The organism is Halomonas sp. hl-4 (genome assembly GCF_900215475.1).
Taxonomy (GTDB): domain Bacteria; phylum Pseudomonadota; class Gammaproteobacteria; order Pseudomonadales; family Halomonadaceae; genus Vreelandella.
The window spans coordinates 1544200-2466945 of record NZ_LT907845.1; the positions used below are offsets into that span (position 1 = coordinate 1544200).

Annotated in this window: 812 protein-coding genes, 13 tRNA genes, 6 rRNA genes, 1 other RNA gene, 13 pseudogenes and 1 riboswitch; of the genes and pseudogenes, 370 read left to right on the forward strand and 475 right to left on the reverse strand. The window is 56.0% G+C overall.

Annotation, left to right across the window (positions count from 1 at the left end; all coding sequences use genetic code 11):
* Window positions 1-179: 179 nt before the first annotated feature.
* Window positions 180-773, reverse strand: a pseudogene (locus CPH17_RS07450) (NAD(P)H-dependent oxidoreductase); the annotation flags it as partial.
* A gap of 70 nt (window positions 774-843) precedes the next feature.
* Between CPH17_RS07450 and CPH17_RS20370 the strand changes: the two are divergent.
* Window positions 844-963 (forward strand): annotated as a pseudogene (locus CPH17_RS20370) (helix-turn-helix domain-containing protein); the annotation flags it as partial.
* 44 nt (window positions 964-1007) lie between these two features.
* On the opposite strand, the gene CPH17_RS07460 reads toward CPH17_RS20370, so the two are convergent.
* Window positions 1008-1493: a MarR family winged helix-turn-helix transcriptional regulator gene (locus CPH17_RS07460; RefSeq protein WP_074397163.1), complete on the reverse strand. Its 486-nt coding sequence runs from the start codon at window positions 1491-1493 to the stop codon at window positions 1008-1010.
* A gap of 98 nt (window positions 1494-1591) precedes the next feature.
* Between CPH17_RS07460 and CPH17_RS07465 the strand changes: the two genes are divergently transcribed.
* A complete protein-coding gene (locus CPH17_RS07465) occupies window positions 1592-2545 on the forward strand; it encodes a DMT family transporter (protein WP_074397164.1) in 954 nt (317 codons plus the stop codon).
* An 88-nt stretch (window positions 2546-2633) separates the two neighbouring features.
* Here the strand turns inward: CPH17_RS07465 and CPH17_RS07470 are convergent, their stop codons facing one another.
* Window positions 2634-3080 carry a GNAT family N-acetyltransferase gene (locus tag CPH17_RS07470; protein WP_074397165.1) on the reverse strand — a complete coding sequence of 149 codons (447 nt, stop codon included), beginning with the start codon at window positions 3078-3080 and terminating at the stop codon, window positions 2634-2636.
* 22 nt (window positions 3081-3102) lie between these two features.
* Window positions 3103-3609: a DUF523 domain-containing protein gene (locus tag CPH17_RS07475; protein WP_074397166.1), complete on the reverse strand. Its 507-nt coding sequence runs from the start codon at window positions 3607-3609 to the stop codon at window positions 3103-3105.
* A 114-nt stretch (window positions 3610-3723) separates the two neighbouring features.
* Here CPH17_RS07475 and CPH17_RS07480 point away from each other — a divergent pair.
* Both CPH17_RS07480 and CPH17_RS07485 read left to right on the forward strand, forming a co-directional pair.
* Window positions 3724-4608 (forward strand): annotated as a pseudogene (locus CPH17_RS07480) (IS30 family transposase); the annotation flags it as partial.
* A gap of 102 nt (window positions 4609-4710) precedes the next feature.
* On the forward strand, window positions 4711-5703 hold the full coding sequence (locus CPH17_RS07485) for an IS30 family transposase (RefSeq protein ID WP_074394883.1): 993 nt from the start codon (window positions 4711-4713) through the stop codon (window positions 5701-5703).
* Between the two features lie 123 nt (window positions 5704-5826).
* Here CPH17_RS07485 and CPH17_RS19910 read toward each other — a convergent pair whose 3' ends face one another.
* From CPH17_RS19910 to CPH17_RS07520, 8 genes are all read right to left on the reverse strand, one after another.
* Window positions 5827-5988, reverse strand: coding sequence for a hypothetical protein (locus CPH17_RS19910; protein ID WP_156524120.1), 162 nt, complete (start codon window positions 5986-5988; stop codon window positions 5827-5829).
* A gap of 55 nt (window positions 5989-6043) precedes the next feature.
* Entirely contained in the window at window positions 6044-6337 is a 294-nt protein-coding gene (locus tag CPH17_RS07490) for a type II toxin-antitoxin system RelE/ParE family toxin (protein WP_074397167.1), read from the reverse strand.
* Window positions 6330-6584 (reverse strand): type II toxin-antitoxin system ParD family antitoxin, encoded by a 255-nt coding sequence (locus CPH17_RS07495; RefSeq protein WP_074397168.1) that lies wholly within the window; start codon window positions 6582-6584, stop codon window positions 6330-6332. Before CPH17_RS07495 ends, CPH17_RS07490 begins: the two co-directional genes overlap by 8 nt.
* A 121-nt stretch (window positions 6585-6705) precedes the next feature.
* Window positions 6706-8073, reverse strand: a complete 1368-nt coding sequence (astB, locus tag CPH17_RS07500; protein ID WP_074397169.1) for an N-succinylarginine dihydrolase — start codon at window positions 8071-8073, stop codon at window positions 6706-6708.
* Window positions 8070-9542: a succinylglutamate-semialdehyde dehydrogenase gene (gene astD / locus CPH17_RS07505; protein WP_096298888.1), complete on the reverse strand. Its 1473-nt coding sequence runs from the start codon at window positions 9540-9542 to the stop codon at window positions 8070-8072. Before astD ends, astB begins: the two co-directional genes overlap by 4 nt.
* A gap of 37 nt (window positions 9543-9579) precedes the next feature.
* Complete coding sequence (gene astA, locus CPH17_RS07510; RefSeq protein ID WP_096298890.1) at window positions 9580-10611, reverse strand: arginine N-succinyltransferase; 1032 nt, start codon at window positions 10609-10611, stop codon at window positions 9580-9582.
* Entirely contained in the window at window positions 10611-11675 is a 1065-nt protein-coding gene (locus CPH17_RS07515; RefSeq protein ID WP_096298892.1) for an arginine N-succinyltransferase, read from the reverse strand. The genes astA and CPH17_RS07515 overlap by 1 nt, the downstream gene beginning before the upstream one ends.
* A gap of 38 nt (window positions 11676-11713) precedes the next feature.
* Window positions 11714-12928 (reverse strand): aspartate aminotransferase family protein, encoded by a 1215-nt coding sequence (locus tag CPH17_RS07520; protein ID WP_096298894.1) that lies wholly within the window; start codon window positions 12926-12928, stop codon window positions 11714-11716.
* 244 nt (window positions 12929-13172) lie between these two features.
* Here CPH17_RS07520 and CPH17_RS07525 point away from each other — a divergent pair, with 244 nt between their 5' ends.
* From CPH17_RS07525 to CPH17_RS07535, 3 genes are all read left to right on the forward strand, one after another.
* A complete protein-coding gene (locus CPH17_RS07525; protein ID WP_096298897.1) occupies window positions 13173-14300 on the forward strand; it encodes a C45 family autoproteolytic acyltransferase/hydolase in 1128 nt (375 codons plus the stop codon).
* Window positions 14297-14617: an antibiotic biosynthesis monooxygenase family protein gene (locus CPH17_RS07530; protein ID WP_096298899.1), complete on the forward strand. Its 321-nt coding sequence runs from the start codon at window positions 14297-14299 to the stop codon at window positions 14615-14617. Before CPH17_RS07525 ends, CPH17_RS07530 begins: the two co-directional genes overlap by 4 nt.
* A 160-nt stretch (window positions 14618-14777) precedes the next feature.
* Window positions 14778-15572: an SDR family NAD(P)-dependent oxidoreductase gene (locus CPH17_RS07535; protein WP_074397176.1), complete on the forward strand. Its 795-nt coding sequence runs from the start codon at window positions 14778-14780 to the stop codon at window positions 15570-15572.
* Between the two features lie 8 nt (window positions 15573-15580).
* Here CPH17_RS07535 and CPH17_RS07540 read toward each other — a convergent pair whose 3' ends face one another.
* Window positions 15581-16558 carry a GlxA family transcriptional regulator gene (locus CPH17_RS07540; RefSeq protein WP_231896454.1) on the reverse strand — a complete coding sequence of 326 codons (978 nt, stop codon included), beginning with the start codon at window positions 16556-16558 and terminating at the stop codon, window positions 15581-15583.
* A gap of 161 nt (window positions 16559-16719) precedes the next feature.
* Entirely contained in the window at window positions 16720-17925 is a 1206-nt protein-coding gene (gene fabV, locus CPH17_RS07545; protein WP_074397177.1) for an enoyl-ACP reductase FabV, read from the reverse strand.
* A 154-nt stretch (window positions 17926-18079) separates the two neighbouring features.
* Here fabV and CPH17_RS07550 point away from each other — a divergent pair, with 154 nt between their 5' ends.
* Complete coding sequence (locus CPH17_RS07550; RefSeq protein WP_027338073.1) at window positions 18080-18463, forward strand: DUF7079 family protein; 384 nt, start codon at window positions 18080-18082, stop codon at window positions 18461-18463.
* Here the strand turns inward: CPH17_RS07550 and CPH17_RS07555 are convergent.
* Together CPH17_RS07555 and CPH17_RS07560 are read right to left on the reverse strand one after the other, a co-directional pair.
* On the reverse strand, window positions 18460-18945 hold the full coding sequence (locus CPH17_RS07555; RefSeq protein ID WP_074397179.1) for a glutathione peroxidase: 486 nt from the start codon (window positions 18943-18945) through the stop codon (window positions 18460-18462). The two genes, CPH17_RS07550 and CPH17_RS07555, sit on opposite strands and share 4 nt — an antisense overlap.
* Before the next feature lie 95 nt (window positions 18946-19040).
* Window positions 19041-19658, reverse strand: coding sequence for a LysE family translocator (locus CPH17_RS07560; RefSeq protein WP_074397180.1), 618 nt, complete (start codon window positions 19656-19658; stop codon window positions 19041-19043).
* Window positions 19659-19853: 195 nt separating this feature from the next.
* On the opposite strand from CPH17_RS07560, the gene CPH17_RS07565 reads away from it, so the two are divergent.
* The gene (locus tag CPH17_RS07565; protein ID WP_074397181.1) at window positions 19854-20585 is read left to right on the forward strand and encodes a YebC/PmpR family DNA-binding transcriptional regulator; all 732 of its coding nucleotides are present in this window, start codon (window positions 19854-19856) and stop codon (window positions 20583-20585) included.
* 95 nt (window positions 20586-20680) lie between these two features.
* On the opposite strand, the gene CPH17_RS07570 is transcribed toward CPH17_RS07565, so the two are convergent.
* Genes CPH17_RS07570 through CPH17_RS07580 form a run of 3 tightly spaced genes read right to left on the reverse strand, consistent with a single transcriptional unit; the run spans window position 20681 to window position 24646 of the window.
* Window positions 20681-21688, reverse strand: a complete 1008-nt coding sequence (locus tag CPH17_RS07570; RefSeq protein ID WP_074397182.1) for a zinc-dependent alcohol dehydrogenase family protein — start codon at window positions 21686-21688, stop codon at window positions 20681-20683.
* A 31-nt stretch (window positions 21689-21719) separates the two neighbouring features.
* Window positions 21720-23609, reverse strand: coding sequence for an ABC transporter ATP-binding protein (locus CPH17_RS07575; RefSeq protein WP_096298901.1), 1890 nt, complete (start codon window positions 23607-23609; stop codon window positions 21720-21722).
* Between the two features lie 14 nt (window positions 23610-23623).
* Window positions 23624-24646: an AbrB family transcriptional regulator gene (locus tag CPH17_RS07580; protein ID WP_441316762.1), complete on the reverse strand. Its 1023-nt coding sequence runs from the start codon at window positions 24644-24646 to the stop codon at window positions 23624-23626.
* Between the two features lie 275 nt (window positions 24647-24921).
* Window positions 24922-25090, forward strand: a riboswitch (FMN riboswitch).
* 97 nt (window positions 25091-25187) lie between these two features.
* Here CPH17_RS07580 and CPH17_RS07585 point away from each other — a divergent pair.
* Window positions 25188-25664 (forward strand): 6,7-dimethyl-8-ribityllumazine synthase, encoded by a 477-nt coding sequence (locus tag CPH17_RS07585; RefSeq protein ID WP_074397185.1) that lies wholly within the window; start codon window positions 25188-25190, stop codon window positions 25662-25664.
* Between the two features lie 61 nt (window positions 25665-25725).
* Here the strand turns inward: CPH17_RS07585 and CPH17_RS07590 are convergent, their stop codons facing one another.
* The 9 genes from CPH17_RS07590 to CPH17_RS07630 all read right to left on the reverse strand — a co-directional run bounded on the left by CPH17_RS07590 (window position 25726) and on the right by CPH17_RS07630 (window position 36024).
* Window positions 25726-26640: a ribokinase gene (locus CPH17_RS07590; protein WP_074397186.1), complete on the reverse strand. Its 915-nt coding sequence runs from the start codon at window positions 26638-26640 to the stop codon at window positions 25726-25728.
* A 63-nt stretch (window positions 26641-26703) separates the two neighbouring features.
* Window positions 26704-27660 (reverse strand): D-ribose ABC transporter substrate-binding protein, encoded by a 957-nt coding sequence (locus CPH17_RS07595; protein WP_096298905.1) that lies wholly within the window; start codon window positions 27658-27660, stop codon window positions 26704-26706.
* A gap of 78 nt (window positions 27661-27738) precedes the next feature.
* On the reverse strand, window positions 27739-28818 hold the full coding sequence (locus CPH17_RS07600) for an ABC transporter permease (protein WP_096298907.1): 1080 nt from the start codon (window positions 28816-28818) through the stop codon (window positions 27739-27741).
* Between the two features lie 23 nt (window positions 28819-28841).
* Complete coding sequence (locus CPH17_RS07605; protein ID WP_074397189.1) at window positions 28842-30392, reverse strand: sugar ABC transporter ATP-binding protein; 1551 nt, start codon at window positions 30390-30392, stop codon at window positions 28842-28844.
* 9 nt (window positions 30393-30401) lie between these two features.
* Complete coding sequence (locus CPH17_RS07610; protein ID WP_231896456.1) at window positions 30402-31046, reverse strand: DUF2291 family protein; 645 nt, start codon at window positions 31044-31046, stop codon at window positions 30402-30404.
* 47 nt (window positions 31047-31093) lie between these two features.
* Complete coding sequence (locus CPH17_RS07615) at window positions 31094-32200, reverse strand: MDR/zinc-dependent alcohol dehydrogenase-like family protein (RefSeq protein WP_096298909.1); 1107 nt, start codon at window positions 32198-32200, stop codon at window positions 31094-31096.
* A 439-nt stretch (window positions 32201-32639) separates the two neighbouring features.
* The gene (locus tag CPH17_RS07620) at window positions 32640-33623 is read right to left on the reverse strand and encodes a sugar-binding transcriptional regulator (RefSeq protein WP_231898097.1); all 984 of its coding nucleotides are present in this window, start codon (window positions 33621-33623) and stop codon (window positions 32640-32642) included.
* Window positions 33624-33718: 95 nt separating this feature from the next.
* Complete coding sequence (locus CPH17_RS07625) at window positions 33719-35449, reverse strand: dihydroxyacetone kinase family protein (protein ID WP_096298914.1); 1731 nt, start codon at window positions 35447-35449, stop codon at window positions 33719-33721.
* Window positions 35450-35553: 104 nt separating this feature from the next.
* Window positions 35554-36024: an RpiB/LacA/LacB family sugar-phosphate isomerase gene (locus tag CPH17_RS07630; RefSeq protein WP_074397193.1), complete on the reverse strand. Its 471-nt coding sequence runs from the start codon at window positions 36022-36024 to the stop codon at window positions 35554-35556.
* Between the two features lie 354 nt (window positions 36025-36378).
* Between CPH17_RS07630 and tal the strand changes: the two genes are divergently transcribed.
* Both tal and tkt (CPH17_RS07640) read left to right on the forward strand, forming a co-directional pair.
* Window positions 36379-37326 (forward strand): transaldolase, encoded by a 948-nt coding sequence (tal, locus tag CPH17_RS07635; RefSeq protein ID WP_096298916.1) that lies wholly within the window; start codon window positions 36379-36381, stop codon window positions 37324-37326.
* Window positions 37327-37417: 91 nt separating this feature from the next.
* Complete coding sequence (gene tkt / locus CPH17_RS07640) at window positions 37418-39409, forward strand: transketolase (RefSeq protein ID WP_096298918.1); 1992 nt, start codon at window positions 37418-37420, stop codon at window positions 39407-39409.
* 76 nt (window positions 39410-39485) lie between these two features.
* On the opposite strand, the gene CPH17_RS07645 is transcribed toward tkt (CPH17_RS07640), so the two are convergent.
* From CPH17_RS07645 to ybaK, 3 genes are all read right to left on the reverse strand, one after another.
* Entirely contained in the window at window positions 39486-40364 is an 879-nt protein-coding gene (locus CPH17_RS07645) for a PA4780 family RIO1-like protein kinase (RefSeq protein ID WP_074397196.1), read from the reverse strand.
* A 33-nt stretch (window positions 40365-40397) separates the two neighbouring features.
* Window positions 40398-41795: an ATP-dependent RNA helicase DbpA gene (dbpA, locus tag CPH17_RS07650; RefSeq protein WP_096298920.1), complete on the reverse strand. Its 1398-nt coding sequence runs from the start codon at window positions 41793-41795 to the stop codon at window positions 40398-40400.
* Window positions 41796-41888: 93 nt separating this feature from the next.
* Window positions 41889-42356, reverse strand: coding sequence for a Cys-tRNA(Pro) deacylase (ybaK, locus tag CPH17_RS07655; protein ID WP_096298922.1), 468 nt, complete (start codon window positions 42354-42356; stop codon window positions 41889-41891).
* A 102-nt stretch (window positions 42357-42458) separates the two neighbouring features.
* On the opposite strand from ybaK, the gene CPH17_RS07660 reads away from it, so the two are divergent.
* Both CPH17_RS07660 and CPH17_RS07665 read left to right on the forward strand, forming a co-directional pair.
* On the forward strand, window positions 42459-42644 hold the full coding sequence (locus CPH17_RS07660) for a DUF3008 family protein (protein ID WP_096298925.1): 186 nt from the start codon (window positions 42459-42461) through the stop codon (window positions 42642-42644).
* A gap of 301 nt (window positions 42645-42945) precedes the next feature.
* Window positions 42946-44355 carry a PhoH family protein gene (locus CPH17_RS07665; protein ID WP_096298927.1) on the forward strand — a complete coding sequence of 470 codons (1410 nt, stop codon included), beginning with the start codon at window positions 42946-42948 and terminating at the stop codon, window positions 44353-44355.
* Between the two features lie 47 nt (window positions 44356-44402).
* On the opposite strand, the gene CPH17_RS07670 is transcribed toward CPH17_RS07665, so the two are convergent.
* From CPH17_RS07670 to CPH17_RS07710, 9 genes are all read right to left on the reverse strand, one after another.
* A complete protein-coding gene (locus tag CPH17_RS07670) occupies window positions 44403-45407 on the reverse strand; it encodes a YihY/virulence factor BrkB family protein (RefSeq protein WP_074397201.1) in 1005 nt (334 codons plus the stop codon).
* Between the two features lie 21 nt (window positions 45408-45428).
* Window positions 45429-47201, reverse strand: a complete 1773-nt coding sequence (locus CPH17_RS07675) for a complex I subunit 5 family protein (protein WP_074397202.1) — start codon at window positions 47199-47201, stop codon at window positions 45429-45431.
* Entirely contained in the window at window positions 47198-48703 is a 1506-nt protein-coding gene (locus tag CPH17_RS07680; RefSeq protein ID WP_074397203.1) for a complex I subunit 5 family protein, read from the reverse strand. Before CPH17_RS07680 ends, CPH17_RS07675 begins: the two co-directional genes overlap by 4 nt.
* Window positions 48700-50190 carry a complex I subunit 5 family protein gene (locus CPH17_RS07685; RefSeq protein ID WP_074397204.1) on the reverse strand — a complete coding sequence of 497 codons (1491 nt, stop codon included), beginning with the start codon at window positions 50188-50190 and terminating at the stop codon, window positions 48700-48702. The genes CPH17_RS07680 and CPH17_RS07685 overlap by 4 nt, the downstream gene beginning before the upstream one ends.
* On the reverse strand, window positions 50187-50867 hold the full coding sequence (locus CPH17_RS07690; protein WP_074397205.1) for a hydrogenase subunit MbhD domain-containing protein: 681 nt from the start codon (window positions 50865-50867) through the stop codon (window positions 50187-50189). The genes CPH17_RS07685 and CPH17_RS07690 overlap by 4 nt, the downstream gene beginning before the upstream one ends.
* A 79-nt stretch (window positions 50868-50946) precedes the next feature.
* Window positions 50947-51612: an alpha/beta hydrolase gene (locus CPH17_RS07695; protein WP_074397206.1), complete on the reverse strand. Its 666-nt coding sequence runs from the start codon at window positions 51610-51612 to the stop codon at window positions 50947-50949.
* A 159-nt stretch (window positions 51613-51771) separates the two neighbouring features.
* Window positions 51772-51975: a cold-shock protein gene (locus CPH17_RS07700; protein WP_009101184.1), complete on the reverse strand. Its 204-nt coding sequence runs from the start codon at window positions 51973-51975 to the stop codon at window positions 51772-51774.
* A 191-nt stretch (window positions 51976-52166) separates the two neighbouring features.
* Window positions 52167-53828, reverse strand: a complete 1662-nt coding sequence (locus tag CPH17_RS07705; protein ID WP_074397207.1) for a GMC family oxidoreductase — start codon at window positions 53826-53828, stop codon at window positions 52167-52169.
* Between the two features lie 26 nt (window positions 53829-53854).
* Entirely contained in the window at window positions 53855-55375 is a 1521-nt protein-coding gene (locus CPH17_RS07710) for a CoA-acylating methylmalonate-semialdehyde dehydrogenase (protein ID WP_074397208.1), read from the reverse strand.
* A gap of 138 nt (window positions 55376-55513) precedes the next feature.
* Here CPH17_RS07710 and CPH17_RS07715 point away from each other — a divergent pair, with 138 nt between their 5' ends.
* From CPH17_RS07715 to CPH17_RS07725, 3 genes are all read left to right on the forward strand, one after another.
* Entirely contained in the window at window positions 55514-56416 is a 903-nt protein-coding gene (locus CPH17_RS07715) for a LysR family transcriptional regulator (protein WP_074397209.1), read from the forward strand.
* A gap of 103 nt (window positions 56417-56519) precedes the next feature.
* The gene (gene msrA / locus CPH17_RS07720; RefSeq protein ID WP_074397210.1) at window positions 56520-57146 is read left to right on the forward strand and encodes a peptide-methionine (S)-S-oxide reductase MsrA; all 627 of its coding nucleotides are present in this window, start codon (window positions 56520-56522) and stop codon (window positions 57144-57146) included.
* A 185-nt stretch (window positions 57147-57331) separates the two neighbouring features.
* A complete protein-coding gene (locus CPH17_RS07725) occupies window positions 57332-58714 on the forward strand; it encodes an NAD-dependent succinate-semialdehyde dehydrogenase (RefSeq protein ID WP_074397211.1) in 1383 nt (460 codons plus the stop codon).
* A gap of 87 nt (window positions 58715-58801) precedes the next feature.
* Here CPH17_RS07725 and CPH17_RS07730 read toward each other — a convergent pair whose 3' ends face one another.
* The 6 genes from CPH17_RS07730 to CPH17_RS07755 form a co-directional block, all read right to left on the reverse strand.
* Window positions 58802-59281, reverse strand: coding sequence for a phosphatidylglycerophosphatase A family protein (locus CPH17_RS07730; RefSeq protein WP_074397212.1), 480 nt, complete (start codon window positions 59279-59281; stop codon window positions 58802-58804).
* Window positions 59281-60003: a tellurite resistance TerB family protein gene (locus tag CPH17_RS07735; RefSeq protein ID WP_074397213.1), complete on the reverse strand. Its 723-nt coding sequence runs from the start codon at window positions 60001-60003 to the stop codon at window positions 59281-59283. Before CPH17_RS07735 ends, CPH17_RS07730 begins: the two co-directional genes overlap by 1 nt.
* A 65-nt stretch (window positions 60004-60068) precedes the next feature.
* Window positions 60069-62669 carry an AAA family ATPase gene (locus CPH17_RS07740; protein ID WP_074397214.1) on the reverse strand — a complete coding sequence of 867 codons (2601 nt, stop codon included), beginning with the start codon at window positions 62667-62669 and terminating at the stop codon, window positions 60069-60071.
* Window positions 62666-63814, reverse strand: a complete 1149-nt coding sequence (locus CPH17_RS07745) for an exonuclease SbcCD subunit D (protein ID WP_074397215.1) — start codon at window positions 63812-63814, stop codon at window positions 62666-62668. The genes CPH17_RS07740 and CPH17_RS07745 overlap by 4 nt, the downstream gene beginning before the upstream one ends.
* A 62-nt stretch (window positions 63815-63876) precedes the next feature.
* The gene (gene nadE, locus CPH17_RS20435; protein WP_082934262.1) at window positions 63877-65199 is read right to left on the reverse strand and encodes an ammonia-dependent NAD(+) synthetase; all 1323 of its coding nucleotides are present in this window, start codon (window positions 65197-65199) and stop codon (window positions 63877-63879) included.
* Between the two features lie 185 nt (window positions 65200-65384).
* Window positions 65385-67013, reverse strand: a complete 1629-nt coding sequence (locus CPH17_RS07755) for an SLC13 family permease (RefSeq protein ID WP_074398540.1) — start codon at window positions 67011-67013, stop codon at window positions 65385-65387.
* Between the two features lie 243 nt (window positions 67014-67256).
* Here CPH17_RS07755 and CPH17_RS07760 point away from each other — a divergent pair, with 243 nt between their 5' ends.
* Together CPH17_RS07760 and CPH17_RS07765 are read left to right on the forward strand one after the other, a co-directional pair.
* Window positions 67257-67892 (forward strand): CDP-alcohol phosphatidyltransferase family protein, encoded by a 636-nt coding sequence (locus CPH17_RS07760; RefSeq protein WP_074397216.1) that lies wholly within the window; start codon window positions 67257-67259, stop codon window positions 67890-67892.
* A gap of 114 nt (window positions 67893-68006) precedes the next feature.
* Window positions 68007-76598, forward strand: a complete 8592-nt coding sequence (locus CPH17_RS07765; RefSeq protein WP_074397217.1) for a GH36-type glycosyl hydrolase domain-containing protein — start codon at window positions 68007-68009, stop codon at window positions 76596-76598.
* Window positions 76599-76696: 98 nt separating this feature from the next.
* Here the strand turns inward: CPH17_RS07765 and CPH17_RS07770 are convergent, their stop codons facing one another.
* Entirely contained in the window at window positions 76697-78001 is a 1305-nt protein-coding gene (locus CPH17_RS07770) for an MFS transporter (protein WP_074397218.1), read from the reverse strand.
* A gap of 624 nt (window positions 78002-78625) precedes the next feature.
* Here CPH17_RS07770 and CPH17_RS07775 point away from each other — a divergent pair.
* The 4 genes from CPH17_RS07775 (at window position 78626) to CPH17_RS07790 (ending at window position 80633) form a co-directional block, all read left to right on the forward strand.
* Window positions 78626-78919, forward strand: coding sequence for a hypothetical protein (locus CPH17_RS07775; RefSeq protein WP_074397219.1), 294 nt, complete (start codon window positions 78626-78628; stop codon window positions 78917-78919).
* 132 nt (window positions 78920-79051) lie between these two features.
* Window positions 79052-79582, forward strand: coding sequence for a helix-turn-helix domain-containing protein (locus CPH17_RS07780; protein WP_074397220.1), 531 nt, complete (start codon window positions 79052-79054; stop codon window positions 79580-79582).
* A complete protein-coding gene (locus CPH17_RS07785; RefSeq protein ID WP_074397221.1) occupies window positions 79579-80298 on the forward strand; it encodes an AzlC family ABC transporter permease in 720 nt (239 codons plus the stop codon). Before CPH17_RS07780 ends, CPH17_RS07785 begins: the two co-directional genes overlap by 4 nt.
* Window positions 80295-80633, forward strand: a complete 339-nt coding sequence (locus CPH17_RS07790; protein ID WP_074397222.1) for an AzlD domain-containing protein — start codon at window positions 80295-80297, stop codon at window positions 80631-80633. Before CPH17_RS07785 ends, CPH17_RS07790 begins: the two co-directional genes overlap by 4 nt.
* Window positions 80634-80707: 74 nt before the next feature.
* Here the strand turns inward: CPH17_RS07790 and CPH17_RS07795 are convergent, their stop codons facing one another.
* Window positions 80708-81460, reverse strand: a complete 753-nt coding sequence (locus CPH17_RS07795; protein WP_074397223.1) for a helix-turn-helix domain-containing protein — start codon at window positions 81458-81460, stop codon at window positions 80708-80710.
* A gap of 159 nt (window positions 81461-81619) precedes the next feature.
* On the opposite strand from CPH17_RS07795, the gene CPH17_RS07800 reads away from it, so the two are divergent.
* On the forward strand, window positions 81620-85084 hold the full coding sequence (locus CPH17_RS07800) for an acyl-[ACP]--phospholipid O-acyltransferase (protein ID WP_074397224.1): 3465 nt from the start codon (window positions 81620-81622) through the stop codon (window positions 85082-85084).
* 112 nt (window positions 85085-85196) lie between these two features.
* On the opposite strand, the gene CPH17_RS07805 is transcribed toward CPH17_RS07800, so the two are convergent.
* From CPH17_RS07805 to CPH17_RS07820, 4 genes are all read right to left on the reverse strand, one after another.
* Window positions 85197-85940 carry an RES family NAD+ phosphorylase gene (locus tag CPH17_RS07805; protein ID WP_197668851.1) on the reverse strand — a complete coding sequence of 248 codons (744 nt, stop codon included), beginning with the start codon at window positions 85938-85940 and terminating at the stop codon, window positions 85197-85199.
* 2 nt (window positions 85941-85942) lie between these two features.
* On the reverse strand, window positions 85943-86314 hold the full coding sequence (locus CPH17_RS07810; RefSeq protein ID WP_074397226.1) for an antitoxin Xre-like helix-turn-helix domain-containing protein: 372 nt from the start codon (window positions 86312-86314) through the stop codon (window positions 85943-85945).
* A 555-nt stretch (window positions 86315-86869) separates the two neighbouring features.
* The gene (locus tag CPH17_RS07815; protein WP_074397227.1) at window positions 86870-87058 is read right to left on the reverse strand and encodes a hypothetical protein; all 189 of its coding nucleotides are present in this window, start codon (window positions 87056-87058) and stop codon (window positions 86870-86872) included.
* 964 nt (window positions 87059-88022) lie between these two features.
* Window positions 88023-88778, reverse strand: coding sequence for an alpha/beta hydrolase family protein (locus CPH17_RS07820; RefSeq protein WP_074397228.1), 756 nt, complete (start codon window positions 88776-88778; stop codon window positions 88023-88025).
* Window positions 88779-88962: 184 nt separating this feature from the next.
* Here CPH17_RS07820 and CPH17_RS07825 point away from each other — a divergent pair, with 184 nt between their 5' ends.
* On the forward strand, window positions 88963-89748 hold the full coding sequence (locus tag CPH17_RS07825) for a glutamate racemase (RefSeq protein WP_074397229.1): 786 nt from the start codon (window positions 88963-88965) through the stop codon (window positions 89746-89748).
* A 26-nt stretch (window positions 89749-89774) separates the two neighbouring features.
* Here CPH17_RS07825 and CPH17_RS07830 read toward each other — a convergent pair whose 3' ends face one another.
* The 4 genes from CPH17_RS07830 to CPH17_RS07845 form a co-directional block, all read right to left on the reverse strand.
* Window positions 89775-91505 (reverse strand): mechanosensitive ion channel family protein, encoded by a 1731-nt coding sequence (locus CPH17_RS07830; RefSeq protein WP_096298929.1) that lies wholly within the window; start codon window positions 91503-91505, stop codon window positions 89775-89777.
* Between the two features lie 212 nt (window positions 91506-91717).
* The gene (locus CPH17_RS07835; protein WP_074397231.1) at window positions 91718-92239 is read right to left on the reverse strand and encodes a GDYXXLXY domain-containing protein; all 522 of its coding nucleotides are present in this window, start codon (window positions 92237-92239) and stop codon (window positions 91718-91720) included.
* Window positions 92229-93299 carry a DUF4401 domain-containing protein gene (locus tag CPH17_RS07840; protein ID WP_074397232.1) on the reverse strand — a complete coding sequence of 357 codons (1071 nt, stop codon included), beginning with the start codon at window positions 93297-93299 and terminating at the stop codon, window positions 92229-92231. The genes CPH17_RS07835 and CPH17_RS07840 overlap by 11 nt, the downstream gene beginning before the upstream one ends.
* Entirely contained in the window at window positions 93299-94276 is a 978-nt protein-coding gene (locus CPH17_RS07845; protein ID WP_074397233.1) for a DUF2157 domain-containing protein, read from the reverse strand. The genes CPH17_RS07840 and CPH17_RS07845 overlap by 1 nt, the downstream gene beginning before the upstream one ends.
* Window positions 94277-94532: 256 nt before the next feature.
* On the opposite strand from CPH17_RS07845, the gene msrP reads away from it, so the two are divergent.
* From msrP to CPH17_RS07865, 5 genes and pseudogenes are all read left to right on the forward strand, one after another.
* Entirely contained in the window at window positions 94533-95552 is a 1020-nt protein-coding gene (gene msrP / locus CPH17_RS07850) for a protein-methionine-sulfoxide reductase catalytic subunit MsrP (RefSeq protein WP_074397234.1), read from the forward strand.
* Window positions 95552-96169, forward strand: a complete 618-nt coding sequence (gene msrQ / locus CPH17_RS07855) for a protein-methionine-sulfoxide reductase heme-binding subunit MsrQ (RefSeq protein ID WP_074397235.1) — start codon at window positions 95552-95554, stop codon at window positions 96167-96169. Before msrP ends, msrQ begins: the two co-directional genes overlap by 1 nt.
* 230 nt (window positions 96170-96399) lie before the next feature.
* Window positions 96400-96822 (forward strand): annotated as a pseudogene (locus CPH17_RS20375) (LysR substrate-binding domain-containing protein).
* Window positions 96780-96971, forward strand: a complete 192-nt coding sequence (locus CPH17_RS20380; RefSeq protein ID WP_269457735.1) for a LysR substrate-binding domain-containing protein — start codon at window positions 96780-96782, stop codon at window positions 96969-96971. Before CPH17_RS20375 ends, CPH17_RS20380 begins: the two are co-directional and overlap by 43 nt.
* A gap of 200 nt (window positions 96972-97171) precedes the next feature.
* Window positions 97172-97483 (forward strand): LysE family transporter, encoded by a 312-nt coding sequence (locus tag CPH17_RS07865; RefSeq protein WP_157742950.1) that lies wholly within the window; start codon window positions 97172-97174, stop codon window positions 97481-97483.
* A gap of 11 nt (window positions 97484-97494) precedes the next feature.
* On the opposite strand, the gene CPH17_RS07870 is transcribed toward CPH17_RS07865, so the two are convergent.
* Entirely contained in the window at window positions 97495-98511 is a 1017-nt protein-coding gene (locus CPH17_RS07870) for an IS30 family transposase (protein ID WP_027336024.1), read from the reverse strand.
* Here CPH17_RS07870 and CPH17_RS07875 point away from each other — a divergent pair.
* A complete protein-coding gene (locus CPH17_RS07875; RefSeq protein ID WP_096298933.1) occupies window positions 98510-98830 on the forward strand; it encodes a hypothetical protein in 321 nt (106 codons plus the stop codon). The two genes, CPH17_RS07870 and CPH17_RS07875, sit on opposite strands and share 2 nt — an antisense overlap.
* Here CPH17_RS07875 and CPH17_RS07880 read toward each other — a convergent pair.
* Both CPH17_RS07880 and CPH17_RS07885 read right to left on the reverse strand, forming a co-directional pair.
* A complete protein-coding gene (locus tag CPH17_RS07880; protein WP_074397237.1) occupies window positions 98825-99292 on the reverse strand; it encodes an Lrp/AsnC family transcriptional regulator in 468 nt (155 codons plus the stop codon). The genes CPH17_RS07875 and CPH17_RS07880 overlap by 6 nt on opposite strands.
* Before the next feature lie 32 nt (window positions 99293-99324).
* Window positions 99325-100164 carry a helix-turn-helix transcriptional regulator gene (locus CPH17_RS07885; RefSeq protein WP_074397238.1) on the reverse strand — a complete coding sequence of 280 codons (840 nt, stop codon included), beginning with the start codon at window positions 100162-100164 and terminating at the stop codon, window positions 99325-99327.
* Between the two features lie 145 nt (window positions 100165-100309).
* Between CPH17_RS07885 and CPH17_RS07890 the strand changes: the two genes are divergently transcribed.
* Window positions 100310-101473 (forward strand): MFS transporter, encoded by a 1164-nt coding sequence (locus CPH17_RS07890; RefSeq protein WP_074397239.1) that lies wholly within the window; start codon window positions 100310-100312, stop codon window positions 101471-101473.
* Window positions 101474-101630: 157 nt separating this feature from the next.
* Here the strand turns inward: CPH17_RS07890 and CPH17_RS07895 are convergent, their stop codons facing one another.
* The gene (locus tag CPH17_RS07895) at window positions 101631-102563 is read right to left on the reverse strand and encodes a LysR family transcriptional regulator (protein ID WP_074397240.1); all 933 of its coding nucleotides are present in this window, start codon (window positions 102561-102563) and stop codon (window positions 101631-101633) included.
* 140 nt (window positions 102564-102703) lie between these two features.
* On the opposite strand from CPH17_RS07895, the gene CPH17_RS07900 reads away from it, so the two are divergent.
* Complete coding sequence (locus CPH17_RS07900; protein WP_074397241.1) at window positions 102704-103096, forward strand: RidA family protein; 393 nt, start codon at window positions 102704-102706, stop codon at window positions 103094-103096.
* A gap of 14 nt (window positions 103097-103110) precedes the next feature.
* On the opposite strand, the gene CPH17_RS07905 is transcribed toward CPH17_RS07900, so the two are convergent.
* On the reverse strand, window positions 103111-104043 hold the full coding sequence (locus CPH17_RS07905) for an AraC family transcriptional regulator (RefSeq protein ID WP_074397242.1): 933 nt from the start codon (window positions 104041-104043) through the stop codon (window positions 103111-103113).
* A 205-nt stretch (window positions 104044-104248) separates the two neighbouring features.
* Here CPH17_RS07905 and CPH17_RS07910 point away from each other — a divergent pair, with 205 nt between their 5' ends.
* Window positions 104249-104992 carry an SDR family oxidoreductase gene (locus tag CPH17_RS07910; RefSeq protein ID WP_074397243.1) on the forward strand — a complete coding sequence of 248 codons (744 nt, stop codon included), beginning with the start codon at window positions 104249-104251 and terminating at the stop codon, window positions 104990-104992.
* 38 nt (window positions 104993-105030) lie between these two features.
* Here CPH17_RS07910 and CPH17_RS07915 read toward each other — a convergent pair whose 3' ends face one another.
* Window positions 105031-106029, reverse strand: coding sequence for an MBL fold metallo-hydrolase (locus CPH17_RS07915; protein WP_172898692.1), 999 nt, complete (start codon window positions 106027-106029; stop codon window positions 105031-105033).
* Between the two features lie 107 nt (window positions 106030-106136).
* Between CPH17_RS07915 and CPH17_RS07920 the strand changes: the two genes are divergently transcribed.
* Window positions 106137-107099: a LysR family transcriptional regulator gene (locus CPH17_RS07920; protein ID WP_074397244.1), complete on the forward strand. Its 963-nt coding sequence runs from the start codon at window positions 106137-106139 to the stop codon at window positions 107097-107099.
* Here CPH17_RS07920 and CPH17_RS07925 read toward each other — a convergent pair.
* From CPH17_RS07925 to CPH17_RS07935, 3 genes are read right to left on the reverse strand one after another with little or no spacing between them, the layout of a single operon-like run.
* Window positions 107096-107653, reverse strand: a complete 558-nt coding sequence (locus tag CPH17_RS07925; RefSeq protein WP_074397245.1) for a sugar O-acetyltransferase — start codon at window positions 107651-107653, stop codon at window positions 107096-107098. The genes CPH17_RS07920 and CPH17_RS07925 overlap by 4 nt on opposite strands.
* Before the next feature lie 28 nt (window positions 107654-107681).
* Complete coding sequence (locus CPH17_RS07930; RefSeq protein WP_096298935.1) at window positions 107682-110744, reverse strand: efflux RND transporter permease subunit; 3063 nt, start codon at window positions 110742-110744, stop codon at window positions 107682-107684.
* Window positions 110741-111898: an efflux RND transporter periplasmic adaptor subunit gene (locus tag CPH17_RS07935; RefSeq protein ID WP_231896459.1), complete on the reverse strand. Its 1158-nt coding sequence runs from the start codon at window positions 111896-111898 to the stop codon at window positions 110741-110743. The genes CPH17_RS07930 and CPH17_RS07935 overlap by 4 nt, the downstream gene beginning before the upstream one ends.
* Before the next feature lie 211 nt (window positions 111899-112109).
* On the opposite strand from CPH17_RS07935, the gene CPH17_RS07940 reads away from it, so the two are divergent.
* From CPH17_RS07940 to CPH17_RS07955, 4 genes are read left to right on the forward strand one after another with little or no spacing between them, the layout of a single operon-like run.
* Window positions 112110-112925, forward strand: a complete 816-nt coding sequence (locus CPH17_RS07940) for a MipA/OmpV family protein (RefSeq protein WP_074397248.1) — start codon at window positions 112110-112112, stop codon at window positions 112923-112925.
* Window positions 112925-113611, forward strand: coding sequence for a response regulator transcription factor (locus CPH17_RS07945; protein WP_074397249.1), 687 nt, complete (start codon window positions 112925-112927; stop codon window positions 113609-113611). Before CPH17_RS07940 ends, CPH17_RS07945 begins: the two co-directional genes overlap by 1 nt.
* Window positions 113580-114983 carry an ATP-binding protein gene (locus CPH17_RS07950; RefSeq protein WP_074397250.1) on the forward strand — a complete coding sequence of 468 codons (1404 nt, stop codon included), beginning with the start codon at window positions 113580-113582 and terminating at the stop codon, window positions 114981-114983. Before CPH17_RS07945 ends, CPH17_RS07950 begins: the two co-directional genes overlap by 32 nt.
* Before the next feature lie 42 nt (window positions 114984-115025).
* Window positions 115026-115451 carry a Rid family hydrolase gene (locus CPH17_RS07955; protein ID WP_074397251.1) on the forward strand — a complete coding sequence of 142 codons (426 nt, stop codon included), beginning with the start codon at window positions 115026-115028 and terminating at the stop codon, window positions 115449-115451.
* Window positions 115452-115486: 35 nt separating this feature from the next.
* Here the strand turns inward: CPH17_RS07955 and CPH17_RS07960 are convergent, their stop codons facing one another.
* The gene (locus CPH17_RS07960) at window positions 115487-116380 is read right to left on the reverse strand and encodes a LysR family transcriptional regulator (RefSeq protein WP_074397252.1); all 894 of its coding nucleotides are present in this window, start codon (window positions 116378-116380) and stop codon (window positions 115487-115489) included.
* A 110-nt stretch (window positions 116381-116490) separates the two neighbouring features.
* Between CPH17_RS07960 and CPH17_RS07965 the strand changes: the two genes are divergently transcribed.
* The 4 genes from CPH17_RS07965 to CPH17_RS07980 all read left to right on the forward strand — a co-directional run bounded on the left by CPH17_RS07965 (window position 116491) and on the right by CPH17_RS07980 (window position 119711).
* On the forward strand, window positions 116491-117324 hold the full coding sequence (locus CPH17_RS07965; RefSeq protein WP_074397253.1) for an SDR family oxidoreductase: 834 nt from the start codon (window positions 116491-116493) through the stop codon (window positions 117322-117324).
* A gap of 83 nt (window positions 117325-117407) precedes the next feature.
* Window positions 117408-117935: a TetR/AcrR family transcriptional regulator gene (locus tag CPH17_RS07970; protein ID WP_074397254.1), complete on the forward strand. Its 528-nt coding sequence runs from the start codon at window positions 117408-117410 to the stop codon at window positions 117933-117935.
* Window positions 117932-119068, forward strand: coding sequence for an MFS transporter (locus CPH17_RS07975; RefSeq protein WP_074397255.1), 1137 nt, complete (start codon window positions 117932-117934; stop codon window positions 119066-119068). The genes CPH17_RS07970 and CPH17_RS07975 overlap by 4 nt, the downstream gene beginning before the upstream one ends.
* 109 nt (window positions 119069-119177) lie before the next feature.
* Complete coding sequence (locus CPH17_RS07980; protein ID WP_074397256.1) at window positions 119178-119711, forward strand: hypothetical protein; 534 nt, start codon at window positions 119178-119180, stop codon at window positions 119709-119711.
* Window positions 119712-119858: 147 nt separating this feature from the next.
* Here CPH17_RS07980 and CPH17_RS07985 read toward each other — a convergent pair whose 3' ends face one another.
* Entirely contained in the window at window positions 119859-121997 is a 2139-nt protein-coding gene (locus CPH17_RS07985) for a TonB-dependent siderophore receptor (RefSeq protein ID WP_096298937.1), read from the reverse strand.
* A 213-nt stretch (window positions 121998-122210) separates the two neighbouring features.
* Here CPH17_RS07985 and CPH17_RS07990 point away from each other — a divergent pair, with 213 nt between their 5' ends.
* Together CPH17_RS07990 and CPH17_RS07995 are read left to right on the forward strand one after the other, a co-directional pair.
* Window positions 122211-122720: a cupin domain-containing protein gene (locus CPH17_RS07990; protein ID WP_096298939.1), complete on the forward strand. Its 510-nt coding sequence runs from the start codon at window positions 122211-122213 to the stop codon at window positions 122718-122720.
* A gap of 76 nt (window positions 122721-122796) precedes the next feature.
* Window positions 122797-123093, forward strand: coding sequence for a DUF1330 domain-containing protein (locus CPH17_RS07995; protein ID WP_096298941.1), 297 nt, complete (start codon window positions 122797-122799; stop codon window positions 123091-123093).
* A 210-nt stretch (window positions 123094-123303) separates the two neighbouring features.
* Here CPH17_RS07995 and CPH17_RS20235 read toward each other — a convergent pair whose 3' ends face one another.
* The 6 genes and pseudogenes from CPH17_RS20235 to CPH17_RS08025 all read right to left on the reverse strand — a co-directional run bounded on the left by CPH17_RS20235 (window position 123304) and on the right by CPH17_RS08025 (window position 131111).
* Window positions 123304-123555: a hypothetical protein gene (locus tag CPH17_RS20235; RefSeq protein WP_231898098.1), complete on the reverse strand. Its 252-nt coding sequence runs from the start codon at window positions 123553-123555 to the stop codon at window positions 123304-123306.
* A pseudogene (locus CPH17_RS08005) lies at window positions 123539-123796 on the reverse strand (transposase); the annotation flags it as partial. The pseudogene CPH17_RS08005 and the gene CPH17_RS20235, both read right to left, overlap by 17 nt.
* Window positions 123796-125310 (reverse strand): MFS transporter, encoded by a 1515-nt coding sequence (locus CPH17_RS08010; RefSeq protein WP_096298943.1) that lies wholly within the window; start codon window positions 125308-125310, stop codon window positions 123796-123798. The gene CPH17_RS08010 and the pseudogene CPH17_RS08005, both read right to left, overlap by 1 nt.
* A 34-nt stretch (window positions 125311-125344) precedes the next feature.
* A complete protein-coding gene (locus CPH17_RS08015; protein WP_074397261.1) occupies window positions 125345-126781 on the reverse strand; it encodes an efflux transporter outer membrane subunit in 1437 nt (478 codons plus the stop codon).
* A 4-nt stretch (window positions 126782-126785) separates the two neighbouring features.
* Window positions 126786-129932, reverse strand: a complete 3147-nt coding sequence (locus CPH17_RS08020) for a multidrug efflux RND transporter permease subunit (RefSeq protein WP_096298945.1) — start codon at window positions 129930-129932, stop codon at window positions 126786-126788.
* 18 nt (window positions 129933-129950) lie between these two features.
* The gene (locus CPH17_RS08025) at window positions 129951-131111 is read right to left on the reverse strand and encodes an efflux RND transporter periplasmic adaptor subunit (protein WP_096298947.1); all 1161 of its coding nucleotides are present in this window, start codon (window positions 131109-131111) and stop codon (window positions 129951-129953) included.
* Window positions 131112-131251: 140 nt separating this feature from the next.
* Here CPH17_RS08025 and CPH17_RS08030 point away from each other — a divergent pair, with 140 nt between their 5' ends.
* Both CPH17_RS08030 and CPH17_RS08035 read left to right on the forward strand, forming a co-directional pair.
* The gene (locus CPH17_RS08030) at window positions 131252-131986 is read left to right on the forward strand and encodes a response regulator (protein ID WP_096298949.1); all 735 of its coding nucleotides are present in this window, start codon (window positions 131252-131254) and stop codon (window positions 131984-131986) included.
* On the forward strand, window positions 131983-133062 hold the full coding sequence (locus tag CPH17_RS08035; RefSeq protein WP_096298951.1) for an ATP-binding protein: 1080 nt from the start codon (window positions 131983-131985) through the stop codon (window positions 133060-133062). Before CPH17_RS08030 ends, CPH17_RS08035 begins: the two co-directional genes overlap by 4 nt.
* A 285-nt stretch (window positions 133063-133347) precedes the next feature.
* Here the strand turns inward: CPH17_RS08035 and CPH17_RS08045 are convergent, their stop codons facing one another.
* Window positions 133348-134271 (reverse strand): bifunctional helix-turn-helix transcriptional regulator/GNAT family N-acetyltransferase, encoded by a 924-nt coding sequence (locus CPH17_RS08045; RefSeq protein ID WP_172898693.1) that lies wholly within the window; start codon window positions 134269-134271, stop codon window positions 133348-133350.
* 160 nt (window positions 134272-134431) lie between these two features.
* Window positions 134432-135241, reverse strand: a complete 810-nt coding sequence (locus CPH17_RS08050; protein ID WP_096298955.1) for a sulfite exporter TauE/SafE family protein — start codon at window positions 135239-135241, stop codon at window positions 134432-134434.
* A 106-nt stretch (window positions 135242-135347) separates the two neighbouring features.
* Here CPH17_RS08050 and CPH17_RS08055 point away from each other — a divergent pair, with 106 nt between their 5' ends.
* The 5 genes from CPH17_RS08055 (at window position 135348) to CPH17_RS08075 (ending at window position 138702) form a co-directional block, all read left to right on the forward strand.
* The gene (locus CPH17_RS08055; RefSeq protein ID WP_096300919.1) at window positions 135348-136130 is read left to right on the forward strand and encodes an AraC family transcriptional regulator; all 783 of its coding nucleotides are present in this window, start codon (window positions 135348-135350) and stop codon (window positions 136128-136130) included.
* 202 nt (window positions 136131-136332) lie between these two features.
* Window positions 136333-136665: a helix-turn-helix transcriptional regulator gene (locus CPH17_RS08060; RefSeq protein ID WP_096298957.1), complete on the forward strand. Its 333-nt coding sequence runs from the start codon at window positions 136333-136335 to the stop codon at window positions 136663-136665.
* Window positions 136652-137971: a type II toxin-antitoxin system HipA family toxin gene (locus CPH17_RS08065; protein ID WP_231898099.1), complete on the forward strand. Its 1320-nt coding sequence runs from the start codon at window positions 136652-136654 to the stop codon at window positions 137969-137971. Before CPH17_RS08060 ends, CPH17_RS08065 begins: the two co-directional genes overlap by 14 nt.
* 183 nt (window positions 137972-138154) lie before the next feature.
* Window positions 138155-138403 (forward strand): type II toxin-antitoxin system ParD family antitoxin, encoded by a 249-nt coding sequence (locus CPH17_RS08070; protein WP_096298961.1) that lies wholly within the window; start codon window positions 138155-138157, stop codon window positions 138401-138403.
* Complete coding sequence (locus tag CPH17_RS08075; protein WP_096298962.1) at window positions 138403-138702, forward strand: type II toxin-antitoxin system RelE/ParE family toxin; 300 nt, start codon at window positions 138403-138405, stop codon at window positions 138700-138702. Before CPH17_RS08070 ends, CPH17_RS08075 begins: the two co-directional genes overlap by 1 nt.
* 170 nt (window positions 138703-138872) lie before the next feature.
* Here the strand turns inward: CPH17_RS08075 and CPH17_RS08080 are convergent, their stop codons facing one another.
* A complete protein-coding gene (locus tag CPH17_RS08080; RefSeq protein WP_096298963.1) occupies window positions 138873-139781 on the reverse strand; it encodes a LysR substrate-binding domain-containing protein in 909 nt (302 codons plus the stop codon).
* A gap of 93 nt (window positions 139782-139874) precedes the next feature.
* Here CPH17_RS08080 and CPH17_RS08085 point away from each other — a divergent pair, with 93 nt between their 5' ends.
* The gene (locus tag CPH17_RS08085; protein WP_074397272.1) at window positions 139875-140795 is read left to right on the forward strand and encodes a DMT family transporter; all 921 of its coding nucleotides are present in this window, start codon (window positions 139875-139877) and stop codon (window positions 140793-140795) included.
* 174 nt (window positions 140796-140969) lie between these two features.
* Here CPH17_RS08085 and CPH17_RS19920 read toward each other — a convergent pair whose 3' ends face one another.
* Window positions 140970-141122, reverse strand: coding sequence for a hypothetical protein (locus CPH17_RS19920; protein WP_231898100.1), 153 nt, complete (start codon window positions 141120-141122; stop codon window positions 140970-140972).
* Window positions 141123-141181: 59 nt separating this feature from the next.
* Window positions 141182-141943, reverse strand: a complete 762-nt coding sequence (locus CPH17_RS08090) for a type IV toxin-antitoxin system AbiEi family antitoxin (RefSeq protein ID WP_231898101.1) — start codon at window positions 141941-141943, stop codon at window positions 141182-141184.
* A 377-nt stretch (window positions 141944-142320) separates the two neighbouring features.
* On the opposite strand from CPH17_RS08090, the gene CPH17_RS20500 reads away from it, so the two are divergent.
* Both CPH17_RS20500 and CPH17_RS20245 read left to right on the forward strand, forming a co-directional pair.
* The gene (locus CPH17_RS20500) at window positions 142321-142512 is read left to right on the forward strand and encodes a GFA family protein (RefSeq protein ID WP_441316763.1); all 192 of its coding nucleotides are present in this window, start codon (window positions 142321-142323) and stop codon (window positions 142510-142512) included.
* Window positions 142513-142613: 101 nt separating this feature from the next.
* A complete protein-coding gene (locus CPH17_RS20245; RefSeq protein ID WP_231896462.1) occupies window positions 142614-142769 on the forward strand; it encodes a hypothetical protein in 156 nt (51 codons plus the stop codon).
* 31 nt (window positions 142770-142800) lie between these two features.
* Here the strand turns inward: CPH17_RS20245 and CPH17_RS08105 are convergent, their stop codons facing one another.
* The 7 genes from CPH17_RS08105 to CPH17_RS08130 form a co-directional block, all read right to left on the reverse strand.
* A complete protein-coding gene (locus tag CPH17_RS08105; RefSeq protein ID WP_096298965.1) occupies window positions 142801-144030 on the reverse strand; it encodes an SGNH/GDSL hydrolase family protein in 1230 nt (409 codons plus the stop codon).
* 31 nt (window positions 144031-144061) lie between these two features.
* Complete coding sequence (locus tag CPH17_RS08110; protein WP_074397275.1) at window positions 144062-144631, reverse strand: TetR/AcrR family transcriptional regulator; 570 nt, start codon at window positions 144629-144631, stop codon at window positions 144062-144064.
* A 417-nt stretch (window positions 144632-145048) separates the two neighbouring features.
* Window positions 145049-145363 (reverse strand): type IV toxin-antitoxin system AbiEi family antitoxin domain-containing protein, encoded by a 315-nt coding sequence (locus CPH17_RS20120; protein ID WP_197668816.1) that lies wholly within the window; start codon window positions 145361-145363, stop codon window positions 145049-145051.
* On the reverse strand, window positions 145347-145547 hold the full coding sequence (locus CPH17_RS20505) for an AbiEi antitoxin N-terminal domain-containing protein (RefSeq protein WP_197668817.1): 201 nt from the start codon (window positions 145545-145547) through the stop codon (window positions 145347-145349). The genes CPH17_RS20120 and CPH17_RS20505 overlap by 17 nt, the downstream gene beginning before the upstream one ends.
* Window positions 145548-145896: 349 nt before the next feature.
* The gene (locus CPH17_RS08120; RefSeq protein WP_096298966.1) at window positions 145897-146907 is read right to left on the reverse strand and encodes a hypothetical protein; all 1011 of its coding nucleotides are present in this window, start codon (window positions 146905-146907) and stop codon (window positions 145897-145899) included.
* Window positions 146908-147166: 259 nt separating this feature from the next.
* A complete protein-coding gene (locus CPH17_RS08125; RefSeq protein WP_082934266.1) occupies window positions 147167-147412 on the reverse strand; it encodes a nucleotidyl transferase AbiEii/AbiGii toxin family protein in 246 nt (81 codons plus the stop codon).
* 78 nt (window positions 147413-147490) lie between these two features.
* Window positions 147491-148423 (reverse strand): LysR family transcriptional regulator, encoded by a 933-nt coding sequence (locus CPH17_RS08130; protein WP_231898102.1) that lies wholly within the window; start codon window positions 148421-148423, stop codon window positions 147491-147493.
* A gap of 99 nt (window positions 148424-148522) precedes the next feature.
* On the opposite strand from CPH17_RS08130, the gene CPH17_RS08135 reads away from it, so the two are divergent.
* Together CPH17_RS08135 and rarD are read left to right on the forward strand one after the other, a co-directional pair.
* Window positions 148523-149362, forward strand: a complete 840-nt coding sequence (locus CPH17_RS08135; protein WP_096298968.1) for a DMT family transporter — start codon at window positions 148523-148525, stop codon at window positions 149360-149362.
* Window positions 149363-149685: 323 nt separating this feature from the next.
* Window positions 149686-150600 (forward strand): EamA family transporter RarD, encoded by a 915-nt coding sequence (rarD, locus tag CPH17_RS08140; RefSeq protein WP_096298970.1) that lies wholly within the window; start codon window positions 149686-149688, stop codon window positions 150598-150600.
* Between the two features lie 277 nt (window positions 150601-150877).
* On the opposite strand, the gene CPH17_RS08145 is transcribed toward rarD, so the two are convergent.
* Window positions 150878-151339: an Lrp/AsnC family transcriptional regulator gene (locus tag CPH17_RS08145; RefSeq protein WP_096298972.1), complete on the reverse strand. Its 462-nt coding sequence runs from the start codon at window positions 151337-151339 to the stop codon at window positions 150878-150880.
* Between the two features lie 281 nt (window positions 151340-151620).
* Between CPH17_RS08145 and CPH17_RS08150 the strand changes: the two genes are divergently transcribed.
* The 5 genes and pseudogenes from CPH17_RS08150 (at window position 151621) to cml (ending at window position 156743) form a co-directional block, all read left to right on the forward strand.
* The gene (locus CPH17_RS08150) at window positions 151621-152607 is read left to right on the forward strand and encodes a pyridoxal-phosphate dependent enzyme (RefSeq protein ID WP_157742951.1); all 987 of its coding nucleotides are present in this window, start codon (window positions 151621-151623) and stop codon (window positions 152605-152607) included.
* A gap of 3 nt (window positions 152608-152610) precedes the next feature.
* Window positions 152611-153609, forward strand: coding sequence for a 2,3-diaminopropionate biosynthesis protein SbnB (gene sbnB / locus CPH17_RS08155; protein ID WP_096298984.1), 999 nt, complete (start codon window positions 152611-152613; stop codon window positions 153607-153609).
* A gap of 240 nt (window positions 153610-153849) precedes the next feature.
* Complete coding sequence (locus CPH17_RS08160; RefSeq protein ID WP_096298985.1) at window positions 153850-154308, forward strand: ParB N-terminal domain-containing protein; 459 nt, start codon at window positions 153850-153852, stop codon at window positions 154306-154308.
* Window positions 154309-154600: 292 nt separating this feature from the next.
* Entirely contained in the window at window positions 154601-155221 is a 621-nt protein-coding gene (locus tag CPH17_RS08165; RefSeq protein WP_231898103.1) for an EamA family transporter, read from the forward strand.
* Window positions 155222-155563: 342 nt separating this feature from the next.
* Window positions 155564-156743, forward strand: a pseudogene (gene cml, locus CPH17_RS08170) (CmlA/FloR family chloramphenicol efflux MFS transporter).
* A gap of 48 nt (window positions 156744-156791) precedes the next feature.
* Here the strand turns inward: cml and CPH17_RS08175 are convergent.
* Window positions 156792-157235 carry a Fic family protein gene (locus CPH17_RS08175; RefSeq protein ID WP_231898104.1) on the reverse strand — a complete coding sequence of 148 codons (444 nt, stop codon included), beginning with the start codon at window positions 157233-157235 and terminating at the stop codon, window positions 156792-156794.
* 392 nt (window positions 157236-157627) lie between these two features.
* Between CPH17_RS08175 and CPH17_RS20510 the strand changes: the two genes are divergently transcribed.
* From CPH17_RS20510 to CPH17_RS08195, 3 genes are all read left to right on the forward strand, one after another.
* Window positions 157628-157780 (forward strand): integrase core domain-containing protein, encoded by a 153-nt coding sequence (locus CPH17_RS20510; protein ID WP_096298989.1) that lies wholly within the window; start codon window positions 157628-157630, stop codon window positions 157778-157780.
* Between the two features lie 86 nt (window positions 157781-157866).
* On the forward strand, window positions 157867-159699 hold the full coding sequence (locus tag CPH17_RS08190) for an AAA family ATPase (RefSeq protein ID WP_157742952.1): 1833 nt from the start codon (window positions 157867-157869) through the stop codon (window positions 159697-159699).
* Entirely contained in the window at window positions 159692-160810 is a 1119-nt protein-coding gene (locus CPH17_RS08195; RefSeq protein WP_096298993.1) for a hypothetical protein, read from the forward strand. The genes CPH17_RS08190 and CPH17_RS08195 overlap by 8 nt, the downstream gene beginning before the upstream one ends.
* 205 nt (window positions 160811-161015) lie before the next feature.
* Here CPH17_RS08195 and CPH17_RS19925 read toward each other — a convergent pair whose 3' ends face one another.
* From CPH17_RS19925 to guaB, 5 genes are all read right to left on the reverse strand, one after another.
* Complete coding sequence (locus CPH17_RS19925; RefSeq protein ID WP_157742953.1) at window positions 161016-161555, reverse strand: hypothetical protein; 540 nt, start codon at window positions 161553-161555, stop codon at window positions 161016-161018.
* Window positions 161548-161715 (reverse strand): hypothetical protein, encoded by a 168-nt coding sequence (locus CPH17_RS19930; protein WP_157742954.1) that lies wholly within the window; start codon window positions 161713-161715, stop codon window positions 161548-161550. Before CPH17_RS19930 ends, CPH17_RS19925 begins: the two co-directional genes overlap by 8 nt.
* A gap of 57 nt (window positions 161716-161772) precedes the next feature.
* Complete coding sequence (locus CPH17_RS08205) at window positions 161773-162789, reverse strand: IS30 family transposase (RefSeq protein WP_027336024.1); 1017 nt, start codon at window positions 162787-162789, stop codon at window positions 161773-161775.
* A 434-nt stretch (window positions 162790-163223) separates the two neighbouring features.
* Window positions 163224-164801, reverse strand: a complete 1578-nt coding sequence (gene guaA, locus CPH17_RS08210; RefSeq protein ID WP_096298997.1) for a glutamine-hydrolyzing GMP synthase — start codon at window positions 164799-164801, stop codon at window positions 163224-163226.
* 92 nt (window positions 164802-164893) lie between these two features.
* Window positions 164894-166363, reverse strand: a complete 1470-nt coding sequence (gene guaB / locus CPH17_RS08215) for an IMP dehydrogenase (protein WP_074397285.1) — start codon at window positions 166361-166363, stop codon at window positions 164894-164896.
* 173 nt (window positions 166364-166536) lie between these two features.
* On the opposite strand from guaB, the gene CPH17_RS08220 reads away from it, so the two are divergent.
* Window positions 166537-167127, forward strand: coding sequence for a DsbA family oxidoreductase (locus CPH17_RS08220; protein ID WP_096300920.1), 591 nt, complete (start codon window positions 166537-166539; stop codon window positions 167125-167127).
* 4 nt (window positions 167128-167131) lie between these two features.
* Window positions 167132-168475: an exodeoxyribonuclease VII large subunit gene (gene xseA / locus CPH17_RS08225; protein WP_096298998.1), complete on the forward strand. Its 1344-nt coding sequence runs from the start codon at window positions 167132-167134 to the stop codon at window positions 168473-168475.
* Window positions 168476-168510: 35 nt separating this feature from the next.
* Here xseA and CPH17_RS20035 read toward each other — a convergent pair whose 3' ends face one another.
* Window positions 168511-168654 (reverse strand): hypothetical protein, encoded by a 144-nt coding sequence (locus tag CPH17_RS20035; protein ID WP_172822107.1) that lies wholly within the window; start codon window positions 168652-168654, stop codon window positions 168511-168513.
* A 388-nt stretch (window positions 168655-169042) separates the two neighbouring features.
* Here CPH17_RS20035 and CPH17_RS08230 point away from each other — a divergent pair, with 388 nt between their 5' ends.
* Window positions 169043-169897 (forward strand): SDR family oxidoreductase, encoded by an 855-nt coding sequence (locus tag CPH17_RS08230; protein ID WP_096298999.1) that lies wholly within the window; start codon window positions 169043-169045, stop codon window positions 169895-169897.
* Here CPH17_RS08230 and argA read toward each other — a convergent pair.
* The 3 genes from argA to CPH17_RS08245 form a co-directional block, all read right to left on the reverse strand.
* Complete coding sequence (gene argA / locus CPH17_RS08235) at window positions 169894-171210, reverse strand: amino-acid N-acetyltransferase (protein WP_096300921.1); 1317 nt, start codon at window positions 171208-171210, stop codon at window positions 169894-169896. The genes CPH17_RS08230 and argA overlap by 4 nt on opposite strands.
* Window positions 171211-171341: 131 nt before the next feature.
* Window positions 171342-172610: an inorganic phosphate transporter gene (locus CPH17_RS08240; protein WP_074397288.1), complete on the reverse strand. Its 1269-nt coding sequence runs from the start codon at window positions 172608-172610 to the stop codon at window positions 171342-171344.
* 46 nt (window positions 172611-172656) lie between these two features.
* The gene (locus CPH17_RS08245) at window positions 172657-173337 is read right to left on the reverse strand and encodes a TIGR00153 family protein (RefSeq protein WP_074397289.1); all 681 of its coding nucleotides are present in this window, start codon (window positions 173335-173337) and stop codon (window positions 172657-172659) included.
* Between the two features lie 136 nt (window positions 173338-173473).
* Here CPH17_RS08245 and CPH17_RS08250 point away from each other — a divergent pair, with 136 nt between their 5' ends.
* Window positions 173474-174361, forward strand: a complete 888-nt coding sequence (locus CPH17_RS08250; RefSeq protein ID WP_096299001.1) for a CYTH domain-containing protein — start codon at window positions 173474-173476, stop codon at window positions 174359-174361.
* Window positions 174362-174397: 36 nt separating this feature from the next.
* Window positions 174398-175315 carry an ion transporter gene (locus tag CPH17_RS08255; protein WP_096299002.1) on the forward strand — a complete coding sequence of 306 codons (918 nt, stop codon included), beginning with the start codon at window positions 174398-174400 and terminating at the stop codon, window positions 175313-175315.
* Between the two features lie 54 nt (window positions 175316-175369).
* Here CPH17_RS08255 and CPH17_RS08260 read toward each other — a convergent pair whose 3' ends face one another.
* The 3 genes from CPH17_RS08260 to CPH17_RS08270 form a co-directional block, all read right to left on the reverse strand.
* The gene (locus CPH17_RS08260; protein ID WP_096299003.1) at window positions 175370-176146 is read right to left on the reverse strand and encodes a 5'-nucleotidase, lipoprotein e(P4) family; all 777 of its coding nucleotides are present in this window, start codon (window positions 176144-176146) and stop codon (window positions 175370-175372) included.
* A gap of 285 nt (window positions 176147-176431) precedes the next feature.
* Window positions 176432-177055 carry an L-threonylcarbamoyladenylate synthase gene (locus tag CPH17_RS08265; RefSeq protein WP_096299004.1) on the reverse strand — a complete coding sequence of 208 codons (624 nt, stop codon included), beginning with the start codon at window positions 177053-177055 and terminating at the stop codon, window positions 176432-176434.
* A 46-nt stretch (window positions 177056-177101) separates the two neighbouring features.
* On the reverse strand, window positions 177102-178022 hold the full coding sequence (locus tag CPH17_RS08270; protein ID WP_441316764.1) for a PHP domain-containing protein: 921 nt from the start codon (window positions 178020-178022) through the stop codon (window positions 177102-177104).
* 132 nt (window positions 178023-178154) lie between these two features.
* On the opposite strand from CPH17_RS08270, the gene CPH17_RS08275 reads away from it, so the two are divergent.
* Both CPH17_RS08275 and mnmC read left to right on the forward strand, forming a co-directional pair.
* The gene (locus CPH17_RS08275) at window positions 178155-178454 is read left to right on the forward strand and encodes a YciI family protein (RefSeq protein WP_074397294.1); all 300 of its coding nucleotides are present in this window, start codon (window positions 178155-178157) and stop codon (window positions 178452-178454) included.
* 157 nt (window positions 178455-178611) lie between these two features.
* A complete protein-coding gene (mnmC, locus tag CPH17_RS08280; RefSeq protein ID WP_096299006.1) occupies window positions 178612-180618 on the forward strand; it encodes a bifunctional tRNA (5-methylaminomethyl-2-thiouridine)(34)-methyltransferase MnmD/FAD-dependent 5-carboxymethylaminomethyl-2-thiouridine(34) oxidoreductase MnmC in 2007 nt (668 codons plus the stop codon).
* Here mnmC and CPH17_RS08285 read toward each other — a convergent pair.
* From CPH17_RS08285 to ccmA, 13 genes are all read right to left on the reverse strand, one after another.
* On the reverse strand, window positions 180615-180890 hold the full coding sequence (locus CPH17_RS08285) for a YheU family protein (RefSeq protein WP_074397296.1): 276 nt from the start codon (window positions 180888-180890) through the stop codon (window positions 180615-180617). The genes mnmC and CPH17_RS08285 overlap by 4 nt on opposite strands.
* Window positions 180887-182923 carry an NAD-dependent DNA ligase LigA gene (ligA, locus tag CPH17_RS08290; protein ID WP_096299007.1) on the reverse strand — a complete coding sequence of 679 codons (2037 nt, stop codon included), beginning with the start codon at window positions 182921-182923 and terminating at the stop codon, window positions 180887-180889. Before ligA ends, CPH17_RS08285 begins: the two co-directional genes overlap by 4 nt.
* A 112-nt stretch (window positions 182924-183035) precedes the next feature.
* Window positions 183036-184655 (reverse strand): cell division protein ZipA C-terminal FtsZ-binding domain-containing protein, encoded by a 1620-nt coding sequence (locus tag CPH17_RS08295; protein WP_096299008.1) that lies wholly within the window; start codon window positions 184653-184655, stop codon window positions 183036-183038.
* Between the two features lie 471 nt (window positions 184656-185126).
* Window positions 185127-188618, reverse strand: a complete 3492-nt coding sequence (smc, locus tag CPH17_RS08300) for a chromosome segregation protein SMC (protein ID WP_096299009.1) — start codon at window positions 188616-188618, stop codon at window positions 185127-185129.
* Between the two features lie 18 nt (window positions 188619-188636).
* Window positions 188637-189881, reverse strand: coding sequence for a c-type cytochrome biogenesis protein CcmI (ccmI, locus tag CPH17_RS08305; protein WP_096299010.1), 1245 nt, complete (start codon window positions 189879-189881; stop codon window positions 188637-188639).
* Window positions 189878-190348: a cytochrome c-type biogenesis protein gene (locus tag CPH17_RS08310; RefSeq protein WP_074397301.1), complete on the reverse strand. Its 471-nt coding sequence runs from the start codon at window positions 190346-190348 to the stop codon at window positions 189878-189880. The genes ccmI and CPH17_RS08310 overlap by 4 nt, the downstream gene beginning before the upstream one ends.
* Window positions 190339-190866: a DsbE family thiol:disulfide interchange protein gene (locus CPH17_RS08315; protein WP_096299011.1), complete on the reverse strand. Its 528-nt coding sequence runs from the start codon at window positions 190864-190866 to the stop codon at window positions 190339-190341. The genes CPH17_RS08310 and CPH17_RS08315 overlap by 10 nt, the downstream gene beginning before the upstream one ends.
* On the reverse strand, window positions 190863-192845 hold the full coding sequence (locus CPH17_RS08320; RefSeq protein ID WP_096299013.1) for a heme lyase CcmF/NrfE family subunit: 1983 nt from the start codon (window positions 192843-192845) through the stop codon (window positions 190863-190865). Before CPH17_RS08320 ends, CPH17_RS08315 begins: the two co-directional genes overlap by 4 nt.
* Window positions 192846-192894: 49 nt before the next feature.
* Entirely contained in the window at window positions 192895-193383 is a 489-nt protein-coding gene (gene ccmE, locus CPH17_RS08325) for a cytochrome c maturation protein CcmE (RefSeq protein ID WP_096299014.1), read from the reverse strand.
* Window positions 193367-193579 (reverse strand): heme exporter protein CcmD, encoded by a 213-nt coding sequence (gene ccmD / locus CPH17_RS08330; RefSeq protein ID WP_074397305.1) that lies wholly within the window; start codon window positions 193577-193579, stop codon window positions 193367-193369. The genes ccmE and ccmD overlap by 17 nt, the downstream gene beginning before the upstream one ends.
* Entirely contained in the window at window positions 193579-194319 is a 741-nt protein-coding gene (locus tag CPH17_RS08335) for a heme ABC transporter permease (protein ID WP_096299015.1), read from the reverse strand. Before CPH17_RS08335 ends, ccmD begins: the two co-directional genes overlap by 1 nt.
* Before the next feature lie 13 nt (window positions 194320-194332).
* The gene (gene ccmB / locus CPH17_RS08340; protein WP_074398545.1) at window positions 194333-195031 is read right to left on the reverse strand and encodes a heme exporter protein CcmB; all 699 of its coding nucleotides are present in this window, start codon (window positions 195029-195031) and stop codon (window positions 194333-194335) included.
* A 47-nt stretch (window positions 195032-195078) separates the two neighbouring features.
* On the reverse strand, window positions 195079-195699 hold the full coding sequence (gene ccmA / locus CPH17_RS08345; RefSeq protein ID WP_074397307.1) for a cytochrome c biogenesis heme-transporting ATPase CcmA: 621 nt from the start codon (window positions 195697-195699) through the stop codon (window positions 195079-195081).
* Window positions 195700-195945: 246 nt separating this feature from the next.
* Here ccmA and CPH17_RS08350 point away from each other — a divergent pair, with 246 nt between their 5' ends.
* Both CPH17_RS08350 and CPH17_RS08355 read left to right on the forward strand, forming a co-directional pair.
* Window positions 195946-196320: a LexA family protein gene (locus CPH17_RS08350; RefSeq protein WP_074397308.1), complete on the forward strand. Its 375-nt coding sequence runs from the start codon at window positions 195946-195948 to the stop codon at window positions 196318-196320.
* Between the two features lie 14 nt (window positions 196321-196334).
* Window positions 196335-196958 (forward strand): IMPACT family protein, encoded by a 624-nt coding sequence (locus tag CPH17_RS08355; RefSeq protein WP_074397309.1) that lies wholly within the window; start codon window positions 196335-196337, stop codon window positions 196956-196958.
* 88 nt (window positions 196959-197046) lie between these two features.
* Here CPH17_RS08355 and CPH17_RS08360 read toward each other — a convergent pair whose 3' ends face one another.
* The 3 genes from CPH17_RS08360 to CPH17_RS08370 all read right to left on the reverse strand — a co-directional run bounded on the left by CPH17_RS08360 (window position 197047) and on the right by CPH17_RS08370 (window position 200540).
* Window positions 197047-198369, reverse strand: a complete 1323-nt coding sequence (locus CPH17_RS08360) for a sodium ion-translocating decarboxylase subunit beta (RefSeq protein WP_096299016.1) — start codon at window positions 198367-198369, stop codon at window positions 197047-197049.
* 10 nt (window positions 198370-198379) lie between these two features.
* On the reverse strand, window positions 198380-200191 hold the full coding sequence (oadA, locus tag CPH17_RS08365) for a sodium-extruding oxaloacetate decarboxylase subunit alpha (protein ID WP_096299017.1): 1812 nt from the start codon (window positions 200189-200191) through the stop codon (window positions 198380-198382).
* A gap of 91 nt (window positions 200192-200282) precedes the next feature.
* Complete coding sequence (locus tag CPH17_RS08370) at window positions 200283-200540, reverse strand: OadG family protein (protein ID WP_096299018.1); 258 nt, start codon at window positions 200538-200540, stop codon at window positions 200283-200285.
* A 172-nt stretch (window positions 200541-200712) separates the two neighbouring features.
* Here CPH17_RS08370 and CPH17_RS08375 point away from each other — a divergent pair, with 172 nt between their 5' ends.
* A complete protein-coding gene (locus CPH17_RS08375) occupies window positions 200713-201663 on the forward strand; it encodes a tRNA dihydrouridine synthase (RefSeq protein ID WP_096300923.1) in 951 nt (316 codons plus the stop codon).
* 118 nt (window positions 201664-201781) lie between these two features.
* Here CPH17_RS08375 and CPH17_RS08380 read toward each other — a convergent pair.
* The 9 genes from CPH17_RS08380 to CPH17_RS08420 form a co-directional block, all read right to left on the reverse strand.
* Window positions 201782-201858, reverse strand: a tRNA-Arg gene (locus CPH17_RS08380).
* A 58-nt stretch (window positions 201859-201916) separates the two neighbouring features.
* Window positions 201917-201993, reverse strand: a tRNA-Arg gene (locus CPH17_RS08385).
* 17 nt (window positions 201994-202010) lie between these two features.
* A tRNA-Ser gene (locus CPH17_RS08390) sits at window positions 202011-202103 on the reverse strand.
* A 121-nt stretch (window positions 202104-202224) separates the two neighbouring features.
* Window positions 202225-202413, reverse strand: coding sequence for a carbon storage regulator CsrA (gene csrA, locus CPH17_RS08395; protein ID WP_066321318.1), 189 nt, complete (start codon window positions 202411-202413; stop codon window positions 202225-202227).
* Window positions 202414-202606: 193 nt separating this feature from the next.
* A complete protein-coding gene (locus tag CPH17_RS08400) occupies window positions 202607-203857 on the reverse strand; it encodes an aspartate kinase (RefSeq protein ID WP_074397313.1) in 1251 nt (416 codons plus the stop codon).
* Window positions 203858-203952: 95 nt separating this feature from the next.
* Window positions 203953-206562, reverse strand: a complete 2610-nt coding sequence (gene alaS / locus CPH17_RS08405; protein ID WP_074397314.1) for an alanine--tRNA ligase — start codon at window positions 206560-206562, stop codon at window positions 203953-203955.
* Window positions 206563-206719: 157 nt separating this feature from the next.
* Window positions 206720-207181 carry a regulatory protein RecX gene (locus CPH17_RS08410; protein ID WP_074397315.1) on the reverse strand — a complete coding sequence of 154 codons (462 nt, stop codon included), beginning with the start codon at window positions 207179-207181 and terminating at the stop codon, window positions 206720-206722.
* 15 nt (window positions 207182-207196) lie between these two features.
* Entirely contained in the window at window positions 207197-208264 is a 1068-nt protein-coding gene (gene recA, locus CPH17_RS08415; protein ID WP_074397316.1) for a recombinase RecA, read from the reverse strand.
* Window positions 208265-208354: 90 nt separating this feature from the next.
* Window positions 208355-208888 (reverse strand): CinA family protein, encoded by a 534-nt coding sequence (locus tag CPH17_RS08420; protein ID WP_074397317.1) that lies wholly within the window; start codon window positions 208886-208888, stop codon window positions 208355-208357.
* Window positions 208889-208995: 107 nt separating this feature from the next.
* Here CPH17_RS08420 and mutS point away from each other — a divergent pair, with 107 nt between their 5' ends.
* Both mutS and fdxA read left to right on the forward strand, forming a co-directional pair.
* Window positions 208996-211566, forward strand: coding sequence for a DNA mismatch repair protein MutS (gene mutS, locus CPH17_RS08425; protein ID WP_074397318.1), 2571 nt, complete (start codon window positions 208996-208998; stop codon window positions 211564-211566).
* A 160-nt stretch (window positions 211567-211726) separates the two neighbouring features.
* A complete protein-coding gene (fdxA, locus tag CPH17_RS08430) occupies window positions 211727-212050 on the forward strand; it encodes a ferredoxin FdxA (RefSeq protein ID WP_074397319.1) in 324 nt (107 codons plus the stop codon).
* A gap of 471 nt (window positions 212051-212521) precedes the next feature.
* Here fdxA and eno read toward each other — a convergent pair whose 3' ends face one another.
* The 12 genes from eno to pilM all read right to left on the reverse strand — a co-directional run bounded on the left by eno (window position 212522) and on the right by pilM (window position 229564).
* Window positions 212522-213811 (reverse strand): phosphopyruvate hydratase, encoded by a 1290-nt coding sequence (gene eno, locus CPH17_RS08435; protein WP_074397320.1) that lies wholly within the window; start codon window positions 213809-213811, stop codon window positions 212522-212524.
* Window positions 213812-213870: 59 nt separating this feature from the next.
* Window positions 213871-214734 carry a 3-deoxy-8-phosphooctulonate synthase gene (kdsA, locus tag CPH17_RS08440; RefSeq protein ID WP_074397321.1) on the reverse strand — a complete coding sequence of 288 codons (864 nt, stop codon included), beginning with the start codon at window positions 214732-214734 and terminating at the stop codon, window positions 213871-213873.
* Window positions 214735-214746: 12 nt separating this feature from the next.
* Window positions 214747-216402 (reverse strand): CTP synthase, encoded by a 1656-nt coding sequence (locus CPH17_RS08445; protein ID WP_074397322.1) that lies wholly within the window; start codon window positions 216400-216402, stop codon window positions 214747-214749.
* Between the two features lie 263 nt (window positions 216403-216665).
* Window positions 216666-218084 carry an FAD-dependent oxidoreductase gene (locus CPH17_RS08450; protein WP_074397323.1) on the reverse strand — a complete coding sequence of 473 codons (1419 nt, stop codon included), beginning with the start codon at window positions 218082-218084 and terminating at the stop codon, window positions 216666-216668.
* Window positions 218085-218120: 36 nt separating this feature from the next.
* Window positions 218121-222563, reverse strand: coding sequence for a glutamate synthase large subunit (gene gltB, locus CPH17_RS08455; protein WP_096299019.1), 4443 nt, complete (start codon window positions 222561-222563; stop codon window positions 218121-218123).
* A gap of 450 nt (window positions 222564-223013) precedes the next feature.
* A complete protein-coding gene (gene aroB / locus CPH17_RS08460; protein ID WP_096299020.1) occupies window positions 223014-224120 on the reverse strand; it encodes a 3-dehydroquinate synthase in 1107 nt (368 codons plus the stop codon).
* On the reverse strand, window positions 224117-224680 hold the full coding sequence (gene aroK, locus CPH17_RS08465; RefSeq protein WP_074397326.1) for a shikimate kinase AroK: 564 nt from the start codon (window positions 224678-224680) through the stop codon (window positions 224117-224119). The genes aroB and aroK overlap by 4 nt, the downstream gene beginning before the upstream one ends.
* Complete coding sequence (pilQ, locus tag CPH17_RS08470) at window positions 224680-226719, reverse strand: type IV pilus secretin family protein (RefSeq protein WP_074397327.1); 2040 nt, start codon at window positions 226717-226719, stop codon at window positions 224680-224682. Before pilQ ends, aroK begins: the two co-directional genes overlap by 1 nt.
* A gap of 52 nt (window positions 226720-226771) precedes the next feature.
* The gene (locus CPH17_RS08475; protein WP_074397328.1) at window positions 226772-227314 is read right to left on the reverse strand and encodes a pilus assembly protein PilP; all 543 of its coding nucleotides are present in this window, start codon (window positions 227312-227314) and stop codon (window positions 226772-226774) included.
* Entirely contained in the window at window positions 227311-227937 is a 627-nt protein-coding gene (locus CPH17_RS08480; protein ID WP_074397329.1) for a type 4a pilus biogenesis protein PilO, read from the reverse strand. Before CPH17_RS08480 ends, CPH17_RS08475 begins: the two co-directional genes overlap by 4 nt.
* Window positions 227937-228506, reverse strand: a complete 570-nt coding sequence (locus CPH17_RS08485) for a PilN domain-containing protein (RefSeq protein ID WP_074397330.1) — start codon at window positions 228504-228506, stop codon at window positions 227937-227939. Before CPH17_RS08485 ends, CPH17_RS08480 begins: the two co-directional genes overlap by 1 nt.
* Window positions 228503-229564 (reverse strand): type IV pilus assembly protein PilM, encoded by a 1062-nt coding sequence (pilM, locus tag CPH17_RS08490; protein WP_074397331.1) that lies wholly within the window; start codon window positions 229562-229564, stop codon window positions 228503-228505. The genes CPH17_RS08485 and pilM overlap by 4 nt, the downstream gene beginning before the upstream one ends.
* A 193-nt stretch (window positions 229565-229757) precedes the next feature.
* On the opposite strand from pilM, the gene CPH17_RS08495 reads away from it, so the two are divergent.
* Window positions 229758-232289 (forward strand): penicillin-binding protein 1A, encoded by a 2532-nt coding sequence (locus CPH17_RS08495; RefSeq protein WP_074397332.1) that lies wholly within the window; start codon window positions 229758-229760, stop codon window positions 232287-232289.
* 69 nt (window positions 232290-232358) lie between these two features.
* Here CPH17_RS08495 and CPH17_RS08500 read toward each other — a convergent pair whose 3' ends face one another.
* Genes CPH17_RS08500 through CPH17_RS08510 form a run of 3 tightly spaced genes read right to left on the reverse strand, consistent with a single transcriptional unit; the run spans window position 232359 to window position 235929 of the window.
* The gene (locus CPH17_RS08500) at window positions 232359-234365 is read right to left on the reverse strand and encodes a TRAP transporter permease (protein ID WP_074397333.1); all 2007 of its coding nucleotides are present in this window, start codon (window positions 234363-234365) and stop codon (window positions 232359-232361) included.
* 26 nt (window positions 234366-234391) lie between these two features.
* Window positions 234392-234949: a DUF1850 domain-containing protein gene (locus tag CPH17_RS08505; RefSeq protein WP_082934268.1), complete on the reverse strand. Its 558-nt coding sequence runs from the start codon at window positions 234947-234949 to the stop codon at window positions 234392-234394.
* 20 nt (window positions 234950-234969) lie between these two features.
* Complete coding sequence (locus tag CPH17_RS08510) at window positions 234970-235929, reverse strand: TAXI family TRAP transporter solute-binding subunit (protein WP_074397334.1); 960 nt, start codon at window positions 235927-235929, stop codon at window positions 234970-234972.
* Between the two features lie 287 nt (window positions 235930-236216).
* Between CPH17_RS08510 and CPH17_RS08515 the strand changes: the two genes are divergently transcribed.
* Window positions 236217-236963 carry a sulfite exporter TauE/SafE family protein gene (locus CPH17_RS08515; RefSeq protein ID WP_074397335.1) on the forward strand — a complete coding sequence of 249 codons (747 nt, stop codon included), beginning with the start codon at window positions 236217-236219 and terminating at the stop codon, window positions 236961-236963.
* Window positions 236964-236978: 15 nt separating this feature from the next.
* Here CPH17_RS08515 and lhgO read toward each other — a convergent pair whose 3' ends face one another.
* A complete protein-coding gene (gene lhgO, locus CPH17_RS08520) occupies window positions 236979-238175 on the reverse strand; it encodes an L-2-hydroxyglutarate oxidase (protein WP_074397336.1) in 1197 nt (398 codons plus the stop codon).
* Window positions 238176-238275: 100 nt separating this feature from the next.
* Here lhgO and csiR point away from each other — a divergent pair, with 100 nt between their 5' ends.
* The 6 genes from csiR to gabT all read left to right on the forward strand — a co-directional run bounded on the left by csiR (window position 238276) and on the right by gabT (window position 244801).
* Complete coding sequence (gene csiR, locus CPH17_RS08525; protein ID WP_074397337.1) at window positions 238276-238965, forward strand: DNA-binding transcriptional regulator CsiR; 690 nt, start codon at window positions 238276-238278, stop codon at window positions 238963-238965.
* Between the two features lie 132 nt (window positions 238966-239097).
* Window positions 239098-240276 carry an acyl-CoA dehydrogenase gene (locus tag CPH17_RS08530; RefSeq protein WP_074397338.1) on the forward strand — a complete coding sequence of 393 codons (1179 nt, stop codon included), beginning with the start codon at window positions 239098-239100 and terminating at the stop codon, window positions 240274-240276.
* 19 nt (window positions 240277-240295) lie between these two features.
* Window positions 240296-241510: a CaiB/BaiF CoA transferase family protein gene (locus CPH17_RS08535; protein WP_096299025.1), complete on the forward strand. Its 1215-nt coding sequence runs from the start codon at window positions 240296-240298 to the stop codon at window positions 241508-241510.
* A gap of 219 nt (window positions 241511-241729) precedes the next feature.
* On the forward strand, window positions 241730-242542 hold the full coding sequence (locus CPH17_RS08540; protein WP_096299041.1) for an EAL domain-containing protein: 813 nt from the start codon (window positions 241730-241732) through the stop codon (window positions 242540-242542).
* Window positions 242535-243470 (forward strand): GGDEF domain-containing protein, encoded by a 936-nt coding sequence (locus CPH17_RS08545; RefSeq protein ID WP_096299043.1) that lies wholly within the window; start codon window positions 242535-242537, stop codon window positions 243468-243470. Before CPH17_RS08540 ends, CPH17_RS08545 begins: the two co-directional genes overlap by 8 nt.
* Window positions 243471-243526: 56 nt before the next feature.
* On the forward strand, window positions 243527-244801 hold the full coding sequence (gene gabT / locus CPH17_RS08550; RefSeq protein WP_096299045.1) for a 4-aminobutyrate--2-oxoglutarate transaminase: 1275 nt from the start codon (window positions 243527-243529) through the stop codon (window positions 244799-244801).
* 60 nt (window positions 244802-244861) lie between these two features.
* Here the strand turns inward: gabT and CPH17_RS08555 are convergent, their stop codons facing one another.
* The 5 genes from CPH17_RS08555 to CPH17_RS08575 form a co-directional block, all read right to left on the reverse strand.
* Window positions 244862-245110 carry a YkoF family thiamine/hydroxymethylpyrimidine-binding protein gene (locus CPH17_RS08555; RefSeq protein WP_096299047.1) on the reverse strand — a complete coding sequence of 83 codons (249 nt, stop codon included), beginning with the start codon at window positions 245108-245110 and terminating at the stop codon, window positions 244862-244864.
* A 9-nt stretch (window positions 245111-245119) separates the two neighbouring features.
* Complete coding sequence (locus CPH17_RS08560) at window positions 245120-245947, reverse strand: alpha/beta fold hydrolase (protein ID WP_096299049.1); 828 nt, start codon at window positions 245945-245947, stop codon at window positions 245120-245122.
* Window positions 245948-246059: 112 nt separating this feature from the next.
* Complete coding sequence (gene dinB / locus CPH17_RS08565) at window positions 246060-247106, reverse strand: DNA polymerase IV (protein WP_096299051.1); 1047 nt, start codon at window positions 247104-247106, stop codon at window positions 246060-246062.
* A 44-nt stretch (window positions 247107-247150) separates the two neighbouring features.
* Window positions 247151-248614 carry a protein adenylyltransferase SelO gene (locus tag CPH17_RS08570; protein ID WP_096299053.1) on the reverse strand — a complete coding sequence of 488 codons (1464 nt, stop codon included), beginning with the start codon at window positions 248612-248614 and terminating at the stop codon, window positions 247151-247153.
* A 186-nt stretch (window positions 248615-248800) separates the two neighbouring features.
* Entirely contained in the window at window positions 248801-249658 is an 858-nt protein-coding gene (locus tag CPH17_RS08575) for an NAD-dependent protein deacetylase (RefSeq protein ID WP_074397347.1), read from the reverse strand.
* A 120-nt stretch (window positions 249659-249778) separates the two neighbouring features.
* On the opposite strand from CPH17_RS08575, the gene CPH17_RS08580 reads away from it, so the two are divergent.
* Window positions 249779-250951 (forward strand): UbiH/UbiF/VisC/COQ6 family ubiquinone biosynthesis hydroxylase, encoded by a 1173-nt coding sequence (locus CPH17_RS08580; RefSeq protein ID WP_074398548.1) that lies wholly within the window; start codon window positions 249779-249781, stop codon window positions 250949-250951.
* Between the two features lie 109 nt (window positions 250952-251060).
* Here the strand turns inward: CPH17_RS08580 and CPH17_RS08585 are convergent, their stop codons facing one another.
* Entirely contained in the window at window positions 251061-251966 is a 906-nt protein-coding gene (locus CPH17_RS08585; protein ID WP_074397348.1) for an alpha/beta fold hydrolase, read from the reverse strand.
* Window positions 251967-252058: 92 nt separating this feature from the next.
* Between CPH17_RS08585 and CPH17_RS08590 the strand changes: the two genes are divergently transcribed.
* Complete coding sequence (locus CPH17_RS08590; RefSeq protein ID WP_074397349.1) at window positions 252059-252631, forward strand: CGNR zinc finger domain-containing protein; 573 nt, start codon at window positions 252059-252061, stop codon at window positions 252629-252631.
* A gap of 36 nt (window positions 252632-252667) precedes the next feature.
* The gene (locus CPH17_RS08595) at window positions 252668-253090 is read left to right on the forward strand and encodes a hypothetical protein (RefSeq protein WP_074397350.1); all 423 of its coding nucleotides are present in this window, start codon (window positions 252668-252670) and stop codon (window positions 253088-253090) included.
* 464 nt (window positions 253091-253554) lie between these two features.
* On the opposite strand, the gene CPH17_RS08600 is transcribed toward CPH17_RS08595, so the two are convergent.
* The gene (locus CPH17_RS08600) at window positions 253555-254511 is read right to left on the reverse strand and encodes a ribonuclease Z (protein ID WP_096299055.1); all 957 of its coding nucleotides are present in this window, start codon (window positions 254509-254511) and stop codon (window positions 253555-253557) included.
* A gap of 233 nt (window positions 254512-254744) precedes the next feature.
* Here CPH17_RS08600 and CPH17_RS08605 point away from each other — a divergent pair, with 233 nt between their 5' ends.
* Window positions 254745-254990: a type II toxin-antitoxin system CcdA family antitoxin gene (locus CPH17_RS08605; protein ID WP_096299057.1), complete on the forward strand. Its 246-nt coding sequence runs from the start codon at window positions 254745-254747 to the stop codon at window positions 254988-254990.
* Entirely contained in the window at window positions 254990-255307 is a 318-nt protein-coding gene (locus tag CPH17_RS08610) for a CcdB family protein (protein ID WP_096299059.1), read from the forward strand. The genes CPH17_RS08605 and CPH17_RS08610 overlap by 1 nt, the downstream gene beginning before the upstream one ends.
* A gap of 68 nt (window positions 255308-255375) precedes the next feature.
* On the opposite strand, the gene CPH17_RS08615 is transcribed toward CPH17_RS08610, so the two are convergent.
* Window positions 255376-255996 (reverse strand): LysE family translocator, encoded by a 621-nt coding sequence (locus CPH17_RS08615; RefSeq protein WP_074397358.1) that lies wholly within the window; start codon window positions 255994-255996, stop codon window positions 255376-255378.
* 133 nt (window positions 255997-256129) lie between these two features.
* Window positions 256130-256507 (reverse strand): hypothetical protein, encoded by a 378-nt coding sequence (locus CPH17_RS08620; protein WP_096299061.1) that lies wholly within the window; start codon window positions 256505-256507, stop codon window positions 256130-256132.
* A gap of 165 nt (window positions 256508-256672) precedes the next feature.
* Here CPH17_RS08620 and CPH17_RS08625 point away from each other — a divergent pair, with 165 nt between their 5' ends.
* Both CPH17_RS08625 and CPH17_RS08630 read left to right on the forward strand, forming a co-directional pair.
* The gene (locus CPH17_RS08625; RefSeq protein ID WP_096299064.1) at window positions 256673-256984 is read left to right on the forward strand and encodes a BrnT family toxin; all 312 of its coding nucleotides are present in this window, start codon (window positions 256673-256675) and stop codon (window positions 256982-256984) included.
* Entirely contained in the window at window positions 256959-257231 is a 273-nt protein-coding gene (locus CPH17_RS08630; RefSeq protein WP_096299066.1) for a BrnA antitoxin family protein, read from the forward strand. The genes CPH17_RS08625 and CPH17_RS08630 overlap by 26 nt, the downstream gene beginning before the upstream one ends.
* A gap of 82 nt (window positions 257232-257313) precedes the next feature.
* Here CPH17_RS08630 and CPH17_RS08635 read toward each other — a convergent pair whose 3' ends face one another.
* The 9 genes from CPH17_RS08635 to CPH17_RS08680 form a co-directional block, all read right to left on the reverse strand.
* Window positions 257314-257595 (reverse strand): type II toxin-antitoxin system RelE/ParE family toxin, encoded by a 282-nt coding sequence (locus CPH17_RS08635; protein ID WP_096299068.1) that lies wholly within the window; start codon window positions 257593-257595, stop codon window positions 257314-257316.
* On the reverse strand, window positions 257592-257864 hold the full coding sequence (locus tag CPH17_RS08640) for a CopG family ribbon-helix-helix protein (protein WP_096299070.1): 273 nt from the start codon (window positions 257862-257864) through the stop codon (window positions 257592-257594). The genes CPH17_RS08635 and CPH17_RS08640 overlap by 4 nt, the downstream gene beginning before the upstream one ends.
* A 158-nt stretch (window positions 257865-258022) precedes the next feature.
* Window positions 258023-258814, reverse strand: a complete 792-nt coding sequence (locus CPH17_RS08645; RefSeq protein WP_096299072.1) for a hypothetical protein — start codon at window positions 258812-258814, stop codon at window positions 258023-258025.
* A gap of 580 nt (window positions 258815-259394) precedes the next feature.
* Window positions 259395-260276: a DUF7281 domain-containing protein gene (locus CPH17_RS08655; RefSeq protein ID WP_096299076.1), complete on the reverse strand. Its 882-nt coding sequence runs from the start codon at window positions 260274-260276 to the stop codon at window positions 259395-259397.
* Window positions 260277-260278: 2 nt separating this feature from the next.
* On the reverse strand, window positions 260279-261523 hold the full coding sequence (locus tag CPH17_RS08660) for a hypothetical protein (RefSeq protein ID WP_096299078.1): 1245 nt from the start codon (window positions 261521-261523) through the stop codon (window positions 260279-260281).
* Window positions 261520-262161: a condensin complex protein MksE gene (locus CPH17_RS08665; RefSeq protein ID WP_231896467.1), complete on the reverse strand. Its 642-nt coding sequence runs from the start codon at window positions 262159-262161 to the stop codon at window positions 261520-261522. The genes CPH17_RS08660 and CPH17_RS08665 overlap by 4 nt, the downstream gene beginning before the upstream one ends.
* Window positions 262158-265841: an ATP-binding protein gene (locus CPH17_RS08670; protein ID WP_096299080.1), complete on the reverse strand. Its 3684-nt coding sequence runs from the start codon at window positions 265839-265841 to the stop codon at window positions 262158-262160. The genes CPH17_RS08665 and CPH17_RS08670 overlap by 4 nt, the downstream gene beginning before the upstream one ends.
* 70 nt (window positions 265842-265911) lie before the next feature.
* Entirely contained in the window at window positions 265912-266934 is a 1023-nt protein-coding gene (locus tag CPH17_RS08675) for a histone deacetylase family protein (RefSeq protein ID WP_096299082.1), read from the reverse strand.
* A complete protein-coding gene (locus CPH17_RS08680; RefSeq protein WP_096299084.1) occupies window positions 266931-267620 on the reverse strand; it encodes a GntR family transcriptional regulator in 690 nt (229 codons plus the stop codon). The genes CPH17_RS08675 and CPH17_RS08680 overlap by 4 nt, the downstream gene beginning before the upstream one ends.
* Before the next feature lie 213 nt (window positions 267621-267833).
* On the opposite strand from CPH17_RS08680, the gene CPH17_RS08685 reads away from it, so the two are divergent.
* The 6 genes from CPH17_RS08685 (at window position 267834) to CPH17_RS08710 (ending at window position 275499) form a co-directional block, all read left to right on the forward strand.
* Window positions 267834-269390 (forward strand): ABC transporter substrate-binding protein, encoded by a 1557-nt coding sequence (locus tag CPH17_RS08685; RefSeq protein WP_096299086.1) that lies wholly within the window; start codon window positions 267834-267836, stop codon window positions 269388-269390.
* Window positions 269391-269454: 64 nt separating this feature from the next.
* Window positions 269455-270435, forward strand: coding sequence for an ABC transporter permease (locus CPH17_RS08690; RefSeq protein WP_096299088.1), 981 nt, complete (start codon window positions 269455-269457; stop codon window positions 270433-270435).
* On the forward strand, window positions 270432-271265 hold the full coding sequence (locus CPH17_RS08695) for an ABC transporter permease (protein ID WP_096299090.1): 834 nt from the start codon (window positions 270432-270434) through the stop codon (window positions 271263-271265). Before CPH17_RS08690 ends, CPH17_RS08695 begins: the two co-directional genes overlap by 4 nt.
* 10 nt (window positions 271266-271275) lie before the next feature.
* Window positions 271276-272934 carry an ABC transporter ATP-binding protein gene (locus CPH17_RS08700; RefSeq protein ID WP_096299092.1) on the forward strand — a complete coding sequence of 553 codons (1659 nt, stop codon included), beginning with the start codon at window positions 271276-271278 and terminating at the stop codon, window positions 272932-272934.
* Window positions 272935-272982: 48 nt separating this feature from the next.
* Window positions 272983-274365 carry an FAD-binding oxidoreductase gene (locus CPH17_RS08705; protein ID WP_096299094.1) on the forward strand — a complete coding sequence of 461 codons (1383 nt, stop codon included), beginning with the start codon at window positions 272983-272985 and terminating at the stop codon, window positions 274363-274365.
* Between the two features lie 24 nt (window positions 274366-274389).
* The gene (locus tag CPH17_RS08710) at window positions 274390-275499 is read left to right on the forward strand and encodes a pyridoxal phosphate-dependent aminotransferase (protein ID WP_096299097.1); all 1110 of its coding nucleotides are present in this window, start codon (window positions 274390-274392) and stop codon (window positions 275497-275499) included.
* A 155-nt stretch (window positions 275500-275654) separates the two neighbouring features.
* On the opposite strand, the gene CPH17_RS08715 is transcribed toward CPH17_RS08710, so the two are convergent.
* The 4 genes from CPH17_RS08715 to CPH17_RS08730 all read right to left on the reverse strand — a co-directional run bounded on the left by CPH17_RS08715 (window position 275655) and on the right by CPH17_RS08730 (window position 278997).
* Entirely contained in the window at window positions 275655-276608 is a 954-nt protein-coding gene (locus CPH17_RS08715; protein ID WP_096299099.1) for a branched-chain amino acid transaminase, read from the reverse strand.
* Entirely contained in the window at window positions 276605-277723 is a 1119-nt protein-coding gene (locus CPH17_RS08720; RefSeq protein ID WP_096299101.1) for a class II histone deacetylase, read from the reverse strand. Before CPH17_RS08720 ends, CPH17_RS08715 begins: the two co-directional genes overlap by 4 nt.
* On the reverse strand, window positions 277720-278655 hold the full coding sequence (locus CPH17_RS08725) for an ornithine cyclodeaminase family protein (protein ID WP_096299104.1): 936 nt from the start codon (window positions 278653-278655) through the stop codon (window positions 277720-277722). The genes CPH17_RS08720 and CPH17_RS08725 overlap by 4 nt, the downstream gene beginning before the upstream one ends.
* Window positions 278656-278910: 255 nt before the next feature.
* A tRNA-Leu gene (locus CPH17_RS08730) sits at window positions 278911-278997 on the reverse strand.
* 113 nt (window positions 278998-279110) lie between these two features.
* Between CPH17_RS08730 and queA the strand changes: the two genes are divergently transcribed.
* The 5 genes from queA (at window position 279111) to secF (ending at window position 284660) form a co-directional block, all read left to right on the forward strand.
* The gene (gene queA, locus CPH17_RS08735; protein ID WP_096299106.1) at window positions 279111-280142 is read left to right on the forward strand and encodes a tRNA preQ1(34) S-adenosylmethionine ribosyltransferase-isomerase QueA; all 1032 of its coding nucleotides are present in this window, start codon (window positions 279111-279113) and stop codon (window positions 280140-280142) included.
* Between the two features lie 58 nt (window positions 280143-280200).
* Window positions 280201-281319, forward strand: coding sequence for a tRNA guanosine(34) transglycosylase Tgt (tgt, locus tag CPH17_RS08740; protein WP_096300924.1), 1119 nt, complete (start codon window positions 280201-280203; stop codon window positions 281317-281319).
* 69 nt (window positions 281320-281388) lie between these two features.
* Window positions 281389-281715, forward strand: a complete 327-nt coding sequence (gene yajC / locus CPH17_RS08745) for a preprotein translocase subunit YajC (RefSeq protein WP_074397381.1) — start codon at window positions 281389-281391, stop codon at window positions 281713-281715.
* Between the two features lie 133 nt (window positions 281716-281848).
* Window positions 281849-283699 (forward strand): protein translocase subunit SecD, encoded by a 1851-nt coding sequence (secD, locus tag CPH17_RS08750; protein ID WP_096300925.1) that lies wholly within the window; start codon window positions 281849-281851, stop codon window positions 283697-283699.
* 34 nt (window positions 283700-283733) lie between these two features.
* Complete coding sequence (gene secF / locus CPH17_RS08755; protein ID WP_096299108.1) at window positions 283734-284660, forward strand: protein translocase subunit SecF; 927 nt, start codon at window positions 283734-283736, stop codon at window positions 284658-284660.
* Window positions 284661-284738: 78 nt separating this feature from the next.
* On the opposite strand, the gene CPH17_RS08760 is transcribed toward secF, so the two are convergent.
* Window positions 284739-285533 carry an inositol monophosphatase family protein gene (locus tag CPH17_RS08760; RefSeq protein WP_096299110.1) on the reverse strand — a complete coding sequence of 265 codons (795 nt, stop codon included), beginning with the start codon at window positions 285531-285533 and terminating at the stop codon, window positions 284739-284741.
* Between the two features lie 142 nt (window positions 285534-285675).
* On the opposite strand from CPH17_RS08760, the gene trmJ reads away from it, so the two are divergent.
* The 14 genes from trmJ to der all read left to right on the forward strand — a co-directional run bounded on the left by trmJ (window position 285676) and on the right by der (window position 299122).
* Window positions 285676-286443, forward strand: coding sequence for a tRNA (cytosine(32)/uridine(32)-2'-O)-methyltransferase TrmJ (gene trmJ / locus CPH17_RS08765; RefSeq protein WP_096299112.1), 768 nt, complete (start codon window positions 285676-285678; stop codon window positions 286441-286443).
* A gap of 122 nt (window positions 286444-286565) precedes the next feature.
* Window positions 286566-287426 carry a serine O-acetyltransferase gene (gene cysE / locus CPH17_RS08770; RefSeq protein WP_074397385.1) on the forward strand — a complete coding sequence of 287 codons (861 nt, stop codon included), beginning with the start codon at window positions 286566-286568 and terminating at the stop codon, window positions 287424-287426.
* A 76-nt stretch (window positions 287427-287502) separates the two neighbouring features.
* The gene (iscR, locus tag CPH17_RS08775; RefSeq protein ID WP_074397386.1) at window positions 287503-287970 is read left to right on the forward strand and encodes a Fe-S cluster assembly transcriptional regulator IscR; all 468 of its coding nucleotides are present in this window, start codon (window positions 287503-287505) and stop codon (window positions 287968-287970) included.
* A 38-nt stretch (window positions 287971-288008) separates the two neighbouring features.
* On the forward strand, window positions 288009-289166 hold the full coding sequence (locus CPH17_RS08780; RefSeq protein WP_096299114.1) for an IscS subfamily cysteine desulfurase: 1158 nt from the start codon (window positions 288009-288011) through the stop codon (window positions 289164-289166).
* Window positions 289167-289205: 39 nt separating this feature from the next.
* The gene (locus tag CPH17_RS08785; protein ID WP_074397388.1) at window positions 289206-289532 is read left to right on the forward strand and encodes a HesB/IscA family protein; all 327 of its coding nucleotides are present in this window, start codon (window positions 289206-289208) and stop codon (window positions 289530-289532) included.
* A gap of 157 nt (window positions 289533-289689) precedes the next feature.
* Window positions 289690-290115 (forward strand): nucleoside-diphosphate kinase, encoded by a 426-nt coding sequence (ndk, locus tag CPH17_RS08790; RefSeq protein ID WP_096299117.1) that lies wholly within the window; start codon window positions 289690-289692, stop codon window positions 290113-290115.
* A gap of 96 nt (window positions 290116-290211) precedes the next feature.
* Window positions 290212-291390 carry a 23S rRNA (adenine(2503)-C(2))-methyltransferase RlmN gene (gene rlmN, locus CPH17_RS08795; protein WP_074397390.1) on the forward strand — a complete coding sequence of 393 codons (1179 nt, stop codon included), beginning with the start codon at window positions 290212-290214 and terminating at the stop codon, window positions 291388-291390.
* Window positions 291391-291486: 96 nt separating this feature from the next.
* On the forward strand, window positions 291487-292224 hold the full coding sequence (gene pilW / locus CPH17_RS08800; protein WP_074397391.1) for a type IV pilus biogenesis/stability protein PilW: 738 nt from the start codon (window positions 291487-291489) through the stop codon (window positions 292222-292224).
* A gap of 47 nt (window positions 292225-292271) precedes the next feature.
* Window positions 292272-293351 (forward strand): RodZ domain-containing protein, encoded by a 1080-nt coding sequence (locus CPH17_RS08805; protein WP_096299119.1) that lies wholly within the window; start codon window positions 292272-292274, stop codon window positions 293349-293351.
* Window positions 293352-293359: 8 nt separating this feature from the next.
* The gene (gene ispG, locus CPH17_RS08810; protein ID WP_096299121.1) at window positions 293360-294475 is read left to right on the forward strand and encodes a flavodoxin-dependent (E)-4-hydroxy-3-methylbut-2-enyl-diphosphate synthase; all 1116 of its coding nucleotides are present in this window, start codon (window positions 293360-293362) and stop codon (window positions 294473-294475) included.
* 35 nt (window positions 294476-294510) lie between these two features.
* A complete protein-coding gene (gene hisS / locus CPH17_RS08815) occupies window positions 294511-295806 on the forward strand; it encodes a histidine--tRNA ligase (protein ID WP_096299123.1) in 1296 nt (431 codons plus the stop codon).
* An 81-nt stretch (window positions 295807-295887) separates the two neighbouring features.
* Entirely contained in the window at window positions 295888-296544 is a 657-nt protein-coding gene (locus CPH17_RS08820; protein ID WP_096299125.1) for a YfgM family protein, read from the forward strand.
* Entirely contained in the window at window positions 296541-297722 is a 1182-nt protein-coding gene (gene bamB / locus CPH17_RS08825; protein ID WP_096299127.1) for an outer membrane protein assembly factor BamB, read from the forward strand. Before CPH17_RS08820 ends, bamB begins: the two co-directional genes overlap by 4 nt.
* The gene (gene der, locus CPH17_RS08830; protein ID WP_074397396.1) at window positions 297719-299122 is read left to right on the forward strand and encodes a ribosome biogenesis GTPase Der; all 1404 of its coding nucleotides are present in this window, start codon (window positions 297719-297721) and stop codon (window positions 299120-299122) included. Before bamB ends, der begins: the two co-directional genes overlap by 4 nt.
* Here der and CPH17_RS20250 read toward each other — a convergent pair.
* Window positions 299119-299235, reverse strand: a pseudogene (locus tag CPH17_RS20250) (AAA family ATPase); the annotation flags it as partial. The gene der and the pseudogene CPH17_RS20250 sit on opposite strands and share 4 nt — an antisense overlap.
* 166 nt (window positions 299236-299401) lie before the next feature.
* Between CPH17_RS20250 and CPH17_RS08840 the strand changes: the two are divergent.
* Window positions 299402-300205 carry a M48 family metallopeptidase gene (locus CPH17_RS08840; RefSeq protein WP_074397397.1) on the forward strand — a complete coding sequence of 268 codons (804 nt, stop codon included), beginning with the start codon at window positions 299402-299404 and terminating at the stop codon, window positions 300203-300205.
* Window positions 300206-300315: 110 nt separating this feature from the next.
* On the opposite strand, the gene aroE is transcribed toward CPH17_RS08840, so the two are convergent.
* From aroE to CPH17_RS08865, 5 genes are read right to left on the reverse strand one after another with little or no spacing between them, the layout of a single operon-like run.
* A complete protein-coding gene (gene aroE / locus CPH17_RS08845; protein ID WP_074397398.1) occupies window positions 300316-301137 on the reverse strand; it encodes a shikimate dehydrogenase in 822 nt (273 codons plus the stop codon).
* A complete protein-coding gene (gene hemF / locus CPH17_RS08850; RefSeq protein WP_096299130.1) occupies window positions 301130-302074 on the reverse strand; it encodes an oxygen-dependent coproporphyrinogen oxidase in 945 nt (314 codons plus the stop codon). Before hemF ends, aroE begins: the two co-directional genes overlap by 8 nt.
* A gap of 19 nt (window positions 302075-302093) precedes the next feature.
* Window positions 302094-302651: an L-threonylcarbamoyladenylate synthase gene (locus CPH17_RS08855; protein ID WP_096299132.1), complete on the reverse strand. Its 558-nt coding sequence runs from the start codon at window positions 302649-302651 to the stop codon at window positions 302094-302096.
* A gap of 39 nt (window positions 302652-302690) precedes the next feature.
* Complete coding sequence (gene dprA, locus CPH17_RS08860; protein WP_096299135.1) at window positions 302691-303800, reverse strand: DNA-processing protein DprA; 1110 nt, start codon at window positions 303798-303800, stop codon at window positions 302691-302693.
* Window positions 303801-303838: 38 nt separating this feature from the next.
* Window positions 303839-304891, reverse strand: coding sequence for a LysM peptidoglycan-binding domain-containing protein (locus CPH17_RS08865; protein WP_096299137.1), 1053 nt, complete (start codon window positions 304889-304891; stop codon window positions 303839-303841).
* Window positions 304892-305136: 245 nt separating this feature from the next.
* Here CPH17_RS08865 and def point away from each other — a divergent pair, with 245 nt between their 5' ends.
* From def to CPH17_RS08900, 7 genes are all read left to right on the forward strand, one after another.
* The gene (def, locus tag CPH17_RS08870; protein ID WP_074398554.1) at window positions 305137-305649 is read left to right on the forward strand and encodes a peptide deformylase; all 513 of its coding nucleotides are present in this window, start codon (window positions 305137-305139) and stop codon (window positions 305647-305649) included.
* 61 nt (window positions 305650-305710) lie between these two features.
* On the forward strand, window positions 305711-306694 hold the full coding sequence (fmt, locus tag CPH17_RS08875; RefSeq protein ID WP_096299139.1) for a methionyl-tRNA formyltransferase: 984 nt from the start codon (window positions 305711-305713) through the stop codon (window positions 306692-306694).
* Complete coding sequence (gene rsmB / locus CPH17_RS08880; RefSeq protein ID WP_096299141.1) at window positions 306691-308025, forward strand: 16S rRNA (cytosine(967)-C(5))-methyltransferase RsmB; 1335 nt, start codon at window positions 306691-306693, stop codon at window positions 308023-308025. The genes fmt and rsmB overlap by 4 nt, the downstream gene beginning before the upstream one ends.
* Before the next feature lie 35 nt (window positions 308026-308060).
* On the forward strand, window positions 308061-308267 hold the full coding sequence (locus CPH17_RS08885; protein WP_074397405.1) for a dodecin: 207 nt from the start codon (window positions 308061-308063) through the stop codon (window positions 308265-308267).
* A gap of 125 nt (window positions 308268-308392) precedes the next feature.
* On the forward strand, window positions 308393-309766 hold the full coding sequence (gene trkA / locus CPH17_RS08890) for a Trk system potassium transporter TrkA (protein WP_074397406.1): 1374 nt from the start codon (window positions 308393-308395) through the stop codon (window positions 309764-309766).
* A 49-nt stretch (window positions 309767-309815) separates the two neighbouring features.
* Window positions 309816-311264, forward strand: a complete 1449-nt coding sequence (locus tag CPH17_RS08895; RefSeq protein WP_074397407.1) for a TrkH family potassium uptake protein — start codon at window positions 309816-309818, stop codon at window positions 311262-311264.
* A gap of 44 nt (window positions 311265-311308) precedes the next feature.
* Entirely contained in the window at window positions 311309-312559 is a 1251-nt protein-coding gene (locus CPH17_RS08900; protein ID WP_096299143.1) for a TraB/GumN family protein, read from the forward strand.
* Between the two features lie 14 nt (window positions 312560-312573).
* On the opposite strand, the gene CPH17_RS08905 is transcribed toward CPH17_RS08900, so the two are convergent.
* Window positions 312574-313359 (reverse strand): tRNA-uridine aminocarboxypropyltransferase, encoded by a 786-nt coding sequence (locus CPH17_RS08905; protein WP_096299145.1) that lies wholly within the window; start codon window positions 313357-313359, stop codon window positions 312574-312576.
* Between the two features lie 159 nt (window positions 313360-313518).
* On the opposite strand from CPH17_RS08905, the gene bioB reads away from it, so the two are divergent.
* Genes bioB through bioA form a run of 6 tightly spaced genes read left to right on the forward strand, consistent with a single transcriptional unit; the run spans window position 313519 to window position 319248 of the window.
* On the forward strand, window positions 313519-314601 hold the full coding sequence (gene bioB, locus CPH17_RS08910) for a biotin synthase BioB (protein ID WP_096299147.1): 1083 nt from the start codon (window positions 313519-313521) through the stop codon (window positions 314599-314601).
* Window positions 314594-315760 carry an 8-amino-7-oxononanoate synthase gene (bioF, locus tag CPH17_RS08915; protein ID WP_096299149.1) on the forward strand — a complete coding sequence of 389 codons (1167 nt, stop codon included), beginning with the start codon at window positions 314594-314596 and terminating at the stop codon, window positions 315758-315760. Before bioB ends, bioF begins: the two co-directional genes overlap by 8 nt.
* Complete coding sequence (locus tag CPH17_RS08920; protein ID WP_096299151.1) at window positions 315733-316464, forward strand: alpha/beta fold hydrolase; 732 nt, start codon at window positions 315733-315735, stop codon at window positions 316462-316464. The genes bioF and CPH17_RS08920 overlap by 28 nt, the downstream gene beginning before the upstream one ends.
* Window positions 316461-317264, forward strand: coding sequence for a malonyl-ACP O-methyltransferase BioC (bioC, locus tag CPH17_RS08925; protein WP_096299153.1), 804 nt, complete (start codon window positions 316461-316463; stop codon window positions 317262-317264). Before CPH17_RS08920 ends, bioC begins: the two co-directional genes overlap by 4 nt.
* Window positions 317261-317968, forward strand: coding sequence for a dethiobiotin synthase (gene bioD / locus CPH17_RS08930; RefSeq protein ID WP_096299156.1), 708 nt, complete (start codon window positions 317261-317263; stop codon window positions 317966-317968). The genes bioC and bioD overlap by 4 nt, the downstream gene beginning before the upstream one ends.
* The gene (gene bioA / locus CPH17_RS08935) at window positions 317965-319248 is read left to right on the forward strand and encodes an adenosylmethionine--8-amino-7-oxononanoate transaminase (protein WP_096299158.1); all 1284 of its coding nucleotides are present in this window, start codon (window positions 317965-317967) and stop codon (window positions 319246-319248) included. Before bioD ends, bioA begins: the two co-directional genes overlap by 4 nt.
* Here bioA and CPH17_RS08940 read toward each other — a convergent pair.
* From CPH17_RS08940 to CPH17_RS08965, 6 genes are all read right to left on the reverse strand, one after another.
* Window positions 319234-319947, reverse strand: a complete 714-nt coding sequence (locus CPH17_RS08940) for an SIR2 family NAD-dependent protein deacylase (protein WP_096299160.1) — start codon at window positions 319945-319947, stop codon at window positions 319234-319236. The two genes, bioA and CPH17_RS08940, sit on opposite strands and share 15 nt — an antisense overlap.
* A 32-nt stretch (window positions 319948-319979) precedes the next feature.
* Window positions 319980-321731 carry a bifunctional isocitrate dehydrogenase kinase/phosphatase gene (gene aceK / locus CPH17_RS08945; protein WP_096299162.1) on the reverse strand — a complete coding sequence of 584 codons (1752 nt, stop codon included), beginning with the start codon at window positions 321729-321731 and terminating at the stop codon, window positions 319980-319982.
* Between the two features lie 82 nt (window positions 321732-321813).
* Complete coding sequence (locus CPH17_RS08950; RefSeq protein WP_096300926.1) at window positions 321814-322308, reverse strand: CIA30 family protein; 495 nt, start codon at window positions 322306-322308, stop codon at window positions 321814-321816.
* A 90-nt stretch (window positions 322309-322398) separates the two neighbouring features.
* Window positions 322399-323835, reverse strand: a complete 1437-nt coding sequence (gene eat, locus CPH17_RS08955) for an ethanolamine permease (protein ID WP_096299164.1) — start codon at window positions 323833-323835, stop codon at window positions 322399-322401.
* 132 nt (window positions 323836-323967) lie between these two features.
* Window positions 323968-324810: an ethanolamine ammonia-lyase subunit EutC gene (gene eutC / locus CPH17_RS08960; RefSeq protein WP_096299166.1), complete on the reverse strand. Its 843-nt coding sequence runs from the start codon at window positions 324808-324810 to the stop codon at window positions 323968-323970.
* Entirely contained in the window at window positions 324800-326215 is a 1416-nt protein-coding gene (locus tag CPH17_RS08965; RefSeq protein ID WP_096299168.1) for an ethanolamine ammonia-lyase subunit EutB, read from the reverse strand. The genes eutC and CPH17_RS08965 overlap by 11 nt, the downstream gene beginning before the upstream one ends.
* Window positions 326216-326418: 203 nt before the next feature.
* Here CPH17_RS08965 and CPH17_RS08970 point away from each other — a divergent pair, with 203 nt between their 5' ends.
* Window positions 326419-327360, forward strand: a complete 942-nt coding sequence (locus CPH17_RS08970) for a helix-turn-helix domain-containing protein (protein WP_074397423.1) — start codon at window positions 326419-326421, stop codon at window positions 327358-327360.
* Here the strand turns inward: CPH17_RS08970 and CPH17_RS08975 are convergent.
* The gene (locus tag CPH17_RS08975) at window positions 327347-330160 is read right to left on the reverse strand and encodes a bifunctional diguanylate cyclase/phosphodiesterase (RefSeq protein WP_231898105.1); all 2814 of its coding nucleotides are present in this window, start codon (window positions 330158-330160) and stop codon (window positions 327347-327349) included. The genes CPH17_RS08970 and CPH17_RS08975 overlap by 14 nt on opposite strands.
* Window positions 330161-330684: 524 nt before the next feature.
* Between CPH17_RS08975 and CPH17_RS08980 the strand changes: the two genes are divergently transcribed.
* The 5 genes from CPH17_RS08980 (at window position 330685) to zigA (ending at window position 334939) form a co-directional block, all read left to right on the forward strand.
* The gene (locus CPH17_RS08980; RefSeq protein ID WP_074397424.1) at window positions 330685-331038 is read left to right on the forward strand and encodes a helix-turn-helix domain-containing protein; all 354 of its coding nucleotides are present in this window, start codon (window positions 330685-330687) and stop codon (window positions 331036-331038) included.
* Between the two features lie 185 nt (window positions 331039-331223).
* The gene (locus tag CPH17_RS08985; protein WP_096299170.1) at window positions 331224-331844 is read left to right on the forward strand and encodes a class I SAM-dependent methyltransferase; all 621 of its coding nucleotides are present in this window, start codon (window positions 331224-331226) and stop codon (window positions 331842-331844) included.
* 98 nt (window positions 331845-331942) lie between these two features.
* Complete coding sequence (locus CPH17_RS08990; protein WP_096299172.1) at window positions 331943-333319, forward strand: PepSY-associated TM helix domain-containing protein; 1377 nt, start codon at window positions 331943-331945, stop codon at window positions 333317-333319.
* Window positions 333320-333334: 15 nt separating this feature from the next.
* Window positions 333335-333610: a TIGR03643 family protein gene (locus CPH17_RS08995; protein ID WP_074397427.1), complete on the forward strand. Its 276-nt coding sequence runs from the start codon at window positions 333335-333337 to the stop codon at window positions 333608-333610.
* A gap of 102 nt (window positions 333611-333712) precedes the next feature.
* On the forward strand, window positions 333713-334939 hold the full coding sequence (gene zigA, locus CPH17_RS09000) for a zinc metallochaperone GTPase ZigA (RefSeq protein ID WP_096299174.1): 1227 nt from the start codon (window positions 333713-333715) through the stop codon (window positions 334937-334939).
* Window positions 334940-334946: 7 nt separating this feature from the next.
* On the opposite strand, the gene CPH17_RS09005 is transcribed toward zigA, so the two are convergent.
* A complete protein-coding gene (locus CPH17_RS09005) occupies window positions 334947-336956 on the reverse strand; it encodes a RecQ family ATP-dependent DNA helicase (protein ID WP_096299176.1) in 2010 nt (669 codons plus the stop codon).
* 172 nt (window positions 336957-337128) lie between these two features.
* On the opposite strand from CPH17_RS09005, the gene CPH17_RS09010 reads away from it, so the two are divergent.
* From CPH17_RS09010 to CPH17_RS09025, 4 genes are all read left to right on the forward strand, one after another.
* Window positions 337129-337764, forward strand: a complete 636-nt coding sequence (locus CPH17_RS09010) for a cyclic nucleotide-binding domain-containing protein (RefSeq protein ID WP_074397429.1) — start codon at window positions 337129-337131, stop codon at window positions 337762-337764.
* Window positions 337765-337878: 114 nt separating this feature from the next.
* The gene (locus CPH17_RS09015; RefSeq protein ID WP_074397430.1) at window positions 337879-338637 is read left to right on the forward strand and encodes a 3',5'-cyclic-nucleotide phosphodiesterase; all 759 of its coding nucleotides are present in this window, start codon (window positions 337879-337881) and stop codon (window positions 338635-338637) included.
* A 108-nt stretch (window positions 338638-338745) separates the two neighbouring features.
* Window positions 338746-340170, forward strand: a complete 1425-nt coding sequence (locus CPH17_RS09020; protein ID WP_096299178.1) for a hypothetical protein — start codon at window positions 338746-338748, stop codon at window positions 340168-340170.
* A gap of 9 nt (window positions 340171-340179) precedes the next feature.
* Window positions 340180-341877, forward strand: coding sequence for a FecR family protein (locus CPH17_RS09025; RefSeq protein ID WP_096299180.1), 1698 nt, complete (start codon window positions 340180-340182; stop codon window positions 341875-341877).
* A gap of 29 nt (window positions 341878-341906) precedes the next feature.
* Here the strand turns inward: CPH17_RS09025 and CPH17_RS09030 are convergent, their stop codons facing one another.
* Window positions 341907-344102: a CHASE2 domain-containing protein gene (locus tag CPH17_RS09030; protein WP_096299182.1), complete on the reverse strand. Its 2196-nt coding sequence runs from the start codon at window positions 344100-344102 to the stop codon at window positions 341907-341909.
* A gap of 219 nt (window positions 344103-344321) precedes the next feature.
* On the opposite strand from CPH17_RS09030, the gene CPH17_RS09035 reads away from it, so the two are divergent.
* The 3 genes from CPH17_RS09035 (at window position 344322) to CPH17_RS09045 (ending at window position 347264) form a co-directional block, all read left to right on the forward strand.
* Window positions 344322-345290 (forward strand): helix-turn-helix transcriptional regulator, encoded by a 969-nt coding sequence (locus CPH17_RS09035; RefSeq protein ID WP_096299185.1) that lies wholly within the window; start codon window positions 344322-344324, stop codon window positions 345288-345290.
* A 268-nt stretch (window positions 345291-345558) separates the two neighbouring features.
* A complete protein-coding gene (locus CPH17_RS09040) occupies window positions 345559-346344 on the forward strand; it encodes a hypothetical protein (RefSeq protein WP_157742956.1) in 786 nt (261 codons plus the stop codon).
* Window positions 346341-347264 carry a LysR family transcriptional regulator gene (locus CPH17_RS09045; RefSeq protein WP_074397436.1) on the forward strand — a complete coding sequence of 308 codons (924 nt, stop codon included), beginning with the start codon at window positions 346341-346343 and terminating at the stop codon, window positions 347262-347264. Before CPH17_RS09040 ends, CPH17_RS09045 begins: the two co-directional genes overlap by 4 nt.
* A 1-nt stretch (window position 347265) precedes the next feature.
* Here the strand turns inward: CPH17_RS09045 and CPH17_RS09050 are convergent, their stop codons facing one another.
* Together CPH17_RS09050 and CPH17_RS09055 are read right to left on the reverse strand one after the other, a co-directional pair.
* Complete coding sequence (locus CPH17_RS09050) at window positions 347266-348156, reverse strand: hypothetical protein (RefSeq protein WP_096299189.1); 891 nt, start codon at window positions 348154-348156, stop codon at window positions 347266-347268.
* Complete coding sequence (locus CPH17_RS09055; RefSeq protein ID WP_096299191.1) at window positions 348149-349294, reverse strand: phosphorylase family protein; 1146 nt, start codon at window positions 349292-349294, stop codon at window positions 348149-348151. Before CPH17_RS09055 ends, CPH17_RS09050 begins: the two co-directional genes overlap by 8 nt.
* Before the next feature lie 293 nt (window positions 349295-349587).
* Here CPH17_RS09055 and CPH17_RS09060 point away from each other — a divergent pair, with 293 nt between their 5' ends.
* The 5 genes from CPH17_RS09060 (at window position 349588) to CPH17_RS09080 (ending at window position 363694) form a co-directional block, all read left to right on the forward strand.
* Window positions 349588-350847: a hypothetical protein gene (locus CPH17_RS09060; protein ID WP_096299193.1), complete on the forward strand. Its 1260-nt coding sequence runs from the start codon at window positions 349588-349590 to the stop codon at window positions 350845-350847.
* A gap of 9 nt (window positions 350848-350856) precedes the next feature.
* On the forward strand, window positions 350857-351231 hold the full coding sequence (locus tag CPH17_RS09065; RefSeq protein ID WP_074397440.1) for a hypothetical protein: 375 nt from the start codon (window positions 350857-350859) through the stop codon (window positions 351229-351231).
* 189 nt (window positions 351232-351420) lie between these two features.
* Window positions 351421-356775 (forward strand): MBG domain-containing protein, encoded by a 5355-nt coding sequence (locus CPH17_RS09070; RefSeq protein ID WP_096299195.1) that lies wholly within the window; start codon window positions 351421-351423, stop codon window positions 356773-356775.
* A 116-nt stretch (window positions 356776-356891) separates the two neighbouring features.
* Window positions 356892-362069, forward strand: coding sequence for a two-partner secretion domain-containing protein (locus CPH17_RS09075; RefSeq protein WP_096299197.1), 5178 nt, complete (start codon window positions 356892-356894; stop codon window positions 362067-362069).
* Entirely contained in the window at window positions 362069-363694 is a 1626-nt protein-coding gene (locus tag CPH17_RS09080) for a ShlB/FhaC/HecB family hemolysin secretion/activation protein (protein ID WP_096299199.1), read from the forward strand. The genes CPH17_RS09075 and CPH17_RS09080 overlap by 1 nt, the downstream gene beginning before the upstream one ends.
* Before the next feature lie 87 nt (window positions 363695-363781).
* On the opposite strand, the gene CPH17_RS09085 is transcribed toward CPH17_RS09080, so the two are convergent.
* From CPH17_RS09085 to CPH17_RS09100, 4 genes are all read right to left on the reverse strand, one after another.
* Window positions 363782-364690 (reverse strand): MBL fold metallo-hydrolase, encoded by a 909-nt coding sequence (locus CPH17_RS09085; protein WP_096299201.1) that lies wholly within the window; start codon window positions 364688-364690, stop codon window positions 363782-363784.
* Window positions 364691-364769: 79 nt separating this feature from the next.
* Complete coding sequence (locus CPH17_RS09090) at window positions 364770-364988, reverse strand: DUF1653 domain-containing protein (RefSeq protein WP_096299203.1); 219 nt, start codon at window positions 364986-364988, stop codon at window positions 364770-364772.
* Window positions 364985-365800 carry a tRNA cyclic N6-threonylcarbamoyladenosine(37) synthase TcdA gene (tcdA, locus tag CPH17_RS09095; protein WP_096299205.1) on the reverse strand — a complete coding sequence of 272 codons (816 nt, stop codon included), beginning with the start codon at window positions 365798-365800 and terminating at the stop codon, window positions 364985-364987. Before tcdA ends, CPH17_RS09090 begins: the two co-directional genes overlap by 4 nt.
* Window positions 365801-365814: 14 nt before the next feature.
* Window positions 365815-366585 (reverse strand): pseudouridine synthase, encoded by a 771-nt coding sequence (locus tag CPH17_RS09100; protein WP_096299207.1) that lies wholly within the window; start codon window positions 366583-366585, stop codon window positions 365815-365817.
* A gap of 244 nt (window positions 366586-366829) precedes the next feature.
* On the opposite strand from CPH17_RS09100, the gene sodC reads away from it, so the two are divergent.
* Entirely contained in the window at window positions 366830-367390 is a 561-nt protein-coding gene (sodC, locus tag CPH17_RS09105) for a superoxide dismutase family protein (protein WP_096299209.1), read from the forward strand.
* Window positions 367391-367457: 67 nt separating this feature from the next.
* Here sodC and bfr read toward each other — a convergent pair whose 3' ends face one another.
* From bfr to lptF, 5 genes are all read right to left on the reverse strand, one after another.
* Window positions 367458-367940 (reverse strand): bacterioferritin, encoded by a 483-nt coding sequence (gene bfr, locus CPH17_RS09110; RefSeq protein ID WP_074397448.1) that lies wholly within the window; start codon window positions 367938-367940, stop codon window positions 367458-367460.
* Window positions 367941-368122: 182 nt separating this feature from the next.
* On the reverse strand, window positions 368123-368329 hold the full coding sequence (locus CPH17_RS09115) for a (2Fe-2S)-binding protein (RefSeq protein ID WP_074397449.1): 207 nt from the start codon (window positions 368327-368329) through the stop codon (window positions 368123-368125).
* A gap of 159 nt (window positions 368330-368488) precedes the next feature.
* Entirely contained in the window at window positions 368489-368962 is a 474-nt protein-coding gene (locus CPH17_RS09120) for an RDD family protein (RefSeq protein ID WP_096299211.1), read from the reverse strand.
* A 21-nt stretch (window positions 368963-368983) separates the two neighbouring features.
* Complete coding sequence (lptG, locus tag CPH17_RS09125; protein ID WP_096299213.1) at window positions 368984-370063, reverse strand: LPS export ABC transporter permease LptG; 1080 nt, start codon at window positions 370061-370063, stop codon at window positions 368984-368986.
* Window positions 370063-371142 (reverse strand): LPS export ABC transporter permease LptF, encoded by a 1080-nt coding sequence (gene lptF, locus CPH17_RS09130; RefSeq protein ID WP_074397452.1) that lies wholly within the window; start codon window positions 371140-371142, stop codon window positions 370063-370065. The genes lptG and lptF overlap by 1 nt, the downstream gene beginning before the upstream one ends.
* A 105-nt stretch (window positions 371143-371247) precedes the next feature.
* Here lptF and CPH17_RS09135 point away from each other — a divergent pair, with 105 nt between their 5' ends.
* From CPH17_RS09135 to CPH17_RS09145, 3 genes are all read left to right on the forward strand, one after another.
* Window positions 371248-372768, forward strand: coding sequence for a leucyl aminopeptidase (locus CPH17_RS09135; RefSeq protein ID WP_074397453.1), 1521 nt, complete (start codon window positions 371248-371250; stop codon window positions 372766-372768).
* Between the two features lie 147 nt (window positions 372769-372915).
* A complete protein-coding gene (locus CPH17_RS09140; protein ID WP_096299215.1) occupies window positions 372916-374028 on the forward strand; it encodes a branched-chain amino acid aminotransferase in 1113 nt (370 codons plus the stop codon).
* Window positions 374029-374101: 73 nt separating this feature from the next.
* Window positions 374102-374533 carry a DNA polymerase III subunit chi gene (locus tag CPH17_RS09145; RefSeq protein ID WP_096299217.1) on the forward strand — a complete coding sequence of 144 codons (432 nt, stop codon included), beginning with the start codon at window positions 374102-374104 and terminating at the stop codon, window positions 374531-374533.
* A 113-nt stretch (window positions 374534-374646) separates the two neighbouring features.
* Here the strand turns inward: CPH17_RS09145 and CPH17_RS09150 are convergent, their stop codons facing one another.
* Window positions 374647-375174, reverse strand: coding sequence for a Spy/CpxP family protein refolding chaperone (locus CPH17_RS09150; protein ID WP_096299219.1), 528 nt, complete (start codon window positions 375172-375174; stop codon window positions 374647-374649).
* Window positions 375175-375515: 341 nt separating this feature from the next.
* Between CPH17_RS09150 and CPH17_RS09155 the strand changes: the two genes are divergently transcribed.
* From CPH17_RS09155 to CPH17_RS09205, 11 genes are all read left to right on the forward strand, one after another.
* A complete protein-coding gene (locus CPH17_RS09155; protein WP_096299221.1) occupies window positions 375516-376691 on the forward strand; it encodes an MFS transporter in 1176 nt (391 codons plus the stop codon).
* A 98-nt stretch (window positions 376692-376789) separates the two neighbouring features.
* Entirely contained in the window at window positions 376790-379651 is a 2862-nt protein-coding gene (locus CPH17_RS09160) for a valine--tRNA ligase (protein WP_096299223.1), read from the forward strand.
* Window positions 379652-379851: 200 nt separating this feature from the next.
* On the forward strand, window positions 379852-380928 hold the full coding sequence (locus tag CPH17_RS09165; protein ID WP_096299225.1) for a TauD/TfdA dioxygenase family protein: 1077 nt from the start codon (window positions 379852-379854) through the stop codon (window positions 380926-380928).
* Window positions 380929-381054: 126 nt separating this feature from the next.
* A complete protein-coding gene (locus tag CPH17_RS09170; protein ID WP_096299227.1) occupies window positions 381055-382089 on the forward strand; it encodes an aminoglycoside phosphotransferase family protein in 1035 nt (344 codons plus the stop codon).
* A 55-nt stretch (window positions 382090-382144) separates the two neighbouring features.
* Window positions 382145-383359, forward strand: a complete 1215-nt coding sequence (locus tag CPH17_RS09175; RefSeq protein ID WP_096299229.1) for an ABC transporter substrate-binding protein — start codon at window positions 382145-382147, stop codon at window positions 383357-383359.
* Window positions 383360-385048, forward strand: coding sequence for an ABC transporter permease (locus CPH17_RS09180; RefSeq protein WP_096299231.1), 1689 nt, complete (start codon window positions 383360-383362; stop codon window positions 385046-385048).
* Window positions 385049-385051: 3 nt separating this feature from the next.
* The gene (locus tag CPH17_RS09185; protein WP_096299233.1) at window positions 385052-385696 is read left to right on the forward strand and encodes an ATP-binding cassette domain-containing protein; all 645 of its coding nucleotides are present in this window, start codon (window positions 385052-385054) and stop codon (window positions 385694-385696) included.
* Window positions 385683-386399: a TIGR04283 family arsenosugar biosynthesis glycosyltransferase gene (locus CPH17_RS09190; protein ID WP_231898106.1), complete on the forward strand. Its 717-nt coding sequence runs from the start codon at window positions 385683-385685 to the stop codon at window positions 386397-386399. The genes CPH17_RS09185 and CPH17_RS09190 overlap by 14 nt, the downstream gene beginning before the upstream one ends.
* Window positions 386389-387003 carry a TIGR04282 family arsenosugar biosynthesis glycosyltransferase gene (locus CPH17_RS09195; protein WP_096299235.1) on the forward strand — a complete coding sequence of 205 codons (615 nt, stop codon included), beginning with the start codon at window positions 386389-386391 and terminating at the stop codon, window positions 387001-387003. The genes CPH17_RS09190 and CPH17_RS09195 overlap by 11 nt, the downstream gene beginning before the upstream one ends.
* A 61-nt stretch (window positions 387004-387064) precedes the next feature.
* Entirely contained in the window at window positions 387065-389209 is a 2145-nt protein-coding gene (locus tag CPH17_RS09200; protein ID WP_096300929.1) for an FAD-dependent oxidoreductase, read from the forward strand.
* Window positions 389206-390339: an FAD-dependent oxidoreductase gene (locus tag CPH17_RS09205; protein ID WP_096299237.1), complete on the forward strand. Its 1134-nt coding sequence runs from the start codon at window positions 389206-389208 to the stop codon at window positions 390337-390339. Before CPH17_RS09200 ends, CPH17_RS09205 begins: the two co-directional genes overlap by 4 nt.
* A 7-nt stretch (window positions 390340-390346) precedes the next feature.
* On the opposite strand, the gene CPH17_RS09210 is transcribed toward CPH17_RS09205, so the two are convergent.
* Both CPH17_RS09210 and CPH17_RS09215 read right to left on the reverse strand, forming a co-directional pair.
* A complete protein-coding gene (locus CPH17_RS09210; RefSeq protein ID WP_096299239.1) occupies window positions 390347-390811 on the reverse strand; it encodes an META domain-containing protein in 465 nt (154 codons plus the stop codon).
* A 24-nt stretch (window positions 390812-390835) separates the two neighbouring features.
* Complete coding sequence (locus CPH17_RS09215; protein ID WP_096299241.1) at window positions 390836-391276, reverse strand: VOC family protein; 441 nt, start codon at window positions 391274-391276, stop codon at window positions 390836-390838.
* Window positions 391277-391511: 235 nt separating this feature from the next.
* Between CPH17_RS09215 and CPH17_RS09220 the strand changes: the two genes are divergently transcribed.
* Window positions 391512-392600 carry a metal-dependent hydrolase gene (locus CPH17_RS09220; RefSeq protein WP_096299243.1) on the forward strand — a complete coding sequence of 363 codons (1089 nt, stop codon included), beginning with the start codon at window positions 391512-391514 and terminating at the stop codon, window positions 392598-392600.
* On the opposite strand, the gene CPH17_RS09225 is transcribed toward CPH17_RS09220, so the two are convergent.
* The 8 genes from CPH17_RS09225 to rho all read right to left on the reverse strand — a co-directional run bounded on the left by CPH17_RS09225 (window position 392597) and on the right by rho (window position 399143).
* On the reverse strand, window positions 392597-393331 hold the full coding sequence (locus CPH17_RS09225) for an MliC family protein (RefSeq protein ID WP_096299245.1): 735 nt from the start codon (window positions 393329-393331) through the stop codon (window positions 392597-392599). The two genes, CPH17_RS09220 and CPH17_RS09225, sit on opposite strands and share 4 nt — an antisense overlap.
* 33 nt (window positions 393332-393364) lie before the next feature.
* Window positions 393365-393865, reverse strand: a complete 501-nt coding sequence (locus tag CPH17_RS09230; protein ID WP_096299247.1) for a DUF3087 family protein — start codon at window positions 393863-393865, stop codon at window positions 393365-393367.
* A gap of 83 nt (window positions 393866-393948) precedes the next feature.
* Complete coding sequence (locus tag CPH17_RS09235) at window positions 393949-395010, reverse strand: 3-deoxy-7-phosphoheptulonate synthase (RefSeq protein ID WP_096299249.1); 1062 nt, start codon at window positions 395008-395010, stop codon at window positions 393949-393951.
* A gap of 4 nt (window positions 395011-395014) precedes the next feature.
* The gene (locus CPH17_RS20040; RefSeq protein WP_172898695.1) at window positions 395015-395176 is read right to left on the reverse strand and encodes a hypothetical protein; all 162 of its coding nucleotides are present in this window, start codon (window positions 395174-395176) and stop codon (window positions 395015-395017) included.
* A 132-nt stretch (window positions 395177-395308) separates the two neighbouring features.
* Window positions 395309-395434: a hypothetical protein gene (locus CPH17_RS20385; protein ID WP_269457732.1), complete on the reverse strand. Its 126-nt coding sequence runs from the start codon at window positions 395432-395434 to the stop codon at window positions 395309-395311.
* A 117-nt stretch (window positions 395435-395551) separates the two neighbouring features.
* The gene (locus tag CPH17_RS09240) at window positions 395552-396298 is read right to left on the reverse strand and encodes an NAD(P)H-flavin reductase (RefSeq protein WP_096299251.1); all 747 of its coding nucleotides are present in this window, start codon (window positions 396296-396298) and stop codon (window positions 395552-395554) included.
* Between the two features lie 33 nt (window positions 396299-396331).
* Window positions 396332-397834: a 4-hydroxy-3-polyprenylbenzoate decarboxylase gene (gene ubiD / locus CPH17_RS09245; protein ID WP_096299253.1), complete on the reverse strand. Its 1503-nt coding sequence runs from the start codon at window positions 397832-397834 to the stop codon at window positions 396332-396334.
* Between the two features lie 49 nt (window positions 397835-397883).
* On the reverse strand, window positions 397884-399143 hold the full coding sequence (rho, locus tag CPH17_RS09250) for a transcription termination factor Rho (RefSeq protein WP_074397470.1): 1260 nt from the start codon (window positions 399141-399143) through the stop codon (window positions 397884-397886).
* Window positions 399144-399623: 480 nt separating this feature from the next.
* Here rho and ppx point away from each other — a divergent pair, with 480 nt between their 5' ends.
* Window positions 399624-401180 carry an exopolyphosphatase gene (gene ppx / locus CPH17_RS09255; RefSeq protein ID WP_096299255.1) on the forward strand — a complete coding sequence of 519 codons (1557 nt, stop codon included), beginning with the start codon at window positions 399624-399626 and terminating at the stop codon, window positions 401178-401180.
* Here ppx and tilS read toward each other — a convergent pair.
* The 18 genes from tilS to rpsB all read right to left on the reverse strand — a co-directional run bounded on the left by tilS (window position 401167) and on the right by rpsB (window position 421832).
* Window positions 401167-402435 (reverse strand): tRNA lysidine(34) synthetase TilS, encoded by a 1269-nt coding sequence (tilS, locus tag CPH17_RS09260; protein ID WP_096299257.1) that lies wholly within the window; start codon window positions 402433-402435, stop codon window positions 401167-401169. The genes ppx and tilS overlap by 14 nt on opposite strands.
* A complete protein-coding gene (gene accA, locus CPH17_RS09265) occupies window positions 402416-403372 on the reverse strand; it encodes an acetyl-CoA carboxylase carboxyl transferase subunit alpha (protein WP_096299259.1) in 957 nt (318 codons plus the stop codon). The genes tilS and accA overlap by 20 nt, the downstream gene beginning before the upstream one ends.
* A 100-nt stretch (window positions 403373-403472) precedes the next feature.
* A complete protein-coding gene (dnaE, locus tag CPH17_RS09270; protein ID WP_074397474.1) occupies window positions 403473-406976 on the reverse strand; it encodes a DNA polymerase III subunit alpha in 3504 nt (1167 codons plus the stop codon).
* A 36-nt stretch (window positions 406977-407012) separates the two neighbouring features.
* On the reverse strand, window positions 407013-407630 hold the full coding sequence (gene rnhB / locus CPH17_RS09275) for a ribonuclease HII (RefSeq protein ID WP_074397475.1): 618 nt from the start codon (window positions 407628-407630) through the stop codon (window positions 407013-407015).
* Window positions 407620-408804 carry a lipid-A-disaccharide synthase gene (lpxB, locus tag CPH17_RS09280; RefSeq protein ID WP_074397476.1) on the reverse strand — a complete coding sequence of 395 codons (1185 nt, stop codon included), beginning with the start codon at window positions 408802-408804 and terminating at the stop codon, window positions 407620-407622. Before lpxB ends, rnhB begins: the two co-directional genes overlap by 11 nt.
* Window positions 408805-408819: 15 nt before the next feature.
* Complete coding sequence (gene lpxA / locus CPH17_RS09285; protein ID WP_074397477.1) at window positions 408820-409587, reverse strand: acyl-ACP--UDP-N-acetylglucosamine O-acyltransferase; 768 nt, start codon at window positions 409585-409587, stop codon at window positions 408820-408822.
* Entirely contained in the window at window positions 409584-410027 is a 444-nt protein-coding gene (fabZ, locus tag CPH17_RS09290) for a 3-hydroxyacyl-ACP dehydratase FabZ (protein ID WP_074397478.1), read from the reverse strand. Before fabZ ends, lpxA begins: the two co-directional genes overlap by 4 nt.
* 130 nt (window positions 410028-410157) lie before the next feature.
* Complete coding sequence (gene lpxD / locus CPH17_RS09295; RefSeq protein WP_074397479.1) at window positions 410158-411198, reverse strand: UDP-3-O-(3-hydroxymyristoyl)glucosamine N-acyltransferase; 1041 nt, start codon at window positions 411196-411198, stop codon at window positions 410158-410160.
* A gap of 54 nt (window positions 411199-411252) precedes the next feature.
* Window positions 411253-411759, reverse strand: a complete 507-nt coding sequence (locus CPH17_RS09300; RefSeq protein WP_074397480.1) for an OmpH family outer membrane protein — start codon at window positions 411757-411759, stop codon at window positions 411253-411255.
* A gap of 56 nt (window positions 411760-411815) precedes the next feature.
* Window positions 411816-414158 carry an outer membrane protein assembly factor BamA gene (bamA, locus tag CPH17_RS09305; RefSeq protein ID WP_441316765.1) on the reverse strand — a complete coding sequence of 781 codons (2343 nt, stop codon included), beginning with the start codon at window positions 414156-414158 and terminating at the stop codon, window positions 411816-411818.
* 100 nt (window positions 414159-414258) lie between these two features.
* Window positions 414259-415617: a sigma E protease regulator RseP gene (gene rseP, locus CPH17_RS09310; RefSeq protein WP_074397481.1), complete on the reverse strand. Its 1359-nt coding sequence runs from the start codon at window positions 415615-415617 to the stop codon at window positions 414259-414261.
* A gap of 37 nt (window positions 415618-415654) precedes the next feature.
* Window positions 415655-416851, reverse strand: coding sequence for a 1-deoxy-D-xylulose-5-phosphate reductoisomerase (gene ispC / locus CPH17_RS09315; RefSeq protein WP_096299261.1), 1197 nt, complete (start codon window positions 416849-416851; stop codon window positions 415655-415657).
* Entirely contained in the window at window positions 416848-417654 is an 807-nt protein-coding gene (locus CPH17_RS09320; RefSeq protein ID WP_096299263.1) for a phosphatidate cytidylyltransferase, read from the reverse strand. Before CPH17_RS09320 ends, ispC begins: the two co-directional genes overlap by 4 nt.
* On the reverse strand, window positions 417647-418438 hold the full coding sequence (gene uppS / locus CPH17_RS09325; protein WP_074397484.1) for a polyprenyl diphosphate synthase: 792 nt from the start codon (window positions 418436-418438) through the stop codon (window positions 417647-417649). The genes CPH17_RS09320 and uppS overlap by 8 nt, the downstream gene beginning before the upstream one ends.
* 89 nt (window positions 418439-418527) lie before the next feature.
* The gene (frr, locus tag CPH17_RS09330) at window positions 418528-419085 is read right to left on the reverse strand and encodes a ribosome recycling factor (protein WP_074397485.1); all 558 of its coding nucleotides are present in this window, start codon (window positions 419083-419085) and stop codon (window positions 418528-418530) included.
* 4 nt (window positions 419086-419089) lie between these two features.
* Window positions 419090-419866 carry a UMP kinase gene (gene pyrH, locus CPH17_RS09335; protein WP_074397486.1) on the reverse strand — a complete coding sequence of 259 codons (777 nt, stop codon included), beginning with the start codon at window positions 419864-419866 and terminating at the stop codon, window positions 419090-419092.
* Window positions 419867-419989: 123 nt separating this feature from the next.
* Complete coding sequence (tsf, locus tag CPH17_RS09340; protein WP_074397487.1) at window positions 419990-420859, reverse strand: translation elongation factor Ts; 870 nt, start codon at window positions 420857-420859, stop codon at window positions 419990-419992.
* A 217-nt stretch (window positions 420860-421076) separates the two neighbouring features.
* Window positions 421077-421832 carry a 30S ribosomal protein S2 gene (rpsB, locus tag CPH17_RS09345; protein ID WP_074397488.1) on the reverse strand — a complete coding sequence of 252 codons (756 nt, stop codon included), beginning with the start codon at window positions 421830-421832 and terminating at the stop codon, window positions 421077-421079.
* Window positions 421833-421886: 54 nt separating this feature from the next.
* Between rpsB and CPH17_RS19940 the strand changes: the two genes are divergently transcribed.
* From CPH17_RS19940 to CPH17_RS09380, 8 genes are all read left to right on the forward strand, one after another.
* On the forward strand, window positions 421887-422024 hold the full coding sequence (locus CPH17_RS19940; RefSeq protein ID WP_156524128.1) for a hypothetical protein: 138 nt from the start codon (window positions 421887-421889) through the stop codon (window positions 422022-422024).
* A gap of 160 nt (window positions 422025-422184) precedes the next feature.
* Entirely contained in the window at window positions 422185-422976 is a 792-nt protein-coding gene (gene map / locus CPH17_RS09350) for a type I methionyl aminopeptidase (RefSeq protein WP_096299265.1), read from the forward strand.
* A complete protein-coding gene (locus CPH17_RS09355; protein ID WP_096299267.1) occupies window positions 422976-425651 on the forward strand; it encodes a [protein-PII] uridylyltransferase in 2676 nt (891 codons plus the stop codon). The genes map and CPH17_RS09355 overlap by 1 nt, the downstream gene beginning before the upstream one ends.
* An 85-nt stretch (window positions 425652-425736) precedes the next feature.
* Entirely contained in the window at window positions 425737-426933 is a 1197-nt protein-coding gene (gene dapC, locus CPH17_RS09360; RefSeq protein ID WP_096299269.1) for a succinyldiaminopimelate transaminase, read from the forward strand.
* A gap of 43 nt (window positions 426934-426976) precedes the next feature.
* Window positions 426977-427315: a Spx/MgsR family RNA polymerase-binding regulatory protein gene (locus CPH17_RS09365; protein ID WP_027337792.1), complete on the forward strand. Its 339-nt coding sequence runs from the start codon at window positions 426977-426979 to the stop codon at window positions 427313-427315.
* Window positions 427316-427345: 30 nt separating this feature from the next.
* Window positions 427346-428371 (forward strand): 2,3,4,5-tetrahydropyridine-2,6-dicarboxylate N-succinyltransferase, encoded by a 1026-nt coding sequence (gene dapD, locus CPH17_RS09370; protein WP_096299271.1) that lies wholly within the window; start codon window positions 427346-427348, stop codon window positions 428369-428371.
* Window positions 428358-429530, forward strand: coding sequence for a succinyl-diaminopimelate desuccinylase (dapE, locus tag CPH17_RS09375; RefSeq protein ID WP_096299274.1), 1173 nt, complete (start codon window positions 428358-428360; stop codon window positions 429528-429530). Before dapD ends, dapE begins: the two co-directional genes overlap by 14 nt.
* On the forward strand, window positions 429527-429916 hold the full coding sequence (locus CPH17_RS09380) for a hypothetical protein (RefSeq protein WP_096299276.1): 390 nt from the start codon (window positions 429527-429529) through the stop codon (window positions 429914-429916). The genes dapE and CPH17_RS09380 overlap by 4 nt, the downstream gene beginning before the upstream one ends.
* Before the next feature lie 72 nt (window positions 429917-429988).
* Here CPH17_RS09380 and CPH17_RS20390 read toward each other — a convergent pair whose 3' ends face one another.
* A complete protein-coding gene (locus CPH17_RS20390; protein WP_027337788.1) occupies window positions 429989-430525 on the reverse strand; it encodes a cold-shock protein in 537 nt (178 codons plus the stop codon).
* A gap of 111 nt (window positions 430526-430636) precedes the next feature.
* Here CPH17_RS20390 and CPH17_RS09390 point away from each other — a divergent pair, with 111 nt between their 5' ends.
* Window positions 430637-430885, forward strand: a complete 249-nt coding sequence (locus tag CPH17_RS09390) for a SlyX family protein (protein WP_096299278.1) — start codon at window positions 430637-430639, stop codon at window positions 430883-430885.
* 25 nt (window positions 430886-430910) lie between these two features.
* On the opposite strand, the gene ald is transcribed toward CPH17_RS09390, so the two are convergent.
* The 7 genes from ald to radC form a co-directional block, all read right to left on the reverse strand.
* Window positions 430911-432029, reverse strand: a complete 1119-nt coding sequence (gene ald / locus CPH17_RS09395) for an alanine dehydrogenase (protein WP_096299280.1) — start codon at window positions 432027-432029, stop codon at window positions 430911-430913.
* 166 nt (window positions 432030-432195) lie between these two features.
* Complete coding sequence (locus tag CPH17_RS09400; protein ID WP_074397499.1) at window positions 432196-432630, reverse strand: acyl-CoA thioesterase; 435 nt, start codon at window positions 432628-432630, stop codon at window positions 432196-432198.
* A 36-nt stretch (window positions 432631-432666) separates the two neighbouring features.
* Window positions 432667-433857, reverse strand: a complete 1191-nt coding sequence (locus tag CPH17_RS09405) for a class I SAM-dependent rRNA methyltransferase (protein WP_096299282.1) — start codon at window positions 433855-433857, stop codon at window positions 432667-432669.
* 67 nt (window positions 433858-433924) lie between these two features.
* Window positions 433925-434752, reverse strand: coding sequence for a bifunctional DNA-formamidopyrimidine glycosylase/DNA-(apurinic or apyrimidinic site) lyase (mutM, locus tag CPH17_RS09410; protein ID WP_096299284.1), 828 nt, complete (start codon window positions 434750-434752; stop codon window positions 433925-433927).
* A 152-nt stretch (window positions 434753-434904) separates the two neighbouring features.
* Window positions 434905-435060 (reverse strand): 50S ribosomal protein L33, encoded by a 156-nt coding sequence (gene rpmG, locus CPH17_RS09415; RefSeq protein WP_027337782.1) that lies wholly within the window; start codon window positions 435058-435060, stop codon window positions 434905-434907.
* A 37-nt stretch (window positions 435061-435097) separates the two neighbouring features.
* Window positions 435098-435334, reverse strand: coding sequence for a 50S ribosomal protein L28 (rpmB, locus tag CPH17_RS09420; protein ID WP_027337781.1), 237 nt, complete (start codon window positions 435332-435334; stop codon window positions 435098-435100).
* Between the two features lie 252 nt (window positions 435335-435586).
* A complete protein-coding gene (gene radC / locus CPH17_RS09425; RefSeq protein ID WP_074397502.1) occupies window positions 435587-436261 on the reverse strand; it encodes a RadC family protein in 675 nt (224 codons plus the stop codon).
* Between the two features lie 116 nt (window positions 436262-436377).
* Between radC and coaBC the strand changes: the two genes are divergently transcribed.
* The 5 genes from coaBC to slmA all read left to right on the forward strand — a co-directional run bounded on the left by coaBC (window position 436378) and on the right by slmA (window position 441169).
* On the forward strand, window positions 436378-437649 hold the full coding sequence (gene coaBC, locus CPH17_RS09430; RefSeq protein ID WP_096299286.1) for a bifunctional phosphopantothenoylcysteine decarboxylase/phosphopantothenate--cysteine ligase CoaBC: 1272 nt from the start codon (window positions 436378-436380) through the stop codon (window positions 437647-437649).
* Window positions 437646-438104, forward strand: coding sequence for a dUTP diphosphatase (gene dut / locus CPH17_RS09435; protein ID WP_074397504.1), 459 nt, complete (start codon window positions 437646-437648; stop codon window positions 438102-438104). Before coaBC ends, dut begins: the two co-directional genes overlap by 4 nt.
* Before the next feature lie 32 nt (window positions 438105-438136).
* Complete coding sequence (locus CPH17_RS09440; RefSeq protein ID WP_096299288.1) at window positions 438137-439525, forward strand: phosphomannomutase/phosphoglucomutase; 1389 nt, start codon at window positions 438137-438139, stop codon at window positions 439523-439525.
* Between the two features lie 115 nt (window positions 439526-439640).
* Window positions 439641-440540 (forward strand): acetylglutamate kinase, encoded by a 900-nt coding sequence (gene argB, locus CPH17_RS09445; protein ID WP_074397506.1) that lies wholly within the window; start codon window positions 439641-439643, stop codon window positions 440538-440540.
* A gap of 20 nt (window positions 440541-440560) precedes the next feature.
* Window positions 440561-441169 carry a nucleoid occlusion factor SlmA gene (slmA, locus tag CPH17_RS09450; protein WP_074397507.1) on the forward strand — a complete coding sequence of 203 codons (609 nt, stop codon included), beginning with the start codon at window positions 440561-440563 and terminating at the stop codon, window positions 441167-441169.
* A gap of 94 nt (window positions 441170-441263) precedes the next feature.
* On the opposite strand, the gene rpoH is transcribed toward slmA, so the two are convergent.
* From rpoH to ftsY, 4 genes are all read right to left on the reverse strand, one after another.
* Window positions 441264-442130 carry an RNA polymerase sigma factor RpoH gene (rpoH, locus tag CPH17_RS09455; RefSeq protein WP_074397508.1) on the reverse strand — a complete coding sequence of 289 codons (867 nt, stop codon included), beginning with the start codon at window positions 442128-442130 and terminating at the stop codon, window positions 441264-441266.
* Window positions 442131-442235: 105 nt separating this feature from the next.
* Window positions 442236-443273, reverse strand: coding sequence for a permease-like cell division protein FtsX (gene ftsX / locus CPH17_RS09460; RefSeq protein ID WP_074397509.1), 1038 nt, complete (start codon window positions 443271-443273; stop codon window positions 442236-442238).
* A complete protein-coding gene (gene ftsE / locus CPH17_RS09465; RefSeq protein ID WP_074397510.1) occupies window positions 443270-443938 on the reverse strand; it encodes a cell division ATP-binding protein FtsE in 669 nt (222 codons plus the stop codon). The genes ftsX and ftsE overlap by 4 nt, the downstream gene beginning before the upstream one ends.
* A complete protein-coding gene (gene ftsY / locus CPH17_RS09470) occupies window positions 443935-445197 on the reverse strand; it encodes a signal recognition particle-docking protein FtsY (RefSeq protein WP_096299290.1) in 1263 nt (420 codons plus the stop codon). Before ftsY ends, ftsE begins: the two co-directional genes overlap by 4 nt.
* 91 nt (window positions 445198-445288) lie before the next feature.
* Between ftsY and rsmD the strand changes: the two genes are divergently transcribed.
* On the forward strand, window positions 445289-445897 hold the full coding sequence (rsmD, locus tag CPH17_RS09475) for a 16S rRNA (guanine(966)-N(2))-methyltransferase RsmD (protein WP_096299292.1): 609 nt from the start codon (window positions 445289-445291) through the stop codon (window positions 445895-445897).
* A 103-nt stretch (window positions 445898-446000) separates the two neighbouring features.
* Window positions 446001-446183: a cell division protein ZapB gene (gene zapB / locus CPH17_RS09480; RefSeq protein ID WP_096299294.1), complete on the forward strand. Its 183-nt coding sequence runs from the start codon at window positions 446001-446003 to the stop codon at window positions 446181-446183.
* Here zapB and CPH17_RS09485 read toward each other — a convergent pair.
* From CPH17_RS09485 to prfB, 7 genes are all read right to left on the reverse strand, one after another.
* Complete coding sequence (locus CPH17_RS09485) at window positions 446180-446626, reverse strand: GNAT family N-acetyltransferase (protein WP_331712953.1); 447 nt, start codon at window positions 446624-446626, stop codon at window positions 446180-446182. The genes zapB and CPH17_RS09485 overlap by 4 nt on opposite strands.
* Window positions 446613-447461, reverse strand: a complete 849-nt coding sequence (locus CPH17_RS09490) for a hypothetical protein (protein ID WP_096299296.1) — start codon at window positions 447459-447461, stop codon at window positions 446613-446615. The genes CPH17_RS09485 and CPH17_RS09490 overlap by 14 nt, the downstream gene beginning before the upstream one ends.
* Window positions 447458-447766 carry a BolA family protein gene (locus CPH17_RS09495; RefSeq protein ID WP_074397515.1) on the reverse strand — a complete coding sequence of 103 codons (309 nt, stop codon included), beginning with the start codon at window positions 447764-447766 and terminating at the stop codon, window positions 447458-447460. The genes CPH17_RS09490 and CPH17_RS09495 overlap by 4 nt, the downstream gene beginning before the upstream one ends.
* A gap of 41 nt (window positions 447767-447807) precedes the next feature.
* Window positions 447808-449211 (reverse strand): MFS transporter, encoded by a 1404-nt coding sequence (locus CPH17_RS09500; RefSeq protein WP_096299298.1) that lies wholly within the window; start codon window positions 449209-449211, stop codon window positions 447808-447810.
* Between the two features lie 87 nt (window positions 449212-449298).
* Window positions 449299-449685 (reverse strand): hypothetical protein, encoded by a 387-nt coding sequence (locus CPH17_RS09505; protein ID WP_074397517.1) that lies wholly within the window; start codon window positions 449683-449685, stop codon window positions 449299-449301.
* A 62-nt stretch (window positions 449686-449747) separates the two neighbouring features.
* A complete protein-coding gene (gene lysS, locus CPH17_RS09510; RefSeq protein ID WP_074397518.1) occupies window positions 449748-451259 on the reverse strand; it encodes a lysine--tRNA ligase in 1512 nt (503 codons plus the stop codon).
* Between the two features lie 34 nt (window positions 451260-451293).
* Window positions 451294-452392, reverse strand: a protein-coding gene (gene prfB, locus CPH17_RS09515) for a peptide chain release factor 2 (protein ID WP_156524129.1) whose coding sequence is annotated in 2 segments (ribosomal slippage) — window positions 451294-452316 and window positions 452318-452392 — 1098 coding nt in all. Because the reading frame shifts where the segments join, the coding sequence is not laid out codon by codon here.
* Between the two features lie 221 nt (window positions 452393-452613).
* Here prfB and CPH17_RS09520 point away from each other — a divergent pair.
* The 4 genes from CPH17_RS09520 (at window position 452614) to CPH17_RS09535 (ending at window position 457702) form a co-directional block, all read left to right on the forward strand.
* A complete protein-coding gene (locus CPH17_RS09520) occupies window positions 452614-454188 on the forward strand; it encodes a peptide ABC transporter substrate-binding protein (protein ID WP_096299300.1) in 1575 nt (524 codons plus the stop codon).
* Window positions 454189-454268: 80 nt separating this feature from the next.
* Window positions 454269-455198, forward strand: a complete 930-nt coding sequence (gene oppB / locus CPH17_RS09525; RefSeq protein ID WP_074397521.1) for an oligopeptide ABC transporter permease OppB — start codon at window positions 454269-454271, stop codon at window positions 455196-455198.
* Window positions 455191-456069 (forward strand): ABC transporter permease subunit, encoded by an 879-nt coding sequence (locus CPH17_RS09530; protein WP_096299302.1) that lies wholly within the window; start codon window positions 455191-455193, stop codon window positions 456067-456069. The genes oppB and CPH17_RS09530 overlap by 8 nt, the downstream gene beginning before the upstream one ends.
* A gap of 19 nt (window positions 456070-456088) precedes the next feature.
* Complete coding sequence (locus CPH17_RS09535; protein ID WP_074397523.1) at window positions 456089-457702, forward strand: ABC transporter ATP-binding protein; 1614 nt, start codon at window positions 456089-456091, stop codon at window positions 457700-457702.
* An 80-nt stretch (window positions 457703-457782) separates the two neighbouring features.
* Here CPH17_RS09535 and CPH17_RS09540 read toward each other — a convergent pair whose 3' ends face one another.
* Window positions 457783-459135: an OmpP1/FadL family transporter gene (locus tag CPH17_RS09540; RefSeq protein WP_074397524.1), complete on the reverse strand. Its 1353-nt coding sequence runs from the start codon at window positions 459133-459135 to the stop codon at window positions 457783-457785.
* 266 nt (window positions 459136-459401) lie between these two features.
* On the opposite strand from CPH17_RS09540, the gene CPH17_RS09545 reads away from it, so the two are divergent.
* On the forward strand, window positions 459402-459821 hold the full coding sequence (locus CPH17_RS09545; RefSeq protein WP_074397525.1) for a MerR family transcriptional regulator: 420 nt from the start codon (window positions 459402-459404) through the stop codon (window positions 459819-459821).
* Window positions 459818-462346 (forward strand): heavy metal translocating P-type ATPase, encoded by a 2529-nt coding sequence (locus tag CPH17_RS09550; protein ID WP_074397526.1) that lies wholly within the window; start codon window positions 459818-459820, stop codon window positions 462344-462346. Before CPH17_RS09545 ends, CPH17_RS09550 begins: the two co-directional genes overlap by 4 nt.
* A gap of 75 nt (window positions 462347-462421) precedes the next feature.
* Here the strand turns inward: CPH17_RS09550 and CPH17_RS09555 are convergent, their stop codons facing one another.
* The 11 genes from CPH17_RS09555 to ffh all read right to left on the reverse strand — a co-directional run bounded on the left by CPH17_RS09555 (window position 462422) and on the right by ffh (window position 473298).
* Window positions 462422-463039 (reverse strand): YitT family protein, encoded by a 618-nt coding sequence (locus CPH17_RS09555; RefSeq protein WP_074397527.1) that lies wholly within the window; start codon window positions 463037-463039, stop codon window positions 462422-462424.
* 44 nt (window positions 463040-463083) lie between these two features.
* Window positions 463084-464862 (reverse strand): single-stranded-DNA-specific exonuclease RecJ, encoded by a 1779-nt coding sequence (locus CPH17_RS09560; RefSeq protein ID WP_096300933.1) that lies wholly within the window; start codon window positions 464860-464862, stop codon window positions 463084-463086.
* Window positions 464863-464912: 50 nt separating this feature from the next.
* Window positions 464913-466301 carry a threonine synthase gene (gene thrC, locus CPH17_RS09565; RefSeq protein ID WP_096299304.1) on the reverse strand — a complete coding sequence of 463 codons (1389 nt, stop codon included), beginning with the start codon at window positions 466299-466301 and terminating at the stop codon, window positions 464913-464915.
* Between the two features lie 8 nt (window positions 466302-466309).
* Window positions 466310-467626, reverse strand: a complete 1317-nt coding sequence (locus CPH17_RS09570; protein ID WP_074397529.1) for a homoserine dehydrogenase — start codon at window positions 467624-467626, stop codon at window positions 466310-466312.
* 70 nt (window positions 467627-467696) lie between these two features.
* Window positions 467697-468470 (reverse strand): DsbC family protein, encoded by a 774-nt coding sequence (locus tag CPH17_RS09575; RefSeq protein ID WP_096299307.1) that lies wholly within the window; start codon window positions 468468-468470, stop codon window positions 467697-467699.
* Between the two features lie 4 nt (window positions 468471-468474).
* Window positions 468475-469356 (reverse strand): site-specific tyrosine recombinase XerD, encoded by an 882-nt coding sequence (gene xerD, locus CPH17_RS09580; protein ID WP_074397530.1) that lies wholly within the window; start codon window positions 469354-469356, stop codon window positions 468475-468477.
* A gap of 111 nt (window positions 469357-469467) precedes the next feature.
* On the reverse strand, window positions 469468-469824 hold the full coding sequence (gene rplS, locus CPH17_RS09585) for a 50S ribosomal protein L19 (RefSeq protein WP_074397531.1): 357 nt from the start codon (window positions 469822-469824) through the stop codon (window positions 469468-469470).
* A 173-nt stretch (window positions 469825-469997) separates the two neighbouring features.
* The gene (gene trmD, locus CPH17_RS09590; RefSeq protein ID WP_074398564.1) at window positions 469998-470765 is read right to left on the reverse strand and encodes a tRNA (guanosine(37)-N1)-methyltransferase TrmD; all 768 of its coding nucleotides are present in this window, start codon (window positions 470763-470765) and stop codon (window positions 469998-470000) included.
* Window positions 470766-470812: 47 nt separating this feature from the next.
* Entirely contained in the window at window positions 470813-471358 is a 546-nt protein-coding gene (gene rimM / locus CPH17_RS09595; RefSeq protein ID WP_074397532.1) for a ribosome maturation factor RimM, read from the reverse strand.
* A 45-nt stretch (window positions 471359-471403) separates the two neighbouring features.
* A complete protein-coding gene (rpsP, locus tag CPH17_RS09600; RefSeq protein WP_007111767.1) occupies window positions 471404-471652 on the reverse strand; it encodes a 30S ribosomal protein S16 in 249 nt (82 codons plus the stop codon).
* A gap of 224 nt (window positions 471653-471876) precedes the next feature.
* A complete protein-coding gene (gene ffh, locus CPH17_RS09605) occupies window positions 471877-473298 on the reverse strand; it encodes a signal recognition particle protein (RefSeq protein ID WP_074397533.1) in 1422 nt (473 codons plus the stop codon).
* A 202-nt stretch (window positions 473299-473500) separates the two neighbouring features.
* Between ffh and CPH17_RS09610 the strand changes: the two genes are divergently transcribed.
* Together CPH17_RS09610 and CPH17_RS09615 are read left to right on the forward strand one after the other, a co-directional pair.
* Window positions 473501-474298: a cytochrome C assembly family protein gene (locus CPH17_RS09610; RefSeq protein ID WP_027337750.1), complete on the forward strand. Its 798-nt coding sequence runs from the start codon at window positions 473501-473503 to the stop codon at window positions 474296-474298.
* Window positions 474299-474379: 81 nt separating this feature from the next.
* The gene (locus CPH17_RS09615; RefSeq protein ID WP_074397534.1) at window positions 474380-475657 is read left to right on the forward strand and encodes an HlyC/CorC family transporter; all 1278 of its coding nucleotides are present in this window, start codon (window positions 474380-474382) and stop codon (window positions 475655-475657) included.
* Here CPH17_RS09615 and CPH17_RS09620 read toward each other — a convergent pair.
* Both CPH17_RS09620 and CPH17_RS09625 read right to left on the reverse strand, forming a co-directional pair.
* Window positions 475654-476313, reverse strand: coding sequence for a 1-acyl-sn-glycerol-3-phosphate acyltransferase (locus CPH17_RS09620; protein WP_074397535.1), 660 nt, complete (start codon window positions 476311-476313; stop codon window positions 475654-475656). The genes CPH17_RS09615 and CPH17_RS09620 overlap by 4 nt on opposite strands.
* Window positions 476313-476927, reverse strand: coding sequence for a TetR/AcrR family transcriptional regulator (locus tag CPH17_RS09625; RefSeq protein WP_074397536.1), 615 nt, complete (start codon window positions 476925-476927; stop codon window positions 476313-476315). The genes CPH17_RS09620 and CPH17_RS09625 overlap by 1 nt, the downstream gene beginning before the upstream one ends.
* 178 nt (window positions 476928-477105) lie before the next feature.
* Between CPH17_RS09625 and CPH17_RS09630 the strand changes: the two genes are divergently transcribed.
* Both CPH17_RS09630 and CPH17_RS09635 read left to right on the forward strand, forming a co-directional pair.
* Window positions 477106-477783, forward strand: coding sequence for an SOS response-associated peptidase (locus CPH17_RS09630; RefSeq protein WP_074397537.1), 678 nt, complete (start codon window positions 477106-477108; stop codon window positions 477781-477783).
* Between the two features lie 86 nt (window positions 477784-477869).
* Window positions 477870-480656 (forward strand): insulinase family protein, encoded by a 2787-nt coding sequence (locus CPH17_RS09635; RefSeq protein WP_231896564.1) that lies wholly within the window; start codon window positions 477870-477872, stop codon window positions 480654-480656.
* Window positions 480657-480679: 23 nt separating this feature from the next.
* On the opposite strand, the gene sbcB is transcribed toward CPH17_RS09635, so the two are convergent.
* The 4 genes from sbcB to minC all read right to left on the reverse strand — a co-directional run bounded on the left by sbcB (window position 480680) and on the right by minC (window position 484216).
* Window positions 480680-482173 carry an exodeoxyribonuclease I gene (gene sbcB / locus CPH17_RS09640; protein WP_074397538.1) on the reverse strand — a complete coding sequence of 498 codons (1494 nt, stop codon included), beginning with the start codon at window positions 482171-482173 and terminating at the stop codon, window positions 480680-480682.
* A 68-nt stretch (window positions 482174-482241) separates the two neighbouring features.
* Window positions 482242-482493, reverse strand: a complete 252-nt coding sequence (gene minE / locus CPH17_RS09645; protein WP_027337743.1) for a cell division topological specificity factor MinE — start codon at window positions 482491-482493, stop codon at window positions 482242-482244.
* The gene (gene minD, locus CPH17_RS09650; protein WP_074397539.1) at window positions 482490-483308 is read right to left on the reverse strand and encodes a septum site-determining protein MinD; all 819 of its coding nucleotides are present in this window, start codon (window positions 483306-483308) and stop codon (window positions 482490-482492) included. Before minD ends, minE begins: the two co-directional genes overlap by 4 nt.
* A 134-nt stretch (window positions 483309-483442) precedes the next feature.
* Window positions 483443-484216, reverse strand: coding sequence for a septum site-determining protein MinC (gene minC, locus CPH17_RS09655; protein WP_074397540.1), 774 nt, complete (start codon window positions 484214-484216; stop codon window positions 483443-483445).
* Between the two features lie 189 nt (window positions 484217-484405).
* Here minC and CPH17_RS09660 point away from each other — a divergent pair, with 189 nt between their 5' ends.
* A complete protein-coding gene (locus tag CPH17_RS09660; RefSeq protein ID WP_074397541.1) occupies window positions 484406-487210 on the forward strand; it encodes a DUF349 domain-containing protein in 2805 nt (934 codons plus the stop codon).
* 65 nt (window positions 487211-487275) lie between these two features.
* On the opposite strand, the gene phbB is transcribed toward CPH17_RS09660, so the two are convergent.
* The gene (phbB, locus tag CPH17_RS09665; RefSeq protein WP_074397542.1) at window positions 487276-488022 is read right to left on the reverse strand and encodes an acetoacetyl-CoA reductase; all 747 of its coding nucleotides are present in this window, start codon (window positions 488020-488022) and stop codon (window positions 487276-487278) included.
* Window positions 488023-488295: 273 nt separating this feature from the next.
* Here phbB and CPH17_RS09670 point away from each other — a divergent pair.
* Window positions 488296-488372 (forward strand) — tRNA-Met (locus CPH17_RS09670).
* Window positions 488373-488545: 173 nt separating this feature from the next.
* On the opposite strand, the gene CPH17_RS20515 is transcribed toward CPH17_RS09670, so the two are convergent.
* The 3 genes from CPH17_RS20515 to CPH17_RS09685 form a co-directional block, all read right to left on the reverse strand.
* Window positions 488546-488629, reverse strand: coding sequence for a helix-turn-helix domain-containing protein (locus CPH17_RS20515; protein WP_441316771.1), 84 nt, complete (start codon window positions 488627-488629; stop codon window positions 488546-488548).
* 182 nt (window positions 488630-488811) lie between these two features.
* The gene (locus CPH17_RS09680) at window positions 488812-489273 is read right to left on the reverse strand and encodes a GNAT family N-acetyltransferase (RefSeq protein WP_074397543.1); all 462 of its coding nucleotides are present in this window, start codon (window positions 489271-489273) and stop codon (window positions 488812-488814) included.
* A gap of 493 nt (window positions 489274-489766) precedes the next feature.
* Window positions 489767-490699, reverse strand: coding sequence for a LysR family transcriptional regulator (locus CPH17_RS09685; RefSeq protein WP_074397544.1), 933 nt, complete (start codon window positions 490697-490699; stop codon window positions 489767-489769).
* Window positions 490700-490864: 165 nt separating this feature from the next.
* Here CPH17_RS09685 and CPH17_RS09690 point away from each other — a divergent pair, with 165 nt between their 5' ends.
* From CPH17_RS09690 to CPH17_RS09725, 7 genes are all read left to right on the forward strand, one after another.
* A complete protein-coding gene (locus CPH17_RS09690; protein ID WP_074397545.1) occupies window positions 490865-492223 on the forward strand; it encodes an aminotransferase family protein in 1359 nt (452 codons plus the stop codon).
* A gap of 5 nt (window positions 492224-492228) precedes the next feature.
* A complete protein-coding gene (locus CPH17_RS09695; RefSeq protein ID WP_074397546.1) occupies window positions 492229-492930 on the forward strand; it encodes a CoA transferase subunit A in 702 nt (233 codons plus the stop codon).
* Window positions 492920-493573, forward strand: a complete 654-nt coding sequence (locus CPH17_RS09700; RefSeq protein ID WP_074397547.1) for a 3-oxoacid CoA-transferase subunit B — start codon at window positions 492920-492922, stop codon at window positions 493571-493573. Before CPH17_RS09695 ends, CPH17_RS09700 begins: the two co-directional genes overlap by 11 nt.
* On the forward strand, window positions 493573-494856 hold the full coding sequence (locus tag CPH17_RS09705) for an ArgE/DapE family deacylase (RefSeq protein ID WP_074397548.1): 1284 nt from the start codon (window positions 493573-493575) through the stop codon (window positions 494854-494856). The genes CPH17_RS09700 and CPH17_RS09705 overlap by 1 nt, the downstream gene beginning before the upstream one ends.
* Complete coding sequence (locus tag CPH17_RS09710) at window positions 494853-496043, forward strand: acetyl-CoA C-acyltransferase (RefSeq protein ID WP_074397549.1); 1191 nt, start codon at window positions 494853-494855, stop codon at window positions 496041-496043. Before CPH17_RS09705 ends, CPH17_RS09710 begins: the two co-directional genes overlap by 4 nt.
* A 98-nt stretch (window positions 496044-496141) precedes the next feature.
* Window positions 496142-497566, forward strand: a complete 1425-nt coding sequence (gene nhaC / locus CPH17_RS09715; RefSeq protein WP_074397550.1) for a Na+/H+ antiporter NhaC — start codon at window positions 496142-496144, stop codon at window positions 497564-497566.
* A 414-nt stretch (window positions 497567-497980) separates the two neighbouring features.
* A complete protein-coding gene (locus tag CPH17_RS09725; protein WP_074397552.1) occupies window positions 497981-498724 on the forward strand; it encodes a ZIP family metal transporter in 744 nt (247 codons plus the stop codon).
* A 46-nt stretch (window positions 498725-498770) separates the two neighbouring features.
* Here the strand turns inward: CPH17_RS09725 and CPH17_RS09730 are convergent, their stop codons facing one another.
* The 4 genes from CPH17_RS09730 to CPH17_RS09745 all read right to left on the reverse strand — a co-directional run bounded on the left by CPH17_RS09730 (window position 498771) and on the right by CPH17_RS09745 (window position 501297).
* Window positions 498771-499787, reverse strand: a complete 1017-nt coding sequence (locus CPH17_RS09730) for an IS30 family transposase (RefSeq protein ID WP_027336024.1) — start codon at window positions 499785-499787, stop codon at window positions 498771-498773.
* 158 nt (window positions 499788-499945) lie between these two features.
* Window positions 499946-500134, reverse strand: a complete 189-nt coding sequence (locus tag CPH17_RS09735) for a YgaP family membrane protein (protein WP_074397553.1) — start codon at window positions 500132-500134, stop codon at window positions 499946-499948.
* Window positions 500135-500163: 29 nt separating this feature from the next.
* On the reverse strand, window positions 500164-500637 hold the full coding sequence (locus CPH17_RS09740; RefSeq protein ID WP_231896469.1) for a hypothetical protein: 474 nt from the start codon (window positions 500635-500637) through the stop codon (window positions 500164-500166).
* Window positions 500638-500706: 69 nt separating this feature from the next.
* Window positions 500707-501297, reverse strand: a complete 591-nt coding sequence (locus CPH17_RS09745) for a rhodanese-like domain-containing protein (RefSeq protein ID WP_074397554.1) — start codon at window positions 501295-501297, stop codon at window positions 500707-500709.
* A 402-nt stretch (window positions 501298-501699) separates the two neighbouring features.
* Between CPH17_RS09745 and CPH17_RS09750 the strand changes: the two genes are divergently transcribed.
* The 3 genes from CPH17_RS09750 (at window position 501700) to CPH17_RS09760 (ending at window position 503600) form a co-directional block, all read left to right on the forward strand.
* A complete protein-coding gene (locus tag CPH17_RS09750; RefSeq protein ID WP_074397555.1) occupies window positions 501700-502248 on the forward strand; it encodes an RNA polymerase sigma factor in 549 nt (182 codons plus the stop codon).
* 87 nt (window positions 502249-502335) lie between these two features.
* Window positions 502336-503349: a permease gene (locus CPH17_RS09755; RefSeq protein ID WP_074397556.1), complete on the forward strand. Its 1014-nt coding sequence runs from the start codon at window positions 502336-502338 to the stop codon at window positions 503347-503349.
* Between the two features lie 14 nt (window positions 503350-503363).
* Window positions 503364-503600 carry a thioredoxin family protein gene (locus CPH17_RS09760; RefSeq protein ID WP_027337095.1) on the forward strand — a complete coding sequence of 79 codons (237 nt, stop codon included), beginning with the start codon at window positions 503364-503366 and terminating at the stop codon, window positions 503598-503600.
* Window positions 503601-503875: 275 nt separating this feature from the next.
* Here CPH17_RS09760 and hemG read toward each other — a convergent pair whose 3' ends face one another.
* From hemG to CPH17_RS09795, 7 genes are all read right to left on the reverse strand, one after another.
* Window positions 503876-505315, reverse strand: coding sequence for a protoporphyrinogen oxidase (gene hemG, locus CPH17_RS09765; protein ID WP_096299311.1), 1440 nt, complete (start codon window positions 505313-505315; stop codon window positions 503876-503878).
* Window positions 505316-505356: 41 nt separating this feature from the next.
* The gene (locus CPH17_RS09770) at window positions 505357-506319 is read right to left on the reverse strand and encodes an SLAC1 anion channel family protein (protein WP_074397558.1); all 963 of its coding nucleotides are present in this window, start codon (window positions 506317-506319) and stop codon (window positions 505357-505359) included.
* 150 nt (window positions 506320-506469) lie between these two features.
* Window positions 506470-507936, reverse strand: a complete 1467-nt coding sequence (locus tag CPH17_RS09775; RefSeq protein ID WP_074397559.1) for a dihydrolipoyl dehydrogenase — start codon at window positions 507934-507936, stop codon at window positions 506470-506472.
* Window positions 507937-507947: 11 nt separating this feature from the next.
* Window positions 507948-509693, reverse strand: coding sequence for a SulP family inorganic anion transporter (locus CPH17_RS09780; protein WP_074397560.1), 1746 nt, complete (start codon window positions 509691-509693; stop codon window positions 507948-507950).
* A gap of 53 nt (window positions 509694-509746) precedes the next feature.
* Entirely contained in the window at window positions 509747-510175 is a 429-nt protein-coding gene (locus CPH17_RS09785) for a TIGR01244 family sulfur transferase (protein ID WP_027337100.1), read from the reverse strand.
* Window positions 510176-510202: 27 nt separating this feature from the next.
* Window positions 510203-511111: an MBL fold metallo-hydrolase gene (locus tag CPH17_RS09790; protein ID WP_074397561.1), complete on the reverse strand. Its 909-nt coding sequence runs from the start codon at window positions 511109-511111 to the stop codon at window positions 510203-510205.
* A 50-nt stretch (window positions 511112-511161) separates the two neighbouring features.
* Window positions 511162-511809, reverse strand: a complete 648-nt coding sequence (locus CPH17_RS09795) for a peroxiredoxin (protein ID WP_096299313.1) — start codon at window positions 511807-511809, stop codon at window positions 511162-511164.
* Between the two features lie 582 nt (window positions 511810-512391).
* On the opposite strand from CPH17_RS09795, the gene CPH17_RS09800 reads away from it, so the two are divergent.
* The 3 genes and pseudogenes from CPH17_RS09800 to CPH17_RS20260 form a co-directional block, all read left to right on the forward strand.
* The gene (locus tag CPH17_RS09800; protein ID WP_074397562.1) at window positions 512392-513774 is read left to right on the forward strand and encodes an NAD(P)/FAD-dependent oxidoreductase; all 1383 of its coding nucleotides are present in this window, start codon (window positions 512392-512394) and stop codon (window positions 513772-513774) included.
* 13 nt (window positions 513775-513787) lie between these two features.
* Window positions 513788-514129 carry a DUF5368 family protein gene (locus tag CPH17_RS09805; RefSeq protein WP_074397563.1) on the forward strand — a complete coding sequence of 114 codons (342 nt, stop codon included), beginning with the start codon at window positions 513788-513790 and terminating at the stop codon, window positions 514127-514129.
* A 553-nt stretch (window positions 514130-514682) separates the two neighbouring features.
* Window positions 514683-515721: pseudogene (locus CPH17_RS20260) on the forward strand (transposase); the annotation flags it as partial.
* A gap of 7 nt (window positions 515722-515728) precedes the next feature.
* On the opposite strand, the gene trxC reads toward CPH17_RS20260, so the two are convergent.
* The 3 genes from trxC to CPH17_RS09830 form a co-directional block, all read right to left on the reverse strand.
* The gene (gene trxC, locus CPH17_RS09820) at window positions 515729-516163 is read right to left on the reverse strand and encodes a thioredoxin TrxC (RefSeq protein WP_074397565.1); all 435 of its coding nucleotides are present in this window, start codon (window positions 516161-516163) and stop codon (window positions 515729-515731) included.
* A gap of 258 nt (window positions 516164-516421) precedes the next feature.
* On the reverse strand, window positions 516422-517072 hold the full coding sequence (locus CPH17_RS09825) for a BON domain-containing protein (RefSeq protein ID WP_082934279.1): 651 nt from the start codon (window positions 517070-517072) through the stop codon (window positions 516422-516424).
* A gap of 117 nt (window positions 517073-517189) precedes the next feature.
* Complete coding sequence (locus tag CPH17_RS09830; protein WP_074397566.1) at window positions 517190-517693, reverse strand: Hsp20/alpha crystallin family protein; 504 nt, start codon at window positions 517691-517693, stop codon at window positions 517190-517192.
* 368 nt (window positions 517694-518061) lie between these two features.
* On the opposite strand from CPH17_RS09830, the gene CPH17_RS09835 reads away from it, so the two are divergent.
* A complete protein-coding gene (locus CPH17_RS09835; protein ID WP_074397567.1) occupies window positions 518062-519789 on the forward strand; it encodes a PHA/PHB synthase family protein in 1728 nt (575 codons plus the stop codon).
* 351 nt (window positions 519790-520140) lie between these two features.
* Window positions 520141-520833: a helix-turn-helix domain-containing protein gene (locus tag CPH17_RS09840; RefSeq protein ID WP_074397568.1), complete on the forward strand. Its 693-nt coding sequence runs from the start codon at window positions 520141-520143 to the stop codon at window positions 520831-520833.
* A 69-nt stretch (window positions 520834-520902) separates the two neighbouring features.
* Here the strand turns inward: CPH17_RS09840 and CPH17_RS09845 are convergent, their stop codons facing one another.
* The 3 genes from CPH17_RS09845 to CPH17_RS09855 all read right to left on the reverse strand — a co-directional run bounded on the left by CPH17_RS09845 (window position 520903) and on the right by CPH17_RS09855 (window position 527058).
* Window positions 520903-521448, reverse strand: coding sequence for a DUF2238 domain-containing protein (locus CPH17_RS09845; RefSeq protein WP_231896470.1), 546 nt, complete (start codon window positions 521446-521448; stop codon window positions 520903-520905).
* 155 nt (window positions 521449-521603) lie between these two features.
* Complete coding sequence (locus tag CPH17_RS09850; RefSeq protein WP_074397569.1) at window positions 521604-524345, reverse strand: HAD-IC family P-type ATPase; 2742 nt, start codon at window positions 524343-524345, stop codon at window positions 521604-521606.
* A gap of 46 nt (window positions 524346-524391) precedes the next feature.
* A complete protein-coding gene (locus tag CPH17_RS09855; protein ID WP_074397570.1) occupies window positions 524392-527058 on the reverse strand; it encodes a bifunctional acetate--CoA ligase family protein/GNAT family N-acetyltransferase in 2667 nt (888 codons plus the stop codon).
* A 256-nt stretch (window positions 527059-527314) separates the two neighbouring features.
* Here CPH17_RS09855 and CPH17_RS09860 point away from each other — a divergent pair, with 256 nt between their 5' ends.
* From CPH17_RS09860 to CPH17_RS09870, 3 genes are read left to right on the forward strand one after another with little or no spacing between them, the layout of a single operon-like run.
* Window positions 527315-527677 (forward strand): hypothetical protein, encoded by a 363-nt coding sequence (locus CPH17_RS09860; RefSeq protein ID WP_074397571.1) that lies wholly within the window; start codon window positions 527315-527317, stop codon window positions 527675-527677.
* A 48-nt stretch (window positions 527678-527725) separates the two neighbouring features.
* Window positions 527726-528175 (forward strand): hypothetical protein, encoded by a 450-nt coding sequence (locus CPH17_RS09865; RefSeq protein WP_074397572.1) that lies wholly within the window; start codon window positions 527726-527728, stop codon window positions 528173-528175.
* A gap of 49 nt (window positions 528176-528224) precedes the next feature.
* Entirely contained in the window at window positions 528225-528554 is a 330-nt protein-coding gene (locus CPH17_RS09870) for a TraR/DksA family transcriptional regulator (RefSeq protein ID WP_231896471.1), read from the forward strand.
* Between the two features lie 12 nt (window positions 528555-528566).
* On the opposite strand, the gene CPH17_RS09875 is transcribed toward CPH17_RS09870, so the two are convergent.
* The 11 genes from CPH17_RS09875 to CPH17_RS09925 all read right to left on the reverse strand — a co-directional run bounded on the left by CPH17_RS09875 (window position 528567) and on the right by CPH17_RS09925 (window position 541678).
* Window positions 528567-529580: a GGDEF domain-containing protein gene (locus CPH17_RS09875; RefSeq protein WP_082934280.1), complete on the reverse strand. Its 1014-nt coding sequence runs from the start codon at window positions 529578-529580 to the stop codon at window positions 528567-528569.
* Between the two features lie 52 nt (window positions 529581-529632).
* A complete protein-coding gene (locus CPH17_RS09880) occupies window positions 529633-530136 on the reverse strand; it encodes a hypothetical protein (RefSeq protein ID WP_096299315.1) in 504 nt (167 codons plus the stop codon).
* 235 nt (window positions 530137-530371) lie between these two features.
* On the reverse strand, window positions 530372-530677 hold the full coding sequence (locus tag CPH17_RS09885) for a chaperone modulator CbpM (protein ID WP_096299331.1): 306 nt from the start codon (window positions 530675-530677) through the stop codon (window positions 530372-530374).
* A gap of 3 nt (window positions 530678-530680) precedes the next feature.
* Window positions 530681-531622: a DnaJ C-terminal domain-containing protein gene (locus CPH17_RS09890; RefSeq protein WP_096299333.1), complete on the reverse strand. Its 942-nt coding sequence runs from the start codon at window positions 531620-531622 to the stop codon at window positions 530681-530683.
* 285 nt (window positions 531623-531907) lie between these two features.
* Window positions 531908-532597, reverse strand: a complete 690-nt coding sequence (locus tag CPH17_RS09895; RefSeq protein ID WP_096299335.1) for a VIT1/CCC1 transporter family protein — start codon at window positions 532595-532597, stop codon at window positions 531908-531910.
* Window positions 532598-532747: 150 nt separating this feature from the next.
* A complete protein-coding gene (locus CPH17_RS09900) occupies window positions 532748-534037 on the reverse strand; it encodes a molybdopterin molybdotransferase MoeA (RefSeq protein WP_231896472.1) in 1290 nt (429 codons plus the stop codon).
* 9 nt (window positions 534038-534046) lie between these two features.
* Window positions 534047-534859 (reverse strand): peptidylprolyl isomerase, encoded by an 813-nt coding sequence (locus CPH17_RS09905; protein WP_074397578.1) that lies wholly within the window; start codon window positions 534857-534859, stop codon window positions 534047-534049.
* A gap of 12 nt (window positions 534860-534871) precedes the next feature.
* A complete protein-coding gene (gene narI / locus CPH17_RS09910) occupies window positions 534872-535555 on the reverse strand; it encodes a respiratory nitrate reductase subunit gamma (RefSeq protein ID WP_074397579.1) in 684 nt (227 codons plus the stop codon).
* Between the two features lie 12 nt (window positions 535556-535567).
* Window positions 535568-536356 (reverse strand): nitrate reductase molybdenum cofactor assembly chaperone, encoded by a 789-nt coding sequence (gene narJ, locus CPH17_RS09915; RefSeq protein WP_074397580.1) that lies wholly within the window; start codon window positions 536354-536356, stop codon window positions 535568-535570.
* The gene (narH, locus tag CPH17_RS09920) at window positions 536349-537911 is read right to left on the reverse strand and encodes a nitrate reductase subunit beta (RefSeq protein WP_074397581.1); all 1563 of its coding nucleotides are present in this window, start codon (window positions 537909-537911) and stop codon (window positions 536349-536351) included. Before narH ends, narJ begins: the two co-directional genes overlap by 8 nt.
* The gene (locus CPH17_RS09925; RefSeq protein ID WP_096299337.1) at window positions 537908-541678 is read right to left on the reverse strand and encodes a nitrate reductase subunit alpha; all 3771 of its coding nucleotides are present in this window, start codon (window positions 541676-541678) and stop codon (window positions 537908-537910) included. The genes narH and CPH17_RS09925 overlap by 4 nt, the downstream gene beginning before the upstream one ends.
* A 282-nt stretch (window positions 541679-541960) precedes the next feature.
* Between CPH17_RS09925 and CPH17_RS09930 the strand changes: the two genes are divergently transcribed.
* Together CPH17_RS09930 and CPH17_RS09935 are read left to right on the forward strand one after the other, a co-directional pair.
* Complete coding sequence (locus CPH17_RS09930; protein WP_096299339.1) at window positions 541961-543166, forward strand: NnrS family protein; 1206 nt, start codon at window positions 541961-541963, stop codon at window positions 543164-543166.
* Window positions 543167-543208: 42 nt separating this feature from the next.
* On the forward strand, window positions 543209-543586 hold the full coding sequence (locus tag CPH17_RS09935; RefSeq protein WP_074398570.1) for a SirB2 family protein: 378 nt from the start codon (window positions 543209-543211) through the stop codon (window positions 543584-543586).
* A 34-nt stretch (window positions 543587-543620) separates the two neighbouring features.
* On the opposite strand, the gene CPH17_RS09940 is transcribed toward CPH17_RS09935, so the two are convergent.
* Window positions 543621-544049 carry a DUF488 domain-containing protein gene (locus CPH17_RS09940; protein ID WP_074397584.1) on the reverse strand — a complete coding sequence of 143 codons (429 nt, stop codon included), beginning with the start codon at window positions 544047-544049 and terminating at the stop codon, window positions 543621-543623.
* Between the two features lie 70 nt (window positions 544050-544119).
* The gene (locus CPH17_RS09945) at window positions 544120-544536 is read right to left on the reverse strand and encodes a MarR family transcriptional regulator (protein ID WP_096299341.1); all 417 of its coding nucleotides are present in this window, start codon (window positions 544534-544536) and stop codon (window positions 544120-544122) included.
* 132 nt (window positions 544537-544668) lie between these two features.
* Here CPH17_RS09945 and CPH17_RS09950 point away from each other — a divergent pair, with 132 nt between their 5' ends.
* From CPH17_RS09950 to CPH17_RS09995, 10 genes are all read left to right on the forward strand, one after another.
* Window positions 544669-545235: a YIP1 family protein gene (locus CPH17_RS09950; protein ID WP_074397586.1), complete on the forward strand. Its 567-nt coding sequence runs from the start codon at window positions 544669-544671 to the stop codon at window positions 545233-545235.
* A gap of 125 nt (window positions 545236-545360) precedes the next feature.
* A complete protein-coding gene (locus CPH17_RS09955) occupies window positions 545361-547211 on the forward strand; it encodes a histidine kinase (protein ID WP_074397587.1) in 1851 nt (616 codons plus the stop codon).
* Between the two features lie 2 nt (window positions 547212-547213).
* Window positions 547214-547879, forward strand: a complete 666-nt coding sequence (narL, locus tag CPH17_RS09960) for a two-component system response regulator NarL (protein ID WP_074397588.1) — start codon at window positions 547214-547216, stop codon at window positions 547877-547879.
* Window positions 547880-548115: 236 nt separating this feature from the next.
* A complete protein-coding gene (locus CPH17_RS09965; protein ID WP_074397589.1) occupies window positions 548116-549711 on the forward strand; it encodes an antiporter in 1596 nt (531 codons plus the stop codon).
* Window positions 549712-549798: 87 nt separating this feature from the next.
* Window positions 549799-551055, forward strand: a complete 1257-nt coding sequence (locus CPH17_RS09970; RefSeq protein WP_074397590.1) for an MFS transporter — start codon at window positions 549799-549801, stop codon at window positions 551053-551055.
* Between the two features lie 348 nt (window positions 551056-551403).
* Window positions 551404-552069 (forward strand): ABC transporter permease, encoded by a 666-nt coding sequence (locus tag CPH17_RS09975; RefSeq protein WP_074397591.1) that lies wholly within the window; start codon window positions 551404-551406, stop codon window positions 552067-552069.
* A gap of 42 nt (window positions 552070-552111) precedes the next feature.
* A complete protein-coding gene (locus CPH17_RS09980; protein ID WP_027337737.1) occupies window positions 552112-553272 on the forward strand; it encodes an ABC transporter ATP-binding protein in 1161 nt (386 codons plus the stop codon).
* Between the two features lie 2 nt (window positions 553273-553274).
* Window positions 553275-554006, forward strand: coding sequence for an ABC transporter permease (locus CPH17_RS09985; protein WP_035574355.1), 732 nt, complete (start codon window positions 553275-553277; stop codon window positions 554004-554006).
* A 46-nt stretch (window positions 554007-554052) separates the two neighbouring features.
* Window positions 554053-554934 (forward strand): glycine betaine ABC transporter substrate-binding protein, encoded by an 882-nt coding sequence (locus CPH17_RS09990; RefSeq protein ID WP_074397592.1) that lies wholly within the window; start codon window positions 554053-554055, stop codon window positions 554932-554934.
* Between the two features lie 99 nt (window positions 554935-555033).
* Window positions 555034-555876: a nitrilase-related carbon-nitrogen hydrolase gene (locus CPH17_RS09995; protein ID WP_096300935.1), complete on the forward strand. Its 843-nt coding sequence runs from the start codon at window positions 555034-555036 to the stop codon at window positions 555874-555876.
* 22 nt (window positions 555877-555898) lie between these two features.
* On the opposite strand, the gene CPH17_RS10000 is transcribed toward CPH17_RS09995, so the two are convergent.
* Both CPH17_RS10000 and CPH17_RS10005 read right to left on the reverse strand, forming a co-directional pair.
* A complete protein-coding gene (locus tag CPH17_RS10000; protein ID WP_027337733.1) occupies window positions 555899-557176 on the reverse strand; it encodes a M24 family metallopeptidase in 1278 nt (425 codons plus the stop codon).
* Window positions 557177-557224: 48 nt separating this feature from the next.
* The gene (locus CPH17_RS10005; protein ID WP_074397593.1) at window positions 557225-558106 is read right to left on the reverse strand and encodes a HalD/BesD family halogenase; all 882 of its coding nucleotides are present in this window, start codon (window positions 558104-558106) and stop codon (window positions 557225-557227) included.
* A gap of 109 nt (window positions 558107-558215) precedes the next feature.
* On the opposite strand from CPH17_RS10005, the gene CPH17_RS10010 reads away from it, so the two are divergent.
* Complete coding sequence (locus CPH17_RS10010) at window positions 558216-559097, forward strand: LysR family transcriptional regulator (RefSeq protein ID WP_074397594.1); 882 nt, start codon at window positions 558216-558218, stop codon at window positions 559095-559097.
* 179 nt (window positions 559098-559276) lie between these two features.
* Here the strand turns inward: CPH17_RS10010 and CPH17_RS10015 are convergent, their stop codons facing one another.
* From CPH17_RS10015 to tssB, 23 genes are all read right to left on the reverse strand, one after another.
* Entirely contained in the window at window positions 559277-559900 is a 624-nt protein-coding gene (locus tag CPH17_RS10015; protein ID WP_096299343.1) for a hypothetical protein, read from the reverse strand.
* A gap of 60 nt (window positions 559901-559960) precedes the next feature.
* A complete protein-coding gene (locus CPH17_RS10020) occupies window positions 559961-560410 on the reverse strand; it encodes a hypothetical protein (RefSeq protein ID WP_074397596.1) in 450 nt (149 codons plus the stop codon).
* A 26-nt stretch (window positions 560411-560436) separates the two neighbouring features.
* Window positions 560437-560595: a hypothetical protein gene (locus CPH17_RS19950; protein WP_197703523.1), complete on the reverse strand. Its 159-nt coding sequence runs from the start codon at window positions 560593-560595 to the stop codon at window positions 560437-560439.
* Window positions 560596-560985: 390 nt separating this feature from the next.
* Window positions 560986-561714 carry a hypothetical protein gene (locus CPH17_RS10025; protein WP_096299345.1) on the reverse strand — a complete coding sequence of 243 codons (729 nt, stop codon included), beginning with the start codon at window positions 561712-561714 and terminating at the stop codon, window positions 560986-560988.
* 10 nt (window positions 561715-561724) lie between these two features.
* Window positions 561725-565102 (reverse strand): T6SS effector BTH_I2691 family protein, encoded by a 3378-nt coding sequence (locus tag CPH17_RS10030; protein WP_096299347.1) that lies wholly within the window; start codon window positions 565100-565102, stop codon window positions 561725-561727.
* Window positions 565095-566048: a DUF4123 domain-containing protein gene (locus CPH17_RS10035; protein WP_096299349.1), complete on the reverse strand. Its 954-nt coding sequence runs from the start codon at window positions 566046-566048 to the stop codon at window positions 565095-565097. Before CPH17_RS10035 ends, CPH17_RS10030 begins: the two co-directional genes overlap by 8 nt.
* Window positions 566049-568100 (reverse strand): type VI secretion system Vgr family protein, encoded by a 2052-nt coding sequence (locus CPH17_RS10040; RefSeq protein ID WP_096299351.1) that lies wholly within the window; start codon window positions 568098-568100, stop codon window positions 566049-566051. It abuts the gene before it with no gap.
* Window position 568101: 1 nt separating this feature from the next.
* Entirely contained in the window at window positions 568102-568389 is a 288-nt protein-coding gene (locus CPH17_RS10045; RefSeq protein WP_074397601.1) for a type VI secretion system PAAR protein, read from the reverse strand.
* Window positions 568390-568447: 58 nt separating this feature from the next.
* Entirely contained in the window at window positions 568448-569035 is a 588-nt protein-coding gene (locus CPH17_RS10050; RefSeq protein WP_096299353.1) for a GNAT family N-acetyltransferase, read from the reverse strand.
* Window positions 569019-572669 carry a type VI secretion system membrane subunit TssM gene (gene tssM / locus CPH17_RS10055; protein ID WP_096299356.1) on the reverse strand — a complete coding sequence of 1217 codons (3651 nt, stop codon included), beginning with the start codon at window positions 572667-572669 and terminating at the stop codon, window positions 569019-569021. Before tssM ends, CPH17_RS10050 begins: the two co-directional genes overlap by 17 nt.
* A gap of 37 nt (window positions 572670-572706) precedes the next feature.
* A complete protein-coding gene (gene tssA / locus CPH17_RS10060) occupies window positions 572707-574164 on the reverse strand; it encodes a type VI secretion system protein TssA (protein WP_096299358.1) in 1458 nt (485 codons plus the stop codon).
* Between the two features lie 11 nt (window positions 574165-574175).
* Window positions 574176-574829, reverse strand: coding sequence for a type VI secretion system-associated protein VasI (vasI, locus tag CPH17_RS10065; RefSeq protein ID WP_096299360.1), 654 nt, complete (start codon window positions 574827-574829; stop codon window positions 574176-574178).
* A complete protein-coding gene (locus CPH17_RS10070; RefSeq protein WP_096299362.1) occupies window positions 574826-576421 on the reverse strand; it encodes a sigma-54 interaction domain-containing protein in 1596 nt (531 codons plus the stop codon). Before CPH17_RS10070 ends, vasI begins: the two co-directional genes overlap by 4 nt.
* Window positions 576422-576425: 4 nt before the next feature.
* Window positions 576426-579041: a type VI secretion system ATPase TssH gene (tssH, locus tag CPH17_RS10075; protein WP_096299364.1), complete on the reverse strand. Its 2616-nt coding sequence runs from the start codon at window positions 579039-579041 to the stop codon at window positions 576426-576428.
* 8 nt (window positions 579042-579049) lie between these two features.
* On the reverse strand, window positions 579050-579892 hold the full coding sequence (gene icmH / locus CPH17_RS10080; RefSeq protein WP_096299366.1) for a type IVB secretion system protein IcmH/DotU: 843 nt from the start codon (window positions 579890-579892) through the stop codon (window positions 579050-579052).
* A 3-nt stretch (window positions 579893-579895) separates the two neighbouring features.
* Window positions 579896-581230, reverse strand: a complete 1335-nt coding sequence (tssK, locus tag CPH17_RS10085; protein WP_096299368.1) for a type VI secretion system baseplate subunit TssK — start codon at window positions 581228-581230, stop codon at window positions 579896-579898.
* Window positions 581230-581769: a type VI secretion system lipoprotein TssJ gene (gene tssJ, locus CPH17_RS10090; protein WP_096299370.1), complete on the reverse strand. Its 540-nt coding sequence runs from the start codon at window positions 581767-581769 to the stop codon at window positions 581230-581232. The genes tssK and tssJ overlap by 1 nt, the downstream gene beginning before the upstream one ends.
* Complete coding sequence (tagH, locus tag CPH17_RS10095) at window positions 581766-583142, reverse strand: type VI secretion system-associated FHA domain protein TagH (RefSeq protein WP_096299373.1); 1377 nt, start codon at window positions 583140-583142, stop codon at window positions 581766-581768. Before tagH ends, tssJ begins: the two co-directional genes overlap by 4 nt.
* 3 nt (window positions 583143-583145) lie before the next feature.
* Window positions 583146-584168, reverse strand: coding sequence for a type VI secretion system baseplate subunit TssG (tssG, locus tag CPH17_RS10100; RefSeq protein WP_074397609.1), 1023 nt, complete (start codon window positions 584166-584168; stop codon window positions 583146-583148).
* Window positions 584132-585895, reverse strand: a complete 1764-nt coding sequence (gene tssF, locus CPH17_RS10105; protein ID WP_074397610.1) for a type VI secretion system baseplate subunit TssF — start codon at window positions 585893-585895, stop codon at window positions 584132-584134. The genes tssG and tssF overlap by 37 nt, the downstream gene beginning before the upstream one ends.
* 17 nt (window positions 585896-585912) lie before the next feature.
* The gene (tssE, locus tag CPH17_RS10110) at window positions 585913-586344 is read right to left on the reverse strand and encodes a type VI secretion system baseplate subunit TssE (RefSeq protein WP_074397611.1); all 432 of its coding nucleotides are present in this window, start codon (window positions 586342-586344) and stop codon (window positions 585913-585915) included.
* 16 nt (window positions 586345-586360) lie between these two features.
* Window positions 586361-587842, reverse strand: a complete 1482-nt coding sequence (gene tssC / locus CPH17_RS10115; protein ID WP_096299375.1) for a type VI secretion system contractile sheath large subunit — start codon at window positions 587840-587842, stop codon at window positions 586361-586363.
* A 60-nt stretch (window positions 587843-587902) separates the two neighbouring features.
* On the reverse strand, window positions 587903-588409 hold the full coding sequence (gene tssB, locus CPH17_RS10120; RefSeq protein WP_074397613.1) for a type VI secretion system contractile sheath small subunit: 507 nt from the start codon (window positions 588407-588409) through the stop codon (window positions 587903-587905).
* Between the two features lie 539 nt (window positions 588410-588948).
* Here tssB and CPH17_RS10125 point away from each other — a divergent pair.
* Window positions 588949-589467, forward strand: coding sequence for an Hcp family type VI secretion system effector (locus CPH17_RS10125; RefSeq protein ID WP_074397614.1), 519 nt, complete (start codon window positions 588949-588951; stop codon window positions 589465-589467).
* 44 nt (window positions 589468-589511) lie between these two features.
* Here CPH17_RS10125 and polA read toward each other — a convergent pair whose 3' ends face one another.
* A complete protein-coding gene (gene polA, locus CPH17_RS10130) occupies window positions 589512-592277 on the reverse strand; it encodes a DNA polymerase I (protein ID WP_096299377.1) in 2766 nt (921 codons plus the stop codon).
* A gap of 174 nt (window positions 592278-592451) precedes the next feature.
* Here polA and CPH17_RS10135 point away from each other — a divergent pair, with 174 nt between their 5' ends.
* The gene (locus CPH17_RS10135) at window positions 592452-593411 is read left to right on the forward strand and encodes a homoserine kinase (protein WP_096299379.1); all 960 of its coding nucleotides are present in this window, start codon (window positions 592452-592454) and stop codon (window positions 593409-593411) included.
* A complete protein-coding gene (gene speA, locus CPH17_RS10140; protein WP_074397617.1) occupies window positions 593408-595327 on the forward strand; it encodes a biosynthetic arginine decarboxylase in 1920 nt (639 codons plus the stop codon). The genes CPH17_RS10135 and speA overlap by 4 nt, the downstream gene beginning before the upstream one ends.
* Before the next feature lie 107 nt (window positions 595328-595434).
* Here speA and CPH17_RS10145 read toward each other — a convergent pair whose 3' ends face one another.
* The 4 genes from CPH17_RS10145 to CPH17_RS10160 all read right to left on the reverse strand — a co-directional run bounded on the left by CPH17_RS10145 (window position 595435) and on the right by CPH17_RS10160 (window position 600214).
* Window positions 595435-596100 (reverse strand): fumarylacetoacetate hydrolase family protein, encoded by a 666-nt coding sequence (locus tag CPH17_RS10145; RefSeq protein ID WP_096299381.1) that lies wholly within the window; start codon window positions 596098-596100, stop codon window positions 595435-595437.
* 93 nt (window positions 596101-596193) lie between these two features.
* Entirely contained in the window at window positions 596194-597177 is a 984-nt protein-coding gene (gene thpD, locus CPH17_RS10150; RefSeq protein WP_096299383.1) for an ectoine hydroxylase, read from the reverse strand.
* 503 nt (window positions 597178-597680) lie between these two features.
* Window positions 597681-598367 (reverse strand): GntR family transcriptional regulator, encoded by a 687-nt coding sequence (locus CPH17_RS10155; RefSeq protein ID WP_074397620.1) that lies wholly within the window; start codon window positions 598365-598367, stop codon window positions 597681-597683.
* 59 nt (window positions 598368-598426) lie between these two features.
* Window positions 598427-600214, reverse strand: a complete 1788-nt coding sequence (locus CPH17_RS10160) for an IlvD/Edd family dehydratase (protein WP_082934284.1) — start codon at window positions 600212-600214, stop codon at window positions 598427-598429.
* A gap of 207 nt (window positions 600215-600421) precedes the next feature.
* On the opposite strand from CPH17_RS10160, the gene CPH17_RS10165 reads away from it, so the two are divergent.
* From CPH17_RS10165 to CPH17_RS10195, 7 genes are all read left to right on the forward strand, one after another.
* Entirely contained in the window at window positions 600422-601393 is a 972-nt protein-coding gene (locus tag CPH17_RS10165; protein WP_074397621.1) for a Bug family tripartite tricarboxylate transporter substrate binding protein, read from the forward strand.
* A gap of 47 nt (window positions 601394-601440) precedes the next feature.
* Window positions 601441-601941: a tripartite tricarboxylate transporter TctB family protein gene (locus CPH17_RS10170; protein WP_074397622.1), complete on the forward strand. Its 501-nt coding sequence runs from the start codon at window positions 601441-601443 to the stop codon at window positions 601939-601941.
* A gap of 92 nt (window positions 601942-602033) precedes the next feature.
* On the forward strand, window positions 602034-603539 hold the full coding sequence (locus CPH17_RS10175) for a tripartite tricarboxylate transporter permease (protein ID WP_074397623.1): 1506 nt from the start codon (window positions 602034-602036) through the stop codon (window positions 603537-603539).
* A gap of 25 nt (window positions 603540-603564) precedes the next feature.
* Window positions 603565-604686 carry a mandelate racemase/muconate lactonizing enzyme family protein gene (locus CPH17_RS10180; RefSeq protein ID WP_074397624.1) on the forward strand — a complete coding sequence of 374 codons (1122 nt, stop codon included), beginning with the start codon at window positions 603565-603567 and terminating at the stop codon, window positions 604684-604686.
* Window positions 604687-604710: 24 nt separating this feature from the next.
* Window positions 604711-605640, forward strand: a complete 930-nt coding sequence (locus tag CPH17_RS10185) for a dihydrodipicolinate synthase family protein (protein WP_074397625.1) — start codon at window positions 604711-604713, stop codon at window positions 605638-605640.
* Window positions 605633-606646, forward strand: a complete 1014-nt coding sequence (locus tag CPH17_RS10190) for a 2-hydroxyacid dehydrogenase (RefSeq protein ID WP_074397626.1) — start codon at window positions 605633-605635, stop codon at window positions 606644-606646. Before CPH17_RS10185 ends, CPH17_RS10190 begins: the two co-directional genes overlap by 8 nt.
* Complete coding sequence (locus CPH17_RS10195; protein WP_231896473.1) at window positions 606646-607803, forward strand: alpha-hydroxy acid oxidase; 1158 nt, start codon at window positions 606646-606648, stop codon at window positions 607801-607803. Before CPH17_RS10190 ends, CPH17_RS10195 begins: the two co-directional genes overlap by 1 nt.
* A 132-nt stretch (window positions 607804-607935) precedes the next feature.
* On the opposite strand, the gene CPH17_RS10200 is transcribed toward CPH17_RS10195, so the two are convergent.
* The 7 genes from CPH17_RS10200 to CPH17_RS10230 form a co-directional block, all read right to left on the reverse strand.
* A tRNA-Thr gene (locus tag CPH17_RS10200) sits at window positions 607936-608011 on the reverse strand.
* Between the two features lie 18 nt (window positions 608012-608029).
* Window positions 608030-608104: transfer RNA gene (locus CPH17_RS10205), tRNA-Gln, on the reverse strand.
* 6 nt (window positions 608105-608110) lie between these two features.
* Window positions 608111-608186: transfer RNA gene (locus CPH17_RS10210), tRNA-Phe, on the reverse strand.
* 78 nt (window positions 608187-608264) lie between these two features.
* The gene (locus CPH17_RS10215; protein ID WP_074397628.1) at window positions 608265-608543 is read right to left on the reverse strand and encodes an oxidative damage protection protein; all 279 of its coding nucleotides are present in this window, start codon (window positions 608541-608543) and stop codon (window positions 608265-608267) included.
* 35 nt (window positions 608544-608578) lie between these two features.
* Window positions 608579-609673: an A/G-specific adenine glycosylase gene (gene mutY / locus CPH17_RS10220; RefSeq protein WP_096299386.1), complete on the reverse strand. Its 1095-nt coding sequence runs from the start codon at window positions 609671-609673 to the stop codon at window positions 608579-608581.
* Window positions 609674-609750: 77 nt separating this feature from the next.
* A complete protein-coding gene (locus CPH17_RS10225; protein ID WP_096299388.1) occupies window positions 609751-612087 on the reverse strand; it encodes an AsmA family protein in 2337 nt (778 codons plus the stop codon).
* Window positions 612087-612566, reverse strand: a complete 480-nt coding sequence (locus tag CPH17_RS10230) for a GNAT family N-acetyltransferase (protein WP_074397631.1) — start codon at window positions 612564-612566, stop codon at window positions 612087-612089. Before CPH17_RS10230 ends, CPH17_RS10225 begins: the two co-directional genes overlap by 1 nt.
* Before the next feature lie 204 nt (window positions 612567-612770).
* Here CPH17_RS10230 and hisB point away from each other — a divergent pair, with 204 nt between their 5' ends.
* From hisB to hisF, 4 genes are all read left to right on the forward strand, one after another.
* Entirely contained in the window at window positions 612771-613364 is a 594-nt protein-coding gene (gene hisB / locus CPH17_RS10235) for an imidazoleglycerol-phosphate dehydratase HisB (protein ID WP_074397632.1), read from the forward strand.
* A 65-nt stretch (window positions 613365-613429) separates the two neighbouring features.
* Window positions 613430-614071, forward strand: a complete 642-nt coding sequence (gene hisH, locus CPH17_RS10240) for an imidazole glycerol phosphate synthase subunit HisH (protein ID WP_074397633.1) — start codon at window positions 613430-613432, stop codon at window positions 614069-614071.
* Between the two features lie 11 nt (window positions 614072-614082).
* Window positions 614083-614829 carry a 1-(5-phosphoribosyl)-5-[(5-phosphoribosylamino)methylideneamino]imidazole-4-carboxamide isomerase gene (hisA, locus tag CPH17_RS10245; protein WP_074397634.1) on the forward strand — a complete coding sequence of 249 codons (747 nt, stop codon included), beginning with the start codon at window positions 614083-614085 and terminating at the stop codon, window positions 614827-614829.
* Window positions 614826-615599: an imidazole glycerol phosphate synthase subunit HisF gene (gene hisF / locus CPH17_RS10250; RefSeq protein ID WP_074397635.1), complete on the forward strand. Its 774-nt coding sequence runs from the start codon at window positions 614826-614828 to the stop codon at window positions 615597-615599. The genes hisA and hisF overlap by 4 nt, the downstream gene beginning before the upstream one ends.
* A 38-nt stretch (window positions 615600-615637) precedes the next feature.
* Here hisF and CPH17_RS10255 read toward each other — a convergent pair whose 3' ends face one another.
* A complete protein-coding gene (locus CPH17_RS10255) occupies window positions 615638-616237 on the reverse strand; it encodes a YjaG family protein (RefSeq protein ID WP_074397636.1) in 600 nt (199 codons plus the stop codon).
* Between the two features lie 119 nt (window positions 616238-616356).
* On the opposite strand from CPH17_RS10255, the gene CPH17_RS10260 reads away from it, so the two are divergent.
* Window positions 616357-617043: a type 1 glutamine amidotransferase gene (locus tag CPH17_RS10260; RefSeq protein WP_074397637.1), complete on the forward strand. Its 687-nt coding sequence runs from the start codon at window positions 616357-616359 to the stop codon at window positions 617041-617043.
* Window position 617044: 1 nt separating this feature from the next.
* Here the strand turns inward: CPH17_RS10260 and mnmH are convergent, their stop codons facing one another.
* The 4 genes from mnmH to CPH17_RS10280 form a co-directional block, all read right to left on the reverse strand.
* Complete coding sequence (gene mnmH, locus CPH17_RS10265; RefSeq protein WP_074397638.1) at window positions 617045-618151, reverse strand: tRNA 2-selenouridine(34) synthase MnmH; 1107 nt, start codon at window positions 618149-618151, stop codon at window positions 617045-617047.
* Window positions 618148-619185, reverse strand: a complete 1038-nt coding sequence (gene selD, locus CPH17_RS10270; protein ID WP_074397639.1) for a selenide, water dikinase SelD — start codon at window positions 619183-619185, stop codon at window positions 618148-618150. The genes mnmH and selD overlap by 4 nt, the downstream gene beginning before the upstream one ends.
* Before the next feature lie 54 nt (window positions 619186-619239).
* Window positions 619240-620613, reverse strand: a complete 1374-nt coding sequence (radA, locus tag CPH17_RS10275) for a DNA repair protein RadA (protein ID WP_074397640.1) — start codon at window positions 620611-620613, stop codon at window positions 619240-619242.
* 77 nt (window positions 620614-620690) lie between these two features.
* Window positions 620691-621137 (reverse strand): copper resistance protein NlpE N-terminal domain-containing protein, encoded by a 447-nt coding sequence (locus tag CPH17_RS10280; RefSeq protein ID WP_074397641.1) that lies wholly within the window; start codon window positions 621135-621137, stop codon window positions 620691-620693.
* 161 nt (window positions 621138-621298) lie between these two features.
* Between CPH17_RS10280 and hisC the strand changes: the two genes are divergently transcribed.
* Window positions 621299-622360: a histidinol-phosphate transaminase gene (gene hisC / locus CPH17_RS10285; RefSeq protein ID WP_074397642.1), complete on the forward strand. Its 1062-nt coding sequence runs from the start codon at window positions 621299-621301 to the stop codon at window positions 622358-622360.
* A 225-nt stretch (window positions 622361-622585) separates the two neighbouring features.
* Here hisC and rrf (CPH17_RS10290) read toward each other — a convergent pair.
* From rrf (CPH17_RS10290) to lldD, 4 genes are all read right to left on the reverse strand, one after another.
* Window positions 622586-622701: ribosomal RNA gene (gene rrf, locus CPH17_RS10290) — 5S ribosomal RNA — on the reverse strand.
* A 150-nt stretch (window positions 622702-622851) separates the two neighbouring features.
* Window positions 622852-625838: ribosomal RNA gene (locus CPH17_RS10295) — 23S ribosomal RNA — on the reverse strand.
* 297 nt (window positions 625839-626135) lie between these two features.
* Window positions 626136-627668 (reverse strand): 16S ribosomal RNA (locus CPH17_RS10300).
* The 16S, 23S and 5S rRNA genes sit together here, the layout of an rRNA operon.
* Before the next feature lie 501 nt (window positions 627669-628169).
* A complete protein-coding gene (gene lldD, locus CPH17_RS10305) occupies window positions 628170-629324 on the reverse strand; it encodes an FMN-dependent L-lactate dehydrogenase LldD (protein ID WP_074397643.1) in 1155 nt (384 codons plus the stop codon).
* A gap of 270 nt (window positions 629325-629594) precedes the next feature.
* Here lldD and CPH17_RS10310 point away from each other — a divergent pair, with 270 nt between their 5' ends.
* The 3 genes from CPH17_RS10310 to CPH17_RS10320 are packed head-to-tail and all read left to right on the forward strand — an operon-like array spanning window position 629595 to window position 633632.
* Window positions 629595-630368: a GntR family transcriptional regulator gene (locus CPH17_RS10310; RefSeq protein ID WP_074397644.1), complete on the forward strand. Its 774-nt coding sequence runs from the start codon at window positions 629595-629597 to the stop codon at window positions 630366-630368.
* Window positions 630365-632257: a sensor histidine kinase gene (locus CPH17_RS10315; RefSeq protein ID WP_074397645.1), complete on the forward strand. Its 1893-nt coding sequence runs from the start codon at window positions 630365-630367 to the stop codon at window positions 632255-632257. Before CPH17_RS10310 ends, CPH17_RS10315 begins: the two co-directional genes overlap by 4 nt.
* Window positions 632250-633632 (forward strand): sigma-54-dependent transcriptional regulator, encoded by a 1383-nt coding sequence (locus CPH17_RS10320; RefSeq protein ID WP_074397646.1) that lies wholly within the window; start codon window positions 632250-632252, stop codon window positions 633630-633632. The genes CPH17_RS10315 and CPH17_RS10320 overlap by 8 nt, the downstream gene beginning before the upstream one ends.
* Here the strand turns inward: CPH17_RS10320 and CPH17_RS10325 are convergent.
* The 3 genes from CPH17_RS10325 to CPH17_RS10335 all read right to left on the reverse strand — a co-directional run bounded on the left by CPH17_RS10325 (window position 633608) and on the right by CPH17_RS10335 (window position 636295).
* Window positions 633608-634279 carry a metal-dependent hydrolase gene (locus tag CPH17_RS10325; RefSeq protein WP_074397647.1) on the reverse strand — a complete coding sequence of 224 codons (672 nt, stop codon included), beginning with the start codon at window positions 634277-634279 and terminating at the stop codon, window positions 633608-633610. The genes CPH17_RS10320 and CPH17_RS10325 overlap by 25 nt on opposite strands.
* Window positions 634280-634367: 88 nt before the next feature.
* Entirely contained in the window at window positions 634368-634916 is a 549-nt protein-coding gene (locus CPH17_RS10330) for a gamma carbonic anhydrase family protein (protein WP_074397648.1), read from the reverse strand.
* Window positions 634917-634954: 38 nt separating this feature from the next.
* Window positions 634955-636295 carry a sodium-dependent transporter gene (locus CPH17_RS10335; protein WP_074397649.1) on the reverse strand — a complete coding sequence of 447 codons (1341 nt, stop codon included), beginning with the start codon at window positions 636293-636295 and terminating at the stop codon, window positions 634955-634957.
* Window positions 636296-636457: 162 nt separating this feature from the next.
* On the opposite strand from CPH17_RS10335, the gene prlC reads away from it, so the two are divergent.
* The 4 genes from prlC (at window position 636458) to CPH17_RS10355 (ending at window position 642370) form a co-directional block, all read left to right on the forward strand.
* Window positions 636458-638506, forward strand: a complete 2049-nt coding sequence (gene prlC, locus CPH17_RS10340; protein WP_074397650.1) for an oligopeptidase A — start codon at window positions 636458-636460, stop codon at window positions 638504-638506.
* Window positions 638507-638563: 57 nt separating this feature from the next.
* Window positions 638564-638821, forward strand: a complete 258-nt coding sequence (locus tag CPH17_RS10345) for a YheV family putative zinc ribbon protein (RefSeq protein ID WP_074397651.1) — start codon at window positions 638564-638566, stop codon at window positions 638819-638821.
* 275 nt (window positions 638822-639096) lie between these two features.
* Complete coding sequence (locus CPH17_RS10350; protein ID WP_074397652.1) at window positions 639097-640077, forward strand: TAXI family TRAP transporter solute-binding subunit; 981 nt, start codon at window positions 639097-639099, stop codon at window positions 640075-640077.
* Window positions 640078-640168: 91 nt separating this feature from the next.
* On the forward strand, window positions 640169-642370 hold the full coding sequence (locus CPH17_RS10355; protein ID WP_074397653.1) for a TRAP transporter permease: 2202 nt from the start codon (window positions 640169-640171) through the stop codon (window positions 642368-642370).
* Between the two features lie 92 nt (window positions 642371-642462).
* On the opposite strand, the gene metF is transcribed toward CPH17_RS10355, so the two are convergent.
* Window positions 642463-643305 carry a methylenetetrahydrofolate reductase [NAD(P)H] gene (metF, locus tag CPH17_RS10360; RefSeq protein WP_074397654.1) on the reverse strand — a complete coding sequence of 281 codons (843 nt, stop codon included), beginning with the start codon at window positions 643303-643305 and terminating at the stop codon, window positions 642463-642465.
* 142 nt (window positions 643306-643447) lie between these two features.
* On the opposite strand from metF, the gene CPH17_RS10365 reads away from it, so the two are divergent.
* On the forward strand, window positions 643448-644383 hold the full coding sequence (locus tag CPH17_RS10365) for an AEC family transporter (RefSeq protein ID WP_074397655.1): 936 nt from the start codon (window positions 643448-643450) through the stop codon (window positions 644381-644383).
* On the opposite strand, the gene ligB is transcribed toward CPH17_RS10365, so the two are convergent.
* Window positions 644380-646053: an NAD-dependent DNA ligase LigB gene (gene ligB / locus CPH17_RS10370; RefSeq protein WP_074397656.1), complete on the reverse strand. Its 1674-nt coding sequence runs from the start codon at window positions 646051-646053 to the stop codon at window positions 644380-644382. The genes CPH17_RS10365 and ligB overlap by 4 nt on opposite strands.
* A gap of 115 nt (window positions 646054-646168) precedes the next feature.
* Complete coding sequence (gene metK, locus CPH17_RS10375; protein WP_074397657.1) at window positions 646169-647389, reverse strand: methionine adenosyltransferase; 1221 nt, start codon at window positions 647387-647389, stop codon at window positions 646169-646171.
* A gap of 229 nt (window positions 647390-647618) precedes the next feature.
* On the opposite strand from metK, the gene tkt (CPH17_RS10380) reads away from it, so the two are divergent.
* The 6 genes from tkt (CPH17_RS10380) to fba all read left to right on the forward strand — a co-directional run bounded on the left by tkt (CPH17_RS10380) (window position 647619) and on the right by fba (window position 654197).
* On the forward strand, window positions 647619-649610 hold the full coding sequence (gene tkt / locus CPH17_RS10380; RefSeq protein ID WP_074397658.1) for a transketolase: 1992 nt from the start codon (window positions 647619-647621) through the stop codon (window positions 649608-649610).
* A 27-nt stretch (window positions 649611-649637) separates the two neighbouring features.
* Entirely contained in the window at window positions 649638-649988 is a 351-nt protein-coding gene (locus CPH17_RS10385) for a CidA/LrgA family protein (RefSeq protein ID WP_074397659.1), read from the forward strand.
* Entirely contained in the window at window positions 649978-650697 is a 720-nt protein-coding gene (locus tag CPH17_RS10390; protein WP_074397660.1) for an LrgB family protein, read from the forward strand. The genes CPH17_RS10385 and CPH17_RS10390 overlap by 11 nt, the downstream gene beginning before the upstream one ends.
* An 89-nt stretch (window positions 650698-650786) precedes the next feature.
* A complete protein-coding gene (locus tag CPH17_RS10395; protein WP_074397661.1) occupies window positions 650787-651827 on the forward strand; it encodes a type I glyceraldehyde-3-phosphate dehydrogenase in 1041 nt (346 codons plus the stop codon).
* 56 nt (window positions 651828-651883) lie between these two features.
* Window positions 651884-653053: a phosphoglycerate kinase gene (locus CPH17_RS10400; RefSeq protein WP_074397662.1), complete on the forward strand. Its 1170-nt coding sequence runs from the start codon at window positions 651884-651886 to the stop codon at window positions 653051-653053.
* 79 nt (window positions 653054-653132) lie between these two features.
* The gene (fba, locus tag CPH17_RS10405) at window positions 653133-654197 is read left to right on the forward strand and encodes a class II fructose-bisphosphate aldolase (protein ID WP_074397663.1); all 1065 of its coding nucleotides are present in this window, start codon (window positions 653133-653135) and stop codon (window positions 654195-654197) included.
* Between the two features lie 72 nt (window positions 654198-654269).
* Here fba and CPH17_RS10410 read toward each other — a convergent pair whose 3' ends face one another.
* On the reverse strand, window positions 654270-654587 hold the full coding sequence (locus tag CPH17_RS10410) for a hypothetical protein (RefSeq protein WP_074397664.1): 318 nt from the start codon (window positions 654585-654587) through the stop codon (window positions 654270-654272).
* A gap of 258 nt (window positions 654588-654845) precedes the next feature.
* On the opposite strand from CPH17_RS10410, the gene CPH17_RS10415 reads away from it, so the two are divergent.
* Genes CPH17_RS10415 through CPH17_RS10425 form a run of 3 tightly spaced genes read left to right on the forward strand, consistent with a single transcriptional unit; the run spans window position 654846 to window position 656885 of the window.
* Window positions 654846-655544 (forward strand): HAD-IA family hydrolase, encoded by a 699-nt coding sequence (locus CPH17_RS10415; protein WP_074397665.1) that lies wholly within the window; start codon window positions 654846-654848, stop codon window positions 655542-655544.
* A gap of 4 nt (window positions 655545-655548) precedes the next feature.
* Window positions 655549-655923 (forward strand): translation initiation factor Sui1, encoded by a 375-nt coding sequence (locus CPH17_RS10420; protein WP_074397666.1) that lies wholly within the window; start codon window positions 655549-655551, stop codon window positions 655921-655923.
* A gap of 53 nt (window positions 655924-655976) precedes the next feature.
* Window positions 655977-656885 (forward strand): nuclease-related domain-containing protein, encoded by a 909-nt coding sequence (locus CPH17_RS10425; RefSeq protein ID WP_074397667.1) that lies wholly within the window; start codon window positions 655977-655979, stop codon window positions 656883-656885.
* Between the two features lie 6 nt (window positions 656886-656891).
* Here CPH17_RS10425 and CPH17_RS10430 read toward each other — a convergent pair whose 3' ends face one another.
* The 7 genes from CPH17_RS10430 to tyrS all read right to left on the reverse strand — a co-directional run bounded on the left by CPH17_RS10430 (window position 656892) and on the right by tyrS (window position 665435).
* The gene (locus tag CPH17_RS10430) at window positions 656892-658223 is read right to left on the reverse strand and encodes a deoxyguanosinetriphosphate triphosphohydrolase (protein WP_074397668.1); all 1332 of its coding nucleotides are present in this window, start codon (window positions 658221-658223) and stop codon (window positions 656892-656894) included.
* A gap of 136 nt (window positions 658224-658359) precedes the next feature.
* A 5S ribosomal RNA gene (rrf, locus tag CPH17_RS10435) occupies window positions 658360-658475 on the reverse strand.
* A 136-nt stretch (window positions 658476-658611) separates the two neighbouring features.
* Window positions 658612-661603: ribosomal RNA gene (locus tag CPH17_RS10440) — 23S ribosomal RNA — on the reverse strand.
* Between the two features lie 270 nt (window positions 661604-661873).
* Window positions 661874-661949 (reverse strand) — tRNA-Ala (locus CPH17_RS10450).
* A gap of 105 nt (window positions 661950-662054) precedes the next feature.
* Window positions 662055-662131: transfer RNA gene (locus tag CPH17_RS10455), tRNA-Ile, on the reverse strand.
* A gap of 117 nt (window positions 662132-662248) precedes the next feature.
* Window positions 662249-663781, reverse strand: a 16S ribosomal RNA gene (locus CPH17_RS10460).
* Between the two features lie 454 nt (window positions 663782-664235).
* Window positions 664236-665435 (reverse strand): tyrosine--tRNA ligase, encoded by a 1200-nt coding sequence (gene tyrS, locus CPH17_RS10465; RefSeq protein ID WP_074397669.1) that lies wholly within the window; start codon window positions 665433-665435, stop codon window positions 664236-664238.
* Window positions 665436-665549: 114 nt separating this feature from the next.
* Here tyrS and CPH17_RS10470 point away from each other — a divergent pair, with 114 nt between their 5' ends.
* The gene (locus CPH17_RS10470; RefSeq protein WP_074397670.1) at window positions 665550-666692 is read left to right on the forward strand and encodes an anhydro-N-acetylmuramic acid kinase; all 1143 of its coding nucleotides are present in this window, start codon (window positions 665550-665552) and stop codon (window positions 666690-666692) included.
* Between the two features lie 24 nt (window positions 666693-666716).
* Here CPH17_RS10470 and CPH17_RS10475 read toward each other — a convergent pair whose 3' ends face one another.
* Window positions 666717-667760 carry a type IV pilus twitching motility protein PilT gene (locus tag CPH17_RS10475; protein ID WP_074397671.1) on the reverse strand — a complete coding sequence of 348 codons (1044 nt, stop codon included), beginning with the start codon at window positions 667758-667760 and terminating at the stop codon, window positions 666717-666719.
* 33 nt (window positions 667761-667793) lie between these two features.
* Here CPH17_RS10475 and CPH17_RS10480 point away from each other — a divergent pair, with 33 nt between their 5' ends.
* The 5 genes from CPH17_RS10480 to metW all read left to right on the forward strand — a co-directional run bounded on the left by CPH17_RS10480 (window position 667794) and on the right by metW (window position 671894).
* Complete coding sequence (locus tag CPH17_RS10480) at window positions 667794-668498, forward strand: YggS family pyridoxal phosphate-dependent enzyme (protein WP_074397672.1); 705 nt, start codon at window positions 667794-667796, stop codon at window positions 668496-668498.
* 89 nt (window positions 668499-668587) lie between these two features.
* A complete protein-coding gene (proC, locus tag CPH17_RS10485; RefSeq protein WP_096299390.1) occupies window positions 668588-669412 on the forward strand; it encodes a pyrroline-5-carboxylate reductase in 825 nt (274 codons plus the stop codon).
* A 29-nt stretch (window positions 669413-669441) separates the two neighbouring features.
* Complete coding sequence (locus CPH17_RS10490; protein ID WP_096299392.1) at window positions 669442-670035, forward strand: YggT family protein; 594 nt, start codon at window positions 669442-669444, stop codon at window positions 670033-670035.
* A gap of 69 nt (window positions 670036-670104) precedes the next feature.
* Window positions 670105-671301, forward strand: coding sequence for a homoserine O-succinyltransferase MetX (gene metX / locus CPH17_RS10495; RefSeq protein WP_096299394.1), 1197 nt, complete (start codon window positions 670105-670107; stop codon window positions 671299-671301).
* Window positions 671301-671894, forward strand: a complete 594-nt coding sequence (metW, locus tag CPH17_RS10500; protein ID WP_074398575.1) for a methionine biosynthesis protein MetW — start codon at window positions 671301-671303, stop codon at window positions 671892-671894. The genes metX and metW overlap by 1 nt, the downstream gene beginning before the upstream one ends.
* Here the strand turns inward: metW and sfsA are convergent.
* Both sfsA and CPH17_RS10510 read right to left on the reverse strand, forming a co-directional pair.
* Window positions 671841-672620, reverse strand: coding sequence for a DNA/RNA nuclease SfsA (gene sfsA / locus CPH17_RS10505; RefSeq protein WP_096299396.1), 780 nt, complete (start codon window positions 672618-672620; stop codon window positions 671841-671843). The genes metW and sfsA overlap by 54 nt on opposite strands.
* A complete protein-coding gene (locus CPH17_RS10510) occupies window positions 672617-673777 on the reverse strand; it encodes an aminotransferase class I/II-fold pyridoxal phosphate-dependent enzyme (protein ID WP_096299398.1) in 1161 nt (386 codons plus the stop codon). Before CPH17_RS10510 ends, sfsA begins: the two co-directional genes overlap by 4 nt.
* 186 nt (window positions 673778-673963) lie before the next feature.
* On the opposite strand from CPH17_RS10510, the gene dksA reads away from it, so the two are divergent.
* The 11 genes from dksA to CPH17_RS10560 all read left to right on the forward strand — a co-directional run bounded on the left by dksA (window position 673964) and on the right by CPH17_RS10560 (window position 686210).
* Window positions 673964-674401: an RNA polymerase-binding protein DksA gene (gene dksA, locus CPH17_RS10515; RefSeq protein WP_074397678.1), complete on the forward strand. Its 438-nt coding sequence runs from the start codon at window positions 673964-673966 to the stop codon at window positions 674399-674401.
* Between the two features lie 78 nt (window positions 674402-674479).
* Window positions 674480-675379: a tRNA glutamyl-Q(34) synthetase GluQRS gene (gene gluQRS / locus CPH17_RS10520; RefSeq protein ID WP_096299400.1), complete on the forward strand. Its 900-nt coding sequence runs from the start codon at window positions 674480-674482 to the stop codon at window positions 675377-675379.
* 1 nt (window position 675380) lies between these two features.
* A complete protein-coding gene (locus CPH17_RS20045; RefSeq protein WP_027337667.1) occupies window positions 675381-675557 on the forward strand; it encodes a hypothetical protein in 177 nt (58 codons plus the stop codon).
* Window positions 675547-678480, forward strand: coding sequence for an ATP-binding protein (locus CPH17_RS10525; RefSeq protein WP_096299402.1), 2934 nt, complete (start codon window positions 675547-675549; stop codon window positions 678478-678480). Before CPH17_RS20045 ends, CPH17_RS10525 begins: the two co-directional genes overlap by 11 nt.
* On the forward strand, window positions 678473-679861 hold the full coding sequence (locus tag CPH17_RS10530) for a sigma-54-dependent transcriptional regulator (protein ID WP_074397681.1): 1389 nt from the start codon (window positions 678473-678475) through the stop codon (window positions 679859-679861). The genes CPH17_RS10525 and CPH17_RS10530 overlap by 8 nt, the downstream gene beginning before the upstream one ends.
* Window positions 679862-680694: 833 nt before the next feature.
* Window positions 680695-682080 carry a polynucleotide adenylyltransferase PcnB gene (gene pcnB, locus CPH17_RS10535; protein WP_074397682.1) on the forward strand — a complete coding sequence of 462 codons (1386 nt, stop codon included), beginning with the start codon at window positions 680695-680697 and terminating at the stop codon, window positions 682078-682080.
* A gap of 8 nt (window positions 682081-682088) precedes the next feature.
* Window positions 682089-682595 carry a 2-amino-4-hydroxy-6-hydroxymethyldihydropteridine diphosphokinase gene (gene folK / locus CPH17_RS10540; protein ID WP_074397683.1) on the forward strand — a complete coding sequence of 169 codons (507 nt, stop codon included), beginning with the start codon at window positions 682089-682091 and terminating at the stop codon, window positions 682593-682595.
* 133 nt (window positions 682596-682728) lie between these two features.
* Window positions 682729-683520, forward strand: a complete 792-nt coding sequence (panB, locus tag CPH17_RS10545) for a 3-methyl-2-oxobutanoate hydroxymethyltransferase (RefSeq protein WP_096299403.1) — start codon at window positions 682729-682731, stop codon at window positions 683518-683520.
* 55 nt (window positions 683521-683575) lie between these two features.
* Complete coding sequence (panC, locus tag CPH17_RS10550; protein WP_096300936.1) at window positions 683576-684442, forward strand: pantoate--beta-alanine ligase; 867 nt, start codon at window positions 683576-683578, stop codon at window positions 684440-684442.
* A 27-nt stretch (window positions 684443-684469) separates the two neighbouring features.
* Window positions 684470-684850, forward strand: a complete 381-nt coding sequence (gene panD, locus CPH17_RS10555; RefSeq protein WP_096299405.1) for an aspartate 1-decarboxylase — start codon at window positions 684470-684472, stop codon at window positions 684848-684850.
* Window positions 684851-685031: 181 nt separating this feature from the next.
* A complete protein-coding gene (locus CPH17_RS10560) occupies window positions 685032-686210 on the forward strand; it encodes an acetyl-CoA C-acetyltransferase (protein ID WP_096299407.1) in 1179 nt (392 codons plus the stop codon).
* A gap of 73 nt (window positions 686211-686283) precedes the next feature.
* Here CPH17_RS10560 and CPH17_RS10565 read toward each other — a convergent pair whose 3' ends face one another.
* The 16 genes from CPH17_RS10565 to rlmE all read right to left on the reverse strand — a co-directional run bounded on the left by CPH17_RS10565 (window position 686284) and on the right by rlmE (window position 703236).
* Window positions 686284-687453: an MFS transporter gene (locus CPH17_RS10565; RefSeq protein WP_096299409.1), complete on the reverse strand. Its 1170-nt coding sequence runs from the start codon at window positions 687451-687453 to the stop codon at window positions 686284-686286.
* Between the two features lie 79 nt (window positions 687454-687532).
* The gene (gene pnp / locus CPH17_RS10570; protein ID WP_096299411.1) at window positions 687533-689701 is read right to left on the reverse strand and encodes a polyribonucleotide nucleotidyltransferase; all 2169 of its coding nucleotides are present in this window, start codon (window positions 689699-689701) and stop codon (window positions 687533-687535) included.
* Window positions 689702-689841: 140 nt separating this feature from the next.
* Complete coding sequence (rpsO, locus tag CPH17_RS10575; protein WP_074397689.1) at window positions 689842-690111, reverse strand: 30S ribosomal protein S15; 270 nt, start codon at window positions 690109-690111, stop codon at window positions 689842-689844.
* Window positions 690112-690233: 122 nt separating this feature from the next.
* Window positions 690234-691157 (reverse strand): tRNA pseudouridine(55) synthase TruB, encoded by a 924-nt coding sequence (gene truB, locus CPH17_RS10580; protein ID WP_096299413.1) that lies wholly within the window; start codon window positions 691155-691157, stop codon window positions 690234-690236.
* Entirely contained in the window at window positions 691157-691570 is a 414-nt protein-coding gene (rbfA, locus tag CPH17_RS10585) for a 30S ribosome-binding factor RbfA (protein ID WP_096299415.1), read from the reverse strand. Before rbfA ends, truB begins: the two co-directional genes overlap by 1 nt.
* A gap of 17 nt (window positions 691571-691587) precedes the next feature.
* Window positions 691588-694143, reverse strand: a complete 2556-nt coding sequence (infB, locus tag CPH17_RS10590) for a translation initiation factor IF-2 (protein WP_074397692.1) — start codon at window positions 694141-694143, stop codon at window positions 691588-691590.
* A gap of 27 nt (window positions 694144-694170) precedes the next feature.
* On the reverse strand, window positions 694171-695685 hold the full coding sequence (gene nusA / locus CPH17_RS10595; RefSeq protein WP_074397693.1) for a transcription termination factor NusA: 1515 nt from the start codon (window positions 695683-695685) through the stop codon (window positions 694171-694173).
* A 72-nt stretch (window positions 695686-695757) separates the two neighbouring features.
* Window positions 695758-696219 carry a ribosome maturation factor RimP gene (gene rimP / locus CPH17_RS10600; protein ID WP_074397694.1) on the reverse strand — a complete coding sequence of 154 codons (462 nt, stop codon included), beginning with the start codon at window positions 696217-696219 and terminating at the stop codon, window positions 695758-695760.
* A gap of 282 nt (window positions 696220-696501) precedes the next feature.
* Window positions 696502-696578, reverse strand: a tRNA-Met gene (locus CPH17_RS10605).
* A gap of 121 nt (window positions 696579-696699) precedes the next feature.
* Window positions 696700-696786: transfer RNA gene (locus tag CPH17_RS10610), tRNA-Leu, on the reverse strand.
* Window positions 696787-696820: 34 nt separating this feature from the next.
* A complete protein-coding gene (gene secG / locus CPH17_RS10615; RefSeq protein ID WP_074397695.1) occupies window positions 696821-697180 on the reverse strand; it encodes a preprotein translocase subunit SecG in 360 nt (119 codons plus the stop codon).
* A 4-nt stretch (window positions 697181-697184) separates the two neighbouring features.
* Window positions 697185-697934, reverse strand: a complete 750-nt coding sequence (gene tpiA, locus CPH17_RS10620; RefSeq protein ID WP_074397696.1) for a triose-phosphate isomerase — start codon at window positions 697932-697934, stop codon at window positions 697185-697187.
* Between the two features lie 80 nt (window positions 697935-698014).
* Complete coding sequence (gene glmM / locus CPH17_RS10625) at window positions 698015-699364, reverse strand: phosphoglucosamine mutase (RefSeq protein ID WP_074397697.1); 1350 nt, start codon at window positions 699362-699364, stop codon at window positions 698015-698017.
* Window positions 699361-700278, reverse strand: a complete 918-nt coding sequence (folP, locus tag CPH17_RS10630) for a dihydropteroate synthase (protein ID WP_074397698.1) — start codon at window positions 700276-700278, stop codon at window positions 699361-699363. The genes glmM and folP overlap by 4 nt, the downstream gene beginning before the upstream one ends.
* A 104-nt stretch (window positions 700279-700382) precedes the next feature.
* Entirely contained in the window at window positions 700383-702383 is a 2001-nt protein-coding gene (gene ftsH, locus CPH17_RS10635; protein ID WP_074397699.1) for an ATP-dependent zinc metalloprotease FtsH, read from the reverse strand.
* A 205-nt stretch (window positions 702384-702588) separates the two neighbouring features.
* Entirely contained in the window at window positions 702589-703236 is a 648-nt protein-coding gene (gene rlmE, locus CPH17_RS10640; protein WP_096299417.1) for a 23S rRNA (uridine(2552)-2'-O)-methyltransferase RlmE, read from the reverse strand.
* Window positions 703237-703350: 114 nt separating this feature from the next.
* Here rlmE and yhbY point away from each other — a divergent pair, with 114 nt between their 5' ends.
* Window positions 703351-703677: a ribosome assembly RNA-binding protein YhbY gene (gene yhbY, locus CPH17_RS10645; protein WP_074397701.1), complete on the forward strand. Its 327-nt coding sequence runs from the start codon at window positions 703351-703353 to the stop codon at window positions 703675-703677.
* A 108-nt stretch (window positions 703678-703785) separates the two neighbouring features.
* Here the strand turns inward: yhbY and greA are convergent, their stop codons facing one another.
* The 5 genes from greA to CPH17_RS10670 form a co-directional block, all read right to left on the reverse strand.
* Window positions 703786-704262 (reverse strand): transcription elongation factor GreA, encoded by a 477-nt coding sequence (greA, locus tag CPH17_RS10650; protein WP_074397702.1) that lies wholly within the window; start codon window positions 704260-704262, stop codon window positions 703786-703788.
* Complete coding sequence (gene carB, locus CPH17_RS10655) at window positions 704259-707489, reverse strand: carbamoyl-phosphate synthase large subunit (protein WP_096299419.1); 3231 nt, start codon at window positions 707487-707489, stop codon at window positions 704259-704261. Before carB ends, greA begins: the two co-directional genes overlap by 4 nt.
* Before the next feature lie 60 nt (window positions 707490-707549).
* Entirely contained in the window at window positions 707550-708695 is a 1146-nt protein-coding gene (gene carA, locus CPH17_RS10660; RefSeq protein ID WP_172898715.1) for a glutamine-hydrolyzing carbamoyl-phosphate synthase small subunit, read from the reverse strand.
* A gap of 373 nt (window positions 708696-709068) precedes the next feature.
* The gene (gene dapB / locus CPH17_RS10665; protein ID WP_096299423.1) at window positions 709069-709875 is read right to left on the reverse strand and encodes a 4-hydroxy-tetrahydrodipicolinate reductase; all 807 of its coding nucleotides are present in this window, start codon (window positions 709873-709875) and stop codon (window positions 709069-709071) included.
* Between the two features lie 99 nt (window positions 709876-709974).
* Window positions 709975-710256: a DUF2218 domain-containing protein gene (locus CPH17_RS10670; RefSeq protein ID WP_074397706.1), complete on the reverse strand. Its 282-nt coding sequence runs from the start codon at window positions 710254-710256 to the stop codon at window positions 709975-709977.
* 288 nt (window positions 710257-710544) lie between these two features.
* Here CPH17_RS10670 and CPH17_RS10675 point away from each other — a divergent pair, with 288 nt between their 5' ends.
* From CPH17_RS10675 to CPH17_RS10685, 3 genes are read left to right on the forward strand one after another with little or no spacing between them, the layout of a single operon-like run.
* Window positions 710545-711672: an ABC transporter substrate-binding protein gene (locus CPH17_RS10675; protein ID WP_096299425.1), complete on the forward strand. Its 1128-nt coding sequence runs from the start codon at window positions 710545-710547 to the stop codon at window positions 711670-711672.
* A complete protein-coding gene (locus CPH17_RS10680) occupies window positions 711662-712732 on the forward strand; it encodes a FecCD family ABC transporter permease (RefSeq protein WP_074397708.1) in 1071 nt (356 codons plus the stop codon). Before CPH17_RS10675 ends, CPH17_RS10680 begins: the two co-directional genes overlap by 11 nt.
* Window positions 712726-713475 (forward strand): ABC transporter ATP-binding protein, encoded by a 750-nt coding sequence (locus CPH17_RS10685; RefSeq protein WP_074397709.1) that lies wholly within the window; start codon window positions 712726-712728, stop codon window positions 713473-713475. The genes CPH17_RS10680 and CPH17_RS10685 overlap by 7 nt, the downstream gene beginning before the upstream one ends.
* Here CPH17_RS10685 and CPH17_RS10690 read toward each other — a convergent pair.
* From CPH17_RS10690 to grpE, 4 genes are all read right to left on the reverse strand, one after another.
* Window positions 713453-714352 (reverse strand): DMT family transporter, encoded by a 900-nt coding sequence (locus CPH17_RS10690; RefSeq protein WP_096299427.1) that lies wholly within the window; start codon window positions 714350-714352, stop codon window positions 713453-713455. The two genes, CPH17_RS10685 and CPH17_RS10690, sit on opposite strands and share 23 nt — an antisense overlap.
* Before the next feature lie 89 nt (window positions 714353-714441).
* On the reverse strand, window positions 714442-715593 hold the full coding sequence (gene dnaJ / locus CPH17_RS10695) for a molecular chaperone DnaJ (RefSeq protein WP_074397711.1): 1152 nt from the start codon (window positions 715591-715593) through the stop codon (window positions 714442-714444).
* Between the two features lie 125 nt (window positions 715594-715718).
* Window positions 715719-717653, reverse strand: a complete 1935-nt coding sequence (gene dnaK, locus CPH17_RS10700; protein WP_096299429.1) for a molecular chaperone DnaK — start codon at window positions 717651-717653, stop codon at window positions 715719-715721.
* Window positions 717654-717773: 120 nt separating this feature from the next.
* Complete coding sequence (gene grpE, locus CPH17_RS10705; protein WP_074397713.1) at window positions 717774-718412, reverse strand: nucleotide exchange factor GrpE; 639 nt, start codon at window positions 718410-718412, stop codon at window positions 717774-717776.
* 195 nt (window positions 718413-718607) lie between these two features.
* Between grpE and recN the strand changes: the two genes are divergently transcribed.
* Window positions 718608-720281: a DNA repair protein RecN gene (recN, locus tag CPH17_RS10710; RefSeq protein WP_096299431.1), complete on the forward strand. Its 1674-nt coding sequence runs from the start codon at window positions 718608-718610 to the stop codon at window positions 720279-720281.
* A 124-nt stretch (window positions 720282-720405) separates the two neighbouring features.
* Here the strand turns inward: recN and fur are convergent, their stop codons facing one another.
* Window positions 720406-720858 carry a ferric iron uptake transcriptional regulator gene (fur, locus tag CPH17_RS10715; RefSeq protein ID WP_066316169.1) on the reverse strand — a complete coding sequence of 151 codons (453 nt, stop codon included), beginning with the start codon at window positions 720856-720858 and terminating at the stop codon, window positions 720406-720408.
* Window positions 720859-720930: 72 nt separating this feature from the next.
* On the opposite strand from fur, the gene CPH17_RS10720 reads away from it, so the two are divergent.
* Entirely contained in the window at window positions 720931-721383 is a 453-nt protein-coding gene (locus tag CPH17_RS10720) for an outer membrane protein assembly factor BamE (RefSeq protein ID WP_096299433.1), read from the forward strand.
* On the opposite strand, the gene CPH17_RS10725 is transcribed toward CPH17_RS10720, so the two are convergent.
* Window positions 721380-721697: an RnfH family protein gene (locus CPH17_RS10725; RefSeq protein WP_074397716.1), complete on the reverse strand. Its 318-nt coding sequence runs from the start codon at window positions 721695-721697 to the stop codon at window positions 721380-721382. The genes CPH17_RS10720 and CPH17_RS10725 overlap by 4 nt on opposite strands.
* On the reverse strand, window positions 721687-722121 hold the full coding sequence (locus CPH17_RS10730; protein WP_074397717.1) for a type II toxin-antitoxin system RatA family toxin: 435 nt from the start codon (window positions 722119-722121) through the stop codon (window positions 721687-721689). The genes CPH17_RS10725 and CPH17_RS10730 overlap by 11 nt, the downstream gene beginning before the upstream one ends.
* 125 nt (window positions 722122-722246) lie before the next feature.
* Here CPH17_RS10730 and smpB point away from each other — a divergent pair, with 125 nt between their 5' ends.
* The 4 genes and pseudogenes from smpB to CPH17_RS10755 all read left to right on the forward strand — a co-directional run bounded on the left by smpB (window position 722247) and on the right by CPH17_RS10755 (window position 725660).
* Complete coding sequence (gene smpB / locus CPH17_RS10735; protein WP_074397718.1) at window positions 722247-722738, forward strand: SsrA-binding protein SmpB; 492 nt, start codon at window positions 722247-722249, stop codon at window positions 722736-722738.
* A gap of 44 nt (window positions 722739-722782) precedes the next feature.
* Window positions 722783-723162, forward strand: a transfer-messenger RNA (tmRNA) gene (ssrA, locus tag CPH17_RS10740).
* Between the two features lie 353 nt (window positions 723163-723515).
* Window positions 723516-723689: a helix-turn-helix transcriptional regulator gene (locus tag CPH17_RS10745; protein WP_096299435.1), complete on the forward strand. Its 174-nt coding sequence runs from the start codon at window positions 723516-723518 to the stop codon at window positions 723687-723689.
* A 540-nt stretch (window positions 723690-724229) separates the two neighbouring features.
* Window positions 724230-725660 (forward strand): annotated as a pseudogene (locus tag CPH17_RS10755) (IS1182 family transposase).
* A gap of 249 nt (window positions 725661-725909) precedes the next feature.
* Here the strand turns inward: CPH17_RS10755 and CPH17_RS10760 are convergent.
* Window positions 725910-726233: a CPBP family glutamic-type intramembrane protease gene (locus tag CPH17_RS10760; protein WP_096299439.1), complete on the reverse strand. Its 324-nt coding sequence runs from the start codon at window positions 726231-726233 to the stop codon at window positions 725910-725912.
* 139 nt (window positions 726234-726372) lie between these two features.
* Here CPH17_RS10760 and CPH17_RS10765 point away from each other — a divergent pair, with 139 nt between their 5' ends.
* Genes CPH17_RS10765 through CPH17_RS10785 form a run of 5 tightly spaced genes read left to right on the forward strand, consistent with a single transcriptional unit; the run spans window position 726373 to window position 731730 of the window.
* Window positions 726373-727020: a peroxiredoxin gene (locus tag CPH17_RS10765; RefSeq protein ID WP_096299442.1), complete on the forward strand. Its 648-nt coding sequence runs from the start codon at window positions 726373-726375 to the stop codon at window positions 727018-727020.
* Between the two features lie 50 nt (window positions 727021-727070).
* Entirely contained in the window at window positions 727071-727979 is a 909-nt protein-coding gene (locus tag CPH17_RS10770) for an MBL fold metallo-hydrolase (protein WP_096299444.1), read from the forward strand.
* A 45-nt stretch (window positions 727980-728024) separates the two neighbouring features.
* Window positions 728025-728453: a TIGR01244 family sulfur transferase gene (locus CPH17_RS10775; protein ID WP_096299446.1), complete on the forward strand. Its 429-nt coding sequence runs from the start codon at window positions 728025-728027 to the stop codon at window positions 728451-728453.
* A 53-nt stretch (window positions 728454-728506) separates the two neighbouring features.
* Window positions 728507-730288 carry a SulP family inorganic anion transporter gene (locus CPH17_RS10780; protein ID WP_096299448.1) on the forward strand — a complete coding sequence of 594 codons (1782 nt, stop codon included), beginning with the start codon at window positions 728507-728509 and terminating at the stop codon, window positions 730286-730288.
* Window positions 730264-731730 (forward strand): dihydrolipoyl dehydrogenase, encoded by a 1467-nt coding sequence (locus CPH17_RS10785; RefSeq protein ID WP_096299450.1) that lies wholly within the window; start codon window positions 730264-730266, stop codon window positions 731728-731730. Before CPH17_RS10780 ends, CPH17_RS10785 begins: the two co-directional genes overlap by 25 nt.
* Window positions 731731-731826: 96 nt before the next feature.
* Here the strand turns inward: CPH17_RS10785 and CPH17_RS10790 are convergent, their stop codons facing one another.
* Window positions 731827-732438, reverse strand: a complete 612-nt coding sequence (locus CPH17_RS10790) for a LysE family translocator (RefSeq protein WP_096299452.1) — start codon at window positions 732436-732438, stop codon at window positions 731827-731829.
* Between the two features lie 142 nt (window positions 732439-732580).
* Between CPH17_RS10790 and CPH17_RS10795 the strand changes: the two genes are divergently transcribed.
* The 7 genes from CPH17_RS10795 to CPH17_RS10825 all read left to right on the forward strand — a co-directional run bounded on the left by CPH17_RS10795 (window position 732581) and on the right by CPH17_RS10825 (window position 740229).
* Entirely contained in the window at window positions 732581-733066 is a 486-nt protein-coding gene (locus CPH17_RS10795; protein WP_035558070.1) for an Lrp/AsnC family transcriptional regulator, read from the forward strand.
* 423 nt (window positions 733067-733489) lie between these two features.
* Window positions 733490-734080 (forward strand): rhodanese-like domain-containing protein, encoded by a 591-nt coding sequence (locus tag CPH17_RS10800; RefSeq protein ID WP_096299454.1) that lies wholly within the window; start codon window positions 733490-733492, stop codon window positions 734078-734080.
* 154 nt (window positions 734081-734234) lie between these two features.
* A complete protein-coding gene (locus CPH17_RS10805) occupies window positions 734235-734642 on the forward strand; it encodes a hypothetical protein (RefSeq protein ID WP_096300938.1) in 408 nt (135 codons plus the stop codon).
* A gap of 29 nt (window positions 734643-734671) precedes the next feature.
* A complete protein-coding gene (locus CPH17_RS10810) occupies window positions 734672-734860 on the forward strand; it encodes a YgaP family membrane protein (RefSeq protein ID WP_096299456.1) in 189 nt (62 codons plus the stop codon).
* Window positions 734861-735151: 291 nt separating this feature from the next.
* Entirely contained in the window at window positions 735152-735928 is a 777-nt protein-coding gene (dsrO, locus tag CPH17_RS10815) for a sulfate reduction electron transfer complex DsrMKJOP subunit DsrO (protein ID WP_096299458.1), read from the forward strand.
* Window positions 735912-737141, forward strand: coding sequence for an NrfD/PsrC family molybdoenzyme membrane anchor subunit (nrfD, locus tag CPH17_RS10820; RefSeq protein ID WP_096299460.1), 1230 nt, complete (start codon window positions 735912-735914; stop codon window positions 737139-737141). Before dsrO ends, nrfD begins: the two co-directional genes overlap by 17 nt.
* Window positions 737134-740229, forward strand: coding sequence for a molybdopterin dinucleotide binding domain-containing protein (locus tag CPH17_RS10825; RefSeq protein WP_096299462.1), 3096 nt, complete (start codon window positions 737134-737136; stop codon window positions 740227-740229). The genes nrfD and CPH17_RS10825 overlap by 8 nt, the downstream gene beginning before the upstream one ends.
* A 276-nt stretch (window positions 740230-740505) precedes the next feature.
* On the opposite strand, the gene CPH17_RS10835 is transcribed toward CPH17_RS10825, so the two are convergent.
* The 5 genes and pseudogenes from CPH17_RS10835 to CPH17_RS20265 form a co-directional block, all read right to left on the reverse strand.
* A complete protein-coding gene (locus tag CPH17_RS10835) occupies window positions 740506-742347 on the reverse strand; it encodes a sensor domain-containing diguanylate cyclase (protein ID WP_096300939.1) in 1842 nt (613 codons plus the stop codon).
* Between the two features lie 634 nt (window positions 742348-742981).
* Window positions 742982-743239: pseudogene (locus CPH17_RS10840) on the reverse strand (transposase); the annotation flags it as partial.
* Window positions 743240-743750: 511 nt separating this feature from the next.
* Window positions 743751-744212, reverse strand: coding sequence for a hypothetical protein (locus CPH17_RS10845; RefSeq protein WP_096299464.1), 462 nt, complete (start codon window positions 744210-744212; stop codon window positions 743751-743753).
* Between the two features lie 479 nt (window positions 744213-744691).
* On the reverse strand, window positions 744692-745039 hold the full coding sequence (locus CPH17_RS19955) for an IclR family transcriptional regulator C-terminal domain-containing protein (RefSeq protein WP_231898023.1): 348 nt from the start codon (window positions 745037-745039) through the stop codon (window positions 744692-744694).
* Window positions 745008-745396, reverse strand: a pseudogene (locus CPH17_RS20265) (transposase); the annotation flags it as partial. The gene CPH17_RS19955 and the pseudogene CPH17_RS20265, both read right to left, overlap by 32 nt.
* Before the next feature lie 229 nt (window positions 745397-745625).
* Here CPH17_RS20265 and hsdR point away from each other — a divergent pair.
* The 4 genes from hsdR to CPH17_RS10870 all read left to right on the forward strand — a co-directional run bounded on the left by hsdR (window position 745626) and on the right by CPH17_RS10870 (window position 755372).
* Window positions 745626-748070: an EcoAI/FtnUII family type I restriction enzme subunit R gene (gene hsdR, locus CPH17_RS10855; protein ID WP_096299466.1), complete on the forward strand. Its 2445-nt coding sequence runs from the start codon at window positions 745626-745628 to the stop codon at window positions 748068-748070.
* A gap of 87 nt (window positions 748071-748157) precedes the next feature.
* Window positions 748158-749639, forward strand: a complete 1482-nt coding sequence (locus CPH17_RS10860) for a type I restriction-modification system subunit M (protein WP_096299468.1) — start codon at window positions 748158-748160, stop codon at window positions 749637-749639.
* On the forward strand, window positions 749636-751408 hold the full coding sequence (locus CPH17_RS10865) for a restriction endonuclease subunit S (RefSeq protein ID WP_096299470.1): 1773 nt from the start codon (window positions 749636-749638) through the stop codon (window positions 751406-751408). The genes CPH17_RS10860 and CPH17_RS10865 overlap by 4 nt, the downstream gene beginning before the upstream one ends.
* Window positions 751395-755372 carry an RNA-directed DNA polymerase gene (locus CPH17_RS10870; RefSeq protein ID WP_096299472.1) on the forward strand — a complete coding sequence of 1326 codons (3978 nt, stop codon included), beginning with the start codon at window positions 751395-751397 and terminating at the stop codon, window positions 755370-755372. The genes CPH17_RS10865 and CPH17_RS10870 overlap by 14 nt, the downstream gene beginning before the upstream one ends.
* 779 nt (window positions 755373-756151) lie before the next feature.
* Here the strand turns inward: CPH17_RS10870 and tnpC are convergent.
* Genes tnpC through CPH17_RS10885 form a run of 3 tightly spaced genes read right to left on the reverse strand, consistent with a single transcriptional unit; the run spans window position 756152 to window position 758359 of the window.
* A complete protein-coding gene (gene tnpC, locus CPH17_RS10875; RefSeq protein WP_074394777.1) occupies window positions 756152-757750 on the reverse strand; it encodes an IS66 family transposase in 1599 nt (532 codons plus the stop codon).
* 43 nt (window positions 757751-757793) lie between these two features.
* Complete coding sequence (tnpB, locus tag CPH17_RS10880) at window positions 757794-758150, reverse strand: IS66 family insertion sequence element accessory protein TnpB (protein ID WP_074394776.1); 357 nt, start codon at window positions 758148-758150, stop codon at window positions 757794-757796.
* Window positions 758147-758359, reverse strand: a complete 213-nt coding sequence (locus CPH17_RS10885) for a hypothetical protein (RefSeq protein WP_074394775.1) — start codon at window positions 758357-758359, stop codon at window positions 758147-758149. Before CPH17_RS10885 ends, tnpB begins: the two co-directional genes overlap by 4 nt.
* A 102-nt stretch (window positions 758360-758461) precedes the next feature.
* Here CPH17_RS10885 and CPH17_RS10890 point away from each other — a divergent pair, with 102 nt between their 5' ends.
* The 5 genes from CPH17_RS10890 (at window position 758462) to CPH17_RS10910 (ending at window position 761653) form a co-directional block, all read left to right on the forward strand.
* Window positions 758462-758932, forward strand: a complete 471-nt coding sequence (locus tag CPH17_RS10890; RefSeq protein ID WP_096299474.1) for an SRPBCC family protein — start codon at window positions 758462-758464, stop codon at window positions 758930-758932.
* Window positions 758933-759073: 141 nt separating this feature from the next.
* Complete coding sequence (locus CPH17_RS10895; RefSeq protein ID WP_096299476.1) at window positions 759074-759340, forward strand: hypothetical protein; 267 nt, start codon at window positions 759074-759076, stop codon at window positions 759338-759340.
* 116 nt (window positions 759341-759456) lie between these two features.
* Complete coding sequence (locus tag CPH17_RS10900) at window positions 759457-759918, forward strand: GFA family protein (RefSeq protein ID WP_441316772.1); 462 nt, start codon at window positions 759457-759459, stop codon at window positions 759916-759918.
* 84 nt (window positions 759919-760002) lie between these two features.
* Window positions 760003-760995, forward strand: coding sequence for an IS30 family transposase (locus CPH17_RS10905; RefSeq protein WP_074394883.1), 993 nt, complete (start codon window positions 760003-760005; stop codon window positions 760993-760995).
* A gap of 118 nt (window positions 760996-761113) precedes the next feature.
* Window positions 761114-761653 carry a hypothetical protein gene (locus tag CPH17_RS10910; RefSeq protein ID WP_096299480.1) on the forward strand — a complete coding sequence of 180 codons (540 nt, stop codon included), beginning with the start codon at window positions 761114-761116 and terminating at the stop codon, window positions 761651-761653.
* Between the two features lie 120 nt (window positions 761654-761773).
* Here CPH17_RS10910 and CPH17_RS10915 read toward each other — a convergent pair.
* A tRNA-Arg gene (locus CPH17_RS10915) sits at window positions 761774-761850 on the reverse strand.
* Between the two features lie 142 nt (window positions 761851-761992).
* Between CPH17_RS10915 and CPH17_RS10920 the strand changes: the two genes are divergently transcribed.
* Genes CPH17_RS10920 through CPH17_RS10930 form a run of 3 tightly spaced genes read left to right on the forward strand, consistent with a single transcriptional unit; the run spans window position 761993 to window position 764766 of the window.
* Entirely contained in the window at window positions 761993-762985 is a 993-nt protein-coding gene (locus CPH17_RS10920; protein ID WP_074394874.1) for a TRAP transporter substrate-binding protein, read from the forward strand.
* Window positions 762986-763510 carry a TRAP transporter small permease gene (locus tag CPH17_RS10925; RefSeq protein WP_074394873.1) on the forward strand — a complete coding sequence of 175 codons (525 nt, stop codon included), beginning with the start codon at window positions 762986-762988 and terminating at the stop codon, window positions 763508-763510.
* Entirely contained in the window at window positions 763507-764766 is a 1260-nt protein-coding gene (locus CPH17_RS10930) for a TRAP transporter large permease (protein WP_074394872.1), read from the forward strand. The genes CPH17_RS10925 and CPH17_RS10930 overlap by 4 nt, the downstream gene beginning before the upstream one ends.
* Window positions 764767-764788: 22 nt before the next feature.
* Here CPH17_RS10930 and CPH17_RS10935 read toward each other — a convergent pair whose 3' ends face one another.
* The 19 genes from CPH17_RS10935 to CPH17_RS11025 all read right to left on the reverse strand — a co-directional run bounded on the left by CPH17_RS10935 (window position 764789) and on the right by CPH17_RS11025 (window position 785312).
* A complete protein-coding gene (locus tag CPH17_RS10935) occupies window positions 764789-765742 on the reverse strand; it encodes a D-2-hydroxyacid dehydrogenase family protein (protein WP_074394871.1) in 954 nt (317 codons plus the stop codon).
* A gap of 89 nt (window positions 765743-765831) precedes the next feature.
* Window positions 765832-767589 carry a methyl-accepting chemotaxis protein gene (locus tag CPH17_RS10940; RefSeq protein WP_074394870.1) on the reverse strand — a complete coding sequence of 586 codons (1758 nt, stop codon included), beginning with the start codon at window positions 767587-767589 and terminating at the stop codon, window positions 765832-765834.
* A 298-nt stretch (window positions 767590-767887) separates the two neighbouring features.
* Complete coding sequence (ureG, locus tag CPH17_RS10945) at window positions 767888-768517, reverse strand: urease accessory protein UreG (RefSeq protein WP_027337126.1); 630 nt, start codon at window positions 768515-768517, stop codon at window positions 767888-767890.
* A gap of 150 nt (window positions 768518-768667) precedes the next feature.
* Window positions 768668-769393: an urease accessory protein UreF gene (locus tag CPH17_RS10950; protein WP_441316773.1), complete on the reverse strand. Its 726-nt coding sequence runs from the start codon at window positions 769391-769393 to the stop codon at window positions 768668-768670.
* On the reverse strand, window positions 769371-769955 hold the full coding sequence (locus CPH17_RS10955; RefSeq protein ID WP_096299484.1) for an urease accessory protein UreE: 585 nt from the start codon (window positions 769953-769955) through the stop codon (window positions 769371-769373). The genes CPH17_RS10950 and CPH17_RS10955 overlap by 23 nt, the downstream gene beginning before the upstream one ends.
* Window positions 769956-770110: 155 nt before the next feature.
* On the reverse strand, window positions 770111-771826 hold the full coding sequence (gene ureC / locus CPH17_RS10960; protein ID WP_096299486.1) for an urease subunit alpha: 1716 nt from the start codon (window positions 771824-771826) through the stop codon (window positions 770111-770113).
* The gene (locus tag CPH17_RS10965; protein ID WP_096299488.1) at window positions 771823-772143 is read right to left on the reverse strand and encodes an urease subunit beta; all 321 of its coding nucleotides are present in this window, start codon (window positions 772141-772143) and stop codon (window positions 771823-771825) included. The genes ureC and CPH17_RS10965 overlap by 4 nt, the downstream gene beginning before the upstream one ends.
* 9 nt (window positions 772144-772152) lie before the next feature.
* Window positions 772153-772455: an urease subunit gamma gene (ureA, locus tag CPH17_RS10970; RefSeq protein WP_066320888.1), complete on the reverse strand. Its 303-nt coding sequence runs from the start codon at window positions 772453-772455 to the stop codon at window positions 772153-772155.
* Between the two features lie 37 nt (window positions 772456-772492).
* Complete coding sequence (locus CPH17_RS10975) at window positions 772493-773395, reverse strand: urease accessory protein UreD (protein ID WP_074394865.1); 903 nt, start codon at window positions 773393-773395, stop codon at window positions 772493-772495.
* Window positions 773392-774102 (reverse strand): urea ABC transporter ATP-binding subunit UrtE, encoded by a 711-nt coding sequence (urtE, locus tag CPH17_RS10980; RefSeq protein WP_074394864.1) that lies wholly within the window; start codon window positions 774100-774102, stop codon window positions 773392-773394. The genes CPH17_RS10975 and urtE overlap by 4 nt, the downstream gene beginning before the upstream one ends.
* Window positions 774102-774938: an urea ABC transporter ATP-binding protein UrtD gene (gene urtD, locus CPH17_RS10985; protein WP_074394863.1), complete on the reverse strand. Its 837-nt coding sequence runs from the start codon at window positions 774936-774938 to the stop codon at window positions 774102-774104. The genes urtE and urtD overlap by 1 nt, the downstream gene beginning before the upstream one ends.
* Window positions 774935-776068, reverse strand: a complete 1134-nt coding sequence (urtC, locus tag CPH17_RS10990) for an urea ABC transporter permease subunit UrtC (RefSeq protein ID WP_074394862.1) — start codon at window positions 776066-776068, stop codon at window positions 774935-774937. Before urtC ends, urtD begins: the two co-directional genes overlap by 4 nt.
* Window positions 776069-776074: 6 nt before the next feature.
* On the reverse strand, window positions 776075-777664 hold the full coding sequence (gene urtB / locus CPH17_RS10995) for an urea ABC transporter permease subunit UrtB (RefSeq protein WP_074394861.1): 1590 nt from the start codon (window positions 777662-777664) through the stop codon (window positions 776075-776077).
* A 155-nt stretch (window positions 777665-777819) separates the two neighbouring features.
* Window positions 777820-779175 carry an urea ABC transporter substrate-binding protein gene (gene urtA, locus CPH17_RS11000; protein WP_096299491.1) on the reverse strand — a complete coding sequence of 452 codons (1356 nt, stop codon included), beginning with the start codon at window positions 779173-779175 and terminating at the stop codon, window positions 777820-777822.
* A gap of 365 nt (window positions 779176-779540) precedes the next feature.
* Window positions 779541-781037 carry a tripartite tricarboxylate transporter permease gene (locus CPH17_RS11005; RefSeq protein WP_074394859.1) on the reverse strand — a complete coding sequence of 499 codons (1497 nt, stop codon included), beginning with the start codon at window positions 781035-781037 and terminating at the stop codon, window positions 779541-779543.
* Window positions 781038-781086: 49 nt separating this feature from the next.
* Window positions 781087-781569, reverse strand: coding sequence for a tripartite tricarboxylate transporter TctB family protein (locus tag CPH17_RS11010; protein WP_074394858.1), 483 nt, complete (start codon window positions 781567-781569; stop codon window positions 781087-781089).
* Between the two features lie 96 nt (window positions 781570-781665).
* Window positions 781666-782664, reverse strand: a complete 999-nt coding sequence (locus CPH17_RS11015) for a Bug family tripartite tricarboxylate transporter substrate binding protein (protein WP_074394857.1) — start codon at window positions 782662-782664, stop codon at window positions 781666-781668.
* 158 nt (window positions 782665-782822) lie between these two features.
* On the reverse strand, window positions 782823-783554 hold the full coding sequence (locus CPH17_RS11020) for a response regulator (protein ID WP_074394856.1): 732 nt from the start codon (window positions 783552-783554) through the stop codon (window positions 782823-782825).
* 63 nt (window positions 783555-783617) lie between these two features.
* The gene (locus CPH17_RS11025; RefSeq protein ID WP_074394855.1) at window positions 783618-785312 is read right to left on the reverse strand and encodes an ATP-binding protein; all 1695 of its coding nucleotides are present in this window, start codon (window positions 785310-785312) and stop codon (window positions 783618-783620) included.
* A 147-nt stretch (window positions 785313-785459) separates the two neighbouring features.
* Here CPH17_RS11025 and CPH17_RS11030 point away from each other — a divergent pair, with 147 nt between their 5' ends.
* Window positions 785460-786212, forward strand: coding sequence for a DUF481 domain-containing protein (locus CPH17_RS11030; protein ID WP_074394854.1), 753 nt, complete (start codon window positions 785460-785462; stop codon window positions 786210-786212).
* Between the two features lie 245 nt (window positions 786213-786457).
* Window positions 786458-788017 (forward strand): BCCT family transporter, encoded by a 1560-nt coding sequence (locus tag CPH17_RS11035; RefSeq protein WP_074394853.1) that lies wholly within the window; start codon window positions 786458-786460, stop codon window positions 788015-788017.
* Between the two features lie 41 nt (window positions 788018-788058).
* Here the strand turns inward: CPH17_RS11035 and gcvA are convergent, their stop codons facing one another.
* A complete protein-coding gene (gcvA, locus tag CPH17_RS11040; RefSeq protein WP_074394852.1) occupies window positions 788059-788943 on the reverse strand; it encodes a transcriptional regulator GcvA in 885 nt (294 codons plus the stop codon).
* Between the two features lie 123 nt (window positions 788944-789066).
* Between gcvA and amaB the strand changes: the two genes are divergently transcribed.
* The 3 genes from amaB to amaA all read left to right on the forward strand — a co-directional run bounded on the left by amaB (window position 789067) and on the right by amaA (window position 793435).
* On the forward strand, window positions 789067-790560 hold the full coding sequence (amaB, locus tag CPH17_RS11045) for an L-piperidine-6-carboxylate dehydrogenase (RefSeq protein ID WP_074394851.1): 1494 nt from the start codon (window positions 789067-789069) through the stop codon (window positions 790558-790560).
* A 70-nt stretch (window positions 790561-790630) separates the two neighbouring features.
* Window positions 790631-792088, forward strand: coding sequence for a Na+/H+ antiporter NhaC (gene nhaC, locus CPH17_RS11050; protein ID WP_231898025.1), 1458 nt, complete (start codon window positions 790631-790633; stop codon window positions 792086-792088).
* Window positions 792089-792142: 54 nt separating this feature from the next.
* Window positions 792143-793435, forward strand: a complete 1293-nt coding sequence (gene amaA, locus CPH17_RS11055; RefSeq protein ID WP_074394849.1) for an L-pipecolate oxidase — start codon at window positions 792143-792145, stop codon at window positions 793433-793435.
* 146 nt (window positions 793436-793581) lie between these two features.
* Here the strand turns inward: amaA and hglS are convergent, their stop codons facing one another.
* From hglS to folK (CPH17_RS11080), 5 genes are all read right to left on the reverse strand, one after another.
* Window positions 793582-794955, reverse strand: a complete 1374-nt coding sequence (hglS, locus tag CPH17_RS11060) for a 2-oxoadipate dioxygenase/decarboxylase HglS (protein ID WP_074394848.1) — start codon at window positions 794953-794955, stop codon at window positions 793582-793584.
* A gap of 1 nt (window position 794956) precedes the next feature.
* Window positions 794957-798076, reverse strand: a complete 3120-nt coding sequence (gene ydiJ, locus CPH17_RS11065; protein ID WP_096299493.1) for a D-2-hydroxyglutarate dehydrogenase YdiJ — start codon at window positions 798074-798076, stop codon at window positions 794957-794959.
* Window positions 798073-799326: a 2-aminoadipate transaminase gene (locus CPH17_RS11070; protein WP_074394846.1), complete on the reverse strand. Its 1254-nt coding sequence runs from the start codon at window positions 799324-799326 to the stop codon at window positions 798073-798075. Before CPH17_RS11070 ends, ydiJ begins: the two co-directional genes overlap by 4 nt.
* A gap of 207 nt (window positions 799327-799533) precedes the next feature.
* On the reverse strand, window positions 799534-800355 hold the full coding sequence (locus tag CPH17_RS11075) for a flagellin N-terminal helical domain-containing protein (RefSeq protein WP_074394845.1): 822 nt from the start codon (window positions 800353-800355) through the stop codon (window positions 799534-799536).
* Between the two features lie 84 nt (window positions 800356-800439).
* A complete protein-coding gene (gene folK / locus CPH17_RS11080; RefSeq protein ID WP_074394844.1) occupies window positions 800440-800877 on the reverse strand; it encodes a 2-amino-4-hydroxy-6-hydroxymethyldihydropteridine diphosphokinase in 438 nt (145 codons plus the stop codon).
* Window positions 800878-801025: 148 nt separating this feature from the next.
* Here folK (CPH17_RS11080) and CPH17_RS11085 point away from each other — a divergent pair, with 148 nt between their 5' ends.
* Entirely contained in the window at window positions 801026-801772 is a 747-nt protein-coding gene (locus CPH17_RS11085; RefSeq protein WP_096299495.1) for an SDR family oxidoreductase, read from the forward strand.
* Between the two features lie 69 nt (window positions 801773-801841).
* Here the strand turns inward: CPH17_RS11085 and ybiO are convergent, their stop codons facing one another.
* The 4 genes from ybiO to trhO form a co-directional block, all read right to left on the reverse strand.
* Entirely contained in the window at window positions 801842-804229 is a 2388-nt protein-coding gene (ybiO, locus tag CPH17_RS11090; protein WP_096299498.1) for a mechanosensitive channel protein, read from the reverse strand.
* Window positions 804230-804464: 235 nt separating this feature from the next.
* Complete coding sequence (locus CPH17_RS11095; protein ID WP_074394841.1) at window positions 804465-804893, reverse strand: YqaA family protein; 429 nt, start codon at window positions 804891-804893, stop codon at window positions 804465-804467.
* Window positions 804893-805717, reverse strand: coding sequence for an IclR family transcriptional regulator domain-containing protein (locus CPH17_RS11100; RefSeq protein ID WP_074394840.1), 825 nt, complete (start codon window positions 805715-805717; stop codon window positions 804893-804895). Before CPH17_RS11100 ends, CPH17_RS11095 begins: the two co-directional genes overlap by 1 nt.
* 134 nt (window positions 805718-805851) lie before the next feature.
* On the reverse strand, window positions 805852-806805 hold the full coding sequence (trhO, locus tag CPH17_RS11105) for an oxygen-dependent tRNA uridine(34) hydroxylase TrhO (RefSeq protein ID WP_074394839.1): 954 nt from the start codon (window positions 806803-806805) through the stop codon (window positions 805852-805854).
* Between the two features lie 211 nt (window positions 806806-807016).
* Between trhO and CPH17_RS11110 the strand changes: the two genes are divergently transcribed.
* From CPH17_RS11110 to CPH17_RS20270, 3 genes and pseudogenes are all read left to right on the forward strand, one after another.
* The gene (locus CPH17_RS11110) at window positions 807017-807706 is read left to right on the forward strand and encodes a pirin family protein (protein WP_074394838.1); all 690 of its coding nucleotides are present in this window, start codon (window positions 807017-807019) and stop codon (window positions 807704-807706) included.
* Between the two features lie 214 nt (window positions 807707-807920).
* Window positions 807921-809898 (forward strand): annotated as a pseudogene (locus CPH17_RS11115) (type VI secretion system Vgr family protein); the annotation flags it as partial.
* Window positions 809899-810012: 114 nt separating this feature from the next.
* The gene (locus tag CPH17_RS20270) at window positions 810013-813597 is read left to right on the forward strand and encodes an RHS repeat-associated core domain-containing protein (protein ID WP_231896570.1); all 3585 of its coding nucleotides are present in this window, start codon (window positions 810013-810015) and stop codon (window positions 813595-813597) included.
* A gap of 289 nt (window positions 813598-813886) precedes the next feature.
* Here the strand turns inward: CPH17_RS20270 and CPH17_RS11145 are convergent, their stop codons facing one another.
* Complete coding sequence (locus tag CPH17_RS11145) at window positions 813887-814879, reverse strand: IS30 family transposase (RefSeq protein ID WP_074394883.1); 993 nt, start codon at window positions 814877-814879, stop codon at window positions 813887-813889.
* A 212-nt stretch (window positions 814880-815091) separates the two neighbouring features.
* On the opposite strand from CPH17_RS11145, the gene CPH17_RS11150 reads away from it, so the two are divergent.
* The 9 genes and pseudogenes from CPH17_RS11150 (at window position 815092) to CPH17_RS11190 (ending at window position 825431) form a co-directional block, all read left to right on the forward strand.
* Window positions 815092-816723 (forward strand): RHS repeat-associated core domain-containing protein, encoded by a 1632-nt coding sequence (locus CPH17_RS11150; RefSeq protein WP_074394836.1) that lies wholly within the window; start codon window positions 815092-815094, stop codon window positions 816721-816723.
* Window positions 816720-816974 (forward strand): hypothetical protein, encoded by a 255-nt coding sequence (locus CPH17_RS11155; RefSeq protein ID WP_096299502.1) that lies wholly within the window; start codon window positions 816720-816722, stop codon window positions 816972-816974. Before CPH17_RS11150 ends, CPH17_RS11155 begins: the two co-directional genes overlap by 4 nt.
* Window positions 816975-817010: 36 nt before the next feature.
* Window positions 817011-818024: pseudogene (locus CPH17_RS11160) on the forward strand (type VI secretion system Vgr family protein); the annotation flags it as partial.
* A gap of 216 nt (window positions 818025-818240) precedes the next feature.
* A complete protein-coding gene (locus CPH17_RS11165) occupies window positions 818241-819170 on the forward strand; it encodes a hypothetical protein (protein WP_096299504.1) in 930 nt (309 codons plus the stop codon).
* Between the two features lie 13 nt (window positions 819171-819183).
* Entirely contained in the window at window positions 819184-820398 is a 1215-nt protein-coding gene (locus tag CPH17_RS11170) for a WD40/YVTN/BNR-like repeat-containing protein (RefSeq protein ID WP_096299506.1), read from the forward strand.
* A gap of 33 nt (window positions 820399-820431) precedes the next feature.
* Window positions 820432-821757 (forward strand): RHS repeat-associated core domain-containing protein, encoded by a 1326-nt coding sequence (locus CPH17_RS11175; protein ID WP_096299508.1) that lies wholly within the window; start codon window positions 820432-820434, stop codon window positions 821755-821757.
* 499 nt (window positions 821758-822256) lie between these two features.
* Window positions 822257-822967 (forward strand): hypothetical protein, encoded by a 711-nt coding sequence (locus CPH17_RS20520; protein WP_074394832.1) that lies wholly within the window; start codon window positions 822257-822259, stop codon window positions 822965-822967.
* Window positions 822968-823100: 133 nt separating this feature from the next.
* Window positions 823101-824231 carry a WD40/YVTN/BNR-like repeat-containing protein gene (locus CPH17_RS11185; RefSeq protein ID WP_074394831.1) on the forward strand — a complete coding sequence of 377 codons (1131 nt, stop codon included), beginning with the start codon at window positions 823101-823103 and terminating at the stop codon, window positions 824229-824231.
* A gap of 159 nt (window positions 824232-824390) precedes the next feature.
* Entirely contained in the window at window positions 824391-825431 is a 1041-nt protein-coding gene (locus CPH17_RS11190; RefSeq protein ID WP_156524083.1) for a WD40/YVTN/BNR-like repeat-containing protein, read from the forward strand.
* Window positions 825432-825554: 123 nt separating this feature from the next.
* On the opposite strand, the gene serA is transcribed toward CPH17_RS11190, so the two are convergent.
* Complete coding sequence (serA, locus tag CPH17_RS11195; RefSeq protein ID WP_074398366.1) at window positions 825555-826799, reverse strand: phosphoglycerate dehydrogenase; 1245 nt, start codon at window positions 826797-826799, stop codon at window positions 825555-825557.
* 278 nt (window positions 826800-827077) lie between these two features.
* Here serA and CPH17_RS11200 point away from each other — a divergent pair, with 278 nt between their 5' ends.
* The 6 genes from CPH17_RS11200 (at window position 827078) to CPH17_RS11225 (ending at window position 832183) form a co-directional block, all read left to right on the forward strand.
* Complete coding sequence (locus CPH17_RS11200; RefSeq protein WP_074394829.1) at window positions 827078-827365, forward strand: exodeoxyribonuclease VII small subunit; 288 nt, start codon at window positions 827078-827080, stop codon at window positions 827363-827365.
* Window positions 827359-828252: a (2E,6E)-farnesyl diphosphate synthase gene (gene ispA / locus CPH17_RS11205; protein ID WP_096299510.1), complete on the forward strand. Its 894-nt coding sequence runs from the start codon at window positions 827359-827361 to the stop codon at window positions 828250-828252. The genes CPH17_RS11200 and ispA overlap by 7 nt, the downstream gene beginning before the upstream one ends.
* 17 nt (window positions 828253-828269) lie before the next feature.
* Window positions 828270-830207, forward strand: coding sequence for a 1-deoxy-D-xylulose-5-phosphate synthase (gene dxs / locus CPH17_RS11210; protein WP_074394827.1), 1938 nt, complete (start codon window positions 828270-828272; stop codon window positions 830205-830207).
* Window positions 830208-830237: 30 nt separating this feature from the next.
* A complete protein-coding gene (gene djlA, locus CPH17_RS11215) occupies window positions 830238-830996 on the forward strand; it encodes a co-chaperone DjlA (RefSeq protein ID WP_096299512.1) in 759 nt (252 codons plus the stop codon).
* A 69-nt stretch (window positions 830997-831065) separates the two neighbouring features.
* A complete protein-coding gene (locus CPH17_RS11220; protein ID WP_074394825.1) occupies window positions 831066-831689 on the forward strand; it encodes a glutathione S-transferase family protein in 624 nt (207 codons plus the stop codon).
* Window positions 831689-832183 (forward strand): metallophosphoesterase family protein, encoded by a 495-nt coding sequence (locus tag CPH17_RS11225; RefSeq protein WP_231896490.1) that lies wholly within the window; start codon window positions 831689-831691, stop codon window positions 832181-832183. The genes CPH17_RS11220 and CPH17_RS11225 overlap by 1 nt, the downstream gene beginning before the upstream one ends.
* Window positions 832184-832233: 50 nt before the next feature.
* On the opposite strand, the gene trhA is transcribed toward CPH17_RS11225, so the two are convergent.
* Window positions 832234-832920, reverse strand: coding sequence for a PAQR family membrane homeostasis protein TrhA (gene trhA, locus CPH17_RS11230; protein ID WP_231896489.1), 687 nt, complete (start codon window positions 832918-832920; stop codon window positions 832234-832236).
* 46 nt (window positions 832921-832966) lie between these two features.
* The gene (gene ribA, locus CPH17_RS11235; protein ID WP_074394824.1) at window positions 832967-833602 is read right to left on the reverse strand and encodes a GTP cyclohydrolase II; all 636 of its coding nucleotides are present in this window, start codon (window positions 833600-833602) and stop codon (window positions 832967-832969) included.
* Between the two features lie 227 nt (window positions 833603-833829).
* On the opposite strand from ribA, the gene hemE reads away from it, so the two are divergent.
* From hemE to CPH17_RS11270, 7 genes are all read left to right on the forward strand, one after another.
* Window positions 833830-834945: a uroporphyrinogen decarboxylase gene (gene hemE, locus CPH17_RS11240; protein ID WP_096299514.1), complete on the forward strand. Its 1116-nt coding sequence runs from the start codon at window positions 833830-833832 to the stop codon at window positions 834943-834945.
* Complete coding sequence (gene speE, locus CPH17_RS11245) at window positions 834942-835808, forward strand: polyamine aminopropyltransferase (RefSeq protein WP_096299516.1); 867 nt, start codon at window positions 834942-834944, stop codon at window positions 835806-835808. Before hemE ends, speE begins: the two co-directional genes overlap by 4 nt.
* Window positions 835809-836033: 225 nt before the next feature.
* Entirely contained in the window at window positions 836034-837059 is a 1026-nt protein-coding gene (locus CPH17_RS11250) for an amino acid ABC transporter substrate-binding protein (protein ID WP_096299518.1), read from the forward strand.
* A gap of 90 nt (window positions 837060-837149) precedes the next feature.
* Window positions 837150-838340, forward strand: a complete 1191-nt coding sequence (locus CPH17_RS11255) for an amino acid ABC transporter permease (RefSeq protein WP_074394820.1) — start codon at window positions 837150-837152, stop codon at window positions 838338-838340.
* A 15-nt stretch (window positions 838341-838355) separates the two neighbouring features.
* Complete coding sequence (locus tag CPH17_RS11260) at window positions 838356-839456, forward strand: amino acid ABC transporter permease (protein WP_096299520.1); 1101 nt, start codon at window positions 838356-838358, stop codon at window positions 839454-839456.
* A 54-nt stretch (window positions 839457-839510) separates the two neighbouring features.
* A complete protein-coding gene (locus CPH17_RS11265; protein ID WP_269449422.1) occupies window positions 839511-840272 on the forward strand; it encodes an amino acid ABC transporter ATP-binding protein in 762 nt (253 codons plus the stop codon).
* Between the two features lie 124 nt (window positions 840273-840396).
* The gene (locus tag CPH17_RS11270; RefSeq protein ID WP_096299522.1) at window positions 840397-840792 is read left to right on the forward strand and encodes a RidA family protein; all 396 of its coding nucleotides are present in this window, start codon (window positions 840397-840399) and stop codon (window positions 840790-840792) included.
* Here CPH17_RS11270 and CPH17_RS11275 read toward each other — a convergent pair.
* Window positions 840789-841382, reverse strand: coding sequence for a histidine phosphatase family protein (locus CPH17_RS11275; protein WP_231898026.1), 594 nt, complete (start codon window positions 841380-841382; stop codon window positions 840789-840791). The two genes, CPH17_RS11270 and CPH17_RS11275, sit on opposite strands and share 4 nt — an antisense overlap.
* 136 nt (window positions 841383-841518) lie before the next feature.
* Between CPH17_RS11275 and CPH17_RS11280 the strand changes: the two genes are divergently transcribed.
* The 3 genes from CPH17_RS11280 to CPH17_RS11290 all read left to right on the forward strand — a co-directional run bounded on the left by CPH17_RS11280 (window position 841519) and on the right by CPH17_RS11290 (window position 846067).
* Window positions 841519-841950 (forward strand): host attachment protein, encoded by a 432-nt coding sequence (locus CPH17_RS11280; protein ID WP_096299524.1) that lies wholly within the window; start codon window positions 841519-841521, stop codon window positions 841948-841950.
* A gap of 122 nt (window positions 841951-842072) precedes the next feature.
* Window positions 842073-843929 (forward strand): methyl-accepting chemotaxis protein, encoded by a 1857-nt coding sequence (locus CPH17_RS11285; RefSeq protein WP_096299526.1) that lies wholly within the window; start codon window positions 842073-842075, stop codon window positions 843927-843929.
* Window positions 843930-843964: 35 nt separating this feature from the next.
* Complete coding sequence (locus CPH17_RS11290; RefSeq protein WP_096299528.1) at window positions 843965-846067, forward strand: methyl-accepting chemotaxis protein; 2103 nt, start codon at window positions 843965-843967, stop codon at window positions 846065-846067.
* Here CPH17_RS11290 and CPH17_RS11295 read toward each other — a convergent pair.
* Window positions 846064-846990 (reverse strand): LysR family transcriptional regulator, encoded by a 927-nt coding sequence (locus CPH17_RS11295; protein WP_027337177.1) that lies wholly within the window; start codon window positions 846988-846990, stop codon window positions 846064-846066. The two genes, CPH17_RS11290 and CPH17_RS11295, sit on opposite strands and share 4 nt — an antisense overlap.
* A 161-nt stretch (window positions 846991-847151) precedes the next feature.
* Between CPH17_RS11295 and CPH17_RS11300 the strand changes: the two genes are divergently transcribed.
* A complete protein-coding gene (locus tag CPH17_RS11300) occupies window positions 847152-847928 on the forward strand; it encodes a ferredoxin--NADP reductase (protein WP_074394813.1) in 777 nt (258 codons plus the stop codon).
* Window positions 847929-848024: 96 nt separating this feature from the next.
* Here the strand turns inward: CPH17_RS11300 and glnK are convergent, their stop codons facing one another.
* The 3 genes from glnK to CPH17_RS11315 form a co-directional block, all read right to left on the reverse strand.
* Window positions 848025-848363: a P-II family nitrogen regulator gene (gene glnK / locus CPH17_RS11305; RefSeq protein WP_066320813.1), complete on the reverse strand. Its 339-nt coding sequence runs from the start codon at window positions 848361-848363 to the stop codon at window positions 848025-848027.
* A gap of 196 nt (window positions 848364-848559) precedes the next feature.
* Entirely contained in the window at window positions 848560-849807 is a 1248-nt protein-coding gene (locus CPH17_RS11310) for an ammonium transporter (protein ID WP_096299530.1), read from the reverse strand.
* Window positions 849808-849852: 45 nt separating this feature from the next.
* The gene (locus tag CPH17_RS11315) at window positions 849853-850191 is read right to left on the reverse strand and encodes a P-II family nitrogen regulator (protein ID WP_096299532.1); all 339 of its coding nucleotides are present in this window, start codon (window positions 850189-850191) and stop codon (window positions 849853-849855) included.
* A 336-nt stretch (window positions 850192-850527) separates the two neighbouring features.
* On the opposite strand from CPH17_RS11315, the gene CPH17_RS11320 reads away from it, so the two are divergent.
* From CPH17_RS11320 to CPH17_RS11340, 5 genes are all read left to right on the forward strand, one after another.
* The gene (locus CPH17_RS11320) at window positions 850528-850893 is read left to right on the forward strand and encodes an accessory factor UbiK family protein (RefSeq protein WP_096299534.1); all 366 of its coding nucleotides are present in this window, start codon (window positions 850528-850530) and stop codon (window positions 850891-850893) included.
* 153 nt (window positions 850894-851046) lie between these two features.
* Entirely contained in the window at window positions 851047-852021 is a 975-nt protein-coding gene (locus tag CPH17_RS11325; protein ID WP_096299536.1) for a helix-turn-helix transcriptional regulator, read from the forward strand.
* Between the two features lie 98 nt (window positions 852022-852119).
* On the forward strand, window positions 852120-854231 hold the full coding sequence (locus CPH17_RS11330) for a TonB-dependent siderophore receptor (RefSeq protein ID WP_096299538.1): 2112 nt from the start codon (window positions 852120-852122) through the stop codon (window positions 854229-854231).
* Window positions 854232-854355: 124 nt separating this feature from the next.
* On the forward strand, window positions 854356-855240 hold the full coding sequence (locus CPH17_RS11335) for an ABC transporter substrate-binding protein (RefSeq protein WP_096299540.1): 885 nt from the start codon (window positions 854356-854358) through the stop codon (window positions 855238-855240).
* 99 nt (window positions 855241-855339) lie between these two features.
* Complete coding sequence (locus CPH17_RS11340) at window positions 855340-856848, forward strand: YifB family Mg chelatase-like AAA ATPase (RefSeq protein WP_096299542.1); 1509 nt, start codon at window positions 855340-855342, stop codon at window positions 856846-856848.
* On the opposite strand, the gene CPH17_RS11345 is transcribed toward CPH17_RS11340, so the two are convergent.
* The gene (locus tag CPH17_RS11345) at window positions 856845-857426 is read right to left on the reverse strand and encodes an NADPH-dependent FMN reductase (RefSeq protein ID WP_096299544.1); all 582 of its coding nucleotides are present in this window, start codon (window positions 857424-857426) and stop codon (window positions 856845-856847) included. The genes CPH17_RS11340 and CPH17_RS11345 overlap by 4 nt on opposite strands.
* Before the next feature lie 125 nt (window positions 857427-857551).
* Entirely contained in the window at window positions 857552-858562 is a 1011-nt protein-coding gene (locus CPH17_RS11350; RefSeq protein WP_096299546.1) for an alpha/beta hydrolase, read from the reverse strand.
* A gap of 243 nt (window positions 858563-858805) precedes the next feature.
* Here CPH17_RS11350 and CPH17_RS11355 point away from each other — a divergent pair, with 243 nt between their 5' ends.
* Window positions 858806-860980, forward strand: coding sequence for a malate synthase G (locus CPH17_RS11355; RefSeq protein WP_096299549.1), 2175 nt, complete (start codon window positions 858806-858808; stop codon window positions 860978-860980).
* A 66-nt stretch (window positions 860981-861046) separates the two neighbouring features.
* Window positions 861047-861463: a PaaI family thioesterase gene (locus CPH17_RS11360; protein ID WP_096299551.1), complete on the forward strand. Its 417-nt coding sequence runs from the start codon at window positions 861047-861049 to the stop codon at window positions 861461-861463.
* 6 nt (window positions 861464-861469) lie between these two features.
* Here CPH17_RS11360 and CPH17_RS11365 read toward each other — a convergent pair whose 3' ends face one another.
* Window positions 861470-861916, reverse strand: coding sequence for a DUF411 domain-containing protein (locus CPH17_RS11365; RefSeq protein ID WP_096299553.1), 447 nt, complete (start codon window positions 861914-861916; stop codon window positions 861470-861472).
* Between the two features lie 28 nt (window positions 861917-861944).
* Complete coding sequence (locus CPH17_RS20395; RefSeq protein WP_269457702.1) at window positions 861945-862079, reverse strand: hypothetical protein; 135 nt, start codon at window positions 862077-862079, stop codon at window positions 861945-861947.
* Window positions 862080-862283: 204 nt separating this feature from the next.
* Here CPH17_RS20395 and CPH17_RS11370 point away from each other — a divergent pair, with 204 nt between their 5' ends.
* The 6 genes from CPH17_RS11370 (at window position 862284) to CPH17_RS11395 (ending at window position 870156) form a co-directional block, all read left to right on the forward strand.
* Entirely contained in the window at window positions 862284-862775 is a 492-nt protein-coding gene (locus tag CPH17_RS11370) for a cupredoxin domain-containing protein (protein WP_027337191.1), read from the forward strand.
* A 9-nt stretch (window positions 862776-862784) separates the two neighbouring features.
* Window positions 862785-863450, forward strand: coding sequence for a response regulator transcription factor (locus tag CPH17_RS11375; RefSeq protein WP_096299555.1), 666 nt, complete (start codon window positions 862785-862787; stop codon window positions 863448-863450).
* Window positions 863437-864771: an ATP-binding protein gene (locus CPH17_RS11380; protein WP_096299557.1), complete on the forward strand. Its 1335-nt coding sequence runs from the start codon at window positions 863437-863439 to the stop codon at window positions 864769-864771. The genes CPH17_RS11375 and CPH17_RS11380 overlap by 14 nt, the downstream gene beginning before the upstream one ends.
* A gap of 68 nt (window positions 864772-864839) precedes the next feature.
* Window positions 864840-866687, forward strand: coding sequence for a copper resistance system multicopper oxidase (locus CPH17_RS11385; protein ID WP_096299559.1), 1848 nt, complete (start codon window positions 864840-864842; stop codon window positions 866685-866687).
* A 9-nt stretch (window positions 866688-866696) separates the two neighbouring features.
* Window positions 866697-867464, forward strand: a complete 768-nt coding sequence (locus tag CPH17_RS11390; protein WP_096299561.1) for a copper resistance protein B — start codon at window positions 866697-866699, stop codon at window positions 867462-867464.
* A 202-nt stretch (window positions 867465-867666) separates the two neighbouring features.
* Entirely contained in the window at window positions 867667-870156 is a 2490-nt protein-coding gene (locus CPH17_RS11395) for an EAL domain-containing protein (RefSeq protein WP_096299563.1), read from the forward strand.
* Between the two features lie 50 nt (window positions 870157-870206).
* On the opposite strand, the gene CPH17_RS11400 is transcribed toward CPH17_RS11395, so the two are convergent.
* The 3 genes from CPH17_RS11400 to CPH17_RS11410 are packed head-to-tail and all read right to left on the reverse strand — an operon-like array spanning window position 870207 to window position 872074.
* Entirely contained in the window at window positions 870207-870965 is a 759-nt protein-coding gene (locus CPH17_RS11400) for a hypothetical protein (protein ID WP_096299566.1), read from the reverse strand.
* Window positions 870966-870981: 16 nt separating this feature from the next.
* A complete protein-coding gene (locus tag CPH17_RS11405; RefSeq protein WP_096300942.1) occupies window positions 870982-871716 on the reverse strand; it encodes a HupE/UreJ family protein in 735 nt (244 codons plus the stop codon).
* 52 nt (window positions 871717-871768) lie between these two features.
* Window positions 871769-872074 (reverse strand): hypothetical protein, encoded by a 306-nt coding sequence (locus CPH17_RS11410; RefSeq protein WP_096299568.1) that lies wholly within the window; start codon window positions 872072-872074, stop codon window positions 871769-871771.
* A 213-nt stretch (window positions 872075-872287) separates the two neighbouring features.
* Here CPH17_RS11410 and CPH17_RS11415 point away from each other — a divergent pair, with 213 nt between their 5' ends.
* The 3 genes from CPH17_RS11415 to CPH17_RS11425 all read left to right on the forward strand — a co-directional run bounded on the left by CPH17_RS11415 (window position 872288) and on the right by CPH17_RS11425 (window position 874395).
* The gene (locus CPH17_RS11415; RefSeq protein WP_096299570.1) at window positions 872288-872563 is read left to right on the forward strand and encodes a metal-sensing transcriptional repressor; all 276 of its coding nucleotides are present in this window, start codon (window positions 872288-872290) and stop codon (window positions 872561-872563) included.
* A gap of 92 nt (window positions 872564-872655) precedes the next feature.
* Entirely contained in the window at window positions 872656-873570 is a 915-nt protein-coding gene (gene dmeF, locus CPH17_RS11420) for a CDF family Co(II)/Ni(II) efflux transporter DmeF (RefSeq protein WP_096299572.1), read from the forward strand.
* Window positions 873571-873639: 69 nt separating this feature from the next.
* On the forward strand, window positions 873640-874395 hold the full coding sequence (locus tag CPH17_RS11425; RefSeq protein ID WP_096299574.1) for a glutaredoxin family protein: 756 nt from the start codon (window positions 873640-873642) through the stop codon (window positions 874393-874395).
* A 185-nt stretch (window positions 874396-874580) separates the two neighbouring features.
* Here the strand turns inward: CPH17_RS11425 and rnk are convergent, their stop codons facing one another.
* Window positions 874581-874994: a nucleoside diphosphate kinase regulator gene (rnk, locus tag CPH17_RS11430; RefSeq protein WP_096299576.1), complete on the reverse strand. Its 414-nt coding sequence runs from the start codon at window positions 874992-874994 to the stop codon at window positions 874581-874583.
* Window positions 874995-875158: 164 nt separating this feature from the next.
* Window positions 875159-876511: an NADP-specific glutamate dehydrogenase gene (gene gdhA, locus CPH17_RS11435; RefSeq protein ID WP_096299578.1), complete on the reverse strand. Its 1353-nt coding sequence runs from the start codon at window positions 876509-876511 to the stop codon at window positions 875159-875161.
* Window positions 876512-876954: 443 nt separating this feature from the next.
* Between gdhA and CPH17_RS11440 the strand changes: the two genes are divergently transcribed.
* From CPH17_RS11440 to CPH17_RS11450, 3 genes are all read left to right on the forward strand, one after another.
* A complete protein-coding gene (locus tag CPH17_RS11440; RefSeq protein WP_096299581.1) occupies window positions 876955-877200 on the forward strand; it encodes a hypothetical protein in 246 nt (81 codons plus the stop codon).
* 89 nt (window positions 877201-877289) lie between these two features.
* On the forward strand, window positions 877290-878282 hold the full coding sequence (locus tag CPH17_RS11445) for an IS30 family transposase (RefSeq protein ID WP_074394883.1): 993 nt from the start codon (window positions 877290-877292) through the stop codon (window positions 878280-878282).
* 43 nt (window positions 878283-878325) lie between these two features.
* The gene (locus CPH17_RS11450) at window positions 878326-879792 is read left to right on the forward strand and encodes a PilZ domain-containing protein (RefSeq protein ID WP_231898027.1); all 1467 of its coding nucleotides are present in this window, start codon (window positions 878326-878328) and stop codon (window positions 879790-879792) included.
* On the opposite strand, the gene CPH17_RS11455 is transcribed toward CPH17_RS11450, so the two are convergent.
* The gene (locus tag CPH17_RS11455) at window positions 879789-880181 is read right to left on the reverse strand and encodes a DUF423 domain-containing protein (RefSeq protein ID WP_074394792.1); all 393 of its coding nucleotides are present in this window, start codon (window positions 880179-880181) and stop codon (window positions 879789-879791) included. The two genes, CPH17_RS11450 and CPH17_RS11455, sit on opposite strands and share 4 nt — an antisense overlap.
* Before the next feature lie 140 nt (window positions 880182-880321).
* On the opposite strand from CPH17_RS11455, the gene thiS reads away from it, so the two are divergent.
* The 3 genes from thiS to trmB are packed head-to-tail and all read left to right on the forward strand — an operon-like array spanning window position 880322 to window position 882109.
* On the forward strand, window positions 880322-880543 hold the full coding sequence (gene thiS, locus CPH17_RS11460; protein ID WP_074398359.1) for a sulfur carrier protein ThiS: 222 nt from the start codon (window positions 880322-880324) through the stop codon (window positions 880541-880543).
* Between the two features lie 10 nt (window positions 880544-880553).
* The gene (locus CPH17_RS11465) at window positions 880554-881348 is read left to right on the forward strand and encodes a thiazole synthase (protein WP_074394791.1); all 795 of its coding nucleotides are present in this window, start codon (window positions 880554-880556) and stop codon (window positions 881346-881348) included.
* A 17-nt stretch (window positions 881349-881365) separates the two neighbouring features.
* Entirely contained in the window at window positions 881366-882109 is a 744-nt protein-coding gene (gene trmB, locus CPH17_RS11470) for a tRNA (guanosine(46)-N7)-methyltransferase TrmB (RefSeq protein WP_074394790.1), read from the forward strand.
* A gap of 6 nt (window positions 882110-882115) precedes the next feature.
* On the opposite strand, the gene CPH17_RS11475 is transcribed toward trmB, so the two are convergent.
* Both CPH17_RS11475 and CPH17_RS11480 read right to left on the reverse strand, forming a co-directional pair.
* Window positions 882116-882718 carry a glutathione S-transferase family protein gene (locus CPH17_RS11475; RefSeq protein WP_074394789.1) on the reverse strand — a complete coding sequence of 201 codons (603 nt, stop codon included), beginning with the start codon at window positions 882716-882718 and terminating at the stop codon, window positions 882116-882118.
* Between the two features lie 122 nt (window positions 882719-882840).
* On the reverse strand, window positions 882841-883935 hold the full coding sequence (locus CPH17_RS11480; protein WP_096299585.1) for an alpha-hydroxy acid oxidase: 1095 nt from the start codon (window positions 883933-883935) through the stop codon (window positions 882841-882843).
* A 95-nt stretch (window positions 883936-884030) separates the two neighbouring features.
* On the opposite strand from CPH17_RS11480, the gene CPH17_RS11485 reads away from it, so the two are divergent.
* Window positions 884031-885023, forward strand: a complete 993-nt coding sequence (locus CPH17_RS11485) for an IS30 family transposase (RefSeq protein ID WP_074394883.1) — start codon at window positions 884031-884033, stop codon at window positions 885021-885023.
* A gap of 250 nt (window positions 885024-885273) precedes the next feature.
* Window positions 885274-886158: a LysR substrate-binding domain-containing protein gene (locus CPH17_RS11490; RefSeq protein ID WP_096299587.1), complete on the forward strand. Its 885-nt coding sequence runs from the start codon at window positions 885274-885276 to the stop codon at window positions 886156-886158.
* Between the two features lie 147 nt (window positions 886159-886305).
* On the opposite strand, the gene CPH17_RS11495 is transcribed toward CPH17_RS11490, so the two are convergent.
* From CPH17_RS11495 to CPH17_RS11585, 19 genes are all read right to left on the reverse strand, one after another.
* Window positions 886306-887880 (reverse strand): aldehyde dehydrogenase (NADP(+)), encoded by a 1575-nt coding sequence (locus CPH17_RS11495; RefSeq protein WP_096299589.1) that lies wholly within the window; start codon window positions 887878-887880, stop codon window positions 886306-886308.
* Window positions 887880-888629: a FadR/GntR family transcriptional regulator gene (locus tag CPH17_RS11500; RefSeq protein WP_096299591.1), complete on the reverse strand. Its 750-nt coding sequence runs from the start codon at window positions 888627-888629 to the stop codon at window positions 887880-887882. The genes CPH17_RS11495 and CPH17_RS11500 overlap by 1 nt, the downstream gene beginning before the upstream one ends.
* 124 nt (window positions 888630-888753) lie before the next feature.
* Window positions 888754-889041, reverse strand: a complete 288-nt coding sequence (locus tag CPH17_RS11505; RefSeq protein ID WP_096299593.1) for a hypothetical protein — start codon at window positions 889039-889041, stop codon at window positions 888754-888756.
* Window positions 889042-889071: 30 nt separating this feature from the next.
* Window positions 889072-889869 (reverse strand): NAD-dependent epimerase/dehydratase family protein, encoded by a 798-nt coding sequence (locus CPH17_RS11510; RefSeq protein WP_096299595.1) that lies wholly within the window; start codon window positions 889867-889869, stop codon window positions 889072-889074.
* A 54-nt stretch (window positions 889870-889923) separates the two neighbouring features.
* Entirely contained in the window at window positions 889924-890787 is an 864-nt protein-coding gene (locus CPH17_RS11515) for an amidohydrolase family protein (RefSeq protein ID WP_096299597.1), read from the reverse strand.
* A gap of 1 nt (window position 890788) precedes the next feature.
* Window positions 890789-891925 (reverse strand): mandelate racemase/muconate lactonizing enzyme family protein, encoded by a 1137-nt coding sequence (locus tag CPH17_RS11520; protein ID WP_096299599.1) that lies wholly within the window; start codon window positions 891923-891925, stop codon window positions 890789-890791.
* 40 nt (window positions 891926-891965) lie between these two features.
* A complete protein-coding gene (locus CPH17_RS11525; RefSeq protein WP_074394781.1) occupies window positions 891966-893246 on the reverse strand; it encodes a TRAP transporter large permease in 1281 nt (426 codons plus the stop codon).
* A 9-nt stretch (window positions 893247-893255) separates the two neighbouring features.
* Window positions 893256-893783 carry a TRAP transporter small permease gene (locus CPH17_RS11530; RefSeq protein WP_096299601.1) on the reverse strand — a complete coding sequence of 176 codons (528 nt, stop codon included), beginning with the start codon at window positions 893781-893783 and terminating at the stop codon, window positions 893256-893258.
* A gap of 50 nt (window positions 893784-893833) precedes the next feature.
* Window positions 893834-894826: a TRAP transporter substrate-binding protein gene (locus tag CPH17_RS11535; RefSeq protein ID WP_096299603.1), complete on the reverse strand. Its 993-nt coding sequence runs from the start codon at window positions 894824-894826 to the stop codon at window positions 893834-893836.
* 34 nt (window positions 894827-894860) lie between these two features.
* Window positions 894861-895778, reverse strand: coding sequence for a 5-dehydro-4-deoxyglucarate dehydratase (kdgD, locus tag CPH17_RS11540; protein WP_096299605.1), 918 nt, complete (start codon window positions 895776-895778; stop codon window positions 894861-894863).
* Between the two features lie 277 nt (window positions 895779-896055).
* On the reverse strand, window positions 896056-897399 hold the full coding sequence (locus CPH17_RS11545; RefSeq protein WP_172898696.1) for an enolase C-terminal domain-like protein: 1344 nt from the start codon (window positions 897397-897399) through the stop codon (window positions 896056-896058).
* Between the two features lie 124 nt (window positions 897400-897523).
* The gene (locus tag CPH17_RS11550; RefSeq protein WP_096299607.1) at window positions 897524-898849 is read right to left on the reverse strand and encodes an enolase C-terminal domain-like protein; all 1326 of its coding nucleotides are present in this window, start codon (window positions 898847-898849) and stop codon (window positions 897524-897526) included.
* Between the two features lie 52 nt (window positions 898850-898901).
* Window positions 898902-900467, reverse strand: a complete 1566-nt coding sequence (gene garD / locus CPH17_RS11555; protein WP_096299610.1) for a galactarate dehydratase — start codon at window positions 900465-900467, stop codon at window positions 898902-898904.
* A gap of 24 nt (window positions 900468-900491) precedes the next feature.
* Window positions 900492-902000, reverse strand: a complete 1509-nt coding sequence (locus tag CPH17_RS11560) for a tripartite tricarboxylate transporter permease (protein ID WP_074394771.1) — start codon at window positions 901998-902000, stop codon at window positions 900492-900494.
* A gap of 16 nt (window positions 902001-902016) precedes the next feature.
* Window positions 902017-902460, reverse strand: a complete 444-nt coding sequence (locus CPH17_RS11565) for a tripartite tricarboxylate transporter TctB family protein (protein WP_074394770.1) — start codon at window positions 902458-902460, stop codon at window positions 902017-902019.
* 108 nt (window positions 902461-902568) lie between these two features.
* A complete protein-coding gene (locus tag CPH17_RS11570; protein WP_096299612.1) occupies window positions 902569-903618 on the reverse strand; it encodes an ABC transporter substrate-binding protein in 1050 nt (349 codons plus the stop codon).
* A 59-nt stretch (window positions 903619-903677) separates the two neighbouring features.
* Window positions 903678-904589, reverse strand: coding sequence for a 5-dehydro-4-deoxyglucarate dehydratase (kdgD, locus tag CPH17_RS11575; RefSeq protein WP_096299614.1), 912 nt, complete (start codon window positions 904587-904589; stop codon window positions 903678-903680).
* Window positions 904590-905124: 535 nt separating this feature from the next.
* Complete coding sequence (thpD, locus tag CPH17_RS11580; RefSeq protein WP_074394767.1) at window positions 905125-906036, reverse strand: ectoine hydroxylase; 912 nt, start codon at window positions 906034-906036, stop codon at window positions 905125-905127.
* Window positions 906037-906420: 384 nt separating this feature from the next.
* A complete protein-coding gene (locus tag CPH17_RS11585) occupies window positions 906421-907338 on the reverse strand; it encodes an AEC family transporter (protein WP_074394766.1) in 918 nt (305 codons plus the stop codon).
* 116 nt (window positions 907339-907454) lie between these two features.
* Here CPH17_RS11585 and CPH17_RS11590 point away from each other — a divergent pair, with 116 nt between their 5' ends.
* On the forward strand, window positions 907455-908045 hold the full coding sequence (locus CPH17_RS11590; RefSeq protein WP_074394765.1) for an SCO family protein: 591 nt from the start codon (window positions 907455-907457) through the stop codon (window positions 908043-908045).
* Here CPH17_RS11590 and CPH17_RS11595 read toward each other — a convergent pair.
* The 7 genes from CPH17_RS11595 to CPH17_RS11625 all read right to left on the reverse strand — a co-directional run bounded on the left by CPH17_RS11595 (window position 908042) and on the right by CPH17_RS11625 (window position 914294).
* On the reverse strand, window positions 908042-909025 hold the full coding sequence (locus tag CPH17_RS11595) for an alpha/beta fold hydrolase (protein WP_231896485.1): 984 nt from the start codon (window positions 909023-909025) through the stop codon (window positions 908042-908044). The genes CPH17_RS11590 and CPH17_RS11595 overlap by 4 nt on opposite strands.
* A 72-nt stretch (window positions 909026-909097) precedes the next feature.
* On the reverse strand, window positions 909098-909778 hold the full coding sequence (locus tag CPH17_RS11600; RefSeq protein ID WP_074394763.1) for an FKBP-type peptidyl-prolyl cis-trans isomerase: 681 nt from the start codon (window positions 909776-909778) through the stop codon (window positions 909098-909100).
* A gap of 126 nt (window positions 909779-909904) precedes the next feature.
* Window positions 909905-910348, reverse strand: coding sequence for a universal stress protein (locus CPH17_RS11605; protein WP_074394762.1), 444 nt, complete (start codon window positions 910346-910348; stop codon window positions 909905-909907).
* Window positions 910349-910369: 21 nt separating this feature from the next.
* A complete protein-coding gene (locus CPH17_RS11610; protein ID WP_074394761.1) occupies window positions 910370-911653 on the reverse strand; it encodes a TRAP transporter large permease in 1284 nt (427 codons plus the stop codon).
* A 27-nt stretch (window positions 911654-911680) separates the two neighbouring features.
* The gene (locus CPH17_RS11615) at window positions 911681-912259 is read right to left on the reverse strand and encodes a TRAP transporter small permease (RefSeq protein ID WP_074394760.1); all 579 of its coding nucleotides are present in this window, start codon (window positions 912257-912259) and stop codon (window positions 911681-911683) included.
* A 253-nt stretch (window positions 912260-912512) separates the two neighbouring features.
* Window positions 912513-913535: a TRAP transporter substrate-binding protein gene (locus CPH17_RS11620; RefSeq protein WP_074394759.1), complete on the reverse strand. Its 1023-nt coding sequence runs from the start codon at window positions 913533-913535 to the stop codon at window positions 912513-912515.
* 171 nt (window positions 913536-913706) lie between these two features.
* Window positions 913707-914294 carry a TIGR02444 family protein gene (locus tag CPH17_RS11625; RefSeq protein ID WP_074394758.1) on the reverse strand — a complete coding sequence of 196 codons (588 nt, stop codon included), beginning with the start codon at window positions 914292-914294 and terminating at the stop codon, window positions 913707-913709.
* 29 nt (window positions 914295-914323) lie between these two features.
* On the opposite strand from CPH17_RS11625, the gene CPH17_RS11630 reads away from it, so the two are divergent.
* Window positions 914324-916282, forward strand: a complete 1959-nt coding sequence (locus tag CPH17_RS11630) for an ABC-F family ATP-binding cassette domain-containing protein (RefSeq protein ID WP_074394757.1) — start codon at window positions 914324-914326, stop codon at window positions 916280-916282.
* On the opposite strand, the gene dtd is transcribed toward CPH17_RS11630, so the two are convergent.
* From dtd to CPH17_RS11665, 7 genes are all read right to left on the reverse strand, one after another.
* Complete coding sequence (gene dtd, locus CPH17_RS11635; RefSeq protein WP_074398357.1) at window positions 916279-916716, reverse strand: D-aminoacyl-tRNA deacylase; 438 nt, start codon at window positions 916714-916716, stop codon at window positions 916279-916281. The two genes, CPH17_RS11630 and dtd, sit on opposite strands and share 4 nt — an antisense overlap.
* 51 nt (window positions 916717-916767) lie before the next feature.
* On the reverse strand, window positions 916768-917337 hold the full coding sequence (locus tag CPH17_RS11640; RefSeq protein WP_096299617.1) for a chalcone isomerase family protein: 570 nt from the start codon (window positions 917335-917337) through the stop codon (window positions 916768-916770).
* A 154-nt stretch (window positions 917338-917491) separates the two neighbouring features.
* Window positions 917492-918334, reverse strand: a complete 843-nt coding sequence (locus CPH17_RS11645; protein WP_074394755.1) for a universal stress protein — start codon at window positions 918332-918334, stop codon at window positions 917492-917494.
* A gap of 133 nt (window positions 918335-918467) precedes the next feature.
* Complete coding sequence (gene thiD / locus CPH17_RS11650) at window positions 918468-919298, reverse strand: bifunctional hydroxymethylpyrimidine kinase/phosphomethylpyrimidine kinase (RefSeq protein ID WP_074394754.1); 831 nt, start codon at window positions 919296-919298, stop codon at window positions 918468-918470.
* A 121-nt stretch (window positions 919299-919419) separates the two neighbouring features.
* Window positions 919420-920532 carry a TRAP transporter substrate-binding protein gene (locus CPH17_RS11655; RefSeq protein WP_074394753.1) on the reverse strand — a complete coding sequence of 371 codons (1113 nt, stop codon included), beginning with the start codon at window positions 920530-920532 and terminating at the stop codon, window positions 919420-919422.
* A gap of 177 nt (window positions 920533-920709) precedes the next feature.
* Window positions 920710-922116, reverse strand: coding sequence for a TRAP transporter large permease (locus CPH17_RS11660; RefSeq protein ID WP_074394752.1), 1407 nt, complete (start codon window positions 922114-922116; stop codon window positions 920710-920712).
* Entirely contained in the window at window positions 922116-922676 is a 561-nt protein-coding gene (locus CPH17_RS11665; RefSeq protein WP_074394751.1) for a TRAP transporter small permease subunit, read from the reverse strand. The genes CPH17_RS11660 and CPH17_RS11665 overlap by 1 nt, the downstream gene beginning before the upstream one ends.
* Between the last annotated feature and the right edge of the window lie 70 nt (window positions 922677-922746).

A 922746-nucleotide genomic window follows, 5' to 3' on the forward strand; every position in this document is an offset into this window, starting at 1 on the left:
TGGCTTAGCACGCCTTCGCTGTCCCAGTCATTCCACCCCGCAAAGGGGATCGGATACTCGGCATCCAAGCCCACCAAGCGAGACACCCAGGCCTCTTTGCATGCTTCCAGATGCCCAATCATCGCAGCCTCATCTTGATAGCGAATGCCGCCGCCCTGAATGCCGTAGCTTACCTGAGGCGCCAGCACGTTAAAGCCAACGTAGTACAATGATGCGTGCATGGGCCATAGCCAGTGCACCATATTGCCAGCGCGGCCAAAGGGCTGAAAGGTCGTCTCCGGTGACCCAGTGGTTACCGACAATATGGCGCGCTTGCCGCGATAATAACCTTGATCGTAACGCATCCGACTTGTGTAGCGCCCGCCATACACCAATACCCGATCAAACCACCCCTTCAAAATAGCGGGCTGGGCGTGCCACCATAAAGGAAACTGAAAGATCACCAAGTCAGCCCACTCCAGCCGCGCCAACTCCTGCTGAACATCCTGCGGTAATGCGCTTTGCTGGTAGTGAGCACGCTGTTCATTAAGGGGGTAAAAGTAGTCCGCATCAACGGCTCTATGCGGATAAAGCTCGGCGCGCTCCACCGGATCAAACTGCTCAACATAGAGATCATCCACCTCGACTTTATGGCCCCCGTCCTCTAACTGTTTTACCGCCACATCCACCAAGCCGCCATTAAACGACTTGCGTTCAGGATGAGCCAAAACGATCAATATATTCATACTGCGCCTCCCCTGTTGATTGGTTCGACGACAGACTAACCTGTTCATTTACGCACAAACATTGGCAATCTATGAAAGCCATGCTTGCATATATGAACAGTAGATAAGATGGGATGATATACAAATTGTGCTAGCGATTGCCGAGGTGGGTTTGCTATTCAGCGCCACCAGAGCGCTGCATATCAGCCATGCGACTGTCTTTAGATGTTTAAACGAGATGGAGCGATGGCTGGGGGTGACGCTTTTAAATAGTGGCTGGCTTGCCAGCTACGTCGCACCTCACTACTGCTCCAGGCCCGCCAGGAACTGCCTAAGCAAATCATCAAGTTGCTCCCGCTGCTCTTTACTCAGACCACTTACCAACTGCGTCTGGGTTTTCACGTGGGCAGCCACGGCTTCCTCGATTAACGCGAATCCACGTTGGGAAAGAGAAATCAGAAAACCACGCCCATCATCGGGATTTTTGACCCGTTCAATCAACCCCGCCTTTTCTAGTTGATTGATACGGTGAGTCATAGTGCCCGAGGTCACCATGGTGGATGCCATCAAGTTACCCGGCGATAGCGCATAGGGTTCTCCCTCTCTACGCAGGGTGGCCAGAACGTCAAAGCTGCTGTCCGTGAGGCCGTATTCCGCCCAGGTCTTCTCCATTGAGCGCATTAAGGTGTGGTTCAGCCGTTTGACCCGCCCGATGGTGCCCATCGGCGCAACGTCAAGGTCGGGCCTCTCCTGCTGCCACTGTTTGAGAATATTGGCTACATGATCCATAGCACTATTTTGCGCCTAATTAGTTTGACGTCAAGATTAATCGCGCATATCTTGATGTCAAGATACCTTCAGAAACGGTACGAATGAGAACTTCGCCAATGACGTTATCAAGCACTGCCCGCACAACGTACTCACGCAAAAGAGCCTGGCTTGCCCCACTGGTGTACCTACTAGCCGGTGGCGCCTTGCTGGGTCTATCGACTAATTTGGCGAAACTTGCCGGTGATATTCAGCTATCAGCGCTCGCTTTTCTGTTCTGGTCGATTTCAGGGGCGGCGCTTATTTTGTTGGCTATCTCGGCCTTGCGCCACAATCTACCGCCAGTTAACGGTCGCACCATTGAGTATTACGCTGTTTCCGGGCTGCTTGGCGTCGCGGGTGCCAACCTACTGTTTTTCTCAGCCGTTCCCCATGTGGGAGCTGGGTTCGTTGCATTAATCATTACCCTGCCACCGCTCCTCACCTACGTTGGCGCACTAGCGTTAAAAATGGAGCGGTTTCAGGTATTGCGTGCAACGGGGGTAATATCAGCCCTGGCAGGAGCTGTCACCCTAGCCTTCCATAAGCTTTCCGCGCCGGATGCCAATTATCTCTGGATTTTCCTTGCCTTAATCGGCCCCGTTCTGCTGGCCATCGGTAATCTTTACAGAACCTTGCGCTGGCCAGAAGGCGTCTCCAGCGATGCGCTGGCGCCAGGCATGCTCATCGCCGCTGCCGTTATTCTACTCAGCGTGGGCTTCCTGCCGGGCTTCTCTTTGAGCGTTCCGGCAGACCACTACCTGCCGTTCTTGTTGATTGGCCTTCAAGCGGTGGTCTTCGCTGGCCAGTTTTTACTGCTCTTCCTGCTACAGAAAAGCGGCGGCCCGGTGTTTCTCAGCCTACTGGGTTCCGTCGGCGCAGTGGTAGGCGTTCCTGTCGCCATACTGTTGCAAGGAGAAGCCGCTCCCGAGGGCTTACTACTTGGCACCCTGTTAATTGGTGCCGGTATTACCCTGCTCAATATTGGCAAAGCCAAACCGTTTTCCAGGAAACCAATCAAAGCGATGGAGTAAAGCCCGTGGCATTTAACGCAACTAGCCGAGTTAGCAAAAGCAGTATTGGCCTACTAATGGGCTAGCGTAAAGGAGCTCTATAGCAGCATTAATCGGTGTCATTTTTATCACTAAAAATGCGCCGCTCCATATAGTGAGTTCCGCCTTCGGTTTTACGAACGCGAAAACCCATACGCTCATATAGCGCTGTTGCAGGGTTGATACAAAACACACGTAGCCGAAGCAAGTGAATGCCGGCATGCTGGGCGATTTCCTCTGCGTAGCGGATTGCCGCTGTACCTAAGCCATGCCGCTGCCACTTATGATCAATTTGTAGCTCACGAATATAGCAGGCATTTTCATCGTGGTTGATGCATAGCAGCCCCACTCGTGACGCGTTTATGACCAACTCGTAGCTGTCTAACTCACCCCACTGTTTATCAAACAAAGCTGTATCCCAGCGCATATCCAGTTGCTTGTAGTAGGCTGACATATTTTGAATAATGATATTTTCCGCGAACGCCTTGTCGTTAGTGGGCCGAATGATAGGCGTCATATTTCGATTCCTAGTGCCGCTTTCACGAGCCTGTAGCAAGAAGTACGTTGTTGGCTCGGGCTATTTCATACTGATTAAATACTTGCACACCATGTTCGCGGAGCAGTGCGGCTGTCACTCCCATACCGGGTACTTTTTCACCAGAGAAACTGCCGTCATAAATAGTGGAGCTTCCACATGAAGGACTGAACTCAGCAAGCACTGCGATATTGATATCAAATTTATGACACAGATCCAAAGCGATAGAGGCACCCGCTAAAAAATCATTGGTTACCTTGGCCCCGCCTTTTTCGATAACATCGACCTCTCCATTTAATACGCTCTCACCGCTGCCATTGAAAATCTCTGCGGGTAGTCTGGGAATGCTCATCCCTGCCTCAACTTCAGGGCAGACAGAAACAATTCGACCTTCCGAACGCCACCGCTCAACGATCTGATCGACCACAGTAAGGGCGCCACCATCATAGCGAACCTTTTTACCCAAGAGGCAGGCGCTGATTAATACTTTTCTCAAATCACCAATATCCAAACGGTGGTAAAACCTGAATTCATAGAATAACTGCAGCACTTTGGATCATACGGTAGAGGCAGGAGGGCCAGCAGCGGTACCCTCTCCGCCTTACCGACCAAAGTGAAGCAGAGTATGGGATACCGACAACTGACCCAGGCACAACGATATCAAATTTTTGCCCACAGGGATGTAGGGGTGAGCCAACGTCAGATTGCTCAACAGCTTGGCATTCACAGCAGTACCGTGAGCCGTGAGCTGAGACGTAATTCAGGTGCCAAGGGATATGAACCCGCAAAAGCGCAGCGTTACAGCGATCAGAGACGCCGCTCTGCTTGGAAGTGGACAAAGCGACTCCCTAGCCTGATCAATGCCGTAGCTGACAGGCTTAGGGAAGAATGGAGTCCAGAGCAGATTAGCGGTTTTATGGCGCCGTTGACGGGTATAGGGGTGAGTCATCAATGGGTCTATTCGTTGATCTGGGACGATAAGGCCAAGGGTGGCGATTTGTGGCGACACCTCCGCCAGCCCAAGCGTCGCAGTAAACATCGTGCCAATGCCAAAAGCGCAGGACTAGGCAAGATTCCTAAGCGTGTGGGGATAGAGCATCGGCCGCCTGCTATCGAAAGACGCCTCACCATCGGTCACTGGGAAGGCGACACGGTGCTTTATGGGCACAAGCAAGCGGGGATAGTGACGTTGGTAGAGCGACGAAGTGGCTACTTGTTGGCGGCACGTCTTCCAAAGGTAACGGCAGAACTAACGCAGAAAGCCATGGTTCGGTTACTTAAGCCTCGTCGGGGCGCGGTGAAGACGATCACGCTAGACAATGGCTCGGAGTTTGCAGACCACGAGACGGTCGCAAAAGCGGTTAGCGCCTCCGTGTATTTCTGTGATCCTTACTGCTCAGGCCAACGTGGGACAAACGAGAACACCAACGGCCTGATCAGGCAGTATTTTCCGAAAGGTACAGACTTCCGGAAGGTGACTAATGTAGAGCTGCGACGCGTTGTTCACAAGCCTGAATTCATAGAATAACTGCAGCACTTTGGATCATACGGTAGAGGCAGGAGGGCCAGCAGCGGTACCCTCTCCGCCTTACCGACCAAAGTGAAGCAGAGTATGGGATACCGACAACTGACCCAGGCACAACGATATCAAATTTTTGCCCACAGGGATGTAGGGGTGAGCCAACGTCAGATTGCTCAACAGCTTGGCATTCACAGCAGTACCGTGAGCCGTGAGCTGAGACGTAATTCAGGTGCCAAGGGATATGAACCCGCAAAAGCGCAGCGTTACAGCGATCAGAGACGCCGCTCTGCTTGGAAGTGGACAAAGCGACTCCCTAGCCTGATCAATGCCGTAGCTGACAGGCTTAGGGAAGAATGGAGTCCAGAGCAGATTAGCGGTTTTATGGCGCCGTTGACGGGTATAGGGGTGAGTCATCAATGGGTCTATTCGTTGATCTGGGACGATAAGGCCAAGGGTGGCGATTTGTGGCGACACCTCCGCCAGCCCAAGCGTCGCAGTAAACATCGTGCCAATGCCAAAAGCGCAGGACTAGGCAAGATTCCTAAGCGTGTGGGGATAGAGCATCGGCCGCCTGCTATCGAAAGACGCCTCACCATCGGTCACTGGGAAGGCGACACGGTGCTTTATGGGCACAAGCAAGCGGGGATAGTGACGTTGGTAGAGCGACGAAGTGGCTACTTGTTGGCGGCACGTCTTCCAAAGGTAACGGCAGAACTAACGCAGAAAGCCATGGTTCGGTTACTTAAGCCTCGTCGGGGCGCGGTGAAGACGATCACGCTAGACAATGGCTCGGAGTTTGCAGACCACGAGACGGTCGCAAAAGCGGTTAGCGCCTCCGTGTATTTCTGTGATCCTTACTGCTCAGGCCAACGTGGGACAAACGAGAACACCAACGGCCTGATCAGGCAGTATTTTCCGAAAGGTACAGACTTCCGGAAGGTGACTAATGTAGAGCTGCGACGCGTTGTTCACAAGCTGAACGATAGACCCAGAAAGCGGCTGGGATACCGAACCCCAGCCCAGGTGTTCTTAGGAGAATATTCAGGAGCGCTAGAAACCGCGGGTGCTGCACTTATTAGTTGAATTCAGGAAACCAAGACTTAGACTTCAACTGAAACGATCTGGGTAGGAGAGATCGTCTTGTCAGCCATTTAACTTTAGCGGCTTTCGGAAATACACTCAATTAAACCCCACTTAGCACTACAGCTAATCTTTATTTACCGCAATAATTTGGCTTGCAACGTCAGCATGCATCGGTGCGGGCTCACAGCCGATACGCTGGATGTACTTTGCAAAGGCCAACTGCGCGCAGGACTGAATATCTGTCAAATCGGTTGCGAGTGCTGGGTGGATATCGACTGAAGCCATACTTAAAAGACCCGATGACAATTAATGGTGATGGCGGAATTAAAGCGTCTCACCGTCATAGTTCAAAGATATGTTTCAGCGGCTCCATCTGCTGATGGAGTATCCTAATAATGAAAATATCTTGCTCGCGTTGCCGGTAAAAAATGACATGTCGTTGGTGATCATGGCGGCGTATCCCATCGGCGATTTCTGGGCACTCATAACCCATTAGCGGAGAACCAGACAGAAGACGAAAGGCGCTCTCAAGGTTATCAGTGTAAGCATCGGCTTGAAGTGCGCCGAAGTTAAGCAAGGTATATTCGTAGATGGAGGCAAAATCTTCTGCCGCAAGGTTGGACAGCTTATACATCGTGTTTCTGTTTTATCTGGGCGGCTATATCGTGCAAAGACAAATCGCTCTCCCCGCTCCGTTCACCGGCTTCAACAGCACTTCTCAACGCGGCCGTTTGGTTTTCCTGGCGTTCAAGCAGCCTCAAGGCTGAACGCACGACTTCACTGGTTGAACCGTAACGACCAGACGCAATCAATTTCCCAACAAAGTCGTCTAGTGGTGCACCGATAGTAACGCTCGTTGTTCTGGATGATGATCTGGGCATGATCTGAACCTTGTGTTAATAGTTAACACAAAGCATAGCATCCTTGGTTACTCCTGCAAGGGGCCACGACCTGGATACGGCAAGCCTACGGCTTCTCATTATAACCAACTTGAGGGAGCCCCTACCCCAACTGAAACGGATAAACAGACCCGATCTTTAACAGCTGGGTGAGTTCATCCAGTGCTGTCAGCGACTCTTCTGCGAGCTGTGGATCTTTGAGGTCGTCCACAGCAAGGCGGTCACGATAGTGGCGCTCCACCCATGCGGTCAGCTCATCATAAAGCGCATCGGTGAGCAGCACACGGCCGGTTAGCGCTGCTCGCTCTGTCTCGGAAAGAACCACGCGCAGTCGCAGGCAGGCGGGGCCGCCGCCGTTGCGCATGCTCTGCTTGACGTCCTTGACGATCACCTCACTGATCGGATTATTACCCGCCAGCAGCGAATCCTGGATGGTGCGCCATACCGCTTCACGCTCCTGGCATTCGCCGGGCACCACCAGGGTCATGGTGCCATCCGGGTTGGAGAGCAGCTGCGAGTTGAACAGATACGACGCCACGGCGTCTTCCATGCTGACTGCCTCAACCGGCACCCGCACGGGAATCAACGGTGTGGCCATTTTGGCGCGTAGCTCGTCCAGGGTGCGTTCTTCGTCCAGGAAGGCCATTTCGTGGTAAAGCAGCACGGGGCCGTTGCCCACGGCGATGACGTCGTTGTGGAAAACGCCAGCGTCGATGGCATCCGGATGCTGCTGGGCAAACACCGTTTGCGCCTCCGTCAGCCCATGCTGGCGCGCGACCGCCTGGCTGGCTTCCAGGGTCTGGCGGGCGGGATAGCGCTTGGGTTCGCGCTCGCCGCTACGCACGTCGCCGAACGCCTGGCGGCCATACACGAACAGATGGACGCCGGGTTCGCCGTGCTCGCCGCATAGGCGGGTATGGTTGGCCGCGCCTTCGTCAGCAAAGGCGGGAGTGGCGGGCAGTACCGGGTGGTGCGCGAAGTGCTTTTCGTCGCAGAAAATCGCCTGGAGCACGCGGCCGGTGGTTTGCGGTTCTAAATAGCGGTGAAAGCTGGACTGAAGATTGGCTGGCGTAAAATGCACCCGGCCGTCCGTCGCGTCCAGGCTGGGCGTCATCGTACCCGCGTTAGCCGTCCACATGCTGGACGCCGAGCAGACCGCGCGCAGCAGTTGCGGCGCCTCTTTGGCAGCACGGGCCAGCACCTCACGGTTGCTGCCGCTAAAGCCCAGATCACGTAGCGCGCCAATGTCCGGCCGCTGCTGGGGAGGCAGTACGCCCTGGGCGTAGCCTGCGTCCATCAGCGACTTCATTTTTAAAAGCCCCTGAAGCGCGCCTTCCTTGGGATTGGACACCAGGCCGCCGTGGCTCATCGAGGCCACGTTACCCACGGCCAGGCCCGAATAGTTATGGGTCGGGCCGACCAGACCGTCGAAATTGACTTCCTGGACGTTGCGGATGGCCGCCGTGTTCATAGGTTGACCCCCGGTGGCAGAGTGTCGGGCATTTCCAGGCTATCGGCTTCCACGGAGGCCACCGGGTAGGCGCAGTAATCCGCTGCGTAGTAAGCGCTGGGGCGATGGTTGCCACTCTCGCCCACGCCGCCGAAGGGCGCATCGCCGGAAGCGCCGGTGGTCTGGCGGTTCCAGTTGACGATCCCGGCGCGAATGCGCAGCAGGAAGTCGTCCCAATCGGCCTGCTCGCCACCTATCAGCCCGGCAGAAAGCCCGTAACGGGTGTCGTTGGCAAGCCGTAGCGCTTCGTCCCAATCGCCGTAGCGGTGGATCTTGAGCAGCGGGCCAAAGTGCTCTTCGTCGGGCACGTCCAGTCCCGTCACGTCGATCAGCGCGGGGCTCAGCAGGCTGGTATTGTCTTGCAGGCGCCGCATGCGATTGATCACCGTGCCACCCATGGTTTCCAACGCCTCCTGTGCCTTGAGCAGCACATCCGCCGCCGCCACGCTGACCAGCCCACCATAGAAAGGCGCGGGCGCTTCCTCGAACTGACCGGCCACGTGCAGCTTGGCAATGGCCTCGGACAGCGCGTCGATCAAACGATCACCGACCTCACCCTGGGGCACCATCAAACGCCGCGCGCAGGTGCAGCGCTGGCCGCCGGAGAGAAAGGCCGACTGCAGAATGGCCAACACCGCGGCGCGCTCGTCGTCGACATCTTTGACCACCAACGGGTTGTTGCCGCCCAGCTCCAGCGCCAGAATTTTATCCAGCTGCCCGGCAAACTGCTGGTGGAGCATGCCACCCACCTTGGCGCTGCCGGTAAACAGCAGACCATCAATAGCCGGATTACCCGCCAGCGCCTGACCTACCGCGACGCCGCCCTGGACCAAGTTAATCACCCCAGCAGGCAGCCCGGCTTCCAGCCAGCACTGCAGGGTTAGATCGGCGGTCAGCGGCGTCTGGTCGCTGGGTTTGAAGACCACGGTATTACCCGCCAGCAGTGCCGGCACCATGTGGCCGTTGGGCAGGTGACCGGGGAAGTTGTAGGGGCCAAACACCGCCATCACGCCGTGGGGACGGTGACGCAGCACGGCCTTTGCACTGCCTGCCTCTTTTTCGCGCTCGCCGGTGCGCTCGTGATAGGCCTTTAAGGAAAGTGCCACTTTACCGATCATCGCCCCCGCTTCGGTGCGTGCTTCCCAAAGCGGCTTGCCGGTCTCGGAGGCAATCGCCACGGCCAGATCGTCGCGGCGGGCGGTCAGCACCTCGACAAAACGCTCGACCAGCGCCTGGCGTTCGGCAAACGGCGTGCGCGCCCAGCCGGGGAAGGCGCCGCGGGCCGCGTTGACCGCGGCGGCGACCTGCTCCCTCGAGGCCTCGGCGCCCTGCCATAGCAGCGACGCGGAAACCGGGTCGTGCTTGGTCAGCGTATCGGCTTCGCCCGCTACCCAGGCGCCGTTGATCAGTTGCTGCTGTTGGGCGTGCATGGTTGTCTCCTGGACAATTACCGAACAAATGCGGTGCTTAGGTTTCCAGCAAGCGGATCTGGTCACCGGTGGTGACCCCGAGGCGTTTGGCTTCCTGCTGGCTAAGCACAATGGTGTTGTCGTGGGTGGGCGAGCGGCCTATCCAGCTGGCCGTAAAGCTGAGCATGTCGGAGGTCGCGGCCAGCCAGCGGCTGACGCTCTCTTCAGCGGCGTTATCGGCCACTTCCACCTGGCAGAGCCGGGAATTACGAATCGCGCGAACGTCGTCGATGTAGGCTTCCACCGTCGGGCCACCGTCGAAGATATCGATGTAGCCTTCCCAGCGCAGCCCTTCCTTCTTGAGCATTTCCAGCGCCGGGCGGGTATGCCGATGCACCTGGCCAATGCAGGCCCGCGCCTCTTCCGACATGAAGGTGGTATAGATCGGGAATTTGGGCATCAGCTCGCCGATAAAACTCTTTTGCCCCAGGCCGGTCAGGCGGTCGGCTTCATTGAAATCCATGGGGAAAAAGTGCTTGCCCAGGCTTTCCCAGAAGGGGCTGGTATTGTGCTCGTCGAATACGCCGCGCATTTCCGCCAGCACCTTGTCGGGGAAGCGGTCACGGAACTGGGCGATGAACAGCCAGCGCGCCTTGGAGAGCAGCGCACCGTTGCGCAAATGCTTGTTGGCTTCGCCGCGGTACTCCGGGCGCAGAAACAGCGAGCACACTTCGGCATCGCCGGTATGGTCGGAACTCAAGAACAACGTATCGATGGTGCGATGCAGGTCCAGTTGAACCGACGAGTGTGCCAGGGTGCCCAGTCGATAGTTGTAAAACGGTACTTCGCGACCGACCTGGCCTTCAATGGCGCAGCAGCCGGCGAGCTCGCCGCTGTCTTCGTCTTCGAGCACGAAGAAGTAAAGCCGGTCGTCGACCGGGGTACGCTCTTCAAAGGCGCGGGCAGCGGCTTCAATCTTGCCGGCCAGGAACTCACGGTTATCCGGCAGCGAGGTAAACCCCACCCCGGCCTGCTGCGCAAGCGCCTGAAGCCCATCCAAATCATCCCGGGCAATGGGTCGAATGCGCATTACATTTCTCCTTCATCGAGGGCGTCCACCGCGCTCGGCAGGGTTAACGGCGCGGCGAGTACCGCACGGCCCTCTTCAACACCCAGGCGCTCGGCATGCTCGGGCGAGAGCATCAGTTGACCGGTGGGCGACAGCGCATAGCGCGCCACGATGCAGCGAAAGCCGCCCAGCTTCTGGTTGGCGATCATCGCCGGCTCCGCATCGGGCAAGGCGTGCTCGGGGCGAAGTCGCACCGGGTGCCAGGCGGCGCGACGAAACGTTTCCAGCCGCTCGCGTTCGGTTTTGACAATCGGCCCGGCATCGAAAATATCCACGTGGCGGGAGCGCACAAAGCCCTCCGCCAACATTTCTTCCAAAGCCTCTTCATGGGCGGGGTGCTCACGGCCGATCGCCGCCCGCGCTTGGGGCGTTAACAGCGGTAAATAGAGAGGAAACTGGGGCATGACTTCGGCGATAAAGCTTTTCGAGCGCACCCCGGCAATATGATTCATCTCCTGAAAACTGCGCGCAAAAAAGTGTCGGCCGACGCTCTCCCAAAACGGCGATTCAGTGCGCGTATCCAGGTAGCCGGGAAACGCCACCGCCAGGATGCGCGAAAAGCGTTCGGGGTACTGGGCAATAAACATCAGTCGTGCTCGGCGCAGCAGGCTTTCCGCGCTGGTGCCCCGATAGCGGGGATTGAGCGAAAAGGCACATAGCAGCGTGGCATCCGAGACTTCGTGGGAAAGTGCCAGGGTTTGCACTTCCCGACGCACGTTGAGCTGCTGCGACGCATGGATCAGCGTTTCCTGTCGGTAGGTGTAATACGCCTCGTTAGCGCCCGCCTGGGCGCGAATGGTCGCTGTGCCCAGCACTTCATCACGGGTATCGTCCGCCAGCACAAACGTATAGTGCTCGTTGCCGGGGAACTCCACCTCGTCGTTGAAGGCGGCTTCGGAGCGCGCGATACGCTCCTCGAGCCGCTCGCGGTTGGCGGGCAGGTTGGTGAGCCTGGGTACCGCGTGCTCGGCCAGCTGCTCCAGTGCGGGCAGGTCCGCCATTTTCACCGGTCGAATTACCAGCATCCTCAACGCCCCCTGTGGTGTGGCTGCGTACGGCTCGCTCATTCGGTCGCAACCAACCGTTCGATGGCACGCTCCAGACGGGCCATGCCTTCCACAATATCCGCTTCGGGAATCACCAGCGACGGCGCCATGCGCAGCACGTTGGGTCCGGCAATCAGCGCCATCAAGCCTTCCTCGATCGCCAGCGGCAGAATGTCCTTGGCGCGGCCCTCGAAGGCATCCGACATCTGCGCCCCCATCAGCAGGCCCATACCGCGAATCTCTTTAAATACGCCGTGCTTGCGATTGATGGTTTCAAGGTGCTCGCGAAACAGGTCATGACGCTTTTTGACACCTTCAAGCACCTCGGGGGTATCGATAAACTCGACCGCCGCCAGGGCAACAGCAGATGCCAGCGCGTTGCCGCCGTAGGTGGAGCCGTGGGTACCGATGACCAATGATTTTGCAACCGCATCGGTCGCCAGCATCGCCCCCACCGGGAAACCACCGCCCAGGGACTTGGCGCTGGTGAGAATATCCGGGGTAATACCGTAATTCATGTAGGCGTAGAGCTCACCGCTGCGGCCCACGCCGGTTTGAACTTCGTCAAAAATCAAAAGCGCCTGGTGCTCGTCGCACAGGTCGCGTAACCCCTGAAGGAAGGCTTGGGTGCCGGACACGATGCCGCCCTCGCCCTGCATGGGCTCGACCATGATCGCGCAGGTGTCGTCGCCGACCAGCTTGCGCACGCTTTCCAGATCGTTGTAGGTGGCGTGCAGAATGCCGCCGGGCACCGGGCCAAAGCCCTGGGAGTACTTGGGCTGGCCGCCCACGCTCACGGTAAAGAAGGTACGCCCGTGAAAGGACTGATAGAACGAGATGATCTTGTCCTTGTGCTCGCCGTGGTTGTCCACCGCCCAGCGGCGCGCCAGCTTCAGCGCGGCTTCGTTGGCTTCACCGCCGGAGGAGCATAAAAACACCTTGTCGGCGAAGGTGCGCTCGACCAGCGCTTTGGCAAGCTTAAGCGCTGGTTCGTTGGTAAACACATTGGAGAGATGCCACAGCTTTTCGCCCTGGGTCCTGAGGGCGTTGACCAACACCGGGTGGCAATGGCCCAGGGAATTGACCGCGATGCCCCCGGCGAAATCGATATATTCACGCCCCTCCTGGTCCCACAAGCGGCTGCCTTCACCACGCACCGGAATGACCTGCTGCGGCGAGTAGTTTGGCGCCATGTAGTGATCGAAATCCTGACGGCTTGGGGTGTGGCTCATGGGACGCTACCTCCAGTGGAGTAAGGGAATGAAAACAGTATAAGGGGCCGAATAGGGTAACTGCTTTCAGCAATGGGACGGCAAATTATGAAAAGCAGCATTTAACTGGCGCCCTCCTTTTTTGTAACACTCTATTATCCATCCTTGCTCACCTCACGGCATCAGTGACCCTGCATACCCAAGCCCCCCTGCACTTCAACGCTGTTCGCGCTAGGCTTGAGTAAATCCCCGAGGAGCACGCCGCATGCTCAACGTAACCCACCTGCGTGGTAGCCGCCATGCCATTGGCGTGGCCCATGGCCAGTGTCACGCCGCACAGATTCAGCGCAGCATTGAGGTCTATGACCGGCTGTTTCAAGACTTTGTAGGCCTCGACTGGGCTGCAGCCCGGCAAGAGGCACGCCGCTTTATACCGGCTATCGAACGCGGCTTTCCGGCGATCCTGGATGAGCTTGAGGGCATTGCCGAGGGCGCCGATCTGCAGCGCGACGACATCCTCACCCTTAACTGTCGCAGCGAGATCTCACTAACCCAAGCCAGCGGCGGCTGTTCCGCTTTCTCGCTCTACCAGCAGGGTCGCCAGTGGCTGGCCCAGAACTGGGACTGGCGTCTCGACCAGCTCGACAACGTGGTGGTACTGCACATAGAGGGCGACGACGCCCCGCCGCTGGTCAGCGTCGGCGAGGCCGGGATGCTGGCCAAGATCGGCCTCAACGCCCACGGCCTCGGCGTGTGTCTCAACGCCATCCGCTCGCAGACCTGCGGCGACGGTTTGCCGATCCACGTCGCCCTGCGCAAACTTCTCGAGAGCGACGGTTTCACCAGCGCCCAGCGCATCGTCGCGGAAGACCGCGTCGCTTCACCGGCGCACTTTCTGGTCGCGAGCGCCGCAGGCCAGGCCGCCGGCTTCGAGGTCCAGCCCGGGCCGCCGGGGGTACTCGAGGCCCGCGACGGGCGGGTGACCCATACCAACCACCTCTACGCCGCGGCCGCCACCGCCTGTGTCGCCGATTTCCCCAAGCCCGACTCCCATGTGCGCCTGCGCCGCCTCGATGAGCTGCTCGACCCACCGCCCAAGGCCAGCGTCAACGCGCTGTTCGACGTACTGAGCGACCACCACAATGCGCCCATGTCGATCTGCAAACACACCGACATCGACCTGCCCGAGGCCGAGCGCATGGAGACCTTGTTCTCGGTGGTGATGGCCCTCGACGAGCGCACCCTTCACCTGCGCCACGGCTACCCCTGCAAGACCCGGCAGACGCTGAGCATCGCGCTCGAAGAAAAGAGGCCGCCGGATCAGGACGGTGGGCGGGATACACTGGCCCAGGATCGAAAGCTTCAGCAGCAGCAACAGGGAGAAGCGCCATGAAATATATCTTCGAAGTGCATATCCGCGACGGCTACCGCGCCGAGGACTACGCTGACGCCTGGGTCCGCGCCAGCCAACTCATCCAGCAGGCACCAGGGGCACGCGGCACCGAACTGCATCGTAAGATCGGCGACCCCAACACCCTGATCGCCATCGCCCATTGGGACAGCAAGGCCAGCCGCGACGCCATGGAAGCCCAGCCCAACCCGAAGATCAAGGAGATCATCCGTCGTGCGGCCCCCTGCTGCGAGATCCGCCTGATCGGCGAATTCGAGGAGCCGGAGTGGGCGGTGATGCCGCCAAATGCCGAGTCATAACCGAGCGTGGGGCTAGCGATCACATTTAGCATGAATGAGCCTGGCACATTGAAGAACGCTGCCCTTGAAGAGCGCCGTAAGAGCCCCATATTCCTTAGCAAGCTATAAAGTTATTCGTTGTGTAGTGAGGTACTGATACTCAGGACGAGAGGAGCACTCCATGCAGATTGATCTCAACGGCAAGCACGCGATTATCACCGGTTCGACAGCAGGTATCGGCTTTGCGATTGCCCAGGGCCTGGCCAATGCAGGTGCCGAGGTGGTTATCACCGGGCGCACCCAGGCGCGAATTGACGAGGCCATCGCGGCCATCAAGAAAGACGTTCCCAACGCCAAAGCGACGGGCGTGGCCGCCGACTTGGGCACCGCCGAGGGCTGCCAGACGCTGATCGATCAGCAGCCGGAGACCGACATCCTGATCAATAACGTGGGCATCTTTGGTCCGCAGGACTTTTTTGAGGTCGACGACGCTACCTGGCAGCAGTTTTTCGACGTTAACATCATGAGCGCCGTGCGCCTGTCGCGCCACTACGCCCAGGGTATGCGCGACCGGGACTGGGGGCGCATCCAGTTCCTGTCCAGCGAATCAGGCATCAACATTCCCAGCGAAATGGTCCACTACGGCATGACCAAATCGGCGCTGCTGTCGGTCTCGCGGGGCCTTGCGAAAGTATTGAGCGGCACCCAGGTGACCGTCAACGCCATTTTACCGGGGCCGACCCGCTCCGAGGGCGTGCTCAACATGATCCAGGAAATGGCCGAAAAAGAAGGCGTTTCGCAAGAGGACGTGGAAGCACGCTTCGTGCAGGAGAACCGCCCCTCGTCGATCATTCAGCGCCTGGCAACCCCCGAGGAAGTGGCTAGCATGAGCGTCTACGCGGCCTCGCCCCAGGCCAGCGCCACCACCGGCGCCGCCCTGCGCGTGGAAGGCGGGATCGTGGATACGCTTACCTGAATGAACCCTTAACCCAGGCGTTCTTCCCTCGGCGTCATGCCGAAATGGTGACGGTAGGCGGTTGAAAAGTGCGCCCCCGAGGAAAACCCGGTGGCAAACGCAATATCGCCTACCGCCCGGTCGCTTTCCCGCAGCTGTTTGCGGGCTTCCTGCAAGCGCAGATCCAAGTAATAGCGACTGGGCACCGCCTGCAGGTACTTCTTAAATAGCCGCTCTAACTGACGCCGGGAAATCCCCAAGTGCTCGGCCAGCTCCAAGGTTGAGAGCGGCTCCTCGATATTGGCTTCCATCAGCGTAACGGCATCCACCAAGCTCTGCGGAGCGTGGCCCAAACGGCTGCGCAAGGGTACGTGCTGGCGTTCATCGGCCATGCGAATACGGTCACATAAAAACTGCTCCGACACCTGCTCGGCCAAACGTGCGCCGTGATGCTGGCTGATCAACGTCAGCATCATGTCCATCGCCGCCGTACCGCCCGCGCAGGTGAGCCTATCGCGGTCGATCTCAAATAGCTGCTGGGAAAGCGTCACCTGGGGATATGCCTGGGCAAAGGCGTCAAACCGCTGCCACGGCAGTGTGGCACGATAGCCCTCTAACAGTCCGCAACGCGCCAGCACTTCGGTGCCGCCCGCCAGCCCGCCCAGCATCACACCACGCCCCATATGTCCCCGTAGCCACTCATTCAGCTTGGCGGGCAGCGCGTAGGGCAACGGCGTAGGCGCGCAGATCAGTAGCCAGTCGAGAGGGCCAAGTGGCGAGTCCAGGGCATGCTCAGCCAGCAATGATAGCTGCGCGCCGCTGCGCACCGGCTCGCTATCCATGCTTAGCGTGACGGTATGGTAAAGCATCTGCCCACTGAGCTGATTAGCCATTTGCAAGGGTTCCAGCGCGCTGGCATGGGCCAGCAGCGAAAACCCGGGCAGCAGCACAAACGCTACCCGCCGTCGCGAGGCAGCATTCGGAGAGATATCTGCGTTATGCTGCATGGTAAACCGCCGTGACGAAAACAAACCGCCATCTTAACCAATTGCTTGGGTAAAGGCAGCGACGGCGTCGCGAGGAAAAAAATACCCCGTGCAAATGCAAAAACGCCGGGCCATAGGCCCGACGAATGACGCAATGAATGCGTGGCGGCAAGGCCATGCGCTTATAGGTTGACCACATCAAACTCGACCAGCGTGTCGACGTCAGCATCGTAATCGACATCGTCACGCTCAAAGCCAAACAGCTTCAGAAACTCGTGCTTGTAGCCAGCGTAGTCGGTGATCTCGAACAGGTTGTCGGTGGTGACTTCCGGCCACAGGTCCTGGCAGGCTTTCTGGATATCGTCGCGCAGCTCCCAGTCATCCAGGCGCAAGCGGCCCACTTCATCGGTGGCCATTTCGCCGCCTTGAGGCGCGTAGAGGCGCTCGCCAAACAAGCGATTGAGCTGATCAATGGTACCTTCGTGAACGCCTTGCTCTTTCATGATGCGATAGACCATGGCGATGTATAGCGGCATCACCGGGATCGCCGCGCTGGCTTGGGTCACCACTGACTTGAGTACCGCCACGTTGGCGCCGCCCCCCGTCTCTTTCAGCTTGGCATCGATAGCCGCCGCTGCGCGGTCTAAATCTTCCTTGGCTTTACCCAGCGCGCCGTGCCAATAAATCGGCCAGGTGATCTCGGTGCCGATATAGCTAAACGCCACGCTGCGCGCGCCCTTCGCCAGCACGCCAGCCTGGTCGAGCGCATCCATCCAAAGTTCCCAGTCTTCGCCGCCCATCACAGTGATGGTGTCGTCGATCTCTTGCTGGGTGGCAGGCTCTACCTCGGCTTCGATAATGGCGTCTTTGTTGGTGTCGATCGCCGTGGCGCGGTAGGTTTCACCAATCGGCTTCAAACTAGAGCGCTTGAGCTCGCCACTATCCGGCAACTTACGCACCGGTGAGGCTAGCGAATACACCACCAGGTCGACTTCGCCCATGTCCTGCTTGATCAGTTCGATGGCTTTTTGACGCGCTTCGTGGGAGAAGGCGTCGCCGTTGATCGACTTGCTGTAAAGGCCTTCCTGCTTGGCGAACTTATCGAACGCCGCACTGTTGTACCAGCCTGCGGTACCGGGTTTGCTCTCGGTGGCAGGTTTTTCAAAGAACACGCCCAGGGTATCGGCACCGTAGCCAAACGCCGCGGTGATCCGCGCCGCCAGGCCGTACCCGCTGGAAGCCCCGATCACCAGCACCTTTTTGGGCCCGGCGCTTTTGTCCAGATTGCGGGCGCGAGTGGCCTCGATCTGCTCGCGAACGTTCTGCTCGCAGCCAACCGGGTGGGTGGTCGTGCAAATAAAGCCGCGTACTTTGGGTTTGATAATCACAGTGAACCTCTTCTTCGAAAAAACGTATTCGGTGTCGCACCGTCTTGGAGTGACGCCATTCTAGCGGGCTCAGGCGGCGCTGTCCGCTATTGAGCTTATTGACCTTTCACGTCAGGATATCGTTTCACCTACGACCGCCCACGAGGCTTTGTAAATGAACGCACAGCAGCTAGTCGATGAACGCGGTGATTTATGGTTGGCACTGGCCCCGTTGTGGCTGGACCGCGAACCCAGCGAGCGCGATTATGCCCAGATGGTGGAGGTGGTGGAGCGGTATCAGATGTCGTTTCACGAGCTGGAGTGGATGTTTCGCTTAGAAATGGCACCGGTGATGGCCCGATACCAACTGTCTATTGCCAGTGAATGGCGGCAGTTCAATGACCGTAAACTGATGCAACAACTGGTCAGCCATAACCTGCGTTTAAAGGGTTGGCGGCGTAAAAGCTGGGCGCTGTTTTCGGGTATGACCACGATGATGGTGCGCCACCGCTGGAATGAGTTAATGAGCCGGGTGATGATCGCCCGCAGCGAGGCCTAAGCCTCATCCAAGGCGCGCTCCAACTGAAGTCGCAGTGGACGGCCTTTATCACGGGGACCAAAGCGGGCAACCACCTTGCCATCTCGCCCAATTAAAAACTTAGTAAAATTCCATTTGATCATTTGCGTACCCAATACACCGGGCGCCTCACGTTTGAGAAGCACAAACAACGGATGCGCCTGACTACCGTTAACGCGCACTTTTTCCATTAATGGAAACGTCACGCCATAGTTCTGTTCACCAAACCTACAAAAGGCCTCGGCGCTTTCCGGCGACTGCTTGCCAAACTGATCACAAGGAAATCCCAGCACGGTGAAGCCACGGTCGCGATAGCGTTGGTAGAGCATTTCCAGCTCTTTAAGCTGCGGGGTAAAACCGCAGCGGCTGGCGACATTCACCACCAATAAGACCTGACCCTGCAATGCGCGCAGATTGAACGGCTGCCCCAAGTGGGTATAACAATCCTGATCGTAAAGTGTCATCTGTCGCCTTCCCCCCCCTGGAACGCCTCACCTAACCGCCTACCATGCCATGTCTGCGCCCCATGCACCAGTTCGCCGGGCCAGGCATGAGCCGTCTAGCCCAGTGGGCCCGCCACGACGCGCAGCGCCAGTGCCAACAGCAAGACGCCGGTAATCCGGTTGATCCAGTGGGCGCGCTGCTGAAGCCAGGGCAACACCCGCGAATGGGACAGCGCAACGGCCACCAGCACGTACCATCCGCCGTCGATGACCATCGCCGTCACCACGATCAATACTTTGCCGAGCAGGCTCATGTCAGGCGTCACAAACTGGCTCAGCAGGGCAATGAAGAAAATGATCAGCTTGGGATTGCCAAGCGCCACCAGCAAGCCTTCTTTGGCAGCGCGAGCGTTGGAAGTGACCGCCCCCTGTTGCTGCATGGCCCCCGCGCCACCCGCGCGCAACGCCTGGATACCCAACCACGCCAGGTAGGCGGCCCCCGCCCAGGTAATCAGTTGAAAGAGCGCAGGCGACTTGGCGATCAAGGCGCCCAAGCCCAACACGGTGAGCAGCGCATAGGCCCCCACCCCGCCGGCATGACATAGCGCGGCCGTCATGCCGACCAGCCTGCCGCCGCCCAGCGTATGGCGCAGCACCAGTGCCAGACTCGGCCCCGGCGACATGGCACCCATGGCGCATACCGCCGCCAACGATAGCCAAAGTGAGAATGGCATGTGGTTCTCCTTGCTCGCTTATTATTCCTTTTACCACCGACAGAGGGTGACGCGCACAGTGTACCTCACGTCCAGCGAGGCGACCCCTGCGCGTGCGCAAATAACGCTGTTAGCATGATACGCTGTTGGGTAAACTTTGGCCTTTTGATAATGCCTCTGACCTGCAGAGGTGATTACTGATTACAGGACGTCAACATGGGTAGGGCTTTTCAGAACCGTAAAGAATCCATGGCCAAAACGGCCGATGCGAAGACAAAAGTCTACAGCAAGTATGGTCGCGAGATTTATGTTTGCGCCAAAGCGGGAGGCACTGATCCCAATGCCAACCTGGCGCTGCGGGGCTTGATGGAGCGCGCCAAGAAAGACCAAGTGCCGTCTCACGTGATTGATAAGGCATTGGACAAGGCCAGCGGCGCCGGCGGCGAGGATTTCTCACCCGCACGCTACGAAGGCTTTGGCCCCGGTAACGCCATGGTGATTGTCGAATGCTTGACCGACAATCCCAACCGCACCTTTGGGGATGTGCGCGGTTGTTTCACTAAAACCAAAAGCAAAATCGGCACCCCTGGCAGCGTCAGCCACATGTTTGACCACTGCGCGATTTTCGCGTTTGCCGGTAGCGACGAAGAAGCCGTGCTGGAAGCGCTGATGGAGGCGGATGTCGACGTCACCGACATCGAACTGGAAGACGGCCGCATCACCGTGTTTGCGCCGCATACCGACTACGCCAAGGCCAAGCAGGCGCTGCTTGACACCTTCGGCGAGGTAGACTTCGAAGTCGATGAAATTCAGTTTCTACCGCAAACCACCACGCCGGTAGAGGGCGACGATGTCGCCATGTTTGAAAAATTATTGAACACGCTTAACGATCTGGACGACGTACAAAACGTCTACCACAGCGCTGAGTTGCCCTCAGACAGCGAGTAAATGGCCAACACACCAACGCCGCCCGTTAGGCGGCGTTGGTGGGCCCCGTCACCATCACATGGAAGCAAAGTCATGACGGCAACCTATTCACTCGGCTAGAACGTCAGACAAATTTTCCCAAAGTGCTTACCGGCCTCTTGGTGACGAAACGCATCGGCAATGTCGGTCAGCGCGAATTCGCGGTCGATGATTGGCCGCATACCATTGGCTTCGATAGCGCGGATCATTTCAATCTGGTCGCGGCGGCTGCCGACAATCAAGCCTTTGAGGGTGGCCTGCTTAGCCATCAGCTTGGCAGTGGGGATTTCACCTTCGCGTCCAGTTAGCACACCAATCAGCGCAATATGCCCACCGATCTTAACCGCATCAATTGACTGCGGCAGCGTACCGGGGCCACCGACTTCTACCACGTGATCAACGCCTTCGCCCTCGGTCAATGCCTTGACGGCTTTGCCCCACTCGGGCGTTTCTTGGTAGTTGATGGTGTGTTCCGCCCCCAACTCACGCAGGCGAGCCAGCTTTTCGTTGGAAGACGAGGTGGCAATCACCCGCGCGCCCATCATCTTGGCAAACTGCAGCGCAAAAATTGATACACCGCCGGTGCCCAGCACCAGCACCGTATCGCCAGCCTTCAGGCCTCCGTCAACGACCAGCGCGCGCCAGGCGGTGAGACCGGCGGTGGTCAAAGTGGCGGATTCGGCGTGGCTGTACTCAGCCGGCTGATAGGTGAACGACGTGGCAGGCGCGATAACCTGCTCGCGTGCATAGCCATCGATGCCATCGCCGGGGGTGGTACGGAAATCGCCAACCCGTGCCGGGCCTTCAACCCAGCCTGGAAAGAAGGTCGAGACCACCGGGTCGCCCACGGAGAACTCGCTTACGCCTTCACCCACGGCGTCGACGACCCCGGCGCCATCCGACATGGGGATGCGGCCATCGTCGGTGGGTATCATTCCTGCCACCACAGCGTAGTCGTGAAAATTCAGCGAGCTGGCGTGCAAGCGCACACGAATTTCGCCTTTCCCCGGCTCGCCAGGTGCGGCCTGATCTACCACCGTCAGGTGGTCGAGACCGCCTGGTGCTTTCAGTTGAATCGCTTGCATGAAAACCTCTTTGGACAGAATGGTCGGTACATTAATCGTTGGGGCGACCGGCGCCCACATCAAGGCCGATAAAGCCACCCGACTGACGACGCCAAAGACGTGCGTAGATACCTTCCTGTGCCAATAGCTCGGTGTGTGTACCGCTCTCAACAATCTGCCCTTCATCCACCACGATCAGCCGGTCGAGCATGGCAATGGTCGACAGCCGGTGAGCAATGGCAATGACGGTTTTGCCCTCCATTAGCGTATCGAGTTGCTCCTGGATCGCGGCTTCCACCTCGGAATCCAGCGCCGAGGTGGCTTCATCCAGCACCAGAATCGGTGCGTTTTTGAGCAACACGCGAGCAATGGCGATGCGCTGACGCTGACCGCCGGACAGTTTAACGCCCCGCTCACCGACGTGAGCATCCAGGCCTCGCCGCCCTTTGGGATCGACTAAATCATTAATGAAGGTATCGGCGTGGGCGCGGCATACCGCTTCCCAGACATCATCATCGTTGGCATGAGGGCTGCCGTAGCGGATGTTATCGCGCAGCGAGCGGTGGAGTAACGAGGTATCCTGAGTCACCATGCCAATCTGGTGGCGCAGCGAGGTTTGAGTGACCTCGGCAATGTTCTGACCGTCGATGAGAATGCGCCCACCCTGGATGTCGTAAAAGCGCAACAGCAGATTCGCCAGGGTCGATTTGCCCGCCCCGGAGCGGCCGATCAGGCCGATCTTCTCGCCCGGCGCAATATTTAAACTTAAGCCGTTGAACACGGTTTTATTTTCGCCCCTGGCTTGTTCATAGCCAAAGCGCAACGCTTCAAAGGCAATCCCCCCGTGGGGGACACGTAATGCTTTCGCGTTGGGCGCATCGCGTACTGCCGGCTCCCGGGCGATGGTGTTCATGCCATCCTGAACCGTGCCGATGTTTTCGAATAGCCCGGCGACTTCCCATAAAATCCAGTCGGACATAAAGCGAATACGCATCACCAGCGCAATGGCAATGGCAAGCACGCCCAACGAAATGGCATCCACGTACCAGGCGCTAATCGCCATGCCTGCCGTGCCGACCAGCAGCGCGGTGTTGAGCAACGTCAGGCACACGCTCATGATAGTCACCAACCGCATTTGGCGATGCACGGTGCCCATAAAACCTTCCATGGCATCGCGGGCATAGCCCTGCTCACGCTGGGTATCGGCAAACAGTTTGATGGTTTGGATATTGCTGTAGCTGTCCACCACGCGGCCGGTCATCTGGGCGCGGGCATCCGCCTGGGCCATCGACACATCGCGCAGGCGCGGCACAAAAAACCGCATGATCGCCAAATAGCCAGCAAGCCAAAGGCCCAGCGGCAGTAGCAACCAGGGGTCGGCGCGCCCCAACAAAATCGCCGCACCGGTGAAATACACCACTGCGTAGACCAGCAGGTCCATCACCTTGGTGACGGTTTCGCGAATCGCAAGCGCCGTCTGCATGACTTTCTGCGACACCCGCCCGGCAAACTCGTCCTGATAAAATGCCAGGCTTTGGCTTAGCATGTGCCGATGCGATAGCCAGCGGCCGATCATCGGGTAGTTGCCGAAGATGCTTTGGTGGGTCACCAGCGACTGCAGCAGCACCAAAAGAGGCAGGCCTACCAGCACCAAAATGCCGACCCCGGAAAGCCAAAGACCATTGTCCGACCAGAAATTCTCCCGCTCCACGTTGCCTAGCCAGTCGACCAGCTCGCCCATATAGCTAAAAAAAACGACCTCAGCCGCGGAGACCAAGGCGGTGAACAGCGACATCAGCAGCAACAGCGGCCAAACGGGACGCGAAAAGTGCCAGATAAACGCCGCAAGCCCCCTGGGTGGCGTAGCCACCTCGCCTTCAGGGTAAGGGTTAACGCGTGTTTCAAAGTAACGAAATAGCGGCGTGAGCATACGCAAAAGCATGGAGAGTCCTTACGTTACTTGTCGTTTGATGACAGAGAGGAAGGCTGGCGGCGAAGCAGCCAGCGGGCCCAAAAAGGGGCAACGATCATCAGCGTCACCATGCGCAATAAATGATGGAAGGCAACAAAAACGGGATCGATATCAAGCGCCACAGCCAAAATTGCCATCTCACCAATTCCGCCAGGCGCCAGCGCCAGCAGCGCCACGTCGCGCCCGACACCTAGCAATTGGTGAATCATTTCGGCAAACAGTGCCAGTACTACAAGCGCCAGCAATGTGGCTACGCCGGACTGCCATAAATAGCGCCCCAACAGCCGCCGCGTCATACCTTTAAAGCGTGAGCCTATTGCGCTGCCCAGCACCCATAGCATCAGGTTCATACCCCAATCGGGTAGCGTGAGGCTCGCTATATCAAAACCCGATAACAGCGCCGCCGCTATCAGAGGGGCCAGTAAGGCCGCGCTAGGCAGGCGCAGCCAACGCCCTAGCGGCAACAGCAGCGGAATGGTTAGCAGCATCCAGCCGTGCGCCAGGGTTGCGTGCTCAGAGGTCGCCGCCCCAGCATCGCCCTCAAAGGCCCAAAACAGCGGCGGCAAGAAAAGGATCACCAGGATAATACGCAGCGACTGGGCCACTGCGATCCGTTGGGCGTCACCGCCGCACTTGTCCCCCAGCATAATCATCGCAGTCATGGCACCAGGCGAAGCGCCAAACCAGGCGCTGACCGGATCGAAGCCACAACGCCGATACCAGGCAGCAGCTACCGCTGTCGAGGCGGCCACCCCTATCAGCAACAGACCCGCGGATAGTGGCCAGTCCAACACACGTTGAGCGAGCTGTGGCGTCACCTGACTGCCCAGCACCAACCCCATTACCGCTAAAAACACGTTGCGCAGCGGCTCAGGCACGGCAACGTCAACTCCCCGGGAAGAAGCCAGCAGATTGGCAATCATGGGGCCCAGCATCCAGGCAAGCGGTAAGCCGCTTAGCTCAAACAAGGCGCCACCCACCGCGCCAATGGCAAGTGACTTGGCCAACGCTTTTTGATTCCCTGGATGTAACCTGATGCCCGCCACCTTGACTCCCTACTCATCGTCCCTGATTGCCACCAACTCAATCATTAACCTGCTAAGCGTAGGCTAGCTTACCACTGATAGCGCCGGTTTGGGGCGTGAAGACAACCTAACCATTTCGTCGTTAATTCCTATTAAAGCGCCAATATGTTGGTCAGAGGTCGTAAACCAAATTATTTCACGGCGGTATCTGCATCTTCTGGACAGCAAGCGTATAATGTTTGGCCGCCATAAGTGGCGAACTTTCTCAGGGCGGGGTGAAAGTCCCCACCGGTGGTAATGCCGCGCCAATAACATGCGGACAAGCCCACGAGCGCTCAACCGTCAGGTGTTATCTGTCGCTTGAGGTCAGCAGATTCGGTGAGATTCCGGAGCCGACGGTGATAGTCCGGATAAAAGAGAAGGTTTCCTAGTGATATGACCCGTAGCGTTCTAACGCATTCGGGTGCTGTGCTATTGGATACCTCATGCCCTGGTTCTGGTAAACAATCCCTATAGGATGACCATGAATCAGACCCAACACTCCTCATCAGTGCGCGTTGCCTTTATCGAAGCATCTTGGCATCACGATATTGTCACCCAAGCCAGAGAGGCATTCATTGCTCAACTTGCCAGCGAGCATGGTTTTTCTGCCGATCAAGTAGAGATATTCCAAGTTGCAGGAGCTTACGAAATCCCGCTTCAGGCGAAACTACTCGCCAAGACTGGCCGTTACAGCGCCATTGTGGGGGCAGGCTTTGTCATTGATGGCGGTATCTATCGGCATGAATTCGTTGCTCAAGCGGTCATTGAAGGCATGATGCAAGCGCAACTGGAAACCGAAATACCCATTCTTTCGGTTGTGCTGACGCCTCATCATTTTCATGAACACAGCACGCACCATGCTTTTTTCCATGACCATTTCCGCGCCAAAGGCAAGGAAGCTGCGGAAGCTTTAGTGGTGACCCTGCACAATCATCGCAAAATTCGTGAGCTAAGTTAGCCACGAAATAAGATGCCGAGCGGTCTCATGGCCGCTCACTTTTAAAAAGTAACGATAAAATTCACTCAAATTGCTCCAACGCCGCTTGTAATATCAACCTGTCGACCTCTTCCGCCATCGGAATGCTACTGGCAGCACCGCACTTTTGAACCGCCAGGGCAGCCGCCGCCGTTGCCCTTTGCAAGCACTGTGAGGGGTTCATGCCAGCTTGCCTGGCGGCAAGAAAGTAACCCACAAAGGTATCGCCTGCGGCCGTTGTATCTATCGCCTTTACCTTTAACGCCGCTTGATAAAGCGTCTCATCGTTGCGCTGATACCAAGCCCCTTCACTACCCAGGGTAAGAACCACTTCGGTATCGCCAAGCATTTCTTTACAACGTCTTAGCAAATCGGAAGCACACGACCCTAACGGCATTTCCAATAAGGTGGCGGCCTCTGTACGGTTAAAGAAAAGCAACTCACATTGGTCCAGAGGCAACAACGATACCCCCGACGTCATTGGCGCAGGGTTAAATATCACTTTGCAACCATGGCTCACTGCTAATGGAATAAGCTGATCAAGCCCATTACACTCGTTCTGGATAAGTATTATGTCGCCAGGCGTGGTTTGCGCAACAAGCACCTTCATGCGCTCTTGCGTAAAACCATGATTAGCACCTGAAAATAGCAGAATAGCGTTTTCACCACGTTCATCAATTTGAATAATCGCATGCCCACTCGGCTCAGCGGCCAATTCGATATCCTGCACACCAACACCCGCAGACTCCAACTCAGGTACCACCCAGGCGTCTACTGATGAAACGCGCCCCCAGTGACTTACCGCTCCCTTGGCGCGCGCTATCGCCAATGATTGATTGACTCCCTTGCCACCCAAACCAACACTGTATTCATTGCTTTCCAACGTTTCACCAGGACGAACGAAATAGGCGACACGATAGGCATGATCGATATTTATGGAACCAAAATTAAAAATCATTGGCACTTTCCCAATCAAAAAGTCAGCCAGCACCAGGGCTGACTGACTCAATAAACGGCGTACTTACTCTTCTAGAACAAAGGGCGAAGTGTAGTCATCGACATTGTCCGCGGTAATAAGAATGCAGTCATAAAGTTTCTTCTCACTATCGAGCCCCGTTTCCCCTGTATTAATATATTGGTCTGCAATATCAACAGCATCTTCGGCAAAAATGGCCACCGGCTGCAATACGGTATAGGCCACCTCACCCGAGCGAACAGCATCTACAGCATCGGGAGAACCATCAAACCCACCCACAATCACGTCATCCAACATATCTTCCTGCTTAAGTGCCGAAATGGCACCTAATGCCATTTCATCATTACCACTGATCACACCGTTGATATCGGAATTATCACGCAGCATGCTTTGCATTTTATTTCGGCCCTCTGTGCGGTCCCAGTTGGCTACGTCAGAGGCTTCACGCCGTATATCCGGATACTGGCTAAGCACGGTTTCATAACCGTTGGAGCGCGTCGCGGCATTATTATCGGAAGGCGGGCCTTGAAGTTCGATATAGCGCCCTTCACCACCTAACTGCTCTGCCCATTCCTGAGCGCCAAGTGCCGCCCCCTGGGCGTTGTTTGAGACAAGCTGTGCTTTAGCCAATCCTTTTTCATTTATTTCTGAATTAATAATAAATACTGGAATATCAGCTTCGACTGCTTTCTGAACAGCACCAACAGAGCCATCCGCATTTGCTGGGTCCAAAATTATGGCTTTCGCATTATTCGTAATAGCAGTATCAATTTGGTTACTCTCGGTATTTGTATCGCCCACATGCGAACTCAAACTGACCGAGTACCCAAGCTCTTCTGCCGTACTTTCCGCTATACCCCCTTCAGTTTTCCAATATGGGTTTGACATATCATTGACTATGATTGATATCAATCCTTTATCTTCAGCAGACAAAGAGCCACTAAAGACAAGAGAAAGCCCGGAGAGAGCTAAAAACGCGATTTTTTTTCGATTTAACTGCATGTGAAACACCTCTTAGTTATGCTTGTTTTCTTTTAAGAACCGCGCCCACTGAGGGCACATCTCTACACAAATATACTGTCAAACAGCATTTGCGTTAGAAATACCTTTATTACTGTCAGTCGCTTTTCCATCCTGTTTTGAAACTCTTTTTTTCTTATTTTTGTATTGAACGTTATTGAGCATTACCGCCAGAACAATAACGCTGCCGGTGAAGACCATCTGCCAATAAGCTGATACCCCAATAATCACCAGCCCATCCGAAAGAAAGCCAATCACAAATGCACCCAATAAGGTATTACGTATAGACCCACGCCCACCCATCAAGGAGGCTCCACCAATCACAACTGCAGCAATTGCAGTCAGTTCGTATGTCGTCCCTGCAGTGGGGCCGGCTGAGGTTAGTTGTGACGCCAACACCACTCCAGCCAAGGCAGCGCATATTCCGGAAATAATATATACCGATAGCTTAACCCGATTGACAGGCACACCCGACAACTCTGCGGCACGCGCATTACCACCTGTTGAATAGATCCAGCGCCCATAGGGCGTTCGGCTGAGTACTATGATACAAACGAGCGCCACCACAAAAAGGATGATGACGCCCACAGGGATACCCATAAGCTTATTAAAGCCTAGCCACTCAAACCCGGTATTACCTAGCTCGGGCTCTCCATCAAGGTCATTAAATGTTAAACCATCGGTAAGTAATAAAGCAGCGCCCCGTGCCACATAAAGCATTCCTAAAGTGGCGACAAAAGCAGGGACTTTAAAATAAGCGACCAAGACGCCATTAATAGCACCTACAAAGGCTCCCAAGAGACAAGTAAGCACTACCACCACCCATACTGAGGGGAAGACAGCTAAATTCAAAAACTCAATCTCAACGCCCTCAAGCAACATTCCTGCAAACACGCCGCAAAATGCCATCGTTGAACCTACTGATAAGTCTATCCCTCCAGTAAGAATTACGAACAGCATACCAATGCCTAATAATCCGAAAACAGCGACATGCGAGGACATTGTTAAAAAATTGCCTACGGTAAAATAATTTGCAGACAACATAGAGAATACTGCAATTATGACTAATAGGGCTAAAAACGCTCTGCCTTCTAACAACAGATTAGCAACATCAATGCCCTTATTATTATGATTAGACATATAAATCACCTGTATTAATTAAATTAAGCAGCTACTGATTCACCAGAAGCAGCCATGATTTCGTCTTTGGTAACACCAGGGCCAAATTCAGCCGATACTCGCCCTTTTCGCATCACCAACACCCTATGAGGAATACTCAAACATTCACTCACTTCAGATGTCGAAAAAATAACGGCCAAACCTTGGCGGGCACCTTCACTTAGCAATTTGAAAACTTCTGCTTTGGCTCCCACATCAATACCACGGCTTGGCTCATCCAGTATAAAAACGTCCGGGTTGGTCGCTAGCATTTTACCAATAACGACTTTCTGCTGATTACCGCCCGATAATGAGCCGATATCCGCCTCTCCACCGTCTGTTTTGATATGCACTTTATCGATAGCGGAGGCAATCATTCCTTTCTCTAAACCGGAGGAAGTTATCCCTTTGCGGGTGAATGTATTGATGCTCGCTAGCGATAAATTTCGTCCTACTGACAATGTGGGCACCAACCCATCTCGCTGGCGGTCTTCGGGTACCAGTACTAGCCCTCTCTGGATTCGCTGCGCAATAGTGAAGTGCGATACATCCTTTGACTGAAGCAGGATCTCTCCCCCAGCCTGACGCACCCGCCCGGCGACACACTCCAATAGCTCCGTTCTTCCAGCGCCCATCAGTCCATAAATGCAGACGATCTCACCGGCACGCACATCAAGTGAAAAGTCGTCAACGACATAGCGACCCGCGACGTTGTCGTCACTCACGTAAAGATGTTGAATAGATAGCGCTATATCACCCTGCTCATACCCCATTGGCGGTGAGCCAAGGTCGAAGCTATCCCCCACCATATGCCTTACGATCCACTGAAGATCGACGTCCCTGCGTGGGGCATAAGCGGTCATGGCTCCATCGCGCAGCACCACGGCGTGATCCGTGATCTGAAGTGCTTCTTCCAAATGGTGAGAAATATAAACAATCGAGACCCCTCTGCTCTTGAGATCCCTGACCACCTTGAATAGCGTCTCGACTTCTGAGGCGCTCAATGCCGATGTCGGCTCGTCCATAATCAGAATACGAGAGTTTTTGGATAGCGCTCTGGCGATTTCAACGATTTGCTGTTGACCCACTCGGAGATCTTCGACGGGCGTCAGCGGGTTGATCGGTTCGCCCAACTCTTCCATCAACCGTTCAGTCTGACGCGCCTCCTCGTTATAGTCGACGCTACCTTTTCCGTTAGTAAGTTCACGCCCCATGAAAATGTTGTCGCGCACATTCAGGTTGGGTGCCAGGCTCAACTCCTGATGAATGATAGTAATACCCAGCGCTTCCGCATCTGACGGTGAGGAAAAGCGTACGCTTTCGCCTTCCAAAATAATCTCGCCTGCGGTCTGAGGAATGACGCCAGACAAAATTTTCATCAGCGTGGATTTTCCCGCCCCATTTTCACCAAAGAGTGTCGTCACTTGTCCTCGATGTATATCGAAGTTGACTTCTTTGAGGGCTTGTACGGCACCGAAACGTTTTTCGATATTGCGTGCTGAAAGAATCACTTCAAGTGAAATCGTCTCCACGCTCGGTCGTTGGTCATTGTGCATCGCCATTCCTCATTCGCTGATCGCTATACTCACGGGAGTAATTAGCCAGTTTTCAGGATTGATCATGTTAAAGGAGCCAACTACTTCCAACGTCTTGCCTGTTAAATCCTGACCATCAATCTCCGAAAGTACTTGACGCTTCATTTCTTTATTTAATGCGGCGCCTGCATCTTGATATTCAATTTGATTGGTGAAATCACTAAATTCAATTTCGCCGGTTGTATCCCGGAGTGTCGTGCCGTTAACCGCCGAACCTGCCTGGAATCGCACAACCACATCATCAGGCATATCAGCAATATCCACGGTGTAGATGCCCGATGCTTCTTCTACGACCTCTCCTGTAAATTTGACTGGTATAATATGACCGACGCCAGAAGAAACACCATATTTCTCACCTGCCTCACTTGCACTTTGAAGGGCGTCGGGAGCCAGTGTTGATGCATCGACGGCGTTAGTCTCGACATATTCTTTAATACCTGGAAAGTTATCTTTCGCAAATTGCTCTGGCGAAAAACCTATTTCACTCTCGAGTTCATCCAGGCTCAGCACCTTGGTGTCAAATGCCATTAATAAAACAAGTGCGATGGCAAAAGCAGCCGGCACGAAGACTCTTATACGTTTATTACTGGGCACCGAATTTAATGTCATCGACATAAACACTCCGGTTATCATTGTATTTATAAATAAATAGCTTTCTTCGCCTACTGATCGCCAGGTATAAGCACAACCTTTAACGCGTCAGGGTCATTGCGCATTAGATCCAGCCCTTGATGAAATTTATCCAATGGAAGCTTATGCGTAACAACGTGGTCCGTTGGAAAATCACCATTACCAATACCTTCGATCACAAGCGGATAGCAATAAGGGCCTAGATGCGCACCCAATATATCCAGCTCCTTGCGATCACTGATAATGCTCCAATCAACCGTCACAGGTTCTTTGAATACGCTGAACTCGACAAAACGGCCAAGTTTACGAATCATATAAAGACCTTGCTCTACCGACTGAACAGCGCCAGTGGCCTCAATATAGATATCGCAGCCATAGCCCTCCGTAATACTTTTCACGTAGTCAACAACATCAACTTCAGCAGGATTCAGAACGATATCAGCACCAAACTCTTTAGCAAGTTCCAACCGCTTATTGTTGAGGTCCAGGACCACTAATTTGGAAGGCCCGGACTTCTTGATTGCACCGATCATTCCTAACCCAAGAGTTCCTGCACCGGATAGCACAACGACATCGCCAAGTTCCACCTGCGCACGCTTAACGGCATGTAGTGAACAAGCATAGGGCTCAACAAGCACCGCTTTTTCCATCGGAATTTCATCAGGCAGCTTGTGGTTTATAGCCTCTTTGGGAAAGACCATATATTCAGCCATGCCTCCATTCACATTGTGCTGGAAGCCATATACATCGTGTTTCTCACACATCCAGTACTGACCACGATTGCAAAATCGGCATTCCCAGCAAGGCACAATCTGCTCAGAAATGACACGATCACCAATTTCAATACCTTTTACACCCTCTCCCAGCGCCATCACATGACCTATAAATTCATGCCCGGGAATCATTGGCGCCTTGATATACGCAGGCTGGGTCTCATCTCCCCAAAAGCTAGGCGCACCCTCGTATGCCTTTAAATCACCTGCACAGATGCCACATGCTTCGACCTTAATCAGCACTTCACCCTTTTCAGCCTTGGGCACAGCCACCTCTTCAAGGCGATAATCACCAGGAGCGTAGGCTACGACGGCTTGCATGGTCATGGGTAATTCGGTGTGATTGTTGTTATCGGCGTTACGCATTGCTCACTCCTAATGTCTCTCGTGTTGTCTTCCTATCCACGCTCGCGTTACAAAAGATCTCATAGTGTACATATGAATTAAGTACTTTCAGGATAGCTTAGTCAATCCACAATGTAAGCTTTCATTCTTATACTTTAGACTAAAAAAATAAGTGCATGATTTTTATTTAAAAAAACTTACAATGGAAAAACCTCTCATTTTTTCAGGGGAAATAAAGATAAAATAAAATATTTTATCTGGTCACGTGACGATCAAATGTTCATTCGCTGGCAGCAACGATAAGTTGCCCACACAATAAACTTGGCATGCCAAAGAATGGGCATGCCTGAGGAAATGATGGGTGAATCAGAGGAGTGAAAGCTGTGCTCGAGTGGCCTAGTAAGCGCTCAGCGCTTGGGATCAAATTAAGGGCACCAAATATCAAATCATGAGCACAACATCACGCTCGCGCCTCTCCACCCTGTGTGGCCTCATCGAGACGCAGGATGGTGTGCGCATTGGTCACGCTCGTCGCCAATGTATCGATAACCCCCGTACGAAGCGCGCCCAATATACCGACAGCTTTAGTGTTCTCACTGGCGATAGCGATAACATCAGGAATACGCGTGAGATCCTGAATATTGAGCCCCACCACGCGCCCCTGCATCTGCGTAGCCGAGGGCTGCCCATGAATATCGATAAAGTCATAGCCCATCATGTCGCCCACTGTTCCAGAGAGCCGTGCTTCAGCAATCTCCTGTGCTGAAAACCACCCCATACGCACCATATTGCTATCTTCACTGACGTCGCCGACACCAATCAATGCAGTATCCGCGCGGCGGGCACGGTCTAACGTCTGCCTGACGGTGGAGTTTTCATACAGTGCGTCCCTTACCTCTCCGTTCTGCACCAGCGCAGGGGCATAGAGGGTCTCACTATCACCACCAAATCGACTCGCCAAGCGCCGACAAATATGATCGGGGTTCATATGCTCCCCCGCACGTAGCGACCCCCCAATCGCGCATACAAAAGAAACCTTCAATGACTCTGCCTGAAAAACGTTATCCGCCACAGCGGCAACATTGCGCCCCATGCCAACGGCGACGATCTGGCCGTCCGTCAAACTGCGCGAAAGATGGTCAGCTACCAGACTCGCGACTCCCGAGCGCTGTATATCAGGGTCAGAATTATCCAGAGCAATCAGCGCTCGTTTCAGGCCAAAGCGTCGTTTTAGCTCCTGCTCAATCTCGACACTAACAGCGGGATGTAGGCGCACCCGAACATCCACAATTCCTTCTGCCTGCGCTCGCTTGAGCAGTCGCCCTACTCGGACACGCGAATGGCCAAGCCGGTTAGCAATCGCTTCTTGCGTCTCCCCCTGCACATAGTAGAGAGTTGAAATCTCTGTCATTAAGTCAATATCTGCAGCGTCTTGACCATTCATCCTCAGCATCCAGGCGTTGTTGAAGAGCATCTAGGAAGGCTCAAAAACGAGACTCTAAAAACCCAAGATTGGGTCTCGCATGTGCGCGTATAATGTCAGCTTGTTTCACACTTTTTCAACACGGGGATCAAAGCCTGAATAATCAGCGCGAGCGAAACGGAGCCTGCATCAGGTGTGCCTAGACTTTTTTCAGCCAATGGGCGCGCACGCCCCACCCTCGGGAGCAGCTTTGCCGTCGCTTCAGCCGCCTCGTTGGCTGCTTGTGCCGCGGCCTCCCAGCAATCCCCCACACCCTTACCCTTCTCAACTTCCCTGGATAAAGCATCGGCAACAGGGACCAGCACATCGACTAACGTTTTGTCACCCAGCTCAGCTTTGCCGAATGCCATTACCTGCTGACGCGCAGCCACCACGCCAGCAGCAATACGCTGACTTGAAAGTGGCCTCTCATTGCCAAGCGACTCACCAATCGCTTTTAAGATAACCCGCCAGATAGCACCGGAGGTGCCACCCGCTTTGTCCGACCACCGCTGACCAGCCCACTGCAGCACCGTCTCAGCACCCGCGCCTCCATCAAGCGCTTGGTTAGCAGCCTCAAGCGCAGCCCTGCTGCCGCGCTGCATGCCAATACCATGATCACCATCACCCGCGACAGCATCAATTTGGCCCAACAAATCGCAATTTTCATCGACCGTCTTGTAAAGCATGGCTAGCGCTTCGACGACGCCCTGCGCTAATTTTCGCGATGCATTGCTTGCTTCAGGAATCTCATCTTGAACAACCACCTCTACCTCAGCCGGATCCAGCGCTTGCGCAGGCTCAATGCTGCCTTTTCGATAGCCTGCCGCATCCGCAGCAGCGGTCCATAGAGGTTCCATGTCGTTATCAAGCCAGAACAGCGTCAGCGACACCCCGGCCATATCAAGGCTTGTTACCAGCTCCCCAACATCGGGCTCCACAATGGTTACTCCAGCCCTCTGCAACAACTCATCAACCTTGCGGTAAATAACGAACAACTCTTCATACTTAACGGTACCCAAGCCATTGAGAATCGGTGCCACCCGAGCCCCTTTGATAGCAATACCCTCAGGAACTTCTGCCAGCAACCGGGTGACGAGCACCTCTGCCAACCCGTCTGCCGTAGGTATATCAGTCTCACTAATCCCAGGCTCCCCATGAATTCCCAGCCCGATAGCCATCCTGCCTTCGGGCACATGAAAGAGCGAATCGGCTGCCCCTGGTAACGTGCATCCCTCAAACGCCACCCCAAAAGAGCGCGTGCAGCGGTTTGCTTCCTTTGCTACTTGAACCACGTCTCCCAGTGATAAGCCATTTTCTGCGGCAGCGGCAGCGGCCTTGAAAACTGTTAGATCGCCGGCGATGCCACGGCGCTTATCAAATTCCTCTAATGGCGCACTGGCAACATCATCGGTGACTAATACAATTTCACAGGGAATGCCTTCAGCGATTAGCCGCTCACGCGCCTCACCAAAATGCAGCACATCACCCGCATAATTACCAAAGGAAAGCAGCACCCCGGCGCCGTTATTGGCCGCCTTCGCCACGGAATAAACCTGCTGGGATGAAGGCGAGCAAAACAGGTTGCCCATGACGGCTCCATGGGCCAAGCCTTGCCCAACCAATCCCGCAAACGTTGGGTAATGGCCACTCCCTCCGCCAATTACAACCGCAACCGTACCTGGCTTGCTGCGTGTGCTGCGTATTACGCCGCCCGGCACGGCCATCAGCTTATCGCGATTAGCAGCTACCAATCCTAAACGGGCCTCTTCAGGAAAATTACTCGGGTCATTAAATAGGCGTGTCATTGTTATATCCTCCAAAGCGAGGACAAACTGCGTTATCACAGCTTGCATTGTTATTAATGTGTGGTTATTGATCAGCGTCGACGAATACCAGCGACTGATGCTTACTAAGTATTCTGTCGAGACTCATACTCTGCAATCCTTGCTATTTTCAGCTCGGAGGGCCCACCAGAAAAAGCACTGCCTAGAAAGGTTGATACAATTGACTTAGCCAATTCTGGCCCGACCACCCTGGCCCCTAGCGTGACAATCTGCGCGTTATTACTAGTGCGCGCCTTTGCTGCTGAGTAAGTATCGTGCGCCTGCGCGGCCCGTATACCAGGTACTTTATTGGCGGAGATGGCCACTCCTATACCCGTCCCACACACCAATACCGCACGATCAAAATGCCCATCCTTAATGGCCGTAGCAACCTCAAAGGCAACATCGGGATACAGCACTGGCTCGGCATTAAAAGTGCCAAAATCTTCGACCTCATAGCCTAGCTCACGGATATAGCTAATGAGAATCTCTTTCAGGTCGTAAGCGGCCTCATCACCGCCAATCGCGACTTTGAGAGAAGGCGTCGCACTAGGCATTTATGATCTCCCTTTCCAGATAATAGATACACGAGCGACTCATACGATGAATATCAAGGCACAGCTACAAGTCGCCTGCTGACGACATTCAATTTATCACCAATCGTTCATTTGTAAATGATACGCTCATAAGATCACTCCACCACTTTTTATTTAAAGGCAGGCAAATAAAACAAAAAAAGACGTAAATAGCTAAATTTTAATGGAAAAATATCCGAAAACTTTAATAAACAAACAACTCTATACTTTTGTAGCATGCCGTAAAATCTCAAAAACCACCCACATGATTTGACCATATTGCCTAAAATAGGCAATCATTTGATCACTTAACGTTCATTTTATAGGAGGCAGGCAATGTCGCTTCTGGATGGATTACGCGAACACTCACTGGTGGTGGCCGACACGGGCGACTTGGATGCCATAAAGCGCTATCAACCACAGGACGCTACCACTAACCCCTCTTTGATTCTCAAGGCCTTCGAACTACCTCGTTACCAAGAGATGATCGATAGAGTGCTTGCTGAATCAAGTCGTGATGAGAGCGACCCGAGCCGGATAGTTGACCAACTTTCGGTTGCTATCGGCGGGCAAATTTCCAACGTGATCCCTGGACGAATATCAACAGAAGTGTCCGCACACCTCTCTTTTGACACCCAAGCCAGTATCCACAAGGCCTACGAGTTGATTGAGCGCTACGAAAAACTGGGGATTAACCGCAACCGTGTGTTGATCAAACTCGCGTCTACCTGGGAGGGGATCCGTGCGGCTGAGCAACTAGAGCGCGAGGGGATCAACTGCAACTTGACGCTCTTGTTCAGCGATGCTCAGGCGCAGGCCTGCTTTGATGTAGGGGTGTATCTGATCTCGCCCTTCGTTGGCCGCGTTAGCGATTGGTACCAAAAGACAACAGGTAAGCAATTCACACCAGAAGAAGACCCTGGCGTGCTATTTGTAAAGGGCATCTGCGAGAGGGCTGCCGCGGGTAGTTACGACACAGTCGTTATGGGGGCAAGTTTTCGTACCACCGATCAGGTCTTGGCGTTGGCGGGCTGCCATCGCCTGACCATCTCTCCCGCACTGCTAGAGCAGCTTGATAGCATGGAGGGAGAGGCGGCCTCCAAAATCCAACAGACATCCGTCACCCATGAACCATCCACACCGCTATCAGAAGCTGGTTTTCGTTGGCAGCACAACCAAGATGCCATGGCCAACGAGATGTTGGCTGACGGGATCCGACGCTTCGCCAGCGACCAACAAACATTAGAGTCGCTTATCACGCAACGCCTGGCTGCTCGCGCCTAACGACACGCCACTCAATATAACAACCAACAACCAACAACCAACAACCAACAACCAACAACCAACAACCAACAACAACCAAGGTATCACTGATATGAATAGCCGTTTTGAGCTGGCCAATGCCATTCGCGCCCTTTCCATGGATGCTGTTCAGAAGGCCAAATCAGGCCATCCTGGCGCCCCCATGGGGATGGCGGATATTGCCGAGGTGCTATGGAATGATCACCTCAAGCACAACCCCGACGACCCTAAATGGGCCGATCGCGATCGGTTCGTGCTGTCGAATGGGCACGGGTCCATGCTGCTCTACTCGCTGCTGCACCTGACCGGCTACGAACTCAGCCTGGAACAGCTGCAAAATTTTCGCCAGTTGCACTCGCCCACCGCTGGCCACCCAGAATATGGCTATGCGCCGGGTATTGAAACCACCACGGGTCCGCTGGGCCAGGGGTTCGCTAACGCCGTGGGGTTCGCGATCGCTGAGAGAACCTTGGCGGCCCAGTTTAACCGTCCCGGTCATACCATCGTGGATCACCATACGTGGTGTTTCCTGGGGGATGGCTGTTTGATGGAGGGCATCTCCCACGAAGCGGCGTCACTCGCGGGCACCCAACAGCTGGGCAAGTTGATCGCGCTGTACGATGACAACGGCATCTCTATCGATGGCGAAGTGGAAGGCTGGTTTACTGACGACACCGCCAAGCGCTTCGAAGCTTACGGCTGGCATGTAGTGCCTAAGGTTGATGGCCATAACCCCGAAGAGATTCAGGCCGCCATTGAACTGGCCAAGAGCCACGCTGATAAGCCCAGTTTACTTATCTGTAAGACCGTGATTGGGTTTGGCGCACCCAACAAGCAAGGCAAAGAGGAAGCGCACGGGGCGCCGCTGGGTGATGACGAAGTGGCCGCCGCACGTAAGCAGCTTGACTGGCCCCACGCGCCGTTCCACGTACCTGAACCGATTTATTCTGCCTGGGACGCCCGCAAGGCCGGCAATGCCCGCCAGCAGGAATGGGAAGCCCGCTTTGCCCGCTATGCTGACGCCTTCCCCGCCGAGGCACGCGAATTCACTCGCCGCATGAAGGCGCAGTTACCTGCCGAACTACCCACCGAAGCCTTAATTGAACAGGCCCAAGAGAAAGGCGATAGCATTGCGTCGCGCAAGGCCTCGTTTGAAGTGCTGAACGTGATTGGTCCGCAAATGCCTGAACTGTTGGGCGGTAGTGCCGACCTGGCCCCGTCGAACCTGACGTTCTGGAAAGGCGCCAAAGCCATTACGCCCGAAGACGCCGATGGCAACTACCTGCACTACGGCGTACGCGAGTTTGGCATGGGGGCGATCATGAACGGCATCGGCCTGCACGGTGGGTTTGTGCCTTACGGGGCCACCTTCCTGATTTTCATGGAGTACATGCGTAATGCTGTACGCATGGCATCGCTGATGGGGCAGCAGGCGATTTACGTCTTCACCCATGATTCCATTGGCCTTGGTGAGGATGGCCCGACTCACCAACCGATCGAGCAACTCACCAGCCTGCGCACCACGCCTAATCTGAATACATGGCGGCCCTGCGATGCCGTGGAAACGGCCGCCTCCTGGGATGCCGCGATTAAACGTCATTCCGGCCCCACGGCGCTGGTACTTTCGCGCCAGACGCTGCCGCACCAGCCGCGTACCAAAACGCAGTTGGCGGCGATTCAGTGCGGCGGCTACGTACTCAAGGATAGTGAGGCAACGCCCGAGCTGATCCTGATTGCCACTGGCTCAGAAGTTTCGCTGGCGATGGACGCCGCAGCCGAGCTCGAACAGCAAGGTAAAGCCGTCCGCGTGGTCTCTATGCCATCGGCCTACCGCTTTAACGGGCAAGATGCGGCGTATCGTGAAAGCGTGTTGCCAAGCACTGTCACCAAGCGTATCGCCATTGAAGCAGGCCATGCCGACTACTGGTACAAATACGTGGGGCTTGAGGGCCGCGTGATCGGCATGACGACGTTTGGCGAGTCAGCCCCGGCGGGCGACCTGTTCAAGCATTTTGGGTTTACCGTCGAGAATGTCGTCAAACAGGCTAATGAGCTACTCGGATAAGCCTTAAAAAAAGCATTACAACAGCTCAACCTGGCTCCTTGCGTTGCTATAAAACAAAAGGAGCCTATTGACTGGGTCAGTAAGGCTGAGGAATTTCTCCATCATCGTCGTCGTCATCGCGCATGCGCGCCTGGCGCTCGGCCTCTTCCTCTTTAGCGTCGTCGATCACTTCCATGAGTTCATCGACGTCGGCAATGTGGGTATCAAAGTCGAAGTGGCCGGTCAGTTGGCTGTCAGGGTGTAGTTCGCCGGATTCGTACAGCGCCCACATTTCCTTGCCGTACTGGGTGTCGAGAAGCGCTGGCGCGTACTTACCAAAATAGTCGCGCATGTTATCGACATCGCGGTAAAGCATTGCCGCGGCGCTGTTGTTGCCGGCAGCGTCAACGGCCTGGGGTAAATCGATAATCACCGGGCCGGAGGCATCAACCAGCACGTTAAATTCCGACAAGTCACCGTGAATCAAACCCGCGCACAGCATACGTACCACGTCTTGGATGACTTTCGCGTAGTAGGCTTCAGCCTGTTCCGGCGTCAAGGTGACTTCGTCCAAGCGCGGGGCTACGTTTCCATCGGCGTCGGTGATCATTTCCATCAGCAGTACGCCATCGACAAAGCCGTGAGGCTCGGGTACCCGCACCCCTGCTGAGGCCAGCCGGTAGAGCGCATCGACTTCCGCATTTAGCCACGCCTGCTCCTGCTCTTTTTGACCATAGCGGGTCTTCTTGGCCATTGCTCTGGCGCGGCGAGTATTACGCTCTTTACGCCCTTCCTGGTATTGCACCGCTTGTTTAAAGCTGCGCTGCTTGGCTTCTTTAAAGACTTTGGCGCAGCGTTCTTCATCACCGCAGCGCACCACGTAGACCTGGGCTTCCTTACCGCTCATCAATTGCATTAGCACTTCGTCGATCATGCCATCATCGACCAAGGGCTGTAATCGTTTAGGGATTTTCATGGGTCGCTGCGTTGGCTCCTTTTTAATTCACGCTTAATAGCGAATGCGACGAACGCGAAAGGCTCGCCCTTTTAATTTATCACGCTCGAGCTTTGCCTGTGCGTGCTGAACCCTATCGCTCGCCACCGCCACGTAGGCGCTACGGGCAAGCACTTTTATCTTGCCCACCTGATCGCCGCGCAAGCCACCTTCGCTGGTCAGTGCGCCCAGAATATCGCCCGGCCGTAACTTGTCTTTCTTGCCACCTGCCAGCTGCAGGGTGGCCATGGGCGGCTCAAACGGTGTGGTATTGGATGCCTTGGGCAGTGGCTCAGTGGCCAGCGATGCCCCCAACACGTCGGCTAAACGTTCCAGGCGATAGGCTTCCTGGGGCGTCACCAGGGTGCAGGCAATGCCGCTCGCCCCGGCTCGCCCGGTGCGGCCAACACGGTGAACGTGAACATCCAGCTCACGGGCAATTTGGTAGTTGAAGACGGCATCCAACTGGGCAATATCCAGCCCCCGGGCCGCTACGTCAGTGGCCACTAAAATAGACGCGCTTTGGTTGGCAAACAGCACCAGAATGCGGTCGCGGTCTTTCTGCTCTAAACCACCGTGGAGCGCCACGGCGCTAAAGCCGGCGTCGACCAGTTGGTCCGCTACCGCCTGGGTTTCCCGCTTGGTATTGCAAAACACCACGCTGGTGGTTGGCCGGTTTACTAACAGCAACTGTTGAAGTGCGGCAAAACGGGCGGCTTCGTTGGCAACCATATAAAAATGCTGGTCGATGGTGGTGGCATCGTGGGTTTCGGCCACTTTGACCGTCACCGGGTCGTGCATCACACCGCGCGTCATCGCCGCCAGGCCGCCCGACGCTTGTTCATCGGGGAAGGTCGCGCTAAACAGCAGCGTTTGGCGGTCGGCCGGGGTGTCGGCAATAATGGCGTCAATGGTGTCCTGAAAGCCCATATCCAGCATACGGTCGGCTTCATCCAGCACCAGGGTAGCCAGAGAGCCCAGCGTCAGCGAGCCTTTGCGCAGATGCTCTTCAATGCGTCCCGGCGTGCCCACGACAAGATGCGCGCCGTGATCCAATGATGAAAGCTGTGGCCCCAGCGGTGCGCCACCGCATAACGTGAGGATTTTTACGTTTGGCATTCCCCGGGCCAGGCGGCGTAACTCCTCAGCCACTTGGTCGGCCAACTCCCGCGTGGGGCACAGCACCAGCCCCTGAACCGCATAGGCGTCAACGCGCAATCCGGCCAGCAACGCCAGACCAAAGGCGGCTGTTTTACCCGAGCCGGTTTTGGCTTGGGCCATCACATCACGGCCTGACAACATGGGTGGGAGGCTTTGCGCCTGAACCGGCGTCATGTGGTGATAACCAAGGGAGTCGAGATTACTGGCAAGTGCGCTCGGCAACGCCAGTGAAGCAAAAGAAGTGTCTGACACAGAAAATTCCTGAAGGGGCGAAAATACTCAGCTAAGCATGAGCGGCCTTAATAACTCGCACCATACCAGAAAGCACCCCATCACGCGCTGTTGTCAAACCGCAATAGGTGCTAGTTGCGCCTGGCTAAGTGACAGCAGATCTTGGGGCGATAGTTCAATTTCAAGACCTCGCCGACCTGCGCTGACATACAGCGTAGCAAAGCCTTCGGCAGAGGCATCCAGAAAAGTGGCTAAACGTTTTTTTTGGCCCAGCGGGCTGACACCGCCCAGTACATATCCCGTGGCACGCTCCACCTCGTCAGGATTAGCCATGGCAGCTTTTTTAGCCCCCGCCGCCTTGGCGATCTGTTTTAAGTTTAGCTGCCCTGTGACCGGCACAATGCCTACCGCCAGTTGCTTGCCATCTAACGTCACAACTAGGGTTTTAAATACTTGCTCGGCGGCAACACCCAGCTTTTCAGCCGCTTCCAGACCGTAGGACTCGGCCGATGCATCGTGTTGATATTCGTGGACCTGAAACCCAATGCCTGCATGTTTTGCACTATTAATCGCTGGTGTCATGGAGCAGTCTCTGGATAAAGCCGATCGAGTGGAAAGCCATTGGCTGGCTGCTAAGCTTAATAGCGCGATAGACCAAAGGAAGTCAACCGACAGGAGTCATATATGCCAGCCAAGTCAAAAGCACAGCAAAAAGCCGCCGGTGCCGCACTCTCCGCCAAACGCGGTGAAACCAAGCCCAGCGAACTCGTCGGCGCCTCCAAGGAAATGTACGACTCCATGGACGAGGATGAGCTGGAGGAAATGGCCGGCACAAAGCGTAAGGGCAAGCCGCAGAAGAAAGACAGTTAATCACTTTCATGAAACAACAACGCCAGCATATCGAAGCTGGCGCTGTTGGATATTGCCTAGCGAGCGGCTACCGTTGGCAAGGCACTACCTTACACAGGGTATCGTTTGGCCATCAAAGGTACTCGCGCAGCGTTGAAATAGATTTAGTGGAAAAAATCGCCAATGCCTTCCACGCTATTAAAAAGCGCTAAATAAGGAGGTACCAGAACACGCCATCTTAACGACACAGGCAAGTGTCATTAGGACGTAAGACGCACCTGCCAGTGTCGATGTTGCCGTCAACCACGGAGTGAATGCCACGATGGTACGACTCGATAAGAAAGCAACTAGGCTTTACGTGCTGGACACCAATGTCCTGATTCATGACCCCGCCGCGCTCTACCACTTTGACGAGCACGATGTCGTTATCCCCATGACCGTGTTAGAGGAGCTAGACAAGCACAAAAACGGTATTCGCGAAATTGCCCGCACGGCCCGCCAGATCAGCCGTACACTCTCGGATTTAACCAGCCAGGTAACGTTCGACGAAATTCAGCAAGGCATCCCGATCCCGCGCATTACCGGCGAATCCGGCCGCCTACACTTTCTTTGCTATAACGACCTTCAGTCCTTTAGCTCTCTGGAAGACAGCCCTGACAACCGCATTCTGGCGGAAACCTGCCGACTTCGCGACGAGCGTCCCGATGCGTCGGTCATTCTGATTACCAAAGATATCAACCTGCGCGTAAAGGCGGCGGCGCTAAAGGTTCCCGTCGAGGATTACCTGAATGACCGGGCGTTTGACGATAGCGACGCCATGATTGAAGGCGCCCAAGTCTACACCTCAGCAGGCCAACACGGCGCTTCGCTTTGGGAAGCACTGAATGTGGACGTGACCGTCGAGCGAATCGACCATCACACTTTTTATCAACTAAGTGGCGACATGCCACGCCACTGGCATGTGGGCATGCTGGTATCGGATAGCGAAAACGGCGCCGAGTTTGAGGCCATTATCCGCGAACTTTCGCCGTCATCGGCACGCCTGCAGCTGCTGACTAACTATCGCCACCATGCGGGTGTCTGGGGGGTCCATGCCCACGACAGCCGGCAAAACTTCACCCTTAACCTACTGATGGATCCAGAGATAGACCTTGTCACCATCGCGGGTAACGCCGGAACCGGTAAAACCTTTATGACGCTGGCTGCTGCATTTCAGCAAACCCTCGACCAAAAGCAGTTCGAGCGCATTGTGTTCACCCGCGCGCCTATTCCCATGGGCGAAGATATCGGCTTTCTACCCGGCACCGAGGAGGAAAAAATGTCGCCGTGGATGGGCGCTTTCCACGACAACATGGATAACCTGTTGCGCAATGACGAAGGCGAGTCCACCTGGGATAACGGTGCCACGCGCCAGTTGATTGGGTCACGAGTGCAGATCCGCGCGCCGAGCTTTATGCGCGGCCGCACCCTCAATGATACCTTCCTGATCATCGACGAGGCGCAAAACTTCACCCCCAAACAGCTAAAATCTCTGGTCACGCGGGCCGGGCGCAATACCAAAATCGTCTGCCTGGGTAACGTCGGGCAGATCGACACCCCTTACCTGACCGCTAATACCTGCGGCATGGCCGCCGTGGTGGAGCGGTTCCGCGACTGGCCACATGCTGGGCATATCACGCTGAAAAGCGTCGAGCGTTCGCGTCTGGCATTGGCCGCCGAAGAGCTTCTTTAACCCCCTCACTTCCAGCCTGCCTCCCGCCCAACGGCGGGGGCAGCCCTTTAGTCACGGCGAGGCTCGTCTGACGGGGGCAAGGTATCATCCTGCTCGTGCCAGGGATGCTGACGGCCCAGGGTGTCGGCGGCATAGGCTTCGCGCTGACCCAACGGGCGGTCCTCTCCCACCGTAGTGTCTTGGCGCGTCTGTCGCTCCAGTTCGCAGTTAATCTCTGCGCCCAGCAACACCACAAACGCCGACAGCAAAAACCAAAACATTAACACCACCACGGCGCCTAAGGAGCCGTACAGCTCGCTAAAGTTGGAAAAATAGCGTACGTATAGTGATAACCCACCCGAGCCCAGTAACCAAAAAAGCGTGGCTACCATCGTACCGACGCTTAGCCACTCCCATTTGGCCGAGCGCCGATAGGGAGCAAAGCGGTAAAGCAGCGCTATCACAGCACTCATCATCACCAACAGCGCAGGCCAGCGCATAAAATCGATCACCCGATCAAAGGGCGAAACGACAGCCAATGCATCCACCAGCATCGGCACTAGTGCAATAAACCCCAGGCTTAGCAGGGTCATGATGATCAGGCCAAGGGTCATCGTCGTGACGAGCACGGCTAACTGCCAAACGTTGCGCCGCTCACGCTCGCCGTAAACCACGTTGAGCCCCACAATCAGGCCACTGACGCCTTTGGAGGCAATAAACATGGCCACTAGCAAACCCACTAAGGCGCCGATTTCATTGCTGGAATCAACGCTATCCACCACGTCCTGAGCCTGCTCGTCGATGAGCTTGGCGGCTTCAGGTGGCATCAATCGGATAAGGCTATAGAGCTGCTGACTGGCTTCGTAGGGATCAAAAAATAGTCCCCAAATGGAGATCACCGCCGCAATGGTAGGAAACAACGCCAGCAAGGCATAGAAGGCAACACCTGCCGCCAATAACATAATACGGTCACGGCGGGCCGACCGCACAACGCGCCAGACAATATCGTGCCATCCCGTTTTGGGGATTTCATGGGGGAGCTCGGCTTGGCGGCCACGTGTGAGTTTACTCATCGTACTGTCCTTGCAGTCGTATCATCGAGCGCCCTCCCACATTAGTAACGCCGCAAGTAATACGGCAAGCACCATCATCAAACCACTGGCATGGTGACGCATCCAATGCTCCGCGCCCGACAGGCGCGTCAGATGATCCATGAAAGCACTCTCGGTTCTTTGCGAAGCTACCACGCTCGACGCCTTCAACTCGCCACACCAGCGGCTAAAGCGGCGTATGGGTAACAACGCCTTGCCGATGACACCGGCGTATAGCCACCACAGGTCACCCGCGGGCGGTACTTTACTTTTACGCTGTCGCAACAATATCCACCCAATGGCTGTTAACGCAACGCCCACGGGTAGCGGCCACATAATACCCAGCCACTTTTTAATGGGCGGGATGCCAACGCTATCAGCAGGAAGCGGCAGCCACAGGGGCGTGGTTAATGCGAACGCGATACCCAATAACCAAGCCCCCCACTGCCAGCGATTGCTTCCCCCTGACTCACGCTGCTGCCACTGTCGCCAAAGTGCAACGCTGACCAGCGCGGCAGTCCCAACGGCAGCCCAGCCGAGAAGCTTGATCAGCGTTCCATGATGCATCTCGTCAAGCGGGCTTTTGACTCCCCACTTGCTTATCAGCCCCGCCGCGATGGCACCTGTAAGTGATACCCCTGGCAGTGCCAGCAGCATCCAAACGAGCGGCAGCGGCCAACGTGGCAGATGTTCACTAATACTAGTGCCCATAAACAACGTGCCTTTGGCAAGCGCATGGTGGGCGGCAAACAGCACCACCCCTGGCCACAACAGTGACCAAACGTCCGGGGCAGCCAACCCCATGGCCACCAGCGCCGTTAGCATGCCCATTTGACTGATGCTGGAATAGGCCAATACCGCTTTGGGGTGGCGCTGGAATACGCCGTAGAGCGCTGCTAAATAGGCGGCTGCAAGTCCTGCGGCCAACATTATATGTCCAAATTGGGTGAGAGCTGCTGGCATCTGTTGGTCGCCTAATGGCAGTACACTTATCCACCCAAGCAAGCCCGCTTTTATCATTGCGCCGCTCAGTACTGCGCTTGCAGGGGCAGGGGCCACCGGATGCGCTAGCGGCAACCACACATGCAGGCCAATAACGCCCGCCTTTACGCCAAACCCCAGCCATAGCACCGCAGCCATCCAGGCGCCCTGTTCAGCCGCCAAAATCCCATCGCGCACGCCTTGCAGAGTGAGCGTTTCCGCTTCGCCCGCGGCCCATAGAAAACCGCCTATCACCAGCCCTTCCCCGATGATCGCTAAAATGAGGTACACCCGGGCCCCCAGACGAGCCTGCTCGGTGCCGCTGTGCACCACTAAGGCGTAAGCAGCAAATGTCATCAGCGCAAAGCCTAGATAAAAACTGGCGATATCCTGTGCCACGATCAGAATCACATTGCCGAGTAGGGTCAACGGCCACAGCAGCGATAAACGTACCAACCGGTAGCGAGCAGATTGATCACCGCTTTGAGCGCGCGCCTGCTCAGCGGCGAAATACCCTCTGGCATGCACGGCTGCCAAACTCCATAGCAGGGCAGTGAAGGCCAGCCACGGACGGGTAAGTGAGTTCAACTCCCATTGTCCCCCCAACATCCAGACATCAACACTCCATTGGGCCTCTCCAGCGAAGGCTAACAACACCGCTGGCCAGGCAGCGCTCAGCCACAGCAGCGGAAAGTAGCGCCGTGTCACAGCGGGTGTCCGGTAAACCTGCCAAACCACCGCCCCAGCCACACCCAGCGGCCAGAGCATGGTCAGCGCCAACAGCAGCGTCATCATGGCAGATACTCCCCGTTGGCGACGCGGGTCGCCCAGTCCAACGGGCTAAACGGCATGCCTGCCAACAACCCTGCCCCCAGGCTCGCCAGGGCGGTAAACACCATGGGCCAAAGCAGCCATGCATTGGTTTCAAAACGCCCTAAGTGCTGCTCATCCGGCCAGTGACCTTTGCCATGCGCCGGGCCTAAACGGAACCAAAGGCGGTGCAAAATCGGCAAAAAATACATCGCGTTGAGCGTACTGCTCGCTACCAGAACGGCGACCACCCAGTACATTTCAGCCTGGATGGCGCCGACCCCGAGATACCACTTGGTAATAAACCCCGCCACCGGTGGCAACCCGATCATGCCCAGCGCCCCAACGGTAAACGCAAGACTGGTGAGCGGCATGCGCCGCCCTGCCCCGTCCAAGTCGTCAATGCGATGGATGCCCAGTTCTTCGGCATAATTACCCGCGCAAAAGAACAGCGTCACTTTCATTAAGCCTTGGTGCAGTAAATGCGCCAACGCGCCAATCGTGCCAAAGGGGCCTAATAAACCCGCACCTAGAATCACGTAAGAGACTTGGCTGATCGTGGAAAAGGCTAGCCGCGGTTTCAACTCGTCCTGAGCAAGCGCTCTTAGCGAGCCATAAATAATCGTAATCGACGCGGCGATCACCAGGGCCGTGTTGACGCCTAGCTCAATACTGAGCTCAATGCCGAAAAGGTCGTAAATCACTCGCAATATGCCGAAAGCACCTGCTTTTACGACCGCCACCGCATGCAGCAGCGCGCTGACCGGCGCGGGGGCAACCATCGCTCTTGGCAACCAGCTGTGGAGGGGCACCATTGCGGCTTTCACCGCAAGCCCTCCCACCAGCAGGGCATAAATCAAGATGAGCAGGCCCCGGTGATCGGTCAGGTAATCGCCCAGGCCCTCCTCCGACGAGAAGGATTGTTCACCGGTAAGGGTATACAGCAGAACAGTGCCCAACAGCAGCACGGCGCCAGCGCTTAGCGTATAGCGTAAATAAACACGCCCCGCATTCAGAGCTTGCTCGGTTCCCCGATGCACCACCAGCGGGTAGGTGGAGAGCGTCAGCATTTCGTAGAAAACTAGAAAGGTAAACAGGTTGTCCGCTAGGGCGATGCCTGTCGTACTCGCCACACACAGGCTGAAAAAGCCGAAAAAACGCTTCCGGTTGGCCGAACCTTCTAGATAACCTATCGCGTAAATGGTGGTGCAAAGCCAGAGCAGCGACGACAGCCCGGCAAACATCACCCCGAGCGCATCCGCACGCAGCACGAAATCAATATTGCCGACGACTTGAAAGCTAAAGCTATCTTCGTATCCCGTCGCCACGCGCCCGACCATCAGGCTCACCAAAATAAGTTTCGTGACCGCCGCCGCTAAATTAATCGTCGTACGCAGTCGCCGCGCCTCTTCTGGCAGCGCAAAAATCGTAGCCGTTACCAGTAGCGAGGTGGCCAAAGCAGTGACCGGTAGCCATACCGCATTCATACGCCACCCCCATGCAACAGCGTTAAGGGGAAGTGCGCCAGTAAACCAAGCGCAAACGCAGTGAAAGCAAGCGTCAGCGCGATAAGATCCATCCCCGGTGCCAGTGGCTGGTAACGGTGGCGCGGTGCCGTTTCATCAAACGAGTAGCGAAACATGCGAAACACATAGGCCGCGGTCAGTAGCGAGCCGGTTAACAACGCGCCAATCGCCCACCACTGCTGGGTCCTGACCATCGCCTCAAGCAACAGCCACTTGGCGGTGAAGCCTGAGCTTGGCGGCAGCCCCATCAACGTCACGGCAGCAATACCAAACACTAACAGAGAAAGCGGCAACCGACGGCTGGTACCCGCCAAGCCTTTAAGCGTGCTCTCCCCCGTAGCCAGCATCAGGTTACCAGCGGCCATAAACATCGCTGCTTTGGCAAAGGCGTGGCCCATTAGCTGCAACCAAAAGCCCTCCCAGGCTAACGCGCGGGGTAATGGTGCGATGTCCGGCCCCAACAGCAATGGGAAAATCACCATCAGGTACCCCAACTGTGCCACGGTTGAGGACGCCACTAGGGTTTTCAACGAATCAGTGCGCCACGCCAGTACGCCTCCCCAGACAATCGCCAGCATGCCCAGCCACGCGATGACATGCGGGGCAAAGAACGTGTCTGGCAGCAGAATGCTCCACAGCTGGAGTAGAATAAACAGCGAGGCCTTGATCACCAGAGCGGCGTGCAGAGCGCTTACCGGTGTCCAAGCAGTGCTGTGCACTGGAGAGAGCCACCCATGAAGCGGGAACAGGGCGGCTTTCAAGGCTAAGCCTGCCCCCATCAGCGCGGCGGCGATCCATGCCACGGGTCCTGGCTCGATTACTTCTGCCAGCCCCTGAAGATCCAACCGCTCCCACTCCCCCAACACCAACGCCACACCCAGTAGATAAGCAAGCGACCCCACCAGCGCCAGTAGCAAGTAGCGCATGCCTGCAAGTAGCGCCGCCGCCTTTCCCGACAGCATCAGCATGCCTACTGCGGCCAACCCCATTACCTCCAACGCCACGTAGAGCGTCAGCAAGTCGGTGGCCAGCCAGATCAATGTGAGCGCGCTTAAGAGCACCCCCATCAATGGCCATAGCCAGCGCGACAGCGGCTCAGGATCGCCTAGTCGTAGCATCCCAGGGGTGTAGAGTGCCGCAGCACAACCAATCCACTGGGTAGTTAATAGCAACAAAACGCTGAGTCCGCTCAAGCGCAGTGAAAGGCTGATACCAGCCAATTCCCACTGCCATCGCAGCACCCCCGACTGCTCAAAAGCGAATAATAGCCCCAGCCCCGACGCCAAAACGGACAGACAAGCCAGTGCGACAGGCCATGCCCGTTTAGGCGGCAATAGCGCTGCCATCAACCCCAGCAGCAACGGAGAAGCAAGCGCTACGCCCAACGCCCAGTGGGTGGCAACCAGTGGCGCAAAGGTGCTTTCCAGCAGGCCAAAACGCCACATCATGTTGCCCTCTCCTTGGAATCGCCGTCGCCTCCCAAGCTATCGGCGCCCTGCAAATGCATCAGTTGTCGAATGAGTAGTGCCCCCAGCATCGAGCCCAGCCAAGCGACACATAGCCCCACGCCAATCAATACCTGGGCAGCCGCCGAGGTGCCCGCGAGACCGGCCAACAGTATAAATACCCCCGAGCCGAGGATATTAAACGCCAATAAGCGCCGCACCAGATGGCGATGTAGCGCAAATGCGCTTAACGCGCCGGCGGCCATCATAACCCCGGCCAGCAACAGTGGCTGCTCGGCAGGGGAATACGCCATATCGGGGATCACATAGCGAATCGCGCCACCGACCATCACCAACCAGCCAAGCGCTAATAACGCCCGCGCTATGGTCCGCGGCCAGGCGTCGCTGAAGGTATCGTATTTAAGCGGGGAAGAAGCACCACGAGCCACTCTGCCAAGCGCATAAAAAAAGCACAGCCCCGTCAGCAAGGCGCCCAACAACAGCTCAGCCACAGCCAACCAGGGGGCACCCAGGCGCCACCATGAAAGCGTCATCGCCAGCGCAAAACCCACAAAGCAGCAGCAGGCACGTACAAGGTGGCGATCATATAAGCAAGCCAGCGCAGCGACGGTTAAGCAGAGCGCCAGTACGCCATCAAGGGGATCAAAGGAAGTTATCATTCGTTTTCGCTACATCCTTGCATCGGGCACGAATAGACACTCACTGTGCATCCCTTTTGAGCCGTTGTCGACGCAGCATTTAGCTAAGCCGTTGGGTAAGCCACTTACTGATATCGCTTACCTGCTGCGGGCAAAGCGAGTGAGCCATGGGATACTGACGGTAATTCACCGCATAGCCCATCCCGGTCAAGCGCTCAGCTCCACTTTTTCCCAAGCTCTCCGGCACGATGGGGTCAAAGCTGCCGTGCTGGACCTCAATGGGAATTTGCCGGTTAGCCTCTGCCAGAGCAATGCTGTCGGCGGTCGCAAAATAACTCGACATGGCCAGCAGCCCACCGAGCGGCTGCGGGAAGGAAAGCGCTGCGTGATAGGCCACTGCTCCACCCTGGGAAAAACCTGCCACGATAATACGCTGGCTATCGATACCCTGGTCAATTTGCTCCTGGATGAGCGCTTGAATACGTTTAGCGGCTACTTTCAATTGTACTTCATCGACCCGACGACCCAGGTCCATCGCCAAAATATCGTACCACGCGGGCATCACCATACCGCCGTTAATGGTCACCGCAAGTCGGGGCGCGTGGGGCATAATAAAGCGCACCTTGGCGCTGGCGGGCAAGCCCAGCGCAGGGACCAGTGGTTCAAAATCGTGGCCGTCTGCACCTAGGCCATGCAGTATGAATACACACGCATCGGCGGGCTTGCCGCTCTTCGGCTCGATGATAAGTTCGCCAGGCGCTGTCATGGTCATTCATTCCTTGCTTTAAAAACGCCACCCTAGCGCAAAGCAACGCTCGGGGCGAGTAATGTGGCTGGTTTTCATACACATACAAAAAACCCCGCACATGGCGGGGTTTTGTGCGCGCTAACATTAATCGTTAGCGGCAAACATCAATATTCTAACTTATAGAACTTTGATGTTAGAAGCCTGAAGGCCTTTTTTACCCTGAGTGACGTCGAAGGAAACCTTCTGGCCGTCTTGCAGAGTTTTAAAACCGTCAGCCTGAATTTCGGAGAAGTGAGCGAACAGATCGTCGCCGTTGTCGTCCGGAGAAATAAAGCCGAAGCCTTTAGTGTCGTTAAACCACTTAACGGTACCAGTTGCCATGATCGAAATCCTCGATTAAGCGTATTTAGAGCCGGGTAATACCCGAGTTGCAGTGGGTAGAACAAGAAACTTTCACCAGACTCAACGCTTGCGGCGCTTCGATACTGCTGACAACGTTCGACTTGCTAACCTACTGCCGAGAAGGATGCGCCTTGTTTCAGCGCACGTCAACACTATCGCGTAAAAAAATGTCAGTACGATGACCGTTCCGATAATATCCAATCCGCCGCTTTTTCGGCGATCATCAGCGTGGGTGAATTGGTGTTACCGCTAGTGATTGTCGGCATCACGCTAGCATCCGCGACGCGCAACCCACTGATACCGCGTACGCGCAATTGGCTATCGACGACGGCCATGGAGTCGTCTTCCCGGCCCATCCGCGCGGTGCCGACAGGATGAAAAATCGTCGTGCCAATATCCCCCGCCAGGCGTGCCAGTTCGTCATCGCTCTGATACTCAAGGCCGGGCTTCACCTCCTCAGGTTGATACTTGGCAAACGCCGGCTGCTCGGCGATTTTACGCGTCACCCGCAATGAATCGGCGGCCACCTTGCGATCCTCCGGCGTGCTCAAATAGTTAGGTGATATTGCCGGCGCCTGGCGCGGGTCGCGGCTTTTCAAGCGCACTGTGCCTCGGCTTGTCGGGTTTAAATTACACACGCTCGCGGTGATCGCCGGGTACGGGTGGAGCGGTTGGCCAAAGGCTTCCAAACTTAATGGCTGAACGTGATACTCAATATTGGGGTGGCTATAGTCATCCGAACTGCGCGTAAAGGCACCCAACTGCGAGGGTGCCATACTCATCGGCCCGGTGCGTTTAGTGAGATATTCCCAGCCGATGCCCGCCTTGCCCCACAGCGTACTGGCCATGGCGTTAAGGGTTTTGGCCTTCGACACTCGGTACACCGAGCGAATTTGCAGATGATCCTGTAGATTTTCGCCGACGCCCGGAAGATCGTGAACCACCTTGATATCATGCTCGCGCAGCAGGTCAGCGGGCCCCACCCCCGACAGCTGCAGCAGATGTGGCGAGCCAATCGCCCCAGCGCACAGCACGACTTCCCGGCTGGCGTTAACCTGAACGGTTTTTGCGTCACGTACCACCTCTATCCCGCTACACTGCGTTGCCCCTTCATTATGCTCAAAGCACAGTCGGTTCACCTGGGTAGAGTGCCAAAGCGTCAAATTACCCCGCTTGAGCGCGGGGCGTAAAAACGCTTTAGCCGTGTTCCATCTCCAGCCCGCGCGCTGATTGACCTCGAAATACGCCACCCCCTCATTGGACCCGCGGTTAAAATCATCGGTGCGCGGGACACCCGCCTCAACCGCCGCCTCGGCAAAATCGTCCAACACCTGCCACTTGAGACGCTGTTTTTCGACCCGCCATTCGCCACCGTGGCCGTGAAAATCACGATGCGTCGCGTCGCCATCGCCGCCGTCGTCCAGCCGGTAATGGTCTTCATGCTTGATAAAATCGGGCAGGCAGTTCTCCCAGCGCCAAGCGTCATCGCCGGTCACCTCGGCCCAGTGATCGTAATCTCGTGCCTGACCACGCATGTAAATCATGCCGTTGATACTCGAACAGCCACCCAGCGTTTTGCCACGTGGATAAATCAGCGAGCGGCCGTTGAGCCCCTTATCCGGTTCGGTGCGGAACATCCAATCGGTGCGTGGATTATTAATGCAGTACAGATAGCCCACCGGAATATGAATCCAGTGATAGTTATCGCGCCCGCCCGCCTCGATCAGCAATACCCGATGGTTCGGGTTGGCGCTCAAGCGGTTGGCCAGCAGGCACCCGGCGGTGCCTGCGCCGACCACGATGTAGTCAAACTGATGAGAGATATCGGACATGGGCTGACTCCCGGCGCAAGAGCGCTTTACTTAGCCGTGGGCATGACAAAGTCCGCCCCGCCATCGATCGAGTCGGACCAGCGCTGCATGATCGACTTCTGCTTGGTGTAGAAACGCACGCCTTCTTCACCATAGGCATGGGTATCGCCAAACAGCGAGCGCTTCCAGCCGCCGAAGCCGTGCCACGCCATGGGCACCGGGATGGGCACATTGATGCCGACCATGCCCACCTGAATGCGGCGGCCAAATTCACGTGCCACGCTGCCGCTTTCGGTAAAGCAGCTGACGCCGTTGCCGAATTCATGATCGTTGATCAGTTGAATCGCCGTGGCGGCATCGGGCACCCGTACGCAGACCAGTACCGGGCCGAAAATCTCTTCTTTATAGATGGTCATGTCAGGGGTGACGTGATCGAACAGCGTGCCGCCCATCCAGAAGCCATCAGCGCAGCCATCGCCGGTCTGGCCTGCGTCAAACTCGCGCCCGTCGACCAGCAGCTCGGCGCCTTCCGCTACGCCCTTGTCGATGTAGCCGGTAATCCGCTGGTGCGCTTCGCGGGTCACGATCGGGCCCATCTCGGCGTCCAGCTGCATGCCATTTTTCACTTTGAGCGCTTGGGCACGCTCCTTGAGAGCGGGGACGACCTTGTCGGCGACGTCACCGACCAGTACCGCCACACTGATCGCCATGCAGCGCTCCCCTGCCGAGCCGTACGCCGCGCCGATCAGCGCGTCCACGGCTTTATCCAGGTGCGCGTCGGGCATCACCACCATGTGGTTTTTCGCCCCGCCGAGCGCCTGGACGCGCTTGCCGTGGCGGGCACCACGCTCGTAAATCAGGTTGGCGATGGGCGTGGAGCCGACAAACGACAGGGCCTTGACGTCAGGGTGATCCAGCAGAAACTCGACCGCGTCCTTACCGCCCTGCACCACGTTGAACACGCCGTCGGGCAAGCCGGCCTGCTTGAGCAGATCGGCGATCAGCAGCGAGGCGCTGGGGTCCAGCGGGCTGGGCTTGAGGATAAAGGTATTCCCTGTGGCGATGGCGACCGGGAACATCCACATAGGCACCATGACCGGGAAGTTGAACGGCGTGATGCCCGCCACCACGCCCAGCGGCTGGCGCACCGTCCAGTTATCGATCCCGGTGCTGACCTGCTCGGTGTAATCGCCTTTCATCAGCTGCGGAATACCGCAGGCAAACTCGACGATATCGATGCCGCGGGCGACTTCCCCCTGGGCATCGGTAAATACCTTGCCGTGCTCTTTGGTAATCGCCTCGGCGAGGGCGTCCTTATTGGCATTCAGCAGTTCAAGGAACTTGAACATCACCCGTGCCCGGCGAATCGGCGGCGTGTCGGCCCAGGCAGGAAAAGCGGCCTGGGCAGCGGCCACGGCCGAATTGACCTCGCGCTCGCCGGCAAGCGACACGTGCCCGGTCACCCGCCCCGTGGCCGGGTTAAAAACGTCCTGGGCAGCCCCGGTACCTTCGCTTGGCTGGCCGTTGATGAAGTGGTGGATGGCGGTCGTCGTTGTCGCGGTGGTCATGGAAGCAACCTTTATAAGTATCATGAGGGTCTAACGAGGGATACGACCACATTACGCGGCTTTGCGGGACAATCAATTGAGTAATTTTTAACCACGATATAAGCTCAGCTAATAACAACACGCTCTGAGAAGACGCTTATGCAGGAATACGCCTCGTTACGCGCCTTTGTGGCCGTTGCCCGAACCGGCAGCGTGTCACGCGCCGCCGAACAACTGCACCTGACCCAGCCCGCGGTTAGCCTAAAGTTGAAGCAGCTTCAGGCCAGCTTGGGGCTGACGCTGTTCAGCCGACGCCCTCAGGGCCTTAGCCTGACCGCCGACGGCCTTGCCCTCTTGCCCGCTGCCGAAAAGGCCCTGGCCAGCGCAAGCGCCTTTGAGCAAACTGCCAGCGCGCTACACAGCACACTGCGCGGCAAACTAACCATCGGCACCATTGTCGACCCTGAGTTTATTCGGCTGGGGGCGTTTCTGAGCCGCCTGATGTTGCGCGCTCCGCAGTTGGAAACCGAACTGCACCACGGCATGAGCGGCCGGGTGCTCGCGCGCATCGAGCAGGGCGAGTTGGACGTTGGCTTTTATCTCGCCCCGCCCGGGGAAGGCACGGGCCATCCGGCGCTTGCCTGGCGTGAGCTGACCCAGTTTGATTATCACGTGATTGCCCCCGCCGGCTGGGAGGCACGGCTGGCAGATACCCGTTGGGCGTCACTGGCACGCCTGCCGTGGATTGTTACCCCGCCCGACTCGGCCCACCACCGGCTGCTGCAACACCGTTTGGCCGACTGCGGCGTCACCCCAAATCGCGTCGCCCAGGTCGACCAGGAAGCCTGCATGCTCGACCTGGTTCGTGCGGGCGTTGGGCTGAGCCTGGCCCGCGACGCCCTGGCCATGGCCGAACGCCAGGAAAGCGGCCTGGCCGTGGCGGACCAGGTTCGCCTACCCTGCGCTTTGGGCCTGATTTGGCGACACGACCGTGCCGCTGAACCACCGATTGCCGCTGCGTTAAAAACCCTGGATGACGTCTGGCCACCACGCCATAGCTAAGATTTAATCACTGGAAACCACGGCTGTAAGGAAAGTAACCCCAAAGCAACTTAACGACTAGAGTTTCATTAGCTGCTTACTTAGCTTCCTTGGAGTCTGTCTCATGTTGCAATGCTTACCTCTACGCCCGTTAACCCTATGTGTCGTGACGGCCACTATGGGCATCACCAGCACTTCGCTGCAGGCCGAGACGCCCGCTGAAGCGGTCTTTGCCGGCGGCTGCTTCTGGTGCATGGAGCCACCCTACGACCGCCAGCCCGGCGTAACAGCAACCATTTCCGGCTATACCGGTGGCGAGCTGGAAGACCCTACTTACGACGACGTCAGCAGCGGCGATACCGACCATATTGAAGTGGTCAAGGTAGAATACGACGCCGACCAGATCAGCTACGAACAACTACTCGAGATTTACTGGCGTAATATCGACCCGTTCGCGGTCGGTCGCCAGTTCTGCGACGAGGGCGACCAATACCGCGCTGCGATTTTTTATCAGAATGACGAACAGCGCGAGCTGGCTGAAGCCTCCAAAGCCGAGATGGAGGAGCGCTTCGATCAAGAGATAACCACCGAGATACTGCCCGCTGACACCTTTTGGGAAGCCGAGGAATACCATCAGAATTACTACCAGAAAAACCCCGTGCGCTATAAGTTCTATCGTTTCAGTTGCGGACGCGACGACCGCCTGGAAGCGGTATGGGGTGACGAGGCAGGTGGGCCGACTTTTGACTAGTCACAGCACGCCTCAGCCATAGCGAGCGCCTATTAGGCAGCATCGATAATTTTCTACTACAGTGACTGGGCAGCATCAGTAGACCAGTCGTCTAAAATGGCACAACGTTAGGATGCGTTGAACTTTAGTCTATTGATTTAAATAGCATTAATTTAAAAAGCGTTGATCTAAAGATAGGAGATCTTATGAGCAACAGCATCACCACCGTTAACCCTACCACCGGCGAAACGCTACAAACCTACACGCTGATGGATGCCAGCCAAGCGAAGCAGGTGGTTGAGGCAAGTCACCAAGCCTTTCTCGACTGGCGGCTCAAGCCACTTGAGCACCGCGCTAAAATGGTGAAAGCCATCGGTGAGGCGCTTAAAGCGCACAAAGACGAGCTGGCCGATTTGATGGTCAAAGAAATGGGCAAGCTACCCGAACAGGCGCACGAGGAGGTGGACCTATGCGTTGGTATCTGCGATTACACCGCAGAGCGCGGCCCCGAGGTACTCGCCGATGAAACGCGCAACCCCAGCAACGGTGAACGCGGTATTGTGACCTATTCGCCAATGGGGGTTATCTACGGCATTCAGCCCTGGAACTTCCCCGCCTATCAAGTAGTGCGCTATTCAATTGCCAATATTATGGCGGGCAACGCCGTGCTGCTAAAGCACGCTGAATGTGTCACCGGCAGCGGCCTGCTGCTGGAGAAAATCTACCGCGAGGCGGGCCTGCCGGAAAACGTCTTCCGCACCCTGGTGATTTCCCACGACGTATCCGATGAGGTGATTGCTCACCCAGCCGTGCGCGGCGTGACGCTCACCGGCAGTGACGGCGCCGGGCGTAAAGTCGCTGGCAAAGCGGCCGAACACCTGAAGAAAACGGTGCTCGAACTAGGCTCTAACGACGCCTATCTGGTATTGGACGATGCCGACCTCGACGTGGCCGTCGAGACATGTGTGCAGGGGCGCGTCTACAACGGCGGGCAAACCTGCGTGGCGGCAAAGCGCTTCGTCGTCACTGAAAAAAACTATGCGGCGTTCAAAGAACGCTATGTCGAGCGCATGAAGGCCCTCAAAGCAGGCGACCCGACCCAAGAAGGCAGCGACCTTGGCCCGATGGCACGCGTTGACCTGCGTGACGACCTTCACGAGCAAGTCGAAGAGAGCGTACGTAAAGGGGCCAAAATCCTCTGCGGTGGCGAAAAACCATCGGGCAAGGGCGCGTTCTATCCGGTCACCGTGCTGGATAACGTCACCCCCGGCCAGCCCGCCTACGACGACGAATTATTCGGCCCAGTGGCCGCATTGATTCGCGCCAAGGACGATGACGACGCCATGCGCATCGCCAACGACAGTCGTTACGGCCTGGGTGGCGGCATTATCTCCAAGGACGTGAAGCGCGCCACAGAGCTTGCCAGCAAGTACTTTGATACCGGCATGGTGTTTATCAACGGCTTTGGCGTTGCCACGCCGGAAATGCCCTTTGGCGGCGTCAAGGATTCCGGCTATGGGCGCGAACACGGCGGCTTCGGTATGCGTGAATTCGTCAACGCCAAATCGGTGGTTGTCGTACAAGAGTAAAGTGCGTCAAGCGGTAAACGACGTTGTAACCACAAGCGCCGCAGGCTCAACACCTGCGGCGCTTTTTGCTGTTGCCATAACGCCTATTCAGCGATTACGCGGCTGATAGCGACGCCAAATAAATAAGCCAAAAGCGACCACAACCCAAGTAACGCCCGCAGCCAGTACGTCATCCAAGACGACTCCCAAGCCGCCATCCACCAACTCGGCCAAGTGAATCGGCGGTGGCTTAAGGCTATCGAAGAACCGATAAACGGCAAATGCTAACGCCATCACCAGCGGCTGGCGAGCCGCATGGAGGCCCAGTACGGCTAACGGAAACGCCGCATACTCGTCCGCCACGATGCTGCCGTGGTCGGTGTCGATAAAATGCAGCGACGCCAAATCACAAACCGGCACCGCCAGTACCAATAGCGCGAAGATAAACGCGGCCTGCTGACCTACCGGCCGCCCTAACAGCCACCAGGCCAAAGGAATGCCCAGCAACGAACCAAAGGTGCCTGGGGCTACCGGTAACTGCCCCAGCCCCAGCCCGGTAGCAACCCATAAATTAAGCGTATCGAGCATTAACCCGCCTGCTGCGCTTGGTGTTCAAGCTCGCGAGCCATGTCCGGCGATAACGCCAGGGCGTTTGCCAACTGGTCGAGCCAGGCACGCTCCATGGGGTTTTGCTCATCGGTGACGGCGACGCTGATTAAATACATTTCCCTTGCCGCTTGAGGCGAGTCTGCTTCACGGGCCAGGGCTTTAGCGTCTAACGGCGCTTTTAGCTGTTGCTCAATCCAGTTATGCATTTCCTGATCAGCACCAAGCGCGTCGATCTGGTCGGTGATCAACGCCTGCTCCTGCTCGTCGATATGCCCATCGGCACGAGCGGCCATGATCATCGCCTGCAATAATTCCAGGCTACGCCGCTCCTGGTACTCGCCATTGAGCACCTCAACACGCTCGCCTTCGGCGCTGGTTTGCTCGCTTGACGAATTTTTATTCGCCTGAGCGTTTTGCCAGGCTTTCCACGCTAATACCCCCACCCCGGCAATCGCGCCGTACTTAAGCGCGCTACCCCCAAGCTTTCGGCCGCGCTTGGAGCCCACCAGCATGCCCATGGCGCCGCCGCCCAGCAGGCTTTTCAAATCCACACCGCCAGAGCCACCGCTTCTGGCGTTTTGGCTACCGCCGCCGAACTGCTTGGAAAGACCATCGAGCATGCCTTTCACATCGACACCGCTGCCTTTTTGACTTCCACCTGCCTGTTGCATGAGCTGCTGCAGAATCTTGCTTGCGTTCATAGGTATGCTCCTAGGGGTATCAACGTGTGAACAACAGCTATTAAAGAGGCTATTCCAGCATTGCGCTAGACCCCGCCTTGAAGGGCGACGGTACTTCCATGACGGCTCGCGCGCACATCCACACGGACCGGCATTTGCTCTTTCAGTTCGCTAACGTGGGAAATAATCCCAATCATGCGCCCGCCCATTTGCAGCTCGCTGAGCATGGTAATCGCTTGGTCCAATGCATCCTGATCGAGACTGCCAAACCCCTCGTCGATAAATAACGTATCCAACTGAATACCGCCAGCATAAGCCTGCACCACGTCGGAAAGCCCCAACGCTAGTGCGAGCGCCGCCATAAAGGATTCACCGCCCGATAAAGTGGCCACTGACCGGTTCTTGCCGGTGTAGGTATCGGCCACATCCAGTTCCAGCCCCGAGGCGCGATTGCCTTTGGAGGGATCCTCCCGGCGGACCAACTGATAGCGCCCTCGGCTCATGCGTACCAGACGTTCGGAGGCTTGAATCAAGACATCGTCCAGCAGCACGCCGAGCACGAACCGCTGCAGACTAATGCGCTGCCCGGTACGCCCGTTGGCCACCTCACTTAACGTTCCCCATATACGATACTGCGCCTCAAGCGATGCTTGGGCGGCGTGGGCAGCATCAAGTTTTTCACGCGTGGCATTAAGCTGCGCCACCCGGGCGGCCAGCTGCTGATAGGCCTGCTCGCGGGCTTGCTCCTGGGCCTTTGCCTCGGCGACTTGCTCGGCCAGGCCGAGCAGGTCCGGCGGCGTTTGTCCCTCAAGGTGAGCTTGAACCGCCTCCAACTGACCTTCCAGCTTAGCCAGTTCACGTTGAAAATGGGTCACCGCGTTGCTCAACCGCTGGAAATCGGCCTCGCTCAGCCGTGCCCTATTAAACGCCTCCTCATCGTCAAAGACGCTATCGGCCAGGGCGCGCTGCCAGGCCTTCAGTGCCTCGTCCAGAGCGCTATCGGCGCTGGCCTGACGCTTGCGAACATCGTTCAGCGTTGTTTCGGCGCGGGCCAGCGCCGTCTGTGCATGCTGGGCGCGTTCCTGGGCGGTTTGCCAGGCGGTTTCGGCGGCCTGAATATCGGCGTTGAGTTGAATCTGGTCGGCTTTCAGTGCCTCAAGGGAGGCATGCTCGCCCAGCTCGCCACGCAGCCGCTGACAATGCGCCGTCTTGTCGGCGAGTTGCTGGCTAAGCTGGGCGTGGTGCTGCTCGGCTGTCACTATGCCCTGGCGGGCCTTATCCAATGCAGCACGGGCCTGTTTAACCTCGGCCTGGGTGACGGGCGCTTGCTCGACCACGGCAGGGGCCGGGTGGTCACGGCTGCCGCATACCGGGCAAGGCACCTGGGCTTCCAAGCGCTGGGCGAGCAAAGCCGCCTGGCCTTGGTGCCAACGCCTCTCCTGTTCGGTGGCATGCTGTTCTGCCACCTCGACGCTTGGCCGCTGTCGATTGATCTCGGCGGCGGCTCCCTCGACCTGCTCGGCAAGCCGCTCGCGCTGAGTTTCAAGCGCGGCCAGCTCTTGGCACTTCTCAACCGCGTGATTCAGCCGGAACGCCCGCTCGCGCCATGTTGGCAGTTGCTCAAATTGCGGTTTGGCGTTCTCCAGAGCCCGCTGGGCGTCGGCCTGTGCGGCTTGCTGCTGGACCATGGCGGCCTCAGCCTGGGCGAGCTCTTCCCGGGTAGCGCGGTCCGTTTGCTGGGCCGTTTGCAAGCGATGGTAGTCTGTTGCCAACGCCTGAGTTTTTCCGTGGGCGGCCAGGCGGGCCTGGGCGTCTTCGATGTCGTCCTGCTGGCTTAAAAGCGCCTTCTTGGCCGAGCTGAGCGCTGCCTGCTGTTCGAACCGCGCCTGCAACTCCTTACCCTTGCGCTCAGCGTGTTCAGCGGCCTCCCGGCGCGCTTTGGCGTCAGCGTAGTCGCGCTGGGCAGCAGCGCTTTGTGGCTCAAGGGCGCTGCGTTCTTCGTCCAACGCGGCTTCATTTTCCACCTCGCTGGCCTGCAAAATACCCTGCACCCGTTGGCGATGGTTATTAACGTCGCGCTCGATCTGATTGGCCTGGGTGCGCAGGCGCTCTTCAATGCGCTGGAATATCTGTGTCTGAAATAGCTGGGAAAAAATCACTTCGCGGTCTTTCGACCCGGCCAGCAGCAGCTCGCGGAACTTGCCCTGGGGCAACACCATTACCTGACGAAACTGGTTGGCGTCGAGGCCTATCAGGCCCTGAATCTGGGTGTTGGCATCGTTGACGCTTTTGGCCACCAGGCACTCGCCTTGCTCGCCGTCGGCGGTCAGCCGCCATAGCTGGGCTTCGGCGTTTTGCGCGGTGGTGCCTTCACCGCGTGCCTTGGGGCGCTCCTGCTGAGGCACACGGCGTACCCGGAAGGCCTCATCGCGCAGGCGAAAATCCAGCGTTACCTCGGTGAGCAACGCTGCCGCTGCCTGGTCGCAGCGCATTTGGCTTGCCTCGCGCTCAGCGCCGGTCGTCTGGCCATAAAGGGCAAAGCACAGCGCATCTAAAATCGAGCTTTTACCTGCGCCGGTGGGGCCGTTAATCAAGAACAGCGGGCTTTGCCCCAGCGCCGCGAAGTCGACGGTTTCGCGCCCGGCAAAGGGGCCAAAGGCCTGCATGGTTAAGCATAGCGGCGTCATTCTTGAGCCTCCTGGTCGCGGCTTAGCTCGCCAATCAGTTGGCTTATTGCCTCGGCTTGCTCGTCGGTCATGGGCTCGCCACTGGTCTGGGTAAAAAAGTCGCTGAACATATCCAGTGCGCTGAACTGCAGCCGCTCGCGATCCAACTGTTGGCGGCCACGCGCTTCCAGCATGCCGGGTTTCTCCAGGTGCAGCACATTGGGATAGACCTCGCGCAGCTTGCCCATGGGGTCGAGGATGGCATGCCGGTCGGTCAAGCGCACCAGCAGGTAGTCGTCTGCGTTAGGATCGCTAACACCGTCGGCGATCAACGATTCAAGCTCTCCTTCCAGAATGCGCACGTCCAGGCGCGGCTCAAGTGGGCGGTGCTCGATATGCCGCACGCCCTTCTCGTCAATATCCACCAGGGTAATGCCTTTGCGCTGGCTGGCTTCGGAAAAGCTGTACTTGAGTAACGAGCCGCTATAGCGAATATGCTCGCCGCCGCGATACTGCGGCCCGTGCAAATGCCCTAATGCCACGTAGTCGAAGTCCTGCATCGGCTCCCAGGCCACACTCTCGGCACCTCCCAGCGTCAGCGGCCGCTCGGAGTCCGAAGCGCTGCCGCCATCCACAAAGCAGTGGCTCATCAGCACCGTGGGGCGGGCTGGGTGGCGCTGAGCGTTGATTCGTTCGACCAGGTAGCGATGGGCGCTATCGAAGTCGCGCACATCCGCTGCCAATTGGCTGCGTACATACTCGGGGTCAGCATAGGGAATACCGAAAACGTCTATGTCGATGCCTTTGGCGGACAGCGTTACCGGCCGGTCACAATTGGCTAAATCCGACAGAATATGCAGCCCGGCCTGGCGCAAGTGGCGCGCACCAAAACCCAGCCGTTGGGCGCTGTCGTGGTTACCGGAAATCATCACTACCGGCAGGTTGCGCACGCTACACAGCTCTGTCAGCACCTCGTCCAGCAGTGCCACCGCCGAGGCAGGCGGCACCGAACGGTCGTAGATATCTCCGGCAATCAGTACCGCATCGACGGCCTCGCGGTCGACAATGTCGATCAGCTGATTGAGTACGTGACGCTGGTCATCCAGCAACGACAGATTGTGGAACAGTCGCCCCAGGTGCCAATCGGCGGTATGTAGTAGTCGCATGACAGACTCGACAGCAATATAGGTGGCTGCATCATATCAACCTGACACGGCGACGCTAGCAACTAGGGAGTGATCGGTAGCTGACGTTTGTGTTCAGTGCGCTGGAACGTCTTAATGATAGTGGAGCTGGCCGCGTCGCTAACGTGCTCACCCACCAAAAAGGCATCAATCTCGGCATAGCTGACACCCAGCGCTTGTTCATCGGCCAACTGTGGCTTAAGGGACTCCAGATCGGCGGTGGGTTGCTTTTCGACCAGTTCAGCAGGTGCGCCGAGTTCCACACCCAACTCGCGCACCTGCCCCTTGGTCAACCCGGTAAGCGGTGCAACGTCACAGGCGCCGTCGCCAAATTTAGTAAAAAAGCCCATCAACGCCTCGGCGGTCTGATCAGTCCCCACCACTAGGCCACCCCGTGCGCCAGCGGCGGCATATTGGGCTACCATGCGCTGGCGTGCCTTGATGTTTCCCAACACGAAATCACGTTGATGCTGATCCTCAAACGCCAGCCCACCTTCTTCCAGTGATGCCAGCATGGCGTCGCTGGCAGGCTTAACATTCACGGTGAGTACGCTGTCGGGTTGGATGAACTCAATCGCCTTCTGCGCGTCGTCTTCATCGTGCTGGATAGCGTAAGGCAAGCGCATGGCATAAAAGTGTGCATTAACCCCTTGCGAGCGCGCTTTTTCAACCGCTAGCTGCGCCAAGCGCCCGGCCACGGTGGAATCCACGCCTCCGCTAATGCCCAATACCAATGCGTGCTGGCCAGTGTCGATCATCTGGCGACACAAAAAGTCCACGCGCCGGGTACTTTCCTCGCGTGGATCGATGGTTGGCGTGACGTGCAGCACCGTCTGAATATGCACCTGAGTTGCCCGTTGGTTGGCCGGATTGGCTTCGCCTTTCACAACTTGGCCATGAAGCTCAGGGATACGTTCTAACGCGTAAAACGCAGCGGCAAGGCGAACATCATTGCGATCACCGCTAAAGCGCCGTGTTTCGGTAAACAGGTACTGCTGTTGTTCGCGGCGAAACGCCCAGGCAAAGCATACGGTGCCTGCCGGAATTCCCTCGTGGGACTCTGGCCCAGCGATGCCCGTATTGGCAACGGCTACATCGGCATCGTTATTATTCAACGCCCCCAGCGCCATTTCAGACGACGTTTGCTCACTGGTTAAGCCATGCGCTTCTATGGTCTCGGCACGCACTGCCAAATAGCGTTGTTTGGCCTCGGGAGAATAAACTGCCAGCCCACAGTCAATTGACTGGCCGCTGCCGGGCACACGGGCCAGCTCTGACACAATAAGCCCCGCTGTACACGATTCGGCTGTCGCCATTTTCAGGTTATGGGATTGCAAGTACTGACTTATCTCTTCCACACGTTCCATTGCTTATCTCCTGCGCGCCAAGCGCGTGATTCGATATTCTTCCCTGTCCCTGCACTATAGATAACTTCGCTTATTTGTCGAAAAACGCCACGCAAAATGGGACGGCTGCGACCACCTAAACCGACGATAAAAAAAGCCTCCATCAATGGATGGAGGCTTGGAAGGTTCAACAATCATTAACTCAGTTAATCACGAAACGCCTCCGGGTAGCTGGTCAGGTCGACGTCCCACAGCATAGGCAGCAGGAAGTAGACCGCGGCGACGATCAATATCAGCGCCAGGATATTCAGCCAGAAGCCGTTACGTACCATCTCGATGATCTTGATTTTGCCCGTGGCGAAGATAATCGCATTAGGTGGTGTACCCACCGGCAGCATAAAGGCGCAGTTGGCTGCCATGGCCGCAGGCACCATTAACACAAAGGGATGCACGTTTAGCGCCAGCGCCAGCGACGCCAGTACCGGAAGAATCATCGTTGCGGTGGCGGTGTTCGAGGTGATCTCGGTCAAGAACAGCACCATGGCACTGGCGAGTAAAATCACCAGCAGGAAGTTAACGCCTTCCAGCACGCTCATTTGCTCGCCGATCCATTCAGCCAGACCCGAGGAGCTAAAGCCCGCGGCAATCGCCAAGCCCCCGCCGAACAGCAGCAGGATTCCCCACGGCACATCCTTGGCCACTTCCCAGTCCAGCAGGCAGCCACCCTTATTTTTGGAGGGAATCAAAAACAGTAAAATCGCCGCCACCATTGCCACCATGGTGTCGTCAATGCCGGGGATGGTCAGCAGTTGCCCTTCCCACAAAAACGAGCGCGAAATCCACATAAAAGCAGCGAATAAAAACACCCACAACACTGCTTTTTCTTCAAAGCTGGTGGCCCCCAGGGCCTGCTTTTCTTTCTGGATAACTTCTTTACCACCGGGCAGATCGCCAAGCTTGACCGGATAAATAATCCTGGTCAGCAGTAGCCATGCAGCAAACAGCAGAATCACCACCACGGGAAAGGCAAAAAATAGCCACTCGGCGAAAGAAATTTGCACATCAAACAGCTCCGAGACGGTCGCCGCGAGAATGATGTTGGGCGGCGTGCCGATCAGCGTGCCCAAGCCGCCGATGGTACCGCCGTAGCCGATACCGAAAATCAGCGCCTTGCTGAACTTATCGATATCATCGCTGTGGTCGCCTTCCGTTTTGCTTAGCTCCTGGGTCACTTGATACACAATCGCCGTGCCTATCGGCAGCATCATCATCACCGAGGCAGTGTTGGATACCCACATCGACAAGAACCCGGTGGCCGCCATAAAGCCCAACACAATGCGATTAATACTGGTGCCCAGCACGCCAATAATCGCTAGTGCAATACGCTTGTGCAGCCCCCATTTCTCCATCGCCAGGGCGATCATAAAGCCGCCCAGGAACAAGAATATGATCGGGTTGCCGTAGGCCGCCGTGACCTTACTGCCCTCCAGCGCACCGGTAATCGGTAGTAACACGATAGGCAACAGCGAGGTCACCGGAATCGGAATGGCTTCGGTAATCCACCAAACCGCCACCCATAGCGTCGTGGCCAGCACCATGCGGCCTTCAAAACTGAGGTCGGCGGGATGGAAAAACAACAACACAAAAGCAAACAGCAGCGGCCCTAGCAGCAAGCCAACTTTCTGAGGCTTTTTATACGCAGGTGGACGCGGCTGATGGCCCGAGCCATTGTTTGAGGACGCGCCAGCGCCTGACCCACCCGAGGTGGGCAGCGCGCACATCAAGAGTGTTTTTGCCTGTTGGTGGGAGACCCAAAGCTGGTCCCACACCGTCATCATTCCATTGCTTTGCATACGACAACTTCGCTCACGGAGTAGAATGTAAGGTGTTAAAGAATGCACACACTAACCATGGAATAATGGTCAATCTAGACACGCACATTCTTGGGCCCCGTTTTCCACTGACCTACGCCTTTAGTCCAGTAATTTATGGAAATTAATACTAAAGTATAAATACTTGAGTCCAGTAATTTAAGCGGGTCACCAGCATGAACTCCACTTAACAAATAGGAATGGCGAATGCTTGACCGTTGGACCATGCCGCTAACCCATCGCCCGCTTGAGCAGCTTGCTCAGCAATTGAAAGGCCGCCTAACACCGGACCAGATTACCTTCGGCGCTTTCTTAATGGGTATCACTGCCCTGCCATTGCTGGCATGGGAGCATTACAGCCTTGCCTTAGTAGCCGTGCTGTTGAACCGCTTAGGGGATGGCCTGGATGGTGCGCTGGCCCGGGTAAATGGCCAAACGAGCGAAGCGGGCGGCTTTTTAGATATAGGACTGGATTTTGTGTTTTACGCAGCGGTCGTCCTAGGCTTTGCACTAGCCAACCCAATGGATAATGCCCTCGCCGCCGCTTTGCTGCTGTTTGCCTTTATCGGCACGGGTACGTCGTTTTTAGCCTTTGCGATCGCCGCCAAGCAGCAGGGTGTCGAGCGGCCTGATTTCCCGCAAAAGGCCTTCTACTACTTGGAAGGCCTAACCGAAGGAACCGAAACCGTCCTGGCACTGGTGATGTTTTGTCTATTCCCAGACCACTTCCCAATCCTGGCCACGGTATTTGCCATTGCCTGTCTTATTACCACGGCAACACGGCTATGGGGAGGCTACTGGACACTGCGCAAGCGTTCTGCCAACGAATATAGCGCAAGATAAAACGCGCCTAATGTGCGCTAACGAACCGACGTAAATACCCGGTGCGACCATTGTCTAAGTAAGGACATCATCGTTTTGTGGCCGGAAGCGCCCATTCTCACCGGGAAGGAATCTGTGAACCCATTTTTCCGTTTTGTGCGTCCGCACCATGCGTTTGCAGCGCCGTGGGATTCGACGCTGCCCGTCAGAGAAGAATTGTTCAGCGCAGAGCGGCTTGAACAGCACGCCGGTAGCCTGGCGCATGCCCAGGAAGTGGCGGCAAGGCCTCCTAAGGTCGTATCGTTAACGCGGCGGCTTAACGATAACGCTACCACCCTTCTGAGAGTTTACCGCGCCAGTGCCACCGCGTTGGCGGAAGGCCGCGACATTGTGCCTGCCGCTGCTTGGTTGCTCGACAATTACCACCTGATTGAAGCCCAAATCCGTGAGATTCGTAGCGACCTTCCACCCGGTTATTACCGTCAGCTACCCAAGTTAGCCAATGGGCCTTTTGCCGGCTACCCAAGGGTTTTCGGCATTGCGTGGGCGTTTGTAGCGCATACCGATAGTCATATCGATCTGGACACTCTGCAGTCTTTTTTGGTCGCTTATCAGCGCGTCCAGCCGCTGACCATTGGCGAGTTATGGGCCGTTGCTATCTCGCTACGTATTGTTTTGATCGAAAACCTGCGACGGCTTGCCGACCAAATGATCAGCGAACAAACGGCAAGGGACGAAGCTGATGATTTGGCAACGAAATGGCTAAAGCCCACCAATCAGCAAACACCCCTAGAGCAGCGCACCATTCGCATAGAGACCAGTACCTTCAATTTTCACACAGGGCCGCTGGCGGAACCCTTCACTGCCCAGCTCGCCAAACGACTACGTGGTTTAGACCCCCGCAGTAGCCCACTGGTGGGCTGGCTCGATGAGCAGCTCAGTCAACGGGGCGAAACCATTGACGAGATGGTTCAGCACGCTCAGCAGCGCCAAGGCGCCGCCAATGTGACTGTTCGCAACATCATCACCAGTATGCGGTTTGTCTCCAGCATCGACTGGGCCGTGCTGTTTGAAAGCGTCAGCTTGGTGGACAAGCAACTGCGCCAGCAAAGCAATTTTGATCAGTTGGATTTCCCCACGCGCAATCAGTATCGCAGTGCCGTAGAGCTGCTATCCCGCGGCTCGCGCCACACCGAGCTTGAGGTAGTCGAAGCGGCGCTCTCCCTATCTCGCCAGGCAGTGGCAACCACCGGCGACCCTATCGAAGCGGGCCGTATGGGTGATCCTGGCTATTTTCTGATTGGCTCAGGTCGCATAACGCTTGAACACAAGCTGGCGTTTAAAGCGTCTTCTCGTCAGTGGCTGCGACGGACACTTATTCATCATGGCATCCGCAGCTATATCATGCTGATGACCGTAGTGACGCTGAGTTTGATGACCCTGGCTGGTGGTCTATTACTCGCGTTGCCAGTTGCGATAGGCGACGTACCGTTACCCTGGCTATTGCTATTGGGCGTGGTTGGCTTTCTGCCCATTATTGAGGTGGCAACACAGATCGTAAATCGCCTGATTATTCGCTGCATCGACGCCCAGCCGCTGCCTAGCCTCGACCTTTCCAAGGGGGTTCCGCTTCACCTGCGTACGCTGATTGCGGTGCCCACGCTGCTAACCAGCGAAGATGACCTGCGCGAACAGGTTGAGCGTCTTGAAGTGCATCATTTATCGAGCGGCGATGGGGCGCTCGCCTATGCGCTGATCCTGGACGGCGTTGATGCCCCCCAAGCAGATTTACCCGGCGATGCAGCGCTCTTGTCCGCCGCTCATCTGTGGGTCGATCAGTTAAATGAGCGTTACTGTTTGGATTCAAACGCGCCCAGTAGCGATAAGCGCTTCTTTTTACTACACAGGCGACGGGTCTTTAACCGCAGCGAAAATACCTGGATGGGATGGGAGCGTAAACGCGGTAAGTTACACGAGCTTAACCGATTGCTACGCGGTGCTCGGGATACGACATTTATTAATCCGCCAAGCATGCCCAATGATGTGCGCTATGTGATTACCTTAGACGCCGACACACGGTTGCCAAGAGGCTCGGCAAGCCGCTTGATCGGCAAGATGGCACACCCATTAAACCAACCACGCCTTGATCAACAGCAACGCCGGGTGGTGGAGGGCTATGCTATTTTGCAACCTCGCGTCACGCCGTCGTTACCCACCGGGAATGAAGGCTCCATCTATCAGCGACTATTCTCGGCGCCAGGCGGCATCGACCCGTACGCGGCTGCTATTTCTGATCTCTATCAGGATTTGGTGGGAGAAGGTTCGTACGCCGGTAAAGGTATTTATGCGGTTGATGCCTTTGAAACCTCGCTGGCTGGCCGTGTGCCCGACAACAGTCTGCTTAGCCACGATTTGTATGAAGGTGTTTTTGCCCGCGCGGGGCTCGCTTCAGATATCGAAGTGATCGAAGACTTTCCTGCACGCTATGACGTGGCGGCTAAGCGTCAGCACCGCTGGACCCGCGGCGACTGGCAACTGCTCCCCTGGCTGGTCGCCCCGGCGCTGCCGCTCACCGGGCGCATGAAAATGCTGGGTAATCTACGCCGTTCGGTGTTAGCACCGTTAGTACTGGCAAGCCTTGCGGTGAGCTGGCAGTTGCCCCTTAGCATGGCAATTACCAGCACGCTGCTATTACTGGCTGTGCTGGGTGCGCCGGTGCTCGTCTCGTTAGCCGCCTCGTTTGTGCCCTTCCGGGCGCGGGCAAAGCTACGCCACCACTACCATCTCTGGTTTGACGAACTAAAGCTGGGTAGCGTGCAAATGCTACTGCAGGTGATCTTTTTGCCCGACCAGGCATGGCGCATGCTGGATGCCATCGCCCGTACCTTAGTGCGCGTGTTGGTCACTCATCGTCACCTGCTTGAGTGGACCTCCGCGGCCCAATCGATGAAAAGCCCACCGCTAACGGTGTGGGGCTTCTATCAGCGCATGGCTCCCGGCACCGCCTTGGGGCTCGCGGTTGCGGTCAGTGCAATGTGGACGGCCAGTCACGCTTGGCCAATCGTGTTGCCCATGGCACTGGTCTGGTTGGCTGCGCCGGCAGTGGCCTCATGGTTAAGCAGCAGCAAAAGCGCGGTTATCCAACCAACACTCTCGGCAGACGAAACGTTGGCGCTGCGCCTGATTGCACGGCGAACCTGGCGCTATTTTGAAACCTTTGTGACCACCGCGGATAACCAGCTACCGCCGGATAACTTTCAAGAAGATCCCCAACCCGCACTGGCACAGCGCACCTCGCCTACCAACATGGGGCTGTATCTACTCGCCACCCTTGCCGCCCGTGATTTTGGCTGGCTAGGCACCCAGCAGGCTCTGGAACGCCTGGAGAGAACGCTTGAGGTAATGCTAGGACTACCGCGCTATCGGGGCCACTTCTATAACTGGTACGCCACCCACGATCTGCACCCGCTGGCCCCTCGCTATGTTTCAACCGTCGATAGCGGCAACCTTGCGGGCCACCTTATCGCTATCGCCAATGCCTGTGAGACCTGGCAAGCCGAAAACTATGTTTCAGATCCGCGCATGGGTATTAGTGACACGCTGAACCTTGCTCGTCAGGCACTCAGTAACGCCTCAAAACTGCCGAAAACAGTCGCAGCTCAGCTGAACGAGCAGTTTGCCGCCATGGACACTCAGTTGAAAGGCGAGGCGATGTCATCGGCGTGCCTGGCGAATCTAGCGGCGTTGACCGATAACGCTTTACATCTGGCGCGCACTGCCCACGACGAACACGCCGACCCGCACAATGAAGATATGCTGTTTTGGGTGTCATCACTGCACGCGTCTGTCGCTCAGCACCGCCATGACCGGGATACCTACCTGGAAGCAGGAGCGCTCAACTTGCGCTTACAACAGCTTGCGGACACCGCGAGACGTTTGGCATTGGGCATGAACTTTGCTTTTCTACTTAACAGCGAACGTCAATTGCTGTCGATTGGCTACTCGCTGGACGACAATTGTCTGGATACCAGTTGCTACGATTTACTGGCCTCCGAGGCACGGCTTGCCAGTCTGTTTGCGATTGCCAAAGGCGATATTCCCACCCGCCATTGGTTTAGGCTAGGCCGTGCGGCAACACCAATCACCTTTGGCTCAGCCCTGATTTCCTGGTCGGGTTCGATGTTTGAGTATCTGATGCCATCCCTAGTGATGCGCGCTCCGGGCGGTAGCCTGCTTGAACAAACCAATCGACTGGTAGTGAAACGCCAAGAAAGTTACGCCGCCCAACTCGCCGTGCCCTGGGGTATTTCTGAATCCGCCTACAACGCCCGTGACCTGGAATTCACCTACCAATACTCTAATTTTGGCGTGCCTGGTTTAGGGCTCAAACGCGGGCTGTCTGCCGATCTGGTCATCGCCCCCTACGCCACCGGCCTAGCCGCCATGGTTGATCCCAACGGTGCCTGTCGAAATTTCAGCCGTCTGAACGAGATGGGTGCGCTAGGTCGTTATGGCTTCTATGAAGCGCTCGACTTCACCCGTTCGCGGCTGCCCGCTGGAGAAGAGGCGGTGATTGTGCGCAGTTTTATGGCCCACCACCAGGGCATGACCATCGTGGCTATCGCCAACACCCTGCACCATGGCCAGATGCGCGCGCGCTTTCACCGTGAACCAATGATTCAAGCCTGCGAACTGCTTCTGCAAGAGCGAGTTCCCAAGGATGTTGCGATCCTCCACCCCCGCGCTGAAGAGGTTAAATCAAACGCCAGCCAGAGTATTAATGAGGCACAAACCATCCGCCGCGTTTCCACACAGGCCAGCGGCCCACCCGTTACCCATTTACTCTCTAACGGTTGCTACTCGGTGATGCTAACGGCCACGGGTGGCGGCTATAGTCGATGGCGCAACATTGCGATTAGCCGCTGGCAACCGGATGCCACCCGCGATCATTTGGGCAGTTTTATTTTCCTGCGCGACGCCGCACATCCCGGTGTTTGGACCGCGACGGGACAAGCGGCCAGGCGCGCCAGCGGAGCTAACGATGACCATCATCATGCGATATTTGCCGAGGATTACGCTCGCTACACGCATCGCCACGACGATATCACTAGCCATATGGACGTGCTGGTTTCCGGCGAGGACGATAGTGAGGTTCGCCACCTGTCGCTGACGAACAGCGGCCGACATGCCCGCAATATCGATATCACTTCCTACTCGGAATTAGTCTTGACCACCCCGGATGCCGACAACGCGCACCCCGCCTTTGCCAAAATGTTTGTGGTAACCGAGTACCTGGAAGCGTTTAACGCGCTGATTGCCACTAGGCGACGGCGCTCGCCTGACGAAGAACAAGTCTGGGCCGCCCACTTTGCCGTGGTGGAAGGCGACACCGTGGGCGAGCTTGAGTTCGAGACCGACCGCGCCAGGTTTTTGGGCCGAGGGCGAAGTCAACTGCATGCCCTAGCGCTGGCAGAGGGCCAGCACTTATCGAGCACAGTGGGTAGCGTACTGGATCCTGTTTTTGCGCTGCGCTACTGCCTGCGCGTGTCTCCCGGCAAAACCGCCCATATCGCTTACTGGACCGTGGTTGCCGACTCACGGCAGACGCTGATGGATCTGATCGACAAACACCATGACCGGAGCGCTTTTGAACGGGCCAAAACGCTTGCCTGGACCCAGGCACAGGTACAGCTTCGCCATTTAGGCATTCAGCCTGAAGAAGCCGCCGATTTTCAGCGCTTGGCCGCCCCGGTTTTGTATCCTGACCCTCGCTTTAGAGCGCCTGCCGATGCAATTGAGCGCGGAGCCGGGCCGCAGTCACAGCTCTGGCAACACGGAATTTCCGGCGACCTACCGATTATTTTGATGCGCATCGATAGCATCGACGACATTGCCCAGATACATCAATTGCTTCGCGCCCATGAATACTGGGGCATGAAGCGACTAGGCGTCGATGTGGTGATTATCAATGAGCGGGCTTCCTCCTATGTTCAAGATCTGCAGCAAGCTATTGAAACCGCCGTACTCAGCGGCCAAACCCACCCTCGATTTAGAAAGGATCACGTCCAGGGTTCAGTGATTGCGCTGCGTGCCGACCTGATGAGTCTAGAAGCACGCATGCAGCTACAGTCGATTGCCCGGGTAGCATTAATGGCCCACCGCGGCAGCATAGCGAATCAGCTAGCCATGACGCTGCCCGCCAACTCTCCCCCATCAACGCCGCCGATATTCGCCAAACGCGTGCTTCCCAAGCCCATACCCGCAAGGGCTAACGCGATAGCGCCTGATACACTCCCAACGCTTGAGTTTTTTAATGGACTAGGCGGCTTTGCACTCAGCGGCCGCGAGTATGTCACGCTACTGGAGGCGGGAAGTTCAACCCCCGCCCCCTGGATTAACGTGATCGCCAATACAGGTTTCGGGTTTCAGGTATCAGCGGAGGGCGCAGGCTATGTATGGGCGGATAACAGTCGCGAGAATCAGCTCACGCCATGGTCGAACGATCCAGTGGCAGACCCCAGCGGCGATGTTATTTATGTGCGCGATGAAGAATCACTGGCCCTTTACACGGCGACCGCCCGACCCATTCGTGATCAAGGCCGCTACCTGGCCCGCCATGGCTTCGGCTATAGCCAGTTTGAGCACCATACCGACGGCATCACGTTGGAACTGCTGCATTTTGTGCCATTAGAAGCGCCACTTAGAATTTCCCGACTACGGCTCAGCAATCATTCAGGACGGCTACGCAAGCTATCTGTTACCGCCTACGCTGAATGGGTATTAGGCACTTCCCGCAGTATCTCGGCGCCTTATCTTATCTCGCACCCAGACACCGATAGCGGCGCTCTGCTGGTAGAGAATCCCTGGAATATTGCCTTCCCAGGCCGAGTCGCGTTTCTTGATATAGGCGACGCACCCGACTCATGGACAACTGACCGTTGCGAATTCATAGGCCACGGCGGCAGTTTGTCCTCCCCTGCGGCGCTGCGCAGTCATGCCCCGCTTTCCGGCACCCACGGGGCGGGGCTGGATCCTTGTGCCGCACTCAGCCGCGGCGTGTCGTTAGCGGTGGGCGAAAGCGTTGATATCGTGGTATTGATGGGCCAAGGAAGCTCAACCGCCGAGGTGCAAGCGCTAATCGCCCACTATCGTCAGATAGATATTGACGCCGAGCTCGCCAATATCAATGCACACTGGCAAACCCAGCTTAACGCGATTCAAGTAAACACGCCGGATCGTGCCATGGATATCATGCTTAACGGATGGCTGCTTTATCAAACCATTGCCTGCCGGATCACCGCACGCTCTGGGTTCTATCAAGCAAGCGGTGCGTATGGTTTCCGAGACCAGTTGCAAGACGGTATGGCGTTATCGTTTACCCGCCCCGAGACGACCCGCGAGCATTTACTGCGTGCTGCCTCGCGCCAGTTTGTCCAGGGCGACGTTCAGCACTGGTGGCTGCCCCACTCCGGCCAGGGGGTGCGTACGCGTATTTCCGATGACCGCGTATGGCTGGCTTATGCCTGCGCTCAATACATCGCGACGTCCCATGACACTGCCGTACTGGATGAGCCGGTGAGCTTTCTAGAGGGTGCCGAACTAGCGGCCGGTGAGCACGATAGCTTTTACCAACCGATGATGGCTGAAGAAACCGCCTCACTTTATGAGCACTGCGCCCGCGGCTTGGATCAGAGCTTAGAACTTACCGGCGAGCATGGCTTGCCGCTGATCGGTGGCGGCGACTGGAACGATGGCATGAACCGCGTAGGCGAAGCAGGCAAAGGCGAAAGCGTCTGGTTAGGCTGGCTGCTAGTGCATACCCTTGAGCGGTTTTTGCCGTTTGCCGAACAGCGCGAACAGCATGAGCCCTCAGCGAGCCAGGACACTTCACGCGCTGAGCGTTGGCGTGCCCACGCCATTGCGTTACGCCTGGCGCTGGAAAGCAATGCCTGGGACGGCCAGTGGTATCGCCGGGCAACCTACGATGACGGCAGCTGGCTAGGTAGCAAAGACAGCGACGCCTGCCAGATTGATTCAATCGCCCAGACCTGGGCGGTACTCTCGGGCGCGGCAGAGCCTCACCGAGCAGCACTGGCCATGCGTTCGCTTGAGCGCGAGTTGATTCGCTATGACCAGCAACTCGCGTTACTGTTTTGGCCGCCCTTCGATCAACCCCGGCGCGATCCTGGATATATTGGTGGTTACCCACCCGGCATGCGCGAAAACGGAGGGCAATATAGTCACGCCTCTATGTGGGCGATTCTCGCCTTTGCCAAGCTAGGCGAAGGCGACAAAGCGCACGCGCTCTTTTCGCTGCTCAACCCCATTAACCATGCCCGCACCGCAGAAGAGGCTGTCCGCTATCACGTGGAACCTTATGTGGTGGCCGCGGACGTCTACTCAGTGGCACCCCACGCAGGGCGAGGTGGCTGGACATGGTACACGGGCTCTGCGGGCTGGATGTACCGCGCGGGCATTGAAGGCATATTGGGGATCCGCCGGGAAGGCGCCTGGCTGGTAATTGATCCCTGCCTCCCCAATGACTGGCCAGGCGTTAGCGCGACGCTCACTATCGCCGCCACCCACTACGCGGTGAAGCTCATCATGACCGATGACGCCTTCAGTGCAAGATTGGATGGCCGCCCAATGACGGACCAAAAAAGCAAAGTACGCATTCCTCTGGATGGCAACCACCACCAGCTTGAAATGTTTATTCAGCGACGTTAGGGAGGCCAAGCACTACTTATTCTTATCACGATCAAACCGTGTCATACCTGTTGCCCCTTCCCGCTTTTGCTGGCGGGGGCCTGACGGTTATTCCAATATCATGCGTTTGCCGAACTCAACGCTTTCTTTAGCCGCTCGCGTTCATTCTCTTCGTAGAAACTCGGGTCATCAAATAAATCTGGCTGCGTATCATCAAAGATCATTTCCAACGCCCCTGCACCACTTTGTACCATCGGCTCAAAGTGAGCGGTATGGGTAATCAGGGCTGTGACATGGCGACGACGGTAGATGGCGTACGCACCCAGCAGGGCAAACACACAGGCAATATAGATAGGCAGACCGTGACCGCCCACTGCCGTCATCAATGACCCTGCGGCAATCGGTGCCACCGCGCAGCCTGCGCCATGCATCACCAGCATGTCCGCCGAGCCGGAGACAATTTCATCCGGGTGCAACTGGTCGATAAGCTGGGCAACTGCCAGCGGGTAGAGCGAAAACGCCAAACCACCCCAGATAAAATACAGCCCCACGAGCACGTTATGGCTAGGCGCAAACGGCATGGCGGCGGCGATGAGCGCCGCCAGGAGCACCACCCAAGTCATTACTCTGGGGCGGTCATGTTTGTCAGAAAAGCGGCCGATGGGAATTTGTAACAGCGCGCCACCTACAATCGCCATGCTCATCACCAGCCCCACGCCGCCAATATCAAACCCCAGTTGCGTCACGTACACCGGCGTCATCGACCAAAACGCCCCCATCGCCAGGCCCGATAAAGCGGCGCAGGCTACCGCGAGCGGTGCAAAGCCAAGCAACGTACGGAGGCTACTTTTGGGGCGCTCAGGAATTGTCGGCTGAACACGGCGGGTCAGAGTGATAGGTAGCAGTGCCCAACTAATCAGAATGGCAATCACCACAAACAGTAAAAAGCCTTGTGGGGAGGAGAGCCTTAGCAGCTGCTGGGCAATCGCCAGGGCGCCCAGGTTGACGACCATATACACGGCAAAAATGCGTCCTCGCTCGTGGCTTGCCGCCTGGCTATTCAGCCAACTTTCAATCACGGTAATTAAGGTAATAAACGAAAGGCCGTATGCCACCCGCAACGGTAGCCATACCCATGGGTTGATAAACACCAGGTGCAGCAACGCCACCGAGGCACAAATGGAAGCACAAAAGCCAAAGGTACGGATATGCCCCATCCGCCGAATTAAGCGCCCGCTCACCCAGGTGCCGCAGATAAAGCCGACAAAATAGCCGGACATGATCATCCCCAGCACCGCGCTGGAGAAACCTTCCCCCGTGCCACGTAGGGTTAACAGCGTATTCAACAAGCCATTGCCCAGCAGCAACAGCGCCACGCTCCATAAAATCGACTTAACGGGCTTGAGCATTGCCAATGAATGCATGGCGCTTCCTCTTAGCAAATGACCAATTACCTAAAGTAAATGCATAAAAGGTGCCATCGCGCTAAGCGTAAGCAGGGTGCAAGGTGGTCATAGCCATGCGTAAACGTAACTCACAGGCACAAAAAACCCCCTCTCGGGGGCCTTGATGCATCTCGCCAACTTCCTGTCATTTCTATCCGTCCTGGATACCGCTCCATGGTGAAGTGCTATGTGACGTCCTGTCGTTCGACATCCTGTCTCACTGGCTTATCCATAAGCCTGCCTTCCTGGCGAGTTCGACTTTCCCTGTCATGCACAATGTAAAGGCTAGATGCTAAACCCCCATCATGCAAACATTTGCACAAATTTATTTCCCTTGACGCTAGCCATAGACGATAACGTTGCCTCCTATATGCCATGAAGTCCATGCTATATTTAACTAAATGTTATATAAGCATTTATCATTAATTATCAGTCGTTTTACTATGCGTTAACAATAGTTCAAAAAGACTTCATGTTTGCATATCCCAGGTTATAGCATCAGAAGGGTCGCTATATTAGGATTTATCGCGTACAACATAGGTACAATATTAAAGCATCGGCATGGCCTGATGTTAATTACCCGCATTCACAAGGAGATGTGCTATGCAACGCGAACAGCGTATTGAGATTTCTCAAGCTGGGCTTCAACTCGCCATTCAAGAAATCAAGGACGACTTGTATGACACCCCGGCCTGTGACTATACCGTGGCCAAACTGCTTAGCCATTGTGGCCGCTTTGAAGATGCCGAACACGTAATCGACACGATGCTGCTGCGTTGGGGTTCCTCCCCGGATGTGGTTGCGCTCGTTGAACAAGGTTACGCCGACATCGACGCCTTGAGCGTACCAGCCTCGATCTCTCCTCAGACGCCTGCCACCAGCGCTGCACTTGCCTAGCGCAGCAACCGCTCGATAACGACAGCGTCATGGCCGGGGTAAAGTGAGTCGCAAGGTGTTTGACAGCCGCCTGTTCTTTATATAGAACGTTCTATATAAAGAACATCTTGTAAGCCAGCAGGCGGCGCTACCATGGACTCACTTTCACTCAGCACCCTTGGCCTTCACATACAAGCACTTCGCCTTGAGCGTGGCTGGTCACTCTCACAGCTAGCCAACGCCGCAGGCATCGCCAAGTCCAACCTATCGCGTCTTGAACAGGGCAACGGCAACCCCACACTGGACACCATCTGGCGGCTAGCCGTGCAGCTTAACGTTCCTTTTGGCACCCTCGTCTCCCCTCTCAGCGTGCCGTTAGACGAAGACGGCGTCCAGGTGCGCTTGATTGATCAAGGAATAGACACCCCCCAGGTCGACGCCTATTGGATGCGTTGCGCACCTCATACGCTTCGCTACGCCGAAGCTCACACGCCAGGCTCGTGTGAATCGCTCACTTTGGTGAGCGGTTGGCTGGAAGCAGGCCCAATAGGCAATACGCAAATCCTAACCGCGGGTGAGTCTATTACTTTCGCGGCCGACCAACCCCATCTTTACCGTACCCAAGATGCCCCCGCGACACTGCTGCTAACCGTGGTTTATTCCGCTGTAGGAGCCACACCATGACTCACTCTGCGACCCACCGTACGCGCGCATGGCTTACCGGTGTGCGCGAAGCCATCCCACTGCTGGGTGGCTATATTCCGGTTTCACTCTCGTTTGGCGTGGTCGCCACGCAAGCAGGTTTTAGCATGTGGGAAGCCGCCGCCATCTCGATGCTAATCTACGCCGGTGCGTCGCAGTTTCTATTTGTTGGAATGGTGGCAGCGGGGTCCCCGCTATGGCTGGTGGTGGCGATGACGCTGCTGATTAACGTGCGCCATGTCGTATACGGCCCCAACTTGGCTGCATTGTTGCCGCCCAGTCGTCACTGGCCCTGGCTAATGCACGGCCTGACCGACCAAGTGTTTGCCCTGGCGCTTACACGGCTACCCCAGTTGCCTGCAGTTGAACGGTTTGGCTGGTTTGTAGGCGCATCGTTGTTGGCCTGGGGCGTATGGATAGTGGGCACGATGGTAGGCGCCACGGCAGGCGAAACCTTAACCGCCCGCTGGCCGCTGCTGGGTGAAGTAATGCCCTTCGCGCTGCCTGCGCTATTTTTAACGATGGTCGCCCCGCGCTTTACCGATAAGCGCTGGGCATTGGCGCTGGGCTGTACGATTGTAGCTGCCCTGTTATTTACGCTGTATGGGTGGAGCAATGTAGCGATTCCATTGGCTGCCGCCTGCGGCGCTATCTGTTTTTATATGGTGAAGTTCCAAGCAAGGAGACGTCGCCCATGAACAGCGCATTATGGTTAGCCGTGGTGGCGTGTGCCCTGGGTACTCTGTTGATGCGCGTGGTGCCGTTCTTGTGGATGCAGCGCCGGCTAAACAGTAAAACCGGCCTCAACAATATGCCCCAGTGGCTGGGCATTCTCGGCCCACTGATGATCGCGGCGGTACTCGGCGTTTCGATTATGCCGGTTAATCCAAGTGCTATTGCATGGTTTGCAACCGCCATTGGGCTATCCGTCACGCTGTTGGTATGGTGGCGGCTACGCTCGCTAGGCTGGCCGGTAGCCGCTGGGGTCGCGGTCTATGGCAGCGTACAGATAGCGGCGGCCATGGCGGGATAAAGCCAAGCCGCCGCTTGGTGAAGCTACTATGTTTTTTACTCGGAAAGCATCGCTAAACGCAAATTAGCTCTTGCCTACCTGGTTTGCAGTGGATCCTCCCGTTTGTAATCCTGAAACAGACCGTACTGCCATTGCCGTACCGCCAGCACCGAGGTGGTGCCAAACCGCTGGTGAATAGGCAGCCCGCTCTCTCGCTCGCATAGCGCATGAAACTCTTTCGCTAGGCGCTGCATGATCTGCTGCCATTCTGCATTACCCGCAGGGGATAAAAGACCGTTAAGCACAATGAGCTTTTCACTGTCATTATCAAAACGGGAGCGGAAAAACTCATTGGCGATATGCTGCTGAAAGAAACGTTGGATAGGGCCGTCCGCTCGCCAGCGGAAATTGGCGGCTACCCGACGTCGGATCCGGTTACCTGGAAGCAGCTCAATGAGCTTGAGTCGCTCAAGCTTGAGTAACTGCCGCGTACACTCTGCTTCAGTTAACAGGTACTGATGATAAATTTCATCGAAGCTGTAGCCATTAATAACGCAGACAGCTACCAGAAACAGCTCACGATCCTCGACGATAGTTTGTTCCTGAGCCTGGGTCAGCTCCTGCAAACGCTGCTCATCAGCCTGCATGGTCTGCACCAGCTCGGCGAAGTCGATATTAAGCTGGTCGCAGATACACTCCAGTCGCGATAGCGTAAAGTGCTTTTCAGCGAACAGGCGTTTCACCGAGGCCTCGCTCAGCGCCAACCACTGAGCGACATCGGCATAGGTTTTACCCTGGGCGCGAAGCTGACGCTTTAGTGTCTCAATCAGCGAATCGGCTTGGGACATAGAAATCTCTTAAACGGTATGAAAAGGCGCTACGCACAAAAGTAGCAGATAATGATACCAACAAGCTCCCATAACACAACTTCGCGCAAATGAGTTGCAGCCAGCAAGCCTTTTATAGAAAGTGCGCCTACTTACAGGGATTTATAAGGCTACACAACCATGCAACGACTGCTACACATAAAGGGCGCTTTGCCCTACCTGATCGCCATCTTTCTCAATGCGTTTGTGGATCTAGGCCACAAAATCGTGATTCAGAACACGATCTTCAAAAGTTACGATGGCGAAACACAGGTAGTACTCACCGCCCTGGTCAACGGGCTTATTCTGCTGCCGTTTATCTTGCTGTTTAGCCCCGCGGGCCATGTGGCGGATAGCTATCCTAAAGTGCGCGTGCTGCGCCTCTCTGCATGGGTCGCCATGGCAGTCTCATTGGGCATTACCGCCGCCTATTATCAGGGCTGGTTCTGGCTGGCGTTTGCCATGACCCTGATGCTGGCCATTCAATCGGCCTTCTACTCGCCGGCCAAATACGGCTTGGTCAAAGGGCTGTTCGGCAAGCCGCGCTTGGCGGAGGCCAACGGGCTGATTCAGGCCGTGACCATTGGCGCCATACTAGCGGGTACGGTGGCGTTTACCGCGCTGTTTGAAACCTGGACGACCCCCGCCGAACAAACGCCAACGCAACTGCTTCGCCAAGTTGCCCCGCTAGGCTGGCTACTGGTACTCAATAGCGCCCTCCAGGTGGTGTCGCTCTACCGCCTGCCTGTGGATACCACCACTCGGCCAGAGTCACCGCTGACCTGGCAGCGCTACATTAAGGGCCACGCCCTAAAAGACAATCTACGCATCGTCGCGCGCCAGCCTGTCCTTAGGCTGTCGATTATCGGCCTGGCCACGTTTTGGTCGGTAGGCCAAGTATTGCTGGCCGCCTTTCCGGCGTATGCCAAAGCGGCGCTAAGCATCGATAACACCCTGGTACTTCAGGGCATTCTCGCCGCCAGCGGTATCGGCATTGCGCTGGGCTCCATGTTGGCAAGCAAGCTCTCACACAACCGTATCGAAACCGGTTTAATCCCCGTAGGGGCTGTTGGAGTGGCTGTTGGTTTATGGTGCCTGCCGCTGTTAACCACTCCAGGGAGCCAAGCGCTTAACTTTATATTTATCGGCATGATGGGCGGGCTATTTATTGTGCCGCTTAACGCACTGATCCAGTTTCACGCCGCCGACAACGAGCTAGGCACCGTACTGGCCGCCAATAACTGGATTCAGAACATTGCCATGCTGGGCTTTTTACTGCTCACAGTGTTGTTCGCCCTGGCCGGAGTGGATAGTCATTATCTGTTATTGCTGATTGCGACCGTGGCGATGGTAGGCGGTGGATACACCATCGTTAAACTGCCCCAGAGTCTGGTGCGCTTTCTGCTGAGTTTTTTGCTGACCCGCCGCTATCGCGTGGCTGTACAAGGCCTTGAGAACCTGCCTTCCCAGGGCGGCGTTCTGTTATTGGGCAACCACATCAGTTGGGTGGATTGGGCCATGGTCCAGATCGCGAGCCCTCGCCCGGTGCGCTTTGTAATGCTGAAAACCGTTTACCAACGTTGGTACTTACGCTGGTTCTTCAAGGCCCTGGGATGTATCCCCATTGAGCGCGGCAAAGGTGCCGAACAGGCACTGGCCGATGTCGCCGAACAGCTCAACGACGGTGAAGTGGTGTGCCTGTTTCCCGAAGGGGCAATTAGCCGCACCGGCCAACTGGGGGAATTCCGCCGCGGCTACGAGCGCGCCTGTGAAAGGGCGAATCCAGACGTCAAAATTGTGCCTTTCTATCTGCGCGGCCTGTGGGGCAGCCAGTTCTCCCGCTCGTCCAGCAAGTTAAAGGAGCTGCGCAACGCGCCTCTGCACCGCTCGGTGGTAGTCGCCTTTGGCAAACCGCTTCCCAAGGATACGCCCGCCGATGTGCTAAAACGGCGCATCTTTGAGCAGGCGACCCGCTCCTGGCAGCAGGCCATGGGGGAGCTTTCCAGCCTACCCAACGCCTGGATTCAAAGCGTTAAACGCCGCCCAAGCGAGCTTGCCCTGGCCGACACGCTGGGCCGCCCACTCAACGCAAGTCAAGCGCTTACCGCCAGCCTGCTGATGGCAAAACGGATTCGCAAACTCAACCCAGGACAGAACGTTGGCCTGCTGCTGCCCACCAGCAGTGCCGGGGTCATTGCCAATATGGCCACGCTGCTGGCCGGTAAAACACTGGTGAACCTGAATTATACCGCCGACCAAGGAGCACTTTCCTCGGCCCTTGCCCAGGCGGAGATCACCACCGTGTTCACCTCACAGCGCTTTGTGAAGAAGCTTGAGCAGCGCGGGCTCAACGTTAGCCAATTGCTTAGCGAGCAGCAGGTGGTCCTTTTAGAAGACCTGCAAACCTCGATTGGCCGTGCCGAGCGTTTGAGCACCTGGCTTGCGGTGAGAATACTGCCGACTTGGCTACTACAGCGCTGCTTCTGCCACGGCCACGATGCCGATGCCACCGCCGCTATCCTGTTCTCCAGCGGCAGTGAAGGCGAACCCAAGGGCGTGATGCTCAGCCACCGCAACCTGATGGCCAATATCAAACAGACCTCGGATGTGCTCAACACCCAGAGCAACGATGTGGTAATGGGCTCACTGCCGCTGTTCCATGCCTTTGGCCTCACAGTGACCCAGTTGCTACCACTGATTGAAGGGCTGCCGCTGGTATGCCACCCCGACCCCACCGATGCTCCTGGCATTGCGGGCGCGATTGCCAAGCACAAAGCCACGATTATGTTCGGCACCTCCAGCTTTTTAAGGTTGTTTGTACGCAGCACAAAGGTGCATCCGCTGATGCTGGAGAGCTTGAGGATCGTGGTCGCCGGGGCAGAGAAGCTCGACGAAAATGTACGAAACGACTTTGCGCTGAAATTCCACAAGCCTATTTACGAAGGCTACGGCGCCACTGAAATCGCCCCCGTTGCGTCAGTGAATCTTCCCGATGCCATGGGCATTCACTACCAGCAGGTTCAGCGGGGAAGTAAAGCTGGCACCGTCGGTATGCCGCTGCCTGGCACCAGCTTCAAAATCGTCGACCCAGACAGCTTCGAGGAGCTACCTACCGGCGAGGCCGGCATGATATTGATCAGCGGCCCGCAGATCATGCAGGGCTACCTCCATGACGCCCAACGTACCGCTCAAGCACTAAGGGAGCTTGATGGCCAATACTGGTACGTAACCGGCGATAAAGGCTTTATCGATGAAGACGGCTTCCTGACTCTGATAGACCGCTATGCCCGCTTCGCCAAGATTGGCGGTGAAATGATCAGCCTCAGCGCCGTTGAAGCGGCGGTTAAAGCGGCTCTGGAGGAGCCAGACAACGCGCTAATGGCGGTGAATATTCCCGATAACCGCAAAGGCGAGCGCATTGCGCTGCTATCAGAAACCGCGTTAGACGCCAACACCGTTAAGGCCGCCATGCTCGCCAACGGCACACCCGCCATGATGATCCCCAGCCGCTGGTTGACGGTGGAAACCATTCCCCACCTTGGCTCTGGAAAAGCGGATTTTGCCGGGGCGAAACGTTTGGCTCAAGCGCAGTTAGGAAAAACGTAAAACTGCAGAAATGCGACAGCTTTAGTCAGCCAGTCCCTCATGGCTGCCAAGAGAGTCTTTCTGGATGGGTTTTGCGACGACCCCGATATTTAATGGCATTATGAGTTGCTCGTTACGCAGGAAAGGGCAACACACCGTTATGCAGAAACTCATCCAGGTTGTAAGTCGTCACTCCTGGTGCATTTTTGGGCTTGAATGACACTTGATGAGCACTTGTGACGCAAAGCCATGGGCGCATATCGGTTGGCTCGTGCTGAGAGAGCGCTTCAGGCGTGAACAAACCCACGCAAGACCCGCCCTGAATATCTCTAGCGGAGGTGTACTCAAATGCTTCCACCTCCGAACCGCGCATTGCACTACCCAACTGCTGACATGAGGCGTAATTCACCGGATGCCTCAACACATCGAGGTACTCTACAAAGGGGCCTGTGTTTAACTTCACTCCCCGGTTAGCGGCATAGTCCGCCGAAAAAAGCGTGTGCTCTGAGCGAAGCGATTCAGTTACAGGCTCCCCATCCATGGAGTACCAGAAAACCAGTCGGTAGTAGGCAGATTCAGCAAGGGTGGTGGCGATACGTTTACCGCCATAGAAAATGCTTGGCTCAAACACTCGGCCAAAACGTGACCCCCATTTGAGAGGCGGATACCGAAAAGGTGTTTTTAGCAGATAGTGCAGGTCTTGCTCCTGCTCGGGGTAAGGCGGTTTAGCGCCTTCAAGCAGGGCTTCAAGTACCTCTTGCTCTTCTAACGTGTCGACATATCTGAGCGTGGCGACCTGCTCCTGACTTTCTACCAGCCGGTACAGCGTGCCCGAGATGGGTTCGATGTTTCGCGTGCCGCCGCAGGCCTCCCACACACTCACACCTTACCCCGCATGCCATCCACGAATCTCAGCACCGCAAACAATCCCTCCAGACGCGTTACCTGTTCAGCCGGTATCCCACCCGTGACGCGGTTGGGCGTGCGCATGAAATGCTGGATCCAGACCTGATCGCCGCCAGTAAGCGTGAACAACGCCCGGGCGAGCCGAATGAGCAGCAAGGCTAACTCGCCCTGTTTAGAGTTCGGGTCAAGGGTGAGGCTTTTCTTGAGTTGCGTAATGGTCGTGCGGTGTACGCCCAACACTGCGGCCAGATCAGACTGCGACAAACCCAGCTGTTCGGCAGCGCGCAAGACCGCTTTTGCTAATACCCCTTCAGGGGTCGGCGATGGTTGAGCAAGGGCTGGCATGACACACCTCAGCAAGATGGATTTTCATCAATCATAGCAAAAAAGTTGCTTATCAACATTCCAGGCATCGCTGCTCTTTTCATTCAGGCGACAGGCCCAAGGATTTCATTCGATGACACAGGAGGTTCTCGGATTAGCTTAAACGTCCACAGAAATATGAAATGGTTCTTCGTCACTTCATGTGAATTTGGCCTGATTGAACAGGCTACCAATCAGGTAAATCATGGCGATGAAGTTGGCCTCGTTCCGGTAGCCACGTGCCTGTGACCGAGCCGCCTGAAACAGGCCGTTCATCCCTTCCAGTCCTGGTTCGTCAGTCCCGAGTGCAGCGTCTGACTACCGCGTCGGCGTGTAGCTCAAGCATCGCTAGGGCCTTGCCCATCGGCTTCAGTAGTGGCTTTTCAGAAACCGCCGCCTGCATGACCTTGAGGTAATTCGTGATGCGTCATCAAGACGCTCAGGGTATCGAGGCTTTCTGGATCTAGCGTAGCTTCTGCTTGATCACCTACGCATAAGCGTCACGAAAAGACACCTATGTAACCACCCTATTAATTATCATTTACCAAACCTACTCTTTAAAAGTTTTTCTATAAAACCAATACCTTCATAAACCACCAACAAAGCAAAAAATTTAACAAGAACAGAAGAAAAACCAACCTCTTCACCATCAGAATAGTCAAAAATGCTTATTAGTAATGTAATCACAACTGACGTTTTTATGCCTTGCTTACTGACTTTTAACATGCATCCCCCATGACATAGAATCACCCCAACCATAAACATAGAAAGAGTCTCTTACACTTTAATTAACCCTCTTTCAAAGAAGGCAAACAACTCGAATAATTTAATATTCACCACCCAAACACCGCGTGATTAAAAAATCACCGACTAAAAAAATAGAAGCGAATAACAAAGACCCCACAAACCGATAACTGAATCCAGCCAGCCCAAGAGAGCAATTGTCAAAAACGTATAGCAGAATCGAAATAAAACAAAACCTTATAGAGAACAAAAGCATAAAAAACCGACCTATAAAATTCTTCAGATCAAAAGCAGACACATTCGACTTTCTTAAATCACCCATACATTTATATACTTATCTTCCACACCCTTACATGTTAGCAATGCACCGCCAATTCTAGCTGGATAACTTTGCGAATATACCACAACCACAGTTTCGCCAATTATTACTGAGGCTTAACATCTCCAAGAATTTCATAACTGAAGCGCAAAGCTAGCATAAAAGCCACACATCGCATATTTAGTAACTAAAGCGATGGCCAAAATCTAGCATGCATAGACATAGTAGATATGTAAGAAATTTCTGAGAATATCACACGATTTATCTTACAACTTTAGTATAACAGCGAACCCAGCAATCAAGTGCAATACCTATGCATGAGAACCATACATCTAGGATTCCACGCGTATGTCTCAGACGAAGATTGAGACCGACAAGTCTGACTCATCGAAGTCATAAAGCTCGTGCTCGCCTTGGTATTTGCGCTGCAGAAACGCCTTGAAGAGCCATTGAATGTTGCAGGAATCCGAACGCCACGACTTAAGTGAGAGCCAAACGCGCTTGAGTCTATAGTTTTTTCCCACGCCCGCTGTCCGGTCTAGGGCGCGATACAGTTAGCGGCGACTGTCACAGGGTAAGCCGCTTAGATGGCGAGATAGTTTTTACCTAAAAAGATGAAATGAGGGGCTAAAGGTGCTTTTCAAAAAATTCCACCAGCAACTGGTAGTGGGCGTTCTGCCCCGAGCTGCTAGGCATATGATCCTCACCTTCATAATAGTGCACATCAGGGTTACGACCATGCTTGCGCAACCTTTCTTCAAGACGCTTGGTCATGTTGACCGACCACATTCGATCTTTGGTGCCATGAGAAAGCAATAGCGGGCCAGGATAGCGTTCGATTTCGATAGGTGTGGTCGGCAGTAAACCTTCGTAGCTATCGCGCCACGTCCAAGCACGCTTACTGACATCCCAGGCTTGCCAGCCAGGATCACCCACATCGCGAAAGCCACGTGCATCAAAGGCACCGCAAACAACATCGGGTGGGCTATGGGCGGCGATCGCGTCAGGCATGCCTTCCAGCTTGTCTTTAGCCATGAGAGAGGCGAGTAATAACGCATGTTCGGCGCCACGTGAAATACCATAAAGCCCTACTAACTCATCAACGACCTGAAATTCTCGTAGGGCTTTAAACGCCTCCACGCTGCGATCCAGCGGGTAATCAACAATATGCCCCGCATTCCAGGCATTACCGCCGCTTGAGTAGCCATAGGGAAAGGCCAAGAAACCATGGGCGGCGAGTAGCATTGCATCCCGGTGGCTCCACCCTGCCCATGCGCCTTCAGAACCATGCAGCAACATGACAGCTGGAAAAGGGCCCTCGCCTGGAGGGCCATAAGTAACGCCCCAACCGGGAAGAACGCGCTGCATGATATTTAATGGCATTTAGACAACCACTCCTTCGCCATAAGTTTCTCCACCTTCCCCATGTTATTCATTCTTTTTGGATTCATACGGTGCCATGCATCAGCGTTGTATAAAGTTTAACTGGCTTAACAGTTGAAAATATTGCTTCCATAGCATGGAAATCTTATTAATAATTAGACATTACTGAAACCAAGGATATACTATGCATCAGCCGATTGCTGTTTTCGACGCTGGCATTGGTAGCTATGCCATTGTGGCCGAGATACACAAGCGTCTTCCTAAACAGGATATTGTGTATTTCGCTGACCGGGCGAGCTTTCCTTATGGCAGCAAAGGGCAAGAAGAGCTACTCGCTGTCATGCAACGCACGCTGCGCTTTCTCGAAGGCTACGCCCCCTCGGCCATCGTCATCGCCTCGAACGCACCTTCTATCATGGTGCTGGATGACATTCGCCAGAACACCTTGGTGCCATTGTCCGGCGTCTACCCGCCCATCGAAGAAGCACTCGCCATGTCAGCGAGCGGCAAGATTGGCATCATGGGGGTGCATTCACTCATCGAAAGCTCGCCGCTGAAGCAGTTCATCGCTCGCTATGCACCCAACCCGGATAATGTCAGCCTGATCAATGCTTCTTCCATAGTGGAACTTGTCGAGAATGGCGCCTTTCTATTCGACCCGAACGCCACGCAGAAAGCGGTCACGGCTTTTAGCGATGACGTCTTCCAGCAGCATCCTGATATCGACACGCTGACACTTTCGAGCACGCATTTACCATGGCTGCGTCCCTTCTTCGAAACAGCACGACCCGGTTGCCGCTTCCTCGACCCCGCTGAATCGATTGTCACGGGGCTAGGCGAAGGAACACCGGGTACAGGTCAGATCCAAGGGCTGGTAACAGAAAGTGAGACCTATAATATTGAGACATTCCGACGTATGTTGCAGCAGTTCGGCGTGGACATCCCGTTAGAGATAGCCTCAGTGCCATAAGGCGCCTAGTGCTGCGTAGCAGCATTCTATTCCGACGGCTCCCCCTCAGCGTTATCCGCACCCTCCGAGCGCTGGCTCTGCCTTTTGCCGCGGGCGACATCCTGATGGCTGATAACCATTACCTCTCGTGGCCACCACTCTGGATGCTGGTCACGGATAAACGCCATAAGCTTTTCTCTTACGTTCATTTCCGCTGTCCACCCAGCCATAGGATCAGAGGTCATTAAATAGCAGGTCACGATTTGCGCCGTTGCCGTTTGCGCCGTCACATAACAAAGCAGTTTATGGTGCTCAATAACGTTGTCTTCCTGTTTGGCAAACTCCAAAAACTTGTCTCTTAGTAACCCAACATCGGCGCTCAGGTGCAGCGTCAGCTCCAAGTACCGATACATCTTGATGCTCTTGACCGAAAGATTCTGGAAAGGCTTAGACGTAAAGTAGGTAACGGGCACGATCAAACGCCGCTCGTCCCAGGTTCTCAAACGGATATAGGTATAAAAGATGCCTTCTACGTAACACCACTGATTTTCAAAAATGACCAAATCGCCAATACGGATGGGCTTGGCAAACGACAACTGAAAGGAAGACAGGATGTTGCCCAACACCGCCTGGCCAGCGACACCTACCAGTACCGCCAACACGCTGGCCGAGGCTAGGATGGATAAGCCCAGGGTTTCGAAAAGTTGGACCTGCCCCAGGATGTAAACCGACACACCGGTAACCGCCACCAGGATAATGATGCGGCGCAGTGCATAGAGCGAGGTCAGCAGCTTACGCTCGTCCTTGGGCTTGGTGTCGTCGATTTCACCCACCAGCCTACGCGTCATACGCAGCATCAGGGTATCCACGAAGCGAAGCGCTATGGTGCCAGCCCCCCAGGCGAGAATACCGATAAGCAGAACACGGAAAGTCGTCGTCGCGACCGCCGAAAACGACACTACATAATTCAGCACCATTTGGGTAAACAGCGACATCACGATCAACGCCGCTGGCATGCCGATCTGCCCAGCAAAAAGACGAAAGGCACCGGTGGGCAGCCATTTCGACATCAAATCAAACAAGCGGTGGACCCCCCAACCCACCAAGCCAACGAACAGCAAAAAGATAGGAATGGCGACCCACTCCCAAATCCTCAACATGCCAAACGACGACTGAAGGCGTTCTGGAATATATTGCTCCAGCATCGAGGGCCCGTATTGTTCATACAGCGTTGGAATATACGACACGCTAATGGGCATGATCAGCCACACGGGGTCGTCGTCACCCACGCGGTAGCGGCCCAGACGAATATCATAGGTTTCGCCCCTGACCTGAAGCGATGCCAGCTCTATATTACGGCGTGTTTCGCCGACGCGGGGGTTTTGCCCGGACGGGTCTTCAATCACGGCGTCTTCCCGCCCCGACAGATTATCGACGCTGATACGCTCGCCCCGCTGGATAATTTCCGCCAGTTGCCGAGCCAGATCGTGGCCCTTCTCGCGCTGCTCATCGTCGCTAAATTCCGACAAGTTGAGCATGTGCGCAGCCTTCTCGTATTCCTCCTTTTCGGTGAGGTCGAGAAAGCTTCTAACCGACTCCCTAGGGGTGACCCGGTTGGCATCTTCAGGTGCCTCGCCAAGGCCGGTATTAATCGAATCAACGGTGAACCATCGGCTATCCTCGCTCTCTCCACCTTGAGTTTGCGCCGCGCACAGGCTGGAAAATGTTAGCGCCACTACCAACATTAGCCACGCGGGCCACGAGTTATTTGCTTTCATACACGCCTTATTGGTTGAGCCAGGACAAAGTATCTACCACCAACTGCCAGTCATCAAAGACAGGCTTTCCATGTCGGTGGTGGAACAAAGTACAGCCTACCTTGCTTTATGAAGCAAGCCGTTGTGTACCGGCATCTCAAAACTGCCACATCCTTCGCCCCCACCTGGCCTGGCCGTTCTCATGCGCGGTTTCGCCTGAGGCGGCAAGCCTGCTAGGGGGTGAGGTCCTCGAGACCTTCATCGTGCAGAGACACTAGCAAGGGTTCGCCTTGCTGGTTAACCCGGAATCGACCGAAACGGGCAGGCTCGTAGCGTTCGTCGTGGCCTTCCTGGAAAAAGAACGCATTGGTAGCAAAGCGTACTTGGCCATTGCGTAAGCGGTAGTGCAGCCGCCGTTCGTCGTCACTCAGTGAGGTATCATCATCCAGGCGCTGAAAGTGGCCAATACGCCGCTTATCCAGGCGCACAATGACGTGACCATCCCTTGCCTCTGGGGTGTTCCCTTTATGGCGCCGATTAAGCGCGCGCTGAATATCGTTACTCAGTGCAAAGTTTAGCGCCATATAGTCGCCCTGCATCAGCGAGCGCGGGTCCACCGGGGCTAGCGCCAGATAAACAACTTCGCCTTCAGCCAGGTGACGCTCCTTCTGCCAGATCGCCCCGTTCACCACCGCCAAAATCAGCAGCGTGGCCGCCACAATGGCAACGCGGCTCCACTTTGCGCTACGCATCATGGTCAACGCTCCCGTTGCCTGATTTATCAATCGGTGAACTCAGCCATTGGCGCAACGCCCACCGCAGCCCCAGTAACAGCACCCCGACCACCAGCAGCGTTAGCGCCTTAATCAGCAGCGTGGCATCAAGCCAGTAATAATAACTGCCGATACCCAGCAGTAGCGACAGCACACCAAGCCCAACCAGCACACGGTGGCCAATGGCAAAGCCCAATAGCACCACCACAACGCCCTGGCCCACACTCGGCACATGGTAGGACACGATGAGCAACGCGCCCGCGCCAGCATAGGCCGCCCAGCGCGCCCTGAATGACAAAGATTGAAACCGCGTACGGAAAAGTAACAGCAGCGCCAGCGCGACCAGTGCAGCATTTAGCCAGGGCATCAGCCACACCAGGGCGCTCACCGGGTTGTCATCAACAAACGATAACGCTTGACCGCTATGGGCGAAGCCCTGATTGACCAGGAGGCTCAGCAACAGGCCATACCCCCACGCCTGCACGTGTTTAATACGCGTTGGCCAACGGAATTCATTGACCCAAAGTACGGTCAGTGCCAGCAACACCACACCGCTGGCCACCGATGCCATGCCGATTGATTCCAACGCCATATACAGCGCCACGCCGGCGGTAAAGGCAGAAAAGCTACGATGCACCTGACTCGGCATCACCAACGCCAGCAAGCACTGCAGGCCAACGAGCGCGTACCACACGTAAGCACTCTCTAGCCAAACGTCGACCAATGCCCAGGCCACCAACAGCTGTCCTGCAAGACTGATGGCCAGCGCCAAGTGTTCGGCAACATCGCTGCGGCTCACGCGGAATAGCGCAAAAGCGCCTGCCAACATAATGAACCCTAAACTCAACGACCCAAGCGCACTTTCCATTACAGATACCGCGCCAATGGCGAGAAAGCCGAGCAAGAACAACGCCGCCAGCCAGCCAGAAAACGCCTGCAGCGCTCGTACAAACCAGGGCGTTTCCGGTGTTAGGTGTGGACGCTCGTTGACCTCAATACCTGCTTGATACAACCGGGCGCTTAAAGAAGATGTCTTACGCATCACTGGAGTTCCTCCGCATGTAGCCGTTTCAACCACACCACAGCCCCAGCGCCCATCGCGAATACCACGAGGGCGAGCATCAGCATACTGCCCGCCTGCCACTCGCCTTGCCATATTAAGAACCTGGCCAGCAGTAGCGTCACGACACTAATGACCGACACGCAGCCCACTGCCACCACCAACAAATCAGGCCGCCAGCAACGATAAACGCCATATAGCGCAGCCAACCACAGCGGGTACGCTACAAGGGCTGGTGCCAAATACGTCATGGCATCGACGATCCAGATCATTATTAACAGCGTGATCGGCAAACCGCTCCCCAACGCCAAGATGCGAAGCGGCCAACGGTTGGAACACCAACCCCAGCGCTTTATTCCCCACTCCCACACGGCAAGAGCGGTGGTATTGAGCGCAAAGAGCCACCAGAAAACGGCATCGCTACTGATAAACCACACATCCAACACACCGCCCCAGGTACGAAAATAAAGCCACACCGCCAGATTAAGTAGCCCCAGCCATAGTATCCAAAGCAGAGCAAAACGAAGGATAAGCACCCAGGGCAATATCAAAACGGCCCAGATAAAAAACAACTGCCAAGGGTCGGCGCCGGTTTGATACACCTGGCCGAACAGCGCCAACAGCACCCCCACCAGCAACGACGCAGCCGTCAACGCAGCACGCGCCACCCACCGGCTGGCTTTGCCCCATACGGCAATCGCCACCGCCAGTGCTAGTGCCCCCTGCACCAACCCAAAGCGCGGCCAGCGGCCCATATCGGCCCAGTTGTACGCCACGAAAAACAGCACCGCGAAGGCAAGCACCAAGCTGCCTAGCCATAGCAAAAGCCGATCCACAAACACGCCCCATGCACGGGGCGAAGGGTGCAGCCCGGCAACCTTCACGGCACGCGCCATCTGCGCAGGCGGTATTGCGCCTTGGTCAATTAACGACACCAGTTCGCGGCGTTTTGAAGCCATGGTTTTCCTTATAAACAGGCCAGAGCAATAAGGCCTTGAAGACTGTCTACAGCAGGATGAGTAAACCAGCCACCTAGATATATTCGCTCGACTAGAAAAAAGGTCATTCGTGACTTGTTTTTAAAGACATAGCATACAAGTTGTGTAGAACCTTTTATTCCTTCCGACGTCGGACTCATATGTCTTAAAAATGATGTAGATGTTATAGCGACTCCACCCTACGCTGTCGACGGCTTAACCCCATAGGAGCCAACAAATGCTGATAAAGATTGCCAAACCAAGTGATTTGCACGAATCCGACGTCACCCCGGAATCTATCTACCTCTCCCGGCGGCGTTTTATGGGCGGCATGGCAGGCATTGGGGCAGGGCTTGCACTTTCCGGCCATACTCAGGCAGCCGCAGACGACTATTCGGACGTCCCCGAAGGCGACGCGCCCGATTGGCTGAAAGATAAAATCAGCGACGCCAAGTGGGACGCCATTACTCCAAGCGACCCCGAGCAGGACAAGATCGCCCCCTTCGATGACGCTAGTGGCTATAACAACTTTTACGAATTCGGTACCGACAAAGGCGACCCCGCCCGCCATGCAGGCAGTCTGGAAACCCAGCCCTGGAGCGTGGTGGTCGACGGTGAGGTAAACAACGGCGGGCGTTTTGCACTTGAAGACCTGGTCAAACCCGCTCAATTTGAAGAACGCATTTACCGGCTGCGCTGCGTCGAGGCGTGGTCGATGGTGATTCCCTGGCTGGGCATTCCACTGGCCGAGATCATCAAGCGCGCCGACCCGACAAGCAAAGCCAAGTACGTACGCTTTGAAACCTTAAGAGACCCGGATCAGATGCGCGGTCAGCGCTCGTCGTTCTCCGTCATCGACTGGCCTTACGTGGAAGGTCTGCGCCTGGATGAAGCCATGCACCCGCTGACTATCATGGCCATGGGCATGTACGGCCGCGAATTGCCCAATCAGAACGGCGCGCCCCTGCGGCTGGTAGTGCCCTGGAAATACGGCTTCAAAAGCATCAAGTCGATTGTGCGCATCTCGCTGGTCGAAGAGCAGCCGGTCAACTCCTGGCAGGAAATCGCCTCCGACGAATACGGCTTTTTTGCCAACGTGAACCCGGAGGTGGACCATCCCCGCTGGAGCCAGGCGACCGAGCGCCGCCTGCCTAATACCCTGTTCAATTCCAATACCATCGATACCCGCATGTTCAACGGCTACGAGGATGAAGTCGCCGAGCTATATGCAGGAATGGATCTAAGGAAGCACTACTGATGGCGACACAGCACAAATGGCTCGCTTGGCGCGTGGCGGTCTTTCTGGCGGCGCTTTCGCCGCTGGTCTTCTGGGGCTGGCAGGTGGCCAACAACGCCGCTGGCCCAGAACCAGGGCGCTATCTATTGCTAAACATTGGTATTGGCGGGCTGTGGATGCTGCTGCTCACCCTCAGCCTGACGCCGTTGACCAAGCTCACCCGCTGGAAAGGCTTCGCGCTGATCCGGCGCCAGTTGGGTCTCTGGACGCTCGCCTACGCCACCCTGCACCTGCTCAGCTACGCGCTGTTTATCCTGGGGCTTAACTGGGCACTGCTGGGCAGCGAAATCGTCAAACGGCCCTACATTATCGTCGGCATGATTGCGCTGATCGGCCTGGCCGTACTGGGCGCGACGTCCAACAAGTGGTCTATGCGCCGCTTGGGCAAGCGCTGGAAATCGCTACACAAATTTTCCTACGTCATCTTGGGGTTGGTGCTACTGCACTTCTTCTGGGTCGTACGTGCCGATATGAGCGAATGGGCTATGTATGCGGTTATTGGGGCGCTCCTCATGGCTACCCGTCTTCCACCCGTCTCGCGCACGTTGCCTAAACTGCGTTATCGATTAAGTCGTTAAATAAAGTAAAACGGTGTGCGCCAGGCAGTTCGGTACTGATATCGACTAGCACGGTTGCTGAGTTCCTTTACTTATAGGCAGCAGTCTCTCGGTTTACTTTATCATCGACGCCATGATCCTTCCTGCAGATCGCGGAAGTCGAGGCGGCCGAAGCGCTGACGGACCAGGCCAGGGCTACGCCACGGGGTCGCCTAAGAATCAATGCGCCCGTCACCTTTGGCAGTCAAAGCCTGGTTCCACTGGTTATCCGCTACCTTCGTCAGTACCCCGAGGTGGAGGTCGACCTCACCTTGTCAGATCGCTTGGTCGATCCTATCGAGGAGGGTTAGGAAGCCGTCATTCGCCTCGGGCCAATCAGCGAAAGTACGACACTGGTGGCACGCCCACTTGCCCCCTATCGGCTTATCGCCTGTGCCTCGCCAGCCTATTTAGCTGAGCATGGTGAGCCTGAGACACCAGCGGATCTGCTGGCGCATGAGTGCCTGGGCTTTGCCTATTGGTTCGGCACTTTGGGCAGAACGTGGCGCTTCAGTCGCGACAGCTGCCTATATGACGCCCCCGTGCGCGGGGGCTGCAAATCAACGACTGGAAAGGGCTGCTTCGCGCAGCACTGGAGAGGTTCGGCATTACATTGGGCTATGAAGCCGCACTGACTGAGGCGTTATCCGCCGGGCGGCTGGTGCGCATCTTGCCAGAATTTGAGGGGCCTTCGAGACCCATGCACCTACTCTACGCCGCTGATCAACGCATGACGCCGAAGCTACGTCATTTCATAGACGATATTGTGGCCACGTTTGCTTAAATAAAAATAAATATGCCGTAAAAAATTAAAAAAACCAATCAACTACGACCAAAAAATTAAAAACAGCATGGAGAAAAAGCAACCAAAAAAACAAAATATAAAAAACCAAAACAGAGAAGACAAACATGCATTATCTAACACAAAGCATAGCCATTGGGTTTATGATAGCAGCACCTGTTGGTCCAATAGGATTACTCTGCATGCAGAGAACGTTAGCAGACGGCTGGAAACTTGGGTTTATAACAGGGCTAGGCGCGGCTTCAGCCGACTTGCTATATGGCATCCTGGGTGCTCTCGGTTTTGCCGCCATCATTTCGCTTTTATCAACATCGCTACTATGGTTATCTATTGCGGGTGGGGTAATACTGATTTATCTGGGAGTTTCTGCAGCCAAAAATAAAACAAATCATTCTGCAAAAAATAAAAATCCGCATTCACCATTAAAAGCCTACTTAACTACATTTTTTCTTACATTATCGAACCCAATGACAATCGGCGGATGCAGGCTCTGAGTGCAACACCGTCAATGTGTCGATGACGGAACCTCATGGTACTTCGCCAGCTCCTCGCTCATCACCTCAATAGGGCACTTGAAGTCGAAGCGCTTTCGCGGGCGCATGTTCAGCTCAAGCGCGATCTCATCCAGTTCTTGCTGGCTATAGATCGATAGATCCGTTCCCTTGGGCAAGTACTGTCGTATGAGCCCATTGATATTTTCGTTGGCGCCCCTCTGCCATGGGCTGTGTGGGTCACAGAAGTAGATAGCGACACCAGTATTCTGGGTGACCTTGGCGTGCTGCGTCATCTCACGTCCTTGGTCATACGTCATGCTCTTCCGTGCGGCCAACGGCATGCGATTCAGCGCTGCGCTGAAGCCTTCTACAGCAGAGGTAGCAGTCGCATCGTTCATCTTCGCTAGGATCAGGTAACCGCTTTTGAGTTCGACAAGGGTGCCGACAGCCGATGCATTGTTCTTGCCCTTGATCAGGTCGCCTTCCCAGTGGCCAGGAAATTCACGTTTTTCCACCTCTGGAGGGCGGAGATGGATGCTGACCATGTCCGGGATCTGGTTGCGCCGGTCGACCTGGCCACGGCGCGGCTTACGGGTTGGCTTGCCTTGCCGCAAACAATGGATCAGCTCCTTTCTCAGTTCACCGACGGGCAACGCGTAGATGGCACTGTAGATCGTTTCTCGGCAGACGTAGGCGTCTCGAAGGTCAGGGATATTCATATGCTTGAGCTTGCCGCTGATCTGTTCGGGAGACAAGCGCCGACGCAGCATGTGCTGAATCAGGGCGAACCGAGGGCTGCCAGGAAGCAGTTTGCGCCTTGGTCGACAACCGTCTCGACGGTGATCACGGCATTGTTGCGCATGTGGCGCACGATAGCTGCCATCGGACGATCTATTGCGCCGTATTTCTCGGCTAATCGTTGCCGGGGAGCGCTCGAGCAGGGCCGCTACCTTCCTGATGCTCAAGCCTTGCGCGAAGCTGACATGGATCGTGGCACGTTCTTCAGTGCAGAGTTCAGAATATGACATGGATACAACACCCTACCGGTTTGGTCAGGTGTTGCACTCAGAATTTGCGGCCAAGATCTTTGCATTTATTGCCATATTTTCAGCTATTGTCCCAAATGGCAACAGCCCCACAGACATTGGACTAGTGAAGTTGAGTATCATTTGCTTAGGGGTTTTTCTTGGCTCAATGGCTTGGTGGGTCTTTTTGACTTCTGCTGTGTATTTCTTGGCAGCCAAAATAAATGAGTCTAAAATCAAAACTGTTAGTTGCCTGGCAGGCGTCTCAATAGCATTATTTGGCTGCCATACAGTTGTCACTACTATTATAAAAGTGCTATGAAGGATGCCTATTACTCAAAAACCTATTCAACACATCATGACGGCTATCCATTGAAATAGGCTCCGAGAGAACAATCCTTGTTTTAGTTTCACCAAAAGTATTTACCTTTGCAACAAACTCTTCGACATCCCGATTAGTGGGAACATATATTCGAATCAAATAGGAGTCTTCGCCGGTTACATGCAGACATTCCGCTACTTCGGGCAGAGAATCGAGCTTGGCTAGAAGTTTCTCTTTTTGTGGTTTAAACGCCGTAATACCAATTACAGCGGAGACAGCCAGCCCAATTTTTTCCAGATCCACTACCGCTGTGTAACCTTTTATAACGCCACTTTCCTCCAACTTTCTCATTCGCTCTGTCACCGCCGGTATTGAAAGGCCTACTTGCTGGGACAGCTTTGTAACTGAGATACGGCCATCCTGGCGCAATGCACGAATAATTTTCAGATTCATTCTATCCATTCAAACCTCTCAAAAAAATTTAACTTAAAGAATTAACCCACCACCCACTCATTAAAAGCATTCTTCTCGGTGTCGCTCCCCTGATGGGCATAATAAACCAACCGTAGGTGACGCTCCTCATCAACGGTGAGCGTGGTGTGTTCAAACGCGATAGCGCCAATCCCATCCAGATTAAGATGGCGCACGCCCTGGCAAGGGGCGTTGACCTCCTGATTTTTCCACCATGCCTTAAACTCGGGCGCCACTTTGGTTAACTCTTCAACCAACCCATCGATAGAGGGATCTTCGGTCGCGCGGGCAAAGTCGCGTCGGAAGCTGGATAGCATTTGGCAAACCTGCTCCTCCCAGGGTGATAACCGCTGGCGCATGGCAGGATCGGTAAATAACAACCAGAGCATATTGCGGCGCTCGGGTGCATGGGCAGAGAAGTTGAACAGCTTATCGGCCGCAGCGTTCCAGGCCAGCACATCCCAGCGTAAATTAAGGATATAGGCAGGCCGTGTGGGCAGGTCGTCCATCAAGGTTTGCACCAGCGACGGCACGCTGCACCAGGTTTTGCCTAGCTCAGAGGGTAGCCGCTGATGGGCAAGTAAGAACAGATGGCGGCGCTCGGCCGCATCCAGCTTGAGCACTTTGGATAAGTTATCCAGAAACGTCGCCGATACGCTAATATCGCGGCCCTGCTCCAACCAGGTATACCAAGTCAGCCCCACGCCCGCTAAAGCGGCGACCTCTTCGCGTCTTAATCCTGGCGTTCGCCTTCGACGGCCACGTGGCAGCCCCATCTCTTCCGGGGCAATTTTCTCGCGATGCTTGCGTAGAAACGCAGCCAAGTCTTCCCGCGTTCGAGTTAGCGTCCGGGCAGCAGTCATTTTATTACCTTTAATCACTTATCACTTTTAGTAATAGCATAAACAGTTAAATTGTACCCCTTTAAAAGCCCCTCCAGAATAGCCTCTCGCTGGCAGAACTACCGGCGATTTAAATCCTTTCTAATGCTTATTTCTGGAGCACGTAATGGCTGATCAGTCTCGTTTATCGGTTTATTTAATCGCCCTGGGGGCATTTGCACTGGGGATGGCTTCTTATGTCACTGCGGGGCTTATTCCTCTTATTGGCGATGCTTTTAGTGTCACGGCTGCTACGGCGGCTCAATTAGTCACGGCATTCACCTTAGCCTATGGCTTAGGCTCGCCCGTCGTCGTAGCACTACTGCCCGGCCAGCATCAACGCTTGGGCTTACTAGTGGCGTTGGCCGTTTTTATTGTGGCCAATATCGCTAGCGCACTGGCCACTAGCTTTATCGCCCTCGCTATATGGCGAGCGGTCGCAGGCGTGGGCGCTGGGGTTTATCTTGCCATGGGCATTGCCGCCGCAGCCGCCATCACGCCAGAGGCCCAGCGCGGTAAAGCGATTGCGATCATCATGGGCGGCATGGCGAGCGGCACGGTACTGGGGGTGCCTATCAGCCTGTTGCTGGCAGAGCGTTTAGGCTGGGCGTCAGCCATGTGGCTTATCGCAGGTCTTGGCTGCATCGCCTACGCCGGACTTCACACCAAACTGCCTGCACTGCCAGCCACACCGGTGCTTTCACTTGTTCGCAAACTGGCTATTTTGAAAAACCCTCATGCCATGGCCATTCTGACAGTTTCCTTATTGGCGGCCATTGCCAGCCTGGGCATGTACACCTTTATCGCCCCCTTTATGGCGGGCAGCGAGTCAGGCGCTGTTCAGTCGATTACCGGTTATTTATGGGTATGGGGGATTGGTGGCGTGCTGGGTAGCTTTTTGGTTGGCCCATTGGTCGACAAATTTATCGGGCCCGTTATTACCTTGGCGATTATGCTGCTGCTTTCTATAGCCCTCATCTCGCTGCCCTTTGCTGTGTCGATTCATCCACTGCTAACGTTACTGCCGATTGCGCTTTGGGGCGCCGTGGGCTGGGCGCTGCAAGTGCCACAAAACAACGAGCTCGTTCGTACGAGACAAGCCCATGGCGACGGCAACTTGGCGGTCGCGCTCAATGAATCGGCGCTCTATTTAGGTAGTGCGCTAGGTGCGGGGGGCGGAGGGATTATGCTTGCTCTCCAACTGCCCGTTTCGGCATTAGCGGTGGTTGCCGGAGCTATCGCCACTGTAGGTGCGGCAGTTCAGCTCATCATCATGCGCACTATGCACTAATCCCGTTCGCACAGGCCAAGGGGCTCTCTTCAAGGGATCGTCTTTACGCCATTAAGATCAATGAAGACCACTCCCGGCGAGCTTGAAACCAAGCATACGTAATCAAGCGACTTCACTGCGGCAACATATCAACCGCTGCCCCTGGAAGACGTAAATTTCAGCGTTTATAGCCAATCCGATCATCGACAGGCATATTCTGAGCCATCAACTCGACGACCCAGTCAATGAACACACGCAGCTTGGCGCTGACGTGGCGATTGGGTGGAAAAGCGACGTACATCGGCATGGGTTCCAACTGCCAATCATCAAATAGTCGTACCAGCTCGCCGCTGGCTACGTGCTCCCTGGCCATGTAATCCGGCAGCCAAATGACGCCGAGCCCCGTCAGGGCCGCTGCAAGCCCCGCATTCCCGTCATCGACCGAGATCATACTGCGCCCCTGCACGGTGACACGCTCTTCGTTGCGGTGCAGGGCGTAAGGAAAGGCCAAGCCCGCGCGCGCCCATCTGAAACCGACAATGGCGTGCGGTGGGAGTGACAGCGCCTGCGGATGCGAAGGAACGCCGGCCTTTTCCAGATAGCTGGGCGCGGCGAAAACCCCAAGCGTCAGATCGCCCACGCGACGCGCCACCAAGGATAAATCGGTAAGCTCTCCACCGCGGATCACACAGTCCACGCCTTCATTGATGAGATCCACCCTGCGATCACTCACGCCCAAGTCGAGTTGAATATCGGGATACTGAGCGTGGAACGCGGGCAGGGCCGGAATCAGGATCATGCGTGCAAACGGGCTGGGGACGTCCACCCGGAGCCGCCCGCGGGGCAATATTGAGGCGTTGGACAGGCTGGTTTCGGCATCATCCATATCGGCCAGAAGCTTGATGACGCGCTCGTAGTAGGCCGCACCGTCCGCCGTGACGTTCACCTTGCGCGTGGTGCGGTTGAGCAGTTTGACACGTAGCCGGGCCTCTAGCTGTTGCACGAGTTGCGTCACGCTTGTCTTGCTCATGTGAAGTGTTTCGGCGGCCTTGGTAAAGCTGCCCGTCTCCACGACCCGGGCAAAGGCCTGCATTGCGTTAAAACGATCCATGGTTGCGCCAAACACCTCGTGATTGTTTGCAAACTACAAACAATGTTGAACAGAATCCGCCGTTTATCCACCACCAATGCAGGCTTACAGTGAATCCATCGTAAACAAAGGTCGGCTTCGACCTACTGATGGAGATTCATATGGCTAAGCGTGACGTCGTTTTCCCCTCGGGCCGCCAGGCGCTCTATGACCAGAACACCTATTCCGCTGCCATCCGCTCGGGTGACTTTTTGTTTGTGTCGGGCCAGGTCGGCAGCCGTGAGGACGGCTCACCCGAGCCGGACTTCGCCGCTCAAGTGCAGCTTGCCTTCGACAATCTAGAGCGTGTCCTGGCAGCAGCGGGGGCAAGCTTCGATGATATCGTCGATGTGACGAGTTTTCATACCGACCCGGAAGCCCAATTCCCTATCTGGCTGGAAGCCAAGGCGCGCGCGTTTCCAGAAAAACCCTACCCGAACTGGACAGCGGTCGGCGTTACCTGGCTGGCGGGGTTTGACTTTGAAATCAAGGTGATCGCTAAACTTCCCAAGTAATCACGCCACACCTCTCAAGCGCCAATACGTTGCGACGTTGCGGCGCTTCTGTTGGCAACCTTGACAGTTTTCTGCAAGCGCAGCGCGTCGCGTTTCGGCGGCGCCTTGAAAAGGCGACCGTATTCGCGGGTGAACTGGGAGACGCTCTCGTACCCCACCTCGAAGGCAGCATTGCTTGCGGTAACCCCTTCATCCAGCATTAGTCGGCGCGCTTCGATCAAACGCAGCCGCTGCTGGTATTGGCCCGGTGTTAGGGACGTCATGTACTTGAAGTGCTTATGAAACGAGCTAAGGCTCATGCCTGCTTCTGCGGCCAACTTCTCCACCGGCACGCGTGACGTGTAGTTAGCCCTGAGCATCTCGATAGCAGCCGCAAGGCGGCTTGCGTAGCTATCCGGATCAGCGATCTCGCGCAAGGCAGTGCCATGAGGTCCCGAGAGCAGCCAATAATGCAGCTCCTGCATGATACCGGGGCGTAGAAGCGGTTCGGACTCGGGACGATCCAGCAGTTTCATTAGCCGCGATGCGCAGTCAATCACCTCGGCGTCGGTGTCTACGGCGAACAGCGTCTGCATTTTCGATGCGCGCTGGGCGGGGGCACTGCCCATGTGCGCGGTAAGCTCGCGCAAGATTCGTCTATCCAGGTCAATCGCAACGGCCAGATAGGGCTCACTCTGGCTGGCTTGGACAATCCGCCCGACGACCGGCATATCCGCGCTCACAATCGCCGACTCCCCTCCAGCGACCACGCGGGTCTGGTGCCCGACCGTCATCCGCTTTGCCCCCTGTAACACCAGGCAAACCATCGGCTTGTAGACCGATTGCAAATCACCGGCGGGGGTTTCGACGCACATCATGCTAAGCCCCGGCACTGGGGATAACACCAAGCCATCGTGAGTGGCGTGGTGCTTGGCATAGGTTTGAACCGCCTGTTTGAGTGAGTTCATAGGCATTCCTCAAGCATCTCATCTCAACGTTAGCATGGCTGAGAGAGGGTTTCTCGACGCCTGCAGGATCAGGCAAGTTTTGCGCAAGGCTTGGCAAGACCCGCCCTCACCGGATAGTTAACACTAGGATGACTCAGCCATGGTCGCAGACGCCTCAATGGCACTGAGTCCTACCGAATTATTCCGTTAGATGGAGGGTTTAAAAGTGAACACATCAGGCAATACCATGCTCATCACCGGCGGTGGTTCCGGCATTGGTCGTGAACTTGCACAACGCTTCAACGCACTGGGTAACACGGTGATCGTCGCAGGCCGGCACATGGAAACGCTGGAGGAAACCATTGCCAGTAAGCAAAATATGCACGCGATGGTCGTCGATGTCGAGGACCCAAAAGCCATTACTGCCTTTGCCGAGCGCGTCGTCGCCGAACACCCCGACCTCAACGTGCTGATCAACAACGCAGGCATCATGCGCCGCGAGGACTTGACCAGCACCCGTGACCTAGCTGATGCCGAACAAACAGTCGTCACCAATCTGCTCGGCCCGATCCGGCTGACCAACGCCCTGACCAACCACCTGGTCAATCAACCAGACGCCGCCATCGTGAACGTTTCGTCTGGCTTGGCGTTTGTGCCGTTAAGCGGCACGCCTACCTACAACGCCACCAAGGCAGCCATTCACTCCTATACGATTTCGCTCCGCCAGCAGCTCAAGGGCAAGGTCGAGCTTATCGAACTGGCGCCTCCCGCGGTGCAGACGGAGCTGACACCTGGCCAGTCGACTCGCGAAGGTTATATGCCGCTCAACGACTATATCGACGAGGTCATGACGTTGTTCCAAGAAAAGCCCACGCCCAAGGAAATTCTGGTGGAAAACGTCAACTTCCTTCGCTGGGCGGAGCGTGACGGCCACTTTGATGAAGCGGTCGAGATGCTCAGCAAGATGTGAACGGCACGGCTTCATACCGACTGACGGGCTCCGCCGGATCAAAACTGCCAATTGGCTGGAACCCAGGCATAGCCGGTGTCGGTCTTGAGCATTCGGCCAAGCCCCGGGAAGGGAAAGTGGAAGCCGAGTACGGGTAGCCGGTCTGCCGCGGCCATATCGAAGATCCGGCGGCGGGAGGCCAACGCCTCTTCCTTGTCACGGTCCGGCCCGGGCACCCATGAGTGATCAATATTGACGATGGGATGATAGGCCAGGTCGGCGGTCAGCAATAGCTGATCATTTCCAGAGTGGACAAGGAAGTTCGCCATGCCGGGGGTGTGGCCCAATGCCGGAAGCGTGGTCAAGCCGGGAACGATTTCTGTGCCGGCTTCGTACAATTCGATATCGTTAGCGACCGGCTCAAGGCTCTGGCGGATCGCGGCGGCGAAATTGCGACGAAAATCCTCGGGTACCGGCATGTAGGAAAGGTCTGGATCGTTAGCGATGAAAAAGTCCCAATCGGCACGAGGCGCAAACACGGTTGCCCGCGGAAATGCCTTGCCCCCATCGGCCGTTCGCAGGTTGCCGACATGATCCGGGTGCGTGTGCGAGATAACCACAGTGTCGATATCCTCGGGCCGTAAACCAATAGCGGCCAGATTATCGAAAATGCGCCCGCCCAGCGGCCCCATGGTCTGCCCGGCGCCGGCTTCGAGAAGAATTCGCCGGCCATTCGTTTCAATAAGAAGTGTGTTGAGATACAGCGTCATGTGGTCGGTCGGCAGGAAGGCTTGCCTCAGCACCTCCTCCAGTTCTGCCTCAGGCGCATCGCTGGCGTAAACCTGCGGTGGGCCGCCTATCAGCCCGTCGCTCAACACCGTGGCAGAGATGTCGCCAACGCGAAAACGATAATAGCCGACATTGCCATCCGCATTGATACTCTGGGCCGTGGAAGCCGACTGTGCAAAGGCGATGCTGACGGTCGGCAAGATCATGCCCGCCGTTACCGACGCCGCTGTCAATATCACCTGCCGACGATTCACTGTGATTCCGCTCATGTTGTTCACCCCGTTCGAGTCTCTGGTTGCAGGAGTCGTACTTGGTTTCAGCGCCATGCAAGACCAGGGATAGCTAAAACCGAGTCCTTGCGACGCGCTTTTAAAGGATGACCCAGAACGGGCTTGCAGATAAGCTAACCAAAACGGATCAGCTTATTAAGCAGGGCTTTGCAATGCGCCAACTACGCCTTGATAGCTTAGAGATATTTGAAGATGTGGTGCGCTGCGGTGGCTTTAGAGCCGCCGCACTTGGCAGGGGTGTGTCATCGTCCGCTATTAGCCAGTCGATCAGCGCACTTGAGGAAGCGCTGAACATCCGGCTTTTAAACCGAACGACACGCAGCGTCGCGCCCACTGAAGCAGGCGAGCAGCTGCTTGAAAGGCTCAGGCCCGCTCTTCACGATATCAGGACAGCGATCGACGACCTCAATCAACTGCGAGAACGCCCATCTGGCAGCGTGCGGATCAATGCCCCAGGGCCGGCGGCCGACCACGTGCTGTGCCCGCTGGCCTTTGAATTCATGAAAATGTATCCCGATATCAACGTTGAGATCGTAAGCGACGCGGCGATCGTCGATATTGTGGAACAGGGCTTCGATGCGGGTGTTCGCTTTGGTAAGCAGCTCGCTCAGGACATGATCGCCCTGCCCTTGGGCCCCTCCTTGCGCTATGCGATCGTGGCTTCGCCCGATTATCTTCGCGAGCATGGCCGCCCCGACGCACCGCGCGATCTCTTGCAGCATGACTGTATTCGCCGCCGTTTCCCAGGCGGCACCATGGTGACGTGGACCTTCGAGAAGGACGGTGACGAAGTCGAGATCACGCCGCAAGGCCGGTTGACGCTGAGTTCAGCACACCAAGAACGCCAGGCAGCGATGGCGGGCTCGGGCATCGCGCATCTGTTTGAGGATTATGTCCGCGCCGATCTCGAACAGGGCAACGTGATTGAATTGCTCAGTGACTGGAAGAAGACGCTGCCGAGTTGGTATCTGTATTATCCGAACAGGCGGCATACCAGCGCGGCCATGCGGGCCTTTCTCGACTATATCCGCCATAACCGCGGCCCTTAAACGTCGATCGTTTTAATAACCTTGGCGGGATTACCGCCTACTACAACATTATCAGGCACATCCTTAATAACGACGGCCCCCGACGCTATAACCACGTTATTGCCTACGCTAACGCCTGGGTTAATGATGGCACCGCCGCCAATCCAGACGTTATTTCCAAACCTAATCGGCTTTGCGTACTCTTTACCCGTATTACGCTCATGCGGATCAAGGGGATGGGTGGCCGTATAAATCTGCACATTGGGCCCCAGCATACAGTTATCGCCAAAGCGGATTTCACAAACATCCAGCAGCGTGCAGTCGAAGTTGGCAAAGAAGTTTTCACCGACATGAATATTATATCCATAGTCCAGGCGAATATTTGGCTCTACATAAAGACACTTCCCCGTAGAACCAAATAAATCTTTTAACGCTTTCAAGCGCTGAGCGTCGGTTTCCAGCACTTGATTGTATTGCCTCACTTTGCGTCTTGTTTCTTCATGCTCTTTTCGCAATACCGGATCAGCAGGATTGTAGAGCTCTCCTGCCAGCATCTTGTCTTTTTCTGATCGCATTAGTTGCCTTCCTTGACAGAACCCCAGGTTATTCAAGCCCAGCCGTTTTTGTCTCGCTCCGGTTCGGCGTCAAGCGTCGCAGCCCGCTCACAATATCATCGACGCTACTGTAGACAACCGGAATCACCAGCAGGCTTAAAAGCGTCGAGGTGATCAACCCGCCAATGACCACAAAGGCCATGGGGGCCCGGAAGCTGGGATCGCCCGCCCACCCCAAGGCGATCGGCATCATGCCCGCCCCCATGGCGATCGTCGTCATCACGATGGGCCGGACACGCTTCTTGCAGGCATCAAGAGTAGCGTCCAAGCGTTCTAACCCATGCGCCCGACGGGCGATGATGATGTAGTCCACCAGCAGGATCGAGTTCTTGGTGGCAATCCCCATCAGCATAATCAATCCGATCATGGCAGGCAGCGACACGGGCGTCTGCGTGAGGAACAACGCCAGGAAAGCCCCGGGGATGGAGAGTACCAGTGCCACCAGAATGGTGATCGGCTGCATGAAATCCTTGAGCAGCAGCACCAGCACCATATAGATACACAACACGCCGGTCAGCATGGCAATCCCGAAGCTTGAGGCAAGCTCCTCCATTTCCTCTGCATCGCCTTCTGCTGCCTGAAACACGCCGCGCGGCAACTGACGTAAACTGGGCAGTGCCTGCACGGCCTGTTCGATTTCTCCCAAAGGCTGCCCTTGCAGGCTTACCTCGAAATTGACGTTGCGCAGACGATTATGCCGGGTGATTTCCGAAGGGCCACTGCTCCACTCAAAAGAGGCCACGCTCTCGAGTGGCACCATCCCATTAGCACCCGGGACAGGCAGTCGTTTAAGGGTCGCCATATCCTCCCGAGCCGCATCCGCCAGTCGGATCATCACTGGCACTTGGCGTGAGCTTAGGTTCAGCTTAGGCAGATCCTCGTCGTCATCTCCCACGGTCGCGATGCGCAGCGTATCGGCAATAGCTTGTGCAGAGACCCCAAGGTCGGCGGCGCGAGCAAAATCAGGGCGTACAATAAGTTCAGGCCTAACAAGGCTGGCCGTCGAACTCACCGCGCCGATGCCGGGAATGGAACGCATCTCCCGCTCGACTTGGCGGGCATGCTGTTCAAGTACCCGGCTATCCTCACCGGCGAGGACTAACTCATAGCCATCCCCCTCGTCGCCTACGCGAGTTCGCACGCCGGGAAGCGTGGCGAGTGCAGCGCGCAACTGCTGCTCTATGTCTTGCTGCGTAACGCCCGAGCGGGTTGCGCGATCCGCCAAACCAACGGTCAGCTCAACCGAGGTCACACCGCTGTCACTGCTGCCGGAGTCCTCACCGACGGCCGCGAAGACGCTGACGACATGGCGTTGCGTCACCAGTCGTGAGCGTGCCTGCTCGGCAAGCGCCTCCGCTTCAGACAAGGTACTGCCGGGCGGCAAGGTGAGCGTTGCCTGCGTTTGGGAATTATCATCCGGGGGTATGAAGGTACCCGGCAGGGTCGAGGCCAGCCAGATACCTCCTGCAAAGCAGGCCGTCGCCGCGATAATCGTTGTCTTACGGTGGTGCAGGCACCCGTTAGCAACAATCAAGTAGTAGCTAATCCACGCTGGATCGCGCGGGGGATGCTGGGGTTTACGTAGAAGATACGCAGCCAGCATGGGCGTCAGCAGGCGCGCCACCAACAGCGAAAACAGCACCGCTACCGAGGCCGTCCAACCGAACTGAACGAAGAATTTCCCGACGGTGCCGCTCATGAAGGCCGTGGGCAGAAAAACGGCAATCAACGTGAAGGTCGTGGCAACCACGGCCAAGCCGATTTCTGCCGCCGCATCCATGGCGGCCCGGCGCGGGGGCTTGCCCATTAGCAGATGCCGCTCGATATTCTCAATCTCGACGATGGCATCGTCCACCAGCACCCCGATCACCAGCGAGAGCGCCAGCAACGTCACCACATTGAGTGAGAAGCCCATCAGTTGCATGAAAGCGAAGGTGGGGATGATCGACAGCGGAAGCGTAACCGCCGCAATCAGTGTGGCACGCCAATTGCGCAGGAAGCAGAACACCACCACCACCGCCAGCGCCATGCCCTCGAATAACATCTGCATGGAGCCCTGGTAGTTCTCCACCACCTCCCCAACGAAATTGAAGGCTTCTTCGATCTCTATATGGGGATATTGCGCCTGCAATTCCGCGAGCGCAGACTGCACGCCCTCGGCCACATCCACCTCGCCGTATCCCTCGGCACGGGTCATCTCGAAGCCGACCACGGGCGCCCCATCCATCAATGCAATCGAACGCCGCTCGGCCACGGTATCGGTAACCGTCGCCACTTCATCAAGTCGAATGCGCCGACCGTCACTGAGCGCCAGCTCCATCGTCGCAAGCTCGGCGGCGGATTCAGCATTGGCGATGATGCGCACGGCCTGTTCGGCGCCGCCGACATCCACACGGCCACCGGGCGCCTCCAACTGCGCTTGGCGCAGCTGGCGGGAGATATCCAGCGCTGTCGTGTTTAACGCCAGCAGGCGATCCGGATCCAATGCCACGCGGACTTCGCGATCGACCCCACCGATGCGCCGAACCGAACCAACACCGGGCACCGCCAAGACGGCCTTGGTCATTTTGTCATCGACGAACCAGGAGATGGCCTCATCGTCTAGATCGGAGGAAGTCACCGTGTAGCGTACAATCGGCTCACTGGAAAACTCACCCTTCTGAATCACTGGATCACGCAGGTCGGCGGGTAGATCCGAGCGGATGCGAGCAACAGCGTCGCGCACATCATCAATAGCCTCTTGCACGGACTTTTCCAGCCGGAATTCGATAGCGATATCGGCATTACCATCCGTCTGCGTTGTAGAGATATTTTTGACGCCGGAGACGGTAGCGATGGAGTCCTCGATCTTGCGAGCAACCTCGTTCTCCATTAAGGCGGGGGCCGCACCGGGCAACGAGGCGGAGACCTCCACGAGGGGCAGCTGTACATCCGGCAAGTCCTGAATAAACAAGCCTCGGAAGGAGATGAGCCCCCAGAAGGTCAATAGAATAAAGAGCAGGATCACCGGAATAGGATTGCGAATCGCCCAGGATGAGGCATTAAGCGTCATACCCCCTCCTCCTCAACGTCGGTATCGTTCGTTTGGGGTGAATGAGCCGGCTCTCCTTCAATCACCCGAACCTGGTCACCATTGCCCAGAAAAGCACCGCCCGAGGCGACCACCTTGGCATCGGGCTCAAGACCGTCGCGAATTTCGATGCGATCATCCGTTTGCTGGCCAAGGGCAACTTTCTGCTCCGTTATCTGGCCTTCATCGCTGACGCGATGGACATAGCCAAAGCCATCGCGTCGTTGCACCGCAGCTCGGGGTAGCGTCATTACTTGGCGGCTGCCCAGTTCAAACTCTCCCCGCGCAAACATTCCCGCCCGAGCGACGTCGCTTGCTGGAAGATCGACGTAGACCAGGCCATTTCGGGTAGCGGCATCGACTAGCGGCGCAATTGTGCGCAAACGCCCGTCGAGTTCGTAGCCACCTGATAGGGTGACTCTGGCAGTCTGACCGGGCCGCAGCTTGTTCAGATCAGAAGCGGCGACTTCGGCCCGCCATTCCAGCCGACCGTTGCGCGTCAATCGGAACAATTCCTGATCGGCGCCGGTAACAGCGCCTACAGTGGCCGTGCGGGAGGTAATCAAACCGTCGTCTGGGACGACCACCTCCGTCTGAGCCAAGCGTATCGCTTGAGCTTCATTCTCTGCTTGTGCAACCTCTAGCCGCGCTCGTGCGGTCAGTTCGGCGGTTTCGTATTGCTGGATCTGCTGTTCTGAAAGCGACCCGGTGGTTTTCAAACCCCGGCCACGCTGGGCGTTTGCCGTGGCTTCCGCAAGCGTTGCTTCGGCTTCCGCCACGGCGGCGCGGCTTCTTGCAAGCTCTGCGCGCACCGTCCTGTCGTTATAAACGGCCAGCACCTGCCCTTCTGTGACCTCATCACCCACGTCTACCTTGACGTCGACCAGCCGCAGGCCGCTTATTTCGCTGCCGACACTGATCTCCTGCCACGCGGCAATATCACCATTGGCTTCAATCGTCGTCGGAAGCGTCTGAGATTTTAAGGTCGTCACATTGACCGATAGTGAGGGCTGCGCCGTGGGTTCGTCAGTTGTATCGCTTTCTGACGAGACAGCCTGTATACACGCCAGCGCGGCAACGCTGGCGGTCACGACAAGCATAATGCCGAGATACATTTTTCTGGTCGGAGGTGACATAATTCAGGCCTGTTCCAAATGGTTCAGTTCGTTGATGAAAAACGACATCAAGCATTTCTGTTGAACCACTATCGGCCTGTCTTCCTTTCTCATTTCTTACTGAGGTAACTTTTTAAAAAAATTGGGATCAGTAAGAAACCCGTAAGATAGCGCTCCTGATGATGGCACTTCCATAACGCTCTCACTTACACACAATGCTAGGAGTGCAACCATGAATTCTCATCAGTCGCTATTGCTGAACGGCCGCCTCACCACTATAAGATTGGCGACAACCGCATTTATCGGTGGTCTTGTTATTGCCTCTCCGTTGGCGTTCGCTGACGAAGAGAATTCAGACGGAACCACCTGGGGATTGGGCGTAGGCGCAATAAGCGAGCAGGAACCCTATGCCGGTATCGATCGGGATAACAGCGCCCTTCCCCTACTCCAGGTCGAGAACCGGTACTTTAGTCTCTTCGGCCCGGAAATCGAATTCAAACTGCCGAGTCTCATAATCAGCGACTCGCAACAGCTCAATTTCGGTATCGTCGCCGAGTACGATGAAAGCGGCTACGAAGAAGGCGACGCCCCGATTCTCAACGGCATGAGTGAACGCGAGGGCGGCTTCTGGGCGGGGGCAAAGGTGGAGTGGAAAAGCGATATCGTTGATGTCGGCGCTGAATGGCTCTCCGACGTCTCCGGCAACAGCGACGGGCAGCGCTTCGATCTTGGCCTGGAGAGAACGTGGGAATTCGGCGAACATGTAATGCTAACCCCACATTTGGGGGCGTCCTGGCAGGACGACAAGAACGTCGATTACTATTTCGGCGTTCGCGATAATGAGGTTCGCTTCGATCGCCCTGCCTATTCAGGGGAATCGGCTATCAATATCGAGGCGGGGGTGCGCGGCGTGTACCAGTTTGACGAGCATCACTCTGTGCTAATAGGTGTTGAGGTCACAAGTCTGGCGGACGAAATCAAAGATAGTCCGCTGGTGGATCGTTCGACCCAAAATGCCGTATTAGCTGGCTATCTTTATACATTCTGATGAGCCGCATACTGCTGATCGAGGACCACGACCGGCTGGCTCATTTAATGTGCAATGGGTTGGTAGCCGCTGGTATCGCCGTTGATATGGTCGACCGCATCGATTCGGCTTGGGTAGCTATCCAGCAGATGCCCTATCAGGCGCTGGTGCTTGATCGTGGCTTGCCAGATGGGGACGGACTGCTATTGCTGAAGAAGCTGCGCAACGCGGGGCTCAGCGTTCCCTGCCTGGTGTTGACGGCCCGCGATGCGCTGCATGACCGGCTAGAAGGTCTTGAATCCGGTGCCGATGACTACCTGCCCAAGCCATTTGCCATGGACGAGATGGTGGCACGGGTTAAGGCCTTGCTACGCCGCCCGGTGGAGTTCCACCCCATCGATACCAGTCATGGCGACCTGAGACTGCATACGGAAAGCGGCGTTCTGTTCAGCGGTAACGAGAGTATTACCCTTGCCTCGGCGGAGCTGCACATTATGCAGTTGTTGTTATACAAGCACGATGAGGTGGTCCGGCGCAGTGCGCTGGAAGCGGCGGCCTGGGGGTTAAGCGAGGCAGTGACGCCGAATGCCCTGGATGTGGCGCTGCACCGCTTACGCCGCAAGCTGCTTGCCATCGGTTCGCGCCAGCGAATCGCCAACGTCAGAGGGATGGGGTATGCGCTTCGTCAAGCGGATGACGCTAAATAGCCTGAGGCTGAAAGTGCTGCTGGCCTATTTGGCGGGTATGGTGCTGAGTATCACACTGCTGGTAATTGCCGCAGCTGTGATGCTTCAGAGTGATCTACTGCCTCGTATGGATCTGGCCGACGCGGCCGAGGGGATGGCGAACAATATCGAGTTCGACAGTCGTGGCCGGCCCGTCGGTTTCGACGCCAGCATGAACGACCGCGCTTGGCTATACGAAGGCCCACAACGCGAGACGGCGTACCGAATTCTGGATGATGCCGGGAACGTAGCGGTGGCCTCGAGTGCCGGAGAAGCTTTCTGGCCAGCCGACGGCGAGGTTCTACGTTTGGCGCGTGGCACCTTTTCCTTTGAGTATGATGACAGAACTTTCTACGGTGCCACGGAGCCCTTTGAGCATGGTGGAAGAACGTGGTATCTGCAGTTCGTCGCCAGTTCAAGATTCGTTGATGTTCTCTATCTCGTAGCCTTTCCACTGGTGGTAGCGGGCGTACTGGTGTTTGGCTTTGTCATGTTCGTTGCCTTCGGTCTATGCGCCTACATTACCTTGCGCTTAACCCTCAAGCCGCTGCGCGATGTTTCCAAATCGGCGGCGGCTATCTCGCCGCACTCTATCGATGCCCGGCTCGATACGGAAGCGGTACCTGTGGAAATTGCGCCCCTGGTGGATAGTTTCAATCACGCCCTGGCGCGCCTTGAGCGGGGTTATCGTCTCCAGCAGGAGTTTCTCGCCCATGCAGCGCACGAGTTAAAAACACCACTGGCCTTGATTCGTGCACAGATTGAATTGATCGCGGATGGTAAGAATGATCGCGAGGCGCTATTGAGCGATGTCGAGTACATGACGCGGCAGGTGCAACAACTGCTACTGCTGGCCGAAGCGAGCGAGGCGCACAACTACCAGTTTAGCGTTGTTCGGATGCAGGACATCGCCCACGAAACTTCCACCTACTTGCAACGTATGGCGGAGTCCACCGACGTGCATTTAACCGTTCTCGCCGCTAATGATGGGGTGACATGGAAGGCTGATCGTGGGGCATGCTTCACCTTGCTCAAAAACTTGCTGGAGAACGCTATCCAGCATGCTCCCAAGCAGAGCCTCGTCAGCATTGAGATCCAGGAAAACAGTATAACCGTGCGAGACCGGGGGCCTGGCGTCGCGCCAGAACAGCTGCCTCTGCTGTTCTCTCGTTTCTGGCGAGGTGCGCATCGACGCGACCACGGCGCCGGTTTGGGGCTGGCGATCTGCCAGGAGATTGCCATGGCGCACGGTTGGGAGCTCTCGGCCCACAACGCCCACCCTGGGTTGATTATGGCGCTAAACAGAGAATACGGGACCAGTGAAAGCGGTAAGCAGGGCATCGCACGCAATTGATCAAGGGATCGTCATAACCAAACGTTTACCAACGAGGTGGTCATGCAAATTTTAAGACGTAAGCCCCTAAACCCGTCTAATCTGCCCGATACCCTGGCCGAAGGCCATAGCCAAGCCGTGTTGGTACAGGGAGGCAACTGGGTGCTGATGTCCAGCCAAGTGGGGGTGGATTCGTCGGGCGAGCTGGCGGGTCCCGAGCTTGCCGAGCAGACCGATGCGGCGCTGGACAATGTTGAACAGTTGCTAACAGGCCTCGGTGGCGATCTTTCGCGAGTGGTAATGTTGAGAATTTACCTGGCCGAATCCGCGCGTTACGACCAGCACGTGGTGATGGAAGCGTTGAAGCACCGCTTCCCCGTCGCGCCGCCGGCGGCTACTTGGCTGATTGTGTACGGCCTTGCCGAGCCGGAATGGCTGGTTGCCTTCGAGGCCGAGGCGGTACTGCCAGCATTCACCGAGAATGGCTAAGCGCTTATCACGTCACGACCATGCGCAAACGCACACTAGCCCCGCAGCTCTCGCAATAGATCAATAAAAGCCCGCAGGCTCGGTGGAACATGCCGGTTATTCGGGTAGTAAAGACACAGCCCTGGAATGGGCGGGCACCACGCTTCCAGCACGGTCATCAGCCTCCCATCGCGCAAATAGGCATGTGCATAGGACTCTGGCACGTAGGCAATCCCCAACCCATCCGCCGCAGCCTCCACCATCAGTTGGCTACTGTCCAAGGTCAACGCGCCAGGCACGTCTACCGCCACGTCCTGGCCGTTTTGCTGAAACTCCCAGCGGTAGAGTTTACCGCTCGGCAGCCGTTGCCTTATGCACTGGTGAGTGGCCAGGTCGTCCGGGCTCTTTGGTGCCGCCCGGCCACGTAGATAGTCAGGGGAGGCAACGGCAAGAAAACGCAGCTCATTACCCACAGGGATGGCGATCATATCCTGAGGAACCGCCTCTCTCAGCCTGACACCCGCATCAAACCCCTGCTCGACAATATCCACCAGCCGCCCCTCGGCCACGAGATCAAGCTCGACGCCCTCATGAAGGGCGAGAAAACGCGGCACCACGGTTTGCAGTAACAGCCGAATGGCCCCTTCGCTGCCGTTGATACGCAGCCGACCCGTAATTTTCCCCTCGGCGCTGGACGCATCCTCCAGAATCGACTCCAAGTCGCTCAATAGCGGGCTCAGCCGCTGGAGCAGGCGCTCGCCGCTCTCGGTCAGCGAGACGCTGCGTGTGGTTCGGTGCAGTAGCCGGGTGCCCAACCGTTGTTCAAGCGTGCGCAGGGTATGGCTGAGTGAAGAGCGGCTGACGCCCATCAGGTCGGCTGCGCGGCGAAAGCTGCGGTGTTCCGCCACGGCCTGAAACGCCTTGAGGTCGGTTAGCGTTGACTTGCCCATTGGTGAATTACTTTCACCTCTTCGTGCCAATTGATGAGTATTCTCTTACCAGTATTACTGCCCTAGCCTTTGTCTTGCAACACTTGATGAATGACTTAGGAGTTAATCTCATGGCTAAAACCTGGCTTATCACAGGCACTTCCACCGGCCTTGGCCGCCTGCTCACTGAACGGCTGCTAGAACGCGGCGACCACGTTATAGCAACGCTACGCCGTAAGGGGGCGCTGGACGACTTGCTCGCCTTGCACGGTGATCGTTTGCAGATACTAACCTTCGACGTGACGGATACACAGACGATGAGAGATGCCGTTTCGCAAGCGTTCACGACGTTCGGTCGAATCGATGTGGTCGTCAGCAATGCGGGGTATGGACTCTTTGGCGCTGCCGAGGAAGCCAGCGATGAACAGATTGAGCGGCAAATCGCGACTAACCTCACAGGCTCCATACAGTTCATTCGCGCTGTACTGCCCCATTTACGCGAACAAGGGGGTGGCCGCATCGTTCAGGTATCGTCAGAGGGCGGCCAGATCGCCTATCCAAGCTTCAGCCTATATCACGCCACGAAGTGGGGCATCGAGGGGTTCGTCGAATCCGTGGCGAAGGAGGTCGCGCCTTTTGGTATTGATTTCGTTATCGCCGAGCCGGGTCCCACTGCCACCCACTTTGCTGAAGGGCTGGATCGCACACTCACGACGCCAATCTATGAAGATACCCCCGCAGGCGAGCTGCGTAGGGCACTGGCGTCAGGTGACTTAGCCATTAAGGGCGATGCAGGCAACACCGTTGATGCCATGATTAATATAACCGACATGCCGAACCCACCGCTGCGAATTACGTTAGGCAGCACGGCCTATGACTCCATTCGCCATGCGCTAAAAGCGCGGCTTGAGTCGCTTGAAACGTACAAGGAGGTAGCGCTATCTGCCGACAGGAAGGAGGTTTAAGGCCACCTGTCGCAACAGCTGGTTTATCGCCTCGCAGAGAATGATCATTGATGATGTAAAATGATCGTTTTACACTACTAAGCATGGATACCAAGACAAAGCTTATTTCAGCAGCAGAGCAGCTTTTCGACCGGCACGGCTTTACCGCCACTGGGATGGACAAGCTCACTAAGGCAGCCAGCATGTCGAGCCGAACGCTCTACAAACATGCGGGCAGTAAAACATCGCTAATCACGAACGTGCTCAACGAGCGCCACCGGCGCTTCCACCAGCTCATGGACGTGGATAGCGTCGACGCGTTGTTTGACGCGCTGGAGGAATGGATACGGATCGAGAGTGCGAGAGGATGCCTTTTCCTACGCGCTTACGGTGAAACCGGGGGTGACACGCCGGAAATCACCGAGGCCGTTTTGGTTCACAAAGCGAAGCTCTATGAAAAAATCCAGCACATTGTCGCGCTGGAGACCGGTGGCAAGGAGACGCCGGAACTCGCTGAACAGCTTCTTATCCTCTACGAAGGCGCCACCGCAGCCGCGATTTACCGTGGCCCGCAGGCGATAACCTCGGCTCGCAAAGCCGCATTATCACTTATCAAGCAGGCACGCTCATGAATCCGAGCTTATATCTTGGTGCGGCGGGGTTTGGCCTGATTGCGGTATGCTACGGCTTTGCCCGCTTTGCCTTTGGGCTCTTCCTACCCCAGATCGATACCGACCTTGCGCTATCGCCTACGTTAAGTGGCTTCATATCGGGTGGGTCTTTTCTGGGCTACTGCATTGCCATCATTCTATCGGCCTACCTGACCGAACGCATCGGTGCCCGCGCCGTCGCTGTTGGGGCGGCCCTGGTCGCAGCAGGGGGCATGGCAGGCATCGCCATGGCGCCCTCGCCACTGCTGCTCGCCAGCGCGGTGATGCTGGCAGGCTCAAGCACCGGGCTTGCCTCACCGCCCATGGCGGCAGCGGTGGCTACCGCTGTCCGGCCTGATCAACAAAGTACCACCAATACCATCATTAATGCGGGCACCAGTGCTGGCGTGGTGCTTTCCGGGCCCGTCGCGTTACTCATGGGAGGCCAATGGCGATTAGCCTTCGCGTGTTTTGCAGCGGCCGCTTTTGTGATGGCGGTGGCCACCGCGCTAAGCGTACCCAGCGGCACCAAAGCGACTCAGACCGCAGGCGGTTTGCCTCCCTTTGACCGCGCAATTGTCCGCTTGATTACAGCCTCTTTTCTGATGGGGGCGTCCAGCACCGCTATTTGGTCGTTCGGCGGCAAACTTGCCGCGCTGCAGTTAGGCTGGGGCAACACCGGCGCTGGGCTGCTCTGGATCGCCATCGGGGCAGCGGGTATTGCGGGAGCAGGCGCAGGAACATTGGTAGCGCGGTTCGGGATCGACCGCGTGCATTGGCTGTTCCTTGCCGCATTGGCGATAGGCATTGTGCTGGTCGGCAACAGCGCCACGACTCCCCTATTAACGCTCGGCGGCGGCATGCTTTTTGGCGCGGCGTATATCATGCTGACAGGCGTTTATCTGGTATGGGGCGTTACGGCACTACCCGACCGTCCTGCCACAGGCTTGATGGTCGGATTTTTGACCATCGCCATCGGCCAGACCGCTGGTGCCCCCATTTTCGGCTTTTTACTGGGGTGGCTGACACCCGACGTCGCCGTGTTGGTGTTTGCGTGCCTTGCCTTTACCGCCGGATTGGCGAGGGCTGGTACCGCTACGCTCAAGCCTGCGTAGAAAAATAAAGCCGATTTTTAGCCAACTGAGAAACGGCAACACCACCTTATCGAATTTCAGGCAACTATCGACTACGGTTATCTCACATCACTTGCCAAAGGAGCTGCACATGATCGAGACCAGGGAAGAACTCGACGCCATCAAAGCGTCATGCCAGTCGATGGTCACGAAGAGCTCAGGCCTTTCAGCCGGGGCGGCGATCATTCCCATTCCAGGCGTGGACCTCGGTTCGGACGTGGCTATATTGACCCGGTTAATTCCCAACATTAATCAAAAATTCGGCTTAACCCCTGAGCAAATCGAAAGCCTGGATACCGAATCCAAGCTCTTTGTCATGACCGCCATTTCCAATACCGGCAGCAAACTGGCGGGCAAATACATCACCAAGAAGCTGATCGTGGCGCTGCTACAGAAGATGGGCGTCAAGGTAGCCGCTAAAGGCGTGACAAAGTTCGTTCCTTTTATCGGTAGCGCTGTGGCAGGCAGTATTAGCTTCACTGCCATGAAGATGATGGGCAACCGTCATATCGAAGATTGTTATCAAATTGCCCTGGCGGCTCTGGAAAATGAGCGGCTAGAGCAAGACATTGTGCTTGAGCCAGAGCCACTCGTTGCTGATAATTTACCCACGAAAGCCAAGTAGCGGCCTGTATTGGCCCCTTCTATTGACCACCGTTGCCAAGGTGCCGGCTACCGCGTCTTTATCGTTGATGGCCTAACAGACGCCTAAAAAGCAACCCCCGCCTAAAAAGCGGGGGTTTTCAATTTTGCCAGGAGCCTTGATAGTGCCTTACCAGCGATAGCTGACTTTGGCCACGACTTCACGGCCCTGATTGTAAAAGTCAGCCGTACCGGAGCCCACCACGTGCTGCTCGTCAAGCAGGTTGCTGACGTTGACGGTAAGATCGGTGTCTTGATTAAGCTGATAGCTGAAAGACGCATCAAACAGCGTTGCCGCATCGCTCTTGGACGTATTGGCGGCATCAAAGTAGTAGGCATCCGTATAGCGGGCACCCAGGCCAACACTCATATCCTGATTTGGCAGCGTGTAATGGGTCCACAGCGAAGCCGTGTGTTTCGGAGCTTCGGTAAACTCATTGCCTTCAAGCGAGGTGCCATCCTGGAGCGTACCGCGCTGCACTTCCGACTCCATATAGGAATAGCCACCCGTCAGGCTCAGGTTATCGGTTAGCTCGGCCTTGGCTTCCAAATCCAGGCCGTGAACCTGAGATTCGCCAATGTTTTCGCGCTCGATAGTGCCGTTATCCTGCACAACCGCGATGGTGACATCGTCCTTGTTCAGCTCATAGACCGACGCTGAGAACAACGCATTCATGCCAAACGGCGCATATTTCACGCCAACCTCATACTGCTCGCCGCGTTCGGGCGTTACCCCCACCTCGGGTGGTGCGACCGATTCCACCATGCTGACATAGGTAGAAACTTCATCGGTGACACGGTAGGTCAATGCCCCCCGAACGGAGGTTTCCGAGAAGTCGTCGGAAGAAGTCGTGTCACTGAGCAAATCGGTGCTGGAAAGATCGAGAGCGTCGTTGCGTAGCCCACCCGTGACGATAAAGCGGTCAAAGAACGACAGGTTCTGTTGAACGAACACTGAACGGGTCTCGTAGTCCTGCTCCTCGCTGTTGTAAACCGTCAGGCTGCTTGGAGCACCGCTGTAAACCGGGTTCGAGATATCGATCGAGCTCCCCGGTGCGTAAACGGACGTCCCTTCACTTGAAGCATCGCGATACTCGACACCCGCCAGCGTACTACTGTCAACCTCACCGAATCGGGCATCGTATTGCAGGATGGCATTGCCGATCAGTTCCTGGGCTTCGCTGTCTGAACCGAGATAACCGCGGTTTACTACTGTGCCGACACGGTCAACACTGTCCGTCAAATAAACGTAACCATAGTCGTCGGTTAGATCGCTATAGCGCAGATTGCCACGCAGGGTTAGCCCGTTATCGAAATCATGAGTGAGATGGCCGGTCATGCTGCTTCGCTCAACATCGTGAAAGTTGTAATCGGGCTCACCGAAGAATTCGCTGCGACTGTATTCCCGGTCGAATGGATAACCGCCACTGTTGGGGGTACTGTCACGGCTCAGATGATCCAGCATCACTGTCGCTGTGGTGAATTCTGTCGGTTCCCAGGTCAAGCCGCCCATCAGGAACTCGTTATCATCTTCGGAATGATCGTATTCGCGATCACTATCCTGGATTTTGCCGGTGAAGCGATAGGCAAGCGTCTCGCTATCATTCAACGTGTCGCCTACATCTAGCCCAGCCTCTTTACGATCAAATGAGCCATAGGATAGATAGCCTTCTCCAAAACGCTCAAACTTTGGCCGTTTGCTCACGAAGTTTACCGAGCCGCCCGGGTCCGCGGGGCCAAACAAGGTAGAGTTGGCGCCCCGCAGCACTTCAACACGTTCATAGGCGTAGGGTTCCTCGCGAACACCGCGCATGGAGCCAAGCGTCAGCCCATCGCGGTAAGTAGTCGCCTGAAAGCCGCGGATCTTGAAATAATCGTTACGGTCATCAGTTGCGTAGTACTCGGTGATAACCCCTGGCGTATATTGAAGAACTTCCTCGGTGGTATTAGCGTCCCGCTGTTCAATCTCCTTTTCCGTAATGACCGACACAGAAGCGGGAGTATCGAGAATACTGGTCGCGACTTTGCCGCCCACCCACAGCTCTTGGGCCATTATCGAGTTTGCATCATCATCCGCGTAGGCCTGGGCGTTAACGATAATGGGGGAGAGACGATAATCCTCGTTACTGTCACTGCCGTCGGCTGTCTCTTGGGCACTCCCAATCATGGGAAGAGTCACCAGCGTCGTGCCGCACAAAATGGCGGTAGTGGTCTGCTGCCACCGTAATCGATTCGCATGGCATCGGACGCTGCTACTGCTATCAGTCATGTTAAAGATCCCTTGAAATGAATAAAACTGCCCTGCTCGCCTTGTGGTTTTGGTTTGAAAGACGCGGGGAGCATCAGAGCGGCTACCACGTATCAATAGTGGTAATGCCAATCATAATCATTAGTTTTAGCGGATTTCTATATTAGTGCAACGCCGGCCTATGCGCTAGCCTTTGCTAAATAACGACGTTCAACGCAGCATCAGGAGGCCTTGATGACTAACCCAGAACCCGAAACATTCCATTGCGACAGTGATGAAACGACCGGCTACCCCAACTCCCCACTGCCGGTACTGATCTACCGAGACGTTATCGACACACCTGATCCAGAGGCACGCGCCGCCACGTTCGAAGCCATGTTCAAGCGCCACGGCTGGCCGCCGTCCTGGCGCTACCATCTGTATGACTTTGACCACTTCCACTCCACCGCCCATGAGGTATTGGGCATTTTTCGGGGGCAGGCCCGTGCTCGGCTGGGCGGCCCCAACGGCCGCGAACTGATGCTTTGTGAAGGGGATGTACTGGTGCTGCCCGCAGGCGTTGGGCATGCCAGCCTGGAGGCGGACGATGACTTCTGTATGGTAGGCGCCTACCCACCAGGCCAAAAGCCGGAAATAGAGCGCGGCGACCCGGAACAGCTTGAAGCCGCGCTGAAACGGGTGGCAAACGTGGCGATGCCCGAAAGCGACCCGGTCGGCGGCTCACTAACATCGCTTTGGAGGTAAGACACTTAAACGGGCAGCACACTGCCCATAGAAGGTATGATTCCTAGCCAACACTTCACACCAACGAGGAGTCCCTATGCCCGCTTATGTGGTGATGATCAAAGAGCACACCCACGACAGCGACGAAATGGAGCGATACAGCGAAAAGGCCAAAGCCGCCCGCGAAGGCCACGACCCGGAACCCCTCGCGTTTTATGGTGATTTCAAAGTGCTCGAAGGCAGCGCCATGGAAGGGGCGGTGATTTTACGCTTCCCCGATATGGCCGCCGCCCGCGCCTGGTACCAAAGCCCGGCCTACCAGGAAGCCCGTCAGCACCGTTTTCAGGGGGCCGATTATCGAGTGTTTATCGTGGATGGGATTGAAGGCGCCTGAGTAACACACCATCGTCTATCAAGAGAGGACCGCATCATGATCGCGTCACGTGAAGACCTCGACGCCATCAAGCAGGCGTGCCATTCGATGGTCACGAGGAGTTCAGGCCTCTCTGCCGGGGCGGCGATCATTCCCATCCCCGGGGTGGATATTGGCTCAGATGTGGCCATCTTGATGCGGTTGATACCCAAAAGTAATGAAAAATTTGGCTTATCGCCTGAACAAATCGAAAGCCTGGATACCGAATCCAAGCTCTTTGTAATGACCGCCATCTCCAACACCGGCAGCAAGCTGGCCGGGAAATACATCACCAAAAAGCTCATCGTGACGGTGCTCAACAAGATGGGCATCAAGGTCGCCGCGAAAGGCGTGACGAAGTTCGTCCCGCTTATCGGCAGCGCCGTGACAGGCAGCATTAGCTTCACCGCCACGAAGGTGATGGGCAACTATCGTAGATGGCATCTTCGAGGGCCTCATCGGCAAGGGCATACCACTGTTGCAGGAAGTAAATCCGCAGCATGCACTCCAAGCCGGTTGGCGGCCGGCCCCGCTTGCCTGCCGAATTCGGAAAGTAGGACGGCGACAGTGCGTCGATCAGGTGTTGCCATGGCACCAGAGCATTCATCTGGGCCAGGAACCGCTCTCGGCGGGTGACCTTCGCCGAGGCTAAAACCGCATGGATGTGCCAGTGCCCGACCAACATCACCCATGAGCACCTCTCTTGCCTGGGTGGCTACCAAGCATCAGAAACACTGCCACAGACAGCAGGGCGATGAGCATTGCAGCGGCCGTCAACAGAATCGAATGCGTGGTAGAGAATGCCGCCTTCGCGGCCGTGATGAGCACGTCAGCCTGGGCTGCGTCGAGCCGTTGCGCCACGACGATGCTGTCGCTGATCGAGCGCGTAGCCTGTGCACCGAGGGCAGACTCCAAGTGTGGAGGCAGCACAATGGTTCTGGTGTACACGCTGGTCATGAAAACCCCGAACAAGGTAATGCCAAGCCCACTGCCCAATTCATAGCCGGTGGCTTCCAAAGCCCCCGCCGCTCCGCCCTTACTGGCATCCACGGCTCCCATGATAGCGATCGAGGATGCCGTCAGACCGATGCTGAGGGTCAGCCCCAGCACGACCAGCGCTGACGGTACTGGCCAGCCAGGCGCCTGCAGGTCGGCATGCGCCAGATAGGCCAAAGAGGCTGCCGCGAGCGCCATCGACATGCTGGCGACCAGCCGTAAGCCAAACCGGTTGGACAGATCGCCCGCAACGGGACCACCGACCGCAGCGGCCGCCATGATCGGTACCATGAAAACGCCCGCCTGCAACGGCGTCTTGTCCAGTACATACTGCAGCTCTTGCGCCAGCGTCAGCTCGACACCTGCCAAGGCGCCGGACGCTACTAGCGCCATCACCATGCCGGCGACGATGGCCGGATGACGAAATAGCGACAAATCCAGCATCGGCATCGCCGAACGCAACTGGATACGTGTAAACCAGGCCAGCATCGCCAAACCCAAGGAGAGCACCAACCCTACGCGCCACAGCGGCTGCCCCGCCCCCACCCCAGACTTGATGCCATAGACCACCGCGATGATACCAACAAGCAGGATCAGGGCCTGACCTAACGCCCATTTTCCTGGTGTCGTATCCTCGAGGCGTGGCAGCAGTGCATAGGCGACCGGTGCCACCACTAGCATGATGGGCACATTGATGAGGAACACCGAGCCCCACCAGTAATGTTCCAGCAAGACGCCGCCAATCAATGGGCCGACTGCCGCACCTGCGGCACCGACCGTTCCCCATAGGCCAAGCGCCATCGCGCGTTCGCGCTCGTCCTCGAAGGTCTTGCGGATGACGCCCAGAACACAGGGCATGATCATCGATCCTCCCATGGCAAGCAGCACTCGAGCACCGATCAACATGCTGGGTGTCGTCGAGAATGCCGCCAGTAGCGACGCCACCCCGAACACAACGAGACCGGTCAGCAGCACACGGCGCGTGCCGACGCGATCGGCCAACGTGCCCATCGGCACCAGCAGGCCCGCCATCAGCAACGGGTAGATGTCGATGATCCACAGCACCTCGGTGCCCGTGGCACCGAGCGCCGGCGTCAGCGAGGGCATGGCGATGTGCAGGATCGTCATGTCGATGACAACGGGCAAAAAAGCCAGCATTACGGCAAACAGGACCAGCCAACGTCTTGGGATAGCAAAAAGCATTAGACGGATGGTTCCTTGATGATGGTGGGGGCCACTATCGACGTCTCCCATCTGATGCGCCTGACGTCGCACTCTGTTCATCGCTCAGGCCGCCGCCAAGCGCCTTGTATAACGCCACCGCATTGCTGAATTCGTTGCGGCGCAAATCCAGCAGTGTCTGCCGTGACGCGTATAGCTGGCGTTGGGCATCCAGCCATTCGAGCCGACTTTCGACACCTGACCGGTAACGCAGATTGGATAGCTCAGCTCGCCGTTCGGCGCTTCCGACAACTCGCGCTTGTGCATCGATTTGACGGGCAAAGGTCTCTCGTCCCGCCAGCCCGTCGGCGACTTCCCGGAATGCGATCTGGATGGCACGTTCATACTCGACAACCGCACTCGACTTGCGCACTTCGGAGACTCGCAGCTCGGCACGCAACCGCCCATTCTGGAACAAGGGTTGAGTGATCTGCGGCGAGAAACTCCAGACACGATGCTGGCCATCGAACAGACCGCTCATGGCCGGGCTGGCATAGCCGAGCGATGCGGTCAGCGATATACGGGGGAAGAACGCCGCGCGGGCCGCGCCGATGTCGGCATTGGCTGCGACCATCAGTTGCTCCGCCTGCCGAATATCGGGTCGGCGAGTCAGCAGATCCGATGGCAGTCCTGCGGGCAGCTGCGTCATCACCGGCTGGCCTTCCAGTGGCATGGCTTCAGGCAGGTCGGCCGGCAGTTCCGCGCCGACCAGTAACCGGAGGGCGTTTCGAGCCTGCCTCACCGCGCGATTTCGGGCTTCCAGATCCGCCTCCGCCGTGGCCACCTGGCCTTCCGCCTGCACCACTTCCAGTTCACCGGTCTGCCGGGCCTGCCTGAGCAAGCGGGCCAGTTCCAGCGATTGCCGCCAATCCGCCAGCGTCCGTTCGGCAAGGTCGCGCTGTTCCAGGGCCAGTCGTTCAGTGAGATAGGCGTCAGCGACGGCCGCGACCAGCGAAATACGGGCCGCGCGACGCCCCTCCTCGCTGGCTAGATAGCGCGCCAGGGCAGCTTGCGACAGGGCCCGCACCCGGCCGAACAGGTCGACTTCGAATACGCTCAAGCCGACATTCACGCCTACCTGTTCAGTCACAATGGATGACTGAGCCGGCGTCGTTTCTCCATTGGCCGCAGTACGCTGGCGCGTGCCGCTGCCGGTAGCCTCAATGCTGGGCAAAACGGCAGCGTGCTGAATACGGTACCGGGCCTGTACGGACTCGACGTTCAGCGTCGCCAGGCGCAAATCCCGGTTATTGTGCAATGCCAGCTCGATCAGGCGCTGCAAGCGCGGATCTCGGAACATCGTGCGCCACCCGATATCGCTCGCTTGCACGGACGCGTTTTCAGATGATGCCACTGGAAAGGCGTCCGGCACGGGTGGCGCCGGTTCGATCAATTCCGGTGTCAGTGAGCATCCCGACAGAGCCAGCACGATGGGAAGAATCAAGCGCCGCATGGCATCAACGTTCCTTGTCATCATGGGGTTGCAATGATCCGGTGCGACGGGAACAACGCCAGCCATTGAAGCGTTCCTGAAGGCCCATCACGAACACGAAGAACACCGGAACAAAGAGGATCACCAGCAGCGTTCCGCTGACCATGCCGCCGAACACGCCCGTGCCTATGGCATGTTGGGTTTTGGCGCTGGCGCCAAACGCAACCATCAACGGCACCACCCCAAGACCGAAAGCGAGGGAGGTCATGAGAATCGGGCGCAGGCGCAGTCTGGCGGCCTCTACCGCCGCTTCCATCAATCCACTACCTTGCTCACGCAGCTGTTTCGCGAACTCCACGATCAGGATCGCGTTCTTGGTGGACAAGCCGATCACGGTGACCATCCCGACCTTGAAAAAGACATCGTTGGGCAGGTCACGCAGCAACATGGCAACCACCGCCCCCAGCAGACCCAGCGGCACCACCAGGATGACCGACAGCGGAATGGACCAGCTCTCATAAAGAGCGGCCAACACCAGAAATACCGCCAGGATCGACAGTGCAACCAGCATCGGCGCCTGGGAAGCGGACTGCCGTTCCTGAAGAGACTGCCCCGTCCAGGCCACGGCGAAACCGGGCGGCAGTTGCTGGGCCAGACGCTCCATTTCAGCCATCGCTTCCCCTGTGGAGGTGCCCGCCGCCGCACTGCCGGAAATGCTGGCGGCGGGATAGCCCAGGTAGCGCACCATTTGCAGCGGCGTTTCGTCCCACACTGGCATGACCATCTCTGACAAGGGCACCATGTCTCCCCTGCTGTTTCGTACCTGCAGCTTGAGCACGTCATCGATCTGCATGCGTGCCGAGGCGTCAGCTTGCATGATGACCTGCTGCATCCGGCCCTCGTTGGGGAAATCGTTGATGTAGGACGACCCCATCGCGGTCGACAGAATTTCACTGATGTTCGCGAACGAGACGCCGAGCGCTTCGGCCTTCTGGCGATCGATATCAAGACGCATGCTCGCTCCCTCGGGAAGCCCGTCGGAATAGACGTCGCTGACTACCTTGCTGTGCGCCGCCAGTTCAAGAAGCTTCGTCTCGGCAGCCTTGAGGGCCGCCGGCCCCTGGTTGCGCCGGTCCTGCAGGAACATCGTGAAACCGGATTTGGTGCCCAGTTCATCGATGGCCGGCGGCAACATGCTCATCACCGTCCCTTCGTTCAGTTCACCCATGGCTTGTTGCGCCAGTTCCGCTTCGCCCGCCGCCGTGGCGCCGTCGCGCTGTCCCCAGTCCTTTAGGGTGGTGAACGCCAACGCCGTATTCGCGCCGGACCCCGAGAACCCGAAGCCCAGAATCGACATATTCCCGTCCACGGCAGGGCGCGACATCACGTACGACTCATACGCCTTGACCACGTCCAGGGTACGCTCGCTTGTGGCATTGGCGGGCAACTGGATGCTGGTCATGAAATAGCCTTGATCCTCTTCCGGCAGAAAAGCCGAAGGCAACTGACGGAAGGCGAACACCAGCACGCCCGCGATGACCACAAACACCAGCATGACCCGACCGCTGCGGGCGACCAGCCTCCCCACACGCGATTCGTAACGGCCGGTCATACGATCAAGCGCCTGGTTGAACCAGCCGAAGAAACCGCCTTTGTCGTGGTGCCCCGGCTCAATGGGCTTGAGAAGGCTCGCGCACAGTGCCGGCGTCAACGTCAGGGCCAGAAACGCCGAGAACAGAATCGAGACCCCCATCGCCAGCGCGAATTGCTTGTAGATCGCGCCCACCGAGCCACTCGAAAAGGCCATGGGAATGAACACCACCGTCAGTACCAGCGTGATGCCCACCACCGCGCCAGTGATTTCCTTCATCGCCTTGATGGTGGCGTCCTTTGGCGACAACCTTTCCTTGGCCATGATGCGCTCGACGTTCTCGACCACCACGATCGCGTCATCGACGATGATGCCAATCGCCAACACCATGCCGAACATCGTCAGGACGTTGATCGAGAAGCCCGCCAGCAGCATTACCGTGAACGTCCCCAGCAACGCGATCGGCGCGACCAGCGCAGGGATCAGCGTGTAACGGATCTTCTGCAGGAACAGCAACATCACCAGAAAGACCAGCACCATCGCCTCGACGAGGGTATGGATGACCTTCTCGATGGAAACCTTGACGAACGGAGCCGTATTGAAGGGAATCGAATAGTTCATGCCCGCCGGCAAGCTTTGACTTAACTCGGCGAGCCGAGCCTGTACACCTTCGGCGGTACGGACCGCATTGGCGCCGGGTGCCAGCTGTACAGCCGCTGCCGTGGCCGGCTGGCCATCCTCGCGATTGGAAAAACCGTAGGATTGGGCGCCCAACTCAATGCGAGCCACATCACCCAAGACCACTTTGGAACCGTCGACATTCGCGCGAAGGACGATGGCGGCGAACGCTTCCGGCGTCTTCAATTGTCCTTGCGCGGTCAACAGCGTGGTGACTTTTTGTCCTGGCACGGCCGGAGACGTCCCCATACTGCCCGGCACGATCTGTGCGTTCTGCTCCTTGATCGCATCGGAGAGATCGTTGACCGACAAGTCATAAGCAATCAGCTTGTCCGGGTCTATCCAAATCCGCATCGCCTGCTCGGCACCGAACAGCTGCACACGACCGACTCCGTCGATGCGTCGCAACTCCTCGACGATATTGCGTGCCATATAATCGTTGAGAGCGAGCTCATCAAAACGGCCATCATCGGAATTCAGCCCCACGATCATCAGAAAACTGGATGACGCCGATTCGACGCTCAGCCCATCCTGTCGAACCGCTTGCGGTAACCGAGGCTCGATCGCCTTGAGCTTGTTCTGCACATCCACTTGCGCCAGCTCCGGGTCGGTGCCTGGCTTGAAGGTGGCGATGACAGACGCCGAGCCGGAAGAATCCGCCGACGACTCGAAGTACAGCAGCTTCTTGACGCTGGACAGTTCACGTTCGATGAGACCGAGCACGGCATCGTTCATGGTCTGCGGCGTGGCGCCAGGATAAGTCGCGGTGATGGTCACCGAAGGAGGCGCGACCGAGGGGTAGTGAGAGACCGGCAACTTCGGAATGGCCATCACGCCCAGCAAAACGATGAACAGCGCGACCACCCATGCAAAGACCGGGCGCTGGATAAAAAACTGCGGCATTTCGAGTACTCCGAAAACTCAGGAAGAGGATGCCGCCGAGGCACTCGGTGACACGGACATCTTCACGTCGCGGGCGTTGACACGGATGCCATCGGAAAGACGCTCCGTCCCCTCGACCACGACGTTTTGCCCTTCTTTCAGTCCCGACCGAACCCGATAGCTCCCATTCGTCAACTCCCCAAGTTGCACCGCCACCATTTCCACCGTATCGCCGGCATCGACCACCCAAACGTAGGGCTTCCCCCCGATCCGCACCACGGACTGTTGCGGCACCGTCAACGCATTGGCATAGCTTGCAGAGGGCACACGAGCGCGCACGAACATACCGGGTAGAAGACGATGCTGCGGGTTGTCCACGATCACACGCAGCAAGACACCTCCCGTACTGGCATCCACGTTGATACTCGAAAAGAGAACGCGTCCGGTGACATCGTAGGGCGTGCCATTGCTACGCAAGATGTTGACCGGTAGCCCTTTTTCGAGGGAGGCGTGCGTCGCTAGCGTGTCTTGTAGCGTTTCGAGCGAGGAAGCCGGGCGCTGAATATCGACATACACCTTATCGATCTGCTGTACACGGGCCATTGGCTTACTATCGCTGCTGGCGACAAGCGCACCCTCCGTGACCAGTTCCTGGTCGATGCGCCCGGCAATGGGCGATTTCACCGTGGCGAATTCCAGGTCGAGACGGCGGCGCGACAGCGTGGCGCGCGCCTCGGCAACGTCAGCGGCTGCCGTCTGACGTTTGGATACGGCATCGTCATAGACCTGACGGCTGATCGCCTCTGCCCTGACAAGGGGCTCCAGTCGGGCAGCGTGCTTACGTGCACTCGCCAGCTCGGCCTCGGCTTTCTGCAAGGCAGCTTCCGCGGTTTCCACCTCGGAACGGAACGGCGCCGGGTTGATTTCGAACAATGGCTGACCGGCTTGTACGCCTTCCCCCTGTTCAAAAAGTCGGCGCTGAACGATCCCGCTGACCTGAGGGCGAATTTCCGCCAGGCGCAAGGGAGCCACCCGGGCCGGCAAGTCCTCGGTCAGCTCCAGGCTGACAGGCGCTATCGTGACGATGGAGACGCGGGGAGGAGGTGAATCGACTTCCTGCCCAGCAGGCCCGCAACCGACCAAAACGGCCAGCAGCATGGCACAGAAGACAAAATTCCGGCATAAATGTCGGATTTTCATGGATTTATTTCCTTCAGGCACGGGCAGACTTTCTGCCTGCAAATGGCATGAAGGGAACTATATCCATGAGGAATGGCGTTTACGTCGATATTGTGTGTAGATACGATGGAGATAATAATAAATCTTTTATCGGGCTCTCCATGACCACCACGAATCAGCTATCCTCTGCCCCGTCCGACTCCCAAGCCCTGGTTCTCATCGCCGAAGACGAGCCTGAGATCGCTGATATTCTACAGGCCTACCTGAGACGCGCGGGGCTGCGGACCCTTTGCGCCGACGATGGACGTAAGGCATTGCAGATGCACTTATCCATGAAACCGGATATCGTGCTGCTTGATGTGAAAATGCCGAAACTGGATGGCTGGCAGGTGCTGTCGGAGATTCGCCATCGTGGAGGAACCCCTGTCATCATGTTGACCGCGATGGATCAGGATATCGACAAACTGATGGGCCTGCGTTGCGGGGCCGATGACTATGTCGTCAAGCCATTCAATCCAGCCGAAGTCGTCGCCCGCACTCAGGCAGTATTAAGGCGCACCATGGGTAATGATGGTCACCAGCCTAGTATCCTGAGAGTCGCCCCCTTCGAAATCGACCTGGACCAGCATGAAGCCTGCGTACAGGTGGCGGACGAGTTGCACGGCCTCCCACTGACGCTCACCGAATTCAGATTATTGACACACCTTGCGCGTTCACCCAAGAAGGTGTGCACCCGCGCCGAGCTATTGGCTGCCTGTCTGCCCGAAGGCGATGCGCTCGAGCGCACGGTAGATAGCCATATAAGCAAGCTGCGTAAAAAACTGGAAGAACTCGGATTGAAAGGTATTCCCGTCGGCATACGCGGTGTCGGGTACCGCCTGTGGAGTGCGGAATGAAACTCATTGGATTGAGCCGAACTATCGCGTTGACAATGGCAGCGATGGCTTTTGGCATAACGCTGCTAGTCGTGGTGACCTCTTATGTTTTCTATTTCATTACCTTCCATTTTTGGCAGGGGTCGATTAACGAACCAAACATGTTCCCGTCGGGGCTAGAGTGGGCCTGGCTCGTTAGCACTACGCTGGTTGGGCTGGCGTTCGCCGTGATAGTGGGCATGCACTTGGCACGTCGCATTCTGGTTCCCCTAAACTCCGTAACAGAAAGCATGCGCCGCGTCGCGCAAGGCAACCTGGACGTACGCGCCACGACGGGTGATCGCTCGTTAGGCGAAGCCGCCGTGTTAGCCAACGACTTCAATGCCTTGGCAGACCAATTACAGCGTATGTCCAAGGAAATGACGTTCTGGAATGCGGCTATTGCCCATGAGCTGCGTACGCCCGTTACTATTTTACGCGGGCGTCTGCAGGGTTTGGCAGAAGGTGTATTCCCCCCCGAAAAACCCCAGTTTCAAAGCCTCCTTACCCAAATCGACGGCATGGCACAACTGATTGAAGACCTTCGCGCCGTAAGCTTGGCCGAAAGCGGTCATCTGAACCTTGAGGTCAAGCAATGTGATCTTTCGACTGAAATTGAATCCGTCGTGGAATTTTGTAGACACACCCTAAGCGCATCAAATCATTATCCAACCCTTGATCTGCAATCTGGCGCTGTGTACTGCGACCCTTTCCGTATTCGTCAGGCATTGCTTGCGTTGCTGGAAAACGCTCGCCAGCACGCATCACCAGGGTCGCTTATCATCCAAACGCGCCAGGACGACGGCTGGTGTGTTTTGCGTGTTATGGATTCCGGCCCTGGTATTCCTCAGGAATATGCTACTCAGATTTTTACGGCATTCCGGCATGCGCGGGATGCTGGCAGCGGTATGCCGCGAGACAAGCAAGGAAGTGGGCTCGGATTGGCGGTGGTGGCGGCTATCGCCAGAGCCCATCATGGCGAGGCTAAATGCTACCCCTCTGATGAGGGTGGATCTTGTTTCGAATTGCGCTGGCCTACTCCATCACATAGGGCGTGATGACATAGCGCGTGATTGCTGAATGGTCGGCGCCTATCCACCAGGCCAAAAGCCAGAAATAGAGCGCGGCGACCCGGCACAGCTCGCGGCAGCAAAAGACCGGGTGGCTGCCGTTGGCTTACCCGAGGATTCTCCGGTAGGTGGGTCTCTAGCAGAGTTGTGGGGGAAAGCTATTTAGAATACAAGGCCCTGCAGACAAGTACCCACTGAACCCTCACTTATCGCCCCCTCTGCTGTCCGGTACACGGCCGTTGCCTAGGCAGAGCGATGCTTCGCAACGTGGTACTACAGCTCACGGCTCCACACCTGACCGACAAGATCCTTACCGAAGCTGTGATGGGGCGTTTCCTCAACCAGTTCGAAACCCGCTCTTTCATAGATCTTTCGCGCACCAATAAGAACGCTGTTGGTCCACAAGATGATTTTTTTATAGCCAGCTTGGCGGGAGAATCTTAGGCATTCATCGACAAGACGGCCACCTATTCCAAGACCTCGGGCGCAGGGATCGACATAGAGTAACCGCAGCTTTGCGGTCGCTTCGTCTTCCCTAACGACGAACACGGAGCCAACGACACTCCCTTGCTTCTCGACGACCCAGCACCGTTCCCATTGCGGGTCATAATCACGCAGATACTTGGCGACGATGTCTGCTGTCAGTGCTTCATATTCACTGTTCCAGCCGTACTCCTGGGCATACAGAACCGCCTGTCGATGGACGATCCATTCCATATCGCCCGGCTGCGGATCGCGCAGCATGTAGTTAGAATCGGTATCGCCAAGCAGGCTCTCGATTTGATGCATCGCCTCGATCAACTGGTTTTGCTCTGGCTCCGAAAGCCGCTTGAGCATGGCAACAACTTCGCGTTGCGACGCATCACTCAACGGCAGGTAAGTTTCCCGCCCATGATCAGTCAATTGCAGCTGCGCCGCCCGGCGATCGGAGGGCAAGGGGATCCTGGTGATGAGCCCCTTCTTCTCGAAGCCTTTCAGCACCCGGCTCACATAACCGGCATTGAGCCCCAGCTCCCGGCAAATATCCGAGCTGGTAAGCATCGGCCGATGCGCCAGCTCATACAGAATGCGCACCTCCGTTAGCGAGAATGGGCTTTCCAGCAGATGCTCGTGCAGTACACCGATCTGTCGCGTGTAGAAACGGTTGAAGCTTCGCACCATTCCGGCTCGCTCATGCAAGCGTTGTTCTGCGGCCATGTAAAGACCTCCAATTAGTTGCTTTAAGCACATAATTAATTGCTTAAAGCAACCATGTCAACAAGGTCTCATAAGAAACTACTGACAAAAGAAATGAAGTTCACTCGACTGCGCGACGACCTGCATATCAAGCGCCCCGCATCTCCCAAGCAAGCAACACTCAATGAACAAACACCATTACCGCCAGAACCAACGACAGCAGTAACAGGTACACCCTGGCATGGATGCGATCAGGAATGCGCCCGATCCATATCGACGCCAGGCGAATACCGAGCCATGAGCCTATCGCTAACACCAGCAACGCGCGCAGATCCACATAGCCCGCATACCAGGCACCAAAAGCAGTGCCACTTGCCGACAGCAACACATACGTCGCGGTGCCACTTACCGCCATCGGCAACGATAACGGATTAGCCATTGCTGTGGCCGCTGTCATGCTCGCACCTCTTCGGCGCATGAGCGGAACTGTCATCACGCTACCGCCAACACCTAGCAAGGCGGCGACAGCGCCAATGAATGTCCCCGTCGTTGCTGTTACCAGATGCCCCATGGGGCGTATATCACCACTTGCCTGATGCAGAAAACCGGGCCGAAGCACAGCATCCATAATCGTGATGCCCAGATAGCCGACAAAGACCCAGCGCACCCACTCCCCACTTAACGACACGGCGGCTGCCGCGCCAAGCACAGCCCCCATGGCGATATAGCCGACCAGCGGGCGCACCAGATACCACTGCACAGTCCGCCGCCGATGGTGACGCCATGTCGCTAATGATGCAGCAAACACCATCAACGCCGTCGAGGTGGCCACCGCGATATGCATGGCCGCTTGACCGATCCCACTATCCGGCCCATGAACAGAAATCAGTAAGGTATACAGCAAAGGAACTACCACAAACCCACCACCGAAACCAAACAGCACAGTGGTGACTCCCGCCAACCCGCCACAAAGAAGCAATATGCTATACACCGGCACTCTCCTAATTAATCCAACAGGAGGAACGATATTCCGGCAAGGGCTGGCCGACATTAGCCATTTGGACAATAATCAGTGTGTTTCGGCCAAGTTGACGATAATGCTCAATACTCCCCTGTCAGACGTAGATCATGTAGCACGGCCCCTGGTAGCCATCGGCACTGACTACCGCCCTGGCACACTGCTCGACTTTCATACCCATCGCCGTGCCCAGTTTCTGTATGGGATGACAGGTCTTATGGAAGTCGACACGGATGACGGAACATGGATGGTGCCGCCCTTCAGCGGCGTCTGGCTGCCTGCGGGCAAGCGCCACCAGGTGCGCATGAATGGGGTCAGCACCCGCAGTCTGTATATCGAGCCGCACGCAGCGCCACGCCCCTCTCGCAACTGTGAGGTGCTGGTCGTGACGCCCCTCTTGCATCACCTTCTACTCGCCTCCGCCAATATACCTGCGCTCTATGACGAAAACGGCCGTGATGGCGCCCTGGCACAACTACTTCTGCACGAGCTTCAACTGGCCACATCACTGCCGCTGTTTGCGCCTCTGCCCCACGATCCCTCACTGGCCACTCTGTGCAGAGAGTTTCTTGGCAAGCCTCACATCCATAGCCTTCCAGAGGACTGGGCCCGGCAGTTGCATCGCAGCCAACGCACCTTTAATCGGCTATTCCGTCAGCAGACCGGTATGTCTTTTGCCGTATGGCGCCAACAGGCCTGTCTCATGGCGGCTCTCCCCAAGTTGCTGTCCGACAGTTCCGTTACCCGAACCGCGCTGGAACTGGGCTACGAAAGTCCAGCCGCTTTCTCCAGCATGTTTCGCAAGGTACTCGGCCAATCCCCCACGGCTTTCGTCCGGGCGGCTAGCCGCCAAAAGGGATAACTGTCTCAACAGACCTGGGAACACTTCCAGGGCGCCGACTATCGAGCCGTTGCCCAAACAGTTCGGTTGCCTCGCCTTTGGGCCTTGCGAGTCATCAGTTACCCATGATCTTGGCATTTTGCTCACACAGGTCCATAATGAGCACTTAAAGATCCATTTGCGACCTAATGGGTCTTAAAGAACTCAAATAAACGGAATGGCGATGAAACGGGCACGCAGCTACTCTCGCGTTACGAAGCAGGCGCTCTCAATCTTTGGCAAGTTGATCAAGGCAGGCCGTTTGGAGCGCAAACTGACGGCTACCGAACTGGCGGAACGCGCAGGTATCACCCGCAAAACCCTCCGCAATATCGAAAACGGCGAAGCCGGTTCTGAGATCGGCACCGTCTTCGAGGTTGCCGTCCTCGTCGGCGTCCGTTTGTTCGATGTTGATGACCAAACACTTGCAGTGCATAGCGCCCACCTCGAAGAAAAACTAACACTGCTACCTAAGAGCGTTCGCCCTAGTAAGCAGGAGGTCGATGATGATTTCTAAGCTTACTGACTACAAAGAAGCCTATGTCTGGATTTGGCTGCCGGGAGAAACACAACCCGTCGTGGCTGGCCGCATCACAAAGCAAAGGGGCACCTACGCTTTCAACTATGGCGCTAGCTATCTGGAGCGTGATGACGCGATACCCATCTATAACCCAGAGCTTCCACTTCGCCGCGGCCTGATCGAACCGGCCGCTGGCTTGGCAATGGCCAGTTGCCTTCGTGACGGCTCGCCCGACGCTTGGGGCCGCAGGGTTATCATCAACCGTCTGATGGGTGCCAAGGCCGCCGAGACGGAAACCAGCGACATCGACGAACTGACCTACTTGCTTGAGTCGGGATCGGACCGAATCGGTGCCCTCGATTTTCAGCATTCCGCCACGGAATACGTTCCCCGCCTCAAGACAGAAGCGTCCTATGAGCAATTGCTTGAAGCGGCCGAGCGGATCGAGCAAGGCGCCCCGCTGACGCCAGCGCTCGATCAGGCGTTGAACCACGGCACATCGATCGGCGGCGCCCGGCCGAAAGCCCTGATCGATAACGGCGATCACAAAACAATCGCCAAGTTCTCGTCGAGCACGGACATTTACAGCGTCGTGAAAGCGGAATTTATCGCCATGAAGCTCGCGGCTTTATGTAACCTCAATGTTGCCCCTGCCTCAATGATCTCAGCGGCTGGCAAAGACGTTCTGCTCATCGAACGCTTTGACCGCCTCAAATCAGAAGCTGGCTGGCAGCGCAGAGCGATGGTTTCAGCTTTGACGATGCTCGGCCTTGACGAAATGATGGCGCGTTATGCGTCTTATGAAGACCTTGCCGAGATCATCCGTCACCGCTTCACCGACCCAAAGGAAACGCTGAAAGAGCTCTACGGACGGATCGTTTTTAATATCCTATGCGGTAACACGGACGACCATGCCCGCAACCATGCCGCATTCTGGGACGGCGAGATGCTCACCTTGACCCCTGCCTATGACATTTGCCCCCAGGGGAGAACCGGCAACGAGGCGACACAGGCGATGCTGATCAAAGGTGAAAACCGTATGAGCACGCTGCACAGTTGCCTCGCGGCCGCGCCTGATTTCTTGCTCAATGACATAGAAGCCAAGCGCATTATTGAAAACCAGCTCGCAACGATTGCCAGTGAATGGAATGAGCTCTGCGAGGAAGCCAAGTTGACCGAGACCGACCGGAAGCTCTTTGCCGGCCGGCAGTTTTTGAACAGCTATTGCGTTGAAGGCTTGGGGGCCGAACAGAGCCCGTTACGTGAAGGCTTTGAGTCTGCTCGCGCGCAGTTGCTCGGTTAAAAAGGTGACCCGTTGCGTTGTTTTCAAACATGCATGTGCTGATTATGGTTAATATTCGGCTCATGATTAGGATTAGTTTCAGTAGTATACATACGCATCGGCCCTCGCTTGCTGGCTCTCTTGCCTTTCTTGTCAGCCATACCTATATTCATATTTGTTACTTTTGAATATAGGAAGCACATCATGGCAACGACCAGCCTTAGCCTCGGAGAGCACTGGGAAGTCTTTATCAGAAACGAGGTCTCCAGCGGTCGCTACGGCTCCGCAAGTGAGGTTGTGCGTGACGCGTTGCGTGCCATGGAGGAGCGCAAAAGCAAAATTGAAGCGCTACGTACTCATCTAGCCCAAGGTGCCGAGCAAGCAAGGGCTGGTGAATTCGTGGATGATTTCTCGATGGATTCACTCATCAATGATTTGGATAGAGAAACGTAATGCCCACGTTTCATATCACACCTAGAGCGAGAGACGATTTAAAGAATATTGGCCGCTATACGGAGCGGCAATGGGGCAAGAGCCAACGTAATATCTATCTAAAAGATTTTGAAAAACGATTTCACTGGCTCGCAGAAAATCCACTATTAGGAAAATATCGCTCGGATATCAGCGAGAGTTATTACAGCTACCCCCAGGGCCAGCACGTTATCTTTTACCTGATTGGCCAAGCGGGCATTGAGATAATCGGCATTCCTCATAAAGAAATGGATATCGTCTCTTATTTTCTGCCTGATTGATCAGAGCCAATCATTTTGATAGTGGGACGCCCTGGCGGGCAACCGAACAGAGCGCAGATGAACAGCTTTGGCGACAGTACTGATTGTGGCGGGAAGTGGTTAAACAACCACAACCGTAGGAATAGCAAACAGCCTAGCTATTAGCCTAGATATCAGACCAAACCCTAGCATCACCTCTCACCCAACACCTCACGCAGCCAACCAAGTAACGCTTCGCTGCCTGCGCGTTGAGGTGCACCCTGCCGAGTGTATAGGGCGATGGCATCATGCTGAGGCAAGCTCTCCGCCACCGGGCGGATCAGCTCACCACTTTCAATCATACGCTGCGTCGTCCGCCGCCATCCCAAGGCAATACCGTGACCAGCAATAGCCGCTTGAAGAAGCAGCGGGTAACTGTCGAAAACAGCACCCTCTGCTGATGAGAGTTCAAAGTGCCCCATGGCACGAAACCAGTCATCCCACTCCAGCCAATCCGCCGGGTCAGCGTGGTGGTGCAATAGTCGATGGTTAAGTAAGGCATTGAGGCTCAACGGCGTGGAGGCCCCGTTCAGATAAGCGGGGCTGCAGACGGGAAATATCTCGTCCTCGGCGGTAAATACCAATCGATGGCTGCCGCTGGGTCGTCCGTTGGTTTGCAGTGCAATGTCGAAGTGGCCACTAAATTCGGTAATCGGCCGTGTCGACGTCGCCAGCTGTATCTCAATTTCGGGGTAGCGCCGATTAAAGTCAGCCAGCTGGGGCATCAGCCAATAGAACGCTTCGCATAACTGGCAGAACAATACGACGCGCTTATCGTCGGGGTCGCCACGTAATTCCTGAGCGCCCGTGGCGATACTTTCCAGCGCCTGGGAGACCGTACGGCCAAACTCACGCCCCTCACGGGTAAGAAACACCCCGCGATTACGGCGCTCGAAAAGCGTCACACCAAGGTCTTCCTCCAGCGCACGGATCTGTCGGCTGATAGCCGCCTGGGTCAGGTGGAGCTCATCCGCCGCGCGTGAAAAACTCTCAAGCCTGGCCGCTGCCTCGAAGGGGCGCAGCGTCGCCAGTGGTGGAAGAGACTTGATGAAATTATCCATAATCTGAGCTCATGCATCGTAACGTATAAGTCGTTTGAAGCACTGCGAGAGGCAGCGGCATTCTAGAGCGGAATTCATCACTGGAATGCGCCAATGAAGGCCACCCCTGAACACGAAGATAATATCCTACAGGGCATAAGCCTTATCGTGGGGGCTGTCTTTCTGCTGGCGTTGACCGACGCCCTGGTTAAGTATCTGAGTGCCAGTATGTCGTTATGGCAACTCTATGTCATCGCCTCAACACTATCGCTACCGATACTACTTGGGTTGCTTATTGGTCATTCCGGAGCCCGTCCCAATGTAAAATCGCCACGTTGGGTGGCAATCAGAAGCTTGCTTCTATTGCTGATGTGGATAGCCTACTACACAGCTCTACCGCTGATTCCCCTCTCGGTGGCGGCGGTCGCCATTTACACCACGCCGCTGTTTATTGCCGTGCTGGCTGCTTTTGGGGCGGGCGAGTATCTCTCGCGGTTGGCATGGTTAGGCATCTTCTGCGGTTTTCTGGGTGTGGTGGTGGTATTACGCCCCGGCGACGACACCTTCACCCCTGCCACCCTTCTACCGATGCTCGCCGCCATCTTTTATGCGCTGGCTATGCTGGTGACACGCCACCACTGCCAAACAGAGCATCCTTTCATACTCACCTTGGGACTAAATCTAGCCTTTCTTACGGCAGGCAGTGTTTTCAGTGTGCTGGTCGCCATCAACAGCACCGCATCGCTCGCTGAACGCGCGCCCTTCCTGTTTACCGGTTGGCAACCGCTTGATGCCACAACGCTTGCGATCATCGGCGCATACGCCCTACTGCTGATTACTGTGAATACCGGTGTCGCCAGGGCTTATCAAATTGCCCCTTCGGCGTTGATTGGCACCTTTGATTACGCCTACCTCATCTTTGCCAGCCTTTGGGGCTACCTGCTATTCAGTGAAGTGCCCGATGCCATGACTTGGCTGGGTATGGGCATGATCTTAATGAGCGGTTTAATGGTGTTGCGCCAACGGCATACCTAAACGATGCTCAAACAGGCGAACCATCAGCGGTGAACTCTCCGGAATGTCCAGGTAGTTCATCGTTCATACTTTACAAGCACATTTTCAGGCTCTTCGACGTTGGGTGTGGAATTCCCGTATCAACTAGATGATCCACCACAGAAAGCAGATATGGAGTATTAAATTTGGTTCTGGCTAACTGAGCAGTGCCTCAAGTTCGCGTCGTTGAGCCGCATGCTTGGTACCGTTTTCGTTCTTAAGCTTTTCCAGATTGATGAGCTTCCAGCGCACGGCTGGCAGGTCCGCCGCCTGAGGGCGATCAATGGCATCAAAATCTGGGGAACACATCCTCCTTTGCAACATGCGGGAGAATGCGCACAAGTAGTTCGACCTGTGCTTGATAGGTTTCATGCGCCATCTCTGGCCTCCGCCGTTACAAACGCTTCAGGCACCATGATGCGATAGCGCGGATGTATCTTGCCGCCTTTCACCAGTGCGCGATCGCCACTGCCAAGGTTGAACTCTGCTGGGTCGAGGCGCTTGCGCCAAGGATGGTCGTGACGATCCGCAAAGACAAAGAACAGCCGCTTGACCTTGATTTTCTTGCAACTGTGCAGCAACGCCGACAGTACTTTCGGCCGCAGTGTCGTCAAGCTCTCGAACACCATATCAAGGTTATGAAAACTTTCATGGTTGGGTAATTCGTCCATGACTTCCATGACCGCCCGCTCAGGTGCCGACATCTTGAGCGTCCAGTCCCATGGCAACGCGTCTTCATCGTTGATGTTATTTTTGGCAAGCCCTACTGACGGGTCAGCGAACAGTGAGGTGCTGCGGGTCACGATGGGTGCGTTTAGTGGCAGCTTGCTTAGCCAGTTGGGTGTGGCGTCGCCATATACCCAGACAGGCGCACTGCTGCCCAACCGCAGATAATGATCGTAGCCCTGTTGGGCAAGTGCTGTTGTGCCACCGACATAGCTGTCGTAGCCCATTATATGCTGCATGGAGAGAAGGCAGGTTTTCCAATCAATTGTGGCCGATGTTGTTGTGTTCGGCGCGGGGCGTCGGAACACGCCGCGGTTAACACGCTCCAGCCAGCCGTTATCAACGTATTTGCGGGCAAGGAAACGGCTGACACCGTGACGTTCGAGCCATGCGGTGTCGACCATGTACCCTGATGGTATGGCTTCAAGCATTCGCTTTAGTATTGCTTCTTTATGTGTACTCATGGTTCACAAATTAGCATTTAACTAAAGAAACCGCCACAACACCTCTTTGTTATCATCATATTTTGTGTACTTTTAGTTCACAAATAACTTATTTATTAAAGAACCGCGGCAAGGTGGGTCGCCAGCTTAACCGCCGTTAAAATCAGCGCCCGCTTGTACCCTAGATATGACCGAACTCCGGGAGCGCAGGGCAAACCCGCCTCCTGCAATAGCTCGATTTATGTCAGTTTGCGGATATCAAATACGAACGAGACGGCAGCAAGTCAAAACCGGAAGCGCCGCCTACTTTGAATATATGAATCTTCTGGAGACTGGCAATGGAACAACTAACAGGTGGCTGTCTCTGCGGTAAGATCCGAATCGTGGCCAATGGAGAGCCGCTCCGGGTAGGTATTTGCCACTGTATGGATTGTCGCAAGCATCACGGGGCGCTTTTCTATGCGGCGGCGGATTACCCCAAGCAAGCTGTCGTTATCGAAGGCGAACCACACAGTTACCGCCGGAGCTGACCGGGCCGGACGCCGATCAGTACGACATCATCGGTACCAAGACCACCTACCGGCTGGCCCAGCGGGCCTCAAGCTACGTAGTGCTCAAATACGAGCACCCGGTGTTTCGTCGTAAGGGCACGAACCAAAAACCGGTAGTCTACAACGTCTTCCAGTGGTGCCGCGATCAACTGGAACAGGGTGAACTGCTCAGCCGCGAAGCGAGCCTGCCGGTGTTAATGGAGGCTCGGTGGACACCCACCCTAAAAAATAGCTAACCGCTATTGTTCCAGTAAGCTTGATAGCGTCTTATCGTGCATGTCCTGTTTGCCTGCTGTTTGCCTGGCTTGGCCAGAGCGAACCGAGCGTCGATCGCGCCCAACCGGTCTCCGGTGCTCGCTCGACAAAACGCTGCCCTATCAACTGGTGCGCTTCCGGGCCAGGGTGCAACGCATCCGGCAGCGGCCAGCGCTGATGATCATCCGGACCATAAAGCTCGCAACCGTCAAGATAAAACAGATGTTTGTCGGTGCTCATCCGTCGGTGGATCAACCCAGCCAACTGAGTACGGATCGATTGCAAGGTCAGCTTGCCGGTCGCGCTATCCTCATCGTTACCTGTCGCCTGAAAGCGAATCTGGCCCTGCGCCAACGCCTGGGCGTCGAATGCGCCCGGCCCCGGTGTGGTTTCGTGAATCGGGCAATACAGCGGTGATATCACCAACAGCGGCGTATACGGTTGCCGGTCACGGATCACATCGAGGAATCCCAGCACCGCCGGTCCAAAGGCACGCGCCCGCATCACATCGCTGTTCACCAAGTTGATACCCAGCTTCAAACTGATCAGGTCGGCCTCGCTATGGGCAATTACCCGAGCGATAAAGGGATCCAGTAATGCACTGCCGCTGAAACCGAGATTGACGAAATCGAGCCCCGTCTGCATCGCCACCTGCGCCGGCCAGATGCCCGCGGCACTGGCGGCATTGGAACCCTGGCTGATAGAGCTGCCGTAATGTAACCAGATGGGTTGGTCCGATTCGGCATCGGTCAGCAATTCAGCATCGCTGCGCAGGTCGAACAGTTCAACGGTTTCGTTGTACGGCAGCCAGATGTCGACCTTTTTGTCGCCCTCGGGCAAACCATCAAAACGCAAACTGTTGATGTCGCCGCTTTGCTGGTGAGTCTTGCCGCTGCTTAGATCAAAACTGATTTCCGTGGCGCTCTTCGGTGTCGCCAGAGAATAGCATTGACCGTCGACGCACAGCTCAAACTGCCCCTCGGGTCGGCGCGGCATGCCGACATAACCAAAACGGGTGACCCGGGTATTCAGCTCTATCCACCTGGCTCGGGTGCGCAGGGTAAGACGCACACCGGCTGGCATGGACTCGGCCATGGCAAGGCCCGGGTCTGAATAATAATCACGCGCCCAGTTCGGCAAGCGATGCGGCACCAAAGCCTCACCGCGATATTCAATATCGGCGGCGCCTTTGATAAAGGCGGATTGCATGGGGGTAACCCAATCGGCAGAAGACGTTGTCATCTTGGCTCCAAAGCGAAACTGGAACATGAAATCAGACCGGCCAATGTCGTAACGCTTGGTCGAGCGCGTCCAGAGTGCGTTCCCAGGAGATCTGCGCCTCGACTGCGGTGTGTGCAAAACCACCGGCCGATTCGAGTGTGGTGTAACCCAGGAAAACACTGCCCAGAAAGCGGATGGCGTGAGTCTGTTCGTTATCGCTCAGACCATAGGCTTGTAACACGGCACCCAGCATGCGCGACAACTTAACCCCAGAACTGCTGGCGGCCACGGCATCGCTCAGTGGATAACGAGCGGCGACAAAACGTCCCGGATGCGCCTGAGCATAATCGCGATAAGCGTTGGCGAGCGCGATCAACGCATTTTTACCGGAGCGGCCGGCAATGGCTTCGCTAGCGCGGTCGGCTAGCTCATCAAGCGCCAATAGCGCCAAGCGGACTTTCAGGTCTTCAGAGTTTTTTAGGTGGGAATAAAGACTGGCGACTTTGACGTCAAACCGACGGGCGAGCGCCGACAGTGTGACCTGCTCAAAACCCAGATCATCGGCCATTTCGGCACCGGCCTGAGTCAACTTGAATGCTGTTAAACCTGCGCGACCGGCCATAACACCGTCTCCTGAATCAACCGGCGTGCAGGATATCCTATAGCCATTAGGTTTTCAATTAATACTTATAGCTTCTAGCGAAAGACTCCGGAGACACCCATGCCTTATGAGCTTCGGAATATTCGACGTGAACATTGGTTGCCACCCTTCCCTGCCGTGGAGCGATATGACCGGGATCGGGAAGATTGTGCAGGTTCAAGGGCTGCCGCTTAGGTCAGAAGGCAAGCGGGTAATACTTTTGCAATACCAGATGCTGACAGCTCAATGGAGTGTATTAATGACTGGGATCGCCTACCTACTCTATTAAAATAAAGACTCTCTCATTCTAACTAATCCGAGCAAAGCCGCGTCTACACTTGCTCTAATTGCAGCCTACTCTGCCCGACGCTTATCCTCGAAACGCTTGCGGTATAGCGTTTATCCCAAGTGCTCATCCAAGTCCCTCGGTAACGTGATCTGATAAGTCGGGTGTAGACGACCACCGGGCACCAGAACGCGTTTACCGCTGCCGAGCACCCCATCTAACGAGATTCGATTTAGCCATGCATGCTGGTGCCGATTCGCCAAGTCGAGAAACAGTCGCTTAGCCTTGATGCTGCTGCAATGGCGCAGCAGCGCCGTCACGCGCCTTGGGCCCAGTGTTGCCAAACTCTGCATAAGCGTATCCGCAGTGAAATCAGGTACCGGCCAGTCAAACGGGGGCTTGCCGCAGAACTCAAATCGACCAGACATAGACAACTGACCAAGCCAACCAGGCGGTCGAGTAGACCCGTAAATCGTTACCGTGGCAGCTCCACCGAGCCGGAGATACCAGCCAACCGCTGGCGACATAGCGCGCCACAAGGCTTCTCGAATAGCCATGCGCCTGCAGCCAGCGGCTGGAGACTAAATCAGAGTCTCCTAGGCTGGCTAGCAAGTGGTTTAATTTTGATGATTTTGCTCACTCATAGTGAACATAATGCGGCTTTAAAAACTCTGCCCTGTGAACGCAAGGTTTACCTAAAGGACTGTTTGATCACTATAGGTGAGCCTATTGGCTATATCCTGAACCCACGATATTACGCCTGCGTAAAAAGGGGCGTTTTCAACACTCACTCAAGAGTTGCTTACCCACGGAATTCAAAGGAATGTCTGCCATCCTCTGCACATAGACGCAGAAAGGGCAGTCACTTGGACTGCCCTTTCATTGGCTAACGGCCATTCTGATGATCAGCAGCCATGCCCGATGCGTTTGTTAAGCTGGGCTTGGTAGCTTGATTATGGCGTTAGGTATCGAACTGCGGTGAAGTGGCGGGTGCCTGCGCTGACGGCTCTGCCATTGCCACCTCTGCGGAGGAAAGCTGTTTCGAGGGCTTGGTTAACAAATAAATCTGAGCGCCAATGCTGATAGGCAATAGGCTGAGCCCGATTGTTTTGGCCAGTAGAAACAGCCACTTATTATCATAAAACTCGTTTATTGCCAGCCAGAGCGTACCGCCTTCGATGACGACTATCAGGCCTATACCCCAGCATAAAATTGCCGCCGTAGCATCGGTAAAACTGTTCAATCGCTTGGCGACTAGCGTGAGGATCCAGATGCCTCCCAGGACACCCAGTAGCAGTAGGCAAAAGCCACCGATCTGTAATATTGAATTGCCTGCCCCGTAGTAGTACGTACCATATAGGTTATTGAGACGCCAAACCGTGATGCCGCTAATTGCGACGCCCATCACGCCGATCACCAAGTGGGCTAACAGGTAACGGCGCAAGAAAGCCAGGCAGTCCAGTTGCTTCTCCGCAGGCATGTCCGGCCGCTGGCGCATGAGCGCATGTGACGGTTCATCATCGCGAAGAGAACGTAACGTGAACCCCATGAACAGTGCCACGATGCCTATTGTTGCCAACACCACTATCGATAGTAGCGGATACCCCAACTGCTCCTCCATACCATTCGTTGCCACCCAATGGATCATTTTGGCAATAGCCCCCAATGAGTAGGTGCCGATCCCGGCGAGACTACCCCAGCCTCGGCCGAAGGCATTGATACCCACGATGATGTGCAGAACGATCAACGCGAGATCAATGGATACGTACGGGGTGAAATAGCTAGTCCAAAAATCAACGTCAGAAAAGTAGCGTGGCGTCATGTCCCATAAGAAATATTCTTGACGCCAAAGAAGAGCATTACCTACCTGTATGCTCAATAACAGGTAGGCAGCCAGCCAGTAGCGGTGCCGGTCCAGGCGCGGCTCGTTTATAGAGCGGAACCAGTAAAGTTCTTTCAAGATGTGAAACATATCATTCCCTTGGAATTACAGTGACATTAGAGGTGGGCGTACAGTTGTTGAACAGCAAAACTGATAGTGACCAACAGTCGTTAAACCGAGTTTAAAAAATTTTCCAAACTTTAAAACCTCGACCACGCCCTCCCCAATAATACTTTGTCGCTACTATCCTTTGTAGCCTAATTATAATTATTTAAATACAATGACGCTTTATGCATTTATTAAGCGCTTCGACATTGGGTGTGGAATTCGTCTGCTCTACCCATATCACCTAGACGCTCCACCACAGACAAAGATCGCGCGGATGCTGGCGATCCACGGCTGTGTGCAACTTGCCGCCGAACAGGTCTTCGAAAGAGACGATCTGCATGTCTGCATAGCCGAACTCATCTTCAACGGCTTCGAAGACGGTAAGCGTTTCAGGATCGTGCAAGATGCCGTGTGTAACCGGCGAGGTTTCGACCTTGATCTCAGCACCGCCCATGCAAGCAAGAAGATCGGGGCTTGGTGGGCGCATTTAGTGGCAGCTTGCTGAGCCAGTTGGGTAGGCCTACTGCTACCGCTAGCCAAATCAAACAAATCAAATCAAATCAAATCAAATCATGAGCCGAGTATCGGTATGCTGAGTCATCTCACTCAGCACATGTCGGCCTACCTGATTCAACGGCTGCTTTTTAGGCCAGAAGGCAATCAGGTTCCGGTAACGTCGGGGGGATAACGGCAACGTCACCACGTTGGCCGTCGGCTTATTATTTAACGCCAATGTGGGCACCAGGCTCACGCCCACATCTCCAGCGACCATCTGCAATAACGTTCGCGTATCGCGTACCCAGAAATCCACCTGGAAGGTATCGACCTCCTCCAACGAGTGAGCAAATATCTGCTGGATCAGCGCCTCACAACCGCCTGACGACATAACAAGCGGGTGCTCCGACAGTTCCGCCACCGTCACGCTGGCTTGTTTGCTGAGTGGATGGCTTGCGGGCAGCACGGCAACAATTTCGTCCTTCTTTAATAGCTGCCAATCAAAGTGCTCACGCCAGTAAGTGAGATTCAGCTGGGTGACATCGGTTGTGACGCCCATATTGATCACGCCGCTTTCCACCCACTCCTTTATCTCTTCCTCCATGCCTTCCAGAACCAGGCTGACGGCATCCGGGTAGCGGCTCGTAAAGCTCGCAAGCAGGGGCGACAACCAACCAGATAATGCGCTAGGAATAACGCCTATTTTCAGCGCTTCATCCGCGTCACTCCGAAACTGAGCAACTTGCTGACTTAGTACCTGAAGTTCACCAACAATCTTCCTGGCGCTAGTAAGCACTAACTCTCCTAGTGCGGTGGGTACCAGCCCTTCTGTACTTTTGATAATCAGCGGGCCCCCTGCCAGTTTCTCTAGCGCCTGCATGGAATGACTCACCCCCGACTGGCTAACGCCAAGGCGCTCCGCCGCACGGGTATAAGACTGCTCTTCTACCACGGCAAGCAGCGCGCGAAGTTGGGCAATGGAGATGTCGGCTCCTCTGATCATCACAACTCCTCATGGCGACCATGACCTAATCGAGTTTCCAGCGGCATGTTAGCGACTTCTATGCTGGCCCTTCCCTTATCATCAAGACCAGGAGCCCGCATGTCTATCGCCCTTGCGCTAAGCGCCATGGTGCTGCTCGCCAGTACACACTTTATCAATGGCGTGCTCGCCCGTTTTTACCCGCCGCTTAATATTGCGTTTTACACTCACCTGGGCGGCACGCTTGTCGGTTTCGCATGCGCACTGCTCTTTTCCACCTGGGAGCCAAACGTATGGATATGGGGCGCGCTGGCGGGCCTCGGCTCCGCCCTTGGGGCATGGCTGCTTTACCAGGGGTTATTCCGGGCGCCCTTCGCCATCGTGGTGCCTGTTAGTGCTGTCGCGATGGTCACCATCGCCCTTGGGTTCTCGCTGATTTTCCTGGGTGAGCGACCCAACGCCTGGGTATGGCTAGGCGTAATGATTGCCCTCCCCGCCATCTGGTTAACCGCGAGCGGAGGCAAACTGGGCAAAATGGGGATGAGTAGCGGCGCCAAAAAGGGCCTGTTGTTTGGATTAGGTGCAGGCTTAGGGTTCGCTTTGCAGCTTCACGTACTGGGCCAAGTGCCCGACCATGCTGCTTTTTACGGCATCGCACTTTGTATGCTCAGCGGCGCCTTGTGCTTATTCCCTTTTTATAACCGCGCACACCACGCTCGAAAGCGCTTCCCACTGCTGGCAACCACAGCGGGCGGTATCAGTGCATTGGGGCTCACGCTGTATGCGTTATCACGCGAAGGACAGCTTGCCGTCATCAGCATCGTGATTGTGTCGATGTACCCACTGATACCGGTCGTGTTTGGCTCGGTGGTGCGCAGGGAAAGGGTTAGTGGCACCGGTATGGTAGGGATAGTGCTTTCAATTGTGGCGATGGTGTTGATTACGGTAAGCACTTTTTAAATGCTCGCCAAGCGCTCATCCTGAAATAGCCTTCCATGTTTTCCAGTCGCTTTAAGGTTTATAAGACTCTCTTCGGAAGATGTAGAAGGAGCAAGGTCTTTGACTCTGGCTACCCTCGCAGCGTCTCAAATTTGACTCGTTGCGACAACATAATGTGGAAGATCTCATTGAGCCAACGTGGCTAATCCATGAAAAGGTCGCATTAAGCACCTAAAACGAAAATTTTTTGCGTAAAAGGCCTTAATAAAAAATCATTTTTGATAGTGAATCATAGGAAAATAAACCCAAGCGAGCTAATTTTTTAAAAAAAACGCAGGTTAAAAATGAACACTACGATTGGGGTCACATTGAATGTGATAGCATCTTTCTTATTCGCAGCTATGTTTGCCTACACTTCTCTTCTTACCAACCTTGATGGGGAAGAAATTTTTGGGTGGCGTATGCTGTTAACATTCCCTTGCTTGACTTTATTTATCATAACAAGGGGATATTGGGGTCAAGTTGTTAAGATATATCACAGGCTTACTAAGAGCATAATATTTATAGTGACGAGGCTTTTTTCAGCAGCAATGCTAAGCTTCCAACTCTGGCTATTCGTTTGGGCCCCTGGAAATGGTCATGGCCTATCAGTATCCCTTGGTTATTTTATTATGCCGTTAACAATGGTTCTGATAGGTAAAATAGCTTTTCAAGATAGAATGACGGGATATCAGAAGGTAGCATGTTTTTTCGCATTTCTTGGTATACTTTATCAAATAGGATTTTCTGAAAGCCTTGCATGGCCGACCTTGGCTGTTGGGTTGGGATACCCTGTGTATTTCTGGCTAAGAAGAAAAACAGACACGAATAATATTGGGAGCCTGTGGGTAGATATGGTTTTGAGCCTGCCAATAAGCGTAATCTTTATTTTTGCTGGCGGAGAAATAACATCAGACATATGGGTTAATATAGATACTCTATGGTTAGTCATAGGACTTGGGGTATTGAGTGCCTCTGCCCTAACATTTCAGGCTTTATCAGGCCCTCACCTTAACCTGACACTTTTTGGCCTTTTAGTATATGTAGAGCCAGCTTTACTTTTATTAGTAGCCTTAATACTTGGGGAGGAAATAAAAGCATCAGAATGGCCTACCTACTTAGCAATATGGTTTTCTGTATTTCTTCTTATAGTAGAGGGCATCAATAGCCTTTGTGTCAACCATAAGTTCAGAAAAAAATTACACACATCTAGATATTAAAAATTATCTATCCTAGGTATGGGTAGCAGTAAGCTAAGTTTTTAAGCAACTAACAGTGAGCTATCCTGGCATTGGTTATTATCTGACTGTGGGGTTCCGGATAATCAAATGAGCTATAGAAGTTATCCTCTGATGGCAGCCCGGAAGCTTTTGCAGCAATTCATTCGGTACCCCACAGGATTATTTTGAAAGCGACTGTTGGTGTTGTTTTTTGTGTAAGCCCCTGAAAATTTGACACTTGCAGCCGCTTTCTTTTATGCTCCATGAGAAATTCGGGCTAAGATGCTTCTATTGGAACGTAAAGCGTCTTGTAAGATTTCCCCATGGAAATAGAGGTTTTAAAGCCACGCACATTACTATCCTCGAACAAAAGCCTGTGTGTCATGGCTTCAAAATCTTCCATATTCTTTGCGATGCTAATAATTACAAAGTCACCTTCGCCTGTAACATAGTAGCACTGTTGAACCAATGGCTCTTTTATAGCTTTACGCCGAAATGACTCTATATGCTCAGATCTGTCCCTTTCGAGTTCGACAATTATTATAAAAGTCATATTCATATCAACGGCAACCGGATCTACAACGATAACATTTCCTTTTATTACTCCACTGTTACGCAAACGCTTGATGCGACGCTGAACTGCTGGCACTGAAAGTGATACTGCGTCCGCCAGGCGTTCGAGAGTTAAGCTTGCATCATTCTGTAGTAGGTTTAGTAGTGCCGCATCTTTAGGATCCATAAAGCGAAGCCTCTTATCGAAAAAGAACCTGAATACGCAAAATTCTATATCGTACGGGTGTATAAAAGTAATTTCTAATCAAATTATTTTGCCATGATGTAACTGTAAAAGCGACACAGGCGAAGGCAAGCTCGGAATTGATGCCCTTTTAGGGTCGACGTGAGCGCAACGTAGGTTTTATATAAGACCAAAGCCTCAAAAGTCATAGTGCCTTCTCAAGCGTCATGAGAAAACTTGTCTTCCGAAAAAATCACTAAGAGGCGATCTAAATGAGAAATATAATGGAAGCAGTTGAAGATTCGGTTAGAGCAAATGATTTTATAATTTTAAGGAATTGCTTTGGGCGGTTTGATGTAACGTTGAAATTAGAAGGCATGAATTTTGCTGAATCTATTAAGCTTCGCACTGCTAAAGCACTTGTGAATCACGCAGAAGAGCATCTTGATCTCAAGAAAAACAAGAGGTTTATAGAGTCAAGCTCAGGAAATCTAGGCGTGGCGTTGAGTATGATAGCGGCTAGCCGCGGTTACGATTTCATCTGTATAGTTGACCCTAACACCAATGCTACCAACATTGCCATTATGAAAGCAATGGGTGCAAATGTAGTGGTCGTGAATACTAAGGATGAATCTGGTGGTTACCTCGGAACCAGAAAAAAATTCATTAGGGAACAACTTTCACATGACAATACACTCATATGGATAAACCAATATGAGTGTGAGGCAAACCCTGCCATACACTTTTCTGAAACAGCTCATCAAATAAATATTAATTGCTCTGACGTGCGTAAGATTTACATCGGCGCAGGAACCACTGGCACTGCTATGGGCGTATCAAATTACTTTAAAAAATATTTTCCTAAAATAGATTTAATAGCAGTCGATTCTGTTGGATCAGTCACTTTTGGAGGGAACGCCAGTCCAAGATATCTTCCTGGTCTTGGTTCTAGTGTGCCACCAATTTTTTTCAAAAAAGAAAGCTTCAATCGCCTGATCAGTGTTAAAGAAAGTCAGACGGTTGCTGTCGCTAGATACATTGCAAGAAAATACGGACTCTTACTCGGTGCCTCTACTTGTACTGTGCTCGCTGGCATGTATGAGGACATTACCGCGACAGACGAAGTATTGGTAGCCATATCGCCGGATTTAGGGAGTAAGTATATAGACACAATGTACAACGACGAGTGGTGCGACGAAAAATTCGGTAGTGAATGGCGCAACATGAATCTTAGTAGCAATGAACCCCAAACTTACCAAGTGGAGCTATAAATAATGTTTAAGGTAATCAGAGGCATTGAAATTTCCAATTATCTTGACCAAGAGACTGAATCTGTACTGAAGATAGTTCAAGAAACGTATCTGATGCATAAAAATGGTTTTACAAACAATCCAGATAGTTACTTCTTGAAATTTCCAGATAATGATAAGGATAGAATTATAGCACTCCCAGCTTCTATCAACGATCCAAATACTCAGATTGCAGGCATTAAATGGATTGCCAGCTATCCTGGTAACATCGAAAAAAATCTTCAACGTGCCTCTGCTACCATGATCCTGAATGATTATCGAACAGGATATCCATTAGCCTTACTTGAAGCTTCTCAAATAAGCGCACATCGGACGGCTGCATCTGGCGCAATCACTGTTGGTGCACTAAGTGAACGGGGAAGAGAGATTAACACAGTGACCCTAGTAGGTTGTGGAGTGCTGGGTCAAAAAACAATACATTATCTAGTAGCGCTTGGTTTCGATATAAAAGAATTAATGGTTTATGACCTTAACGAAAAATATGCCGAACGCTTTGTAGAGAAGAACAATCAATTTGAAAAATGCAGAATTTCTTCCACTATTAAAGAAGCCTTTGAATCTGACTTAGTTATATTGACGACAACTTCTGCTGATCCATATATTGATATAGGCGATATATACCTCAAAAGGCAGATAATTCTCAATATCTCACTAAGAGATCTCCACCCGATAATTATAGAGAACTCGCTCAATGTGGTAGATGATATCGACCATTGCTTAAAAGCGCAGACTTCTTGCCATCTCACCGAGCAAAAGCTAGGTAATAGAGATTTCATAAATGCTGTAATAGCTGATGTATTAGACGGTAGCTTCGAAGACGACACCAGCAAGCCAATTGTTATCTCACCCTTTGGCTTGGGCGTTCTAGACTTGGCTTTAGCTTATCATATATATAAATACAAATATGATGATGCTTCTACTGTAGATATTGAAGGCTTCTTGCCAAACATGAAGCGCTTGTGATCTGCATTAAAATCGCTTAGTCAGTGAGGATCGAAGACAACGCTAACCAAACATTTTCTGCAGAGCACTTATTGAGCTATTTTTTAGCATTTCTCAGGGCCGTAACAAGGCCTTTTATAAAACAAACGCAGCTCTACATATAAAAAAATATTAACTATATTTTTTACAGGATAATACGATGATTTATGAATCCAGGATTAAAATCTATTAATTAAATATAATTTAAAACTGAGGATTAATATGATGTATGGCGACTCTTTAAAATTTACGCAGAAAATTGCTGACGAATTGAACATGCTCTACTTGGGATATTCGGTCGAATACGAACCGCCTAGTGCCCTTTTGCCAACTGAACGTCACGACCCGATGCGAGTAGAAAAATTGATAGAAAAAGTGAAGAAAAGGGGGTTTTGGACGACCCCTATATTGGTTGATCAAAATTCACTGGCTATCATGGATGGCCACCATCGTACTGCTGCCGCTTTGAAGTTGAACCTGAAAAAAGTACCTGTAGTAAAGCTGAGCTATGGCGATCCAAGAGTTCTTCTTAGTGGTTGGAAGCCTGGAAAAATTTTCAGCCCTGAAGAAATAATATCTGCAGCTTTATCGGGAGTGCCACTCCCATTAAAAAGCACAAAGCACGATCTTACCGTTCCATTACCGAGTCTAAAAGTGCCTTTAAGAGACTTAATCTATTGAGATATCCGCCCCTCTGATCATCACAACTCCTCATGGTGACCATGACCTAATCGAGTGTCTAGCCGCATGTTAGCGGCTTCTATGCTGGCTCTTCCCTTATCATCAAGATCAGGAGCCCGCATGTCTAGCGCCCTTGCGCTAAGCGCCATGGTGCTGCTCGGCAGTACACACTTTATCAATGGCGTACTCGCTCGTTTTTACCCGCCGCTCAATATTGCGTTTTACACTCACCTGGGCGGCGCGCTTGGTCGGTTTTGTAGGCGCTCTGCTCTTTTCCACCTGGGAGCCAAACGTGTGGATATGGGGCGCGCTGGCGGGCCTCGGCTCCGCCCTTGGGGCATGGCTGCTTTACCAGGGGTTATCCCGGGCGCCCTTCGCCATCGTGGTGCCTGTTAGCGCTGTTGCGATGGTCGCCATCGCCCTCGGGCTCTCGTTAATTTTCCTTGGCGAGCGACCCAGTGCGAGGGTATGGCTCGGAGTGGTGATCGCCCTCCCCGCCATCTGGTTAACCGCGGGCGGGGGTAAACCGAACAAAGCGCGGATGAATAGCAGCACCAAAGCAGGCATGCTATTGGGTTTAGGCGCAGGCTTAGGGTTTGCCTTACAGCTCCATCTCCTTGGCCAAGTACCCGACCACGCGGCTTCTTACGGCATCGCACTGTGTATGTTCAGTGGCGCCGTATGTTGCCTGCCCTTTTATCAACGCACACACCCAGCACGAAAGCGCTTTCCAGTGCTGGCAACTGCAGCGGGAGGGATCAGTGCATTAGGACTAACGCTGTATGCGTTATCGCGGGAAGGACAGCTAGCTATTATCAGCATCGTGATTGTGTCGATGCACCCACTCCTACCGGTCGTTTTTGGCTCGCTGGTGCGCAGGGAAAGGGTTAGTGGCACCAGTATAGTGGGATAGCGCTTTCAATTGTGGCGATGATGTTGATTATGGCGGGTAATGGTTACTAGCTGTTTGCTGACGAAATATTGTGGTTTACACCATGAACCTGCCTCCGTGGCTATGCTCCCTAACCATTGCTATGGGCTTGCACGCGCCCCTCTGCCTGATAAGCTATTAAAGCCATTAGGCCAATTACTGAAGCGCTAACTTATGGGTTCAAAAAAGTCAGACCACTAAGCCGCAGCAACATTACTTTCCCGTTGTTGCGGCAGCCTGCTTAAACCAACTCCTTACACGTAGGCCGCCGCCAAATCACCTTATTTGCGCGGAGATTTTATCGTGCCTACTAAAAAAACTCGGCTGTGGACTTACAGCCTGCCGGTAGCGCTGGTTCTGCTGGCACCCTTCAATATTCTCGCGTCTCTCGGCATGGACATTTATCTGCCGATTGTCCCCGCTATGCCAGCGATTCTCGGGACAACGCCCGAAGTAGTGCAGCTAACGCTTACCCTCTACATGATTATGCTTGGAGTAGGCCAGATTATCTTCGGGCCGCTTTTAGACCGTTTTGGTCGGCGCCCGATTCTGATTGGCGGGGTAGTTAGTATTCGCTGTAACTTCATTGGCACTTGCGATGACCACTTCAGCTTGGCTTTTCGTTTTACTACGACTAGTACAGGCTGCTGGGGCGGCCGCGATGCTGGTGGCCGTTTTCGCAACAGTGCGCGACGTTTATGCGGATACTCCCGACAGCGCAGTTATCTATAGCCTAATGAACGCGATGTTGGCTTTCGTTCCCGCGCTAGGCCCCATTGCTGGGGCCTTAATTGCCAGCTATCTCGGCTGGGGAGCCATATTTCTTGCCTTGTGTATCTCAGCACTCATAGCACTCCCCTTCGTATTACCGAAATGGCATGAGACACGACAAAGTAGAGAACACTCAAGCAGAGCCGATTTTGGTTTAGTCCTTAGAAGCCCTTACTTCTGGGTTTATACGCTGGCTTTCGGCACTGTGATGGGGTCTTTCTTCGTGTTTTTCTCTACTGCACCTCGGGTACTCATCAAGGGAACTGGCTTATCCGAGCTAGGTTTTAGCGTTGCCTTTGCCACGGTAGCTGTCGTGATGATTGCCACAACGCGCTTCGCAAAGCGTTTCGTGGCTCGCTGGGAGATTGACGGCTGCGTGATTCGCGGCATGCTGATACTACTTTTCAGTGCGAGCTTGCTTGGGTTGGGCGAGATATTCCTGACACCCAGCTTCTGGTCTTTCGTGTTACCCATGTGGCTGGTAGCGGTCGGTATTGTATTAACAACCTCCGTTACAGCCAATGGTGCACTTCAGGAATTCAGCGAGCTGGCAGGCACTGCCGTTGCCCTGCACTTCTGCGTTCAAAGCTTGATCGTCGGCGTTATGGGCACGGGCACATTGATAGTTCTGAATGGTGGCACGGCCTGGCCACTTATCGCCTATACAGGCAGCATGGCAGCGATTACGTTGGCTGCGCTTACAAGCTTAACGCGTTATAAACGACAGAGGTAGTTCGTTCTTTTTCAGTGGCGATCAAGCCTTAAGTGGCAAAGATCGCCACTACAAGGTGCCATCCACTGTCCGTCCAAGTAACACCGTATAGCGTGTGCTGCACCCACCACCGGGTAGCTTGGAAAGGCAGCCTTTTTCCAGCAGCTCAGCCAAATCCCGCGTGGCGGTGGCTTTACTCACTTTGGCCAACGATTGGTACTTACGAGCATTGATGCCCTGCTCAAACTCCTCCCCTGCCGTATCCAATAAGCGGTTCAGCACCTTGATTTGCCGTTCATTCAGCACGGTGGTGGCATGTCGCTGCCAGAAGGTGGCTTTCATTAACACACGGTCGATCCTTAACAGCGCCTGCTCAAGCGCTTCTTTCAGCGTATCCAGAAACCACAACAACCAAGGCGTAATATCGAGACTGTCCTTCTGAGCGCTTTCAAGGTGATCGTAGTAAGCGCTGTACCGGATCATAATCGCCACGCTTTGGAAGTAGAAACGCACCTACTTGTCCTGCGCAAGGTTTGTTAATACACGGTGAAGTGACCCACTCCAGAGCTGCACAAGCTATAGTGCAGTGATCAGGAGGACTAAATGAGCAACGAACCTACCGCTAAACCCAGGGCTGCCAAGCACAAAGCCGATGTAATGATGGATATTTTAAAGGTAAGACGATAGTCGCCGTAATTATTTGTAAGTATGATCTCACTATCTCCGAGGTCGTAGGCTGGGTCGAAGAGTGCCAAAGCAATATTGAGAACGGTTTCCGGGCACGGCCTAAGGTCATTCGCGAGCGGGATTAGCCCGAATTTTGTGAGGCCAGGGGGAACACGGTGAAAACCTATGGCCTGACGCAATAGTTCACGGCACCTTATAAACCTTAGGAGAATGGGCTTATAAAGCGCTATTTCCGTTCCTTAAAGGAAGAGTGCCTCTGGCTACATCGATTTGATTCGGTGGGTCTAGCCAGAGAAGTCATCAGAAGCTTGAGCCGATACTACAACGAAGCACGGCAACATCAGTTGCTTGACTATGTGGCTCTAGCATAACCAGCGTTAGTCGCATAGAGTGTGCAGAAACCTGAGACTCATTACACAGAGACTTTATAATTTAATTATCGATATTTGGAAAAACAGTGAAACTGATTTATTTTTACTTGAGAAAGTGCTGCGGAATTGAGTTTAATTTAGATGTGAATTTTTCTGAAAATAAGCTTCTAAAAGTCACAAAAAATCGTGAATTAAAAATTACTGATACAAGGTGTAACGTCCCCACTCATTTCTATGGAGATAACATTATTAATGTCAGTGCTATTGTTGGGAGAAATGGCGCTGGTAAAAGTTCAGTTTTAAATTTATTAGGTTTAAAGCGCTTAGACTTACATAGCTGCTACCCCGATAGCCAATGGATAGCCATTTATGAAGACGAGAAAGCTTATTTTTTAGAAGGATTTAATGTAAATGAGATCTTGGACTTTGAAAAAATCAGTACGTCACCTTATGTAGGTTATAAATTAAAAAGAATAAAAGACAGCCTTCATTTTGATTCATTTATTCAATACACTAATGACATTCAAAATAAATACTGTGTCATACATAAGCCTGATTTTTCTAATAGCATCAACAATAGCACTAATAATAATATTAACGACAATGATGACAGAAACTATGGATTCAAGCGAAACTACTTACATGCCAATATGGCTAATTTTTATGAATTTGTAACATCTAATAAATCCAATTTTTGCAGTCATTTAAATAAAAAGCATATCAGCCTTAAAATATTAGAAATTTCTAATGAGAAAAATGAAAATAAATTTAAATTTTACAATCATCTTGATCGATATTTAGAATCAAATATCTTCAACTCCCGTAAAAATAAAGTTGAAAAACTCAAAGATGCTAGAAAACTTTTTGTAATTAACCTTATAGAAGAACATATAATAAACGTTGTCAACAATGTTTTTGATGGGAAAAATTCGTCCGCCTGCCAAGACGTTATTGCCTTCAACAGATATATGGGAGATCTGTTAGATTATGATAACGTAAAAACATCTCTTTTAAATACGCTGGAAGCAATTTTAGAAGAACTAATAAAGAATGATGATGAGATACTTTCATATTTAGGAAAAATGAACTGGGATGATATTACAAAATTCTTTGAGAGTGAGAAAAATTTAACTTTTACCAAAGTGAAAAATGGTTTAAAAGAAAATATTACATGTTACATAAACTTGGAAAAATACAGTAAAAAAGTGCATTCTTTTATTTTGAAGCTTGGAGAGTCGAATGCGCCTATAACATTAAAAATGCCTAGAATGAGCTCTGGTGAATTTGATATCAACAGTAAACTAGCAGGCATTAACAAGGCGATCAAGCTTACTATAGAGAGCAACTCGGAAGTTAATGGCTTTATTATTATACTGGATGAATATGATGAGCATTTACACCCAGAGTGGTCACGTATTTTTTTAGACTATTTATTAGAATACTTATGCCAAAGTTATAAAAATTATAATTTTCAGGTAATTTTATCTACACACTCGCCATATATTATCAGTGATCTTTTGAAAGAGAATGTCATTAAAATTGAACATGACACTTCAAATGGCAATTACGTTAGTAGTAAAGCAAATCGTAGTTTTGCAAGCAATATATATGATATAATAAATGATTCATTCTTCTTATCACAGCCTATTGGTAAGTTTGCAGAACGAAAAATAAATAACATTTTATCTGAAATCTCTAAAATAAACATTCATTGCAATTCGGATCATTACACATCAATACGTAATTTAATCAATGTTATTGATGATGACTATATAAAGAAAACATTACTCACCCAGCTTGATTATAATTATAGGTTAGATGAAAAATCCGAGCTAAAAAGGTTGGAAAAAGAAATAACAGATTTAAAAGAAAAGAAAAGAAAAATTTTAAAAGAAATGGATGAAAAAAAACATGATTAAGTTACCTAAGGATAAAATTTTTAACAATGAATTTATTACAACCTATCAGCAGAATGTAAAAGATTTTGTCTTCCATAAGAGAGGGGGAATTAATTTTTTTCACCATTCATTCTCGGCTGATGAAATATCTTCCGGCGAGCTCATAAACTGTATTTCTATGGATCCATTCTCACGAGATGGATTAAATTCTAAAAATGAATATTTTTTAAAAGATTATTATGAATTTTCAAATTTTTTATTATATAGCAACCACTACTTAAACATAATAAAAACACAATTTACGATTAAAAAAGGCTCTAATTACAAAAAAAATCTAATGAATGAACGTGTTTTCATTATTAACAAGTTTAGGCGTAATGATATATTAAAACATCTTGGCATCGACAACCCGAGCATTACTAAAAATGAAAAAAATTATCTTGAATTTCACAACAAAATAAAAGGTGAGTTTAAAAGAAACAACGCAAACATTGCAAAACTCTTTGATTATAATGATTTCATGAGATCTCAAGATAATATAAGAAATAATATTTTAGAAAACATCAAGGTGATTATTTGTCCTTATTGCAACAGACAATACATTGATATTTATTCTTATGAAGGCAAGGTAAAGTCTATAGCTCAAATTGATCACTTTTTTCCTAAGTCTATATTTCCATTATACTCACTGAGCTTATTGAATTTTGTACCTTCATGTTCACACTGCAACTGCATAATTAAAAAAGACAAGTTATTCCCCTGGGTAAGCGTTTACGCCAACAACCCATTAGATGAGAAGTACTTTTATGTAAATTATCATAATGTTAATGGATTATATGGAGACACTAATAGCTTTAATTTAAGAATTAGCCCCCAAAAAAAAGAAGACATAAATAACTCTATTTTCTTTAGACACCAAGAGATATATGAAAATCATAAAGATGAAGTTTCGGTACTCTTGAAGAAACGATTGATTTTTAATGAAGGATATAAAAATTCTATCGAACAATTACTATCAAATAAAATTACAGAACATGAGTTCAAGTTTATGATTTTTGGTGTGACGGGAAACGATAGTGACTATTTGACAATCCCTTTGTCAAAATTAAAAAATGACATTCTTAAAAGTTAATGAAGAATAAGTATTTTAACCTATAAAAAAGATAAAAATATACTTATGCGACGGATTTTTAATCTTATTATATTTTTATAGAAAAACACTTCAACTAATAAATTAAACTTCACCAACCTTGGCTAACAACCCTCTAGCTATTCAAAGTGTTATATTACACTGCACTATAATTTCCAACAACAGAAGTTGAGGAATTAGAAAGCCTCTACTTTTTAGAACTAAATACAAACATTGCAGTACTAAAAATCGATGATAGAAGATCGAACGTTACCAAAATCCCATAATAAAATAGAAAACCTGAAAAAAAATAAATCACAAAGTAATTACCAAAAATAGTAAAGAAGCCACAAAGAAGTATTGAAATTGCATATACCATCAAAGGATAAGCCATGTCAGCAGGTAACATTTTCGCTTGAGCATCTGTTCCCAAACTATCTAAATGTTGATTAAATTCTTTAGGTAAAGCAAAGAGGAGTGCAAACACACCTATACCAAAGCCAAGTATGCTAGGAAAAGTACCTAAAACCATTTTCCTTGGATCATATAGGTCATTGCCCAAAAAAGCATTTAAAACACTAGCTAAAAAAGATAAAAGCAAGGAGATAAAAACTCCTTTCCCAATCCTACTTAACCATAAATGGCGAGGTGCAGTATACATAACAAACCGCATATCACCTTTATAGCAGTAAGCATTAGATATCCTGTAAACAACTCTCAGAATTGGTATTTTTTTTATTTTAATCATTAGCCCAACCACGAATTTTTTGGAATGTTTTTACAGCATTTTTTGCAATTTTGTCTGCTTTAAAAATAGCCTGCTTTAAATCTAAGAAAAAATCTGTGTCAGCTCTTTTGCTTCCTTTTTCATAGTCAGGCACTCTTTCTTTAATTGGATAATCAACCATTTTATAATGCTCTCTAACCCCATTGCTGGGCGGATGCAGGCTCTGAGTGCAACACCGTCAATGTGTCGATGACGGAACCTCATGGTACTTCGCCAGCTCCTCGCTCATCACCTCAATAGGGCACTTGAAGTCGAAGCGCTTTCGCGGGCGCATGTTCAGCTCAAGCGCGATCTCATCCAGTTCTTGCTGGCTATAGATCGATAGATCCGTTCCCTTGGGCAAGTACTGTCGTATGAGCCCATTGATATTTTCGTTGGCGCCCCTCTGCCATGGGCTGTGTGGGTCACAGAAGTAGATAGCGACACCAGTATTCTGGGTGACCTTGGCGTGCTGCGTCATCTCACGTCCTTGGTCATACGTCATGCTCTTCCGTGCGGCCAACGGCATGCGATTCAGCGCTGCGCTGAAGCCTTCTACAGCAGAGGTAGCAGTCGCATCGTTCATCTTCGCTAGGATCAGGTAACCGCTTTTGAGTTCGACAAGGGTGCCGACAGCCGATGCATTGTTCTTGCCCTTGATCAGGTCGCCTTCCCAGTGGCCAGGAAATTCACGTTTTTCCACCTCTGGAGGGCGGAGATGGATGCTGACCATGTCCGGGATCTGGTTGCGCCGGTCGACCTGGCCACGGCGCGGCTTACGGGTTGGCTTGCCTTGCCGCAAACAATGGATCAGCTCCTTTCTCAGTTCACCGACGGGCAACGCGTAGATGGCACTGTAGATCGTTTCTCGGCAGACGTAGGCGTCTCGAAGGTCAGGGATATTCATATGCTTGAGCTTGCCGCTGATCTGTTCGGGAGACAAGCGCCGACGCAGCATGTGCTGAATCAGGGCGAACCGAGGGCTGCCAGGAAGCAGTTTGCGCCTTGGTCGACAACCGTCTCGACGGTGATCACGGCATTGTTGCGCATGTGGCGCACGATAGCTGCCATCGGACGATCTATTGCGCCGTATTTCTCGGCTAATCGTTGCCGGGGAGCGCTCGAGCAGGGCCGCTACCTTCCTGATGCTCAAGCCTTGCGCGAAGCTGACATGGATCGTGGCACGTTCTTCAGTGCAGAGTTCAGAATATGACATGGATACAACACCCTACCGGTTTGGTCAGGTGTTGCACTCAGAATTTGCGGCCAAGCCTTGCAAATGTCTACGCAACTTTCGCTTAAGGTTAGCTTCACGGGAGGCAATGCTAATCACTGATTTCGACATTCAATCCCCTTAATACAAATAATAAAATATTGAATATGAATAATTTAAATATCAACAACAGCTTTTTCACAAGCACAAAGCCAACCAAAACAACCAACAAGAATAAAAATATATATAAACAACTCATTTCAAACCCGAATCCATTAAAAACAATAATAGAAAGCTATCTTATATTGCATAAAGATTCGGCGATCTGACTAGCCATACTTAACATCACAGATACTGCACTAAAAAAACCCGCCAGTAAAGACGGGTTTATTCGTGAGGAAATCAATATGCCGTGGCCAAGCGATATCGCTACCCACTCACTCCCACTCAATAGTAGCAGGCGGCTTGCTGGAGACATCATAAGTCACCCGCGAAACCCCCGCCAACTCATTGATAATCCTATTAGAAACCTTCTCCAGCAGCTCGTAGGGCAGGTGCGCCCAGCGGGCGGTCATGAAGTCGATGGTTTCTACTGCGCGTAGCGCGATGACCCATTCGTAGCGGCGGCCGTCGCCTACTACTCCTACGGATTTCACCGGCAGGAACACGGCGAAGGCTTGGCTGGTTTTTTCGTACCAACCTGAGGCGCGTAGTTCTTCGATAAAGATGGCGTCGGCGTCGCGGAGGATGTCGGCGTACTCTTTCTTCACTTCGCCCAGAATGCGCACGCCCAGGCCGGGGCCGGGGAACGGATGGCGGTAAACCATATCGTAGGGCAGGCCGAGTTCCAGGCCGAGTTTGCGCACTTCGTCCTTGAACAGTTCGCGCAGCGGCTCGACCAGCTTGAGCTTCATGGTTTCCGGCAGACCACCCACGTTGTGGTGGGATTTGATCACGTGGGCTTTGCCGGTCTTGGAGGCGGCGGATTCGATCACGTCCGGGTAGATGGTGCCCTGGGCGAGGAAGTCGACGCCTTCAATTTTGCTGGCTTCTTCATCGAACACGTCGATAAAGGTGTTGCCGATAATCTTGCGCTTGAGTTCCGGGTCGTTTTCGCCTTTCAGCTTGCCGAGGAACAAGTTTTCGGCGTCCACGCGGATCACCTTCACGCCCATGTGCTTGGCGAAGGTTTCCATCACCTGGTCGCCTTCCGCTTTGCGCAGCAGGCCGTTATCGACGAATACGCAGGTCAGTTGGGTGCCAATCGCTTTGTGCAGCAGCGCGGCGACGACGGACGAATCCACGCCGCCGGAGAGGCCAAGCAGTACATGGCGGTCGCCGACCTGCTCGCGAACACGCTGTACCTGGTCTTCGATGATTTGCGCGGGCGTCCAGAGTTTTTCGGCTTTACAGATATCCAGCACGAAGTGCTCAAGAATGCGCTGGCCCTGCAGCGTATGGGTGACTTCCGGGTGGAACTGCACACCGTAGAACTGCTTGTCTTCCCAGGCCATGGCAGCAATCGGGCAGCTGGGTGTGGAGGCCGTCACGGTGAACTGGGCGGGCACTTCGGCTACCTTGTCGCCGTGGCTCATCCATACGTCCAGCAGGGCCTTGCCGGTGGCGGCATCTACGTGGTCTTTAATGCCGTTGAACAGCGCGTTGTCGGCGTCGATCTGAATCTGCGCGTAGCCAAACTCGCTCTGCTTGGAACCGGCCACACTGCCACCCAACTGCTCGGCCATGGTCTGCATGCCGTAGCAGATACCCAACACCGGCAGGCCCATTTCAAACACGCACTTAGGCGCGCGCGGTGAGTCCAATTCGGTCACCGATTCCGGCCCGCCGGCGAGGATAATGCCGTTGGGGTTGTATTCGCGAATCTCGTCTTCGGTGATATCGAAGGCGCGGACTTCGGAAAATACACCGATCTCGCGCACCCGGCGGGCGATTAGCTGGGTGTACTGGGAGCCGAAATCAAGAATCAGAATCTTATGGGCGTGAATGTCACTCATGGCGGGGTCTCGGTTAAGCGGTGCTGGGCCGCTGGTAAGGCCAAAAAGCAAGCGGCGAGCAATGCCCGCCGCGATGTATCTAAACGTGCTGGTTAGCTCACCCGGTAATTGGGGGCTTCTTTGGTGATCTGCACGTCGTGGACGTGGGACTCGTTAAAGCCAGCGCCGGTAATTTGGACGAATTCGGGCTTGGTACGCATTTCCTGGATATCGCGGCAACCGGTGTAGCCCATGGAGGCGCGTAGGCCGCCCATCATCTGATGAACGATGGCGCTCATCATGCCTTTATAGGGCACGCGGCCTTCAATGCCTTCTGGCACCAGTTTTTCAGCGCCTTCGCTCTTATCCTGGAAGTAGCGGTCGGCGCTGCCTTGATTCTGCGACATCGCCCCCATGGAGCCCATACCGCGGTAGGCTTTGTAGGTACGGCCCTGGTAAAGCTCGACTTCGCCGGGGGCTTCTTCGGTGCCGGCCAACAGGCCACCCACCATCACTGCACTGGCGCCCGCCGCAATCGCTTTGGCCAAATCACCGGAGTAGCGGATGCCGCCGTCGGCGATCACCGGTACGTCTAACTCTTTCAGTGCTTCCGCCACGTTGGAAACCGCGGTGATTTGCGGTACGCCCACTCCCGCAACAACGCGGGTGGTGCAGATAGAACCCGGGCCAATGCCGACTTTAACGCCATCCGCACCGGCGTCGGCCAGCGCTTTGGCGGCCGCGGCAGTGGCGATGTTACCGCCAATCACCTGAATGGCCGGGAAGTGCTCTTTGATCCAGCGAACGCGTTCAATCACGCCTTGGGAGTGGCCGTGGGCCGTATCCACAATGATCACATCCACGCCGGCTTCGGCGAGAGCTGCGACGCGGTCCGGGGTTTCCGGGCCGGTGCCTACCGCCGCACCCACTAGCAAGCGGCCGTCGCTGTCTTTGGCGGCCATCGGGTAGGTGCGGGCTTTTTCGATATCCTGGAAGGTCACCAGGCCACGCAGGTGGAAGGCGTCGTCAACGATCAGCATTTTTTCGATGCGGTGTTCGCGCATTTTGGCTTTGCTGGTTTCGAGATCGGTGCCTTCCTTGACGGTAATCAGCCGCTCGCGGGGCGTCATGATCGCTTCAACGCTGTCGCCGTGGTTGGGCTGGAAACGCATATCGCGCTCGGTCACAATGCCCACCAGGGTTTCGCCTTCAACCACCGGGAAGCCGGAAAAACCGTATTCGCGCGCCATAGCCAACAGGTCTTCAAGCTTGGCTTTGGGGCTGACGGTGACCGGGTCTTTTACAATCACGCTTTCGTGCTTTTTCACCTTGCGCACTTCAGCGGCTTGCTGGGTCATCGCCATACTTTTATGGATAATGCCAATGCCGCCTTCCTGTGCCATCGCAATCGCCAGACGCGCTTCGGTTACCGTATCCATTGCAGCGGAAACCAGCGGAATATTGAGGGTGAGATGGCGAGTCAGGCGGGTTTTAAGGCTCACATCCTTGGGGAGAACGTCGGAGAAGCCAGGCAGGAGGAGTACGTCGTCGAACGTAAGTGCTTCTTGGGCCATACGTAGCATAGCGGCAACACCCAATTTGAAGTGGAAGACGGGGCGTGAAAAGTTAATCCCCCATTATAACGGTTAGAGGGCCGCCCCAGCAATGTAGAGACGCCATTACGCTTATACCAATGGCTAATGACGTTTAATGGTAGGCTGATACGGCGTTAATGTAAGACGAAAAGGGGTCGATGGTGAGCCAAGAAATTATTGTATATAGCGACTACGTTTGCCCCTTCTGCCTGCTGGCGGAAGAGGTGATTGCCCAGGCCACCGAGGGCTTGGATGTTGAGGTTCGCTGGCGCCCCTTCGAGCTGCGCCCTGCCCCGGTGCCTACCTTAAAGGTAGAAGATCCATACCTGCCCCGCGTTTGGCGCGAGTCGGTTTACCCCATGGCGGAAAAGCTCGGCGTGCCGATTAAGCTGCCCACTATCTCCCCGCAGCCGCGTACTGACAAGGCCTTTGAAGTATTCGCCATGGCCGAAGAACACGGTGTCGGCCACGCCTATTCGATGGCCACGTTAAAAGCGTTCTTCCAGCAGGAGCGCGATATCGGCGACCCGAATGTGCTGGCCGATATTGGCGAAGCTGTCGGGCTGGCGCGTCAGGCGGTGCTCGATGCCCTCGCCGATGGCCGCTACCGCGAGCAGCATCAAGCGGCGTTGCGCCACGCGGTTGAAGAGGCGCACATCCAATCGGTGCCTACCTTGATCATCGGCGGTGAAACGGTTCAGGGCGTACCCGACCCGCTGGCTCTGCGACGCTTCCTCACCGAGCGCACCTAACACCATGGCTGCGACTACCCCCCAGGCACTCTCCGTTAGCCAACTCAATCAGCGCGCTAAGCAAACCCTGGAACGCGATGTGGGCGAGGTATGGGTGGAGGGGGAGCTTTCCAACGTCTCGCGCCCGGCGTCGGGGCATATCTACTTCACCTTAAAAGATGACCGGGCGCAGATTCGCTGTGCGCTGTTTCGTCAGCGGGCGCGGTTTGTGTCAGCGCCAATGCGGGATGGCGATCAGGTCAAGCTGCGCGGGCGGGTGTCGCTATTCGAGCCGCGCGGTGACTACCAGCTAATTGCCGATGCGGTGCAGGCCGCCGGGTTGGGCGAACTGCTGGCGGCCTTTGAGCGCTTAAAAGCGCAGCTCGACGCTGAAGGCGTGTTTGCCAATGCGCGCAACCTGCCCTTTCCACCGCGCAAGCTGTTGATTTTAAGCTCGGCCACCGGCGCGGCGATTCGCGATGTGCTGGCGGTGCTGGCGGCGCGCTGGCCGCTGGCAGACGTGACGCTGATTCCGGTGCCGGTCCAGGGAGCGGAAGCCGCGCCTGCAATGATATCGGCGCTGGCCCTGCTCAACCGCCAGGCGAGGCTCGACCCCGAGCGGGATGTGATTCTGATTACCCGTGGCGGGGGGAGCCTTGAAGACTTATGGGCGTTTAATAACGAGCATTTAGCGCGGGCGATTTTTCATTCGCGACTGCCGGTGATGTCGGCGGTGGGCCACGAAGTGGATGTTACCCTGGCGGATTTCGCGGCGGACATGCGCGCGCCTACGCCGTCTGCCGCGGCCGAACGACTGGTGCCAGACCAGCACACCCTCAAGCGCCAGCTTGAGCACCATGAAAACCGCCTGATGCGGGCCATGCAGGCGCGGCTGGAGCGCGATAGCCAACGGCTGGATACCCTGCGCGCCAAGCTGCGCCACCCCGGCGAGCAGCTCAACCGTCAGCGCCAGCATTTAACGACGCTCAGCCAGCGCTTAAGCCGCGCCATGCAGCAACAGCTAACCCAGCAGAAGGCACAGGTCTCCCAGCTTACCAAGCGCCTCGCCAGCCAGGATATGGCCAAGCTGCACCGTGCGGAGCAAGAACGGGTAAGCCTGTTGCGCCGCCGCTTAGGCGTTGCCATGCAGCGCCAGCTGGAAACCCGCCAAGCGCGGTTAACCAGCGCCGCCCGCGAGCTTAATGCGGTCAGCCCACTGGCAGTCCTGGGGCGCGGTTACGCCATCGCTCAGGATGAACAGGGGCAGGTGGTACGCCGCGCCGATGACACAGCCCCCGGCCAGAAGCTCAAGCTTCAGCTAGGCGAAGGCAGGCTAAGCGTGGAAGTAAAACGGCGCTACAGGAAGTAGCGCCGCTAGTGCTTGGTTGACGGGGTCAACGTCGCTTATTTCTTGCCCTTGTCCGATTTCTGGGGCGAATCATCAGAATCTGGGTTCACGTGGTGCGTGTCGGGCATCGGGTTGGCTTCGTCGTGATGGTCGTCTTGATGCTTGGGATTTTTCTGGTCTTTCTTATCGGGTTGTGCCATATCACGTGCTCCTTACGATAAATGGTCTTTGGCATTACTTTGCCTGCTTTCACTGTAGCCTTTCCCCGGTAACTTGCAATGCAAGGGTTCCTCGCTCTCCCCTCTATCTAAACGTCTAAAAATATTTACAAACAAACGCTTAATAAACAAAAACCAAACATTCATAAATAAATTAGCAAACTAAATAACGCTAATACACTGTCGCTATCGCAGGCATTTTTTAGTGTTGGGAAGCTACGTCGTGAATAGGTTTGCCCCTTCTGGCAACCTGGGTCTACATTGAGAACGGGTGCCCAAGGAGACAGGCATCCACCCCAAAACATTTGCCCATTTTTTACCGGCAATATGTTTGCTAACAAGTTTTGTGCTACTAAAGGAGTGCCTGCACATGAGCGATCAGTATCAACCGCCTCAGCATCAAGCCAAGCAGCCGGGCGACGAGCACGCGATGCACCCCGAGCCCGAGTACATTCGCGAAAGCTACAAAGGGGCCGACAAGTTATTGGATAAAGTGGCCATTATTACCGGTGGCGACAGCGGCATCGGCCGCGCGGTGGCGGTCCACTATGCCCGGGAAGGCGCGGATAGCGTCATTGTACATTTGAAAGAAACCCAAGATGCCAAAGAGACTCAGCGGCTCGTGGAGGCTGAAGGTCGCCGTTGCTTGGTCTTGAAAGGCGACGTAGGGGCACCCAGCTTCTGCCGGGAGATTGTAAAGCGCACCCTGAAAGAGTTCGGCAAAATTAATATCGTGATTAACAACGCGGCCGAACAGTACGACTGGCGCGATATCAGCGAGATTCCTGACGACCAGCTCCAGCGTACCTTTCAAACCAATCTATTTAGCCACTTTTACCTGACCAAGGCGGCACTACCTCACTTGAGCGAAGGCGATACGATCATCGCCACCTCGTCGATCAACGCCTTTAAAGGCAACGATACGCTAATTGATTACACCGCCACCAAAGGGGCAATTCAGGGCTTGGTTCGCTCGCTGGCCATGTCGCTGATGGACCGCGGCATCCGCGTGAACGCCGTGGCCCCTGGGCCGGTATGGACGCCGCTGATTCCTGCCAGTTTCGATGAGGAAAAAGTCGCTGCGTTTGGCGGCCAGGTGCCGATGAAACGCGCGGGGCAACCCAGCGAAATGGGGCCAGCCTATGTCTATTTGGCCTGCGAAGAATCCTCCTACATGACCGGCCAGACTATGCACTTAAATGGCGGCGTGATCCTGAACACCTAGCCCGTCAACGTCTTGACCAGCACCTTGGATTTGCGCGCGTAGTTGTAGGTCTCGCGCTTCAGTGGCGGCAGTTCCTCAAGGCTCGCCGTGCGGAAGCCGCGCTCCACAAACCAGTGAGCGGTGTGCGTGGTGAGCACGAACATTTCCTGTAAGCCCCGCTGGCGGGCACGACGCTCCAGCGCCTCGACCAAACGCTCGCCACGTTCGCCGCCGCGGTAATTGGTGTGCACGGCCACGCAGGCGAGTTCGGCAATCGAGGTGCTGGGGAACACATGCAGGGCCGCGCAGCCGATCACCATGCCATCGCGCTCGATGACCATGTAATCGTCGATTTCGTGTTCCAATCGCTCACGCGAACGGGCTACCAGCATGCCGCGATGCTCCAGCGGTTCCAGCAGCTCCAGCAGACCAGCCACATCGTTAAGCGAGGCGGGGCGCAGCTGTTCGTAGCGATGCTGGGTGATCATCGTCCCCACGCCATCGCGGGTAAACAGCTCACCCAGCAAGGCATCGTTGTTGCGCCAGGAAAGCAGGTGTGTGCGGGCCACCCCTTCGCGCGCGGCGGTGCAGGCGGCGTTGAGGTGGCGTGCTAACTCACTGCCGGGGGAGGCGTGCTGCAGGCGTGGTTCGGCCTCAAAGGGTGAAAGCTGGCGCAGAAGCGCGCCCTGCTCATCTTCCAGGCCTTCCGATTCACCCAGCAATATCAGCTTATCGGCTTTCAGCGCCACCGCCGCGTGCTGGGCAACGTCGGAGGCATCCAGGTCGAACACCTCGCCGGTGCTGGAAAACCCCAACGGTGGAAGCAGCACTAACGAGCCTTTGTCCAGCAGGCCTTCAATGGCACTGGCGCGCACCCGGCGCACTTCGCCGCTGTGATCAAAATCGATCCCGTCACGCACGCCAAGTGGTTTGGCGGTCACCAGGTTGCCGGAAATCACGCTCAACTCCACGCCGTGCAGCGGCGTGCTGGGCAGGCCCAGTGAAAGCCGTGCTTCCAGCCACAGCCGCTGGTGAGCCGCTACTTGCTCAACATGGGCCATTACGGCGCGGTCTGCCACCCAGCGGCCATCAACCCGTGTTGGCTCAACACCCGCCGCGCTCAACGCCTCGTGCACCTGAGGGCGAATGCCAAACACCACTACCAGACGTACGCCTAGCGTATGCAGCAGTGCCAAATCCTGGATCAGTTGCTCCCCTCGGCCAGACGCCATGGCTTCGCCTTCAATTAAGATGACAAAGGTTCGCCCCCGGTGCGCATTAATATAGGGGGACGCATTACGAAACCAGTCGACAAAAGGGAAACGTGTATCCAAGGGGCCGCTCTCCGGCAGCAGGTGAATGAACTCGCTATTGATTACTTTACCAGAGCGCAAAAAATAGCGGCACCTTCTAATGAAGATGCCGCCATGATTTTACGCGTAAGTTAACGTCATACTATGCATCGTTAGCCGCCGAACATACCCTTAAGCATAAAGAAGAACAAAATGGCCAGGCCAGCACCGGCGGGAAGCGTAATCAACCACGACATGGCAATGGTGCCAATTACTCGCAGGTTGAGCGCGGTCATACCCCGCGCCAAGCCCACCCCAAGCACGGCACCCACCAGCGTATGCGTGGTCGAGATCGGCAAGCCTGTGCCAGAAGCCAGCACCACGGTGGTGGCAGCGGCAAGCGTTGCTGCAAAGCCACGACTGGGGGTCAGCTCGGTGATTCCCGTGCCCACGGTGGCAATCACTTTATGCCCGTAGGTGATCAGGCCCACTACGATGCCGCCACCGCCGAGCACCAGCACCCACCAGGGCACCAGCGCCGAGCCTTCAATTTCGCCACCGGTTTGTACCACGCTGATGACCGCCGCTAGCGGGCCAACCGCATTAGCCACGTCATTAGAACCGTGGGCAAACGCCATGGCGCAGGCCGTGAAAATCATCAACACGCCAAAGGCGCGCTCCACATTAGCGTAGCCAAAGTGGTCGTCGCTGCTTTGCACGTACTGTACGCGGCGCTCCATCAACACGCCAATGCCAGTGATAATCAAACCAAGAATGATCGACAGCACCAGGCTTTGTGAAAAGGTAATATCCAGCCCCACGTGCTTTAAGCCCTTGGTCATGGTAACCATGGCTACCACAAAACCCACCAGGAACACATAGCCGGGCAAATAACGCTTGGCGGCAGCTAGCGGGTCAGAGGCTTCAAATACCAAGTGGTGTACCGACTTAAACAGTACAAAGCCCACCGTGCCTGCCAACAATGGCGAGACCACCCAACTGGCGGCAATGGTGCCCACGCTGCCCCAATCCACCGTCGCTGCGCCCAGCCCGGCTACCGCAAAACCGACAATCGCGCCCACAATCGAGTGGGTGGTCGATACCGGCCAGCCTTTCATGGAGGCAATTAATAGCCAGGTCGCCGCCGCCAATAGCGACGCCAGCATACCGTAAACCAGAAGTTGAGGATCTTCTTGAAGCAGTTCGGGGTCGATAATGCCTTTGCGGATGGTGTTGGTCACCTCACCACCGGCAAGCCAAGCCCCTAGGAACTCAAATACCACGGCGATCATAATCGCCTGTTTAATGGTGATGGCCTTCGAGCCAACCGAGGTACCCATGGCGTTGGCGACGTCGTTGGCACCCACGCCCCAGGCCATAAAAAAGCCGAAAAGACAGGCCAGGATGATAAAAATATCACCATACTGAGCAATGATCTGCATAACGCTTCCCTTGTTTGGGGATCAGGTATTAATTTGGGCGCACAAATTAATTGGCGGTCATGATCTGAAGGCGGCTGCCTACGCGCTCAGCGCGGTCAGATAGCTCGCCGACCCAGTCGATAATCTTGTAAAGGAAGACCACATCAACCGGTGGCAACTCACTTTCCAGGCTAAATAGCTGGCGGCGAATCGCGACCTGCTGGCCATCCGCCTGGTGCTCAAGGGTATGCAGTTCACGAATCATGTTCTGCATCACATCCGAGACGTTGCGTCCAAAGCCCGACTCCAACAGGTCCTTGAGTTCTTCCAGCGCCTGGCGGGCTTGCGCCACGCACGCCACACTAGTGCGGATGTAGTCACGCATGGGATCCGCCAATTCGGTGGGCACGGTCATTTTACGTCCCAGCATAATGCCGGTAATGTCGCGTGCTTTATTGGCGATTTTGTCCTGTACGCTGATCAGGTCGAGCAGATCAGAACGCGAGACGGGCAAGAACATGGTGTTGGGAAGGTTTAAACGCAGTTCGGTTTTGAGTACGTCTGCATCGTGCTCTAAGCGAGTGACGTTTTCGCGCAGCTGCCCAGCGCTCTCCCAATCGCCTGCCAGCGTTGCTTCGAAGAAAGGCAGGAGTTGGTCAGCACATTCGTTCGCCTTGACGATATGCGCGAGTAGCGGCTGGAATGGCGAGCGGCCAAACATCGCGGAGAAAGGGTTAGAAGTAACCATAAAGCCTTTACGCCTGTTTTCGGGAAGCCAGGAAATGGCGGCCACAGTATAGTGAGTGCGTCTGCCGCCGTCATGAAAAGTTCACAATGTCATTAAAATTTAATCTAAATGTCATAGTATAGAGGTGGCAATTGTTATGAAACCCTCAGCGCCAACCGAGATCGAACTGAAGCTTGCCCTCGCCCCTGATGGCCCAGCGGCACTTTGCCAGCACCCCCTTTTAGAGGGGTTGACGCCTCAGCGGCAAACGCTCATCAATACCTATTTCGATACGCCCCAGGGCGCATTGGCCCAGGCGCACATCGCCGTGCGGCTGCGTCAGGTGGATGATCAGGTGCTGCAAACGGTTAAAACGGCGGGTCACGGGGGCGGCGGATTTTCTCAGCGCCAGGAGTGGGAGTGGCCTGTGGCTTCGCTTGCGTTGGATACCCAAGGATTAGCCGAGCTGCCCCCTTTTCAGGGCGAGGCGAGCCAAGTGATTTCTGCACTTGCCCCCCGCTTAAATACCGACTTTGTACGCCAAAGCTGGCAAGTAGTGTGGCAGGAAAGCCACATCGAGCTGGCCTTGGACCAGGGGGAGATTCATAGCGGCGGGTATCAGGCCACTATTTGTGAAGCCGAACTGGAGCTTAAAAAAGGGGAGCCTGAGGCACTTTGGTCCCTCGCCCTGGCGCTGGCTGAGCATGTACCGCTGCGTCCCTCCGACAGCAGCAAGGCGGCCCGGGGCAATGCTTTAGCCGCTCAACACTGGCCACTGCCCGAAGCCACAACGCCCGCGCAGTGGATGTATCGCGCTACGCTGGCGCTGGACGCCTACCACGACAGCCACAGCGCCGAGCACCTGGCCATCGCTCAAACAGCGCTCGCCACGCTTTCGGCCGAGCCGTCACTCACCGATGAGGCGCATGATGATATCGAGACGATGCACCATGCCTTGGAAATCTCTAATCAGCCCAACGTTGCCTATGGCCAAGCGGCATTGGCCTTTGCCCATCGCTTGGCGTATCAAACCGCGCTACGCTAAACCTGCTGCTTTTACGGCTCTTTCAGGACGGTATTGATGAACTTTCCCTTACATCCGGGCGCAGAAGGATTGCGCACGAAGCTTTTCCATATCATTTTCGAGTCTGATACGCCGGGGGCCAAAGCGTTCGACATCGGCTTGATTTTGGCGATCTTGCTCAGCGTGTTAGTAATTTTGCTGAGCAGTGTTGAGGCCTATGCCGAGCGCTACGGCACGCTTTTCTATGTGCTGGAGTGGATATTTACCCTGCTGTTCAGCGTCGAGTTGTTGCTGCGTATGTACTGCTTGGAGCGCCCTACGCTCTATCTGAAAAGCTTCTACGGCATTGTCGACTTGATCGCCATCCTGCCCACCTGGCTGGTGTTACTGATACCCGGTGCCCACGCCTTGGTGATTGTGCGGATCCTGCGGGTGCTGCGGATTTTCCGCATTCTACGGCTGATGGAGTTTGTCGGTGAAGCGCGGCTGCTGATTGATGCGTTAAAGCGTAGTCTGCGTCAGATTCTGCTGTTTTTCTTCGCCATTTTTATGGTGGTCACGCTGTTTGCCGCGCTGATGTATGTGATCGAATCGCCGGAAGCTGGTTTTACCAGTATTCCCATGTCGATCTACTGGGCGATCGTCAGTATGACCACGGTGGGCTATGGCGACATTGTCCCAGCAACGCCGCTAGGCAAGTCCATCACCGTGGTGCTCATGCTGCTGGGTTACTCAATTATCGCCGTACCCACCGGGGTGTTCTCCGCCCAGGTGATTCGCTCGATTCGCGAAGATCGCTATTCCGATGAAGCCTGCCCCGGCTGCGGCCACGACCACCATGAAAAACGCGCCCGCTACTGCCTGCGCTGCGGCACTTGGCTGGACGAAGACAGCGAAGATCCGCGTAAACAAGACGATGAAAAGAAAGACGACCAGGGGAAAGACGCAGACAAAAACGCGCCCCAGGATAGTTAAACCTGGGGCGCGCCGCGTTTCTTTGCTATTGGATGGCGTGATTATCTAACCCCATCAATCCACTTCGTGCGGGGCTTCCCAAGCGTTCAGGTCAGCCTCGCTCCAGTCTCCATACGTTGCATTGGGGAAAACAATCCAGTCTTTACCGAAGCGTTCAGCATTATCGTCGACCAACGTACGCTGCTCCTCTAGGTCCGCCTCAGCGAACTCACCGGCAAAATCGTGCAGCGTATCGCCAAGTTGCATCACCAGCGTGTGGCCATCTTCAACCTCAGCACGACGTTCTGACTTGGGTGGGCCTAATAACTTCACGCTATCTTCAGAGACTTGGGGTAGCTCCAATGCCTCAAGCGTGGCCAGGGTATCGGCTTTATTTTCCTGGTAGCGATCAGAGACATAGTAGATCGCCACGTCGTGCTCATCAGCGAATTCAAGGAAATCCTTCGCACCGGGAATCAAACGCGGGTCCCCTTCACGCTCCCAATGCTTCCAGGTATCCCAGGTGGTGAAGTCATGACAGGCTTGCATGTCGCGCACCAGCAAAGCGCTGTTATCCAACACTGTTTCATCAAGGTCGGTAATGATCGCAAGGTCAGCATCGTCGCCGTGGGCCTCGATCTGCTCTTCAAGGCGGTAGGTGGCAAGCTCAAACCCCTGACGCTGCAAAGCGATGGCTTCGGCTGATTGCTGCTGGAAGCGCAGCCCCATGGCGTATTCAGCCTGGGCGCAGTCCGCTTCATCGTTCGCCACTGCCTGGCCCGCGAGCGGCAAACTCGCCAAGCTGGTCAGCGCCGCGAAAGTGGCTGCATTACGGTAACGAGATAGAGTCATAAGGCAATCTCCTTTTATCGGCAACCAAAAAGCAGCGAGAATTCACCACCGTCTGAATCACCCTTAGTTATCGATAGAGCGCATCTATACCGTATTTTATTTTTATTGATCATTCAAATAATTAAAAAAGAAGCAATATCACTTTGAGTAACAGGCGCTGGCTAGATGGATTGGCGAGTGGCAGGCTACCCCCAAGCGGACGCATGGGGGTTTAGGGTGATGAACACTAAAGAGAGGCTTCGGTGTACAGCGTCTTAGTAGGAAAGGGATTAGTCAGTAAAGGCGTTAGCCGGTAAAGGGAGTGACATCCCCGCGTCCTTCGCGGACGATTTTGGGAGGCAGCTCGCGCAGATCGATCACGCTGGTGGGGTCCAGATGGCAGGCACCGCCGTCAATAATCAGATCAAGATGGGTGCCAAACCGCTCGCGAATGTCTTCGGCGTCGCTCATCGGCAAATCCTCGCCGACGGGGATCAGGGTAACGCTCATCAACGGCTCACCCAGCGCCGCCAGCAGTGCGTGGGTTATCCGGTGATCCGGCACGCGCACGCCGATAGAGCGGCGTTTGGGATGCAACAACAGACGCGGCACCTCGGTGCTTGCATCTAAAATAAACGTGTAGGCGCCTGGCGTATGCGCTTTAAGCAACCGAAACACGTCGTTGTCGACCTTGGCGTAGGTGCCGATCTGCGACAGATCCGAGCACACCAGGGTAAAGTTGTGCTTATCGTCCAGCGAGCGCAGCCATTTGATTTTCTCAATGGCTTTTTTCTCGCCCAGGTGGCAACCCAATGCATAGCCAGAGTCGGTCGGGTATGCGACCACGCCGCCTTTGCGGATAATCTCAATCGACTGGTCGATCAACCGCTTCTGCGGGTTTTCAGGATGAATCTGGAAATATTGGCTCATGGCTTGCTCCTGACGGTTATTAGTGGTCGATACCGCCTACCTTAGCTTACGCAGCGGCCAGAGGCCCAGCCGGCGCATCTTGCAGATGGCGTAAACGCGGATGCTGCCAAATAGGCGGCGCTGCGGTGCGCGGTATCAAGCTCATGCTACCGGGGGCGGCGTGGCTGCCGGGAAAGTGAAAATCACTGCCCATTGAGGCGTATAGGTCGCGCTCCACCAGTTGGCGAGCCAAGTCGCGAGTACTGTCCGGGTTTTGCTGACCGCTGACCAGCTCCACTGCCTGTCCGCCAGCGGCCTGAAACGTATCCATCAACAAACCGCGTTTGCGCCGGGTCAGCCCGTGTCGCAGCGGATGAGCCAGCACGGCAACGCCGCCCGACGCCACCACCCAGCCGACCGCATCGCTGATCTCCGGCCAGTGGGCCTTTATGTCGCCCTTCTTGCCGCTGCCCAAATAGCGTTTAAAGGCGCTTGCCCAATCGGCCACCATGCCGTCTGCCACCAATGCGCGAGCAAAGTCGGGCCGTCCCAGTGGGCGGTCACTACCCGCTTGCTCGCGCGCCTTGTCCAGCGCATCGGCCAAGCCGGCTTTCTCGAGTCGCTCGGCGATCACTTCGGCACGCTTGATTCGCGCCTCACGCTGGTGGATTAACCCGTCTACCAACGGGCCTTGGAGGCCGCCTGGCATGAGCGCCACCATGTGGATGTTAATGCCCTGCCAGCGGGTGGATAACTCGCAGCCGGGCAGCATGCATATGCCCGCTGCGGCGGCTGCTTGTCCCGCTTCGCTAACGCCATCCATGGTATCGTGATCGGTCAGCGCCATGTGGGTAAGTCCGCGCTCTGCGCACAGCGTTACAAGCTCGGTGGGAGTAAGCGCACCATCGGACGCCGTCGAATGCATGTGTAAATCAACGGGGTAACGCTGGTCAGTCTCAAACGTATTGGGAAGTCGAGGCATAGGCATGACGCCGTGTGGCGAGTTTGTCAGAATAAGGGCGATTTAATTCAATATGGTGCGCGCTTATGCCGGTGCGGTCAATTGCGCCACCCCTGTGGCTCGCCCTTTTGATCCTTTTTCATTCAAGGAGTTATGCACATGTTGTATGCCATCATCAGCGAAGATACCCCCAACAGCCTGGAACGCCGTTTAGCCGCCCGCCCTGATCACCTCGCACGTTTGGAAGCGTTGCGCGATGAAGGCCGCTTGGTGCTCGCAGGCCCCCATCCAGCTATTGATGCCAATGACCCGGGCGATGCCGGTTTCAGCGGCAGCTTGGTTGTCGCTGAGTTTGCCAGCCTGGAAGAGGCCGAAAGCTGGGCCGATGCCGACCCCTACATGATTGCCGGTGTCTACACCCGCGTCACAGTCAAACCGTTCAAGAAAGTTATGCCTTGACCCTAGCGGGTGAATATGGAGGGTCCGTCGGCTTTTTCACAGAGGCTGTGGAAAACTCTGTGAAAACACGGCGGACGCTTTTCTGTAAGCCAGAGATAACGCCTCAATTCACAAATTGGTCATTTTTTAACCACCTTTCTTCAACACGGATAACCGCGTGACGCAACGTCCTTCCCCTTTGCCCCCTCTCGTGGCGTTAACGTCGCCATCGCTCACCTGGAACGGTACGGAACCGCATTCTGAGGCCTTCGACGACGTTTATTTTTCCCGCGATAATGGCCGCGCCGAAACCGAGCATGTTTTTATCAACGCTAATCACCTGCCCGCCCGCTTTGCTGAGTGGCAACCGCAACGGGCCTTTGTGATTGGCGAGACAGGCTTTGGCACCGGGCTGAATATGCTGTGTGCCTGGGCGTGTTTTGAAGAGCGAGCACCGTCGCATGCCCGGCTTCATCTGATATCCACAGAGAAGTTTCCCCTCGACCGCGCCTCGCTCTCCCGTGCCCTTAGCGCCTGGCCAACACTTGCCACTTATGCACAGGTGCTTTGCGATCAGTGGCCCGAGGCGGTCAGCGGTATCCACCGCTTGCACCTGAGCGAACGCGTCACGCTGGATGTGCATTTTGGCGACACTACCGAGCGTTTGGCATTGCTTGATGGCCAAGTGGACGCGTGGTTTTTGGACGGCTTCGCGCCTTCCAAAAACCAGGAGATGTGGAAGCCTGAACTATTTGAAGTAATGGCCGCCCGCTCGCGCCCCGGTGCCACGTTCGCCACCTTCACCTGTGCGGGCATCGTCAAGCGCGGTTTAAAAGCCGCCGGGTTTGCGTGGCAAAAGGTACCCGGCTTTGGGCGCAAGCGGGAAATGCTTGCAGGCCATATCGCCGCGCCCCCCTGCGACGCGCGACGCCGTGCTACGCCGTGGTTTACACCGCCTGAGTGCCTTGATCACCAGCATGTGGCGGTGATTGGCGCGGGCATCGCCGGCGCAAGCGTCGCCGCTGCACTGGCCAGGCGCGGGGTCAGGGTCACTGTGGTGGAGCGCGACGCACCCGGTGCGGGCGGTTCAGGCAATCGCCAGGGAGCGCTTTACGTCAAACTGGCGGCTGAAACCAATCATCAAAGCCGGTTTTATTTGGCCGGGCTCATGTATAGCCAGCGCTGGCTTAACCAGCAAACCACGGACACGCTGCTGTGGCAGTCAAGCGGCGTGGTACAGCTAGCGTTAAGCGATAAGGAAGCCCGTCGCCAGCAGCGCTTCATGGCGTATCACCCGCTGCCGGAGGCGGTGGTTTCAGCGCATACGGAAAGGCTCAGCGAGCTTGCGGGGGTACCGATCAGTGCCCAGCATGCGCTGTTTTATCCCCAAGCGGGCTGGGTGCGACCTAAAGCGCTATGCGAACACTTACTTAACCACCCGCTGATTAGCGTTCACCGAGGGGACGTGACGCAAGTGCACCGCGATGGGCAGTGCTGGTGCCTAGACCTGATCAACGGCGATGCGATCTGCGCCGATCAGGTGGTGATCGCCAACGCCCAACAGGCCAACCGCTTTGCGCAAACCGCGCAACTGCCGTTACAGCAGGTACGTGGACAAATCAGCGAAGTGACACTGCCTGATGACGTGCAAACGCCTCAGCGTGTGGTTTGCGCAGGCGGCTATGTATCACCGCCCGTCGACGGCGTGCTGACCTTCGGCGCCAGCTTTGTGCCCAACAATGACAGCCGCCACGTCACCAATGACGATCACCAGCGTAATATCGACGAGTTACGCCTCGCCTTACCTCAATGGGTTGAAGCCCTTGAAGAGGCAGGCGTTGCGCTATCCCCTGAATTACTCAAAGGCCGCGCCGCGGTGCGGGCGGCTAGCCCCGATAAAAGCCCCTATGCAGGGCCGCTGCCGGTGGCTGACGCATGGCAGGAGGCGTATCAAGCGTTAGGCAAGGACGCCTCGAAAGTGCCGGATACCGTGGGCGAGCATTACCCAGGGCTGTGGATATCCACCGCCCACGGCTCAAGGGGGCTTGCCAGCGCGCCGCTATGCGCCGAGGTGATTGCCTCGCGGATGTGCGGCGACCCGCTACCCCTGGAAGTGCCATTGGTGGACCACCTCCACCCGGGGCGGCGCATTATCAGCGCCATTATTCGTGGAACGACGACTTAAATGTCGCCTTCCTCCTCGTCATCGCCAATATCGCGCCCAAAGGCTCGCCATTGGGCCAGGGTCATCACCTCGGTCATTTCAAGTTCCAGGTCGTGGGCAATGATCAACTCATTGCGTTCAAGCTGCTTTTTAAGCTCCACGACCCAGCCGTGCATGCCCTCGCCGGTGGTATCGGTGGTGTCGTAGCCCTGGCGTGTCACAAAGGCTTCCAGCAGGGCATCTAAGGTTTCCGGCGGTAGCATGCGTGCCGGGACTTCGATGAATCGGCTCATTCGCGTTGCTCCCATTCAGCCAGGCGCTCGATAAAAGCCGCCTCATCAACGACCTCGACGCCCAACTGCTCCGCTTTGGTTAATTTACTGCCCGCGGCTTCTCCCGCGACCAGGCAGGTGGTTTTTTTCGATACGCTGCCCGCCACTTTCGCGCCCAGGGCCTGCAGGCGGGCTTTGCCTTCATCGCGGGTCATCGATTCAAGCGTGCCGGTGAGCACCCAGGTCTGGCCATCAAGCGGTGTGGGGCCTTGGATGACTTCCGCTTCTTGCCATTGAATCCCAGCATTACGCAGCGCTTGTAGCGTGTCCTGATTGTGAGGCTGACGGAAGAAAGTATGCACATGAGCAGCAACAATCGGGCCCACATCGCTAACCGCTTCCAATGCAATTACCTCAGCCGCTTGGATGGCTTCAAGCGTACCAAAGTGATGGGCCAGGTTAGCCGCCGTGGCCTCGCCCACCTCACGGATACCCAATGCGTAGATAAACCGCGCAAGCGTCGTGGATTTGGCTTTCTCCAGCGCATTAACCAAATTGGTGGCTGATTTTTCCCCCATGCGCGGCAGGCTTTTAAGCTGTTCAACGGTCAGATGAAACAGGTCAGCCGGACTTTTCACCCAGTCCAGGTCAACAAGCTGCTCGATAAGCTTTTCCCCCAGGCCGTCGATATCCAACGCTTTGCGGCTGGCGAAATGTTTCAGCGCCTCTTTACGCTGGGCAGCGCAGTAGAGCCCACCGGAGCAGCGTGCAACGGCCTCATCGGCTAAACGCTCGATCTCGGAACCGCACACCGGGCAACGGTCAGGAAAGGTAATTGGTCGGGCATCAGCGGGCCGTAGTGAGGTGTCCACCCGGACCACCTGGGGAATCACGTCGCCGGCTCGACGAATAGCGACGGTGTCACCAATCCTCACGCCTAAGCGCTCGATTTCATCGGCGTTATGCAGCGTAGCGTTGGATACCGTCACCCCAGCCACCGTCACCGGCTCAAGCCTTGCCACAGGGGTGATAGCACCGGTACGGCCCACCTGAAACTCAACCTCGTTGAGCGTAGTGACTTCTTCCTGGGCGGGGAATTTAAACGCCACCGCCCAGCGCGGCGCCCGGGCAACAAAGCCCAGCTCCCGCTGATGGCGCAGGTCGTTGACCTTGATGACCACGCCGTCGATGTCATAGCCAAGCGCGTCACGCTTTTCGCCCAGTTGATCGCAATAATCAGCCACGGCTTTCGGGCCGTTCATGGTGGTTAGCTCGGTACTGGTGCGAAAGCCAAGCGTGGCAAGCCGCGCCATTAAGGCACTATGGCTCGTATCACCCAGTTCGGGCTCAAGCCGTGCCGCCTGGTAGGCATGGAATTCCAGCGGCCGTGTCGCGGTAATTCGCGGGTCAAGCTGGCGCAGGCTACCGGCAGCGGCGTTGCGCGGGTTGGCAAATACCTTGCTGCCCTCATCACGGGCACGTTCATTGAGTGCTTCAAAACCCTTGTGGCGCATGATCACCTCACCGCGCACTTCCAGCAGCTCAGGTACGTTTTTACCCATCAGCTTCAAGGGCACCGAGCGCAGCGTGCGCAGGTTGGAGGTAATGCCCTCGCCGGTGCGGCCGTCGCCGCGGGTGGCCCCGCTGACCAGCACGCCCTGCTCGTAGACCAGCGATACGGCGGCACCGTCAAGCTTGGGCTCACAGCTGAACTCGATGTCGTCTGCCTGACATTCCAGGCGCTCGGCGACGCGTTCCGCAAACGCATGAATATCGTCGCGGCTGAAGGCGTTATCCAGCGACAGCATGGGAATGGCATGAGGCACTTCAGGAAAGCCGTCGGCGGGCGCTGCACCCACGCGCTGGGTCGGTGAGTTAGGCGAGACCTGCGAGGGATGTTCGTCCTCTAACTGCTTTAAGCGCTGGAACTTACGGTCGTAGTCCGCGTCAGGCAGCGTAGGTTCATCCAGCACGTAGTAGCGGTAGTTGGCGTCTTCCAGCTCGGCGCGAAGCTGGTTGATCTCGTCCAGCACGTTAGGGTCAGGCTGACTCATTGAAGCAGATTCTCGTCGACAGGCTATTAGCGGTGATACAAGTTAACGGTATTATGCAATAAAAAACACCCGCCCTCTGCAAGAGGACGGGTGTCGGAGAGCAAGCGGCTGTTTAGTGGGCTTGCATATGGCGATGCAACCGGTGCCTACGTTCGAACTCATGCACGCGTTGGCGTGCAAACTCAATGGTTTGTGCCGTCATCACGCTATGGTTCTCATCTTTCAATTCGCCGCCCATGTGACGTACAACCACCATGGCGGTTTCGACCATGGCCTCGAACGCCGCCGAGCTATCGTGGGCGCCGGGGAGCGGCATCAGCAAAGTGATACCAGGCGTCACAAACTCATCCATTTCTTCAATGGGGAAGACGCCAGGTTTAACGACATTGACCATGGAGAACTGCAGTTCGCTGTCGGCGCTTTCGGTTTCGAAACGGTGGAAAACGCCCATAGCGCTGCTGTAGCGTAAACCGCAGGCCATCATCAATTCCAGCAGCTTGCCACCGTCAAAGCCGGCGGGGTCGCGTGAAAGCACGCTGATCACCACCACTTCGTCAGCATTGGTTAACGTTTCTTTGGCATGTTCTCCGCAAACGTCATGACGCAATGCTTTTTCTAACGCAGGGTGAGTACGTACGACCCCTTCAGGTGCGTCAGGCTCATGCGACTCTGCAGCAGCGTAGTAAGCGTCTTCCTCAGCGGCATACTGGGCCATTTCGGCGGCACGGGCGAGACGTTCTTCCTCGGCAGCCTGAGCTTCCAGTTCGCGTGCTTGCGCCTGCTCCTGAGCAATGCGAGCTTTTTCAGCTTCAGCCGCTTCCTCGGCCTCTCGGCGCTGCTCTGCTTCAAGGGCCTTACGTTCTGCTTTCTGTTTTGCCAGTGCTTCGGCGCGGCGCGCCTTTTCGGCTTTTTTCAACGCGCGCGCTTTACGGTGAGCAATCATGCGCTGTTTCAGCGAACGACCAATCTCTTCAAAATCCACCAGACGATAGGCTTCTTCATCATCGTCATCATGGTATTCGCCAGCAATATCACTGCGCAACTGACGGCGTTTTGGTTGCGAGTCGGATGAAGCATGTTTAGCAAACGCTGCATCTTCAGGCTCAGCGCGCAGCACCGGCGTGTCGTCATGGCTCATTTGCGCGGTTGCCGTACGCTCGGTGTCGCTTTCGTCCATGGCACTCATACGAGGCTCGTGGGCCGCAGCGGTAACGGCATCATCAGCTACCGGCGTGACTTCGTCGGAAGAAGACACCGCAGGCTCGCGATGGTGCTTTTCGGGCTCAGACGTTGGCTCAGGCATTTTCACCTCGGGGCGCTGGGCACGCGTCGCGGTCGCTGCTTTGGCGGTGCGCGTGGTGACTGGGTGCTCATCCCGACCCTCTTCAACCTTTGAGGCGACAGGCGAACTTGCCTTATGGGTACTGCGCTTAAACTGTGAAAGTATCTTTGACGGTCCAGGGTGCTCTTGGCGTTCTAACTTCGGCTTTTGACTCAGACCGCTATAATCGGCGGGCTTAACCACACGCGCGCCACCATTGGGAAGTTCCCAGTTTATTTCAGCCTCTTTAGCCGCATCACTGAACTCGGTAGACGGACTTGATGGCGTCTCGCCGACGGCTTGGTCGAGGCGAGGAACGCGACGCTGACGCTGGAGTCGTCTTACCCCATCAATAACGATGAGGGATACCAACGCCAGTCCTAAAATGATTAGCCACTCTCTTAATTCCATGTTGAACATTCCATGGGTCATCTTGACGGTTGCTAAGGCGCGATGCCTAAAAATTAGAACACTACTATTAAATCTATACTTACCCCAAGCATAGCGCGATTACTACGAAAAGGGCCACTTTTTGTTAATTTTCACGTTATCGCACATTTTTTAACGTTATTTAAGTCAAAAATTCGACTATAACGCGGGCTATAAGTGCCCCATTGCCTTCCTATTAACTAATTACCCTGTGCGATAGCAACATCCTTTACCTTTGAGTCCCTTGCTAGCAACGCAAGCTCACCTCTTTAAATCGTGCCCTGTGAGTGCCGGGCGCCGGGTATGCTTACTGCTTTTTCTTCGCTAATGAGGACTCAAAAACACTCATTGCCGAATAATATAGATAAGTTTAGCGCCTTGAGTCACTTTTTTTAACTCTGGGCGTGGATTATTAAGCGCTAGGGTAGTTAATAACGTTAACGCTTGCGAGCTTTAATCCACCAACGCAGCCGCTTCTTCAATGCCTACCGAGACCATTCGCGAGACCCCAGGCTCTTGCATGGTGACACCCATTAAGCGCTCGGCGGCCTCCATGGCAATTTTGTTGTGGGTAATATAGATGAACTGAACGTTATCCGACATCTCTTTTACCAGCTTGGCATAGCGCCCTACATTGGCATCATCTAGCGGGGCATCTACTTCATCCAGCATACAGAATGGCGCTGGGTTTAACTGGAAGATCGCAAATACTAACGAAAGTGCTGTCAGTGCCTTTTCACCTCCGGATAGTAGATGAATAGTGCTGTTCTTTTTACCCGGCGGGCGCGCCATGATCGCTACACCGGTTTCCAATAAATCATCGCCGGTGAGCGTTAGCCAGGCGGTGCCCCCGCCAAACACTCTGGGAAATAAGGTTTGTAGGCCTGTATTGACTTGATCAAACGTATCTCTAAAGCGCACACGAGTTTCTTGATCAATACGCTTGATGGCACGCTCTAGGGTTTCCAGTGCTTCGCTTAATTCGGCATGCTGAGCTTCCAGGTAGTCCCGCCGCTCAGCCTGCTGGTCGTATTCTTCAATCGCTGCAAGGTTAATGGCCCCTAAGCGGCGTATTTTGTCCGTAGTGCTTTCCAGCCGCGCCTGCCAAGCGGCTTCACTGGCGTCGCTGGCGAGTTGTTCCGCCAGTGTTTCGCTGTCGTGGCCCAGTTCAGTGAGCTGTTCATCTTGGGTGGCAGCTTTTAGCGCCAGCGCCTGCACATCCATACGCCGCTGCTGAAGCTGCTCGCGGCTCTGCTCTAGATTGCGTTCGTGCTGTTGGCGGGTGAGTTCGTCGTTACGCAACTGCTCCGCCAACGTTTGCGTTTTCTGGCGCGTGTCGTTTAAACGCTGTTCTTGCTGCTCGCGCTGTTGGAGCAGCTCTTCAAGCTCTTCGGCGGCAAGTTCGTCGGGTTCCAGCAAGGTTTCCCGCGAGGCTTCCAATTCCTCAATCCGCAGTGCGAGGCGCTCTTCGCTATCATTGCTGCGTGCTTGCTGGGAGCGCAGGCTATTACCCTCGGCGTTTAATCGTTCACGCTCCAGCGCTAGGGCCTGCTGGCGGGCTTTCAATGGCGCCTGCTGTTGATTCAGACGTTCGCGCTGTTCGCGCTGGTTATCTCGCTGATCGGCGCTGGTGTCGCGCGCCTCAGCGGCTATTTCCAACTGCTCCATTGCCTCGTGCCAGCGGGCACGCTGCTCATCGAGAGTAAGCGCTAACTCTGCTTCATCTTCTTGTAGCTGGCGTAGCTCGTCATCCAGCTCACTGGCACGGCTTTCCAGATGTTCCAGACGTTGGGCCAAGCGTTGCTCTGTTACCGCGAGCTGCTGAACCGTGGCGGCATGAGCACGCTCTTCCTCTGCCTGCCGTTCACGGGTGTGCTCAAGCGTCTCGATGGTTTCACTGGCGGCCTCGCACTGGGCTTCGGCAAGTGCCAACGCCTCCTCGTCGTGCTCACGGCGAGTTGCCAACTCATCAAGGCGACGGCGCGTGACCAATAGCGCATCGACGCCTTCGCCGTTGGCCTGCTGATGCAACCAACCCCGCCCGCGCCACACGCCATCACGGGTCACCACGCTTTCGCCAGGGCCAAGCGTGGCTAATAGCGCGTCGGCTCCATCGCCACTCTCAGCATAGTGAATACTTGCTAACCAGCCACTTAGTGCGCCAGCGCCGCTCACCAGTGCATCCAGGCGTTGGCCCCCGTGCAAGGGCGGCGGTGCCTGGTCAATCAAACACCAATCAGTGGCAAGCGCTTCGGGCAATGCTTTTAACTGATCACCGGCTACCAGACGCGCATTGAGCCACGGCGCTAGCAGCCAAGAAATCACCCGCTCCCAGCCGGGCTCAACGCTAATCGCTTCACCCAACCGTGGCGCATCGGCAAGTCCATGGGCAGCTAACGTTTCGGTGAGGTGCGGGTCGTGATCGGCAAGGGCGGCATCAATCAGCGCTTGCAGCGAGGCAAGCTCGCCCTGACGCTGGCTTAACTCGGCACGTTGTTGGTCACGCGTCTGGGTAGCCTGCTGGTAAGCCGCCTTGGCCTCGTTGTAGCGCTGCTGCCAATGGTCGCGCTCGGTTTGAAATGCCTCGGCGCGCTGTTCAGCCGCTTCTTTTTGAGTTTGGCATTCAGCGTGCTCGCTGCGTAACTCGGTGACGTCGGCCAGCTCGCCACGCTGTTGGTGGCGGCGCTGGCGTTCGGCCTGTAGACGGGCAATGCGTTGTTCAAGATCGCGTAGCTGATCCTGGCGGCGTTCGGCTTCGCGGCTGGCATCGCGCCAGCGGCTTTCGGCATCCGCCCACTGCTGCTCGGCGGCCTCAAGGGAGGGGCTCGCGTCGGCTAGCGTTTGCTCCAGGGTTTCAAGTTGTTCGTCGAGCGCTTCATGTTCGGGCAACAATTCGTCTAAACGCGCTTCAATGGTCACTAAGCGCTCTTGATCACCTTCGCTGACCCGGCGCTGCTCGTCGAGGTCACGCCGGGCCGTTTCGATGTCGCTGGCGAGCTGGGCTTCGCGGCTGCGCCGGTGGGCCTGGTCCTGTTCGAGGCGGGCGATACGGGTGGTGGTTTCAAAAAACTGCTGTTGGTGACGTTCGAGCACTTCGGCCAGTTCGTCGTGCTGCTCACGGGCTTGCTCCAGACGCGTTTCGCACTGACGAACGCCAAACACGTCTTTTTCAACGGCGATCTCCAACTCGCGCACCCGGCTTTCTTGGTGGGACTGTTCAGCCCGCAGAGCCCGCCCGCGCAACACGGCGAGTTCACCTTTCAGTTGGAACTCCTGCTGCTTTAATGCCTGGTAGCGTTTAGCCGCCTCAGCTTGCCGCTTTAGCCGCTCGAGCTGCTTGTCGAGCTCTTCGCGAATATCGTCTAGCCGCTCTAGGTTTTCCTGGGTACGCCGCATACGATTTTCGGTTTCCCGGCGGCGCTCTTTGTATTTGGAGATGCCCGCGGCCTCTTCCAGCGTGGCGCGCAGATCGTCCGGGCGGGCGTCGATCAGCCGCGAAATCATGCCCTGGCCGATAATCGCGTAAGAACGCGGGCTCAGGCCGGTACCCATAAACAGGTCGGCGATATCCCGGCGGCGGCACTTTTGGCCGTTAAAAAAGTAGTTGGACTGGCCGTCGCGGGTCACCAGGCGCTTCACCGCGATTTCGGCGTATTGGGCATAGACACCGCCCATGGTGCCATCGCGGTTGTCGAACTTCAGCTCAATGGACGCCTGGCCCACCGGCTTGCGCCCCGTCGAACCGTTAAAGATGACATCGGCCATGGACTCACCGCGCAGGGTCTTGGCGGAGGACTCCCCCATTACCCAGCGCACGGCGTCGATAATATTCGATTTTCCGCAGCCGTTGGGTCCGACGATAGCGGTCATATTGCCGTCGAAAGGCACGGTGACCGGATCGACGAACGACTTGAAGCCGACGAGGCGTATCGACGTTAAACGCATGGAGAGTACACGTTGAGATTATTCAAAAACACGATCAATGGTCACCTTGGTAGCCTCTCGCGCGTTAAGCGGGCCCACCTCGACCCGGTCTACGTCGCCCCATAAATCCCCTGCCTGGGGTGTTGCTTGGCCACTTGACGAGATACGCACCATCAGACGAACTTCGCTGACTTGCGATATCTGGGCATCTGCGGTCATAGCCGCGCGGTCGTCGAGCACGACGGTCATCGGTAGTTCAGATGCCAACCCCTGAACCACCGCCAGTGGTGGCTGTTCGCCCTCTATATCGCGGGCCAGGATAAAGACTTTATCATCACCGTCAACCTGACGCGCCAGCTCAGGATCAAGCGACACGCTGACCCGTACCCCGGGGCCGGTCGCCTCTGAGGTTTGATTATCGTCGCTATCGCCGAGACGCGCCTGCGCCGTTTTAATCCCTTCGCGAAGCGACGCGGCGATGTCAGGGTCTTCAACGTTGGCCACGGCACGCCGCCAGCGGTCAATAGCCGTGGGGTAATCCCCCTGATCGAAGGCGTGGATGCCAAGTATGCCGAGTACGGTGGGCTGACGGGGATCAGCGTCACGCACTTCGTCCACTAGCGCTTGCACTTCGTCGGTGAGTTCGCGCTCGGCCATAAAGAAACGCAGTTGGGCAAGCTGAGCTAGCAGTGACGGCTGGCGTCCTTCAAGTTCGATCAAGCGCTCCAGCGCGGTGACGGCGTTATCCGTTTGGCCAGCCTCTCGATAAAGCGGGAATAAGGTGCTCCACAGGTTTGGGTTGGCAGGCTGGTGTGACATCTGCGCTTCCAGGCGCTCTACGTACATGTCCAGCGACCCTTGCGGATGCTCACGCACCTCCTGACCAATGGCCCACAGGATAATATCGTCCTCCGCGCCCTGCTGCTGATACCACACCAAGCTGCCCCCCGCCAACGCGAGCATCACTAGTGGAACGACCCAACGTCCCGAGGCATAAGACTTAAGCGGTCGCCGATGCAGGGCGGCCGTATCGTCCAGCAGGCTGCGCTCCAGTTCCAGACGTTCTTCGGCAAACTGTTCTGCGTTTACTTTCCCGTCGGCGCGGGCATTCTCAAGCGCCGCCAGTCGACGCCGAAAGATGGCGACATTTTGTTCGGCGGCGGCGTCATGCTGCTCGAAGGTTAGTTGTTCATCGCGCCAGCGACGAGCCGTGCGCAGCGGCAGCACCAACAGCCACATCGCGGGCAACAATACACAGGCAAGCGCTATCCAAAGCAGCGTCACGATGACTCCTTACGCTCAATTAAGGCATTCAGACGCGCTTGCTCGTCAGCACTCAATGCCTTCGCTGAAGCATGGCGCCGAGTGCGGACGATCAATGCCACGACAACGACCGCAAGTATCAATAACCCAACCGGCAGCCCCCACAGCAAATAGGTACGTCGCTCCAGGCGGGGGTTATAAAGAATGTAGTCGCCAAACCGCTGAACCATGTGGTGGATGATTTCGGTGTCTGATTGCCCCTCGTTAAGCAACTGATACACCCGTTGGCGCATATCCACCGAGATGGGTGCGTCAGAATCATCAATCGCCTGGTTATCGCACAGCGGGCAGCGCATTGAGGCGGTTAAATCACGATAACGCTGCTCCGTCACCGGGTCGTCAAATTCGCGTATTTCTACGCCTGCCGACCAGGCGGGCAGCGCCAGGCAAAGCAGCGCCGCGAGACTTAACAAGCGAATCAGCGCCATTTCTCCACCTCCGGCAAAAGATGGTTATGGACATCCTCGGGCGACACATAGCCTTTATGGTGGTAGCGGATGATGCCCTCGGCATCTACCAAAAATGTCTCAGGCGCGCCAATTACCCCAAGCTCAAACCCTAAATCACCATCAGGATCAAAAATATTGGCTGAAAATGGGTCACCAAATTCATCTAAGAATGCCTGCCCGTTCTCGCGGGTATCACGGTAGTTAATACCCACAATACGCAGTCCACGGTCGGCAAGATCAAGCAGTTGGGGCATTTCCTGGCGACAGGCGGCGCACCACTCTCCCCATACATTGACCAGCGTCAGCTCACCTTCCAGCAACGATTGATCGACCCGCTGTTGTTCATCTTCAAGCGTGGTGGCCTCAAAGGCGGGAAAGTCGCGTGCCATCAGCGCCGAATCGCGACCTGTAGGGTCCTCTGACAAGCGCGCATAGAAAAACAACGCCAAGCCTAAAAATGCGACAGGTAAGATAAACAAAAGCAAGCGCCGCTTCATGCCCGCCCCTCCTGCGCCAATCTGGCCGGCCGCGCGGGCCGGTAACGCTTATCCGCCACCGCCAGCACGCCGCCCAACGCCATTAGCAATCCTCCCAGCCACAGCCAGCGCACAAACGGTTTGTATTGGATCCGCATCGCCCAACTGCCGTCATCCAATTGCTCGCCCATGGCCACGTAAAGATCACGGAAAAGGCCCGGACGCAACGCCACCTGGGTCATGGGCATGCCGGTGGCCAGATACAGCCGCTTTTCAGGCCGCATCTCGAAACGCCGGCTGCTCTCACCGCGCTGAACCTCGATCACCGCGGTATCGGCCAAGTAATTGGGGCCGCGCCGATCGGTAAGATCGGTCATGGTAAAGTGATAACCTGCCACCTCGACGCTTGTATCCGGTGACATGCGCACGCTTTGCTCCACCGCATAATGGGACACGACAGTCGCGCCGACGATGGTGACCGCCACGCCCAAATGGCCGAGCACCATACCCCAGTAGGCTAGCGATAGGCTTTGCAGGCCTTTCCACAGTGACGAACGCTGCTTACGCAATTTATCGAGCAAGTCACGGCCCAGCGACAGCACAATCCACAGCGAGGTGGACAAGCCCAACGTGACCCATAGGTTCCATTCACCGCGATACAGCAGCGGTATCAATGCCCCAAGCACAAGTGCCGCGAGCCCGGCTAACCACAGTTTGCGCACCAGTTCACCAGGCGAGGTAGACTTCCAGCGCGCCATCGGCCCCAGGCCCATAAACAGGCAGAGGATCACCGTAAGCGGCACGAACAGAGCATTGAAATAAGGCGGCCCCACGCTGATTTTGCCAAGCCCGAGCGAATCCAGAATCAACGGATACAGCGTACCAAGCAGCACGGTCATCGTTGCGGTTACCAGCAGGCCGTTATTGATCAGCAGTAAGGCGTCGCGTGACAGCCAGTTAAAGCCCACGGCATGGCTAACGCGGGGTGCGCGCAGGGCAAACACCACTAGCGAGAGCGTCACGGTGATCGCCAGCAGCACCAGGATAAACAGCCCCCGCGACGGGTCGTTGGCAAAGGCGTGCACGGACGTCAGTACCCCGGAGCGGACTAAAAAGGTGCCCATCAGCGAAAGCGAAAAGGTGGCAATGGCCAGTAGTACTGTCCAGCTTTTGAAGGAGCCGCGTTTTTCGGTGACCGCCAGGGAGTGTATCAGGGCGGTACCGGTCAGCCATGGCAACAGCGAGGCGTTTTCTACCGGGTCCCAAAACCACCAACCGCCCCAGCCCAGCTCGTAATAGGCCCACCAGCTACCCAGCGCCACCCCAACCGTCAAAAACGCCCAGGCGGCATTCGTCCAAGGCCGTGCCCAGCGGGTCCAGGCGGCATCCAATCGCCCACCGAGCAAAGCGGCGATAGCAAAAGCGAACACCACGGAAAACCCCACATAGCCCATATACAGCATGGGTGGGTGGATGATCAGGCCGATGTCCTGCAACAGCGGGTTAAGGTCCGCGCCGTCCGCGGGGATGTCGGGCAGATTCCGCTCGAAGGGGTTGGAGGTCAACAGTATGAACAACAGGAAGCCGGCGCTGATCAATCCCAATATTCCAAGAACGCGCGCCAACATGTCGCGAGGCAAACGCCGCGACCACAGACCGGCGACGCATCCCCAACCCGCAAGCATCAGGCTCCACAGCAGCACCGAACCTTCATGGTTACCCCATACGGCACTGAACTTGTAGTACCAGGGCAGCAGCGAATTAGCGTTGTTGGCGACATTCGCCACGCTGAAGTCGTCCATCAGATAACTGGCCGTTAAACAGCCGTAGGCGAGCAAAACAAACAAAAACTGGCCAGTGGCCATCGGCTGACCGTACGCCATCCACAGAGGGCGACGCGTCGCCGCCCCCGCCAATGGCAGCAGCGCCTGCACGACCGCCATTAGCAGTGCGATAATCAAGGCAAAATGACCAATTTCGGGCAGTATCCGGGTCAGCATAGATACTCCGGCTGAATGCTAAACCCAGCGGCGACGGGCTGAGGTGGTTTCACGAATCGTCCTCGCGCTGCTGATCCATCTCCGCGGCTTTGGCCTGAAAATCGGCGGGCGAGTAGCCAGCATCTTCCAGCGCTTTGGCAACCTCGGGCGGCATATAATTCTCGTCGTGACGGGCGAGTACGTCCTCGGCACGAAAACGACCATCGTCTTGCAACTCGCCCACTACCACGACGCCCTGCCCCTCGCGAAACAGGTCGGGCAGGATGCCCTGGTAATCAACGTGCAAGTCGTCCACATAGTCGGTGACAGTGAACGCGACGCTCAAGCTATCGTCATCGCGGGACACCGAGTCAACTTTCACCATGCCCCCCGCGCGTATTGAGCGCCCCATTGGGGCCTCGCCCTGGGCAATCTGCACGGGGCTAAAAAACAAATTAATGTTGGCGCGCAGGGCATATAGCGTCAACCCGATGACCAGTGCGGCCAGGCTGACCAAGGTGAGAATTACATAAAGCTTGCGCTTACGCCTTGGGGTCATCGCAATAGCCTCTTTGCTGCGTGGTCGTTGAGCGTCGGCGCGCCTGCCGCTTAAGGTGTTTCAGCAATCGTTGGCGCTCAACGCGAGCGTAGAGCATCAACCCCAGCATAAACACGGCCGTCACTCCCCAGGCAGACCACACGTAAAGGCCATGCCCGCCCATGGATGCCCAGTCAGCCAGCGAGGCAAATACCATCAGTTAGCCCCCTCAAAAAGCGTCTGAACCCATCGGGTGTTGGCTTCGCGGCGCAATATTTCACTGCGTGTCCGGGTAAGCGTAAGAGCAATAAAGAAGCAGTAAAAGCCTAGCACCATGATCAGCAACGGTAGCCACATTTCAAGCGGCATTGAAGGCTTGGAAGTCAGCGTAAACGAAGCGGGCTGGTGCAGGGTGTACCACCAATCCACGGAATATTTGATGATAGGAATATTAATCACGCCGACCATCGTCAGCACCGATGCCGCCTGGGCCGCGCTATCCCGACGGGTAAAGGCGCCGCGCAGGGCGATCACCCCAATATACAGAAACAGCAGGATCAACATGGAGGTTAATCGGGCGTCCCACATCCACCATGTTCCCCAGGTCGGCACACCCCAGACGGCACCGGAGAATAACGCCACAAAGGTCATCACGGCGCCTAATGGCGCCATGGCAGCCGCCGCCATATCGGCGATCTTAATTTTCCAGACCATGTAGATAAGCCCTGCCACCGCCATGGCAACAAAGACCGACTGGGCTAAAAAAGCGGCCGGCACATGGACATAAATGATGCGGAAGCTGTTGCCCTGTTGGTAGTCAGCGGGGGCGAAAACAAGCCCCCATAGGGTGCCCGTCAGCAACAGTAACGCTGCCACACCCCAGCACCATGGCTGCAGCGCTGCACTACGGTAGTAAAACCATTTTGGCGAACCCAACTTATGTATCAAGCCCCACATATAGTGCCCATCCCTACCCGTTTATACTGATACGCAACGACGCGGCGATGGCCCAGGGAGCAAACATCAGCGCCGCGGCCAGTAACGCGCCAAGCATCGCCAAGTGGGGCAACACGGCGTCGCCCAAAATGGCGGCTTGAACCGCCCCCGTCCCAAAAATCAGCACCGGAATATACAGCGGCAATACCAGTAGCGAGAGTAGCACGCTACCTCGGGGCAAACCGACGGTTAACGCCGCGCCAATGCCCCCAATAAGGCTCAAGCTGGCACTCCCCAACGCTAACGACACCATCAACACCCCAATGCCATGCAATGGCAGCGCTAGCATGATGCCCAGTAGGGGCGACACGAGGGCCAAAGGCAAACCACTCAATAGCCAATGGGCAGCAACTTTGGCAACGCTTAACGCCGCCAACGGCTGAGGAGCAAGCATCATTTGCTCCAGGCTGCCGTCGTCGAAGTCGCTACGGAAAAGGCTATCCAACGACAGCAATGTGGCGAGCAGCGCCGTGACCCATAAAAGCCCAGGCGCCATGACGGCCAGCAGCTCCGCCTCGGGGGAAATACCTATTGGAAATAAGCTAACGGCCAAGGCATAGAATACCAACGGGTTCAGAACATCCCCCCGGCGTCGCCACATGCGGTTAAGGTCACGCATCAAAGTGGCGCTAAGCGCTATGCGGAGGTGATGCTTAGCGACTGGCTCGGTCAGTACCGCAACACGCTGCGTGGTTTCTAAAGGCGGCAATACAGGCTCCTTTACCCCAACGAAATATGACATAGCGGGTGGGCAATTTTAAGTACGTGGTGGGTCGTTATCACCACGGCTCCCCCAGCCTTAGCGTGCGCTACCAACTGCGCTTCCAGGGTCTCGACACCATCATGGTCAATGGCCGTAAACGGCTCATCCAGTACCCACAGGGCTCGCGGCGTGAGGCTTAACCGTGCCAGGGCCACACGACGCTGCTGGCCTGCTGATAAATGCCCGGCGGGGACATCTTCCATGCCATCCAGCCCCATCGCCGACAAGGCCGCTTCACGCTGCGCCTCGCTGCCGCGCTCACCATGCAACGCCTGGTACCAGGCTAAGTTTTCCAGCGGCGTTAGCGCCATGCTTACACCAAGCGAGTGACCAAGGTAAAGCAAGTTGGCGGCAAAGTGCTCGCGTACTTGTTTAAGCGGCTGACCCTGCCAGTGGAGTGACCCGGAAAACTCATTGAACTGCCCGGACAGCATTTTTAATAGCGTGGTTTTGCCACTGCCATTGGGGCCAGCCACATGCCATATGTCACCGTGTTTGACGTCAATATCCAGCCCTTGAAAAAGCCAGCGATCATCGCGCTCACAGCCTAGCTGACGGCCTTGCAAACACAGCGTCAAGCGTCACCCCACGTAAGTTTATTTTGGCTCGAACTCTACACCTAAAGCCATTCCATCGCTAGTCGACCGCGGCTGCATTACGCATGCGACCAAGGTCGTCAAACATCTCGACAATTATTTCTGGCACTGTATGCAAAAACAGGTTTATACTGACCAAACACTGTATGAAAAAACATGTATAACCTATAAACGTATTGTGTCTACCGATAGCTTGCCTAGGGATAGGGCGCTGATTTGGAGAAAGCCATGAACATGTCGATGAACGCCTCATTGCCGACGATTCGCCCAACGCCCCGCCCTTATACCATTCCGCCATCGACCGCGCGGATGACACGCCGCAACACCTACACATTAAAGGTGCGAGGCAACCGCATGTCAGACTGCAACCTGTTTGATGGCGATGTTATCGTCATTCGTCGCTATCAGCATGACAGCCAGGACGAAACCGTTATTGCTGAAATCAATCAGCAAACGCTTGCCCTCAAACAGCTATCCATCAGCCGAGCGGGTGTGCGCCTGTTGCTCGACGACGCGCAGCACCCCGAAGTGTTTTTGCATAATCGTGATATTCAGGTACTTGGCATGTTCATGGGAATTGAGCATCATCCCGTGACACACTAAACGCCGGGATATACATGCGCTATCGCGTCCCCCAACTACCTCCAGGCACTTGGCACATTAACGAGATTGAGATTGAAAAAAGCCGCTTTATCGCCTGGGTCGCCCACACCCCTGACCTTGACGCCGTCAATGCTCTGACAACGGCGGCCAAACAGGCCCACCCCAGCGCTAGTCACCACTGCCTGGCTTATATCGCGGCCGCCCCGGGCGAGCAGCAACGCATTGGCTTCTCCGATGACGGTGAGCCCGGCGGTACCGCGGGCCGCCCCATGTACCAAGCGCTTCAAGGTAGTCAACTGGGTGAAATCGGTAGTGTCGTCATTCGCTACTTTGGCGGTACCAAACTAGGCACGGGTGGACTGGCGCGCGCCTACTCCCAGGCAGTGAATCATGCCCTGGCCTCGCTTCCCACACAGGAAATCGTCGAGCGAAATCACTACCTGGTCCGTTTTGCCTTTGCCGACGAGTCGTTAGCCCGCGCGTGGTGTGACGAACAGGCCATCCCAGTGGTTAATGCCGACTATGATGGGAATGGTGTCGCGCTGACGATCGGCTGGCCCAGTGACCACGCACTTGATCTTAGCCCGCTGGAAAGCCGCCTCAAGCAGTCCCTTAGCGCGCAGACGATCTCACTATAAGCAAAAAAACGGCCGCCCCTCTTCAGGGGCGGCCGATTGCGTGGCTATCGAGGCGTTTTAGCCCAGCACTGGTCAGCCCCAGCACTGGTTAACCTAAGTACTTGATCATCACACCCGCAGCCACCGCCGAGCCGATCACCCCGGCCACATTGGGACCCATGGCGTGCATCAGCAGGAAGTTATGCGGGTTGGACTCGAGCCCCACCTTGTTGGCCACGCGTGCCGCCATCGGCACCGCCGAGACCCCCGCCGCACCAATCAGCGGGTTGATCGGCATTTTACTCACCAGGTTCATTAGCTTGGCCATCAACACCCCGGCCGAGGTGCCGATCCCGAAGGCCACGATCCCCAGCGCCATGATGCCGAGCGTTTCAAGCGACAGGAAGCTTTCAGCCATGAGCTTGGAGCCCACGGCAAGGCCCAGCACGATCGTCACGGTATTTATCAGCGCGTTTTGCGCCGTGTCGCTTAGCCGCTCGACCACGCCACATTCGCGCATCAGGTTACCAAAGCAGAACATCCCCAACAGCGGCGCCGCATCGGGCAGAAACAGCGCCACCAGGATCAACAGCAGCAGCGGAAAGACGATCTTCTCGAGCTTCGACACCGGGCGCAGCTGCGTCATGGTGATTTCGCGCTCTTTCCTCGATGTCAGAAGGCGCATGATCGGCGGCTGGATCAACGGCACCAGCGCCATGTAGGCGTAAGCGGCCACGGCAATCGCACCCAGCAGTTCAGGCGCCAGCATGCTCGCAACGTAGATTGAGGTAGGGCCATCCGCGCCGCCGATAATACCGATGGCAGCGGCCTGGTTGAGCGAGAAGTCCATCCACCCCATCGACGACAGCAGCACGGCGCCGAATAGCGTGGCAAAAATGCCGAACTGCGCGGCGGCGCCCAGGAACAGCGTGCGCGGGTTGGCCAGCAGCGGGCCAAAGTCGGTCATCGCGCCGACGCCCATGAAGATGATCAGCGGGGCAATGCCGGAGGTAATGGCCACGTTGTAGAACACGTACAGCAGGCCGTCGCCATAACCCGAGCCTTTGGCCACGGTTTCCGCTGTGGCAATCTGCTCCACCGAGGCCTCGTCAGCTATCATCTGCTGAATCGACGTGCGCCAGCTGTCGACGCTCGCCTGGCTATCCAGGCTGCCGCCAAGCGCCGAGGCCAACTGCTCCAACAGTGCGGGCCGGCCGACCTCGATCGCCTGGTCAAGCGCCGATAGCGCCAACCCTGCCTCAGGAATGTTGGCGAGAATGCCGCCAAAGCCGATTGGCACCAGCAACAGTGGCTCAAACTTCTTGTAGATGGCGAGGTAGAGCAGCAACAGCCCCACTGCGACCATCACGACTTGGCCAAGCTCAAGGTTATAAAGCCCGGAGCCTTCCCATAAGGTAATTAGTTTATCCATGTGGGAGTCCTTAGAGTTCGATCAGCGTATCGCCGACGGCAACGCTGTCGCCCTCACTGACGCTCACGGCCGAAACGGTCCCGGCACTGCTGGCGCGCACTTCGGTTTCCATTTTCATCGCTTCAAGGATAATCACCACGTCGCCCTCGGCCACGCTATCACCCGGGCGCACATTGACCTTGAAGATATTGCCGGCCAAAGGCGCGGTAATCGCCTCACCGCTCGGTGCCGGCGCTTCTTCTTTGGGCGCTGCTCCCGCGGCGGTTTGCTCCTGCACGTCGCTGATGTCGCCGCCTTCGGACACTTCGACGACAAATGCTTTACCGTTGAGTTTGACGGTATAGGTTTCCGGGCCACTGCTTGCCACGGGCGGTTTGCTTTCCGCTTTGGCAGGCACCTTGGCGCTTTCCGCCTCGGCCGCCTGGGGCTCGGGCTCAAAGGCGCCAGGATTGTCACGGTTCTTAAGGAATTTAAGACCAATCTGCGGGAACAGCGCGTAGGTCAGCACGTCGTCCACTTGCTGCTCGCCGTCAGCCAGGCGGATGCCATCGGCTTTGGCATGGTCTTTCAGCTCACCGGCGAGCCTGTCCATTTCCGGCGAGAGGTTGTCCGCCGGACGGCAGGTGATCGGCTCGCCACCTTCCAGCACGCGTTGCTGCAACTCGCGGTTAAACGGTGCTGGCGCGGCGCCGTATTCGCCTTTGAGCAGCGCCTGGACTTCCTTGGAGATCGACTTGTAGCGCTCGCCCATCATCACGTTCATGACGGCTTGGGTACCGACAATCTGCGAGGTGGGCGTGACCAGCGGGATAAAGCCGAGGTCTTCGCGCACGCGGGGGATCTCGGTCAAGACGTCGTCCAGCTTATCGCCGGCGCCCTGCTCCTTGAGCTGGCCTTCCATGTTGGTCAGCATGCCGCCAGGCACCTGGGCGATCAGAATGCGCGAATCGATACCGCGCAGCGAGCCTTCAAACGCCGCGTATTTCTTGCGCACGCCGCGGAAGTAGCTGGCAATGTCTTCCAGCAGTTCAAGGTCCAACCCGGTATCGCGGTCGGTGTCCTTGAGCATCGCCACCACCGATTCAGTGGGGCTGTGGCCGTAGGTCATCGACATCGACGAAATCGCGGTATCGACGTTGTCGATGCCCGCTTCGACCGCTTTAAGAATCGTCGAGGTGGAAAGCCCGGTGGTGGCATGGCAATGCAGATGCACGGGAATCGACAGTTCTTTCTTGAGACGCGAGACCAGTTCAAACGCGGTGTAAGGCGTTAGCAGCCCCGCCATATCCTTGATAGCCAGCGAATCCGCGCCCATGGACGCAATGGTCTTGGCGAGATCGATCCAGCTATCCAGGGTATGTACCGGACTCACTGTGTAAGAAATGGTGCCTTGCGCATGGCCGCCCACTTGGCGCACCGCCTTGATGGCGCGCTCCAGGTTGCGCGGGTCGTTCATCGCATCAAACACACGAAATACATCGACACCGTTGGTTTTGGCACGCTCGACGAACTTGTAGACCACGTCGTCAGCATAATGCCGGTAACCCAGCAGATTCTGGCCGCGCAGCAGCATCGCCTGAGGGGTATTGGGCATAGCTTCTTTGAGGGCGCGGATACGCTCCCAGGGATCTTCGCCCAGATAGCGAATGCAGGCGTCATACGTCGCACCGCCCCAGGTTTCCAAAGACCAGTAGCCGACTTGATCCAGCTTTTCGGCAATCGGCAGCATGTCCGCCAGCCGCAGCCGGGTAGCGAACAACGATTGATGGGCATCACGCAGGACAACATCGGTAATGCCTAGTGGGCGCTTGGTTTCTTTCATGGCTTGGCTCGTAGTCAAGGAATGTTTATTTGTAGTAAAAATAACAAAAAAATGTCCAGTTTGCGCGAATCACCCCCGGCAAACAGGGAAGTTAACGACGTATTTTGGTACGATAACGGTGCACTGCAGCACTGATCACGGCGAGGGTTTCATCGTCTTTGGCAGTCGATTGCGACGGCGGCTTAGTATTACCATTAGATATAACCGGCGCAGGGGCAGGCTGGAAACGCCTGATGACGCCCGACATAAGCGTCAGCGAAAACACTAAAATACCAAGAAAAACAAATACAAACCCCATGCCCAGTGCCATCAGGCCAAGGCCTTCCTGTAATAGTTCCAGGTCCTGCATATGGCATCTCCTGTCTGGTAGCCAATAACACCATCAACGCCACTGCTTATTGACGCTTGGCGCAGTGCTGGGAATACACTAACCTGCCACACCCTCTGAATATTGCAATGTCGCGATGGTTTAAGTCATGGTTGTTAATTTACTACATAAAGGCGAAATCGGACTAGCCCCTATGGAGGGCGTGATCGATGCCGTCACACGCGAACTGCTGACCGTCACGTCTGGGTTTGATTGGACAGTGACCGAGTTTGTACGCGTTGTCGACGCTCGCCTACCCCCGCGCGTGTTTTATAAACATTGCCCTGAACTCGCCCACACCCTCGTTGCCACACCCAGCGGTATCCCCGTGCACTTGCAACTGCTGGGGGCAGACCCTGTGGCACTTGCTGCCAATGCTCAGCAAGCACTGTCGCTCGGCGCGCGCAGTATTGATCTTAATTTTGGCTGCCCTGCCAAACTCGTCAACCGCCACGACGGTGGTGCATCGCTTCTAAGGCAACCCGAGCGCGTCTACCAGGCCGTTAAAGCGGTCGCAGACGCGCTTGCCGGCGAAATTCCCGTAACCGCCAAAATTCGCCTTGGGTTTTCCGACCGACGCCTGGCCGTCGCCTGTGCCCAGGCCACCGAGGCAGGTGGCGCGGCGCGACTGGTGGTTCACGGCCGCACCCGCGACGAAGGCTATCGTCCTCCCGCCCACTGGGAATGGATCGCCAAAATTCGCCACCGCGTATCGCTGCCAGTGGTGGCAAACGGCGATATCTGGACCCTGGAAGATTACTGGAAAGCACGCACGCTCTCAGGCTGCCGTGATGTAATGCTGGGACGCAGCGCGCTGGCCGATCCCTGGCTGGCGCCTAGGATACGACACTGGCAGAACACCGGTGAGCGCCTGGCCGACACCACCTGGTCAATGCGCGCCAGCGTTCTCAAGCAATATGCACACCGCCAACGCCAGCAACTGCCGCAACGCGTTGTGGTTTCGCTGGTCAAGCAGTGGCTTGCGCAAATGCGACAGGGCAATGCGGAGGCCAACCGTCACTTTCAGCGCGTCAAGCGGATTACCGACCTGGACACCCTGCTTGAAAACCTTGTGGTGCCAGCCAAGATTGCCGAAACCGCATAAAAAAAGCGCCCTACCGTTAAGCGGGGCGCTAAACACAATCGTCAGACCCAAGCGCGAGCCACTTGAGTCCGACAAGAAACAGAAAACCCGCCCTTGTAAAAGGACGGGTTTGAAATTCTGGCGCGCCCGGGAGGATTCGAACCTCCGACCCTCTGATTCGTAGTCAGATACTCTATCCAGCTGAGCTACGGGCGCGTGGATGCTATTCCACGTTTGCTATGTCATTAAGACGTCAAAACAACATCTAAAAAGGTGGCGCGCCCGGGAGGATTCGAACCTCCGACCCTCTGATTCGTAGTCAGATACTCTATCCAGCTGAGCTACGGGCGCTTACCTTAGTGTGCGGCTGGCGGAGAGAGAGGGATTCGAACCCTCGATAGGGCTATAAACCCTATACTCCCTTAGCAGGGGAGCGCCTTCAGCCACTCGGCCACCTCTCCTTAACGGCACGGCGCGAATATTACCGATTTGGCGGAAAGTTGTCCAGCCCTGCTCGGTTTTTTTTCGCGCCGACCTTACCTTACGCGCATGACGCGACTTTATTTCGTCGCCAACCAGCGCTCATTCCGCTTCACTTTCACCGCTTCGTTCGCGCTGAATGCGCTGATAGATCTCTTCGCGGTGAACCGCCACGTCTTTTGGCGCATTAACGCCAATACGAACTTGGTTACCTTTCACACCTAGTACGGTGACGGTGATTTCATCCCCTATCATCAGGGTTTCGCCGACACGGCGGGTTAGGATGAGCATGGCTGATCTCCTTCTCAGACGTTTTTATACAACGGGATGTGTCCGCCGGAAGCGGCACCATGCCATTATGCGGCATGGCACCTTCTACCACCAATGGCACCGGCTCCATGACACCTCAACCTCCCGTTGAAAGAAAGCTCACCACCACACGGCAGCAAGTACCCTTCAGCGTAGAAGGTTTAAGGCGACAATGTTATTCAGATTCGATATCTGATTTATCTAGACCAAATGCTTTGTGTAAGGCATTAACGGCGAGTTCCATGTGTTTTTCATCAATCACCACCGAAATTTTGATTTCCGAGGTGGAGACCATCCGGATATTGACATTTTCATCGGCAAGCACACGAAACATTTTAGACGCCACGCCAGCGTGGGAGCGCATACCAACACCCACCAACGATACTTTGGCAATATTATCGTCGCCACGCAATTCACCCCCGCCCAGGCTAGGAATGACGGTTTCTTCAAGCAGCTTTTTGGTGGCTTTATAGTCGCCCTTGGCGACAGTAAAGGTAAAGTCGGTGTAATCACCCGCCGGTGCCACGTTCTGCACGATCATGTCGACTTCAATATTGGCGTCGGCGATCGGGCCCAGAATACGCGAGGCAACACCCGGCACATCAGGAGTATTCAGCAGGGTCAGCTTGGCTTCGTTTTTAGTGAACGCGATACCGGAAATCAGCGGTTCTTCCATGGAGTCCTCGTCTTGGTCTGCTTCAGCAACAATTAGGGTACCGGGGCCGTCTTCAAAGCTCGACAGCACCCGCAGGGGAACATTGTATTTACCGGCAAACTCGACCGCGCGAATTTGCAGCACTTTTGAGCCCAGACTTGCCAGCTCGAGCATTTCTTCAACGGTGATACTTTCAAGCCGCTGCGCCTTGGTGCAGACGCGGGGATCGGTGGTATAAACGCCATCGACATCGGTATATATCTGGCACTCATCAGCACCTAACGCCGCCGCCAGGGCTACCCCGGTGGTATCCGAACCGCCGCGCCCCAGCGTGGTAATGTTGCCGTCTTCATCCACGCCCTGGAAACCCGCGACCACAACAACTTGGCCCGCGTCCAGATCGGCTTTTAGATCGTCGGTCTCAATGCGCTGAATACGTGCCTTGGTGTAGGCACTGTCGGTGTGAATGCCGACTTGCGCACCGGTATGCGACGTGGCGGCAACGCCGGCCTGCTGAAGCGCCATGGCTAACAGCGAAATGGTCACCTGTTCGCCGGTGGAGAGCAGCATGTCCATTTCGCGCGGAGCAGGGTCATCATTCAACGCGTGCGCCATGTCGGTCAGGCGATTGGTCTCACCGCTCATCGCGGAGACCACCACCACGACTTGGTGGCCTTGATCGCGGAAGCCTTTGACTTTTTCCGCTACGGCCTTGATACGGTCGACAGAGCCCACCGAAGTGCCGCCGAACTTCTGTACGTATAGTGCCATATGCCGTTTTTCCTATCGTTCGGGAATGGAGGATGAATGTTGTTATTGCTAATAAGTGAAAGGCCGATGACAAATAATGCCACCGGCCTTCCTGTTTAGTTAAGCGTGTTTTCCAACCATGCCGGTACGCTGTTCAACGCACCGGGCAAGGCATCGGGTTGACTGCCACCCGCTTGGGCCATATCTGGGCGGCCACCGCCTTTGCCTCCCACCTGGGAGGCCACGTGATTGACCAGCTCACCTGCTTTCACCCGGCCGGTGAGGTCTTTTGTCACACCGGCGATCAGACTGACTTTACCCGCCGCCTGGTCGGCAACGCCTAGGATAATCACACCGGAGCTTAGCTTGTTCTTAAGCTGATCCAGCACACCGCGCAGGTCTTTACCAGAAACGCCCTCAAGCTGCGTTGCCAGCAATTTCACCCCGTTAATATCCTGCACCTGACTCAGCATGTCGCTGCCGGCGGCACTGGCAAGCTTCGCTTTAAGCTGCTCAAGCTCTTTTTCCAGGCTGCGATTGCGCTCTGCCAACGCCTCCACCCGCGCTTCGACCTGCTCAGGCTTGGTCTTCAGTCGCTCACCCAGCCGCTGAATGCGGGCTTCCTGCTCACGGAAATACGCCAGGGCATTCTCGCCGGTAATCGCCTCGATACGGCGTACGCCCGAGGCAATGCCCACTTCGCTAACCAGGTGACAACAGCCGATATCGCCGCTGCGTGCCACGTGAGTGCCGCCGCATAGCTCGATTGAGAATTCGTCCTGACCGATAGTCAGCACGCGCACGTTATCGGCGTATTTGGCCTCAAACAGCGCTGCTGCACCCTTGGCCTTGGCTTGATCGAGACTCATCTGCTCGACCTTGGTCGGGGCGTTGGCGAGGATCTGCTCGTTGACCAGCCGCTCAACTTCCGACAGTTGCTCATCGGTCATGGGTTCAAAGTGGCTGAAGTCGAAGCGTAGCCGTTCGGCATTAACCAGCGAGCCTTTCTGTTGAACGTGATCGCCCAATACCATGCGCAGCGCTTTGTGTAGCAGGTGCGTCGCCGAGTGATTACGAATCGTGGCCGTACGCAGGCTGGCATCCACCTCGCCGCGCACGTGGGCCCCCACGTTTAACGTGCCTTCTACCATAATGCCCTGGTGGAGGTGGTGGCCGCTCTGCTTTTGAGTGTCAGTGACCTGGAAGCGACCGCCGTCGACGTATAAATAGCCGGTGTCACCCACCTGGCCGCCGGACTCACCGTAGAACGGGGTACGGTCCAGCACCACAATGCCTTTCTGCCCCGCTTCCAGCGCGGCAAGCTCGTTGCCTTCCGTATCGACCAGCGCGGTAACGCTTGCCTGATCTTCCAGGCGGTCGTAGCCGGTAAAGGTGGTTTCGCCGTCGAGCTCAATGGAGGTGCTGTAATCGGCGCCAAACTGGCTGGCCGCCCGGGCGCGCTCACGCTGGGCTTCGAGTTCGCGGTGAAAGCCTGCTTCATCGAGGCTGACTTCGCGCTCGCGACAGACATCGGCGGTTAAATCATAGGGGAACCCGTAGGTGTCGTAGAGCTTGAACACGGTTTCGCCCGGCAATACGTCGCCCTGCAGTTCGTCAAGCGCCGCATTGAGCAGACCCATACCGTGATCCAGCGTACGCGCGAACTGTTCTTCCTCTTTCAACAGTACCCGAGCGATCTGGCTGTTGGCTTCGCGCAGTTCGGGATAGGCATCGCCCATCTCATCGTCTAGCGCATTGACCAGCTTATGGAAGAACGGCTCTGTGGCTCCCAGCTTATGGCCATGGCGAATCGCCCGGCGAATGATCCGGCGCAGCACATAGCCACGGCCTTCGTTGGACGGCAGCACGCCATCGACAATCAAGAAGGCACAGGAGCGGATATGGTCAGCAATTACGCGCAGCGACGGTGTTTGGGTATCGCTGTGCCCGGTGGCGCTGGCGGCGGCCTGAAGCAGGTTCTGGAACAGGTCTATCTCATAGTTGGAATGCACGCCCTGCATCACGGCGGCCACCCGCTCCAGCCCCATACCGGTGTCGATCGAAGGCTTGGGCAGCGGATTCAGCGTCCCCTCAGCGTCGCGATCGAACTGCATGAACACCAGGTTCCAAATTTCGATGTAGCGGTCGCCATCCTCTTCGGGGCTGCCGGGAGGCCCGCCCCACACCTCGGGGCCGTGGTCAAAGAAAATCTCGGAGCTGGGGCCGCAAGGGCCAGTATCGCCCATCTGCCAGAAGTTATCTTCATCGAGCTTGGAGAAACGCTCAGGGTCGATGCCAATGTCGTCTTTCCAGATACGCTCGGCTTCGTCGTCGCTGATATGTACCGTCACCCATAGCTTGTCTTTCGGCAGCCCTAGCGTTTCAGTAAGAAAGGTCCAGGCGAAGCGAATGGCATCACGCTTGAAATAGTCGCCGAAGCTGAAGTTGCCCAGCATCTCGAAGAAGGTATGGTGACGCGCAGTATAGCCGACGTTATCCAGGTCATTATGCTTACCGCCCGCCCTGACGCAGCGCTGCGCCGAGGCTGCCCGCACATAGGGGCGCGGGTCGCGACCGAGGAAGACATCTTTGAAAGGCACCATTCCTGCGTTGGTAAACAGTAGCGTGGGGTCATTGCCCGGCACCAACGAGCTAGTGGGCACGATGGTATGCCCTTGATCTTCAAAGAAAGATAAAAAAGCCTGTCTGATCTCTGCGCTCTTCATAGGGTATCCGTAACAAGAAAGCGTGATGCCCCAGGGCGCTGTCGCCGCTACCCGCTGGGGTCGCAAAGGGGCCATTATAGCGCAGTTGTCAAACGACTAAAGCCGCAGTTAGTGGCAGAGTTATTTGAAAGGGGGCTTTATCGCCCATTGAAGCGGACTATAGACTGTCTAACGCGTAGCGGATTTGGTCAAAATCAAACCCGCGCGTGGCAAGAAAGCGTTCCCGCTTAGCGCGTTCTTTGGGGGTAGCGCCGGGAGATGAAAAGCGTCGTGCCAGGGTGTCACGGGCGAGCTCAAACCAATCGACTGCCTCGCGCTCTTCAACCGCGGCAAAGGCTTCCGTGGCTATTTCGCGGTCGACCCCACGCTGGCTTAGCTCGCCCTTAATGCGAATGACGCCTTGCCCACGATTGATACGCGAGCGGATAAAGCTTTCGGCAAAGCGCGCGTCCGACTGTAATCCCTGCTCGGCCAATGTCTCGAGGCAGGCATCAATCTCTTCAGCGGCAAATGCCTTCTGCTCAAGCTTGCGCGCCAGCTCGGCGCGGGAGTATTCCCGCCGAGCCAGCAGTTGAATGGCCACCTCCCGAGGGGTGGCGTCTTGGGACGATGAAAACATACTGACGCCAGCGGCTTAGAGCAGATCGTCTTCGGTATCGGCGTCGGCTGCCACATCCGCCATGGCGGCTTCTTCTTTTTTAGGGTCGGGCTGGGCAAGCAACTGAGCGCGGATCTGGCTTTCGATCTCTTCCATGGTCTCCGGATGTTCTTCCAGGTACTGAGCAGCGTTTGCCTTACCCTGGCCGATCTTCTTGCCCTTGTAGCTGTACCAGGCGCCCGCTTTATCCACCAGGTTCTGCTGCACACCCAAGTCGATGACTTCGCCGGCGTGGTAAATACCCTTGCCGTAGAGAATTTGGAACTCGGCCTGGCGGAACGGTGGTGCCACCTTGTTTTTGACCACTTTTACGCGGGTTTCATTACCGGTGACTTCATCCCCTACTTTCACCGAGCCGGTGCGGCGGATATCCAAGCGTACACTGGCGTAAAACTTCAGCGCGTTCCCCCCCGTGGTGGTTTCGGGGCTGCCGAACATCACACCAATCTTCATGCGGATCTGGTTGATGAATACGACTAGGCAGTTGGCGTTTTTAATATTGCCGGTAATTTTACGCAGCGCCTGGGACATCAAACGCGCCTGCAGACCCACGTGGGAATCACCCATTTCGCCTTCAATCTCAGCACGCGGCGTTAGGGCGGCAACCGAGTCGATGACGATGACGTCCACACCACCTGAGCGCACTAACATGTCGGTGATTTCCAGGGCTTGCTCGCCAGTATCCGGCTGGGATACCAGCAGGTCGTCCAGATTAACACCCAATTTTTCTGCATAGCTGGGATCAAGGGCGTGCTCGGCATCCACGAAGGCACATACTTTGCCTTGCTTTTGCGCTTGGGCAATCACCGACAGCGTCAGGGTGGTTTTACCCGACGACTCCGGGCCAAAGATTTCGCACACACGGCCAAACGGTAGCCCTCCGATACCCAGGGCAATATCCAAACCCAACGACCCCGTGGACACCGATGGCATTACAACGCGGGGGGTATCGCCCAAACGCATGACCGTGCCTTTACCAAACTGGCGATCAATTTGGGTGAGCGCAGCGTTGAGCGCTTTGGTGCGATTATCATCCTGTGCCATTCAGTCAATCCTCATCAGAAGCTGTATAATTAGCCAGTAGTATGCCAAAGATTAGCCGCTAAACAAATCCTCAGCCAGTGTTTCGCGCGATTATTTCGCGCGGGCATCGCCTACCTTTTCTGCCAAGCGCGCCACCAGGCCTGCCAGAGCCTGACGTACGGCTTGCTCGCGCACCGCCTGCCGGTCGCCAGGAAAATGATAGCGCTCAGCCTGTTGGTGGTCCTCGTTCCCCCAAGCCAGCCAGACGGTGCCCACGGGCTTATCGTCGCTACCGCCCTCGGGGCCCGCTACACCGCTGACGGCCACGGCAAGCCCAGCACCGCTTTCACGGCAGGCGCCGGCGACCATCTGCTTAACCACGGTTTCGCTGACCGCGCCATGGGCGTTCAGTGTGGCTTCCGGCACGCCCAATAAGCGTGTTTTGGCTGCGTTGGCGTAAGTGACATACCCGGTAGTGAAGTAGGCAGAGCTACCCGCCACCGAGGTAATGGCACTGGCAATACCCCCACCGGTACATGACTCTGCCGCGGTAACTTCGAGCTGCGCTTGCTGGCAAAGACGCCCCAACCGCTGGGCCAAGATGGATAAATCCAAATTTATTAAGCTTGAGACACTGGGTGACATGGTCGCTCCTTCATGTGCGTCATCAATTCAGCGTAGAATACTGCGTTTCAGTTGCTCAAAACAGACGGCAAGCCCGCGCGCTTGCACAACGCTCAATTAGGACACCCATGTCACAGGCCAGCCCCGCGCACACGCCAATGATCGCGCAATACTTAAAGATCAAACGCGAGCACCCTGAGGTACTGCTGTTTTACCGAATGGGGGACTTTTACGAGCTCTTTTTTGACGACGCAAAACGCGCCGCCACCCTACTGGACATTACCCTGACCCAGCGCGGGCAGTCCGGCGGCAAACCTATCCCCATGGCGGGCGTCCCCTACCATAGCGCCGAAGGTTATTTGGCACGCTTGGTCGGCGCCGGTGAATCCGTCGCCATCTGCGAGCAAATTGGCGACCCCGCCACCAGTAAAGGCCCCGTCGATCGCCAAGTCGTGCGTATCGTCACCCCCGGCACGTTGCACGACGAAGCATTGCTGGATGCCCGGCGCGACAACGTACTCGTGGCCGTGGCTCCCACCAGCGAGCGCTGGGGGCTTGCCTGGCTGGAGCTTTCCAGTGGCCGCTTTAGCGTGCTGGAAGTCGATAGCGAAGCCGAGATGCTCGCCGAGCTAACGCGCCTCTCTCCGGCAGAGTTACTCGTCCCCGAGAGCCTCACACTACCCGACACTTGGTCGCAAACCCGCAGCCTGCGCCGCCAGGGTGAATGGCTGTTCGATTTGCAGAGCGCAACCCGTAGCCTGTGTGACCAGTTCGAGGTGCAGGACCTGCGTGGCTTTGGCTGTGCGCACTTAACCACCGCGCTGGTCGCCGCCGGGGTGCTGATCGACTATGCGCGTGACACCCAGCGCTCACGTTTGCCCCATGTCACCGCTATCAGCGTTGAGAACCGCGACGATGCGGTGGTCATTGATGCCGCCAGCCGACGCAACCTGGAAATTGACATCAACCTCGGCGGCACCACCGACAACACTCTGGCCAGCGTGCTGGACACCTGCACAACGGCCATGGGCTCGCGCCTGCTCAAACGCTGGCTGAACCGTCCGCTGCGGCAACGCGAGGTCATCCAGGGGCGTCAGGCAGGCGTCGCGCTATTAGGCCTTGACGCCCGCTACCTGGCGATACGCGATACCTTAAGTGACGTGGGCGACGTCGAGCGCATTCTGGCCCGCGTGGCGCTTTACAGCGCCAGGCCCCGCGACCTGGCACGTCTGCGTGATGCTCTGACCACGCTGCCCGCTCTTGAACAACAGCTGAGTGAGGTCGAAGAAGGCAGCCTGCTGGATAGCCTTCGCCCGCATATTCGGCCTTACCCTGAAGTAGCCGACACCTTACAGCGGGCGCTGGTCGACAACCCACCGGTTGTGATCCGCGACGGTGGCGTCATCGCTCAGGGGTACGACGCAGAGTTGGATGAACATCGCGGCCTGGCTGAAAATGCTGGCGATTATCTGGTGCAGCTCGAACTGCGTGAGCGAGAACGCACCGGCCTGGCCAATTTAAAGGTCGGCTATAACCGCGTGCATGGCTACTTTATCGAACTGCCCCGCGCTCAAGCCCAGCAGGCCCCTGCAGACTATATTCGCCGCCAAACGCTGAAAAATGCCGAACGGTTTATCATTCCTGAACTTAAAGAGTTCGAGGATAAAGCGCTTTCGGCCAAATCACGCGCTCTTTCCCGGGAAAAATGGCTTTACGACCAGCTGCTTAACGAGCTTAACGAGGAGCTTAACGCGCTACAGCGAACCTCCCAGGCGCTCGCCGAGCTGGATGTGCTGTGTGCCTTTGCTGAACGCGCTGAGGCACTTAACTGGGTGCGCCCCACCCTGGCGGCGTCCACAGGGCTGACCATCCACGCCGGGCGTCACCCGGTGGTCGAGCAAGTCAGCGATCATCCCTTCGTGCCCAACGATGTCACGCTGACCCCCGAGCAGCACATGCTGATCATTACCGGCCCCAACATGGGCGGTAAATCGACCTATATGCGTCAAACCGCGCTGATTGCGCTGCTGGCCCATAGTGGCAGCTTTGTGCCAGCCGATGCCGCCGAGATAGGCCCTGTTGACCGAATATTCACCCGTATCGGCTCGTCGGATGATCTGGCTGGCGGGCGCTCGACGTTCATGGTCGAAATGACCGAAACCGCCAATATTCTGCATAACGCCACCGAGCACAGCCTGGTACTGATGGATGAAATCGGCCGTGGCACCAGCACCTTTGATGGCCTGTCACTGGCCTGGGCAAGCGCCGAGCACTTGGCCAATGCCCGCGCGCTGACGCTGTTCGCGACCCATTACTTTGAGATGACCGGGCTACCCGACCAAGCCGACGGCGTGGCTAATATTCACTTAACCGCTACCGAGCACGGCGATAATATCGTTTTCATGCACCGCATCGAGGCAGGCCCCGCCAGCCAGAGTTACGGTTTGCAGGTCGCCCAGTTGGCGGGTGTTCCAAGCCATGTGATCCAGCGGGCACGCGAAAAACTCGTCGCGCTTGAACAACGCGATGTGGAAGAACAACGCCAAATGCCGCTGTCTCACCAGCCTGCGCCTCAGCAGAATGATTTATTTGCCAGCGCTCCTCATCCCGTGGTCGAGGCGCTGGAGCAGGCCGATGTAGACGGCTTATCGCCACGTGAGGCATTGGCGCTGTTATATCAATGGCGCGAACTGCTCTAATTTGACGCATCAGAACAGCACCGCGGTGCTTGCCGCCGCGTTAGGGCACCTCTAGAATGTCGCCCATACTTTTTAGCTTATAAAAAACGGCTGATTTATAACCATTCACGATTGACCACGACCAAGGGCGTCCCCTTGGTCCCGCAAGAGGGATAGCAAGATGACGTTTGTCGTTACCGAGAACTGCATCCAATGCAAATACACTGACTGTGTCGAGGTCTGCCCAGTCGACTGTTTTTACGAAGGCCCGAATTTTCTGGTGATTCACCCGGACGAGTGTATCGACTGCGCGCTGTGTGAGCCCGAGTGCCCTGCGGAGGCGATTTTCTCTGAAGATGAACTGCCCGACGGGCAAGAGCAGTTTATTGAGATCAACGCCGAGCTGTCTGAGGTGTGGCCAAACATTGCCGAGAGAAAAGACCCGCTGCCCGATGCCGAAGAATGGGATGGCAAAAGCGGTAAGCTGGAAAAGCTCGAGCGTTAATCGAGACAACGCTGCGATTAAAACCAGCGATTGCGCTGGTTTTTTTATATGGACACAAGCGGGCGCAAAAAAAAGGCGGCCCGTAGGCCGCCCGCTCCAAGCACTTCCTCCTGACCACTCCCTGTGTCAACGTCCTTCGGTGCCGTCCTTGCCAGGGCTCACATCACTGTGTCATCCGGCGCACCACCTGCATCCCGTTGCATCCTGCATGAGAGCATCCTTGCCTCCCCTTATCCTTGATAGGCATTGTGGCAGAACGCTGTCGCATCACAAGGCGGTCCAAAACGACGAAGGGCAGACCACGCTGGTCCGCCCTTTTTATAAAAAATCATTAAAAACAGAAGCTTAAATTTTAATTAGTGAAAAATTTCTGTTTTTCTTACGCAGTTCGAGCGATTTTCGACGGCATTTGTAAGAGATATCTTACAAAACTTTGAGAGATCTCTTACAAAGCAACCGCCATTTTTTGCTTTATTGCCCTTTAATGGCCTTGATCCCTGGATAGCTAACATCGCCCAATTCGTCTTCGATCACTAGCAGACGGTTATATTTGGCGACACGGTCGGAGCGGCACAGCGATCCTGTCTTTATTTGACCAGCGCAGGTACCCACCGCCAGATCAGCGATCGTGGTGTCTTCGGTTTCACCGCTGCGGTGGGAAATCACCGCGGTGAAGCCCGCATCCTGGGCCATTTTGATCGCATCCAGGGTTTCCGACAGCGAACCAATCTGGTTGAACTTGATCAGGATCGAGTTACCGATCTGCTCATCAATACCGCGCTTGAGGATCTTGGTATTGGTGACGAACAGATCATCGCCGACCAGTTGGACCTTATCGCCCAATTTATCGGTCAGCGCTTTCCAGCCGTCCCAGTCCGACTCGTCCATGCCGTCTTCGATAGACACGATCGGGTAGTCGTCGCACAGGCCTGCCAGATAGTCGGCAAAGCCTTGGGCATCGTAGCGCTTGCCTTCGCCGGCCAGGTTGTACTGACCGTCTTTATAGAATTCAGACGAGGCACAGTCGAGCGCCAGGGTGACGTCGCTACCCAGTTGGTAACCGGCATCGGCCACGGCTTGCTTAATAATCGCCAGTGCATCGGCGTTGGACGCCAGGTTGGGCGCAAAACCACCTTCGTCGCCAACGGACGTAGACAACCCCTTCGCCGACAGTACTTTTTTCAGCGCATGGAAAATCTCAGCGCCCATGCGCAAGCCTTCGCGGAAGTTGGCCGCGCCCACCGGCTGGACCATAAATTCCTGAATATCGACGTTGTTATCCGCGTGTTCACCGCCGTTTAGGATGTTCATCATGGGCACCGGCATCAGGTATTCACCCGGCTGGCCGTAAAGCTCGGCGATATGGGCATAAAGCGGCACGCCTTTAGCATTGGCCGCGGCTTTGGCGGCCGCAAGCGACACGGCAAGAATGGCATTAGCGCCCAGGTTAGCTTTGTTGTCCGTGCCATCTAGCGAAAGCATAGCGCTATCTAGCCCGCGCTGGTCACGCGCGTCCATGCCCAACAATGTTTCCCGGATTTTGCCATTGACCGCATCCACTGCCTTGAGCACGCCTTTGCCGAGATAGCGCGTTTTGTCGCCATCACGCAGCTCAAGCGCTTCCCGTGAGCCAGTAGAGGCACCGCTGGGGGCGCAGGCTTCGCCTACCGCGCCGCTGGCTAAACGAACGCTCGCTTGCACCGTGGGGTTACCCCGGGAATCGAGCACTTCCAACGCACGGATATCAACAATTTTGGTCATGACAGTGTCCTTAGTTGTCGGTCTAATGGAGGTTTAACGTATCACGTTTGCTACCGCAGTCAGCGAATGGTCAATGGCGTAAAGCCTTTGATCAGCGCATCCAACTGCGCGACCTGGGTCAGAAACAGCTCCAACTGATCCAGCGGCAAGGCGCAGGGGCCATCGCACTTGGCGTTGTCCGGGTCGGGATGCGCTTCCAGAAACAGCCCTGCCAAGCCAACCGCGACGCCTGCGCGGGCAAGCTCGGCTACTTGCGCACGGCGACCGTCGGCGCTGTCGGCACGGCCTCCGGGGCGCTGTAGCGCATGAGTCACGTCGAAAAACACCGGATAGCCGGTTTGCTTCATATCGCCAACGCCCAGCATATCCACAATCAGGTTGTTATAGCCAAAGCTGGTGCCGCGCTCGCAGAGCATCAGGCGGTCATTACCGGCTTCCTGAAACTTGGCAATAATATGGCGCATTTCATGGGGTGCCAAAAACTGCGGTTTCTTGATATTAATCGCCGCACCGGTTTTGGCCATCGCCACCACCAGGTCGGTCTGGCGCGCTAAAAAGGCAGGCAGTTGGATAATGTCGGCCACTTCAGCCGCCGCCGCTGCCTGCCAGGGCTCATGAACGTCGGTGATCACCGGTACGCCGTGGCGGGCCTTGATATCAGCCAAAATCTGCAGGCCTTTCTCGAGGCCAGGCCCACGATAGGAATTAATCGAACTGCGGTTGGCCTTATCGAAACTCGCTTTATAGACGTAGGGCATGCCCAGCTTTTGCGTCACATTGACGTAGGCACTGGCCACTTCATCGGCCATGTCAGCCGATTCCAATACGTTCATACCGCCGAGCAGCATGAGCGGCAAAGAATTGCCGGCGGTTAGGCCGGCAACGTTAATATGGCGTTCTTGGGATGTCTCTTGAGAAGACATGTTGGCTCCCCCTTATTCTTGAGGCGCCGCATGGGCACGAGTGCGCGCGGCTTTATGCTCCACCGCGGCGTTAATAAAGCCCGAAAACAACGGATGACCATCGCGCGGCGTCGAGGTGAATTCCGGATGGAATTGACAGGCGACGTACCACGGATGATCCGCCAACTCGACCACTTCCACCAGGGACTGGTCGACGCTCTTACCCGAAACTACTAACCCGGCCTTTTCCAACTCATCGATAAACTGATTGTTGACCTCGAAACGGTGGCGATGGCGCTCGACAATTTCATCGGCACCATAAGCATCACGCGCTTTGCTACCCGATGCAAGATGGCACACCTGGCCGCCCAAGCGCATGGTGCCGCCTAAATCAGAAGCCGCATCACGCAGCTCAATTTTACCTTCAGGGTTGAGCCACTCGGTAATCAAACCAACAACTGGATGCTGGGTGTTGTGGGTAAACTCGGTAGAGTTGGCGTCTGCCCAACCGGCCACGTTACGCGCAAACTCGATCACCGCGACCTGCATACCCAGGCAAATCCCCAGATACGGCACGTTGTTTTCGCGGGCAAACTGGGCGGTCATGATTTTGCCTTCAACGCCGCGCTCACCGAAACCGCCAGGTACCAGAATAGCGTCTTTACCGGCCAACCGCTCGGTGCCGTGGCGCTCGATGTCTTCGGAATCAATGTAGTCAACGTTGACCTTGATACGTCCTTGAATACCGGCGTGAATCAATGCTTCGTTAAGCGATTTATAGGCATCGAGTAATTCCATGTACTTGCCGACCATGGCGATGCTCACCGACTTCAGCGGATTGAGCTTCGAGTCGAGTACTTTCACCCATTCGGAGAGGTCAGCCGGGCCGGCTTCCAGGCGGAACTTATCGCAAACGATATCGTCCAGCCCATGCTCGTGAAGCATCAGCGGGATACGATAAATGGTGTCAGCATCCTGCAGCGGCACGACCGCACGCTCTTCCACGTTGGTGAACAGGGCAATCTTGCGACGCTCGCTTTCTTCAAGCTCGACTTCGCTGCGGCAGATCAGGATATCCGGCTGAATACCAATCGAGCGCAGCTCTTTAACGCTGTGCTGGGTCGGCTTGGTTTTGGTTTCGCCTGCCGTTTTGATGTAGGGCACCAGGGTCAGGTGCATAAACAGCGCGCGATTGGCGCCCTGCTCACTACGAATCTGGCGAATCGACTCTAAAAACGGCAGCGACTCGATATCGCCCACCGTGCCGCCGATTTCCACCAGCGCGACGTCAAAGCCTTCGCCACCAGCGTAAACGCGCTGTTTGATTTCGTCGGTGATATGCGGGATTACCTGCACGGTACCGCCCAGGTAATCGCCCCGGCGCTCTTTGCGCAGTACGTGTTCGTATACACGCCCAGTGGTGAAGTTATTACCTTGGGTCATTTTAGTACGAATGAAGCGTTCGTAATGGCCCAGGTCCAGGTCGGTTTCGGCACCATCCTCGGTGACAAACACCTCGCCATGCTGGAAAGGACTCATGGTACCCGGGTCCACGTTGATGTACGGGTCGAGCTTGAGCATGGTGACCTTAAGGCCGCGCGCCTCGAGAATCGCCGCCAGCGAGGCCGACGCGATGCCCTTGCCAAGGGAGGACACAACGCCGCCGGTCACGAAGATATATCGTGTCATGAAAAACCTGTCGAAACGTGATCAAAAGGCACGGCAGAAAGCCACACCAGGATGGGACGACAGAATAGCAGACTACGCCTAAAGGCTCAATTTGAACTGAGCATCCAAAACCTACTCAATTGAATAACACTTGTGCCAACGCCCCAGCGATAGGTCTCCGCGAGGGCGCTGTGAACCCATCCCTGGGCGCTACTTTTGTCATCCATGACAAAAGACCCTCGCTACGACCTATCCCTGGGGCTGCTCTATGCGTCAGGCCCGCATTACACGCCCAGATAATCCAGCATGCCTTCCGCTGCCTGGCGGCCTTCGTAGATGGCGGTGACCACCAGGTCTGAGCCGCGCACCATATCGCCACCGGCAAAGATTTTCTCGTTGCTGGTCTGGAAGGCGTATTGGCCATGCTCCGGCGCTTTGACCCGGTCGCGCTCGTCAACCTGAATATTGGCTGGGTCGAACCACGGCGCGGGGCTTGCCTGGAAGCCAAAGGCGACCACAACGGCATCAGCGGCGATAATCTCTTCTGAGCCCGGTACCACCTCGGGACGTTGGCGACCGTTTTCGTCCGGTTCGCCCAGGCGAGTACGCACTACCTTAACGCCCTCAACCTTGTCGTCACCGACCACGGCCACCGGCTGTCGATTGAACAGGAACTCGACGCCCTCTTCACGGGCATTGGCGACTTCTTTACGCGAACCGGGCATGTTTTGTTCGTCGCGGCGGTAGGCGCATGTCACGCTGGTCGCGCCCTGACGAATCGAGGTGCGATTACAGTCCATCGCCGTATCACCACCGCCCAGCACAACGACGCGCTTGCCTTCCATCGAAATATAATCGTTGGGGTCTTTTTCAAAGCCCAGGCAGCGATTGACGTTGGCAATCAGGAAGTCGAGTGCTTTATAAACCCCTGGCAGGTCTTCACCCGGGAAGCCACCTTCCATGTACTTATAGGTGCCCATGCCCAGGAAGACGGCGTCGTAATCCTGAAGCAGGGTTTCAAACTCGATATCGGTACCAATCTCGGTATTAAGACGGAATTCCACACCCATCTCTTCGAAGACCGCACGGCGACGCTCCATGACGTTCTTTTCCAGCTTGAATTCGGGAATACCGAACGTCAGCAGTCCACCGATTTCAGGGTACTTGTCGAACACCACCGGCTTGACGCCATTGCGCGCCAGAATGTCGGCGCAACCAAGGCCCGCAGGGCCAGCACCGACAATCGCTACTTTTTTATCGGTCCATGTGACCTGGGACATATCCGGTCGCCAGCCCATGGCGAAGGCCGTGTCGGTGATGTATTTCTCGACCGAACCAATGGTGACCGCACCGAAGCCGTCGTTAAGCGTACAGTCGCCTTCACACAGACGGTCCTGTGGGCAAACCCGGCCGCACACTTCGGGCAGCGAGTTGGTCTTATGCGAAAGCTCGGCGGCTTCAATAATATTGCCTTCCACCACCAACTGCAGCCAGTTGGGGATGTAGTTGTGCACCGGGCATTTCCACTCGCAATACGGGTTGCCGCAGTGCAGGCAGCGGTGCGCTTGGCTAGCCGCTTCATTCGGCTTGTACGGCTCGTAAATTTCGGCAAATTCTTTGGCACGCTTACGCGCATCTTTTTTCTGTGGGTCTTGACGACCCACATCGACAAACTGGAAATCGTTATTCAAACGGTTGGCCATGATCTCTCTCCTGTCAGCGATAGGGGGCAAAAACGGTTATTCCGGCTGACGCCGAGACTGGTCCAGCAGGCTACCCAAGCTTGCCGCTTTAGGCTTCACCAGCCAGAAGTGGCGCGCGTAGTCGCTAAAGTCTTCCAGAATAGCCGCCCCACGCGCCGACCCTGTCGCTGCTACGTAGGCCTCAATCATTTCGCGTAGGTGGCGACGATACGCCTCCATCGCTTCGGTGTTAACACGATGAATCTCGACCAGCTCGTGGTTGTACTTGTCCACGAAGGTGCGCTCTTCGTCCAGCACGTAGGCAAAACCGCCGGTCATGCCCGCGCCGAAGTTAACCCCGGTTTCGCCCAGCACACAGACCAAACCGCCGGTCATGTATTCGCAGCAATGATCGCCTGCGCCTTCAATCACCGCCGAGGCGCCTGAATTACGCACCCCGAAGCGTTCACCCGCGGTGCCCGCCGCAAATAACGTACCGCCGGTTGCGCCATACAGGCAGGTATTGCCGATAATCGCGGTTTTATGGCTTTCAAACTCACTGGCTTTCGGCGGCACAATCACGATGCTGCCGCCGTTCATGCCTTTACCCACGTAATCGTTGGCGTCGCCTTCGAGATAAAGGTTCAGGCCACAGGCATTCCACACCCCGAAGCTCTGCCCTGCAACGCCGGTAAAGCGGGCGGTGATCGGCGCGGCTTCCAGGCCTTGTTCACCGTAGCGCTTGGCAATCGCGCCGGACGTCAGCGCAGCCACGCTACGGTCGCAGTTGGTAATGGTAAAGTCGAACTCGCCGCCAGACTGATTTTCGATGGCGTCTTTCAACGCCGCCAGTACTTCCTGGTTCTTAGCGCCCGGGTCGTGAGGCACGTTACGACTGACGTTACAGAACTGCGGCGCGTCTTTCGGTACAAAATCGTTGGCCAGCAGCGGCGTCAGATCCAGCTTGCGCTGCGACGCGGTGTTGCCTTCCAGCACTTCCAGCAAGTCAGTGCGGCCAATTAGGTCGGTGAGCTTGCTCACCCCCAACATAGCCATCAGCTCGCGGACTTCTTCAGCAATAAAGCGGAAGTAGCTTTTGACCATATCCACGGTTCCGCGGAAGTGTTCGCCGCGCAGGAAGTCATCCTGGGTGGCGACACCGGTGGCGCAGTTGTTCAAATGACAAATACGCAGGTACTTGCAGCCCAGCGCGACCATCGGCGCGGTCCCGAAACCGAAGCTCTCGGCGCCCAGAATTGCCGCCTTGACCACGTCGAGCCCGGTTTTTAAGCCGCCGTCCGTCTGCAGACGGATCTTGTCGCGCAGGCCGTTGATGCGCAGCGCCTGATGGACTTCGGGAAGACCCAACTCCCATGGCGACCCCGCATGCTTGATCGAAGTCAGCGGGCTCGCTGCGGTGCCGCCGTCGTAGCCGGAAACAGTAATCAGGTCCGCGTAGGCTTTGGCAACACCCGTCGCGATAGTGCCGATACCCGGCTCGGATACCAGCTTGACCGAGACCTGGGCGTCCGGGTTGACCTGCTTGAGGTCAAAGATCAGCTGCGCCAAATCCTCGATGGAATAAATATCGTGGTGCGGCGGCGGTGAAATCAGCGTCACGCCGGGCACCGAGTAGCGCAGCCGGGCAATCAGCTGGTTGACCTTGCCGCCGGGCAACTGACCGCCTTCGCCGGGCTTGGCGCCCTGTGCCACCTTGATCTGCAAAACTTCCGCGTTGACCAGATAATGCGGCGTCACGCCAAAACGGCCCGAGGCAATCTGCTTGATCTTTGAGCTACGGATGGTGCCGTAGCGCGCCGGGTCTTCGCCGCCTTCGCCCGAGTTGGAGCGTCCACCGGCCTCGTTCATCGCCTGGGCCAGCGCCTCGTGGGCTTCCGGTGAGAGCGCACCCAGCGACATGCCAGCGCTGTCGAAACGCGGCAGCAGGTCTTCAACGGGCTCGACGTCATCCAGGGGAATCGGCGTTTCCGACGGCTTGAGCTTGAGCAGATCGCGGATCGTCGCCACCGGCCGCTCATTGACCAGCTGGGCGAATTTCTTCCACTTGGCGTAGCTGCCTTCCTGCACGGCGGCCTGCAGCGTCATCACCACGTCCGGGTTGTAGGCGTGGTATTCGTGGCCATGCACATACTTGAACATGCCGCCTTGTAGAATACCCTTACGCGGAATCCAGGCGTCTTTGGCCAGCAACTCCTGCTGAAGCTGGAGCTCGGCAAAACCTGTGCCCTGGATGCGTGATGCCATGCCTACAAAACAAGTATCCATTACTTCGTCGGCAAGGCCCACGGCTTCAAACAGCATTGAGCCACGGTAGGAGGCCAGCGTCGAGATACCCATTTTGGAGAGAATCTTGAACAAGCCTTTCTGCAAGCCTTTGCGGTAGTTTTCCCGCGCGTCTGCCGGGTTGCCGGTCAGCTCGCCGGTTCGGTGCATATCCGCCATGACCTGATATGCAAGCCAAGGGTACACCGCTGTGGCGCCCACACCGAACAGCACTGCCATCTGATGCGCATCACGGGCGTAGCCGGTTTCCACCACGATATTTGCGTTGGGGCGCAGCGCCAAACGGCCTAAATGCGAGTGCACTGCACCTACCGCCAGGGCGGCTTGAATCGGCAGCTCGCCTTTGGGCAAGTCGGCATCAGTAAGAATCAATAAGACTTTGCCGGCACGCACCTGTGCTTCTGCATCCTGGCACAGCGCCGTAAGCGCCTGCTTAAGCGACTGCTGTTCGGGGTCGTAGCCGAGCGACAGCGTATGGCTGGCAAATGCCGGGTCGTCCTGGCTGACCAGGGCGGTAAACTTGCGCGGCGACAGCACCGGGGTGGTTAGAATCAGCCGGTGGGCATGTTCCGGGGTGGCCTTGAAAACATTAAGCTCAGCACCACAGCAGGTTTCCAGCGACATGACGATCGCTTCGCGCAGCGGATCAATGGCCGGGTTGGTCACCTGGGCAAACTTCTGGCGGAAGTAATCGGTGAGTAGCCGCGGACGGCTGGACAGCACCGCCATAGGCGTGTCGTCGCCCATCGAACCCACCGCCTCCTGGCCGCTTTCCGCCAGTGGGCGCAGCACCTGGTCGCGCTCTTCAAAGCTGACCTGGAACATTTTCTGCTGCACGTTCAGCGCGTTACCGTCCATGTTTTGGAAACGTGCAAGCTCAGTGAGCGCCGACTCCAGGTAGTTGGCTTCCTGCTTCAGCCAGCGCTTGTAGGGATACGCTGACTTCAGACGGCTGTCGATATCCTCGGTATGCAGCACTTCACCGGTATGGGTGTCCACCGCCAGCATTTGACCGGGCCCTACGCGGCCTTTGGCTACCACGTCTTCCGGCTTATAGCCGTAGGTGCCGATCTCGGAGGCCAGAGTGATATAGCCGTTTTTGGTGATCACCCAGCGCGCCGGGCGCAGGCCGTTACGGTCAAGCATACACACTGCCTGGCGGCCGTCGGTCATGACCACGCCCGCCGGTCCATCCCAAGGCTCCATGTGCATGGAGTTGTATTCGTAGAAAGCGCGCAGCTCGGCGTCCATGGTTTCGACGTTCTGCCAGGCCGGCGGTACCATCATGCGCACCGCGCGGTGCAGCTCCATGCCACCGGTGAGCAGCACTTCCAGCATGTTGTCCATGCTCGAGGAGTCAGAACCGGTGGTATTGACGATTTCATCCAGCTCGGCGATATCCGGCAGGCGTTCGTTAACGAAGTTGGCTTTACGCGAGTTCGCCCAACCACGGTTGGCTTCAATGGTGTTGATCTCGCCGTTATGTGCCAGCAGGCGGAACGGCTGGGCAAGCGGCCAGCGCGGTGCCGTATTGGTCGAGAAACGCTGGTGGAAAACACAAATAGCGGTTTCCAGACGAGGATCGTTAAGGTCTTTATAGAAAGCTGGCAGGTCTTCGGGCATCACCAGCCCTTTATAGGACACTACCTCGGACGACAGCGACGCGACGTAAAAGTCTTCATCATCGCGCATGGTCTGCTCGGTATAGCGGCGTGCCATGAACAGGTCAACGTCGAAGTGCTCACCGCTGCCCGGCTGCACAAACACCTGTTTAATCCGCGGCAGGCAATCAAGTGCCATGGGGCCACACACGCTGGAATCGGTGGGCACATCGCGCCAGCCCAACACGTTTAACCCCCGCGCCTTGAGCGCATCTTCCAGGGTATCGCGTCCACGCGCCGCACGCGCGTCGTCATCGGGCAGGAACACAACCCCAACGGCAAAACGCTCGCCAAGCTCAACGCCCAACGCGTCTTTAGCCACGGCCTGCATGAAGTGAGTAGGCATTTTAAGCAACAGCCCGCAGCCATCGCCGGTTTTACCGTCAGCGGCAATACCGCCCCGGTGAGTCATGCAGGTAAGTGACTCAATCGCGGTTTTCAACAAATCGTGGCTGGCCTGCCCTTCCATATGGGCAATCAGGCCGAAGCCGCAGTTGTCGCGGAACTCGCCGGGCTGGTGAAGACCTTTGTTCATGGGCGTGCCTCTAGTCAGCGTGTTTTTTTGGTAGCGGGGTTGTGATAAAAAGGCAGGTTATTGTTTTTTTAGTGGTGGTGGCCGGCCCGTTAAGGGCGTCACTTGCCTTACGCTACCGTTAGAAAAATGGCCGGTCAGCATAGCGATTTGCAGCTGCTTTGCGCAATCTTTCCTCGCCCTTAAAGTGCTTAAAACCCTTTCCAAATCCTGTAGTTGCATAATCAATCAATTAAAAAATTGATATCCTTCAACCACTTGCAACGAGTGAAAACGCTATTTTAACGAAAGCAGATTATTTATAGACTTTAGTCTAATAAGGCGGTTTTTATCCATGCCGATGCTGCATAAGGCATGCGGATTAGCTAAATCAAAAACACTTCTCTTGGCCAAAACCAAAAACACCCCGCTCAAACAGAGCGAGGTGTCGCGTGCAGTGGGTATATACAATCACTACCGACGCGGATAATCATCCAACAGCGTACGTAGAACGTCTACGGGCACCGCATCGCTCACACAGGCATCGCCCAAGGCGTTAAGCAGTACCAGGCGAAGGCGGGTATCGATATTTTTCTTATCCAGCCGCATGCGGGCTAAAAAGTCATCGCTGGACATATTCGCCGGTGCCGCCAACGGCAGCTCGGCGCTCTCAATCACTGCCAGGCTGCGCGCCAGGGCCGCGTCGTCGATCCAGCCTAAGCGGTTAGAAAGCGTGGCCGCCATGGCCATGCCAGCGCCCACAGCTTCGCCGTGCAGCCAGTTGCCGTAGCCCTGGTGGGCCTCAATGGCGTGGCCAAAGGTGTGACCCAGGTTTAACAGCGCACGCACGCCCTGTTCGGTTTCATCCTCAGCGACAATATCGGCTTTGATTTGGCAACTGCGGGCGATGGCTTCGGCTACCACCTCGGGCTCAACATCAAGCAGTGCTGGCATAGTGGCTTCCAACCAGCTTAAAAACGCTTCGTCGCGAATCAAGCCGTACTTAATCACCTCGGCCATACCCGCCGACAGCTCTCGGCGGGGTAGGCTCTTAAGTGAATCAATATCCACCAGCACGACTTTCGGCTGCCAAAATGCGCCAATCATGTTTTTGCCCAGCGGATGGTTGACGCCGGTTTTCCCCCCGACAGAGGAGTCCACCTGGGAGAGCAGCGTGGTCGGTACCTGAATAAACGCCACACCACGCTGATAGGCAGCCGCCGCATAGCCGACCATATCGCCAATTACGCCGCCACCCAGCGCGACCAACGTACAGCGACGATTAAACCCGGCTTCCAACAGCGCATCCCAAATACGGCTGACATGCTCAATGGTTTTGTACTGCTCGCCATCGGGCAATACCACCGTGCGCACGTCTAAAGACGCTGATAAACCAGCACAGAATTTATCTAGATACAGCGGGGCAATAGACTCGTTGGTGACCACCATGACTTGCTGGCCTGCCAGGTACGGCGTCAACAGTTCGGGCTTGCCCAGAAGCCCCGTACCAATGTGGATCGGATAGCTGCGCTCGCCGAGCGCTACCTTAAGCGTACGCTGTACGCCGTCAACGTTGGTCATGGGGATACCTTGTTAGACGAATTTTCGGTTTCAAGTGGGTCGACCAGGCGCTTAACGCGGCGCAATATCTCGTTGACCACCGCGCGCGGGCTACGTCGGTCGGTGCGCACGGTGATATCGGAGGTGGCGCGATATAGCGGGTCGCGGGCAGCGAACATATCGTTCAACACCTGCTCTCGATTGGCGCACTGCAACAGCGGGCGGTTGCGGTCTTTGGCGGTGCGCCTGAGCTGCTGATCCACGGTGGTCAGCAAATACACTACCGTGCCGCGCTCACGCAGCGCGCGGCGGTTTTCCTCACGCAGCACTGCACCTCCGCCCGTTGCCACCACCACCGAGTGGCGCTGGGTCAGTTCGTCGATCATCTGAACTTCGCGCTGACGAAAACCCTGCTCACCTTCTACATCAAAAATCCACGGGATATCTGCCCCGCAACGCGCCTGGATGGCGTGGTCGCTATCAAAAAATTCGCGCGAAAGTTCGGCCGCCAATAGCCGACCAATCGTGCTTTTGCCAGCCCCCATGGGGCCAATTAGAAAAAGGTTGGGTAAATCCTGCATCAGCGAACCGTTAAGCCATCATCAAGAAGTCGGGGTGTAATAAAGACTAGTAACTCTACCTTTTCATTGCTCTCTTCGGTATAGCGAAACAGTCGACCTAGCAAAGGAATATCGCCTAACAGCGGTGTTTTGGCGATTTGACGCAGTTCTTCGGTGGTTAAAATACCGCCCAACACCACGGTTTGACCGTTATCGACCAGCACCTGGGTCTCGATTTCGTTGGTATCGATGGGTGGCTCACCACCAAATTCAGATTCCCGGAAACTGTCGTTACGAATCAACAGGTCCATGATAATACGGTTATCCGGCGTAATCTGCGGGGTTACCTCAAGCGATAGCTCGGCTTCCTTGAACTCGGTATCCGGATTGTCGTTGCCGTCTACGCTTTGGAAGGCCCGTTCCTCGCCCTGGCTGATGGTCGCGGTGCGTTGATTAGCGGTAATGATTTTGGGCTGTGAAATCGTCTGGCTTTTGCCCTCGCTTTCCAACGCGCGAAGCTCGAGGTCGAGCAGCACGTCGCCGGCCAGATAACCGAAACTGAACCCGGTGCCGGCATCGGACGTATCACCCAAGTCCACCGAGAGCCCGCCCCGCGCCCGGTTCAGCCCCTCGGGGTTGATATCGCGGCCTTCGAAATTGCCGTCACTACCCTCCTGAAAGCCGCGTGTGCTGGACGCGCCCCAGTTAATACCTAACTCCCGGGAGGCGGTATCCCGGGCAATCACAATACGCGCTTCGATCTGCACCTGGCGAACGGCAACATCCAAACGGTCCAGGGTACCCATGATTTCGCGCACCTGAGCAGGTGTGTCCTGAATCAGCAGCGTGTTGGTGCGCTGATCAACACTTACCCGCCCCCGCTCGGTGAGCAAACCGAAGCCGTCGCCGCCGCGCAGTAGTTCAGCCAGGTCTTCCGCACGAGCGTATTTCACTTCAACATACTCAGTAATCAGCGGCTCCAATGTTTCCTGCTGGTCGCGAGCTTCCAGTTCCTGGCGTTCCAGTTCAGCGAGCTCACCGGCTGGCGCCACCACAATCACGTTGCCTTTTTCACGACTGGAAAGCCCCTGGCTCTGTAGGATCAAATCCAGCGCCTGATCCCAGGGAACGTCGTTTAAGTTTAGGGTCACGCGCCCACTGACGCTATCGCTAGCCACCAGATTCAAGCCGGTAAAGTCGGCAAGTGTCGCCAATACAGCGCGCACTTCAATGTCCTGGAAGTTCAGGCTCAGCCGCTCGCCCGTGTAATCTTCATCTTGCTCCTCGCGGGCTTGCTGGGAATCCTGGCTAACGGGCTGAACTTCTACAGTCAGCTGATCTTCTGACTGCGACGACACCATGGCATAGGGACCATCCGTTGCCAGCACCAGCTCGCTACCCCCCTGCCCACGGCGTGGCGTAATGCGCGAGATAGGTGTGGCAAAGTCAGTCACATCGTAGACCTGATTAAGCGCGTCAGGCACATTGACCTCGCCCAGATCAACGACCACTTCATCGTTTCCGCCTTCGCGAACACGGGGGGTCACACTATCGCGGTCAAACGTCACGATTAAGCGTCCTGCACCATCTTCACCGCGCTGGAAATCGATATCTTCTACTTGTGGCCCCCCGGCCGTTTCAAGACCTTCGGCTGGGGCTTCATTTGGCTCGTTGGCGGCCGCGAGCGTTACCGTCAATCGATCCCCCGACACCGAAGAGCGAAACTCGCGGGGGGCGTCCAGATCCAGCACCAAGCGTGTGCGACCGCTGCCCTCCAACGCCGTAATTCCTTCAATGCCACCTTGATCAACACGCATTCGTCGCTCAGGCAGCCCGTTTTCCGCCCCGGCCAAGTCCAGAGCCAAACGCGGGGGATCAGTTAACGGATAGCCGTTGAGTTCGGGTACATCGCCGCTAAAGCGCAAATCCAGTGCCACGTCGCCGCGTTCTGTCTCACGCACATCCAGGTCGGTGAGCACCGAGGCTACTGCCCAACTGGGAAGTAACAACATTGCCAACAGCATGCTTTGCCGAAAACGGCTTACCAACGTGACTGCCATGGGTCTCCTTCCACTTGCTTAGGGGGCTGAGTGATCAGCGCCCACGATTTTTTTAGCGCTCATCGTCGATGGTGAGCGACGCCGGGCGTGCCTGCCAGCCGTTTTGCTGGGTGTAAATGCGTTCGCGAATATCAACTTCCTGGGACGAGATGCCGACAATGCGGCCATAGTCGGTGCCTATATAATTACCCTCTCCGACCGTTACCACTTCTCCCTCCGGCGTGGCAATCATCGCCACCTGCCGCCCGGTCATACGCAACGTACCCACCAGTTGAAGCTCGCTCAAGGAAAAACGCTCAAGCGGCTCGGAAGGCCGCTGTTGGTCAGGCGCGTCACCTCCCTCCGCTAGTACGTTAGGCACGCCGTCTTGTATCGACTCAGGCGGCAAAAAAGGACTGCGCGAATCGCTGTGTTGATAGCGTTGCGTAGGGTAAAGCGGCACATAAGGAATCACCATGGTCGCCTCACGGCTGGGCATTTGCCGGATATCGCTGAGGGTTGACTCCAATTGCTCAAGCGATGGATCGGCGCAGCCCGTCAGCAAGGCGAGCCCCGCCATCCATCCTCCGGTTAGCCATCGGCGTGGCAACGTCATGGGGCTTCCTCCCGGTCACGGTAGGTACGTGCCAACAAAGAAAGCCTTAGGGTGTCGCCACTGCCCTCTGCGGGTGCCAGTGTAAAATCGTGCTGGGTGACTAGCCGCGATAAAGAAGCGATATCAGCGGCAAACCGGGCAATTTGATGAAAGTCGCCGCGCACCTGGATATCCAGCGGTTGCTCAACATAATGCGGTTGGGTCACCGTAGGGCGCAATCGAATCGTTTCAATGGTCAGCCGGTTATCCACGGCGGCATCACTGATGCTGTCAATCAACGAAGGGATTTCCGCGTCGGTGGGTAGGATGGCACGCAGACGCGACATCTGATCTTCCAGCGTGGCAAGCTGCTCGCGCATTTTGGGCAGTTGAACGGCTTCACCCGCTTGACGACGATACTCGCTAAGCAAGCGCGTCTCCTGTTGCTGCGCACTCACAAGCGCCGCCCGTCGCTCGCCAATCACCCACCATTCCATCACCAACAGCGCCACCAGTAACGCAAGCACGCCGCACAATGCTTTAAGCAGCACCGGCCAGCCACCGGCTTCTTTAACATCCAGATCGCGCCAGTCGACAGCGCGTAGCTCTTGCCATTCATGCGCCCAGCGCGTTCGCTTCCACATCACGGCTGCTCCTCGGCGGGTGCAGACGCCGCCAACGACGGCTGTTGTACGTCAAAGCGAAACTGACGGCCGCTGCCTTCAGCATCGCTCTCGACTTCCGATAGCGAAGGCACGCCAAGCGCCTTACTATCGGCGACTCGGCGTAACTGGTCAGACACCTGTCGCTCGCTGGCCGCCAACCCCTCTACGCTTACCTGGGCGCCGCTGCGCGAGACCTGCTGGTAGACCACACCGCTGGCCACACTACCGGCTAGCGCATTAAACAATTCTACGGTGCTGGCCCGCTGCGTTTGCAGCGTTTGAAAGAGAACCAGTTGCTCACCGACCCGAAGGGCATCGGTTTTATAGCGCGACAAGTCGCCAATATCCTCGCCCAGTTCGCGCGCCTGCGATTCGATGAACGCATTGCGCTGCTGCTGGGTGGCCACGTGGGCGGCATAAAATTTAGCGATCCCCCAGCCCAGCGCCGCGCCGACCAGCAACATTATCAGGAGGAAGTAATAAAAACGCCGCGTACGCCGCTCACGCTGCTGATCCCGCCATGGGAGTAAGTTGATGGTGATACTCATCGGCCTATCCTCATGGCCAGACCGCCTGCGGTAAGCATTGCCGGGGCATCATTGGTTAACGCCTCGACATCCAATCGCTTATTGACGCCCATTGCTTGGAAAGGATTGGCGATGGTTACCGTCATGCCGCTATCTTCGGCGATACGTTCCGCCAAACCGGGAATCACGCTTGACCCACCCGCCAACACAATATGCTTGACCTCGTGCTGACGGCCCGCCGTGTAATAGAGCTGTAGTGAGCGTCCAACCTGCTGGACGACCGTTTCTAAAAACGGGTTGAGCACACTTGCGTGATAATCATCGGGCAAACCGCCACGTTTTTTGGCGAAGCCAGCTTCTTCCATACTTAACTGGTAACGGTCACGAATGGCATCGGTCAGCTGACGGCCACCAAACACGGTATCGCGGCTGTAAACAATGTGCCCACCGCGCACGACGTGAAAAGCGTTCATGTTGGCGCCGATATCCACCAAGCCGACGCAGGCCTCAGGGTCGTCTTGAACGTGTAGCTGGCGTCGCAACTCCTCAAACGAGCGCTCTACGGCGAAGGTCTCGACTTCTACCGCCGCAGGCTCCAACCCGGCACGCTCAAGGGTCTCGGTTAACTGGCTGACATCTTGCTGACGGCAGGCGACCAATACCACTTGCTGGCGGTCGCCATCAAACGGGGATGGGCCCAGGCACTCAAAATCAAACGCCACTTCATTGAACGGGAATGGAATATGTCGGTCTGATTCGGCGATAATCTGGGCTTCTATGTCGTCTTCGCTAAGCGAAAGCGGAAAGCTAAGCGTTTTGGTAATCGCCGCGCTTGCTGGCACCGCTACCGCCGCTTTACGCGTTGAGGGGTTGGCATGCTCTACCGCGCGGCTGAGTACATTGGCAACGTCGTCAATGTCCCGAATGCGCCGCTCCACGACAGCCCCTTCACGCAGCGGGCGCACCGCATAGCTTTCCACCTGATAGTTTTGATGAGCATATTTGAGTTCAAGCAGCTTGACGGTCGCCGACGTAATATCGACACCGATCAACCCGTTACGGGGTTTGAGTAAACGCATTATGGGTCCGGTATCGCCTGCCTATCGCGTTGGTCGAGGTTACATGATTTTAAGCCAAGTCACACTCAAACAGCATCATGGCACATCAACACTGGTGGCGGCCGCCTCGGCTTCCTATAATGGCAGCCAGTTGCGTGATACGGTCGTTTAGATACCGTCTCTTTTTTATTCATCCCATGGGTACTTTCCATTCATGACGTTTCTCCGCACCCTTATTGTGTCGCTGTTAGGCATCGTGGTATCGCTTGCCGGTGCCGTTATCCTCGCCGTGGTCGGCGCCGCTATCTATTTCGCCCCCGGTCTTCCAGACGTTCGTCAGCTGCAAAACTTTGAGCTGCACACCCCATTACGCATTCTGACCCGCGACGGGCTATTGATCGGCGAGTTTGGCGAAGAGCGGCGGATCGAAATTGACTTCGACGCAATTCCCGACGAGATGATTAACGCCCTGACCGCCGCCGAAGATGCCAATTATTTCGACCACCAAGGCGTAGACCCGCGCGGCCTGGCCCGTGCCTCGCTGGAATTGATGCAAAGTGGCGGGGCAATCCAGTCCGGTGGTTCCACCATTACCATGCAGGTGGCGCGTAACTATCTGCTGACGCTGGATCAAACCTTTACCCGCAAAATTCGCGAAATCCTGCTCGCTTTGCAGATGGAGCAATTGTTAAATAAAGAAGAAATTTTCGAACTCTATGTAAACAAAATATTTCTAGGTAACCGTGCGTATGGGATCGCCGCCGCGGCCGACACCTATTACGACAAACCCCTGGAGGAATTGACGCTGGCAGAAACCGCCATGATTGCCGGCCTGCCCAAAGCCCCTTCGGCGTTTAATCCCTTGGCCAATTCAGAGCGCTCGCTGATTCGTCGCAACTGGATTTTATTCCGCATGCGCGAACTGGGGCATATTGACGAAGATACCTATCGCGAGGCAGTTCAAGCGCCGGTCACAGCGCGCCGTCACTCAACCGAAACGGAAGTGGATGCATCTTACGTTGCCGAAATGGCCCGCCAATATGCTGTCGACCGCTTCGGCGACGATGCCTATACCGGTGGCTACCGCATTTACACCACCATCGACAGCGAGCTACAACCTTCGGCTCGCCGCGCCTTGGCGGATGGACTAATTGCTTACGACCGGCGCCACGGCTGGCGTGGACCAGAGGAGCGCGACATTGCCTCAAGCCTAGTGGAAGCTCAGGAGCAAACCGAGACCCAGGGGCTTGAAGAAGAACTTGCCGAGTCGCCGGAGATTCGCCAAACCGCTCGTCAGGCGGCCGAACGCAGCCAAACCGAAGTCGACGGTATCGAAGGCGATGTCAGCAACTGGATTCAGGTGCTTGATCGCACGCCGCGCTATGGCTTACTCCAACCAGCGATTGTCGTCGAAAGCAGTGGACAAGAGATGGACGTGCTGGTCGATGGGGAACTGCGCAGCATCCCTTGGGAAGGCTTAAACTGGGCGCGCCCCTTTCAATCGCCGCGCAGCCAAGGTGCCGAACCTAGTTCCGCAGAAGAAATTGCCACACGCGGCGATTTAATCCGTGTAGTGGAAAATGAAGAAGGCGAACTGCGCTTATCTCAACGCCCAGATGCCGAAGGTTCATTAGTCGCCCAGGACCCACGCACTGGCGCTATTCTGGCGCTGCAAGGTGGCTTTGACTTTAACGCTAGTAAGTTTAACCGCGCCGTTCAGGCTCAGCGCCAAGCCGGCTCTATTTTCAAACCGTTTATCTATCTCGCCGCACTTGAAGAAGGCGACATGAACGCCGCCAGCGTGGTTAACGATGCGCCGGTAGTGATGGATGATGGTAGCGATACCATGTGGCGCCCGGTTAATTCTAGCCTCGATTTCCAAGGCCCCACGCGGCTGCGCCCGGCGCTGGCACGCTCGCGCAACCTAGTCACCATCCGGGTACTACAAAGCATGGGGATTGACTACACCCTGGAATACTTACAAGGCTTTGGTTTCGCTGAAGGCCGTCTGCCACGTGGCTTAGCCCTAGCGCTTGGCAGTGCCAGTCTCACGCCGTTGGAAATGACCAATGCGTACTCTGTGCTCGCCAACGGCGGCTTCCAAGTATCTCCGTGGTTTATCGAGCGGGTTGCCCGGGAAGGCGGTGACGAGGAAGAAATTCTCGACGAAGCCACCCCACAAGTGGCTTGCCGTGAATGCGACGATGACCAGGAGACGGTAGAAATTGATGGCCGCGAATACCCCGTCGCGCCCCGCGTTGCCGACCCTGCTGCCTTGTACATTCTGCGCGATATGATGCGTGACGTTATTGAAAGCGGCACCGGGCGTGCGGCATTAAGCTTGGAGCGCGACGACATCGTCGGCAAAACCGGCACCACCAATAGCCAGCGTGATACCTGGTTTGCTGGCTTTAACGACAACCTGGTCACGACTATTTGGGTCGGTAAAGACAGCAACGAAACCATGGCCGAATACGGTGCCAATGCGGCGCTACCCATTTGGATTGACTTTATGGGTGAGGCATTAGAAGGAACGCCTTCGGCGATGCCCGAGCAGCCGGATACGGTGGTTAGCGCGAGGATTGATCCTGATAGTGGCCGCCGCTTGCGCGACGAACAATCCGGCGGCATTTCCGAGTTATTCCACGAGGATTATCTACCCGACTACCAAAACAGCCAGATTAGCCGTGAGCTGGAAGAAGAAAGCGGCTCTCAAGGCTCGGGTACGGCGGAATCCATTTTCTAACGTACAAGCCCCAAAGTAAAAGGCCTGGCAATATGCCAGGCCTTTTTTGTGCTTACGCTAATCCCTCAACTAGGCAACGGCAGATTCTCGCCTGCTCGCTAGCCAGTTGGCGATAATCGCCACGCTCATGACCACCACCCCGGCCGCTTCGGCCATCAGGTTGGGGTAGAACACGCCGATAATCGCGATGCTAATGGCGATTCGCGACAGCCAGCCCATTCGAGTGAATAGGTAACCCTCCAAGGCAGCGGCAAACGCTCCAAGCGCCAGCAGGGCAATCACCCCGTTCCAAATCACCAGCGGTACTGGCCCACCAACAATAATCTCCGGATTGAATACCATAAACAGCGGAATCAGATACAGGCCCTTGGCAAACTTCCAGGCCTGGAAGCTGGTTTCCATCGGTTTACTGCCGGCAATTGCTGCCCCCGCAAACCCGGCGAGGGCGACGGGGGGCGTCACGTTGGAATCCTGGGAATACCAGAACACCACCAGATGAGCGATCAACAGCGGAATGCCAAACTCTTCGGTCAGCGCGGGGCCAACCAGTACGATGAGTACGATATAGCTAGCGGTAACTGGCAGTCCCATGCCCAACACCAAGCTCGCCAGTAGCACCATGAGCAGCGCCAGCAGGATGTTGCCGCCGGAAAATGCCATCATCATCGAGGAGAATTTAAGCCCCAGGCCGGTAAGCCCGACGACGCCGACGATGATCCCCGCCACCGCGCAGGCCATGGAGACTGCCACCGCATTACGTGCGCCTAACTCGAGCCCTTCGACAAGCTTTCTAAGCCCGGCAGCCGAAACCTCCTTGATACGGTGCGCGGTCACTGCCTCGCCCTGTTTGGGGGCGATGAACATAAACCACACCGCATAACGCAGCACGGCAACCGCCACCATGGTGACCACCGCATAAAAACCTACGCGCATCGGCGACATGCTCATCGCCAACAGCCACACCAGCACCGCCAGCGGCAGCAAGAAATGCCAGCCATCGCGCATTACCTGGCGCATCTGCGGCAGCTCGCTTTTCGCCATGCCCTGCATGCCCTGCTTAAGCGCGATGATATGCACAAACAAGTACACCGTGGCGAAATACATGATCGCTGGCAAAATGCTGATTTTGACGATTTCCAAATACGGCGTATTGGTGTATTCGGCAATCAAGAACGCCCCGGCGCCCATTAACGGCGGCATGATTTGCCCACCGGTGGAAGCAGCAGCTTCAATCCCCCCCGCTTCCTTGGGTTTGTAGCCAAGCTTTTTCATCAACGGAATGGTAAACGCCCCCGTGGTCACCACGTTGGCAATCGCGCTACCTGAAATCGAGCCCATGCCCGCCGAGGCAAGTACAGCGGCTTTGGCCGGGCCGCCGCGCTGGCGGCCGGTGGCGGCGTAGGCCATGTCGATAAAAAACCTGCCCGCGCCGGTGCTTTCCAAAAAGGCACCAAACAGTACGAAAATAAAGATATAGGTCGCCGCAACCCCAAGCGGTAGCCCAAAAATACCTTCCTGGCCGAGATAAAGCTGCCCGGCGATTCGATCAAGACTATAGCCACGGTGATCTAAAATGCCCGGCATCCACTCCCCAAGCCAAGGCAACTCACCGCGCGGCCCAGCCATGGCATAGAGGATGGCGATCAACCCGATCACGGTCATGCTGAAACCAACCGCTCGACGGCTAGCTTCAAGTACCGTGACCGTGGCGATGCAGGCCACCAGGATATCGGTCTCCGACCAAAAACCCGCTCGGTTGATAATCTCGTCGAGATACAGCACCAGATAGCCGCCAGTGATCACCGCACCGGCAAAAAACACTGCATCGATCGCCCAGCTTAGAATGCCGCGCGGACGAGTGCCCCCGAAGACCGGAAACATTAAAAAGGCCAGCATCATGATCAATGCAAGGTGAATGCTACGCTGATAGAAAAGCCCCAACGGTTGTATGCCCGCTGAGAAAAGTTGGAACAGGGAAAGCCCCACCGCCACAATGGTGATGCACCAAAGTATCGCACGGGGCTGAATCACATTGCCGCCGGGCATGACAACCGGTGGTTGTTTGGATTCGTTCATGAAGTCCTCATCAGACGATGTCTTGCTTACTTGTTGTCCACGCCGGATAGCGCGGTTTCAGTCAACTGCAGGGTAACCCGCTCACCTGCAGCGCGACGGCTCAAGCTGAAGCTTTTCGCCTCCCCATCACGCTGCCATACCAGGCGATGGTCAACCGCGAGCGCCCCCACGCGCAAAGCGTACCGATTCCCCGGAACGGGTTCATCAATGCCTTCAATCCAATACCCCCCCTCTCCATCGGAAAGCTGTTCACCTCGGCCTTGGGTATGCCCCAGGCCAGCAGCAAAATCGGGTTGGTGACTGCGCTCTAATTCCATCACACCCGCGTGATTACGGTAACAATCCAATACCGCAAACTTCTTTACCGAGTGGTGCCATTGCAGGCACCAGCGCGCCCCTTCAGGCATCGCCGTTTGGAACAGTGGTTCGCCCTGCTCGTCGGTCACCAGCAGGTACGCAGACGCATTAGCCGGAGCTGAGGAAGACTCCGCTCCGGCTAATGGTGAGCAGGTTAGCCCCAGCACAAGCGCTGGGGCTAACCTCCCGATGGTGATCCAAGGCAGGCGTCGTCGTTGCAGATGCATGATGATCGCCCGCGCGTGGATTAGGGACGTAGACGATCCGGAATGTCGGCGTCAACTTCTTCGAAATAACGAATGGCACCTGGATGCAGCGGCACCGGTGTGGACTCCATGGTGAAATCAACGGTGGTGTCGTTGGCCGCCGGATGCACCGCGATCAGCTCATCGGTGTTTTCGAACAGCAGCTCGGTCAGCTGGTAGGCCAGATCCTCGTCCATATCTGAATTAACGACCAGAACGTTCGGAATGCCGATGGTTTGCACCGCTTCGTCCATGCCTTCGTAGAGGCCTTCTTCCAGCTCGTAAGGAGCAAAGACTTCCTCTTCTTCCTGAGCGTTCTCAATTTCTTCGTCGCTCAAACCAATCAGACGGATATCCCGCGTGGTGGCCAGGTTCATGATGGAACTGGTGGGCGGGCCAACGCTCCAGAAGCCGGCGTCGATGTCGCCATCGCGAATGGCGTCAGCGGTTTCGTTGAAGTTAAGGCGCTGGGGCGTGAAGTCGTCGTAACTCATGCCGTTGGCTTCTAATAGCGCGCGAGCGTTCAGCTCGGTGCCGCTACCCGGAGCGCCTACCGAGACGCGTTTGCCTTCCAGGTCCGACAGCGACTCAATGTCCGAGTCGGCCAGGGTGACCAGTTGCACGGCGTTGGGGTAAACCGAGGCAAGCGCACGAGTATTTTCGACCTGACGACCTTCGAAATCGCCCGAACCTTCATAGGCTTGGTAAGCGGTATCGGCCAGCACCAGCGCTAAATCGGCTTCGCCGCGCATGATCAGACCCATATTTTCCACTGAGGCACCGGTGACTTCTGCCGTCGCCTGAGCGCCTTCGATGTGCTCGTTAATCATTTCGGCAAAACCGCCGCCGATGGGGTAATACACACCACCGGTTCCACCCGTGGCGATAGCAAGCTGTTGGGCGCTAGCAGGCAATGCCACCGCCAGTAGGGAAGCAGCAGCAGCTGTAGATAGAGTTCGCATATGCGTTTCCTCCGTCCTGTTTGGACTTATAGGTATGGTTGACGATTAGGAGGTGATTCATCCAACTTCCGTTCCAATGGAAGCAGTGACAAAGAAATTAGCACGCATTCGCCGTTAGATGCCAATAACTTGACGTTAACGCTCACTAAACCCTGGCCATTTTGCCAAGCTTAACAGTGCGCCGAGATGCGTTTATTCCGCAATGCTTATATGATCCTGGGCTAACATTTCTGGCGAGGAGTCTGCCCCATGTCATATTTTCAACGCCCCGCTAATGAGGAACGCGCATGATGCTTTGGGAGGCCGCCGCGCTGGTAGGCATTGGTATTATTGCCGGGTTTATTAATGTGCTCTCAGCGGGCGGCTCGATGCTGGCGCTGCCGCTTTTGATGTTCCTCGGTTTACCCACCCAGGTGGCAAACGGCACAAATCGCGTCGCCATCGTACTGCAAAGCGTTTCCGCAATTGGTAGCTTCATGCGCGCCGGCGCCTCGCATCTCGCGCTGAGCCTGCGCCTCTCGGTGCCCGCTGTGGTTGGCTCGCTGGTAGGTGCCTGGCTGGCGCTACAAGTCAGCGATGCCTTGTTTGAAGCTATATTGATCGCTGTCATGGCGGGCTCCGCGCTGGTCATGGTGCTGCCGCAGCCCGCGCTGGATACTCGGCCACTTACTGCCGAACGGCTAACACCGATGATCTACCTCGCCATGTTCGTGATCGGCGTGTACGGCGGTTTTATTCAAGTCGGTGTGGGCGTGCTGTTTATCATCGTGCTGTACCGTATGCTGAAAATCGACCTCGCCCAGGTCAATGTTTTCAAAGTTCTGATCATTCTCGTTTACAGCCTTCCGGCGCTGGCAATGTTTATGTGGTTCGATCAAGTACGCTGGAGTTATGGGCTGCTGCTGGCACTGGGCAGCATGATTGGCGCCTGGCTGGCGGTTAAGGTCAACATGAGCCCCCGCGGCGCTATGTGGATCAAATACCTCACGCTGGCAATGATCGTCGCGATCTTGCTGCGCCTGCTAATCGGCTAGGCGGCCACGGCGTCATTAGTCCATCAGCAGTGCCTGTACCTGCTTCACAATATGCGCCCCGATCGGCAACGCTGACGTAGCCGCGGGTGATGGCGCGTTACCCACGTTGAGCGTGCGCCGGGTGTTAACGAATAGAAAGTCGTCCACCAGTTTACCGTCACGGGATACCGCCTGGGCCCGCACACCTGCCGGATAAGGCAGTAGATCCTCGGCAGTGAGGCTCGGGCAGTACTTGCGTACCAGTGCCAGATAGCCGCGTTTATAAAGCGAATTTTTCATTTCAATAAGCCCCGGCCGTAGATGTCTACCCAAGACTTTTAAAATGCCCGGATGGGTCAACATCTGACCCATATCGATCAGCGACACATCCCGCTTACGATAGCCTTCACGCTTTAATGCCAGTACTGCGTTGGGCCCCACGGTCACGCTGCCGTCGATCATGCGGGTCAAATGCACGCCCAAAAATGGCATTGCCGGATCGGGTATGGGGTAGATCAGGTGGTTCACAATCTGGTTATGGTGCTTGGGCAGTTGATAATACTCGCCACGGAACGGACAAATCGTAAAGTCGGGTTTTTGCCCCAACATGCGGATCACCTTGTCCGCCATTAACCCTGAGCACGACACCAGGTAGCGGCTGGTCAGGGTATCGCGGGTGGTGGTCACCACCACCTCTTGGCGGCGCTCCTCCAGCGCTGTCACCTCCGCCTCATAGCGGATTTCTCCACCCAGACGCTCGAAGGTTGCGGCCATGGCACGAGTCACTTCGGCGTAATCAACAATGCCGCTGGAGGGCACATGGATACCCGCCACCCCTGTAATATTAGGCTCTCTTTCGCGCAGTGCATCGGCGTCCAACCACTCACGCTGCAGACCGTTAGCCGCCGTACGCTCCCATAGCGCCTCCATGCGCTGCTTTTCGACATCGTTCGTCGCCACCAGCAGCTTGCCGCAGATATTGTAGGCAATGCCGTGCTCGTCACAAAACTCACGGGTAGCGCGGTTACCCTCGAGACAAAATTTAGCCTTCAAGCTCCCCGGCGTGTAATACACCCCAGCGTGAATAACGCCGCTGTTATGACCCGTTTGGTGTTGCGCGAGGGTCTTTTCTTTCTCGAGCACCAACAGACGTTTATCCGGGTAGCGCTGCTGAAGTTGCATCGCCGTGGACATACCCAGGATGCCACCGCCGATAATGATAAAATCCCACATCAATCTCTTCCTCTAGGCCAAATTAATAACATTTGTTGATAATAGCCGTTATTCTTTGGATACCGATATAATCCAGCCGTCACCAGGGAGCTACTACGCCATGGAGCCAGACGCGCCGCGTCAGAATCTCGCCATTCGCGCCTACCGGGAGCTTAAGCACGATATTATCCGTGGCCGCTTCGCGCCGGAACAGAAGCTGCTGATGAGCCGCCTTAAAGACTACTATGGCGTAAGCACGGGGCCGCTACGCGAAGCACTATCCCAGCTGGTGGCTGACCGTTTAGTGGTCGCCATCAGCCAGCGGGGCTACCGTGTTGCGCCCATGTCGCTTGCCGAACTCAACGACATTTACGATGCCCGAGCCCAGCTTGAAGGGCTCATTCTGCGGCTGGCCATCGAGCGCGGCGACGATGATTGGGAAGCCTCGGTAGTGGCAACCGCACACCGGCTAGCCAAAGTCACCGATATTAGCTCACCGGATGAGTTGCTTGACGGCTGGGACCTGCGCCATAAGGCGTTTCATACTGCCATCGCCAGCGGCTGTAATTCGCCGCACTTGCTGCAAATGCGCGATACCTTATTCAATCAGGTAGAGCGTTACCGCCATTTGTGGCTTCAAGAAACCGTGATGTCTCCCTCAGCCCTTGAGCAAAAGCGCCAAGAGCATGCAGCGCTGGTCGACGTTATCTTAGCGCGGGACACAGATCGAGCCGCCACCTTAATGCGCGACCATTTAATGACCCCCGTCCCCATCATTACAAGGGTCTTACAGTCTCGAGGCATTAAATAAATTCTGCGTTTCAAAAAAATGTAGATATTTTTAACGAACGGCGATACATTGTTTGCAGCGTATACATCGACTGCCACGTTATTGCCGTGGTCGCTTGCGGGCGTCTGCGGGACTGCACCAAGGAGTTCAGCCATGACCCACTTCAATTGGGATGACCCGCTGCTGCTGGAACACCAGTTAAGCGACGAAGAACGCCAAATTCGCGACGCCGCCCACGACTACTGCCAGGAAAATCTTCAACCACGGGTGCTTAGCGCCTTTCGCGAAGAGCGCTTTGATCGCGAGATCATGAGCGAAATGGGCGAGCTTGGCCTACTCGGCGCCACCGTTTCCCCCGACTACGGCGGCGCCGGCGTCAATCACGTCGCCTACGGTCTGATTGCCCGTGAAGTGGAGCGGGTCGATTCTGGCTACCGTTCCGCCATGAGCGTGCAGTCGTCACTGGTGATGTATCCCATTGAGGCTTACGGCTCCGAAGCACAAAAGCACAAATACCTGCCCAAGCTGGCCAGCGGTGAGATGGTCGGCTGCTTTGGTTTGACCGAGCCAGATCACGGTTCTGACCCCGGCGGCATGATCACCCGCGCGGAAAAAGTCGACGGCGGCTACCGCCTGACCGGCGCCAAGATGTGGATCACCAACAGTCCAATTGCCGACATCGCCGTGGTCTGGGCCAAGTCGGCGGCGCACGATAACCAGATTAAAGGCTTCATTGTGGAGCGCGGCACCGAAGGCTTCACCACCCCGAAGATCGAAGGCAAAGTCTCGCTGCGAGCGTCGATTACCGGCGAGATCGTGCTTGAGAATGCCTTTGTTCCAGAAGACAACCTGCTTCCCAACGTCAGCGGTTTGAAAGGCCCGTTTGGCTGCCTGAACAAGGCCCGCTACGGGATTGCCTGGGGCGTGATGGGCACCGCGGAATTCTGCTGGCACGCCGCCCGCCAATATACCCTGGACCGCAAGCAATTCGGTCGTCCGCTGGCCGCCAATCAGCTCATCCAGAAAAAACTCGCCGACATGCAAACCGAGATCACGCTTGGCCTGCAAGCCGCGCTACAGGTGGGCCGTCTGATGGATAGCGGCAACTGGTCGCCGGAAATGGTCTCGCTAATCAAGCGCAACAACTGCGGCAAGGCATTGGATATCGCCCGTCAATCCCGCGATATGCACGGCGGCAACGGCGTTTCCGACGAATACGGCGTTATCCGTCACATGGTGAACCTAGAATCGGTCAACACCTACGAAGGCACCCACGACGTGCATGCGCTGATCCTGGGGCGCGCCCAGACCGGCATTCAAGCGTTTTTCTAAGCGGCAAGAAGGACTCTTTATGAGCACATCTCCCAAACCGCTGGCAGGCATTAAAGTACTCGATATTTCCCGGGTGCTGGCAGGCCCGTGGTGCGGGCAAATGCTCGCCGATATGGGCGCGGATGTTATCAAGGTGGAACGCCCCGGCTGCGGCGACGACACCCGCCACTGGGGACCGCCGTGGCTGTCGGGCAGCAAAGAGTCTGCCTACTACTTGTGCGCCAACCGCGGCAAGCGCTCGGTCACGGTAGACATGGCCAAACCCGAAGGCCAGGCCCTCATCAAACAGATGGCGGCAGACACCGACGTGGTGATTGAGAACTTCAAGGTCGGCGGTCTCAAAAAGTACGGCTTGGATTACTCAAGCCTCAAAGCCCTAAATCCCGGCCTTGTCTATTGCTCCATTACCGGCTTTGGCCAGGAAAGCCCCTACGCCCATCGCGCCGGTTACGACTTTATGATCCAAGCCATGGGCGGGATTATGAGCATTACCGGCAAGCCTGACGATGAGCCGGGTGGCGGCCCGGTCAAAAGCGGCGTGGCCTTTACCGATATTTTCACTGGCCTTTACGCCGCCAACGCCGTGCTGGCGGCACTTTATCAGCGCCGCGATACGGGTATTGGCTGCCATATCGATATGGCGTTGATGGACGTTCAGGTGGGCGTGCTCGCCAATCAGGCACTCAACTATTTAACCTCCGGCAATGTCCCGCAGCGACTGGGCAACGCGCACCCCAACATCGTGCCTTACCAGGCGTTTGCTACCCAGGACGGCCACATGATCGTCGCCGTGGGTAACGACGACCAGTTCAAGCGCTTCTGCCAGGTGCTCTCGCTAAGCGCTGTAGCCGACGACGCACGCTTTGCCACCAACGGCGCGCGGGTGCAACACCGCGATCAACTGGTGCCGGTACTCGAAGCGGCGCTTGCCCAACGCGCTACCGACGACTGGCTGGCAGCGTTTGAAGCGGTAGGTGTTCCCAGCGGCCCCATCAACACGCTGGACCGTGTATTCGATGATGCACACGTCAAAGCGCGCGGACTAAAGCAGACGTTGCCGCACATTCAGGCGGGCCAGGTCGACCTGGTCGCTAACCCGATTCGCATGAACGGCGAATCCATCAGCGCCAGCACAGCACCGCCCTATCTCGGTGAGCACACTGACGATGTGTTGACCGGTATTGGCATTACGCCTGAACAACGTCATGCCCTACGCGATGCGGGCATTATCTGAATCCGAGCTGCTTCCACCAAATGCCTGTTGTACTGCATCAAGCGCCCAATCGGGCGCTTTTGGTCTTGATATCATTACACACCAAAAAGCTATACAATGAATATACAGAACCCTGGCGGTCATTTAATATATTTATACAGCCAACCTGCTACTGTGTGTTTAGGTCCGTAAAGTGGCGCTTGTATCGGTATTGTCGAGCGCAGGATACTGGGAGATACAATGAGTCAGTGCGCACGCGTAAATGGAACCTGCAAACGCTGCGAAGGCGAGCTTCCCTTCGAATTCACGATGGCATTCCAGCCCATTGTGGATATCTCGCTTGCCAAAATTTTCGCCTATGAGGCCCTCGTGCGTGGACCGCAAGGTGAGTCTGCCTGGAGTGTGATTTCCCAGGTGACCGATGAACTAATGTATCGCTTCGACCAAGCCTGCCGGGTAAAAGCGATTGAAATGGCCAGCGCACTGGACATGCATACGCCCCTGTCGATCAATTTCCTGCCCAATGCGGTCTACGAGCCCGAAGCGTGTATCCAGGCGACTCTTGACGTCTCCCGTCGGGTCGGCTGGCCAATCAATCAGCTGATTTTTGAAATTACCGAAACTGAGCGCGTTCGTGACCGCCAGCACTTATGCAATATTATCGATGCCTACCGCTCAATGGGGTTCACCACCGCGTTGGATGACTTTGGCAATGGCTACGCCAATCTGGATCTGCTAACAGAGCTCGCCCCCGATAAAATCAAGATTGACCGCGAGCTGGTGATTGACTGCGACCATCATCCTCGTCGTCAGGCGCTGCTTCGCTCGGTCATTCAACTGGCGGCAGAACTGGACATTAAGCTGATCGCCGAAGGCGTTGAGACTCACGCAGAAGCACTGTGGCTCGCGCGTGAAGGCATTCCTTGCCAACAGGGGTTCTACTTCGCGCGACCGGCCATTAACGCTCTTGCTCAGAGCAATGGTTTAACCCAGCGCCTGAAGGCCCTCCGTGATGAATCACAGCAGGTCAGTGGAGAAGTCCCTGATGATTAGTAACGCCGATCCATCGATTCATCAGCTCCTTGACCGCACAAAGCGCAATACTGAAAACGTCATCAAGGCGGCACCGCTAGGTATTTGCATCACCGATCCAAATGGCTATTTCGAGATGGTCAACCCAGCCTACTGCGATTTTTACGGTTACACCGAAGAAGAATTATTGGGTCAGCCTTTCACTATGGTGTTTCCAGAAGTCCACCGCGACAAAATGCGCGCGTTGCACGACGCCTTTCTTGCGGGCAACCAGCCCCATGAACTTCGCCAGGAACTGGAAGTGCGTCGCAAAAATGGCGAGGTTCGCAATATCATTACCGAAGCTGCACGCCTTGAAGGCGCTGATGGGCAAATGCGAAAAGCCACCTTTATTGTCGATATCACCCAGCGAAAACGGCTGGAGGAACGCCTGCAGCATGCTAATCAGCGCCTGCACTACCTCGCCCACCACGACGAACTCACCGGGCTGTTGAACCGCCGGGCTGGCTTACAGCGCCTGGAGCAGGAGCTAAGCCGAAGTTCGCGCTACCGCAACCCACTGAGCGTAGCGATGTTTGATCTGGATAATTTCAAGGCGATTAACGATAGCTACGGCCACAGTGTGGGCGACGATATACTTCAAGCAGTGACGGCTAAAGTGAACGAAATACTGCGTGAGACCGACGTTCTGATACGCTTGGGCGGCGAGGAATTTTTGGTCATCATGCCTGAAGTGGATGCCGATAATGCACAGCAGGCCATGGAGCGTGTGCGAAGTGCTGTTGCCCAGACATCGTTTACCCAACTGGCCTTGGCGGTTACGCTCTCCGCAGGAGTGGCAGGTTACGTTGAAGCCTCTACGACCCGGTTACTTGATCATGCCGATAAAGCTATGTATCAAGCTAAGCAGTCGGGTCGCAATCGCGTAGTGGTCGCTTCATCCATGTAATCCTGCCTGTTGAGCACTATGCTGAAGCCTACCCCCATCAACCCAGGAGTTGAGCTATGAGCAATGCCGAGCTAAACGAGTTAAAAAAGAAATACGTCGCCGCCGGTGCCGCGAGCCCCGCCACCGCCTTTGCCGCACGCGCTGAAAATGCCGAGGTGTGGGACGCCGATGGTAATCGCTTTATCGATTTTGCCGGCGGCATTGGTGTACTTAACGTCGGCCACCGCCACCCCAAAGTGGTCGCCGCGGTTAAAGCCCAGCTCGACAAAGTGATGCACACCTGCCAAACGGTGATGCCCTATGAAGGCTATGTAAAAGTCGCCGAGAAACTGAGCCACATTGTGCCGGTGCGCGGCCACGCCAAGGTGATGCTGGCCAACTCGGGCGCCGAGGCGCTTGAAAACGCAGTCAAGATTGCCCGTGCCGCCACTGGGCGTTCCAACATAATCTGCTTTGACGGCGGCTATCATGGCCGCACCTTCTATACCATGGCCATGAACGGCAAGGTCGCGCCTTACCAAAATGACTTTGGCCCGATGCCGGGCACGGTATTCCGCGCGCCCTACCCAGTGCCGTATCACGGTGTGAGCGAAGACGAAGCCATCCGCGGTTTGAAAATGGCGCTGAAAACCGACGCCAACCCCAACGATACCGCGGCGATTATTCTGGAGCCGGTCCTCGGTGAAGGCGGTTTCTACCCAGCCCCCAAAAGCTTCCTCGAGAAAATCCGCGCCATCTGCGATGAGCACGGCATTCTGATGATCGTCGACGAAGTGCAGTCGGGCTTTGGCCGCACTGGCAAGATGTTTGCCATAGAGCACAGCGGCGTTGAGCCGGACATGATGACCATGGCCAAGAGCATGGCCGATGGCATGCCGATTTCTGCCATCGTGGGTACCGACAAGATCATGGACGCGTCTGGCCCCAACTCATTGGGCGGCACCTACACTGGTAGTCCGACCGCCTGTGCAGCCGCCCTTGCGGTGATGGAGGTGTTCGAGGAAGAGAACATTCTCGAGAAAAGTCAGGCGCTAGGCGACAACTTGGCCACCCGCTTTAAGAACTGGCAAGGCAAGTTTGATTGCATCGATAACATCCGTAACATGGGGGCAATGGCCGCGTTTGAACTGGTATCCGACAAAGCCAACCATACTCCCAATGCGGAACTTGCTGCCAAGCTTTGCGGCAAAGCACGCGAAGAAGGGCTAATTCTGCTTTCCTGCGGCATGTACGGCAACACGATTCGCTTCCTGATGCCGGTCACTATCGAAGACGACGTGCTCAATGAAGGACTGGATATTATCGAGTCCTGCCTGGATTCGCTGGTGTAAGCGTTAGCTTTATATCGAACCAAAACGCCGCCCAATGAGGCGGCGTTTTTTGTGCTTTCATTAGCGAGGCCGGCGGTCGCCTTCCAGGTAATTCACCGAAAACACCGCTTTGCCGTGGGTCTCAAACGACCACTTCATGACATCGCTCAGCGCTTCCATTACCTCATCGAATTCGCCAAATACCTGCGTGCTCATGCGGTTCGGGTGTACTTCCAGGCCTGTCGCTTCCAGGCGCTTTACTACCTCTTTCACCGCTGGTTTGAAATCATCGGCCAGCGGGTAATAACTAAGCTGTACGGAAAGGTACATAACGCCTCCTTACGCTGTCTGTGAGGTTGTGCTGCGTGGCGCCATTCGCTGCCAGGCAGCCACAATCGCGCCACGGGTTTCGTCGGGGTGCTCCATGGGGAACATGTGCGTGCCGGGAACGCTGCTCACCTCAACGCCGTGGCGCTTCAGGCGCTGAATGCGCGACGCCGTCAACAAATGTGACTCCTCCCCCGCCACGACCTCTAAGGGTACGCCCACCCGACGCGGCAAACGGGTTAAGTGATCGGGCAAATGACGGAAAATCTCCACCTCGATCCGCGGATCAAACGTAAGCTCAGCGCTACCGTCTGACAATACCTTTGTTCCTGCTTCAATGTAGTCGTTGAGCGCCTCAGGGGTAAAGCGACGAAACAACCCACGGCGTTGCAGCGTGTTCGCCATTGCCTCTCGGCTCGGCCAAATGGTCCGCCGACCCAGGGTTTTACCGGCAGGCGTCACTCGGTCGACAAAGCCAAAACGTTTAGCGGCCTTCATCGCCCAGGCATCACGCCCCAGCATCAGCGGCGGGTCGAGCATGATCACGCCACAGAAGCGCTCGGGCTGTTTATCGGCGGCCATGGCCATCAAGGTCCCACCCAGTGAATGCCCAACGCCCAATAGCGGCGTGTCACTCTCGGGCAAATAGCTCAGCAGCTCATCCACCAGGTTGCCCCAGTTGTGGTTAACGGGGTAATCCGGATGGTGGCCCAGGCGGTCCAGCGGATGCAGATCAAAGGACTCGGCCAGTGGCGCCAGCAAGCTGCGATAGCTTAACCCTGGAAAGCCATTGGCATGGGCAAACACTAAACGTGGGCGTAATGCGGTATCAGCAGACATAGCGGGGCTCGTGGTTAAGTCGATAATTCAGCGATGACGAAGCCATCTATCATACATCTGTTTTAATGCACGCCTGAAAGAGCGTCAATCAACATACGTCTTAACCGGCTAATTAAAATAGCGACAGTTGCTGTTCCTGGCTGTTTTCCGCCAACCGGTAACCCACGCCCAACAGGCGCACGGGCCGCTCGCCCCGTGCCCAGCCGACGTTAAGCAACGTTTCAAACTGTTCAAGGTTAGGAGCCGGGTCGGCATGCTCAACGGTGGTTTGAGTAAAGTCGTTGAACTTCACTTTGACGATCAGCCCACGCACTGCCAGGGGCGGATCAAGCCTTGCGTAGCGGCGCTCCAGATCTTCAATCAAGGCTGGCAACTCACGGCGGCAGGCCTCAAGGTTAGGCAAATCCTGGGCGTAGGTTTGCTCGGTGCTAACTGATTTACGCTCGCGGTGGGTTTTCACCGGGCGTTCATCGCGCCCCCAGCTAAGTTCATGCAGCCGCCGCCCGAAACGGCCAAAGTGTTCGACCAGTTCCGTGAGCGAGCGGGCACGTAAATCGGTGCAGGTATGAATATTAAGCCCTGCCATTTTCTCCGCCGTACGCGGGCCAACGCCGTGAATCTTTTTCACCGGCAACTGCTGCACGAAAGTATCCACCTCATCCGGCGTGATGACACACAGGCCGTCGGGCTTGTTCCAGTCGCTGGCGATTTTGGCCAGAAACTTATTGGGCGCGACCCCCGCCGAGACGGTAATGCCTATCTCGCGGCTGACCCGCTCACGGATCGCTTCGGCCATTAGCGTCGCACTACCGTGATGCAGCGTCACCTCTGAGACATCCAGAAACGCCTCATCCAGGGAGAGCGGCTCGATAAGTTCAGTCACCTCGCGGTAGATGGCAAATACCTGCCGGGCCACCGCTTTGTATTTGGCCATATCGCCACGAATCAACGTCAAATGCGGGCAGCGTTTGAGCGCCTGAGCCATGGGCATCGCCGAGTGAATGCCGTACTCACGAGCGGGATAGTTGCAGGTGGCGACCACCCCACGCTGTTCGACACTGCCGCCTATCGCAATAGGAATATCGCGCAACGCCGGGTTATCGCGCATCTCCACCGCCGCGAAAAAACAGTCACAGTCGCAGTGAATGATCTTGCGCACTGGCCACCTTTATATACTGTAAAAAATCACAGTTTATCACAGCATCAGGTACCGCAGAACGTCCGCAGCACCTGCTCGTTTTCTGTTGCCGGTGCCGCTAAACGGCGCGCTTCAACAGAGTCATCAAACGGTTGGGTTACGACCGCCAGTAGCGTACGGAATGGCGTAAAGTCGCCCTCGTAAGCGGCATCGATGGCTTCTTGAACGCGATGGTTGCGCGGGATAATGATTGGGTTGGCGCGCTGCATAGCGGCTAGGCGGTCGGCGTTTTGACTCGCTGCCTGCGCCGCTTGCCACTGGCTTAACCACTTGCCTAGCCCATCGGGGTTTTCCGTTAGTGCCAAAAGCGCCTCGCGGTGATTGTCACTCGAGGACGCCGCGTATTGGGTCAGCGCATCAAAGGTGGCGGTCAGGTCCATCCGGCCCTGGTGCATCTGGCTTTCCAGCCCTTCCATCAATGCATCAGCTTGTTCGCTTCCCGCTTCAAGGCCGAGCTTATCGGCATGCAAGCGGCGCTGTGTGGCATTAAACAGCGTATCGAAATGGCGGATGGCATCGGTGGCTTTTTCGACCAGCGCGTCACCCTCCCCCTGGATCAGCGGCAGCAGCGTTTCGGCAAAGCGCGCCAGGTTCCACTGGGCAATTGCTGGTTGATTGGCAAATGCATAGCGGCGCCCTTGATCGATGGAGCTATACACCTTTTGCGGATCGAACTGCTCCATAAAGGCGCATGGGCCGTAGTCGATGGTTTCCCCCGCAATGCTGCAGTTATCGGTATTCATCACCCCATGAATAAAGCCGACGCTCAGCCAGCGGGCAATCAATTCCGCCTGGCGAGCGACCACGGCTTCCAGCAGCGCGAGGTAAGGGTCCTCCGCCGAGGCAGCATCCGGGTAGTGGCGTTCAATCACATGATCAGCGAGGGCCTTTAGCGCCGCTTCATCCTGGCGGGCGGCGATAAATTGAAACGTCCCTACCCGGATATGGCTGCTGGCGACCCGGGTGAACACCGCGCCGGGCTCGGGCAACTGGCGCACTACACGCTCGCCGGTGGTAACCGCCGCCAACGCACGGGTGGTGGGGATACCCACGGCGGCCATGTATTCGCTAACCAGGTATTCACGCAGCACTGGCCCCAAGGGCGAGCGTCCATCGCCGCCGCGGGAAAACGGCGTACGTCCGCTGCCTTTTAGCTGCACATCGCGGCGTTTGCCGTGCTGGTCGACGACTTCACCAAGCAGCAGCGCCCGGCCATCACCCAGTTGGGGCACAAAGTTGCCGAACTGGTGGCCCGCGTACCCCAGGGCTCCCGGCTTGGCACCGGGCAGTAATTGGTTACCGCTGAACCATTCGGCAAGCGTGGTGGCCTCTGGGATGTCCTGGGCGCCCAGCTCGTGGGCGAGCGGCGCGTTAAAGGCAACCAGCTCAGGGCGCTCAACCGGCGTTGCCTGGCTGGCGACCCAGAGAGGTTCTGGTAAGGTGGCGTAGCGATGTTCAAATGACAGCACGACTAACTCCGCGTCTATTGGCTGTGGACTGCTAATACCCTAGCATTTTACTCAAGTAAACGCCGAGACAAAGCTTCCCAAGCAAACCAGGTGTTGCACTTGATCCAGGAAGCGTGTCCATTGCTTACCGGGGATAATAATCTGCGCGCCCTTGCTGGGCTTGAGGGTGTTGATATAAGAGGCACACTAGCGCTCACGCAGACAGCGTACCGCCTCCTCCAGCACCGGCGTTAACGGCGCACGCCACTGGTGGGTGAGCAGCGCGTCGGCGCGGGTGACGCCTAACGACAGCGACGCCACCGGCAAGCCCATGGCATGGGCCTCGCGGCAAAATCGATAACCCGAATAGACCATCAACGAGGTTCCCACGGCCAGCACCGCCTCGGCGCTTTGCAAGCCTGCCTGAGCGGCGAGCCGTCTTGCTGGGGGAACAACGTCGCCGTAATACACCACGTCCGGCTTGAGGATGCCGTCGCACCGCGGGCAGTCGAATATCTTGAAAGATGAAAAATCGGCTTCCAGGTCGGCGTCACCATCCGGGGCATGGCCCGCATCCAGGGCGGCAAAACGTGGGTTCAGCTGCGCCATTTCGCTGTGCATGGCGTGGCGCATCATGTGATATCCGCAGTCCATACAGCTGACCGTATCGGCCCGGCCGTGCAGGTCGATCACTCGTTTAGACCCCGCCCGCTGATGCAGGCGGTCCACGTTTTGGGTAACCAATAGCTGTACGTAGCCCATGCTCTCAAGCGCCGCTAGCGCCCGATGGGCACCGCTGATCTGCGCCTCGCGCAGCGCCTTAAAGCCCACCAGCGCCCGCGCCCAGTAGCGCTTGCGCACCGCATGAGACGCCATGAAGTCGCCGTGCTGCACAGGGGGCGAGCGTTTCCACTGGCCTTGTGCATCGCGATAGTCGGGGATACCGCTGTCGGTGCTGACGCCCGCGCCGGTGAGTATCCAAAGCTTTGGGTAGCGCGTAATGAAAGCGGCCAGTTCCTCGCCTGCCTGGGCTACGCTATTGGTAATTTCCACTGCCTGCGTCAAATGTTCACCTCTAGGCAATTTCGCTCTCGCTAGACGATACTGTATGACAACGACGGCGCCTACTATGTGCCAGGCATTTTATCCGAGGAGCAACGTATGCAAGAGTCTAATCAAGGGACGATGCAGCATCATCATGATGTGATTATTGTCGGCGGCGGCATGGTCGGGGCCGCGTTGGCGGCCCGCCTGGGCAATGCAGGCAAATCGGTCGGGCTCGTTGAGCAAGGCGATGCACCAGCAAAGCCCGAAGGCGACTACGACCTGCGCATCTCATCGCTCAATGCGCGATCATTGGCGTTTATCAACGCCAGCGGCACGCAACTGCCCGAAGAGCGCAGTTGCCCCTTCCGGCATATCGATGTGGCCAATCAGGATGGCACCGGCCATTCGCTGTTTTCCGCGGCCGACAGTGGCATGGACGACTTCGGTATTTTCGTTGAAAACCGCACGCTGCAGTACGCGCTTTGGCAGCGCTTGGCCGAGCTCCCCGGCGTCACCTGCTATACCCAGTGCGCACCGCTGAGCACCCTGGCCACGGGCAATGCGCGCATGCTTGAGCTGGATAACGGCCAGACGCTAACCGCCGCGCTGATCGTCGGCGCCGACGGCGCAAGCTCCACGTTACGCGAGCTAGCCAGCATTGGCGTGACTCATTACGACTACCATCAGCGGGCGATGATCATTAACGTGGAAACCGAACTGCCCCAGCAGGACGTAAGCTGGCAGGTGTTTACCCCCACCGGCCCGCTGGCCATGCTACCGTTGCCCGGGCAGCGGGCGTCGCTTGTGTGGTACGACAACGACGAGGCCACCAAAGCGCGGGAGCTGCTGGACGATGAGGCGCTCAAAACAGCCATTGAAGACGCCTTCCCCGAACGACTGGGCAAGCTTACCCGCGTCGTGGCACGCGCCAGCTTCCCCATCAAGCGCCAGCACGCCAAACGCTATATCGGTAAACGTCTGGCGCTGATTGGCGACGCCGCCCACGTGGTGCACCCGCTGGCGGGGCAGGGGCTGAACATCGGCCTGCACGACGCCGACACTCTGGCCGAGATTATCATCCAAGGCCGCGACCCCGGCGACTACCTCAACCTGCTGCGCTTTGAGTGCCAGCGCCGCGCAGCTAACCAAGCGATGATCGCCGCCACCGACAGCTTCCACCACCTGTTTACCGGCGCCAAACCGCTACGCCAGTTGGGCGATCTCAGCCTGCATATCGCCGAACGCATTCCGTTCGCCAAACGCATGATGATGCAGCAGGCGAATGGGCTGAACCCGTTTAAACGGCGCTAGATGTGATATGAGCAACGATGTTTCGCTGATGACCAAGCCCAGCGGTTCAGCTTGGCCTCATCACATGAAGTAGCCCAGACTGAAAAAGCGCCTGCCCCGTTGCATGCCTTTATGCTTTCAGGTGGTTATCCAGAAACTCACGAATCACCGGGATAATCACATCGCCATGGGTCTCCAGGGCAAAGTGCCCCGTGTCGTAAAAGCGAATATCCGCCTGAGGAATATCCCGCTTCCAGGCTTCAGCACCCGGCGGCAGAAAGAACGGATCATGCTTGCCCCACACGGCGAGCAACGGAGGCTGATGCGCCCGAAAATAGGCCTGAAATTCGGGATACTTGGCCACGTTGGTGGCGTAGTCCAATAATAAATCGAGCTGAATATCCGCCATCCCAGGCTGAGAGATCTTCGCCCCTTCCAACGTATAGGCATCCGGTGCTACAGCACTTGTGTCGCTTACTCCCTCCACGTACTGCCATTTGATGGACGCCGGCGTCGGAAAGTCGCTAAGCGCATCACGATTCGTCTTTGAAGGGTCGTTCCAATACGTCTGAATAGGCGCCCAGCCTTGCGAAAGCCCCTCCTCATACGTATTGCCGTTTTGCGAAATGATCGCGGTGATTTTTGACGGGTGAGCCAGCGCCAAACGCCAGCCAACAGGTGCACCATAGTCGTGAACGGCAATGGCGTAGCGATCAAGCCCCAATTGCTCAGTAAATTGATCGGTCGTCTTCGTCAGGTTGGCAAAGGTGTAGTCATACTCACCACGCGCCGGTGATTGGGTAAAGCCAAACGCCGGCAAATCCGGTGCCACGACGTGATAGCCATCGGCAAGCGCCTCAATCACATCGCGCCACATATATGACGAGGCAGCAAAGCCGTGCAGCAGCAGCACCGTCGGTGCGTTCGGATCACCCGCTTCACGATAGAAAACGTCCACATCGCCCACTTTCTCGAAACGATAGCGAACCTGCCGCGTGGTTGATCCAGAAGCCAGAGCTGTATTTTCAGATGTCATCGACAATCTCCTTAGTAACCATTAATAAACACTTTTGAAGGTTACGAATAACTGTAGTAACCTGTCAAGTATATTTTTAAAGGTTACCCAACATGTCATCTAAAATTTCGCCTCCGTTTATCGCAAGCAATCTCGCTCTCGATTTCATCAACACACAATTTGGCATGGGGGAAGAACGCCAGGAATGCCTGGATGAAGACAGCAGCGTCGTTGCATGGCTTCAACAGGCGGGAGCACTAACGAACGGTTGTGAAACGCCACCGGCGGGGTTAGCCCAACTGGCTCGGGAATTGCGCGACAACATGCGCGATCTCCTCATCTCGGCCCAACAGGGACGGGCCGCAGACCCCACATTGATGAATCGCGTACTGGAACGGGGTTGCCACTTAGAGAAAATTGAATGGCAGCCAACAGAGGCGGTGTTTCAGAAAAAAATCGAAAAGCGCAACATGGAAAGCGAGAGCCTGTTACAGCCTGTCGCAGCGTCGTTGGTGCAGTTGCTTACCGAGGAAGACCTGCAACTCGTCAAACAGTGTGAAGCCTCGGACTGCGTTCTACTGTTTCACGATCAAACAAAATCTCACCGTCGCCGTTGGTGCAGCATGGCCGCTTGCGGCAACAGGATGAAAGCGGCCGCACACCGTGCCAGGAAAAAAACGGGGTAGTAAGCTTTAGGTGATATCCATTAGGTGACACTCGACATGATCAAAATAGCGTTAGCTCTGAGCACCCTGATACTGATCAGCGGTTGTGCTCACGATAGCAATACCGAAACCTCCGACGTGACCGAGTCAGGCACAGCAACCGAACAAAGCGCGTCCCACCATCAGATGACCGATCAATGGGTCGGCCGATGGACTGGCGTAGAAGGGTTATTCCTGGAAATCAGCAAGGACGAGTCGGCAGGCGCAGGTCATTATCGACTTCACATGCGCTACGGCCTGGATGCTGACCAAATCGGCACCTTCGAAGGGCAAGCAACAGCCGAAGGCATTCGCTTCAACCGTGGGGACGGCCCACAGTTGCTCCGCGCGGGTGACGGCGAAGCCACCGGCATGAAGTGGCTAATGGAAAAGGAAGATTGCCTGATAGTCAGAACAGGTGAAGGCTATTGCCGAGACTGATCTGCCCGATGGTCTTTCAATGAGCGGCGCGATGTAATCAGCTATTCGCCTGCCACTTCAGAAAAGTGGCCCGCTTTATCCAGTGTGAATTCGTTCAAGAGGCGCTGAAGCACGTCGGTTGGGAGTGTTGGCAACGGCAGTCGGTTTATTTAATCGCTCTGTGCGCTAGCCAACAGACCATCCGACGTCAGCCACCTACGCTGACGATAATGAGGTAATGGACCAACCTCAAAAGGAAGCCATATCGTGCGCAACACGGAAGGTAGCGCAACTGCGATTCGGGTTTATGAAAAGGAGTATTAAAAATGAACAACATCGTCTATATCATCGGGGCAATCGTTATTGTCGTAGCGATTCTTTCGTTTCTTGGTTTGCGCTAGCACGTCGCAAACATATAGTTTTTATAAAGATTTACCCAAAGCCTGCGGCTGTTAACCACTCGCAGGCGTTTACGTGCCCTGGCGTTATTCCACTTCAGTGACATCGCCTAACTTGCTTAGGGTGAGTTCGAGAAAATCCCGCGCTAAGTAAAGCGTCCCCGAATAGACGCTTTGGGCCTCCTTTCGGATATCCTCAATGGAAGGCGACGCATGGGGGTTGGGCTGGTAACGGGGGCTGAAGTGCGTCAGCACCAGGTTGGGGAGCGGCACCGATTCGGCAAAAGTTGCGACCTGCTTGGCGTAGCTATGCCCGAAGTCACCCGCCTTTTCGGCCATGGCTTCAGTGTAGGTGGCTTCATGCACCAGCACCTGCGCTCCCGCGCACGCCTCCGTCAACAAGTCGGGCTGGTCATTGTCCCCAGCGATCACCACCTTTCTTGGCTTGTGTTTGAAGATCAGAAAGTCACGGCTTTTTAACCGTTCGCCCGAGAACTCAATATCCACCCCTTGCTTCAACTGCCCCCACAACGGCCCTCTCGGAATACCCTTTTGCGCTAGCTTATCGACGTCCAGGGCAGCGTCCACCTTTCGCTCCGTGAACCCATAGGCATAGGACGGCGCCCGGTGCGAAAGCACGTAGGTGGTAACCGCGATACGCTCAAACTCGACGCTTGGCAGGTCATCGGAGCAGACAAATTCTAAGGCGAAGGGTAACGATAGTTGGGTGGCCTCACAGGTAGCATCCAGCCATGCCTTGATGCCTGCAGGCGCCACAATGGTCAACGGCGCTTCCCGGCCGTTCATCGCCGCACTCGCCAGCAGGCCCGGCAGCCCATAGCAGTGGTCGCCGTGCACGTGGGTAATCAGGATGGCGTTCAATGAATTAAGCGACAGCTTGGTGTGCAGGACCTGATGCTGGGTGCCCTCACCACAATCGATCAGGTACCAGCCCTTCCCCTTGCTCTCTCGCAACGCGACCCCAGAGACGTTTCTGCTTTTGGTGGGCACACCGGCGGAGGTGCCGAGGAAGAGTAAATTCATATTCTGTTCGTGATCTCTTAAGTACACGCTTTGGGAACAAGATGATGCCCTGCCTACTAGCTATATTGGCACCCTAGTAACCACCACGGTAAACACGCTGCTGACCCAAATAATATCGTGCTGTCGGGCTCACACTATGGGATTAACGTCCGAAGCAGCAAGCGCAAGCTTGAGTGCGCACCACCATGCGCATAAACTAAGATCATGCATTAAATAGCCGCTTGGAGGCTCGAATGGCCGAACTCTACAACGCAGCCGCGCCGAAAAAAGCTGCGAACCTCTCAGTCAATAGCGATCTGCTGCGTAAGGCCCGTGAACTGAACGTTAACCTGTCTGCTACCCTGGAGCGAGCCCTGAAAGAAGAGCTCTCCAAACGTGAAGCAGAACAATGGGTTGAACAAAACCGCGCGGCGATAAAAAGCTACAACGAATTTGTCGAGCAGCATGGCTGCTTCGGTGACGAATTCAGGGAGTTTTGATGGCACAGTTCGATGTATACCCCAACCCAAGCAAAACCAGCAAAGCGCACTACCCTTACCTTGTCGATATTCAGAGCAGCCTACTGAGCGAACTGACAACTCGCATCGTCATCCCATTGGGGAAACGCTCCGCATTTGGTGGCAACGCCATGCAAGGGCTCACGCCAGAAATCAGCTTTGCAGAACAGGAACTTTTACTGCTGACCCCGCAAATTTCCTCTGTTTCTGAAAAGCACCTCAAACACCCGGTGGGTTCTTTATCGCATTTCAGAGACCAGATTGTTGGCGCTCTGGACATGGCCATCACTGGCATTTAACGCCCGCAATAACAGCGTTAGGAACGAGCGTCCGGCGACCGCAGAGAACAAATAATTGCTTTGTTAGCTCATTCACGACGCGCTAGCAAAAGCCCAATACCAGCGCTACCCAGCAGGCCCGCGCAAACCCGGTTGAACACACGACGCATCGAAGGTCGAGAGAACCAATGACGCAATACTTGCCCAACAAATGCATACCCGGCTATCGCTATCCATTCAAGCACCAAAAACAGGATACCTAGCACCAGGAACTGAAATCCGACAGAACCGGCAGGGTCGACAAACTGAGGCAGGAAAGCGGTAAAAATCAAAATAGCCTTAGGGTTACCGGCCGCCAGAAGAAACTCTTGCCTCCCCAATTGGAGCAAGCTTCTACCTCCAAGGGCTTCATTTTCATTGTCAGAAGGATCTGCAGTCCACAATTGAAAGGCAATCCAAAGCAGATAAAGGCCTCCGACAACCTTTATGATGAGAAATAACTTTTCAGATGTGTACAGCACGGTGGCAAGCCCCGTCGCCGCAAGCGTAATCATGCCCACGAAGGCAACCAGCCGACCGATACCAGCATAGCAAGCAGTTCTGACGCCGTACCGCTTCGCGTTAGCCATTGACAGCAGATTATTGGGCCCAGGCGCCATGTTCAGAGCAAAGCACGCTGGTATGAATAATAAGATAGTCATTAGCGACACAAATAATTCTCCTTTTTGGACTAACGCTAAGCCCGCCGGTGGCCTTTTAAAAAACGAAGCGGAGTAAGGGGCATCCGCGTGACGTAAATTGTAGGTTAGGATCATCGATTCTGAGCCTTATCAATGAAATCCTCTAGCTTAGAGTGTTTGCACGCTCAACATCCCGTTCGTAAATGAACAGATGATCAAACACGGCCCCACACTGGGGGCCTGCCTTGATCCCTTCATTATTTAGCAATTCTAAAACAGGACGGAGAAACCCGATGTCGTCGAATGGAAGGTCTCCATCCGTTGACACGACACGGAACGGACCGAAGTAACCCCTGACAGTGACTTCGGATTTTAAGCGTTCAAATGCTATTTCCTCGACAATCGCCGACACACCCGCTTGGTCGCGAATCAAACAGCTATAGCGGCCATCACATTCGACAAACACGCTATCAACATCAGAGGCGGATACATCTCCTAGATCTAACATCCAGTACCGTTCAGGCCAGGTTTTCAACTTCATATTCGCCCATACTGCAATCGATCAATAGACATCAAATCCTCCTATTAGACGGCCACCCAATGCCTACAGCATGCGCGCCCATGGAATGGAGCCGAGGGGGAAATGTAAAGGGGTCTCCGTGCCTGCATATGTTGACGATTTTGTATATGCTGATAATATACTTTTATGATCAACTGGGCACACGTTACGGGCTTTGACTGGGACGAAGGCAACTCTCGCAAGAATGCGGAGAAACATGGCGTAAACCAGCCCGAAGCGGAAGAAATTTTCTTTAATGAGCCGCTTCTGGTGTTGGAGGATTCCAAGCACAGCCAGACTGAGGCCCGTTTTCATGCGCTAGGTGAAACAGATGACGAGAGATTGCTCCATATCACGTTCACACTGAGGCATAACGGTACGCTGATTCGGGTGATTTCCGCTCGCGACATGCACCGAAAAGAGAGGGCTGTTTATGAGCAAACTAAAAAAAATGCCTGAGTTCAAGACTGAAGCAGAAGAGCGGGAATTCTGGGAAACCCACGATTCCACCGACTACCTGGACTGGCGTCAGGCCAAGCCGGCTTCGTTCCCGAAACTGAAACCCTCAACCAAGACGATCTCCCTCCGGTTGCCGGAAACCCTGCTTGACCGGATCAAAATCGAAGCTAACAAGCGAGATATGCCCTATCAATCGCTGATCAAGGCTTGGCTTGCGGATGATGTAAACGAGAGCCGTCGCACCTGAGGTGGTAATGCAGAGCGCACCGTTGGCCTTGACGCCACGAAGCGTAGACAAGGGCGTAAAAGTGCCGCGTTGGGTTAAATTGCTATCGCTCACCCTCGAGGCCATGCCAAACCCGGAGGATAATGATGGCACTGGCATAAATTGAATATCGAACGACGTATTTTCCGAAAACCATATCTCGAACAGAGTCAGGCACCGGTGCCATTTCAACTGGCGTGCCCATGTTGGGGAAGTCTGGAAGTAATTCGATTTTGCCAACCAGTTCTGAAGAAATACTGGCTGCCGCCGTCGGGTTGTGCGCCGCAATGAACTCCCTGAGACGTATCAAATCATCAATGGCTGCGTCCGTGTAAACCAGTTTCACTTACCTGATCCCGGCGCATCCTGCTCGTTTTCGGTTCCCCAGCTCTTAAGCCAGCTGTGAACCTCGCTAGCATCAACAACCTTGCCCTGGGCGGCAGACTCCATTGCCTCCAATGTTTGCTTCCACCGCTCTTGCTCGAGCTGCTGCTTTTCTATGTATTCCGCAAGCGCCTGGTTAATCACCCAGCCTTTGCTCCTGTGCAGCCTGCTGGCGATGGATTCCAGATGTTGCTCAACGTCTGCTTGAAGGCGAACTGTGGTGACACTCATGACGTTACCCTCGAATTTAACAACTACAATGTATTACAGCATAGTCGACGAAGGTGCGGCAAAAAATTTAACGCCTGAACTCAGGTGCGTTTGAGGCGACGCGTGCTTTTGCGACAGCAAAAATGCATCGCAGGTCAAACGTCACCTGCAGCGATTTGTTAGGCCGCAACTGCACTGACATCCTTGTTTATCCAATGCCACTCTATGGGTGCCCTTTGCACGTCCCTTTCCTGCTCCGTAAGGCACATATTCCTCAGCAATTTTGGCATATTGCTGCAATTAGCCTGAAGCAAAACGATATCTTCATCTTCCAACTGGAACGTTAGAGTCGGCAAGTCAGAGACTGCTTTATTTCTGTTCTGCAAGGTCACAGCCACCTCGTAGCGTCCCTTCTTCCAGATCATTTGGGACTGCAGAAATGCCTGCATATCTTGAGCGTATGAGGATGCATAAAACTTGGCCGAATCGTATTGATCTGCATTAACTAAGCGGCGGTGCTCACGGTTAAAAGCGTACTCAAATTTCTTGAGGCCCTGCGTGTGGTGTTCCAAGCGATTACGAAACAAAATATCTTTAAAATCGGTTGGCAGGATTTTGATGGCTATCGCTTCCGACTCTTGATGAATGGGCTGGCTTTGGACTCCCGGCACAATCATTTGGCCCTTTACCTCTGTAATCTCATGCCAACGAAATAGATGTGTATCTCCTGATTCGTGGCGAAGGCAAAATTCAACCTTATGAATCAAAATATTCTCATGCTCGGCAGTCAAAGCGGCCTTGATGTTAAAAATGGGGCCTAGCTCTGTGTAACCGACTTCACAAGTTCTCGCCGGAGTCATTGTTAGCTTCGGCTTACGAAAAACTTTTATGGCTAAGGTGACGAGATGCGGCAACCATGCAGCTGCACCTACCAAGCTGACTGCTAACGTCCACGACTGTACGGTGGTCATCAAAATTCTCCTTGCTGCCTAACGTTGCGCTCTGCCGCTTGTGGGCAGCAGCGCCTTGTTATGCGTGACGCTACTGACCATTTTCAATTGCCCGCTTGATGATGGGGGCAACCGTTTCAGGAGTAATGCCACGCTCTTTGCAGTAATTGGTTTGCAGCCAAACAGAGAGTTTCCTTTGCCCTTTGCTGGAATTACAGCCACGACAGCATAGACAGATGTTTTCTCTTGTGTTTATTGAGGCATTATTAATGATGTGCTCCCAACTCGCAGATGCTTTCGCCGACTCTTTAGGAGATAAGAATTCATTTCCACAATAGACGCAGGCTTTGTCTCGCTCCCTTACCTCCCGCTCCAAATCTGGAGGGATGCCCCAACTATTCGCCATAAGCTTCTTCAGCCCTATTACGCATAACAGTGATTTTACACACCGCTACAAAACCTCAATGAACGCGACGGCGCATTGATTGAGGTTTTGCAGACACCTCATTTGACTCTACCCCATTGATTCTTCTGATAGCAAAGCCAATTTCGGCAGCATAGCCAGAATTCGCGTGACAGCGAGTTTTGCCGGTTTCAATCATCACGCCAGCGCTACGTGCTCGAGTTGCCCACCCAACCACTGCTGCCTTAGCCCGCGCTGCTGGTCGAGTAGCAGCGTTAGATAGGGCCGCAGCGGATGTTCAGCGGGTAATTGGTCGCGGTGGTGCTCCAGTCGGCGGCGGTGGTCGAGTTGTTTTGCGGGGTCGTGGAAGGGGGTGGCCTGCTCGGTGAGCCATGGTAGCGGCGGAAGTAGAAGGTGCGAAGCACCGCTGGAAAGCGCGATGCTGAGGCCTTTTATATCAAAGTCACCGGCGTAGATATGCGGCCGCTTGGTTTGGCGCCATGCTGCGGAAAGCTGTGCAAAGCCGCCGCCGTAGTGGCTGTCGCCGCGGTAGACGACAAGTGGGTTTGCGTAGTCGCTCAGCACGGGCTGTTGCGGTGAAAAGTCGTAAAAGCTGTCCAGATTTTCGACCTGGATGAGTACGTCGCACTGCTCAAGGTTTATGTCTCGCCAGTCGACGTCGTGCATCGAGCGGGGCTGGGCCGAGAGCCAGGCGGGTGTGCTGGCGGGCGTGTTCACCAGCACCCGCTGGGCGCGCGGGCCTTCGCGGTTGGTTTTATCTTCATTGACGCCCTGCTCCGCTTGCGCCGTGCTGGTCAAGCCGCTTTGCCATTGCTCAATGGTGGCCAATCGTTGGCTTTCAAGCGCTTCGTTTACCTGCTGGATAAGGGCGCGGTCAAAACGCAGCGATTGGTGGCTTAGCCGAGGGCCAAGCTCAATTTCATGCGCACCGCACCAGCGGATGAAGGTTGCGACCCACTGCTGGCTGCGCTTCTTGTCGACCCGAGTCTGCTTGCGCAGTTGGCGTTCTATTTCGCTCAGTTTTTTGTAAGCCTGGGCAGTCAGGGTCTGGTCATCCATCGTTACACCGCCAGGCCTAACGAAACGTCGCGAATCAGCTTCACATCGTTGTAGGCGCTCGCCCGCTCTTCCTGCTGATGAAGATGAAACGCGCGCTGCTCGCTATGCGGCAGGCCCTGGTGCTCAGCGATGACCTGAAACAGCCAGATTTCCGGGGGCCACTGCAACTCGCTTTGGTTCAGGTAGTCCAGGGCGCTGATGGAGTCTTGCTCGGCGCGGTCCACCACGTTGAGGTAGAAGGTTTCGACGTCATCCTTGAGGGCCTGCTGGCGGGCGGCGATGAGCATGTCTTCGACGTGCTCTGCCGGGCGTGCCGCGGTGACCGACTGGGCGGCACGTAGCGGCGTGGGCACATTTTCCAGCAGCGCGCTGAGGGTGGGCATGTCCTGGGCGCGGTCCAGCGCCACAGCCCCGGCGGCGGTGAGGGAGGCGGCGTGGTTGAACAGCGCGGGCACCTCGCTGCGGCGGGCGTAGTTGCCGGGGGTGAAGCCTGGGTGTTCGCGCAGGAAGGCGGCCATGCCTGAAACCAGGCGGCTGCGTGCCTGCATGCGGCGAAAACGCGCCATCAACTCGATCAGGCGGTGCTGCACCTCACGCAGGCTGGTGTAGTGCTGGCTGAGTTGCTGTTGCAGCTGACTGATCAACACCTTGCGCAGCGTACCGTCGCTGCCCACCAGTTCGATCAACTCGTCAAAGTCGATCAGCGCCAGCCCGTCGAGCAGGCGGACCACCTGCTTTTGCGCGCGGTCGTTTTCGCGCACCTTGTCGTTGAGCTGGCTGACAAAGCCGAAATCGCTGTTGAGCCGCTGCCACAGGCTGTCGATAGCGTCGGCAAAGCGGCCGTTCATGTCATCCACCGCCTGGCGCAGGCGCAACAGTTGCTGCTCCTGCTGCCAGTAGTCGCCGCGGCTGCTGGAATCGCGATAGCTCTGGATCAGGCTGCGGATCAGCTCCAGCGCCTCAGCCACATCGGCGTTGACGTGGCGCCGGGCTTCATCGGACACCATTTCGGCGATCAGTTCGCGGACCTTGGGGGTCAGCTTGAGACCGCCCTGCTCGTCGGGCCGCCAGACAATACGCGCGCTTAAAAGCTTGCGCAGCGCGGTGTGGCTCAGCCCTTCCAGGGGCACTTGATCGTTGGCGTAGCCCTGCATCAACGCCTCGGCGTGGCGGCCCAGCAGGGCCAGGCGCTCCACCCCGGTGGTGATCAGGCGACTTTCCAGCCCTGGCGTTTCCGCGTCGTTCACAGCAGCGCCTCCTGAGTATCCTCGCCCTCGTCGTCCACCGGCAGGTGCTCTTCGTCGCGAATAAAGCGCACCAGTTCGAGCAGGTAGTCGACCTTGCCGGTGACCAGAAACACCTGACGGTCGGCGTGGGGTTGCAGCAGGTAGCCGTGCTCTCTTAACCGCTTGAACACCTGCTTGACCTGGGCGTCCAGCTGGTCGCTTTGGGAGCCGAAGAAGCTGTCGGTGGCCAGGCGCTCAATGCGTTCCCGCAGGCTGGGGTTGTCTTCGCTTTTGGCCTGCAGCTCGCCGGGTTTGAGCACATCACCGGGGGACAGCACGCTGTCGCGGCCCAGGGCTTCCTGCACCAGCTGTAGCCATTCCAGCAGCGGCAGCAGACTGTTGACGGTGTCGCCCAGTTGGCGGGCGAGCTGGTCCCGCGCGCTGTCATCCAGCTGACGCCAGGCGAGAAAATACACGCCTTCCTCCTGGCTGCTGGCCACGCGGCGGTTGAGCGGGCGCAGGTAGCTGTCGATGGCCTCGCGCGTGGCGTCATCCTGCAGGCGCTTGAAGGCGCTTTCGTCGCTCACCGCGCAGATAAACTCGCCCGCCAGCAGCCGTTCCAGCAGCGGGCCATGGGGTAGAAGACTCATATCGCTCATACCGGCACCTCCTCATGGCGGGCTTTGAGCCGCTCGGCCAGGCGGCTTTGGCGGGGCTCGATGCGTTTTAGCCGTCGTTTGGCGGGGTCGTCGGCGTCGCGGTCGATCAGGTAGCGGTTGTGGAACAGCAGCAGCACGTCGGATTCCGGGTTGGGGAAGGCGCCGACAATATGAATCTGGTTGCTGTCGCAGGCGTCAAACAGCTTTTCGACGTTGTGGTAGGCCAGCGTGCCGATCTCATCAATGGGCCAGTGAATGGCGATTGCCGCCCGGCCGCGCAGCAGGCGGGTAAAGGCGAGCAGGAACTTGCACAGAATCAGATACGCCATGCCGTGGCTGGACGATTCGAGCAGTTGGCGGTCGTTCTTGATGATCAGGTCGGTGCCGCCTTCGTTGAGGTGCAGCTCCAGGCGCAGCAGGCTTTCAAAGCTGTATTGCTGGTCGCTGCGCAGCAAATCGACCACGTCCGCCAGGGCGTTCAAGTAGTCGTCGCTGGGCAGGGTCTGCTCGGAGTCGCGCCAGGCCTTGTAGCGCTGGGCAAACAGCTTGAGCGGCTCCCAGAAACCGAGTTCGTCAATGGTCGACTGGATGCGCACCTCGGCCTTGCTGATGCCATCCAGGCGCAGGTCGTCGGCCACTTCATCGGAGAGGCGCTTGCTCTGGGCGCTGATGCGGCGATTGAGGTCGCGAAACACGGTGAAGAACTTGTCCAGATCGTCGCTGAGATTGCGCCCCTGCTGAATCAGCTGTTGCTGCTGGTCTTCCAGCAGTTTGACCATGCCGCCGAGCAGCGGCAGCAGCGCCCGCGGGTCGTCGGGGTCGGCCAGTCGGGCGCGCTCGCTTTCCAGGGCGTCGACAAAGCTGGTGCTTGCACCCTTGATCAGTTGGCTCTCCGCTTCCTGGCAGCCCTTGCGCAGCGTGTCGCGTTCTTGGGCTCGGCGCGAGAGTGCCTGACGGGTGCGCGCCAGCCGTTCGGCAACATCGCCGGGAGCGTGCTGCTGGGGCGTGGCGTCCGAAGTCAGGGTGAGTTCATCAAGCTGCTTGAGCAGCGGCTTGAGGTCGTTGAGCACCTCGTGGCTTTCGCGGCGCTTGGTTTCAAACGCGGCAACGTGCTGCTGGTGGGCGGCCTTGGTGGCTTTGAAGGCCTGCTGGTGTTCCTCGCGCTTACGCTGGGCGGCGTCTATCTCACGGCTTAAACGCCCTTCCTGCTCGACCAGCTCCGGCTTGCGCTGCCCCCAGCTCACCCGCATAAAGCGCTTGTAGGCGTCCAGCTCGTCCTGACGGGCGGCGGTGTGGCGGATGTGTTCGTCCAATTGCTGCAGCCGGGCGCGGGTATCCCGCAGTTTTTCCGGGTCGACGCCCTGGGCTTTCAATTCCTGGTCGAACGCCTCTTCCAGCTCTTCGCACTGGCGCTTGTGCTCGGCCTTCTGCTCGGTGAGCTGGGTTTTGTACTGCTGAATCTGCCGGTCGATGGACTCCAGTTGGCTTTGCGCATCGGCTTTTAGCTCCAGCAGTTCGGCCTGATGGGCGGCGTTGAGCTTGTCCAGCGCGGTCTGGCGTTCGTCGCGCAGGGCTTGCTGCTGCGCTTCCTGTTCCGCCAGGGCGGCTTCGTGATCGGCCTTGCGCTGGCGTTGCGCCTCAGCATGACGGGCCTGGCATTGGCGGCGGGCCTCCTGGGCGTATTCGACTTCTTCATCGGCACGCTTCACCGCCAGTTGGGCCTGGCTTAGCGCTTCATCGGCGGCGTGGACGCGCTCGTTATGCCGCTTGAGCTGCTTTTCGCAGTTGGCAAGCTCGGCCTCGGCGCGCACCACGGCGTCGTCCGCCGCTTCAATGGCGGCCAGCAGACTGGCTTCATCCTGGGCGTAGTCCGGCGGCTCAATCAGGTGGGTATCCAGCACCAGGCCGTAAAGGTCGTCGCTGGGCTGCTCCGTCAAGGTCGGCGACAGGTCACGGCGTTCCAGCAACTCAGGGGCAATCACTTTACCCAGCCGCTGTTCCCATTCGGGCAGATGATAGCGCAGGAAATGCCGCAGCGAGCCTTGGGCGGGGTCGCGCTGGCGGTGCAGCGCCTGGCTGGTTTGCTGGGCGCGGGTAAGCGTGCGGCGTGCATCCGCGTGGGCCTGTTCGGCGCTGTCGCGTTCGCGCTTCAGGCTATCCAGCTCGCGGCGCTGACTTTCCCGCTGGCTGCTGGCGGCGTTGTGGTCGCTTTGCGCCTGGTCGATCCGCGCCTGAACCAGGGAGGCTTCTTCGCTTTCCTCCGCCGTGGGGCCGCTGTGGCTTAGCGCGGCTTTCAGCGCTGCCAGCCGTTCAACCCCCTGGTTGAGGCGTTCCTGAAAGTCGGCTTCTGTCTCTTCGCGCTGGGTCTGGTAGCGGGCGTCCAGATGGCGCTGAGCCTCCCAGTGGGCTTCCTGATGCGCGGCCTTTTCTTCGTTGAGGGCATCGACCAGCCCCTGAATCTCTTCGCTTTGGCGGGCCAGCGCTTCGCCCAGCTCGCGCAGCCGCTCTTCCTTGCGGGCCTGGCTTGCCTGCACGGCCTCTTGCAGGGCGGTCAGGTGGCTTTTCAGTTGCTCGAACTGCTCGCGTTTTTGGGGCAGCGCGTTGAGGTCGCGCTCAAGGGCGGGCATGTCCGCCGCATCGAAAGCTTCATACTGCGCCTGCAGGTCACTCAGATCGCGCTGGGTTTGTTTGAGACCGCTTTCCAGCTCGCTGAGCTGCTCATTCAGCTCATCTCGGGCCGCCTCGTAGGCGTTTTTCTCGGCGTCGAATGCCTCTTGCCGCGTGCCCATCTCGGCTTCGGCATCGGCCAGGGTGCGTTCGATGTGGTGGCGGTCGGCTTCCAGTTGCGGTTTCAGCTGCCACAGTGAGGCCTCCACATCCGCCAACTCGCGGTCAACGTCATGCAGCTTGGCAAGCGAGCGCTGCAGAGGCTCCAGGCGCATGGACTGGCGCATCTGGTCAATCCACTCCCGCGCCTTGGCGCTGCGGATGCGGGTCACCGGCAGCTCGACGCCATCCTCTTCAAAGATCGCCGCCAGCATGGTCTTGAGGGTATCCATCTTGCCCTCTTTGGCGTGCACCGCAGAGACCAGCTTTTCGATGTGGCGAATGCGATGCTCAGGCTTGACCAGGCTGAACTGCGCGGCCATCTGGCGCAGCTTGAGGGCGTCCTTGCGATTGCCGTGGGGCATGATGCCCGGCGTGGGGGTAAAGTCGTTCTGGATCACCGCGCGGTATTCGGAAGTCGCGGTAAGCTTGGACGAGACGTTGATGTTCTCCCGGCGCAGGCCGTTGGCCCACTGGGCGTACTCCAGCGCCACAGCGCCGTCTTCCCCCTCCACCAGATAATCTTCTGGCCGGTAAGGCGCGGCGACGAAGCGATACTCCACCCCGCCTTCCGATTTGCGGGTCAGCACTACCTGGCAGATATTGCCCGCTTCGCGGCGGTATTCGTAGACCAGATAACTGTTGCGGTGAGGCAGGTAAAACGCATCAAACTTCATACGCGTCTTGGGGACGACTTTATTGGGTAACTCGCCGTAAAACACCGGCACCAGGCGCTGAAGCGTGGTTTTACCGGAAGCGTTGGTGCCGCAAATATTAGTGTGACCATCCACACTCAGTTCGACCACCCCTTCCAGGTGGCCGTGAATCATCACGATGCGTAGCAGGTGGGCCATGCCGTGTCCTTGATCGTCAAACACTCAAAGACGCTATCTTGCCAGACACCCTAACGGCTTGTCTTATTGATTACGCCTTGGCGAGCAGCCCTTCAAAGAAACTCACCGCGTTGGCTTCCAGCCCTTCCAGGTAGTAACCACCTTCCTGAACCACCAATGTGGGTAGCTTCAGGCCCGCCACTTTGCGGCCAAGCTCAGCAAACCCTGGCGTGGAAACGGCGACCTTCGCCTGGGGGTCGCGCTCATAAATATCAAAACCCAGCGCCAGCACAATCGCATCCGGCTCATACAGACGAATGGCCTGGCAAGCTTGTTCGAGACGGTCAAAAAACACCGCTTCCTTGGATCCGTGGGGCATCGGCAGGTTGAGGTTATAACCCAAACCCGCGCCCTGCCCGCGCTCGTCTTCGAAGCCCGTCACCGCGGGATAGAAGTTGGTGGTGTCGCCGTGGATCGAGATATACATGACATCGTCGCGCGGGTAGAAGATTTCCTGAATACCCTGCCCGTGGTGCATGTCCGGGTCCAGCACGACGACACGGGGATAGCGCGAAGTAAGGTGCTGTGCCGCAATGGCCGCATTATTGAGGAAACAAAAGCCACCGGCGGAATCGATGCCCGCATGGTGGCCCGGCGGGCGCGATAACGCATAGGCAAATCGCTCACCGGAGAGCAACGCATCGGCACCGGCGACCGCACTTTGCGCGGCCCAATAAGCCGCTTGCCAGGTATGCTTGCCCACCGGCGCGCTGCCGTCTGCCAGGTAGCGCGCGGCTTCCGCCAATATGCCGCGCAGGGCATTGGGCGAACGCACGAAGATGTTGGAGATCACCTCTTCACCCCAATCTTCGCCAAGGGCATGCCAACGCTGATGAGCATTTTGCAGAAAACGCAGATAGGCCAGCGAATGCACCGCCCTCAGCGGCGCCACCCCATAGTCGGCAGGCGTTTTAACATCGAAGCCAAGCTTCTGGGCAGCGGCCAGCAGGTGGGTGGTGCGCTCAGGCACTTCCTGGGGCGTTCGCATCTTCCCCCGGGAGAAATAGACTTGCGGCCGGTGAAGCGACTGGTCATCGTGGAAGTACGTTTTCATGCATTATCCCCCGTTTCACCGACTCCCTTCACCACGAAATCGCGGGCAACGCCGATGTGGTAATCAATCGCCTCACGGCAAGCTTCAGGATGGCCACTGTCCAATGCCTCTAATAGTTTAAAGTGGCTGGTGGCGATGGTGTCTGGGGACTCATGGGTCTTGGTAATCAAGGTAATACATAAGCGCAGTTCATGGCTCAGGTCGTCAAACGCACGCAGCAGCCGCTCATTGCCTGCGTGATGCAGCATTAAGCGGTGAAACTGTAAATCCTCTTCGATTCGACGGGTGCCATCGTGTCCTTCCGCTGCCTCACAGAGCAGCTCTACCTGCTGTTCCAGCGCGTGTTTGGCCTCAGGCGTATAGCGCTCTGCTAAACGCTGAATTGCATGACGCTCAAGGCACAGCCGCAGATCAAACACATCTTCGAGTTCAACGGTATTCAACGCCCTTACGAAGAAGCCCCGGCGAGGTTTTGAGATCAACAAACCGCGGCTTTCCAGCAGGCGAGCGGCCTCGCGAACCGGCGCTCGGCTGACGCCCAATTCACGAGAGAGCTGCACTTCAGATAGCCGTTCACCGGGTAAAAAGTGTTGCTGGATAATCGCTTGGGTCAGGTAATCGGCAACTTGCTCGACAAGATTTTGCTGCTGGATAAAAGCCCTGGGAGCCATTGCTGATGGGGTCATATCAATTACTCATAGGGTGTGACGCGTTCTCTCCAGTATGACGAAAAAACTCACCTTGTCGACGGACGATTGCCGACTGTCGACAGTTTTTCAAAGCGCTGCTATGTTCAATAAGACCCCTAAACAAACATAACAACTGGGCTGTAAACCACACGCCTTGCTCGCCTAACGACTGCGCAACCCCTGCGTGCTAATAACTGAGGAGCAGGAAACATGAAGACACCTTTGGCTTTGGCAATCTCCGCTGCAGCACTCGCTTTTACCTCAACTACCCTGGCCGATGACCCAAAACACGGTGGCACCGTCGATACGATTATTCAGCCAGAGCCATCGGGCTTGGTGCTGGGCATGACCCAAAATGCGCCTACTCGAACGGTATCCGGCAATATCTACGAAGGGCTTTTACGCTACACCACTGACCTCAAGCCCGAACCTCAACTGGCAGAATCCTGGGAAGTCAGTGACGATGGCCGCACCTACACTTTTCATTTACGCGATGACGTTACCTGGCACGACGGTGAAGACTTTACCGCCGAGGACGTGGTGTTTTCCGCTGATGTCTTCCACCGCGAGCTGAACCCCAGCGCGCGGGCGGTGTTAAAGCATGTAGAAAACATTGAAGCTACCGATGACCATACCGTTGTCTTCACCTTAAGTGACCCTTTCGGCCCGTTTTTACTCTCTTTCGAGGCAGGCACTTTCACCATGGTGCCTGAGCACCTCTATGCGGATACCGAGTTTCGCGACAACGAACATAATGACCACCCCATTGGCACCGGCCCGTTTAAGTTTTCCAACTGGGAGCGCGGTACGGTCATTGAGCTGGTTAAAAACGAGGAATACTACGAAGAGGACCTGCCCTACCTGGATGGTGTGAACTGGCACGTTATTCCTGATGGTGCCTCCCGCGCTGTGGCCTTCGAAAACGAAACGGTCGATGTGCTGCCCAGCGGCACAGTGGAAAACTTCGACATACCACGTCTTTCCGAGATGGATAATGTCTGCATGACCGAAGAGGGCCACGAATATTTTAGCCCGTTCGCCATGCTGTGGATGAATAACCGCGAGGGCCCCACCGCCGATAAGCGCTTCCGCCAGGCGGTGATGTACGCCATGGACAGAGAGTTTGCTCGGGATGTGCTGTGGAACGGCTTAGGTAACGTACCGCTTTCTGCCTTTGGCTCAAATGCGCATTTCCAGAACGATGAACTGGAACCCTACGACCACGACCCGGAACGTGCCCGCGAACTGCTCGACGAGATGGGTTACGACGACGAAGAAATCACTATCTTACCGCTGCCCTACGGTGAAACCTGGACCCGCTGGGCGGAAGCCGTGCAGCAAAACCTTCGCGAAGTGGGCATTAACGTAAAAACGGAATCCACCGATGTGGGCGGTTGGAACCAACGCCTGGGCGACTGGGATTACGATTTAGCCTTTACCTACCTCTTCCAGTACGGCGACCCGGCGCTGGGCATCTCGCGCACCTACCTTTCCGATAACATTGAAAAAGGTTCGCCCTGGAATAACGTCGAAGGCTACGAGAATGAACGCGTAGATGAGCTTTTCAACGAGGCCGCCACAGCCTTTCCTGACGAAGAGCGCGAAAAACTATACCGCGAGGTACAGGAAATCCTACATGAAGACGTGCCTGTTGGCTGGCTGATGGAGCTCGGCTTTCCCACGCTTTACCGCTGCGATGTGAAAAACCTGGTGACGTCGGGCGTTGGTGTTAACGACGGCTTTAAAGATGCCTGGCTAGACCGCTAAGCCTAAGCCACGCTCAGGTGGCGAAAGCTACCTGGGCGTTTCACCGTTGTTAGGACAGTTGACCATGCTTTACGCACGCTTGATTACCACACGGCTTTTTAAAGCTGTGACAGTGCTATTTCTAATCGTCATTTTTAATTTTTGCCTGATCCACCTCGCCCCAGGCGACCCTGCCGCCATCATGGCGGGGGAAGCAGGGGCCACCGATCAAGAGTTTCTCGACCAGCTGCGCGAACGGTTTGGGTTAGATCAGCCGATTTATGTACAGCTATGGCGTTATATTTCCGGCATCGCCACGCTGGATTTTGGCTACTCCTACCGCCAGGAAGCGCCGGTTTTCGACCTGATCATGGCGCGTATGCCTGCCACCCTGCTGCTCACCGGTACTGCTTTTGTGCTTTCGCTGGTGTTGGGTATTGTCGCAGGCTCAATGGCGGCGGCGCGGGTTAAAAAACCGTCTGGCTCGCTGATTATGGCATTGGCACTGGTATTTTACGCCACGCCACTTTTCTGGGTGGCGTTGATGTCGGTGGTGCTGTTTTCCGTCTATCTCGGCTGGCTGCCTGCCTATGGGCTTTACACCGTGGGTGCCGGCCACACAGGGCTTGCACTGGTAATTGATATCGCCAAACACCTGGTGCTTCCCGCCACCACCTTAGCGCTGTTCTTTATGGCGATTTACACCCGCATGACGCGCACCTCAATGCTGGAGGCATCTCAGCAGGATTACGTTAAAACGGCACGGGCGAAAGGGTTAAAGCCGAGCATTATTCAGCGCCGTCATGTGCTGCGTAACGCGCTACTGCCGATTATTACGCTAGCGGGGCTACAGGCTGGGCAAATGGTCGGGGGTGCGATACTCACCGAAACCGTTTTCGCTTGGCCGGGCATCGGCAGACTGATGTATGAAGCGCTGCAACAGCGTGACTACAACCTGCTATTGGGGATTTTCTTCTTCTCGGCGGCCTTGGTCATCGTCTTCAATATCATCACCGATTTGGTGTACAGCCTGGCTGATCCACGCATCAAGAAGGGGGCCTCATGAGCTTTTTCGCACACTTTGCGCAAAACCGTGGCGCTCTGGTGGGGCTGATTATTCTGCTGATGATTATCGCCATGGCCATTCTTGCGCCGCTGCTGTTTCCCGAGTCTCCCTGGCGTATGGCGCAGCGGCCTTTTCTGCCGCCGCTCTCTCAGGAGGGTTTTCCCCTGGGCACCGACACCATGGGCCGCAACGTAGCCGCAGGCCTGATGCACGGCGCTTGGGTTTCGCTGCTCATTGGACTGGTCTCAACCTGCGTCGCACTGTTGATCGGCGTGCCGCTTGGGGCCGTTGCCGGTTACTACGGCGGCTGGATTGACGATGTATTGATGCGCTTTACCGAGTTTTTTCAGACTATTCCCAACTTTGCCTTGGCGATTGTGCTGGTGGCGATTATGCAGCCCAGCGTCACCTCGATTGTATTGGCGATTGCGGTCGTCAGTTGGCCACCGGTGGCTCGTTTGGTTCGCGCTGAGTTCATGTCGCTGCGCAACCGTGAGTATGTCGAAGCCGCGCGTTTGGTGGGGCAATCCAACACCACGATTATCATTCGCCAGATTCTACCCAATACGCTGTCGCCGATTATCGTGCTGGCCTCGCTAATGGTAGCAACCGCGATTTTGCTGGAATCGGCGCTGTCGTTTCTCGGTTTGGGCGATCCTAACGTGATGTCCTGGGGCTATATGATTGGTGCTGCGCGGACAGTGATTCGCCAAGCCTGGTGGCTAAGCTTCTTCCCTGGGGTGGCGATTTTGCTCACCGTGCTGGCGTTAAATCTGGTCGGTGAAGGTTTAGATGATGCCTTGAATCCGAAACTTTCCCGCGAACGCTAGGAGCCCCCTTATGTCTGTAACGACCGGGTCTACACCAGATGCCAGCCAAGTGCCTGACACGGTGCTTAGCATTCGCGAGCTAAGCGTCGCGCTCCCCAAAGGGGCGGATCGCGCCCTGGCAGTGGAGGACGTCAGCTACGAGGTTAAGCGCGGGGAGATCATGTGCGTGGTGGGCGAATCCGGCTCTGGCAAGTCGATGGCCGCTAACGCCGTGATGGGGCTGCTACCCAAAGGCGTACGCGCCACTCAAGGCGAGATACTGTTTGAAGGCCAAAACCTACTCGCCCTCAGCGAAAAGCAGCACCGCGCCCTACGCGGCCTAAAAATCGGCATGATCTTTCAAGAGCCGATGACCGCCCTTAACCCATTAATGCGGGTAGGCGAGCAAATTGCCGAAGTGTTTGAGGCTCACGGCCAGCTCACCCCTAAAGAGCGACAGGCCCGCGCCCTGGCGTTGTTGATCGAGGTGGGCATTCCACAGCCGGAGAAAGCCATTCGCGCCTACCCCTTCGAGCTTTCCGGTGGCCAGCGTCAGCGGGTAATGATTGCCATGGCGCTCGCGCTTGAACCCGTGCTACTGATTGCCGATGAGCCCACCACTGCACTGGATGTCACCACCCAAGCGCAGATTTTGGAGCTGATTCGCGACCTGCAAAGCCGACGCGGCATGTCGGTGATGTTTATCACCCACGACTTTGGCGTCGTCGCTGAAATCGCCAATCGTGTCTGCGTGATGCGTCACGGTAAGATTGTTGAGTTAGGCGACGCTAAAGCAGTGCTTGAAAACCCGCAAGATACCTACACCCAAGCCCTGATTGAGGCAATCCCCAGCAATGCGGTACCGCACCACCGAGAGACCAGCCAGGTGGCGCCACTGCTGGAGATCAAACAGCTTAATAAAGTATTTCGCTCCCGAGGGGGGTTGTTTACACCTGCCCGGGAGGTACGCGCCCTTGAAGACGTCTCGCTCACCTTAGCGCGAGGCGAAACGCTAGGTATCGTAGGCGAATCCGGCTCGGGCAAATCTACCCTAGGCCGCTGCGTGGTGCGGCTGGAACACCCTGACAGCGGCGAACTGCTGTTGGATGGCGTGAATATTTCTCAGCTTAAAGGTGATGCGCTGCGCCGTGAACGCCATCGCATGCAGATGATTTTTCAAGACCCCTACGCCTCTTTAAACCCACGCACCAAGGTAGGCATGGCGATTGCCCAGGGGCCCATCGCCAACGGCACGTCAAAAGCCGCAGCGCTCAAACAGGCAGGCGAGCTGTTGGACATGGTGGGCTTGGGCGCCAGTGCTGTGGAACGCTTTCCACACGAATTTTCCGGTGGCCAGCGCCAGCGTATCGGCATCGCCAGGGCGCTAGCGCTGAACCCCGAGCTCATAGTGGCAGACGAAGCGGTGTCGGCGCTGGATGTATCGATCCAAGCGCAGGTATTGGCGCTGCTGCAGGAACTAAAGCAGCGCCTGTCTCTTTCGCTGCTGTTTATTACCCACGACTTACGCGTCGCCGCACAGATTTGCGACCGCATTGTGGTGATGCAACATGGTCGCATCGTTGAGCAAGGCAGCGCCGAGCAGATTTTTCTTGCTCCCCGCGAGGCATATACTCAAGCGCTGCTCAAGGCGATCCCCGGTCGTGAAGCCCCTGTGGCGGCAGCGGTGTAGCTTTTCAAAAGCTGGTTCAATATGGAAAAGACAAATTAAGGAACCTCAATGCAGATAACCCTTGAGGCATTGCGTGCCATTGTAGGCCCAGCCCACGTTTTGATCAGCGACGATGTACACAGCCGTAGCGTGGACTGGATGACCGGCGCCCCCTGCCAGGCAGGGGCGATTGTTCGCCCGGCGGATACCGAGCAAGTCGCTGCGGTGATGCGCGCCTGCCATCAGGTACAGCAGGCAGTGGTTACCCATGGCGGGTTAACCGGGTTAGTTCACGGCGCTGAGGCGAGCCCTGACGAATTAGTGATCTCTCTTGAGCGGCTGACCGCCATTGAAGAGATAGACCAGGTGGGCGGCACCCTCACCGTGCAGGCCGGCGCACCGCTGCAACGTGTGCAAGAGGCCGCCAAAGAGGTGGGCCTGCAGTTTCCGCTGGACCTGGGCGCCCGCGGCAGTTGCACGATTGGCGGCAATATCGCCACCAATGCCGGCGGCGTTCGAGTGATTCGTTACGGCATGATGCGCCAGCAAGTCTTGGGGCTTGAAGTGGTCATGGCCGATGGTCGAGTGGTCAGTTCCATGAACCGCATGCTCAAAAACAATGCCGGGTTTGATCTAAAGCAGCTGTTTATCGGCAGCGAAGGCACCCTGGGCATTGTGACCCGCGCGGTACTCCGGTTGCAGCCACCCACCCCCAGCGAACAAACAGCGCTCGTCGCTTGCCCCTCGTTTGAGGCATTAACCGGTCTACTCAGCCAGATGGGTAGAGCATTGGGCGGAAGTCTCGGGGCCTTCGAGGTCATGTGGCAAAACCACTACCGTTTGCTGACAGACACACTGGGGCGCCACACGCCACCGATTGCGACGGAGCACCCGTTTTATGTGATTATTGAGTCGCTGGGCAGCGATTCCGAGCGCAATGCAACCCAGTTCCGCGAAGCGCTAGAAAGTGCTTTAGAGAGCGGTTTGATGGTTGATGCGGTGATTGCGCAATCCAGCACCCAGCGCGATGGGCTGTGGGCCATTCGTGAGGATATTGAAGGGTTGATCAAAGGGTTGGCACCGTTACTTACCTTTGATGTCAGCCTGCCGATTGCTGATATGCAGCGCTACACCGATGCCCTGGAAGCACAGTTGACGAAACGCTGGCCCACGGCGCGATTAGCGGTGTTTGGTCATTTAGGCGATGGTAACCTGCATATTTCTGTCAGCGCGGGAAGTGCCGAAGTCGAGGTGCGCCGCGAAGTGGAAGCCATGGTCTATCAACCGCTAGCAGCGCTTGGCGGCTCCGTCTCCGCCGAACACGGCATTGGTCTTGAGAAGCGCCCGTGGCTTAGCACATGCCGCTCGAGCGCCGAGATCGACTTGATGCGCACCCTCAAGCAGACCCTCGACCCGCTTAACCTACTTAACCGCTATAAAATTTTGAGCTAATTAGTTTATTCCTAGGATACTGCTATGCCCCGCTACCCCGAGCACTTAACCGGCGAAGGCCCCGCCAATCCGTTTCCGGGCATCAAGGTGCTGGAGCGCCGTATAGGAAAGGAGATCCCCCATCGGCTTGGCTCTAACGAAGGCCTGGATATGCCTCACCGCGCCCTACGCGAGCACTTTGGCGATGCCCTGGCCGAACATGTTTACTGCTACGGCGACGCCGAGGCGCTGGGCGTTCGTAAGCGTGTTAGTGAACAGCAGGGTATCTTGCTGGAAACACTGCTGGTGGATGCCGGTGCCGATAGCCTAATGGCGCTGGCCCTGCGCACCACCTGCGAACCCGGCGATACCGTGGTAAGCACCGCCGGTACCTACCCAACCTTTGGCTATTTCGCCAAGGGCCAGGGCTGCCGCTTGATCGAGCCCAGCTACCATGAAGCCCCGGGGGTGCTGGCCCCAGACCTCGACGCTCTGGCGAATGCGGCGCATGAAACAAACGCGAGATTGGTATATCTGGCCAACCCGGATAACCCCAGCGGCCACTTACACAGCGATAGCGCCATCCTCAAGCTGCGCGAGGCGCTACCCGACAGCTGCTGGTTACTGTTAGACGAAGCCTATGGGGATTTCCGCGACGATGCGGGCAGCGAGTTCGCCGCCAAGGCGCTCCCTGGGGTGATTCGCCTGCGTACGCTCTCTAAAGCCCACGGCCTGGCCGGCTTGCGGATTGGCTACGCCATTGCCGACCCTGACGTGCTGGCGATGATGATGAAGGTGCGTATTCACTATGCGGTATCATCGTTAACGTTAGCCGCCGCTGAAGTGGTGCTCGACCACCCTGACGAGGTACATCAACACGTCGCTGATGTGAAAGCACGCCGTGAGCAGTTGGCAGAACACTTTCGCGCCCTCGGTGCCGATGTGTTGCCCAGCGCCACCAACTTTATCGGCATTCGCCTGCCCAGCGCTGAACTCGCCGCCGAGGTACACCAGCAGCTACTCGCCGAAGGCGTTTTAGTCGCTCGACTCGCGCACCCTGAGTTGGCCAATGTAATACGCATTACGGCGGTACAAGCAGCGCTGGAGCCGGGAAGATTGGAAGCCCTTGAACAGGCTATTAAAGAACACGCCTGATTAAATTAGTAAATTTGATCGCTAGGTGCGAGGGCAGGTTGGAGCGAGGGTCTTTTTCCAGGGATGGAAAAAGTAGCGCCCAGGGATGGGTTCACAGCGCCCTCGCGGAAACCTGCCCTCGCACCGGGGCACGCTGATTGCCCGCCACAACAGCCCTAAAGCGTTAGCCAATGCCGAAAATCATCCAGTTCACCGCGTACCGCTTGGCGATATAAGTCCTGCAGTTGCGCCGTCACGCTGCTTTGGCTGATCGGTTCGTTAACAGGCGGCGCGCCCGCGCGTCCGCCGATGCGGCGACCATCCAGCTCGCGCAGCGGCAGTATTTCAGCGGCGGTGCCGGTTAAGAACGCTTCATCGGCGGTATACAGCTCATCGCGGGTGATGCGCCGCTCGCGCACGTCAATGCCCAGCACCGTTTGCGCTAACTGAATCACGCTATCCCGGGTGATGCCTTGCAGGCACGAGGTCACTTCCGGGGTGTGCAGTACGCCATCGCGCAGTAAAAAAATATTAGCCGCCGAGGCCTCAGCCACATAACCTTCCGGGTCGAGCATGATGGTTTCATCAAACCCGGCTTTGATCGCGGTATTCAGCGCCAGTATCGAGTTAACGTAGTGGCCGTTGGTTTTCGCCCGGCAGAGGCTGATATTGACGTGGTGGCGCGCCCAGGATGAGGTCAGCGCGCGCAAGCCATGGGTCGCGGCCTGGGGCGAAATGTAAGGGCCTAAATCCCAGGCGGCGACCATTACATGGGTCGTTAGCCCTTGAGCACGCAACCCCAAGCCTTCCGCGCCGAAAAATACCGTCGGTTTTAGATAGGCGTTAGTTAGCTTATTTTTAGCCAGACACTGGCGTTGAACCTCAATCAAATCAGCTTCGCTAAACGGCAGCGGCATATCCAGCGAATGGGCGCTTTCCGCCAAGCGGCGTGCGTGCTCGGCAACACGAAAAAGATGCGTACCGCTGGGACCAGCGTAGGCGCGCACGCCCTCAAAACAACCCATACCGTAGTGCAACGTATGGGTGAACAGATGCACCTTGGCATCTCGCCAAGCCAGCCATTCACCATCCTGCCAAATCCAGCCATCGCGATCATAAAGCGGTGTCATCGGGTCGTTTGCTCCCACTGTTGGCGCCAGCTATCGATTAACGTTTGCTGGTGCGGTTGCAGGGCCTGATAGCCCCAAGCGGCAATTTCGTCGTTTTGCGGGTCGGGCACGGCAATGCCACTGCCTGCCAGGGTCTGGATCACCGCGTGGCCGCATAGCGGTACATAGCCTTCGGAGTAGCCGCCTTCGTGAATAAACACTAGTTTGCCATGGCAGCAGCGCTCGGCCAGGGCTTTCAACTGGGCGGTCATGGTGGCAAACGCCTGGCTGTTGAGCAGCATCTTGCCTAACGGATCTTTGGCACAGGCGTCGTAACCGCAGGCCACCACAATCAACTCAGGATTAAAGGCCTCCAAGGCGGGTAGCACCAGTTGTTCCATGGCGTACGCGTAGGCGCCCAGCCCACAGCCCGGCGGCAGCGGCAGGTTTAGGTTGGCGCCCGCGCCTGCACCTTCGCCCTGCTCGTCAAAGCCACCGGTTTCCAGCGGGTAGTTAGCGGCTTGATGAAGGGAGACAGTGAATACTTCTGGCTCATCATAAAACGCCGCCTGCTGGCCGTTACCGTGATGAACATCCCAATCAAGTATCGCCACGCGATTCACCTGCCCCAAGGCGCGGGCACGCATCACCGCCACGGGTATATTACCCAGCAGGCAGAACCCGCGACCCTGGTCGGCTTCTGCATGGTGGCCGGGCGGGCGACACAGGGCGTAGGAGTTGCTCACCTCACCTAACGCCACAGCTTCGACGGCTGCCAGCGCTAAACCCACAGACTGGGTGGCCGCTGCCCAACTACCGGGCATAAAGGGCGCGCAGTCGCCGCCATTGCCGCCACGCGCTTTATCCCCCGCCTGCAGTTGCTCTAAATAACGCGGAGTGTGAAAGCGCAGTAGATCATCAAGCGTCGCGGCAGGCGGTTTCACTACGCGAAGCTCGTCAATCAGTCCGCTGACTTCGAGAATGTTTTTTAGCCGTCGCTTGCTTTCTGGGCTTTCCGACGCGGCTTGGGGCTGCAAAAACTCACCGGGTGCCGAAAATACGCCAATGGCGCCCTGTTCGTGCCAAAAGCAGCGTTCGTGCCAGTAGAAGCCTGTTGTGTCTGTGAGTGCATTCACGGCGGCGATGCCTCCCACACTTCAATGGCGGCGGCCAAATCTTCAAGCGATGCGCCTACCGACTTAAACAGGGTAATGGCTTGCTTATTAGAGCGCCCTGATTTGCTTCCGGCTAGCACTTCGGCAAGCTCCGCCTGAATATCGTCAAAGCGGAAAGCTCCTTCATCAATAGCTTGCAGAATATCGCCGGCTTCGCCTTTGGCACCCGCGTAGGTATCGACAAACACTTCGGCGCGGCGCAGGCATTGCGCATCGGTTTCTCGCATTTGCGGGCGAAAAGCACCAATCAAATCCAAATGCGTACCTGGCGTGAGCCATTCACCTTTAATAAGCGGCTCGGTGGATAGCGTGACACAGCTAATAATATCTGCCCGAGCAACTGCCGTTTGCAGGTTATCGACCACATGGGTTTCAAAGCGCTCGGCGTAGTCCTTGGCAATTGCCGCCGCTTTACTGGAATTTCGTCCCCACACCAATACGCGCTTAATCGGCCGTACACGGGCATGGGCTTCAATCACCATTGGCGCCAGTTTGCCGGTACCAACGACCAGCAAGGTTTCTGACATATCATTGGCCAACGCCTGGGCGGCCAGCGCTGAAGCCGCCGCTGTGCGACGTCGCGTTAATTCGCTGCCGTCCATACATGCCAGCGGCTGGCCGTGCTTGCCCTCGCTGAGCAGGTAGAGCCCGGAGATCGCTGGGATACCGTGGTCGGCATTTTGTGGAAACACGTTGACCATTTTGACGCCAATGTAGCCCGCGGCTTCCCAGGCAGGCATCAACAGCATCGTCGCCTCACCATCTGGCCGATGCATGGTGTGGTGGTGGCGCGGCGGAGACTCAACGCCAGTGACGAAGGTGGTTCGAAGACGCTTGATCAAACCATCCCAGGTAAGATCACGTGCGATCTCATTAGCTGAAATAACACGCATCTCATGCCTCCGGTAACGCAGCGAAAACGCTTATAAAGGCGTTGCTGTCTTGGTAGGTAGCGCTCAAGGTATCTCTCCAGGAAAAGAGTTATTCCTAGAGACTAAGCGATTAGCAGGGTAAATGCTTGCCCAAACACGGGCGAACTTGCCCGGCATTTAGTTGCCTATGAGGCCCGTAAGCTACGCAAGCCGGATCAGGACGTTTGCAAACGCACAAACAAAAGGGCCTAGCGATAAACGCTAGGCCCTAAAAGATGGTGCCGGTGGCCAGACTCGAACTGGCACGCCTGTTACAGCGGCGGATTTTGAATCCGCTGCGTCTACCAATTCCGCCACACCGGCAATGGCTGCGCATTATACGTAGATCACCTTCTAGGTCAATCACATTGACTGACTTTATCCACACAAAGCGCTATCCTATGCCGCCTGTTTGGTCACTGATATAGAGCTTTTTCATGCAGCGCGCGGATTTTCACTTTGAGCTACCCGAAGAGTTAATTGCTCGTTACCCGTCTGAGCAGCGTAGCGACTGTCGCTTACTGTGCGTGGATGGTCAGACCGGCGCGCTTGAACATCGGCGGTTTCCCGACTTGATGTCAGTTCTGGAACCCGGCGACCTGCTGGTGTTCAACGACACCCGAGTGATCCCGGCGCGCCTGCACGGCCAGAAGGCAAGCGGCGGCAAGGTGGAAATGCTGCTGGAACGTCCGCTGGACGCGCACCGCGGGCTGGCCCATATCCGTTCGAGCAAGTCGCCCAAGCCCGGCACCGAGCTGATCTTTGAAGGCGATATTCACGCCGTGGTGGAAGGCCGCCGTGATGCGCTGTTTGAACTGCGTTTTCTGGGCGACACGCCAATGATCGCGCTGCTGGAAAAGCACGGCCATATGCCGCTGCCGCCCTACATTACCCGTGAAGATGAGCTAAGCGACCGCGAGCGCTATCAAACCGTTTATGCCCGGCGCGATGGTGCAGTGGCCGCCCCCACCGCCGGCCTACACTTTGACCAGCCGCTGCTCGATGCGCTGGCAGAAAAAGGCGTCAATAGCGCCTTTGTTACGCTGCACGTCGGCGCTGGGACCTTCCAGCCGGTGCGCGTCGACAACATCCTTGAACACCATATGCACAGCGAATGGATCGAGGTAACTGAGGCGACCTGTGAGCAGGTTCGCGCCACGCAAGCGGCGGACAAACGGGTGATCGCCGTGGGCACCACCAGCGTGCGCTGCCTGGAAAGCGCCTGCATGAAAAGCCCGGACGTCCAGATAGCACCCTTCAGCGGCGATACCGACATCTTCATCTACCCCGGCTATGAATGGCGCTGCGTGGATGCGCTGATCACCAATTTCCACCTACCCGAATCAACGCTGTTAATGCTGGTCTCGGCATTCGCAGGTTACGATAACATCATGCACGCCTATCAAGCGGCGGTTGACGAGCGCTATGCGTTTTTCAGCTATGGCGATGCCATGTTGCTGACCCGCTAACCAAGCCTTGCTTTAACCGCTTTCTGAACGAGTAACAACGATGCGAAACGAATGCTTTATGCGCTTTGAGCGCCTCGCCGAGGACGGTCGCGCGCGCCGTGGCCGCCTTCACTTTCCGCGTGGCACGGTGGAAACCCCAGCGTTTATGCCGGTGGGCACCTATGGCACGGTCAAGGGCATGACGCCCGACTCGGTGAAAGAGATTGGCGCCGAGATTATCCTGGGCAATACCTTTCACCTTTGGCTGCGCCCCGGTACAAAGGTCATCGAAGCCCACGGCGATCTGCATGACTTCGCCCAATGGGACAAGCCGATTCTGACTGACTCCGGCGGTTTCCAGGTGTTTTCGCTGGGTGAGATGCGCAAAATCACCGAGCAGGGTGTGCATTTCCGCTCGCCGGTAGACGGTAGCAAAGTATTTATGGGCCCTGAAGAGTCGATGGCAGTTCAGCGTTCGCTGGGTTCCGATGTGGTAATGATCTTTGACGAGTGCACACCCTATCCAGCGACGTTTGAAGAAGCCGAAAAATCCATGGAGCTATCACTGCGCTGGGCCAAGCGCTCGCGTGACGCCCATGGCGACTCCCCTTCGGCGCTGTTCGGCATCATCCAGGGCGGTATGCACCCCGAGCTTCGCGAACGCTCGCTAAAAGGGCTGCTGGACATCGGCTTCGATGGACTGGCGATTGGCGGCTTGTCGGTGGGCGAGCCCAAGGAAGAAATGATCAAGGTGCTCGACTATTTGCCGACCTGGATGCCTGACGATACGCCCCGCTACCTAATGGGCGTTGGCAAACCCGAGGATTTGGTCGAAGGCGTGCGCCGCGGCGTGGATATGTTCGACTGCGTGATGCCTACGCGCAACGCACGTAACGGCCACTTGTTTACCGCCCAAGGTACCGTCAAAATTCGTAATGCTGTGCATCGCTTTGATACCCGGCCACTTGAAGAAGGCTGCGATTGCCATACCTGCCAGCACTTCTCGCGCGGCTACTTGCATCATCTTGATCGCTGCAACGAGATGCTGGGCTCAATGCTCAATACCATCCATAATCTGCGTTACTACCAAAGGGTGATGGCTGATTTGCGCGCAGCAATCGAAGCGGGTACATTGACGACCTTTGTGGAAGGCTTCTATGCGCAACGCGGACTGTCGGTGCCTCCCCTTGCAAATTAATCAGCGCTCGTCTTAGCGAGCGTTTTAACTTGCTCAATCATTGAGTTTATAACCCAGGAGTTCTCTGCAATGCTGGATTTCTTCATTTCTCCCGCCCACGCCCAAGCAGGCGGTGCTGGTGGTGGTATTGCGCAAATCGTGATGCTGGTCGGTTTTGTGCTGATTTTCTACTTCCTGCTCTGGCGCCCGCAGGCCAAGCGCGCGAAGCAGCACAAGCAATTGATCAGCAATCTGGACAAAGGCGATGAAATCGTCATTGGCGGCGGTATGGTGGGTCGCATCACCAAGGTGAGCGATGAGTTCCTGACCATGGAAGTCGCCGAAGGCACCGAAGTCAACGTGCAGAAAAATGCCGTTGCCGCCGTGCTGCCTAAGGGCACCATCAAGTCCATCTAATGTAATGATGTAGCACCCCTGCCTTAATGCCAGCCATCCCGGCAGGGGTGACATGGTATCAGCGATGGTGAACCTTGCTGCGCATAGTGAGTCTATGCGCAGCATTCCGTTTGTAATTGAAGGCAGGGCTTGCATGCTCAACCGTTACCCCCTGTGGAAGTATCTGTTGATACTGGTCGTTTTAGTGGCCGGCCTTATCTACGCACTTCCCAACTTATTCCCTGAAGATCCCGCCGTCCAAATCAGCAGCGCCGAGACCGGCGAAACGCTGGATGAAAGCGAAATTGAGCGCGTTGAAGACGCCCTCAATGATGAAGACGTAGCGATTAAAGCCATCGAACAAAACGGGCAGCAGTGGCTGATTCGCCTATCTGATTCCGATGATCAGTTGCGCGCCCAGGAAATCGCCAGCGACCTGCTGGGAGACGATGCCACGGTTGCACTGAACCTTGCCGAGGCAACGCCCGGCTGGCTGCAGGCCTTTTCTGCCTCTCCCATGACGCTCGGTCTCGACCTGCGCGGCGGCGTTCACTTCCTGCTGGAAGTTGATATGGAGGCTGCGCTGACCCAGCGGCTTGAGGTTAACGGCAGCGCGATGCGTGAATTGCTGCGCGAAGAGGGCATTCGCTATCGCAACACCGAGGTAGAAGAGCGCAGCCTTTCAATTGATTTCGCTGGCGAAGAGGACCGCAATGAAGCGCGCGGACTTATCAGCCGCGAATTCCCTGAGTTCGAATACAGCAGCGAAGAAGAAGGCCGTGCGGCACGTTTGGTGATGACGCTGACCGATGAATCGGTTAATGAGATTCAGGACTACGCGATTAACCAAAACCTGACCACACTGCGTAACCGGGTTAACGAACTAGGCGTTGCCGAGCCCATGGTCCAGCGCCAAGGCCCCGACCGCATTGTCGTGGAGCTTCCCGGCGTTCAGGATACCGTGGAGGCCAAACGCGTGGTAGGTGCGACGGCGAACCTGGAATTCCGCCTGGAGGCGCGTTCCGACGCACCCGACAATGAGACGGAAAGCTTCAGCTTCCGTAACGACGAATCGCGCTCCGCCGACCTGATGCGCGACGTTATCGTTACCGGCGATAGCGTTTCGGATGCCAGCCGCAACTTCGATGAAAACGGTCGACCACAGGTCAACATCGACCTGGACGGCACCGGCGGTACGTTGATGAACCGCGCCACGCGCAGCAACATTGGTCGCAATATGGCGGTGCTGTTTATTGAGCACAAAACCAAGGAACGCACGGTCATTGAGGATGGCGAGGAAGTCACCGAGCGCGAACCCTACGTGGAGCGTGGCCTGATCAGTTTGGCGACGATCCAGAGTGCGCTGGGCAATAGCTTCCGCATTACCGGTCTTGAGTCGCCTACCGAGGCCGAAGAACTTGCGCTGTTGCTGCGTTCGGGCTCACTCGCAGCGCCAATCTACTTCGTTCAGGAACGCACCATCGGGCCAAGCCTGGGTGCCGACAATATCGAACGCGGCCTGCTTTCAGTGCAAGTCGGCTTGTTGCTGGTCGCGCTGTTCATGCTGATCCGCTACAAGGTATTCGGCATCTTCGCCAATATTGCCCTGGCGTTAAACCTAGCCCTACTAACCGCCGCCATGTCGCTACTTGGCGCCACGCTGACGCTTCCGGGGATTGCCGGCATCGTGCTGACGCTGGGCATGGCGGTGGACGCCAACGTGCTGATATTTGAGCGAATACGCGAAGAGCTGCGCAATGGATTGTCGATCCAGCAGGCCATCTACGCTGGCTACGAACGCGCCTTTACGTCGATTGTCGATGCCAATATTACCACGCTGCTGGTCGCGGTAATTCTGTTCTCGATTGGTACTGGGCCGGTCAAAGGCTTCGCCGTGACCCTGTCTATCGGTATTTTGACATCGATGTTTACCGCCCTAATGGTAACGCGCGCCATGGTCAACCTGACTTACGGCAGCAAGCCGGTCAAAAAGCTGTGGATCTAACGCCAACGCTCAGCCCAGATTTAACGAGGTGGTAATGAAACCTTTAACACACCGGCAAATCGACTTTATGGGGCGCCGCAATTTGGCGTTCATCGTCGCTGCCGTCATGCTGATCGTGTCGATTGGCGCGATTGTTTTCCAACAGCTTAATTTAGGCCTGGATTTCACTGGTGGCACCTTGGTGGAAGTGCACTATGACGAGGCACCGTCCTTGGATACCGTGCGCCAGTTTCTGCAAGACAACGACTTTGAAGATGTCTCGGTGCAAACCTTCGGTAGCTCGAACGAGGTGCTAATTCGCCTGCGTCAGGCGTTTGACTCCGATATTGGCACCAACATTGTCAATATCCTCAGCGAGGATGGAACCGAGGTTGAGCTGATCCGCGCGGAGTTCGTGGGCGCCCAGGTGGGCGACCAGCTGCGTGATCAGAGCGGCATGGGGTTACTGGTCGCCCTGGGCGTGGTGATGCTCTATGTAGCGTTTCGCTTTCAGTACAAGTTTGCGATTGGCGCTTTGCTGGCCCTGATACATGACGTGATCATCGTCGTGGGTTTTTTCGCGCTATTTCAGCTCGACTTCAACCTGACCGTACTGGCCGCCATTTTGGCAGTAATCGGTTACTCGCTGAACGACACGATCGTGGTCTACGACCGTATGCGCGAGGAGATTCGCACGACGCAAATAGACGACATGCCGCAAATCTTTAACGAGGCAATCAACGCCACGCTCTCGCGTACACTGGCAACCTCCGGCACCACTTTGCTCGTATTGCTGGCCCTGCTGCTACTCGGCGGCGAGATGATCGAAAACTTCGCCATCGCTCTCATTGTGGGCATTGTGGTGGGCACGTTTTCATCCATTTACGTTTCGGGTGCGCTGCTGCTTCCGCTCAAACTATCGCGTGAAGACCTGATTCCTACCAAGAAAGAGGTCGACGAAGAAGAGGAAGAGTTGCCCTAACCGGGCTGAACTTGCTGCTAGCAAAAAGCCCCTGTCGGTGATGCCGACAGGGGCTTTTTCGTTTGTCTGAGCAGAGGGTTAAACGTGCGGTGCCAACTGCTTGATTAGCGCTTTATACAAGCGTGGCCCTGCTGCTAACAGCTGGCCTTCCGCCTTCACGTTAGGCTGCCCATCGGGCGACCCCATCAATGCCCCGGACTCTTTCAACAACAGCGTCCCTACCTGCAGATCCTGCTCTTCAAGGCCCAACACGAAGGCGCTATCGACACGCCCGGTAGCCAACTCACAGATATCCAATAGACCACTGCCCGTCGCCACCAGCGTATCTACCTGGGGGGCCAACTGCTGGGTAATGGTTAAGTAGGCAGGCAAATGACGGGGCCGCAGCCAAGGCTCAGGAAGACTCATCGCCAGGCGGGTGGCGCTGATCGCCTTGGCCTGGCTGACCCGCATACGCTTGTCGTTATGCTGGGCGCCACGGCCGCGGCTGGCAATGTATTCGTCATCACCGAAAGGCGAAATCACCACGGCATGCTCGGGACGACCTTTGACGAGACACACCACTGAGAGTGCAAAGCCCTTGCCCGCGACGGCCAGGTTGGAATAACCGTGCATGGGCTCAATCTTCCAGACGATATCGCCGCTTTCATCCTGGCCGGGCCGGAAAGGGGTGTAGCGCCCCATCACCCCGTGTTGGGGATAGCCACGTTCCAACTGCTGAACAATGGTTGCCTCGGCTTTACGCGCCGTGTCTTCAAGCAGTTTGTCGAGGTTGAACTCATCGTGCGCGTTTTCGATACGCTCGCGCACCTTCAGGAAGTGTTCAACAGCGCCGCGCGCAGCGCGCAGCGTAAATTGGACCATCGGATTCATGGTTGGGCCTTGTCACAGTGATGTTAAAGAACGGTAGGCGGTCGCTTCGCCTTTGGCGCGCAATTCTAGCAGACCGCTATCGGGCATGCTATCGACTCATGGTAGACTGCCGCTTTTCCGCTTCCTGTGACCGGGTTTTATCATGCTTGAGCGCATTCGTATCGTACTTATCGGCACCAGTCATCCTGGCAATATCGGGGGCGTTGCCCGCGCCATGCATAATATGGGACTCACCGACCTGGCACTCGTGGCGCCACGCTGCGAAGCCATCACCCAGGACAGCATCTCCCGCGCCTCGGGGGCCGATCACCTACTGCATAACGCCCAGGTGTTTGCGACCATTGAAGACGCGGTGGCGGACTGCACACTGGCGGTGGGGGCCAGTGCGCGCTCACGCACGCTGCCCTGGCCGATGTTAACCCCACGTGAGCTGGCCGACCGCTTACCCGGCGAATGTCAGTCTCCTAATGCCCGCGTCGCGCTGGTGTTTGGCCGCGAGGATAGCGGCTTGACTAACGAGGAGCTACAGCGCTGCCACGCCCACGTCAATATTCCCACCAACGCCGACTTCAGCTCGCTCAATCTAGCCGCTGCGGTTCAGGTACTTGCCTACGAGTGTCGCATGGCATGGATGGGGCAACACGCAAACGAGCCAGCCGCTCAAGCAGCCCCGAGGCCGGATGCCGACGATGCACTTGCCTCCCATGCCGACCTGGAACGCTACTTTGAGCACTTAGAACGCGCACTGGTAGCCATTGAGTTCCATGACCCCGACAAGCCGCGCCAGCTAATGGCCCGACTTAGGCGCCTTTATCTTCGCGCCCGCCCAGAGCAGATGGAAATGAATATTCTGCGCGGCATTTTATCCGCCACCGAAAAGGCCGCACAGCACAAGCAACCGCATGAGTGAGCCGCTAGACTTGAAGAGAGCGTCGCGCGCCCCCACCATTTCTCAACTGCGTACAATAACCCTGCGATGCTGGTCAAAACCGCCCGGTGATGAATCGCACTGCTACCGCCCAAGGGATCCCCATGTTTCAACGCCTGCGTGAAGATATTAACAGCGTCTTTGACCGAGACCCCGCCGCCCGCAACTTTCTCGAGGTGCTGACTAATTACCCTGGCCTGCACGCGCTACTATTACATCGCTGCAGCCACTGGCTATGGCAAAAAAACCTTAAGTGGCTGTCGCGCTCGCTATCGACGTTTGGCCGCTGGCTGACCGGCATTGAAATTCACCCGGGGGCCACCATTGGCCGACGCTTTTTCATCGACCATGGCATGGGCGTGGTGATTGGCGAAACCGCCCGGGTGGGCAACGACGTGACGCTCTACCAGGGCGTCACCCTGGGCGGCACCAGTTGGCACAAGGGCAAGCGTCACCCAACGCTGGGCGATAGCGTCATCGTGGGAGCGGGGGCCAAAATCTTAGGCCCTTTTACCGTCGGCGCGGGCGCTAAAATCGGTTCCAATGCGGTGGTCACCAAAGAAGTTCCTGCCGGGGCGACAGTGGTCGGCATTCCCGGCAAAGTGGTTAAACGCGCCGATCCAGATGTCGAAGAAGCCCTGGATGTGGATCCCGCCCGCCGCGAGGCGATCTGCCAAAAGTTTGGCTTTGACGCCTATGGCGTGAGCGAAGATATGCCCGACCCCGTGGCCCGCTCCATGCAGGCGATGCTGGATCACATGCACGCCGTGGATGAGCGCATCGAGCGCATGTGCTCAACCCTGCGCAAACTGGATGCCAGCTATCGTGACGGCCAGCTACCGGCGCTGCGCGATGAAGATTTTGCCGACATTCTTGACGAAGCGGACGGCGCCTGCTCAGGCGTAGCCAAAAACACCTCGTCGACGACGTCGGCAGAGCAGGACACGCAATCGGGTAATGGTTGACCAAAGCACTCAGGTTTTCCCATAATGGCAGCACATTTGCCGTTAGCGCTGAGCCGTCGGCGTCGAGGTACCTGCCATGCGTTTGACCACCAAAGGGCGTTACGCTGTTACCGCCATGCTGGATTTAGCACTGCACGCCCAACATGGCCCGACCAGCCTTAGCGATATTTCTCAGCGCCAGGAAATATCGCTGTCGTATCTTGAGCAACTATTTGCTCGGCTGCGCCGTTACGGACTGGTTAACAGTGTGCGCGGTCCGGGTGGCGGCTATTTGCTTGCCCATGCACCTAATCGTATTAGCATCTCCCAGGTCATTGACGCGGTAAACGAAACCGTGGATGCCACGCGCTGTCAGGGGCTCTCCGATTGCCAACAGGGAGATACCTGCCTGACGCACCACTTATGGTGCGATTTATCGGCGCAAATTCGGCATTTTTTAGATGACGTGACCCTTGCCCAATTGATGCAGCGCCCCGATGTAATACAAGTCGCCGAGCGCCAACAACAGCGCTTGGCGGCGGGCATCCTAGCCTCGTCTCCCTGAACGCTTTGCTTTTTTCCACCACAGGTAACATGACCACGATGACTGCCGCCTCGCTACCCATCTATCTTGATTACGCCGCTACCACGCCGGTGGATCAGCGCGTGGCCGAGGTTATGCAGCGCTACTTGACGGTGGATCAACTGTTTGCCAATCCTGCCTCACGCAGCCACATGCTCGGCTGGCAGGCTGAACAGGCCGTTGAGCAGGCGCGCCGCCAGGTGGCCGACACCATCGATGCTGATCCGCGCGAAATCGTCTGGACCAGCGGCGCCACCGAGGCCGATAACCTGGCGTTGATCGGTTTCATGCGCGCCAACCGCAAACGTGGCATGCACTTGGTCACCTCAACCATTGAACACAAAGCGATTATTGATACCGCTCGCGCGCTTGAACACGAAGGCTTTGAGGTCACATGGCTCTCTCCCGGTGCGGATGGCTGCATCCAGCCTGAGCAGCTTCGCGAGGCAATGCGCGATGACACCGCGCTGGTATCGCTAATGGCGGTCAACAACGAACTGGGCAGCATCAATGATATCGCCGCCCTGGCCACCGTGGCTCATGAATTCGGTGCGGCCTTTCACTGCGATGCCGCACAGGCCGTTGGCCGAATCGAACTATCTGTGGTCGCTCAGCAGGTTGATTTAATGTCGCTGTCGGGCCACAAGGCCTATGGGCCAAAAGGCGTGGGTGCGCTTTACGTAAAGCGCCACCCTGATATTCGCATTGAAGCGCTAATTCACGGTGGCGGCCACGAACGCGGCATGCGCTCCGGCACCCTGCCTACGCATCAGATTGCCGGCATGGGCGAAGCCTTTTTGCTAATGCAAGGGCAGCACGCCGAAGAGCAGGCGCGCATCGCCCAACTACAGCAACGCTTTCTGAAAGGGCTAGAGGGGTTGGAAGGCGTCTATGCCAATACGCCTCTTGCCCACGCGGTACCCAACATTCTTAACCTCGCCTTTGAAGGCGTGGACGGTGAATCGCTACTCATGGGGTTGCGCGATGTCGCTGTCTCCACCGGGTCGGCCTGCAACTCGGCAAGTGTAGACCCGTCCTATGTATTACTCGGCATTGGCGTCCCAAGGCGCCTTGCCCTTTCGTCGATTCGTTTTAGCTTTGGCCGATTTACGACCGAGGCCGATATCGACCACGCCATAACGCTTATCCGCCACGCGGTGAGCGGGCTGCGCGCCTAGCAGCGCTAAGCGGCTGACCACTTACAGGAGGACGCCTCAATGGCCACACTCAATATTACCCCAGCTGCCGCCCAGCAGATTCGCCACGTGTTGGACGAACGCGGTCAAGGCTTAGGCCTGCGTGTTTCCGTCAAACCCAGCGGCTGCTCAGGCTATAGCTATGTACTGGACTTCGCCGACCAGGTGAATGACGAAGACGTGCGTTTTGAAGCCAACGGTGCCAGCGTTTACGTCGCCCCCGACGCCGTGGAAATGCTCGACGGCAGCGAAGTCGATTACGTTAACGAAGGGCTGAATCGCTTTTTCCGCTTCAACAACCCCAACGTTAAAGACGAATGCGGCTGCGGTGAAAGCTTTACCGTCTAACGCAGGTTGCCAGCACACAGCGCGGCGGTATTCATCCCCCCGCTTAAGCGCTATAATCGCGCCACTCGGTAGCTGATACGGCTACCGACACCTTTATTTTTACCGCCCCGGCCCACCGGGGCGGCAATGTTTTTTTATCCTTTCAGGAGACTGTGACATGGCAACTGAACGCACTCTATCTATCATCAAGCCCGACGCCGTCGCCAAAAACGCCATTGGCGAAATCATTGCGCGTTTTGAGAATGCTGGGCTGCGCGTTGTGGCCGCCAAAATGCTGCACTTGTCTGAAGAAAAAGCCGGCGGCTTCTACGCTGAACACAAAGAGCGCCCGTTCTTCAAGGACCTCGTAGGCTTCATGACCTCGGGTCCGGTTGTCGTGCAAGTGCTAGAAGGCGAAGGCGCGATTGCCAAAAATCGTGATTTAATGGGCGCTACTAACCCGAAAGAAGCCGCACCGGGCACGATTCGCGCCGATTTTGCGGAAACAATCGACGCCAATGCTGTCCATGGTTCTGACTCTGCGGAAAGCGCCGAGCGCGAAATCAACTACTTCTTCGGCAACGACGAAATCTGCTCGCGCTAATCACGCTTTGTCAGGTAGCGCCGCCGTTTCAACCTCTGTTGCCGGCCATTTTACGCGGGGGCCTCGCCCCCGCCACTTCCCTAAACGCTGACCGCCATGACCACCACCGTAGTCCAACATACGCCTAGCTCTGCCCCCCAACACTCGCCCAGCGCACAAGCAACGCCCGAGCGTCAAAACCTGCTGGGTATGTCGCGGGAGCAAATGGCGGCTTTCTTCGTCTCCATTGGCGAAAAGAAATTCCGTGCCGCCCAGGTGATGAAGTGGATTCACATCGAAGGGTGCGACGATTTCTCCGCGATGACGAACCTGTCAAAACCGCTGCGGGAAAAGCTCGCTCAGGTAGCGGAAATTCGAGGCCCAGGCGTTATCTACGAGGGCACGTCAAGCGATGGTACGCGCAAGTGGGTGCTGGAAGTGGAAGACGGCAGCTACGTCGAAACCGTGCTGATCCCGGCCGAAAACGGCAAGCGGCGCACACTGTGTGTGTCATCCCAGGTGGGTTGCTCGCTGGACTGCAGCTTCTGCTCAACCGGCAAGCAAGGCTTTCAGCGCAACCTGACCGCTGCTGAAATCATCGGCCAGGTATGGGTGGCCCAACGTAGCGTCGGGCCGCGTCGGGATACCGCCAACCGGCCGGTGACCAACGTGGTCATGATGGGCATGGGCGAGCCGCTGCTCAACTACGACAACGTCGTACCGGCCATGAAATTGATGCTCGACGACGACGGCTATGGCCTTTCCAAGCGCCGGGTTACGTTGTCCACCTCGGGCGTGGTGCCCATGCTGGATAAACTTGGCGACGAACTCGATGTCAGTCTGGCGGTGTCGCTGCACGCCGCCAACGACGAGTTGCGAAACGAACTGGTGCCGCTCAATCGCAAGTACAATATCCGTGCGCTGATGGACGCCTGTCACCGCTATTTGGCCAAGTGCCCGGAAAACCGTCTGGTAACGATCGAATATACCCTGATTAAAGATGTGAATGATCAGCAAGAGCACGCCGAACAGCTAGCGGCACTGCTCAAAGAGCTACCTTGTAAAATTAACCTGATCCCATTTAACCCATTTCCAAATTCAGGGTATGAAACACCGTCGCGTAATCAGACAATGCGTTTTCAACAGTGGTTGCACGACTTAGGCTACACTGCTCCCATTCGGTCGACCCGCGGCGATGACATTGACGCTGCTTGTGGACAGCTTGTGGGCCGGGTAAAAGACCGCACCAAACGAAGCGCTCGCTATATCCAGTCGATTCAATTGGATGCAGACTGATTAGTCATCATCTTGACTTCCGGCGAACACGGCGCTTTGATGGACACGGTTTAATTTAGCGATTCATCTTTTTATCGTCACCTTGCGAGGATTTACATGATGTGTCACCGCAGGCTTTACCACCCATATCGGGTGCCCTTGCTCGCCGCGCTGGTCGGCAGCATGTGGCTAGCCGGCTGTGCATCTTCCTCTAATGTTTCTTCCTCTTCGTCAACGCCCGAGGCCGCCTCAGCCTATACCCAGCTTGGAGTTGCCTATTTGGAGCGCGATAATCTCCCGCGGGCACTAAACGCATTAGATCGAGCGCTCGAGATCGAACCCGACAACGCCGAGGCGCTCCAGGCCATTGCACTAGTTTACCAGCAGCAAGGCGAAAGCGATTTGGCCGACCAGCACTTTCAGCGCGCCATTAAGACGGCGCCGGATTTTACCCGCGCGCGTAACAACTACGCCGCGTTTCTTTACCAAGAAGACCGTTTGGAAGCTGCCTGCAATCAGCTCGAAAGCGCTTCCAAAGACGCCCAGTACGAGAACCGTACCCAGCTTTTTGCCAATCTAGGGCAGTGTTATATGGCCCTGGGCGAGACCGAACTAGCACGCGAGCGCTTTAAGCGCGCGCAACGGATCGATCCGCGCAATCCCCGCGGATATTTTATGTTAGCTGAACTCGAATACTCACAGGGTAATTACGCCGAGGCATGGTCACCGCTGCAAAAGCACCTGCAGCTTGCCGGGCCGAGCCGGAACGCACTATCACTGGCCGTTGACATTGCCGAGGCAAGAGGCGATCACGACGCCGCTGCTGACTATCAACGTCAGCTGAGTGCCAATTAAGCGATGGATGCCCTGATCACCGATTATTTAATGAAGGATGCTCAGCCATGAGCGAGACACCGTCACAAGCTAGCGACACCCCAATCGTAAATGACTCCCCCGGCGAGCTGTTGGCCCGCCGCCGTGAACAACTTGGCATTGCCCTTAACGATGCCGCCCGGGCGCTGAACCTACGCCCTGCTGTGGTAGAAGGCCTGGAACGCGATGATTACAGTGAAATTCCAGTGGTTACCTATCGCCGCGGTTACCTGCGCGCCTATGCCAAATATTTAGCTATTGATGAACACTTGATACTGGATGCTTATCGTACACGCTTTGGCGAAGCCGACCTGGAGCGCAAAGTCACCCCCGTCGCGGTGACCAAGCCGCCTTCTCGCCTGGGTGCCTGGTTATTCAAGCTGGTCACGCTGTTCATTATTGTGGGGCTGATTGCCGTCACGGTGATGTGGTGGCAGAGCCGAGGGGGCAACGAACTCCCTGAGATGGACTCGTCGTCTTCAATGGAGGACGCACCTGCCGAGCAAGAAGACACAGGTGAGCTCAATGAGTCTTCACAGTCTGACCCAGAGCTTTCATCAAGCGAATCCGACGACGTCACCGACGAAGACACAGCGCTGAATGACTCGGCTACTGAGGACAGCAGCGCAGCGGAAAGTAATTTTGCCGCTGAAAACACCGCCGAAGATACCAGCGAGACAGGCAACGAAACACCCTCAGACTCTGCTGATTCGGCGCTGCTGATTGATGAAGAAGGTGCAGATGAGGCCACCGAGTCGACCAGCCTAGCAGAGACGGATAGCCAGTCCGACGGTGACGAAAGTAACGACGATGCCACAGGCGATGATGCCAATGAAGGTGACGAAACCACGGGTAACGATAGCAACACTAATCGTTTAGCGCTGACGTTTAATGAACAGTCGTGGACAGAAATTATCGACGCCGATAACCAGCGTGTGCTGGTAGGTCTGCAAGAACCTGGCACCTCCACTGAGGTCGAAGGTCAGCCACCCTTCAGGCTCACCGTGGGCAACGTCACTGGCGTTGAACTGCGCTATCAAGGCGAAGACGTCGACTTATCGTCACGCGCAGGTGCCAACAACGTGGCTCGATTCACCTTGGGAGAGTAACCCGACTTATGCACGCTCATTCGCCTATCCAGCGCCGAGCTTCGCGCCAAATCAATGTAGGTAACGTCGCCGTGGGTGGAGATGCGCCCATTGCCGTTCAGAGCATGACCAATACGGACACGCTGGACGTGGCCGCGACCGTGGCGCAAATTGCACAGCTAGAGAAAGCTGGGGCTGATATCGTACGCGTGTCAGTGCCCGACATGGACGCCGCCGAGGCCTTTGGCAAAATCAAACGCCTGGCCAACGTGCCGCTGGTGGCCGACATCCATTTTGACTATAAGATTGCCCTGCGTGTGGCCGAGCTTGGCGTCGACTGCCTACGTATCAACCCGGGCAATATTGGCCGTGAAGATCGCGTCCACGCAGTGGTTAGTGCAGCCCGCGAACATGGCATCCCCATCCGTATTGGCGTCAATGCAGGGTCGTTAGAAAAAGATCTGCAAAAAAAATACGGCGAACCGACGCCCGCGGCACTGGTCGAATCGGCCATGCGTCATATCGACTACCTGGACCGGCTGGATTTCCCCGACTTCAAGGTCAGTGTTAAAGCGTCGGATGTGTTTATGGCAGTGGCCGCTTACCGCGATTTGGCAACGCGTATTGAACAGCCGCTTCACCTGGGCATTACCGAAGCAGGCGGACTTCGCTCCGGCACGGTAAAATCGTCCATTGGCCTTGGTATGCTGCTGATGGATGGTATCGGCGACACTATTCGCGTCTCGCTTGCGGCCGACCCAGTGGAAGAAATCAAAGTCGGCTACGACATGCTAAAAAGCCTCAGGCTGCGTGCCAAAGGCATCAATTTTATCGCCTGCCCGAGCTGCTCACGGCAGAATTTTGATGTCATCAGCACCATGAACCAGCTTGAAGAGCGCCTGGAAGACGTCATGACCCCCCTTGATGTCTCGGTCATTGGCTGTGTCGTTAACGGCCCAGGCGAAGCTAAAGAAACCGATATTGGCCTCACCGGCGGTAGCCCCGCCAACCTGGTGTATATCGACGGCAAACCGGCCAGCAAATTACGCAATGACCACCTCGTCGATGACTTGGAGCGGCTGATCCGCGACAAAGTACGCGAAAAACAGCAGCAGCAGGAAAACACGATCGCCCGTAGCGTTTAATGACGCCACGGGACAGCCGACCCAGGGAGTTTGCCTTGAGCAAGTCTGTAGCCAAAAAAATTCAAGCCATTCGTGGTATGAACGACCTATTGCCCAGCGAAAGCCCTCGCTGGCAATTTTTTGAAGGGAAAGTACGCCAGTTAATGCAGCGCTACGGCTTTGCGGAAATTCGCATGCCAATTGTTGAGCAAACTGCACTATTCGCACGCTCCATCGGCGAAGTGACCGACATCGTCGAAAAAGAAATGTACACCTTCGACGACCGCAACGGGGATAGCCTCACCTTACGCCCTGAAGGCACCGCCAGCTGCGTGCGCGCTGCCATGGAGCACGGCCTTTTGCACAACCAGACCCAGCGGTTGTGGTACCAGGGGCCGATGTTTCGCCATGAGCGGCCGCAAAAAGGCCGCTATCGGCAATTTCATCAAGTCGGCATTGAGGCCTACGGCTTCGAAGGCCCGGACATTGATGCCGAGGTCATTCTGCTCTCAGCCCGTCTATGGCAAGAGCTTGGGTTGATGGAACACGTCACGTTAGAGCTTAATTCATTAGGTTCAAGTGAGGCCCGCGCCGCTTACCGCGACAAACTGGTAGCCTACTTCGAACAGCACCGCGAGGTGCTCGACGAAGACTCAAAGCGACGCCTAACCAGCAACCCGCTGCGTATCCTGGATTCCAAAAACCCGGCCATGGCCGAGATGCTCGACGGCGCACCGCGTTTGATGGATCACTTAGATGAGCCGTCACGTGAGCATTTTGAACAGCTAAAGGCCATGCTCGACGCGGCGGGCATCGGCTATGTAATCAACCCTCGGCTGGTACGTGGACTCGACTATTATTCGCGCACCGTGTTTGAGTGGACCACAACGGCACTTGGCAGCCAGGGCACCGTATGCGCAGGGGGCCGTTACGATGGCCTCGTCGAGCAGCTAGGTGGCAAACCCACTCCGGCGGTCGGCTTTGCCATGGGCATTGAGCGCTTGATTCTGCTGCTTGAGACCCTTGACTTAGTGCCCGAAGAAGCCGGTAGTGATGTATACCTGCTACCGATGGATGAGGCGGCGACTATTTCCGCTATCACCCTGGCCGAACAGCTACGCAGTGAGCTGCCCTGGCTACGCCTGCAATTGCATTGCGGCGGCGGCAGCTTTAAAAGCCGCATGAAAAAAGCCGACAAAAGCGGTGCAGCGTTCGCCCTGCTGCTAGGTGAGGACGAATTAGCCGAGCAAGTCGTCACGCTTAAAGCGTTGCGCGACGACCAACCACAGCAACGCGTCCCCCAGGTGTCGCTGGCCCATGCGCTTAGCGAACAGCTAACCCATACCCCTTAAATGGACGGCAGGCATACCCTGCCGCTCGACCCATTATGACCGTGCCCAGAGCGGCGGTCATTGCTGAATAGGAGGCCGCCCGTGGCGGATAGAAGCGAAGACGAACAGCTGGATGTGATCAAGCGCTGGTGGAAAGAAAACGGCACGTCACTGATAGCTGGCGCTGCGCTAGCGGCAGCCGGCGTGTTTGGCTGGAACGCTTGGCAAGATTACCAAACCGGAAAATCCGAGGCGGCGTCGGTGCGCTACCAGGATCTGGTAAGTCTCGCAGCTGGAAACGAACTCGAAGGCGACCAGCTCAGCGAAGCCCGCGAGATGGTCGATGAGATTGTCAGCGAGCACGACGATACCCTATACGCCGAGTTGGCCTTATTGCTTGACGCACGCCTGGCCGTCCAGCAAGACGATTTGGACAGTGCTGCTGAATCGCTCACCCAGGTGGCGGAATCCTCCGAGCGGCGCTACGTGCAAAGCCTTGCATGGCTGCGTTTAGCGCGTATCGCCATCGCTAATGAACAGCCAGAAGACGCACTCGAATTACTCGACGAACCCATTACTGAGGCCCTGGCGGCACAGCAAGCCGACGTGCAGGGCGATGCCTATCTAGCAATGGGCCAGAACGATCAGGCGCGTGACGCCTGGCAACGCGCTCTGGAACTGGCACAGGAACAAGATCAGCCGCTTTATGGCGTGCAATTCAAGCTTGACGATCTCGGCGCTGAGGAGACAGCTCAATGAAACCCTTGTTTTCAACATCTATGTTTTCAACCCCCATGATGCGCGCCACCCTAGGCGCCGCGGCGCTCGCCCTATTGGCTGGCTGTGCAAGCAAAAACGAACCCGCCTACACGCCCAAAGAACTTAAAAGCTTCGAGGAGAGCGCGTCCCTTGAGAGCCTTTGGCAAGAGGACGTAGGCGACGGCCTTGGCCGTGCGCGTTACCCCATCACCCCGGCACGCGAAGGCGATAACCTGTTCGCCGCCGATGCTAATGGCGTGGTCATGTCATTTGCCGCCGATGATGGCGAGGAGCGCTGGGAAGTCGACCTGGATACCCCCATTTCCAGCGCTTTAACCGCCATTGCCGGGCAGGTGTATCTCGGCACCCGCGACGGTGAAATGATTGCGCTGGATCAGAGCGACGGTAGCGTTAACTGGCGCTCACGGGTGTCCAGCGAAGTGTTGGCAGCTCCCCAAGCCAACCCGGAGTTGCTGGTCGTGCAAAGCATCGACGGTCAGGTGACCGCGCTTGATCGCAATAGTGGTGAAGAACGCTGGGTATATACCAGCTCTCAGCCGTCACTCACTCTGCGCGGCACCGGCACACCGATGGTCATCGAACCGGTAAGTTTTGTCGGTCAAGCTAATGGCCGTCTGGCCACTATTGATAACCGCAACGGCCAGCCGCTTTGGGATATGCAAATTGCTACACCTCAGGGTCAAAGCGAAGTCGAACGCCTGGTTGATATTGCCGGGCAACCCGTACTCAGCCCGGAAGGACGCCTGTTTGTAACGAGTTATAACGGGCAGCTGGTAGCACTGGAGGCGACGCGCGGTAATGTCCTTTGGGAACGCGAACTCTCCAGCCGCCACACCCCCTTGCTGGTAGGTAATTTACTATTTGTAGTCACCGATGAAAGCCATGTGGTCGCCATTGACACTAGTAACGGCCAGGAAGTATGGCGTAACGATGAGTTGGAAGACCGCTGGCTGACAGCCCCATCATTTGCCGATGGCCGCTTGGTGTTTGGCGACTTTGAAGGCTATGTGCACCTGATCGATGCCCGTGAAGGCGAGCTTGTGGGTCGCTCTGAAGTCGACGGCTCGGGGATTAGCGTCCCAGCGATCACCGACGGCAATGTGATTCATGTACTGGCTAATGACGGGCACTTAGAAACGCTGGAAATCTCTCCATGACACCCGTGATTGCATTAGTTGGCCGCCCCAATGTGGGTAAGTCGACGCTGTTTAACCGTCTTACCCGTTCACGGGATGCCCTGGTGGCCGACTTTCCTGGCCTGACCCGTGATCGCAAGTACGGCAACGGCATGCTGGGTAATAAAGCCTATACCGTGATCGACACCGGCGGCATCAGCGGCGACGAAGAAGGCATTGATGCGGCGATGGCGGAGCAGTCGCTGGCCGCCATCGACGAAGCCGATATCGTGCTATTTCTTGTCGATGCGCGGGCAGGGTTAAACGTGGCTGACCAAGCCATTGCCAACCACCTACGGGTCAACCAGAAGAAAACCTGGCTGGTGGTGAATAAGACCGATGGGTTGGAAGAACACTCCGCCATGGGCGATTTCTGGTCAATTGGCCTGGGCGACCCCTGGCCGATTGCAGCGGCTCACGGGCGTAATGTATCGACCTTAATGGATACCGTGCTTGAGCCCTTCCCCGAGCGCGATGCCGATATACCCGCCGACACTGGCACCAAGGGCATTCGTATTGGCGTTATCGGTCGCCCGAACGTAGGTAAATCGACGCTGGTCAACCGCCTACTGGGCGAAGAGCGCGTTGTGGTGTTTGACGAAGCCGGCACCACGCGGGACGCGATCGAAATCCCCTTCGAACGCCGCGGCAAACCTTACGTTCTGATCGATACGGCCGGGGTACGGCGGCGTAAAAACGTGAGCGAAATTGCCGAGAAATTCTCGATTATCAAGACCCTCGATGCCATTAAAGAATGCCATGTGGCGGTGATGGTACTCGATGCCCGTAGCGGGCTGGTCGAGCAAGACCTGCACCTACTGGATTACGTCCTCACCTCAGGCCGCGCACTGGTGCTGGCCGTCAATAAGTGGGATGGCCTGGAAAGCGAAGCAAAAGATAAGATGCGCAACGAGATCAAGCGACGTCTAGGCTTTGCTGACTACGCTGAGATGCACTTTATCTCAGCGCTACACGGTACGGCGGTAGGCGATCTTTATCCTTCGATTGAGCGCGCTTTTAATGCTGCCAACGCCCACTGGTCGACCAACCGCCTGACCACCCTGCTTCAGGACGCCGTCAGCCAGCATCCGCCACCGATGATTCACGGGCGGCGCATCAAGTTGCGTATGGCCCACCAAGGCGGCAGCAACCCGCCGATTATTGTCGTGCATGGCAATCAGACCGATTCACTGCCCGACGCCTACCGCCGCTATTTGACCAATACTTTCCGCAAGGTGCTGAAAGTGCGCGGCACCCCCATGCGCTTTGAGTTTCGCTCCGGCGACAACCCCTTTGATCATATGGCAGGCGCCAGCGACAAGGAAAAAGCCAAAAAGCGCGAACTCAACCGTACCAAAGAGGCGCGCAAAAGCCGCCGCTAAGCGTTAGCGTATAAGCCTTTTCGGCCTACTACCCAGTGGGCCGCAAACTGCCCGGCTGTTCGGCCGCTGCGACCACCGCGCAGGGTCGCAAAGCGCAGCACTTCAGCACGGGCGCGGGCGGCAACCAATAGTCCAGACGGTCAATTAAACGGGTTAAGCGCTGGCTCAGTTCGGCACCCATAAAGGCGCGCCTGGTAAATTATGCTTGTGAGGATTGATTTACCCCGTACAAGGGTTATCTTGGGGCCAGGAATTCACTTATTAAAAGGAAAGATGCTCATGCGCTGGTTTCGCCCTCTTGCTATTACCGCTCTATGTGCTTCTGTCGCGGCCTGCTCGACCTCACCTACCGGCCGCTCGCAACTGCTGCTGTTATCCGACGACGAGCTCAATAATATGGGCAGCAAAGCTTTCAACCAATATCAACAGGACTTGCCTAACGCCGATCAGGCGAGTCAGCGCTACGCTCAATGTATCTCTGACGCCATTGTTGCGGAACTCCCCGAAGAGCAGCAACAGCTAGACTGGCAAATCCGCGTCTTCGAATCTGAAGAGCCCAACGCCTTTGCACTCCCCGGCGGCTATATGGGTTTACATACCGGCATGTTGGATATCGCTACCAGCCAAGACCAGGTGGCGTCGGTTGTCGCCCATGAAATCGGCCACGTGCTGGCCAAGCATTCCAATGAGCGGGCATCCACTGAAAGCGCCACTCAGTTGGGTCTCTCGGTCCTTTCCAGCGCGTCTGGCCTTGAAGGAGCGGGCGGTGATCAGTTGATGGGTGTGCTCGGCATGGGGGCGCAATATGGCATTATGCTGCCCTTCTCGCGCCGCCATGAAAGCGAAGCGGATTCCATTGGCCTGGATCTGATGGCCCAGGCCGGGTTTGACCCGCGTGAAAGCATTACCCTGTGGCAGAACATGCAGCAGGCCTCTGGCGGCGGCGAGCCACCCGCATGGATGTCGACTCACCCAAGCAAAGGCCAGCGCATTGAAGGACTGGAAGCCGGCATGAGCGACGCCATAGCCACCTTTGAACAAGCGCGCAATAACGGCCGCACGCCTGACTGTCCACGCCCTTAACTGAACCGTTAATGTCGGTATGGCATCGCCACTGTCGTTAGCCAATGGTGGTGCCATCTCTGATAGCTTACGCTATCTGCTCTTACCCGCCCGTTTTAACCCGCGTTCACTCAGCCATAGTTCAACGACTGGCGCAGTCGCGCGCGTACCGGAGCCGTATCAGGGCGCTGATTGCGCCATAGGTAAAACGATTCCGCTGCCTGCTCTACCAGCATGCCCAAGCCATCCAGCAGCTTCGCCCCGCGGGGCCCTGCCCATTGCAGGAACACCGTTGGCTCGGCGCCGTACATCATGTCGTAAGCCCAGGCGTTGGGGGCAAACAGCGTATCAGGCAGCGGGGGTAAATCGCCGGCGAGGCTCGCGCTAGTACCATTGATCACTACGTCAAACGTACCTTCCAGCGTGTCAAAGCCACCGCCTTGAATGGGTCCTAAATCGGCAAAGTCATGGGCCAGTTGCTCAGCTTTGGCCATCGTGCGATTGACCACGACGAGCGCCTCGGGCTGTTCAGCCAACAATGGTTCAATAATCCCACGTACGGCACCCCCTGCACCCACCACCAGCACGCGCTTTTGAGCCAGTGACACGCGATGATAGGCAAAGTCGCGTACCAACCCGACCCCGTCGGTGGTGTCGCCGTAGGTCAAGCCATTACCCCCGACGATCAGCGTATTGACGGCGCCCGCCCGCCGGGCGCGATGGCTTAGCGTATCGCATAGCGCAAACGCATCCGCTTTAAACGGCACCGTCACGTTGGCGCCTCGCCCGCCTTCCGCACAAAACTGTTGCCAAACGGCAGCCAATTCGTCCAATGGAGCTTCGATAGCCGAGTAATCAATATCCTGCCCAGTCTGCCGGGCAAAGTCGGCATGAATCATAGGTGATTTGGAGTGGCCAACGGGGTGGCCAATCACGCAGTAACGGTCAGTCATGCTGCTCCTCGCCTCGCTTCTGAGCGGCTTCGTTAAGCCAGTCACGCGGCACTAAATAGTCATTCAGCCGCGCTTCAGGGCTGCCCGCCTCGGGTGTAAAGGCATATTCCCAACGGGCCAGCGGCGGCATCGACATCAAAATAGACTCGGTACGCCCGCCGCTTTGCAGGCCAAACAGCGTGCCCCGGTCCCATACCAAGTTGAACTCCACATAACGGCCGCGACGGTAAAGCTGGAATTGACGCTGCTGATCGTTCCAGGCATCGCCTTTTCGGCGCTCGACAATCGGCAAATAGGCATCCAAGAAGCTGTCACCAACGGCACGTTGAAAAGCAAAGCAGTCGTCAAAGCCGCCGTTGTTAAGATCGTCAAAGAATAAGCCGCCCACGCCGCGAGTCTCCTCACGGTGCTTGAGGTAGAAATACTCATCGCACCAGGCTTTGTAGCGTGAATAAACATCATCGCCAAACGGCGCGCAGGCCGCGCGGGCGACCTTGTGCCAGTGGACGACGTCGTCAAATACCGGGTAGTACGGCGTCAAATCATAACCCCCGCCGAACCACCAGACCGGCTGCTCACCGGCTTTTTCAGCAATAAAAAACCGTACGTTGCCGTGGCTGGTGGGTACATGAGGGTTTTCAGGATGTAACACCCAGGACACCCCTACCGCGTGAAAGCTACGCCCGGCAAGCTCGGGCCGGGCGGCCGTGGCCGAGGGTGGCAACTGATTGCCAAACACGTGAGAGAAATTAACGCCGCCTTTTTCAAACACGCCGCCATTCTCAATCACTCGCGAGCGACCACCGCCACCCTCTTCCCGCACCCACTCGTCTTGCTTGAAGCTTGCCTGTCCGTCGGCGCTTGCCAATCCCTCGCACAGGCGCTGCTGCAGATCCAGCAGGTAGTTTTTGACGGTATCCAGATGTTCGTGCGCCACGTCGTCTCCTGATGATCGATTAACTGCGTATCACGCTGCCACTGACTAGATCACGGATCTTGCTGGGCCGCGCGTTACCGCCTAGCTCGCCCTCGATGATCGCCGCCAGTTGGTCGCCAAAGACGGCTCTTACTTCATCAGCACTGGCGGCTGGGGGATCGCCGGCCACGTTGGCTGACGTCGACACCAGCGGGCCACCAAACGCTTCACAGAGCGCCTGCATCAGCGGGTGGTCGGTGACCCGCAGGGCCACTTTACTATGGGCACCGCGTACCATACCGTGGCTGCGGCCGTTATCGGGCACCAGCCAGGTATTTGGCCCCGGCCAGCTTGCCACCAGCGGGGCATGCAGCGCTAAGGGTAATTGCGCCAGCCACGGCTGAAATTGACTGATCGATGCTGCTACTAAAATGACCCCTTTGGCAGGATCGCGGGCTTTTAAACGCATTAGCTGAGCCAACGCTTCGTCGTTGTCGGGATCGCAGCTTAATCCCCACACTGCTTCCGTTGGACAGGCAATCACGCCGCCGTTGCGCAAAGCGCGAACCGCAACATCCAGTTCAGCCGCCGTTGTCATGGATTCTCCACCCGTAATGGTAAAGGAAACATCATCTTATCATGGGCGTGGCAAACGCACCCAGCCTCCTGCCCGTGACGCTACCCAACCGTCGATTTCCAGCATCAGCAGGCGCTGCTGACACTCGCTCACCGAACTGCCGCTTTGCTGAACCAGTGCGTCGATGGGCGTGGGCGAGGCACCCAACAAGCCGAGCAGGGCATCGGGTAGCGGTTCGTCTGCTGGCATAGACGATGCAGCGGAAAGATCAGCCATAGGTGGCGGTAGAAACTCGCTCGCCCAATGCTGCAGCTCATTGACGATGTCCTCGGGCTCGCAGGCCATCGCAGCACCCTGGCGCAGCAGCTGCAAACAACCGCGTGCCTGCTGATTATGCAACGAGCTAGGCAGGGCAAACACATCGCGGCCCTGCTCCATAGCCAGACGAGCACTTACCAGTGAGCCGCTTTTCTCGGCCGCCTCGACCACCAGCGTGCCCAGCGACAATCCCGTCACGATGCGGTTGCGACGCGGAAAAAACGCCGGATGGGCAACAGTGCCCGGCGGGTGTTCGGCCAGCACCAGGCCACCCGGCGAATCGCTAAGCTGCTGGTAAAGCGCACGATGGCGGGCAGGGTAAATCACATCAATCCCACACCCCAATACCGCCACGCTGCTGCCACCTGCATCCAACGCGGCCTGCTGGGCCACGCCATCAACGCCTAGTGCCATCCCGCTGACAATACACCAGCCCCGGCGCGCCAATTCCCGGGCAAAGGTTTTGGCATTATGCGCGCCTTCAGCGGTGGGCCGACGCGTACCCACCATGGCCAGCGTCGGACGCTCAAGCGCGCTGAGATCGCCCTGCGCCCACAGCACCGCTGGCGGATCAGCTATTTGATTCAATAGCGGCGACCACGCCGGGTGGTCGCGGTGCAAAATAGTCCGCCCCGGTGCGTTTGATTGCCAAGCCAGGCTTGCCTCAACCGCACGCTGCAAAGGACTCTTTGACGGATGCTCATACCATAATCGAAGCGCGCTGGCCGCTTTGCTAGGCAAGGCTGCCAGCCAGCCTTCCGGCCATTGCGGCTGTCGCGCCACCAGCTCAGCAATGCGGTGAGGCCCCACGCCGGGTAATGCATTGACCACCAACCACTCCCTGGTATCCATCACATCTCCTTGCTCAATGTCTTAGCGCCCTTAACTATTTAACGTGGCGGCGTCCGCACCTGATCACCAACCTCTAGTACCGTTGAGGCTTCCATCACCAACGCATAGCTCACGCGATCATAAGGCTTGAAGACCATCAAGGTACCAGCGACCTCACTAGGCAGTGTCAGCGGCGCCTGGCTGCGCGGATCACTGACCACCTCACCTTGCTGGGCAATCTGGAAAACATGCCCGGCCTGTACGCCATCCAGCGTGCCTAGATCGATGGTCACCACCTGGAGACGGCCGATAAAGCGCACGCCGCCCGGCACGCCAATCAGCGCCCCGGATAGCTCATTACGCGGGGCTCTCGGCACCATTTCGTCACTTAGCCGCGGCGTTTCCAGCGGTAAGACAAGGTCATTATTGCGGACTTCCTGATGGGCGCTTAGCACTTCTAGCTGGGCGATATCCTCTTCGGCGCGCACGTAGCGTGCCTCACCGATCTTGATCAGCTCGGTACCCAGCGCAGTGCCATCATCAGCCACATAGGCCTCGGCGGGCCGATAAATTCCCAGGTTAGTTTGTGTTGGCACCTGCCCTCTCACATATAGCGAATCCCCCGCTCCGCTGATCAAGCGCCCCTGGTTACCGGCCACGACATAGGCCAACGCGCCGTCGGCGGGGTCGCCATTAACGATACGGTGGTCGCGCAAAAACGGCTGGATAACACTTGCGTCGATCGGTGAAATGGCTTCACGGCGAGGCACAGTCCGCATCTGGGGCGACAGTTTCACCACCTGCTGCTCCCGGGAAAGCGACAGACACGGGGCACCCTGGCAATCGCTCAGGGTGATTACATCGCCGGGATAAATGAGATGAGGATTGTCGATATCAGGATTGGTTTGCCATAGCTCAGGCCAGTGCCAAGGTGCATGCAAGAACCGGCCGGCAAGGTCCCAAAGAGTGTCACCTGTCACCACGGTGTAACGCTCAGGGGCCGAATCGCGGACGCGCTCCCAGGCGCTGGCGTCAAGCGTGATCAATAGACACATTACGCCAATGAGCCAACCGCCCACCACGGCTCGATGCCTGTGTTGTCTAGCCCCCATCCAAACCCTCCCTACCCGACTTGGCGTCACACACTGAGGCGCCGGGCAGGCATGCCCGGAACATTGACAGCATGATATAGTGGTCGATCATAAAGTATATTGATTGCAATGTGCGGCTCACGGAGCCGTTGGATACAAAGTACGTCGATCATAGAGTACTCGATCATAAAGTTCTTGGGCACGCGGCGCTGTTAGCGGTGCTCCCAAGCGATTATTCAGCTCAGCATAACGGTGGTAGCAACGCCATGGCCAAACTCGCCATTCTCGAATTTCCTGACGAGCGCCTGCGCACCAAGGCCCAAGCAGTTCAGACCGTCGACGATGAGGTGCGCAAGCTCGTCGATGACATGCTTGAAACCATGTACGACGCAAAGGGGATCGGCCTAGCCGCGACCCAGGTAGATGTCCACCGCCGCGTGGTCGTTATGGATGTCAGCGACGACCAGTCGCAACCGCTGGTGATGATCAACCCCCAGTACACCCCGCTGGGCGACACCCAAGAGCCACTTTCCGAAGGCTGCCTGTCGATCCCGGAATACTACGCTGAAGTGCCGCGTTATCTTAACGTGGAGCTGAAAGCGCTGGACCGCAACGGCGAGCCTTACACGCTGGAAGCGGACGGCTTGCTGGCACACTGCATTCAGCACGAGTATGACCACCTAGAGGGCGTGCTGTTTGTCGATTATCTTTCGCCGCTCAAGCGTGACCGGATTCGTAAAAAAATGGAAAAGCGCCATAAGCAAATGCAGGATGCCTAACCGCGCCCGCTTTGCCCAAGTTTATCGTCACGTTCACTTTTGCCGCTAGGTCGCTCTGTCCATGTCATCATTGCGTGTTGTGTTCGCAGGTACGCCGGAATTTGCTGCCTCAAGCCTGGCCGCCCTGCTGGAAAGCCAGCACCAGGTGGTTGCCGTTTATACCCAGCCCGATCGCCCCTCGGGGCGCGGGCGCAAGCTCACCCCAAGCCCGGTTAAGCGCTTAGCGCTTGAACATGCGCTACCGGTTTACCAGCCTGAAAGCTTGAAAGCGGCCGATGCCCAGGCAACCTTGGCATCGTTGAACGCCGACGTAATGGTAGTGGTGGCTTATGGGTTGTTACTGCCCCAGGCCGTTCTCGATATACCCCGCCTGGGCTGCCTTAACGTCCACGCCTCGCTGCTGCCACGCTGGCGCGGCGCCGCACCTATCCAACGCGCCATTGAAGCCGGTGACAGCGTTTCCGGCGTGACCATTATGCAAATGGACGCCGGCCTGGATACCGGCGATATGCTGCATGAGGTTCGCACGCCGATCACCCCCCAGACCACCGGCGGCGACCTGCACGACCGGCTGGCGCTTCAAGGCGCCACCGCGCTGGTGAGTGTGCTGGACGAACTGGAGACGGGGCGCATCAAGGCGACACCCCAACCCGAAGAAGGCGTCACCTACGCCGCCAAACTCACCAAGGCCGAAGCCGAGTTGGATTTTAGCCAACCCGCCGAACAGCTGGTACGCACCATCCACGCTTTTAACCCCTGGCCTGTCGCCTGGTGCGCTTTGGGCGACGACCGCCTGCGCCTGCTTAAGGCAAGTGTCGAGCTCGGCGAGCAGCAGCCGACGCCGCCCGGCACGCTACTGGCCCATGGCGAGGACCACCTGCGTATCGCCTGCGGCCAGGACGGCCATGAAGTCCTTTGCGTTAGCCGCGCCCAGCTCCCCGGCGGCAAGGCGATGCCGGTACGCGAACTACTCAACGCTCGCCAAACACGCCTCACCCACGGCACCCGCCTGGGCCCCAGCACGCAAGAAGGAGCACCGTCATGAATCAGCCTCGCGCACCGAAAGAAGGCAGCGGACAAGAAGTGCGCGCCGCCGCCGCAAGAGGACTGGTGCCAGTGCTGACCGACCGGGGGTCGCTGGCCGGGCTGGATGAGCACAGCGTGATTGCCCGTGATCGCAGCCTGCTAAAAGAGCTGTGCTACGGTACCTGCCGCCGCCTGCCGCGCCTGGAAGCACTGGCTAACCAACTGCTTAAGCAACCGCTCAAAAAACGCGACAGCGACATCCAGGCCCTGCTACTGGTGGGTATTTATCAATTACTCTATATGCGCATCCCCGCCCATGCAGCGGTAGGTGAAACCGCAGGGGCGGCGCGCTTACTCGGCAAAGATTGGGCCACCCGGGTACTGAACGGCTGCCTGCGCCGTTTGCAGCGTGAATCCGCCGACCTGCAGGCGGTCGTTGACCGCGACGCCAACGTCGCGCTCGAACATCCCGCCTGGCTGTTGAAGGCGCTTCGTCAGGCATGGCCCGAGCAGTGGCAGGCAATTGCCGAAGCCAACAATCAGCCGGGGCCCATGACGCTGCGAGTCAACCAGCGCCACCAAGACCGCGAAACCTACCTGTCGCTGCTTAATGAAAATGGCTTGAGCGGGCACCTGTGTGTTCACGCACCCGACGGCATTACGCTTGAGCAGCCCTGCGATGTCAGCACGCTACCCGGCTTTGAGCGAGGCCACGTTAGCGTTCAGGATGAAGCCGCCCAGTTAAGCGCAGCACTGCTGGGGCCCGCGCTTGCTCCGCGCCCGGGCGCCCGCGTGCTGGACGCCTGCTGCGCCCCCGGCGGGAAAACCGCTCACCTGCTGGAACAGTTTGATATTGCACTCACCGCCATTGATAGCGATAACTTACGCTTGGCGCGGGTCGAGGATGCGTTACATCGGCTAGGCCTGTTAGCCGATTTGCAACACGCCGACGCCACGCAGCGCGACTGGTGGAGCGGCACGCCATTTGATGCGATTTTGCTGGACGCCCCCTGTTCCGGCACGGGCGTCATTCGCCGCCATCCAGATATTAAAAAGCTGCGCCGCCCCGACGATATCCGCAAGTTAACGACATTGCAGCGCCAATTGCTGGATAACCTTTGGCAATTGCTGCGCCCGGGGGGCACGCTGTTGTACGCCACCTGCTCGGTGCTGCCTGAAGAAAACAGCGATCAGGTCGAGGCCTTTCTGGCCCGCACGCCCGATGCCCGGGTCACTACGCCAGGCGACGTGGCCTGGGGCACGCCCAGCGGACCAGGTCGCCAACTGTTTCCCGAAGCAAGCAGTCACGATGGCTTTTTTTATGCCAGACTAGAGAAGCTGACTGTCTGAGGGGTCAGTGAATTCATGACATGGAAGGAGGCACCATGAGCCATCACACCTATAAGCACATAGAGCTCACCGGCTCTTCTGAAAAAGGGATTGAAGACGCCGTGCAGAGCGCGCTCGCCAAAGCGTCTGAAACCATCCAGCATATGCGCTGGCTGGAAGTGACCGACACCCGTGGCCATATTGAAGACGGTCGGGTCGCGCACTGGCAGGTCACGGTGAAGGTCGGCTTTACTCTGGAATAATCCCCACCTGCTTTTCGGCGGCGGCTGGTTTACACTGGCCGCCGTCTTTATTGCAGCGCACGATAGCCCGCCTCGTTTAGTCAACGGGGAGTCGCTTGCGCACTTAATGGAACCGATGCTCAGCAATGAAAATTATCATTCTCGGCGCCGGCCAGGTCGGCGGCACCCTCGCGGAGCACCTCGCCCGTGAAGAAAACGATATCACCGTTGTCGATACCGACGCCAAAAAGCTGCGTGAGCTGCACACCAAGCTCGACATCCGCACGGTGACTGGCGCGGGCTCTTACCCCATTGTGTTGCGCCAGGCAGGTTGCGAAGACGCCGATATGCTGATTGCCGTGACCAGCAGCGATGAAATCAACATGATCGCTTGCCAGGTCGCGCATACCTTGTTTCGCACTCCAACCAAAATCGCCCGGGTACGCGCGACAGCCTACTTGACCCGCAAAGGGCTGTTCGCCCACGAAGCGATCCCCATCGACGTCCTGATCAGCCCCGAGCAGGTAGTCACTGATCATGTGCGCCGCTTGATTGAGCACCCCGGCGCGCTGCAGGTGCTGGAGTTTGCCGGCGGGCTCGTCCAGTTGGTGGCGGTGAAAGCGTTTTACGGCGGCCCGCTGGTCGGCCAGGACCTGGCCTTTCTGCGCCGCCACATGCCCAACGTGGACACACGGGTGGCGGCGATCTACCGCCGCAACCGGCCGATTATCCCGCGCGGCGATACCGTCATCGAAGCCGACGACGAGGTGTTTTTCCTCGCTGCCCGGCGCGATATCCGCGCGGTGATGAGCGAGCTACGCCGGGTCGAGCGGGATTTTCGCCGGGTGGTGATTGCCGGGGGCGGCAACATCGGTGAGCGCTTGGCTGAGCATCTAGAGCACAGCCACCAGGTCAAGATAATCGAGCATAATCTGGAGCGCTGCACTACGCTCTCTGAGCGGCTTGACCGCACCGTTGTGCTCCACGGCAGTGCCACCAGCAAGCGGCTGCTTGAAGAAGAGAATATCGAGGATTGCGATATTTTCTGCGCGCTGACCAACGACGACGAGGTCAACATCATGTCGTCGCTACTGGCCAAACGGTTAGGCGCGAAGAAGGTGCTGACGCTGATCAACAACGCCGCCTACGTGGACCTGGTCCAAGGCGGCGAGATCGACATCGCCATTTCGCCCCAGCAGGCGACCATCGGCAGCCTGCTGACCCACGTGCGCCGGGGCGATATTGTCAACGTCCACTCGCTGCGCCGGGGCGCGGCGGAGGCCATTGAAGCCATCGCCCACGGCGACAAGCAGTCGTCCAAGGTGGTCGGCCGCCCCATCCGCGAGATCGACCTGCCCGACGGCACCACCATCGGGGCGATTGTGCGCGGCAAAGACGTCATGATCGCCCACGACCACATCGTGGTGGAAAGCGGTGACCACGTCATCCTGTTCGTCATCGACAAGCGCCGCATTCGCGACGTAGAGCGCTTGTTCCAGGTAGGGCTAACGTTCTTCTAATGCTTATATTCAGCGCGCGTCTTACTTACCAGCGGAGCATACGACTGCCATGAGCCTGAGGGTTATTTTGCGCATCCTGGGGCTGCTGCTGATGCTATTCAGCCTTACCATGCTGCCGCCCATGCTGATCTCGGCATGGTTTCGCGACGGCGTATGGGAGGCCTTTATGATCGCCATGGCGATCACCGTAGCGACGGGTCTGGCCTTCTACTTACCCAACCGTCGCGCTCAAAAAGAGCTGCGCGTACGCGACGGGTTTATTATCGCGGCGATGTTCTGGACGGTGCTGGCGCTGTTTGGTTCGCTGCCGCTGATGCTATTTGGCGACGAAGCGCTCAGCATGACCGATGCGGTGTTTGAGTCCTTCTCGGGGCTGACGACCACCGGCGCAACGGTGATGACAGGCATCGATTTTCTGCCCGAGTCTATCCTTTACTATCGCCAGCAGCTCCAATGGTTAGGCGGCATGGGGATCGTGGTATTGGCCGTGGCCATTTTGCCGACGCTCGGTGTGGGCGGAATGGCACTGTACCGCACCGAAATACCGGGGCCGCTTAAAGACTCCAAGCTAACCCCACGCATTACCGAAACTGCCAAGGCCCTGTGGTATATCTATGCCACGCTCACCGTGGCATGCATGATTGCCTACATGCTGGCTGGAATGGATTGGTTCGATGCATTGAGTCACAGCTTTTCAACCATCGCTAATGGCGGTTTTTCCACCTACGATGCCAGCATCGGCTATTTCGATAGCGCCACTATTGAGCTGATTTGTGTTGGCTTTATGCTGATTTCCGCGTTTAGTTTTAGCCTGCACTTTATTGCCTGGCGTGAAAAACGCCTTACCCACTACATCAACGACCCAGAAGCCCGCTTCTTGATGCTGTTTTTACTCGGGCTAATTGTTATTACGGTGCTATCGCTGTGGCTTACCGAGACATACGACACGTTGCGTGGGCTTCGTCATGGTATTTTTCAGGTGGTATCGGTAGCTACCACCGCCGGGTTTAGCGTCGCGGATTTTTCCTCCTGGCCAGGTGCGCTGCCTTTTTTGCTGTTTGTAGCGGCCTTTGTGGGAGGGTGTTCGGGGTCAACCGGTGGCGGCATGAAAGTCATCCGCATTATTTTGATCATGAAACAAGGTATGCGTGAGGTCATGCGCTTGATTCACCCTAACGCGGTCATCGCAGTTAAGGTGGGTAAAGTCAGCGTGCCCGACAGTATCGCCCAGGCGGTTTGGGGCTTCTTCTCGGTGTATGTGCTGCTGTTTTTTTTAATGTTGGTGGGCGTTATGGCCACCGGGGTTGATCAGGTAACCGCCTGGTCGACGGTGGGTTCTGCCTTAAATAACCTGGGCCCCGCACTCGGCGAAGCCAGCAGCCACTACGGCGATATGCCCAGCGTAGCCAAATGGATTTTAGTGTTTGCCATGTTGTTAGGTCGTTTGGAAATTTTCACCGTGCTGGTACTGTTTACGCCTGCCTTCTGGCGGCGCTAACCCCGCCAACGCTGCTTATTTATTTTTTGAATTGAGACGTCGTCATGACCCAGGAAGATGTTACACCGACAGTGCCCAATAGCGACGCACTACCTACCACAAGCGGCCCGATACAGGTGATTACGGTAGGCGATACGTGCTACACGCTGCTCGGCACAGCGCACGTCTCGGTAGAAAGCGCCGACGACGTGCGCCAACTGATCGACAGCGGCCGCTTCGACGCCGTTGCCATTGAACTGTGTGATGCCCGTCACCACAGCATGGCCAACCCGGATGCCATGGGCGAACAGGATCTCTTTCAAGTATTTAAACAAGGCAAGGCTGGCATGGTCGCCGCCAGTCTCGCGCTGGGAGCCTTTCAGCAACGTATCGCCGAGCAGTCGGGCATTCAGCCAGGGGCTGAAATGCGCGCGGCAGTGGAAGCCTGCCAATCAAAGCAGTTACCACTGCTGCTCGTTGACCGCGATGTAGGCATTACCCTTAAGCGCATTTACCGCAATGTGCCTTGGTGGCAACGCTTTTCCCTATTCACCGGCTTGATCGGCAGCGTGCTGTCGAGGGAAAACGTCTCGAAAGAAGATATCGAGAAACTCAAGGAAGGCGACATCCTGGAGGCCACGTTCAGTGAGTTCGCCGCCCAATCAGAAGCGCTGTATACCCCTCTGATTCGCGAACGCGACCGCTACATGGCGCTACGCCTTGCTGAAGATGCCCCCCCGGGGCGCTACCGCAATGTGTTGGTGGTATTAGGGGCTGGGCACCTGAAAGGCACCGGTGAACACCTGGAAGCCCCGCTACCCACCCAGCCGCGAGATGAAATTGCCACGCTGGAAGCCACACCTCCGCCCTCCAAGCTATGGAAGCTGGCTCCCTGGCTGATCACCGCCCTGGTTTTGGTCGGTTTCGTGGTCGGCTTTTCGCGCAATACCGACCTTGGATGGCAGTTGGTAATCGAATGGTTCCTGATCAATGGCATTCTCGCCGGTGGTGCCACCATTGCCGCATTGGCTCACCCGGTGACCGTTATCACCACATTTTTTGCCGCACCACTTACCTCGCTTAACCCCACCATTGGTGCCGGATTTGTGGCCGCTGGGGTGGAGCTTTATATGCGCAAACCCAAAGTGCGTGACTTTGCCACCCTGCGCCACGATGTGGTGAAGCTGAAGGGCTGGTGGAAAAATCGCGTATCGCGCACGCTACTGGTGTTTATCCTCGCCACCCTTGGTTCGGCAGTGGGCACTTGGGTGGCGGGCTTCCGAATCGCGGGCACCTTGTTTGGCAGCGGTGCGTGACATGCGTGCAACGCTTACTCTTTCGTACTGGACTCAGCGTCTCTTTTCGCCGATAAGCGCTGCATCGCTGGCGTCGGCGTTTCGATCTTGTGGTAAGAACGACTGGCAGCGTAGCTGTCGTTAAACACGTCGAAATAATCATCCAACACAGCGGCAGCCGTCACATCGCCCCCCTGCCGCAGCAATTCGACAGCCACTTCTGCGGTGCATAAATGCGCGCTTGAGGCAGGCTTGCGCAGCCGATAGCGAGTCTCCCGCTCGGTGCGCAGTGGCAGCACCGGCAGTGCGTCAAGGTAAGGGCTTTTGCGGAAGATGCGCCGCGCCTGACGCCAGGTGCCATCCAGCAGTATATAGACCGGAATCTTGCCGCTGTGCTTGGCGTCGATCACTGCCTCCAATGTAACCACACGATCAGCATAGTCGGGCTGGTCATCCGGAAAGACCACAAAAGGGGCATAGCGCGAATCTTCGAGCAGCGCCATCAAGTGCTTATCGGGCGCAGTGCGGTACCAGGTAAACACTTCGGTTTGGGCCAGCACGTCGCCAACCAAACGACCGGTATTGGTCGGTTTATAGTGCTCAAGCGGGTGGGTTAACAACCACACCTGGGCATGGCTTTCGGCTTTGACCTGATAGGGGCACAGGCAGTTAAGCTCGGGTAGGTTGCAGCCCGCACAGCGCGTAACAAAACTGCCCCGCGCTTTGAACTCACGACTGGGCGGACGCGGGTGGCGCGTCATCGGGTCGCTCTCGGCGCTTGCTCTATCGGCAAGTGTATTGTGCGTATCAGAAGCAGGCATCCACGCTCCGGCAATTAGCAAAGGACGCAGAGTATAAAGCAGGCTCCCCGCCCAAGACGAACCCTCCGCCACTGTCAACCTTAAAACCTTTTCAAGTTGACACTAAAACCCCATCGCCGATAAAGTCTCGTCAACTTTCAAAAGCAAAAAGGTTTACCCGTGACCGCCACCGTTGCTAATACCCAGACTGATGCTCCGCGCCACGACTGGACGCTTGACGAAATTAACGCGCTGTTTGCATTACCGTTCAACGATTTGCTCTTTCAGGCTCAGCAGGTTCACCGGGCACATTTTGATGCCAACGCGGTTCAGGTTTCCACCTTGCTATCGATCAAAACCGGCGCCTGCCCGGAAGATTGCAAATATTGCCCGCAGTCAGGCCACTACAATACCCAGTTGGAAAAAGAGAAGCTGCTGGAAATCGAAAAAGTCGTCGAGCAAGCCAAAGCGGCTAAACAAGCAGGCGCCAGCCGTTTCTGTATGGGCGCGGCGTGGCGCAGCCCACGGGATAAGGACCTGGTGTTGGTCGAAGAGATGGTTCGCCAGGTAAAAGCGCTAGGCCTTGAAACCTGCATGACGCTGGGCATGGTCGACGACGATCAAGCCAAGCGTCTGGCGACGGCGGGACTCGACTACTACAACCATAATCTAGATACCTCACCCGACTACTACGGCGAAATCATCACCACTCGCACGTTTAGCGACCGGCTGAACACGCTAGCAACGGTGCGCGAGGCGGGTATGAAAGTCTGTTCCGGCGGTATTCTCGGCATGGGCGAAGATGCAAATGACCGCAGCGCGTTGCTACAGCAGCTGGCCAAGCTGTCGCCACACCCGGAATCCGTGCCGATCAATATGCTGGTCAAGGTCCCGGGCACGCCGCTGGAAGACGTCGAGGACCTGGACCCCATCGAGTTTATCCGCGCCATCGCCGTGGCGCGCATCATGATGCCGCAAAGCCACGTACGGCTCTCCGCGGGTCGTGAGCAGATGAGCGAATCGACTCAGGCGCTAGCATTTTTGGCCGGAGCCAACTCGATTTTCTACGGTGACAAGCTGCTGACCACTGGCAATCCCCAAGCCGATATCGACCGCGCGCTCTTTGAAAAACTCGGCCTTCACCCGGAACGTCGCGAGACCTGCGAAGATGACGCGACCCACGCCCAGCGCCTGGCCCAACAGGCCGAACAACGTGTCCGCGCAGAGCGCGTGGCTGAGCTTGCGGTCGACGCCAGTGTCTGAAGCCTGGCATCAGCGGCTGGCCTGCGCCCGCGAGGCGCGCGAACAGCAGCAGCGATGGCGCGTGCGACGCGTAAAATGCCCGGATCAACTGGACTTTGCGGGCAACGATTACCTGGGCCTTGCCTTACACCCGCGTGTGCAAGCGGCCCAGGCCGAAGGCGCGCGCCGTTTCGGCGCGGGAGCCGGCGCATCGCACTTGGTCAGTGGCCACCTGGAAATTCATGAGGCTCTGGAAGACGCCCTGGCACGCTGGACAGGGCGTCAGCGCGCCCTGCTATTTTCCACCGGTTATATGGCCAATCTGGGGGTGCTGCAAGCCTTGGCTGATCAGCATACGGCTATTTTCCACGATCGCCTCAACCATGCCTCGCTGATCGATGGCGCCCAGTTAAGCGGCGCCCGCTCACGGCGCTTTCACCATTGCGATAGCGATGACCTTGCACGCCTGCTAACGCGCAGCCAAAGCGCCCATAAGTTAGTGGTCAGCGACGGGGTGTTCAGCATGGATGGCGATGTGGCGAATATTGCCACGCTGGCCAAGGTGAGCAAGCAGCACCGCGCCTGGCTGATGATCGACGATGCCCATGGCGTGGGCGTGCTGGGCGAGAACGGCAGCGGTTGCGTGGGCAACACATGGGGCAGCGCCGATGTGCCTATTTTGGTTGGCACCCTGGGGAAAGCGCTCGGCACGGCGGGCGCGTTTGTCGCCGGCGATGCCGCGTTGATCGAGCATATCACCCAGTTTGCCCGCAGCTATGTGTATACCACCGCCCAGCCGCCCAGCATTGCCGCCGCGACGCTGGAGGCGCTGACGATTGTGCAAAACGAACCGCAACACCGCCAGCAGCTTCAGCATAATATCGACACTTTCCGCCAGCAGGCTCAACGGCTTGGTCTACCGCTTGGCGACTCCAGCACGCCTATACAACCGTTACGCCTAGGCAGCGAGGCCCGCACGCTCGCTTGGGCAGCAACGCTTGCCAAGCATGGTTTACAGGTCGGCGCGATTCGACCGCCTACGGTGGCCAACGGCGAGGCACGCCTGCGCATTACGCTGAGTGCCCGCCATACCCGTAGCGACATCGACCGGCTACTGGAAGGATTAGAAGCTTGCCAGCGCGAGGAGGCCGCATGCGACGTGCACCCTCACAAAGGTTAGTTTTGCTGTCTGGCTGGGGGGTGGACCGGCGTATCTGGCAGCCGCTTTCTTGCCACTGGCCCGCGCATATTGAAGCCCACGCCGTTAACTGGCCGGGCTACGGTGATGCGCCAGCACTACCCAACGACGCCACCCTGGGGCAGTTGGCAGGCGCCATGGCTGCGCAACTACCTGAAGATGCCGTATGGGTTGGCTGGTCGCTGGGCGGGCTGTTGGCAACGGCGCTGCTCGATCATCTACCCGCACCGCGCGGCCTAATACTGCTCGGCGCGAGCGATACTTTCTGTGCCAGCGACGGCGTCACTGAGATCGAGCTAAAGGCATTTCAACGCGCCTTTCAGCGGGAGCCCATCGCAACGTGGCAGCATTTTTTACGCTGGCAAGCTCAGGGTGAACCAAACCCACGTCACGCCAATCGACAAGTGCGCGAGCTACTCGGCAATAGACCCAGCGTGGACCACAACACGCTCGCCCAAGGCCTCGACTGGCTTGCCACTATCGACAACGCCCAGCGACTAAAAGAGGCTCCTTGCCCCGTAATTCGCTTGGTAGGCGAGCATGACCCGTTAATCAGTTCCACCGCCCGCGCCCAAGCGACGCTGCTTGCCCGCACTGGCCATTGCCCAATGCTCTCGCAGCCTGCCCAGCTCACTACTGTGTTGGCAGAACAGGCGTCGCTGCTAGCCGTTAAGGAGCCCGGATGACCACCACCGCGCTACCCTCTCCGCCTACCGCTACCAACTCGCCTAGCTGGCACACGAAGGTCGCTCGCGCCTTCTCACGTGCGGCTCCCCATTACGATGCCTTGGCCAGCGCTCAACGCCAGATGGGCGAAACGCTTTGGGCAACCTTGCCTGACACCGCTGGGCTGAGCATGCTGGATATCGGCTGCGGCACCGGTTACTGGACTCAGCAGCTCGCCGCGCGCTATCCCAACGCCCGCGTTACCGGGTTGGATATCGCCCCCGGCATGCTCGCCCACGCCCAGTCGCGCTACGGCAAACTTATTCGTTGGCAGTTGGGCAACGCCGAAGCCCTTCCCTTTGCTGCGGCCACCTTCGGCCTGGTGTTTTCCAATCTGGCGATTCAGTGGTGTCGCGATGTTGACGCGGTAATGGACGAACTTCAGCGGGTACTTGTGCCAGGTGGTCAGGCCTATCTCGCTACACTGCTACCAGGCACGCTAGCCGAAGTGGCCACCGCCTGGCAACGCCCGGAAGCGCTACTGGAAACACCCAGCCAGGATCAACTGGCACGCGCCGTGGATACCAGCGGTCTAACGCTGGTTCATCAGCGTGCCGAGCGGCGCACGTTTTACTACCCCGACCTAAGCGCCGTGATGGCCTCCATCAAGGGGGTCGGCGCGCAGGTCGCCAGACCCAACGCCCGACTGACCCGAGGCGAACTGACAGCTGCCCGCGCGCGATTTGAAACCCTGCGTGAACCGCAAGGCCTGCCCGTCAGCTACCAGTGTTTAACCCTGCACTTGGAAAAGTCGTCATGAGCGCCTTTTTCGTTACCGGCACCGATACCGATGCGGGCAAAACGCTCGTTACCAGCACGCTGCTGTATGCCGCCAGCGCGCAAGGGCTTACTACATTAGGCCTCAAGCCGATTGCCTCGGGTAGCAGCGTCACGCCCAACGGGCTGCGCAATACCGATGCTTTGGTGCTACAGGCGCAAAGCGTGCCGCCCGTTAGCTACGCGACCATCAACCCGTGGGCTTTTGAACCCGCTATCGCGCCGCATCTGGCCGCCAGCGAGGCAGGCCAGCTACTTAACGTCAGCACCGTTGTCGCCACGCTCAACGACACCCTTGCCCAAACCCCACGGGATTTAACGCTCATTGAGGGCGCGGGGGGCTGGCGCGTGCCGCTCAACGACCACGAGGATTTCTGCGACATTCCCCGCGCCATGCTCATGCCGGTGATTCTGGTGGTCGGTCTGAAACTGGGCTGTCTTAACCATGCCAGACTCACCGCCGAGGCCATTGCCGCCGACGGCATGACGTTTGCGGGCTGGGTGGGCAGCGTGGTGGACCCGGCCTTTGCCGCCGACAACGCACGCTTTGAGGCCAATATCACCCACCTAAACGCCAAACTCGCGGCCCCCTGTCTGGGCATTATTCCGCATCTCGCGACGCCCCATGCCGATACGGCCCACCGTTACCTTTCCTTGGCACCGTTACTCTCGTTGGAGCGCCTATGAACTCTCCCGTTTGGCACCCCTATGCCGATCTGAAACACCAAACACCGGCGCCCAAGGTGGTCGGCGGTGAAGGCGCACACTTTGTGCTTGAAAGCGGCGAACGCCTGCTGGATGCCACCTGCTCCTGGTGGTGCATGATCCACGGCTATGGCCATCCGCGCTTAGTCGCAGCCATTCGTGAACAGGCCGGCGAGCTTTGCCACGTGATGCTCGGCGGCCTCACCCACGAGCCTGCCGACCGCTTGGCCCGTGAGCTGGTGCGCATTACCCCCGCCGGGCTTAACCACGTGTTCTATTCCGACAGCGGCTCGGTGGGCATGGAAGTGGCAATGAAAATGGCCCTGCAATATCAGGTGCTCATCGGCCACCCTGGCAAGCGAAAGATGCTCTCGCTAATGAAGGCTTACCACGGTGACACCACCGGCTGCATGGCGGTGTGCGACCCGGAAGAAGGCATGCACGGTCTGTTTACCGGCCTGCTGCCCCAGCACCACTTTGCCCCGGCACCCACGGCCCCCTATGACGCTACGCCAGAACAGATCGAACACGACCTTGGCGCCCTGCGCAGCGTCCTTGAACATCATCATGGGGAGATCGCCGCGCTGTTGATGGAGCCGCTATTACAGGCCGCAGGCGGGCTGAACATGACCTCGCCGGACTATATCAGGGGGGCCAGAGCGCTGTGCGATGAGTTTGGCGTGCTGCTGATTTTCGACGAAGTAGCCACCGGCTTTGGCCGCACCGGCAAGCTGTTTGCCGCCGACCACGCGGGCGTCACGCCGGATATCATGGTGCTCTCCAAGGGATTGACCGGCGGTTATCTGGGCCATGCGGCGACGCTTGCCACGGATCGCGTTCACGATGCCTTTATCGGCGACAGCGCGCACCACGCTTTTATGCACGGCCCGACGTTCATGGGCAATCCGCTGGCCTGCCGGGTCGCGCTGGAAAGCCTGCGCGTGTTCGAGGAAGAGGGTTATCTGGATAAGATCGCCACGCTCAACCAATTACTGCGCCGCGAGCTGTTGGAAGACCGAGCGCTCAACTCCCATCCCGACGTGGACGACGTTCGAGTACTCGGCGCCACCGCCGTGATTGAAGCCCACTCCGCCGAGGCACTAAAAGGAGTGGCCAACTTCGCCCGCGAGCGTGGAGTTTGGCTGCGCCCCATCGGTCGCTGGCTGTATACCATGCCCGCCTACATAACGTCTGAAACAGAGATGGCGCAGATTACCGACGTCATGAAGGCATGGTTTTTCGAACATTCAAGGCAACATTAAATTGCCCTGCTTGCGCCACTGGTTGACGAGCGCGGGCACGCCTTCGCCGGCGGTGGTGTTAATCGCCAGCACACCCGGCGGTGTTAAGGCATCCGCATCGGGGTCGACCAGCGCGCAGGGCGTGTCGAGTTCGATATAGGAAAGCAACGAGGCGGCGGGCATAACGGCCAACGAGGTGCCTACCACCAGAAAAAAATCCGCTTGGCTGGCTATCTCGCAGGCGTCTTCAAACAACGGCACCGATTCGCCAAACCAAACGACGTCCGGGCGCAACTGGCTGCCCTTGTCGCACACATCGCCCAGAGCAATGCCGCCTTTGGTCAGCGGGTAACGCAGCCGTGGGTCCACCGAGGACCGCGCTTTCAAGATTTCGCCGTGCAGGTGCAAGACGTTGCGTGACCCTGCACGCTCGTGCAGGTCATCAATGTTTTGGGTCACCACGCTGACCTTGAAGCCATCTTGCTCCAGGGCCGCCAGCGCTTTATGCGCAGCGTTGGGCTTGGCGCGGCGGATCTGCTCCCGGCGCTGATTATAAAAACCCAGCACCCGCTCAGGGTCGTGCCGCCAGCCTTCCGGCGTCGCGACTTCCTCGACCGGGTACTCCTCCCAGAGGCCATCGCTTGCGCGGAACGTTTTGATTCCGCTTTCGACGCTAATGCCCGAACCGGTAAAGACGACTAGGTGTGGGGCTGCTGTCATGGTGTCCTCGCCGTGATTGCCTTATGTATTCCCTAATATACCAGTTGGCCCACGGTTCCCGCGAAACGCTGCTTGTTACGATAAGGGTAGACGTCAATCACCCGGCCGTCGCGAATCGCCTTCTGCACCTCCAGCCAGTAATCAGGGTCGAAAAGCTCAGGGTGCTGCGCCATAAACATATCGCGTAGCGCTTTGTTGGCGAACATGAAGGGGCCAAACTCTTCGGGAAAAATATCGTTGGGGCCGATCGACATACTGGATGCATCAACGCCCTGACCTTTAGGCATATGCCGGAACCGGCACTCGGTGATGTAGCACACCTCATCGTAATCATAAAAGATCACCCGGCCGTGGCGGGTCACGCCAAAATTCTTCAGCAGCATATCGCCGGGAAAAATATTCGCCGCCGCCATCTGCTTGATGGCATTACCGTAATCCTTGAGCACCGTGGTTCGTTCATCCTCGCTGCACTGCTCCAGGTAGATATTCAGCGGCGTCATCATGCGCTCGGTGTAGCAATGCTTGATGATCACTTTGTCGTCTTTGAGCGATACGGTCGAGGGTGCCACCTTCAGCAGGTGCGCCAGGCAGTCAGGCGCAAAATGGTCCTTGCGAACGATAAAGTTTGAGAATTCCTGGGTATCCGCCATGCGCCCTACCCGGTCGTGGCGCTTCACCAGGCGGTACTTTTCGCGCACCACGGCATGAGTGACCTCTTTGGCCGGGTCGAATTTATCCTTGATGATTTTAAATACGGTGCGAAAGCTAGGCAGCACAAACACGGCCATCACCATGCCGCGCACCCCAGGCGCAATCATGAACTGATCCTCGCGCTTCGCGACCTGTTGGTTCAAGGCACGGAAAAACTCGGTTTTGCCGTGCTTGAAGAAACCGATCGCGGCATATAGCTCACCTTCAGGCTTGTGAGGCATCAGCTCTTTTAGGTAGTCGACAAACTCGCCCGGCACCGGCACATCCACCTGAAAGTAGGCCCGCGTGAAGGAGAAAATGATCGATACTTCGTCGGTCTCGGTGAGCACCGTATCCAGATGCAGGCAGGGATCGCCGCCTTGCTGCTCACCAAAGCCTTCGCCATGCAACACCGGCAATACCAGCGGCATCTGCTCACCGCCGCCCAGAATACGCCCGACCAGATAGGCGCCTTTATTGCGGTAGAAGACGCTTTTCAAAAGCTCTATCTGGGCATCATCGGCGTGCAAGATCGCTGCGGGCAGTTGCGCTTCGAGAAGCGCCGTTCCAAGCTCGATATCGCGCTCAAGATCGGCAAACGGATTGTCAAAAGGAGCTTCCTGAAGCGCCCACGCCAACGCCTTGGGCCAGTTGCCCTCCACCGAGCACCGGCGGCATAGCTCAATGCCCGAGCGGTGTGCCGCATCCTCCCGCGAGCTGTATACAAACATCCATTCGTTGCGGATATGGCGGTGCTGAAAAATCGAGCAGAAGAGCGAATTGAAAAAGGTTTCGGCCAGCTCGTAGTCAAGCCGCTGGCTGATCAAATCCGCATAATGGGTGCGCGCTTCTCCCCATGTTTCGCAGTGGGCCAATACCTCGTGAGGGAAGGTTTGCTGTAGACGCCCCAGAGTGTCGTCAACCTTCTCGCCGTAGAGGTTGATGCGTGCCGCCGACGCCTGCTGGGCATCGCGCCATGCCGCCTCTCGGAAACGGCGGCTGGCATCAAAGGTGATCTGTTTAAAGCGCGCACGGTACTCGTCGAAGCCGTGCAGAATAGTCGCCGCAAGGCGATACGCGGGAGAAAGTTTCACAGGCTGGCCTCCAGTCGAATTCACCTAGCGTTACTCAACGGCAAACTACATGCGAGGCGACTTTGGTGGGTAGCCCCTCTTCTTAACGTACTGACGCGAGACGTGTTATCTGCAGACAGAAAGCCCCGGCGGTGCGGTCAGCAATCAAAAAACCCACTTGGGTAATATCCGCTGGTTTGATAGGTGGTACGTCAGTCAGCAGCGTGCCACGGCGAACGGCTTCAAATGCCTCCCAGGGAAAGTGCAGGGTTTCCCAGGTATCTGTGGATGGAGTAAATTTCACCCGATAAGCGGATGCATCTCCTAGCAAGATGCTTTTCAGGCGCAGTTGGTAAGTGCGCCCATCACCGCGGACGGTCAACGATATGCCTTTGGCGCTTGCCAGTGCCGGTTCAAAGTCGTCGGGTTCGCGGCGAACGGAGGCAAAGCCCCCGCCGTTCTCCAGCGACACCTCGCCATGAAAACGACCTTCTCCGCCGACAACGCTGAACTGACTATGGGATTGGCCGCCCATGACGCCGTCATCAACGGCGTACCAGCGCTGCTGCTCATTGGGTTCCTTAAAGGTCAGCGTCATTAAACTACCTCGCGACTGCTTATAGATAAGAATAAGCCCCTGGCGATATATCGCCAGGGGCATATCACGGTAGCCTAATCGATGCCTCGCTTACAGCTTGGCGGCGTCAGCCGGTACGGGTTCGCTATCGTCTATCTCGTCAGGTGAAGTCACCACCAGCGCAAACTCTTCTTCAGCGGTTTTGGCAACCAGCTTATTCTTGCTGTAGAGGAAGTAATAAGCCGCCCCGGCAATGAAGAGCACAATGGTGTAATTGAAGGCGCGGGGATCAAAGGCGTATACCCCGGTAAGCGCGACCAGTGACAGCGCTAGTGCGATACCCGAGGTCACCACCCCGCCGGGGGTCTTATACGGACGCGGCAGGTCGGGCTGTTGGACGCGCAGCATGATATGGCTCAGCGCCATCAGCGCGTAGGAAATCGTGGCGCCGACCACGGCCATGCCCAGGATCAGATCACCCTCGCCGCTCAGCGACACCAGAAACCCGAACACTCCAGGCACGATCAGCGCCAGATGCGGCACCTTGCGCTCGCTGGTCAAGGAGAGCGGCTTGGGGAGATACCCTGCCCGGGACAGCGCAAACACCAAGCGGCTGTAACCATAGATAATTGAGAAAAATGAGGCGATCAAACCGGCCAGGCCCAAGACGTTAACCAGGGTGGCCAGCATGGGGTTACCCGCTGTATTCAGCGCATCCACCAGTGGCACGCCGCTTTGGCCGATCATCTCGGCGCCCGCGGCACCGGCCAGCAGCACCACGACCAACAAGGCGGTGAACAGCAGAAACAGCATCGCGCCGATAATGCCTTTGGGCATGTCGCGCGCCGGGTCTTTGGCTTCTTCCGCTGCCAGCGGCACCCCCTCTACGGCTAAAAACAGCCACATGCCAAACGGCAGCGCCGCCCAGATACCGTACCAGCCATAGGGCATAAAGGTGCTGGCGCCCGCGGCATCGGTCGGCGCGATATCAAACAAGTTCGCCGCGTCGAAATTACCGATCAGCGCCACCGCGGTGGCAAGAATGGCGAATACCGCCAAGCCGCTAATCACCATCATGACTTTTAGTGCTTCACCGACTCCCGCCAGGTGAATACCGATAAACACAGCATAAAACAGCAGGTACACCAGCGGGCCGTTAATGCCTAATAATGACTCCACCGCAGCGCCGATAAAGATCACGATCGCCGCTGGCGCCAGGGCGTATTCGATCAATACCGCAAGCCCGGTCAAGTAGCCGCCGGCTGGCCCCATGGCCTGGCGGGCAAAGCTGTAGCCGCCGCCCGCCGCAGGTATCGCGGCGGACATTTCCGCAAGCGATAGCACCAGCGCCAGATACATCAGCGCCATCAGGCAGGCGGCAATCGCAAAGCCGCCCCAGCCCGCTTCGGCAATACCAAAATTCCAGCCGGCGAAGTCGCCTGAAATCACATAGGAAACCCCAAGCCCCGCCAGCAGCATCCAGCCAGCCGTGCCTTTACGCAATTGGCGTTTTGCCAGATACGCTTGATCTACCGTTGGTTGAGTCATCGTTTTTGCCCTTTTCAGTGAGGAACGCAATCGTTGTCAGCGGCGTGCTGGCTAGCGGTGTTGGTTCCGTATTGTTGTATGGATATTGTTATGTGGTCGTCGTTATTAGAGGGTCACAAATGCAAGTGCCCACTAATCCGCCACCAGGAAGTTACGCGTCGAATCAATCGCCCCCGACGCTTCCCCTTCAAGTACGTCGTCTTCGCTGCGGTCTTTGAGCTGAACGCCGGACAACTTACGCTTTCGAGCCTCTGTTAACAGCAGTACAAGTCGGCGCGCCGCCTCCTCTGCCTTCAAGCCAGCCGGGCGTACGTTAGAAATGCAGTTACGCCGGTCATCTTTTAACCCTGGCTCGGGCGCCCAGGTCAGATACAGCCCCAGGCTGTCCGGCGAGCTTAGCCCTGGCCGTTCGCCGATCATCACCAGCACGGCATCGGCATTAAGCAGCGCACCAATTTCATCGCCGATCGCCACCCGCCCCTGCTCAACAATGGTTAACGGCGCCAGTTGCCAGTCGGTAGCGTCTTCGTTAAGCGTTTGATATAGCGAGCGGAGAAACGGCACGCTGTTCTGCTGCACGCCCAGTGCCGATAGCCCATCAACAATCACTACGGCGAGGTCATAGCGCTGCTGAGACATAGCGGCCTGCTGCAACTGCTCGCGGGTTTCATCGTTGAGGCGACGGCCATAGTCAGGACGCTGTAAATACGTGGCGCGGTCCTGGGCATGGCTATGTAAACGCAGCGGCGCCTCGGACAGCTCAAGCGTTTTCGATAACTCTGTGGTGAGCGTTTGCACATCTAGCGGGCAGTGAACGGCATCCTGGGCCTGAGCATGGGCTAGCTGAAATTCCAGCAGTTTGCTGGTCGGCAGACTAATGCCAGCACGCCCCAGGCCAATCCGCGCATCGGTAAACGCATTTAAGCGCTCCCAGGGGTTCTTCACCACGATGGGTGTTGATTCATCATGTGCCATGGCGTGGCTCCTTGGGCAGGTGGCGCAGGCTGTTGGCAAAGGCAGTTGGCAGTTGGTCGTTGAGCCGGTGGGTGCTGACATCCTGGAAAATCTGCATCTCTTCGAGCCAGCGCTCAAATTCGGGTGCCGCCTTCAGCCCCAGCACCCGCCGCGCATAGAGCGCATCGTGGAAGGAGGTGGTCTGGTAATTGAGCATAATGTCGTCAGAACCAGGGATGCCCATAATGAAGTTGCAGCCCGCCACGCCAAGTAGCGTGAGCAGGTTATCCATATCATTCTGATCGGCCTCGGCGTGATTGGTGTAGCAAACGTCGCAGCCCATGGGTACGCCCAATAGCTTGCCGCAGAAATGGTCTTCAAGCCCCGCGCGGGTGATCTCTTTACCGTCGAACAAGTACTCGGGGCCGATAAACCCCACTACGGTATTCACCAGCAGCGGATTAAATTTGCGCGCTACCGCATAGGCGCGGGCCTCGCAGGTTTGCTGGTCGAGTCCATGGTGGGCGTCAGCGGAGAGCGAGCTGCCCTGGCCGGTTTCGAAGTACATCACGTTGCAGCCCACCGTGCCGCGATTGAGAGCCTGCGCCGCTGCTTCGGCCTCGGCGAGGGTGCTCAAGTCAAAGCCAAAACTGCGGTTAGTGGCTTCAGTGCCGCCAATGGATTGAAAGACCAAATCCACCGGCGCGCCCTGCTCTATGGCTTCCAAGGTATTCGTCACATGCGTCAGCACGCAGGATTGGGTGGGGATTTGATACTTCTGGATCACCTCATCCATCAGGCGCATCAGTTTGACGCTTTGGGCAACGTTATCGGTGGCCGGATTAATGCCGATCACCGCATCACCGCTGCCGTACAACAGCCCATCAAGAATACTAGCGGCAATGCCGGTCACATCGTCGGTGGGGTGGTTGGGCTGTAGCCGGGTTGAAAGCCGGCCCGGCAGGCCGATGGTGTTGCGAAACGCCGTGGTCACCTGGCATTTTTTGGCGACCAGTATCAGGTCCTGGTTGCGCATCAGCTTGCTGACGGCGGCGGCCATTTCGGGGGTAATGCCCGCTTTTACTTGCGTCAGTACCTCGCTGGTGGCGCGATCAGACAACAGCCAGTTACGAAAATCGCCTACGGTAAGGTGGCTGATAGGGGCGAAAGCGTCGGCATCATGGTCATCAATGATCAGCCGGGTGATCTCATCCGCTTCGTAGGGAATCAAGGCGTCGTTCAAAAAAGTAGTCAGCGGAAGATCCGCCAGCACCATCTGGGCGACTACCCGCTCTTCGGCGCTCTCAGCGATCACCCCTGCCAAACGGTCGCCAGCGCGCGAGGGCGTGGCTTTAGCCATCAGTTCAGCTAGGCCTGCAAAGCGGTAACGGCGGCTGCCCAACATGGAGTGATAGGTCTGTGCCATAAAGCGTTCCTTCTGGCGAAAGCGCGCGCTATAAAAAAGCGCTAAGGTACGAAACTTGCTTGTTTCTACCTTAGCGCTATCACTTAAAGGGGAGTATCAAGTTTTGGCAAACCCGCCAAACCTTCGATAATTTTAATAAAAACATACGGCTAGATAAGAAATAGGGTATCAACAGCCCTCATAAAGCCCCAAAGGAGTTGATCATGGCCTTGCTTGGCAATGCGCATGCACCAAAAAAATGCATTCAGGAAGCCTTTGATGCTGATGAGCACGCCAATAACCTGACGCGCTGGCAGCAAGAATACGACCAGTTAAGCGCTGGACGATTCTATGGCCGACTGGATGAGATCGAGCTGGCGTCGCTGCAGGTATTTAAAGAGCACACCGGTCAAGCGCTGCGTCAAGATTGCCGCGTGTGGCCCGATTCACTGTGGATTGGCATACCGCCCATCACTGCAGGGTCGCGTATTAACGGGCAAGCGCTGAATGTCGATGAGGTCATGTGTCGGCCTGGCGGCCACGACTTTGAACTCGTCACCCCAGACGCGTTTGATATTTATGGCTTGGTGGTTGAATTGCCCACGCTGAGCGCAGCGGCAGCACAACAGGGCATTGCGCTGGATGAACGATGGCAGCAAGCGCCACGCCGTCACGTCTCGCAGAGCACCTTAAAGGCCGTTATGTTTTTGCTCGAAAGGCTACTATCTAGCCAGCCGGGTGCCATTGCTGAGCATCTGCATCACGATATTTTATTGATGGCTCTGCTCGAGCTCCTAAAAGCCGAACAACCCTGCCAGGACGTCCCGCCGAGCTATGCGCATCGTAAGGAAGTGGTTGACCGCGTGAAGCGCTACGTCGACGAACATTTAGATGGCCCGGTGACCATGGAAGCGCTTTGTCAGTTGACCCACGTTAGCCGCCGCACGCTGCAGTACAGCTTTACCACCATTCTCGGCATCAGCCCGCTTCAGTTTTTGCGCCTTACCCGTCTTAATCGGGTTCGCCGCGCTCTGCGGGCGGCCGAACCTAGCCAGTCGGTGACCGAGATTGCCACCTACTGGGGGTTTTGGCATTTGGGACAGTTCGCCCACGACTATAAACAACAGTTTGGTGAGAGCCCATCGCAAACACTTAATGCGAAATGAGCCAGTACTGGGCAAACATCTCCGCCGTCAAAGGTCGGTCAAAATAATAGCCCTGAGCCTGAGTACACCCCATCGAGAGTAACGCCTCGGCTTGCGAGGCATGTTCAATACCTTCAGCAATCGTTTCAAGCCCCAGCGTATTAGCCATTGCGATGATCGTTGCGACAATAACGCGATCATTGTCGCTAACCAGCATATCGCGCACGAAGGAAATATCGATTTTGATTTTATCGGCGGCGAAGCGCTTTAAATAGGCAAGCGACGAATAGCCGGTACCAAAGTCGTCGATGGCTAACCCAAGCCCATGTCCTTTGAGCGTTTCGGTCATCGCGATGGCTTTTTCAGGGTTATCCATGATACCGCTTTCGGTAATTTCCAGGCTGAGTTGCGAGGCATCAACGCCAAAGTGGTCACAGCTCGTCAGTAAGTGTGCCACCAAGTCGTCTTCTTCGAACTGCTGGGCCGCAATATTAATCGCCAACTGGCCCTGCATGGCGTGCCCCTGCCCTTCCCAGGCGGCAAGCTGCCTGCAGGCCTCTTCAATCACCCAATTGCCAAGTGGAACAATCATCCCGCGCTCTTCGGCGATAGGAATAAATTTACTCGGCGAAACGTCACCAAGCTCCTCATCGTGCCAGCGGCACAGCGCCTCCGCGCCAATCAGCCGACCGCTGTTTAGATCCACCTGAGGCTGAAAGTGCAGACTCAGCTGTTTTTCTGCAATGGCTATCGCAAGGCGTTTGGCGATATGCAGCTGCTCAGCGACAATGCGCCCCATCCAGGGCTCAAAGACACAAGCGGGAAGCTTTTGCCGTTTGGCTTGATACATGGCGATGTCAGCATCTTTCAACAGATCCAATGGCGTTGCGGCATGCAGCGGATAAAGCGAGATACCAATCCCGACAGACAGTTCGAAGGACTGTTGGTCAACATTGAAAGGCTGTTCGATACTTTCACATAGCCGATGCGCCGTTGCCAATGCAGCCACCTCATCGCTAGCAGGACAGACCACCACAAACTCATCGCCACCTAGCCGGGCCAAGTACTCGCCTTTCTTTAGGGATGCCGCAAAGCGTCTAGCCACTGCTTTAAGGACTAAGTCCCCCGTGTCATGCCCGGCCGTATCATTGATCTCTTTGAAATGATTGAGGTCCAGCAGCAAAAGCGCCAGCGCTGAGGTTTGATTATCGGTAAGCACTCGTTCAAGGTGGCGCATAAAGGCAGCACGATTCGGCAATTGAGTGCCTGGGTCGCAAAATGCCAACTGCCGCATACGGTCTTCGTCTTGTTGGCGCTCAAGCTCCGAGGATGCCCGTGCGGCAAATATCTGCAACACGCTTCGCACAATGTCCACATCGCCCAGTGGCTTTTTAAACATCACGCCGACAAGACCCATTGGTCGGCCATGGCTGTCATCCAGGCGACGCCCAACATAGCCGTTCACCCAATCCAACGCACCGTTGCTTTCCGCAGGCAACATAATGGCCGCGCCCTCTCGAACGATGCACTCCTGCTCAACGATCACCTTGTGGCACGGTACCCCAGGGAGATAATAGGCAAAATTATCCTGGCGCTGTCCATTTACATATAGCGTCAAGGTATGAGCAATATCAGGGTTTTGCCTATCCAGCAGCGCAATAAAACCTACTTCTGCGGATAGTGACTCGGCCATATGCGCCGTCAACTGGTGTAAGAAAGCGTCGCCGTGCTTAGCGGATACAGCAGTGGCAACGTGCGTCACCGCATGCTGAATACGCTGTTCGGTTCTTCGGCGCCGCCGATTATCGATGCCCAACGATACTTCATTAGCAAGTTCTTGCAGTAACTGCAGTTCGTCCTCACTTTGTGTATCGGAGTAGCGGTTAAACAGCGTTAATACGCCGAACTGCTTTCCAGCATACTGCAATGGCAGCGCAATGAGCTGCTCGACACCCAATGCCATAAGGGACTGGCGAACGCCTTCAGGTACACATTCACTAGCCAGGCTCTCAATAACGATGGGGCGCTTAAGATGTAACGCTCGCTCGGTAACCTCAGCGCTATAGCGTGAAATAAACAGTTGGGAGGGGCTCAACCAAGAGGCGACCTCACCATCTGCATCTGCCATTGCAACTATTGGCAGCGAGTCCTCTGGCGCAACGTCAGGCACGAGCTCACTGATCCAGGCCGCGGCGTATCCGCCCACACCAACCGCCAAACAGCACGCTGCTTGAAGCAATTGCTGCTCATCGCCAGTATGCATTAATAAATCGTGCCCGCTATGCATGATGCGAAGTGCGCGTTTCTTACCCCGCAAACGCGCCTTTACGTTTGCCTGAGTTAGCTGACGGGCAAGCTCAGCGCCACTCAAGGTGGCCGTAATACGCAGAATATCTTCGCTATAGGCAGGCAGCTCCAGTGGTGATGAGTGCATGAGAGCAAGCACCCCCAAACAACAACCATCGGGTGCTCTTATGGCGACCCCCCAATACCCCTCTACCTCAAAACCAACAAGACGCTGGTCACGCGGAAAACACTCGCTAACACCCGACAGCGAAGACCAACGTGACAACATGACGACGTGTTCGCAAGGCGTACCTGTAACCTCGTAAGGTGCTAATTCGCCAAGCGTCCCGTGGCTCCAAAAGGCCAAAGGCGTTGCCATACCACTGTGACTATCAAAACTAGCCAGCAGCGCATGATCAACGCGCAGGGTTTCCGATAGTGCTTTAACAAGGTGGCAAAAAAAACCGTTTTCGCTGACATAGGTCAGGCTATCGGCCAGCTGTCTAAAAACCACTGGTGCCTCAGTAGAAGACATGATATCAACGCCTTTGGATTTCGTCAGGTAAGCCACGTCTGCTAGCCAAAGGTATCGACCGAAGCCGTATAAAGCTGCTGTGTGATCATCCCTGAACCATACGCTAGTAATAGAGTAAACAACTGCATGTTTCATGTACTAAACACATCGACCCGTCGACACAATCGACTGGGCCACTACTCATCGCGCGTCTGCGCTTCCAGTTTAAAAGCGTTTAAATCCATAAACGCCTTATATACTTTCAAAGCAACAACGTAAAAAAACTATCTACAATGAATAAAAAAACAACTCATTAAAATTATTTTTATTTTATTACACCTACCAAACCCCTCTAAAACCTATCTTATTTTTACTTAAATGATCAAAAAAATTAAATTAGCTGCCCCTTTGTCTTTCCATCAAACGTTGGCAAAAAAATTAGCCAACCGAGACAAATATCAACCTATTAAGTTGATATTCAACCCAAACAGTCCTTCATGTCAATAGGTTGATACTCAACCATTCAGGTCTATAGGGAGGACGTTGTGAATAAAACTGAACAGAAACGGCTAGCTAGCAACATCGGCAGAGCCATTGCCAAGCAGCGGGTTCTAAGCCAACTGACCCAAGAAGAAGTGGCCGAACGCTTAGGCGTGGGTAATGAGGCCGTTTCAAGGATTGAACGTGGCAGGGTGATCCCCAACATAGTTCGGCTGCTGGAGCTTGCGGAAATATTCAATTGCGAAGCGGCTGAGCTATTAGGGCAAGCTAGCGTTCATTTGGAAGACCAGTCAAGCCGGGTCAAAACACTTCTGGCACCTTTAGCACCAAGCGACCGTCAATTACTACTTGATATTATCGAGGGCCTCTCCAATCGACTCAACAATAAAACGCATTAAAAAAAGATAAAAAACAGCATTAATTAAAAAACAAAAACAGTAAATTTACAAACAACCAGCCAACAAAGAACATCTCAACATTATTAAAAAACAATACCTTATTATCACTTAATCAAAACCAATTCGCCGGGTTGTTTAATCCATGCTATAAATAATCAATTGAAGCCGCGTGTTACTGGGGGCTTATGCTCAACACCACCGCTTGGAACCGTATACGTTACACCGCCTATGCACCACTTTACGATGCCATTGCCAATCGTGCTTTTCGTAGACCTCGGCGAGTAGCCCTGGGCCAAGTGGACTGGGAGCCAGGTATGCGCGTGTTGTTGGTCGGGGCAGGCACCGGGTTAGACCTTCCTTTTATTCCTCGTGAGTTGGAAATTCATTTAACCGACCTGACGCCCGCGATGGTCAAGCGCGCCGCTGACCGCGCCCATCGTTGCCAGCGTGATGTAACCTGCCACGTTATGGATGCCGAAGCGCTGACCTACCCAGATGAACACTTTGACGTCGTGGTTATGCATTTATTGTTGGCGGTTATGCCCAACCCCCAGCAAGGGCTAGCGGAGGCGTATCGTGTCTTAACGCCTGGCGGACAGCTATGCGTGATGGATAAATTTCAACCCGATGACCAGCCTGCCAGTGCCTTTCGACGAGCGCTAAACGTCGTAACCACACTCATCGCCACTGACATTACCCGCCAGGCACACCCCCTGCTCGATCAAGCAGGGTTCAGCCTCCGCCACGACGAACCGGTACTAATGAACGGCTTATTTCGGGCCTTATTGGCCACCAAACCGGGATAAGAATTGCTCAATGCGACGCTATGCCGCTCGCTTTTGCTGGTGCCTGCCAACACCCTCGCCTACCATGCAGGGCTGACTTTTCTGATCCAGGTTCTGTTATGGCGCGTCGCCCCTTATTCAACAAACCGCTGGTGTTGCTGATCAGCCGCCTACATTTTTATGTTGGCTTGTTTGTTGGCCCGTTCATTTTGGTTGCAGCTCTGTCCGGCATCGCTTATGTCGCAAGCCCTGCGCTGGAAACCTGGTTTTATCAGGACACGCTAAAAGGCACCGAACAGGGAGACGTTCGGCCCCTAAGCACCCAGATCGCTGCCGCCCAACATCACCTGAACAGCACAGCATCTCCCGATGCAGTGCGACCTGCACCTGAGCTTGGTGACACCACACGCATTATGTTCAGTGACCCCTCGCTCGGCGCATCGCAACATAGGGCCGTATTCGTCGACCCTGTCACGCTCGATGTTACCGGGGAAGCCACCGTTTATGGCACCAGCGGTATTTTACCGTTACGCACCCAAATCGACCTATTTCATCGTCAGCTCCTGATGGGCGATATAGGGCGCTTGTATAGCGAACTGGCCGCCTCCTGGTTATGGGTGATGGCGTTAGGCGGTATTGTCCTTTGGCTCACCCGCAGGCAGACATTACAAGCAACCCAGGGGCCACGCCGTTTGGCTAAGCGCCACGCTACCCTCGGCGTTGTGTTAACCGCTGGGCTATTGCTGTTTTCTGCCACGGGGCTAACCTGGTCACAATGGGCGGGGGGCAATATTGCAGAGCTTCGCCACGCCTGGGGTTGGAGTACGCCCAGTGTGTCAACCGAGCTTAACGCTGACGCAATGCCAAACGATGAACATGCCGAGCACCGTGGGCATGGCCAGGCCAAGGAGACGCAGGCGCCTGCTGTTTCACTGATCACCTTCGACCAGGCACTGAACGCCGCCCGGCAAGCAGGGCTTGAGGCCAACCGGCTGCAAATCACCCCGCCCACATCGCATGGCCAAGCGTGGCGCGTTGCCGAAATAGACCGTCGCTGGCCGACCCAGGTGGACCAGGTGGCGCTGCATCCACGCACCATGGCCGTAATGGACCAAACCCATTTCTCGACATTCCCCTTAGCCGCGAAGCTGACCCGCTGGGGAATCGACCTGCATATGGGTGTATTGTTTGGCGTTATTAATCAGGTGGTTCTTGGCTTGATCGCATCGGGCATTATCGTGCTGATTCTATGGGGCTATACCCTTTGGTGGCGGCGAACCCGGCTCGCGAGTGGACAACGCTTTCCTACCGTCAGCGAACCCTGGGCGTTGTTACCGCTACGTGCCAAGCTTGGACTCATCGCCATCGCCCTCGCGTTGGGTGTCGCTCTTCCCGTGCTGGGGGTGAGTTTAGCCGTTATTGTCGTGATCGACACGCTGCGCTGGATTGTGATGCAGCGCTCCTCACTACCCGCTCGACCTGGCACTTCACGCTAATTACACAGGTACCGTATGCCCAATGCCGCCGTTAAGCGCTTTCGCCGTCTTGCCGAAGACGAACAATCACGCATGATTGAAATGGCCTGGGAAGACCGCACGCCCTTTGAAGCCATCGAAACGCTCTATGGCTTTGCTGAGCCGGATGTGATTGAGGTGATGCGCCACCAGCTAAAACCTGCCTCGTTTCGCCTATGGCGCAAACGCGTCACTGGCCGTGCTACCAAACACCAAGCCCTGCGCTCGCCGGATGTATCGCGCGGGTATTGCCCGACGCAATATAAGCGCTGATTGACGACTTGATATCAGGCTTACGCAATCGAGCTGTTTCTAAACGAGCAATAAATGTTATATTATCACATAACATTTAATCCCCGCTTAGAGGTGCTAGCAATGACTGCGTTCAGTCCCCTACCCGTTACTGTCCTCTCAGGTTTTCTGGGGGCCGGTAAAACCACCGTGCTGAATCATATTCTTGCCAACCGTGAAGGTCGCCGCGTCGCGGTGATCGTCAATGATATGAGCGAGGTCAATATCGACGGCGCTATGGTACGCGGCGTCCCTGGCGAACCAACGCCGGATGGCGAAGTGGCGCTTAACCGCAGTGAAGAGCGCTTGGTGGAGATGAGCAACGGCTGCATCTGCTGCACCCTGCGCGAGGATCTACTGGAAGAAGTCAGCCAGTTAGCTCGGGAAGGCAAGTTTGATTATTTGGTCATTGAGTCCACCGGCATTTCCGAACCGCTGCCCGTGGCGGAAACGTTTACCTTTGAAGATGAAAGTGGCCAGAGCCTTTCCCAGGTCGCACGGCTGGATACGCTAGTCACCGTGGTGGATGGCGCCAATTTTCTAGAGCAATATCGAGAAGCGCAGAGCCTAGCTGACGCCGGTGAAAGCTTGGGTGAAGACGATGAGCGCAATGTCGCCGACCTGCTGGTCGATCAAATCGAGTTTTGCGACGTGCTGCTGATCAGCAAGACCGACCTGATCGACGCAAAAGAGCTGGAAGCGTTGAAGGCTATCCTCCACTCGCTGAACCCAGACGCGGAGCTGGTACCCATCTCGCAAGGCAGCGTGGCGCTGGACAAAGTGCTGGATACCGGCAAGTTCAACTTCGAGCGCGCCCAACTGGCACCCGGCTGGCTAAAAGAGATGCGCGGCGAGCACGTGCCTGAAACTGAGGAGTACGGCATCGGCAGTTTTGCTTACCACGCCCGTCGTCCTTTCCACCCACAGAAGTTCCACGACCTGCTCAATGAGGAGTGGTTTGGTAAAGGGCTGCTGCGCTCGAAAGGCTTCTTTTGGCTGGCAACACGCCCACGCTACGCAGGCCAGTGGAGCCAGGCAGGCGGTATCGCCCACCACGGCATGGCCGGCGTGTTCTGGAAAGCTATCCCCGAGGACCAGTGGCCCGAAGACCCCGAGGTTCGCCAGTTCATTATGGACAAGTGGCAGGAGCCGTTTGGCGACATGCGCCAGGAACTGGTGTTTATCGGCCAGAGCCTCGACCAAGCCAAAATGCGCGAAGCATTGGATGACTGCCTGCTGAGCGAAGCAGAATTACTGGAAGGCATGGAGGCCTGGAAACAGCTGCCCGACCCTTTCCCCACTTGGGAATGATTCTTCGCTAACAGCCTGCATTGCCCAAATGCTGCGCGGCCCACTCACGCACTTTGGGGTAGGCGCGCTGCTCAAATACCGCAAAGCCGTTAAGGCTTCGCGCCTTGAGCGGGGTAAAGATCGGCATGGCTAAACCACACAGAAAGTGCGCCAGCAGCTGGGCATTGGGCGGCTGGCCGAACTGCTCGGTGTGGCGCTCGATCAGCGGCTTAGCGTAGCGCTGAAAATCGGCCGCCGTTAACGGTGGCTCGGGTGGCGCGTCCGTTAATCGCACGGGGTGGCCGTGACACACCGAGCAGTGGCCGCAGCGGCCCTGTTCAGTATTGGATGGGGTATCAAAGGTGTTGTCACCAAAATATTCGGCCAGTCGACGAGTGAGGCAGCTCTGCGACTCAAATAACGCCAGCATGGCCTGTAGCCGCTCGATCTCGGCGTGCTCCCGGGTCAGGCAGTCATCGTACAGCTGACTCGCCAGCGCCTCGAGGGGAAAATCAGGCTGGCATACCTCGTAGACATCGGTCATCCGCTTGCCTTCCAAGGTCAGCCAGCCTTTGTCCTGGAAGTACTCAAGGGCTGTGATCACTCGGGCGCGTGAGGCGTCAATTTGTTGGGCCTGCCCCGCGCTGTGCAGGCGGTCAAAATCCACCGTGCCCCAGGTGCGGGCGATGGGTATGTTGTCGACGATCAGGCGCACAAAGGCCGCCCGTTCGCCCTCGAAGCGACTCACCAGGGCATCAGGTTCGATGTGATAACGCAGCCGATACTCGGCGAGAAACGCAAAGCGCGGCGCAATCACGCCGCGCATTTCCAGCCGCACCAGCAGCGTTTTCAGCGGCAGCAGGCGTATGTTGGTGTCGCGGGAAAGGGTATTGAGCAGCACCTCCCACTGGTGATCCGGTTGACTGGCTGCTGCAGCGATCTCTTCCAGCAAGTGGACAATGCCTGCATATTCGGGGGTATCGCCGTAAACGAAGTTTTCCAGCACCCGCAGACCATCCCGACCGGCCAGGGTCAGGCAGGTGGAAGGCAGGCCGTCACGTCCCGCCCGGCCAATTTCCTGGCTGTAGTTCTCGATGGATTTGGGCAAATCAAAGTGCACCACGTTGCGGATATCGCCCTTATCGATGCCCATGCCAAAGGCGATGGTGGCCACGATGCAGGGCGACTCGCCGCTCATGAACTGGCGCTGGATCTCATCGCGCCGCTGAGAATCTAACCCGGCGTGATAGGCCTGGGCTGCGATTCCCTGAGCCGCTAGCGCCTTCGCCACCCGCTGGGCGGTTTGTTGCAGGGTAACGTAAATAATCGTCGGTGCTTCACAGCCAGACTGCATTTGCGGTTTAAGCCAGTTGATCAGCTGCTGCTGGCGGTCCTCCATGGCCGGCGACACCAGCAGCTCAAGGTTGGCACGGTAAAAGCCGGTGGTGATGACGTTTTCCGGCGCGATAGCAAACTTCTCGCCCATATCGGCGATGACGGTTGGCGTCGCCGTGGCAGTCAGCAGTAGCACCTGTGGGATAGCAAAGTCTCGCTGGTAGTCCGGCAGTTTCAGGTAGTCGGGGCGGAAGTTATGCCCCCACTCGGACAGGCAGTGGGCTTCATCGACCACCAGCAGCGAGATCTGCATCTGGCGTAGAAAGTGGCGAAAGCGCTCGTTCTTAAGTCGTTCCACCGAAATCATCAGGATTTTCAGCTCGCCGCGCTTGGCGCGCTCCATCACATCACGCGTCGTCTCTCGGTCCTGGGTGGAATCAATACTCGCCGCTGCGACACCGTGGCGGGTCAGAAACGCCAGTTGGTCCTGCATCAGCGCCAGCAGCGGCGACACCACCAGCGTTAAGTGGGGCAGATGTAGTGCCGGAAGCTGGTAGCACAGCGACTTCCCCGCGCCGGTAGCGAAAATCGCCGCCGTGGAGTGGCCATCCAACACCCTTGCCACCACCGCCTGCTGGCCGCCACGAAAGTCGTCAAAGCCGAATACGTCTTTCAGCGTCTGGTGCGGTGAGGCGGGAGACATAAGTAATCCTAAATTTGATCAGCGGTATTCAACGTGGCTATTTTGATACACCCAACCAGGATAATTCCATTATTAGAGGCGAGTAACTAAATTCGTTGCGATCCTCCTCATGTTTTTGTGTAGCATGGTGCCGCTTCTATGAAGTAGTGAGTTATATGGCTGTGGAGACAGGATGTTTACAATTGCGCTTTTTTTTATTGCCAATGCGCTGTTTTGTTTGGCGTATATTGTTCGCGATATGGCATGGCTACGCGCAATAACGATTGTAGCGGCGTTATCCACCTTGCCTTACTTCTATTTTCAAGCCTCCCCGCTTTACGGTGCTATGTCATGGCAAATCGCTTTTATTGTGATTAATACCGTCAACTTGACGGTATTACTGCTCCAGCGCCGTCCTATTAAGCTCACCGAAGAAGAGAAGTGGCTCCACCAGACAACCTTTTCGCTGCTTAAACCTCGCCGCATGCGCCGCTTATTACAGCAAGCAGAGCCCCATGAAATACAATCAGGCGAGGCGTTAATCGAACAAGGCAAAGAGTTGCGGGCGCTTATCATTTTGCTTTCAGGCAGTGCCAGCGTTAAGGTTAATGGCATCAAGCGCGCCACGCTTTTACCAGGCGACTTTGCCGGTGAAATGAGCTTTATTACCGGCAGGTTAACCAGTGCTGATGTCATCGCAGACCAGCCGGTACGTTACCTAATTTGGCCATCCTCGGTGCTTGAGCGCCTCTACCAACGTGACCCAGAAATGAAAAGTGCGATACAAAGCATTATAGGCTTTGATATGGCGTCTAAACTGGCTCGATAAGCACTTAACGCGTCAATAAAAACTACAAACCGTGTCGATATCCCCTGACGGCAACTAAAACACCATCTTCTACTGGCGTATATCGACCTCAACAAAAAATGGAGTGACAGCACCGTGAATGTCAACGCCCTTGGCGCTAGCGGAGGCCTCGAACCCTCCCGGGGGACTAGCGCATTCCTGCTCACCCCTACCACGCTGTTAGATGCGGGCACGGGCGTAAACCAGCTCGATCATGACCAAATTGGCAGGCTGAAAAGCGTCCTGTTGACCCATGCCCATATTGATCATATTGCAAGCCTGCCACTCCTTATCGACAGCCTATTTGAGACGTTTTCAGCTCGCCGCCAAGTCTTGACCGTTTATGCACTACCTGAGGTTATCAGGGCACTCAAAACGCATATTTTCAATCACGTTATTTGGCCTGATTTCACTCAACTCCCCTCACCAGAACACCCCGTGTTGCGTTACATACCGCTTGCCCATTGGCACCGGTATACGTTTGACGACAGCATCACCGTGACACCTTTTCCCGTTACCCATGGCGTTCCCGCCTGTGGTTACTGGGTGCAAAGCCCTACCGGCACACTTGCTTTTAGCGGCGATACCGGGCTTTCAGACACCACCATTCAATCGCTTAACCGGCTGGGCGCAATCGACACGCTGGTGATGGAATGTGCCTTCCCTAATCAGCTTGACCACCTTGCCGAATCGGCTTATCACTTAAGCCCACAGCGGCTCGCCGAAATATGTTGCCGACTGGCGACACCACCTCAAAAGCTATTGATCACCCACCTAAAACCGCAGCACCGCAAAACAATCACCCAACAGCTTCATGCCGAACTTCCCGCGGCACTGACGTGGCAGATTATCTGATAAGACCGCTACGGGAATACGCCACAAGTGTAACGCTGAGTGGAAGTCATTCCCTCTGCCAGCAAGTACCCTGGCATCAGTATTATCCCCAAGCAAACAGGTTAGCCGATGAAACCAATAACAGTGCGGCCTATTCTTCTCTACTGCCTGCTTGGTATGACACTGTGGCTGCTATGCACGCCCCGTGCTCTCGCGTATGAAGAAACACTACAAAGCGCTCGACAATTGCTTGACCAAGGCGATGCCCAAGCTGCCTACGCCAGCATGAAAGCAATCGAAGTTGATCATAGCAGTGAACCCGAATTTAACTACTGGTTAGGGGTATTAGCGCTGCGCGCCGATGACGTGACTCACGCCATGATTGCCCTGGACCGTGTGCTGATCTCCCAGCCAGAGCATGCGGGCGCGCGGATGGAACGGGTCGCTGCGCTACTGAAACTGGATCAGCGCCGTGCCGCCGAACAGGAAATTGAGCGCTTGGAAGACCTCTCACCTCCACCCGAGGCGCAAGCAGCTATTAGGCGTTTCAAGGGGGTCATTGAACAACGCCGCAGCGAAGAAAACGACCCACAGCATAGTCTGAGCGTAGGTGTCACGGTTGGCTATGACACCAATCCCCAGCGCTACAATAATGATATCGCGCTGGATCCCTTACCACCGTCATTGCGTAATGTGGTTGACCAACTCGTGGATAGTGGAGTGCTGGAACCCGATGACCCCGGCCAACTCGAAGACACCACCTTCGCCAGCCGCTCCAGCGTCTACCAGCGGCTTCAAACCAATTACCGTGGGCGCTTCCCAATTGACGAACGCTCACGTTGGCTGCTCGGCGCTACCGCACAAACCCAGCGCTACACGAACGATGCTGCAGAGGAAATGGACCTAACCCTTTTACAGCTAGCGCCTGGCTACCAGCAAGAACTCAGCAATGGCCACACCTGGACACTGCAACCCAGTGTATTGCAGGGCTGGGGCGGGGCTGAGCAAAACCCACTCTTGACCCGCTGGGGGCTTAGCGGCCGCTATAACTACACAGTGGCCACCGACAGTCAGCTCACCTGGCAGCTTAGCGCCCAACGCAACGACTTTGACAACGCGCTTAGCGATTATGACGCTGGCCGCCTGGGGATTGAGCTCACCACCCCGCTCACTCACGTTAACCTGCGCTGGCAGGCGCAGTTAGGCAAGGAATGGGCTCGCGGTTCAGGCGACCAACAGCGCGCGGGCGGCGACCTCCATCAATGGCAAGTGGGCATGGGAATGGACATTCCCATTGGCGAGCGCCAGCTAATACGCGGCGATGTCGGATACCGCCATCGAAACTACCAGGACGACGTCAACAACATTACCAGCCGCTACGAGCCAGCCCAGCGTGAAGAACAGATATGGGAGGCGCGTTTAAGCTGGCTCTACCAGTTCAACCCCCACTGGCTGCTAGAAACGTCTGCTGATTACGAACAGCGTGATGCCACCATCGAATTTTACGATTCAACCCGTCTACAAACGCAGATCGGCGTGCGTTATCTCTTCTAGGGAGGGCTTATGGCTCGTTTTACACAAAACTCCATTGCCCGCTGGGTATCACTCCACGCAACGCTTGGTAGCCTCATCCTACCGGTGACGGTAGTGGCCGACACCCCCGCCGGGCAGGTGATGTTCATTCACGGCGACGCCTCGATTGAGCGCGACGGAGGACGCACAGACGCTAAGCGCGGCGACGATATTTTCGCTGGTGATACCTTCCGCACCGAAAGCGCCAGCACGCTGCAGATTCGTTACAGCGACGGCGGTACCAAAGCGATCCAGCCAAATAGCACCTACACCCTGGAAAGCTACAACAAGGACGAAGAAAACCCAGACGAATCCGCACAAAGTGGTGAACTGCTACGTGGCGGGTTACGCGCCGTAACCGGTGCGATTGGACGTAATGCCCCCGAGAACGTCAGCCATAAAACACCGGTCGCCACCATGGGAATCCGTGGCACCAGCTTTCAACTTGTTCACGTACCCGATGGCGAAACGCCACCGTTACCCGGCATGGGCTCCGGCAGCTACTTATATGTTGAAAACGGTATGCTCTCAATGAGCACCGACGTTGGCGAGCGTATTGTACGCCCAGGGCAAGTGGTATTTTCCGCTGCTGCTGACGCAAGCCCAGAGCGACTGGCAAATGGCATTGAGATTTTTGAACAACTCGAAGAGCAGCGTAGCGACATCGACGAAAATGACGAAAGCGACGGTGCTCAGCAAGAGGGCGGCGATTCCCCCATTGCCAATACCACGCTAGATGCCGATACCGACGGCAGCAATTCCACCACGGGGACATTTTTCGACAATATTGCCTTGGCAACGACTGCTGATGAGCAGATCCAACGCGACCAAACCAATACTCTGGCCAGTCAACAAGTTGCCAATGCCAACACCACTATAGACGACATTGAAGACGAGATAGACGCTGAACCCGAGCCAGGGCCAGAGCCAGAGCCAGAGCCAGAACCAGAACCAGAACCAGAACCAGAGCCTGAACCAGAGCCAGAACCAGAGCCGGAGGTCTGGATCGATTTCCCTCCTACCACCGAAAACAGCTTAACGACGCTAATCGGCAGCGACCTGTTAAGCGGTTTTTACGAACAGAATACGTTCCCCACCGAGCAAGGCAGCCAAAGCGTAGTAGATGGTGAGGTGGTATGGGGCTATTGGGACGCCGAAACACCCGACCCCTTTGTCGAGGAAGATCAGCCCATAGGGATCAGTATTCCCTTTATTAGCGCTTCAGATGAGCTAGCCGATACGTTGAGCAATGAACTCAGCAGCCAGGCACTAGCGTCACTTAACGATCAGTTGGCCGACGGCGTCACCTTTAACTGGACAGGCGGCACAGGGCTTGTCAACGAAGCTGGCGACGACATAATTCCCATCCTCAGCGACAGCAACATCACTTTAGTTAGTAGCGGAGGCGAAAGCAGCCTAGCGGTTGAACTACAGCTAGAAGAATTTGGCGAACTGATCGGCAGTCAGGTCACAGAAGAAGGCAGTGCAACTTTCGATACCTTCCCACTCGACAACATCGACCTCACCCACGAAGGCTGCGATACCGACTGCTTTGATAGTGGTAGCTTGCAAGGCCAGTACATTGGTGAAGACGCCGCTGCCATCATGAGCCTGATCGAAGCCGTTGGTGGCGAACTCGGCAATTATAGCGGTACCGGGCTGTTGGAGCGCGAGGATATCACCCCTTAATCCAACAACCACTGACGTGCAAGAACCCCTTATTTATCAACGTGCGTCCAAACCCCGCCCCAATCGGGCGGGGGTGGGTTTTCTTTAAAGTATGCAATGCGTTGCAAATATAGCTGGGTGGGCGGGTCTTGCTGATCCGCTAACTCGGCAAACGCCGCCTGCGCTTTTTCGAATGCTGCTGACTGATAAAGCGCGACAGCTTCTTCAAACGCCGCCTGCCACTCACGCTGGCTCGGCGTTAATTCTCCCCATTTACCAATAGGTTCCAGTATCCAGACGGGAGCATCTCGACCTTTAACTCGTACTTTATCTAACCGGCGGAAGCACCAATTGGGCGACTGCTGCGCCGTTGCTTCGCTGACCAGCACGCTAACCCCATACGCCTTGGTCAACCCCTCCAAGCGCGAGCCCAGATTCACGTTATCGCCCATCACGGTATAAGCCATCCGAAAGCTGGAGCCCATGTTGCCAACACTCATTAACCCCGTGTTCAAGCCCACGCCCATGGACAGGGCTGGCTTACCCTCCTGAGTAAATGTCTGGTTGATATCATCAAGCGCCGCTTGCATGGCAAACGCTCCTTCAAGGGCATGCTCTGCGTGCCTGGCATCGTCAAGTGGTGCGCCCCAAAAGGCCATCATGGCATCGCCCATGTATTTATCGATGGTGCCATTGCAGGAGTGAATCGCTTGAGTAAGCGGCGTCAGTAAACGGTTCATGACACGGGTTAGCTCTGCCGGGGGTATCATTTCAGAAAACGCCGTAAACCCGCGCACATCCGAGAACAACACCGTCATCTCACGCTCTTCACCCTGCAGGCTCATCCCCTGGCCGCTGTGTACCATGTCATCCACCAATTTAGGCGGTATGTACTGCCCAAAGCGTTCGGCTACCCAACGTTTCTGCTGCGACTCACTTAAAAAATTCAGCGCCAGATGCCATAGCATTTGCAACACAAACAGCACCAGCAATGCCGCCAACGGCAGCGCCAGCCCCTGCTGCCAGGCCCAGAGATTCCCTCCCAACGTAATACCTAGCAGCCCGGCGCTAACCGCCAGCAGTGCGGGTGCATTCAAACGCGGGTACAAAAATGTCATCAGCGCGCCCAACAAGACCAGGCTCACCAGTTCGGCTCCGTCCACCCACGGCGGCTGCGCTTTAAAACTCTGGTGCAACATGCCCGCCAGCAGCGTCATATTCACCTCCGGCCCAGGGAAAACGCCGCCTACCGGCGTGGAACGTAAATCCATTAACCCAGGGGCCGATGCACCAAGTATCAGCGTTTTGCCTTCCAGGTCTTCAGGCTCAACGCGCTCGTTCAACACATCCGCTGCCGAGATATACTCAAAATGCCCGCGCTCGCCGTACCATGGCACCAGCGCCGCCCCCTCATTATCCACCGGAATCTCAAAGCCGCCTGCCTCAAGCGCCTCAAGCTGGGCGACACCCGCGCCCTCGCCCACCTGTGGTTCAATGGTTGGATTACCTATCATTGCCATCAGCATGGCCAGCGGCAGGCTCGGATAGAGCTCGCCCTCCCAGCGCTGCAATAAAGGTACCCGTCGAAATACACCGTCTTCGTCCACCCGCGGATTATCAAAAAAACCACCGCCCATGGCGCTTTGCTGCAGTTCGGGAAGATTGCCGGTAAACCGCTCTGGCTCCGGTACTGAAAGCGAATCGCCCCCGTTCACCTCTACAGGTGTGGGCAGCTCACCCACAGGCGGCGGATCATCTTCCGCCGCGCTAGCCTGAAAATAGTGCCCCAGCACTACTGGGTAATTGGCCAACGTGTCAGCCAACACCGCGTCACCGCTTTCCGGCGGTGAGCGCTCTTCAAGTTCGGGATAATCGCTTACCAACGCTTCCCAAAATTGCTCCAGCACCTGTCCTTCCGGCTCGGCGAACACAATGTCCACCCCCAATAGCCCCGCGTCGTAGGTCTCAAACAGCGTTTCCACCAACTCCGCAATGACCGTACGCGGCCAGGGCCACTGGCCCACCTCGTAAAGGCTGCGTTCATCAATGTCGATAATCGCAAGCGATGGATCGGCCTCTTCGCTCAGTGTGGCTCGCACACGCGCATCATACGTCTGCCACTCCAAGCGTTCTAGAAAAGGCAACGGCAGCCACCCCACCAGATCCAGCAAAAGCGCCACCACAATGGCAGCGCCTCCCCCCCATTGCAGCCACCGCCAGCGTTTTCTGTCATTGACCCTTGCCATGAATCCAATCCTGTTTGCCTGGTGCTATTACGTCGTGGTGCTTCACTATTTTATGTTTCAAGCATCCACTCATATTCACCATGAACGATCGTATTGTTTATCTACTTATGGTTAGTTTCTGCACGGTACGCTTTTTTATAAGGTGTTATGTTTACTTGTTTTCAACGTTCTTAATGCTTATTAATGAGGCTAACGCTTCTAATAACGCACTTTACCACCATGGCTTTTTTTTCATTTTCAACCGAAGACTATGCACCCAGCGAACGCCTGGAGGCAGCCCAAGACATCTACAGCGCCATGGCGCAGGTGCAGCTTGACGCGCCAAGAAAGCAGGTGCCGCATGTTGAAACACGCATCAAGCTGCTGCCGGGGATTTCCATCGCTCGGGTCACGGCATCGTCACTACATGCGGCGCGTGAAACCCCTCAAGTTGCCGATGGCAATGATGACATTACGCTTTTAATCCACCCCGGAGGCCCGGGTGGCTGGCTCTCTCACCTAGAAGCCCACGAGTCTCTGGCCTGCACGCCGGGCAGAGCGCGCGTCGTCTACAACCATCAGTCAGGTAGCGTCGACTTTCACGGCGAGCGTGTCAACTTCCTGAGCGTCGCATTTTCACGCGCGCAACTGGCGCCGCTGCTTGGCGACATGGACCGCTTACCCAAAAACCTGCTTTCACCAGGCGAACCGCTAAAGCATCTCACTCAACTCTCACTCGCACTGACAAAACAGCCCGAGACGCCTGATAATCAACCCACTTCCCAATTGACAAGACAGCTGCTTGATCTTGCCTGCCTAGCGTTAGGCGCCACGCCGGAGGCAAGCGAACATGCCCTGCGTGGCGGCTTGCGTGAGGTGCGCTTAAAAGCCATCAAAGCCGATATCAATGTGCACGCACGCAGCGCCATCACTCTAGAAGCCCTCGCCAAGCGACACTCGGTATCGCCAAGCTATATTCGTGCCCTGTTTCACCACGAAGGTACGTCCTTCACCGATTACCTGGTTGAGCAGCGACTTCAGCGTGCCTTCAGTGCGCTGACATCCCCGCAGGCAGCGCCGCGTTCGGTGAGCGATATCGCCTTGCATTCGGGCTTCAATCACCTTTCCTGGTTTTATCGTGCTTTCAAGCAGCGCTTTGGGGTTACGCCAGGCGAAGCACGTGCTTTGATTTTGCCCTCCCCCCCCTGATTTCTTGTGGATGAACCCCGCACAAGTGTAATGCTGAGTGGAAGTGGTTCCGCCTACCAAAGCGTAGGCTTGGAGGCAATTGTTACGTACAAGAGGCTTAACAGTGGCAGATGGCACCCAGTTCGAATCCAAACAGTTCGATGTCAACAACTGCAATTAAAATTCTGATTTAAGAGATAATTACACTTCTTTTTTGTTTTAAACCTGCCTCATGAATAAGCCAAGGTAGTAACCCGTCCATGTGGTTGATAAGCAGGGAGAGAGTAGAGTGATGACAACCGAAATGCAGACGATGCGGGCTGTGCGAGTGTGGTTGGGCTATGCCCTGCCGGAATTGGCTAGTGGTACTGGGCGGGAACGTTTTTACCAGCAACTGGGGGAGGTTTTTATCCCCGCCACCGTACAGTCGATGGCCCCTCAAGGCCTGCAGGCCTATGTACCTTCGGTACTGCCATCCAGCCACCATCCCAAAGTGCCGGATGAAGTCGCGCTGGTGTTTTATCCCAGTCGCCAGTGTTACCAACAAGCCAGCCATGCCACCGTGGCAGGGCGTGGGTATGGGGCTCTACACAGTACTGTGTTCAGTTTTCAGGCCCAGCAAGGCCGCCCTGCCAGCCACAGCGATTTCCCCGCGCCCTTCAATGGTCAACCAGAGCAGACAGGCCCAGTGCAGTTATTCGACTCCGGGGGGAATTGGCAGCAGGGGGAAGTGTTCAGCGAAGTCTGGCTACGTCACGGGCAAAGCGTAGCAGCCTTCCGGCGAGAGATATGCGATGCGATGACCATCCTGCTTGCCCGGCCACTGAAAGAGTTGCTGGGCGTTTTTTACTATCAGGATGACAATTTGTGTGTTGTCTGGTCTCATTGGCAACGGCACGGTCGAGTGTTGCAGACTAATGCTATTGGCGAATTGATTTGGGCCGATAGTGCCGTCTCGGTAGCAGTGCCTCATTCTCCATTTGCCGCTTATCCGGGCTTGTCGGTAGGGCCAGGAAGTTCCTTCAATCTACAATTTTCGCTGTCACCAGTGACCAATGCAGGACACCCTTCATGAGCTTTTCCAATCAGGATTTTATGCTGCTGGATCAGCGACTGTTCAAAGCTTTCATGGCAGCAGCCCAGACCCAAAGTTTTACCCATGCAGCCACCCGCGCCCACATGACTCAGTCCGGAGTCAGTCAACATATAGCCAAACTGGAAGAGCAAATTGGCGTGACCCTGTTCAAGCGTATTGGCAAGAAAGTTCTGCTCACCGATGCCGGTAACGCTTTGATGTATTACGTACGCCAGCAGATCTACAGCACTCAGCAGTTCATGGATAGGGTGCACGCTATGGAGTCGCGAGTAGCAGGATTAGTTTCCTATGCGATGCCGCCTAGTTGCCTGATGTCGCCGCATTTCCCCATGCTGCTGGAGCGACGCCAAGCCCACCCGGATATCGAGCTGAACATCACACTTACCTCCACCCAGGAGGTGGTGCGCATGCTGCTGGCGAATCAGGTGGATTTCGGTTTCGTCACGGAAGATAACAATCATCCGCTGTTGCGTTATAAGTTATTCTGTCAAGAGGAGTATGTGTTGGTATCCTCAGACCCAGCGCTATTAGAGGAGTTGACCGACAGGTCGATCCTAGAACAGCGTTTCATCTGGTACCCCGGCTCCAGTTATTATTATGATCGCTGGCTCAAGCATGTTTTTCCCGAGCGCTCCAACCTCAATACCTATTCCTTGACGTTTGCCGGAGAAATAAATTCCATAAACGGCGCCATCGACATGGTAGCCGGTGGGCTGGGGATGGCGGTGATCCCCAGCCACTGTGTGGCATCCCTGCTCGAGCAGGAGCGGCTATACCGTCATCAGGCCAGTCAACCGCTGCTTAATGATATCCATATCATCACCATCAATGATCATGAGTACCCGCGTCGGGTTGAGCAGGTGATCGAGTGGTTCTTCGATATGGTGGCCGATAAATAAATCAGTCGTACAGTGCCAACAGTGATTTGCCGTCATCGAACGAAAGAGTGATCAAATGCGAGTATCCCCGCCCGGCTTGCACCTGAGCTTGCTGTTGCCAGCCCTGGCAATCGCTGTGGAAACGGTTAACGACCAGTTGGCCATTGTCTGCTCTATATCCTGCAAAGCCGGGGCCTTCCAGTAAGGCGAGCGTCGCTGCCGCGCTGGTTTCCTGAGGCAAAGGCAGGCCGGTGCCTACCGGGTGAGATCCCTCGACAGGGTCATCCATATAGTGGTCGATATTGACCGCCTTGTAGGTAGGGTTATGTTTAAAGAAAAAATTCTCGCCGCCGAATTGGAAAAAACAGAAATTCTGCCAGCCTTTTGCCCATCCACCTTGCCATAACTTCCTGATGCTCAGCGGGGCCTCGGGTGGCACTTGAACACCATAGATCCGACTGGTTCCGGTATCGGCGTTGTAACCCATAAACAGGCACTGATCGCGATAACCAAAAGCATGAACAGTGGTGAAGCCCGCAGTGGTATCGCCATAGGTACGTTGATAGCGATAAAGGTGCTGGAAATCAGTGTCAGTGACTCGGAAAAAATCGAGAATGCCCTCGTCCCGAGTGTAGGCCAGCAGGTGTGGCTGCCCACCCAGCAGGAAGGGGCTTAGGGTCTGGTAGGCCAGATTCACGTTGATCTCCACCCTCGGAGTAAAGCCCAAGGTATCTGGGTTCAGCGTCAACGCGGCCAGCCGCCCCTGGGTGCTGCTGACGAATAGCTCGCAGCCGTCACTCGCCAGGGCACTAGTCTGATTAAGAACATCGACCCCAGTAGGGCTAACTGGGGCCAATCGGTACTCGTTGCGTTGTGTCTGGGGGGTAAGCAGGTACCAGCTAAGCTTAGTCATGGTGCGCCTCCTTGCGATCCGCCTCGGCAGCTAGCAGAGCCCAAGTGGCCAGGGCGCCGTTGTAACTGGTGTATAACCCATGCTCCTGATAGATGTAGCCGGCCCAACTGTCCTGTAGGGAATCCGGTAGCTGGCCATTGATGACCGGGTCGGACACATTGCGTACGAAACCGTAGGCCACTTGGTGCTTTTTGCAGGCCATGCCGACCACTGCATCGTCCATTTCAACAATGCAGCCATACTGTTGCAGGCCGTTAGTGGTGGTGCCGAACAGGAAGGTGTCAGTAGTAATGATGGGCTGATCGGTGACCACCTTGATGCGGCTGTTCGGCGCATCCGGGCTGATATGAGCATCAGCGGGGTACTGAGGACTCACTGGCAAAATTTCCGGGCCGGAGACCTGTATCACTCCCTCCTGAGCCAGGGGCAGGTAATGCTCACCAGGTTGCCATGAAGACTGCACCGTGGTGCCGTTGAAATCCGCATTGGCAAAATGCTTCAGGCAGTGGAAATAGGCCTGGTTGGTAATCAGGGCAGAGCCAAGAGCATCTTCCTGGCGCACGCCGCCGGCGGTGCCGATGGAGAGCACTAGCCGTGGCTGAGCTTCCCGACAAAGCTGGTCGACCAGTTGGGTCAGGGGCAACTCGGTGCCGTCCTGGGCCAGGTGCATACCCGATTTCACCAGCAACACTTTCAGCTCACCGATGGTTACCATCCGCACGCTGCCCCACGCCTGGTCATACAGGGAGGGGGCACCGCCCTGGTAGGTTTTCGACACGTCCACCATGTACTGATGAATCTGGCAGTAATTACGCTGGTATTCTTCCCAGCCCTGACGCCAGTCGTGCCCCTTGGCCTGGGTCGGAGTGAGCGATTCGCGGTAATTGGTCAGCACCTGATTCATGGCCGCCCACTCTGCACTTGTCCAGGTGATCACCGCCACATCCGCTTCAGGAAAGGGGGAATTGGCTTGCCAACCTCTGAGGGGTAACACGGCGGGGATACGGTTGTTTGCCACGCCCAGTGTCTGCCAGTCCACAGGTGGCAAGGCGTGCTCGCTGGTGATAGGCAGGGCTGCCAGCCGTTGGGCGTTAAGCAGGGTATTCGGTGACGCTGCAGATAACTCCGGGATGATCATGATGGCATCCTTTTTAATGATGATGGTAAGACAGCAGCCTACTCAAGGCGAGGTAAGCGGTTTGGCTTAGCTTATCTTTATACTAAACAGTGTTTTCATCATTAAAAGGGGTTAGTCATTATGGATGATAATAGTGATTATCACGTTGCATAATCCATGTCTCATGATGACAACCATCAGCAGTCATAATTTCACTGAGACTATTTCTTGCTCAACACTGATATCGCCGATTCGCTAATCGGCGACCTACAAGGGCATAACAGTGCCCCTTAACCATTATCAGGAGCAAGACAATGAGTGAAATGACCAAGACGCTTTGGAGCCAATTTATGACCGCCTTCAGTGATCAGATAAAGATCGAAGGCGTTCCGCAAATGCTGACCGGGCCGCAACCCTGGAACTGGGGGGGCAAAAACCCTCCCATGGGCTCCGTGCCGTATCAGCAGGTTCAATTCCTCAACATCGTCCCCACCAGCCCGCTGGTGGATCCGAATGACTATGGCATGAAGCAAGGTTTTGGTGACCAATACAAGATGTTTCTGAACTTCTTGATGGCCGATGGCGGCGATGAGGGGCAAGCCCTGCAACAGAAGATTTCTGACGCGTCCCATAACCTGTTCCAGATCCAGTCGTCGGTAAATGTGGCCTACCAGAACTTCAAGCAACAGACAGGCAGCACCGAGTCTTATAAAGACTGGCTGGATAACGAGGGACTCGCCTCAGCAGCCCAGGTCAAACAAGCCAAGCAGCAACTGGAGGCGGCCAATGCCAATTACAAAGAGTACATGAAAAAGCTTAAGGGACCGATCAGTGATGCTGTCAAACGTTATGATGACAACCTGTCCTCGGTAGTGGGGCAGGATGGCAACATGATCAAGGATCAGTCCGTCTTCGAGATAAGCGAGACGCCCTGGGAATACGTCAATCGAATTACCGGCAATAACTTTGGCCACAAAGCCAGCAAGGGCTCCAGCAAGACTTTCTCCATCGACTCTTCCACCCGCCACTGGTCTGACAGCACTGTTTATAGTGAAGATGAACTCGGTGGCCTATTTGACTTCTTTGGCTTTGAAGCCGCTGGTGAATACAAGAAAGTCTCCACCAAACACTTCTCCAGCCAATACGATATCACTTTCACATTCGAAGATGTGTCTGTGGTGACGGTGACACCGGGGCAATGGTTCAACGCGGCCATGCCCACCAACTACAAGAACGGTCCTTTCGTGTCAGGCCATTCCGGTTTTAAGAACGGTGATGACATCTACTACTTCGGCAAGGGTGGCATTCTGTCCCGGCTGGTGTCGCAGATGATCGTCGGTTACCGGCCCACCATTACCATCAATGCAGGCAGTGAATTCGCCAAACAAGTGAAGGAAATCATCAAAGGCGAGGGCGGCTTCTTCATCGGGCCTTTCGAGTTCGGTGGCGCCGGTGGTTCCGACAGTAACAAAGGCACTGTGGATGTGGATGGCCAAACTATCACCTGCACGTCCAACAGTGACTGGGGGACGGTGATTGGCCTCGGTACCAACTGGGTGGTAAGCCCACAGTAGGAGATCATCATGTTACAGGTGCAACAAGGGGATTGGATTCCAAACCGCTACCCCAAAATGACTGCCTCTCAGCAACACGATGCCATGCTCGCCATTGATGCCATCGACTTTGCCGATGTGTGGCGAGACTCTGGTAGCATCAGTAAACGGGGCGAAATGCGCGTGGATGTGCAGGGGCGGGCAGGTAGCCAGCAGCAGAACTTGCAGGTGCAGCTCAATGACATTAAGGGCAACAGCACCGTTGCGTGTGCGCTGGTAGCCGACTCTGTGGGAGAGACTAGTATTGAGGCACAACAGGTCTATGCCTTGCGAAAGGTTAAGAATGCGCTGTTCAGCAGCCTCAATGACGGTCATATCTACAGTGTATCGGGCTCGCCCACTTGATAGGGATTGGCATGGCGAAAAGGCTCCGCATGGAGCCTTTTCTTTTTATTGTGGCTCACCAATCGTGTTTAAACCTCACTAATCACTCAAAAAATAAAGTTTTCGTGGAGTGTAGCGCTGAGTGGAAGCAGCCCCCTGTGCCAATGCGTAGGCTGGTAAAAAACTACTACCTATAAAGGCCAGGGGAACATGAATCGCATCTATCGCACCGTTTGGAACGCGGCCAGAGGCCAGTGGCAGGTCGCACCGGAAAACGTCAAGCGTCACAGCAAATCATCCGCCTGCCGCTCACACACCATGGGTACCATGGCGTCGCTCGCGGTTGGGAGCATTCTTCTCCTGCCCCTTGGTGCCTTGGCCAGCGGCCTCCCCTCGGGTGGGGAAATCCGCGCCGGTAGCGGTGATGTCGAACAATCCGGCAGCGAGATGCGCATCAATCAAGACTCTGATCGCATGGCGATTGACTGGGACGACTTCTCGGTGGACGAAGGCAGCCGGGTTGCCTTTAACCAGCCCGGCCGCGACGCTGCCGCGCTCAACCGGGTGACGGGTGATCAGCTCTCGCAGATTCGCGGGGCCATCGAGGCCAATGGACAGGTTTTCCTGGTTAACCCCAACGGCATCGTGTTTGGCGATACCGCCCAGGTGGATGTCGGCGGGCTGGTCGCCTCCACCCTGGACATCAGCCCCGACGATTTCATGGCGGGCGACTTCACCTTTGAGGGCGACAGCAGCAGCGCGATTATCAACCAAGGCAATATCCGCGCCGGTGACGAAGGCTACGTGGCGCTGATCGCCGCCGAGATTATCAATGAAGGCAACATTAAAGCGCCCCGTGGCGATGTAATGATGGGCGCGGGTAGCCGTGTGACCCTGGACATGGGCGGCCCGATCAAGATTGAGGTCGAGGAAGCCCTGCTGGATACCTACATCGAGCAAGGCGGCGCTATCCAGGCCGACGGCGGCCGGGTGTATCTGACCGCCAAGGCGGCAGGCGACTTGGCTGCCAGCGTGATCAACCACACCGGCACCACCCAGGCCCGCACACTTGCCGAAAACGAGCAGGGCGAAATCTGGTTGATGGGCGACATGGACAACGGCGAAACCCAGGTAGCCGGTACGCTGGATGCCAGCGCACCGGATGGTGGCGACGGCGGCTTTGTGGAAACCAGCGCGGCCAAGGTCAGTATTGTGGACGAGGCCACCGTGACCACGAGAGCCGACGAGGGCCAAACCGGGGAGTGGTTGATTGATCCGTATGACTTCACCATTGCGGAAAGTGGTGGCGACCTCACCGGCACGGCGCTTTCCACCGCGCTGGGTAATAGCGATGTCACCATTGAAACGACTGACTCAAGTGCAAGCTGCACCGGTGTGACCGGGTGCGGTGGCGGTGATGACAGTGGCAACGGCGACATCTTCGTCGACGACACCGTCACCTGGGACACCAACACTCTTACCCTCTCGGCTTACCGCAACATCGAGATCAACCGTGAGATGACCGCCACCAGCGGCGGCGGGTTGGCGCTGGCATATGGCCAGGGCGCCACCGACGGCATCATAGACGGCACCGAGGCCACCTATGCCGTCAACGCCCCCGTGAACCTTCCGGCCGACGGCAGCTTCTCCACAAAGCTTGGTAGCAATGGCGCCACGGTCGACTACACCATCATCACCGAGCTGGGGGATGAGGGCAGCAACACCGGCGACGACCTCCAGGGCATGCAGGGCGACCGGAACGGCGACTACGTCCTCGGCGCCGACATCGACGCTTCCGATACGGAGAACTGGGACGGTGGCGCCGGCTTCGAGCCCGTGAGCGAAGGTAACATTGCCCCGTTCACCGGCACTTTCAACGGCCTGGGCCACGTGATCACGGGTTTGAGCATCGACCGGGCGTCCACGGATTACGTCGGCCTGTTCGGATATGTGAATGACGGTACGGTTCGTCACGTCGGGCTGGAAGGCGGCAGCGTGACCGGGAATCGTAGAGTTGGCGGCCTGGTGGGCTACAACGACGGCACCATCAAGAACGCTTACGCCACCGGGGACGTGAACGGGGCTGATTCCAGCGTCGGCGGCCTGGTGGGCTACAACGACGGCACCATCAAGAACGCCTACGCCACCGGGGACGTGAACGGGGATGGTTACGTCGGCGGCCTGGTGGGCTACAGCTCCCAAGGCGCCATCGAGACCGCCTACGCCACCGGGGACGTGACCGGGGCTGATACCGGCGTCGGCGGCCTGGTGGGCTACAGCTCCCAAGGCGCCATCGAGAACGCCTACGCCACCGGGGACGTGACAGGGAATGGTAATGTCGGCGGCCTGGTGGGCTACAGCGGTGGCACCCTCGAGACCGCCTACGCCACCGGGGAGGTGACCGGGGATAGTTACAATGTCGGCGGCCTGGTGGGCTACAGCGGTGACACCCTCGAGAACGCCTACGCCACCGGGGACGTGACCGGGGATAGTAATGTCGGCGGCCTGGTGGGTTACAACAACGCCACCATTACCGCCGGCTTCTGGGACACCGACACCACCGGCCAGACCGACGGCATCGGTGCCGACAACAACGACCAGTCCGGCAACGTCACCGGCCTTACCACCTCGAAGGCCCTGACTGAGAGTGAATACGGTGGCCTTGATTTCGACAACGACTGGTTCATGGTCGATGGTGACACCCGCCCCTTCCTGCGCAGCGAGTGGTCCTCCACCATCCGCAACGCCCACCAACTCCAGCTCATGGCCATGGACCTGGACGCCGACTACAAGCTGGCGGCGGATATCGACCTGGCTTCGGCGCTCTCGAACAAGGCCGGCATGTGGGCCACCGACGCCTCGGACGCGGACAACATCGACGGGGCCGGCTTTGCGCCCATCGGCGAAGGGTCGCCCACCGGCGATGGAGACACGGAGTTCACCGGCACCTTCGACGGTCGGGGCCACACCGTCAGCGACCTGACCATCGACAGGCCGGACACTGATTATGTCGGCATGTTCGGCTTTGTGGAGGGCGGCACGGTTCGTCATGTCGGGCTGGAAGGCGGAAGCGTGCGCGGGGGGGATTCTTACGTTGGCGGTCTGGTGGGCATAAGCGATGAGGGCACCATCGAGAATTCTTACGCCACCGGGGATGTGGACGGGAGTTCTGAGGTTGGTGGCCTGGTGGGCTACAACAGCGGCACCATTGAGAACGCTTACGCTACCGGGGACGTGGTCGGGGACGACCAGGTCGGTGGTCTGGTGGGCATGAATTATGAGGGCACTATAAGGCGCGCCTATGCTACCGGCCCCGTAGATGGGGATAAATGGGTAGGTGGACTGGTGGGCACCAACCAAGACAATATCAGCGTTATAAGCAATGTCTATGCCACTGGCGAGGTGGCTGGGAGCTCCATTGTCGGCGGCCTGGTGGGTGGTAATTTCTTAGGTGCCACTATCAAAAATGGCTACGCCGCCGGGGCTGTGGCCGGATCCGAAGATGCCGGCGGCCTCGTGGGCAACAACGGGGGTGGTGAGCTTTCCGCAAGCTTCTGGGATACCGACACCACCGGTCAATCGGATGGAATTGGTGACGACGACAACGACCAATCCGACAACGTCACCGGCCTGACCACTGCCGTGATGAAAGACCCGTTCAATTTCATAGACGGCGGATGGGATTACGCCGGCACTTGGGGAAAGTCGGCGAGTGGCAACAATGACGGCTACATGGTCCTCAAGCCGCTGGACGACACCGCCTATGATCACTATGTCCACCTGAGTGACACCGATACCAGCAAGACTTACGGGGCCAGCGACCGTACGCTGAACACTGTCACCCTGGACGGCCCAGGCTCCGATAATGTGACCCTGGAATTCAACAACACCAAGGACACCGGCACCTACGCCTATGATGAATCCGACGTGCTCGACCTGCAGCTCAATAGCGGGAGCGAATCGGATTATTACTTCGAATATGGTGGCGGTGAACTCACCATCGATCCCCGCCCGCTGGACGTGGACGGCAGCCGCACCTACGACGGCACCAACGATGTGGCTGCGGACGATCTCACCCTGGGTAATCTCGCCGCAGGCGAGAGTCTGACGCTTTCCGGCACCGGGACCGCTGACAGCAAGAACGCCGGCAAGCGCAATGTGGATACCAGTGGCCTGACGCTGGGCGACGATACCGGTGAAACCGGCAACTACACGCTCAGCGGCGGCACTCACACCGTCACCATCGACCCGTCCTCTTTGACCGTCACCGCCAACGATGACAACAAAACCTACGGTGAGGATGACCCCACGCTAACCTGGCAAGTTTCCGATGGCAGCTTGGTAGGCGACGACACCCTCACTGTCGATCTAACCCGCGAAACCGGTGAAGACGTCGGCAACTACGACATCAGCGCCACCGATCTGGCCAACGGCAACTATGCGATTACCGCCCAGGATGGCACCTTCACCATCGACCCCCGTGCGATTACCGTGGCGGCCGATGACCGGAACAAAACCTACGGTGAGGATGACCCCACGCTCACCTGGCAAGTTTCCGATGGCAACCTAGTGGGCGACGACACCCTCACTGGCGATCTAACTCGCGAAGACGGTGAGGACGTCGGCAACTACGCCATCAGCGCCGCCGATCTTTCCAACGGCAACTATGCGATTACCGCCCAGGATGGCACCCTCACCATCGACCCACGCGCGATTACCGTGGCGGCCGATGACCGGAATAAAACCTACGGTGAGGATGACCCCACGCTCACCTGGCAAGTTTCCGATGGCAACCTAGTGGGCGACGACACCCTCACTGGCGATCTAACTCGCGAAGACGGTGAGGACGTCGGCAACTACACCATCAGCGCCGCCGATCTGGCCAACGGCAACTATACGATTACTGCCCAAGATGGCACCTTCACCATCGACCCCCGTGCGATTACCGTGGCGGCCGATGACCGGAACAAAACCTACGGTGAGGATGACCCCACGCTCACCTGGCAAGTTTCCGATGGCAACCTAGTGGGCGACGACACCCTCACTGGCGATCTAACCCGCGAAGCAGGTGAAGACGTTGGCAACTACGACATCAGCGCCGCCGATCTTTCCAACGGTAACTACGTGGTTACCGCTCAGGACGGCGTTCTCACCATCGACCCACGCGCGATTACCGTCAACGCCGATGACCAGCGAAAAATCTACGGTATGGGTGATCCTGAACTAACCTGGCAAGTCACAGAAGGAAACCTGATCGGTGATGACACACTTTCTGGTGATGTCACCCGCGCGACAGGGGAAAGTGCTGGTAACTACACCATCAGCCCGACGGACTTAGCCAACAGCAACTACATCGTTACTTCCCAGAACGGCACTCTCACTATCGATCAGGGGACCAATATCGACGCGGCCGTCAATCAGGCGCTTAAATACGCATCTCCTACTGACGAAGAAGACCGACTGAGGCGTGCCAACGGGTTACCGCAGGGGCTCTCACCCTCCATGCCGCCTGCAGGTATAGAGATAGTGGCGGGCGGGATCAATACTTCCATTGATAACGAATAGATGCGGCCGACTAATGCCTTCCAAAAACAATGACAAGTGTAGCGCTGAGTGGAAGCAGCCCCCTGTGCCAATGCGTAGGCTGGTAAAAAACTACTACCTATAAAGGCCAGGGGAACATGAATCGCATTTATCGCACCGTTTGGAAAGCGGCCAGAGGCCAGTGGCAGGTCGCACCGGAAAACGTCAAGCGTCATGACAAATCATCCGTCTGCCGCTTACATACCGTGGGTGCCGTGGCGTCGCTTGCGGTTGGGAGCATTCTTCTCCTGCCCCTTGGTGCCTTGGCCAGCGGCCTCCCCTCGGGTGGGGAAATCCGCGCCGGGAACGGTGATGTCGAACAATCCGGCAACGAGATGCGCATCAATCAAGACTCTGATCGCATGGCGATTGACTGGGACGACTTCTCGGTGGACGAAGGCAGCCGGGTTGCCTTTAACCAGCCCGGCCGCGACGCCGCTGCACTCAACCGGGTGACGGGTGATCAACTCTCGCAGATTCGCGGGGCCATCGAGGCCAACGGCCAGGTCTTTCTCGTCAACCCCAACGGCATCGTGTTTGGCGATACGGCCCAGGTCGACGTTGGTGGGCTGGTCGCCTCCACCCTGGATATTAGCCCCGACGATTTCATGGCGGGCGACTTCACCTTTGAGGGCGACAGCAGCAGCGCGATCATCAACCAGGGCAATATCCGCGCGGGTGACGAGGGCTACGTGGCGCTGATCGCCGCCGAGATTATCAATGAAGGCAACATTAAAGCGCCCCGTGGCGATGTAATGATGGGCGCGGGTAGCCGTGTGACCCTGGACATGGGCGGCCCGATCAAGATCGAAGTCGAGGAAGCCTTGCTGGATACCTACATCGAGCAAGGCGGCGCAATTCAGGCCGACGGCGGGCGGGTCTACCTCACCGCCAAGGCGGCAGGCGACTTGGCCGCCAGCGTGATCAATCACACCGGCACCACCCAAGCCCGCACCCTTGCCGAAAATGAGCAAGGGGAGATCTGGTTGATGGGCGACATGGACAACGGCGAGACCCAGGTAGCCGGTACGCTGGATGCGTCGGCACCCTCTTCTCTCAATCCCAGTGGCGGCAACGGCGGCTTTGTGGAAACCAGCGCCGCCAAGGTCAGCATCATGGACGAAGCCACCGTCACCACCCGTGCCGATGACGGCCAAACCGGCGAGTGGCTGATCGACCCCCAGGATTACACCGTGGCCGAGGAAGACGGCGACATCACCGGCAACACGCTTTCAAACAACCTGGCGGATAACAACGTCACCATCGAGAGCGTCGACGGCGGTGAGGACGGCAACGGCGATATTTTCGTCAACGACGAAGTTACCTGGGAAAGTGGCAACACCCTCACCCTCGACGCCCAGCGGGATATCACCATCAATGAAGAAGTGGATGCCAGCGAAGGTAACAGCGGAAAGCTGTCACTGGAATACGGCCAGGACTCAACCGATGGCGGATCGGCGCTCTTTACCGCCAACGCGCCCGTCAATTTACAGGCGGGTCAGAACCTCTCTTCCCAATTAGGCAGTGGCGGCGAGGTACTGGACTTTATCGTCATCACCGAGCTTGGTGATGAAACCGGCTACGACGACGACACTTTGCAGGCCATGCGCGATGATTTAGAGGGGCACTACGCTCTTGGAGCCGATATCGATGCCAGCGATACCGCGAACTGGGATGGGGGTGAAGGCTGGGAGCCGATTGGTACAGCGGGGAATTCTTTTAGAGGATCATTTGATGGTTTGGGGCACGAAATTTCCGACCTTTCATTGAACCGACCCACTGAAGATCGGGTGGGGTTATTTGGGAGAAGCGTACGCAGCAGTGGTGATTACGTATTTAAAAATTTAAGTTTAGTGAACGTAGACATAATAGGGAGCTCTTACGTTGGCAGCTTGGTTGGAGAAAGTCGCAACGGGATAATCCATAATAGTGAGGCCACAGGGAGCGTTAAAAGCGAAGGAGCCATCTCAGGGGGACTTGTGGGCTCCCTTGCGAGTGACAGTGTACTGCAAGACAGCCACGCAAATGTAAACGTTAGTGGAAATGATTTCGTAGGTGGCTTAGTTGCTGGAAATGTCAGTGGAGCTATTGTCCGAAACAGTTATGCCACCGGCAAGATCGAAGGCAATGAGTTCGTAGGCGGTCTAGCTGGGATAGTACAAGCCGATGGCTCCAGAATCGAAAATAGTTTTGCCACGGGAGACGTCAACGGTGAAAGTAAAGTTGGCGGTTTAGCGGGACGCGTTGGGTTCTCTGATCCATCATCGCAATCTGATGTTGAAGTTAGCAACAGCTATGCCACCGGCAAGGTAACTGGAAACTCATCTGTTGGTGGCTTATTGGGTGATATCAACGTACAGGATGACTCCATACCCAAGATTGAAAATAATTTTTGGGACGTTGAGACTTCCGGCATTGGTTCGGCTGGAGATGATAACTTCGGAGCCACTGGCCTAACCTCCGCGGAGATTCAGCAAGTATCCACCTTTACCGACGCCGGTTGGGACGAAACCACCTGGTCATTAGGCGCAGGCGATAGCTTTTCCGGTTACGGCCTTTCACGCCCCTACTTAACCCATATCACCCGCGATGACGATATCCCGGATCAAACTCCGCTGTTTAACAACGGCTTCGGTACCGAAGACCAGCCCTTCACCCTCACCGACTGGCAGCAGCTGCAGAACATCAACGATAACGACGACGTATTGACCGGCGGTTATTACTACGCGCTGGAAAATGATCTGGATGCCAACACCGCAGGCTATGACGACTTGGCAAGCGCTTCGGCTAACGGAGATGAAGGCTGGAACCCGATTGGCGACGGCAGCCCACCGGATAATGGCCCAATCTTTACCGGCCAGTTTGATGGTGGCAATAACACGATTGGTGACCTCACCATAGCCAATGATCGCTACAATCTGGGGCTTTTTGGATCCACCACCGACGCTTCAATCAGTCACCTGACCTTGCATAATCCTGACGTGAGCACTACTGGCTTTTCTTACGGCGTCGGCGCATTGGCCGGGCGTATCCAGGACACCACCGTGGATAACGTGACGGTGAGTGGCGACCAGGCAGAGGTGAAGGGTTATTTCGAAACAGGCGGGTTGATTGGTTCGGCCAACGAATCCTCCATCAACAATAGCGCCTCTGCCGCCAGCGTGACCGGAGACCCGGAGTCCTTTAATGCGGGGGGGCTGGTTGGGTACAACGATCAGACGCAGATCGAAGACAGCTCGGCCAGTGGCGCGGTCAGTGGTGGTGCCCATGTGGGCGGACTGGCAGGCCTCAATACCAGTGACAGCCTGATTCGAAACTCTCAAGCCACGGGTGACGTCACGATTCCCGATAGCGCGAACGAGGGTACTCGCGGCTATGCAGGCGGATTTGTCGGCATCAATGAGGGCACCATTGAAAATGCCTCAACCAGCGGCGATGTGGTCGGACTCATTGGTGATGAGTTTGAGGGTACCGATTACCTGGGCATAGGCAGTTTCGCCGGGGATAACGCCGGGTTAATACACAACGCTGACGCCAGCGGCGCGGTCACTGTCGAGAATGCTACGGGTAATGAAACCCAGGTTGCCGAAGGCCTGCTGGGCCGCAATACGGGCCTGCTCGCCAATGGCTATGTCACCGGCAGCAACACCGCCTACTGGCGGCAGCATGATAACGGCATGGTGATTGCCGATCAGCCCGACGACCTGACCCTGGTCGATAGCGCGGCGATCAAAGCGCGCCTTGAAAACGGCATTGACGTCGACCTCGCCACCACGGGCGATAGCGCATCGGTTGACGCCGATATCGGCTCCCAAGGCAGCGTGGATTTGGGCGATGCCGAGCAACATGACGCAGCGTTAGGCCTTGATGCCCTCAACGGTATTTCGCTGATGAGTGAGCAGGCATTGCGCTTGGGGAATATCACAGCCGCTGATGCCATTGCTATTGCGACGGCCACCGGCGACCTGACCCTTACCGACGATATCACCACTGAGGCCACCAGCGACCAGGCCGTGGTGCTCACGGCGGGCGACAGTGAAGCCCCCGGCACCGCCACCGGCGGCGATATTCGTTATGCAAGCGGCGATCTCACCACCGGCACCGGCGGGGGCACCCAGCTCTACACCGGCAGCCTGGCAGGCAGCGAGGACATCGCGGCGCTCATCGCCCAAGGCGACTTCCGCTACAACAGCAGCGCGACCACCGAGAACTACACCGAGGCACTGGATGCCGAACGCCACCTGATCTACCGCGAGCAGCCCGAGGTGCGGGTCAGTGCCGACGGTAAAACCATCACCTACGGCGACGACGTCCCCTCGGATTATGACCTGCAAGACACCCGTGGCTTCGTCAACGGCGATGACGACAGCATTTTATCGGGCACCCCCACGTGGTCAGTTGAGGAAGCGTTATCCAGTGCGGGTTACCAGAACGCCGGCGACCACCGCATCGAATATGACGACGGCTTATCCAATGCCCTGGGCTATGCCATCGTCACGGATACGGCCAATACCAGCACCTTGACCGTTGATCCTCTGACACTAACAGCGGCGGAGATTGGCGATGGTGAGTCCGTCTACGGCGAATCCCTGACCCCAAGCGATGCTAGCCTGGACGGAATCCTGACCGATGATGAGGTTGCTTCGACGACGGAACTGACTGACGCCACACGCAGCCGTTCCGATAACGTCAATGTGGGCACCTATGACCAGCAGGCGGATACCGGGACCCTCACCGGCACCGATGCAGGCAACTACACCCTGGACCCATTTACCCAGCCGGATAGCTACGTAGTGCCCCCCCGCCCGGTCACCGTGACCGCCGACGACCAACGCAAGACCGAGGGCCGCTCCGACCCCGAGCTGACCTATCAAGCGGAAAATCAGCAGCCTGAACGTGGCTTGGTTGACGGCGATACCCTGGCAGGCGAACTGGAACGCGAGACCGGGGAAGACATCGGCCGCTACGCCATCCAGCAAGGGGGTCTCGATAACACGCAGAACCCCAATTACGCCATCGACTTTATCGAAGGTGAACTAGCGATTACTACCCGCCCAGTTCCCCCGACGTCGGAACCCCAATCCGAGTTAGAACCTAATGCCAATTTTGATGCTGTAGTGAATCAAACACTTCAAGCGGCATCGTCAAGCGAGCAAGAGGAACCAATGGCCTTACGCAACGAATCCACCAATGAAAACTTACTGCCCGGCGGTATCGAAATTGTTGAGAGCGGTATCAACCTTGCTTTGAATGACGACGTTGAGGGAGACAACTAATGCGCTATGGTTTATTTACCACTCGCTCGCTGACCGTAACGGCTATGTGCTTGATGGGTTCGTTGTCACTCACCAGCTATGCGCAAACGCCGCCGGATGCAGGCCGCCTCCTTCGCGACTCACTGCCGGAAAGTGACTATCAGCCGCGCGAGTCTTCTGTCGATATTAATCTGGAGGGCGCACCGCTGTCGGAAAGCGATGGCGAAAGTCGCGAGATCCGTATCGACGAAATCACATTTAGCGGCAATACCGTCTATGACGACGCGACGCTGTTAGCTCAGGTTCAAGACTTGGTCGGACAACAACACGACATGGCCGGGCTTCAGCGCATCAGCAATGAGATCAGCCGCTTTTATCGTGACAACGGCTACCCGTTTGCCCAGGCAATGCTGCCTAAGCAGGATGTCAGCCAGGGAACGCTCGAAATACGTCTGGTAGAGGGCAACTATGGCGAGGTCACGGTCAGTGGCGATGACGACGCGCTGGTCGACGGTATCTCGCCTTACCTTTCCGATCTTCGCACAGGCGACGTCATTCAAGGCGACAAGCTTGAACGCACCGCCCTGCTGCTAGGCGATTTACCAGGGGTCAACGTCACCCCCGTCATGCGGCCAGGCGAAGCGTCTGGCACCGGGGACTTGGTCACCGAGGTGACTGCAGACGATCGCCTGCGCGGCTCTGTGGGCGCGGATAATCACGGCAGCCGCTCTTCCGGGGAAGCGCGCGCAACCGTCAGCGTCCAGGCCAACCGCCTGTTAAAGGTAGGCGACGAGTTAAGCGTAACCGCCCTCTATTCGGAAGAGGATTTATGGCTGGGCCGCTTGGCGTATTCCCTGCCTATTGGTTATCAGGGCTGGCGGGCGGAAGTGTCTTATGCGCGCACCGAGTATGATTTGCGCTCGCCATTCAACGGCTTTACCGGTACGGCGGATACCAGCAACCTGACACTCAGCTACCCACTGATTCGGCAGCAGCAGACCAACCTGACAGCGTCTTTTGGCGGCGAGTACACGGAGTTGAACGACCGCTTTGAAGGCGTTAGCTACCAGCAACGTTATGGTTATAGTGTGCCGCTTGCGCTTCAGTTTGATCACCGGGACTCGCTTGGTCAGGGCGGTGTGACGTTTGGGGAGGCCCGCCTGCAAAGCGGCCAGATCAATAACCAGGCCAATGAACAAGTGGATGGTGGCTATACCAAGGCCAATATTAGCCTTTCGCGCTTGCAAAACCTTGGCCAAGGCTTCTCACTGCTGGCCAGCGGTGAAGTGCAATGGGCAGACTCGCCGCTGGATTCTTCACAGGGCATGAGCCTGGGCGGTGCCCGAAGCGTTAGAGCATATCCACAAGGAGAAATCAGCGGCAGCCGCGTGTGGCTCACTCAGTTGGAAGCCCGCTATCAAGTCACGCCTGAATTGAGCCCCTATGTTTTCTATGACCATGGAGCTCGCCAAGGGTTTGCCGACGAACCAAGCGAAACCCTGGCGGGCGGCGGTGTTGGCGTTCGTTACACGCAAGATAACTGGTCACTGGATACGGCAGTGGCAACGCCCACCACAGGCGACGCGGCCTCAGCGGACGAGCACAAAGACCCACGCTTTTGGTTGTCAGGGCGTTATAACTTTTGAGCGAAGCACATGGCGGCATAGTAGAAGCCGCCATGTGCCTGGTTCTTGATAGCGTTGGCACTATTCTTACTGCCTCCAAGGTATCACTTAATCCCAGGCGGCACCTGCCAAGGCATCCAGAGGAATCTTGAGATAGCGTTTGCCGTTGGTTTCGGGCTCGGGCAGGCGTCCACCACGGGTATTCACCTGCAGGGCGTGAAGAATCAGCTTGGGCATGGGCAGTTCGCTATCGCGCTGGTGGCGAAGCGCCACGTAATCATTCTGGCTTTTACCCACCAGGTGGGGGTTGTGCGCCCGCTGCTCGGCAACGCTGCTTTGCCACTGGGGCTCGCGGCCATCGGGCATATAATCGTGGCCGGTGAACAGACGCGTGTCGTCGGGCAGTGTGAGGATTTGCTGGATGGAGTGCCATAAGGCCTTGGCATCGCCGCCGGGAAAGTCTGCCCGTGCGGTACCGAAGTCCGGCTGGAACAAGGTGTCGTGCACGAAGGCACTATCGCCAATCACGTAGGTGACTGAGGCCAGCGTGTGGCCCGGCGAGAACATCACCCGGCCGCCCAGCTCACCGATCTGAAAGGTATCACCCTCGGCAAACAGCGTGTCCCACTGGCGGCCGTCGGTTGGCATTTCCGGCCAGTTGTATATCTCCTTCCACAGCGTCTGCACTTTGGTGACGTGCTGACCAATCGCCGTTGGAGCGCCGGTTTTTTCTTTCAGGTAGTGCGCTGCAGAGAAATGGTCCGCATGGGGATGGGTGTCCAGAACCCAGGCCACCGACAGTCCCTCTTGCTCGATATAAGCCAGTAACTTGTCAGCGCTAAATGTGGCCGTCGCGCCGGACTTCTCATCAAAATCCAAAACGGGGTCGATAATTGCGCACTGCTTGGTGGCGGGGTCGCTGACCACGTATTGAATGCTAAAGGTGCGCGGATCGAAAAAACCAGCGACGTCCGGCGTGCCTGCACCTGTGCTTGGGGAAAGCGCAAAGGTCCTCATGCTTATATCCTCAATATTGACGCTATAAGATAATGGTTATAACCATAGCTGATTAAAGAATATAAGCAACAGCCGCTTATTAAAAGGCCTTCTCCAGCGCAAAACGCGGCTGGTTGCGGCCCTCTCTAGTCACATTTTCAATAAACATCTCAAGCGGGCGCACCCAAAGGCCGTAGTCGCCGTAGAGGGCGCGGTAGACCACCAGAGGCTCCTCAGTCTCGCTGTGCTGGGCGGTACCCAGTACTTCATAAAGGCTGCCCTTATAGTGGCGGTAAATACCGGGGACAGGAACGATCATAAGGCTTCCTTTTGCGTGGCGGGCTGGGCGGCTTTTTTGGCGAGCCGCTCTAGCACCTTTGAAGCGGCGACAAAACCAAAGGTGCCGGTTAAAAAGGTGGCAGCGCCAAAACCCGAGGCACAGTCCAACCGGGTGGCATCACCGCTGCCGGGCTTCTGCAGGCAGACTTCACCGTCGCCGCTGGGGTAGACCAACTGCTCGTCAGAATAGACGCACTCGACCGAGAAGCGCCGCTTGGGGTTGCGGGAAAAGCCGTAATCACGGCGCAGCCGAGAGCGCACTTTGGATAACAGCGGGTCGTGCTCGGTGCGGGTGAGATCCGCTACCTGAATGCGGGTGGGGTCGGTCTGCCCGCCCGCCGCACCGGTCACGGTGATGGGGAGTTTGCGTCTTTTGCACCAGGCGATCAGCGCTGCCTTGGCGACCACGCTGTCAATGGCATCCACCACGTGGTCGGCGTCGGCGGGGATTCGCTCGGCAAGATTGGTGGGCGTCACAAAGGCGGTATCGGCAACGATCTCAATCTCCGGTGCTATCAAACGGCAACGCTCGGCCAGTACATCGACCTTGGGCTGGCCAATGGTGCCATCCAGTGCATGGAGCTGTCGGTTGACGTTGGACACGCAGACATCGTCCAGGTCGATCAGCGTCAGCTTGCCAATGCCCGAACGCGCCAATGCCTCCACCGTCCAGCTCCCCACCCCTCCTACGCCGACCACCACCACGTGGGCATGACGAAAGGCGTCCGCGGCACGCTGCCCATAGAGACGGCGAATCCCGCCAAAGCGAAAATCGTAATCCGCAGACGACATAGTGGCTCCTGTACTCAGGTTAAAAGGGCAGATGGTGTACCGATGGGCGGGGTGCGCACGCTGTCCAGCGGCAAATGACCGGACCAGCCGAGATGATCGAACAGCGCCACCATGGTGTCGTCCAGCGCGCAACTAAGTTGGATGCGCTTGTCGAACAGCGGGTGGTCAAAGGCAAGATGGGTGGCGGCCAGTAATAACCGCGGCGCCCCCAATTGATCGGCAAAAAAGCGATTATGCACGCTCTTGCCATGCTTGGCATCGCCAATGATCGGGTAGCCCCGCCGTGAAAGGTGGCGACGAATTTGATGGCGCCGCCCGGTCAGCGGGCGCGCTTCCACCAGCGAATAGCGCGACACCGGGTAGCGATCGACCTTCACCGGCAGCTCCACGCTATCCAGTCTGCGGATATCGGTCATCGCTGGCATGGCGGGCATTTCCGCCTTGGGCCGTGTGCCGTCCTCTTCGCGTAGCGGGTAGTCCAGGCGTGCTTGCTCAGGGGCTTTGCCTCGGACTACCGCCAGGTAGCGTTTGTCTACCTGGCGTTCGCTGAACGCGTCGCTCAGCAGAGCAGCGACTTCAGAGGACAAGCCAAACACCATCACACCCGAGGTAGGCCGATCTAATCGATGCACCGGGTACACCCGTTTGCCGATTTGATTGCGCAACCGCTGAAGCAAAAATTCGGTTTCACCACGCGCCAGCGCCGAGCGATGCACCAAAAGCCCTGAGGGCTTATGCACTGCAACGAGATGCTCATCCTGATAGAGGATGTTGAGTGGCGTCATAGCGATCCTCGCTAAAAATCTGGCGACAAAGACTGTCTATAAAACATTGAACAAATCAGGCCGCTATTGTCGCGGCTTGGCGGGTTAATGTCATCTCTCGTGATATCTGGGCCACGGATCGCCCCAACACTCAACGCCATGGTGTGTGACCGGCAGTTGGTGTTGGCGGGTTAGCCAGCGGCGAACTACTTTGAAGAAGTACTTAAACAAAAGTTTTCCACGGATAAGGAAAGGAGACATCAACATGCGCTATATGACATCGCTCGGTTGTATCACTGCTTCACTGCTGCTTGCAGCCTCGGTGCAAGCAGATGACAGTATGGAGGTTGAGATACATAAAGTGAGTGCCGATGGCGTTGAGGAATCTATCGGCAGCATTAAACTGGAGGATAGCGAGCACGGCCTGCTGTTAACGCCTGACCTTAGCGACCTGGACGCCGGTGTGTATGGCTTTCATGTGCATAAGAACCCAAGCTGCGAGCCTCAGGAAAATGATAGCGGCCACATGACCGCCGCGCTTTATGCCGGAGGCCACTACGACCCAGAAGAAACAGACAGCCATGAAGGACCTTACGGCGAAGGCCATTTGGGTGATTTGCCAGTACTCACCGTAGATGAAGACGGCAATGCGACCCTTCCTGTGCTCGCCCCTCGTCTTACCCTGGAAGATATAGAAGGACGCAGCATTATGATTCATGAGGGTGGCGACAACTACTCGGATGACCCCAAAGAGCTTGGCGGTGGTGGCAGCCGCATGGCATGCGGCATAGTGGAGTCATCAGAGTCCTCTGATGACGAAGAGTAAGGCTTAAAATAAAACGGGCAGCCCATTGGCTGCCCGTTTACGTTGTAAGATAAGCTGGCTAAAACCTTTACTCGTCGCCTGCCATTTGCATTTGGCGCTGCATGTAGTTCTGAATACCCACCTTATCGATCAGACCAAGCTCAGTTTCGATATGGTCGATATGATCTTCTTCGTCGGCGAGCAGATCACGCAGCAAGTCGCGGGTCACGTAATCTTTAACGCTCTCGCAATAGGTAATGGCTTCGATATAGTCATTACGGCCATCGTGCTCGATTTTCAAATCGCTCTCAAGCATCTCCTTGACGTTTTCACCGATGTGCAGCTTGCCCAGATCCTGCAGGTTAGGAATACCTTCGAGAAATAGGATGCGCTCGATAAGCTTATCAGCATGCTGCATCTCTTCGATGGACTCGTCGTATTCCCATTTGGCGAGCGCCTTCAAGCCCCAATCCTTATACATTTTGGCATGCAAAAAGTATTGATTGATGGCGACCAGCTCGTTGCCAAGGGCGATATTGAGATGCTGGATTACTTTCGGATCACCTTTCATGACGTCACCTTTTTCCTATAATGCTGATAGTTTAGCAAACTCTATCAAGCAGTTACGTTGATCAAGGAGTATTAGCCATCAAAGGCATACTCCCAGCGTTAACTGGGAGTATAGAGACAAGACTTAAAAATTCAAGAAAATCATATATTTGCTAACGATAATTCTTACAATATCGATTCGCGTCACACGGCGTACGCTAAATCCATATTGGCTTCTAAGCGAGCCTCATGGACCGCTTCACGAGTGAGGGATTTCGCGAAACAAGCGCATTTGCCGCACTGTGTGGCACAGCCAGTAGCTTCGCGCACTTCCTGCCAGCTGCGCGCTCCGTCGCTCACCTGCTGGCGAATCTGATGGTCGGTTACTCCCTTGCACACACACACGTACATGGCTGCACCTCATAAAGTCTATGAGATGAATGTAAATGATTCGCATACATCTTTGCAAGTAGAAATATATAGCCTTTAGTAGGGATTCGTTTTAAGTAGCTTTAAAAGGCCTATAACCCTTTGTCGTGGGCCTATTTTTTTGCGTACCTACCTGGAAAATTAATATTTTGGCAACCTAACGATCTGCGTGTTGGAAGCAATATCCGGCCAGCTGCGACGCTGCTTATCAAACAATACCCACCAATAGCCGATTCCTAGCGCCGCCATGGACATCCAGGCCGTCAGGCAGCGTACCAGGCTTTGTTTGAATGAGATGGCGGTTCCTTTGTTGGTCTGTACCCGCAGGCGCCAGGCCTGCATACCCAGCGTCATACCGCCTCGCTGCCAGAAAAACGCAAAAAATAGCGTGGTAAACAGCACCAACAATAGCCGAAGGCTCCAGATATCGACGCCTGTGGTACCAATCGCTTCGGCTTCTTGGTCCAGCACGAATCTGAAAAACGCCAGATGAGCGACGGTCACGGCGATCCAGATCGCCGCAAGCAGCAGGCCATCGTAGAGCATCGCCCCCAGGCGCGGCCCCAACCCGGCGGGCTGCGTATTCGCTGGCTGGTGAAAACGCTGCTTAGCCATAGGGCTCCTTAACGCTCAGAGTTAGCCGTTACGTCGCAAGAAATAGACGCCCACCACCGCACACGCAAGGGTGGGCACTAGAACGGCCCACACGGGAGAGAAACCAAAGAGCGTCGAGGCTGGTGCCAGCAAATCCTGAACATATTTGAAGATCAGCCCGGTCACTACACCGTAAAATACGCGTGTGCCGGCTGCCACGGTGCGCAGTGGACCAAACACAAACGAGGCGGCAATTAACACCAGCGATCCCATGGTCAGCGGCATTAACATTTTTTGCCAGAAATACAGCAAAGGTTGGTCTGTCTGCATGCCTTGCTCTTCCAAAGAGCGCGCGTAGGCCCATAGTTCGCTGGGCGCTTGGCTTTCAACCGAACGCAGCAGGCGCTCTAACTGAATCGGCGTAAAGTCGGTTTCCCAACGCACTGTATCGGTTTGCTCAGACTCGGTGTGGTCATCGAAAATTTGCGTGGTGGCTACATCTTCAAGGCGCCACCCTCCATCTTCCCAATTAGCACGACGCGCGTAGGTTGCTTCGACGAGGCGTTCTTCGTCAAAACGGTAACGGGTTAAATCGAGCACCACATTGTCTGCGCGGATGGCACCAAAACGATAAACACTGTCGCCCTCAACCTGCCAGCCGCTGCGGCTGGTTAACATAGCCCCTTCGCCCTGAAGCTGTTCAAGCCGCCACGCTTCAGCGTATTGCTCAGTACGCGGGCTGACATACTCGGCCACCAGCAACACCACGACGACAACCAGTAGCACGGGTTTCATCACGCTCCAGACAATACGCGCCAACGAACGCCCCGCTGCCCGCATTACCGTCAGTTCGTTGCTGGATGCCATACTGCCCAAGCCAATCAGCGCGCCAATCAGTACTGCCACCGGTGCATATTGATAAAAGCGCCAAGGGGTACGCATTAATAAATAGATCAGTGCATCGAGGGCTGTATAGCCCTCTTGGACATCACCCAAATCGTCGATATAGGCAATCGTAATATCTAATCCCAAGAGGACAAATTGCACCACTACAATCGCTGCTAGCACGTTGCGAGCGATATAGCGGTCGAGACGATCGGTGACTGTTAGCACATTTAGCATCAGCGCATCCCCTTGCGTTGCGACTGCCAGATCAGCAATAAGCCTAGGACTAAAAACACCCCATGAACGGGCCATATACCCAAGGTACTAGACCAAGCACCACTGCCCACCGCATCGACGGCTGCCAGCAATAAACTCAAGTACGCAACGTACAAAAAGATGGCGGGCAGTAGCTTGGCGAAACGTCCCTGTCTAGGATTCACGCGGGACAGCGGCTGCGCCATGATCGCCAGTATAAAAACCATTAACGGCAACCCGGCCCGCCACTGCCATTGCGCCTGGGCACGATCGTTATCGTCTTGCCACAGTGCCGCTGTCGTGGCGTACTCCAACGAGTCCAGTTCTTGGCGATCGCGGCTCAAGCCCAAACGCAGCGTGTAGCGCTCAAATGTCAGTCGTTCAGCATTACGCTGCCCTGGCGTCACGCCGTAACGCTCGCCATCACGCAGAACGAGGAAGCGGCTACCGGTTTCCATGCGCGTTTCTTGATAGCCCGACTTAGCGCGCGTCACATAATCGTGTTCGGCATCGTCGCCAGGCCCGCGCTGTTCGTGAATCAGGACATCCTGCATTTCGCTGCCGTCATCATTAAAACCACTGATATAAGCGGTACGCCCACCGCCAAATTCCTGAAAGCGACCGGGTGCCAGCACCGAAACGTCCAACCGGCTCTCCTGTTCTTCTATAATGGCGGCGGTTTGCAATGCCCCGGCCGGCGTCAGCCAGAGGCTGCACAGGCCAACCAACACCGCCACCGCCGTTGCAGGCAGCAACGTTACCCGCAACAGTCGTGTAGGACTGATGCCGCAGGCCACCATCACGGTGATTTCGCTGTTCATATATAACTGCCCGTAAGCCAGCAATATGCCCAGGAAAAACGCTAGCGGAAGAATCAACTCCATGAAGCCAGGCAGGTGGTAGACCATTAAGCTGCCAAGGATGTTGACCGGAAAATCGCCCTCCGCGGCGTCCGAAAAATAGCGGATGAAGCGGCTGCCCATGATCACCAACAGCAAAATGCCCGCCACAGCGGACATGGTGAGCAATACTTCGCGGGTTAAATAGCGGAATAATATCAACGCGCTCTCCGGCTAGTCGTGCAGGATGTTATGCAACACCTGCATTGCTTGGGTACACTGATCCATTATCCTGAATACCTCGATGCTTGTCTTGTTGGAGACGTCATGGAATTTTCCGTTCAAACGGCCAACCCGGCCAAAATAGAAACGGCCTGCCTTGTTGTCCCCGTCTATAAAGACGGCGATTTACTGCCTGCCGTGGCCAAGCTCGACGATGCCAGCGAGCAGTTGATTGGCCAGCTCGTGGCCCGTGGCGACGTCGATGCCAGTCTTGCGAGCGTACAGCTACTGCCCTATGCCCCAGGCCTGGGAGCCGAACGCCTGCTATTAGTTGGCCTTGGCGAGCGCGAAAAATGTCATGAAGCAGCGTATTTAAAAGCGCTGGATGCCGCCATGACCGCGCTCATCAAACTGCCCATCGACGACGCCAGTGTCATGCTGACCGACGTACCTCTGGCCGACCGCGATACAGGCTGGAAAGCACGCAAAGTGCTCGAAAGCATCGAGCGCGCGGGCTACCGATTCGATCAGTTCAAACGCCAACCAGCGCCTGCTGCTAGCCTAACGCACTTGACCCTAATGATCAGCAGCGCCGCCGACGCAGACGCTGCCCAGCAAGGCGCCAGCTATGGCAGCGCCATCGGCCAGGGCATCAACTATACGCGCACCCTGGGAAATTTGCCGGGTAATGTGTGCACGCCAAGCTACTTAGCCGATCAGGCGGAACAGCTAGGGCGCGAATCAAAAGGCGCGCTGGCCGTCGACATTCTTGACGAAGAAGCGCTCGCCGAATTAGGCGCTGGCGCACTGCTGTCAGTCGGCCGCGGTAGCCGCGAGCCGACCCGCCTGATCGTCATGAACTATCAAGGGGCCGACAACGCTGACGAGGCCCCCCACGTATTGATCGGCAAAGGCATCACCTTCGACACCGGCGGCATTTCGCTCAAGCCCGGCGAGGGCATGGACGAAATGAAGTTCGATATGGGCGGTGCGGCCAGCGTGTTCGGCACCGTTAAAGCGCTACTGGCGATCAAGCCCAAGCTCAACTTGGTGTTTATCGTCGCTGCCGCGGAAAACATGCCGGACGGTGCCGCCACCAAACCTGGCGATATCATTACTACCCTGAAAGGCCTCACCGTTGAAGTGCTCAACACCGATGCCGAAGGCCGACTGGTGCTGTGCGATGCGCTGACCTACGCCGAGCGCTTCAAGCCAGCAAGCGTGGTCGATATTGCCACGCTCACCGGGGCGGCCATCGTTGCGCTTGGCCACCACGCCACCGGCTTGCTGTCCAACGATGACGACCTGGCGCTGGATCTGCTCGACGCCGGCGATGCCGCCTGGGATCGCGCCTGGCACCTGCCGCTATGGGACGAGTACCAGGAGCAGCTGGACTCCAACTTCGCCGACCTGGCCAATATCGGCGGCCGCCCGGCGGGCACGATTACCGCGGCGTGTTTCCTGTCGCGCTTTGCCGACCGTTTCCCCTGGGCACACCTGGACATTGCCGGCACCGCCTGGCATTCCGGCAAGCAGAAAGGCGCCACCGGGCGCCCTGTCGGCCTGCTTACCCAATATCTGCTGGACCGGGAAAACGACGCCCAGGTTGAAAATGGCGACGACTAAACAATGAGCGGTTGCCTTTGAGCGTCACAACCGTTAAACCTGAACACATCAAGGCGTACTGGGCTTGACTCGGTGCGCCTGTTTTAATCAACCCATTGATTCAAGTATTCGCCCTGATAGGCGTGTTGCTAGCGGAGACTAACAGCCGTGCCCACTGCAAGTTTTGATACCCACTTTGAGACCCTGCCGTCCAATCAGCCAACGGCCGACGGGATTCGTGACAATATTCTCAACAACCCTGGCTTTGGCAAACACTTCACCGACCATATGGCGCACGTGCGCTGGACCATCGACGCCGACTGGCATGGTCATCAGGTGCGCCCCTACGGCCCGCTGACACTCGACCCCGCCGCCTCGGTGCTGCACTACGGGCAGGAGATTTTTGAGGGCATCAAGGCCTACCGTCATGCGGACGGTTCGATCTGGACGTTCCGACCTGAAAAAAACGCCGAACGCTTTCGCCGCAGCGCGCGGCGCCTGGCACTGCCCGAGCTTTCCGATGAAGACTTTATTGGCTCGCTGAAAGCCCTGCTCGCCCAGGACCATGCCTGGGTGCCCACGCCCTCAAGCGATGCTGACGAATGCAGTCTTTACCTGCGCCCGTTTATGATTGCCTCGGAAGCCTTCCTGGGTGTGCGCCCGGCCCACGAAGTCGATTACTACGTGATTGCCTCTCCGGCCGCTGCCTACTTTAAAGGTGGCATTGAGCCGGTGTCGATCTGGCTGTCTTCCCATTATAAGCGCGCTGCCCCAGGCGGCACCGGCTTTGCCAAGTGCGGGGGCAACTACGCAGCGTCGCTTGCCGCGCAAAAAGAAGCCGCCGCCCACGACTGCAGCCAGGTGGCGTTTTTGGATGCCGCCGAGAATAAGTGGATCGAAGAGCTGGGCGGCATGAATCTGTTCTTTGTCTTCAAGGATGGCCGCCTGGTCACCCCGCGCCTGACCGACACCATTCTCGAAGGCGTTACCCGCAATTCCGTGCTGACGCTTGCCAAAGACGAGGGCTTGAGCCCGGAAGAGCGCCCCATCAGCATCGACGAGTGGCGTGAAGGCGCGGCGTCCGGTGAGATTACCGAAGTGTTCGCCTGCGGCACCGCGGCGGTGATCACCCCGGTGGGCGAGCTGGTCAGCGAGGACGAGCGTATTCGTCTCACGGCGGGGGGCAATAACGACGTGGCCAAGCGCCTGCGCACCAAGCTGCTCGACCTGCAATACGGACGCAGCGACGATACATACGGCTGGCTGACCCAGTTGGCCTAGTCATCCGTCACCGTTTGCGTCGCCGCTGGCTTCAGCGGCGACGCGCCTCAAGACGCCCAGCCAGGAACTCGCCATGGCGCGCATTGACTTTTATATCCTGCCGGACACGACCCTGGATGCTCGCCTGCAGTTTGCCTGCAAGCTGGCCGAAACCATCCACAACAAAGGCTACCGGCTTCACCTGCACTGCGAAGACCAAGCGCTGGCCCAGCAAGCCGATGATGCTCTATGGGGATTCCGTGACGATGCCTACCTACCCCACGCGCTGGAAGACAGCGAAATGGCCGAGAGCGTACCGATTACGCTCGGCTGGCAGCAGTTACCAATGCCCACTGAGGAGACCGCGCTGCTTAACCTGCACCCGGATATTCCCGAGGGCGTTGAACGCTTCGCGCGCATTGCCGAAATCATCAATCAGCACCAGCACGTGCTGGTCGCCAAACGCGCCTGCTGGCAGCGCTATAAAGAACTCGGGCATGAGGTCGTGCCGCATAAGCTGGGGTAAATAACTGAGCTGACCATCCGCCACAAACGCGTGACCCCGCACTTGGCGGGGTCATCAACAGCGAAAAGCTATCGTTGTAAGAGCGGCCAGGCAATCTGCCTGGCCATTTTCCATCACTGCAATGCGTCTTCACCTTGACCTTGACCCTGGCCTTGGCCCTGGCCTTGTTGGCCTCCCTGTTCCTGCATTTGCTCCTGCATCTGTTGCATTTGCTCCTGCTGCTGAGCCATGGCCTCTTCCAGTTCATCGCGCTGTTCCGGAGTGAACACGCCTTCGATCTGGGACTGCATGATGACGCTATTCGCGGTCATCTCAGCGGTTAGCTCACCAAGACGCTCCGCATCCGCGCGAATGGACGCTTCATCATAATCGGGCTGAACCTTCTCGCCGAGTTGCTGCTGCAGCTCTCGGGCTTCCTCTTCCTTGGCACTGTTTTCATCTTGCATCTGGGTCATAAGGTTGTTGAGTTCTTCCTTCTGCCCGTCATCCAGATCCAACATTTCGTCAAGTTGGCTCACCTGGTCATCGACACTGGGGGTGCCGCCGCCCATGCCGCCTCCACCCATTTGTTGCTGGGCCATGGCGGGAACACTGAACGCCATTGCGGCGACTGCCGGAACGAAAAGCTTGGTTAATTGCATGAAAACTCCAATTGCGTACAAATTGTATTTGCTACCCGACACAATCATGACGGGTCTTGCGATACCCCATATGACCCTAACAGACCACCTACAGCGCGAAAACCACAAGGCTCATCAAGGTAGCGACTGATCTTGGCCCTGGGCTCCCAAGGTGGCTAATCAATACGGCCACAATCGGGTTATCTGTCGATACCCACGCCGTCTGACAATGCTGTTTTCAAAAAATTCGTCTTAACAGCAAATTATTGATTACCAGGGTGGCGATACCCCATGATGCCTAGCAATAGAACGTCCACTCATCCCGAAGTTATTCTTCTTAAACAATTTCTGGAGCCGTAAACGTGCTCACGCGCTATCCACTCGCCGTTATTGTTATCGCCCAACTGTTCGGCACCTCGCTGTGGTTCAGCGTCAACGGTGTGGGTTTAGCGCTTCAAGACGCAGTGGGCCTGAGTGAGAGCGACCTTGGGCTGCTCACCATTGCCGTGCAGGCCGGGTTTATTACCGGCACGCTGTTTATTGCCACGACAGGCCTTGCCGACCGTGTCCGCGCCAGCCAGCTGTTTGCGCTTTCCGCGGTGCTCGGGGCACTGATCAATGCAGCCTTCATCGGGGTGGCGGATAACGTCACCCTGGCCGCGATCGCCCGCTTTGCCACGGGGCTTTGCCTGGCAGGTATCTATCCGTTGGGCATGAAACTGGTGGTCAGCTGGACGCCCAGCCACGCCGGGGCGGCGCTGGGCTGGCTGGTGGGCATGCTGACTCTGGGCATCGCATCGCCCCACCTGCTGCGCGGGCTTACGCTGCATCTCCCCTGGCAGTGGCCGCTTTTGTTGGCATCGCTGTTGGCACTCGTCGCCGCACTGATGATTTATAAGTTGGGCGTTGGCCCGCACCTGCCTGCCAAGGCCAGCGGCGGTCGGCCCTGGGCGGGATTGGCGGCGTTTAAACACAAGGATTTTCGGGCAGCGGCGCTTGGCTACTTCGGCCATTGCTGGGAGCTTTATGCCCTATGGGCACTGGTGCCGTTTTTGGTGACGCGGGAGCTTGCGCGTCTCGGCGCCAGCAGCAACGTCCAGCCGTGGCTGAGCTTTGCGATCATCGCCATTGGCCTGCCCGGCTGCGTACTCGCCGGGCGCTGGAGCCGCCGGGTGGGCAGTGCCCGTGTCGCGTTTGTCGCATTGGCCACCTCGGGCGCCCTGTGCCTGCTCTACCCGCTGATCGGCGCTGCCCCACCCCTGCTGCTGATCGCGCTGCTGCTGGTCTGGGGGCTGAGCGTGATCGCCGACTCGGCGCAATTTTCTGCACTGGCTTCGTCCACCGCGCCGCCGGACCGTCTGGGCGCGGCGCTTGCCATGATGAACGCCATCGGCTTTGGCCTGACCATCCCGTCGATCGCCCTGGTCACATCGCTATGGAGCAGCCAGGAACTGGCCGTCATCTGGTGGCTGCTGCCCGGGCCGGTGCTTGGGCTGATCGCCATGCGCGGGCTGAATCGGCGGCCGGCTAGGGCCTGACGCCCTACCCTTAATCGCGCTATACTTGTCGCCATTTTTTCGACCCCTTATGAATTCCATGCTTCCCTGCGGGGAGCATCGTTGCGGTGAGCCAATCCATGGAAAAGACCTACCAACCTGAGCAGATCGAAACCCGCTGGTACGAGCGCTGGGAAGCCGACAACCGTTTCGCCCCGTCAGGCCGCGGCGAGCCGTTTTCGATCATGATCCCGCCGCCCAACGTGACCGGCAGTCTGCACATGGGCCACGCCTTCCAGGACACCATCATGGATACCCTGACCCGCTGGAAGCGGATGCAGGGCAACAACACCCTGTGGCAGGTAGGCACCGACCACGCCGGTATCGCCACGCAGATGCTGGTCGAGCGCAAAATCGCCGCCGAGGAAGGCAAGACCCGCCACGACCTGGGTCGCGATGCGTTTATCGATAAAGTCTGGGAGTGGAAAGAAGAATCCGGCGACCATATTACCCGCCAGCTGCGCCGCATGGGCGCCAGCGTCGACTGGTCCCGCGAGCGCTTCACCATGGACGACGGCTTCTACAAGGCCGTCCAGGAAGTGTTCGTGCGCCTGCACGAAGAAAACCTGATCTATCGCGGCAAGCGCTTGGTCAACTGGGATCCGACGCTGCACACCGCCATTTCCGACCTGGAAGTAGAGAACAAGGAGCAGCAAGGCAGCTTCTGGCACTTCCGCTACCCGCTGGCGGACGGCGTTAAAACCGACGACGGCAAAGATTACCTGGTGGTCGCCACGACGCGTCCGGAAACCCTGCTGGGCGATACCGGCGTGGCGGTCAATCCCGAAGACGAACGCTACGCCTCCCTGGTCGGCACGTTTATCGAGCTGCCCCTGGTCGGCCGTCGGATTCCTATCGTCGCCGACGAGCATGCCGACATGGACAAGGGCTCGGGCTGCGTAAAAATCACCCCGGCCCACGACTTCAACGACTACGAGGTCGGCAAGCGCCAGAACCACCTGCTGATCAACGTCTTTTCCAAGGACGCGGCGATTCTTGAGCAGGCCGAGATCTACGACCTGAAAGGCACTCCCCAGCCGGATGAAGAAGCCACGCTACCGTCCAAGTACGCCGGGCTCGACCGCTTTGAGGCGCGCAAGCTGATCGTCGCCGACATGGACGCCCTGGGCCTGCTCGAGCAGGTAGAAGCCGTCAATAACACCATGCCCTACGGCGACCGCTCGGGTGATGTCATCGAGCCGCTGCTCACCGACCAGTGGTTTGTCGCCGTGGAGTCGCTTGCCAAGCCCGCCATCGAAGCGGTGGAAAAAGGCGACATCCAGTTCGTGCCCAAGAATTACGAAAACATGTACTTCGCCTGGATGCGCGACCTCCAGGACTGGTGCATTTCCCGCCAGCTGTGGTGGGGCCACCGCATTCCCGCCTGGTACGACGCCGAAGGCAATGTCTACGTTGCCCGCAGCGAGCAGGAGGCCCGCGAGAAGCACGGCCTCGGCGTCGATATCGAGCTGACCCAGGACGAAGACGTGCTGGATACCTGGTTCAGCTCGGGCCTGTGGACCTTCGGGACCCTCGGCTGGCCGGAACAAACCCCGGAGCTTGAGGCCTTCCACCCCACCAGCGTGCTGGTCACCGGCTTTGACATCATCTTCTTCTGGGTGGCCCGGATGATCATGATGACACTCAAGTTCACCGACGAAGTCCCGTTCAAGACGGTCTATGTACACGGTCTGGTACGCGACGGTCAGGGCCAGAAGATGTCCAAGTCCAAGGGCAACGTACTCGACCCCATCGACCTGATCGACGGTATCAGCCTGGACGCGCTGCTCGAAAAACGCACCGGCAACATGATGCAGCCGCAAAAGGCCAAGGCGATTGCCAAAGCCACCAAAGAAGAGTTTAAAGACGGCATTGAAGCCCACGGCACCGATGCGCTGCGCTTTACGTTTCTCTCCCAGGCGACGACCGGACGCGATATCAAGTTCGACATGAACCGTCTGGACGGCTATCGCAACTTCTGCAACAAGCTGTGGAACGCCTCTCGCTACGTGCTGATGAACGCCGAAGGCGAAGATTGCGGCACCACACTGGACGACGAAGGCGTCAACGATGTTGAGCTTTCCTTGGCCGACCGCTGGATTATTTCCCAGCTACAGAAAACCGAGGCCCAGGTCACCAAGGCGATGGACGAGTACCGCTTCGACCACGCCTCTCAGGCGCTGTACGAATTCGTCTGGAACGAGTACTGCGACTGGTACCTGGAGCTTTCCAAGCCGGTTTTATGGGACGACAATGCCACGGCAGAAGCCAAGCGCGGCACCCGCCGCACCTTGGTGCGCGTGCTGGAAACCATTCTGCGCCTTGCTCACCCGATGATGCCGTATATCACCGAAGAGATCTGGCAGCGCGTCGCACCGCTGGCGGGCACCTACGTCGGCGATGGTGCGTCGATCATGCATCAATCGTGGCCTGAAGCCGACGACAGCAAAATCGATGAGCAGGCCACCCGCGATATCGAATGGCTGAAGGGCGTGATTATCGCCGTGCGCAACATCCGCGCCGAGATGAATATTGCCCCCGGCAAGCCCCTCGACGTGTTGCTCACTAAAGGGAAGGATGAAGACGCCGAGCGCCTGGAAAGCTACCGCCACTTCCTGGCCAAGCTCGCCAAGCTGGAAAGCGCTACCTGGCTTGCCAACCCCGACGACGCCCCGCTTTCGGCCACACAGTTGGTCGGCGATATGGAAGTGCTGGTGCCCATGGCCGACCTGATCGACAAGGACGCCGAACTCAAGCGCCTGGCCAAGGAGATCGACAAGCAGGACAAGCTGATTGGCGGCATCGAGAAAAAGCTCGGCAACGAAGGCTTCATCGCCAAAGCCCCCGAAGCCGTAGTGGAAAAGGAGCGCGGCAAACTGGCCGAGTTCCAGGCCGCCAAAAAGCTGCTGGAAGAGCAAAAGGCGAAGATTGCGGCGCTTTAGCGTCCGCCCATAGCGCGCACCAAGACGGCACCTGGCAGGTGCCGTCTTGCGTATCATGCCCCGCCCTGCCGACGCCTGAGGAACAAAACCGCTGACGGCCTGCCCATAGGATCTGGACCATTTGATCCTGATGATCCGAGGCGGGTCACACCCTCTAGCGAGTGACGCTGCCCAGCATTCACCCATCGAGGTCGCTTCCTATGGCAACATCCTCCGATAAGTTCCTGAGCACGCCACCCACCCTACCGCCGCTGGAGCCTGACCGCGTCTCGCTATTCGAGCAAACGGGACTGACGGTCAAGCCCCTGGAACCGTTGGGCGTTGAAATATACGGCGCCGATGTTCGCACCCGGCTCCCCCAGCCCGTCATCGACGCCCTGGAAGTGGAAATGGCCCACCGCGGGTTTATCGTCTTCAAGCACCAGACGGAGCTTTCGGCGGATGAACTGGTCGAGGCCAGCACGTGGTGGGGCGCGGGCAAAATCCATTCGACCCACGGCGTTCATCCGGCAACGCCGGGCATGAACCGGGATGTCTTCCGCTGCTCCAACGACAATCGCTACGGCATTCTGGGCGTGGGGCCCCAGTGGCACAACGACGGCAGCTTCGAAGCCGCCATCTTCTCGCATTCCGCCTATTATATGGCGCGGGCGCCCGAACAGGGCGGCGGCACGCACTTCGCCCATCAGGGCGCTGCCTTCGACGCGCTCCCCGAGGCAAAGCAGGCTTTCTGGGAGCGCCTTGTCTCGGTCAATTCCGCCTCAGGGGTGAGCCACCCAGTCGTCCACACCCACCCCATCTCGGGGCGCAAGAGCGTATGGCTGCACCTGGGCATGACCGGCGCGGTCATCGAACGGCTGCCGGAAGACGGACGCCCCATCGACGAACTGCAACAGACCCCTGCCGCTACCGACCAGCTTCGCCTGCTCAACGAAGACGAGATGAAACAGCTTTTGAGCGACTACAACGATCTGTTGAATGCGTCGTTCGAGAAAGGCTACGGGATACGTTACCACTACGACACCGGCGACCTGCTGTACATCGACAACTGGGCACTGGCGCACCGGGCAGCGCCGGAGGCGCACATGTCCGCCGAAGAGCAGGGCCTGCGGATCATGGACCGGGTGACGGTCAAAGCCAGGCAGAACCTGGCGCCCCACTTTGGCCTGCCCCAGCACATCAACCTTGCTGGCCCGCATCCCTTCAACAGCGACGGCATCTGGAAAGCCGGGGGCGTAGGCTTTCGCTGGAAAGATGATATCCCCATGCAGAACTAGGCGGGGCGCCCGATGCGTTGATCATTCCCCATCGTGTCCTGACTACTTTTTCTTCTCAACCGTGTAAGGTTGGTACAACAACGACCACTGAGTGGCATTGAAGGTTGCCTTTACACGGATTGTGCTATGCCGACACTCTCAGAGACGCGAATACAGACGCTGGCGGATGAATTACAGCGGGCGGGGATTGGCTACCGCGCGCTTTCGCCCATGGCGGATACCGGGCTTGCCCACGACCACGTGTGGCTACACCGCGACGGCGACGACTGGGTGGCGCGGCTGCCCAAACAGAGCCAGATGAACCTAGGGCCAAAAGAGAACCTGGCCTACGAGGCGGCGTGCTACGCCCGCGCCAGTCAGGGCGGGCATGTACCGCGCCTGCATGGCCTGCTGGACGTCAGCGACGCCCTGCCCCGAGGCGGCCTGCTGGTGGAGGCTATCGACGGCCGATTGGCGCGACTCCCGGAGGATCTGCCGCGCATCGCCGAGACGCTTGCCAGCCTGCATCGCTTGCCGCTGCCGGATAAGCCCGCCCCACTGCTGTCGCCGGCTGATCCATGGCGGGCCATGCGCGAAGAAGTCGCCCGTCAGTCTGAGTGGCTCGAGCAGGCGGACTTGAGCACTAACGTCATCGACCGCGTCCGTGCCGAGCTTGATGCCCTGCCGGTGGTGCTTGCCGATGCCGCACGCTGCCTGATCAGCTTTGACACCCACCCCGGCAATTTCCTGATCGATGCCCAAGGGCGCGCGGTGCTGGTCGACCTGGAAAAGGGCCGCTATGGCCTGCCGGGGATCGACCTGGCCCATACCAGCCTTTATACCTCCACGACCTGGGATCTCAACAGCCAGGCAGTACTATCGCTGGACGAGGTGGTCGATTTTTACCGCGGCTGGCAGGCCGCCACGGGCGACTCCCCCAGCGCCGAAACGCTGGTCGCCTGCCGCCGCGCCACCTGGCTGTGGTCGCTGACCTGGTGCGCCAAGTGGCGCGCCCAGCACCTGCGCGCCAAGGATGCTCGGCAGCGCGGCGAGGACTGGTCGGCAGAGCTTACCGATCCCACCGTGATTGCCCACGTGCGCGACCGGGTGGAGCACTACCTGTCGCCGTCGATCATCGACCGTATTCAGGACGAACTGCAGCGCCTGCGCGCCACGCTTTAATGCCGGGCGTTGGAAAGACGCAGGTTACCCCTATTGTTCGATTGAGAGGTATGCGATGTTGAATGCCCGCCGTTTTACCCTGATGGCCCCTCTTTTGGCACTGGCGCTGCCCGCCGCGGCAGCCCCCGACCCCGGTAACTGGCAAGCGGTGTTAGCCGAGGCCGAAGGCCAAACCGTTTACTGGAACGCCTGGGGCGGGGATTCGCGTACCAATCGCTATATCGACTGGGTGGCCGAGCAAATGCAGGCGCAGCACAACATTGACGTTGAGCACGTCAAGCTGGACGACACCAGCAGTGCGGTGTCCCGGGTACTGGCCGAGAAGCAGGCGGGCAACGACGACGAAGGCAGCATCGACCTGATCTGGATCAACGGCGAAAACTTTGCCGCAATGCGCGAACGCGACCTGCTGTTTGGCCCCTTTGCCGAGTCGCTACCCAACTTCGCCCTCACCCACCCGGATGAGAACCCGGAAGTCGTCACTGACTTTACCCTCCCCACCGAGGGCTACGAGTCGCCCTGGGGTAAGGCGCAGATCACTTTCTATTACGACAGCGCCCAGACTGAGTCACCACCGCAGGACATGCAGACGCTACTTGAGTGGGCCAAGGATAACCCCGGTCAGTTTAGCTATCCGCGCATCCCCGACTTCACCGGCAGTACCTTTTTAAAGCAGGCGCTGATTGAACTGACCGATCAGGATGATGCGCTTTATCAGCCGGTGGAAGAAGCCGATTTCGAGGAGGTTACTGCTCCGCTTTGGGCGTATTTGGACGCGCTGCACCCGCACCTGTGGCGCAGTGGGCGCAACTTTCCTGACTCTGGGCCCAACCTGCGCACCTTGATGAGTGATGGGGAGTTGAGTCTGGCATTTTCGTTTTACCCCACCGATGCCGCCGTCGCCGTGAATGAGTACGAGCTGCCCGAGAGTGTGCGTAGCTACGTGCTGGAAGACGGCACTCTGGGTAATGTCCATTTCGTGGCGATCCCCTTCAACTCACCCCACAAAGCAGGCGCGATGGCGCTGGCCAACTTCCTGATGTCGCCGGAAGCCCAGGCCCAAAAGCAGTCGCTTGCGATGTGGGGCGATCATAGCGTGTTGGATATCGACCAGTTGGATGCCGATGCACAGGCACTGTTTGAACAGGGTGAGCGCCATGTGTCAGAACTACCGGCCGATGCGCTCTCCAACACCCTGCCCGAGCCGCATCCGAGCTGGATGACCGCGCTTCAGGATGAGTGGCTTGAGCGTTACGGCGTTGATGAATAGATGTTACGGCTAGCCCCGGCGCTCATCATAGCCCTGCTGGTGATTCCGGTGTGCGCAGGGCTTGGCATGGTGCTGTTGCCTGCATTTGGCTATCTGCCTGTGCTGGGTGGCGAGCAGGTAAGTCTGGCACCTTGGCATACACTGTTCACCCAGCCTGGAATATTGCGCTCGGTGGTGGTGAGTTTTACCAGCGGCCTCATCAGTACCGCCCTGGCTTTTGCTGTCGTGGTGCTGTTTTTGGCCGCCAGCCAAGGCACCTGGCTCGACCGGGGCATTCGCCGGATGGTGTCGCCGTTACTCGCCATTCCCCACGCGGCGGTCGCCTTTGGGTTTGCTTTTTTAATCGCCCCATCAGGGTTAATGGCCCGCTTGGTATCGCCTTGGCTATCAGGCTGGCAACGCCCGCCGGATGCGCTGATTGTTAACGACGCCTGGGGCCTGGCCTTAACCTTTGGACTGGTGCTAAAAGAAGCCCCCTTTCTACTGCTGATGAGCCTGGCAGCGCTGCCTCAGTTACAGGTCGATAAGCGTCTGCGTATAGCACGCTCGTTAGGCTATGCACCTACCCTGGCTTGGTTGAAAAGCGTACTCCCGTCGCTTTACCCACTGATTCGCCTGCCGGTGTACGCGGTGATCGCCTACGCCACCTCGGTAGTCGACATGGCGTTAATATTAGGCCCGACCAGGCCACCCACGCTGAGCGTGTTGGTACTAGGCTGGTTTAACGACCCGGATATTAACCGCCGTTTTATGGCCTCGGCGGCAGCAGTGCTACAGTTAGGCGTTACCTTGGCGGCCCTGACGACATGGTGGCTATTGGAGCAGCTAGTGCGCCGCGTTAGCCGACGATGGTTAACCAACGGCAGCCGCCAGCGCGGAGAAATCGCCCTTACCCTAATAGGCCGAACGGGATTATTACTGGCCAGCCTTTCTGCAGTAGCCGCGATTGTCGGGCTCGCCCTGTTTTCTTTGGCAGGGTTTTGGCGCTTCCCAGAGTTTCTGCCCCAAACGCTCACGCTGGACCATTGGCAGCGCAGCGTCTCAACATTGGTGGAACCACTGAGTAGCACGGCGGTGATCGCCTTGCTCGCCACAGGACTTGCCGCGCTGCTGGTAGTCGCCGCTCTGGAACACGAGCAACGCCAGCAGCTTCACCCTACCCGTGCGCTTTGGCTGCTGTACTTGCCTTTACTGGTGCCGCAAATCGCCTTTTTATTTGGCTTGGTGGTGGCCTTTGAAAGACTGGGAATCCGCCCGCAGCTGGCACTGGTGGTGGTCGGGCACCTGCTTTTTGTGCTGCCCTACGTGTATCTATCGCTATCGGAGTCTTACCGTCGGCTGGACCCACGCTGGCTACATATCGCCCAGTCGCTAGGAGTGTCGCAGAATAGTGCGTTTTGGCGGGTACGGCTACCGCTCTTGCTGGCCCCATTATTAACCGCTTTTGCAGTTGGCATGGCGGTCAGCATCGGCCTGTATTTGCCGACCCAACTTCTTGGTGCGGGCCGTGTTTCAACCGTCACCAGCGAAGCCGTGTCGCTGGCGTCCGGGGGTAACCGGCGCTTAATTGGCGTTTGGGCATTGGTACAGGCGGGTTTGCCATTGGTGGGTTTTATGATTGCCCTGGCCGTGCCCCGCTTTGTTGGCGTCTCCCGCCGTAAGCTCTCAACCCCGACGTCAGGAAGCTAAACAATGGCCGTGGACGACGCGACACCGCAAGCGCTGGTATTGGATAACGTTAGCATTCACTTAGCGGAACGTGAGTTGCTGCGCGTGGATGCCCGCGTAGCGCCAGGTGATGTGCTTACCGTAATGGGACCTTCCGGTTCGGGCAAATCCACCCTGCTTGCGTATATAGCCGGGTTCTTGGATAGCGCGTTCAGCGCCCAGGGTAACGTAACGCTGGGCCGACAAAACGTCCTTACCTTACCTGCTGAGCAGCGCGGCATTGGGCTGCTATTTCAAGACGCACTGCTGTTTCCCCATTTGAGCGTCGCGGGTAACTTGTGCTTTGGTCTGCCCCGCGATGCCCAGAATAAAGCCCAACGGGTCGCCAAGGCATTGTCACAGGTAGGCTTGGCAGGTTTTGAAGCCCGCGACCCCGCCACGCTTTCCGGCGGGCAACAGGCCAGGGTGGCGCTGATGCGCCTGCTGCTTTCACAGCCTCGCGCTGTGCTGCTGGATGAACCCTTTTCCAAGCTGGATACGGCACTGCGCCAGGAGATGCGCACGCTGGTATTTAGTCAGCTGCGGGAAGCGGGTTTACCTGCCCTGTTGGTCACCCATGACCACGCCGATGCCGATGCCGCGGGAGGGCCTATTATTGAGCTTGGCTAACCCGCGCCCGCCGATAAACATCAGTATTATCATCCCCATGCTGAACGAAGCCGCCGGCATCCAAGCGAGCCTTGCCCCGCTGCAGCCGCTGCGTGCTCACGGCGGTGATGGGCGCGTCGAGGTGATTGTCGTCGATGGCGGCAGTGTTGATCAAAGTGTGGCGCTGGCCACCCCGCTGGTGGATGCGGTGATCATCAGCCAACCTGGCCGGGCACGGCAACTGAACCTCGGCGTGCAGCATGCCTGCGGTGCCGTGCTGTTATTTCTCCATGCCGACACTCGTCTGCCCAAGTTCGCCTTAGAGGCAATCAACCAAGCGCTAGACACCCATGTGTGGGGGCGGTTTGATATCCAGTTGGCAGGCCGCAGCCGCTGGTTGCCAATAGTCAGCATGATGATGAATGTGCGCTCGCGGCTCACCGGCCTGGCCACCGGTGACCAGGCAATATTTGTGCGTACGGCCACGTTTCAGCAAGCGGGCGGTTTTCCCGACCAGCCGCTGATGGAAGATATTGAGCTTTGCAAACGGCTGAAAAAACAGGCGCCTCCCGCCTGCCTAGATGCCAAAGTGGTAAGCTCGGGAAGGCGCTGGGATCAACACGGCGCCTGGACCACAATTCGCTTGATGTGGCGGCTGCGCTACCGCTACTGGCGCGGTGTTAGCGCCACCCAATTGGCCAAGGAGTATCGCGATGCCCGCTGAGTTGCCCAAGCTACACCTATTGGCTAAAGCGCCACTACCGGGAAAGGCCAAAACACGCCTGATGCCGTTACTGGGCGCAGAGGGTGCCGCGGATGCCCACGCCGAACTAGTTCGCCAATGTGTCACCAATGCCTGCCAGGCGCTGTCCGCTGACCAAATCACCCTATGGACAGCGCTGGATCACGCTCACCCACTGTTTAGCGAACTGCACCTTGAATTTGGCATTTGTTTAGCGCAACAGCCAAGTGGCGACTTGGGTTCGCGCATCCGCCACGCGCTGAACAGCAGACAAGGGCCCGCTATGCTGATGGGTAGCGACTGCCCGAGCATCTCCAGCGACTTGATCATAGTCTGCGCGCAGCAGCTCAACACCCATGATGTGGTCATGCTGCCCGCTGAAGACGGCGGCTACGCCCTGATTGGTACCCAGCACGACTACCCCGGGCTGTTTGACTCAATCCCCTGGGGAACCGACCAAGTACTGGCGACTACCCGCCAGCGCATTAAACAATTGGCACTGAACGCCGCCTTTCCCGCCACGGTATGGGATGTTGACCGCCCCGATGACTGGCAGCGCTGGCAAGGCATTAACGCACCGGTGTAAGGAAACACGCCGCACGCTCACTGACCCGTACCCCCTTAAATGGCTTTCGCTGGAGATGACCTTGAACCGACAACGCTTACTGATTGCAGGGCTACTCATCGTTGCCATCGGCGTTTTTTTCCTGAGTGGTGCCCACCAATGGTTCACCCTGGATACCCTGAAAGCCTACCAAAATGATTTCCAGGCAGCGTTCGGCCAGTCTCCCTGGCAGGTGGCGGGGATCTTTTTTGCCGTTTACGTGGTGATGACCGCGCTTTCGCTGCCGGGTGCTACGTTGCTCACGCTGCTTGGGGGAACTCTGTTCGGGCTGGGCTGGGGATTATTGATTATCTCCTTTGCCAGCACACTGGGGGCGACGCTGGCATTTTTACTGTCGCGCTTTTTATTCCGCCAGCCAATCGAGAAGCGCTTTCCGCGTCAGTTTGAAGCAGTGAACCGCGGCGTCGAGCGCGACGGTGCCCTGTATCTGTTTACTCTGCGTTTGGTGCCGTTGTTTCCGTTCTTCATGATCAACCTGGTGATGGGCCTGACCCGCATCAAGACCGTCACGTTTTACTGGGTAAGCCAGGTGGCCATGCTTCCCGGCACCGCCATTTACGTCAATGCCGGTGGCCAATTGGGTGAGTTGGAAAGCCTCGGGGGGATTATTTCTCCGATGCTGCTGGCATCCTTTGCATTACTGGCGATTTTCCCGTGGATCGCCCGACGCCTTGTGCTCTTGGCGCAAACGCATAAGGCCTATAAAGGCTTTACACGACCGTCGCGCTTTGATTATGACATCGTGGTGATTGGCGGCGGCTCGGCGGGGCTGGTGACCAGCTATATCGCCAGCGCCGTCAAGGCCAAGGTGGCGCTGGTCGAGAAACACAAAATGGGCGGCGACTGCCTGAATACCGGCTGCGTACCCTCAAAAGCGCTGATTCGCGCTGCCCGAGCGGCCCACGAGATTCGCACCGCGCCACGTTTTGGGGTTACCTCAAGCGAGCCGCAGATTGATTTTGCCATGGTAATGGGCCATGTCCATCAGGCGATTGCCGATATCGAACCCCACGACAGCGTCGAGCGTTACACCCAACTGGGCGTTGAGGTGTATCAGGACCACGCCAAGCTGACCTCGCCCTGGCACGTGCAGGTTGGCGATAAAACCCTCACCGCCCGCCATGTCGTGCTGGCCACCGGCGCCCGGCCCAAGGTTCCTGCGCTGCCCGGCATTGAGCTTGTCTCCGTGCTTACCTCTGAAAATCTATGGTCACTTACCGAGCTGCCCAAGCGCTTGGTGGTACTGGGCGGCGGTGCCATCGGCTGCGAGCTCAGCCAGAGTTTTGCCCGCTTGGGTAGCCAGGTAACGCTTGTCGAAGGCATGCCCCAGCTACTAGGGCGCGAAGACGACGAGGTCGGCGAACATGTTGAACGCACCCTGGCGGGCGAAGGGGTGACGGTAATGACCGACACCAAAGCACTTGAAGTTCTCAACGACGAGTCAGGCTATCAACTGGCCGTGGAGCATCAGGGAAACCGCTCTGTCCTCATCTTTGACTATCTGCTGGTGAGTGTTGGCCGCCAGGCCAATATCGAAGGGCTGGGGCTTGAGCCCCTAGGGATCACCACTACATCCGCCGGCACGTTGGAACTCAACGATCGCTTGCAAACGCGGCTGCCCAATATCTGGGCCTGCGGGGATCTCGCCGGCCCCTATCAGTTGACCCACGCGGCGGCCCATCAAGCGTGGCACGCAGCGGTGAATGCGCTGTTTGGTGAGTTGAAAAGCTTTGCGGTGGACTACCGCTTTATGCCCGCGGTCACCTACACTCAGCCTGAAGTAGCGCGGGTGGGGTTGAATGAAAAACAGGCGATCGGCAAGGGCATCGCCTATGAAGTGACGCGCTATGCCATGAGCGAAAGCGACCGGGCGATTGCCGAAGGTGCCACCGAGGGCTTTATCAAGGTGCTTACCGTGCCCGGGAGAGACAAGATTCTCGGCGCGACTATCGTGGCGGAGAATGCTGGCGAATGGCTAGGCGAATTCACCATCGCCATGAAACACGGCCTCGGCCTCAACAAGCTGCTGGGCACCATTCACCCTTACCCCACGCTTGGCGAGGCCGCCAAGGCAACGGCAGGGGCATGGAAAAACGCCCACAAACCCGAACGGGTGCTTTCACTATTGAAGCGCTACTTCACCTGGCGGCGCGGTGCCGCTAAATGATCCAACTGTTACTCATTGGCGCGGGTCATGCCCACGCCTTTGTACTGGAGGCCTTTGCCGAGCACCCTGATGCAGGCATCACGATCACCGTGGTCAGCGACAGTTCGTTGGCGGCGTACTCTGGCAGCGCACCGGCGTGGCTAGCGGGGGAAACTACGCTACGCGAGACGCAGATCGACGTTGCGGCACTTTGCCAGCGGGCAGGCGCGCGGTTTGTCGATTCCCCAGCGGTGGCGATGGACACCTCAGTGCGCCATGTCACCCTGGCCAACGGCGAGACGCTGCGCTTTGATGTGGCCTCACTCAACGTGGGGTCTACCCTGTCACTCCCCGAGCAGCAAGGCGACCACCTTCCTCACCTGCTGGCCATGCGCCCGCTCAGTTCACTGCCCCAGCGCTGGCAGGCGTTACGCGATGACGTCGAGCAACTTCCCCATGGCGCCAGCCAGCGTGTAGTGAGCGTGGGCGGTGGTGCGGCGGGCTGCGAAACCTTGATGAGTGTACTGGGCCAATTACGCCATCAACGCCCGGATATTGACTGGCAGGGGCATTTGCTCAGCGCGTCACGCACCCTGCTGCCCGACGCGGGACGGCTGCCCCGCTGGTTAACTTTGCGCGCGTTAGCCAGGGCAGGCATTCAGGTGCATCGCCAGCGGCGTGGGGAAACACTAATCGAGGGTGGCGTATTAACCACGCAGGGCGCGTTCGTGGCTGCCGATATTGTGCTGTGGGCCACCGGGGCGGTCGGTCACGGCTGGCTTTCGAAAACCCAACTGCCGCTGGATAAGCAGCGCTTTATTGAGGTGGAGAACACGCTTGAAGTGGTGGGCCAGACAGGCCTATTCGCGGCGGGCGACTGTGCGGCTTATGATCCACCCCTGCCCAACGCCGGGGTATACGCAGTGCGCATGGGGCCACACCTGGCAGACAACCTGCGCAGGGCCTGCCACAGCGAAGCGCTAGCGGCCTGGCAACCCCCAAGACGCGTACTGGCATTGATCGGCACCGGCGACGGCCGCGCCATTGCCAGCCGTGGTTCCTTGGGCTTGTCAGGCAAGTGGGTCTGGCAATGGAAAAAGCGGATTGACGCGCGCTTTATCGCCCGCTTCAATCCGCCTTTTGAAAAATAACTGGCTATTAATTGCCTTCGCGCCAGCCGCCCAATACGCGACTATCCGGGCCGAAGAATACCAGCCGATCATGGTCGATGAGGTATCGGTAAGCGTTTTCAAGCATCTCGGTTACCCGCTCGGCATCGTCCATTTTTGGACACGCTTTGCGCGTCGTTGACAGGTCAGTCACTTCGATACGCTGATCGTCGCCTAATGAAACCTCGCCGCTAAACCGGTTGCAGCCATCGTGACCGCTTATGCGGCCGTCACGGCCAATTTCAAAGAACGCGGTTTCGGGCATCGACAACCGCTCGTTGGTGCCTACTAGCAGCAGATTCCAGCGTTGCTCAACGATTGCGCCCGACAGCGAATCATCGCTTGGACCCTCTTCTTGCGGTGCAGGACTCGGCCCCGGTGCACTGCTACACGCACTTAACAATAGCGCCGCCGAGGCAAGCCAAGGCAATAACCGCCAGCCTTTCATGGTCATGGTTGTCCTTTCCTTATGTCATGCTTACCAGCTACCGGTGTTTTCCATCGACGCCCAAGGTTCTTGAGCGGCCAGCGCGTCACCCTTTTGCAACAGTTCAACGGAAATGCCATCCGGCGATTTCACGAACGCCATATGGCCGTCGCGCGGGGGGCGGTTAATGGTCACGCCGTTATCCTTAAGCTTTTGGCAAAGCGCATAAATATCGTCAACCCGGTAAGCCAGATGACCAAAGTTGCGCCCGCCAGTGTATTCTTCCGGGTCCCAGTTATAGGTTAACTCCAATTCCGGGGCGGTGAGACGTGAGGAGCGCGGCTCGTCAAACGGTGCGGCGAGGAAGACTAACGTGAAACGGCCTTTGTCGTTTTCTTTACGACGGACTTCCTTGAGCCCTAACAGCTCGCAGTAGAAGTGCAGCGATGCATCCAAATCGCTGACGCGCACCATGGTATGAAGATATTGCATGCCATTTCTCCTTGTTGCGTCATATGACGAAGTTAGGGGCAAACCGCCCCACTCGTATTCTTAATGCGCCAGCTTAGCACCCCAACGGCATTTTTGCGGCCGGTTCAAAAAATGATGCCGAGCAGTAATTCATCACATTAATTATACAACAGCATTACAGCTACACTTTTAATTATCAATCATGCATCATTAACCCGTTATTAATAGTAGTGGGGCTTGCCCCAGGGAGTCACCAGTGGATTCAGTCACGCAGGCAACATTGGGTGCCGTAGTGGGAGGAGTCGTTTTAGGGCGTCGGCTTGGACGTAAGGCGGTGCTCATCGGCGCACTACTAGGCACCCTGCCTGACCTTGATGTAGTGATCGACTATGGCGATGCCGTGTCCAATGTAACCGAGCACCGCGGCTTTAGCCATTCGCTGTTTGTACTCACAGGGCTTGCCGGTTTGTTAGCGTTACTGAGTGCTCGCTTTGCTCCTGCCAAGGATATATCGCTCGCTCGATGGGCCGCCTTCTTTGGACTGATTCTGATCACTCACCCGCTACTGGATGCCTTGACCGCCTACGGCACGCAGCTTTTATGGCCGCTTGAATCGCCGCCAGTGGCTTGGCCCATTGTCTTCATCATCGATCCTTTTTACTCACTGCCCCTACTGATATGTTTAATCACCGCCTTGCTCACCCGACGGGTCCGACAGTGGTGTGCCTGGGGGCTTGGGATATCGAGCATCTACTTGGTACTGGCCTTTGGCGCGAAGCTAAGCGTTGAGCACAAACTTGCCCCGACCTTAGCTGAGCAGGGATTATCTAGCGCGCCGCGCTTGGTGCAACCAACCCCGTTTAATATCTTGCTATGGCGCGCCACCGTGGTAGAGGGTGACCGCTACTACGAAAGCTTGGTGAGCGTGTTTGATGGCAACGCAACGCCTACGCTTGAACCCTTACGACGAGGAGCAGAGCTGGAAAGCGCAGCGGTTGAGGGCGTGGCGGGGCAGCGCTTGGCATGGTTTGCCGGGCCGTTTTTACGCTACGAAATGCGTCCAATCGATGGACAACTTGCCCTAGTGGCCACCGATATACGGCTGGGCTTTCCTGGTTTCCACCCCTTTAGCTTTACCCTGGCCACGCGTCAGGCAGATGCCTGGACGCCCGTCGCCACCAGTGAGGAGCTGACCAGCCAACGGAGTGTCCAGTTAACGACTTTATCGCGCCTTGCGGCACGTGCGCTGGGTAACCGTGATGCGCTTTGCGCTACCGCTTTCGTCGAGCCTAAGTGGCGCTATCCGCCCCAGGTACTCCCCTGCGAGCCATCAAACAACGACTAACTCGACGGTGCGATACCCTGGCCACAGCCGCTGTATTGCTCTCCGTCGACACTCAGTGTAACGCGTGCCGGAAAGGGGTGGCCGCTCATGTCATCGAAGCAAGCCCCTGCTTCAATGCGAACGCGAAAAAAGGCGTCGGCATCGGCATTTTCCAAAACGACTCGGCCCGCTTCGTTATCCATTACGCTCACCATATAATTGAGCGTTTCAACGTTTTCGCCATAATCAGTAGTTAGGGTGAGTTCAGGTGAATCGTGGGCCAACGCTACCGACCAGCCTGGCTCGTTACCCTGCCCTCGGAACATGACGTTCGGGTGTTCCTCACGGGTCGAGGCGTCACGGCTGGCTGCCAAATCACACTGGAGTTGGCCTCGGGGCGTCTCTACCAACGCTTGTTCACCCCGGTTCCAAAAACTGATGTCGCCGTCTTGATAACGCGCGCCGCTGGCCACCACTGCCTGGGGTAAACGCCAAGCGCCATGCAGTGACCAAAGACGCAGCGTTTCGCCATCTACAGCCGTAATTAGATGTTGCCGCGCCGGGCTACAGTGCCAAGCCTCAAACTGCTCTGATTGTCCGGAAAACAGCGCCGAGGGGAGTAAGGGCGCCTTAACATCCAGCGCGGAACCGTCAGATGGCGTCGCTCCGTCCGAGGGCGATTCCACAGCGGCGCAGCCGCCTATCGCGACAAACATAACCCCTGCTAGCAAACATTTTAACGGTGTCGTCATAGCGATACGTTCCTGAAGTAACGGGTGGGTAACTTAGCCGCGTTTAAAGGCTTGTAAATCTTGGGGATCAAAGCGCTCGACCTGCGGAGGCAATGCCAACGCTGCGCGACGCTCGTTAACTCGCTGGCGTTCGCCATCATTGCTGGGCGAACGCCCGTTAAACTCAGCCAACTGCGCCAACCCCTGATGGTAAAATGCCAAAATATCCAGCGCCGTACGATTATCTTCGCCTATAGCATTGCGGAGAGCCGGCAGATAGCCGTTGATCCGCGCAAGATGCTGCTTAAGCTGCCATACGTAGCCAACCTCTCGCATCCACGGCCGGTCGCGCAGCGCCGCAAATATCGCGCTGGTAGCCAGTAAACCTAACACGCCACCCAATATGTTTAACCACAGGCTAGGACCGAAAGCCCCCGTCAGCAGCATGGCAAACAGCAGGCCAAAAATCAGCAGCTGTCCGGCCATGATGAAGGTAATCATACGCGCCTTACGGCGATAGGTAGTGGGATCGTAAGGCTCAAGGGTAAACACCATGGCCAACCTCGCAGGCAAGATAAAAGTAATATTTGTCTATGATACGGGGCTGGCCAGGGCAAACAAGTCATACCTGAATCCTTCTAGCGTAGGCGCTCGGCGGCGGTTTTTAGCAGCCGTTCGGTGGTGTCCCAGCCGACACAAGCATCGGTCACCGACACACCGTAGCGCAGTGCGCCGGGCTTTAACGACTGCTTACCCTCAAATAGATGACTTTCCAGCATCAGCGCCACTAGGTTAGCCTCACCCGCTTGGCGCTGTGCGAGCACATCGAGCATCACTTCGCTTTGGCGACGATGGTCTTTACGCGCATTGGCGTGGCTGCAATCGACCATTAAGCGCGGGTTCTGCCCCGCTTCGCGCAGGGTGTTAACTGCCTTACGCACGTGGTGGGCCTGGTAATTGGGCTCGCCATGGCCGCCTCGCAGCACCACATGGGTATGCGGATTGCCGGCCGTTTGCTGCATAACCGGGCGGCCTTGTTCGTCAAGGGCAAACCGCTGGTGCGAATGCGCCGCCGCCTCGATGGCGTCGATGGCCACCTGAACATCCCCGCTGGTGGCGTTTTTGAAGCCTACGGCGGCGACCAAATCGCTGGCAAGCTCGCGATGCAGCTGCGATTCGGTAGTCCGGGCTCCGATCGCCACCCAGCTTAGAACATCTTGCAAATAGGTCGCCAGCATCGGTTGCAGTAGCTCAGTGGCCACGGGCAAACCGCGACACGCCACGTTCTGCATCAACTCGCGGGATAGCGCTAATCCCTGCGCCATATCACCACGGCCATTCAGATGAGGGTCGTACGCCAAGCCTTTCCAACCCACCGTTGTGCGGGGCTTTTCGATATACACCCGCATCACTGGCAGTAAACGGTCGCTAACCTCCTCACTCAAGGCGGCCAGACGGTCGGCGTAGTCGAGTGCGGCCTTTGGATCATGTACCGAGCAAGGGCCGACTACCACCAGTAATCGGTCATCCTGCCCACTGAGGATGCGCTGTACGGCGCGCCGCTGATCGTCAATCTGCACCTTGAGGGCGGCATCCATCGGAAGCTGGGCACGTAATTCAGACGGCGTGGGCAGCCGCATCGTCGTCGAATCGTGCGAAGCAGACGGCGTATTGAGCATGGCGCTGACGGTGGCATTCATGGGGTTAACTCTCCGTAATCGTGGGACATCGTTTGACCAACAGGCCACCGGTACTGGCACGGACGGAGGTGGCAGCTGACACCGACCGCGCGTCGCTAAATCGCCAGCCATAGCGGTAGCCGGTATAGCGGTTCACCATAGCGAGGAAAAATGCACGATAGGTCATGAGTCAGCTCCTTAATGAAATACCTGTGTACAGTGATGACAGCTTAAAACGCAAGAAGCCCCGGAGAGGTTTCCCACCGGGGCTTCTTGGCATTCGGCAGGCAACCCGTTGGGTGTGCCTGCAGGCGCGACGTTAGGCGTCGGCCATCGGCACACCGTCGCTAAACCAATAGCCATAAACCAGGACGCCATTCGCGCAACCGCTATTCGTCCACATGGGCAGACGCAGAGCATTAATGGAGGCGCGTTTTAATGACATAACAATATCCTGGCGCTGGTATTGGCCGCGTTAGGGCTGCGGCGAACGTTTTAATCTTGAGATTATCCTGCCTGTATACGGCGCTAAAAGCAACTAGCTAACGCCATTTGCAGCGCATCAGAGCTGTTTGGCACGCGGAGCGTAAGAGAATACATCGGAAAACACCCGGTCAGCATCGAGCCCTTTACGCTCCAGCACATCCATACAGGCGTACACCATACCCGGCGAGCCGGAAATGTAGACATCCCACTCACTGGGCATCATCGCCGCCTGCTCGAGTGCTGAATCGATACGCCCAGGGTGATGACCAATGCGCTCGCCGGGGGCCATGGGTTCGGTCAGCGGAAACTCGGTAACGGCCTGGAAATCGACATTGGGATAACGCTGCGCCCATTCGCAAGCCAACGTTTCAGCATAAAGGTCACGGTGCTCACGTACCGCCCACCACAGCGAAATGCGACGTTCGGGCTGCTGCTTCAGCGAGGCTTCAATGATCGCTTTCATCTGGGCAAAGCCGGTACCCGCCGCAATCAGCCAAAGCGGGCGCTCGCTTTGAGTATCCAACACGCAGTCACCGCCGGGCAACCGCACGGTGAGCTGGTTGGCGACCTGGAGCAGCTCACGCAGGCGAGCCGAGTTTTCGCGCTCGGGCCAGTGCTGAATGTGCAGTTCGATGATGCCATCGCCGCGCTCGGCGCTGGCGATCGAAAAAGGCACCCATGTCGACTCATCAAGCTTAAGCTCTAAATACTGCCCTGGGGCATGCTGCATGGCTTCGGCACGCCCTTCGAGGGTAACACCGAATACGTCGGGATTGAGATCCTCAACGGCCGTAACGTGGCAAGTTAACATCCTTGCGCTCATGAAAGCCTCTATGTTTAAAAATCTGTCAGGGTGCTAGGAACCGCTACCTTTCCGCGGGGGTGGCAAGGGGATATCAATGCCCAGGCTTTCCCAACGCGCATCGACCCGAGCTTTGACCTCGGCATCCATCACAATAGGCGTGCCCCATTCACGGTCGGTTTCACCCGGCCATTTGTTGGTGGCGTCGAGGCCCATTTTCGACCCGAGGCCCGATACGGGAGACGCGAAATCGAGATAGTCGATCGGGGTGTTTTCTACCATGACGGTATCCCGAGCCGGGTCCATCCGCGTGGTGATGGCCCACATGACATCTTCCCAGTTGCGCGCGTCCACGTCGTCGTCCAACACAATGACAAACTTGGTGTACATGAACTGACGCAGGAAACTCCACACGCCCATCATCACGCGCTTGGCATGGCCGGGGTACTGCTTTTTCATGGTGACCACCGCCATGCGGTAGGAACACCCTTCCGGCGGCAGATAGAAATCGATAATTTCGGGAAACTGCTTATGCAGGATGGGCACAAACACTTCGTTGAGCGCCACGCCGAGAATAGCGGGTTCGTCTGGCGGACGGCCGGTGTACGTGGAGTGGTAGATCGCATCGCGACGCATGGTCATCCGCGTCACGGTGAACACGGGGAAGTGATCAACCTCGTTGTAATACCCAGTATGATCGCCATAAGGGCCTTCCGGCGCCATATCGTCGGGGTAGATAAATCCTTCGAGGATTATTTCCGCCGATGCCGGCACATCAAGTTCAGCATGAGCGCACTTGACCAGCTCAGTGCGTGAGCCACGCAATAGCCCGGCGAAGGCATACTCAGACAGCGTATCCGGCACCGGGGTCACAGCACCTAAAATCGTCGCTGGGTCTGCGCCCAATGCGACCGCCACGGGGAACGGCTCGCCCGGGTGGGCTTTTTGAAACTCTTGAAAATCCAGCGCGCCGCCACGATGCGATAGCCAGCGCATGATCAACCGGTTCCTGGCGATTTTCTGCTGGCGGTAGATACCCAGGTTCTGGCGCTTTTTATGCGGTCCCTGGGTGATCACCAGCGGCCAGGTCACCAGCGGGGCGGCATCGCCCGGCCAGCAGTGCTGGATCGGCAGTCGCCCGAGGTCGACCTCGTCGCCTTCAAAAACCACTTCATGAACCGGGGCGCGCTTGACCTGCTTGGGCCCCATGCTAAGTACTTGCTTGAAGATCGGCAGTTTGCTCCAGGCATCCTTGAGGCCCTTGGGTGGATCGGGCTCTTTCAAAAACGCCAGCAGCTTGCCAACTTCACGCAGGGCCTCAACAGAATCCTGTCCCATACCCAGTGCCACCCGTTTGGGAGTACCGAACAAATTGCCCAGCAGCGGCATGTCGTGACCCTTGACGTTTTCAAATAGCAACGCCGGGCCACCGGCACGCAGGGTGCGGTCGCAGATTTCGGTAATTTCCAGGTAAGGATCGACTTCAGCGGTAATTCGCTTCAGTTCGCCCCGGGCTTCGAGGGCCGTGATGAACTCGCGCAGATCATGGTACTTCAATGCACACTCCCCGGCTGGCAGCAGTACCGCTGCGTCTGTTTTATGGACGCTAGCGGCGCTTCATCGCTTCAAAGAACTCAAGATTGGTCTTGGTATCTTTCAATCGATCAATCAGGAATTCAGTCGCAGCGGTGTCCTCCATGGGATTCAACAGCTTGCGCAAGATCCACATGCGTTGCATCTCTTCTTCGGAGGCCAGCAAGTCTTCACGCCGGGTGCCACTACGGCGGATATTGATCGCCGGGAATACGCGTTTTTCCGCCAGCTTGCGGTCCAAGTGCGCTTCCATATTACCGGTACCCTTAAACTCTTCGAAGATGACTTCGTCCATTTTCGAGCCGGTATCAACCAACGCCGTGGCGATAATCGTCAAACTACCGCCCTCTTCGATGTTACGCGCCGCCCCAAAGAAGCGTTTTGGCTTCTCTAGTGCGTGGGCGTCGACACCGCCGGTCAGCACTTTGCCCGAGCTAGGCACCACGGTGTTGTAAGCACGCGCCAAGCGGGTGATGGAGTCGAGCAGAATCACCACGTCTTTCTTGTGCTCAACTAGACGTTTGGCTTTTTCGATGACCATTTCGGCCACCTGCACGTGGCGGGCGGGCGGTTCATCGAAAGTTGAAGCCACCACTTCGCCACGCACGGTGCGCGACATTTCGGTGACTTCCTCGGGGCGCTCGTCGATCAGTAGAACGATCAGATGGCACTCGGGGTTATTCCGCGTGATCGACGTCGCGATGTTCTGCAACATCAGCGTCTTACCCGCTTTCGGCGGTGACACCAAAAGACCACGCTGACCTTTGCCAATCGGCGCGGTCAGGTCAATGATCCGCGAGGTCAGATCCTCAGTGGAGCCGTTACCGATCTCCATACGCATCCGGTCATCCGGGAACAGCGGCGTTAAGTTCTCGAAGAGAATTTTATGCTTGGCGTTCTCTGGACGGTCAAAGTTGATCTGGCTAACTTTGAGCAGCGCAAAATAGCGCTCACCTTCCTTGGGCGGACGGATTTTGCCCGAGATGGAATCGCCCTTGCGTAGGTTAAAGCGACGGATTTGTGAGGGCGAGACATAGATATCGTCCGGCCCGGCGAGGTAAGAGCTGTCGGCGCTGCGCAAAAAGCCAAAGCCATCCTGAAGAATTTCCAGTACACCGTCGCCATAAATATCCTCACCGCTTTTAGCATGCTTTTTGAGGATGGCGAAAATGATGTCCTGCTTGCGCGAACGGGCCAAGTTATCGATACCCATTTCACGGGCGATATCGAGCAGCTCGGGAACGGTTTTTTGCTTGAGTTCAGTGAGATTCATCGGTGTGTTAGAAAGTTGCTCATGAAAGCTGGGCGCCAAGCGCCGGGATAAGACAGGAGGCGTAGCACTTAATGATATGGCTAAGCGCCGTGTGATGCGTTCAGACCCCGAGAAGGCACGCGCTCGATAAAGGGGCTAGACTGAGGCTCATTAACCACATGATTAACTGTGACTCAGTTCGAGGGTGCTAGTGCTGGTAAATCTGGTTAGCACAGGAACGGCTAAACCAGCGGGCTATCTGACGACTTGGATATCTGGCCGACATCATCGGGCGCGATACACTCAACATTCACCGCGTCATGGCGTCAAACTCGACGCTAAATAATGTCTCGGACGACCTAGGTTGTAGCTGGGTAAATCCGGTCGGATCAAGCCAGTAGCTCGATGTTAGTCAACCCCTGCGCCAAACGCAAGCTTTTGGCAATTGACAATAAATAGAGGCCGCCGCAACCTTGGGGCAATTAACACCAAGGATAGCTCATGCCCAAGGACATTATGCTGCCCACCGACGCCTTTGCCCCAGCGGGCGAGCGGGGGGAGCCGCAACGTTTAGCCGCCATCGACCTAGGCTCGAACAGCTTTCACCTGCTGGTGGCCAACTATCAAAATGAACGCCTTCAGGTGGTCGCCCGCCTGGGTGAAAAAGTTCAGCTTGCCGCAGGCTTGGATGAACACGGCCAGCTTAGCGAGGAGGCCATTCAGCGCGCGTTAGATTGTTTGGGCCGGTTTGCGCCCTTCTTAACCGACATCACCCAACAAAATTTGCGTATTGTGGGGACCAACGCGCTGCGCGACGCCCATAATAGTCAGGCATTTATCGAGCGCGCCGAAGCCCAACTGGGTCACCCCATCGAGATCATTGCCGGTCGGGAAGAAGCCCGCCTTATTTATCTGGGAGCGGCTCATGCCCTGGCGGAAAATGGCCGCCGCCTGATTGTCGATATCGGCGGTGGGTCTACCGAATTCATCATTGGCGAGGCCTTTGAGCCCAAAGCCCTGGAAAGCTTGCGCATGGGCTGCGTAACCTTTTCACGGCGCTTCTTTCCGGAAGGCGAGCTGAGCGAAAAACGCATGCGCCGCGCCGAACTCGCCGCCTTGTCTGAACTGGCCAATATCCAACGCCCTTATCAACACCTGGGTTGGGATGACCCCGTTGGTTCCAGTGGCACGATCAAAGCGGTCGCCAGCGTCCTCTTAGCCTACGGCGATACCTCTCAAGAGGGCCTGATTACCCGCAGCGGGCTTAAGAAACTGCGCGAGCGGCTGATCAAGTGCAAACAGCTTGATAACGTTGAACTCGACGGCTTAAAGGCTGACCGGGCCAAGGTATTTCCTGCTGGGGTGGCGATCTTAAGCGCCATTTTTGAAGCCTTTGACCTGGCGCAGATGCGCTTTGCCGACGGCGCCCTACGCGAAGGGGTTCTGTATGACATGGCCGGGCGTAACAGTGCCGAAGACTCGCGCTCAAAAAGCCTCGAAGTGCTCAAACGCACCTACGAAGTGGATACTCGACAGGCGGATAACGTGGCGGATACCGCCGCTCGGCTGTTTACCGAGCTTAACCGAGATTGGTCGCTAAGCAGCTCACTGGGCCGTTATCTGGAGTGGGCGAGCCACGTTCACGAGATTGGCCTGGCGATTTCTCACAGCCAGTTCCACCGCCACGGCGCCTACCTGCTTGAACATTCGGACCTCGCTGGGTTTTCGCGCCCAGAGCAGCGCTTGCTGGCATTTTTAGTGCGCGCCCACCGGCGTAAATTCCCTCTCAAAGAATGGCAGACACTACCGAAAAACCAGCAGGCACAAAGCGCCAAGCTGGCTCGCCTTCTACGACTGGCGGTGTTATTGAACCATTCGCGTCCTGAAACTGCCCCGCCGCTTCCCAATATGGCTGCTGACGATGATCACTTGACCATTACGTTACCTGAGAGCGACGAGCCGACGCTGCTGGGTACTGATCTGGAGCAAGAGCAAGCGTACATGCACGCAGCGGGATTTCAATTAAACGTTGTGGAGTCTCCGCCTAAACAAACGTAGCGTCTTGCGCCCGCCACAGTAAGGTGGCGGGTAGTTGAACCACGCCCAGGCACTCCTCCTCGTGCATCACCAGGATCAACCGATCACGCTGCCAGGGCGGCAGTTGAGTTTCTTGCAGCAGTCGCTTAATCTCGCGCCGCCCGCGCTCGGCCAGACGAATCACCTCCCCACCACGTCGCCAGCGCAAGGTGACAGGCTGTGCGGTCTTAAGCGACAGCCGCAGCGGCCCCAGAGGTGTTTCGATGCCCGGCTGTCCATCCCACTGGGTTTGCCAGGGCGCCAGTCTCTCCAACGGCGGCATGATATATAACCGCCCACGCCACACCCGTGCTTCCGCCCCAGGCCAAGTGACTCGCACCTGAGCGTCGGCCGCCGCGGCCAATTGATCCAACAGACTCTCCAGACGTTTGCGAGGAGGCGTGGGCAGATCGCTTTGCTGACAGTGCGAGCGCACCAATAGGCGCTGGCGGGGGCGCTCGCGTAATCTCAACGCGGCCACATCAAGGCTGCCATCGCGACCGTGCAGTGTTTGCAGTTCTTCGGCGGCGTAGGCGGCCAATAACTGGTCAGCTTCCCCCGCCAGCCGGGCACTTTGAGAAAGCGCCCGGCTGGCTGCAGGCCAGCGCGCTTCAAGTAGCGGCATCACCTGGTGGCGCAGCAGGTTGCGGTCCAGGGTGACATCGCGATTGGTTGGATCTTCACACCAGGCGAGCTGCATGGCCCTGGCCGTTTCGGCGATTTGCTGGCGACTGACATCCAGCCAGGGACGTAGCAAGGTAATGCCTTGCCACTCGCGCCGATAAGGCATCGCGGCAAGTCCGCGAACCCCACTACCGCGCATCGCAGCCAGCAACAGCGTTTCGGCCTGATCGTTTTGATGCTGAGCCAGCCACAACGTATCCCCTAAAGGAATATGCTGCTGAAAGGCAGCCAGACGCGCCCGTCGAGCCGCGCCTTCAAGACCTTCGCCTTGGCGTTCAACCTTTAGTCGCGCCAGCGTTAGCGGCACATCAAACGACGCACACAACGCCAGACAGTGCGCCTCAAACGCGTCGGCCGCAGGCTGTAGGGCATGGTTAACGTGCAGCGCTTTTAGCGGACGCTGAGCCTTTCGGCATACATCGACAGCTATCGTCAACAGCAGCGACGAATCCAGCCCGCCGGATAAAGCCACCCAAATAGAGCGCCCCGGCGGGGTCTCCACCAGGGCGTCATTAAGCAGGCCAACCAGTGATTTAGGCAGCTGGCGCGCCATAGCTCATCAGACGATCATAGCGGCGCGTCAGTAATGCCTCGGTATCCATGCGTTGCAATCGATCAATGCTTGCCACCAGCGCCTCTTTAACGCGCTCGGAGGTCGTCACCGGATGCCGGTGTGCACCGCCCAGCGGCTCCTTGATCAGCGAGTCAACAAAGCCGAGCTCTTTCAAGCGCTCGGCGGTAATGCCCATCGCCTGAGCGGCGTCAGAGGCTTTTTCGGCGCTCTTCCACAGAATCGACGCGCAACCTTCCGGCGAGATCACCGAGTAGGTCGAGTACTGCAGCATCTGCAGCTCATCGCAGACGCCGATGGCCAGCGCGCCGCCCGAGCCGCCCTCACCCACCACCGTGGAGATGATCGGCGTCTTGAGGCGCGACATGACCGCCAGGTTATAGGCAATCGCCTCGGACTGACCGCGCTCTTCGGCGTCGATCCCCGGATAGGCGCCCGGCGTGTCGATAAAGGTCAGCACCGGCATTTTGAAGCGTTCGGCCATTTCCATTAGCCGGCAGGCTTTGCGGTAGCCTTCCGGGCGCGGCATGCCAAAATTACGCCGAACCTTTTCTTTAACGTCGCGGCCTTTTTGATGACCGATTACCATGACCGGCTGGTCATCCAGGCGCGCTATCCCACCCACGAGCGCGGCGTCATCACCAAAGTTGCGATCGCCATGCAACTCATCAAAGTCGCTGAAAATGTGCTCAAGGTAATCCAACGTGTAGGGCCGCTGGGGATGGCGTGACAACTGAGACACTTGCCAAGGGGTTAAATCCTTGAAAATCGATTCCGTGAGCCTGCGGCTTTTCTCTTCCAGCCGGGCAATTTCATCGGAAAGATTGACTTGGCTATCGGAGCTGACCAAGCGCAGCTCCTCAATTTTTGCCTGGAGTTCGGCAATCGGCTGTTCAAAATCGAGATAATTAGGATTCATCGGCTCTGCCTGTTAAAAATAAGCCATGTCGAAACGCGCATGTAATGCAACCATTATCGCACCCTGACCCTGCCACGCAAGGCACCGCGCGGAACGCGCCTTACTTATAGCGCAACTGGACGCCCACCTGACCTTGCACATCGCGCAGGGTCAGCAGTAAATCGTCGCTGGGCGCGACTTTCCATTCATCCGCCAGCTCCAGCCAGCCCACGGCGTCGGGGTGTCGATACTGCAAGCGAACGGGCAGACCCGCCTCGTCGCGATAGGGCGAAAGACTGGTACGTAAACTCTCGACTAACCGGCCATTGAGTTGCTGTGCATCCAACGCAAGCTCAACCGCTTGGCCAAACCGCATACGCGCCGCCACCATGGGCGTGACGTCCTTGCCACGCAGCTTAAGCCCGCCGGAAAAATCATCGTTGGAGACCTCGCCTTCGACAATCACGACTTCATCGGCGGCGATTTGTCCGCGCAGCTTTTCAAACATCTCGCCAAACAGCGAGGCCTCAATGCGCCCGGTGCGGTCATCCAGGGTAATGAACGCCATGGTATCGCCGCGCTTGGATTTCATGGTGCGCATGGCCACCACCAAACCGGCGATCCGCTGGGGTTCCCGGGAAGCTTTTAAATCGCTGATCCGCGTCGACACGAAGCGTTTTAATTCGCGCTCATACTCGTCAATCGGGTGGCCCGTCAGGTAGAGGCCCAGGGTATCTTTCTCTCCGGATAGCCGTTCGCGGTCGGTCCATTCGCGGGCGTGGCGATACTCAGCGTATACGTCAACGGCCTCTTCGTCGGCGGTAAATGCCTCGCCGAACATATCCAGCATGCCCAGGTTCTGGTTGGCATGATTCTGCGCGGCGGCCTTGAGGGCATCTTCCATAGCGGCGGCAAGCACAGCGCGGTTCGGGCCCAGATTATCTAGCGCGCCGGAGCGAATCAGTGCTTCCAGCGTGCGCTTGTTCATACGTTTAGCATCAATACGCTTGCAGAAATCGAAAATATCGCTGAACGCGCCACCCTCTTCGCGGGCTCCAACAATCGCGCCAATGGGGCCTTCACCCACGCCACGGATCGCGCCCAGGCCGTATACAACACGGCCCTGGGTATCAACGGTGAACTTGTAGCCACCGACGTTGACGTCCGGCGGGGTCACTGTCAGCTTGAGGTGTCGGCACTCCTCGATCAGCGGCACAACTTTATCCAGGTTATCCATTTCCGTGGACATGACGGCGGCCATGAAAGGCCCTGGATAGTGCGCCTTGAGCCAGGCGGTTTGGTAAGATACCAGGGCGTAGGCGGCGGAGTGCGACTTGTTAAAACCGTAACCGGCAAACTTTTCCACCAGATCAAAGATATTGCCGGCGAGGTCTTTATCGATGCCATTGGCCGCACAACCTTCCATAAAACCAGCGCGCTGCTTGGCCATTTCCTCAGGCTTTTTCTTACCCATCGCACGGCGCAGCATATCCGCTTGGCCTAGCGTATAACCCGCCATCACCTGAGCAATCTGCATGACCTGCTCTTGGTACAAGATAATGCCGTAGGTGGGCGCCAGCACGGGTTTTAACAACTCGTGTTGGTAATCCGGGTGTGGATAAGACACCTCCGCACGGCCGTGCTTACGGTTGATAAAGTCATCCACCATGCCCGACTGTAGCGGGCCGGGGCGAAACAGCGCCACCAGGGCGATCATATCGTCGAGGGAGTCAGGCAGCAGCCGCTTGATCAGCTCCTTCATGCCACGAGACTCCAACTGGAACACCGCGGTGGTCTCGGCGCGCTTGAGCATCTCGAATGTTTTGCCGTCGTCCAAGGGAATCGCGTCGATGTTAAGCGGCCCCTGGTCGTTGACCTTACGCACCTTATCGACCATCTCCAGCGCCCAGTCGATAATCGTCAGCGTGCGCAGCCCTAGGAAGTCGAACTTCACCAGCCCGGCGTCTTCAATATCGTTTTTATCGAACTGCACCATTAAGCCGGAGCCGTCTTCATCGCAGAGCAGTGGCGAGAAGTCTGTGAGCTTGGTCGGCGCGATCACCACGCCACCGGCGTGCTTGCCGGTACCGCGGGTAGTGCCCTCTAGCTTGAGGGCCATTTCCCAGATTTCTTCGGCCTCTTCGTCGCTGTCGATAAACTCTTTCAGCGCCGCTTCCTGCTCAATGGCCTTATCGAGCGTCATGCCCACTTCGAAGGGGATCAACTTAGAGAGCTTGTCGCCCAGCGAATAGGGCTTGCCCTGGGCACGAGCGACGTCGCGCACTACCGCCTTGGCGGCCATAGTGCCGAAGGTGACGATTTGCGACACCGCATCACGCCCGTAGCGGTCGGCCACGTACTCAATCACCTTGTCACGCTTTTCCATACAAAAATCGACGTCAAAGTCGGGCATGGAAACACGCTCGGGATTAAGAAAGCGCTCAAACAGCAGGTCGTAGCCAATCGGATCAAGGTCGGTGATTTTCTGCGCGTAGGCCACCAGCGAGCCGGCACCGGAGCCACGCCCAGGGCCAACCGGCACATTGTTATCCTTGGCCCACTGGATAAAGTCCATCACGATCAGGAAGTAGCCGGGAAAGCCCATCTGAATAATGATGTTCAGCTCGAAATCGAGCCGCTCGCGGTAGCGCTGATCAATCGCCTGGTATTCGTCGCCGTCCCGTGGGTAACGTTCGTCGGGAAATAGAAAATTCAATCGATCCGTCAGGCCATCGTGAGACACCTTGCGGAAAAATTCATCCTGGGTCATGCCTTCGGGGATTTCGAACTCAGGCAGGAATATCTCGCCCAGGCGCACATCAACGCTGCAGCGCTCAGCGATCATCACACTGTTTTCAAGCGCTTCGGGGATATCGGCGAACAGCTCTGCCATCTCGGCGGGGCTTTTCAAGTACTGCTCTTCGGTGTAGCGACGCTCGCGACGCGGGTCGTCAAGCGCTTTGCCTTCGCCGATCGCCACGCGGGTTTCGTGGGCCCAAAAATCATCGCGCTCCAAAAAGCGCACGTCATTGGTGGCGACCACCGGTGTTTGGGTGTCAATTGCCAGTTTAACGCTGGCGTGCACGCAGGCTTCTTCCAGAGGGCGACCGGTGCGAATCAATTCCAGATAGAAGCGGTCTGGGAACGCACGCTGCCAATCCTCCAGCAATATCTTCGCTTCTCGCTCGTGCTCGGAAAGCAAATGGCGTCCTATCTCGCCCTCACGCCCTCCCGATAACGCAATCAGGCCTGCGCTTTGCTCCATGACCCACTGCTTGTCGAGAATCGCCCGGCCCTGGCGCTGGCCGTCGGTCCAGCCGCGGGAAATCAGCTCCGTCAGATTGCGATAACCCACCTCGTTCATCGCCAGCAGCGTGATGCGGTAAGGGTGCGCCTCGTCGTGGGGGTTATGCAGCCAGAGATCGCTGCCAATAATGGGCTTCAGGCCTGCGCCTTGGGCGGCTTTGTAAAACTTGACCAGCCCAAACAGATTAGCTTCATCGGTCAACGCCAGCGCCGGCATCTCGCGCTCAGCGGTGGTGCTGACCAGCGACTTGAGCTTCACCAAGCCATCGACCAGGGAATATTCACTGTGCAAACGTAGATGAACGAACGGAACCGTCATGGGACTCTCGGTAAAACGCTAGGTGAAAAAGAAACGTTACAGTAACGCCAATTGACGCTGCACGGGGGCAAAGCTACGGCGATGTTCGGCTAAGGGCCCGTGAACCGCAAGCGCCGATAGGTGCTCTTTGGTCGGATAGCCTTTATGGCGTGCAAACCCATACTCAGGATAGTGCATATCCAGAGCAACCATCTGGGCGTCGCGGGCAACCTTGGCCAAAATAGACGCCGCCGCAATGGCCTGGTGACGAGCGTCACCTTTAACCACGGCTTGGCCGGGCAGCGCATGACCCGGCAGTCGGTTACCGTCCACCAGCAGGTACTCGGCCGCCGGGGCAAGGCCATCGATGGCGCGGCGCATGGCTAAATGCGTGGCATGATAAATATTGAGCTGGTCGACCTCGGCGGCGCTGGCCTCTGCCACGGTGAATGCCAGCGCCCGCTCGCGAATCAATATATCTAGCGCCTCGCGCTTGCGCGCCGTGAGCTTTTTGGAATCAGTTAGCCCATCAATGGGCCTCGCAGAGTCGAGGATCACGGCGGCGGCCACCACGCTGCCCACCAGCGGGCCTCTGCCCACTTCATCCACTCCCGCCAAGCGCGCACCGGCATAGTCAATCTGTAGCGGTGGGTAAGCGCTCGGATTAACGGCCATTGGCATCGCCTTGCGGTGTTTCCAGCGGTTGATCAGCCACTAGGGCGTCAATGGCGTCCGCCGCACGGCGGCTCGCATGACGCTGAAGTGTTTGATGCATCGACGCAAAACGGGCTTCCAGCGCGTGTCGTCCAGCCTCATCGGTCAATAGCGTGCCCAACTGCTCGGCAATCGTCTCAGGCGTGGCGGCATCTTGAATTAACTCAGGCACTAGGGTTTCTTGAGCAATCAAGTTGGGCAACGACACCCACTGGGTTTTAACCAATCGCTTGGCTAACCAGTGGGTAAGCGGGGCCATTTTATAGGCCACCACCATAGCGCGATGGCACAGCATGGCTTCGAGTGCTGCAGTACCTGACGCCAGCAACACGGCGTCGCTGGCAACCATTGCCTCCCGGGCTTGGCCGTCGAGTAATACCACGCGCTCGCCAAGTGCCGGGTAGGCTTGTAAAAGCTGGTCAATTTCATTGCGCCGCTGTGTGCTGGCCGCAGGAATCACCACTTGCAGCGCGCTATGCTGTTGGCAAAGCTGTTCAGCCGCTTGTAAAAAAGTCGCACCTAAAAAGCGGATTTCATTGCCTCTTGAGCCGGGCAGCATCGCCAGTACCGGCGCCTGCTCATCCAGGCCAAGCGCTTGGCGAGTGCTTAAGCGGTCATTTTCCAGGGGTAACTCATCGGCTAACGGATGGCCGACAAAGGCAACCGGCACATGGTGGCGGCGATAAAAGGCGGCTTCGAACGGCAGCAGCGTCAACATGCCGTCAACGGCTTTAGCAATTTTCTTGACTCGCCCTTGCCGCCACGCCCAGACCGAGGGGCTGACATAATGCGCTGTTTTAATGCCCGCCTCACGCAGCTGTTTTTCAAGGCCAATGTTAAAGTCGGGCGCGTCAATCCCAATCATGATATCGGGCTGCCAAGCGGTAGCTTCCTCGCGCAGCGTGCGGCGTACGCGAATCAGTCCAGGTAGGTGCTTAATGACTTCGACCAGGCCCATGATTGAGAGGGTCTCAAGGGGAAAGCGGCTAGTGAGGCCTTGAGCTTCCATACGCGGGCCGCCGATACCGCGAAATTCAATGGCCGGATGGCGCGCGCTTAGTTCACGCATCAGCCCCGCACCGAGAATATCGCCGGAAAGCTCGCCTGCCACTAGATATACGCGTTGAAGCTTCATGTAAGTACCCGCCGGTTAGCGGATAATGCCGCGTGTTGAGCGCTCGATGGAATCAGCAAAATGGGACACTTCAGGTAGCGGAAACTGACGGCGCATTTCGGCAAGTGCCTGCTCCACCGTCAAGCCCTGGCGATACACCAGTTTGTAGGAAGCGCTCAGGGCGTTAATGGCTTCACTGCTGAAACCGCGTCGCCTCAAGCCAACAAGGTTAAGGCCGCGAGCTTCTGCAGGATTACCGTTGATCATCACGTAAGCAGGCGTGTCTTTGGTAATAATCGAGCCGCCACCCGCCATCGCATGGTCACCAAAATGACAAAACTGATGGACCGCCGCCAACCCGCCCAGAATAGCAAAATTGCCTACCGTCACGTGACCTGCCAGCGTTGCTTGATTCGCCAGAATACAGTCATCTCCAATCACGCAGTCGTGACCGACGTGTACGTAGGACATCAACAAGTTACGCGAACCAATGGTGGTTTCCCCTCGGTCCTGAACCGTACCGCGATGCAGCGTTGCACCTTCACGGATGACATTATCGTCGCCCATTACCAAACGCGTCGGCTCACCGGCGTACTTTTTATCCTGGCAATCCTCGCCCACGGAGGCGAACTGAAAAATACGTGTGCGCTCACCCAATGTCGTCGGGCCTTTGACTACCACGTGAGGGCCAATCACTGAGCCCGCACCGATGGTGACATCCGGGCCGATTACACTAAAGGGGCCCACCTCTACGTCGTCGGCAAGCCACGCGGTGGGGTCAACAAGGGCAGTAGGATGTATCAAGCTACTTTCCTCTCAGCACAAATAATTTCTGCTTCACAGGCGAGTTCACCATCCACCGTGGCCCGGCAGGCGAATTTCCAAATGCCTCGCTTACCGCGAATGACATTAGCCTCAAGCACTAGTTGGTCGCCGGGCATCACAGGGCGCTTAAAACGCACGTTATCACTACCGACCAAGTAATACACGTAACCATCGGCGGGGAGCTTATTGACCGTTTTAAAGCCCAGGATACCGCAGGCCTGGGCCAGCGCTTCTATCACTAGTACGCCCGGCATAATCGGATGATGGGGAAAATGGCCATTAAAAAATGGTTCGTTAATGCTAACGTTTTTGTACGCAACGATGGATTCGCCCTTGGTTAGCTGCGTTACCCGATCAACCAGCAAAAACGGGTAGCGGTGCGGCAAGTACTCGCGAATTTCGTTAATATCCATAACCATCGTAGCGACCTCTAAAAAGACAAAACACCTGTTACATCAGGCAAACATCGGCACTCGCGCCGATCAAAAGGCAGTGGATTATAACGCGCTGCTGGTGAGCCTCAACCGACCCACTGCCATATTCACACAGTCACGACTGATCGCGATGATTTTTTTCTAAGCGTGACAATCGCTTAGCTATGTCATCAAGCTGTTTAAAACGAACGGCATTTTTACGCCATTGGGCGTTGGTCATAGCCCCGGTGCCGGATGAATAAATCCCAGGCTTATGGATAGAGTTGGTCACCAGGCTCATCCCAGTCACCTGGACACCGTCACAAATCGTCAGATGGCCGGCAATCCCCACACCGCCACCCAACATACAATGGCGCCCCACATGGGTAGAGCCCGCGATGCCGGCACACCCCGCTAACGCACTGTGATCACCTACCGTTACGTTATGGGCAATCTGTACTTGGCTGTCGATCTTCACGTCGTTACCGATGACGGTGTTACCCAGCGAGCCCCGGTCGATGCTTGAGCAACTGCCAACTTCCACATCATCGCCGAGCACGACACCGCCCAACTGAGCAATTTTATGCCACTGGCCGCCATCGTGGGCAAAACCAAATCCATCCCCGCCAATCACGCAGCCACTTTGTAAAATGACCCGCTGGCCAATGACGACGCCATGGCAGACAGTCACATTGGCATGTAACCGGCTATGATCGCCCACCACGCTATCGGCACCCACGACGCTACCTGCGCCAACCACTACGCCATCACCTAGCACCACACCTTCTTCAATCACCGCATTAGCCTGAACGCTGACGCCTTCTCCCAGCGACGCACTCTCTGCGACCACGGCGCTGGGGTGGATTCCCGTCACATCCCGGGCGGGGAGCGGATCAAAAAGCTGGGACAGCTTGGCATAACCCAAATAGGGATTGTCTATCTCCAAACGGGCCACAGGGCAGCTTTTGCCGTGTTCGGGATGAAGCAGAACGGCTGCAGCTTGGGTTACGGCCAAGTCTTTCAGGTAAGCACGGTTCGCCAAAAAAGCCACCTGGTCGGACTTGGCTTCTTTCAGCGTTGCCAATCCCCTGATGGACTGGCTCCCGTCGCCCTCAAAGGCAACGTTCAAATGGCGGGCGATCTCCGCCAGCGTTAGGTCGTGAGAAGCGTGAGTCATGGGTGGCCAAAGAACCTTTGGCGCGGCAGAGCCGCACCGATCATTATGGGTATTTTAGTTAAGCGAGTTAAAAATCTGCGTCACTTCTTCCGTCACGTTGGGTAGGTCCCTGGAGGAATGCAGCACGCCTTGGGGCTCAACCAAGACTTCAATACCATGGCGATCAATCACCTGATCTACCGCCTGCTCCAGCTTGGGTTCTGCGCCTTCCAAAAACTGTTGCTCTGAGCGCTGTTGGGCCTGACCTATTTCCTGACGCAACTGCTCGAAGCGGTTGCCTTTCTCCTGCAGTTCGGCAATCAACGACTCGCGCTCGGCTTCAGGCATCGCATCGCCTTCATTCTGTAAGCGTTCCTGCAAGCCCTGCAGCTCGTTGCCAAGGCTTTCAGCTTCGCGTTGTTGATCGCCAATCTCGCCTTCCAGCTGGCTGATGGATGATTGGGCAGACTCGCTATTCATCAACGCTGCACGCCAGTCAAGCACAGCCACTTCGTCTGCTTGCGCCTGTGCTGATAACACCATGGCACCCAACAGACAAACGACCCCAGTGAGCTTACGCATGGTAGTAACTCCTTTTTTGTAAAGCTGGCGCGCCCCATGAGGCGCGCGTCAATACGTTAGAATGACTGGCCTAACGAGAACTGGAAGAACTGGGTATCATCCCCGGTCTCATCATTCAATGGCTCGGCCACCGCAAAGGTCAGCGGACCCACTGGCGTCAGCCAGGACAAGCCCACCCCGGCGCTGTAGCGCAGATCGCCCAGGTCGACGCCGGAGTCACACTGCTGCCGACTCGCGTCTTCATCCAGCACATCGTAGCAGGATGACAAGAACGTATTACCCGCATCTAAGAACAACGATGCTTGCAAAGAGTTCTGATCCTCTACAAACGGAAGCGGGAAAATCACTTCGGCGCTACCTTCAACCAGTACGTTACCGCCCATGGTGCGATCTCGACCGCCTTCCTGTCCGGGAGTGGTCCGCTGCCCTAAGGTATTGGACGTAAACCCGCGAACCGAGCCTAGACCGCCGGCGTAGAAGTTCTCGTAGAACGGATAAGGGTCATCTCCCACCGAGTCGGCATAGCCCACATCACCGGTAAATTTCAGTGACCACGCATCATTGAGCGCGAACAATTGCTGCGCTCGGGCGCTGGCTTTGTAGTATTGGGTGTCGCTGCCAGGCGCACCGGTTTCAATGGCGACACGCTGGTAATTACCCGCCGTGGGCATGATGCCGCGGTTGAGATTATTACGTGTCCAGTTGGCGTTAAGCTTCAGGGTTTGTGCATTATCGCCCTCATCCTCGACATAACGACGAATTTCAGATGCGGTGTCAAAATAGGTTTTGACAGTAATATCTTCGACGCTAGCACCAAAGTTCAGCCGCGATAGTTCACTGATGGGGTAGCCAAAGTCGATACCCGCGCCAAACGCATCCGTGGAGTAGGTCGAGATATCGGAATCTTCGTAGTCAGTTTCGCGATAGAAGACATCATAACCACGCGAGATGCCGTCCAGCGTCCAATAGGGATCGGTAAAACCGAAGTTGACGCTGGTGAAAGTGTCACTACGCTGAGCGCCAACATTGACGCGGTTACCGGTGCCCAGGAAGTTGTTCTGGGACAATGCCGCCCCGTAGATCACCCCGGCGCTTTGCGAGAACCCGACGCTAGCGGAGACGGAACCCGACGGCTGCTCCTCAACGTTATAAGTGACATCCAACTTGTCCGACTCACCAGGCACCTGTTCGGTATCGACTTCAACTTGGCTGAAAAAGCCTAGCCGCTCAAGGCGTTGACGCGACTGGGTAATCGAGTCCGTGGAGGCGGGTGCGCCTTCCATCTGTATCATTTCGCGGCGCAGCACTTCGTCTTCTGTGGTCGTGTTGCCGATAAACTCGATACGCCGCACATAGGCTCGCTGCCCTGGATCGACGTTAATCACCAGATCGACCGTTTCACCATCATCCGATACCTCGGGCACTCCCTCGACATCGGCGAAGGCAAAGCCTTCCGCACCCAGACGCTGTCGCAGCGCTTCAGTTGACGCATTGAGCTCCTGACGCGAAAAGATTTCACCGCGCTCAATGGTCAATAGATCCTGAGCTTCTTGTTCACCGATTTCTAAATCGCCGGCGAAGCGAACATCGCCAACGCGGTACTGCTCGCCCTCGTCGACATTGAGGGTAATGAAGATTTCTGATTTATCAGCCCCGATCGATACTTGGGTCGAGGTCACGTCGAAATTAACGTAGCCGCGGTCCAAGTAGTAAGACCGTAAACGCTCAATATCTCCGCCCAGCGCTTCACGGGAATACTCATCGTTGGAAAACCAGCCAAACAAAAAGCCTGGGCGGTCTTCCAGCTCGAAAAGATCCAGCAGCGTTTCATCGTCGAAGTCTTCGTTACCGACAATATTGATTTGACGGATTTTAGCCACTTCGCCTTCGTTGATATCGATATCGACGCGCACCTGCCCCTCATCGACTTCCTCGACGTTGGTCTCGATGCCTGCGCTGTAACGGCCCTGAGCTTGATAAACCCCCTCCAGCTCGCGCTCCATTTCTTCGAGCGTTGAGAGCTGAAGCACCTGGCCTTCTTCAATCCCGGCCTCGGTCAGCCCCTTGCGCAAATCATCTTCCGCAATTTGCTCGTTACCGTCGATATTCAACTGGGCGATAGTGGGACGCTCGACAACCTGAACCACTAGCACGTCGCCTTCCCGCTCCAGCGATACGTCTTCAAACAATCCGGTTTCGAAGAGTTCCCGTGACGCTGCCGCCAGCTCGCTCTCGCTGACCCGGTCATTGGCGTTCACAGGAAACGCATTAAAGACCGAGGCGGCGGAAACCCGCTGCAGTCCTTCAACACGAATGTCCGAAACTTCAAAGGATTGTGCTTGGGCACCGCTGGCACCCGCCAGCAAAAGTACCGCCATTCCAAAGGTCTTGATTTTCATGCAATCATTTCGCTCGCGTTGGTCTGCCTATGCATTCAAACAGGCACCATATACATTTGTGCAGGCAGATGACAAGGCATCCTAGGCACTACACGCGTCGTTACCAGAGGCGCATCAGATCAAAATACAGGGCCATCAGCATCAGAGTGCCGACCATGGCAAGCCCGATACGTAGGCCTATGGCTTGGGTTTGCTCGGAGACCGGCCGTCCGCGCACGACCTCCAAGAAATAATAAACTAGGTGGCCGCCATCCAATACGGGGATCGGCAGCAAATTCAACACCCCAAGGCTAATAGAAAGATACGCTAGAAAACCCACAAATGCTTCCAGACCCGCCCGAGCAGAATCACCGGAAACCTGTGCAATGGTAATCGGGCCTGACAGGTTAGACGGCGATATCAACCCCACCAGCATCTTACGAATGGCGTCGACGGTCAGCAATGTCATATCTGCCGTACGCGACAGCGACTGCCCGACAGCCTCAATCGGGCCATAGCGTATCTCACGCTGAAATTCTTCAGGCCAAGCAACAGGCTCTGCACCGGCCCCAATGTAACCAATTTCAACGCCTGTCTCCAGGGTATTGCGGCCAGGCGTTAAGTTTGTGCTTTGTCGTTCCCCATCACGCTCAAACTCGACCGTCAAGGTTTCGCCGGGGCTGCCTCGAATGACATTGACAAACGCCATCCAGTCAGCAATGGACTGGTCATCCACCGCAATAATTTGATCGCCCACCTGTAAGCCAGCCTCGGCGGCTGCCTGATCGTCGATCACTTGACCCAGCGTGGCGGGCACATCGGGCTGCCAAGGGGTTAAGCCCAGCGTTTCCAACGGCTGAGGCGGATCCTGGCGGGTCAAATAATCGCGCAGCGGTAGCTGATAAGTCGCTACGTTGCTTTCGTCCTCAGGTCGCGCCTCAATGGTTAGGTCGCCGCTGAAGCCAATCATCGAGATTAGCTTTAGATTGATTGCTTCCCAGTCGCTGACGGCTTCGCCCTGAATGGCAGTAATTTCATCGCCGTGAGCAAGTCCCGCTTCGGCAGCAGGGGAATCTGGTTCAGTGTCTCCCACCATCGGCGCGACTGCGGTCGTACCCACCACAAACAGAGCCCAATAGGCGACGATAGCTAACAAAAAGTTGGCGATAGGCCCCGCTGCGACCACCGCGATACGTTGCCATACACTCTTACGGTTAAACGCCTGATCAAGCTGATCGTCCGGTACCGGCGCTTCGCGTTCGTCGAGCATTTTGACATATCCGCCCAGCGGAATAGCGGCAACGACAAACTCGGTTCCATGGCGATCCACCCGCGACCAAAGCGGCTTGCCAAAGCCTACGGAGAAACGCAGCACCTTGACCCCGCAGCGCCGCGCCACCCAAAAATGGCCGAATTCGTGGAAGGTGACCAATAACCCCAACACCACGATTACCGCCAAAATGTTTTGTATCAGGCCCACAGGGTACTCCTCGATATGCTACTCAGCCTGGCTGAGATTAAGCGGACCAACGTTTCAGCCACCCAGCCGCACGTTCCCTCGCGCACTGGTCAGCCCATAAAATAGTCTCAAGACTATCGGCACGCCCGTCGACGGGTGTCGATAGCGCCTCTTCGACCAATCGGCTGATTTCCAGAAAGCCCAGCCTGTGGTTTAAAAAGGCATCGACCGCCACCTCATTGGCAGCATTAAGCACCACCGGGGCGAGGCCGCCAACGCGCATCGCCTCACGGGCAAGCGGCAAGCACGGGAAACGCACCTCATCCGCCGCCTCAAAGTCCAGCCGCGCCACTTGAAATAGATCCAGCGCTTCGACGCCCGCGTCGACGCGCTCAGGCCATGCCAGCCCGTAAGCGATGGGCGTGCGCATATCCGGATTGCCTAACTGGGCAAGCACAGAGCCGTCCTGGTAGGCCGCCATCGAGTGAATCACGCTTTGCGGATGCACAACGATCTGGATCTGATCGGGGCGGGCATCAAACAGCCAGCAAGCCTCAATTAGCTCAAGCCCTTTATTCATTAACGTGGCGCTATCCACCGATATCTTGCGTCCCATGGACCAGTTGGGATGTGCACACGCTTGCTCCGGCGTCACCTGGGCGATTGCTGCCTCACTCCAGGTGCGAAAAGGACCACCGGAAGCAGTAAGGAGTAGCTGAGAGATACCGTGTTGTGCCAAGCCGCCACGATGTTCGGTGGGTAGACACTGGTAGATGGCATTATGTTCGGAATCAATCGGTAACAGTGTGGCCCCCGAGCGCGCCACAGCCTGCATAAATAGCGCGCCGCTCATCACCAGCGCTTCCTTGTTGGCCAGCAGTACGCGCTTGCCCGCCTCTGCCGCCGCAAGCGAGGGCAGCAGACCCGCCGCTCCTACAATGGCCGCCATGACAATGTCGACGCTTGCATCACGGGCCACATCACACAGCGCCTCAGCCCCCACCAGAACCTCGGTGGGCTGACTCGCTCGCCCCAACTCCGCGCGAAGCCAACCGGCATCAGCATCGTTGGAGAGGACCGCGACGGCAGGGCGAAAGGTGAGGCATTGGGTGAGCAGAGCCTCTTTGGAAGTGTGCGCAGTTAGCGCATGGACTTGGTAGCGATCAGGGTGACGTGCGACCACATCAAGCGTGCTGGTGCCGATTGAGCCGGTGGAGCCCAGCACCGTGACACGCTGAATAGCTAACGACGTCATAGCCCCAGCACCTGTAAGTAAAGTAGCGCAAACAGAGGAATCGCCGCCGTGAGACTATCCACGCGATCAAGCACGCCGCCATGCCCCGGCAGTAACTGGCTGGAGTCTTTAACGTTACGGTAACGTTTGAGCATGCTCTCAAGCAAATCGCCCAACACGGAGACCAACGTTACCAACAGGGTAATGACCACCAGTAGGACGCTATTAGCAAGCCCCAGCGAAAGTCCTAGTGAAAACCCAACGGCCAGCAGGGCCGTCGCTGCCATACCACCAAATACGCCTTCCCAGGATTTACCTGGACTAACGCGAGGGGCCAGCTTGCGCTTGCCCCAGCGACGCCCGGCAAAATAGGCCCCAATGTCAGCTGTCCAAACAAGCAGCAACACAAACAGCAGCCATAACGCGCCTATTTCGCGCAGAAGATTAAAACCGACCCAGCAGGGCAACAGCACCCATAGCCCCATCAATAAACGCACTAGAGGGGTGTGCCATTGCGACGTTAAGGCCGGGTAGCGAGTGACCCAGATAAAATTAACCAGCCAACCCGCTGCGGCCAACCATAGCGGCCACACAGCGAGCACTGCATGGGTGAACCACATCACCAGCATCAAGCCGGCACAGCCCGCTACAAGTGCTGCACGCTTGAACGGCTGCCTCACGCCCGCCAGGTTGGTCCACTCCCATGCCCCCACCAGCATGAACAAAGCTGTGAAGAGAGCAAAACTGGCACCTTGCAGACCAAACAAGCCGATCAACACCAAAGGTGCTAGCCAGGCGGCGGTTATCACTCGCTGTTTAAGCACCCTGGGCCTCTAATTGTTCATCTGTCATGCCAAAGCGGCGCTGTCGCTGACAAAAGTCATCCAGCGCCTCGTCGAACGCCTCCGCGTGAAAGTCGGGCCATAACAGCGGCGAAAAATGCAGTTCGGCGTAAGCTAACTGCCAGAGCATAAAATTCGACAGCCGCTGTTCGCCACTCGTGCGGATGCACAAATCAACGGGGGGGACGTAGGTGCCGCCGCCCATAGCCTGATCCATTTGCACTTCATCAATGGCGGACGGCGAGATATCACCTGCGACTGCCTGCTCAGCCAAACGCCGAGCGGCCTGTGCGATGTCCCAGTGGCCGCCATAGTTAGCCGCAATCACCAGGTGCATGCCTGAGTTGTTGGCGGTCAGCGACTCAGCGCGTTGGATTTGCTTTTGGATAGCGTGGGAAAAACCACGTTGCTCGCCGATAATCGACAAACGGATATTACGCTCGTGAAGTTTTTTAACTTCACGCTTGAGCGCCATCAAAAAAAGCTCCATCAGCGCGTTTACTTCAGCGGCTGGGCGCTTCCAGTTTTCACTCGAGAAGGCGAACAGGCTGAGCGTTTCGACCCCACGTTCGGCCGCACGCTGAATAACCGCCCTGACGGCCTCTACCCCTGCACGGTGCCCTCGAGCACCTGAAAGACCGCGTGCACGAGCCCAGCGATTATTTCCGTCCATAATAATCGCCACATGGGACGGCACCGGATCCTGCGCGGCCTCGCGCACGTTGGCATCGTCCGGGCGTTGTCCGGGGAGCTGCGGTGACGTCATGAATGCTTACACCAAAGATCAATCATAGAAAAGCCAATCATGGATGGCTGAGCGGGCAGCGCTGCTGCCCGCGGCGTGAACAGCCGATCTTACACCTGCATCAAATCCTGCTCTTTTGCTGCAAGCGCTTTGTCAATTTCGGCAATATATTTATCGGTCAGCTTTTGGATCTCGTCCTCACCCTGGCGCTGATCGTCTTCGGTAATGTCTTTATCTTTTAACAGTGACTTAAAATCACCGTTGGCGTCGCGGCGGACATTACGTACTGCAACCCGGGCATGTTCAGCTTCGCTGCGCGCCTGCTTGATGTAACCCTTACGCGTTTCTTCCGTCAGCATCGGCATCGGCACACGAATCACGTTGCCCGCACTGGCCGGATTCAAACCCAGGTCAGACGTCATGATGGCCTTTTCGATTTTCTGCACCATGCTCTGTTCCCAGGGCGCAATCGTCAGCGTACGCGCATCTTCAACGTTCACTGAAGCCACCTGATTAAGCGGCACCTGTCCGCCGTAATATTCAACGGTTACCGCATCTAAAATGCTCGGATGGGCACGCCCGGTACGAATCTTGTTGAAGTTACTATGCAGCGCCTCAACGCTTTTTTTCATGCGAGACTCTGCATCTTTCTGAATGTCATTAATCACGTCGTTACCCTCTGTCTATCAGCGTGCCTTCCTTGCCCCCAACTACTAAATTTAGCAGGGCGCCAGGCTTGTTCATATCAAACACCCGCACCGGCATATCATGGTCACGTACCAGGCAGATAGCGGTCAAATCCATAACACCAAGCTTTTGATCGAGCGCATCATCGTAGGAAAGCTGGTCATACTTGACGGCGTCTGGGTATTTCACCGGGTCTTTATTGTAAACCCCGTCGACCTTGGTGGCTTTAATTACCACGTCAACATCGACCTCAATTCCTCGCAGGCAGGCGGCGGAGTCTGTGGTAAAAAACGGATTCCCCGTACCGGCTGAAAACAGCACAACATCGCCCGAAGTAAGATAACGGATTGCTGTGCGCCGGTCATAGTGCTCGACAACCCCACTCATGGGAATCGCCGACATCACCCGCGAGCGAATATTGGAACGTTCCAGCGCGTCACGCATCGCCAGGGCATTCATCACCGTGGCAAGCATGCCCATATGATCACCGGTCACGCGGTCCATACCGGCTTCGTTCAACGCCGCACCGCGAAATAAGTTACCGCCACCGATGACGATACCCACTTGAACGCCAATACCCACTAGCTGGCCAATTTCCAGCGCCATACGATCCAGCACCTTCGGGTCAATACCAAAGTCATGATCCCCCATCAGCGCTTCGCCAGACAGCTTAAGTAAAATACGCTTGTATTTTGACTTGGAACCGTCGGTTTTCGATTTGCTAGACAAAGAGGCAAGCGGTTCTTGATCATCGCGCGACATGGCAATTCTCCTAGGGCAGACCTTAGCGCCGACAAGCGGCATCACCCCTTTTATTATGCAGGGGCCGGATACGCGAAGGCGTGCGCTTGCGCGCACGCCAACCTACAGCTGGACTCTCTGACCTTAGTGACGGCCAGCCTGTTCCATAACTTCTTTGGCGAAGTCGACTTCTTCTTTCTCGATGCCTTCGCCCACTTCAAAGCGAGTAAAACCAACCACCTCGCCACCGGCCGCTTTTACAAACTCGGCAACCGTCTGGTTGGGGTCTTTGACGAATGGCTGCTCGGTCAGGCTGTTTTCGGCAAGGTACTTCTTGAGGCGGCCCTGCACCATTTTTTCAGCGATCTGTTCCGGTTTACCGGCCATATCAGGCTGCGCCAGGATAATCGCTTTTTCTTTATCCAGCTCTTCCTGGGGCATGTTTTCCGGATGGGCAACCGAAGGATTGATAGCGGCTACGTGCATGGCAACATCCTTTGCCACCTCGGCATCGCCACCCTTAAGAACGGTCAACACGCCAATACGGCCACCATGAACGTACTCACCAACCGTGCCACCGTCAGCGGCATCGACGACAACCGCACGACGCACGCCAATGTTCTCGCCGATTTTCTGTACCAACTGCTCACGAGCGGTCTCAAGATCGCCGGCCATCACAGCGGCAACGTCTTCGCTTTTAGCGGCGAAGAAGGCGTCGGCAATTTTGTCGGCAAACGCAATGAAGTTGTCATCGCGAGCCACAAAGTCGGTCTCGGAGTTGATTTCCACCATGACGCCGTAGCTGCCGTTGTCGGCAACGCGGGTCACGACGGCACCTTCCGCAGCGGTGCGGCCGGCTTTTTTCGCGGCTTTTAGGCCCGAGCTCTTACGCAGGTTTTCGATCGCAACCTCGATGTCACCACCTGCTTCGGTGAGTGCTTTTTTACACTCCATCATGCCCAAGCCGGTACGTTCGCGAAGTTCTTTAACCTGAGAGGCGCTGATAGCTGCCATGAGATTTCACCTCTGAAATGGTTCTAGCTGAGAGTTAAACACCTACAGAGCATAACGACGGTAAATGACCGAATTATCTCACTCTGCATGGCGCTGCCAACGTTGATGTCGGCCCAAGACTGCCCACTCCAAGCATTCACCCAAAGCGGGAAAAAGGGGGCCCAGGCCCCCTCTTAAGTGATACGGCACCAGCAACGATACCGCATCGGCCACCGGTTTACTCGGCGGCAGCGCTGCTGTCGGCGTCAGCGGCTTCTTCAGTTTCTGTCACTTCGACAAACTCGTCGGGGCGACCTTCTTTAGAACGACCACAGGCATCGGCAATCGCTTTTACGTAAATCTGGATAGCGCGGATGGAATCATCGTTGCCTGGAATCACGTAATCAACGCCATCGGGGTTGGAGTTGGTATCCACCACGCCGATAACCGGAATGCCCAGCTTGTTGGCTTCGTTGATCGCGATACGCTCGTGGTCAACGTCAATCACGAACATGGCATCCGGCAGGCCGCCCATGTTCTTGATACCACCAATAGAGCGCTCAAGCTTGTCCTGCTCACGCGTCGCCATCAAGACTTCTTTCTTAGTCAGCTTTTCGAACGTGCCGTCTTCGCGCATGGTTTCTAGCTCACGCAGACGCTTGATGGACTGACGAATGGTCTTGAAGTTGGTCAGCATGCCGCCCAACCAGCGATGGTTGACGAACGGCTGGCTAACGCGATTGGCTTCTTCTTTAATAATCTTGCTAGCGCTGCGCTTGGTGCCAACAAACAAAATTTTGTTGTTGGATGCCGCCATCTTCTCGACCACGTCGATCGCTTCATTAAGCGCCGGCAGTGTGTGCTCAAGGTTGATGATGTGAATCTTGTTGCGCGCGCCGAAGATAAACTTGCCCATCTTCGGATTCCAGTACTTGGTCTGGTGGCCGAAGTGAGCGCCTGCTTTGAGCAGGTCACGCATATTAACGTGAGACATGGTAAAACTCCTGAAACTCGGGTTAGGCCTCCACGCACCCCATGGATCCGACCATTGACAGCGTTAGACGCTGCCAGCGGCACCCGGGACCATGTGCCGGTGCATGTGTGTTTTCAAGGCTTGCTGTTCAATACCGCAAGGTTACCCGCCCGTAAGCGGCGCAATGCCTGCGGTGCCGTGATAACGCTTTGATGCTTCTTCAACCTCGACAACCTGAAGATTGCAGCGGATGACGATTGCAGGAAAGCGCGCGGCTTTATACCATAGATCATCGTTAAGATGAAGCCGTCATCCGTTCAGCGGGCCTTTTATTGCCGCTCAACTTGCCATTCTGAGTCAACATCGAGAATCCATGAACGTTCCCATTAAAACGCCTTCTGAAATCGACAAAATGCGCAACGCTGGTCGCCAGGCGGCCAGCGTCATCGAGATGATCACCCCCCACGTCCAGGCGGGCATCAGCACCGGCGAAATCGACCGGTTGTGTCATGAGTATATCGTCAACGAGCTAGGCTCCACCCCTGCTCCCCTTAACTACCACGGCTTCCCTAAAGCGACCTGCACGTCGATCAACCACGTGGTTTGTCATGGCATTCCCGACGACGCCAAAAAGCTCAAAAAAGGCGACATCATGAACTTAGATATCACTGTGCGGACGGCCGACGGCTACCACGGTGACTCCAGCGTGATGTTCGTGATCGGCGACACTATTCAAGGCGAACGGCTGTGCCGCATTACCCAGGAATGCCTGTATAAAAGCATTGAGCTGGTTAAGCCAGGCGTGCGCCTTTCTGAGCTTGCCCGTGTGATTCAAAAGCACGCCGAAAGCAACGGCTACTCCGTGGTTCGCGACTTCTGCGGTCACGGTATCGGCGCCGAATTTCACGAAGACCCCCAGTTCCTGCACTACGACGGCTACGCCCCGGGGGCGGACATCAGCCTCGAAGCCGGCATGTGCTTCACCATCGAGCCCATGATCAACGTCGGCGGCTACAAGACCAAGGTGCTGCGCGATGGCTGGACGGCCATTACCAAGGACCGCAGCCTGTCCGCCCAGTGGGAGCACACGCTGCTGGTCACCGACACCGGCGTTGACGTGCTGACCGCACGCAGCGACGAAGACTTCAGCTTTTTGACGCACTGATGCTACTTCACCATTACCGGTTTGAACCGGACACCATGCTGTTCGACCTCGAGCTGTTCCGCACCGAGCTTGCTGGCTCCCGCTCGCCCATCGCCCCGTTCAAGGCGGCGCTTGGCGACATCCAGACCCGTCTGGACGAACGCTTTCGCGCCGGCGCCGATATCCGTGATCTGGTGCGCGGTCGGGCGTGGTACCTGGATCAACTGCTGGTCATCGCCTGGCAGCAGCACGATTGGCCCGACGACGGCGTCGCCCTGGTCGCGGTTGGCGGCTATGGGCGCGGCGAGCTGCACCCGCACTCGGACATCGATTTACTGCTGCTGCTCGAGGACGATGACGACACGCCCTACCGCGAGCCGCTGACCGCCTTTATCACCTTCCTGTGGGATATCGGCCTGGAAATCGGCCACAGCGTGCGCTCACTCAACGACTGCGAGCGGGAAGCAGCCGCCGATGTTACGGTGATCACCAATCTGCTCGAGTCGCGCCTGATCGCCGGCCCGGAAGCGCTGCGTGAGCGCATGCGCGAGCGGCTCAACGCCGACCACGTATGGCCGGCGGACCGCTTCTTCGAGGCCAAGTGGCAGGAGCAGATCGCCCGCCACTACCGCTACAACAACTCCGAATACCACCTCGAGCCGAACCTCAAAAGCTCCCCCGGCGGGCTGCGCGACATCCAGATGATTGGCTGGGTCGCCAAGCGCCACTTCGGCACCGAGCAGTACACCGACATCGTCGCCAACGGCTTTATGAACGATGCCGAACTGCGCATTTTAAGCCAGGGCCAAGCCTTTTTATGGCAGGTCCGCTACGCCTTGCACATGCTCACCGACCGCGCCGAGGATCGCCTGCTGTTTGATCACCAGCGCACCATTGCGGAAATGTTTGGTTTTCGCGACACCCCCGAAGGCCTGGCCGTCGAACAGTTCATGAAGCGCTATTACCGGCACGTCACAGCGCTTGCCGGCCTCAACGACATGCTGCTCCAGCACTTCGACGAGGTCATCCTGCGCGGCAAGGAATCGCTGGAAACGGTCAAGCTCAACGAACGCTTTGAAACCAAGGGCGGCTATATTCAGGTGCGTTCGCGCAACCTGTTTCGCGAACAGCCGGCGGCCATGCTGGAACTGTTTTTACTGATGGCCAAGCACCCGGAAATAGAAGGCGTGCGGGCCGACACCATCCGCCTGATCCGCGACCACCGCCACCAGATCGACGACCAATACCGGGAAGACCCGCGCCACCAGCGCCTGTTCATGGCCATCATGCGCGCGCCGGGCAACGTGCCCCGCCAGCTGAGGCGTATGAACCGCTACGGCATACTGGGCAAATACCTGCCAGAGTTTGGCCGCGCCGTCGGGCTGATGCAGCATGACCTGTTTCATATCTACACCGTGGATGCCCATACTCTGCGGCTACTCAAGTTTCTGCACGGCTTCCGCAAGCCGGAGGCCAAGGACGACTTCCCGGTGGCCGCCACCCTGATGCAACAGCTGCCCAAGCTGGACCTGCTGTGGATAGCCGGGCTGTTTCACGATATCGGCAAGGGCCGCGGCGGCGACCATTCGATAATCGGCGCCCGCGACGTCGAACAGTTCTGCCAGCGCCATCATGTGCCCCAGCACGATACCAAGCTGGTCAGTTGGCTCGTCGAGCACCATCTACTGATGTCCATGACCGCCCAGAAGCGCGACATCAGCGACCCGGACGTGATCCGCGAATTCGCCACCGAGGTGCGTACCGAGACACGGCTGGATTATCTCTATGTATTGACCGTGGCCGATATCAACGCCACCAACCCGACCCTGTGGAACGGCTGGCGGGCATCGCTAATGCGCCAACTGCATGCCGAAACCAAGCGTGCCCTGCGCCGCGGCCTGAAAAACCCGCCCGACCGCGACGACTGGGTGCGCGAAACGCGCTCGGAAGCCCGTTCGCTGCTGCAGTCGATCGGCGTCGATGAAGCCAAAATTGATCAGCTGTGGGAATCCCTCGGCGAGGACTACTTCCTGCAGTACGCGCCCAGCGAAATCGTCTGGCAGACTCAGGGGATTCTTGCTCACCAGCCCTCCCAACTGCCACTGGTCCTGATCAGCGCGCCCACGGCCGACATGGCCGAAGGCGGCACAAAGGTGTTCATCCACACCCGCTCGGTGGACGACCTGTTCGCCGCCACCGCCGCCGCCATGGAGCAGTTGGGGCTGTCGATCCACGACGCGCGTATCGCCACCTCAAACAACGATTGGACGCTAAACACCTTCATAGTGCTCGACAATCAGGGCCAGCCAATTCGCGACCCGGTGCGCATTGAGGAAATGCGCCAGCATCTGGTGGAAGAACTGGACGACCCCGACGACTACCCCGATATCGTCACCCGGCATACGCCGCGCCAGCTCAAGCATTTCCGGGTTGCCACCGAGGTACTGATCGAGCAGGACCCGGCCAACGACCGCACGCTGCTGGAGCTCAGCGCCCCGGATAGGCCCGGGCTTCTGGCCCGCGTCGGGCGCATCTTCATGGAGCAGGATATTGCGCTCTCCGCGGCGAAAATCGCCACCCTGGGCGAACGCGTGGAAGACGTGTTCTTCATTACCACCAAAGCCGGCGAACCGCTGACCGACCCGGACCGTCAACAACAACTACGTGAACGCTTGATTGAGGTGCTGGGGGTTTGAGCCCACAGCGGGGCTTGCCTATAATCGTCGGCTACTTTCGCGACACGACGCCTACAACGACGCCGGCACGGCGTTCTGGATACTCATGAACCCTGAACTCGACGCCCTGCATCCGTATCCGTTCGAAAAGCTGGCGGCCCTCAAGGCGGACCTGACGCCGCCTGCGGCGCTTGCGCATATCCCGCTGACCATCGGCGAGCCGCAGCACGCGCCCTTCCCTGGCGCACTGGCCGCGCTGGTCGCCCACCAGGCCGAGATGGCGCGCTACCCGGCCACCAACGGCCTGCCCGCCCTGCGCGACACGATCGCCACCTGGGCCAGCCAGCGCTTCGCGCTTGCTGGGCTAGACGCCGAGCGCCAGGTACTGCCGGTCAACGGCACGCGGGAAGCCATTTTCGCCTTCGTTCAGGCAGCCCTCGATCGCACGCGCCCAGCGCACGTAGCGGTTCCTAACCCCTTCTACCAGATTTACGAAGGCGCCACGCTGCTGGCCGGGGGCGAGCCGCTCTACCTGGACTGCACCGCCGACAACGGCTTTCGCCCGGACGTTTCCGCCGTCAGCGCCGACACCTGGCGCAGCGTGCAGATCGTGTTCATCTGCTCGCCCGGCAACCCCACCGGCGCGGTCACGCCGCTTGCCGAATTCAAGCAGCTGATCGCGCTGGCCGATGAGCACGACTTCATCATCGCCTCCGACGAGTGTTACTCGGAGCTCTATCTGGATGAGGCATCGCCACCCCCGGGGCTCCTGCAGGCCTGCGCCGAGCTTGGCCGCCACGATTATCGCCGCTGCGTGGTGTTCCACTCGCTGTCCAAACGCTCCAACCTGCCGGGGCTGCGCTCAGGGTTTGTCGCCGGTGATGCAGACCTGCTCGCCCCGTTCAAGCGCTACCGCACCTATCATGGCTGCGCGATGTCATTGCCGCTGCAGCATGCGTCCATAGCGGCCTGGCAGGATGAAAGCCACGTGCGCGCCAACCGCGAGGCCTACCGCGAAAAGTTCAGCGCGGTCACCGAGGTGCTCGCCCCGGTAATGGACTTCCCCACGCCGGAAGCCAGCTTTTACCTGTGGCCCGCCGTGCCGGGCGGTGACGACATCGCCTTCACCCAGCGGCTGTTCGTTGAACAGCATGTCAGCGTGCTGCCCGGCAGCCTGATGGGCCGCCCGGGGCGCGACGGCGACAATCCCGGCAGCGGTCGGCTACGCTTAGCGCTAGTGGCGGAACTTGCCCCGACGCTGGAAGCCGCCGAGCGCCTGCGCCGGCTCGTTGAGCGCGGCTAACGCACGACCATGACGACACGACGCCATTGCCAGGAGGTCATCCATGCTTACGCTCTATATCATCAGCAACTGCGATACCTGCCGCAAAGCGCGTAAGGCGCTTGACGAAAAAGGCATCCCCTTCAAGACCTACGACCTGCGCAAGGACGGTCTTTCAGCACCGCTGCTAGAGCATATCCTGCACCGCGTCCCGTTGGTCAAGGCGATCAACAAGCAAAGCAAAACCTGGCGCGAGCTGTCGGATGAAGAAAAAGATTTTGATGCCAACTCGGGGCGCGAGCTGCTCTTGAAACACCCCACACTGTTAAAGCGCCCGCTTCTGGAAGTCGACGACGAGACCATCCTGGTCGGCTACAAAGATGGCGATTATGACAAACTTTAAGACGACACACTGACCTAAAGGAACGCAGTTATGCTGAGCTTTGCGCTTGGAATCGGCACTCAAAATACCCAGGGCGACTGGCTGGAAATTTACTACCCGGCACCGCTGATCAACCCGCCCGAGAGCCTGGTCAGTGCCGCCAAGGAAGTCCTTGACGCGCCCAGCGGTAACGCGGCGATCAGCTTCCTGCCGGAAGACTGCACGCGCCTGGCCAAAGCTCTTGAAACGGCCGGCCATGCCGACCAGGCGGAACTGGCGGAATCCTTTGCCGTCAGTCAGCGTCCGCTGGTTGCCATGTTCCTGGACACCAACCAGCCGCCGCAGACCGCTCCCGAGGTCTACCTCAAGCTGCACCTGCTCTCCCACCGTTTGGTGAAACCCCATGGGCTGGATCTGACCGGCATGTTCGGCCTGCTGCGCAACATCGCCTGGACCAACGAAGGCGCGATCGACATCGAAGAACTGCCCGCACGCCGCCTCAAAGCCCGCCTGGAAGGCCGTGCCCTGTCGGTGGACTGCGTGGATAAATTCCCCAAGATGACCGACTACGTGGTGCCTCACGGCATCCGCATCGGCGACACCGCCCGCGTGCGCCTGGGTGCCTACCTGGGCGAAGGCACCACGGTGATGCACGAAGGGTTCGTCAACTTCAATGCCGGCACCGAAGGCCCCGGCATGATCGAAGGGCGCATCTCCGCCGGCGTCATGGTGGGCAAGGGCTCCGACCTGGGTGGCGGCTGCTCGACCATGGGCACGCTGTCCGGCGGCGGCAACATGGTGATCAAGGTCGGCGAAGGCTGCCTGATCGGCGCCAACGCCGGAATCGGCATCCCACTGGGCGACCGCTGTACGGTGGAAGCCGGGCTATATATCACGGCAGGCTCGAAAGTCACGCTATTGGACGACCAGGGCCAGGAAGTCAACACCGTAGCTGCGCGCGAGCTGGCCGGCCAGGACGACCTGCTGCTGCGCCGCAACTCGCAGAACGGCCGCATCGAATGCCTGACCAATAAAAGCGCCATCGCGCTCAACGAGGCGCTGCATGCCCATAACTGAGCCGGAGGGGCTGTCGCCGACGCTGCAGCTGGCCTTTGACCTGCTGCGCCGCGCATCGGTCACGCCCGACGACGAAGGCTGCCAAGACCTGATGATCGAGCGCTTAAGGGCGCTCGATTTCCACATCGAGTCACTGCCGTTTGGCGATGTGAAAAACTTCTGGGCGGTGCGCGGCCATCACGGTCCGGTGCTGGCCTTTGCCGGGCATACCGACGTGGTCCCCAGCGGGCCTCACACCAACTGGGAGTTTCCGCCCTTTACGCCCTGCATCAACGACGACGGCATGCTGTGCGGTCGCGGCGCCTCGGATATGAAAGGCAGCCTGGCCGCCATGCTCACCGCCGTTGAGCGCTTCGTCGCCAGCCACCCCGACCACGACGGACGCATTGCGTTTTTGATCACCTCCGACGAAGAGGGCCCCGCCGTCGACGGCACCCGCGCGGTGGTCGAACACCTGCGCGAGCGCAACGAACGCCTCGACTACTGCATCGTCGGCGAGCCTTCCTCCACGGCACGGCTTGGCGATGCGATCAAAAATGGCCGGCGCGGCTCGCTGGGCGGCGTCCTTCACGTGAAAGGCGTGCAGGGCCACGTGGCGTACCCGCACCTGGCGCGCAACCCTATCCATCAGGTGATGCCCGCGCTCGACGCCCTGGTCAACGAGCACTGGGACGCAGGCAACGAGTTCTTCCCGGCGACCAGCTTTCAGGTGTCCAACGTGCGGGCGGGCACCGGGGCGACCAACGTCATCCCCGGCGAGGTGGAAGTGGTGTTCAACTTCCGCTACTCCACGGAAGTCACCCACGAAACCCTGAGGGAGCGCACCGAAGCGCTGCTGGATCACCACGGCCTCGAGTATCACATCGACTGGACGCTCAACGGCGAGCCATTCCTGACCGCCGAGGGCGAGCTGGTCGACGCTGCGATTCGCGGCGTCGAAGCCGTCACCGGCGAGCGACCGGCGCTCTCCACCAGCGGCGGCACCTCGGATGGTCGCTTCATTGCCACCCTGGGCGCCCAGGTGGTCGAACTGGGTCCGCTCAACGACACCATCCACAAGGTCGACGAACGCGTCCGCGCGAGCGACCTGGATGCGTTGAGCCGGATCTACGAAGCCACGCTGCAGGCATTGCTCACTTCCGACGAGGTCAGCGTATGATGGAGCGCTATCCGGATATCGAGATCTACCTGGCAAGCGTTGCCCACCCCGCGCTCAACGACTGGCTGGCGAAGGCGCTGAATGCCCCGCCGCTGACATCGGCGGGCAAAGGTAAATGGCGCACCCAAGGCAGCCACCAGGGGCACCGCGTGCCGGTATTGCTGGTCGAAAACGCCGCCGATGGGTTTGCCAGCCTATGGCTCGACAGCGGCCACTGCCCCTGGCATACCGACCAGGAAGCCGCCCAGTACGCGGCGGAAGCCCTGCAGACCGAAATTCGCTGTTCGCTTGGCGGCTGGCATCCAGGTGATGATCCCGACCGTTTCTGGCAGGTACTGCCCGACGGCCGCGAAGGCCCCATCGAATGGCCCGACTCGGGCCGCTAGGCCCTGAACGCATTTGACCCCGCCGAAGCGGGGTCAAATGTTGTGCGAAGCAGTCACAAGCGGAACTGATCGTTACTCGATAATGCTCACGTCGTCGGCCTGTAAACCACGCTCGTTTTTAATCACGTGATAACGCACGATCTGGCCTTCTGCCAGCATGCGCGGGCCGCGACCACGAATTGCCCGGAAATGGACAAACACATCGTCACCGTTATCCCGGGTAATGAAGCCGTAGCCTTTGTTGGTATTAAACCACTTCACTTCACCCTCTTCGCGACCGTCATTGGGGTCAATGATATCTTCATCGTCCGGCGCGTTGGGGGCGTGAGACTGACGCGGTGCCGGCTTGGCGCGAACCGCCACATCGGGCGACACCACCACGGGTGGCGCCAGCGCGGCCGTGGCTAACGTACCGATACACAGCACAATGAAACTACCGATGGCCACGGCGATGTAGATGCCGCCAGCCCCGGTCACGGCCAGCTCGGCAAGCCACTGCTCAGCCAGCGGTGCGTCGGTTAAATGAACAATCCCTGCCAGCAACAATGGCGTGGGGGCGGCAAGTAAGACACTGATCAAAATACAGCGAAACACAACTTTTGGGTTCATGGATAAAAAAAGCTCTCTTGTTGTATGGGTAACAGAAGAAGGACAATACCCAGTTCAGCCGGTCTTGACGACCCGATGCACCGAGCTACTACACAAGGTTGCAATGTTACCATGACATCTTCTTTATCGCCCGCCGAGCTCACTCAACAGCTTGAATCTTTAGAGAGCCGCCTGGCTTATCAAGAACATTGGCTCGATACCCTGGATCAAGCGGTCGCCCAGCAGGAACGTCGGCTAGCGACGCTGGAGCAACTGAGTGCGCTGATGCGCGAGCGGCTGCGCGAACAGCATCAAGCGCTCCAGGCCGGTGACGACACCGGCGGCAGTCGTCCAGAAGACGACATACCGCCCCACTACTAATTAATAATGTCATTACAACGGCACTCTACCGATTCACCACCTCGGCAGGGTTAACGCTGTTGAGACTAAACGCTTCGGCCACCGCCGCGTAGGTTACCTGGCCATCGTGGACATTGAGCCCCGGCAAGAAATGCGGGTTGTCGCGCAGCGCTTGCTGCCATCCCTTATCGGCCAGGTCGAGAACGAATGGCAGCGTAGCGTTGGTCAGCCCCAGGGTAGAGGTACGCGCAACGGCCCCCGGCATGTTGGCCACGCAGTAATGAACGATACCGTCGACAATATAGGTCGGCTCGGCGTGAGTGGTGGGCCTGCTGGTCTCGAAACAGCCGCCCTGGTCGATCGCCACGTCCACTAGAACGCTACCGGGCTGCATATCCGCTAGCATGACGCGGGTAATCAGTTTTGGCGCGGCTGCCCCTGGGATGAGCACCGCACCGATAATCATATCGGCCGTTTTGGCCGCTTCGTCTAACGCATCGGCGGTTGAGTAAACAGTCTTGATGCGGCCTTGATAGCGGTCATCCAGCACCTCCAACCGGGCGATGGATTTGTCCAGAATGGTGACTTCTGCCCCGAGCCCCAGCGCCATACGTGCGGCATTTTCGCCGACCACACCGCCACCGATCACGGTGACTTTCCCCGGAGCCACACCGGGCACACCCGGCAACAGCACGCCAGCACCGCCCTGAGCCTTCTCAAGACTATGTGCGCCCGCCTGCACGGCCATGCGCCCCGCTACGGTACTCATCGGCGCAAGCAGCGGCAGGCCACCTTTCGCATCGGTAATAGTCTCGTAGGCGATGCAGGTCGCGCCGCTTTTCATTAGGCCCTGAGTCAGCGTTTCTTCGGCGGCCAAATGCAGGTAGGTAAACAACGTATGCTGGGGTGTCAGCCGCGCGACTTCCTCGGCCTGAGGCTCTTTGACCTTTAGAATCAGCTCAGCGTTTTGCCACAGCAGCGCGACGTCCGCCTCGACGTGCGCTCCGGCAGCTTCGTAGTCGCGGTCATGAAACCCGGCACCTTCCCCCGCGCCCGCTTGAACCGTCACCTGGTGCCCACGCCCGGTTAATTCTCGCGCACCGGTGGGCGTCAAGGCCACCCGGTATTCATGGTTTTTGATCTCTTTAGGGACAGCGATGCGCATAGATAGCTCCTGATTGTTTCGCTAGCAAAGGGTCAGCGTTAAGGCTATTACAGCACAGCTTTTGCACGCCTCCACCCCTCGAAACACAAAACAAAAAAAACGCCGGTTAAGGCGTTTTTTAGGAGAAAAATCTAGCGAATACCGGCTTTAGGCAAAAAAATCATCGTTATTCATCAACCACCGCATCACCGTAAACACGCTGATACTCAGCCGGCAGACGCATAGGCCGCCCACTGGAAAGCGCGATGCAGGCAAAGCGGGTACGCGCCTTGAGCAAGGTTTTAGCGTCGTGTTTGCGTTGCAGCTGGAAGCGGCGGGTTAAGCTGAAGCGTCCGTCGCAGGCCACGATCCAGGTGGCCAGCGCGAGTTCATCCCCGGCGTAGGCAGGGGCCAAATAGTCCAGCTCGTGACGGTGCACCACCATGGCCCGGTCCAGCTCGCGGTAGCGCTCAATCGAGAGCCCTAGCGCTTCCGAGTGCGCCCAACTGATTTGCTCAACCCAGCGCAAATATTCGCTGTTGTTGACGTGCCGGTAGGCGTCGATGGCCTCATCCGTCACGTCTATATCCATCACAAAAGGCTCGGGTAGCGCCCATTCCATTGTTATGGCCCCTCTACCGGTTGCTGAAAGTACTACCTAGTCACGGAACACGCGCACGCCTAACGCCTTCAGGTACGACGTTTCCGGGATCGCCGGGTGTACCGGGTGGTCCGGCCCTTGATGGCCCTGGAAGATAACTTGACCATGGCGGTCCTGGTGACGCACCGCGCCGCGCACCACATCCACTAGGCGCTCGGGGGCCAGGTGCATCGAGCATGAGGCCGACATTAGCAAACCATCACGACCCAGCAGGCGCATGGCTTCACGGTTCAGACGATTGTAGGCACGTTCGCCGTTGGGGATATCCTTGCGCTTTTTGATAAACGCAGGCGGATCCAGAATTACCACGTCGAACTGTTCGCCGTCGGCTTTAAGCGCCGCCAAGGCCTCAAACGCATCGCCTTCACCAATAGCGACCTGTTCCTGGACACCGTTCAGTTCAGCATTGCGGGCCACCTGCTCAAGCGCCGGACCCGATGAGTCGACACACAGTACTTCAGAGGCACCGCTAACGGCCGCCTGGACGCCCCAGCCACCCACGTAGCTGAATACGTCCAATACTCGCTTACCGGCGACCTGCCCATTCAGCCAGGCACGATTAACCCGGTGATCGAAGAACCAGCCGGTCTTCTGGCCATCAAGTACCGGTACCACAAAGTGCACGCCATTCTCTTCCAACAGCACTTCGTCAGGCAGCACGCCTTTGACCACTTCCACCAGGGCATCCAGACCTTCCTGGCGACGGCCACCGGTGTCGTTGCGGAACACAATCGCGCTGGGCTTGATGACTTTTTCCAAGGCATCGACAATCTCTTCAGCTAACGACTGCATACCTGCGGTGTTCAACTGCACCACCACGACATCGCCGAAGCGGTCGACCACCAGACCCGGCAACAGGTCGCCTTCACCATGAATCAGGCGATAAAACGGCTGCTCAAACAATCGTTGACGCAAGGCAAGCGCCTGGTTGAAGCGGTGCACAAACAGCGAGCGATCCAGACGCATTTCGGGGTCACGTGACATCACCCGCGCTGCAATGAGCGAATGCGGGTTCACGTATGCGACCCCGATGGTCTTACCGTTAGACGCCTCGACCAGCGCGGCCTCACCCGCGGTAAAGTTCTTCAGCGGGGTTTCTTTAATATCGACTTCGTTGGAATAAATCCACAGATGGCCCGCTTTCAGGCGGCGGTCAGCGTTTTTATTCAGGCGCAGGCGTTGGGTCACAACAGTCTCCAAAACAGCGTAGGCTTTAAAAGCTCGGGCAAAACAGTAAATCGATGCGACGCCGTAATTAGCGTTGGCAGCCGGGGCAAAAGACGCTACTCCGCTGGCCGAGTGTGATGCGGCGAAGCTCCGCCCCGCAGCGCATACAGGGTTGGCCGTGTCGGCCATAAACATTCAAACGCTGGGCAAAATAGCCAGGCTCGCCCTGGCCGCTGACAAAATCGCGCAGCGTGGTGCCGCCCTGAATGATAGCAGCGGCCAGCACCTCCTTCACAGCGAGGGCTAGCTGTTCGTAGCGGGCCAGTGAGATGAGCCCCGCCGCACGACGGGGATCAATGCCCGCCATGAACAACGCTTCCGCGGCGTAAATGTTACCGGCGCCGACGACCACGCGGTTGTCCATCAAAAAAGGCTTCACCGCAACACGCTTATTGCGTGACATGCGATACAGCCAGCGACCGTTAAAGGTGTCATCCAGCGGCTCGGGACCCAAATGTGCCAAGCGCTTATCGGCACTGCCATCACCCTGCTGCCAATCGACAAAGCCAAACCGACGCGGGTCGTGGTAGCGCAGCACATAGCCACTTTGGGTGACCACATCCACATGGTCATGCTTTTTAGGCAAATCGCCTACCTGGGCTATGCGCAGGCTGCCGGACATGCCCAAATGCCACAGTAGCGTAGCCTTACCCTCGTCGGTAACGACCGGCATTTGTAGGTACTTGGCGCGACGCGTCAATCCACCCACGCGCGAGCCTACAAGCCGCTCTGCGAAGTCCTCCGGCACCGGCACGCGCAGGCTAGGTTGGCGAACCCGAACTTCGGTAATTTCCTGGCCTTCCAAGTAAGGCGCGATACCCTGCCGGGTGGTTTCAACTTCGGGCAACTCGGGCATGATGAGAGCCTTTGATGACGGTGTGGTGACGGACTTTCACCTCTGCTATGTCGCTCGCAGGCGCACAACACCCATTCATGCAAAAACCCGGCTTAGGGCCGGGTTTTTAACAGGCGCTCGCCTGCGGTGAAAGCCAGTTATCGCAAAAGCGATTACTTGATTTTGGCTTCCTTGTACATAACGTGCTTACGGACCACCGGGTCGTATTTCTTGAATTCGAACTTATCCGGGGTATTCCGCTTGTTTTTATCAGTGGTGTAAAAGTGGCCTGTACCGGCACTGGACACCAGCTTGATCTTATCGCGCATGGTTTAACTCTCCCAAAATTCTTAGCCAAATGACTATTTAGATGGCGTCGCCGCGCTTACGGATATCGGCCAGAACCGTCTCAATGCCTTTCTTGTCAATGATACGCATACCTTTAGAGGAAACGCGCAGCTTGACGAAGCGGCCTTCAGCTTCAACCCAAAAACGATGGGTGTGCAGGTTCGGCAAGAAACGACGACGTGTCTTACGCTGGGAGTGAGAAACGTTATTTCCGGTTACCGGACGCTTACCGGTAACCTGACATACTTTGGACATGAGAGCCTCCAACTGCTTGGCCAGGATTTAATTACCTGAGTGTTCAAAACTGTCGGGCAAACCGGAGCAGGGAGGGCGTCAACGCGGTTAACCGCCTAGCTATACCCAAATCCGTTATTCAACCCAAGTTCAAAGGTGGCACTTTATACCAGAGCACTAGCCATTCAGCAAGAAAAACCGTGACAAAAGGCCGAAAAACCGCCTTTTGATTCATGTTACTTAACATCGTCGCTGATTGGCCGGGTAGCGTGCTTACAGCCAGCCCCGCTCGGCAAATGACACCACGTCTCCGTCCCCCACCACGAAATGATCCAGCACCCGCACATCAAAGAGGGCGAGCGCTTCTTTCAAACGATCAGTGATTCGTCGATCAGCATCACTAGGCTCAGCAACACCCGAAGGATGGTTGTGGGCCAGGATAACAGCGCCAGCGTTGTGCGCTAAGGCACGCTTGGCAACTTCGCGGGGATAAACGGATGCGCTGTCTAGGGTACCGCGAAACAGGGATTCATAGCGAATAATTCGGTGCTGGGTATCCAAAAAAAGTACTGCGAATTCCTCATGGCCCAGATGGCGTAGTTGAGAACTCAAGTAGTGGCGCACCAGCGTGGGTGACGTCAGCGCTTCCCCGCGTGCCAACTGCGTGGCCAGATGGCGTCTGGAGAGTTCAAGCGTGGCCTGTAGCTGGGCGAACTTGGCGCTCCCCAGCCCACGCGCTTCACAAAAACGCGTCTGGTCGGCTTCCAGCAGCTGACGCAGCCCCCCAAAGCTTGCCAGCAGATCCCGCGCCAGATCGACCGCGGAGCGACCTTGAACTCCGACACGCAAAAAAATCGCCAGTAGCTCAGCGTCAGATAGCGCCTGAGCCCCCAAGTTTAATAGTTTTTCTCGTGGCCGCTCGCCTTCCGGCCAGTGGTTAATGCCCATCGCCGCCTCCCTGCGCGTTGCTTTGCCTTTCCCTATGCGTGGATGCAGCATGCCAAATTGTGCAGACGAATGGTATGGTAAGCGACCTAAAGAATGCTCAACGTGGGTGTTATGCCATGACGTCTGTGACTGCGACAACGACCGCTAACGCAAAGCGCGTGCTGCTGGGTATCAGCGCGGGCATCGCGGCGTATAAAAGCGCCCAGATCGTGCGCCTGCTAAAGCAAGCAGGCTGCGAAGTGCGCGTAGTAATGACCGATGGGGCTCAGGCGTTTATCACCCCGTTAACCTTACAGGCACTATCCGGCGAGCCCGTGCGCACCTCGCTGCTCGACCCTGACGCCGAAGCGGGCATGGGGCATATTGAGCTTGCCCGCTGGGCCGATGTTGTCCTGGTCGCTCCCGCCACCGCCGATCTCATTGCACGCCTGGTCCACGGCATGGCTGATGATCTGCTGACCACGCTTTGCCTGGCCTCGGAAGCCCCCAAGCTAATTGCCCCCGCCATGAACCAGGCTATGTGGCGTCACCCAGCCACCCAGCGCAACATAAAGCAAATAGCCGAGGATGGCTGGCAACTGATTGGACCCGCGGCGGGCGATCAGGCCTGCGGCGACGTTGGCCCAGGACGCATGAGCGAACCCGAAGTGATCGTTGACGCGCTATTGCGTCACTTTTTGCCCTCGCCCCGCGTGACACCGAGCGCCTCGGCGCCGCATGTGGTGATCACCGCGGGCCCGACCCGGGAAGCACTCGACCCGGTGCGCTATCTGTCCAATCACAGTTCGGGGAAAATGGGCTACGCGCTCGCCGCCGCCGCCTCTGCACAGGGTGCCAACGTCACACTGATCAGCGGACCGGTCGCGCTTGCAACGCCCGCTGGCGTAACGCGCATCGACGTTGAAACCGCCGAGCAGATGCACCAGGAGTCACTGCGCTTAGCCACTAAGGCGGCACTGTTTATCGGCTGTGCCGCCGTTGCTGACTATCGCGCGGCAAGTACCGCTGAACATAAGCTGAAAAAGACCCATGAGAGCGATACGCTAACGCTTACCTTGGTCAAAAACCCCGACATTATTGCCGATGTGGCCGCGCTTCCGCCCGAGACACGTCCTTTTGTGATCGGCTTTGCCGCCGAAACCCAGGACGTTGAACGTTACGCTACGGATAAACTCACGCGTAAAGGCCTTGATATGATCGTTGCCAACGACATTAGCCAACAAGGCCTCGGCTTTGGCAGCGACGATAACGCGGCGCTTCTGCTATGGCGTACACCTCAAGGTATCGAACGCCGGCCAGAAGCCCCACAGCCCAAAACACAGTTGGCAAATCGCGTCATCCAACAAGCCCTTATGTTATTGCCCACGTTTACTGGAGCCACCTCATGACTTCCCGCCCCCGCTTGCAATGCAAAGTGTTGGATGAACGACTGCGCGACTATTTGCCCCATTATGCGACCGATGGCTCAGCGGGCATGGACCTGCGCGCGCTGCTCGACGAGCCGCTTATCCTGAACCCAGGAGATACTCACCTCGTACGTACGGGCCTAGCCATCTATATTGAAGATCCTGGCCTTGCCGGTATGATTTTGCCTCGCTCCGGTTTGGGGCATAAGCATGGCATCGTACTGGGCAACTTGGTGGGTTTGATTGATGCCGACTACCAGGGAGAGTTAATGATTTCCGTATGGAATCGCGGACAAAGCGCCTTTACGCTCGCCCCGTTCGAGCGGTTGGCACAGTACGTGCTTGTTCCGGTGGTACAGGCTGAGCTTGATCTGGTCGATCAATTTAGCGATTCCACGCGCGGCAGCGGCGGCTTCGGCAGTACTGGCCGTCACTAATCGGTACTGGCTACTTTCGTAAGGATACCCCCATGACGACACCCACAATTCCCGCTTCGATTTTCCGGGCTTACGACATCCGCGGCATTGTCGATGACACCCTCACCGAAGACACGGTGGAATGGATAGGCCGTGCCATCGGCTCTGCGGCGGCTGCACGGGGTGAATCCACCGTTGTGGTGGCTCGCGACGGCCGGTTATCCGGCCCACGCTTACAGGGCGCATTAATGCGTGGTTTGAACGCGGCGGGGTGCGACGTGATCGATATCGGCATGGTACCCACCCCGGTGCTGTATTTCGCCACCCACATTCTCGACGGCACCCGCTCCGGGGTCATGGTCACCGGGAGCCACAATCCGCCCGATTATAACGGCTTTAAAATCGTGCTTGGTGGCGACACGCTCTCCGGCGACGCCATCACCGCCCTCTACGAGCGATTACAGTCAGGCGACCTTACCCAAGGGGAAGGCAGCATTCGTCAAGAAGACGTACGCGATGCCTACTTAACGCGCATCCTGGGCGACGTCAGTGTCAGCCGCCCGCTGAAGGCGGTTGTCGACTGCGGCAACGGCGTGGCGGGCGAGCTAGGCCCGCAGTTAATCGAGCGCTTGGGCGTGAATACGATACCGCTGTTTGACGAGATTGATGGCACCTTTCCCAATCACCACCCTGACCCCGGCAAGCCCGAAAACCTGCAAGACTTAATTCGTACGGTTCAAGACACGAAGGCGGACATCGGTCTCGCCTTTGACGGCGACGGCGACCGGCTTGGCGTGATTACTCCTCGCGGGCGGCTGATCTACCCGGACCATCTGTTGATGGCGTTTGCCACCGATATGCTGGGACGCAACCCCGGTGCCAAGGTGATTTTTGACGTTAAGTGTACCGGCAACCTGAATCAGGTGATCAGCGAGGCGGGCGGCGAGCCAGAAATGTGGCGCACGGGCCACTCGCTTATCAAGGCACGCATGAAGGAAACCGGCGCCCTGCTGGCCGGCGAAATGAGTGGGCATATTTTCTTCAAAGAACGCTGGTACGGCTTCGACGACGGTCTCTACGCGGCAGCTCGGCTGGTGGAGATTTTGGCCAACTACGCAGGCGACGCCGATGCGTACTTTGATAGCTTCCCGCAAGACATCGGCACACCGGAAATCAACATCACCGTCACCGACAGCAACAAATTCAACCTGGTAGATAAACTTGCTCGGGAAGGCGACTTCGGCGATGGTATCAAGACAACGCTGGACGGCATTCGGGTCGACTACCCGGACGGGTGGGGGCTTTGCCGTGCTTCAAACACCACGCCCGTGTTAGTACTGCGTTTTGAAGGAAAGAATGAAGCGGCCTTAACGCGCATTAAAGCGCAGTTTGCCAATGCACTGAAAAATGTCGACCCCGCTTTGACGCTACCCCAGGCTTGACCTGGGGCGCCATCGTGCGGTGGGACCGAGCCCATAAGAAGGCGCGGCCCAGCATGGGTTTCTCAGTGCGCTGAATGCCAATAAGTTTGCCACATCATTATCAAGGGACAACGTCATGAGTTCAGCCAGTCGCGACCCCCAGGTCGTTGTGGAGGTGCTTTCCGAAGCCCTCCCCTATATTCAGCAATTTTCCGGCAAAACCGTTGTAGTCAAATACGGCGGCAATGCGATGACGGAAACCACTCTGATCGACTCATTTGCCCGCAATATCGTGTTAATGAAAGAAGTGGGCATCAACCCTGTGGTCGTTCATGGCGGCGGCCCCCAGATTGGCGACTTGCTGGCCAAGCTCAATATTGAATCGCGCTTCGTCAACGGCATGCGGGTGACCGATTCGCAAACCATGGACGTGGTCGAGATGGTGCTCGGCGGGCTGGTCAACAAGAGCATCGTCAACCTGATCAACCAGAGTGGCGGCAAAGCGATTGGCCTGACCGGTAAAGACGGCGCGCAAATTCGCGCACGCCAGCTCAAGGTGGAGCATCAAAGCCCTGAAATGACCGCCCCGGAAATCATCGATATTGGCCATGTGGGCGAGGTCGAGTCGATCTCCACCGACCTGATTGAAATGCTAGCGGCGCGGGACTTTATTCCCGTGATTGCGCCGATTGGCGTGGACAGCGAAGGTAAAAGCTACAACATCAACGCGGACCTTGTGGCTGGCAAGATTGCCGAAGCCCTCAACGCCGAAAAGCTCATGCTGTTGACCAACGTGGCCGGCCTGATGAATGCCGAAAGCGAAGTGCTCACCGGCTTGACCACCGCTCAAGTTGACGCCCTGATTGCCGATGGCACTATTCATGGCGGTATGCTGCCCAAAATTCGCTGCGCGCTCGAGGCCGTAAAAGGCGGCGTTAACAGTGCCCACATTATCGATGGCCGTGTGCCCCATGCCGTGCTGTTGGAGATTTTCACCAACGCCGGGGTCGGCACGCTGATCACCGACACCCACTAACCGCGACGGAGAGCAACATCATGAGCGATGAACGCAAGCCTCGCCGCCGCGAGCAAATCCTTCAGGCCCTCGCCCTAATGCTTGAAGAAGACAGTGGCAAACGGATTACCACGGCGGCTCTCGCACGCCAGGTGGGTGTCTCAGAAGCGGCCCTCTACCGCCACTTCCCTAGCAAGGCACGTATGTTTGAAGGGCTGATCGATTTTATCGAGGAAAGCATTTTTGCGCGTATTAACCGCATCATGGAAGAGGTGCCCGACGCCACCAATCGCTGCCGTACGATTCTGTCGCTGGTGCTCGGCTTTGCCGAAAAGAACCCGGGGCTTGCCCGCGTTATGGGCGGCGACGTATTGACCGGCGAGACCGCCCGGCTGCGTCAGCGCATCCACCAGTTGTTTGAGCGACTGGAAACCCAGTTCAAGCAGATTCTCCGCGAGGCCGAACTACGCGAGGGCCTGCGCCCCACCATTCCGGCCTCCGCCGCTGCCAACTTGCTGGCGGCCCAGGCAGAGGGGCGTATTTCTCAGTATGTGCGCAGCGATTTCAAACGCTTGCCCACCGACTACTGGGACGACCAGTGGACACTACTATCGAGCCAATTACTGCGCGAAGCAGTGCAGCCAGCTTAACCTCTTAATCAGGCAAGAATAAGTGCGCCTGGTAGACACAAAAACGGCGCGCCTGCTATGGGCGCGCCGTTTTTATTGGCTACAACTTACTCGTTCAGGCCGCGATGGTATCGCCCATTTTCTGGCGCAATTTCTTCATCGCATTTTTCTCGAGCTGACGAATACGTTCGGCGCTAACGCCATAAACATCTGCCAGATCGTGCAGCGTGGCTTTGTTTTCCGCCAACCAACGGCGCTGCAAAATATCCCGAGAACGTTCGTCTAATCCTTCAAGTGCCAACTGCAGGCGGCGCGTTGAATCTTCCTCAAAATCGCTGTCTTCCAACTGCGTTGCCGGGTTGGAGGCCGCGTCGTCTAAAAAGTGCACCGGCGCTTGATAGGCACTGTCTTCGTCATCGCTAGGCGACGCGTCAAAGCCAGCATCGTAGGAGGAAAGACGCCCCTCCATATCACGCACAATGCCGGGTTTTACGTTAAGGTCTTTGGCAATGGCATCAACTTCATCATTATTGAGCCAGGCAAGCCGCTTTTTCGCACTGCGCAAGTTGAAGAACAACTTGCGCTGGGCCTTGGTGGTGGCAATTTTGACAATACGCCAATTGCGCAACACAAATTCATGGATCTCGGCTTTGATCCAGTGCACCGCAAATGAAACCAGACGAACGCCTTGATTTGGGTCGAAACGCTTGACGGCTTTCATCAAGCCAACATTACCTTCCTGAATTAAATCGGCTTGGGGCAGGCCATACCCTGAATAACTACGCGCGATGTGCACGACAAAACGCAGATGCGATAGCACCAAACGTCGCGCCGCCTCTAGATCGCCTTCATCGTACAGGCGGAACGCAAGCTCACGCTCTTCGTCGGCACTAAGAACCGCAATGCCGTTGACCGCTTTGATGTAGCCACCCAGGTCATTGCCTGGGGAAAGCTGCCCCACCGGTAGAAGACTAGTGCTCATGTGCAGGTGGTCTCCGTTGTAACCCTTACGTGGATTAATGTATCACTGTGACCTTGCCATATGGTCAAGGTTCCCTCGCCGTCGCCTGATGAGCAACGTGGGCCTTCAGCGTGGGCGAATACTGGCAAGATGCCGAGATACGGCAAGCCATGCGCCCAACCAGCCGAGTAGTGTACTGCAAGATAGCAAAATTGTGGAGCCTGTCACGTCCAATTGCGGCAGCGAAAAACTCGCCCCATAGCTTGCCGCCAAAGCGGCCACAGGTAGCGACAGCCAGTGGTTACCCAGCGATAGCAGCCCTAGGGCCAAAACACCGCCGCCAAAGCCATACCAGGCGCCACTATATAGAAAGGGACGCCTGACAAACGCATGGGTCGCGCCGATCAACATCACCACTTCGATTTCACGCCGCCGACTCTCCACTGATAGTCGGATGGTATTCCCCACCACCAGTAACACGCCGAGACCAAACAAGACGCCCAGAGCCAGCGCCACCCGTGTTCCCAACGCCGCCAAGTGGCGGAGGCGCTCAACCCACGCCAAATCGACCCGCACTTCATCGACACCGGGCATGTCTTCCAGGCGCTCGGCGAGCGTCTGCATGATGTCAGGATCAACGCTACTCGGGCGTACCACGACACTTCCCGGCAGCGGGTTATCTTCAAGCCCTGAGAGCGCATCTTCTACACCCAGCGACTGCTGAAAGTCGGCCATGCCCTGTTCAGCGCTAACAAACCGGGTGCTTTGCACGTCTTCATCCGCACTGACCGCCTGCTCGATGCGTTCGGCCTCGCCGGATTCAACGTCGACTTCAAGATACACGGTGAGCGTGGCGCTCTCGTCCAGCTCTGCATCCAGTAGCCGGGCACTGTCCAATGTCAGCCAAAGCGCCGCTGGCAGCACCAAGGCAATGGCAATCGCCAGCATCGTAAGCAAATTACCTACTGGGTAGCGGATCAGGCGCTGCAGGCTGTCGACCCCCATCGCCCGGTGGTGCCGTCCCCATGCCCGCAAGCGGCTAGACGTGCGCGGCTGTTGGGCTCGCGCTCCTCGCTGCACGGGGCGTGCAGCCTCTCGCGGGGCTGCACGGGCGCGCGTTGCCCGAGGGGCAGCGCCTTTCGGCCTAATAGTGGGTCGTTTCATTCGGCCCCCTCATCCGCCACTAGGCGGCCATCGCGCAAGCGTAAAATCCGATGTTGCAGTCGCGCGATCAACGCCAAATCGTGGCTGGCAACCATCACGGTAGTGCCAATCCGGTTAAAATCTTCAAACAGCGACATAATGTCGGCGGACAGCTGCGGATCCAGATTACCGGTGGGCTCGTCGGCAAGCAGTAAAGCGGGCTTATTGACCACCGCACGGGCGATACCCACGCGCTGCTGTTCACCGCCGGAAAGCTCAATGGGCAGCGCTTTTTCACGGTGCAGCAAGCCTACTTTATCGAGGGCGGCGCGGACACGTCGGGCGGACTCCCGGGGCTCGATACCCTGGATGTCCAACGGCAGCGACACGTTTTGAAACACGCTGCGATCGAACAGCAGTTGATGGTCCTGAAACACCACGCCAATTTGGCGCCGGTAAAACGGCACTTGGCTGGCATGCAACTGGGCAATATCGTGACCCGCTACCACCACGCGCCCACGGCTCGGCTTTTCCAGGCGCATAACCAAACGCAACAGCGAGCTTTTCCCCGCGCCTGAGTGCCCAGTGAGAAACACCATCTCACCTCTCGCCACACGAAAGTTCAGATGCGACAGCGCCTCAAAACGCCCTCCGTAGCGCTTACCCACATGCTCAAAGGCGATCATGGGTTGGCATCGTCTCCCTGACGGTCGAAAAGCGCGTTGACGAAGTCTTTCGACTCGAAGGGCCGCAGGTCATCCAGCCCTTCGCCAACACCTATGTAGCGAATCGGCGTATTAAGCTGCTTCGCTAACGCAAAAATAATCCCACCTTTGGCGGTGCCATCTAGCTTGGTGAGCGTGATACCGCTCACCGGGACTGCCTCGTTAAACGTGGTGGCCTGGGAGATAGCGTTTTGCCCTGTCCCGGCATCGAGCACCAGCATCACCTCATGGGGCGCGGTGTCATCGATCTTTTTCATTACGCGATGGACTTTTTTCAGCTCTTCCATCAGGTGGCCCTTATTATGCAAACGTCCGGCGGTATCGGCGATTAACACATCCACCCCGCGGGATTTGGCGGCGGCGACCGCGTCATAAATCACCGAGGCACTGTCAGCACCGGTGTGCTGGGCAATCACCGGCACGCTGTTGCGCTCACCCCAAACCTTCAACTGCTCCACAGCGGCGGCACGGAAGGTATCCCCTGCCGCCAGCATGACGCTTTTGCCTTCACGCTGAAAACGCTGGGTGAGCTTGCCGATCGTGGTGGTTTTGCCGACACCGTTGACGCCCACCACCAGAATCACGAAGGGGCCGTCGCTGGCCTTATCAAAGCTCAGCGGAACGGTGACGGGTTCAAGCATCGCCGCCAGTTCTTCCTGCAATCCACGGTAGAGCGCTTCGGGGTCATTTAGCTCTTTGCGCGATACACGGGCTTCCAGTCGCTCGATAATTTCGCTGGTCGCCTCAATTCCCACGTCAGCCATTAGCAGTTGGGTTTCGAGGTCTTCAAGCAGCTCGTCATCGATCTGCTTTTTACCCAGGAAAAGATCGGCGATGCCGTCAGTCAAATTAGCGCGGGTTTTGCCCAGGCCTGACGTGATACGCGCAAGCCACCCTTTTTTCTCGCCTTTATCGGCAACCGGCTTATCTTGCAGCGCCGGTTTTTCAACGAGCTCTGGCTCTGGCTCTGGCTCTGGCTCTGGCTCTGGCTCTGGCTCTGGCTCTGGCTCTGGCTCTGGCTCTGGCTCTGGCTCTGGCTCTGGCACAGGATCCGGTGCAGCCGAATGCTCGTCAACGCCGGCATCCTCGCGCTCGCCGCTTTGCGAGTCCGGCGCTTGCAAGGAGCCTTCATCGGTCTCCTGCTCCTTAGAAGCCTCGGCCTGCGACTCTTCGTCCTGCTGGGAATCCTGCTTTTGTTTACGCTTAAAAAAACCAAACATGGATGTCATCCGACTAATAAAGATAAAGAATGTGATTATCCTACCACCGCCAACCAAGACTTTGGATAAGTAGCCCGCTACAATCCGCGATATGACACGACAACGTTCCTCTCGCTCATCCGCTGCTCGACGATCGCCTGCCAAACCCATGGGCAAGCTGCGCATTATTGGCGGCGACTTTCGCCGTCGCCAGCTCCCGGTACTCGACAGCCCTGGCTTGCGCCCCACGCCCGACCGCGTGCGTGAAACACTGTTTAACTGGCTCGGCCAGACGCTTTACGGCAAAAAAGTGCTCGACCTGTTTGCCGGCACCGGCGCGCTGGGGGTTGAAGCACTCTCACGCGGGGCCGCACAGGTCGCCTTTATCGAGCGGGACACCCAGGTGGCCGCTCACATTACCCGTAACCTTGAGACGCTCCAAGCAAATCAGGGTCATGTCATCATTCGCGATGCACAGGTGTTTCTCGCCCAGCCTGCTCAACGCTTCGATGTCGTCTTTCTAGACCCACCGTTTCATCAGGCTCTGGTAGCCGACTGTTGTAGCGCACTGGAGACAGGCGGCTGGCTGGCAGAAGATGCGATGATTTACGTTGAAACCGAACGTGACTGGGACCCTCAAGTGCCAGCCCATTGGGCGCTGCATCGCGAGACCCAAGCAGGGGAAAGCACGGCAAGGCTTTATCGACGCCACGCTCCGTAATCAGCGCTTGCGGCATCGCATTGCGAGCGTTACGCTCGCCCGACTGTTTTTTAACCCGTTTTTTACAGGCAAGCATGTCGCTTGTTTTTATCTGGAGGTGGGCATGAGCCTAGAGTTATTCAATCAGCTTGAACAGCGCGTTACCGATACCGTCGAGGCGCTGGAAATGATGAAGCTGGAAAACGAGACGCTGCGCAATGAAAACACCCAGCTCAAGCAGGAGCACGAAGAGTGGGAGCGCCGCTTAAGCGCGCTGCTGACTAAATTTGATGACGACCCGGCTTAATTAGACCGCGACATCAGCAGCGCACTCTCGCGTCCGGCGGCGCCTTCAGCCGCCGGGTAGTAATCCCGCCGCATGCCGTCCTGTTGAAAGCCTGCGCCGGCGTAAAGCTTTCGCGCTGACGTATTGCTTTCACGCACCTCCAGCAGCACCCGCTCGCTTTGCCAATCGGCTGCCACCGCCAGCACAGCGCCGAGCAATTCACCGCCGATCCCTTCGCCACGCCTCTCAGGCAGCACGCCAATAGCCTGCAGTTCGGCATCGAAAGGCAAGCGTGCCAGCAGCGCATAACCGATCAGCTCGCCAGCCTGCCAGCATCCCATTACACAGGCCGCATCGTCGACCAATGCCTCTGTCAGCAGCGCTTGGCTTGCGCCGCTCTGGGTGCGCGCTTCGAGCGCCAGAAGTGACTGCACGTCAGTGCGGTAAAGCTCAGCGATCATCATGCGCTAACGAGGGTGCCTGCCAACCTTTCGCCAGGGCGTACAGCTCAGGCCAGAGAGCACGCTTGGCCGTGGGGCTTTCCAGTAAAGTGGTCAATGCTGGCGCTTGCCAGACCGGCAGGCCCAGGGTGCGGCTGTGATCGGCATCCACATCCAATACCTTCGACAGCGACTCGCTATCCGGGTCAGCGGCGTCGGCGCCCCACCACAGTATCTTTTCCAACTGCCAGTGCTGGCGACTGGCCGCGCCATTGATAAAGGCGGTGACGCCTTCACGGGCTTCTTCCAGCGGGTCGTCCGACGCAAAGGCATTGGCCATGGGCGGCCATTTGAACCGCGTGACCTCCGGCAGTGCGCCGTCGGCAAGCCCGGCCGCCTGACATATATTGGCGAGTAACCGCTGGGCGTCCGCGCTGAGGTCCCCGGCGTGCAGGCTTAGCCAGCGTCCACCGATACATACGCATGACACATGAAACGTCAGGGGCTTGGCGGGCGCTGCGTGAGACGACGTAGCAGGTGCCTCGTCAGGCGTTGACGTAGCAGGCGCTTCCACGGGTTTACCCGGAGCCTTCGCCCGATCGTCAAGCAGGGCGCGCACCGCCGAGGGTGACGCGGGCACGTCCTCAGCGACAGACGGCGCGTCGGCGGGCTTTGGCGGCGGTGATGGCGCATCATCCAAAAGCGCCTGTAAGCGCTCGCGCGGCGGCGTTGTCGCCGCTGGCGTATCATCCCACTCGCAGGCTTCGGTCGGGCGTGCGTTGGGCAGTTGATAGCGGGATGCCCAGGCAGTGATACCCATGGCCTCCAGGTAATGCCGGCGAACAACCTCTGGGGTCACTGCCCGCCCCCTCGACAGTTGGGCGAATCGGGGCGCTGACCGCCGCGGACTTCCCATTCATGGGGGGTGTACAAATGAAGGGCCAGCGCGTGCACCGGGCCCGACAGTTCATCGGCCAGCAGCGCATAGATCTTCTGGTGGCGCTTAACCGGCATCAGGCCATCAAAGCTATCGCTCACCAGGGTCACCTTGAAATGTGTTTCGGCGTTCTCGGGCACGTTGTGCATATGGCTTTCATTTTCTACCTGCAGCACGTCGGGCGCGAGCGCCGCTAACTTCTGCTCTATTTGTGCCTGCAGCGTCATGGAGGCTCTCCTTAGGTCGGAAACCCTTCCATTGTACGCGCTTACTGGCCGCCAGACGATGCCCGGCGCGCAACCAGCGCGCGCCGGGCCAGTGACACCCGCGAAAGGCTCGCCAGCAGCGCCAGCAGCGTGGTCGCGGCCCCCAGCCACAGCGTTATCTGCACGGGCGAACCCAGTGCCAGTGCAGCGCCCACCAGGGCGACCCCCACCGATTGCCCTACCGTGCGAGTGGTGCTCATCACCCCGGACACGTTGGCGCTGCGCTCTGGCGGCAGGCTACCCATCATTTCGCGGTTGTTAGGTGGTTGGAAGAGCCCAAAGCCAATACCGCACAGTGCCGTGCGCCATAAACTGCCCGCCACACCGGTTGATTCATCGACGAGCGCCAGGGCGATTAGTCCGATGATCAACAACACCAGGCCAGTACTGGACAGCACACTGGGGTTAATACGGTCGGCAAGCCGCCCGGCTAGCGGTCCGACGACCATAATGGCCAGTGGCCAGGGGGTGAACAGCCAAGCGGTTTCCAGCGGTGAAAAGCCCATCTGCTCCTGGTAGAAAAACGACAGCGCGACAAACGTCAGTCCCTGGCCAATAAACGCCAGCCCCGAGGCCGAAACCGCCAAGGTAAAGCGCTTTTCCGCGAACACGCTTAGCGGTAATAACGGATACGGTGCGCGCCGCTGACGGGCAATAAACAAGCCGCAGGCCGTCACCGCGAGCCCTCCCCAGCCAGCGCTTTGCCATACCGGTGCGGCGTGGCCTACGGCATCCATGGCCAAGAAGAAGCTTGCCAGCATCAACATGGAAAACAACGCACCCAGTACGTCAAAGCTACCCTGGCGTGGCGTTTCCCGGGGGAGCGCTCGGCTTGCTAGCCACAGCGAGCACACACCTAGCGGTACATTCAGCGCGAACAGCCAGGGCCAATCGGCAAACGAGAGAATCACGCCACTTAACGTAGGGCCTGCGGCATACCCACCGGCCACCACCAAGGCACTGAGCCCTAATGCACTACCCAGCAAGCGCGAGGGGAAAATCGCCCGATAAAGCGACGGCCCAATGGATAGCGTCGCGGCTGCTCCCAAGCCCTGTAAGGCGCGAAACACCAGCAGTGTTTCCAAGTTGCGCGACAGGGCCGCTCCCAGCGCGGCCATCACAAAGATTGCCACGCCAAACAGATATAGCCGCCGACGGGTTACCAGCTCACTAATACCGGCAAACACCAGCAAGAACGCAGCGCACACTACCTGAAACAAATTGGTGATCCACACCGACCGGGAAGCAGGTATATCAAGATCGGCCGCAATGGTGGGCAAGGCAAGGTTAATCATGGTGGTATCGACCACCGCCATCAGTGTACCCGTGACCAACGCCAAGACAGCCAACGCTCGCTCGCCCCCTGGTAGGCCATCGTCGCCGGGTCGGGTTTCAAACAGTCGCATGCGGGTGAGTTCCTAAACGGCCCCATTGAAACAGCGAAACCGGCAAAAGCCGGCTTCACGATACGCTTACGTCACATCGACAACGCGCTAGTCTTGCTCGTTATCCAGTAGCAGCGCATCATCGACGTCAGATATTTCAAGGGCCGTGTCATCATCAAGGTCGATAGCGAGGTAGCTATGCTCGATGCGTAAAAAGGTTTGAAACAGCGACCAATCAAGCTTCTCCGGCCACTGGCGTTCATCCTCTTCCCAGGCACGCAGCTCGGTCTCAAGAATTTCCACGTAGCGTTCGCGGACAAAGGTTTCAAGCGCTTCGGGTGTATCCATCTCTGGAATCAGATACACCGTGCTTTCATGTTCGACGTCGTCCAGGGTCAGGTCGTCGTCTCCCATGGTGGGTTCGAGCGCATTGATCCAGTCCACAAAGGGCTGGGTCGGCCTGACGCTCAGGGCAGAGCGATTTAGCAGTTTCATGGGATTCTCCTCGCCGTCGAAACGTGGTCATTATGGGCGCTAAATCGCGCCCTTACCAACTTTTAGTCCACTTCGGGACGCATCGCCGGGAACAGCAGTACGTCGCGAATCGAGGGGCTATCGGTAAACAGCATCACTAAACGGTCGATACCAATGCCCTCGCCCGCTGTTGGCGGCAGGCCATACTCCAGCGCACGCACGTAATCCGCGTCAAAGTACATAGCTTCCAGATCGCCGGCGTCTTTCTCGACGGCCTGCTCGCGGAAGCGCTCAGCCTGGTCTTCGGCATCGTTAAGCTCCGAGAAGCCATTGGCAATTTCACGCCCACCGACAAAGAACTCAAAGCGGTCGGTGACAAAGGGGTTGGCATCGTTGCGCCGCGCCAACGGGCTGACCTCAGCCGGGTACTCGGTGATGAAGGTGGGCTGGTCGAGCTTGTGCTCGGCGACTTCTTCAAAGATTTCGGTCTGGAGCTTCCCAAGCCCCCAGCTGTCCTTGACCTTGATGCCGCATTTTTCCGCCAACGCCCGCGCGGCGTCGAGGGAACCCAGATCGCTGTCGGCAATGCCGTCGCCGTGGTCGAGTATCGCCTGGCGCAGGGTCAGGCGGTTGAACGGCTGGCCGAAGTCGTAGCTGGCCCCCTGGTACGCAATCGTGGTGGTGCCCAACACTTCTTGTGCGGCCGTACGCAGCATCGCTTCGGTCATGTCCAGCAGGTCGCGGTAATCCGCGTAGGCCCAGTAGAACTCGACCATGGTGAACTCGGGGTTGTGCCGGGTGGACAGCCCTTCGTTGCGGAAATTGCGGTTGATTTCAAAGACTTTTTCAAAGCCGCCGACCACCAGGCGCTTAAGGTACAGCTCCGGGGCAATGCGCAGGTACATGTCGATATCCAGCGCATTATGATGGGTGATAAACGGACGCGCTGCCGCGCCGCCGGGGATCGGCTGCAGCATCGGCGTTTCGACTTCCATAAAACCGCGCGCCTCAAAGAAGCGGCGCATAGAGCTGATCACCGCCGCGCGAGTCTCGAACACCTTGCGCGACTGCGGGTTCATGATCAGATCGACATAGCGCTGGCGATAGCGGGCTTCCTGGTCGGTCAGTCCGTGAAACTTATCCGGTAGCGGGCGCAGGCTCTTGGTCAGCAACTGCGCCTCTTTCATCATCACGTACAGGTCACCCTTGCCGGACTTATGCACGGGCCCACAGGCAGCGACGATATCGCCAATATCCCAGCTTTTGATGTCGTCGAGCACGTCGGCGGGAAGGCCTTTCTTGTCGACGTAGAGCTGGATCTGGCCCGCCACATCCTGAATCACGATAAAGGGGCCACGCTGGCGCATCACACGCCCTGCCACCGAGGCGTGATGGTCCAGCGCCTCAAGCTCTGCCTTATCCTTTTCGCCCAGCGCATTGTGCAGCTCGACGGTTAAGCTATCGCGGCGGAAGTCATTGGGAAACGCACTCTTACCTTGCGCGGCAGCACTTTCGCGACGCGCAGCTAGCTTGGCACGTCGCTCAGCGATGAGGTGGTTTTCGTTATCTGCGGAAGACGCGTCTTGATGAGCCATCGGGCACCCTGTTAATGATCAAACCCTGAAAAGATTACAAACCTTGCTTGAGGCTGGCGACGATAAACTGGTCCAGATCGCCATCGAGCACTTTTTCACAGTTGCTCGACTGGACATTGGTGCGCAGATCTTTGATGCGCTGATCGTCGAGCACGTACGAACGAATTTGACTACCCCAACCAATATCGGCTTTGGAGTCTTCCGCCTGCTGCTTGGCCTCGTTACGCTTCTGCATCTCGTGCTCCCACAGCTTCGCCTTCAACTGCTTCATGGCGAAGTCGCGGTTGGCGTGCTGGCTGCGCTGGTTTTGACAGGCCACGACTATGCCGCTCGGCTCGTGGGTAATCCGCACCGCTGAATCGGTGGTGTTAACGTGCTGGCCACCTGCGCCGCTTGAGCGATAGGTATCCACGCGAAGGTCGGCAGGATTAATTTCCACCTCAAAGCTATCGTCGATTTCCGGCGATAAAAACACCGATGCAAAGGAGGTATGCCGACGACCACCCGAATCAAACGGGCTTTTGCGAACCAAGCGGTGCACGCCGGTTTCAGTGCGCAGCCAGCCGAAAGCGTAATCACCCTGAATATGTAGCGACGCCGATTTAATCCCGGCTACATCGCCTGCGGAAATTTCGATAATTTCTGCTTTGAAACCGTGACTTTCTGCCCAACGCAGGTACATGCGCAGCAGTATATTGGCCCAGTCCTGAGCTTCGGTACCGCCGGAGCCCGATTGGATGTCCAGGTAAGCGTTGTTCTCGTCCATTTCGCCGGAGAACATGCGCCGGAACTCGAGTTTTTCCAACGTCTTTTGCAGGCTGTCGAGTTCTTTGCGCACCTCGTCGACGGTACCTTCGTCGTCTTCCATTTCCGCCAACTCAAGCAAATCACGGCTATCGCCTACGCCCTGCTCAAGGTCATCAATAGTGGCCACGATGGTTTCAAGGGAGGCACGCTCTTTGCCGAGCTTCTGCGCATAGTCGGGATCGTTCCAGACATTGGGATCCTCAAGCTCGCGAGAGACTTCTTCTAGCCGATCTTTCTTCTCGGCGTAGTCAAAGATACCCCCTGAGGACGTCTGTCCGCTCAGACAGGTCCTTGATCTGGAGGTGAATCGGATTAGTTTCCAACATGGAGTGTTCTGGCCTTAGTCGGTAAAAATTTAGTTAGTAAGAATAAGGTTTAAAAGAAAGAAGCGCATTGTAACGAAATTGGCCTCCAACAACCATTGGCACCGTCGCTATCGAAATTCTGTATAGCTACATGTGTAATTTCTGATAGACACCTGATTTTGGGCGGTGCTAGTACTTAATTGTCAAACAATCGTATTAGGACAATTTTTTGAGGGAACAACATGACAAAAACTCACACTCTGGTGGGCGCTGCCATAATGGCGCTAGGCTTTGCAGCCCCTCTGCAAGCAGACACACTTCGCTTAGCCATTATGGGCGAACCCGCATCGCTTGATCCGCATAAAATTAGCGGCACCTGGGAAAACGATGTGGTGGGCGACCTTTTTGAAGGGCTTGTCACTGAAGCCGCCGATGGCTCGCGCATCCCCGGCGTTGCCAAATCCTGGGAAATCTCCGATGACGGCACGGTATACACCTTCAAACTGCGAGATGATGCCAAGTGGTCAGACGGTGAGCCCGTGACGGCTGAGGATTTTGTCTTCGCTTTTCAACGCATTCTATCGCCCGATACCGCCGCTGATTACGCCTATCTCCTGTATCCCATTAAAAACGCCGAAGCCGTCTATGCAGGCGACGCCGAGACAAGCGACCTGGGTGTCGAGGCGCTAGATGCTGCCACCCTGCAAATCACTCTCGAACGTTCAACGCCTTATTTTTTGGATCAGCTTTCCCACTATACCGCCTACCCGGTACCCAGCCATACGGTAGAGACGCACGGCGACGACTGGTCGCGTCCCGGCAACATGGTCTCCAACGGCGCGTTCCAGCTCGAGGAATGGCAGTCGCAAACGCGTATCAGCGCATCGCGCAACCCCCATTTTCACGACGTGGACAATGTGGCTCTTGAAGAAGTCGTCTATTTTCCTATCGAAGAACGTAATACCGCGCTGAACCGCTTCCGCGCCGACGAGATCGATATCGCTCGGGAGTTTCCCACCCAGCAGTACGACTGGCTGAAGGAGAACCTGCCCGAAGCCGTGCAGGTAGCACCCTACCTCGGCATTTATTACTACGCTTTCAATGCCCGCGACGGCCATGCAACCTCTGACCCGCGCGTCCGTGAAGCGCTTAGCCTGGCCGTTCGCCGCGAGGTCATCACCGATCAGATACTCGGCACCGGCGAAGTGCCTGCTTACAGTTTCGTTCCACCCGATGTCAGTCACTATGAAGCGCCCACCGCTGACTTCGCCGAACTCTCCCAGGATGAGCGAATGGCACGCGCCCAGGAATTGCTCCAAGAGGCAGGCTATGGCCCGGACAATCCGCTGGAGCTCATGCTGCGTTACAACACCAGCGAGGATCATCGCAAGGTCGCCATCGCCATTGCTGCCATGTGGAAGCCACTGGGCGTTGAGGTCGAGCTGTATAATTCGGAGGTCGCCGTTCACTACGCGGATATTCGCCAAGGCGATTTCGACGTTGCCCGGGCCGGGTGGATTGGTGACTACAACGACGCGCAAAATTTTTTAAGCCTGTTGGAAAGTGGCGTGTCGAATAACTATGGCGCCTATAGCTCGCCCGAATTTGATGAGCTAATGAGCGAAGCTGCCAATACCCAGGACCTGGATGAGCGAGCCGACATCATGGCCGAGGCAGAGACCCTGGCCTTGGAAGATAGCGCAACGCTGCCGCTCTATTACTATGTTTCGCGCAACCTTGTCAGCCCCGACCTGGCCGGCTGGGAAACGAATATCGAAGATATCCACCGCTCGCGCTGGATTGAATTCGACGAGTAATTCCCTTCATCGCGTCTTTATGTGACACGACTGACCGCCGTTAAATCCTCAGGCTTCGGCCTGAGGAGCGAGGCTCGATCATGCTTAGCTATACGTTTAAACGCTTACTCCATGCGATCCCGACGCTATGGATTGTCATTACCCTATCGTTCTTTTTAATGCACCTCGCCCCCGGCGGGCCTTTCGACGGCGAGCGTCAACTCCCGCCTGAAATCGAGGCCAACCTGATGGCTTCTTACGGCCTGGACAAACCCGTCTGGGAACAATACGTCACCTACATGGGAAACCTGCTGCAAGGCGATCTTGGCCCCTCCTTCAAATACAAGGATTTTTCGGTCACCGAACTCGTCGCCCAAGGCTTTCCTGTCAGCCTTGAGCTTGGTCTGTGGGCGATAGGCCTGGCACTTCTAGTGGGCATTCCCATGGGAGTGGTTGCCGCGCTTAAACGCAACTCCACCGTGGATTATATTGTGATGGGGTCGGCGCTGGCCGGTGTGGCCATTCCCAACTTTGTGGTTGCCCCACTATTGGCGCTGGTCTTCGGGGTCTTTCTGGCCTGGCTACCCGTCGGCGGTTGGGACGATGGCCATTGGCAAAATATGATCCTGCCCGTCGTAGCGCTTTCCATTCAGCAGATTGCATATATCGCTCGGATGATGCGCGCCAGCATGATCGAAGTACTGGGCAGCCATTTTGTCCGCACGGCACGTGCCAAAGGCCTCAGCGAGAGCGAAGTCATCTTCCGCCACGCCCTGCGTCCGGCCATGCTCCCGGTCATCTCCTACCTAGGGCCCGCCATTGCCGGGATTATTACCGGCTCGGTGGTCATTGAGCAGATTTTTGGAATACCCGGGATTGGCCGCTATTTCGTCCAGGCGGCGCTCAATCGCGATTATACCCTGGTGATGGGCACCGTCGTCTTTTACGGCGGTCTGATCGTGCTTCTCAACCTGATCGTCGATCTACTCTACTCGGCTCTGGATCCGCAAATTCGCTATGATAATGAATAATGCAACCTCGGCCCCGCCGGTCGCCAGCAACAGCCTGGGGCGTGAAGCGTGGCGTCGACTCCGTCAAAACAGTGCTGCAACCACCAGCCTAGTACTTCTCATCCTCATTACCCTGGCCTGTTTATTCGGCCCCTGGCTAACCCCCTGGGCACTTGATGAAGTGGACTGGAACGCCTTCCAGGCTCCACCCGATTTCGACAGCGGCCACTATGCGGGCACTGACGCCAATGGCCGGGACCTACTCACCCGGGTATTGCACGGGGGACAGATTTCACTCTCCGTCGCCTTGGTCGCCACCCTTGTTTCGCTGGTGATCGGCGTTCTTTACGGCGCGATTGCTGGCTACGTAGGCGGCCGGGTCGACAACCTGATGATGCGCTTTGTCGACATTATGTACTCGCTGCCCTTCATGTTCATGGTCATCCTGCTGATGGTCGTGTTCGGACGCAACATACTGCTGATCTACGCTGCCATTGGGGCCGTTGAATGGCTGGACATGTCGCGCATTGTGCGCGGACAGGTACTCGCCTTGAAGCGACGCGAGTTCGTCGAAGCCGCCCATGCACTGGGCGTAAGCAGTTTCAAGATCGTCACACGCCACCTGATCCCCAACGCCATTGGGCCAGTGATTATCTATGTCACCCTTACCGTTCCTAAGGTCATTTTGCTGGAAAGCTTCCTCTCCTTTCTGGGCCTCGGCGTTCAAGAGCCCCTGACCAGTTGGGGAGTACTGATTAGCGAAGGCAAAGACATGATGGAAACGGCACCCTGGATGCTGATAGTGCCCTCTGCATTTCTAGCCACCACGCTGCTGTGCCTTAACTTTTTGGGGGACGGTCTGCGTGACGCCCTTGATCCCAGGACGCGCTAGGACAATGCAAGGAGGCTGTATGCCAAAACCAATACTGGAATTCGACCGTCTGCGGGTCGACTTCGACCTTCCCAATGGCTCCGTCACGGCCGTCAAAGACGTTAGCTTTACCCTGCATCAGGGCGAAACGCTCGCGCTCGTCGGCGAGTCAGGCTCGGGCAAGTCGGTCACCTCGACCGCCGCGATGGGCCTGCTGCCTGAACTGGCGCGCGCCACCGGCACCATTCACTGGCATGGCGGGCCGGGCAATGAAAACCTGATTACCGTCAACCGCAAGCGCCTGCGGGCGATTCGTGGTAATGAGATCTCAATGATCTTCCAGGAACCGATGACCTCGCTCAATCCCATGCACCGCGTGGGTCAGCAAATTCGTGAAGTACTGCATAAACACACGCCCTTGCGGGGGAACAATGCTTATCTGCGGGTAGTAGAGCTACTCGAACAGGTAGGGATACCCGAGCCCAAGCGCCGCATCGATAGCTACCCCCACGAGCTTTCCGGCGGTCAGCGCCAGCGGGTAATGATTGCCATGGCGCTGGCCTGTGAACCTCAACTGCTGATTGCCGATGAGCCGACCACCGCCCTTGACGTCACGGTGCAAGCGCAGATACTCGCGCTGCTTAAAGACCTCCAGGCCCGTTATGGTATGGCGATTCTGTTTATCACTCACGATTTAGGGGTTGTTCGTCATTTAGCCGATAGCGTGTGCGTCATGCAACACGGCGAAATCGTCGAAGCAGGGGCCACCCAGACGTTGTTTAAAGCTCCTCAACACCCTTACACCCAGATGCTGATTAACGCCAACCCCAGTGGCCATAAGGCAGCCGTTCCCGACTCAGCGCCCGTTCTGCTTACTGCGCAACACATTGGCGTTCGTTTCCCGATCAAGAAACACCTGTTTGGCCCCAACCGCTATTTTGAAGCGGTGAAAAACATCGACCTCTCGCTGCGCAAAGGACAAACCCTAGGCATCGTGGGCGAATCGGGCTCAGGCAAAACCACCCTAGGCCGCGCGCTTCTTCGGCTGGTGAAAAGTCACGGCAAGGTACATTTCGATAACATCGACGTTGGCCAGCTTGACCGCGCGGGAATGCGGCCGCTGAGATCGCGTATGCAAGTGGTCTTTCAAGACCCTTTTGGCTCGCTTTCTCCACGCATGACCGTGGGCGAGATTATTGGCGAGGGGCTTCGCGTTCATCAGCCGCTACTCGGGCGCGCCGAACGCGACACCGAGGTTATCCAGGCCCTTGAAGAAGTCGCCCTGGACCCCGCCCACCGTCACCGCTACCCCCATGAGTTTTCCGGCGGCCAGCGGCAACGCATTGCCATCGCCCGAGCATTGGTCGTCAAGCCTGAGTTCCTACTGCTTGACGAACCCACCTCCGCCCTTGATCGTTCGGTACAAATGACCGTCATAAAGCTGTTACGCGATTTACAACAACGTCACGGATTGACCTACTTATTTATTAGTCATGACCTGGCCGTTGTTCGAGCACTGGCAGATGAGGTCATCGTGATGCGCCAGGGCGAAATCGTCGAGCAAAACGACACCCAATCACTGTTCAACGCCCCACGCCAAACCTATACCCGCGAACTGATGCGCGCGGCTTTCCTGGATAGCCCAGCGGCATAAGTGGCAGCCCAAACGTTAGCGCTCGTTTAATAAAAAACCCGGCCAAGGCCGGGTTTAGGTCGTTTTTGCTGACTAACGCGCTAGAAGCGATAGGTCATCTGAGCACCGAAGCCATGGGCTTCGTTTTTGTAGTCGGCGGAGTAATTAGCTCCTCCAACTGGTTGGTCACCTGTCGCCGGACTTGCTAGCAGATCACTGCGCTCCTGGCTAACGGAGGTGCCTCGCTCGGTCAGGTATGAGTAGGCCACATCGATGGTCAAGTCATCGGTTGGGCTCCAGCCTGCCCCCAGTGAGAAGATGCGGCGGTCGTCCGAAGGGATACGAACGCTTCGGTCGTTATCATTGCTCGGCGTATTGTCCAGCGTTACCCCCGCACGCAGGGCGAGCGTCGGCGTCAACTGATACTCACCACCCGTGGCAAAGGCCCAGGCGTTAGAGTAGTTTTGCTGCTCGTTGGTGATTTCGTTGCCCTGGCTACCGGTCACCGAAATCTCTTCAAACTGGCTCCAACGCACCCATGAGGCGCCGAACATCAGCTTCAAGCGATCGGTCATCTGCTGCGTCAGCGAGAAATTGACCGTTTCAGGCGTGGTCAAGTCCAGATTAGCTGAATCTGACTGCACTATATTGCCCATCGGATCGGTAGCGCTAAAGTCACCCTCCAGCTCGTAATCAACCTTTGAGCGATACGTTAAGCCTAAAGTCGTTTCAGGTGCTGGCTGATAGATAACACCTAAATTGTAACCCCACGCCTCATCATCGCCATCTACACGTGAGTCAATATCAGCATTTGGGTTATAAGTTTCTTCAGAGGGAAGCTGACGACGAAGTTCTCCATCCACTTGGTTGTAAGTAATCCCGGCACCCAACGACCACTGATCGTTGAAACGATAAGATACCGTGGGCTGAGCACTCATTACTGTGATTTCGGTATAGTTACCAAAGTAGCGGCCCTGGAAGTCATCTTCATAATCAGTCTTTGAACCAAAAGGCGCGTAAACACCGAAACCAAAGGCCAGCTTTTCATTGACCGGATGGGCATAAAACCCGTAGGGGATAGTAGAGCCAGGCACCATATCGCCATCGTTGCCGCCCGGAATACTGCCCGCAGGGACTTGATTGCCCGTAGGCGTTCCACCTTGAGCGACGCCTGCATCCACTGTGCGGCTAGCTTCCACATTAGAAAGCTCACTATCGACATTTAGATAGGTCGCACCTGCTGAAAATTGGGCTCGATCCAAAAACGACATACCCGCTGGGTTGCCGTACACAATGGTCGCGTCTTCCACGTTAGAGCTGCGGCCCGCATGCCCATACCCCTGGCCGCTCACGCTCTGCTCATTGATTTGATAACCACCCGCTTGGGCTTGGCTTGCGAAGGCGGCCGTGGCGACGGCAACTGCCAGAGTGAGCTTGTTAAATTTATTATGCATAGTGGGCCTCTTTTCCCAATGATCCGACGGGATGGTGACCATCCGTCATACTTTTTTTGTACACCTCAGTTTTGGCCTAAAAGCACGCTACGTTCAAGGGCAAACGAGCGTTTTATTTTAATTTTGTCTTATACATTAGTCGCACGACCGTTTTAAATCATTGTTTTAGGCTTTTTCGGGTATTTTCTGCCCACCCTTGACCTTTGTGTAACCCATAGGTTTTAAACTATCTGAACTATTACAGACAGCGAGCCAGGGAGCGCACAATGAAAGTTAGCGAGTTGGCAAAACGCGGCGGCGTGACCCCCGAAACGGTGCGCCATTACACCCGGGAGCAGCTACTTGCGCCCACACGACACCCAGATAACGGCTACCAGCTCTACTCCGCGACCGACCTTGAACGGCTGCAGTTTATTCAAAGGGCACGCAAGCTCGGATTCAGCGTGGCCGAGATTCGCGACATTCTCGCCCATGCCGACCAGGGCGACTCCCCCTGCCCGCTAGTACGCGACCTGCTGGCCAACCGGCTGCCGCAAATCCGCGCGCAGATCCAGGAGCTCGAGGCGCTTGCCCAACGTATGGAGCAAGCCTTAGAAAGCTGGCAACACATGCCCGACGGCACGCCGGACGGCCACAGCCTGTGTCGCTTGATCGAGAGCTTTCCTGAGAAGCAGGAGGCCAAATGAGCCAGCACACCCTGACGCGCACGGTGCCTGGCATGAGCTGCCAACGTTGCGTGACGCGCATGCGCGAGGCGATTCATCAGCAAGACAGCAAAGCAGGCGTGGTCGGCATGCCTGGGGAAAAGCGCCTGGAAGTGACGACCACAATGGACGACGCCACTCTCGACCAAGCACTTGAAAGCGTGGGCTACCCACCTGACAAGCGCTCCCACGACACCACCCCGCCTGAAGACAAACGCGACAAAGCAACTGGCTCGACGTCAGCGAAAAGCCCCTCCCAAGGCAGCCGAAAAAAGATCCGCCTGGCGATCAGCGGAATGACCTGCGCCAGCTGCGTGAAAAGCGTTCAGAAAGCCCTAGAGCGTACTGAAGGCGTTGAGACAGCAAGCGTTAATTTTGGCACGCATACCGCTCAAATTTTTGGCGATGCCGACCAGCACGCCTTAATAGCGGCTGTGGAATCGGTGGGCTACGGGGCCGAGCCGATTGTCGATATGCGCGAAGCGGAAAGAACGCGCGCCCAACAGGAAGCCCACGACTACACAAAACGCTTGAAAGGCAGCGCCTGGTCGCTGGCACTTGCCGTTCCGCTGATGCTCAGCATGTTCGTCTATCACCCACACCCGATGGGCACAGGGCGGCTATTCTGGCTGGTGGTCGGGCTTCTGACGCTGGCCATTCTGGTGTTCCCTGGCCGCCATTTTTTTGTCAACGCCTGGAAAAACCTCAGGCACCATCAAGCCAATATGGACACCCTGGTGGCCATGGGTACCGGCACCGCCTGGCTCTACTCGATGGTGGTCGTAGCCTTCGCTCCCTGGTTACCAGAGGTCGCCCACGGTATCTATTTTGAAGCCTCGGCCATGGTGATCGGCCTGATCCTGCTGGGTAACGCCATGGAACTTAAAGCGCGCGGACGCACCAGCGATGCGCTAAAGCGACTGCTGGACCTGCAAAGTCGCACCGCCCGGGTGATTCGCGACGGCGCAGAACATGAGGTAGATGTTGACGCCGTGCGCGAGGGCGACCACATCCGCGTGCGTCCCGGCGAGCGCTTACCGGTGGATGGTGAGGTCATCGAAGGCGCAAGCCACATCGATGAATCCATGCTCACCGGCGAACCCGAGCCCATCAAGAAGGGCCAGGGCGATGAGGTCAGCGCGGGCACGGTCAACGGCAAAGGTGGGCTGGTTTACCAAGCGACCCGCGTAGGGGCTGACACCCGCCTGGGGCAGATCACCGAACAGGTGGCCAGCGCGCAAAATTCGCGCCCGCCGATTGGCGAACTGGCCGATAAAGTCTCCAGCATTTTTGTCCCCTCGGTGATGATTATCGCCGTACTCACGGCCCTGGTATGGTTCAATGTCGGCGCCGAGCCGCGGGTCATTCACATGCTGGTGACAGCCACCACCGTACTGATTATCGCCTGCCCCTGCGCGCTGGGGCTGGCCACGCCGATTTCCACCATGATTGGCGTCGGCAAGGCCGCCGAACACGGCGTTCTGGTGAGAAACGGCGAGGCGCTGCAAACCGCCAGCAAGTTGACCACGCTGGTAGTGGACAAGACCGGTACGCTTACCGAAGGCAAGCCCCGGGTGACCGAGGCCGAGGTGCTGGGCGACGATACGTCCACGGCACTGGGCTATATCGCGGCGCTGGAGCGCGGCTCGGAGCACCCGCTTGCCGCGGCGCTGTTGGCCTATGCCGACGAACATGGCGCTGATCCTGCCGAGATCCGTGACTTCGACAGCGTCACTGGGGGCGGGGTGAAGGCACAAACCGCCGACGGACAGTCACTGTTGCTGGGCAACGCGCGCCTGATGGAAAACGCCGGTATCGACCTCTCAGTGAGCCAGGACGCCGCCCGGGCGCTTGAAGAGAAAGCCCGCACGCTGGTGTATTTTGCTCTAGGCGGGCGATTAAAAGCATTGTTTGGCATCAGCGACCCGCTGCGCGACGATGCCGCTGCCGCCGTTAAACGGCTGAAAGAAGACGGTTTGACCGTGATCATGCTGACCGGCGACAACCCCCACACGGCCGCCGCTATTGCCCGCCAAGTGGGCATTGACGATTACCGCGCCGGGCTGCTGCCCGAGGACAAACACGCCGATATCGAGCGGCGCCAAAAGGCAGGTGAAGTGGTGGGTATGGTCGGCGACGGGATTAACGACGCCCCGGCGCTGGCCCGCGCCCATGTGGGATTCGCAATTGGCCAGGGCACCGATGTGGCGATTGAAAGCGCGGGCATGACGCTGATGCGGGGGTCGCTGCATGGCGTGGCCGACGCCATCGAAATCAGCCGGGCCACGCTGCGCAACATCAAGCAAAACCTGATCGGCGCCTTTGGCTACAACGTGCTGTGCATTCCCATCGCCGCCGGGGTGCTCTACCCCCTCACCGGCACGCTGCTCTCGCCGATGATTGCGGGGGCGGCCATGTCGCTTTCCTCCATCACCGTGGTCAGCAACGCCAACCGCCTACGGTTGTGGAAAGCAAGCGACATCCCATCCAAAGGAGGCACATCATGAGCCTACTGGTCAATCTCGCCGGGCTCGGCCTGATCGCCGCCATTGTGTGGTGGTTCTGGCTGGCTTAGCCAAGGCCTAGCTGACGCCGATATAGCGGCCGGGCTTATGGTTCAGGGCGATGATTAAATTCAGGGTCAGCGCACCCAACACCGAGAAGCCCACTCGGTCGAGCGGTAGCTGGGTGAGCGCCACCAGCAGGATCAGCCCGTCGATACCCAGTTGCACATAGCCTGCACGCAGGCCGTGCTTCTCTTGGAGGTAAAGGGCCAGGATATTGATGCCGCCGAGGCTGGTGCGGTGGCGAAACAGCATCAGCATGCCGATGCCCATCAGAGCCCCGCCCATTAGCGCGGCATAGAGCGACGGCACGGCGGCAAACTCAACCCACCCCTGAGTCAGCTCCGAAAACAGCGACACCAGGCCAATCGCCGCGAAGGTACGCAGAGCAAAACTCCAGCCCATGCGCTTAATCGCTAAATAGTAAAACGGCAGGTTAATGGCAAAGAACCACACACCAAACCCCCAGCCTGTCATATAGTTCAGCAGTAGCGCCAAGCCTGCTGTGCTGCCGGTTAACAGCACCGCATGGGTATAAAAGGTTACCCCGAGCGCCACAAAAAACGTGCCCAGCAACATCGCCATGACATCCTCATAGGGCTTATGAGGGTCTGTGGGAAGATCTTCCATGCGCATGGCAGCGTCCTTACTTGAAGTATCAGGGGTATAAAGTGCTGCGTTTATAATGGATTGGCGTGCTCGACCATCAACTGCAACGATTCACGGCCGCGCCAGCGGTTGCGATTAAGCTTATAGGCGCAATGGAGCGTATCGCCAACGCTGAATGAGGGCAGCTCGCCAGGCGTCAGCGCACGAAACCAGATAGCTTTGCAGGTTACCGGCCCCATGGACAGCTCCATCATCAGGTGCGCGCCTTCCGCGCCGACGGGGCGCAGCGCTTCAACAATAAATCGCCCCTCAAATAGCGGTGGGTCAAACTCACGGCCATAGGGGCCCAAGGCATCAATATCCTCAAGCGTTGCCAAGCATAGCTGTGCGGTGGATAGTTCGCCGTCGGTCCAAAGGCGCGGATAGAGCACTCGCCCTTCCAACTGCTCGCCTACCGCCTGTAGAAAAGCCGCCTTAAAGACGCCTAGCTGCTCACGGGGCACGCCCACGCCTGCCGCCCCACCATGGCCGCCAAAGCGCGGCAGTGCCTCGGGGGCGAGCTCAAAGGTCCGCTGTAATGCGTCACGCAGATGCAGCCCGTCAATCGAACGGCCGGAGCCCGTCAGCATGTTGGGGGCCGCTGCCTGGGTAAGCACCAGGGCAGGACGCCCATAGGCCTGCACCAAGCGCGAGGCAACAATGCCCTGTACGCCGGGATGGCCATCCTCCAGTAGCACGACCACGGCAGGCTCTTCAGCTTCCAGGGCACTGGCCGCTAGATGGCGCGCCTCCTCCGTCATATCGGCTTCAATGGCTTTGCGCGACTGGTTATCCTGGTCGAGCACTTCCAACTGTCGATTGGCAACGCCGTCGTTCTCGGCCAGCATAAAGTGTAGCGCTGCGTAGGGGTCGTCCAGCCGCGACCGGGCGTTGATACGCGGCCCCATCTGAAACGCTAACGTCTCAGCGTTAAACGGCACGCTATCAGCGCCCAGGCGTGTGGCCATCGCCCGCCAGCAGGCAGCATCCATTCGGTTGATGAGCGTTAAGCCGTGATTGACCACCGCCCGGTTCGCAGGACTGCCCCCGAGCGAGACACAATCCGCTACCGTTCCCAACGCCACGTAGGAAAGCCAAGGCGAAAGCTTGGGCGTCGACTCCGACAGCGCGCCCCACTCGATCAGCACACCGCGAGCAAGTGACATGAGCAACCACGCCACCATGCAGCCGGCGATGGTTTTATCGGGGTAGTCGCAGTCGTTACGAGTTGGGTTAACGCAGGCGTAGGCGGAAGACGGCGGGCCTTCCATCGGCAATGCGTGGTGGTCACTGACCACCACATCAATGCCCGCAGCTTTTAAGCGCGCGATACGCGGCTCGTCGCTGCTGCCACAGTCGGCGGTAATCACCAGGGTGGGAAACGGCTTAAGCGCCAGCGCGCGTTCCACCAGTGGCAAGCTGATGCCGTAGCCGTCGTGAATGCGGTGGCCAATCAGGCTGTGCAGTTTATATTCCGGCACGCCAAATAGCTCCACCAACGTCCGGCGGATGACCACGTGGGAGGTGATGCCGTCCACGTCGTAATCGGTCAAAATGCCGATCGACTCGCCCTCAGACACTGCCTGGGCAATTCGCTCGGCGGCGCGCTGACCGTCAGTTAGCTTTTGCGGATGCGCCAGATAGCGCAGGCTTGGCGTTACCAGCGGTGCCAACTCGCCTTGATAGCCAGACAGCCGGGAGGCCAGCAGGCGCGCCTGAAGCTCATTTAAACCTTCCGCCTGGGCGCGCGCATAAACGGCCTCGTCGAGTGGACGAGGTTCCAGCCGGGGCTGGCTTGCGTGTTGTAGCATCGTCGCACGCGCGGTCTGTTGGGGCACATCTGTCACGTCGGACATACGCCCTAGCGCCGGTTGTCAGCGACGAACTGCTGCACCGCACTCAGTTCGGCGGGCAGCACCGTATAGCGCTCTTCACGCTCCAGCAGGTCGTCCATATGGGTCGGCAACGGCACTCCCTGGAACCCGGCCTTCACCACCGCTTCGGCAAACTTGGCGGGGTGAGCCGTGGCTAGCGTAATCACCGGTGTGGTTTGGTCGGCCCGGGCACGCTCGGCGGCGCGATAGCCAGTGGCCGTGTGCGGGTCGAGCATTTCCCCGGTGCGGTGGTGGGCTTCACGGATGACTTCCAGAATCGTCGCGTCGTCCACGCTGTAGCTTGCAAACTTTTCACGCAGTTTGGCAAGCGGCGCATCGGCCAGCGCCGTTGGCTCTTGTTGGAAGCGCTCCAGCAACGCCGCCACGGCCGCACCGTCTTGATCGTAGGCATCAAACAGCAGACGCTCGAAGTTCGACGACACCACGATGTCCATAGACGGCGCGAGCGTCGCCGCCAGCTCTTTCTTGGAGAAATCGTTGGCGGCAAGCGTGCGGTGCAAAATATCGTTGGCGTTAGTGGCAATAATGAACTGCTTGACCGGCAAACCCATTTTATACGCCATATAGCCCGCAAACACGTTTCCGAAGTTTGCTGACGGTACGCAGAAGCTTACCTCGCGATGCGGCGCGCCTAGCGCAACACCTGAGGCGATGTAGTAAACGATCTGCGCCATAATGCGCGCCCAGTTGATCGAGTTCACCGCCACCAGCCGCGTGCCTTTCAAGAAGTCTTGATTGGCGAAGCTCGCCTTGACCATCGCCTGGGCATCGTCAAAATTGCCTTCAATAGCAATGTTAAACACGTTGTTCGCCAGCACCGAGGTCATTTGCCGGCGCTGTACTTCCGAGACCCGGTTGTGCGGGTGCAGGATAAAGATATCCAGGTTGTCGCAGTGGCGACAGCCCTCGATGGCCGCTGAGCCGGTATCGCCGGAGGTCGCGCCCATGATCACCGCGCGCTCCCCGCGCTTTTTCAGGAAGTGATCGAGCAAGCGGCCTAACAGCTGGAGTGCGACATCCTTGAACGCCAAGGTGGGGCCGTGGAACTGCTCGAGCAGAAAATGGTTGGCATCCAGCTGCTTGAGCGGTAGCACTGCGTCGTGATTAAACGTCGCGTAGGCCTCCGTGACGATTTGATGGAAAGTGTCGTCGTCGATCTCACCGTTCACAAACGGCTTCATGACACGAAAGGCAATCTCCGCGTAGGAGAGCCCGGCCATGCTGGCCAGGTCTTCCTGCGAGAACGACGGCAGCGTTTCCGGCACGTAAAGCCCGCCGTCGCTGGCCATACCGGTCAACACTACCTCTTCAAAGGAGAGCGCGGGTGCTTGCCCGCGCGTGCTGATATAGCGCATGTGGTGAGTTACTCCCCTTCGTCCAGGCTTTCCACGCGAATGCGCGTTACTGGGCCTGCGATATCCGCCATGGCTTCGATTTCACGGATGGCTTCGTTCATCTGCTTCTCTTTGGTGCGGTGAGTCAGCAGAATAATCGGCACCAATTCGCCTTCGGTGGCCTCTTTCTGGATCAGCGCTTCGATAGAGATGCCCTGCTCGGCCAGGATAGTCGCCACCCGTGCCAGTACCCCGGGGCGGTCTACTGCCAACAGACGCAGATAATAAGCGGTAATAATATCTTCCATCGGCATGATGGGCAGTTGACTGACATCTTCGTCGATGCCGCTAAACGCCAGGTAGGGAACCCGGTAATGGTGGTCGGTGGAGATATCCCGCGCCACATCGAGTAGGTCGGCGACCACGGCCGAGGCCGTCGGCTCTGCGCCTGCGCCTGCGCCGTAGTAAAGCGTCGGCCCAACGGCGTCGCCCATCACCGCGATGGCATTCTTTACGCCATGAACGTTGGCCAGCAGGCGCTCTTTGGGGATCAGCGTGGGGTGAACCCGCAACTCAAGGCCATTCTCAGTGCGCTTGGAGATTCCCAGGTGCTTGATGACATAGCCCAGGTTATCGGCCTGCTCAACGTCTTCGGCGGTAATCCGCGAAATGCCCTCAGTGAAGGCTTTCTCGAACTGCAGGGGCACGCCATAGGCAATTGAGGCCAGAATAGTCAGCTTATGGGCGGCATCGATACCTTCAACGTCAAAGGTCGGGTCGGATTCGGCGTAGCCCAGCGCCTGAGCTTCTGCGAGCACGTCTTCAAAGGCGCGGCCTTCATCGCGCATATGGGTAAGGATATAGTTGCCGGTGCCGTTGATGATGCCCGCCACCCACTCGATACGGTTGGCTCCAAGGCCCTCGCGCAGCGACTTGATCACCGGAATACCACCGGCGACGGCGGCTTCAAACGCCACGATCACGCCTTTTTCGTGGGCCGCCTTGAAGATTTCGTTGCCGTGAACGGCGATCAGCGCTTTATTGGCCGTGACCACGTGCTTGCCGTTTTCAATCGCGGTAAGTACCAGTTCGCGGGCAATGTCGTAACCACCAATCAGTTCAACCAAGACATCCACATTAGGGTTAGTGGCCACTTCAAATACATCCGATGTGGCATTAATACCGGTAATGTCGCAATCGGGGTGAATACTGCGGTGGGCCACCTGCTCAATCACAATCGGGCGGCCTGCACGACGTGCAATATCGTCAGCGTTGCGCGTCAGCACGTTGAACGTACCGCCACCGACGGTACCCAGCCCACAAATGCCTACTCTTACCGGTTTCAAAATACTTCCCCTTTTATGTTGTGCACCCGTCGGTGCAGTGTCTCAGCGTGATGTTATTGGATCAATTAGCTTAGTCGTCATCCAGTTCCAGCATTTCCATCATGCGATCCGGCGGCACAAAGCCCGGCACCATTTGCCCATCGGGCAGAATAATGGCCGGCGTTCCTTCTACGCCAAGTGCGCGGCCCATCTCGTACTGCTCCGCCACTGGATTATCACAGCTGGCCGAGTTGGACAGAGTTTCGCCTTTCTTGGCCCGCGACATGGCTTCGCTGGGGTTATCGGCACACCAGACCTGCTGGAGCGTTCTCCCCGCGTTGGCGTTTACGCCACTACGTGGGAATGCCAAATAGTGTACTGCGATGCCACGTTCGTTGAGCTCCGGAACGGTCTCGTGCAAGCGTACGCAGTAAGGGCAGCTTGGGTCGGTAAATACCACGACCGTTGCTTTGGGCGTTTCTTCACCACGAAATACCACCCGATCACTTTCCGGTATTGCCGCAATGGCCTCAGCGCGTTCCTGATTGCGCGACTGCTCGGTCAGGTTGACTAACCCACTATCGGCGTTTTCATACAGATCGCCGACCAAAAAATGACTGCCGTCGGCATTGGAGTAAAACGTTTCGCCATTTTCCAGCCGAACATGATAAATGCCTTCCATCGGCGTTTCACGCACCTCGTCGACCGGCATTTCCTCACCGTTAACCCGCAACGAGTCTCGGAGCTCATCGGTGACGCTATCCGCCTGCACTGCCATGGGCAACAACGCACCGGCCAGTAGCCAGCCCATCAGCATACGCGGCTTGCTCAGTGACGTCGTTTTTTCTATACCTCGGCGCATCATTCATTCAACCTCTTGGGTGATGTTCGGCATGTAGACTCTCCAGGCGGGCCTGGGCCACATGCGTGTAAATTTGCGTGGTGGATAGATCACTGTGACCTAACAACAGCTGTACGACTCGTAAATTCGCCCCATGATTCAATAAATGCGTCGCAAACGCATGGCGAAGCGTATGTGGCGACAGTGGGCGCGTTATGCCTGCCGTGATGGCGTGGGCCTTAACGCGGTGCCAAAAGGTTTGTCGCGTCATCGATTTATCGCCCCGCCCTGGAAACAAGGCCGGCCGAGTTGGGTCCTGCATCAACATCGGCCGAGCTGTCTTCATATAGTGGGCCAGCCAATCGACAGCTTCCTCGCCCATCGGCACCAGGCGATCCTTGTCGCCTTTACCACGCACCCGGACCACGCCCTGGCGCAAATTAACCGCGTCTCCGGTAAGCCCCACCAGTTCGGATACCCGTAACCCGCAGGCGTAGAGCAGTTCTAGCATTGTACGATCGCGCACCCCAAGTGGAGTATCCAGCGATGGGGCCTGAAGCAATCGCTCCACCTCGTCTTCTTCCAGCGTGTTGGGCAAGCCTGGCTGCACACGCGGCAGTCGCACATCAGCGAGCGGGTCACTGGCGACATGCCCCTGCATTCGTGCCCAGCGGTAAAAACTGCGCAGGCTCGACAACAACCGGGCATTGCTACGTACCTGATAGCCTGCTTCACGGCGGCTCGTAAACCATGCATCCAGCCGAGCGGGCGAAGGCGATAACAATGACTCGCCCTGTTCTTCCAGGTGCTGCTGCCAGGCGTTCAAGTCGCGTCGATAAGCCGCTAGCGTATGCTCACTGGCCCCACGCTCCAGCCACAGGGCATCCAAAAAAGCATCAATGACACGCATACGCAAGCCGCCCGTTAGGATTCACCATCTGATAGATAAACAAAACCCCGCCCCGCAGAGCGGTGACGGGGTTTCGCTACCCAGGCGCAAGCGCCTGTGGAAAGGCTCGCCTTAGGCCAGCTTTTCCTTGATACGCGCCGATTTACCGCTACGCTCGCGCAGGTAGTAGAGCTTAGCTTGACGCACGTCACCGCGACGCTTGACTTCGATAGAGTCAACCAGTGGGCTGTAAGTCTGGAAGGTACGCTCAACGCCTACACCGTGAGAAATTTTACGTACGGTGAATGCGGAGTTCAGGCCACGATTACGCTTACCGATGACAACACCTTCAAACGCCTGCAAACGCTCGCGGCTGCCTTCCTTAACTTTTACCTGAACGACAATGGTGTCGCCCGGTGCAAAGCTCGGCACCTCTTTGGACATTTGCTCGCTTTCGAGCGCCTGGATCACTTTGTTTTTACTGCTCATCATCATGCTCCTAAATAACGTGGTGGCGAAACCGCTCAGTTATGGAAGGCGGTCGCCGTGATCCCGGCACTCAAAACGAGCGGCGCGGGAGTCGTTATGGGTGACACAGGTGCGAAGGCTAGCTATCTATACATTGGCTAACTACCCGATCCGCCCTGCACCGCCGCTCTGGCCTACTTAGTTTTCGTGGACAGAGCGTATTCCTCGATAAACTCATTCAGCAGCTGTTGCTGCTCGGCCTTTAGCGTGCGCCCTGCCAATAAGTCCGGGCGACGCTGCCAAGTACGGCCCAACGATTGCTTCAACCGCCAGCGCTTGATAGCAGCATGGTTACCGCTAAGCAGCACATCCGGCACCTGGCGCCCGTCGATAACCTCAGGACGGGTGTAGTGCGGGCAGTCTAACAAACCGTCGTTAAACGAGTCTTCGATGGCGGAGTCCTGATGCCCTAATACCCCGGGAACCAGCCTTGCCGCCGCGTCAATCAACACCATAGCTGGCAGCTCACCGCCGCTTAGCACATAGTCGCCAATTGACCATTCTTCATCGATGTCACTTTCCACCACCCGCTCATCAATGCCTTCATAACGCCCCGCTACCACCACTAGAGGGCCTTTAGAAGCCAGTGATTTCACGCCCTGTTGATCCAGCTTGCGCCCTTGGGGCGACAAATAGATCACCGTAGGCGTTTGGCCGGTCGCGTCATGTGCCTGCTGTCGGGCATCATGAATCGCAGCGCGCAGCGTGTCGACCTTCATCAACATGCCGGGGCCACCGCCATAAGGGCGGTCGTCTACGCTGCGATGGCGGTCGGTGGCGTAATCGCGAGGATTCCAGAACGCCAGTGCAATGCGCCGTTTTTCAATCGCTCGACCCACCACCCCTTGCTGGGTAAGGGCATCGAACATCTCTGGAAACAGCGATACCACACCAATCCACATCGCGGGGTGGGCGCTTTCGCTTCCACTATCCGGCACGTCTTCACCGTTCAAAATTCAGGGTCCCAGTCAACGACCATACGGCCATCTTCAAGGCTGATTTCAACAATGACGTCGTCCGGCAGAAACGGCAGCAGTCGCTCGCGCTTGTCGATCGACTCGACATCGCCATGCACCACCATGACATCGTTGGCGCCGGTTTCGAACAGGTAACTGACCCGCCCTAACCGTTCGCCGGCCTGAGTGAATACCGTCAGGCCTTCAAGCTCATACCAATAGTACTCATCGTCGGAAAGCTCAGGAAGGGCAGCTTTGGGCATTAGTATGTCCGCTTGGGCCAATGCTTCAGCCGCACTACGGTCATCAACCCCTTTAAGCTGTACCACAAGGCCTTTACCTTGCCGACGGCCCTGAACAATGGCCATTTGCGTCAGGCTTTCACCTTGGCGCACCCACCATTCGGGGTATTCCAGAATGCTGTCCATGGGGCTGGTATAGGAATATACCTTCAGCCAGCCTTTCACCCCGTGAGGGCTTGTCAGCTTGCCTAGCACCACGTGTGTGTCGTCAGTTTGGCTTGTTTCAAAACGCGTCATCGACGACCCCAACGTACAACAGCACTTGCCACATCGCGTTCAGGCTTAGGCCTGTTTACGCGCTTCTTTTACCAGCTCAGCAACGCGACCCGACAGCTGGGCACCCTGGCTCTGCCAGTGTACGACGCGGTCCAGATCAACGCGCAGACGCTCTTCCTGACCACGGGCAACCGGGTTGAAGAAACCGATACGCTCAATGAAACGACCATCGCGGGCGTTGCGTGAGTCGGTCACGGTCAGGTGGTAAAAGGGACGCTTTTTGGCGCCACCACGTGCCAAACGAATGGTAACCATACGATAACTATCCTTCGGTTGAGGTTACGAGAGTGGGGTTAGCGGTTTCGCTACCGGAGACACTCTTCATACTATATAAAGGCCTCCATGCTAGGCATTTGACGCTTTGAAGCCAACACCCACGCACGAAGAGGCCGCATTCTACGCAAATGCGCGCGGCTTGGAAAGCCTGGCCGCCAGAAAACTGTCAGGCCGTCAAGCTCGCCAAACGTCGGCGATGCCGTTCAGCGCCAGGGCATGCCACCGGGGCCGCCCATGCCACCCATACCGCCTGGGCCACCCGGGCCGCCGGGACCACCACCGCCGCCCATCATACCGGACATGCCGCGCATCATTTTTTGCATACCGCCTTTCTTACCGGCTTTCTTCATCATTTTTTGCATCTGCTTATGCTGCTTGAGCAGACGATTGAGGTCCGGCACTTGTAAGCCAGCGCCAGCAGCAATACGCCGCTTGCGCGAACCGTTGATGATCTCGGGCTTATGGCGTTCTTTGGGGGTCATGGAGTTGATCAGCGCTTCGAGCTTGCCGAGTTCTTTCTCTGGACCAGGTCCTTGGGCCATATCTGCCATTTGGCCCATCCCCGGCAGCTTACCGAGCAGGCCTCCCATGCCACCCATTTTCTTGAGCTGTTGGAGCTGCTCACGAAAGTCCTCTAAATCAAAGCCGTCGCCTTTTTTGACCTTCTTGGCCAACTTGTCAGCTTTGGATTTATCAACCGTGCGCTCGGCTTCCTCGATCAGCGAGAGCATGTCGCCCATGCCCAGAATCCGCGAGGCAACCCGGTCAGGGTGGAAGGGCTCAAGGGCATCCACCTTCTCACCCACGCCCATGAACTTGATCGGCTTACCGGTGATATGGCGCACGGACAGCGCAGCACCACCACGCGCATCGCCGTCGGCCTTGGTTAAAATAACCCCGGTCAGCGGCAGCGCATCGTGGAAAGCCTTGGCCGTATTGACGGCATCCTGGCCGGTCATGGCATCAACGACAAACAGCGTTTCGTCGGGAGATACGGCTTTGTGAAGCGCCTGAATTTCCGCCATCATGGCTTCGTCGATCGCCAGACGGCCGGCAGTATCGATCAAGACGACGTCGTGGAACTGAATCTTGGCGTGCTTGATCGCCGCTTCAGCAATCGCTACCGGCGCCTGGTCAGAGCGGGAAGGGAAGAAGTCGACCTCCACCTCTTTAGCCAGCGTTTCCAGCTGGTCAATCGCGGCGGGGCGATAAACATCCGCTGACACCACCAAGACCTTTTTCTTTTCGCGTTCACGCAGGTAACGGGCCAGCTTGGCCACCGAGGTGGTTTTACCCGCCCCCTGCAAGCCTGCCATCAGCACTACGGCCGGGGAGCTCTTTAACGCCAGCCCCTCGTTGGCCTCGCCCATGGTGGCTTCCAGCTCTTGCTGGACAATTTTGACGAACTGCTGGCCGGGCGAGAGGCTTTTTGAAACCTCCTGCCCCACGGCCCGTTCGCGCACCCGCTCGATAAAGTCTTTGACCACGGGGAGCGCCACGTCTGCTTCGAGCAGCGCGCGGCGGACTTCGCGTAGCGTATCTTTAACGTTGTCTTCGGTTAGGCGTGCCTGACCTTTGATCGATTTTAACGTCTGGGAAAGACGTTCACTGAGATTCGAAAACATGGGGCCTCTCTGCCTCCGTCGCTGTCGCCGGGCGTAACCGCCCCTGGACTAATGTGGGGAAGATTATACGCGCTCGCCGCGTGAGTCTCCATGGGGCTCAACGTGTAGATGACTGTGCGTCACTGTAAGGATTCGTTATAGTAGTGGCTTATCAATTCGTTTTATTTCATTACGACGCGCTGCAAGGCGCACGGATAGCATCATGCAGGCGCTCCCTTTCGCCACTATCGCCTTTGTTCTATACGTCGCCGCCGCCATTTGGCAGGGGATGACTCTGTTCCGGCGTGTGCCGCCCCGCCAAGGCATGGTGCGCATTGTCGCCGCCCTGGGTCTGCTGCTGCATATCCCGGTGGTCGTAACGCTGGTCGGCCAAACGCCCGGCCTGCTACCGGGCTTTGCCACCAGCGCCACGCTGCTCATGGCCGTCGCCGTCAATGTGGTATTGATCGCCAGCCTGTTCAAGCCGGTGCTGAACGCGGGGATCGCGCTATTCCCGCTTGCCGGGATTGCCTTGATCACGGCTACATGGCTGCCCAGCCAGGGCGGTCACGGCGGGCTGACGCCGGGTATTCTGATGCACGCGATCAGCTCGGCGCTGGCTTTTGCAGTCCTCGCCATTGCCGCCGTTCAGGCGGTGCTGGTAGGCCTGCAGAATCAGGCGCTCCGCCACCACCATATTCGCGGCATTGTTCAATCACTTCCTCCGCTCACCACAATGGAACGGGTGCTCTTCGAGCTCGTGTGGGCCGGCATTGTATTACTGACGTTATCTATTATCAGCGGTCTGCTGTTTTTAGATAACTTTTTTGCCCAGCATTTGGCCCACAAAACCGTGCTTTCGCTGCTGGCCTGGGTGATTTTCACCACCCTACTGATTGGCCGTTACCGCTTTGGCTGGCGCGGCATGCGCGCGGTACGCTGGACTCTCGGCGGCTGTGCACTGCTGATACTGGCCTATTTTGGCAGCAAATTCGTGCTTGAAGTGGTGCTTAACCGCTAACCTTAAAGGCACTCGTTATGTTGACACCTCTGCGGCAACCTCTTACAAATCGGCTTAATACGCCATAAAGGAATTTCTGACTTGAGTGACGACTTCCCACTGGGATTACTCTTCGGCTTGCTGGCCCTGCTAATTGCCCTCTCCGCTTTTTTCTCAAGCTCTGAAACTGGCATGATGTCGATTAATCGCTATCGGCTCAGCCACAATGCCAATAGCGGTGACCGACGCGCCAAACGTGTGTTTCGCCTGTTAACCAGACCCGACCGGCTGATCGGCGTGATCCTGATCGGCAACAATCTGGTGAACAACTTGGCGGCCGCCATCGCCACCTTGATTGCCGTACACTATTTTGGCGACGTGTCCGGCCCGGCAATTGCCACGCTCGTGCTTACCATCGTGGTACTGATTTTTGGCGAAGTCACCCCCAAAACCTACGCGGCGGTTAAGCCAGAGAACATCGCCTACCCTGCCTCCATCGTGCTGGAGCCGTTACTTAAGCTACTTTACCCGCTGGTATGGCTAGTTAACGCGCTGTCCAATGGCTTGCTGCGACTGATCGGTGTTAAAAGTGTCGAGAAAGGCGGCGATAACCTTACGCGGGATGAGCTGCGCACTGTGGTACACGAAGCTGGCACGCTAATCCCCTACCGTCACCGCGCCATGCTGTTATCGATTCTCGATTTAGAAAACGTCACCGTGAACGACATTATGGTGCCTCGCCATGAAGTGCTGGGCATCGACCTGGATAACTCGCTGGAGGAGATCCTGGCGCAAATCCGAACCAGCCAGCATACGCGCCTGCCGGTCTATAAAGGCGACATCAATAACATTATCGGCATGCTACATCTACGTAATGCGGCGCGCTTTTTGTCCCGCGAGGAAGTGACCAAAGCAGCGATTGTGCAGGAAGCCCGCGAGCCCTACTTCATCCCGGAATCCACGCCGCTTCACACCCAACTACTCAATTTTCAGAAACAAAAGCGCCGCATTGGCATTGTGGTCGACGAGTATGGAGACGTCGAAGGTCTGGTCACCCTGGAGGATATTCTGGAAGAGATTGTCGGGGAATTTACTACCGACGTATCGGAAGACGACGAGATTCACCAGCAAGACGATGGCAGTCACGTCATCGAAGGGACCGCGACCATTCGTGACATCAATAAAATGCTTGGCTGGCAGTTACCCACTGACGGCCCCAAAACCCTTAACGGGTTAATTCTGGAGCATTTAGAAGGGTTTCCTGAAGGTCCGGCTTGCTTGCAGATAGGTGCAACGCGGATGGAAATTCTGGCAATTCGTGAGAATCTTATCACCTCAGCACGCTGCTGGAAGGCCCCGCGTGCCGGATTAAGTCATTAGCGCGGCGTGATGTCCTGGTCTGCATCGGCTTTAAGCCGCCTCACCTGCTGTTCAAGATAGCAGCGAAGCGTTAAACCATCCGTTTCCCTAGGGTCGATAGGATCGCCAAAGTGCAGACTCACCGGCGCTCGGAAGCGCCTAGGCCATTTCTTAAGCGCTTTGCCGTCATAGTGGGAGGTCCACGACCCCCAAAGCCCCGCAAGCGCGGCAGGCACCACCGGCACGCAATCCCGCATCACAATCGACTCCAGCCCACGACGGAAGGTATGAATGTCACCGTCAGGCGTTAGCCGCCCTTCGGGGAATACCATTACGACTTCACCCTGACGCAACGCTAGACTCACCTCTTCCAAGGCGCGACGTAATGCGCCTGGGCTGCGCCGCTCCGATTCAATGGGGATAGCGCCGACCAGCTGAAACCACCATTTTAACCACGGAGAATCAAAGATCGGCTGGTCCATTACAAAACGCAATGGACGTGGGCTACCGCCGCCCAGCACCAACGCATCCATAAAGCTAACATGGTTACATACCACCAGCGCCGGCCCCTGCTTAGGAATATGGTAGCGACCACGAACGCGCAGGCGATAGCACAGCCGCATGGCGACAAAGATTAGGCCACGCAGCAGGTGACGCACTGGCTTAACCCATCCCATTACTCGCCTTGCCCTCGGTGGCGCAGTCCTGCCAGAACGGTGCTCATAAGCTGATCGAGCAACTCATCCACTTTAAGCTGTTGGCCCTGCCAGTAACCGAGGCGCTCATTGAGCCCTAGTTGGACGAGGCCATGCACACTGCCCCACAGGGTACGTCCCAATCGCCTTGCCTCAGCATCCCCCAGTGCAGGTTGGTAATGCTTAAGCGAGGTCTCTACCTGGGTAAATAAGGCTTCGATCAATTGGCTCTGCCGCTGATCCAACTCGCCTTCTTTTGCCAACGGGTGATCAAACAGAAGATGCCAGCGGTAACAATCTTGTTCGGCAAATCGCCAATAGGCATTGGCCAGCGCCCGCAGCCAGGGCTCAGGCTCATCGGATGCCAAGCTGGAAATGGTGTGCTGTAAACGCGCCAATGTTTCGACGTTGACGTACTGCAATAGCGTATTAAAGCTGCCGTATAGTTTTAGCAGGGTACTGGGTGCGCAGCCGACTTCTCTAGCCAAAGCACGCAGCGATAGGCCATGAATGGGCTTTTGAGCTAGCCATTCATCGCAAGCGTGCATAACCTGCGCGTGTAGGGCATCGGGCGCGTGCTGTCTTGGGCGGGCCATGGCGATCTCTTAAGGTGAACGGCAAACAGGAAGAATGCCTCATCGCGCTTTAGCGTGAGCAAGGGATACTATAGGATACCCCACATCGAACACTGTTTTCGACTCTAAACCTCGACATTTCATGCTTGATGCCCTCTAAACGGGCACAAACAACGCATTAGCGTAATAGGAGATCTGCATGGCCGGGCGTTTACACGTGCAGCAACTGCCTCTTGCCCGCCTACTCCCACACCTAAAGATGACCGAGCGGTTGATTGAGTCACCCAATCTGGCCCCGCGACAGCCGGTGTCGGCTATCCGTGCGGTTGAGGGACAACCCTGTTTACAGTCGTTATTTTGGGGGTTAACCCCGCCCTGGCTAAAAGTATTGGATAATGCGCCCCACTGCGCCCGGGCGGAAACCTTAAGCCAACGCGGCATGTTCCAGGAAGCCTATCGCTCGCGTCGCTGCCTGATGCCCGTAAGTGGCTTTTATATTTGGAAGCGCCTAGCCCGCGCCAAGCAACCCTATTTAGTCACGCAGGTAGAGCGTGGCCCGCTGTTACTGGCGGGCCTGTGGTGTCGCTATCACACCACGTTAACTCAATACACCGACTCCACCGCCTTAATTACCGTACCGGCTAATGCCTGCTTATCTCCCTTGACTGACCGGTTGCCAGCGGTGATCAATGCCCAAGATGCAGATGAGTGGTTAAACCCCGACACTGATCACACCTGCCTTACGCGGTTATTAATGCCCGCGCCGCTGGAACTGTTGGGCGCTTTTCCGGTATCAAAGCAGATTAACTTTCCCACCTACCAGTCCCCGGCCTGCGCGCACCCCGTTGGGCCGATGATACGCTGGACCACGCCATAGGAGCTTACATGCGGCAACTTATTGGTTTACAACGCTGTTTACTGTGGAAAATGGCCTTGCCTGGGGGTGCCCTAATGGGCATTACAATGGGCAGTTTGTGGCTGGCACCCGCGGCATTGGCAGCCAACGAAGACGACATCAAAGACGTTATCACGCCCCACGTCAGCCCCTATGATGAACGCGACTACCGCGTGCTTGAGCTGGAAAACGGCTTGAACGTCCTGTTGGTCAGCGACCCCGAAGCCGATAAAGCGGCCGCGTCAATGAACGTCCGGGTTGGCAGCGCCCAAGACCCCGATGACCTACAGGGGCTCGCCCATTTCCTTGAACATATGCTGTTTTTGGGCACCGAGGCTTATCCCGAGGCAGACGCCTACCAGAGCTATCTGTCACGTAACGCAGGCTCGCATAACGCGTTCACTGCACCCCACGACACCAACTACTTTTTCAATATTGAGCCTTCAGCCCTGGAAGGTGCACTTGATCGGTTCAGCGCCTTTTTTGTCTCCCCGCTGTTCAACGCCGACCAGCTTGAAAGCGAGCGCAACGTGGTGCATTCCGAGTACGTATCACGGCGGCGGGATGAAGGACGGCGCGAAAACGAAGTGCTGAATCAGTTTCTCAACCCAGACAACCCCACCACCCAGTTTGCCGTGGGTAACCGCAAGACGCTGGCCAATCCGCCAGAAGGGGAAGCCTCCCTTCGTGAGCGGGTAATGGCGTTTTACCAGCATCATTACGATGCCAACGTGATGAACCTAGCGGTGGTTGCTCCCCAGTCGCTGGACACGCTGGAAAGCTGGGTCGTCGAGCGTTTTGCCGAGATACCCGATAACGACCGGGAAGCGCCTACCATCGACACACCGTTGGTCGCAAGCGATACGCTCCCTCGTTATGCGGAGCGTCAGTCGATTGAAGACCGCCGTCAGCTACGCTTTTACTTTTCTATTCCCGACCCCACAGAGGCCTATCGCCAGAAACCCACCCAACTGGTTTCCCATTTACTGGGCGATGAAGGCGATGGCAGCCTGCTCTCCGTGCTCAAGGACGCAGGCCTAGCCGATGCACTGTCAACGGGGCTCAGTCGCGCCGATGGGCAGCACGCGCTTTTGACGGTCTCCATCAGCCTTACCGACGAAGGCGCGCAGCGCCTGGACGATATCGAAGCCACACTGTTTAGCGCTATCGAGCGTATCCGTCAGGGCGGACTAGATGAATGGCGCTACGATGAGCAAGCCGACCTTAACGAACAAGCCTTCCGCTTTCAGCAACCCGGCGAACCTCAGCAAGAGGCCACCCGGCTATCCATGAACCTGTCGCGCTACCCGGTGGAAGACGTCCAGTATGCCGCGTATCGGATGGATGAGTTCGAAGCCGAGCAGCATCAACGCTACCTCGATGCACTCACCCCAGACAATATGCTGCGTATTTACTCAGCACCCGACATCGAAAGCGATAAGGTCACGCCCTGGTTCGACACCGAATGGCGCGAACAAACGCCTAGCCAAAGCGGACAAGCTTTAAGTGGGTTAGCGCTACCGGCACCTAATCCGTTTATCGCCAGCGACCTTAGCCTGCTGGACGGCCAGGACGAACGCCCCAGCACGCTAATTGACACGCCGTCATTTACGGCCTGGCATATGCAAGACGCCCAGTTCAACACCCCAAAAGTGGAGTGGCGATTGAGCTTACAGCACCCAAGCGCCAGCTATTCCGCTGAAGAAGCGGTGCTTACCCGGCTGCTCGCCAACTGGCTCAACGATAGCCTTAATGAATCGCTCTACCCTGCCTGGCTGGCGGGCCAGTCGTTTAGCGCCTATGCCCACTCACGAGGCATGACGCTATCATTTTCCGGCTGGCGGGATGGTCAAACACCACTGATTGAGCAAGCGCTTAACCAACTCAGCGAGGCTGATATTGGCCAGCGCGATTTCGAACGGGTGCGCGAGCAACTCCAGCGCGAGTGGCGTAACGCCCCACAAGCTTCCTTATACGCCCAGGCAAGCGGAACGCTGGGTGAGGCATTGCTGGCGCCTCAATGGTCTACCCAAGCACTGCTGGAGGCCAGCCAGCGCCTCGAGCGTGGTCACTTGGTCGACTTCCGTCGTCGCTTCCTTTCAGACCTGTACGTGGATGCTATGGCAGTGGGTAACCTAGGACCTGAACTTGCCAAAGAGCAGGCTAACCTGATGCGTGGCAAGCTCACCCCCCGGCTTACACGTGACGATATTCGCAATCTCACCCCGCTCTCGGTCGATAGCGACGACGTGGTGCTGCACCCTGATAGCCAACGCGATGAATCCATCGTACTGCGCTACCTTCAAGGTCGTGATCAAACGCTACGCGAACAAGCGGCCACTCAGGTTCTCGCACAGTGGCTGGAAACGCCTTTCTATCAGCGCTTAAGAACTGAAGAACAGCTCGGCTACGTGGTGAATGCCGGTTACTCGCCGCTGCTGGATGCCCCAGGTGTCGCCATGGTCGTGCAGTCGCCCGACGCCGATAGCGAGACGATTGCCGAGCGCATGGACGCGTTTCTGGAGGAGGCCGACGAGCGACTGGAGAACCTGGACGACGATGAGCTGGATGCCTACCGCCAAGCGGTAAACAGCCGCTTGCGCCAGCGCGATACGCGCCTGGGGGAGATGGCTAACCGCTATTGGCAGGCAACCGCTCGTGAGGAGGTTCGCTTTGACCGGCGTGAACAGCTCGCCGAACTGGCCCTTGAAGTGACATTAGACGACCTTCAAGCCCTGTGGCCCGCCCTGCGTGAACGCCAACTGGACGTGCGCTTTAACCCCGGTGATGAGCCGAGCAGGGTGTCGAATATGCGCCAACAGCTCTCACCGCTACCCGAAAAGGCGAGCGACTAACCTTATCGCCTAACGCTGCCTGCTCAGGCCTCAAATGCCTGGGCAGGCAGCATGGCCTCAACGTACAGCACTAATTCTTCTAACACTTGACGCTGGTGATCGGTCAGCGTCTGCTGGTTGTAGTGTTCGATCTCCCGGGCAAAGGCTTTCAATGTAAAGCCTGACAGGGTGGCATCGTTCATACGCATCCAACGAAACGCCTCCCACTGCTCAAGCTCGTCACCTTCTAACGTTTCCGGATAGCTACGCGCGCGGAAGCGAAACAGCATATCTTCAAGGCGCGGATCCTGAAAAGCGAATCGCTCACCCACCAGATCCCAAGGGTCCATGGCCCGCACCCGCTCCATTTGCTTGCGATCGGCCGCAGAGAAAAACGCCCCACCGTAAAGCATCAGGTCAGGGTCCTGCGGCGCATCGTCGTAGCCTGCACTGAACACTTCAGCGACTTTTTGAGTCACCTCCGTTGCGTCACGGAGCATTTTCCAGTGGCGGCGACAAGCGTCCATATCCAGCCCTAAACGCGCCACAATGTCTCCGTATTCGCCTTTCTTTGGACCATCGACGTCTTTTAGCGCGGTCGTCGGAAAGACAACCGGACAGCGGTTGATATGAATCACCTTGAGCGGAATGCGCGTTTCGCCTTCCGCTAGGTCTTGCTGACTGACAAATACCCGCTCACGGATTTGCGCGGCCGACATGGCTAATAAATCCCCCGGGTCCACGCTTAGGTCATACACGATCACCCCGTTGGGGTTGCTCGGATGCTCGGCCAACGGCATCACTAGTGCACTGCAACCGCGGCTTGCCGGGTAACGGCGTGAGATATGCAAAATAGGTTTGGCGCTGGGCAAGTCCAACTGTTTAGCGACCGCCCGCTTGCCGCGCAGCCCCAATAAATAATCAAACAGCTTGGCATTACGTGACTTGAGCAGCCGCGCCAGCGCAATGGTGGCTCGCACGTCGGCGACTGCGTCGTGAGCACCTTCGTGGGCGATACCATTGGCTGCCGTTAGATCTTCAAGCTTAAAGCTCGGCGCGCCATCATCGCGCAGCGGCCACTCAATTCCCTCAGGCCGCAGAGCATAAAACGCCCTAACCACATCAATAAGATCCCAGCGCGAGTTGCCGTTTTGCCACTCCCGCGCGTAGGGGTCGAGTAGATTGCGGTAGAACAGATGGCGCGAGACTTCGTCATCGAAGCGTAGGCTGTTATAGCCCACCACACAGGTGCCCGGCTCGCTCATATGGCGTTGCACTTCGCCAGCGAACTGGGCTTCTGGCAAGCCATGGCGCTGAGCTTTTTGCGGCGTGATCCCGGTAATTAAGCAGGCGGCGGGGTGGGGAAGGTAATCATCAGCGGGCCGGCAGAACAGCTCGATAGGCTCGCCGATTTCGTTTAACGCCGCATCAGTACGCAAGGCAGCGAACTGAGCAGGCCGATCACGACGCGGATCGGCCCCAAAGGTTTCGTAGTCATGCCATAAAAAGCTGGCGGGGGCAGCAGTGGGTGACGCCATGAACAAGCACTCCGCTGGGCATTGAAAAGCCCAAGCCTAGCATATTCACCCTAGACCCCGCCGCGACTTTAGCTCTTGGGCAACGTTACGTTTAGCTCCAGCACCGAACAGTTATCTTCGCTATCCAGTGAGATTTGGATGGCATCGTCATCCACGTGAACGTAGCGACGAATCACTTCCAGCAACTCTCGCTCAAGCATCGGCATATAATCGGGCTGACCTCGCTGGCTACGTTGGTGCGCCACGATAATTTGCAGGCGTTCTTTGGCCACCGAGGCAGACTTCTTGCGCTCACGCTTCAAGAACTCCAGCAGTTTCATCGCCGACCTCCACCAAACATCCGGCTCAACAGACCTTTACGTTGATATTCATGAAAGCGCAGCGGCATGTCTTCACCGAGCAAACGCGATACGGTATCACTATAGGCTTGGCCTGCGTCGCTTGAAATATCGTGGGTAACCGGCACGCCTTGGTTCGATGCGCGTAGCACCGCTTCCGATTCAGGAATTAGGCCAAGTAGGTTAATCGCCAATATTTCCCGGATATCATCCAGAGTCAGCATGTCCCCCGATGTAACGCGATCGGGGTTATAACGCGTTACCAGCAGATGCTCTTTAATTGGGTCGTTACCTTCCTCGGCGCGTCGCGTTTTGGACGCCAGCAGGCCGAGAATACGGTCAGAATCGCGCACAGACGATACTTCAGGGTTCGTTACCACGATCGCTTCATCAGCAAAATACATGGCTAGCTGTGCGCCACGCTCAATACCTGCAGGCGAATCGCAAAGGATAAAATCGAAGTCTTCTTTCAGTTTATCAAGCACCTCGGCAACGCCTTCCTGGGTCAAGGCGTCTTTGTCGCGGGTTTGCGAGGCCGGCAAAATAAACAGATTCTCAACGCGCTTGTCGCGGATCAGCGCTTGATTAAGCCCTGCTTCACCCTGAATTACGTTGACGAGGTCATAAACAACGCGTCGCTCACACCCCATAATCAGGTCAAGGTTACGCAAGCCGACGTCAAAATCGATCACCACCGTTTTCTTTCCGCGCAGCGCTAAGCCTGTCGAAATAGCGGCGGCACTCGTGGTTTTACCGACCCCCCCTTTACCCGAGGTCACTACAATAATTTTGGCCAAGAGTCACTTCCTTCTTGAAGTCGTTCTTCGTATGCGCCGTTGGCGCACTACGTATAACGGGAACGTCTATGTCATCAATAAGCCACACGGTATCGCCGCGTGGCTGGCATTATCAACGGTTTGCGCCACTGTCACTAGATAAGCGGCTTAATTTCTAACTGTTCTTGAGTAAAGTGCACCTCGGCGGGGGCGCCCAACAGCTGAGAATCAATATCTTCCAGACGCTTGTAATTACCCGCCACCGACAGTAGTTCAGCGGCTAGCTCACGGCAATAAATACCCGCTTGCGTATTGCCATGAATACCCGCTAATGCCCGCCCGCGCAATGCGCCATAAACATGAATACTGCCCGCCGCCAGCACTTCGGCACCCGCGTTCACGGCACCTACCACCACGAGGTCACCGCCGGAAGCGCTGACTTGCTGCCCAGAACGCACCGTTCCGCGATACAGCCGTGTGGTTTCCAGCCCGGTATTTTCAAGCGCCTGAGCCGCCTCTACTGCAGCGTTTTCGTTGACCACTGCGACGGGCGCTGTGTTCTGACTATCACTGCTGACACTCTTAAGCATTTGCGCACGACTTTCATCGACCGGCGCAAACCAGCCAAGCCCGAGCGCCCACGCTGACTGTCGAACGGGCTCAGAACCGCCTCTCACCGCCACGGGAAGCAGCTTGTGATCCCGGCAAACGGCGCAGATACGTTCCAACGAAAGGTGCGGCTCATCGAGTTTTTCCACGCTAAGCACAACCGGTGTATGCTGAAAGAACGCGGGCGATTGAGACAACTTGCTCGCCAGTTGACGCCGGATATGCTCTGGGTCAGCGCTGCTTAACTCCATGATGGTCATCGGCAGCATGCCGCCTTTAAAGGTAAAGGCCACGTCGGCACTATCCACATTGAGGCTCATGGCCGAACTCCATGTCATGTTCAGGTAAGATATAAGGTAGCGCATTTACGCGCTTTTTGGGCGGTGAGAATTGACCCTCGCCATTCCCACGTCATAAGGCAACGCTAAGCGACAGCGCCGACAACTGCAACCTTCTAACGGTCGACGTCTGATTTTTTTCACGCAAAGCGCCTCACAGCAGGATGATCCATGCACGGACTGTTAAGACGCCTGTTCGCACCTCGCTGGCAACACCCTAACGCCGAGGTACGTCGCCAGGCCCTCCATCGCCTTGATCCCGACCATGCGGAGCAGCGTAAAGCGCTCGCCTCGCTTGCCCAGGACAGAGATAGCACCATTAAGCTGGCGGCACTGCTCGCCCTTGATGATATCGAAGGACTTGTGGAAGCTTACCCAGCCCATCAAGACGACCCGGCTTGGCAAGAGGCATTGTGCCAACGGCTCAGTGGTCAACAGGGGCAAACAGGGCTTGGCCAACGCGAGGCGCTAATTGAGCGTATTGAAGACGCCACGTTACTCAATGCCCTCGTGCTTAAGGGCGACAACCTCAACTTGCGTCTTACCGCGCTCGCCAAGCTGACGGAGGAATGCGATCTAATCGAGCATGCCTGCCACAATGGCGTCGCCGCCGTTCGTCACCAAGCGGCAGATCGCGTGGTCAGCGAAGAAGGTTTAAAACAGCTATTAAAACAGGCACGTCGTGACCGCCAAGTAGTGCGCTTGGCCCGGGACCGACTGCAAGCGCTGCGCGCCGACGCCCAATGGGAAGACGACCAACAACAGCAGCGCGAAACGCTTTTACAGCAGCTTGAACGACATGCCCAAGCTACCTGGGAGCCCCTCTACGGAGGACGATTGCGCCATTTTCAGCGTGAGTGGGAGCGTCTCAGCCAATCACCCACCCCTGACCAAGAGGCACGTTACCACCAAGCGGTGCTTGCCTGCCGTAAAACGCTGCATGATCACGAAACCCACGAGCAGACGCGCCAGCAGCACGATCAACAGCGCGAAGCTACCGATCAAACTCGCGAGCAGCTATTGGAAGGCCTTGAAGAAACGCTAGAAGGCCTTCGCCTGGGCAATGCGCTCACGGCACAAGATATCGACAGTCTTCGCGCTCAGCGCCAACTGCTTGGCCAACGCTGGCAGCACCTTTCCGACGCACACCCACCAAGCGATTCGACCCGTCAACGCTACTCTCAGGCGCTCAAAGATTACGAAGCCTGCATTGACGCTTGGCAACGCTGGCAGAGCGTCAGCGCTAATGTAGAACAGGCGCTGGCTGACGCTGACCACTCTGCTCTGGAGGGGCTACTCGACCAGTGCCGCTGGCCTGATAACCTGACCATGCCAACGCTTGCCCGCCAAGCACAAGCGGCGCTCAATGCCACTCCCGACACAGCCCATCAGGAGACGGCTACCCAGCAACTCAGCGCTTACCAAGCCGACCTAGACAGCTTTGAACACTTACTTGAGCGCGGCGCTTTTAAAAGTGCCAGCCGCCTTCACCAACGGCTTAAACCGCGCATCGATGCACTCAAAGGAACTGACGCAAAACCGCTTAAAGCAAGACTCAAACATCTCGGCGCGAGGCTGGCCGAGCTACGCGATTGGCGCGGTTTTGTCGCAGGGCCGAAGCGTGAACAGCTATGCGCCGCCATCGAGGCACTGGCCGACGACCAACACATGGCAGATGCCGCGCTGGATCGCCACCACCGTCAGTTAGTCAAGGAATGGAAGTCCCTGGGTGACGCGGCCGCTAATCGAGAGCAGTCAGCGCGTTTTCGTGCGGCCTCGGACCGCATCCATGAGCGCCTCATACCCTGGCGCGATCAGCTAACCGAAGAGCGCGCAGCCAACCTGCGTGCCCGCGAAACCCTCTGCGAGCAGCTCGAAACGCTTTTAGCGCAGCCATCACAAGACGCCGACCCGGATGTGCTGCGCGAGATTCGCGACAAGGCGCGTCAACAATGGCAGCACCATTCTCCCGTGCCCCGCGAACAAGCGGAGGCTATTGGCCGGCGCTTTGGGCGCATTCGCCATCAGCTGCAAACCTTGATCGACGCCCGCGCCGAGCATATCGCCGAACAGAAAAAAGCGCTGATTGCCAACGTCCGAGCCCTGCATCAGAACGACCGGCCAATCGCCGATCGCATCGAGCAAGCCAAGAAACTACAGCAGCAATGGCGGCAATTAGGGCGCGCTCCGAAAGGGGAAGAACAGTCGCTTTGGAAGGCCTTCCGTCACGAATGTGACCAGCTGTTTGCCCTGCGCGATGCACATAAACACGAACAGCTCGCCCAACAGCAGCGACAGCTCGACACCCTGCAAACGCTGATCGACGAAATGGATAGCTGGCAACCTCAAGACGCCAGCGACCAAGCCAAACTGGACAGCTTCATTGACCAGGCAACGCGCTTGGAGCCTCTGCCGCGCAGCCGCCGAAGCGAAGGTATGCAGCGACGCTTGAGCGGTATTATTCGCGCGCGTCGTGAACGCTTAAATCGTCTTGAAGTGGCCGACTCGGTGGCTGCCTGGCAGCAGCTTATGCCACTCATCGAGGCTCACTTGCGCGCCGATGAACGCAAGCTAGCCGGAGAGCAAGCAGAAACGGTGGACGCCGAAGCAGTGCTTGGCGAGATAACGCTAAAAGCACCTTTTGCCAGTGCCCACCATCTGCGCAACCAACGACGTCAGGAAGCTTTAACCGAGGCTCATGAAACCACTATTAAGGATCAGTTAGCACGGCTTCGCGTGCACCTGTCTTTATTGGCCATGGGCCGCGTACATCAACATGACGAACCGCTGCGGTTAGCCATTCAGGTAGAGCGCCTCAACGACGGCCTCCAACAGGAGCGCAGCCGCGCGCAAGAAGTAACCGACGTGCTCGCGGGACTAATCGCGCTTGGCCCCATGCCTAAGTCGATATGGTCTCATGAAATCAATGAATTGGATGAGTTACTCACGCGACTCGCCAGCGTGCCGCTGCCATAATAAACGGCAAAAGCCAGCGAGACACCTCGCTGGCTTTATCGTTATGGCGCAAAGCATTACGGGATTTAGCCCATAAACTGGCCGCCGTTGATATCAATATTGGCCCCGGTGATAAACCCAGACTCCTTATCGGCTAAAAACGCCACCAGTCGGCCAATTTCCTCTGGGGTACCATAGCGTTTAACAGGGATCGTTTCTCGAATTGCTTCGCGAACTTTTTCAGGAATATTCATAATCATGTCGGTGGCAATGTAGCCGGGCGACACGGTATTCACCGTAATGCCTTTGGTCGCGGTCTCCTGAGCAAGCGACATGGTTAAGCCATGCATACCTGCTTTCGCCGCGGCGTAATTCACTTGACCGAACTGCCCTTTACGGCCATTGATCGAGGAAATATTGATAATCCGTCCATAGCCATGCTCGAGCATCATCTCGATCACGCTACGACACGTATTGAAGACACTATTCAGGTTGGTATCGATTACCTCATGCCATTGCTCATATGACATTTTTTTCATGGTGCCGTCACGGGTGATCCCCGCACAGTTCACCAACACACTAATAGGACCGTGCTGCTCTTGGATTTGCTGGGCACCTTGCAGGCAGGCTTGATGGTCGGCGAGGTCTACACCCGACAGCGCAATATTTTGATAGCCATCGGCTTGCTGTGATGCCAGCCAGGTTTTGGCCTTCTCGGGGTTGTGATAACCCGCTACGACCAGATAACCCGCATCCGCCAGCGAACGACAAATCGCCGTGCCGATACCACCAGTTCCACCAGTTACCCAGGCGACGGGGGCTTGATTGGCCATTGACTACCTCCCTGATATGACGAATGGCTTGGGCGTTGCAGAGTTGGCACCGCAAGCCATTGTGAAAAGCGCCTTAGCGCTCAAGTACCAACGGCAAATCGCAATACGGGTGCGCGACTTACCGAGAGTCAGCATTGTTCTTGTTGCACTAACCTCAGCATAGCGTTAGTCAGCCCATGTTGCAGCACTCAAGTCGCTAACGGCTATAGGGCAAACGTTTTAAAACGTCTATTGACGGAACGTAAAAAAAGCGTAGAATACGCCACACGTTGATGCGGGGTGGAGCAGTCTGGTAGCTCGTCGGGCTCATAACCCGAAGGTCATCGGTTCAAATCCGGTCCCCGCTACCAATATTTTAAAAGGCAGATCAGTTACTTACTGGTCTGCCTTTTTTTATGCTTGCCTGCTAACTTCCTGTGGCACATCCGTGACGTATATGTGACACGTTGGCTTCTATCTTTTTCATCAGGAAATTTTTCGTGCAACCATCAGCCAGCTGATCATACGCACACTTTGTTATTTTCTATTTTCTTTGACCGTCATCAAATTCAAGCAAATCTCCCACCTCGCAATTGAATAATTTGCATAGTTTATCCAGCGCATCCAACTCAACGCGCTGGGCTGTTTCTTTTAGAGCAGCGTGATGATGTTGCGGTTAAGGCCTGTTTCACGCGCCCTGAATTCATAGAAAAATAAGTGCAGCACTTTGGACGGCCACTTAACGGAATGCCGATTTAGATCAGCGCTTGGCATCGTATTTTTGGAGGCATTTGAAGATAGAGGCCGGGCTCAATTGAGTTGAATTCTCATAATTTCAACAAGGCACTCGTTGAGCTTGTACTCTTCCACTCTCACCCAGCCTATTCTTGCATAGTAGGCCCCTTTGTCTTCCGTTATTAAGTAGAGCGCATCGTGGCCCTGCTGTCGAAGCGCTTCTTTGGCATGCTCGATTAGCGCCTTGCCAATTGCCTTTCCGCGCTGATCATGCGCTACATAAACCCTTGATATCCAGGGGGAGTACTGTGGCCGATCAGGAATATCATGTTGTACTAGGCAGATACCACCGACTAAGTTGTCGCCATCCAGCGCGATAAAAGTGGAGGGTAGGCTAGTTGTTGAACAGTGTTTTTCCAGTCTTTCTTGCCGAGTTGTCTCATTAATAGACTTATTCAAGTGTGCCCACTCAGCCTGATGCCATGCGGCAAGCTTGGGAATGTATTGTGGTTCTAAATGTTGAATCTTGATGCGCATATACTATTTATAGCCTCTGCTAACCGGCCTAAGGGTGCCAATATGTTGCGATCCAAATAATTTTTAATGATGTCAGCACGGCATAGTCACATTCTTCGTGATCCTTTTCCAAGCCGGTGATGATTCTATCAGATAGGTTAACACCTTCTATGTTGACGGCAGCCCCCCTCCTGTCACCTTACAATGCCATTCCTAGCTTGCAAAGGGCTTCTAAAATGATCGAATGGTAACTACAACCAATTAAAGTAGCATCAACAGTCATCTGGCGCTTTAAGTTAAGCAGGACAAAACGCATTGATCCAATTGCGGTAACAAAATTATCACTAACCGAACCCAGCTCAACGCCATAGTAGGAAAGAACATCATCAAAACTATATATCTACTTCTAATAAAGGCGTCAAGTATGCATCAAAACCGGCATCTGAAAACTTAATTTTCATTATTTAATTTTAACTATATAAAGGGAAAACAAAAAGACTCATTGTAAAGTTACTCAGGATGGCGATTTATAAGCAAGAGTGTAACCATCAGCCAACAGTGTTTTGGCGCTATCACGCAGAAATGCTAACACCTTAGACTGCTGCCACTCAGCGCGATAAACCATACCAAATCCGAATGAGATGCTCGGTGTAAAGGGCAATATCTTGACCCGGTCTTGGCAGTTCAATTGATCTTCGGCCGTGATCGGGTTGATCACAGCGATACCCACTTTGTTCGCTACAAGAGAAGTTATTGTCCCCATATTTGCTTCAGTCTTGCCAGCGATTCTCACTTCATGAGACGTAACCAGTTCCAACAGTGGATTGGTGCTGATACTTGGCTGATTGCTGATCACTAAATGCTGGCCCCACAATTCCTTGACATCCACGACATGGTGCTCAGAAAGCATGTGCGTTTCATGTACCAAACAAACTGCCTCGGTGGTAAGTAACGTCTCATTAAAAAGCTGGGGTGATGTGGCAGGCAAGGTAATAAAGCCAATATCGGCGTGGCTGGACTCTACTGCGGCCTGTACATCGTGGCTGGACATCATATCTAGGCTGACGCTGAAGTGGGTATTTTCCGCCAGCAGCATCGCTACCAATCGTGGCACAAAGCCAAAACTCAACCCAGGAATGGCTGCAATACGCAACCGCGAGGTGCCAAACTCCCTCAATGCCAGCACGCTGTGACGCAGCTCTTCGATATTGCCCATCAGGCGCAGGATTTCATCGTACAGTTCACGGGCTTCTGGCGTGGCTATCAGGCGGTTCTTTTCCCGCAAAAATAGCTGGATTCCAAGATTTTCTTCCAACTGGCCAAGCGAGCGGCTAACGCCTGACTGAGTAATACCTAATAACCGTGCAGTACCAGAGGCGCTACCTACTTCAAACAGTGTTTTGAAAGTCATCAATGCTTTCAAAGAGTTTATTGTAACTTCAGGCATGATTTTTACTCATCGAATCTTAAAAAATGATCATATATTGAAATATATAATCAAGACTACCTAGACTGCACAACAACGTAATTTTCACGCTGGTGCCAAAGTCAGTTGGCCTTAAGGCTGTCAGCAACTCAGCACTACAGCGATCACAACGAAACGGATTACTTGATGACCAATTCTCCGCTGTTTTATCAGACAGGCCCTGCCCTGCCGGAAGTCAGCCACGCTGATGGCGTCATACTCTGGGATACCCAGGGCAAGGATTATCTGGATGGCTGCTCCGGAGCCATCTCTTGCAACCTCGGCCATGGCCGCCAGGATATTCGTGACGCCATGCTCGCTCAGATGGACAAGGTTGCCTTCACTTATCGCACCCAGTTCGAAAGCGCCCCCGCGGTTGCGCTTGGCCATCGACTGGTCGAGCTATTTGACGCTGAGCTAGGCAAGGTATTTTTCGTTTCCAGTGGTTCCGAAGCGGTGGAATCTGCACTCAAGCTGGCGCGGCAATACTTTTTCGCCTTGGGACAGCCCCAGCGCCAGCAGTTTGTGTCACTGCGTCCTTCTTATCACGGCAGCACTATGGGGGCGCTGGGCATGACCGGTTATCAGCCGTTGGAAGCGCCTTTCACCAGCATGACCCATGCATCCATCAAGGTGCCGGGACCGGATTTCTATCGTCATCAGGAGTGTGATGATGACACCCACGTTGACCGCATCCTGACAGAGACCCGCGCCGCCATGGAAGCCGTTGGCCCTGAATCACTGATAGGTTTTGTCATCGAGCCAATCGGCGGTGCCAGCACCGGTGCACGGCTGTTAGGCCAACGCTACCTGCAAGGCATTCGTGCCTTATGCGATGAATTCGGCTGCCTGCTGATTGCCGATGAAGTACTCACCGGCGTGGGCCGGACCGGCACTTGGTTTGCCTGCCAGCATTACGATGTGGTGCCGGACATCCTGGTCACCGCCAAGGGATTGGGAGCGGGCTACTACCCAATTGGCGCGATGCTCGCCCGCAGCGCTATCGTCCAAACAGTCATGGCCAGCGGCGGCTTCCAACACGGCCACACCTATGCAGGCAACCCTTTGGCCTGCGCTACCGGTCTGGCCGTGCTTGAGGCCATTGTGCGCGAAGATTTACTGGAAAATACCCGCCAGCGCGGCGCGCAGCTAGAAGCTGGGCTGCGCAGGCTTGCCGAGCGCTACGACTGGGTCGGCCAAGTGCGCGGTGCTGGTTTGTTATGGGGCGTCGAACTGGTTGCTGATGGCGCTTCCCGCCAGCCTTTCCCTGCCGAGCAAAACCGCTTTGCCCAAATCACCGCATTGGCCAAACAGGAAGGTCTTCTGATCTACCCCCGCCGTACCCTGGATGGTATTGCCGGTGACCATTTCTTGGTCTGCCCGCCGCTGACTATTCAGGCCGAGGAAATTGACACCCTTCTGGAACGCTTAGCGCGTGCCATGGCGCGTTTTGATCAAGCGCTTACCGCCCCTGATTTGCATCCACAATCTTCCAGGGAGCGTTGAACATCATGACGCTTCTAAACCACAAAGTCTGTGATATTGACGCGGCTATCGCCGAGATTCCTGATGGCGCAACCATCATGGTCGGCGGCTTTGGCTCGCCAGGCACGCCCTTTGCGTTGCTCAACACCCTGCTAGCCAGCGGACAACGCAACCTGACCCTGATTAAGAACGATGCCAATGAACCCAGTATCGGTATCGGCAAGCTGATTGAGGCAGGCCGTGTAAAACGCTTGATCACTTCTCACTTAGGCCTAAACCGAACAGCCATTGAAGCCATGAATGCTGGCGAGCTGGAGGTCATTTTTCATCCTCAGGGGCTGTTGGCTGAAAAAATCCGCTGCGCAGGCGTTGGCCATGGCGGCTTTCTTACCGATATCGGCATCGGTACGGAAATTGCCGAAGGCCGCCGGGAAATCAGTATGCAAGGTTGCACCTGGGCCATTGAGCCTTCCTTACAGGCTGACGTTGCCCTGATTCACGCTGAGCGAGCTGACCGCTACGGCAACCTGATCTATCGCGCCACGGCCAGTAACTTTAATCCCTTGATGGCCATGGCTGCCGAGCGGGTCATTGCCCAAACCTACCGCATCGATGAACCCGGCGACCTGCCTATCGACAACATTCATACGCCCTGTGCCTTTGTCAGTCATGTGGTGCAGGTCGACCGTGCGTCCAACCAGCAAGGAGTACGCCCCCATGCTCTCTGATCAGCAGCGCATGTTGACCCGCGCCGCCCGTGAAGTCATCGACGGTCAGATCGTCAACCTGGGGATCGGGCTGCCAACACGGCTGTTCCACTACCTGCCTGATGACATGAATGTCCTGGTGCATTCCGAAAACGGCGTGCTGGGCTGCCGCCCCCGCCACGAAGGTGAAGCGCTGGATATCGACATGATTGACTCCGGCGGCGCGTATATCACCACCCGCGCGGGGGCTAGCGTGTTCGATAGCGCCACGTCCTTTGCGATGATCCGCCGCAGTCGTGTGGACGTTACCTTCATGGGCGCCTTTGAGGTGGATCAGGAAGGCAATCTGGCCAACTGGAAGATCCCTGGCAAATTCTCGCCAGGCATTGGCGGTGCCATGGAGCTGGCCCAGAAAGTAGCCCGGCTGGTGGTGCTGTGTTCCCACAACGACAAGCACGGCAACCCCAAGATTCTCACCCGCTGCCAGTTACCCCTGACCTCCAGTCGCTGTATTTCCCGCATTATCACCGAGAAAGCCGTGATGGATGTGACTCCGGAAGGACTTGAGGTAGTAGAAATCGCCGAAGGGCTGAGCGTTGAAGCGCTGCGCGAAGCTACCGACGCCCCCCTGCTGATTAATGAATCACGTTTAGGGGGATTCTGATGCTCGACGCCACCGAACAACGCATCATTGCCTGCTGCAATGCCTTGATGGACGACACCCTGGAAATGACCAGCGATCTGGTGCAGGGCTATAGCGTACTCGGCCATGAGCAGGGGGCGCTGGACACCATGGAGTGCCACCTTGAACGCCTGGGCCTGCCAATGACCCGTGTGCCATTGGATGCCCCAGGCTTTGAGGAACACCCCCATCGTGCCCCCACCGAATGGCCCAGCACTGGCCGTTACAATGTCATTTCAGACCTTAACCCTGGCGCGCCAGGACCACATTTAGTGTTCAACGGCCATCTTGATGTGGTGCCTGCCGAGCCCATCGATATGTGGACCCGCCCCCCCTGGGAGCCGTGGCAAAAAGATGGCTGGCTGTATGGCCGTGGCGCGGGTGATATGAAGGCGGGGATTGCCGCCATGGTGATGGCGGTTGAAGCCGTGCGTCAGGCGGGTGTAGAGATCAACTTCCCACTCACCCTGCAAACCGTAATTGAAGAAGAGTGCACTGGCAACGGCGCGCTGGCCTGCCTGCATCAAGGTTTTAGCGGCGATTTCGTACTGATACCGGAACCCTTCGGCGCTCAGATCTACGCTGGGCAAGTGGGTGTACTTTGGTTTCGGATGCGCCTAAATGGTGTGCCCGCCCATGTGCTCGACCCAAGCGCCGGGCGCAATGCGATTGAATCCCTGCAGGACTATCTACCAGCTCTGAAAGCGCTGGAAGCCGAAATGAATGATTTACCCCGGCCTGCGCTTTACGTTGACCATCCTCACCCTTTCAACCTTAGCGTTGGCCGAGTTGATGCGGGCAACTGGGCCTCCAGTGTGCCTGCCCACGCCATTCTGGAAGGGCGTGTTGGCTTCCCGCCCGGCATGTCACCGGAGGATGCCATGCAGCGGGTCTGCGACACCCTGATGACCTGCCACGCCGAGCTTGACGACGCGACACCTCCACCCAAGGTCAGCTTCCATGGCTTTCGTTCCGAAGGGCATGTGGTCGATCTCGACACCCCAGGCATCCGCCTTCTCTCGGAGTGCCACGAAGCACTACTCGGCGAACCACCTGCCCACTATCTGTCCACCTGCACCACTGACCTGAGGGCCTTCCACGTTTCCGGCAAGATCAACGGCACCTGCTACGGCCCGATTGCTCAGCGCATTCACGGCGTAGACGAGTGCGTCAACATTGACTCGATCCGCCACGTGCTAACCACCTATGCCCTGTTCATCCATCGTTGGGCGCTCATGGCAGACAACCAGGAGACTCACTCATGAGAGACGTGTATCTCGCCGACTATGCCCGTAGCGCCTTCAGCCGCGCGCACCCCCGCAAACCCGAGGTCGATGCCTGGGCAGATACCCGCAGCGATGCACTACTGGCCAGCGTGTTCGATGGCTTATTAGCACGTAGCGGCGTTGACGGCACGGCGGTGGAAGATGTGAGCATTGGCTGCGCCCTGCCAGTAAAAGAGCAGTGGAGCTTTGGTGGGCGTTACCCACTGTGGCTTGCCACACGCTTAGGCCCCCAGGGCGAAGCATGTGCTACCCGCCAAATCGACCAGCAGTGTGGCTCAGGACTTGCTGCGCTGCGCAACACCGCGCGGGAAATTCAGGCCGGTGCTGTCGAGGTTGGCATGGCTGCCGGCGTGGAAAACATGACCCGTGTGCCCATGGGACCGGCGCTGTTCAAGGAGGGTGTGCTGACCAGCCCATCGGCCCTGCAGAAAGCCGACTGGCTCGCCCTGGATGTGGTGCTCAACATGGGGCTGACCGCCGAACGCCTGGCCAAGGCTGCCGGTATTTCGCGCGAGGTAATGGACGCCCTCGCCCTCAGTTCCCACCAGCGTGCCGCCAAGGCCAACGCAGCAGGTCACTTTGACGCTGAGCGTTTGACCCTGAACAACGCGGCGGGCGAACCGGTAAGCGCGGACAGCAACATCCGCGCGGATACCAGCGCTGAGCGCCTGGCAGGGCTGGACCCGGTATTTATGCAAGGCGGAGTCGTGACCGCAGGCAACAGCTCGCCACTGACCTCTGGTGCCGCCGCCACGCTACTGATGTCTGAATCTGCCCTGCGCCAGCACGGCATTAGCCCCTTGACACGCGTTGTGGCCATCGCCGACTGCGGTGTCAAGCCGGAGGAGATGGGTGCCGGTGCCGCCGCCGCCATTCGGCGAGCACTGAAACAGGCGCAGCTGACACCGCAGGATATCGGCGTGTGGGAAATCAACGAAGCTTTCGCCGCTGTGCCGCTACATACCATGAGGGAGCTTTCGATTGACCCTGAAAACGTCAATATCTGGGGTGGCGCCATGGCGCTAGGGCACCCTTTAGGCGCAACCGGCATCCGCCTCGCTGGCACCCTTGGTCGACTTCTTCAATCCTGCCAGCAGCGCTACGGCTGCGCGGCAGCCTGTATTGGCGGTGGCCAGGGAGTCGCCATCATTCTGGAACGCTGTTAACCGCCAAATCTGCATACAAATACATTGCTAGCACCAAGCATCTAGAAACTGCCTCATTTTGTGGTAGTTAACGCGAACTCCATACAGGGAGAACAACAATGTCAACGACAACAAAAGATTCCAGCAAGCGACCCTCTTTTTTGGGAGCTATTATTGGAATCGGCTTTTTATGTTTCATGATGTTTGCGCAGATTTTTATCCTCGGTGAAGACTGGGTGACACATATCTCACTAATCTTTGCCATCGTGGTCTGTGCCATCATTGCTCTGGCCTCCGGCTTCGAATGGCAAGACATCCAGAAGGGCATTCTATATGGCTGCGAGATAGCCATGCTGCCAATGCTGATCCTAATGATGGTTGGTGTACTTGTGGCCAGTTGGATTGCTTCCGGTACAATCCCCCTATTGGTCTATTTCGGCTTACAGCTGATCAACCCCTCCTTTTTTCTATTTACTGCAGTGATTGTATGTTCAGTGGCATCGCTGGTTACAGGTAGTTCATGGACTACCGCAGCCACATTCGGCGTTGCATTTATTGGCATCGGAAACGGGCTGGATATTCCACCAGCTATGACTGCAGGCGCGGTAATTTCAGGCGCCATTTTTGGTGATAAGATTTCACCAGTATCAGACTCCACCAATCTCGCAGCTGGTGTGGCAGAAGCTGACTTGTTCGACCACATCCGCTCAATGATTTATACCACCGGCCCAGCGCTGATCATTACAATCATCCTATTCTTCTTCATCGGGATGCAGTTTGATGGTGAAGGATCTGATATTTCCCGAACAGAAGAACTACTTGAAGGTATCCGCAATAACTTTTCTGTCAGCCTGTTAGCCTTTCTCCCTCCGTTGGTAGTGATTGTTTTGGCCTATCGACGCGTCAATGCACTTGCCGTTATGGTTATCGGTAGCCTGCTGGGGGCAGGACTCGCAGTAACTACTCAGGATGTTGCACTAGGCAGCATGATGAACTACATGAACGATGGTTATGTATCAGAAACCGGTATTGAAACGTTAGACAGCCTATTCAGTCGTGGTGGCCTGCAGGAAATGATGTGGACAATTTCACTCGGCTTCATCGGCTTGAGCCTTGGTGGTCTTCTTGAGAAAACTAGTATGCTTGAGGTGATATTGGAGAAAATGGGCAAACTGGTGAGCAATTCGCGTGGGCTGATTGTTACCCACGTCCTATCATCATTGGCAACCAACCTGTTCTCAGCCAGCCAATATATTGCCATCATCATACCCGGGCGGATGTTCGTACCAGCCTATCGCAAGCTAAAAATCCTTCCATCGGTATGTTCGCGAACCTGTGAGGACTCAGCTACCGTTACTTCGCCACTGGTACCCTGGGGGTTAGGAGGCGCGTACTACATGGGTGTATTAGACGTTTCTGCGTGGGATTACATGGGCTGGACGTTCATAGCCATCATAACGCCTATTATTGCTATCTTATACGGCCTATTCAATATTTGGGTCTGGCGCGAAGGGGAACGTAACGATGTTAATACCTACAATTAGAGAAGGTCTGAATAACTGCCGATCTTCGTGAACATCCGCCTGATTCAACAAAAAGACCGCAAGTTCAGGCACCCTTCTCCCGTCATTTGTGTGTTTTGCCCGTTTCCCAACCATTGGGCGGAAAACGGGCACACCAGCCCTAAGCCGGTAGGCATTTTTCACCAACCTGCAAGTTGCTGAGCGCTGCCAACAAGTGCAGAAGGTGGGATTTTTGGCCTGGCCGCGTTAACGGACTTTGCTGTAGCCAAGACTTGTTTGATGTACAGAAATAGGTACTCCACCTTGGCATGGATACCGGCTTTGATTTTTTTCGACTCTACTGCCTGAAACCAATGAAGTAGTATCAACATTTTCGCCCTCCGACAAAGCAGAGAGCTTCGCTCCGAAGACGTGCTAACAAGGAAAGGGGACAAAATGTCCATCGAGATCACACTTTGGGTTGTGTTTGCGGCTGCAATGATTACGGCTATTGCTACCGGATTAGGGGCGTTACCGTTTCTTTTTGTAAAGAATTTCCGTCCTTTTTGGCTAAGTATATTCAATGCATTGGCCGCAGGGTTAATGCTAGCCGCAAGCCATAGCTTGGTTGGTGAGGGAAGCCGAGAAGCCCCCTGGCTGACGTTGCTAGGTATGGCTTTAGGCTTACTGCTGGTCGTCGTGTCAGATAAATTGATTGAACGACGCGGTACGCCTAATGTAAGCGAATTAAGTGGCGCTAGCGCGCGCAAGGCACTACTCATCTTAGGTATAATGACAATTCACTCTTTTGCTGAAGGAGTGGGCGTCGGTGTCTCTTTTGGCGGTGATGAGTCACTTGGCCTATTTATTAGCGCAGCAATTGCCATCCATAACATTCCTGAGGGACTGGCCATCAGTTTGGTATTGATTCCCCGCGGCATGTCGGTTTTAAAAGCCGCAGGGTGGAGTATTTTCACTAGCTTGCCACAGCCATTGATGGCAGTTCCTGCATTCATATTCGTAACTTGGTTCGCGCCTTTTTTGCCGATCGGCCTTGGACTGGCTGCAGGGGCCATGATGTGGATGGTGTTTGCCGAACTGATACCCGATGCTTTTAAAGATGCTTCGCCTAATGCCGCGGCGACCACGGTAGCATTAGCGTTTTTTGCTATGTATGCATTTCAGCACGGCATATATTGAAATAAATTTATATAAGGGGCGGATGCAGGCTCTGAGTGCAACACCGTCAATGTGTCGATGACGGAACCTCATGGTACTTCGCCAGCTCCTCGCTCATCACCTCAATAGGGCACTTGAAGTCGAAGCGCTTTCGCGGGCGCATGTTCAGCTCAAGCGCGATCTCATCCAGTTCTTGCTGGCTATAGATCGATAGATCCGTTCCCTTGGGCAAGTACTGTCGTATGAGCCCATTGATATTTTCGTTGGCGCCCCTCTGCCATGGGCTGTGTGGGTCACAGAAGTAGATAGCGACACCAGTATTCTGGGTGACCTTGGCGTGCTGCGTCATCTCACGTCCTTGGTCATACGTCATGCTCTTCCGTGCGGCCAACGGCATGCGATTCAGCGCTGCGCTGAAGCCTTCTACAGCAGAGGTAGCAGTCGCATCGTTCATCTTCGCTAGGATCAGGTAACCGCTTTTGAGTTCGACAAGGGTGCCGACAGCCGATGCATTGTTCTTGCCCTTGATCAGGTCGCCTTCCCAGTGGCCAGGAAATTCACGTTTTTCCACCTCTGGAGGGCGGAGATGGATGCTGACCATGTCCGGGATCTGGTTGCGCCGGTCGACCTGGCCACGGCGCGGCTTACGGGTTGGCTTGCCTTGCCGCAAACAATGGATCAGCTCCTTTCTCAGTTCACCGACGGGCAACGCGTAGATGGCACTGTAGATCGTTTCTCGGCAGACGTAGGCGTCTCGAAGGTCAGGGATATTCATATGCTTGAGCTTGCCGCTGATCTGTTCGGGAGACAAGCGCCGACGCAGCATGTGCTGAATCAGGGCGAACCGAGGGCTGCCAGGAAGCAGTTTGCGCCTTGGTCGACAACCGTCTCGACGGTGATCACGGCATTGTTGCGCATGTGGCGCACGATAGCTGCCATCGGACGATCTATTGCGCCGTATTTCTCGGCTAATCGTTGCCGGGGAGCGCTCGAGCAGGGCCGCTACCTTCCTGATGCTCAAGCCTTGCGCGAAGCTGACATGGATCGTGGCACGTTCTTCAGTGCAGAGTTCAGAATATGACATGGATACAACACCCTACCGGTTTGGTCAGGTGTTGCACTCAGAATTTGCGGCCAAGAGGTTTTGTTGACGGTACTGCCAAATCAATTGCCCAAAAAAGCATCCATCACTTAAGAGATGGACGCAATTCATTTAATACTTAGTAGTATAACTAACACCAGCTACGCACGTTTACATGTATTGATACCGAGCAGCTTGTAAGCCGGACAAAAATTGAACAGCCCTGTTGCCAGCGGCACTAAGCCAATCCAGCCCCAAACGCCAATAGTGCCAAAAAGAGCTAATAGCATGAGCACCACACCTATCAATATGCGTAAAATCTTATCAATACCGCCTACATTGCTTTTCATATTTATCTCCTCAGAATTACCATTAATGTTCAGAAGCTATGAACGGGGATGCTTGGGTCACTCATCTTTTGTCCAATCTTTTCCGGCGTCGCAACACCTACACCTTCAAGAAGGTTGCTTTCGTCATATTCGCTGTTAGGCAGATAAATGGCACAAACATCGACGTCTGCACCATTTTCTATCAGCATTTTTAGAATACCTTCTGGCTTCACTTGGCCTGCCGGATTACTTGGCGGTGTGGCAATAGCATCCGCACTTTCGTATCCTTCTACCGCTAGATGACCCGCGGCATCGCAGAGCAACATATCCAGATCAGTACCCTGCTCCAGCATGGCGTTCGCCAGGATCATCACCATGCCTTGAGTCTGGAGAGAGTCGCTAGTGAGAATCACTAATGCCTCGTCTTTCTGTTGGTCACCTGAGGGGTTATCAGCTATTGCGTGACCCGATAAACTGATAAGCATCATCATAATTGTTAGTCTGATGGTTGCCTTGAAGTTCATATATATACCTCATTGGGTCAATTAGCGTCCGATGATCATTTACTTAAGAACCGATTAAGCAGCAGAACATCAATTCTCAGGTTTCCACACAACATCAGGGTTAATTTTATAGCTCCATGGTAGGCCTGAATTACGCCATCCATCCTTGGCTCTTACGCCCCGAGAGTCACCATCTTCCAGCTTTGAACCCTCAAAACCATCGGTGACAGAATAGACTTCGCTGTATCCCATATCGGTAATTACATCGACAGCAGGAGCACTTCGTGTGGCCCCCGAGCGGCACATAACGATAATTGGATCATTCTGGTCTACATCCAAAGCTTCAATTTCAGCCTTAACTTGCGACTTGAACCCGGTATTCTTTTTAGAAGGCCATGTTTCTGATGCATCATCAAATTGCTCCCGATCAGCTAGTACCCAGGGCACATGTATATCAGTGGGCTCAGCGAAGCCAGTAAACTTAATTTCTATGGGGTCACGCACGTCGATCAGCACAGCACTGTCATCTTCCTGTATTAATTCATAAGCTTCTTCGGCTGAAAGATACAATCCCAGCTTCGTCTCACGATAAGCCTCTGCTTCTTCTGCATACGCGAGACTGGTGCTTAGAGACATCGAGATTCCTAAGCCGATCAAGAGCAAAACTTTCGATTTTTTCATAACTTTTTCCTCTAACGAAATAGCCATAAAATCTATTCTAGTCCTCTTACTGAGCTGGCACACGAGACAAGACGTCGCAGCTTGACCCAAGTCAAACAATGTCAGGCTTTAACAAACAGAAGTCGTGATCTACAGATTATGATCAGCAATCAACTACTTTTGAGGTGTAAAAAACCGCGCCGATAGAGGGCGCGGTTAGATACCAACTACGTTCAAGCCATCACTGACCATGAGGTGCATTCTTATCCACAGCCGATCTTATGAAGTGGTGGCGAAATCTGCTGATAAGATGGTTTCGTCAATCGATGGTTATGCTGTGTGTAAATAGCCGTGTGGCGGTTGGGACCAGGGGGGGCACACTTGAGAAGGTTCATTCATACAGATATTAATGGAGCTATTTTCGTGAACTCAATCAAAGCCCCGTGTATTGAAGCCGCTTGGCAGAAACATCACCGCGAGTTACGTTTATTTCTAATTAAACACTGCAGCGACCAAGATATGGCCGACGATGTGCTTCAGCATGCTTACACCCAAGCACTGTTGAATCGGTCAACATTTTGCCAACTCGCCTCGCCGAAGGCATGGCTCTTTAAAGTAGTGAAACATCAATTAATCGACCGCCAGCGCCGCGATGGGCGCCTAGTATACGGCGAAGTTCCCGAATCAAGTGCGCCCGACGGCGCCAGCATCCCACCAATAGACAGTCTTGCCGGTTGCATCGCCCGCGCTCTGCCCCACTGCAACGCCGAGGATCACGACATTCTGTGGCAGTGCGATATTGAGGGCCTCAGGCAGGAGGACTATGCCAGACACAAAGGCCTGAGCCTGTCGGCTACCAAGGCGAGGCTTCGCCGTGCACGGCAGCGCCTGCGTAAGCGGCTGATTGCGCAATGCGGCATCGTCTTCGATGAGCAGGGACACCTCTGTTGTCATCGTGCTCAAGACGAATAGGAAAAAATTTATAGCCAGACTGCATCCTTTTGCCTGCTGCTGCGTCTTCTTGTGTGAAAACTCCTATTAAACAGAGAGACGCTGATTATGCTTGAGGTCTTTACTTGGTTGGCCGACTGGCTCATCTACGGCCTTGCCGGTCTGAATCCTGCGAGCAAACTAGGCGCCTCGCTGCACTTCTTTGTCGAGGACACTACCAAGATTTTCGCGTTGCTCGTGGTGATGATCTATATCATCGCGCTGGCACGTGCCTCGCTGGATCTCGAACGGGTGCGGCACTACATTCAGCAGAAGAACCGATTCGCGGGTTATGGACTTGGTGCCGGTTTCGGTGCCATAACGCCCTTCTGCTCCTGCTCCAGCATTCCGCTGTTTCTAGGGTTTACCAGCGCTGGGATCCCCCTGGGCATCACCATGGCTTTCCTATTCACCTCGCCGATCATCAACGAGGTGGCGGTCATCATGCTTTGGAGTCTACTGGGTTGGGAATTCACCCTGGTCTATGTCGTTATTGGCATGGCGGTGGGCATCGGTGGTGGCATGATCTTGGATACGTTAAAGGGAGAACGGTGGCTCAAGGACTTTGCTGCAAAAGCCTACCAGCAGGCAGCAGAGACTCCCCACAAAGATGACTCGCCCCCTGATGCGAAAACGCTGACGATTAAAGACCGTCACGTCTTTGCGCGCGACGAACTCAAAGAGATCGTCGGCCGGATCTGGAAGTGGGTAATTATTGGCGTCGGCCTAGGGGCTGCCCTGCATGGTTTCGTGCCGGACAGCTGGTTCGCCGACAACCTGGGTAGCGGTCAGTGGTGGAACGTTCCCGTAGCCGTGTTGGCGGGCCTGCCGCTTTACTCTAATGCCACCGCCGTGATTCCGGTAATGGAGAGCCTGATCCTCAAGGGACTGCCAGTCGGCACCACCCTGGCGTTCTGCATGAGCACTGTGGCCGCCAGCTTTCCCGAGTTCATTATGCTCAAGCAGGTCATGCAGTGGCGACTGCTGGGCATCATTTTTGTCATCCTTCTGGCCAATTTCATGGTTGTAGGCTGGCTAATCAATCTGCTTAGCCCCTGGCTGTTCAGCGGAACACTGATCTAAGAGGAGCATCGAAAATGAAGAAGATTGAAGTTCTGGGTACTGGCTGCAAGAAATGTGTCAACACTGCCGAACAGATTCAGAGCGTCGCTGACCATCTAGGTATTGAGGTCACGGTTGAAAAAGTCACCGATCCGGGGACCATCATGAGCTATAAAGTCATGTCGACGCCAGGCGTGGCTATCGACGGCAAGCTCGTGCACAGTGGTAGCGTTCCAAATCACGACAAGATCGAGACCCTGTTAAAGAATTAATTCAAGCATATCAATACCCCGGTAATAACGCTTTATCGGGGTAGTTTAGGCCTTGTCTGAAAAGTCGGCGAGCGAAGGCCAGACAAGGCAAAAATCGGCGAAAAGACGGAGTTTACGTAGTGTAAATGAGTACTTTGAGCTGATTTTTAACGCCGTATGGTCGAGCGCAGCCAGTTTTCAGACAGAGCCTAACTCCGGGCAGTAAACGCCAGGCAACCTTAGGGATGCCGCTATCCGCGGAGCTTGTGAAGCCGATTCTGACTGCGGGTCATATTTCATTCGATGACGGCGGCCGCAGTGCCAGTGTGCGTCTCAGCGCCAAGTAATGTCTGTGCCATGGCATGACCATTATCGATACAGTCTCCTACACTGATGCCATCACGCCAGTTCCCTATCAAATGAAGATCTGCGCACGTCTGCGCAATTTGATCGATTTTGGCTATCCGCGCTAAATGCCCAATGTCGTACTGCGGAATCGCTTGCGACCACCGCGCGACTTTCGTAAAGACCGGCTGTGCGTCGATATCGAGCAGCTGGCTGATGTCTGAGCTGACAGTGTTCACTAACTGTTCATCTGACTGGTCGCTAACCGCCGGGTTTCTGCGACCACCTATAAAACAAGTAAAAAGCACGTGTCCTTTGGGCGCGCGTTGCGGAAAAAGAGTGGAAGAGAACAAGACACCCAGAGTTTGCTTTTTTTCTTTGCTGGGAATAAGCATGCCGAAGCCATCCAGCGGGTGTTTAACAGCCCGTTCGGGATACCCCAGTACGACAGCGGCAAGTGGTGGGTAGACAATGCTTTCCAACTCTGACTGAAGCTCAGCGTTTACGTTGCTCAGGAGCGACCCACTGACGCTTGCGGGTGTTGTCAGTATTAGCTTATGACCAGCAAAAGCCTGCCCCTTCTGATCGACGGCATGCCATGTGTGATTCTTGCGATTGACCTTTTCCACTCGGCTTCCGGTCACGAGACGAACGTTGGGCAGCCGCTCCAGCTCATGTCTGATGCCATTGGTCAAGGTAGACAGCCCTCCTGGGAAGCTAACAAGCTTGCCACGCCACTCCTCAGGGAAACCAACCTCATGATCTTTAGCGCGCTTTTTTTTGCTATTACGCATTTGAGCTATTCCGCCACGCAGCAATGATCCGTGTGCTTGCTCAAGGTAATAAAGGCGAGGGAAAGCAGCTTTCGCTGACAGGCGCTCTGGCGCACCTGCATAGACGCCAGAGACAAACGGGTCTACAAAGTGACTGAGAATATTTTGCCCAAGGCGTCTTCGCACGAAGGCGGCAAGTGTTTCTTCATGCGACGCTGGTTTTCGGAAAGGTTCCGTAAGCAAGTGGCGCCAGCCTTCAAATCCTATAAGCGGACTTTTTAACGCAGACTTAAGGCCATCAGGCAGCGCAATGAGTTTTCCGTCCTTGACGACGTAACGCTTCCGACTGGCTTCTGGCGGAAAGATGGCTTTTTCCGTTAGGTTCAGTGAATTTATCAGCTTATATAACGAGGGCTTTGCCATCAGCGTATTAGGGCCGAGTTCCATGTGCCATGCCTGCTCAGTCACTGACCGTATATTCCCCCCCAATTGTTCGTCAGCCTCAACCAGAGTCACGGATTTATTGTGGCGACCGAGCTCAAGAGCTAGCGAGAGCCCGGTTATACCTCCCCCAATAATCAGAAACGATTGTTCTCCGTCCTGTGTGACACCTTGCATAAAAACCCTTAAGCAATATCAAAATTTCGAACGTTTAAGGCTTAATCCTGAATACAGATCGCCTGTGCCCTTACGGCTTGGGCCGTCTTGATAACCAGAATGCCGATCAGACCCGTCAATAGTCCCAGAAGACCCACGCTCAGGCCCTTGAAGAACGGCAGCTGCAACTGTTCATACATCAAAAAGCTAGCAATGGTAATCGCCGCCATGGGGAACGAATACGCCCACCAAGACAGGAAAAATTCCAGCTTTAGAAACCGTCTTGTCTGTGTCAGTAACATCAGCGTCATGAACAGAGCGAAGTAATAGAGAATGCGACCCAAGGGATTGATTTCTCCCACCAGTTGAAACCATGAGATGAACCCAACAGCCGGCGGTGCAATCAGGATGAACAACGTAGGCAAAAGCTTCGACGGCAAGGGCTGGTGAAAGAACATTCGGTAGAAAATGATGGTCAGCAGTACCACCCAGAAAACCAACCCGATGCTGAAGAAAAACCAGGAGATTTCCATAGAAGCATGCTGCGCACCTGCAATGGGTACAAGAATGTTGCCTACGATAGGGATAAACCAGGCCGGATTGATGTGAGCAATTTCAAAGTGAGTCTGGTGCAACCAAGCAGAGAGAACATAAAGCGTGAAGCCGAGGTGAAGGACCACGCCGACACTCCACAACGTAAAGGACACGGCGTTGCTGTATGGTAAAAGCGCAATGCTCAATAAAATAAGACCAATGGATATAGTGGGAAAAAAGTTAACTTTTACCGGATGAGCAAATTCGGCTTTAACCTGACCGGGATATTTCAACGCCTTGGTTAGATAGAGCACCAACAAAACAACAAATGTGACTCCCGTCAGGCCAAGTAATATCGGACTGAATTTTACAGAAAGACCCAGCAAGTCCTCCGCCCGGTGCCAAGCAATGGTGAACCCAGTCATTCCCATCACAGTGGCAAACCAGGAAATGGGGAAGTTCTGCAGTCGTGAAGGACGCACCTTGGTCATCAATTCATCTCCTCTGGTCACATAGCCCGGGCTTGCTCATAGACATGTTTGGGTGTTTGAGGGTGGGAATACCCTGCTTTGGTCTACTGAAACAACGCGCTGATAAACCAGGTCGGTTTAGATAAAGCGTTCGGTAGTTGAAACATGCCCTTAATCGCCTGGACCACACTCCATGCAACGTTCAGTAATGGCAGGCCCCTGTCGAAGATTTGCTTGTAAATCGTGTAATCCTGACCTTAATCCCTCTTCAAGTACCGGATGGTAAAAGGGCATTGCAAGCATCTGGCTGACGGTTAACTTCTGTTCCAGTGACCAGGCGAGTAAGTGGGCCATGTGCTCAACCTGCGGACCGAAGAGCTCAGCTCCCAGGAACTGCCCGCTGCCGTGCTCTGCATAGAGCTCGAAATAACCCATATTTTCACCCATAACCAGTGCCCGCCCTTGATCAGCAAAGGAAACGTTGCCTTCAGCGATGCAGCCACAGCCGCCATAGCGCTTGTCTAGCGTATCGCGACTCTCACCAACGATCGCCATCTGGGGTTCGGTAAACACAATCGCAAGGGGAGCGTTGCGCTGTCCCACTTGCACATCATCCAGAAAAGCGGCGTTTCGGCCTGCGATTTTTCCTTCTGTAATGGCCTCGTGTAGAAGAGGTGCCGACTGATTTGCATCACCAGCGATAAATATATGGCTCGGGGCGCTCTGTACATCTAGGCATTGCAGAGTGAAACGATTGAATTCTGGCACGCCGTGCTCATTCAGCTTGAGCCCGGCCTGCCTGATATCTAACTGATCCAGGTTTGGCCGACGCCCGGTTGCGGCAAGGACATAATCGAATGTTTCGGCGAGTTTTTGCCGACTTTCACGTTCATAAAACGTAATGGCAACGTTGCTTTCCCTGCGTTCAATGCTGTCAAGTGAGGCATCAGCATCCAGATACAGCTCGCGATTAAATGTCTCGTCTGCCAGCTGGCGCAATTTTTCAGATTGAAAAGGCCCAATGACACCGCCAACGCCAAACGTGCGGGTTCTAACCCCTAACCGACTAAGCGCTTGACCGAGTTCCATGCCAATGACACCGGGACCCACAATAGCGACCGATTCAGGCAGCGTATTCCAATTAAACACATCATCATTGGTGATTAGCCGATCGCCAGCGCCTTCCAATAGCTTCGGCCATGTGGGCCGCGACCCCGTGGCAATGATGATGGCTTCTGCCGTAAGCTTGGTATGGTCACCAATCATCAGCGTATGTGGATCAATAAAACGTGCGTGACCATGCAATTGGTGAGACGCCGGAATCGTTTTCATTGATTTCAGTACATTACCTACGAAATGATCGCGCTCGTGTTTGACTCTTGCCATCACCGCTTGGCCATTGACTCCTACCTCGTTAACAGTGATCCCAAACATGTCAGCTTTACGTGCGGCATGTGCCGCATTGGCGGCGGCAATGAGTAGCTTTGAGGGCATACATCCCACGCGGGCGCAGGTCGTGCCATAGTTGCCGGCTTCTATCAGCACGACATCGTCGGTATGCTTGCGCGCGGCGTGCCAAGCGCTAAGCCCGGCACTCCCAGCTCCGATAATGGCTATCTTGACGTCTCGCTGCTGCATACCAATATCTCCTAAGCTTTGCTTGGCAAGGATGGCGCGATGTGCTCACTTGGTTGGGCAAGCGCCAGCCAAGCATCAAAGGTGGTAAAAAACACTTGCCCAGTTAACTCCTGACAAAAATGCGTGTGTTTTAATCGATCCATTACTGGGCCTTTTACCTCTGCCAGGTGCAGCGTGGCTCCAGCATCTTTCAACCGCGTGTTGATCGCTTCTAAACTTTCAAGCGCTGATGCGTCAATCAAGTTAACTGCCTGACATGTAAGCACTATGTGCTTTAACCATGGAGAGCGAGCAGCCAACGCCAATACGGTGTCTTCCAGGTAGCGGGCATTGGCAAAGTATAGGCTTTCATCAATGCGCAGTAGCGCTACGCACTTGTTAGTTTCGACCTGATGTCGCTTGACGTTACGGAAGTGCTCTGTGCCTGGCACACGACCGATGACAGCGCTATGGGGCTGGCTGGTGCGGTACAAATGAAGCCCCAGAGACAGCATTACACCGCTGGTAATACCGACTTCAACGCTGTGCAACAAAGTAAGCAACAGGGTAGCCAACATAGCCACACCGTCGCTGCGGGAGTATTGCCAGGTACGCTTAACGGCAGGTAAGTCAATCAGCGTGCCGACCGCCACAATGATAGTGGCCGCCAAGGTTGCTCTGGGCAAAAACGCCAGCAGGTCAGTTAGCAGTAACGTGGAAAGCATGATGCCAAATGCTGTGAACGCACCTGCCATCGGCGTTGCCGCGCCTGCTTCAAAATTGACGACCGAACGTGAAAAACCGCCAGATACTGGCGAGCCACCACTCACCCCTGCTCCTACATTAGCCATTCCCAAGGCAATCAACTCTTTGTTGGGATCGATACGCTGGCGCCGTTTAGCCGCCAGAGTTTGCGCGACTGACACCGATTCAACAAAGCCCACCAGGCTAATCAGAAGTGCTGCGGGTAGTAACCCAAACCAGAGTGATGAATTTAGGCTGGGAAGCGCAATGTCAGGCAAGCCGCTGGGCACAGCGCCCACCAGATCGACACCACGCTCTTTAACGTCTAATCCCCAGGCAAGCAACGTCGTGACAACCACCGCTGAGATGGGTGCAGCTTTCACGACAAGGCCAGCAGTGCTGGCAGACATGCCAATAGCTGTCAGCCATTTGTTTAATCGCTTGCGGCTCACCAGCAGAAAGCCCCATACACCCAAGCCGATCAACAGAGTCGTCATATTTACCTGATGCCACTGACCCAGTAGCGCCCCAAGCAGGTCGATAACGTTATGGCCTGATGCCTCAACACCTAAAATGTGCTTTAGCTGGCTTATAGCAATCAGAATACCCGACGCCGTGATGAACCCTGAAATCACTGGGTGGCTTAAGAAGTTGACCAAAAAGCCCAGCCGAAGAACGCCCATGGCAATTAAGATCAGTCCCGATAGTACGGCCAAAACTAGCGCAGCTCCGATATAATCTGGACTGCCAGGGCTAGCAAAACCACTTAACGCCGATGCGGTCATGAGCGCCGCCACGGCCACTGGCCCTACGGCTAAGCTAGCGCTAGTGCCAAAGATGGCGTACAGCACCAATGGAAGCATGCTGGCATAGAGCCCCATCTCGGCAGGAAGCCCAGCTAATAAGGCATAAGCCAGCGCCTGGGGCACCAGCATTAGTGTCACAATAACCGCTGCCAACACATCCCGAGAAAACAGCTCCCGGTTATAGCGACGTAGCCAACCAACCAGCGGCACCCAACGCTCAATAATCATGGGTCTTATCCGTTTGCCGATTCAAACTGATGGCGACGAGCATCGTCGCCCTATTAAGCGTTCTGATCTTCAAGCCCTTGTCGATGCTCTTCCAAATCAAAGCCTGCTGATTTTGCAGCATTAAACAGCTCAGCAAGGTCGCACTGTTCGCTGTGGCGCTTAGCGTAGGCCCATAGATGAGTCGCACGCTTTCCCGTTCGGCAGAATGCCAAAATAGGCCGCGGGAGCCGCTGCATTGCATCAGCAAAGGCGGCTACATCTGCTTGGCTGTAGTCACCGGGTGTGACGGGAATATGCACCCACTGAAGGCCAATATCCGCGGCTTTTTTACGGTAGGCATCTTCATCAGGAAACTCAGCGCTTTCTCCAGGTTTGCAGTTACAAATCACCGTTTTGAAGCCATTTGCTTTAACTTGCTCAAGCTCTTCTACCGTGAGCGCTGAGGTAATCTCGATATCCGTTTCTAAAGGCTGTGTTTGCATGATGTGGCTCCTTCGACAGTAGACAACTTAATCCCAGGCGGCGCCTTCCAAGGCATTCAGTGGGATCTTTAGATAGCGCTTACCGTTAGCTTCCGGCTCAGGCAGACGCCCGCCTCGCGTATTGACTTGCAGGGCGTGCAAAATCAGCTTGGGCATAGGTAGTTCGCTATCACGCTGGTGGCGTAGAGAGATGTAATCCGTTTCACTCATATTGACCAAGTGAGGGTTACTTCCAAGCTGCTCAGCGACGGTGCTTTCCCACTGCGGCTCGCGGTCATCGGGCATATAGTCATGGCCGGTGAATAGCCTGGTATCAGCGGGTAGCGCTAGAATCTGCTGGATGGAGTGCCATAGCACTCTTGCATCGCCACCGGGGAAATCTGCTCGTGCAGTGCCAAAGTCTGGCTGGAACAGGGTGTCGTGCACGAAGGCCGTATCACCAATCACGTAAGTAATTGATGCCAACGTATGGCCAGGCGAATAAAGCACGCGAGCATCCAGTTCACCAATCTTAAAAGTGTCGCCCTCGTTAAACAGTCTATCCCACTGACGGCCATCGGTCGGCATCTCTGGCCAGTGATAGATATCTTTCCATAGCGCCTGCACTTTGGTGACCTGTTGACCAATCGCCGTGGACGCGCCGGTTTGTTGCTTTAAATAATGAGCCGCAGAAAAGTGATCCGCGTGAGGGTGAGTATCGAGAATCCACACCACCGACAAGCCCTCTCTTTTGACGTAGGCCAGTAGCTCATCGGCGTGGTGTGTGGCCGTCGCGCCGGACTTTTCGTCATAATCCAACACAGGGTCGATAATTGCGCACTGCTTGGTGTCAGGGTCACTCACCACATACTGGATGCTAAAGGTACGCGGATCGAAGAAACCGGCCACATCCGGTGTGCCTACGCCGGTATGCTTTGAAAGTGCAAAAGTGTTCATTTCGTTTCCTCCTATAAGGTGAGCTGTTCAAACCTGGCGAGCGGCGACAATTAAAGTGTCTTTTTGCAGAAGTACCAGTCGGTGTAGTCATACCCTTTCGATTGGCGGGCCTCCGCATCTTCACAGGTGTGAGGTGGCGGCACGATGACAGGCTGCCCGGGTAGCCAGGCTTCCGGTGTTGCAACGCCATGTTCATCGCTGGTTTGTAATGATTTAACCAGCCGCAACACCTCTTCTACCGACCGACCGTTCGTCATGGGGTAGTACAGCATGGCCCGCAGAATACCTTCTGGATCAATCACAAAAGTCGCGCGTACCGCTGCTGTATCACTGGCACCTGGCTGAATCATGCCGTAGGCGTGCGCCACCTTCATATTGAGATCCGCAATAATCGGGAAGGTAATCTCAACACCGAAGTTATCTTTAATGCTGCGTGTCCAGGCGATATGCGAGTGGATGCTATCGATTGATAGGCCTAATAGCTCTGCATTGACCTCTTTGAACTGTTCCGTGTAGCTGGCAAACGCTGAAAACTCCGTGGTGCACACCGGGGTGAAGTCCGAAGGATGGGCAAATAACACCAGCCACTTTCCTTGATAGTCGCTGAGCGATTTTTCTCCATGGGTCGTTTTTGCGGTGAACGCTGGCGCCGGGCGGTTAATTTGCGGCATTACTGGCTGGAAGGTTTCGTTAGGCATGCTGAGCTCCTGAAGGGTGAAAGATTAACAGGAATAACGATAGCTCTTTTTGTTATAACTAGCAAATAGTGTGACGTAATAAGCCTGATAGGGAGGCCAATGGTCGGTACAACCTCACTCACTCGAAAGTAACTCGTCGTGTTTTTATGTGAAGCTTGGTGAGCATACACAAGGGTCTGATGAGCCCTTTTCTCTTTGCCCTTGCGGTACGGATCCAGAATGGAAGCTAGAACGGTGGAGCGACCCTGCACCGGAAAAAGTGCTTAACCCTCATTCCTCATAATCGGGTATGTCGTTCATACGGTTAGAGTGGACTGAGAACCTCTTGCACTTAAGAGCTTCGAGAAAATTTAAAAAATTAATAAATTACAACTACTTATTTCATCATAGCACCTTGACCGACACGTATTTTAGCTAAAATTTATGTACACCTTTCCCTCCTATTTATCTCTGACCAACCTTCAGATTAGATTTTTAAGGCGCTTATAGGACGAAGTAGGTATTGCGTCTTTCTATGCATTGGACATAATAGAATAACGTTATTCTTAAAAAATATAGAAAGGTTGCGCCATAGGAGACGTCATGCAGAAGCTACTGTTATTAAGCCGACGAGATTTGCTAAAGGTAGGGTCTGGAATGGGATTTGGTTGTTTGCTGCCAGCCGGCATGACATCTGCTAGCACGCTACACACTCAGGCCCATGTAGTGATACTTGGGGGTGGCGCGTCGGGTATTGCGATGGCTAGCCGACTCACCAGGCGGCTACGAGGAGGCAAAATCACGTTGGTAGAACCAAGAGAAACTCATCACTACCAACCCGGCTGGACAATGGTTGCTTCCGGCGTTTGGAACGCCGGCAAAACGATGCGTCCTAACGCAGACTTTATGCCGCGAGGTGTTAACTGGGTCCGTGAGATTGCAGTCAGCGTTGATGCAGACAACAAACGTATTGGTCTGGCTAGTGGTTCAACAATTGAATATGACTTCTTGATTGTTGCCACAGGCATTCAATTAAATTACGGCTTAATTGATGGCATGTCGCCAGAACTGATAGGTCAGCACGGGATTGGCAGCGTATACGCCAGCATTGAAGGCGCGTCTCGCACCAATCAAACCATCGAAAGTTGGCTAGCAAGCGGCCAAGGAAAGGGCATTTTTACAGCGGCACCCACCCCTGTGAAATGTGCAGGTGCGCCACTTAAAATGACGTTTACGACACTTAGTCGATTGGAAGAATCTGGCCGTAGGGAGCGTTTTGCCGTGGAATATATGGCTCCTGGCACCGATCTATTTTCCCAGCCATGGGTAGATGAGTTTGTTAAGCAGCGGTTTGATGAGCAGGGGGTCAAACGGCGTCATCATTACCGCTTATCTGCCATCGACCCGCAAGCCAAACAGGCTGAGTTTGCTTTTGTTGGACCTGAAAGCGAGTTCACTTCGCACCATGAACTACGTGAAGCTGAGTTCAAACGTGATAATCTGCCAACCGTAATCACAGACTATGATTTTATTCACGTGGTACCTCCCATGAGCGCTCACGATTTTATCAAAAACAGCGCTCTCATTGCTCAGGATGGCCCTTTCAGAGGCGAGTGGTTAGACGTCGATATCCATACCATGCAGCACAATCGCTATCCCGAAGTGTTTGGCATTGGTGATGTCATTGGTGCGCCCATCAACAAAACGGCTGCTAGTGTCAAGGCGCAAGCACCCGTTGTAGAAGAAAACCTGCTTTCCGTCATGCAGGGCAACCTCCCATCTGCACGCCACACTGGCTATACCTCATGCCCCATGATCACGGGGATCGGCAAAGCCATGTTGGTGGAGTTTGGATACGCGGACGACTTCGCCTTCATGCCGTCTTTCCCATTTATTGACCCTAAAGACGAATCTTGGGTTACCTGGGTCATGAAAGATCGTATGCTGCAGCCCGCTTACTACGCCGTTCTTGAAGGCCAAGCATAAAGGAGAATCTGCTATGACCATCAGTGGTATATTCACCATACTAATGTATGCGCTTGCACCCTTCACATGGCTACTGGTAGTGGGCTCCATTGTTGTCATTAGCCTACACCTGCTCGCTTACCTGCGTGGCTATCAGATAACTCAACACCGTAGTCGGTATGCCACGATGCTCGCCATACTTATCGGGTTATCAGCGCTCGCTTGGGTTCCTTGGCTCACTCATTCAACACTTGCCAATGTAGCAACTTTATTTGATTGGGTTGCATTAACCGCCGGTATTGTCGCTATCTTTTTCATTTCATTAGTGATCTTACATCCCTTGAGCTACTTAATCAGTCTTCTCCGTGAAGGTTGATTGCATTTGGAAAGGCCGTCAATTGGCAACCAATGAAGCATTTTTTGCTGGTTGACTGACTCGTTCAACTTTGCCGTATCGATGCCATAGTGTTCGCCAAAAGATCAACATTATTTGAATGTCTCGCTGGCCTGCCAAACCCCGAGTGACAGGCCTAAAACATGGCAAGATGGCCTATCCAAAATGACGCTGACAGCACCCTGCCCGCAGCAAATCATCGACAGCAAGCAAGAAAAACAGTACCTAATTCTTGGTTGTCCTCGTTTCCACGCGCAACGTTGTAAAAAAATACACGTCGATAGCACATAGATCATTGCTGGCAGGCACTAGCCACCCCTCTCGAACCATGATGCGACAATACGCCATCACTGATTTTACCAATCTCGCGTGCTTCCCCAAGCCTGTCTACTGTATAATTTAAAAAAGTAATAAGCATATTACCTAAATAAATATAAAACTATGTCTCAATAACATGGTATAGACGATCTGATCCGCCCCACTGATTCTGGACACCGCGTTAAGCGAGTACAATCCGCTTATGAGGTGATCCACGATGAGCAAACAAAAGCGCAACCGCTATTCCGATGAGTTCAAGGCCGAAGCGCTGAAACTCGCAGAAAGAACCAGCGTTGCCAGCGCCGCCCGAGAACTGGGTATCCATGAATCGCAGATCTATGGTTGGCGTTCGGCAGCGAAAAAGAAGGCCAACGTCTCCGAGCGCGAGTCTGAACTGGCTGCCGAGAACGCCCGGCTGAAGCGCCAAATGGCCGAGCGTGAAGAGGAGCTGGCCATATTAAAAAAGGCGGCGACCTACTTCGCCAAGAACCAAAAGTGAAGCGTTACAGCTTCATGCTTGAGCACAGTCACAGGTTTTCCGTGATCCGGATGGCGTCTGTGCTCGGGGTCTCGCGAAGTGGGTATTACACATGGCAGAAGACTCGGTTTCAGCCCAGCCAACTGGAGCAAGCCAGGGAAAGGCTTGATCCCAGAGCAAGCGGCGCAATGGCGCCCGACGCATCCAGGCCACGCTGGCGGCTGATGGCCACCCTTATGATGTCAAAACGATAGGGGCCAGTATGCGGCGCCTATCGTTGGTGCCGAAGGCCGCCCGCAAGTTCGTCGTCACCACAGACAGCGACCACAGCTTGCCTGTGGCGCCCAACTTACTGGGGCAAGACTTTGAGGCGACCGCCGCGAACAAGAAATGGGCCGGTGACATCACGTACTTGATGAGCTCTGAAGGCTGGTTTTATCTGGCCGTCATCATTGACCTGTACTCGCGCTCTGTCACCGGTTGGTCCATGAATACCAGGATGACCGCAGACCTGGTCTGCGATGCGTTGGAAATGGCATTGTGGCGACGCAATTTCCTCACAAGAGCGATCTGTCACAGCGACCAGGGAAGCCAGTACTGTTCCCGCGCCTACCGGGATCGGCTGCGAACGCATCAGTTGCGTCAAAGTATGAGCCGTAAAGGCAACTGCTGGGACAACGCTTGCGTGGAAAGCTTCTTCCATTCAATGAAAGTAGAAGCAATCCACTACGAGCCGATGATGAACCGGGAGTCGCTTTGCCAGCATGTGTTCGAATACACCTAATCTAGTGACGCATGACTTTTAGGTTTTGATGAATCCAAGTCACAAGCTGCGCTTCCGATGACGCTCCGACAAGACGTGCTATCTCTTTACCACCTTCGAACAGGATTAGCGTGGGAATACTGCGAATATTGTAAAGCGCGTTGGCCGCCGGTGCGGCGTCGCTATCCACTTTGACAAATCGAACCCCTGGCATCTGCCTAGCTGTAGCGGCGAAACTAGGTGCCATTGCCTTGCATGGGCCACACCAGGCTGCCCAGAAGTCTACTAGTACAGGTAATTCTGTACCTGAAATAAACTTATGTAGAGTGGTATCACTGAGGCTCACAGGCTCAGCATTCATCAACGCAGTCTTGCACCGTCCGCAAACAGGCGAATCGTGCAATCGTTCGGCTTGTATACGGTTAGTAGTTCCACATGAAGGGCAGACCAGCTGCATACCAGAATTCCTTATAGTTTCGAGTTACTTTGACACTCTATCTATTTGCCTTATGAGCGATAATACGCTTTTTAAATCATATCAAACTCAACTACTAAAAACTCTTCCTGAGAAAACTATATACCTTTTTACAGAGGATTCGGTGCAGAAAACCTTCCAGGTTTAGTCTGGCGTTAAACAAGAAAATGCAAACACGCAGGGCCATCGAACTAATACGGTCAATCTAATAGCCCTGCAAAATATCTGAGCACCACTGAATTAAGTTCTTATATTGTCCGTTACAGTCCATACGCCGGGAGAGTTCCATACCGCGTGGTTTATCAAGTCTCTTTCCACTAAACTATCTACCTTACCACTAATTTTAACATCGTGATCATGGACTTCCACTTTAATCGCATTAGCATCTTGGATAGCCTTTCGTTTAAGTGAGTTTTCAATATCAACTCTAACTGCCGCAGCAGAAAGGTTAGGCTTAATAACAATTTGATTACTCACACCAACCACACCTGCTAAGTAACGTATAGATGTTTCCGCTAAGCGACGTTGATAATCCCAAGGCACCATACCGGAAAGAGTCACCCAGCCGTTTTCAACCATTACTTTTAATGGGTCATTTGGAACGAATATATTCCACTCTAGTGTGTTTTTAACAGCACGAGCGATATCCGCATCTGTACGCTTTGCATTACCCGGTAGTTTTACATCAATTTCTATGGCAACACCCTTCACACCGCTGACACGCTGCGCTGCCGTTTCAGCATGCCATTTTTCTGCATAGCTATCGACATGGCCCGCCAAAGTTACAATGCCACCTTTAACTTCTACTCCAATATCTGAAGCACGAACGGATGGCTCCCATCCGAGCTCAGCAAGTACATCTTTTTGAATTTGAGCGTCTGATTTCAACATAGCAGTATTCCTTTTATTCGATAGATAAATTATTCGTCGCAACATGGTATTTCATTACCTATTTACGACACCCTGTCTAAGCGAAGATATCACTTCACATTTTACAAAGACGTATATTCAACTGACCTCTAACTTCCGCCTTAATGGTTGTTTAACTTTAGGCAATGTTATTGTTAGTATGCCGTCTTTAAATTTGGCGTCTGCATGTTGCGTATCTACCTCAACAGGCAAACCAATCGTTCTTGAAAAAGAACCTTGCCAAATTTCTGAATGATAATATTCATCCTTTTTCTCGTCTGCCTTACCAGAACGCTCACACTTCAACATCAAGGAATGTTCTGTGACTTCAATGACTAAATCCTTACGATCAACCCCTGGCATTTCAGCACGCACGATAATTTCTTTTTCACGATCAATAATGTCCACTTTTGGATTGTGCTGCCCAAAAAAACCAAGACGCTCTTTTACCGAATCATCTTTAAAAAAAGGTTTCATCCAGTTTCGCTCAAAAAAGCCTTCCATCATTCGATCAAACTCTTCCAATGGGCTTGAAAAGCGACTGGCAGGCATTTTACTTGCATCTGGAACAGACACATCAGACTTGGTAGATGATTTTGCCATTTCGATACTCCTTATTTATACGGGCCTGAGTCATAGTTAAAAACCACTTTCTATTTATAGTCCAGCCACTCTTCTTTTGAAGCATGACAAACATACCAAAAAAGCACTATCTTGAGACAAAATTGACATAGAGCAAAAAATATCGCTTTTTTATAATGATAAAAAACCACTTATTTTTCTTTAAATTTCACTAAGATAATATATTTTAAAAATTTTTTACCTAGACAACTTTATAAAAAAGGGGCATTAGCTACATACACAGCCAAAAATAACTATCATAATTATATTCATAACCATCTTACATATTGGTTGATTAATATTGGATGGCTATTTCGATTCTCACTCATCGGTTTTTAAGGATAATATGCATGTTTTTCAACGACAACCAGCACCAAAATATGGACAGACTGGTGCGTGCTTCACTGGCTGGAATGACATTGGGCATTTCTCCGGCATCAGTAATGTTAACTTACTTGGACTGGCTATCTAGCACGGCGCTTTCGCCCGGAACGCAATCTTTGTTACTGCAAAAAGCCATCAAGAAACAGCTCCGCTTGTTATCTTGGGCTAGCCATTCGGCCTTTGACCCAAATGCGAGCCCTTGTATTGACCCCTTACCTCAAGACCGACGTTTTCGCGATCCTAGCTGGCGCTACTATCCCTATAACTTGCTTTACCAAGGTTTTCTGCTGCAGCAGCAGTGGTGGTACAACGCCACTACCAACGTCAGTGGTCTCTCCCCTCATCACGAGCGGGCCGTAGAGTTTGGCGCTCGCCAATGGCTTGACGTGTTTTCACCCTCCAACTACTTAATGACTAATCCCGTTGTATTAAAAAACACCTTTTTCAGCGGAGGGACCAACTTGGTTCAGGGAATGCAACACTACTATGAAGATCTCCAGAATCATTATCTTGGCAAAAGGCCAGCCGGTACTGAAGAGTATATAGTCGGGCAGGATGTAGCGATCACACCAGGTAAAGTCGTGTATCGCAATCATCTGATCGAACTGATCCAGTACACGCCTACCACGGATAAGGTGCACGCTATTCCGACGCTGATCGTGCCAGCGTGGATCATGAAGTATTACATCCTCGACCTCTCACCTCACAACTCGCTAGTCAAGTACCTGGTTGATCATGGTCATACCGTGTTTATGATTTCCTGGCGTAATCCAACCGCCGAGGATCGTAATATCGGCATGGATGACTATCGCCAGCAAGGCATTTCAGAGAGTCTCGATATTATCCGGCACCTCATTCCCAATCAGAAGGTACATGGTGTCGGCTACTGTTTAGGCGGAACGCTGCTAGCCATTACTGCAGCGACGATGGCGCGTAATAACGATGATCGCTTAGCGTCGATGACACTATTTGCCGCACAGACCGATTTTCGAGAAGCTGGCGAACTAATGTTATTTATCGATGAGAAGCAACTCGCTTTCCTTGAAGATATGATGTGGTCTCAGGGCATTCTTGATACCAAACAAATGTCAGGAGCATTTCAGATTCTTCGTTCTAACGATTTGGTATGGTCTCGAATTGTAAATGAATATCTGCTGGGCACGAGAAATCCCATTAACGACTTAATGGCCTGGAATACTGACGCAACGCGCATGCCCTACCGCATGCATTCAGAATATTTACGCAACCTTTTTTTAAATAATGATTTAGCCGAAGGCCGATTTAGAGTAGATGACCGTCCGGTAGCGCTTAGCGATATACAGGTACCCATATTTTGCGTTGGAACAGAATGGGATCATGTTGCTCCGTGGCGATCTACTTATAGATTGAACCTGCTTTCAGATGCACCCGAAATTACTTTTCTACTTACCAGCGGTGGCCATAACGCAGGCATTATCAGCCCTCCCGGATACACTCACCGGCATTATCGTATGACGACGTCATATGAGAACGATATTTACATTGACCCCGACACTTGGTTACAGAGTACCGTTATTCACCCAGGTTCTTGGTGGAACGCTTGGCAAACTTGGTTAGCAGACAAATCAGGTCCTTTTAACAAAGCACCTAAGGTTGGGTCGACAACTTATATACCGATAGAAGATGCTCCTGGCAGTTATGTAAAGCAAAAATAAAAAAATTTATTTTTATCAATAGCCTTTAATTAAATTAAACATCAAGAACCTACTATCAGCAATTAAAGAAAAACACTAAGCATAAAAAACTGCATGCATCATCATTCACCTTATTAAAATTATTGACAAGGAAGGTAACGCAAGCATCAAAATAAATCAGCCATCTAGCAGAATTGCATACCACAAAAACTCAACCTTCTGTTTTATATGCTTTTATTTTAATAAATAATAATAGTTGCAGTTTATAGAAAAACACCTAATATTAATTATTGCATAATAATTTTAAAATCAACTCAAAAATGACTACCAAAAAATAATTTATCTTCAAATATTTAAAAGGAGGGCTTTAAAATGGACGCACTATCTCCTTCAAATAGAAAAAAAGAGAATGCATATTACCATTCCGGCACATCCATCATAGAAGATTTAAATAACTTAACTCAACCTTCATTTATCTTAAATAAAAGAAATATTTTAATACATCAAGGCCGTCCTTTTCAAGGTTTATACGTAGTCCATTGCGGCACATTAAAACAATTGGATTATAGGAAAAAGGGTGAAGAAACACTTACTCATTTTTTCCTACCCGGTGATATAATTGGACTGGATGCTATCGAAGATGGATTTTATAGCGGAAGTGTCACTGCTATTGAAACATCGGGCCTGCTACCTATACCTTTTAGCTGTATTGAGGAGTTACTCAACACTCACTCTCAACACATACGATTGTTGCGCTGCTTAAGTAAAGCTATTCGCTACGCTCACACCCGAATGTGGCAAATAGTAAACCAGCCATCAGATGCAAGGTTGGCCTTTTTTGTCATTGATATGTCATGTCACTTTCAAGCCCGGGGCTATTCGCCATACTGTTTCAGACTAGCGATGTCGAGGCGAGAAATTGCTGCTTATCTATGTATGGCGTTAGAGACGCTCAGCCGCCTCATCAGTCGATTTCAACAGCAAGGTATTCTGTCAGCACGCGGCCATGAATACTGCATATTAAATCCAGAAGGCTTAGCCGCGATTGCTGAACGACTCAAGTAAAACTAAAGCTGAATTATAGGTCATGCTACACACTGCTTATTAAAAAAAATCCCAAAGAAAACACTGTGTTTAAATAAGATCAAACTCGATTAGCCTTTTTCCTTGGCGTACCATAAAGGAAAGCACACTTGCCACAACTGCCCCTAACAAGGCTAACGCCATATCCTTCTGCGCATCCCATATATCCCCCTGGGCACCTAAATACGCTTGTCCCAACTCACTTGAAAGCATAATTGCCGCTAACCACTCAACAAGCTCATAAAGCGCCGCATGGGAAAGAATAATCATTACGGGCACAACTCGGTTAAGGAAGGAGGCGATAAGAAAGTGGCGTTTCATGAGTTCTGTTATCAGCGGCAACAACAGCAACCCGCACAGGAAATGAACCCACCGGTCATACTGATTACGATCAAAACCAAGACAGTGATCCAGCGAATAACCGAATAAAGTTTGCCACCATAGGTCGTAAGGGACTTTCGAATAGGTGTAATGGGCACCAACGGTGTGAAACATCAAGAAGGCAAACACGCCTCCCCACGCCCACCGAGAGACACCACCCCGATACCAGAACCTGGCCAGCACGGGCATTACTGCAAGTACCAGCAAATTTTCCAATAAACCAGTCCTGACGAGAAACGGGATTCATAGCCAACCAAGTCCAGAAAATTACAAAACCGACAAACATAAAAACGGGATAGCGGTCATATTTTTCCGCGCCTTGGCCGTCAGGTTGCCTCATCCTCCACACACGGTTATCTCCATTGTCTCTTCTAATGGCTTAACCACTCGCCACGCCTTAGTACTACTTTTTCAACCTCAAGTACCACCATCATCAAAATACCTACCCCAATGAGTAGTAACCCATCCACCCAAGCAAGTGGCCGGCTATCAAATAGATCGTTCATAACCGGCAGGTAGGTAAAGGCACACTGGGCAACGACCACTATTGCAACTGCTATCAACACGGCCGGGGTTCCAAAAACACCGCGCCAATTAAAGGATGTCGTATGCAGGTAGCGTACGCTGAAGAGATAAAAAATGGCCATTACCACGATCAAATTAACCACCATGGTACGTGCCATGGCCAACTCATCTCCCCTATCCAATACGTAAAAGAAAACACCCAGCACTGCCACCAAAAACAGGCACGACACAAAAATCACCCGCCAGACCAGAAAAGAGGTAAGTAAGCTTTGTTGAGTGGGCCTGGGCGGACGGCGCATGACATTCGGCTCTGCGGGCTCAAAAGCAAGGGCTAACCCAAGCGTGGCTGCTGTCACTAAATTGACCCACAGAATCTGAACCGCCGACATCGGCATTGCGAAGTTAAACAGTATCGCCGCAATAACCGCCAACACTTCACCGCCATTGGTGGGTAGTGTCCATGCCACTACTTTACGGATATTGTCATAGACCACTCGTCCTTCATTCACAGCGGCAACGATAGAGGCAAAGTTATCGTCGAGCAGCACCATCTGCGATGCTTCCTTTGCGGCATCGGTACCCTTGTGCCCCATGCCGATACCGACATCGGCCTGCTTCAATGAAGGCGCGTCATTGACGCCATCCCCGGTCATCGCAACGGTGGCACCCGTCGATTGCAGTGCTCTGACAATGCGCAACTTATGCTCGGGATTGGTTCTCGCAAACACACTCGTTTCGAGAACAATACTGGGTAGCTCACTATCCTGCATGTCATCAAGTTCACGCCCAGTTAGCACACTTGGCGTCTCACCTAGCCCTAACTGTTGGGCAATGGCTGCCGCCGTGGCACCGTGATCCCCCGTGATCATTTTGACGTCAATCCCAGCGGAGTGGCACTCCGCAATAGCGGCAATTGCCTCCTCGCGGGGCGGATCTATAAATCCCACCAAACCTGCGAACACCAAACCATTTTCGAGATCAGTGAAACTCAACTTTTCCACGCTGGGGGATACTGTCTTGGTAGCAAAGCCGAGCACGCGCTGGCCCTGAGATGCCGCTTGCGCTATTCGCGCCGTCCATTTGTCCCGCTCAATCGGTACTTCACTTTGACCCACGACCTGAGTAGTAGCGAGCTGTAAGAGTTCATCAGGCGCGCCTTTAACGAATATGCGATATTCCCCCTCAACATGGCGATTCAGCGTCGCCATGAACTTATGTTTAGCATCAAACGGTATTTCATCAATTCGCGACCAATCCTGATGCACGCACTCGGAGTCAAGGCCTGCCTTGATGGCTAAAACCAACAAGGCTCCTTCCATCGGATCACCGATCACATGCCAGCCCGTATCGGCATGGCTTAACTGGGCATCATTGCAAAGCAGCCCAGTCAGGATCAATGCCTCGCTGCTGAGCCGAATTGCGTCCTCTGCGTCCTCTCCCTCTGGCTGCGTTTCCAGCTTTCCTTCAGGAATGTAGCCTGTACCGGTCACCGTGATCAGACCCTGGGAAACGTCTAACCGACGCGCTGTCATTTCGTTGCGCGTCAGTGTGCCCGTCTTGTCAGAGCAGATAACGGTGGTTGAGCCTAGTGTTTCCACGGCAGGCAACTGCCTAATGACGGCGTTACGACGCGCCATACGCTGAACACCGATGGCAAGCGTGATGGTAATGACCGCAGGTAAGCCTTCAGGAATAGCCGCCACTGCTAAAGCGACTACCGCAATGAGGGCATCAGACCAGGCATAGCCACGCACTAGTACCGCAAAGGTAAAGAGACAGACGGTTACCGCCAGCGTGACCCAGGTAAAATACGTGCCAAAGCGGTTAATCTGGCGCAGCAGTGGTGTTGTCAACGACTGGACGTCACGTAACAGTGTACTGATACGTCCAATCTCGGTCTCGCTCCCCGTGGCGACGACCACCCCTTTCGCTTGCCCGGTCGCCACTAGCGTGCCCGAATATGCCATACAATGGCGATCACCAAGGGCTGCCTCTTGCAAGGCAGGCGCTTCCTGTTTTTCGGCAGCCACCGACTCACCTGTCAAAATGGCTTCTTCGATCCTCAATGCACTGGCGCGTATCAATCGCATATCAGCTGGTACTCGATCCCCAGCTTCCAGTAACACAATATCGCCAGGGACAATGTCACTGGCCAGCACCTTGATACGCTGCCCTTCGCGCATTATGTGGGCCTGCGGTGCAATCAAATCACGAATCGCATTCAACGACTTTTCCGCTTTACCCTCTTGTACGAAGCCAACGATGGCATTGACAAGCACTACCGCAACAATCACCACCGCATCAACGAAATGTCCTAGCAGCAAAGCAGCCAGGGCTGCCGCTAGCAGAAAATAGATCAGAGCGTTGTGAAATTGGACAAGAAATCGAAACAGCGGATGGCGCCCGTCTACTACCGGTAATTGATTGTGCCCGTAGATAACCAAGCGGCTAGCCGCTTCTTCTGCCGTTAAACCAGTAGGCGATGAATTCAATGCCGACAGAACATCATCGCTGTGCAGGGCATGGACGTCGGCGAGCTGTGATTGAATCGGCGCATCAGTGTGCCGTGCGGCAGACGGTCTATTCATACCGGTTCCTTGCAGTCGTTCGATATCGCTACGCGACGGGTTCTCATTACAGATCAAGTACAACGGTGACGCTGTCTGCCTGATGCTCCGTTGGCAGCACCATGAACCCCAGCTCTTTTACCATCTTGAGCATGGGATGATTCTCGCGCAGCACATCAGCAAATACCTGCTTAATCGCGTTATGGCGAGCATAATCAATAATCTGCTGCATCAGGCTATAACCAAGGCCGGTTCCTTTCGTATCGCTACGAACCATGACCGCAAACTCCGCTCTTTCTTTATCAGGATCGGCAGCCAGACGCACCACCCCCACTATCTCGTCGCTGCCCGACGGCATCGCGACAAAGGCCATTTCCCGGTCGTAATCTATCTGGGTTAGTCGCGCCGCAAAGGCATGGTCGAACTTCTTGATGGCCGCAAAAAAACGGAGCCGGACATCACTGGGAGAGGATTGGCCAAGCATGTTGACCAGTGCCGCTTCGTCTTCGGGACGTATTGGCCGCAAGGAATAGACTTGGCCACTGCGAGTCGCGATTGATTGCTCAAGCTGCTTGGGATAAGGGCGGATAGCCAGTGGCTGACGTTGATGATGGCCGGCTCTAATTACGATGCGCGCATCCAAAGCCATCACACCCGATGCATCAGCCAGCAGCGGATTAATATCAAGTTCGACGACACGATCCAAATCGCTGATCAGTTGCGACAGTTTTAGGAGTGTGAGCGTAATCGCTTCCAAGTCAGCTGCTGGGCGATCACGATAGCCGTGTAGAAGACGCGATATGCGTGTCGAGCGGATCATATCTTGCGCCAGCAGTGAGTTGAGTGGGGGTAAGCCAATAACACGGTCGCCAATGACTTCAACGGCTTTACCACCCTGCCCAAACAGAATGATGGGACCGAAAACAGTGTCTTCAGCGATACCCAAAATAAGTTCATGCGCCCCTGGGCGGCGAATCATCGGCTGCACATTGAAACCATCGACCTGCGCCGTGGGAGCCGCCTGACCAACTGCATCCAGCATGCTCTCGGCTGCACGATAAACGGCGTCAGGCGAGGCCAAATTTAATTGCACGCCCCCGACATCCGACTTGTGTGAGATATCGCGTGACAGAATTTTTAACACGACCGGGAAACCCAACTGCTGCGCTGCGCGACTGGCTTCCTCAGGTGTGCGCGCCACCATGGCCGGCGCCATCGGTATGCCATAGGCAGCCAAGACGGCTGATGCCTCGGGCTCCGTCAGTACACTGCGGTCGTCTTCAATGACGCGATCGATAATAGCGTTCGCGCTGGCCATATCGACGTTAATGAGATCGGAAACGGCCGCGGGCGTCTCCATAAGGGCCCTTTGATTACGCGAGTAGCTGTAAAGGTGCCAGAAGGCCCGAATGGCCTGCTCTGGCGTGTCGTACGAGGGGACATGCTTCTCAGTAAACAGTCGTCGAGCCTTAGCGGGCGCTCCTTCGCCCAACCAACAAGTCAATACGGGGAGCCGTCGCTTTTCGAGTATCGTCATCACCGCTTCGGCGGCATCAAGGCTATCGGCAACCGCCACTGGGCAGTTAATAATAAAGAGAGCATCGGCTCGGTGTTCATCAAGCAGCACGTCAAGCGCGCCTACATAGCGTTGACCCGACGCATCGCCAAGAATATCGACGGGATTAGCGTGTGACCAAGCCTTGGGCAACAATGTATCCAAACGGGTCAGGGTCGTACTTGAAAGCTCGGCCAAGTGGCCGCCAACATCGGCTAGTTCATCCACAGCTAATACCCCGACCCCGCCACCGTTGGTGAGTATAGCCAGACGATCACCCTTCACGCGGATTCCGGTAGCAAGTGTCCCTGCCGCCTGAAATAGCTCATCCAGGGTTTTGACCCGAAGCATTCCCGCGCGCTTGAAGGCTGCGTCGTAGACCGTATCGGAACCTGCCAGGGCCCCCGTATGCGAAAGCGCCGCCTTGGCACCCGCATTACTGCGGCCTGCTTTAACAACAACGACTGGCTTGTTGCGTGAGGCCATGCGCGCCGCCGACAGGAATTTACGTGCGTCGATAATGGCCTCGACGTAAAGAAGGATGGAACGCGTTTTGGGATCAAGCGCTAGAAAATCGAGGACATCGCCAAAATCGACATCGCTCATCGCACCTAGAGAAATAACATAGGAAAAGCCGATACCGCGTGCTGATGCCCAGTCAAGAATCGATGTTGCAACGGCGCCCGATTGAGTTACGAAAGCGACATCACCCTTCTGGGGTGTGAGGTGGGCGAAGCTCGCATTTATACCATTGTGGGGAGCCAAAATACCCAAACAGTTAGGCCCAACAATGCGCATTAGATAGGGGCGTGCCGCCTCCAGCATTGCCTGCTGAAGTGCCTGACCATCCGCCTGCTCTCCTTCACCAAAGCCCGCGGTGATAACCACCGCAGCGCGACAGCCCCGCTCGCCAAGTTCCTTTATCAACCCCGGAACGGACTCCGGCGGAGTCGCGATGATTGCCAAATCGGGGGACAGTGGCAAATCGCTAACAGAACGGTAATTTAAGGTTGAGCAAATGGCACGCTCATGGGGGTTGACGGTGAGCACTGGGCCCATAAACCCAGCACTGAGAAGATTACGCGCCAGCACCGCGCCCACCGACCTAGGCCGGTTGCTAGCACCAATTAGCGCAATTGTAGCAGGAGCGAACAGTGCATCTAAATTACGAATCGACATCTAACATCTCCGGCCAGCGTTCGATTTCGGGACGCCTCACATCGTTCGTAACGTCACTCCAACCATGCCCGTTACTGCTTATACAGACTTTGAGCAAAAAATAACGCAGGCTAAGTCATTGTAAGACATACTCTGTTTATTTAACTTTCAATTAGCAGCATAAACATTGACCTGGGACATAAAACAAGTGACTAGCGTATAAGCCAAGTAGAAAATATACACCTATACTTTGTACTGCTCACTGGGAGGCAATGAAATGACCACAATACAAAAACCCCACGAAAAGTCTGTGAACGCTTCTAACTATGATAGCGTATTTATATGGTGGTACCAGCCTTGGATGGCGACCAGTAGTTCGGCTGTCAAGGCACAGTATATTTGGTTTGACATGTTGAACGACACCATGCGCCACGAACTTGAGTTTTTTGCAGCCATGGCCGAGTCCTCTAGAACGCTGACAAGCTGCATGCTAGGCCATGAAGGCCTCAATACACCGTCATCGTTGGCTTCCTGCTACCAAAAAGTAACGAGTGATATGACGAAAGCCACCGTAAAACGCATGCAAAAAGTATCTGAGTTAAATGACGAACTTAAAGAGCGTATTTGGTGCGAAATGTAAAGAAATCAAAAAAATCATGTAACAAACCCTATAGAAGACAATAATACAATGCCAGTCGAAACCATTAATCAAGTATTAGAAATGACTCGCCTATTACACGATAACTTAGCTAATAAATTAGGAAAAGCTGCTTCTTATCAACAAAAAGAAAAGGTACATATGCTACTTGATTATCTTTCGCTACATGAAAGAGAGTTATCTCGGACTTTGAAACTAAGTAAGAACGATGCACAAGCAGCGGCCATCAATACATGGTGTATAGACTATTTTGACAAGCATACTTTTGCATTAGAAGACGTTGATTATGTCAACATGACTTTCTCAGAAATCATGCGATCTATCGTGACAATACATAACAATATCATTGACCTGTATCGCTATTTGGCGTTGCGCACAGAGGCTGTAGAGGCGAAAGCGCTGCTGAACAACATCCTCTTCCTTGAACAACACGAAGCAATGCGCATCGTTCGCGATGCAGAAGAGCTTGAAGACCTTTAGCATTCTGGCTAAGGACGCTCACTCTGTTTCATTATGATTGAGGGCGCACATGATGATCGTGAATGACAGAAGAACACAACTTGAGAAGCTCCGAGAAGAAATACTTGAGCGTATCCAACGTTACGACATGCATCAACACCATACTCATGGCGCCTTGGATAAAGATCTGGAAGAGCAGGCGCTAGAAATTCAAAGTGATGATGTCGTCGACCTTTTGGATAACGAAGCACGTGCAGAGCTGGTAAAAATCGACAAAGCCATGACGCGTATTGACGCCAAGATAGGAGATTACTGTGAGATATGTGGCGAACTGATCGAAGTACATCGCCTCAACGCCTTACCTTATGCAACACGATGCAGTAAGTGCGCTACTTCCTAGACATCGTTATCGTTATTTCACACTATCAGTATTGGAGCCAAAAGATCCGCATTCGATACGGTTACGGCCGTTTCGCTTGGCATTCAACAACAAATGATCGGCACGACTAATCGCATCGTCGATGGACTGATCACTCGGCTCAAGCGTAGCAATGCCAAGACTAACAGTAAGGTTGGCAGCTTTCAGATTGTTACTCAGTCGGTTTGCAATCGCCTTGGCGCTCTGAATATCGGTATCGGGTAATATAATAATGAATTCATCGCCACCATAGCGCCCGACCAAATCCCAATCTCGCACCGTAGAGCGCATCAGATGTGCAACAGTTTTCAGCATATCGTCGCCCGCAGCATGTCCCTGTTCATCGTTGACAGACTTAAAATGGTCGATGTCCAGCATCATAAGGCAGAGCGATAATCCATAGCGGGTCACTCGCTTAAACTCAGCATTAGCCAAATCGATAAGGTGGCGACGATTATAGGTTTCAGTTAAGCCGTCATGGGTGGCCAAATAAGTCAATTGTAGATTCGTTGCCATTAATTCAGCGGTGCGCTCTAGAACGCATCGCTCCACTTCTTGTTCGGAGTATTTGGCAACCTGAGCATAATTGATCGTATTAGCGTTTAAGACAATACAGTGCAGATGCCTAATTACTTTACTCTGGTTTATGATGGGAAGTAGAAGAACCTGCAAGTTGCGCTGGTAACTATCTCCGTCAATGTAGCCACCCGTCACTTCGTATTGAATTGGTAGCCCTTCCTCTACACATTGGGCGCAGCGCATAACCAACTCTCCACCCAATGGGGGTGGTAACAAACAGCTGAGAGGTTTACCCACACTTATTACTTCATTTCCTAGGCAAGCTTTCTGCAGCGGATATATTTTTTCAATAACAAAATCATCCTTCTCTACAATACCAACAATTATCACCTGCGCAGGACAATGATCCCACAGACTGTTGGCTACTGACTTCGCATTACTATCAAAATAGCTAAACAAACCCGGGTCATAATTTATTGAAGAAATCATGAACGTAACCACCTCGGCATGACAGCATTTACTTTTAAATGCTGCCTTCTTTTTATACCGCGATTGATAAATCAGAAACACCCACACCCCACTGAAGGCGACATTCCTGAAGTATACGATATTCTTTTTCTTTCTGGGCTACGAAGGCAAAAAAGATATTGTGCAGCTCAGGTATCGCATTGGTTTCTAGCAGCCAGCCAAAAAAATCGCATGACACTTTGGCAGCTTCTTCAGCCATGATGAGAACTTGATGTCCCATGGATTTATCTATTATAAAAAAATGCTGGCTATTGTTATTAATCAGGGGCCTTTCCACCAGCTTGTCAAGATTATTAACGCAAGCACCGAGCTCCATTTTCTGTGCCACTTCTTGCAAACTGCAAAGGCGGTGCACGCACTCCAAGCCGATAGCGTTCATCAACCCGCTGACAGATGAATCAAAGGGTAGAAAGGTCAGAGCTAGCCACCGGTATCGATTTAGCTCTATGGTTTCATGGGAGTGTGTCAAAAGGATTTGCTCTTGGGGTAAAAACGTAAGCGCTGTAAGATCGTTCATGGGACTTCCCTCTCTATAACGCGCACTTTATGGAATGTAAAAAGGCATCATAGAGGGGATTAAAGTTTAGCTTCCATGACTTCCATCAACTTTTATGTTGCAATTAAAAAACACAGCAACAGAGGCATCACAAAACCAATTAAATAGCATTAAGACTAATATTTTAATGTCTTACTCGCTGATCATATGACTGGAGTCGTCGGTTTAGTTACTATCTGATCAACAAAAGATTTTATTAAAGCCCAGCAGCACGCAATCGATCTTTGAGGCGCTGATTTTCCTCGATCAGGTCAGTCGCCAATGCGGCCAGTTCGGGCGCAGCCTCAAAATCGCGCTCCAACTGATACATTCGCCTGGCTCGGGTCAAGTCATGACTGGTGAAGCGCCAACTCGCTACATAAGGCGATCCGTCGGCCAATAGGCCACTTTCAATGCGTTCGATGATCCAGTTGGTTTCCACCGAGCAGGCACGCGCCAACTCGTCGAGGGTCAGGGTCGCCTCGTCGACCAGATCACCACTGTTAATAGCCCGATGTACCATTGCCTAGCCTCCCTTCCGTTGGCGCGGATTGAAAGCCAGTTCCCGCGCCATGGTTTCATAGAGCGCCCGTGCCTTGTCAGTATCGGCCGGGGGCAGCACTACCTCTAACCCCACATAAAGATCGCCTGGCTCAGGCCCGGGAATACCGCGGCCTTTTAAGCGTAACCGGCGCCCAGTTTGGGAGCCTGCAGGCACTTTCACTTTCACCACTCCAGACGGCGTGGGAGTCTCTATGTGGGCCCCCAAAGCAGCCTCCCAGGGCGTAACCGGTACTGTTTGATGTATATCCCGTCCTTCAATCCGATAACGTGGGTTAGGTGTAAAATAGATCTCAAGAAACAAATCTCCCGCAGGTCCACCGCCGATACCAGGGCCACCTTGACCCGAGAGTCGGATATGTTGGCCCGCTTTAACCCCCTTTGGTATCCGCACATTGAGCGTATGTTCTTTAGAACTGACGTGACCTTGTGCATCGATCTGCGGCCCATGCAGCGTGATTGAACGAGTAGCGCCGAGATAGGCATCTTCGAGATCAATAATAACTTTGGCGTGACGATCGTCGCCGCGCATCTGGTAGCCGCCCCTTCCTCCCCTTTGCTGGGCGCCTTGGCCGAAGAGGCTGGCAAAGAAGTCACTGAATTCACCGAGGTCGGCCTCCTCAAAGCCACGCCCGCTGTACTCAAAACCTGCATCCCAGTCCGGCGGTGGCTGAAAGTTCTGACCAGAATGATACTGCTGAGCCAGTTGGTCATAGGCAAGACGCTTCTCGGAATCAGACAGCACTGCCTTGGCCTCATTGATTTCCTGCATCCGCAGCTCAGCATCCGGCTCTTTGCTGACATCAGGATGAAACTTGCGGGCCAGCTTGCGGTAGGCCTTCTTAATCTCCTCGGCCGTTGCGGTTTTTACTACGCCGAGCACCTGATAGTAATCCTTAAATTCCACGTTAAGAGCCTCCGGTCGTCGGAATAGGCTCCAGGCAATGATCTGCCAAGTATCCCGTGTAACAAGCAGTTAATAGCTAAAGAATAGTCGAGGACCACTTTGTACGCCTGGAGGAAAGGCGCCTATAGATAGATTTTCCTAAACACTCGGTGTGTCGCAGAGTAAAACCGACGCAGTGCGACGTGTTTGTTGACCTATAAATTACGTCGCGACGTACGAGAGTGGCTGACAAATTGGTATAACACAGTATTCCAGCGTTGATAGCACTTCCAGCTGGTCACATAGTTAAGTGACCACCCCAAACAAGCGCCCTATGGCAAATGTTAAAACCATTGCCAATGCCCCCCAGAACATGACTCGCACTGCCGCTTTGATCATTGGTGCACCACCTGCACGCGCTGCAATGGCTCCCAAAAAGGCTAGAAAACATAACGAAAAGAGGGACACCTGCACGATAAGCTGTGACGACGGGGCCCACCAAGCCACCAGCAAAGGCAAGAGCGCACCAGTGGTAAAAGTTGCAGCTGATGATAATGCAGCCTGAACTGGGCGCGCTTGACTGGTTGTAGTGATGCCGATTTCATCTCTGGCATGAGCACCCAAGGCATCATGATTCATAAGTTGTTCGGAGACTATTTTTGCAACCTCAGGAGCGACGCCACGCGATTCGTAAATAGCAGCAAGCTCTTGCTGCTCAAAATCGTAATGCTCAGCCAGCGCTTTGCGTTCAATATCGAGATCGGCGTGTTCGGTATCAGCTTGAGAGCTAACAGATACATACTCTCCAGCCGCCATCGACATTGCACCTGCCACGAGCCCCGCCACGCCCGCCAACATGATATCGCTTTGAGCTGTATTCGCTGCTGCAACGCCCAGTATTAGACTGCTCGTGGAAACAATCCCATCGTTCGCACCCAGAACTGCAGCACGTAGCCAACCGGCACGATGAGACCGGTGGTGCTCTTTATGTAGCATGTGCTTACCCCCGGCGAGCTTTTTTCAAAGCGTGATACGAAGATAGCATTCACGCTAATACAGCTTAGCTAGCAATTCATCCAAAAAATAATCTCGGCAATAGGTGAGATGCTGCAACTTCAAGGGACGCATAAGTCCATATGTATGACGCTAAGAGCAAAACTGATAAACGGGATAGTACGGGTAGGCAGCACCTTCAAGAATATCTGTCCCAGCATTAACCATTAGGTAACCAGCAGCCTGGCTTGCCCCAGTGAGCATATGAGACCCCTGGCCACCCGCGAGCTGGGCAATGGGTGCCCCATCTGCCCACTCAAGCACCACCCGCAACCACTCACATCGCCCACGTGGGCCTCGACGTGTAAATCCTGCCGTTACCGGGTAATGCTCCAAAGGCTCTATCTGCCTGTTCTGCATAGCGTGAACAAATGGTCGTCCCAATAGCTGCCACCCCACCAGCGACGCAACAGGATTGCCCGGCAAGGCAATTAATGGTGTGGGTGACGACGGAGCTGAACCTAGATAGCCAAATGCAAAGGGTTTTCCCGGTTTTATCGCGACACCATGAAAATGCAGGCCTCCTCGCTGCTCAATAACGGTACGAACATGATCTTCTTCTCCCACCGATATGCCACCGGTGCAAATAACCAAATCAGCGTTTGCTTGAGCTTGGGAAAATGTTTGGTGCAGTAAGCGGGGGGAATCAGAAACGATGCCCAAATCCACTACCTGGCAATTTGTCTGCATGAGTAGCACATTGAGCATCGCACGATTACTGTCATATACCTGCCCTGGCGAGCGCTCAACTCCGGTTTCGATCAGTTCATCACCCGTTGAGAACATGGCAACGCGAAGGCGCCTATTAACCGCAATGTTATGAATACCGTGACTTACCAATAGGGCAATCGCAGGCGCATCAAGATAACTACCTTGAGGCAGTAACGTACTACCGGCTCTGGTTTCTTCACCTTGCTTGCGAATATTCGCCCCTGGCTCAGGTACACCATCAATGTGGATATGTCCTTGAAGGTCGACTGTCACCCGCTCTTGGGGAATCACCGCATCGGCTCCGAGAGGGACTGGCGCGCCGGTAAAGATGCGCGCGCACCCGCCCTCAGGTAACGCAAAAACGCCAGCCCCAGCAGGAACCCGCAGCATGACAGGCAATCCACCCCGTTGATGGACAGCCTGATAGTCCAACGTTCGAAGTGCATAGCCATCCATGGCGCTATTGTCGACACCCGGCATATCCAGCGGTGCGACGACAGGCTTCGCCAATACCCGACCAAAGGCGTCGGCAAGAGAAATGCGCTCAGGCTCTTTAGGTGGGGCAGCCGCCTTGATGAGCTGCTGCCGAGCGGCAAACACTTCGATCAGACGGTTAGTTACTCTATCAGTACAGCCGCAATTCATAGCCTCTCCGCTCAGTGCAAACGCCATTATTTTTACCTATTGCATTAGTGCGTTGCCGGTTTCTTCATCCATGGCGATGCCGGTTACTCCGATGTCGCTTTCAAGGGCCAGTAGGTAATGCCGCAGGCCGCGCCGGGTCGCCTGTTCGTACAAGCTAAGGCGTACCTGGTCGGCCACGTCCGCGTAAGGTAATGGCTGCCCTTCCTGCCGCTTGTCCACCATGACAAGGTGCCAGCCGTAACGCGATGCGATAGGCCGCTCATGCAAGCCTTCCGGTAGGTGCTTCAGCGCACGGTCAAGCTCCGCCACCGTTTGCCCTGGCAGCAACCAACCCAACTCACCACCTTGCTCGTTGGAGGTGCAGGCAGAATACCGCATGGCACATTCGGTAAAGCGTTCCGGATGCTGCTTAAGTGTGTCAAGTAGACTGACGCCCTGGTGGTACTGCGCATCGCGCGCCTGGGCATCGTCGGGGGCAGCGGCTAGCAGAACATGCCGCACGTTAAGCTGGGTGGGCTCGCAAAAGCGTTCGGGGTGAAGCGCGTAGAAGCGTTCACAGTCTGCATCTGTAGGCTCCGGCACCACCAGCTCTTTTTCGAGCAGCTCGGCAATCACCTGATCGTCGGCATCGCCGCCCTGGTCGATGAGGCCCAGCATCTCAGCACGCTGGCGTAACAACTCTTTGACGACCAGTGCGCGTGCGGCTTTTACCTGCGCACTACCTGCCGAATCCGCCGGGTGATACTGCATTTCGCTGGCAATGTCGCTTTCCGCAATATCCTGGCCGCCCACACTAATCGGTGTGGACGCCTCTGCGCCGGGCAGCTGTTCAATATCGATCATTTGCATGTTGACGACTCCTTAACCCCGTTTGCGCACAAGTTGATAACGGCGAGTGAGATAGCTAAAAGGGGCACTCCAGACGTGAACGAGGCGCGTGAAGGGAAAGACCAGGATAATCGTCAAGCCGACCAGAATGTGCAGCTTGTAGATGAAGCCCACGCCTTCGAGATAACTGGCAGCGCCGCCCTGGAAGAAAACAACCGCCTGCGCCCAGTGAGCCAGTTGAATCATCACCCCGCCATCAAGGTGGTTCATTGCCGGAATAATCGTCAGCAAACCGAGTGACACCTGCACGACCAGCAGCAAAATCATGAACGTGTCCATGGGGCTTGAAGACGCGCGAACGCGTGCATTAGTAAGACGCCTATAGGCCAGCATGGCACCGCCCACCAAGCACATAACCCCGGCAATACCGCCCACTACAATGGCGATGATTTGCTTTGTGCCCGCGCTCATAAAAGGGGCGTAGACCCAGTGCGGGGTCAATAGCCCTACCAGATGGCCAAAAAAGATGGTGATGATACCGATGTGGAACAAGTTGCTCGCCAGACGCATATTTTTTGACGATAGCATTTGGCTTGAGCCGGTTTTCCAGGTGTATTGGCCGTGATCAAAGCGCAGCAGGCTGCCAAGCAAAAAGACGGTGCCGGCAAGGTATGGATAGTAGCCATAGATCAGTTGATGAAGGTAGTCGCTAACCATGGGAGTTCTCCTTTAGCGCTCTGTTAGGCTGGACGCGGCAGAAACACTGCTGGGCATGATGGTAATAGGGTCGCTGGGTACCGACTTTTTGCGCTCCACCAGGCGGCGCCCTTCGGCAGATTGCAGCGCGCAGTCCTGGTCAGAGTCTGCTGAAAAACGCACTGCCTCCTCTTCCCATACGGCGTCCAATGCTTCCGGCGTGTCATCAGGCGCTTCTGCGCTCACTTCGTCACGGTGGGCGTGGACGTTTTGTTCTGCGCCGATCAGCGCTAATAGCGCATACGGCACTAACGCATGATCCGCATCACGCGCTTCCATACGCGCCGTCAGCAGGGCCAGGATGTGTTGAATCTCGCCTAACCAGCGGGCGATCTCTCCTTCGGACCGTGTCGACAGGTATTCCAGAAAGAGCGGTAAATAGTCGGGCAATTCCCGGGCGTCCAACTCGAACCCGGCGGCCTGGTACTCGTTCATCAAGTCCACCATGGCCTGCCCTCGGTCGCGCGACTCACCATGCACGTGTTCGAACAGCAGCAGTGAGGTTGCACGGCCTTTATCAAACAGCGCGACATACTCCGCTTGCAGCTCCAGCAGGTCGGCATCTGCAATCCGCTGACACCAGGTCATCAACTGTTGACGCAATGGGGCACGCCAGCGTTTTTCAGCGTCCAGCAGGTCGATCATCTCACCCGTCGCCTGCTGTAGCTCGGTGGTGGGGTAATCCAGCAGCCGCGCCAGCACACGCAGGCTCAACATGCCCTGCTGAACGGGTGGGATGATATTTTCAGCAACGTTACCCATGGCGCGCATCCTCTTGCTGAGCTTGTGGGTCGTAGGTTTCCACCGGCTTTACCAAGGTCGTGGTGGTCGAACGGCCATTGAACAGGCTTGCTGAGCTTTCGCCATGGCAACCGTCACCGAAACTGAAGCCGCAACCGCCCCGCTCGGGGAATGCATCGGTGGCCATCTCGCGGTGGCTGGTGGGAATCACAAAACGATCTTCGTAGTCGGCAATCGCCAGGTAGCGGTACATGTCTTCTACCTGGGCTTCGGTGAGGCCGACCGCATCCAGCACCTCGCTATTAACGCTGCCTTCCACGTGCTTGCCGCGCATGTAGACACGCATGGCCATTAAGCGTTTTAGGGCCAACACAACGGGCGCTTCCTCGCCGGCGGTAAGCATGTTGGCAAGGTATTGGACGGGGATGCGCAGCGACTCGATCTTGGGCAGTACGCCGTCAAACTCGACCTTTCCGGCCTCAGCAGCCGACTGAATGGGCGACAGCGGCGGCACGTACCAGACCATGGGCAAGGTGCGGTACTCAGGGTGCAGCGGCAGTGCCAGACCCCAGTCCATGGCCAGCTTATAGACGGGGGATTCCTGCGCCGCCTTGATGACGTTATCGGCAATGCCGTCTTGTTTTGCCTGGGCGATCACCTCGGGGTCATGCGGATCCAGGAAGATCTCCCGCTGACGGTGGTAAAGGTCCTGCTCGCTGGGGGCACTGGCGACTTCTTCGATGCGATCGGCGTCGTAAAGCAGTACGCCTAGATAGCGGATACGCCCTACGCAGGTTTCCGAGCAAACCGTCGGCTGGCCGGACTCGATACGCGGGTAGCAGAAGATACACTTTTCGGATTTTCCGCTTTTCCAGTTGTAGTAGATCTTCTTATACGGGCAGCCGGAGATACACATCCGCCAGCCGCGGCATTTGTCCTGATCAATCAGTACAATGCCGTCTTCTTCGCGCTTGTAGATCGCGCCGCTCGGGCAGCTAGCGACACAGGTCGGGTTCAAGCAGTGCTCGCACAGGCGCGGCAGATACATCATGAAGGTGTTTTCAAACTGGCCGTAAATGTCAGCTTGCACCTGTTCGAAATTAACGTCTTTGCGCCGCTTGGCAAACTCAGTCCCGAGGATTTCCTCCCAGTTGGGCCCCCACTCGATTTTGTTCATCCGTTTGCCAGAGATCAGCGAACGCGGGCGGGCAACCGGCTGGTGATCCCCCTGCTTGGCGGTGTGCAGATGCTGGTAATCAAAATCGAACGGTTCGTAGTAGTCGTCGACTTCGGGCAGGTCCGGGTTGGCGAAGATGTTGGCCAACACACGCCATTTGCCTCCGATACGCGGCTCTATTTTGCCGTCGCGGCGGCGCATCCAACCGCCCTTCCATTTGGCTTGGTTTTCCCACTCTTTTGGGTAGCCAATACCGGGCTTGGTCTCGACGTTGTTGAACCAGGCGTACTCAACGCCTTCGCGGCTGGTCCAGACGTTTTTGCAGGTAACGGAACAGGTGTGGCAGCCGATGCATTTGTCGAGGTTCAAGACCATGCCGACTTGCGAGCGAATCTTCATTTCACGGCCTCCTGGACGGTGTCGTTATTTTCGCCATCGAGCCAATCGATGTGTTTCATTTTGCGCACCAGCACGAACTCGTCGCGGTTGGAGCCCACCGTGCCGTAGTAGTTGAAGCTATAAGAAAGCTGCGCATAGCCACCGATCATGTGGGTGGGTTTGGGGCACACGCGGGTTACTGAGTTGTGAATACCGCCACGGGTACCGGTGATTTCAGAACCGGGCACGTTCACTTGGCGCTCCTGGGCGTGATACATCATCACCGTGCCCGTTTTGACGCGCTGGCTGACCACGGCGCGGGCGGCAATCGAGCCGTTGGCGTTGTAGACTTCAAGCCAGTCGTTGTCTTCGATGCCGATTTCGCCGGCATCCGTTTCGGAGAGCCATACCACCGGGCCGCCGCGGTTCAGCGTCAGCATGAGCAGGTTATCGGAGTAGGTGGAGTGGATCCCCCACTTCTGGTGCGGCGTCAGGAAGTTCAGCGCCTTGCTCTTGAAGCCGTTGTCTTCGGGAAGCTGGAAGTTTTCCGCTGCCTTGGTATTGATCGGCGGGCGATAGACCAACAGGCTCTCGCCGAAGTCTCGCATCCAGGGGTGATCCTGATAGAACTGCTGACGACCGCTTACCGTGCGCCAGGGAATCAACTCGTGGACGTTGGTGTAACCGGCGTTATAGGAAACGTGCTCGTCTTCCAGGCCAGACCAGGTGGGGCTTGAGATAATCTTGCGCGGCTGGGCGACGATATCGCGGAATCGAATCTTCTCTTCTGCCTTGGGCCGCGCCAAATGGGTGTGGTCGAGACCGGTAATCTTGCCGAGCGCGCCCCAGGCCTTGACCGCCACCTGGCCGTTGGTTTCGGGCGCAAGTGTCAGCACGGTTTCCGCGGCGTCTATCGCAGACTCGATACACGGCCGCCCTTTCGAAGAACCTGTCAGCTTACGTTTATTTAGCTTACCCAGTAGTTCTACTTCAGAATCGGTGTTCCAGCTTATGCCTTTGCCGCCATTTCCGAGTTTCTCAAGCGCCGGGCCCAGCGACGTAAAGCGCTCATAGGTCTCGGGATAATTACGCTGGACTTCCATGAGCGCTGGCATGGTTTTACCAGGAACCGGCTCGCACTCGCCTTTCTTCCAATCGTTCACGTTAACCTGGGCCAGCTCGCCAGGGGAGTCGTGCTGCATGGGCAGCGTGACCAGGTCGGTCTCTTCCCCCAGGTGGCCCACGCAGGCTTTCGAAAACGCCTTGGCGATACCTTTATAGATATCCCAGTCGCTGCGCGACTCCCATGCAGGGTCGGTGGCTGCCGTTAACGGGTGGATAAACGGGTGCATATCCGAGGTGTTGAGGTCGTTTTTCTCGTACCAGGTCGCCGTGGGCAGCACGATGTCGGAATACAGGCAGGTGGTCGACATGCGGAAATCCAGCGTTACCAGCAGGTCGAGCTTGCCCTCCGGTGCCTCATCGTGCCATGTCACTTCTTCAGGTTTCTGGCCGCCGAAATCGCCCAGATCTTTGCCCTGAATGCCGTGACGGGTGCCGAGCAGGTACTTGAGCATATACTCGTGGCCCTTGCCGGAGCTGCCTAGCAGGTTGGAGCGCCAGATAAACATATTGCGCGGGAAGTTCTTCGGGTTGTCCGGGTCTTCGGCAGCAAAGGACAGCGCACCTGTTTTCAACTGCTCGACGGCGTAATCTTTGCTCGACATGCCCGCGGCTTTAGCCGCCTGAGCAATGCGCAGCGGATTGGTCGACAGCTGTGGCGCTGAAGGTAGCCAGCCCATGCGCTCGGCGCGCACGTTGTAATCGATCAGGCTGCCGGTATGCCGCGAGGTATCCGCCAGGGGCGACAGGATTTCCTTGATCTCCAGCTTTTCGTAGCGCCACTGCGACGAGTGGTTGTAGAAGAAGGAGGTGGAGTTCATATGGCGTGGCGGGCGCGTCCAGTCCAGGCCGAAGGCCAGCGGGAGCCAACCGGTCTGTGGGCGCAGCTTTTCCTGGCCGACGTAGTGCGCCCAGCCGCCGCCGCTTTGGCCAATACAGCCGCACATCACCAGCATGTTGATCAGGCCGCGGTAGTTCATGTCCATGTGGTACCAGTGGTTCATACCGGCACCCACAATGATCATGCTGCGGCCATTGGTTTTATGGGCGTTGTCAGCAAATTCTCGGGCAATGCGCGTGGCTTGCTCAGCGGAGACCCCGGTGATCTTCTCTTGCCATGCAGGCGTATACGGCTTGATCTGATCATAAGATGTGGCTCCGTCGTCTTCGCCCGGCTTGCCGAACCCTCGGTCGATCCCGTAGTTGGCACACATCAGGTCGAAAACGGTCACCGCCAGCACGTCGTTGCCGTCGGCTTTGCTCAGTCGCTTGGCGGGCAGGCAATGGTATAAAAGGTCACCATTGTCACCGGCCACGTGGTCGAAGTGCTCGTGCTCGATACCGCCGAAATACGGGAACGCCACGCGGGCCACGGCGTCGTGCTGGCTGGCAAGGCTAAGCAAGGGCTTGATCTCCCCTCCTTCCGCATCAAGGGGTTCCAGGTTCCACTTGCCCTGGTTGGCTTCGTCTTCGCCCCACCGAAAACCAATCGAGCCCCGCGGCACCACTAGCTGATGGCGGGTTTCATCCCACACCAGCGTTTTCCACTCGGGGTTATTGCTCTGCCCCAGGTTGTCGGCAAAGTCGCTGGCGCGTAGCTGGCGGCCGGGTACCAACGTGCCGTCGGCGCGCTGCTCCAGCTCCACCAGACATGGCATATCGGTATAGCGCCGCACATAATCCGTAAAGTAGGCGCTGGGGTTTTCCAGGTGAAACTCCTTGAGAATCACATGCCCCATGGCCATGGCAAGCGCCGCATCGGTGCCCTGCTTGGCAGATAACCACTCATCGGTGAGCTTGGAGACTTCCGCATAGTCCGGCGTGATGGAGACGGTCTTGGTGCCCTTGTAGCGTACTTCGGTAAAAAAGTGCGCATCCGGCGTGCGGGTTTGGGGTACGTTGGAGCCCCAGGCAATGATGTAGCCAGAGTTGTACCAGTCGGCGGACTCGGGCACATCGGTCTGCTCGCCCCAGGTCATCGGCGAGGCAGGTGGTAAATCGCAGTACCAGTCGTAGAAGCTCATGCACACACCGCCAATCAGCGACAGGTAGCGGCTGCCTGCGGCATAGCTGACCATCGACATGGCGGGAATCGGCGAAAAACCGATAATACGGTCAGGACCAAACTGTTTAGCGGTGTACACGTTAGACGCCGCGATCAGCTCGTTAAGCTCGTCCCAGTCAGCCCGCACAAAGCCGCCCATGCCGCGTGCCCGCTTGTACTCTTTGGTCTTGGCTGGATCACTGACGATGGACGCCCAGGCTTCTACCGGATCTTTGTTTTCTTCCAACGCGTCACGCCACAGCTTAAGCAAGGGCTTTCTTATCAGCGGGTACTTCAAGCGGTTGGCGCTGTACATGTACCAGGAGTAGCTGGCCCCACGGGGGCAGCCGCGAGGCTCATGGTTGGGCAGATCGGGGCGGGTGCGCGGGTAATCGGTCTGCTGGGTTTCCCAGGTGACCAAGCCATTTTTGACGTAAATTTTCCAGCTGCAAGAGCCTGTGCAGTTAACCCCGTGCGTTGATCGCACGACTTTATCGTGCTGCCAGCGTCGACGATAACTGTCTTCCCATTGGCGGTCCTCCTGGCGGACTTCGCCATGCTCATCGGCAAAGGGCTCTCGCGCTTTGCGAAAAAAGTTCAGCCGGTCAATGAAATGACTCATGGTCGATCTCCAGGCTTTTCAAAGGAAAGCAATGTGCCTGGTGAAAGGCACCTTGGAGATCGATTCTGGGTGATTAAAACGCCAATATCTGCCCGGTTACCTCCATATAACCCACCTCTACCTCTTAGGTGATAGATGGCCGACATCACTGGGGATAGACGCCCGAAATGGCTTGCTGATAACGGCTTTTATCAGCAACCCTTGCGGATAAGCACGCACGTTTAAACCGCGAGCAATAAGCGCCGTAATTCCATAAAACGTCCTGTCTTAATAGGTGCCACCATGGCCGTTCCCTCCCTTTCCCAACGCTTACCGCTGATGCGTCTGGCGTTTCGACCTTTCTTTTGGTTTGGCGCGTTATTCAGTGTACTCGCCATGCTCGTATGGCTTGGCTTTTGGCACGGGAATGTTTGGCTCTCGCCCCATGGTGGAATGTTGTGGTGGCACCAACATGAAATGCTGTTTGGTTTTGGCAGCGCCATTATCGCGGGTTTTTTACTGACAGCCGTACAAAACTGGACAGGCCGGCCTAGCCTTTCTGGCTGGCCACTACTGGCTTTGTTGATCATTTGGCTGACCGCACGGATTCTTATTGCCTTCGCCTACCTGCCTGGATGGCTAATCCTGCTAGTGGATGCGGCGTTTTTACCGCTAGTGGCACTGGCCATGGCGAAACGCGTCATTGCCGTTCGCATGTGGCGCAACCTGATGTTCGTTCCAGTGCTCCTGGCGTTAGCCGTCGCCAATATCTCGATGCACATGGCTGTTATCAATCCCGGCGCTATCAACAACAGCGCGCTTTTCATACGTGAAGCAAGCCATTTTGCCATGCTGGTTATTACCCTGCTTATGGTGCTGCTGGGCGGGCGTATGATTCCATTTTTTACATCCCGAAAATTGGGATTTGACCAGCCAGCGCGCTATCGCCTACTGGAGCTAGCCAGCATCGGCACCCTGGCGGCAATCGTCATCTTGCGGGCGGTGAGCCTACTTAGTGATCTACGCGCCAATAAGCTGATGGCGGCGCTAATGTTGATAGCTGCCGTGAGCAATGCCTGGCGCTTAAGCCATTGGCAAGGATGGAGAAGCTTTCGGGAACCACTTCTTTGGGGGCTACATGCCAGCTACGCATTTATCCCTTTAGGGCTAGTAATGTGGGCTTGGCAATTGATATCGGGGCAGCACGTCGAAAGCGCCCTTCATGCGCTAGCCATTGGCAGTATGGGCACCATGATCTTGGCGATGATGGCAAGAGTCTCACTCGGCCACACCGGCCGCCCTATCCAAACATTACCTGGTATAGGGGTAGCGCTGACTGTACTACTTTTAGCGGCGCTGCTTCGCTCGGTGTGGCTGGTGTTATTTCCTTACTCAAACCAATGGGTGTACAGCATCGTGATCATCGCCTGGTGCATTAGCTATTTGATATTTCTGCTGCACTATACCGTACCGCTTTTCACTGCCCGGGCTGACGGCAACGATGGTTAAGGAGATCGATGGTGGTTGGCCATCAAGCGACAGGAGAACAACGTGGTAGAACATTATGTATTACTTAAGCATCTTCATATCTCAGCGGCCTATGCAACCCTGGCTTTTTTTATCCTGCGAGCATACTGGTCAGTGCAAGAACGACGAGTGCTTCAGGCGCAGTGGGTCAAAGTAGTGCCCCACATTATTGATACGGCTCTGCTGGCATTGGGAGTTACGCTTGCCGTTACGCTCAACTTTTGGCCACTACCGGGCTGGCTAAGCGCTAAAATTGCCGCGTTGGTGATCTACATTTTGCTGGGCACGGTCGCCATCAAGCGTGGCAAAACGCCAAAGATACGCGCCGGAGCGGCGGTTGCCGCGGTCATCGTGTTTATCTATATCCTGGCTGTCGCGACACACCGTACGCCGTTCTTTTAAGCTACAGAGAGATCAGGCCTGGTTAGAGAAGAGACTAGCGCGGAGTGCCAGGGTCAACATGCGCCCAGCAAGGTGGTGAAGAAGGTTCGCTATCAAGCCTATCCTCTTTCGCAAGCGCAGCGAGCAGTTGCTCTCTCAGCACCGGGAGGTGCGAAGCCTCAATACGACGGCTAGCCGTGAGCAGCGTTAATGTGCCTTCGCGGGCATAACGCATTAGCGGTAGTAGGGCATCCGGATGCTCCGCTAACTCCATGCGGTACTGCTCTATAAAGTCAGCCAGGCTGATGGTCTGCTGGTGATAGCGACGACGTAGCTCCGTCGAGGGTGACGCATCCCGGTACCATTCTATTAGCTCAAGCGCGCTACGTGGCTTACCGCGAGGCCACAGCCGGTCTACCAAAACACGGGCACCATCACTTTCCTCAATAGGCGCATATACGCGCTTCAATTCAATCTGATACATCGGATCCTCCCATTGAGCGCTACCGAGACAGGGGGCAAAAAAAGCGGCGCCAATGCGTCAACATTCATCGCTAAGCTTTGCTCCCCCAGGCAGGAAAGGCCATATCCTTTTGCAGGAGCTGAAGCTCTGGCTGATGCTCCGCGGCAATTTGGCTCACCAACTCTGCTCCTTTTGCGGTCAGGTGCACTTCTATCTGACGCCGATCCTCACGCCCCTGGCAGCGTTCCACCAGCTCAAGCTGCTCACAGCGATTGATTAACGCTACCGTGCCGTGATGTTTGGACTGTAACCGGTCTGCCAACTCGCCAACGGTTGCCCAATTGCGCCCGCGAAAGCCCTGTAAGTGCAACAACAATTGATACTGCAGTGGGGTCAACCCGTACCGACGGCAGATATCTTCACTATGGCGTAAAAAACAGCGTAGCTGATACCGAAACTGCGAAAGACACTCAAAAGCATGTTTATCGAGCCTGTATTCTTGGTCCATGGTGCCTACCCACTCCTTATCGTACGTAATACTGTCGGCTTGACAGCCAGCTTGACGACATCTAAATATAAAATATCACTGCATGATATAAATAACCAAACGTCGTTAGTACGATTAGGGTGGGAGAGAAAAATGAAACCATTAACGTGGATGAAAATGCCGTTTAGCCATGAGATTGGCTGGCGAGACCTGAAAGAACGCGCACCCTCGATTCCGGCGCTGGCATGGTGCGTGGTGTTGCCGATGTCTCTATTGCCTCCCGTCATGGTCTACTTTGCAGGCACCCATTACGGCGATAATTTCATGATGGGATTTGCAGACCGGGAGTGGCGGTTTATTACCACTATTTTGTTCCTGGCTGAATTGCTTACTTTTTTTGTAATGGGCTGGATTATTCATGCTGTCGTTAATGGAACCGAGCAACTATCCATCAGTTATCAAGATGCCTACTTGCTTGCTGCATTGGCCCCATTGCCCCTATGGTTGTCTGCGCTCGCACTCTGGGTACCCAACCTGATATTCAACGTTTTGGTGGCTCTCACTGCGCTGGGTATTTCATGTAGCTTGATTTACCAGGGACTACAGGCGCTTTGCACGCGCAAGGACTATGATGTAGCCACCATTTCCGCTACATATACCATCATGTCGGCCGGCATTCTTGGCTGGGGTGTTTTGCTAGCCGTTATTTGGGCGTATTAAAGCAACGGTCTCATCTTTCTTCGCTTTTCGTTATATTTCCCCCCATAAGAAGTAATATACTTACTACAATTGATTTCGTTAGACGATCAACTCGCCAAGCCTTTCTTCAACCCTCTGGGAGCGACATGAAGCTTTTACGACGTTCGCTTGTTGCCCGCATGGTGGCATTTTTGCTGGTGATTAGCGGCATGGCGATTGCCAGCATGAGCTTTACGATTGTCATTGCCAAAAGCAGCCAGGGAGACGCCGCTGCCATTAATATGGCGGGGTCGCTGCGGTTGAATAGCGCACAACTGATTGAAGCCCTGCAGCGTGCTCCCCGCAATGAGCAACGTAACCAAGAGGTTGACCAACTAATGGAACGGCTTTCCTCACGCTTGAACAGCCCAGCGCTAAATACTCGGCCGCGCCTTATGCGCGATGAAAGCAGCAAAGATCGCTTGGAAACACTAAAACAGCAATGGCGACAAACGGTGGTGCCTCTCATCGAGACAGCGACAAACGGCAACGCAGCTGATAGCCAACAGGCCAGGACGTCCTTGAACCGCTTTATTGATGATATTGATCGTTTTGTATCTCAACTAGAAACAGGCGCTGAATCCAGGGTCAATCTACTAAGCACAATACAGGCGCTGTTTTTAGCACTCATCGTTCCCTTACTTGCCATGGCGCTGTATGACATGCGGCAACACTTGGTGATACCGCTTCGCCAGTTGATGGTATTGAGCCGAGAGGCGGGAAGGCGCAACTTTCATTACCGTACAAACTTTGGTGGTGGTGATGAACTGGGAAGACTCGGACGCACCTTTGACCAGATGTCCGCCGAGCTAAGCGTCAGCTATCACGAATTAGAACAGCGTGTATCCCATAAGCAAGCAGAGCTTGAACGCCATAATCGCGCCTTACAAATCATTCATAATGGCATCCGCATGCTCTATGGTGGGGGCAATGACCTATGTGCCAGCGCCGCTCCAATGCTGCGTGAACTTGAAACACTGCTTGAACTCGGCCCCATTGTGCTTTCGCTTCACAGCGAGCATGACGATAGCGACATGGAAATTCTGGCTACCCACTCCGCCGAGCGCCCCCTCTTTTGCCGAGATTTAGCATGCTTTGCCTGTCTGGAAGACGCATCTCACAGGAGTCATAAGATTGGCCACGACAATGAAGCGCTGGTTCACCCAGTGGCGATTGGTCAACAAACGCTGGGCTATCTCACCGTCGGCTATGCTACGCCACCCAGTGCCTCGACGCGGCAGCTTCTTAATACCCTTACCGATCACCTTGCGACTGCGATTTATCTACAACAGCGCATTGAAGAGCAACAACAATTGTCGCTAATTAAAGAGCGCACCATTATCGCCCGGGAACTGCATGACTCTCTAGCGCAGTCGCTCTCTTACCTCAAAATGCAGGTTACCCGGCTTGAACGCATGCAAGCCAAGCAGTTCCCTGTTGAGCAACAAAACAGCGTGATGGGGGACTTACGCGAAGGGCTCAACAGTGCATACCGTCAGCTTCGGGAGCTTTTGGGGACCTTCCGTCTTAGTCTGGACAAGCCGGGTCTCCATCCAGCGCTGCAACAAACCGTCGATGAGTTTAGCGCAAGGCTGGGCTTTTCTGTCGGTTTGACCTATCAGGTACCTCCACATCTGCTGAGCGCCAACGAAGAGGTACATCTGCTGCAGGTTACTCGTGAAGCGCTCGCCAATACGTTCAAGCACGCCCAGGCCCATTCGGCGCAGGTGAGCTTAACTTTCCATCAGGCGGCACTGACACTTGCTATCGAAGACGACGGTATTGGTCTAGAAGACGACCGTTCGCCTCCTATGCATTATGGGTTAATTATCATGCGCGACCGGGCCAAAAATATTAATGCCACTCTCAGCGTTAAAAATCGCCCAGAAGGCGGAACCGGTGTCTATCTAACGTTTACCCCACAGACTGAACGTCTGATTGAGGAAAGGAGTGCCTAAGAATGCCTAGCGAGGTTCATCATCAAACTGCCACCATTATCGTCATTGACGACCACCCACTGCTGCGCCGTGGCGTTCGCCAACTGCTAGACATTGAGGACGACCTGTCATTGATTTTGGACACTGGCTCTCCCCGTGAAGGCGTTGAACAGGCCATTAAACTTGAGCCGGATATGGTGCTGTTAGACTTGAACATGCCGGATATAAACGGGCTGGAAACGCTCAAACACCTGCGTGACGCAGGCTATACGGGGCGCGTAATTATGTACACCGTGTCAGATCAGCAAGACGATGTGGTCGATGCGCTGCGCGGCGGTGCCGACGGCTATCTACTCAAAGACATGGAACCGGAAGATATGGTCCATCAGCTTCGTCAAGCCGCTAAAGGCCGAATGGCGATCAGCGAGGGGCTAACCACCCTACTGGCTGAAGCCCTGCGCAATCAGCGTTCAGCGCCTGCTGCGCCTGGGGTGGAGACACTTACCCAGCGTGAAAAGGAAATCCTACGAGAGCTCGCAGCTGGCATGTCTAACAAATTGGTTGCTCGCAAGCTCGACATTACCGAAGGCACGGTCAAAGTCCACGTTAAGCATTTATTGAAAAAACTGCACCTGCGCTCTCGGGTCGAAGCGGCTGTATGGGCCGTTCAAGAAGGGCTCGATAAGTAGCAAACTCACAACTCTGTGTAGATACTCCTAAAAATCTGCCGACGCAGGCCAACCATGTTTCGCCACCCATCTTAGTATTTAAATTTCATTTTATTCAGTCACTTAATACAAATTACCTTATACCTAATAAGAGGTATGAGGACGTATTAGGCGCATTTTCCCCCTGTTTCTCCCCTCTCAGCCAGCGCGTATCTTTCGCTTAAAGACGCAGTCCCTTTTGTCGAAAGAGGTACACAATGGCCAGAAAAAATGCCGATATTGAACGCTGGGATATTGAAGACCCTGACTTTTGGGAAAAAGAAGGCAAGCGGATTGCTAATCGCAATTTATGGATTTCCATTCCAAGCCTGCTGTTAGGCTTCGCGGTATGGATGATGTGGGGCATGATCACCACCCAGATGCAGAACCTGGGCTTTCCTTTCTCCAATGACCAGCTGTTTACCCTGACCGCAACCGCTGGCTTGGCGGGGGCAACACTCCGGATTCCCGCTTCCTTCATGCTGCGCCTGGCAGGGGGGCGCAATACTATTTTTCTCACTACCGCATTACTGATGATCCCAGCGGCCGGTACTGGCTTTGCGCTAATGAATCCTGACACCCCCTTTTGGGTGTTTCAGTCGTTGGCGCTGCTCTCGGGCATCGGTGGCGGTAATTTTGCTTGTTCGATGAGCAATATTTCCAGTTTTTACCCAAAGCATCAGCAAGGCTACGCCTTGGGCATGAATGCTGGCTTAGGCAACTTTGGCGTTACCACCATGCAGATACTGGTCCCTCTGGTGATGACCGTTAGCCTATTTGGAGCAATCGCCGGTGGGCCAATGGAGCTGCAAAGTACCAGCGGCACGTTGATCGGACGCATTGAAGCAGGCACAAACACCTGGATACAAAATGCAGGGTTTGTCTGGCTACTATTTTTGATTCCATTGGCTTTTGCAGGTTGGTTTGGCATGAACAACCTGCGTCCTATTAGCCCTAATCCCGGCACTCCGCTACAGGCGTTCGGCAAAATTCTGGGGCTTTATGGGGTGGGCGTTCTCTCCACCTTGATAGGGTTGGTTGCACTTAATTGGCTAAATATGTGGCTCGCGCTGCCGCTGACTATCGTCATTACCCTTGCGCTACTTCGATTACTGCCAGGTGAGGAAATCAAACCCAATATCCAAAAGCAATTTGCGATCTTTCGCGACAAGCACACCTGGTCGATGACGCTGCTCTACATTCTGACCTTTGGCTCCTTTATTGGCTTCTCTTCGGCACTACCTCTCTCTATCACTATCATTTTCGGCAGTATGGTTGATACCGCGGCGGATGGCAGTGTTTCTCGCATCGCTAACCCTGACGCACCCAGCGCGCTCACATGGTCATGGATTGGCCCTTTCGTGGGGGCGCTGGTACGCCCCATCGGCGGCTGGATCGCCGATAAATTCGGTGGATCATTGGTCACGCAAATCATTACCGTGGTGATGGTATTCGGCTCTGTTGCGGCAGGTTACGTGATGATGCTGGCCTACAATGCTGCCGATCCAAACCAGTACTTCTGGCTATTTATGCTGCTGTTTATGGTGTTGTTTACGGCGAGCGGCATTGGAAACGGTTCAACCTTTCGCAGTATCGGTTTTATCTTCGATGCCCAGAAAAAAGGCCCTGTGCTGGGCTGGACCGCCGCTGTTGCCGGCTATGGCTCTTTTATCGCGCCGGTGGTGTTAGGCGATCAAATCCGCGCGGGCACCCCTGAACTTGCCATGTACGGGTTTGCTGTCTTTTATCTTGTTTGCTTGGTGATTAACTGGTGGTTCTATCTGCGCAAAAGCGCCTACGTCAAAAACCCATAACGGCGTTCCTCCGCTTCAGCATCACGCTCAAACGGCAACGCTCAACTCTCGGGCTTTTGGCTCGGACGTTCACAATAAGGGGGCAGCATGGCTACCCATCGCTTTAAACAAAATGCGGTGCTAATTGCCAACACCTTTGCGTTCACCATGTGTTTTATGGTCTGGACCATGTTTGGCGAGATCGGCGTGCCGATCGCCGAGGAGTTAGGCCTTAATGGCACTCAGTTTGGCACCTTGACTGCCGTACCCATTCTGACCGGGGCCATCGCTCGCCTCCCGTTTGGCTCGATGACTGATCGCTATGGCGGGCGCCCTGTCTTCTTTGTCGTTTTACTGGTGATAATACCCGCTATTTGGTTGGTACAGTTCGCTACTGCTTATTGGCAACTGCTGATGCTGGGGGCATTTATTGGTCTTTCCGGCGGGGCTTTTTCAGTGGGTATCGCTTATACAGCCAAATGGTTCGAGAAGGACCGTCAAGGGTTGGCGATGGGCATTTTCGGGGCAGGCAATGCCGGTGCGGCGGTTACCAAATATATAGCACCGACGGTCATTGTCATGCTCGGCTGGCAGGCCGTACCCAATATTTACGCGATTATCATGCTAGGTACGGCGGCTTTTTTCTGGTTTTTCACCTTCACTGACCCAAGCCATCGGAATGCTAAAAACATCTCCTTGCGCGATCAGTTGAAAGTCATCAACGACCCCAAGGTGTGGAAGTACTGTCAGTACTACTCGGTTGTGTTTGGTGGCTATGTGGGGGTGTCTTTATGGCTAACGCGTTATTACATGAACGAGTACGGCTTTGGCATTCAATTAGCCGCCTTGATTGCGACTATTTTTGTGCTGCCTTCCGGTGTCATTCGTGCGTTCGGCGGCTGGTTATCTGACCGCTTTGGCGCTCACACTGTGACCTGGACATGTTTATGGGCAAGCTTAATTGCCTTGTTCATTATGTCTTACCCCGAAACATACTACAGCGTACAAGGGGCCGGTGGCGCAGACCGAGTGGAGTTTGGTTTTGGCATCCCCGTATGGCTATTTACTGCCGCGTTGTTTGTGGTGGGCATCTCCTGGGGAATAGGCAAAGCCTCGGTATTTAAATATCTCTCCAATGATTACCATGAAAATCTTGGGCTGGTATCCGGCATTGTGGGCCTAGCTGGCGGTTTGGGCGGTTTTTTGCTACCCATCATGTTTGGTGCACTTGTCGACCTGACCGGCGTTGCTACCACCGTCTGGATGCTGTGTTTCGGCGTCACCTTCGTTTCAATTATCTGGATGTGGTGGACAGAACGGCGCGTCAAAGTACTAACAGAAGACCGACAAACGACCAAAGATTAAACATCCATTTTAGCTGTTAAACCGATTCCCATTTTCCCATCGTCAGGCGCAGCTTATTGGATTCTGGCAGCGCCATAACTCGTTCATCGTTTTCACCTTTATCACCTACGTTTAGCGCAATGCTAACGCAGCGAGCGGCAAGCCTCAGTAAGACTTATGTTTTTCTGAGGCTGAAGCAGCCCAATATAATAAACGCTAATTCAGCCTATTTCGCATCGTCATGCCAATTCCCGATAATCCCGCTACCCTTTTGGTAAGCTTAATTTCTTCATAAAAGAAAACAGACGCTATGCCGCCTGACGGAGGGCGTGCTGATCATTCTCTATTTCTATAATAAGGGGGCCGCGCTTGGAGTTACTTCAGTACGCCTTAGACAATGCGACCCTGCTGCTGTCACGCACGTTTGAGCATATTGCCCTGGTTGGGGTTGCCGTCGGCATTGCGACGTTGACCGGCGTGCCGATCGGCATCGCCATTACCAAAAATGAGCGCGCTGCCCAAGGAGTGCTGTACCTCGCCTCGATTATCGTCACCATCCCCTCCATCGCGCTGTTTGGCATCATGATTCCCGTCCTGTCTCTGATAGGTCACGGGATTGGCTACGTCCCGGCGGTGATTGCCGTATTGCTCTACTCTCAGTTGCCCATCATTCGTAACACCTATACCGCCATCAACAATGTGAACCCCGCGTTGCGGGAAGCCGCTCGAGGCATTGGCATGAGCCCCAATCAACGCCTGCGGCTGGTCGAAATTCCCCTCGCGGTACCGGTCATCATGGCGGGGGTTCGCACAGCGGTCGTTCTCAATATTGGCGTGATGGCAATTGCCGCCTATATCGGCGCCGGGGGACTGGGCACCTTCATCAGTCGTGGCATTTCACAGTCAGACCCACGTCAGTTGATCGTCGGTGCGATCGCCGTGAGCCTGCTGGCAATTATCGTTGACTACTCACTGCTGTACGTACAAAAACGCCTGACGCCCAAAGGGATGAGCCGCGAGGCCACAGCGCCCTAACGCCTTCTTCCCCACGAATCTCTACCAATAAGGGGCACCGATATGATTCGACTTGAAAGCCTGACCAAGGTGTTCGATACGCCTAAAGGCGCGGTGGTGGCCGCTGACCATATCGATATGGAAGTACCTGAAGGAGACATCTGCGTTCTTTTGGGGCCATCGGGCTGCGGCAAGACCACCACACTCAAGATGATCAACCGGATCGTAAAGCCCACCTCTGGCAAGGTGTTTATCAACGGTGATGATACCACCGGCCTCGATACCCAGACGCTGCGCCGCAATATCGGCTACGTCATCCAGCAGATCGGCCTGTTTCCCAATATGACCATTGAGGAAAACATCACCATCGTGCCCAAGCTGCTGGGCTGGGATAAGGCCAAGTACAAGGCCCGCGCACGCGAGATGATGGCAATGATTGCGCTGGAGCCGGATGCGTTTCTAAAGCGCTTTCCCAGCGAGCTATCCGGCGGCCAACAACAGCGTATTGGTGTGGCCCGCGCGCTGGCCGCCGACCCGCCGGTGATGCTGATGGACGAGCCCTTTGGGGCCATCGACCCGATCAACCGGGCCGTCATTCAAGACGAGTTCCTCAAGATGCAGCAGGAACTCAATAAAACCATCATGTTCGTCAGCCACGACATTGATGAAGCCATCAAAATGGGTGACCGCGTGGCGGTTTTCCGTGAAGGCCAGCTGGTTCAGTATTCCACGCCCGATGATTTGCTGGCGGCGCCCAAAAACGCCTTTGTGGAATCATTCCTTGGCGAAGACCGGGCGCTCAAGCGCCTGAACCTGGTCAAAGTGCGCGAGATTGTCACGGACGAGATCGGCACGGTGACGCCCGGCGATACGTTGGAAACTGCGCTGGCCAAAATTGACAACTATGGCTATCAAAATGCCATTTTGATGATCAACGATCGCAAGCAGCCCGCCGGCATTATCAGCCGCTCCATTGCCCGCACCACAAAAGGCTACTGCCGCGATCACTTCCAGGCCGTGCCGGCGGTTGTCGGTCTCGACGACGACCTGCGCAAAGCCGCCTCATTGATGTTTGCCCACGATCAGACCTGGCTCCCCTGCGTGAATGAGGAAGGAACGGTGTGCGGTCAGATTACCCAGCGCGCCATGACCAGCCATTTGGGCGCACGCTATCGCGCGCGTCAGGGGGATGATCGCACGCCATCGGCGGCCATCAAGGAGTAACCATGCCTATTCGATCCATAAAAGGGGCGCTTAAGGTACTGGTGCTAGTGGCTATTTTTTTCGCCGGTGTATGGAGCCAGTCCAGCGGCGTCATCGATGAATTTATCTGGTATCTGCCCGACGTTCAGTACTTGGTGGTTCAGCACATTTGGCTGACGGTGATGTCGGGTAGCCTGGCCATTATCGTCGCCATTCCGCTGGGCATCGTACTCTCCCGGCCGAGCATGGCACGGATGGCCGAATCGCTGATGCAGGTGCTCAATGTGGGCACCACGATCCCCACCCTGGCCGTGCTCGCGCTATCGATGAGCTTTCTGGGCATTGGCACGGTACCGGCTGTTTTTGGCTTGTTTGTCGCGACGCTGCTGCCGATTACCCGCAATACCTATGCGGGTTTGAAGGGCGTTAACCCGGCACTCATGGAAGCTGCCGCCGGTATTGGCATGTCGCCCATGCAGCGGCTTTTCAAAGTTGAACTGCCCAATGCGCTCTACGTGATTTTTGCAGGGATGCGCACCGCGCTAACCATCAATGTCGGCACCGTGCCGCTGGCGTTCTTGATCGGTGCGGGTGGCCTCGGTGAGTTGATATTCACCGGCATTGATCTTTACGACCCGGTCATGATGCTTGCGGGCGCTATTCCCACGGCGCTGCTGGCGATTGTGGTCGATGCGCTCATCGCGTTGACTGCGTTTCTCCTCGTCCCCCGAGGGGTCAACCCGGGCCGCGCTTAAGTATCACCGTGACTTACGTTTCACTAACAAAAGAAGGATTCCAATCATGAAAACATTGACGACAACCCTCACCGGCATTGCCCTAGCGGGCAGCATCAGCGTCGCCAACGCAGACGAGATCAGCGTTGGCGGCAAGAATTTTACCGAGCAGCAAATCCTCTCCAGCATGACAACTCAGTACCTGGATGAACTCGGTTACGACGTCGACAGCCGCTCGGGCATGGGCTCTGCCGTTCTTCGCCAAGCACAAGAGAACGGCCAAATCGATCTCTATTGGGAGTACACCGGCACCTCGCTGATAAATTACAACGACGTCAGCGAAAGCCTAAGCCCGGAAGACACCTACGAGCGGGTGAAGGAGCTCGACGCCGAGAAAGGCCTGACCTGGCTTGAACCGTCGGCTGCCAACAACACCTATGCACTTGCCATGCGCGAAGATGACGCTGATGAGCGCGGTATTGAAACGCTGTCTGACTTAGCCGACGCCGTCAACGATGGAGAGGGACTAACGTTTGCGCTTAATGCCGAATTTTATGCCCGGGAAGACGGTTGGCGCCCACTGCAAGAGGCATACGATTTCCGCGTCAGCCGTGGCGATGTGAGCCGCATGGATACAGGGTTGGTATATCAAGCATTACGTGATGAGGAAGTCGACGTTGGGCTAGTGTTTGCCACCGACGGTCGTATCCCCGCCTTTGACTTTTACGTGCTTGAAGACGACCAAAACTTTTTCCCTGCCTATGCGCTGACCCCGGTAGTGCGCACGGAAACCCTGGAAGCTAACCCTGACCTCGCCGATCAGATGAACGCGCTTTCCGAGCTGTTAGACGATGACACCATGGCCGAACTCAACGCCCGCGTGGATGTCGAGCGCGAGTCGATTGAAGACGTAGCAGAAAGCTTCCTCGAAGAGAATGACCTGCTCTAACGTGGCTAGGCGCTCTGGTAGAGGGCTGGCATAATATGACGTGCCATCACAACGCAGCAAAGCCGCTCCCAGGGAGCGGCTTTTTCAATGGGGGAGCCCATGCATTATCAAACTAGCCTGCGGGTCGGCGCTGCACAGATAAATACCGCGCTTGGCGATGTGGACCATAACCTTGAACGCCATCTGGCGCTGATCGCCGAAGCGCAGCGTGACCAAGTGGAGCTACTGGTATTTCCCGAGCTTTCACTGACCGGCTATCGGTTGGCCAGCCGCGTCATGCAGGTAGCAATGCCGCTGGAAGACCCACGCTTTCAAACACTGGCCGACGCATGCGGCTCCATGCAGTTGGTGGTGGGCTTTGTGGAAGAGGCGAGTCCTGGTGAATATTACAACGCGCTGGCTATCTTTCAGCACGGCCAGCTCATCGCTGTGCATCAAAAGCTTAACCTGCCGACCTACGGTGGGCTTGAGGAAGGCAAGTGGTTTACCCATGGCAGCGAACTCACCCAAACCGATATTCGCCCTGGCTGGTCCGCTACCCAGCTCATTTGCGCTGACTTGTGGAACCCGGCACTTGTGCACGCCGCCCTACTCGCCCGCCCTACCATACTCTGCGCACCGATCAACTCGGCCAGCGGCATCGTCAGCGATGACTTTTCCAACGAGGAAAACTGGGCGTTAAACACGCGCTTTTATGCGATGACCTACGGCACGCCGGTGATTATGGCAAACCGCTTCGGGCCGGAAGGCGACAGCCATTTCTGGGGCGGCTCGCGCATTCTCGGACCGGGCGGCGAGATACTGGCGAAAGCCGACGACAAAGAAGCACTGATTGTTGCCGACTTGTCACGCACCGCGATTGCCAAGGCACGCTTCGAGCTGCCCACCCACCGCGATGCCGACACACCGCTGGTGAGAGAACTAATGGCCGGGTACCGCTAACAGCCGGCTTGGCTATTGACGCTTAGCGTCCAAGCAAGGCGTCGTTAAACGGATAGCGGGAAAGCCGCTCAATGCCGGTCTCGGTGATCAGCACTTCCTCTTCCAGCTTGACGCCATCGGCGGCACCCACCTCGCCAATGTAGCTTTCCACCGAGACCACCATCCCGGGCTCCAGAACACCGTCCTTGGAGAAGCGATCAAAATCCATATGGTGGGCGACCAGCGGGGTCTCACCGTGCATGCCCACCCCGTGAATGATCGACGGGTAACGGCGGTCAATAAAGCGCTCGGGGATTTTCCAGGCCTTCTCAGCGATTTCACGGTAGCTGATACCGGGTTTGAGCAAGCCCATGTTGTGGTGCACCTGGTCGTAAGCCATACGATATATTTCGCGCTGGTAGGCCGTTGGCTTGCCCGGCCCGACATGGAAGGTGCGCGAGAAATCTGAGTAATAGCCATGGCAACCGATGGTATCGGTATCCAGCGCCACCAGCTCGCCAGGGCGAATCTTACGGTCGCTGGCTTCGTTGAACCAGGGATTGGTGCGCGGCCCCGAGGACAGCAAGCGGGTTTCGATAAACTCACCGCCGCCTCGGATCACCTCACCGTACATGATCGCGAACAGCTCGTTCTCGGTAATCCCAGGTTTAATTGCCGCTTCGACTTCCGCCACGGCGGCTTCACTGGCAGCCATCGACTGCGCCAAACAAGCAATTTCCTCGGGTGTTTTGATGCGCCGACAGTGCAACGTGTCCTGCATGCAGTCATAAACATCCAGCCCCTGCGCTTCTAATGCCCGCGCCAGGTTCAGCGCGCAGCGATCCAACCCAACCTTTTTGTTGCCCTTACCGTGCTCTTTGACCAACTCGGCAATTTCCACGCCGAAAGGATCGGACGACATACCGTCGCGCTGGTTAACGGCCGACCACACTACCTTGGAGGTTCGCGCCTCATCGATGGTCTCAAGCCAGGTTGAGACATGGGCGCTACCAGGGTATTCAAACAGAATAATCGGCCCTTCCAGCGGCACGTATACGTACCGCGTGGAGTTGCGCAAAAAGTAGCCGAACATGTTGCGCGACCCGGTCGCATAACGCTGATTGTTCGGGTCAAACAGCACCAGCGCCGCGTACCCTTCCTCCGCCATCATGGCACGCAGGCGCTCCAAACGCCCGGCACGTAGCTGCTTGGGGTCAAACGCGGTGGGGATGCTATCGCCGTTGGCCATCGGCGCTGACGGAACGACTGGAATGTTGTCCGGCTCGTTATCGGTGAGGCTTTCGCTTTCAACAATGCTCATGAATATCTCGCGTTAGGAGTGGGTAGCCGTTGTAAAGACGACATGGCGTTAATCCGCCAGGCTATCGCTGCGCTGCATGCCGTCTTTCAGCAGTTGTTCATGCACTGGCGCCATGCGGCCGAAGATGCGCTGGGCACGCTCGGGCCGACCCACAAAACCGGGCTCTTTGGCGTAGGCGAAAATTACCGTATGGCGCTCTTTATCTCCCTCGACCGGCGTTACGCGGTGGAGTGAATAACGACCAAAGAAAATCTGCAAATCGCCCGGTTGAAGATCCAGCGCTTTCAAGCGTGAGCGATCACCATCGATGACCTTTTCCACCTCGGCGAAGTTTTCACCCTCTGGGTTGCGAATGCCTGGTGCATACTCAAAGCGCCCCCCGGCGTGGGATTGCCGGGTCATCATGGTGACGATGAACTCGTTGGTGTCGTAATGCCATGGGTGCTGACACCCCTCGCGCAGCACGTTCACCACCAGATCCGCCAGCGGGTCGGCATATTGGTGAATCTCGTCGAGACCTACCACCGCGCCGATAAAACGCTGAAATTCTGGGTTCTCATAGACCTGACGGATAATCGTCTCACGGCCGATACGATCACCGGCGACAAAACCATTGGTACGGTCATCGAAACGGTTTTTCGGGTGAGAGGCCGGTAACGACGCGTCCCCATCGCTGTTATAGGGGTTCGTTTCGGTTTGATTGTAGTGGGCGTCCGGCGATAACCGCTCTGTTTCACGTTCCAGCCGGGCTAATGCGGCTTCAGGGACAAAGTTTTTAAGTACCACGCAACCGTCTGCTTCCAACTGACGTTGGCAGCCGGCAATAAATGCCTTACCCGCAGGCGAAGACAATTCATTGATCGGGTATTGTTCAAGATCAATCAGCCCCTCCAAGGCATTCGCGGGTTGTTCAGTGGCGGTTATTGACATGGGGTCACGCTCCTGTCGCGTTGAAAACTCATTTGGACAGGCTAGTGAAGGGGCTTCCATAATAGAAATGAATAGTTAAGATAACACCCATTTAAATGGCTCATTCATCATGGACACAGACCTACTGCGTGCGTTTGTCACCGTCGCAGAATGCCAGGGGTTTAGCGCGGCAGGCAAAGTGCTGCACCGAACCCAATCGGCGATGAGCTTGCAGATCAAGCGGCTAGAAGATCAGATGCACCAAGCGCTTTTCGAGCGCACCAGCCGCAGCGTATTGCTCACGGCGGCGGGCGAGCGTCTGCTGCCCTACGCTCGTCATATGCTCAAGCTGGAAGATGAAGCCAAAGATCTACTAAAGGGCGGGACCCACGGCGAGCTCATCCGCTTGGGCACCTCGGAAGAACAGGCGGCCACCTACTTGCCCGATTTGCTGCCGCGCTTTTCGACCCAGTATCCGCATATTCAGCTTGAAGTGCAGTGTGATATCAGCGACACCCTGGTCAAGCGGTTTCAGGAAGGGTTGTTGGACGTGGTGCTCTCGGTAAGGCATAAGCCTACCCAATCTGGCCACTTACTCGGCTGGGAGCCAATGGTGTGGGTCATGGCCGAACACGCCTCGCTTTCGCAATGGCAAACGCTGCCGTTGGCCCTAAATCCCGAAGGCTGCATTTTCAGGGCGCATGCGTTATCCGCCCTGGGCCGCGATGAGACGCGCTGGGAACTGCGTTACGTCAGCCAATCCCCGACGGGCATCAACATCCCGGTACAAAATGGTTTAGCCATAACGGTTAAAACCCCGCGCAGCGTGCCACCGGGCTGCCGAATCGTGTCCGAAGAAGAAGGACTACCTCACTTGGGTCATGTCGAAATTGAACTCCACCAGCGCCCCGGGCACTCCAGTGAAGCATTTCAGGCGTTATGCAAATCCCTCGAAAATGTAGTCGCGGAGCACGATTCGATTGCCTGCCTTGGTGGCAGAGAAGTGCCTTAGCACGTCGCTGGTTTTTTATTGGCCGGGATATCAACTTGTGTGCAACGGCTGGCTGAAATTGATTGGGTCAGGTATGAAGCCAGCCGCGCAATTCGCTGTGAACAAAGATAAAGCCTCTTCTGGCTCTAACCCAGGCTATTACTGAGGTTGGGATACAGTCAGGTGCTGCATGTATGGGGCTAGGTATGGATTGTCTCGGCGTCTTCCCCGCCCTGGTTAAGTACTCTATGTAGCTTGGCGCGCCCCAAGTAATTGATCATCGGTAATGCCAGCAGGCTCGAAGGGGCAGTGGGTAAGGCGCCGATAGCGAGGAGTAGCATAGCGGGGATGGACCACTGCTTTTGGCCAGGCTTGTAAGCATAAGATATCAATGCGAGTCCAGAGAGGACGAAGGCCACACAGCCCAGCAGATAGGGGTAGAGAAACTCGGCATTATTGTGAGTGGTATATAGCAACCCACCGCCGACAACCAAAACAACATAAAGAAGAACACAGGCGACGCCGATATCCGGACTGACCTCCTGCTGGTGAATTTCCCGCTCCTTCAGAAAGTCAAACAAAGGGGCTTGGAGCGCCCCCGCATGCTTCGTGTGAACGATTCCTTCCTTCGCACTCATCCCAAACAGCTGCTTGTTGCTGGCATTGCGGATTTCGCCAAGACCGGCTTTGCTGGGGTCATCGGTCTTGCGCCCATTCTTTGTTCTGAGTATTAGCTTTACTGCGTCATCATGGCTCACGAGCCGATCATACAACGATTGGATAAACTCAATATCAAAAGACTTTTTAAAACTTAATGGAAACACGCGCTCTCTCCTTAAAAGGGTGCCGAGCACCCAACTGTCGATTGAATAGCTAGGTTTCAGTTATGCGTCTGATTTCAGACTTATCGTCAGATCCGGTTGATTATCGAATAGCATTTTCAGTAAAGAAAAAGCCAAAAGTCCGACAGGCATGTAAAGCATAAAGCCGAGTCCACCGAATGAGAGGGACACGAGAAGTCCTACGATGATGTAGGGCACCATAAAAACAAACATGACTTTCCCGAATCGCTCTTTTTTCTTCATGGCACTCGCGAGAAGATGCTTGTCCTCGGCCCCGATTGACAGCTCGCTTTCGCACTGTGGGCAAGTGGCCGTATCGGCTTTCAAAAGATCGGTAATCCACTGCGACTCCTTGCAAAAACAAGAGCTACATACGGGGCAATCAAAATCAATGTCTTCAATTAAGGCTTTGTCTTGCTTTTCAATAGGTTCTTTTTCACTCACTGCTTTAGTTCTCCTCTGCTGGGTTAGTGATTCAATACCGTCGAGCATGCTGTCAGCCTGACAAGCTTATTGCTTCAGGCCGAAAGTGACGCTTCCTCGCCATAGACCTCGGCTAAGATGGCAATGATCGGCCGGTTTGGCTGCAGAGCATGACGCTGTTTGACCTCTTTTGAGAGGCGCGCAAGCTCTGCGCTAGACTTGGCCCACTGTTCCTCGGGAAGGGGTTCGACCACTCATCAAGGCTCGCAGGCAGGGTCTTCTGACCGGCCTTCTGAATGGCGCGGATTTCGTGGGCAAGAGAATCGGCGACAGATAAATAACCTTGCCACCTGGAAAGGACTCAATATCATCAGCCCGGAGGGGCTGGAAGAAAGCAGGGCGCGGCAAGTCCGGTGCCTTCTGACTCATAACTGACGTCCTTGTCGCTTAAAAATGTTTAAGATTCCATTAACTTCTGCTAACAGAGCAATCTCAAATTGATAATCAGAGAAGTACAAGAGGGACCGAATAAGCAACCACCGGTTACGCTATTCAGCTTTACTGAGGGCCAAGAAAAAACATTAGCGGCGCTCAAACAATATCTAAAAACCCTCAACCTAATCAACTTTATACATAATAAATACTTACAAATGAAACTTTTCTTCCACAATCTCAACTTCTGGAAGCCTGCTTTTAAAGAAACTTAATACATTTTCCCGTTCACCTTCCCTGCAATAAATCTCTCTAATACCCTCTGGAATTACTTCATCAAGTTCAGGATGATACCAGGGTATATTTAAGCCAATAATATCTCTTCCCGGGTAAAGGTAGATCTTATCGGTTTTTCGCCAGTCAAGTTCGTCATGACGGCTTCCTCTAGCGATTTCCTGATATCCTTTTGACGAGCCCATCATCCATGCAGCGAAGCCCATTGCCAGTGGGCCAAGGCTAGTAATGATCAGAGAAGGATCCATGATAATGATCACTACCACAATCGGCATTAAGATAATGGCTGACCATTTCAGAAATGGCTTCACGGCATCCATCTGGGGTTTCCAGGAACACTCTTCAGCATGTGTTTCCGTAAAGCGGTAGACAAGGATAGCGGTCTGGTGGGTCATGCTCATGGCAATCAATATGAAAAGTATGAACATCCCCCCACCAATCAAAACGGAAACTAACAACGACTCATCAACAAGGGCCATAAAATACCCCCCCCCCAAACTAATAAGCGCAAATACGACAAACAAAGCATTCGCCGCGGGCGTATCATAATTGCGCGCCCTAATTTGCCAGCTCATTACTGCAGGTTCATCCACATGTTCCCAGGGAATTTGGGCGATATAGTCCTGCTTGGGCTGAATAAACCACATAAACGTATCCTTACTCTTCTGGGGTCATGGGAACCGTGAGTTCAAAACGGGTAGGCGCGCTAACCTCACCGCTCTCTTCAGTATTGGGTTCGATTTCTTTTTTGCCAGAGGCGGCATCGGCTTTATAAAAGGTGTAGTTTGATTGACCTTCGTTTGACGATAGCAATGTTTCGGAATAATCCATCGTGAGGATGAATGAGGTGTTTTCTGCTTGCTCGCTAGCCGGTATCCAGGCCTGCCAAACACGCACATCATCTGTATCATAGTCAGCATCGGCAGGTAGTTCAGCTCCTCGCCCGTCTTGCCGAGAGAAGCTTTGCTCGAAGCTGCCGCCATCTGCCCAGAAACCACTTCGGGCAATCTCGGAAATCTTAACGGTCTCCCCCGCTAGGAAAGCGGGAAAAGCAATCTGCACCCAGAAGCCTTCATGAACATAGTTGATTTTCACTCCATAGTAGGTGCTATGGGATTCGCCAATGTCGATGCCCCCCTTCACGGCAGTTAATTTGACTGAAGGCTGCAACAAGGTTTCCATCAAGGCCCGCCACTCGTTTTTATTGCCCTCGTCACTGTCCTCCCACTGCAGGTCGCCCTTGCCCCAGGTGCTGGTATACAGCCAGCCGCGTACTCCTTCACGCTTGTAGCGGGCAGCGAAATGCGAGGCGATTAGGTGGACAACACCAGCCGCAAATAAAATGCCAGAGACCCAGGGCCCGAGTATCCAGGCGAAGGCGAATGTTCGTCCTAGAATGGCTATTCGACCCCTGATAGCCCCAGCCATCTGAAATCCTGCTGTAATAGTCATAGCGGCGCCAGCAGCTCTTTTGACATGAAGCGCATAAAGTTCGCCACTACTGGTTGCTTCCCTTAACTCTTTGCTTGTCTGCCAAGTATCCAGCCCTGCAGCAATTGCCCCAATGGCCGACAACCCCGCCATACGGGTGGCCAATTTTGCGGCAAGGCGTGCAGCCTGTGCGTTATTCGTTGATGCACTCCATTTAGAAACGCCTGCACCCGCCACCGCCGTCATTTTTCCTGACAGCATGAATTTCTGCTTAGCATATTTATCCCAAAACGGCATTACCCATAGACTCATAACCGCCACCGTGGCAGCCCCCGTCGTTGCCGCTAGTTTGCGCATATCCTCTTCATCCACGCCCTCTTTTTGGGCGGTGCGAGCAGCGTCGATAAAGTTGTAAAGGTTAAGCCCTGCAATTAAGAGCGCCATACCACCGCCTAATTGATCAACCCGACTGGTTAAGTGGCGTTTTGCGGCGCTGGCGCCGCCGATGAGTTTCATGCGGTGCTGTTCGCGCAGTTCATGATAGCCCACGCTGGCAAGATTATTAGTGCTTACTTGGTTACCCAAAGCACGCTGGTCGAGCGAGTTATCCGCAGCCGTTATACGCTTAGGCTCGTTGTACGCATGCTCGAAACGCTGCTGTTCTAGCTGCTCTAACTCTCGGAGATTTGCATGGCGCTCCTGAGCGCTGTAGCCAGCATTCTTGCTGCGTCGCTCAACGTCGCGAATTCTTCCAGTAAGCTCCCAAGCTCTTTCTCGCCATTGGCGGTGCTTGGTTTCGTAGGCGGTATCTATCACCAGTTCCGAAGACGCAATTTCCGGGTGTACCAGAACGACCATCACGGAATGCACTAGCGACCTTGCGGCCTTTTCCAGAGACACCTGCCCTTTGGCACTTAAAGAAGGCAAAAATTGATAGCCAATGGTTTCCCACAGTTTCTTGGAAGAGCCGCTTACCTGCGCTCGAAGTGTATCGAACGCTTCACGTACAGACGGCGCCAGGGCTTGATAAACAGGATGCCTCTGCACCTCGTCCAGCTCGAGAATGCCGATAGCGTCGTTAATTTGCGACACCACGCTGGTGGCCGTTACACCGCTATCGGCGGGCTCTCCATCTTCCGTACCCTGTTCGATGAAATGTTTCGTAATGGTTTCTAAGGCGTCGGCCAGGGCTGGATCGAAATTCAGCATCGAAAAGCCGATCAGCGTATCTTTCGCTTGATAGGTATCATTCAACCAAACACGGCCGGTCTGCGTCCCGCCAAGTGCTTCAATCACCATGCAGCCAAATTCATGAATGGCCTGGTTCTTCTCGGCAACACAGGTATCAATACACAGCTCTTGAGCCGATGTTGGCAGCCGTTCCATCCAAATAATTAAATCCGCGAGGCTGTTTTCCACATGGGCCTGCAAGCGCTCAAGCTGTGGGCCTTTTTCAGTTAAGAAGGCAATAGCGTCATCCAGCCTGACATCAAGACGGGGAAGTTCTTTCCCATGCCACTCTTCATATAGCGGGCTATTGAGACCAGGAGGATTCGGCATGCCGAGTTCAATAAGCTCTTCGCGACGCTGATTGATACGCTGCTCCCTGTGGAGCAACGTATGATCTGATCCGTTAGTCACATTTTTCAAAGCATCGAGTAGTTCACCGGTCTTAACGGTCAGTTCGCGATAACGCTCTGGGTCTTGGCGGATATCATCACTGATCAGTTCATCAATATCGATCAGGCACAGGGCTTTAACGACTTGAGCGGTCTCTAGCTTATGTCCGTGTTCATCCAGAAATGCCTCTAGCTCCATTTCTCGACCGACAAGCGCCATAGTCAGGTCGTTAACGATTCCTAAATCGTCATCAAGCGCTACAAACACCGCTTCGTCGTGATGCTTGATGTCGGCTAATACGCTGTCTTGGCTGATTTCGGGTTTTACTGCAAGTAATTGATAGACCCCTTCTTCGGCACTTTCATCGCCTTCCGTCGCCACATCCCGCTCTACGGTCGAGACGGTAGTGCTCGTGAAGCCACTAACCGCACCATTGGGCGTAATGTCTGCAACATACTCAGCAATCTGAGTTAACGGAGCGGCATGGGTGGAAAGCGATGCGCAATCGCCCACCGTATTTATCGCCGCTATCAAATCGACTGAACGCATAATGCGGTGACGAAAATCTTCGTTTTCCAGCGCATACTCACGAATGCGCTCGGTCCATTGGACGGAGGAGTAGGCTAAGGCGATGGAGGCATAGGTTGGATACGTTAGGTGAGAAGCACCATTGAACGTAGCGCCTTCCACGCGGTATTCGTCAAGTCGTTGCTCTCCCTCTTCCTCCACCCAGACATAGAGCCAGCCGTCTCGCAGTTGTCGAAGCGTGTAGTCGCGGGTTTCGAGTGAAGGGTAATCTGGCCCCTGCCAATCATCGTCAATCGGGTGTGGCGCTGGCGCATCTGCTTCGGTGGGCGCCTCGTCAATGGCGTAACGCACGGGGAAAATATCGATGTCGATAAACAGTGGGCAGACACCGCCACCAAGGGGCGTTTCATCAAAGACGGCATCGCGTGCCTGCGCTTGAGCATCCGTGTTAGCCATCGGCTTCCTCGTCTATAAATAGTGGTTCTTGGGAAAGTGATGCGTGACTCTGCGCGCTTTGAGGGGCGTTAGCGGCCGGGGTGCGGCTCCAAGCATCCAATGCATAAAGCTGATCTTGCCGGGAGAGGCGAGCGTCGTTAGGCGAATGCCGCGCCCAATCGGCATACAAGCCATCGCTCGCGGTCATATAGTCTTCGCCCCAGTTCAAGCTGAGCTCTACCCAGATGGCGAGCTGGCGTTCCGTGCTGACTCCCCACGCGATGGCATCGTCTAAGCGGTCGTCAAGCCATTGACCGCGACCCTCACTCGGAAGACGTTGCCACGCCTCGGCCGCATGCTCGCTAAAGTAATCCGTCAGGCGCTCCTTGAGTTGCCAGCGGGTCACCGCCTCAAGGGCCGTTAGCTGGTCACGCCCCATGGGTGGGAACGTATCTGCCGTCGCTGTCTTCGTTGTCTCTGAGCTCACTTGAGACATAAAGGGCTGCCATGTGATGGGGCGCGGCGCGGCCCAATTAGGCGCCCAGTCCGCCACCCACCACGTATCGATGGGCCCCATGAGCGCCGCCGGAAGGTCATGCCCATAGCTGCTCAACCAGTGCCTAGTGACCAGGGGATCCGCGAAGCGCAGTAGCTGCTCCTGCCCGCCTTCCCCGTTAAACGTCACACATCGAGCCAGGTGATTGCTCAAGTCGCCCGTGCTTGCGGGGCTGCTCAGTAACGAAAGCGAACGATATAGTCTTTCTTCGTTAGCGTAAGCTTCCTCCGCCAGGCCATTGTTTTTAAGACGCACCAGAATTGGCCCCTGCTCAGCCAAAGATGACCAGCGAGTCATCAAGTAGAGGGGCTCGATATCCTCAATGTCATCGCGGCTATATAAGCGCTGGAACGCATTGGGGTAACGAACCCCGTCCACCAATGCATGTGTGATTGCCTGAGGGCGTTCCATCTAGCTATTTCCCTGGTTTGTCTCTTCACAAATCTCACAGCTTGGCGGAGCCTTCAGCAGGGTTTTAAGCTGAGCAGGGCGATTGATAGGCGCAACAGCCTGGTGGCTCTCTGTCTCTGCTTCCATCGGTAATGTCGGCCCCTGCGCCGCTTGCCCGCTGCCCGAGCCGGGGCTGCCGCCGGAGTTGATCTTGACCTGCGGGCCGACGATGGTGACACCGCTGGGGTCGATTTTCAGGAAGCTGCCGCCTGCTTTTAGGGTGATTTCCGCGCCCGCTTCGATCACCACCTTCATGCCCGCTTTGTGATGAACCTCCTGCCCGGCTTCCAACAGCTGAGCCTGGCCGATTTTTTCATGACGGGTGCCGTCGATGATCAGGTGGTCGTCGCCGTCTACCTTCGTGTGGCGATTTTGATGCACCGTGTGGTGATCGTCGTTATCGATCTCGCTGATGCGGTCGTTATGCACCTTGAGGTGGCTGTCGCGGCGGATCTCTTCGGTGCGGTCGTTAAGCGTCAGTAGCTCCAGGTCTTTCTGGGCGTGAAGCCAGATTTGTTCTTCGCCGGCTTCGTCCTCAAAGCGCAGCTCGTTAAAGCCTTCGGCCTTGTGGCTTTGGGTGCGAAGTACCGTGCGGGTCTTGTGTTCCGGCAGCGGGTAAGGCGCGGTGTTGACGGCGTGATAAGTACGCCCGGTGACCAGCGGCTGATCCGGGTCGCCCTCTAAAAACGAGATAATCACTTCATGACCAATACGCGGAATGGCGATGCTACCGTAGCCGCCGCCTGCCCAGCCTTGGGCGACCCGCACCCAGCAGCTGGCGGTGTCATTGGGTTCGGCGTAGCGATCCCAGGGGAACTGGACCTTGACCCGGCCGTGTTCGTCGCAGTGAATCTCTTCGCCTTCCGGGCCGACCACGAAGGCGACCTGGGGGCCATCCACCCGTGGTTTTGGGTTGGGCGTGGCGCGCCAGGGCGCATCGCCGGGAATCAGCGTGACCTGGTTGTGATAGCGGGTCATACCGTTGGCATCGCCCTGTGTGATGCCATCTTCTTCCAGCGCCTGGGGCTGCTCGCCGTGATGGGTGACACTAATCGCCTGCCAGTCGCGGTTGAGGCTGTCGGTATCGTGGTCGGTCAGCGTGAAACGCAGGCCGGGGGCGAGTTCGGGGAGATCACTTTCAGCGCTGGCAGTAATCGCCTCGCGGCGCAGCTGTTCCAGGCGGATGCGGGTAAAGGGCTCGCCGGAGGCGTCCTGCTTGTAGCGTCCGGGGTAGTCGTAGTGTTCGTAATCCACCTGCTGGCCGTGCTGCTCAACGTCGCGGCCCAGATGGTCATGCAGCTGCGCGTAGGTGGGGTTCTTGAAGCTGTAGTCTTTCAGCGTGGCGGATGAACTCGCCACTCGGGCGGTGTGGCTAAGCTTACGCACATGGCGTGTGGGCGCGGTGCCACCCGCGCGACTATGGTAGGTGCGCTCGCCTAGGCTAGTGAGTAGCTGCGGGTCATCGGCAAACACCAGCCGATGGGCGCCGTTGTCACTATCCTCGAACTCATGGAAATAGAACAGGCCTTCTTCGGCGGCCAAACGCTCGATAAAGGCAAGGTCGGTCTCGCGGTACTGCACGCAGTATTCGCGTTCGGGCAAGTCGCGAGTGACCGCAAAAGAGACGTCAGTAATACCCCGCTCGTCGCACAGGGTGTTGATGATGGTGAGCGGGTCGGTCTTCTGGAAAATCCGCGAGTTATTACGCAGCGAGAGCCGCCACATTGCCGGGCGTAACACCAGCGAGTAGAAGGTACGCCGGTGGCCGCGGTCGCCCCGGCCAAATTCGCTGACAATGCCGTGCACCCGGCGCAGCGCTTCGCCGTCCTGCCAGATGGTCAGTGACGCCTCGCGATCCAGCAGTTCGGCGGCGTCCAGATTGCCTTCACGGCTGGCCAGGTTAAGCGCCAGCTCGAAAGGTTGGGAGAGCGCTTCGCGGTGGGTGAAGTCGATCACCGCGATGTCGTCAACGCCAGGTAGCGTCAGGGTGAATTGCAGGCCTGTGCCTATCATCTCAACCTCCCTCTCCTGAGCCAGAACCAATTACCACACCACCACAATCCACCGCGTGGCCCGTCAGTGCTGCGGGTTTACCGTCGATTAAAATACTGCTTGAGCCCTGCGCAATCGCACGTGGATGGGGTGAGTGGTTGGGTTTGTCATGCGGTGCCAGGGGGTCACCCACGCGGGCAACCGGCTTGCCGTCCATCATCACCGTGCCGCTGCCTGCGGTGACCGGTGTCGGTGGAAAACCATCGTGGTCAGTGCCGATATCACCGACGAGTACAAATTTCTGGCCCATTGCGACTACTCCTTTTGCAACCCTGCTTGTTCGTGCTTGTCCCGCTTATTCGTGTTGCTCATTCATCCCAGGTGGCGGGCGCTTCATAGCTGGCGACGTCATAGGCATCCACGTATTGGCGGGTGAACCCCGCTGCCTCAAGGCTATCGATGGCGGATTGGCAAGACACCGGTAGGCGCGCTTGCAGCGGCACGCCATTTAAGCTGCGGCGCACTGCTCTTAATAACCGCGTGCCATGGCCACTGCCTTTCCACTCTTGGCTGATGTAGAAAAAACGCAGTTGCCAGGCGGCCTCATCATCGGGACGGCAGGCAAGCACCATGCCGAGCGGCGGCCCCTCGCCAAGGTGCAGCGCTAGTAAGCGACCCTGCCAATGGGCCACTTGGCCCTCTACTTGCTGCAGCCATAGACCACGGTGCACGGTGAACTCCAGTGCGCGGCGTAACGTTTCCAGCACACTGTTATCGCGAAGCACCCAGGGCGAATGCCCCTTGGCATCCGCTTGGTAGACCGCTTCGATAAACTTATCAATGTCCTCATCGCGTGCCGCTTCAAGCGGGCGGGCGCGTTTAACACCCTGCCGCGCATGCTGCGAAGCGGGCCGCGTATTGCCCGAGCTAAACAGCTGCTTAAGTTTCGTCAGCATCGTTGCCTCGCTCTGCGTATAGCGCTGAGGGGAGTTCAAAGCCCGCGGCCAGTGAGCGCGTAAAGGGATTAGGTGCGCCGTTGGCAAGTAACCGGTAACGCGCTGTACCGCCATCAACATTGAAGCGCAATTCCAACTCGCGCTCGCCAACGTTGGTGATATCGGCCTCATCCAACAAGCGGAACCATGCCCAAGCCCCATCCTGCGTCACACTACGGGGGGAGCGGTTAACCTCACTGGGCACCATGGTGACGCGGCTTTCGTTACCACCACGCAGCGAATTGGGCCATACCATCGACACCCGCTGGCTAGCGCTGTGGGCATACTCGATCAGTTGGCCATCCACACTAATCACGCTACGTCGTTTATCGGGGCTCAGGCTGATGGGTTCGAGGGCAAATTCAACGTCAAGCGCACCGTCGCGGCTGAAGTAAGCACGGCGAATCTGCTCGGCCTGTTCGACCGCGCTGTGCACGCTGTCACGCAATATCGAATTGCCCTCGGCATCCACTAGATGCTCAGGCGCGCCTTCAAGGAAAGGCTCGAGGTTATCTTGATAGAAAGCATCCAGAGTGCCATCAGGCGCGAAGAAATCTTCGAAATCGTTCAGCGAAATTTCCTGGCTTGCATTGGGTGCTAGGGGATAACGTCCGGCTAAACGCTCCTGGTAGGGTGCCACGACATCATCAAGCCATTGGCGCTCAAGATGACGGGTGGCACTAGCCATCATTAACTGCCAGCTTTGATCAGCCAAGTCTTCCAGCATGCTACCCACCGGCTGAGGTGTGTTTTCGGCTATTTTTTCTAGGTTGTTGATGGGGTCGTCACCCCGCAGCGATAAGCGGTCGCGCACGTTCACAAAGGCGGCGCGCCCGGCATCGCTGGACTCTTCAATATCGAGTAAATAATCACGCAGTTCGGTGATCGCTGCCTTAATTTCCTCCAGCGAGGACGGATTATCATCGCGTGCTTCACCAAGCTGATTAAGGGGCGTGAAAGGCTGCTCTATCTCGGCGGCAAGTTCATAACGTGAAGAGTGCTTTAATGCCTCACGCGCTTGCTCATCGCCTTCAGGCAGCTCTGGGTAAAGACTTGTGTTGCGCTCAACCGCCGATAGCAAACGATCCAGCGGTCGCTTGGCACCCACCAGGGCGTCTGCCACCACAATCGCTTGATGAATATCGGGCAAGGGGACCAGTTGCGTATTGCCCAGCGCATCACGCCAACTGACATGGTAATCGCTGACATAATGCTCACGCAGGGCGGTTTGCAACTGCTGTTTATCCGCCTTGCTAAAGTTGATGTCATCCCGCTGGCCCAGCGTCCATGCATCAATGAGCGCAAGCTCCGTGGCGCGCTCTAATTCCTGTAGGAAATAGTCGTCAAAACCATCACGTGTAAGGAGATACGGTAGCGTCACATGTTCTGGATTGTCGTTACGCGCCATGAACACGGTATCGAACAACGTGCCCACGCGCTGGCGCAGATCCAGTGGCTCGCCTTCACGGCTTCCCGCTGCTTTTAGCGCGGCATACACACGCTCATCAATCGGCTGGCGTGACAGCTCTTCTTGTGCAGCATTCAGGCTACCCCTAAGTGGCTCCATGGCCTGCTCGGCACGCTGGCTACCATCAGCGATATGCCCTTCCAGGTCGGTATGGGCCATGGCGTAGTCAAGGTGATCCAGGAGGCGCTCTTGCACTACGCCCTGTTGGGGGAAGTCCCCTTGCCAACGGCGAGCCATGAAGCGCATCACCCGATCGGTTTGACGACCGCTGTCGTCAGACATCATGCGCAGCACGCGCAGCAACGCGAGCTTTTCATTACTGCCCGCCTCGGCGCGGTTCATATCGTCCATGATGCCGATCATCAAGGCGGGTAAGAATTGGTGCTCGAGCATCGCCACATAGGCCCGCTCTACCTGGGCGCCAATGACATGCCCCTGGTACAGCCCCATATCGGCCAGATAGGGCGTGTGGGAGCGGTATTCATCGAAGGTTTCCAGCGCGCTGCGTAAACGGTCAAGCGGCTCGAGTAATTCATAGCCTCTGGGGTCATCACTCCGGAATGCCTCAGGGTCGGTGGCCAGGAACGTTTCTGCACGGGCTTCCACGGCGGCCAAAGAAACGCTGTTTTTCTGATAGAAATGCGTCCAGCCGCCCACCAGGCCAACCCCTATGATCAAGCAGGCCGCCAGGCTAATAGTGCGTGTGCGTCGCCGCTGCTGAGTCACCCTCGCGTTGTCGCCCGCCAGCCCCGCCTCGGGGTAAATAACGTTTTCGAACAGCTCTTCGGTAAAGTAGAGCGCGCTACGCGTCGCCCGGTGGGCCGGCTGAATGCTTTCATCCATACCGTAACGACGAGCGGCCGCATCCACAAAGGGATCTTCGGGAACCCCTTGCTGATAGACCGAGGTGAAGTAGGTACCGCGCACCATGGCCGCCGTTGAGAAACGGTCGCTGGAAAGCGACTCGGTCAAAAAGCCCAGCAGTACATCGCGCAGGCCGGCCAGTTGGCGTACAAAGCGGAACACGGACTCGCGCTCTTCCCGGTCTCGGCATTCCGACAACATAGCGGGCAACTGCTTGTTCAAACGCGCCAGCATTTCGTCGTAGTCAGCCTCGAACTCAGCTTCCCATTTTCCGGGGGTATCCATCGAGTCAGGCGTAAACGTAAAACCAAGTGGCGCTTTGCGTGCCGCTCGGGAGTAATGCCGGAAAAAGTCGTCAAAGCCGTGCAGCAAATCCATTTTGCTGAAAGTGACATACACCGGCAGTCGCGTGCCGTGGCGCTCCATCAGTTCACGCAGCCGGCTGCGCAGCAATGCCGCATAGGCTTTGCGTACCGCGACCTGGGCATTGCTTAAACGGGCGAGATCCAGCACCAGGACGACACCATCCAGTGGCCGCTGGGCGCGATTACGTTCTAACCATTCAACAAAGTGGTCCCACAATCGGCTTTGCTGCGCTTGAGGCTCACCGCCTTCCATCGCGCCCTGGGTCAGTAACTCTCCATCAGGGTCGATCAGTACCGCTTTGTCACCGATCCACCAGTCAAAGCCAAGCTGCCCCTGCTTGGTGCTTTGCCCGGACGCTTTCATCACGTGGGTCAACGCAAAGTTCTGGCCAGAACGATTAATCAGGCTGGTTTTGCCAGCATTCTCAACCCCCATAACCAGGTACCAGGGCAAGCGATATCGACTATTATCGCCCCCGCCCAGGTTGGCGGTAATTTCACTCAGGACGTTGTTGAGAGCGGCCTCTTGACGTTCGACCTGAAGCATAATCGGGTCTTGTTGGCGCGCTTCTTCCTGCTGGCGTTCGTCATCCAACGACCGTAAACGCCGCGCAAGACGAACACCCCAGATGACGACCACGAGGGTCACGACAGCCAACGTCGCTAGCAAGCGGTTGGACAGCGCTGCCAGGGGCGTTATACCGGCGACCTCCCATCGCGGTCCTAGCCACCAAATGGCAATCACTAACGCCACTAACAGTAGCGCCCAAAGCAGGGTGGTAAGGCGTAACAGCCCTTTTGCTTTATTGCCCTTGGCCTTCGCACTATTGTGTGCTGTTTGTGCTCTTGATAGGCCCGGCACCCAGCGGCTCAGCTTTGATGTTAACGTTGACCACATTAGCCTTTATCCCTCGTCCCTTGTATTAACGACATTGTCAGTGCGATGCTTTGAGTGCGATTTCTAGCCGCGAGACCAGCGTCGGCTCCCACTGCTCAAGCGCTAGCGCCGTTACCGTCTGATGAAGCGTTCGGTAATGGTGCTGAGCCAGACTTTCCAGTCCTGCCTCGTGTAATAGGTCCGCGCTGGCCAAGCGCCAATAGGCGCTATCGCGTGGCGAGCGGGCACCGCTTAAGCCTTGATCGAGCACCTTTAATGCGGCCCCAACATCACCCTCTGCCATGGCGTCGCGCGCCTCTTCCAGACCGGCTTGCCAAGCGTCTCCCCCACCGCCAGCCGCTCCCGTGCCTTGCGTATTGCTGAATAACCAGCGTTTTGTTTCGTCATCGACAAACGCCACTCCGTTATTAAACGCCAGGGCGTCAATACCCGATAACCGCTCCACAAAGCGTTGGGTTTCCTCGCGGATCGCCTCGGCACAGCGTGAGTGCCCTAACTGTTTTGCAAGCCCCGCGCTTAACCGGTGGCCCTCCAACCAATAGGGGCTTAACGTCAAACTATTCTCTATGCGCTCCCACAGGTCGTGATCGCCTCCTCGCGCGAGCGCTTCGCGATAATCGGCGATCCGGTCGGCTGACACAGGCGCCAGCTCGGTTTTGCCGCTCTCCTTCGCATTGGGGAGCGCCTGAATTGCCCCCCAAATCGCAAAACGTCGCAGCCGATAGGCCAGCGGTTCGCCGGGGGATTGCTCGACCAGAAAATCGGCCATCTTGAGCAAGCTTTGCCGGTTGGAGCGCTCATTTCCGGCTTCCATCCGCAGCTCAGGCGCTTTGGCCGAGGTCGCTGAGGATATCGTCGTCGCTGATTGGGTTGCGTTGGTCCGATCAGCCACCGAGCTTTCCGGCGGCGATTTCTCGGCGACGGAAGGTGCTGCAGCCGGACGCTGGGCAAGCAATTGCCGGCCCAGTTCATCTAACGTCTTTTCAGGCAATGCGTTGGCGGCGGCTTGCTGCTGAAGCTCGTCAAGCGATGCTTGGCAAGCGTCAAACTCATCCTCTGCATTGTGAAAATCGACCGCCGACACTAACTTCACGCTGCGTTGGATAAACTGCTGAAACAACCGGGCGCGCAGTTTGGCACCCTTGCTGCCCGCGAACGGGTAGGCCTGGGACCACCAGGGCTGGCCCACGCTGCGGGCAAGCAGGCGTAGCGAAAGCGCAAAACGCACGCCATTTCCACCGTGTTGCAGGCAATGCACTAAATGCCCCAACACCTTTAGATCCTTGCCTTTTTCGCTCAGCATGCGCACGGCCAGCATTTCGGCGGTATCCCAATCAACGTGGGCGTGCTGCAGCGAGCCTATCTTCATCATCTCTTCATCAAGCGCCAGATAGTCGTTGGTGTCTTCCAACGGCTCGCCGACCGGGTGCCCCGCATCGTTAACATCAAGCGGCGCCAATACGGGCGTTAGATGAGCTTCAACGGTGATGCGCATGGGTGACTCCTTTACCAGCGGCACGCATCGCGCAGTGGTTGAATATCCTCACGAAGGCCGGATACATCAAAGCGCAGACCATCCAGCGCGCTTACATCACTGCGTAGCGTAATTTCGTCAGCACTAAGCAATTGACGAAGCGTGTCGATGGCAGGTAACCCACGGCCACCACTCACTATCTGCCCGCCGTCACGGACGCGCCACTGCTGATCGATGGATCTCCCATCGCCCGTCAGTTCGAGTTCCACGCGTGCGGTATCGATCGGGAGCGGCATGTGCAGTTGGAATCGGGTAATCATTTTTTCACAGGCCACCACCATGATGGGCCGGGGCGGCGTTGTGCCTAACGCGGGTACACTGATCAATACGTCACTGCCCGTTTCGCGCATGACCAACCCCATTTCGTCACCGGAGCGACCGGCCTCTTGCCTTTCAATGGCATGCCATAACGCGGGCAGTTCGTGGGTGTCGACGCTTGAATTTGGCGTTTGAAAAAGCGCGTCGTAACAGTGCAGGCGCTCTAAACGAGAGGTCTCCTCAGCACATGTCTGAGCACTTTCCAGCAACGCTGCGCGCCCTTCTGCCCGTGAGGAATGGCTTAATAGCGTCAACAGCACCAGCAAACCACCGGCTAAGACGTGGCGTTTTAACAACATCGTGTTCATTTGGTATCCAGTTCTAACAGCTGGCATTTATGGGCCAAGGTTCGCTTAGGCAGGCCGAGGCTCTCAGCCACTTGGGCACGATTTCCCCCGAACCGCCGCAAGCGCTGACGAATAATGGCGGACTCGACATCGCGCAGGGCTTGGCGAAGATCATCAATGTCATCGGGTAGCGCAAACCCAGCGTCTTCGGCCGACACCGACGAGGCTTGCTCATTGGGTGTTTGCTCACCTGGCAACAGGTAAGCGTCGATATCGGCCCCCTGAGGCGTCATGGCACAGGCATAATCGATCACGTTTTTTAGCTCGCGGACGTTGCCTGGGTAATCACGGCGATACAGAAGGCGCAGTGCGGCGGGGGTAATGCCCATTTCGTCACGTGCTTCACGCTCACAAAAGTCGGTAATAAAGGACTGCGCCAGCATGGCGATGTCGTCGCGGCGTTCGGAAAGGGGCGGCAACGCCAGAGGGAACTGGCCTAACCGGTAGTAAAGGTCTGCGCGAAACTGCCGATCACGGATCTGCTCGCGTAGCGGCTGATGGGTAGCGGCCACCAAACGCAAATCAGCACAGCGCTCTTCACTTGCCCCCAGCGGGCGGTAACGACCACTTTCCAGCACGCGCAATAGCTTGGCTTGCAGGGCTAGCGGCATATCGCCAATTTCATCAAGAAATAACGTGCCGCCATCCGCCTGGCGGATCAGCCCTTCGCGGGCCTGATCCGCCCCCGAGAATGCGCCTTTGGCATGGCCAAACAGCTCCGACTCAAGCAGCGCTTCGGGAATCGCGGCACAGTTAATCGCCATGAAGGGGCCTTTCGAGCGGGCCGACAATTGATGAATAGCCCGTGCCACCCGGTCTTTACCCGTACCGGTTTCACCTTGTAGCAGTACCGCCAGGTTCGTTTCGGCCGCACGTACAACATGCCGACGCAATGCTTGCATGGCCGATGAATGCCCCAGCAGTTCGTCGCCCAACTGGTCGGCTAGCGCTTGGCGACGCGCGTCGTCGTTAAGCTTTGCGAGCGAATCCTGCAGCACGCGGGAGCGTTGACGTTCGCCCTGTTCGCGCGCCAGCCGCGCCCATAGCCGACATAGCAGCGCGTCAAACGCGGCCATGCCGGGGTCGTCTGCAAGCTGGGAAAGCCGGGTTTGGGTACTCACCAACAGCATTACCCCCAGCCATTCCCGCTCTGCGTCCGCCGCCCGCAGTGGACGAATGTGCAGATACAGACTTGCCCCCATCGCCGCTACCTGTTGCTGGAAAGTGGCATGATCGAGACGCGTCCGCGCATCCGCGACACTTAACGTTAGTGCCTTGCCACTGCGAATAACGTGGGCATAGGGATGATTAAAATCGCTGCAATCAAACTGCCCGTCATCACCATCACGGCCTAGCCAACGGCCGCTGCCTTCTATATAAAGGCATTCGGCCAATGCTAATCCCAGATGGCGTTGTAAGAGTTGCGCGGCTCGCGGGCGCAACTCCGACGTTGAGCGGCTTTCCACTAGGGTTAACGCCAACGGCATGGCCGCCAGTTCAGCTGAAAGCGCGGTACTTTCAGCTGATGGGGTATCGGCAGCAGGCAGCATCATGGTGTTACGCCACCTCCGCAGTGAAATTGCCGTGCTCGGGGTCAACGCCCAATACGACGCTTGCCACGCTTTCACGACGCGCCATGCGCTCCAACAGTGCGCGGGAGAGCGGCGGGAGTAACTCGCCATCAATCACCGACTCGAGCATACGCGCGCCATTTTCACTGCGGGTTGCTCGCGTACAGATCGCCTCAACCAGCGCATCATCCAGCACAACACTCGCCTGGCGGTGGCGCTCGCGAATGCGTGTGGCTAGCGTCGTGAGCTTGGCGTTGACGATCTCGCGTAGTGTGTCGCCAGCCAGCGGCAAATAAGGCACGACTTCCATGCGCGCCAGCAACGCGGGCTTGAAGAAGCCGGCAAGCACCGGGTAAAGCGCGTCGTCCAGCGCCGTGGGGTTATCGCCATGAGCCACGATGGCTTCATAGCCAAGGTTGGAAGTCAGGAAGAAGACCACGTTCTTGCAGTCGATCAGCCTGCCTTCGCCGTCCGCCAGCTCCCCTTTATCAAAGGCCTGATAGAAGAGGTTCAGCACATCCGGGTGGGCTTTTTCCACTTCATCCAGCAGGACGACCGAGTAAGGACGCTGGCGAATCGCCTCCGTCAATAACCCACCCTCGCCAAATCCCACATAGCCGGGCGGCGAGCCGATCAGGCGAGACACCGTATGCTTTTCCTGGTATTCGGACATATTGATGGTGGTGAGAAACTGGCGGCCGCCATACAGTTGGTCAGCGATCTGCACCACGGTTTCGGTTTTTCCGACCCCGCTGGGGCCGACCAGCAAGAACGCGCCCAGTGGCCGCCCGGGGCGACGCAGATCCGCACGGGCTGTCAGCAAGTGACGGTGAATACGTTCAATGGCGTCGTCCTGCCCCTGGATGGATTCGCCCAGGTGCGTGGGCAACTCAGTGAGCCGCGTCAGTTCATCGCTGGTCATGCGCTCAACCTGCACCCCGGTCCAATCGCCGATCACCTGGGCAATTTGCGCCTCTTCAACGCTGGGGGTCACCAGGGTATGCGTCTGCTGAAGACGGGCTAGCTGCTGTTCACGCTCCGCCAACTCAGCGTGTTGGGAAGCAGCAAGCGCGTCTGGTGCATGACTATCGGATTCCAGCAGTTGGCGATGCAGACCAACGATGGCATCCACGCACTCACGCTGCTCACGCCAAGCCGCCTCCAGCGTGGCAAGCTCATCGTCAAGGCGGGCAAGATGTTCGTCGAGTGTCTGTCGACGCGTTGCGTCGACGTCACGGCCCAACAATGCTTCACGGGCGAGCTGATCGCGTTCACGAAGTGCTGCGGTATGCTCGCTTTGCAAATGACTCAGCTTTCGCGGCGGTGTATCAAGCGTTTGCGCCAAGCGTGTGCAGGCGGTATCCAGCACGTCGATAGCTTTATCCGGCAGTTGCCGACCGGCCAGATAGCGGGCTGACAACGCCGCTGCCGCTCTTAGACCACTGTCGCCAATCAGTACGCCGTGAGCTTGTTCATAGACATCACGTAAGCCGCGAAGAATCACCAGAGCCTGGTCAACGCTGGGCTCGGATAGCGTAACGGGCTGGAAGCGCCGCGAGAGTGCCGGGTCTTTTTCGAAGTACTTTTTGTACTCCCGCCAGGTGGTCGCCGCAATGGTGCGCAGTTCCCCACGCGCCAAGGCCGGCTTGAGCAAGTTGGCCGCATCACCGCCCCCTTCCTGGTTGCCAGCACCAATCAAGGTATGGGCTTCATCAATAAATAACAGGGTGGGACGCGGCGCATTTTTGACTTCGTCAATGACGGCTTTAAGTCGCTTCTCAAACTCGCCTTTGACCGCCGCGCCGGCTTGCAGGGCCCCCAGATCTAGAGTGAGCAGTTCGACATCAGCAAGCGCAGCGGGGACTTGGCCGGCCACAATGCGTGATGCCAAGCCTTCCACGACGGCGCTTTTTCCGACCCCGGCATCACCAATCACGATGGGGTTGTTTTTGCGCCGACGTCCCAAAATATCCAGCATTTGGTCGATCTCAGGATCGCGCCCCAGTACAGGGTCGAGCGTGCCTTGACGCGCCTGCTCGGTGAGCGACGTGGCAAAACGCGCAAGCGCGCTGTCGTCAGTGCCAGCATGCGCTTGGCGCGTGTTACCCGTGGCCTCTTCTTGAGGAGCTTCCGCTGAATGTGCGGTTATCGGGTCAAGATGACGACGCAGATTTTCCCGGTTAATGTCGGCCAACAAACGCACCGCACCTGCTCCCAAGTAGCGTTCCGGATTATGCAGCAACGCGATAAATACCGCCCCACTTCGCAGCGTGCGGTGCTGATACTCAGTGGAGGCGAGTAACCATGCATCCTGAAGCAGCTCGATCAACAGCGGTGAAAAGCTAGGCGTGGCCACGTCCAACTCGCGGGGTGGGCGTGTTTCTTCTGCCAATTGCGCACGCAACGGCGCGATATCTATATCCAGGTGTTCACAAATGGAACGCACATCGCATAGCGGCTGATCCAGCATGGCTTGCAACAAGTGCCCAACGGTAACCTCAGGCGCCTGTTGCTGTGCACACAGCAGTGCCGCTTGCTCTAACCCTTGGCGAGCAATGGTATTAAGACGGCCAATGAGCGCTGTTAGCTCTACCCTGAGCATGGTATCTCCTAGCGATAAAGTTGATTAAGTAGCGAGGTAATTTGCGCCGCCTGTTGGTCCAGCGACCAGGAAAGGCCCCAATAAACGCCAACCATGGCGATACCAAATAGCGCAAAGATGCCCCAGGTAGGAAAATGGCTGGAACGGCGTAGGCGCCCCTGCACGACATTATCGAGGGGATGAGTTAGCGCTTCTTCCGGTGGCTCCTCAAGATTGCTCAGTTGGTCGCCCAGCGCCCTGACAATTTGTTCGTACTCCTCACGACCGTGGGCCATCACCCGATAACGGCCTTCAAACCCCAGACACAGGCACAGGTAAATGAATGCCAACATGTCCCGGTAGCGTTGCGGTTCTTGCTGGAGACGCGCGAGGATAGAGAAGACTTTTTCACCTCCCCAGGTTTCGTTGTGGAATCGGGTCAACAAAGAGTGTTCAGCCCATTTGCTTTGCCTTCCCCAAGACATTCCCATCACGGCTTCGTCGATAAACGAACACAGCACGTAGCGATAGGCGAGCAAGGTGGCACGGTCATAGCCTTGTTCGGTCAGTTCGATTTCAATGGCGGCAATTTCATCGACCACTTGACGGTAAAGGCGCTCAATATCACCCGCGTTGTTGAGCTGGCGTACCCTAACCACCATCCCCAGCAGGCTGCTGGCCGCATCAACTAACGGATTCAGATTATGCCCGCGCAAACGGAACCAATAGTCTTCATCAGCATCGAGCTGCTCGGCGTGGCTATGAATCAAATGCTCCAGGCCACGTTCGTTAATTAAGTCCTCATGACGCACCTTGTCATTGGGTGCATGGGAACGGCTCAGGCTGTGCGAATCGGTGACAAGCTGCTGCATGGTTTAACTCCTGATAGCCCAGAACTGCATTTCCAGCCCTGGAAATTCACCGGCAACGTGGAAGGCAAAGCCGCTGGCACCGCTGAGCATGCCCCACGCCTCGCTTTGGCGATCCAATTGGAAATAGGTATAACCAGCGTGATAAGGCAGTTCGCGGGGAGCGACCGGCAACGGCTCAAGCGGAATACCGGGTAACTGCAAGCTGATGAGGTCACGAATACGCTCGACGCTGGCCACCTTGGTTTGCTGTAAAAACAGCTTGCGTAGCCGTTCATTAGGCATGTCGGCGCGCACCGCAAGAATGAACTCTGCGGATTCGATCAGGCTCAAATCAGACAGCGGTGCCACCAATAAGCCATAGCGTCGAGTCTGCAATTGGATGGCCACGGCGCGGGGTTCTAGCACCGTCGACAGCGCCTGGCGCAGCATTTTCATCAACGGATGAAACGACCCTTCAGGATGATTATGGTCGTAGGCTGGGCACTCCGGGGGAAGCCGGGACTCGTCAGTAAAGGTGACAAGCTCGCAGGCCACTTCATGCATCGTGTCGTAAAGTCGCTCAGGGTGCAGCTGGCCCAGCCGCGCAAGGTGCTGGAAGCGTGGCTGGGCGCGGTTGAGCAGTTGCAGCAACATAAAGTCCGAGACGTCAGCGACCCCCGCCTGATGCGGGGTAGAAAGGCGCTGGGCAATATTACGCGCGCGCTCCCGCATCAACCCGGCCATCTCACCCACAAAGCGCTGCAATCCAGGCGCTGCCTGTACGTTGAGCAACGTTGGCAAGAACTGCTCATCCAGCACCAGGCTACCGTCAGGACGACGTTCAACAATGCGTGCAACGGCGAGGCAAGCGTAGCCGCTGCGATCATCACGCTCGAGCAGCAACCGAGGCGCAACCCGTGCTACGTTGATGTCGGTCGACACGCCCTCTTGCGAGTGAAGGTCGCGCACGCTGCGCGACAGCAGCCGGTAACGCGCTGGCAAATTGTCATCGGGCCAACGCACCTCACCAATGCCATCAGTTGCCAGTGGCAAACCAAGGTACACAACCTGGTTGGTAATGCTGGCATCGCTAATTTCCAGCGGTGCAGGCTCTACATCATCACCAGGCAAATGAAATGCCACCCCGTCGGGCATAACACCGTTTGCCCGGCTGATGGCGATGCGTCCAAAACTGAGAAATTCATTATTGAGTTCGAGCGAGAGAAAACCGTATAGGTAGTGGCTCACCCCCTTTAAACGCGTGTCCAGCGCACCTTCCAAACTGCGCTGTTGCTGCTGAAAGTGCTGAGGCTTAATGAATAACCCCTCGCTCCAAACGACACGGTTTCGGCTAGCCATTACCCTTCCTCCCTTAACTCAACTTCACTGTCACGGAGGTGGACCAGCAGGTGATAGTGTTCGCTGCGGCTTTTTACTTTGACGACTTTCTTCCATTCCGCCTCGTTGGGCGAGGCGTAAAACGCAATCAGACCGATATAGCGAGTGTCTTCATCGATCTCAAAGGGCTCGTAAAACTTCCATTGCTCTGGCAGCAACGTAAAATCATCGTGGGCGAGGTAGTTCGTTCCCAGCGCCTTTTCCAGGTCGTTTTCCAGCTGGTCTAAATCCGCGGCCATTAACATCGAATCATCTTTTAGCTGCAGGACTTGAAAGCGAAGCGGTGTCCCTTCGCCTTCCACGTTAGGATTCACGTTGGGTTCCGCTATCATGCTGAGGTCAACCTTGGTGGGCTGGTCTTCTGGGTAACCTACCGGAATGTCGGGATCACGCATGACCTGCCACGCTTTGCCGGAGGCTTCCCGTGTCGAGGCGCAACTTGCCAGCAGCAAGGTGATGCAGAGCAGGCCAACAAGCCTTGCGATACTTGGCGCGCTCATGCTTCCTCCCGCTGTTGACGACGTACAGACTGGTCGTAGGCCTGTTCAAACACTTCCCAAAACAGCTTTTGAAACCCTTGCTGACGACCAGAATTCAGCTCGCGGTAATAGTGGTCATACATTTCCCACGCCCAGCCACCTTCGTTGTCGATACGATTGCTCGCCCCTCGATAGGCATGAAAGCGTTTGAGCAACGCCTCCGGCGAGAAGGCATCCAGAATGGCGGTCAGGGCATGGCCAATGGCTTCTTCAACGGCCGCTTGATGCTGACCCTGGTGGCGCAAACTTTCCGCCACGGCTTCCGGCGCTGACAGATGCACAGGGCTGCGTGAGGCAGACAACATCGTTTCAGCGGTTTCCTCATACGACTGGCCCAGACGCAGTGGATTATCTTCAATCGGCTGCAAACGCCGGTCGCGAAGTGGATACTTACTGTCATTTTGTGACTGCTGTAATATCCGCAGCCCGTCGATGGCGGCACGCAGGGTTTGACCCGCTTCTTCTAGAAAGGCCTGTTGCTCTTCGCTATCTCGGAAAGGCAGGTCAATCCCCAATCCACGCAGTAAGGGGTCCGCACCAACATGGCTTAGCGAGCGCGTTGTTGGCTTTTGCCAACGGTCTTCTAATTGCTCACCCACTGAGCGCTCCAGGTCATCTAATTGCCGCTCATCCATGTTATTACTCCTGTGCGTTTTTAGGCCGTTAAGGGGGGTTATGTCGGGTAGGCTCACCGCCTCGTGACGAGGTTCTTGTTGAGCCCATTGATGACGTTCGTAGTGCCGGGAAACAGTCAGCGTGTCGATCGGCTCCAGTTCAGTTGGCCTGGGGACATCGTCCTCCAGTGCCACCATCGGGTCATGCTGCAGCGACCCTGGAATGACGCCACCCAGCGCTTCGATGGGGTCTTCGCGTTGGTTTTGCTCCCGTCCTTCCGCGTGGCTGCCCACCGGTGCCACATGCCCGTGGGCGGTGACATCTTCAGGCTCTTCGTCAACTAGCGTTGCGAGCGAGTGAGCGCCAGGCTGCCATGACTGGCGATCGCCGAGATGCACTTTCAAGCGGTACTCACCAATCAGCAGTTCATCACCATCGCGCAGCGCCACCTTACGATCACGCCCCAAAGGCAAGGTGGAGCGGTTGATAAAGGTTTGGCCGCTGCTGTCGATGAGGCAAAATTTTCCGTCAATTTTGCGGATGTCGGCGTGGCTGGGTCGAATGCGCCCTCTATGATCCTGCAGCAACCAGCTATCTTGCGCGCCGCTGCCCAAGGTGCCGCCCTCGCCGCGGAAGACATAGCTGCTCGTCGAGCGACCTTCGAGGGCCTCACTGTTTATGACCACCAGGGTGATGGCGTCAGTCTGAATGGCATACATGGCTTAACTCGTCATTTGGATACGCACGCGACGGCGCTGGGTGCTAGGGTCATTCTCAGGATCCACAAAGGTCGTCCAGCCAAGCTGGCACGAGCCGGCATCTCCCAAGCACATGGGCTTGACGGCGCTGGGTAATAATTCAAGTTCAAGGTCATAGGCCAGCGGTTCACGCAGCACAAAACTCACCAGTGTTTTCAGCGGGTCGTGCTCTTCACCATCGGGTAAGAAGTCTCTAAAGCGAGACAGGCTCAAGCCTCGTAAGCAAAGCGCGAACTTGCCCTTAACGTCGGCAACACGCTCGCCTACCACTACGTCTTCGCCCAATGTCATACCGGCAAGGCCGGCACGGCTGCGCTGGTCGAGAGGTATATCAACCCAACGCAACACCCACTCATCAACCTCTACCTGATCCAAGTCAAAACAGTGGCCGACAATGCCGCATACCACGTCGGGAGAGCGTGAGCGGCCCGCCAGCAGCCCTGCATAGGCCAGCATCTTGCTCCAGTTGATCGGCGTCTCGCCGCGCAGATCACTATCGGCCAGCCCCACCAACGCAAAGATCGCTGCTGAAAACCCGTCTTTGGCATCATCTTGATAACGCACGTAATGGCGGTATTTACGCCAGTTGCGATGCATCAAGGTCAGCAGGCGATGATTAAAAAAATCCAGAAAATCGCCGGCTGAGCCTTCTTGATGTGCCGACTCATGGGCCAGCGCTTCAAGGTAGTAGCTGGGAAGCGGCGACTGAGCCCCTTGCAACCCCAGAAAGCTGACCTTCATCTCATACTGACCACTTTCATTCACCGCCAAGGTCAGTACATCGCTACCTGGAAACCCCAGCGAAGCCGATGCCCTATAACGCACGCGCTGCAGAGAAGGCACGCTACCGCCAGGCCCCTGCTCTAAGTCATCGCCGTGATGACGGTGCAGGAGCTCAACCAATTGGAAAAACTCGTAACGTCGCGCCTCTTGCATCAGAGGCGTTAGCGCTACATCAGAGGCTGCTGCCCCGCCTGTAAGCTCCATGTGTAGCGCTCTTGGTTATGTCGATTAACAACATGCAACTCGTGAAAAGAGTTGATACTTGCGTAAAGAGAGAAAAACCGCGCCAGCACACTGCCGAATAGGTACAGACTGCCCTCGTCACCAAAGGCGTCTTGATCCAACGTCATCACGGATCTTAGGCCGCGTATTGGCATGCCTTTACGCAATCGATCCACCGGCTGCGTTTCAATATCTACAATGCCAGCCCATCTTTTTTGTGCGATGCGCTCTGCCTGACGGTCTACAAGCGCCCGGAAGTCATACGCTCGCAGCACCGAGCACAAGGCATCGCGCTCCAGTAACGAGAGGTAGTTAAGTGATAAATTGGAGATCAGCATCCACAGCAAGCTATCGTCTAATGCTGGACGCAGCACGGGTGTTGGCTGGGTAATGTTACGAAAGTCGGCATAGGCGGGACTGTTTTCAGTCGCCACACACACGTCACCAATGGTCAGCTGTTCCGGCAATTCTCGATTGCTGCAGGTTAACTGCAGCGAGATCGTTTCACGGCTTTCAAGATGTGCCTGCTCGTCGCCTCGCATAAAGGCAATATCGTGGTCGAAACCATCGCTACGCAGACTGTCGCGAACGCGCAAACGGTAATAGAGGGCTTCGCGACCCCGATCACGCTCTATTTGGTGCTGAAAACTTTCAAAAGGAACATAGCGCCGTGGCTCACCTTGATGATCAGCCGAGGCTCGCTCCACCCAACCTTGGACCTGATCCACGCTGAAGACTTCGTAATGCGAAGGGCGGCGGGTGCTGGGCCGCAGGCGATACTCGCTTCGCTCACCGCTCAAGTCGATGGGCTCGGCATCATGGCTAAACAAGTTGATCGCGGGCGTGCAATAAAGCGCTAGGTTTTCGTCTTGCACGCGCACATCTGTCGGCAACGTGCGCGAAAACACAAATCGCAACGTGACCTTTTCCGCGGGCTTGGAAGGTAAGTAATGGTTAAGCCTGGTGACATCGAAAAAGTGAAACGCTTCAGGAAAGCAAAGGTATTCCTGCAAAATGCGATATCCCTGATGCACGTTGCGCGGATAAGGCAACAGTGCTTCATCGCGCTCGAAGCCCACGGCACGCAACGCATTGATGGGGAGTGACTGCTGCTCGCCATCAATGTCCAGCTCTACGCTGGTCAGGTAATGACTAAGCCAGAGATACAGTGTTCTTGCCGTATAGGCATCACCCCCTAAATACAGGCGCAGCGACTCAATTCCCATCGAGTCCATGGGCTGATCGCTATACACATCCATTGCCAACTCGACCACCGACGCTTCGCGTGTATGGCGCGCACTCACCCCGCCATGAGCAAGCGGATAGAGCGTCACTTCGTGACAGGTACGGAATAGACAGGCGGTATTTTCAACAGGCGTGCTAGCAAGTGACGTGCCCCTGGCAACGGGCTGCTGATGGCTTAACGCATGCCATGCCGGTGTAAATTGCACAACCGTCATGCTCGGCACAGGCCGCAGGTAGTTCGGCCACAGCATACTGATAAGCGAGTGGGTAAGCTCCGGAAACTCGTCTTCCACTTTCTCGCGCATACGCCCGGTTAAAAAGGCAAAGCCTTCCAATAACCGCTCTACATCCGGGTCGGTGCTACGCTCAGACAGGAAGCGGCTTAAGCCTGGGTTTGCAGCAGCAAATTCCCGCCCCTGGCGTTTCAGAAAGTTGAGTTCATCACGATAATAGCGATTGAGCATGCGTGCCCCTCAGCTCATCAGTTGAGACACTGATAACGCTTGTTGTTCAGCAACAGATCAATGGTGGTATGAGCACTCGCTTTACCCAGCGCAACCGTGGCATGGACTTGAAAACGCAATTGCAGTGGGTCGCCTGCGCTGGGTAAAGACTCAACATCCACATGCTGCACACGAGGTTCAAAGCGTTCAATACACTGGCGGATTGCCTGTTGAACGCTCAACTCCAGATCGAGCACGCCGATCGTGGCATCGTTAAAATCCAACAACCCTAATTCCGGTGCGCAGGCACAATTTCCCGGATGGCTGTTGAGCAGCTCCACCAGATGATGCTTGATCGACTCAACGACCTCGGCCAGCCGGCTTTCTTCTGCTTGCCACACAGGCGGATGGGGTGCGGCAAGGCGCTCAAACAAACGCGTCCCTAATAAACCATTGCTGTTTGTTGCCATCGTCCGGCCGTCCCTGTTATTCCTTGTCGAGACGTCCGACGAGTGATAGCTCGAAGTTGGCTCCCATGTATTTAAAGTGCGGCCTAACCGCCATTGAGACCTGATACCAACCGGGGTCACCCTCTACATCAGACACCTGAATGGATGCCGCACGAAGAGGACGGCGACTACGTACATCAGCGGGCGGGTTCTCTTGGTCGGCGACGTACTGACGAATCCAGGTATTGAGCTCACGTTCAAGATCCTGGCGCTCCTTCCAGGAGCCGATCTGTTCGCGCTGAAGCACCTTCACGTAATGCGCCAAGCGATTGATAATGAACATATAGGGCAGCTGAGTCCCCAACTTAAAGTTGGTTTCTGCCGCTTTACCCTCGGCGGTATTGGGGAATACCTTGGGCTTTTGCACAGAGTTAGCCGAGAAGAACGCCGCATTATCGCTACCTTTACGCATGGTTAGCGAAATAAAGCCCTCTTCGGCCATTTCGAATTCACGGCGGTCTGTAATCAACACCTCTGTTGGGATTTTGGCTTGTAGCTGACCAAACGCCTCGTAGGTATGAACCGGCAGGTTTTCGACCGCACCACCGCTTTGCGGGCCGATGATATTGGGACACCAGCGGTATTTAGCGAAGCTGTCAGTCAAACGTTCGGCGAGCAAATAGGCAGTATTGCCCCATAAATAATGCTCATGGTCTTCGCTTACCGTTTCCCGGTAATTAAAGGTTTTGACTGGGTTCTCGATAGGGTCGTAAGGGGTACGTAGCAAGAAACGTGGCGCCGTTAACCCCAGGTAACGGGCATCTTCAGATTCACGCAAGCTACGCCAACGGGCGTATTTGGGGCCTTCGAAGATGGCTTTGAAATCTTTGATGTTCGGCAGCTCTTCAAAGCTTTCGATACCAAAGAATGTTGGGGCCACCGATGACATAAAGGGCGCATGCGCCATGGCACCCACGGCAGCGGTATGCTGCAGCAATTTCATATCAGGGGTGGAAGGTGAAAAATCGTAATGCCCGATAATACCCGCTACCGGCTCGCCACCAAATTGGCCATAACCGGCATTGTAGACGTGATGATAGAGGCCACTTTGGCTGATTTCCGGCGCAAACTCGAAGTCTTCAAGCAACTCTTGCTTGGTAGCATGCAAGACATCGAGCTTAATGTTCTCACGAAAGTCGGTCCGGTCGACGAGAAGCTTCAAACCGCGCCAGGCTGACTCTAACTGCTGGAATCCCGGCTCATGCAAAATCTCATCGACTTGATGGCTGATTTTGCGGTCAAGCTCAACGATCATGTTATCAACGAGTGATTTATTAACGCTTGGCGTTGCGTCACTGCCTTTGAGCAGCTCGCCAATAAATGCCGCAACGCCCTGCTTCGCGACGTCATACCCCTCATCGGCCGGCGCCATACGGGTCTGCGCCATCACCTGATCGAGAAGTGAAACCTCCGACTCTGTTTCTGTCGTCGTTGTCTGCTGCTTTGCTGTTTTACTCATCATCCTGCCCCGAATTCGCTGTGCCGTACGCTTGAGTTATCAACTACTCTGGACTGGGCGCTACTCGCCATCTCCCTTGGCGTCCAGCAGCGCCAGTTCGTCCAGCAGTTGCTGCCGAGCCTCATCGCTCTCCAACAACTTTTGAAGACGCTCACGAAAAGCGGGGACATTGCCCAAAGGGCCTTTCAAGGCCACAAGGGCTTCGCGCAACTCGACCAGTTGACGCAATTCAGGCACTTGTTTGGCGACTGCATCGGGTGAGAAGTCATTCAACGACTTAAAGGATAAATCCACCGCCATATCGCTTGGCTCTTCGCTATCCTCAAGGCGATTAGGCACCGCCGCCTGCAAGGTAAGACCCGCCTCACGCATGACCGACTGAAAGTTATTTTTATCAACAGAAACGGCCTGACGCTCTTCAATCGGCGCCTCTTCCTCTCCGCCTTTAAAGTCCCCCACAACCAGCAACTTTAGCGGCAATTCAGTCTCCGCCTGCTGGTCACCAGTCGCCGGTACATATTTGATATTAATGCGCTCTTTTGGCGCGACGGTGCCTTGTTTAGCCATGGTGGTTCGCCCTACCCTGGAGCCCCTGCGAAAGACTCATTGTGACTGTGAATGGTTATTAATCCCGGGAAAGTAGCGGACTAAACATCTAAATGCCAACAGGGGTTTTGACTGATAGCAGCCTGCATTCAGCCCATCGGATTACAAAATTTACTTATTTTTTCTGATTTTCGGCGGCGTTAACCACAATATTCACTTAAAAAACACCAAGCCAAAACCTCCATGTAAGAAATTGCTTACAAACGAATCGGCAATGTCTTATAAAATGAACAGCTTTCTCTTACATAACGCTTAGCTTTTTATCGCCAAAAAGAGTCAAGCAGCCGCTTAAATAAATACAAATAAAACTGAGCAACATACTGCCAAAAGAAGCAAAGCGTTGCTTAACACCAGGCAAAAAATTGCCTAATTAAAAATAGCAATAGAATAAAATATTCATAAGATACTGAATAATAATGAAAATATAATTTGGGCACGTTAGTTGCTATAACTTATCGTCCTTATTGGACACTTTTACTTTCTCGTCAAGGAGCAGACTTATGCCAACACCATGTTATATCAGCATCGAAGGTCAGTCTCAGGGCAACATTACGGCTGGCGCATTCACTCCAGACTCAGTCGGCAATATTTATGTTGAAGGCCATGAAGATGAAATGCTGGTGCAGGAATTCAAGCATGTGGTGACGGTTCCCACCGATCCACAGTCTGGGCAGCCTTCAGGACAGCGCGCACATAAACCTTTTGTGTTTACCGTGGCCCTAAATAAAGCCGTGCCGTTGATGTACAACGCACTGGCATCTGGCGAAATGCTGCCAAACGTTGAGCTTAAGTGGTACCGCACGTCGGTAGAGGGTAAGCAAGAGCACTTCTTCACCACGTCACTAACTGATGCCACCATCGTGGATATCAATTTGCGCATGCCGCATGCCCAAGACATCGCCAAATCTGAGTTTACTCAGCTAATGGATGTATCCCTGTCTTATCGTAAGATTGACTGGGAGCATACCGTCGCGGGCACATCAGGTTCAGACGACTGGCGTGCGCCCGTCGAGAGCTAATCTCTTCGCTATGCGTCGCCTTCACAGGCGACGCATCGGCTATCTTAGTGAGCTTCATCCCAGTTATTTCCGCTTTCCGCTTCCACAATGAGCGGCACACTCAACTGCTCGGCTCTTTGCATACGTTGCTGCACCTGCTTGATAAAAGCCTCCACCTGAGCTTCGGCCACTTCAAATACCAATTCGTCGTGTACCTGCATGACCATCAGCGCATCAAAATCACCCTCCGCCAGCCAGGCATCCACATCAATCATCGCCTGCTTGATGATATCCGCAGCGGTACCCTGCATCGGCGCGTTGATGGCAGTGCGCTCAGCGCCTTGTCGACGGTTGCGGTTTTGGGAATGAATTTCCGGCAGATAGAGGCGACGCCCTCTTACCGTTTCCACGTAGCCGTCTTCCGCCGCCTGGGAACGAATACGCTCCATATAGCGCGCCACCCCTGGATAGCGGTCAAAGTAGCGGTCGATGTAGGTTTGTGCCTGATTGCGCTCGATATGCAGCTGGCGCGATAACCCCCAGGCGCTCATGCCATAAATCAGGCCAAAGTTGATCGCTTTGGCGCTGCGCCGCTGGTCTGCAGAAACGTTATCCAGTGAGGTGCCAAATACTTCCGAAGCAGTTGCGGTGTGGATATCGCGTCCCTCGGCGAATGCTTCCAGTAAGCCTTTATCTTCCGACAGGTGCGCCATGATGCGCAGCTCTATCTGCGAATAGTCGGCGGCCACGATGCGATAACCGGAGCGAGCCACAAACGCCTGACGAATTTTGCGGCCTTCTTCGGTGCGGATGGGAATGTTCTGAAGGTTAGGGTCGGACGATGACAGCCGCCCGGTGGCCGTGACAGCCTGGTGGTAGCTGGTGTGCACCCGCCCAGTGGCTTTATTGAGCAGGCGCGGTAGCTTATCGGTGTAGGTGGACTTGAGTTTGGCAAGCCCCCGGTGCTGCATGATGACCTTGGGCAGCGGGTAATCCAGCGCCAGCTCTTCCAGCACCGCCTCTGCGGTCGAAGGAGCGCCTTTGGGGGTCTTTTTGATGACCGGAATCTTCTGCTCTTCAAACAGAATCTGCCCCAGCTGCTTGGGTGAGCCCAGGTTGAACTCGCGCCCTGCTAGCTCATACGCCTGGCTTTCCAGCTCGCGAATACGCGACTCTAACTGCTGACTCTGTGCATGGAGACGCTCAGCGTCCAAAGCTACACCGTTGCGTTCAATGCGTGAAAGAACGCTGATCAGCGGGAGTTCCAGATGATCCAGCACCTCAGCGAGGCGCCCTTCCCGCTCGACCTGGGGGCGCAAGGTTTCCTGCAGGCGCAGGGTGATATCCACGTCTTCGCAAGCGTACGGGGCCGCTTGCTCAAGGGCGATTTGATTAAAGGTGAGTTGCTTGGCGCCTTTCCCGGCGATGTCTTCAAAGGAAATTGTGCTTTCACCTAGATACTTCAGCGCCAGGGAGTCCATGTCGTGGCGGGTAGCGGTAGAGTTCAGCACATAGGAGGCCAGCATGGTGTCGGCCAGCGGCCCTGCCACGTTGATGGCGTAGTTGGCCAGCACGGAAATATCATACTTGAGGTTCTGGCCGATTTTGGTTTTTTCCGGATCTTCCAGCAGCGGCTTTAACGCCGCCAATACGTCTTTGCGGTCAAGCTGCGCTGGGGCATCCAGGTAGTCATGTGCCACCGGAATATAGGCGGCTTCGCCTGCCTCCAGCGCCAAGCCGACCCCCACAATCTCCGCGTCCATGTAATTCAGGCTGGTAGTTTCAAGGTCAAAGCAGAATCGCTGCGCGGTTTTTAGACGATCCAGCCACGCATCAAACTCACGCGGGTCTACAATCACGTGGTCGTGGCGATCGCTGGGGGTGGCAACGCTATCATCAGCCGCACTAGCTGGTGCGGGTTCGCCGCCCTTTACGTCATCCACGCCTTCGTCTTTGCCTTCAAGCAGCTCGCCCAGCCACTGCCTGAACTCCATCTCTTTGTAGAGTTCTACCAGCGCTTCGCGGTCTGGGTGGGCGATGTCCAGGTCGTCAAGCCCCACCGGCAGGTCGCAGTCAATTTTGATTGTGGCGAGCTGGTAAGACAGAAACGCTTGCTCACGGTTTTCCTCAAGCTTCTTGGGCAGCGTTTTGGCACCCCGGAATGACAGCGTTTTTATCCGCTCCAAATCGCCGTAAATAGTATCTAACCCACCGCCCATGCCCTGTAGTAGACCAATGGCCGTTTTCTCCCCCACTCCGGGTACGCCAGGAATGTTATCTACCTTGTCGCCCATCAAGGCGAGGAAATCGATAATCAGCGCGGGCGGCAGGCCAAATTTTTGTTCTACCCCCGCTTCATCAAGGGTTTCCTCTTTCATGGTATTGACCAGCGTAATATGCGCGTTGACCAGCTGCGCCATGTCTTTATCGCCGGTGGAGATCACCGCATCGCGGCCTGCCTGGGTGGCGTGGTGGGCCAGAGTGCCGATCACATCGTCCGCTTCAACCCCCTCAATGCACAACAGTGGCAAACCGAGGGCCTTCACACAGGCGTGCAGCGGCTTGATTTGGCTGCGCAAGTCATCGGGCATCGGCGGGCGATGCGCCTTGTATTCGCTATACAGTTCGTCGCGAAAGGTTTTGCCCGGCGCGTCAAACACCACCGCCATGGGGCTTTCGGGATAATCTTTTATCAGCCGTTTGAGCATGTTCAACACACCCTTAACGGCCCCCGTAGGCTGGCCGTTAGACGTCGTTAGCGGCGGCAGCGCATGAAAAGCGCGATATAGGTACGAGGAGCCATCGACAAGCACGATCGGAGCACGGGCCATAACCAAATTCCATTGTTAGCAAACAGTAAGAAAGTCTGCTCGCTATGATACGCGTTCAGCGCCCACGCTGCAGACCCAACATAGTTCGATGGCATTCTTCAAAATGACACAACGCTGCCAACTGACGCAGCAAGCCGCTACAATAATGGGCTTAGCAACCTGGGCGAGATTCTCATGGCTGTATTCACCCCGCTTAGCGACGCACAGGTCGCTACGTTTTTAGAAAAGTTTGATGTAGGCAGTTTCGTATCGCTACAGGGCGTAGCGGCTGGCACCGAAAATTCGACCTTTTTTGTCACCACTGACCGCCGCGAACTGGTATTGACCCTGTTCGAACAAGGCGAGCATGCCGAGCTGCCGTTTTTTGTCGAGTTATTAGACTATCTGGATGAACATCGCCTGCCGGTCCCCGGCACAGTGCACGACCGCGAAGGTGTTGCGTTGCACAGCCTGGCCGATAAGCCAGCACTACTGTTCCCACGCTTGCCGGGGCGTCATCCGGAAGCCCCCAATCTTGCCCAGTGCCGGGCACTGGGCGATACCCTGGGACGGATGCACGTGGTTTCAAAGCGCTTCCCAGGCCACCGCCCCAATCCACGTGATCTGCATTGGCTGCAAGCCATGCACCACAAGGTATTGACCTATTTAAGCCCTGACGACCAAACGTTAATGAAAGACGAGGTCGATGATTTTGAAAGCGCCTTCGCCAAGCACGATGAGCTGCCCCAAGGGGCGCTGCACGGCGACTTATTTCGTGACAACACGCTGTTTGAGGGCGACAAGCTTGGCGGCATCATCGATTTTTACAATGGCTGCACGGGGGACTTGCTGTTTGACCTAGCCATTGTGATTAACGACTGGGCCTCCAATGAAGACGGCACGCTGAATGGCGAACGCTATACGGCCATCCTGAGCGCCTATCAGTCGCGTCGCCACTTAAATGCAGACGAGCAAGCATTGTGGCCGACCATGCTGCGCATGACCGCATTGCGCTACTGGCTGTCGCGGTTACTGGTTGTTTACGTGGACCCGCCCGCCCACGATTTGACCCCCCATGACCCCGAACGCTTTCGTACCATTTTAAAAGCGCGCATCGCCCACGGGGCGCTGCCGCTTCCTGAGGCGTCTTCATGAAAGAAACGACCACTATCAACTCCTCGGCCCAACGCGCTCGGCGCACCTGGAATATCGACCAGTGGGGAAGTGGTTACTTCGACGTGGATGAGCTTGGTCAAGCGTTGGTGCGTCCTTTAGGCACTGATGCCGATGGCCCAGCACTACCGCTGAGCGGCCTAGTGCGCCAGCTGCAGAAAGCCGGGTTACGCCTGCCGGTACTGGTGCGCTTTAGCGATATCCTGCACGATCGCGTTGAGCAACTATGCGGTGCCTTTGACATCGCCATGCAGGATTTTGACTATCAGGGAGGCTACACAGCCGTTTACCCCATCAAGGTCAATCAGCAACGTCGCGTCGTGGAGGAGATTTTAGCCACCGCCGAACGTGGTAACGGCCGCGTAGGATTGGAAGCGGGCAGCAAGCCTGAATTGCTGGCAGTGCTTGCCCTCTCGGAGGGCGGCTCCTCGCTGATCGTTTGCAATGGTTATAAAGACCGCGAATATATCCGCCTGGCGCTGCTGGGCGAGAAGCTTGGCCACCGGGTTTACCTGGTGGTAGAAAAGCTATCAGAGCTCGACATTATTCTTGAAGAGGCTCGCGAGTTGGATGTAACGCCGCGCATTGGCCTGCGCGCCCGGCTTGCCTCGGTGGGCAAAGGCAAATGGCAAAATACCGGCGGTGAAAAATCCAAGTTCGGCCTCACCGCCAGCCAGATTCTCACCGTTGTGGATACCCTACGCACCCAGGAGGCGCTCGAAAGCCTGCAGCTTGTGCACTTCCACCTTGGCTCGCAGATCGCCAATATCCGCGACATTCAGCGGGGCCTACGTGAGTGTGCTCGGTTCTATCAGAACCTGCTAAGCCTGGGCGCCCCGATTGATACCGTCGACGTGGGCGGAGGCCTGGGCATTGATTACGAAGGCACCCGATCACGCAGTGACTGCTCAGCCAACTATTCAATGCGCGAGTATGCGCGTAACGTGGTTAATGCCTTTGCCCAGTTGTGTCAGGACGCCAACCTGCCCCAGCCACACCTGATTAGCGAATCCGGCCGAGCACTGACTGCCCATCATGCGGTGCTGATTACCAACGTGATCGGTGACGAACGCATCGACGTTACCCCACCCGAGCGCTCTCAACAGGACGACCCTCAAGTGGCGGCGCTATGGCGAGTCTTTGAGCAGTTGGCCGAAACCCAAGAGCCGCGCGTGCTAGTGGAAGCGTGGCATGATTTATTCCAGGCCGTCAGCGAGCTGCAAGACCGCTTTGTAATGGGTCTCAGCAATATTAACGCCCGCGCTGAAGGTGAACGTCTCTACATGGCGGCGTGCGCAAGACTGCGCAACCAGTTGGACACGCGCAACCGCGCTCATCGCGACATCATTGATGAACTTGCCGAGAAACTGGCTGACAAGCTATTCGTCAACTTCTCGCTGTTCCAGTCGGTACCGGACGTATGGGGCATTGAGCAGATATTCCCGGTGCTGCCGTTAAGCGGTCTGGATCAGCCCCCTACCCGCCGTGCCGTCATCCAGGACATCACCTGCGATTCCGATGGCCGCATCGATAACTATGTAGACGGGCAAGGAGTTGAAAGTACTCTACCGATTCCTGAGTGGGCAACCGACGATGAGCGCTGGCTAGGTTTTTTCCTGGTGGGTGCCTATCAGGAAATTTTGGGTGACTTGCACAACCTGTTCGGCGATACCGACTCGGTAGATGCCGCCCTTGGTCCCGATGGCGAATGGCAGCTATCCAACGCCCAAGCCGGTGACACGGTGGCTGCGGTGCTGGCCTACGTCAATTTCGATGCCCGGGTATTAAAACAAAAACTCACCGAGCAACTCATCGCGAGCGGCTTTTCTGCCCAGGAGCAGGCGCGCTTTGCTGCCAGCCTGAGCGAAGGGTTAGAAGGCTACACCTACCTAGAGTAGAGCGGATATCAGCCCCGTTAACCAATGAGCAGGCCACCGCAGAGCGGTGGCTTTTTTATGCTGCCCTGTGTAAATAGCGTTTAGCGACTTGGCTTAATCGCCCACGATCACTCAACCACGCTAGTGGTAATCTCCAAACCACCGGTGAGCGTCAAACGCAGCGTGGCACCCCGCGGCAGCTCACCCACTCCAGATGGCGTTCCCGTTAAAATGACGTCCCCAGCCTCGAGAGTAAAGTGGCGACTCATTTCCGCTACCAGGGTGGGAATGGTAAAAATCATATCGGCCCCCTCACCGTGCTGACGCTCTTCACCATTGATTTCCAACGTAAAGGCCAAGGCATTCCAATTGGGCACACGGCTCAGCGGTAAAAACGGCGAGAGCGGGCAGGCGCCGTCAAATGCTTTGGCAATCTCCCAGGGGTGGCCTTTCTCTTTTAACTGGGTTTGTACATCGCGCAGCGTTAAGTCAAGCCCCAGCCCCAGGCCGGTGATCGCCTCACTCGCTTCATCTGGTGTCGCGTCACAGATGGTTTTACCTACCAATAGGGCTATCTCCACCTCGTAGTGGATATCGCCACGATTAAACGGCGGTGAAAGCGGCTGCTGGATATCCACGACACTGGACGCCGGCTTGATAAACAACAGTGGCTCACTGGGGATAGGGTTATCTAACTCTTTAGCGTGGTCAGCATAGTTGCGACCAACACACACAACTTTGCCTAACTCATGGGGGAACGCTTGGCCATCGGTAAATTGAGGAACAAAACGCATGATGGGGTCACTCCTTAAGATGCGCACAGGGGCAGGCGCACCAGTCTACCCCACCCATGCGATTGTTCCACACTTGACGTTGGCTAATCAGGTTTACTCAGCCAACGACCAAGCGTCGTCAGGCGCGTGCGCCAGAAAATTCGGGCGCTCCGTTGGTGCTGCAAAAGGCGCACGGCAGCGGTTATCCGAGCGGTTAAACACAAAGAACACATTGCTGCGCGGGTCAGGCGACAGGTTGGCGTTTGATGCGTGCAGCGTATTGCAGTCAAACAGCAATAACCCACCGGCTTTGCCCTTGGGCGCCTCAATACCATGCTCATCGACCAGTGCTGCCAGCGCTTCTTCGCTTGGCACACCGACTTCCTGAGTTTTCAACGAGCTTTTGTGGTTATCTTCGGGTGTTTCGCCCAAGCACGGCACGAATTTTTTGTGCGACCCGGGGATCAGCATCAAGGGGCCGTTGAACTCGTGGTTGTCCGTCAAAATGAGCGATGCACTCACCGCATGCATGTTGGGCATGCCATCTTCAGCGTGCCAGGTTTCAAAGTCCGAGTGCCAGTTAAATCCCTTACCGGCAAACCCAGGCTTATAGTTAATGCGCGACTGATGCACGTAAGGGTCATCGCCAATGATTTGGCGTGCAGCGCCTGATAGCCGCTCATCGCTTGCCAACTTCCCTAAGCGTTCAGAAAGAAAATGCACGGCAAACAGCGAGCGGATTTCCTGGCTCTCCGGCTCGGTGACACTAAAAGGCTTATCCCGATAGCCCTCATGGTTCATTAACGCCTGCATCTCCCGACACAGCTCATCAAGCTCTGCACCGGTGATCAGGTTAGGAATGAACAGAAACCCTTTGCGTTCGAACTCGTCGAGTTGCGCTTGGCTTAATGGACCTGTCAATTGCCGACCTTTCACCACCGCCTCCTGGCGCGGTTGCCAGAGTGAGGCCGGGGCTTCAGCCAACCGAGATGGATAAGGATCCTTTACCATCGTGGGCTGGGCAGACGGCATGTCCGTCATGTCGCTGTACTGCTTATGCGCGTTCACAACATTGAGAGGTGTGTTGCTGACTGTCATCTAATCCACTCCTTGTATGATTAGGTTTCAGATCGAATGGCGCACGGTTCAAACGTCGTGCAGGGAGTAGCCTAGACAACTTGAATTTCCCCGCAAGGAGTGATTCACGGTTTGATAACGCAGGTTACGTGAAAAAAATTGAAGGGTTATCAGGAACGCTTTTAAGCGAGGCTTGGCAGGATTGTGTTGATCGACACGCACACAAAAAGTCGTCTACGTGAGGTCGTGGGAAGAAAATTTATGCCAATGGCGAGGCCCAACGTGCACTTGGCACGGCGAGGAGATACGTGTGGGTCTGGCGCATAGCGTCGAGAAGGTTTGCTGCGCTCTGTTCTGGTGACGTCTTGCCATAAGCCTCTCAGCGAACCATTATCGCTGTCGCATATAGCCCAATAATGCCCTTTGGACACTGAGTTGCACTTTCTGTTTTTTACCAGTTCGGGGCTCTCTTGAAACAACCGGAGCTTTGTTTTTTCTTGGTCGAAATACTTATAGCGTTTTAATCAGGAATAGAGTTCCAAATAGCGATTTTTGGAAGGTAGAAGATGCTGGCGACACAGGTCAGCCAGGCGCTCGCGGTCCTCATCACGAATGGCTTCAATCATCAATTCGTGCTCGCGACGAGCTTGAGCGAGGGCGTCGCGGTCAGTGATCGCGATGAAGCGGATGCCGTGGGCTTTCTGGGCGAACTCGTTGATGGTGGTGTACAGATAGGTATTCCCGCACGCCCGGAACAGGGTGCGGTGGAACGCGATGTTCATATGAAATACTTGGCGAAGGTCGTGGGCATACACGGCCTCGCTATGCTGTTGGTGGACCGCTTCCAGTTCAGCTAGCCATTCCGGCGGAGCTGGCAAGGGCAGCTTGTTGACGGCGGCCAACTCGAGAATCTCGCGCATCGCGTAGATATCCTCAACCTCATCCGGCGGATAGCTTCTGACGAAGGCGCCCCGGTTTTTGATGCGCTCCGTCAGGCCGATGCTATCGAGTTGGAAGAGCGCCTGACGGACGACGTGCCGCTTGCAGTTAAAGCGTTCCATCATGGTTTCTTCGACCAGCCGCTCGCGGGGGTGCAGGCGGCCGAGCACAATATCCTCTTCTACAGCAGCCACGATGTCGCTGACACCGTGGGCAGGTTTAGAGGCTTGGGTCTCGGCACCGCGTGTGGACGGCTGTGCGATTCGGCTCATGATCGGTTTCTCAGCCTCCATGGCAGGGCATATGGCTTAGGAGTGTACCAAACTCGTCTTCAGGCTTCATGCTGCCTTGGAACCCGGCAGGTGGGCGCTGGCCGGCAGACGCGAAAGTCGCACCCTTCTTCAGCTTGAAGGATCTGCTCCATAAACAGGCGCCGATAGCCCAATAGCGGTGCCTCGCTCGTCTCGGTCTTGAAAGCCTTCCGTCGCGCTTCAAGCTCCGTGTCATCCACTTCCAGGCTAAGCCGATTGTTGCTGACATCCAGCGATATGACGTCGCCATCGCGCACCAGTCCTAGTGGGCCGCCCTCGGCAGATTCCGGGGAAACATGGAGCACGACGGTACCGGCTGCGGTGCCACTCATACGTCCATCGGAGATGCGCACCATGTCTTTGACACCCTGGGCGGCCAGCTTCTTGGGGATCGGGATGTAGCCCGCTTCGGGCATGCCCGGTGCGCCCTTGGGGCCAATATTCTGCAGTATCAGCACGTCGTCAGCGTGGACATCCAGATCCGGGTCGTCGATGCGGTTTGCCAGGTCCTCAAGCCCGGTGAACACCACGGCGCGGCCGCGATGGGTCATCAACTCGGCCGAGGCGGCCGACTGCTTGATGATGGCACCGGAGGGGGCCAGATTGCCGCGCAACACCGCGATGCCACCCTGGGCATAGATGGGGCTTTGCTTGGGCCGCACGATCTTCTGGTCGATGAGGTGCACGGCATCATCGATGTTTTCACCTAATGTTTGGCCGTTGATGGTCATGGCATTCAGGTGCAATAACGGTTTTAGCTCGCGCAGCAGGGTGGGCAGACCACCGGCGCGATGCAGATCCTCCATGTAACCTTCTCCCGAGGGTTTGAGGTCCACCAGTACGGGGGTTTCCTGGCTCATACGGTCGAAGGCCTCAAGGTCGATGTCGATGCCCAGTCGCCCGGCGATGGCGGTCAAGTGAATCAATGCGTTGGTGGAACCGCCTAACGAGAGCAGAACTCGCAGGGCATTCTCGAAAGCCTCCGGGGTCAGAATCTGATCGGGGGTAACACCGGCCCGCGCAAGGGCCACGGCCTGGACGCCGGACTGTTCGGCAATGCGTTGCCGGTCGGCATAGACCGCCGGTGCGGTGGCGCTGTTGGGCAGCATGATGCCCAGCGTTTCCGCCAGGCAGGCCATGGTACTGGCGGTACCCATTACCGAGCAGGTGCCCACAGTGGGGACCAGCTTGTCGTTGACTTCGTTGATCTCCGCCTCGTCGATGTCCTTGCCGCGATAGGCAGCCCAGTAGCGGCGGCAGTCAGTGCAGGCGCCGACGCGTGTACCGCGGTGTGAGCCAGAGAGCATGGGGCCGGTGACAACCTGGACCGTCGGAACGCCAGCACTGGCGGAGGCCATCAACTGGGCGGGCACGGTCTTGTCGCAGCCGCCAATCAGTACCACGGCATCCATCGGCTGGGCGCGAATCATCTCCTCAGTATCCAACGCCATGAGATTGCGCAGGTACATGCTGGTGGGGTTGGCGAAGGACTCATGGAGGGTGATGGTCGGAAAGTCGACCGGCAGGCCGCCCGCGAGCATCACACCGCGTTTTACGCTCTCGACTAACCCCGGCACGTTACCGTGGCAGGCGTTGTAGCCGCTATAAGTATTGGCAATGCCAATGACCGGACGTGAGAGCGCGTCATCTGTATAACCCATGCCTTTGATAAAAGCCTTGCGCAGGAACAGTGAAAAGTCGGCATCGCCATAGCTGGTCAGGCGGTTGGACATACCCAGAGCCGGGCCTTCGTTACCTTGCTTGGGAGGGTGGCTGCCTTTGCTGTTGTGTTGGGAGTCCTGGCTCATCGCGGTTTCCTCAATGTTGTTCGTGGCTTGTCGGAGGTCCGTTTGCTACGGGTCTTGAACGCTAGGCTAGGCGGTAAAAATCGGCTTGGCAAGATTATTAATAATATTATTGACAATAATGTTGATAGCCAACTAAGTTGGATCATGCAAGCACGCCTTGCATGACGATGTGCAACACAACGACAAACAGCACGTGAGGAAATGACCATGCCAATTCGTAGCGCTTACCCCGCCGCTCTGCTATCCGCTCTGATGCTCTCCGGGGCGGCCCAGGCCGAATATTCAGCCACTGATGAAATCAAAGTCCTGCAAGGTTTTAAGGCGGGGGGAGGCAGTGACACGCTGGCTCAGTTGACCCAGCCGTTCTTGCGCGAGTCGCTGGATGTGGAATTTATTAATGAGTACATACCCGGGGCCACCGGGGGGATAGCCTGGACTCGCCTTGCCAAACAATCAGCTAAAGATGGCAGCGTGATCAGCATCACGAACACGCCGATGTTGATGACCAATTACATAATGAATGAAGACATCAACTACTCGATAGACGAGTTGACCCCCATCGCCAACGTGGTGACCGATCCAGGCATCATCGTGGTGCCGGAAGAGAGTCCATACGAAACACTGGAAGATTTTCTGGCGGCTGCTGAGGAAAGCCCCGGTGAGATTACTGTGGCGAACTCAGGCGTTGGCGGGGATGACTTCTTCTCCACCATCATGATTGAGAAGGCGACCGGCCTGTCCTTCCAGAAGGTACCTTTCCAGGGCGATGGCCCATCCGCGACGGCGGCCCTGGGTGAGAAAGTCGATGCCAGCTTCAACAACCTTGGCAATGTCTATGGGCATATCAAGTCGGGCAGTTTGCGCCCGCTGGCGGTATTCACCGAAGAGCGCCTGGATATCCTGCCTGATGTGCCCACCATGGTGGAAAACGATATCGATGTGGTGGCGGGTTCGTCACGCGGTTACAGCGCACCAGCGGGTATTCCGGATGAGGCTCGTGATGAGCTTATCGCTGCATTCGAAGCGTTAAAAGACGATGAGGAGTTCCAGAAGACCGCTCAGGAACGCGCTATGAACCTCGACATCCAGACCGGTGATGACTACGGCCAGATGATGCAGGACATGGAAGGTCAGTTCGAAGAAATCTGGGACGATGTAAAAGATGAGGTCGAACAATAAGGCGCTAAGTTGGAGGCACAATACGGCGTTCGAGAAGGGGGTGTGAGATGAACAAAAGTCGACTGGTATTGGGGGTTTTTGCGATTGGCTTGGCAGTGACCTTCTATGTGATTGCGCTTGGCTACCCCAATAAGGCAGCAAACATGCCTCTTATCTATTCGGTCGTCGTGGCCTTGCTAGGCGCGGCAATGGTGGGTCAGGAGGTCGTCGGCACGCTGCGTCACCGCAAGGTGTCGGCCGATGGGGCCACGGTCTCGTCCACTGAAGACGCCGCGGAGGAGACACTCGTCAACGGGCCGGAAAGCCGTAAGCCATGGAAGGCCATGCTGATCTTTCTGTTGGCCGCCGTATATCTCTACAGCATTTCAATACTGGGGTATCTGGCGGCCACGGTTGGCTTCATGGTGGCAGCGTTGGCGATCATTGGCCACGTGTCATGGCGCTTTGCCGCTATCGGCATTGTGTTGCTGGTGGCGGTGGTGTGTGCGGTTTTTATCGGTTTTCTGGGGTTACCTGTGCCGTTACTGCCGCCCTTGCTGGCTTTATAACGATACTCGCGCACTCGTCCCCCGGCTCGCCGCATAACAACTTGGAAGAGCGGGGAACGAGTGCCTGACGAAGGCTTTTGGAGTCTAGTCATATGGAAAATCTTGTTTTAGTGGGCCTGACGAACGTCATCTCGTTCACCAATATTGCCCTGATTTTAGGCGGAACGCTGCTTGGGATGTTCGTAGGTGCTATGCCTGGGCTCTCGGCGACCATGGCGCTTGCGCTGTTGCTTCCCCTCACCTTCGGCATGGACCCAGCTTCGGGGCTCAGCATGTTGGCGTCACTCTATGTCGGGGCCTCTTATGGCGGCTCAATTGCCGCTATTTTGTTGCGCACACCCGGCACCCCCTCGGCTGCCGCGACGGTACTCGATGGTTTTCCGCTGTCGCAGCAGGGGCAGGCGGGCAAGGCGCTGGGGGTGTCGCTGTTTGCCTCGTTCGCCGGTGGCCTGATGAGCGGTATCGCGCTGCTTACCGCCGCCCCCTTGCTTGGCGTTTTAGTGCTCAAGTTTGGCCCCATCGAACTATTCGCGATTGCCGTGCTGGGAATCACGATTATCGGCTCGCTTTCTCAAGGCTCGGTGGTTAGCGGGTTGCTGTCAGGGGCGCTGGGGTTATTGGTAAGCACCGTGGGCATGGACCTGATTACCGGTACACCACGGATGACCTTTGGCCTGATCAACCTGTTTTCTGGCATCGAGTTTACGGTGGCGTTAATCGGACTGTTCTCGATTCCCCAAGCGCTCATTCTGATCGAGAACGCCCACGGGACTCAGAAGGTCGCCAGCAAAATCAAGGATAGGTTGATTCCGCCGCTGGCAGAGATGCGTCGCTTATTGCCCAATATCTTTCGTTCCGGCGGTATTGGCATTATCACCGGTCTGATTCCGGGAACCGGTGGTGATACCGCGAGTTGGTTTGCCTACAACGAGGCTAAGCGCTTTGCGAAAGACAAAAGCCGTTTCGGCAAGGGGGATATCGCCGGGGTCGCCGCTCCTGAATCGGCTAACAATGCGGTGGTGGGCGGGGCCTTGATCCCGACCATCGCCCTGGGCATTCCGGGCAGCTCCTCTACCGCTATTTTATTGGGCGCCCTGATGGTGCAAGGCATTTTGCCTGGCCCTAACTTGCTGACCGATTACGGTGACGTGACCTACACCCTGATCTGGGCGGTGATCTTCGCCAACATCGGGTTATTACTGGTAGGGCTTCTGTTCACCCGGCTATGCGTTGGCGTGACGCGAGTGCCGGATAGCTTCCTTGCCTGCTCGATTATTACGCTGTGTGTGATCGGTGCCTTTGCCATCAATAACAGCTTGTTCGACGTTGGGCTGATGCTCGGTTTTGGGCTATTCGGTTACTGGCTGAACCGGGCGGGTGTGTCACCGGCGCCGATGGTGATCGGGCTGATTCTCGGGCCGGTGATGGAAAACAGCTTCCAGCAGTCGATGCTGATTGGGAATGGCAACTTTGGCATCTTTTTGACTAGCCCGATTGCCGTGGTGTTGTTCTGTATTGCCGCCTTCTCGGTACTGCAGGCGACCCCGTTTTTCCGCTGGCTGCGTGGCACGCTGCGCGGTCGAACTCAGGCAGAGTGATCTCTCTTCACGTTAAGGATTTGTGATGACAACAATAACGGAAGTGCGTGCGCGTACGGTCAATGTACCGCTGGATAACCCCACCAGCTTCTCCAATCGTCAGGTGCTTAAGCGCGACTACGTGCTGGTGGAAGTGGTGGGCGATGATGGCCATGTGGGCATTGGGTTTTGCTATGGCGGCAACAATGCGGGCTCACTGGTCGCCAATGCCGTAAGAGAATTGCTGAAACCTGTATTGGTCGGGGCGGACGCTCATGCGACAGAGGCACTGTGGCAGGCGATGTATCAGGAATCGCTGCTGCATGGCCGCAGCGGTTCGGTGATGCGTGCCATCAGTATTTTGGATACCGCGCTTTGGGATCGTAACTCCCGGGCAGCCAAACTGCCGCTCTATAAGTACCTGGGTGCCAGCGATACTCACAGCGTGCCCGCGTATGCCAGCGGGGGCTACTACCTCGATGGCAAGACGCCCGCGATGCTCGGTGAAGAAATGGCCGGCTACGTGGCAAAAGGTTTCACGGCGGTGAAGATGAAGGTGGGCCGCGAAGACCTGGCAGGCGAGGAAGCGCGGCTGGCGGCGGTGCGCGAGGCGGTAGGTCCCAATGTGCAAGTGATGATGGATGCCAACAATGCCTGGCGGGATCTGCCGTCGGCGCTGGCCTTTATGCGCATGGCTGAACCCTACGACCCGTTCTGGATCGAGGAGCCGTTTAGCCCCGACGACATCGATAATCATCGCCGCTTGGCCGAGCGCACGCCGGTGCCAGTTGCCACGGGTGAAATAGAGGCGGGCCGCTGGCGCTTCAAGGAGTTGCTGGATAAGGAGGCGGCCATGATTCTACAGACCGATGCCGCGGTGTGTGGTGGCATCACCGAGTTTCGGCGTATTGCGGCAACGGCGGCAAGCTTCGGGGTGGATATTTATCCTCATTGGTTCCACGATCTGCATATCCATCTGGTGGCCTCGGCACCCAACGTGAAGATGGTCGAGTTCTTTGCCGATGATCAAGTGCTTAATTTCAGGCGCCTGGTGGATACACAGTTGAAGTTTGTCGATGGCCAGCTATTGCTACCCACCAACCCCGGGCTTGGCTTCGGTTTTGACCAGGCTGCACTTGAGCGCTACGCCATCGAACCTTGGCAATAACCGCCTTACAACAAGGAGAATGTCATGTCTCAAGCGAGCGGAGACGTTTGGTCACCGGTGATCACCCCCTTCGGCGCCGATCTCGCGCCGGATCGGCAGCGTTTTGTGTCGCATTGCCAGTGGCTGACCTCAAACGGCGTCGGCTTGGCCGTGTTCGGCACCAACTCCGAAGCCAACTCCATGACAGTGGGTGAAAAGCAGGCGTTGTTGCATGCGTTGGTGGATGGCGGTATCGACCCCGCCAGGCTCATGCCCGGCACCGGCAACTGCGCGATTGATGACGGCGTATCGCTTACCCGCACAGCGGTTGAAGCGGGCTGCGCCGGTGTACTGATGCTACCGCCGTTTTATTACAAGGGCGTCAGCGACGAGGGTTTGTTCCGCTTCTACAGCGAGGTAATCAACCGCGTTGCTGATTCGCGCCTGCGCATCTACCTCTATCATATCCCGCCGGTCACTCAGGTGCCGCTCTCGCTGGAACTGATCGAGCGTTTACGCAACGCCTTTCCCGGCGTTATTGCTGGCATCAAGGATAGCGGTGGTGACTGGGCCCATACCCAGGTGCTGAGCGAGCGCTTTGCGGGGCAGGATTTTGCCGTCTACGCCGGTAGCGAACGGTTTCTGTTGGATACCCTGCGGGCAGGCGGCGCGGGCTGCATTAGCGCGACTGCCAACGTCAACCCAGCGGCCATCGTTGCGTTGGCGCGGCATTGGCAGGAAAGCGACGCCGACGAGCGTCAGCAGCGCCTTAACGTGGTGCGCGACCTGTTTGAACAGTATCCGCTAATTCCTGCCATGAAGGCGGCGACGGCGTATTTTTCGGGAATCGACGATTGGCAGCGCTTGCGCCCGCCCTTGGTAGAGCTTGATAACCAGCGTACCGCCGAGCTTGTATCGTCGCTTAAAGCGACGGGATTTGAGATGCAGGGTGTGGGTGAGGCGCGCCATGGCTGAGCAGACGAAACCGTGGCGTATTGTCGCCGTACGCCGGCTCAGCGAGGCCCAGCGTGCGGCGCTTTCCGAAATTGCTGAGGTCGACTACTTCGAGGACGTAAACGCATCCAACCATGCCGACTTTATGATAGCGCTTTCCAAGGCCCATGGCCTGATCGGCGGCAAACTGGAACTCAGCGACGCGATGTTAGCCCAGGCGCCCGTGCTACAAGTGGTTGCCACTATTTCGGTAGGCTATGACCATCTGCCGCTTGAAGCGCTGAATCGGCGCGGCATCCTGCTTTGTAATACACCCGATGTGCTGACGGAAACCACCGCCGATACGGCGTTTGCGCTGATCATGGCGACTCAGCGGCGTCTGGTAGAGCTTTCCAATCTTGTCCGTGAAGGCGGCTGGCAGGCGCATATTGGCCCCGAGCACTTCGGCGTTGATGTGCACGGCAAAACCCTGGGTATCGTGGGGGCAGGGCGCATTGGCGCGGCGATTGCCCGGCGCGGGGCATTGGGCTTCGGCATGCCCATCCTTTATACGGCTGCATCGCCCAAATCGGCGCTTGAGCAAGAACTAGGCGCCAAGCGTTGTGACCTTAATGAACTGTTATCTCAAGCCGATATTGTCTGCTTAAGTGTGCCTTACAATGCCGATACCCATCACCTGATTGACGCGGGTGCCCTGGCGCGGATGAAGCCAACGGCGGCGCTCGTTAACGTGGCCAGAGGTAAAGTAGTGGATGAACCCGCACTGATTGAGGCGCTTCGCTCTGGCCTAATTCGTGCTGCAGGGCTCGATGTATTCGCCGAGGAGCCATTGCCTACTGATTCGCCGCTGGCCTCCATGGCCAATGTGGTGGCCGCCCCGCATATTGGCTCGGCAACCCATGAAACGCGTGACGCCATGGCCCAGCTGGCGGTGGATAATCTGCTGGGTGCGTTGGCTGGCAGCGGCCCGCTTACCGCCGTTAATGAGCGTTTCTGGCGGCGGTCTGCGGCGACTGAGGAAACATGATGCCCCGCCGCCTGAAGCATATCCTAAGCCTTGATGATTTCGAACGGGCCGCCCGGCGGCATTTGCCGCGGCCTTTGTTTGGCTATGTGGCAAGCGTGGCCGAAGATGGCGCTACCGCCCGAGCCAGTCGGGAGGCCTTCGATAACTATGTGTTTCTGCCTCGGGCGCTGGTCAATGTTTCCGATGTATCGATGGAAACCGAGCTGTTTGGTCAACGCTATGCCTACCCGTTTGGCATCGCACCCATGGGCATTAGTGCGCTAACGGCTTATCGGGGTGACAAGGTGCTGGCGCGGGCCGCGGCCGATGCTGGCATTCCCATGATCGTCAGCGGCACTTCGCTGATTCCCATGGAGTCGCTGGCTGGACCCGACGGCTCGGATTGGTTCCAGGCCTATCTGCCCGGAACGGGAAAGGAAATTGATGCCCTGCTGGCGCGTGTCGAAAAGGCCGGATTCAGCAAGCTGGTGATCACGGTGGATTATGCCGTACCGCCCAACCCTGAAAACCACCGGCGCGCGGGGTTCTCCTCGCCACTGCGCCCCAGCCTCCGGCTTGCCTGCGATGGCTTGCTGCGGCCACGGTGGCTATTCGGGACCTTCTTAAAGACATTGTGGCACCACGGCGTGCCGCACTTCGAGAATAACGCCGCAACGCGTGGCGTGCCGGTGTTGGCAAAGAACGTGAACCGGGATTTCTCGGGCCGTCGGCATCTCGATTGGTCGACCCTTGATCGGGTACGGGCGCGCTGGGAGGGCAAGCTGATAGTCAAAGGTATCCTCCACCCTGACGATGCGCGGCGGGCCGTCAGCGCCGGTGCCGATGGGGTAATTGTCTCCAACCATGGTGGCCGGCAGTTGGATGCCACCGTGGCGCCGTTGACCATGCTGCCCGAGGTGGTGGAGGCGGTCGATGGTGCGGTGCCGGTGATGATCGACGGCAGCTTCCGGCGTGGCAGCCAGGTGCTCAAGGCGTTGTCGTTGGGCGCCAGCTTCGTGTTTCTGGGCCGACCCTTTAATTATGCGGCCAGCATCGCGGGTGAAGGTGGCGTGAAGAAAGCTGTCATGCTGCTTGGGAATGAAATAGAGCGAAATATGGCGTTACTTGGCGTAACAAGCCTGGAAGGGTTAACTAGCCACTTATTACGTAAAAATTAAACTACTCTTTCCAGGAAACGATGCCATTGCTACTAGGTACCGTACATACAAGAGAACTACGTAAAAGCAAAAAGCCGCCCTAGAAGGCGGCCTTTTAAATTCTGTAACGCGATGTTTTTAAACCACTTTATGTGGTGCCGACACCAGGAGTCGAACCCGGGACCTACTGATTACAAGTCAGTTGCTCTACCAACTGAGCTATGTCGGCTACACGCATTGTCGGCAATGGCTGGGGTACCAGGATTCGAACCTGGGAATGCCGCTACCAAAAAGCGGTGCCTTACCACTTGGCGATACCCCAGCAGTGTGGTGGCCAGAGACGGAATCGAACCGCCGACACGGGGATTTTCAATCCCCTGCTCTACCAACTGAGCTATCTGGCCGCTGCCAACGGTGCGTATTAAACAAGAATCTCGGCTTTTCGTCAACTCCTTTATAAAACTTTCCGCCTTGTCGGCAAGTTACGTGGCTTGCGTCGGTGGCACATAACCTTCGGCCTGGTCGGTTTCCTGGTTATCGAAAAAACGCTGCATCTGTTCCATCAGATAGGCGCGTGCCTCGGGGTCTAACATGTTGAGGTGCTTTTCGTTGATCAAGCGCGTTTGCAGGGCTTGCCAGTCTTCCCAGGCCTGCTTTGATACGGTTGCCTGGATTTCCTGGCCCTGCTTACCTGGCAATGGTGGGAACGGCAGTGCTTCAAGCTCTTTTTGATACTTGCGGCAAAATACGGTCTGCGTCATGGGTAGGCTCCTAAATTCAGCGGTTACCAAGCGGGTTAAGCGTGCCCTGGCGTTGACGTGAGTGAGAAAGGCGCGAGTTGATTGATCAGTAACTTCACTGGGGCGGCCAGGCCGACCTCAGACGGTTGGCTTGGATCGTACCAGGCCCCTTTTTCTCGCACGCCCTTCAGCCTATCGCAACTGACCGGCTGCGGGGTAATCGCTAAGCGAAAATGGCTGAAGGTATGCTGAAAACACGCTAACGTTGGCGCGCGTTCAGGTGCTTCTACGTTCGAATCTAGCCACGTAGTAAGTTCGCTTTGACTATCGAACTGAGGCAGGCTCCAAAGCCCGCCCCAAAGGCCGCTTGCCGGGCGTTGCTCAAGCCACACTCGCCCGTCGGGATCGTGCAGCAACAACATGATGGTTTCCCGTGTAGGCAAGGGCTTCTTCGGCTTTGATTCAGGATAGCGCTTTGTCTCACCCTGGGCGTAGGCTAGGCAGACGTCATTGAACGGGCAGTGCTCGCACAGCGGCATGCTTCGCTTACATAGCGTGGCACCAAAATCCATCATCGCCTGGGTGTAATCAGCCAGGCGTGTCTCCGGCGTGTAATAGTCAGCAAGCGCCCACAGTTTGCGCTCAACGGCTGGCTTGCCGGGCCAGCCCGGTACCGCATGCAAACGCGCCAGCGACCGCTTGACGTTACCGTCCAGAATCGCAGCGCGCTGGCCGGTGCTCTGCGCGATAATCGCGCCTGCCGTTGAGCGGCCAATCCCCGGCAGTGCGATAAGTGATTCGACGCTATCGGTAGGCAATTCACCTCCATGCGCTTCTACCGCCACCTGTGCCGCCTTATGCAGGTTGCGCGCTCGAGCATAGTAGCCAAGGCCGGTCCACAGGTGCAGCACTTCATCCTGCGGCGCTGTCGCCAGCGCCTCAAGGGTAGGAAAGCGCGCCATAAAGCGTTCAAAATAGGGGATGACGGTGGTGACCTGGGTCTGCTGCAGCATGATTTCCGAGACCCAGACGCGATAGGCGCTGCGCGGTGACTGCCAGGGCAAATCATGGCGACCGTAGCGGTCAAACCAGTCAAATAGTCGCTGTTGAAACACTTCTGCAGCCAGCCGCGGCACGGGCATGTCCGTCATGCAAGCTCCTTAATCACGCGTTGTACTGATATAAAAAAGCGCCGGTGCAAGACCGGCGCTGCACGGGCTGATTCTGATTAGTCAAATAAACGCCGCAGCCCTTCGCGCAATTCATCACCACTGCCTTCACCCAGACGCTCATCAAGGTCATCAAGCGACTCGCCAAGGCGTTTTTCAAGCTCTTCGCTTACCTGCCCACCGGCTTCCTCTTGAATAAGTTCAACGACAGCACCTTGGAAGGCGTCACGATCAAAACGGCACCACTCGCTACGCTCGTCGCTGATATGGCCTTCGCAACTCAGTGGCAACGGCAGGGCTTCAAGACGAGGATTCACCTCGCACGCTGCATCAGCGGTATCGACGAGCCGAGCGTTTGCTTGAGTATCAAACCGTTGGCTGGTGAGGTCATAGTTACCCTCTCCCTGTACGTCAATGCCCGGCACAGTGATTAACAGATCGTCGCTTTGAACCACGCCGTCTCGAATCTGAAGTGTGGCGGCAAACTCATCGAAGGCGGTATCACTCGACCAGTCACGCTCGCTTTCCTCGCCTTCCAGTTGGGCAACGAGTTCGCACATCTCTTGCGACACATTGGTCTCGAGAATAGCACCTTCCGTCAACCGCGCCTCTAAATCGCCATTCAGGTGGCGCAGCAAGGTATCCCGTTGATTACCGCGCGACGTGAGATCACCACTGAGATTCAGGCGACCGCGAAGCGGTGACGATTCATCTCCATCGCTAAGCGTCTCAATAAGCGGCGCTACCTGAACCTTACGTATTGTGGGTGAGAGCGCCCACTGTAGCTCATCCTCGCTGGCATCTATGTGACCGTTAGCCGTCAGTTCACCTTCGTAAAAGTCTGCTTCAAAATTGCTTAGCTGGTGCTGACCTTGATCCCCTTGCAACTCAACAAGGGCATCGCTGAACACCATCCCACCAAGCTCTAGCGACTCCATGCTCAGGTTGCCATTCACACTTGAAGACGCAAGCCACGCTTGGGGCAAAAGCTCGGCGGGGTCGTCAGCAACCGCGGCATTAATAAGCCCCAGGCTTGCCTGTTGCTCGGCTTCTTGACGGGGCAGGTAACGATCCAGGTTGAGCTCGTCGCCTTCAATGTCAAAATCGATATTTGAGCCATCCAACCGAGAGGCGAGTTCGCCGGTAAAGGTACTGTCGTCGACTACCAGCGATAGGCTGGGCAGCATCACCTCTTGCAGATCCCCCTCAATGGGGCTAGTCATGGCAACATCACTGAGCGCCGCCTCACTGGACGTGTTAAGCGTAACGCCTGCCCGTGACAGCCAAGGACGCAAGGTAAATGGCGCTGCCGTTAGCTGCCCCTGGTAACGCGGAGCATCGCGCAACTGCGATAAGTTAAGATGGCCGTTGACGCGCAGCTTATCAGGCCCGGTGAGCTGCAAATCCTTCAACCGCGCTGTTTGCTCCTGCCAGTCACCTTCCATGCCAAACGCAAGCGCAAGCTCTAAACCACCGTCCCAGTTCTCTGGGTGGCGCAGGCTGGTTTCTAACTTTCCGTCACTGATACTTAACTGCTGCTCACCAAGCCGGACTACGGATTCAGCCGCAGCAATATCAAGCTGTTGCGGTTCGCCCTCAGCGGCAAAGCGTGTACGCGTATTCAGTTGGGTGTTTTCCAGCACAAACTGCTGCTCTGCCAAACCAAGACGCATGCGGGTTTCAAGGTCGATGTCACTTGATATGTCGGGGACTCGCTCCAGCGCCTCGGCGTCGAGATTGTTGTGCTTGGACAACTTAAACATCGCTTTCAGCGGGAAGGGGCGAACAGGGTTGACGTTACTGCCGGAGATGTTGAGCTCTTGCACATGCCAAAGCGCTTCGGCTTGCTCATCGCGGAAGCGAATATCGGCTTCATTAATATCGACACTGGCAATACTTAGCACTACCGCAAGACTGCCAGCATCGGCATTAGGCCCGGCGCTCGCCGGCGCCAGCACGGTTTCCGCTTCCTCGCTTTGTTCTACCAGCCTATCCAACAGCGGCTCCCAGTTACCCTCCCCGTCGGCATTGCGCTTCAAATTTAAACGCACGCCGTTCAGGGTTAAGCCATCGACGGCAATTTCACCACGCAGTAACGGCGCAAAAGCAACGCTGACTTCAGCACGTTCTACCGCTGCAAACGCCGTATCTTCCTCATCCTGAGCGGGCAGCCATGCATTGGCGGTTTCTACGCTGACGCCAATACGCGGATAAAACGACCAGTTAATCGGCCCATCCAGATCCAGGTTCAAGCCCGTTTGCTTTTCGACCACCGCGGTTAAGCGCGGCTTAAAGTCTTCCGGGTCTAAAAATGTCGTCACGTAAACCACAGCGGCGACGGCCACAATGGCTAAAATGCCGACCGCAGCCAGCATAATGCGTAATAATTGCCTCATTACCCTTTTCCTTGTGGGTCTAATTCAACAAAATCGCTGGTCACCGGGCCCCCTGAAGAGGCCTGCTCAGTGTTTGCGACCGCCCGGTAGCCCAGTTTTGACAACAAGACACGGTCTGCCAATGGCAGCGACGAGGTGGCGATGCGTAAAACGCGTCCATCTTGCTTGGCTTTTTCGCCGAGTAGCGCCATCAGTCTGGAGCCTACGCCCCGGCGCCGCGTTGCTTTGCGCACACATAAGTCCGATAGCCACCACGCACCATCCTGCGCCTCTTTAATGGCAACAGCACCTAATAACCGGTCGTTAAAATGCGCGCAGCCAAAAAAATGTTGCTGCAGATGCTGTTCGATAAAAGGCTCGACTGTTTGAGTTGGTATTCGATCTTGGGGCGCGTCGTAATAAATGCGTACGAGGTCAAGGCGCACTTGCTCATCGGCTTGCCAACGGGCTTGGTCGACGTAGTGCAGTGTCACCGGCATGGATATATTCCTCATTACAAATGCAGCAAAGCTGCTTTTTATTCGCATTGTAAGGCGGTTACCTTTTGCGCATTGTAGCGGATAGGGGCACCGATTCACTATAATGGCTGCTTTGCCAACGGATTTGCCCTTATCGCTCGGTGGTATTGTTCATTTGGGCCATCGGCTTTCTTCTAGAGTGCGCAATAGCGCAGGAGTTGCATGATGTCAGCGCGTATCGCCACGGTAAGCCGTGACACCAACGAAACGCAGATCAGCGTCAGCGTCAATCTTGACGGCGAAGGCCGTCTGACATGCCAAACCGGAGTCCCCTTCTTCGATCACATGCTCGACCAAGTGGCTCGCCATGGCATGATAGATCTCGACATCAACGCAAAGGGCGACCTGCATATCGATGATCATCACACAGTCGAAGATGTGGGCATCACGCTTGGCCAGGCATTTTTCGATGCCGTGGGCGACAAGCGCGGCATTTATCGCTATGGCCATGCGTATGTGCCGCTGGATGAAGCGCTTTCCCGGGTGGTGGTCGACTTCTCCGGACGCCCTGGCCTGTATATGAATGCCGATTTTACGCGCGATACTATCGGCCACTTCGAGACCCAATTGGTCAGCGAATTTTTCCAGGGCTTTGTGAACCACGCGCGCGTCACGTTGCACATCGACAACCTCAAAGGCCTGAACGCTCACCACCAGGCTGAGACCATTTTCAAAGCCTTTGGCCGGGCACTGCGCATGGCGGTTAGCGAAGATCCGCGCATGACGGGCCAAATGCCCTCCACCAAGGGAAGCTTATAATACCCGGCAGCCGCGTTGGCGACTCGCTGTTACCTTCCTCTGTCTACCTCCACAAGGAGCGCTTAATGACCATTGCTGTAATCGACTATGGAATGGGTAACCTGCACTCGGTAGCAAAGGCACTTGAGCACGTTACCCATGAAAACGTGGTCATTACGCGTGACCCGCGGCGTATTTTAGGTGCCACCCGCTTGGTATTACCTGGCCAGGGAGCGATCCGCGACTGCGTCGGCGAGCTGGAGCGTACCGAGCTACGCGGGTTGGTCGACGACATCCTCACTCGCCAAGCCAAACCGCTACTGGGCATCTGTGTGGGCCAACAAATGTTGCTGGAGCGCAGCGAAGAAAACGGCGGTGTTGACTGCTTAGGCTTTTTCCCAGGCAATGTAAATCGCTTTCCAGCCACTATGCGTGACCAACACGACCAGCGTCTTAAAGTGCCGCATATGGGGTGGAATTTGCTAGACCAGCGCCAACCACACCCGTTATGGGAAGGCATTGAGCAACACGAGCATTTCTATTTTGTGCATAGCTACTATGTGGAAGCGGCAGATGACGCCCACGTATTTGGCACCACGCAGTATGGCAGTGTGAATGCCCACGTCGCCATCGGCCGCGACAGCACCTTCGCCGTGCAGTTTCACCCCGAGAAAAGCGCTCGTGCAGGCCTACGCCTACTAGAAAACTTTGTCACCTGGACGCCCTGAGAGGTTTGAGTATGTTGGTAATTCCCGCGATTGATCTCAAAGACGGCCAGTGTGTCCGCTTGAAGCAGGGCCGAATGAATGACGCGACGTCCTATGGCGATGACCCCGTTGCAATGGCAGCCCGCTGGGTGGACGCAGGGGCACGCCGCCTGCACCTGGTCGACTTGAACGGCGCCTTCGAAGGCAAGCCTGTGAATGGCGATGCGGTGACCGCGATTGCCCGCGCCTACCCTAATCTCCCCATTCAGATTGGCGGCGGTATTCGCTCGGCCGAGACCATTGAGCATTATCTCGAGGCTGGCGTTTCGTATGTGATCATCGGCACCAAAGCGGTGAAGGAGCCGGATTTCGTCACCGATATGTGCCGCGCCTTTCCGGGCCATGTGATTGTCGGACTTGATGCAAAAGAGGGGTTTGTGGCCACCGACGGTTGGGCAGAGGTCTCCACCATCAAGGCCACCGATCTCGCCAAACGCTTTGCTGACGACGGTGTATCAAGCATTGTTTACACCGACATTGCCCGCGACGGCATGATGCAAGGTGTTAATGTCGAGGCGACCGCCCAACTGGCCCGCGAAGGGGGTCTACCGGTCATTGCCTCAGGTGGCGTGACCAACCTTGATGACATCAAAGCTCTCTGCGAGGTCGCTGATAGCGGGATTCTGGGCGCCATCACCGGCCGCGCGATTTATGAAGGCAGCCTTGACGTTGCCGATGCTCAGCGCCTGAGCGACCAGCTGACGGGAGGCCGTACATGAGTCTCGCCAAACGCATTATCCCCTGCCTGGACGTTGATGCAGGCAGGGTCGTCAAAGGCGTAAATTTCGTGGGTATCCGCGATGCTGGCGACCCTGTCGAAATCGCCAAGCGCTACAATCAGCAGGGCGCCGATGAGATCACCTTCCTGGATATCACCGCGAGCCACGAAGACCGCGCCACCACGGTCGATATGGTGGAGCGTATTGCCGGTGAAGTGTTTATCCCGCTCACCGTGGGTGGGGGGATTCGCAGCTGCGACGATATTCGCACCATGCTGAATGCGGGCGCCGATAAAGTCTCCATCAACACAGCGGCGGTGACTAACCCTGATTTTGTTTATGAAGCGGCTGAGCGCTTCGGCAGCCAGTGTATTGTTGTGGCTATTGATGCCAAAAAAGTATCCAGCGAAGGCGAGTCCCCGCGCTGGGAAATTTTCACCCATGGCGGACGCCGCCCGACCGGCTTGGATGCCATTGAGTGGGCGCAGAAAATGGTCGCTCTGGGGGCAGGTGAGTTACTGCTTACCAGCATGGATCGCGACGGCACCAAATCAGGCTTTGACCTGGGCGTTACCCATGCCATTGCGGAAGCGGTTAGCGTACCGGTGATTGCATCAGGCGGGGTGGGGAACTTGGACCATCTGGTTGATGGGGTGTTGAAAGGTGGGGCTGACGCCGTGTTAGCTGCCAGCATTTTCCATTTTGGTGAATACACCATCCCTGAGGCCAAACGCTATATGGCCGAACGCGGCATCGATATGCGTTTATAGTCCGCTCAAGGTCGCCGATGCCTTCTTCGGCGGCCAGATTATGCCTCTTCCAGCGATAACCCCAAATTACTGACACCGCCATTGCGCCCTAGTACGCGAATGGCTTTCAGAGTCTCCTTGTTGAGCGGTTGTGATACTTCTTCCAGCACCGCGTCCTGGAAGTTATTTTCGTCTTCGGTCAGCGGGTGGTCGCGGATCAGCAACGCCAGCGCATTGGCATCTTCTTCGCCTTCGGTTAGCTCGATAAAGGCACGCACACCAGCCCGGGAGGTGCGGCTGACATCGAGCACGGCTTCGGTGGACTCATCCTGCAGCGTATCCAGCAATGCCGATATCGCCACTACTGCATCTAATGCCCGGCGCGCGCCAAAGCTTTCGTCGTCTTCGGGCGGCTCACATTCGGCCAGTTTTTCTGCCTGACGCGCAAAATCAATACTCGCATTAGGCACACTAAGTCGCTCCCAGACCAAATTGAGCACAGCCCGCAGCGTATGCCCATCTCCATGCCCTGTGGTTTGTTCATAAAGCGCATAGTTAGGCAGGAGCCGCTCACAGAGCGCGGCCATAAACGCTTGCTGAGCGGCTAACGGCAACTGCTGGAGCCGTTGATAAAATCCGGGGGGATTAGTGGACGCCATACGATTTTCCTAAATTGTCTTACTCAAGTTATTGGTGATATTGGGACTATACGTTATCGTCACAATCGTGTCGGCAGCCTCTGTTGACACATTCGCGTACGGCCGGCGAGGAGATTACCATGCACATCCATCTGCTACAGCACGGCCCAGACCATGGTCCAGCCCGGTTAACAGACTGGCTAACCAGTATGGGGCATAGCTATACCATTTTTCATCTCTACAACGAGGAATTAGCCCCAAGGGTCAGCGACAGTGACGCTCTTATTGTGCTTGATGGACCGGACAGCTTCGTCGAGCAACCGCCGGACTGGTTCAAAGCCGAAAGTAAGCTGATTAACCGCTATCTCGATGGCCAAAAGCCTTTGCTGGGTATTGGCTTAGGAGCGCTTTGGGTCGCCGACGCGCTAGGCAGCGTAGTCGCCCTCGGCACTTACCCCGAATCGGGCTGGCACACCATTCACCTGGCACCGGAAAGTCCCCTGGACCTCCCCGAACAGTTCGATGCCTTTATGTGGCACCATTATATATTCAGCCTGCCCGACAACGCCTTACCCTGCGGAGGTAGCGAAGCAGCACCGCTTCAGGGTTTCAGTTGGGACGCGGGCCGTGTAATCGGGCTGCTATGTCATCTTGAAGTCACGCAGCAAAGCGTCGAACCACTGCTGGCGCATCATCCACTCAGCGCAGGACGCCGCGATTTCATTCAGTCTGATGCGGATATACGCCAAAGCCCCAAACGCTTTGACTCGCTGGCCGCTCTGCTTGACCGATTAATGAGCCAGTGGCTTCGCCCCGCCTCACCCTAAATCAGTGGACTGCTGCTTGGTCAAGGCTCCATTGGCGGGCAGCAGCTAGGCAGCTTTCCCAATCCCCGGCATGGTATTCCAGCACGCCAGCGTCTCGCTGGCGCTGTAAATGATAGCGGTACATTGGGTCATAATATTCCGTCAGCAGCGGGGCCAACCAAGCTTCATGTGCTTGAGGGTTGCCGTGTTCGTGCGCCGTGAAGGCCAGTGACTGAAGCCGTTGAAGCCGTTGCAACCTGGCGCTTCCTAGCCGTTTCTTCAAGCGGATCAATGCGTTACTAAGCTGCTGGCACATACGCTGCCACCCTTCTTCGGGTCCGTAGCGCAACTGGTAAGCGTGTTCAAGATCGAGAATATAGTCACGCTGCAGCTGTTCCAACCGCCAATCCAGCGGCATTTCCACGCGTATGCGTATCGCACACGCCATTGTCTCCCAAAAGCTGAGCGGCACGTTCACTTCACCAATTTGCCGTGATTCATCTTCAACCACCAACGGGCCTGGGAGTGCCAGCAATCGCTTTGACAAACGGTGTTCAAAGTCGATTTGGCAAGGCGGTGGTTCAGGTGAACGCCCAAACGCCGAACCTTTGTGCTGGGCAAACCCTTCTAGATCAACGCCGTTGGCTAATCGATTAATCAGTACCGTTTTAGCGCAGCCCGTTAGCCCTGCCACCACTAACAGTGGTTGTTGAGCGGCTACGTCTATTTGGGCGATCAGACGTTGGCGCAGCGCTTTCCAGCCCCCTGCGATACGCGGCCTGACCAAGCCTGTATCGGCAAGCCACTGCTGGGCAATTTGCGACCGCAAGCCACCGCGAAAGCAGTAAATGATCGCTTCGGGGTGGTGACTCACATAATCTCGCCAAGCCGCTACGCGGGCCTCTTTGACAGTTCCGTTCACCAAGTCGTTACCCAGGGCAATCGCCGCTTGCTGCCCCTGCTCTTGGTAAGCGATACCTACTTGATGGCGCTCATCGTCAACCATCAATGGCAGATTGACAGCGCCAGGCAAAGCACCCTTGGCAAACTCAACGGGCGCGCGTACGTCGATCAACGGGCACTCTTTTTGAATGAGACGGGTATCAGCAGGAACGGTCGGTAGGTTCACCCGATGACCTCAATCAGTGCCTCCCCCTGAGGCTTTTTCAGCGTACCAAACGGCTGCAAGTCCAAACCGTAGGTACGCCCAATGCGTTCTACGTCGTCTTCCCAAGCAGGGTCCACAGCTAGAAGTAGCCCACCTGACGTTTGCGGATCGCACAGCCACTGCCAATGAGCGTCATCCATGTTGGGCAGCGCGCTTCCCAGCGCATCGCGATTGCGCTGGGAGCCACCAGGCACCGCTCCTTGGCGGCGATAGCTTTCTGCTTCAGCCAAACGTGGTAACCGGCGAAAATCGATCTGTGCCATGACCTGGCTCGCGCGGCACATTTCGGCCAAATGACCTGCCAGGCCAAAGCCTGTTACATCGGTCATTGCATTAACGCCTTTAACATCAGCAAGCGGCACGCCAATTCGATTGGATTGCAGCATGGTTTCACGGGCCAATCCGTGGTGCCCCGCCGCTAAAAGGCCACGTTTCTCGGCCGTGGTCAGCATACCGACGCCAATCGGTTTGGTAAGGAACAACAAGTCACCGGGCTTGGCATGAGAATTTAGCTTCAACTTATCAAGTTCCACCAAGCCATTCACCGCCAGCCCAAAAATGGGCTCGGGCGCATCAATGGAATGTCCGCCCGCCAACGCGACCCCCAACTCGCGGCAAACCGCTTGTGCCCCGGCCACCACATCACCGGCAATGTCAGCACTCAATTTATCCAGCGGCCAGCCTAAAATCCCCAGCGCCATAACCGGCGTACCGCCCATGGCGTAGACGTCACTGATCGCATTAGTGGCCGCAATGCGCCCAAAATCAAACGGATCATCGACAATCGGCATAAAAAAATCAGTGGTGGCAATCATGCCGCGGCCGTCACCCAAGTCATAAACGGCCGCGTCTTCGCGCCCCTGATTACCGACAATAAGTCGTTTGCTCGCGGCCGCAGGGCCTGCTTTGGAAAGAATATGATCCAATACATCCGGGGCAATTTTACAGCCACAGCCCGCACCATGGCTGTATTGCGTTAATCGAATAGAACTCATGGCGTCTCTCCTTGGCTCATTGATATCACTTTAGTGTACCCCAAGCGCTTAACTTTAGAGGGCATCGAGCGCATCGCTCAATTTATCCACAGCGATAACCTCCATTCCTTTTGGCGGTTGTTTCGGGGCATTGGCGCGTGGCACGATCGCCCGCTGAAAACCATGTTTGGCCGCCTCGGCAATACGCTCTTGTCCACTGGGCACCGGACGTATTTCACCCGACAGCCCAACTTCGCCGAACACGACTAGCTCCCGGGGTAGTGCACGATTTTGCAGGCTAGAAACAACCGCTAAGAGCACGGCAAGATCAGCGCTGGTTTCAAGTACTTTGACACCCCCCACGACGTTTAAAAATACGTCTTGGTCGCCAGTAAACAAGCCACCATGGCGATTAAGGACGGCCAGGAGCATCGCCAATCGATTAGGGTCTAGCCCAACCGCAACACGGCGAGGATTACCCAACGCCGACTCATCGACCAAGGCTTGCACTTCTACCAATATAGGCCGTGTGCCTTCCCACACCACCATCACCAAACTGCCTGGGGCTTGCTCTTCCTGCCGTGATAAAAAGATGGCGCTGGGGTTTTTGACCTCTTTCAGCCCCTGCTCAAGCATGGCGAACACCCCCAGCTCATTCACCGCGCCGAAGCGATTTTTCTGGCCACGTAGCGTACGAAAACGTGAGTCGGCCCCACCTTCCAGTAACAGCGAGGCATCAATCATATGCTCAAGCACTTTAGGGCCTGCCAACGTGCCGTCTTTGGTGACATGTCCAACTAACAGAAGCACGGTATTCGTTTGTTTGGCAAAACGCGTCAACGCCGCGGCAGACTCACGTACCTGGGCAACCCCTCCCGGCGCTGAGGCAATATCTTCAAGATGCATGGTTTGGATCGAATCGATCACCAGAATCTCAGGTTTCTCGCGCTCGGCCACGGCAAGAATGGTTTCCACGCTGGTTTCCGCCAGCATCTTCAACCCCTGGGTAGGCAACTGAAGCCGATGGGCGCGCATGGCCACTTGGGAAAGCGACTCTTCTCCCGTTACGTAGATAATACGCCGTTGTTGGGCCAGTTTGCAGGCCGTCTGCAGCAGCAGCGTCGACTTTCCGGCTCCAGGGTTACCGCCCAGTAGAACCGCTGAACCAGGCACCAGCCCACCACCCAGCACGCGATCAAACTCAGCAAACGTCGACGTCAGGCGAGGCACTTCACTAAGGTCCACCTGCCCCAGGTCTACAATTTGTCGGGAGTGGTCCCCGGCGTAGCCAGCGCGGCCAGAGCCAGTGGCACCACTACCAGGGCGAGCGCTGGCTAAACGCACCTCACTTAGTGTGTTCCATTCCTGGCAGCTGGAGCACTGCCCTTGCCATTTACGATATTCCGCACCGCATTCAGTGCATACGAAGGCGCTTTTGGCTTTTGCCACCGCAGTGGGTCTCCTTTTTATTCATTACATACACAAAAGGCGGCCAGTGGCCGCCTTTACACGTGTAACGGTATACCTTATTGGCGTTTAAGCTGTAGGGTTTCACCGTTTTCAAAACGACGGCGCTCAGGGTCAATTAACTCCAAGGTGCTGTCGTCGATACGTAAAAAGTAATAGATTTGGCCGTCGCCATCAGGGGTCAGCTCGTAAACAGTGGCATCGGGATCCGACGGTGTTCCACTGAGCACTTCCCAATTACCTTCGTAATTTTCGTCGGGTGGGCTTTGCGGATGGTTGCGATAGGCCGCATTGAGGCTAAAGGTCCGCTCTTCCGCCGTACTTTCTTCTTCACCTTCCAGAACCACATCAAGATCAATGCCATCGCAGTTACGGCATGGCAGTGAGCCTTGATAGTTTGCCTCCGCACTAGCGGACTCTTCTTCGCCCTGCTCCATCGGGCCGCTCGCGCAGCCAGCCATAAGTGCCAACATAGCCGAACCGGCTAGCAAACTCCTGAGTTGCATTGGGTCTCTCCTTATCGTGTTGGACATTTTCTCAGTTACGCGCACTTGTGACAGCATAACGCCTACAAGGTGCAACGCCCACCCCTGTGATCCGAATGCTTGCGCTAAGTTAGCCTTCAAGCGACCATGGGTAACCTTGCTAGGATAATCAGGTTACCCTCATGAGCCAATATTGGAGTCCGGCCGTTCGCACACTAACGCCTTACGTACCCGGTGAGCAGCCACGCGAGCAACTTGTAAAGCTCAATACCAACGAAAACCCTTACCCGCCTGCTCCAGGCGTCGGCGCAGCGCTGCGCGATTATGCGACGGATCACTTACGCCTATATCCTGACCCAACCTCTGCAGCGCTGCGTGAAGCGCTGGCGGAGACGTTTAAAGTAGCCAGCAGCCAAGTGTTTGTCGGTAATGGTTCCGATGAAGTGCTGGCCTTTGCCTTTCAGGCTTTTTTCCGCCATGGCGCGCCGCTAGACGTCCCCTCGATTACCTATAGTTTCTATCCCGTTTACGCCAATCTTTATGGCGTTGAGTTGCGTAAGCATCCGCTCAACAAGCAGTGGGAAGTCGATATTGATGCGCTTGCGGCGGGTACTGATCGTAGCGGCGTTATCTTCGCCAACCCGAATGCGCCGACAGGCCACGCGCACTCATTGGAGGCTATCGAGACACTGCTTAAGCGGGTCACGGACCGTGTGGTGCTGGTGGATGAGGCGTATGTCGATTTCGGCGCTGAGAGTGCAGTGGCGCTGGTTGACCGCTATCCTAACCTGCTCGTCACTGGTACATTTTCTAAATCCCGCAGTCTAGCAGGCTTACGCTTGGGCTATGCAGTGGGCTCCGAGGAACTGATTGATGGCTTGCTGCGGGTAAAAGACTCCTTTAACTCTTACCCAGTGGATAGCTTGGCAAGCTTAGTCGGCATCGCCGCACTGAAAGATGTAGAGCATTTCGAAGCCTGCCGCGAACATGTTATCACCACGCGTGAACGTACTCGTCAGCGGCTCGAAGCGTTGGGGTTTGAGGTATTGCCCTCCAAGGCTAACTTTTTACTTGCTCAGCATTCTGATTATGCGGGTGCACTGTTATTTGCCGGTCTACGCGAACGCGGCATTCTGGTGCGTCACTTTAACACCTCAGCGCTCAATAACTTTCTGCGTATCACCATCGGCACCGATGACGAGATGGATAGCTTGATTGAGGCACTAGAAGCGATCTGCGCTTAACTTTTTCTTTTCTAAGTCTTACTTTGGGCGGCGCAGGCCGCCTTTTGTCAGCTGTTTTTCTTCCGCCCAACAAAAAGCCCCGAGCACAGTGTGCTCGGGGCTTTTCTAAATAAGAGCCTGACGATGATCCGGCCGGCGCTCCGGGACTCTCCATGGGGAGACCCCTTGTTTCCTTCAGCCCAACAAAAAACCCAGCCGGTTGGCTGGGTTTTCTGCGGTATAGGTGCCTGACGATGACCTACTCTCGCATGGGGAGACCCCACACTACCATCGGCGCGAAGCGGTTTCACTGCTGAGTTCGGCATGGGATCAGGTGGTTCACGCTTGCTATGGTCGTCAGGCGTAACTTTAAATGTACATCATGCTGTGTCTTGTGGCGTCTCTCTTACCAAGCCCTGTGTCGTAAACACTTGGCTCAGTGCGCGTATCCGGTTCTCTGAGTGCTCTCACACTCGTTCGTTATCATCACGACCAGACCCCTTGGGTGTTATAGGGTCAAGCCTCACGGGCCATTAGTACACGTTAGCTCAACACCTTGCAGCGCTTCCACACCGTGCCTATCAACCAGCTGGTCTCGCTGGGCCCTTCAGGAGGCTCTAGGCCTCAGGGATGTCTCATCTTGAAGGGGGCTTCCCGCTTAGATGCTTTCAGCGGTTATCCCGTCCGCACATAGCTACCCGGCAATGCCACTGGCGTGACAACCGGAACACCAGAGGTGCGTCCACTCCGGTCCTCTCGTACTAGGAGCAGCCCTTCTCAAACATCCAACGCCCACGGCAGATAGGGACCGAACTGTCTCACGACGTTCTAAACCCAGCTCGCGTACCACTTTAAATGGCGAACAGCCATACCCTTGGGACCGACTTCAGCCCCAGGATGTGATGAGCCGACATCGAGGTGCCAAACACCGCCGTCGATGTGAACTCTTGGGCGGTATCAGCCTGTTATCCCCGGAGTACCTTTTATCCGTTGAGCGATGGCCCTTCCATACAGAACCACCGGATCACTAGAACCTGCTTTCGCACCTGCTCGACGTGTCTGTCTCGCAGTCAAGCACCCTTATGCTCTTGCACTCATTGCACGATGTCCGACCGTGCTGAGGGTACCTTCGTGCTCCTCCGTTACGCTTTGGGAGGAGACCGCCCCAGTCAAACTACCCACCACACACTGTCCTCGATCCGGATAACGGACCTGAGTGAGAACGCCAATGATGCCAGGCTGGTATTTCAAGGTTGGCTCCACCCGAACTGGCGTCCGAGTTTCAAAGCCTCCCAGCTATCCTACACAGGCAACATCAGCGTCCAGTGTGAAGCTATAGTAAAGGTTCACGGGGTCTTTCCGTCTAGCCGCGGGTACACCGCATCTTCACGGCGATTTCAATTTCACTGAGTCTCGGGTGGAGACAGCGTGGCCATCATTACGCCATTCGTGCAGGTCGGAACTTACCCGACAAGGAATTTCGCTACCTTAGGACCGTTATAGTTACGGCCGCCGTTTACCGGGGCTTCAATCAAGAGCTTCGGACGAATCCTAACACCATCATTTAACCTTCCGGCACCGGGCAGGCGTCACACCCTATACGTCCGCTTGCGCGTTAGCAGAGTGCTGTGTTTTTAATAAACAGTTGCAGCCACCTGGTATCTTCGACCGGTTCTCGCTTAAGCCGCAAGGGCTCTCACAATACGCCGGCGTGCCTTCTCCCGAAGTTACGGCACCATTTTGCCTAGTTCCTTCACCCGAGTTCTCTCAAGCGCCTTGGGATTCTCACCCTGACCACCTGTGTCGGTTTGGGGTACGGTCGCACATGATCTGAAGCTTAGAGGCTTTTCCTGGAAGCGTGGCATCGATGACTTCAACACCGTGGTGTCTTCGTCTCGTCTCTCGGCCTTAAGGGTCCGGATTTACCTAAACCCTCAGCCTACGGACTTTCACCAGGACTACCAACGCCTGGCTCATCTAGCCTTCTTCGTCCCCCCATCGCAACCATGTCCGGTACGGGAATATTGACCCGTTTCCCATCGACTACGCCTTTCGGCCTCGCCTTAGGGGCCGACTCACTCTGCTCCGATTAGCGTCGAACAGAAACCCTTGGTCTTCCGGCGAGGGAGTTTTTCACTCCCTTTATCGTTACTCATGTCAGCATTCGCACTCGTGATACCTCCAGCAGACTTCTCAATCCACCTTCATCGGCGTACACGACGCTCCTCTACCGCGTGCCTGCATCCTTAAGCCTACTCTACTCATCCCCACCGAACTCGACGTTCGGGGAGCGCTTGAACGTCGCGTCGCGACGTTAAGCGAATAGTCTTAAGTGATGCAGGCACACCCGTAGCTTCGGTACCTGGTTTAGCCCCGTTACATCTTCCGCGCAGGCCGACTCGACTAGTGAGCTATTACGCTTTCTTTAAAGGATGGCTGCTTCTAAGCCAACCTCCTAGCTGTCTGAGCCTTCCCACATCGTTTCCCACTTAACCAGGATTTCGGGACCTTAGCTGACGGTCTGGGTTGTTTCCCTTTTCACAACGGACGTTAGCACCCGCTGTGTGTCTCCCACGCTCGCACTCACCGGTATTCGGAGTTTGCCTCGGGTTGGTAAGTCGGGATGACCCCCTAGCCGAAACAGTGCTCTACCCCCGGCGGTGATACGTGAGGCGCTACCTAAATAGCTTTCGAGGAGAACCAGCTATCTCCGAGCTTGATTAGCCTTTCACTCCGATCCACAAGTCATCCAAATCTTTTTCAACAGATCCTGGTTCGGGCCTCCAGTTGATGTTACTCAACCTTCACCCTGCTCATGGATAGATCGCTCGGTTTCGGGTCTATATCCAGCGACTGTGTCGCCCAGTTAAGACTCGGTTTCCCTACGGCTCCCCTATACGGTTAACCTCGCCACTGAATATAAGTCGCTGACCCATTATACAAAAGGTACGCAGTCACCCAACAAGTGGGCTCCTACTGCTTGTACGCACACGGTTTCAGGATCTATTTCACTCCCCTCTCCGGGGTTCTTTTCGCCTTTCCCTCACGGTACTGGTTCACTATCGGTCAGCCAGGAGTATTTAGCCTTGGAGGATGGTCCCCCCGTCTTCAGTCAAGGTTTCTCGTGCCCCGACCTACTCGATTTCACATGATCAGACTTTCGACTACGGGGCTATCACCCGCTACGGCCGCGCTTCCCAACGCATTCGCCTAATCAGTCACATGCTTAAGGGCTGGTCCCCGTTCGCTCGCCGCTACTAGGGGAATCTCGGTTGATTTCTTTTCCTCAGGGTACTTAGATGTTTCAGTTCCCCTGGTTCGCCTCCTGGCCCTATAGATTCAGGACAGGATACCGATCTTGTGATCGGTGGGTTTCCCCATTCAGAAATGCCCGGGTCACAGGTTGTTTGCCACCTCGCCGAGCCTTATCGCAGGCTTCCACGTCTTTCATCGCCTCTGGCTGCCTAGGCATCCACCGTGTGCGCTTCATTGCTTGACCCTATAACCCGAAGGAGTCTGGGGTTCGCAATGATAACGATTGCCGGATACGCTTGAGACGTATCACAAAACAATTACGTAGGAACGTGTTCAACACACGTTCCTGTCAGCATGATATACATTGTTAAAGAGCGACTGCTATGCGCAGTGATAAGCGTTTTCTTCACGTTAAAAAAAGAGAAAAGACCTTTCTTCTTTTCTTTCAATGTGAAAAAAGCATCCGCTTATCACTGCGTATCGGCAGCTATCTGATCAGGCAATTCATTGTGAGCGCTTACCGCGAGCATGATGCATCGTTTAAGGAGGTGATCCAGCCGCAGGTTCCCCTACGGCTACCTTGTTACGACTTCACCCCAGTCATGAACCACACCGTGGTGATCGCCCTCCAAAGTTAGGCTAACCACTTCTGGTGCAGTCCACTCCCATGGTGTGACGGGCGGTGTGTACAAGGCCCGGGAACGTATTCACCGTGACATTCTGATTCACGATTACTAGCGATTCCGACTTCACGGAGTCGAGTTGCAGACTCCGATCCGGACTGAGACCGGCTTTAAGGGATTCGCTGACTCTCGCGAGCTCGCCGCCCTCTGTACCGGCCATTGTAGCACGTGTGTAGCCCTACCCGTAAGGGCCATGATGACTTGACGTCGTCCCCACCTTCCTCCGGTTTGTCACCGGCAGTCTCCTTAGAGTTCCCGACATTACTCGCTGGCAAATAAGGACAAGGGTTGCGCTCGTTACGGGACTTAACCCAACATTTCACAACACGAGCTGACGACAGCCATGCAGCACCTGTCTCTGCGCTCCCGAAGGCACCAAGGTATCTCTACCAAGTTCGCAGGATGTCAAGGGTAGGTAAGGTTCTTCGCGTTGCATCGAATTAAACCACATGCTCCACCGCTTGTGCGGGCCCCCGTCAATTCATTTGAGTTTTAACCTTGCGGCCGTACTCCCCAGGCGGTCGACTTATCGCGTTAACTTCGCCACAAAGTGCGCTAGGCACCCAACGGCTGGTCGACATCGTTTACGGCGTGGACTACCAGGGTATCTAATCCTGTTTGCTACCCACGCTTTCGCACCTCAGTGTCAGTGTCAGTCCAGAAGGCCGCCTTCGCCACTGGTATTCCTCCCGATCTCTACGCATTTCACCGCTACACCGGGAATTCTACCTTCCTCTCCTGCACTCTAGCCTGATAGTTCCGGATGCCGTTCCCAGGTTGAGCCCGGGGCTTTCACAACCGGCTTATCAAGCCACCTACGCGCGCTTTACGCCCAGTAATTCCGATTAACGCTTGCACCCTCCGTATTACCGCGGCTGCTGGCACGGAGTTAGCCGGTGCTTCTTCTGCGAGTGATGTCTTTCCTGGCGGGTATTAACCACCAGGCGTTCTTCCTCGCTGAAAGTGCTTTACAACCCGAGGGCCTTCTTCACACACGCGGCATGGCTGGATCAGGGTTGCCCCCATTGTCCAATATTCCCCACTGCTGCCTCCCGTAGGAGTTCGGGCCGTGTCTCAGTCCCGATGTGGCTGATCATCCTCTCAGACCAGCTACGGATCGTCGCCTTGGTGAGCCGTTACCTCACCAACCAGCTAATCCGGCATAGGCTCATCCGATAGCGGGAGCCGAAGCCCCCTTTCTCCCGTAGGACGTATGCGGTATTAGCCTGGGTTTCCCCAGGTTATCCCCCACTACCGGGTAGATTCCTATGCATTACTCACCCGTCCGCCGCTCGTCAGCATCCAGCAAGCTGGATCTGTTACCGCTCGACTTGCATGTGTTAGGCCTGCCGCCAGCGTTCAATCTGAGCCATGATCAAACTCTTCAGTTTAAAATCATTGTGGTTCTTACTCACCACCCCAAAGGGCAGCAAAAGCGAACCAAACTTGGCTCAAGGGTCAAACGAATTCATTCAATATCGGCTTCGAAAAGCCGTAGTGCTTGAGTCGCTTGCCTTGATATTCGGTGATTTATCACCCTCATCGGCAAGCGCCCACATGAATTACCTGATCAAATTATTAAAGAGCGTTTCGCTTTACAAAACCGGCCAACCGGTGAACGGTTTGGCCTCAGCGAGGAAGACGTATTCTACGCACTTCCGGGTGGTTGTCAATGACTAATTGGCGCGAGGTGATGCAAACCCACTGTCACCATCAGCACCCTAACTCACTGACAAACCGAGGGTTTTAAACCCTTCTCACCGCTGGCAACGCTTGGCGTCCCCGGCAGCGGATGCGTACTTTACGGTGTCACCGCCGGGTTGGCAAGAGGCAGGGCGAAAAAATCCAACGCCACCCTGCTCTACTCTCATCAGCGCAAACTTCACTACTCATTATTGAGCGTGGCGCAATGCGCCTGACACTAGCGAATCCGAACTGAGGTCAGCAATACTCCGCGCTCCTGTCAGTGTCATGGCAACCCTCATTTCTTTTTCGAATAGCTCAAGCAAATGGGCGACGCCTGCCTCTCCAGCCGTGGCTAGCGCATAGATAAAAGCGCGGCCTATCAATGCCGTATCTGCCCCCATAGCAACCATTCTCACAACATCTAACCCGCTACGCACACCAGAATCGGCCAAAATAGTCAGATCGCCTTTAACGGCATCCGCTATAGCTGGTAAGGCTCGCGCAGTGGAAGGCACGCCATCAAGCTGACGACCACCATGGTTGGAGACAACAATGCCATCGGCGCCGAAACGGACCGCGTCTCGCGCATCCTCAGGGTCCAGGATGCCCTTGATGATCATCGGGCCATCCCAAAATTCACGAATCCACTCGAGGTCTTTCCATGAGATTGACGGATCAAAGTTATCACCAAGCCAAGCAATGTAGTCCTCAAGCTCCGTTGGCTTACCGCGATAATCAGAAACATTGCCCAAGTCATGAGGGCGACCATTAACACCCACGTCCCAGGCCCAAAAAGGGTGTGTTGCTGCTTGAAGCATGCGCTTCATCGGACCGTTCTTACCACTCATACCTGAGTGGGCATCGCGGTAGCGGGCGCCGGGAACCGGCATGTCGACGGTGAAAATCAGCGTCTTTACACCTGCTGCTTTAGCACGCTCTAAGACGTGCTTCATAAAGCCACGGTCTTTCAAAACGTAAAGCTGGAACCAGATGGGGCGTTCCACTGCCGCAGCCACCTCCGCAATCGGGCACACCGATACGGTGGAGAGAGTAAATGGAACGCCTTTCTTAGTGGCAGCACGCGCCGCCTGCACTTCACCGCGCCTTGCATACATCCCCGCCAGCCCAACAGGCGCCAGGGCAACAGGCATCGCCAGCTTTTCGCCAAACAGCTCAGTCTCCAGGGAAAGTGACGACATATCCTTTAGTACGCGCTGACGCAACGCAATATCGGCTAGATCATCGACATTACGCCGCAGGGTGTGCTCTGCATAGGCGCCACCATCAGCATAGTGGAAAAGAAACGGAGGAAGACGACGCTTGGCAGCCTTGCGGTAGTCCGTAGATGCTGAAATTATCATGGCGAGCCCTATGCAGCGGGTGTGCTATATGCTGGCACCCAAAACTAAAAATTGGTTTTACCAATTGACAAAAGTTCAGCACCAACATTAGTGAGGCAATCCAACAGTGTCAATTGATGATGCCGCCTGCAAGCTATTTACAGACCTATACTTTAGTCCAAATTAACAAACAGCCAGGCTCGCCACCCACCACTACTTCTGGAAGTTACTTGAGCTGAGTGGATAATCGTCTTAATATTGGTCTTACCAATTTATTTAAGGAGCTGTTAGATGAGCTACCCGCCGCTCCGCCAACAGCGTTTGGCCGATGTAATTACCGAGCGCTTAGAGGCCATGATCTTAGAAGGCAGCTTAAAACCCGGGCAGCGGCTACCGCCCGAGCGCGAGCTTGCCGAACGTTTTGGCGTATCACGCCCGTCATTAAGGGAAGCCATACAAAAATTGTCGGCTCACGGCTTATTGACCAGTCGTCAAGGCGGGGGCACTTTCGTCAATGATTCTCTCAATAGTGGGTATACCGACCCCTTATTAGAAATGCTCTCGAGACATAAAGAATTTCATTTAGATTTACTTGAGTTTCGGGATGCCATGGAGGGCATTTCGGCTTATTACGCAGCCCTGCGGTCTACGCCCGCCGATAAGGCAGTGCTCATACAGCGCTTTGAAGAGCTTGATGGCGGCTTTGTCGGTGCCGACCCTGCTCAAGAAGCGAAGCTAGATGCGGCCTTTCACCTATCGATTGCGGAAGCGGCACACAACGTCCTGCTGTTACATACTATTCGAGGCATTTTCCACCTTTTAGAGCAGAGCATTGTTGATAATTTAGCGCACCTCTTCGCCAAGCCTGACTCTCGTACACAGCTAATGAAGCAGCACCGCGCGCTGCTGGATGCGATCTTGGAAGGCCGAGCCGAGGATGCCCGCGCTCGCGCCCATGAACACTTGGTCTACGTAGAAGAAGGGCTATTGGAAATGGCAAGAGCCGAAACCCGCGCTCAGCGTGCGCTGCGCCGGGCCCAAGGGGCGAGCTCGGCACCGGCATGAAATTTTCTCCTTTACGCTGGCGATATCTATGGTTGATCGCGGTGCCGTTAGGCCTCGTCTTCTGTATGTGGCAAGCCGCGCTACTTGCCCGGGAGCAGGCACTGACCAACCTTCAGGAGGAAGCAGAAAACGAACTCCGCCTTTCCGCTGCCAACCTAAACGGCTATCTGTTGCGCTACGACTATCTGCCCCAGCTGCTGGCCACGCGCGAGGGTGTCCAGCGTTTCCTAGCGTCACCCAATCGCCAAGACCCCATGCCACTCAACTTACTGCTCGACCGTTTCCGTTTTACTTCGGGGGTATCTGACGTGTACCTCCTAGATCGGGATGCTGACACAGTCGCCGCCAGCAACTGGCACCGTCCAAACACTTTTATCGGACAAAATTACGCTTTTCGGAGCTATTACCGAGAGGCGATGGCAGGCGGGGAAGGACGTTTTTACGGACTTGGCCTTCAATCTCAGGAGCGCGGTTATTACTTTTCAGCGCCTGTGTGGCTAGATGACACCTCACCGGATGCACGTCCCGACGGCGTCCTTGTCATAAAAGTACTGCTCAACGACGTTGAGGAAAGCTGGGCGGAACAGGACTCAACGCTCTTTGTTACCGATGACGACAATATTATCTTTCTCGCCAGCCAGCCCGAACTGCGCATGAACGCGCTGTATCCACTTACCGAGGGGCAGCGGCAAGCGTTGCATGAGACAAAGCGCTATGGCCAAGAACCACTGACCCCATCAGGCATTCAGGTTCAAGACGTGCATGGTGCTCACAGCCAAATCGTAACCTTTCAAGAGGAGCCGCTCAGTGATGGGCACTACCTGAACCTGACCCGCGAAATCCCCGAGTTTGGCTGGCAAATGCATATTCTTAAGCCGCTTAGTCCGGTCGTGAACGCGCAGTGGATGGCTGCATTAATGGCCGGCGGCCTCTATGGAGTTGTCACTCTGGCTGCGGGTATTGGCTGGCAACGATTACGCCTCCGCCGTGAGCGCGAGACATTCGCCGAACGCGAGCGGCAAACCTTGGCCCGCGTACGCGATGAACTGGAAATGAGCGTTGAGCGACGCACCCGCGACCTCGTCGCCAGCAACCAACGCCTATCTGATGAAATAGACGAGCGTCGCCGTGCAGAAGCCAACCTGAGGCAAACCCAAGATGAATTAATTCAAGCAGCTAAGCTGGCGGTATTAGGTCAGCTCGCGGCTGGCATTAATCACGAGCTTAATCAACCGCTAGCGGCTATTCGCGCCTATAGCGAAAACGCCCGGCGTTTTATCGAACTTTCGAGAGTGGAGCAAGCGGACGCCAACCTAGAGCAAATTATTGAGCTCACCCAAAGGATGGCCGACATTAGCGCTCAACTACGCCAATTTTCCCGCAAAAGTAGCGACCGTCCTGAGACGATTTCCGTTCAAGCGTGTGCCGATTACGCATTACGCCTTTTCCAAAGCCGCCTTCGCGACGATCACGTTCGTGTCGAACAGCATTGGCCCGAGGATACGCTCTGGGTAAAGGCCGACCTAGTGCGTCTGGAGCAAGTACTGGTCAATTTAATTGGCAATGCGCTCCAGGCTATGAAAGAGACCGCTACGCCGCAACTTACGCTTAGTGCTCACGCCGAAAACCAACAGATCATCATTCGGGTTGCCGATAACGGCCCAGGCATTCCCCCTTCCTACCTTGAACAGGTTTTCGAGCCGTTTTTCACTACCAAAGCGCCCGGTAGCGGTTTAGGCTTAGGATTGTCCATTTCATCGCGTATCATGGATGATCTAGGTGGAAAGTTGCAGGCAGCTAACCTGCCCGATAGTGGCGCTTGCTTTACCATTATACTTCCTCTCGCGCCCGCGCCGCGAGCTACCCAGGAGATTCATTCCGATGCATGAGCCGTCGACGCTGCCGGTCATGGTGATTGACGACGAACCGCATCTGCGAATCACCGCCAGCCAGACCCTCGAACTTGCCGGTTATACACCGCACTGCTTTGAATCCGCTGAAGCGGCACTAGCGGCCTTACCCGTCAACTTTCCCGGCGTGATTGTCAGCGACATTCGCATGCCTGGCATGGATGGCATGACGCTGCTGCACGAACTCCATCGTCGCGACAGCACCCTGCCAATTATTTTGATTACCGGACATGGTGATATTTCAACCGCTGTTGAAGCCATGCGCGCCGGTGCCTGGGACTTTCTGGAAAAACCTTTCGCCGGCGAAGAACTGCTTGATGTAGTGCGTCGTGGCATCGAAACGCGCCAGCTCAGCCTGGAAAACAACCGCCTTAAAGCGGAGCTTGAAGCCCAGCAAGCGGCGCTCGGTCCGCGTTTGGTAGGTCGTACGCAGGTGATTTCACGGCTGGCGGCGATGATTCAGCGCATCAGCCAAGTAGAAGCTGACGTTTTGCTGTTTGGTGAAACTGGCACTGGCAAAGACCTCGTTGCCCGCGCTATTCACGAACGCAGCGCTCGGCGCAACCACCCCTTTATGGCAATTAACTGCGGCGCGGTTCCAGAAAACACCATCGAGTCTGAGCTATTCGGGCATGAGAAAGGGGCGTTTACCGGCGCCGTTGAGCGGCGAATCGGCAAATTCGAACACGCGAACGGGGGGACGGTGTTCTTGGATGAAATTGAATCCATGCCCCTCGCGCTGCAGGTTAAATTGCTGCGTGTACTGCAAGAACGTCATATTGAAAGGCTAGGCGCCAACGAAGCGGTACCCCTCGATATCCGCGTCATTGCCGCCACCAAAGTTGATCTCAAAGTAGCCGCCGAAGATGGTCGCTTTCGTGAAGACCTGTATTACCGACTCAACGTCGTCACCTTACCACTTCCGGCGCTCAGAGAGAGGCGTGAAGATATCCCGCTGCTGTTTCAGCACTTTGCCGTCGTGGCCGCCAACCGCAGTGGCCTGGAAGCACCCACCGTCGACAGCCACGGCGTCGCCAGCTTGCTGGCCCACGATTGGCCAGGTAACGTGCGCGAATTGCGTAATCTGGCCGAGCGCTATGTGTTGCTCGGTGCGGCCTTCGATTACCGGTTGGATGCACTGCTCGAAGGGGCCCAAGCAGATACCGAAGAACCCACCCTACCTCGCCAGGTCGAACTGTTCGAAAAAAGCCTGATCAGCCAGTCGCTATCTCGCTACCACGGCCGCGTCACTGAAGTTTGCCAGCACCTAGGCATTCCCCGCAAAACCTTCTACGACAAACTAAAAAAACACGGGTTACATGCTGACGACTACCGCCATAGTAGCGAACCCTGAGTTAATAGCTCGCCGAGCACGTTCCAGGGCGGAAGCCAAGGCCAGAGCGGTAACAAGGCAACCAGCATCAACATATTCGATAGCGGGCGACGGCAATCACCAAACTTCAACGCAGTGCCAAATGACCGCTTAAGCCGCGCACCTTCCAAATCGACGCTGTAAATTTCGTCCAACGTCAAGTGTACGATAAACCCAAGCCATACTGCCGCCCCATGCGACCAGGCAAGCCACGCAGGCTGTGATAGGAGTTGGAAGCTAACAGCAGTCGTCAACAGCGTACAAAGCAGACTCGCCAGCAACGAATGCCAAATACCGCGATGCACGGTGAACCGTGAAAAGGTGATGCCAGCAAAGTAGCGCACTGTGATGTATACCCCAGCGCACGCCATCAGCAACTGCCCCGCGGACAACCAGGGCTGCAGTATGAGTACGCCAAGGACCAGTGCGGGTATTGATAAAATATTAAAAATAAGCCGGATCGAGTGAGATCGATCCGCATCAATATCGGGCAAAATACCGCCAAACGCGGCCAGCGCCACCATCAGTAACGCTTGAGAAGGTGACCACCACTGCGCATGCCAGCCAGCATAAGCCAACAGCATACCGCCTGCGGTGGCCACCGTGAGGTGGGTGCGAAAATTCGCCATGGCGTGCTCGACCAGAAAACTGTATAAATTAACAGATTTATGGCCGATACAACACGCGTTATCAAGAAAAATAGAGGAAAAGAAGCGCTTAAGAAGCGTTTGGCTCGGCGAGGAACTTATCTTTTAATTTTACATAGTTACCCGCGGTATAAGGAAAGAATGCCCGCTCTTTGTCTTTCAGGGGGCGTAATGCTTTGGCTGGGTTACCCGCATAAACGTAGCCGCTTTCCAGATGCTTGCCCGGCGTTACCACCGCACCGGCGGCAATAATCACTTCATCTTCCACCACGGCGCCATCCATCACAATGGCTCCCATACCGACTAAAATGCGGCTGCCCAGCGTACAGCCATGCAGGATGGCTTTATGGCCAATGGTCACATCATCACCAACGGTGAGCGGGAAACCGTCGGGATTAAATTCGCTGGCATGGGTAATATGCAGCACACTGCCATCCTGAACGCTGGTACGCGCGCCAATACGAATACGGTGCATATCTCCACGGATGACCGTCATCGGCCACACAGAACTGTCATCACCCAACTCAACATCGCCAATCACTACGCTGGCCGAATCAATAAATACCCGTTTACCCAAACGCGGGGTCACATTGTCAAAGCTTCTCAAGGCGCTACTCATTGTCTCCTCCTCGCTCTCTATGAAGTGATAACGCCTTACTATAGCAATCCGCTTAGTAGAACCATAAGCGTCAGCGGAATCGATACCCAGCGAACCACATTACGCCACCATAAATAGCGACGCTCACCGACGCCCAGTGCCTTCATTGCCGTGCTGCGAGGCATGATCCAGACAGCAAATATCGAGATTAACAGCCCGCCTAATGGCAAGAAAATATCCGGCGGTACACTGCTCACTAACTCGAACACGTTGCGCCCCAGCAGCGGGCGAAAGTCAGCAAGCGTAGAGAACGACAACGCCGATAGCAGTCCAATCAACCAGACGCTCAACGCTACCACCGCCGTTGAGACGCTACGCCGCCAACCAAACCCCTGTAATGTAGCCACCATGGGCTCAGCCAAATTAATCGCCGAGGTCCAGGTCGCCAACAGCAGTAGCAAAAAGAACAGGCTCAACCAAAGCGAGCCCCAGGGAAGCTCAGAAAACGCTATCGGCAGCGTTACGAACATCAACCCTGGGCCATCGGCAGGGTCCATTCCTTGAGCAAATACCACTGAAAAAATGGCAATACCGGCCAGTAACGCAACGCTAATATCCAACACTGCTACCGCTATGGCCGCACCCGGTAGGCTCTGTTCGTCAGGCATATAGGCGCCATAAGCCATCAACGCGCACGCCCCCACCGCCAGGGTAAAAAAGGCATGCCCCATGGCATGCAATACAACGCTGGGCGTTAGCGCGTCAAAAGAGGGTAAAAATAGCCACGCCAGCGCATCAGCAAATCCGCTGGTGGTGGCCGCATAGGCCGCCAGTAACAGCAACAAGCCATACAATAAAGGCATCAACAGGTTATTTAATCGTTCCAGGCCTTTCGCAACGCCTGCTGCAACCACCGCCATGGTCATAAACAAAAACAACGTGTGGTTAAAAATCAGCAGGCCCGGATTGGCGAGAAAAGACTCAAAACCGGCACCGATTTCTGTTGCACTGGCCTCCTTAAAGTTTCCGTTGATCGATGCCACCAAAAACTCAATAGACCAGCCAGAAACCACCGAGTAAAACGACAAAATGCAAAACACGGTAAAGGCCCCAAAAAGGCCCAGCCAACGCCAGTGACGCGAGGCGCCAGCCTCTGCCGCCAATGCGCCAAGTGCCTGCATGGGGCCTTGGCGTCCTGCCCGGCCAATTAAAATTTCCGCCATCATCACGGGAATACCCAACAACAGAACAAATGCCACATAAATTAATAAAAAAGCGGCCCCGCCGTTTTCACCCGCAACGTAAGGAAAGCGCCAGATATTACCTAACCCCACCGCAGCGCCTGTTACCGCTAGGATAAAGGCTCGCTTTGACCCCCAGCGCTCTAGCGTTTTACTCATTGATGACTCCCGCCTTGGTGGCCCTAAAAGCCCGCAAGACTAACAGGCGCTGGCTTGAAGGCAAGCCAAGGTAACCTCCTGGCATTGAAACAGCACGCGTTCGCCCGCACTCTGTCAACATAACGGCGTTTGTCGCGCCCCACCGATACCCAAGAGGTGCCTATGTCCCGCAATCCGCTGCTCGAGAGTCACTCGCTACCCCCGTTCAATGACATCCGCACTGAACACGTGGTCCCAGCCGTTGAAGCCCTAATAAGCGAAAGTCGTGACACAATCGATCACCTCGCTCAGCAAGCGGCCGTTACAACGCCCACATGGGAAAATTTTGCCAAGCCGATTGAAGACGTTAACGACCGGCTCACCCAAGCGTGGTCACCGGTTTCGCACCTCAATAGCACGATGAATACACCCGAACTTCGCGAAGCGTACCAGACCTGTCTGGAACAACTTTCCGCATTCACCACTTGGGTAGGGCAGCACGAGGGGCTGTTTCACGGCTGGCAAGCGCTAAAAGAGGGCTCAGCATGGGCCCAAATGGATGCCGCACAGCAACGCACAGTTGATAACGCGCTACGCGATTTCCGCCTGGCGGGTGTTGACTTACCCGCCGATAAAAAAGCCCGTTATGGCGCTATTCAAGCGCGCTTGTCGATGCTATCCAACCAGTTTTCCAATAATGTGCTGGACGCAACGCAGGCATGGCATAAAGACATCGAAAGTGCCGACACTCTCGCAGGCGTGCCGCAAAGTGCGCTCGATACGCTAAAAGCAACCGCCGACGCGAAAGGCATTACCGGGTACCGTATTACGCTCGACTTTCCCAGCTTCTTCCCGGTAGTTAGTTATGCGGATAATCGCGAACTACGCCGTGAAGTCTATACCGCATTTGTGACCCGTGCGTCTGACCAAGGTCCCGATGCTGGCCAATTCGACAACGCCCCTATTTTTGAAGAAATCTTGTCGCTACGCCAGGAACTGGCCCACCTACTTGGCTTCGACACCTACGCCGACTACTCGCTCGCGACCAAGATGGCCGACTCACCCGAGCAGGTGCTCGCTTTTCTGAACGACTTGGCGAACCGAGCTGTTCCACAAGCCAAGCAGGAATTTACCGAATTAAGTGATTTTGCTCGGGATGAACTTGGCATTGAGTCGCTAGAGCCTTGGGATGTGGCCTACGTTAGTGAAAAACTGCGTGAAGCACGCCACGCTATTTCGCAAGAACAGCTCCGCCCTTATTTTCCTGCCCCACAGGTGGTCGATGGGTTGTTCCAAGTGGTGGAGCGCCTCTACAGCGTGCGCTTTACAGAAGATAATCAAGTGCCGCGCTATCACGATGACGTGCGTTTCTATTGGATCACCGACAATGACCGGCCCATTGCCGGGTTTTATCTAGATCTATATACCCGAGAAGGCAAGCGTGGCGGTGCCTGGATGGCAGACTGCCGCGTACGCCGCCAGGTGAATAGCGGCTTGCAGCTCCCCGTCGCCTTTCTTACCTGCAATTTCACACCTCCCGTGGGCAACAAACCTGCGCTGCTAACCCACGATGAAGTGACCACGTTGTTCCATGAGTTTGGCCATGGCTTGCACCACATGCTGACGAAGCAAACGATTGCGGACATTTCCGGCATCAACGGGGTTGCCTGGGATGCCGTAGAGCTACCCAGTCAGTTTATGGAAAACTACTGCTGGGAACGCGAAGGCCTCGACCTGATTGCCCGTCATGTGGATAGCGGCGCCCCCCTTCCCGAAGAGCTATTGGCGCGTTTGCAAGCGGCAAAAAACTTCCAGTCGGCGATGGGTATGGCGCGTCAAATTGAGTTTTCCTTATTCGATCTGCGCTTGCACCATGAACTCGAAGCGCCCAGCGCCAGTGATGTCCAGGAATTGCTGAATGAGGTACGCGAGCGCGTTTCGGTAGTACCGACCGTTTCGTTTAACCGTTTCCAAAACAGTTTTGGGCATATTTTCGCAGGCGGCTACGCGGCGGGTTACTACAGCTACAAATGGGCCGAAGTGTTGTCTGCCGATGCCTGGAGTGCCTTTGAAGAAGCCGGTATTTTCGACCCCACTACGGGCCAGCGTTTCCGGCAGGAAGTGCTTGAACAAGGCGGCGCACGCGATGCTGCCGAGTTATTCCACGCCTTCCGTGGCCGCGATCCCAGCGTCGAGCCACTTCTACGCCACAGCGGCATTCGAGCCGCTTAAATCCGTATAGCCTATGCACGCCGACCTCAAGGGTTGGCGTGCCTTTGGAGTAGTATCATGTCGAATGTGAAACGCTTTATTGCGGGCGTGACCTGCCCGCGCTGTGCTGCCATGGATCGCATTCGCGCCTGGGAGCAAAATGGCATCCGCTATCGAGAATGCGTCAGCTGTGATTTTTTCGAGCAGCTACCCATTGAAGATGATGCACCGGCTGAGCTAAGCACTCGCGTCAATCAAGCCCGCCCGACACCCGCCCAAGACGACATCCAGCCTGTGAGGATTATGGACCCCAACCATAAGCCCTCTGACCCATAGCCACTAAAGAGTTATCGCGTCAGATATTGGAGGGGCCACTATATGTGCGGTTTTACGCACACCCAATAGCGGCTAACGTGCGTATCGCCAGACACTTCCATGTATTCCATCTACGACCAACGTTTAATATAAAGTTTATAACCAACTGTTTTTAAAGACAAATAATTGCACTGGCACGACAATCGCTCTAATTTATTGCTCACCGTTAGTAGCGTTGCCTGAACCGCACGTCCACTAACGGATTAACAACTCAATAAACATTAGGGAAATTCGCCATGCGCAATTTTAAACCGACCACACTGGCATTGCTGACGAGCAGTGCGTTACTCGCTACGGGTAGCGTTCACGCCGACCGCGACGACTGGCCAGACAATTTCACTGTCGGCACAGCAAGCCAAGGCGGCACGTACTTTGTTTATGGCTCTGGCTGGGCCAACTTTATCGCTGACGAGTTAGACATCTCAGGCGGTGGCGAAGTCACCGGTGGCCCAACTCAAAACTTGGCACTGGTACATGGCGGCGACATGGCCTTTGGCCTAGCGACCATGGGTCCGGCAGCTGACGCCGTCAATGGCGAAAGCCCTCTCGCGCCTGGCGAAAAAATGGACAACGTCTGCGCCATGTTCCCGATGTACGAAACCCCGTTCTCCATCGCCGCATTGGCCGACAGCGATATCGAATCCATTTCTGATATACCCGACGGCGCACGCATTGGCTTTGGCCCCTCGGCTTCAACCTCTGACACCTATTTCCCAGCGATGCTGGAAGAGCTAGGCGTTGACTTTGACCGTCGTAACGGCGGCTGGTCAGATCTTGGCGGCCAATTGCAGGATGGCCTGCTTGACGTTGTTGCCTTCGCTGCCGGCATCCCGATTCCAGCAGTTAGCCAGCTTGAAGTGCAAACCGACGTGAACATTATCGAGTTCACCGAGGAAGAGCTGGAAATCGTCATGGATAAATTCCCCGTCGCGGAATTCACGATCCCCGCTAGCACCTACGAAACACTGGAAGAAGACGCCCGCGCCGTCTCCATGTGGAACTTCGCAATTGCTGGCTGTGACCTGCCAGAAGACTTTGTTTACGAAGTCACCAAAGCCACCATGGAAAACAATGACCGCATGCAGTCCGTTCACCGCAGCGCTGCTAACAGCATCCCGGAGAACATCAAGCACAACACCGTGCTGCCGTTCCACCCCGGTGCTGCTCGCTGGTACGAAGAGAATGGTCACGAAATTGACGACGATATGATCAACTAAGTCACACTCGTTGCCGGCTGCCCCGCACCAACCCGGTTGGGCGGGGCAGTTTTCGCTAATACCCCTTTGTTTGCTGTGAGGGTGAACTCTAATGAGTCACAAAATCGACCAAGAACCTAACGGCCCCAAAGATGATGCCCCAACGGTTTCATCCGCTTCTGAGATACTCGCCGAAGGTGTCGATGAAGAAATTGTTGAATCCAATCGACGTCTGTTTACCGGCTGGCAGTTTTTCCTATTTGCTGCGTTAGCCATTGGTTATTCAGCCTTTCACCTGATAACGCTGAATGCATTTCCGATGGAAACCTGGTCGTTCAGGATTATCCATATAACGGGAGCGCTGATCCTGGGTTACGGCTTGTTTGCCGGCTCACGCTTTGCTGACACCGATCACGACGGCTCTCCCAAGTGGCTCTCAATCGTTAGCTATGCGCTGCTAGTGCCCGCTGCTTATGCGCTTCTGCAAGTCTTTTTTATGATGCAAACGCTCAACGGCGGTGCAATGCGCATTGAGCCCACCATTGAGACCCTGCACTACGGTTACCCGCTTATTGCCACCACGGCGCTGGCGATTGTGCTTTCCTGGTTTTATCGTCAGGCGCGCCATCGTTTTAACCCGGCCGACCTGGTGTTGATGGTCTGTGCCCTTGCCAGCGCGGGCTATCTATTGCTGGTGTTCAATACACCGCTACGCGCCTCAACTGGCACCTCATTTGCTCCAGCAGGGATTGCATGGGCCGCAATTGCAGGCTCTCTACTCATCCTTGAGCTAACCCGTCGTGTTGCGGGGCTTGCGTTGGTCGCCATCTCAGCTGTATTTCTCACCTATGTATTCATTGGCCCCTATTTACCTGGCTTTCTAGGCTATCCTGGCCTGTCACTACAGCGCTTTTTTAGCCAGGTATATACCGATACCGGTGTACTGGGACCTACCACTGCCGTTTCGTCGACCTACATTATTCTGTTCATTATCTTCGCGGCCTTTTTGCAGGCGTCCAAGGTTGGCGATTACTTCGTTAACTTCGCCTTCGCCGCCGCCGGGCGCGCACGAGGAGGCCCCGCTAAAGTGGCCATTTTCGCTTCCGGGTTGATGGGCATGATCAACGGCACCTCAGCCGGTAACGTCGTATCCACTGGGTCGCTGACTATTCCGCTGATGAAAAAAGTCGGCTACCCCGCACGTAGCGCCGGGGCCATTGAAGCGGCCGCTTCAACGGGTGGGCAAATCATGCCGCCCATTATGGGGGCGGGCGCCTTCATCATGGCAGAAGTCACCGGCATCCCGTATACCGAGATTGCCGTTGCCGCGCTGATCCCGGCCATTCTCTACTTCGCATCGATCTACTTTATGGTGGATTTTGAAGCCGCGCGCAAAGGCATGCGTGGCATGCGCAAGGACGAGATTCCCAAGTTCGCCAAGCTGGTCAAGCATGTCTACCTGTTTGCGCCGATCATCATATTGATTGTCGCCCTGTTTATGGGCTACTCGGTAATCCGCGCAGGCACGCTGGCGACAGCAGCGGCCGCCGTTGTCAGCTGGATCTCGCCCAATAAAATGGGGCTAACCGCGATCCTGAGAGCGTTACAGCTGGCAGGTACCATGTCGATACAGATCATCGCCGTGTGTGCTTGCGCTGGCTTGATCGTCGGCGTTATTTCGCTGACCGGTGTTGGCGCGCGTTTTTCTTCGTTGCTGCTGGGCCTGGCGGGTGTAAGCCAACTGCTGGCACTGTTCTTTGCGATGCTGATCAGTATTTTGCTGGGCATGGGCATGCCGACCACGGCAGCGTATGCCGTTGCTGCCTCGGTGGTCGCGCCTGGTTTGATTGATATTGGCATTGAGCCATTGATTGCCCATTTCTTTATCTTCTACTTTGCAGTTGTTTCATCGATTACCCCTCCGGTTGCCTTGGCCTCCTACGCGGCGGCAGGTATTTCCGGGGACAACCCGATGGGCACGTCGGTGGCCTCGTTCAAGATCGGTCTGGCTGCATTCATTGTGCCATTCATGTTCTTCTACAGCCCGGCCATGTTGATGGAAGGTTCCCCGCTCCAGATTGCCCGCGTCGGGGTAACCGCATTGCTGGGTATCGTGTTGCTTTCAGCCATGGTGCAGAAATGGTTCTTCGGGCCGCTGAACACACTGCAACGCCTGGTGATGCTGGTTGGCGCGCTGTTTATGATTTACGGCGGTATTTATACCGACATCGCTGGCTTGGCGATTGGTGTCATACTGTTTGTTATGCAGCGTAAGCAGCACGGCAAAGCCGACAATACGCCTAGCACTACGTAACCCTCTAACGCAGCAATGCTGCCAACTAAAACGCCCGCTCAATAATCGAGCGGGCGTTTTTTTATTAGGACCATCATGTATCTACATGGGCATTAGCCACTTAGGTTATCGACGATTTTTAACACCGGCGCCGCTTGATTGAGGGTGTAAAAGTGCAATCCCGGCGCGCCACCATCCAGTAACCGCTGACAGAGCCGACTTACGACGTCGGTGCCAAAGGCTGCAATTGCCTCGCTATCATCGCCGTAAGATTCCAGTTGCTTACGAATCCAGCGGGGAATCTCTGCTCCGCAGGCATCAGAAAAGCGTGCCAGCTTGGTGTAATTGGTAATCGGCATAATGCCGGGAATAATCGGCTGATCGACACCCGCGGCGCGCGCTTTTTCAACAAAGTGGAAGTAGGCGTCTGCTGTAAAGAAGTACTGGGTAATCGCCATGTTGGCACCCGCTTTCATCTTGCGGGCAAAGTTTTCCACATCCCTGTCGAGGTTGAGGGCCTGTGGATGAGATTCTGGATACGCGGCGACGGCAATATCAAAATGGTCGCCGGTTTCATCACGAATAAACTCGACAAGTTCGTTGGCGTAGCGCAACTCACCGATGCTTCCCATGCCAGACGGCATATCGCCGCGAAGCGCCACCAAACTGTCAACGCCTTCTTCACGGTACTGGACTAACAGGTCGCGCAACTGGGCTTTTTCACTACCAATACAGGAGAGGTGCGGAGCGGTGGTAATACCGCTCTGGCCTACCTTACGCACAATCTCGCGAGTACGCGCTTGAGTCGATCCACCGGCACCATAGGTGACAGAAAAAAAACGCGGCTTTCGGGCGGCCAGCTCGTCACGCGTGCGGATTAGCTTGTCACGCCCGGCATCGGTGTTGGGCGGAAAGAATTCAAAGCTAATACCTAGCGGATGCTCGTGGCGGCTCATGGGATTTCCTCATAATGCGTCAAAGTGGTGATATTTTGCGTTATTCTCGCTTTTCCACCGCGTTGGGGCCAATGAAAGATTCCACGTTTGGCCTTTAATTCGGCTCATGTTAACTGTCAATGTGATGTATTGAGGGGCATATATGGATTTAGCGCCAAACGCTTTAGTGGGGCCGCTGCTAATGTTGCTGGGGTTTGTTGGGCTGGGGTTTATTGCCGCTCAACGTTTAAAGGTCGACCCGCGCCCCATCGCCACATTGCTGGTCTACCTGATTGCCCCGCTGACGATTTTCCGAGCGTTGATGAACGGGGGGCCGACGGCCGAGTATTTAGTGTTAACGCTTGCGCTATTTATGCTTGTCAGTGTGATGGCACTCATCGTGCGAAGTGCTACCCAACACCGCTTTGGGCCGCAGGAAGGTGCGTTGCTGGCGTTTTCTTCGGGTACCGGAAATACCGGTTACTTTGGCCTTCCGGTCGCGTTAATTCTGCTGCCACCCGAGGGTGTCACGCTCTACCTGTTTTGTATGCTTGGTATCAATCTCTACGAATTCACGGTGGGTTTTTACTTAAGCGCCAGGGGGCATTTCTCGGTACGACAAAGCCTCGTTAAAATAGCAAGGCTACCCCTTGTCTATGCGTTTTTGTCGGCCCTGGTGCTGAGCGCACTCGACATTTCATTGCCCGATTCGCTGATGAGCTCGATGGAGGTTTTCCCCGCTACTTATACCCTTCTGGGCATGATGATTATTGGCATGACCTTAAGCCAAGTAACCGTCTCGGCCTGGGACACGCGGTTTGTCGCAACCTGTGTGGGGTTGCGCTACGGGCTTTGGCCGCTGGTCATGCTCGTCCTGGTAGTTATACTGCAGCATTTAATACCGCTTTCCGTTGAGCTGGGCATGGCACTGTTGTTGCTGGGGGTAGTCCCAATGGCATCCAACGTCGTGGTGGTCGCCATGGAACTTGGGATTCAACCGCAAAAAGGGGCATTGGCAGTCCTCGTTACTACGTTGCTCGCGCCGCTGCTGATTCCCTTTTACCTGGGCATAATGTTGCATCTAACAGGATTGACTTAAAAGCCGTCAACCTCTATTGCCCGAAGCTGTGCCGCCATACGTTGTACCTTTGGATGACTAAAGAACGCGGTCAGTGCTTGCGCGCGAACCGGCCCAACCTCTGGCTGGGCCTGCCACTCTGAACGGGTAACATCAGCCAAGGTAGACCAATCACCCAAGCCGGCATTGCCGCCTGGAGGCATACCCAGCGCCGCCAGCCAATTGGCGTAAGGCGCTGAGCGTGCGGTTTGAAACTGCTGCATCAACGAGGCGGCGCGGGCTTCGCCAATCCCATAAGCTTTCTGTAGCTGGCTTGGCGTAACATTAAGCCAGCCCAGTAAATCAGTGACCACCCCCGCCTCCATTAGCGACTGCCAAGTGCCTTCACCAACGCCTTGCATACCCAGTTGATCACTTAGATAACTCAGGCGCGCCAGCAGTTGGGCATCGCAGCCATCGCGTTGCTCAAAGCAGCTTAATAGATGGTAGCGCTCCGGCGATGGCGCGCTCAGGGCGGCGCGTTCCTGGGTTTGCCATACCACCTCGGTCACCTGGGGAATGGTCAAGCCTGACAGCGTTACCGCGAGCTGGTCTCCCGGCCGGACATCCCACTCCTGCCAGCGCTCAAGAGAGCCAAGCGACACGCGACGGATACGCCGCCCTTCTAACTCTACAGGATATAGCCACACTAATGGGGTTACCTGACCTGTGCGTCCAACCCGAAACTCTACCCCCCGCACCTCTGCCAACGCTTGCTGGGCGGGATATTTCCAAGCGACGGCCCACTCAGGGGGCGATGATGACCAGCGTTGTACGCCGGGACGTTCTGCTTGTTTGATCACCACGCCATCCGTGGCGAAGGGGAGCGCGCCGCTAAACCATTTATCCCGCCAGTAGGCGGCATCACGCCGGTCATCCAACTGATAGGTGTAATCAGCGGTATCAAACCCGAAGGCGCTCAGCTGCGCTAGCCGCTCGGCCATATTCGTCGGCCCATCGGGCCAATCCCAAATAAACAGCCCGATTTGGTCGCGTGTTTGCGATGTCGGCCGTTCTTGAGCCATGGCACCCGCGACAGCACCGCGTGCCCCTGTAGCGGGATTTCGCGATTGGACATGATCGGTTAAGCGCCAATACAGTTCGCCCTGCAACACGCCCGATAATGGTGAAGTCAACGTATTCGGCACGCCAGGCAACCGACGGACACGATCCGTCCAATCCTGGCCACGCTCGCCATCGCCGCGACTAACGGCTTCTACCAATTCACCTTCTTGATAGCGTAACGTGATGGCAACACCGTCTACCTTCGGTTGAATCCACAGATTCTCCCGGCGACTGCTAAAGCGCTGTACCCCGTCGTCATCGGCTTTTTCAAGGCCGGTTTGCGCAAAAGGATGGGCGCGACTCTCGCGTGTAGTGGTGATGCGGGTTAATGGCTGGTGGTTAGACGACTCGCCCAAACATGCCTGCCATTCAGCCAAGCGTGCCACCGCCTGATCGTAGAGCGTATCGTCAATTAGCGACACGCCCTGATCATGATAGGCACGATCCCACACGGCCACCTGAGCAGACAGCGCCTGGCTCTCTCGCGTCAGTCGCTCGGCACTCCAGTCAGGGCATTCTGCTGCCTGAGCGGTTAGCGTCACGACACCCAGCCAAGCCATGAGCATTCCCTGCACATATCGTTTCATCGACACCTCGCCGCCGCTAATCGTTTGTCATGGCGTTAGCCTAGCGCACCGCGCAAAAAAAATGCCCCCGGCATCAGCCAAAGGGGCATTTTCCTACACTATTATCAGCAATAGCTTACAAATTGGCCGCCTGACGCAGCGCATCGGCTTTGTCGGTGCTCTCCCAAGGGAAGGCTGTAAAGGTCTCTTTGCGGGTTTCACCTTTGTCGTCTTTCCAGGTATAGCTATGCTCAAACGGGGCTCTACCGAAGTGGCCGTAGGCAGCGGTCAGTTGATACATCGGGTGTAGCAGATCAAGCATCTTGGTGATGGCGTAAGGCCGCAGGTCAAAATGCTCGCGTACCAAGTCGACAATCTGTGCATCACTCACCTTACCAGTGCCAAAGGTATCGATAGACACAGACGTCGGTTCAGCTACGCCAATCGCATAGGAGATCTGAATCTCACACTTGTCGGCTAGACCCGCCGCTACGATATTTTTGGCCACATAGCGACCGGCATAAGCCGCACTGCGGTCGACCTTGGAAGGGTCTTTGCCCGAGAATGCGCCGCCGCCGTGGCGCGCCATACCGCCGTAGGTATCGACGATAATTTTACGCCCGGTCAGCCCACAGTCGCCCACTGGTCCGCCTATCACAAACTTGCCGGTCGGATTAATGTGGTACTGGGTCTTGTCATCGAGCCACTCGCCGGGAATTACCTGCTCAATGATTTCACGCTTAACCATTTTACGCAGGTCTTCCTGGTCAATGTCCGGATCGTGCTGGGTGGAGAGCACCACTGCATCGACACCACACGGCTGGCCTTGGGCGTTATAGCGGAACGTCACCTGACTTTTAGCATCCGGGCGCAGCCACGGCAGCAAGCCGTTTTTGCGCAGCTCCGCTTGGCGTTCGACCAAACGATGCGAGTAGTGGATCGGCGCCGGCATGAACGAATCAGTTTCGTTGGTGGCGTAGCCAAACATCAGGCCTTGGTCGCCCGCGCCCTGGTCTTCAGGCTTGCTGCGGTCAACACCTTGGGCAATATCGACGCTCTGTTTGCCGATCAGGTTAACCACGCCACAGGTGGCACCGTCAAAGCCGACATCGGATGAGGTATAGCCAATCTCGGTGATCACATCACGCACCAAGGTTTCAAGATCCACCCAGGCATTCGTGCTAATTTCACCGGCAATGATCGCGACACCGGTCTTCACCATGGTTTCACAGGCAACACGCGCCTGCTTATCCCGGGCGATAATAGCGTCTAGCACTGCATCGGAGATCTGGTCGGCAATCTTATCGGGATGCCCTTCAGAGACGGACTCGGAGGTAAACAGGGAATATTCGCTCATCGCGCACTCGACCCTCTGTATGACAGCTGCATCGTGACCGCAGCATCAGCAGGAAATCATGGCAGGAAGTCCCCTGCCCATATAAAGAAGCGACACTGCGCTTCGGGAGGCAAAGTCTACACGCTGTTGGGAGTTCTTCCCAGAACGAGCCCACCAGAATTTGCCGCCGCCGGGGAAGTCAGCGACAATAGCGCCTTCATTATTTACGTTTTCAGGCGAGGAGCACCCCATGCCGTCCCGTTTTGAGCTGGCCAATGCCATTCGCGCCCTTTCCATGGATGCTGTTCAGAAGGCCAAATCAGGCCATCCTGGCGCCCCCATGGGGATGGCGGATATTGCCGAGGTGCTATGGAATGATCACCTCAAGCACAACCCCGACGACCCCAAATGGGCCGATCGCGATCGGTTCGTGCTGTCGAATGGGCACGGCTCCATGCTGCTCTACTCGCTGCTGCACCTGACCGGCTATGAACTCAGCCTGGAACAGTTGCAAAATTTTCGCCAGTTGCACTCGCCCACCGCCGGCCACCCAGAATATGGCTATGCGCCGGGCATTGAAACCACCACGGGCCCGCTGGGCCAGGGGTTCGCTAACGCCGTGGGGTTCGCGATCGCTGAGAGAACCTTGGCGGCCCAGTTTAACCGTCCCGGCCATACCATCGTGGATCACCATACGTGGTGTTTCCTGGGGGATGGCTGTTTGATGGAGGGCATCTCCCACGAAGCGGCGTCACTCGCGGGTACCCAACAGCTGGGCAAGTTGATCGCGCTGTACGATGACAACGGCATCTCTATCGATGGCGAAGTGGAAGGCTGGTTTACTGACGACACCGCCAAGCGCTTCGAAGCCTATGGCTGGCACGTAGTGCCAAAGGTTGATGGCCATAACCCCGAAGAGGTTCAGGCCGCCATTGAGCTGGCCAAGAGCCACGCTGATAAGCCGAGTTTACTTATCTGTAAGACCGTGATTGGGTTTGGCGCACCCAACAAGCAAGGCAAAGAGGAAGCGCACGGGGCGCCGCTGGGTGAGGACGAAGTGGCCGCCGCACGTAAGCAGCTTGACTGGCCCCACGCGCCGTTCCACGTACCTGAGCCGATTTATTCTGCCTGGGACGCCCGCAAGGCCGGCAATGCCCGCCAGCAGGAGTGGGAAGCCCGCTTTGCCCGCTATGCTGACGCCTTCCCCGCCGAGGCACGCGAATTCACTCGCCGCATGAAGGCGCAGTTACCTGCCGAACTACCCACCGAAGCCTTAATTGAACAGGCCCAAGAGAAAGGCGATAGCATTGCGTCGCGCAAGGCCTCGTTTGAGGTGCTGAATGTGATTGGTCCGCAAATGCCTGAACTGTTGGGGGGTAGTGCCGACCTGGCCCCGTCGAACCTGACGTTCTGGAAAGGCGCCAAAGCCATTACGCCCGAAGACGCCGATGGCAACTACCTGCACTACGGCGTACGCGAGTTTGGCATGGGGGCGATCATGAACGGCATCGGCCTGCACGGTGGGTTTGTGCCTTACGGGGCCACCTTCCTGATTTTCATGGAGTACATGCGTAATGCTGTACGCATGGCATCGCTGATGGGGCAACAGGCGATTTACGTCTTCACCCATGATTCCATCGGCCTTGGTGAGGATGGCCCGACCCACCAACCGATCGAGCAACTCACCAGCCTGCGCACCACGCCTAATCTGAATACATGGCGACCCTGCGATGCGGTGGAAACGGCCGCGTCCTGGGATGCGGCGATCAAACGTCATTCCGGCCCCACGGCGTTGGTACTTTCGCGCCAGACGCTGCCGCACCAGCCGCGTACCAAAACGCAGTTGGCGGCGATTCAGTGCGGCGGCTACGTACTCAAGGATAGTGAGGCAACGCCCGAGCTGATCCTGATTGCCACTGGCTCAGAAGTCTCGCTGGCGATGGATGCCGCGGCCGAGCTCGAACAGCAAGGCAAAGCCGTCCGCGTGGTCTCTATGCCATCGGCCTACCGCTTTAATGGGCAAGATGCGGCGTATCGCGAAAGCGTGTTGCCAAGCACTGTCACCAAGCGTATCGCCATTGAAGCAGGCCATGCCGACTACTGGTACAAATACGTGGGGCTTGAGGGCCGCGTGATCGGCATGACGACGTTTGGCGAGTCAGCCCCGGCGGGCGACCTGTTCAAGCATTTTGGGTTTACCGTCGAGAACGTCGTCAAACAGGCTAATGAGCTACTCGGATAACCGGCTCGCCAGCCGACGAGGTATGCCATGCCCGCGTTGAACGGCTTGCTATGGCTGATTAGCTACTGGCTGCTTGGAGAAGTGGTGATCCACTTCTCCGGCTTGCCTATCTCTTCCGGTGTGGTCGGCATGCTGCTGCTTTGTACCACACTGGCAGTATTAGGCCGCGTGCCATCAAGCGTTGCCGCTGCTGCCCAACCGCTTATTGCCCTGCTCGCTATGCTTATCATGCCAGGCGTTGTGGGCGTCTTCTTTATTCTCGATGAACTGGCTGGCCAGTGGCTCGCCATTATTGTGGCATTGTTACTCGGGACGCTGCTTAGTGTGATCACAACGCTCTGGCTACTGAAACGGCTTATGGGGCATCATGCCCACTGAGATTTTGGCATTGCTCACAGAAACGCCATTGTTTGCCGTGGGGCTAACACTGACGGCGTACTTGTTGGGTAGTGCACTCTTTAATCGCCTCAATCAGCCTGCCTGGCTGCCCGCGATCCTGGTCGCTTCGCTGCTACTCGCCGCGATGCTTGCGGTCCTTGGGCTGCCTTATGCGACCTACCAGGAAGGCGCCGGCTGGCTGACGGTGCTACTGGGTCCTGCGACGGTTGCGCTGGGCATGCCTCTCTATCAGCAACTGCCACGTATTCGTGCTCTCTGGCGTCCGTTAGCGGTCTGCTTACCTATCGCTGCGGCGCTCGCCGCCTGTTATGCCCTGGGTATTGCCTGGCTGATGGGTAGCCCCGGGCAGATACTCGCCTCTATTGCCGCCAAATCGGTCACAGCCCCCATTGCCATAGGGATTACGGAACAGCTGGATGGCAGCGTGGCACTGTTAATGGGGGCGCTGCTGGTCACGGGGGTCGTCACCATTCCATTTGTCAGTCTCTCCGCAAGAATTTTAAGCATTGATGATGAACGCATCATCGGTTTTGCACTCGGCCTGAATGGACACGCTATCGGCACCGTGCGGGCATTTGAGCTAAGCCCCACCGCTGGCGCATTTGCCTCGCTGGGCATGAGTCTGACCGGCATTTTTACCGCGCTACTGTTGCCGCTGGCGTGGCGGCTGATAGGCGTGGGCAACTGATAAGCATCGTCAGCTGAAATACGCTATCATCGCGCCTACTTTCGCGCCCACTGTGGCCCCTGCTTCACTTTTAAGAGCCGCTTCGCAACATGGCTAACTCCACCAGGTATCGCATCGCTATTAATGGGTACGGGCGCATTGGCCAATGCGTACTGCGGGCACTTGTTGAACGCGACCACCCAGAGATTGAGGTCGTGGCGATTAACGAGCTTTCTGATCTGGCGACCATTACTTACCTCACCCGCTACGACACCACCCACGGCCGTTTCCCAGGTGCAGTAGATAACGACGGGGAAGCATTGCTCGTTAATGGTCAGCGCATTCAAGTCCTCTGCGAACAGGCCCCTGAGGCGCTTCCCTGGGCAGCGCTGGATATTGATTTGGTGCTGGAGTGCTCTGGCAGCTTTAAAGGCCGTGCCACCGCCGAGCAGCATTTAGCGGCTGGCGCCAAACGGCTGCTATTTTCTCAGCCAGCTGAAAATGATGTAGATGCCACCATTGTGTGGGGAATCAATGACGATGAGCTAACGCTCTCACATCGTATTCTTTCGGCCGCGTCATGTACCACTAACTGCTTGGTGCCACTGCTGACCGTATTGGATAAAGCACTGGGACTCGAGCACGGCGTGACGACGACCATCCACTCTGCCATGAATGACCAGCCGGTGATCGACGCTTATCATCAAACCGACCTGCGCCTGACGCGCTCGGCAATGCAATCTATTGTGCCAGTAGATACTGGCTTAGCATTGGGCATAAGCCGCTTAATGCCAGCCTTGGCGGGGCGTTTTGAATGTCTCCACGTGCGCGTGCCCACGATTAACGTATCCGCGATGGATGCTGCCCTAACCGTGCGCCAAGATACCGATGCCGAGCAGGTGAATGCGTTGTTGCGAGACGCCAGTCAACAGCGTTTGGCCGGCGTATTAGGCTATACCGAAGCACCCATGGCCTCGATTGATTTTAATCACGACCCACGCTCTGGCATCCTAGACGCCACACAAACACGGGTGGCGGGCAAACGCCTAGTCAAATTGCTGTGCTGGTTTGATAACGAGTGGGGATTTGCCAATCGCATGCTAGATATCACTCAGCGACTGGCGACTTTAACGGCCCATAACGCCCACTAGCCAATACTGTATCGCACCACGATTTTTCATTCGCTTGAACATGAGGAACCGCTCACATGAACGTGCAAAAAATGACCGATCTGCCTCTTGAAGGGCAGCGAGTACTGATTCGCGAAGACCTCAACGTGCCGATTAAAAATGGGCATGTGTCCAGCGATGCACGTTTGCGGGCAGCACTCCCCACCATTCGAGCAGCCGCTAAGGCTGGCGCAAAAGTGTTGTTAATGAGCCACCTGGGACGCCCAACGGAAGGCGAGCCCGCCGACGAATTTTCACTGGCTCCGGTTGCCGCGCACTTGAGCGAGCTGTTAGGCCACCCCGTCAAGCTGGTGACCAACTATCTTGAGAACGCACCTACGATGGCAAACGGCGATGTTGTACTGCTTGAAAACGTGCGCTTCAACACCGGGGAGAAGAAAGACGACGAACAGCTCGCTAAGCAGTACGCCGCCCTGTGTGATATTTTCGTGATGGATGCTTTCGGTACTGCACACCGCGCCCAAGCGTCTACCCATGGCGTCGCGCGTTTTGCACCGAAAGCCTGTGCGGGCCCGCTGCTTGCCCAGGAACTGGACGCGTTGGAAAAGGCGCTAGCCCATCCTGCGCGCCCCATGGCGGCGATTGTCGGTGGCTCGAAAGTCTCGACCAAGTTGGACGTACTGACCGCCCTCTCCGAAAAATGCGACCAGTTGATTGTCGGCGGTGGGATCGCCAACACCTTTATTGCCGCCGCAGGCTATAATGTTGGCAAATCGCTCCATGAAGCGGATTTAATCGGCCAAGCGAAAGCTCTGATGGAAAAAGTCGCCATTCCCCTGCCCACCGATGTCGTGGTAGCCACTGAGTTTTCAGAATCCGCCGATGCGGTGGTCAAACCGGTGGACCAGGTGGAAGACAACGAAATGATCTTGGATATCGGCCCGGATACCGCAGCGCATTTAGCCAGCCTGTTGAAAGATGCAGGCACGATTCTTTGGAATGGCCCGGTCGGCGTTTTTGAAATTGACCAGTTTGGCAAAGGTACCGAGGTGATTGCCCACGCCATTGCCAACAGCAGCGCTTTCTCCATTGCCGGCGGCGGTGATACGTTGGCGGCGATTGATAAATACGCCATTGCTGATCGTGTTTCGTACATATCAACCGGCGGAGGTGCCTTTCTAGAATACGTAGAAGGCAAGCAACTGCCTGCTGTTACCGCACTCGAAGCGGCCGCCCAACGCAGTTAATTGTTAGCGTTTTGAACAGACGCTCACTGCACTCATTTACACTGACAATTCAGTCTTAACCACATAGATAGGTGATCCCATGGCTTTGATCAGCATGCGCCAAATGCTCGACCACGCGGCCGAATACGGCTACGGCATACCGGCTTTCAATGTTAATAACCTTGAGCAAATGCGCGCCATTATGGAAGCCGCTGATGCCACCGACTCGCCAGTCATCGTGCAAGCCTCCGCTGGCGCACGCAAATATGCCGGTGCGCCCTTTCTGCGCCACTTGATTCTGGCTGCTGTTGAAGAGTTTCCGCATATCCCTGTGGTCATGCACCAAGATCACGGTACCAGCCCGGCCGTGTGCCAGCGCTCCATCCAACTCGGCTTCTCCTCGGTGATGATGGACGGCTCTCTTGGAGAAGATGGCAAAACGCCGGCGGATTATGCCTACAACGTTGATGTTACCCGTCGCGCGGTGGAAATGGCCCACGCCTGTGGCGTTTCTGTTGAAGGCGAGCTCGGTTGCCTCGGCAGCCTGGAAACGGGCATGGCCGGTGAGGAAGACGGCATCGGTGCGGAGGGCAAACTTGGCATGGAGCAACTGCTTACCGACCCTGAAGAAGCGGCTGAGTTTGTCAAAGCCACCCACGTGGATGCGCTCGCCATCGCCATTGGCACCAGCCACGGGGCGTATAAATTCAGCAAGCCGCCCACTGGCGATACACTTTCAATCCAACGGATTAAAGAAATTCACGCACGCATCCCCGACACTCATTTGGTGATGCATGGCTCCTCTTCCGTGCCCCAGGAATGGCTGGATGTCATTAACCAATACGGCGGACAGATTCCCGAAACCTACGGGGTACCTGTCGAAGAGATCGTGGAAGGTATTAAGCATGGCGTTCGCAAGGTCAATGTTGATACTGACTTGCGCTTAGCCTCTACAGGGGCAGTACGCCGCTTTTTGGCTGAGAATCCGTCTGAATTCGACCCACGTAAATTCCTCAAAGAGACGGTATCTGCCATGCGTGATTTGTGTATTGCGCGTTATGAGGCCTTTGGCACGGCAGGTAATGCCAGCAAGATCAAACCGATCAGCCTAGAAGCCATGTTCCAGCGCTACGAACGTGGCGAGCTTGCGCCTAAAGTGAAATAAACCTCAAACAAATATCGATATTAGATATATAAATCGCAAAAAAGACGGCCACTCGGCCGTCTTTTTTATTGCTTAATCTTCATCATCGGTACTTTTTTCGCTTTCGCCTTCTTCAATTGCATCTTCTGCACTGCCTGTACCACCCGTACCACCCTCAGTGTCTTCCTCCTCCTCTTCTTCCTCTTGCTTTTCCTCACCATTGCTGTCGGATTCAGAGGTGTCGCTGCTGCGGTTTTCCTCATCCCGCTTCACTGAACCTGCTTTAATACCATACTCTTCCTCAAGCGCTTCATCGTCGAGAGGCTCGTGCTCATCAGCACTTGCCACTCCTGCGGCTGACAGCAGCGCCATAGCAAATACGAATGGCATGATCCAAGGGGTTAATCGCATCGTCAGGGTCTCCTTATTATGGTAGTTACAGCTTAGCACGTCATCGCAAATCTAATTGAAGAGGCAATCAACGAAGCTCAATCAACGGCCCAAACCGTCATAGGGGTTATGTGTTTTGATCAATCTGAAGCTGCCCAACGTAGCAGGCAAGCAAAAAATTACAGAACACTGTTCACAAAAGCGCTACAATCTCTTTCAATAGCCTGATGATTTGTTCGTTCTGTTATTGCAGTTGCTAAGTCACTGCTAGGAAATTCCATGCCGCTCCCTCTGTTATTATTTGATTGCGATGGCACTTTGGTCGATAGCGAACCCCTACTTGCCGAAGAAATGTCGACGGGACTTAATAGCGTAGGGCTACCCTTCGTGCCATCTGATTATTTGGGTGAATTTCGGGGCTCACGCTTTCGCAATATCGTGGCTCAGCTACAGGCGCGCCATGGCGACGTCAGCAACGAGCAATTGAACAGCATGGAAACCACCATGCGCGCTAACCTTGCTAAGCGATTAGCACAGGAACTCACTACCATTCCCGGTGCCAAAGAAGCCCTTCAGCAACTATCCGCTTACCCCAGTGCTGTGGTGTCCAACGGTCCTGAAGAGAAAATTCGTACCGCACTTAAGGCAACGGGGCTCGACAGCTATTTCGCAGAGCGACTTTTTAGTGGCTATACCGCTCATTGTTGGAAACCGGAGCCCTGTTTGCACCTCCATGCTGCGAGTATCATGGGATATAGTGCTGCCCACTGTATTGCTATCGATGATGCGCTGGTAGGCGTACGCGCTGCCCTTGAAGCGGGAATGAAGGTGATTCATTTAAATCGTTTTCCAGATGCGGAGACCACGCCGGAGAACGCCATTATGATTAGCAATATGTTCCAGCTACCTGCCGTAATCAGGCAGTTAAGCCAGGAAGTGAGTCCGGCGGCCGAGCCTTATTACTCTGAAGGGAAATAATGCGATGTCTTCATTACGCGACCAGCTTGGTGGACTGGTATATTCCACCGAAAAGGGCAATACCTGCCCAGCTTGCCGTGAACCTTTGGAATTTTGCCGCTGTGACGCCGATAGTGAACAAGCGCGTATTGCCGCGCTGGACGGCGTCGTCCGTATTCGACGTGAAACCAGTGGTCGTAAAGGGAAAGGTGTAACCACGGTCAGCGGCATTCCCCTGGCAACAGCGGACCTTAAAACTCTCGCCAAAGATCTAAAAAAACGCTGCGGCACAGGTGGCGCAGTTAAAGACGGCATCATTGAAATTCAAGGTGATCACCGTGATAGCCTAAAACAGGAATTAACCGCACGCGGCTATCAAGTCAAATTGGCTGGTGGCTAATCCATACGTCTCAGGACCGTTATTGTGCAGTCACGCCGCACTAGGGCATTGAAATGATCTGGCTAGAATATTTGCTCCCGCTGATTTTTCTCTTTCCCATGGCGGCAATGGGCGGCATCGTTCTAGCACTACGTAGCCTTCACGATGCCCGCGTTCAATCCCCCTTCGATACGCCGCTGCGCGAGCCAGGACGGGCATTGCGCCATCGACTGGATCAAGCATTCTCAAGCTTATTTCTGAATGGCGCATTAGGCCCATTGATTAGCCTCGCTCCACTCGTCTATGGCATGGGACGAATGCTGTTTGTTGATAAGCAAGACTGGGTTGAATGGGCTCTATATGGTTTGCTTAGCACGCTGTTAGTATTAGCTTTTTCGCTACTGTTGGTGCGTGACTACCAACGCATTCGGCGATTGAAGCTGGGCTTAGCCTGCGAGCTCGCCGTTGGCCAAGAGCTTGAACGGCTTATCCGTCCCGATGCCCATCCTTATTATGTGTTTCACGACGTGCCAACGGATAGTTTTACAATTGACCATGTAGTAGTCACACCTCATGGTGTTTTCGTGGTCGAAACCCGTGCACGCACCGTTCCCATCAGCAGTGATGGACGTGAACTTAATACCGTTGCAGTCGAACGTGAGCGGCTTCGCTTCCCCTATTGGCAAGAGCGCCGTCCACTGCATAAAACGCGGCAAGGGGTTAATTGGCTTAGTCAATGGCTAGAACAGCGCTGTGGAGTCCCGGTGCCTGTTCAAGGTGTGTTGGTGTTACCTGGCTGGGATATCAACAACGATGAAGCAGCGCCTGACATCCTGGTAGCGAGGGGGGATGTATTGTCGAAGCAGCTAACCGAACTGACACCTGGCAAGCTCAGCGACCCCATTCACGATAAAATCATCAACACTTTGTTAGAACGCGCCAAGCTCATGGAATTAAAGCACCTTCGTCAGCCGTCTGTTTAACAATGCCTAATCGCCTCGCAAACGTCCCCCCATTTCTTGGGCGAGATCAACGGCGTAATGGTCAGTCATACCGCCGATAAAGTCGAGCATGCGACGGTAGCTCTCGTAAAGCGGCCAAGAGGCCAGCGGTGTATTCTCACCGATGAGGGCAAGTACCCGCTGATGTTTGAAAGAGCTATGGCCAGTATGATGCAGCTCATGCGCCGCGCCAATAAAAGCTTCAAGCAAAATACCTAACGTCGTATAAGCTCCGATTTCCAGCTTGGCTTTACGTTCATTTTGAAAAATCCGCTCGCGGGCTAACTGTTTTGCGGCTCTCACTCCCCAGCCTAAATCCGGGTGGCATAGCTCGAGTAAATCATCGCTGAGCGTTCCATTTAGCAGTGCCTCTTCATGCTGCACAAACACTGCCCCTACATCGTTGACCGCACGCTCCATCGCCGCGCCGCGCAACAATGCAATTCGACGACGCTGTGACACGTTACGGGCTTGCATATCAGCGTACTCAGGCGGAAATTCACCGGCGATCTGGCGTAGCACCTCAACCACTTCTTCATAGCGAAGAATCCCCATCTCCAAACCATCTTCCAGGTCCAGCAATGCGTAACAAATATCATCTGCTGCTTCGACGAGCCAAGCTAACGGATGACGACACCAGCGCTGCTCGCCCTGGGGTAGCAGGCCCACTGCTTCAGCTACCTCTTTCAACAGCACCTGTTCGGACTGATAAGCCCCAAACTTACCTGCCCGACCGCTATAGCGTACTGTCCAGGGGTATTTTAGCAGCGTGCCCAGCGTGGCCGCAGAGAGCCTCATACCACCATTGAATTGGTTATATTCAATTTGGGTAATCACTCGAAAGCCCTGAGCATTACCTTCGTAGGTCAGTAGATCTTCACGTTCAGCGTCGGATAGACCATCTAATAGCCCGCTTCCTTGTGCTCGATGGAACCAGTCACGAATGGCGTACTCACCGGCATGTCCAAAAGGCGGGTTACCGATATCATGCCCCAAGCATGCCGTTTGAACGATCACCCCTAGGTCAGCCGGTGTGATCCACTGTGGCAATCGGTCACGCAATAACTCGCCTACAATCATGCCTAACGAGCGCCCCACACAGCCGACTTCCAGCGAGTGGGTTAATCGCGTATGAATATGGTCGTTTTCGGTCAGCGGGTGTACTTGAGTCTTGCGACCGAGACGTCTGAAAGAGCCTGAAAAAACGATGCGATCGTGATCTTTGTGAAAAGGGCTACGCCCTATCTCGCGAGTGCTTGACGAGCGTTGATCGTGGAGACGTTTAGGGGAAAGTAACTGTTCCCAGCGCATATGAGTCATGACGTTCCTCCTTGAGAGCCGCATTTTGACACAAAAGTCAGCCAGATAGACAAACAAAACTCCGCCGAGCTGGGCTTAAAACAAAGCATAAAAAAATCCCCCAAGGCATTAGCCCTGGGGGATTTTTGGTATAGGTGCCTGACAATGACCTACTCTCGCATGGGGAGACCCCACACTACCATCGGCGCGAAGCGGTTTCACTGCTGAGTTCGGCATGGGATCAGGTGGTTCACGCTTGCTATGGTCGTCAGGCGTAACTTTAAATGTCTATCATGCTGTACGGTGTTTTGTGGCGTCTCTCTTACCAAGCCCTGTGTCGTAAACACTTCGCTCAGTGTGCGTATCCGGTTTTCTCGTTATCATCACGACCAGACCCCTTGGGTGTTATAGGGTCAAGCCTCACGGGCCATTAGTACACGTTAGCTCAACACCTTGCAGCGCTTCCACACCGTGCCTATCAACCAGCTGGTCTCGCTGGGCCCTTCAGGAGGCTCTAGGCCTCAGGGATGTCTCATCTTGAAGGGGGCTTCCCGCTTAGATGCTTTCAGCGGTTATCCCGTCCGCACATAGCTACCCGGCAATGCCACTGGCGTGACAACCGGAACACCAGAGGTGCGTCCACTCCGGTCCTCTCGTACTAGGAGCAGCCCTTCTCAAACATCCAACGCCCACGGCAGATAGGGACCGAACTGTCTCACGACGTTCTAAACCCAGCTCGCGTACCACTTTAAATGGCGAACAGCCATACCCTTGGGACCGACTTCAGCCCCAGGATGTGATGAGCCGACATCGAGGTGCCAAACACCGCCGTCGATGTGAACTCTTGGGCGGTATCAGCCTGTTATCCCCGGAGTACCTTTTATCCGTTGAGCGATGGCCCTTCCATACAGAACCACCGGATCACTAGAACCTGCTTTCGCACCTGCTCGACGTGTCTGTCTCGCAGTCAAGCACCCTTATGCTCTTGCACTCATTGCACGATGTCCGACCGTGCTGAGGGTACCTTCGTGCTCCTCCGTTACGCTTTGGGAGGAGACCGCCCCAGTCAAACTACCCACCACACACTGTCCTCGATCCGGATAACGGACCTGAGTGAGAACGCCAATGATGCCAGGCTGGTATTTCAAGGTTGGCTCCACCCGAACTGGCGTCCGAGTTTCAAAGCCTCCCAGCTATCCTACACAGGCAACATCAGCGTCCAGTGTGAAGCTATAGTAAAGGTTCACGGGGTCTTTCCGTCTAGCCGCGGGTACACCGCATCTTCACGGCGATTTCAATTTCACTGAGTCTCGGGTGGAGACAGCGTGGCCATCATTACGCCATTCGTGCAGGTCGGAACTTACCCGACAAGGAATTTCGCTACCTTAGGACCGTTATAGTTACGGCCGCCGTTTACCGGGGCTTCAATCAAGAGCTTCGGACGAATCCTAACACCATCATTTAACCTTCCGGCACCGGGCAGGCGTCACACCCTATACGTCCGCTTGCGCGTTAGCAGAGTGCTGTGTTTTTAATAAACAGTTGCAGCCACCTGGTATCTTCGACCGGTTCTCGCTTAAGCCGCAAGGGCTCTCACAATACGCCGGCGTGCCTTCTCCCGAAGTTACGGCACCATTTTGCCTAGTTCCTTCACCCGAGTTCTCTCAAGCGCCTTGGGATTCTCACCCTGACCACCTGTGTCGGTTTGGGGTACGGTCGCACATGATCTGAAGCTTAGAGGCTTTTCCTGGAAGCGTGGCATCGATGACTTCAACACCGTGGTGTCTTCGTCTCGTCTCTCGGCCTTAAGGGTCCGGATTTACCTAAACCCTCAGCCTACGGACTTTCACCAGGACTACCAACGCCTGGCTCATCTAGCCTTCTTCGTCCCCCCATCGCAACCATGTCCGGTACGGGAATATTGACCCGTTTCCCATCGACTACGCCTTTCGGCCTCGCCTTAGGGGCCGACTCACTCTGCTCCGATTAGCGTCGAACAGAAACCCTTGGTCTTCCGGCGAGGGAGTTTTTCACTCCCTTTATCGTTACTCATGTCAGCATTCGCACTCGTGATACCTCCAGCAGACTTCTCAATCCACCTTCATCGGCGTACACGACGCTCCTCTACCGCGCATTCCTAAGAACGCACCCGTAGCTTCGGTACCTGGTTTAGCCCCGTTACATCTTCCGCGCAGGCCGACTCGACTAGTGAGCTATTACGCTTTCTTTAAAGGATGGCTGCTTCTAAGCCAACCTCCTAGCTGTCTGAGCCTTCCCACATCGTTTCCCACTTAACCAGGATTTCGGGACCTTAGCTGACGGTCTGGGTTGTTTCCCTTTTCACAACGGACGTTAGCACCCGCTGTGTGTCTCCCACGCTCGCACTCACCGGTATTCGGAGTTTGCCTCGGGTTGGTAAGTCGGGATGACCCCCTAGCCGAAACAGTGCTCTACCCCCGGCGGTGATACGTGAGGCGCTACCTAAATAGCTTTCGAGGAGAACCAGCTATCTCCGAGCTTGATTAGCCTTTCACTCCGATCCACAAGTCATCCAAATCTTTTTCAACAGATCCTGGTTCGGGCCTCCAATTGATGTTACTCAATCTTCACCCTGCTCATGGATAGATCGCTCGGTTTCGGGTCTATATCCAGCGACTGCGTCGCCCAGTTAAGACTCGGTTTCCCTACGGCTCCCCTATACGGTTAACCTCGCCACTGAATATAAGTCGCTGACCCATTATACAAAAGGTACGCAGTCACCCCATCACTAAGCCACCTCTGCTTGTTTGGGTGGGTTGAACGTTGCAAGCAACGTTAACCGTCAAGCGGGGGCTGATGGTGTTCCACATCACGAAGAAGCTTAGTGATGGGGCTCCTACTGCTTGTACGCACACGGTTTCAGGATCTATTTCACTCCCCTCTCCGGGGTTCTTTTCGCCTTTCCCTCACGGTACTGGTTCACTATCGGTCAGCCAGGAGTATTTAGCCTTGGAGGATGGTCCCCCCGTCTTCAGTCAAGGTTTCTCGTGCCCCGACCTACTCGATTTCACATGATCAGACTTTCGACTACGGGGCTATCACCCGCTACGGCCGCGCTTCCCAACGCATTCGCCTAATCAGTCACATGCTTAAGGGCTGGTCCCCGTTCGCTCGCCGCTACTGGGGGAATCTCGGTTGATTTCTTTTCCTCAGGGTACTTAGATGTTTCAGTTCCCCTGGTTCGCCTCCTGGCCCTATAGATTCAGGACAGGATACCGATCTTGTGATCGGTGGGTTTCCCCATTCAGAGATGCCCGGGTCACAGGTTGTTTGCCACCTCGCCGAGCCTTATCGCAGGCTTCCACGTCTTTCATCGCCTCTGGCTGCCTAGGCATCCACCGTGTGCGCTTCATTGCTTGACCCTATAACCCGAAGGAGTCTGGTATCTCGCAATGATAACGATTGCCGGATACGCTTGAGACGTATCACAAAACAATTACGTAGGAACGTGTTCAACACACGTTCCTGTCAGCATGATATACATTGTTAAAGAGCGGTTAGAGCTAGAAGCCCTAAGCTGGAAGCTTGAAGAGAAAACTTTCTCCCAAGCACCTAGCTTAAAACTTCGTCAAGACGGTTTTGATGTCGTTCAAGTTGGGCTTTTTCTTCAAGCTTCTAACGTCAAGCTTGATTGGTGGAGCCAAGCGGGATCGAACCGCTGACCTCCTGCGTGCAAGGCAGGCGCTCTCCCAGCTGAGCTATGGCCCCATTAACACACAATTTTTCCGGGAAATTTTATTCAGAACAAGGCATTTTATGGCGACGCATAGCCTGCTATGCGAGTCATAAAATAACGCAGTGCTGGATAAAATTTGGTGGGTCTGGGCAGACTTGAACTGCCGACCTCACCCTTATCAGGGGTGCGCTCTAACCAACTGAGCTACAGACCCGGCTATTCAGCCATTACAGATATTGGGAACCTGTAGCAGCTAAATTAACTACCGTTTGCTCTATCACTTGATCAGGTAATTCATTGTGAGCGCTTACCGCGAGCATGATGCATCGTTTAAGGAGGTGATCCAGCCGCAGGTTCCCCTACGGCTACCTTGTTACGACTTCACCCCAGTCATGAACCACACCGTGGTGATCGCCCTCCAAAGTTAGGCTAACCACTTCTGGTGCAGTCCACTCCCATGGTGTGACGGGCGGTGTGTACAAGGCCCGGGAACGTATTCACCGTGACATTCTGATTCACGATTACTAGCGATTCCGACTTCACGGAGTCGAGTTGCAGACTCCGATCCGGACTGAGACCGGCTTTAAGGGATTCGCTGACTCTCGCGAGCTCGCAGCCCTTTGTACCGGCCATTGTAGCACGTGTGTAGCCCTACCCGTAAGGGCCATGATGACTTGACGTCGTCCCCACCTTCCTCCGGTTTGTCACCGGCAGTCTCCTTAGAGTTCCCGGCATTACCCGCTGGCAAATAAGGACAAGGGTTGCGCTCGTTACGGGACTTAACCCAACATTTCACAACACGAGCTGACGACAGCCATGCAGCACCTGTCTCTGCGCTCCCGAAGGCACCAAGGTATCTCTACCAAGTTCGCAGGATGTCAAGGGTAGGTAAGGTTCTTCGCGTTGCATCGAATTAAACCACATGCTCCACCGCTTGTGCGGGCCCCCGTCAATTCATTTGAGTTTTAACCTTGCGGCCGTACTCCCCAGGCGGTCGACTTATCGCGTTAACTTCGCCACAAAGTGCGCTAGGCACCCAACGGCTGGTCGACATCGTTTACGGCGTGGACTACCAGGGTATCTAATCCTGTTTGCTACCCACGCTTTCGCACCTCAGTGTCAGTGTCAGTCCAGAAGGCCGCCTTCGCCACTGGTATTCCTCCCGATCTCTACGCATTTCACCGCTACACCGGGAATTCTACCTTCCTCTCCTGCACTCTAGCCTGATAGTTCCGGATGCCGTTCCCAGGTTGAGCCCGGGGCTTTCACAACCGGCTTATCAAGCCACCTACGCGCGCTTTACGCCCAGTAATTCCGATTAACGCTTGCACCCTCCGTATTACCGCGGCTGCTGGCACGGAGTTAGCCGGTGCTTCTTCTGCGAGTGATGTCTTTCCTGGCGGGTATTAACCACCAGGCGTTCTTCCTCGCTGAAAGTGCTTTACAACCCGAGGGCCTTCTTCACACACGCGGCATGGCTGGATCAGGGTTGCCCCCATTGTCCAATATTCCCCACTGCTGCCTCCCGTAGGAGTTCGGGCCGTGTCTCAGTCCCGATGTGGCTGATCATCCTCTCAGACCAGCTACGGATCGTCGCCTTGGTGAGCCGTTACCTCACCAACCAGCTAATCCGGCATAGGCTCATCCGATAGCGGGAGCCAAAGCCCCCTTTCTCCCGTAGGACGTATGCGGTATTAGCCTGGGTTTCCCCAGGTTATCCCCCACTACCGGGTAGATTCCTATGCATTACTCACCCGTCCGCCGCTCGTCAGCATCCAGCAAGCTGGACCTGTTACCGCTCGACTTGCATGTGTTAGGCCTGCCGCCAGCGTTCAATCTGAGCCATGATCAAACTCTTCAGTTTAAGATCTATGCGGTTCTTACTCACTACCCCGAAGGGCAGCAAAAGCGAACCAAACTTGGCTCAAGGGTCAAACGAATTCATTCAATATCGGCTTCGAAAAGCCGTAGTGCTTGAGTCGCTTGCCTTGATATTTGGTGATTTATCACCCTCATCGGCAAGCGCCCACATGAATTACCTGATCAAATTATTAAAGAGCGTTTCGCTTTACAAAACCGGCCCACCGGTGAACGGTTTGGCCTCAGCGAGGAAGACGTATTCTACGCACTTCCGGGTGGTTGTCAATGACTAATTGGCGCGAGGTGATGCAAACCCACTGTCACCATCAGCACCCTAACTCACTGACAAACCGAGGGTTTTTAACCCCTCCCACCGCCAGCAACGCTTGGCGTCCCCGGCAGCGGATGCGTACTTTACGGTGTCACCGCCGGGCTGGCAAGAGGTAGGGCGAAAAAAATTAGCGCAGTGTCACACGGGCATAACGTTTCTTGCCTGCCTGGATAACGTAAGCCTTACCGGTGGGGAGCATGGTGTCTTGGGCCACCACCTCGCCATCCACTTTGACGCTGCCATTTTTCAGCATGTCTTTGGCCTGAGCACTGTTCTTGGTTAACCCCGAACGGTTTAGCACCGCGGCAATCGGCGCATCGGCACTGCCTTCAAAATCAACCTCGACCTCGGGCAGGTCGTCGGGCAGCTCACCATCCGCCAACTGGTTGCCGGCGGATTTATGCGCGTTGGCCGCCGCTTCGTCGCCGTGATAGCGAGCAATCAGCTCGCGCGCCAGCTCCATTTTTACATCGCGCGGATTGGCTCCCTGCTCAACGCTCTGCTTAAGCGCCTCAATCTCTTCGTTGGATTTCAACGACAGCAGCTCGAAGTAACGCCATATCAAGCTGTCCGGCATGGATACCAGCTTGTTGAACATGGCGCCGGGGCTTTCATCGACGCCGACATAGTTGCCAAGCGACTTGGACATCTTCTGCACGCCGTCCAACCCTTCAAGCAGGGGCATGGTGATCACCACCTGCGGCTCCTGGCCGAAATGCTTCTGGATCTCACGGCCCATCAGCAGGTTGAACTTTTGGTCGGTGCCACCCAGCTCGACATCCGCGTCTAACGCGACGGAGTCATACCCCTGAACGAGCGGGTAGAGAAATTCGTGGATGGCAATCGACTGATTGGCCTTGTAGCGTTTTTCAAAGTCGTCCCGCTCAAGCATTCGCGCGACGGTACTCTGCGCTGCCAGCTCGATCATCTTGGCCGCGGAGAGTTCGCCAAACCACTCGGCATTGAAGCGCACTTCCGTTTTTTCAGGGTCGAGGATTTTAAACACCTGCTCCCTGTAGGTATCGGCATTAGCTTTAACATCGGCCTCGGTGAGCGGTTTGCGGGTCACGTTTTTACCGGTGGGGTCGCCGATGCGGCCGGTGAAATCACCAATCAGGAAAATAACGGTGTGACCCAGATCCTGAAACTGGCGCATTTTGGTCAGCAAAACGCTATGCCCTAAGTGAAGATCAGGGGCGGTGGGATCAAAACCCGCTTTGATACGCAGCTTGCGTCCGGAAGCCAACTTTTGGCGCAGCTCGCCCTCAACCAAAATTTCATGCGTTCCGCGCGATAACAACGCTAGCGCCTGATCCACCTCACTCATTGCTTTTCTCCACGTAAGCATCGCCTTGCGGGCGTTGTAATGATAAATACTGGGCGATGTTATCATGCCCGCTCGCCTTGGTTGAGCCTTCGTCTTATTTTGGATACCTCTGCAATGACAACTTCAACGACTGACACGCCTGTTTACTACATCGGCTTGATGTCGGGGACCAGTCTGGACGGGATTGACGCAGCACTGGTGGCTATTGCCCCCAACACCTCGCCAACGCTGGTGGGCAGCCACGCAACTGCCATGCCGCAGGCGCTCCACGATGAACTATTGCATTTATGCCACGCTGAGTGGGTCAGCTTTGCCGCCTTGGCCAGGGCGGAGGCGGCGTTTTGCCTGTTACAGGCGGACGCTATTAAGGCCTTATTACGTCAGCAGGGGATATCAATCGACCAGGTGGCCGCCATTGGCAGCCATGGACAGACCATTGAGCACGCACCGGACGGCCATGCTGGCGGACCGGCTTACACCCTGCAGCTCGACAACCCGAGCCTGCTCGCCGAACTGACCGGCGCCACCGTGGTCGGCGACTTCCGCCGCCGAGACCTGGCGGCTGGCGGTCAGGCGGCTCCACTAGCACCGGCGTTCCATCAGGCACTTTTCGGGCGCCGGGAAGGCGAACAGCTCATCTTGAACCTGGGCGGTTTTGCCAACCTGACTTGGTTACCCAGCGATCCTGACGCCCCGGTAACCGGCTTTGATACAGGGCCTGCAAATGTGTTGCTAGATGCGTGGTTTTCAAAGCATCAGCGGGGGCGTTTTGACCAAGATGGGGCTTGGGCCGCCAGCGGAAACATTGACTCCTTGCTACTGGAACGCCTACTGGAGGCCCCTTTCTTTCAACAGCCTCCGCCGCGCAGTACGGGCCGTGAGCTGTTTAACCTGCCGTGGCTGGAAAGCTACTTAACTGGTAACGAGACACCCCGTGATGTCCAGGCAACGCTTGCCGAGCTTACCGCGGTTACCGTCGCCCAGGGGGTTAAGCAACTCCCCCTCTCCCACCAGGACGTTACGTTAATCACTTGCGGGGGAGGTGCGCATAACGCCTATCTGATGGCTAGGCTCGCCGATCACTTGCCCCACGCAGTGCTTGAGTCCCCGTCCGCTTACGGCTGGCCAGAGGATTGGATCGAAGCCGGAGCGTTTGCATGGCTAGCCCATCAGCGTCTGCACAACCTCCCCGGCAACCTGCCTTCGGTCACAGGCGCTAGCGGGATACGCGTGTTAGGCGGCATTTACGCCCGCTAGTTAAATGGGCCACAACCGCTTGGGCTATTCGTCTTTTAGCGCGAGCGTTCCTTTAGCCCTTGCCTGAGCGTCGTCCATACTCACCACGCCGTCTTTCACCAGCTGGGCAAGCGATGCATCCAGCGTTTGCATCCCCAAGCTGCCTCCGGTTTGAATCGCGGAGTAGATCTGCGCGACTTTATCTTCGCGGATCAAGTTACGCACTGCCGATGTAGCGAGCAGAATTTCGTGGGCCGCAACGCGGCCACCTTCCTGTCGTTTTAGCAGTGTTTGGGACACAACCGCCTGCAGCGACTCTGAGAGCATTGAACGCACCATCGCTTTCTCTTCGCCAGGGAAGACGTCGATAATTCGGTCAATGGTTTTGGCTGCGGAAGTCGTGTGCAACGTGCCCAGCACTAAATGGCCGGTTTCAGCCGCTGTTAACGCCAAGCGTATGGTTTCCAAGTCGCGCAACTCACCGACCAAAATCACATCGGGATCTTCGCGTAATGCGCTGCGCAAGGCGTCGGCAAAGCTATGCGTGTCGCGATGGACCTCCCGCTGATTAATCAGGCAGCGCTTACTGGTATGCACAAACTCAACAGGGTCTTCAATGGTTAAAATATGCTCAAAACGATGATCGTTGATGTAATCGATCATCGCGGCAAGCGTCGTGCTTTTGCCCGAGCCGGTTGGCCCCGTTACCAGCACTAGGCCGCGCGGCAGCATCGAAAGACGTTCGAACACCTCGCCAAGGCCAAGCGCCTGCATCGATAGCACCTGATTAGGAATGGTGCGGAACACGGCTCCAGCTCCCCGCGCTTGGTTAAAGGCGTTAACACGAAAACGCGCCGCACCTGGGACCTCAACAGAGAAATCGACTTCAAGATGTTCTTCGTAGTCGCGGCGCTGACGATCGTTCATGATGTGGTAAATCAATCGACGCACGTCGCTGTTATCCATGGCGGGCACATTAAGCCGATGAATATCGCCATCAACCCGTATCATGGGCGGCAGTCCTGCGGACAAATGCAGGTCAGAGGCATTCTGCTTTGCCGAGAATGCCAGCAGTTCGGTAATATCCATCTCTCTTCCCCAGCTGCGGTAAGGTGCTTGAGTATGACAGATAACACGCTTTCAGCGTCACTTGCCCACGCGCGTGAACGCCTAGAACGTGCCCTCATTGACGCCAAGCGCCCGAGTAATGATGCCTCGCTGCTGGCCGTGAGCAAGACCAAACCGGCCGCGATGATTCGTCAAGCCTGGGCACTCGGCCAACGCGAATTTGGTGAAAACTATCTGCAAGAGGCGTTGGACAAACAGGCAGAGCTGGCCGATTTAGACGATATTGTGTGGCATTTCATTGGCCCACTTCAGTCGAATAAAACCCGTGCCGTTGCCGAGCATTTCGGCTGGCTGCACACCGTTGACCGCCTGAAAATCGCCAAACGACTCAGCGAACAGCGGCCAAGCCATCTACCTCCGCTCAACGTTTGCTTACAGGTTAACATCAGTCGTGAGCCCTCTAAGTCAGGCGTTATGCCAGAAGACGTAGTCACTCTTGCCGAGGAGGTTGCAACACTGCCACATCTTCAGTTACGCGGTTTGATGGCAATTCCTGCCCCCGTAGAAGGGTTAGCGGCGCAACGTAAACCCTTGGCCGCGCTGCGTGAGCTACTGGTAGCAGTGCAAAAAGCCCTTCCCGATGCGCCACTGGATACGCTTTCCATGGGTATGAGCGACGATTTGGAAGCGGCGGTGCTGGAAGGTGCCACGCTGGTACGTTTAGGCACAGCTATCTTTGGCGTGCGTGATAAAGCCTGACCATACAGTCAGACTAATGGCAACGCATCGTCACTACACAATGCAATGACTCGGCTCAGCGCAGCCCTTTTCCAACAGAGGATCCCCACATGGCGAACAACATCACCTTCATTGGCGCGGGTAATATGGCAAGCGCCATTATTGGCGGCCTGATCGACAGCGGCGTCAATTCTGGCAACATTACCGCTACCGCGCCGCAAGAAAGCGAACTTTCCGCGTTGCGAGCGCGTTTAAACATCCAAACGCAGACAGATAATAACGCCGCGGTTAGTCAAGCGGATGTTGTGGTACTGGCGGTTAAGCCACAGATTATGCGCAACGTATGCGAAGCGCTTAGCGACAGTATTCAGCAGCAACAACCCCTGGTGATTTCTATTGCCGCAGGTCTAGACGCTGCCACTATTGACCAATGGCTCGGCGGTAATAATGCGATGGTTCGCTGCATGCCCAATACACCATCTTTGGTAGGCCGCGGTGCCAGCGGCCTGTATGCTAATGCGCGAGTTAGCGATACTCAGCGCAAGGTCGCGACTCAGCTAATGGAAGCAGTGGGTATCGTCGAGTGGGTCGAGGAAGAGGGTTTGCTGGACGCGGTGACGGCAGTATCTGGCAGCGCACCCGCCTATTTTTTCCTCATGCTGGAAGCCATGGAAGACGCCGCCGTCAAACTTGGCCTTCCCGCCGATACCGCACGCCGCCTGGCGATTCAAACCGCGCTAGGTGCCGCCACCATGGCGCAGCAAAGCGATAAGGACCCAGCGACACTAAAACAGAATGTCATGTCGCCCGGCGGGACTACCGAACGGGCGATTCAACACATGGAAGATGCCCAGCTTAGGACGACAATCGCCGATGCGATGCAGGCCTGCGCCGAGCGCGCCCAAGCAATGTCCAAGGAACTGAGCGGTCACTAATCAATGCGGATTTTATAGGAGAAACAGCAATGGGTAACGAATTGGGCAGCGCCGGGTTAATGCTTGTTAACTCGCTGATTAACATTTATTTGTTTTTACTCATGCTGCGGTTTTTATTGCAGGCCTCGCGGGCAGATTATTACAATCCGCTGAGCCAGTCGGTGGTCAAGATCACCCAGCCGGTCGTAGGTCTCTTCCAGGGCTTTTTGGGGCCTGTCGCCGGTCGCTTTGACCTCGCGACCCTGGCCGCAGGGTTCGTCCTCAAAGTCGTTAGCATCATCGCCATTTTTATGGTCGTCGGCGTAGGCATGCCGCCCGTTGTTGGGCTATTAATTGCGGGTGTCGCGGCGCTGGCCAACGCCATCTTAAAGATTTACTTCTTCGCCATGATCGTAATGATCATCTTGAGCTGGGTCGCGCCCAATGCAAGTCATCCTGGCGCACTACTCATCATGCAGTTGGTTGAGCCCATCATGGCGCCGGTTCGTAAGGTAATACCGCCGCTGGGTATGATTGATTTATCACCCATTGTGGTATTTATCGCCATCAATTTGATTGATGGCTTGCTAGTCGGCTCACTGATTCGCGCGGCTGGCATTTCCGGCGCGCTTGTTGGACTTTAGCCTCGGCAGATAACAATCTGATTTCATACGTTTTACTCAGCAGAACCATTTGTAGGACATACGCTTTCGATGCCCGATTCAGACACGCTTGCTTTTGCTGACCGGCCGGCGGACTCCGTTGGCCTTGTCACTCCCCACGTTGCCAAGTTCGACACGCCGCTGTCGCTCGCTTGTGGCAAAACGCTGCCCGAGTACGAGCTGATTTATGAGACCTATGGCACCCTTAACGCCGAACGTAGCAATGCGGTCTTGATTTGCCATGCCCTCTCCGGCCATCACCATGCTGCTGGTTACCACAGCGAGGGGGATCGCAAACCCGGCTGGTGGGATGCACATATCGGCCCAGGCAAACCCATCGACACTAACCGCTTTTTTGTTGTGTCGCTGAACAACCTGGGCGGCTGTCACGGCAGCACCGGCCCGGTGAGCCATAACCCTGAAACGGGTAGGCAGTGGGGGCCCGACTTCCCCATGGTCACCGTAAGTGACTGGGTGGTAAGTCAGGCTCGCTTAGCCGACCGTTTGGGGATCGAGTGTTGGGCCGCCGCCATAGGGGGTAGTCTTGGCGGCATGCAGGTGCTGCAATGGACGATAACCTACCCTGAACGGGTTGCCAATGCCGTCGTCATCGCCGCAACACCCCGCCTTTCGGCACAAAATATTGCCTTTAACGAAGTGGCCCGCCAGGCGATTCGCTCTGACCCTGAGTTTTTTGGCGGCTGGTACGCCGAGCACGACACGGTGCCTAAACGCGGCCTGAAACTGGCGCGTATGGTTGGCCACATTACTTATCTTTCCGAAGACGCCATGGGCAGTAAATTTGGCCGTGATCTGCGTAGCAATGACCTGAATTTCGGCTTCGATGTCGAGTTCCAGGTAGAGTCCTACCTGCGCTATCAGGGCGACACCTTTTCCACCGCCTTTGATGCCAATACTTACCTATTGATGACCAAGGCGCTGGATTACTTCGACCCGGCGGCCACACAGGGGGGGGATCTCGCCAACGCCCTATCCCCGGCGCAATGCCCCTTCTTGATTGTCAGCTTCACCACCGACTGGCGCTTCCCGCCGCCACGCTCCCGTGAGCTGGTAGACGCGCTAACGCGAGCAGGCAAATCGGTCAGCTACGCCAACATTGACTCCCCGCATGGACACGATGCGTTTTTATTACCCGAACCCCGCTACGAAGCGGTATTCGGCGCCTTTATGAACCGCGCGGCGCGTGATCTTAAACTCGACCAGGCGGATGCGGAGACAACCCCATGATGCGCGCAGATCTGGAGCTGATTTACGACTGGGTGCCCGAAGGGGCGCACATACTGGACCTCGCCTGCGGCGATGGCGTTCTGCTTGAGACGCTGGCCAAAGATAAAGGCGTGACCGGCTACGGGCTAGAAATCGATCCCGACGGCATTACCGGCTGCGTTGCCCGTGGCGTCAATGTGATTGAGCACAACCTCGACGATGGCTTAGGCAGTTTCTGCGATAACAGCTACGATCAGGTGATCATGACTCAAGCCCTGCAGGCGCTGCGCCGTCCGGACAAAATGCTTGATGAAATGCTGCGCGTCGCGGAAGAAGGCATTATTACCTTTCCGAATTTTGCCTACTGGCGCCACCGTATTCATCTTGGCCTGCGCGGCTACATGCCGGTATCCAAGTCGCTGCCCCACGCCTGGTACGACACGCCCAATATCCATCTTTCGACCTTCAACGACTTTGAACACCTATGCCGTGAAAAAGGCCTGATAATTGTTGACCGCGCCGTGGGTGTTGGCGATCACCGCGGGCACTGGACGTCACGCCTATGGCCCAACCTTTTCGGTGAAATCGCCATTTTCCGCGTGCGCCGCCGCTAGCCGCACTGACAAGGGCCTCGTCAGGCGTACCGCCGCAGGCCCTGCTGGTGACCACTGCACGTCAATCCCGTAGGCCAACACCTCAACCCCCGCCTGAACAGCCTCGTGCAGTGTAGCCGCATAGATTGGGTCGATATGCGTAGCGGGGGCCACGTCAGCGATGCCCTCATGCGCCACGCAAAACAATAGCACGGCCCGTTCGCCCTGCTCGACTAACGCCTGCAGTGAACGTAAATGCTTGGCACCCCGGACGCTGACCGAATCGGGAAAGTAGCCGTGGCCGTCAGTCTCTTTCAGCGTGACCTGCTTCACTTCGATGTAGACGGCACCGCGCTCGGGGTCGTCCAGGCGAAAATCGAGCCGGGCGTCAGCCACTTTCACCTCACGCTTAAGCGCCTGATAGCCTGCCAGCGGCGCAATATCACCTGCGCCAATGGCCGCCTCAACAATGCGATTCGCCCGTCCTGTATGCACGGATGCCGGCGCAATAGTGCCATCCGGCTGCGGCAGTTCAATCCACTCCCAAGTCCACGCCAGCTTGCGCTGAGGGTTATCGCTCGGCGAAAGCCATACGCGACAGCCGGGCACATTGACCGCCTTCATTGAGCCGGTATTCGGGCAGTGGGCGACAACTTCCTGCCCGCTGTCCAGGCGCACATCGGCCAGAAAGCGCTTGTAGCGGCGAAGCAGCGTGCCCGGCACCAACCCGTCATAAGCGAGACTCATAGACGGCTCACGAAGCGGGTGATGCGAACCACGGCTTCTTCCAACCGTTCAACGTCGTTGGTGAAGGCGATACGCACATGGTGCTCGCCGCCCTGTACGGCAAAATCGATGCCAGGGGTAATCGCCACGTTTTCCTCACCCAGTAGCCGTTCGCAAAAAACCTGACTGTCGCGGCTATAGCGGGAAATATCCAGCCACAGATAAAACGCGCCCTGGGGTGGGAGGTCTGGCACAAGCCCCAGCTCGGCAAGGCCGTCCAGCAACACTTGGCGGCGCTGTTTTAACGTCGCCCGACGCGTTTCAAGAATATCGCGGCACTCGGGGGTAAACGCAGCCAGAGCGGCGTGCTGAGACGGCGTCGATGCGGCCAAAAATACATTTTGCGCCAGCCGAGTCAGCGGCTCCACCGCGTGCTCCGGGGCTACCAGCCAGCCCAAGCGCCAGCCGGTCATGCCAAAGTACTTGGAGAAACTATTGACCACAAAGGCATCGTTGGAAAGCGAGGTCGCCGACAGCGGCGCATCGTCGTAATTCAGCCCCTGATAAATTTCATCCACCAGCACCTCACCACCCTGCGCTGCCACGGTGCTCAAAACACCGCTCAATGCGTCACCGTCAAGCGTATGCCCGGTGGGATTGGAGGGTGATGCCAGCATGGCCAGCCGTGTGTTTGCTTGCCAGTGCTGATCAATCAGCGAGGCGTTTAACTGCCAGCCACTTTGGCGGCTCACGGGGATGGCATCCACCTCAGCACCGGCCAGGGCCATAAAATGTCGATTACACGGGTAGTTGGGGTCGGCCATTATCACGCGATCGCCCGCTTCGATCAGTAACTGGCTGGCCAGCAACAGTGCACCCGAGGCCCCAGGCGTGACTAAAATACGTGCAGGATCTACCGAGGCATTGAAGTGCTCAGCGTAGTGGCCCGCAATTGCTTCGCGCAGCGCTGGCAAGCCAGCAGCGGGCGTGTAGCGTGTTTTGCCTGTCGCCAATGCCTGCTGCCCTGCTGCCACTATCGGCGCGGGAGTAGCGAAATCAGGCTCACCCACTTCCAGATGAATCACATCGTGGCCTTCGGCTTCGCGAGCCTGGGCCATTTCCAGCAGATGCATCACACGGAAGGGCGCGACACGATTCACTCGCGAATTCCAAGCCATATCGGTTCTTTTCCCAAGCGGTAGTAAAAACATGATCTTGGTCGCACAAAAGGCAAAACCAAGCAAGAATCCACACTATTATGCTTGCAACGCGGCTATTTTTCAGCTAAACAAGCATCCCTTTGGCGTGAGATCGTAATACACGCTCACGGTTGATCAGCAGTCACATACGTAAGGGGCACTCCCATGCCAGTAGCGGAAAAAAAACCGGAAGCGTCCAAGCCCTTCACCCCATATGAGCCGGCAGCGGGTGAAGAATATATGAACGATCAACAGCTGGCGCACTTTCGTCAGTTGCTGTTGGATTGGAAACAAGACCTCATGGAAGAGGTGGACCGTACCGTACGCCACCTGCAGGAAGATGCTAACAACTACGCTGACCCCGCCGACCGGGCGACCCAGGAAGAAGGCTTTAGCCTTGAACTGCGCACCCGGGACCGCGAGCGTAAACTGCTTAAGAAAATTAACGAAACCATCGAAAAAATCGACGAAGACGATTATGGCTTCTGCGAAGCCTGCGGCGTTGAGATCGGTATCCGCCGTCTTGAAGCCCGCCCGACTGCCACGCTATGCGTCGACTGCAAAACGCTGGCCGAGCTCAAGGAAAAGCAACTCGGCGGCTAAAGTAGCGATAACCGAGCTGTACGTTATTGCGGAATGCGGGCACCCTAAGGTGCCCGTTTTGGTTTCTGGAAAGCTTAAATGACGCAACCGACTTGCTACCGTGGGCGTTTTGCCCCCACCCCCTCTGGCCCGCTGCATTTTGGCTCGTTGGTGGCGGCGCTGGGCAGTTATCTCGACGCACGCGCGGTGGGCGGCGAATGGTTGGTGCGAATTGAAGACATTGACCCGCCACGCTGCCCACCAGGCGCTGACAGTATGATATTGCGCCAGCTGGAAGCATTTGGGCTCCAATGGGACGGAACCGTTCGTTGGCAGCATGGACGTCATGACGCTTATCAACAGGCGCTTGACGCTCTAGCCCACCAAGGGTTGGCCTATCCATGCAGCTGTTCGCGCAAACAGTGGCAAGCATTCTCGGTATATCCAGGCTGGTGCCGCCAGGGCCTAAGTGACGCCACCCAACCGGTTGCTTGGCGGCTGCGCAGCGATTTGGCCCAACGCCCAGTCGAATGGCATGATCGCCTGTTTGGCTTTCAGCAATTCGACCCTGAAACGCTGGGCGACGTAATACTCAAACGCAAGGATTCACTTTGGGCTTACCAACTGGCAGTGGTGGTGGATGATGCTGAGCAAGGCATTACCGATATCGTCAGGGGCTTTGATTTGCTCGACAACACCCCCTGGCAGCGCCAGCTACAAATCGCACTAGCGCTACCCGAGCCGCGTTATCTACATTTGCCATTAGTCGTGACCCCTGAGGGTCAAAAGCTTTCCAAACAAAATCTTGCGCCAGCACTCGCTGACGATGAGCGCGGCATCCGCCACCAGTTGTTTCAGGCCCTGCTGGCTCTCGACCAAGCGCCTCCCAGCGAACTTTCTCGTGAGCCAGTGACCACGCAATTACACTGGGCAGTGACCCATTGGTCGGTGGCGCGTCTGTCACCGTCAGCGCACCGCGAATTGCCTCAGGAGGTATGACATGTACGTCTACCGCATCATGCTGTTTCTGGTGTTCGGCGGCTATCTGCTCTCACCCTTGTTGATGGACGGTTGGAGCGACCCGACTGTGGCCTGGTATCGTCCCTTTGTCATTTGGGGCGGGCTAATCGCCCTAACGCTATGGCTTGAGCAAAAAAGGAAATTAGATGAGCGTTGAGGTGCTCGGTGCGCTGCTGCTGGGCTTGGGCTATCTCGCCCTGCTGCTCGGCTGCGCCATGGCGGTGGAACGCGGCTGGGTACCGCTGCATATCAGCCGCCACCCAGCCGTCTACACGCTAGCGCTCGGTGTTTATGCAAGCGCCTGGGCCATTTATGGCAGCGTAGAGTTAGCCGCTAACGTAGGGTTTGGGTATCTTGCCTATTACCTCGGCGCCGCCGGTGCGTTTCTGCTTGCACCCGTCCTGCTAGTCCCCATTCAGCGTATTACCCGAACGTACCAACTCGCCTCATTGGCGGATCTATTCGCCTTTCGTTTTCGCTCTCGTTGGGCGGGCACGCTGGTGACGTTTGTCAGTCTGCTGGCGGTACTGCCGCTGCTGGGCATTCAAGTCAAAACCATGAGTGAGGCCTTCAATCTCTTTACTCAAAGCCAGGCGGGGCCCACTGTAGCGCTTTCGTTTTGCACGGCAATTGCCGCTTTAGCGGTGATGCTAGGGGCTCGCCACAGCCATGTTCATAGTCGACATAACAGCTTATTGAGCACCATCGCAATCGAGTCGATCGTGAAGTTGCTGGCGATGCTGGGGTTGGGCGCTGTGGCTCTGTGGCTGGTGTTCAGTGGCCCCGGTGATGTGCAGCAGTGGCTCGAAGGACCAGGCTATCTTGCCCAGGCGCAAACCGCGCGTTTTGACCCCGCCCAATGGCGCACCCTACTGCTGCTGTTCTTCGCCGCCGCCTTTATGATGCCGCACCTGTTTCATATTACCTTTGCAGAAAACCTGTCGAGGCATACCCTGCTCCAGGCAAGCTGGACCCTGCCGCTATTTTTATTGCTGATGGCCTTGCCCGTCCCACTGATTTGGTGGGCCGCACAGTCCGTTAACGATGAGATACCCATGAGCGCCTACGCGGCCTATGCGTTAAGCGAGCACTGGTGGGTCGGGGCCTTGGCGTTTATTGGCGGTTTAGCCGCCGCCAGTGGCACCATGATGCTAATTGCCCTGGCGCTTTCCGGCATGGTGCTCAATCACATCGTACTCGTAGCGAGGCCACCCGAAGCGCGTAGCGACCTGTATGGGTGGCTATTGTGGCTACGCCGGGGGCTGGTGGTCGGGGTGATTATAAGCGGCTGGCTGTTTTACCAATGGATTGGCCGTCACCATCCGCTAACCAACCTGGGGCTGGCCGCCTTCGTGGGAATGGCGCAGTGTTTGCCAGGCATGCTAGCGCTGCTCTACTGGCCGGGAGCCAATCGCAAAGGCATGGTGACGGGTCTGATTGGTGGCATTGCCGTCTGGCTATGGTGGCTATGGCTCCCCCTTGTGGCAGGCTATGCGCCCCGGGCCTTACCCTTAACGCCGCTAACGCCCGCTGACGCCCCCGCCTGGTATGGTGTCACGCTGCTTTCTTTGTCGCTTAACATCCTATTATTGATTGTCGTGTCGCTGTTTACGCGCACGTCTGAAGGCGAAAAATCCGCTGCCGAAGCCTGCTCCGTCGATGCGGTAATCCGCTCAAAACGTTTACCGCTGGAAGCCGCCACGGCAGGTGACTTCTCAGCACACCTAGCCCAGGCGCTGGGGGATGATGCCGCCCGCCGTGAAGTCGACCGCGCTCTCAAGGCGCTCAACCTGACGCCCCAGGAACGTCGCCCCTACGCGCTACGCCGCCTACGCGACCGTATTCAGGCAAATCTTTCGGGGTTAATGGGACCCTCGGTGGCGCGCGACATCGTCGACCGCTACCTGCCCTACCGCCACGACGATGCACCGATTACCGACGACATTCATTTTGTGGAAAGCCGCCTGGAAGCCTATCGATCGAGGCTTACGGGGCTTGCGCGAGAGCTTGACGGCCTGCGCCGTCACCACCGTCAAACGCTTGCCTATCTACCCGTCGGGCTTTGCGTCCTCGGGGACGACGACGAGCTGGTAATGTGGAATCAGGCGCTTTCACAGCTTTCCGGCATCAGCGGCGAAAGTGTCATTGGCTCGCGGCGGGACAGTCTTCCCGATCCCTGGCCCAAACTGCTGGGGAGCGTACTTAGCGAAGGCTCTTCACCACTGTATAAGCAAGCGGTGCAGCTACACGGTAAGGACTACTTTCTAACACTTCACATAGCAGTACTCAGCGGTCATGACAGCCGCGGCGGTAGCGTCATCCTGGTGGAAGACCATACCGAGATGAAATGGCTGGAAGATGAGCTCGTCCACGCCGCCCGCTTAGCCTCTATTGGCCAACTGGCCGCAGGCGTCGCCCATGAGATTGGCAACCCGATTACCGGCATTTCATCGCTGGCGCAAAACCTGCGCTATGACACCCAGGACCCTGCCTTACTAGAGACCGCGGACCATATTCAGCAGTTGACCCAGCGTGTCACCAAAATCGTCAATTCGTTGGTCGGTTTTGCGCATGCGGGAGGCCCCACGCCTGCGCTACCCAGCTCGCCGGTTACCCTTAAATCGATCACAGACGATGCCTTACACTTGATCCACCTCGCCCGCTCGGGCGAGGATGTGACATTCACCAATGCCTGCGCAGAAGCGCTTGTGGTGCAAGGTGATGCCCAGCGCTTAACCCAGGTGATGGTTAATTTGCTGAGCAATGCGCGAGATGCTTGCGCACCAACAGGCACCGTGTACATATCAGCAGGTGAGCAGGCGGGCCAAGCGTGGTGGTGCGTTACCGACGACGGCCAAGGCATTGACCCAACGATTCGTGATCACTTATTTGAGCCGTTTACTACCACGAAAGCGGCAGGTGAAGGCACTGGACTGGGATTATCACTGGCGTATCAAATTATCAATGAGCACCAAGGTAGAATAGAGGTGGCTTCGCCACCGCCCGGAGCGTCTCGCGGCACGGCCATTACCCTCTGGCTACCGCTTTACCAACAGGATGATCAGCCGACCCATGTCTAGGATTCTGATTGTTGAAGACGAAGCAATTATTCGCAGCGCACTTAAGCGTTTGCTTGAGCGCCACGACTATGAAGTTTGTGAAGCGAGCAGTGCTGAAGAAGCATCTCAGTTCGAACTGCCTGGCTTTGACCTCATCATCAGCGACCTGCGCCTGCCAGGCGAGCCAGGTACCAGCCTGATCCAAGCGGCTGCCCCGGCGCCAGTTCTGATCATGACGAGCTATGCCAGCATGCGCTCAGCCGTCGACTCTCTCAAACAGGGCGCCGTGGATTACGTGGCCAAACCCTTTGACCACGCGGAATTATTAGAGACCGTCGCGCGAATTCTGCATCAGCAGTCGATGCAGCACAGTGCACCGCCCGACATCACCGATGGAGGGGGCGGGCGCCAAACCATGATTGGCAACTGCACCGCGATGCAACTGGTGTATACGCGTATTCGTAAAACCGCCCCGGCCGACGTCACGGTGCTGATTCTGGGCGAATCCGGCACCGGCAAAGAACTCGTGGCCCGGGCCATTCACCAACAAAGCAAACGGGCCAAGGCCCCACTGATTTGCGTCAACTGCGCTGCTATTCCCGAAACGCTGATTGAATCGGAGCTATTTGGTCACGAGAAAGGCGCTTTTACCGGCGCAAGCGCTGCCCGCACCGGGCTGGTGGAAGCCGCCGATGGCGGCACATTATTTCTGGACGAAATCGGCGAGCTGCCTCTCGACGCTCAAGCGCGACTGCTACGTGTGTTGCAGGAAGGCGAAATCCGTAAAATCGGCTCAGTGGAAACCCGCCATGTGGATGTCCGCCTGATCGCTGCGACCCACCGCGACTTGCGCGCCCTCTCCAAAAGCGGTGATTTCCGGCTGGACCTGTATTACCGCCTAAACGTCATGCAAATAGAGCTGCCGCCGCTGCGCGAGCGTGAAGACGACGTGCTGGAAATTGCCGATATTTTGCTCGACAAAGCCTGCCAGCGCCACGAACGCCCTGGGCTACGTTTATCCCGAGCCGCGCGCCAGGAATTGCGCGACTACCCCTGGCCAGGCAACGTGCGCGAATTGGAAAATGCCCTTGAACGAGGCGTGATCCTGGCCGAAGGCCATTTGATTCACCCCGATGACCTAGGGCTTGCGCCTGCGCTCAACCGTCCGCTAACGCCAGTAAGTGCCGCTCCGACGCTAAGTAACCCAGACGCCACTCAACCCAGCGCCGAGGAGGATGACCTTTCGCTGGAAGACTATTTTCAACACTTTGTTCTTGAGCACCAGGATCAAATGAGCGAAACCGAGCTGGCGCAAAAACTCGGAATTAGTCGCAAAAATTTATGGGAAAGACGCCAACGGCTGGGTATACCGCGCAAGAAGACGGCGCGGCGCCCCCACTAGCCACGCCCACCACCGGGCCTACAACTAACGTCTAATACACTGATTTATCTAACAAATATCCACACCCCTCGCTACCCACACATTGTTACCTTCCCACACACCCAGGCGCGCAAGCAGCCAAAAAACAGGTAACACTTTTAGGCTGCAATAGTTCCTCGGCATACGCGTAAAATGTTAAGCCACTGAAATTCATAATTTATCAAACGGCTGGCACGGCGAGTGCAGTATATCTGGGTAAGAAAAACAAACTGGGCATCGCGGTGAGTCGCTAACAAAAACAACATGACATCGCCCAAACCTGAGCCACAACAAAAACAACAGGGCCAGGCAGAGATAACGGTACTAACAAAAACAACTGGCCTGTATCTCGTTACTTGCTTGCGCTAAGCAGAATAAGCGCTTTGAACAATAATAAAATCAGGCAAGTGCCCAAAAAGGACGCGACGTACACCAAGAGATCTGCGCCCCAACAAAAACAATAGCAGTGAGTGTGTACACCCCGGACCCAACAACAACTCACCGGGGGGAGAAAAGTTCGCGGTTGGATTATTGTTTTGAATACGAGGCGGTCGGAATCCACGTGATTGCCACGCCTACCGACTGCGGTGCGTATTCAGGGCGATGTGCCATCATGAAGAAAAATAGCAGCAACGGAAGCTGATTGTCCGCTTTATAGGGGAGGCCCTCTTAGCCTCCCCTTTCCGTGTTTGGCTACTATGTAAACGACACAATCCACTCGAGACTTTGCAAGCATCAAGGGGTCGGCTACACTCAGCGACTTATCGCTTACGTCATGGCCAATTTTTCGATATCCTGCGAGTCGATACCGTCGCATGTTCAAAGGATTAACCCGTTTATTACACAGCCCGGGAGAGCAATTGAACCCCCTGCTCGAACCCCAACAAAGCGCGTCAAGCGTGCTTAGCCCCCGCGTAATTCCTCGCTCCGAGCACCCTGTTTCTCGCAAGCAGATCAGTGACTCTGCCTTAAAAGTGCTCTATCGCCTTAACGGCGCGGGATTTGATGCTTACCTGGTAGGCGGCTGCATTCGTGATGCCTTGTTGGGCAAAATACCCAAAGATTTTGACGTTGCCACCAATGCAACCCCAGAGCAGGTTCGCGACCTTTTCCGCAATTCACGCATGATTGGTCGGCGTTTTCGCATCGTCCATGTGCGTTTTGGCCGCGAAGTCATCGAAGTCACCACTTTCCGCGGTAAGCCTCAAGACGAGCATGGCGACCATATCGCCCATCAGTCCGACGACGGCCTCCTGCTGCGTGATAACGTATGGGGCAATATCGAAGAAGATGCCCTACGGCGCGACTTCACGGTCAATGCGCTGTATTACAATATCGCCGACTTCACCATCCACGACTTCGCCAACGGCGCGCAGGATATTGACTCGCGGACACTGCGTTTGATCGGTGACCCGACCACCCGCTACCGGGAAGACCCGGTGCGCATGCTGCGTGCCGTGCGTTTCGCCGCCAAGCTTGGCTTCACCATCGAAGCTGAGACCGAAGCGCCCATGTATGACCTGGCGCCGTTGTTGCTTAGTATTCCCCCGGCACGGCTGTTTGATGAAGCGCTCAAGCTGTTTATGTCTGGCCATGGGCTGGTGACCTTCAGAATGCTGAGCCACTATGGGTTGTTTGGCATGCTGTTTCCAGAAGCCGAAGAAGCCATGGCCGATGCCGCCTGGGCGGAAGAGCTCATTGAGCAGGCGCTGGCCAATACCGATAAACGCATTGCTGAAGAGCGCCCCGTTACCCCAGCTTTCCTGCTGGCGGCATTTTTGTGGGCCCCCGTTGTTCACCGCCAGGCAGAACTCGAGAGCGAAGGCATGCCGGCTATTCCCGCGCTGCAAGCTGCCGCTCAGCAAGTCGTCACACGACAGCTTCAACACATATCCATTCCTAAACGTTTCGGCATGCCGATGCGCGACATTTGGGAACTGCAGGGGCGTTTACCCCTTCGCCGTGGCAAAAAAGCGTTCCAAACCCGCGAACACCCACGCTTCCGCGCCGCTTATGATTTGCTGTTGCTGCGCGAGCAGGCAGGGGAAATTCCGAGCGGCTTGGGCGACTGGTGGGACGCCTTCCAGAAAGGCGACGAACACGATCAACGTCGGTTGTTACAAAAGGTAGGGGGCGATCCCGCCAGTCAAGGCGACCGTCGCCGTAAGCGGCGTCGCAAACCGCGCAAAAGCGAAGAGTGAAACGTCGCATGTCGCTTGCTTATATCGGCCTGGGGAGCAATCTGGATAACCCCGTGGCACAGGTCAGGCAAGCGCTGGACGAACTCGCCCGGCTTCCGCTAAGCCAACGACATGGCACTTCATCACTTTACGCCACCCCTCCGCTAGGCCCCCAAGACCAACCTGATTTTATTAACGCGGTGGCGGCGCTTGAAACGTCTTTGTCCCCCCTTGCGCTGCTCGATCAACTTCAAGCGCTGGAACAGCGTCATCGCCGCCAAAGACGACGCCACTGGGGGCCGCGCACGCTCGACCTGGACTTGCTGCTTTACGATCAGCAAACGCTCGACTTGTCTCGCCTGCGGTTACCTCATTTGCATATGCACGAACGTGGCTTTGTCCTTGTACCGTTGCACGAGTTGGCTCCACACATAATGCTTCACCAGCGGCCGCTTAACGATTGGTTAACCGATCTTGACACCTCAGCGATACGACGCCTAGCGGATACCGACGTTACGCCAGTTGCTACCATCTGACACAAATCTCGACACCGAGCCTGCATTCAGGTAACAATTACCGGTTACGCCACTCAGCGTCCGCCGCAAGGCGGCGTTATAATGGCCGAACGCCGATGCCGCGTCGGCCTCACGTAAAATATGAGAGCACGCCATGAAAACCGTCACCCTGAGCACGCTGCAAGCGCACAAGCGCGCTGGCGAAACGTTCAGTTGCCTGACCGCTTACGATGCCTCCTTTGCCCACGCCGCCAGCCACGCAGGGATCGATGTGTTGTTGGTAGGCGATTCACTGGGCATGGTCTTGCAGGGGCATAACAGCACCCTACCGGTGACTATTGACGACATCTGCTATCACACCCGCTGCACGGCTCGTGGCAAAAGCCATAGCCTGCTGATGGTCGATCTGCCGTTCATGAGCAACGCGACCACCGAGCGCATGCTGGATGATGCGGCCGCTTTGATGCGCGCCGGTGCCGAACTAGTCAAAGTGGAAGGTGAAGCCTGGATGGCCGACGGCATCCGTGAACTGACTCGCCGTGGCGTACCGGTATGTGCGCATTTAGGCCTAACCCCCCAAACGGTTTATCAGCTTGGCGGCTACAAGGTGCAGGGCCGGGAAGCCGCCCAGGCCGAGAAGATCATCAACGACGCAAAAGTGCTCGTTGAGGCAGGCGCGTCGGTCATTCTGCTGGAATGTGTGCCCGCAAGCCTGGGCAAAGCAGTGACCGAGGCCCTCGACGTGCCGGTGATCGGCATTGGCGCAGGCCCCGACACCGACGGCCAGATCCTTGTGATGCACGACATACTCGGTGTTACTCATGGCCGCACACCACGCTTTGTGAAAAACTTCTTGGCCGACGCTGATAGTATCCAGTCAGCGTTTCAGCGCTATCACGAAGCGGTCAAAAACCGGACCTTTCCCGCGCAAGAGCACTGCTTTTAGTCATTGAAACCTGACCGTGCTTTACCGTGACGCCTGTAACGAAGATAAACTTCCTATGCGTACTTTGCGAGACATTCACGACCTGCGCCACACCTTGCATGGGCACCGCCTGCGTGATCAACGGATTGCCCTGGTACCTACCATGGGTAACCTTCATGCCGGCCACCTTGCTCTGGTGGAGAGCGCCCGACAGCAGGCCGATGTAGTGGTTGCCAGCCTGTTCGTTAACCCGATGCAATTTGGCCCTGATGAAGACCTGGACGCCTATCCACGCACCTTCGAGGCTGATCAAGTACAGCTAACCGAGGCGGGCTGCGATATCCTCTTCGCCCCCACGGTCAGCGCGCTGTATCCCAACGGTTTAACCGCCCAAACCCGTGTGCATGTGCCCGAGATGGGGGAAGGACTGTGTGGCGGCTCCCGCCCTGGCCACTTTGACGGCGTTTCTACCGTGGTCAGCATGCTTTTCAATCTAGTGCAGCCCGACATCGCTTGTTTTGGTCAAAAGGACTATCAGCAGCTCGCAGTCATTCGCAAGCTGGTCAGTGACCTGCATATGCCTATCGAAATTATTGGCGTGCCCATTGTGCGCGCCAAGGATGGCCTCGCGCTGTCTTCGCGTAACGGCTATTTAAGTCAGCAGGAGCGAGCGATTGCCCCGGCGCTGTACCGTACGCTTTGCGAGTTACGCGATGCATTAGAGCGCGGCGAATCCATCGAGCGGGTACTACACCAAGGCCAAACGGCCCTGTATGATGCTGGCTTTAAATCCGATTATCTTGAGCTACGTGACACCATGCTTGGCCCAGTGACCAACACAACACGCCATGCTGTGCTGCTAGCCGCCGCCAAACTCGGATCTGCTCGGCTTATCGACAACCTCAGCGTGCAGCTGCCAGCTGTGACTGACACTAGCCACTGAGGCTAGTTTTGTTATTTAGGAGTTCCCATGCATACGATTATGCTTAAAGCCAAGCTGCATATGGCTCGCGTGACCCACGCAGTACTCAACTACGAAGGTTCCTGCGCCATCGACGGCGAGCTGCTGGATATGGCAGGCATCCGTGAGAACGAGCAAATCCAGATTTATAACGTCGAGAACGGCGAACGCTTTACCACCTACGCCATTCGCGGTGAAGAAGGCTCCAGGTTGATTTCCATTAACGGCGCTGCTGCCCACCTCGCCGCCCCTGGGCATCGCATCATTATTTGCAGCTACGCCCACTATGCCGAAGCTGAACTTGACAACCACCAGCCCGCCCTGGTGTATCTAAAGGAAGGCAATCACGTGAGCCACACCAGCAACGCGATTCCTGTCCAACTCGCCTAAGACGCGCTAGCAAGAATATGATCAGGAACGGGCCATTAAGTGGCCCGTTTTTATTTGGTTCAAAAAGCGTATTGCCGCCAAGCGCCCCCTTCCCCTATGCTGAAAGAATAATGACTACAACAACGCTAAACACAAACGCTGGCATTTCCCCGTCGGCGTTTCCTAGACCAGGAGTCATGTTATGCAAGAAGTGGTGATTGTTGCGGCTCGCCGCACGGCTGTAGGCGCTTTCGGAGGTTCTCTCGCAGGCATTCCAGCGAGCGACCTAGGCGCCCTGGTGATCAAGGATATCCTCGCCTCCACCGGCGTATCTCCCGATCAAGTTGACGAAGTACTGCTGGGCCAGGTGCTCACCGCGGGCGTTGGCCAAAATCCGGCCCGCCAGGCGTCGATCAAGGCGGGCCTCCCCGAAGCAGTTCCAGCCATGACCATCAACAAAGTTTGCGGCTCGGGTCTGAAAGCACTGCATCTGGCCACTCAGGCCATTCGCTGTGGCGATGCCGAACTGATTCTGGCCGGCGGCCAGGAAAATATGTCTGCCTCGCCACACGTACTCCCCAACTCCCGCAACGGTCAGCGCATGGGCGATTGGAAAGCGATCGACTCCATGGTGTACGACGGCCTTTGGGACGCTTTCAACAACTATCATATGGGCATTACCGCCGAGAACTTAGCCGAGAAGTACGGCATCACCCGCGAAGCCATGGATGAATTTGCCGCCGCCTCACAGCAAAAAGCCGCAGCGGCCATTAAAGAGGGCAAATTCAAAAGCCAGATCGTGCCGGTGGAAGTCCCACAGCGTAAAGGTGATCCGCTGGTGTTCGATACCGACGAAAACCCACGTGAAGTCACCGCGGAGAAGCTCGGTGGTATGCGCCCCGCCTTTAAGAAAGACGGCACGGTTACCGCCGGTAACGCCTCGGCGCTCAACGACGGCGCAGCGGTGGTGATGATCTGCTCGGCAGAAAAGGCCAAGCAGCTTGGCCTTGAACCACTGGCGCGCATTGCCGCCTACGCCAACGCTGGCGTTGACCCGGCTATCATGGGTATCGGCCCAGCACCGGCCACTCGTCGGTGTCTGGAAAAAGCCGGCTGGAGCCTGGACGATCTTGACCTCGTCGAAGCCAACGAAGCGTTTGCCGCCCAGGCACTCTCGGTCAATAAAGAGCTCGGCTGGGATGTCAGCAAGGTCAACGTAAACGGCGGCGCCATTGCCCTTGGCCACCCGATTGGCGCATCAGGTTGCCGTGTGTTCGTGACGCTACTGCACGAAATGATCGCCCGCGATTCGAAGAAAGGCTTAGCCACACTGTGTATCGGCGGCGGCCAGGGCGTTGCACTGGCCATTGAGCGCCCTTAACGGCAGCAAGTAGTTCGCTACATCGTCTTGTCCAAAAACATGCCCCCGCCATTGGCGGGGCATTTTTCACCGCTTAGCGGTGCTTCTCTCCCACAATCCGCGACGGCGTTCGCCACACTAACAGCGTACCCAGTAAAAACAGCCCTGAAGCAGCCCACATGGTAATGGGCAGGCTCGTGCCATCGACAATGCGGCCGCCCACCATGGCGCCAAAGCCAATCGACAAATTGAACATAAACGCCATCAGTGCAGTAGCCGCTTCGGTATTGGGCGCTGTGCGCAATATCCAGGTTTGGATACTTACCGAGACGCTGCCGAAAACGGCTCCCCACACCATGAGCAGCATCACACCACTGCTTGGTTGAACCCCCAACAGCGGGAAGGCGGCCACAACGATAAACAGCAGGCTAGGAATGGCCAACACCGCACGATAGGGGTGACGCCCAGCGAACATCCCCGCTGCGATGTTGCCCAAGATGCCCGCCGCTCCATAAAGCAGCAGCAAGCTGCCCACATGGCGCTGAGCAATACCGCTGATGTCCTGCAATACAGGGCTGATAAAGGTGTAGGCCGCGAAGTGCCCCACCACCACGAAGCCGGTGGTCATCACCGCGACCCGGACGCCACGATTGCTGAACTGCTGTGCTAGTACTCGTAGGCGCACGGGTTCCCTGGGCGGCAAGGGGGGCAGCCAATACCAAAGCGCGATAGCCGTTAACAGGCTTAATCCACCCAATGCCCCAAAGGCGACCCGCCAGCTGCTAAATTCACCCAGCAGCGTGCCTAATGGCACCCCGAGCACCGACGCGGCGGCGACACCGCCAAAGATCACGGTCATCGCTTTGGATACTTGAGCCTCTGGCACCAAGCGCGGCGCAATACTGCCTGCAACCGCCCAGAAGCCCCCGATGCTGATACCTATCAGCACCCGCGACGCCAGCAGCAACATAAAGTTGCTCGCCAACGCCGATAGCACGCTGCCGACTACCATCAGGACCATCAATAGCGCCAACATCACGCGTCTATCCAGGCGCCCCACCGCGACTGGCAAAAGCGGTGCCGAAAAGGCCGCGACCACGCCCGGCACGGTGACCATTAAACCAGCCATGCCTGGCGTAACGCCCATGGAGGTTGCTACCTGAGACAGCAGACCAATCGGTAACTGCTCGGCCGTCACCAGCAAAAAAATACCCATCATCACCGCAATCACTGCCCACCAGCGCGGCGTTTGCTCTTGCTGCATAGAGCCTCCCTGCTACCCAAACAACACCGCCCCCGCAGCCAGAAGCAACGAGGGCGGTACCAGAAACCGAGGTGGCGATTTAGATCGTCGTGTCGGTTTCCGCTTCTTGCGCTGCAAAAGCGGCTTTCTCTTCTTCGGTGATTTCTTTCATCGACAGCTTCACGCGGTTGCGGTTGTCAATGTCGAGCACCTTCACAATCACATCATCGCCTTCGTTCAAGAAGTCGCGGACGTTGTTAACGCGCTCCTGAATAATCTGCGAGATATGCACCAGACCATCGGTGCCGGGCATGATATTGACGAAGGCGCCAAAGTCAGCAATGCGTACCACTTTACCCATGTATAGCTTGCCAATTTCCGCTTCGGCGGTAATTGCCAGAACGGTATCGATGGCTTTTTTAGCAGCGGCTTTATCTTCTGCGTAGATACGCACGGTACCATCATCATCCAGATCGATAGACGCGCCGGTGTCTTCGCAGATTTTGCGAATGGTGGCACCGCCTTTACCGATCACGTCGCGAATCTTGTCCGGATCGATTTTGATGGTTGCCATGGACGGCGCGTTTTCAGAGACTTCGGTACGACTTTGGGCAATCACGGCATTCATCTGCTCAAGGATGCCCAAGCGTGCTGCGTGGGCCTGCTGTAGCGCCGTTTCCATGATTTCTTCGTTGATGCCTTCGATCTTGATGTCCATCTGCAGGGCAGTCACACCCTCGCCAGAGCCGGCAACTTTGAAGTCCATATCACCCAAGTGGTCTTCATCACCCAGGATATCGGTCAATACGGCGTAACCGTCTTCATCTTTGACCAACCCCATGGCAATACCTGCCACTGGGGCTTTCAGCGGTACACCGGCGTCCATTAACGCAAGCGACGAGCCACACACCGAGGCCATCGAGCTTGAGCCGTTCGACTCGGTAATTTCCGACACCACGCGGATGGTATAGGGGAATACATCTTCAGAAGGCAGCATGGCCTGAACACCACGACGCGCTAAACGACCGTGGCCGATTTCACGGCGCTTTGGACCGCCCATAAAGCCCGCTTCGCCCACGCTGTACGGAGGGAAGTTGTAGTGCAGCATAAAGCGGTCTTTACGCTCGCCTTCCAGCGACTCAATCAGCTGCGAATCGCGTAGCGTACCCAAGGTGGCGATGGCGATGGCTTGAGTCTCGCCGCGAGTAAAAACCGCGGAGCCGTGGGTTTTGGGCAGGCTACCTACCTCAATGTCCAGCGGACGCACCGTGGTATTGTCGCGGCCATCAATACGCGGCTCACCTTTGACTACGCGAGAACGCACCACACGCTTTTCAAGACCCGAAAACGCGCCTTTTACGTCATCTTTGCTGAACTTGCCTTCAACCTCTTCGCCCTCGGCTGCCGCTAGCTGAGCGACGGCCTCGTCTTTCAGGGCTGACAGCGCGTCCTGACGCACCATTTTATCGGTAATGCGGTAGGCATCGCCGACTTTCGCTTCAAAGGCATCCGCCATGGCCGCTTTCAGCGCCACGTTTTCTTCCGGCGGCTGCCAATCCCAGCGCGGTTTGCCGGCTTCAGCCACTAATTCGTTGATCGCGCTGATTGCCACCTGCATTTCCTGGTGGCCAAACAGTACGGCGCCCAGCATTTCGTCTTCGAGTAGCTCTTGCGCTTCTGACTCCACCATCAACACGGCTTTTTCCGTGCCGGCGACCACCATATCCAGTTCAGAGGTGGTCAACTCTTCAACAGTGGGGTTCAAGAAGTAGCCTTGCTCTTCGTTAAAGCCAACCCGGGCACAACCAATCGGGCCGCTAAACGGTACGCCAGAAATCGATAGCGCCGCTGAGGTACCCAGCATCGCTGCAATATCCGGATCGTGATTGCGATCGGTTGAGAGAACGGTACAGATCACCTGCACTTCGTTCATAAAGCCCTTAGGAAACAGCGGGCGGATCGGGCGGTCGATCAAACGCGAGGTTAGCGTTTCTTTCTCGGTCGGGCGGCCTTCACGTTTGAAGAAACCGCCAGGAATCTTACCGACCGCGTAGGTCTTCTCTTGGTAATGAACCGAGAGCGGGAAAAAGGGTTGATTGGGGTTCGCTTCTTTCTTTGCCACTACCGTACATAGGACCACGGTGTCATCCATGGTCACCATGACGGCACCGGTGGCCTGGCGAGCGATGCGCCCAGTTTCTAGCGTGACGGTGCTGCGACCGTATTGGAACGTTTTTTTTACCGGATTCACGGCGACTTCCTTTAACATTAATAGCTACTTGTCTTTTCGTATGGGTCGTTTGGACTCGCCCCCATTCTAGGCGTTGCCGGGCGATAGGGCTACCAGAAACAAAAAAACGGGCAGCTCGCAAGGAGCTGCCCGTTTTATCAATCTTCGCCAACAATAACTTAGCGGCGTAGACCTAGACGCTGAATCAGGGACTGATAGCGTTCGAAATCTTTACGCTTCAGGTAATCCAGCAGCTTACGACGCTGGTTTACCATACGGATCAGACCACGACGCGAGTGGTGATCCTGCTTGTTGGTCTTGAAGTGGTCCTGCAGGCCGTTGATATTGGCGCTCAGCAGGGCGACCTGCACTTCAGGTGATCCGGTGTCGCTCTCGCCGCGGCCGTATTCGTTGACGATTTCGGCCTTCTTTTCAGCGGTTAATGCCATCTGTCTCTCCAGTAAGCAATATGCCTAACAATGAATGGGTGAGACCACGCATATTTGCAGTCTCAAGTTGCTATATTTCACGTACAATTTTCGCGCAGATCGCTGCATCCTTGCAACATTTCTCACGAGATAGCGACGGTACTTAACAGTCGCTTAGGTGCCACTTCCTGGCTACCTTTCACTACGCCAAGGCCGATAAACGACTCGGCGTAATAAAGTCTTGCCAATGCATCGGGAGGAATCGAATCACCCATTGCCACATTGGCGGATTGGCCGTGAGCAAGACGCCCATAAGCCGATTCATCTAACGAAAGCGATGGCAAATGATCCACCAGTACATCAACCGGCATTAGCTCGGCTTCCCGAGCGGCCTGATCAGCTAATGCTTCAAGCGCCTCTAGCGTCCACATCGCGTCACTATCAAAAGGCCCTGTCTTCAGCCTTCTCAGTTGGCTAATGTGACCACCACAGCCCAGCGCGTTGCCAATGTCTTCGGCTAAGGTGCGGATATAGGTGCCTTTGCTGCAGCTGACTTCCAACTCAAACGCGGAGCCTTCAAATGACAGCAGGCGCGCATCATACACGCTTACCCGTCGTGCTGCACGCTCAACCTGTTTACCTTCGCGGGCGAGTTCGTAGAGTTTTTTACCCTGATGCTTCAACGCCGAGTACATCGGCGGCACCTGGTCGATCTCGCCGCGAAAGCCGGATAACACAGTTTCAACATCATCAGCCGTTAGGCTCGGCACATCGCGTTGTTCAATGACCGCGCCTTCCGCATCGCCGGTGTCGGTGATCACACCCAACTCAACTCGGGTGCGATACACTTTGTCAGCTTCCAGCAGGTGCGATGAAAACTTGGTAGCCTCCCCCAGGCAAATAGGCAGTAGGCCCGTCGCCATAGGGTCCAGGGTACCGGTGTGACCCGCTTTTTGCGCCTCGAAAAGACGCCGCACCCGTTGCAAGGCATGGTTGCTGGAAAGACCTTTCGGCTTGTCCAGCAAGACAATACCATTTACCAGCAAGCCGCGACGGCGACGGGCCATTAGCGGGTCTCCTCACCTAGCTCATCAGTGCCTTCGTCGTCCTGCTCCTGACGGGCTCGATCGGTTGACACCGCTTCTTCAATCAACGATGAAAGGTGTTGGCCGCGCACCACGCTCTCATCGAAGTGAAAGCGAAGTTCGGGCACGTGGCGCAGTTTAATACGCTTGGCAATTTGGCTTCTCAAGAAACCGGCGGCCCGTTTCAGCACCTGCAGATTTTCCTTGATACGCTCGGGATCCTGCTCACCCAGTAAGGTGACATAGATATCGGCGTAGCCAAGATCACGACTTACGGTAGCACCGCTAACCGTCACCATGCCCAAACGCGGGTCTTTCACTTCGCGCTGGATCAGTACCGCCAGCTCCTTCTGGAGCTGGTCTGCCACTCGGTCGGTACGCTTAAATTCACGCATGGTTGCTCCTCGCAGCCTTAGAGGCTGCGCTCGACCTTCATCTGGTCAAAGACTTCGATCTTGTCGCCGACCTGAACATCGTTGTAGTTCTTCACGCCAATGCCGCACTCAACGCCGTTACGCACTTCCTGAACGTCATCCTTGAAGCGGCGCAGCGATTCGAGCTCGCCTTCGTAAATCACCACGTCATCGCGCAATACGCGAATCTTTTTATTACGATGCACGTTGCCTTCAATCACCATACAACCGGCGATCGCACCAATCTTCGGCGCACGGAAGACGTCGCGTACTTCGGCCACGCCCACGATCTCTTCTTTCCACTCAGGCGCAAGCATACCGCTCATTGCCTGCTTGACCTCGTCGATCAACTGGTAGATGACGCTGTAGTAGCGCAGATCCAGCCCTTCGCGCTCGATGATCTCGCGAGCGGCAGCATCGGCACGTACGTTAAAGCCGACCACGATGGCTTCAGACGCCAGCGCCAAGTTTGCGTCGGTACCGGTGATGCCGCCAACGCCGGAAGAAACAACGGCTACTTTCACTTCTTCAGTGGAAAGCTCTTCCAAGGCGCCTCTGATCGCTTCCAGCGAGCCTTGTACGTCGGCTTTCAGCACGATGTTAACCTTGGCGACTTCGTCTTGGCCCATCTGGCTGAACATGTTCTCCAGTTTGGCCTTCTGCTGACGCGCCAGGCGCACTTCGCGGTACTTGCCCTGACGGAAGTTAGCCACTTCGCGGGCTTTCTTCTCGTCGGCAACGACCATAAAGTCGTCACCGGCATCCGGCGTACCGTCCAGGCCCTGGATTTCAACCGGCATGGCTGGCCCAACCTCATCGACCTGTTGGGCCAACTCGTTGGTCAGCGCACGTACGCGGCCATAGTGCAGACCGGCCAGGACGATATCACCTTTCTTAAGCGTGCCGTTCTGGACCAATACGGTGGCCACCGGGCCACGACCTTTATCGAGCCGCGACTCCACCACCACGCCTTTACCTGGCGCAGACGGGACCGCTTTAAGCTCAAGTACTTCAGAGACTAATTGGATTGCTTCCAACAGCTCTTCAATACCGTCGCCGGTTTTGGCAGAAACATGAACAAACTGGGTGTCGCCGCCCCATTCTTCTGAAATCACGCCATGCTGCGAGAGTTCATTGCGAATGCGGTCAAAGTCGGCACCATCCTTATCGATCTTGTTAACCGCCACCACCATGGGTACTTCGGCGGCCTTGGAGTGCTCGATCGCCTCGATGGTTTGCGGCATCACGCCGTCATCCGCGGCAACCACCAGGATAACCACGTCGGTCGCTTTGGCACCGCGGGCACGCATGGCGGTAAACGCCGCGTGGCCCGGGGTGTCGAGGAAGGTGACGCCACCGTGGTTATCTTCAACGTGGTAAGCACCGATGTGCTGGGTAATACCACCCGCTTCGCCCGTCGCCACTTTGGCGCGACGAATATAGTCCAGTAGTGACGTTTTACCGTGGTCAACGTGACCCATGACGGTCACTACCGGTGAACGGGTGATTTCTTCGCCTTCGTAGGAGATGCCTTCGAGCATTTCCGTTTCCAGCGCGTCATCCTTCACCAGTTTGACCTTGTGGCCCATCTCTTCCACTACAATCGCCGCAGTATCCTGGTCGATCGTTTGGTTGATGGTCACAGCGGCGCCCATGTTAAACATGGCCTTGATCACTTCGTTGGCCTTGATCGACATCTTGTCGGCCAACTCCGCCACGCTGATCGACTCGGGGATCGAGACTTCACGCACAATAGGCTGCGTCGGTTTCTGGAAAGCATGCTTGCCGTTACCGCTTTGGTTGCCTCCACGGCGACCACCACGACGCTGTTCAGCACGCTTGACCTTCTTACCGCCACCGCCTCGCTTACGCTCTTCGCGATCGCCACGATCTTCATCGTCACGGCGGCCTTTGTTCTTAGCCGCTGTTTTCTTAGGCGGCGCCGTACGACGGTCTGTGCGGCCCTCTTTCGGCGGCGCAGGCGGCATATCATCGGCAGTCGGTGTGTCGTCGATTTGAAGCTCTGGCACTTCAACATCGGCAACATCAGGTGCCTTAGGTGGCGCTGTTTTTTCAGCTTGCTCGGCTTCTTTACGGGCGGCTTCTTCAGCGGCTTTGGCTTTCTCGGCAGCCTCGGCAGCCGCTTTTTCTTCCGCTTCGCGTGCCTTGCTTTGGGCTTCGGCTTGAGCCATGTCGCCCACTAGCTGACGCGGGCCAGCGTGCTTGGGCTCTGGGGCTTTTGGCTTGTCTTCCTCTTCAGCGCGTTTGACGTATGTTTTCTTCTTGCGCACCTGAACTTCGATGGTTTTGCCACGCTCACCGGTTTTAATACGGCTACGGGTTTTGCGCGTCAGGGTAATGCGACTTTTGCCTGCTTCGCTTTCATCGCCACCGTGACTTTTCTTCAGGAAGTTAAGCAAGGTACGCTTATCTTCTTCCGATACCGCATCGTTTTCCGAGGCGTGCTGCAAACCCGCTTCTTTCATCTGCTCTAATAGGCGGGGCACATCACGGCCCACCTTTACTGCGAAATCTTTAACTGTCATATCTGACATATTGACCCTCCTCAGCCCGTGACCTGTTTACTGTGTGTTCGAATCCGACGCGTCATCGTCTTCAAACCAGGGCGCACGGGCAGTCATGATCAGTGCCGCTGCGCGCGCTTCGTCCAACTCCTCGATATCGACCAGATCGTCGACAGACTGCTCGGCGAGATCTTCCATGGTGACAATGCCGCGGCTGGCGAGAATGAAGGCCAAGTGGCGCTCCATACCATCCATCTCCAGCAGATCTGCTGCTGGTTGGGCACCGTCTAGCGCTTCTTCCGAGGCAATCGCCATCGTCAGTAGCTCGTCTTTCGCACGTGCACGCAGTTCCTCCACTAGATCTTCATCGAACTCTTCGATTTCGAGCATTTCTTCTAGCGGCACGTAGGCAACTTCTTCTAGGGTGGTAAAGCCCTCATCCACCAACAGCCGAGCAACATCGTCGTCGACCTGTAAGTGGTGTACGAAGGAGTCGACCAAACTATCAATTTCTTGGTCGCGCTTGGCTTCCGCTTCGTCTTCGGTCATGACGTTGATACGCCAGCCGGTGAGATCAGAGGCCAAGCGCACGTTCTGACCACTACGGCCGATTGCCTGGGCCAGATTATCCTGGGCAACGGCAACGTCCATGGCATGGGCATCTTCGTCGACAAGGATAGACGCCACATCCGCTGGCGCCATGGCATTAATCACCAACTGGGCTGGATTGTCGTCCCACAGCACGATATCGACACGCTCATTTTGCAGCTCTGTCGACACTGCCTGAACCCTTGAGCCACGCATGCCTACGCAGGCACCTACCGGGTCAATACGACGGTCGTTGGTTTTCACGGCAATTTTAGCTCGTGAGCCGGGGTCCCGTGCGGCCCCTTTTATTTCAATCAACTGCTCGGCGATTTCCGGCACTTCAATTTTGAAGAGTTCGATAATCAGTTCGGGACAAGTACGTGACAGCTGAAGTTGAGCACCGCGGGCGTCTGGATCAACCTTGACCAGCAGCGCGCGAACGCGCTCGTTCATACGATAGCGCTCGCCATGGATCATTTCGTTGCGGGGCAGAAACGCTTCTGCGTTATCGCCTAAATCAATGATCAAACCGTCCCGCGTGGTCTTCTTCACAATGCCAGCGACCAGTTCGCCTTCACGGTCGGCATATTGACGCACGACTTCAGCTCGCTCAGCCTCGCGAACTTTTTGCACGATGACTTGCTTGGCTGTTTGCGCTGCAATACGGCCAAACACGGCGTTTTCAATTTTCTGCTCGACCACGTCACCCAGCTTGAGCGGCGGATCGCGCTGTTCAGCGATCGTTTCTTTAATTTCGTAATCCGGCGTTTCGAACTCGTCGTCCTCTACCACTGTCCAGTAGCGGAACGTCTCGTAGTCACCGGTGCGACGGTCGATATGTACCCGCACGCTGGCTTCTTGATTATCAAAACGCTTGCGTGACGCGCTCGCAAGAGCGGCTTCAACCGCTTCGAAAATAACGTCGCGGGGAACACCTTTTTCATTAGAGATCGCGTCAACGACCATTAAAATTTCTTTACTCATGCGTTTGCCTCGCCAGAAAACCTGTCCTTATGTGCATCGCGCCAGCTACCTGCCGACCGCCACGCCACCCGGTTAATCGTCGAACTGCGGTACGATCTGCGCAGAATCAATGCCCTCAATGGGAAAACAGTATTCCTCACCATCCATCTGTAGCAGGATTTCGTCGCCTTCGACACCGGCCAGCAGCCCTTGAAACTTACGCCGCCCGTCGAATGGGGCGCGCAGTTTGAGCGCAACATGGTGCCCTTGAAAACGAGTAAAATGATCCAGGGTATACAGTGGACGCGCCATACCCGGCGAAGACACTTCTAATCGATACTCACCTGGGATGGGATCTTCGACATCCAGTATCGCGCTGACTTGGCGGCTAATGTCGGCGCAGTCTTCAACACTTACGCCGCTGTCACGCTCGATATAAATCACTAATCGCGAGTGCTTACCCTGAGAGAGATGGTCGACCCCCCACAGCTCAAAGCCCATGGCAGCGACGACAGGTTCGATCAGCGCGTGCAGCGCCGCATGTTTTGTGGCCACAGACAATGCTCCTATAGCCGTTGCATCAGGCACCTGGCCAGGAGACATATAAAAAGCTAGGTGGCTGATTGGCGTTACCCGGAAATGTGCCTCCGGCAAGCCGATGGGCATCCGCCCTTGAGACACGCTTGTTAACGAAAAGCTGCTAACAAAAAGCCCCTTCACAGGAAGGGGCTTTTCGAAAGAAACCTGTTACACGATCATGGCGCTAAGCAATGGGAAAGCCCCTTAACGACACCTCTTACTGCATGAAGCGCTCGCATCTTGCTTATCACCAGAAAGTGGTAGCGGGGACCGGATTTGAACCGATGACCTTCGGGTTATGAGCCCGACGAGCTACCAGACTGCTCCACCCCGCATCAATCTAGGTCGCAGATAATAGACGCTTAAGCTTATTTCGTCAAGCTGTCTTTTATCTTTGCACGCTTCAAACATGAAGCGCTTATTACGTCTGGGGAACTGGCGAACCAGCACAACAGATGGTGCCGAAGGCGGGACTTGAACCCGCACGACCGTAAGGTCACTACCCCCTCAAGATAGCGTGTCTACCAATTCCACCACTTCGGCATCGGGGGAGGCTCGAGAAAGCAAGATCAATCAGTTACTCGCTGCTTTCCTCTAGCACTGGCGCAGTATTATCCCCACTTTCCTCGCTTTCGTCAAGCGCTGGCGCACTTTGCTGCTGCTCAATAAGGTTTGCATCGGGAATACCCTCTTCCGGTGCTTGCCCCGCCTGAGTGGCAAAATATGCCAGCGCCATAGAGGTAACAAAAAAGCCAGCGGCGAGAATGGCCGTGAAGCGCGACAGAAAGTTACCGCTACCGCGCGAGCCAAATACCGTTTGCGACGCGCCGCCGCCAAAGGCGGCCCCTGCATCGGCACCTTTACCCTGCTGAAGCAGGATGAGCACTACCAGGGCGATCGCAATCACCACATGGACCATAAGAATTGCAACTTGCATGGCGTTATCCTGCTGACTGACAAATGGCGTAAAAATCGTCGGTTTTGAGCGAAGCACCGCCCACTAAACCGCCGTCGATGTCCGGCTGCGCGAGAAGCTCAGCCGCGTTGTTTGCATTCATGCTGCCGCCGTAAAGCAGTTTGAGCTGCTCGGCAAGCGAGGTATCAAACGAAGCCTGGTAAGCACGAATGCCTGCCATGACTTCCTGGGCCTGTTCGGGCGTGGCGGTACGTCCCGTCCCGATGGCCCATACCGGCTCATAGGCGATGACCACTTCGCTGCGCTGCGCTGTCTCCAGGCGCGCCATGACATGGCCCACCTGGCGCAGCACCACGTCCATGGTATGACCCGCATCGCGCTCTTCCAGGGTCTCCCCCACGCACAGGATCGGTGTAAGCCCCACTTCAAGTGCGGCCATCAGCCGTTCAAAAACCTGCTCATCGGTTTCCCGATAAAGCTGACGACGCTCTGAGTGGCCGACAAGTACGTACGCCACTTCAAACTCTTTGAGCATGCGACCGCTTACCTCGCCGGTGTGCGCCCCTGAGTGCAGCGGATTGAGCGTCTGCGCACCGAGCCGTAGCGGGGTATTCTTGAAGGCATGGCGCGCCGCATCCAGATAGGGAAACGGCGGGATCACGACCATATCGATGTTAGTCGGCAGCTTCGCTGCTGCAAATGCCTTGCCGAACGCTTCAACCAGTGCCGCCGAACCGTTCATCTTCCAGTTACCGGCGATTAAGGGCCTACGCATGGACTCTCCTCACTCAAGGTGGAGCGAAATGGTATAGGAGCGGACTTGTCAAGACAACCGCTGTTGTCAGCACGATCTTACTATTCGAGCAACGCTTTCACTTGCTCGGCCAACCGATTTGCCAACTGATCCACATCAAGATGCGCGCGCCCTTCCACCATAACGCGAATCAATGGCTCGGTGCCCGACGGTCTGAGCAGCACGCGCCCTTCGTCACCAAGCTCGCCTTCTAGCGCTTTCACCGCCTGCTGAAGCGGTTCAGATGCCATTACTTCCCTGGCATTAGCGCCTGCAGGCAATCTGACATTGACCAGCGACTGAGGGACTTTCTCCAACCCTCTTAGCAACATAGGCAACGGCTGCTGCTCACGCATCATCAAGGCGAGCACCTGCAGCGCTGAGACGATACCATCACCGGTGGTTTGCACGTGGCTACACACAATATGGCCCGATGATTCACCACCCAGTTCCCACTGATTAGCCGCCATGCGCTCCATCACAAAGCGATCGCCCACCTTGGCGCGCTCAAACGGAATACCCATCTTTTCCAGCGCCATCGCCAGGCCAAAGTTACTCATGAGCGTACCCACTACGCCCCCACCCAGCAGACCACGTGCGTGACGGTCCCGCGCGATCAGGTAAAGAATATCGTCACCGTCGACCTCACGACCTTCGGAGTCGACTAGTAATACGCGATCACCATCGCCGTCAAACGCAATCCCCAGGTCGGCGCCCTGCTGAATCACCGCCGCGCGCAATGCCGCCGGGTGAGTCGACCCCACCTGTTGATTAATATTCAGACCATCGGGCGAGCCGCCGATAACGCTGACCTCGGCGCCCAGCTCACGAAACACACTCGGCGCTATATGGTAGGTGGCGCCATGGGCGCAGTCGAGCACGATGGTCAAGCCATGCAGGCTCAGGCGATCGGGCAACGTCGATTTACAAAACTCAATATAACGGCCAGCTGCGTCATCAATGCGCATGGCTTTACCCAATTGGGCGGCATCCGCGGTCGTCAACGGCGCTTCCAGCATGGTCTCGATGCGGTCTTCAACTTCATCCGGTAGCTTTTTACCCTCTGCCGAAAAAAACTTGATGCCGTTGTCCTCAAAGGGATTATGCGAGGCCGAAATCACAATGCCGGCGTCAGCCCGAAAGGTGCGCGTCAAATAGGCGATCCCTGGAGTAGGCATCGGACCCAATAGCGCCACATCGGCTCCCGCCGCCGATAGCCCCGCTTCCAATGCTGACTCGAACATATAACCTGAGATACGCGTATCTTTACCAATCAACACCCGGGTACGGCCTTTTTCACGGCGTAACACCTGACCCGCTGCCCACCCCAACTTGAGCATAAAATCGGCGGTGATCGGCGACTGGCCGACCGTTCCGCGAATACCATCGGTGCCAAAATAGCGTCTTGTCATACGTTATTCTCCTTGTTGGTAGAGGCCTCACAGCCTTCCTGCCGTACAGCCCACGCCATATTGACAGCGTCAACCGTTGGCCCCACATCATGGACGCGCACGATGCTCGCCCCGCGCTCAACCGCCATGGCAGCCAGCGCAAGTCCTCCCGGCAGCCGCTCCTCAACAGAGCGGCCTAACACCTTACCAATCATGCTTTTTCGCGACATACCCACCAGCACTGGCAACGTCAACGACTGAAGGGCGTCCATACGATTAAGCAAGCGCAAATTATGCTCGACCGTTTTACCAAAGCCAAACCCTGGATCCACGAGCAAACGATGGCGGCGCAAGCCTGCGGCTTCGCACTCGGCAACTCGGGCCGCCAGGTAGTCGACCACCACCTCTTCAATAGGTTTATCGTAGGCAGGCGCCTGCTGCATATGCTGAGGCTCGCCCTGGCGATGCATCAAACATACCGGCAGGCCGCTTGCCGTGGCGGCGGCCAGCGCCCCTTCACGCTCGAGCGAACGCACGTCATTGATCATGCCCGCCCCCAGACTGCTTGCTTCACGCATCACCGCCGGGCAACTGGTATCCACCGAGACCAGTGCGTCGAGTTCGCGCACCAGGACTTCAATCACCGGGGCGACGCGGTCAAGCTCCTGCTGCTCGGCGACCGGCGACGCCCCGGGGCGCGTCGACTCACCGCCCACATCGATGATGGAAGCGCCTTCCGCGATCATCTGCTCCGCACGCCGAAGCGCATCGTCGACGGCCACGTGCTGGCCGCCGTCCGAAAAGGAGTCAGGGGTTACGTTCAAAACGCCCATAACCCGGGGAAAGGATAGATCGAGCAAGTGGCGCCCGCAGCGAAGCTGCGCAGAGGTCGGGGTCACCGGAGCCGAAGGGGTAGGACGTGCGGTAAAAGTCATGCTGTCGCCTGGTCGAAAAAACGTATTGTATTGTCGCCGCACAGCATAACAAAAAGGCGTCCCTTTTGGGGACGCCTTAACGTTACCGGACGAGCAAGATCGCATTAAGAGCCCGCGGGGCCTCCTAGTGGATCAGAAGGCCGGCGGCGCGGCTCTTCGTCATCCGCATCACCGTCATCGCCCGAGGCGTCACTATCACGTGAGTCAGTCGGCGATGCCGCTGGCTGGTCATCTGTTGCGGGCGTTCCACCGCCTGGTGAATCACCATCATTCCAGCCTTCCGGCGGACGAGGCTCGCGGCCATCCATAATATCTTTCAGCTGGTCGGCGTCGATGGTTTCGTATTTCATCAGCGCCTCCGCCATCGCGTCGAGCTTATCGCGGTTGTCAGTCAGAATTTGGCGGGCCTGCTCATAGCAATCATCGATAATCTTGCGAACTTCTTTATCGAGGCGAGTCGTGGTTTCGCCAGACTTCATCTTGGAGCCACCCTGACCAGGGCCGCCGAGGAACTGATGGGACTCATCCTCGTCGTACATGATCGGGCCCATTTCATCCGAGAGTCCCCACTTCGCGACCATGTTATGGGCAAGCTCAGTGGCACGCTTGATATCGTTGGACGCACCGGTGGTCACACCGTTTGGTCCAAGCGTCATCTCTTCAGCAATACGCCCCCCAAACAGCGAGCATATCTGGCTGAGAATCTGCTGGCGTGACAGGCTATAGCGGTCCTCTTCGGGCAAGAACATGGTGACACCCAGCGCGCGGCCGCGGGGAATAATCGTCACTTTGTAGACCGGATCATGATCGGGCGCGACCAAGCCGATAATGGCGTGACCCGACTCATGGTAAGCCGTATTGAGCTTTTCTTTATCGGTCATGACCATGGATTTGCGCTCAGCGCCCATCATGATCTTGTCCTTGGCTAAATCAAGCTCCTCCATACCCACGAGGCGTTTGTTGCGACGGGCGGCAAACAAGGCGGCCTCATTGACCAAATTGGCCAAATCGGCACCCGAGAAGCCAGGCGTACCACGGGCAATCAACTGCGGCTTAACGTCATCTCCTAGCGGCACTTTGCGCAAGTGCACACCCAGGATGTGCTCGCGGCCCCGGATATCCGGTAAGCCAACGGTGACCTGGCGGTCAAAGCGCCCAGGGCGCAATAACGCAGGGTCGAGCACATCCGGGCGGTTGGTCGCGGCAATCACGATGACGCCTTCATTGGCTTCAAAACCGTCCATTTCGACCAGCAACTGGTTGAGCGTCTGCTCGCGCTCGTCGTTACCGCCACCCATGCCAGCACCGCGTGAGCGACCTACCGCATCGATTTCGTCGATAAAGATAATGCACGGCGCCTGTTTCTTGGCCTGCTCGAACATGTCGCGAACACGTGACGCGCCGACACCCACAAACATTTCCACGAAGTCGGAGCCGGAGATAGAGAAAAACGGCACTTTCGCTTCGCCCGAAATAGACTTGGCAAGCAGCGTTTTACCGGTACCCGGAGGCCCCACCATCAGTACGCCACGCGGAATCGTACCGCCCAGACGCTGGAACTTGGTGGGGTCGCGCAGGAAGTCGACCAGCTCTTCTACCTCTTCTTTGGCTTCGTCACAGCCAGCAACATCAGCAAAGGTGGTTTTGATCTGATCTTGAGAGAGCAATTTGGCTTTGGACTTACCAAAGCTCATCGGGCCGCCTTTACCACCGCCGGCGCCACCCTGCATTTGACGCATGAAAAACATGAAGATCGCCAAAATAAGCAGGATCGGGAAGCTGGCAATCAGCAGACGCGTCCAGATGCTTTGCTGCTCGGGCTCTTTACCGATTACCGTCACGTCATTGCTCAGCAGATCATCCATTAGCTTGGGATCTTCTGCCGCCGGACGAATGGTCTGGAACTGTGAACCATCGTTACGCTCGCCCAAGATGGTGTAACCATCAATGGTGACGTTGCGCACACGATTATCTTGCACTTGCTCGACAAACTGCGTGTAGTTCATCGACTCGGGCGCACTTTCGGTACTGAAATTGTTGAACACTGTCAGCAGGACGGCCGCGATGACCAACCATAAGATCAGGTTCTTTGCCATATCGTTCAAGGGGCTACCCTCATTACAAGAATCCGTCAGTTAAACCTAATGGTGAGACCTTACACCAGCACCAAGCGTTCAACCATTGCCAAGGCGTATAATGCCTTGGGCCATCTATGCCACGCTCGCCTTTACGGCGCAATGTGACACACTTTGCAACTGTCTGTCTGGCTATTGCGGTGATAAATCTTGGCGATAGACCGTTCGACGCTGATTAACCACGAAACCCCTCCGCTAACAGATAGACCTCTCGAGAACGCGCTCGAGATGCACTGGGTTTACGTGTAACGACACGCTTAAAATCGTTACGCAACTCTTTTAAATAGCTGTCGAAGCCTTCGCCTTGGAACACCTTTACGAGTAACTGCCCGCCAGGCGAGAGCGTTTCCCGAGCCAGTTCAAGGGCCAACTCCACCAGGTACATGGCTTGCGGCTGATCGATCGCCGCCATACCACTCATATTGGGGGCCATGTCCGACATAACAAGGTCTACCGGGCGATTATCCAAGTGCTTAAGGATCGCATTAAGTACCGTCTCTTCGGTGAAGTCACCCTGGATAAACGCCACATCCGCCAAGCTATCCATCTCGAGAATATCGGAAGCGATCACCATACCGTGCTCGCCGACTTTTTCAGCGGCAATTTGACTCCACCCGCCTGGCGCCGCGCCAAGGTCAATGACCGTCATGCCTGGGCGAAGCAGCTTATCTTTGTCATCGATTTCAAGCAGCTTATAGCTTGCCCGTGAGCGATAACCATCCTGCCAGCTCTGTTTGACATAGGGATCGTCAAAATGCTCTTTCATCCAGCTCGCGCTGGTTTTGCTTGATGACCGTTTGCGGCCAGGAGGCGTTTGCTGCATGAAAAATTCTAACACTGGAAGATGCGATGGGCGCTTTCACACGATGCCTTTCACTCGGTGGCGTTTCACCGTAAGATGGAACGTTAAGCGCAAACTGGGATACCGCAAGATACCATGAGCTTGTCACAGGCACAAAAGAAAGCATTTCGCAGCATTGGTCACCACCTAAATCCGGTCGTCACCGTTTCCGAAAACGGCGTCTCCGATAATTTACTTGCTGAACTTGACCGTGCGCTCAGAGACCATGAGCTCATCAAGGTAAAGCTGGCAATGCCGGAGCGCGACGAGCGGGCCGCCATGCTGGATGAGCTTATCAACGATAGCCAATCAGAACTGGTGCAAACCATCGGCAAAATGGCGCTGCTTTACCGCCATAACCCTCAAGTGAACCCTAAGCTTTCGAATATTAAACGCTTCGAGAACCACCACGGCCGCCACTAAACGTTACGCAACTAAGTCGCCGCCCTGATGATTAAAGCCCGCGACATCGTGTCGCGGGCTTTTTGCGCTTGGCCATACCCTAAAGAGCGACTCCAGGGCCACATAGCCCTAGAGGTGCTCGACACTACCGATTTCGTACTCGACATCACCGCCAGGTGTTTTGACCACCACCACGTCACCTTCCTCTTTACCGATGAGCGCGCGCGCAATCGGTGAGGTCACGGAAATACGCCCCGACTTAATGTCAGCCTCGTCTTCACCAACGATACGGTAAGAGACCTGAGCGTCCGTATCTAAGTTAAGCAGCGACACGGTCACGCCAAAAATTACTTTCCCGGTCTTGGGTAGCTTGGTGACATCAATCACCTGGGCACCCGAGAGCTTGCTTTCAATCTCTTGGATACGCCCTTCGATAAACCCTTGCTGTTCACGCGCAGCATGATACTCGGCATTTTCTTTAAGGTCGCCGTGCTCACGTGCCTCAGCAATCGCCGCAATCACCTGCGGGCGCGCTTCGCCCTTAAGATGACTCAGTTCATCACGAAGACTTTTTTCGCCCGCTACCGTCATCGGGACCTTATTCATTGACTTGCTCCTGCATGCAGATCCTGAAGGCGCCGCACCGTAATCTCCCGACCGTACTCCAGCGCCATGCAAACAGCATTAGCGCCCGCCAAGGTGGTCGCATAGGGCACCTTGCGCGCGAGAGCAGTACGGCGAATGACCGAAGAGTCGTTAATGGCTTGGCGACCTTCGGTTGTGTTCACAATGTAGGCGATTTCGTCGTTCTTAAGCAGATCGACGATATGGGGACGACCTTCGTAGACTTTATTGACGTGCTCCACTGCCAAGCCAGCCGCTTCGAGGGCAGCTGCCGTGCCACGCGTTGCACAAAGAGTAAAACCCAATGTTAGCAGAGAACGGGCCACTTCGATAATCCCCTGCTTGTCTGGCTCTCGCACCGAGAGAAACGCTTTGCGCTCGCCGGTTAATGCAGGAATCGCCTCGCCCGCCCCCAGCTGCGCTTTGAAGAACGCTTCGGCAAAAGTATCCCCCGACCCCATGACTTCGCCAGTCGACTTCATCTCCGGCGAGAGAATCGGATCCACCCCCTGGAATTTATTGAACGGGAACACCGCTTCTTTAACGCTATAGAAGTGCGGCACGATTTCACGTTCAAAGCCCTGCTCGGCCAGGGTCTTGCCTGCCATGCAGCGAGCGGCAATCTGTGCCAGCGAGGTACCAATGCACTTCGAGACAAAGGGCACGGTACGCGACGCGCGAGGGTTCACTTCAATCACGTAGATCTCGACATCCTGCCAGGCCATTTGCACGTTCATTAAGCCTTTGACACCTAGCTCGACGGCCATCTTTTTGACCTGCTCGCGCATCTCATCCTGCACGTCGGCGGGCAGCGAGTAGGGCGGCAGCGAACACGCGGAGTCACCGGAGTGAACGCCCGCTTGCTCAACGTGCTGCATGATGCCGCCGATCACTACCTGCTGACCGTCGGAGACCGCGTCGATATCAATCTCCACCGCCGCACTCAAAAAGTGATCCAACAGTACCGGCGAGTCGTTAGAGACTTTCACCGCATTGATCATGTAATTCTCGAGTTCGGAAGCGTCATAGACGATCTCCATCGCCCGACCACCGAGTACGTAACTGGGGCGCACCACCAGCGGGTAGCCAATCGCCTCGGCTTTGGCGAAGGCTTCGTCAAAGCTACGCGCCGTGGCGTTGGGCGGCTGCTTCAAACCGAGCTTGTCGATCATTTGTTGAAAACGTTCGCGGTCTTCGGCCCGGTCGATGGCATCCGGCGTGGTGCCGATAATCGGCACGCCAGCGGCTTCCAGCTCGCGGGCCAGTTTCAGCGGCGTTTGCCCCCCAAACTGGACAATCACGCCCACCGGCTTCTCTTTGTCGGCGATTTCCAACACGTCTTCCAACGTCACCGGCTCGAAGTAGAGACGATCAGAGGTGTCGTAATCGGTGGAGACCGTTTCCGGGTTGCAGTTGACCATGATGGTTTCATAGCCATCGTCGTGCATGGCAAACGCCGCGTGCACACAGCAGTAATCGAACTCGATCCCCTGCCCGATCCGGTTGGGGCCGCCGCCCAGCACCATGATTTTTTGACGGTCAGAGACGTCTGCCTCGCACTCTTCTTCATAGGTGGAGTACATGTAGGCGGTATCCGAGGCGAACTCCGCCGCACAGGTATCCACGCGCTTATAGACCGGGCGAATGCCTGCGGCCTGACGGGTCTGACGAAACGCTTTTTCGGTCACGTTCAGCAGCTTGGCCAGGCGCGCATCGCCGAAGCCCTTGCGCTTGAGCTGATAGAGCTCACGGGCTGAGAAATCGGCCAGCGAGCGCTTGGCAACGGCATTTTCAGTCAGCACCAGATCTTCAAGCTGCACCAGGAACCAGCGGTCAATATTGGTCAGCGCAAACACATCATCGACACTCATTCCAGCGCGCATGGCGTCAGCTACATAGAAAATACGCTCAGCGCCGGCCGCCTGAAGCTCGCCCTGAATAACCGCCATGTTATCCGGCGTGAAGTCGCTGATAATCGGGTCAAGGCCGTCGTTGCCGGTTTCCATACCGCGCAGCGCTTTTTGCAGCGACTCTTGGAAGGTACGGCCAATCGCCATCACCTCGCCCACCGACTTCATTTGGGTCGTCAGGCGATCATTGGCCTGGGGGAATTTTTCAAAGGTAAAGCGCGGAATCTTGGTAACCACGTAGTCGATGGACGGCTCAAACGATGCGGGGGTGCGACCACCGGTAATATCGTTCTGCAGCTCATCCAGCGTATAGCCCACTGCCAGCTTGGCGGCGATCTTGGCAATCGGGAAACCAGTGGCTTTCGAGGCCAGCGCCGACGAGCGTGACACCCGCGGATTCATTTCGATAACCACCAAGCGGCCGGTTTGCGGATCCATGCCAAACTGTACGTTCGAGCCGCCGGTCTCCACGCCAATCTCGCGCAGTACCGCGAGGCTGGCGTCACGCATGATCTGATACTCTTTATCGGTCAGCGTTTGTGCCGGGGCCACAGTGATGGAGTCACCGGTGTGCACGCCCATGGGGTCGAAGTTCTCAATCGCACAGACGATGATGCAGTTGTCGTTCTTATCCCGCACCACCTCCATCTCGTACTCTTTCCAACCCAGCAGCGACTCATCGATCAGCAGCTCGTGGTTGTTGGAAAGCTCGAAACCTCGGGTACAGATCTCTTCGAACTCTTCCTTGTTGTACGCCACGCCGCCGCCGGAGCCGCCCATGGTATAAGAAGGACGAATAATCGTTGGAAAGCCCAACTCATCCTGAATTTCCCACGCCTCATCCATGCTGTGCGCAACTTTCGCCTTCGGGCATTCAAGCCCAATACGCTTCATGGCCTGATCAAACAGGTCGCGATCTTCGGCCATGTTAATCGCATCGGCGTTGGCACCAATCATCTCGACGCCGTACTTTTCCAGCACGCCATGCTTTTCCAGGTCGAGCGCACAGTTCAGTGCGGTCTGGCCACCCATGGTGGGCAGAATAGCGTCTGGCCGCTCAGCCTCAATAATCTTTTCCACCGCCTGCCAGGTGATTGGTTCGATGTAGGTGGCGTCGGCCATGGCCGGGTCGGTCATGATGGTGGCCGGGTTGGAGTTGACCAACACAACCCGGAAGCCCTCCTCGCGCAGCGCTTTACACGCCTGGGCGCCGGAGTAATCGAATTCGCAGGCCTGGCCGATGACAATCGGGCCAGCGCCAATGATCAAAATAGTGTTGATGTCGGTACGCTTAGGCATAACGGTTCCCGCAAAAAATGGGTGACGATGAGCGACAAAAGACGGCGATGTGCGGCTAGGTTAACGTCGCGCCTGCATCATGGTGATAAAGCGATCAAACAACGGCGCCACATCACGCGGACCGGGGCTGGCTTCCGGGTGGCCCTGAAAGCTAAACGCCGGTCGGTCGGTGCGCTCAATCCCCTGCAAGGTGCCGTCAAACAGCGAACGGTGCGTTGCGCGCACGTTAGCAGGCAAGGTCGCTTCATCCGCTGCGAACCCGTGGTTTTGGCTGGTGATCATCACCGTCCCAGTATCCAGGTCCTGCACGGGGTGATTGGCACCGTGGTGACCATGGCTCATCTTGACGGTTTTTGCCCCCGAGGCCAGCGCCAGCAGTTGATGCCCCAAGCAAATACCAAACACCGGAATATCGGTTTCCAGCACGTCCTGGATGGCTGTGATCGCGTAATCACATGGCTCGGGATCACCGGGGCCGTTGGCCAGGAAGACGCCATCAGGGTTCATCGCCAGCACCTCGGCGGCGGGCGTTTGCGCGGGCACAACCGTCAGGCGGCAGCCGCGAGCGGCCAGCATGCGCAGAATGTTGAATTTCACCCCGTAATCGAACGCCACCACATGATAGGGGCGCTCGGTCTGTGCGGCATCTGCATAACCCTCACCCAGCGCCCACTCACCCTCAGACCACTCATAGGCTTCTTTACACGACACTTCTTTGGCCAGATCCATGCCCTTCAACCCAGGAAACGCCTTGGCAGCTTCCAGCGCCCGCTCTACCGCGCCGTCGCCTTCAGCGTCAACGCCCGCCAAAATCGCGCCGTTCTGCGCGCCCTTATCACGCAAGATGCGCGTTAAGCGGCGGGTGTCGATATCGGCAATGCCCAGCACGTTTTGGCTTTTCAGGTAGTCCGACAACGACTGCTCAGAGCGGAAGCTGCTGGCCATGAGTGGCAAATCACGAATCACCAAGCCCGCCGCGGCAATCGAGGCGGATTCAACGTCTTCGCTGTTAACGCCGGTGTTGCCAATATGGGGGTAAGTAAGCGTGACAATTTGACGAGTATAGGAGGGGTCGGTGAGGATTTCTTGATAGCCGGTCATGGCCGTATTGAACACCACCTCACCGCTTGTGACCCCCTCCGCACCAATGGCGGTTCCGTGAAACACGCTGCCATCTTCCAGGGCCAATATCGCGGGTTTGCTCAATGCGGGGTTATTCAAAACAAGGTCCTCCCATGCTGGTGGGAGCCTGTGGGCGCAGGCTCGGCAATTTCTTCATTATCCACGACGCGGTTAGTAAAACTCAGGTCGTAAAAAAGCGGGACGAAGCCGACAGTAAAAAATCGGTTTCATCCCGCTTGTTGTTCTCTTCCATGACTGACCGCCATGGCGCAGTAACTAGCTGCCTATTTCGCTAACCTAAGACCAGTGCAACAAGCGCGGTGCTTTCTCCACAGACATTCGCTGCAGATATTTTGCTACGTAGCGGCAGCCACTCGGCCAAAATTTTTGGAATGTTACAGGAATTTTAGACCTAAGACTACCCCTTAATGATGGGCTGCTTGAGCATTGCCACCGCTCAATCTAAGCCCAGCACATCCTGCATATCGTAACGGCCGCACTCTTTCCCCGCGACCCAGCGCGCTGCGCGCACCGCGCCTTTGGCAAAGGTCATGCGACTGGACGCTTTATGGGTGATTTCGATACGTTCGCCCTCGGTGGCAAACATCACCGTGTGCTCGCCGACAATATCCCCTGCGCGCACGGTGGCAAAGCCAATTTCTTTATCGGTGCGCGGCCCGCATTGCCCCACCCGCTCGAACACGCCATGTTCTTTTAACGTGCGATCCAGGCTTTTTGCGACCACTTCCCCCATTTTGATCGCGGTGCCGGAGGGGGCATCGACCTTGTGGCGGTGATGGGACTCAATCACTTCAATATCATAGCCTTCATCGCCTAGCGCTTTAGCAGCGGTTTCCAACAGCTTGAGCGTCAGGTTCACCCCCACGCTCATATTGGGCGCAAATACCATGGCGACGCGATCGCGAAAGCTATCCAACTGAGCCAACTCATCATCATTCATGCCGGTGGTGCCAATCACGATGCGTTTGCCGTGCTCGGCGCAGAACGCAAGGTTGGCCAGCGTCACCTGCGGGGCCGTGAAGTCGATCAGCACGTCAAAGTCGTCGACGATATCGCTCAGGTCATCCACTGCTGCCACACCGCGCCTGCCAATGCCCGCCAGCTCGCCGATATCGGCGCCAACCAATGAGCTGCCCGGCTCCACAATACCGCCCGCCAGGGTCGCGTCAGCCTCTTGTTCAACAGCATTTACCAGCGTGCGGCCCATCCGGCCAGCGACGCCTACAATGGCAACTCGGGTCATCGAAACTCCTGCGCTTGCGTCTTTCAGCATCAAAGTGGATATCAAACGTGGCCGCGATTATAGCAGACGCGCGGCGGGAATCCGCGCCGTCGGGGTCGACTAGTTTTCCCAGACGATAACCAGCGCTTCATCACCGGCCATCCGCACCAGATGGCGCTCCACCACGCCTTCCAACTCATCCAAGTGGCCTTCTTCAAGCGTCTCGATCGCCACCGTTAATGTTTCGTCACCGGCTCGCATCAGGCAAGTGCCCGAACTAAATGTAATTTTGGCTTCTTGTTCAGATTGCTCGACCTCAAGCTTATGCGACCAGTGCTTGCACAAGCGATTAATTAAGCGTTCGCCAGAAGGCGTCGCGATTTCAGCACGGGATAGGGGCATGCCGCTTTCTCCACAGAAGTAGCGAGTGAGTACCTACCAGCCTAATGCGCACTGGGATAAGAGCCAAGCAACGAATGGGCTTTCAGTGCAACAACGTGTTCACGGGCATGCTTATACACAACGAGCCCCACCTTGAGAGACATATCGACAGACCCAGGCGTTTAAGCAATAATGGCGCCCTTGAGAATGCGAATTATACGCACAACGTGGTTTATTACTGGCCATCCGCCAGGCTGGCGCTTTTACCCACTCCACTCACTTGTTACTTATCCGGTTATGAAGGTAATTATGGCTGCCCACTTTTCCAAACTGTTGCTGGGCGCGGTCTCCGTTTTGAGCTGCGCCGCTGCTGTCGCCGACGACATCACCGTGACCGACGTCGCTGGCCGCGACGTTACCCTGGACGCCCCAGCGGAACGGGTCATTTTAGGCGAGGGCAGGCAGATTTATCTGCTGGGGTTATTAGAGCCGGAAGATCCCTTTGCCCATGTAGTGGGCTGGCGGGAGGACTTTTCCCAGGCGGACCCCGATAACTATGCGCGCTACGCCGAACGCTTTCCGGAAATCGACGACCTGCCCACCTTCGGCGGGTTCAAGGACGGCACCTTTGATGTCGAGCAGGCGGCTTCTCTCACGCCCGATGTCGTGCTGATGAATATCGAGGCCAAAGCCGCCACCGAAGACGCCGGCTACGACGACAAGCTGGCCGAGTTGGACATTCCCATCGTCTACGTGGATTTTCGTGAGGATCCCATCGAAAACACCATTTCCTCGATGCGCATCATTGGCAAGCTGATGGGCGATGAAGCCGCCGCCGAGGAATTTATCGCGTTTGCGGAAGAGCAGATGGCGCGGGTAACCGATGTTATTGCCGAAGCGGACCCCAAGCGCCCCAGTGTGTTTATCGACCGGGCGGGCGGTTACTCCGACGAGTGCTGCATGAGCTTTGGCCCAGCCAACTTTGGTGAATATGTCACTCTGGCGGGCGGCAGCAACATTGCCGCGGACATTATCCCCGACAGTTTTGGCAACCTGAACCCTGAACAGATCATTGCTGCTGATCCGGAGCACATGGTGGTAACCGGCGGCAACTGGGATGCCTACGTGCCGGGCGGCGACTGGGTGGGCATGGGCCCAGGGGCAGACATGGATAAAGCCCGTGAAAAGCTCGACGCCCTCACTGAACGCACGGCCATGACCGGCATACGCGCGGTCGAATCAGACAACGTCCATGCTATCTGGCACCAGTTCTACAACAGTCCCTATTACTTCGTGGCGGTTCAGCAGTTAGCCAAATGGCTACATCCGCAACTGTTTGAAGACCTGGAACCGGAAGCCACTATGCGTGAGCTGCACGACCGCTTTTTACCCATCGACTACGAACCCGGTTACTGGGTGTCATTAAATGACGAGTGAAACCATGACGGCAGCGCCCGCCCCACAGGGACGCGCTTTCTATCGTAGCCAAGTGTTTCGTCGCCAGATGATTCTGGCAGCGCTGGTGGTCGCACTATTTTTCAGTCTATGCGTTGACCTAGCCCTTGGCCCGGCACGCTACAGCCTGGGCGAAGTCGTTACCGCCTTGTTCACCCCAGATAACGTCAGCCAGCAGGCACGCGTCATTCTCTGGGAGATACGCATGCCGGTAGCCCTGATGGCACTGGTTGTGGGCGCCAGCCTCTCGGTGGCCGGCGCTCAGATGCAAACCATCCTGAGCAACCCGCTGGCCAGTCCGTTTACCCTGGGGATTTCGGCTGGAGCAAGTTTTGGTGCAGCGTTAGGGCTCGCTTTTGGTGTAGCGCTGGTGCCTGCCGCCATTGAGTTTGTGGTGCCCATCAACGCCTTCATAATGGCCATGTTCACAGCGTTCTTAATTCATGCCTTAAGCCTTAAGCGCGGTGTGACGGTAGAAACCATTGTGCTACTGGGCATCGCCATGGTGTTCATCTTCAACTCGCTAATGTCGCTGATTCAGTTCTTTGCCAGCCAAGAGGCCGTGTCCGCGGTAGTGTTTTGGACCATGGGCAGCCTGACCAAAGCGACCTGGCCGAAATTCTGGATCGCGCTGAGCGTATTGGCCATGGTGATACCACTGCTTGCGCGACACGGCTGGGCGCTCACCGCCATGCGACTGGGCGACGCCAAAGCCGAAAGCATGGGCGTGAATCCGCGCTCGCTGCGCCTGGAAGTGCTGGTACTGGTATCGTTGCTTGCGGCTATTGCCGTCGCGTTTGTCGGCACCATCGGGTTTATTGGCTTGGTGGGGCCGCATATTGCGCGCCTTATGCTCGGCGAGGACCAGCGCTTCTTCTTGCCAGGCTCAGCGCTGTGTGGCGCACTAATTCTGTCGGTTGGCTCGGTGATTTCCAAAATCATTATTCCGGGCACCATTATTCCCATTGGCATCATTACGTCTCTCGTTGGGATTCCCTTCTTTCTGTTTCTCGTGCTTAACCACAAGAAGGCATCATGGTAACCCTACAGCTGAATCGCGTTTCCGCCCGCTACGGGCGGCGTTCCATTATCCAAGACATCACTACCCCGCGCTTTCAGGGTGGGCAAGTGGTGGCCCTGCTTGGCCCTAATGCCGCAGGCAAATCCACCTTATTTCGCCGCATCCTGGGTCTATTAAAAGGTGAAGGCGAGGTGGTCATCAGCGGTACAAGCGCCGAGCGCCCCGTGGCCTACATGCCCCAAGACACAGGGGCGAAAGCAGTGCTAACGGTATATGAATCAGTGCTGTTGGCGCGCATGCAAGGGCGCAGCCTAAAAGTCCAGGGCGAAGATTTAGCACAGGTTGACCGTGCATTAGATGAGCTGAATATCGCCACATTGGGCGAACGCGATATTGGCGACCTTAGCGGCGGGCAGCGCCAACTGGTCAGCGCCGCCCAAGCGTTGGTGCAGGAGCCCGAGATTCTGATGCTGGACGAGCCCACCTCAGCGCTCGACCTGAATCGCCAAATTAGCCTGCTGAGCGTACTGCGTCGGCTAGCCGACGAGCGGCAAATGCTCATCCTGGTAGCACTGCATGACCTGGGGCATGCGCTGCGCTTTACCGATGCGTCCATGGTGCTTGAACACGGTCGTCTAATTGCCTGCGGTCCCACGGCGGACGTGATTACGCCTGCACTGCTGCAGTCCGTTTACCGAGTAAACGCGCGCATTGAGCCCTGCTCAAAAGGCAGCCCGCAGCTTATCGTCGAAGAAGCCATCTAAACCGCCTTCCCTCCATGGCGGCGAGTGCCACGCCGCTTAACATCAGCGGCAGTGCAAGTAGGAAACCACTAGAGACAGGTATTCCGAACAACACCCAATCCGCCAATACCGGCCACACCAATGCTATATACTCAAATGGCGCCAAGCGCGATGCTTCCGCATAGCGCAACGCCAGCGTCATCGCGATATGCGCCGCGCCGCCAAACAGGCCTGACAACACCAGCAACCCAAACTCTTCTGGGCTAAGCGCCGCCCAGCCCATCGGTAGCGTTGCCAGGCCTGCCAGCGACGACACCAGTATAAAATAGAAGGCGATAGCACCTGCTGTTTCCGTACGTGAAATCCGCCGCACGGTAAGCAGCGCCCCTGCCGTTAACAACGCGCTAAGCGCCCCTAACGCATAGCCCGGCAATTGCCCACCCGCCTCGTCCGCTTCCAACCCAGGCAGCACTAATACCGCCATACCTAAGAGCGCAAACACAATGGCGCCGGCACGATGGAGCGAAAACCGCTCGCTCAATAGCAAAATCCCACCAACGGCCATGAACACCGGCGTTAACTGGGCGAGCAACGTAGCCTCGGCAACCGGCAATAGAGCGACCGCCGCAAAGGACGCGAACATCGCCGCCGCCCCCAAGCCAGAGCGCAACGCATGCCCCAGCGGGCGACGCGTTGCCAGCCCGCGAGGAAACTCCCGGCGCAGGGCAAGAAATACCACTATGGGCAACAGCGCAAACAGCGAGCGGAAAAATACCGACTGGCCCACCGGCACAACGTCACTGACCGCCTTGATGCTCACCAACATGCCGGTAAATAGCACACCAGAGAGAATCCTAAGCAAAATACCTTTAGTGGGCCTCTCCTGGAGGTTATCCATCGTGTACAGCACTCCCTAAACAGCAAAAACCCCCGGGCGAACCGAGGGTTTTTGAACCAAGCACCTAGCTGATTAGCATCATCTCAAAATTACGGCTTCATCTCTTCAAAGAACTTCTTCACGCTATCGAAAAAGCCGGTTTTCTTCGGCGAATGGCTATGGCTGTTGGTGCCGTCCAAGCTCTTTTGTAGCTGACGCAGCAGGTCTTGCTGCTCGTCATTGAGATTGACCGGGGTTTCCACCACCACTTTGCATAGCAGATCGCCAGGAGCACCGCCACGCACGGGCTTCACGCCTTTACCGCGCAGACGGAATAGCTTGCCGGTTTGGGTTTCCGGCGGAATTTTCAGCTTCACGCGCCCGTCGAGCGTCGGCACTTCCAGCTCCCCGCCAAGGGCAGCATCAACAAAGTTGATCGGCACATCACACTGCAGGTGCTTACCGTCACGCTGGAAGATATGGTGCGGCTTGATGGCTACCTGGACATACAAATCGCCCGGAGGGCCGCCGTTGACGCCGCTTTCGCCTTCCGCATTCAAACGGATGCGGTCGCCGGTGTCCACGCCTGGGGGAATCTTCACCGACAGCGTCCGGGTCTCGCGCACGCGACCTTCGCCGTTACATTTATGGCACGGCACTTTGATGTGTTGGCCAGAGCCATGACAGGTCGGGCAGGTTTGCTGAACGGCGAAGAAACCTTGCTGCATACGCACTTGGCCGTGGCCATGGCACGTTGGACAGGTATCTTTGCTTGAACCTGGTTCAGCACCGCCGCCATCGCAGCGATCGCATTCAATATGCCGCGGTACGCGGATATCGACCGTGGTACCGGCCACTGCGTTTTCCAGGTCCAGCTCAAGGTTATAGCGCAGATCAGAGCCCCGTGCAGGCGCATTGGGGCCGCGCCGACGTCCACCGCCGCCACCGAAAATATCGCCAAACACATCGCCAAAGATGTCGCTGAAATCGCCAGCGCCACCGCCGCCAAAACCTCCGCCACCAAAGCCGCCTTGGCCGTCAACCCCGGCATGGCCAAACTGATCGTAAGCGGCACGTTTTTCGCTGTCGGTTAAGACTTCGTAGGCTTCCGATACCTCACGGAATTTCTCCGCAGCGGTGTCATCATCCGGGTTACGGTCGGGGTGATACTTTTGCGCCAGGCGACGGTAGGCCTTCTTGATCTCTTTCTGATCAGCCCCTTTTTCGACACCCAGGACTTCATAATAATCGCGTTGGGACATGGGTCCTACGCCTCCTGGTTAGCTACGCATTCAACTGCACATTTAACTTCGAGCGTCTCGGCCGCGGAAACAGCAACGCGGGAGGTTGCCTCCCGCGTCACCGCTTTCCTTGGCAGAAAGAGGGGTTACTGTTTCTTTTGCTCGTCGTTGACTTCTTCGTACTCGGCGTCAACCACGTCTTCTTCAGGCTTCGATTTGCCTTGGTCGGCGCCCTCTTCACCCGGCTGCTCAGCGCCTTCTGCCTGCTCGGCGTACATCTTTTGTGCCAGCTTGCCTGACGCCTCGGTGAGCGCGTCGAGTTTTTGCTGAATCAGCTCTTGGTCGTCGCCTTTAGTGGCTTCTTCCAACTCGGTGATAGCGGTTTCGATGGCTTGTTTCTCGTCATCGGTCGCTTTGTCACCGGCTTCTTCCAGCGTTTTACGCGTAGCGTGGATCATGCCGTCCGCCTGGTTACGCAGCTGCACCAGCGCTTCGAACTTTTTATCTTCGTCCGCGTGGGCTTCGGCATCGCGTACCATTTGATCGATTTCTTCGTCGGTCAAGCCGCTGGACGCCTTGATGACGATCGACTGCTCTTTGCCGGTTGCCTTATCTTTGGCTGATACGTTCAGAATACCGTTGGCATCCAGATCGAAAGCCACTTCGATTTGCGGCACACCGCGCGGCGCGGGCGGAATATCGGCAAGATCAAAGCGACCCAGCGACTTGTTCTGCGATACTTGCTTACGCTCGCCTTGCACGGCATGGATGGTCACCGCCGTCTGGTTGTCATCCGCCGTGGAGAAGGTTTGCGTCTTCTTGGTCGGAATAGTGGTGTTTTTCTCGATCAGCGGTGTCATTACACCCCCCAGGGTTTCGATACCCAAGGTTAACGGGGTAACGTCGAGCAGCAGTACGTCTTTAACGTCGCCGCCCAGCACACCGCCCTGAATCGCAGCACCCACGGCCACCGCTTCGTCAGGGTTAACGTCTTTACGTGCTTCTTTACCGAAGAACTCAGCGGCTTTCTGCTGGACCAGCGGCATGCGCGTCTGGCCACCGACCAGGATCACGTCGTCAATTTCAGATGCCGACAGGCCAGCATCTTTAAGGGCCATCTTGCACGGCTCCATTGAGCGCTGTACCAGGTCATCTACCAGCGATTCCAGCTTGGCACGGGTCACCTTCACGTTAAGGTGCTTCGGCCCTGTGTTGTCCGCCGTGATGTACGGCAGGTTAACGTCGGTTTGCTGTGCGCTGGACAGCTCGATTTTGGCTTTCTCGGCGGCTTCTTTCAGACGCTGCATGGCCAGATTGTCACCGGACAGGTCAATACCGCTGTCCGATTTGAACTGGTCAACCAGATAGTTAATCAACGCCAGGTCAAAGTCTTCGCCGCCCAGGAAAGTGTCGCCATTGGTGGCCAGCACTTCAAACTGGGTTTCGCCGTCAACATCGGCGACTTCGATGATCGAAATATCGAAGGTACCGCCGCCCAGGTCGTAGACCGCGATGGTTTTATCGCCGCGAGACTTGTCCATACCGTAGGCGAGCGCTGCCGCGGTCGGCTCGTTGATGATGCGCTTAACATCCAAACCAGCGATGCGACCCGCATCCTTGGTAGCCTGACGCTGGCTGTCGTTGAAGTAAGCCGGTACCGTAATGACCGCCTCGGTAACAGTTTCGCCGAGGTAATCTTCCGCCGTCTTCTTCATTTTCTTAAGCACTTCCGCGCTGACCTGCGGCGGCGCCATTTTTTTACCTTTCACTTCTACCCAAGCGTCACCGTTATCCGCTTCGGTAATTTTGTAAGGCACCATTTTAATGTCTTTTTGTACGACATCGTCTTTAAAACGACGGCCGATTAGACGCTTGATGGCATATAGCGTGTTTTCTGGGTTGGTGACCGCTTGGCGCTTGGCTGCCTGGCCAACGAGCGTTTCACCGTCGTCGGTGTAAGCGATGATAGACGGTGTGGTACGGCCGCCTTCCGCATTTTCAATGACTTTTGCACTGTCGCCATCGAGCACCGATACACAAGAGTTGGTGGTGCCCAAATCAATACCAATAATGCGTCCCATAATAAGAACCTCGAATCTGGTTGTTTCAATACGTCAAACTGATTGCGGGTATCCCGCGGGGTTGCCCTTTATTTGGGGGCCACCTGAGACTTTTCAAGGCTTTTTTATGCCTTATCTGCCTTATGACTCACTCGCTTTCTGACTAACGACTACCATCGCTGGGCGTACAAGACGTCCATTCAATGAGTAGCCTTTTTGCATTACCTCCATGACGGTGTTGGGCTCGAGCTCAGGGTTCGGCACCATCGCCATGGCTTCATGAACTTGCGGGTCGAAGGGTTCGCCTTGGGGCTCAATGCTTTCGACACCAAACTTGTTCAGCACATCAAGCTGCATCTTCAGTGTCATTGAGACGCCTTCTCGATGAACGTCTGAGGCGTCTTCCTGCATGGATTCGAGCGCTTTTTCCAGGCTGTCGACGACCGGCAGCAGGTCTTTAACAAACTTTTCCAAGGCAAATTTGCGTGCCTTTTCGGCTTCAAGCTCCGCTCGACGACGCACGTTTTGCGCTTCAGCGGCCGCTCTTAGCGATTGGTCGTTGGCTTCTGCCAGACGTTGCTCCAGGTCTTGTACCTGGGCGGCCAGGGCGTCTGCTTCGGAGCCGTCATCGACGCTATCAACAATCGCTTCTTCGTCATTAATCAAGCCTTCCAGCTCGCCTTCAACCAAGCGATCTTCCGCCTCTTGCTCCGGGGTTTCTGCTTCTTGCTCGTGGCGAGCCAGCTCGTCATCTAGTGGCGTTTGCGGTTCTTTTGCCATGCCTTGCTCCTGCAACGTTCGGGGGCTAGTCAAAAGCCCGATAGTAAGTAGCGATATAAATTGGCTATGCACGGTATATGGGGACCATAAAAGCCATCTCAAGTGGGCATTGAAGCGCGGTTTCGACTACTGTATAAAACAACAATACTCAGGCGCGCATGCCGCGCTCGCTCCGCTGTGCCTCAGGAGGGCCTTATGCTGACTCAGCTTGCTATTCGAGATTACGCGATCGTTGAGCATCTAGAGCTCGACCTGACGCATGGCATGACCGCCATTACCGGCGAAACCGGGGCGGGCAAATCAATTTTATTGGGAGCATTGGGCCTTTGCTTGGGTGAGCGCGCCGATGCCGGCAGCGTGCGCCACGGCAGTGAGCGCACAGACCTATCGGCGCGATTCGATATTCAGCACTTGCCCGCTGCCATCGAGTGGCTGAGTAGCCGGGAACTCCCCTGCGACGAGTGCTTGTTGCGGCGCGTGGTAACCGCAAGTGGACGCTCCAAGGCCTGGATCAATGGACAGCCGGCCACGATCAGCGACCTAAAATCGCTGGGTGAACGGCTGGTACAGATTCACGGCCAGCATGCCCACCAAGCGTTAATGCGTGAAGAAACTCACCTCGCGCTGCTCGATGATTATGCGGGACTTCGCGAGGCGGCACAGCGGCTTGCCGCGACGTATCACGACTGGCGCAGCACCAACCGGCGTCTTAAACAGCGCAAGGAAGCTGGCAGCGAAGTGGAAGCCAAACGACAATTGCTGCGTTATCAGGTAGAAGAACTCGACCAGCTGGGGCTTGCGGAAGGCGAATTGGAGACCCTGGAAAACGAGCAGCACACGCTGGCCCACGCCGACGAAACCTTACGTGAAACACAATTTGCCGCCGATTGCTGCGCCAGCGACGAAGGCGGCGCCCTGTCGCTGCTTAACCAAGCTTATACGCATTTAAGCGCCTTACCAGGGAGCGACAAAGGTACGCTGGCCAATACCCTCGCCATGCTCAGCGATGCGCGCATTCAGATTGAAGAAGCGGCCAGCGAACTCAACCATTTCGCCAGCACCACCGAGCTCGACCCGGAACGCTTGGCTTGGGTGGAGCAGCGCTTGGCTGATGTTCACCGTATCGCCCGCAAACACCATGTCGCGCCGGATGAGGTCTGTGCACTGCACGCTGAGCTGACTCGCGAAGTTGCTGAGTTGGACAACAGCGATAACGATATTGAAACCCTGAGCGCCCAGCTCGCCAACTACCGTGAGCGCTATCGCGGCGAGGCCAAACGGCTAAGCGAAGCACGCCAAAAAGCGGCTGTGCAATTGGGTAAAGAAGTTCAGCAGCAGCTTACCTTTCTGGCCATGGGCAAGGCGCGCTTCGAAGTTGCCGTCACCCCCCGCGACACACCGGCAGCGGAAGGCCTCGACCATGTCCACTTTTTAATCAGCGCTAACCCCGGCCAACCCGCCAGACCGCTCACCAAGGTGGCGTCAGGCGGTGAGCTTTCGCGCATTAGCTTGGCCATACAGGTCGTCGCCGCGTCTCACTCGACCATTCCAAGCCTGGTGTTTGATGAAGTCGACGTGGGAGTGTCCGGCGCCACCGCGGAAATCGTTGGCCAACTGCTGCGCAAGCTCGGCGAAAACGGTCAGGTAATGACCGTCACTCACCTGCCCCAGGTGGCCGCACAGGCTCACCAACATCTACACATTGAAAAACGCGCTAAGCGCGATACGACCCTGACGCAGATGGCCCTTCTCGATGAACAGGGTCGTGTGAGCGAACTCGCCCGCATGCTGGGCGGCGTCACGCTCTCTGACCAAACCCTTGCCCACGCACGTGAAATGCTCAACGCAAGCCAACGCAAACCGCATTAACAACGCGCCTCGCGCGCCCTTGGCTATTATCGAACGTCCCACAGAAACGCCCCCGGGCCGCCTAGCATTTCAGCTAGGCAGCCCAGAGGCGATGGGCAGGACAGCAGAGGCTTTGGCGTGCGCCCTACTTTTTGTTAGTAGGTCCACTGTCTTGGCGCGTGACGTCCGATCCACGAGGGCGAACGTACAACACCAAGGCATGGTCCACTAATTCGTAGCCGTGCTCTTCAGCGATTTCTTGTTGACGACGCTCAATGATTTCGTCGACGAATTCGACGATTTCACCGCTTTCTAAACACACCATGTGGTCATGGTGGTCTTCTTGCGTCATCTCAAATACCGCATGACCGCCATCGAAATTGTGACGAATGACGAGGCCAGCCGACTCAAACTGGGTCAGTACACGGTAAACAGTTGCCAGTCCCACATCTTCGCCCGCATCTATCAGTGTTTTATACACTTCTTCTGCGCTAAGGTGGTGCTGACCCGAAGCAGTTTCGAGAATCTGCAGGATTTTGACACGCGGCAGGGTCACTTTCAGCCCGGCTTTACGTAATTCATGGTTCTTATCGGCCATGGTTGCTCTTCGCAGTAACAGGTTAGGTCGGGTATGATCGACCGAAACCACGATAGTGAAGAATAGGCTCAAATGCAAAAATTGACTCGAATCATCACGCTCTCCGTCTCCATTGCCGTTATCAGCGGCTGTAGTTACGTTGGCGTGTACAAACGCGACATCCCGCAAGGCAACCTGGTCACTGAGGAAATGGTCGACCAACTGCAACCGGGAATGACCCAGGAACAAGTCACCTATGTCATGGGACGCCCGCTGCTCGAAGCACCCTTCGATGCTCGTCAGTGGGATTATATATTCCGTCTCGATAAAGCTTATAGCGACGTTGAAAAACGGCGCGTTACGCTGACGTTTGACAACCAGGGGCGGCTTGCCGACATTGACCAGGAAGGTGACTTATCAGAAGACATTCCTCTCGAGGGTGAGGACGTTCGTGGACCTGCAACTGACACTGCCGATCCGTCCCAGACGAATAGTGAGCAGTCGCAGAACCCCGCACCTAGTTCCTCACCCAGCTCTCAGCCTTAATCGCCGCTCCCGCTCGCTTGGCGTTTTGCACGCGCCCGGCGAGCGGCTTTGGGATCGATAAGCAGTGGTCGATACACCTCAACCCGATCTCCCGGTGCTACATTATGTCGCGCCGGGTCGCGTAGCGCCTGCCCGAAAATACCCAGCGGCGCATCGTCGAAGGTCTCGCGAGGTAGTTCGGGAAATAGACGCGGCAAATCCGCTAGAGCAACTGCGTCACGAGCGGTCGTCCCCGGGGGTACGTTGAGCGCGACCAAGCGTTGTTTGTGCGGGAGACCAAACGCTACCTCGATAGTGAAGGTGTCATCGACCATGGAGCTCGTCGGCACGGCGGGTGAAGGCATCAACAAGCTGTCCGGCAATCTGCTGGAATAGCTTGCCGAATGCCATGCCTAGTAGCCGATTGGCAAATTCGAACTCCATGTCCAGGCTCACCTTACAGGCGCCATCGCCCATCGGAATAAACTGCCAGCGCCCTTTTAAACGTTTAAAAGGGCCGCTAACCAGAGACATCTCAATACGCTCTGGGGCAAAGAGATCGTTGCGAGTGGTAACCGACTGCTCAACACCCGCACGTCCTAGCGTCATTTCGCCAATTAAGTGATCGTCGTCTTGCTCAAGTAAACGTGCACGACGACAGCCCGGCAAAAACTCTGGATAGCGCTCGAAGTCGTTGACCAGATCGAACATTTGTTTGGGGGTGTGCCGCACCAAGGCGGAACGATTGACGGTTGGCATTGACCTCTCCGCTGACTTCACAGTGCCCAAGGCGTATCATGGGAATCATAGTTAAGACCTTGAATGGTATCATGCCTCCCCGCATAACGAAGGGGATGTCACCGACAGATCGAATATGAGGTTTCATGGCCACGAAAAAAGGTAAGAGCAAAGGCCCTACCAGCAACGTTATTGCCCAAAATAAGAAGGCACGCTTTGAGTATCATATCAATGAAACCTTCGAAGCAGGCCTTTCGCTGGCAGGATGGGAAGTCAAAAGCCTTCGCGCGGGCAAGGCACAGCTCACTGACACCTATATTTTAATTCGCAATGGCGAAGCGTGGTTGCTGGGTAGCCATATCATGCCGCTGAATACCGCCAGCACCCATGAAATCGCTGACCCCACGCGCACGCGAAAATTGCTGCTGCATCGCAAAGAAATTGCCAAGCTGTTTTCGGTGACCCAGGACAAGGGCCACACCTGCGTACCACTAAAACTTTACTGGAAGCGTAATAAGGTTAAGTGCGAGCTTGCCTTGGTGACCGGTAAAAAAGTTCACGACAAACGCGCTACTGAAAAAGATCGCGACTGGAATCGCCAGAAAGGCAGAATCATGCGGGAACATAACAAGGCATAGCTGGTCAATCACTTGTGAGCACGTTAGAATGCCCACGTAACTAAGGGGGCGACATGGTTTCGACGCCGGTGACAACCCCTGCGGTGCATGCCGAGAGCGTGATGTATCTCGTAAATACCACATCACGAAAAATAGTCGCAAACGACGAAAACTATGCTCAAGGCGCGCTAGCAGCTTAAACCCTGTTAGCTTCTTGTCTGGCCCCAAGGCGATGTGCCTATTCATCGCTGAGGGGATACGAGCTAAAAATGATAGGACCGCGGTTGGTAGTGTCTTCTTGCCAGCCGTTAAACTTTAGAAGACTCGCGAGGCTGAATCCTGATCGTCGGAGTCAGTCGAGCTAAATCAAAAGACGAAATCTAAGCATGTAGAGCCAATGGGCGAGTGCTGGCGGACGCGGGTTCAATTCCCGCCGCCTCCACCACCTTACTATACAAATCAAGCACCTACGGGTGCTTTTTTTGTTTTCCCATCCAAAATACCATCCAAACTAAAAGTGGTGTTTTCTGCTGGATTCGCACCATCTCAGTACGAAAAATACAGATGCATGCGGCCTTACACCCTACCTCTGTGCTTCTAGAGCCAACCATGCCAATATCAAGCAATCATAGGCACTTGCCTGCCCAACGAATTTTAGCTAATACGTTATCTTCCAGCCTAAACAGCTATGACTCTGACAGATATCCTTTGCTAATCACTGTTTTCCCTCAATTACGCCGTCCTCCTCTACTTGCATGAACTCTACGATGAGGCTATCTAAACCGTGGAGAGGTAAGTATGTATTTATCAGATCAGCAAGTGGCGAAACGTTACGGGGTGTCAAGGCCTACTGTTTGGCGTTGGTCATCGGAAGGAAGGTTGCCAAAGCCAATTCGTTTAAGCCCTGGCTGCACTCGCTGGCGCCTGGCAGTGCTGGAGGAATTCGAAGCCAAAATTGAGAATGTTAAGTAGGTAACTATTAATAAGTCATTCTGTGCTTATCAAGGATTCTGAGAATATAGCCGATCAACCCTGGCTTGGATACCCTGCCTATTATATAGCTTGAGACCAGAGTTGGGAGTAGCTCAGTGCCAAAGGTGGTGAAGGTTTCCAGAAACAAATGAATGACACATTATGATATTAATAATGCGAGGGCTTAAGTATGCGAATCACAGTCACCATTGATGATGCTATGTATGAAAAGGCTCTTGAGCTTGCTGAGCCAGGCCTATGTACACCCTCTGAGATCTTTCAAGATGCAATGAAGACCTACGTGCGGGTACAAGCAGCTCGTCGCCTAATTGCATTGGGCGGCACTGCTCCAGAGATGCCGGGCACATTTCGTCGAAGGGAGCTTTCGAAGGAATGAAGATGCTGATCACCGCCATTATCATTATAGAAAACGTCTGATGCTCAAACTGTGGTCGCGTCTCTATGGCAACAGTCGGCCGAGGCTGTGTGAAAACGTAGCTGTCGCTATACTTATCCCATGACAGAGTGTGGGAGGTAACGATGAAACGGTTCGTTGCAGGTGAATCCCGGTCCCAAGCTATGTTGTTTCCTGAGCTTCTGGATGATTTCGTTACTGAAGATAACCCAGTTCGGGCTATTGAGGCTTTCGTGAACGCCCTTGACCTCAAGCAGCTGGGTTTCAAAGGTGTTGACCCCCATGCCACAGGCCGGCCCGCCTATCACCCCGCTGTACTTCTAAAAATCTATCTCTACGGCTACCTCAACAGCGTGCAATCCAGCCGCCGTTTGGAACGTGAGGCGCAGCGTAATGTTGAGCTCATGTGGCTAACGGAGCGCCTCGCACCGGACTTTAAAACGATTGCCGATTTCCGCAAGCACAATGGCAAGGCGATCCAAGCCACCTGACGAGACTTTGTCTTGATATGTCGGCATCTGGGGCTCTTTTCACAATCAGTGATGGCCATTGATGGCAGCAAATTTAAGGCTGTCAACAATCGAGACCGCAACTTTACCTTGGCCAAGATGAAGCGGCGAGCAGAAGAAATCGACAAAAGTATTGAGCGCTATTTACGCCAGCTCGACGCAATGGATCAAGGCTCCGCTGTTGTCACAGAAGCACAGACGACACGGTTGAAGGAAAAGATCGCCTCTCTCACAGAAGAAGTTCAACAACTGCAATCCATTGAAATTCAAAGAACCGAGGCTCCTGATCAGCAAGTCTCTTTGACAGACCCTGACGCTCGCTCCATGAACGCGCGAGGAACGGGGATTGTGGGCTACAACGTTCAGACGGCTGTCGATAGCCAGCATCATCTGATTGTCACCCATGAAGTCACGAATGTCGGCAGTGACCGGCGTCAGCTTTACCGGATGGCCAAGCAAGCACGCGATGCTAGCGGCGTCAGTGATCTACACGTCGTCGCTGATCGCGGTTATTTTACAAGTAATGAAATACTTGCCTGTCATGAGGCCGGTATTACGACGTATCTCCCTAAGCCTAAAACCTCGCCAAACCAGGCCAAAGGTATGTTTCCCAGGGAAGCGTTCCGGTATGTGCCTGAACGTAATGAATATCGCTGTCCCGCGAGAGAGCGGCTTATTTGGCGCTTCAAGAACGTCGAAAAAGGCCAGACGTTACATTGCTATTGGAGTTCGGCCTGTCCGAATTGCTCAATGAAGTCGCAATGCACCACAGGTATTTATCGGCGCATTAAACGCTGGGAACACGAAGAAGTATTGGAGGCGGTAACATCACGTCTGGATCAGAGGCCGGATATAATGCGCATCCGTCGTCAAACGGTTGAGCATCCCTTTGGCACGTTGAAAGCGTGGATGGGTGCGACACACTTTTTAACCAAAGGGCTTAAGAACGTCAGCACGGAAATGAGCCTCCATGTGCTTGCCTACAACATGAAACGCGTCATGAATATCCTCGGCCCCAAGGGTTTGATCCAAGCATTGCGGGCATAAGGCCTTAGTCCGGACCTAGCTCTGCCAAGCTTGTGGTAGCCAATAACGCTCTTTAGTAAGTGCTTCTTAGGCTTTATCTCGATTAACGTCGGATTTGGCATAAGAAATGAAAAACGTTCTGATCTGTCTTGCTAGCCGATAGTCGTGCCAATACGACTGAACACTGTCACCGTCAACTGATTTTTAGGTTTTCACACAGCCTCGGCCAAGAGCGGACATTCAGTGTGGGCTGATACAACGTCGCCATTGTTATGCCACAAAAATGCTAACGACATAGCTCGCTACATGCGCAGACGCGTGAGTGATTTCCGCCGCCTCCAAGCCGAATCGCCAGAACAGATAGCCGAAAAGTATGCCGAAGACAGTGTTCGCGCCGACGATGAGAACTGCCACTCTAGACGCAAACTCACCGACTTTCGCTGCTACCGCTGGCAGGTGAGCTGCGCCAAATAAGAGTGCGCTTACGACATTTTCTGCGTGCCATCCATTTTTCTTGTATTTCCTTTGATTCTGAGAAAAAACGAAACAGCCATCCACTTCCCACCTAGCCCTTTGGGCTCTTGCCAAAATCATAATGAGTAAGATTTCTCAAGTGGAGTAACTATGAGTATCACTCACCCTATCAACTCCATAATGCCATGCTATTATCTATTAATAACAAAATGATCTATCTTTATTCCTGAAAGAAAAACCCACTTCTCAGGAGCTCGACATGTCTAACGAAACCTTCCAGCCTGTAATGCCACAAATTAACCGTCCAGCACCGGCTTTTACCGCGAAAACCACTCATGGTGAAAAGTCGCTCAATGACTATTTAGGTAAATGGTTGGTTTTATTCGCCCACCCGTCAGACTTTACCCCAGTGTGCACCACGGAATTTTCGGCATTTGCGAATTACGCAGAACAGTTCAAAGAGTTCAACACGGAGCTGCTGGGCCTTTCCATCGATAGCATTCACTCGCACATCGCGTGGACACGAAGCATTAAAGATAACTTCGGTGTTGAAATTACCTTCCCGATTATTGCTGATCTCAACATGAAAGTAGCAAATGCCTACGGAATGATTCAGCCAGGTGCCAGCGACACCGCTGCGGTTCGCGCTACTTTTGTGATTGACCCAGAGGGTGTACTGCGTGCCATGTTGTACTACCCGATGACCAACGGCCGCTCAGTGGAAGAAGTGCTTCGCCTGGTTAAGTCCTTACAAACAAGCGATGAGCATGGGGTGGCGACACCAGAAGCTTGGTTGCCCGGCCAGCCGGTCATCGTTCCACCGCCCCACACCTCGCAAGATGCGGAAGCTCGTCAATCAGAAGGCTATGAATACACCGACTGGTACTTCTGCAAAAAGACACTTTAATGCTGAAAGCTCCTCACCCTGATATCCCTCAATTCTTAGGAGGACTACGCATGAATACTTTTAAGCTTTCAAAGCACACTGGAACAGGCACGCCAGATGTCGCCGGTTTTTTTGACCCACGTACCTTTAGCATCCAGTACGTGGTGAGCGACCCCGCTACCAAGCAGTGTGCGATTATCGACCCCGTATTGGATTTTGACGAAAAGTCCGGCGCAACCGCGACCCACTGCGCCGATGAACTACTGACCTATATCGAAAAAGAGGGGCTGTCGGTGGTGTGGATTCTCGATACCCACCCCCATGCCGACCACTTCTCTGCAGCACACTATTTAAAAGAAAAAACAGGTGCTCCTACGGCTATTGGGCAGCATGTCACCAAAGTGCAGACACTTTGGAAGGAGATCTATCACTGGCCAGAAATGCCTACCGATGGCCGCCAGTGGGACACACTGTTTAGTGAAAGCGACACCTTTAACATCGGCGAACTGAATGCTCGCGTACTATACTCGCCCGGCCATACGCTGGCCTCAATTACCTATGTGATTGGCGATACGGCCTTCGTGCACGACACTCTATTCCAGCCAGACTTTGGTACCGCACGGGCAGATTTCCCTGGTGGAGATGCCAAAGAACTGTGGCACTCCATTCAACAGATTCTATCGCTGCCCGCTAACACCCGGCTGTTTACCGGCCACGACTATATGCCCGATGACCGCGAGCCCCAGTGGGAAAGCACGGTCGCTGAGCAGCGTAAACATAACCCGCACTTAGTCAACATGAGTGAAACGGATTACCTCTCTCTACGCCACAAGCGCGATAGTGAATTGCCCATGCCCAAACTGATTTTGCACGCCCTACAGGTCAACACGCGTGGTGGAAGACTTCCGGAGCCTGAAGCTAATGGTAAGCGCTACCTAAAAATTCCTCTGGATGCTTTGGAAGGCGCCGCTTGGGATTAATAAGCCACTAATTTTCAGAACCTCTTCGATAGAAGGAGCATGACCATGCAAACGCAGCCTTTAGAGACCGACGTCGAGATTACCTCGGCGCTCACGGTAGAAGAGCTTGAGCAAGTAAAAGCGAAAGGCTTCAAGACGGTTATTTGTAACTGCAAGCCTGGAGAAAGCGCTGAGTTTACGGGTGAAGACGCCTACCGCCGAAAAGCAGCAGACATTGGCCTTCAGTGGGTGCACATTCCTGTCGCACCCGGTGACTATAGCCACGCGGATATTGCCACCTTTGCTAAGGCGTTACAGCAACTTCCCCGGCCTATTTTGGCTTTCTGTCGCACCGGTAAGCGGGCTACCCATCTATGGGCCTACGCTAAGCGTCAAACGGAGCAGTGCGACCTGGCTGAACTATTTGACGCTGCAAAAGCAGCAGGCTTCGATTTGGAAGAGCACCGACAAGGGCTCGAAGATCAACAAATCTAACAGTGCGACGACATTAGTCGTGATTAAGCTATATCAGCAGGCGAGTACGTCACATGAGCATTGAGCGTTGGGTGCCACTGTTCGGCTGGCTACGCAGCTATAACCGGAAGCTACTCTCTCGGGATGCTCTGGCCGCGATAATTGTTACGCTAATGCTGGTGCCGCAGGCGCTGGCCTACGCTCTTTTGGCGGGGCTACCGCCGGAAATGGGCCTCTATGCCAGCATGCTACCACTGGTTCTGTATGCCATTTTTGGTACCAGCGCTAGCTTAGCGGTGGGGCCTGTCGCGGTAGCGGCACTCATGACCGCTTCAGCGCTGAGTAATTTTGCTTCTCCTGGCAGCCCGGAATACATTGGGGCAGCGTTGGTGTTGGCGGCGCTTTCAGGTCTGATATTGATCGCCATGGGTTTGCTGCGGCTGGGATTTTTAGTTAATTTCTTGAGCCATCCGGTAATTTCGGGATTTATAACGGCTTCGGGCATACTGATTGCGATTAGCCAGCTTAGACATATCCTCGGCGTAGAAGCATCTGGCCATAACGTCATTGACCTTATAGTGGCGCTACTGAGCCAGTGGCAGCAGGTCAATATAACGACACTGCTGATCGGACTAGGAGTGTGGAGCTTTCTGCTAATGTGCCGCAAGCGGTTAAATACGTGGCTGACGGCTATCGGCGTTTCTGCCAGCATTGCCGGGCTCATCGTGAAAGCCGCTCCGATCTCGGCGGTGATTGTCACCACATTTCTGGCCTGGGGGCTAAACCTTGGCCAACGTGGAGTAGCATTAGTTGGTGCGGTACCCAGCGGCCTACCTGCCCTTGCACTGCCCAACCTGGATCAATCGCTATGGCTTAGCCTATTACCCGCAGCACTGCTGATTAGCCTGGTGGGCTTTGTGGAATCGGTATCGGTGGCGCAAACACTGGCTGCCAAGCGTCGCCAGCGTATAGATCCTAATCAAGAGTTAATGGCACTAGGCATGGCTAATCTGGGCGCTGGCGTCAGCGGCGGTTCTCCGGTGTCTGGCGGATTTTCCCGCTCGGTAGTCAACTTTGAAGCAGGCGCGGCAACACCGCTAGCCGGCGCATTCACGGCGCTGGGCATTATGCTTTCCGCACTACTGCTAACCGACCTACTGGCATTCTTACCCACAGCGACCCTGGCAGCTACCATTATTGTGGCGGTCGGCACGCTGATTGACCTACCGGCGGTGAAACGTACTTGGCAATACTCCCGTAGCGATGGCTTGGCCATGGTGGCCACCCTACTGCTCACTCTGCTGCACAGCGTGGAGCTAGGCATTATAAGCGGCGTAGTGCTCTCGCTTGGGCTGCATCTATACCGTACCAGCCAGCCCCACAGCGCGGTGATTGGCCGCGTGCCGGGCACCGAGCACTTTCGTAACGTCAAGCGCCATCAGGTCGAAACCGATGAGAACGTTGCGATGCTGCGCATCGATGAAAGCCTATACTTCGCCAATGCCCGTTATTTGGAAGATACCGTCATGGCCTTGGCCGCCCGTTCACCTTCGCTTAAGAATATTGTGCTGACTTGCCAAGCAGTTAACGTGATTGACGCGTCTGCGCTCGAAAGCTTAGAGGCGATCAACGCGCGGTTAAACGATGCCGGTGCCAAGCTGCATCTAGCGGAAGTAAAAGGGCCAGTGATGGATCGGTTACAGCACACTGACTTTTGCCGTGAGCTAACCGGGCAAGTGTTTTTTACGACTTTTGATGCTTGGCAGGCACTGGCCCATCCCGCCGAAGCCAACTCACCACTCTTGCCAACACAACGAGAGGAGACAACGTCATGCAACAGCGACACGCCAAGATAGCCATTATTGGTGCAGGTAGCGCTGGCCTTAGCGCGTGGCACGCCGCACGCAAGCATACCGACGAGGTAGTATTAATAGAAGCAGGAACCTATGGCACGACCTGCGCCCGAGTGGGTTGCATGCCCTCTAAGCTACTCATCGCCGCTGCCAATGCAGCACACAACGCGCGCAAAGCGGAGATGTTTGGTGTCACTGCCAATCAGGTAGTAATTGATGGCGAAGCTGTTATGGCAAGAGTCAAACATGAGCGCGATCGCTTCGTTAGTAATGTACTGAAATCGATGAAAACGATTCCTGAATCCAACCTGCTAAGTGGCCACGCGCGTTTTATTGACCCACATACATTGGTCATAGATGAGCATACCCGGCTCACCGCCGAGGCCATCATCATTGCCACGGGTTCGCGGCCCACATGGCCAACGCTGCTAGAAGGCGCTGGCGACCGGTTAATCATTAATGATGACGTGTTCAACTGGGAAACGTTGCCTGCATCAGTCGCGGTGATCGGCCCTGGCGTTATTGGCATGGAGCTTGGTCAAGCGCTTAGCCGATTAGGTGTGAGAACTCGAACGTTTGGCGTGGGGGGGGCGATTGGGCCTTTTCAATCTGAAAAACTCCGCCAACTGGCGGACGAGACATTCAATCGCGAGCTGTATCTGGATCCTGATGCCAATCTCGACAAGATTGAACATACCGATAACGCCGTTGCCATTACGTTTTTCGAACGTGATCGGGGACAAAAACTCACCGAAACATTCGAGTATGTCCTGGCCGCAACCGGGCGTCGGCCCAACGTGGAGCAGCTAGCCATCGAGCAGGCCGGACTCAGGCTGAATAAACACGGCGTACCTGAATTTAATCGCTTTACTCTGCAATGCCTAAGTACACAAAACAAACCAAGCCATATTTTTATCGCAGGTGATGCAAATCAGTCGGTACCGCTACTGCACGAAGCCATCACAGAAGGCAAAATCGCAGGACGAAACGCCGCTCATTTGGATGATGTGCAAGTGGGTCAGCGTAACGTCCCCCTGGCGATTGTATTTACCGAACCCCAGATGGCCATTGTGGGTGAGAGTCGCGCTACGTTAGACACTCGTTATGGCGGCTGTGGCTGCATAGCTGAAGGCGGAGTTTCCTTTGCTGATCAAGGCCGTGCACTGGTCATGGGGGAAAATAAAGGTTATTTCGAGCTATATGCGGAGCACGGCAGCGGACAGTTTTTAGGCGCGGAGCTATTCGGGCCCCAGGTTGAGCACATAGCCCATTTGCTTGCCTGGGCACTGGAGCAAAAGCTAACCGTCAGCCAAATGCTCGCTATGCCCTTTTACCATCCGGTACTTGAAGAGGGTTTAAGGTCAGGGTTGCGCGATTTACAGGCAAATCTTCAACAAGGGCCTGCCATTACTGAGCACTGTATGGAGTGTGGCCCAGGCGATTAAGGAAATAACTAACCTCCCCCCCTAATCAGCCTCATTCATCTAGGCGGCCAAGTCCTGCGTCTGCTTGCGGGGCTTTATTACACTAGGATAGCAATGTTAAGCGGCTAACCGCAGCGCAAAGCCAATAAGCAGCGTTCCAAACACCCATCGCTGAAATATTTGCCGTTTGTGCTGGCTGGCAAACCAGCGTTGCATCTGCGCTCCCAGGCAAGCATATAGCACATCATAGAGCAGCCCCACACCCACTAGCACCGCCCCCAGTAAAGTGAACTGAAGTGCGACGGCACCTTGCTGGGCATGTATAAATTGGGGCAGTAACACCGAACAAAAAAGCAGCGATTTCGGGTTCAGCAAATTAGTCAGAAGCCCTCGACGCCAAGCTAGATAATAGCTGCCATTGAGTGATGCTTGGTGATGACTACTATCGGAGCTATGCCGACTACGGATAAGTTGCACACCTACCCAAACCAGGTAAGCTGCGCCCAAGTAACGAACCACATCAAATAGCCATGGGGCAGCGGTAAATAGCGCCGCTAGACCCAACCCTGCTAATGCCACATGCAGCCCTCGGGATATGCCTAGACCTAGCGCTGTGGCTAGACCATGACCACGCCCCTGAGAGCTACTGGTATGCAACACAAGTAACATATCGGGACCAGGAATTAGGTAAACAATGGCTAACGCACTAATAAAAAGACCCATTTCCATCGCTGCTTCCTTAAGGTCACAAATAGTGTCTTCGCAAGCGCTATGGTACCTTTAAAGAGATGAGCGTTTTCTTGTCATTTTAACTTTAAAAATGATATTTATTGGTATCTTGTGTCAATTTTTAATAGGAAAATAATCACTCATGCCAATTGGTCAGTTAGACGCTATCGACCGCCGCATTCTTGCATTGCTCCAAGGTGATGCCCGTTTAACGAATGTGGAGCTCGCGGAGAAAGTAAACTTGTCGCCATCTCCCTGTTTACGCCGAGTGCGACGCTTGGAAGCTAGCGGTATTATCCGTGGTTACCATGCTGAGCTTGATCGGCGAGGGGTCGGGCTTGAGCTAACGGTGTTTGTGGGTATCAAGGTTGAACGTCACCATGAAGAGCAGGCTAATGCCTTCCGTGAGGCAGTGGTCAAACTGCCAGAAGTCGTCACTGCGCACTTAGTCTCTGGGGAGTCTGATTTTTTACTACAGGTGGTGGTACCTAGTTTGGCGGCTTATGAGGCGTTTCTAACGGGGACACTGCTTCGTCTACCTGGGGTGAGTGATATTCGCAGTAACTTTGCTATCCAGCCGGTGAAAGAGTACGGCACCTTACCATTAGCTAACAACAATAAGACCTAGTTGTGAAACTTGTTGATAGTGGCGCGCTCGTTTGATGCAATTTAACGCTAACCCCACGAATACCCATATAAAAAAGGTGATTAGCGCCACCGGTAGCCACATACAGCCAGCCTGCAGAGACGCTTGATTTGGCTACTGTGCGCCAGTAACGCCTTTAGGTCTCCGAGTTGTCATCTTGTTGTAATTTTTCTCCTTCTGAATCCACCCAGCCTAACTGTTTTCTCCGATGCCTAGGCAATAGGGCAATGCTTGTCCTTGACATTGAGAAAAAAGACTCCCTGATAGTGACGTCATTTCACGACCACGAAAAATCATATGGGCTTGATATGGATCAAGCTGCGGCCATATGCCTCGTGTTTTTAAGCAGAAAGAGGGCTATCCTCAAACGATGACATTTAAGTTATTACGTTAGAGGAAATAGTTATGAAGAGTCCTTTAGTGCCACTGGCTACCGCCATTGGAATCACGATGGCCTTAGGAGCCACACCCTCTATTGCAGACGAAGTCGAGGCCTACCGAGAAACAACATTAGGTCTCTATGTCACGGCCATTGAGGCTCATGACCTCATGCAAGATAACGATCGTGCTGTACTCATCGACGTACGCGACCCCATTGAGATCAAGTTTACTGGCTTCGCCGAGCCCACCGATATCCATGTGCCCTGGGTGCTAGCCGAGCGCGATAATTTCGATGAAGAAGCGAAGACTTGGCCAATGGTCAAAAACGCTGACTTCGAAGAGCAAGTAAGAGCAAAAATAGACGCTCTAGGCGTAAACAAAGAAGATCCGATCATTGTCATGTGTCGCTCCGGAGCCACCCGCAGCGCTCCCGCTGCCGATGTGATCGCCGAGATGGGATACAGCGAAGTCTATTCCATGACCGACGGTTTCGAGGGTGAAAAGCTCAAGGAGGGTAATTCCCAGGGCGTAAGAGCGCAGGATGGCTGGCGCAATTCGGGCCTTCCATGGAGCTATGACATTAACCCTGATGTGGCATGGCGCCCTGCCCACTAAGATTCCGATATATGGGCCACTGCTTAATAAGCAGCAGGGCCAAGATAGTGATCAAACCCAACGAGGTGAACGCATGACTACAACACATAAGACCAGCAATACGATCTTGGTACTGGCCGCTGCTACCGCTGCTTTCGGTTTCTCAAGTCTCTCAATGGCTGATAGCCAAGGTAGCAACGGAACTGAAGATCAGGCCTTAGTTATCCTTACTAGCGATTCACTGCAGACCCAAGGCATGGCCATGATTCTATCCAACGCAATGCAGCAGCAAGGCACCCACCTGCATATACTGCTTTGTGATGCTGCTGGTGATTTGGCCGTCGGAGGATACGCAAGTGCTGACGCTATCAACACGCCACCGAGCAACCCGGCAGGCCAAGTCAAGCCGGAAGGCATGCTTAATATGCTTTTAGAGAGTGGCGCAACCGTGGATGTGTGTGCCATTTACCTGCCCAACAGCGAAAACGAAGAAGACGACCTTCTTGAAGGCGTGGGTGTGGCGGCACCTGGCCCCATAGCGGAAATGATGCGCGACCCGTCCATTCCTGTTTACAGTTTTTGAGCACCCAAACTGAAATTAAGGAGTCAATTATGAGTCGCAACGTCGGTGGTATAGATAAAATCTTACGCATCCTGATTGGGATTGCACTGATCGTACTGGCCCTAACAGGCACTATCGGGGTGTGGGGCTGGATCGGCGTATTGCCGCTGGCCACCGGGCTATTTAACTTCTGCCCAGCTTATAAATTAATAGGCTTCAATACCTGCAAAACTAAATAGTGCCTATTAAGCAAACAAGACCATAGAAATAGCGCTTGCCAAGTTTATTAGAGCAAGCGCTTTTTTATATATGTGCGCTAAAAATTACCCGTGTCGCCATTAAATTATTTAATGCTAAATGAAACTCCGCATACAGAACAATCACTTAGCCATTTAACATTAAGGGAACATTAAGAAACGCACCCTAACCCATTGACATGTATCAATTTTTACCTTTAACAAAAGGCGTAACCTAAGCTTATTCCGACCATTCGCCCATGCGAATGCCGTTTAATTCGCCAAGGAGGCGCTATGGACGCAATACGCCGTTCGCTCTTGGGTCAAATGGCACGTTTAAGCGCCGGCGCGGCGCTGATACCGTTTTCAAGCCTTGCCCAAGCTGGCATCAATCAGCAACCTGCCCGCCGTGAAGGCGATCCCACTAAACGCTACGGCATGCTTGTCGATTTACGCCAGTGCATCGGCTGCCAAGCCTGTACGGTGTCGTGTCATATCGAAAACGCTGCACCGCTGGGCCAATTCCGTACCACGGTTTCCCAGTATGAAGTACAGCACCAGGAAAGCGGCGAATTAGCTACCTTTATGCTGCCACGGCTGTGTAACCACTGCGAAAACCCGCCCTGCGTCCCGGTCTGCCCCGTTGAAGCCACCTACCAGCAGCAAGATGGCATTGTGGTGGTCGATAGCGACCGCTGCGTGGGGTGTGCCTATTGCGTCAACGCCTGCCCCTACGATGCTCGATTTATTAATCAGCGCACTCAAACCGCCGACAAGTGCACCTTCTGCGCCCATCGTCTAGAAGCCGGATTGCTACCTGCCTGTGTAGAGAGCTGCGTAGGCGGTGCCCGTGTTATTGGCAATATGCGCGATCCGCAAAGCCAGATCAGCCGGATGATTAGCGAACACAGTGATGCGCTGATGGTGCTACAACCAGAAAAAAATACCCTTCCGCAGGTGTTCTACCTAGGCATGGACGAGCGTTTCACCACGCGCCCCACGGCGGAACCCGTTGCGCTGGAAGTACTCGACCCTCACGGTCAGGAGATGGGCTATGAATTCCACCATTGAGCTACTGGCACCGCGCTACGACATCGCCTGGTACCCCTGGGCGGTGCAGTACTTTTTTATGATTGCGGTTTCCTACGCCAGCCTGTGGCTAGCCGCCCCAGCACTGGTACTGGGCAAAAAAGCCTGGCTTCCTACCGCGCGACTGGCGCTAATCTCCTGCGTTAGCACTACGCTGGTAGCGCCCGTTGCGCTACTCGCGGATTTGCACCAGCCGCTGCGGTTCTGGCACTTCTACGCGTACGCCAATAGCCACTCGTGGATGTCGATTGGCAGCGTTGTTCTACCGCTTTATTTGATTAGCGTGCTTGGCCTTGCTTGGCTGGCATGGCGGCCCGCGCTGCAGGCGCAGCGCAGCACACCAGGACTCAGCGGCATGATAGCTACTTGGCTTTCACTGGGCAGTGGCATAACGCCACGAGCACTGGTCGCCGTGGTAGGCCTGGCTGCGCTGGGGCTTTCCAGCGGCATTATGCTTTACACCGGTGCCGAGCTTGCAGTCGTAAAAGCCCGCCCGCTTTGGAACACCGTATGGCTACCGCCTATGCTGGCGACCACTGGGTTTATCGCTGCCTCCGGGCTGGTATTAGTGCTGAACCGGGTGAGTGGGCTTTGTTCGCAAACTACTATACGACAGATGCTATATGTGCTGCTAGTGACCTGCGCGCTAGCAGGCTTGATTGCGATTAGCTGGTTTTTGGATGGCGTGAATGCCCACGTAGGCTCAGTCGCCGCCGCATTGGACTCCGTGAGCAATAGCGACTCGTGGCGCAATACCGCTCTATGGGGAGGGATTACCGGCTTAGCGCTATTTGCCGCCGTGTTGTTGTTATTGACTCGCCCTACCCTCCGCCAGCCAGGAGTACGTGGCGCCCCAACCTCTAGCCAACCTGCGCTGTTTGCCTGGGCATGGCTGCTAGGACTCGTAGCCATACACATGGGCTGGATGTTCCGCTGGGTGGTGCTGATGGATGTTCAGCATGTGGCGCGCAATAGTGCCGGCTTTCATCATTACGGTATTCCCGCGGGCTCTTCCGGTATTTTAGGCATTGTTGGCACCTTCGGCCTCTGGCTCGCCGCTATTCTACTGATTGAACTGTTTATTCCCTGGCGGCAGGCACAACAGGGCGGCCTTATAGCAACGCCAACTCACGCTACCCAAGATGCTTCTACTCATCCTCTAGCCACGAAAAAAGGAGCGTCTAGCCATGTCTAAGTCTGCTCAAGACCCGTCACGCCGCCGTTTTCTAAAGGGCGCTGCCGCCGCTGGCGGTGCCGCCACCTTTGCCGTAGGTTATGCCGACCCACTGGCCAAAATGGCCAAGGGCATTACCGGTAGCGCGGGCGAAAAACCCCACCACAACATTCATGGCAACTCGCTAACCCCAGAATACCGCGTCGATTTAGACACTGGCGAACTTACGCTAACCCCCGACCAGCGGGTCGCCTTCACTATTTGCTATGGCTGCACCACACAGTGCGGCGTGCGAGTAAGGGTCGATGACACCCGCGGAGAAGTGCTGCGGGTATCAGGCAATCCCTACCACCCGCTGTCCGCCGACGACCATTTACCCATGCATACACCGGTGGCGGATGCACTGCGCAGTGTTAGCGCCTATGGTGAACAGGGTCAGATAAACCGCTCCACCGCCTGCGCCCGCGGCAACGCTATGATGAGCCAAATTACTAATCCTTTCCGTGTCGACCATTGTTTAAAACGAGTAGGCAAGCGTGGCAGCCGTCAATGGCAGAAAATCTCCTTTGAGCAGCTCATTGAAGAAATCTGCGAAGGCGGCGACCTGTTTAACGAAGGCCACGTTGATGGACTGCGCGATATTCGCGATCACGACACACTGATCGACCCTGACAACCCTGAATATGGCCCCAAAGCCAACCAATTAATGGTGATGGAAGCCACTGACTATGGGCGCTCAGATCTACTCAAGCGCTTTACCCTAAATGCCTTTGCTACTCGCAATTACGGTCACCATGGCGCTTACTGCGGGTTGGCTTTCCGCATGGGATCTGGCGCGGTGATGAACAATATTGTCACCAACGCCCACGTTAAGCCGGATATCCAAAACGCACGGTTCATCATGTATATCGGCTGTGCGCCCAGCCAAGCGGGCAACCCGTTTAAGCGCCAAGGCCGCTTGATTGCCCAAGCACGTGCAGCCGGTACACTGGAGTACGTGGTGGTGGATCCAGCGCTCAATGCTGCCACCTCCCACGCAGCTGACAACAACCGCTGGGTGCCTATTCGTCCTGGGACAGACAGCGCTTTTGCCATGGCAATCATTCAGTGGCTACTCGACAACCAGGGCTATGCTAGCGACTTCCTAGCCCTGCCCGGCAAAGCCGCCGCCGATGCAGCGGGCGAAACCACCCACTCCAACGCCACTCATTTGGTAATTGACACTTATGAACACAAGCGCAGAGGTTATTTTCTTCGCGCCAGCGACCTGGGCCTAGCGGAAGCGGGTAGCGATGCTGACTCGCCGGTGGTAGTGGCCAATGGCGAACTCGCGCTAAGCGAAGAGGTGATGACCGCCGAGCTGTTTGCCGAACGCCCGGTTGAGCTTGCCGATGGCACCATCGTGACCGTCAAAAGCAGCCTGACGTTGCTAAGCGAATCTGCCCACGAGTACGACCTAGACACCTACGCAGAACATTGTGGCATTCCAAGGGCGACAATTATTGAATTGGCCAGCCGCTATGCCAGCCATGGCAGGAAAGCCGCTGTTAATTGTCACGGCGGCATGATGTCGGGTAACGGTTTCTACGCCGCGTTTAGCGTGCAAATGCTGAACCTACTGGCGGGCAACTACAACATGAAGGGTGGCAGCGCCGTGGGCGGCGGCACTTACAGCGGTACCGGCGAGGGCCCACGCTACGACTTAGCCAACTTTCCTGGCAAGCGCGCGCCCCAGGGAGTTTTCCTATCCCGCTCGCGCTTCCCCTACGAAAAGTCTTCCGAGTATCAGCGCAAAGTCGCCGCAGGCGAAAACCCTTACCCAGCTAGAGCGCCGTGGCGCTCGCTGGCGCCGCCGACGCTCACAGAGCACCTACCCTCGGCACTAGATGGCTATCCTTATCCCATCAAAGCAGTGATTGGCTGTATGGCTAACCCGATTTACGGTCAGGCTGGCCTAAAAGGCGTCATTGTCGATAAGCTGAAAGATCCCAAACGACTGGGACTCTTTGTTGCCGTGGATGGCTTCATCAACGAAACCAACCGCTACGCCGACTACATCGTCCCTGATTCTGTGATGTACGAGGTGTGGGGCTTTACGGGCGCCTGGAAAGGCACCCTAGGCAAGCTGACCACCGCCTGCTGGCCGGTGGTGGAGCCGCGCCAGCAAAAAACCGCCGAGGGCGAGCCGGTGTCAATGGACAGCTTCTTTATTGCCGTGGCCAAACGCCTTGGCCTGCCCGGCTTTGGAGACAACGCAATTCCCGATGCCCAGGGAAATCTGCACCCGCTCAATCGCGCTGAGGATTATTATCTGCGGGCCGCAGCCAATATCGCTTTTCAAGAAGAGCAACTGCCAGAAGCCGACGACGCCGATATTGCTCATGGAGGTATCGCCCCGCTGCTGCCCAAACTTGAACGAACACTTAAATCCGACGAGCGAAACAGGGTGGCGTACCTTTATGCACGGGGCGGGCGCTTTGAAAATGCCAGCGAACACTTTGTCGGCGAGCATTTAAAAAACCAGTGGAAGAAAACGCTGTGTGTTTACAACGAATCGGTCGGCACCAGCATTGATACCACTAACGGCCTGCCCAATAGCGGCGTGCCCTGCCATAAACTGCCCCAGTTGGCGAACAAGCAGCCCATGCGCGAGGTGTTTTCGGAGCAAGAGTGGCCTCTGTTGGCGTTCTCGTTCAAATCCAACCTGATGAACTCTTACGCTATCGGCAGTGAGCGGCTGCGTATGATCAAGCCTTACAACCCGATACAGATGCACCGCCAAGACGCAGAACGCTTTGGTATCCAGCACGGCGATACCATTCGCATACAAAGCCCGGGCGGAAGCGTTGTGGGGTTGGCGTTAGTCAGTGAAAGCGTAATACCTGGCGCCCTGGGCATTGAGCACGGCTATGGCCACAAGGATTTAGGTGCCACGCCACATGTCATCGATGGTATATCCCAGCCGGACATGCCCTGGATGCGAGCAGGTATCAATATTAATGACCTAGGCTTTCAAGACCCCACACGGAAAGTAGATGGCACTTGGCTTGAGCCCATCAGCGGGGCCAGCGTACGCCAAGGTTTGCCGGTAAGGGTTAGTCGAGTTTAGCTGATAATCGTTTTTCAGAGCTGATGGATCATTCGGTGGCCGTCTTCACTAGCGAGTTAATGGCACCGCTGATGTTGATCCTAGGCTAACAGCCCCGTATTGGTGCGCTGCTGGTTGCCTTCAACATGCTTGTGACTATTGCACTAGAGAATAGCCATGAACTGATGGCGCTTGGCAGCAACGGCGGTTGGTCACTGGAACTGCAGGGCTTCTCCCGTTAACCGCTGTTGCCGTTATTTTCGTTAGCCCAGGCCGCTATAAGCTGAAGAACTGACATCAGGAGCCGGTAATCGCCCGGCTACCGTTGCCTCTGTACACCATCACCCGGTTTCGGCCAGCTTTTTTTGCGGCATAGAGAGCCTCATCAGCCCGGCCTATGAGTTCTACAGGGCGACTGCCGGTAGCCGGGGTCATCGTAGCAACACCGACACTGACTGACAGGTTCATCGGGCTGTCGCGACCCACCACATGAATCGGCGTTTCTGCGACCGAAACACGCAGACGTTCTGCCATACTGACAGCCCCGTCTTCCAGTGTGGCGGGCAGTAATACGCTGAATTCCTCACCGCCGTATCGCGCCAGCAAATCCCCTGATCGCTGTATTTCATCGGCACAGACCTGAGCAACGCTGACCAGGCAATCATCCCCTGCCAGGTGCCCAAGATCATCGTTGACCTGCTTGAAATGATCAATATCTAGCATTACCAGACTGACCGGTTGCCCCTGTCGAAGTGCGCGATTCCACTCGGTTTCCAGTTTTTCATCAAACCGGCGTCGGTTGGCTACCTTGGTCAGGCCATCAGTTATTGTGACCGCTTTGAGCAGCTCATTAGCCTGCTCTAGCTCTTGCGTGCGTGCCTGAACCCGTGCCTCAAGGGTCTGGTTAGCCTGGCGCTCTATGTCCAGGGCATAGCGCTGGGCCTTGATTCGGTACTGACGTTCAAGATTGATGCGATAGGCCAGAGCAAACGACAACAGAACGACCTCCAGCGTTGCGCCGATCTGTGGCGCCATCACGGTCAGGGTGTTGGTGGGAATCAGGCCGATCTTACTGATGGCAAATACCAGTTGCCCCAACAGCAGCGGCGTCCATGCCAGAAAATAGTACTTGGCAAGCACCTGCCCCCGGTACCAGACAACCAGCCCTATCACCCATCCCAGCGCAGTAGCAACAGCAACCAGCACACTGACGAGGATAGTGGCAGTTTGATAATTACCGAACAGGCCATAGATAAAACAGCCAACGCTGATCAGCACGAGTATTTGCAGTAATCGGTGAGCGACAGGACTGTATCGTCGCACTTCCAAAAAACTCAGCGTAAACATGGCGGCAAAGAGAGCGTTGGCGGAGATTATCAACGGCGCGAAATACCGGTTGATAATCGGCAAATCGGGCCACAACCACTGGAATACTAGACCACTGAAGTTGAGCAATACCAGAGTTGAGGCAATAACGGTGAGAACATACCAGAGGTAGGCCAGATCCCGGACCAACATGAAAATGAACAGGTTGTACAGTGCCATCGCGACCATGACGCCCAGATACAGTGCATGCCAACCGTAATTCAGTTGCTCAGACGCCAGGAAGTTCAACTCGGTGGTTACATGTACGGGAATCTGCACAGCACCCTCGCTCTGCACACGCACGTACGCCGTGGCTGGCTCAGTACCAGAGGGCACCGGGAAGACAAAATTACGGTGATATATGGGGCGGGAAGTGAACATCCAGCGGTTACCGGTGACGTAACGCGCCACTTCCTGGCCACCGACGAACCAGTAGACCCGGACGTCGCCCAGTAGGGGATAACCGATTTCCAGCAACTGCCTGCCCGGTTCCGCCGGCACCTCGACTCGGAGCCAGAAATTGTTGCTGCTGAACCCGAAGTTCAGGGTTTCATCACTGGCCTTTGGCGTCCAGTGCGATTCAGGCAGGGCCCGGATTTCCTCGGTGCCCATCTCCGGTTCCGACGCTTCGAACCATTCAACAACGGCATCCTGGGCAAACACCGGGACAGGCGCCAGCAAAAGCACCAGCAGCAGTAACCGCAAGAATTGGCAGGCAACAGAAGTATCACTGTTAGTGCCACCGCCCCTGTATGTGATAGCAAAACTGGACACGGAAATGTTCGATACTTCCGTATTCAAGAGTCTCATATAGCTATTTTAGGTCGGTGGGTACACATGGATATTTCTCCTCAAGACTATCTATCAACTCGGGCTTCACTGGCATGAACTCCGAATCACTACAATTCTGCTTTAGGGCTCTCGCGAGGTTCTTTATATCTTACATTTGGGTATGCCTAATCACGTGCACAGCGGTAACTTTCGCAGGAGGCCATCCGGCGAGATCCGTAGCGAATTAGTGCACTTTGTTATGTTCCTTACTTCTGCAAGCGAAAGTTAGAGCGACTGCCACTAGGAATGCCGCCGCGAGCTTAACATACAGGCGGGCCACATCGACTGTGCCAAATGCAGTGCTACGGCACCCCCTAAGCTATGACTTTTTAAACCATTAATCTAAATTAAACCATATATTCGAAATTTGCGCGCCTGTTGCATTCCCAAGAAGGACCGCTTTGGGTCGAGGCTGTGTGAAAACGCGAGGAGAGTCTCGATCCGGCCAAAAAGTTATCAAAGATGGCCTCTCTCGCTAATTTTGAGTCATATCCATTGCAAAACTTCCCCAGGTTTCGCGTATGGGCGCCATCTTCTGGACAGCTAATGAGTTTTCACACAGCCTCGGTCGATAGCAGCAGCTCCACTGCATCTTGCGACAGGAGGTGATGCCTTTTGAGTAAGCAAATAGGATAATCTTAAGCAGGATAGCCGGGGCATAGGCCAGCCGACCAGCGGCATCGTTGCGGTACTTGGGATGGAAAACGGATAAGTCGAACTTGTGCTCAATCAGGTAGTGCACAGCGTGTTCAAAGGTGCCTGGCTGGAGCTGATCCTGGCAGTTGATCACCACCATGGCGTTCTGATCGTTTTTATAAGCCTTGAAGCGCGGCATGCTGAACACTCCTCGTCTGTTACCTCGATCCTACAAAAACTTAGCCATCAGCAGAGGTTTTCTACAGCCTCACGCCAGTCATTTTTACTTATTGTTTTTTCGCCGCCAGATAACATACCCAGCAGCGATTAGCGTCCCAAACATAATGATCAAAATAGGTGAAACGCCAACTAAAAACCGAGACAGTTCGCTCATTTGTTCCGTCCTCTTAAAGTTGATTGTATTGTACCACTCTCATTTTCAAAGCATGATAGACGGCCTTCCTCTCAGCGCTTTTTTCAAGCCCCTTACTAGATTTGTTACACCTCCAGCCCATATGCACCGTGTGAGTGGACTTTAAATATATAAGCGATCTCTAGCTGCTGTCTCGAATTTCAACTGTGTAGGCCGAACGGACATTCGTTGCACTAGCTCGAATATCAACTTCCACACATCATTTCATATGATATTCCCAATGAGGTAATTCCGGCACGGTCGAACTCATTTTTGACCATAGCTAACCAAAGGCTAACTATGGTTGAATCTCCACACTACCTTTCGCTGCGTCGTCATCAGGGGGTAGATCATTGTCGTTCGCATGAGGAGGTAACGGCCAGAGCGGACCACTCTGGAAGTAGGATTTGTCGCCACTGAGAACTCGCCGCCAAGCTTCCTCGTCGGTTTCGTCAGCGCGCGCTCTGGCTTCTTCCAAGGAGTCGTAAAGATCACCTTGTACTTCGGCGCAGAATGGCGCTGCATCAGTAAGCTCAACTGTTGAAAGCAAAAGCTGGTGTATAACATCCTCTTCTTGGTAAATTGCGAAACGCAGTAAATTTTGGCAGGCAAGATATGTGGTAAGAGTTGTTGCACGGCTGTTCGCAGCGCGATCTTCTGTCTCCAGCAAATATTGAACAATTGTGAGGAATGCTGCGATCATTGTGATCAAGATGGCGATGCGCTCGATCACACTGAAGACTTTGACAAACCTTTTCATGCTTCCCCCCTATTGTTGCTGCCATAACCTAAACAATGGTGTATTAAACTGTAATAAGGCCTTCTTCGTCATGCAGCGTTAGTCGAGGAGCTAGACAAATGCCATAGATAGACCGAGAAGCAGTCATTCGCACGTTCTGCAGCATCCTGTGGTTAGAGCTTGAAGCGTTCATTACTGGCCGCTGAAGGCGGATTCGAGTGGATCCGATCAACAACACGTTCAGTAAAGGGCTTAGCTTTTTATAATTGAGTCCAGAGTTTTTCTTTAACATTAGTCATGTAATTCAAGAGACTTAAAACTAGTCACCTTGACAAAAAATTGTCAACTCATACTTTTTAAGCGCCCACTAATCTAACTGCTAGTAAAAATTACATTACCCGCTGAGAAATATGCTTTGCACAAAAGAAGCGCCAGCTCGAACAGATATGAAGCATCTTGCAGTCAAGGAGATATATATCTGCCGCTACGCCAACCAAAGTCTACACACTTACACCAAACCGGCATTGAGACATAATGAATGGATGCACGCCAAAAATACGTTGCTGCCCATTATCTGGTAATCGATAGCATGGCACGCTGACACTGATGGCCCCTTCAACTCGGCCACCGGCACCGCGCCCAGCCTGCCCGAAACAGATAATCCCTAGCTCGTTCTCCTCGTCATCGATCGCGTAGCCAAGCTCCCGCGTCACTGTGAACTCCTTACGCAGCGCATCAATCGTCGTGCAAGTACGATGCGTGACGGGCTCTAGCGTCAATTGAGCCAGATACTGCTCGCAGGTAGCTTCATCAAGGGCGACAAAGCAGGGTGAACTCTCGACAAACACCGCGAAAGCCTCGCCATTATTCTTTCGAAAATCGGCCACCGTCTTAAAATCCGGCGCTAAACGCTCCATCAGCCACATTAGCTCGACATTGCGCTGGGTCTCGCGCTCTAACCGGCGACTTTATTGAATAAGATTGAGATAATCATAGATGTAGGGCTTTAAAAGAACAGCTGGATGATAAGCCGGTCTCCCGGCAGCGTGCGTATCAACATCTTTGAAGCCCATATCTTTAAGGTCGAGTCCGTCAACAAATGCCTCAATAGCGTGGACCGGGTTATCGTCGGCGATGAAGTCGTCCAAAAGCGTAGGTAATAGCGTGCTTTGGTCTATGGCCTCGCCTACCACGAATCGCTTAATCACCATTTCCTCTGGGGACCTTGGCAAAGTATAGCGGCCACTACGTTTTCACACAGCCTCGGTCGTAAACAGTCACTACATTTCCAGTACTTTGCCCAATGATCCTATCGATTATTACTGCCTGCTTCACCCACCTTAACAAATTCAGCCTAGCATAGGATGTTTAAGTCGGCTGAGTATCGTAAGCTTTGGCAATCAAAGCCCAACCCGACAGACGAGCAGATCTGCTATGGATAAGAAGGCCCTCAGTGAGCGCGACATTTGCACCAAGTTCATTACCCCTGCGCTATTGCAGACGGGATGGGATATCCAAACGCAGATTCGTGAAGAGGTAACGTTTACCGCCGGGCGGATCATCGTTCGCGGTCGGATGCACACACGGGGTAAAAAGCGTCGGGCAGATTACCTGCTGAGCTATCAGAAAAATCAAACGATCGCAGTCATCGAGGCAAAAGACAACCGCCATAGCCTGGGTGATGGCATGCAACAAGCGCTAGCTTACAGTGACGCGCTAGACGTGCCCTTTGTGTTCTCCAGCAACGGCGATGGCTTTCTTTTTCATGACCGGACTGGGTTGAGCGAGCAAACCGAAACCACGCTCACCATGGCGGAGTTCCCTTCGCCGGAAACGCTCTGGGAACGTTATTGCCAGTACAAAGGCATTCAGCCAAACGCTCGCCCTATTATTGAGCAGCCTTACTACGATGACGGCAGCGGGCGAACACCACGCTATTACCAGCGCATAGCAATTAACCGCACTGTCGAGGCCGTAGCACGCGGCCAAAATCGTATTCTACTTGTCATGGCAACGGGCACCGGCAAGACGTTTACCGCTTTTCAGATCATCTGGCGGCTATGGAAGTCGCGCCAGAAGAAGCGAATCCTGTTTCTCGCCGACCGCAATATTCTGGTCGACCAAACCAAGAACAATGACTTCAAACCCTTTGGTCAGGCGATGACCAAGGTCACCAACCGAACCGTTGATTCGTCGTACGAAATTTATCTTTCGCTCTACCAAGCTGTGACCGGTAGTGAGGAAGAGCAAAACATCTATAAGCAATTCTCTCCAGACTTCTTCGATCTGATTGTTATTGATGAGTGCCACCGGGGTAGCGCGGCGGAAGATTCCGCTTGGCGCAAGATTCTGGACTATTTCAGTGCGGCTACCCATATCGGCCTAACCGCCACGCCTAAGGAGACCAAAGAGGTCTCCAATATCGACTACTTCGGTGCGCCGCTATATACCTACTCGCTCAAACAGGGTATCGAAGACGGTTTTCTCGCACCTTACAAAGTCGTGCGGGTCGATATCGATAAAGATCTGCAAGGCTGGCGCCCCAGCAAGGGCCAGCGGGATAAGCTCGGTCAAGAGATTGAAGACCGCATATATAACCAAAAAGACTTTGATAAACAGCTAGTGCTGGGAAAACGCACCGCTCTGGTGGCCGCCAAAATTACAGAGCTGCTGGAGAGCACTGACCCGTATCAAAAAACCATCGTCTTCTGCGAAGATATCGACCACGCCGAGCGCATGCGCCAGGCATTAGTGAACCTCAACCCCAAACGCGTGGCCGAAAATCGCAAGTATATAATGCGCATTACCGGCGACGAGCAGGAAGGCAAAGCAGAGCTGGATAACTTTATCAACCCGGAAGAACGCTGCCCGGTCATTGCCACCACCAGCAAGCTGATGACCACCGGGGTAGACGCCCAGACCTGCAAATTGATCGTGCTCGACCAACGCATTCAATCAATGACCGAGTTCAAACAAATTATTGGTCGTGGCACGCGTATTAACGACGACTACCACAAGCACTGGTTCACCATACTCGACTTCAAAAAAGCCACCGAGCTGTTCGCCGACCCCGACTTCGACGGCGAGCCCGTTCAGGTATATCAGCCCCACTCGGATGACGCGCCGATCGTGCCTGAAGACGAGCAAACCGATGTGTATGGGGTGGAAGAAGAAAGCGCTGAGGATGAGGCAAACACCGAAGGCGTAGAAACGGACTGGGCAGAGTACGAGGTGGATGATAACGCTATCTGGGAATCGGATGACAGTGACGGTCTCGGTACAACCGAGAAGCCAGAGCCAAGGCGTAAATATGTGGTAGATGACGTAGAAGTCAGCATTGTTGCAGAGCGAGTCCAATACCTGGGGCCAGATGGCAAGCTGATCACTGAAAGCCTGCGTGACTACACCCGTCAACAGGTGCAAGCGCAATACGCCACGCTCAATGATTTTTTACGCCGTTGGCAGCAAGCGGAACGCAAGCAGGCCATTCTTGATGAACTGGCAGAACAGGGTGTTTTCTGGGAAGAGCTGACGGCCGAGCTAGGCAAAGCCTGGGGCGCTGAGCCAGACCCATTCGATGTTATTTGCCATATTGCCTTTGATCGCCCCCCGCTTACTCGTCGCGGGAGGGCCGACGAAGTCAAAAAGCGCGATATCTTCACCCGCTATGAAGGCCAAGCACGTGAAGTGCTTGAGTCACTAGTAGAAAAATATGCCGATGCTGGCATTGCACCCATTGAAGACCCCAAAGTGCTTACGCTGGCGCCCTTTAGCCGTATCGGCGCTCCAATGGAGCTAGTCCAAGCCTTCGGCGGTAAACCAGGTTATGACCAAGCGCTGTTAGAATTAGAAAACGCCCTTTATCGGCCAATTGCCTAGCCTGGGCTGATATCCTTCTCATTTCCCCGACCTGCGCCGTTCGCCGTGCAGGTAAGCTTGTGTCACTTGCATAGGTAACGATTCACCATGGCCATTAGCACCACGATTAAATCCATCCAAGACATCATGCGCAAAGACGTTGGCGTGGACGGTGACGCCCAGCGTGTAGGGCAGTTGGTGTGGCTGCTATTTCTGAAGATTTTTGATGACCGCGAGCAAGAGTGGGAAATGTTCGATGCTGCCTATCGCTCGCCCATCCCTGAGCCGCTTCGCTGGCGTAATTGGGCTACCGACCCAGAAGGCATGACCGGCATTGAGCTGAAAGATTTTATCGATAATATGCTATTTCCTGGCCTGCAGCAGTTGCAGCCCAGAGGAGATGACTACCGTGGAGTAGTAGTACGCAATGTGTTTGAAGATGCTTACAACTATATGAAATCTGGCCATTTACTGCGCCAAGTGATCAACAAATTACAGGACGGCATCGACTTCAATAAATCCGCCGAGCGACACGAACTCGGCGATATGTACGAACAGATCCTCAAAGACCTGCAAAGCGCTGGCAACGCAGGTGAGTTCTATACACCTCGTGCGGTGACCGAATTTATGGTCAACCGGGTAGACCCGAAACTGAATGAAAAAGTGATGGATCCTGCCTGCGGTACCGGCGGCTTTCTCACCTGCGCTATCGAGCACAAGCGCAAGCATTACGTAGAGACAACGCAGGATGAACAGACCCTGCAGAAGAGCATTCATGGGGTCGAGAAAAAGCCCCTCCCGCACCTATTGGCCACCACCAACATGATTCTGCATGGCATCGAAGTGCCGGATCAGATTAAGCACGACAACACCTTGGCCCGCCCACTCATCAGTTGGGGGCCAAAAGAACGGGTAGATGTCATCGTTGCCAACCCGCCTTTTGGCGGCATGGAAGAGGATGGCATTGAAACCAATTTTCCCAGTGCCTTTCGCACCCGGGAAACCGCCGACCTGTTTATGACCCTGTTCATTCACCTGCTCAGGGACGGAGGCCGCGCCGCAGTGATCCTGCCGGATGGCTTTTTATTTGGCGAAGGCATGAAAATCCGCCTCAAAGAAAAGCTGCTGGAAGAGTGCAACCTGCACACCATCGTTCGCCTGCCCAACGGCGTGTTTAACCCCTACACCGGCATCAAGACCAACCTGCTGTTCTTCACCAAGGGTAAGCCCACGGAAACCGTATGGTACTACGAGCACCCCTATCCCGAAGGCTATAAAAACTACAGCAAAACCCGACCCATGAAGTTTGCCGAGTTCCAGGCCGAAATCGACTGGTGGGGCTCTGAAGCTGATGGCTTTGCCAGCCGTGAGGAAACCCACCAGGCCTGGAAGGTCTCGATCGATGAGATCAAGGCGCGAAACTACAACCTGGATATTAAGAACCCTTGGCAGGGCGAAGAGGTCAGTCACGACCCCGACGAACTGCTGGCGAAGTACGAACAGCAACAGGCTGAGATTCAGGAACTGCGTGACCAGCTGAAAGCCATCCTCGGGGATGCGCTCACCCGTGATGTGGGAGAGCAGGCATGAGTGCACAAGCACTGATTACGGAGCATCTGGACCTTTGGACCGGCGCGGTCACGAAGAAGTCCAGCAGTGGCCGCGGGAGTAATGGCAAGGTTGAGCTGAACGGCATCAAGAAGCTGCGGGAGTTGATTCTGGAATTGGCGGTGCGCGGGAAGCTAGTCGAGCAAGATCCGAATGATGAGCCTGCCGCTATTTTAGTGTCTAAAATGCTACAGCTCCGACTCCGTCTGACAAACACTGAGGGGTTGCGCACAAAAGCTAGTGACAGTTTGTCCTTCAGTGATGAGTATCTATGCATACCCAGCAGTTGGGCCTGGGTAAGGCTGGGTAACATGGCTAAATTCATTGATTACCGTGGCAAAACACCAGCCAAAATAAGTACTGGCAAACGACTTATCACCGCCAAAAATATTCGCCAAGGGCACATCGACCTACAACCAGAAGAATTTATTAGTGAGGCAGACTACACCAGTTGGATGACTCGTGGATTTCCTCGCAAAGGCGATTTACTGTTCACGCCCGAGGCTCCGCTAGGCAACGCTGCCATTGTAGATTTAGATGAAGAGTTCGCACTAGCCCAGCGTGCTATCTGTTTCCAGTGGCATATTCCTGAAATATCTGAATTCATGCTTATTCAGATATTGGCCTCACCGTTTCAGGGACAACTGGTAGAGAATGCTACTGGAATGACTGCGACCGGCATCAAGGCTTCAAAACTAAAGGAAATTCCAGTCGCTATTCCTCCACTAGAAGAACAACAGCGCATCGTCCAGAAAGTCGATGAACTGATGGCCCTCTGCGACCGCCTGGAACAGCACACCAGCGACCAGCTCGACGCCCACGAAACCCTGGTGGATTCCCTGCTTGGCACCTTAACCCAATCCGCCAACGCCACCGAACTGGCCAACAATTGGGCACGCCTTGCTGAGCACTTCGATACGCTGTTTACCACCGACCAAGGCATCGACAAGCTCAAGCAGACCATTCTGCAACTAGCAGTGATGGGGCGACTGGTGGAGCAGAATGCAGGGGATGAGCCTGCCAAAAATCTTATCAAGTGTATAGACGAAGAAATAGGCCAACGAGTTAGCGAAGGCACTATCAGGAAGCCCAAAGCATTAGCTTTGGTCGAAGGGAGCTTCCCTTATGAATTACCCAAGGGGTGGAGATGGGAAAAACTTGGCAGATTTACTCTGATTGGCACCGGTGCGACCCCCTCTAGAGGTCGTCCAGACTATTATTCGCCACCAGAATACCCGTGGGTAACCAGCGGGGAAACAAGTCAGACGTTCATATGCGACACGAATGAGCGTGTATCAAGTCTCGCAGTAAAAGAAACCAACATCTCAATCTATCCGACCGGAACATTGATAGTCGCCATGTATGGTCAAGGGAAGACGCGGGGCCAGATAACTGAACTTAAAGTTGCAGCTGGAACGAACCAGGCCTGCGCAGCAATCCAACCGATAATTGAAGATGCAAGCCACAGGCAATACATAAAGCTATGTTTTGTTAAGCTTTATGACGAGATTCGCGAAAATGCAGCGGGAGGCGCCCAGCCAAATCTCAACACCGGGAAAATTGCCGACATTCTAATTCCGTTACCTCCCCTGGCCGAACAACACCGCATCGTTCAAAAAGTCGATGAGCTGATTGCCCTCTGCGACCAACTAAAGAAACGTCTGAGCCAGTCCAGTGAAACATGCTGCCAACTAGCTGAAGCGGTGGTGGAACAAGAACTCAGAGAAGGAGACCGTGATGCCGGTTTTTGATAAAAAGTACGAAAAGCTTGTTCTGAATGACGATTGCCTCACAGATCCATTGCTCATGGCACTTGCGTGGAAGAAGGCCCATGACTACATCCGCACAGCGAACTGGTATGCAGATAATTTTGAGCTCGATGTGTCTTCCATCGACTTACCGAACCGCTGTAGCGAATGGGTTGAAGATATTAAGGACGAATTGGCATTCAGGCCCCTTGAGCTCGTTCCTGCACCAAAAACCCATTCATGGGAGTTCGTTGATCCGATCAATTCCATAGGGGGCGCTGATTTCAAGCTGGTTTGGCAGCCCAAGAAACCAGGCGAGAAAGCTAAGAGAGCCGGCAATAAGCAGGAGGATGAAGACGAAGATAATGAGTTCCTGAAACTAAGGCCTCTGGCCCACATAGGAATTCGTGAACAGACGATTATGACGCTCGTTATGATGTGCCTCGCGGACGAAGTGGAGACAAAGCAGGGAGACCCATCAATTGAATACAAGAAGACCCATGAAAAAGGCGTTGTCAGCTACGGCAACCGACTCTATTGCCGATACGAAGCTGACAAAGCTGAACACAGCTACGGTGCAACGACCACTTACAGTAAGTTTTTTACTGACTATCGTAAATTCCTCGAACGGCCCTATCATTTTGCTAGAAAAGTGCTGCAAGAAAAGTCAGAAGATGAAGAGGTATATCTACTTGAGCTCGACTTATCTCAGTTTTTCGATCGTATCGACCGACAGATACTGATAGACAAAATTAAAGAGCTGGCACGGGAACAAGGGCCTACTAAAGAAATCGATGAGGCGACTATAGGTAATGTCCTTAGCGCTTTTAAAGATTGGAACTGGTCGTCATTAGCTAAAGCCACCTTCGGAGAAGTATGCTTCTCAGAGGGTGTACCAACAGCCCCTTTAGGATTGCCTCAAGGATTGGTTGCATCGGGCTTTCTAGCAAACATTTATATGGCTAATTTCGATGAGCACATGAAGGGATTAATAGGAAATTTTATTAGTGATGAAGGTGACATAAGACTCGTTGATTACTGCCGCTATGTTGATGATATGCGCCTTGTGCTGATAGGGCCTAATCGGGAAAAGCTGGAAGAAAAGATTTCAGTAGACGGCTGTAAAGCTAATAATCATTTGGATATTATTAAGTTGGCAGTAATAGAAAATATAGAATCTGAGCTGAATTACCTGAACCTTGAGGCTAATAAAAAGAAAACTAAGGTTGAAATTTTCAGAGGTAAATCTATTGGCATCTCCCAGACGCTAGAAGACATCCAGACCAATGTGTCAGGCCCGGTATCACACGAGGATGTGGAGATTCATCTTGGTCAACTGGAATCGTTACTCGCTTTATCAAGTGGCGCCTCAGAGGATCAGAGCAACAGTTCAGGACGATTCAATCGGCTGGCTGCAATAGAAAAAGATATCTTTGATATTCGTGAAGACACGCTTAAAAGATTCGCAGCAAACAAAATATCAAGACTTCTAAATAATATTCGTCATTTCACATCCCGTGAGATCGATGACAACGGCCACTCGATACCCGGAGAGTGGGACTACTTGCAGGAAAGACTCGCTCGGCGCTTGGTCGCCTGCTGGAGCCGCGACCCCGCACTGGCTTTATTGCTCAAGAAAGGCCTTGAACTGTTTCCAGGAACTAAACTGCTTGAGCCGGTATTAGAACAAATTGGTTACCTACAAAACCTGCCCCAGACTTTCTCCCTTGGGATATCTGAGCCACAAGCAATTAAGCAAGCCGCAATTGGAAATTATTGCCTCGCAGAAATTTTCCGGCATGCAGCTACTGTTATTCATCGCAAAGACAGGCAGGCTATTCCAGCTCATGCCGATGTTGATGGTTTTTTTGAACGACTGCAAACTTCGGCGGTAGCTATTACTAGCGCTACGAAAACCCTAAGCGACTCAGATGATTCAGAAGAAGAAGCTTCTGCTTCACCGGAACAGAGCAACTCTAAAAGTTTTGACTTTCTGGCTGCTCAAGCTCGATTCCTGTTGTTAGTGAGACTTGATACCACACTCGAAACTAGCTCTGGCTGTCCTTTTCACGACTATATTTTTAAGCTTGCTAAAGGTTTCCGTAATATCACCCTCCCTAACGATTTGGTAACACGAGATATCTCAGCAGGGATCCTCATTGCCAGTCAGCTAATAGGAGATACGAAGCCGCTTCTCCGAGCATCTGCAAGCTTGTTGGAGAAGTTGGAAAATGCGAAAAAGGTATTGGAGCTAATAGCCATTCAGGATGCAGAGCTGTTCCGCTCTCTTATCCTTCATGCCCGGCCTTTAAGGTATAAATGGCTTGATGAAATGGGGGTACCTGAGTTAGTTGAAAAGCTCTATATCGGCATCCGACCGTCAGCCAAACCACTTGTAGAAATTAAATCCGCCACACCGCTATACAAACTTATCTCGCGTCCAGACAACCCTTTTGATAATGAGATAATGGCGCTAAAACTGATGCAGGCGCTGCTTGATGAAAAGAAAAATGCCGATTTTGAAAAAGCCGAGCGGAGCGACGTTATCGACTTGGCAAAGACAAAAGTAATATTTGAAAAATTTTCAGCTCCACCTACCTACGAAGTTTTTAACACTCACCTGTTGATAGAGATCAAATTCCATTCGACACTCACAGAGGCGACGAAACATTTATACTCTGAGCACGACGACACCTTTGTTCTTCAACGCATAGCTCTCTGCCTTCGTTCCGTACTAGCAGGCTCTGGTGATCCTACAGGTTTTGGGCAAACCATTTCACCGAAAACAGGTTACCGTGGCCTAAAATCAACCCAGTACAAAAGGCAAATTGGCCTGCTGACTACGCCAGAGTCTTTAGCGGGTGAAGCCGCTCAGTTCTCCGGCTGGCTTACTACTTTGTTATCCAAATTGCTCAAGTGGCCCGGTATCCGTATTAATGACCATGGGTACCCTTGGCCGACTGAACTAACAATTGAAAATGTCAGAACGTTAGTTGAAAAGCGGCTCGCCAAACTCAAAGAATGTTACTGTCAGCAATCCGGCATGCTAGGCCTTCCTGAGCTCATTTCACCCAATTGGGACCTTTCTAAAAGAAGCTTGGTTGTGGCCATGGTTCAAACGAAGATGCCACTACAAAAGAACTTTGTTGAGCATGGCCTATATTTAGACGCGCCCGAGTTTAGGGTAAAACATCGGAAACATCTGGCACGAGTTGCAAAACTCGTAACCAAGCATATCGAGGCCCAGCATATTGAGAAGCCAACTAACGGTGAGCGGGAACAAAACATTGATCTAATCATATTACCTGAGTTGGCTGTTCATGAAGATGATATAGATATCCTGATCCATCTTTCCCGAAAAACCCATGCGATTGTGGTCGCGGGTCTTGGATTTATTAATCAGTCAAATGTGAAGGGCCCGAATAACTGTGCCGTCTGGGTAGTACCCAGAAAACACAACGGCAACAAGAACGAAATTCGAAGATTGCAGGGAAAGCACCACATGACTGCATCTGAAACAAAGATGAAAGTTCAACCGTGGCGCCCATATCAGCTCATGCTAGAGCTTGCACATCCAGCTTTTCCAACTGCCCCAGGCTTTACGCTCACGGCTGCTATCTGTTTCGATTCTACAGATATAGCGCTGAGTGCAGACCTGCGTGACAAATCCCACGCTCTTATGATTCCGGCACTCAATCGTGATGTGAATACCTTTGATTCAATGGTTGAAGCTCTTCACTACCACATGTACCAGCATGTTGTTCTGGTCAATACCGGCGAATACGGTGGCTCCTACGCCATGGCACCCTATAACGAACGATACGATCGATTGATTGCACATTCGAGTGGCAATGACCAAGTGACAATAAACACCTTCAAGATGAATATGTTTGATTTTAGACGTGACGGTGTTGGCGTGAGCATGCAGTCAGGTATAAAACAGAAAGCTGCGCCAGCAGGGATTTAGGTTACTGAATCGTCATAGGTGCTTTAAAAGTACGCTCAGTGCACTTTTAAAGCACCTGTAGGTAATTCTTATCTAAAAGAATCAAAAAGGTTATCTTCGAATAACGGTAAAGCGATCAAATCCGCCTTGAAAAGTACACTCAGTGTACTTTTACGTCACTGATGAAATCTTTTAACTATTACTAGCTCACTTAAAAAGACTATTGACTTTATGTTTTAAAAGAATAAATATTGACTTTGCAAACCGTATATTAGTTGATACGGCATCGCAGCTGACGATGTGAAATGAAACAGCGTTTAAAAGCAGGTCGAACCTGCGCCTCACTAAGAGCCCAACGGCATCCCCACAAAAAGCGTTTCTTCAAATTAACGCTATCGAACGATAGCACCAGCACGAAACACTCATAAAGCCTCGCGATGAGTAATGCATCAAAAAATGAGATAAATCTGAAAACTGTCAAAAATCCTTTTGCTATCAATGGGTTTTAGGCAATCAATAACTCGAAAACGGACAAAAACTTGAACTAAAACTAAGTGAGCGGCGCACTTTTCGCCAGCCGGGCATCATCCTGGCATTGCTCATTGTCCTACCTCGACAATAACGCCCTTCGGCATACCTTTCGCAGTTAACGCATTGATCATGCAACACCTCCCCGGGCCAGTTAATGGGCTATCAGGTGAATAGCGAAGATGAATACTGTGCTCAGCAGCGGCACAAATGACGATCAGGGCTCCATACCAACGTAAGCGCGCCATAAACCCCATCTATGCAAGCTTCGCTTAGACCGGTAAGGTCTCTTTCCACTGCCAGGGCAGCAGCGTCGTCAGTTCATCATCGTTGAGGGTGGGCAGTGTCTTGAAGACGTGTTGTAAGTAGTCGTAGGGCGAGAGGCCATTGGCTTTCGCGGTTTCGATCAGGCTGTAGATCGCCGCACTGGCGTGAGCGCCGCTCTGCGTATGGCTGAACAGCCAGTTTTTGCGGCCGACGACGAACGGGCGGATGGCATTTTCGGCCGGGTTGTTGTCCAGCGGGATCAGGCCATCATCGAGGAACCGGGTCAGGCGCGGCCACTGATGATCCAGGTAGTGCAGGGCTTTTCCCAGCGCACTTTTAGGCAGCACCTGCGCCAGTGACTTGTCGAGCCAGGTGCGCAGTTGAGCGATTAAGGGTTGGCTCTTCTGCTCACGCAGCCTGTGGCGTGCTTCGGGCTCAAGTGCTTTGGCCTGTTTTTCCACGCCGTACAGCTTACGGATCTGGTTCAGCGCCCAGTCCGCTTTGCCGGTTTTGCCTTTGGGCTGCACTTTTTGCGCCTCGACGAACTTGCGCCGTGCATGTGCCCAACAGCCCGCCTGGGTGATCCCATTGCGACGCACCACCTCGGCGTAGCCTTCGTAGCCATCGGTGACCAAGCGACCTGCATAGTCACCCAACAGGCGCACAGGCACTCGCCCGGCACGGCTGGCGTCATAATCGAACAAGACCACCTGTTGGCCTGGCGGCCCCCCGCGCTGCACCCACATGTAAGAGGTGGCACTGGCTTTGCGATCCGCTTCTTGGTTCACCTGGAGCGTCGTTTCATCCATATGGATCAGCAGGGAACGGAGCAGGTGTCGGCGTAGCGTCTCGATCAGCGGGGCGATGCGTTCACCGGCCTGCACCATCCACCGGGCCAGCGTATTGCGGGGGATCTCCGCCCCATGGCGGGCAAAAATCTGGCTTTGCCGATACAGCGGCAAGGCGTCTTGGTACTTGGCGGTGGCGACATAGGCCAGCAGCGTGGCGCTGGCATTGCTTTTCGGCAGTAACTTAGCGGGCGCCGGGGCAGTCTTGACGCCGTCTTCGCAGGTTCGGCACGCATACTTACGTCGCACATGACGGATCACCTCCACCCAGGCGGGCACGACGTGCAGTTCCTCGCTCACTTCTTCGCCGATGACCGTGAGCGCGGTGCCATCATCCTGACAGTGACGTGCCTCTTCAGGGAGATCATGCACCACCTCAACCCGTGGAAGCTCGGGCGGCAACGCTACCCGGCCACCCCGAGAGCGGCGTTTCTTCGCCGGCGCCGTGGGCTCGGCCACGGTGTCATTAACCGCCTCGTTGTCCGCTGCGTCGGTGTCGCCGTCTTCCTCGTCAACCGCCACTTCGGCTTCGTTGATCAGCAGGTCCTTTTGATCCACCTGATACTTCTCGGTGGAAGGACCGAACTGACGCTCCAGGGCCAGCCGGAACTGTTCAAACAGCGATTGTTTGGTGGCTTCCCACTGGGCTTCTTTTTTCTCCATCAACGCCAATAGCCGCGCATTTTCAGCGTCAGCAGCGGCCAGCTTGCGCTCAAGCTGGGAGATCGTTGGCGAGGAAGAATCGGCGTTTTGCATACTACCGAGTATACCAAAAACACCGCTGAGACAGGAGAAAAAACTAACCAACCTGCTGAAAATACAACGCTTTATGAGGTTGCATGGCCTTAAGGTTAACGCCATCCAGCAGCCAGTTCAGTTCCTGACCGGTCAGCGTCACCGTGTCGCCTTCCAGATGCGTTGGCCATTTAAATCGCTCGCGCTCCAGGCGCTTGTACCACACCACAAAGCCGTTACGTTCCCAGAATAGCAGCTTCACCTTATCGCGTTGGCGGTTGCCGAACACAAACAGCGCCTGATCGAACGGGTTCAAGTCCATGGCCTCCTGGACCAGCAAGGCCAACCCATCGATTTGCTTGCGCATATCCACGGGTTCGCGGCATAAATAAACCGTCAGGTCGGTACCAGGGCGGATCATGTCACCACCTCCACCGACAAAAACCGCGCGGGACGGCAGCGTGGTGGCACCGGCAAGCCTTGCACGCTTAACCGCTTCTCCCATGTCAGCAGGTCGGTGAGGGGTAACGCTTGTGAGTCGGCGTAATCACTTAACGGCATATTCAGCGCTGAGGCATGATAGAGATGGCCCAACCAAAAGGCCTGAGTGGGGTTGAGTTCACAGGTCATGACGATCTCCAAAACCAAAGAGATCACCAGTGTGATCAGCCCTCACGAGATTAGGTAGATGGGTTTATTGGATCGCTTACCTTGCATCTAAGGAGCATTCAAATGAAAAGCGACAACTTTAAACTTACTATCTCCCGCATTATTAAAGCACCGCCCTCCATTGTCTGGAAAGCTTGGACTGAAAAGGAGCATTTTGAGCAATGGTGGATTCCGGAGCCGATCAAATGCAAAGTCGTTCAGATGGATATGACGCCAGGCGGTGGTTTCGAGACTCTCATGAGCGAAAATGGTAAGGATTTTCAGCCGCATGTAGAAGGATGTTTTCTGCAAATAGTTCCTCGTGAGCGTATTGTTTTCACGACGGTTTTAACCGAGGGTTGGAAACCGCATGAACCTTGGTTGTCAATGACCGCTATTATCACTTTGGAAGATGTCGGGGGGAGCACCAAATATACCGCTCAGGCATTGCATAAGAATCCAGAGGATAACAATAAGCACCTAGAAATGGGATTTGAGGAAGGCTGGGGTGCTACCATAGATCAATTGGAAAAGCTGGCCATGAAGCTCGCTTAATTTGCGAAACGTTTGGCTTTACCAACACATAATAAACGCAGTCACTCGGACAGAGTTTTCGCTGGCGCTACAACTTTCCCGGTGCTGCGGGCGTTAAGAGTACACATCACATTGGAAGATCATCCTCGACTCGAATACCTCATGTCCTGCTACTACCATCAGGACTGGGTCCATGATGTGGGTAGTTCAGATGAAAAAATCTTGTGGGCATTCTACTTTGATGAAGAAGGCCTCGTCCGAGACAGCGAGCTGGAGCGTGATATTGAAAGCCTTTTGCTGGCAGATGAGAACACGATTCATCTAAAACTAATTGAGTATCAGAGTATGGGAAGGTTTTGGAAAAGCCCGCAAGAAGCACGAGAGTGGCTTAAGGACCTGTACCTCTATGTACGCTCCAAAAACTCTTAACCAATGCGTCAACGGGACCGATTTGTGCCCTATTAGTGGCCTGCTGCCGACCACTGGACTCGGAATGAGTAGAAGCATTAACCACATGAACTTGGGGAAATACTATCGTGAATAGTATGTCGCATAAAGTTAAGGGGCATTGTCGTTGCGGGCAGGTAGAAATTGAGGTTACTGCAACGCCAATGATCACAATGGCATGTCACTGCACAGGGTGTCAGAAAATGACATCCAGTGCATTTAGCCTAAGCTCGCTATTTCCCAGCACTGCATTCGCAATTATATCCGGGGATCCTGTGATCGGTGGACTTCATGGGAGCACACGCCACTATTTCTGCGGGCACTGTATGAGCTGGCTATTTACACGCCCTGAAGGTATGAATGATTTTGTAAATGTCCGCGCAACAATGCTTGAGGACTCTCGAGCTTACAAGCCATTCGTTGAAACCTACATAGATGAAAAGCTTGAATGGGCTTTTACCGGTGCAGTGCATAGTTTCAGCAAATTTCCACCGGCGGACAAGTTTCCGGAGCTTCTCCAAGAATATGCGCAGAAAATAGAACCTGAATTCATAGAATAACTGCAGCACTTTGGATCATACGGTAGAGGCAGGAGGGCCAGCAGCGGTACCCTCTCCGCCTTACCGACCAAAGTGAAGCAGAGTATGGGATACCGACAACTGACCCAGGCACAACGATATCAAATTTTTGCCCACAGGGATGTAGGGGTGAGCCAACGTCAGATTGCTCAACAGCTTGGCATTCACAGCAGTACCGTGAGCCGTGAGCTGAGACGTAATTCAGGTGCCAAGGGATATGAACCCGCAAAAGCGCAGCGTTACAGCGATCAGAGACGCCGCTCTGCTTGGAAGTGGACAAAGCGACTCCCTAGCCTGATCAATGCCGTAGCTGACAGGCTTAGGGAAGAATGGAGTCCAGAGCAGATTAGCGGTTTTATGGCGCCGTTGACGGGTATAGGGGTGAGTCATCAATGGGTCTATTCGTTGATCTGGGACGATAAGGCCAAGGGTGGCGATTTGTGGCGACACCTCCGCCAGCCCAAGCGTCGCAGTAAACATCGTGCCAATGCCAAAAGCGCAGGACTAGGCAAGATTCCTAAGCGTGTGGGGATAGAGCATCGGCCGCCTGCTATCGAAAGACGCCTCACCATCGGTCACTGGGAAGGCGACACGGTGCTTTATGGGCACAAGCAAGCGGGGATAGTGACGTTGGTAGAGCGACGAAGTGGCTACTTGTTGGCGGCACGTCTTCCAAAGGTAACGGCAGAACTAACGCAGAAAGCCATGGTTCGGTTACTTAAGCCTCGTCGGGGCGCGGTGAAGACGATCACGCTAGACAATGGCTCGGAGTTTGCAGACCACGAGACGGTCGCAAAAGCGGTTAGCGCCTCCGTGTATTTCTGTGATCCTTACTGCTCAGGCCAACGTGGGACAAACGAGAACACCAACGGCCTGATCAGGCAGTATTTTCCGAAAGGTACAGACTTCCGGAAGGTGACTAATGTAGAGCTGCGACGCGTTGTTCACAAGCTGAACGATAGACCCAGAAAGCGGCTGGGATACCGAACCCCAGCCCAGGTGTTCTTAGGAGAATATTCAGGAGCGCTAGAAACCGCGGGTGCTGCACTTATTAGTTGAATTCAGGAATAAAGGCAATATCGGAGAAAATGTAGTGACACATAACAATCAGCTGCAGTGGAGCAATTTACGCTGCGCTTCAATTGCCTGCTGAGCTGGGCGTTGGACCTAAAAAATCGTGAAAGACTTGCTCGGAGATGACGTTCAGCAGAACGACGAAGTCGAGGCGTACCTCGCGGAAATGGATGCAGATACTCTGTCGGCTCGTGCGCGCAATCTCTCGTACGTCATGAGTATTGCTCCTGATGCCGGGTTCGCGATGCCACATGAGTCGTTCCTGGTATTCACGGAAGCAAGAGACGCTTTCGTTAGCGGTCTGTACGTTGCCACCTTAATGCTTGCACAAGCATTCATAGAACATAGGTTGCAGATTCTCATGGACGAACTCGGCGAGCATTCCGTCGCAAAGAAGGGAATCAGCGCAATTCTTAAGCGACTGCTGGTTCTGCGCCCACAGCATGCGTTCATCTTGAACAGGGTTGATCAAATGCGCGCTTTCAGAAACCCGTTCACTCATCTAAAGCCATTTGATCATCCATACACCATAGGGCAGCTATCACTGGCAAAGCGGGTCGATCCACGCGAAATACTGTTCCGTAACGCGAGAGAGTCGCTATCAATCATGTACACAGTCGCGGTCATAGAGTGGCACCGCTAGTCATGCGCCGGTCCAACACAGGCGTTAAAGCGCTATATCAGTGACGCCTAAAAGACTGCTCAAGACCCATACCAGCCAAAAAAATGGCCCACGATTTCTCGCAGGCCATTTTAATGATTTTGGCGCGCCCGGCAGGATTTGAACCTGCGACCCTCGGCTTCGGAGGCCGATACTCTATCCAACTGAGCTACGGGCGCATTGGTGGCGTATCCTACCGGTGCGCAGGCGCTGTGTCTAGCCGCTCGGCGGTTTTACGGCGTGCTTCAATTGACCCTTTTCAACGCCTTGGTGCATGCTTGACAGGCATTTCTGAACCTTACGCATCGGGAACACAAAAAAATGAAAACATTTGCACGCAGCACGCTGGCACTGGGCATCTCACTGGCGCTGGTAAGTGGCGCTAACGCCTCCGTTGACGATATGGAACCCGTTACTCTGCGCCTGGCGCATGTGGTCAACGAACAGGACGGCTTCCATATTGCGGCCACCAAATTTGAAGAGCTTGTCGAAGAACGCACCGACGGCAAGGTGGATATTGAAATTCATCCCAACGCCTCGCTGGGTGACGAACGCACGCTGCTGGAAGGCATGCAGATCGGCACCGTCGATATGGGTGTGATCACTAACGGGCCGGTGGCCAACTTTGTCGAGGAAATGGCGGTGTTTGAGCTGCCGTTCCTGTTCCCCTCGCCCGAAGCCGCCTACGAGGTACTCGACGGCCCCATCGGCCAGGAACTGCTGGACAAACTCTCCGAGGTGAACCTGAAGGGTCTGGCCTACGCCGAGCGCGGTTTCCGCAACCTGACTAACAGCGAGCGCGCGGTTAACACGCCGGACGATTTGGACGGCCTGCGTATCCGCGTGATGGAAAATCCGGTGTATACCGACACCTTCCGCGAGCTGGGCGCGAACGCCATCCCCATGGCCTGGACCGAAGCGCTCACTGCCATGCAGCAGGGCACCATCGACGGCCAGGAAAACCCGGTCAACGTGATTCACTCGTTCAACCTGGACGAAACCCAGAATTACATGACGCTCTCGCGCCACACCTATGCGCCGGCAATTTTCGTCATGGGGGCTTCCGTGTGGAACCAACTCCCCGAAGACGCCCAAACGATTCTGGAAGAAGCCGCTCAAGAGGCTGCCGAGCATGAGCGCCAGGTGAACGCCGAAATGGAAGCAGAACAGCTCGCCGAGCTACGCGAGGCGGGCATGGAAATTAACGACTCGCCCGATATCGAAGCATTCCAGGACGCCGTGCAGCCGGTGTATGACGAATACGCCGAGCAGTTTGGTGATTACCTGCCGCGCATTCGGGAGGCATTGGAATAAGTGACCCAACGCGCCCACTCGCTGATCGTTGGGCTGCGCCGTGTTGAGCGCGGGCTGGATGGCGTCATCCAGCCCGTGGTGTTTGTGGGCATGGCGGCCCTGATTGGCGTTATCACGTTACAAATCCTTTCCCGCGTGCTGTTTAGCGCGGTGGAATGGACCGAAGAACTCGCACGCTTCTTGCTGGTGTGGCTGACGTTTCTTGCCGGGACGTCGGCCTTTCAGCGCGGCCGGCATATCGCGGTGACCTTTGCCGTTGATGCCCTGCCCGTTCGGCTGCGTCAGTTGGCGCGGTTGCTGGCTACGCTGGTGGTGGTGGCCTTCTTGATCGCCCTGGCGGTGATCAGCGTGGAATACATGCAGGTGCAGAGCTTCCAGAAGTCGGCGGCCATGCGCGTGCCGATGTCGTACGTCTACGCCGTGGTGCCCTTCTGCGCCGGCGTGATGGCCTGGTATGCGCTGGTCGATGCCGTAGAGCTGATACTCACCGGCGATACCCATGAGCCCAGGGAGACGCCGCTATGACGCTGCTCCTGTTTGGGCTGTTTTTTGGTCTGATGCTGCTCAGCGTGCCCATTGCTTTCGCGATTGGCGCCAGCACGCTGTTTGCGCTTTATCAGGCAGGGGTGCCATTGATGGTGGTGCCCCAGCAGATGTTTCAGGGCATCAACTCCTTCGCGCTGGTCGCCATTCCAATGTTTATTCTGGCCGGCGATTTAATGGCCCAGGGCAAGGTCAGCGAAAAGCTGGTCAGCTTTGCCGATTCATTGGTGGGCTTCATGCGCGGCGGGCTGTCGCTCGTCTCGATCATGGCGGGGATGTTCTTTGCCGCGATTTCCGGCTCGGGCGCCGCCACGACCGCCGCCGTGGGCTCAAGCCTGGTGCCCGAACTCAAGCGTAAGGGCTACGATCCGGCATCGGCGGCCGGCCTCATCGCCGCCAGCGGCACCATCGGGGTGGTGATTCCGCCCTCGGTGCCGATGATCATCTACGCGGTCATCGCCCAGCAGTCGGTATCCAAGCTGTTCTTGAACGGCTTTCTGCCGGGCCTGGCGATGGGCCTGGGGCTGATGGCGATTGCCATTATTCAGGCCTATCGGCGCCAATATCCCAAAGGCACGCCGCTGTCGTGGCCGGTGATTCTGCGCACCTTTAAAGACGCCAGCTGGGGGCTGATGACCCCGGTGATTATCCTGGGCGGCATCTTCTCGGGCATCTTTACGCCGTCTGAAGCCGCCGTGGTGGCGGTGAACTACGCCATCATGGTGTCGCTGTTTGTGTACCGTGACCTCACCTTCCCTGATGTGTATCGGCTGCTGATCCGCTCGGCGATGACCACCTCGGTGATCATGCTGGTGATTGCCATGTCGGCGGTGCTCAGTTGGACGCTCTCCAGTTGGCAGGTGCCGGGGGCAATTGCCCAATCGGTGCTGTCACTGTCCACCGACCCGTACGTGATCATGCTGCTGATCGTCGCGGTGATTCTGCTCACCGGGGTGTTTATCGAAACCGCCAGCGCCTTGATCATTCTGACGCCGGTGCTGCTGCCGCTTGCGCTGCAGTTGGGCATCGACCCGATCCACTTCGGCCTGATCATCGTGGTGGGGCTATCCATCGGCATGATCACCCCGCCGGTGGCCATCAACCTGTACGTGGCCTCTTCGGTGACGCAGTTGCCGCTGGAACGCATCACCCAGGCCATCGTGCCCTATTTGCTTGGGTTGATCGGCGTGCTGCTATTGGTCGTTTACGTACCGATGTGGCTTGGCTTGTCGGGCTGAGCTTATAAATGCAGGGGAATCGTTATTCCCCTGCGGCCAGGTTGCGCACCGGCTGACCGGCATCGAAGGCCAGGAGATTGTCGAAGGCATCACCGAAGTAGAGCTCGTAGCTGTCTTTTTCGACGTAGCCCAGGTGCGGGGTCGCCACGAAGTTAGCCAGTTCCAGCAGCGGGTGCGCCCGCACCGGCTCGTCATCGAACACATCTACGGCGGCCATACCGGGCCGCCCGGCGTTGAGCGCGGCTTCAAGCGCGCCGTCTGCCACCAGCGGGGCACGACTGGTATTCACCAGCAGCGCCGTGGGCTTCATGCTGGCGAGGTTTTCGGCGGTGACGATGCCGCGGGTTTGCGGGTTTAGCCGCAGGTGAAGGCTGAGCACATCGCTGCGCGCGAAGAAGTCCGCCTGGGAGCCTGCCACCGCAAGCCCAGCCGCCGCGGCTCGCTCGCGGGTCGTCTCTCGTCCCCACACCAGCACGTTCATTTCAAACGCCTGGCCGTAACGCGCCACCAGCTGGCCAATTTTGCCGTAGCCAAAAATACCCAGCGTGCGGCCTTTCAAGCCGGTACCCAGCGTGCGCTGCCAGCGCCCTGCCTTAAGGTTGTTCACTTCGTCGGGAATATGCCGCATGGCGGCCAGCACCAGCCCCCAGGTAAGCTCGGCGGCGGCATACGGCGAGCCGGTGCCCGCCAACACGGTCACGCCGTGCTGGCGGCAGGCGGCCATATCCACATGGGCCGCCCCGCCACCGGTCTGGCTGATCACCTTGAGCTTGGGCAGCCGTGCCAGCAACGACGCGGTTATCGGCGTGCGTTCACGAATCAGCACCAGGGCCTCGGCGTCTTGAAAGCGTGCCACCAACTGGTCTTCATCGGTCACCGTGTCGTTATAGACGGTGACCTGATGGCCTGCCAGCTTGGCAAAGGCATCCAGCGTGCGGACGCAATCCTGATAATCATCGGGGATGACAATATGCATCACAGCGGCTCCTGATTCTATGGAGATATTAAAAGGGGCTTGCCAACTGGCAAGCCCCTTTAACCTACATCAAAAGCGATAGCGGGTGCCTAAAACTCTTCCCAATCATCGCCGCCTGAGGTTGCCTTCGGCTTGGAGGATAGCGCGGGTCGCTTTAACTCCTTGTTAGCCGGCGCTGAGGCGCTAGGAGGCAGCGCTTGGCGCCGCTGTGCGGGCTCCCCGTCCCCTAACACAAAGGAGTTGATCAGCTCTCTCAGGTGCTCGGCATGACGACGCATATCGGCGGCGGCGGTGGTCGATTGCTGCACCATCGCCGCGTTTTGCTGGGTCATGGTGTCCATCTCGGCCACGGCGGTATTGATCTGGCCGATACCGCTGCTCTGCTCTTTTGCCCCGGCGCTGATCTCGCCGATGACGTCGGTCACCTTGGCCACGCTCTCGACGATTTCGCGCATGGTGGCACCGGCATTGCGCACCAACTCCGCACCGGAATGGGTGTGCTGCACCGAAGCGTCGATCAGCGCGCGGATTTCCTTGGAGGCATCGCTTGAGCGGCTCGCCAGGGTGCGAACTTCCTCTGCCACCACGGCAAAGCCACGGCCGTGCTCGCCCGCTCGGGCGGCTTCCACCGAGGCGTTGAGCGCCAGAATATTGGTCTGGAAGGCAATGGAGTCGATCATGGTGATGATATCGCTGATACGGCTAGCCGACTCATTGATATCCTGCATGGTGCGCTCGACCTGCGCCATGGACGCTTCGCCCTGATGGGCCACCTCGGCGGTCGACTGCACCAGCTTGTTGGCCTGCTGGGCATTATCGGCGCTATGGTTAACGGTTGAGGTGATCTCCTCCATGGAGGCGGAGGTTTCCTGAAGGTTGGCGGCGGCTTGCTCGGTTCGCGTGGACAGCTCTTCGCTGCTGCGGGAGATTTCGCCGGCGGAGTCGTAAACGCTGGTGGTGCTGTGGCGGACATCCCGCAGGGTATGCTGCATGCGTTCGACAAAGGCGTTGAACTGCACCGCCAGGTTGCCGATTTCGTCGTTGCTCTCCACCGAGAGACGCCGGGTCAAATCACCGCGGCCCTGGGCGATATCGTTCATGGCAGCGGCCGTACGCTTGATCGGCCCAACGGTACGACGCACGAAGACATAGGCCACTAAGGCGACCACGACAAACAACGCCAACCCAAGCAAGGCTGCGAAGATAATGCCCTGGCGCAAATCGGCAGCCGTGGCCGCCTCAATCTCGGCCATTGTGGGCTCGACATCGGTGACGTAAACGCCGGCACCGATTGCCCAGCCCCATTTATCAAGTTGATCAACAAAGGAGTGCTTCGGCTGCGGTTCATCGGTGCCCGGGTATTCCCAGACGTATTCGTAAAAACCGCCGCCCTCGCTGGCAAGCTCCACGATATCGCGGATGATATAGGTGCCATCCGGCCCCTTGGCGTCGATCATGTTGGTGCCTTCGCGATCCGGCGCAGGCGCCGTCACGATATTGTTACCCTCATAATCGTAGATAAAGATGTAGTTGTTATCCTCGAAGCGCATGGAGCGCACAATCTCGGCAGCCTGTTGTTTGGCTTCCTCATCGTTGGCACCGGCATCTTCGTAAATCGGCTCAATGGCCGTTTTCGCCATTTGCACCACGTCGCGCACCGCCCTGCGGCGTTCTTCAATTAACTGTTCGCGCTGTTCCGCCAGCACGTCGTGGGCGTCCTGGGTTGTGCTGTAGGCTTTAAACCCGACTAGCGCAACCGTGACCAGGAACAATGGGAGCAAGACAAGCATAAGGACTTTGGTTTGCAGGCCAAAGCCTCCACGACGGGACGGTTCAGAGGTAGTCATTGTGAGCAAGTTCCAGCATTTGTGAGTTAAAGGTTATTAGAATTATTATTAATCCTTTATCGACAAACGTTAGTTAAACTTTAATTATTTAGTACTATTTTTCTGCTTTTAAAGATTATTTGGAGCAATATCAGGGAGTTCATAACATAAGTTAAGGAGATACAAAGCATGGAGGTTCACTGTAGGGATGTGGTGGCCAGGGACGGCCCGTTTTAAGGCTAGATGCCACCCGCTTTGTTCAGTCGCCTCGACCCTTCAACCGCCTGGTCGGGGCGACTTTTTTATTGGTCTTCCTATGCTAGCCCGCAATCGCCGTGCGGCGCTCATCCAGCATCCCTTTATCGAGGATAAAGCGGATGATTTCCTCAAGCCCAACGCCATCATACAGATTGGTGAATACAAAGGGCCGCTCCCCACGCATCTTCTTCGAATCGCGCTCCATCACGTCCAGCGATGCGTGCACCTGCTCGGCGATATCAATCTTGTTGATAATCAGCAGGTCGGATTTGGTAATCCCCGGCCCACCCTTGCGCGGAATTTTATCGCCTGCGGACACATCGATCACGTAGAGCGTTAAATCCGAAAGCTCGGGGCTGAAGGTCGCCGATAAGTTATCCCCGCCGGACTCTACCAGCACCAGTTCCAGCTTGGGGTGACGCTCCTGCAGCTCGTCAATCGCGGCCAGATTCATGGAAGCATCTTCGCGAATCGCCGTGTGCGGGCAGCCGCCAGTTTCCACGCCCAAAATGCGGTCGGCCGGCAGCGCATCGTGCTTAAGCAAAAAGTCGGCGTCTTCGCGGGTGTAGATATCGTTGGTCACCACGGCGATATCGTAGTGGTCACGCAGCGCCAGGCAGAGTTGCTTTAACAGTGCGGTTTTGCCCGACCCCACCGGGCCACCCACGCCAATGCGTAAACAGTGTGTCATATTAAAATCCTCCATCAATGATTATCCCGAGGTAAGAGGTAAGAGGTAAGAGGTAAGGAAGTGTGCCCACTGGCTTGCCGCCCTTTGTGTTTACCTTTTCTCTTGCATCTTCAGGCGCGTAGCGCCGTTCTTCCTTCTTCCTTCTTCCTTCTAGCTTCTGAAGAGTCGCGAATATTGGGTCTCGTGCAAGGCGCTGGCCAACGCCAGGCCGGGCAGTATCGGGCCGAGTTCTTCGTCGTCAAGCGAAAGCGCCTGGTCTACAGCGGTAACAAGCGCCGGACGTAGCTTTTCAATCACCCGCTGGGCCGCTGTGTGGCCGAGCGGCAGCGCCTTGCAGGCGACGGCTAGCTGGTTTTCCAGCCACGCCCAGGCAAAGCCCAGTAACGTTTGCCGTTCAGACACGCCACGAACGTGGGCGGTGTAGGCAAACAGCGTGACATAGCCGGGCTGCGTCGGTAGCAAGGGCGTTAGTAAGTCTTCACTTGGCAACAGATCAAGACTACCCAGCAGGCGCTTGAGCGATGCCCCCAAGCGGCTATCTTCGGCGGCCAGTTCGGCGGTTTCCCGGGTGGCGGCCAGCCATTGGTCCCACTCGGCGACCGTTGCTGCATCGCCCTGGGCCAGCGCCGTTTGAAGCCGCGCCAATACCGGCAGCTCGCAGCGCGTCAGGCCGTCTTCCAGCACCCCGGAGAGCCATTCGGTGAGGCTTGCTTCGTCTTCCACCCAACCAAGTTCAAAGGCGCTCTCCAGCCCCTGCGAGAACGCAAAGGCACCGATCGGCAGCGCCGGGCTGACCAGTTGCATCAGGCCCAGCAGCGCCAGCTCATCGCCCTGGTTTTGCGAGGCGGCGGAATCAATGGGCATGGTGGTGCTCATGGTCGTGTGAATGGTCATGCGCGTGGTCGTGAGAATGGCCATGTCCGTGGGAATGGTCATGCGCGTGGTCGTGAGAATGGCCATGTCCGTGGGAATGACCATGCGAGTGACCACCGCCGCCTATCTGGTTATAGGCGCCCGGTTCCGGGTCGAAGGTATCCTCATGGTGTTCCAGTTCAGCGCCCAGTAGCACGGCGAGTTCTTCCAGCACGTGATCCGGAGGGAAGCGCACCCAAGCGCCTTTTTCGTCTTCACCCAGCGCCAGTTGAACGTGGCGATTGCCCAGATGGTAAGCCAGCCGCGCCAGCGGTAAGCCAGTACTCACTCTCGCGGTCACCACCGGTTCTACAGCGGCACACACACGAACCACTTCGCCACTTGCGGCTTTCAGGCCTTCGCCGCTACGCAGCACCGGGCCGCGATCAAGAAACAGCCCCAGCTCTTGCCCGCTATCGCTTTGCGCTTTTAAGCGCCCACGAATGCGTAGCTCAAAGGGCAGCGTGAGGGTGTCGCTGGCGGCGCTCGCCTCCACTGGCCCTAAACGTTCTATCAGTTTCAGCATTGCTATCGTCCTTTCGCTAACTCTGCGCCTGTGCCGGGGGTAGGCCTACGAGAGGGCGCTGTGAATACCTCCCTGTACGCTACTTTTGCCATCCATGGCAAAAGACCCTCTCTACGGCCTACCCCCGTCACCTCTACCTAAATGGAATAGCTCAATCAAAACAAATGATAACGCTGAGCCAGCGGCAATTCGGTAGCAGGCTCGCAGGTTAAAATTTCGCCATCGCAGCGCACTTCGTAGGTTTGCGGGTCGACGGTCAAATCGGGGCAGGCATCGTTGAGCTTCATATCCTGCTTGCGTACCTGGCGCACGTTTTTGCACGCGGCCAGTTCGCTATTCAGCCCTAAAGTCTCTTTAATACCCGCATCCAGCGCTGCCTGGCTGACAAAGCTGAGCCGGGTTTGGCTAGCCGCCCGGCCCAAGGCGCCGAACATATAGCGATAATGCACCGGCTGCGGGGTGGGAATAGAGGCGTTTGGGTCGCCCATGGGGGCCGCTGCAATCATGCCGCCTTTAATCATCATCGCCGGTTTAACGCCGAAAAAGGCCGGTTTCCACAGCACCAGATCCGCCAGCTTACCGACTTCGATGGAACCTACTTCGTGAGCGATCCCGTGGGTAATCGCCGGATTAATGGTGTACTTGGCGATATAGCGCTTGGCGCGGACGTTATCGGCGCCCAAGGCTTCATCTTCCGGCAGCAGGCCGCGCTGCACCTTCATCTTGTGGGCCGTTTGCCAGGTACGGCAGACCACTTCACCGACCCGCCCCATGGCTTGGGAATCCGAAGCGATCATCGAGATCACGCCCAGGTCGTGCAGAATATCCTCGGCGGCGATGGTCTCGCGGCGAATGCGTGAGTCGGCGAAGGCCACGTCTTCGGGGATATTGGGGTCGAGGTGGTGGCACACCATCAGCATATCGAGGTGTTCGTCGATGGTGTTGACCGTGTAGGGCCGCGTCGGGTTGGTGGAGGACGGCAGCACATAGGCTTTCGAGCAGGCGGTGAGAATGTCCGGCGCGTGGCCGCCGCCCGCGCCTTCGGTGTGGTAGGTGTGAATGCAGCGCTCGTTGAACGCCGCCAGGGTGTCTTCTACAAAGCCCGATTCGTTCAGCGTGTCGGTGTGGATCGCCACCTGGACATCGTAGGCATCCGCCACGTTGAGGCAGTTATTGATCGACGCCGGTGTGGTGCCCCAATCTTCGTGCAGTTTAAGCCCCATGGCGCCCGCTTGAAGCTGGAGCTCCAGAGACTCGGGCAGGCTGGCGTTCCCTTTGCCCAGAAAGCCGATGTTCATGGGCATATCGTCCACGGCTTGCAGCATCTTGCCAATGTGCCAGGGGCCGGGCGTGCAGGTGGTGGCGTTGGTCCCGGTCGCCGGGCCGGTGCCACCGCCGAGCATGGTGGTGACGCCGCTCATCAGCGCCTCTTCCACCTGCTGGGGACAGATAAAGTGGATGTGGGAGTCGATGCCGCCCGCGGTCAGAATCTTGCCTTCGCCGGAGATGATTTCAGTGCCGGGGCCAATCACGATCTCAACGTCAGGTTGGGTATCCGGGTTGCCTGCCTTGCCAATCGCGGCGATGCGGCCGTTTTGAATACCTACATCGGCTTTAACGATACCCCACCAGTCTAAAATCAGCGCGTTGGTGATGACGGTGTCCATGACCGTGTCATCGGCGCGCTGGCTCTGGCCCATGCCGTCGCGGATGACTTTGCCGCCGCCGAATTTCACTTCATCGCCGTAGTGGGTGGCGTCTTTTTCGACTTCGATCCACAGCTCGGTATCGCCCAGGCGCACGCGGTCGCCCACTGTCGGGCCGTACATATCGGCGTAGGCTTGCCGACTGATCTTGTTATCCGGTTTCATTGTTTACCTCCCTCCAGCGCGCCCATCACATCGCCGCGGAAACCGTAAATTTCCCGCTTGCCGACATAGGGAATCAAGGTGACTTCGCGGGTCTGGCCGGGCTCGAAGCGAATCGCCGTGCCCGCCGCCACGTCCAGCCGGTAGCCACGGGCTTTATCGCGGTCAAACACCAGCGCGGGGTTGGCTTCGGCAAAGTGGTAGTGGGAACCAATCTGAATGGGTCGGTCGCCGGTATTGGCCACCTCGACGCTGATACGCTCACGCCCTGCGCACAGCTCGATATCGCCGTCTTTTAACTGATACTCGCCGGGAATCATGGCGACCTCCTAATTAATGGGGGTGTGAACAGTGACCAGCTTGGTGCCGTCGGGGAAGGTGGCCTCCACCTGCACCTCGTCGACCATCTCGGCCACACCCTCCATCACGTCGTCGCGGCTAAGGATCTCGCGGCCGTAGCTCATTAAATCGGCAACGCTTCTGCCATCGCGGGCGCCTTCCATAATTTCAAAGCTGATCAGCGCCACGGCTTCCGGGTAATTGAGCTTCAGGCCGCGTGCTTTACGGCGCTCGGCCAACTGTGCCGCGGAAAACAGCAGCAGCTTGTCTTTGTCTCTTGGGGTTAATTCCATGGGGCATGTCTCCAGCAGTACATTCCAGTGATGCCAATTAAGTTAACCAAATACGCGGTGTATGCGACTCACGTTCTATCCAACGGGGGCGCAAAATTTGCCAGGCCTGCTCGCACAGCGCCCAGGCTTCATTGCGCGATTGGCCCAGGTAGCGCAGCAGCAGAACACCTTGGCGCACGGTCACCGCCCAGCGCGGGTTGTCGGGCAGCGTTTCACGCAGCGCCTCTATCGCCTCGGCGGGGTCGTCAATACCCACCGCCCAGAGTGTGGCCTGAACGGTGGCGCCGCCTTGACCCCAGCGCCCGGCAAACCGCGGGTGCAATGGGTCCAACGGCTGGCGCTCCAGCCATAGCGGCTTGCCATCCAGGGTCAAACGAAAGTGCTGCTCGATGCGCCCGCTAAGATACGGCAAGTCACTCGCCGGACGGCCCAGCGCCATCACCTCCCAGCCTAAGCAGCGGGCGTTTCCCTGAAGCTCGATCTGGGTGCGCTGCTCGCCCCGGGAGCCATCAAAGGCAATGGTTTCCTGGGGTAGCCACTCAAGGACGGCGCCATCCTCAACGCTTAGCCGCGTGTGCTGTGTCCAGGCCACGCCTTGGCTGTCGGCTTTATAAAGCTTATTAGCCGCGGGCGTCGTGAGTAACGCGTGAGCGCCGTTTTCCACATGGGCGTTAATAGTCAGCGCATCGCCACTCACCAGCCCGCCAGGCGGGTGCAACAGGTAAACGTGACAGGCACCATCACTGCCCTCTGGGTAAAACGGACGCTGAACCCGAAGCGGCCCCTGGTGGCGGGCGTGGAGCAGGCGCGTCGCGCCGCTGCGGGGCGCAAAGCGTAACGCCAGCGAGGCCGCCCAGTGGCGGCCTTGATCGAAGCGGTGGCCCGATGCCGTGGCGTCAGGCGATGAGGTCGAGGTGGATAACGGGGTCAGTGCGGTCATACCGTCAAATGTTGTTGGATCAGTTCATCGGAAAGCTCGCTGATGTCGCCTTTCGCCACCGGCCGCCCGCGATCCATAATCACGAAACGGTCAGCGTACTTGCGCGCAAAGGGCAGCTTCTGCTCAACCAATAATACCGTCAACCCGTCTTCGTTGATCAGCTGGCGGATCACCTGGCCGATTTGGGCGACGATATTGGGCTGGATGCCCTCGCCAGGCTCATCCAGAATCAGCAACTTGGGCTCAATCACCAGCGCCCTTCCAATCGCTAGCTGCTGCTGTTGCCCCCCGGAAAGATCGCCACCGCGGCGGTTTTTCATCTCTTTAAGCACCGGGAACAGCTCATAGACGCGCTCAGGGATTTTTTTCAGCCCGTCACTGCGGGCCGCCAAGCCCGTGCGCAGGTTGTCTTCCACCGTTAGCAGCGGAAATATCTGACGCCCTTGGGGCACATAGCCAATACCCAGCCGTGAGCGTTCTTCAACGGCTTTTTGAGTCAGTTCGATCTCGTCCTTGTCGACGCGGGTAAAGCGCAACGCACCGCTTTTCACCGCGACCTCGCCCATAACGGCTTTGAGCAGCGTCGTTTTACCCACGCCATTGCGACCCATCACGCAAGTGCACTGCCCGGCAGGCACGTCAATATCCAAATCCCACAGGGTGTGGCTTTCACCGTAAAACTGATTGAGCTTTTCGATTGCCAGCATCAGGCGGCCTCCTCGTCATCGGCACCCAGATAAACCTCGACGACGCTTGGGTCACTCGAGACCTCATCCATGGTGCCTTCCGCCAGCACGCTGCCCTGGTGCAGCACGGTCACCTGGCGGGCAATCGAGCGCACAAAGCCCATGTCATGCTCGACCACCACCACCGACTGCTGGCCTGCCAAACCGGTGAGCAGCTCAGCGGTGCGCTCCATCTCCTGCTCGGTCATCCCGGCGACGGGTTCGTCCACCAGCAAGAGGCGCGGGCGCTGCATCAGCAGCATGCCAATTTCCAGCCACTGTTTCTGCCCGTGGGAAAGAATGCCCGCCGGGCGATGGCGCAGCGCGGTGAGCCCGATGGTACCAAGGACTTCTTCGATGCGGTCTTTAATGTCGCCGGTCATGCGCGCGGTCAGCGTGGGGAGAATACGCTTGTCGGCGGCCATGGCCAGTTCCAGGTTTTCAAATACCGTCAGCGCCTCGAATACCGTGGGCTTCTGAAACTTACGCCCAATGCCCAGGCTGGCAATCTCGGGTTCATTCATATGCAGCAGGTTATGGCGACTACCAAACCACACGCTGCCTTCATTGGGCCGGGTTTTGCCGGTGATGATGTCCATCATGGTGGTTTTACCGGCGCCGTTGGGGCCGATGATGCAGCGCAGTTCGCCGTCGTCGATGGTCAGGTTCAGGTTGTTGATCGCTTTAAAGCCATCAAAGCTGACGGTGACATCCTCCATGTAGAGAATCGGCCCGTGGCGCACGTCGACCGTTGAGGCCTGGGGCGTCATGAAATCGAACACCCGATCGCGTTCGGTGAGCGCTTGGAAAAAACTCATGCCGTTGCCTCCTTATCCGGAGTCGATGTGTCGGTTGGCTCATCGTTTTGCCGGCGCTTGGCATTGCCCAGCACCCCCGCGACGCCTTTGGGCAAGAACACCGTGACGAACACGAATAGCCCACCCAGCGCAAATAACCAGGCATCGGGCATCACGCCAGTAAATACGGTTTTGGCATAGTTCACCAGCACCGCACCGATCACCGCGCCGTAAAGCGATGCGCGACCGCCCAGTGCGACCCACAGCACAATTTCGATGGAAAATAGCGGATCAAACTCGCTGGGGTTGATGATCCCCACTTGCGGCACGTAGAGCGCACCCGCCACACCAGCCAGCATGGCGGAAACGACAAACACAAATAGCTGAAAACGCTCAACGCGGTAGCCAAGAAACCGCGTGCGTGCCTCGGCATCTCGGGTGGCCACGCACACACGGCCGAGCTTGCTGCTTACAATCGACCGGCATATCAAATAGCCCAGCGCCAGCGCCACCCCAGAGGCAATAAACAAACCTAACCTGGTGGCCCCGCTGCGCAGGTCAAAGCCCAGCAATTCACGGAAATCGGTCAGACCGTTATTACCGCCAAAGCCCATTTCGTTACGGAAAAACGCCAACATCAGTGCAAAGGTCATGGCCTGGGTAATGATCGACAGATACACCCCGGTCACCCGCGAGCGAAAGGCCAGCCAGCCGAACACCAGCGCCAGCGCGCCGGGCGCCAGCAGCACCATGGCAAAGGCAAACCAGGCCATATCGAACCCGAGCCAGTACCAGGGCAGGCTGTCCCAGTTCAGGAACACCATAAAGTCGGGCAGAACAGGGTCGCCGTAGGTACCACGATCACCAATCTGGCGCATCAGGTACATGCCCATGGCATAGCCACCGATGGCAAAAAAGGCGCCGTGGCCGAGGCTCAAAATCCCCAGATAGCCCCATACCAGATCCACCGCGACGGCCAGCAGGGCGTAGGTTAAATACTTGCCCAGTAGCCCTACGGTATAGCCTGACACATACAGCGGATGCCCTGCAGGTACTGCCAGGTGCAGCACCGTCACGGCGATGACCGCCACTGTGAGAATCAGCAAGAATATTTGCGTCGAGCGTTCGTTGAAGGGTCGTGTTAGCCACATGGTCGATTAGCCCTCCGCCGCCCGGCCCTTCTGCGGAAAGAGTCCGCGGGGGCGCTTTTGAATAAACAGAATGATGAACACCAGCACGATAATTTTGGCAAGCACAGCCCCGGCCCAGGGTTCCAGCACCTGGTTGATCACGCCCAGCGACATGCCCGCCACCAGCGTGCCCCACAGGTTACCCACGCCGCCAAATACCACCACCATGAAGGAATCGATGATGTAGCTTTGTCCCAAATTGGGGCCAACATTGGTGAGCTGCGAGAGTGCAACACCGGCAAGCCCGGCGACGCCCGAGCCCAGCGCAAACGTCATGATATCGACCCGGGTGGCGCGGATGCCCATGGAGCGGGCCATGTTGCGGTTCTGGGTGACCGCGCGCACCTCAAGCCCCAGCCGGGTGCGGCGCATAATCAATATCAACCCGGCAAATACCACCAGCGCAAAACCAATCACATACATTCGATTAAGCGTGAGCGACAGGGCATCGTTAACCACCAGCGAACCGCTCATCCACTCAGGCGTGATAACGGTACGATTTTGTGGCGAGATCACCGTACGCACCAGTTGCTGGAGAATCAGGCTGACACCGAATGTCGCCAACAGCGTCTCCAGCGGGCGGCCCTTGAGAAACTGAATAACGCCGCGCTCTATCGCCACACCCACCAGCGCGGACACCATAAAGCCGGCCGGAATGGCCAGTATCAGCGCTAGCCCCGGTTGGCCGGGTAGCAACTGCTGCATGGCCCAGGTGGTATAGGCACCCAGCATGATCAGCTCGCCATGGGCCATATTGATCACACCCATCACGCCAAAGGTAATTGCCAGGCCAATGGCTGCCAGCACCAACACCGACCCCATGGAGAGCCCGAAGTAAAGCGTTTCGGCAGCGCGACTGATCTTGAGATTTTGCTCGATATCGGCCAGCGCGGCGGTGGCCGCATCGACCACCAGCGGATCATCCGATTGGGCGGCGCGATTCAGCGCCACCCGGATGTTGCTATTCAGGCTGCCCGACAGCACCTCTACTGCCTCGACGTCGCCCTGATTCAGGCGATAGACCGCCAAGGCTTGATTCAACCGGTCGCGTACCGCCGCCGAAGGCTCTTCGTCCAGCCGGTTGGTGAGCGGCTCAACCTGATCTTCTTCGACGTCGCCAATCAGCCCCTCCGCCGCATCCAGGCGGGCGTCGCGGTCACCAGCGTACAACTCCACCAGCGAAATCGCCGAGCGCAACTGGCTTCGCAGCGCATTGTTGATGGTCAGGCGGTCCAGGTCGCGGCGGGTCACATCGTCCATCGACTCGCCGGTTAAGGCGTCTTCTATCGAGACATCCAGCCCCGCACTGTCAACTGCGATCACGAAGCGGCCGTCGTCTTTCAGGCGCTGTAAATCGCTGTCCAGAAGCGCCTGCAGCCACTCGTCGGCACGCTCGTGCTCGCTTTCGATAATGGCGGTAATAGCTTCTGATTTATCGTCAAATGAGCGCGTATCCAACGCCTCCAGCAGGGCTTGACCATCGTCTTCCTGCGCCTGAACCGTCATGGGTAGCCAGGCCAGTAGGCTGATGAAGAGACAGGTGACGATCCTTGTCATGACGCGTGGCGTCCACGAATAGCAAGGGATCCTCATGGGTTAATCCTTTGAGTGGCGTGCCCTACACGTCGCCAAACACAACGCGACGCATAGGTAAATGAATGAGGTGAGCGGATAAAACAACGCAGGGGCGGCTGAACGCCGCCCCCAGGACATTACTCCTCAGAGAGCGCTTCTTCCGCTTGCTCTTCGGCATCGCTGCCCATGCAGCGGTTTTCCGCCACGTTGTAGTTGCCGCATTCCATCGGCTTACGCCAGTCGCTGATCAAGTCCCGCGAGCCCGGCAGGTAGTCCGACCACGCATCGCCCGCAACGGTAGAGGGTGTTTCCCAAACCACGGCGAACTGACCGTCATCCTGAATTTCCCCGATCATGACCGGCTTGGTGATGTGGTGGTTAGGCATCATCGCCGCTGAACCGCCCGACAGGTTGGGCACGGTCACACCAATAATCGCTTCCTTGACCGCATCTACATCGGTTGTACCGGCTTTCTCCACGGCCTCTACCCACATGTTGAAGCCGATGTAGTGGGCTTCCATCGGGTCGTTGGTCACGGCGTCGTCTTCGCCGGTATGCTCAATCCAGGCGTCGATAAAGTCGTAGTTGGCGTCACTATCCACGCTCATGAAGTAGTTCCAGGCCGCCAGGTGGCCGACCAGCGGTGCGGTATCGATCCCGGTCAGTTCCTGCTCGCCTACCGAGAAAGCAACCACAGGAATATCCGCCGCGTCGATGCCCTGGTTACCTAGCTCGCGGTAGAACGGCACGTTGGCATCGCCGTTAACCGTGGAGACCACGGCGGTTTTCTTACCTTCGCTGCCGAAGCGGCCGATTTCCGAGACGATATTCTGCCAATCGGAGTGACCAAAGGGCGTGTAGTTGACCATGATGTCTTCATCGGCCACGCCAAATTCTTCTTTCAGATAGGCTTCGAGGATACGGTTGGTAGTACGCGGGTAAACGTAGTCGGTACCGGCCAACACCCAACGCTCCACGCCCACTTCATTTTTCAGATAGTTAACCGCTGGAATCGCCTGCTGGTTGGGAGCGGCGCCGGTGTAGAAGACGTTTTCCGAAGACTCTTCGCCTTCATACTGCACCGGGTAGAACAGCAGACCGTTGAGTTCTTCCACCACCGGCAGTACCGACTTGCGCGATACCGAGGTCCAGTTGCCGAAGATGACATCGACCTCTTCCTGCTCAAGCAGCTCGCGGGCACGCTCGGCAAATAGCGGCCAGTCGGAAGCCGGGTCCACCACTACCGCTTCAATATCACGGCCTAGCAGACCGCCTTCTTCATTTTGCTGTTCAATCAACAGCTCAACGGTATCTTTAAGAACCGTCTCGCTGATCGCCATAGTTCCAGAGAGGGAGTGCAGAATACCCACTTTAATCGGGTCATCGTCCTGCGCGATGGCCTGCGTGCTGGCCCCCATCACAGCGGCGGTTAGCAGGGCAGTTGAGAACACTTGGGAGGTCTTAGGGTGTGTCTTGCGTAGGAAAGTGGTCACTTGAATCTCCTTGCACCCCTTATGCTGGGGGCTTGTTTATTGGTCTCGTATGCCAAGCGCAAAACGCTGGTATACGTCTACTAGCAACAAGTTTTTGCAAGGGTTGCGCCAGAGTGGCACATTGCCGATTTATAAAAGCATAATCAGTTATTTAAGCTAACGCTTAAAAAGTCAAAAATGCCTAAATGCACTAGAATAGCGCACCCACACTCCATCAGCGCACGCTAACCATGCACCAATAGCATTCAACGCACCATCAGCGGGCGCCCATTAAAAAAGCGCCCCAGGGACCACCCAGGGCGCTTTACCTAACACGTATACGTTATGCACAAACTTAGCTGGATAACGTATCTGGTCATACCTTCCTAGCTATTTACCGCCTTGCGTTTGCGGAGCTTCTTCACCAGCGGCATGAACAGTGAGAGCAATGCCAAGGACAACAATCCCAGAGAAATCGGCTTAGCGATAAAGATGCCCCAATCGCCGCCGGAGATTTGCAGCGCGCGGCGCATGGACTCTTCCATCAGGCTGCCTAGAATCAGCGCCAGAATCAATGGCGCTGCCGGGAAGCCAAACAGTCGCATACCCAAACCGATCAGGCCGAAGCCAAGCAGTAGGAACAGATCGAACACGCTAAAGCTCAGCCCATAAACACCAATCATGCAGAAGATAAGAATCATCGACAGCAGCAGCGGGCGTGGCAGGTCGAGTATCTTGGCGATCAGCGGAATCAGCGGCAGGTTGAGCACCAGCAGGAAGATGTTGCCGATGTACATACTCGCAACGACCCCCCAGAACACATCGGGGCGCTGCTCCATCATCGCCGGCCCTGGGTTAACGCCCATCACCAAAAGTGCACCCAGCAAGACCGCCGTGGTACCCGAGCCGGGCACACCAAGGGTGAGCAGCGGCACAAAGGACCCGGTACAGGCAGCGTTGTTGGCGGCCTCAGGGGCGGCCACGCCTTTAATATTACCGGTCCCAAAGGTGTCGCCATCTTTGGCCAGACGCTTCTCCATGCTGTAGCCCAAAAACGAGCCAATGGTGGCCCCAGCCCCTGGAAGCACCCCAGTGAAAAACCCGAGCACCGAGCTGCGACCTACCGGGCCCGCGATTTCCTTCACTTCAGCCCGCGAAAGCTTTAACGAGCCAATGGCGTTGCGTGGCTTTTCCTTACCGCCACCACCGCGCAGCAGCATGTAAAACACCTCGGCCAGGGCAAAAACACCCAGTGCGACCACCAGAAAATCAATGCCATCCAACAGGTGGGCGGAACCGAACGTGAAACGCTCCGTGCCGGTCTGCATATCAATGCCCACAATCGAAATGATCACCCCCACCACGGCGGCAATCAGCCCCTTGACCAGCGATTTATCCGACAGCGATACCACGGCGGTCAGGCCCAGTGCCATTAGTGCAAAATATTCCGGTGGGCCAAAGCTAACTGCTACTTTGGAAAGCAGCGGGGCCACTAACATCAGGAAAATAACCGACACCGTTCCGCCGGTAAAAGAGGCGTAGGCTGCAATCGCCAGGGCTTTACCCGCCTGACCTTTTTTAGCCATCGGGTAACCGTCAAACGAGGTCGCCACGGTGCCCGCCACGCCAGGGGCGTTAAGCAGAATCGACGACGTAGAACCGCCAAAAATAGCCCCATAATAAACCCCGGCCATCAAGATAAGTCCTGAGGAAGGGTCCATGGAAAAGGTAATCGGAATCATCAGGGCCAACGCGCTGATCGGCCCCAGCCCCGGCAGCATACCGATAATCGTCCCGGCAAACACACCGGCAAAAACATAGGCGATATTGATCGGCTCAAGCGCGATGCCAAAGCCGTACATAAGATTATTAAACGCTTCCATAGGATTTACTCCCGACGACCCACCATGCGAGTCGACTCAAACGGCTCAGTTAAAACGGCAGCACACCGGTCGGCAAATAGACGTCCATCACTTTCGTCATGACTAGGTAAAGACCCAGCACAACACTCAGTGAACAGGCGATATTAATACTGTGGCGACGATAGCCGTAATAATGTGTTAAGCCCACAGAGAGCAGTCCGGAGGCCAGCACAAACCCCAGCGGCACCAGCAAGGCAGCATAGACAGCAATGGCTACTGAGGTCACGATCACCCGCCCCCAGGGAGAGAGCCAGAACGGACCATGCTGGGTGGTGTCTTCCGGCTCATCATCCTCTTCCTGCGCCGCAGGCTTTTCAAAGAATAGGCAGACCGAGAGTAGCGCAAGCAAGCTGCCCAGCACTTTCGGGAATAGGTCAGAATCGACCGGCCGTGGCATTGGGAATGCCGGCACCTGCCAGGCTAGGGCAAGATATAGCACTGAGAAAGCCAGCAGCACTACGGCCAGCCATTGGTTGGTATTCAATCGCGTCATGGAAATCTCTCCGAAGGAGTAGGACACCCCTCGCGGTTATAGCGTATCCGCCCAGGGCGCTAGGGCCCTGGGCAAGTACACGTCAAGACATGGGGATTATTCGCTCAGCAAACCCAGTTCACTCAGCACATCCTTGAACTCGGCTTGCTGCTCATCCAGGAAATTACCGAAGGTTTCGCTATCCTGGTAGGAGTCAATCCAGCCCAACTGGTCACTCGCTTCGCGCCAGCTGTCGGTTTCCATCATCTCGGTGAACAGGTCTTCATAATAGGCCACCGCTTCTTCGGGCATGTCGGGTGCACCCATCACACCGCGCCAGATATCGAAGGTGTAGTCGTAGCCTTGCTCCTGATAGGTCGGCACATCGCTCAACGCACCGCCTAGACGCTCTTCGGAAGAGACCCCAAGGGCGCGTAGCTCGCTATCGTCGCCAAGCTGGCCCACGGCTTCACCGGCGCCGCCGATCACCGCTTCAATATGCCCACCCATGAGGTTCGTCATGGCATCGCCGCCGCCCGAGAAGGGAACGTAGTTGACGGAAGCCGCATCAAGACCCGCCGCCGAGGCCAACCCGGCAATCGAGATATGGTCCATCGAGCCTGGCGCACTGCCGCCACCCACACTCAGGTTGGGGTCTTCTTCCAGCGCGGTGAGCAGGTCTTCCAGCGTTTCATAGTCGGAATCCGCGTCTACCAGTACGATGGAATAGTCGGTATTGATCCGTGCGATGGGCGTGAAGTCGGTGTGGTCATGGCGCGAGGCTTCTGCCAGCGGCACCAAAATCATCGGTGGGCTGGTGGCAAACAGCTTCTGGGGGTTGCCTTCGTCGCGGGCGACCTGCGCCCAGGCAACGGCACCGCCACCACCGGGTACGTTGATAGCGGCAAAGCGCTCGTCGGAGAGTTCTTCTTGCTGAATCACTCGCGACATGGTGCGCACAAGCGTGTCCCAACCGCCACCAGGGTTAGCAGGGGCGACGAACTCGACTGAACCATCGGGCGTCCACTCTTGGGCCTGGACATGGCCAGCAATAGCGCTGAGCGCGGCGAATGGCAAAGCAATGACGCTAAGGCGCTTGATAGAAAGCAAGGGCATGATGACGTTCTCCACTTATCAATGTTGTTGTGTAGGTATTGATGTAATTGATGTTGTTGTGTGGTGTACGCCGCGAACGTTAAAAGAACCCTCCCCTGCCAACAAGTTTCTGAACATAAACGACAAAAAGTTCTTTGTGTGCATTTTGTTCATTTTGATCACAGCGGTGTTTGCCAACTCCATGTATCGTTAAGCAATCGATAACGGCGCTCGGGCCGGCCCACATCGCCGTATCCCAACTCTGCGCTAACCGCTTGCTCGGCGACTAAAAATTCCAAATACCGCCGTGCGGTGGAGCGGCTTGCCCCCAGCATACGAGCGACCTGCATGGCAGTTTGTGGGTCATCGCCACTGCCCAATGCCTCGACCACCCGTTGCAGGGTCAGCGGGTCGATGCCTTTTGGCAAACTACGCCCGCTGGCGGTGCTGGTTTCCGCTGGCTGGGCCCGGGCCAGAACCTGGTCAAGCTCGGCCTGATTCATCTCGGCGCGGCAGGCCAGTGCTTCGCGCTCGCGGCGAAAACGCGCCAGCATTTGCGTCATACGGCTCGCTTCAATCGGCTTGATAAGATAATCAAACACGCCGCCGCGCAGCGCCTCACTAATGGTGTCTACTTCTCGGGCGGCGGTGACCATGACGATATCCACATGCACATACGCACGGCGTAACGACCATAATAGCGAAAGGCCTTCAACGTCAGGCAGGTAGGCATCCAGCAGAATCAGCTGCACGTGCTGGCCGTGCTCGACCATTAAGGCGTTTGCTTCGGCGCCGTTGCGCGCCATCCCTACGACGTAGAATCCCTCGCTCTGCTCGATAAACGCGCGATGAATATCGGCAATGCGGAAATCGTCTTCCACCACCAAAATACCGTAGCCTGTCGCCGACATAACGTCCCTCTTGCCGCGGTGATTGATTGTTAATATACGTGGGCTAAGTAAATCAAAGCCTAGCTAGCTTATCACGGGCGATGGGGAAGCCGCGGGGGCGCACAACGTACGGTCTAACACCGCAATAAAACAAGCACCGCCGAGCTCTCCATCCTCCAGTGTTACCGTACCGCCATGCTGGCGACACAGCCGCGCCACCAGGGCGAGCCCCAACCCCTGGTGTTGGCCGGATTTGGTCGAAAAGCCTTCACTAAAAATCGACTCAGCGTGGTCCTCGGGCACGCCCGGCCCATTATCCTCAACTTCAATCAGCAGTTGCTCACCTAAATCAGTGAAGAATAGCCGCACCCGGGGGGGCTCGTTCGGGCCGTGTAAAGCCGCGTGGCAAGCGTTGTCCAGCAGGTTGCCGACCACGCTCATCACCACCTCTTGACCGGTCGGGGTTAGCGGGCTGCTAAGCGAGCTTTGCTCGTCAATCTCAAGCGTTACTCCCAGTTCGCGGGCACGGGTCAATTTGCCCATCAGGGTGCCGCTCAAAACGGTATCCGCGACGTTACGCATCAAAAAGCTCATTTGCGCCTGGGCGCGCTCTGTTTCCTGGTGGATGAGCGCCAGAGCTTCATCGATGCGTTTGAGCTGCAACAACCCTGAAATAGTGTAAAGCTTGTTGGAGAACTCGTGGGCCTGGGCGCGCAGCATGTCCACATCACGACTAGCCTGGGTCAGCGCCTGGGAAAGGTCGACGATCTCGCGGCGGCTGCGGAAGGTCGCCACGGCGCCTTCGATTTCCCCCTCGTGCAGAATCGGCACGCGATTCACCACCACGGGATGATCCCCCAGCCACATTTGTTGGTCGAACTCTTGCTCACCGTGCCTCAAAACCTCCAGTAACCGCGAGTTGGGTACCACTTCGCGGATGGGCTGGCCTAGCAACACATACTCATCGGTCAAATTGAGAAAGCGTCGCGCCTGCTGGTTAACCAGGGTAATTTGACCTTCACGATTCACCGCCAAAATACCTTCGTGAATCGATTGCAAGATAGCTTCTTTTTCCATCGCCAGTCGGGCAATTTCATAGGGCTCCAGCCCCAAAATGACACGTTTTAGATGCTGGGAGAGCCAATAGGCACCGGCAAACCCCAGCACAATCATTAGCGCTACTAGCCCCCAGCCGAGGCTGGTATAACGGGCAACATCCATCTCGACGCGGTCAAGCATAAATCCGACCGAGACAATGCCGATGATATTCCCCTCCTCATCGCGCACCGGGGTTTTGCCGCGCATGGCGGTGCCCAGTGTGCCGGTCGCTTCAGACACATAGGATTCGCCATCCTCAAGCGCTGGTGCATTATCACCGCCCACCATGGTTAAGCCGATGCGCTCAGCAACGGGATGGGAATAACGCACGCTCTGGGTATTGCCTACCACGACATATCGCGCACTGGTTTCACGCCGCACGCGCTCGGCCAGCGGCTGTATGACGCTTGAGGGATTCTCATCGTCAAAGGCTTCGATCAACTCGGGCATCGCAGCCACCGTCTTGGCCACCGCCAAGGCCCGTTCGCCCATTTGCGTACTGATAATTTCGGCTTTACGGTGATTCAGATAGGTGCCTTGGGCCAACAGCATGCCCGCCAGCAGCAGCCCTACCAGTAACATAACCTGCAGGCGAAAGCTGCGCTTATACCAGCGCCGCCTTGATCGGGTACGACGCCAGCGCTGCAGTTCAGCTAAGGTTTTGGAGCGGGGGGCAGACATAACGGCACTCACAAGCGGTAACCGCCTCATTATGGCACGCGCACTCGTAGGGGGGTAAACTTCGCCGCTAACTACTTAACTCGCTACACATTAACCCTTAAAGTGCCTCGCTCAGACCTGGAAGAGCGTCATGCCAAGGAGAACGTCATGTTGTTAAAGGGCTGGAGCCCATTATGCATTCTGGTGGTGGCTTGCCTATTGGCAAACTCGGCGACGGCAAGCCCGTTTTATGCCCCCTCTCCTCCGCCGGAGGATGCCCCCATCTTTAGCGGCGACACCGAATTGGGCTATAACCGTCTGGCGGGTAACACCAACAGTGAAACGCTGATCGGGAAAACTCGCTTACAGTGGCTAACGGGCAATTTGACCCACTCGCTGCGCGGCGAGGTGCGCCACGTGCGCAGAGAGGATGAAACCAGTGCCGAGCAGTACCTGCTGGCGGGCCGCGAACGCTATGACCTTAATGGTCCGCACTACCTGTTTGGCTTTGCCCGCTGGGAAAAAGACCGCTTTGCAGGTTACGACCAGCAGCTAAGCGCCATTGGCGGTTACGGTCGGCAACTGTTGGATAATGACACTCACAAACTGTCACTGGAGGCGGGGCCTGGCTATCGCCATGACCGGCTTCGTGGGCATGGCAACGAACGGTTTGGGGTTGCCTATTCGGCGGTCGATTATCGCTGGTCATTTGCCGACTACGCCGATATCAGTCAAGAAATGTCGCTGGAATATACGCGCAAAAACGTCACCACGCGCTCGCTTACCGCCTTGACCGCTAGGCTGAACTCCAAGCTCTCGCTGCGGCTCTCCCACGAGATCAAACACAACTCTGAGCCTCCGGAAGAAGCCGATAAACGCAGCGACACCACTACTAGCGCGTCGCTGCTTTACAACTGGTAGCAACCAATTAACGGTTAACGCCTTCTGTCAGAGCTGAGGGCGTGTGCTTTCACCGGCCAACCTCACTAGCGGGCGCACCAAAATGCAGCAACAGACGTTAGACGTTGGTCTATAAAGGCGTTACAATACGCAAAGTTTCCTGTCCTAGCGCCATTCACTGAATGGCGCTTTTTTTTGCGCCACTTTTCAACGCGGCAAGCTGCTACGTTTGGCAGATACCTTGCCCAACCCTACAACGGACTCTCATGACACAATCAACTCAAGACGCGCCTTCGCGCCCTAGTGGCGTGCGCGTACTCGGCGACCCATTGATGCTACTGCTTAGCATCGGTTTTATCGTGGCCTTTATTGGTCTGTCGCTTTACGACGTCGACCTCGTTGCCAATAGCATCAGCACCGGCTTCGCCTGGACGGCACGCGTGTTTGGCACCTACTTTCAGTTGCTGTTGATCGCCACCTTCTTGATTGCTATTGGCTTGGCCTTTACCCCCGCCGCCAACGCCAAGATTGGCAACCTCGATGCGCCAGAAATGAGCACTTTCAAGTGGCTATCAATTATTTTGTGCACCCTGCTGGCCGGGGGCGGGGTATTTTTCGCAGCGGGCGAGCCGGTCTATCATTTCGTAGTCACCCCGCCCGCGTTTGACAGCGAGGCGGGTACGCCAGAAGCAGTCGCCAACGCACTAGCCCAATCATTTAACCACTGGGGCTTTCTGGCCTGGGCGGTGCTCGGGTCGCTGTCGGCGATCGTGCTGGCCCACGCGCACTATGTGAAAGGTCAGCCGCTTCAGCCGCGTACGCTGCTCTACCCGGTACTCGGCGAGCGTCTATTGCGCGGGCCACTAGGTGGCGTGATTGATGCCTGCTGCGTGATCGCCCTGGTGGCCGGCACCGTGGGGCCAATCGGTTTTCTGGCGACCCAGGTCAGTTTCGGTTTACACGAGTTGTTTGGTTTGCCAGAAGGCTATACCGGCCAACTGATCATTCTTGCCGCGCTGGGCAGCATCTATGTGCTGTCGTCCATGAGCGGCATCCACAAAGGCATTCAGTTGCTCAGCCGGTTTAACGTCCTGCTCGCCCTGGCGATCGGCGCGGTGATCTTTATTTTCGGCCCAACCTTGTTCCTCGCCAACAGCTATGTCGCGGGCATGGGCACCTACATCAGCGAATTCTTCACCATGGCGACCACTACCGCGGACACCGCGCCCGACTGGTGGATGCAGTGGTGGACGGTGTTCTTCTTTGCCTGGTTCATCGGCTACGCGCCGCTGATGGCGATCTTCGTGGCACGCATTTCGCGCGGCCGTACCATTCGCCAGATGATTATCGCCGTCGCCGTCATTGCGCCGATCGCCACCTCGGTTTGGTTTACCCTGCTGGGCGGTTCGGGCATTTACTATCAGCTGAACGGCGCCATTGAACTGACCGAAGCGCTGAACAATTTCCAGTTTGATGTGGCGACATTGGCCGTGGCCCAGGCGCTGCCCGGCGGTACCTGGATGGCGCTGGCGATCCTGCTGTTGACCACCATCTTCGTGGCCACTACCGGTGACTCGATGAGCTACGCGATTGCCGTGGTCGGCGCCGGTCACGATGACCCAAGCCCCTACGTGCGCGCCTTTTGGGGTATCGCCATGGCGTTGATGGCAGCGGTGTTGCTGAACATGGGCGCCGGTCAGATCAGCGCGCTTCAGCAGTTTATCGTGATCACCGCGATTCCGGTGTCGTTGATATTGCTGCCCACGTTATGGCACGGCCCCAAGGCGGCTTATGCCATGGCGCGGGAGCAGGGCATTATTGAGTGAGCCCCAAAGTGCTGAGTGGTTAAGCAAAACGGCTCAGCACTTTAAAGTCGTGCTTTAATCCATTCAGTAAATGATTTGACCTTATGCAGATCCGCCATGTGTTCTGGGTAGGCCATATAGTAAGCATCCTGGCTGTTGAGTGAGAACGGCCAGGGAATGACCAGTTTCCCCTCATCAAGCTCTTCTTGAGCAAGGAATCTCGGCACTAACGCAACACCACACCCTGCTCGCGCCGCTCTTAGTGCCATATAAAAGGTATCAAACCTTGGCCCGTGGTAGCTGTGCTCGGTATACAGGTCCTGGGCTTCAAACCAGTCGTGCCAGGCTTCCGGGCGCGTCGATACCTGCAACAGGATCATCCTGGTGAGCGCCAGCGGGTCATTGACATCCGTTTGCTCCATCACACCAGGCGCGCAGACAGGCACGACCTCCTCATCCAATAACTTAATACATTCGGCACGCGGCCATACCCCATGGCCAAAAAAGAACGCGATCTCAATACGCTCCTTTTGCATATCAAAAGGTTCGGCCCGATTCGAAATGTTGAGGTTAATGCTTGGGTGTTTAAAACGAAATCCGTTCAATCGAGGGATGAGCCAACGCGCACCAAAAGTGGGCAAGGTGGCAACATTCAATACATCGGACTCCACGCCATAGGACTGCATATAGCGCGTCGACATCTCCACTTGGGCCAAGATTTTGCGCGCTTCACTCAAGTAAACCGCCCCTTCTGGCGTTAGATGCAACCGCTTTCTTACCCGCCTGAATAGCGGATGTTGCAGCGTCGCTTCCAGATGAGAGACCTGCTTGCTCACGGCGCTCTGAGTCAGGCTTAGCTCATCCGCTGCACGGGTGAAACTGAGATGACGTGCCGCTGCTTCAAAACAGTGCAAGCCGCTTAATGAAGGCAAATGTCGACGTCGCATCACAACCCACCTCATGAAATAAAGGAATGACGTTTTTCATAAACATCGTTTGATGGCTCACCAATACCCTAGCAATACTGGCCCCGTAACCAATTTACTCACAACTCAACATTTGGTGAAGCAATGATTCATTCCCTGATGGAAAAAATGGGCGTCGCAAAAGAGCAGTATCAAGGCGGTGACCTTGTTGTCACCACCCCCATTGATGGCAGCGAGATTGGTCGTCTAACAACCTCCTCCAGCAGCGAAGTGGATACCGCTATCGCGAATGCAGAAAAAGCTTTTTCAGCCTGGAAGTGTGTGCCAGCGCCCCGCCGCGGTGAATTGGTTCGCCTGTTTGGCGAGCAGCTGCGTGAACATAAACAATCATTGGGTGAGCTGGTCACCTGGGAGTGCGGCAAGATCCTTCCTGAAGGTCTGGGCGAAGTTCAGGAAATGATCGATATTTGCGATCTCGCCGTTGGCCAATCTCGCCAGTTGTTTGGCCTGACCATTGCTTCCGAGCGCCCCGGCCACCATATGCGTGAGAGCTGGCACCCACTAGGCCCGATTGGCCTGATTACCGCGTTCAACTTCCCTGTTGCTCCCTGGGCATGGAATTCAGCACTGGCACTGGTATGTGGCAATAGCCTGCTATGGAAGCCTTCTGAAAAAACCCCGTTAACCGCACTCGCCTGCCAAGCGTTATTGGATCGCGCGATAGAGGCGTTCGGTGATGAAGCGCCCAAGCATTTGAGCCAGGTGATTATTGGCGAACGGGCAGCAGGCGAGCAGCTAGTGGATGACTCACGCGTAGCGCTTATCAGTGCCACTGGCAGCACCCGTATGGGTCGCGAAGTCGGCCCCAAAGTGGCGGCGCGCTTTGGCCGTAGCATTCTCGAGCTGGGCGGCAACAATGCGATGATTTTGGCACCGAGTGCCGATCTGGACATGGCGACGCGCGCCATTCTCTTCTCCGCGGTCGGTACGGCAGGCCAGCGCTGCACCACGCTTCGTCGCCTGATCGTTCATGAGTCCATCAAGGATGACGTGTTGGCGCGGCTGAAAAAGGCTTATCAAGGGGTGAGCATCGGCAACCCACTGGAAGGCAATCTGGTAGGCCCCTTGATCGATCACCAGGCCTTCGACGCCATGCAGAGCGTACTGGCCAAAGCGCGTGAGCAGGGTGCGAATGTCTTCGGTGGAGACCGTGTCGACGTTGCCAGTAGCGATGATGGCTACTACGTGGAACCCGCCATTGTTGAGGTAAGCGAGCAAAATTCGCTGGTCAAGCACGAAACCTTTGCGCCCATTCTCTATGTACTCACCTATCAAGATCTGGATGAGGCCATTGCCACCAATAATGACGTTCCCCAGGGGCTATCCTCCTGCATCTTTACGACCGATGTGCGTGAGGCTGAAACCTTCGTCTCCGCCGTCGGTAGTGACTGCGGCATCGCTAACGTCAACATCGGCCCCAGCGGCGCGGAAATTGGCGGCGCCTTTGGCGGCGAGAAAGAGACCGGTGGCGGTCGTGAGTCAGGGTCTGACGTCTGGAAAAGCTATATGCGTCGCCAAACCAACACCGTGAACTACTCCCGTGAGCTCCCATTAGCCCAAGGCATTAAATTCGACTAACCCTTCCCCAACAAGCAAGGGCTCTTGTGTCAGGAGCCCTTATGAACAACACAAAAAAAGAAGGTGATGTATGCGTGACGATGTCCAAATCGGCCCGACGCCGGGCCTCGCGATGGCGCTACTACCGCTGCTGGCCACTACCGCCATTCTTATACTGCAGTTTTTTGTTTTCTCCGACTTTACTCCCCATATTCCGTTAGCGTTCGGCATTATGATTTGCGCCATGTGCGGGCGCATACGGGGCGTTCCCTGGGAAAAAATGGAAGCCTCAATGCTGGAGGTGGTCAAGCTCGGCATGCCCGCCATTTTTATTCTCTTGGCGGTCGGCATGGTGATTGGCACCTGGATCCTTTCCGGCACAGTGCCCACGCTGATGTATTATGGTTTTCAACTGGTTTCTCCCTCCTATTTCCTCGTCGCTACTTGTGTGATTAGTGCCCTGGTATCGCTCGCAACGGGCACATCCTGGGGGACGGTCGGGACTCTCGGGCTTGCTCTGATGGGCATCGGGGAGGGGTTGGGTATTCCCATGCACCTTACGGGCGGGGCGCTCGTTTCAGGCGCCTTCTTTGGCGATAAAATGTCGCCCTTATCAGAGACGACCAATTTGACACCGGCGGTCTGTGAAACGGATCTATGGAGCCATATACGCAGCATGATGGCGACCACCGTGCCCGCGATGCTCATAGCGTTGGTGCTTTATGTGTGGTTGGGCGCTGACTATGGCGGTGAGTTTGAGCGCAGCACGGATATCGCCACCTTTCGCCAGGCCCTTGATGACACCTTTACCCTTTCCTGGATCACCCTGATTCCCCCCGTTGTGGTGATTGGTCTGGCACTGTTCAAATTTCCCCCCTTTCCCACCATCTTTACCGGCGCAGCGATCGGCGGCTTGGTGGCCATCGGTGTTCAAGGCGAAACCTTACACGCGGTATTCGATGCCATGCAGAATGGTTTTAGCAGCAATACCGGCAATTCAGCGATTGATGAACTTTTAAGCAGTGGTGGCGTACTCTCAATGACCTGGGTGGTTACCTTGACGTTCTTTGCGTTGGGGTTCGCTGGGATGCTGGAGGCGTACGGCGCGGTGGATGCGATCATCAAGCAGCTAATGCGGCTGATTAAAGGTCGCTTCAGCCTAGTGGCGACAAGCTCCGGCACGACCCTCGCGGTGAGCACGATTATCGGCGATGTGTATACAACGCTAGTGTTACCCGGCCGCCTGCTAAAAGGTCAGTATCAGGCCATGGGCTACAAGACTTGTACGCTGTCGCGCTCCATCGAAGACAACGGCACGCTCTCTTCTCCCTTGATTCCCTGGAACATGGGCGGTGGGTTTGTGCCGTCGACCATCGGCGTCCCCACACTGGCTTATGCACCTTTCGCCTTTGCCTGCTGGCTATCGCCGCTATTCGGACTGCTTTGGGCACTCACCGGCCGCTTTATTCCCCGCGACGAACCTGAGCAGCCTGAAACAAACGAGACTGAAGCGCCGCACGCTGTGCCCACCTCTCAAGCGACTTCATAGCCACCTAAGGTCGGCCCTGGGCCGACCTGCGCTTCTTTTTAAGGAGGTATTAACATGCCAACGACCCTCTCCGAGCGCTGCCTTTGGCCCGAAACAAGTGCTGAAACACCGCTGGACTACCCCACGTTAGCCAGCCATGAAGAGGTCGATGTGTGTGTGGTGGGCGGTGGGATTACGGGTCTCTCCACCGCGTTGCACCTGGCCGAGCAAGGTATCCAAGCAACCTTGCTGGAGGCTGGGGATATCCCCAGTGGCGGGTCAGGGCGCAATGTGGGTCTGGTCAATGCCGGGCTTTGGATACCCCCCGATGACATTGTGGCCGCACTGGGCAAAGAGAACGGTGAGCGGGCCAACACGGTGCTGGGCGGCGCGCCGTCAAAAGTCTTCGACCTCATCGAGCGCCATGGGATCGCCTGCGATGCCACCCGAACAGGCACCTTGCATCTTGGCCATAACGCCAAAGGTTGCCAGGAGCTCGCCCGCCGTCGCGATCAATTGCAACACCGTGGGGCGCCGGTGACGCTCTTGGAAGGAGAGGCATGCGAGCGTGCGACCGGCACGTCCCAGATACAGGCAGCACTTCTTGATGAGCGCGCGGGCACACTCAATCCGTGCGCCTATACGCGGGGGCTTGCTCGCGCGGCGGCCCACTTAGGCGCCACGCTTTACTGTCAAAGCGCAGTCACCGGTATCGAACGACAAGGAGACCGCTGGCGCGTGTTGACCCAAGGCGGCAGCGTGACCGCGAACCAGATTGTGTTGGCCACCAACGCTTATAGCGAAGATGACTGGAATCAAGTCCGCAAGCACTTTTTTACCGGGCATTACTATCAACTGGCGTCGGAACCGCTTACCGGCGAAGCCGCCAAGGCGATACTTCCAGGTAAGCAAGGTGCCTGGGACACGCGCACCGTGCTGAGCAGCATCCGTCGCGATAAGGAAGGTCGCCTGTTACTGGGCAGCCTGGGTAAAGGCGAAGGCAAGCCGCTGAACTATCTGACCCGTTGGGCCGATACGATACAGAACCACTACTTTCCTGCGCTCGGCAACGTTCGCTGGCAATACACCTGGACTGGCAAGGTCGCCTTTACCCCTGACCACACCTTACGTATTTTTGAACCGGCCCCCGGAATATTGTCAGCTACCGGTTACAACGGGCGCGGCATTACCACCGGTACCGTGGTCGGCGAGGGCTTTGCTCACTATATTGCCAAGGGCGATGACAGCCTGCTCCCTCTGCCGTTATCGCAGCCTAACCCCATTAAAGCACGCCCGTTATGGAGCTGCGCCTATGAAAGCGGCTTCTCGCTGTATCATGCAGGCCAGTGCCTACGGGTGCTGATTTAATCAGAGTGTCACTACTTACGATTCTTTAAATAAAAACGTGCGCCGCGAGTTAACCGCATGCGCACGTTTTTGTGTTTAGCTTATTGTCTAAATGCCATCCTTTAACTTAAAGACACTGCAGCACATCCTTGTGCTGCATGCAGGCTCTAAACGAATGCTTCACCTTTTAACGCTGCCAACACCTTGGCTTTAGAAGCGTTTTCGCGTTCCGAATAGAGTGATAGTTCATCGGTGACCCGTTCCCCCAGCGCCTCTTCGAAGGCATCACGATTAGCGTTACCTGCATAGGCCTCGTTCTGCCCTCCCCCCAGGTTCGACTGGAAAATACCCGCCGCGCTGACCGGTAGAAAGTCCTCATAGGTAATGGGTTGGGCTTCCACCAAGCCTTGTTCGATCAACGCCTCAATATCGTGACCGGCACTCCCTTTAGTGGTCTGCCCGGCGGCTGTCAGATGGTAGTGAAAGTACGCCAGGCCTTCCCGGCGCATGGTCTCATCATTATCAGGAAACTTGGCGAAGACGTCTTTCATGACCCTTTGGTGTGCGTCGTTACCCAGCCCAGCGGTCTGTTGGCGGCCTTCATTGAGCAACTGGTCATACAGCGCACGGCCTTTCGGCGTTAGCGCCATACCGCGCTGCTCGATTTCACCAAAACGGGCGGTATGGGTACCTTGGGCGTTCCCGGCAAAGCGAATCGACTCTTCCAATGCTTTAAAGCTGGTTTGACGCAACAAAATGGGGCACTCACGACGCGGCGGCCCTTCAATGACGGCTTTCGGGTTCATGCCCATCTCCGGCATGCGGCGCTGTACTTCATCGATGTCCAAGGTACGCGGCGTCAGGTGATTGATGTGCGGCCCGCGAAAGCACACCACATCGGCAATCAACCGGTGCTCGTCGTGTAGCGCCTGATAGGTATCCAGATCGACCGTGGCATCCTGATGCCAGCGGAAGGTTTCCAGGGCTTCCGTGACAAACTGGTCGGCTTCCTCGCTGGTTAATCCCCCCTGGGTTTCATGACGTTCGATAAGCTCGCGGGCGCCCGGAGTAAAAATATCCCGCTTCGCCAGGATCTCTTCTGAACGCTGGCGCAGCGCCTCATCTTCAATGAGCTCTAAACGCAGGAGCGAGGTAAACACCCGGAAAGGGTTCATCGCTAGGGCGTCGTCATCAATAGGCCGAAAGGCCGTTGAGTGAACCGGCACCCCCGCTTCAGACAGGTCGTAATAACCCACCGGATACATGCCCATGACGGCAAACAGACGGCGCAGCATGGCAAGCTCTGCGGCGGTTCCCACGCGAATGGCCCCGTGGCGTTCGACGCTCAAACGTGCCAACTCGCCCTGGGCTTCCAACCGGCGGTGCAGTTCAGGCTGCTGGCTAAGGGTTTCCTGGTTAACAGTGTCCACCAGTTCCAGCAGCGTGCCGTACTGCGGCACTTCGGCTTGATACATGGCCGACATGGCCTTGGAGAAACGATCGCGAACATCATTGGTGGAAAGAAGGTCTGCTTGGGTCATTTTATTGCTCTCCCGTGTCTGTTGTTGGGTTAAGAGATACCGACTTCAATTGCGCCAATAGCGCCTGTAGGGGATGGTGCAAGGTTTGCGCTGAGTAGCGCTTCACCTGGCTGCGGCAGGAGTAGCCGGTGGCCAGTATCTTGCCTGCGTTTTCCTCGGCCTCTACCTGGGGCTGCCAGGACTGGGCATAGATCGTTTGTGACGTCGCGGTATTACGGGCTTCATGGCCGTAGGTGCCGGACATACCGCAGCAGCCGGTGGCCATCAGTTCGAGCTCTAACCCAAACGCCGCGAACACCTGCTGCCACGCTTTGGGGCTACCCGGCGCGTTGGTCTTCTCGGTGCAGTGGGAGAGCAGCTTAAAACCCAGGTCGGTTAGTGTGAGCTGGCTGGGCGCCAACGTATTGATGCGAGTCGCCAGCCACTCCTGCAGCATCAGCACCTCCGGCACCGCGTCTTCGCCTAACGCTTTAACGTACTCCTGGCGATAGGTGAGCGTCATCGCCGGGTCGATGCCCACCAGGGGGATATCGAAGCGGGCCAGGGTGCGTAGCCGCTCGGCCTGTTTGGCGGCGGTGCGCTCGAAGGCGCCCAAAAAGCCCTGCACCTGGAGCGGTTTGCCGTTCGCGGAGAAGGGCATCACGAATACGCGTAGATTCAGACGCGACAGCAGTTCTACGACGTCCATCACCAGCTTGGCTTCAAAGTGAGTGGTGAAGGCGTCCTGAACAAGTATCACGCTGTTGGCGCGCTGCTGTTCGGTTAACAGCGCCAGCGAGAGCGGCGTTGCTTCGGCGACGCCCCAGGCGCTGAGCTGCTTTTTGACGCTGGCCCGTGAAAGCGCCGGTGAATCGTTCATGCCCAAGGTGCGGCGCATCAGTTGCTCTACCCAGCGCTGGCCAATCACCGTGTTATACAGCGGTGCGGCCTTGGCCAGGGTGGGCAGCATAAATTCGGTGCCGCCAATCACGTAGTCGCGCAGCGGGCGCAGGTAGCGGCCGTGGTAGACCTCCAAAAACTGCGAACGGAACTGCGGTACGTTCACTTTTATCGGGCACTGACCCGCGCAGGATTTACACGCCAAACAGCCCGCCATGGCGTCGTAAACCTCGTGGGAGTAGTCGTGGTGCTGCTTGCGGCTTAGCGTGTTCGCCACCCGCAGCGGAAAGCGCTTAATAAAGCCCCAGCCGCCCTCGGCTTTCTTCTTGCGCGACTCCTCGACCACATCGATGCCCGCCTGGGTCTGCAACCGCAGCCATTCGCGGATCAGGCTGGCGCGGCCTTTGGGCGAGTGGCGACGATCCCGTGTGGCCTTCCAGGAGGGGCACATGGGGTCGTCAAGGTCGTAGTTGTAGCAGGCGCCGTTGCCGTTGCAGTAAACCGCGGCGTCGTAGGCCTGCCAGGCACGCTCGTCGATGGTGCGGTCAAGCTGGCCGCGCATGGGCACGCCATCAATGGTCAGCAGATCGGGGTCGCTATCCTTGGCGATGAGCTCGCCGCTCTCGGAGGGCGTTGCGATCTTGCCGGGGTTAAGCTGGTTAAACGGATCAAAGGCGGCTTTGACCCGCTGTAGGCTGGGGTAGAGCTCGCCAAAGAACCGGGGGGCGTACTCCGAGCGCACACCTTTGCCGTGTTCGCCCCACAGCAGGCCGCCATATTTTTGGGTCAGCGCTGCGACTTCATCGGAGACCGCACGAATCAGTTTTTCCTGCTCGGAATCCTTCATATCGATGGCGGGGCGTACGTGGAGTACTCCCGCATCCACATGGCCAAACATCCCGTAAGAAAGACCGCGGGCATCCAGCGCGGCGCGGAACTCGGCAATAAAGTCCGCCAGATGCTCCGGCGGTACGGCGGTATCTTCCACAAAGGGAATCGGGCGCTCTTCCCCCTCCACATTGCCGAGCAACCCCACCGAGCGTTTGCGCATGGCGTAGACTTTTTGAATCTGTGGACGGCCTTCGGCCAGGGTGTAGCCTAAGCGCTCCACCGTGGGATCCTGGCTAAGAAGATCGGCGAAGGTACGCACTCGCTCAGCCAATCGCTCAGGATCATCGTCATTAAACTCGATCAGGTTAATGCCACGAATCGGCGTGCTACCGGAGGCGGGGAAAAACTCCGCTACGCTGTCCCAGACGAAGTCCTCCATAGCCAGTTGCAGCACGGTGTCGTCGATGGTCTCAATCGAGGTAGGCTGCGCGCTGGCAGTCATTAATGCTTTGGCATCCCGCAGGGCGTCCATAAAACTGGTATAGCGCACATTGACCAGGATGGAGTGCTCGGGAATCGGCAGCACGTTCAGCACCGCTTCATTTAAAAAGCCCAGCGAGCCTTCCGAGCCGCACAGCAGGCTGTTGAGGTTGAGCTGCCCCTCGCCGTCGCGCAGGTGGGCCAAGTCGTAGCCGGTCAAGCAGCGGTTGAGCGGCGGAAATTTTGCCGCAATCAGCTCACGCTGCTGGTCGATAATCTCGGCAGCGGTAGTATGCACGCGGCCCAGAATGCCTTCCTGCTGGCGCTCGGCCTGTTCTTCGTCCGGGGTTAGCGCACGACTGTGCAGGTGCTTTCCGCCAATCAGAACGGTATCGAGTTCAAGCACGTGGTCGCGGGTTTTGCCGTATTCACAGCTGCCCTGGCCGCTGGCATCGGTGGAAATCATGCCGCCAATGGTGGCGCGATTAGAGGTGGAGAGCTCTGGGGCAAAAAACAGCCCGTGGGGCTTCAGCGCAGCGTTGAGCTGATCCTTGATCACCCCGGCCTGAACGCGCACCCGGCGGTTCTCAACGTCGATTTCAAGGATCCGGTTCATATGGCGGGAGATGTCTACCACAATGCCGTCGGTCAAAGACTGACCGTTGGTGCCGGTACCGCCGCCTCTGGGCGTTAGCACAATACCCCGGTGGGTGGTTTGCGCGACCAGTCGGGTCAGGCGCTCCAGGTCTTCGGCATGCTTGGGATAGACCGCCGCCTGGGGCAGGCGCTGGTAAATCGAGTTATCCGTCGCCAGCACCGTGCGGTTGGCATAGTCAGGCGCTATTTCGCCTTCGAAGCCGCAGGCCGCCAGCGCTTCAAGGAACTCAGCATAATGACTTGCCAGCGGCGCCTCACCCAGCGTTGCGATCATGCCTCAAGCGTCTCCAGCGCCTGCTCGATGAGCCCCAGGCCCTCTGCCATGATCTCTGGCTCGGTGGTCAAGGGAGGCAATAAGCGCAAGACATTACGTTTACGGCCACTGGGCATTAATAAAACCCCGGCATCACGACTGGCTACCAAGAGGTTGGCCAAGTGCTCCGCCCCCGTCGCATTTTCAGTGTCTTCAAAAACAATGCCGCGCATAGCACCAACGCCTGTCATCGCTCCCACCATGGGGAAGCGCTCGCTTGCTTTCCAGCGTTGATAAGCACTGACAATCGCCGCTTCTTGTGCATTTGACCATGCACTTAGCGCTTCTTCCTGCATGACATCCATTACGGCCAGTGCCGCCGCGCAGGCCACCGCATTACCCGAGTAAGTGCCGCCCAAGGCCCCTTTGGGCAACGCATCCATTAATTCGCGCCGACCTACCACAGCGGCCAGCGGCAGGCCTGCGGCCATGCTTTTCCCCATTAGCAAGAGATCCGGCTCAATGCCCAAATGGGTAAAGCCAAATCGCTGGCCAGTTCGCCCAAAGCCAGACTGAATCTCGTCACAAATCAACAAGATGTTGTGTTTGTCGCAAACGTCTCGCAGTGCTTTGGCAAACTGCGGGCAGAGTAAACGAAATCCCCCTTCTCCCTGGATGGGCTCAACGATAATGCTGGCGACTTCATCGGCGGGTATTTCAACGTCAAACAGCCTCTCCAGCGCAGTAAGCGCCTGCTCCGCTGTCACACCGCTGTCCCGGCTGGGAAAAGGCAGGTGATAAACCGGCCCCGGCAAGGCGCCTAATCCCGATTTGTAAGGTTTAACTTTGCCATTCAGGTTTAACGCTGCCAGTGTCCGGCCATGAAAAGCGTCATCAAACGCAATCACCGCTTGCCGCCCCGTCACGCCGCGGGCAACTTTAAGCGCATTTTCGGTAGCCTCCGCGCCACTGTTCGTCAGCATGCACGACAGCGGATACGAGACCGGCACGAACTGATTCAGCGCTTCCGCCACCGCTAAATAGCCACGATGCGGCAGCGCGTTAAAGGCAGAATGCATCAAGGTCTCGACTTGGGCTTTAATGGCTTCGACGACCGCTGGGTGGCTATGGCCAAGATTCAGCACGCCAATGCCGCCGATAAAATCGATATAGCGCTGCCCTGCTTCATCCCAAACTTCAGCATTACGCCCACGCGCAATACAAATCGGGTGTATGACACCCAGCGCGGCACTTACATGGGGAAGAACCATTGCCGTGACGTCTCCTGTCATTTCGTGTGAATGACAGTATCAAAGCAAATTCATGCAAAGGTTCACAAACGAAAAAAAACGCTCAATGCATTCCAAACTGGAATGTTAGAAGCAAAATAGGCAGGTATTTAAAGAAAAAAATGCGAAACACTGCAAAAAAGGAATGATTTTTTTATTTATGTATCCCAGAAGTAAATAATAAGGGGGCTACAGACCTTCCAGCAGCCGCATAATCATCTGCGGTTGCTGGTTAATACGGCCCAGCATGCTGATGCCGACTTGCTGGAGAATTTGCGCGCGTAACAGGTTGGAGACTTCCTTAGCGTAGTCAGCGTCCTGAATGCGCGACTGGGCGGCGGAGGTATTGACGATATTGGTGTTGAGTCCGTCCACCACGCTATCAAAACGGTTTTGGGTTGCACCCAGATAGCTACGCTGGCGATCCACTCGGTTGATCGCTTCGTCGATAGCATCCATCGGATTGGGCGTGGCCGAGCCATCGTCTAAAACGCTGAAAGCGTCCAGATTCAACGCCCCTACGCCCATGGCCTCAAATTGCACGCCAATCACATCCCCCGCATTGACCCCCACCTGGATATTGAGCGTTTGGTCGCTTGCCATCAGCTTAATGCCGTTAAAATTACTCTGCCCGGCAATACGATCGATCTCTTCCAGGCGCTGATCAATTTCTAGCTGGATAGAGGCAAGATCGGAGGAGGAGTTGGTGCCATTCGCGGCTTGAACGCTGAGTTCGCGCATGCGCTGCAGGCTGTCATTGATGAGGTTCAGCGAGCCTTCCGCTGTTTGCACCATCGAGATGCCATCGTTGGTGTTGCGGATCGCCTGGTTCATACCGCGAACGTGAGCTTCCATGCGATTGGCAATGGCTTGCCCCGCCGGGTCATCCTTGGCGCTATTAATCCGCAGGCCCGACGACAGCCGCTGCATGGCGGTTTGCATCGACTGCTGGCTACCTCGCAGGTGCTGCAGGGTAAGCAAGGAACTGATATTGGTTTTGAGGCTTAACACCGATCTCTCCCAAGCGACGCGGCGCTTAAAGGTGAAACAGCCATAGGAATACGAGTTATCGGCCGTCAAGCGACCAGCGTTAGCTTAACAAAGGTTTTTTTTACGTTTGGCCGCCAAAAGTAACTCGTCAACGGGTACCCGTACGTAGTCATGGTGAAGGTATCCCTCATCCACCAGCTCACCATCCCAGGCGACAATATCGAGATCCATGGTGCGCGGCCCCGATTTAATCGGGCCTCGTACACGCCCCAGCCGGTCTTCCACGCTTTTAAGGTAAGCGCGAAAGTCACTCATCGATAAGCGCGTGCGCACCAGTAAGGCCGCATTGAGAAAGTTTGGCTGCTGTTGGTAGCCGACCGGCGTGGTGATGATCTCTCGAGAGCGGCCCAATAGCTCGCATTCCTGGCAGAGTATATCCAGCGCTTCCGTTGCATGGCGCTCGGGATCAATGTTCGAACCCAGCGAGATAACGCATTCGTGAAGCGTGGTGTCGAGCGGGGCATATAAACGTGGCAGAGACATAGCTAGTCATCCTTGTACGAAGCACCCAGGTAGCTCCAGCCTAGCGCCCTCCAACGTTTGTGCAAGTGCTGTACAATTTATTGACAAACGCTGCCCTCACGCAGACAGTCGTTAAGTCTAGCCAACCTATCACGATGAGGATCGTTCAATGAGCACACCGGCAGCATTGGTCACCGGCGGCGCCACTCGTCTGGGGCGTCATTTTGCCGAATCGCTGGCCGCGGCAGGCTACGATATCGCGCTGCACGTCAATCGCTCCCGCGATGAAGCGGAGGAAGTGGCCGAAGGCATCCGCGCAAAAGGACGAGCCTGCGAACTATTTGCCTGCGATTTCATGCGCGACGACGTAGCGCAACTGATTGAGCAGGCCACGCAGCGATTCCCTCAGCTAAGTGTCTTGCTCAACAGTGCGTCCGCCTATACGCCCGCGCCACTGGCCGAGACTGACTTGGCCATGCTGGAAACCCAGTTCAGGGTGAATCTGTTTACCCCTCTGCTGTTAACTCGACACTTTGCCAATGCGGTCGACAAGGGTCAGGTAATCAACATCATCGATAACAAGGTCGCCTACCACCAATACCCCTACGCGGCCTATTTGCTGTCCAAAAAAAGCCTCGCGGAGATGACCCGCATGGCAGCGTTGGAGTTTGCCCCACGTATCCGCGTGAATGGTATTGCGCCTGGCGTGGTATTGCCTGCTTCTCAGCGCACCAGCGACTATATTGATTGGCGGATCGATGGCATTCCAGTTAGGCAACAAGGCGACCCCGACCATTTGGTGCAGGCATTGCATTATCTGCTCAACAACGATTTTATTGCAGGGCAAATCCTGTTTGTCGACGGCGGCGAGTCGATCAACCTGGAAGGCCGCCATTCGGAAAACTATCCCGGTTAATGCGGTCACGCTGCGACTAACGCAAAGGGGCCGCCCTGAAGGCAGCCCCTTTTTTTATTGCGCTATTCCCTAGCGCCCATCAGGCGCGTCGGGGTCATCAACATCGCTGTGGTCGGGTTTGAGATGATCCGCATCCGATGTTTGCTGTACATCTTGCGAGGATGCCGCTTTCTGTTGCACGCCGGTATCCTTCTCGGGCGTGGGTTCGGCGGTGGAATCGATCACGCGCACGTTGGCGGGTGGCGCACTGCCATCCTTGTTTTCACCGAAGTAGAGAGTCGTATGCGGGAACGGTATTTCGATACCGGCCTCATCAAAGCGCAGCTTAACCAAGCGGTTGTAGGCACGCCCAACAGCCCACTGGTCACCCGGCGTCGTTTTGATCACCACGCGGATGTTGACCGAGTTATCGGCAAGTGCGATAACCCCGGCAACGGTGAGGTCTTCCAGCAACTTATGGCTGTGCTCCTCGCTGGCCTTAAGATCCTCGAAGGCGACCTTAAGCTGCTCGATGGCTTCGTCGATGCTTTCACGGTAGGCAATACCGTACTCGCCCACGTGGTTGCCAAACTCACGCATGTAGTTGGACACTGTATCGACACTCGAGAACGGCACGATATGAAAGGTACCGTTTAAGTCTCGAATGCCCACCGAACGAATGCTAAGTTTTTCAGCGGTACCGGTCACTCCGCCTACGGTCACCACATCGCCGGTATTCATGGCATTTTCTATCTGTATGAATACGCCGGTAATCACATCCTGCACCAGCTTTTGCGCGCCAAAACCAATCGCCAGACCCAGCACACCGGCACCGGCAATTAGCGGGCCGATGTTGATGCCGATTTCCGACAACACGATCATCCCGGTAATCGTCACCATGGCGATGGCCAGCGCATTGCGGAATAGGCTCAGCAGTGTTTTAGCCCGAGCGGTCGGTTCGCCTATCCCGGTATCCGGGTTGAGCTTGTGCTCGATCAAGCTGGCCAACCCCAACCATGCGCCGATAGCGACGATAAGGATAATAGCGACGCTGGTTAATTTACCTACCAGACCCGCTCCCGCTTCGGAGGCATACCAGGCGGCTAAATCAAAGGCTCCCCAGGCATCCAGCACCACCATGATCACCGCCACTACGATCACTGTGCGCAGAATACGCAGCGCGTTGGGCACGTAGCTATTAAGGCGTTTCTCCAACAGCGGCAGTTTGCGGCGCATATCGGGCGATAGCTGAATTCGCCGACCAATAGTTTGGGTGATAAACGCCGAGACCAGCAGTCCTACGACCACCGCCGCCAGTGTTTTCAGCGTGGCGAACAGCACGAACGGCAGTGCGTCACCAGGGCGAACCAGCGTCAGCACAAAGACCATTAGGAAATAGAACAGCGCGAACAGGTGCCAGGTGCGGGCAAACAGTTGAAACGAAACCCGGCTTGCCGTCAGTGTTGAGCGCGCACCCACGGCGTTCAAGTTATCGCGTAGCCGTACACGATTTTTCAGCACCACCACCACGGCATAAATAAACGCGAACAGCATGATCAAAGTGCCGAGTGCCTGACCGAGCGATGCAGACAAGTAAAAGTTGACTAGCGGCACCACCACCATTAGCCCGTAGCCGACCATGCCGATCAGGCGGGCCAGCCAACGGTTCCAGTACGAGGCTTCCCGAGCTGAGATTGGCAGTAGACGCAATCCCTCGTAGCGCGAGGAAAATAGCATCCGCACGGCGGCTTTCAGCAGTTCGATAATTAAAAAGGCATTGAGAAACAGTGAGGCTCTCGTCGACAGATCACCCGTTTCGCCGACCGCAAAGGTCGCTATGAGGTTACCACCCACGTAAGCAAGGGCCACCAGCAATACATCAATCACCGCGGCAACTGCCACACAACCAATCAGGCGCAGTACAGGGGTCAGGCCTGAGCCCTCCCGCGACCAGCCGCTGATCTTGGTGAATAGCGGTTTCGCCAACCGACGGAACACGACAAACATCGCAAAGGTAGCGGCAATCACGATGCCCAGATTAATCGCGGCGCTTGTGAAAGCCGCCATGTCAAAAGTGCTTTCTCCGCCACCGACAAAAAGGCTACTTACCAACGACACTATTTGCTCAAACTGACTACCCACATCACTGACAACGCTGCTGGTAAGCTCCGCCAACTGGCGAGGCAGCGACACGTCTTCAGGGGCGATATCACTGCCTTGTGCGGCTTCTTCAGCAGCTTCCGAGTCAGATTCGGAAAGCTCCGCGGCTTGGCTGCGCAGCAAATCAATGAGCTCCTGGCGCCCCTGCTCATCCTCCAGCAAGTCCGCCAGGGATTCATAAGTTTGCGGCTCAGTCGCCTGTGCAGCGTCGCCGTTGTCACTGTCCGCGCCGCTTTGCGCAAACGCAGGTGTTGCAATCATTGCAACCAGCGTTATCAGCCAAACGCCGAGCCAGGGTAGTAAACGTAGTGGCGTCACACCGAAGTCTCCCTTTGATGGTGAGTCGTCTCATCAATCAAACGACTGCGCTTATTTATGCAAACAACAATTAACACGTCTCGACATGTAAGCATTGTACAAGTTGCTAAGCCTAACATGACGAGGAGCGAAAAGAGGATAGGGCCGCGTTGTTATATAACAACTTTATACACGCCGTTGCTTATCGCAACGGCAGTGAGACAGTATGCAAGGCAATAGGGTGTGCCTATGCGGCCTAGCAGTAAGGCCCCAGCCACGACTGCGCCAAACTGAGTATCAGCGCGTAGCGTGCGCCCTTCGCGATCAGAATCCACATCAGCGCACGCCACCAGGCAAGGCGCAGCACCCCGGCCATCACGGTCAGCGGGTCACCGATAATCGGCAGCCAGGAGAGTAGAAGGCTGGCCTCGCCAGCACGGTGATACCAACGTTCAGCGCGAGCAAGCTGCGAGGGAGAAGCAGGAAACCAGCGACGATCCTGGAAACGACGCGCATAGCGGCCTAACGCCACATTGACCAGGCTACCCAGCGTGTTCCCGGCGGTGGCGACGAACCACAACGCGAGGGCGGGCTGGTCCAGGCACCACTGCCGCGCGAGCCAGACCTCCGACCCACCGGGTAGAAGGGTAGCGCTTAACAAGGCCACCCAAAACAGGCTAACCATCAGGGCGAGGTGAGCTGCCCGCCCAGCTGTAGGGTAATCTCATCCGCCACGCGGCGAACCAGCGCGCCCAGCTCCAACAGCCGTGACTCGGGAATCCGCGCCACGGGGCCGGAAACCGAAATGGCCGCCAGTGGCATGCCATGTTCGTCATTGACGCAGGCGGCCACGCAGTGCAGGCCAATGGCATGCTCTTCCCGGTCACAGGCGAAGCCTTGGCCGCGGATACGCTGTATCTCGTTCAGTATAGAGTCGGGCTTGTAGAGGGTATTTTCGGTTACTCGGACAAGCTCGCCCCGTGCCAACAGCTGATCACGGTCATCATCGGGCATCCACGCCAACAGGGCTTTGCCGACGCCTGAGGCGTGCAAGGGTGCTCGGGAGCCGAGCCGAGTAATCATGCGCATCATCTGCGGCGATTCGTGCTGGGCAAGAAACACCGCTGTATCGGCATCGCGAATCCCCAGATTGGCGGTTTCACCAGTTTCAGCCGTCAAGCGACGCAAAAACGGGCGACTGGTGGCGACCACGTCGCGGGCCTCAAGAAAGCTATTGCCGATGCGAAATGTTTTCACATCGATACGCCACAGGCCCTGCTCGTTTTCCTGGCTGACAAAACCCTGGCTTTGCAGCGCCTGCAGCAAGCGGTGGGTCGTGGAAGGGGCTAGATCGGCCATTTCCGCCAGTGCGGATAGCGCCAAGCCTTCGGGGCTGCTGGCTAGGTATTCCAACAGATTTAAACCACGCACCAACGACTGACTATGCCCACCGCCAGCTTTCGCCGTAGTGGCCGGCCGGCCAACGGTCCTGCGCTTTACGTCACTCACCTGGCTCTCTCCTGAAAAGCTCTCGTGAAGGCACCTCTCTCAAAGGCGTACAGAGCATAAGGATAACGTGCCAACCTGGCCGCTGTCGCGTTTACGGAAATGCATTCCACCCCGGCGCATCCGTCACTAAGACGCTAACTGGACGAGGCTTTACGCATATCACGGCCCAGCGGATGGGGCTCGCCGCGGGCTTTGGCTAAGTCAATCTGGCGCTGACGCTCACGGGCCGCGGCGCGGGTTTTCTCGGGCAGCGAGTCGATGCAGTGAGGGCAGCTAATGCCGGGCTCGTAGGCAGACGACTGCATATCCTCAACTGAAATCGGCCGACGGCAGGCGTGGCACTGCTCGAATTCGCCTTCGCTTAAATCATGGCGAACGGTCACCCGGTTATCGAACACAAAGCACTCGCCGCGCCACAGCGACTGTTCTTCGGGGACTTTTTCCAGGTAGTTCAGCACGCCGCCTTTAAGGTGGTAGACCTCGTCAAAGCCTTCCTTGAGCATAAAGCTGGAGGCTTTTTCACAGCGGATGCCGCCGGTGCAGAACATGGCGACTTTTTTATGCTTTTCCGGGTTGTAATGCTCGCGCACGTACTCGGGAAATTCGCGGAAGGTAGTGGTTTTAGGGTCAACCGCCCCCTCAAAGCTGCCGATCTCCACTTCGTAATCATTGCGCGTATCGATCACCAGCACTTCCGGGTCGGCAATAATATCGTTCCAGTGCTCCGGCTCGACGTAGGTGCCCACGGTGTCGTTGGGGTCAATGTCAGCAACGCCCAGGGTGACGATCTCTTTTTTCAGCTTCACCTTGGTGCGGTAGAACGGCGGCTCATCGCAGAACGACTCTTTGTGGTCGATATCGCTAAAGCGAGGGTCGGCGGTCAACCAGGTGAGCAGCGCATCAATGCCCTCTCGGGTGCCGGCCACCGTGCCGTTAATGCCTTCTTTGGCGAGCAACAGTGTGCCTTTCACGCCGTTGTCCAGCATGGTTTGGTGCAGCGGCTCACGCAGCGCTTCAAAGTCATTCAGGGTGACAAACTTATACAGCGCCGCGACCACAATACGCGGCGGTGAGGTAGGTGCTGACATAACGATCTCCAGGTAGTCGCCCCCGTAAAAGGCGGACCAGGTGAATTAACGCGCGCATTCTAGCAAAAACTCTGGCGCAAAGCGCGCGCCGCTCAAGGGCGACCTCAATACGTCGATTTATTCGATGTGATCATTGAGAAACCTTCACCCCACACCCTGGGCGAGCAGGCGTATATTAGATGCCATCCTGCTTTATATTTTGGAGCTTACAATGAATATCCGTCGTTCAGAGGAACGGGGCTACGCCGACCATGGCTGGCTGCGTTCCTACCATACATTTTCGTTTGCCAATTACATGGACCCTAACCACATGGGCTTTCGGGCGCTGCGGGTGATCAACGAAGACCGCGTGTCCCCAGGCCACGGTTTTGGCGCCCACCCGCACCGTGATATGGAGATCATCTCCTACGTGTTGGAAGGTGAAATGGCCCATCAGGACAATATGGGCAACGGCGAGGTCATGCGCCCGGGTGATGTACAGCGCATGTCAGCGGGGACTGGCGTGCTGCACAGCGAGTTCAATCACTCCAAGGAAAACGGCCTGCACTTTCTGCAAATCTGGATCGAGCCCGCTGTGCGCGGTATTGCGCCCAGCTACGAGCAAAAAGCCTTTCCGCCAGCCGAGCGCCAGGGCCAATGGCGCTTGGTGGCTTCGCAGAATGGCCAGGCGGGTTCGGTGAGTGTTAACCAGGACGTTAACCTTTACAGCGCCTTGATTAACGCGGGCGAACAGCCAGACATGCCGACCACACGTTATGCTTGGCTGCACGTGGTGAAAGGCACGGTAGAGGTCAACGGCGAACTCCTCAATGCGGGCGACGCCGCGGCGTTTACGCCGGAAGAGACGATTAACCTGACGGGTAAGGCAACGGGGGAAGTGTTGCTGTTTGATCTGGCCTGAGGTCTAAAAGGCGCTGGATTGGATTCAGTTTTTCGTATGGCGGTGCCAGGTATCCGTGTGTCAGCTTTATCTCAAGCGCTTGTAAGCTATTTCTTACGCATGTAAGAGATCGCTGTGACTTGCCCTCAAAGGGTTGTGCTTAGCTTCTGGCTCGCTACTCTGATCGTTTTTATTAGCAGTTGACGATCCAGGGAGCGGGATTATGTCTGACAGGATGGGGGCGGATAAGACAGGTCTGCAATTCACACTAACGCTACCTGGGGTGGACGACATCGCGGTGATCGACTTCACCCACCGCGAAGCGCTCTCCCAACCTTTTGAGCTGGCGCTGAACCTGGCCAGCCGCGACGGCAGCCTGGACGCGGCTGAGCTGCTGGATCGTGAAGCCACCCTGACCATCTGGCAGGACGGCGAACCGCTGCGCCGGGTGCACGGCATTGTTAGCGAGTTTGGCCGCGGCGACCGTGGTCACCGGCGCACCTTCTACTCGCTGGTGTTACGCCCGGCACTGTGGCGGCTTTCCCTGCGCCACAACTCGCGGATTTTCCAGAAGGCCGACCCGCTCACCATCATCAATACCCTGTGCGACGAGCGCGGCATCCGCGACGTGGCCTTTGCCGTCACCCGTGAGCTCCCCGAACGCGAGTACTGCGTGCAGTACCGCGAGACCGACCTCGCCTTCATCGAGCGTCTGGCCGCCGAAGAGGGCCTGTTTTATTTCCATGAATTTGAAGCACGCGACGGCGGCGCCCATCGGCTGATCTTTGCCGACGACCCACAGCTACTCACTAGCCTAGGCGAGCGCAGCTACCACAGCCGCGCCGGGGGGCACCGCCCCCATGCGCCATGTGCGTAAGCTTAGCCATACCGCCCGAGTGGCGAGTTCGTCTGCCACGCTGAAAGACTACAGCTTTAAAAATCCCGCCTACGCGCAGTTGCATGACCATCTGGGCCGCGACGTTGAGCAGCATGGTCAAAATACTGACTACGAACACTACGACTACCCTGGCCGCTATAAGCAGGACGCCTCCGGTGAGCCCTTTACCCGCATCCGCCTGGAACAGCTGCGTCGCGAAGCCATCACTGCCAGTGCAGAAAGCGACCTGCCCGAACTGGCCCCCGGCCTGCGTTTCACGCTGACCGACCACGACACCGACAGCCTCAACCGCGACTGGCAGGCGATTGAAGTGAATCACGTCGGCGAGCAACCCCAGGCGCTGGAAGAGGACGGCATAGTCCTTAAAGAGAGCCAATCAGACAGTGCCGGCATGACCCGTTATCACAACCAGGTCACGCTGATTCCAGGCGATGCCCCCTGGCGCGCCACGCCCACCCCCAAGCCCCGCGTCGATGGCCCCCAGGTCGCCTTTGTGGTCGGCCCCGACGGCGAAGAGATTCACTGCGACGAACACGGCCGGGTCAAGGTCCAGTTTCCCTGGGACCGCTATGCCGAGCCGAATGAAACGGCAAGCTGCTGGGTGCGGGTCGCCCAAGGCTGGGCGGGCGGCGGCTACGGCAGCATCGCCATTCCGCGTATTGGCCACGAAGTCATCGTCTCGTTTCTGGAAGGCGACCCCGATCAGCCGCTGGTCACCGGGCGTACTTATCACGCGGTGAATACCGCGCCCTACCCGCTGCCGGAAAACAAGACCCGCACGGTACTACGCACCCAAAGCCACAAGGCCGAGGGCTTCAACGAACTGCGCTTTGAAGACGAAGCCGGTGAAGAGCAGATTTGGCTCCATGCCCAGAAAGACCTGGAACTGCTCACGCTCAACGACCGCACTGAAGAAATCCGCCGCGACAGCCACCTCAAGGTGCACAACGACCGCATCAGCGAGATCGATAACGACGATCACCACACGGTGCATAACCACCGCCATACGAAGGTAGACGGCGACGACCACCTGATAATCGACGGCTCCCGCCACGAGAAGATCGGCCGCGCGCACCTGCTGGAAGCAGGACGGGAAGTGCATCAAAAATCAGGCGGCAAAACGGTGATTGATGCCGGGGCCGAAATCACCCTCAAGGCCGGGGGAAGCTTCGTCAAACTTGATCCTAGTGGCATTACCATCGTTGGTGCCCAGGTCAAGATCAACTCTGGGGGTAGCTCTGGTAATGGCAGTGGGCAAGCAGCAGCGGCAGCGTTGCTACCGGGAGCCGCGACGCCTGAAGCGAGCGAAAAGATAACGCTTAAGCCCAATGACTCAACCCTGCTTTCCTCGATTGGTAATCTGCTGGATTTGGAAGACTCCGCCATTCTCGATGGCCTGGCCGACAACTGCAGCGCCTGCCAACCGGCGGTGGGTAGCCCTGTCAACCCGCTGTTGGGCGCCAAACTGCTGCCCGCAGAGACGGACTTTGCGCTACCGGCCCCACGGCCGTTTGTGTTTAGCCGTGGCTATCTCTCCAGTAACGGCGAGGTAGGCGTCCTGGGTCAGGGCTGGTCGCTCCCAGGCGAATCACTGGCCATTACCCTGAAGGACGATGCCTGTATCGTCCACGATGCCCAGGGCCGTCAAATTACCTTTGGCGCACTGGCCCCCGGCCAGGCGCGCTTTTCGCCCACCGAGCAGCTATGGATCCGCCGTGGGGGCGACTCAACCGATGAAGAGAGTCACGCGCCTCGCTGGCAAGCCCTGGATGAGGCGCTACGTAGTGACCCTGAGCGTATCGTGCTCAGCGATACCAGCGGGCTTTACTATGTGTTTGCTGCCCCAGCCGATAGTTCTTCAGACGATAGCGCCCGCTGGCCCTTAATCGAAGAGCGCGACCGCAATGGCTATACCACCCAGTACCGCTGGGAACGTGATCTGCTGATGCGGGTAATCGACAGCGCCCAGCGCCACTATCAGCTGGTCTACGATGGCCTGTTACCCGCCATGCAGGGCGATACCGGCCAACGTTTAACCGGCGTCAAGCTGGTGCAGGAACACGACGGTGAGCTGGCGGACGAGTGGCTGGTGCGCTACTCCTATAGCCCGGTGGGGGATTTGATTGCGGTGCGCCACCGCCACGGTGAAGTGGTGCGCGAGTTTGAGTGGCAAGACCATATGCTCACCGCCCACCGGGTACCCGGTGGCATGGAAGCCCACTACACCTGGGATCGCCACGCGCCGGATGGCCGCGTTGTGGGCCAGCAGGAAGCCGGTGGGTTGTCGCGCTCTTATACCTATCATGTGGATCACACCCTGGTCACCGACAGCCTGGGCCGGGAGGAGCGCTACCACTTTTTCGGCAGCGGCCCCGGCCGCCGCTGGACGGCGCACACCCGCGCCGACGGTTCGCGGATCGAGTTCCGCTATGACCGCGCCGGGCATAAAGTCGCCACCGTGGATCCGATGGGCCACGAGACGCTGATCGAGCGGGATGAGTACGGGCAGGTAATCGCTCAGATCGACCCGGATGGTGCGCGCTGGGCCATGGAGCGGGATGTCCTGGGCCAGCCGATCAGTATCGAAGGGCCGGAGGAGCAGCGCTGGCAGATTAAGCGTAACGAGCTCGGCCATCCGCTGGACGTCACTGGGCCCGAAGGCACCACCGCCTTCGCATACGACAATGCCGATTTGCCCGACCGCCCCACGACCCTCACCGATGCGGGCGGGGCCACCCACCAGCGCGAGTGGAATGCCCTGGGCCAGGTCACCGCCCAGATCGACTGTTCTCAGCAGCGTACCGAGTACGCCTACGACCGAAACGGCTATTTGGCCAGCGTCACCAATGCGTTGAACGAGACCACCCTCACCCAACACAACGAGATGGGTCGGCGCATCGCCACCCAGCTCCCCGACGGGCTCTACTGGCACCACCATGTGGATACCCTGGGGCGCTTGGTAGAGTTGGAAGGCCCCCAAGGCTTTCGGCAGCAGTTCTTCTTTGATGACTACGGCCGACCGGTGCAGCGCATTGAGGCCGACGGCAGCCAGCAGTTTACCGCTTACGACGACATTGGCCGTCTCAGCGAACTGACCCTAGGCAACGGCGCGGTCTACCGCTTTGCCTATGACGAGATGGATCGCCTTGCCAGCGAGACCGGCCCCGATGGCCGCGAGCAGCAGTACCGCTACGATGATGCCGGGCGACTGATCGAACGTATCGAAGCCAACCGCACAGGCCCCGACGACCAACCGCTGGTCACCCGTTACGACTATGACGCAGCCGGTCGCCTCACCGCCCGACACCTGCCCGCCACGGAGCACGCCCCGGCCAGCACGGAGCAGTATCAGTGGGGAAGGAATGGTCAGTTACTTAGCGTCACCAACGATAATGGCGAAGTGGCCTTTAGCTACGACCGCGCCCAGCGCTTAATCGGCGAACAGCAGCGGCATGCCGTTAGCGGCTGGCAGTGGCAACTCCAGCATAGCCTGACGGCGACAGGTGCGCCCCAGGCCAGCCAGTTCGGCGACCTCCCGGCACTCAACTGGCACACCTACGGCAGCGGCCACCTACACGGCCTAAGCGCCCCCGGCCTGGATCTTGAGATCGCCCTGGAACCCGACGCCCTGCACCGGGAGACCCAACGCCGCCTCAGCACCAGCGCCAATGCGCACAATCAGCCGCTGGTGCTGGAGCGAGGCTACACAGAACTGGGCCAGTTGGATCACCTCACCTTGCGCAGCCCGGACAGCACCAGCCAGCAGGACTACCAGTACGACGCTCTGGGCCGGATGAGTTTCCGCAGCCTGCAAGGCGATCCGGCAGAAAAAGTCATCGCCTACAGTTACGACGCCGCCGGGCGCTTGATCGGCAGCCAGCACGGCGATCATGCCCACCGCTACAGCGTGGATGCGGCGGGTAACCGGTTAGAGCAGGGTGTAGACAAGCAGCAAGGACTGACGGATAACCGCCTCACCCAACTCAAAGGGGCGCGCTATCGCTACGACGGCGCCGGCAACCTGATCGAACGCCAACAGCCCAATGGCGAACGCCTAACACTGGGCTATGACGGCGCCAATCGCCTAGTGCACCTGATCCACGCCAGCGAGCTGGGAGCGACCCGCGAAGCCACCTACCGCTACGACGGCCTGGGAAGACGCATCAGCAAAACCGTGCGCCACACCAACGGCACCTCCGCCACTACCCACTACGGCTGGGACGGTGATCGAATCGTACGGGAAGAAACGGACGACCAGCGCACCACCGTCGTCTACGAGCCAGGCAGTTTTGTGCCCCTGCTGCGTATCGACGACACACAGCAAGGCCAAGTACTCAGCGCCTATATCACCGACGCCCTGGGCACCCCGATGCAGCTGGTCACCCCCAACGGCCAATCCCGCTGGCTCGCCGAACCCGACGACTGGGCAGCCGTCAAAAACCAACGCGCCGTGCGCAACGTTACCCAACCGATCCGCTTCCAAGGCCAGTGGCACGATGAAGAAAGCGGGCTTTACTACAACCGCCACCGCTATTATGACCCGCAGCAGGGGCGGTATATTAGTCAGGATCCGATTGGGCTCAGCGGTGGTACGAACTTGTATGAGTATGTGACCAATCCGACAGAGATGGTGGATCCGTTGGGGTTGTTTGATCGCCCAGGGGATATTGATCGATCTGGTCGCCAAGGACGTCGTCCAGGCGATCAATCTAGTCGGCCAATAAGGCGTACCGGCAATCCTTATTCTCGCTTTCCGCCTGCGCCTAGATCAAATTTAGAAAAGATAGGGAACTGGGGGTTAAATAAGGTCTGGGGCAAAGTTACTGGTGGACTTTCCAAGATTGACCCTGCTACTGCTGCGGTTTCGAAAGTTCACCCTTTCTTTGTTTTTGTGGGGGGGATGATTAATATCAGCGATATTAGTGTCAAGCAATCCAGATACTATGATCTTGATGGTGATGGGCTTTCGGATAGACACTTTGAAGCGGGGACGTGTGTCCCGGGTGAAAATTAAATGATTAAACAAGTAAGTTCGGATATTTGGAGAATAAGGCTGGTGGAAGGCGTGGTAATGCTTCCATTGTATGTCCTTTATTTTCTAGCCATTATTAAGCTTCCCGGATTAATTCAATTGTTTTTTTTTATAATTGGTTTTTTTAGCTTTTCGCCGCTGTATAAGTTTTTTTTTATAACTAGGCCATCATTTCTTAAAGCCATACCTAGACTTGGCTTTGCGTTGCTTATCTGGCTCTTACTTCCTGCTCTATTCTTTTATGCCTATTGATAGGCTGAAAAACCTGAATTCAACTAATAAGTGCAGCACCCGCGGTTTCTAGCGCTCCTGAATATTCTCCTAAGAACACCTGGGCTGGGGTTCGGTATCCCAGCCGCTTTCTGGGTCTATCGTTCAGCTTGTGAACAACGCGTCGCAGCTCTACATTAGTCACCTTCCGGAAGTCTGTACCTTTCGGAAAATACTGCCTGATCAGGCCGTTGGTGTTCTCGTTTGTCCCACGTTGGCCTGAGCAGTAAGGATCACAGAAATACACGGAGGCGCTAACCGCTTTTGCGACCGTCTCGTGGTCTGCAAACTCCGAGCCATTGTCTAGCGTGATCGTCTTCACCGCGCCCCGACGAGGCTTAAGTAACCGAACCATGGCTTTCTGCGTTAGTTCTGCCGTTACCTTTGGAAGACGTGCCGCCAACAAGTAGCCACTTCGTCGCTCTACCAACGTCACTATCCCCGCTTGCTTGTGCCCATAAAGCACCGTGTCGCCTTCCCAGTGACCGATGGTGAGGCGTCTTTCGATAGCAGGCGGCCGATGCTCTATCCCCACACGCTTAGGAATCTTGCCTAGTCCTGCGCTTTTGGCATTGGCACGATGTTTACTGCGACGCTTGGGCTGGCGGAGGTGTCGCCACAAATCGCCACCCTTGGCCTTATCGTCCCAGATCAACGAATAGACCCATTGATGACTCACCCCTATACCCGTCAACGGCGCCATAAAACCGCTAATCTGCTCTGGACTCCATTCTTCCCTAAGCCTGTCAGCTACGGCATTGATCAGGCTAGGGAGTCGCTTTGTCCACTTCCAAGCAGAGCGGCGTCTCTGATCGCTGTAACGCTGCGCTTTTGCGGGTTCATATCCCTTGGCACCTGAATTACGTCTCAGCTCACGGCTCACGGTACTGCTGTGAATGCCAAGCTGTTGAGCAATCTGACGTTGGCTCACCCCTACATCCCTGTGGGCAAAAATTTGATATCGTTGTGCCTGGGTCAGTTGTCGGTATCCCATACTCTGCTTCACTTTGGTCGGTAAGGCGGAGAGGGTACCGCTGCTGGCCCTCCTGCCTCTACCGTATGATCCAAAGTGCTGCAGTTATTCTATGAATTCAGGAAAGGGAGTAATAAAAAAACGCAACATGGATGTTGCGCCTATTCATCACCCACCAAAGGAGGCATGTTCTGTTTTCCTTGGCGGTAGCGTACCAGTAAGCACCTTTCGGCATGACTTACATAAAACTTCGGTATATCGTCAGCAGCGGCCACCTGCACGGTATGAACGCCCCCGGCCTGGATCTTGAGATCGCCCTGGAACCCGATGCCCTGCATCGGGAGACCCAACGCCGCCTCAGCACCGGTGCCAATGCGTACCATCAGCCATTAATGCTGGAACGAGGGTATACCAACCTCAGCCAGTTGGATCACCTCACCCTGCGCAGCCCGGACACCACCAGTCAGCAATCCTATCAATACGACGCCCTGGGCCAGATGAGTTTCCGCAGCCTGCAAGATGATCCAGCAGAAAAAGTGATCGCCTATCGCTACGACGCCGCCGGGCGCTTGATCGGCAGCCAGCACGGCGATCATGCCCACCGCTACAGCGTGGACGCGGCGGGTAATCGGTTAGAGCAGCAAGACAATCAGCAGGCGCTACCGGATAACCGCCTCTCTCAGCTCAACGGTACCCGCTACCGCTACGACGGTGCTGGTAACCTGATCGAACGCCAACAGCCCAACGGCGAACGTTTAACCCTGAGCTACGACGGCGCCAATCGCCTAGTGCACCTGACCCACACCAGCGAGCTAGGGGCTACCCGCGAAGCAACTTACCGCTCCGATGGCCTAGGCCGCCGCATCAGCAAAACCGTGCGCCACCCTAACGGCACCACGGCCACCACCCACTACGGCTGGGACGGTGATCGAATCGTTCGGGAAGAAACGGACGACCAGCGCACCACCGTCGTCTACGAGCCGGGCAGTTTTGTGCCCATGCTGCGTATCGATGACACCCAACAGGGCCCATTAGTCAGCGCCTACATCACCGACGCCCTGGGCACACCGATGCAACTGGTTACCCCCAACGGCCAATCCCGTTGGCTCGCCGAACCCGACGACTGGGCAGCCGTCAAAAACCAGCGCGCTATGCGCAACGTCACCCAACCCATCCGCTTCCAGGGCCAATGGCATGACGAAGAGAGCGGCCTCTACTACAACCGCCACCGTTACTACGACCCGCAGCAAGGTAGGTACATTAGTCAGGACCCGATTGGCCTCAATGGCGGCACGAATTTGTATGGCTACGTCACCAATCCGACGGGGATGCTGGATCCGCTGGGGTTGTTTGGGGCAAATATGCATCATTTAGAGCCATTTGGTGTAGCTGCACGGGAAGCACAAGGTGCTAATAGGCCAGCACCTACACCAAAGCCTGCGGGGCAGCACTTGACAGGCGGGGATTACCGTCCCGGTATTGGTGCATTATTCCCATCCAGCACGTCAGCCTTTGCGAAAGATCCACAATACGCAGAAGCGCTAGAATTCCAGGGCGCATCACGTAACAACATCACGCTGCCTGCAGCTTCAGCCGCGTTGGGAGCCCCCATGGTAGGTGCCGCCGCACCTGGGGCAAGTAGTGCTTCCGCCGCAGGCGCCAACCAACTTAGCCTGCGTGCTCTGTGCAGTGTTGCGACCGTCTCGCCGGGGGCGGCTGTTGGAGTAGCGAATCCAGGTGTACAAGGCGCGGCTTTAGACTTCATTGATAGCGCTGTGGGAGGAACTAGCCCTACGCCGGACTTTTATGGTGCTGGCGGTTTTTTAATAGACTTCTTCACAAGCCCCAAAGAGGTTTTGAGATGAAAAAATATCAAGAAAAACTATTAAGAAAGGCTAAAAAAATTAATTTTGGTTTTTTGCTTCTTGGAGTGCTGTCAATAGCTGCTGGTATAAATGTTTTTTTCACTGGAGAAATAGGGAGGGGGGGGGTATTAAATGATGAAAGCCTGAGAAAAATTTACTCTATTTTATTAGTAGCTTTAGGGATTGCCACTCTAATTTTTCTTACAAAAAAAAGGATCAGTAATGAAAAGTTAATCACATGCCTGGGTTAAACATACTTGGCCGGGAGGAGCGCTACCACTTTGTTGGCAGTGGCCCCCGGCCTGCGCTTTAGTCTGACCGACCACGACGCCGACAGCCTCAACCACGACTGGCAGGCCATTGAAGTGAACCACATCGGCGAGCAACCCCAGGCGCAGGAAGAAGACGGTATGACCCGTTATCACAACCAGGTCACGCTGATTCCCGGCGATGCCCGCTGGCGCGCCACGCCCAACCCCAAACCCCGCGTCGATGGCCCCCAGGTCGCCTTCGTGGTCGGCCCGGAAGGCGAAGAGATTCACTGCGACGAGCACGGCCGGGTCAAAGTCCAGTTCCCCTGGGACCGCTACGCCGAGCCGAATGAAACGGCCAGCTGCTGGGTGCGCGTTGCCCAGGGCTGGGCAGGCGGCGGCTACGGCAGCATGGCGATCCCCAGGATCGGCCATGAGGTCATTTTGTCGTTCTTGGAGGGTGACCCCGATCAGCCGCTGGTCACCGGGCGCACCTATCACGCGGTGAATACGGCGCCTTACCCGCTGCCGGAGCACAAAACCCGCACGGTGATCCGCACCCAAAGCCACAAGGCCGAAGGCTTCAACGAGCTACGCTTTGAAGACGAAGCAGGCGAAGAGCAGATCTGGCTCCACGCCCAGAAAGACCTAGAGCTACTGACGCTCAACGACCGCACCGAAGAGATCCGCCGCGACAGCCACCTCAAGGTGCACAACGACCGCATCAGCGAGATCGATAACGACGATCACCACACGGTGCATAACCACCGCCACACGAAGGTAGACGGCGACGACCACCTGATAATCGACGGCACCCGCCATGAGAAAGTCGGCCGAGCACACCTGCTAGAAGCAGGACGGGAAGTACATCAAAAATCTGGCGGCAAAACGGTGATTGATGCCGGGGCCGAGATCACCCTCAAGGCCGGGGGCAGTTTCGTCAAACTTGATCCTAGCGGCATTACGATTGTAGGCGCGCAGGTTAAGATCAACTCTGGCGGTAGTCCAGGGGTGGGGAGTGGGCAGGCGGTGCTGGATCCTTTATTACCTGTGGGAGTGGGGGCTCTTGCAATGAGCAATTACGATCAAGCGTTCGTCATCACCTGGGCAGGGACTAATATCCCTGCCGCTAACATGCGCTATCGAATGACAGACTCACGAGGTACTGTCGTGCAGGAAGGGCGAACCAACGAAATTGGCGAAACAGAGATGGCCCAGAGCCAAAGGCCTGGGCGGCTTCATATCGATATTCTGGAGGGATGAGCTATGACGTCGATTGAACGCGTACTAGGCGGGGCGGATGCATCTTATACCCCAGAGGACGATACGGTCCGTGTTGAAGTGCCACTAAATATTTGTGACAAGCAGGTGCCGCCTGCTGCCCAAAGCATTCTCGGGCGATGCGAATACTCCTACCGGCCACTGCACGAGGAATATATAGAAAAGACTGGCGTTACTACTTGGGAATACTTCAGGTCATGGGTCGAAGGTTGGGATCCATTCGATGACGAAGGCGTCTTTAGACGTTTGCTAAGGAGGCGTGACCAGCTAATTATGCCCGAAAGTACTGACGAGGATTGGTCTAGGCACGCCAACTTCATGGTGCGACATGTCGGTTGTGGTCATGCTCCGCCGGAATATTATGTGGGTTATGGCTATTACTACTGCTCAATTTATGGTGCCAAATTAAATTTAAGGTTGAGTATGGAGGGGCAGTTGTGGCTAAGGCAGGCGCGGCGTCTTCTTCAAGTGAATATAGAAGATGGTCTTGATGATAATATGCGTGGCGATCAGATCGAGGTGAATAGCCAACGCTACCCTAATCGGAGCGTAGCTATGAGCGTCGCCCAGTATGAGCTGGAGGTCGACAATACGACTTTCAAAACGTTTGCCTTCAACACCCATGTTCCGGCGTATCTAGATGCCGGACTGGCGGGTTTGCGCCTGGATGACCTAGCCAAAATAGGCGGCCAACCTAATATTGAGGAGTGGCTTGATGGTGAAACATGGAGTCAGGCCATCGGAAGTGGTGCGGAAGTATATGGTGAGAAAGGTTCAAAAGGGATTCTGCTAGAAGCAGCCGAAATTACTGGAGAAGTGCTTGTAGACACGGCAAATGATGCTGCCAATATGGGCCGGGATGTCGGCGATGCCGTGGAAAATGCTCTGCGGTCATTGGTACGACACCTCCGCTAGGTGAGATAAATTTATGCGATGGTTATGGCGAGGATTAATTTTAGCGGCGGTGGTAGCACTGATTGTGGGCTATGGCTTGGGAGATAATGAGATGTGGAGCAGAGTTCGCAATGATTTTATGAAGGATGACAAGCCTTATGGGGTGGGTGATTTTCGCGTTCATGGTGAAAGTGTCATCTCCATGAAACTGGCTAAGCCGGAGCTAACGTTTAAGCCCATGACTCAGGAGCAGCTTGATGATCCTAATTCCAAAGCAGAGTTTTCTGAAGAATGGATGAACGACGTTCACCAGAGAGCCAATCGTCGTACAGTGCGCATTCTCACTGGCCAGTTGAATAGTGGAGTTTCCACACGCTTCGAGGAGCCGGCCCAACAAGCTGATTGGTGGTTATCGCCAAACAGGAATACTATCTATCTGGCCACCGGCTGGACGGACCGGACCCAGGAGAGCCTTCCTGGACAGCGCTACCTTCCTCAGCTTACCCAACTGTTCAAGTCTACAGACCAAGGCCAAGAGTGGGAAAAACTCCGCTGGCCCGAAGACCAGGACATTACTTTCCTGCGTTTTCTCGACCCCCAGCGCGGCTATCTGGTTGGCTGGGGCCCAAAGGTCTGGCGCACGAGGGACGGTGGCGAACATTGGAATGAGTTGCAGGTACCCGGAGGAGCTCGTAATCCTGAAAATCCCCGTGAGCAGTTCGATCTTGTGGCGCTAGGGGAAGACAACGTGCTGCGCATGGCTTTCTATGACCACGCTACCGATACCAGCCAAGTCCATTCTTTGCCCTGGGGAGAGGATATCTCCCAACAGACCCTCACCATCCCCGGACATACCGTGATGGACATTGCGGCCAATACCGAAGGTATGGTGTTTGTGTTGACCACTCAGGGGGCACCCTACTTCTCTCTTACCACGGAGCAGCGAGAAGCACCTCGACCTAGCGTCGTGTGGAGCTGGAACGGTGATACCTTGGAGCGATTGCATGAATTTCCGCCCGAGCTAAAGGGCTATGCGCTGTACCTGACACCAGAAGAGGGCCTTCTTTTTGACGGTGTCAACGAATCTAGTCTGCAAGTTAGTAACGTTACTGCAGTGAGCTACGACGGGGGCGGGAGCTGGAAAATCGAAGATGAAGGCCGCAGCGCCGAAGGTGGTTATTACGACACGCAAACCGGGGAGCGCTGGCGCGTCTCGGGCTACTCTCTATATCGGCGGGAGATTCCCTAAATAAAACGGCGCTAATACGACGCCCTGGGCCGGATGAGCTTCCGTAGCCTGCAAGGCGGCCAAGCCTCCAAGGTCATCGCCTACAGCTACGACGCCGCCGGGCGCTTGATCGGCAGCCAGCACGGCGATCATGCCCACCGCTATAGCGTGGACGCCGCTGGGAATCGGTTAGAGCAGCAAGACACTCAGCAGGCGCTAACGGATAACCGCCTCTCTCAGCTCAACGGTACCCGCTACCGCTACGACGGCGCCGGTAACCTGATCGAACGCCAAGAGCCCAACGGCGAACGTTTAACCCTGAGCTATGACGGCGCCAATCGCCTAGTGCACCTGACCCACGCCAGCGAGCTAGGGGCTACCCGCGAAGCCACTTACCGCTACGACGGCCTAGGCCGCCGCATCAGCAAAACCGTACGCCACACCAACGGCACCACCGCCACTACCCACTACGGCTGGGACGGCGACCGCATCGTTCGGGAAGAAACGGACGACCAGCGCACCACCGTCGTCTACGAACCGGGCGGTTTTGTGCCCATGCTGCGCATTGATGACACTCAACAAGGCCGGGTGCTCAGCGCCTACATCACCGATGCCCTGGGTACGCCGATGCAACTGGTCACCCCCAACGGCCAATCCCGCTGGCTCGCCGAACCCGACGACTGGGCAGCCGTCAAAAACCAGCGTGCTATGCGCAACGTCACCCAACCCATCCGGTTCCAGGGCCAATGGCAAGACGAAGAGAGCGGGCTTTACTACAACCGCCACCGCTATTATGACCCGCAGCAGGGGCGGTATATCAGCCAGGATCCGATTGGGCTCAATGGTGGCACGAATTTGTATAGCTATGTGACGAATCCGACGGGGATGGTGGACCCGCTAGGGTTGAGTGGTGGGCCTTATGGGCTAGGCGGCGGCCCTTATTCACAGTCAAGTCTCATTTCCAGATCTGCGGAACAGGCCGAATCAGCAACTAAGAGCTGTAGCGTCAGTAGTAATCATTTGATTGGCTTTGGGCAGGGAGCTGCATCTGTTATAGGAGGAAATGTTAATTTCCTCAGAACTCTATCTAGAAATGTGGGGCTGCTAGGTAGAGAAGAGATGAGGCGAGTAACAATAGAGGGTAATACAATTGATGAGGCAGCTAGGCTCTATGCTTCGAATGACTTTGTGCGCGAAGAGGCAAATTCCAGAGTAAAGGATTACTGCGGCGAAGGATTCATGGCTGGAAGAGCTTTCATGGGAACACTTACCCGCTTGGGCCCTACCGCTTTATATGGTGATGTGTCCGAAGCGGTAGAGGATCTAATCAAAAAAAAATCCTCATGTGGAAAACGAAGAAGTTGTCTACCGAGCTCTTGAGGCAATGTTTCATGGGAATTAAAACACCTGTAAAAGCATTAATATCTTTTTGTTTTTTTTGCGCTTTCTTATGGGTTAGTTTACTGCTGTATAGAGAATACTTTGCCGTATGGATGTTAATATTATTTTTATATCCACAGGTTATGGGAGTACCAAAGGATGATGGATTTTGGAAAGTAATGATTTTCATCAATCTTTACTTTTCTGCACTGACTTCCATGGTGCTCGATTACTATATGTGACCATATTAATTCCGGATTCAACCAATAATCGCAACCTGGATATTGTCCCTTCACATTCGCAGAAGAAGAGCGCTAGCTGTCTCGTCATTGACCGTGATACTGGGGAAATAAGATGACGCTATGTCATAGGGGCGAAGGTATACCCTCTATTACAACGATAGTCGATGGTTATTTGTATTTTGGCCGTATTTCCGGTCATACGGCGTATTGGAGTAGCGCATTAGTCATGCGTATTGTATAGAGCTTCTGCACTGCAAATGATTATTAACCAATATAAAGATGACGATCAGCACTGTTGGCTGGTGCGCTACTCCTATAGCCCGGTGGGGGATTTGATTGCGGTGCGCCACCGCCACGGCGAGGTGGTGCGCGAGTTTGAGTGGCAAGCGCATATGCTCACAGCCCACCGGGTACCCGGCGGCATGGAAGCCCACTACACCTGGGATCGCCACGCGCCGGATGGCCCGGTGGTGGGCCAGCAGGAAGCCGGTGGGCTGTCGCGCTCTTATACCTATCATGTGGATCACACCCTGGTCACCGACAGTCTGGGCCGGGAGGAGCGCTATCACTTTGTGGGCAGTAGCACCGGCCTGCGCTTTAGTCTGACCGACCACGACACCGACAGTCTCAACCGCGACTGGCAGGCCATTGAAGTGAACCACATCGGCGAGCAACCCCAGGCGCTGGAAGAGGACGGTATCACCCAGGGGGATGCCAACGGGATGACCCGCTACCACAACCAGGTCATGCGGATCCACGGCGATGCCCACTGGCGGGCCACGCCCAACCCCAAACCCCGCGTCGATGGCCCACAGGTCGCCTTTGTGGTCGGCCCGGAAGGCGAAGAGATTCACTGCGACGAACACGGCCGGGTGAAAGTCCAGTTCCCCTGGGACTGCTACGCCGAACCCAACGACACCGCCAGTTGCTGGGTGCGCGTTGCTCAAGGCTGGGCGGGCGGTAAATGAAGGTCTCAGCGCTGTGGAGCAGGCGCTCGCGGCTGATGAATCATACACGCTAGGAGCCACTATGCGCCGATATCAGTGGGCAGCAGCAACATTGGTCATTTTGATAGCAGGATACGTGATAGGGAGTGGGGGCATGTGGGAGCGCATCAGTAACAACTTTATGAAGGAAGACACCCCTTACGGGCCGGGGGATTTTCGAATGAGTGGTGAGCAGATATTGTCAATGAAACTCACGAATCCTGAAACTACTTTCAAGCATAGAACAGATGAAGAAGTGAACGCGAATGTTAAGCTTGAGTACAGTGAGCACTGGATGGCCAGTCCCGCTGAGCGTGCCAACCGCCGCACAGTACGCATCCTTAGTGGCTCGCTTGAGGAAGGGGTTGAACGGCGCTTTGAAGAGCCTGCTCAGCAGGCCGACTGGTGGCTCTCCCCTGATTGGGATACCCTCTATCTCGCGACGGGATGGATGGACTATCACATGGATCCTGCTCCGGGCGAGCGCTACACGCCGCAGCTCACCCAACTCTTTAAATCTACCGACCAGGGCGAGTCCTGGGAGAAGTTACGCTGGCCCGAAGACCAAAATATTTCAACATTTCGGTTTCTCGATGCCCAGCGGGGCTACCTGATTGGCTGGGGCCCCCACATTTGGCGCACCGAGGATGGCGGTGAGCACTGGGAGGAAATCCCTGTGCCTGCGGAAGCACGTGATCCGGAAGATGAACGGCAGCGTTTCGATTTAGTCGCCCTCGGTCAGGATAACGTGCTGCGTATGGCGTTCTTCGATCAAGCCCGAGGCGAAAGCGTTATCTACTCACTGCCGTGGGGAGAAACCGAACCACGCTTTGAGGTCGCCATCGGCGATTACGGTGTAAATGATATTGCCGCGAATGAGCAAGGTGAGGTCTATATTCTCGCCCGCAAAGGACGCCCCATGTCGCTGATGCCCAAAGAGCAGTTGATACATCACCCTACATCTATCTGGCACTGGAATGGCGATCAATTGGCAGAACTGCACGAGTTCGACAGTGATCTGGTGGGCTATGCCCTCTATATCACGCCGGAAGAAGGTTTGTTATTTGATGGCGTGAACGAAGGCAGTCTGTTGGGCAATGATGTGACTGCGGTTAGCTACGATGGTGGTGCTGACTGGCGTATAGAGGATGAAGGTCGCAGCGCTCAGGGGGGCTACTACGACACCCGCACAGGCGAACGTTGGCGGGTGGCTGGTTATTCGCTCTACCGCCGCGAAATTCCTTAAATGAAAAAGCGCTATGGCTTCCTATTAGGGAGCGTGCTATTTGTCTACTGGGCCTTCATCCATGGCACGGAGTGGGAGCGTGTTAGTAACGACTTTATGAAAGAGGACACCCCTTACGGGCCAGGGGATTTTCGGATGCGTAATGAGCAAATTTTGTCAATGAAACTCACGAACCCTGAAACTACTTTCAAGCATAGAACAGATGAAGAAGTAAACGAGAATGTTAAGCTTGAGTACAGTGAGCGCTGGATGTACAGCCCCGCAGAAATAATCAACCGTCGTACGGTACGTATTCTCAGTGGCTCTCTAGAAAAAGGTGTTGAACGACGCTTTGAAGAACCTGCTCAGCAGGCAGATTGGTGGCTGTCTCCAGATTGGAATACCTTATATCTAGCGACAGGCTGGTCAGACCGTACTGCTAATAAGCCTGCAGGTGAGCGTTACCACCCTCAGGCGACCCAACTTTTTAAATCTACCGACCAGGGCGAGTCCTGGGAGAAGTTACGCTGGCCCGAAGATCAAAATATTTCGACATTTCGGTTTCTCGATGCCCAGCGGGGCTATCTGATTGGCTGGGGCCCCCACATTTGGCGCACCGAGGATGGCGGGGAGCACTGGGAGGAAATCCCTGTACCAGCGGAAGCGCGTGATCCGGAAAATGAACGGCAGCGTTTCGATTTAGTTGCCCTTGGCCAGGATAACGTGCTGCGTATGGCGTTCTTCGATCAAGCCCGAGGCGAAAGCGTTATCTACTCACTGCCGTGGGGAGAAACCGAACCACGCTTTGAGGTCGCCATCGGCGATTACGGTGTTAACGATATTGCCGCGAATGAGCAAGGAGAGGTCTATATTCTCGCCCGCAAAGGACGCCCCATGTCGCTGATGCCCAAGGAGCAGTTGATACATCACCCTACTTCGATCTGGCACTGGAATGGCGATCAACTCACTGAGCTGCACGAGTTCGATAGTGATCTGGTGGGCTATGCCCTCTATATCACGCCGGAAGAAGGTTTGTTGTTTGATGGTGTGAACGAAGGCAGTCTGTTGGGCAATGATGTGACTGCGGTTAGCTACGATGGCGGTGCTGACTGGCGTATAGAGGATGAAGGCCGTAGCGCTCAGGGAGGCTACTACGACACCCGCACGGGCGAGCGTTGGCGGGTGGCTGGTTATTCACTGTATCGGCGTGAGATTCCCTAAAGCGTGCAGCACTTTGGCAGCGGCCACCACGGCTTTCTGGCAAGCGTCATCAATGCTCTGAAGAAAAGCAGACTAAAACGGCCCCTACAATGAGGGGCCGTTTTGTACCGCTGACGCTAAGTTTTAGCTATTCTGCGCCGAATAAAGGGCACGAATCTTCAGCGTATGCTCCACCTGTTTCAATGCTTCCAGCGCCTGAGGGCCGTAGGCTTTATCCACATCAATGACCACATAGCCGACTTTCTCGTTGGTCTGCAGATACTGACCGGAGATGTTGATGCCATTTTCAGACAGAACCCGGTTGATCTGCGACAGCACGCCCGGCACGTTGTCGTGAATGTGCAGCAGGCGGTGCTTGTCCGGGTGCGCGGGCAGCGCCACTTCGGGGAAGTTGACCGAAGTGACCGTGGTGCCGTTATCGGAGTAAGTGATCAGTTTTTCTGACACTTCAATGCCGATATTTTCCTGGGCCTCCAGGGTTGAGCCCCCGATATGCGGCGTCAGGATGACGTTATCCAATCCGCGTAGCGGGCTTTCGAACTCTTCGTCATTGCCTTTTGGCTCTACCGGGAAGACATCAATCGCAGCGCCGTTGAGACTGCCTGCTTTGATGGACTCAGCCAACGGCTCAATTTCCACCACGCTACCTCGCGAGGCATTGATTAATATCGCCCCGGGCTTCATCGCGGCGATTTCTTTCGCGCCAATCATCCAGCGAGTAGAGGGCAGGTCAGGTACGTGCAGGCTGATCACATCCGAGCGCCCCAGTAGCTCTTCAAGGTTGGCCACCTGGTTGGCGTTGCCCATGCCCAGCTTGGCGATCACATCGTAATAAATGACGTTAAAGCCCAGCGACTCGGCCAGCACGGAAAGTTGCGCGCCGATGCTGCCATAGCCCACGATACCCAGCGTTTTGCCGCGCGCCTCGTGGGAATTTTTCGCCGATTTCAGCCAACCGCCCTGATGGGCGCGGGCGTTTTTCTCCGGAATACCGCGCAGCAGCATAATCGCTTCGGCAAGCACTAACTCGGCCACCGAGCGGGTATTTGAATAGGGCGCATTGAATACGGCAATGCCGCGCTTGAGGGCCGCATTGAGGTCGACCTGATTGGTACCGATGCAGAAACAGCCAACGCCCACCAGCTTTTCTGCCGCTTCAAATACGCGCTCGCTCAGTTGAGTACGCGAGCGGATACCGATGAAGTGAACATCGCTGATCTTCTCGATCAGCGATGCTTCATCAAGCGATGTAGGCAGATGCTCAATATTCTCGTAACCTGCGTTGTGAAAATTGTCCACCGCGCTTTGGTGGACGCCCTCGAGTAGCAGGATCTTGATCTTGCTCTTGTCCAGGGACGTTTTGGCCATGGCTGAATCAACCTCTATGGTCGGCGGCATGCGCCGTGTAACGGTTCGCGGAAGGCCAATATGGTAGCACATCCGCCTGCACTCACGCTGGGCTGGCGAGATGAAAAGTGTGCGTTGTCAAGATGAACGCGACACAAGTTGAACGTTGGGAAGCTCCATGAGGGCAGACGCCACCCCCTAGCCTCGGTGTATACTGTGGGCTTATTTTTGAAGACCGCATTTGTAAGCACATACGCTGCCCGGTTTTAGGGCGTCAGGAAAACGGTAGGCATTGCCCAATGAGCGACACCACACCCCCTGCACAAGATTTTGCCGCCACGGTTGAGCAGCTTGAAACGATCGTGGAACGCCTGGAGTCTGGCGAACTCTCATTGGAAGACGCGCTGACCGCCTTTGAGCAAGGTGTACGCCTGACCCGCGACGCCCAGCAACGCCTGGACAGTGCCGAGCTAAAAGTGCGCGCCCTTAGCGAGGATAGTGAAGGCCGCTTGGATGTAACCCCTTTTGCAGGCCCCGAGGTGCCCACGGAAGACCCTGACGACAGCAAGGAGACGCCCCCATGGTAGCGCCCCCCGGCGTTCGGCTGGCCCAACAGCATAACACCAGCAACACCCGCGTTGATGCCACCTTGAATGCGCTGTTTGATACGCGCCCGGCCACTGAGCCACGGCTAGAAGCCGCCATGCGCCATGGCTTGCTGGTGGGTGGCAAACGCCTGCGCCCGTTACTGGTGTATCTGGCTGGCCGAGCGCTGGGCGCCCATGACGACGATCTCGACGCACCCGCTGCCGCTATTGAGTTGATCCATGCCTATTCACTGATCCACGACGACTTGCCTGCCATGGACGACGACGACCTGCGCCGCGGCCAGCCCACGGTCCACAAAGCGTTTGATGAAGCCACTGCGATATTAGCAGGCGACGCGCTTCAGGCACTGGCGTTTGAAGTATTGGCACGCACGGCGCACCCACGGCTGGGCAGTTTAGTGACCACGCTTGCCAGCGCCTCTGGGCGCGACGGCATGGTCGCGGGTCAAGCGTTGGATTTAGCCGCCGTCGGCGATCATCCTAATGTTGAGGCCATGGAGCATATGCATGCCCACAAAACCGGCGCGCTGATCGTCGCCGCCGTGCGCCTGGGCGGCCTGATCGCTGTTGATGAGCACGATCCGCGTTTACAGGCGCTGATTCGCTACGCCCGCGCCATTGGACTAGCCTTCCAGATTCATGACGATATCCTCGACGTGACCGGTGACACCGTCACGCTCGGCAAGACATCGGGCGCTGATGCCGCCCGCGCCAAGCCCACTTACCCCAGCCTGCTGGGGTTAGTGGGTGCACAGTGCAAAGCTCATACTCTAATTGACGAGGCCATTGCCGCCCTCGCCCCGCTGGGTGAGCATGCCGCACCACTGGCCGATCTTGCCCACTACATGATCGAGCGCGACCACTAAACAATGTCCATGAAAACATGCCCATGAAGCTGTTCGACGAAATACCCCGCGAGCGCCCGGCGACGCCGCTGCTCGACACCTTTGATCACCCCGCTGCCCTGCGGGCCATGAACGCTAAGCAACTTGCCCAACTAGCGGATGAGCTGCGCGCCTACCTGCTTTACAGCGTGGGCGTTTCCGGCGGCCATTTTGGCGCAGGCCTGGGCGTGGTTGAGCTGAGCGTAGCGCTGCACCACGCGTTCGACACACCCGAAGACCGTTTAGTCTGGGACGTCGGCCACCAAGCGTACCCGCACAAAATTCTCACCGGGCGGCGGGACGCCATGCTGAGCATTCGCCAACATGGCGGCCTTGCGGCTTTTCCACGCCGCGCCGAGTCTGGCTACGACACCTTCGGCGTGGGCCACTCCAGCACCTCTATTTCAGCGGCGTTGGGCATGGCGCTGGCCGCCCAGGCACAGAAAGTGCCACGCCGCGTGTGCGCGATTATCGGTGACGGCGCACTCAGCGCGGGCATGGCGTTTGAAGCCCTCGCCCACGCGGGCCACGTGGATGCCAAACTGCTGGTCATCCTCAACGACAACGAAATGTCGATTTCCGAAAACGTTGGCGGCATGGCGACCTACTTGGCCCGTGTGCTCTCCAGCAAGCCCTATTTGAAGATGCGTGAAGAAGGCAAAAAGGTGCTTTCTCACCTGCCTGGCGCCCTGGAATTAGCGCGGCGCACTGAAGAGCATATGAAAGGCATGGTCAGCCCTGCCACGCTGTTTGAAGAGATGGGGTTTCACTATGTCGGCCCCATCGACGGTCATGATCTTGACGCGCTCACCGAGACGCTAGACAACCTGCGCGACCTGGACGGCCCGCAGTTTCTGCATATCAAAACCGTCAAGGGCAAGGGCTTTTTGCCTGCCGAAGCCGACCAGATTGGCTACCACGCCATCACCAAGCTGGAGAAACCCAGCGCGCCAGTGCATCAAAAACCCACTGCCGCACCCGTAGCCCCGAACCATACGGCCAAAACCGTGGCCAAGAAAAAATACTGCAACGTGTTCGGCGACTGGCTGTGCGATATGGCCGCTGCGGATGCTCGCCTGATGGGAATTACCCCGGCGATGCGCGAAGGCTCCGACCTGATTCGCTTCTCCAAGGAATATCCAGAACGCTATTTCGATGTCGCGATTGCCGAGCAGCACGCGGTGACGCTGGCGGCGGGCATGGCCTGCGAAGGGATGAAGCCCGTGGTGGCGATTTACTCCACCTTTCTACAGCGCGGCTACGACCAACTGATTCATGACGTGGCGGTGCAGGCGCTTGACGTCACCTTTGCTATCGATCGCGCGGGGCTAGTAGGCGAAGACGGCCCCACCCACCACGGCAGCATGGATCTTTCCTTTCTGCGTTGCGTACCGGGCATGGTGATTCTGGCCCCGGCCGACGAAGCCGAGTGCCGAGCAATGTTGAGCGCCGCTTACCACCACAAAGGCCCAGCGGCCGTGCGCTACCCCCGCGGAACCGGCCCCGGCGTGGCGATTCCCGAGCACCTGGACGCGCTACCGATTGGCCAAGCCGAGGTACGCCGTGAAGCTTCAGGCGACGGCGTTCGCATCGCGCTATTGGCGTTTGGCAGCGTTAACAGTGCCGCTGCTGCGGTCGCCGAGACGCTTGATGCCACCCACATCAATATGCGCTCCATCAAGCCGCTGGACCGTGATGCGGTGCTCCACGCCGCCGACGAGCACGAACTGCTGGTCACGCTGGAAGAAAACGTTATCGCCGGTGGGGCTGGCAGCGCCGTGAATGAACTGCTGCATGCCGAGGGCGTTCAAATCGAGGTGCTTAACCTCGGTCTACCCGATGAGTTTGTGGAACACGGCACGCCCGCCGAGCTGCTCCACGACTGCGGCCTGGATGCCGAGGGCATCGAACGTGCGATTCGCGCCCGGCTGCCGTAAGCTTTATTTTCCTCAACGCTAGAGACTGCCATGTTATTTCTGATTATTGTATTTGCGCTGATCGGCCTTGCTGCTGGCGGCCCCGTTGGCCTGCTAGTCGGCGGCGGCCTAGGCTGGTGGCTGAGTACGCGTATCAGTCGCCGCTTAGGCCTGGCGCGCACACGCATTCAAGAAGGCTTTTTGGAATCGATTTTTAAGGTAATGGGTTGCCTGTGCCAAGCCGACGGCAAAGTCACCGACGGCGAACTTGGCGTTGCCGAGAAACTCTTCGACGAAATGCACCTGCAGGGCGAGCATCGCGCCAAGGCACGCGCCGCCTTTGAGCGTGGCCGCGCCGACGACTTCGACCTAAACGCTGAGCTTGCCAGCGTGAACCACCTCACCCGGCACCAGCCCGTCATGCGCCAGGTATTTCTGCAGGTGCAGCTTTCGGCAATTGCCGCAGACGGCGTGTTGCACCCTGCCGAGCACGAAATGATTCTGCGCGTCGCCCGCGGCGTGGGCTGTAGCGAGGCCGAGGTCCAACAAATCGAAGCCATGCTGCACGGTGCTGCCGCTAACTCCCAGGGCGCCAGTGAAGAAGCGCTTAAAGACGCTTACCGGGTACTGGGCGTGTCGGAAGACGCCAGTGATGCCGAGATCAAGAAAGCCTATCGCCGTCTGATGAGCCAAAATCACCCGGATAAGCTGGCCGGTAAAGGGCTACCTGAAAGCATGCGCGAAGTGGCCCAGGCGCGCACTAGCGAGATCAGTAACGCTTATGAACGTATCCAAAAAGCGCGTGAATAATCCTAAGTGACAGCTAGCCGAGCAACCGCTAAATTGAAGGCACCTTAATTTACCGGAGCGCCCGCTATCATGATTACGCTGTACAGTTTTCCCCAGTCACGCTCGCTGCGAGCCACCTGGACGCTTGAAGAACTGGGCCTGGAGTACCGCTGCCAGCACGTGGCGCTGGATAAAGGCGAAGGCCAAACGCCAGAGCACTTAGCGCGCCACCCAGATGGCAAGGTGCCGGTATTGGAAGATGGTGACGTTAAGCTGTTTGAGTCAGCACCGATTTGCCGCTATTTGGCCGATCAATATGACGATGGCCATTTAATGCCTCATGAGGCCATTAAGCGGGCGCAGGTAGAGCAATGGCTGAGCTTTATCGTCACCGAACTGGAACAGCCCTTGTGGAACCAGGCCAAACATCAGTTTGCCTTGCCTCAGGATAAACGCATCCCGGCCATTTTACCCACCTGCGCTTGGGAATTTCAGCGTGCGCTGCAAGCGCTGGAGCGCCGCTATCAGGGCCAGGAAACGCTAGTGGGCAATACCTTTACGCTGGCGGATCTGTTTCTGACCCACACATTAAGCTGGGCTTCCAGCATGAAACATCGCCTACCCGAGCCGTTTATCGCCTACCGCGAACGCCATGCCCAGCGTCCCGCGATGGCACGCGCCATTGCGCGTGAAAAAGCGGCGGCTGAGCGTTAGTGAGCGCGACGACCCTGCATTACAGCATCGCTTCTCCCATTGGTGTGATTGCCGATACCCACGGGCTACTGCGCGATGAGGCGCTTGTGTTGCTGCAGGGGAGCGGGCTAATCCTACATCTTGGGGATGTGGGCAACAAAGAAGCTGATAGCGCTATTTTACAGCGTCTGGAAAAACTGGCGCCGGTTCACTGCGTGCGGGGTAATATCGATACGGCGTCGTGGTCGACGAGGCTGCCGGTCCATCAAGACATTATTGTTAATGACCGGCACCTGCATCTTGTTCATCGATTGGAGGATTTTGACCCGGCGACGCCTTGCGACGCTGTACTGCACGGACACTCCCACAAACCCCGCAACGAATGGAAGGCCGGAAAACTGCTCTTCAACCCTGGCGCTGCCGGAAAGCGCCGTTTCAAGCTCCCTATTACCTTAGGCAAGCTATGGGTAGACCATCGTGAGCTGCGTGGCGCGATCATGCATTTATCGCTATGACGCTACGCATCATCGCGCGTCATCGCCCTGAAAAAGAGGCAGCTAAGCGCTTAGGTGACTGCGGGGTGGGGCAGCACGGCATTATAAACGGCAAAGTAATGGCAAACGCTTCCGCCGATAACAAACAGATGCCAAATGGCGTGATTATAGGGGATGGCACGCACGGCGTAGAAGATAACCCCCAGTGTGTAGGTGATGCCTCCAGCGGCCAACAGCGTTATGCCGGTCGACGATAAATTAGCCGACAAATCCCCTGACGCCAGTACAATCATCCAGCCCATGAGCAGATAAATCGCCACGCGTAATACCGCAAAGCGCTGGGGCCAGCGCAGTTTGCAAGCAATACCCACCAGCGCCAGTGACCATACGGCGGCAAATAGGGCCCAGCCTATAGGGCCACGCATATTGACGAGCAGAAACGGTGTGTAAGTCCCGGCAATGAGCAGATAAATGGCGCAGTGGTCAAGAGATTGAAAACGCTGCTTCCATCGCCGATGAGAAATGGTGTGGTAGAGGGCCGAGGCGGTATACAGCAGTACCAACGTGGTGCCATATAAGCTCAAACTGGTGATCTTCCACGGATCGATCTGGACTGCGAAGCTCGCCGCTATCAGCAGCACGGCCATCCCCACCAAGCTAAGCACAGCGCCGATGCCGTGGGTGATGCTATGCAGACGCTCCTCTAAATGACTGAATTCACAGAGCGACTCATGTGTCTCATGCATTGGGTCGGTCATAGGACACTCCAAACGTCCAACACCAGCTCAAGATCGTCCTTCGCTATCATTCCTTGCGCTCAATATCCACGTCGCTGGCCTGGGTGAAGTCATCCAGCAGCATCATGTGGCCAAGCTTGCCTGCTTTGGTGGAGAGATACTGTTCGTTATGGGGGTTAAGACCGGTGGTAATGGGCAGGCGTTCAACCACACTCACCCCGTCACGGGTCAGGGCATCGACTTTGCGCGGATTGTTGGTCATCAGCTTGAGCGCACTGACACCCAGATGGTCGAGCATCGGCACGCATAGGTCGTAGCGGCGCATATCGGCACCAAAGCCCAGCTGTTCGTTGGCCTCGACGGTGTCAGCCCCGTGGTCTTGCAGGTGATAGGCGCGAATCTTGTTCAATAAACCAATGCCGCGCCCTTCTTGGCGCAGATACAGCAAGACGCCACGCCCTTCTTCCGCAATTCGCTTCAGCGCTTCTTGTAGCTGGTAGCCGCAGTCGCAGCGCATTGAGAACAGCGCGTCGCCAGTCAAACACTCCGAATGCACACGCCCCAACACAGGTTCTTCTCCGGTCACATCACCCAACGTTAAGGCGATATGATCTTTCCCCGTGGCTTCATCTTCGAAACCATGCATGGTGAATGTCGCCCAGGGCGTGGGCAGCCGCGAAGCGGCAATGAAGCGAATGGTCACAGGTTACCTCGCTAATTAACCAAACCGGTTACCCCTACCAGTGTTGGCAAAATGAGCTGATAGTTTAACAGGAAGCGGCGGTCTGCTCACGGCTAGGTTGGCCGCAAAGCATTGAGAAAATCGGCGCGGTGCGACAATTTTTGCCACGCGTCGCGCCGCCAGGCGGTCTATCTTCCAGTACAATAGCTCCTCTACAATGCGGGCAAATTTCTCAAGAGCAAGTGTTTATGACCCCCACACCTTTGCAAAACGACCGTTTTCTTCGTGCGCTGGCTCGCCAGCCCGTTGACCGCACTCCGGTGTGGATGATGCGCCAAGCAGGCCGCTACCTGCCGGAATACCGTGCCAAACGCGCCGATGCTGGCAGTTTTATGGATCTGTGTCGCAACCATGATCTGGCGTGCGAGGTCACGCTGCAGCCTCTTGAGCGCTATCCTCTGGATGCCGCTATTTTATTTTCGGATATTCTGACGATCCCCGATGCCATGGGCCTGGGGCTTTATTTCGAAACTGGCGAAGGCCCCAAATTCAGAAAAACCGTGCGTACCCTAGAAGAGGTGGCCGCGCTGAGCGTCCCCGACGCCGAGCGCGACCTAGATTACGTCATGCGCGCGGTCTCGACCATTCGCCGTGAACTGAACGGTCGCATGCCGTTAATTGGTTTTTCCGGCAGCCCCTGGACACTCGCCACCTACATGGTCGAGGGCGGTTCGAGTAAAGATTTCCGCCACCTGAAAACCATGCTCTATGACACGCCGGACACCATGCACCAGCTGCTGGATACGCTGGCCCAGGCGGTAACCGACTACCTCAACGCGCAGATTCGTGCGGGCGCCCAGGCGGTACAGATTTTTGATACCTGGGGCGGCGCGCTGTCTACCCCGGCTTACCTTGAGTTCTCGCTGCGCTATATGGAGCAAATTGTTTCTGGCTTGATTCGCGAGCACGACGGACGCCAGGTACCGGTCATTCTCTTCACCAAAAACGGCGGCCAATGGCTTGAACACATCGCCTGCGCCGGTGCCGATGCCTTGGGTATCGATTGGTCCACCGAGCTTTCCGATGCCCGGGCTCGCGTTGGCCATAAAGTTGCCCTGCAGGGCAATCTGGACCCCAATGTGCTGTTCGCCCGGCCTTCCGCTATACGCGCCGAAGTGGCCCGCGTGCTGGAAAGCTATGGCCACGGCCCCGGTCATATTTTTAACCTGGGCCACGGTATCAGCCAGTTCACAAATCCTGACCACGTCACCGCCTTTATGGAGGCGCTGCACGATCTTAGCCCCCAATATCATCAGGGCATTGCCACTCAACCGAACGACACGTGCCCAGGAGCCCCGTCATGATCGAACGTCCCGACACCTCGTGGTTTACCGAGGTATTCGATAGCCACGGCAGCGCTTTCTCGCTGAAGATTTCTGAAAAGCTGCACGATGTGCAAAGCCCTTACCAGCACCTGGAAGTCTACGCCACCGAGACCTACGGCAACCTGTTGGTGCTGGACGGCTGCGTGATGCTGACCGATCGCGACAACTTTCTCTATCACGAGATGATTGCTCACCCAGCGCTATTTACTCATCAGAATCCCAAGCGGGTGGTGATTATTGGCGGCGGCGACTGCGGCACGCTGAAAGAAGTGCTGCGTCACCCAGGCGTTGAGCATGTCACCCAAATTGATATCGACGAAGAGGTCACCAAAGCCTCAGAGCGATTTTTCCCCGCACTGGTGGCGTCCAATAACGACCCCCGTGCCGAGTTGCTATTCGATGATGGCGTCAAGTGGGTGGACGATGCACCCGATGAGAGCATCGATGTGCTGATCATCGACTCGACTGACCCCGTGGGGCCCGCCGAAGGGCTGTTTAAAACCGACTTCCTGAAGCGCTGCCACCGCATCCTCAAAAATGGCGGCGTCATGGTACAGCAAAGCGAATCGCCGCTTTACCACAGCGGCTCAATTATTCGCGAACTACGCCACGATATGCGCGAAGCGGGTTTTGAGAGCGTGGCGACGCTACCCTTCCCACAGCCGGTTTATCCGTCGGGTTGGTGGAGTGTGACGCTGGCGGGCAAAGCCACCAACGTTGAAAACTTCCGCGAACAAGAAGCGGCCCACCACGACATGCCGCTTGAATACTATACGGTGGAGGCCCACCGCGGGGCGCTTTCCTTACCGCCTTTCATGCGCAAGTCTTTCGCAGCTGAATAACCCCGGCAAACACCCGTTTTAGACTATCGTTCTCTTTGCCTGCGCCACAACGGTGCAGGCAAAGTAGATAGTCGTAATTTTTGCACCTAGACGTTCGTCTCGAATTCGTTGATTAGCGTTGAAAAGCGCTGAATTACCGCTAGTACCCCTGTTGGCATCTTCCTTGCTAGGTTAAATACATGCTACGGCATGGATAACGATTTCAAATAATTCGAGGGAACCTACATGTTGAAGAAAAAACACCTGGCGCTATTGGCATCGGCTGGCTCGCTGACACTGGCTGGCATGGCGACGGCTCAAGCCGATACGCTGGAAGATACCATCGAACGTGGTGAAGTGCAGTGTGGCGTCAGCGATGGCCTACCCGGCTTTTCTGCACCTGACGACGATGGTAACTGGGAAGGCATTGACGTTGATGTTTGCCGTGCAGTAGCCGCTGCCGTTCTGGGTGACTCGGAAGCGGTCAACTACATTTCATTGAATGCAGTTGAGCGCTTCACAGCACTGCAGTCCGGCGAAGTAGATGTGCTGTCGCGTAACACCACCTGGACCACTACCCGTGATACAACGCTGGGTCTCAACTTCACCGGCGTTACCTTCTATGACGGCCAAGGCTTCATGGTGTCCAAAGACCTGGACGTTTCCAGCGTTGACGAGCTCGACGGCGCGTCAATCTGTATCCAGTCGGGTACCACTACCGAATTGAACCTGGCCGACTACTTTAGCGCCAACGATATGGAATTCGACCCAATCGTTTTTGATACCTCTGAGCAAACCGTTGGCGGTTACGAAGCCGGCCGTTGTGACGTATTGACATCTGACACCTCTCAGCTTGCTGCTCTGCGTATTCAACTTGACGACCCTGAGGGTTCAGAGATTCTCTCCGACGTCATTTCCAAAGAGCCGCTCGGACCTGTGGTTCGCCAAGGCGATGACAAGTGGTTCAACATCGTCAAATGGTCGCTATTCGCCATGATGAACGCTGAAGAGTACGGCGTGGACAGCGAAAACGTTGACGACATGCTGGAATCTGAAGACCCCAACATCGCCCGACTGCTAGGTGAAGATGGCAACTACGGCGAAGAAATGGACCTAGACGCCGACTGGGCTTACCAAATCATCAGCCAAGTGGGTAACTACGGCGAAAGCTTTGATCGCAACGTGGGCAAGGACTCACCGCTGGAAATTGAGCGCGGTATTAACGAGCTCTGGACCGAAGGCGGCATTCAGTACGCACCGCCGATTCGCTAAGCGTCTCGCTTGACCCCGGCCCGCCATTCCTTGTTTCAAAGGTATAGGCGGGCCTTCTGATTGACCTTCCGTATCGCGGAGACGCCACCCATGTCGGTAAGACCTAATGCTCGCCCGGCAGGCCAAAAGCCGCCGTTTTGGCGAGACCGCGCAAAGCGCGCGCTTATTTTTCAACTCTTGGTCGTCGCAGCCGTTGCGGCTTTCCTGTTATTTATTATCGGTAATGTTCAGGAAAACCTATCCGAACGCGGTATCAGGACCGGGTTCGGTTTTCTTGAGCGAACCGCAGGGTTTGGTATTGGCCAAACCTTAATCGAATACTCCAAAGACAGCACCTACGGCCGAACCTTTGTCATTGGCCTGCTCAATACGCTGATGGTGGGTGGGTTGGGGGTATTGGCCGCTACCATTGTCGGCTTTATTGTCGGCATTGCGCGCCTTTCGCCCAACTGGCTGCTGGCGCGCCTGGCCAACGCCTATATCGAGACGTTCCGCAATATCCCGCTGCTGTTGCAGATTTTCTTCTGGTACTTCGCCGTTCTGCGCGCCCTACCCAACGCCCGCGAGAGCCTGACCTTTGGTGAAGCCTTCTTTCTCAACGTGCGCGGCCTATACATCCCCGAACCGCTATTTGAGTCGGGGTTTGGGCTGATACCGGCCGCCTTTGTGGTGGCCATCGTCGCCAGTATCGCGCTGGTGGTTTGGAATAAGCGGCGGCACGAAGCAACAGGACAACGTTTACCTGTGGGCTGGATTGTTCCGGCACTAATTTTCGGTTTTCCGCTGCTGGTATTGTTGGTCACCGGCGTCCCGGTTACCTGGGAACTGCCTGAAATGACGGGGTTTAATTTCCGCGGCGGCATCACGGTAATTCCTGAGTTCCTCGCCCTTTGGCTGGCCCTGACCATTTATACCGCCTCGTTTATCGCCGAGATAGTGCGCTCCGGTATTCAGGCGATTCCCCATGGCCAGACGGAAGCTGCCCAGGCGCTCAGCCTGCCGCGTAAGCTGGTGCTGCGCCTGATAGTAATTCCCCAGGCCATGCGAGTGATTATTCCACCACTCACCAGCCAGTACCTCAACCTGATCAAGAACTCATCGCTGGCCACCGCCATCGGTTATCCCGATCTCGTCTCGGTATTTGCCGGCACCACGCTGAATCAGACCGGCCAGGCGATCGAGGTCATTGCCATGACCATGGCGGTTTATCTGATCATCAGCTTGCTGGTGTCCATGTTCATGAACTGGTTCAACGCTCGCGTTGCGCTAGTCGAACGCTAGGCCGGAGGCAACCTTATGATTCATAACAAAGATATGATACCCGAGCAGCCGGCGCCGAAAGGCACGATTGGGCCCATTGCTTGGCTTCGCGGCAATCTGTTCAATGGCCCAATCAACAGTCTCTTCACCCTGCTGGGCCTGTTTGTGCTCTACCTGCTGGTCGTACCGACTGTCCAATGGGCGTTTATCGATGCCGATTGGGTCGGCAGCAGCCGTGAAGACTGCTCACGGGTTGGCGCCTGCTGGGTGTTCATTAACGCCCGCTTCCACCAGTTCATATATGGGCTCTACCCAAGCGATGAATATTGGCGCGCCAATATCATCTTTGCCATGTTCTTTACACTGATTGCCTGGATGGCCATTCCCCGTCTGCCGTTTAAGCGCTGGGTAGCGGTCTTTGCCCTGGTAGCCTTTCCGGTCGTGGCTTTCGTGTTGTTGTACGGCGGCTATTTCGATCTCCCCCGCGTGTCCACCAACCGCTGGGGGGGCTTGATGCTGACCCTGCTGCTGGCCAGCATCGGGATGATCGGCGCGTTACCCATCGGTATCGTGCTCGCCCTGGGACGGCGTTCGTCCATGCCTATCGTGAAAAGCTTCTGTGTCATTTTCATCGAATTTTGGCGGGGCGTTCCGCTCATCACTATCCTGTTTATGGCCTCGGTCATGCTGCCGTTATTCTTGCCCTCGGGCATGGGCGTCGACCGCTTAGTACGTGCGCTGATCGGTTTGACGCTCTTCCAGAGCGCCTACATGGCCGAGGTGATCCGCGGCGGCTTGCAGGCCATTCCCAAAGGGCAGGAAGAGGCGGCGGCCGCGCTGGGCATGACCTACTGGAAACGCATGGGACTGATCATCATGCCCCAGGCGCTGAAGATGATGATTCCCGGCATCGTCAACACCTTCATTTCGCTGTTTAAAGACACCACGCTGGTGATGATCATTGGGCTGTTTGATTTATTGGGGATTGTGCAAGCGGCACTCTCCGACTCGCGTTGGTTGGGTTTTTCCCTGGAAGGCTATGTGTTTGCCGCGTTTATGTTCTGGATTTTCTGTTTCAGCATGTCGCGCTACAGCCAGTATCTGGAACGCAAGCTAAACACCGGTCATAAGCAATAGGCTTAGCCACAACGCTTAATGCCGCTTTTTTTTGATTTTGAGTAGGATATCAACATGACACAAGCAGCCACCAACGCTTCAGACCTGATGGTCGAGATGCATAACGTCAATAAATGGTTCGGCGACTTCCACGTGCTGCGTGACATTTACCTGGAGGTCAAGCGCGGCGAGCGTATCGTGGTGTGTGGCCCCTCAGGCTCGGGTAAATCAACACTGATTCGCTGTATCAACCACCTTGAAGAGCACCAAAAAGGCGAGATCACCGTGGGCGGTGTACCGCTGACCCAGGATGTTAAACGTATTGAGCAGATTCGCCGCAGCGTCGGGATGGTGTTTCAGCACTTCAACCTGTTCCCCCATCTGTCGGTGCTGGAAAACTGCTGTGTTGCGCCGATGTGGGTGCAAAAAAAGCCCCGCAAAGAAGCCGAAGAGCAGGCCATGCGGTATCTGGAGCGGGTACGCATTGCCGAGCAAGCCAAAAAATACCCTGGCCAGCTATCCGGCGGTCAACAGCAGCGGGTCGCGATTGCCCGCTCGCTGTGCATGCACCCCGACGTGATGCTGTTTGACGAGCCGACTTCCGCCCTCGACCCCGAAATGATCAAAGAAGTACTGGATGTCATGGTGGAGCTGGCCGAGGAAGGCATGACCATGCTCTGCGTCACTCACGAAATGGGCTTCGCTAAAACCGTGGCCGACCGGGTGATTTTCATGGACCAAGGGCAAATCATTGAAGAAAACGCACCTGAGCCGTTCTTCAATAACCCGCAGTCTGAGCGCACCCAGCTGTTCTTAAGCCAGATCCTCGGGCATTAATCCACAGCCCCAGCACCAAAACAGCTGTGGATAAACACAATATCATGGGCCTCACTTGAGGCCCGTGGTGCTTATAAGGCTTTTAAACAAGCGGCTAAAACAATCTACAAAGGATAGCGACACCATGGAAAAGCTATTTATCGACCGTGCGCCCCAGCCTATCGCGCCATTTTCCCACGCCTGCCGAGTGGGTGATTTGGTGTTCATTACCGGGCAAATGCCGACGGTGCCGGAAACCAACGAAATGCTGCTCGGCACCTTCACCGAACAGACCCACCGCGTGATGCAGAATCTGGCGATTGTGCTGGAGGAAGTAGGCAGCAGCTTCGAATACGTGGTGCAGTCCCGCGTGTTTATTACCAACATGGGCCATTTTGACGAGGTCAATAAGGTCTATGCCAGCTACTTCCCCCAACCGTTACCAACACGCACCTGTATTGGCGTCACGGGTCTTGCCGGTGGTGCCGACGTGGAGGTCGATATGATTGCCTGGATTCCACCGTCTGAAGGCAGCGCCTAACGCCCTATCAGCGTCATACTGGCGGGTAGCAAGGCGGTCTGTTCACGGTGTTGGCTCAACGACTTTCCGGCTAGCGCCGTAAGCAGGATTTGCAGCGGATCACCGTGACTGACTAACACGATGGTTTCTCCGCTAACCTGCTGCTCCCAATCTGCTATCACCGCTTGCATACGCGTCGCTACCGCGCTTACCGCTTCTACCTGATGGCGTTGATGCTCAGCGTCTTGGGCGTCCAATGCCCATACGCTGGGATAGTGATCGTCACTCTGCCCCTCTAGCTTGCCAAAATAACGCTCTCGTAAGCGCGTATCGACGCTTGGTACTAACTCAAACGCCGCCGCAATCCGTGCCGCTGTTTGCGCCGTACGCAAAAAATCCGAATGCACCACGCGATTTGGTATTGGCCACTGCCAATCGGCCACCAACTGGGCAAGTTGTTGCTCGCCAAGGTCGGAAAGGCCGAAGTCCTCCACGCCACGCGCCGGCGAGCTGACGATCACGCCCCGCTGATTCGCTTGGCTATGGCCGTGGCGCATTAATAGATAGCAATTGCGCCAATGCTGGGGCGCAACGAGCGACAATATGGGCATGGCAAAACTCCGAGAAAGCCGACCACCACCATAGGCAAGGCCCTAAGGCCTGTCTAGAAGCGTGCTCGAAGTTTGACCTAGCGCTTAACGCTTGCCATGGTTAAGTGACCACTAACGACAAGGAGGACGCGTCACGATGACCACTTATATTGTTGTCGCTGATGCCGCTCGCGCGCGCATTTTTACCCGCGAAGCGTTAACACTCACCGAGCAGGAAAGCTTGGTACATGCCGAAGGGCGCCTGCACGAGGGCGATTTGGTCACCGACCGCCCCGGCGCCGACGTTCACGAATCAAGTTCGACCAGCGCACGCAGTTCCGGCGAGGAGGGGGCCGCCTCAAAGCATGAAAACGAACTGTTCGCCAAACAGGTCGCCAACCACCTTTATAATGCTCGAGTAGATAACAGCTTAGAGAAGCTCATTATGGTCGCTCCACCCAAATTTTTAGGCCTACTGCGCGACAAACTCGATGGCCCCACGCAAAAGCTTGTGATTCATACCCTTTCCAAGGACCTGAGCAAAGCGTCGCTAACAGATATTCAAACTGCCGTGAGCGACCTGCGCTAACCCGGCGACGACATCCACCTCTAACTTACTTAAAGAAACGATCGCTCTCGCCGATAGCTAATGCAACCCAATGACAGGGCCACCCCCACGCCCTGAAATGCATCCAGTCCCGAGAGCGATCAATGTTTTCATCTCTGCGCGCCAAACTATTACTCGCCACGTTAGCGGCGATTACCCTTGCTCTGGTAGTCAATGGTATTGCCAGTTACATCACCGTCAAGCACCACAACTCCGAACAGGTGACCCGCAACCTAAACGCAGTGGTCAATGGTAATACCCAGGCAATTGACGAGTGGTTTAACGCCCGCTACAGCATGCTCGCCAGTATGGAAGAGGCGGTCGAAAGCGATGCTCCTTTAGCAGCGCTGCGCCAATTGGAAGACGCTGGCAACTTCATTTCGGCTTACATGGCTGTCCCCGAGACCTCTGACGCTGTTTTTTCGGATGGCTGGGAGCCACCGAGTGATTACGACCCGCGCCAACGTCCCTGGTACCAGGAAGCTGTCGATGCAGAGGACACGATCATTACCGCCCCCTATGTGGACGCGCAAAGTGGCGGATTAATTGTGACCTTTGCTCGCCCTTACTACCAAAACGGCGAACTGGCTGCCGTGGTGGGCGCTGATATCAGCATTGAAGACGTTATCGACATTGTCGCAAGCATCGCCCCTACACCTTCGAGTTTTGGCTTTTTAACCACCGGCGACGGCACCTTGGTCGCTCACCCTAACGCCGAGCTGACCCTGGAACCCTCTACCGCGCTCAGCGAGCAGTTGGATGCCGCCTATTTGCAGCGCCTCACCGCTAGTGATGCCCCCTTGTCCCTAGCCCTGGATGACCGTGAGACCTTGCTGCAGGGCAGCGCGGTGGGCGGCGATAGCGATTGGCAACTGGTTGTGGCGATGGATGAACACGAGGCCACCGCCGGGCTACGCGGGATTGCCAGCACGTCGATCATTACGCTCCTGATTGTCGCCGCCGTCACCGCAATTCTGATAAGTATTTTACTCAAATGGCTGCTTCGGCGGCTTCTCTCTGCCCGCGATGCCATGAACAATATCGCCTCCGGCGAAGGCGATTTGACCCAGCGCTTACCGGAAGAGGGTAACGACGAAATCACCCAGATTGCCGCCGCCTTTAACCGTTTTGTGGCCACCATGGACTCGGTACTGCTGGATGTGCGCGCCAGCAGTGAAGCGGTACACAACGCCGCCACGGAAATTGCCACCGGCGGCCAGGACTTATCCCGGCGTACCGAAAACACCGCCTCCAGCCTGCAACAAACCTCCGCGTCTATGGAGGAGATTACCAGCACGGTCGAGCACACCTCATCGTCCGCCCAGGAAGCCAACCAGCTCGCCAAGGCCGCCTCGGACGTTGCCGGTCGCGGCGGCGAGGTTGTCTCCCAGGTCACCTCGACCATGGACGATATTGCCGAGTCGTCAGGCAAGATCGGCGAGATCGTCACTCTGATGGACAGCATCGCCTTCCAGACCAACCTGCTAGCGCTCAATGCCTCGGTGGAAGCCGCCCGCGCCGGCGAGCAGGGCCGTGGCTTTGCCGTGGTGGCCGAAGAAGTCCGTAAGCTGGCCCAACGCAGTACCGATGCGGCCAACGACATCAAGCACCTGATCGAGGATTCCCAAGGCAAGGTCACCAACGGCACCACACTGGTGCAAAGCGCCGGCGAAACCATGGCAGACATCGTCAACCACATCACCCGCGTGACCGATGTGCTGGGCGAGATTTCCTCCGCTGCCGGCGAGCAGAGCGACGGTATCGGCCAGGTAAACATTGCGGTTGCCGACCTTGACCGCATGACCCAGGAAAACGCGGCCATGGTGGAAGAATCGACCACCGCCGCTGAACAGCTCAAGGATCAGGCCGACCATCTTGCTGAGACCATCAGCCGATTCAAACTGTCGAGTGGTTCAGGTGCTCAAGGTGGCCGTCTTCTAACCTCCGTTTCACAGCCGTAGCATGCGGCTCACGCGCATAGAGAGAACTAACAACAATGACATTTAAGTCTGTCCGCACTCTCATCGCCACCCTCGTCGGTGGCTGTATCCTGCTGGTCGTGGCGGCGTTGGTCATCTACTCGGTGATTGCCAACGCCCGCTCCCAGGCCCTGGTTGAAAATCAGACGAAAGCGCTGCTCGAACAAAACATAGAGGCACGCCTGGCGGCAACCGCGTCGGCCCAAACCGAGGAAATCAAGGGCGAGCTCGAGCACGCCCTCACGCTTGCCCAAAGCCTGGCGAACACCAATGCCATGCTGGGCCAGGAAGACGGCGAGGGTCAGCCGTTGATGACCATGAGCCGTCGCGAGCTGTCGCGGCTTGTGCGTCAGACCGTGGTGGATAATCCCGACCTGCTCGACGCCTTCATCGGCTGGGAGCCCAACGCCTTTGGTAACGATGCCCGTTATACCGACCGCGAAGATCAAGGTTATGGCCCCGATGGTCGCTTTATGCCGTGGTGGTATCGCACCGAAAGCGGCGATATCGAGGTCTTGGCGCTGGGCAGCGACATGGAAAATCAGGAGCGCGATGCCGATGGCATTCGGCGCGGGGAATACTATCTGTGCCCCAAGGAAACGAAGCGTACCTGTGTGGTCGACCCTCACCTCTACGACTACAACGGCGAGACCTTACTGGTCACGTCGTTCAATGCGCCCATCCTGGTCGACGGTGAATTCCGCGGCAGCGCCGGTGTCGACCTGTCGGTCGAGTTCATTCAGGGGCTGCTGGAAGAAGCCAATCAGTCGCTCTACGACGGCGCGGGTGAAATCGCCTTGATCGCCTCTCACGGAGCTTTGGCCGCCCATACCAGCGCGCCTGACCTGCTCGGCAAGCTCGCTGAAAACGAGCTGGATGAAGACCTTCAGGCCGGCATCGCCCAGGCGCAGCAAGGGGAGAAGGTGCGCAGGCTAAGCACGGACCAGGGCATGACCGAACTCTATTGGCCCTTCTCGGTGGATGACAGCGGTAACCCCTGGGTGCTGATGATCCGACTGCCTGAAAGCGCCGTCCTTGCCGGTCTCAATGACCTGGAGACACAGCTGGAAGACCAGCGCGAGGCCTCGACACTCGGCATGATTGGCATGGGGTTGATCATCGCCTTTCTGGGCCTGGTGGCCAGCTGGCTGCTGGGGAGCAGCATCTCTCGTCCACTGAAGCGCCTTGCCAGCCGTATGCAGGCGATCGCCTCGGGCAACGGCGACCTAACCCAACGCCTGCCGGTGCAAGGCCGCGACGAAAGCGCGGCGGTGGCCGAGCAGTTCAATGCCTTTGCCGATAAAATCCAGACCATTTTATTGGATGTCCGGCGCAGCAGCGAATCGGTCAATCACGCCGCCAATGAAATCACCCAAGGCGGCCGTGACCTTTCCCGGCGTACCGAACAAGCGGCCGCCAGTTTGCAGCAGACATCCTCGGCGATGGAGGAAATCAGTAGCACCGTCGCGCACACCACCAGTGCTTCGCAGGAAGCCAGCGGCCTTTCCAAAACCGCCTCACAGCTGGCAGGACGCACCGACGAGGCCTTCGGACAGGTGGTGACCACGATGGATGCTATCCGCACCACATCGTCGGAAATTCAGGACATCGTCAGCGTCATCGATGGGATTGCCTTTCAAACCAACCTGCTGGCGCTGAACGCCTCGGTGGAAGCGGCCCGGGCGGGCGAACAGGGTCGCGGCTTCGCCGTGGTGGCCAATGAAGTCCGCCAGCTGGCGTCACGTGCCAGCGACGCGGCCAAAGATATCCGTCAGCGAATTGATGCCTCAACCGAGAAGGTCGAAAGCGGCACCCAAATGGTGCGCGACGCCGAGGCGGCCATGCACGAGCTCGCCGAAAGCGTCTCTAGGGTCACTCAGATGCTGGGTGATATCAGCACCGCGGCCGGCGAGCAAAATGATGGCATCAGCCAGGTCAGCATTGCGGTCACCGACCTGGATCAAATGACCCAGCAGAACGCGGCGCTGGTAGAGGAGTCGACGACCGCCGCCGAGCAGTTGAAAGACCAGGCCGACTATCTGGCCGAGCTGGTCGGTGGGTTTACGCTGGAGTCAGACCGTCACGGGTCGGCGTTACCTGCTCCTGAAACGCGCCGTTAAGGGATCGGTGGCAGGGGGATGTCATCGCTGCGCTTGGCGCCAGCGGTCATCTCCCGGCACAGCCGCAGGAACTCGCGCACGCCGGTGGTGAGGTACTTGTGGCGATGCCAGATAAAGGTGAACTGACGCTTAAGATCCAGTTCCGGCGTGGGCAGCGGTACCAGGCTGCCCCGCCGGAACGCATCACGCAGCGCCAGCCGCGAGACACAGCCAATTCCCAATCCTGACTCCACCGCGCGCTTAATGCCTTCGGTATGCTCAAGTTCAAGCAGCGTATTGAAGCGACTGCGGCGATGGCGCGCAGCGTGCTCCAGAGTCACCCGCGTACCCGAGCCCTCCTCGCGCATGATCCAGTCCTCCCGCAGCAGCTGCTCGAGCTCCAGATGCGTCTTGCCCGCCAGCGGGTGCCGAGGTGAACAGAACACACACAGTTCGTCCTCGACCCACGGCTGACTGATGATCATGTCGTCATCGCAGGGCCCTTCGATCAACCCAAGGTCCAGCGAGTGCTGACGAACACCCTCGATGATATGGCGTGTATTGCGCACCGCCAGACGCACGCGACTGCCGGGATAGCGCTGCATAAAATCGCTGATTAGAAGCGTTGCCAGATAGTTGCCAATGGTCAGGGTAGCGCCAACCTCCAGCGACCCCACGCCTTGCTGACCGCGCAGTAACTCCTCCACCTCCTCGGCGCGGTCAAGCAGCCCAACGGCCTTGGGCAGCAGCTGAAAGCCCAGCGCATTGAGCTTGAGGCGCTTGCCGATGCGGTCGAGCAACTGGCAGTCGAACTGCCGCTCGAGCTCTGCCAGGGCGGTGCTGGTCGCCGACTGCGACATGGCAAGCGAGCGCGCGGCATGGGACACGCTTTCGTGTTGCGCAACGGCAACGAAGACTTCCAACTGACGCAGGGTATAGTGCATGAAACCCGCCTATATCGATTTTGAAGATATCCGTTATCAATATAATTTACTTAACAGATATACCACCCTTTGCTTAGACTTGCTGGCAACTTAATACCTATTTTTTATTCTTTTTAAGCATATTCGTGGCGTTGACGGCGTCACTCGACGGAGGAATTGGCATGAGTAAGTTCGCCCTTGAAGACGTGCTCAGCGTACATCACTGGAACGACACCCTGTTCAGCTTCCGCACTACCCGGGAACGCAGCCTGCGCTTCAAAACTGGACAGTTCGTCATGATTGGCCTGGAAGTCGACGGTAAACCACTGATGCGTGCTTACTCGATTGCCAGCCCCAACTACGAGGATCACCTCGAGTTCTTCAGCATTAAAGTGCCTGATGGCCCGCTCACCTCGCGCTTGCAACACTTGAAGGTCGGCGACCAGATCATGGTCAGCCGCAAGCCGACCGGCACGCTGGTCACCGACGACCTGCTACCCGGCCGCAACCTTTACATGCTGTCGACCGGCACCGGCCTTGCGCCCTTCTTGAGCCTGATTCAGGACCCCGAAGTCTACGAGCGGTTTGAAAAAGTCGTCTTGGTACACGGCGTTCGCGAAGTCTCCGAGCTGGCCTACGCCGACTTTATCACTAAAGAACTACCCGCCCACGAGTACCTGGGCGAAGAAATCGCGGAAAAGCTGGTTTACTACCCAACCGTCACTCGCGAAGACTTCCATACCATGGGCCGCCTGACCGACCATATTCGCACCGGCAAGCTGTTTGAAGACACCGGTCTGCCGCCCATCGACCCGCGCCAGGACCGCGCGATGATCTGTGGCAGCCCTGCCATGCTGGATGATACCAGCGCGCTGCTCGACGAACTGGGCCTGAATATCTCGCCGCGCATGGGCGAGCCTGGAGACTACGTCATCGAGCGCGCCTTCGTCGAAAAATAATCCTTTCTACGCTTAGCCACTCACTAAAAACCCCCGCCAACCGGTGCGCAACAGCACCGCTTGGCGGGGGTTTTGTGTTCTGGCGCGCGGCTTTGGTTACACTGCGTCTTTACCGGTCTCGCCGGTACGGATACGAATCACTTGCTCAAGCGGCATGACAAAAATCTTGCCATCGCCAATCTTGCCGGTATTCGCCACCTGGGTAATGGCTTCGATGACCTGCTCAACCATGTCATCGTCAACGGCGACCTCAAGCTTCACTTTGGGCAGAAAATCGACCACATACTCAGCACCCCGGTATAACTCGGTATGGCCCTTCTGGCGACCAAACCCTTTCACTTCGGTAACGGTAATGCCCTGTACGCCAATGTCGGAGAGCGATTCGCGCACGTCATCAAGCTTAAACGGCTTGATAATGGCAGAGATTAGTTTCATTGCGAGATCCTCTAGCTGGGTAGCCATGGTGGTAGATAAAAAGATAGCGAGCGCTAAAGTCCCGCCCGTTATCCGTTAGCTATCAGCATACACCGCTACCGGCGGAGAATAAAAAAAGCCTCCCCGTGAAGGGAGGCCATAGACGAGCACTCGGGCTCACTTGGTTAGCATCGAATTACGTTTTGATGCTGCCCATTTATTTCTTAATACCGAATTCGGGGTAGGCTTCAAGACCGCACTCGGCGATGTCGACGCCTTCATATTCGTCTTCTTCGCTCACCCGGATACCCATGATCGCTTTCAGAATCAGCCATACGATCAGGCTGGCAATGAAGACCCAGGCAAAGATCCCTACGATACCGATAAGCTGCGAGCCAAAAGAGGCATCGCCATTGTTCAGCGGCACCGCCAACACACCCCAGATACCTACGACACCGTGAACGGAGATGGCACCGACCGGGTCGTCCAGTTTCAATTTATCCAGCGTGACGATGGCGGCAACTACAATCAGGCCACCAATGGCACCGATAATCGTCGCGCCAAGGGCTGAAGGCGAGAGCGGATCAGCGGTAATCGCCACCAAACCAGCCAGCGCGCCGTTCAACGCCATGGTCAGATCGGCTTTACGGAACCACAGTTTGGCAAGAATCAGCGCGGCAATCACACCACCCGCGGCCGCGGCGTTGGTATTCACGAACACCTGGGCAACGTTGTTGGCGGAATCGATGGCCGCCAGCTTCAATTCAGAGCCACCGTTAAAGCCGAACCAGCCCATCCATAGGATAAAGGTACCCAGCGTGGCCAGCGGCATGTTGGCGCCCGGAATCGCATGGATGGAACCATCTTTACCGTATTTGCCCTTACGCGGACCCAGTACGATAACACCCGCTAACGCCGCAGACGCACCGGCAAGGTGCACAATGCCCGAACCGGCATAGTCAAAATAGCCGACTTCAGATAACCAGCCGCCACCCCAGGTCCAGTAGCCTGATACCGGGTAGATCACAGCGGTCATAACCACGGCGAACGCCAGGAAGGCCCACAGTTTCATACGCTCAGCCACGGCACCCGACACAATCGACATGGCGGTCGCCACGAACACCACCTGGAAGAAGAAGTCGGAACGCATGGAGTAGTAAGGCGCGTCGTCGCCACCGGCCGTCACGGCATCCGCGCTGTTTTCAGCGCCGATCAAAAAGCCAAGATTGGGCAGGAAGCCACCGGCATTGCCGGAGTACATGATGTAGTAGCCCACCAGCAGATACATGGTGCAGGCGATCGCAAACAGCGCAATGTTCTTGGTTAGAATTTCAGCGGTGTTTTTAGAGCGTACCAAGCCTGCTTCCAGCATGGAGAAGCCCGCGGCCATCCACATCACCAGCACGCCGCAGATCAGAAAGTAAAACGTATCAAGCGCGTAGCTAATATCAGTCAACTCTTCCATTGTAAGTTCCCCGTTGAACTAAAGAAATGATCAGAAAAGCCAGATTTAAACGGCGTCTGCACCGCGTTCACCCGTCCGAATCCGAATAACGTCTTCAAGCGGCGTAACGAATACCTTGCCGTCACCGATTTTGCCGCTGTTAGCCGCGCTGCAAATTGCATCGAGCACGCCTTCGAGGCGGCCGTCATCTACGGCGACTTCAACTTTTACCTTGGGCAAGAAATCGACCACGTATTCAGCACCGCGATATAACTCGGTGTGGCCTTTCTGACGACCAAAGCCTTTAACTTCGGTGACGGTAATGCCTTGAACACCGTTGTCGGCCAGTGCCTCGCGAACGTCGTCGAGCTTGAACGGCTTGATGATGGCGGTGATGAGTTTCATCCCGAATCTCCCCTGCTGGATTAAGGAGCGGCGCAGCCGCCCGAAAAAAGTGCCTGCTCCACTAATGCGCATACCGTGCCACCTGTTTTTTTTGTTATTTATTTCAATATTTTAAATATAACCAAATAGAGCACTACGGCTAATAACACCGCCAACACGCGCTGCCAACCCGGGTATTGCACCAAAATTGAACACATGCAAAACGCAAGCGCTCCACTTTGATGCATAAGTAGGACGCAAGAATAATTGGAGTAAGAAACATGCGAATCCCGCCTGGGTTGCGTATCCTGAATATCAGTCATCCGTATCGTGACACCGACATTTAGGAGTAGAGCCATGGCCCCTCAAGACCGTATTAGCCGACTCGCCCAGCAAATTGGCGACCGCTTGCAAAACGCCTCCCAAGCGCCTGAAGACATTCAGAAGGGTGTCCATCAGGTCGTGCGCGGTGCCTTTGACCGATTGGAGCTGGTGTCCCGCGAGGACTTCGATATTTTGATGGACGTACTGCAGCGCACCCGCTCGCGGGTAGAGGCACTAGAACGCCAGGTGGCCAGCTTGGAAGCCGCGGTGGATGCCCAAGCAGCAGATGCCTCAACCCCCATAGAAGCCGAAGCACCGCCGCTGCCGGTAGAGCCTCAGAAGGATAACGGCAATGCGCACCCACAGGGTGGCAAAACCTCGCCCAAGTCTTCAAAATAAATGCGAATAACTATCATTGACTATTGTTGCGCGCGTGGTAACGTAACTTGCATCCCATGACTTAAGCGGTGCACAGGGGGTTCACGCAGTTACCATCGCGCCAATGCCCTATTTTGATGCATCGCTGTTTTTCACCGCCACCGTGATGCACGTATGACCACCGCCACCTTAGACGCTCAGGCCAGCCAACCGCTTTACGAGCTAACGCCGGGGACACTTGCCCAGCTAGGCCAGCGTTTTGGTATCGAATATCGGGTGCGCAATGCGCCCGCTGAGTCGAGCGTGGCAACCGGCAGCGTACGCGATGTTGCGCTCCCTCAGGCAATGCACTTAACGCTTTCCGACTTATGCGTGAACTGCGCCTACAGTTCATCCTCGCGCCAGACTGCGCCATGGTTTATCAGCGTCGTGCTGGAGGGCCATATCAGTGCTCGTCTGGGTCCTCAGCGCTTTCAACTTAACGCGGGCGACGGTATGTGCGCCCATTTCACACCCCAGCAGCCACTGACTGTTTTCCAACCCGCCCAGACCCGGCTGCATACGGTGAACGTGGCGGTGCTCGCGACCACCTCGCTGGATCTGCCTCCGTTACCCACCGCGCCGGGGTTATACCCTTGGCGTTTATCGGCGACCTTGGCTCAGGCATTACGCCATGCCGCCGCCGAGCCGCTGGCCAACTGGCGCCAGCCACTGATTTGGCAGGGGCTAGCACTGCAACTGTTGGGCGACGGGCTGCCTCACCATGGCCAGCAAGACTCAGCCGAGCCGCTGGCAGCACAGACAATGCGCGGCATTTCGGCCCGCGACGAGCAGCGTTTGGCTATTCTTCACGCTCAGTTAGCGGCTTATCCCTCGCGCGCTTATTGTCTCAACGACCTTGCGCGGGAAGCCGCCATGAGCCCCAGCAGCTTGCGTCATAAATTTCGCACCCGATACGGCTGTTCAATATTTGATCACTTGCGCCAATGCCGCTTGGCCCAGGCGTATCAGGATCTGCAACGCGGCATGAGCGTTCAACAGGTCGCGCATACCTGCGGCTATCGCCACGCCACCAACTTCGCGACAGCCTTTCGTCGCCGCTTTGGTATCGCCCCTAACGAAGTCGCCACCCAGCGCGTCGCCAGATGAATTTGGCGTTGCGCATAGCCAATTTGGCAGACCGCATACCTTTCCCCTGCATTTAACAGTAATAATTCTCATTATTAAAATTATTAGGGGACCACATTATGCCAATTTCACTTTGCCGCTTCCGCCCATCGTTGCTGGTCATTTCTGTGGCTATAGCAAGCGGGTCAGCACCCTTTACGTTTGCACAATCAAGCAACGATGAAGCGTTAGCGACCGTCACCGTCACCGCCCAGCAGGCGGCCACCAAGGTCGAGACGCCTTCGATCGAAACGCCCCAAAGCGTTTCAACTGTTACTCGAAACGACATGGATAAGCGCGGCATCAGCACCGTGCAGCGGGCGACGGACTACACACCGGGGGTCTACAGCAATCAGGTGGGCGCCTCCAACCGCTTCGACTACCTGGTGCTGCGCGGCTTCTCCGACGGCAGTTTGAGCAATACCTTTCTGGACGGACTGAAACTCATCGGCGACACCAACTCGCACAGTTCGCTGCGGGTCGATCCGTGGTTTTTGGACAGTATTGAAGTGGTCAAAGGCCCGGCCTCGGTGCTCTACGGGCAGGCCTCGCCGGGCGGCGTCGTTGCCATGAATAGCAAGCGACCCGACTTCCAATCCGGCGGAGAGCTACGCTTTCGCGTGGGCAATAACAACCAGCGCAGCGCCGCCTTTGGCCTGACCGGCCCAATCGGCGAGGAACAGCGCGTGGCCTACCGTTTAGTGGGCATTGCCAGCGCTGCTGATACGCAATTTGGCCCCACCGAAGAGGAACGTTACGCCATTGCGCCCTCGCTCACCTGGGATATCAGCGACGATACCAGCCTGACGCTGGACGCTTATCTGCAAGACGAGCCCGAAGGTGGCTACCACTCCGGCGTGCCGTATGAGGGCGCCGTGGAAGCGCGCAATGGCCGTAAAATCAGCAATAACTTCTTTGACGGTGAAGAGGATTACGACGCCTACGATCGCACACAGCGCATGGTGGGCTACGCCCTGGAGCACCGCTTTAATGATCAGTGGCAGGCTCGCCAGCAGCTACGCTACCTCAACTCCGACGTGACGCTGAACCAGGTCTACGGCTTTGGCTGGGAAGCGCCCGACTCCGAGCAGTTACTACGCTATTACTCCGGCAGCGAGGAGTCGCTCGACGCCTGGACGCTGGATAATCAGCTTGAAGCCAACCTCCACGATGGCTTTATGGAGCATACCGTGCTGGCCGGGGTCGACTACCAGCAGCGCGATAATGACGTCAGCTGGCCGTCAGGCGCGTTTCCTTCGCTGGATGCCTTCAACCCGACTTACGGTGCAGAACCCACGGCAATGTACCCGCCGACCAACGAGCGCCACGAACTGGAGCAAACCGGCGTCTACCTGCAAGACCAAATTGCGCTCGATAACTGGCGTTTTACCCTGGGCGGGCGCTACGACTGGGTCGATATCCGCAATACCAACCAGGATTCGGGACAAGCAAGCACGCTTGATGACACCCAGTTCAGCGGCCGCGCCGGGGCGGTTTACCTGTTTGAGAACGGCGTCGCCCCCTACCTGAGTTACTCAACGGCCTTCACGCCCACCAGCTTTATCGATGCCAACGGCGACTTGCTCGCCCCTATGGAGGGCGAACAATGGGAAACCGGGGTCAAATACCAGCCCAGCGACAGCGACAGCCAATACAGCGCATCGCTCTTTCACATCAGCCAGGAAAACGTGGCCACCAAAGAACAGCCCACCGACCCTTACCGCGCGGTGGGAGAGATCGAATCACAGGGAATCGAGCTGGAAGCACGTACCCAGCTCACCGATGCGCTGTCGCTCCAGGCGGGGTACAGCTTCACCGACATCACCTACGCCAAAAGCGATGACGGCAACGAAGGCAACAACGCGATCTATTCGCCGCGCCATCAGGTCCAGCTGTGGACACAATATGCATTTAACGACGGCTGGCTGAGTGGCGCCGACATTGGCGCAGGCGTACGCCACTTCGCCGATATCGCGGCCGACCGCGCCAACACCGAAACCGTGCCTGACTACACCCTGGTAGACGCCACCCTGGGCTACGATCTTGGCGAGGTAGGCATGCAAGGCGTCGAAACCCGCCTCAACGTCAGCAACCTGCTGGATGAAGACTACGTAGCCTCGTGTAACTCCCTTGAGTACTGCTACTTCGGCGCTGAACGCGGCATCACCGCCAGCGTGCATTACCGTTTCTAAATGACATTAAGCGTTAATACCGCCCAGGCCTCCTTGCCTGGGCATTGTTTCCATAAATACGGGTTTGCAAACAATAAAGATTATCGTTTAAATACAGGCCTTATTTTCTATTGAAGCCGTTATCATGCGCTGCTCCGCTGTGTCTTCCCTGCTCGCCCGTATTGGCTTGCTGACTGTGTGTCTGCTCGGCGCCTTGCCCGCCCAAGCGCAGCTGGCCACCATCGACTGGACAGTCGCCGAAACGCTGGTGGCCCTCCAAGCGCCCTTGGGGGGGAGTGCCCAAAAAGATGACTATCACGACTGGGTGGGCGAGCCACGGCTGCCGGATGACATCGCTGACCTCGGTTTACGCAGCCAGCCTAACCTGGAACTGCTGGCCCAAATGAAGCCTGAGCGCACCCTGATTTCACCCATGTTTGCTGGGTTGACGCCGCAACTGGAACGCATCGCGCCGGTCACCACCATCAAGCTATACGCCCCTGGCAACGAAACCTGGCAGGAAATGCAAACCATCACTGAGCAGATAGGCGAACTGGCCGACCGCGAACCCCAAGCCAAACGACTGATCAAGCAGACACAAGCGCTGATGGCCCAGCTGCGTGAAGAGCGACCCGACACAGCGCCGCTGTTGATGATTCAGTTTATGGATGCCCGCCACGTACGCGTATTTGGTGACAACAGCCTCTATAGCGCGGTACTGGAGCAGTTAGAGCTACCCAATGCCTGGGAGGAAACCACCAACGCCTGGGGCTTTTCGCTGGTAGGCGTTGAAGAACTCGCTCGCTACCCGGACGCCACCTTGATTATCGTCGACCCAATGCCCACCGGGGTCGAGTCACAGCTCGAAAAAAGCGGCCTATGGCAGCAGTTGCCCAGCGTTAAACACGACAGACTTCTACGCCTACCGCCCGTATGGAGCTTCGGTGCGCTGCCCTCGGCCCAGCGTTTCGGCCGGGAATTGGTCACTGCGTTAGAGGACGCGCCCCGCCATACGCTAACCCCTCAGTGATGGCGCGCTATGCCGTAGCGCGCGCCTAGCTACCCACCCCCTAACAAATGCGGTAGGTTAATAAGCATAAGGTAATCAATAACCAGCGAGGGAACGCGCATGACGCTTGCCATTGTGGCGACACGGGCCGGGGTCGGCCTGGACGCACCGGCGGTACACGTAGAGGTGCATCTGGCCAACGGCCTACCCGGCTTGACGTTAGTTGGCCTGCCAGAAACCGCCGTCAAAGAAAGCCGCGAACGGGTGCGTAGCGCGCTGGTCAACGCCGGTTTTGATTTTCCCAACACCCGGCGCATTACGCTCAACCTTGCCCCTGCCGATTTACCCAAAGAGGGCGGCCGCTTCGATCTGCCCATTGCGCTGGGCATTCTTGCCGCCTCAGGGCAGATTCCTGTCGATGCCTTAGAAGGCATGGAGTGCGCGGGCGAACTGGCGCTGGACGGCAAGCTGCGCGCCGTGCCCGGTATCTTGCCGTTTGCGCTGGCCACGCGGCGTGCCAAAAAGGCGTTAATCATCCCCCGCGCCTGCGCCGATGAAGCCGCGCTGGCGGGCGACTTACCGGTGCTTCCTGCCGATACGCTCTGGCAGGTGGTTGCCCATCTGCTCGACCAGGAAAAAATCCCACCGCACCAGCTGCCGGCGTCGGTCAAAACCACTGAACCAATGGCCGACCTGGCCGACGTTCGTGGCCAGCAACAGGCCAGGCGGGCGCTCGAAGTCGCCGCCGCTGGGGGTCATAACCTGTTGTTCGCTGGCCCGCCGGGCACCGGCAAAACCATGCTTGCCAGCCGCCTGCCTGGCATCTTACCGCCGCTTAGCGAAGAGCATGCACTGGAAGTCGCCGCCGTACGCTCGGTGTGCGGACTGCCGCTGGAGGCCGACTGGGGCCAACGGCCTTTCAGGCAACCCCACCACAGCGCTAGCGCCGCCGCGCTGGTGGGCGGCGGCTCAAAGCCCAAGCCCGGCGAGATATCATTGGCCCACCATGGCGTGCTGTTTCTGGATGAACTGCCGGAATTTTCCCGCCACGTGCTGGAAGTATTGCGACAGCCGCTGGAAACCGGCGAAATCCATCTCGCCCGCGCCAGCCACGAGCGCCGCTACCCGGCGCAATTTCAGCTTGTGGCGGCGATGAATCCCTGCCCCTGCGGGCATCTAGGCGACCCGCGCCAGCGATGCCAGTGCACCGCCAGTCAAATCCAGCGCTATCAGGCACGACTTTCCGGTCCGCTGCTGGATCGCATCGACCTGCAGGTGGAAGTCCCGGCGCTGCCGCCAGAACAACTCACCGCGCAAACCCAGGGAGAATCGTCAGAAGCCGTTCGCCAGCGTGTGATGGCCGCCCGCAAGCGGCAAATGGCAAGAGGCGCGCTCAACAGCCAACTGAGTGGTAAAGCGCTGGAAACCGCCTGCGCGCTAAACGACGAGGAGCGCGCCTGGCTTGCCGGGGTGTTGGAAAAGCTCAAGCTCTCCGCCCGCGCCTACCACCGCGTGCTGCGCGTTGCGCTGACGCTGGCCGACCTACAGGGCGAACCCAAGCCTACCCAACCACACTTGATCGAAGCCATCGGCTACCGGCAGTTGGATAGGTTGTTGAAAGGCACTTAGCCGTGCGTTTTGGCCAGCGAATCGACCAGGCGTTGGCAGAGTACATCAAGCTTTTGGCCGACGGCTGCATCATGCAGCGCGCCGCTGTCGTTGAATGCATTGCCCGCCTGGGGAAGCGATAGCGGCTGTGGTAACACGGTCAGGCTTAGGTTGGCCAGTAGCTGCTGCGCCAACGGCATGGCGCGAATACCGCCTAGTCCACCGGGTGATGCCGCCACCAGCGCTGCCCACTTGCCGGCAAAAAGCCCAAGGCCTGGGGTGTCGCCGTAAGGCCTGGATAGCCAGTCCAAGGTGTTTTTGAGTAGCGGCGTAATAAAGCCGTTGTACTCGGGAGAGGCGATAAACACCGCCTGATGTTCGGCGAGGATAGCGCGCAGTTTCAGCACATTATCTGGCATGCCTTGCGCTTCAATGTCTTCGTCAAACAACGGGCAGGGATAATCTTTTAAATCAATAAAGGTCGCTTGGCCACCCAATGCGTCAATACGCTTCGCAGCGAGTTGGGCCAGCTGTTTATTGAGTGAGCTTTCACGGGCACTGCCGGCAAACACCAGCACTTTTGGTGGGTTATGTGTCATCGCACACTCCTGATAAAACATCGACTAAGGTAAATAAACAACAACGAGTTTCGCACAGGCATTAGGCGATAGCATTAACCCTTATCTATATAAAGCATCTAATAGTTAAAAGTTATCACCTGCTTTCACGATGAAGACGACCCTTTGGCGGACGCTGCGGCCTTGGCCACCGCCACTTGGTCAACGAACGCATCCAACGCGTCGAACAGCGCGCGGCGAATCGGCTCTGCTTCGTTGACCAGATGGTGGCGTGCCTCGGGATGGCGATATATCTGGGCGCCGGGAAACTTTTCTTCCAGAATTGCCAGATTCCACTCCCAATCCACGGTGACGTCTTGTTCGCCCTGTAAAATCATCACGGGCAAATTAAGCGGGTCGCGGGCCAGCAACCGCGGTATCCAACGTCGCATGGCCGTAATCCAGGCCACGCTTAACTGATTAGGCTGCAAGGGGTCGTGCTCGCGTAAAAATTCGGTAAATTCTTCGTCAGTAGAGTTAGGTCGATACTTGCGCGGCAGCGCTTTGACGAACGGACTAGCGATCAGATGCAGCCAGCTCGCCTGACTCCAGCCCCATGGTCGAACCAGCGGCGCTAATAGCACCAGCCCATCCCAGCCAGCCGCGTCGCGCCGATTCAGCGCATCGGTGGCCAGAATGGCAGCGCCGGTACTTTGCCCCACGCCCAGCCAGGGCGAGGGCGCCATGGACTGCTGTGACAGGATAGTTTGCACATGCGTCAGGCAGTGTTGATAGTCGTCAAAGTCATCGATGGCCGCCCGCGCCCCACTGGATAGCCCGTGACCCGGCAAATCCCAAAGCACGACGCGCCAGCCTCTATCCAACAAGCGCTCCAGCAGATGGCGATAAAGCCCTAAGTGATCGAAGTAACCATGCACGACAAAAGCGGTACCTCTCGGGGTCGGTGGGCTCCATACTTGACACCACAATGCAAAACGCCCGGTATCAATAAATCCGGCGTATACTTCTCGGGTGTCACGGCGCAGCGTCTCTAAGCCGTAGTGCTGAAAATAGTCGTTCATCGCCGTGGCAAGGGTATCACCAGGCACCAAGCGGGAGAGTGCTGAGTCGCCGGCGTGGCGACGAAACAATGCCTCTAAATGATCGAACTCGCGCATTCGCACCTCTCCTTAACCGCTATCCCTTAACCGCTCATTGGCCATTGGTCAGCCATTGACCCATGGCGCCTTGCCTTATCTTTTGGTCGAGCATAATGGCGCTTTAAGGTCTACGCTGTTTACATGCCCGAACATATATGGAATTATTTTCCACAAATAGTTTTTAAATGCATTTTCATCTGACTGTGACGGGCCATCAGCCTAGCAATACGGCGTCACAGCCACCTTAACAGGAGAGTCTCCATGAGCGAGCGTATCACGCGTCACCGTTTACAGGTGGCAGCCGACCTAGATCGTTTTATCAAAGACCACGCACTGCCCGGCACCGGCGTCGACGAAAGCGCCTTCTGGGCAGGCGTCGACGCCTTATTTCACGATTTAACACCAAAAAATCGTCAGTTGCTTGAAGAACGTGATGTCCTTCAAGAAAAGTTAGACGTTTGGCATCGCGAAAACCCTGGCCCAGTCGCGGATATGCCCGCCTATCGCCGCTTTCTAAAAGATGCGGGCTACCTCGTTGACGCGCCTGCTAACGTGAGCGCTACCACCGCCAACGTTGACCGCGAAGTGGCGATTCAGGCCGGGCCCCAGTTAGTTGTGCCGATGAGCAACGCACGTTACGCGCTCAACGCCGCCAACGCACGTTGGGGCAGCCTGTATGACGCGCTCTACGGCACCGATGTCATTTCCGAAGAAGACGGCGCTGAAAAAGGTACCAGCTTCAACCCCAAGCGTGGCGCAAAAGTTATCGCCTACGCCCGCGGCGTATTGGACCGCGCGGCACCTCTGGCCACCGGCTCCCACCGCGATGCGGTGAAGTACGCCATTCGCGATGAGCACTTGGTGGTTACACTGGAAGGCGGCCGTGACACGGGCTTGAAAGACGCTGGCAAGTTGATTGGCTTCACCGGTGATGCGGCCGCCCCTGACGCTATCCTGTTGGGTAACAACGGCCTGCACCTGGAAATCCAGATCGACGCCAACGACTCCATCGGCAAAACCGACCCGGCAGGCGTTAAAGACGTGGTCGTTGAAGCCGCACTCACCGCGATAATGGATTGCGAAGATTCCGTTGCCGCTGTCGATTCAGAAGACAAAGTAGGCGTTTACAGTAACTGGCTAGGCCTGATGAAGGGCGATCTTGAAGAGAAGATCGACAAAGGTGGCAAGACCTTTACCCGTAAACTTAACGCCGACCGCACCTGGCAAACCACCGATGGTAGCAGCGTCACGCTACCCGGCCGTTCGCTGATGTTCGTGCGTAATGTGGGTCACTTAATGACCACGCCGGCGATTTTGGACGATAAAGGCAACGAGCTACCGGAAGGCATTCTCGATGCGGTAGTGACCTCGCTGCTGGCGCTTCACGACCTGAAGAAAGACGCCGACCAGCCGCGCAACTCGCGTACCGGCTCGGTATATATCGTCAAGCCGAAGATGCACGGCCCTAAAGAAGTGGCGTTTGCCAACGAGCTGTTTAGCCGCGTCGAAGATATCCTGGGCATGAGCCGCGACACCCTGAAAATGGGCATCATGGACGAAGAGCGCCGTACCACCGTCAACCTCAAAGCGTGTATTGCCGAGGCCGCGTCGCGGGTGGTGTTTATCAACACCGGCTTCCTCGACCGTACCGGCGACGAAATGCACACTGCTATGGAAGCAGGCCCGATGGTGCGTAAGGGCGATATGAAGAGCGCCGCCTGGATTACCGCCTACGAAAAGAACAACGTCCAGGTCGGCCTGGCCTGTGGCCTGCGCGGTCGCGCCCAAATCGGCAAAGGCATGTGGGCGATGCCCGATTTGATGCACAACATGCTCGAGCAGAAAATCGGCCATCCGAAAGCGGGCGCCAACACTGCTTGGGTGCCCTCGCCGACCGCGGCGGCGCTGCATGCGCTGCACTACCACCAGGTCAACGTTACCGACGTTCAGCGCGAGCTGGAGGCGTTGGGCGAACCTGACTACCTGGATGACCTACTCACCGTGCCGGTGGCGGAAAACGCCAACTGGTCCGATGAAGAGAAGCAGCAGGAACTGGACAACAACTGCCAGGGGATTCTCGGCTACGTGGTGCGCTGGGTAGAACACGGCGTGGGCTGTTCGAAAGTGCCGGATATCCATAATGTAGGCCTGATGGAAGACCGCGCCACGCTGCGTATTTCCAGCCAGCACATTGCCAACTGGCTGCACCACGGCATTGTCGATGCGCCGCAGGTAGAAGAAACCCTCAAGCGCATGGCCAAGGTGGTCGACGAGCAAAACGCCGGCGACCCCACCTACACCGCCATGAGCGCTAACTTCGAAGGCTCAACCGCCTTCAAGGCAGCCTCGGACCTGATCTTCAAAGGCCGCGTACAGCCTTCCGGCTACACCGAGCCGCTACTCCACGAGTGGCGTCAGGTGCACAAGGCGAAGTAAACTCGCCTGATGGCAAAATAAGCCTCGAGGCTACCGCTTCGGGGCTTTTTTATGAGGAAAACAAGAATGACGGTGATGACCGCCGAACAGATCGAACAGTTTCTTGACGATGTCTTCCCCCAGCGGATGGGCAAGATCGAACAGGTAGGTGAAATGAGCGCCACCATGCGCTTGGCGATTGGCAATGAACACCTGCGCCCAGGCCCCCGCGTTTCCGGCCCCACCATGATGGGCTTTGCCGATGTAGCTATGTACGTGGCGATATTGGCCCAAATTGGCCCGGAGCCCATGGCCGTGACCAGCGATTTAAACTGCCACTTTTTACGCGCCGCATCAGGCGATCACGACATCATTGCCCACGCCAAGCTGCTCAAGCTCGGCCGCCGCTTGGCCGTCGGTGAGGTGTCGATTGTCTCCGCCGCCGATGAATCCAAGCCGGTGATCCACGTCACCGCAAGCTACGTGCTGCCGGATAAACCCTAACCTGCTTCACGGCTCTAGCGTCATGAATGGCTCATCTTCCTGATCGCTAAATGCGTAGACGTCGTAGGGTTCTTCCTGCGGCCCCGGCATACCCGGCGTGCCAATCGGCATACCGGCCAGGCCAATACCGTCAACATCGGGCTGCTCGTCAAATAGCTTGGTGACGGCCTCCATCGGCACGTGGCCTTCGATCCAGTACTCGCCCATCTCGATGGTATGGCATGAGCCCAGGCCATGTGGAATACCGGCCTGCTGTTTGATCTCGCCAAGCTCGACATCGTCCACAATGGTGACGTCCACGCCCTGCTCTTCCAGGTGGCGGGCGTAGCCATCGCAGCAGCCACACTGGGGATTCTTGTACATCGTGGCTTCGTCGGGCAAGGCAGCATGCGCCGTGGTGGCGCCCAACAATAGCGCGCCCGACACCCATAGCGAGGCAGTTTTTCGATTCATGAGTATTCCCTCAGTGGTAGCGACGTGATCAATTCGTCCGGCTGAACAGGTATTTGGCCAGCGAAGCGATACCCAGCCCGGCGAGTAGCAGCACTGTAAGTGGCATGAGCCAGCCCAACCAGCCCATTGACCCCATCAGCGCGAAACAATCTGCATTCATCATGATAGCCTCCTGACAGTCGCTTGATGAACATGTTCGTCTAAAGCTTACAACCTATGGGTTACCCCAAGGTCAAGTGACGGCAGTGGAGGTCGCGTATTGCTTGATGCGGATCAATATGGCGGCGTGGGTTTCAGGCTCCGTTCAGGTTGATAGCTTATAAACTCACGGTGAGCTTTTTAAACTTTTCTTTGTGAGACTACCCCTATGCGCAAATCATCCCTTACGCTAGCCCTTTTCGCCGCAACCTTGAGCGGTGTGGCATCCACCGCCTGGGCTTCAGGCGAGCATAGTGGCGACCACACCGAGGCCAACGCCGCCGATGTTGAACGCACCATCAGCGTTGAAGCAGGGGACATGTGGTTCGACCCCGAGGAGATGGATATCGCACCAGGCGAAACTGTCGAGTTCGAAATCAACAATACTGGTAACGTGGAACATGAATTTGTGATTGGCGACAAAGCCGCACAAGAAGAACATCGTAAAATGATGCAGGAAATGGATGGCGACCATGGTGACCACGGCGGACACGACATGGCCGAAGGCGAGCATGGCGGTCAAATGCCATCGGTGACCATTGGCGCAGGCGAATCCAAAACACTGGTGTGGACAGCCCCAGAAAACGTCGAGCGCCTTGAATATGCCTGCAACATTCCAGGACACTACGAGTCCGGCATGTACGGCGATATCAACTTGTGACGCGATACGATGAAACTGTTGCTGTTAGAAGACGATGACCTGCTGGCAGAAAGCCTTGCGGAGAGTCTGAAAGACAACGGCTATCTTGTCGATGTGGCCGCCTCAATCAAGGCGGCCACGTCGTTCATGAGCACCGAAGAATACGCGCTTGCCATTCTTGACCTCGGGCTACCCGATGGCTCGGGGCTTGAGCTGCTCGCCAAGTGGCGACAGCAAAAACATGCCATCCCTATGTTGATACTCACTGCGCGCGATACCTGGGAAGACAAGGTGGTTGGCCTGGAAACCGGTGCCGATGACTACCTCACCAAACCCTTCCACGAAGCCGAACTCATGGCCCGCCTGAAAGCCCTGCTACGTCGGCAATCCGGCCAGTTATCCCAGGTTATCACGCTCAATGGTGTGTCCCTGGATGAAGCCGGTCAGCGCGTTTCAAGCAACGGCGGCGCGTGGCGTTTGCTGACCGCCACTGAGTTTCGTCTGCTCCGGTACTTGATGCACCACCCTGACCGCATTCACTCCAAAGAACGGTTGCTGGAGCAGCTTTACGCACTTGAGCAGGACGCCGCTGCGCCCAACCTGGTCGAGGTATACGTAGCCCGGCTGCGCCGCTATCTTGGCAAGCCAATCATCCAGACCCGCCGCGGCCAGGGGTATCTCTTTGCTTCACATTGATCAACGCAGCCTGCGCTTTCGACTGCTGGCCTGGCTAGGCGGCGTCGCACTGCTGGTGGTCGGCCTGACATGGCTGTTGCACGGGGTGTTTCTGCAGAACCTGGCCAAGGACTTTCTGGGCGAGCGCCTCATGCGTGAAGCCGACCACGCGGTAGATCAGCTAGAGCAAGACCGCCTGGCAGTCCCCGCATCGCTTGCTTCGGCCAGCCAAGGCTATCAGGTATTCCATCACCTCTATGTGCTACGTCTGGATGACGACATCAGCGCCTCTGATCCGACCTGGCAGCGCCAGCTTGCCCCGCTGCTTGACGATGACGGTGATGCGCTGATTGAGGTGAAACACGGTGGGGACCATCTGCTGGTCTATCGCCGCCACTTCGAGTGGCAAGACACCTCTGGCGTGCTGCTGATTGGGGAGGACTTTTCCCAGGTCGAAGCGGGCCTGGCCACCCTTCACTGGTGGGTCGGCGGCATTGCGGCAGGGCTACTCGCGGTGCTGGTCACGCTCAATATGCTGGCCGTCAATCGCGGCTTGCGACCACTCTGGCAATTACGCCACCAGTTGGAAGCCCTGCAGGCAGGCGAGCGCCAGCGCCTGTCACTCACCGCGCCCGCCGAACTTGACGCCCTCGTCGCCCAACTCAATCGCTTTATGGACGATATCGACCTGCGCCTGCAGCGCTCCCGGGAGTCGGTCGCTAACCTTTCCCATGCCCTCAAAACCCCGCTGGCAGCAATCACCCAGGTGCTCAGAGGTGGCCGACCCATAGACGAAGAGCGTCGCCGCAAACTACTGATGCGCATCGAGGACATCAACGCCCAGTTGGATGCCGAACTGCGCCGCGCGCGCATTGCCGGCCCCCATACGGGGCACATGACGCACCTGACGCGTGACAGTCAACGGCTGATGGACATGTTTCGTAGCCTCTACCCGCAGCCCTCGTTCGCCCTGACAACGTCGCTCAACGACCGCGAGCAGGTACCCATCGACGTTCACGATTACGCTGAGATGCTGGGCATTGTGCTGGATAATGCCGGCAAATGGGCCGCCAGCGAGGTGCGATGCCACGTAAGCGCCACCTCCGAGGCACTGACCCTGACAATCGATGATGACGGCCCCGGCGTTGCCGACAAGGACATGGCACGCCTTGGCGAGCGCGGCACGCGGCTGGATGAGCGCCACCCCGGCTACGGTCTGGGACTTGCCATCCTGGGCCAATTGGTAGCGCGTTACGCTGGCCACTGCCGGTTCGAGCGCAGCCCGCTAGGCGGCCTGCGGGTCGTTACCCGGCTGCCATTGCCGGACGTTAAGCCCTCCTGACGGTTTTTCAGCCTTGATTCAGCTTACTCCCCCATGATGATGCTATTGATCATTAAGGGGAGTTTCACATGTCGCGTTCGACCATTATCCGTCACCCGCTTTCACGCCGCCAGGTGCTGAAAGGCAGCGCGGCGTTGGGGCTGGGTTCGGCTGCCGCCCTGGGCATGAGCCCCGCCTGGGCCACCCCCTGGGGCCGCTCCAACGTCTATTCCAAAGGCGTTGAAGAAGGGCCTGAGATAGCGCTGGCCATCCGCCGTGAAAATCTCCCGATTGATGGCAAGACCGCTAGCGCCTTCAGCATTAACGGCACCAGCCCGGGTCCCCTCTTACGCCTGAAAGAAGGCCAGGACGCGGTACTGCGCGTTACCAATCTGCTCGATGAGCCCACCTCGATTCACTGGCACGGGCTAATTCTACCTGCGGGGATGGATGGCGTGCCGGGAGTCAGCTTTGCTGGTATCGAGCCCGGCGAAACCTTTACCTACCGCTTCCCGGTGCGCCAAAACGGCACCTACTGGTACCACAGCCATTCTGGCATGCAGGAACAGCTTGGCCACGCCGGGCCGTTGATTATTGACGCCGCCGAACGTGAACCCTTCCGCTACGACCGCGAGCACGTGTTGTTGCTTACCGACTGGACGTTCGAAGACCCCATGGCGGTGTTTCGTAACCTGAAAACTATGGAGGGATATTACAACTTCCAGGAACGCACGGTGGCCGATTTCTTCGCCGACGTTCGCCAAAACGGCTTGTCCCAGACTGCCGAAATGCGCAGCATGTGGGCCAAAATGCGCATGAGCTCCAGGGATATTGCCGACGTTACCGGCAGCACTTATACCTATCTGCTCAACGGTCACTCCCCCGAGGAAAACTGGAGCGCGCTGTTCAAGCCAGGCGAGCGCGTAAGGCTGCGGGTGATTAACGGATCGGCCATGTCCTACTTCGACGTGCGTATTCCCGGGCTGAAAATGACCGTGGTGGCCGCCGACGGGCAGCCAGTTCAACCGGTGCCCGTGGATGAATTTCGCATCGGGGTTGCCGAGACTTACGACGTTCTGGTGTCACCTGAAGACGATCAGGCGTATACGATTTTCGCCGAATCCATGGATCGCAGCGGCTACGCCCGCGCCACTCTCGCCCCTCGCGAAGGCATGCAGGCGGAGATTCCGGAGCGCCGCCAGATTGCCGACCGCGGCATGGAGGCCATGGGTGCTCACGGCATGGGCGGCATGGATCACGGTGACATGGAGGGTATGGACCACTCCAACATGTCGGACAGTGACATGGAGGGCATGGACCACTCCAATATGTCAGACAGTGACATGGAGGGCATGGACCACTCCAATATGTCAGATAGTGAGATGGAAGACATGGACCACGGCAGCGGCGGTATGGACAAAGAAAACGCCAAAACCCGTGAAAATGGCATGCTCGTGGCAGGTGAGGCCCAGCCTGGCTCACAGTATGACCAAGCGGGCATTGGCATCGACCCCGACGAGCGCCGCGTACTGGTCTACCGCGACTTAAAAGCCTTTACGCCCTGGCCCGACCGCCGCGAGCCCGGCCGCGAGCTGGAACTGCATTTGACCGGCAACATGGAGCGCTACATGTGGTCGTTCGACGGCCAAAAATTCAGCGAAGTCGACGGCCCTATTCACTTTGAAAAGGACGAGCGCCTGCGCCTGATCCTGGTCAACGACACCATGATGGAGCACCCCATCCACCTGCACGGCATGTGGATGGAACTGGAAAACGGCCAAGGCGAGCTGATTCCGCGCAAGCACACCTTGAACGTCAAGCCCGGCGAGCGGGTGTCAGCGCTTATCACCGCGGATGCCGAGGGCAGTTGGGCCTTCCACTGCCACCTTCTCTACCACATGGACGCTGGCATGTTCCGCGTTGTGCAAGTTTCTTAAGGAGGCCATATGAACGCCAAACGCTACGTAACCTTTGCCAGCGCATTGCTGGCCTTGGCCGCCGCCACAGCACACGCCGAAGACGGCTACGACGCCCCGGATGACTGGCCCGCGCCCATGCAGGAACACAACATGGGCATGGGTCTGTTCGACCGGCTGGAATACACCGTGCCCGACAAGGGCCCAGAGGCGGTGGTATGGGACTTCCAAGGCTGGTACGGCGGCGATATCAATCGCGTGTACCTCAAATCGGAAGGCGAGAACGTGCAAGGCGACGGCGAAGACGCCGAGTTTGAGTCTCTGGAACTCCTGTATAGCCGCCTGGTTGCGGACTTTTGGGAACTACAAGGCGGTGTCGGCTACCAGGGCGGCGTATTTTCTGATGACCATGCCGAACGCACCTACGGGGTGGTGGGCCTGCAAGGCGTAATGCCCTACGGCATTGAAACCGACCTGGCCATGCAAGTCAGCGATGAGGGTGACGTGGCGGCAAGTTTTGAAGGCGAATACGATTTACGCCTGACCCAACGGCTTTATCTGCAGCCGCGCACGGAAATTGCCGTGGCCGCCAGTGAGGTGGAAGAATTTGGCGTCGGCGAAGGGCTTAACTCGGTTCGCGCCGGGCTACGTCTAGGCTATGAAGTGACCCGCCGGATCGCCCCTTACGTGGGTGCCTACTGGGAGAAAGAATACGGCGACACCGCCGACCTGTCCCGCGCCAGCGGCGACAGCACCGAAGACACCGGCGTCGTCGCGGGCGTCAAGCTGATGTTCTGACCCCGCCGTCAACCCCCTGCGTTGAACCGCCTTCTCTGACGCCCCAACGGTGTAACGACGCCGCTGGGGCGTTATTCATGTTAGTCTCCAATGGCGTTAAGCGGGTAATTTTTTGCCCATCGTCCCAGCGACCCATCACCACGCCAGCGTTACTGCCAGTACAGCTGATTTTTACAATACATACTGGGTTGATCGTATTTAGATGCCATTCAATATCTTGCCCGATCCTCAATCCTTGAATGCCATTCAGGGGGAGCACGCCGCCTCGCTGGTATTACTCTCATGGCTGGTGGCGCTGGCGGCATCCTACGCGGGGTTGGATATCATCAAGCTGGTGAGCAAAGGCTCTCACCCGGCGTGGCGGCGCGCCTGGCTCTGGGCAGGGGCCAGTGCCATGGGACTGGGCGTTTGGAGCATGCATTTTATCGGCATGCATGCCTACCGGCTGGATTTTCAGGTCAGCCACGCACCGGTGCCTACCTTACTGTCGATCATTCCCGCCATTCTGGGCAGCTTTATTGCCATGCGGGTACTTGCCCGCGATGCCCCTTCACATCGCACCCTGATGCTGGCCGGGCTAAGCCTCGGGCTGGGTATCGGGGTAATGCACTATAGCGGCATGGCCGCGATGCGGGCGCCCGCCGAGCTGTATCACGCCCTGGGCCTTTTCCTGGTGTCACTACTCGTGGCGATCGGCTTGGGGATGCTGAGCGTCTACGCCTACCGCCTCTGCCAGCATGAGTGGGGCATGCAACGCTCCCGAACCTGCGCTTTCATTGCCGCCCTGTGCGTTTCCATTGCGGTATGCGGCATGCATTATGTCGCCATGCAGGCCGCCTGGTTTTTACCCTTGCCGGAGGCCGCCAACACCCCGTCTTCATCACCCGCCTCTCACTGGCTTATCTACCTGATCAGCGGTGTGGCGGTAATGACCGCCCTACTCACCTTGATAGCGACCCGCGTGCAACGGCGGCTTCAGGCCAGCGAACGCCATGAACACATGACCCACACCAGACTACTGGAAGTCGTCTCCTCGCTTCAGGATTGCGTGATCCTGCTGGACGAGCAGGCCCGTATTCGCCTATGCAACGCGGCGTTTGAACGCCAGGTAGGGCTGCGTTCGGATCAATTGATGGGGCTTTCGGTATCACAGCTTGCCTATGCCGAAGATAGCCACACACTGAGTCAGCTCATCCGCCACGCATTGCAGCAACATGGCCAGTGGGGTGGGATGATCACTGCCCTGCGGGCGGACGGTAGCGGGTTCCCGGCGTGGCTGAACGTCAGCCGGGTCACCTATGCGAATAGCGACGACCGCGATTATGTCGCACTCTTAAGCGACCGCTCAAAAGAGCAGCGCGACCAGCAGCGCATTGGCTACCTCGCCTACCACGACATGCTCACGGAGCTCCCCAACCGCCGGGCGCTGCAGGAACACTTAGCCGCGTTCGCCCAACATCCCGCCTCACCCGACGCGCATGCCTTTCTGGCGCTGCTCGATATTGACCGCTTCAAGGTACTCAATGACAGTCTGGGCCAGGACATTGGCGACGAACTGCTGCGTCAGCTGGGCAGGCGACTGCACCAATGGTCGGGAGCCGGACTATACGTAGCACGCCTGGATGGCAACGAATTCGCGCTGGTCGGCGAGCTTGCCGCCCGCGACTGCGCCGGTGGCGAGCGCGAAACTCAGCAGCGCATCAACGCGATCATCACCGCGCTGACGGCTGACTATCTACTTCAGGGCCACACCTATCCCTGCCGACTCAACGTGGGGATGCTCGTTTTCCGCTCTCAGGAAAGCGCGCCTGCCGCTCAGCTGTTCAAGCGGGCGGGCCTGGCACTGCTGGAAGCCAAGCGCCAGCGGGATGGAAAGCCCCAGTTCTTTCAGCAGGCGCAAGAAGATGAACTGGAAGAGCGCCTGACCCTTGAGCGCGAGCTGAAATACGCCATTGACCACGACGAACTGTGCCTCTACCTGCAGCCGCAGGTAGACCCCCATCGGCAGGTGATCGGCGCCGAGGCGCTTGTACGCTGGCAGCACCCGGAACGCGGCATGATTTCACCCGGCCGCTTTATTCCCGTGGCTGAAGAAACGGGGCTTATTCTGCCGCTCGGGCATTGGGTATTGAAGGAGGGCTGCCGCCTGCTGGGGGAGTGGCGCCATCAACCCGCCTTTCGCCATTTAAAACTGTCGTTGAACGTCAGTATTCGCCAGTTTCAGCAGCCCGATTTTGCCGACCAGGTGCTGGCGGTCATCAAGCAGTATGATGCGCCCGCTGAGCGATTGACGCTGGAGCTTACCGAATCGCTGCTGCTGAGCGACCCCGATGGCACCATCCACAAAATGCAACAGCTGCAGCAAAGAGGCGTCAGCTTTGCGCTGGATGATTTCGGCACCGGCTATTCCTCCCTTGCCTACCTCAAGCTGTTACCGCTGGATACGCTGAAAATCGATATTACCTTCGTCCGGGATTTAACCCGGGACATGCAGGCCACTCCGATAGCGGCCACCATCGTGGCGCTCGCCGAGAGCCTGGGGCTGGGTGTCATTGCCGAAGGCGTGGAAACCGAAGACCAGCGCATGGTACTTGCCGACCTGGGGTGCCGTATTTACCAGGGGTTCCTGTTTGGCCATCCTGTCCCATCAGATGCTTTTTCAAAGGCGCTATACGCTGAAAAAGATTGCTAAAACTTATATATCGTAAAAATATACAACCACATTTATTAATGGACAGCGGCCTACATCATACGCTTCAGTTCACCGTAATCGCCGTTGACACGTAGCGTAACGGTTACCTCCTGATCATTACGATTGCGGAAAAACCAGCCATGGTTACCTGTAAAGGCGGCTTCCAGCTCCCCCTCATCCTCAGGGACACCACGCCCTTTTTCGTAGCTGATGGAGTTACCACCGCCATCGCCGTGGGTATCAAAATTGACCGGTCCACCCTCTGATGACCAGGCAAACGTCGCGATAGCGCCCTCATCCATCGTCAACTTGTACTCGGTGCCCTCGCCGGGAGCCAACGTAAAGCTTTCCTCTTCATGCCACGTCGGCTCAGACGATGCTTCGCTTTCCGTTGACGACTCATCAGCAGATGAAGCATCAACCAAGTCGTCGCTCGCTTCAGGCTGAACCTCTTGCGGCTTGTCATCAGCGGTAGATGCTGACGCCGCCTGCTCAGTAGCGGGTTCGGTGTTTTCCTCGGTCTCAGTGACGATGCGTATCTCAGCAGGCTGGGAGGTTTGTTCGGGGGCTTGCGTCGAATTGGCGTTGGCCTGGTCCCGCTCGGCTTCCTCCGCAAGTTGATTCTTAATCTCGCCCATTTGGGTCAGCCCCAACAGACGGCCTGCCCCGGTGGGATCAATCGCATATTCCGAGGGCAACACAACGGTGACCAGTAAAGCACCCGCAATAACAGCAGCGAGCACGGTAGAGCGCAGCAACTTGGCCGTGGAAGGCAGCTCAGCGCGGCCAGGCATATCGGTGTTATACATGTAAAAACTCCGTGACTTAGGAAACCATCAGGCCGGTCAATTGATAGCCCACCAACATGAAACCAGCACTCATCATGGCCACGTTGGCGGTGTAAGCGTGGCGCAGGAACCCATCCGTGCGTCGCCAGAATCCCATGACGATAAGGATGGCGCTAAGGGCCAGCAATTGGCCGATTTCCACCCCCACGTTGAAGGCCAACAGGTTAAGCAGCAGGCCGTTGGGAGCAATCTCGTACTCGATGATTTTGGTCGACAGCCCCAAACCGTGGAAAAATCCAAATATCAGCGTTGCCCATTTGGTGTTGGGCTGAAAGCCAAACCACCGCTGGTAGGCACCCAGGTTATCCAGCGCTTTGTACACCACCGAGAGCCCGATAACGGCATCGATGAGATAACTGTTGATGCCGATATCGAAGTACACCCCCAGCAGCATGGTGGTGGAATGGCCAATAGCAAAAAGGCTGACGTAAATGGCAATGTGCTGCATGCGGTAGAGGAAAAAGACCACCCCTAGCAGAAACAGCAGATGGTCGTAGCCCGTCACCATGTGTTTGGCACCGAGGTACATAAATGGCATCAGGTGAACGCCGTATATCTCCTGGATATACCCCTTGTCGCCTTCGGCGACCGCATGGGCCAGGGCATCACCACTGGCGCTTAATAGCACCACCAACAACGTTATGACAGGCAGACAGCTCTGACGCCTCTTTCTAGGCACATCAAACGCCCCACCCCCTATAGATGGCAACATATAACCTCCGAACATTTTTACTCAATCATGGTTGTCCGACGGACAACCGACGTCATACCGCGATTGATAAACGTGGAGGGCGTTCCAGGCGGAACATACGGCGCAACGGGGAGCCACCCCGCTCGCTTAGCTGAAGGGAGTCGGCAATTATCGGCTCGGGCAACGTGCTCATGGTCAGGCGATCTGCCAATTCGTGGAAGTGGCTACCGCCATCAAAATGAAGCGGGCTGTACTCTGCTGACTGCTCGTGCCCCTTTGTATGGTGACTGCTGGGTTGGTGACTAATAGCACCGTTCGCATGGCTAGCTTCAGCGGCGGTTTCCGGCCCATGGGCCAGGGTTTCTCCAATACTCGACATGACCAGCCCCTGCAATACAAGTAGCAGCAATACCAGGCAACCAAGGCGATGTCTTACATGACAGAGCATAGAAACAACCCACTTTAAAACGAAAACCGACCCGCATCCCTAGCCGCATTTACCACCACTGCCATCAATGGGCTATCACTGGCAATAGCACGGTAGAAAGCCTAACATCCCCTCCCAGGGGATGGGAACAAACAAGAGGAAAACATGACAACACAGAGGCACCAGACGCACCCAGACATAATCAAGCGCCTGAATCGCGCGCGAGGGCATCTGCAAAGCGTGGTCAGCATGATCGAAGACGGACGCGCCTGCCTGGATATTGCCCAGCAGTTACATGCCGTAGAAAAGGCTATCCAGCAAGCCAAAAAGACCTTGGTACAGGACCATATCGACCACTGCATGGAAGAGGCGATAGGCCCTTTGACGGCAAATCAGCGCGAGCACGTTAAGGATTTCAAGGCGATAGCCCGCTATCTATAATCTCCTGAGCTCTACCCTGCAGCCCCGGCCCCAGCAGCAAGAGTGCATGCGACTGGCTGAGCATAACGACACTGCAACAAGAGGGACCTGCAATGCACCAGCACCGTATTGAAGCATGGCAGCACGACCACGTGTTCGGCCAGGATGAAAAACAGCCCGGCGAATCACGCACGCTTATCGTCGTAGGCCTGACGCTGACCATGATGGTATGGGAAATCCTGGCAGGCATCGTTTACGGTTCCATGGCCCTGCTGGCCGATGGGCTACATATGGGCTCTCACGCGGTAGCGTTGGGCATCGCGGTTTTTGCTTACCGCTATGCACGGCGCAACGCGGGCAATAAAAATTTCTCTTTCGGCACCGGCAAGGTGAATGCGCTGGGCGGCTTTACAGGCGCAATTCTCCTGGCCGTATTTGCCCTTTATATGATCATCGAGAGCATTGATCGCTTTATTAATCCCGTAGCGATTTCCTTTAACGGGGCCATTTTTGTGGCGATTATCGGCCTCTTGGTCAACGGCATTTCGGCCTGGATACTTGGCAGCGATCATGGACATGACCATGGCCATACACATGAACACCACGACCACAACCGTCGGTCCGCCTACTTACACGTGCTGGCCGATGCGCTGACATCGCTACTGGCGATTGCCGCACTGCTGGCAGGTAAGTACGCAGGCTGGCAGTGGCTGGATCCCGCCATGGGCATCGTAGGCGCGATACTCATCACGCGCTGGGCGTGGCAGCTAATAAAAGACACATCCCAGGTGTTGCTGGATCAACAGCGCAGCGAACTGGAAGTGGAGGTTAGGCAAGCAATTGAGAACAATGACATACGCATCAGCGACCTGCATATCTGGTCGATTGGCCCCAACCTGTATGCTGCCATCATTTCCTTGGTAGCACACACTCCTGAATCACCCGCAGCTTACAAACGGCAAATTCAGGCTCGCTGCAGCTCTCTGGCTCACATCACCATTGAGGTGCAGTCTTGTCCCACTACTTGACCTAAAGGCAGCACCGGGTTCTACGTTAGTAGTTGGGGAAAGTGGTGATCTGTAACAAGGAGGCTGACCATGGCATCGACCACGCACAATACCGCCCGGGTTTACCGGATGAAAACCGCCGAACATTTGTGCCCGTTTGGCTTAAAGACCGTTGATTTACTTAAGCGCAAAGGCTTTGAGGTGGATGACCACACCCTAACTTCACGTGATGAAATCGACGCCTTCAAAGCCCAGGAGAACGTTGACACCACGCCCCAGGTATATATCGGCAATGAACGCATCGGCGGTTATGAGGCGTTGCGTAAGCACCTGGGGATGAGCGTGCCTAACACCAAGGGCACGACCTACCGCCCGGTACTGGCGATTTTCGCTACTGCGCTGCTGATTGGCTTTGCGATTAGTTGGGCCGCCCAGGGCGCGCTATTCACAGCGCGTATGCCCGAGTACGCCGTTGCCACAGCGATGGTCCTGCTGGGTCTGCAAAAGCTGCAAGACGTGGAAAGCTTCAGCAATATGTTTCTCAACTACGATTTGCTTGCCCAGCGCTACGTCCCCTACAGCTACCTGTATCCCTACGCCGAAACACTCGCGGGTCTGCTGATGCTTGCCGGAGCGTTTATTTGGCTCGCCGCACCGTTGGCACTGTTCGTAGGTACTGTAGGCGCGGCATCCGTGTTTAAAGCGGTATACATCGACAAGCGCGAACTCAAATGCGCCTGCGTGGGCGGCAACAGCAACGTACCGCTAGGCTTTGTATCGCTGACCGAAAACCTGGTGATGGTGGCGATGGGCCTATGGATGCCGCTGCGCATGTTGATCGCGTGAGTAAGGCTTGACCTAGTGGCAGTCAACTACAAGCGCGCCCTTTTCACACTTTTAAACATGCCACCATCTGACCCTAGTTAACCTTAAGTGCCCATCCCGCTATATTTCATAGTGCAGGCATATTGGATGGCTGTGGCATGTAGACTATCTGCTCCAAGGGGGCGCTAGGGTCAAGGCCAGCCCGGCTAGCGATGAAATTGCTTTTCCCGCTCGGGTTGCCAAAAAATCGCATCTGCCCGCAGGCGAACCACGGTGTTATTGGGCAATGGCCACTCAATCACATCGCCTATGGTTAAGCCGATTAATGCGGCTCCGATGGGGGCCATTACCGAAATACCGTCGGGCACGCTTGGCAGAGAGTGCGGGTAAACCAGGGTGCGAATCATTTGGCGTTTATGCGTGAGGTCGGTAAACCGCACTTGGCTGTTCATGCTGATCACATTATCGGGGATATCTTCGGGATCAAGCACTTCGCCACGCATTAACTCTTCTTCAAGCAGCGTTGCCACCATGGCATCATTGTCTGAGGCCGTATCTATAAGACGCTGAAGTCGCTCAGCATCTAAACGGTTGATGATAATGGGCGGCCGTGACGCCATGCTAACTCTCCTTTAATGCATGAAATAACATTCAATTTAAAACTCAGAAAATCCCTCAACAAAAACAGCCCTTCCATACCAGGAAGGACTGCTCACCAGTACTAATTGGAACGCATTATTGCCATTCTGAACTCAGCGCTGCCAAAACTCGCTTTGCTAATTGCTCAGGTAACCCCCTGCTCTATCATGGTATCGGCTACTTTCCTGAATCCGGCAATATTAGCGCCTAATACCAAGTTATCGGGCTCGCCAAACTCGGCGGCTGTTTCTGCGCATTTTTGATGGATATCCGCCATGATGCTTTTGAGTTTTTGATCAACCTTTTCCAGCGGCCATGCCTCCATGCTGCTATTTTGCGCCATCTCCAGTTGGCTGGTAGCCACACCGCCAGCATTTGCGGCTTTACCTGGCCCATAGGCAATTTTGGCCTTTTGAAAGACGTCGACGGCTTCTTTGGTGGAAGGCATGTTTGCGCCCTCACTTACATAACGTATGCCGTTAGCTAGCAACGTTTCGGCATCCCGCAGTGTGAGTTCGTTTTGCGTCGCACATGGGAAGGCTGCATCGGCAGGAATCTGCCACACCGCATGACCTCCCTCTGGGTAATCGCTTGCTGGTATATAGCGCGCCTTGGGGCGCTCGTTGAGGTAACGCTCCAGTGAGCAGCGCTGCACTTCTTTCAGCCTTTTTAGCAAATCCAGCTCGATGCCGCAGGGGTCGTGAAGAGTGCCGCGCGAATCGCTGCAAGCAATGGGCGTTGCCCCAAGCTCATAGAGCTTTTCAATCGTATAAATGGCGACATTGCCCGCGCCAGACACCAAACAGGTTTTATCGCGCAGATCCTCTCCCCGGGCTGCCAGCATATTTTGAGCGAAATATACCGCGCCGTAGCCGGTGGCTTCCTTACGCCCTAACGAACCGCCCCAGTTCAGGCCTTTACCGGTAAGCACCCCTTCGTAACGGCCCGTTAACCGTTTGTATTGACCAAACAAGTAGCCAATTTCACGCGCGCCCACGCCGATGTCGCCTGCTGGCACATCCGTATGCGGCCCAATGTGACGATAAAGCTCGCTCATAAACGCCTGACAAAAGCGCATAATCTCGTTGTCCGATTTACCTTTCGGGTCAAAGTCGGCACCGCCTTTACCGCCACCAATTGGCAACCCCGTTAGGGAATTTTTGAAGATTTGCTCAAAACCCAGAAACTTAATAGTTCCCGAGGTGACACTGGGGTGAAAGCGCAGGCCTCCCTTGTAGGGGCCAAGCGCGGAATTAAACTGCACGCGATACCCCTTATTGACCTGCACACCGCCATTATCATCCAGCCAGCTAACACGAAACATCACCTGGCGCTCAGGCTCGACAATCCGCTCAATAATGCTGTGCTGATGATAATGTGGGTCGCGTTCAAACAGGGGCCTAAGGCACTCAAGCACTTCTTCCGTGGCTTGATAAAACTCGGACTGTGCCGGGCTACTCTTTGCCAGTCGTGTCAACGTATCGTGAACATAAGGCATCGTTTCTTACCATTACAGTTATAAATGTCCGAAAGCTGGCCAGAGCGTCAGACATATTTAACTGTGAGCAGGCGACGCTGCATACCCTATGCCGGTTTGGTATGGTATTCATAGCAGGCACATTAAGACTAAAGTCTAAATATTTAGCACCTTTTCTTTTATATTAATATAAATTAATAAACGATATTTAAACTAAAGCGGCTGTTAATTAGGTTATGCTCCGCCCGGCAGCGTACGCCGTTGCCATAGAGATGATCCTATGGATACCGCAGGTTTCATATTGACGAGCCCCCCTCCCTTGGAACTCCATTGTATCTGAGGGACAAAAATTTACAGTGGGAGTGATTGCCCTGCTACTTAAAGTCTATATAGTCTTTCCTATTAAAGAAAAAGACCTATATCTTAAAGTAGGCAAATAATAATTAATAACTGAGGCTTTTTTAATGACGGTTCCTACCCTGCATGAAACCCCCTCAGCAAGCGTGATTCGCTCACTGCTTCAGCATACCCACGAGCTATCTATTTATTCCAGGAATATGCCCTATGCCCTGAAGGCCGAGGTGATTGAGCTGAACCTGGGTAACGGCCGCATGGTGCTGGAAGTGGAATACGCCGGAGCGGATATCGAGCGCTACTTAACCTGCGACAGCCTAAGCTTTGACTTGGAGGCGCTGAACCTGAATTCATAGAATAACTGCAGCACTTTGGATCATACGGTAGAGGCAGGAGGGCCAGCAGCGGTACCCTCTCCGCCTTACCGACCAAAGTGAAGCAGAGTATGGGATACCGACAACTGACCCAGGCACAACGATATCAAATTTTTGCCCACAGGGATGTAGGGGTGAGCCAACGTCAGATTGCTCAACAGCTTGGCATTCACAGCAGTACCGTGAGCCGTGAGCTGAGACGTAATTCAGGTGCCAAGGGATATGAACCCGCAAAAGCGCAGCGTTACAGCGATCAGAGACGCCGCTCTGCTTGGAAGTGGACAAAGCGACTCCCTAGCCTGATCAATGCCGTAGCTGACAGGCTTAGGGAAGAATGGAGTCCAGAGCAGATTAGCGGTTTTATGGCGCCGTTGACGGGTATAGGGGTGAGTCATCAATGGGTCTATTCGTTGATCTGGGACGATAAGGCCAAGGGTGGCGATTTGTGGCGACACCTCCGCCAGCCCAAGCGTCGCAGTAAACATCGTGCCAATGCCAAAAGCGCAGGACTAGGCAAGATTCCTAAGCGTGTGGGGATAGAGCATCGGCCGCCTGCTATCGAAAGACGCCTCACCATCGGTCACTGGGAAGGCGACACGGTGCTTTATGGGCACAAGCAAGCGGGGATAGTGACGTTGGTAGAGCGACGAAGTGGCTACTTGTTGGCGGCACGTCTTCCAAAGGTAACGGCAGAACTAACGCAGAAAGCCATGGTTCGGTTACTTAAGCCTCGTCGGGGCGCGGTGAAGACGATCACGCTAGACAATGGCTCGGAGTTTGCAGACCACGAGACGGTCGCAAAAGCGGTTAGCGCCTCCGTGTATTTCTGTGATCCTTACTGCTCAGGCCAACGTGGGACAAACGAGAACACCAACGGCCTGATCAGGCAGTATTTTCCGAAAGGTACAGACTTCCGGAAGGTGACTAATGTAGAGCTGCGACGCGTTGTTCACAAGCTGAACGATAGACCCAGAAAGCGGCTGGGATACCGAACCCCAGCCCAGGTGTTCTTAGGAGAATATTCAGGAGCGCTAGAAACCGCGGGTGCTGCACTTATTAGTTGAATTCAGGAAAGGACATCACGCGATTGAACGCGAGACCTACAGCTTGAGCAATGTCGCCGTCAAACTGCTCAAAGCAGACAGTACCTTGTATCGCTTGGAGTGCCAGTTGCCGGATTCGGTTTTCGTCAAAGAGAACCGAGGTTCTGTTCGTATCCCGTTCATTCTGGGTATGCAGACCCGTGTCGGTATAGAGGTTTATCCACATGAGCTCACTGTGCCGGGCAGGCTACGTAACCTGTCTATCGGCGGTTGCATGGTCGACATTGATCTAGCGGAAAGTGTCGCCATTGATGTCGATCAGGTAATTCCCGGGGTGACGCTGGAGTTTCCCAACGGTGATATTTTTTTTGCCGAAGGCAAAATCCGCCACATACGTCCTTTCGGTAACCATGGCTATGCGGCGGTCGGTATTCATTTCTATAATCTGTCGACATCTCAGGCTGAAATGCTGTACCACTACGTGAATGAGTCAGAACGAGAGGCCGCCTACCGCACTGGAACAAACGACAAAATGGTTTACCACTCCCCGTTGTTTGTTCCTGGTACGAAGGAGAAGAAAATCCAGCAACGAGAAGCCCAGGAACGTGATAAGCGCGCTCGCCAATCCCCCATGGAACGAGGTGTGATGGACATATCACATCAGCTGCAAGTGGGGCTGATGTACATGAAGACTCGCCAACTGTTCCCGGCCGATATTTTTTACGATTGCGTTGATACCCTGCGTTACCTTGTACAGCAGGATCGTAAAACATTTCTCTATGCCCTGGCGTTTTTACGCAATGAGCCAGACTGGGTAAGACACGCCGTGCAAGTCGCCGGACAGCTGACTGACATCATGTTAACCCGCGACCCGCATGACGCTAAGGTGCGTGAGGCTGTTCTGGGGGCCTTATTACACACCATGGGCAAGCCAATGCTGATCAGCGCGGACCTTCCATCACTCAAGATCAATATGAGCCCCGCCCAAAAGGACATCCTTAGCGGCCATGTGGCAACATTACGCAGTAAGCTGAGTGAGTTAGGCTGGGAGCCCAATCCAACTTGCCGAGACGTCATTGAGAATGCCAATGAACGCTTGGACGGCTCGGGCTACCCGGCAGGCAAGCGTGGCGAGGAGCTGTCGGAGGTCGTTCGTCTAGTCTCTTTGATCAAGGCGATTAACAAACTCCTTCACGCGCGAAACGGGGTACCTCCACGCCCACCGATTGACGCCTACCGCAGGATTAATGAGACCGGGACGGCCTACGACAAGACAGTGTTAGTGGAGTACATCCAAGTATATGGCTTGTACCCCATTGGTAGCTTAGCCAAGTTCTCGGGCGGCTTTCTTGCCTGGGTCATGGATATCAACAGCAAAGGCATGCCAAGTCAGGTTAACGTCGTCAAAAACTTACGCTTTCCTGACACCAACATCCATAGCGTTATCACCCAAGACGACATATCGCAGATTGGCAAGCTTGAGGGCATCGTCAACCCTTTGGATTATGGGGTGAGTGTGCTAAAGGTTTAATGGTTAGTGGGTAGGTGAGCGAGCATCGCCACCACCCCCAATGCCAGCCAGCCGATCATTAGCAAAAGCCCACCTATGGGGGTAACGATACCCAGGTTCAGCCCCGCCAACGCCATCAGGTACAGCGAGCCTGAAAAGGCCGCGATGCCCAGCGCCCAAAACGCCAGTACCCAACGCTGGCCAGCTATTGGGGTACTTCCACGCCATACCAACACCGCCAGCATGGCCAGCGTATGCCACGCTTGGTAGCGTACGCCGGTTTCTACCGCGCTGACCATTTCGGCCCCGGCACGCGCCTCCAGGCCGTGGGCGGCGTAAGCGCCCAACATGACCATTAGCGCACCCGAAATGGCGACGCCACACCACCACGCTTTATCTGCCTGCTGCACGTCTGTCTCCTTTCTGCACTTTCTGGGCAATTTTGCTGCACTGTTTAACCTTGCCACATACCTTGAGCGGCTCGAAACCGCTACAATAGAGGACGTTTAGCCCACACGTTTTGTTGCACACAATGGGACGCGCCCAGTTTATGTCTACCCCTAATGAGTTGATACAGCTCACGCTCAACGGTGACCCGCACTCCCTTCTTGCGGGTGCGACGGCCGCTGACCTAGTGGAACAACTAGGCCTAAGCGGGCGCCGTATCGCCGTGGAAATCAACGAAGAAATTGTGCCCAAAAGCCAGCTTGCCGACACCCGTTTGGCCGATGGCGATCAAATAGAAGTCGTCCACGCCATTGGCGGCGGATAGAGGAAATACCATGACCCAGCTAACCGACACCCCGTTCACCATCGCCGGACGCGACTTCAGCTCTCGCCTGCTGGTCGGCACCGGCAAGTACAAAGACTTCGACGAAACCGGCGCAGCCATTGCCCAAAGCGGCGCTGAGATCGTCACCTTTGCGGTGCGCCGCACCAACCTGGGCCAGGATGCAGAGGCGCCCAACCTGTTGGATGTGGTCTCGCCCAAGCGCTATACCCTGCTGCCCAACACCGCAGGCTGCTACACCGCCAAAGACGCCGTTCGCACCTGCCGGTTGGCCCGCGAGCTGCTTGACGGCCATAATCTGGTCAAGCTGGAAGTACTGGGTGACGAAGCCACGCTCTACCCCAATGTGGTCGAAACGCTCAAGGCCGCCGAAACGCTGCTCGCTGACGGCTTTGACGTCATGGTCTACACCAGCGACGACCCCATTGTGGCACGCGAGCTGGAAGCCATGGGTTGCTGCGCCATCATGCCGCTGGGCTCGCTGATTGGTTCAGGCCACGGTATTCAAAACCCGCACAACGTCAGCTTGATCGTTGAACAAAGCCGCGTGCCGGTGCTGGTAGATGCCGGCATTGGTACCGCCTCAGACGCGGCCATGGCGATGGAGCTGGGCTGCGACGGCGTATTACTGAACAGCGCGATTGCCCATGCCCGTGACCCGTTGCGCATGGCCAACGCCATGAAGCTTGCGGTGGAAGCCGGCCGCGATGCCTTCTTGGCGGGCCGCATGCCGCGCCGCCAATCGGCCGACCCCTCTACCCCTTTTGCTGGCCGTATTAACGGTTAACTGATTGTCGAGACACCATGACGGAATCACATAATAGCGGTGCTCCCACCACCGGTCCGGAAGGCGCGGATGCACCGCTGCACCGCCGCGGTATTAAAAGCTACGTTATCCGCGCTGGTCGTATGACCCAGGCTCAAAACCGTGGATTAGAAGACGTTTGGCCACGTTTTGGTCTTACCCTTGCCGACGGCCGCCAGGACTTAGACGCGCTCTTTGGCCGCCAAGCGCACCGCGTGGTGGAAATTGGCTTTGGCATGGGTAATTCGCTGATTGAGCAGGCAGAAACCCACCCGGAAACCGACTTTATCGGCATTGAAGTACACGCCCCAGGCGTGGGCAAGCTGCTGGATGAAGCGGATAAGCGCGGCCTCAACAACCTGCGCGTCTACCGTGAAGATGCCTTAGCGGTGCTGGAGCAGTGCCTGCCAGAGGGCTCGCTGACCACGCTACAGCTGTTTTTTCCCGACCCCTGGCCGAAGAAAAAACACCACAAACGGCGCATCGTGCAGCCCGCCTTTGTCGAGCTTATCCGCACACGCCTAAAGCCTGGCGGCACCCTGCACATGGCCACCGACTGGGAGGCTTATGCCGAGTGGATGGCCGAGGTGATGGACGCCGCCCCCGGCTATGAGAATACCGCCAGCGCTGACACGGCACCTTATGTGCCGCGCCCGGAGTTTCGACCGCTCACCAAGTTTGAAGCGCGCGGCGAAAAGCTCGGTCACGGAGTGTGGGATCTGATTTACCAGCGCTGCCACTAATTCGAGCTATTCAAACGCCGTGAGCGCAAAGCTTTCGCTCTCCACTACCTGACTCTGCCAGGCATGCAGCGTCGGAAAGCGGTTTTGCCAATCAAAGGCCGGTAAGCGAAAGCTAATGTAAGCCAGCGCCACAGCCACCACAATCGCCCCCAGGGTGCGCTCGGCATTACCCGCCAGCACGCTGGGGTGCGCATTCAGGGTGACCAACGTGCGCTCAATGGCTTTTAAGCGACGGCTGCCCAATAGCGTTGTATCGACTTCATGGCCGCCGTGCTTGCGGCCAATGACCACGTTGAACGCCGCCTCCATTAAGCCGTGTCCTAGCCCGGCGAACGCCAGGGTTTCCGCGAGAGCCGCTTGCGGCAGCAGAGATTCACCCTCGCCTTGGGCGTCTAGGTAAAGCGCTATTAGCAGCGACTCGGTGAGCACCTCGCCCTCATCGGTCACCAGCGTGGGGATACGGCTAAGCGGGGTAATTTGTAACAGATCGCTATCCGACGCCCAGGGGTCGCACCAGCAAAGTTCGGTGCGCTCGATCAACTGCTTTTCATACAGGCAAATCCTAGCTACACGGGCGTAGGGCGACGTCGCGTTCAGGTAGAGCTGCATTGGGGTCTCCTTGAAGGGCACGTTCACCGCAGCTTGCGTGGCAAATCCCCATAACGCAATACGGGAATGATCAAAGTAACCGGGCTCAATGTTACAGCGACCAAACTCGCCCTAGGCAGGTACTAATTATCAAACGTCGGCCGAGTCAGATGCACCAGCATTGAAGGATGTAGCTCATGCAATTGATTAATGCCTAGCATTCCCATGTCCGCCCGTAATTCGGACATTAATAATCCAATGGCGTGCTGTACCCCAGCTTCACCGCCTATCGAGGCCGCATAATTGAAGGGTCGTCCAATAAATACAAACTTGGCGCCAAGTGCCAGTGCCTTGATGACGTCCGTCCCCCGTCTAAAACCACTATCGACCATCACGCTCATATCGCCTGAGACTTCCATGGCCTTTGGGAGTGCACGCATCGGCGAAATAGCCCCATCCAACTGACGTCCCCCATGATTTGAGAGGATGACGCCATCCGCACCAAGATCCCTTGCCAGGGCAACATCTTCGGGGTGCAGCAACCCTTTAATTACCAGCTGCCCTTGCCATCGACGTCTGATACTCCGCAACGTTTCCCAATCTAGGTGTTCTCGGCCAGAAAAGTCACGTACCGCACTGCGGGATAAGATCGCGGACCCACGCTCGGCGGCATTGTTTTCAAAGTAGGGCATGCCGTGATACGCCAACGTACGTAAAAAAGTGCCTATGCTCCAGCTCGGGTGTGTCACACCATCCCAAAAGAGTTTTAGATTCGGTTTAAGGGGCGTTTTAAAACCGGTGCGAAGATTATTCTCACGATTAGGCACTACCGCCGAGTCTACGGTGATGACTAATGTTTTTACGCCCGCCTGAGCGACTCGATCAACCAAACGATTGATGTCACTCACCTCGGCAGGCAAATAAGCTTGAAACCATGTATCAGGCGCGGCTTCTACGACTTCCTCCAGGCGAATTAAAGATGACCCACTTAAGATCATCGGTATGCCCGCTTGCTCAGCCGCTTGAGCCTGGGCGAGATCACCTCGATAACCGGACAAGGATGAAATGCCCATTGGCGCAATACCAAAAGGTGCTGAATACGTTTTTCCGAATAATGTGACTGATGTCTCGCGCTTGCTTACGTCGCGTAATACGCGGTGCATAAATCCATATTCTTCGAAAACGGCTCGATTATCGCGGTAAGAAGCTTCTGTTTCAGCCGCGCCTGAGACCTGAATTCATAGAATAACTGCAGCACTTTGGATCATACGGTAGAGGCAGGAGGGCCAGCAGCGGTACCCTCTCCGCCTTACCGACCAAAGTGAAGCAGAGTATGGGATACCGACAACTGACCCAGGCACAACGATATCAAATTTTTGCCCACAGGGATGTAGGGGTGAGCCAACGTCAGATTGCTCAACAGCTTGGCATTCACAGCAGTACCGTGAGCCGTGAGCTGAGACGTAATTCAGGTGCCAAGGGATATGAACCCGCAAAAGCGCAGCGTTACAGCGATCAGAGACGCCGCTCTGCTTGGAAGTGGACAAAGCGACTCCCTAGCCTGATCAATGCCGTAGCTGACAGGCTTAGGGAAGAATGGAGTCCAGAGCAGATTAGCGGTTTTATGGCGCCGTTGACGGGTATAGGGGTGAGTCATCAATGGGTCTATTCGTTGATCTGGGACGATAAGGCCAAGGGTGGCGATTTGTGGCGACACCTCCGCCAGCCCAAGCGTCGCAGTAAACATCGTGCCAATGCCAAAAGCGCAGGACTAGGCAAGATTCCTAAGCGTGTGGGGATAGAGCATCGGCCGCCTGCTATCGAAAGACGCCTCACCATCGGTCACTGGGAAGGCGACACGGTGCTTTATGGGCACAAGCAAGCGGGGATAGTGACGTTGGTAGAGCGACGAAGTGGCTACTTGTTGGCGGCACGTCTTCCAAAGGTAACGGCAGAACTAACGCAGAAAGCCATGGTTCGGTTACTTAAGCCTCGTCGGGGCGCGGTGAAGACGATCACGCTAGACAATGGCTCGGAGTTTGCAGACCACGAGACGGTCGCAAAAGCGGTTAGCGCCTCCGTGTATTTCTGTGATCCTTACTGCTCAGGCCAACGTGGGACAAACGAGAACACCAACGGCCTGATCAGGCAGTATTTTCCGAAAGGTACAGACTTCCGGAAGGTGACTAATGTAGAGCTGCGACGCGTTGTTCACAAGCTGAACGATAGACCCAGAAAGCGGCTGGGATACCGAACCCCAGCCCAGGTGTTCTTAGGAGAATATTCAGGAGCGCTAGAAACCGCGGGTGCTGCACTTATTAGTTGAATTCAGGGATATAGCCGAAAATTGGCCGCGGCAAATGTCGTCTAGCGGCTGGCTCAAAATCATCAAGGCAATAAATACGCGATAATCGCCTAGAGGCCAGAAAAGAGGGCCAAGGAGCTACTTTTTTACTTGTTGGAGCTGAAGACGCCATTATTTCACCCAGACATGCTTAAATGATGTGACGTCATTTTAAAGAGCACCCCACCCTCCAACAATCAACCATTATTCAGCCTATTCATGAGGTTTCCGAATGAATATACATCGACTCTCTCCTTCTATGTCGATGCTACTGGCCTTCGATGCCGCCGCTCGGCACCAAAGCTTTACCCGGGCTGCGAGTGAGCTCAACCTGACCCAAAGTGCTATTAGCCGCCAAATTCAAGCACTTGAAAACCAGCTGGAGGTGAGGCTATTTGAACGTCAAGGCAAGAGCATCCAGCTAACAGACGTTGGGTCGATGTATGCACATGACATTGCTTCTGCATTAGCGCGTATTAACGGGGCCACGGCCCGCGTAAGCGCTTTCCGTAAGGGTGTGAGTTCACTCAACCTTGCCATACTGCCAACGTTTGGTTCGCGCTGGCTGCTACCCCGCCTAGCGATGTTTTACCAACATCATCCAGGCATCATGCTGCATATCCACACACGCATAGGCGAGTACGACCTTGCCGAATCAGGCATGGATGCTGCCATTAATGTAGGCACTGAGCCTTGGCCCGGGCTGGTGTCGCACCCCTTAATCAAGGAAGAAATGGTGCTCGTCGCGAGCCCAAGCCTTCTAGCAAAACATCCTATTAAACAACCAATTGATGTTAGCCATCATTTGTTGCTACAGATTGCGGTTAGGTCAGAAGCTTGGCATCAATGGTTTACTGCTCAGCGTTTACCACTCGCTTACATGCGTCTCGGGCCACACTTTGAGTTCTCAACCCATTTAATACAGGCGGCGACAGCAGGTATTGGGATTGCCTTAGTCGCGCGTTGCTTGGTAGAGGAAGAGCTCCAGGATGGAAGATTGACGATTCCATTAGTCAGCAGCCTCAATAGCAGCCGTTGTTATTATTTATTATACCCACCCGAAAAACGGGATTTTTCTCCTTTAATGAAATTTCGTGACTGGCTTTTATCGCAGTGACAGTTTAGCGGGTAAAAAAACTCGCATTAAGATGCCATTTATTGTCATGACCTGACCTATTAAACAAAAAAGCAATAAAAAGCGGCCCGCAGGCCGCTTAGTTGAGTGCTTATCTAACGGCGCTTTTAGATAGCGCCATGGGCTCGCTTAGGCTTCGCGTTTGCCGTCCATCAGGCGGCTAACCTTAAGCGGGTTGTCTTCCTGTAGTACCTCCGGCAGTAACGCCGCTGGCAGCGACTGATAGCAGACCGGACGCAAAAAGCGCTTAATCGCCGCACTGCCCACCGAGGTAGTGCGGCTGTCAGAGGTAGACGGATACGGACCACCGTGCACCATGGCATGGCATACTTCCACACCCGTTGGCCAGCCATTGGCGAGAATCCGCCCGGCCTTACGCTCCAGGGTAGGCAACAGCGCTTTGGCCGCGTCAATATCTGCATCGTCCATCTGCAATGTCACGGTCAGTTGGCCCTCAAGCTGTTCGGCCACCTGCTTCATTTCTGCCGCATCGTTGCACTCGATCACCAGCGAGCTAGCGCCGAATACTTCCGCTTGAAGCGCTTCTGAACCAAGGAAGTCGCTCGCCGAGGTGGCAAACAAGCCGGTTTGGCACTGATAGTCACCGCCGCTTTGGCCACGGGCGATTTCGCGCACCTTGCCTTCGCCGCTTAAGGCCTCAACGCCTTGCTGGTAGGCACGGTGAATGCCTGGTGTCAGCATGGTTTGCGCGCCGCTTTGCGTTACCGCATCGCGGGCGGCGTCGATAAAGGCGTCCAGCGAGGCGCCTTTAACGGCGATCACCAGCCCAGGGTTGGTGCAGAATTGTCCCGCGCCCATGTTTAGCGAGCCGACAAAGGCTTCACCCAGGGCTTTGCCTCGTGCCTTAAGCGCTTCGGGGAGCAGGAACACCGGGTTGATACTGCTCATTTCAGCATAAACGGGGATCGGCTGGGGGCGGGCTTGAGCGGTTTTCATCAGTGCGGTTCCGCCGCTACGCGAACCGGTAAAGCCGACCGCCTGAATGCGCGGGTCGGCCACCAGCGCCTGGCCAATCTCATTGCCCGCGCCAAACAGCAGCGAAAAGACGCCTTCGGGGAGTTGGCAGGCTTTCACCGCTTTTTGAATGGCATGGCCGACCAGTTCGGATGTGCCCGGATGCGCCGAGTGGCCTTTGACAATCACCGGACAACCCGCCGCTAGCGCCGAGGCGGTATCGCCACCGGCAACCGAGAAGGCCAACGGGAAGTTGCTGGCACCGAACACCGCTACCGGCCCCAGGCCGATATGGCGCTGACGTAGATCGGCACGCGGCATTGGTTGGCGCTCAGGCAGCGCCGGGTCGATGCGAACATCCAGCCACTCACCCGCGCGTACCACGGAGGCAAACAGGCGCAACTGGCCGCAGGTGCGGCCGCGCTCGCCCTCAATACGGGCTTGAGGCAGGCCGGTTTCCGCCATGGCACGTTCGACCAATTCACTACCCAACGCTTCGATCTCGCTGGCAATGGTCTCAAGGAAGGTAGCGCGAGCGTCTAGTGTGGTCTCACGGTAGCTATCGAAGGCTTCCTCTGCCAGCGCGCAGGCTTGGCCGACCTCCGTTTGACCGAGACCGGTGTATTCAGGGGGCAGTGTCTCGCCTGTGGATGGGTTCACGGCTTGGATAACCGCGCGGCTTCCTTTGACTGCTTGCTGTCCAATCAGCGATGTGCCTTGCAGTGTCATCATTCACTCCCTTCGGTTGGCTGATATTGCGCGTACATGTTTCGCGCCCGATTAAGGTGCTGAAACATGGTTTCTTTGGCCGCGTCAGGATCACGAGACAAGATCGCTTCAAGAATGAAGGTATGCTCTTCGTGAACGCGCTCCAGATAGCGCTCCGCGGCCTGCGGATTAATATCGATACTCAGCAGCTTGGCGCGGGGGATCACGCTCTGGCTAAGCTGCTCGTAAAAAGTATCGAAGATGGGATTTTTGGTGGCTTTGGCGATGGCATGGTGAAACTCAAAGTCTTCCACCCGCGCTTGGGACTTCGCCGCATGGGCGTCGATGAAAGCCACATGGGTCTGCTTCAGACGCTTCTCATCGTTAGCGTCATAGCGCAATGCGGCAAGCTCTGCCGCCGCGGGCTCCATGGCTAGGCGCAGTTCCAACACGTGGAGAATATCGGCCACCGTGGTGGGGTTGATACGCTCGGCGGGGCGCGCCTCGATCGCCGTGGCGCGCAGTACGGTGGTACCTACGCCACGGCGGGTTTCCACTAAGCCCAGCGACTTCAAATGGGTGATCGCCTCGCGAATGACCGTGCGGCTAACGCCAAATGAGTCGCACAAGCGGTTCTCGGTGGGCAGCTTTTCACCCACCGGGATATCGCCCTGCACAATCAGCGATTCAAGCTGGTCGGCGACATGGGTAGAAAGACTACCCTGCTTGGCGACTTTGTGGACGTTAAAGCTTGCTAGGTCCGTCGACATGATGATCCCCTTTTGCCAAATTATCCGCACGGTACCTAGTACCCTGCCAATAACGTAGATAAGTTGTTGAGCTGGCTGAAGGCTGTTCGTCTGTAAGCCTACCCGTTTTACTTTATCAGCGAGGCTATTGAGCCACCGCGTTAAGCAGCTTTGTCAATTCTTCATGTAGCTCAGCCGGAATTTCGACGCCTTCAAGCTGGCTAAGATGCCTTGCTTCGTGACGACGCTGAGACGGCAGGCGAGCCCCTTGCTTGATAAGCCGGTATAAACCATGCGAGTGGCACTCGTCGCGCTGTGCAGCCACGCTGCTGGCAATCACCTCAACGTGAGCAGCCGCACACCCATGACCCTCAAGAAGGTTGACGCTCAAGGTCCAGGCCTCATCGAGCGAGCGTGTCGCCATTTTTTGCATATCCACTCCTAGCCTAGTTTCCCGCTATTTTCAGGCATCATCAGGGTGGTCAGCAGCGACGAACTTGCCGCCCTGATACACAACCGCCGGATCATCCGGATCCTGAGCAGGCTGTTGGTTGATCTTGTCACGCCAGGGCTCAGAGCTGTCCTTAGGCGCCCAACCGAGAAAGGCGACCTTACCATTATCCCACCAGGACTCTCGGTTATGGGAAGCACCATAGATCACTGTATTGCCAAGCTTGGGCGCGACAAAAGCGCGTTCAAGCAAGCTCATAAAGTCCTCGACGCTCATCCAGGTGGCCATCATTCGCGCGTCGGCTGGTTCAGGGAAACATGAGCCAATGCGTACACTTAGCGTCTCAATATTGAACTTGTGGAAATACAGGCTGGCCAGGTCTTCGCCAAAACACTTGGAGACGCCGTAGAGAGAGTCAGGCCGGTGCGCGACGTCGGTATCAATTCGCGTGGTGCGTGGATAAAAGCCGATAGCATGGTTCGAACTGGCAAACACGATGCGGGGCTTGCCCTGCTTTCTGGCTGCCTCGTAAAGATGGTAGGTGCCCATAATATTGGCGCTAAGAATGGCCTCCCAGGGGCTCTCTACCGACATACCGCCTAAGTGAATAATCCCATCGCAGCCTTCTACCAATGCATTTACTGCCTGGGGATCAGATAAATCAGCCTGCACGACTTCTTCATGCGCATCGGCGGTACCCATATCTGCAATATCTGAAAGCCTTACCCGTTTGGCTAGCATTGCCAGATGGGGACGCAAGCTGCTACCTAAACCACCTGCCGCGCCGGTCACTAAAAGACGTTCAAGCATGTTGTTCTCCTTGAATAAAATATATCAATCACACCACACACCGTGATAAATCACTTAAAAGCCATAAAGGCGGGCCGGGTTTTCGACCAATATTTTTTGCCGGAAAGGCTCGCTTGCCCAGGCTAAAAGAACATCAAGCTGTTCAGCGTCATCTGGGTATTCGCTTCTCGGAACTCCAACATGCGGCCAGTTACTGCCCCATAGTGTGCGTTCGGGCGCGTGCGCCACGAGGCGTTTGGCGATGGGGCCTACATCCTCGTAATCAGGCCCGCCCAGTTGGCTGGCCTCGTAGCCCGCGCAAATTTTCAACCAGGCATTGCCCCTGTCCAACAGTTCCACAATAGCGTCGACGCGAGGGTCATCTGCTCCCACTGGGGGCATGAATTTACCTATATGGTCAATAATATAATCACACTCTATGCGCTTGAGGTCCGCCACATAATCATCGATATAGCGACCATTGAACTGGACCATTAAGTGCCAGCCGAACGGGCGAATAAGCCGCTCTACCGCATGCATCTGCTCGGTTGTCACCGCCCCACCGGGTAAGTTCATAATGCGCGCCCCGCGAACTCCCGCCGCATGCCACTCCTCAAGCTTCTGTACGGGTGTATCGGGGCTTACCACGGCAACACCTCGCGCCACACTTGGGCCAAGTATTTTCAGGCTCTCAAGCAGGGCACCATTATCAAATTGATAAGCATTCGGCTGGGTAACCACAACGCGCTCAAGGCCCAAACGCTCTTGCACGCGCCGGTAATGCTCAACGGTTGCAAGCTCCGGTATTTGCGGCCCACCGGGCTGTGCCGAATAGCCTGGAAGATAAAGATGGATATGGCAGTCGGTTGCCCCCGGCGGCGTTGCTAACGCTGGCTTAGGGCCGTCGAGCGGCCGGGTATTATCTGGAATGAGGGCCAACTTACACCTCCTTCATGGCATAGGTTTCAAGTGCCTGGCGATCGATTTCGATGCCCAACCCTGGGCCGTCGGGTATTTTCACAATACCTTGGTGGTGTTCGATCGGGGTTTTCACCACGGCTTGCCGGAAAGGATTTTCCGTACGGTCAAATTCGAGAATGGGCGGGCGTGGCTCGCGGCGCGGCGGGTTAGGTAATAACGCCGCCATAAATTGCAGGCTGGCGGCAATACACACCGCCGTCCCCCATACGTGGGGAATAAGACGCACGCCGTGCAAATCCGCCATATCGGCCACGCGACGTATCTCGGTAAAGCCGCCAACGCCACAGATATCCGGCTGAACGATGTCCACCGCCCGCGTTTCAAGCGGCGCTTGCATCGCGTAGCGACCATGCCACGTTTCGCCGCCAGCCACCGGTATAGGCTGATCTGCTTTCACGGCGCGGTACGCTGATAGCTGCTCGGGAATCACCGGCTCTTCAAACCAATCGACGCCCCATTGAGCCGCACGTTGGCCAACCTCCACGGCTTCCAACACGTCGTAACCATGGTTGGCATCGATCATCAGGCGTATATCAGGGCCGATGGCTTCACGGACGGCGGCGATCACCGCAAGGTCTTCCTCAACATCAAAACCAATTTTCACCTTCACCGCATGAAATCCCTCACGGCGATAACCGGCTACCTCTTCAGCCACGTCCGTTACACGATCAACCCCGTAACGCCGGAATGAGCCGGTCGCGTAAGCACGCACGCTTTCTCGCACCCTGCCGCCTAGCAGGGTAGAAATCGGCACGCCAAAGTGCTTGCCTTTGATATCCCAAAGCGCGATGTCGATACCGCTCAATGCCGTCACGGTGAGCCCGCGCTGACCCTGGTCACGCAACTGGTTATAGAGAGTTATCCAAATACGCTCTGTTTGTAGTGGATCTTGCCCGACTAAGTTTTGCGCATAAGCCGCCACTACAGCGGCGTTGAGCTTGGCCGGGCCTAGGCACTCGCCCCAACCCACCGTGCCATCGTCACAGATAATCTCGACCAGGCAGTGCTGACGCCTGGAAAACTGCATCGAAGCACTCTCAAAAGGGGTGCCGAGCGCGTAATCCAGCAAGTGTGTGCGAATGGACTGCACCTTCATATCGCAGATTCCTTATTAAAAGCGGGGGTAAACGGCACAACTACTCAAAAAAACCGGGCAGCGTAAGCGAAACAGCGGGGACGTAAGTCACCAGCATCAACGCTGCAAACAGAGCTAAATAGAAGGGCCAGATCGTGCGAACCGCTTTTTCAATACGAATTTTGCCCACCACGCACCCAACATAAAGGCAGGCGCCTACTGGCGGCGTACATAACCCCAGCCCTAAATTCATCATCAGCATTACACCAAACTGAATTGGGTCCATACCCGACTGCGTTGCCACCGGCAGGAAAATAGGCGTACAGATTAAAATCAGCGCTGCCATGTCCATGATCATGCCTAGCCCTAGCAAAATCAGGTTGAGCATCAACAGAATGACAATGGGGTTATCGGAAATGGCCGATAACGCGTCCATCAGGAGTTCCGGGACGTTATAAAGCGCCAATAAGTAGGAAAACGCCGACGCACAACCGACTAAGATCATTACCAGTGCGGTGGTTTTAACGGCTTGATAGACAGCTTTTTTAAAGGATTCCCAACGTAGCTCACGGTAAACGAATGCTGTCACGAGAATGGCGTAGATCGCCCCAAACGCGCCTGATTCGGTCACCGTCAATACGCCTGAGAGTACGCCTCCCACAATAATGACGGCCGTTAATAAGCCAGGCACGGCAGCAACAAGGCTAAATAACAACGCCTGCCAGCCAGGAAATTCCTCCCCTTTATAGCCGCGTTTTACCGCCACAAGGTAGGCTGCAATTGCCAGGATCAAACACATTAAAATCCCTGGCACTATGCCGGCAATGAATAGCTGAGTGACTGAAATGCCTCCACCTGCCGCCACGGCGTACAAGATCATATTGTGGCTTGGGGGAATAACGACACCGGCCACGGAAGAGGTCACCGTGACATTGACCGCATAGTCGGCGTCATAACCTTTTTCTTTCATCACCGGGATCAGCAATGAACCCAGCGCGGATGTATCCGCCACCGCCGAGCCTGAGATCCCTCCGAACAGCATTGATGAGCTGACATTCACCAGGCCCAAACCGCCTCTGACTTTACCCACCATGGCAGATGCTAAACGCACAAGGCGCACTGAAATACCGCCTTGAAGCATCAACTCACCCGCAAAGATAAAAAACGGTATCGCCAGCAGCGAAAATACTGAGATGCCCGACAAAATGCGCTGGAAAGCCACAAATAAAGGCAGGCCCTCATAAATAAAGGTGACGGCTGCCGCCAAACCAACCGCGAAGGCGACAGGAGCACCTACAATAAGGCCTAAAAAAAACAGCCCGAAAAGAATAGCGAGACCCATGATGACTCCTTATTTAAGACGGCTGTTAGTGACTCTTCCCAACATGTCGGCAGTCGCAAACACCACCATCAGCACACCACAAATGACTAATGGCGCAGCTCTCCAGCTTTCAGACAAACCAATCATTGGGATGGCACGTTCCAGGTTGTTAAGCACCAACAGCGACCCCTGATGAGTCATAAAGATGCCAAAACCAATAACAAACAAATCAGCGATGGCATGGAAAAGCTTGTTCCAAAAGGCGGGAAGTCCTTCGCGAATAAACTCAATATTTAAGTGGCTATTATTTCTTACGCCTGCTGCTGCCCCAAGAAAAGTAATATAAACAACAATTAATAGTGACGCCTGCTCTACCCACGTTGGCGTGTTATTTAGTACATAGCGTCCAAACACAAGCCAACCAAATAAAATAATCAGCAGCACTAATAAAACACCTGCAATGATTAAACAGGTCCTAGCTGCCCCGTCTAGCACTTTGTCTAGCAAGCTTGGCTCTTTATCGGCCGGGGCTGGATGAGTCTCGGAGATGTCGTTCACATTAGCCTCCTACTGCCCCCTGGGTAAACCCCAGGGGCATGTACTGATAATCAGATCGTGTCTTGAATATCGGTAATCAACGACTCGAGATCTGGATTCTCTTCGATAAACTCATCATAAAGAGGCTGCATCTTTTCTTGGAATGCTTCTTTGTCTTCGACTTCGTTAATTTCAACACCAGCGTCTTCTACAATCTTGCGGCTTTCTTGGGAGCCTTCGGACCATAGCTCACGCTGTAACTCAGCAGCGGCTAAGGCCTCTTCTTCAACAATCTTTTTATCTTCGTCTGAGAGTTCGTCCCACTTGGATTTTGCAATACATAGGCACTCAGGAATAATCAAGTGCTCCGTTAACGAATAATATTGTGAAACCTCGTAGTGGTTACTTGATTCAAATGATGGAAAGTTATTCTCCGCGCCATCCAGCACCCCGGTTGTCAAAGATTGATAAACTTCACCGTATGACATGGGGGTTGCGTTACCGTCCAATGCCTCAATCATGTCGACATACAGGTCATTGTTCATTACCCGGATTTTCAAACCCTCTACGTCTTCGGGCGTCTCAATCGCTTTTTCGGTGTTATATAAACTGCGTGCGCCGGACTCAAACCAAGAAAGCGCGACCAACCCTTCTTCTTCCAACGCATCGGCAAACCGGTCGCCAATCTCACCATCCATCACTTCATACATATGCTCGCGGCCGGTAAACAAAAAGGGCAGCGAGAGCACATTGGTCTCTTTTACGATCGGCCCCATTGGCCCCATGTTGAAGTTAGCGAAATCAAGAGCGCCATTACGCGTTTGCTCAATCGCATCAGGCTGATCGCCTAAAACGGCATTGTGGTAAACGCGTGGCTCAATGCGGTTTTCGGTACGTTCTGCCACTTTTTCAGCAAACGACTCCAGCGCGTCAGAGTTAGGATAACCCTCAGGATGGATATTCCAGCCTCGCCATTCAGCCGCTTGAACAGATAACGAGAGCACGCTGAGTGCGCCCACAGAAACAAGAGTAAGGCGCTTAATATTAGATTTGTAGTTATGCATGATGTTTCCTCTTAGCGTCAGTTATTGTTAAGTACTAGTTGCTTTTCTGGCTTTCAATGATGCGCGCAAGTGTTTGGCGCTCTTCCATCGTTGGCATCGTTAAAGGCGCGCGAACGTCTCCGGCCGGGCGACCGATAATCTCGGCACCCGCCTTAACCAGGCTCACGGCATACCCCGCTTTTTGATCCCGTAAATCGATAAACGGAATAAAAAACTCTTGGGTAATTTGCTTAACGATGTGGCTGTCCCCAACACGGAGGGCTCGATAGAAGGCCACCGCCATATCGGGAACAAAATTGAAGACGGCCGAGGAGTATGTGTTAACGCCAATCGACAGATACGCTTCGGCGAAAATCTCGGCGGTAGGCACGCCACCGATATAGGTCAGACGGTCGCCCACAGTCTTGATGATTTTATTCAGCGCTTGAATATCGCCCTTGCCGTCTTTCAGACCGATCAAGTTCGGGCAGGCATCGGCCAACGTCTGGACAGACGCCGCGTTGAGGATGCCGTTACCCCGGTTGTAGTAGATAACGTTGATCGGTGTGGCGTCGCAAATTTGCTTTGCATAGGCCACCAGGCCTTCCTGTGGGCATTCGGTTAAGTAGGGCGGCATTAGCAGAATGCCGTCGGCGCCGGCTTCTTCCGCGGCTCTGGCGAAGGCTTTTCCCGAGGCCACGCTTAACCCCGCGCTGGCAATCACCGGGAGCTTGCCATCGACCACATCGACAGCTGCACGTACCACCTGGCGGTATTCTTCCAGCGATAGGTTAAAAAACTCACCGGTGCCGCCGGCCACGAATACCGCTGAAATATCGTGGCTAATAAACCAGGCAAGCCGCTCGCGGTAGCTGGCTTCATCGAACTGACCGTTATCGTCGAAGTCGGTGATCGGGAACGAGAGTAGGCCATCACCGATCGCTTGTATTACGTCTTGTTTGGAAAACTTCACGCCACCATCCTCATGCCGTCCTTGTCCAAGTGCGTCGCGTCGAGGTTAGACGCTACGCAAAGCAACAGTTGTAATACATCATACAAATGAAAGCTAGTCACACGCCTGTCGTTAGGCAAGTCGCGATGGGTAAAACACGACCAAAGTTTAACCACGCGAATTGCTTAAAAAACCGCAGAGCAAGAGATAACTATCTGATAATAAAATTAGTATGGTGACACCCCCGGTCTCTATAACCGGAGGTTACTAAGGTGTGGATACGACTGAATATTAATGTTTAGCGGACAAGCGCGGGTTTTTTGGCATCGAAAGACCAATTATTAATCAAGTATTGCATTGTCTTTGAGTCATCTCTCGCCCCGCTAGATAACGAACGATAAAGCTTATTAGCCTGCATGACAGCTTCCATATCAATTTCAACCCCCAAGCCAGGCTCATCAACAACTTCAATGCTGCCATTGATAATTTCAAGTGGCTTTTTGGTTAATTGGACATCTCCCTCTTGCCAAATCCAATGTGTATCAAGCGCCGTAATTTCTCCTACTGCAGCAGCCCCAACATGAGCAAACATTGCCAACGAAATATCAAAGTGATTGTTAGAGTGCGCCCCCCACACCATGCCGTGATTGGCACAGAGCTGCGATACACGAACGGCACCGGATAATGTCCAAAAATGAGGATCCGCGAGTGGAATATCTATTGATCGCAGCATTAAAGCATGCGCCATTTCCCGCCAGTTGGTTGCCACCATGTTAGTAGCTATCGGTATACCTGTGGCCTGACGAAATTCCGATAATATCTCCCTCCCCGAGAATCCCTGTTCTGCACCACAAGGGTCTTCTACATAAGCCAAAACATCCTTCATACCACGACATAATTGTATTGCTTCTTCAAGATACCATGCACCATTTGGGTCAATCGTGGTGCGAGCATTTGGAAAGGCTTTTGAAAGAGAAGTAACTGCTTCAATCTCGTCTTCTCCGGCCAGCACCCCGCCTTTAAGTTTAAAGTCACGAAAACCATATCTATCTTGTGCGGCCTGAGCAAGCTCGACAATACTTGATGATGTAAGCGCCTTTTTATCCCGCATCCGATACCATTCGTGGCCCTTCGATGTTCTACATTGCCGAAAATCTAGTGGAGTAGCGTTTCCATCACCGATAAAGAATAAGTAACCTAACACATCAACTCTGTTACGCTGTTTACCTTCCCCAAGTAACTCAGCCACCGGTACACCAAGGTGCTTACCCATAAGATCGAGTAAAGCCGCTTCAAGGGCAGCAACTGCATTTACTCTTAACTCAAACGTCCACGCTCCCTTACCAAAATCCTCAAAATCAGCCATTTGACCTTGCTTACTAACAGAAGCCACTATCGAGCGCAGCTTTCCGATTGATTGCCCTTCAATAAAAGGTTTGGCTTTTTCAAGCGAGTGCAGAATAGTTTCCCCACCAGGCGCTTCGCCAACACCCAGATTCCCTGAACTATCTTTAAGAACAAGAATGTTGCGAGTAAAAAAAGGGGCATGCGCACCACCAATATTGAGCAGCATACTGTCACGACCAGCAACTGGAATAACTTGATACTCAACAATCGCAGGAGTATGAGTACTAATAGCCATGAAGCTTAACCTCAGTATATCTAATAATATTTAATATATCATTCGCCTATAATGGCAAAGACTAGTAACTATTCGCATGTTCCACTAATTTTTAAAAGGTGTGGATGCAACCGATTATTAATGTTTAGCGAACAAGCGCAGGCTTTTTGGGATTGAACTCCCACCCTGGAATTAAGAACTGCATGGCCGCGGCATCGTTGCGCTGGGTAACGTCGAGGCTTTGATAGAGTCGATGGGCTTCCATCAACTTGTCCTCATCCAGCTCAACGCCAAGGCCTGGCGTTGAAGGCACCTGTATTTTCCCGTCACGTATCTGGAACGGCTCCTTGGTAATACGTTGGCCATCTTGCCAAATCCAGTGGGTATCAATAGCGGTGATTTCCCCCGGGCAGGCGGCTGCCACATGGGTCATCATGGCCAGCGAAATATCGAAGTGATTGTTGCTATGTGACCCCCAGGTCATCCCCCACTCATTGCAAAGCTCACCTACCGATACGGCTCCCTGCATGGTCCAGAAATGACAGTCGGCGAGCGGGATATCCACGGCATTGAGCTGAACGGCATACTGCAATTGCTTAAAATCAGTCGCAATCATATTGGTCGCGGTGGGCAGCCCGGTACGCTTTTTAAACTCGGCCATGGTTTCTCGGCCCGAGTAGCTTTCTTCTTGGCCGCAAGGATCCTCAGCATAACTAAGCAAGTGCTTGATGGGGTCTAGTACCCTGACCGCCTCGTCAAGCGTCCAGGCGCCGTTTGGATCAAGGGTCAAGCGCGCCTCAGGGAAGGCATCATGCAAAGCGCGGATACAATCGGCCTCTTCTTCGCCACGCAACACACCGCCTTTGAGCTTAAAGTCCTTGAAGCCGTAGCGTTCGTAAGCCGCTTTAGCTAGGTTTGCGACTGCATCCGGGGTTAACGCTTCCTGATAGCGCACTTCGTCCCAGGCGTCTTTCGGGGTACTCGTTTTGGGATAAGGCAAATCGGTTTTTGCTGGATCACCGAGCAGGAATAAATAGCCCAACGCTTCAACCTCATCGCGTTGACGGCCATATTGACCAAGTAAATCGGCAACAGGCATCTGCAACGTTTGTCCAAACAGATCAAATAACGCCGCCTCAAGGCCCGTAATGACATGTACGGCAACGCGTAAATCAAATGTCTGGCGGCCTCGCTCTTCTCGCCCATTTTTGGCTAACAGTAAGCGCGCTTTATTTAGCGTCTGCTTAATATCACTAACTTTAGAGCCTTGTATAAGGGACCGGCATTGCTCGAGCCCCTTAAGAATGCCAGCACTTGAAGGGATTTCGCCAACCCCCTGATTACCGGCATCATCCTCTAGTATGACCACACAGCGAATAAACCAGGGCGCATGCCCACCACTCAAGTTCAATAGGAAACCGTCATAACCCGCTACCGGCACCACACGCATTTTCTTAATAGAAGGAAACATCAGCTTTTACCTCGTAAATAATTGAGACCACCTGATGGCATACCGATTAATTTCAGGTCACAGGCGCCGGATTGAATAGAACCAAGTCGTTATGAATACCCAGCCGGTCGGCAGCAGCCTGCTTACGCCCGCTCGCCACATCGAGGATCAGGTGGAACAGCTCCCAACCCACCTCTTCGATGCTGGCCTCGCCCGTCGCAATACGCCCAGCATCCAGATCAATAATGTCGTGCCAGCGCTGGCCTAGCCGAGAATTGGTGGAAACCTTGAGCACCGGCACCATGGACAACCCATAAGGTGTACCACGACCAGTGGTAAACACTTGCAAGTTCATCCCGGCAGCCAGTTGCAACGTTCCACAAATGAAGTCACTGGCGGGGGTGGCGGCAAACGTAAGCCCTTTGCGCCTCAGCCGTTCACCCGGCCCGATAACATCTGCGATGGGGGAATTACCTGATTTGATAATTGAGCCCAGCGCTTTTTCGACCACATTGGAGAGTCCACCGCGCTTATTGCCCGGCGAGGGATTAGCACTGCGGTCTGCTTGCCCTTGAGCCAAATAGTCGTCGTACCATGCCATCTGCTCAATAAGCGCCCTTCCGACATCTTGGTTAATCGCGCGAGGCGTCAGCAGATGAATAGCATCACGTACTTCGGTGACCTCCGAGAACATAACGCTGCCCCCGGCTCGCACAATCAGGTCGGTCGCAAAGCCAACTGCAGGGTTGGCGGTCACCCCTGAAAAAGCATCACTGCCACCGCACTGCATACCGATGCTTAGTTCAGAGGCGGGGCAGGTTTCACGACGGCGGCGATTCAAACGCTCCAGATGGCGTTCAGCCATGGCCAGGATACCGTCGACCATCTCACCAAAACCCTGAAAGCTCTCATCCTGAAGGCTCAGTACATTGGCATCAGGATCCGCCGCTTCTGTGTTTTGATAAATTTTGACGGGCTGGTCATCGAGCAACGTTGAAGGCTGGAGTTTTTCGCACCCCAAGCCGATCACCATCACTTCATTGCCAAAGTTCGGGTTTAGGGCAATGTTCTTAAGCGTGCGAATGGGGATAATCGCCGCAGGCGCGTTGATAGCGACGCCACATCCATAGCTATGGTTGAGCCCTACGACATCATCAACATAGGGGTAGCGTGGTAGTAATTCACGCTTTATGCGTTCCACCACATAATCCACAGTGCCCGCTACACACTGCACGCTGGTAGTGATCCCAAGCACGTTCTTAGTGCCCACACTGCCATCGGAGTTGCGAAACCCTTCAAAGGTATAGCCTTCAAGGGGCTCAACATCAGGGGCCGGGCGAGTGGCCAGCGGCAACTCTTCTAAAGCAGGTGCTGTGGGTAGGCGCACTTTGGATTCATCAACGTGCTCCCCTCTGGCAATAGCGGCAAGCGCATGACCAATAATTTCACCGTAGCGAATAATAGGCGCATTATCCGCAATATCAGTGAGCGCCAACTTATGCCCTTGGGGTATGTGCCCTTTAGCAACCAAGCCGCCGGTGCCTAGCACCTGGCCCTCTGCGATGCCTTCAGCCTCTACCACGATGGCGACATTATCGTCGGGGTGTACTTTTATGATTTTGCTTTCAACATTTGTCATGAGCGTTCCTGTTTAATATTCGTACTAGCCCACAGCGTTATGTTGATGCTTGGCGCGATTTTTCCGGCTCATCATGAGCGAGAACACCACGGAGGCAAGAATAAGCAGCCACAGCACTACGGCAATGGGGCTTTTAGTGAAGAAGGTGGTAAATGTGCCAGCCGACTCAAGGCTTTTGACAAAGTAGACCTCTGCTTGGCTACCGAGGATAAAACCAATGATCAAAGGTGCCACTTCCAATCCAACCTTCTGTATCAAGTACCCCACTACACCAAAAATCAGCAGCGTCCAGACATCGAACATAATGCCGTAATTGATGGCGTAAGCACCCACAACACACATCATCACAATAATGGGGAAGAGAATATGCTTGGGCACCAGCACGACCTTGGCAATGTGCTTGATGGCATAGAACATCAGGAAAAACATGACGATATTGGCAAACACTAATGCCGTCATCATGACGTACCATGTTTCAGTATTTTCAGGAATGAACAATGGTCCTACCTGAATACCCTGCAACGTGAAAGCACCAATTAGAACCGCTGTGGTAGAGTCACCTGGAATCCCAAGCGATAACAATGGAATCAGTGCACCGCCGGTTAACGCATTGTTGGCTGACTCTGACGCAATAATACCTTGGGGAGCCCCTTTACCCATTTGAGAAGAGTCACGCGCCAAGTTTTTCTCTTGGGTATACGCTAACACTGAGGCGGCGCTGCCACCCACGCCTGGCAACAAGCCGACAAAGGTGCCTATAAAAGAAGAACGGGTAAGGTTTGTCAGGCTACCTTTGAAGATTGATAAAGAAAAACCAGAATCTTTACTAACCTTCACGCTTTTTCCAGACACTTCACTTTTAACACCCTTTTCAGCCTCTAAAAAAATTGTGGAGATACCGAAAATCCCTATCAGCACGGGCAACAGAGAAAACCCTTCAAAGAGGTAAGGCTCCATAAAGTCAAACATCAAGCGAGTCTTGCCGTTACCACCATCAGTCGTGCTGTAGTCACCAATCAGGCTGAGCCAGATGCCAATCACACCACTAAAAATGCCCACCAGCATGCTGTTTGACAGCGAGGCGATGACACTCAGTGCCAGCAGGATTATCAAGAACTTCTCTACATAGGAGAACTTAATCGAAAAATCCGCCAATAAAGGCGCAAAGAGAAAAAGCACTGCGGCACTTAGCAGGCCACCAAAAACAGAAGCAATGACACAAATTCGCAGGGCCTTTTCTCCCTCCCCTTTTTGCGCCATCGGGTAACCATCGAAAGTAGTAGTGATAGATGATGGTGTGCCGGGAATATTGATGAGTACCGCTGGCACCATGCCACCCGAGATGCCTCCCACATACAAACCAAGTAATAAAGCCAGACCGTTATGAAGTCCTAGAGCATAGGTTAGCGGCAAACATACGGCGACCGCCATAGTAGCGGTCATACCAGGAATTGCGCCAAAAATAATGCCGACTAGCGTGCCAAACCCGGCCAGCAAAAAGAAAGTTATGTCAAATAAGGATAAGAATTCCATAGGGCACTCGCTTTAATCACGGCAGGGTAATAGCAAACAGCTTGGCAAGGATCAACCAAACTAAGCTAGGTGCAACAACGGCATTAATGACCACAATAATGAGCGATTTCTTTGTCCACTTATGCATATACATAAGAGACATCAAAAGAACGAACAATATTGAAACAAATAAAAAACCATACCCTGTATAGGGGAATAGATTGCCCACTACAGCCATTAGATAGAAATAAGCGACGATCAGCGCAAGCGTGCCGAAAAAACGCCATCCATCCATGGGTTCACCTACAATAGGCAGAGAACGTTCTCCTCTCTTAACAGCAACTAGAAAAGGAGCTACTTTTGCCACTAGAACAATGGCAAACAAAACGGCCATGATCCAACTGATAATGGTTGGGAAGAACAAATGCGAGTTCTCGAAATCGACCGAGATGCTGAGCAGACTTGATATACCTGATTCCATAATCGCTCCGGAAATAAGCAGGAGACACCCTGTCTCTGTATTATTCTCTATCGGTTCTACCTGAATGAAAGGGCACTGGTAGAACTAAGCCACCAGTGCCCAAAGGATTTATTTGATGTTTTCGATGATACTTGCGTAACGCTCTGCCTTCTCTTTAAAGTGCGCTTCAGCTTCATCAGATGGCATGAAGTTGGGGATGAAGAAACTGTCTTTCAGGGTTTCCTGAATCTCGCCCTCATCGTAGATCTCGGCCAGCGCCTCATCGATTTGCTCAACGATAGCAGGGTCCATGTCTTTGTTATAAAGGAAGAAGAACTCCTTATCGAAAGTGAAACTTTCGTCATCGCCCATGGTGACGTTGACGTTAGGCTCAACATACTCCAACAACTGTTCACGCGATGTTTCGCCCAGCCCATCTTCAGGCGCTTGTTCTATGGTTTCCTCACTCGCCGTCAACCAAACGAAACGCATGGCCTTTTGATCATCTTCAGGCAAGCGAGTGAACTGCTCGTTAGCTTGCACGGAGCCATTAATAACGTCGACTTGATCATCGAACAGCTGCTGATTCTTGTCCGACTGGGAGCCTGTGTTCACAGCGACCAGATTATCTTCCTGCCCCGGATGCTCAATGGCGATAGCGTTCTTCAAAGCGCTAAAACCGATCTCGGAAACGCCACCCGGCTGGATCGCAACACGTATTGTCTCGCCTTCACCTGCGGCAGCGATGATGTCCTCCAGATTCTCGTAGGGCGAGTCCTTGGGTACCAGATAAGCATTGCCTGGGTTAATAGATACGGCAGGCCCAATGGCGTACTTCTCGAAGATATCGCTGAAGCCTTCCACGCCGTATAAGTGGCCTAAATAGGCATAATCATGGAAGATCATCAGGGTATTACCGCGCGGATCTCGGTCCAGAGTGCGAAATGCCGCGTTCGCCCCAACCGCATCGACCTTCATGTTGATATCTAGATGCTCGGCTAGCTTGTCCACTACGAAACTGGAGTTCTGATAGGTGTCTGCCCCGGTCGACGTAGAGCCGATGACAACGCGGACATTACCTTTTAGCTCCTGGGCCAGGACAGCACCAGAGCTGGCGCTTATTGCCGCCATAAGCGCTACCGAACCTACACCTGTCATCATTTTTTTGGATACGATCATAACTTCACCTCATTCGCTCGTTGTTAATTTGTTATCACTTTGCGGTTTGATAAGGATTTTTACTTCGTATTATCGATTAGTTGCTTTAGTTGCCGACACTCGTCGGCAGACGGCATCGTCAATGGCGCGCGTACCTCGCCAGCCGGGCGACCGATAATCTCGGCACCCGCCTTAACCAGGCTCACGGCATACCCCGCTTTTTGATCCCGTAAATCGATAAACGGAATAAAAAACTCTTGGGTAATTTGCTTAACGATGTGGCTGTCCCCAGCACGGAGGGCTCGATAGAAGGCCACCGCCATATCGGGAACAAAATTGAAGACGGCCGAGGAGTATGTGTTAACGCCAATCGACAGATACGCTTCGGCGAAAATCTCGGCGGTAGGCACGCCACCGATATAGGTCAGACGGTCGCCCATAGTCTTGATGATTTTATTCAGCGCTTGAATATCGCCCTTGCCGTCTTTCAGACCGATCAAGTTCGGGCAGGCATCGGCCAACGCCTGGACAGACGCCGCGTTGAGGATGCCGTTACCCCGGTTGTAGTAGATAACGTTGATCGGTGTGGCATCGCAAATTTGCTTTGCATAGGCCACCAGGCCTTCCTGTGGGCATTCGGTTAAGTAGGGCGGCATTAGCAGAATGCCGTCGGCGCCGGCTTCTTCCGCGGCTCTGGCGAAGGCTTTTCCCGAGGCCACGCTTAACCCCGCGCTGGCAATCACCGGGAGCTTGCCATCGACCACATCGACAGCTGCACGTACCACCTGGCGGTATTCTTCCAGCGATAGGTTAAAAAACTCACCGGTGCCGCCGGCCACGAATACCGCTGAAATGTCGTGGTTAATAAACCAGGCAAGCCGCTCGCGGTAGCTGGCTTCATCGAACTGGCCGTTATCGTCGAAGTCGGTGATCGGGAACGAGAGTAGGCCATCACCGATCGCTTGTATTACGTCTTGTTTGGAAAACTTCACGCCACCATCCTCATGCTTCCCTCGTAGAAGTGTGCCAACACCCATTCGCGAGGCTTAAAATCGTGACAACCTCTTAGTTGTCATACATCATACAAGTTAAAAACTAATCGCCCCCGTCGGGTTAAGCAAGTCGGCCATCGCAAAATACAACCAAAGTTTAACCACCTCTCCCATAGGCTAAGCGCGACGCTTATGCAGCCTCATATCACGCAATTCAACCATTAACAGCGACTTAGGCGTTTATAGTCAGCGCCGCACTCTGCTAAGGGAGTGTGGGCGGTTTCGGGGTATTTTTTGCTCATACCTTGGAGCTAACGTTATTTATTAGAAAATCATGAAGGGAAGGTAAACATCTAGCATTCGCGACCCCCTGCTGCATCAGGGGGCCTGTAAGTGCGTATCCTAGGCGCGTCATTTTTTGATCAACGTCCAGAAGGCGGTTCAAAATCTCGAAAATCTCGCGAAGTGCCGTATTGGCGCAAGTCAGCAATTGCCACCGTCAGGTTTTGCGCTCAATACGGCAATGTACAAGAGGTTACTCCTGAAGGGGCTCAAGGGGCTCCCACTCGGTGCGGTTGGCCAGAAATTCTGGGCGAGGCCGGTTACCGCAGTAAGGGTCGTGAAGTGTATTTTCAACACTATTGTAGACAAAGAACAGGTTACTTCTTGGCCAGCAGGACATGTTGATATTGGAGCCGTGCATGGTATTGCTTTCGAAAATTACCAGAGACCCTGCTGGGCCTTTGGGTGCTTCAATATCGTTTTCAAGCATTATCTCGCGAAGGCTGCTCGCGGGCGGCACCCCTACCTCTTGGCTTTTCAGCGACTCTTTGTAGTTATTTTCCGGCGTTCGTCCCACACAGGGAACAAAGTACCGGTGCGAGCCGGGAATCAGCATCAGCGGACCGTTAAACTCGCCGTTGTCAGTGAGGACGATTGAACAACTTAGCGCACGCATACGCGGCATGCCGTCTTCGCTATGCCATGTTTCAAAGTCCGAATGCCACTCAAACCCCTTACCTTTGAACCCTGGCTTATAGTTGATCCGTGACTGATGGATATAGACATCACTGCCCAGCAATTGCTTAACGATCGCCAGCAACTTTGGATCTCGAGTCAGGCGCTGGAAGCGTTTTGATACTTGATGGATACCGAACACCGTGCGTATCTCTTCACGCCCTGGTTCAAGAATAGTCCCTTCGGAGAGCTTCAGATCAGCATCGTCTTCATACTCACGTAGCTCTTGAAGAAAAGCCTGCATATCGTCAGCATCATAAAACCCTTCAAATGAGAGGAAGCCTTTTCTCTCATACTCATCAATTTGCGACCTGTCCAATGGGCCATTCGCAAGCTGAGACTCATCGCCATATACCACTGGGTCGATGCGCTCAAACATTCCCAACTTTCGTTCCAAGCGAGTGGGGAAAAGATCTTGGGTATCATTCATGGCAAACTCCTCCGTTAGTATGCATGTCAGAAAGCGCGTTCAGGCGCCACTTTTAAAACGTAGACGCCAAAACACGCCTCAGCAATGACGCCCTATCCGCGTTAGAAACGTTTCAGCTATGCATGCGTTTAAAATCAGCTGCTAAGCGAAGATAAGTAGCCAAAGAGGCAGCATAAGAAGAGAGGCACTAACAGAGATTAGAAAAAAGAAAGCCGCTCCAAAGGAGCGGCAAAAGACCGTGACTAGCAATGAGAGGGAGAAACCATGACAGGAAACTGTCGCTTTCTGTCGTGGTCTGTGGCGTCTCATCAAACGCCACAACCACAATGTAATCGTTCTCATTTACCGCGTCAACACAAATACGAATATTTTTTATTTAGTTTTTCATCCGCTCGCCAGTTGAAGCCAAACGGGCAGCGTCAGCATCGCCAACAGCGTTTGACCGGTAATAATCGCCGCCATCAATTCAGCATCGCCGCCCAGTTGGCGGGCCAAAATATACGCCGACGTAGCGGTAGGCAGCGCGGCAAACAGCAACGCGACATCACGGCTCACCGTATCCAGACCTACTAGCCAAGAGAGCCCCAGCACCAGTGCCGGCATGAGTATCAGCTTGACACTGTTAGTGGCCAGCACACCGCGGTCAACACGCAGCAGCGCGGCCGGGCGCAACGCCACGCCGACAGCGACCAGACCAAGCGGCAAAGCAGCGCGGCCTAATAGGTCGACGGTAGCGTGGCTCCAACCCGGAAGCCCTATGCCTGAAAGATTCAGCGCAATGCCCAGTAAACACGCCAGAATCAAAGGGTTTTTGATCAGCGCCATAATGCTTTTGCCGAGGCTGGTGTTACCCAGCGTACCTGCGGCCACAAAGCTGGCCACGCACATGATGTTGACCACCGGCACCATCAGCGCCACCGCAACGGCGGCAGTGGTAGCGCCTGCGCTGCCGTGCAAAGCCGCCGCCCCGGCCACCCCTACGTATGTATTGAATCGCACGGCACCTTGAAACACCGACGTAAACGCCGCTGGCGTCAACTTCAGCTGTGTTCTCAACCGCCACAGCAATACGCCAAATATGGCCATCGCGCCAAGCAGTACCAGGGCCAGGCGGGTAACGGGCACTTGGCTTACATCCGCTGTTGCCAGCGTCGCCACCAGCATGGCAGGAAACAGCACAAAATAGATCAGCCGCTCTATATGCGGCCAGAACGTATCGCTGGGCCAGCGTTTAACGCCCAGTGCCGCGCCCAGTAATATCAATAGAAACAAGGGGCCAAGGGCACCGCTAATGCTTTCCAATGGAGTACCTTATCCTTTTGTTCGACCTCGCCGTGACAGTCACGGGTTTACTGTTACTATGAGAATAGTTGTCCAGTCGCCAGCAGATGCTGGTACACCGCCTGCAGGGAGATACCATGGCCTTTCCAAAATTATGGCTTGGTGTCGGCGCCGCCGCACTGGTCGTTGCGAGTGGCGTCGCACTCTACAAGGCCACGCTATCTCCGCAAAGCGACATACCTCCCGGCGGTGAGATTGAACTACCATCCACCCAAGGCGATTTTTCGCTTTCCCAGCTTGCCGACGACCAAGTTGCCCTGGTGTCGTTCGGCTATACATATTGCCCTGACGTATGCCCCATGACGCAGTCGGTGAAACGCCAGGCACTGGCTGAGCTTTCGACATCACAACGCGAACAGGTAGTGCCTGTCATGGTCACCGTTGACCCGGAACGCGATACCTTGGAACGGCTCGAAGAGTATCTGGCGTTTTTCGGTGAAGACTTTATCGGGGCCAGGGGAAACCAGTCCGAACTGGATGATGTGATGTCCCGTTATGGGGTCATCACGCGGCGCGTTGAGGCGCCCGATTCCGCCATCGAATACACCATCGACCATAGTTCGTCGCTTTACTTAGTCAATCGTGATGGCGACGTTTTACAACGCGTGCTGTATTCCCCGACTCCCCAAGGACTTAGCGCTGCGCTGGAGCAGGCACTGGATGGTTAATCCTGCCGGTCAGACGGTGTTTGCAAGCGACCCAGCATAGCCATCAACGCCTGAACCTGGGCGCCTTCACGCGTATCGTGCAGCGGAGTTAATTGCGAGGCACCCTCGGCGTATCCCCACCAGTCCCAGCAACCCTGAGGGTTCATCATGCTGCTCTTTGCCTGGGGATAAAGCACAATCTGCTGATGCGTCGCCGCCCAGTCGTTGAGCCCGCTATGGCGCACAAACGCATCGTCGTTCATTTGGCAGCCGTGAAGCGCCAGCGTGACGTCGCAGCCGCCCTGCTCACACCCTTCGGGCGTGTAAACAAACCCGCTATCGGCCATGCCGCTTACGGCAAATTCAGATTGGTCAAAGGCGCGTAATTCTCCCTGGCCTTCTCTATCTGCGTCACGATCGGGGTGCAGAAAGCTCAGCATCTCCCCGGCCACATCGTCATCGCAGGCAAGTAAGTAACTGCCCCCACCTTGCTGGCAGTCGCCTAGGGACTGGGGAGACGGCATTTCGGCCCGTAAGCGCACCGGCCAGCCGTGGCCTGTATCATCGCGCCGGACCACGCGCAGTTGCTCGCTAGTGGCCAGCCAGCGCTCCCACTGGGCCGCCAATAAATCACCTACCTCAGGCTCCACGACATCGTCGTCTTCACCGTGCCACAAAAAAACCCTTAGCTGACTGAGCGTTTCCCGCGGGCCGACCTGCTGGGCCGATTCATAACGGCGGCGGCGATTTTCAAGCCTATCCAGAGACGGCACGCCGCTTGCGGTCGACATACAGGTATTTAGCGCTCGGCTTAATGACCCTTCCGCGCAGCCCCAAGGGCCTGCGGCCAACACACCCACCGCGCTGAAGCGTTCCGGGAAGGCCACCGCCAGTTGGGTGGCCATGTAACCGCCGGACGAAACCCCGACCACGCTGACGGCGTCTTTACCAGCGCCTAAGGCGGCCAAAGCCTCGGGGGCTGCCTGGGTAGCCGTCGCCATTAGAGGGCTACTGAGCAGCAGCAACCCACGTGCTAAACAACGCGGGGTTAGACGCGACGGCAAGGGCATAAATTACTCAACGTCCAGAAGTTCAACGCGGAAGGTCAGCACTTCATTCGGGCCAATCGGCCCTTGGCCGCTTTCGCCATAGGCCAAGTCAGCGGGAATATACAGCATCCAGGTATCCCCCACGCTCATTTCCTGGAGTGCTTCTTGCCAGCCCTCAATCACTTGATTGACCTGGAAGCTGACTGATTCGCCCCGTTCGAAGGAACTATCAAACACCGTGCCATCCAACAGGGTCCCTTCGTAATTGACCTCGACCGTATCTTCCGAGCCGGGAGACTCGCCATCGCCAGACTCAAGCACTTCGTATTGCACCCCTGAGTCCATCACCGTGACGTCGTCGCGCTCGGCGTTTTCGGCGAGAAAGGCTTCGCCTTCTTCACGGTTTGCTTCACTTGCCTCAGCCGCTTCAGATTCGCGGGCCGCCATTGACTGCTCTTGGAAGGCCATAATGGCTTCGCTCATTTGAGCTTCATCGAGCGCTAGATCCTTGCCTTCAAACACATCGCGCATGCCGTCGGTGAAGGTATCGATATCCAGATCCTCGATATCGGCTTGCATGCTTTCGCCAATTGTAACGCCCAAGCTATAGGCTAAACGCTCTTCTTCTGTTTCCGGTGCAGCAGCGGCTAAGGGAGCTACCAGCAGTAGACTAATCAACGCCGTTGACGAAATCGCTACTTTCATAAAACACCTTTTTTGCGGTGCAAGGCACCTTAATGGGAGGTTCTCAAAAGAATAACACCCGCCGACCCAAGCTGCATCTGCCGAGGTGACGGGTGTTAGCCACAAACTATTTATCGAATAGCGCCGTTACACCACCATGGTCGGGCAGTGGGCCGCACCTGCCACCCGCTGGGAGACACTGCCCAACAGCAGGTTTTTATCGCCGTTGGTGCCTTGGGCACCAACGACGATCAGATCACACTCACGCTTGCGAGCAAAGCGAACGATTGTGCGCGATGGCCTACCGCCTTTAACAAAGGCGCGTACACGGGCACTGTCAGCACCGATTTCAATCGCATGGGATTTAGCATGTACAGCAATTTCTGTGGCGTACTCTTTTAGCGCATCGTCGGGTATATCAAGTTGGTTGGGACGCACCATGGAAAGCGACGCTTCAAGTAAACTGTGGTGTTTGAACACACACAGTAAGTACAGCTCCGCGCCGGTTAACATATGCAGGCCAACGGCCTTTTCAAGTGCCTTTAGGGCGCCCTTGGAGCCATCCACCGGCACTAAAATGCGGTTAAACATTGGCGTTCTCCTTTCCGCCCGTTAGCCAGAGGCCACATCGCGCAGGAACAGTGCAATCTGCGGGAACATAATCAGCAACGCCGCCGCCAAAATCAGCATAAAGATAAACGGTGGGGTGCCTTTGATCACGTCCCAATAAGGGCGCTTGAAGATGGCAATCGCGGTGAAGATATCGCAGCCAAAGGGCGGCGTTGCCGAGCCAATCGCTACCTGCAGGGTAATCAAGATACCCACCAGTACCGGGTCGAGCCCAGTGGCCTCAACGGCCGGGGCGAAAATCGGCGTTAACACCAAAATGACCACAATCGGGTCGACAAACATACAGGCCACAAAGAAGGCCACGCAGATAGCAATCAAGACGCCGGTGGGGCCTGCATCATTCACGCCCACTGCCTCAAGAATGGTCTGAGGAATTTGCGCAAACGAAATAATCCACGAGAAGCTATTGCCCACCGCTACCAAGATAAATACCACGGCGGTAATCAGGCCAGTGGATTTTGCAATCGCGTAGATGTTGTGCATTTTCAGCGAACGGAACACCAAAAACTCAAGAAAGAAGGCGTACAGCACGCAGGCGGCAGCGGCTTCTGTGGGGCTGAAAATACCGCCGTAAATACCGCCCACAATAATCACCGGGAAGCCCAGCGGCCACAGTGCCTGCTGGACGGCTTTGCCGCGCTCTCTCCAGCTGGCTTTTGGCTCGGTGGGTACGTTTTTCACCGTCGCATATACCATGCTGTAGGCGGAGAACATCAGCAAGATCATCAACCCGGGACCAATACCGGCAATGAAAAGCTCGCCGATGGAGGTGCCCGAAATTACCCCATAAATGATCATCCCGATGCTGGGCGGAATCAAAAAGGCGATATCGCTGGCGTTGATAATCAGCGCCAGGGTGAACGAGTCCGAATACCCCGCTTTTAGCATGCGCGGGCGCAGTGGCGAGCCTACCGCCACCACGGTGGCCTGGGTTGACCCTGAAACAGCACCAAACAGCGTACACGATGCCGCTGTACTAACAGCCAACCCACCTTTTACATGGCCGATAAACGCCATCACCATGTCGATTAGGCGACCGGCCGACTGGCCGCGGGTCATAATGTCCGCCGCCAGAATGAACATCGGCACCGCGATCAGCGAGGCCGGACGAACACCCGCCATCATCTGCTGAATCAAGGTATCCATTTGGCCAAACCCGTCGAACATCATGAAAAAGCCAATGGCCGAGGCGGTGATCAACGGGATCATCATTGGAAAGCCCAGCAACAGCAGGACAATCATCGTAGAGACCATTATTGTCGTCATTGCGATTTCCTTAAGTTGTGCCCTGCGTCAGACTTCCGTTTCGGTATCTTTGTAGCCATCCACCACCCCGGTAGACAGCCATACATCCCGGGAGGTCATGTTTTTGATTGCCGTTAGCAGGTACTGGACCCCGGTAATGAAAAAACCCAGAGGCACCCACAGGTAAATAATCCAAATCGGCATCCCCAAGGAAGGCAGCACGCGCCCTTTGCTGTACATACCGTGGATGTAGACCACCGAGTAATACAACAAAAAGAACATCACCAACGAGGTGAATAGGGCAATGGCTATCATTAACACCCTGCGCCCCCCGGTGGGTAGCGCATCGTAGATCGCCGACATGCGAATATGCCGCCCGTGCCGCGCCGCATAGCCAATACCCGCGAAGGTGATCATGATAATCAGAATGCGGTTGAGCTCCTCTGAGAACATGATGCTGTTACCAAACACAAAGCGAGATACCACATTGGTAACGGTATTCAGCGCCATCAATAACACGCCAAGCGCCAGAATTACTGACTCGATTTTGCTGATCGTGGTATCTAATATTCCAAGGATGCCTGGCAACCCAGAGCGGTAGTTTTTTTCAGACTCATCTTCGGTCATGGCCGGACTCCTTTAATCACAGCAGCCTTAATACTGCCGATTTCACGTTTCCAAACCGATCTAAACGCTGGGTTGTCGAGCCACCCAAAACTAATATGTCTAGCCTAGCGGTAACCCGACGTTACTGGTTCAACGCTAGATGGACGAAGGTTAATTCACCCTAACAAATTAATGTTCCCATCTATTATATGAAAAGGGCGGCCGCTGGCCGCCCTAGGTGCTTCAACTACAATGCTTTCTCAGCGAGGACTACTTATTCGTCGTCGCTGGATACTGCCTCCAGATCGGCTTTAAACTGCTCAAGCAGCTCTTTACCGCGATCACCGGTCATATCCAGGAACTCTTCTTCAACCTGCGGCGCGCGGTCACGGAAAGCCTGGATCTGATCTTCGTCCAAGCGAGTTACCGTTACTTCATCGGAATCTTCCTGGATTTTTTCCAGTGCTTCGTCGGCCAAACCTTTGATGTGCTCAATGGTGTGGTCGTAAGCTTCAGCGGACGCCTCTTGAACCAGCTCTTTGTCTTCGTCAGACAAGCCGTCGTAGAACTCCTGATTAGCCATCATGGCGGTGGTGAACCAGCCGTGGCCGGTGAAGGTCAGGTGCGGAGACACTTCGTACAGACCACCAGACTCAATCCAGAAAATCGGGTTTTCCTGGCCGTCAATCACGCCAGTTTCCAGGCCACCGTAGACTTCACCCCAAGGCAGCGGCGTTGGCGACGCGCCAAAGGCCTCGTAGGTTTCCGACAGCAACGGGTTGGTCATGGTGCGGATTTTCTTGTTATCCAGGTCGTCCGGCGAGCTGATCTTCTCATCGGTGGTGATCACCATCTCACCTTCTGGATACATCTTGAGCAGTTCGAGATCTTGCTCCGCATAAAGCTCTGGGAACATCTCGTTGATGGCTTTGCTCTCGTCGAAGAACTCTAAAACGGTTTCTTCATCGGTGGGCAGCAGATAAGGAATAAAGAAGATTTGCGCTTCAGGAATCAGTGAACCGGTAAAACCGGGCGACTGGTTCACGAACTGAAGAATCCCGTTTTGGGTCTGCTCCATGATGTCGTCAGATTCACCCAACTCGCCAAAGCGGTAAACCTTAACAGTGTGGTCAGAGTTTTCTTCAATGTAATCTTTAAATGCGTAGGCAAATACGTCTTGTACGTCGCCTTCATATTCTTCGTGGGCATAGCGCCAGTTTTCTGCCTGAGCTGAGGCCGACATACCAACTAACAGTGCGCCAATGCTCGCCGTCGTGACTAATTTGCTTGCCTTCATGCGGTGTTCCCCTTGCAGTGGTAAGCGCGCTGTACGAGTGCGCAGAAATCTGCTTTGATCGGCGCGTTAGGCAACGCGCTATTGTTATTCGCAATGGCGCAAACACTCTGTAGCATTTCACGCCTTAAAGGCCGAATAACAGTCGGTTATTCAAAAGCAGTTAATTTTAGGCTAGCGCGCTCGCTGTAAGGGGTCAAGCTGCTGACCTAGCACACTGAAGGCGCGCTGAAGGGTCTGTTCGGCTTTTGGCTCAAAACCACGCAATACCAAATTGTGTGGCAATAAAAGGCGTTTTTGCAGCCATCTCCCAGTATCATGCGGCGTCTTCGGCATATTTCTCAAACGCATAAAAGGCTGATCAGCGTCCCAGGCCCATGTTTGCCAACGTTGAAGGTTTTCACGTTCCGCGAGCAGCTCCGCCTGTTTAACCCGTTCGCGTAGGGTTGTAATGGTCTCGCTAGGCGAGTCGGTATGCTTTAAATTGCGCCGCAAGGTACGCAACACGTCGGTAACCCCAGCCTGCCATTCTTGGCGTTCCCGGCGCAGCGCCGATAAAGGCTGAGGCATAGCATCCAGCCCATGGGCAAAAAGCCAGCCATGAAACAACAGCTCGCATACATCCACCGCGGCTTCATCCTGAAGCGTCAAACACGCCTGCTCCACCCCAGGACGCGCATAAAAAGCTAACGCAAAATCCCACAGCGGTATCTGCTGTAACGCTGCGAATCGGGTAGAATCAAGCGTAGTAGACTCTGACATCGTATGACCCATCCTTTTCGGGAGAACGCATGATCGCACTGCGCCAAGTCGCCCTGCAACGCGGCACGCAAACGCTACTCGACAACGCCGACCTCACCCTACCCGATGGGGTGAAAGCGGGGATTATCGGAGCTAACGGTGCAGGCAAATCGAGCCTCTTTAAACTGCTGCTAGGCGAGCTCGGCCCTGACCAGGGCGACGTTGAGTTAAGTGGCGGGCAACGTATCGCGCACATGGCCCAGGAAGTCGATGCGTTGGATCGACCGATTATCGAGTATGTCCTCGATGGTGACCTGGCGCTACGCCAAGCTGAAGCTGACTTACTGGCCGCCAGAGAAGCGGGTGAAGCCCACCGCGAAGCCGAACTACACGGCTTGATTGAAACCCTCGATGGTTATCGCGCGGCGTCGCGCGCTGCGCAATTGCTGGTCGGGCTAGGCTTTGTACAAACCGATCTCAGTCGCCCGCTGTCGGCATTTTCTGGCGGCTGGCGGATGCGCGTCAACCTGGCCCGCACGCTGTTTATGCCCTCCGACCTGCTGCTACTGGATGAGCCCACCAACCACTTGGACCTGGATGCACTGCTGTGGCTGGAGCAGTGGCTTACCCGATATCCCGGCACGCTACTGTTGATTTCCCACGACCGTGATTTCCTGGATGCCGTGTGTAACCACATCGTCCATATGCATCATCAAACGCTAGAGCTGTACCGCGGCAACTACTCGCGCTTTGAACGCACCCGTGGCGAAAAACTCGCGCTTCAGCAGGCCGAAGCCGCCAAGCAGCAGGCTCGGCGCGAGGAAATAGAGCGTTTTATCGCACGCTTTCGTGCTCAAGCGACCAAGGCAAAACAGGCACAAAGCCGCGTCAAAATGCTCGAGCGCATGGAAGATATTGCCGTCGCCCACGTTGACTCGCCCTTTCATTTTACCCTGCCTGCGGCTGATAAAACCTCGCACCCGCTGTTGGTACTCGACCAAGCCACACTGGGCTATAGCGGCGACGCAGGCGATGTCGCCCAATTGGAAAAGGTCAACATCACCCTGTTACCGGGTAGCCGAATCGGTCTTTTAGGCCCCAACGGCGCGGGTAAATCAACGCTGATCAAATCGCTTACCGGCGAGCTCGAACTGCTGGAGGGCAAACGCGTACCTGGCGAGCATCTGGCCATTGGCTATTTTGCTCAGCATCAGTTGGAAGGGCTAGACGTCTCGACTACGCCGTTTGTGCATGTACAGCGGCTTTCGCCTACTGCCAGCGACCAGGATATTCGCAATTTTCTGGGGGGCTTTGGTTTTAAAGGCGACGATGCCTTTGGCTCGGTCGCCACTTTTTCAGGCGGTGAGAAGGCACGCCTGGCGTTGGCTTTGGTGGCATGGCAAAAGCCCAACCTGTTGTTGTTGGACGAACCCACCAACCACCTGGATTTGGAAATGCGTGAGGCGCTCACCCAGGCGCTGGCCAGTTTTGAGGGCACCGTGATTTTGGTATCCCACGACCGCCACCTGTTGCGCGCTACGGTAGATGAATTCTGGCGGGTAGCCGACCACCGTGTTGAACCCTTTGACGGCGATCTGGACGATTATCGGGCCTGGTTAAAGGCCCGCCTGGAAGAAAGCCGCCGCGATAATCGTAGCGAAAAAAGCGAGCGCCAAGGTCAGCAGCCAAGCGGCGATAACCGCGAAGCACGTAAGGCAGCGCGTAAGGCCGCCGCCGGGCTACGCGAAAAGCTGCGCCCCTTGAAAAAAGCGCGCGACCAGGCAGAAAAGGCGATGGAGCGCGAACAAGCGGCGCTGGTGACGTTAGAAGAAACGCTGGCCGACCCTGCGCTGTATACCGATGCAGCGCGTAAAGCGGAACTAACCGACATCCTGGCCCGCCAAGCCGATATCAAAACGCGCCTCAACGATGCCGAAGCCGAATGGCTGGCCGCAGAAGAAGCCTTAGAGGCAATGGAAGCCGAGCTGCTGACCAGTGAAGAAGGCTAGCTTTCCAATAAAAACGTTACCGGCCCATCGTTAACCAGCGAGACCTGCATATTGGCACCAAATTCGCCGGTGGCCACGTATTGCCAGGCGTTATGTGACTGCGTCACCAGATAATTAAATAGCCGCTCGCCTTCCGCGGGGGGCGCGGCGCTTGAAAAACCGGGCCGCAACCCTTTATGCGTCTCAGCGGCCAGGGTGAACTGCGATACCAGCAGCAATCCCCCACCGGCCTGCTGAAGGTTATGGTTCATCTTACCGTCGGCATCGTTGAATACACGGTAGTGAAGCAGCTTGTGCAGTAGTTTGTCAGCCGCCGCTTCGCTATCGCCCTTTTCGACCCCCACCAGTGCCAGCAGCCCATGGTCGATGGCGCCAACCGTGGCGCCCTCAACCTCGACGCTTGCCCGCGTTACCCGCTGAATCAGTGCTTTCACGCTATGCCACTCTCGCAAAAACATCAGTATAACGTGCTTGCGGGCGCGTGATTACCGACCTAACAATGCGTCGCGGAAGTCTTCCCCAAGCGGTTCTTCGCCTAGCCAGATGCCAAACATAGCATTGGCCAAGTCGGCATCGCCGCCTTCAAACAACGTTTCGCCATTGAGCACTAGCCGCAAATCGTCACCATCCCAGCTCAGCACATAGCGATCACCGGGGCTAACATCGCGATAGCTGTCGTTGAAGGCCTCAAGATCACGTTCTAGCGCGCTATAGTCGCTGCCGCTAAGCGTATCTTGCAATGTTTCTGTGGTGGCGTCGGCAAACTCTTCAGCTTCGATGCCGTGGAAATAGGCCAATTCCAGACGGCGGGGAATGTCGCTTTGCGGCTGTGGATCCGTTTCCCCCTCTGCTTGGTAATACGCCCCGGCATAGGCGGTCCAGATCATGTAGGTGAAAACACCACTACCGATGAGCTCATAGCGCTGGCCGTTTTCTTCCACGGTTCGCTCGAAGCGTTCACCCTCTTCGCTCACCGTTTGCGCCCAGAGCATAGGGGAGCCGAGCAACAACAGACCGCCGACCAGCCAAACCGCGACGCGAGACATTCGCCGCATCAAACTATTGCTTATAAAAACTATGCTTATAAAAACCCTGCTTATAAAAGCATTAGTTATAAAAACATTGCTTAGTGAAGGCATAGCCAGGCACCTCTTGATATTACAATACGGTACCTATACTACACATTAATTAAATAAAAGTTCCGTATAGCTATGCTCTGCACAGCATTACGTCACAGTGAGGCTCACTTAACAGCATATCGGTCAATTGGCTCGCATGATGCGGTTGGTCTCGGCTACCGATCACCACCAGGTCAGGGGTGTGACGCTTGATATATGCACTCAAGACATCGCACGGTGGGCCATGCTCCAGCACTAATTCAACGTCAGGCACGCCCGCCAGTTCGTTCATCAAGCTGTCGACTTCCTGGGCGAGCCGTTCGCGCAGTCGCGCCACCTCATGATCGCGCCATTGGGCATAGTAAGGATGCGAGCCAAGTTCGCGCTCTCCCGGTAAGCTCCATGCATGCAAAAGCGTTAAGGAGGCGTCAGGAAAACGTTGCAAGGCCTCGCGCAGGCTATGACGAGCGGTCAGGGAAAAATCGACCGGCACCAGTATCGAACGCCAGGGCTGGGTTGGCGGCTGCGAAGCAACCACCACAGGGCAGGGGGCGCTGCGGATAATGCGCATCGACGTGGCCCCCGCGAGCAGGTCTTTCTGGCCACGTTTGCGGTGCATGCCCACGACCACCAGATCTGCTTGACGCTCGTGGGCTTCGCGAATGATCTCGACGTACGGCGCTCCGGCAACGGTCTGGATCAGCGTTTTGGGTTCTTCAAGCGCGTAATCTTCGCGAATATCTTTGAGGGTTGCGGCGATATCATCCACCACCGCTGCTTCAACATCGTGAAACACGCGTCGAGGTAAATAGGGGTCAAGCACGTGGATAATATCGAGTTGAGCACCGTCGGCATAAGCCAAGCGCAACGCCCTAGCAAAGGCGGCACGATTATCGGCGGAGAGGTCAGTGGCAAACAGCACGGTACGGGTCATCGCAAACGCTCCTCGGCCGAGCAACTCAGCCTTGTTTAGCCAGCCTGCAAGCGAACACCCTTCAGCATGGTGCGCAATGGCCTATTGCGCAAGCCAGGCAAGCCGCATTAACTGGCTGGAAGCGCTGGGGTGCTTACCACCAAGCGTGAAAGTGGTGCACCGGGCCGCGCCCGTGACCCACATTCAGCCTTACGCTGGCTTCCAGGCCAGCATGCAGCCACTGTTTGGCCTCAGCAATGGCGGCGACCGGCGCATCTGTCTCAGCATCTGGCGGGAGCTTGGCCAGGCAGGCGGCAATCGCCGACGACAGCGCACAGCCGGTGCCGTGCAAATTCTCGGTGTCAATACGCGATGCGGGCAACCAGCGGTGCTCGCTGGGGGTCGCCAGCAAGTCAGGGCAGGTCTCGCCACGCAGATGACCCCCTTTGAGTACCACATAAGGCGCGCCAAGCTGCGTTAGGCCAGGCAGCATTGCCTCCATTTCATCCAGACCGGTGGGCGATGATGCGTCAAGCAGCACCGCAGCTTCGGGCAGGTTGGGGGTAATCACGTCCGCCAGCGGCACGAGGATATCGCGCACCGCGCGGATGCCGTCATTATCGACCAGAATATCGCCGCTTTTGGCCACCATCACCGGGTCGAGGACGATCCAACGCGGCCGACACCGACGCAGCACGTCGGCGATCACCTCAGCCACGTCGCGACTGGCGACCATGCCAATCTTGACCGCATCGATCTCGACATCGTCGAGCAAGTTTTCCAACTGCTCGCGAATCACCTGGGGCGACACCGGGTATACCGAGGCCACGCCGCAGGTATTCTGGGCGATCACTGCGGTGATCACATTCGTGCCGTAGACACCAAGTGCCGAGAAGGTTTTCAAATCACCCTGCAGCCCAGCGCCACCTGACGGGTCGGAGCCAGCAATGGTAAGCACATTACGCAAGCGGGTATCGGTAGACATGGTGCCCCTCGGCAAAGTAATCAATATTCATCTAGGATACCCAAGCTGAGCCTTTTGTGCTGCCCCAAACACGCAAATGGCCGCCCGTAGGCGGCCATAGCATTGCGCGCTAATACTCGCGTTATTGCGCGTTATCGCCTTCGGGGTTACGAGCGTTGTAGTAAGCCTGCTCAGAGATCGCGTGGTAATCCTCGACCTTATCCTGGAAAGCCCGGTAGGACTCGTAGATCCGTGTCGCCAGCTCGCTGGATTCTGCCAGTTCCGCGATGACATCTTCCGAATGCTCGCGCGCCTGGGCCAGCACGTCGTCAGGAATGCGGCGCAGCTCAACCTCATGCTCGTTGACCAGCGTTTCCAGCGCATCATTGTTACGTGCCGTATACTCATCCAGCACGTTGGCATTGACGTCGCGTATGGCCGTCGTCAGGATCGCCTGCAGGTCCGCGGGCAGTTCGGCCATCGCCTCTTCATTGACGATGGCTTCGAACATCACGGTCGGCTCGTGCCAGCCCGGGTAGTAGTAGTAATCCGCCGCCTGGTGCAGTCCAAAGGCCAGATCGTTATACGGGCCAATCCACTCGGTCGCATCAATCGCACCCGACTGTAGCGACGTGAAAATCTCGCCGCCCGGCATATTAACGATCGCCACCCCCATGCGGTTCATCACTTCACCACCCAGACCGGGCATGCGCATTTTCAGGCCATCGAGATCATCAACCGAATTGATCTCTTTGTTGTACCAGCCGCCCATTTGCACGCCTGAGGCACCCGCCACCAATACGTCGACGCCGAATTCATCGTAAAGCTCGTTCCACAACTCCATGCCGCCGCCAAAGTGCAGCCAGGCGTTCATTTCCTGAGCATTCATGCCAAACGGTACGGCAGCAAAGAACTGGGCTGCCGGGGCTTTACCTTTCCAGTAATAGGAAGCGGAGTGACCCAACTCGGCGGTGCCGTCGGAAACGGCGTCAAATACCTCAAACCCCGGCACCAGTTGACCAGCACCAAACACTTCGATGGTTAAGCGGCCATTCGACATTTCATCAACCAGCTCCGCGAGACGTTCAGGGCCTTGGCCCACACCTGGGAAGTTTTTCGGCCAGGAGGTGACCATTTTCCAACGAAATTCCTCTTCTTGCGCCTGGGCGTGGTTATCGATACTTGAAACCACCAGCAAACTGGCGGACATAGCGGTCGTCATGGCAATGGCGACGGGAAGCGTTTTAGCTTTCATGCAAGAACCCTCTACTTTCTATTATTTCTTTTATGGGTAGGGAAAACACCGCCCAGCGCCGGGTACGACCCCAGCACTGGGCGGCTTACTGCAAAATCAATCGGTTGTTTTAATAATGATGGTAAGACTGCCACTTACTTGCGTTGATAGCAGCACCGCGTTTCAACCTATCATCGGTTAGCCAAACTGCGTGGGCAGCCACGTCGCCAACTGGGGAAAGAACGCCAGTAGGAGCAACATGCCCAGCTGCATCAGAATAAACGGAATAACGCCGAGATAAATCGCTGAGGTGGACACCGACGGGGGTGCCACTCCGCGCAGATAAAACAGTGCAAAACCAAATGGCGGCGTCAGGAAGGACGTTTGCAGATTAATCGCGATCATAATACCCAGCCAAATCGGATCGAGGCCCATGGCAAGTAAAATCGGCCCGACAATGGGCACCACCACAAAGGTGATTTCGATAAAGTCGAGAATGAAGCCGAGTAGAAAGATCACCAGCATCACGATAATCGTTGCGCCCACTACGCCGCCAGGCATGCCCTCGAATAGCTCCGTGACCATGTGCTCGCCACCGTAGGCCCTGAAGACCAGCGAGAACAGCGCCGCGCCGATCAGAATCAGAAACACCATGGTAGTGACGTTGGTCGTCGAGCGCAGTACATCCTTTAAGGTGGCCATGTCGAGCTGGCGGTAGGCCAGTGCCAACACTAGAGCACCAAACGCACCGACCGCCGAAGCCTCGGTGGGCGTGGCAAAGCCGCTCAAAATCGACCCCAGCACTGCCACAATCAGCACCACTGGCGGCACCAAACCTTTGAGCAGCAGCATGCCCAGCCCCGTGGTGTGGCCAAGCTCCTCCATCAATTCCTTTCGATCCGCCGCAGGCGCCATACTGGGACGCAGCCACGCCACGAGCGCTACGTAAATCATGTACATCACGACCAGGAGTAACCCTGGCACCAGCGCGCCCATGAACAGATCGCCCACCGATACCGTCTTGGGGCTAAAAATGCCCATATCCAACTGGGCTTGCTGATACGCCGATGACAACACATCACCGAGCAATACTAGCGCGATAGAAGGCGGAATAATTTGCCCCAGCGTACCGGTGGCGCAGATGGTGCCCGTCGCGAGCGAGGTGCTGTAGCCACGTTTCAGCATGGTAGGCAGTGACATCAAGCCCATGGTAACCACAGTGGCCCCCACGATGCCGGTGGAAGCGGCCATCAGCATGCCCACCAGCGTTACCGAAATGCCCAAACCGCCGCGCATGGCACCAAACAGCAACGCCATGGCATCGAGCAGCGTTTCCGCCACTTTAGATTTCTCAAGCAACACGCCCATGAGTACAAACAGTGGCACTGCCAACAGGGTTTGGTTGGTCATAATGCCGTAGAGCCGGTTAGGCAAGGCGGCAAGATAGCCACTATCGAAGTTGGCATCGATGCCCATCGCTTCCAGGCCAAGCCCCATCCCGGCAAATAATAGCGCTGTGCCCGCCAATGAAAGCGCGACGGGGAAACCGAACATCAACACAATGCAGATGGCGGCAAATAAAATAATCGGCATGAACTCGAGCATCAAACGCGCTCCTCAAGATGGTTATCATCCTTGGCAGGCGGCGCTATTCGGCCAGCCAACACGTAGCCATTCCGTACAATCTCAATCGCGCCTTGCACGATCATTAACAATGCAAACAGCGGTATTAAGGTTTTCAGTACGAAGACGGCCGGAATACCACCGTGATCTGAAGAGGTTTCCATGATGCGCCAGGAGTTGGCCACGTAACCCAGACTGGAGGCGATGACGAAGATCATCACCGGCATCAGTAGCGTTATAATACCGGCGATATTGATTAATGCTTGGCGGCGCGGCGACATGCCTCGATAAAAGATATCGACCCGCACATGGCCATCGTGGCGAAAGGTATAGGCGGCAGCGAGCATAAAGACGCTGGCATGCATGTACATCACCAGCTCTTGCATAAAAATGCTGTTCACGCTGAAGGCATAGCGGAGTAGTACAATCGCGAACTGAATTAACATCATAATGATGATCAGCCACGCAAGGGTGCGCCCGAACCACTCTGAAGCGCGGTCCAGCGCACCAATAAACGCAGGTATTTGTGTTGTGTCCGACATGGAGGTGTCTCGCGTAATACGGCTAAGGGGAGTCAGCGACCCAGACAATAGCGCATATACGCAGACAATG

What these genes read in the sequence shown, in the direction of transcription:
- CPH17_RS07460 (WP_074397163.1), bottom strand. Translation starts at nt 1,493, where the DNA reads ATGGATCATGTAGCCAATATTCTCAAACAGTGGCAGCAGGAGAGGCCC.
- CPH17_RS07465 (WP_074397164.1), top strand. Translation starts at nt 1,592, where the DNA reads ATGACGTTATCAAGCACTGCCCGCACAACGTACTCACGCAAAAGAGCC.
- CPH17_RS07470 (WP_074397165.1), bottom strand. Translation starts at nt 3,080, where the DNA reads ATGACGCCTATCATTCGGCCCACTAACGACAAGGCGTTCGCGGAAAAT.
- CPH17_RS07485 (WP_074394883.1), top strand. Translation starts at nt 4,711, where the DNA reads ATGGGATACCGACAACTGACCCAGGCACAACGATATCAAATTTTTGCC.
- CPH17_RS19910 (WP_156524120.1), bottom strand. Translation starts at nt 5,988, where the DNA reads ATGGCTTCAGTCGATATCCACCCAGCACTCGCAACCGATTTGACAGAT.
- CPH17_RS07490 (WP_074397167.1), bottom strand. Translation starts at nt 6,337, where the DNA reads ATGTATAAGCTGTCCAACCTTGCGGCAGAAGATTTTGCCTCCATCTAC.
- CPH17_RS07495 (WP_074397168.1), bottom strand. Translation starts at nt 6,584, where the DNA reads ATGCCCAGATCATCATCCAGAACAACGAGCGTTACTATCGGTGCACCA.
- astB (WP_074397169.1), bottom strand. Translation starts at nt 8,073, where the DNA reads ATGAACACGGCGGCCATCCGCAACGTCCAGGAAGTCAATTTCGACGGT.
- astD (WP_096298888.1), bottom strand. Translation starts at nt 9,542, where the DNA reads ATGCACGCCCAACAGCAGCAACTGATCAACGGCGCCTGGGTAGCGGGC.
- astA (WP_096298890.1), bottom strand. Translation starts at nt 10,611, where the DNA reads ATGCGCATTCGACCCATTGCCCGGGATGATTTGGATGGGCTTCAGGCG.
- CPH17_RS07515 (WP_096298892.1), bottom strand. Translation starts at nt 11,675, where the DNA reads ATGCTGGTAATTCGACCGGTGAAAATGGCGGACCTGCCCGCACTGGAG.
- CPH17_RS07520 (WP_096298894.1), bottom strand. Translation starts at nt 12,928, where the DNA reads ATGAGCCACACCCCAAGCCGTCAGGATTTCGATCACTACATGGCGCCA.
- CPH17_RS07525 (WP_096298897.1), top strand. Translation starts at nt 13,173, where the DNA reads ATGCTCAACGTAACCCACCTGCGTGGTAGCCGCCATGCCATTGGCGTG.
- CPH17_RS07530 (WP_096298899.1), top strand. Translation starts at nt 14,297, where the DNA reads ATGAAATATATCTTCGAAGTGCATATCCGCGACGGCTACCGCGCCGAG.
- CPH17_RS07535 (WP_074397176.1), top strand. Translation starts at nt 14,778, where the DNA reads ATGCAGATTGATCTCAACGGCAAGCACGCGATTATCACCGGTTCGACA.
- CPH17_RS07540 (WP_231896454.1), bottom strand. Translation starts at nt 16,558, where the DNA reads ATGCAGCATAACGCAGATATCTCTCCGAATGCTGCCTCGCGACGGCGG.
- CPH17_RS07550 (WP_027338073.1), top strand. Translation starts at nt 18,080, where the DNA reads ATGAACGCACAGCAGCTAGTCGATGAACGCGGTGATTTATGGTTGGCA.
- CPH17_RS07555 (WP_074397179.1), bottom strand. Translation starts at nt 18,945, where the DNA reads ATGACACTTTACGATCAGGATTGTTATACCCACTTGGGGCAGCCGTTC.
- CPH17_RS07560 (WP_074397180.1), bottom strand. Translation starts at nt 19,658, where the DNA reads ATGCCATTCTCACTTTGGCTATCGTTGGCGGCGGTATGCGCCATGGGT.
- CPH17_RS07565 (WP_074397181.1), top strand. Translation starts at nt 19,854, where the DNA reads ATGGGTAGGGCTTTTCAGAACCGTAAAGAATCCATGGCCAAAACGGCC.
- CPH17_RS07570 (WP_074397182.1), bottom strand. Translation starts at nt 21,688, where the DNA reads ATGCAAGCGATTCAACTGAAAGCACCAGGCGGTCTCGACCACCTGACG.
- CPH17_RS07575 (WP_096298901.1), bottom strand. Translation starts at nt 23,609, where the DNA reads ATGCTTTTGCGTATGCTCACGCCGCTATTTCGTTACTTTGAAACACGC.
- CPH17_RS07585 (WP_074397185.1), top strand. Translation starts at nt 25,188, where the DNA reads ATGAATCAGACCCAACACTCCTCATCAGTGCGCGTTGCCTTTATCGAA.
- CPH17_RS07590 (WP_074397186.1), bottom strand. Translation starts at nt 26,640, where the DNA reads ATGATTTTTAATTTTGGTTCCATAAATATCGATCATGCCTATCGTGTC.
- CPH17_RS07595 (WP_096298905.1), bottom strand. Translation starts at nt 27,660, where the DNA reads ATGCAGTTAAATCGAAAAAAAATCGCGTTTTTAGCTCTCTCCGGGCTT.
- CPH17_RS07600 (WP_096298907.1), bottom strand. Translation starts at nt 28,818, where the DNA reads ATGTCTAATCATAATAATAAGGGCATTGATGTTGCTAATCTGTTGTTA.
- CPH17_RS07605 (WP_074397189.1), bottom strand. Translation starts at nt 30,392, where the DNA reads ATGCACAATGACCAACGACCGAGCGTGGAGACGATTTCACTTGAAGTG.
- CPH17_RS07610 (WP_231896456.1), bottom strand. Translation starts at nt 31,046, where the DNA reads ATGTCGATGACATTAAATTCGGTGCCCAGTAATAAACGTATAAGAGTC.
- CPH17_RS07615 (WP_096298909.1), bottom strand. Translation starts at nt 32,200, where the DNA reads ATGCGTAACGCCGATAACAACAATCACACCGAATTACCCATGACCATG.
- CPH17_RS07620 (WP_231898097.1), bottom strand. Translation starts at nt 33,623, where the DNA reads ATGAATGGTCAAGACGCTGCAGATATTGACTTAATGACAGAGATTTCA.
- CPH17_RS07625 (WP_096298914.1), bottom strand. Translation starts at nt 35,449, where the DNA reads ATGACACGCCTATTTAATGACCCGAGTAATTTTCCTGAAGAGGCCCGT.
- CPH17_RS07630 (WP_074397193.1), bottom strand. Translation starts at nt 36,024, where the DNA reads ATGCCTAGTGCGACGCCTTCTCTCAAAGTCGCGATTGGCGGTGATGAG.
- tal (WP_096298916.1), top strand. Translation starts at nt 36,379, where the DNA reads ATGTCGCTTCTGGATGGATTACGCGAACACTCACTGGTGGTGGCCGAC.
- tkt (WP_096298918.1), top strand. Translation starts at nt 37,418, where the DNA reads ATGAATAGCCGTTTTGAGCTGGCCAATGCCATTCGCGCCCTTTCCATG.
- CPH17_RS07645 (WP_074397196.1), bottom strand. Translation starts at nt 40,364, where the DNA reads ATGAAAATCCCTAAACGATTACAGCCCTTGGTCGATGATGGCATGATC.
- ybaK (WP_096298922.1), bottom strand. Translation starts at nt 42,356, where the DNA reads ATGACACCAGCGATTAATAGTGCAAAACATGCAGGCATTGGGTTTCAG.
- CPH17_RS07660 (WP_096298925.1), top strand. Translation starts at nt 42,459, where the DNA reads ATGCCAGCCAAGTCAAAAGCACAGCAAAAAGCCGCCGGTGCCGCACTC.
- CPH17_RS07665 (WP_096298927.1), top strand. Translation starts at nt 42,946, where the DNA reads ATGGTACGACTCGATAAGAAAGCAACTAGGCTTTACGTGCTGGACACC.
- CPH17_RS07670 (WP_074397201.1), bottom strand. Translation starts at nt 45,407, where the DNA reads ATGAGTAAACTCACACGTGGCCGCCAAGCCGAGCTCCCCCATGAAATC.
- CPH17_RS07675 (WP_074397202.1), bottom strand. Translation starts at nt 47,201, where the DNA reads ATGATGACGCTGCTGTTGGCGCTGACCATGCTCTGGCCGCTGGGTGTG.
- CPH17_RS07680 (WP_074397203.1), bottom strand. Translation starts at nt 48,703, where the DNA reads ATGAATGCGGTATGGCTACCGGTCACTGCTTTGGCCACCTCGCTACTG.
- CPH17_RS07685 (WP_074397204.1), bottom strand. Translation starts at nt 50,190, where the DNA reads ATGATGTGGCGTTTTGGCCTGCTGGAAAGCACCTTTGCGCCACTGGTT.
- CPH17_RS07690 (WP_074397205.1), bottom strand. Translation starts at nt 50,867, where the DNA reads ATGATAACTTCCTTTGATCCCCTTGATGGCGTACTGGCGCTCTGCTTA.
- CPH17_RS07695 (WP_074397206.1), bottom strand. Translation starts at nt 51,612, where the DNA reads ATGACAGCGCCTGGCGAACTTATCATCGAGCCGAAGAGCGGCAAGCCC.
- CPH17_RS07700 (WP_009101184.1), bottom strand. Translation starts at nt 51,975, where the DNA reads ATGGCAACTGGTACCGTTAAGTGGTTTAACGACACTAAAGGCTTCGGC.
- CPH17_RS07705 (WP_074397207.1), bottom strand. Translation starts at nt 53,828, where the DNA reads ATGTCCGATATCTCTCATCAGTTTGACTACATCGTGGTCGGCGCAGGC.
- CPH17_RS07710 (WP_074397208.1), bottom strand. Translation starts at nt 55,375, where the DNA reads ATGACCACCGCGACAACGACGACCGCCATCCACCACTTCATCAACGGC.
- CPH17_RS07715 (WP_074397209.1), top strand. Translation starts at nt 55,514, where the DNA reads ATGCAGGAATACGCCTCGTTACGCGCCTTTGTGGCCGTTGCCCGAACC.
- msrA (WP_074397210.1), top strand. Translation starts at nt 56,520, where the DNA reads ATGTTGCAATGCTTACCTCTACGCCCGTTAACCCTATGTGTCGTGACG.
- CPH17_RS07725 (WP_074397211.1), top strand. Translation starts at nt 57,332, where the DNA reads ATGAGCAACAGCATCACCACCGTTAACCCTACCACCGGCGAAACGCTA.
- CPH17_RS07730 (WP_074397212.1), bottom strand. Translation starts at nt 59,281, where the DNA reads ATGCTCGATACGCTTAATTTATGGGTTGCTACCGGGCTGGGGCTGGGG.
- CPH17_RS07735 (WP_074397213.1), bottom strand. Translation starts at nt 60,003, where the DNA reads ATGAACGCAAGCAAGATTCTGCAGCAGCTCATGCAACAGGCAGGTGGA.
- CPH17_RS07740 (WP_074397214.1), bottom strand. Translation starts at nt 62,669, where the DNA reads ATGACGCCGCTATGCTTAACCATGCAGGCCTTTGGCCCCTTTGCCGGG.
- CPH17_RS07745 (WP_074397215.1), bottom strand. Translation starts at nt 63,814, where the DNA reads ATGCGACTACTACATACCGCCGATTGGCACCTGGGGCGACTGTTCCAC.
- nadE (WP_082934262.1), bottom strand. Translation starts at nt 65,199, where the DNA reads ATGGAACGTGTGGAAGAGATAAGTCAGTACTTGCAATCCCATAACCTG.
- CPH17_RS07755 (WP_074398540.1), bottom strand. Translation starts at nt 67,013, where the DNA reads ATGACGGTGTGGGACCAGCTTTGGGTCTCCCACCAACAGGCAAAAACA.
- CPH17_RS07760 (WP_074397216.1), top strand. Translation starts at nt 67,257, where the DNA reads ATGCTTGACCGTTGGACCATGCCGCTAACCCATCGCCCGCTTGAGCAG.
- CPH17_RS07770 (WP_074397218.1), bottom strand. Translation starts at nt 78,001, where the DNA reads ATGCATTCATTGGCAATGCTCAAGCCCGTTAAGTCGATTTTATGGAGC.
- CPH17_RS07775 (WP_074397219.1), top strand. Translation starts at nt 78,626, where the DNA reads ATGCAACGCGAACAGCGTATTGAGATTTCTCAAGCTGGGCTTCAACTC.
- CPH17_RS07780 (WP_074397220.1), top strand. Translation starts at nt 79,052, where the DNA reads ATGGACTCACTTTCACTCAGCACCCTTGGCCTTCACATACAAGCACTT.
- CPH17_RS07785 (WP_074397221.1), top strand. Translation starts at nt 79,579, where the DNA reads ATGACTCACTCTGCGACCCACCGTACGCGCGCATGGCTTACCGGTGTG.
- CPH17_RS07790 (WP_074397222.1), top strand. Translation starts at nt 80,295, where the DNA reads ATGAACAGCGCATTATGGTTAGCCGTGGTGGCGTGTGCCCTGGGTACT.
- CPH17_RS07795 (WP_074397223.1), bottom strand. Translation starts at nt 81,460, where the DNA reads ATGTCCCAAGCCGATTCGCTGATTGAGACACTAAAGCGTCAGCTTCGC.
- CPH17_RS07800 (WP_074397224.1), top strand. Translation starts at nt 81,620, where the DNA reads ATGCAACGACTGCTACACATAAAGGGCGCTTTGCCCTACCTGATCGCC.
- CPH17_RS07810 (WP_074397226.1), bottom strand. Translation starts at nt 86,314, where the DNA reads ATGCCAGCCCTTGCTCAACCATCGCCGACCCCTGAAGGGGTATTAGCA.
- CPH17_RS07815 (WP_074397227.1), bottom strand. Translation starts at nt 87,058, where the DNA reads ATGTTAAAAGTCAGTAAGCAAGGCATAAAAACGTCAGTTGTGATTACA.
- CPH17_RS07820 (WP_074397228.1), bottom strand. Translation starts at nt 88,778, where the DNA reads ATGCCATTAAATATCATGCAGCGCGTTCTTCCCGGTTGGGGCGTTACT.
- CPH17_RS07825 (WP_074397229.1), top strand. Translation starts at nt 88,963, where the DNA reads ATGCATCAGCCGATTGCTGTTTTCGACGCTGGCATTGGTAGCTATGCC.
- CPH17_RS07830 (WP_096298929.1), bottom strand. Translation starts at nt 91,505, where the DNA reads ATGAAAGCAAATAACTCGTGGCCCGCGTGGCTAATGTTGGTAGTGGCG.
- CPH17_RS07835 (WP_074397231.1), bottom strand. Translation starts at nt 92,239, where the DNA reads ATGATGCGTAGCGCAAAGTGGAGCCGCGTTGCCATTGTGGCGGCCACG.
- CPH17_RS07840 (WP_074397232.1), bottom strand. Translation starts at nt 93,299, where the DNA reads ATGCGTAAGACATCTTCTTTAAGCGCCCGGTTGTATCAAGCAGGTATT.
- CPH17_RS07845 (WP_074397233.1), bottom strand. Translation starts at nt 94,276, where the DNA reads ATGGCTTCAAAACGCCGCGAACTGGTGTCGTTAATTGACCAAGGCGCA.
- msrP (WP_074397234.1), top strand. Translation starts at nt 94,533, where the DNA reads ATGCTGATAAAGATTGCCAAACCAAGTGATTTGCACGAATCCGACGTC.
- msrQ (WP_074397235.1), top strand. Translation starts at nt 95,552, where the DNA reads ATGGCGACACAGCACAAATGGCTCGCTTGGCGCGTGGCGGTCTTTCTG.
- CPH17_RS07865 (WP_157742950.1), top strand. Translation starts at nt 97,172, where the DNA reads ATGCAGAGAACGTTAGCAGACGGCTGGAAACTTGGGTTTATAACAGGG.
- CPH17_RS07875 (WP_096298933.1), top strand. Translation starts at nt 98,510, where the DNA reads ATGGATACAACACCCTACCGGTTTGGTCAGGTGTTGCACTCAGAATTT.
- CPH17_RS07870 (WP_027336024.1), bottom strand. Translation starts at nt 98,511, where the DNA reads ATGTCATATTCTGAACTCTGCACTGAAGAACGTGCCACGATCCATGTC.
- CPH17_RS07880 (WP_074397237.1), bottom strand. Translation starts at nt 99,292, where the DNA reads ATGGATAGAATGAATCTGAAAATTATTCGTGCATTGCGCCAGGATGGC.
- CPH17_RS07885 (WP_074397238.1), bottom strand. Translation starts at nt 100,164, where the DNA reads ATGACTGCTGCCCGGACGCTAACTCGAACGCGGGAAGACTTGGCTGCG.
- CPH17_RS07890 (WP_074397239.1), top strand. Translation starts at nt 100,310, where the DNA reads ATGGCTGATCAGTCTCGTTTATCGGTTTATTTAATCGCCCTGGGGGCA.
- CPH17_RS07895 (WP_074397240.1), bottom strand. Translation starts at nt 102,563, where the DNA reads ATGGATCGTTTTAACGCAATGCAGGCCTTTGCCCGGGTCGTGGAGACG.
- CPH17_RS07900 (WP_074397241.1), top strand. Translation starts at nt 102,704, where the DNA reads ATGGCTAAGCGTGACGTCGTTTTCCCCTCGGGCCGCCAGGCGCTCTAT.
- CPH17_RS07905 (WP_074397242.1), bottom strand. Translation starts at nt 104,043, where the DNA reads ATGAACTCACTCAAACAGGCGGTTCAAACCTATGCCAAGCACCACGCC.
- CPH17_RS07915 (WP_172898692.1), bottom strand. Translation starts at nt 106,029, where the DNA reads ATGAGCGGAATCACAGTGAATCGTCGGCAGGTGATATTGACAGCGGCG.
- CPH17_RS07920 (WP_074397244.1), top strand. Translation starts at nt 106,137, where the DNA reads ATGACCCAGAACGGGCTTGCAGATAAGCTAACCAAAACGGATCAGCTT.
- CPH17_RS07925 (WP_074397245.1), bottom strand. Translation starts at nt 107,653, where the DNA reads ATGCGATCAGAAAAAGACAAGATGCTGGCAGGAGAGCTCTACAATCCT.
- CPH17_RS07930 (WP_096298935.1), bottom strand. Translation starts at nt 110,744, where the DNA reads ATGACGCTTAATGCCTCATCCTGGGCGATTCGCAATCCTATTCCGGTG.
- CPH17_RS07935 (WP_231896459.1), bottom strand. Translation starts at nt 111,898, where the DNA reads ATGTCACCTCCGACCAGAAAAATGTATCTCGGCATTATGCTTGTCGTG.
- CPH17_RS07940 (WP_074397248.1), top strand. Translation starts at nt 112,110, where the DNA reads ATGAATTCTCATCAGTCGCTATTGCTGAACGGCCGCCTCACCACTATA.
- CPH17_RS07945 (WP_074397249.1), top strand. Translation starts at nt 112,925, where the DNA reads ATGAGCCGCATACTGCTGATCGAGGACCACGACCGGCTGGCTCATTTA.
- CPH17_RS07950 (WP_074397250.1), top strand. Translation starts at nt 113,580, where the DNA reads ATGCGCTTCGTCAAGCGGATGACGCTAAATAGCCTGAGGCTGAAAGTG.
- CPH17_RS07955 (WP_074397251.1), top strand. Translation starts at nt 115,026, where the DNA reads ATGCAAATTTTAAGACGTAAGCCCCTAAACCCGTCTAATCTGCCCGAT.
- CPH17_RS07960 (WP_074397252.1), bottom strand. Translation starts at nt 116,380, where the DNA reads ATGGGCAAGTCAACGCTAACCGACCTCAAGGCGTTTCAGGCCGTGGCG.
- CPH17_RS07965 (WP_074397253.1), top strand. Translation starts at nt 116,491, where the DNA reads ATGGCTAAAACCTGGCTTATCACAGGCACTTCCACCGGCCTTGGCCGC.
- CPH17_RS07970 (WP_074397254.1), top strand. Translation starts at nt 117,408, where the DNA reads ATGGATACCAAGACAAAGCTTATTTCAGCAGCAGAGCAGCTTTTCGAC.
- CPH17_RS07975 (WP_074397255.1), top strand. Translation starts at nt 117,932, where the DNA reads ATGAATCCGAGCTTATATCTTGGTGCGGCGGGGTTTGGCCTGATTGCG.
- CPH17_RS07980 (WP_074397256.1), top strand. Translation starts at nt 119,178, where the DNA reads ATGATCGAGACCAGGGAAGAACTCGACGCCATCAAAGCGTCATGCCAG.
- CPH17_RS07985 (WP_096298937.1), bottom strand. Translation starts at nt 121,997, where the DNA reads ATGACTGATAGCAGTAGCAGCGTCCGATGCCATGCGAATCGATTACGG.
- CPH17_RS07990 (WP_096298939.1), top strand. Translation starts at nt 122,211, where the DNA reads ATGACTAACCCAGAACCCGAAACATTCCATTGCGACAGTGATGAAACG.
- CPH17_RS07995 (WP_096298941.1), top strand. Translation starts at nt 122,797, where the DNA reads ATGCCCGCTTATGTGGTGATGATCAAAGAGCACACCCACGACAGCGAC.
- CPH17_RS20235 (WP_231898098.1), bottom strand. Translation starts at nt 123,555, where the DNA reads ATGCCATCTACGATAGTTGCCCATCACCTTCGTGGCGGTGAAGCTAAT.
- CPH17_RS08010 (WP_096298943.1), bottom strand. Translation starts at nt 125,310, where the DNA reads ATGCTTTTTGCTATCCCAAGACGTTGGCTGGTCCTGTTTGCCGTAATG.
- CPH17_RS08015 (WP_074397261.1), bottom strand. Translation starts at nt 126,781, where the DNA reads ATGCGGCGCTTGATTCTTCCCATCGTGCTGGCTCTGTCGGGATGCTCA.
- CPH17_RS08020 (WP_096298945.1), bottom strand. Translation starts at nt 129,932, where the DNA reads ATGCCGCAGTTTTTTATCCAGCGCCCGGTCTTTGCATGGGTGGTCGCG.
- CPH17_RS08025 (WP_096298947.1), bottom strand. Translation starts at nt 131,111, where the DNA reads ATGAAAATCCGACATTTATGCCGGAATTTTGTCTTCTGTGCCATGCTG.
- CPH17_RS08030 (WP_096298949.1), top strand. Translation starts at nt 131,252, where the DNA reads ATGACCACCACGAATCAGCTATCCTCTGCCCCGTCCGACTCCCAAGCC.
- CPH17_RS08035 (WP_096298951.1), top strand. Translation starts at nt 131,983, where the DNA reads ATGAAACTCATTGGATTGAGCCGAACTATCGCGTTGACAATGGCAGCG.
- CPH17_RS08045 (WP_172898693.1), bottom strand. Translation starts at nt 134,271, where the DNA reads ATGGCCGCAGAACAACGCTTGCATGAGCGAGCCGGAATGGTGCGAAGC.
- CPH17_RS08055 (WP_096300919.1), top strand. Translation starts at nt 135,348, where the DNA reads ATGCTCAATACTCCCCTGTCAGACGTAGATCATGTAGCACGGCCCCTG.
- CPH17_RS08060 (WP_096298957.1), top strand. Translation starts at nt 136,333, where the DNA reads ATGAAACGGGCACGCAGCTACTCTCGCGTTACGAAGCAGGCGCTCTCA.
- CPH17_RS08065 (WP_231898099.1), top strand. Translation starts at nt 136,652, where the DNA reads ATGATGATTTCTAAGCTTACTGACTACAAAGAAGCCTATGTCTGGATT.
- CPH17_RS08070 (WP_096298961.1), top strand. Translation starts at nt 138,155, where the DNA reads ATGGCAACGACCAGCCTTAGCCTCGGAGAGCACTGGGAAGTCTTTATC.
- CPH17_RS08075 (WP_096298962.1), top strand. Translation starts at nt 138,403, where the DNA reads ATGCCCACGTTTCATATCACACCTAGAGCGAGAGACGATTTAAAGAAT.
- CPH17_RS08080 (WP_096298963.1), bottom strand. Translation starts at nt 139,781, where the DNA reads ATGGATAATTTCATCAAGTCTCTTCCACCACTGGCGACGCTGCGCCCC.
- CPH17_RS08085 (WP_074397272.1), top strand. Translation starts at nt 139,875, where the DNA reads ATGAAGGCCACCCCTGAACACGAAGATAATATCCTACAGGGCATAAGC.
- CPH17_RS19920 (WP_231898100.1), bottom strand. Translation starts at nt 141,122, where the DNA reads ATGTGTTCCCCAGATTTTGATGCCATTGATCGCCCTCAGGCGGCGGAC.
- CPH17_RS08090 (WP_231898101.1), bottom strand. Translation starts at nt 141,943, where the DNA reads ATGGTCGACACCGCATGGCTCGAACGTCACGGTGTCAGCCGTTTCCTT.
- CPH17_RS20500 (WP_441316763.1), top strand. Translation starts at nt 142,321, where the DNA reads ATGGAACAACTAACAGGTGGCTGTCTCTGCGGTAAGATCCGAATCGTG.
- CPH17_RS08105 (WP_096298965.1), bottom strand. Translation starts at nt 144,030, where the DNA reads ATGACAACGTCTTCTGCCGATTGGGTTACCCCCATGCAATCCGCCTTT.
- CPH17_RS08110 (WP_074397275.1), bottom strand. Translation starts at nt 144,631, where the DNA reads ATGGCCGGTCGCGCAGGTTTAACAGCATTCAAGTTGACTCAGGCCGGT.
- CPH17_RS20120 (WP_197668816.1), bottom strand. Translation starts at nt 145,363, where the DNA reads ATGTCTGGTCGATTTGAGTTCTGCGGCAAGCCCCCGTTTGACTGGCCG.
- CPH17_RS08120 (WP_096298966.1), bottom strand. Translation starts at nt 146,907, where the DNA reads ATGTTTCACATCTTGAAAGAACTTTACTGGTTCCGCTCTATAAACGAG.
- CPH17_RS08125 (WP_082934266.1), bottom strand. Translation starts at nt 147,412, where the DNA reads ATGCGCCCACCAAGCCCCGATCTTCTTGCTTGCATGGGCGGTGCTGAG.
- CPH17_RS08130 (WP_231898102.1), bottom strand. Translation starts at nt 148,423, where the DNA reads ATGATCAGAGGAGCCGACATCTCCATTGCCCAACTTCGCGCGCTGCTT.
- CPH17_RS08135 (WP_096298968.1), top strand. Translation starts at nt 148,523, where the DNA reads ATGTCTATCGCCCTTGCGCTAAGCGCCATGGTGCTGCTCGCCAGTACA.
- rarD (WP_096298970.1), top strand. Translation starts at nt 149,686, where the DNA reads ATGAACACTACGATTGGGGTCACATTGAATGTGATAGCATCTTTCTTA.
- CPH17_RS08145 (WP_096298972.1), bottom strand. Translation starts at nt 151,339, where the DNA reads ATGGATCCTAAAGATGCGGCACTACTAAACCTACTACAGAATGATGCA.
- CPH17_RS08150 (WP_157742951.1), top strand. Translation starts at nt 151,621, where the DNA reads ATGGAAGCAGTTGAAGATTCGGTTAGAGCAAATGATTTTATAATTTTA.
- sbnB (WP_096298984.1), top strand. Translation starts at nt 152,611, where the DNA reads ATGTTTAAGGTAATCAGAGGCATTGAAATTTCCAATTATCTTGACCAA.
- CPH17_RS08160 (WP_096298985.1), top strand. Translation starts at nt 153,850, where the DNA reads ATGATGTATGGCGACTCTTTAAAATTTACGCAGAAAATTGCTGACGAA.
- CPH17_RS08195 (WP_096298993.1), top strand. Translation starts at nt 159,692, where the DNA reads ATGATTAAGTTACCTAAGGATAAAATTTTTAACAATGAATTTATTACA.
- CPH17_RS19925 (WP_157742953.1), bottom strand. Translation starts at nt 161,555, where the DNA reads ATGATTAAAATAAAAAAAATACCAATTCTGAGAGTTGTTTACAGGATA.
- CPH17_RS19930 (WP_157742954.1), bottom strand. Translation starts at nt 161,715, where the DNA reads ATGGTTGATTATCCAATTAAAGAAAGAGTGCCTGACTATGAAAAAGGA.
- CPH17_RS08205 (WP_027336024.1), bottom strand. Translation starts at nt 162,789, where the DNA reads ATGTCATATTCTGAACTCTGCACTGAAGAACGTGCCACGATCCATGTC.
- guaA (WP_096298997.1), bottom strand. Translation starts at nt 164,801, where the DNA reads ATGAGTGACATTCACGCCCATAAGATTCTGATTCTTGATTTCGGCTCC.
- guaB (WP_074397285.1), bottom strand. Translation starts at nt 166,363, where the DNA reads ATGCTACGTATGGCCCAAGAAGCACTTACGTTCGACGACGTACTCCTC.
- xseA (WP_096298998.1), top strand. Translation starts at nt 167,132, where the DNA reads ATGGCTGCGACTACCCCCCAGGCACTCTCCGTTAGCCAACTCAATCAG.
- CPH17_RS20035 (WP_172822107.1), bottom strand. Translation starts at nt 168,654, where the DNA reads ATGGCACAACCCGATAAGAAAGACCAGAAAAATCCCAAGCATCAAGAC.
- CPH17_RS08230 (WP_096298999.1), top strand. Translation starts at nt 169,043, where the DNA reads ATGAGCGATCAGTATCAACCGCCTCAGCATCAAGCCAAGCAGCCGGGC.
- CPH17_RS08240 (WP_074397288.1), bottom strand. Translation starts at nt 172,610, where the DNA reads ATGCAGATCATTGCTCAGTATGGTGATATTTTTATCATCCTGGCCTGT.
- CPH17_RS08245 (WP_074397289.1), bottom strand. Translation starts at nt 173,337, where the DNA reads ATGGTTACTTCTAACCCTTTCTCCGCGATGTTTGGCCGCTCGCCATTC.
- CPH17_RS08250 (WP_096299001.1), top strand. Translation starts at nt 173,474, where the DNA reads ATGAAACCCTCAGCGCCAACCGAGATCGAACTGAAGCTTGCCCTCGCC.
- CPH17_RS08255 (WP_096299002.1), top strand. Translation starts at nt 174,398, where the DNA reads ATGAACTTTCCCTTACATCCGGGCGCAGAAGGATTGCGCACGAAGCTT.
- CPH17_RS08260 (WP_096299003.1), bottom strand. Translation starts at nt 176,146, where the DNA reads ATGACTCTATCTCGTTACCGTAATGCAGCCACTTTCGCGGCGCTGACC.
- CPH17_RS08265 (WP_096299004.1), bottom strand. Translation starts at nt 177,055, where the DNA reads ATGAGCCAATATTTCCAGATTCATCCTGAAAACCCGCAGAAGCGGTTG.
- CPH17_RS08270 (WP_441316764.1), bottom strand. Translation starts at nt 178,022, where the DNA reads ATGCCTATGCCTCGACTTCCCAATACGTTTGAGACTGACCAGCGTTAC.
- CPH17_RS08275 (WP_074397294.1), top strand. Translation starts at nt 178,155, where the DNA reads ATGTTGTATGCCATCATCAGCGAAGATACCCCCAACAGCCTGGAACGC.
- CPH17_RS08285 (WP_074397296.1), bottom strand. Translation starts at nt 180,890, where the DNA reads ATGAGCCGATTCATCGAAGTCCCGGCACGCATGCTACCGCCGGAAACC.
- ligA (WP_096299007.1), bottom strand. Translation starts at nt 182,923, where the DNA reads ATGAGTCAGCCTGACCCTAACGTGCTGGACGAGATCAACCAGCTTCGC.
- CPH17_RS08295 (WP_096299008.1), bottom strand. Translation starts at nt 184,655, where the DNA reads ATGGAATTAAGAGAGTGGCTAATCATTTTAGGACTGGCGTTGGTATCC.
- smc (WP_096299009.1), bottom strand. Translation starts at nt 188,618, where the DNA reads ATGCGTTTAACGTCGATACGCCTCGTCGGCTTCAAGTCGTTCGTCGAT.
- CPH17_RS08310 (WP_074397301.1), bottom strand. Translation starts at nt 190,348, where the DNA reads ATGGCGCTGATTCGCTTGTTAAGTCTCGCGGCGCTGCTTTGCCTGGCG.
- CPH17_RS08315 (WP_096299011.1), bottom strand. Translation starts at nt 190,866, where the DNA reads ATGAAGCGGCGCTTGCTTTTGTTTATCTTACCTGTCGCATTTTTAGGC.
- CPH17_RS08320 (WP_096299013.1), bottom strand. Translation starts at nt 192,845, where the DNA reads ATGCTGACCCGGATACTGCCCGAAATTGGTCATTTTGCCTTGATTATC.
- ccmE (WP_096299014.1), bottom strand. Translation starts at nt 193,383, where the DNA reads ATGACCCCAAGGCGTAAGCGCAAGCTTTATGTAATTCTCACCTTGGTC.
- ccmD (WP_074397305.1), bottom strand. Translation starts at nt 193,579, where the DNA reads ATGGTATTTGCCTCGCTGGCTGACTGGGCATCCATGGGCGGGCATGGC.
- CPH17_RS08335 (WP_096299015.1), bottom strand. Translation starts at nt 194,319, where the DNA reads ATGTGGGGCTTGATACATAAGTTGGGTTCGCCAAAATGGTTTTACTAC.
- CPH17_RS08350 (WP_074397308.1), top strand. Translation starts at nt 195,946, where the DNA reads ATGAACATGTCGATGAACGCCTCATTGCCGACGATTCGCCCAACGCCC.
- CPH17_RS08355 (WP_074397309.1), top strand. Translation starts at nt 196,335, where the DNA reads ATGCGCTATCGCGTCCCCCAACTACCTCCAGGCACTTGGCACATTAAC.
- CPH17_RS08360 (WP_096299016.1), bottom strand. Translation starts at nt 198,369, where the DNA reads ATGGATAAACTAATTACCTTATGGGAAGGCTCCGGGCTTTATAACCTT.
- oadA (WP_096299017.1), bottom strand. Translation starts at nt 200,191, where the DNA reads ATGAAAGAAACCAAGCGCCCACTAGGCATTACCGATGTTGTCCTGCGT.
- CPH17_RS08370 (WP_096299018.1), bottom strand. Translation starts at nt 200,540, where the DNA reads ATGCAGGACCTGGAACTATTACAGGAAGGCCTTGGCCTGATGGCACTG.
- CPH17_RS08375 (WP_096300923.1), top strand. Translation starts at nt 200,713, where the DNA reads ATGGAGGGCGTGATCGATGCCGTCACACGCGAACTGCTGACCGTCACG.
- csrA (WP_066321318.1), bottom strand. Translation starts at nt 202,413, where the DNA reads ATGCTCATCCTAACCCGCCGTGTCGGCGAAACCCTGATGATAGGGGAT.
- CPH17_RS08400 (WP_074397313.1), bottom strand. Translation starts at nt 203,857, where the DNA reads ATGGCACTATACGTACAGAAGTTCGGCGGCACTTCGGTGGGCTCTGTC.
- alaS (WP_074397314.1), bottom strand. Translation starts at nt 206,562, where the DNA reads ATGAAGAGCGCAGAGATCAGACAGGCTTTTTTATCTTTCTTTGAAGAT.
- CPH17_RS08410 (WP_074397315.1), bottom strand. Translation starts at nt 207,181, where the DNA reads ATGTTTTCATCGTCCCAAGACGCCACCCCTCGGGAGGTGGCCATTCAA.
- recA (WP_074397316.1), bottom strand. Translation starts at nt 208,264, where the DNA reads ATGGCACAGGATGATAATCGCACCAAAGCGCTCAACGCTGCGCTCACC.
- CPH17_RS08420 (WP_074397317.1), bottom strand. Translation starts at nt 208,888, where the DNA reads ATGTCACCCAGTGTCTCAAGCTTAATAAATTTGGATTTATCCATCTTG.
- mutS (WP_074397318.1), top strand. Translation starts at nt 208,996, where the DNA reads ATGTCACAGGCCAGCCCCGCGCACACGCCAATGATCGCGCAATACTTA.
- fdxA (WP_074397319.1), top strand. Translation starts at nt 211,727, where the DNA reads ATGACGTTTGTCGTTACCGAGAACTGCATCCAATGCAAATACACTGAC.
- eno (WP_074397320.1), bottom strand. Translation starts at nt 213,811, where the DNA reads ATGACCAAAATTGTTGATATCCGTGCGTTGGAAGTGCTCGATTCCCGG.
- kdsA (WP_074397321.1), bottom strand. Translation starts at nt 214,734, where the DNA reads ATGTCTTCTCAAGAGACATCCCAAGAACGCCATATTAACGTTGCCGGC.
- CPH17_RS08445 (WP_074397322.1), bottom strand. Translation starts at nt 216,402, where the DNA reads ATGACACGATATATCTTCGTGACCGGCGGCGTTGTGTCCTCCCTTGGC.
- CPH17_RS08450 (WP_074397323.1), bottom strand. Translation starts at nt 218,084, where the DNA reads ATGGCCAACCGTTTGAATAACGATTTCCAGTTTGTCGATGTGGGTCGT.
- gltB (WP_096299019.1), bottom strand. Translation starts at nt 222,563, where the DNA reads ATGAACAAAGGTCTTCACCAGCCCGGCGAGTTCCGCGACAACTGCGGC.
- aroB (WP_096299020.1), bottom strand. Translation starts at nt 224,120, where the DNA reads ATGACCAACGTTGACGGCGTACAGCGTACGCTTAAGGTAGCGCTCGGC.
- aroK (WP_074397326.1), bottom strand. Translation starts at nt 224,680, where the DNA reads ATGCAGGATTTACCCAACCTTTTTCTAATTGGCCCCATGGGGGCTGGC.
- pilQ (WP_074397327.1), bottom strand. Translation starts at nt 226,719, where the DNA reads ATGGCAGTCACGTTGGTAAGCCGTTTTCGGCAAAGCATGCTGTTGGCA.
- CPH17_RS08475 (WP_074397328.1), bottom strand. Translation starts at nt 227,314, where the DNA reads ATGACGTTGCCACGCCGATGGCTAACCGGAGGATGGATGGCGGGGCTC.
- CPH17_RS08480 (WP_074397329.1), bottom strand. Translation starts at nt 227,937, where the DNA reads ATGTGGAAGCGAACGCGCTGGGCGCATGAATGGCAAGAGCTACGCGCT.
- CPH17_RS08485 (WP_074397330.1), bottom strand. Translation starts at nt 228,506, where the DNA reads ATGAGTATCACCATCAACTTACTCCCATGGCGGGATCAGCAGCGTGAG.
- pilM (WP_074397331.1), bottom strand. Translation starts at nt 229,564, where the DNA reads ATGCGTTTACTCAAACCCCGTAACGGGTTGATCGGTGTCGATATTACG.
- CPH17_RS08495 (WP_074397332.1), top strand. Translation starts at nt 229,758, where the DNA reads ATGACGTTTCTCCGCACCCTTATTGTGTCGCTGTTAGGCATCGTGGTA.
- CPH17_RS08500 (WP_074397333.1), bottom strand. Translation starts at nt 234,365, where the DNA reads ATGAACGAATCCAAACAACCACCGGTTGTCATGCCCGGCGGCAATGTG.
- CPH17_RS08505 (WP_082934268.1), bottom strand. Translation starts at nt 234,949, where the DNA reads ATGCATCTGCAACGACGACGCCTGCCTTGGATCACCATCGGGAGGTTA.
- CPH17_RS08510 (WP_074397334.1), bottom strand. Translation starts at nt 235,929, where the DNA reads ATGCGAACTCTATCTACAGCTGCTGCTGCTTCCCTACTGGCGGTGGCA.
- CPH17_RS08515 (WP_074397335.1), top strand. Translation starts at nt 236,217, where the DNA reads ATGATGCTTTGGGAGGCCGCCGCGCTGGTAGGCATTGGTATTATTGCC.
- lhgO (WP_074397336.1), bottom strand. Translation starts at nt 238,175, where the DNA reads ATGTGGGATTTTATCATTATCGGCGGTGGCATCCTGGGTATGTCCACG.
- csiR (WP_074397337.1), top strand. Translation starts at nt 238,276, where the DNA reads ATGGAGCCAGACGCGCCGCGTCAGAATCTCGCCATTCGCGCCTACCGG.
- CPH17_RS08530 (WP_074397338.1), top strand. Translation starts at nt 239,098, where the DNA reads ATGACCCACTTCAATTGGGATGACCCGCTGCTGCTGGAACACCAGTTA.
- CPH17_RS08535 (WP_096299025.1), top strand. Translation starts at nt 240,296, where the DNA reads ATGAGCACATCTCCCAAACCGCTGGCAGGCATTAAAGTACTCGATATT.
- CPH17_RS08540 (WP_096299041.1), top strand. Translation starts at nt 241,730, where the DNA reads ATGAGTCAGTGCGCACGCGTAAATGGAACCTGCAAACGCTGCGAAGGC.
- CPH17_RS08545 (WP_096299043.1), top strand. Translation starts at nt 242,535, where the DNA reads ATGATTAGTAACGCCGATCCATCGATTCATCAGCTCCTTGACCGCACA.
- gabT (WP_096299045.1), top strand. Translation starts at nt 243,527, where the DNA reads ATGAGCAATGCCGAGCTAAACGAGTTAAAAAAGAAATACGTCGCCGCC.
- CPH17_RS08555 (WP_096299047.1), bottom strand. Translation starts at nt 245,110, where the DNA reads ATGTACCTTTCCGTACAGCTTAGTTATTACCCGCTGGCCGATGATTTC.
- CPH17_RS08560 (WP_096299049.1), bottom strand. Translation starts at nt 245,947, where the DNA reads ATGTCTGCTGATACCGCATTACGCCCACGTTTAGTGTTTGCCCATGCC.
- CPH17_RS08580 (WP_074398548.1), top strand. Translation starts at nt 249,779, where the DNA reads ATGCAGCATCATCATGATGTGATTATTGTCGGCGGCGGCATGGTCGGG.
- CPH17_RS08585 (WP_074397348.1), bottom strand. Translation starts at nt 251,966, where the DNA reads ATGACATCTGAAAATACAGCTCTGGCTTCTGGATCAACCACGCGGCAG.
- CPH17_RS08590 (WP_074397349.1), top strand. Translation starts at nt 252,059, where the DNA reads ATGTCATCTAAAATTTCGCCTCCGTTTATCGCAAGCAATCTCGCTCTC.
- CPH17_RS08595 (WP_074397350.1), top strand. Translation starts at nt 252,668, where the DNA reads ATGATCAAAATAGCGTTAGCTCTGAGCACCCTGATACTGATCAGCGGT.
- CPH17_RS08600 (WP_096299055.1), bottom strand. Translation starts at nt 254,511, where the DNA reads ATGAATTTACTCTTCCTCGGCACCTCCGCCGGTGTGCCCACCAAAAGC.
- CPH17_RS08605 (WP_096299057.1), top strand. Translation starts at nt 254,745, where the DNA reads ATGGCCGAACTCTACAACGCAGCCGCGCCGAAAAAAGCTGCGAACCTC.
- CPH17_RS08610 (WP_096299059.1), top strand. Translation starts at nt 254,990, where the DNA reads ATGGCACAGTTCGATGTATACCCCAACCCAAGCAAAACCAGCAAAGCG.
- CPH17_RS08620 (WP_096299061.1), bottom strand. Translation starts at nt 256,507, where the DNA reads ATGAAGTTGAAAACCTGGCCTGAACGGTACTGGATGTTAGATCTAGGA.
- CPH17_RS08625 (WP_096299064.1), top strand. Translation starts at nt 256,673, where the DNA reads ATGATCAACTGGGCACACGTTACGGGCTTTGACTGGGACGAAGGCAAC.
- CPH17_RS08630 (WP_096299066.1), top strand. Translation starts at nt 256,959, where the DNA reads ATGAGCAAACTAAAAAAAATGCCTGAGTTCAAGACTGAAGCAGAAGAG.
- CPH17_RS08640 (WP_096299070.1), bottom strand. Translation starts at nt 257,864, where the DNA reads ATGAGTGTCACCACAGTTCGCCTTCAAGCAGACGTTGAGCAACATCTG.
- CPH17_RS08645 (WP_096299072.1), bottom strand. Translation starts at nt 258,814, where the DNA reads ATGACCACCGTACAGTCGTGGACGTTAGCAGTCAGCTTGGTAGGTGCA.
- CPH17_RS08655 (WP_096299076.1), bottom strand. Translation starts at nt 260,276, where the DNA reads ATGGATGACCAGACCCTGACTGCCCAGGCTTACAAAAAACTGAGCGAA.
- CPH17_RS08665 (WP_231896467.1), bottom strand. Translation starts at nt 262,161, where the DNA reads ATGAGCGATATGAGTCTTCTACCCCATGGCCCGCTGCTGGAACGGCTG.
- CPH17_RS08670 (WP_096299080.1), bottom strand. Translation starts at nt 265,841, where the DNA reads ATGGCCCACCTGCTACGCATCGTGATGATTCACGGCCACCTGGAAGGG.
- CPH17_RS08675 (WP_096299082.1), bottom strand. Translation starts at nt 266,934, where the DNA reads ATGAAAACGTACTTCCACGATGACCAGTCGCTTCACCGGCCGCAAGTC.
- CPH17_RS08680 (WP_096299084.1), bottom strand. Translation starts at nt 267,620, where the DNA reads ATGACCCCATCAGCAATGGCTCCCAGGGCTTTTATCCAGCAGCAAAAT.
- CPH17_RS08685 (WP_096299086.1), top strand. Translation starts at nt 267,834, where the DNA reads ATGAAGACACCTTTGGCTTTGGCAATCTCCGCTGCAGCACTCGCTTTT.
- CPH17_RS08690 (WP_096299088.1), top strand. Translation starts at nt 269,455, where the DNA reads ATGCTTTACGCACGCTTGATTACCACACGGCTTTTTAAAGCTGTGACA.
- CPH17_RS08695 (WP_096299090.1), top strand. Translation starts at nt 270,432, where the DNA reads ATGAGCTTTTTCGCACACTTTGCGCAAAACCGTGGCGCTCTGGTGGGG.
- CPH17_RS08700 (WP_096299092.1), top strand. Translation starts at nt 271,276, where the DNA reads ATGTCTGTAACGACCGGGTCTACACCAGATGCCAGCCAAGTGCCTGAC.
- CPH17_RS08705 (WP_096299094.1), top strand. Translation starts at nt 272,983, where the DNA reads ATGCAGATAACCCTTGAGGCATTGCGTGCCATTGTAGGCCCAGCCCAC.
- CPH17_RS08710 (WP_096299097.1), top strand. Translation starts at nt 274,390, where the DNA reads ATGCCCCGCTACCCCGAGCACTTAACCGGCGAAGGCCCCGCCAATCCG.
- CPH17_RS08715 (WP_096299099.1), bottom strand. Translation starts at nt 276,608, where the DNA reads ATGACACCGCTTTATGATCGCGATGGCTGGATTTGGCAGGATGGTGAA.
- CPH17_RS08725 (WP_096299104.1), bottom strand. Translation starts at nt 278,655, where the DNA reads ATGCGTGTTATTTCAGCTAATGAGATCGCACGTGATCTTACCTGGGAT.
- queA (WP_096299106.1), top strand. Translation starts at nt 279,111, where the DNA reads ATGCAGCGCGCGGATTTTCACTTTGAGCTACCCGAAGAGTTAATTGCT.
- tgt (WP_096300924.1), top strand. Translation starts at nt 280,201, where the DNA reads ATGCGCTTTGAGCGCCTCGCCGAGGACGGTCGCGCGCGCCGTGGCCGC.
- yajC (WP_074397381.1), top strand. Translation starts at nt 281,389, where the DNA reads ATGCTGGATTTCTTCATTTCTCCCGCCCACGCCCAAGCAGGCGGTGCT.
- secD (WP_096300925.1), top strand. Translation starts at nt 281,849, where the DNA reads ATGCTCAACCGTTACCCCCTGTGGAAGTATCTGTTGATACTGGTCGTT.
- secF (WP_096299108.1), top strand. Translation starts at nt 283,734, where the DNA reads ATGAAACCTTTAACACACCGGCAAATCGACTTTATGGGGCGCCGCAAT.
- CPH17_RS08760 (WP_096299110.1), bottom strand. Translation starts at nt 285,533, where the DNA reads ATGAATCCGATGGTCCAATTTACGCTGCGCGCTGCGCGCGGCGCTGTT.
- trmJ (WP_096299112.1), top strand. Translation starts at nt 285,676, where the DNA reads ATGCTTGAGCGCATTCGTATCGTACTTATCGGCACCAGTCATCCTGGC.
- cysE (WP_074397385.1), top strand. Translation starts at nt 286,566, where the DNA reads ATGTTTCAACGCCTGCGTGAAGATATTAACAGCGTCTTTGACCGAGAC.
- iscR (WP_074397386.1), top strand. Translation starts at nt 287,503, where the DNA reads ATGCGTTTGACCACCAAAGGGCGTTACGCTGTTACCGCCATGCTGGAT.
- CPH17_RS08780 (WP_096299114.1), top strand. Translation starts at nt 288,009, where the DNA reads ATGACTGCCGCCTCGCTACCCATCTATCTTGATTACGCCGCTACCACG.
- CPH17_RS08785 (WP_074397388.1), top strand. Translation starts at nt 289,206, where the DNA reads ATGGCCACACTCAATATTACCCCAGCTGCCGCCCAGCAGATTCGCCAC.
- ndk (WP_096299117.1), top strand. Translation starts at nt 289,690, where the DNA reads ATGGCAACTGAACGCACTCTATCTATCATCAAGCCCGACGCCGTCGCC.
- rlmN (WP_074397390.1), top strand. Translation starts at nt 290,212, where the DNA reads ATGACCACCACCGTAGTCCAACATACGCCTAGCTCTGCCCCCCAACAC.
- pilW (WP_074397391.1), top strand. Translation starts at nt 291,487, where the DNA reads ATGATGTGTCACCGCAGGCTTTACCACCCATATCGGGTGCCCTTGCTC.
- CPH17_RS08805 (WP_096299119.1), top strand. Translation starts at nt 292,272, where the DNA reads ATGAGCGAGACACCGTCACAAGCTAGCGACACCCCAATCGTAAATGAC.
- ispG (WP_096299121.1), top strand. Translation starts at nt 293,360, where the DNA reads ATGCACGCTCATTCGCCTATCCAGCGCCGAGCTTCGCGCCAAATCAAT.
- bamB (WP_096299127.1), top strand. Translation starts at nt 296,541, where the DNA reads ATGAAACCCTTGTTTTCAACATCTATGTTTTCAACCCCCATGATGCGC.
- der (WP_074397396.1), top strand. Translation starts at nt 297,719, where the DNA reads ATGACACCCGTGATTGCATTAGTTGGCCGCCCCAATGTGGGTAAGTCG.
- CPH17_RS08840 (WP_074397397.1), top strand. Translation starts at nt 299,402, where the DNA reads ATGCGCTGGTTTCGCCCTCTTGCTATTACCGCTCTATGTGCTTCTGTC.
- aroE (WP_074397398.1), bottom strand. Translation starts at nt 301,137, where the DNA reads ATGACTGACCGTTACTGCGTGATTGGCCACCCCGTTGGCCACTCCAAA.
- CPH17_RS08855 (WP_096299132.1), bottom strand. Translation starts at nt 302,651, where the DNA reads ATGACAACGGCGGCTGAACTGGATGTTGCGGTTCGCGCTTTGCGCAAC.
- dprA (WP_096299135.1), bottom strand. Translation starts at nt 303,800, where the DNA reads ATGGATACCAGGGAGTGGTTGGTGGTCAATGCATTACCCGGCGTGGGG.
- CPH17_RS08865 (WP_096299137.1), bottom strand. Translation starts at nt 304,891, where the DNA reads ATGGGGGCTAGACAACACAGGCATCGAGCCGTGGTGGGCGGTTGGCTC.
- def (WP_074398554.1), top strand. Translation starts at nt 305,137, where the DNA reads ATGGCCAAACTCGCCATTCTCGAATTTCCTGACGAGCGCCTGCGCACC.
- fmt (WP_096299139.1), top strand. Translation starts at nt 305,711, where the DNA reads ATGTCATCATTGCGTGTTGTGTTCGCAGGTACGCCGGAATTTGCTGCC.
- rsmB (WP_096299141.1), top strand. Translation starts at nt 306,691, where the DNA reads ATGAATCAGCCTCGCGCACCGAAAGAAGGCAGCGGACAAGAAGTGCGC.
- CPH17_RS08885 (WP_074397405.1), top strand. Translation starts at nt 308,061, where the DNA reads ATGAGCCATCACACCTATAAGCACATAGAGCTCACCGGCTCTTCTGAA.
- trkA (WP_074397406.1), top strand. Translation starts at nt 308,393, where the DNA reads ATGAAAATTATCATTCTCGGCGCCGGCCAGGTCGGCGGCACCCTCGCG.
- CPH17_RS08895 (WP_074397407.1), top strand. Translation starts at nt 309,816, where the DNA reads ATGAGCCTGAGGGTTATTTTGCGCATCCTGGGGCTGCTGCTGATGCTA.
- CPH17_RS08900 (WP_096299143.1), top strand. Translation starts at nt 311,309, where the DNA reads ATGACCCAGGAAGATGTTACACCGACAGTGCCCAATAGCGACGCACTA.
- CPH17_RS08905 (WP_096299145.1), bottom strand. Translation starts at nt 313,359, where the DNA reads ATGCCTGCTTCTGATACGCACAATACACTTGCCGATAGAGCAAGCGCC.
- CPH17_RS08920 (WP_096299151.1), top strand. Translation starts at nt 315,733, where the DNA reads ATGCGACGTGCACCCTCACAAAGGTTAGTTTTGCTGTCTGGCTGGGGG.
- bioC (WP_096299153.1), top strand. Translation starts at nt 316,461, where the DNA reads ATGACCACCACCGCGCTACCCTCTCCGCCTACCGCTACCAACTCGCCT.
- bioD (WP_096299156.1), top strand. Translation starts at nt 317,261, where the DNA reads ATGAGCGCCTTTTTCGTTACCGGCACCGATACCGATGCGGGCAAAACG.
- bioA (WP_096299158.1), top strand. Translation starts at nt 317,965, where the DNA reads ATGAACTCTCCCGTTTGGCACCCCTATGCCGATCTGAAACACCAAACA.
- CPH17_RS08940 (WP_096299160.1), bottom strand. Translation starts at nt 319,947, where the DNA reads ATGACAGCAGCCCCACACCTAGTCGTCTTTACCGGTTCGGGCATTAGC.
- CPH17_RS08950 (WP_096300926.1), bottom strand. Translation starts at nt 322,308, where the DNA reads ATGACGCTGACCTTTAAGGAACCCAATGAGCAGCAGCGCTGGTACGCC.
- eat (WP_096299164.1), bottom strand. Translation starts at nt 323,835, where the DNA reads ATGACTCAACCAACGGTAGATCAAGCGTATCTGGCAAAACGCCAATTG.
- eutC (WP_096299166.1), bottom strand. Translation starts at nt 324,810, where the DNA reads ATGGCACATGATGAATCAACACCCATCGTGGTGAAGAACCCCTGGGAG.
- CPH17_RS08965 (WP_096299168.1), bottom strand. Translation starts at nt 326,215, where the DNA reads ATGGCACAGACCTATCACTCCATGTTGGGCAGCCGCCGTTACCGCTTT.
- CPH17_RS08970 (WP_074397423.1), top strand. Translation starts at nt 326,419, where the DNA reads ATGGCCTTGCTTGGCAATGCGCATGCACCAAAAAAATGCATTCAGGAA.
- CPH17_RS08975 (WP_231898105.1), bottom strand. Translation starts at nt 330,160, where the DNA reads ATGTCTTCTACTGAGGCACCAGTGGTTTTTAGACAGCTGGCCGATAGC.
- CPH17_RS08985 (WP_096299170.1), top strand. Translation starts at nt 331,224, where the DNA reads ATGCTCAACACCACCGCTTGGAACCGTATACGTTACACCGCCTATGCA.
- CPH17_RS08990 (WP_096299172.1), top strand. Translation starts at nt 331,943, where the DNA reads ATGGCGCGTCGCCCCTTATTCAACAAACCGCTGGTGTTGCTGATCAGC.
- CPH17_RS08995 (WP_074397427.1), top strand. Translation starts at nt 333,335, where the DNA reads ATGCCCAATGCCGCCGTTAAGCGCTTTCGCCGTCTTGCCGAAGACGAA.
- zigA (WP_096299174.1), top strand. Translation starts at nt 333,713, where the DNA reads ATGACTGCGTTCAGTCCCCTACCCGTTACTGTCCTCTCAGGTTTTCTG.
- CPH17_RS09005 (WP_096299176.1), bottom strand. Translation starts at nt 336,956, where the DNA reads ATGTCTCCCGCCTCACCGCACCAGACGCTGAAAGACGTATTCGGCTTT.
- CPH17_RS09010 (WP_074397429.1), top strand. Translation starts at nt 337,129, where the DNA reads ATGTTTACAATTGCGCTTTTTTTTATTGCCAATGCGCTGTTTTGTTTG.
- CPH17_RS09020 (WP_096299178.1), top strand. Translation starts at nt 338,746, where the DNA reads ATGAAACCAATAACAGTGCGGCCTATTCTTCTCTACTGCCTGCTTGGT.
- CPH17_RS09025 (WP_096299180.1), top strand. Translation starts at nt 340,180, where the DNA reads ATGGCTCGTTTTACACAAAACTCCATTGCCCGCTGGGTATCACTCCAC.
- CPH17_RS09030 (WP_096299182.1), bottom strand. Translation starts at nt 344,102, where the DNA reads ATGGCAAGGGTCAATGACAGAAAACGCTGGCGGTGGCTGCAATGGGGG.
- CPH17_RS09035 (WP_096299185.1), top strand. Translation starts at nt 344,322, where the DNA reads ATGGCTTTTTTTTCATTTTCAACCGAAGACTATGCACCCAGCGAACGC.
- CPH17_RS09045 (WP_074397436.1), top strand. Translation starts at nt 346,341, where the DNA reads ATGAGCTTTTCCAATCAGGATTTTATGCTGCTGGATCAGCGACTGTTC.
- CPH17_RS09050 (WP_096299189.1), bottom strand. Translation starts at nt 348,156, where the DNA reads ATGACTAAGCTTAGCTGGTACCTGCTTACCCCCCAGACACAACGCAAC.
- CPH17_RS09055 (WP_096299191.1), bottom strand. Translation starts at nt 349,294, where the DNA reads ATGATCATCCCGGAGTTATCTGCAGCGTCACCGAATACCCTGCTTAAC.
- CPH17_RS09060 (WP_096299193.1), top strand. Translation starts at nt 349,588, where the DNA reads ATGAGTGAAATGACCAAGACGCTTTGGAGCCAATTTATGACCGCCTTC.
- CPH17_RS09065 (WP_074397440.1), top strand. Translation starts at nt 350,857, where the DNA reads ATGTTACAGGTGCAACAAGGGGATTGGATTCCAAACCGCTACCCCAAA.
- CPH17_RS09070 (WP_096299195.1), top strand. Translation starts at nt 351,421, where the DNA reads ATGAATCGCATCTATCGCACCGTTTGGAACGCGGCCAGAGGCCAGTGG.
- CPH17_RS09075 (WP_096299197.1), top strand. Translation starts at nt 356,892, where the DNA reads ATGAATCGCATTTATCGCACCGTTTGGAAAGCGGCCAGAGGCCAGTGG.
- CPH17_RS09080 (WP_096299199.1), top strand. Translation starts at nt 362,069, where the DNA reads ATGCGCTATGGTTTATTTACCACTCGCTCGCTGACCGTAACGGCTATG.
- CPH17_RS09085 (WP_096299201.1), bottom strand. Translation starts at nt 364,690, where the DNA reads ATGAGGACCTTTGCGCTTTCCCCAAGCACAGGTGCAGGCACGCCGGAC.
- CPH17_RS09090 (WP_096299203.1), bottom strand. Translation starts at nt 364,988, where the DNA reads ATGATCGTTCCTGTCCCCGGTATTTACCGCCACTATAAGGGCAGCCTT.
- tcdA (WP_096299205.1), bottom strand. Translation starts at nt 365,800, where the DNA reads ATGTCGTCTGCGGATTACGATTTTCGCTTTGGCGGGATTCGCCGTCTC.
- CPH17_RS09100 (WP_096299207.1), bottom strand. Translation starts at nt 366,585, where the DNA reads ATGACGCCACTCAACATCCTCTATCAGGATGAGCATCTCGTTGCAGTG.
- sodC (WP_096299209.1), top strand. Translation starts at nt 366,830, where the DNA reads ATGCGCTATATGACATCGCTCGGTTGTATCACTGCTTCACTGCTGCTT.
- bfr (WP_074397448.1), bottom strand. Translation starts at nt 367,940, where the DNA reads ATGAAAGGTGATCCGAAAGTAATCCAGCATCTCAATATCGCCCTTGGC.
- CPH17_RS09115 (WP_074397449.1), bottom strand. Translation starts at nt 368,329, where the DNA reads ATGTACGTGTGTGTGTGCAAGGGAGTAACCGACCATCAGATTCGCCAG.
- CPH17_RS09120 (WP_096299211.1), bottom strand. Translation starts at nt 368,962, where the DNA reads ATGGCTAAGCAGCGTTTTCACCAGCCAGCGAATACGCAGCCCGCCGGG.
- lptG (WP_096299213.1), bottom strand. Translation starts at nt 370,063, where the DNA reads ATGCTAAATGTGCTAACAGTCACCGATCGTCTCGACCGCTATATCGCT.
- CPH17_RS09135 (WP_074397453.1), top strand. Translation starts at nt 371,248, where the DNA reads ATGGAATTTTCCGTTCAAACGGCCAACCCGGCCAAAATAGAAACGGCC.
- CPH17_RS09145 (WP_096299217.1), top strand. Translation starts at nt 374,102, where the DNA reads ATGGCGCGCATTGACTTTTATATCCTGCCGGACACGACCCTGGATGCT.
- CPH17_RS09150 (WP_096299219.1), bottom strand. Translation starts at nt 375,174, where the DNA reads ATGCAATTAACCAAGCTTTTCGTTCCGGCAGTCGCCGCAATGGCGTTC.
- CPH17_RS09160 (WP_096299223.1), top strand. Translation starts at nt 376,790, where the DNA reads ATGGAAAAGACCTACCAACCTGAGCAGATCGAAACCCGCTGGTACGAG.
- CPH17_RS09165 (WP_096299225.1), top strand. Translation starts at nt 379,852, where the DNA reads ATGGCAACATCCTCCGATAAGTTCCTGAGCACGCCACCCACCCTACCG.
- CPH17_RS09170 (WP_096299227.1), top strand. Translation starts at nt 381,055, where the DNA reads ATGCCGACACTCTCAGAGACGCGAATACAGACGCTGGCGGATGAATTA.
- CPH17_RS09175 (WP_096299229.1), top strand. Translation starts at nt 382,145, where the DNA reads ATGTTGAATGCCCGCCGTTTTACCCTGATGGCCCCTCTTTTGGCACTG.
- CPH17_RS09180 (WP_096299231.1), top strand. Translation starts at nt 383,360, where the DNA reads ATGTTACGGCTAGCCCCGGCGCTCATCATAGCCCTGCTGGTGATTCCG.
- CPH17_RS09185 (WP_096299233.1), top strand. Translation starts at nt 385,052, where the DNA reads ATGGCCGTGGACGACGCGACACCGCAAGCGCTGGTATTGGATAACGTT.
- CPH17_RS09195 (WP_096299235.1), top strand. Translation starts at nt 386,389, where the DNA reads ATGCCCGCTGAGTTGCCCAAGCTACACCTATTGGCTAAAGCGCCACTA.
- CPH17_RS09205 (WP_096299237.1), top strand. Translation starts at nt 389,206, where the DNA reads ATGATCCAACTGTTACTCATTGGCGCGGGTCATGCCCACGCCTTTGTA.
- CPH17_RS09210 (WP_096299239.1), bottom strand. Translation starts at nt 390,811, where the DNA reads ATGACCATGAAAGGCTGGCGGTTATTGCCTTGGCTTGCCTCGGCGGCG.
- CPH17_RS09215 (WP_096299241.1), bottom strand. Translation starts at nt 391,276, where the DNA reads ATGCAATATCTTCATACCATGGTGCGCGTCAGCGATTTGGATGCATCG.
- CPH17_RS09225 (WP_096299245.1), bottom strand. Translation starts at nt 393,331, where the DNA reads ATGACGACACCGTTAAAATGTTTGCTAGCAGGGGTTATGTTTGTCGCG.
- CPH17_RS09230 (WP_096299247.1), bottom strand. Translation starts at nt 393,865, where the DNA reads ATGGTGTTTACCCTTGAGCCTTACGATCCCACTACCTATCGCCGTAAG.
- CPH17_RS09235 (WP_096299249.1), bottom strand. Translation starts at nt 395,010, where the DNA reads ATGAATGCCACCGTCAGCGCCATGCTCAATACGCCGTCTGCTTCGCAC.
- CPH17_RS20040 (WP_172898695.1), bottom strand. Translation starts at nt 395,176, where the DNA reads ATGACCTATCGTGCATTTTTCCTCGCTATGGTGAACCGCTATACCGGC.
- CPH17_RS20385 (WP_269457732.1), bottom strand. Translation starts at nt 395,434, where the DNA reads ATGTCATTAAAACGCGCCTCCATTAATGCTCTGCGTCTGCCCATGTGG.
- CPH17_RS09240 (WP_096299251.1), bottom strand. Translation starts at nt 396,298, where the DNA reads ATGAGCGCAAGGATGTTAACTTGCCACGTTACGGCCGTTGAGGATCTC.
- rho (WP_074397470.1), bottom strand. Translation starts at nt 399,143, where the DNA reads ATGAATCTCACTGAACTCAAGCAAAAAACCGTTCCCGAGCTGCTCGAT.
- ppx (WP_096299255.1), top strand. Translation starts at nt 399,624, where the DNA reads ATGCCCAAGGACATTATGCTGCCCACCGACGCCTTTGCCCCAGCGGGC.
- tilS (WP_096299257.1), bottom strand. Translation starts at nt 402,435, where the DNA reads ATGGCGCGCCAGCTGCCTAAATCACTGGTTGGCCTGCTTAATGACGCC.
- accA (WP_096299259.1), bottom strand. Translation starts at nt 403,372, where the DNA reads ATGAATCCTAATTATCTCGATTTTGAACAGCCGATTGCCGAACTCCAG.
- dnaE (WP_074397474.1), bottom strand. Translation starts at nt 406,976, where the DNA reads ATGACGGTTCCGTTCGTTCATCTACGTTTGCACAGTGAATATTCCCTG.
- rnhB (WP_074397475.1), bottom strand. Translation starts at nt 407,630, where the DNA reads ATGGCCGTTAATCCGAGCGCTTACCCACCGCTACAGATTGACTATGCC.
- lpxB (WP_074397476.1), bottom strand. Translation starts at nt 408,804, where the DNA reads ATGAAGCTTCAACGCGTATATCTAGTGGCAGGCGAGCTTTCCGGCGAT.
- fabZ (WP_074397478.1), bottom strand. Translation starts at nt 410,027, where the DNA reads ATGGTTATGGATATTAACGAAATTCGCGAGTACTTGCCGCACCGCTAC.
- lpxD (WP_074397479.1), bottom strand. Translation starts at nt 411,198, where the DNA reads ATGACTCACGCTTCTCACGACCTAACGCTGGCGGAGATCGCCCGCCAT.
- CPH17_RS09300 (WP_074397480.1), bottom strand. Translation starts at nt 411,759, where the DNA reads ATGCGTAAGCTCACTGGGGTCGTTTGTCTGTTGGGTGCCATGGTGTTA.
- bamA (WP_441316765.1), bottom strand. Translation starts at nt 414,158, where the DNA reads ATGAAAATCAAGACCTTTGGAATGGCGGTACTTTTGCTGGCGGGTGCC.
- ispC (WP_096299261.1), bottom strand. Translation starts at nt 416,851, where the DNA reads ATGACGTCGTTAGCTATTCAGCGTGTCACGGTGCTGGGCTCCACCGGC.
- uppS (WP_074397484.1), bottom strand. Translation starts at nt 418,438, where the DNA reads ATGACGTCACCGCAGCTCCCCGGACAACGCCCGGACGATGCCAACGTG.
- pyrH (WP_074397486.1), bottom strand. Translation starts at nt 419,866, where the DNA reads ATGTCGCGCGATGATCAAGAACCGCTTGCCTCTTTGTCTAGCAAATCG.
- tsf (WP_074397487.1), bottom strand. Translation starts at nt 420,859, where the DNA reads ATGGCAGCTATCAGCGCCTCTCAGGTTAAAGAACTTCGCGAACGTACC.
- rpsB (WP_074397488.1), bottom strand. Translation starts at nt 421,832, where the DNA reads ATGTCTCACGTTAATATGCGTGACCTGCTCAAAGCAGGCGCTCACTTC.
- map (WP_096299265.1), top strand. Translation starts at nt 422,185, where the DNA reads ATGAACGTTCCCATTAAAACGCCTTCTGAAATCGACAAAATGCGCAAC.
- CPH17_RS09355 (WP_096299267.1), top strand. Translation starts at nt 422,976, where the DNA reads ATGCTACTTCACCATTACCGGTTTGAACCGGACACCATGCTGTTCGAC.
- dapC (WP_096299269.1), top strand. Translation starts at nt 425,737, where the DNA reads ATGAACCCTGAACTCGACGCCCTGCATCCGTATCCGTTCGAAAAGCTG.
- CPH17_RS09365 (WP_027337792.1), top strand. Translation starts at nt 426,977, where the DNA reads ATGCTTACGCTCTATATCATCAGCAACTGCGATACCTGCCGCAAAGCG.
- dapD (WP_096299271.1), top strand. Translation starts at nt 427,346, where the DNA reads ATGCTGAGCTTTGCGCTTGGAATCGGCACTCAAAATACCCAGGGCGAC.
- dapE (WP_096299274.1), top strand. Translation starts at nt 428,358, where the DNA reads ATGCCCATAACTGAGCCGGAGGGGCTGTCGCCGACGCTGCAGCTGGCC.
- CPH17_RS09380 (WP_096299276.1), top strand. Translation starts at nt 429,527, where the DNA reads ATGATGGAGCGCTATCCGGATATCGAGATCTACCTGGCAAGCGTTGCC.
- CPH17_RS20390 (WP_027337788.1), bottom strand. Translation starts at nt 430,525, where the DNA reads ATGAACCCAAAAGTTGTGTTTCGCTGTATTTTGATCAGTGTCTTACTT.
- CPH17_RS09390 (WP_096299278.1), top strand. Translation starts at nt 430,637, where the DNA reads ATGACATCTTCTTTATCGCCCGCCGAGCTCACTCAACAGCTTGAATCT.
- ald (WP_096299280.1), bottom strand. Translation starts at nt 432,029, where the DNA reads ATGCGCATCGCTGTCCCTAAAGAGATCAAAAACCATGAATACCGGGTG.
- CPH17_RS09400 (WP_074397499.1), bottom strand. Translation starts at nt 432,630, where the DNA reads ATGGAATGGGCGCTACCCGAGCCTTTTGTGATGGATATAGACGTGACG.
- mutM (WP_096299284.1), bottom strand. Translation starts at nt 434,752, where the DNA reads ATGCCCGAGTTGCCCGAAGTTGAAACCACCCGGCAGGGTATCGCGCCT.
- rpmG (WP_027337782.1), bottom strand. Translation starts at nt 435,060, where the DNA reads ATGCGCGATAAGATCAAGCTGGTGTCCAGTGCCGGTACAGGCCACTTT.
- rpmB (WP_027337781.1), bottom strand. Translation starts at nt 435,334, where the DNA reads ATGTCCAAAGTATGTCAGGTTACCGGTAAGCGTCCGGTAACCGGAAAT.
- radC (WP_074397502.1), bottom strand. Translation starts at nt 436,261, where the DNA reads ATGGGCATTAACCACTGGCCGGAAGGCGAGCGGCCACGAGAAAAACTA.
- coaBC (WP_096299286.1), top strand. Translation starts at nt 436,378, where the DNA reads ATGACGTCTGTGACTGCGACAACGACCGCTAACGCAAAGCGCGTGCTG.
- dut (WP_074397504.1), top strand. Translation starts at nt 437,646, where the DNA reads ATGACTTCCCGCCCCCGCTTGCAATGCAAAGTGTTGGATGAACGACTG.
- CPH17_RS09440 (WP_096299288.1), top strand. Translation starts at nt 438,137, where the DNA reads ATGACGACACCCACAATTCCCGCTTCGATTTTCCGGGCTTACGACATC.
- argB (WP_074397506.1), top strand. Translation starts at nt 439,641, where the DNA reads ATGAGTTCAGCCAGTCGCGACCCCCAGGTCGTTGTGGAGGTGCTTTCC.
- slmA (WP_074397507.1), top strand. Translation starts at nt 440,561, where the DNA reads ATGAGCGATGAACGCAAGCCTCGCCGCCGCGAGCAAATCCTTCAGGCC.
- rpoH (WP_074397508.1), bottom strand. Translation starts at nt 442,130, where the DNA reads ATGAGCACTAGTCTTCTACCGGTGGGGCAGCTTTCCCCAGGCAATGAC.
- ftsX (WP_074397509.1), bottom strand. Translation starts at nt 443,273, where the DNA reads ATGAAACGACCCACTATTAGGCCGAAAGGCGCTGCCCCTCGGGCAACG.
- ftsE (WP_074397510.1), bottom strand. Translation starts at nt 443,938, where the DNA reads ATGATCGCCTTTGAGCATGTGGGTAAGCGCTACGGAGGGCGTTTTGAG.
- ftsY (WP_096299290.1), bottom strand. Translation starts at nt 445,197, where the DNA reads ATGTTTGGTTTTTTTAAGCGTAAACAAAAGCAGGATTCCCAGCAGGAC.
- rsmD (WP_096299292.1), top strand. Translation starts at nt 445,289, where the DNA reads ATGACACGACAACGTTCCTCTCGCTCATCCGCTGCTCGACGATCGCCT.
- zapB (WP_096299294.1), top strand. Translation starts at nt 446,001, where the DNA reads ATGAGCCTAGAGTTATTCAATCAGCTTGAACAGCGCGTTACCGATACC.
- CPH17_RS09485 (WP_331712953.1), bottom strand. Translation starts at nt 446,626, where the DNA reads ATGATGATCGCTGAGCTTTACCGCACTGACGTGCAGTCACTTCTGGCG.
- CPH17_RS09495 (WP_074397515.1), bottom strand. Translation starts at nt 447,766, where the DNA reads ATGACGCTGCAGGCACAAATAGAGCAGAAGTTAGCGGCGCTCGCGCCC.
- CPH17_RS09500 (WP_096299298.1), bottom strand. Translation starts at nt 449,211, where the DNA reads ATGCGACTGTTTGAAACCCGACCCGGCGACGATGGCCTACCAGGGGGC.
- CPH17_RS09505 (WP_074397517.1), bottom strand. Translation starts at nt 449,685, where the DNA reads ATGAAACTGCTAAATCGCTCTGCCCTGAGCGTCAGGCCGACCCAGCCC.
- lysS (WP_074397518.1), bottom strand. Translation starts at nt 451,259, where the DNA reads ATGGCTCATCAAGACGCGTCTTCCGCAGATAACGAAAACCACCTCATC.
- CPH17_RS09520 (WP_096299300.1), top strand. Translation starts at nt 452,614, where the DNA reads ATGACAAAAACTCACACTCTGGTGGGCGCTGCCATAATGGCGCTAGGC.
- oppB (WP_074397521.1), top strand. Translation starts at nt 454,269, where the DNA reads ATGCTTAGCTATACGTTTAAACGCTTACTCCATGCGATCCCGACGCTA.
- CPH17_RS09530 (WP_096299302.1), top strand. Translation starts at nt 455,191, where the DNA reads ATGAATAATGCAACCTCGGCCCCGCCGGTCGCCAGCAACAGCCTGGGG.
- CPH17_RS09535 (WP_074397523.1), top strand. Translation starts at nt 456,089, where the DNA reads ATGCCAAAACCAATACTGGAATTCGACCGTCTGCGGGTCGACTTCGAC.
- CPH17_RS09540 (WP_074397524.1), bottom strand. Translation starts at nt 459,135, where the DNA reads ATGCATAATAAATTTAACAAGCTCACTCTGGCAGTTGCCGTCGCCACG.
- CPH17_RS09545 (WP_074397525.1), top strand. Translation starts at nt 459,402, where the DNA reads ATGAAAGTTAGCGAGTTGGCAAAACGCGGCGGCGTGACCCCCGAAACG.
- CPH17_RS09550 (WP_074397526.1), top strand. Translation starts at nt 459,818, where the DNA reads ATGAGCCAGCACACCCTGACGCGCACGGTGCCTGGCATGAGCTGCCAA.
- CPH17_RS09555 (WP_074397527.1), bottom strand. Translation starts at nt 463,039, where the DNA reads ATGCGCATGGAAGATCTTCCCACAGACCCTCATAAGCCCTATGAGGAT.
- CPH17_RS09560 (WP_096300933.1), bottom strand. Translation starts at nt 464,862, where the DNA reads ATGCTACAACACGCAAGCCAGCCCCGGCTGGAACCTCGTCCACTCGAC.
- thrC (WP_096299304.1), bottom strand. Translation starts at nt 466,301, where the DNA reads ATGCGCTATATCAGCACGCGCGGGCAAGCACCCGCGCTCTCCTTTGAA.
- CPH17_RS09575 (WP_096299307.1), bottom strand. Translation starts at nt 468,470, where the DNA reads ATGATGCGCCGAGGTATAGAAAAAACGACGTCACTGAGCAAGCCGCGT.
- xerD (WP_074397530.1), bottom strand. Translation starts at nt 469,356, where the DNA reads ATGCGTGTCATTGATGCTTTTTTGGATGCCCTGTGGCTGGAGCGTGGG.
- rplS (WP_074397531.1), bottom strand. Translation starts at nt 469,824, where the DNA reads ATGAGCAGTAAAAACAAAGTGATCCAGGCGCTCGAAAGCGAGCAAATG.
- trmD (WP_074398564.1), bottom strand. Translation starts at nt 470,765, where the DNA reads ATGTGGATTGGTGTGGTATCGCTGTTTCCAGAGATGTTCGATGCCCTT.
- rimM (WP_074397532.1), bottom strand. Translation starts at nt 471,358, where the DNA reads ATGACGCGTTTTGAAACAAGCCAAACTGACGACACACACGTGGTGCTA.
- rpsP (WP_007111767.1), bottom strand. Translation starts at nt 471,652, where the DNA reads ATGGTTACCATTCGTTTGGCACGTGGTGGCGCCAAAAAGCGTCCCTTT.
- ffh (WP_074397533.1), bottom strand. Translation starts at nt 473,298, where the DNA reads ATGTTTTCGAATCTCAGTGAACGTCTTTCCCAGACGTTAAAATCGATC.
- CPH17_RS09610 (WP_027337750.1), top strand. Translation starts at nt 473,501, where the DNA reads ATGCAGGCGCTCCCTTTCGCCACTATCGCCTTTGTTCTATACGTCGCC.
- CPH17_RS09620 (WP_074397535.1), bottom strand. Translation starts at nt 476,313, where the DNA reads ATGGGATGGGTTAAGCCAGTGCGTCACCTGCTGCGTGGCCTAATCTTT.
- CPH17_RS09625 (WP_074397536.1), bottom strand. Translation starts at nt 476,927, where the DNA reads ATGGCCCGCCCAAGACAGCACGCGCCCGATGCCCTACACGCGCAGGTT.
- CPH17_RS09630 (WP_074397537.1), top strand. Translation starts at nt 477,106, where the DNA reads ATGGCCGGGCGTTTACACGTGCAGCAACTGCCTCTTGCCCGCCTACTC.
- CPH17_RS09635 (WP_231896564.1), top strand. Translation starts at nt 477,870, where the DNA reads ATGGGCAGTTTGTGGCTGGCACCCGCGGCATTGGCAGCCAACGAAGAC.
- sbcB (WP_074397538.1), bottom strand. Translation starts at nt 482,173, where the DNA reads ATGGCGTCACCCACTGCTGCCCCCGCCAGCTTTTTATGGCATGACTAC.
- minE (WP_027337743.1), bottom strand. Translation starts at nt 482,493, where the DNA reads ATGAAACTGCTGGAGTTCTTGAAGCGTGAGCGCAAGAAGTCTGCCTCG.
- minC (WP_074397540.1), bottom strand. Translation starts at nt 484,216, where the DNA reads ATGAGCCTCAATGTGGATAGTGCCGACGTGGCCTTTACCTTTAAAGGC.
- CPH17_RS09660 (WP_074397541.1), top strand. Translation starts at nt 484,406, where the DNA reads ATGCACGGACTGTTAAGACGCCTGTTCGCACCTCGCTGGCAACACCCT.
- phbB (WP_074397542.1), bottom strand. Translation starts at nt 488,022, where the DNA reads ATGGCCAATCAAGCCCCCGTCGCCTGGGTAACTGGTGGAACTGGTGGT.
- CPH17_RS09680 (WP_074397543.1), bottom strand. Translation starts at nt 489,273, where the DNA reads ATGCGCATCAAGATTCAACATTTAGAACCACAATACATTCCCAAGCTT.
- CPH17_RS09685 (WP_074397544.1), bottom strand. Translation starts at nt 490,699, where the DNA reads ATGCCTGAAGTTACAATAAACTCTTTGAAAGCATTGATGACTTTCAAA.
- CPH17_RS09690 (WP_074397545.1), top strand. Translation starts at nt 490,865, where the DNA reads ATGACCAATTCTCCGCTGTTTTATCAGACAGGCCCTGCCCTGCCGGAA.
- CPH17_RS09695 (WP_074397546.1), top strand. Translation starts at nt 492,229, where the DNA reads ATGACGCTTCTAAACCACAAAGTCTGTGATATTGACGCGGCTATCGCC.
- CPH17_RS09700 (WP_074397547.1), top strand. Translation starts at nt 492,920, where the DNA reads ATGCTCTCTGATCAGCAGCGCATGTTGACCCGCGCCGCCCGTGAAGTC.
- CPH17_RS09705 (WP_074397548.1), top strand. Translation starts at nt 493,573, where the DNA reads ATGCTCGACGCCACCGAACAACGCATCATTGCCTGCTGCAATGCCTTG.
- CPH17_RS09710 (WP_074397549.1), top strand. Translation starts at nt 494,853, where the DNA reads ATGAGAGACGTGTATCTCGCCGACTATGCCCGTAGCGCCTTCAGCCGC.
- nhaC (WP_074397550.1), top strand. Translation starts at nt 496,142, where the DNA reads ATGTCAACGACAACAAAAGATTCCAGCAAGCGACCCTCTTTTTTGGGA.
- CPH17_RS09725 (WP_074397552.1), top strand. Translation starts at nt 497,981, where the DNA reads ATGTCCATCGAGATCACACTTTGGGTTGTGTTTGCGGCTGCAATGATT.
- CPH17_RS09730 (WP_027336024.1), bottom strand. Translation starts at nt 499,787, where the DNA reads ATGTCATATTCTGAACTCTGCACTGAAGAACGTGCCACGATCCATGTC.
- CPH17_RS09735 (WP_074397553.1), bottom strand. Translation starts at nt 500,134, where the DNA reads ATGAAAAGCAATGTAGGCGGTATTGATAAGATTTTACGCATATTGATA.
- CPH17_RS09740 (WP_231896469.1), bottom strand. Translation starts at nt 500,637, where the DNA reads ATGAACTTCAAGGCAACCATCAGACTAACAATTATGATGATGCTTATC.
- CPH17_RS09745 (WP_074397554.1), bottom strand. Translation starts at nt 501,297, where the DNA reads ATGAAAAAATCGAAAGTTTTGCTCTTGATCGGCTTAGGAATCTCGATG.
- CPH17_RS09755 (WP_074397556.1), top strand. Translation starts at nt 502,336, where the DNA reads ATGCTTGAGGTCTTTACTTGGTTGGCCGACTGGCTCATCTACGGCCTT.
- CPH17_RS09760 (WP_027337095.1), top strand. Translation starts at nt 503,364, where the DNA reads ATGAAGAAGATTGAAGTTCTGGGTACTGGCTGCAAGAAATGTGTCAAC.
- hemG (WP_096299311.1), bottom strand. Translation starts at nt 505,315, where the DNA reads ATGCAAGGTGTCACACAGGACGGAGAACAATCGTTTCTGATTATTGGG.
- CPH17_RS09770 (WP_074397558.1), bottom strand. Translation starts at nt 506,319, where the DNA reads ATGACCAAGGTGCGTCCTTCACGACTGCAGAACTTCCCCATTTCCTGG.
- CPH17_RS09775 (WP_074397559.1), bottom strand. Translation starts at nt 507,936, where the DNA reads ATGCAGCAGCGAGACGTCAAGATAGCCATTATCGGAGCTGGGAGTGCC.
- CPH17_RS09780 (WP_074397560.1), bottom strand. Translation starts at nt 509,693, where the DNA reads ATGATTATTGAGCGTTGGGTGCCGCTGGTTGGTTGGCTACGTCGCTAT.
- CPH17_RS09785 (WP_027337100.1), bottom strand. Translation starts at nt 510,175, where the DNA reads ATGCAAACACAGCCTTTAGAAACGGATATCGAGATTACCTCAGCGCTC.
- CPH17_RS09790 (WP_074397561.1), bottom strand. Translation starts at nt 511,111, where the DNA reads ATGAACACTTTTGCACTTTCAAAGCATACCGGCGTAGGCACACCGGAT.
- CPH17_RS09795 (WP_096299313.1), bottom strand. Translation starts at nt 511,809, where the DNA reads ATGCCTAACGAAACCTTCCAGCCAGTAATGCCGCAAATTAACCGCCCG.
- CPH17_RS09800 (WP_074397562.1), top strand. Translation starts at nt 512,392, where the DNA reads ATGCAGAAGCTACTGTTATTAAGCCGACGAGATTTGCTAAAGGTAGGG.
- CPH17_RS09805 (WP_074397563.1), top strand. Translation starts at nt 513,788, where the DNA reads ATGACCATCAGTGGTATATTCACCATACTAATGTATGCGCTTGCACCC.
- trxC (WP_074397565.1), bottom strand. Translation starts at nt 516,163, where the DNA reads ATGCAGCTGGTCTGCCCTTCATGTGGAACTACTAACCGTATACAAGCC.
- CPH17_RS09825 (WP_082934279.1), bottom strand. Translation starts at nt 517,072, where the DNA reads ATGTTGAAATCAGACGCTCAAATTCAAAAAGATGTACTTGCTGAGCTC.
- CPH17_RS09830 (WP_074397566.1), bottom strand. Translation starts at nt 517,693, where the DNA reads ATGGCAAAATCATCTACCAAGTCTGATGTGTCTGTTCCAGATGCAAGT.
- CPH17_RS09835 (WP_074397567.1), top strand. Translation starts at nt 518,062, where the DNA reads ATGTTTTTCAACGACAACCAGCACCAAAATATGGACAGACTGGTGCGT.
- CPH17_RS09840 (WP_074397568.1), top strand. Translation starts at nt 520,141, where the DNA reads ATGGACGCACTATCTCCTTCAAATAGAAAAAAAGAGAATGCATATTAC.
- CPH17_RS09850 (WP_074397569.1), bottom strand. Translation starts at nt 524,345, where the DNA reads ATGAATAGACCGTCTGCCGCACGGCACACTGATGCGCCGATTCAATCA.
- CPH17_RS09855 (WP_074397570.1), bottom strand. Translation starts at nt 527,058, where the DNA reads ATGTCGATTCGTAATTTAGATGCACTGTTCGCTCCTGCTACAATTGCG.
- CPH17_RS09860 (WP_074397571.1), top strand. Translation starts at nt 527,315, where the DNA reads ATGACCACAATACAAAAACCCCACGAAAAGTCTGTGAACGCTTCTAAC.
- CPH17_RS09865 (WP_074397572.1), top strand. Translation starts at nt 527,726, where the DNA reads ATGCCAGTCGAAACCATTAATCAAGTATTAGAAATGACTCGCCTATTA.
- CPH17_RS09870 (WP_231896471.1), top strand. Translation starts at nt 528,225, where the DNA reads ATGATGATCGTGAATGACAGAAGAACACAACTTGAGAAGCTCCGAGAA.
- CPH17_RS09875 (WP_082934280.1), bottom strand. Translation starts at nt 529,580, where the DNA reads ATGATTTCTTCAATAAATTATGACCCGGGTTTGTTTAGCTATTTTGAT.
- CPH17_RS09880 (WP_096299315.1), bottom strand. Translation starts at nt 530,136, where the DNA reads ATGAACGATCTTACAGCGCTTACGTTTTTACCCCAAGAGCAAATCCTT.
- CPH17_RS09885 (WP_096299331.1), bottom strand. Translation starts at nt 530,677, where the DNA reads ATGGTACATCGGGCTATTAACAGTGGTGATCTGGTCGACGAGGCGACC.
- CPH17_RS09895 (WP_096299335.1), bottom strand. Translation starts at nt 532,597, where the DNA reads ATGCTACATAAAGAGCACCACCGGTCTCATCGTGCCGGTTGGCTACGT.
- CPH17_RS09900 (WP_231896472.1), bottom strand. Translation starts at nt 534,037, where the DNA reads ATGGCGTTTGCACTGAGCGGAGAGGCTATGAATTGCGGCTGTACTGAT.
- CPH17_RS09905 (WP_074397578.1), bottom strand. Translation starts at nt 534,859, where the DNA reads ATGCAAATGATCGATATTGAACAGCTGCCCGGCGCAGAGGCGTCCACA.
- narI (WP_074397579.1), bottom strand. Translation starts at nt 535,555, where the DNA reads ATGGTTAGCGACTACCTTCATCAACTGATCTATGGCTACTATCCATAC.
- narJ (WP_074397580.1), bottom strand. Translation starts at nt 536,356, where the DNA reads ATGGGTAACGTTGCTGAAAATATCATCCCACCCGTTCAGCAGGGCATG.
- narH (WP_074397581.1), bottom strand. Translation starts at nt 537,911, where the DNA reads ATGAAGATTCGCTCGCAAGTCGGCATGGTCTTGAACCTCGACAAATGC.
- CPH17_RS09925 (WP_096299337.1), bottom strand. Translation starts at nt 541,678, where the DNA reads ATGAGTCATTTCATTGACCGGCTGAACTTTTTTCGCAAAGCGCGAGAG.
- CPH17_RS09930 (WP_096299339.1), top strand. Translation starts at nt 541,961, where the DNA reads ATGGCCGTTCCCTCCCTTTCCCAACGCTTACCGCTGATGCGTCTGGCG.
- CPH17_RS09940 (WP_074397584.1), bottom strand. Translation starts at nt 544,049, where the DNA reads ATGTATCAGATTGAATTGAAGCGCGTATATGCGCCTATTGAGGAAAGT.
- CPH17_RS09945 (WP_096299341.1), bottom strand. Translation starts at nt 544,536, where the DNA reads ATGGACCAAGAATACAGGCTCGATAAACATGCTTTTGAGTGTCTTTCG.
- CPH17_RS09950 (WP_074397586.1), top strand. Translation starts at nt 544,669, where the DNA reads ATGAAACCATTAACGTGGATGAAAATGCCGTTTAGCCATGAGATTGGC.
- CPH17_RS09955 (WP_074397587.1), top strand. Translation starts at nt 545,361, where the DNA reads ATGAAGCTTTTACGACGTTCGCTTGTTGCCCGCATGGTGGCATTTTTG.
- narL (WP_074397588.1), top strand. Translation starts at nt 547,214, where the DNA reads ATGCCTAGCGAGGTTCATCATCAAACTGCCACCATTATCGTCATTGAC.
- CPH17_RS09965 (WP_074397589.1), top strand. Translation starts at nt 548,116, where the DNA reads ATGGCCAGAAAAAATGCCGATATTGAACGCTGGGATATTGAAGACCCT.
- CPH17_RS09970 (WP_074397590.1), top strand. Translation starts at nt 549,799, where the DNA reads ATGGCTACCCATCGCTTTAAACAAAATGCGGTGCTAATTGCCAACACC.
- CPH17_RS09980 (WP_027337737.1), top strand. Translation starts at nt 552,112, where the DNA reads ATGATTCGACTTGAAAGCCTGACCAAGGTGTTCGATACGCCTAAAGGC.
- CPH17_RS09985 (WP_035574355.1), top strand. Translation starts at nt 553,275, where the DNA reads ATGCCTATTCGATCCATAAAAGGGGCGCTTAAGGTACTGGTGCTAGTG.
- CPH17_RS09990 (WP_074397592.1), top strand. Translation starts at nt 554,053, where the DNA reads ATGAAAACATTGACGACAACCCTCACCGGCATTGCCCTAGCGGGCAGC.
- CPH17_RS09995 (WP_096300935.1), top strand. Translation starts at nt 555,034, where the DNA reads ATGCATTATCAAACTAGCCTGCGGGTCGGCGCTGCACAGATAAATACC.
- CPH17_RS10000 (WP_027337733.1), bottom strand. Translation starts at nt 557,176, where the DNA reads ATGAGCATTGTTGAAAGCGAAAGCCTCACCGATAACGAGCCGGACAAC.
- CPH17_RS10005 (WP_074397593.1), bottom strand. Translation starts at nt 558,106, where the DNA reads ATGTCAATAACCGCCACTGAACAACCCGCGAATGCCTTGGAGGGGCTG.
- CPH17_RS10010 (WP_074397594.1), top strand. Translation starts at nt 558,216, where the DNA reads ATGGACACAGACCTACTGCGTGCGTTTGTCACCGTCGCAGAATGCCAG.
- CPH17_RS10020 (WP_074397596.1), bottom strand. Translation starts at nt 560,410, where the DNA reads ATGCTCGACGGTATTGAATCACTAACCCAGCAGAGGAGAACTAAAGCA.
- CPH17_RS10025 (WP_096299345.1), bottom strand. Translation starts at nt 561,714, where the DNA reads ATGTGGTTTATTCAGCCCAAGCAGGACTATATCGCCCAAATTCCCTGG.
- CPH17_RS10030 (WP_096299347.1), bottom strand. Translation starts at nt 565,102, where the DNA reads ATGGCTAACACGGATGCTCAAGCGCAGGCACGCGATGCCGTCTTTGAT.
- CPH17_RS10035 (WP_096299349.1), bottom strand. Translation starts at nt 566,048, where the DNA reads ATGGAACGCCCTCAGGCAATCACACATGCATTGGTGGACGGGGTTCGT.
- CPH17_RS10040 (WP_096299351.1), bottom strand. Translation starts at nt 568,100, where the DNA reads ATGATAGGCACAGGCCTGCAATTCACCCTGACGCTACCTGGCGTTGAC.
- CPH17_RS10045 (WP_074397601.1), bottom strand. Translation starts at nt 568,389, where the DNA reads ATGGGCCAGAAATTTGTACTCGTCGGTGATATCGGCACTGACCACGAT.
- CPH17_RS10050 (WP_096299353.1), bottom strand. Translation starts at nt 569,035, where the DNA reads ATGCTGACGAAACTTAAGCAGCTGTTTAGCTCGGGCAATACGCGGCCC.
- tssM (WP_096299356.1), bottom strand. Translation starts at nt 572,669, where the DNA reads ATGTGGTCAACGTTAACATCAAAGCTGAGCCGCTGGGTGCCGGGCCTA.
- tssA (WP_096299358.1), bottom strand. Translation starts at nt 574,164, where the DNA reads ATGCGCATCACCGTTGAAGCTCATCTAACGCCCGTATTGGCGCCGCTT.
- vasI (WP_096299360.1), bottom strand. Translation starts at nt 574,829, where the DNA reads ATGAACACGATGTTGTTAAAACGCCACGTCTTAGCCGGTGGTTTGCTG.
- CPH17_RS10070 (WP_096299362.1), bottom strand. Translation starts at nt 576,421, where the DNA reads ATGATGCTGCCTGCTGCCGATACCCCATCAGCTGAAAGTACCGCGCTT.
- tssH (WP_096299364.1), bottom strand. Translation starts at nt 579,041, where the DNA reads ATGCTCAGGGTAGAGCTAACAGCGCTCATTGGCCGTCTTAATACCATT.
- icmH (WP_096299366.1), bottom strand. Translation starts at nt 579,892, where the DNA reads ATGCAGCAGCTTGTCACCGATTCGCACAGCCTGAGCCGTTCCCATGCA.
- tssK (WP_096299368.1), bottom strand. Translation starts at nt 581,230, where the DNA reads ATGGCTAGCCGAAACCGTGTCGTTTGGAGCGAGGGGTTATTCATTAAG.
- tssJ (WP_096299370.1), bottom strand. Translation starts at nt 581,769, where the DNA reads ATGAGCGCGCCAAGTATCGCAAGGCTTGTTGGCCTGCTCTGCATCACC.
- tagH (WP_096299373.1), bottom strand. Translation starts at nt 583,142, where the DNA reads ATGTATGCCATTCAGACTGACGCCATCACCCTGGTGGTCATAAACAGT.
- tssG (WP_074397609.1), bottom strand. Translation starts at nt 584,168, where the DNA reads ATGGAGCTTACAGGCGGGGCAGCAGCCTCTGATGTAGCGCTAACGCCT.
- tssF (WP_074397610.1), bottom strand. Translation starts at nt 585,895, where the DNA reads ATGCTCAATCGCTATTATCGTGATGAACTCAACTTTCTGAAACGCCAG.
- tssE (WP_074397611.1), bottom strand. Translation starts at nt 586,344, where the DNA reads ATGGCAACAAACAGCAATGGTTTATTAGGGACGCGTTTGTTTGAGCGC.
- tssC (WP_096299375.1), bottom strand. Translation starts at nt 587,842, where the DNA reads ATGAGTAAAACAGCAAAGCAGCAGACAACGACGACAGAAACAGAGTCG.
- tssB (WP_074397613.1), bottom strand. Translation starts at nt 588,409, where the DNA reads ATGGCTAAACAAGGCACCGTCGCGCCAAAAGAGCGCATTAATATCAAA.
- CPH17_RS10125 (WP_074397614.1), top strand. Translation starts at nt 588,949, where the DNA reads ATGCCAACACCATGTTATATCAGCATCGAAGGTCAGTCTCAGGGCAAC.
- polA (WP_096299377.1), bottom strand. Translation starts at nt 592,277, where the DNA reads ATGGCCCGTGCTCCGATCGTGCTTGTCGATGGCTCCTCGTACCTATAT.
- CPH17_RS10135 (WP_096299379.1), top strand. Translation starts at nt 592,452, where the DNA reads ATGGCTGTATTCACCCCGCTTAGCGACGCACAGGTCGCTACGTTTTTA.
- speA (WP_074397617.1), top strand. Translation starts at nt 593,408, where the DNA reads ATGAAAGAAACGACCACTATCAACTCCTCGGCCCAACGCGCTCGGCGC.
- CPH17_RS10145 (WP_096299381.1), bottom strand. Translation starts at nt 596,100, where the DNA reads ATGCGTTTTGTTCCTCAATTTACCGATGGCCAAGCGTTCCCCCATGAG.
- thpD (WP_096299383.1), bottom strand. Translation starts at nt 597,177, where the DNA reads ATGACAGTCAGCAACACACCTCTCAATGTTGTGAACGCGCATAAGCAG.
- CPH17_RS10155 (WP_074397620.1), bottom strand. Translation starts at nt 598,367, where the DNA reads ATGAGCCGAATCGCACAGCCGTCCACACGCGGTGCCGAGACCCAAGCC.
- CPH17_RS10160 (WP_082934284.1), bottom strand. Translation starts at nt 600,214, where the DNA reads ATGAGCCAGGACTCCCAACACAACAGCAAAGGCAGCCACCCTCCCAAG.
- CPH17_RS10165 (WP_074397621.1), top strand. Translation starts at nt 600,422, where the DNA reads ATGCCAATTCGTAGCGCTTACCCCGCCGCTCTGCTATCCGCTCTGATG.
- CPH17_RS10170 (WP_074397622.1), top strand. Translation starts at nt 601,441, where the DNA reads ATGAACAAAAGTCGACTGGTATTGGGGGTTTTTGCGATTGGCTTGGCA.
- CPH17_RS10175 (WP_074397623.1), top strand. Translation starts at nt 602,034, where the DNA reads ATGGAAAATCTTGTTTTAGTGGGCCTGACGAACGTCATCTCGTTCACC.
- CPH17_RS10180 (WP_074397624.1), top strand. Translation starts at nt 603,565, where the DNA reads ATGACAACAATAACGGAAGTGCGTGCGCGTACGGTCAATGTACCGCTG.
- CPH17_RS10185 (WP_074397625.1), top strand. Translation starts at nt 604,711, where the DNA reads ATGTCTCAAGCGAGCGGAGACGTTTGGTCACCGGTGATCACCCCCTTC.
- CPH17_RS10190 (WP_074397626.1), top strand. Translation starts at nt 605,633, where the DNA reads ATGGCTGAGCAGACGAAACCGTGGCGTATTGTCGCCGTACGCCGGCTC.
- CPH17_RS10195 (WP_231896473.1), top strand. Translation starts at nt 606,646, where the DNA reads ATGCCCCGCCGCCTGAAGCATATCCTAAGCCTTGATGATTTCGAACGG.
- CPH17_RS10215 (WP_074397628.1), bottom strand. Translation starts at nt 608,543, where the DNA reads ATGACGCAGACCGTATTTTGCCGCAAGTATCAAAAAGAGCTTGAAGCA.
- mutY (WP_096299386.1), bottom strand. Translation starts at nt 609,673, where the DNA reads ATGACGGACATGCCCGTGCCGCGGCTGGCTGCAGAAGTGTTTCAACAG.
- CPH17_RS10225 (WP_096299388.1), bottom strand. Translation starts at nt 612,087, where the DNA reads ATGAGGCAATTATTACGCATTATGCTGGCTGCGGTCGGCATTTTAGCC.
- CPH17_RS10230 (WP_074397631.1), bottom strand. Translation starts at nt 612,566, where the DNA reads ATGCCGGTGACACTGCACTACGTCGACCAAGCCCGTTGGCAAGCCGAT.
- hisB (WP_074397632.1), top strand. Translation starts at nt 612,771, where the DNA reads ATGTCAGCGCGTATCGCCACGGTAAGCCGTGACACCAACGAAACGCAG.
- hisH (WP_074397633.1), top strand. Translation starts at nt 613,430, where the DNA reads ATGACCATTGCTGTAATCGACTATGGAATGGGTAACCTGCACTCGGTA.
- hisA (WP_074397634.1), top strand. Translation starts at nt 614,083, where the DNA reads ATGTTGGTAATTCCCGCGATTGATCTCAAAGACGGCCAGTGTGTCCGC.
- hisF (WP_074397635.1), top strand. Translation starts at nt 614,826, where the DNA reads ATGAGTCTCGCCAAACGCATTATCCCCTGCCTGGACGTTGATGCAGGC.
- CPH17_RS10255 (WP_074397636.1), bottom strand. Translation starts at nt 616,237, where the DNA reads ATGGCGTCCACTAATCCCCCCGGATTTTATCAACGGCTCCAGCAGTTG.
- CPH17_RS10260 (WP_074397637.1), top strand. Translation starts at nt 616,357, where the DNA reads ATGCACATCCATCTGCTACAGCACGGCCCAGACCATGGTCCAGCCCGG.
- selD (WP_074397639.1), bottom strand. Translation starts at nt 619,185, where the DNA reads ATGAGTTCTATTCGATTAACGCAATACAGCCATGGTGCGGGCTGTGGC.
- CPH17_RS10280 (WP_074397641.1), bottom strand. Translation starts at nt 621,137, where the DNA reads ATGCAACTCAGGAGTTTGCTAGCCGGTTCGGCTATGTTGGCACTTATG.
- hisC (WP_074397642.1), top strand. Translation starts at nt 621,299, where the DNA reads ATGAGCCAATATTGGAGTCCGGCCGTTCGCACACTAACGCCTTACGTA.
- lldD (WP_074397643.1), bottom strand. Translation starts at nt 629,324, where the DNA reads ATGATAATTTCAGCATCTACGGACTACCGCAAGGCTGCCAAGCGTCGT.
- CPH17_RS10310 (WP_074397644.1), top strand. Translation starts at nt 629,595, where the DNA reads ATGAGCTACCCGCCGCTCCGCCAACAGCGTTTGGCCGATGTAATTACC.
- CPH17_RS10315 (WP_074397645.1), top strand. Translation starts at nt 630,365, where the DNA reads ATGAAATTTTCTCCTTTACGCTGGCGATATCTATGGTTGATCGCGGTG.
- CPH17_RS10320 (WP_074397646.1), top strand. Translation starts at nt 632,250, where the DNA reads ATGCATGAGCCGTCGACGCTGCCGGTCATGGTGATTGACGACGAACCG.
- CPH17_RS10325 (WP_074397647.1), bottom strand. Translation starts at nt 634,279, where the DNA reads ATGGCGAATTTTCGCACCCACCTCACGGTGGCCACCGCAGGCGGTATG.
- CPH17_RS10330 (WP_074397648.1), bottom strand. Translation starts at nt 634,916, where the DNA reads ATGAGTAGCGCCTTGAGAAGCTTTGACAATGTGACCCCGCGTTTGGGT.
- CPH17_RS10335 (WP_074397649.1), bottom strand. Translation starts at nt 636,295, where the DNA reads ATGAGTAAAACGCTAGAGCGCTGGGGGTCAAAGCGAGCCTTTATCCTA.
- prlC (WP_074397650.1), top strand. Translation starts at nt 636,458, where the DNA reads ATGTCCCGCAATCCGCTGCTCGAGAGTCACTCGCTACCCCCGTTCAAT.
- CPH17_RS10345 (WP_074397651.1), top strand. Translation starts at nt 638,564, where the DNA reads ATGTCGAATGTGAAACGCTTTATTGCGGGCGTGACCTGCCCGCGCTGT.
- CPH17_RS10350 (WP_074397652.1), top strand. Translation starts at nt 639,097, where the DNA reads ATGCGCAATTTTAAACCGACCACACTGGCATTGCTGACGAGCAGTGCG.
- CPH17_RS10355 (WP_074397653.1), top strand. Translation starts at nt 640,169, where the DNA reads ATGAGTCACAAAATCGACCAAGAACCTAACGGCCCCAAAGATGATGCC.
- metF (WP_074397654.1), bottom strand. Translation starts at nt 643,305, where the DNA reads ATGAGCCGCCACGAGCATCCGCTAGGTATTAGCTTTGAATTCTTTCCG.
- CPH17_RS10365 (WP_074397655.1), top strand. Translation starts at nt 643,448, where the DNA reads ATGGATTTAGCGCCAAACGCTTTAGTGGGGCCGCTGCTAATGTTGCTG.
- ligB (WP_074397656.1), bottom strand. Translation starts at nt 646,053, where the DNA reads ATGAAACGATATGTGCAGGGAATGCTCATGGCTTGGCTGGGTGTCGTG.
- metK (WP_074397657.1), bottom strand. Translation starts at nt 647,389, where the DNA reads ATGAGCGAATATTCCCTGTTTACCTCCGAGTCCGTCTCTGAAGGGCAT.
- tkt (WP_074397658.1), top strand. Translation starts at nt 647,619, where the DNA reads ATGCCGTCCCGTTTTGAGCTGGCCAATGCCATTCGCGCCCTTTCCATG.
- CPH17_RS10385 (WP_074397659.1), top strand. Translation starts at nt 649,638, where the DNA reads ATGCCCGCGTTGAACGGCTTGCTATGGCTGATTAGCTACTGGCTGCTT.
- CPH17_RS10390 (WP_074397660.1), top strand. Translation starts at nt 649,978, where the DNA reads ATGCCCACTGAGATTTTGGCATTGCTCACAGAAACGCCATTGTTTGCC.
- CPH17_RS10395 (WP_074397661.1), top strand. Translation starts at nt 650,787, where the DNA reads ATGGCTAACTCCACCAGGTATCGCATCGCTATTAATGGGTACGGGCGC.
- CPH17_RS10400 (WP_074397662.1), top strand. Translation starts at nt 651,884, where the DNA reads ATGAACGTGCAAAAAATGACCGATCTGCCTCTTGAAGGGCAGCGAGTA.
- fba (WP_074397663.1), top strand. Translation starts at nt 653,133, where the DNA reads ATGGCTTTGATCAGCATGCGCCAAATGCTCGACCACGCGGCCGAATAC.
- CPH17_RS10410 (WP_074397664.1), bottom strand. Translation starts at nt 654,587, where the DNA reads ATGCGATTAACCCCTTGGATCATGCCATTCGTATTTGCTATGGCGCTG.
- CPH17_RS10415 (WP_074397665.1), top strand. Translation starts at nt 654,846, where the DNA reads ATGCCGCTCCCTCTGTTATTATTTGATTGCGATGGCACTTTGGTCGAT.
- CPH17_RS10420 (WP_074397666.1), top strand. Translation starts at nt 655,549, where the DNA reads ATGTCTTCATTACGCGACCAGCTTGGTGGACTGGTATATTCCACCGAA.
- CPH17_RS10425 (WP_074397667.1), top strand. Translation starts at nt 655,977, where the DNA reads ATGATCTGGCTAGAATATTTGCTCCCGCTGATTTTTCTCTTTCCCATG.
- CPH17_RS10430 (WP_074397668.1), bottom strand. Translation starts at nt 658,223, where the DNA reads ATGACTCATATGCGCTGGGAACAGTTACTTTCCCCTAAACGTCTCCAC.
- tyrS (WP_074397669.1), bottom strand. Translation starts at nt 665,435, where the DNA reads ATGAGTGAGGTGGATCAGGCGCTAGCGTTGTTATCGCGCGGAACGCAT.
- CPH17_RS10470 (WP_074397670.1), top strand. Translation starts at nt 665,550, where the DNA reads ATGACAACTTCAACGACTGACACGCCTGTTTACTACATCGGCTTGATG.
- CPH17_RS10475 (WP_074397671.1), bottom strand. Translation starts at nt 667,760, where the DNA reads ATGGATATTACCGAACTGCTGGCATTCTCGGCAAAGCAGAATGCCTCT.
- CPH17_RS10480 (WP_074397672.1), top strand. Translation starts at nt 667,794, where the DNA reads ATGACAGATAACACGCTTTCAGCGTCACTTGCCCACGCGCGTGAACGC.
- proC (WP_096299390.1), top strand. Translation starts at nt 668,588, where the DNA reads ATGGCGAACAACATCACCTTCATTGGCGCGGGTAATATGGCAAGCGCC.
- CPH17_RS10490 (WP_096299392.1), top strand. Translation starts at nt 669,442, where the DNA reads ATGGGTAACGAATTGGGCAGCGCCGGGTTAATGCTTGTTAACTCGCTG.
- metX (WP_096299394.1), top strand. Translation starts at nt 670,105, where the DNA reads ATGCCCGATTCAGACACGCTTGCTTTTGCTGACCGGCCGGCGGACTCC.
- metW (WP_074398575.1), top strand. Translation starts at nt 671,301, where the DNA reads ATGCGCGCAGATCTGGAGCTGATTTACGACTGGGTGCCCGAAGGGGCG.
- sfsA (WP_096299396.1), bottom strand. Translation starts at nt 672,620, where the DNA reads ATGAGTCTCGCTTATGACGGGTTGGTGCCGGGCACGCTGCTTCGCCGC.
- CPH17_RS10510 (WP_096299398.1), bottom strand. Translation starts at nt 673,777, where the DNA reads ATGGCTTGGAATTCGCGAGTGAATCGTGTCGCGCCCTTCCGTGTGATG.
- dksA (WP_074397678.1), top strand. Translation starts at nt 673,964, where the DNA reads ATGCCAGTAGCGGAAAAAAAACCGGAAGCGTCCAAGCCCTTCACCCCA.
- gluQRS (WP_096299400.1), top strand. Translation starts at nt 674,480, where the DNA reads ATGACGCAACCGACTTGCTACCGTGGGCGTTTTGCCCCCACCCCCTCT.
- CPH17_RS20045 (WP_027337667.1), top strand. Translation starts at nt 675,381, where the DNA reads ATGTACGTCTACCGCATCATGCTGTTTCTGGTGTTCGGCGGCTATCTG.
- CPH17_RS10525 (WP_096299402.1), top strand. Translation starts at nt 675,547, where the DNA reads ATGAGCGTTGAGGTGCTCGGTGCGCTGCTGCTGGGCTTGGGCTATCTC.
- CPH17_RS10530 (WP_074397681.1), top strand. Translation starts at nt 678,473, where the DNA reads ATGTCTAGGATTCTGATTGTTGAAGACGAAGCAATTATTCGCAGCGCA.
- pcnB (WP_074397682.1), top strand. Translation starts at nt 680,695, where the DNA reads ATGTTCAAAGGATTAACCCGTTTATTACACAGCCCGGGAGAGCAATTG.
- folK (WP_074397683.1), top strand. Translation starts at nt 682,089, where the DNA reads ATGTCGCTTGCTTATATCGGCCTGGGGAGCAATCTGGATAACCCCGTG.
- panB (WP_096299403.1), top strand. Translation starts at nt 682,729, where the DNA reads ATGAAAACCGTCACCCTGAGCACGCTGCAAGCGCACAAGCGCGCTGGC.
- panC (WP_096300936.1), top strand. Translation starts at nt 683,576, where the DNA reads ATGCGTACTTTGCGAGACATTCACGACCTGCGCCACACCTTGCATGGG.
- panD (WP_096299405.1), top strand. Translation starts at nt 684,470, where the DNA reads ATGCATACGATTATGCTTAAAGCCAAGCTGCATATGGCTCGCGTGACC.
- CPH17_RS10560 (WP_096299407.1), top strand. Translation starts at nt 685,032, where the DNA reads ATGCAAGAAGTGGTGATTGTTGCGGCTCGCCGCACGGCTGTAGGCGCT.
- CPH17_RS10565 (WP_096299409.1), bottom strand. Translation starts at nt 687,453, where the DNA reads ATGCAGCAAGAGCAAACGCCGCGCTGGTGGGCAGTGATTGCGGTGATG.
- pnp (WP_096299411.1), bottom strand. Translation starts at nt 689,701, where the DNA reads ATGTTAAAGGAAGTCGCCGTGAATCCGGTAAAAAAAACGTTCCAATAC.
- rpsO (WP_074397689.1), bottom strand. Translation starts at nt 690,111, where the DNA reads ATGGCATTAACCGCTGAAAAGAAGGCCGAAATCGTCAACGAATACGGC.
- truB (WP_096299413.1), bottom strand. Translation starts at nt 691,157, where the DNA reads ATGGCCCGTCGCCGTCGCGGCTTGCTGGTAAATGGTATTGTCTTGCTG.
- rbfA (WP_096299415.1), bottom strand. Translation starts at nt 691,570, where the DNA reads ATGCGTGAATTTAAGCGTACCGACCGAGTGGCAGACCAGCTCCAGAAG.
- infB (WP_074397692.1), bottom strand. Translation starts at nt 694,143, where the DNA reads ATGTCAGATATGACAGTTAAAGATTTCGCAGTAAAGGTGGGCCGTGAT.
- nusA (WP_074397693.1), bottom strand. Translation starts at nt 695,685, where the DNA reads ATGAGTAAAGAAATTTTAATGGTCGTTGACGCGATCTCTAATGAAAAA.
- secG (WP_074397695.1), bottom strand. Translation starts at nt 697,180, where the DNA reads ATGCAAGTTGCAATTCTTATGGTCCATGTGGTGATTGCGATCGCCCTG.
- tpiA (WP_074397696.1), bottom strand. Translation starts at nt 697,934, where the DNA reads ATGCGTAGGCCCTTAATCGCCGGTAACTGGAAGATGAACGGTTCGGCG.
- glmM (WP_074397697.1), bottom strand. Translation starts at nt 699,364, where the DNA reads ATGACAAGACGCTATTTTGGCACCGATGGTATTCGCGGAACGGTCGGC.
- folP (WP_074397698.1), bottom strand. Translation starts at nt 700,278, where the DNA reads ATGACTTTTACCGCACGTCCTACCCCTTCGGCTCCGGTGACCCCGACC.
- rlmE (WP_096299417.1), bottom strand. Translation starts at nt 703,236, where the DNA reads ATGCAGCAAACGCCTCCTGGCCGCAAACGGTCATCAAGCAAAACCAGC.
- yhbY (WP_074397701.1), top strand. Translation starts at nt 703,351, where the DNA reads ATGAGCTTGTCACAGGCACAAAAGAAAGCATTTCGCAGCATTGGTCAC.
- greA (WP_074397702.1), bottom strand. Translation starts at nt 704,262, where the DNA reads ATGAATAAGGTCCCGATGACGGTAGCGGGCGAAAAAAGTCTTCGTGAT.
- carB (WP_096299419.1), bottom strand. Translation starts at nt 707,489, where the DNA reads ATGCCTAAGCGTACCGACATCAACACTATTTTGATCATTGGCGCTGGC.
- dapB (WP_096299423.1), bottom strand. Translation starts at nt 709,875, where the DNA reads ATGACCCGAGTTGCCATTGTAGGCGTCGCTGGCCGGATGGGCCGCACG.
- CPH17_RS10670 (WP_074397706.1), bottom strand. Translation starts at nt 710,256, where the DNA reads ATGCCCCTATCCCGTGCTGAAATCGCGACGCCTTCTGGCGAACGCTTA.
- CPH17_RS10675 (WP_096299425.1), top strand. Translation starts at nt 710,545, where the DNA reads ATGGCTGCCCACTTTTCCAAACTGTTGCTGGGCGCGGTCTCCGTTTTG.
- CPH17_RS10680 (WP_074397708.1), top strand. Translation starts at nt 711,662, where the DNA reads ATGACGAGTGAAACCATGACGGCAGCGCCCGCCCCACAGGGACGCGCT.
- CPH17_RS10685 (WP_074397709.1), top strand. Translation starts at nt 712,726, where the DNA reads ATGGTAACCCTACAGCTGAATCGCGTTTCCGCCCGCTACGGGCGGCGT.
- CPH17_RS10690 (WP_096299427.1), bottom strand. Translation starts at nt 714,352, where the DNA reads ATGGATAACCTCCAGGAGAGGCCCACTAAAGGTATTTTGCTTAGGATT.
- dnaJ (WP_074397711.1), bottom strand. Translation starts at nt 715,593, where the DNA reads ATGTCCCAACGCGATTATTATGAAGTCCTGGGTGTCGAAAAAGGGGCT.
- dnaK (WP_096299429.1), bottom strand. Translation starts at nt 717,653, where the DNA reads ATGGGACGCATTATTGGTATTGATTTGGGCACCACCAACTCTTGTGTA.
- grpE (WP_074397713.1), bottom strand. Translation starts at nt 718,412, where the DNA reads ATGGCAAAAGAACCGCAAACGCCACTAGATGACGAGCTGGCTCGCCAC.
- recN (WP_096299431.1), top strand. Translation starts at nt 718,608, where the DNA reads ATGCTGACTCAGCTTGCTATTCGAGATTACGCGATCGTTGAGCATCTA.
- fur (WP_066316169.1), bottom strand. Translation starts at nt 720,858, where the DNA reads ATGGCCGATAAGAACCATGAATTACGTAAAGCCGGGCTGAAAGTGACC.
- CPH17_RS10720 (WP_096299433.1), top strand. Translation starts at nt 720,931, where the DNA reads ATGCAAAAATTGACTCGAATCATCACGCTCTCCGTCTCCATTGCCGTT.
- CPH17_RS10725 (WP_074397716.1), bottom strand. Translation starts at nt 721,697, where the DNA reads ATGGTCGATGACACCTTCACTATCGAGGTAGCGTTTGGTCTCCCGCAC.
- CPH17_RS10730 (WP_074397717.1), bottom strand. Translation starts at nt 722,121, where the DNA reads ATGCCAACCGTCAATCGTTCCGCCTTGGTGCGGCACACCCCCAAACAA.
- smpB (WP_074397718.1), top strand. Translation starts at nt 722,247, where the DNA reads ATGGCCACGAAAAAAGGTAAGAGCAAAGGCCCTACCAGCAACGTTATT.
- CPH17_RS10745 (WP_096299435.1), top strand. Translation starts at nt 723,516, where the DNA reads ATGTATTTATCAGATCAGCAAGTGGCGAAACGTTACGGGGTGTCAAGG.
- CPH17_RS10760 (WP_096299439.1), bottom strand. Translation starts at nt 726,233, where the DNA reads ATGATTTTGGCAAGAGCCCAAAGGGCTAGGTGGGAAGTGGATGGCTGT.
- CPH17_RS10765 (WP_096299442.1), top strand. Translation starts at nt 726,373, where the DNA reads ATGTCTAACGAAACCTTCCAGCCTGTAATGCCACAAATTAACCGTCCA.
- CPH17_RS10770 (WP_096299444.1), top strand. Translation starts at nt 727,071, where the DNA reads ATGAATACTTTTAAGCTTTCAAAGCACACTGGAACAGGCACGCCAGAT.
- CPH17_RS10775 (WP_096299446.1), top strand. Translation starts at nt 728,025, where the DNA reads ATGCAAACGCAGCCTTTAGAGACCGACGTCGAGATTACCTCGGCGCTC.
- CPH17_RS10780 (WP_096299448.1), top strand. Translation starts at nt 728,507, where the DNA reads ATGAGCATTGAGCGTTGGGTGCCACTGTTCGGCTGGCTACGCAGCTAT.
- CPH17_RS10785 (WP_096299450.1), top strand. Translation starts at nt 730,264, where the DNA reads ATGCAACAGCGACACGCCAAGATAGCCATTATTGGTGCAGGTAGCGCT.
- CPH17_RS10790 (WP_096299452.1), bottom strand. Translation starts at nt 732,438, where the DNA reads ATGGAAATGGGTCTTTTTATTAGTGCGTTAGCCATTGTTTACCTAATT.
- CPH17_RS10795 (WP_035558070.1), top strand. Translation starts at nt 732,581, where the DNA reads ATGCCAATTGGTCAGTTAGACGCTATCGACCGCCGCATTCTTGCATTG.
- CPH17_RS10800 (WP_096299454.1), top strand. Translation starts at nt 733,490, where the DNA reads ATGAAGAGTCCTTTAGTGCCACTGGCTACCGCCATTGGAATCACGATG.
- CPH17_RS10805 (WP_096300938.1), top strand. Translation starts at nt 734,235, where the DNA reads ATGGCTGATAGCCAAGGTAGCAACGGAACTGAAGATCAGGCCTTAGTT.
- CPH17_RS10810 (WP_096299456.1), top strand. Translation starts at nt 734,672, where the DNA reads ATGAGTCGCAACGTCGGTGGTATAGATAAAATCTTACGCATCCTGATT.
- dsrO (WP_096299458.1), top strand. Translation starts at nt 735,152, where the DNA reads ATGGACGCAATACGCCGTTCGCTCTTGGGTCAAATGGCACGTTTAAGC.
- nrfD (WP_096299460.1), top strand. Translation starts at nt 735,912, where the DNA reads ATGAATTCCACCATTGAGCTACTGGCACCGCGCTACGACATCGCCTGG.
- CPH17_RS10825 (WP_096299462.1), top strand. Translation starts at nt 737,134, where the DNA reads ATGTCTAAGTCTGCTCAAGACCCGTCACGCCGCCGTTTTCTAAAGGGC.
- CPH17_RS10845 (WP_096299464.1), bottom strand. Translation starts at nt 744,212, where the DNA reads ATGAAAAGGTTTGTCAAAGTCTTCAGTGTGATCGAGCGCATCGCCATC.
- hsdR (WP_096299466.1), top strand. Translation starts at nt 745,626, where the DNA reads ATGGATAAGAAGGCCCTCAGTGAGCGCGACATTTGCACCAAGTTCATT.
- CPH17_RS10860 (WP_096299468.1), top strand. Translation starts at nt 748,158, where the DNA reads ATGGCCATTAGCACCACGATTAAATCCATCCAAGACATCATGCGCAAA.
- CPH17_RS10865 (WP_096299470.1), top strand. Translation starts at nt 749,636, where the DNA reads ATGAGTGCACAAGCACTGATTACGGAGCATCTGGACCTTTGGACCGGC.
- CPH17_RS10870 (WP_096299472.1), top strand. Translation starts at nt 751,395, where the DNA reads ATGCCGGTTTTTGATAAAAAGTACGAAAAGCTTGTTCTGAATGACGAT.
- tnpC (WP_074394777.1), bottom strand. Translation starts at nt 757,750, where the DNA reads ATGCAAAACGCCGATTCTTCCTCGCCAACGATCTCCCAGCTTGAGCGC.
- tnpB (WP_074394776.1), bottom strand. Translation starts at nt 758,150, where the DNA reads ATGATCCGCCCTGGTACCGACCTGACGGTTTATTTATGCCGCGAACCC.
- CPH17_RS10885 (WP_074394775.1), bottom strand. Translation starts at nt 758,359, where the DNA reads ATGACCTGTGAACTCAACCCCACTCAGGCCTTTTGGTTGGGCCATCTC.
- CPH17_RS10890 (WP_096299474.1), top strand. Translation starts at nt 758,462, where the DNA reads ATGAAAAGCGACAACTTTAAACTTACTATCTCCCGCATTATTAAAGCA.
- CPH17_RS10895 (WP_096299476.1), top strand. Translation starts at nt 759,074, where the DNA reads ATGTCCTGCTACTACCATCAGGACTGGGTCCATGATGTGGGTAGTTCA.
- CPH17_RS10900 (WP_441316772.1), top strand. Translation starts at nt 759,457, where the DNA reads ATGTCGCATAAAGTTAAGGGGCATTGTCGTTGCGGGCAGGTAGAAATT.
- CPH17_RS10905 (WP_074394883.1), top strand. Translation starts at nt 760,003, where the DNA reads ATGGGATACCGACAACTGACCCAGGCACAACGATATCAAATTTTTGCC.
- CPH17_RS10920 (WP_074394874.1), top strand. Translation starts at nt 761,993, where the DNA reads ATGAAAACATTTGCACGCAGCACGCTGGCACTGGGCATCTCACTGGCG.
- CPH17_RS10930 (WP_074394872.1), top strand. Translation starts at nt 763,507, where the DNA reads ATGACGCTGCTCCTGTTTGGGCTGTTTTTTGGTCTGATGCTGCTCAGC.
- CPH17_RS10935 (WP_074394871.1), bottom strand. Translation starts at nt 765,742, where the DNA reads ATGCATATTGTCATCCCCGATGATTATCAGGATTGCGTCCGCACGCTG.
- CPH17_RS10940 (WP_074394870.1), bottom strand. Translation starts at nt 767,589, where the DNA reads ATGACTACCTCTGAACCGTCCCGTCGTGGAGGCTTTGGCCTGCAAACC.
- ureG (WP_027337126.1), bottom strand. Translation starts at nt 768,517, where the DNA reads ATGACACACTGTTTACGCATTGGCGTGGGTGGCCCGGTGGGGTCGGGC.
- CPH17_RS10950 (WP_441316773.1), bottom strand. Translation starts at nt 769,393, where the DNA reads ATGAGCACCACCATGCCCATTGATTCCGCCGCCTCGCAAAACCAGGGC.
- CPH17_RS10955 (WP_096299484.1), bottom strand. Translation starts at nt 769,955, where the DNA reads ATGCTGAAACTGATAGAACGTTTAGGGCCAGTGGAGGCGAGCGCCGCC.
- ureC (WP_096299486.1), bottom strand. Translation starts at nt 771,826, where the DNA reads ATGAAACCGGATAACAAGATCAGTCGGCAAGCCTACGCCGATATGTAC.
- CPH17_RS10965 (WP_096299488.1), bottom strand. Translation starts at nt 772,143, where the DNA reads ATGATTCCCGGCGAGTATCAGTTAAAAGACGGCGATATCGAGCTGTGC.
- ureA (WP_066320888.1), bottom strand. Translation starts at nt 772,455, where the DNA reads ATGGAATTAACCCCAAGAGACAAAGACAAGCTGCTGCTGTTTTCCGCG.
- CPH17_RS10975 (WP_074394865.1), bottom strand. Translation starts at nt 773,395, where the DNA reads ATGACCGCACTGACCCCGTTATCCACCTCGACCTCATCGCCTGACGCC.
- urtE (WP_074394864.1), bottom strand. Translation starts at nt 774,102, where the DNA reads ATGCTGGCAATCGAAAAGCTCAATCAGTTTTACGGTGAAAGCCACACC.
- urtD (WP_074394863.1), bottom strand. Translation starts at nt 774,938, where the DNA reads ATGAGTTTTTTCCAAGCGCTCACCGAACGCGATCGGGTGTTCGATTTC.
- urtC (WP_074394862.1), bottom strand. Translation starts at nt 776,068, where the DNA reads ATGTGGCTAACACGACCCTTCAACGAACGCTCGACGCAAATATTCTTG.
- urtB (WP_074394861.1), bottom strand. Translation starts at nt 777,664, where the DNA reads ATGACAAGGATCGTCACCTGTCTCTTCATCAGCCTACTGGCCTGGCTA.
- CPH17_RS11005 (WP_074394859.1), bottom strand. Translation starts at nt 781,037, where the DNA reads ATGGAAGCGTTTAATAATCTTATGTACGGCTTTGGCATCGCGCTTGAG.
- CPH17_RS11010 (WP_074394858.1), bottom strand. Translation starts at nt 781,569, where the DNA reads ATGACGCGATTGAATACCAACCAATGGCTGGCCGTAGTGCTGCTGGCT.
- CPH17_RS11015 (WP_074394857.1), bottom strand. Translation starts at nt 782,664, where the DNA reads ATGCCCTTGCTTTCTATCAAGCGCCTTAGCGTCATTGCTTTGCCATTC.
- CPH17_RS11020 (WP_074394856.1), bottom strand. Translation starts at nt 783,554, where the DNA reads ATGTCGGCGACAGGCTACGGTATTTTGGTGGTGGAAGACGATTTCCGC.
- CPH17_RS11025 (WP_074394855.1), bottom strand. Translation starts at nt 785,312, where the DNA reads ATGTCTGCCCCCCGCTCCAAAACCTTAGCTGAACTGCAGCGCTGGCGT.
- CPH17_RS11030 (WP_074394854.1), top strand. Translation starts at nt 785,460, where the DNA reads ATGTTGTTAAAGGGCTGGAGCCCATTATGCATTCTGGTGGTGGCTTGC.
- CPH17_RS11035 (WP_074394853.1), top strand. Translation starts at nt 786,458, where the DNA reads ATGACACAATCAACTCAAGACGCGCCTTCGCGCCCTAGTGGCGTGCGC.
- gcvA (WP_074394852.1), bottom strand. Translation starts at nt 788,943, where the DNA reads ATGCGACGTCGACATTTGCCTTCATTAAGCGGCTTGCACTGTTTTGAA.
- amaB (WP_074394851.1), top strand. Translation starts at nt 789,067, where the DNA reads ATGATTCATTCCCTGATGGAAAAAATGGGCGTCGCAAAAGAGCAGTAT.
- nhaC (WP_231898025.1), top strand. Translation starts at nt 790,631, where the DNA reads ATGCGTGACGATGTCCAAATCGGCCCGACGCCGGGCCTCGCGATGGCG.
- amaA (WP_074394849.1), top strand. Translation starts at nt 792,143, where the DNA reads ATGCCAACGACCCTCTCCGAGCGCTGCCTTTGGCCCGAAACAAGTGCT.
- hglS (WP_074394848.1), bottom strand. Translation starts at nt 794,955, where the DNA reads ATGACCCAAGCAGACCTTCTTTCCACCAATGATGTTCGCGATCGTTTC.
- ydiJ (WP_096299493.1), bottom strand. Translation starts at nt 798,076, where the DNA reads ATGATCGCAACGCTGGGTGAGGCGCCGCTGGCAAGTCATTATGCTGAG.
- CPH17_RS11070 (WP_074394846.1), bottom strand. Translation starts at nt 799,326, where the DNA reads ATGGTTCTTCCCCATGTAAGTGCCGCGCTGGGTGTCATACACCCGATT.
- folK (WP_074394844.1), bottom strand. Translation starts at nt 800,877, where the DNA reads ATGTCTCTGCCACGTTTATATGCCCCGCTCGACACCACGCTTCACGAA.
- CPH17_RS11085 (WP_096299495.1), top strand. Translation starts at nt 801,026, where the DNA reads ATGAGCACACCGGCAGCATTGGTCACCGGCGGCGCCACTCGTCTGGGG.
- CPH17_RS11095 (WP_074394841.1), bottom strand. Translation starts at nt 804,893, where the DNA reads ATGGTTAGCCTGTTTTGGGTGGCCTTGTTAAGCGCTACCCTTCTACCC.
- trhO (WP_074394839.1), bottom strand. Translation starts at nt 806,805, where the DNA reads ATGTCAGCACCTACCTCACCGCCGCGTATTGTGGTCGCGGCGCTGTAT.
- CPH17_RS11110 (WP_074394838.1), top strand. Translation starts at nt 807,017, where the DNA reads ATGAATATCCGTCGTTCAGAGGAACGGGGCTACGCCGACCATGGCTGG.
- CPH17_RS11145 (WP_074394883.1), bottom strand. Translation starts at nt 814,879, where the DNA reads ATGGGATACCGACAACTGACCCAGGCACAACGATATCAAATTTTTGCC.
- CPH17_RS11150 (WP_074394836.1), top strand. Translation starts at nt 815,092, where the DNA reads ATGACTTACATAAAACTTCGGTATATCGTCAGCAGCGGCCACCTGCAC.
- CPH17_RS11155 (WP_096299502.1), top strand. Translation starts at nt 816,720, where the DNA reads ATGAAAAAATATCAAGAAAAACTATTAAGAAAGGCTAAAAAAATTAAT.
- CPH17_RS11165 (WP_096299504.1), top strand. Translation starts at nt 818,241, where the DNA reads ATGACGTCGATTGAACGCGTACTAGGCGGGGCGGATGCATCTTATACC.
- CPH17_RS11170 (WP_096299506.1), top strand. Translation starts at nt 819,184, where the DNA reads ATGCGATGGTTATGGCGAGGATTAATTTTAGCGGCGGTGGTAGCACTG.
- CPH17_RS11175 (WP_096299508.1), top strand. Translation starts at nt 820,432, where the DNA reads ATGAGCTTCCGTAGCCTGCAAGGCGGCCAAGCCTCCAAGGTCATCGCC.
- CPH17_RS20520 (WP_074394832.1), top strand. Translation starts at nt 822,257, where the DNA reads ATGATTATTAACCAATATAAAGATGACGATCAGCACTGTTGGCTGGTG.
- CPH17_RS11185 (WP_074394831.1), top strand. Translation starts at nt 823,101, where the DNA reads ATGTGGGAGCGCATCAGTAACAACTTTATGAAGGAAGACACCCCTTAC.
- CPH17_RS11190 (WP_156524083.1), top strand. Translation starts at nt 824,391, where the DNA reads ATGAAACTCACGAACCCTGAAACTACTTTCAAGCATAGAACAGATGAA.
- serA (WP_074398366.1), bottom strand. Translation starts at nt 826,799, where the DNA reads ATGGCCAAAACGTCCCTGGACAAGAGCAAGATCAAGATCCTGCTACTC.
- CPH17_RS11200 (WP_074394829.1), top strand. Translation starts at nt 827,078, where the DNA reads ATGAGCGACACCACACCCCCTGCACAAGATTTTGCCGCCACGGTTGAG.
- ispA (WP_096299510.1), top strand. Translation starts at nt 827,359, where the DNA reads ATGGTAGCGCCCCCCGGCGTTCGGCTGGCCCAACAGCATAACACCAGC.
- dxs (WP_074394827.1), top strand. Translation starts at nt 828,270, where the DNA reads ATGCCCATGAAGCTGTTCGACGAAATACCCCGCGAGCGCCCGGCGACG.
- djlA (WP_096299512.1), top strand. Translation starts at nt 830,238, where the DNA reads ATGTTATTTCTGATTATTGTATTTGCGCTGATCGGCCTTGCTGCTGGC.
- CPH17_RS11220 (WP_074394825.1), top strand. Translation starts at nt 831,066, where the DNA reads ATGATTACGCTGTACAGTTTTCCCCAGTCACGCTCGCTGCGAGCCACC.
- trhA (WP_231896489.1), bottom strand. Translation starts at nt 832,920, where the DNA reads ATGACCGACCCAATGCATGAGACACATGAGTCGCTCTGTGAATTCAGT.
- hemE (WP_096299514.1), top strand. Translation starts at nt 833,830, where the DNA reads ATGACCCCCACACCTTTGCAAAACGACCGTTTTCTTCGTGCGCTGGCT.
- speE (WP_096299516.1), top strand. Translation starts at nt 834,942, where the DNA reads ATGATCGAACGTCCCGACACCTCGTGGTTTACCGAGGTATTCGATAGC.
- CPH17_RS11250 (WP_096299518.1), top strand. Translation starts at nt 836,034, where the DNA reads ATGTTGAAGAAAAAACACCTGGCGCTATTGGCATCGGCTGGCTCGCTG.
- CPH17_RS11255 (WP_074394820.1), top strand. Translation starts at nt 837,150, where the DNA reads ATGTCGGTAAGACCTAATGCTCGCCCGGCAGGCCAAAAGCCGCCGTTT.
- CPH17_RS11260 (WP_096299520.1), top strand. Translation starts at nt 838,356, where the DNA reads ATGATTCATAACAAAGATATGATACCCGAGCAGCCGGCGCCGAAAGGC.
- CPH17_RS11265 (WP_269449422.1), top strand. Translation starts at nt 839,511, where the DNA reads ATGACACAAGCAGCCACCAACGCTTCAGACCTGATGGTCGAGATGCAT.
- CPH17_RS11270 (WP_096299522.1), top strand. Translation starts at nt 840,397, where the DNA reads ATGGAAAAGCTATTTATCGACCGTGCGCCCCAGCCTATCGCGCCATTT.
- CPH17_RS11275 (WP_231898026.1), bottom strand. Translation starts at nt 841,382, where the DNA reads ATGCCCATATTGTCGCTCGTTGCGCCCCAGCATTGGCGCAATTGCTAT.
- CPH17_RS11280 (WP_096299524.1), top strand. Translation starts at nt 841,519, where the DNA reads ATGACCACTTATATTGTTGTCGCTGATGCCGCTCGCGCGCGCATTTTT.
- CPH17_RS11285 (WP_096299526.1), top strand. Translation starts at nt 842,073, where the DNA reads ATGTTTTCATCTCTGCGCGCCAAACTATTACTCGCCACGTTAGCGGCG.
- CPH17_RS11290 (WP_096299528.1), top strand. Translation starts at nt 843,965, where the DNA reads ATGACATTTAAGTCTGTCCGCACTCTCATCGCCACCCTCGTCGGTGGC.
- CPH17_RS11295 (WP_027337177.1), bottom strand. Translation starts at nt 846,990, where the DNA reads ATGCACTATACCCTGCGTCAGTTGGAAGTCTTCGTTGCCGTTGCGCAA.
- CPH17_RS11300 (WP_074394813.1), top strand. Translation starts at nt 847,152, where the DNA reads ATGAGTAAGTTCGCCCTTGAAGACGTGCTCAGCGTACATCACTGGAAC.
- glnK (WP_066320813.1), bottom strand. Translation starts at nt 848,363, where the DNA reads ATGAAACTAATCTCTGCCATTATCAAGCCGTTTAAGCTTGATGACGTG.
- CPH17_RS11310 (WP_096299530.1), bottom strand. Translation starts at nt 849,807, where the DNA reads ATGGAAGAGTTGACTGATATTAGCTACGCGCTTGATACGTTTTACTTT.
- CPH17_RS11315 (WP_096299532.1), bottom strand. Translation starts at nt 850,191, where the DNA reads ATGAAACTCATCACCGCCATCATCAAGCCGTTCAAGCTCGACGACGTT.
- CPH17_RS11320 (WP_096299534.1), top strand. Translation starts at nt 850,528, where the DNA reads ATGGCCCCTCAAGACCGTATTAGCCGACTCGCCCAGCAAATTGGCGAC.
- CPH17_RS11325 (WP_096299536.1), top strand. Translation starts at nt 851,047, where the DNA reads ATGACCACCGCCACCTTAGACGCTCAGGCCAGCCAACCGCTTTACGAG.
- CPH17_RS11330 (WP_096299538.1), top strand. Translation starts at nt 852,120, where the DNA reads ATGCCAATTTCACTTTGCCGCTTCCGCCCATCGTTGCTGGTCATTTCT.
- CPH17_RS11335 (WP_096299540.1), top strand. Translation starts at nt 854,356, where the DNA reads ATGCGCTGCTCCGCTGTGTCTTCCCTGCTCGCCCGTATTGGCTTGCTG.
- CPH17_RS11340 (WP_096299542.1), top strand. Translation starts at nt 855,340, where the DNA reads ATGACGCTTGCCATTGTGGCGACACGGGCCGGGGTCGGCCTGGACGCA.
- CPH17_RS11345 (WP_096299544.1), bottom strand. Translation starts at nt 857,426, where the DNA reads ATGACACATAACCCACCAAAAGTGCTGGTGTTTGCCGGCAGTGCCCGT.
- CPH17_RS11350 (WP_096299546.1), bottom strand. Translation starts at nt 858,562, where the DNA reads ATGCGCGAGTTCGATCATTTAGAGGCATTGTTTCGTCGCCACGCCGGC.
- CPH17_RS11355 (WP_096299549.1), top strand. Translation starts at nt 858,806, where the DNA reads ATGAGCGAGCGTATCACGCGTCACCGTTTACAGGTGGCAGCCGACCTA.
- CPH17_RS11360 (WP_096299551.1), top strand. Translation starts at nt 861,047, where the DNA reads ATGACGGTGATGACCGCCGAACAGATCGAACAGTTTCTTGACGATGTC.
- CPH17_RS11365 (WP_096299553.1), bottom strand. Translation starts at nt 861,916, where the DNA reads ATGAATCGAAAAACTGCCTCGCTATGGGTGTCGGGCGCGCTATTGTTG.
- CPH17_RS20395 (WP_269457702.1), bottom strand. Translation starts at nt 862,079, where the DNA reads ATGATGAATGCAGATTGTTTCGCGCTGATGGGGTCAATGGGCTGGTTG.
- CPH17_RS11370 (WP_027337191.1), top strand. Translation starts at nt 862,284, where the DNA reads ATGCGCAAATCATCCCTTACGCTAGCCCTTTTCGCCGCAACCTTGAGC.
- CPH17_RS11375 (WP_096299555.1), top strand. Translation starts at nt 862,785, where the DNA reads ATGAAACTGTTGCTGTTAGAAGACGATGACCTGCTGGCAGAAAGCCTT.
- CPH17_RS11385 (WP_096299559.1), top strand. Translation starts at nt 864,840, where the DNA reads ATGTCGCGTTCGACCATTATCCGTCACCCGCTTTCACGCCGCCAGGTG.
- CPH17_RS11390 (WP_096299561.1), top strand. Translation starts at nt 866,697, where the DNA reads ATGAACGCCAAACGCTACGTAACCTTTGCCAGCGCATTGCTGGCCTTG.
- CPH17_RS11395 (WP_096299563.1), top strand. Translation starts at nt 867,667, where the DNA reads ATGCCATTCAATATCTTGCCCGATCCTCAATCCTTGAATGCCATTCAG.
- CPH17_RS11400 (WP_096299566.1), bottom strand. Translation starts at nt 870,965, where the DNA reads ATGTATAACACCGATATGCCTGGCCGCGCTGAGCTGCCTTCCACGGCC.
- CPH17_RS11405 (WP_096300942.1), bottom strand. Translation starts at nt 871,716, where the DNA reads ATGTTGCCATCTATAGGGGGTGGGGCGTTTGATGTGCCTAGAAAGAGG.
- CPH17_RS11410 (WP_096299568.1), bottom strand. Translation starts at nt 872,074, where the DNA reads ATGTCGAGTATTGGAGAAACCCTGGCCCATGGGCCGGAAACCGCCGCT.
- CPH17_RS11415 (WP_096299570.1), top strand. Translation starts at nt 872,288, where the DNA reads ATGACAACACAGAGGCACCAGACGCACCCAGACATAATCAAGCGCCTG.
- dmeF (WP_096299572.1), top strand. Translation starts at nt 872,656, where the DNA reads ATGCACCAGCACCGTATTGAAGCATGGCAGCACGACCACGTGTTCGGC.
- CPH17_RS11425 (WP_096299574.1), top strand. Translation starts at nt 873,640, where the DNA reads ATGGCATCGACCACGCACAATACCGCCCGGGTTTACCGGATGAAAACC.
- rnk (WP_096299576.1), bottom strand. Translation starts at nt 874,994, where the DNA reads ATGGCGTCACGGCCGCCCATTATCATCAACCGTTTAGATGCTGAGCGA.
- gdhA (WP_096299578.1), bottom strand. Translation starts at nt 876,511, where the DNA reads ATGCCTTATGTTCACGATACGTTGACACGACTGGCAAAGAGTAGCCCG.
- CPH17_RS11440 (WP_096299581.1), top strand. Translation starts at nt 876,955, where the DNA reads ATGACGGTTCCTACCCTGCATGAAACCCCCTCAGCAAGCGTGATTCGC.
- CPH17_RS11445 (WP_074394883.1), top strand. Translation starts at nt 877,290, where the DNA reads ATGGGATACCGACAACTGACCCAGGCACAACGATATCAAATTTTTGCC.
- thiS (WP_074398359.1), top strand. Translation starts at nt 880,322, where the DNA reads ATGTCTACCCCTAATGAGTTGATACAGCTCACGCTCAACGGTGACCCG.
- CPH17_RS11465 (WP_074394791.1), top strand. Translation starts at nt 880,554, where the DNA reads ATGACCCAGCTAACCGACACCCCGTTCACCATCGCCGGACGCGACTTC.
- trmB (WP_074394790.1), top strand. Translation starts at nt 881,366, where the DNA reads ATGACGGAATCACATAATAGCGGTGCTCCCACCACCGGTCCGGAAGGC.
- CPH17_RS11475 (WP_074394789.1), bottom strand. Translation starts at nt 882,718, where the DNA reads ATGCAGCTCTACCTGAACGCGACGTCGCCCTACGCCCGTGTAGCTAGG.
- CPH17_RS11485 (WP_074394883.1), top strand. Translation starts at nt 884,031, where the DNA reads ATGGGATACCGACAACTGACCCAGGCACAACGATATCAAATTTTTGCC.
- CPH17_RS11490 (WP_096299587.1), top strand. Translation starts at nt 885,274, where the DNA reads ATGAATATACATCGACTCTCTCCTTCTATGTCGATGCTACTGGCCTTC.
- CPH17_RS11495 (WP_096299589.1), bottom strand. Translation starts at nt 887,880, where the DNA reads ATGACACTGCAAGGCACATCGCTGATTGGACAGCAAGCAGTCAAAGGA.
- CPH17_RS11500 (WP_096299591.1), bottom strand. Translation starts at nt 888,629, where the DNA reads ATGTCGACGGACCTAGCAAGCTTTAACGTCCACAAAGTCGCCAAGCAG.
- CPH17_RS11505 (WP_096299593.1), bottom strand. Translation starts at nt 889,041, where the DNA reads ATGCAAAAAATGGCGACACGCTCGCTCGATGAGGCCTGGACCTTGAGC.
- CPH17_RS11510 (WP_096299595.1), bottom strand. Translation starts at nt 889,869, where the DNA reads ATGCTTGAACGTCTTTTAGTGACCGGCGCGGCAGGTGGTTTAGGTAGC.
- CPH17_RS11520 (WP_096299599.1), bottom strand. Translation starts at nt 891,925, where the DNA reads ATGAAGGTGCAGTCCATTCGCACACACTTGCTGGATTACGCGCTCGGC.
- CPH17_RS11525 (WP_074394781.1), bottom strand. Translation starts at nt 893,246, where the DNA reads ATGGGTCTCGCTATTCTTTTCGGGCTGTTTTTTTTAGGCCTTATTGTA.
- CPH17_RS11535 (WP_096299603.1), bottom strand. Translation starts at nt 894,826, where the DNA reads ATGCATAACTACAAATCTAATATTAAGCGCCTTACTCTTGTTTCTGTG.
- CPH17_RS11545 (WP_172898696.1), bottom strand. Translation starts at nt 897,399, where the DNA reads ATGGCTATTAGTACTCATACTCCTGCGATTGTTGAGTATCAAGTTATT.
- CPH17_RS11550 (WP_096299607.1), bottom strand. Translation starts at nt 898,849, where the DNA reads ATGTTTCCTTCTATTAAGAAAATGCGTGTGGTGCCGGTAGCGGGTTAT.
- garD (WP_096299610.1), bottom strand. Translation starts at nt 900,467, where the DNA reads ATGACAAATGTTGAAAGCAAAATCATAAAAGTACACCCCGACGATAAT.
- CPH17_RS11560 (WP_074394771.1), bottom strand. Translation starts at nt 902,000, where the DNA reads ATGGAATTCTTATCCTTATTTGACATAACTTTCTTTTTGCTGGCCGGG.
- CPH17_RS11565 (WP_074394770.1), bottom strand. Translation starts at nt 902,460, where the DNA reads ATGGAATCAGGTATATCAAGTCTGCTCAGCATCTCGGTCGATTTCGAG.
- CPH17_RS11570 (WP_096299612.1), bottom strand. Translation starts at nt 903,618, where the DNA reads ATGATCGTATCCAAAAAAATGATGACAGGTGTAGGTTCGGTAGCGCTT.
- thpD (WP_074394767.1), bottom strand. Translation starts at nt 906,036, where the DNA reads ATGAATGATACCCAAGATCTTTTCCCCACTCGCTTGGAACGAAAGTTG.
- CPH17_RS11590 (WP_074394765.1), top strand. Translation starts at nt 907,455, where the DNA reads ATGGCCTTTCCAAAATTATGGCTTGGTGTCGGCGCCGCCGCACTGGTC.
- CPH17_RS11595 (WP_231896485.1), bottom strand. Translation starts at nt 909,025, where the DNA reads ATGGCGACGGCTACCCAGGCAGCCCCCGAGGCTTTGGCCGCCTTAGGC.
- CPH17_RS11600 (WP_074394763.1), bottom strand. Translation starts at nt 909,778, where the DNA reads ATGAAAGTAGCGATTTCGTCAACGGCGTTGATTAGTCTACTGCTGGTA.
- CPH17_RS11605 (WP_074394762.1), bottom strand. Translation starts at nt 910,348, where the DNA reads ATGTTTAACCGCATTTTAGTGCCGGTGGATGGCTCCAAGGGCGCCCTA.
- CPH17_RS11610 (WP_074394761.1), bottom strand. Translation starts at nt 911,653, where the DNA reads ATGACGACAATAATGGTCTCTACGATGATTGTCCTGCTGTTGCTGGGC.
- CPH17_RS11615 (WP_074394760.1), bottom strand. Translation starts at nt 912,259, where the DNA reads ATGACCGAAGATGAGTCTGAAAAAAACTACCGCTCTGGGTTGCCAGGC.
- CPH17_RS11620 (WP_074394759.1), bottom strand. Translation starts at nt 913,535, where the DNA reads ATGAAGGCAAGCAAATTAGTCACGACGGCGAGCATTGGCGCACTGTTA.
- CPH17_RS11625 (WP_074394758.1), bottom strand. Translation starts at nt 914,294, where the DNA reads ATGTCAGAGTCTACTACGCTTGATTCTACCCGATTCGCAGCGTTACAG.
- CPH17_RS11630 (WP_074394757.1), top strand. Translation starts at nt 914,324, where the DNA reads ATGATCGCACTGCGCCAAGTCGCCCTGCAACGCGGCACGCAAACGCTA.
- CPH17_RS11640 (WP_096299617.1), bottom strand. Translation starts at nt 917,337, where the DNA reads ATGCGGCGAATGTCTCGCGTCGCGGTTTGGCTGGTCGGCGGTCTGTTG.
- CPH17_RS11645 (WP_074394755.1), bottom strand. Translation starts at nt 918,334, where the DNA reads ATGACCCGTACCGTGCTGTTTGCCACTGACCTCTCCGCCGATAATCGT.
- thiD (WP_074394754.1), bottom strand. Translation starts at nt 919,298, where the DNA reads ATGTCTACCGATACCCGCTTGCGTAATGTGCTTACCATTGCTGGCTCC.
- CPH17_RS11655 (WP_074394753.1), bottom strand. Translation starts at nt 920,532, where the DNA reads ATGAAAGCTAAAACGCTTCCCGTCGCCATTGCCATGACGACCGCTATG.
- CPH17_RS11660 (WP_074394752.1), bottom strand. Translation starts at nt 922,116, where the DNA reads ATGCTCGAGTTCATGCCGATTATTTTATTTGCCGCCATCTGCATTGTG.
- CPH17_RS11665 (WP_074394751.1), bottom strand. Translation starts at nt 922,676, where the DNA reads ATGTCGGACACAACACAAATACCTGCGTTTATTGGTGCGCTGGACCGC.